The sequence below is a fragment of the Micromonospora sp. WMMD723 genome, assembly GCF_049863385.1.
Classification (GTDB): domain Bacteria; phylum Actinomycetota; class Actinomycetes; order Mycobacteriales; family Micromonosporaceae; genus Micromonospora; species Micromonospora wenchangensis.
In genome coordinates this window covers 1147714-2070459 of sequence record NZ_JBMKNR010000001.1, presented here as the reverse complement: position 1 = coordinate 2070459, position 922746 = coordinate 1147714, and the positions used below count along the sequence as shown (strand labels likewise).

The 922746-nt window shown below is 72.2% G+C and carries 795 protein-coding genes, 13 tRNA genes, 3 rRNA genes, 1 other RNA gene, 18 pseudogenes and 1 riboswitch (2 of these 831 cut by a window edge); of the genes and pseudogenes, 453 read left to right on the top strand and 377 right to left on the bottom strand.

Annotated features, from left to right (window positions below):
• Positions 1-273: the final stretch of an HAD-IC family P-type ATPase gene (locus tag ACN261_RS09335; RefSeq protein ID WP_425849533.1), read on the top strand. 4164 nt of this gene lie to the left of the window's left edge; only the last 273 of its 4437 coding nucleotides appear in the window; its start codon lies beyond the left edge, outside the window; the stop codon is at positions 271-273.
• A gap of 44 nt (positions 274-317) precedes the next feature.
• Positions 318-1115 (top strand): MBL fold metallo-hydrolase, encoded by a 798-nt coding sequence (locus tag ACN261_RS09330; RefSeq protein ID WP_425849530.1) that lies wholly within the window; start codon positions 318-320, stop codon positions 1113-1115.
• Positions 1116-1165: 50 nt separating this feature from the next.
• On the opposite strand, the gene ACN261_RS09325 is transcribed toward ACN261_RS09330, so the two are convergent.
• Complete coding sequence (locus ACN261_RS09325; protein WP_421486961.1) at positions 1166-2131, bottom strand: L-threonylcarbamoyladenylate synthase; 966 nt, start codon at positions 2129-2131, stop codon at positions 1166-1168.
• A gap of 33 nt (positions 2132-2164) precedes the next feature.
• Entirely contained in the window at positions 2165-2485 is a 321-nt protein-coding gene (locus ACN261_RS09320) for a hypothetical protein (RefSeq protein ID WP_425849529.1), read from the bottom strand.
• A 193-nt stretch (positions 2486-2678) separates the two neighbouring features.
• Between ACN261_RS09320 and ACN261_RS09315 the strand changes: the two genes are divergently transcribed.
• Positions 2679-3425, top strand: coding sequence for an HAD family hydrolase (locus ACN261_RS09315; RefSeq protein WP_421484842.1), 747 nt, complete (start codon positions 2679-2681; stop codon positions 3423-3425).
• A gap of 44 nt (positions 3426-3469) precedes the next feature.
• Here the strand turns inward: ACN261_RS09315 and ACN261_RS09310 are convergent, their stop codons facing one another.
• On the bottom strand, positions 3470-3802 hold the full coding sequence (locus tag ACN261_RS09310; RefSeq protein ID WP_421484841.1) for a DUF952 domain-containing protein: 333 nt from the start codon (positions 3800-3802) through the stop codon (positions 3470-3472).
• A gap of 118 nt (positions 3803-3920) precedes the next feature.
• Between ACN261_RS09310 and ACN261_RS09305 the strand changes: the two genes are divergently transcribed.
• Genes ACN261_RS09305 through ACN261_RS09290 form a run of 4 tightly spaced genes read left to right on the top strand, consistent with a single transcriptional unit; the run spans position 3921 to position 5571 of the window.
• Positions 3921-4262 carry an ArsR/SmtB family transcription factor gene (locus ACN261_RS09305; RefSeq protein ID WP_421484840.1) on the top strand — a complete coding sequence of 114 codons (342 nt, stop codon included), beginning with the start codon at positions 3921-3923 and terminating at the stop codon, positions 4260-4262.
• Positions 4263-4487: a hypothetical protein gene (locus ACN261_RS09300; protein ID WP_421484839.1), complete on the top strand. Its 225-nt coding sequence runs from the start codon at positions 4263-4265 to the stop codon at positions 4485-4487. It begins immediately after the preceding gene.
• Positions 4484-5074 (top strand): CDP-alcohol phosphatidyltransferase family protein, encoded by a 591-nt coding sequence (locus ACN261_RS09295; RefSeq protein ID WP_425849526.1) that lies wholly within the window; start codon positions 4484-4486, stop codon positions 5072-5074. Before ACN261_RS09300 ends, ACN261_RS09295 begins: the two co-directional genes overlap by 4 nt.
• Entirely contained in the window at positions 5071-5571 is a 501-nt protein-coding gene (locus tag ACN261_RS09290; protein ID WP_425849523.1) for a hypothetical protein, read from the top strand. The genes ACN261_RS09295 and ACN261_RS09290 overlap by 4 nt, the downstream gene beginning before the upstream one ends.
• A 554-nt stretch (positions 5572-6125) precedes the next feature.
• Here ACN261_RS09290 and ACN261_RS09285 read toward each other — a convergent pair.
• The 6 genes from ACN261_RS09285 to gyrB form a co-directional block, all read right to left on the bottom strand.
• Positions 6126-6201: transfer RNA gene (locus tag ACN261_RS09285), tRNA-Ala, on the bottom strand.
• A 32-nt stretch (positions 6202-6233) separates the two neighbouring features.
• A complete protein-coding gene (locus ACN261_RS09280; protein ID WP_211291697.1) occupies positions 6234-6362 on the bottom strand; it encodes a DLW-39 family protein in 129 nt (42 codons plus the stop codon).
• A 49-nt stretch (positions 6363-6411) separates the two neighbouring features.
• Positions 6412-6485, bottom strand: a tRNA-Ile gene (locus ACN261_RS09275).
• Between the two features lie 303 nt (positions 6486-6788).
• On the bottom strand, positions 6789-7664 hold the full coding sequence (locus tag ACN261_RS09270) for a DUF3566 domain-containing protein (protein WP_421484822.1): 876 nt from the start codon (positions 7662-7664) through the stop codon (positions 6789-6791).
• Positions 7665-7668: 4 nt separating this feature from the next.
• Positions 7669-10191, bottom strand: a complete 2523-nt coding sequence (gene gyrA, locus ACN261_RS09265; RefSeq protein WP_421484821.1) for a DNA gyrase subunit A — start codon at positions 10189-10191, stop codon at positions 7669-7671.
• Between the two features lie 121 nt (positions 10192-10312).
• Positions 10313-12259 carry a DNA topoisomerase (ATP-hydrolyzing) subunit B gene (gene gyrB / locus ACN261_RS09260; RefSeq protein WP_421484820.1) on the bottom strand — a complete coding sequence of 649 codons (1947 nt, stop codon included), beginning with the start codon at positions 12257-12259 and terminating at the stop codon, positions 10313-10315.
• A 529-nt stretch (positions 12260-12788) separates the two neighbouring features.
• Here gyrB and ACN261_RS09255 point away from each other — a divergent pair.
• Positions 12789-13373 carry a hypothetical protein gene (locus tag ACN261_RS09255; protein ID WP_421484819.1) on the top strand — a complete coding sequence of 195 codons (585 nt, stop codon included), beginning with the start codon at positions 12789-12791 and terminating at the stop codon, positions 13371-13373.
• A 13-nt stretch (positions 13374-13386) separates the two neighbouring features.
• Here the strand turns inward: ACN261_RS09255 and ACN261_RS09250 are convergent, their stop codons facing one another.
• Positions 13387-13863, bottom strand: a complete 477-nt coding sequence (locus ACN261_RS09250; RefSeq protein ID WP_421484818.1) for a MarR family winged helix-turn-helix transcriptional regulator — start codon at positions 13861-13863, stop codon at positions 13387-13389.
• A gap of 87 nt (positions 13864-13950) precedes the next feature.
• Between ACN261_RS09250 and ACN261_RS09245 the strand changes: the two genes are divergently transcribed.
• Positions 13951-14178, top strand: a complete 228-nt coding sequence (locus ACN261_RS09245; RefSeq protein WP_145917177.1) for a hypothetical protein — start codon at positions 13951-13953, stop codon at positions 14176-14178.
• A 3-nt stretch (positions 14179-14181) separates the two neighbouring features.
• Here the strand turns inward: ACN261_RS09245 and ACN261_RS09240 are convergent.
• The 5 genes and pseudogenes from ACN261_RS09240 to dnaA all read right to left on the bottom strand — a co-directional run.
• Positions 14182-14700: pseudogene (locus ACN261_RS09240) on the bottom strand (DUF721 domain-containing protein); the annotation flags it as partial.
• 253 nt (positions 14701-14953) lie between these two features.
• Positions 14954-16087, bottom strand: a complete 1134-nt coding sequence (gene recF / locus ACN261_RS09235; RefSeq protein ID WP_425849518.1) for a DNA replication/repair protein RecF — start codon at positions 16085-16087, stop codon at positions 14954-14956.
• Between the two features lie 16 nt (positions 16088-16103).
• A complete protein-coding gene (gene gnd / locus ACN261_RS09230; protein ID WP_204925525.1) occupies positions 16104-16976 on the bottom strand; it encodes a phosphogluconate dehydrogenase (NAD(+)-dependent, decarboxylating) in 873 nt (290 codons plus the stop codon).
• 40 nt (positions 16977-17016) lie between these two features.
• A complete protein-coding gene (gene dnaN / locus ACN261_RS09225; protein WP_421484815.1) occupies positions 17017-18150 on the bottom strand; it encodes a DNA polymerase III subunit beta in 1134 nt (377 codons plus the stop codon).
• 784 nt (positions 18151-18934) lie between these two features.
• Positions 18935-20770: a chromosomal replication initiator protein DnaA gene (dnaA, locus tag ACN261_RS09220; RefSeq protein WP_425849515.1), complete on the bottom strand. Its 1836-nt coding sequence runs from the start codon at positions 20768-20770 to the stop codon at positions 18935-18937.
• Between the two features lie 628 nt (positions 20771-21398).
• On the opposite strand from dnaA, the gene rpmH reads away from it, so the two are divergent.
• The 9 genes from rpmH (at position 21399) to ACN261_RS09175 (ending at position 30599) form a co-directional block, all read left to right on the top strand.
• Positions 21399-21536 carry a 50S ribosomal protein L34 gene (gene rpmH / locus ACN261_RS09215; RefSeq protein ID WP_007073824.1) on the top strand — a complete coding sequence of 46 codons (138 nt, stop codon included), beginning with the start codon at positions 21399-21401 and terminating at the stop codon, positions 21534-21536.
• 29 nt (positions 21537-21565) lie between these two features.
• Complete coding sequence (gene rnpA, locus ACN261_RS09210) at positions 21566-21994, top strand: ribonuclease P protein component (RefSeq protein ID WP_421484814.1); 429 nt, start codon at positions 21566-21568, stop codon at positions 21992-21994.
• Between the two features lie 44 nt (positions 21995-22038).
• The gene (gene yidD / locus ACN261_RS09205) at positions 22039-22278 is read left to right on the top strand and encodes a membrane protein insertion efficiency factor YidD (protein ID WP_204925644.1); all 240 of its coding nucleotides are present in this window, start codon (positions 22039-22041) and stop codon (positions 22276-22278) included.
• A gap of 3 nt (positions 22279-22281) precedes the next feature.
• Positions 22282-23277 carry a membrane protein insertase YidC gene (gene yidC / locus ACN261_RS09200; protein WP_204925522.1) on the top strand — a complete coding sequence of 332 codons (996 nt, stop codon included), beginning with the start codon at positions 22282-22284 and terminating at the stop codon, positions 23275-23277.
• Between the two features lie 212 nt (positions 23278-23489).
• On the top strand, positions 23490-24068 hold the full coding sequence (locus tag ACN261_RS09195; protein WP_425849510.1) for a protein jag: 579 nt from the start codon (positions 23490-23492) through the stop codon (positions 24066-24068).
• A 118-nt stretch (positions 24069-24186) separates the two neighbouring features.
• Positions 24187-24888, top strand: coding sequence for a 16S rRNA (guanine(527)-N(7))-methyltransferase RsmG (rsmG, locus tag ACN261_RS09190; RefSeq protein WP_425853579.1), 702 nt, complete (start codon positions 24187-24189; stop codon positions 24886-24888).
• Positions 24889-25152: 264 nt separating this feature from the next.
• Positions 25153-26499, top strand: a complete 1347-nt coding sequence (locus ACN261_RS09185; RefSeq protein ID WP_421484813.1) for a ParA family protein — start codon at positions 25153-25155, stop codon at positions 26497-26499.
• A 27-nt stretch (positions 26500-26526) separates the two neighbouring features.
• Entirely contained in the window at positions 26527-27579 is a 1053-nt protein-coding gene (locus ACN261_RS09180) for a ParB/RepB/Spo0J family partition protein (RefSeq protein ID WP_421484812.1), read from the top strand.
• Positions 27580-29561: 1982 nt separating this feature from the next.
• Entirely contained in the window at positions 29562-30599 is a 1038-nt protein-coding gene (locus tag ACN261_RS09175; protein WP_421484811.1) for a hypothetical protein, read from the top strand.
• Positions 30600-30628: 29 nt separating this feature from the next.
• Here the strand turns inward: ACN261_RS09175 and ACN261_RS09170 are convergent, their stop codons facing one another.
• The gene (locus tag ACN261_RS09170; RefSeq protein ID WP_425849506.1) at positions 30629-31624 is read right to left on the bottom strand and encodes a D-alanine--D-alanine ligase family protein; all 996 of its coding nucleotides are present in this window, start codon (positions 31622-31624) and stop codon (positions 30629-30631) included.
• 7 nt (positions 31625-31631) lie between these two features.
• Positions 31632-32939 carry a PLP-dependent aminotransferase family protein gene (locus tag ACN261_RS09165; RefSeq protein ID WP_425849503.1) on the bottom strand — a complete coding sequence of 436 codons (1308 nt, stop codon included), beginning with the start codon at positions 32937-32939 and terminating at the stop codon, positions 31632-31634.
• 297 nt (positions 32940-33236) lie between these two features.
• Between ACN261_RS09165 and ACN261_RS09160 the strand changes: the two genes are divergently transcribed.
• A complete protein-coding gene (locus ACN261_RS09160) occupies positions 33237-33902 on the top strand; it encodes a GNAT family N-acetyltransferase (protein ID WP_088643653.1) in 666 nt (221 codons plus the stop codon).
• A 25-nt stretch (positions 33903-33927) separates the two neighbouring features.
• Here the strand turns inward: ACN261_RS09160 and ACN261_RS09155 are convergent, their stop codons facing one another.
• From ACN261_RS09155 to murJ, 7 genes are all read right to left on the bottom strand, one after another.
• Complete coding sequence (locus ACN261_RS09155) at positions 33928-35082, bottom strand: N-acetylmuramoyl-L-alanine amidase (protein ID WP_421484808.1); 1155 nt, start codon at positions 35080-35082, stop codon at positions 33928-33930.
• A 191-nt stretch (positions 35083-35273) separates the two neighbouring features.
• Positions 35274-35597, bottom strand: coding sequence for a thioredoxin (gene trxA, locus ACN261_RS09150; protein ID WP_088643651.1), 324 nt, complete (start codon positions 35595-35597; stop codon positions 35274-35276).
• A 36-nt stretch (positions 35598-35633) separates the two neighbouring features.
• Positions 35634-36584 (bottom strand): thioredoxin-disulfide reductase, encoded by a 951-nt coding sequence (gene trxB / locus ACN261_RS09145; protein WP_421484807.1) that lies wholly within the window; start codon positions 36582-36584, stop codon positions 35634-35636.
• A 177-nt stretch (positions 36585-36761) separates the two neighbouring features.
• Positions 36762-37766 carry a hypothetical protein gene (locus ACN261_RS09140; protein ID WP_421484806.1) on the bottom strand — a complete coding sequence of 335 codons (1005 nt, stop codon included), beginning with the start codon at positions 37764-37766 and terminating at the stop codon, positions 36762-36764.
• Entirely contained in the window at positions 37763-38545 is a 783-nt protein-coding gene (sigM, locus tag ACN261_RS09135; protein ID WP_421484805.1) for an RNA polymerase sigma factor SigM, read from the bottom strand. The genes ACN261_RS09140 and sigM overlap by 4 nt, the downstream gene beginning before the upstream one ends.
• 43 nt (positions 38546-38588) lie before the next feature.
• Positions 38589-40184: a protein kinase family protein gene (locus ACN261_RS09130; protein WP_357924799.1), complete on the bottom strand. Its 1596-nt coding sequence runs from the start codon at positions 40182-40184 to the stop codon at positions 38589-38591.
• A gap of 445 nt (positions 40185-40629) precedes the next feature.
• Complete coding sequence (gene murJ, locus ACN261_RS09125; protein WP_421486958.1) at positions 40630-42207, bottom strand: murein biosynthesis integral membrane protein MurJ; 1578 nt, start codon at positions 42205-42207, stop codon at positions 40630-40632.
• A gap of 303 nt (positions 42208-42510) precedes the next feature.
• Here murJ and ACN261_RS09120 point away from each other — a divergent pair, with 303 nt between their 5' ends.
• Positions 42511-43968 (top strand): CCA tRNA nucleotidyltransferase, encoded by a 1458-nt coding sequence (locus ACN261_RS09120; protein WP_421484804.1) that lies wholly within the window; start codon positions 42511-42513, stop codon positions 43966-43968.
• Between the two features lie 58 nt (positions 43969-44026).
• Here the strand turns inward: ACN261_RS09120 and ACN261_RS09115 are convergent, their stop codons facing one another.
• Both ACN261_RS09115 and ACN261_RS09110 read right to left on the bottom strand, forming a co-directional pair.
• A complete protein-coding gene (locus ACN261_RS09115) occupies positions 44027-45547 on the bottom strand; it encodes a flotillin family protein (protein ID WP_425849497.1) in 1521 nt (506 codons plus the stop codon).
• A 28-nt stretch (positions 45548-45575) separates the two neighbouring features.
• A complete protein-coding gene (locus ACN261_RS09110) occupies positions 45576-46097 on the bottom strand; it encodes a hypothetical protein (RefSeq protein ID WP_421484802.1) in 522 nt (173 codons plus the stop codon).
• A gap of 402 nt (positions 46098-46499) precedes the next feature.
• On the opposite strand from ACN261_RS09110, the gene ACN261_RS09105 reads away from it, so the two are divergent.
• The 5 genes from ACN261_RS09105 to ACN261_RS09085 all read left to right on the top strand — a co-directional run bounded on the left by ACN261_RS09105 (position 46500) and on the right by ACN261_RS09085 (position 51072).
• On the top strand, positions 46500-47267 hold the full coding sequence (locus ACN261_RS09105; protein ID WP_421484801.1) for a hypothetical protein: 768 nt from the start codon (positions 46500-46502) through the stop codon (positions 47265-47267).
• Positions 47268-47334: 67 nt separating this feature from the next.
• Positions 47335-47814: a methylated-DNA--[protein]-cysteine S-methyltransferase gene (locus ACN261_RS09100; protein WP_421484800.1), complete on the top strand. Its 480-nt coding sequence runs from the start codon at positions 47335-47337 to the stop codon at positions 47812-47814.
• Positions 47815-48377: 563 nt separating this feature from the next.
• Complete coding sequence (locus ACN261_RS09095) at positions 48378-48644, top strand: hypothetical protein (protein ID WP_421484799.1); 267 nt, start codon at positions 48378-48380, stop codon at positions 48642-48644.
• A gap of 180 nt (positions 48645-48824) precedes the next feature.
• The gene (locus ACN261_RS09090; RefSeq protein ID WP_425849494.1) at positions 48825-50249 is read left to right on the top strand and encodes a hypothetical protein; all 1425 of its coding nucleotides are present in this window, start codon (positions 48825-48827) and stop codon (positions 50247-50249) included.
• Between the two features lie 436 nt (positions 50250-50685).
• Positions 50686-51072 (top strand): peptidase inhibitor family I36 protein, encoded by a 387-nt coding sequence (locus tag ACN261_RS09085; RefSeq protein WP_421484797.1) that lies wholly within the window; start codon positions 50686-50688, stop codon positions 51070-51072.
• 154 nt (positions 51073-51226) lie between these two features.
• Here ACN261_RS09085 and ACN261_RS09080 read toward each other — a convergent pair whose 3' ends face one another.
• Both ACN261_RS09080 and ACN261_RS09075 read right to left on the bottom strand, forming a co-directional pair.
• Positions 51227-52306 (bottom strand): inositol-3-phosphate synthase, encoded by a 1080-nt coding sequence (locus ACN261_RS09080; RefSeq protein ID WP_204925500.1) that lies wholly within the window; start codon positions 52304-52306, stop codon positions 51227-51229.
• Positions 52307-52329: 23 nt separating this feature from the next.
• A complete protein-coding gene (locus ACN261_RS09075; RefSeq protein WP_421484796.1) occupies positions 52330-52968 on the bottom strand; it encodes a PadR family transcriptional regulator in 639 nt (212 codons plus the stop codon).
• 175 nt (positions 52969-53143) lie between these two features.
• Between ACN261_RS09075 and ACN261_RS09070 the strand changes: the two genes are divergently transcribed.
• The 4 genes and pseudogenes from ACN261_RS09070 to ACN261_RS09055 all read left to right on the top strand — a co-directional run.
• The gene (locus tag ACN261_RS09070; protein ID WP_421484795.1) at positions 53144-53590 is read left to right on the top strand and encodes a DUF5318 domain-containing protein; all 447 of its coding nucleotides are present in this window, start codon (positions 53144-53146) and stop codon (positions 53588-53590) included.
• A 197-nt stretch (positions 53591-53787) separates the two neighbouring features.
• Positions 53788-56745 (top strand): transglycosylase domain-containing protein, encoded by a 2958-nt coding sequence (locus tag ACN261_RS09065; RefSeq protein ID WP_421484794.1) that lies wholly within the window; start codon positions 53788-53790, stop codon positions 56743-56745.
• Between the two features lie 166 nt (positions 56746-56911).
• Entirely contained in the window at positions 56912-58438 is a 1527-nt protein-coding gene (locus tag ACN261_RS09060; RefSeq protein WP_421484793.1) for a glycosyltransferase family 87 protein, read from the top strand.
• 179 nt (positions 58439-58617) lie between these two features.
• Positions 58618-58714: pseudogene (locus ACN261_RS09055) on the top strand (IS5/IS1182 family transposase); the annotation flags it as partial.
• 190 nt (positions 58715-58904) lie between these two features.
• Here ACN261_RS09055 and ACN261_RS09050 read toward each other — a convergent pair.
• Together ACN261_RS09050 and ACN261_RS09045 are read right to left on the bottom strand one after the other, a co-directional pair.
• The gene (locus tag ACN261_RS09050) at positions 58905-59405 is read right to left on the bottom strand and encodes a hypothetical protein (RefSeq protein ID WP_425853674.1); all 501 of its coding nucleotides are present in this window, start codon (positions 59403-59405) and stop codon (positions 58905-58907) included.
• A gap of 144 nt (positions 59406-59549) precedes the next feature.
• Positions 59550-60401 carry an AfsR/SARP family transcriptional regulator gene (locus ACN261_RS09045; RefSeq protein ID WP_425849489.1) on the bottom strand — a complete coding sequence of 284 codons (852 nt, stop codon included), beginning with the start codon at positions 60399-60401 and terminating at the stop codon, positions 59550-59552.
• A 605-nt stretch (positions 60402-61006) separates the two neighbouring features.
• On the opposite strand from ACN261_RS09045, the gene ACN261_RS09040 reads away from it, so the two are divergent.
• Together ACN261_RS09040 and ACN261_RS09035 are read left to right on the top strand one after the other, a co-directional pair.
• A complete protein-coding gene (locus tag ACN261_RS09040; RefSeq protein WP_425849487.1) occupies positions 61007-64915 on the top strand; it encodes a hypothetical protein in 3909 nt (1302 codons plus the stop codon).
• Entirely contained in the window at positions 64912-65394 is a 483-nt protein-coding gene (locus ACN261_RS09035) for a hypothetical protein (RefSeq protein ID WP_421484790.1), read from the top strand. Before ACN261_RS09040 ends, ACN261_RS09035 begins: the two co-directional genes overlap by 4 nt.
• Before the next feature lie 29 nt (positions 65395-65423).
• Here the strand turns inward: ACN261_RS09035 and ACN261_RS09030 are convergent, their stop codons facing one another.
• Both ACN261_RS09030 and ACN261_RS09025 read right to left on the bottom strand, forming a co-directional pair.
• Positions 65424-67622: a hypothetical protein gene (locus tag ACN261_RS09030; RefSeq protein ID WP_425853578.1), complete on the bottom strand. Its 2199-nt coding sequence runs from the start codon at positions 67620-67622 to the stop codon at positions 65424-65426.
• Between the two features lie 153 nt (positions 67623-67775).
• Positions 67776-68558, bottom strand: a complete 783-nt coding sequence (locus ACN261_RS09025; RefSeq protein ID WP_204925495.1) for a deoxyribonuclease IV — start codon at positions 68556-68558, stop codon at positions 67776-67778.
• 518 nt (positions 68559-69076) lie between these two features.
• Between ACN261_RS09025 and rpsF the strand changes: the two genes are divergently transcribed.
• From rpsF to rplI, 4 genes are all read left to right on the top strand, one after another.
• Positions 69077-69367 (top strand): 30S ribosomal protein S6, encoded by a 291-nt coding sequence (gene rpsF, locus ACN261_RS09020; RefSeq protein ID WP_088643630.1) that lies wholly within the window; start codon positions 69077-69079, stop codon positions 69365-69367.
• A 77-nt stretch (positions 69368-69444) separates the two neighbouring features.
• Entirely contained in the window at positions 69445-69981 is a 537-nt protein-coding gene (locus ACN261_RS09015) for a single-stranded DNA-binding protein (protein WP_204958344.1), read from the top strand.
• A 41-nt stretch (positions 69982-70022) separates the two neighbouring features.
• On the top strand, positions 70023-70262 hold the full coding sequence (gene rpsR / locus ACN261_RS09010; RefSeq protein WP_007073789.1) for a 30S ribosomal protein S18: 240 nt from the start codon (positions 70023-70025) through the stop codon (positions 70260-70262).
• A gap of 14 nt (positions 70263-70276) precedes the next feature.
• Positions 70277-70723, top strand: a complete 447-nt coding sequence (gene rplI, locus ACN261_RS09005) for a 50S ribosomal protein L9 (RefSeq protein WP_421484788.1) — start codon at positions 70277-70279, stop codon at positions 70721-70723.
• 110 nt (positions 70724-70833) lie between these two features.
• On the opposite strand, the gene ACN261_RS09000 is transcribed toward rplI, so the two are convergent.
• A complete protein-coding gene (locus tag ACN261_RS09000; RefSeq protein WP_421484787.1) occupies positions 70834-72507 on the bottom strand; it encodes a hypothetical protein in 1674 nt (557 codons plus the stop codon).
• Between the two features lie 406 nt (positions 72508-72913).
• Between ACN261_RS09000 and ACN261_RS08995 the strand changes: the two genes are divergently transcribed.
• Positions 72914-76510 (top strand): replicative DNA helicase, encoded by a 3597-nt coding sequence (locus ACN261_RS08995; RefSeq protein ID WP_425853577.1) that lies wholly within the window; start codon positions 72914-72916, stop codon positions 76508-76510.
• A gap of 20 nt (positions 76511-76530) precedes the next feature.
• Here ACN261_RS08995 and ACN261_RS08990 read toward each other — a convergent pair whose 3' ends face one another.
• The 5 genes and pseudogenes from ACN261_RS08990 to ACN261_RS08970 all read right to left on the bottom strand — a co-directional run bounded on the left by ACN261_RS08990 (position 76531) and on the right by ACN261_RS08970 (position 82309).
• The gene (locus ACN261_RS08990) at positions 76531-77292 is read right to left on the bottom strand and encodes a maleylpyruvate isomerase N-terminal domain-containing protein (protein ID WP_421484786.1); all 762 of its coding nucleotides are present in this window, start codon (positions 77290-77292) and stop codon (positions 76531-76533) included.
• A gap of 90 nt (positions 77293-77382) precedes the next feature.
• Entirely contained in the window at positions 77383-77808 is a 426-nt protein-coding gene (locus ACN261_RS08985; RefSeq protein ID WP_421484785.1) for a zf-TFIIB domain-containing protein, read from the bottom strand.
• Between the two features lie 29 nt (positions 77809-77837).
• Positions 77838-78470, bottom strand: coding sequence for a phosphoribosyltransferase (locus ACN261_RS08980; protein ID WP_421486956.1), 633 nt, complete (start codon positions 78468-78470; stop codon positions 77838-77840).
• 9 nt (positions 78471-78479) lie between these two features.
• Positions 78480-79784, bottom strand: a pseudogene (locus ACN261_RS08975) (glycosyltransferase 87 family protein); the annotation flags it as partial.
• Complete coding sequence (locus tag ACN261_RS08970) at positions 79781-82309, bottom strand: putative bifunctional diguanylate cyclase/phosphodiesterase (protein WP_421484784.1); 2529 nt, start codon at positions 82307-82309, stop codon at positions 79781-79783. The gene ACN261_RS08970 and the pseudogene ACN261_RS08975, both read right to left, overlap by 4 nt.
• Positions 82310-82995: 686 nt before the next feature.
• Between ACN261_RS08970 and moaC the strand changes: the two genes are divergently transcribed.
• The 4 genes from moaC to ACN261_RS08950 all read left to right on the top strand — a co-directional run bounded on the left by moaC (position 82996) and on the right by ACN261_RS08950 (position 85720).
• A complete protein-coding gene (gene moaC, locus ACN261_RS08965; RefSeq protein WP_088643625.1) occupies positions 82996-83487 on the top strand; it encodes a cyclic pyranopterin monophosphate synthase MoaC in 492 nt (163 codons plus the stop codon).
• The gene (locus ACN261_RS08960) at positions 83484-83954 is read left to right on the top strand and encodes a MogA/MoaB family molybdenum cofactor biosynthesis protein (protein ID WP_204925487.1); all 471 of its coding nucleotides are present in this window, start codon (positions 83484-83486) and stop codon (positions 83952-83954) included. Before moaC ends, ACN261_RS08960 begins: the two co-directional genes overlap by 4 nt.
• A gap of 78 nt (positions 83955-84032) precedes the next feature.
• Positions 84033-85292, top strand: coding sequence for a molybdopterin molybdotransferase MoeA (locus tag ACN261_RS08955; RefSeq protein WP_421484782.1), 1260 nt, complete (start codon positions 84033-84035; stop codon positions 85290-85292).
• On the top strand, positions 85289-85720 hold the full coding sequence (locus ACN261_RS08950) for a molybdenum cofactor biosynthesis protein MoaE (RefSeq protein ID WP_421486955.1): 432 nt from the start codon (positions 85289-85291) through the stop codon (positions 85718-85720). The genes ACN261_RS08955 and ACN261_RS08950 overlap by 4 nt, the downstream gene beginning before the upstream one ends.
• Positions 85721-85786: 66 nt before the next feature.
• Here ACN261_RS08950 and ACN261_RS08945 read toward each other — a convergent pair whose 3' ends face one another.
• A complete protein-coding gene (locus ACN261_RS08945) occupies positions 85787-87223 on the bottom strand; it encodes a glycosyltransferase 87 family protein (protein ID WP_421484781.1) in 1437 nt (478 codons plus the stop codon).
• Between the two features lie 204 nt (positions 87224-87427).
• Positions 87428-87973 carry a DoxX family protein gene (locus ACN261_RS08940; RefSeq protein WP_088643621.1) on the bottom strand — a complete coding sequence of 182 codons (546 nt, stop codon included), beginning with the start codon at positions 87971-87973 and terminating at the stop codon, positions 87428-87430.
• A gap of 200 nt (positions 87974-88173) precedes the next feature.
• On the opposite strand from ACN261_RS08940, the gene ACN261_RS08935 reads away from it, so the two are divergent.
• Entirely contained in the window at positions 88174-88719 is a 546-nt protein-coding gene (locus ACN261_RS08935) for a GNAT family N-acetyltransferase (protein ID WP_421484780.1), read from the top strand.
• Positions 88720-88789: 70 nt separating this feature from the next.
• Here the strand turns inward: ACN261_RS08935 and ACN261_RS08930 are convergent, their stop codons facing one another.
• The 3 genes from ACN261_RS08930 to ACN261_RS08920 form a co-directional block, all read right to left on the bottom strand.
• On the bottom strand, positions 88790-90034 hold the full coding sequence (locus tag ACN261_RS08930) for an AAA family ATPase (protein ID WP_421484779.1): 1245 nt from the start codon (positions 90032-90034) through the stop codon (positions 88790-88792).
• A gap of 136 nt (positions 90035-90170) precedes the next feature.
• Positions 90171-90617 (bottom strand): LppU/SCO3897 family protein, encoded by a 447-nt coding sequence (locus tag ACN261_RS08925; RefSeq protein WP_421486954.1) that lies wholly within the window; start codon positions 90615-90617, stop codon positions 90171-90173.
• Positions 90618-92328: 1711 nt separating this feature from the next.
• Positions 92329-92997: an LppU/SCO3897 family protein gene (locus tag ACN261_RS08920; RefSeq protein ID WP_421484778.1), complete on the bottom strand. Its 669-nt coding sequence runs from the start codon at positions 92995-92997 to the stop codon at positions 92329-92331.
• A 76-nt stretch (positions 92998-93073) separates the two neighbouring features.
• On the opposite strand from ACN261_RS08920, the gene ACN261_RS08915 reads away from it, so the two are divergent.
• The gene (locus ACN261_RS08915) at positions 93074-94048 is read left to right on the top strand and encodes an EamA family transporter (protein WP_425849478.1); all 975 of its coding nucleotides are present in this window, start codon (positions 93074-93076) and stop codon (positions 94046-94048) included.
• 124 nt (positions 94049-94172) lie between these two features.
• Entirely contained in the window at positions 94173-94853 is a 681-nt protein-coding gene (locus ACN261_RS08910; protein WP_425849475.1) for a prepilin peptidase, read from the top strand.
• A 140-nt stretch (positions 94854-94993) separates the two neighbouring features.
• On the opposite strand, the gene ACN261_RS08905 is transcribed toward ACN261_RS08910, so the two are convergent.
• From ACN261_RS08905 to ACN261_RS08885, 5 genes are all read right to left on the bottom strand, one after another.
• A complete protein-coding gene (locus ACN261_RS08905) occupies positions 94994-98188 on the bottom strand; it encodes a UvrD-helicase domain-containing protein (protein WP_425849473.1) in 3195 nt (1064 codons plus the stop codon).
• Positions 98189-98314: 126 nt separating this feature from the next.
• Positions 98315-99562, bottom strand: a complete 1248-nt coding sequence (locus ACN261_RS08900) for a metallophosphoesterase (protein ID WP_425849471.1) — start codon at positions 99560-99562, stop codon at positions 98315-98317.
• A gap of 12 nt (positions 99563-99574) precedes the next feature.
• Positions 99575-99883, bottom strand: a complete 309-nt coding sequence (locus tag ACN261_RS08895) for a MoaD/ThiS family protein (RefSeq protein ID WP_425849469.1) — start codon at positions 99881-99883, stop codon at positions 99575-99577.
• Positions 99822-100835: a GTP 3',8-cyclase MoaA gene (gene moaA, locus ACN261_RS08890; protein ID WP_421484772.1), complete on the bottom strand. Its 1014-nt coding sequence runs from the start codon at positions 100833-100835 to the stop codon at positions 99822-99824. Before moaA ends, ACN261_RS08895 begins: the two co-directional genes overlap by 62 nt.
• Positions 100832-101746 (bottom strand): fructosamine kinase family protein, encoded by a 915-nt coding sequence (locus tag ACN261_RS08885; RefSeq protein ID WP_425853576.1) that lies wholly within the window; start codon positions 101744-101746, stop codon positions 100832-100834. The genes moaA and ACN261_RS08885 overlap by 4 nt, the downstream gene beginning before the upstream one ends.
• Before the next feature lie 153 nt (positions 101747-101899).
• On the opposite strand from ACN261_RS08885, the gene ACN261_RS08880 reads away from it, so the two are divergent.
• Positions 101900-102946 carry a DUF4192 domain-containing protein gene (locus tag ACN261_RS08880; RefSeq protein WP_421484771.1) on the top strand — a complete coding sequence of 349 codons (1047 nt, stop codon included), beginning with the start codon at positions 101900-101902 and terminating at the stop codon, positions 102944-102946.
• A 323-nt stretch (positions 102947-103269) separates the two neighbouring features.
• Here the strand turns inward: ACN261_RS08880 and ACN261_RS08875 are convergent, their stop codons facing one another.
• The 3 genes from ACN261_RS08875 to ACN261_RS08865 form a co-directional block, all read right to left on the bottom strand.
• Complete coding sequence (locus tag ACN261_RS08875) at positions 103270-103461, bottom strand: DUF397 domain-containing protein (protein WP_421484770.1); 192 nt, start codon at positions 103459-103461, stop codon at positions 103270-103272.
• Positions 103462-103670: 209 nt separating this feature from the next.
• Positions 103671-103862 carry a DUF397 domain-containing protein gene (locus tag ACN261_RS08870; RefSeq protein WP_421484769.1) on the bottom strand — a complete coding sequence of 64 codons (192 nt, stop codon included), beginning with the start codon at positions 103860-103862 and terminating at the stop codon, positions 103671-103673.
• Positions 103849-104655: a helix-turn-helix domain-containing protein gene (locus ACN261_RS08865; protein ID WP_421484768.1), complete on the bottom strand. Its 807-nt coding sequence runs from the start codon at positions 104653-104655 to the stop codon at positions 103849-103851. Before ACN261_RS08865 ends, ACN261_RS08870 begins: the two co-directional genes overlap by 14 nt.
• Before the next feature lie 474 nt (positions 104656-105129).
• Between ACN261_RS08865 and ACN261_RS08860 the strand changes: the two genes are divergently transcribed.
• Together ACN261_RS08860 and ACN261_RS08855 are read left to right on the top strand one after the other, a co-directional pair.
• Complete coding sequence (locus ACN261_RS08860; protein WP_421484767.1) at positions 105130-105429, top strand: hypothetical protein; 300 nt, start codon at positions 105130-105132, stop codon at positions 105427-105429.
• Positions 105426-105680 (top strand): flavin reductase, encoded by a 255-nt coding sequence (locus ACN261_RS08855; RefSeq protein WP_421484766.1) that lies wholly within the window; start codon positions 105426-105428, stop codon positions 105678-105680. The genes ACN261_RS08860 and ACN261_RS08855 overlap by 4 nt, the downstream gene beginning before the upstream one ends.
• 127 nt (positions 105681-105807) lie before the next feature.
• On the opposite strand, the gene fdhD is transcribed toward ACN261_RS08855, so the two are convergent.
• Positions 105808-106662 (bottom strand): formate dehydrogenase accessory sulfurtransferase FdhD, encoded by an 855-nt coding sequence (gene fdhD, locus ACN261_RS08850; protein ID WP_425849466.1) that lies wholly within the window; start codon positions 106660-106662, stop codon positions 105808-105810.
• A 174-nt stretch (positions 106663-106836) separates the two neighbouring features.
• Here fdhD and mobA point away from each other — a divergent pair, with 174 nt between their 5' ends.
• The 3 genes from mobA (at position 106837) to ACN261_RS08835 (ending at position 109052) form a co-directional block, all read left to right on the top strand.
• On the top strand, positions 106837-107529 hold the full coding sequence (gene mobA / locus ACN261_RS08845) for a molybdenum cofactor guanylyltransferase (protein WP_421484764.1): 693 nt from the start codon (positions 106837-106839) through the stop codon (positions 107527-107529).
• Positions 107526-107783 (top strand): DUF6457 domain-containing protein, encoded by a 258-nt coding sequence (locus ACN261_RS08840; protein ID WP_425849465.1) that lies wholly within the window; start codon positions 107526-107528, stop codon positions 107781-107783. Before mobA ends, ACN261_RS08840 begins: the two co-directional genes overlap by 4 nt.
• 156 nt (positions 107784-107939) lie before the next feature.
• Positions 107940-109052: a T3SS (YopN, CesT) and YbjN peptide-binding chaperone 1 gene (locus ACN261_RS08835; protein WP_425849463.1), complete on the top strand. Its 1113-nt coding sequence runs from the start codon at positions 107940-107942 to the stop codon at positions 109050-109052.
• Positions 109053-109107: 55 nt separating this feature from the next.
• Here ACN261_RS08835 and ACN261_RS08830 read toward each other — a convergent pair whose 3' ends face one another.
• Positions 109108-109566: an Lrp/AsnC family transcriptional regulator gene (locus ACN261_RS08830; protein ID WP_204925468.1), complete on the bottom strand. Its 459-nt coding sequence runs from the start codon at positions 109564-109566 to the stop codon at positions 109108-109110.
• Positions 109567-109625: 59 nt separating this feature from the next.
• Between ACN261_RS08830 and ddaH the strand changes: the two genes are divergently transcribed.
• Entirely contained in the window at positions 109626-110459 is an 834-nt protein-coding gene (ddaH, locus tag ACN261_RS08825) for a dimethylargininase (RefSeq protein ID WP_425849462.1), read from the top strand.
• 46 nt (positions 110460-110505) lie between these two features.
• Here ddaH and ACN261_RS08820 read toward each other — a convergent pair whose 3' ends face one another.
• Positions 110506-111720, bottom strand: coding sequence for an ABC transporter substrate-binding protein (locus tag ACN261_RS08820; protein ID WP_421484760.1), 1215 nt, complete (start codon positions 111718-111720; stop codon positions 110506-110508).
• 29 nt (positions 111721-111749) lie between these two features.
• Positions 111750-112595: an alpha/beta hydrolase family protein gene (locus tag ACN261_RS08815; protein WP_425849459.1), complete on the bottom strand. Its 846-nt coding sequence runs from the start codon at positions 112593-112595 to the stop codon at positions 111750-111752.
• Between the two features lie 71 nt (positions 112596-112666).
• Here ACN261_RS08815 and ACN261_RS08810 point away from each other — a divergent pair, with 71 nt between their 5' ends.
• The gene (locus ACN261_RS08810; protein ID WP_421484758.1) at positions 112667-113257 is read left to right on the top strand and encodes a bacterial proteasome activator family protein; all 591 of its coding nucleotides are present in this window, start codon (positions 112667-112669) and stop codon (positions 113255-113257) included.
• A gap of 2 nt (positions 113258-113259) precedes the next feature.
• Here the strand turns inward: ACN261_RS08810 and ACN261_RS08805 are convergent, their stop codons facing one another.
• The 3 genes from ACN261_RS08805 to ACN261_RS08795 form a co-directional block, all read right to left on the bottom strand.
• A complete protein-coding gene (locus ACN261_RS08805) occupies positions 113260-114072 on the bottom strand; it encodes an HAD family hydrolase (protein ID WP_421484757.1) in 813 nt (270 codons plus the stop codon).
• Positions 114072-114893 (bottom strand): HAD family hydrolase, encoded by an 822-nt coding sequence (locus tag ACN261_RS08800; RefSeq protein WP_421484756.1) that lies wholly within the window; start codon positions 114891-114893, stop codon positions 114072-114074. The genes ACN261_RS08805 and ACN261_RS08800 overlap by 1 nt, the downstream gene beginning before the upstream one ends.
• Before the next feature lie 185 nt (positions 114894-115078).
• Positions 115079-115807: a hypothetical protein gene (locus ACN261_RS08795; RefSeq protein WP_425849456.1), complete on the bottom strand. Its 729-nt coding sequence runs from the start codon at positions 115805-115807 to the stop codon at positions 115079-115081.
• Between the two features lie 152 nt (positions 115808-115959).
• On the opposite strand from ACN261_RS08795, the gene ACN261_RS08790 reads away from it, so the two are divergent.
• The 3 genes from ACN261_RS08790 to ACN261_RS08780 all read left to right on the top strand — a co-directional run bounded on the left by ACN261_RS08790 (position 115960) and on the right by ACN261_RS08780 (position 117717).
• The gene (locus ACN261_RS08790; RefSeq protein ID WP_088643598.1) at positions 115960-116388 is read left to right on the top strand and encodes an OsmC family protein; all 429 of its coding nucleotides are present in this window, start codon (positions 115960-115962) and stop codon (positions 116386-116388) included.
• 113 nt (positions 116389-116501) lie between these two features.
• A complete protein-coding gene (locus tag ACN261_RS08785; RefSeq protein WP_204925639.1) occupies positions 116502-116846 on the top strand; it encodes a metallopeptidase family protein in 345 nt (114 codons plus the stop codon).
• Between the two features lie 151 nt (positions 116847-116997).
• Positions 116998-117717, top strand: a complete 720-nt coding sequence (locus ACN261_RS08780) for an AIM24 family protein (RefSeq protein WP_088643597.1) — start codon at positions 116998-117000, stop codon at positions 117715-117717.
• Positions 117718-117829: 112 nt separating this feature from the next.
• On the opposite strand, the gene pheA is transcribed toward ACN261_RS08780, so the two are convergent.
• The 4 genes from pheA to ACN261_RS08760 form a co-directional block, all read right to left on the bottom strand.
• Positions 117830-118786: a prephenate dehydratase gene (gene pheA / locus ACN261_RS08775; RefSeq protein WP_421484754.1), complete on the bottom strand. Its 957-nt coding sequence runs from the start codon at positions 118784-118786 to the stop codon at positions 117830-117832.
• A gap of 10 nt (positions 118787-118796) precedes the next feature.
• The gene (locus tag ACN261_RS08770) at positions 118797-119288 is read right to left on the bottom strand and encodes a hypothetical protein (protein ID WP_421486952.1); all 492 of its coding nucleotides are present in this window, start codon (positions 119286-119288) and stop codon (positions 118797-118799) included.
• A 250-nt stretch (positions 119289-119538) separates the two neighbouring features.
• The gene (locus ACN261_RS08765) at positions 119539-119997 is read right to left on the bottom strand and encodes a hypothetical protein (RefSeq protein ID WP_204925460.1); all 459 of its coding nucleotides are present in this window, start codon (positions 119995-119997) and stop codon (positions 119539-119541) included.
• Positions 119998-120172: 175 nt separating this feature from the next.
• Positions 120173-120910, bottom strand: coding sequence for a hypothetical protein (locus tag ACN261_RS08760; RefSeq protein ID WP_421484753.1), 738 nt, complete (start codon positions 120908-120910; stop codon positions 120173-120175).
• A 164-nt stretch (positions 120911-121074) separates the two neighbouring features.
• Between ACN261_RS08760 and ACN261_RS08755 the strand changes: the two genes are divergently transcribed.
• Entirely contained in the window at positions 121075-122292 is a 1218-nt protein-coding gene (locus ACN261_RS08755; RefSeq protein ID WP_425849452.1) for an arginine deiminase, read from the top strand.
• A 110-nt stretch (positions 122293-122402) separates the two neighbouring features.
• Here ACN261_RS08755 and ACN261_RS08750 read toward each other — a convergent pair whose 3' ends face one another.
• From ACN261_RS08750 to ACN261_RS08695, 12 genes are all read right to left on the bottom strand, one after another.
• Positions 122403-123284 (bottom strand): DUF5926 family protein, encoded by an 882-nt coding sequence (locus ACN261_RS08750; protein WP_421484751.1) that lies wholly within the window; start codon positions 123282-123284, stop codon positions 122403-122405.
• Between the two features lie 53 nt (positions 123285-123337).
• Positions 123338-123784 carry an ATP-binding protein gene (locus ACN261_RS08745; protein WP_421484750.1) on the bottom strand — a complete coding sequence of 149 codons (447 nt, stop codon included), beginning with the start codon at positions 123782-123784 and terminating at the stop codon, positions 123338-123340.
• A gap of 54 nt (positions 123785-123838) precedes the next feature.
• A complete protein-coding gene (locus ACN261_RS08740; protein ID WP_421484749.1) occupies positions 123839-125296 on the bottom strand; it encodes an ATP-binding protein in 1458 nt (485 codons plus the stop codon).
• Positions 125297-125412: 116 nt separating this feature from the next.
• Entirely contained in the window at positions 125413-126204 is a 792-nt protein-coding gene (locus tag ACN261_RS08735; protein WP_421484748.1) for a glycerophosphodiester phosphodiesterase, read from the bottom strand.
• Between the two features lie 10 nt (positions 126205-126214).
• Complete coding sequence (locus tag ACN261_RS08730) at positions 126215-126550, bottom strand: rhodanese-like domain-containing protein (protein WP_088643589.1); 336 nt, start codon at positions 126548-126550, stop codon at positions 126215-126217.
• Positions 126551-126634: 84 nt separating this feature from the next.
• Positions 126635-127576 (bottom strand): LCP family protein, encoded by a 942-nt coding sequence (locus ACN261_RS08725; protein ID WP_421486951.1) that lies wholly within the window; start codon positions 127574-127576, stop codon positions 126635-126637.
• 197 nt (positions 127577-127773) lie between these two features.
• Positions 127774-128982: an LCP family protein gene (locus ACN261_RS08720; RefSeq protein ID WP_421484747.1), complete on the bottom strand. Its 1209-nt coding sequence runs from the start codon at positions 128980-128982 to the stop codon at positions 127774-127776.
• A gap of 259 nt (positions 128983-129241) precedes the next feature.
• Positions 129242-130471, bottom strand: a complete 1230-nt coding sequence (locus tag ACN261_RS08715) for an LCP family protein (protein WP_425849447.1) — start codon at positions 130469-130471, stop codon at positions 129242-129244.
• 77 nt (positions 130472-130548) lie between these two features.
• Positions 130549-131526 carry a GDP-mannose 4,6-dehydratase gene (locus ACN261_RS08710; RefSeq protein ID WP_422754074.1) on the bottom strand — a complete coding sequence of 326 codons (978 nt, stop codon included), beginning with the start codon at positions 131524-131526 and terminating at the stop codon, positions 130549-130551.
• Between the two features lie 163 nt (positions 131527-131689).
• A complete protein-coding gene (locus tag ACN261_RS08705; protein WP_421484744.1) occupies positions 131690-133363 on the bottom strand; it encodes a cation acetate symporter in 1674 nt (557 codons plus the stop codon).
• Positions 133341-133712, bottom strand: a complete 372-nt coding sequence (locus tag ACN261_RS08700; RefSeq protein ID WP_088643583.1) for a DUF485 domain-containing protein — start codon at positions 133710-133712, stop codon at positions 133341-133343. The genes ACN261_RS08705 and ACN261_RS08700 overlap by 23 nt, the downstream gene beginning before the upstream one ends.
• A gap of 280 nt (positions 133713-133992) precedes the next feature.
• Positions 133993-134754 (bottom strand): flavin reductase family protein, encoded by a 762-nt coding sequence (locus ACN261_RS08695; RefSeq protein ID WP_421484743.1) that lies wholly within the window; start codon positions 134752-134754, stop codon positions 133993-133995.
• A 558-nt stretch (positions 134755-135312) separates the two neighbouring features.
• On the opposite strand from ACN261_RS08695, the gene ACN261_RS08690 reads away from it, so the two are divergent.
• From ACN261_RS08690 to ACN261_RS08680, 3 genes are read left to right on the top strand one after another with little or no spacing between them, the layout of a single operon-like run.
• Complete coding sequence (locus tag ACN261_RS08690; protein ID WP_425849444.1) at positions 135313-136098, top strand: helix-turn-helix domain-containing protein; 786 nt, start codon at positions 135313-135315, stop codon at positions 136096-136098.
• Positions 136095-136310 carry a DUF397 domain-containing protein gene (locus ACN261_RS08685; protein WP_421484741.1) on the top strand — a complete coding sequence of 72 codons (216 nt, stop codon included), beginning with the start codon at positions 136095-136097 and terminating at the stop codon, positions 136308-136310. Before ACN261_RS08690 ends, ACN261_RS08685 begins: the two co-directional genes overlap by 4 nt.
• Entirely contained in the window at positions 136301-136771 is a 471-nt protein-coding gene (locus ACN261_RS08680) for a nuclear transport factor 2 family protein (protein WP_421484740.1), read from the top strand. The genes ACN261_RS08685 and ACN261_RS08680 overlap by 10 nt, the downstream gene beginning before the upstream one ends.
• On the opposite strand, the gene ACN261_RS08675 is transcribed toward ACN261_RS08680, so the two are convergent.
• The 5 genes from ACN261_RS08675 to ACN261_RS08655 form a co-directional block, all read right to left on the bottom strand.
• Positions 136698-137288: an SRPBCC family protein gene (locus tag ACN261_RS08675; RefSeq protein WP_421484739.1), complete on the bottom strand. Its 591-nt coding sequence runs from the start codon at positions 137286-137288 to the stop codon at positions 136698-136700. The genes ACN261_RS08680 and ACN261_RS08675 overlap by 74 nt on opposite strands.
• Positions 137288-138982: an ABC transporter permease gene (locus ACN261_RS08670; RefSeq protein ID WP_421484738.1), complete on the bottom strand. Its 1695-nt coding sequence runs from the start codon at positions 138980-138982 to the stop codon at positions 137288-137290. Before ACN261_RS08670 ends, ACN261_RS08675 begins: the two co-directional genes overlap by 1 nt.
• Positions 138967-139731, bottom strand: a complete 765-nt coding sequence (locus tag ACN261_RS08665) for an ABC transporter ATP-binding protein (protein WP_088643579.1) — start codon at positions 139729-139731, stop codon at positions 138967-138969. The genes ACN261_RS08670 and ACN261_RS08665 overlap by 16 nt, the downstream gene beginning before the upstream one ends.
• 136 nt (positions 139732-139867) lie before the next feature.
• The gene (locus ACN261_RS08660; RefSeq protein WP_421484737.1) at positions 139868-141508 is read right to left on the bottom strand and encodes a cation acetate symporter; all 1641 of its coding nucleotides are present in this window, start codon (positions 141506-141508) and stop codon (positions 139868-139870) included.
• Position 141509: 1 nt separating this feature from the next.
• A complete protein-coding gene (locus ACN261_RS08655) occupies positions 141510-141905 on the bottom strand; it encodes a hypothetical protein (protein WP_363650335.1) in 396 nt (131 codons plus the stop codon).
• A gap of 335 nt (positions 141906-142240) precedes the next feature.
• Between ACN261_RS08655 and ACN261_RS08650 the strand changes: the two genes are divergently transcribed.
• Both ACN261_RS08650 and ACN261_RS08645 read left to right on the top strand, forming a co-directional pair.
• Positions 142241-143563, top strand: a complete 1323-nt coding sequence (locus ACN261_RS08650) for a hypothetical protein (RefSeq protein ID WP_425849440.1) — start codon at positions 142241-142243, stop codon at positions 143561-143563.
• A gap of 275 nt (positions 143564-143838) precedes the next feature.
• Complete coding sequence (locus tag ACN261_RS08645; RefSeq protein WP_425849438.1) at positions 143839-145920, top strand: hypothetical protein; 2082 nt, start codon at positions 143839-143841, stop codon at positions 145918-145920.
• Between the two features lie 159 nt (positions 145921-146079).
• Here the strand turns inward: ACN261_RS08645 and ACN261_RS08640 are convergent, their stop codons facing one another.
• The 4 genes from ACN261_RS08640 to ACN261_RS08625 form a co-directional block, all read right to left on the bottom strand.
• Positions 146080-146841 carry a LytR/AlgR family response regulator transcription factor gene (locus ACN261_RS08640; protein WP_088643667.1) on the bottom strand — a complete coding sequence of 254 codons (762 nt, stop codon included), beginning with the start codon at positions 146839-146841 and terminating at the stop codon, positions 146080-146082.
• 17 nt (positions 146842-146858) lie between these two features.
• Entirely contained in the window at positions 146859-148082 is a 1224-nt protein-coding gene (locus ACN261_RS08635) for a sensor histidine kinase (protein WP_421484734.1), read from the bottom strand.
• A 40-nt stretch (positions 148083-148122) separates the two neighbouring features.
• Positions 148123-149634, bottom strand: coding sequence for a sugar transferase (locus tag ACN261_RS08630; protein WP_204958286.1), 1512 nt, complete (start codon positions 149632-149634; stop codon positions 148123-148125).
• 328 nt (positions 149635-149962) lie between these two features.
• The gene (locus tag ACN261_RS08625) at positions 149963-150823 is read right to left on the bottom strand and encodes an Fpg/Nei family DNA glycosylase (protein WP_425849436.1); all 861 of its coding nucleotides are present in this window, start codon (positions 150821-150823) and stop codon (positions 149963-149965) included.
• Between the two features lie 24 nt (positions 150824-150847).
• Between ACN261_RS08625 and ACN261_RS08620 the strand changes: the two genes are divergently transcribed.
• Together ACN261_RS08620 and ACN261_RS08615 are read left to right on the top strand one after the other, a co-directional pair.
• Positions 150848-152122, top strand: a complete 1275-nt coding sequence (locus ACN261_RS08620; protein ID WP_425849434.1) for a glycosyltransferase — start codon at positions 150848-150850, stop codon at positions 152120-152122.
• Between the two features lie 262 nt (positions 152123-152384).
• Complete coding sequence (locus tag ACN261_RS08615; protein WP_421484732.1) at positions 152385-152594, top strand: hypothetical protein; 210 nt, start codon at positions 152385-152387, stop codon at positions 152592-152594.
• Here the strand turns inward: ACN261_RS08615 and ACN261_RS08610 are convergent.
• From ACN261_RS08610 to ACN261_RS08585, 6 genes are read right to left on the bottom strand one after another with little or no spacing between them, the layout of a single operon-like run.
• Positions 152591-156004 carry a DEAD/DEAH box helicase family protein gene (locus ACN261_RS08610; RefSeq protein ID WP_425849432.1) on the bottom strand — a complete coding sequence of 1138 codons (3414 nt, stop codon included), beginning with the start codon at positions 156002-156004 and terminating at the stop codon, positions 152591-152593. The two genes, ACN261_RS08615 and ACN261_RS08610, sit on opposite strands and share 4 nt — an antisense overlap.
• A gap of 44 nt (positions 156005-156048) precedes the next feature.
• Positions 156049-157248, bottom strand: coding sequence for a restriction endonuclease subunit S (locus ACN261_RS08605; RefSeq protein ID WP_421484730.1), 1200 nt, complete (start codon positions 157246-157248; stop codon positions 156049-156051).
• A complete protein-coding gene (locus ACN261_RS08600) occupies positions 157245-158765 on the bottom strand; it encodes a type I restriction-modification system subunit M (RefSeq protein ID WP_425849429.1) in 1521 nt (506 codons plus the stop codon). The genes ACN261_RS08605 and ACN261_RS08600 overlap by 4 nt, the downstream gene beginning before the upstream one ends.
• Positions 158766-158819: 54 nt before the next feature.
• Positions 158820-159173, bottom strand: coding sequence for a hypothetical protein (locus ACN261_RS08595; RefSeq protein WP_425849426.1), 354 nt, complete (start codon positions 159171-159173; stop codon positions 158820-158822).
• Positions 159174-159175: 2 nt separating this feature from the next.
• The gene (locus ACN261_RS08590; RefSeq protein ID WP_425849423.1) at positions 159176-160375 is read right to left on the bottom strand and encodes a helix-turn-helix domain-containing protein; all 1200 of its coding nucleotides are present in this window, start codon (positions 160373-160375) and stop codon (positions 159176-159178) included.
• A complete protein-coding gene (locus ACN261_RS08585) occupies positions 160362-160532 on the bottom strand; it encodes a hypothetical protein (RefSeq protein WP_425849422.1) in 171 nt (56 codons plus the stop codon). Before ACN261_RS08585 ends, ACN261_RS08590 begins: the two co-directional genes overlap by 14 nt.
• 244 nt (positions 160533-160776) lie before the next feature.
• Between ACN261_RS08585 and ACN261_RS08580 the strand changes: the two genes are divergently transcribed.
• Together ACN261_RS08580 and ACN261_RS08575 are read left to right on the top strand one after the other, a co-directional pair.
• Positions 160777-161604 carry a helix-turn-helix domain-containing protein gene (locus ACN261_RS08580; protein ID WP_425849420.1) on the top strand — a complete coding sequence of 276 codons (828 nt, stop codon included), beginning with the start codon at positions 160777-160779 and terminating at the stop codon, positions 161602-161604.
• Between the two features lie 8 nt (positions 161605-161612).
• Positions 161613-161807: a DUF397 domain-containing protein gene (locus ACN261_RS08575; protein ID WP_425849418.1), complete on the top strand. Its 195-nt coding sequence runs from the start codon at positions 161613-161615 to the stop codon at positions 161805-161807.
• A 34-nt stretch (positions 161808-161841) separates the two neighbouring features.
• Here ACN261_RS08575 and ACN261_RS08570 read toward each other — a convergent pair whose 3' ends face one another.
• Positions 161842-162348, bottom strand: a complete 507-nt coding sequence (locus ACN261_RS08570; protein ID WP_425849416.1) for a hypothetical protein — start codon at positions 162346-162348, stop codon at positions 161842-161844.
• Between the two features lie 399 nt (positions 162349-162747).
• Here ACN261_RS08570 and ACN261_RS08565 point away from each other — a divergent pair, with 399 nt between their 5' ends.
• Positions 162748-163386 (top strand): hypothetical protein, encoded by a 639-nt coding sequence (locus tag ACN261_RS08565; protein ID WP_425849413.1) that lies wholly within the window; start codon positions 162748-162750, stop codon positions 163384-163386.
• A 276-nt stretch (positions 163387-163662) separates the two neighbouring features.
• Here ACN261_RS08565 and ACN261_RS08560 read toward each other — a convergent pair whose 3' ends face one another.
• The 5 genes from ACN261_RS08560 to ACN261_RS08540 form a co-directional block, all read right to left on the bottom strand.
• Entirely contained in the window at positions 163663-163902 is a 240-nt protein-coding gene (locus ACN261_RS08560) for an H-type lectin domain-containing protein (RefSeq protein ID WP_425853575.1), read from the bottom strand.
• Between the two features lie 177 nt (positions 163903-164079).
• Positions 164080-164382 (bottom strand): type II toxin-antitoxin system PemK/MazF family toxin, encoded by a 303-nt coding sequence (locus tag ACN261_RS08555; protein WP_425853574.1) that lies wholly within the window; start codon positions 164380-164382, stop codon positions 164080-164082.
• A 26-nt stretch (positions 164383-164408) separates the two neighbouring features.
• Positions 164409-164807: a hypothetical protein gene (locus tag ACN261_RS08550; protein ID WP_425849411.1), complete on the bottom strand. Its 399-nt coding sequence runs from the start codon at positions 164805-164807 to the stop codon at positions 164409-164411.
• Between the two features lie 172 nt (positions 164808-164979).
• Positions 164980-165789: a pectate lyase gene (locus tag ACN261_RS08545; protein WP_425849409.1), complete on the bottom strand. Its 810-nt coding sequence runs from the start codon at positions 165787-165789 to the stop codon at positions 164980-164982.
• 169 nt (positions 165790-165958) lie between these two features.
• Positions 165959-167023, bottom strand: a complete 1065-nt coding sequence (locus ACN261_RS08540) for a tetratricopeptide repeat protein (protein WP_425849406.1) — start codon at positions 167021-167023, stop codon at positions 165959-165961.
• A 397-nt stretch (positions 167024-167420) separates the two neighbouring features.
• Here ACN261_RS08540 and ACN261_RS08535 point away from each other — a divergent pair, with 397 nt between their 5' ends.
• Complete coding sequence (locus tag ACN261_RS08535) at positions 167421-169679, top strand: CHAT domain-containing protein (RefSeq protein WP_425849403.1); 2259 nt, start codon at positions 167421-167423, stop codon at positions 169677-169679.
• Positions 169669-171006 (top strand): tetratricopeptide repeat protein, encoded by a 1338-nt coding sequence (locus ACN261_RS08530; RefSeq protein WP_425849401.1) that lies wholly within the window; start codon positions 169669-169671, stop codon positions 171004-171006. The genes ACN261_RS08535 and ACN261_RS08530 overlap by 11 nt, the downstream gene beginning before the upstream one ends.
• 14 nt (positions 171007-171020) lie before the next feature.
• On the opposite strand, the gene ACN261_RS08525 is transcribed toward ACN261_RS08530, so the two are convergent.
• The 4 genes from ACN261_RS08525 to ACN261_RS08510 form a co-directional block, all read right to left on the bottom strand.
• Complete coding sequence (locus ACN261_RS08525; protein ID WP_357896341.1) at positions 171021-171740, bottom strand: CDP-alcohol phosphatidyltransferase family protein; 720 nt, start codon at positions 171738-171740, stop codon at positions 171021-171023.
• A complete protein-coding gene (locus tag ACN261_RS08520) occupies positions 171715-172782 on the bottom strand; it encodes an iron-containing alcohol dehydrogenase family protein (RefSeq protein ID WP_421411043.1) in 1068 nt (355 codons plus the stop codon). The genes ACN261_RS08525 and ACN261_RS08520 overlap by 26 nt, the downstream gene beginning before the upstream one ends.
• The gene (locus ACN261_RS08515; RefSeq protein ID WP_425849398.1) at positions 172770-173501 is read right to left on the bottom strand and encodes a sugar phosphate nucleotidyltransferase; all 732 of its coding nucleotides are present in this window, start codon (positions 173499-173501) and stop codon (positions 172770-172772) included. The genes ACN261_RS08520 and ACN261_RS08515 overlap by 13 nt, the downstream gene beginning before the upstream one ends.
• A gap of 100 nt (positions 173502-173601) precedes the next feature.
• Positions 173602-174411 (bottom strand): hypothetical protein, encoded by an 810-nt coding sequence (locus tag ACN261_RS08510; protein WP_425849396.1) that lies wholly within the window; start codon positions 174409-174411, stop codon positions 173602-173604.
• A gap of 189 nt (positions 174412-174600) precedes the next feature.
• On the opposite strand from ACN261_RS08510, the gene ACN261_RS08505 reads away from it, so the two are divergent.
• Complete coding sequence (locus ACN261_RS08505) at positions 174601-175695, top strand: PLP-dependent aminotransferase family protein (protein WP_421484717.1); 1095 nt, start codon at positions 174601-174603, stop codon at positions 175693-175695.
• Between the two features lie 309 nt (positions 175696-176004).
• The gene (gene corA, locus ACN261_RS08500) at positions 176005-177153 is read left to right on the top strand and encodes a magnesium/cobalt transporter CorA (RefSeq protein WP_204925426.1); all 1149 of its coding nucleotides are present in this window, start codon (positions 176005-176007) and stop codon (positions 177151-177153) included.
• An 11-nt stretch (positions 177154-177164) separates the two neighbouring features.
• Here the strand turns inward: corA and ACN261_RS08495 are convergent, their stop codons facing one another.
• Together ACN261_RS08495 and ACN261_RS08490 are read right to left on the bottom strand one after the other, a co-directional pair.
• Entirely contained in the window at positions 177165-178091 is a 927-nt protein-coding gene (locus ACN261_RS08495; RefSeq protein WP_421484715.1) for a polysaccharide deacetylase family protein, read from the bottom strand.
• A gap of 259 nt (positions 178092-178350) precedes the next feature.
• Positions 178351-179250: a hypothetical protein gene (locus ACN261_RS08490; RefSeq protein WP_425849394.1), complete on the bottom strand. Its 900-nt coding sequence runs from the start codon at positions 179248-179250 to the stop codon at positions 178351-178353.
• A gap of 84 nt (positions 179251-179334) precedes the next feature.
• On the opposite strand from ACN261_RS08490, the gene ACN261_RS08485 reads away from it, so the two are divergent.
• Both ACN261_RS08485 and ACN261_RS08480 read left to right on the top strand, forming a co-directional pair.
• The gene (locus ACN261_RS08485) at positions 179335-179865 is read left to right on the top strand and encodes a peptidylprolyl isomerase (protein ID WP_363649536.1); all 531 of its coding nucleotides are present in this window, start codon (positions 179335-179337) and stop codon (positions 179863-179865) included.
• Positions 179866-179892: 27 nt separating this feature from the next.
• The gene (locus ACN261_RS08480) at positions 179893-180840 is read left to right on the top strand and encodes a rhomboid family intramembrane serine protease (protein WP_421484713.1); all 948 of its coding nucleotides are present in this window, start codon (positions 179893-179895) and stop codon (positions 180838-180840) included.
• A gap of 107 nt (positions 180841-180947) precedes the next feature.
• Here ACN261_RS08480 and ACN261_RS08475 read toward each other — a convergent pair whose 3' ends face one another.
• A complete protein-coding gene (locus ACN261_RS08475) occupies positions 180948-181373 on the bottom strand; it encodes a PH domain-containing protein (protein ID WP_421484712.1) in 426 nt (141 codons plus the stop codon).
• Positions 181374-181477: 104 nt separating this feature from the next.
• Here ACN261_RS08475 and ACN261_RS08470 point away from each other — a divergent pair, with 104 nt between their 5' ends.
• From ACN261_RS08470 to ACN261_RS08445, 6 genes are all read left to right on the top strand, one after another.
• The gene (locus ACN261_RS08470) at positions 181478-182650 is read left to right on the top strand and encodes a thiolase family protein (protein WP_425849392.1); all 1173 of its coding nucleotides are present in this window, start codon (positions 181478-181480) and stop codon (positions 182648-182650) included.
• A 160-nt stretch (positions 182651-182810) separates the two neighbouring features.
• Positions 182811-183923, top strand: coding sequence for an aminoglycoside phosphotransferase family protein (locus ACN261_RS08465; RefSeq protein WP_421484710.1), 1113 nt, complete (start codon positions 182811-182813; stop codon positions 183921-183923).
• Between the two features lie 122 nt (positions 183924-184045).
• Entirely contained in the window at positions 184046-184558 is a 513-nt protein-coding gene (locus tag ACN261_RS08460) for a hypothetical protein (protein WP_204925418.1), read from the top strand.
• A gap of 68 nt (positions 184559-184626) precedes the next feature.
• Complete coding sequence (locus ACN261_RS08455) at positions 184627-185322, top strand: response regulator transcription factor (RefSeq protein WP_425849389.1); 696 nt, start codon at positions 184627-184629, stop codon at positions 185320-185322.
• Complete coding sequence (locus tag ACN261_RS08450; protein ID WP_421484708.1) at positions 185315-186754, top strand: sensor histidine kinase; 1440 nt, start codon at positions 185315-185317, stop codon at positions 186752-186754. Before ACN261_RS08455 ends, ACN261_RS08450 begins: the two co-directional genes overlap by 8 nt.
• Positions 186755-186809: 55 nt before the next feature.
• Complete coding sequence (locus ACN261_RS08445; protein ID WP_421484707.1) at positions 186810-187403, top strand: hypothetical protein; 594 nt, start codon at positions 186810-186812, stop codon at positions 187401-187403.
• Between the two features lie 66 nt (positions 187404-187469).
• Here ACN261_RS08445 and ACN261_RS08440 read toward each other — a convergent pair whose 3' ends face one another.
• Positions 187470-189785: a hypothetical protein gene (locus ACN261_RS08440; protein ID WP_425849385.1), complete on the bottom strand. Its 2316-nt coding sequence runs from the start codon at positions 189783-189785 to the stop codon at positions 187470-187472.
• A 145-nt stretch (positions 189786-189930) separates the two neighbouring features.
• Between ACN261_RS08440 and ACN261_RS08435 the strand changes: the two genes are divergently transcribed.
• Positions 189931-190635: a glycosyltransferase family 2 protein gene (locus ACN261_RS08435; RefSeq protein ID WP_204925630.1), complete on the top strand. Its 705-nt coding sequence runs from the start codon at positions 189931-189933 to the stop codon at positions 190633-190635.
• A gap of 25 nt (positions 190636-190660) precedes the next feature.
• Here ACN261_RS08435 and ACN261_RS08430 read toward each other — a convergent pair whose 3' ends face one another.
• Positions 190661-191545, bottom strand: a complete 885-nt coding sequence (locus ACN261_RS08430) for a transketolase family protein (RefSeq protein ID WP_425853573.1) — start codon at positions 191543-191545, stop codon at positions 190661-190663.
• A 2-nt stretch (positions 191546-191547) separates the two neighbouring features.
• Complete coding sequence (locus tag ACN261_RS08425; RefSeq protein WP_425849382.1) at positions 191548-192270, bottom strand: transketolase; 723 nt, start codon at positions 192268-192270, stop codon at positions 191548-191550.
• 45 nt (positions 192271-192315) lie between these two features.
• Here ACN261_RS08425 and soxR point away from each other — a divergent pair, with 45 nt between their 5' ends.
• Positions 192316-192777, top strand: coding sequence for a redox-sensitive transcriptional activator SoxR (gene soxR / locus ACN261_RS08420; RefSeq protein ID WP_145923118.1), 462 nt, complete (start codon positions 192316-192318; stop codon positions 192775-192777).
• A 71-nt stretch (positions 192778-192848) separates the two neighbouring features.
• Here soxR and ACN261_RS08415 read toward each other — a convergent pair whose 3' ends face one another.
• Positions 192849-193826, bottom strand: a complete 978-nt coding sequence (locus ACN261_RS08415; protein ID WP_425849380.1) for an NAD(P)H-quinone oxidoreductase — start codon at positions 193824-193826, stop codon at positions 192849-192851.
• Positions 193827-194121: 295 nt separating this feature from the next.
• On the opposite strand from ACN261_RS08415, the gene ACN261_RS08410 reads away from it, so the two are divergent.
• A tRNA-Ser gene (locus ACN261_RS08410) sits at positions 194122-194208 on the top strand.
• 587 nt (positions 194209-194795) lie between these two features.
• On the opposite strand, the gene ACN261_RS08405 is transcribed toward ACN261_RS08410, so the two are convergent.
• The 5 genes from ACN261_RS08405 to ACN261_RS08385 all read right to left on the bottom strand — a co-directional run bounded on the left by ACN261_RS08405 (position 194796) and on the right by ACN261_RS08385 (position 197348).
• The gene (locus ACN261_RS08405; RefSeq protein WP_421484702.1) at positions 194796-195239 is read right to left on the bottom strand and encodes a hypothetical protein; all 444 of its coding nucleotides are present in this window, start codon (positions 195237-195239) and stop codon (positions 194796-194798) included.
• 225 nt (positions 195240-195464) lie between these two features.
• Positions 195465-195737, bottom strand: a complete 273-nt coding sequence (locus ACN261_RS08400) for a hypothetical protein (protein WP_421484701.1) — start codon at positions 195735-195737, stop codon at positions 195465-195467.
• 484 nt (positions 195738-196221) lie between these two features.
• Positions 196222-196632 (bottom strand): type II toxin-antitoxin system VapC family toxin, encoded by a 411-nt coding sequence (locus ACN261_RS08395; protein WP_421484700.1) that lies wholly within the window; start codon positions 196630-196632, stop codon positions 196222-196224.
• Positions 196629-196907 carry a type II toxin-antitoxin system Phd/YefM family antitoxin gene (locus ACN261_RS08390; RefSeq protein ID WP_421484699.1) on the bottom strand — a complete coding sequence of 93 codons (279 nt, stop codon included), beginning with the start codon at positions 196905-196907 and terminating at the stop codon, positions 196629-196631. Before ACN261_RS08390 ends, ACN261_RS08395 begins: the two co-directional genes overlap by 4 nt.
• A 219-nt stretch (positions 196908-197126) precedes the next feature.
• Positions 197127-197348: a GntR family transcriptional regulator gene (locus ACN261_RS08385; protein ID WP_421484698.1), complete on the bottom strand. Its 222-nt coding sequence runs from the start codon at positions 197346-197348 to the stop codon at positions 197127-197129.
• Positions 197349-198057: 709 nt separating this feature from the next.
• Between ACN261_RS08385 and ACN261_RS08380 the strand changes: the two are divergent.
• Positions 198058-198327: pseudogene (locus ACN261_RS08380) on the top strand (hypothetical protein); the annotation flags it as partial.
• Positions 198328-198380: 53 nt separating this feature from the next.
• Here the strand turns inward: ACN261_RS08380 and ACN261_RS08375 are convergent.
• A complete protein-coding gene (locus ACN261_RS08375; RefSeq protein WP_204925405.1) occupies positions 198381-198761 on the bottom strand; it encodes a nuclear transport factor 2 family protein in 381 nt (126 codons plus the stop codon).
• Between the two features lie 133 nt (positions 198762-198894).
• On the opposite strand from ACN261_RS08375, the gene ACN261_RS08370 reads away from it, so the two are divergent.
• A complete protein-coding gene (locus ACN261_RS08370; protein ID WP_421484697.1) occupies positions 198895-199428 on the top strand; it encodes a YbhB/YbcL family Raf kinase inhibitor-like protein in 534 nt (177 codons plus the stop codon).
• A 52-nt stretch (positions 199429-199480) separates the two neighbouring features.
• On the opposite strand, the gene ACN261_RS08365 is transcribed toward ACN261_RS08370, so the two are convergent.
• Positions 199481-200191, bottom strand: coding sequence for a class I SAM-dependent methyltransferase (locus ACN261_RS08365; protein ID WP_088642340.1), 711 nt, complete (start codon positions 200189-200191; stop codon positions 199481-199483).
• Positions 200192-200600: 409 nt separating this feature from the next.
• Between ACN261_RS08365 and ACN261_RS08360 the strand changes: the two genes are divergently transcribed.
• Positions 200601-202298 (top strand): hypothetical protein, encoded by a 1698-nt coding sequence (locus ACN261_RS08360; protein ID WP_425853572.1) that lies wholly within the window; start codon positions 200601-200603, stop codon positions 202296-202298.
• A gap of 18 nt (positions 202299-202316) precedes the next feature.
• On the opposite strand, the gene ACN261_RS08355 is transcribed toward ACN261_RS08360, so the two are convergent.
• Positions 202317-203096 carry a hypothetical protein gene (locus tag ACN261_RS08355; protein WP_425853571.1) on the bottom strand — a complete coding sequence of 260 codons (780 nt, stop codon included), beginning with the start codon at positions 203094-203096 and terminating at the stop codon, positions 202317-202319.
• A gap of 300 nt (positions 203097-203396) precedes the next feature.
• Between ACN261_RS08355 and ACN261_RS08350 the strand changes: the two genes are divergently transcribed.
• A complete protein-coding gene (locus ACN261_RS08350; RefSeq protein WP_204925402.1) occupies positions 203397-204896 on the top strand; it encodes a peptide deformylase in 1500 nt (499 codons plus the stop codon).
• Between the two features lie 98 nt (positions 204897-204994).
• Here ACN261_RS08350 and ACN261_RS08345 read toward each other — a convergent pair whose 3' ends face one another.
• The gene (locus ACN261_RS08345; RefSeq protein WP_425849373.1) at positions 204995-206113 is read right to left on the bottom strand and encodes a globin domain-containing protein; all 1119 of its coding nucleotides are present in this window, start codon (positions 206111-206113) and stop codon (positions 204995-204997) included.
• A 145-nt stretch (positions 206114-206258) separates the two neighbouring features.
• On the opposite strand from ACN261_RS08345, the gene ACN261_RS08340 reads away from it, so the two are divergent.
• Entirely contained in the window at positions 206259-207032 is a 774-nt protein-coding gene (locus ACN261_RS08340) for a CPBP family intramembrane glutamic endopeptidase (protein WP_363792659.1), read from the top strand.
• Between the two features lie 67 nt (positions 207033-207099).
• On the opposite strand, the gene ACN261_RS08335 is transcribed toward ACN261_RS08340, so the two are convergent.
• Positions 207100-207747: a hypothetical protein gene (locus ACN261_RS08335; protein ID WP_425849370.1), complete on the bottom strand. Its 648-nt coding sequence runs from the start codon at positions 207745-207747 to the stop codon at positions 207100-207102.
• Between the two features lie 653 nt (positions 207748-208400).
• On the opposite strand from ACN261_RS08335, the gene ACN261_RS08330 reads away from it, so the two are divergent.
• The 8 genes and pseudogenes from ACN261_RS08330 (at position 208401) to ACN261_RS08295 (ending at position 212694) form a co-directional block, all read left to right on the top strand.
• Positions 208401-208580 (top strand): hypothetical protein, encoded by a 180-nt coding sequence (locus ACN261_RS08330; RefSeq protein ID WP_425849368.1) that lies wholly within the window; start codon positions 208401-208403, stop codon positions 208578-208580.
• 407 nt (positions 208581-208987) lie between these two features.
• A tRNA-Ser gene (locus ACN261_RS08325) sits at positions 208988-209078 on the top strand.
• Positions 209079-209113: 35 nt separating this feature from the next.
• A tRNA-Arg gene (locus ACN261_RS08320) sits at positions 209114-209186 on the top strand.
• A gap of 297 nt (positions 209187-209483) precedes the next feature.
• Positions 209484-209642 (top strand): annotated as a pseudogene (locus ACN261_RS08315) (helix-turn-helix domain-containing protein); the annotation flags it as partial.
• A gap of 261 nt (positions 209643-209903) precedes the next feature.
• A complete protein-coding gene (locus tag ACN261_RS08310; protein WP_425853673.1) occupies positions 209904-210800 on the top strand; it encodes a hypothetical protein in 897 nt (298 codons plus the stop codon).
• A 2-nt stretch (positions 210801-210802) separates the two neighbouring features.
• A complete protein-coding gene (locus tag ACN261_RS08305; protein ID WP_425849365.1) occupies positions 210803-211519 on the top strand; it encodes a creatininase family protein in 717 nt (238 codons plus the stop codon).
• Between the two features lie 147 nt (positions 211520-211666).
• On the top strand, positions 211667-211978 hold the full coding sequence (locus ACN261_RS08300) for a PadR family transcriptional regulator (RefSeq protein WP_425849363.1): 312 nt from the start codon (positions 211667-211669) through the stop codon (positions 211976-211978).
• Positions 211975-212694: a hypothetical protein gene (locus tag ACN261_RS08295; protein ID WP_425849360.1), complete on the top strand. Its 720-nt coding sequence runs from the start codon at positions 211975-211977 to the stop codon at positions 212692-212694. The genes ACN261_RS08300 and ACN261_RS08295 overlap by 4 nt, the downstream gene beginning before the upstream one ends.
• Positions 212695-212985: 291 nt before the next feature.
• Here the strand turns inward: ACN261_RS08295 and ACN261_RS08290 are convergent, their stop codons facing one another.
• The 3 genes from ACN261_RS08290 to ACN261_RS08280 all read right to left on the bottom strand — a co-directional run bounded on the left by ACN261_RS08290 (position 212986) and on the right by ACN261_RS08280 (position 215473).
• Positions 212986-213519, bottom strand: a complete 534-nt coding sequence (locus ACN261_RS08290; RefSeq protein WP_425849358.1) for a hypothetical protein — start codon at positions 213517-213519, stop codon at positions 212986-212988.
• A gap of 260 nt (positions 213520-213779) precedes the next feature.
• Positions 213780-214496, bottom strand: a complete 717-nt coding sequence (locus ACN261_RS08285) for a DUF6928 family protein (RefSeq protein WP_425849356.1) — start codon at positions 214494-214496, stop codon at positions 213780-213782.
• Between the two features lie 281 nt (positions 214497-214777).
• Positions 214778-215473 (bottom strand): hypothetical protein, encoded by a 696-nt coding sequence (locus ACN261_RS08280; protein WP_425849355.1) that lies wholly within the window; start codon positions 215471-215473, stop codon positions 214778-214780.
• Positions 215474-216163: 690 nt separating this feature from the next.
• Between ACN261_RS08280 and ACN261_RS08275 the strand changes: the two genes are divergently transcribed.
• From ACN261_RS08275 to ACN261_RS08260, 4 genes are all read left to right on the top strand, one after another.
• Positions 216164-216475, top strand: coding sequence for a transposase (locus tag ACN261_RS08275; RefSeq protein WP_204924187.1), 312 nt, complete (start codon positions 216164-216166; stop codon positions 216473-216475).
• On the top strand, positions 216472-217398 hold the full coding sequence (locus ACN261_RS08270; protein ID WP_425849352.1) for an IS3 family transposase: 927 nt from the start codon (positions 216472-216474) through the stop codon (positions 217396-217398). Before ACN261_RS08275 ends, ACN261_RS08270 begins: the two co-directional genes overlap by 4 nt.
• A gap of 69 nt (positions 217399-217467) precedes the next feature.
• On the top strand, positions 217468-217965 hold the full coding sequence (locus ACN261_RS08265; RefSeq protein WP_425849348.1) for a DUF4839 domain-containing protein: 498 nt from the start codon (positions 217468-217470) through the stop codon (positions 217963-217965).
• Between the two features lie 320 nt (positions 217966-218285).
• Entirely contained in the window at positions 218286-218759 is a 474-nt protein-coding gene (locus ACN261_RS08260) for a GNAT family N-acetyltransferase (RefSeq protein WP_425849346.1), read from the top strand.
• Here the strand turns inward: ACN261_RS08260 and ACN261_RS08255 are convergent.
• The 3 genes from ACN261_RS08255 to ACN261_RS08245 form a co-directional block, all read right to left on the bottom strand.
• Positions 218708-218998, bottom strand: coding sequence for a transposase (locus ACN261_RS08255; protein WP_425849345.1), 291 nt, complete (start codon positions 218996-218998; stop codon positions 218708-218710). The genes ACN261_RS08260 and ACN261_RS08255 overlap by 52 nt on opposite strands.
• A gap of 274 nt (positions 218999-219272) precedes the next feature.
• Positions 219273-220523 (bottom strand): ImmA/IrrE family metallo-endopeptidase, encoded by a 1251-nt coding sequence (locus ACN261_RS08250; RefSeq protein WP_425849343.1) that lies wholly within the window; start codon positions 220521-220523, stop codon positions 219273-219275.
• Positions 220510-221298, bottom strand: a complete 789-nt coding sequence (locus ACN261_RS08245) for a hypothetical protein (protein WP_425849342.1) — start codon at positions 221296-221298, stop codon at positions 220510-220512. The genes ACN261_RS08250 and ACN261_RS08245 overlap by 14 nt, the downstream gene beginning before the upstream one ends.
• A 235-nt stretch (positions 221299-221533) precedes the next feature.
• Between ACN261_RS08245 and ACN261_RS08240 the strand changes: the two genes are divergently transcribed.
• From ACN261_RS08240 to ACN261_RS08225, 4 genes are all read left to right on the top strand, one after another.
• Positions 221534-222709 (top strand): hypothetical protein, encoded by a 1176-nt coding sequence (locus ACN261_RS08240; RefSeq protein ID WP_425849339.1) that lies wholly within the window; start codon positions 221534-221536, stop codon positions 222707-222709.
• Positions 222706-226029, top strand: coding sequence for a hypothetical protein (locus ACN261_RS08235; RefSeq protein WP_425849336.1), 3324 nt, complete (start codon positions 222706-222708; stop codon positions 226027-226029). The genes ACN261_RS08240 and ACN261_RS08235 overlap by 4 nt, the downstream gene beginning before the upstream one ends.
• Positions 226029-228437, top strand: coding sequence for an RNaseH domain-containing protein (locus tag ACN261_RS08230; RefSeq protein ID WP_425849333.1), 2409 nt, complete (start codon positions 226029-226031; stop codon positions 228435-228437). The genes ACN261_RS08235 and ACN261_RS08230 overlap by 1 nt, the downstream gene beginning before the upstream one ends.
• Positions 228438-228717: 280 nt before the next feature.
• Entirely contained in the window at positions 228718-229251 is a 534-nt protein-coding gene (locus ACN261_RS08225) for a hypothetical protein (RefSeq protein ID WP_425849331.1), read from the top strand.
• A gap of 239 nt (positions 229252-229490) precedes the next feature.
• On the opposite strand, the gene ACN261_RS08220 is transcribed toward ACN261_RS08225, so the two are convergent.
• Positions 229491-230273 (bottom strand): transposase family protein, encoded by a 783-nt coding sequence (locus ACN261_RS08220; RefSeq protein ID WP_425849329.1) that lies wholly within the window; start codon positions 230271-230273, stop codon positions 229491-229493.
• Positions 230274-230411: 138 nt separating this feature from the next.
• On the opposite strand from ACN261_RS08220, the gene ACN261_RS08215 reads away from it, so the two are divergent.
• On the top strand, positions 230412-230960 hold the full coding sequence (locus ACN261_RS08215; RefSeq protein WP_425849327.1) for a hypothetical protein: 549 nt from the start codon (positions 230412-230414) through the stop codon (positions 230958-230960).
• Between the two features lie 488 nt (positions 230961-231448).
• Here ACN261_RS08215 and ACN261_RS08210 read toward each other — a convergent pair whose 3' ends face one another.
• On the bottom strand, positions 231449-231937 hold the full coding sequence (locus tag ACN261_RS08210) for a hypothetical protein (protein WP_425849325.1): 489 nt from the start codon (positions 231935-231937) through the stop codon (positions 231449-231451).
• A 315-nt stretch (positions 231938-232252) separates the two neighbouring features.
• Between ACN261_RS08210 and ACN261_RS08205 the strand changes: the two genes are divergently transcribed.
• Together ACN261_RS08205 and ACN261_RS08200 are read left to right on the top strand one after the other, a co-directional pair.
• On the top strand, positions 232253-233125 hold the full coding sequence (locus ACN261_RS08205; protein ID WP_425849322.1) for a hypothetical protein: 873 nt from the start codon (positions 232253-232255) through the stop codon (positions 233123-233125).
• A 337-nt stretch (positions 233126-233462) separates the two neighbouring features.
• Positions 233463-233648: pseudogene (locus ACN261_RS08200) on the top strand (transposase); the annotation flags it as partial.
• A 67-nt stretch (positions 233649-233715) separates the two neighbouring features.
• Here ACN261_RS08200 and ACN261_RS08195 read toward each other — a convergent pair.
• Positions 233716-234249 (bottom strand): integrase core domain-containing protein, encoded by a 534-nt coding sequence (locus ACN261_RS08195; RefSeq protein WP_425849319.1) that lies wholly within the window; start codon positions 234247-234249, stop codon positions 233716-233718.
• 148 nt (positions 234250-234397) lie between these two features.
• Between ACN261_RS08195 and ACN261_RS08190 the strand changes: the two genes are divergently transcribed.
• On the top strand, positions 234398-235981 hold the full coding sequence (locus tag ACN261_RS08190; RefSeq protein ID WP_425849316.1) for an IS1182 family transposase: 1584 nt from the start codon (positions 234398-234400) through the stop codon (positions 235979-235981).
• A gap of 242 nt (positions 235982-236223) precedes the next feature.
• Here the strand turns inward: ACN261_RS08190 and ACN261_RS08185 are convergent, their stop codons facing one another.
• Positions 236224-236649 carry a hypothetical protein gene (locus tag ACN261_RS08185; RefSeq protein WP_425849315.1) on the bottom strand — a complete coding sequence of 142 codons (426 nt, stop codon included), beginning with the start codon at positions 236647-236649 and terminating at the stop codon, positions 236224-236226.
• A gap of 647 nt (positions 236650-237296) precedes the next feature.
• Here ACN261_RS08185 and ACN261_RS08180 point away from each other — a divergent pair.
• Positions 237297-238319 carry a hypothetical protein gene (locus ACN261_RS08180; protein WP_425849313.1) on the top strand — a complete coding sequence of 341 codons (1023 nt, stop codon included), beginning with the start codon at positions 237297-237299 and terminating at the stop codon, positions 238317-238319.
• 251 nt (positions 238320-238570) lie between these two features.
• Here the strand turns inward: ACN261_RS08180 and ACN261_RS08175 are convergent, their stop codons facing one another.
• A complete protein-coding gene (locus ACN261_RS08175) occupies positions 238571-238792 on the bottom strand; it encodes a hypothetical protein (protein ID WP_425849311.1) in 222 nt (73 codons plus the stop codon).
• A 172-nt stretch (positions 238793-238964) separates the two neighbouring features.
• Here ACN261_RS08175 and ACN261_RS08170 point away from each other — a divergent pair, with 172 nt between their 5' ends.
• Positions 238965-239975 (top strand): DUF3800 domain-containing protein, encoded by a 1011-nt coding sequence (locus ACN261_RS08170; protein WP_425849309.1) that lies wholly within the window; start codon positions 238965-238967, stop codon positions 239973-239975.
• A gap of 862 nt (positions 239976-240837) precedes the next feature.
• Here the strand turns inward: ACN261_RS08170 and ACN261_RS08165 are convergent.
• Positions 240838-241749, bottom strand: a complete 912-nt coding sequence (locus ACN261_RS08165) for a hypothetical protein (protein WP_425849307.1) — start codon at positions 241747-241749, stop codon at positions 240838-240840.
• 699 nt (positions 241750-242448) lie between these two features.
• Here ACN261_RS08165 and ACN261_RS08160 point away from each other — a divergent pair.
• Complete coding sequence (locus tag ACN261_RS08160) at positions 242449-243792, top strand: tyrosine-type recombinase/integrase (protein ID WP_425849305.1); 1344 nt, start codon at positions 242449-242451, stop codon at positions 243790-243792.
• 92 nt (positions 243793-243884) lie between these two features.
• On the opposite strand, the gene ACN261_RS08155 is transcribed toward ACN261_RS08160, so the two are convergent.
• Both ACN261_RS08155 and ACN261_RS08150 read right to left on the bottom strand, forming a co-directional pair.
• Positions 243885-245330, bottom strand: coding sequence for a tyrosine-type recombinase/integrase (locus ACN261_RS08155; RefSeq protein ID WP_425849303.1), 1446 nt, complete (start codon positions 245328-245330; stop codon positions 243885-243887).
• Positions 245331-245619: 289 nt separating this feature from the next.
• Positions 245620-245748 (bottom strand): hypothetical protein, encoded by a 129-nt coding sequence (locus ACN261_RS08150; protein ID WP_421484688.1) that lies wholly within the window; start codon positions 245746-245748, stop codon positions 245620-245622.
• A 250-nt stretch (positions 245749-245998) separates the two neighbouring features.
• Here ACN261_RS08150 and ACN261_RS08145 point away from each other — a divergent pair, with 250 nt between their 5' ends.
• Positions 245999-246514 (top strand): hypothetical protein, encoded by a 516-nt coding sequence (locus ACN261_RS08145; protein WP_425849300.1) that lies wholly within the window; start codon positions 245999-246001, stop codon positions 246512-246514.
• Positions 246515-246534: 20 nt separating this feature from the next.
• On the opposite strand, the gene ACN261_RS08140 is transcribed toward ACN261_RS08145, so the two are convergent.
• Positions 246535-248976, bottom strand: a complete 2442-nt coding sequence (locus ACN261_RS08140) for a PASTA domain-containing protein (protein WP_425849297.1) — start codon at positions 248974-248976, stop codon at positions 246535-246537.
• A 121-nt stretch (positions 248977-249097) separates the two neighbouring features.
• On the opposite strand from ACN261_RS08140, the gene ACN261_RS08135 reads away from it, so the two are divergent.
• From ACN261_RS08135 to ACN261_RS08115, 5 genes are all read left to right on the top strand, one after another.
• The gene (locus ACN261_RS08135; protein WP_421484685.1) at positions 249098-249754 is read left to right on the top strand and encodes a hypothetical protein; all 657 of its coding nucleotides are present in this window, start codon (positions 249098-249100) and stop codon (positions 249752-249754) included.
• 147 nt (positions 249755-249901) lie between these two features.
• Positions 249902-252178 carry a protein kinase domain-containing protein gene (locus ACN261_RS08130; RefSeq protein ID WP_421486949.1) on the top strand — a complete coding sequence of 759 codons (2277 nt, stop codon included), beginning with the start codon at positions 249902-249904 and terminating at the stop codon, positions 252176-252178.
• Positions 252175-253176 (top strand): AAA family ATPase, encoded by a 1002-nt coding sequence (locus ACN261_RS08125; RefSeq protein ID WP_421484684.1) that lies wholly within the window; start codon positions 252175-252177, stop codon positions 253174-253176. The genes ACN261_RS08130 and ACN261_RS08125 overlap by 4 nt, the downstream gene beginning before the upstream one ends.
• Positions 253173-254390 carry a DUF58 domain-containing protein gene (locus tag ACN261_RS08120; protein WP_421484683.1) on the top strand — a complete coding sequence of 406 codons (1218 nt, stop codon included), beginning with the start codon at positions 253173-253175 and terminating at the stop codon, positions 254388-254390. The genes ACN261_RS08125 and ACN261_RS08120 overlap by 4 nt, the downstream gene beginning before the upstream one ends.
• Positions 254384-256639 (top strand): transglutaminase-like domain-containing protein, encoded by a 2256-nt coding sequence (locus tag ACN261_RS08115; RefSeq protein ID WP_421484682.1) that lies wholly within the window; start codon positions 254384-254386, stop codon positions 256637-256639. The genes ACN261_RS08120 and ACN261_RS08115 overlap by 7 nt, the downstream gene beginning before the upstream one ends.
• Positions 256640-256704: 65 nt before the next feature.
• Here ACN261_RS08115 and ACN261_RS08110 read toward each other — a convergent pair whose 3' ends face one another.
• From ACN261_RS08110 to ACN261_RS08100, 3 genes are read right to left on the bottom strand one after another with little or no spacing between them, the layout of a single operon-like run.
• Complete coding sequence (locus ACN261_RS08110; protein ID WP_421484681.1) at positions 256705-257451, bottom strand: hypothetical protein; 747 nt, start codon at positions 257449-257451, stop codon at positions 256705-256707.
• Positions 257448-258293, bottom strand: a complete 846-nt coding sequence (locus ACN261_RS08105; RefSeq protein ID WP_421484680.1) for a hypothetical protein — start codon at positions 258291-258293, stop codon at positions 257448-257450. The genes ACN261_RS08110 and ACN261_RS08105 overlap by 4 nt, the downstream gene beginning before the upstream one ends.
• Positions 258294-258297: 4 nt before the next feature.
• Entirely contained in the window at positions 258298-258663 is a 366-nt protein-coding gene (locus ACN261_RS08100) for a hypothetical protein (protein ID WP_421484679.1), read from the bottom strand.
• Between the two features lie 162 nt (positions 258664-258825).
• Here ACN261_RS08100 and ACN261_RS08095 point away from each other — a divergent pair, with 162 nt between their 5' ends.
• Together ACN261_RS08095 and ACN261_RS08090 are read left to right on the top strand one after the other, a co-directional pair.
• Complete coding sequence (locus ACN261_RS08095) at positions 258826-259176, top strand: WXG100 family type VII secretion target (RefSeq protein ID WP_091250833.1); 351 nt, start codon at positions 258826-258828, stop codon at positions 259174-259176.
• A 1-nt stretch (position 259177) separates the two neighbouring features.
• Positions 259178-263707, top strand: a complete 4530-nt coding sequence (locus ACN261_RS08090) for an FtsK/SpoIIIE domain-containing protein (RefSeq protein ID WP_421484678.1) — start codon at positions 259178-259180, stop codon at positions 263705-263707.
• A gap of 187 nt (positions 263708-263894) precedes the next feature.
• Here ACN261_RS08090 and ACN261_RS08085 read toward each other — a convergent pair.
• Positions 263895-264593, bottom strand: a pseudogene (locus tag ACN261_RS08085) (relaxase domain-containing protein); the annotation flags it as partial.
• Positions 264594-264663: 70 nt separating this feature from the next.
• Complete coding sequence (locus tag ACN261_RS08080) at positions 264664-265788, bottom strand: IS30 family transposase (protein ID WP_425849292.1); 1125 nt, start codon at positions 265786-265788, stop codon at positions 264664-264666.
• 97 nt (positions 265789-265885) lie between these two features.
• On the opposite strand from ACN261_RS08080, the gene ACN261_RS08075 reads away from it, so the two are divergent.
• On the top strand, positions 265886-266782 hold the full coding sequence (locus ACN261_RS08075; protein ID WP_421484676.1) for an IS3 family transposase: 897 nt from the start codon (positions 265886-265888) through the stop codon (positions 266780-266782).
• Positions 266783-267135: 353 nt separating this feature from the next.
• The gene (locus ACN261_RS08070) at positions 267136-267297 is read left to right on the top strand and encodes a hypothetical protein (RefSeq protein WP_421484675.1); all 162 of its coding nucleotides are present in this window, start codon (positions 267136-267138) and stop codon (positions 267295-267297) included.
• 2015 nt (positions 267298-269312) lie between these two features.
• Here ACN261_RS08070 and ACN261_RS08065 read toward each other — a convergent pair.
• Positions 269313-270524, bottom strand: a complete 1212-nt coding sequence (locus ACN261_RS08065) for an ISAs1 family transposase (protein WP_425849289.1) — start codon at positions 270522-270524, stop codon at positions 269313-269315.
• An 801-nt stretch (positions 270525-271325) separates the two neighbouring features.
• On the opposite strand from ACN261_RS08065, the gene ACN261_RS08060 reads away from it, so the two are divergent.
• Positions 271326-271883, top strand: coding sequence for a restriction endonuclease (locus ACN261_RS08060; RefSeq protein WP_425849286.1), 558 nt, complete (start codon positions 271326-271328; stop codon positions 271881-271883).
• Position 271884: 1 nt separating this feature from the next.
• Here ACN261_RS08060 and ACN261_RS08055 read toward each other — a convergent pair whose 3' ends face one another.
• Positions 271885-277191 (bottom strand): CHAT domain-containing protein, encoded by a 5307-nt coding sequence (locus ACN261_RS08055; RefSeq protein ID WP_425849284.1) that lies wholly within the window; start codon positions 277189-277191, stop codon positions 271885-271887.
• Positions 277192-277272: 81 nt separating this feature from the next.
• Between ACN261_RS08055 and ACN261_RS08050 the strand changes: the two genes are divergently transcribed.
• Positions 277273-277503, top strand: coding sequence for a hypothetical protein (locus ACN261_RS08050; protein ID WP_425849282.1), 231 nt, complete (start codon positions 277273-277275; stop codon positions 277501-277503).
• A gap of 323 nt (positions 277504-277826) precedes the next feature.
• Here the strand turns inward: ACN261_RS08050 and ACN261_RS08045 are convergent, their stop codons facing one another.
• Positions 277827-278615, bottom strand: coding sequence for a site-specific integrase (locus tag ACN261_RS08045; RefSeq protein ID WP_425849280.1), 789 nt, complete (start codon positions 278613-278615; stop codon positions 277827-277829).
• A 100-nt stretch (positions 278616-278715) separates the two neighbouring features.
• On the opposite strand from ACN261_RS08045, the gene ACN261_RS08040 reads away from it, so the two are divergent.
• From ACN261_RS08040 to ACN261_RS08030, 3 genes are read left to right on the top strand one after another with little or no spacing between them, the layout of a single operon-like run.
• On the top strand, positions 278716-279339 hold the full coding sequence (locus tag ACN261_RS08040) for a DUF4304 domain-containing protein (protein ID WP_425849278.1): 624 nt from the start codon (positions 278716-278718) through the stop codon (positions 279337-279339).
• Positions 279336-279536: a hypothetical protein gene (locus ACN261_RS08035; protein WP_421484672.1), complete on the top strand. Its 201-nt coding sequence runs from the start codon at positions 279336-279338 to the stop codon at positions 279534-279536. Before ACN261_RS08040 ends, ACN261_RS08035 begins: the two co-directional genes overlap by 4 nt.
• A complete protein-coding gene (locus ACN261_RS08030; RefSeq protein WP_421484671.1) occupies positions 279499-279798 on the top strand; it encodes a DUF6194 family protein in 300 nt (99 codons plus the stop codon). The genes ACN261_RS08035 and ACN261_RS08030 overlap by 38 nt, the downstream gene beginning before the upstream one ends.
• Positions 279799-279827: 29 nt before the next feature.
• Here the strand turns inward: ACN261_RS08030 and ACN261_RS08025 are convergent, their stop codons facing one another.
• Together ACN261_RS08025 and ACN261_RS08020 are read right to left on the bottom strand one after the other, a co-directional pair.
• Complete coding sequence (locus tag ACN261_RS08025; RefSeq protein ID WP_421484670.1) at positions 279828-280307, bottom strand: GNAT family N-acetyltransferase; 480 nt, start codon at positions 280305-280307, stop codon at positions 279828-279830.
• Between the two features lie 21 nt (positions 280308-280328).
• Positions 280329-281255, bottom strand: coding sequence for a zinc-binding dehydrogenase (locus ACN261_RS08020; protein ID WP_425849275.1), 927 nt, complete (start codon positions 281253-281255; stop codon positions 280329-280331).
• Between the two features lie 95 nt (positions 281256-281350).
• Here ACN261_RS08020 and ACN261_RS08015 point away from each other — a divergent pair, with 95 nt between their 5' ends.
• From ACN261_RS08015 to ACN261_RS08005, 3 genes are all read left to right on the top strand, one after another.
• Complete coding sequence (locus ACN261_RS08015; protein ID WP_425849272.1) at positions 281351-282016, top strand: TetR/AcrR family transcriptional regulator; 666 nt, start codon at positions 281351-281353, stop codon at positions 282014-282016.
• 336 nt (positions 282017-282352) lie between these two features.
• Positions 282353-283465, top strand: a complete 1113-nt coding sequence (locus ACN261_RS08010; RefSeq protein WP_425849269.1) for a serine hydrolase domain-containing protein — start codon at positions 282353-282355, stop codon at positions 283463-283465.
• A 282-nt stretch (positions 283466-283747) separates the two neighbouring features.
• Positions 283748-284989 carry a serine hydrolase domain-containing protein gene (locus ACN261_RS08005; RefSeq protein WP_425849267.1) on the top strand — a complete coding sequence of 414 codons (1242 nt, stop codon included), beginning with the start codon at positions 283748-283750 and terminating at the stop codon, positions 284987-284989.
• Positions 284990-285240: 251 nt separating this feature from the next.
• Here ACN261_RS08005 and ACN261_RS08000 read toward each other — a convergent pair whose 3' ends face one another.
• Both ACN261_RS08000 and ACN261_RS07995 read right to left on the bottom strand, forming a co-directional pair.
• Positions 285241-285453 carry a hypothetical protein gene (locus ACN261_RS08000; RefSeq protein ID WP_425849265.1) on the bottom strand — a complete coding sequence of 71 codons (213 nt, stop codon included), beginning with the start codon at positions 285451-285453 and terminating at the stop codon, positions 285241-285243.
• 155 nt (positions 285454-285608) lie between these two features.
• Positions 285609-285815: a hypothetical protein gene (locus ACN261_RS07995; RefSeq protein ID WP_425849263.1), complete on the bottom strand. Its 207-nt coding sequence runs from the start codon at positions 285813-285815 to the stop codon at positions 285609-285611.
• 134 nt (positions 285816-285949) lie between these two features.
• Between ACN261_RS07995 and ACN261_RS07990 the strand changes: the two genes are divergently transcribed.
• Both ACN261_RS07990 and ACN261_RS07985 read left to right on the top strand, forming a co-directional pair.
• The gene (locus tag ACN261_RS07990) at positions 285950-287185 is read left to right on the top strand and encodes a sensor histidine kinase (protein ID WP_425849260.1); all 1236 of its coding nucleotides are present in this window, start codon (positions 285950-285952) and stop codon (positions 287183-287185) included.
• Entirely contained in the window at positions 287173-287832 is a 660-nt protein-coding gene (locus ACN261_RS07985) for a response regulator (protein ID WP_421484662.1), read from the top strand. Before ACN261_RS07990 ends, ACN261_RS07985 begins: the two co-directional genes overlap by 13 nt.
• 131 nt (positions 287833-287963) lie before the next feature.
• Here the strand turns inward: ACN261_RS07985 and ACN261_RS07980 are convergent, their stop codons facing one another.
• The 3 genes from ACN261_RS07980 to ACN261_RS07970 all read right to left on the bottom strand — a co-directional run bounded on the left by ACN261_RS07980 (position 287964) and on the right by ACN261_RS07970 (position 292380).
• Positions 287964-290474, bottom strand: coding sequence for an ABC transporter permease (locus tag ACN261_RS07980; protein ID WP_425849257.1), 2511 nt, complete (start codon positions 290472-290474; stop codon positions 287964-287966).
• Between the two features lie 3 nt (positions 290475-290477).
• Complete coding sequence (locus tag ACN261_RS07975; protein WP_421486948.1) at positions 290478-291281, bottom strand: ABC transporter ATP-binding protein; 804 nt, start codon at positions 291279-291281, stop codon at positions 290478-290480.
• A gap of 370 nt (positions 291282-291651) precedes the next feature.
• Positions 291652-292380 (bottom strand): TetR/AcrR family transcriptional regulator, encoded by a 729-nt coding sequence (locus tag ACN261_RS07970; protein ID WP_425849255.1) that lies wholly within the window; start codon positions 292378-292380, stop codon positions 291652-291654.
• Positions 292381-292454: 74 nt separating this feature from the next.
• Here ACN261_RS07970 and ACN261_RS07965 point away from each other — a divergent pair, with 74 nt between their 5' ends.
• Entirely contained in the window at positions 292455-293933 is a 1479-nt protein-coding gene (locus ACN261_RS07965; protein ID WP_421484659.1) for an MFS transporter, read from the top strand.
• A 143-nt stretch (positions 293934-294076) separates the two neighbouring features.
• Here the strand turns inward: ACN261_RS07965 and ACN261_RS07960 are convergent, their stop codons facing one another.
• Positions 294077-294670: a TetR/AcrR family transcriptional regulator gene (locus tag ACN261_RS07960; RefSeq protein WP_425849253.1), complete on the bottom strand. Its 594-nt coding sequence runs from the start codon at positions 294668-294670 to the stop codon at positions 294077-294079.
• Positions 294671-294932: 262 nt separating this feature from the next.
• On the opposite strand from ACN261_RS07960, the gene ACN261_RS07955 reads away from it, so the two are divergent.
• Positions 294933-296558: an ABC-F family ATP-binding cassette domain-containing protein gene (locus ACN261_RS07955; protein WP_421484657.1), complete on the top strand. Its 1626-nt coding sequence runs from the start codon at positions 294933-294935 to the stop codon at positions 296556-296558.
• A gap of 1 nt (position 296559) precedes the next feature.
• Here the strand turns inward: ACN261_RS07955 and ACN261_RS07950 are convergent, their stop codons facing one another.
• On the bottom strand, positions 296560-297666 hold the full coding sequence (locus tag ACN261_RS07950) for a VOC family protein (RefSeq protein WP_421484656.1): 1107 nt from the start codon (positions 297664-297666) through the stop codon (positions 296560-296562).
• Positions 297667-297915: 249 nt separating this feature from the next.
• Between ACN261_RS07950 and ACN261_RS07945 the strand changes: the two genes are divergently transcribed.
• From ACN261_RS07945 to ACN261_RS07910, 8 genes are all read left to right on the top strand, one after another.
• On the top strand, positions 297916-299145 hold the full coding sequence (locus tag ACN261_RS07945; protein WP_421484655.1) for a sedoheptulose 7-phosphate cyclase: 1230 nt from the start codon (positions 297916-297918) through the stop codon (positions 299143-299145).
• Positions 299142-300197 carry an ROK family protein gene (locus ACN261_RS07940; RefSeq protein ID WP_421484654.1) on the top strand — a complete coding sequence of 352 codons (1056 nt, stop codon included), beginning with the start codon at positions 299142-299144 and terminating at the stop codon, positions 300195-300197. The genes ACN261_RS07945 and ACN261_RS07940 overlap by 4 nt, the downstream gene beginning before the upstream one ends.
• Positions 300197-301102 carry an SDR family oxidoreductase gene (locus tag ACN261_RS07935; RefSeq protein ID WP_425849249.1) on the top strand — a complete coding sequence of 302 codons (906 nt, stop codon included), beginning with the start codon at positions 300197-300199 and terminating at the stop codon, positions 301100-301102. Before ACN261_RS07940 ends, ACN261_RS07935 begins: the two co-directional genes overlap by 1 nt.
• Positions 301103-301189: 87 nt before the next feature.
• The gene (locus tag ACN261_RS07930) at positions 301190-301741 is read left to right on the top strand and encodes an NUDIX domain-containing protein (protein WP_425849247.1); all 552 of its coding nucleotides are present in this window, start codon (positions 301190-301192) and stop codon (positions 301739-301741) included.
• 558 nt (positions 301742-302299) lie between these two features.
• Complete coding sequence (locus ACN261_RS07925; RefSeq protein WP_421484651.1) at positions 302300-303004, top strand: response regulator transcription factor; 705 nt, start codon at positions 302300-302302, stop codon at positions 303002-303004.
• Positions 303005-303165: 161 nt separating this feature from the next.
• On the top strand, positions 303166-304473 hold the full coding sequence (locus ACN261_RS07920; RefSeq protein ID WP_421484650.1) for a glycosyltransferase: 1308 nt from the start codon (positions 303166-303168) through the stop codon (positions 304471-304473).
• A 52-nt stretch (positions 304474-304525) separates the two neighbouring features.
• A complete protein-coding gene (galT, locus tag ACN261_RS07915; RefSeq protein WP_421484649.1) occupies positions 304526-305584 on the top strand; it encodes a galactose-1-phosphate uridylyltransferase in 1059 nt (352 codons plus the stop codon).
• A 238-nt stretch (positions 305585-305822) separates the two neighbouring features.
• Positions 305823-306644 carry an AfsR/SARP family transcriptional regulator gene (locus ACN261_RS07910; RefSeq protein ID WP_421484648.1) on the top strand — a complete coding sequence of 274 codons (822 nt, stop codon included), beginning with the start codon at positions 305823-305825 and terminating at the stop codon, positions 306642-306644.
• A 49-nt stretch (positions 306645-306693) separates the two neighbouring features.
• Here ACN261_RS07910 and ACN261_RS07905 read toward each other — a convergent pair whose 3' ends face one another.
• From ACN261_RS07905 to ACN261_RS07895, 3 genes are all read right to left on the bottom strand, one after another.
• A complete protein-coding gene (locus ACN261_RS07905; protein WP_421484647.1) occupies positions 306694-308037 on the bottom strand; it encodes an NAD(P)/FAD-dependent oxidoreductase in 1344 nt (447 codons plus the stop codon).
• A 29-nt stretch (positions 308038-308066) separates the two neighbouring features.
• Positions 308067-308339 (bottom strand): acyl carrier protein, encoded by a 273-nt coding sequence (locus ACN261_RS07900; RefSeq protein WP_421484646.1) that lies wholly within the window; start codon positions 308337-308339, stop codon positions 308067-308069.
• Positions 308340-308417: 78 nt separating this feature from the next.
• Entirely contained in the window at positions 308418-309164 is a 747-nt protein-coding gene (locus ACN261_RS07895; protein WP_421484645.1) for a thioesterase II family protein, read from the bottom strand.
• 138 nt (positions 309165-309302) lie between these two features.
• Here ACN261_RS07895 and ACN261_RS07890 point away from each other — a divergent pair, with 138 nt between their 5' ends.
• The 14 genes from ACN261_RS07890 to ACN261_RS07825 all read left to right on the top strand — a co-directional run bounded on the left by ACN261_RS07890 (position 309303) and on the right by ACN261_RS07825 (position 334967).
• Entirely contained in the window at positions 309303-315023 is a 5721-nt protein-coding gene (locus ACN261_RS07890) for a beta-ketoacyl synthase N-terminal-like domain-containing protein (RefSeq protein ID WP_425849242.1), read from the top strand.
• Between the two features lie 88 nt (positions 315024-315111).
• The gene (locus tag ACN261_RS07885) at positions 315112-320316 is read left to right on the top strand and encodes a beta-ketoacyl synthase N-terminal-like domain-containing protein (protein ID WP_425849240.1); all 5205 of its coding nucleotides are present in this window, start codon (positions 315112-315114) and stop codon (positions 320314-320316) included.
• A gap of 58 nt (positions 320317-320374) precedes the next feature.
• Positions 320375-321991: an NAD(P)/FAD-dependent oxidoreductase gene (locus ACN261_RS07880; RefSeq protein ID WP_425849237.1), complete on the top strand. Its 1617-nt coding sequence runs from the start codon at positions 320375-320377 to the stop codon at positions 321989-321991.
• 52 nt (positions 321992-322043) lie between these two features.
• On the top strand, positions 322044-323711 hold the full coding sequence (locus ACN261_RS07875) for an NAD(P)/FAD-dependent oxidoreductase (protein ID WP_421484641.1): 1668 nt from the start codon (positions 322044-322046) through the stop codon (positions 323709-323711).
• Positions 323712-323769: 58 nt separating this feature from the next.
• A complete protein-coding gene (locus tag ACN261_RS07870; protein ID WP_425849233.1) occupies positions 323770-325398 on the top strand; it encodes an NAD(P)/FAD-dependent oxidoreductase in 1629 nt (542 codons plus the stop codon).
• A gap of 223 nt (positions 325399-325621) precedes the next feature.
• Positions 325622-326464, top strand: coding sequence for an SAM-dependent methyltransferase (locus tag ACN261_RS07865; protein ID WP_421484639.1), 843 nt, complete (start codon positions 325622-325624; stop codon positions 326462-326464).
• Positions 326457-327770, top strand: a complete 1314-nt coding sequence (locus tag ACN261_RS07860) for a cation:proton antiporter (protein ID WP_425849231.1) — start codon at positions 326457-326459, stop codon at positions 327768-327770. Before ACN261_RS07865 ends, ACN261_RS07860 begins: the two co-directional genes overlap by 8 nt.
• A 13-nt stretch (positions 327771-327783) precedes the next feature.
• Positions 327784-328923: an acyl-CoA dehydrogenase family protein gene (locus tag ACN261_RS07855; RefSeq protein WP_421484637.1), complete on the top strand. Its 1140-nt coding sequence runs from the start codon at positions 327784-327786 to the stop codon at positions 328921-328923.
• Positions 328920-330389 carry an amino acid adenylation domain-containing protein gene (locus ACN261_RS07850; RefSeq protein ID WP_425849229.1) on the top strand — a complete coding sequence of 490 codons (1470 nt, stop codon included), beginning with the start codon at positions 328920-328922 and terminating at the stop codon, positions 330387-330389. Before ACN261_RS07855 ends, ACN261_RS07850 begins: the two co-directional genes overlap by 4 nt.
• Complete coding sequence (locus ACN261_RS07845) at positions 330386-330919, top strand: flavin reductase family protein (RefSeq protein WP_421484635.1); 534 nt, start codon at positions 330386-330388, stop codon at positions 330917-330919. The genes ACN261_RS07850 and ACN261_RS07845 overlap by 4 nt, the downstream gene beginning before the upstream one ends.
• A 297-nt stretch (positions 330920-331216) precedes the next feature.
• Entirely contained in the window at positions 331217-332425 is a 1209-nt protein-coding gene (locus tag ACN261_RS07840) for a serine hydrolase domain-containing protein (RefSeq protein WP_425849227.1), read from the top strand.
• Positions 332426-333145, top strand: coding sequence for a VanZ family protein (locus ACN261_RS07835; RefSeq protein WP_425849224.1), 720 nt, complete (start codon positions 332426-332428; stop codon positions 333143-333145).
• A gap of 9 nt (positions 333146-333154) precedes the next feature.
• Positions 333155-333838, top strand: coding sequence for a response regulator transcription factor (locus ACN261_RS07830; RefSeq protein WP_204925374.1), 684 nt, complete (start codon positions 333155-333157; stop codon positions 333836-333838).
• On the top strand, positions 333831-334967 hold the full coding sequence (locus tag ACN261_RS07825; protein ID WP_421484632.1) for a sensor histidine kinase: 1137 nt from the start codon (positions 333831-333833) through the stop codon (positions 334965-334967). Before ACN261_RS07830 ends, ACN261_RS07825 begins: the two co-directional genes overlap by 8 nt.
• A gap of 18 nt (positions 334968-334985) precedes the next feature.
• Here the strand turns inward: ACN261_RS07825 and ACN261_RS07820 are convergent, their stop codons facing one another.
• Entirely contained in the window at positions 334986-337856 is a 2871-nt protein-coding gene (locus ACN261_RS07820) for a CHAT domain-containing protein (protein WP_425849221.1), read from the bottom strand.
• Positions 337857-337909: 53 nt separating this feature from the next.
• Here ACN261_RS07820 and ACN261_RS07815 point away from each other — a divergent pair, with 53 nt between their 5' ends.
• Positions 337910-338278, top strand: a complete 369-nt coding sequence (locus ACN261_RS07815; RefSeq protein ID WP_421484630.1) for a hypothetical protein — start codon at positions 337910-337912, stop codon at positions 338276-338278.
• A gap of 832 nt (positions 338279-339110) precedes the next feature.
• Here the strand turns inward: ACN261_RS07815 and ACN261_RS07810 are convergent.
• The 9 genes from ACN261_RS07810 to ACN261_RS07770 all read right to left on the bottom strand — a co-directional run bounded on the left by ACN261_RS07810 (position 339111) and on the right by ACN261_RS07770 (position 348895).
• A complete protein-coding gene (locus ACN261_RS07810; RefSeq protein ID WP_425849218.1) occupies positions 339111-340730 on the bottom strand; it encodes a hypothetical protein in 1620 nt (539 codons plus the stop codon).
• Positions 340727-341581 carry a protein phosphatase 2C domain-containing protein gene (locus tag ACN261_RS07805; RefSeq protein ID WP_421484628.1) on the bottom strand — a complete coding sequence of 285 codons (855 nt, stop codon included), beginning with the start codon at positions 341579-341581 and terminating at the stop codon, positions 340727-340729. Before ACN261_RS07805 ends, ACN261_RS07810 begins: the two co-directional genes overlap by 4 nt.
• Positions 341578-342255: a vWA domain-containing protein gene (locus tag ACN261_RS07800; protein WP_088642295.1), complete on the bottom strand. Its 678-nt coding sequence runs from the start codon at positions 342253-342255 to the stop codon at positions 341578-341580. Before ACN261_RS07800 ends, ACN261_RS07805 begins: the two co-directional genes overlap by 4 nt.
• Before the next feature lie 127 nt (positions 342256-342382).
• A complete protein-coding gene (locus ACN261_RS07795; protein ID WP_425849217.1) occupies positions 342383-343504 on the bottom strand; it encodes a polyprenyl synthetase family protein in 1122 nt (373 codons plus the stop codon).
• The gene (locus ACN261_RS07790) at positions 343501-344643 is read right to left on the bottom strand and encodes a DegT/DnrJ/EryC1/StrS family aminotransferase (RefSeq protein ID WP_425849214.1); all 1143 of its coding nucleotides are present in this window, start codon (positions 344641-344643) and stop codon (positions 343501-343503) included. Before ACN261_RS07790 ends, ACN261_RS07795 begins: the two co-directional genes overlap by 4 nt.
• 13 nt (positions 344644-344656) lie before the next feature.
• A complete protein-coding gene (locus tag ACN261_RS07785; protein WP_425849212.1) occupies positions 344657-345205 on the bottom strand; it encodes a cupin domain-containing protein in 549 nt (182 codons plus the stop codon).
• A 17-nt stretch (positions 345206-345222) separates the two neighbouring features.
• Positions 345223-346335 carry a type III polyketide synthase gene (locus ACN261_RS07780; RefSeq protein WP_421484624.1) on the bottom strand — a complete coding sequence of 371 codons (1113 nt, stop codon included), beginning with the start codon at positions 346333-346335 and terminating at the stop codon, positions 345223-345225.
• A 112-nt stretch (positions 346336-346447) separates the two neighbouring features.
• Positions 346448-347206, bottom strand: a complete 759-nt coding sequence (locus tag ACN261_RS07775; protein ID WP_425849210.1) for a DUF3050 domain-containing protein — start codon at positions 347204-347206, stop codon at positions 346448-346450.
• A 105-nt stretch (positions 347207-347311) separates the two neighbouring features.
• Positions 347312-348895, bottom strand: a complete 1584-nt coding sequence (locus ACN261_RS07770; protein WP_421484622.1) for an AMP-binding protein — start codon at positions 348893-348895, stop codon at positions 347312-347314.
• 1547 nt (positions 348896-350442) lie between these two features.
• Here ACN261_RS07770 and ACN261_RS07765 point away from each other — a divergent pair.
• From ACN261_RS07765 to ACN261_RS07745, 5 genes are all read left to right on the top strand, one after another.
• The gene (locus ACN261_RS07765) at positions 350443-353178 is read left to right on the top strand and encodes a BTAD domain-containing putative transcriptional regulator (protein WP_425849208.1); all 2736 of its coding nucleotides are present in this window, start codon (positions 350443-350445) and stop codon (positions 353176-353178) included.
• Positions 353179-353264: 86 nt separating this feature from the next.
• Entirely contained in the window at positions 353265-354335 is a 1071-nt protein-coding gene (locus ACN261_RS07760; RefSeq protein WP_425849205.1) for a methyltransferase, read from the top strand.
• Positions 354336-354417: 82 nt separating this feature from the next.
• A complete protein-coding gene (locus tag ACN261_RS07755; RefSeq protein WP_421484619.1) occupies positions 354418-355416 on the top strand; it encodes a methyltransferase in 999 nt (332 codons plus the stop codon).
• Between the two features lie 78 nt (positions 355417-355494).
• Positions 355495-356409 (top strand): aromatic prenyltransferase, encoded by a 915-nt coding sequence (locus ACN261_RS07750; RefSeq protein ID WP_421484618.1) that lies wholly within the window; start codon positions 355495-355497, stop codon positions 356407-356409.
• A 57-nt stretch (positions 356410-356466) separates the two neighbouring features.
• The gene (locus ACN261_RS07745) at positions 356467-357657 is read left to right on the top strand and encodes a cytochrome P450 family protein (RefSeq protein WP_425849202.1); all 1191 of its coding nucleotides are present in this window, start codon (positions 356467-356469) and stop codon (positions 357655-357657) included.
• 112 nt (positions 357658-357769) lie between these two features.
• Here ACN261_RS07745 and wrbA read toward each other — a convergent pair whose 3' ends face one another.
• On the bottom strand, positions 357770-358378 hold the full coding sequence (gene wrbA, locus ACN261_RS07740) for an NAD(P)H:quinone oxidoreductase (protein ID WP_425849200.1): 609 nt from the start codon (positions 358376-358378) through the stop codon (positions 357770-357772).
• A 352-nt stretch (positions 358379-358730) separates the two neighbouring features.
• On the opposite strand from wrbA, the gene sigJ reads away from it, so the two are divergent.
• Positions 358731-359597, top strand: a complete 867-nt coding sequence (sigJ, locus tag ACN261_RS07735) for an RNA polymerase sigma factor SigJ (RefSeq protein WP_425849198.1) — start codon at positions 358731-358733, stop codon at positions 359595-359597.
• Between the two features lie 181 nt (positions 359598-359778).
• A complete protein-coding gene (locus ACN261_RS07730) occupies positions 359779-361014 on the top strand; it encodes a cellulose binding domain-containing protein (RefSeq protein WP_425849197.1) in 1236 nt (411 codons plus the stop codon).
• 27 nt (positions 361015-361041) lie between these two features.
• Here the strand turns inward: ACN261_RS07730 and ACN261_RS07725 are convergent, their stop codons facing one another.
• The 3 genes from ACN261_RS07725 to ACN261_RS07715 form a co-directional block, all read right to left on the bottom strand.
• Positions 361042-363429 carry a low temperature requirement protein A gene (locus tag ACN261_RS07725; protein ID WP_425849194.1) on the bottom strand — a complete coding sequence of 796 codons (2388 nt, stop codon included), beginning with the start codon at positions 363427-363429 and terminating at the stop codon, positions 361042-361044.
• Between the two features lie 233 nt (positions 363430-363662).
• On the bottom strand, positions 363663-365147 hold the full coding sequence (locus ACN261_RS07720; RefSeq protein ID WP_421484613.1) for a ricin-type beta-trefoil lectin domain protein: 1485 nt from the start codon (positions 365145-365147) through the stop codon (positions 363663-363665).
• Between the two features lie 190 nt (positions 365148-365337).
• A complete protein-coding gene (locus ACN261_RS07715; protein ID WP_425849191.1) occupies positions 365338-366396 on the bottom strand; it encodes a polysaccharide deacetylase family protein in 1059 nt (352 codons plus the stop codon).
• A 242-nt stretch (positions 366397-366638) separates the two neighbouring features.
• Between ACN261_RS07715 and ACN261_RS07710 the strand changes: the two genes are divergently transcribed.
• Complete coding sequence (locus ACN261_RS07710; protein WP_421484611.1) at positions 366639-367331, top strand: histidine phosphatase family protein; 693 nt, start codon at positions 366639-366641, stop codon at positions 367329-367331.
• A gap of 5 nt (positions 367332-367336) precedes the next feature.
• On the opposite strand, the gene ACN261_RS07705 is transcribed toward ACN261_RS07710, so the two are convergent.
• From ACN261_RS07705 to ACN261_RS07690, 4 genes are all read right to left on the bottom strand, one after another.
• On the bottom strand, positions 367337-369490 hold the full coding sequence (locus ACN261_RS07705) for a peptidase domain-containing ABC transporter (protein WP_425849188.1): 2154 nt from the start codon (positions 369488-369490) through the stop codon (positions 367337-367339).
• Positions 369487-370479 (bottom strand): TIGR04500 family putative peptide maturation system protein, encoded by a 993-nt coding sequence (locus tag ACN261_RS07700; RefSeq protein ID WP_425849185.1) that lies wholly within the window; start codon positions 370477-370479, stop codon positions 369487-369489. The genes ACN261_RS07705 and ACN261_RS07700 overlap by 4 nt, the downstream gene beginning before the upstream one ends.
• The gene (locus ACN261_RS07695; RefSeq protein WP_425849182.1) at positions 370476-371459 is read right to left on the bottom strand and encodes an MvdC/MvdD family ATP grasp protein; all 984 of its coding nucleotides are present in this window, start codon (positions 371457-371459) and stop codon (positions 370476-370478) included. The genes ACN261_RS07700 and ACN261_RS07695 overlap by 4 nt, the downstream gene beginning before the upstream one ends.
• A gap of 68 nt (positions 371460-371527) precedes the next feature.
• Positions 371528-371698, bottom strand: coding sequence for a putative ATP-grasp target RiPP (locus ACN261_RS07690; protein WP_425849179.1), 171 nt, complete (start codon positions 371696-371698; stop codon positions 371528-371530).
• Positions 371699-371831: 133 nt separating this feature from the next.
• Between ACN261_RS07690 and ACN261_RS07685 the strand changes: the two genes are divergently transcribed.
• The 5 genes from ACN261_RS07685 (at position 371832) to ACN261_RS07665 (ending at position 378195) form a co-directional block, all read left to right on the top strand.
• Complete coding sequence (locus ACN261_RS07685; RefSeq protein ID WP_421484607.1) at positions 371832-373226, top strand: helix-turn-helix transcriptional regulator; 1395 nt, start codon at positions 371832-371834, stop codon at positions 373224-373226.
• A 345-nt stretch (positions 373227-373571) separates the two neighbouring features.
• Entirely contained in the window at positions 373572-375053 is a 1482-nt protein-coding gene (locus ACN261_RS07680) for an endo-1,4-beta-xylanase (RefSeq protein WP_421484606.1), read from the top strand.
• A 132-nt stretch (positions 375054-375185) separates the two neighbouring features.
• On the top strand, positions 375186-376727 hold the full coding sequence (locus ACN261_RS07675; protein WP_425849177.1) for a cellulose binding domain-containing protein: 1542 nt from the start codon (positions 375186-375188) through the stop codon (positions 376725-376727).
• A 370-nt stretch (positions 376728-377097) separates the two neighbouring features.
• Entirely contained in the window at positions 377098-377871 is a 774-nt protein-coding gene (locus ACN261_RS07670) for a hypothetical protein (protein WP_421484604.1), read from the top strand.
• A gap of 177 nt (positions 377872-378048) precedes the next feature.
• Entirely contained in the window at positions 378049-378195 is a 147-nt protein-coding gene (locus tag ACN261_RS07665) for a hypothetical protein (RefSeq protein ID WP_204925343.1), read from the top strand.
• On the opposite strand, the gene ACN261_RS07660 is transcribed toward ACN261_RS07665, so the two are convergent.
• A complete protein-coding gene (locus ACN261_RS07660) occupies positions 378185-378763 on the bottom strand; it encodes a helix-turn-helix domain-containing protein (protein ID WP_421484603.1) in 579 nt (192 codons plus the stop codon). The genes ACN261_RS07665 and ACN261_RS07660 overlap by 11 nt on opposite strands.
• A 47-nt stretch (positions 378764-378810) precedes the next feature.
• Between ACN261_RS07660 and ACN261_RS07655 the strand changes: the two genes are divergently transcribed.
• A complete protein-coding gene (locus ACN261_RS07655) occupies positions 378811-379596 on the top strand; it encodes a class I SAM-dependent methyltransferase (RefSeq protein ID WP_421484602.1) in 786 nt (261 codons plus the stop codon).
• A 77-nt stretch (positions 379597-379673) separates the two neighbouring features.
• Here ACN261_RS07655 and ACN261_RS07650 read toward each other — a convergent pair whose 3' ends face one another.
• Positions 379674-379988 carry a hypothetical protein gene (locus ACN261_RS07650; RefSeq protein WP_421484601.1) on the bottom strand — a complete coding sequence of 105 codons (315 nt, stop codon included), beginning with the start codon at positions 379986-379988 and terminating at the stop codon, positions 379674-379676.
• 610 nt (positions 379989-380598) lie between these two features.
• Here ACN261_RS07650 and ACN261_RS07645 point away from each other — a divergent pair.
• The 6 genes from ACN261_RS07645 to trpS all read left to right on the top strand — a co-directional run bounded on the left by ACN261_RS07645 (position 380599) and on the right by trpS (position 387736).
• Positions 380599-382467, top strand: coding sequence for a RiPP maturation radical SAM C-methyltransferase (locus tag ACN261_RS07645; protein WP_421484600.1), 1869 nt, complete (start codon positions 380599-380601; stop codon positions 382465-382467).
• Positions 382464-383834 (top strand): DUF5825 family protein, encoded by a 1371-nt coding sequence (locus tag ACN261_RS07640; RefSeq protein ID WP_425849172.1) that lies wholly within the window; start codon positions 382464-382466, stop codon positions 383832-383834. Before ACN261_RS07645 ends, ACN261_RS07640 begins: the two co-directional genes overlap by 4 nt.
• A 59-nt stretch (positions 383835-383893) precedes the next feature.
• Positions 383894-384241, top strand: coding sequence for a MoaD/ThiS family protein (locus tag ACN261_RS07635; RefSeq protein ID WP_421484598.1), 348 nt, complete (start codon positions 383894-383896; stop codon positions 384239-384241).
• The gene (locus ACN261_RS07630) at positions 384238-385452 is read left to right on the top strand and encodes a cytochrome P450 family protein (RefSeq protein ID WP_421484597.1); all 1215 of its coding nucleotides are present in this window, start codon (positions 384238-384240) and stop codon (positions 385450-385452) included. The genes ACN261_RS07635 and ACN261_RS07630 overlap by 4 nt, the downstream gene beginning before the upstream one ends.
• A complete protein-coding gene (locus tag ACN261_RS07625; RefSeq protein WP_425849168.1) occupies positions 385449-386462 on the top strand; it encodes a 2-dehydropantoate 2-reductase in 1014 nt (337 codons plus the stop codon). Before ACN261_RS07630 ends, ACN261_RS07625 begins: the two co-directional genes overlap by 4 nt.
• Positions 386463-386620: 158 nt before the next feature.
• On the top strand, positions 386621-387736 hold the full coding sequence (gene trpS / locus ACN261_RS07620) for a tryptophan--tRNA ligase (RefSeq protein ID WP_425849166.1): 1116 nt from the start codon (positions 386621-386623) through the stop codon (positions 387734-387736).
• A 97-nt stretch (positions 387737-387833) separates the two neighbouring features.
• On the opposite strand, the gene ACN261_RS07615 is transcribed toward trpS, so the two are convergent.
• Positions 387834-388685, bottom strand: coding sequence for an SAM-dependent methyltransferase (locus ACN261_RS07615; protein ID WP_421484595.1), 852 nt, complete (start codon positions 388683-388685; stop codon positions 387834-387836).
• Between the two features lie 537 nt (positions 388686-389222).
• Between ACN261_RS07615 and ACN261_RS07610 the strand changes: the two genes are divergently transcribed.
• The 6 genes from ACN261_RS07610 to ACN261_RS07585 all read left to right on the top strand — a co-directional run bounded on the left by ACN261_RS07610 (position 389223) and on the right by ACN261_RS07585 (position 399964).
• Positions 389223-390269 carry an SMP-30/gluconolactonase/LRE family protein gene (locus tag ACN261_RS07610; protein ID WP_425849164.1) on the top strand — a complete coding sequence of 349 codons (1047 nt, stop codon included), beginning with the start codon at positions 389223-389225 and terminating at the stop codon, positions 390267-390269.
• 33 nt (positions 390270-390302) lie between these two features.
• Positions 390303-392018: a PQQ-dependent sugar dehydrogenase gene (locus ACN261_RS07605; protein WP_425849161.1), complete on the top strand. Its 1716-nt coding sequence runs from the start codon at positions 390303-390305 to the stop codon at positions 392016-392018.
• A 185-nt stretch (positions 392019-392203) separates the two neighbouring features.
• Positions 392204-396115 (top strand): multifunctional oxoglutarate decarboxylase/oxoglutarate dehydrogenase thiamine pyrophosphate-binding subunit/dihydrolipoyllysine-residue succinyltransferase subunit, encoded by a 3912-nt coding sequence (locus tag ACN261_RS07600; RefSeq protein WP_425849159.1) that lies wholly within the window; start codon positions 392204-392206, stop codon positions 396113-396115.
• Positions 396116-396592: 477 nt separating this feature from the next.
• Positions 396593-397705: a ricin-type beta-trefoil lectin domain protein gene (locus ACN261_RS07595; protein ID WP_425849156.1), complete on the top strand. Its 1113-nt coding sequence runs from the start codon at positions 396593-396595 to the stop codon at positions 397703-397705.
• Between the two features lie 103 nt (positions 397706-397808).
• On the top strand, positions 397809-399098 hold the full coding sequence (locus tag ACN261_RS07590) for a cellulose binding domain-containing protein (protein WP_425849153.1): 1290 nt from the start codon (positions 397809-397811) through the stop codon (positions 399096-399098).
• Positions 399099-399247: 149 nt separating this feature from the next.
• A complete protein-coding gene (locus tag ACN261_RS07585) occupies positions 399248-399964 on the top strand; it encodes a response regulator transcription factor (RefSeq protein WP_421484589.1) in 717 nt (238 codons plus the stop codon).
• Here ACN261_RS07585 and ACN261_RS07580 read toward each other — a convergent pair.
• The 4 genes from ACN261_RS07580 to ACN261_RS07565 form a co-directional block, all read right to left on the bottom strand.
• Complete coding sequence (locus tag ACN261_RS07580) at positions 399892-400749, bottom strand: polyphosphate polymerase domain-containing protein (RefSeq protein ID WP_425849150.1); 858 nt, start codon at positions 400747-400749, stop codon at positions 399892-399894. The genes ACN261_RS07585 and ACN261_RS07580 overlap by 73 nt on opposite strands.
• Entirely contained in the window at positions 400746-401339 is a 594-nt protein-coding gene (locus tag ACN261_RS07575; RefSeq protein ID WP_421484587.1) for a DUF4956 domain-containing protein, read from the bottom strand. The genes ACN261_RS07580 and ACN261_RS07575 overlap by 4 nt, the downstream gene beginning before the upstream one ends.
• Positions 401340-401502: 163 nt before the next feature.
• A complete protein-coding gene (locus ACN261_RS07570) occupies positions 401503-402894 on the bottom strand; it encodes a carbohydrate-binding domain-containing protein (protein ID WP_425849148.1) in 1392 nt (463 codons plus the stop codon).
• A gap of 279 nt (positions 402895-403173) precedes the next feature.
• Complete coding sequence (locus ACN261_RS07565) at positions 403174-404154, bottom strand: NAD(P)-dependent alcohol dehydrogenase (RefSeq protein WP_425849147.1); 981 nt, start codon at positions 404152-404154, stop codon at positions 403174-403176.
• A gap of 113 nt (positions 404155-404267) precedes the next feature.
• On the opposite strand from ACN261_RS07565, the gene ACN261_RS07560 reads away from it, so the two are divergent.
• Positions 404268-404975, top strand: a complete 708-nt coding sequence (locus tag ACN261_RS07560; protein ID WP_425849144.1) for a TetR/AcrR family transcriptional regulator — start codon at positions 404268-404270, stop codon at positions 404973-404975.
• Between the two features lie 359 nt (positions 404976-405334).
• Positions 405335-407977: a rifamycin-inactivating phosphotransferase gene (gene rph, locus ACN261_RS07555; protein ID WP_425849141.1), complete on the top strand. Its 2643-nt coding sequence runs from the start codon at positions 405335-405337 to the stop codon at positions 407975-407977.
• 88 nt (positions 407978-408065) lie between these two features.
• Here rph and ACN261_RS07550 read toward each other — a convergent pair whose 3' ends face one another.
• The 4 genes from ACN261_RS07550 to ACN261_RS07535 all read right to left on the bottom strand — a co-directional run bounded on the left by ACN261_RS07550 (position 408066) and on the right by ACN261_RS07535 (position 413182).
• On the bottom strand, positions 408066-408251 hold the full coding sequence (locus tag ACN261_RS07550; protein ID WP_204925621.1) for a ferredoxin: 186 nt from the start codon (positions 408249-408251) through the stop codon (positions 408066-408068).
• Positions 408252-408292: 41 nt separating this feature from the next.
• The gene (locus ACN261_RS07545; RefSeq protein ID WP_421484583.1) at positions 408293-409516 is read right to left on the bottom strand and encodes a cytochrome P450; all 1224 of its coding nucleotides are present in this window, start codon (positions 409514-409516) and stop codon (positions 408293-408295) included.
• Positions 409517-409706: 190 nt separating this feature from the next.
• Entirely contained in the window at positions 409707-410567 is an 861-nt protein-coding gene (locus tag ACN261_RS07540) for a hypothetical protein (protein WP_421484582.1), read from the bottom strand.
• Positions 410568-410674: 107 nt separating this feature from the next.
• Positions 410675-413182 (bottom strand): S8 family serine peptidase, encoded by a 2508-nt coding sequence (locus tag ACN261_RS07535; RefSeq protein ID WP_425849136.1) that lies wholly within the window; start codon positions 413180-413182, stop codon positions 410675-410677.
• A 140-nt stretch (positions 413183-413322) separates the two neighbouring features.
• Between ACN261_RS07535 and ACN261_RS07530 the strand changes: the two genes are divergently transcribed.
• On the top strand, positions 413323-415095 hold the full coding sequence (locus tag ACN261_RS07530) for a sigma-70 family RNA polymerase sigma factor (RefSeq protein WP_425849135.1): 1773 nt from the start codon (positions 413323-413325) through the stop codon (positions 415093-415095).
• On the opposite strand, the gene ACN261_RS07525 is transcribed toward ACN261_RS07530, so the two are convergent.
• A complete protein-coding gene (locus ACN261_RS07525) occupies positions 415092-415679 on the bottom strand; it encodes a TetR/AcrR family transcriptional regulator (protein WP_425849132.1) in 588 nt (195 codons plus the stop codon). The two genes, ACN261_RS07530 and ACN261_RS07525, sit on opposite strands and share 4 nt — an antisense overlap.
• A gap of 107 nt (positions 415680-415786) precedes the next feature.
• On the opposite strand from ACN261_RS07525, the gene ACN261_RS07520 reads away from it, so the two are divergent.
• The 3 genes from ACN261_RS07520 to ACN261_RS07510 are packed head-to-tail and all read left to right on the top strand — an operon-like array spanning position 415787 to position 417632.
• Positions 415787-416716, top strand: coding sequence for an SDR family NAD(P)-dependent oxidoreductase (locus tag ACN261_RS07520; protein ID WP_421484578.1), 930 nt, complete (start codon positions 415787-415789; stop codon positions 416714-416716).
• A 50-nt stretch (positions 416717-416766) separates the two neighbouring features.
• Positions 416767-417132: a metalloregulator ArsR/SmtB family transcription factor gene (locus ACN261_RS07515; RefSeq protein WP_425849130.1), complete on the top strand. Its 366-nt coding sequence runs from the start codon at positions 416767-416769 to the stop codon at positions 417130-417132.
• Entirely contained in the window at positions 417129-417632 is a 504-nt protein-coding gene (locus ACN261_RS07510) for an SRPBCC family protein (RefSeq protein WP_425849127.1), read from the top strand. The genes ACN261_RS07515 and ACN261_RS07510 overlap by 4 nt, the downstream gene beginning before the upstream one ends.
• 62 nt (positions 417633-417694) lie before the next feature.
• Here ACN261_RS07510 and argS read toward each other — a convergent pair whose 3' ends face one another.
• Together argS and ACN261_RS07500 are read right to left on the bottom strand one after the other, a co-directional pair.
• The gene (argS, locus tag ACN261_RS07505) at positions 417695-419413 is read right to left on the bottom strand and encodes an arginine--tRNA ligase (protein ID WP_425849124.1); all 1719 of its coding nucleotides are present in this window, start codon (positions 419411-419413) and stop codon (positions 417695-417697) included.
• 576 nt (positions 419414-419989) lie between these two features.
• On the bottom strand, positions 419990-420544 hold the full coding sequence (locus ACN261_RS07500) for a PRC-barrel domain-containing protein (RefSeq protein ID WP_421484574.1): 555 nt from the start codon (positions 420542-420544) through the stop codon (positions 419990-419992).
• Positions 420545-420704: 160 nt separating this feature from the next.
• Here ACN261_RS07500 and ACN261_RS07495 point away from each other — a divergent pair, with 160 nt between their 5' ends.
• From ACN261_RS07495 to ACN261_RS07475, 5 genes are all read left to right on the top strand, one after another.
• Positions 420705-420998 carry an SCO4848 family membrane protein gene (locus tag ACN261_RS07495; protein WP_421484573.1) on the top strand — a complete coding sequence of 98 codons (294 nt, stop codon included), beginning with the start codon at positions 420705-420707 and terminating at the stop codon, positions 420996-420998.
• A 606-nt stretch (positions 420999-421604) separates the two neighbouring features.
• Positions 421605-423119: ribosomal RNA gene (locus ACN261_RS07490) — 16S ribosomal RNA — on the top strand.
• Between the two features lie 390 nt (positions 423120-423509).
• A 23S ribosomal RNA gene (locus ACN261_RS07485) occupies positions 423510-426622 on the top strand.
• Between the two features lie 106 nt (positions 426623-426728).
• Positions 426729-426845: ribosomal RNA gene (gene rrf / locus ACN261_RS07480) — 5S ribosomal RNA — on the top strand.
• Together the 16S, 23S and 5S rRNA genes form the textbook arrangement of a ribosomal RNA operon.
• 726 nt (positions 426846-427571) lie before the next feature.
• Positions 427572-428198 carry an NADPH-dependent F420 reductase gene (locus tag ACN261_RS07475; protein ID WP_421484572.1) on the top strand — a complete coding sequence of 209 codons (627 nt, stop codon included), beginning with the start codon at positions 427572-427574 and terminating at the stop codon, positions 428196-428198.
• A gap of 220 nt (positions 428199-428418) precedes the next feature.
• On the opposite strand, the gene ACN261_RS07470 is transcribed toward ACN261_RS07475, so the two are convergent.
• From ACN261_RS07470 to ACN261_RS07460, 3 genes are all read right to left on the bottom strand, one after another.
• On the bottom strand, positions 428419-430239 hold the full coding sequence (locus ACN261_RS07470; RefSeq protein WP_425849122.1) for a VanW family protein: 1821 nt from the start codon (positions 430237-430239) through the stop codon (positions 428419-428421).
• 211 nt (positions 430240-430450) lie between these two features.
• Positions 430451-432967: a DUF5005 domain-containing protein gene (locus tag ACN261_RS07465; RefSeq protein WP_425849120.1), complete on the bottom strand. Its 2517-nt coding sequence runs from the start codon at positions 432965-432967 to the stop codon at positions 430451-430453.
• Between the two features lie 12 nt (positions 432968-432979).
• Positions 432980-434371, bottom strand: a complete 1392-nt coding sequence (locus ACN261_RS07460; protein WP_421484569.1) for a polysaccharide biosynthesis protein — start codon at positions 434369-434371, stop codon at positions 432980-432982.
• Between the two features lie 200 nt (positions 434372-434571).
• On the opposite strand from ACN261_RS07460, the pseudogene ACN261_RS07455 reads away from it, so the two are divergent.
• Together ACN261_RS07455 and ACN261_RS07450 are read left to right on the top strand one after the other, a co-directional pair.
• Positions 434572-436068, top strand: a pseudogene (locus tag ACN261_RS07455) (hypothetical protein); the annotation flags it as partial.
• Positions 436069-436204: 136 nt separating this feature from the next.
• Positions 436205-436399, top strand: a complete 195-nt coding sequence (locus tag ACN261_RS07450; protein WP_145922205.1) for a hypothetical protein — start codon at positions 436205-436207, stop codon at positions 436397-436399.
• Positions 436400-436530: 131 nt separating this feature from the next.
• Here the strand turns inward: ACN261_RS07450 and ACN261_RS07445 are convergent.
• Positions 436531-437676 (bottom strand): annotated as a pseudogene (locus ACN261_RS07445) (glycosyltransferase family 4 protein); the annotation flags it as partial.
• Positions 437677-437842: 166 nt separating this feature from the next.
• On the opposite strand from ACN261_RS07445, the gene ACN261_RS07440 reads away from it, so the two are divergent.
• Positions 437843-442096, top strand: coding sequence for an alpha-(1->3)-arabinofuranosyltransferase domain-containing protein (locus ACN261_RS07440; protein WP_425849116.1), 4254 nt, complete (start codon positions 437843-437845; stop codon positions 442094-442096).
• Here ACN261_RS07440 and ACN261_RS07435 read toward each other — a convergent pair.
• Complete coding sequence (locus ACN261_RS07435) at positions 441991-443208, bottom strand: acyltransferase family protein (RefSeq protein ID WP_425849114.1); 1218 nt, start codon at positions 443206-443208, stop codon at positions 441991-441993. The genes ACN261_RS07440 and ACN261_RS07435 overlap by 106 nt on opposite strands.
• 113 nt (positions 443209-443321) lie before the next feature.
• On the opposite strand from ACN261_RS07435, the gene ACN261_RS07430 reads away from it, so the two are divergent.
• The 3 genes from ACN261_RS07430 to ACN261_RS07420 all read left to right on the top strand — a co-directional run bounded on the left by ACN261_RS07430 (position 443322) and on the right by ACN261_RS07420 (position 447071).
• Entirely contained in the window at positions 443322-444485 is a 1164-nt protein-coding gene (locus ACN261_RS07430; RefSeq protein WP_421484566.1) for a DUF3068 domain-containing protein, read from the top strand.
• Positions 444486-444846: 361 nt separating this feature from the next.
• Positions 444847-445461, top strand: coding sequence for a DUF6230 family protein (locus ACN261_RS07425; RefSeq protein ID WP_204926973.1), 615 nt, complete (start codon positions 444847-444849; stop codon positions 445459-445461).
• 92 nt (positions 445462-445553) lie between these two features.
• On the top strand, positions 445554-447071 hold the full coding sequence (locus ACN261_RS07420; protein WP_425849112.1) for a DUF6114 domain-containing protein: 1518 nt from the start codon (positions 445554-445556) through the stop codon (positions 447069-447071).
• Between the two features lie 85 nt (positions 447072-447156).
• Here ACN261_RS07420 and ACN261_RS07415 read toward each other — a convergent pair whose 3' ends face one another.
• The 4 genes from ACN261_RS07415 to ACN261_RS07400 all read right to left on the bottom strand — a co-directional run bounded on the left by ACN261_RS07415 (position 447157) and on the right by ACN261_RS07400 (position 453988).
• On the bottom strand, positions 447157-448827 hold the full coding sequence (locus ACN261_RS07415; RefSeq protein ID WP_421484564.1) for a DUF885 domain-containing protein: 1671 nt from the start codon (positions 448825-448827) through the stop codon (positions 447157-447159).
• Between the two features lie 132 nt (positions 448828-448959).
• On the bottom strand, positions 448960-450036 hold the full coding sequence (locus ACN261_RS07410) for a PHP domain-containing protein (protein ID WP_425849110.1): 1077 nt from the start codon (positions 450034-450036) through the stop codon (positions 448960-448962).
• Between the two features lie 75 nt (positions 450037-450111).
• Positions 450112-453057, bottom strand: a complete 2946-nt coding sequence (locus ACN261_RS07405) for a glycosyl hydrolase (protein ID WP_425849108.1) — start codon at positions 453055-453057, stop codon at positions 450112-450114.
• Between the two features lie 160 nt (positions 453058-453217).
• The gene (locus tag ACN261_RS07400) at positions 453218-453988 is read right to left on the bottom strand and encodes a M23 family metallopeptidase (RefSeq protein WP_421484561.1); all 771 of its coding nucleotides are present in this window, start codon (positions 453986-453988) and stop codon (positions 453218-453220) included.
• Positions 453989-454131: 143 nt separating this feature from the next.
• Here ACN261_RS07400 and ACN261_RS07395 point away from each other — a divergent pair, with 143 nt between their 5' ends.
• From ACN261_RS07395 to ACN261_RS07380, 4 genes are all read left to right on the top strand, one after another.
• On the top strand, positions 454132-454494 hold the full coding sequence (locus tag ACN261_RS07395; RefSeq protein WP_421484560.1) for a hypothetical protein: 363 nt from the start codon (positions 454132-454134) through the stop codon (positions 454492-454494).
• Positions 454495-454567: 73 nt separating this feature from the next.
• On the top strand, positions 454568-454735 hold the full coding sequence (locus ACN261_RS07390; RefSeq protein ID WP_204926980.1) for a hypothetical protein: 168 nt from the start codon (positions 454568-454570) through the stop codon (positions 454733-454735).
• A gap of 115 nt (positions 454736-454850) precedes the next feature.
• Positions 454851-455384 carry a tRNA adenosine deaminase-associated protein gene (locus ACN261_RS07385; RefSeq protein WP_421484559.1) on the top strand — a complete coding sequence of 178 codons (534 nt, stop codon included), beginning with the start codon at positions 454851-454853 and terminating at the stop codon, positions 455382-455384.
• Positions 455385-455685: 301 nt separating this feature from the next.
• On the top strand, positions 455686-456141 hold the full coding sequence (locus tag ACN261_RS07380; protein WP_421486946.1) for a nucleoside deaminase: 456 nt from the start codon (positions 455686-455688) through the stop codon (positions 456139-456141).
• Between the two features lie 137 nt (positions 456142-456278).
• Here ACN261_RS07380 and deoD read toward each other — a convergent pair whose 3' ends face one another.
• A complete protein-coding gene (gene deoD, locus ACN261_RS07375) occupies positions 456279-456989 on the bottom strand; it encodes a purine-nucleoside phosphorylase (RefSeq protein WP_421484558.1) in 711 nt (236 codons plus the stop codon).
• Positions 456990-457064: 75 nt separating this feature from the next.
• On the opposite strand from deoD, the gene ACN261_RS07370 reads away from it, so the two are divergent.
• Positions 457065-457151 (top strand) — tRNA-Ser (locus tag ACN261_RS07370).
• A 165-nt stretch (positions 457152-457316) separates the two neighbouring features.
• Here the strand turns inward: ACN261_RS07370 and ACN261_RS07365 are convergent.
• The 4 genes from ACN261_RS07365 to ACN261_RS07350 all read right to left on the bottom strand — a co-directional run bounded on the left by ACN261_RS07365 (position 457317) and on the right by ACN261_RS07350 (position 461541).
• Positions 457317-459947: a hypothetical protein gene (locus ACN261_RS07365; protein WP_425849103.1), complete on the bottom strand. Its 2631-nt coding sequence runs from the start codon at positions 459945-459947 to the stop codon at positions 457317-457319.
• A 103-nt stretch (positions 459948-460050) separates the two neighbouring features.
• On the bottom strand, positions 460051-460545 hold the full coding sequence (locus tag ACN261_RS07360) for a hypothetical protein (protein WP_421486945.1): 495 nt from the start codon (positions 460543-460545) through the stop codon (positions 460051-460053).
• A 32-nt stretch (positions 460546-460577) separates the two neighbouring features.
• Positions 460578-461192: a hypothetical protein gene (locus tag ACN261_RS07355; RefSeq protein ID WP_421484556.1), complete on the bottom strand. Its 615-nt coding sequence runs from the start codon at positions 461190-461192 to the stop codon at positions 460578-460580.
• Positions 461193-461334: 142 nt separating this feature from the next.
• Entirely contained in the window at positions 461335-461541 is a 207-nt protein-coding gene (locus ACN261_RS07350) for a helix-turn-helix transcriptional regulator (RefSeq protein WP_088646531.1), read from the bottom strand.
• Between the two features lie 156 nt (positions 461542-461697).
• Between ACN261_RS07350 and ACN261_RS07345 the strand changes: the two genes are divergently transcribed.
• Positions 461698-461946: a flavin reductase gene (locus tag ACN261_RS07345; protein WP_357767541.1), complete on the top strand. Its 249-nt coding sequence runs from the start codon at positions 461698-461700 to the stop codon at positions 461944-461946.
• Between the two features lie 133 nt (positions 461947-462079).
• Here ACN261_RS07345 and ACN261_RS07340 read toward each other — a convergent pair whose 3' ends face one another.
• The gene (locus tag ACN261_RS07340; protein ID WP_425849101.1) at positions 462080-462775 is read right to left on the bottom strand and encodes an alpha/beta hydrolase; all 696 of its coding nucleotides are present in this window, start codon (positions 462773-462775) and stop codon (positions 462080-462082) included.
• Between the two features lie 212 nt (positions 462776-462987).
• A tRNA-Ser gene (locus ACN261_RS07335) sits at positions 462988-463072 on the bottom strand.
• 82 nt (positions 463073-463154) lie between these two features.
• Between ACN261_RS07335 and ffs the strand changes: the two genes are divergently transcribed.
• The 4 genes from ffs (at position 463155) to recR (ending at position 467140) form a co-directional block, all read left to right on the top strand.
• Positions 463155-463244: signal recognition particle sRNA small type (gene ffs, locus ACN261_RS07330), an RNA gene on the top strand.
• Positions 463245-463351: 107 nt separating this feature from the next.
• Complete coding sequence (locus tag ACN261_RS07325) at positions 463352-466120, top strand: DNA polymerase III subunit gamma and tau (RefSeq protein WP_425849099.1); 2769 nt, start codon at positions 463352-463354, stop codon at positions 466118-466120.
• Between the two features lie 110 nt (positions 466121-466230).
• The gene (locus tag ACN261_RS07320) at positions 466231-466539 is read left to right on the top strand and encodes a YbaB/EbfC family nucleoid-associated protein (protein ID WP_067309858.1); all 309 of its coding nucleotides are present in this window, start codon (positions 466231-466233) and stop codon (positions 466537-466539) included.
• A 7-nt stretch (positions 466540-466546) separates the two neighbouring features.
• A complete protein-coding gene (gene recR / locus ACN261_RS07315) occupies positions 466547-467140 on the top strand; it encodes a recombination mediator RecR (RefSeq protein ID WP_088647762.1) in 594 nt (197 codons plus the stop codon).
• Between the two features lie 82 nt (positions 467141-467222).
• On the opposite strand, the gene ACN261_RS07310 is transcribed toward recR, so the two are convergent.
• Positions 467223-467813 carry a hypothetical protein gene (locus ACN261_RS07310; protein WP_425853570.1) on the bottom strand — a complete coding sequence of 197 codons (591 nt, stop codon included), beginning with the start codon at positions 467811-467813 and terminating at the stop codon, positions 467223-467225.
• Between the two features lie 772 nt (positions 467814-468585).
• Here ACN261_RS07310 and ACN261_RS07305 point away from each other — a divergent pair.
• The 5 genes from ACN261_RS07305 to ACN261_RS07285 all read left to right on the top strand — a co-directional run bounded on the left by ACN261_RS07305 (position 468586) and on the right by ACN261_RS07285 (position 474722).
• Positions 468586-470265 carry an ABC transporter substrate-binding protein gene (locus tag ACN261_RS07305; RefSeq protein WP_421484536.1) on the top strand — a complete coding sequence of 560 codons (1680 nt, stop codon included), beginning with the start codon at positions 468586-468588 and terminating at the stop codon, positions 470263-470265.
• A 99-nt stretch (positions 470266-470364) separates the two neighbouring features.
• A complete protein-coding gene (locus ACN261_RS07300; protein ID WP_421484535.1) occupies positions 470365-471372 on the top strand; it encodes an ABC transporter permease in 1008 nt (335 codons plus the stop codon).
• A complete protein-coding gene (locus ACN261_RS07295) occupies positions 471369-472475 on the top strand; it encodes an ABC transporter permease (RefSeq protein ID WP_425849095.1) in 1107 nt (368 codons plus the stop codon). Before ACN261_RS07300 ends, ACN261_RS07295 begins: the two co-directional genes overlap by 4 nt.
• Positions 472476-472581: 106 nt before the next feature.
• Positions 472582-473568 carry an ABC transporter ATP-binding protein gene (locus ACN261_RS07290; protein ID WP_088643795.1) on the top strand — a complete coding sequence of 329 codons (987 nt, stop codon included), beginning with the start codon at positions 472582-472584 and terminating at the stop codon, positions 473566-473568.
• Between the two features lie 77 nt (positions 473569-473645).
• A complete protein-coding gene (locus tag ACN261_RS07285; RefSeq protein WP_421486943.1) occupies positions 473646-474722 on the top strand; it encodes an ABC transporter ATP-binding protein in 1077 nt (358 codons plus the stop codon).
• Between the two features lie 64 nt (positions 474723-474786).
• On the opposite strand, the gene ACN261_RS07280 is transcribed toward ACN261_RS07285, so the two are convergent.
• Positions 474787-475230: a hypothetical protein gene (locus ACN261_RS07280; protein WP_421484533.1), complete on the bottom strand. Its 444-nt coding sequence runs from the start codon at positions 475228-475230 to the stop codon at positions 474787-474789.
• A complete protein-coding gene (locus tag ACN261_RS07275; protein WP_088643797.1) occupies positions 475212-475871 on the bottom strand; it encodes an HNH endonuclease family protein in 660 nt (219 codons plus the stop codon). The genes ACN261_RS07280 and ACN261_RS07275 overlap by 19 nt, the downstream gene beginning before the upstream one ends.
• Before the next feature lie 108 nt (positions 475872-475979).
• Between ACN261_RS07275 and ACN261_RS07270 the strand changes: the two genes are divergently transcribed.
• Positions 475980-477443 carry an MFS transporter gene (locus ACN261_RS07270; protein ID WP_425849093.1) on the top strand — a complete coding sequence of 488 codons (1464 nt, stop codon included), beginning with the start codon at positions 475980-475982 and terminating at the stop codon, positions 477441-477443.
• 16 nt (positions 477444-477459) lie between these two features.
• Here the strand turns inward: ACN261_RS07270 and ACN261_RS07265 are convergent, their stop codons facing one another.
• Positions 477460-478179, bottom strand: coding sequence for a hypothetical protein (locus tag ACN261_RS07265; protein WP_425849091.1), 720 nt, complete (start codon positions 478177-478179; stop codon positions 477460-477462).
• 294 nt (positions 478180-478473) lie between these two features.
• On the opposite strand from ACN261_RS07265, the gene ACN261_RS07260 reads away from it, so the two are divergent.
• Positions 478474-479163, top strand: a complete 690-nt coding sequence (locus tag ACN261_RS07260) for a hypothetical protein (RefSeq protein ID WP_425849088.1) — start codon at positions 478474-478476, stop codon at positions 479161-479163.
• Positions 479164-479299: 136 nt separating this feature from the next.
• Here the strand turns inward: ACN261_RS07260 and leuA are convergent, their stop codons facing one another.
• The 3 genes from leuA to ACN261_RS07245 all read right to left on the bottom strand — a co-directional run bounded on the left by leuA (position 479300) and on the right by ACN261_RS07245 (position 482727).
• Positions 479300-481054 (bottom strand): 2-isopropylmalate synthase, encoded by a 1755-nt coding sequence (gene leuA / locus ACN261_RS07255; RefSeq protein ID WP_421484531.1) that lies wholly within the window; start codon positions 481052-481054, stop codon positions 479300-479302.
• 309 nt (positions 481055-481363) lie between these two features.
• The gene (locus ACN261_RS07250; RefSeq protein WP_421484530.1) at positions 481364-481894 is read right to left on the bottom strand and encodes a nitroreductase family protein; all 531 of its coding nucleotides are present in this window, start codon (positions 481892-481894) and stop codon (positions 481364-481366) included.
• 86 nt (positions 481895-481980) lie between these two features.
• Entirely contained in the window at positions 481981-482727 is a 747-nt protein-coding gene (locus tag ACN261_RS07245) for a hypothetical protein (protein ID WP_425849084.1), read from the bottom strand.
• A 306-nt stretch (positions 482728-483033) separates the two neighbouring features.
• On the opposite strand from ACN261_RS07245, the gene ACN261_RS07240 reads away from it, so the two are divergent.
• Together ACN261_RS07240 and ACN261_RS07235 are read left to right on the top strand one after the other, a co-directional pair.
• On the top strand, positions 483034-484299 hold the full coding sequence (locus ACN261_RS07240; protein ID WP_088643814.1) for an aspartate kinase: 1266 nt from the start codon (positions 483034-483036) through the stop codon (positions 484297-484299).
• Between the two features lie 5 nt (positions 484300-484304).
• Complete coding sequence (locus ACN261_RS07235) at positions 484305-485366, top strand: aspartate-semialdehyde dehydrogenase (RefSeq protein WP_425849081.1); 1062 nt, start codon at positions 484305-484307, stop codon at positions 485364-485366.
• A 177-nt stretch (positions 485367-485543) separates the two neighbouring features.
• On the opposite strand, the gene ACN261_RS07230 is transcribed toward ACN261_RS07235, so the two are convergent.
• Positions 485544-486965, bottom strand: a complete 1422-nt coding sequence (locus tag ACN261_RS07230) for a diguanylate cyclase (protein ID WP_425849079.1) — start codon at positions 486963-486965, stop codon at positions 485544-485546.
• Between the two features lie 175 nt (positions 486966-487140).
• Between ACN261_RS07230 and ACN261_RS07225 the strand changes: the two genes are divergently transcribed.
• The 3 genes from ACN261_RS07225 (at position 487141) to ACN261_RS07215 (ending at position 489101) form a co-directional block, all read left to right on the top strand.
• Positions 487141-487824, top strand: a complete 684-nt coding sequence (locus ACN261_RS07225; protein ID WP_425849076.1) for a histone deacetylase — start codon at positions 487141-487143, stop codon at positions 487822-487824.
• A gap of 142 nt (positions 487825-487966) precedes the next feature.
• Positions 487967-488425, top strand: coding sequence for a lamin tail domain-containing protein (locus tag ACN261_RS07220; RefSeq protein ID WP_425849074.1), 459 nt, complete (start codon positions 487967-487969; stop codon positions 488423-488425).
• Positions 488426-488624: 199 nt separating this feature from the next.
• Entirely contained in the window at positions 488625-489101 is a 477-nt protein-coding gene (locus ACN261_RS07215) for a hypothetical protein (protein ID WP_425849071.1), read from the top strand.
• Positions 489102-489124: 23 nt separating this feature from the next.
• Here ACN261_RS07215 and ACN261_RS07210 read toward each other — a convergent pair whose 3' ends face one another.
• From ACN261_RS07210 to ACN261_RS07200, 3 genes are all read right to left on the bottom strand, one after another.
• Positions 489125-490231 (bottom strand): calcium:proton antiporter, encoded by a 1107-nt coding sequence (locus ACN261_RS07210; protein ID WP_421484524.1) that lies wholly within the window; start codon positions 490229-490231, stop codon positions 489125-489127.
• Positions 490232-490303: 72 nt separating this feature from the next.
• Entirely contained in the window at positions 490304-490984 is a 681-nt protein-coding gene (locus ACN261_RS07205) for a M23 family metallopeptidase (RefSeq protein ID WP_425849069.1), read from the bottom strand.
• A gap of 331 nt (positions 490985-491315) precedes the next feature.
• Positions 491316-491768, bottom strand: a complete 453-nt coding sequence (locus ACN261_RS07200; protein ID WP_421484522.1) for a GNAT family N-acetyltransferase — start codon at positions 491766-491768, stop codon at positions 491316-491318.
• A 242-nt stretch (positions 491769-492010) separates the two neighbouring features.
• Between ACN261_RS07200 and ACN261_RS07195 the strand changes: the two genes are divergently transcribed.
• Positions 492011-492271: a hypothetical protein gene (locus ACN261_RS07195; protein ID WP_421484521.1), complete on the top strand. Its 261-nt coding sequence runs from the start codon at positions 492011-492013 to the stop codon at positions 492269-492271.
• A 269-nt stretch (positions 492272-492540) separates the two neighbouring features.
• Here ACN261_RS07195 and ACN261_RS07190 read toward each other — a convergent pair whose 3' ends face one another.
• Positions 492541-492759 (bottom strand): flavin reductase, encoded by a 219-nt coding sequence (locus ACN261_RS07190; protein WP_219465123.1) that lies wholly within the window; start codon positions 492757-492759, stop codon positions 492541-492543.
• A 369-nt stretch (positions 492760-493128) separates the two neighbouring features.
• Between ACN261_RS07190 and ACN261_RS07185 the strand changes: the two genes are divergently transcribed.
• Positions 493129-493530, top strand: coding sequence for a winged helix-turn-helix domain-containing protein (locus ACN261_RS07185; protein WP_091247778.1), 402 nt, complete (start codon positions 493129-493131; stop codon positions 493528-493530).
• A 1282-nt stretch (positions 493531-494812) separates the two neighbouring features.
• Positions 494813-495526 carry a DUF3800 domain-containing protein gene (locus ACN261_RS07180; protein ID WP_425849064.1) on the top strand — a complete coding sequence of 238 codons (714 nt, stop codon included), beginning with the start codon at positions 494813-494815 and terminating at the stop codon, positions 495524-495526.
• 708 nt (positions 495527-496234) lie between these two features.
• Here the strand turns inward: ACN261_RS07180 and ACN261_RS07175 are convergent.
• Positions 496235-497302: a DUF4365 domain-containing protein gene (locus ACN261_RS07175; protein WP_425849062.1), complete on the bottom strand. Its 1068-nt coding sequence runs from the start codon at positions 497300-497302 to the stop codon at positions 496235-496237.
• 1121 nt (positions 497303-498423) lie between these two features.
• Here ACN261_RS07175 and ACN261_RS07170 point away from each other — a divergent pair.
• Genes ACN261_RS07170 through ACN261_RS07160 form a run of 3 tightly spaced genes read left to right on the top strand, consistent with a single transcriptional unit; the run spans position 498424 to position 501394 of the window.
• Positions 498424-499983 (top strand): replication initiator, encoded by a 1560-nt coding sequence (locus ACN261_RS07170; RefSeq protein WP_425849060.1) that lies wholly within the window; start codon positions 498424-498426, stop codon positions 499981-499983.
• Positions 499980-500177, top strand: a complete 198-nt coding sequence (locus tag ACN261_RS07165) for an excisionase family DNA-binding protein (RefSeq protein WP_204927039.1) — start codon at positions 499980-499982, stop codon at positions 500175-500177. Before ACN261_RS07170 ends, ACN261_RS07165 begins: the two co-directional genes overlap by 4 nt.
• Positions 500177-501394 (top strand): tyrosine-type recombinase/integrase, encoded by a 1218-nt coding sequence (locus ACN261_RS07160; protein WP_425849057.1) that lies wholly within the window; start codon positions 500177-500179, stop codon positions 501392-501394. The genes ACN261_RS07165 and ACN261_RS07160 overlap by 1 nt, the downstream gene beginning before the upstream one ends.
• A gap of 78 nt (positions 501395-501472) precedes the next feature.
• On the opposite strand, the gene ACN261_RS07155 is transcribed toward ACN261_RS07160, so the two are convergent.
• Positions 501473-501546 (bottom strand) — tRNA-Pro (locus tag ACN261_RS07155).
• Positions 501547-501763: 217 nt separating this feature from the next.
• Positions 501764-502657, bottom strand: coding sequence for a metallophosphoesterase (locus tag ACN261_RS07150; protein ID WP_421484509.1), 894 nt, complete (start codon positions 502655-502657; stop codon positions 501764-501766).
• 25 nt (positions 502658-502682) lie between these two features.
• Between ACN261_RS07150 and ACN261_RS07145 the strand changes: the two genes are divergently transcribed.
• A complete protein-coding gene (locus ACN261_RS07145; RefSeq protein ID WP_421484508.1) occupies positions 502683-503138 on the top strand; it encodes a GatB/YqeY domain-containing protein in 456 nt (151 codons plus the stop codon).
• Positions 503139-503234: 96 nt separating this feature from the next.
• Here the strand turns inward: ACN261_RS07145 and ACN261_RS07140 are convergent, their stop codons facing one another.
• The gene (locus ACN261_RS07140) at positions 503235-505667 is read right to left on the bottom strand and encodes a penicillin-binding protein (RefSeq protein WP_425849054.1); all 2433 of its coding nucleotides are present in this window, start codon (positions 505665-505667) and stop codon (positions 503235-503237) included.
• Positions 505668-506069: 402 nt separating this feature from the next.
• Between ACN261_RS07140 and ACN261_RS07135 the strand changes: the two genes are divergently transcribed.
• Positions 506070-506390, top strand: coding sequence for a WhiB family transcriptional regulator (locus ACN261_RS07135; RefSeq protein ID WP_088643826.1), 321 nt, complete (start codon positions 506070-506072; stop codon positions 506388-506390).
• Positions 506391-506449: 59 nt separating this feature from the next.
• Here the strand turns inward: ACN261_RS07135 and ACN261_RS07130 are convergent, their stop codons facing one another.
• Genes ACN261_RS07130 through ACN261_RS07120 form a run of 3 tightly spaced genes read right to left on the bottom strand, consistent with a single transcriptional unit; the run spans position 506450 to position 509262 of the window.
• Positions 506450-507598, bottom strand: coding sequence for an ArsA family ATPase (locus tag ACN261_RS07130; protein WP_425849051.1), 1149 nt, complete (start codon positions 507596-507598; stop codon positions 506450-506452).
• A 54-nt stretch (positions 507599-507652) separates the two neighbouring features.
• Positions 507653-508630, bottom strand: a complete 978-nt coding sequence (locus tag ACN261_RS07125) for an ArsA-related P-loop ATPase (RefSeq protein ID WP_425849048.1) — start codon at positions 508628-508630, stop codon at positions 507653-507655.
• A 26-nt stretch (positions 508631-508656) separates the two neighbouring features.
• Positions 508657-509262: a hypothetical protein gene (locus ACN261_RS07120; protein ID WP_421484504.1), complete on the bottom strand. Its 606-nt coding sequence runs from the start codon at positions 509260-509262 to the stop codon at positions 508657-508659.
• 327 nt (positions 509263-509589) lie between these two features.
• Here ACN261_RS07120 and ACN261_RS07115 point away from each other — a divergent pair, with 327 nt between their 5' ends.
• From ACN261_RS07115 to ACN261_RS07085, 7 genes are all read left to right on the top strand, one after another.
• Positions 509590-510075: a hypothetical protein gene (locus tag ACN261_RS07115; RefSeq protein WP_421484503.1), complete on the top strand. Its 486-nt coding sequence runs from the start codon at positions 509590-509592 to the stop codon at positions 510073-510075.
• 45 nt (positions 510076-510120) lie between these two features.
• Positions 510121-510276 (top strand): DUF4177 domain-containing protein, encoded by a 156-nt coding sequence (locus ACN261_RS07110; protein WP_088643831.1) that lies wholly within the window; start codon positions 510121-510123, stop codon positions 510274-510276.
• A 12-nt stretch (positions 510277-510288) separates the two neighbouring features.
• Positions 510289-510750: a RidA family protein gene (locus ACN261_RS07105; protein ID WP_088643832.1), complete on the top strand. Its 462-nt coding sequence runs from the start codon at positions 510289-510291 to the stop codon at positions 510748-510750.
• Between the two features lie 123 nt (positions 510751-510873).
• The gene (locus ACN261_RS07100) at positions 510874-511674 is read left to right on the top strand and encodes an MBL fold metallo-hydrolase (protein ID WP_421484502.1); all 801 of its coding nucleotides are present in this window, start codon (positions 510874-510876) and stop codon (positions 511672-511674) included.
• Positions 511671-515246 (top strand): adenylate/guanylate cyclase domain-containing protein, encoded by a 3576-nt coding sequence (locus ACN261_RS07095; protein ID WP_421484501.1) that lies wholly within the window; start codon positions 511671-511673, stop codon positions 515244-515246. Before ACN261_RS07100 ends, ACN261_RS07095 begins: the two co-directional genes overlap by 4 nt.
• 163 nt (positions 515247-515409) lie before the next feature.
• Positions 515410-515928: a hypothetical protein gene (locus ACN261_RS07090; protein WP_421484500.1), complete on the top strand. Its 519-nt coding sequence runs from the start codon at positions 515410-515412 to the stop codon at positions 515926-515928.
• Between the two features lie 30 nt (positions 515929-515958).
• Complete coding sequence (locus ACN261_RS07085; protein WP_421484499.1) at positions 515959-517509, top strand: serine/threonine-protein kinase; 1551 nt, start codon at positions 515959-515961, stop codon at positions 517507-517509.
• Here the strand turns inward: ACN261_RS07085 and ACN261_RS07080 are convergent.
• Positions 517496-517822: a hypothetical protein gene (locus ACN261_RS07080; protein ID WP_421484498.1), complete on the bottom strand. Its 327-nt coding sequence runs from the start codon at positions 517820-517822 to the stop codon at positions 517496-517498. The genes ACN261_RS07085 and ACN261_RS07080 overlap by 14 nt on opposite strands.
• 129 nt (positions 517823-517951) lie before the next feature.
• Between ACN261_RS07080 and ACN261_RS07075 the strand changes: the two genes are divergently transcribed.
• The 3 genes from ACN261_RS07075 (at position 517952) to ACN261_RS07065 (ending at position 521900) form a co-directional block, all read left to right on the top strand.
• Complete coding sequence (locus ACN261_RS07075) at positions 517952-519745, top strand: alpha/beta hydrolase (RefSeq protein WP_425849044.1); 1794 nt, start codon at positions 517952-517954, stop codon at positions 519743-519745.
• Between the two features lie 176 nt (positions 519746-519921).
• Positions 519922-520863, top strand: coding sequence for a transporter substrate-binding domain-containing protein (locus tag ACN261_RS07070; protein WP_204927054.1), 942 nt, complete (start codon positions 519922-519924; stop codon positions 520861-520863).
• Entirely contained in the window at positions 520860-521900 is a 1041-nt protein-coding gene (locus ACN261_RS07065; RefSeq protein ID WP_425849042.1) for a hypothetical protein, read from the top strand. Before ACN261_RS07070 ends, ACN261_RS07065 begins: the two co-directional genes overlap by 4 nt.
• A 33-nt stretch (positions 521901-521933) precedes the next feature.
• On the opposite strand, the gene ACN261_RS07060 is transcribed toward ACN261_RS07065, so the two are convergent.
• From ACN261_RS07060 to ACN261_RS07025, 8 genes are all read right to left on the bottom strand, one after another.
• Positions 521934-523097 (bottom strand): acyl-CoA dehydrogenase family protein, encoded by a 1164-nt coding sequence (locus tag ACN261_RS07060; protein ID WP_421484496.1) that lies wholly within the window; start codon positions 523095-523097, stop codon positions 521934-521936.
• A complete protein-coding gene (locus tag ACN261_RS07055) occupies positions 523094-525100 on the bottom strand; it encodes a biotin carboxylase N-terminal domain-containing protein (RefSeq protein WP_425849039.1) in 2007 nt (668 codons plus the stop codon). Before ACN261_RS07055 ends, ACN261_RS07060 begins: the two co-directional genes overlap by 4 nt.
• A gap of 128 nt (positions 525101-525228) precedes the next feature.
• Complete coding sequence (locus ACN261_RS07050; RefSeq protein WP_425849038.1) at positions 525229-526830, bottom strand: acyl-CoA carboxylase subunit beta; 1602 nt, start codon at positions 526828-526830, stop codon at positions 525229-525231.
• Complete coding sequence (locus tag ACN261_RS07045; protein WP_421484493.1) at positions 526827-528023, bottom strand: acyl-CoA dehydrogenase family protein; 1197 nt, start codon at positions 528021-528023, stop codon at positions 526827-526829. The genes ACN261_RS07050 and ACN261_RS07045 overlap by 4 nt, the downstream gene beginning before the upstream one ends.
• Positions 528020-529750 carry an acyclic terpene utilization AtuA family protein gene (locus tag ACN261_RS07040; protein WP_425853569.1) on the bottom strand — a complete coding sequence of 577 codons (1731 nt, stop codon included), beginning with the start codon at positions 529748-529750 and terminating at the stop codon, positions 528020-528022. Before ACN261_RS07040 ends, ACN261_RS07045 begins: the two co-directional genes overlap by 4 nt.
• Before the next feature lie 168 nt (positions 529751-529918).
• On the bottom strand, positions 529919-530563 hold the full coding sequence (locus tag ACN261_RS07035; protein WP_421484490.1) for a TetR/AcrR family transcriptional regulator: 645 nt from the start codon (positions 530561-530563) through the stop codon (positions 529919-529921).
• Between the two features lie 118 nt (positions 530564-530681).
• Complete coding sequence (locus ACN261_RS07030; protein ID WP_425849034.1) at positions 530682-531425, bottom strand: metallophosphoesterase family protein; 744 nt, start codon at positions 531423-531425, stop codon at positions 530682-530684.
• Between the two features lie 161 nt (positions 531426-531586).
• Entirely contained in the window at positions 531587-532264 is a 678-nt protein-coding gene (locus ACN261_RS07025) for a Crp/Fnr family transcriptional regulator (RefSeq protein WP_067306583.1), read from the bottom strand.
• 220 nt (positions 532265-532484) lie between these two features.
• On the opposite strand from ACN261_RS07025, the gene ACN261_RS07020 reads away from it, so the two are divergent.
• From ACN261_RS07020 to ACN261_RS06995, 6 genes are read left to right on the top strand one after another with little or no spacing between them, the layout of a single operon-like run.
• Positions 532485-533150: an adenosylcobinamide amidohydrolase gene (locus ACN261_RS07020; RefSeq protein WP_425849031.1), complete on the top strand. Its 666-nt coding sequence runs from the start codon at positions 532485-532487 to the stop codon at positions 533148-533150.
• Between the two features lie 57 nt (positions 533151-533207).
• Positions 533208-534365 (top strand): CapA family protein, encoded by a 1158-nt coding sequence (locus ACN261_RS07015; protein WP_421484487.1) that lies wholly within the window; start codon positions 533208-533210, stop codon positions 534363-534365.
• Positions 534366-534416: 51 nt separating this feature from the next.
• Positions 534417-535205 (top strand): endonuclease III, encoded by a 789-nt coding sequence (gene nth, locus ACN261_RS07010; RefSeq protein ID WP_204927064.1) that lies wholly within the window; start codon positions 534417-534419, stop codon positions 535203-535205.
• Positions 535202-535816 carry a TlpA family protein disulfide reductase gene (locus ACN261_RS07005; RefSeq protein ID WP_363790833.1) on the top strand — a complete coding sequence of 205 codons (615 nt, stop codon included), beginning with the start codon at positions 535202-535204 and terminating at the stop codon, positions 535814-535816. The genes nth and ACN261_RS07005 overlap by 4 nt, the downstream gene beginning before the upstream one ends.
• A gap of 28 nt (positions 535817-535844) precedes the next feature.
• Positions 535845-536543 (top strand): NUDIX hydrolase, encoded by a 699-nt coding sequence (locus tag ACN261_RS07000; protein ID WP_425849028.1) that lies wholly within the window; start codon positions 535845-535847, stop codon positions 536541-536543.
• Positions 536544-536601: 58 nt separating this feature from the next.
• Entirely contained in the window at positions 536602-537780 is a 1179-nt protein-coding gene (locus ACN261_RS06995) for a MarP family serine protease (RefSeq protein ID WP_088643850.1), read from the top strand.
• A gap of 59 nt (positions 537781-537839) precedes the next feature.
• Here the strand turns inward: ACN261_RS06995 and ACN261_RS06990 are convergent, their stop codons facing one another.
• The 4 genes from ACN261_RS06990 to eccCa form a co-directional block, all read right to left on the bottom strand.
• The gene (locus ACN261_RS06990; protein ID WP_425849025.1) at positions 537840-538565 is read right to left on the bottom strand and encodes a phosphatase PAP2 family protein; all 726 of its coding nucleotides are present in this window, start codon (positions 538563-538565) and stop codon (positions 537840-537842) included.
• Positions 538566-538594: 29 nt separating this feature from the next.
• Complete coding sequence (locus ACN261_RS06985; protein WP_421484483.1) at positions 538595-539383, bottom strand: phosphatase PAP2 family protein; 789 nt, start codon at positions 539381-539383, stop codon at positions 538595-538597.
• A 41-nt stretch (positions 539384-539424) separates the two neighbouring features.
• Positions 539425-540780 carry a type VII secretion-associated serine protease mycosin gene (gene mycP, locus ACN261_RS06980; protein ID WP_421484482.1) on the bottom strand — a complete coding sequence of 452 codons (1356 nt, stop codon included), beginning with the start codon at positions 540778-540780 and terminating at the stop codon, positions 539425-539427.
• Positions 540781-540855: 75 nt separating this feature from the next.
• Complete coding sequence (gene eccCa / locus ACN261_RS06975) at positions 540856-544839, bottom strand: type VII secretion protein EccCa (RefSeq protein WP_425849022.1); 3984 nt, start codon at positions 544837-544839, stop codon at positions 540856-540858.
• Between the two features lie 102 nt (positions 544840-544941).
• On the opposite strand from eccCa, the gene eccD reads away from it, so the two are divergent.
• Positions 544942-546342 (top strand): type VII secretion integral membrane protein EccD, encoded by a 1401-nt coding sequence (gene eccD, locus ACN261_RS06970; RefSeq protein ID WP_421484480.1) that lies wholly within the window; start codon positions 544942-544944, stop codon positions 546340-546342.
• 82 nt (positions 546343-546424) lie between these two features.
• Here the strand turns inward: eccD and ACN261_RS06965 are convergent, their stop codons facing one another.
• Positions 546425-546931 (bottom strand): inorganic diphosphatase, encoded by a 507-nt coding sequence (locus tag ACN261_RS06965; protein ID WP_204927072.1) that lies wholly within the window; start codon positions 546929-546931, stop codon positions 546425-546427.
• Between the two features lie 640 nt (positions 546932-547571).
• On the opposite strand from ACN261_RS06965, the gene dacB reads away from it, so the two are divergent.
• The 4 genes from dacB to ACN261_RS06945 all read left to right on the top strand — a co-directional run bounded on the left by dacB (position 547572) and on the right by ACN261_RS06945 (position 553462).
• Positions 547572-548999 carry a D-alanyl-D-alanine carboxypeptidase/D-alanyl-D-alanine endopeptidase gene (gene dacB / locus ACN261_RS06960; protein WP_421486942.1) on the top strand — a complete coding sequence of 476 codons (1428 nt, stop codon included), beginning with the start codon at positions 547572-547574 and terminating at the stop codon, positions 548997-548999.
• Positions 549000-549126: 127 nt separating this feature from the next.
• On the top strand, positions 549127-550194 hold the full coding sequence (locus tag ACN261_RS06955) for a zinc-dependent metalloprotease (RefSeq protein WP_204927074.1): 1068 nt from the start codon (positions 549127-549129) through the stop codon (positions 550192-550194).
• 262 nt (positions 550195-550456) lie between these two features.
• The gene (gene tilS / locus ACN261_RS06950; protein ID WP_425853568.1) at positions 550457-551563 is read left to right on the top strand and encodes a tRNA lysidine(34) synthetase TilS; all 1107 of its coding nucleotides are present in this window, start codon (positions 550457-550459) and stop codon (positions 551561-551563) included.
• 270 nt (positions 551564-551833) lie between these two features.
• On the top strand, positions 551834-553462 hold the full coding sequence (locus ACN261_RS06945) for a gamma-glutamyltransferase family protein (RefSeq protein WP_425849019.1): 1629 nt from the start codon (positions 551834-551836) through the stop codon (positions 553460-553462).
• A gap of 40 nt (positions 553463-553502) precedes the next feature.
• Here ACN261_RS06945 and ACN261_RS06940 read toward each other — a convergent pair whose 3' ends face one another.
• Positions 553503-554465 carry a GlxA family transcriptional regulator gene (locus ACN261_RS06940; RefSeq protein WP_204927076.1) on the bottom strand — a complete coding sequence of 321 codons (963 nt, stop codon included), beginning with the start codon at positions 554463-554465 and terminating at the stop codon, positions 553503-553505.
• Between the two features lie 150 nt (positions 554466-554615).
• On the opposite strand from ACN261_RS06940, the gene ACN261_RS06935 reads away from it, so the two are divergent.
• The 4 genes from ACN261_RS06935 to folE all read left to right on the top strand — a co-directional run bounded on the left by ACN261_RS06935 (position 554616) and on the right by folE (position 558676).
• A complete protein-coding gene (locus ACN261_RS06935; protein WP_204927077.1) occupies positions 554616-554753 on the top strand; it encodes a hypothetical protein in 138 nt (45 codons plus the stop codon).
• Between the two features lie 99 nt (positions 554754-554852).
• Positions 554853-555428, top strand: coding sequence for a hypoxanthine phosphoribosyltransferase (gene hpt, locus ACN261_RS06930; RefSeq protein WP_067302270.1), 576 nt, complete (start codon positions 554853-554855; stop codon positions 555426-555428).
• Between the two features lie 543 nt (positions 555429-555971).
• A complete protein-coding gene (gene ftsH, locus ACN261_RS06925; protein WP_145922108.1) occupies positions 555972-557978 on the top strand; it encodes an ATP-dependent zinc metalloprotease FtsH in 2007 nt (668 codons plus the stop codon).
• Between the two features lie 35 nt (positions 557979-558013).
• Positions 558014-558676 (top strand): GTP cyclohydrolase I FolE, encoded by a 663-nt coding sequence (gene folE, locus ACN261_RS06920; protein ID WP_204927152.1) that lies wholly within the window; start codon positions 558014-558016, stop codon positions 558674-558676.
• A gap of 65 nt (positions 558677-558741) precedes the next feature.
• On the opposite strand, the gene ACN261_RS06915 is transcribed toward folE, so the two are convergent.
• Together ACN261_RS06915 and ACN261_RS06910 are read right to left on the bottom strand one after the other, a co-directional pair.
• Positions 558742-559446: a hypothetical protein gene (locus tag ACN261_RS06915; protein ID WP_421484478.1), complete on the bottom strand. Its 705-nt coding sequence runs from the start codon at positions 559444-559446 to the stop codon at positions 558742-558744.
• Positions 559447-559705: 259 nt separating this feature from the next.
• Positions 559706-562480: an FtsK/SpoIIIE domain-containing protein gene (locus ACN261_RS06910; RefSeq protein WP_425849014.1), complete on the bottom strand. Its 2775-nt coding sequence runs from the start codon at positions 562478-562480 to the stop codon at positions 559706-559708.
• Between the two features lie 225 nt (positions 562481-562705).
• Here ACN261_RS06910 and ACN261_RS06905 point away from each other — a divergent pair, with 225 nt between their 5' ends.
• The gene (locus ACN261_RS06905) at positions 562706-563266 is read left to right on the top strand and encodes a hypothetical protein (RefSeq protein ID WP_425853567.1); all 561 of its coding nucleotides are present in this window, start codon (positions 562706-562708) and stop codon (positions 563264-563266) included.
• 3 nt (positions 563267-563269) lie between these two features.
• On the opposite strand, the gene ACN261_RS06900 is transcribed toward ACN261_RS06905, so the two are convergent.
• From ACN261_RS06900 to ACN261_RS06870, 7 genes are read right to left on the bottom strand one after another with little or no spacing between them, the layout of a single operon-like run.
• Entirely contained in the window at positions 563270-563872 is a 603-nt protein-coding gene (locus ACN261_RS06900; RefSeq protein ID WP_204927081.1) for a hypothetical protein, read from the bottom strand.
• Positions 563873-563885: 13 nt separating this feature from the next.
• Positions 563886-565061 carry a M23 family metallopeptidase gene (locus ACN261_RS06895; RefSeq protein ID WP_425849011.1) on the bottom strand — a complete coding sequence of 392 codons (1176 nt, stop codon included), beginning with the start codon at positions 565059-565061 and terminating at the stop codon, positions 563886-563888.
• Entirely contained in the window at positions 565058-565606 is a 549-nt protein-coding gene (locus ACN261_RS06890) for a hypothetical protein (RefSeq protein ID WP_425849009.1), read from the bottom strand. Before ACN261_RS06890 ends, ACN261_RS06895 begins: the two co-directional genes overlap by 4 nt.
• Before the next feature lie 4 nt (positions 565607-565610).
• Entirely contained in the window at positions 565611-567581 is a 1971-nt protein-coding gene (locus ACN261_RS06885) for an MFS transporter (RefSeq protein ID WP_425853566.1), read from the bottom strand.
• A gap of 2 nt (positions 567582-567583) precedes the next feature.
• Positions 567584-571438, bottom strand: a complete 3855-nt coding sequence (locus ACN261_RS06880; protein ID WP_425849006.1) for an ATP-binding protein — start codon at positions 571436-571438, stop codon at positions 567584-567586.
• A gap of 49 nt (positions 571439-571487) precedes the next feature.
• Entirely contained in the window at positions 571488-571850 is a 363-nt protein-coding gene (locus ACN261_RS06875; RefSeq protein ID WP_067302246.1) for a hypothetical protein, read from the bottom strand.
• 13 nt (positions 571851-571863) lie between these two features.
• Positions 571864-572178, bottom strand: coding sequence for a hypothetical protein (locus tag ACN261_RS06870; protein WP_425849004.1), 315 nt, complete (start codon positions 572176-572178; stop codon positions 571864-571866).
• 355 nt (positions 572179-572533) lie between these two features.
• Here ACN261_RS06870 and folP point away from each other — a divergent pair, with 355 nt between their 5' ends.
• From folP to ACN261_RS06835, 7 genes are all read left to right on the top strand, one after another.
• Positions 572534-573421: a dihydropteroate synthase gene (folP, locus tag ACN261_RS06865; RefSeq protein WP_425849001.1), complete on the top strand. Its 888-nt coding sequence runs from the start codon at positions 572534-572536 to the stop codon at positions 573419-573421.
• Complete coding sequence (gene folB / locus ACN261_RS06860; RefSeq protein ID WP_421484472.1) at positions 573418-573777, top strand: dihydroneopterin aldolase; 360 nt, start codon at positions 573418-573420, stop codon at positions 573775-573777. The genes folP and folB overlap by 4 nt, the downstream gene beginning before the upstream one ends.
• The gene (folK, locus tag ACN261_RS06855) at positions 573774-574301 is read left to right on the top strand and encodes a 2-amino-4-hydroxy-6-hydroxymethyldihydropteridine diphosphokinase (RefSeq protein WP_425848999.1); all 528 of its coding nucleotides are present in this window, start codon (positions 573774-573776) and stop codon (positions 574299-574301) included. Before folB ends, folK begins: the two co-directional genes overlap by 4 nt.
• Positions 574302-574368: 67 nt before the next feature.
• Positions 574369-574845, top strand: coding sequence for a DUF3180 domain-containing protein (locus ACN261_RS06850; RefSeq protein WP_421484470.1), 477 nt, complete (start codon positions 574369-574371; stop codon positions 574843-574845).
• A 100-nt stretch (positions 574846-574945) separates the two neighbouring features.
• Positions 574946-576157: an ABC transporter permease gene (locus tag ACN261_RS06845; RefSeq protein ID WP_421484469.1), complete on the top strand. Its 1212-nt coding sequence runs from the start codon at positions 574946-574948 to the stop codon at positions 576155-576157.
• An 82-nt stretch (positions 576158-576239) separates the two neighbouring features.
• Positions 576240-576545 (top strand): hypothetical protein, encoded by a 306-nt coding sequence (locus ACN261_RS06840; protein ID WP_421484468.1) that lies wholly within the window; start codon positions 576240-576242, stop codon positions 576543-576545.
• Positions 576546-576610: 65 nt separating this feature from the next.
• Positions 576611-577108 (top strand): hypothetical protein, encoded by a 498-nt coding sequence (locus tag ACN261_RS06835; protein WP_421484467.1) that lies wholly within the window; start codon positions 576611-576613, stop codon positions 577106-577108.
• Between the two features lie 61 nt (positions 577109-577169).
• Here ACN261_RS06835 and ACN261_RS06830 read toward each other — a convergent pair whose 3' ends face one another.
• Positions 577170-578165: an ABC transporter ATP-binding protein gene (locus tag ACN261_RS06830; RefSeq protein ID WP_421484466.1), complete on the bottom strand. Its 996-nt coding sequence runs from the start codon at positions 578163-578165 to the stop codon at positions 577170-577172.
• 2 nt (positions 578166-578167) lie between these two features.
• Here ACN261_RS06830 and ACN261_RS06825 point away from each other — a divergent pair, with 2 nt between their 5' ends.
• The 4 genes from ACN261_RS06825 (at position 578168) to ACN261_RS06810 (ending at position 582695) form a co-directional block, all read left to right on the top strand.
• Positions 578168-578854 (top strand): ABC transporter permease, encoded by a 687-nt coding sequence (locus ACN261_RS06825; protein WP_425848995.1) that lies wholly within the window; start codon positions 578168-578170, stop codon positions 578852-578854.
• 46 nt (positions 578855-578900) lie between these two features.
• On the top strand, positions 578901-579623 hold the full coding sequence (locus ACN261_RS06820) for an ABC transporter permease (RefSeq protein ID WP_088643879.1): 723 nt from the start codon (positions 578901-578903) through the stop codon (positions 579621-579623).
• Positions 579624-579776: 153 nt separating this feature from the next.
• A complete protein-coding gene (locus ACN261_RS06815; protein WP_088643880.1) occupies positions 579777-580781 on the top strand; it encodes a glycine betaine ABC transporter substrate-binding protein in 1005 nt (334 codons plus the stop codon).
• A gap of 195 nt (positions 580782-580976) precedes the next feature.
• A complete protein-coding gene (locus ACN261_RS06810) occupies positions 580977-582695 on the top strand; it encodes a hypothetical protein (protein ID WP_425848991.1) in 1719 nt (572 codons plus the stop codon).
• A 16-nt stretch (positions 582696-582711) separates the two neighbouring features.
• On the opposite strand, the gene ACN261_RS06805 is transcribed toward ACN261_RS06810, so the two are convergent.
• Complete coding sequence (locus ACN261_RS06805) at positions 582712-583881, bottom strand: NADH-quinone oxidoreductase subunit D (protein ID WP_421405733.1); 1170 nt, start codon at positions 583879-583881, stop codon at positions 582712-582714.
• The gene (locus ACN261_RS06800) at positions 583878-585014 is read right to left on the bottom strand and encodes an SAM-dependent methyltransferase (RefSeq protein ID WP_421486939.1); all 1137 of its coding nucleotides are present in this window, start codon (positions 585012-585014) and stop codon (positions 583878-583880) included. The genes ACN261_RS06805 and ACN261_RS06800 overlap by 4 nt, the downstream gene beginning before the upstream one ends.
• 46 nt (positions 585015-585060) lie before the next feature.
• Here ACN261_RS06800 and ACN261_RS06795 point away from each other — a divergent pair, with 46 nt between their 5' ends.
• The 8 genes from ACN261_RS06795 to ACN261_RS06760 all read left to right on the top strand — a co-directional run bounded on the left by ACN261_RS06795 (position 585061) and on the right by ACN261_RS06760 (position 593679).
• Positions 585061-586341 carry a phytase gene (locus ACN261_RS06795; RefSeq protein WP_425848988.1) on the top strand — a complete coding sequence of 427 codons (1281 nt, stop codon included), beginning with the start codon at positions 585061-585063 and terminating at the stop codon, positions 586339-586341.
• A gap of 143 nt (positions 586342-586484) precedes the next feature.
• On the top strand, positions 586485-587462 hold the full coding sequence (locus tag ACN261_RS06790) for a Rossmann-like and DUF2520 domain-containing protein (protein WP_421484463.1): 978 nt from the start codon (positions 586485-586487) through the stop codon (positions 587460-587462).
• A gap of 182 nt (positions 587463-587644) precedes the next feature.
• Complete coding sequence (panC, locus tag ACN261_RS06785; protein ID WP_425848986.1) at positions 587645-588490, top strand: pantoate--beta-alanine ligase; 846 nt, start codon at positions 587645-587647, stop codon at positions 588488-588490.
• A gap of 29 nt (positions 588491-588519) precedes the next feature.
• Positions 588520-588945, top strand: coding sequence for an aspartate 1-decarboxylase (gene panD / locus ACN261_RS06780; RefSeq protein ID WP_088647581.1), 426 nt, complete (start codon positions 588520-588522; stop codon positions 588943-588945).
• Positions 588946-589045: 100 nt separating this feature from the next.
• Entirely contained in the window at positions 589046-589948 is a 903-nt protein-coding gene (locus tag ACN261_RS06775; RefSeq protein ID WP_421484461.1) for a septum formation family protein, read from the top strand.
• Positions 589949-590022: 74 nt separating this feature from the next.
• Positions 590023-591720, top strand: coding sequence for an L-aspartate oxidase (locus tag ACN261_RS06770; protein WP_425848982.1), 1698 nt, complete (start codon positions 590023-590025; stop codon positions 591718-591720).
• Between the two features lie 232 nt (positions 591721-591952).
• The gene (gene nadC / locus ACN261_RS06765; RefSeq protein WP_421484459.1) at positions 591953-592849 is read left to right on the top strand and encodes a carboxylating nicotinate-nucleotide diphosphorylase; all 897 of its coding nucleotides are present in this window, start codon (positions 591953-591955) and stop codon (positions 592847-592849) included.
• Positions 592850-592920: 71 nt separating this feature from the next.
• Positions 592921-593679, top strand: a complete 759-nt coding sequence (locus ACN261_RS06760) for a type III pantothenate kinase (RefSeq protein WP_088647577.1) — start codon at positions 592921-592923, stop codon at positions 593677-593679.
• Positions 593680-593707: 28 nt separating this feature from the next.
• Here the strand turns inward: ACN261_RS06760 and ACN261_RS06755 are convergent, their stop codons facing one another.
• The gene (locus tag ACN261_RS06755) at positions 593708-594448 is read right to left on the bottom strand and encodes a class I SAM-dependent methyltransferase (RefSeq protein ID WP_425848979.1); all 741 of its coding nucleotides are present in this window, start codon (positions 594446-594448) and stop codon (positions 593708-593710) included.
• A 93-nt stretch (positions 594449-594541) separates the two neighbouring features.
• On the opposite strand from ACN261_RS06755, the gene lysS reads away from it, so the two are divergent.
• The 3 genes from lysS to ACN261_RS06740 all read left to right on the top strand — a co-directional run bounded on the left by lysS (position 594542) and on the right by ACN261_RS06740 (position 599503).
• Positions 594542-596050 carry a lysine--tRNA ligase gene (gene lysS / locus ACN261_RS06750; protein ID WP_421484457.1) on the top strand — a complete coding sequence of 503 codons (1509 nt, stop codon included), beginning with the start codon at positions 594542-594544 and terminating at the stop codon, positions 596048-596050.
• A 113-nt stretch (positions 596051-596163) separates the two neighbouring features.
• Positions 596164-596508, top strand: coding sequence for a histone-like nucleoid-structuring protein Lsr2 (locus ACN261_RS06745; protein WP_168222573.1), 345 nt, complete (start codon positions 596164-596166; stop codon positions 596506-596508).
• Positions 596509-596977: 469 nt separating this feature from the next.
• A complete protein-coding gene (locus ACN261_RS06740; RefSeq protein ID WP_088647575.1) occupies positions 596978-599503 on the top strand; it encodes an ATP-dependent Clp protease ATP-binding subunit in 2526 nt (841 codons plus the stop codon).
• A gap of 118 nt (positions 599504-599621) precedes the next feature.
• Here the strand turns inward: ACN261_RS06740 and ACN261_RS06735 are convergent, their stop codons facing one another.
• Positions 599622-600527 (bottom strand): A/G-specific adenine glycosylase, encoded by a 906-nt coding sequence (locus tag ACN261_RS06735; protein WP_421484456.1) that lies wholly within the window; start codon positions 600525-600527, stop codon positions 599622-599624.
• 96 nt (positions 600528-600623) lie between these two features.
• Between ACN261_RS06735 and ACN261_RS06730 the strand changes: the two genes are divergently transcribed.
• The 3 genes from ACN261_RS06730 (at position 600624) to ACN261_RS06720 (ending at position 602635) form a co-directional block, all read left to right on the top strand.
• The gene (locus tag ACN261_RS06730) at positions 600624-601136 is read left to right on the top strand and encodes a glycine cleavage system protein R (RefSeq protein ID WP_421484455.1); all 513 of its coding nucleotides are present in this window, start codon (positions 600624-600626) and stop codon (positions 601134-601136) included.
• Positions 601137-601191: 55 nt separating this feature from the next.
• A complete protein-coding gene (locus ACN261_RS06725) occupies positions 601192-601755 on the top strand; it encodes a peptide deformylase (protein ID WP_357925867.1) in 564 nt (187 codons plus the stop codon).
• Positions 601756-601903: 148 nt separating this feature from the next.
• Positions 601904-602635 carry a hypothetical protein gene (locus tag ACN261_RS06720; protein ID WP_425848973.1) on the top strand — a complete coding sequence of 244 codons (732 nt, stop codon included), beginning with the start codon at positions 601904-601906 and terminating at the stop codon, positions 602633-602635.
• Positions 602636-602644: 9 nt separating this feature from the next.
• Here ACN261_RS06720 and disA read toward each other — a convergent pair whose 3' ends face one another.
• The 4 genes from disA to ACN261_RS06700 form a co-directional block, all read right to left on the bottom strand.
• Positions 602645-603826, bottom strand: coding sequence for a DNA integrity scanning diadenylate cyclase DisA (gene disA, locus ACN261_RS06715; RefSeq protein ID WP_421484452.1), 1182 nt, complete (start codon positions 603824-603826; stop codon positions 602645-602647).
• 142 nt (positions 603827-603968) lie between these two features.
• Entirely contained in the window at positions 603969-605420 is a 1452-nt protein-coding gene (gene radA / locus ACN261_RS06710; RefSeq protein ID WP_421484451.1) for a DNA repair protein RadA, read from the bottom strand.
• Between the two features lie 86 nt (positions 605421-605506).
• Positions 605507-606328: a hypothetical protein gene (locus tag ACN261_RS06705; RefSeq protein WP_421484450.1), complete on the bottom strand. Its 822-nt coding sequence runs from the start codon at positions 606326-606328 to the stop codon at positions 605507-605509.
• Between the two features lie 142 nt (positions 606329-606470).
• Entirely contained in the window at positions 606471-607358 is an 888-nt protein-coding gene (locus ACN261_RS06700; protein ID WP_421484449.1) for a UbiA family prenyltransferase, read from the bottom strand.
• Here ACN261_RS06700 and ACN261_RS06695 point away from each other — a divergent pair.
• The 4 genes from ACN261_RS06695 (at position 607357) to ACN261_RS06680 (ending at position 611159) form a co-directional block, all read left to right on the top strand.
• Positions 607357-608115 carry a class I SAM-dependent methyltransferase gene (locus ACN261_RS06695; protein ID WP_421484448.1) on the top strand — a complete coding sequence of 253 codons (759 nt, stop codon included), beginning with the start codon at positions 607357-607359 and terminating at the stop codon, positions 608113-608115. The genes ACN261_RS06700 and ACN261_RS06695 overlap by 2 nt on opposite strands.
• A gap of 44 nt (positions 608116-608159) precedes the next feature.
• Positions 608160-609326, top strand: coding sequence for an acyl-CoA dehydrogenase family protein (locus ACN261_RS06690; protein WP_425848970.1), 1167 nt, complete (start codon positions 608160-608162; stop codon positions 609324-609326).
• Between the two features lie 58 nt (positions 609327-609384).
• Positions 609385-610446, top strand: coding sequence for a type III polyketide synthase (locus tag ACN261_RS06685; RefSeq protein WP_421484446.1), 1062 nt, complete (start codon positions 609385-609387; stop codon positions 610444-610446).
• A 149-nt stretch (positions 610447-610595) separates the two neighbouring features.
• A complete protein-coding gene (locus tag ACN261_RS06680; RefSeq protein WP_421484445.1) occupies positions 610596-611159 on the top strand; it encodes a hypothetical protein in 564 nt (187 codons plus the stop codon).
• Between the two features lie 11 nt (positions 611160-611170).
• On the opposite strand, the gene ACN261_RS06675 is transcribed toward ACN261_RS06680, so the two are convergent.
• On the bottom strand, positions 611171-611890 hold the full coding sequence (locus tag ACN261_RS06675) for a hypothetical protein (RefSeq protein WP_421484444.1): 720 nt from the start codon (positions 611888-611890) through the stop codon (positions 611171-611173).
• A 329-nt stretch (positions 611891-612219) separates the two neighbouring features.
• Between ACN261_RS06675 and ACN261_RS06670 the strand changes: the two genes are divergently transcribed.
• The 5 genes and pseudogenes from ACN261_RS06670 to ACN261_RS06650 form a co-directional block, all read left to right on the top strand.
• Positions 612220-612705: a CarD family transcriptional regulator gene (locus tag ACN261_RS06670; protein ID WP_007073334.1), complete on the top strand. Its 486-nt coding sequence runs from the start codon at positions 612220-612222 to the stop codon at positions 612703-612705.
• Between the two features lie 54 nt (positions 612706-612759).
• Positions 612760-613455, top strand: coding sequence for a 2-C-methyl-D-erythritol 4-phosphate cytidylyltransferase (gene ispD, locus ACN261_RS06665; protein WP_425848966.1), 696 nt, complete (start codon positions 612760-612762; stop codon positions 613453-613455).
• A gap of 16 nt (positions 613456-613471) precedes the next feature.
• On the top strand, positions 613472-613954 hold the full coding sequence (ispF, locus tag ACN261_RS06660; protein WP_088643252.1) for a 2-C-methyl-D-erythritol 2,4-cyclodiphosphate synthase: 483 nt from the start codon (positions 613472-613474) through the stop codon (positions 613952-613954).
• A gap of 7 nt (positions 613955-613961) precedes the next feature.
• Positions 613962-614159, top strand: a pseudogene (locus tag ACN261_RS06655) (tetratricopeptide repeat protein); the annotation flags it as partial.
• A gap of 294 nt (positions 614160-614453) precedes the next feature.
• Positions 614454-615314 (top strand): annotated as a pseudogene (locus ACN261_RS06650) (tetratricopeptide repeat protein); the annotation flags it as partial.
• Between the two features lie 93 nt (positions 615315-615407).
• Here ACN261_RS06650 and ACN261_RS06645 read toward each other — a convergent pair.
• The gene (locus ACN261_RS06645) at positions 615408-616592 is read right to left on the bottom strand and encodes a homogentisate 1,2-dioxygenase (RefSeq protein ID WP_425848963.1); all 1185 of its coding nucleotides are present in this window, start codon (positions 616590-616592) and stop codon (positions 615408-615410) included.
• Between the two features lie 95 nt (positions 616593-616687).
• On the opposite strand from ACN261_RS06645, the gene ACN261_RS06640 reads away from it, so the two are divergent.
• The 5 genes from ACN261_RS06640 (at position 616688) to ACN261_RS06620 (ending at position 621046) form a co-directional block, all read left to right on the top strand.
• Positions 616688-617539: a hypothetical protein gene (locus ACN261_RS06640; RefSeq protein WP_421484439.1), complete on the top strand. Its 852-nt coding sequence runs from the start codon at positions 616688-616690 to the stop codon at positions 617537-617539.
• Positions 617536-618732, top strand: a complete 1197-nt coding sequence (gene fahA / locus ACN261_RS06635) for a fumarylacetoacetase (RefSeq protein WP_421484438.1) — start codon at positions 617536-617538, stop codon at positions 618730-618732. The genes ACN261_RS06640 and fahA overlap by 4 nt, the downstream gene beginning before the upstream one ends.
• A 154-nt stretch (positions 618733-618886) precedes the next feature.
• Positions 618887-619096 (top strand): DUF397 domain-containing protein, encoded by a 210-nt coding sequence (locus ACN261_RS06630; protein ID WP_088643247.1) that lies wholly within the window; start codon positions 618887-618889, stop codon positions 619094-619096.
• 108 nt (positions 619097-619204) lie between these two features.
• On the top strand, positions 619205-619687 hold the full coding sequence (locus ACN261_RS06625; protein ID WP_425848959.1) for an SRPBCC family protein: 483 nt from the start codon (positions 619205-619207) through the stop codon (positions 619685-619687).
• 111 nt (positions 619688-619798) lie between these two features.
• A complete protein-coding gene (locus ACN261_RS06620; RefSeq protein ID WP_425848956.1) occupies positions 619799-621046 on the top strand; it encodes a PQQ-binding-like beta-propeller repeat protein in 1248 nt (415 codons plus the stop codon).
• Between the two features lie 46 nt (positions 621047-621092).
• Here the strand turns inward: ACN261_RS06620 and hisC are convergent, their stop codons facing one another.
• From hisC to hppD, 4 genes are read right to left on the bottom strand one after another with little or no spacing between them, the layout of a single operon-like run.
• Positions 621093-622196, bottom strand: coding sequence for a histidinol-phosphate transaminase (gene hisC, locus ACN261_RS06615; protein WP_421484435.1), 1104 nt, complete (start codon positions 622194-622196; stop codon positions 621093-621095).
• Positions 622193-623260 (bottom strand): RDD family protein, encoded by a 1068-nt coding sequence (locus tag ACN261_RS06610; RefSeq protein ID WP_421484434.1) that lies wholly within the window; start codon positions 623258-623260, stop codon positions 622193-622195. The genes hisC and ACN261_RS06610 overlap by 4 nt, the downstream gene beginning before the upstream one ends.
• Positions 623261-623300: 40 nt before the next feature.
• On the bottom strand, positions 623301-624029 hold the full coding sequence (locus ACN261_RS06605; RefSeq protein WP_421484433.1) for an RDD family protein: 729 nt from the start codon (positions 624027-624029) through the stop codon (positions 623301-623303).
• Between the two features lie 11 nt (positions 624030-624040).
• The gene (hppD, locus tag ACN261_RS06600) at positions 624041-625246 is read right to left on the bottom strand and encodes a 4-hydroxyphenylpyruvate dioxygenase (protein WP_425848953.1); all 1206 of its coding nucleotides are present in this window, start codon (positions 625244-625246) and stop codon (positions 624041-624043) included.
• Between the two features lie 140 nt (positions 625247-625386).
• Here hppD and ACN261_RS06595 point away from each other — a divergent pair, with 140 nt between their 5' ends.
• From ACN261_RS06595 to ACN261_RS06585, 3 genes are all read left to right on the top strand, one after another.
• Positions 625387-625875 carry an Lrp/AsnC family transcriptional regulator gene (locus ACN261_RS06595; RefSeq protein ID WP_421484431.1) on the top strand — a complete coding sequence of 163 codons (489 nt, stop codon included), beginning with the start codon at positions 625387-625389 and terminating at the stop codon, positions 625873-625875.
• A 163-nt stretch (positions 625876-626038) separates the two neighbouring features.
• Positions 626039-627490: a PQQ-binding-like beta-propeller repeat protein gene (locus ACN261_RS06590; protein WP_425848950.1), complete on the top strand. Its 1452-nt coding sequence runs from the start codon at positions 626039-626041 to the stop codon at positions 627488-627490.
• Positions 627491-627557: 67 nt separating this feature from the next.
• Positions 627558-629225 carry a fumarate hydratase gene (locus tag ACN261_RS06585; protein ID WP_425848948.1) on the top strand — a complete coding sequence of 556 codons (1668 nt, stop codon included), beginning with the start codon at positions 627558-627560 and terminating at the stop codon, positions 629223-629225.
• A 69-nt stretch (positions 629226-629294) separates the two neighbouring features.
• On the opposite strand, the gene ACN261_RS06580 is transcribed toward ACN261_RS06585, so the two are convergent.
• Both ACN261_RS06580 and ACN261_RS06575 read right to left on the bottom strand, forming a co-directional pair.
• Entirely contained in the window at positions 629295-631202 is a 1908-nt protein-coding gene (locus tag ACN261_RS06580; RefSeq protein WP_425848947.1) for a hypothetical protein, read from the bottom strand.
• Positions 631203-631385: 183 nt separating this feature from the next.
• Positions 631386-631715, bottom strand: coding sequence for a hypothetical protein (locus tag ACN261_RS06575; protein ID WP_425848945.1), 330 nt, complete (start codon positions 631713-631715; stop codon positions 631386-631388).
• A gap of 230 nt (positions 631716-631945) precedes the next feature.
• Between ACN261_RS06575 and ACN261_RS06570 the strand changes: the two genes are divergently transcribed.
• Complete coding sequence (locus tag ACN261_RS06570) at positions 631946-633346, top strand: class II fumarate hydratase (protein WP_425848943.1); 1401 nt, start codon at positions 631946-631948, stop codon at positions 633344-633346.
• 108 nt (positions 633347-633454) lie between these two features.
• Here ACN261_RS06570 and ACN261_RS06565 read toward each other — a convergent pair whose 3' ends face one another.
• Positions 633455-633703: a hypothetical protein gene (locus ACN261_RS06565; RefSeq protein ID WP_363651081.1), complete on the bottom strand. Its 249-nt coding sequence runs from the start codon at positions 633701-633703 to the stop codon at positions 633455-633457.
• Positions 633704-634539: 836 nt separating this feature from the next.
• Between ACN261_RS06565 and ACN261_RS06560 the strand changes: the two are divergent.
• The 3 genes and pseudogenes from ACN261_RS06560 to ACN261_RS06550 all read left to right on the top strand — a co-directional run bounded on the left by ACN261_RS06560 (position 634540) and on the right by ACN261_RS06550 (position 636229).
• Positions 634540-635351: pseudogene (locus ACN261_RS06560) on the top strand (helix-turn-helix domain-containing protein).
• Positions 635348-635557, top strand: coding sequence for a DUF397 domain-containing protein (locus ACN261_RS06555; protein WP_421486938.1), 210 nt, complete (start codon positions 635348-635350; stop codon positions 635555-635557). The pseudogene ACN261_RS06560 and the gene ACN261_RS06555 overlap by 4 nt, the downstream one beginning before the upstream one ends.
• A gap of 90 nt (positions 635558-635647) precedes the next feature.
• Positions 635648-636229, top strand: a complete 582-nt coding sequence (locus ACN261_RS06550; protein ID WP_421484424.1) for a GNAT family N-acetyltransferase — start codon at positions 635648-635650, stop codon at positions 636227-636229.
• Here the strand turns inward: ACN261_RS06550 and ACN261_RS06545 are convergent.
• Positions 636186-636734, bottom strand: coding sequence for a CGNR zinc finger domain-containing protein (locus ACN261_RS06545; protein WP_421484423.1), 549 nt, complete (start codon positions 636732-636734; stop codon positions 636186-636188). The genes ACN261_RS06550 and ACN261_RS06545 overlap by 44 nt on opposite strands.
• Before the next feature lie 77 nt (positions 636735-636811).
• Between ACN261_RS06545 and ACN261_RS06540 the strand changes: the two genes are divergently transcribed.
• From ACN261_RS06540 to ACN261_RS06530, 3 genes are all read left to right on the top strand, one after another.
• Complete coding sequence (locus ACN261_RS06540; RefSeq protein ID WP_421484422.1) at positions 636812-637774, top strand: EamA family transporter; 963 nt, start codon at positions 636812-636814, stop codon at positions 637772-637774.
• A 191-nt stretch (positions 637775-637965) separates the two neighbouring features.
• Complete coding sequence (locus tag ACN261_RS06535) at positions 637966-638655, top strand: HAD family hydrolase (RefSeq protein WP_425848939.1); 690 nt, start codon at positions 637966-637968, stop codon at positions 638653-638655.
• A gap of 89 nt (positions 638656-638744) precedes the next feature.
• Positions 638745-640436, top strand: coding sequence for a S8 family serine peptidase (locus ACN261_RS06530; protein WP_363650595.1), 1692 nt, complete (start codon positions 638745-638747; stop codon positions 640434-640436).
• 161 nt (positions 640437-640597) lie between these two features.
• On the opposite strand, the gene ACN261_RS06525 is transcribed toward ACN261_RS06530, so the two are convergent.
• Positions 640598-641896: a hypothetical protein gene (locus ACN261_RS06525; RefSeq protein ID WP_425848936.1), complete on the bottom strand. Its 1299-nt coding sequence runs from the start codon at positions 641894-641896 to the stop codon at positions 640598-640600.
• 367 nt (positions 641897-642263) lie between these two features.
• The gene (locus ACN261_RS06520; protein ID WP_420119378.1) at positions 642264-642932 is read right to left on the bottom strand and encodes an IclR family transcriptional regulator; all 669 of its coding nucleotides are present in this window, start codon (positions 642930-642932) and stop codon (positions 642264-642266) included.
• 252 nt (positions 642933-643184) lie between these two features.
• On the opposite strand from ACN261_RS06520, the gene cysS reads away from it, so the two are divergent.
• Entirely contained in the window at positions 643185-644600 is a 1416-nt protein-coding gene (gene cysS, locus ACN261_RS06515) for a cysteine--tRNA ligase (RefSeq protein ID WP_425848933.1), read from the top strand.
• Positions 644600-645745 carry a 23S rRNA (guanosine(2251)-2'-O)-methyltransferase RlmB gene (rlmB, locus tag ACN261_RS06510; protein WP_421484417.1) on the top strand — a complete coding sequence of 382 codons (1146 nt, stop codon included), beginning with the start codon at positions 644600-644602 and terminating at the stop codon, positions 645743-645745. Before cysS ends, rlmB begins: the two co-directional genes overlap by 1 nt.
• Positions 645746-645832: 87 nt before the next feature.
• Here the strand turns inward: rlmB and ACN261_RS06505 are convergent, their stop codons facing one another.
• Positions 645833-646924: an ABC transporter ATP-binding protein gene (locus ACN261_RS06505; protein ID WP_204924671.1), complete on the bottom strand. Its 1092-nt coding sequence runs from the start codon at positions 646922-646924 to the stop codon at positions 645833-645835.
• Positions 646925-647289: 365 nt separating this feature from the next.
• On the opposite strand from ACN261_RS06505, the gene ACN261_RS06500 reads away from it, so the two are divergent.
• The 5 genes from ACN261_RS06500 (at position 647290) to ACN261_RS06480 (ending at position 650068) form a co-directional block, all read left to right on the top strand.
• Positions 647290-647366 (top strand) — tRNA-Thr (locus ACN261_RS06500).
• A 173-nt stretch (positions 647367-647539) separates the two neighbouring features.
• Complete coding sequence (locus tag ACN261_RS06495) at positions 647540-648604, top strand: hypothetical protein (protein WP_425848928.1); 1065 nt, start codon at positions 647540-647542, stop codon at positions 648602-648604.
• A 111-nt stretch (positions 648605-648715) separates the two neighbouring features.
• Positions 648716-649120, top strand: coding sequence for a helix-turn-helix domain-containing protein (locus ACN261_RS06490; RefSeq protein WP_088643227.1), 405 nt, complete (start codon positions 648716-648718; stop codon positions 649118-649120).
• A gap of 35 nt (positions 649121-649155) precedes the next feature.
• Positions 649156-649575, top strand: a complete 420-nt coding sequence (locus tag ACN261_RS06485) for a VOC family protein (protein ID WP_088643226.1) — start codon at positions 649156-649158, stop codon at positions 649573-649575.
• A gap of 58 nt (positions 649576-649633) precedes the next feature.
• Entirely contained in the window at positions 649634-650068 is a 435-nt protein-coding gene (locus ACN261_RS06480; RefSeq protein ID WP_425848924.1) for an ASCH domain-containing protein, read from the top strand.
• A 30-nt stretch (positions 650069-650098) separates the two neighbouring features.
• Here ACN261_RS06480 and ACN261_RS06475 read toward each other — a convergent pair whose 3' ends face one another.
• Positions 650099-650794: a hypothetical protein gene (locus tag ACN261_RS06475; protein ID WP_421484413.1), complete on the bottom strand. Its 696-nt coding sequence runs from the start codon at positions 650792-650794 to the stop codon at positions 650099-650101.
• 137 nt (positions 650795-650931) lie between these two features.
• On the bottom strand, positions 650932-651480 hold the full coding sequence (locus ACN261_RS06470; RefSeq protein WP_421484412.1) for a hypothetical protein: 549 nt from the start codon (positions 651478-651480) through the stop codon (positions 650932-650934).
• A 168-nt stretch (positions 651481-651648) separates the two neighbouring features.
• On the opposite strand from ACN261_RS06470, the gene ACN261_RS06465 reads away from it, so the two are divergent.
• Both ACN261_RS06465 and ACN261_RS06460 read left to right on the top strand, forming a co-directional pair.
• Positions 651649-654036, top strand: coding sequence for a M4 family metallopeptidase (locus tag ACN261_RS06465; protein ID WP_421484411.1), 2388 nt, complete (start codon positions 651649-651651; stop codon positions 654034-654036).
• A gap of 105 nt (positions 654037-654141) precedes the next feature.
• Positions 654142-654906: an enoyl-CoA hydratase/isomerase family protein gene (locus ACN261_RS06460; protein ID WP_421484410.1), complete on the top strand. Its 765-nt coding sequence runs from the start codon at positions 654142-654144 to the stop codon at positions 654904-654906.
• A gap of 236 nt (positions 654907-655142) precedes the next feature.
• Here the strand turns inward: ACN261_RS06460 and ACN261_RS06455 are convergent, their stop codons facing one another.
• Positions 655143-655586: an HNH endonuclease gene (locus ACN261_RS06455; RefSeq protein ID WP_425848919.1), complete on the bottom strand. Its 444-nt coding sequence runs from the start codon at positions 655584-655586 to the stop codon at positions 655143-655145.
• Between the two features lie 385 nt (positions 655587-655971).
• Positions 655972-656940, bottom strand: coding sequence for a hypothetical protein (locus ACN261_RS06450; RefSeq protein ID WP_425848917.1), 969 nt, complete (start codon positions 656938-656940; stop codon positions 655972-655974).
• A 221-nt stretch (positions 656941-657161) separates the two neighbouring features.
• Between ACN261_RS06450 and adhE the strand changes: the two genes are divergently transcribed.
• Complete coding sequence (gene adhE, locus ACN261_RS06445) at positions 657162-659735, top strand: bifunctional acetaldehyde-CoA/alcohol dehydrogenase (protein ID WP_425848914.1); 2574 nt, start codon at positions 657162-657164, stop codon at positions 659733-659735.
• A 48-nt stretch (positions 659736-659783) separates the two neighbouring features.
• Here the strand turns inward: adhE and ACN261_RS06440 are convergent, their stop codons facing one another.
• The gene (locus ACN261_RS06440) at positions 659784-661310 is read right to left on the bottom strand and encodes a hydroxysqualene dehydroxylase (RefSeq protein ID WP_421484407.1); all 1527 of its coding nucleotides are present in this window, start codon (positions 661308-661310) and stop codon (positions 659784-659786) included.
• Positions 661311-661368: 58 nt separating this feature from the next.
• Positions 661369-661893, bottom strand: coding sequence for an MSMEG_6728 family protein (locus ACN261_RS06435; protein WP_421484406.1), 525 nt, complete (start codon positions 661891-661893; stop codon positions 661369-661371).
• Between the two features lie 128 nt (positions 661894-662021).
• Between ACN261_RS06435 and ACN261_RS06430 the strand changes: the two genes are divergently transcribed.
• A complete protein-coding gene (locus ACN261_RS06430) occupies positions 662022-663815 on the top strand; it encodes an NAD-binding protein (RefSeq protein WP_425848911.1) in 1794 nt (597 codons plus the stop codon).
• Here the strand turns inward: ACN261_RS06430 and ACN261_RS06425 are convergent.
• Positions 663795-665048 (bottom strand): APC family permease, encoded by a 1254-nt coding sequence (locus ACN261_RS06425; protein WP_425848909.1) that lies wholly within the window; start codon positions 665046-665048, stop codon positions 663795-663797. The two genes, ACN261_RS06430 and ACN261_RS06425, sit on opposite strands and share 21 nt — an antisense overlap.
• 9 nt (positions 665049-665057) lie before the next feature.
• The gene (locus tag ACN261_RS06420; RefSeq protein WP_425848906.1) at positions 665058-665870 is read right to left on the bottom strand and encodes a phosphatase PAP2 family protein; all 813 of its coding nucleotides are present in this window, start codon (positions 665868-665870) and stop codon (positions 665058-665060) included.
• 111 nt (positions 665871-665981) lie between these two features.
• Here ACN261_RS06420 and ACN261_RS06415 point away from each other — a divergent pair, with 111 nt between their 5' ends.
• Positions 665982-667190 (top strand): DUF4032 domain-containing protein, encoded by a 1209-nt coding sequence (locus ACN261_RS06415; RefSeq protein ID WP_421484401.1) that lies wholly within the window; start codon positions 665982-665984, stop codon positions 667188-667190.
• A gap of 27 nt (positions 667191-667217) precedes the next feature.
• Here the strand turns inward: ACN261_RS06415 and nagA are convergent, their stop codons facing one another.
• Genes nagA through ACN261_RS06400 form a run of 3 tightly spaced genes read right to left on the bottom strand, consistent with a single transcriptional unit; the run spans position 667218 to position 670188 of the window.
• Positions 667218-668327 (bottom strand): N-acetylglucosamine-6-phosphate deacetylase, encoded by a 1110-nt coding sequence (gene nagA / locus ACN261_RS06410; RefSeq protein ID WP_425848903.1) that lies wholly within the window; start codon positions 668325-668327, stop codon positions 667218-667220.
• Positions 668324-669262, bottom strand: a complete 939-nt coding sequence (locus ACN261_RS06405; RefSeq protein ID WP_421484399.1) for an ROK family protein — start codon at positions 669260-669262, stop codon at positions 668324-668326. Before ACN261_RS06405 ends, nagA begins: the two co-directional genes overlap by 4 nt.
• On the bottom strand, positions 669259-670188 hold the full coding sequence (locus ACN261_RS06400; RefSeq protein WP_425848901.1) for an SIS domain-containing protein: 930 nt from the start codon (positions 670186-670188) through the stop codon (positions 669259-669261). Before ACN261_RS06400 ends, ACN261_RS06405 begins: the two co-directional genes overlap by 4 nt.
• Positions 670189-670384: 196 nt before the next feature.
• Here ACN261_RS06400 and ACN261_RS06395 point away from each other — a divergent pair, with 196 nt between their 5' ends.
• From ACN261_RS06395 to ACN261_RS06375, 5 genes are all read left to right on the top strand, one after another.
• Positions 670385-671170, top strand: a complete 786-nt coding sequence (locus ACN261_RS06395) for a DeoR/GlpR family DNA-binding transcription regulator (protein WP_421484397.1) — start codon at positions 670385-670387, stop codon at positions 671168-671170.
• Between the two features lie 118 nt (positions 671171-671288).
• Complete coding sequence (locus ACN261_RS06390) at positions 671289-672299, top strand: ABC transporter ATP-binding protein (protein WP_421484396.1); 1011 nt, start codon at positions 671289-671291, stop codon at positions 672297-672299.
• Positions 672296-673309, top strand: a complete 1014-nt coding sequence (locus tag ACN261_RS06385) for an ABC transporter permease subunit (protein ID WP_425848898.1) — start codon at positions 672296-672298, stop codon at positions 673307-673309. The genes ACN261_RS06390 and ACN261_RS06385 overlap by 4 nt, the downstream gene beginning before the upstream one ends.
• 189 nt (positions 673310-673498) lie before the next feature.
• Positions 673499-673936 (top strand): DUF3263 domain-containing protein, encoded by a 438-nt coding sequence (locus tag ACN261_RS06380; protein WP_425853565.1) that lies wholly within the window; start codon positions 673499-673501, stop codon positions 673934-673936.
• Positions 673937-674069: 133 nt separating this feature from the next.
• Positions 674070-674582: a GNAT family N-acetyltransferase gene (locus ACN261_RS06375; RefSeq protein ID WP_421484394.1), complete on the top strand. Its 513-nt coding sequence runs from the start codon at positions 674070-674072 to the stop codon at positions 674580-674582.
• A gap of 292 nt (positions 674583-674874) precedes the next feature.
• On the opposite strand, the gene ACN261_RS06370 is transcribed toward ACN261_RS06375, so the two are convergent.
• The 7 genes from ACN261_RS06370 to ACN261_RS06340 form a co-directional block, all read right to left on the bottom strand.
• Complete coding sequence (locus ACN261_RS06370; RefSeq protein ID WP_421484393.1) at positions 674875-677181, bottom strand: AAA family ATPase; 2307 nt, start codon at positions 677179-677181, stop codon at positions 674875-674877.
• A 112-nt stretch (positions 677182-677293) separates the two neighbouring features.
• Positions 677294-677965, bottom strand: a complete 672-nt coding sequence (locus tag ACN261_RS06365; RefSeq protein ID WP_425848895.1) for a hypothetical protein — start codon at positions 677963-677965, stop codon at positions 677294-677296.
• 42 nt (positions 677966-678007) lie between these two features.
• Complete coding sequence (locus ACN261_RS06360) at positions 678008-678763, bottom strand: ATP/GTP-binding protein (RefSeq protein WP_421484391.1); 756 nt, start codon at positions 678761-678763, stop codon at positions 678008-678010.
• Positions 678741-679214, bottom strand: coding sequence for a DUF742 domain-containing protein (locus tag ACN261_RS06355; protein WP_425848892.1), 474 nt, complete (start codon positions 679212-679214; stop codon positions 678741-678743). Before ACN261_RS06355 ends, ACN261_RS06360 begins: the two co-directional genes overlap by 23 nt.
• Positions 679211-679681 (bottom strand): roadblock/LC7 domain-containing protein, encoded by a 471-nt coding sequence (locus ACN261_RS06350; protein ID WP_067305308.1) that lies wholly within the window; start codon positions 679679-679681, stop codon positions 679211-679213. Before ACN261_RS06350 ends, ACN261_RS06355 begins: the two co-directional genes overlap by 4 nt.
• Complete coding sequence (locus tag ACN261_RS06345; RefSeq protein ID WP_425848889.1) at positions 679678-682548, bottom strand: nitrate- and nitrite sensing domain-containing protein; 2871 nt, start codon at positions 682546-682548, stop codon at positions 679678-679680. Before ACN261_RS06345 ends, ACN261_RS06350 begins: the two co-directional genes overlap by 4 nt.
• A complete protein-coding gene (locus ACN261_RS06340) occupies positions 682535-683716 on the bottom strand; it encodes a hypothetical protein (RefSeq protein WP_421484388.1) in 1182 nt (393 codons plus the stop codon). Before ACN261_RS06340 ends, ACN261_RS06345 begins: the two co-directional genes overlap by 14 nt.
• A gap of 370 nt (positions 683717-684086) precedes the next feature.
• Between ACN261_RS06340 and ACN261_RS06335 the strand changes: the two genes are divergently transcribed.
• Positions 684087-686957, top strand: coding sequence for an alpha/beta fold hydrolase (locus ACN261_RS06335; RefSeq protein ID WP_421484387.1), 2871 nt, complete (start codon positions 684087-684089; stop codon positions 686955-686957).
• Entirely contained in the window at positions 686957-687898 is a 942-nt protein-coding gene (locus ACN261_RS06330; RefSeq protein WP_421484386.1) for an ABC transporter permease, read from the top strand. The genes ACN261_RS06335 and ACN261_RS06330 overlap by 1 nt, the downstream gene beginning before the upstream one ends.
• A gap of 154 nt (positions 687899-688052) precedes the next feature.
• Here ACN261_RS06330 and ACN261_RS06325 read toward each other — a convergent pair whose 3' ends face one another.
• Together ACN261_RS06325 and ACN261_RS06320 are read right to left on the bottom strand one after the other, a co-directional pair.
• Complete coding sequence (locus ACN261_RS06325) at positions 688053-689225, bottom strand: sensor histidine kinase (RefSeq protein ID WP_421484385.1); 1173 nt, start codon at positions 689223-689225, stop codon at positions 688053-688055.
• Positions 689222-689878 (bottom strand): response regulator transcription factor, encoded by a 657-nt coding sequence (locus ACN261_RS06320; protein ID WP_421484384.1) that lies wholly within the window; start codon positions 689876-689878, stop codon positions 689222-689224. Before ACN261_RS06320 ends, ACN261_RS06325 begins: the two co-directional genes overlap by 4 nt.
• A 124-nt stretch (positions 689879-690002) precedes the next feature.
• Here ACN261_RS06320 and ACN261_RS06315 point away from each other — a divergent pair, with 124 nt between their 5' ends.
• The 4 genes from ACN261_RS06315 to ACN261_RS06300 all read left to right on the top strand — a co-directional run bounded on the left by ACN261_RS06315 (position 690003) and on the right by ACN261_RS06300 (position 693643).
• The gene (locus ACN261_RS06315) at positions 690003-690545 is read left to right on the top strand and encodes a hypothetical protein (protein ID WP_425848883.1); all 543 of its coding nucleotides are present in this window, start codon (positions 690003-690005) and stop codon (positions 690543-690545) included.
• Complete coding sequence (locus tag ACN261_RS06310; RefSeq protein WP_425848880.1) at positions 690542-691675, top strand: peptidoglycan-binding protein; 1134 nt, start codon at positions 690542-690544, stop codon at positions 691673-691675. The genes ACN261_RS06315 and ACN261_RS06310 overlap by 4 nt, the downstream gene beginning before the upstream one ends.
• Before the next feature lie 28 nt (positions 691676-691703).
• Positions 691704-692390, top strand: a complete 687-nt coding sequence (locus tag ACN261_RS06305) for an ABC transporter ATP-binding protein (protein ID WP_363792820.1) — start codon at positions 691704-691706, stop codon at positions 692388-692390.
• A gap of 77 nt (positions 692391-692467) precedes the next feature.
• Positions 692468-693643: an ABC transporter permease gene (locus ACN261_RS06300; protein ID WP_421486936.1), complete on the top strand. Its 1176-nt coding sequence runs from the start codon at positions 692468-692470 to the stop codon at positions 693641-693643.
• A 206-nt stretch (positions 693644-693849) separates the two neighbouring features.
• Here ACN261_RS06300 and ACN261_RS06295 read toward each other — a convergent pair whose 3' ends face one another.
• Entirely contained in the window at positions 693850-695607 is a 1758-nt protein-coding gene (locus ACN261_RS06295; RefSeq protein ID WP_425848877.1) for a hypothetical protein, read from the bottom strand.
• Positions 695608-696587: 980 nt separating this feature from the next.
• Between ACN261_RS06295 and ACN261_RS06290 the strand changes: the two genes are divergently transcribed.
• Complete coding sequence (locus ACN261_RS06290) at positions 696588-697037, top strand: DoxX family protein (protein WP_204924703.1); 450 nt, start codon at positions 696588-696590, stop codon at positions 697035-697037.
• 58 nt (positions 697038-697095) lie between these two features.
• Here the strand turns inward: ACN261_RS06290 and ACN261_RS06285 are convergent, their stop codons facing one another.
• Positions 697096-697800 (bottom strand): hypothetical protein, encoded by a 705-nt coding sequence (locus ACN261_RS06285; protein ID WP_421484380.1) that lies wholly within the window; start codon positions 697798-697800, stop codon positions 697096-697098.
• A gap of 326 nt (positions 697801-698126) precedes the next feature.
• Positions 698127-698262: riboswitch (SAM riboswitch) on the top strand.
• An 8-nt stretch (positions 698263-698270) separates the two neighbouring features.
• Here ACN261_RS06285 and thrC point away from each other — a divergent pair.
• From thrC to paaN, 3 genes are all read left to right on the top strand, one after another.
• The gene (thrC, locus tag ACN261_RS06280; RefSeq protein ID WP_204924705.1) at positions 698271-699557 is read left to right on the top strand and encodes a threonine synthase; all 1287 of its coding nucleotides are present in this window, start codon (positions 698271-698273) and stop codon (positions 699555-699557) included.
• A gap of 404 nt (positions 699558-699961) precedes the next feature.
• On the top strand, positions 699962-701209 hold the full coding sequence (locus ACN261_RS06275; RefSeq protein WP_425848873.1) for a GNAT family N-acetyltransferase: 1248 nt from the start codon (positions 699962-699964) through the stop codon (positions 701207-701209).
• A 52-nt stretch (positions 701210-701261) separates the two neighbouring features.
• Positions 701262-702935 (top strand): phenylacetic acid degradation protein PaaN, encoded by a 1674-nt coding sequence (gene paaN, locus ACN261_RS06270; RefSeq protein ID WP_421484378.1) that lies wholly within the window; start codon positions 701262-701264, stop codon positions 702933-702935.
• A gap of 129 nt (positions 702936-703064) precedes the next feature.
• Here the strand turns inward: paaN and ACN261_RS06265 are convergent, their stop codons facing one another.
• Positions 703065-703595, bottom strand: coding sequence for a GNAT family N-acetyltransferase (locus ACN261_RS06265; protein WP_363650674.1), 531 nt, complete (start codon positions 703593-703595; stop codon positions 703065-703067).
• Positions 703596-703818: 223 nt separating this feature from the next.
• Here ACN261_RS06265 and ACN261_RS06260 point away from each other — a divergent pair, with 223 nt between their 5' ends.
• From ACN261_RS06260 to groL, 3 genes are all read left to right on the top strand, one after another.
• Positions 703819-704022 (top strand): cold-shock protein, encoded by a 204-nt coding sequence (locus ACN261_RS06260; RefSeq protein ID WP_067305333.1) that lies wholly within the window; start codon positions 703819-703821, stop codon positions 704020-704022.
• Between the two features lie 506 nt (positions 704023-704528).
• Complete coding sequence (locus ACN261_RS06255; RefSeq protein ID WP_425848869.1) at positions 704529-705308, top strand: hypothetical protein; 780 nt, start codon at positions 704529-704531, stop codon at positions 705306-705308.
• 279 nt (positions 705309-705587) lie between these two features.
• Entirely contained in the window at positions 705588-707210 is a 1623-nt protein-coding gene (gene groL / locus ACN261_RS06250) for a chaperonin GroEL (RefSeq protein ID WP_421484376.1), read from the top strand.
• A gap of 106 nt (positions 707211-707316) precedes the next feature.
• Here groL and ACN261_RS06245 read toward each other — a convergent pair whose 3' ends face one another.
• Positions 707317-709971: a S8 family serine peptidase gene (locus ACN261_RS06245; protein ID WP_421484375.1), complete on the bottom strand. Its 2655-nt coding sequence runs from the start codon at positions 709969-709971 to the stop codon at positions 707317-707319.
• A gap of 122 nt (positions 709972-710093) precedes the next feature.
• Here ACN261_RS06245 and ACN261_RS06240 point away from each other — a divergent pair, with 122 nt between their 5' ends.
• Positions 710094-711935 (top strand): glycerol-3-phosphate dehydrogenase/oxidase, encoded by a 1842-nt coding sequence (locus ACN261_RS06240; protein ID WP_425848866.1) that lies wholly within the window; start codon positions 710094-710096, stop codon positions 711933-711935.
• 84 nt (positions 711936-712019) lie between these two features.
• Positions 712020-712514 carry a hypothetical protein gene (locus ACN261_RS06235; RefSeq protein ID WP_425848864.1) on the top strand — a complete coding sequence of 165 codons (495 nt, stop codon included), beginning with the start codon at positions 712020-712022 and terminating at the stop codon, positions 712512-712514.
• A gap of 33 nt (positions 712515-712547) precedes the next feature.
• On the opposite strand, the gene ACN261_RS06230 is transcribed toward ACN261_RS06235, so the two are convergent.
• The gene (locus tag ACN261_RS06230) at positions 712548-713948 is read right to left on the bottom strand and encodes an FAD-binding oxidoreductase (protein ID WP_421484372.1); all 1401 of its coding nucleotides are present in this window, start codon (positions 713946-713948) and stop codon (positions 712548-712550) included.
• 35 nt (positions 713949-713983) lie between these two features.
• Between ACN261_RS06230 and ACN261_RS06225 the strand changes: the two genes are divergently transcribed.
• Complete coding sequence (locus ACN261_RS06225; protein WP_421484371.1) at positions 713984-714268, top strand: DUF4031 domain-containing protein; 285 nt, start codon at positions 713984-713986, stop codon at positions 714266-714268.
• 1 nt (position 714269) lies between these two features.
• Here ACN261_RS06225 and ACN261_RS06220 read toward each other — a convergent pair whose 3' ends face one another.
• Positions 714270-714905: a metal-dependent phosphohydrolase gene (locus tag ACN261_RS06220; protein ID WP_421484370.1), complete on the bottom strand. Its 636-nt coding sequence runs from the start codon at positions 714903-714905 to the stop codon at positions 714270-714272.
• Positions 714906-714957: 52 nt separating this feature from the next.
• Between ACN261_RS06220 and ACN261_RS06215 the strand changes: the two genes are divergently transcribed.
• Positions 714958-716223 carry an FUSC family protein gene (locus ACN261_RS06215; protein ID WP_421484369.1) on the top strand — a complete coding sequence of 422 codons (1266 nt, stop codon included), beginning with the start codon at positions 714958-714960 and terminating at the stop codon, positions 716221-716223.
• A 68-nt stretch (positions 716224-716291) separates the two neighbouring features.
• Positions 716292-717774 (top strand): annotated as a pseudogene (locus tag ACN261_RS06210) (PrsW family intramembrane metalloprotease); the annotation flags it as partial.
• Between the two features lie 40 nt (positions 717775-717814).
• Here the strand turns inward: ACN261_RS06210 and ACN261_RS06205 are convergent.
• The gene (locus ACN261_RS06205; protein WP_204924719.1) at positions 717815-717982 is read right to left on the bottom strand and encodes a hypothetical protein; all 168 of its coding nucleotides are present in this window, start codon (positions 717980-717982) and stop codon (positions 717815-717817) included.
• A gap of 105 nt (positions 717983-718087) precedes the next feature.
• A complete protein-coding gene (locus ACN261_RS06200; RefSeq protein ID WP_088643178.1) occupies positions 718088-718435 on the bottom strand; it encodes a GroES family chaperonin in 348 nt (115 codons plus the stop codon).
• A 156-nt stretch (positions 718436-718591) separates the two neighbouring features.
• Here ACN261_RS06200 and ACN261_RS06195 point away from each other — a divergent pair, with 156 nt between their 5' ends.
• A complete protein-coding gene (locus tag ACN261_RS06195; RefSeq protein ID WP_425848858.1) occupies positions 718592-719896 on the top strand; it encodes an AI-2E family transporter in 1305 nt (434 codons plus the stop codon).
• 72 nt (positions 719897-719968) lie between these two features.
• Here ACN261_RS06195 and ACN261_RS06190 read toward each other — a convergent pair whose 3' ends face one another.
• Positions 719969-722167 carry an ATP-dependent DNA helicase gene (locus tag ACN261_RS06190; protein ID WP_421484368.1) on the bottom strand — a complete coding sequence of 733 codons (2199 nt, stop codon included), beginning with the start codon at positions 722165-722167 and terminating at the stop codon, positions 719969-719971.
• 141 nt (positions 722168-722308) lie between these two features.
• Here ACN261_RS06190 and ACN261_RS06185 point away from each other — a divergent pair, with 141 nt between their 5' ends.
• The 4 genes from ACN261_RS06185 to ACN261_RS06170 all read left to right on the top strand — a co-directional run bounded on the left by ACN261_RS06185 (position 722309) and on the right by ACN261_RS06170 (position 725634).
• On the top strand, positions 722309-722815 hold the full coding sequence (locus tag ACN261_RS06185) for a DUF402 domain-containing protein (RefSeq protein ID WP_421484367.1): 507 nt from the start codon (positions 722309-722311) through the stop codon (positions 722813-722815).
• Positions 722816-722877: 62 nt separating this feature from the next.
• A complete protein-coding gene (locus tag ACN261_RS06180) occupies positions 722878-723879 on the top strand; it encodes a PPK2 family polyphosphate kinase (RefSeq protein WP_421484366.1) in 1002 nt (333 codons plus the stop codon).
• A 119-nt stretch (positions 723880-723998) separates the two neighbouring features.
• Complete coding sequence (locus tag ACN261_RS06175) at positions 723999-724625, top strand: DUF47 domain-containing protein (RefSeq protein ID WP_067311399.1); 627 nt, start codon at positions 723999-724001, stop codon at positions 724623-724625.
• 4 nt (positions 724626-724629) lie between these two features.
• Positions 724630-725634, top strand: a complete 1005-nt coding sequence (locus tag ACN261_RS06170) for an anion permease (RefSeq protein WP_425848854.1) — start codon at positions 724630-724632, stop codon at positions 725632-725634.
• 53 nt (positions 725635-725687) lie between these two features.
• On the opposite strand, the gene ACN261_RS06165 is transcribed toward ACN261_RS06170, so the two are convergent.
• Positions 725688-726656 (bottom strand): Gfo/Idh/MocA family protein, encoded by a 969-nt coding sequence (locus ACN261_RS06165; protein ID WP_421484365.1) that lies wholly within the window; start codon positions 726654-726656, stop codon positions 725688-725690.
• A 207-nt stretch (positions 726657-726863) separates the two neighbouring features.
• Here ACN261_RS06165 and ACN261_RS06160 point away from each other — a divergent pair, with 207 nt between their 5' ends.
• Complete coding sequence (locus tag ACN261_RS06160; protein WP_425848850.1) at positions 726864-727787, top strand: NUDIX hydrolase; 924 nt, start codon at positions 726864-726866, stop codon at positions 727785-727787.
• A gap of 678 nt (positions 727788-728465) precedes the next feature.
• Here the strand turns inward: ACN261_RS06160 and pstB are convergent.
• The 7 genes from pstB to ACN261_RS06125 form a co-directional block, all read right to left on the bottom strand.
• The gene (gene pstB / locus ACN261_RS06155; protein ID WP_145921987.1) at positions 728466-729242 is read right to left on the bottom strand and encodes a phosphate ABC transporter ATP-binding protein PstB; all 777 of its coding nucleotides are present in this window, start codon (positions 729240-729242) and stop codon (positions 728466-728468) included.
• A gap of 17 nt (positions 729243-729259) precedes the next feature.
• A complete protein-coding gene (gene pstA / locus ACN261_RS06150) occupies positions 729260-730348 on the bottom strand; it encodes a phosphate ABC transporter permease PstA (protein WP_421484363.1) in 1089 nt (362 codons plus the stop codon).
• Positions 730345-731436 carry a phosphate ABC transporter permease subunit PstC gene (gene pstC, locus ACN261_RS06145; RefSeq protein WP_425848845.1) on the bottom strand — a complete coding sequence of 364 codons (1092 nt, stop codon included), beginning with the start codon at positions 731434-731436 and terminating at the stop codon, positions 730345-730347. The genes pstA and pstC overlap by 4 nt, the downstream gene beginning before the upstream one ends.
• A 42-nt stretch (positions 731437-731478) precedes the next feature.
• Entirely contained in the window at positions 731479-732582 is a 1104-nt protein-coding gene (gene pstS, locus ACN261_RS06140) for a phosphate ABC transporter substrate-binding protein PstS (protein ID WP_421484362.1), read from the bottom strand.
• 325 nt (positions 732583-732907) lie between these two features.
• On the bottom strand, positions 732908-733831 hold the full coding sequence (mshD, locus tag ACN261_RS06135; RefSeq protein ID WP_425848842.1) for a mycothiol synthase: 924 nt from the start codon (positions 733829-733831) through the stop codon (positions 732908-732910).
• Between the two features lie 45 nt (positions 733832-733876).
• A complete protein-coding gene (locus ACN261_RS06130) occupies positions 733877-734764 on the bottom strand; it encodes a polysaccharide deacetylase family protein (protein WP_425848839.1) in 888 nt (295 codons plus the stop codon).
• A gap of 176 nt (positions 734765-734940) precedes the next feature.
• Positions 734941-735657: a winged helix-turn-helix transcriptional regulator gene (locus tag ACN261_RS06125; RefSeq protein ID WP_088643167.1), complete on the bottom strand. Its 717-nt coding sequence runs from the start codon at positions 735655-735657 to the stop codon at positions 734941-734943.
• 273 nt (positions 735658-735930) lie between these two features.
• On the opposite strand from ACN261_RS06125, the gene ACN261_RS06120 reads away from it, so the two are divergent.
• From ACN261_RS06120 to ACN261_RS06100, 5 genes are all read left to right on the top strand, one after another.
• Positions 735931-736971, top strand: coding sequence for a hypothetical protein (locus tag ACN261_RS06120; RefSeq protein ID WP_425848836.1), 1041 nt, complete (start codon positions 735931-735933; stop codon positions 736969-736971).
• 144 nt (positions 736972-737115) lie between these two features.
• Complete coding sequence (locus tag ACN261_RS06115; RefSeq protein ID WP_421484358.1) at positions 737116-737895, top strand: DUF2993 domain-containing protein; 780 nt, start codon at positions 737116-737118, stop codon at positions 737893-737895.
• A gap of 64 nt (positions 737896-737959) precedes the next feature.
• On the top strand, positions 737960-738088 hold the full coding sequence (locus ACN261_RS06110) for an Ms5788A family Cys-rich leader peptide (RefSeq protein ID WP_342747087.1): 129 nt from the start codon (positions 737960-737962) through the stop codon (positions 738086-738088).
• A 203-nt stretch (positions 738089-738291) separates the two neighbouring features.
• On the top strand, positions 738292-739140 hold the full coding sequence (locus tag ACN261_RS06105; RefSeq protein ID WP_421484357.1) for a sulfurtransferase: 849 nt from the start codon (positions 738292-738294) through the stop codon (positions 739138-739140).
• A 3-nt stretch (positions 739141-739143) separates the two neighbouring features.
• A complete protein-coding gene (locus tag ACN261_RS06100) occupies positions 739144-739464 on the top strand; it encodes a DUF1416 domain-containing protein (protein WP_088643163.1) in 321 nt (106 codons plus the stop codon).
• Between the two features lie 211 nt (positions 739465-739675).
• Here ACN261_RS06100 and ACN261_RS06095 read toward each other — a convergent pair whose 3' ends face one another.
• Both ACN261_RS06095 and ACN261_RS06090 read right to left on the bottom strand, forming a co-directional pair.
• Positions 739676-739930: a hypothetical protein gene (locus tag ACN261_RS06095; RefSeq protein ID WP_421484356.1), complete on the bottom strand. Its 255-nt coding sequence runs from the start codon at positions 739928-739930 to the stop codon at positions 739676-739678.
• Complete coding sequence (locus ACN261_RS06090) at positions 739927-740193, bottom strand: DivIVA domain-containing protein (protein ID WP_425848830.1); 267 nt, start codon at positions 740191-740193, stop codon at positions 739927-739929. Before ACN261_RS06090 ends, ACN261_RS06095 begins: the two co-directional genes overlap by 4 nt.
• Positions 740194-740706: 513 nt before the next feature.
• Between ACN261_RS06090 and ACN261_RS06085 the strand changes: the two genes are divergently transcribed.
• Positions 740707-740946 carry a winged helix-turn-helix domain-containing protein gene (locus ACN261_RS06085; RefSeq protein ID WP_421484354.1) on the top strand — a complete coding sequence of 80 codons (240 nt, stop codon included), beginning with the start codon at positions 740707-740709 and terminating at the stop codon, positions 740944-740946.
• 468 nt (positions 740947-741414) lie between these two features.
• On the opposite strand, the gene ACN261_RS06080 is transcribed toward ACN261_RS06085, so the two are convergent.
• A complete protein-coding gene (locus ACN261_RS06080) occupies positions 741415-745797 on the bottom strand; it encodes a S8 family serine peptidase (protein WP_425848827.1) in 4383 nt (1460 codons plus the stop codon).
• Positions 745798-746098: 301 nt separating this feature from the next.
• Here ACN261_RS06080 and ACN261_RS06075 point away from each other — a divergent pair, with 301 nt between their 5' ends.
• The gene (locus tag ACN261_RS06075) at positions 746099-746584 is read left to right on the top strand and encodes a winged helix-turn-helix domain-containing protein (RefSeq protein ID WP_425848824.1); all 486 of its coding nucleotides are present in this window, start codon (positions 746099-746101) and stop codon (positions 746582-746584) included.
• Positions 746585-746698: 114 nt separating this feature from the next.
• Entirely contained in the window at positions 746699-747475 is a 777-nt protein-coding gene (locus ACN261_RS06070) for a hypothetical protein (protein ID WP_425853564.1), read from the top strand.
• A gap of 9 nt (positions 747476-747484) precedes the next feature.
• Here ACN261_RS06070 and ACN261_RS06065 read toward each other — a convergent pair whose 3' ends face one another.
• The 3 genes from ACN261_RS06065 to ACN261_RS06055 form a co-directional block, all read right to left on the bottom strand.
• Positions 747485-749539: a glycogen debranching N-terminal domain-containing protein gene (locus ACN261_RS06065; protein ID WP_425853563.1), complete on the bottom strand. Its 2055-nt coding sequence runs from the start codon at positions 749537-749539 to the stop codon at positions 747485-747487.
• Positions 749539-749916, bottom strand: a complete 378-nt coding sequence (locus ACN261_RS06060; RefSeq protein ID WP_421484351.1) for an SCP2 sterol-binding domain-containing protein — start codon at positions 749914-749916, stop codon at positions 749539-749541. Before ACN261_RS06060 ends, ACN261_RS06065 begins: the two co-directional genes overlap by 1 nt.
• A 73-nt stretch (positions 749917-749989) precedes the next feature.
• Complete coding sequence (locus tag ACN261_RS06055; RefSeq protein WP_145921867.1) at positions 749990-750364, bottom strand: DsrE family protein; 375 nt, start codon at positions 750362-750364, stop codon at positions 749990-749992.
• 12 nt (positions 750365-750376) lie between these two features.
• On the opposite strand from ACN261_RS06055, the gene mtfM reads away from it, so the two are divergent.
• Positions 750377-750481, top strand: coding sequence for a small membrane protein MtfM (gene mtfM, locus ACN261_RS06050; protein ID WP_067315095.1), 105 nt, complete (start codon positions 750377-750379; stop codon positions 750479-750481).
• A 16-nt stretch (positions 750482-750497) separates the two neighbouring features.
• The gene (locus ACN261_RS06045) at positions 750498-751088 is read left to right on the top strand and encodes an FABP family protein (protein ID WP_421484350.1); all 591 of its coding nucleotides are present in this window, start codon (positions 750498-750500) and stop codon (positions 751086-751088) included.
• 76 nt (positions 751089-751164) lie between these two features.
• Here ACN261_RS06045 and ACN261_RS06040 read toward each other — a convergent pair whose 3' ends face one another.
• A complete protein-coding gene (locus ACN261_RS06040; RefSeq protein WP_425848821.1) occupies positions 751165-752007 on the bottom strand; it encodes an aminotransferase class IV in 843 nt (280 codons plus the stop codon).
• A gap of 91 nt (positions 752008-752098) precedes the next feature.
• Here ACN261_RS06040 and ACN261_RS06035 point away from each other — a divergent pair, with 91 nt between their 5' ends.
• From ACN261_RS06035 to ACN261_RS06020, 4 genes are all read left to right on the top strand, one after another.
• A complete protein-coding gene (locus ACN261_RS06035) occupies positions 752099-752503 on the top strand; it encodes a Fur family transcriptional regulator (RefSeq protein ID WP_204925011.1) in 405 nt (134 codons plus the stop codon).
• Positions 752500-753612, top strand: coding sequence for a YgfZ/GcvT domain-containing protein (locus ACN261_RS06030; RefSeq protein WP_425848818.1), 1113 nt, complete (start codon positions 752500-752502; stop codon positions 753610-753612). The genes ACN261_RS06035 and ACN261_RS06030 overlap by 4 nt, the downstream gene beginning before the upstream one ends.
• Positions 753613-753754: 142 nt before the next feature.
• Positions 753755-754582, top strand: coding sequence for a 3-keto-5-aminohexanoate cleavage protein (locus ACN261_RS06025; protein ID WP_421484347.1), 828 nt, complete (start codon positions 753755-753757; stop codon positions 754580-754582).
• Between the two features lie 128 nt (positions 754583-754710).
• Entirely contained in the window at positions 754711-755670 is a 960-nt protein-coding gene (locus ACN261_RS06020) for an asparaginase (RefSeq protein WP_425848816.1), read from the top strand.
• Positions 755671-755691: 21 nt separating this feature from the next.
• Here ACN261_RS06020 and ACN261_RS06015 read toward each other — a convergent pair whose 3' ends face one another.
• Positions 755692-756492, bottom strand: a complete 801-nt coding sequence (locus tag ACN261_RS06015) for an alpha/beta fold hydrolase (protein ID WP_425848814.1) — start codon at positions 756490-756492, stop codon at positions 755692-755694.
• Between the two features lie 113 nt (positions 756493-756605).
• On the opposite strand from ACN261_RS06015, the pseudogene ACN261_RS06010 reads away from it, so the two are divergent.
• The 4 genes and pseudogenes from ACN261_RS06010 to ACN261_RS05995 form a co-directional block, all read left to right on the top strand.
• Positions 756606-757349: pseudogene (locus ACN261_RS06010) on the top strand (helix-turn-helix domain-containing protein); the annotation flags it as partial.
• Between the two features lie 182 nt (positions 757350-757531).
• A complete protein-coding gene (locus ACN261_RS06005) occupies positions 757532-758362 on the top strand; it encodes a hypothetical protein (RefSeq protein ID WP_425848812.1) in 831 nt (276 codons plus the stop codon).
• A 70-nt stretch (positions 758363-758432) separates the two neighbouring features.
• Complete coding sequence (locus ACN261_RS06000; RefSeq protein WP_088643267.1) at positions 758433-758747, top strand: DUF2516 family protein; 315 nt, start codon at positions 758433-758435, stop codon at positions 758745-758747.
• Positions 758744-759631: an alpha/beta fold hydrolase gene (locus ACN261_RS05995; RefSeq protein WP_421484344.1), complete on the top strand. Its 888-nt coding sequence runs from the start codon at positions 758744-758746 to the stop codon at positions 759629-759631. Before ACN261_RS06000 ends, ACN261_RS05995 begins: the two co-directional genes overlap by 4 nt.
• Here ACN261_RS05995 and ACN261_RS05990 read toward each other — a convergent pair.
• Entirely contained in the window at positions 759621-760313 is a 693-nt protein-coding gene (locus tag ACN261_RS05990) for a DNA polymerase beta superfamily protein (protein WP_421484343.1), read from the bottom strand. The two genes, ACN261_RS05995 and ACN261_RS05990, sit on opposite strands and share 11 nt — an antisense overlap.
• A 76-nt stretch (positions 760314-760389) precedes the next feature.
• On the opposite strand from ACN261_RS05990, the gene ACN261_RS05985 reads away from it, so the two are divergent.
• The gene (locus ACN261_RS05985) at positions 760390-761307 is read left to right on the top strand and encodes an SDR family oxidoreductase (RefSeq protein WP_425848809.1); all 918 of its coding nucleotides are present in this window, start codon (positions 760390-760392) and stop codon (positions 761305-761307) included.
• Here the strand turns inward: ACN261_RS05985 and ACN261_RS05980 are convergent.
• Positions 761298-762293, bottom strand: a complete 996-nt coding sequence (locus tag ACN261_RS05980) for a helix-turn-helix transcriptional regulator (protein ID WP_425848808.1) — start codon at positions 762291-762293, stop codon at positions 761298-761300. The genes ACN261_RS05985 and ACN261_RS05980 overlap by 10 nt on opposite strands.
• An 84-nt stretch (positions 762294-762377) precedes the next feature.
• On the opposite strand from ACN261_RS05980, the gene ACN261_RS05975 reads away from it, so the two are divergent.
• Together ACN261_RS05975 and ACN261_RS05970 are read left to right on the top strand one after the other, a co-directional pair.
• On the top strand, positions 762378-763172 hold the full coding sequence (locus ACN261_RS05975) for an EI24 domain-containing protein (protein WP_421484340.1): 795 nt from the start codon (positions 762378-762380) through the stop codon (positions 763170-763172).
• 1 nt (position 763173) lies between these two features.
• The gene (locus ACN261_RS05970; RefSeq protein WP_421484339.1) at positions 763174-763689 is read left to right on the top strand and encodes an O-acetyl-ADP-ribose deacetylase; all 516 of its coding nucleotides are present in this window, start codon (positions 763174-763176) and stop codon (positions 763687-763689) included.
• 79 nt (positions 763690-763768) lie between these two features.
• On the opposite strand, the gene ACN261_RS05965 is transcribed toward ACN261_RS05970, so the two are convergent.
• The 7 genes from ACN261_RS05965 to ACN261_RS05935 all read right to left on the bottom strand — a co-directional run bounded on the left by ACN261_RS05965 (position 763769) and on the right by ACN261_RS05935 (position 771711).
• On the bottom strand, positions 763769-764836 hold the full coding sequence (locus tag ACN261_RS05965; protein ID WP_425848807.1) for a GNAT family N-acetyltransferase: 1068 nt from the start codon (positions 764834-764836) through the stop codon (positions 763769-763771).
• Between the two features lie 138 nt (positions 764837-764974).
• Positions 764975-765982 (bottom strand): LacI family DNA-binding transcriptional regulator, encoded by a 1008-nt coding sequence (locus tag ACN261_RS05960; RefSeq protein ID WP_421484337.1) that lies wholly within the window; start codon positions 765980-765982, stop codon positions 764975-764977.
• Positions 765983-766001: 19 nt separating this feature from the next.
• Positions 766002-767381 carry a GH1 family beta-glucosidase gene (locus ACN261_RS05955; RefSeq protein ID WP_425848805.1) on the bottom strand — a complete coding sequence of 460 codons (1380 nt, stop codon included), beginning with the start codon at positions 767379-767381 and terminating at the stop codon, positions 766002-766004.
• Between the two features lie 58 nt (positions 767382-767439).
• Positions 767440-768273, bottom strand: coding sequence for a carbohydrate ABC transporter permease (locus tag ACN261_RS05950; protein WP_421484335.1), 834 nt, complete (start codon positions 768271-768273; stop codon positions 767440-767442).
• Entirely contained in the window at positions 768270-769256 is a 987-nt protein-coding gene (locus ACN261_RS05945) for a carbohydrate ABC transporter permease (protein WP_425848803.1), read from the bottom strand. Before ACN261_RS05945 ends, ACN261_RS05950 begins: the two co-directional genes overlap by 4 nt.
• 85 nt (positions 769257-769341) lie before the next feature.
• Positions 769342-770649 (bottom strand): ABC transporter substrate-binding protein, encoded by a 1308-nt coding sequence (locus ACN261_RS05940; protein ID WP_425848802.1) that lies wholly within the window; start codon positions 770647-770649, stop codon positions 769342-769344.
• A 300-nt stretch (positions 770650-770949) separates the two neighbouring features.
• Positions 770950-771711 carry a maleylpyruvate isomerase family mycothiol-dependent enzyme gene (locus ACN261_RS05935; protein WP_421484332.1) on the bottom strand — a complete coding sequence of 254 codons (762 nt, stop codon included), beginning with the start codon at positions 771709-771711 and terminating at the stop codon, positions 770950-770952.
• A 70-nt stretch (positions 771712-771781) separates the two neighbouring features.
• Here ACN261_RS05935 and ACN261_RS05930 point away from each other — a divergent pair, with 70 nt between their 5' ends.
• Positions 771782-772873 carry a UDP-N-acetylmuramate dehydrogenase gene (locus ACN261_RS05930; protein WP_421484331.1) on the top strand — a complete coding sequence of 364 codons (1092 nt, stop codon included), beginning with the start codon at positions 771782-771784 and terminating at the stop codon, positions 772871-772873.
• A gap of 9 nt (positions 772874-772882) precedes the next feature.
• On the opposite strand, the gene ACN261_RS05925 is transcribed toward ACN261_RS05930, so the two are convergent.
• Both ACN261_RS05925 and ACN261_RS05920 read right to left on the bottom strand, forming a co-directional pair.
• Positions 772883-773680 carry a class I SAM-dependent methyltransferase gene (locus tag ACN261_RS05925; protein WP_421484330.1) on the bottom strand — a complete coding sequence of 266 codons (798 nt, stop codon included), beginning with the start codon at positions 773678-773680 and terminating at the stop codon, positions 772883-772885.
• A gap of 6 nt (positions 773681-773686) precedes the next feature.
• On the bottom strand, positions 773687-774454 hold the full coding sequence (locus ACN261_RS05920) for an SDR family oxidoreductase (protein WP_363650757.1): 768 nt from the start codon (positions 774452-774454) through the stop codon (positions 773687-773689).
• Positions 774455-774636: 182 nt separating this feature from the next.
• On the opposite strand from ACN261_RS05920, the gene mshA reads away from it, so the two are divergent.
• From mshA to ACN261_RS05905, 3 genes are all read left to right on the top strand, one after another.
• Complete coding sequence (gene mshA / locus ACN261_RS05915) at positions 774637-776001, top strand: D-inositol-3-phosphate glycosyltransferase (protein WP_421484329.1); 1365 nt, start codon at positions 774637-774639, stop codon at positions 775999-776001.
• A gap of 60 nt (positions 776002-776061) precedes the next feature.
• A complete protein-coding gene (locus tag ACN261_RS05910) occupies positions 776062-776577 on the top strand; it encodes a YbjN domain-containing protein (RefSeq protein ID WP_425848797.1) in 516 nt (171 codons plus the stop codon).
• A gap of 76 nt (positions 776578-776653) precedes the next feature.
• Positions 776654-777388, top strand: coding sequence for a hypothetical protein (locus ACN261_RS05905; RefSeq protein ID WP_421484328.1), 735 nt, complete (start codon positions 776654-776656; stop codon positions 777386-777388).
• 489 nt (positions 777389-777877) lie between these two features.
• On the opposite strand, the gene ACN261_RS05900 is transcribed toward ACN261_RS05905, so the two are convergent.
• A complete protein-coding gene (locus ACN261_RS05900; RefSeq protein WP_425848795.1) occupies positions 777878-779221 on the bottom strand; it encodes an MDR family MFS transporter in 1344 nt (447 codons plus the stop codon).
• Positions 779222-779372: 151 nt separating this feature from the next.
• On the opposite strand from ACN261_RS05900, the gene ACN261_RS05895 reads away from it, so the two are divergent.
• Positions 779373-780140, top strand: coding sequence for a phosphoglyceromutase (locus ACN261_RS05895; RefSeq protein ID WP_421484326.1), 768 nt, complete (start codon positions 779373-779375; stop codon positions 780138-780140).
• 72 nt (positions 780141-780212) lie between these two features.
• Here the strand turns inward: ACN261_RS05895 and phoU are convergent, their stop codons facing one another.
• Positions 780213-780866, bottom strand: a complete 654-nt coding sequence (gene phoU / locus ACN261_RS05890; protein WP_421484325.1) for a phosphate signaling complex protein PhoU — start codon at positions 780864-780866, stop codon at positions 780213-780215.
• Between the two features lie 212 nt (positions 780867-781078).
• Here phoU and ACN261_RS05885 point away from each other — a divergent pair, with 212 nt between their 5' ends.
• Both ACN261_RS05885 and ACN261_RS05880 read left to right on the top strand, forming a co-directional pair.
• Positions 781079-782389, top strand: a complete 1311-nt coding sequence (locus tag ACN261_RS05885; protein WP_421484324.1) for a sensor histidine kinase — start codon at positions 781079-781081, stop codon at positions 782387-782389.
• Positions 782386-783069 (top strand): response regulator transcription factor, encoded by a 684-nt coding sequence (locus ACN261_RS05880; RefSeq protein ID WP_067314784.1) that lies wholly within the window; start codon positions 782386-782388, stop codon positions 783067-783069. The genes ACN261_RS05885 and ACN261_RS05880 overlap by 4 nt, the downstream gene beginning before the upstream one ends.
• A gap of 13 nt (positions 783070-783082) precedes the next feature.
• Here the strand turns inward: ACN261_RS05880 and ACN261_RS05875 are convergent, their stop codons facing one another.
• Complete coding sequence (locus ACN261_RS05875) at positions 783083-783895, bottom strand: hypothetical protein (protein ID WP_421484323.1); 813 nt, start codon at positions 783893-783895, stop codon at positions 783083-783085.
• Positions 783896-783968: 73 nt separating this feature from the next.
• On the opposite strand from ACN261_RS05875, the gene ACN261_RS05870 reads away from it, so the two are divergent.
• Together ACN261_RS05870 and ACN261_RS05865 are read left to right on the top strand one after the other, a co-directional pair.
• Positions 783969-784913: a Ppx/GppA phosphatase family protein gene (locus tag ACN261_RS05870; RefSeq protein ID WP_421484322.1), complete on the top strand. Its 945-nt coding sequence runs from the start codon at positions 783969-783971 to the stop codon at positions 784911-784913.
• A 76-nt stretch (positions 784914-784989) separates the two neighbouring features.
• Positions 784990-785796 carry a sugar phosphate isomerase/epimerase family protein gene (locus ACN261_RS05865; RefSeq protein ID WP_357763754.1) on the top strand — a complete coding sequence of 269 codons (807 nt, stop codon included), beginning with the start codon at positions 784990-784992 and terminating at the stop codon, positions 785794-785796.
• A gap of 179 nt (positions 785797-785975) precedes the next feature.
• Here ACN261_RS05865 and ACN261_RS05860 read toward each other — a convergent pair whose 3' ends face one another.
• The 3 genes from ACN261_RS05860 to ACN261_RS05850 are packed head-to-tail and all read right to left on the bottom strand — an operon-like array spanning position 785976 to position 787994.
• Positions 785976-786524, bottom strand: a complete 549-nt coding sequence (locus ACN261_RS05860; protein ID WP_088646103.1) for a CGNR zinc finger domain-containing protein — start codon at positions 786522-786524, stop codon at positions 785976-785978.
• A gap of 19 nt (positions 786525-786543) precedes the next feature.
• The gene (locus ACN261_RS05855; RefSeq protein WP_421484321.1) at positions 786544-787710 is read right to left on the bottom strand and encodes a glutathionylspermidine synthase family protein; all 1167 of its coding nucleotides are present in this window, start codon (positions 787708-787710) and stop codon (positions 786544-786546) included.
• A 2-nt stretch (positions 787711-787712) separates the two neighbouring features.
• Positions 787713-787994 (bottom strand): hypothetical protein, encoded by a 282-nt coding sequence (locus tag ACN261_RS05850; RefSeq protein WP_232377627.1) that lies wholly within the window; start codon positions 787992-787994, stop codon positions 787713-787715.
• A gap of 114 nt (positions 787995-788108) precedes the next feature.
• Between ACN261_RS05850 and ACN261_RS05845 the strand changes: the two genes are divergently transcribed.
• From ACN261_RS05845 to ACN261_RS05825, 5 genes are all read left to right on the top strand, one after another.
• A complete protein-coding gene (locus ACN261_RS05845) occupies positions 788109-789029 on the top strand; it encodes a proline dehydrogenase family protein (protein ID WP_204924770.1) in 921 nt (306 codons plus the stop codon).
• 179 nt (positions 789030-789208) lie between these two features.
• On the top strand, positions 789209-789421 hold the full coding sequence (locus ACN261_RS05840) for a helix-turn-helix domain-containing protein (protein ID WP_088646105.1): 213 nt from the start codon (positions 789209-789211) through the stop codon (positions 789419-789421).
• A gap of 207 nt (positions 789422-789628) precedes the next feature.
• On the top strand, positions 789629-789730 hold the full coding sequence (locus ACN261_RS05835) for a 30S ribosomal protein bS22 (protein ID WP_007465623.1): 102 nt from the start codon (positions 789629-789631) through the stop codon (positions 789728-789730).
• A 119-nt stretch (positions 789731-789849) separates the two neighbouring features.
• Positions 789850-790923: an NAD-dependent epimerase/dehydratase family protein gene (locus ACN261_RS05830; protein WP_425848788.1), complete on the top strand. Its 1074-nt coding sequence runs from the start codon at positions 789850-789852 to the stop codon at positions 790921-790923.
• 170 nt (positions 790924-791093) lie between these two features.
• Entirely contained in the window at positions 791094-791948 is an 855-nt protein-coding gene (locus ACN261_RS05825) for a lysophospholipid acyltransferase family protein (protein WP_363651102.1), read from the top strand.
• Between the two features lie 43 nt (positions 791949-791991).
• Here the strand turns inward: ACN261_RS05825 and ACN261_RS05820 are convergent, their stop codons facing one another.
• The 3 genes and pseudogenes from ACN261_RS05820 to ACN261_RS05810 all read right to left on the bottom strand — a co-directional run.
• Positions 791992-792861: an HAD family hydrolase gene (locus ACN261_RS05820; RefSeq protein ID WP_421484319.1), complete on the bottom strand. Its 870-nt coding sequence runs from the start codon at positions 792859-792861 to the stop codon at positions 791992-791994.
• Between the two features lie 105 nt (positions 792862-792966).
• Positions 792967-793830 (bottom strand): DUF5667 domain-containing protein, encoded by an 864-nt coding sequence (locus tag ACN261_RS05815; RefSeq protein ID WP_421484318.1) that lies wholly within the window; start codon positions 793828-793830, stop codon positions 792967-792969.
• A 225-nt stretch (positions 793831-794055) separates the two neighbouring features.
• Positions 794056-794895: pseudogene (locus ACN261_RS05810) on the bottom strand (ECF subfamily RNA polymerase sigma factor, BldN family); the annotation flags it as partial.
• A gap of 896 nt (positions 794896-795791) precedes the next feature.
• Here ACN261_RS05810 and ACN261_RS05805 point away from each other — a divergent pair.
• The 7 genes from ACN261_RS05805 (at position 795792) to ACN261_RS05775 (ending at position 803303) form a co-directional block, all read left to right on the top strand.
• On the top strand, positions 795792-796046 hold the full coding sequence (locus ACN261_RS05805; RefSeq protein ID WP_421484317.1) for a glutaredoxin family protein: 255 nt from the start codon (positions 795792-795794) through the stop codon (positions 796044-796046).
• Positions 796047-796339: 293 nt separating this feature from the next.
• Positions 796340-797110, top strand: a complete 771-nt coding sequence (locus tag ACN261_RS05800) for a redox-sensing transcriptional repressor Rex (RefSeq protein WP_145921832.1) — start codon at positions 796340-796342, stop codon at positions 797108-797110.
• Positions 797107-798498, top strand: a complete 1392-nt coding sequence (locus tag ACN261_RS05795) for a glutamyl-tRNA reductase (protein ID WP_421484316.1) — start codon at positions 797107-797109, stop codon at positions 798496-798498. The genes ACN261_RS05800 and ACN261_RS05795 overlap by 4 nt, the downstream gene beginning before the upstream one ends.
• The gene (gene hemC / locus ACN261_RS05790) at positions 798495-799463 is read left to right on the top strand and encodes a hydroxymethylbilane synthase (RefSeq protein WP_204924777.1); all 969 of its coding nucleotides are present in this window, start codon (positions 798495-798497) and stop codon (positions 799461-799463) included. The genes ACN261_RS05795 and hemC overlap by 4 nt, the downstream gene beginning before the upstream one ends.
• Positions 799460-801040 carry a uroporphyrinogen-III synthase gene (locus ACN261_RS05785; RefSeq protein WP_421484315.1) on the top strand — a complete coding sequence of 527 codons (1581 nt, stop codon included), beginning with the start codon at positions 799460-799462 and terminating at the stop codon, positions 801038-801040. The genes hemC and ACN261_RS05785 overlap by 4 nt, the downstream gene beginning before the upstream one ends.
• Positions 801041-801059: 19 nt before the next feature.
• Positions 801060-802043 carry a porphobilinogen synthase gene (hemB, locus tag ACN261_RS05780; RefSeq protein WP_421484314.1) on the top strand — a complete coding sequence of 328 codons (984 nt, stop codon included), beginning with the start codon at positions 801060-801062 and terminating at the stop codon, positions 802041-802043.
• Positions 802044-802637: 594 nt separating this feature from the next.
• Positions 802638-803303: a helix-turn-helix transcriptional regulator gene (locus tag ACN261_RS05775; RefSeq protein WP_421484313.1), complete on the top strand. Its 666-nt coding sequence runs from the start codon at positions 802638-802640 to the stop codon at positions 803301-803303.
• A 55-nt stretch (positions 803304-803358) separates the two neighbouring features.
• Here ACN261_RS05775 and ACN261_RS05770 read toward each other — a convergent pair whose 3' ends face one another.
• From ACN261_RS05770 to ACN261_RS05760, 3 genes are all read right to left on the bottom strand, one after another.
• A complete protein-coding gene (locus tag ACN261_RS05770) occupies positions 803359-806631 on the bottom strand; it encodes a lamin tail domain-containing protein (protein WP_425848782.1) in 3273 nt (1090 codons plus the stop codon).
• 140 nt (positions 806632-806771) lie between these two features.
• Positions 806772-807788: a GNAT family N-acetyltransferase gene (locus tag ACN261_RS05765; protein ID WP_425853562.1), complete on the bottom strand. Its 1017-nt coding sequence runs from the start codon at positions 807786-807788 to the stop codon at positions 806772-806774.
• Positions 807789-807860: 72 nt separating this feature from the next.
• Positions 807861-809279, bottom strand: a complete 1419-nt coding sequence (locus ACN261_RS05760; RefSeq protein WP_425848780.1) for a lytic transglycosylase domain-containing protein — start codon at positions 809277-809279, stop codon at positions 807861-807863.
• Positions 809280-809335: 56 nt separating this feature from the next.
• Here ACN261_RS05760 and ACN261_RS05755 point away from each other — a divergent pair, with 56 nt between their 5' ends.
• Positions 809336-809563, top strand: a complete 228-nt coding sequence (locus ACN261_RS05755) for an FmdB family zinc ribbon protein (protein WP_421484310.1) — start codon at positions 809336-809338, stop codon at positions 809561-809563.
• A gap of 172 nt (positions 809564-809735) precedes the next feature.
• On the top strand, positions 809736-812564 hold the full coding sequence (locus tag ACN261_RS05750; RefSeq protein ID WP_421484309.1) for an ATP-binding protein: 2829 nt from the start codon (positions 809736-809738) through the stop codon (positions 812562-812564).
• Positions 812565-812628: 64 nt separating this feature from the next.
• Here ACN261_RS05750 and ACN261_RS05745 read toward each other — a convergent pair whose 3' ends face one another.
• On the bottom strand, positions 812629-813171 hold the full coding sequence (locus tag ACN261_RS05745) for a phospholipase (RefSeq protein WP_421484308.1): 543 nt from the start codon (positions 813169-813171) through the stop codon (positions 812629-812631).
• A gap of 176 nt (positions 813172-813347) precedes the next feature.
• On the bottom strand, positions 813348-814847 hold the full coding sequence (locus tag ACN261_RS05740) for a glycoside hydrolase family 10 protein (protein ID WP_425853561.1): 1500 nt from the start codon (positions 814845-814847) through the stop codon (positions 813348-813350).
• Positions 814848-815607: 760 nt separating this feature from the next.
• Between ACN261_RS05740 and ACN261_RS05735 the strand changes: the two genes are divergently transcribed.
• On the top strand, positions 815608-817110 hold the full coding sequence (locus ACN261_RS05735; RefSeq protein ID WP_421484307.1) for an amino acid permease: 1503 nt from the start codon (positions 815608-815610) through the stop codon (positions 817108-817110).
• 65 nt (positions 817111-817175) lie between these two features.
• On the opposite strand, the gene ACN261_RS05730 is transcribed toward ACN261_RS05735, so the two are convergent.
• Complete coding sequence (locus ACN261_RS05730) at positions 817176-818687, bottom strand: alpha-N-arabinofuranosidase (protein ID WP_425848777.1); 1512 nt, start codon at positions 818685-818687, stop codon at positions 817176-817178.
• Between the two features lie 127 nt (positions 818688-818814).
• On the opposite strand from ACN261_RS05730, the gene ACN261_RS05725 reads away from it, so the two are divergent.
• Positions 818815-819813: a LacI family DNA-binding transcriptional regulator gene (locus ACN261_RS05725; RefSeq protein WP_421484305.1), complete on the top strand. Its 999-nt coding sequence runs from the start codon at positions 818815-818817 to the stop codon at positions 819811-819813.
• Positions 819814-819842: 29 nt separating this feature from the next.
• Here the strand turns inward: ACN261_RS05725 and ACN261_RS05720 are convergent, their stop codons facing one another.
• From ACN261_RS05720 to ACN261_RS05710, 3 genes are all read right to left on the bottom strand, one after another.
• Positions 819843-820568, bottom strand: coding sequence for a methyltransferase domain-containing protein (locus ACN261_RS05720; RefSeq protein ID WP_421484304.1), 726 nt, complete (start codon positions 820566-820568; stop codon positions 819843-819845).
• Positions 820569-820661: 93 nt separating this feature from the next.
• Positions 820662-820976: a hypothetical protein gene (locus ACN261_RS05715; protein ID WP_088646124.1), complete on the bottom strand. Its 315-nt coding sequence runs from the start codon at positions 820974-820976 to the stop codon at positions 820662-820664.
• Between the two features lie 37 nt (positions 820977-821013).
• Positions 821014-822651 (bottom strand): ABC-F family ATP-binding cassette domain-containing protein, encoded by a 1638-nt coding sequence (locus ACN261_RS05710; protein WP_425848772.1) that lies wholly within the window; start codon positions 822649-822651, stop codon positions 821014-821016.
• Positions 822652-822976: 325 nt separating this feature from the next.
• Here ACN261_RS05710 and ACN261_RS05705 point away from each other — a divergent pair, with 325 nt between their 5' ends.
• Both ACN261_RS05705 and ACN261_RS05700 read left to right on the top strand, forming a co-directional pair.
• Positions 822977-823747, top strand: a complete 771-nt coding sequence (locus ACN261_RS05705; RefSeq protein WP_421484302.1) for an ROK family protein — start codon at positions 822977-822979, stop codon at positions 823745-823747.
• Between the two features lie 92 nt (positions 823748-823839).
• Positions 823840-824208: a tetratricopeptide repeat protein gene (locus tag ACN261_RS05700; protein WP_421484301.1), complete on the top strand. Its 369-nt coding sequence runs from the start codon at positions 823840-823842 to the stop codon at positions 824206-824208.
• A 33-nt stretch (positions 824209-824241) separates the two neighbouring features.
• On the opposite strand, the gene ACN261_RS05695 is transcribed toward ACN261_RS05700, so the two are convergent.
• Positions 824242-824484: a hypothetical protein gene (locus tag ACN261_RS05695; RefSeq protein ID WP_425848769.1), complete on the bottom strand. Its 243-nt coding sequence runs from the start codon at positions 824482-824484 to the stop codon at positions 824242-824244.
• Positions 824485-824650: 166 nt separating this feature from the next.
• Between ACN261_RS05695 and ACN261_RS05690 the strand changes: the two genes are divergently transcribed.
• The 3 genes from ACN261_RS05690 (at position 824651) to ACN261_RS05680 (ending at position 826134) form a co-directional block, all read left to right on the top strand.
• Positions 824651-824845: a helix-turn-helix transcriptional regulator gene (locus ACN261_RS05690; protein WP_067315487.1), complete on the top strand. Its 195-nt coding sequence runs from the start codon at positions 824651-824653 to the stop codon at positions 824843-824845.
• Between the two features lie 68 nt (positions 824846-824913).
• Positions 824914-825168, top strand: a complete 255-nt coding sequence (locus ACN261_RS05685; protein WP_067315484.1) for a Smr/MutS family protein — start codon at positions 824914-824916, stop codon at positions 825166-825168.
• Between the two features lie 195 nt (positions 825169-825363).
• A complete protein-coding gene (locus tag ACN261_RS05680) occupies positions 825364-826134 on the top strand; it encodes a hypothetical protein (protein WP_425848767.1) in 771 nt (256 codons plus the stop codon).
• 25 nt (positions 826135-826159) lie between these two features.
• Here the strand turns inward: ACN261_RS05680 and ACN261_RS05675 are convergent, their stop codons facing one another.
• The 4 genes from ACN261_RS05675 to ACN261_RS05660 form a co-directional block, all read right to left on the bottom strand.
• The gene (locus ACN261_RS05675) at positions 826160-826609 is read right to left on the bottom strand and encodes a GNAT family N-acetyltransferase (protein ID WP_363791570.1); all 450 of its coding nucleotides are present in this window, start codon (positions 826607-826609) and stop codon (positions 826160-826162) included.
• Positions 826610-826673: 64 nt separating this feature from the next.
• Complete coding sequence (locus tag ACN261_RS05670; protein ID WP_329015147.1) at positions 826674-827015, bottom strand: type II toxin-antitoxin system HicB family antitoxin; 342 nt, start codon at positions 827013-827015, stop codon at positions 826674-826676.
• A complete protein-coding gene (locus ACN261_RS05665; RefSeq protein WP_425848763.1) occupies positions 827015-827230 on the bottom strand; it encodes a toxin HicA in 216 nt (71 codons plus the stop codon). Before ACN261_RS05665 ends, ACN261_RS05670 begins: the two co-directional genes overlap by 1 nt.
• A gap of 80 nt (positions 827231-827310) precedes the next feature.
• Positions 827311-829707: a M28 family peptidase gene (locus tag ACN261_RS05660; RefSeq protein ID WP_425848761.1), complete on the bottom strand. Its 2397-nt coding sequence runs from the start codon at positions 829705-829707 to the stop codon at positions 827311-827313.
• A 242-nt stretch (positions 829708-829949) separates the two neighbouring features.
• Here ACN261_RS05660 and ACN261_RS05655 point away from each other — a divergent pair, with 242 nt between their 5' ends.
• The 7 genes from ACN261_RS05655 (at position 829950) to ACN261_RS05625 (ending at position 838826) form a co-directional block, all read left to right on the top strand.
• Positions 829950-831194 (top strand): PP2C family protein-serine/threonine phosphatase, encoded by a 1245-nt coding sequence (locus ACN261_RS05655; protein WP_425848759.1) that lies wholly within the window; start codon positions 829950-829952, stop codon positions 831192-831194.
• Positions 831191-832996: a sensor histidine kinase gene (locus ACN261_RS05650; RefSeq protein ID WP_425848757.1), complete on the top strand. Its 1806-nt coding sequence runs from the start codon at positions 831191-831193 to the stop codon at positions 832994-832996. Before ACN261_RS05655 ends, ACN261_RS05650 begins: the two co-directional genes overlap by 4 nt.
• Positions 832993-833445, top strand: coding sequence for a response regulator (locus ACN261_RS05645; protein ID WP_088644726.1), 453 nt, complete (start codon positions 832993-832995; stop codon positions 833443-833445). Before ACN261_RS05650 ends, ACN261_RS05645 begins: the two co-directional genes overlap by 4 nt.
• On the top strand, positions 833438-834244 hold the full coding sequence (locus tag ACN261_RS05640) for an inositol monophosphatase family protein (protein WP_425848755.1): 807 nt from the start codon (positions 833438-833440) through the stop codon (positions 834242-834244). Before ACN261_RS05645 ends, ACN261_RS05640 begins: the two co-directional genes overlap by 8 nt.
• A gap of 275 nt (positions 834245-834519) precedes the next feature.
• Positions 834520-835518 (top strand): coiled-coil domain-containing protein, encoded by a 999-nt coding sequence (locus ACN261_RS05635; RefSeq protein WP_421484288.1) that lies wholly within the window; start codon positions 834520-834522, stop codon positions 835516-835518.
• 36 nt (positions 835519-835554) lie between these two features.
• Complete coding sequence (locus ACN261_RS05630; RefSeq protein WP_421484286.1) at positions 835555-837108, top strand: fused MFS/spermidine synthase; 1554 nt, start codon at positions 835555-835557, stop codon at positions 837106-837108.
• A 71-nt stretch (positions 837109-837179) separates the two neighbouring features.
• The gene (locus tag ACN261_RS05625) at positions 837180-838826 is read left to right on the top strand and encodes a serine/threonine-protein kinase (RefSeq protein WP_421484284.1); all 1647 of its coding nucleotides are present in this window, start codon (positions 837180-837182) and stop codon (positions 838824-838826) included.
• 114 nt (positions 838827-838940) lie between these two features.
• On the opposite strand, the gene ACN261_RS05620 is transcribed toward ACN261_RS05625, so the two are convergent.
• The gene (locus ACN261_RS05620; RefSeq protein ID WP_421484282.1) at positions 838941-839609 is read right to left on the bottom strand and encodes a potassium channel family protein; all 669 of its coding nucleotides are present in this window, start codon (positions 839607-839609) and stop codon (positions 838941-838943) included.
• Positions 839599-840933: a TrkH family potassium uptake protein gene (locus ACN261_RS05615; protein ID WP_425848752.1), complete on the bottom strand. Its 1335-nt coding sequence runs from the start codon at positions 840931-840933 to the stop codon at positions 839599-839601. The genes ACN261_RS05620 and ACN261_RS05615 overlap by 11 nt, the downstream gene beginning before the upstream one ends.
• A 193-nt stretch (positions 840934-841126) precedes the next feature.
• On the opposite strand from ACN261_RS05615, the gene ACN261_RS05610 reads away from it, so the two are divergent.
• Together ACN261_RS05610 and coaD are read left to right on the top strand one after the other, a co-directional pair.
• Positions 841127-842257: a glycerophosphodiester phosphodiesterase gene (locus tag ACN261_RS05610; protein ID WP_425848749.1), complete on the top strand. Its 1131-nt coding sequence runs from the start codon at positions 841127-841129 to the stop codon at positions 842255-842257.
• 125 nt (positions 842258-842382) lie between these two features.
• The gene (coaD, locus tag ACN261_RS05605; RefSeq protein WP_425848746.1) at positions 842383-842847 is read left to right on the top strand and encodes a pantetheine-phosphate adenylyltransferase; all 465 of its coding nucleotides are present in this window, start codon (positions 842383-842385) and stop codon (positions 842845-842847) included.
• Positions 842848-843023: 176 nt separating this feature from the next.
• Here coaD and ACN261_RS05600 read toward each other — a convergent pair whose 3' ends face one another.
• Entirely contained in the window at positions 843024-843227 is a 204-nt protein-coding gene (locus ACN261_RS05600) for a hypothetical protein (protein ID WP_425848743.1), read from the bottom strand.
• A gap of 36 nt (positions 843228-843263) precedes the next feature.
• Between ACN261_RS05600 and ACN261_RS05595 the strand changes: the two genes are divergently transcribed.
• From ACN261_RS05595 to ACN261_RS05575, 5 genes and pseudogenes are all read left to right on the top strand, one after another.
• Positions 843264-843629: a DivIVA domain-containing protein gene (locus ACN261_RS05595; RefSeq protein WP_425848742.1), complete on the top strand. Its 366-nt coding sequence runs from the start codon at positions 843264-843266 to the stop codon at positions 843627-843629.
• A gap of 40 nt (positions 843630-843669) precedes the next feature.
• On the top strand, positions 843670-844050 hold the full coding sequence (locus tag ACN261_RS05590) for a hypothetical protein (RefSeq protein ID WP_421484270.1): 381 nt from the start codon (positions 843670-843672) through the stop codon (positions 844048-844050).
• A gap of 9 nt (positions 844051-844059) precedes the next feature.
• Positions 844060-844677 (top strand): annotated as a pseudogene (locus tag ACN261_RS05585) (DEAD/DEAH box helicase); the annotation flags it as partial.
• Positions 844678-844809: 132 nt separating this feature from the next.
• A pseudogene (locus tag ACN261_RS05580) lies at positions 844810-846375 on the top strand (helicase-related protein); the annotation flags it as partial.
• A gap of 252 nt (positions 846376-846627) precedes the next feature.
• Entirely contained in the window at positions 846628-847827 is a 1200-nt protein-coding gene (locus ACN261_RS05575; RefSeq protein WP_425848741.1) for a hypothetical protein, read from the top strand.
• 63 nt (positions 847828-847890) lie between these two features.
• Here ACN261_RS05575 and ACN261_RS05570 read toward each other — a convergent pair whose 3' ends face one another.
• Positions 847891-848307, bottom strand: a complete 417-nt coding sequence (locus tag ACN261_RS05570; protein ID WP_088644737.1) for a helix-turn-helix domain-containing protein — start codon at positions 848305-848307, stop codon at positions 847891-847893.
• Between the two features lie 241 nt (positions 848308-848548).
• On the opposite strand from ACN261_RS05570, the gene ACN261_RS05565 reads away from it, so the two are divergent.
• Positions 848549-848974, top strand: coding sequence for a hypothetical protein (locus ACN261_RS05565; RefSeq protein WP_421484265.1), 426 nt, complete (start codon positions 848549-848551; stop codon positions 848972-848974).
• 7 nt (positions 848975-848981) lie between these two features.
• Here the strand turns inward: ACN261_RS05565 and ACN261_RS05560 are convergent, their stop codons facing one another.
• From ACN261_RS05560 to ACN261_RS05545, 4 genes are all read right to left on the bottom strand, one after another.
• The gene (locus ACN261_RS05560) at positions 848982-850172 is read right to left on the bottom strand and encodes a class I SAM-dependent methyltransferase (RefSeq protein ID WP_425848739.1); all 1191 of its coding nucleotides are present in this window, start codon (positions 850170-850172) and stop codon (positions 848982-848984) included.
• Positions 850173-850402: 230 nt separating this feature from the next.
• Entirely contained in the window at positions 850403-852124 is a 1722-nt protein-coding gene (locus ACN261_RS05555) for a DEAD/DEAH box helicase (protein WP_421484261.1), read from the bottom strand.
• A 294-nt stretch (positions 852125-852418) separates the two neighbouring features.
• Positions 852419-852646, bottom strand: a complete 228-nt coding sequence (locus ACN261_RS05550) for a DUF3107 domain-containing protein (protein WP_088644741.1) — start codon at positions 852644-852646, stop codon at positions 852419-852421.
• Between the two features lie 65 nt (positions 852647-852711).
• Entirely contained in the window at positions 852712-853350 is a 639-nt protein-coding gene (locus tag ACN261_RS05545) for a TetR/AcrR family transcriptional regulator (protein WP_091242199.1), read from the bottom strand.
• 1211 nt (positions 853351-854561) lie between these two features.
• Here ACN261_RS05545 and ACN261_RS05540 point away from each other — a divergent pair.
• The 6 genes and pseudogenes from ACN261_RS05540 to ACN261_RS05515 form a co-directional block, all read left to right on the top strand.
• Positions 854562-856709, top strand: coding sequence for a hypothetical protein (locus ACN261_RS05540; RefSeq protein WP_425853560.1), 2148 nt, complete (start codon positions 854562-854564; stop codon positions 856707-856709).
• A 46-nt stretch (positions 856710-856755) separates the two neighbouring features.
• Entirely contained in the window at positions 856756-857793 is a 1038-nt protein-coding gene (locus tag ACN261_RS05535) for an alpha/beta fold hydrolase (RefSeq protein ID WP_421484257.1), read from the top strand.
• Between the two features lie 5 nt (positions 857794-857798).
• The gene (locus ACN261_RS05530; RefSeq protein ID WP_425848736.1) at positions 857799-858860 is read left to right on the top strand and encodes a DUF3152 domain-containing protein; all 1062 of its coding nucleotides are present in this window, start codon (positions 857799-857801) and stop codon (positions 858858-858860) included.
• A gap of 123 nt (positions 858861-858983) precedes the next feature.
• Positions 858984-859985: a DUF3152 domain-containing protein gene (locus ACN261_RS05525; protein WP_425848735.1), complete on the top strand. Its 1002-nt coding sequence runs from the start codon at positions 858984-858986 to the stop codon at positions 859983-859985.
• A 111-nt stretch (positions 859986-860096) separates the two neighbouring features.
• Complete coding sequence (gene moeZ / locus ACN261_RS05520) at positions 860097-861278, top strand: adenylyltransferase/sulfurtransferase MoeZ (RefSeq protein WP_204924813.1); 1182 nt, start codon at positions 860097-860099, stop codon at positions 861276-861278.
• Between the two features lie 90 nt (positions 861279-861368).
• A pseudogene (locus ACN261_RS05515) lies at positions 861369-862190 on the top strand (hypothetical protein); the annotation flags it as partial.
• Positions 862191-862356: 166 nt separating this feature from the next.
• Here ACN261_RS05515 and ACN261_RS05510 read toward each other — a convergent pair.
• Together ACN261_RS05510 and proB are read right to left on the bottom strand one after the other, a co-directional pair.
• Entirely contained in the window at positions 862357-863598 is a 1242-nt protein-coding gene (locus ACN261_RS05510) for a glutamate-5-semialdehyde dehydrogenase (protein ID WP_421484252.1), read from the bottom strand.
• Between the two features lie 49 nt (positions 863599-863647).
• Complete coding sequence (gene proB, locus ACN261_RS05505; RefSeq protein ID WP_421484250.1) at positions 863648-864805, bottom strand: glutamate 5-kinase; 1158 nt, start codon at positions 864803-864805, stop codon at positions 863648-863650.
• 13 nt (positions 864806-864818) lie between these two features.
• Between proB and ACN261_RS05500 the strand changes: the two genes are divergently transcribed.
• The 6 genes from ACN261_RS05500 (at position 864819) to ACN261_RS05475 (ending at position 871344) form a co-directional block, all read left to right on the top strand.
• On the top strand, positions 864819-865133 hold the full coding sequence (locus tag ACN261_RS05500; RefSeq protein WP_421405865.1) for an MGMT family protein: 315 nt from the start codon (positions 864819-864821) through the stop codon (positions 865131-865133).
• A 31-nt stretch (positions 865134-865164) separates the two neighbouring features.
• Positions 865165-866667 (top strand): MFS transporter, encoded by a 1503-nt coding sequence (locus ACN261_RS05495; protein WP_425848731.1) that lies wholly within the window; start codon positions 865165-865167, stop codon positions 866665-866667.
• The gene (locus ACN261_RS05490) at positions 866664-868112 is read left to right on the top strand and encodes a pyridoxal phosphate-dependent decarboxylase family protein (protein WP_421484246.1); all 1449 of its coding nucleotides are present in this window, start codon (positions 866664-866666) and stop codon (positions 868110-868112) included. The genes ACN261_RS05495 and ACN261_RS05490 overlap by 4 nt, the downstream gene beginning before the upstream one ends.
• A 239-nt stretch (positions 868113-868351) precedes the next feature.
• Positions 868352-868933, top strand: a complete 582-nt coding sequence (locus ACN261_RS05485) for an NADH-quinone oxidoreductase subunit B (RefSeq protein WP_421484245.1) — start codon at positions 868352-868354, stop codon at positions 868931-868933.
• A 562-nt stretch (positions 868934-869495) separates the two neighbouring features.
• Positions 869496-869846: a hypothetical protein gene (locus ACN261_RS05480; RefSeq protein WP_425848728.1), complete on the top strand. Its 351-nt coding sequence runs from the start codon at positions 869496-869498 to the stop codon at positions 869844-869846.
• A gap of 181 nt (positions 869847-870027) precedes the next feature.
• Complete coding sequence (locus ACN261_RS05475; protein ID WP_421484241.1) at positions 870028-871344, top strand: DUF2252 domain-containing protein; 1317 nt, start codon at positions 870028-870030, stop codon at positions 871342-871344.
• 16 nt (positions 871345-871360) lie between these two features.
• On the opposite strand, the gene ACN261_RS05470 is transcribed toward ACN261_RS05475, so the two are convergent.
• Positions 871361-872407, bottom strand: a complete 1047-nt coding sequence (locus ACN261_RS05470; protein ID WP_425848726.1) for a glucose 1-dehydrogenase — start codon at positions 872405-872407, stop codon at positions 871361-871363.
• A 277-nt stretch (positions 872408-872684) separates the two neighbouring features.
• Between ACN261_RS05470 and ACN261_RS05465 the strand changes: the two genes are divergently transcribed.
• On the top strand, positions 872685-873446 hold the full coding sequence (locus ACN261_RS05465; RefSeq protein ID WP_425848725.1) for an NADH-quinone oxidoreductase subunit C: 762 nt from the start codon (positions 872685-872687) through the stop codon (positions 873444-873446).
• Positions 873446-874411, top strand: coding sequence for a complex I subunit 1/NuoH family protein (locus ACN261_RS05460; protein ID WP_420118328.1), 966 nt, complete (start codon positions 873446-873448; stop codon positions 874409-874411). The genes ACN261_RS05465 and ACN261_RS05460 overlap by 1 nt, the downstream gene beginning before the upstream one ends.
• 51 nt (positions 874412-874462) lie before the next feature.
• Here the strand turns inward: ACN261_RS05460 and ACN261_RS05455 are convergent, their stop codons facing one another.
• Together ACN261_RS05455 and ACN261_RS05450 are read right to left on the bottom strand one after the other, a co-directional pair.
• Positions 874463-875779, bottom strand: coding sequence for a S8 family peptidase (locus ACN261_RS05455; RefSeq protein WP_425848724.1), 1317 nt, complete (start codon positions 875777-875779; stop codon positions 874463-874465).
• Positions 875780-876072: 293 nt separating this feature from the next.
• Positions 876073-877119: a glutathione S-transferase family protein gene (locus ACN261_RS05450; RefSeq protein ID WP_421484235.1), complete on the bottom strand. Its 1047-nt coding sequence runs from the start codon at positions 877117-877119 to the stop codon at positions 876073-876075.
• 126 nt (positions 877120-877245) lie between these two features.
• On the opposite strand from ACN261_RS05450, the gene ACN261_RS05445 reads away from it, so the two are divergent.
• Positions 877246-877668: an ester cyclase gene (locus tag ACN261_RS05445; protein WP_421484233.1), complete on the top strand. Its 423-nt coding sequence runs from the start codon at positions 877246-877248 to the stop codon at positions 877666-877668.
• Here the strand turns inward: ACN261_RS05445 and ACN261_RS05440 are convergent.
• Positions 877649-878224, bottom strand: coding sequence for a Uma2 family endonuclease (locus ACN261_RS05440; protein ID WP_421484231.1), 576 nt, complete (start codon positions 878222-878224; stop codon positions 877649-877651). The two genes, ACN261_RS05445 and ACN261_RS05440, sit on opposite strands and share 20 nt — an antisense overlap.
• A gap of 130 nt (positions 878225-878354) precedes the next feature.
• Here ACN261_RS05440 and ACN261_RS05435 point away from each other — a divergent pair, with 130 nt between their 5' ends.
• The 7 genes from ACN261_RS05435 (at position 878355) to htpX (ending at position 886090) form a co-directional block, all read left to right on the top strand.
• Positions 878355-878999, top strand: a complete 645-nt coding sequence (locus tag ACN261_RS05435; protein WP_421484230.1) for a NuoI/complex I 23 kDa subunit family protein — start codon at positions 878355-878357, stop codon at positions 878997-878999.
• Positions 878996-879553 carry an NADH-quinone oxidoreductase subunit J gene (locus ACN261_RS05430; RefSeq protein WP_421484229.1) on the top strand — a complete coding sequence of 186 codons (558 nt, stop codon included), beginning with the start codon at positions 878996-878998 and terminating at the stop codon, positions 879551-879553. The genes ACN261_RS05435 and ACN261_RS05430 overlap by 4 nt, the downstream gene beginning before the upstream one ends.
• A complete protein-coding gene (gene nuoK / locus ACN261_RS05425) occupies positions 879550-879930 on the top strand; it encodes an NADH-quinone oxidoreductase subunit NuoK (protein WP_421484228.1) in 381 nt (126 codons plus the stop codon). The genes ACN261_RS05430 and nuoK overlap by 4 nt, the downstream gene beginning before the upstream one ends.
• Positions 879927-881840 carry an NADH-quinone oxidoreductase subunit L gene (locus tag ACN261_RS05420; protein WP_425848719.1) on the top strand — a complete coding sequence of 638 codons (1914 nt, stop codon included), beginning with the start codon at positions 879927-879929 and terminating at the stop codon, positions 881838-881840. Before nuoK ends, ACN261_RS05420 begins: the two co-directional genes overlap by 4 nt.
• Positions 881841-881895: 55 nt before the next feature.
• On the top strand, positions 881896-883425 hold the full coding sequence (locus ACN261_RS05415) for a complex I subunit 4 family protein (RefSeq protein ID WP_425848716.1): 1530 nt from the start codon (positions 881896-881898) through the stop codon (positions 883423-883425).
• Positions 883426-883480: 55 nt separating this feature from the next.
• On the top strand, positions 883481-885022 hold the full coding sequence (locus ACN261_RS05410; RefSeq protein WP_425848714.1) for an NADH-quinone oxidoreductase subunit N: 1542 nt from the start codon (positions 883481-883483) through the stop codon (positions 885020-885022).
• A gap of 189 nt (positions 885023-885211) precedes the next feature.
• The gene (gene htpX / locus ACN261_RS05405; protein WP_145921771.1) at positions 885212-886090 is read left to right on the top strand and encodes a zinc metalloprotease HtpX; all 879 of its coding nucleotides are present in this window, start codon (positions 885212-885214) and stop codon (positions 886088-886090) included.
• Between the two features lie 60 nt (positions 886091-886150).
• On the opposite strand, the gene ACN261_RS05400 is transcribed toward htpX, so the two are convergent.
• Both ACN261_RS05400 and ACN261_RS05395 read right to left on the bottom strand, forming a co-directional pair.
• A complete protein-coding gene (locus ACN261_RS05400) occupies positions 886151-887371 on the bottom strand; it encodes a hypothetical protein (RefSeq protein ID WP_421484222.1) in 1221 nt (406 codons plus the stop codon).
• On the bottom strand, positions 887371-887508 hold the full coding sequence (locus tag ACN261_RS05395; RefSeq protein WP_421484221.1) for a hypothetical protein: 138 nt from the start codon (positions 887506-887508) through the stop codon (positions 887371-887373). Before ACN261_RS05395 ends, ACN261_RS05400 begins: the two co-directional genes overlap by 1 nt.
• Before the next feature lie 188 nt (positions 887509-887696).
• On the opposite strand from ACN261_RS05395, the gene ACN261_RS05390 reads away from it, so the two are divergent.
• Entirely contained in the window at positions 887697-888956 is a 1260-nt protein-coding gene (locus ACN261_RS05390) for an MFS transporter (RefSeq protein ID WP_425848711.1), read from the top strand.
• 107 nt (positions 888957-889063) lie between these two features.
• Here ACN261_RS05390 and ACN261_RS05385 read toward each other — a convergent pair whose 3' ends face one another.
• Complete coding sequence (locus tag ACN261_RS05385; protein WP_204924838.1) at positions 889064-889558, bottom strand: YajQ family cyclic di-GMP-binding protein; 495 nt, start codon at positions 889556-889558, stop codon at positions 889064-889066.
• A 148-nt stretch (positions 889559-889706) separates the two neighbouring features.
• Here ACN261_RS05385 and ACN261_RS05380 point away from each other — a divergent pair.
• Positions 889707-889790: transfer RNA gene (locus ACN261_RS05380), tRNA-Tyr, on the top strand.
• 154 nt (positions 889791-889944) lie between these two features.
• On the opposite strand, the gene ACN261_RS05375 is transcribed toward ACN261_RS05380, so the two are convergent.
• The 12 genes from ACN261_RS05375 to ACN261_RS05320 all read right to left on the bottom strand — a co-directional run bounded on the left by ACN261_RS05375 (position 889945) and on the right by ACN261_RS05320 (position 899419).
• Positions 889945-891378 (bottom strand): tyrosine-type recombinase/integrase, encoded by a 1434-nt coding sequence (locus ACN261_RS05375; protein ID WP_425848709.1) that lies wholly within the window; start codon positions 891376-891378, stop codon positions 889945-889947.
• Complete coding sequence (locus tag ACN261_RS05370; RefSeq protein ID WP_187691360.1) at positions 891375-891578, bottom strand: helix-turn-helix transcriptional regulator; 204 nt, start codon at positions 891576-891578, stop codon at positions 891375-891377. Before ACN261_RS05370 ends, ACN261_RS05375 begins: the two co-directional genes overlap by 4 nt.
• 383 nt (positions 891579-891961) lie before the next feature.
• Positions 891962-893917, bottom strand: a complete 1956-nt coding sequence (locus ACN261_RS05365; RefSeq protein WP_425848707.1) for a DUF3987 domain-containing protein — start codon at positions 893915-893917, stop codon at positions 891962-891964.
• A 32-nt stretch (positions 893918-893949) separates the two neighbouring features.
• Positions 893950-894153, bottom strand: a complete 204-nt coding sequence (locus tag ACN261_RS05360; RefSeq protein WP_425848705.1) for a hypothetical protein — start codon at positions 894151-894153, stop codon at positions 893950-893952.
• Positions 894150-894449: a hypothetical protein gene (locus tag ACN261_RS05355; RefSeq protein WP_425848702.1), complete on the bottom strand. Its 300-nt coding sequence runs from the start codon at positions 894447-894449 to the stop codon at positions 894150-894152. Before ACN261_RS05355 ends, ACN261_RS05360 begins: the two co-directional genes overlap by 4 nt.
• Positions 894446-894694 (bottom strand): hypothetical protein, encoded by a 249-nt coding sequence (locus ACN261_RS05350; RefSeq protein WP_425848701.1) that lies wholly within the window; start codon positions 894692-894694, stop codon positions 894446-894448. The genes ACN261_RS05355 and ACN261_RS05350 overlap by 4 nt, the downstream gene beginning before the upstream one ends.
• Positions 894695-894834: 140 nt before the next feature.
• Positions 894835-897054 (bottom strand): cell division protein FtsK, encoded by a 2220-nt coding sequence (locus ACN261_RS05345; protein WP_425848699.1) that lies wholly within the window; start codon positions 897052-897054, stop codon positions 894835-894837.
• 108 nt (positions 897055-897162) lie between these two features.
• Positions 897163-897396, bottom strand: a complete 234-nt coding sequence (locus tag ACN261_RS05340) for a hypothetical protein (RefSeq protein ID WP_425848698.1) — start codon at positions 897394-897396, stop codon at positions 897163-897165.
• A gap of 94 nt (positions 897397-897490) precedes the next feature.
• Positions 897491-897922, bottom strand: a complete 432-nt coding sequence (locus tag ACN261_RS05335; protein ID WP_425848695.1) for a helix-turn-helix domain-containing protein — start codon at positions 897920-897922, stop codon at positions 897491-897493.
• A gap of 89 nt (positions 897923-898011) precedes the next feature.
• Positions 898012-898800: an ABC transporter permease gene (locus tag ACN261_RS05330; RefSeq protein WP_425848694.1), complete on the bottom strand. Its 789-nt coding sequence runs from the start codon at positions 898798-898800 to the stop codon at positions 898012-898014.
• Positions 898797-899174, bottom strand: coding sequence for an RRQRL motif-containing zinc-binding protein (locus ACN261_RS05325; RefSeq protein ID WP_425848692.1), 378 nt, complete (start codon positions 899172-899174; stop codon positions 898797-898799). The genes ACN261_RS05330 and ACN261_RS05325 overlap by 4 nt, the downstream gene beginning before the upstream one ends.
• Complete coding sequence (locus tag ACN261_RS05320; protein ID WP_425848690.1) at positions 899174-899419, bottom strand: DUF6284 family protein; 246 nt, start codon at positions 899417-899419, stop codon at positions 899174-899176. Before ACN261_RS05320 ends, ACN261_RS05325 begins: the two co-directional genes overlap by 1 nt.
• Before the next feature lie 401 nt (positions 899420-899820).
• On the opposite strand from ACN261_RS05320, the gene ACN261_RS05315 reads away from it, so the two are divergent.
• Together ACN261_RS05315 and ACN261_RS05310 are read left to right on the top strand one after the other, a co-directional pair.
• Complete coding sequence (locus ACN261_RS05315) at positions 899821-900687, top strand: GntR family transcriptional regulator (protein ID WP_425848688.1); 867 nt, start codon at positions 899821-899823, stop codon at positions 900685-900687.
• Positions 900684-901478 (top strand): HAD family hydrolase, encoded by a 795-nt coding sequence (locus ACN261_RS05310; protein WP_425848687.1) that lies wholly within the window; start codon positions 900684-900686, stop codon positions 901476-901478. Before ACN261_RS05315 ends, ACN261_RS05310 begins: the two co-directional genes overlap by 4 nt.
• Here ACN261_RS05310 and ACN261_RS05305 read toward each other — a convergent pair.
• Entirely contained in the window at positions 901438-902865 is a 1428-nt protein-coding gene (locus tag ACN261_RS05305) for an ATP-binding protein (RefSeq protein WP_425848685.1), read from the bottom strand. The genes ACN261_RS05310 and ACN261_RS05305 overlap by 41 nt on opposite strands.
• A 1412-nt stretch (positions 902866-904277) precedes the next feature.
• Between ACN261_RS05305 and ACN261_RS05300 the strand changes: the two genes are divergently transcribed.
• Positions 904278-905024, top strand: a complete 747-nt coding sequence (locus ACN261_RS05300; RefSeq protein WP_425848683.1) for a hypothetical protein — start codon at positions 904278-904280, stop codon at positions 905022-905024.
• Positions 905025-905300: 276 nt separating this feature from the next.
• Here ACN261_RS05300 and ACN261_RS05295 read toward each other — a convergent pair whose 3' ends face one another.
• Together ACN261_RS05295 and ACN261_RS05290 are read right to left on the bottom strand one after the other, a co-directional pair.
• Entirely contained in the window at positions 905301-906182 is an 882-nt protein-coding gene (locus ACN261_RS05295; protein WP_421484197.1) for a hypothetical protein, read from the bottom strand.
• Between the two features lie 129 nt (positions 906183-906311).
• A complete protein-coding gene (locus ACN261_RS05290; RefSeq protein WP_425848681.1) occupies positions 906312-907214 on the bottom strand; it encodes a DMT family transporter in 903 nt (300 codons plus the stop codon).
• Between the two features lie 220 nt (positions 907215-907434).
• On the opposite strand from ACN261_RS05290, the gene ACN261_RS05285 reads away from it, so the two are divergent.
• Entirely contained in the window at positions 907435-907977 is a 543-nt protein-coding gene (locus tag ACN261_RS05285) for a DapH/DapD/GlmU-related protein (RefSeq protein ID WP_421484194.1), read from the top strand.
• Positions 907978-908110: 133 nt separating this feature from the next.
• Here the strand turns inward: ACN261_RS05285 and ACN261_RS05280 are convergent, their stop codons facing one another.
• Together ACN261_RS05280 and ACN261_RS05275 are read right to left on the bottom strand one after the other, a co-directional pair.
• Positions 908111-908548: a hypothetical protein gene (locus ACN261_RS05280; protein ID WP_363791826.1), complete on the bottom strand. Its 438-nt coding sequence runs from the start codon at positions 908546-908548 to the stop codon at positions 908111-908113.
• A gap of 45 nt (positions 908549-908593) precedes the next feature.
• Entirely contained in the window at positions 908594-909106 is a 513-nt protein-coding gene (locus ACN261_RS05275) for a GyrI-like domain-containing protein (protein ID WP_421484192.1), read from the bottom strand.
• Between the two features lie 480 nt (positions 909107-909586).
• Between ACN261_RS05275 and ACN261_RS05270 the strand changes: the two genes are divergently transcribed.
• From ACN261_RS05270 to ACN261_RS05190, 17 genes are all read left to right on the top strand, one after another.
• Positions 909587-909733, top strand: coding sequence for a hypothetical protein (locus tag ACN261_RS05270; protein WP_169733070.1), 147 nt, complete (start codon positions 909587-909589; stop codon positions 909731-909733).
• A 63-nt stretch (positions 909734-909796) separates the two neighbouring features.
• A complete protein-coding gene (locus ACN261_RS05265; RefSeq protein ID WP_425848676.1) occupies positions 909797-912316 on the top strand; it encodes a putative bifunctional diguanylate cyclase/phosphodiesterase in 2520 nt (839 codons plus the stop codon).
• 96 nt (positions 912317-912412) lie between these two features.
• Positions 912413-912485 (top strand) — tRNA-Thr (locus ACN261_RS05260).
• Positions 912486-912511: 26 nt separating this feature from the next.
• Positions 912512-912584: transfer RNA gene (locus tag ACN261_RS05255), tRNA-Met, on the top strand.
• A gap of 132 nt (positions 912585-912716) precedes the next feature.
• A complete protein-coding gene (rpmG, locus tag ACN261_RS05250; protein ID WP_067301359.1) occupies positions 912717-912884 on the top strand; it encodes a 50S ribosomal protein L33 in 168 nt (55 codons plus the stop codon).
• Positions 912885-913016: 132 nt separating this feature from the next.
• Positions 913017-913463, top strand: a complete 447-nt coding sequence (locus ACN261_RS05245; RefSeq protein WP_204924846.1) for a MaoC family dehydratase N-terminal domain-containing protein — start codon at positions 913017-913019, stop codon at positions 913461-913463.
• Between the two features lies 1 nt (position 913464).
• Positions 913465-913857, top strand: a complete 393-nt coding sequence (locus ACN261_RS05240) for a MaoC family dehydratase (protein WP_421484188.1) — start codon at positions 913465-913467, stop codon at positions 913855-913857.
• A 127-nt stretch (positions 913858-913984) separates the two neighbouring features.
• Positions 913985-914057: transfer RNA gene (locus ACN261_RS05235), tRNA-Trp, on the top strand.
• A gap of 213 nt (positions 914058-914270) precedes the next feature.
• Positions 914271-914690, top strand: coding sequence for a preprotein translocase subunit SecE (secE, locus tag ACN261_RS05230; RefSeq protein ID WP_421484187.1), 420 nt, complete (start codon positions 914271-914273; stop codon positions 914688-914690).
• A 38-nt stretch (positions 914691-914728) separates the two neighbouring features.
• The gene (gene nusG / locus ACN261_RS05225; RefSeq protein WP_204924848.1) at positions 914729-915451 is read left to right on the top strand and encodes a transcription termination/antitermination protein NusG; all 723 of its coding nucleotides are present in this window, start codon (positions 914729-914731) and stop codon (positions 915449-915451) included.
• A gap of 186 nt (positions 915452-915637) precedes the next feature.
• Entirely contained in the window at positions 915638-916069 is a 432-nt protein-coding gene (gene rplK, locus ACN261_RS05220) for a 50S ribosomal protein L11 (RefSeq protein WP_088644789.1), read from the top strand.
• A gap of 79 nt (positions 916070-916148) precedes the next feature.
• Complete coding sequence (gene rplA / locus ACN261_RS05215; RefSeq protein ID WP_204957688.1) at positions 916149-916865, top strand: 50S ribosomal protein L1; 717 nt, start codon at positions 916149-916151, stop codon at positions 916863-916865.
• 82 nt (positions 916866-916947) lie between these two features.
• A complete protein-coding gene (locus tag ACN261_RS05210; RefSeq protein WP_425848672.1) occupies positions 916948-917787 on the top strand; it encodes an ATP-binding cassette domain-containing protein in 840 nt (279 codons plus the stop codon).
• Positions 917784-918470, top strand: a complete 687-nt coding sequence (locus ACN261_RS05205; RefSeq protein WP_425848670.1) for a hypothetical protein — start codon at positions 917784-917786, stop codon at positions 918468-918470. The genes ACN261_RS05210 and ACN261_RS05205 overlap by 4 nt, the downstream gene beginning before the upstream one ends.
• Before the next feature lie 302 nt (positions 918471-918772).
• The gene (rplJ, locus tag ACN261_RS05200; RefSeq protein WP_088644793.1) at positions 918773-919321 is read left to right on the top strand and encodes a 50S ribosomal protein L10; all 549 of its coding nucleotides are present in this window, start codon (positions 918773-918775) and stop codon (positions 919319-919321) included.
• Between the two features lie 54 nt (positions 919322-919375).
• Positions 919376-919765, top strand: a complete 390-nt coding sequence (gene rplL / locus ACN261_RS05195; protein WP_088644794.1) for a 50S ribosomal protein L7/L12 — start codon at positions 919376-919378, stop codon at positions 919763-919765.
• A 591-nt stretch (positions 919766-920356) separates the two neighbouring features.
• A protein-coding gene (locus ACN261_RS05190) for a DNA-directed RNA polymerase subunit beta (protein ID WP_421484182.1) crosses the window boundary here: on the top strand, positions 920357-922746 show its 5' portion. The gene runs 1042 nt beyond the window's last position; the window shows 2390 of its 3432 coding nt (coding positions 1-2390); it begins with the start codon at positions 920357-920359; its stop codon lies beyond the right edge, outside the window.

Sequence of the window (922746 nt, the reverse complement as noted above, 5' to 3'; positions counted from 1 at the left end):
CTGGTCGGCACCCAACTGGGGCAGACCGTCCTGGCCGGCGGCACCAGCCCGACGGTGCTCGCGTCGACGGCGGCGTCGGTCGGGGTGCTCGCCGCCGTGGTGCAGACGCCCGGGGTGAGCCAGTTCTTCGGCTGCACCCCGCTCGGCCCGGTGGGGTGGACCATCGCCGCCGGGTCGGCGCTCGGCGCGACCTTCGCCAACGGCGCGCTGACCCGGCTGGTGGAACACCTGCCGGCCCGGGGACGGCCCGACGCGTCGCCGTCACCGGCCTGACCGACGGTCCGGTTGGCGGCCCGCTGGGCGGGTACCGACGGACCATGGGACCGGCTGAGGCGACCTTCGTGGGCACTGCGACGACGATTCTGCGGCTCGGCGGGTTCACCCTGCTCACCGATCCCAACTTCCTGCACCGGGGGCAGCGGGCGTACCTCGGGCACGGGTTGTGGTCCCGGCGGCGCACCGACCCGGCACTGACCATCGACGAACTGCCCGACCTGGACGCCGTGCTCCTGTCCCACCTGCACGGCGACCACTTCGACCGGGTGGCCCGCCGGGGGCTCGACCGGGAACTGCCGATCGTCACCACACCGGCGGCGCAACGCCGGCTGCGCCGGTGGGGGTTCCGGGCCGCACAGGGGCTACCGACCTGGCAGTCGCGGGAACTGCACCGCGACGGCGGTACCCTGCGGCTGACCGCGTTGCCCGGCCAGCACGGCCCGGGTGTGCTGGACCGGCTCCTCCCCGACGTGATGGGCACGATGGTCGACCTGCAACGGCCGGGGCAGCCCGCCTTCCGGCTCTACGTCACCGGGGACACCCTGTTCCGCCCCCAGCTCGCCGAGATCCCCGAACGCTTCCCCGACGTCGACGCCATGCTGATCCACCTCGGCGGCACCCGGATCGCCGGCGTGCTGCTCACCATGGACGCCCGGCAGGGGGCCGACCTGGCCGAGCTGATCCGTCCCGGGCTCACCGTCCCGATCCACTACGACGACTACCCGGTGTTCCGGTCCCCGCTGCGGCACTTCGTCGACGAGGCACGACGTCGGGGGTTCGTCTCGGCCGTACGCACCGTGGCTCGGGGCCAGACCGTTTCGCTGACCCCGCCGGCCTGACCGCTGCGGTGCCCGCCCGTCCGCCGGGGCGTCGAGGAGCACCCGCCGGCTCAGCCGGGCGGGGCCCAGGTGGCGGCGGCACGACCCAGCCGGTCGTTGACCGCCCGGCCGACCCCCTCTTCGGGGGCCGGTTCGGCGAGGATCTCGGTCACCCCGGCCGCGTCCAGCCGGTGCAGCGCGTCGAAGAGGCGGGCGGCGGCCTCGGTCACGTCACCCGCGGGCGACAACACCTCCACCGCCGCGTAGTCCGCCGCCGGGGCCGCGCGGAAGGCCAGGTAGCCCCGTCGGACGCCGTCGTCCGCCGCCGGCACCGCACCCCGCACCACCCGCAACGGGGTACGCGGCGCATAGTGCGCGGCCAACGTGCCGGGGGCGACCGGCTGCCCGGAGCTGCCCGGCCGGATCGTCACCGGGCCGACCGCCGCGACGAGGTCCTCCACGGCGAGCGCCCCGAGGCGCAGCACCACCGGCTGCGGGCCACGCGCGTCCACGATGGTCGACTCGATCCCGCACCGGGTCGGACCGCCGTCGAGCACCACGTCGACCGCCGCGCCGAGCCCGCGAACGACATGCTCGGCCCGGGTGGGGCTGAGCTGCCCGAACCGGTTGGCGCTCGGGGCGGCCACCGGCACCCCGGCGGCCCTGATCAACGCCCGGGCGGACGCCTCGTCGGGCACCCGCACGGCCATGCTGTCCAGGCCGGAGGTGACGATCGGCGGGATCGCGGCCGGCCGGTCCACGATCAGGGTGAGCGGCCCCGGCCAGAACCGCTCGGCCAGCACCGCGACGGTCGGGGGCAATACGCCGACGAGGGCCGGCAGGTCGGCGGTGTCGGCCAGGTGGGTGATCAGCGGATCGAAGCTGGGCCGCGCCTTCGCCTCGAAGATCCGCGCCGCGGCCCGGGCGTCCAACGCGTTCGCGCCGAGCCCGTAGACCGTCTCGGTGGGGAAGGCCACCAGCCCGCCGGCCCGCAGCACGTCGGCGGCCTCGGCGATACCGTCGTGTTCGGCGGGCAGGACGCGGGAAGAGCCAGTGGTCACCCCCCGACGCTAGCCTGCCGTCGACGCCCGGACCGGCGCGGGTGGCGGGCCGGTCTCCGCCCAGCAGACGCCACCCCGGACCTCGATGCCCGGAACTCCGTCGACGATCCGGGTGACGTCCGCGACGGAGGCGAGCGCCCTGGTGAGGTCAGCCCGCAGCTCCGCGCTGGCGGACGGCAGGTCGTCCTCCTCCTCCTGCGCCCAGTCGATGTCGGCGGCGCACAGCTCGGCGACCGCGTGGCCGGTCAGCGCGGCCGGGTCGGTCACGGTGACGTCGATCCGGCAGTAGAGCCTGAGACGGCGGCTGCCCGGGTCACCATCGGTCGGCATGCGGCTCAGCGGCTCCGACCGGAGCGGCGCATCACCCGGACGCCCCCGCCGATGGCCAGCGCCGTGGGCACCAGGCAGCAGAGCATCAGGACGGCCAGGTGCCACGGTCTGAGTGCTCCCATGCCGAGAGGTTAGGGGATGTACGCCGACCGCACCGTCCCGCGGTCGGTCAGCCTGCGGGAGAATCGCCGGCATGCTCCGCTCGCCGCGCGCCCTCCTGCTGGACTTCGGCGGTGTCCTGGCCGATGCGCCACCGCAGCCGCCCGCCCCACCGGAGCTCGTCCGACGGCTCTGCCAGCTCGTCGACGGCGCCGTGTCCGAAGGGCAGATCGCCGCCGACCTGACCGAGGGCGCGCGACGGTACTCGGCCTGGCGCGACGACGCGGGCCGGACCGCCGACCCGGTGGAGCTGCCGCACTCCCGGGTGTGGGCCGAGTTCGTCACCGGATCGTGGCCCCGCCCGGCCCGCGACGCCGTCGACCGCGAGGCGACCCCCCTGTCGTACGCCTGGACGTGGCGGGCGGACTGGGCGGTGCGCCCGGGTATCCCCGAGGCGTTGGGGGCGGCCACGGGGGCGGGCCTTCCGCTGGCCGTGGTGAGCAACACCCTCTGCGGTGCCGCGCACCGGGATTTCCTGGCCGCCGTCGGGCTGGCCGGGTCGTTCGCCGCCCAGTTCTACAGCGACGAGGCCGGCCCCCGGAAGCCCAACCCGCGCCTGGCGCTGCTGGCGGCGGAGGCCGTCGGCGTGCCGATCGGTGACTGCTGGTTCGTCGGGGACACCCTCGGTCGGGACGTCGAGTGCGCCCGCCGGGCCGGGGCGGGGGCGGCGATCCTGATGCGTTCACCCCGCACCGACCGGGAGTCGCCGCACCCCGCCGTCGTACCGGACGCCCGGGTCGAGGACGGCCACGGCCTGCTGGCCCTGCTGCGTCAGGTCTGAGCAGGTTCCGGTTCCTCCTCCCGTCTCTCGGTCGGGTTCGTTGCCTAGCTCCGCCCCAGCGTGTCGTCCACCGACGACGCCCCCGCCACGTGGTGGACCGCGACGACGGCGGCGCGCGGTAGCGCCGAGTAGACGTGCGGGAAGGAACCGCCGTCGGAGGTGTCCTCCCAGCGCACCGCGTCGAGCAGCCCGGCGTCGAGGGCGACGATCACGAGCGCCGGCTCCTGCGCGAAGAACCGCAGGGCGGTCGCACCCACCTGTTCGCGCGAGGAGCAGTGGATGAAGCCGCTGCTGTGGTCGAACGGCGAGCCGTCGAAGCGCCCGGCGGCTTCGAACTCGGCCCACTCGGCGGGCAGGAGGATCTTGTAAATCAGCACGACCCAGGGTGGCAGACGGGCGGCTGATCCGCAGCTTCCGCAGCCCGCCAACCCGACCGGGAGTTGACATCCCATCACGGCACATGCAAATAATAGTTGGCATGAGCCAAGGTGAGCTATGGGTGACCTGAGCGGCGACCGGCTGGTCGAGGTTCTCGCCACGCTGGCCAGCCCACACCGACTCCGCGTGCTCGCCGCGTTGACCGGCGGACGCGCCTACGTCTCACAACTCGCCCGCGATCTGGGCATCAGCCGCGCGCTGCTCCAGGTGCACCTGAAGAAGCTGGAACGCGCCGAACTGGTCACCGCTCACCTGGAGTTGTCCGGGGACGGCAAGGCGCTCAAGTACTACGAGGTCGCACCGTTCTCGCTACAGCTCACGCCCGACGTGGTGGCCGCTGCCGCCGCGACCCTGAGCAACGCCGGAGACGGCGACGCCCCACCGAAGGGAACCAGTTAGATGGACGCCGCATCGGTCTTCCTGATCGTCGTCGCCGCCGTGCTCATCTCGGTCGTCTGGTATGCGGGCGTCCGCAAGCGGACCGAGGTGTCCGGCGAACTGCAACGGCAGTACGCCGAGCAGGCCGCCGAGACACAGCGACTGCTCACCGAGATGAGCGCACAGTTGGCCGACCTGCACCGGCGCACCGCCGACATGCAACGAATCCTCAAAGACGCCGAATGACCACTCTCGGGCTCGCACCGCCGGTCACGCTGCTCAACGTCCCCAACACCATCACCGCCGTACGGACGGTCGGCTCCTTCGGGCTCGCGGTGGCGGCGCTGACCCACCGCGACGCCCACCTGCTCGTCGCCGCCTACCTGATCTACTGGGTCGGCGACGTCCTCGATGGTGTCGCCGCCCGCGCCCTGGGACAGGAGACCCGCACCGGCGCGGTCTTCGACATCGTCGCCGACCGGGCCTGCACGTCGGCCTGCGCTGCGGCACTCGTCGCGCTGCGGCCCGAAACCGCCCTGCCGATCGCGGTCTTCCTCGTCCAGTTCATGGTCATCGACCAGCTGTTGAGCCTGATGTTCCTGCGCTGGCCGCTGCTGAGCCCGAACCACTTCGCCCGCGTCGACCGCCGCATCTACCGGTGGAACTGGTCTCCACCGGCGAAGGCGCTGAACACCGCAGCGGTCGTGCTCCTGGCGATCTTCGCGCCGACCGTCGCCGCCGTCACCTTCGCCCTCGCAGTCGCCGTGGTGAAGCTCGTCTCGCTGGTGTCCACCGCCAGGCTGCCGGTCGACCCGCCGCCCGCCCAGCCATGATCGCTGTGCTGGCGGCTGCTGCCGTCGGGCTCCTGTCGGCGTTCCTGCCGTTCACCCCCGCCGAGCCGTACCTGGTGGCGGCGGTAGCGACCACCGGCACGCCGCCCGTGGCGCTCGGCGTCGCCGCCGCAGCCGGTCAGACGGCCGGCAAGCTCCTGATCTTCCTCAGCACACGCGGCGCGCTCCACTCACCGTGGCTGCGACGCCGGCTCAGCAGACGTACGCCGACCGCGCCCCGACCGGTGAGCCGCTGGGGGACGCTGCTCGCCCGCCCGAAGGCGGCCGGCGCACGACTCGTCGAGGTGACGGAACGCCCCCGCCAGGCCATCGGTGTCCTTCTGGTCAGCGCGATCACCGGATTCCCACCACTGCTGGCCACCAGCGTCTACCTGGGCCGCACGCCCCTGCGTCCGGCCGCATTCGGGGTGACATGCCTGCTGGGCCGCTCGGTCCGCTTCGTCGCGATCGCATTGGCACCCAGGCTGGCCGGCTACTGATCGCAGCCCCGAACGCTGACATCTTCTTGCGTAGATCACGGCTTCTGTCGGGCTACGCCGATGATCACCGCTCACCTGCACGCTCTGTTGTCATCATCAGGCGTCGGCAACGTGAGACACCCACCGCCTGATCCGGGCTGAACGAGGGGCTGTCCCGGCGCTGCGGGTCGCATCCACCAGCTGCCATCCGAAGCTGTCCGTAGAACTCCTCGACGCGGTGCTCGACGCTGCGGCCACAGGCAAGGTGATCCCGGGCAACCCGGGTGGCAGGGTGAAGCTGGTCCAGCCTGAGCCGATGCTCTGATGGCGCATTGCTCTGATGGCCATCAGAGCAATGCGCCATAGCCATGGGAAGGGCTCGCGGAGGCTGGTGAAACCTCCGGCACCGCCGTGGTTCTCCGCCTGGTAGCTGCCCCACCTGCCTGGGCTGGCCCGGCGCTCACGCCGGAGGGCCTCCGCGTGGACACCGCAGCCTCATACGCAGTCGTGCCCGAACAGGAAACGGCCTGAGCAGATTGGCTGTACCCGGGACCGAGATCAACCGGTGTTCGTGCTGGTGGAGCCCAGGGGACTCGAACCCCTAACCCCTGCCTTGCAAAGGCAGTGCTCTGCCAGTTGAGCTAGGGCCCCCGAGGGCGGACGAGCCGCCGGGTGCTGGCTGGTCAGCGCAGGTCGGGCGAGGTGGTGGCCTCGTGCCACAGGGCGCGCTCGTCGTTGGATTCCTTGACCTTCTTGGCCACCACAGCAGCGACGCCGATGATGCCGACCAGGAACAGAAGCTTCTTGAACATGGGGCGACCCCTCGCGCTCGACTCGACTGCCCGTCGGAACGGTGTGCGGTGGGGCTAGCTGGAATCGAACCAGCGACCTCAGAGTTATCAGCTCTGCGCTCTAACCGACTGAGCTATAGCCCCGCGTGGCGACGAGCAAGATTAACCCATCGCGTCGTCCGCTCCCAAATCGGGGTGGCCGACGCTCCCGCGCCTTCCCGACCGTACCGGTCGGCTCACGACCGGGCGAGCCCTTTCCCCCGGTCCAGGGGGTCAGAGATCCACTCCTGCGACGGGAAACAGCGGCATCGGGCGACCCGGACACCGCTGAATCGACCCACGAGCGGCCACGACCCGGCCGAGCGACCCAGGAGGGGGCGCAAACGGGCCGGGGAAAGCACGACGCCGGGGCGGCCGCTGTTCGCGGCGCCCCGGCGTCGGGTCGGATCAGTCGCGCTCGGCGAGCGTCAACTCGATCCCGCCGACCAGGTCGGCGCAGACGTTGTAGATGAACGCCCCCAGCGTGGCGAGCGCGGTGAACAGCACCACGTTCACCAGACCGACGAGGGCGGACGTCAGGATGACGCCCTTCGCGGTGATCTGGAAGCCGCTGTTGGTGCCCTGCCCGCCGCTGGCGCTGACCAGGTCGGTCAGGCTGTCGTTGACGCTCTGGAACACGCCCATCGCGTCCAGCGCGAGATAGAGCACCGAGGTCGCCACGACCACCACGATGAACAGCACCACGGAGACGGCGAAGGCGAACTTCATCACGGACCACGGGTCGATCCGCTTGAGGTTCAGCCGGGCCCGGCGCGGCCCCCGGGAGGCGGCCGAACTGACCGAGGTACGCGCGGCGCGTACCGCGTCACCCACCCGCGCGGCGCCGACGGCGGACGCGCCACCGATGCCCGGGGGCAGACCGCCACCGTTGGCGGGGCGGGCGGCGTTGTCCGGGGTCGGCCGGAAACCGCCGACCTTCGGCTGGGTGCCTGTGGTGGACGGGGAGGTGGCGGCCCCCACCGTGATCGGCTGTGTCGTGTTGCTCGACCGGGCCGCCGCAGCCACCGGCTGGGTGGCTGAGGAGGGCGCGTCGGTGCCCGTCGGCTGGGGCTTCTCGGTCGTTCCCGAGTCCTCACCGGGCTTGTCCGGCGGCGGTGCCATGCCGGGTGCCCGGGTGAACTTCGGGGCAGGCGCGTCGGCGGGGACGGTGGCCCGACCCACGGCGGCGCGGCCGGCGGGGGTTGTACCGCTCTTGGCGGCCTCCTCGTCGACCGGGGTGGCCGAGGTCCCCTTGTTCCCCGACTTCGCCTGTGTCTCCGTCATTCAACTAGTCCTGTTCGTCAGGCTCGTCGGCATTGCGAGCAATCGCCACGATAGTCACGCCGTCCGGGAGGTCCATCAGCTTGACCCCCATTGTGTTCCGGTCACGGGTACGGCGTACAGGCTTCACCGGAGTCCGGATGACGCCGCCGTTGCTGGTGATCGCGAACAGCTCGTCGTCCGGGTCGATCACCACCGCGCCGACCAGACCACCGCGGCGCTCGGTGATCTTCGCAGTCAACACGCCCTTACCTCCCCGGCCCTGAACCGGGTATTCCTCGATGGGGGTACGTTTCGCGTATCCCCCGTTCGTGGCCACCAGGACGTCCAGGCCCTCCCGGACGACCTCCATGGCCAGCAGGACGTCGTCGTCGGTGAAGCGCATGCCGATCACACCCGAGGTGGCCCGGCCCATCGGGCGCAGCGCCTCGTCGGAGGCGTTGAACCGGATCGCCTGGGCCTTCTTGGAGACGAGCAGCAGATCCTCCTCCGGTGCCGCGAGCACGGCACCGACCAGCTCGTCCTCATCGCGCAGGTTGATCGCGATGACGCCGCCGGACCGGTTGGAGTCGAACTCCTCGAGTCGGGTCTTCTTCACCAGGCCGTTTCTCGTGGCGAGTACCAGGTAGGGGGCCACCTGGTAGTTCGGGATTTCGATGATCTGCGCGATCTGCTCGTCCGGCTGGAAGGCGAGCAGGTTGGCCACGTGCTGGCCCTTGGCCACCCTACTGGCCTCGGGCAACTCGTACGCCTTGGCCCGGTACACGCGGCCCTTGTTGGTGAAGAACAGAATCCAGTCGTGCGTGGAGCATACGAAGAAGTGGCTGACGATGTCGTCCTGCCGCAGCGTTGCGCCGCTCACTCCCTTGCCGCCGCGCCGCTGCGAGCGGTAGAGGTCGACCTTGGTGCGCTTGGCGTACCCGGTGCGGGTGATGGTGACCACCACGTCCTCGCGGGCGATGAGGTCCTCCATCGAGACCTCGCCGTCGAACGGGACGATCTTCGTGCGCCGCTCGTCGCCCCACTTCGCGACGATCTCGCTCAGCTCCTCGGAGACGATCTTCCGCTGCCGCTCCGGCTTGGCGAGGATGTCCTTGAGGTCGGCGATCTCCAGTTCGAGCTTGGCCAGGTCGTCCAGGATGCGCTGCCGTTCCAGGGCGGCCAGCCGGCGCAGCTGCATGTCCAGGATCGCGGTCGCCTGGATCTCGTCGATCTCCAGCAGCCGGATCAGGCCCTGCCGGGCGTCGTCGACGGTGGGCGACCGCCGGATCAGGGCGATCACCTCGTCCAGCGCGTCAAGCGCCTTGGACAGACCGCGCAGGATGTGCGCCCGCTCCTCGGCCTTGCGCAGCCGGAACGCGGTCCGCCGCCGGATCACCTCGATCTGGTGCTCGACGTAGTACCTGATGAACTGGGCCAGGTTGAGCGTGCGCGGCACCCCGTCGACCAGGGCCAGCATGTTGGCGCCGAAGGTCTCCTGGAGCTGGGTGTGCTTGTAGAGGTTGTTCAGCACCACCTTGGCGACCGCGTCGCGCTTGAGCACGAGCACGATCCGCATGCCGGTACGCCCGGAGGACTCGTCCCGGATGTCGGCGATGCCGCCGAGCTTGCCCTCCTTGATCAGCTCGGCGATCCGCTCGGCCAGGTTGTCCGGGTTGACCTGGTAGGGCAGCTCGCTCACCACCAGTGCCGGCCGGCCCCGCTTGTCCTCCTCGACCTCCACCACGGCGCGCATCCGGATCGAGCCACGCCCGGTCCGGTACGCGTCCTGGATGGCGGACTGACCGACGATCAACCCGTGGGTCGGGAAGTCCGGACCCTTGACGATCTCCAGCAGCGCTTCGAGGGTGGTCGCCTCGTCTGCCTCCGGGTTCTCCAGGCACCACTGCACCGCCGCGCCGATCTCGCGCAGGTTGTGCGGCGGGATCTTGGTGGCCATCCCGACCGCGATGCCCTCGGACCCGTTGACCAGCAGGTTGGGGATGCGCGACGGCAGGATGGTGGGCTCCTTGGCCCGGCCGTCGTAGTTGTCCTGGAGATCGACGGTGTCCTCGTCGATGTCCCGCAGCATCTCCATCGCCAGCGGGTCCAGCTTGCACTCGGTGTAGCGCATCGCGGCAGCCGGATCGTTACCCGGCGAGCCGAAGTTGCCGTTGCCGTCGACGAGCGGATAGCGCAGCGCCCAGGGCTGGGCCATCCGGACCAGCGCGTCGTAGATGGCCGAGTCGCCGTGCGGGTGGAACTGCCCCATTACGTCGCCGACGACCCGGGAGCACTTCACGTAGCCCCGGTCCGGCCGGTAACCCGAGTCGTACATGGCGTAGAGGATCTTGCGGTGGACCGGCTTGAGCCCGTCCCGTACGTCCGGCAGGGCCCGCCCGACGATCACGCTCATCGCGTAGTCGAGGTACGAACGCTGCATCTCGACCTCGAGCCCGACCGGCTCGATCCGGTCGTGCTGGACGACCGCCGCGAGGGGTGTCTCGGTGGTCTCCGGCTCGTTCGGGGTGGACTCGGGAGTATCGGTCACTGTTAACCCTTATCAGACTCAGAGTCGTGTTCGTGCTGTGGATAACGCTGTGGAAACCGGCCAGGCTGTGGATAACCCGGTGGACGACGGTCGGCCGGTGGAGCACCGGCCGACCGTGCCGTCAGATGTCGAGGAACCGCACATCCTTGGCGTTGCGCTGGATGAACGAGCGGCGTGCCTCGACGTCCTCACCCATCAGCACGCTGAACAGTTCGTCGGCGGTCGCGGCGTCGTCGAGGGTGACCTGACGCAGCGTCCGGGTGGCCGGGTTCATCGTGGTCTCCCACAGCTCGGGATAGTTCATCTCGCCGAGACCCTTGAACCGCTGGATGTCGTCCGGCTTGGCGTTGGGCTTCTTCTGCTGGCGCAGCGCGATCAGCCCGTCCCGCTCCCGGTCGGAGTACGCGTACTGGGCGTCGTCGCCCTTCTTGTTCCACTTGATCTTGTAGAGCGGCGGGGCGGCCAGGTAGACGTGCCCCAGCTCGACCAGCGGCCGCATGAAGCGGAACAGCAGGGTGAGCAGGAGCGTCTGGATGTGCTGGCCGTCGACGTCGGCGTCGGCCATCAGCACCACCTTGTGGTACCGCAGCTTCTCCATGTCGAAATCGTCGTGGATGCCGGTGCCCAGGGCGGTGATCAGCGCCTGGACCTCGTTGTTCTTGAGCACCCGGTCGATCCGGGCCTTCTCCACGTTGAGGATCTTGCCGCGGATCGGCAGGATCGCCTGGGTACGCGGGTCGCGCCCCTGCTTGGCCGAGCCGCCGGCCGAGTCGCCCTCGACGATGAAGACCTCGGACTCGCGCGGGTCGGTGGACTGGCAGTCGGCCAGTTTGCCGGGCATCGAGCCGGACTCCAACAGCGACTTGCGGCGGGCCAGCTTGCGCGCCTGCTGGGCGGCGATCCGGGCCCGCGCCGCCTGGGACGCCTTCTGGATGATCGTCTTGGCCTCGGCCGGGTTGCGGTCGAACCAGTCGACCAGCCGGTCGTTGCAGACCCGCTGCACGAAGCTCTTGACCGGGGTGTTGCCCAGCTTGGTCTTGGTCTGGCCCTCGAACTGTGGGTTGGCCAGCTTGACCGAGATGATCGCGGCCAGCCCCTCGCGGATGTCCTCGCCGGAGAGCTTCTCGTCGCCCTTGAGCAGCTTGCGGTCGGTGCCGTAGCGGTTGACCACGCTGGTCAGCGCCGCCCGGAAACCCTCCTCGTGGGTGCCGCCCTCGTGCGTGTTGATCGTGTTGGCGAAGGTGTAGACCGACTCGCCGTACGACTCGTTCCACTGCATGGCGATCTCGACCGACATGCCCTCTTCCTCGGCGGCGAACTCGACGACCGTCTTGTGCATCGGGTTCTTCGAGGCGTTGAGGTGCCTGACGAAGTCGGCGATGCCGCCCTCGTAGAAGAAGGTGACCTCGCGGGGCTTGCCCTCCTCGCCCTCGGCGACCCGCTCGTCGAGTAGGTGGATGGACAGGGCCCGGTTGAGGAAGGCCATCTCCTGCAGGCGGCGGTAGATGGTCTGGAAGTCGAAGTCGACCGTCTCGAAGACGTCCGGGTCGGGCCAGAAGGAGACCGCCGAGCCGGTGCGGTCGGTGGTCTCACCCTTGTCCAGCGGCTCCGGCTTGGAGTTGTGGTACTGCTGCCGCCACACGTGGCCGGACTTGTGGATCTCGACGGCCATCCGGGTGGACAGGGCGTTCACCACGGAGACGCCGACGCCGTGCAGACCGCCGGAGACCGCGTACGCCTTGCCGTCGAACTTGCCGCCCGCGTGCAGCACGGTCAGCGCGACCTCGACACCCGGCTTCTTGAGCTTCGGGTGCAGGTCGACCGGAAAGCCACGGCCGTTGTCGGTGACCCGGACCCCGCCGTCGGCGAGCAGCACCACGTCGATGGTGTCGCAGTAGCCGGCGAGCGCCTCGTCCACCGCGTTGTCCACGACCTCCCACACCAGGTGGTGCAGGCCACGCTCGCCGGTCGACCCGATGTACATGCCGGGTCGCTTGCGGACCGCCTCCAGACCCTCGAGGACGGTGATCGACTCTGCGCCGTAATCCTGCTTGTCCTGCGCTGCCACCCTCGGCCACTTTCTCGCACCGTCCGCGCCGAGGGCGCGGGGGCGCGGGTTCGGCGGACAGGACGCGACGTCGGCGTGCACGGGTGACGGCCCCACAGGGCCGTCGCAGGTCGTGCGCGCCGGTCGCCGCGGTTGCCCGCGGATCGCGATCGGCCAGACCCGACCCGGGACGTTGATCAAGGGCCGGTGAGGGCCCCCGTCCGTCGCACCGCGTCAGGTCGTCGTCTCAGCGTCAATCTTACTGTGCGCACACGACATAACCGCCACTCGGCACCCCTTGAAGGCGGCTCAGACCCTCGTAGCGGGCCGAATCTCGCTGTCCGCGACTCCCCCTACACGCCCCGGCCCGGTTTCCGTGCCCGCCGCCACCGGATAGTCCGGCTCGCCGGGTGGCGCGGGGTCGCGTCGGGCGGTGGTCGTACCGTAGCTTTGCGGCGCGCGACCAAGTCGCTCGTCTTGATCTTTTCCACCCGTAACCGGGACGATGGACCCGATCGATCCGACACGTGCTCTCGAGAGGTGACACCAGATGGGGCTGGACAATGTCGCGGTGCACTGGCCGCGGACCGGCCGCTTCTACGACCCGGTCGCGCCGGCCGAGTTCGTCGACTTCGGCGAGATCGTCGACATTCCCCGGATCTCCGCGCCGACCGCCGCGCTCGCCGAGCACATCGCCAAGACCGGCACGGTCCGGGCGACCGCGTACACCGAGCTGGTCGACCTGATCCTCGGCCTGGAAAATGTGCTCTACGCCACTGACGCCGCCGCCGAGGACGAGGATCCGGTGATCGACCCGGACGGCTGCGCCTGGATCGCCGACGGGGTGGAGAAGTTCGTCGCCCAGCACCGGCCGCACGGCGAGGCGGTGACCTTCGAGTCGGTCAGCGAGGTGCTCCGCGCGCTGCTCGGTGACGGCCGCCTGGCCGAGCAGCAGTTGCGCTGGCTGGGCAGTCGGCTCGACCGGCTGCGCGACGAGAACGGCGACCCGCCGCAGTGGGACTTCACCTGCGCCGAGCTGGGGGTGCTGGCCGCCTTCTACCGGCGCTGCGCCGACCGGGGCTTCGCGATCTACGCCGACGCCGAGCCCGGTCGTCGTCCGGGTCCGCAGCACTGAGCGGGTCCCGGCTCTAGGGGCTGTCCGGCGTCGGTGCGGAGGTCACCGCGCCGTTGGCGGCGGCGATCACCCGGGTCAGCGCCGCGTGCAGGTCGCGTAGCTCGGCCAGTGGCAGTCCGAGCCGGGCGACGACCGCCGGGGGGATCTGCTCGGCCTGTGCCCGCAGCGCCCGGCCGGTCCCGGTGAGCGACACGGCGAGGCTGCGTTCGTCGGCCGGGTCCCGTTCCCGGCGCAGGTAGCCGGCCGCCTCCAGCCGCTTGAGCAGGGGCGACAGGGTGCCGGGGTCGAGTTGCAGCAGTCGGCTCAGCTCCCGGACCGACAGCGGCGCGTGCTGCCAGAGCGCCAGCATGACCAGGTACTGCGGGTGGGTCAGCCCCATCGGTTCCAGCAGCGGCCGGTAGACCGCGACGACGCCCCGGGCGGCGACGGAGAGCGCGAAGCAGACCTGCTCCTCCAGCGCCAGCGGATCCCCGTCGGGTTGTCCGTCCACGTGTTCCTCCTCGTCGCCGTTGCGATGCTACCAATGCTTGGTGTACCAATTGTTTGCACACCAAGCTTCAAGGAAGGGTCGTTGCCGATGAGCGAGGACAAGCCGGCGGCCAAGGCCCCGGGCGAGGGTGGCCGGCTCCTGGCCTGGGCGTTCAAGAACCTGGCCGGTCCGCCGGAGGTGGCCGGCGCGGTGCAGGGCGGCTCCCGGCAGGCCCGCGACGCCTGGAAAGAGGACCTGGAACGACGCAAGCAGTGGAGCCGCGAGCAGCGGGAACGCAAACGCGCCGAACGGGAGGCCCGCCGCGCCGAACGGTGAACCTCAGCCGTACGTGTCGCGCGGCCCCCGACCGCGCACCCGGCGCGGCCCCCGCGACCAGGACGGCGCCGCCGGCCCGTGGATGTGCAGCTTGCGGACCACGTTGTGGCCGACCTCCCCGGCGATCCGCTTCAACAGCGATCCGGCGAGCAGCCGCAACTGGGTGGCCCACGCGGTCGAGCGGGCCTCCACGGTCAGCTCGCCGTCCTCCAGCTTGACCGGACGGCTGTGCTGGGCGATCTCCGGCCCGACGACCTTCTCCCAGGCGCCGAAGACGGTCGCCTCGGCCGCCGGCTGCTGCCAGCCCCGCGCCTTCATCAGCCGTTCCAGCACCGCGCCCAACGGCTGCGGGTCACGCGGGTCCGGCCCCGGCCCGGAGTAGCCCCGCAGCCGCCGGCCACCGCCGTCGGCCGCGCCGGTCACCCCCGGTCGCCGGGTGCGGGCCGCCGCCTCCCGCCGGGCCCTCGCCGCGTCCAGCACCGCCCGCGCCAGCTCCGGTCCGCTCGCCCCGGCGTCGGCACCCGACGCTCCGCCGGAACCCGAACCACCACCGGCCCGCCCACCGGCGGCCTCGGCGCGGCCCGGGGAGGCGGCCTCGGCGCGGCCCGGGGAGGCGGCCTCCGCACCAACGGCCCCGGCGTCCGCGCCGGTCCCGGCCGGTCGGGACCGCGCACCCTCTGCGCCCCCGCCAGCTCCCCCGGGGGTACGCGCACCGCGTGCCCCGCCCGGGGTGGTGCGCCCCGGGCGGCCCGTCGACCCGGTGGGCTGCTCCGGTTCAGCCGACACGACGGACCGTCCCCTCGCCGACGGCGTACCGGGCGCCACGCAGGGCCACCGGGACGTCGTCGTCCACCGCACAGGTGACCAGGAGCTGACCGGCCCCGCCGACCAGTTCGGCCAGTCGCTCCCGGCGGCCCGCGTCCAGCTCGGCGAAGACGTCGTCGAGCACCAGCACCGGTTCGATCCCGTCGGCGCGCAGCAGGTCGTACCCGGCCAGCCGCAGCGCCAGCGCGTACGACCAGGACTCGCCGTGGCTGGCGTACCCCTTGGCGGGCAGCGGGCCGAGGGTGAGCACGAGGTCGTCACGGTGCGGCCCGACCAGCGTGGTGCCCCGCTCGATCTCGGCCGACCGGGATTCGACCAGCGCGGCGGTCAACGCCCCGGCCAGTACCTCCCGGTCGGTGCCCACCCCGGTCAGCTCCACCGACGGCCGGTACGCGATGCCCGCCGCCCCGGCCCCCGCCGCCACCGCGTCGTACGCCTTCGCCACGTGCGGGGTGAGCGCGGCGACCAGTTCCAGCCGGCCGGCGAGCAGCTCGGCCCCGTGCCGCGCCAGGTGGGCGTCCCAGACCGCCAGGGTCGACAGGTCACCGCCGCGCGACCCGCCCGTCTTGCGGGCCAGGTACGCCGTACGCAGCAGGGCGTTGCGCTGCTTGACCACCCGGTCGTAGTCGGCGCGCACCCCGGCGTACCGGGGCTGCCGGAGCACCAGCAGGTCGTCGAGGTAGCGGCGGCGTTCCGCCGGGTCGCCCCGGACGAGTTCCAGGTCCTCCGGGGCGAACAGCACCAGCCGCAACGCGCCGATCACGTCCCGGGCCCGCCGGGCCGGGGAGCGCCCGAGCCGGGCCCGGTTGGCCTTACCGGGGACGATCTCCAGCTCGATCAGCAGCTCCCGGCCGTCGTGCACCACCGCACAGCGGATCACGGCGGCGGTCGCGCCCAGCCGGACCAGGGGGGCGTCGGTGGCGACCCGGTGCGAGTCCAGGGTCGCCACGTAACCCAACGCCTCGACCAGGTTGGTCTTGCCGACGCCGTTCGCACCGGTCAGGACGTTCGGACCCGGCTCCAGATCGACGCCGACCCGCTCGTACGAGCGGAAGTCGACCAGTTCGAGCCGGCGGACGTACACAGCCTGTGGATGCCGCTCAGCGCTTGTGCACGGCGTGCCCGCCGAACTGCTGGCGCAGCGCGGCGACCGCCTTCATCGCGGGCGAGTCGTCCTGCCGGGAGGAGAACCTGGCGAACAGGGCGGCGGTGATGACGTTGAGCGGGACGGCCAGCCGGATCGCCTCGTCGACCGTCCAGCGCCCCTCACCGGTGTCGTCGGTGTACCCGGTCAGCGTGGCCAGGTCCGGGTCCTCGTCCAACGCGCGGTCGAGCAGGTCGAGCAGCCAGGACTGGACGACCGTGCCCTCCCGCCAGGACTTGATGATCCCCGGCACGTTCGTGACCATCTCGGCGGCGGAGAGCAGCTCGAAGCCCTCGGCGTAGGCGTGCATCAGGCCGTACTCGATGCCGTTGTGCACCATCTTGGCGTAGTGGCCGGCACCGACCGGGCCGGCGTGCACGAAGCCGTGATCGCCGGCCGGCTTCAACGCCTCGAAGATCGGCATCAGGTGGTCGACGTGCTCCTGCGCGCCGCCGACCATCAGGGCGTAGCCGTTCACGTTGCCCCAGACACCGCCGGAGACACCGACGTCGACGTACCCGATGCCCCGCTCGGCCAGCCGGGCGGCCCGGGGCGCGTCGTCGCTGAACCGCGAGTTGCCGCCGTCGATGATGATGTCGCCCTCGCCCAGCACCTCGGCGAGCGCGTCGATCGTCGCGTCGGTCACGGCGGCCGGGACCATCACCCACACCGCCCGGGGCGACTGCAGCTTGTCGGCCAGTTCGGCGAGGCTCGCGACGTCACTGCGGTCGGCGTTGCGGTCGTAGCCGACGACCTCCTGGCCGGCGGCGCGCAACCGCTCGCGCATGTTGCCGCCCATCCGGCCGAGTCCTACCAGGCCGAGCTGCATCTGCTCCTACCTCCGTGCGTCCGGGTGCTGCCGGTGCCGATCAGCGGGACACGCGGATCGGCATGATGAGGTACCGGTACCCAGGGATGACCTCGCCATCCTCACCTGCGGGGGAAATCACCGCCGGCTTGAAGGCGTCCACGAAGCGCAGCAGGGCGTACTGGGCCCCCAGGTTGGCCAGGCCGTCGATCAGGTACTGCGGGTTGAACCCGATGGTCAGCGGCTCGCCGGTGAAGGTGGCCTCCATGGCCTCGCTGGCGCGGGCCTCCTCGGTGCCGCCGGCCTCGACGACCAGGCCGTCGGAGCTGAAACTGAGCAGTACCGGGGTGGTCCGCTCGGCGACCAGGGCGACCCGCTTGACCACCTCGATCAGGGTGCTCACCGGCACCCGGGCCTCGGCGTTGCTGGTGGCCGGGAAGAGCGAGCGGACCGGCGGGTAGTTGGCTCCGTCGAGCAGCCGGCTGGTGGTGCGGCGGGTGCCGCCGGAGAAGCCGATCATGCCTTCGCCGGCACCGCCCTGGGACAGCGCCATGGTCACCTGGCCGCCGAGCGGACCGAGCGCCTTGGCGGTGTCGTTCAGGGTGCGCGCGGGGACGAGGGCGTTGATGCTGATCTCGGGGTCGTCCGGGTTCCACTCCATCTCGCGCAGGGCGAGCCGGTAGCGGTCGGTGGCGAGCATCGCCAGGGTGCCACCGGAGAGTTCCAGCCGGACGCCGGTCATCATCGGCAGCGTCTCGTCGCGCCCGGCGGCGATGGCCACCTGGCCGACGGCGGCGGCGAAGGCGGCAGCCTCGACGGTGCCGGCGCTCTCCGGCATCTCCGGCAGGGCCGGGTAGTCCTCCACCGGCATGGTGGGCAGGGTGAACCGGGCGCTGCCACAGACGAGCTCCAGGTGGGCGCCGACCGCGGCGATGTCCACCGGTTTGGCCGGCAGCGCCTTGGTGATCTCGGCGAGCAGCCGGCCGGAGACCAGGGCGGCCCCGTCGGCGTCGCCCTGCACCTCGACGCTCACCTGGCTGGAGACCTCGTAGTCGAAGCCGGAGACCTGGAGGTTGCCGTCGGTGACCCGCAGCATCACCCCGGCGAGCACCGGTACGGACGGCCGGCTGGGCAGGCTCTTCGCGGTCCACGCCACCGCTTCGGCGAGCGCGTCGCGCTCCACTCGGAACTTCATCAATGCCTCCGCGTCGACGTCAGCGACAACTCTCTCATGCCGACCGCTGCCCACCGTCCCGCCCGACCGTGCGGGTACCCATCGCACCTTAGGGCGCGTGGGCATCGGCTGTGCGCCCGACCCCGTGCTTCCGGTGCCGGGGTGACTGCCGACGGCAGCGCTGCGGCCCGATCCACAGGAAGTCCAACGGTGATGATTGGTTTTTGATTCTTCAGAAGAGATAACTCATCGTCTTCATCGCACCTGTGCAAACTGTGGGTAACTCGCGTCCTCGCAGCTCAGACACGTTATCCACCGGTGGGTTCGCTGTGGAGAACCGGGGGGTAAACCCGGTCGGTGGTCCACAGGCACCCGGTGTCCCCAGAGTTGTCCACCGTTGTCCACCGGTTGTCCACCGGTAATCCACCGGGTTTACCCCCAACGCTGTGGACAACCGGTCGGGCCCGGACCGCCGTCGTCCCCAGAACCTTCAACAGGTTGCCCACAGGCCCACCGTCGTCGGTGGACAACGACGGGGTTGTCCCCAGCCGTCCACAGCACTGTCCCCAGGGTTTGTCCACAGTCTGTGGGTAACCGGCTCCGGACGGAGCGTGGTTATCCACCGGTTGTGGAACAGGGGGTGTGGACAACCGGGTGGTCCTGTGGACAAAGAAGACGACGTCATGCGCTGATCGTGGCCCCTCGACCCGGTCGAGGGTCAACCCTGCCGGGGCGTACCGGCACGCAGACGCCCGGCCGAGGGGCTCGGCCGGGCGTCGGTGGTGCGGCGGGAGTGGCGTACGTCTCAGGTGTTCTGCTTGATCCGGTTGGTCAGCTCGGCGATCTGGTTGTACAGCGAGCGCCGCTCCGCCATCTGCTGGCGGATCTTCCGGTCGGCGTGCATCACCGTGGTGTGGTCTCGTCCGCCGAACGCCTGCCCGATCCGGGGCAGCGACAGGTCGGTCAGCTCCCGGCACAGGTACATGGCCACCTGGCGGGCGTTCACCAGCACCCGGGAGCGCGAGTGCCCGCGCAGGTCCTCCAGGCTCACTCCGAAGTACTCGGAGGTGGAGACCATGATCTGGTCGGCGGTGATCTCCGGGCCGGCGCCGTCGGGGATGAAGTCCCGCAGCACCTCCTCGGCCAGCGACAGCTCGACGTTGGAGCGGGTCAGGCTCGCGAACGCGGTGACCCGGATCAGCGCCCCCTCCAGTTCCCGGATCGAGTTCGACACCCGGGAGGCGATGAACTCCAGCACGTCCGGTGGGGCGTACAGCCGCTCCTGGGCGGCCTTCTTCTGCAGGATCGCGATCCGGGTCTCCAGGTCGGGCGGCTGGATGTCGGCCAGCAGCCCCCACTCGAAGCGGGTCCGCAGCCGGTCCTCCAGCGTCGCCAGCTGCTTCGGCGAGCGGTCGGACGTGATCACGATCTGCTTGTTCGCGTTGTGCAGCGTGTTGAAGGTGTGGAAGAACTCCTCCTGGGTCCGCTCGCGGTTCTCCAGGAACTGGATGTCGTCGATCAGCAGGATGTCGACGTCACGGTAGCGGCGCTGGAACGCGCTGGTCTTGTCGTCCCGCAGCGAGTTGATGAAGTCGTTGGTGAACTCCTCGGTCGAGACGTACCGGACCGACCGGGCGTTGCCGAGCGTCTGGGCGTAGTGCCCGATCGCGTGCAGCAGGTGGGTCTTGCCCAGCCCTGAGCTGCCGTAGATGAACAGCGGGTTGTACGCCTTGGCCGGTGACTCGGCCACCGCGACGCTCGCCGCGTGGGCGAACCGGTTGGACGAGCCGATGACGAACGTCTCGAACATGTACTTCGGGTTGAGCCGGTTGCCACCGGACTCCGTACCGCCGGGGCGTCGGTCGCCGGCACCGGGGCGGTGGTCGACGCCGGCCCGACCGGGCCCGCTGTCGGTGGCGCCGTCGCGGGCCAGGCCGCGCGGACCCTGCGGGTCACGTGGCGTGCGCCCCTGGTCCCGGTACGCGGGCTCGTAGCCGCGCGGGTCGGTGTCCGGCCCGGTGGGTCGGTGGCGTTCCTCGGCACCGTGCCGCTCGGGGGCGGGGTGGTGCGGTGGTGGCGGCTCGGTGAAGGCGACGCCGAAGAGGGTGTCCTGGCCGCCGTCCCGGCTCGCCGGGACCCGGGGCGGGCGGTGCCCGTCGCGCTCCGGCGGCCCGGCCGGCGGCGGCTCCGCCCCGGACTGCTCCGGCGGCCGGGCCTCCCGCTGGTACGGCGGTGCCGCCTCCTGCTGGTACGGCGGGTCGGGTTCGTCGAATGCCTGCGGCCGGTAACCGGGATGGTCGTCGACGGACGGTCCGGTCACCACCGGGGTGGCCTCGGGCCCGCTGCGGTAGACGGTGCCGGCCGGTCGCCCGGCGGCGTCCTCGGCGATCCGGACGGTGACCGCGACCTGGATCGGTCGGCCCAGCCGACGGGTGAGCGCCTCGGTGATGGCCGGGCGTAGCCGGGACTCGATGACGTCCCGGGTGAAGGCGTCCGGCACCGACAGCAACGCGGTGTCCTCGACGATCGCCCGCAGCCGGGTCAGTCGGAGGTAGGCGCGCTGCTGGGCGGAGATGATCTCGTCGGCGAGTTCGTCCGTCGCCGCGGTCCACACCGCGGCAAGGTCGATCGTTCCGGCCACCGTCGTGCCACCCCCTCGCCTCTGCTCCCGGCCGCCGCTGTGGTCCAGCGGATCGTGCCGGGCCCGCCACCGCGTTCGAGCGGGTGGTACCTCTCACCCACCGGACGGCTGACCGGCCGGCATCCACAAGTTATCCACAGCCTGTGTGTACCGACCGATTGTGGCCGCCCGCCGGACGCGGGTCGGACCTGCCCCCCTTGTCGGGGAGGGCGTTGAAGCGGGTTCACCGTGCCGAACGATTCACTGCCGGGTCCGGTCTTGCGCTCCGAACGACAACCCGGACCTGAAGCTGACCGCAAACGCGCACGGTAACAGCGACGGCTGTCCGCCATCAACCGACGCCCCCGTCAGGATCGGGACGCGACGCCGGATCGGCGGTGCCGCGACCCCCCGGAGCCGCAGCCCAGGGTGGTTTGACGGTCATTGCCCCCCTGCGTAGGCTGGAGCGGCTGCTCTGTCGCCCTCTGCTAGGGTGATGGGTGCTTGCTGTCCGTGGTCGCCGCCTCGCCCCGTCGAGGTTCCGTGCCGCCGGGCAGCGCCGATCGGAGGCCACCGCCGAGGTGGTCTGGTCCACCAAACGACCCCGGGCGAACCCGCACCGGGGACGTACGAAAACGGAGAGCCTGACGTGAGCAAGCGCACCTACCAGCCGAACAACCGCCGGCGCGCGAAGACCCACGGCTTCCGGCTGCGCATGCGCACCCGGGCCGGCCGCGCCATCCTGTCGACCCGCCGCGCCAAGGGCCGCGCCCGCCTGTCGGCCTGAGGCCGACCGGTCCGGGGACGTGGACAGTCGTGCTGACGGCCGCACAGCGACTGCGGCGTAGCACCGACTTCGCCGCAGCGGTCCGGGGTGGTCGACGCGTCGGTCGTGGTGCCGTCGTCGTCCACCTGACGGTGCCGGCGACCTCCACACCCGCGGCCACACCCCTCGGGACAACCCCGCCGGAGCCGGCGCGGACCACCGATCCGGAGTTGATCTCCGAGTCGAGCCGCGCCGGCTTCGTCGTGTCCAAGGCCGTCGGTCCCGCCGTGGTCCGCAACAAGGTCCGCCGCCGGCTGCGGCACCTGGTCCGCGAGCGGTTGGCCGAGCTGCCGGCCGGCAGCACCCTGGTGGTACGCGCCCTGCCCACCGCGGCCGGGACGCCGTACCCCCGGCTGGCGGGCGACCTGGACGCGGCCATCGCCGCCGCCCGGCAGCCCCGGGGCCGGAGGTCGCGGTGAGCAGCAGCCCGATCGTGCCGCCGCGCCGGAGCATGGGTGCCCGGATGCTCAGTGGCCCTATCATCGCGTACCGTCGTTGGATAAGTCCGGCGTTGCCGGCCCGCTGCCGGTTCTACCCGTCGTGCAGTGCCTACGCCCTGGAGGCGGTGACCCGTCACGGTGCGTTGCGGGGAGCCGGCCTGACGGTCCGGCGGCTGTCGCGCTGCCACCCTTTCCACCCTGGTGGACACGACCCGGTGCCGGAGCCGGGCCGCCGCCGACGCGCCGACGTGACTGGAGTCTGAGAATTGAGTCTCGACTGGATCTACTACGCGATCTCGTGGATCCTGCTGACCTGGCACTCGGCGTGGGACGCCATCGGGGTGCCGGTCGACGCGGTCCTCGGCACCAACTGGTCGTGGATTCTCGCCATCGTCTTCCTGGTGGTCACCGTCCGGGTGATCCTCTTCCCGGTCTTCGTCAAGCAGATCAAGTCCCAGCGGGCGATGCAGGCGCTCCAGCCGAAGGTCAAGGAGCTCCAGGAGAAGCACAAGGGTGACCGGGAGACGCTCCAGAAGGAGATGATGGAGCTCTATCGGAAGGAAAAGGCCAACCCGCTGATGGGCTGCCTTCCGATGTTCCTCCAGATCCCGGTCTTCCTGGGGCTCTTCCACGTGCTGCGCCGGCTCGACCCGGCCAAGGAGGCCAAGAGCCTCTACGGCTGGACCGCCGAGCAGTTCGACAGCGCCTCCAGCGCCAAGATCTTCACCGCCCCGATCGCCGGCAAGTTCGGCTCCACCGCCGACGAACTGGCCCGGCTGGGCGCGAACGGCACCACCGTGAAGGTGATCGCCGGCATCCTGGTCCTGGTCATGATGGGCACCACCTACCTGACCAGCCGCCAGATGATCCTCAAGACCGGCTGGGCCGAGGACCCGCAGCAGCGGATGATCCAGCGGCTGATGCTCTACGGCATCCCGCTCTCCCTGCTGGTCTCCGGCTCGATCTTCCCGATCGGTGTGATCATCTACTGGGTCACCAACAACCTGTTCACCCTCGGCCAGCAGCAGTGGGTGCTCCGCAAGTTCCCGCCGCTGGTGACCAACAAGGGGGTCGCCGGCGGCAAGGCGACGACCCCGGGTGGCCGCAACCCGGTGCAGCCGGCCAAGTCCGGTGGTTTCCTCAACCGGAACAAGCCCGTCGCGCAGGTGCCGGCGAAGCCGGCCGCGCCGAAGGTCGCCGGGCCGAAGCCCGGTGCCAAGCCGGTCAACCCGAAGAAGGGCCCGGCCAAGCGCCAGGGTTGAGCCGCCGGGCTGCCGTCGGCACGACCGGCGGCAGCCTCCGGTACCGCGCAGCCGCCGTGACGGCCGGCGCCGGACCGGACCCGCCGCGCCCGACGCGGCGGCCGGGACCGCCCCCACCAGACGTGCCCGTGTCGAGCCGGCCCCCATCCGCCGGCCGCCCCGGGAGACCAACGGACCCGACGGTCCGGCCGAGCTAGTACGGAGATGACACCGTGACCGACACCAGCATCCCCAGCGCGGACGCCTCGCTCGACGAGGAGACCGTTCCGACCGCCGCGACCGGTGAGGGTGAGTCCGCCGACGGCGGCAAGGAGAAGAAGTCCGCCGGCGAGGGTGAGTTGTTCGCCCAGAGCGAGATCGCCGCCGACTACATCGAGGGTCTGCTCGACATCCTCGACTACGACGGCGACATCGACGAGCTGGTCTCCGGTGGCCGTCCGGTCGTCGAGGTGGTCGGTGGCCGGTTGCAGAACCTCGTCGGTCAGCGGGGTGCCACCCTGGAGGCGCTCCAGGAGCTGGCCCGGCTGGCCGTGTTCCGGCAGACCGGTTCCCCGAGCCGGCTCCTGCTCGACGTGGGCGGTTACCGCGCCACCCGGCGCAAGGAACTCGCCGCCGTCGCCAAGAACGCGGTGGAGAAGGTCAAGGAGCACGGCGAGCCGGTCCGGCTGGAGCCGATGTCGGCCTTCGAGCGCAAGTGCGTACACGACGTGGTCAACGCGATGAGTGGTGTGGAGAGCGAGTCCGAGGGTGTCGAGCCGACCCGACGCATCGTCGTCCGGCCGGCGGACTGAACTGGTGCCCACCGACGACGTCACGACCGATACCGCTGCCGGCCCGGGTGCACCACCACCCGGGCCGTCGCCCGATCGGCCCGTACCCTCGGCGCAGGACGCCGCGCTCCCGACCGAGCTGGCCGCCGCCGCGCGGACGCTGTTCGGGGACCGGCTCGACCTGGCCGTCCGGTACGCCGAACTGCTCGCCACCGACGGCGTGGTACGCGGCCTGATCGGCCCCCGCGAGGCACCTCGGATCTGGGACCGGCACCTGCTCAACTGCGCGGCTGTCGCCGAGCTGATCCCCGAGAACGCCAGCGTGATCGACGTCGGCTCCGGTGCCGGCCTGCCCGGGGTGGTGCTGGCGATCGCCCGTCCGGACCTGAACGTCGTACTGGTCGAGCCGCTGGCCCGGCGCACCTCGTTCCTCGTCGAGGCGGTGGAGCGGCTCGGACTGGCCAGGACCGTCCGGGTGTTCCGTGGGCGGGCCGACGAGGCGGCCACCGGAGCGAACGGTGTCGGCCCGTTCACCGCCGACGTCGTCACCGCCCGCGCGGTGGCACCGCTGGACCGGCTCGCCACCTGGTGCCTTCCCCTGGTCGTCCGCGGTGGACGACTGATCGCCCTCAAGGGGGCCTCCGCGGCGGACGAGATCGTCGAGCATGCCGGGGCGGTCGCCGCGCTGGGCGGAGGCGAACCGACGGTACGACTCTGCGGCACCGAACTCCTCGACCCGCCCACCACCGTGGTGGAGGTCGTCCGGGAGCGGGTGGTCCGTACCCCAGGCGTGAAGATGGCGCCGAAGCGGTCGCGTGGAGGCCGTAAGCGCGTCCGCTGACCCTGACCTGTCGGTGCGGAGTGCCGCGCGGCGTGGTGGGCTGGCCGACGGGCGGGGACCACCCAACCGTCCGGATAACGAAGATGGACCCGCCGCGCCCGTCCCCCGTAGGCTGACCGCGCGTCGATAGTGTGGGGCGGGCGGATGTTCGGGTGCACCGGATACCGATCGCCCCCGCCGGGCCGTACGCCCTGCGGTGCGAGCGCGTGTACGGCAAGCGAGACGGGGTGCGGACCGACCATCCGGAGCGGGTAGGGATGACAGGTGCATGACGACGGCAGGTACGACGACCCACGGGTGAACCGGCCCGAGGGGCCGGGCTCAGGCGTGGACCCTGTTTCACGTGAAACCGACCATCTGCAGGGCTGGACGACGGGCGGGCAGCCCATGATCCGGCCGCCGGAGCGCGATCCCGGGGTGCGCCGGGAGCCGCCCGCGGTGGGTGCCGCCCGTCCGGTTCCCGAGTCGTACGTGCCACCGCCTCCCGTGCCGCCCGGCCCCGACGGTCGACCGGTCAACGCCCCTGACGACCGGACGACCACCCCGGTACGACGGAACGCGGGGGCATCCTCGCGCTTCGAGGCACCGGTGCAGGGCAACACGCCACCGGTGCCCGTACAACCCCATCCCGGCGCGGTGCCCGATGCCGTGACCATGGTCGGCGCTCCCGCTCCCGGGGCCGTCGATGCGGCGGACGCCGCGTACGTTTCACGTGAAACCCCGACGCGCGAAGAGGATGATCCACCGTTGGCTATGGAGGCGATGCGCGCCGTGCAGATCCTTAATCCGAGTGGCGAGGTGACCATGCCCCGTCCCGAGCGGACCCGGGTGATGTGCGTTGCCAATCAGAAGGGCGGCGTGGGTAAGACCACGACCACGGTGAACCTGGCGGTGGCCCTGGCCCTGCACGGGAACCGTGTGTTGGTGGTCGACCTCGACCCGCAGGGCAACGCTTCCACCGGGTTGAACGTCCCGCACCACACGGGCGTGCCGGACGTCTACGACTGCCTGATCGACAGCGTGCCGCTGGCCGAGGTCGCCCAGGAGGTCGAGGGCATCCCCAACCTGTGGTGCGTGCCGGCGACCATCGACCTGGCCGGTGCCGAAATCGAACTGGTCTCGGTGGTCGCCCGGGAGTCCCGGCTGAACCGGGCGATCGAGGCGTACCCGGGGCACTTCGACTACGTGTTCATAGACTGCCCGCCCTCTCTCGGCCTGCTGACGGTCAACGCTCTGGTGGCCGCCCAGGAGGTGCTGATCCCGATCCAGTGCGAGTACTACGCGCTGGAGGGGCTGAACCAGTTGATAAACAACATCAATCTGGTACGCCAGCACCTGAACCCGAAGCTGGCCGTCTCCACGATCCTGCTCACCATGTACGACCGCCGTACCCGGCTGGCCGACGCCGTGGAACAGGACGTCCGCAACCACTTCGGTGACAAGGTTCTCCAAGCGGTCATCCCCCGTAACGTCCGCGTGTCGGAGGCCCCGAGCTACGGGCAGTCCGTGATGACCTACGATCCCGGATCGCGGGGGGCTACGAGTTACTTCGAGGCCGCCCAGGAGATCGCCGAGCGCGGTGCCAAGGAGCCGGTGAACCGGAATGCGTAGTGCGGACGAGTCGCTGGGAGGCGTCGTATGAAGAACCGTCCCCGGGGCGGTCTGGGTAGAGGGCTCGGTGCGCTGATCCCGACCGGGCCGGTGCAGGAGAGCAGTACGGCCACGGCGACCATGCCCGTGGAGGTCGACCCGGCGCGTCCGGTGATCGAAACGTCCGCCGATCCCGTGAGCCCGGCCCCGTCGATGCCCACCCCGACGGTCAGCGCGCCACCGCAGCCTGAGGAAACCCAACTCAGCCCGGTACCCGGTGCGCGCTTCGCGGAGATCTCCGTCGACGCGATCGTGCCGAACCCCAAGCAACCCCGGCATGTCTTCGACGAGGAGGCGTTGGAGGAGCTGAAAACCTCCATCCAGGAGGTCGGCTTCCTCCAGCCGATCGTCGTCCGTCAGCTCGACGGCGAGAAGTACGAACTCGTCATGGGTGAACGGCGCTGGCGTGCCGCCCAGGCGGTCGGCCGGGAGAGCATCCCGGCGATCGTCCGGGAAACCAAGGACGACGCGATGCTCCGGGACGCGCTCCTGGAGAACATCCACCGGGCCAACCTCAACCCGCTGGAAGAGGCCGCCGCGTACCAGCAACTGCTGGAGGAGTTCGGCGCCACCCACGAGGAACTGGCCCGCCGGATCGGGCGCAGCCGTCCGCAGATCTCGAACACGATCCGACTGCTGAACCTGCCCCCACAGGTCCAGCGGCGGGTGGCTGCCGGTGTGCTGTCGGCCGGTCACGCCCGGGCGCTGCTCAGCCTCGACGAGTCGGAGGCCCAGGAGCAGCTCGCCCTGCGCATCGTCGCCGAAGGACTCTCCGTACGGGCCACCGAGGAGATCGTCGCCCTGGCGCTCAGCGACGGCCCCACGAAGACGCCGGCTGCCAAGCGTCGGGCCAAGCCGCACGCGCCCGCGCTGACCGACCTGGCCGACCGGCTCTCCGACCGGTTCGACACCCGGGTGAAGGTGGACATCGGTCGGAGCAAGGGAAAGATCACCATCGAGTTCGCCACGGTGGACGATCTGGAGCGGATCGTCGGCATCATCGGCGTCGGCGAGGAAGAACAGGCGGAACCCGAGGACTGACGACCGTCCGGGTCACCGGGTCCGGTTTCGCCGGTACGGCCCGGCCGCCCGCCTCTGCCGCGCAGTCGTCGTTCCCGGCCGCGTATCCGCTCGGGTACGCGGCCGGTTGCTGCCCAATGGAGTCGTCCGGCCGGGCGGCTGGACCGTCGGTGGCCGACCTGCCCGGGAGGGCATGGGACCCGGTGTGCGGCAGCTGGCTCCTCCAGGCCCCACGCATTCGTCGGGTGGGCCCCTGACGACCCCGTCACCGGTGTCGGGCTCGCTGCCGTGGGAGGGCGTGGCCGTCTGGCGGCGGCTTTCACGAGCCACTTCCGCAGGCCCGGTTTCACGTGAAACCGGGGCGTGGCGGTGGTGCCCGGAGCGTTGAGACCGCAGGGATTCGTGGCGTGGTGGCCGCAGGGTAATGGTGCCCCGGTGAAGGTCGGAGCGGAGACGGTCAGGCTCGTCGGGCACGAGCGGTGGAGGGCAGCGCCTAGCGGGTCGAGAGACCACCCGCCTCGATGCCTGCGGTATCGGGGCGAGTAGTGCCGGGCGATGAGACACCGCGTGCGACGAAGGCGGGCAGGGGCCGTGGATGACCGGCCAGGCAACCAGATCCCCGCTCGCCCGTCGCATGACCGGACGAGCCTTGCGGAGGCAGTGCCGTCTCCGACCGACGCCGGTCGTGACGACTGCCCGGGTCCGGGGAGCGGCGGGCGGCATGCCCCGTCGCTCCCCGGGCTCCCAGCGACTGACGGCGCGCGCAAGCCGCCCGGTGGGTTCGGCCCGGTGGGACTCGGCCCGGCCGACCGACGCGACACCCGCCACGGACCTGCTCGTGGGCCGGCCCGATCCGGGGTTGCCAGCGGAAAGGCCGCGATGGTCGCCTCACCCCTCGGGGGTAATCTGCTGGCCGCTCAGATCGCCTGGAGCGCGACGACTACCCCGACCCACAAGTGGAGTCCGTCCGATAGGCGCAGAGGCCGACACGATTGATCTGAGGGCCGCCAGCGGTTGGCCGTGTCCGATGGGGCGTCGGGAAAGAAGACAGACGTGTCCGACGGCGCAACGTTTCACGTGGAACAGGGGGCACCGGGGGTGCACGATCGCCCGCCGCCCGCCGCCCGCCGCCCGCCGCCCGCCGCCCGCCGCCCGCCGCCCGCCGCCCGCCGCCCGCCGGGACCCGCCACCGCTCACCACCCGAGAACCGATGTCGACCCGGTGCCCCGATGTCGACCCGGTGCCCCGATGTCGACGTCGACCCTCTGGCCACATTCCCCGCACCTACCCGCCGGTGCTCCGACCGTCTCCCGGCACCCGCACGGTCGCTTCCCACGGACCTGCTGCCAGGGTCGGACGGAATCTCGTGGCGGCGGCACCTCCGCACGGGTGGTGCTCGACCCGCCAGCAGGCGAGTGGTGCCGAGAGGCGGCACGCAGCACCGAGGCACGACGCCAGCCCAGGCGAGCCCCGACACTCCACCCCGGTGTTGTTTCACGTGAAACCCGTCGACCGGCTCACCACGAACAGCGGCACGACATCGAAGCGAGAGGGGGAGGGCGGCCTGTGTGGATGGCGATCGGTCCCCACCACTAGCCATACGGGGCCGCCCGGTCTCCTGGAGGCGGACAAGGAGCCCCCCGTGAGTCGACGATCCCAGGCATCCGTTGGGGAAAACGGCGGCCGTCCAGCAGCCCGGCGAACCCCTCGATCGTTGAAGAAGACGGACCCCTGGTTCCTGTGAACAGTGCTGTGGATGAAGCACCGGAGTTATCCACAGAAGTTTTCCACAGGCTGCGCCCGTTTCACGTGAAACAGCGCGTCAGAACGCTCGCCAGCCTGTGGATGACGGGGTGTGCTGGTGATCTCATCAGCCTGTGGACAACCGCCATGACACCCCTCCGCACGCCCCCGTCGGTCGCCTCCCGTTGGCCGAAATCCCCTCATGATCAGCGGCGTTCGGGGTAGGGACAGCAGTCCTCGTCTCGGTTAGGGTCAGCGTCGTGCACGACACCCCTCCCCCCTCGGTTCCGGACTTCACCCAGTGGCCGTCGTTCCCCTTCGAAGGTGACCTCCGGGTCAAGCAGCTCGACGAGCCGGTAGCGGTCGAGCCTCCCCGCAAGGGCGAAGGGCTCCGGGAATGCATCGCCTGCAACGCGCCGGACGACGCGTACATCTGGGTGGGTGAACGCTGGCGGGTGCGGGCGATGGACCGTCCCACCGGCCTGCCGATGGTGCTCATCCTGGAGTCGCGGTCCCACCTCGACCTGGGCGACCTACCCAACCTGCTCGCCGCCGAACTCGGGGTGATGACGGTTCGGCTGGAGCGCGCCATCCGCTCGCTGGACGGTGTCGCCCGGGTACACGTGAACCGATGGGGCGACGGGTCCGCCCACCTGCACATGTGGTTCCTGGCCCGGCCGTACGGTCGGCTACAACTGCGCGGCACGTTCCTGTCGCTCTGGGACTCGATCCTGCCCCCCATCTCGGAATCCCAGTGGCGGGAAAACCTCGCGCACGTCGCGGCCTGGCTGGCCGAGTTCGGTGGACGCCCGCTCGCCGAGCCGCCGCGCATCCAGTGGCAGACGCCCTCCAGCATCGCCGCGCAGTCGTCGGCCGAGGCTGCGGCCGCAGCCGCCGAGGAAGCCGTCTCGGTGATCGAGTCGGCGGAGGAGACCCCGCTCCCGGTCACGGAGAACGCGCCCACCCCGGACCTGTCCACCGGGTCGGGAGGAGCCTCGGTCGACACCGTGGCGGAACACGCGGCGTCGGGGGGAGGAACGGTGGAAGAGCCGGGCAACGGCACCCCGGGCGACGACCCCGAGCCGGAGACCGGCCGGGACGCCGACGGTCAGCCCGCCGAGGCTGCCCACCCGGACGGCGGGTCCGAGGGCACCGGTACCGGTTCGGCGTCGAGCGGTCCCGACGATCCGGCGACGGAGATCACCGGGACCGACGAGCCGGCCGGAACCGGGAAGGGCAGCGGCGGAACCGGGGAGGACAGCAGCGGAACCGTCACCCGGGACACCGTCCGACACTGACGGACCGCCGGCCGCAAGCCGGCCAAGGGTCAGGAGCGGCGGGCGGCGGCCCGACCGACGAGCGTGCCGAGGACCTGGCCGAGGTCGAGCCCGGCCGCCTGGACCGCCAACGGCAGCAGCGACGTCTCCGTCATACCGGGCGAGACGTTGACCTCCAGCACGTGCGGCTGGCCGTCCCCGTCGACGATCAGGTCGACGCGGGACAGGTCACGCAGCCCGAGCGCGGTGTGCGCGGCCAACGCCACCTCGGCCACCGCACCGGCGACGGCCGGGTCGAGCCGGGCCGGCGCGTGCCAGGTGGTACGGCCGGCGGTGTAGCGGGCCGCGTAGTCGTACACGCCGTTGCGGGGGACGATCTCCACCGGCGGCAGCGCCTGCGGTCCGTCGCCCAGGTCGAGCACGGACACCGCGACGTCCATCCCCGCCACGTACCGTTCGACCAGCGCCGTCGAGTCGTACGCGAAGCAGCCGACCATCGCGGCCGGGAGGGCGGCGGCGTCCTTGACCACGGCGGCACCGAGGCCCGAACCGCCCTGCGTCGGCTTGACCATCAGCGGCAGCCCGAGCCGGTCCACGATCCGGTCGAGCACCGCCACCGCACCCAGCTCCGAGAAACGGTCGTGCGGCAGGGCCACCCAGTCGGGGGTGGGAATGCCGTTCTCCCGCAGCACCGCCTTGGCCGACGGCTTGTCCCAGGCCAGTCGGGCGGCCCGCGCGTCACAGCCGACGTAGGGCGCGTCGCAGAGGTCGAGCACACCCCGCAGCGAACCGTCCTCGCCGGTCGCGCCGTGCAGGGCGATCACCACGGCGTCGGGCGGGTCGGCGGCCAGCGCGGGCAGCAACGCCACGTCGGCGTCCCGCAATTCCGCCTCCACCCCGGCGCTGCGCAACGCGTCGAGGACCCGCCGGCCGGACCGCAGGGAGACGTCCCGCTCGTAGGACAGGCCGCCGGCGAGCACGAGCACGTGCAGGTCGGCGGCGGTGGAACCGGTCACGAGGGAGCGCTCGACGGGGGTGGCAGCCATCCCGGAATCATGCCAAGTCGGGGCCGGGGACGTCCGGACCACCCCGCCGGCTCCCGGTCGGCGTGACCGCGCCGAAGACCTGCCGCAGGGCCAGCTCCTGCTCCATCACCCGGGCCAGCCGGCGCACCCCCTCGCGGATCCGCTCCGGGGTGGGGAAGGAGAAGTTGAGCCGCATGTTGCCGGTGCCGGTGCCGTCGGCGTAGAAACCGGTCCCCGGCACGTAGGCGACCCGGGCGGCGATGGAACGTGGCACCATCGCCTTGGCGTCCAGCCCGTCGGGCAGGGTGGCCCAGACGAACAGCCCGCCGGTGGGCCTGGTCCAGGTGGTGCCCTCGGGCATCTGGTCGTGCAGCGCGCCGAGCAGCGCGTCCCGCCGCTCGCGGTAGACCTCCCGGTAGACCTTAAGCTGTTCGCGCCAGGGCATCGTCGACAGGTACGTCGAGACGGCGGCCTGCGCGAAGGCGCTGGGGCAGAGGATCTGCGCCTCGCTGGCGATGACCAGCTTGTCGCGGACGGCGTGCGGGGCGAGGATCCAACCCACCCGCAGCCCGGGAGCGAAGGTCTTGGAGAAGGTGCTCAGGTAGAAAACCCCGTCGCGGCGACGGGCCCGCAGCGGCGTGGGCGCGTCGCCCTCGAAACCCAGCTGGCCGTACGGGTCGTCCTCGACCACCAGCAGGCCGGCCCGCTCGCAGATGTCGAGCACCCGTTCCCGCCGCTCGTCGCTCAGCGTCACGCCGGCCGGGTTCTGGTAGGTGGGGATGGTGTAGAGGAACTTGACCCGACGACCGGCGCGGGCCTGGTCGGCGATGGCCACCTCCAGGGCCTCCGGGATCAGCCCGTCGTCGTCCATCGGCACGTGCACGACCTGGGCCTGGGCGGCCTGGAACACCCCGAGTGCGCCGACGTACGTCGGACCCTCGGCGAGCACCACGTCACCCGGGTCGAGGAAGAGCCGGGCCACCAGGTCGAGCGCCTGCTGCCCGCCGACGGTGACCACCACGTCGTCGGGGGAGGCGCCGCAGGAGGCGTCGATGCCGGAGAGCGCCATCACCTCGCAGATCCGCTCGCGCAGTTCCGGGCTGCCCTGGCCGATGCCGTACTGGAGGGTGGTGGAGCCGAACTCGGAGCCGAGCCTGCCGAGCATCTCGCCGACCGCGTCGAGCGGCAGCGCGGCGATGTAGGGTGCGCCACCGGCGAGCGAGACGACCTCCGGCCGGCTGGCGACCGCGAAGAGGGCCCGGATCTCCGAGGCGGTCATGCCCCGGACCCGCCGGGCGTACCGGTCGGTGTAGTCGTCGAGCGTCGTGCCGGTCATGACATCACCTCGATCGGGTGTCGGTCGGGCTCCCGCCCGCTGGGGTACCCGCGGTGCCGGCGACCATGGCGGCGCGGGACGCCGGTCGGCCGATCGTAGTCCCCGTTCGGCAGATTGCCGGTCACGATCCGGGTCGGGTCCACATCCCGGACGTCCCCTCCCCGTCCCGGGTGGCCATTCGCGCGTCCCCTCCCGTACGGTCGCCAGTCGGCGTACGATCGCTCGTCGGGGACGCAGCGGGCGATGCTGCCGCCGCGGGCTGGTCTCGCCTCCGAGCCTAAGTGTGGGGATGCTCTGATGTCGCGACGTCTGGTCAGTCTGACCCTGGACACCCTGGAAGACCTGCCCCGGCCGTGCCGGCAGTGCGTCTACTGGGAGCTGGACCCGGTCTCCGCCGAGCGGGCCTGCGCGAACGGTGACCCGGGGCTGGAGAAGGAGGCGTGGGTCTCCCAGACGCTCCTGGAGTGGGGTTCCTGCGGCAAGCTGGCGTACGTCGACGGGATGCCTGCCGGCTTCGTGATGTACGCGCCGCCGGCCTACGTACCCCGGTCGATGGCGTTTCCGACCTCGCCGGTCTCGGCGGACGCCGCGCTGCTGATGACCGCCAACGTGGTGCCGGCCTTCGCCGGCGGCGGGTTGGGCCGGATGCTGGTGCAGGGTGTCGCCCGGGACCTGACCAAGCGGGGCATCAAGGCGATCGAGGCGTTCGGCGACGCGAAGTTCGGTGACGAGCCGGACGACACCCGGGCCTGTGTCGCCCCGACCGACTTCTTCCTCTCGGTGGGCTTCAAGACGGTCCGTCCGCACCCCCGCTACCCGCGCCTGCGGCTGGAGTTGCGCACCGCGCTGAGCTGGAAGTCCGACGTCGAGTACGCGCTGGAGAAGCTGCTCGGTTCGATGAGCCCGGAGAGCCTGCTGCGGCCGGTGCGCCCCGCCCCGGCCACCCGCTCCAGCGCCGGCTGAGCGGGCCGCCGACCGGGGCGCCGGTTCAGTCCCGGCCCGCGCCGGCCGCCACCACCGCGCGGAGCGCGCTCACGTCGATCGAGCCGGTCGGCACGTCCCGTTCGACCGGGAAGAACATCCGCTGTACGGCCGCCACGAGCGCCTCGACGATCCGGTCCCGGAACCGGGGGTCGACCAGCCGGGCCCGGTCCTGCGGCGAGGTCAGGTAGCCCACCTCGACCCGTACGGCGGGCATCCTGGTCAGCCGCAGCAGATCCCACGCCTTGGCGTGGGTACGGCAGTCGCGCAGCCCGGTCCGCGCCACGATCTCCCGCTGCACCAGCCCGGCGAGGCGTTCCCCGGTGGCCGAGGTGACGCCGTTGTCGGTGCCGTAGTGGTAGGTGGCGACCCCGTCGGCGGCCGGATTGACGTGGCCGTCGGTGTGCAGCGAGATGAACACGTCGGCGCCGAGGGAGTTGGCCAGCTCCGCCCGGTCGATGTCCGGCAGGCAGGTACGCGGCGCGGGGCCCCGGGTCAGCTGCACCCGGACGCCGGCCGCGGCGAGCCGCCCCTCCAGCCGGCTGGCCAGGTCGTGCACCAGGTCCGCCTCGGTCCAGCGCAGCGTCCCGTCGGGCACCACCACGCCCGGGTCGGTGCCGCCGTGGCCGGGGTCGATGACCACGGTGCGCCCGACCAGGGTCGGCCCGGACTGTCGGATCGCGTCGGACTCGCGCAGCCACTGGGGGCGTCCGCCGACCACCTTGCGGCCGAGCCGGCGCAGCGCGCCCATCGTGTACGGCCCGCAGGAGCCGTCCGGTTTCAGCCCCACCTCCCGCTGGAACTGCGCCACCGCCCGCGAGGTGCGGACGCCGTAGACGGCGTCCGCGCCGCCGACGTCGTACCCCATCTCCAGCAGGCGTTCCTGCAACGACCGGACGTCCTCGCCGATCAGCGGGTCGGGCACCGCGTGGTAGAGGGTGCGCGCGCCGAGCCGCCAGCGGGCGGCGTCCAGGGCCCGCCAGGTCTCGGCACCGACCCGCCCGTCCGCACTGAGCCCACGGGACTGCTGGAAGGCCCGCACGGCCCGTTCGGTGGCGGCGTCGAACTCGTCGCCGGGCGCGGCGAGGAGGTCCAGGCCGGTCAGGACGGCACGGATCTCGGTCACTGCCGGTCCGCGGTCACCGGGTCGGATCGGACGCACGCAGGACCCCCTCAGAGGTTGGCTGCCGGGCACCTTCGATGACGGCCACGCTTGCGCGTCCGGTAGGACCAGCGCTTACGGAGCGTACCGTGGCCGGTTGCCGTCGGCCGGGGGTTCGTGCAGGTCAGGGACCGGAACAGCCGGAACCCCGCACCCGGTGGGGGTGCGGGGTTCCCGGTGGTGGAGCGCGGTTACAGCGCCGACTCGATCAGCCGGACCAGTTCGCCCTTCGGCTTGGCACCGGCGATCGACTGCACCGGCTCGCCGTTCTTGAAGATGGTGAGGGTCGGTACGGACATCACCCGGTAGGCGCGGGCGGTCTCCGGGTTCTCGTCGATGTTGAGCTTGACGATGGTGACCTGGCCGGCCATCTCGCCGGCGATCTCCTCCAGCAGCGGCGAGACCTTGCGGCACGGCCCGCACCACTCGGCCCAGAAGTCCACCAGGACCGGCTTGTCGGACTTGAGCACGTCAGCGGTGAAACTGGCGTCGGTGACGACCTTGGTCGCTCCCACTATGACCCTCCTTCTCAGTTGTGGTGTTGCAGTCGTTCAGCTCAGGGTGGCGATGAACCGCTCGGCGTCGAGGGCGGCGGCGCAGCCGGTGCCGGCGGCGGTGATCGCCTGCCGGTAGGTGTGGTCGACCACGTCACCGGCGGCGAAGACGCCCGGCACGCTGGTACGGGTGCTCGGCGACTGCACCTTCACGTAACCCTCGTCGTCCAGCTCGACCTGGCCGCGGAAGAGTTCGCTGCGCGGGTCGTGGCCGATCGCCACGAACACGCCCGTCACGTCGAGCACCTTGACGTCGCCGGTGTGCACGTTGCGGACCCGGACGCCGGTCACCTTGCCGTCGGCGCCGAGCACCTCCTCGACGGTGCTGTTCCACTCCACCCGGATCTTGTCGTTGCTCAGCGCGCGGTCGGCCATGATCTTGCTGGCCCGGAACGAGTCGCGCCGGTGGATGATGGTGACCGACTCGGCGAACCGGGTGAGGAAGCTGGCCTCCTCCATCGCGGAGTCGCCGCCGCCGACCACCACGATGTGCTGGTTGCGGAAGAAGAACCCGTCACAGGTGGCGCAGGACGACACGCCGTGGCCCAGGTACTCCTGCTCGCCCGGCACGCCCAGCGGACGCCAGGCCGAGCCGGTGGAGAGGATGACGGCCCTGGCCCGGTAGGCGGTCTGCCCGACCCACACGGTGCTCACCGCGTCGGAACCGGTGTCGCCGGTGTCCTTCAGCTCGACCCGGGTGACGTCGTCGGTCAGGAACTCCGCACCGAACCGCTCGGCCTGCTTGCGCATGTTGTCCATCAGCTCGGGGCCGAGGATGCCGTCGGCGAAACCGGGGAAGTTCTCCACCTCGGTCGTGGTCATCAACGCACCGCCGGACTGCACACCCTCGATCACGAGTGGCTTGAGGTTGGCGCGTGCGGCGTAGACCGCCGCCGTGTACCCGGCCGGCCCGGAGCCGATGATGATCAGGTTGCGGACCTCGTCCACTGCCGTCTCCCGATGTGTGTGTACGACATCGGCGGCGTACCGACGTCGATCCGAGCGCCGACGGTTCAACGACGTCGGCGGCTGACTTGCAGAACGTCATCGTACGAACCGGGGATTCCCGGACCGGTCGTCCGGTGGGTCACGTCACGCGATGCGGGACGAGCGGTGACCGGGCCCTCACCCTACCCGCGACTGGTAGCGGGTGTCCGCGCCGGACCCCGGCACACCGCACTCCGCGCCGCTCGCCCACGCCCAGCGTCCACCGCTGGGATCGGTGAAGCGGACCACCACCGCCGGCAGGCCGTTGAACGTGGCGTAGTCGACCACCTCGATGGCGATCGGCCCCCGGTTGTGCTCGGCTGCGATGTCGGCGAGGCAGGCGTCGAGCGCCGCCCGCCCGGTCAGCCGGTCCAGCCCTGCGGGGGCGGCGAGCCGCTTGCTCTCCGGCGCGCCGGGGCTGATCTGGGTAGTGACCCCCGGGCCGTCACCGGGCGGGAGACCCGGCGGGGTGGCGGTCTGGACCAACGGGGCCTCCGTGGTGCCCCGCAGCGTCGACGGGGACCAGTCGACGCCGCTGCGCCGGGTCTCACCGCTGAACCGGAACCCACGATCCGCGCGCTCCTGCGCCGGGCCGGCCATCGAGGTGGCCCCGTCCCGGTCGGTGGTGCCGTCGACCAGGTGGGCGACGCCGAAACCCACCGCGGCCAGCGACGCCGCAGCGAGGGTGACCGGCCCGGCCAGCCGCGCCCAGCGTCGCCGCCGGCCGGGGCCCGACGGATCGGCACGTCCCTCGTCGGGACGACCGCCGGGAGTACGCCGACCGCCCGGCTGCGTCGGCACCGGGCCGGCTGCCCGGACCGGCCGGACGTCGCCCGGTGCGGCCCGGCGGGTCGTCGCGTCGTCGTCGGCGGGCGGGTCGGCGGCCGGACCGGCACCGGCGAGCACGGCGGTGAGTCGCTCCACCACGGCCAGCGGCATCTCCGGTGCGGCGGCACCCCAGCCGGCCAATGCGTCGTGCACCCGGGCCACGGCAGGCGTCAGGGCGGCGTACGCCTCGGCCCAGGCCGGGTCCTCGGCCATCAGGCGGGCGACGACGGTCTGCTCCGGGGTGCCGTCCAGTGCCCCGCCCACGTAGTCGGCGAGCAGGTCGTGGTCGACCTCCCTGAACTCCCGGCCCGTCACTGCTCCTCCTGGATGGCGTCCCGCCGGGCCTGCCCCGACCCCGATCGGACGTCGCTGGCCGGCTGCCGGTTCCCGGGTGTGACGTCGGGAACGTCCCGACCCGTCCGGCGGGACCCGTCCGGCGTGGCCGACCCGACCGGGGGGTGGTCTCCTCCGGTGCGCAGGTGCCCCAGCACGCCGGCCAGCCGGGCCCGGCCCCGGGCGCACCGGCTCTTCACCGTGCCCTCGGCCACGCCGAGGATCCGGGCGACCTCGGCGACCGGGTAGCCCTGCACGTCCACCAGGATCAGCGCGGCCCGCTGCTCGACCGGCAACCCGGCCAGCGCCTGGCGTACCACCAGGGCGGTGTCGTGGTCGGTGGCCGGGGCGGCCGGTTCGACGCCGCCGGTCCCCCGGGCGTCGTCGGTGTGGTTGCCGTCGGGCAGCGGGACGGTGGGGTGCGCCTGCCGGCGGCGGAGCCGGTCCAGGCAGGCGTTGACCACGATCCGGTGCAGCCAGGTGGTGACGGCGGAGTCGCCCCGGAACCGGCCGGCGGCGCGGTGGGCGGACAGCAGCGCGTCCTGGAGGGCGTCGGCCGCCTCCTCCCGGTCGCCCGTGGTTCGCAGAGCCACCGCCCAGAGCCGGTCGCGGTGCCTGTGGAAGAGTTCGGTGAAGGCGTCCCGGTCACCGGCGACGTGGGCGCGGAGCAGATCCAGGTCGGTGGTCTCGGGGTGCGACACCACGACCGACGCCGGCCCACCGGTCGTCGGGTCGGGTGACTGCCCGCCGCGACCGACCATCACCACGTCCGGCGGAGGCGGTGACGGGGTCGCGGCCGGCGGATCACGATCCCTGGACCGAGATCTCCTGGACGCCCAGCTTGAAGCCCCGCTCGGTGGAGGGCAGCTCGGTGATCCAGAAGAGCAGGTACTGGTACTTCTGCTCGGGGTCGAAACCGTCGAAGGCCATCTTGGTGCCGTCGTGCTGCTCGAACGGCTGGCCGATCCGGGTCTTGAAGCCCTTGACCAGGTCCTTGTCGCCCTGCGAGGTGGACGGGAAGTCGCCGTTGCCGGTGAACAGCGCGGCGGAGACGCCGGAGTCCGACAGGGTGGCGGTGAGCGACTTGACCGTGTGCGGGGCACCGAGGTCGATCCAGACCCCCATGCCCTTCTTGTAGTTGCTGAAGTTGGCCGAGTAGTAGGTGTCGGTCTCCCAACCCTTGTCCTCGTCGCCGTCCATCATCTTCTCGGCGTCGTCCAGCTCGTTGCGCTGCCGGCTGTCCGGGTCGATGATCCGGATGTCCTGGATGGCGAGCTTGCGCACCACGGGGGCCGGGGTGGCGTCGCCGGCCGGCGCGCTGTTGGAGGGGCGGGCCACCGGCTCGGTCTCGGGGCTGTCGTCGCCGCCCAGGGTGGTGATGCCGATGAGCAGACCGACGAGGGCGACCGCCAGCAGCCCGGCGATGCCGATCGCGACCTTCCGGCCGCCCGCGGCGGCCAGCGGTGAACGGTCCTCGACGCCGTCGGCGGTGAACCGGATGGTGCCGGTCTGGTCGAGGAAGTGGTCCTCGGCGGGAATGTCGAGGCGACCCAGCTCGGCGGAGAGCACGTCCGACGACGGCGGGGCGATCTCGGCGTCGAGCAGGTCCATCGTCAGGTCGTCGAGGTACGCCGGGACGCCGGCCCGGACCTGCCGGGGTGCGGCGATGGCGCCGCTGGCGTCGCGGACGGCGTCCGGGATGGCGGCCCGGCCGTGGCCGGCGGTCGCGCCGCGCAGCGGGGCCTCGGCGTGCGGCCAGTGACCGGTGAGGGCGAAGTAGAGGACACCCCCCACCGCGCGGATGTCGGCTTCCTGGCTGTCGTCGCCGTCGGTGCGGGCGTCGGCCAGGACCACCCGGCCGTCGTCGCTGATCATCACGGTGCCGGGGTGCACGTTGCCGTGGACCATCCCGGTGGCGTGCACGGCGGCGAGGGCGCTGGCGACCGCGTTGCCGACGGCGGTGGCCCGGGCCGGGTCCATCGGCCCTTCGGCGACCAGCTCACGCAGGGAACGGCCGTCGACCCACTCCCGGACGACGTACGCCCGGACGTCCTCGTCGATCGCGTCGTAGACGCCGACCAGGTTGGGGTGGATGACCCGGCTGGCCGCCACGGCGGCCTGGAGCATCTCGGTGGCCGAGTCGCCGCCGGGGTAGCGGAGCACCACCGCCACGGGTCGGCGCAGGATGACGTCGACCCCCCGCCAGACCAGGCGCCCGGCACTGTCGTTGTTGATGTGCTCGACCAGCTCGTACCGCTCGGCGAGGATCTCACCGGCCGTGGGAGCACCGAAGGTCATGACCGGAGGAGCAGTTTCCTCCGCCTCCTGACCCTCGCCGACCTGGGTCACCCGTCCTCCCTCGGTGATCGTGTCGATCGATGGACCCGCGCTGCTGGGCATGTGGCTTCCCGCTCCGCCGTCGCTGGAACCGACCGGCGGCGTCGACTCGGGCGTCGGCCACCTGCCGTGTCCGTCGACAGCGACCTTACCCGGACCGCCCGTCATACCGACATGTCATCTTCCCGCCGCGCGCGACGGCCTGTCGCATATGGGGCGGAAAGTCCGTTTAACGCCACTCTCTCCCACGTTGCTGACACATGTACTGGCCAATCTAGACGCCCGTCGCAAACCACCGGCGTCCGGGCCGACCCGCCGGGAACGATCAGGCGTCGGCAGGTCTGGTTCCCGCCGAACGGTCGTACATGCTCAGCCTTACGGTTGGTTATCCACAGCCCTTTACGGTGACTGAGCGGGCAATCACCAAGTTATCCACAGGCGTGTCCCCAGGCTGGTGATCCTCGTTCACCCTGCGTGTCCCCTGCCCGGTCGAGGGCTGGCCGGCGGCTCAGCGGCCGAGCCGCCGGCGCACCATCGCGACCACCTCGGTGATCTCGCCGATCCGCAGCACCATCGCCAGGCCCAGGTACGTCCCGCCGATCACCGCACCGCCGAGCACCAGCCGCACCGCCGCCGCCAGCCGGCTCAGGTTCTCCGGGTCGCCGGGCAGCAGGTTGACCACCAGCAGCCCGACCAGCGCCGCGCCGAGCGCCGCCACCAGCACCTTGCCCATGGTCCGCATGATCCGGCCCAGCCCGATCCGGCCCACCCGGGGCCGCAGCAGCATCGCCGAGAGCACCGCCGCCGCCACGTACGAGATGGCGTTGCCGAGCATCATGCCGGCCGCCGCGAAGGTGGCCGAGAAGGTGACGAAGACCCCGATCTGCACGGCCACCCGCAGGATCACCACCGGGATGTTGACCAGCGCCGGGGTACGGGTGTCCGGCAGCGCGTAGAAGGCGAAGGTGAACAGCTGGCTGATCGCGAACGGCACCAGACCCAGCGCGGCGACCAGCAGCACGAGCGAGGTGGCCAGCGCGTTGTCACCGTTGAACGCGCCGTACTGGAAGACCACCACGGAGACCGGGCCGGCCAGCACCGCGTAGCAGACCGCGATCGGGGCGAGCACCGCCGTCACCATCCGGGTGCCCCGGGACAGGTCGGCGGTGACGTCGGTGAACCGGCCCTCGGCGGCGGCGGCGCTCATCCGGGGCATCAGCGCCGTGATGATCGAGACGGCGATGATGCCGTGCGCCATCATCAGCAGCAGGAAGACGTTGTTGTAGATCAGCAGGCCGGCGTTGCTCTCGTCGCCACCGGCGGCCCGGGTGAGCAGGTTGACCACCACGAACAGGCCGAGCTGGTTGACCGCGACGTAGCAGAACATCCAGCCACCGAGCCGGGCCAGCTCACGCAGGCCCAGCTCGCGGAAGTCGAACCGCGGCCGCCACCGGAAACCCACCTTGCGCAGCGCCGGCAGCAGCCCGGCCGCCTGCACCGCCACGCCGAGCAGGGTGCCCCCGCCGACCAGCAGGACGCGGTCCCAGCCGATGTCCTCCGGGCCCAGCGCCTGCGCGCCGTACACCACGATGTAGAGGCCGAACGTGCCGATGACGACCAGGTTGTTCAGGATCGGCGCCCACATCGGCGCGGCGAAGTGCCCCCGGGTGTTCAGCACCGCCGCGATCAACGCGCTGATGCCGGTGAAGAACAGCATCGGCAGCATCAGGTACGACAGGTTGGTGACCAGGCTCGTGTACGCCGCGTTCTTGCCGCCGGCGTAGAGCGTGGTCAGGGTCGAGGCCAGCAGCAGGGCCAGCACCACGGTGACCGCGAGGGCCAGCACCGCGAGGGTCAGCAGCCGCTGGGCGTACGCCTCGCCCCGGTCCGGGTCGGTCTTGCTGCGGCGTACCAGCACCGGGATCAGCACGCTGGTCAGCACGCCGCCGAGCAGGAACTCGTACACCTGGTTGGGCAGGAACTGGGCGGTGGTGAACGCGTCGCCGACGGCGCTGCCCAGCGCGGCGCCGATCATCAGGTTCCGGATGAAGCCGGTGCCCCGGCTGACCAGGCTGCCGACCGCCATCACCGCACTGTTCGCCGCCGCGCTGGTCTCGGCGACCACCTCCTGCGGCGGCGCGGTCGCCTCCACCCCCGGCTGGTTCAACGGATCGGCGGAGATGAAGGTCGCACCGTCGTCGTACGGCCGGGGACCGTCACCCCCCTGCGCGGCGTTCGCGCTGCGGTAGAGCCCGCCGCTCATCTCCAGCCTCCCCGGGGTACGTCGGAGCCGGCACCGGTCCGCACGTCCATGACCATAGTCAACCCGTACCCGACATCCGCGCCCGGCGGATCGGTTCCCGTCCCCGCCCGATAGGCTGGCGATCCCATGTCCGAAGCCTCCACACCCCACGCCGCCGCACGCCGTGAACTCACCACCGTGCAGCGCAACGCCGTCGCCGAACTGCTCCGCGTCTCCCCGGTCGCCGACGAACTGGGCCGCCGGTTCGCCCGCGCCGGGCACGAACTGCACCTGGTGGGTGGGTCCGTCCGCGACGCCCTGCTCGGTCGGCTCGGCGACGACCTGGACTTCTGCACCGACGCCCACCCCGAGCAGACGCTACGGATCGTCCGGGGCTGGGCCGAGTCGATCTGGGAGACCGGTCGGGAGTTCGGCACCATCGGCTGCCAGCGCGACGGCCTCCGGCTGGAGGTCACCACCTTCCGCGCCGAGGCGTACGACCAGGTCAGCCGCAACCCCGTCGTCGAGTACGGCACGAACCTCACCGACGACCTGAAGCGGCGGGACTTCACCGTCAACGCGATGGCGGTCAGCCTCCCCGACCACCGGTTCACCGACCCGTACGGCGGGCTGGACGACCTGGCCGCGAAGATCATCCGTACCCCCGGCACGCCCGCCGAGTCGTTCGGCGACGACCCGCTGCGGATGCTGCGGGCCGCCCGGTTCGCCGCCCAGCTCTGCTTCGCCGTCCACCCCGACGTGCGGGCGGCGATGGTGGCGATGGCCGCCGACCTGGACCGGATCACCGCCGAGCGGGTCCGCGACGAGTTCACCAAGCTGCTGTGCGGCACCGACCCGATCACCGGGCTGCGGCTGCTCGTCGACACCGGGCTGGCCGACCGGTTCCTGCCCGAGCTGACCGGCCTCAAGCTCACCATCGACGAGCACGCCCAGCACAAGGACGTCTACGAGCACACCCTGACCGTGGTGAGCAACGCGGTGTCGTACGAGACGGACGGCTGCGACTTCGTGCTCCGGATGGCCGCGCTCATGCACGACGTCGGCAAGCCGGCCACCAAGGCGGTCGGTCCCGACGGTCGGGTCAGCTTCCACCACCACGAGGTGGTCGGTGCCCGGCTGACCAAGAACCGGATGAAGGCGCTGCGCTACCCGAAGGACGTCACCTCCCAGGTCACCAAGCTGGTCGGCCTGCACCTGCGGTTCTACGGCTACGGCCGGGGCGAGTGGACCGACTCGGCCGTGCGCCGGTACGTCACCGACGCCGGTGACCTGGTGGACCGGCTGCACAAGCTGACCCGCTCCGACTGCACCACCCGCAACCGGCGCAAGGCGGCCCAGCTCGCCGCCGACTACGACGCCCTGGAGGAGCGGATCACCCGGATCGCCGCCGAGGAGGACCTGGCCCGGGTCCGGCCCGACCTGGACGGCAACGCGATCATGGAACTGCTCGGGGTGCCGCCGGGGCCGGTGGTCGGCCAGGCCTGGCAGCACCTCAAGGAACTGCGGCTGGAACGTGGCCCGCTCGACCGTGACGAGGCCGAGGCGGAACTGCGGCGCTGGGCCGCCGAGCAGGGCCTGAGCTGACCTGAACGACGCGAGGGGCCGCCCGGCGCACGCCGGACGGCCCCTCGTCGCGTACGGGTCAGCGGGTCTCGACCGCGCTGCCCTCGACCGGCGGCTTGCCGTTGGCCGGGGACCCGGCCGACGCCGCGCCGAGCTTGGCGAGCAGACCGGCGAGGTCGATGCCGGTGAGGTCGGAGCCGAGCTGGAGGCCCTGGGCCACGTTGCCGGCCACCGACTTGGTCAGCGACGACGCCCCGTCGGTGGAGATCACCGTCAGCTTGTCGATCGCGCCGATCGGGGCGCTGGCCGCCTCGACCACCTGCGGCAGCACCTTGACCAGCAGGTCGAGCACGGCCGCCTCGCCGTACGCGGCGAACGCCTCGGCCTTGCGGGCCATCGCGTCGGCCTCGGCCTGACCCCGGGCCAGGATGGCCGTGGCCTCGGCCTGGCCCTCCCGCTCGACCGCCTCGGCGATCGCGGACCGCCGCCGCTGCTCGGCCTCACCCTCCTTGGCACCCTCGATCGCGTTCGCCTCGGCCAGCGCCGCCCGGCGGGCCCGCTCACCCTCACCGGTGAGCCGGGCCTGCTCGGCGGCGGCCTGGGCGGCGGCGATGGTGGCCTGCCGCTGCGCGTCGGCGTTCAGCACCGCCGCGTTGCGGGACGCCTCCGCCTCCTGCTCCACCTTGTACCGCGCCGCGTCGGCCGGCTTGCGGACCTCGGTGTCGAGCTGCCGCTGCTTGAGTTCGGCGTTGCGCTCGGCGACCTTCTGCTGCTCGGAGAGGATCGCCTGGTCCCGCTCGGCCTGGGCGAGCGGTCCGGCCGCCGCCGACTTGGCCTTCGCGGCGTCGATCTCGGCCTGGATCGCGGCCTGCTTCAGCGACAGGTTCCGGTTCGCCTCGGCGATCGCCTCCTCGGCCAGCAGCCGCTCCTGCTCGGCCTGCTGCCGGGCGCGCGCCTCGGCGATGGCCGCGTCCTTGAGCACCCGGGCCGCCTCCGGCCGCCCCAGATCCTGCAGGTACGACCCCTCGGCCAGGATGTCCTGGAGCTGGAAGGTGTCCAGCACCAGACCCTGGTTGGTCATCGAGTGCTCGGCCTCCTCGGCGACCGCGTTGGCGAACGCTGCCCGGTCCCGGATGACCTCCTCGACGGTGAGTCGGCCGACGATCGAGCGCAGTGCGCCGGCCAGCACCTCCCGGGTGAAGTTGTCGATCTCGTCCTGCTGGTGCAGGAAGCGCTGGGCGGCGGCGCGGATCGCGTCCTCGGTGCCGCCGACCTTGACGATCGCGACACCGTGCAGGTCGGCCCGGATGCCCTGCTTGCTGACCGCGCCCCGGATGCCGACGTCGATGCGGCGGCTGGACAGGTCGAGCGACTGGAGCTTCTGCACCACGGGCAGGACGAAGACCGACGCGCCGAGGACGACCTTCTGGCCGGAGTTGTCGGTGGACCGGCCGCCGTCGGCGGTCTGCGTGGTCCGACCCTTGCGGCCCGTGACGATGAACGCCTCGTTCGGCCCGGCCACCTTGATCCGGGAGAGCACGAACAACACGAGGACGAGGGCGAGGACGACCGCGCCGCCGATGGCGATGAGGAGAGGCATGGTGGTTCCGTCTCTGCGAGAAGAGGGGTCAGTAGGTCTCGACGTGCACGCTGGTCTCGCTCAGCGTCTGCACCACGAAGATCTGCGCGCCGAGCGGGATGGGCCGGTCGGCGCGGGCGTTGAGTTTCACGGGTTGGCCGGCGACGCGTACCCGGACCTCGCCGTAGCCGCCGGCCGGGATCGGGGTGACCACCAGGCCGAGCGCGCCGACCAGGTCGTCCCGGGTGGGGGTGGCGTCGGTGCGCATGTCGCGCGCCGCCCGGCTCAGCCGCCCCGCCAGCCACGCGGTGGGCACCGCGGCGAGCGCGCCGCCACCGACCGCCGCCGCGATCATCCCCGGGGTACGCCCACCGAGCAGTTCGTTGACGATGGCCGCGCCGAAGCCGAACGCGCCGAGGAAACCGGCGACCGCCTCGACGGAGACCGGACCGTCGACATCGGGATGACCGAAATGCAGGATTTCGCCGCCGAGCAGGGCGAGCGCCAGCACGCCGACGCCCGCCCCACCGATGATCAGAAAGATGAGCGTCCCCGTGGCCACGACCTGCACGGTAGCGACCCGACGCAACGTTCCGCGTGATCATTCGGGGGCGACGGACGCCGTCCGTTCGGCCAACTCCCTCGGCGGCGGCAACCGTTGCGGCTCGTGTCCGGCGGGGTCGGCGAGGACGACGTCCCGGTGACCACCCGGCCGGGTGCGGCGGGACGATTCTGCCCGTCCTTCGGACGGCAGTTGACGCAGCACCCTCGGGTCGCGCAATTTCCGTCGGGTGGGAGTTGGCTTTTCCGCACAAACAGGAAGCCCTTGTGTTTGCGGCACCCCCTACATAACATATCGACAACGCCGAATTGCTGATCCCGAGGTTAAGATCCGAATAACATGAGCCTTGACGCGTACCTCTCCTCTCCAGGGGGCGCCAGCAGGGGCGTTCTTCCCGAACGAGGTGGGTGTATGAAAGAAATCCGAATCAGCCGACGGGACGGTTTCGTCGCGCTGGGCGCGGGCCTGGGTGCCGCGCTGCTCGGCGCGGGTCCCGCAGGCCGTGCGAGCGCCGGAGCAGCCGGGGGCGGCACGTCGACCAGCCCGCCCCCGAAGGATGCCGTCGGCTACAGCGTCACGATTATGAACAATTCTGCGCTCGACGGAATGAACGCCATCCTGTTCCAGGAAACCCCCGTCCTTCCGAGCGACGCCGTCACGCTCGCCTGGATGTCGAAGATGTGCCACCCGTCGACTGTCGTCGAATACCAGTGGAGCATCGACTACAACTTCGTCTGGGGTCAGGTCGGAACGCTCGTTCCCGGCACACAGTTCGTGGCAGGTCAGATCCTGCCGGCCGACCTGACGCAGAACAACCTCGTCACCCTCTCCTACGTTGACGGTGGTTTCGAATTCGGCCCGACCAGCTCCTCCGGAAAGAACGGCAGCCTCATCATCAAGGAGGACGACACCGTTCCGGGGCCGGGGAACCAGGAGCAGGGCAGTGTGGGCATCGGCATGTCGGGGGCCGGCACGTTCGTTGTACCGACCCTGCCGAACGCCGGCGTCGAGTTCGACCCCAAGCCCACCTACTGGGTGGCCTTCGGTAGCTTCTCCAGCAGCGAGGTGATGGACGTCTCCGAACTCACCACGCCGGCGCAGGTGTCGTATCCCAGCGGCATGACCAGCGCGAAGGCCATTTTCGACGGCAAGGGCTGGACCATCTCGTACGGCAACTAGCGCCGGCCCCGCCGCCCGGCCCGGCCTGCCACCCCCGGTGTCGGTCGGGCCGGGAAGAATGGTCGGCATGCGCTGGACCGTGCTCGACTCGCCGATCGGGGAGTTCTCCGTCGCCACCGACGGGACGGCGGTCTGCGGCACGCACTTCGGCCGGGTCGCGTCGGCCGACGACGTGCCCGGCGACGGGCTGGCCGGCCGGGCGGTCGCGGAACTGCGGGCGTACTTCGCCGGTGAGCTGACCGGGTTCACCGTGCCGGTGACGGTGCCGCGCGGGTCCGAGTTCGAGCGCGCCGTGTGGCGGGAGATGACCCGCATCCCGTACGGGGAGACGCTCACCTACGGCGAGGTGGCCCGGCTGGTCGGCGACCCCGGCGCGGCACGGGCGGTCGGGGTGGCGTGCAACCGCAACCCGGTCCCGGTGATCGTGCCCTGCCACCGGATCGTCGGCGCGGGCGGCAAACTGGTCGGCTTCGGCGGCGGCCTGCCCCGCAAGGTAACCCTGCTGGAGTTGGAGGCGGGGGTGGCGCTGCGCCGCGCCTGGTCGTGACGATCAGATCGCCGATCAGCGCGGCAGAACCGGGTGGGCGTGGACGGCGGTGTTTTTCGGTTCTTCTGAGCGGCCGGCGGCAGCGGGACGAGGTGCGGGGCCGGGTGCGCGTGCCGGGCGTGGGGCGCTTGGGCGATCGCCGCCGGACAACCGTGGTCCCTGGCTCGGATGGTGGTCGGCCAGCCGGGCACGAGCCCGTCGTTGGTTGATGAATTCCCAGCTCACAGCTATCTGGCGAGTTTTTCGGCTGGCCTGCCCGAATAGCAGGAACCCGCCTCCGTCGCCTCCCGAACAATCACCATGTTGTTCCCGGAAGCAATTATCTGGGCTGCGTGACGACTCAGTCCGGCATTGAGATTCGGTGAGTGGGGGGAGCAAGATCGGAGGTGCGGGCGGGAGTTCGACGACGGTGTTCCGTCGGATCCGACTCCCTGCGCCGAATCTTCCAACGAACCAACGCGCGACGTGACACCGTCGTGCCGGCAAGGAGTTCCGACATGTCTTCTCGACAGCAGCTGGATGGCGGCCGTCCGCGGCGGCGTGGGACCGACGGGGGTGCCCTGGTGGCCGTTCTGCTGGCCATGCTGATGATCTATTCGGCGCTGGTGATGCGCGACGGCGGGTCCTGGCGGGTGGCGGTCGCCATGCCGGCGATCCTGGGGATCGTCGCGGTCCAGATGGCCCGCTGGACGTCGCAGACCTGGGGCCGCAGCCACCAGCGGACGCTGCGCCGGCTGTTCGACATCCTGGGTGCGGAGACCGGCCCCGGAGGCCGGGATGTCGCAGAACCGGCGGGTCGATCCGACGGACAGACTCCCGAAGGCCGGTGACGGTCGTCCTACGCACGCAGGAAGGTCAGAACGAGAGTGCACAGCCCGGCGTCACCGCCGACCGAACACGGAACAACCAGAAGGACGGGCCGGCCGCTGAATCCGGTGGTGGGCTTCGGCCCGGCCGCCCGACTCGCTCAAGAGCTGCGTGGCGCATACCTGGCCGCTGGTGAGCCGCCCATGAAACGCGTGGCGCGCATGGGCGACGTGAGCACGAGTACGTTGTCGGAGAACCTCAGTGGTCGGAGGATCCCCACGTCGCATGTGTTGGACGCCTTCCTCGTCGGTATCGGCGTCACCGACGAGGTCGCGCGCGACTGGCGACGACTTCGCGAGAAGGCAGTTGAGGCCGCCGAGCGGTTCGAGCCGGACGGCCGCATCGCCTCGTCGTCAGGTCTGCTCGCCGCGCTGCGTCGGCTCAGGGCGGAGCAGCGGCTGACCGACGAGGAACTCGAACGGCGACTCGACGCGGTGAGTGGGCAGCGACTGAAGGGCGCGTTGTCGGGTTCGGTGCCGGGAAGAGCGCAGGTTGACGCCATCCTGGCCGGCGAGGTCGCCCTCGATCCGGATGCACTGGGTTACCTCGTCCTCTGCCTCGGTGCACACGAGAGCCAGGTCCGCGCCTGGTGTGCGCTGGCCGATCGCCTCGGCGAACAGCGGACGGAACAGCGGGACCCGTTGCCTGATCCGCACGTCGCGTCGGCCTCGACGGCAGACGCAGTAATCGCCTCGGGTGCGGCGGCCGAGGGGACTCCTGGACCCTCGATCGTGCGACCACCCCGGCGGCGGTGGCACATGCTGGCGGCGGTGGCACTGACCGCCGTTTCCCTGGTTCTCCTGGGCATGGCGACGGCCGACCGCAGGCGCGACCGGGTCGCGCCGGACAACGAGCGGTCCGGTGGTCCGGTGGTGGAGGAGGCGCCGGACGGTCGGTACGAGGTCTTCGTGTTGGGCCAGCGGATAGTGGTCACACCGCAGCCGGCGTTCGCCCGGGAGGATGCTGTGCTCACCCGGCTGGTCGTCTCCCGGACGACCACCTCGTCCCAGGTGGACGACTACGAGAAACGGGAGTTCCGGAGGACCGTCATTGACGGGCAGGACTGCGAGTCCAGCACGCTGATCGACGCGAACGACCGGCGGAAGCCTGAGCCGACGCAGTGCACTGCCTCCGCGCTGACCCGGTTGCGGGTCCCGAACCCGTCGACGGACCCCCGGGAACTCAGCCGGCAGCTCCTGGTCGATCAGGGAGCCGAGCCGGGATCAACGGCCGAGTCGCTGGCCGTGCTCCGGGGGATAGCCAACCTCAACAAGGAGCACTGTCTCGGTTCCGCACAGCGAGCGGCGGTCCTGCGGGTGCTGGCCGGTCTACCTGGCCTGGTGTTCCGTGACTGGTCGATAGACGCCACAGGTCGGCAGGGACTGGCGTTCAGCATCGACGGCGAAGCCGCGGAGAATCCTGTGGGCACCCGGGACACGCTCGTCATCGACCCTGATCACGGTGCACTCCTGTTCCACGAGCAGACCGTACGTCCCGAGACGCCGGTGCCGGTGGTCGAATCCGGAACCACGTTCGTGGACTGCGAGCTGAGGAAGAGGCACGACTGAGCAACCGCCCGGGGAGGGTGGGTCTTCGGCGAAACCCACCCCGGGCGGCGGTACCGTCGAGCCGAGGTGTCGGAAACGCGGCCCCGAAAAGGCGAATCGGGGATGCGCCATGTGAAGAATGACGCCGCCGGTGACGGTTTCCGGCGCGGATGGTTCCGGTGATCGCTGCCCACGGGTCGATCCCACATGGTCATGCCCTTGATCGCCGGCACCGGGTCTGATCCATCCGCTCCGAGGCGGCAGACAGTTTAGCGGATATCGATGATCGTAGCCGTCCTACGGTCGATCGCGATTCCCTTCCGGCCTGGCGATCATTCGGGGCGCGACTCTACCCTGAGCCAACGGGCGTCACGGAGCGTTGTCACTCGATCTCGGAGCGTTCATTAGGTGCTCCCGACCTGCCCTGCTGTCGCTCGACCGAGGGAGGGAAGCCACCATGGTCCGTGTCGTTCGCCGCCTGCTGGCCGGCGTGATGATCAATTTCCTGATCATATTCGGCAGCTTCTCCGCCGCCACCCCTGCGGCTGCGGCGTCGCCAGGTGTGCTCGCCGCCCCCAGTTGCCCGGACGGGTGGTTCTGCTTCTACGACGACGTGCGATTCGGCACCCCCTACGGCAAGCTGTCCGACTGCGGCTGGCAGAACCTGGCCACCTGGGGCTGGCAGGACCGTACGGAAGCGGTCTACTACAACCTGAAAAGCGGTTCGGTGACGTTCTACGAGAGCAACGGCACTCCGCTCTTCACGGTGAGCGCCTCGAAGAGATCCATCAGCGATGTCTATCCGAAGCAGAACAGGGCGGACAAGGTCTACCGGGTCTGTTGAACGAGGGACAGCCCGTCGGATCGATCCTGGAACCGGCGCGACCCTGCCGGGCGCACCTCTGCCGGCAGCTGTCGCCGCACCTGAAGACGGCGGACCGAACGCGCGAGGGCCGGGTCCGAACGGACCCGGCCCTCGACGGTGCGGTGTCGGTGCGTCAGCGCTCGACGTCGCCGGTGATGAAGCCCTCGACGGCGGCGTGCGCGTCGTGGTCGGCGTACTGCACCGGCGGGGACTTCATGAAGTACGAGGAGGCCGACAGGATCGGGCCACCGATCTTGCGGTCCAGCGCGATCTTCGCGGCCCGGACGGCGTCGATGATGACACCTGCCGAGTTCGGCGAGTCCCACACCTCGAGCTTCAGCTCGGCGTTGAGCGGGGTGTCACCGAAGGAACGACCCTCGAGGCGGATGTACGCCCACTTGCGGTCGTCCAGCCACGGCACGTGGTCCGACGGGCCGATGTGCACGTCGCTCTTGACCATCTCGTGCGGGATCTGGGACGTGACCGACTGGGTCTTCGAGATCTTCTTCGAGACCAGCCGGTTGCGCTCCAGCATGTTCATGAAGTCCATGTTGCCGCCGAAGTTGAGCTGGTAGGTGCGCAGCAGCTCGACCCCACGGTCCTCGAACAGCTTCGCCAGCGCGCGGTGCACGATGGTGGCACCGACCTGGCTCTTGATGTCGTCACCGACGATCGGCAGGCCGGCGTCGGTGAACTTCTGCGCCCACTGCGGGTCGGAGGCGATGAAGACCGGCAGCGCGTTGACGAAGGCGCAGCCGGCGTCGATCGCGGCCTGGGCGTAGAACTTCGCCGCCTGCTCGGACCCGACCGGCAGGTAGCAGACGACCACGTCGACCTGGGCGTCGCGCAGCGCCTTGGTCACGTCGACCGCCTCGGCGTCCGACTCCTCGATGATCTCGCGGTAGTACTGGCCCAGGCCGTCGAAGGTCGGGCCGCGCTGGACGCTGACGCCGGTGGGCGGCACGTCGCAGAGCTTGATGGTGTTGTTCTCGCTGGCGACGATCGCCTCCGCGAGGTCCATGCCGACCTTCTTGGCGTCCACGTCGAACGCCGCGACAAAGTCCACGTCCGATACGTGGTAGTCGCCGAAGGTGACGTGCATGAGACCCGGGACGCGGTCGTTCGGGTCGGCGTTGCGGTAGTACTCCACGCCCTGCACGAGGGACGAGGCGCAGTTACCCACACCGACGATGGCGACGCGGACGGAGCCCATAGCGTCTGCCTCCTTCTTCTTCATCACGGCCGCTCTTTCCTGGACTCTCCAGGCGGAGGCGGGCTGTTGTTGTCTCGTGGACCGTCGGCCACCCCGGGTCGCGGGGCGGTCGGGGCACGGCCGGAGCGCTCGTTGGCGATGAGCTCCTCCAGCCAGCGGACCTCACGCTCGCAGGCGTCGAGGCCGTGGCGTTGCAGTTCCAGGGTGTACGCGTCGAGCCGTTCGGCCGCCCGGCCCAGCACGTCCCGAAGTCCTTCGCGACGTTCCTCGATCGTGCGCCGGCGGCCCTCCAGGATGCGCAGCCGGGTCGCCTGGTCGGTGCGGGCGAAGAACGCGAAGTGCACGCCGAAACCCGTGTCGTCGTACGTCTCCGGTCCGGCCTGCGCGATCAGTTGGGCGAACCGTTCCTTGCCCTCGGCGGTGATCTTGTAGACCACCCGACCGCGCCGGCTGGTCAGCGCGGGCACCTCCTCGGCGGAGGCCGGTGCGTCGGTGGCCTCGGTGATCCAACCCGCCGCCTGCAACCGGCGCAGGGTCGGGTAGAGCGAGCCGTAGCTGATCGCCGCCCGGATGGCGCCGAGCTTGGCGGCGAGCTCCTTGCGGAGTTCGTAGCCGTGCATCGGGGACTCCTGGAGGAGGCCGAGGATGGCGAGTTCCAGCACGGGCCACCCTTCCCCTGCCGTCGGGGCGGAAGGTCAACCGCCTCGATGTATCGGACCGATACATCGCACGTTAGTACCTCGATCGGCGTTCGGGCAAACCCCCGTTACGCGCCGGCCTCTTCACGGATCGTGACGGTGGTCGCCCCACCCGACCGGAGCGCGTACCCTTTGCCGCATGCGTACGTCTCGCCAGGTGGTCGACTACTCGCTCCAGAAGCGGGCAGTGCTGCGTGACCTCCACGCCGGGCGGGTCGGCACGTACGACGTCTGCGACGCGTCGCCGTACCTCAAGAACGCGGCCCGCTTCCACGGCGAACCGACCGACCAACGGTGTCCGATCTGCCGGAGCGAGAACCTGACCCACGTCCACTACATTTACGGGGACGAACTCAGGCAGTCGGCCGGCCAGGCGCGTTCCCTGGCCGAATTGCCCGTGCTGGCGATGACGCTGCGTGAGTTCCAGGTCTTCGTGGTGGAGGTGTGCCTCGGCTGTGACTGGAACCATCTCGTCGAGCAGTTCCTGCTCGGCCGGGACGGGCTGGCCGAGGGCGGCCCGGAGCAGGGGGCGGCGGACGCCGCCACCGCTGCCACGCAGGGGCGAAGGCGAGAGGCGCAACGGTGAACCTGGCTGATCCGGTCGATTCGGGTGGCGTACGACACAGTCACCGTGACCGGCGGCCCTTCGGCCCGAATGGCCCGAATGATGTGGAATTTGCAGCGCGTCCCCGGCTCCGCGCCGGCCTCCCGACGCGTGTGTCAACTCACGGCAACCCGGTGGTGACGCCCCCGCGTCCCACCGCGACCGGCAGGGTGTGAGGAATGAACTCGTACGGCGATCCCAGTTCCCCGCGTGCGCGGGCCCAGGTTCCGGGTTCGAACGGCGGCCCCGGACCGGGGGCGGACGACGGGTACCCCCGGCGGGGCGGTGACGCCCGGGGCGCGGCCCCGGCGGGCCGGGCCTCGGTCGGCGGTGCCGCGCCCACCGGGCGGGCCTCGGCGGCGGTCCCCCCGCCGCGCGCGACAGGTGGTGCCGCCGGATCGGCCTCCGTCGGCCGGGCCGTCCCGGGCCGGGCCTCGGTGCCGGTCTCGCCGGCCGGGCCGGGTCGGGCGTCCGTGCCGGTCTCCCCGGCTTCGCCGGGGTGGGGTGGCCCGGGCCGGGCGTCGGTGCCGGTCTCCCCGGCGGGCGGGCCTTCCGGCCGGGCCTCGGTGGGGACGGCCTCCGCGGGGCGGGCCAGCGTCGGCGCGGCCTCGGTCGGCTCCGCCGGGCGGGCCTCCGTGGCGCGGGCCGGCGTCCCGCAGGCCGGCGGCGGGCCGGGTGGCCCGAACGGGCCGAACGGGCCGGGTCGTGGCTACGGCGGTGCGGGCGGCGGGCGCGGGCGTGGTCCTGGTGACCCGGACGCGATGGCGCGGGCGAAGCGGCGCAAGCGGATCAACCTGCTGATCGCCAGCTTCGCGGTCTTCATCATGCTCGCCGGGCTCGGGGTGGTCGGGTTCACCTACTACTCCACCACCGTGGTGCTGCCGAACCAGATCAAGCTGCCGCTCGCCACCACCATCTACGCGAGCGACAACAAGACGGTCATCGCCAAGGTGGGCGAGCAGAACCGCACCTTCGTCTCGATCAACCAGATCCCGCAGCACATGCGGGACGCGGTGGCGGCGGCGGAGGACAAGAACTTCTACGAGCACGCCGGTGTCGACTACAAGGGCATCGCCCGTGCCGCCTGGAACAACCTCTCCAACGGCGACAAGCAGGGCGCCTCGACGATCACCCAGCAGTACGCCCGTAACGCCTACGAGAACCTCCAGGACGACTCGTACGCGCGGAAGGTGAAGGAGGCGATCGTCGCCTCCAAGCTCAACGATCAGTTCACCAAGGAACAGATCATGGAGCACTACCTCAACACCATCTACTTCGGTCGCAACGCGTACGGCATCGAGGCGGCGGCGTGGGCGTACTTCGGCAAGCCGGTGTCGAAGGTCGACGTGGCCGAGGCCGCCGTGCTGGCCGCGTTGATCAAGCAGCCGGAGCCGAGTAGCACGCACAAGGGCTTCGACCCGTCGATCAACCCGACCGACGCCAAGAGCCGCTGGGACTACGTCATCAAGAACATGATCGAGATGCGCTGGGTCGACGCCCCCGGCCGGCCGGCGCATCCGACGGAGTACCCGACGAAGACGTTGCAGACCCCCAAGGAGTCCCGGTCGGGCGTCAAGTTCGGGGTCAACACCCCGATCGGTAACGTCATCAACTACGTGTCGGCGGAGATGCGGGAGAAGAAGCTCTGCACCGACAACGACGCGGAAGTGACCGAGCGTAAGCCGCGCTGTTCGGCGATGCTCCGCGAGGGTGGTTACCGGATCAGGACCACCATCGACAACAAGGTGCAGAAGGCCGTCACCGGTGCCGCCCAGCGCAGCACCAAGGGCTCGGAGCTGGACGGGGCCCGCAAGAACCTGATGGCCGCCGTGGTCTCCATCGACCCGCGCAACGGTCGGGTGCTCGGCTACTACGGCGGGGACGACGGCACCGGCACCGACTACGCCGGCACCAACACCGACACCAACGGCAACGTCACCGGTGGGCACTCGCCCGGCTCCAGCTTCAAGATCTACACGCTGGCGGCGGCGCTGGAGGCCGGCAAGTCCGTCGAGTCGCGCTGGAAGGGCCGGGCGTTCACCCCGGAGGGCGACAAGTTCCGGGTCAGCAACGCCGGCAACGACAACCCCAAGTGCGGGGACTCCTGCACGTTGCGGGAGTCCACGCTGCAGTCGTTGAACGTGCCGTTCTACCACGTCAGCCTGGACATCGGGCCCGACAAGATCGTCGACATGGCGGCCAAGGCCGGCGTCAGCATGATGTGGCAGACGAACGTGAGCCCGCCCAAGGGGCACGACCTGACCAAGGAGAAGGCTTCCGACCTGGCGCCTGACCCCTTCTACCACGTGGTCGCCTACGGCCAGTACCCGATCACCGTGCTCGACCACGCCAACGGCCTCGCCACCTTCGCCAACAAGGGCATCTACAACAAGGCCCACTTCCTGATCTCCGCCGAGAAGCAGAACAAGGAGACCGGCAAGTGGGAGAAGCTGGGCGGCGAGCAGCTCAAGCCGCAGAAGCGGATCAACCCGGACGTGGTCGCCGACGTGACCGACGTGTTGGAGGCATACCCGGGCCGGATCAACCACACCCTGGCCGACGGCCGGAAGGCGACCGCCAAGACGGGCACCTGGGAGCTCAAGGAGGGCACGAACCAGAACGGTGACGCCTGGACCGTCGGGTACACCCCGCAGCTCGCCACCGCCGTCTGGGTGGGCAACAAGGGCAAGCGGGAAGCGATCAAGCTGAACAACGGCGCCAACATGACCGGTTCCTCCATGCCCGGCGAGATCTGGGAACGGGTCATGAACGGCGCGCTCAAGGGCGAGGAGAAGCTGGACTTCCCGCCGGCGGCGAAGGTCGGCGACCCGGAGTCCGGCAACGGCACCCCGCCGCCGCCCCCGCCGCCGCCGCCGAACCCGAACGGCCAGAACTGCGCCCCGACCGACCTGCAGTGCCTCCTCGGCGGCGGGAACCAGGGCGGCAACAACCAGGGCGGTAACCAGGGTGGCAACAATCAGGGTGGGAACCAAGGTGGAAACCAGGGCGGCAATCAGGGAGGGAATCCGGGAGGGAACCAGGGCGGCGATCCGCTGACCCCGCCCAACCAGAACCTCCCCGGCCAGAACGGCGGGAACGGCGGCGGCCTGCTGCCGACCCCACGCGCCCGGGACTGAGCCGAAACCCGTACCGACGAGCGTCAATGCCGCTGCTGGCGATCCGCAGACCTGCGGTCGCCGGCAGCGGCATGTCGCGGGTGGGGTGCTCCGCGTCGGGCGAACGGAGTCCGCACCGCAACATGCTGCTCGTCCGGGAGCCATTCATAGGGCAGGATGCATTCTCATGAGCACCCAGCCGACGGCCGGCATCGACGACGCCGGGAGCAGCGACCACCCGTCCCGATCGGACGGCTTCGTCCGAGGCGTCTCCGAGGCGATCGGCGGACCGCTCGGCGACCACGCCGTCGCCGTCGACCGGCCCGCCGGCCGGGAGAGCCGGTTCTGGACGGCCGCCCGGATCGTGCTGGCCCTGGCCTGCCTGACCCTGGCGCTGCACTGGGTGCAGAAGGCACCCTGCCAGAACGGCGCCTGGCAGAACAACATCCAGTACACCCGGATGTGCTACACCGACGTGCTGGCCCTCTACTACGCCGAGGGCCTGCACGAGGGCAAGGTTCCCTACCGGGACCACCCGGTGGAGTACCCGGTGCTCACCGGCTACATGATGGGCGCGCTCGGCCTTCCGGTGCATTCGCTCGGCGTCGACGACCCGACGATCAACCAGGGGCGCTGGTTCTACAACGCCAACGCGTTGACCCTCGGCGCGCTCGCCGTCGCCACCGTCGGGGTGATCCTCGCCCTGCGCCGCCGACGACCGTGGGACGGAGCCCTGTTCGCCCTGGCCCCGGCGCTGTTCCTCACCGCCACCGTCAACTGGGACTTCCTCGCTATCGGGCTGGCCGCCTTCGGGCTGGCCGCCTGGGCGAAACGACAACCCGTCCTGGCCGGCATCCTGCTCGGCCTCGGCGGCGCGGCGAAGATGTGGCCGCTGTTCCTGCTCGGCCCGATCCTGATCCTCGGTCTGCGCGCCGGTCGGCTACGGGCCGCGCTCACCGCCGTCGCCACCGGCCTGGTCGCGCTGGTCGCGGTGAACCTGCCGGCGGCGATCCGCTACCCCGACAACTGGGGACGGTTCTTCGAGCTGAACACCACCCGTCCCATCGACTGGGGCACGCTCTGGTACATCGGGCGGTACCTCGACGGCAAGGTGAACACCGGCGCCCCCGGCGACCAGGGCCCGTTCCAGTGGCTGAACGCCAACATCCCGACCCTCAACAACCTGTCGTACGCCCTGTTCGGGCTGGCCTGCATCGGCGTGGCCGTACTGGCGCTGCGGGCACCCCGACGGCCCCGGCTGGCCCAGCTCGCGTTCCTGGTGGTGGCCGCCTTCCTGATCTTCAGCAAGGTCTGGTCGCAGCAGTTCGTGCTGTGGTTGCTGCCGCTGGCGGTGCTCGCCCGTCCCCGCTGGGGGGCCTTCCTCGCCTGGCAGTTCGCCGAGGTCTGCTACTTCGTCGCCTTCTACGGCGAACTGCTCGGCTCGGCCACCAGCCGCCCGGTCTTCCCCGAGGGGGTCTTCGTGCTGGCCTCGTCGCTGCGGCTCGGCACGGTGGTGGTGCTCTGCGTCCTGATCGTCAAGGACATCCTGCACCCGGAGCGCGACGCGGTCCGCCAGACCTACCTCGACGACCCGGACGGCGGCGTCCTCGACGGCGCCCCCGACGCCCCCTGGCTGTCCAAACTCCGCCGCCGCGACGTGCCCATAGTGTCCACCAGCAATCTTCAACAGGTCTCTCCCGCCGAGGGGCCCTGACGGGGTAGGGGCGTGTCTGCCGATCCTGTAGTGGTGGGCGTTGAGGATGTCCTGGTGGTGCGCTCGTGGTGACCTGACCGATCAGGCCTGGGCGGTGATCGCGCCGGATATGGGCCCGGATCCTCGCCGCAGCACAGGTCCACGACGAGATGCAGTGGCGATCAGCATCGACTCGTCGATCGCTCACGCCCGGCCAGGCCGGTGACAACCCCCAACTGCTGGCACTGCTCGACACGATTCGTCAACGGTCACGGACCTGGCCGACCACGCAAACGGCTCCGACCGACCTGCCGGCCATCAACGGCTGCGGCAGAGTACCCGCCTTCGCGGAGCGCCGGGTATAGGCGTGCCTCGCGGGTCTGGGCCCGCGAGGCACGTAGTTCGGCCAGCGTCGGCTTTCCTGTCGCGACGAGGGATTGCTCAGGGAGCGTCTTTCTGCCTCCAGCAACCTTGTCGAGAACCGAGGTCAGTAACAGTTCGAGATGGAGTAAACGGGGTCCCAGTCGGCAGTGTCATAGGAAGGACTTCTCGCAAGGACTGAAGACGGGATGCCCTGACTGTCAAGAAGATACGGGGAAGGAGCCCCGGGGCTCTGGTTGTTGACCCAGTAGCCCGTGCCTGTCCAGTTGTACAAGTCGTAGATGTGGCAGGAGTACAGAAGAAAGATCTTCCAGGCGGTCCCGTTCCAGACTGCGGCACAGAAGGTCCCGGAGGGGCACGAGTAGGTTCCGCCGGCCGGCACGGTCGTCGTCTTCACCGATGGCGAGATCGTCGGGGTCGCCGAAATGTGAGCGCCACGAGGCGCTGGCGGTCCGGTTAGGGTGATGTCCTTCCCGTGGGCCTGAGAAGTGGCCGCCATCCTTGTCTCGACACCGACCGGCACGCCTGTGGTAGCTGTGGCGGGGGTGGCGGTAACGGCGACGAGGAGCGCCGCGATGATGGCGGGCGTAAGGATAGATCTCTTCATCTCAACCCCTTAACTGGTTTGGCTGGAAAATGCCCTGACATTTTTCGGCAATGCGGCATGAGCATGAACGCTGAATTCACCCCCGTGTGTTGGTGGCATGCAAACCAGCATGGACCTTGCCGGCGAAATCCTTGATGGGCGTGGTCAGGATAGGGCCATGGTGAGCAGTTTGAGCGCGTTGGAGGTTTCACTGAGGGCTCGATGCAGCGCCTCGGTTGCGCGCTGATCCAAGTGGATTCCCGCATACTCAGAAGCTGTCTGGCCGTCGACATGGATCCGTCTTTCCACTTCAGTGACGGCGACGCCTGCTGTAATCCCGAGATCTTTGCCCAGGCGCCCTCTCAAGGACCGCAAAACAGCGAGAGATTCGGCGGTGCGGGAGGCTTCGTGCAGGGCCTCCGCAAGTCGGCAGTGCAGGGCTTCATGGTAAGGATGAACTGTCACCCAGTATTGCAGCTCGTGTATGAGATTTACCCGGTTACCACGGGTGAACTCCAACTCGACCAGGTGCTCGATGGCGCGCAGCCGGTGTTCCTGCCAGCGGATCGCGTCGGCCTGTAGTGCTGAAGAACTGACGTCCTGCAGGGCATCACCTCGCCACAGGCTCAGGCCACGCCGAAGCAGGGTGACGGCGAGGTCGTTGCGAGTGTTCTGCCGGGCTGATTCGGCCTCCGCGCAAAGGCGGCGGAAGTGCAGGCCATCGACATGGTCTTCTGGGACCTCCAAGATGTAGTTGCTGCCCTGGCGAACGATCTTGGGAGTCGAGTTGTCAGTGGGCAGAAAGGCTCGGAGGCGCCCCAGGCGGTTCTGGAGTTGTCGACGGGCGGTGATCGGCGGTTGGTCGTCCCAGACGATGTCGATGAGCTTTTCGGTAGAAACTGGGCAATTTGCATTGACGACGAGTGCGGCAAGCAGCCTGCGACCGCGATCACCAGACAAATAAACCCGGGAGCGATTCGACGTCACTGTCAGTGGACCCAGGAAACTGAAATACAAGACTACCCCCGTGGTAGTTGCGAAGCGAATCCCTGCCGAACCATACCCTGGTCGGCATCACTGAGCATCTATTTGATGCCATGTAGTCGAGATGTTCTTCACCTTGTCGATATCTCTGCCGATCAGTCAGCGCTGTCCAACTTGTCATCGACGCAGGTCGGTGCGCCTCCTGAGGGTGGGTGATCTCCAGTGGGGATCGATGCGGGCCAAGTGATGATCAGGCAGTGGTGCGCTGGGATGTGCGCCTACGAATCTGCCGAGGAAAATGCGGCGTCGGTTGGTCGACGGCCGCCCCCGACGTGTGTGGACGCAGGTCCCCCCGACAACAGGTGCTCACGGAGAGCGCCATGGATCGGGGCGAGCTGCGGAGACACGGCTCTCCACACCCGCCGGCACCACAGCGAGGCACGGGCATGTCATCGCCGCCTCACCCGTGCTCAGGCATTTGACATGGGTTCATCCCGGACGGTGACGGCCGGTGATCGCGGCGATGACGTGGCGGTGACGTCGCTTGTCATCATGCGCTCACTCCGCTGTTCAGGACGACAGGCAGGAAGACCATGATCCGAAGACGTGTCCCACTCGCAGTAGTTGCCGCCATCGTCATGTCGGTAACCCCCGGGGCCCCGGCGGTCGCGGCGGCCACCCCCGAACCGTCCCCGTCGCCCCGGGCGGCGCAGACGGTCGAATCCTCCACCGTTCCACCCGCCCGCCGTGACCAGGTTCTCCCCAAGAACTGGTCGAGGTCGTCCGACCTGGCATGGACGACCATCGGCGACGCGGATGGGTTTCACCTGCTCACCGCCACAGCACGTAGCGGCTACACCTGGCGTGGCGTGGCCGATCTCGTGGAGCCCGGCGTCGAGGCCGATCAGTGGATCGGCAATGCCTGTCTGACCGCGTCCGGCCGTCGACTGGTGGTGGTGTACGGGCCACGGACCTTCACCAATCGGGCGGATCTTTTCGACCGGGGCGGCTTCACCGCTGTCGTCGATCTGTCGTCCGGCGTCGTCACCAAGCTGCCGATCCGGTCGTCGTTGGCGTACTTCAATCCGGGATGCGGGGTCGGGGAGTCCGCAGTGCTCACCCAGCTCGGTGGCGAACGCGAAGAGAAGCTGACCGACAAGCCGCGGACCCGGCTGACGACGGTCGACGCCGCCAGTGGCAGGCTCTCCGCGTCGAGGGTTGTCGACACCGAGCTCACCTCTGCGATACCCACTCGCAGGGGGATCGTGGCCGCCGGTGGCTCCCGACTGGTGCGGGTGGAGCAAGGGGGGCGACTGACCTCATTGGCCCGCACGGGCGGCACCCCGTTCCGGCTCACCACCGACCAGGGGGGCGACGTCCTGTTCCAGGACCGCTCCGGTGATCAGACCCGCGTCCGCCGAATCGAACTGACGCCGGGAGCGACAGCACGGACGCTGGCGACGGGCGGCTTCGGCGAGCTTTCGATCGGTGCGGGCGCGGCCGGCCGGAGCTTCATCACCGGCCGGGCCACCGAGGTGCAGGCATTGCCGGTCGGCGTGCGTCGGCTCGAGGTGCCCCCGTCAGCCGAGGTGTCCTCGCAGGGGCAACTCGCGGTGACCCGGGTGCGACGCATGGACCAGACGCCCGCCGAGGCGGTGTCGACCGGGCCGGTCATCATGGGGCGGGTGTCGATCCAGGCGCAGGTTCCCGATACCGGTCAGGTACTTGCGTTCCAGGTCGATGCGAGATCCGTTCCGGCAGGCGTCCCCTCCCGGGCGGGAAGGACCGGGACGGAATCGCGGGCCTCGGGGACGGCTGCAACGCCGACCGGCTCGACCACCAACCCCACGGAGGCGGAGCGGTGGTGTTCGGTACCCCGCAACGATCCGCGTAACCAGGTATTGCAGCCCAAGCCGCGTCAGGTTGAATGGGCGATCGACCAGGCAATCACCAATTCGCTGTACGTGCAGCGGCCGGCCAACTGGAAGAACCTCGGGATGCCCGCATACACCCCGCAGGGCCTCTTCCCCCCGCACGCCCTGCTCGGCGGCGGGCGGGTTCCGGCCCAGGTGATGCTCGGCATCGCCGCTCAGGAGTCGAACATGTGGCAGGCCTCGCGAAACGCCCTGCCCGGGGTCACCGGTAATCCGCTGATCGGCAACTACTACGGGCTGGAAATCTACAATGCCCAGACCGCCGACGACTGGGACGTGCACTGGGACAAGGCGGACTGTGGCTACGGCGTCACCCAGCTTACCGACGGCATGCGCCTGGCCGGCCACGCCAAACCCGGCGAGGTGCTGCTGCCGTACGACTCCCAGCGGGCGGTGGCGCTCGACTTTGCCGCGAATGTAGCGGCGGGCCTGCGGGTGCTTCAGGACAAGTGGAACCAGACCCGGAGCGCCTCGTTGATCATCAACGACGGGAACCCTGCCGGCTTGGAGAACTGGTTCTACGCCCTCTGGGCGTACAACTCGGGGCTGCATCCCAACCTCGGCACCGGCGAACCATGGGGCCTCGGCTGGGGCAACAACCCGGCGAACCCGCGGTACCGGCCGGACCGCCGACCGTTCCTCGAGGACAGCTATGCCGACGCGGCCAAGCCACAGTTCTGGCCCTATCAGGAGAAGGTGCTGGGCTTCGCCGGGCATCCGCCGAACCTGCTGGAGGGGCCGGACACCTTCGTGGCCGGCTTTCGGGCTGCCTGGTGGGGCACCGTCGAGGACCGGGAGAAGGTCAAGCCGCCGGTCAACCTGTTCTGTGACGCGTCCAACGACTGTCATCCTGGGGAGTTGCACACCCCGGACGATCCGGACGTGGTGGGTGAGCCGGCGGGGCCGTGTGCACATCAGAACGCGGCAGGCAAGTACGACCTGGTGTGCTGGTTCCACAAATCAGTCAGCTGGAAGGGGAGCAGCCAGCTCGGTAATGAGGTGCTGCGCTTCGATCCGGGCTACGCGTACCAGGACGACGCGTCGACCTATCTGCCGAAGTGTGATCTGACCGGACTGCCGGCGGGCAGCCTGGTGATCGACGATGTGCCCGGGGGTACCCCACCCGTCCGTACGGGCTGTACGAACAGCTGGACCAATTCCGGCACCTTTGGACTGAGCTTCGCCACCGACTCGGTGGGCAATCTGCCCTCCAAGGTCGACTTCCATCAGATCGGTGGGGGCTTCGGTGGACACTTCTGGTTCGCCCATACCTGGGCTCCAGGTGATCTGGGCGGCAAGATGAAGGTTGCCGGCACCTGGACCCTCAACCAGGCAGTCACCGGTTGGGCGCGGGTGATGGTGCATATTCCGGATCACGGCGCGCACACCCGGCAAGCCGCCTACGAGATCGACCTCGGGCAGGGATTCGGGGCCGGTAAGAAGCGGGTCGTCCTGCAACGGGTGCAGAGCAATCAATGGGTGTCGCTCGGGGTTTTCAAGTTCACCGGAACTCCGAAGGTGCGGCTGACCAACGACGCGTATGACGGCACCGGGGACGAAGACGTGGCGTGGGATGCCATCGCGATCCAGAAGTTGACGGCCAAGCCCCGCCACCAGGTCGTTTCTCTGGGTGATTCGTACTCCTCTGGTGAGGGGGTCTCGAGCTCGAACGGGTCCGACTATTACCGGGAGACCGACTACAAGCAGATCGTCAACGACGAGGTTCGCTATCAGGACGTCTGCCATCGATCCCGGTCTGCCTGGTCCCGCTTGGCGAAATTCTCCGACAGTACGTCGAGCATCGGCAGTCGTTCGGACAGTTGGGATCCGAACCTGGATTATCAGTTCCTCGCCTGTTCCGGTGCTCAGACGGAGCAGTTGCTTCCCGGCTACACCGTCCCAGCCGGGCAGCCGTTGCCGACGAATGCGTGGGGTGAGGCGGCCGAGTACCATTCGGGTGAGATGTCGCAGCTCGACCGAGGCTTCCTGGACGAGAACACCACGTTGGTGACACTGTCGATCGGCGGCAATGACGCCCGCTTCGCCAACGTGCTCCAATTCTGCTTCCTGAACAGCTTCAACTGCGACACCGACACCTATCCCGGTGACACCAAGCCGCTTGCTGCGCAGGTCAAGGAAGACATCGAGGGGCCGGTGAAGCAGTCCATCAAAACAGTACTGCGGGAGATCCACAAGAAGGCACCAGGTGCGCAGATCATGCTGATGGGCTATCCGAAGCTGTTCGAGGACACCGGGCCACTCTGCTTGCCTGAGATCAGCGACGGGGAGCGGAAGTGGTTGAACAACACGGGAATGCTGCTGGCGTCGGTGATGGGTCAGGCCACTACTGAAGCCAGCTCCGAGGGCATCCCCACCTATTTCGGTGATCCCACCTTCGCGTTCTCCGGCCATGGTGTTTGTGCCCCGACGGAGGAAATCCACAGGGTGGTTTACGCCCTGACTCCGGGCGAAGACGGGGAATTGCCGGACGAGTATCCGGAAAGCTGGAACAAGTACGGCATTTCGCAGCAATCATTCCACCCCAACCTGGGTGGCTCCAACCGCTATGCTTCGGTGATGAATCACGTCGTCGTCGATTTCATGGGCCTGTGATCAAAGCTCTCCGGGCGGTGTCGGCGGGGAGGCTGCTCCTCCTCGCCGGCACCGCACTGCTCTGTCTCACCAGCTGTGGTTTCGACTCCGAGGCGCGGGCGATCGACACGGCGACCGACTCGGTGCGGTCCCGCGCCGAACTGGCCCGGCGTACCGCCGTCGCAGTCCTCGCCGACCCGCACACCGCCGAGCGTGACCCGGCAGGCCAGCTGGCCGCTCTGACCGGGTCGGTGGGCAGCGCAGAACGGTTCGGCACGGTCTTTGCCAGCCGGTCCTCCCCGGATGAGCGGCTGGAAGTGGACGTCTTCTACGACGGAACCGCCAACGGCGGTGGATTCGTCGCCGCCGAGGTTCACGTCCGGCTCTGTGTGCGGCTGACCGGCGTCGCCGAGAAGGACCCGCAGGTGACGATGACCGACACCGGCTGCCCCGGGATCCCCGACGGGTCGGACCGCCGGATCGTGAAGCTGGCTGACTAGAAGGCAGGCGGGCCGACGGGAGCAGGTGCTCAGAGACGGAACACCACGGCGTTGCCGACCTGCTGACGGGTGATGCCCAACTGCTCGACCGGCGAGTCCACCGTCACCTCCCACGGCGTGCCGACGATCTGGTCCCGTAGCACCACGACGTTGCGGACGCCGAGGGTGCGCAGGTAGTCGACGCTGGTCTGGTCGGGGAAGGCCGCCGACACCCGGCGCACGTCGTCGAGTTGCTTCGGGGTGAAGCCGCTGCCCCCGTTGACCACCTGTTGGAAGCGGGTGGTCGACCAGAGCATCACCGGCTGGTCCTGGTTCTGGCCGCTGGGCAGCACCAGCAGCGGACCCTCCACCGTGCGCATCGCCACCGGCTGCTCCGGCACGACCGGGTGCGGGGTGTCGTTCAGCCCCTCCACCAGCACCAGCAGCAGTGGTAGCAGGGCGACCGCCCGCAGCCACGGCGACGGCCGGGAGGGCACCCGGTCGGCGCTGATCTCGCGTACCCGCCGGGCGAAGGCGCTCACCGCGCCGGCCGCGAGCAGGCCGAGCAGGAGCGTCGTCCAGAGCATCATCCGTCCCGGCGTACGCAGCCCGTTGAACCCGGGCAGGTGCTCGAACAGCGGGGCGTAGGTGAAGGTGCCGTCGAAGAACCGGGTCCCCATCGCGAGCACCATGGTGACGATCACCCCGGCCAGCATCAGCAGCCGGTGCCGCAGCCGCCACACCGAGAAGAAGAGCCCACCGGCCGCCAGCGCGTACAGCACGAAACCCGGCAGGAGCGTCATCTCCGGGTGCCAGGGCAACGCCGCCCGCGCCCCCTCGTGCAGCCCGCCCCAGATCCACGACTCGGCGGGCGCGGTGAAGAAACCACTGGCCGGTGGCGAGTAGACGCCGATGTCGCCGAGCGTGCGTTCGGCGTTCGGGTGCAGCTCGGCGACCTTGAAGTACGGCACCGCCAGCAGCGCGCCGACGGCGGCGAAGAGCAGCCCGCCGACCAGGTCGGCGACGAACAGCCGGCGACCGAAGGGCCGCCGCACGCGTCGCCGCCGCCAGAACCACACCGCCGCCGAGACCAGCAGGGTCAGTGCGAGGACGTACGCGAAGACCAGGCCGATGCCGAAGCCGAGGCTGAGCTGCCAGGCGGCCACCACCCACCCGGCGTACGCCCAGCCGACCCGGCGGGCTTCGGGGCGGTAGCCGTGCCGCAGTGACCAGCCGTGGCCCCGGGCCAGCATGGCCAACGCCAGCGGGATACCGCCGTTGGAGACGATGTGCAGGTGCCCCGCCTGGGCGAGCAGCCACGGCGCGTACGTGTAGCTGACCCCGGCGACCGCCGAGCCGATCCGGCCCGCGCCCAACTGCCGGGCCAGCACGTACGCCCCGAAGGTGGCCATCGCGTGGGCCAGCACGAACATGATGTTGTAGCGGAGCACGGCGGCGTCCGGGCCGGTGCCGAGCAGGCCGGCCGGGGCGTACCCGAGCAGCATGTCGGAGAAGGCGAAGCTCCACGGTTCCGGGAAGAACGTGTTGGACTGGAACAACTGCCCCGGATTCGTCAGCAGGGCGTGCCCGGACCAGGCCATCTGCCACGCCTGGAGGCTCGGGTCCCAGTAGTCCTGCGGGAGCGTGTAGAGCGGGTAGCGCAGGGTCGGCCAGGTCATCCCCACGGCGAGGGCCAGCGAGGCGAGGACGGCGAGCGTCCACTCGTGCACCAGGAACCGGCCGGTGGCGCGGACGGCCCGTCCGGTGCGGCCGGGCTCCGGCTCCGGCGCGGGCGCGAACGAGGTCCACGGATCGGCCTCGGCGGCCGGCTTCTTCTCTGCGTCCCCGGCGGGCCCGTCGCCCCGGCCCTTGTCGGCCCCGTCCTGCCCGGTCCTGCTTCTGCGGAACGTGTCCTTCCAGGTCCGGCGCGTGCCGGTCCGGCCGGGTGTGCCGGCCTGGCCGTGCGCTGCCGCAGCCGCCCCGGCCTTTTCCGCCGTCGTGCCGGTCGGCTGGACCTCCGTCGCGGCCGGCCCGGGCGCGGCCCCGCCCTTACCGCCCCCGGCCCGGCCCTCGTCGGCCACCGGACCGCCCTCGCCGGTCTTCGGGTCGGCCCCGTCGCTCTTCGGGTCGGCTCCGCCGGGCTCCGCGTCCGATCCGGCGGGCTCCGGGTCGGGACCGTCGGGCGTCGCGCTCGATCCGGCCGGTCCCGCGCCGGCTCCACCGGGCTTCGGGTCGGTTCCGGTGGTCAGGGGCGGGTCGGTCCTGCCCGGCTCTGGGCTGTCGTGCGCGTCGGGTGCCGGCCGGTCCTGCGGCGACCCCGTCCCGCCCCCGGGGGTCGGGTCCGTACTGCCGGTCTGCCGTGGGGGTGGGCTGCCGCCCGTCGCGTTGGTGGTCATCGGCGTTCAGGCCCCCGTGCCGAGCTGTTCGCGGAGGAAGGCGATGTCCGCGCCCTGACCGGTCGCCCCGCCGGGGGTCTCCACGATGACCGGGGCGTCGGCCGCCCGGATCACCGCCACCAGCAGCTCCGGGTCGATGGTGCCGCCGTCGAGGTTGTCGTGCCGGTCCTGCCCGGAGTTGAACCCGCCCTTGGAGTTGTTCGCGTGCACCAGGTCGATCCGGCCGGTGATCGCCTTGACCCGGTCGACCAGGTCGAGCAGTTCCTCGCCACCGGCGTACGCGTGGCAGGTGTCGAGGCAGAAGCCCACCTCGTAGTCGCCGAGGGCGTCCCAGAGCCGGGCCAGCGCGTCGAGCCGCCGGGCACATGCGTTGTCGCCACCGGCGGTGTTCTCGATCAGGACCGGGACGGGGAACCCGCCGGAGTCGGCCGCGTACGCGAAGGTCTTGCGCCAGTTGTCGAAGCCGACCGCGAGGTCGTCACCGGCGTTGACGTGGCCGCCGTGCACGATCAGCCCCCGGGCGTCGAGCTGCGCCGCCGCGGTGGCGTGGCCCAGCAGGAGCTTGCGGCTGGGGATGCGGATCCGGTTGTTGAGGGTGGCCACGTTGATGACGTACGGGGCGTGGACGTAGACGTCGACCTCGGCGGCGCGTAGCCGGTCGGCGTCCTCCCGGGGTTTCGGGGCCTTCCAGCCCTGCGGGTCGGAGAGGAAGAACTGCACCGCCTCGGCGGCGCGGGTGGCCGCCTCCGCCAACGGGTCGGCCTGGTCGACGTGGGCTCCGATACGCATGCAGGCGAGCCTACGTCCCACCCCCGACGTGCGAGAGGTGACGGTCGTGGGCAAGTCGCGCCTGTCAGCCCGCGTGCGGCGTCACCGGTCGGGGTCGGCGATCGTTGAGGGGAGTGGAACAGCCGGACGAATAGTTTCAATTCGGCTATCACGTGACGATTGCCGTTGTATCGTCAGATAACAACAGGATGAAGCTCCGCGGGGTGTCCTCGATCCAACCTCATCGGTGTGGTCGTTCCTCCCCAGGTCCCACCCAAGGAATGCGGACGGGACGCCCCGCGGCCCCGTGGACAGGGGTCCGCCGTCGGCCTTCGGGTGTCGCGGCGGGCCCCTGTCGCCGTCGTCGTCCCCACCGCCGACCTGCCGGGTCGACCTGCCCGGGGGTGATCGTCGGGACCGGGTATCCTGGTCCGGTTGTCCGCGTCCGGCCGGGTTCCCCCGGCGCGGGGCGGGCACGACGCACGACCTCCTGCCACGGAAGGACCGTGGCCGCCTAGCCCACAGGAGGTGAGCACGTCTTGCGTCACTACGAAGTCATGGTGATCCTCGATCCCAGTCTCGAGGAGCGCACCGTCGCCCCGTCGCTCGACACGTACCTGAACGTGATCCGGACCGCGGGTGGCTCGGTGGAGAAGACCGACGTGTGGGGCCGCCGGCGCCTCGCGTACGAGATCAACAAGAAGGCCGAGGGCATCTACGCCGTCGTCGACCTTCAGGCGACGCCGGAGGCGGTGGCCGAACTCGACCGCCAGCTGCGGCTGAACGAGTCCGTGCTGCGCACCAAGGTCATCCGACCGGAAATGCGCTAAGCATCCAACCCGGTTCGCCCGGATCAACCTCATCGTGATGTCGGAGGGCTCTGAGAGCCTGTACGGCAGAACGCTGAGTGCGCGAGGAGTTGGTCATGGCAGGAGACACCACCATCACGGTCATCGGCAATCTGACCGATGACCCCGAGCTGCGGTTCACCCCGTCCGGTGCGGCGGTCGCCAAGTTCCGGGTCGCTTCGACGCCCCGGTTCATGGACAGGACCACCAACGAATGGAAGGACGGCGAGCCGCTCTTCCTGGCCTGCACCGTGTGGCGGCAGGCGGCGGAGCACGTCGCCGAGTCGCTCCAGCGGGGCGCCCGCGTGATCGTCTCGGGTCGGCTGCGTCAGCGGTCGTACGAGACCCGCGAGGGCGAGAAGCGCACCGTCATCGAGCTCGAGGTCGACGAGATCGGCCCGTCGCTGCGCTACGCCACGGCGAAGGTGCAGAAGATGTCGCGCTCCGGTGGCGGCGGTGGTGGCTTCGGCTCCGGTGGCGGTGGCAACCAGGGCGGCGGCGGAGGCAACTTCGACGACCCCTGGGCCTCTGCTGCTCCGGCCCCCTCCTCCCGCGGTGGTTCGGGCGGCAACTTCGACGAGGAGCCTCCGTTCTAATGGCGCCGAGCGCCCGCGATCGCAAACCAGGAGCACGTGCAATGGCCAAGGCTGCGGCACTTCGCAAGCCGAAGAAGAAGGTGAACCCGCTCGACAAGGACGGGATCACCTATATCGATTACAAGGACACCGCGCTGCTGCGCAAGTTCATCTCCGACCGCGGCAAGATCCGCGCTCGGCGGGTGACCGGGGTCACCTCCCAGCAGCAGCGGCAGATCGCCCGTGCGGTAAAGAACGCCCGTGAGATGGCGCTCCTGCCGTACACCGCCACGGCCCGCTGAGAGGAGGCACCGACATGAAGATCATCCTGACTCAGGAAGTTTCCGGTCTCGGTGCCCCCGGCGACATCGTCGAGGTCAAGAACGGCTACGGCCGTAACTACCTGCTGCCGCAGGGCTTCGCGATCAGCTGGACCAAGGGTGCGGAGAAGCAGGTCACGGTCATCAAGCGGGCCCGCTCGGCCCGGGAGATCCGCGACCTCGGCCACGCCAACGAGGTCAAGGGCCAGCTCGAAGGTCTGAAGGTCAGCCTGAAGGTCCGCGCCGGTGACGGCGGTCGGCTCTTCGGCTCGGTCACCCCGGCCGAGGTCGTCGACGCCGTCAAGGCGGCCGGTGGCCCGGTCCTCGACCGTCGTCGGCTGGAGATGCCCGGTCACATCAAGTCGACCGGCTCCTACCCGGTGAAGATCAAGCTGCACCCCGAGGTGTCCGCCACGTTCGACCTCAACGTCGTCCAGGGCTGACCTCACCGCACACGGCATCACCCGTAGTGGCCCGCACCGGCATCCGGTGCGGGCCACTACGCCTTTCCACGACGAGTCGCACACGGCCGGGCCGGCCGTGTCACGCCCGGTCAGCCGATCGGCTGTCCGGTGACCGCGCTGATCATCACGGTGGACAGGCCGCCACCGACCACCGCCGCCGCCAACGCCACCGTCGCCGGCCGCCAGGTCGTCCCGACCCGGCGCAGCAGCACCGCCACCACCAGGCTGCTCAGCAACGACAGACCGAACCGGGGACCACCCGCGACCAGCGAACCCAGCGCGTGGGCCCGGGGCGGCTCACACCCGCCCCCGCTGATGTCCGTGACACAACCGGCCGGCGGCTGACCGTCCAGGGTCAACAACCACAGGAACACCAGCACCGCCGGCACCAGGTAACAGGCGGCCGTGTAGACCAACGGACGCAGCGGACCACCCGGGTCCGGGTCGAGCAGGTCGTCCTCCAGACGACGGTTCCACGAGCCGGCACCCACCGAGCCGATCCGCTCCCGCAGCGAGGACGCCGACGCCGCCCGCCCGGACCCCGCCGCCCGCCCGGACACCGGCTCGGCCCGACGACGCGGAGCCGCCCGGGGACGCGGCGCGGTGTAACCCACCACCGGCGACCGGGGTGCCGACGTCGGCGGGTCCATCCAACGGGGGTCGTCTCCCGCCAGGCGGGTACCCGACCAGAAGCCCTCCGGTTGCTCGCCCCACGGCCAGCCCTCCCCGGTGACCGGCTGTGACGACCGGGGCGGCACCGACCGCTCCCACCCACCCCCGCCGCCAGCATCCCGCCGGTCGGGCCCACCCTGGTCCCACGGGTCGACGCCCGCGCGGTCCGGACGGTCTACCCGGCCCGGGTCCCGGCCGTCCCACCCATCACGGTCCGTGCTCACCGGACCCCAGCGGCCGACGTCCGTCCGGTCCCACTGGGCGGTGTCGGTGAACCGGTCCCACTGGCCGGTGCTGTCGCTCTGCCCCCACCGCGACGACCCGCCGAGACGGTCCCACCGGTCGTCGGTGGCGGGACTCTGCCAATCGTGCACACCGGAGGCGTCCCACGGGTCCACCGCGGGACGGTAGTCCGGTTCCGGCTCGGCCGACCGGCTCCACGGGTCGGCCGCCGGACGGCTCGCCGGGTCGGTCAGGGGCCGGGCCCACGACTCGTCGGTGTTGCGTCGCCGACGCCGGGGCGGCTGCTCGGGAACGGACTCCACGGGCAGGTCGGAATCGTCACCACCGGACCAGATCACCTCCGGACGACGCGACGACGCCCGGCGCGGACGGACCGTCGGCGCCGCCCCGGAGACCGGCTCACCCTCGTCGGCGTCCGCCCGTCGGCTCCCGACGTACCCCTGCTCCTGCTGGGGACGGTCGAAGGTCCACTCCCGGGTGTGGTCGTCGGAGCCGGGGCCCGCGCCTGTCACCCGCGACTCCCGGCGCTCACTCTCCCGCCGCCGCCGGGCCGCCCGCCGGCCCACCCCGGCGGCCCGACGGGTGTCGTCCTCGTCCTCGTCCGGGGCGGCGTGCCGGCCCCGGCCGTCGGCGTGCGCGATGCCCGACTCGACCGCCCAGCGCGGCAGGTAGGCGTCGACAGGCTCCTGCTGGCCACGCTCGACCGCCCGACGCCGACTCGGCGTACGGTAGCGGTCCGTCGAGGAGTATGAATCCGACGGAACCGGGTCGCCGAGGTCGTCCCACGGGGCGATCGGCTGACGCGCGCGCGGGCTGCCCTCCCCGCGCTCCCAGTCCCGGTAACTCACGGCCGGAGCGTGACCCTTCTCAACCGAAAGTGCAATCCGCTGTCCAGGTGTAGCCGTTTCGCAGAGATAGTACGGGAAGACCGACCCAAGAGCCTTACCGGAAAATATTCGTCCACAGGGTGTGGATAGTGAACCAGCAGCTCACAGCGTTGCAGCCCAGAATTCCCCCACAGTTTTCCACAGGCTGTGCACACGCTGCGCACATGGTTGTCCACGCGCGTCCACAGGTTGTCCCGAGGCTCGTCCACCGCGCCGGTTGAGGGTCTGACCTCGCGGTCCGTATCGTGGGGCACCGACCGGTCGCGCGATGGCCCCCCGATCGACCTGACCGGACGGTGTCACCGCCGGCGTACCGCCGGGGCAACCGCGACGCTGTGGAGGGGGAACCGTGTCGATCACCGACGACATGCGGGCGGAGCCCCGGGCCGCGGGGCAGTCGTCCGCCCCGCCGCCCCGCGACGGCCAGTTCGACAAGACCCCACCACAGGACGTCGCCGCCGAGCAGTGCGTCCTCGGCGGCATGCTGCTCTCCAAGGACGCCATCGCCGACGTCGTCGAGATCCTCAAGTCCACCGACTTCTACCGGCCCGTCCACGCCACCATCTTCGACGCGATCCTCGACATCTACGGTCGCGGTGAGCCCGCCGACGGCATCACCGTCGCGGCGGCCCTGGCCGACTCCGGAGACCTCGCCCGGGTCGGCGGCGCCCCCTACCTGCACACCTGCATGGCGGCCGTACCGACCGCAGCGAACGCCTCCTACTACGCCCGGATCGTCGGCGAACGCGCCGTGCTGCGCCGCCTGGTCGAGGCGGGCACCCGGATCGTGCAGCTCGGCTACGGCACCGCCGCCGGTGGCAGCCGGGACGTCGACGACGTCGTCGACCTGGCCCAGCAGGCGGTCTACGAGATCACCGAACGGCGGGTCAGCGAGGACTTCGCGGTGCTCGCCGACATGCTCCAGCCCACCCTCGACGAGATCGAGGCGGTCGGCGCGCAGGGCGGCGTGATGACCGGCGTGCCGACCGGCTTCACCGACCTGGACCGGCTGCTCAACGGCCTGCACCCGGGGCAGCTCATCATCGTGGCCGGCCGCCCCGGTCTGGGAAAGGCGCTGGCGCTCGACACGCTGCTGCCCACCCCGGACGGCTGGACCACCATGGGCGAGGTCGAGGTCGGTGACCGGCTGCTCGCCGCCGACGGCACGCCGACCACCGTCACCGCCGCCTTCGCCGTGATGCACGGGCGGCCCTGCTACGAGGTCGAGTTCTCCGACGGCAGCGTGATCGTCGCCGACGCCGGGCACCTGTGGCGGACCACCACCCGGACGCGGGCCCTCGCCCCGGCGGGCGGCACACCGGCCGACGCGGCCCAGGACCCTGCCGAGGTCGGGGACGGCGTACTCACCACGGCACAGATCGCGGCGACGCTGCGTACCGGACCGGAGGGACGCCCCCGCCACGCCGTCGCCACCTGCGCCCCCCTGCAACTGCCCGAGCGGGCGGTGCCCATCCCCCCGTACGGCCTGGGCGGCTGGCTCGGCGACGGCCGGGCCGACCCGGGGCACCTGGCCGCATCCTTCCTGACGACGCTGCGGGAGATCGGTGTCCTCGCGGACAAGCACATCCCCCGCGACTACCTGCGCGGCTCCGAGGCGCAACGTCGGGCGCTGCTCGCCGGGCTGATGGACACCGCCGGCACCCTCACCCCGACCGGCGAGCACCGGTACACCTCGGTCTCGCGGCGGCTCGCCGGCGACGTACGGGAACTCGTGGTGGGTCTCGGCTACCGCTGCACGCTGACCGAGCAGCCGGCACCCGGCCGGACCGGGACGACGTACACGGTCGCCTTCGCCACCCCGGACGCCGTCTTCCGCCGGGAGCCCAGGGCATCCGCCGAGGCCGTCCGCCTGCGCACCGACCCGGGTGTGCGGTACGTGGTGGACGTCCGGCCGGTGGCCAGTGTGCCGGTGCGGTGCGTGACCGTCGACAACCCGGACCACCTCTACCTGGCCGGCCGGTCGATGATCCCCACCCACAACAGCACGGCCAGCATGGACTTCGCCCGTAACGCGGCGATCCGGGCCAACCAGGCCGCCGCCATCTTCTCGCTGGAAATGAGCAAGGTCGAGATCGTCATGCGGCTCCTCTCGGCCGAGGCGCGGGTCCCGCTGCACGTGCTGCGCAGCGGTCAGCTCTCCGACGACGACTGGACCAAGCTGGCCCGCTGCATGGGTGAGATCAGCGAGGCGCCGCTGTTCGTGGACGACACCCCGAGCATGAACCTGATGGAGATCCGGGCGAAGGCGCGGCGGCTCAAGCAGAAGCACGACCTCAAGATGATCGTCGTCGACTACCTCCAGCTGATGACCTCACCGAAGCGCACCGAGAGCCGTCAGCAGGAGGTCGCGGACCTGTCCCGTGGCCTGAAGCTGCTGGCCAAGGAGGTCGAGTGCCCGGTGATCGCGGTCAGCCAGCTCAACCGTGGCCCGGAGCAACGTACCGACAAGCGGCCTCAGTTGTCCGACCTGCGCGAATCGGGCTGTCTGACTGCGGAGACCCGACTGATCCGGGCCGACACCAATGCGGAAGTCACCATGGGCGAGCTGCTGAAGGCCGGGACGAGGGAAATCCCGGTCTGGGCGCTCGACGAGAATCTGCGGTACTCGCCCCGGACCATGACGCACGTCTTCCCCAGCGGTCGGCGCGAGGTGTTCCGGCTGACCCTCGCGTCGGGAAAGCAGATCGACGCGACGGCGAACCATCCTTTCCTCACCTTCGCCGGGTGGGTGCCGCTCGGTGAGTTGGCTGTCGGAGCGCGGCTGGCTACGCCGAGACACCTGCCCCCGCCGCTGGCGATCCGGCCGTGGGTGGAGGCGGAGGTGGTACTGCTCGCGCACCTGCTTGGTGACGGTTCGTTCGTCAGACGCCAGCCGATCCGGTACGCCAGCAGGGACGAGGAAAACCTGGTGGCAGTGGCCGAGGCCGCGAAGCACTTCGGAATCAGCGCCGTACGGGACGAGTACGAGGCCGCCCGGGTCACGACGCTCCGGCTGCCCGCACCGTACCGACTGGCCCGTGGACGGCGTAATCCGATTGCAGAATGGCTCGACGGGCTGGGGCTCTTCGGCCTGCGTTCGCACGAGAAGTTCATTCCGCAGACGATCTTCAGTATGCCCAAGGAGCAGGTAACGCTTTTCCTGCACCACCTGTGGTCGACCGACGGCTCGGTCCATGTCAACAAGTCGGGTAGGGGCGGACGTGTCTACTTCTCCTCCACCAGTCGCCGAATGCTTGAAGACATCTCCCGGCTCCTCCTGCGGTACGGCATCACCGCACGCCTCAAAGTCGTTCCGGTGGCTGACCACCGTCCCCAGTACACCCTCGACATCTCGGGCCGGGACGACCAACTGCGGTTCCTGCGGGAGATCGGGGTGCACGGGGAGCGCGCGGCTGCATGCGAAGCGCTGCTTACCGTGTTGGAGACGGTCGTGAGCAACACCAACGTCGACACGGTGCCGACCGAGGTGTGGAACCAGGTTCGGGATGTCCTGGTGGAGCGGGGCATCAGCCATCGCGAGTTCGCCCGGGCAATAGGTACACAATTCTGCGGCAGCGCGCTGTGGAAGCGTGCACCGAGCCGATCCCGACTGGCGAAGATCGCCTCGGTGCTCGACGCCGCCGACCTCGAACTGCACGCCACCAACGACATCTTCTGGGACGAGATCACCTCGATCGAGTCGCTCGGCGAGCAGGACGTTTTCGACGCGACGGTACTCGGCACACACAATTTCGTCGCCAACGGGATCGCCACCCACAACTCGATCGAGCAGGACGCGGACGTCGTCATCCTGTTGCACCGCGACGACTACTACGACAAGGAATCGCCGCGCGCCGGGGAGGCGGATTTCATTGTTGCCAAGCACAGAAATGGGCCCACCGACTCGATCACGGTGGCGGCCCAACTGCACCTGTCCCGCTTCGTCGATATGGCGATCGTCTGACCCGACGCCGGGTCGGCGACTCAGCCGAGTAGTGGGAACCAGCCGGCGGCCTCGCCCAACGCCACCCGGTCCCGGTCGGTCAGCGGCTCCCGACCGGTGGCCTTGCCCAGGTACGTCAGGTCGTCCCAGTCGGCGGGCCGCACCGCGTCGTCGCTGAGCAGGCCGTCCATGGTGGCGACCGCGACCTCGACGGCCAGCACTCCGGGCGGCGGTGCGGCCGGCAGGTCGGGCACCAGGTCGAGGTGGTGCACGACGGCCTCGGTGGTCAGCGTGGCCAGGAAGTCGGGCACCCGTAGCACGTGCCCCTGGGTGGTGACGCAGCCCTGCGGGTCGGCGGCACCCGCCGCGTGTACGGCGGCCGGGGCGGTGTCCGCCCAGATCCGGACCACGCCGGTGGGCCGGTCGAAGGCGGCGGCCGAACGGCGGATCCACCACGCGTGCCGGGCCGCCGCGTCGGGATCGGCACCCGCCGGGAACGACCGCCAGTAGCTGACGTCGTCGGTGTCGGCCGGCCCCTCGGCGGGGCTGGCCAGCGTGACCAGCGCCCGTTGGGCGTCGCCGAGCAGGTGGAAGAGCAGGTCGGCGACGACCCAGCCCCGACACCGGGTGGGGCGTTGCAGGGCGTCGTCGTCGAGGTCGGCGACCACCCGGGTGATGCCGTCGTAGGCCTGCGCCAACGCGGTGTGCTGCCGGACGAACGTCATGCCGTGCAGCGTCGCACGGTCGGCATGCTCCGGCATCCGGACCCGGGAGACGCTGTTCCTGGCGCTCAGCCTGGTCACCCGACGGCGGCCGTAACCCTGTGCGGCCGACGGCGGTGACGGGACCGGGCCGGGCGCGGGAGGACCCGGCCCGGCCGTCGACGGAACCGGTCAGCCGAACATCTCGTCGAGGAAACCCTTGTGCTTCTTGCGCTTGTAGTGGCCGTGGTAGCCGTGGTGCTGCGGGTGGCCGTAGCCACCGTGGCCGCCGTACGCGGGCTGCGGCGGGTAACCCGGCGGCGGCGGGGGCGGCGGCACGGCACCGTAGCCCGGCTGGTGGCTCGGGGCGGGCGGCGGTGGAGGTGGCGGCGGATATCCGCCCGGTGCCTGGACGTGCTGCTGACCGGGAGCGGCCCCCGGCTGACCGGGCGTGGCCCCACTGCGCTGCCGGTTCCAGTTCGCCTCGGCCTCGAACAGCTTTTCGAGTTCGCCGCGGTCCAGGAAGATCCCCCGGCACTCGCCGCACTGGTCGATGACGACTCCGCTGCGCTCGTACTGGCGCATATCTCCGTGACACTTGGGACAGGTGAGCTGCATCGTTCGACGGTACCCGGTCGGCGCAGCATTCAGGCGGTGGCGATCAGCGCCGAGATCACCTCGTCGTCGTCGACCTCGTGGAAGTCGTCGTAGTAGGCGCTGACCGCGGTGAAGCCGGCCGGGTGCTGCGGGCAGACCACCTCGTCGGCCTCGGCGGCGAGCATCTCGTACGCCTGCTGCGCGCCGACCGGCACCGCGACCACCACCCGCCGGGCGCCGAGCTGCCGGGCGACCTGCACGGCGGCGCGGGCGGTGGCGCCGGTGGCCAGCCCGTCGTCGACGATCAGGGCGGTACGTCCGGTCAGGTCGAGCGGGGGTCGACCGTGCCGGTAACGGGCCTCCCGGCGGTCGAGTTCGGCCTGTTCACGGTGTTGCACCTCGGCGCGGTCGGCCGGGTCGAGCGGGGCGGCGACCTGGTCGTTGAGGACCCGGACCCCGCCGGGGCCGAGCGCGCCGAAGGCCACCTCGGGTGCCCCGGGGAGGCCGAGCTTGCGGACCACCAGCACGTCGAGCGGTACGCCGAGCCGGTCGGCGACGATCCGGGCCACCGGCACCCCGCCGCGTACCAGACCGAGCACGACGACGTCGGGCCGATTGGTCAGTGCGGTGAGCCGTTCGGCGAGGCGACGGCCGGCGTCGACGCGGTCGCGGTAGCTGCTCATGTCCTCAGGTCTACGCCCTGTGGGCAGGATGCGTCGGGAACTCGGCGGAACCGGTGCCGGGCGGGTGGTGAGGGCGGCGGCCCAGGCCAGCAGGGCGATCGGGTAGAGCAGGTAGCCGAAGCGGGTGGTCGGCATCAGCAGGATCGCGGCGAGCAGGCCGTACCCGCAGAGCAGCGCGGTGGCGGCGGCGGTGCGGGGCGGGCGGCGGACGAGCCGGACGGCGATCGCGGCGCCGACGGCGACGAGCAGTGCGGCGGCGACGACCCGGCCGCCGGGCAGGGCGGTGGCGATCAGGTGGCCGGGGAACGGGGACTGGGCGGGGCTGGTGACCTGGCCGTGGCCGAGCGGGAAGCGCAGCACGTTCTCCACCAGCGCGTCCCGGTCGACCAGCAGGGCGGGGAGCAGGGCGAGGGCGGGCAGCCCGAGCGCGCCGGCCGCCACCCGCAGCCCGGCCCGTCGGGTCACCCCCCAGAAGATCAGGACCAGCGCGACCGGCCAGGCGAACAGTTTCAACGCGCCGGCCAGCCCCACCGCCAGCCCGGCCCCGCCGGGCCGGCCGGTGGCGGCGAACGCCAGCGCCAACAGGCAGAGCGCGAGTACGGGCAGGTCGTCGCCGCCGGTGGCGAGGGTGAGCGCGCAGATCGGCAGGACGGTCGCCGCCTGCACGCCGCGCAGCACCGCCGGTGGCCCGGCCCGCCCGCCGGTGCTCGGGTCGGGACGGCGTAGCGCGACCACGGCCCAGGCCAGGGCTGCGGCGGTGACCAGCGCGAACCAGACGCGGGAGTCGGTCCACCAGGTGTCGGCGGCGGCCCGGGGCAGCCCGAACAGCGCCATCCCCGGCTGGTAGGGGGTGTAGCCGAGCAGCCGTTCGTCGGCGGGCAGCGCGGCGATGGCGTCCGGCCCGAGGTAGGGGGTGCCGTGCTCGGCGAGCCGGATGCCGGCCTGCTCGACCACCACCACCTCCTCCTGGGCCCGGTCGGTGCGCCCGGCGGCCCGCTGCCCGGCCTGTACGACCAGGGGGAGCAGGGCGGTGCCGGCCCAGGCGAGGCCGGTGACCACGGCGCGGGCGGTGGTGCCGGCCAGCCCGGGTCGGTGGCGGCGGAGGAGGAACTGGGTGGCGACCAGGATCGTCGCGGCGAGGTAGCCGACGGCGGCGACGCCACCCCAGGCCCGGTGCGGGGGCAGGGTGGAGGTGGCGGCGGTGACGGCGGCGAAGGTCGCGGAGAGCAGGTAGAGGCCGAGGTCGAGGGCGAGTCCGCCGGCTGCGGTGTCGACGGCCCGCAGGCGGCGGGCGGCACGGTCGGCGGCGGTCACGCCGGCAAGTGTGGCAGACCCGTCGAACGGTTCCGGGCGGGCTGGCGGCGGCCGGGGGTGCTGAGTCGGATGACCGCGCCGGTGTCGTGCAGCGGGGTGGCGAGACTGCCGGGGCGGCCACCGGAGCCTCGTTGCAGTGCGGCGAGGAGCGTGCCGGCCGGCAGCGGGCGGGCGAACAGGTGTCCCTGGCCGGCGGCGCAGCCGAGCGACCACAGGGCCCGGCGTTGCGGTTCGCTCTCCACGCCCTCGGCGACGACGGCCAGGTCGAGGCTGCGGCCGAGGTCGAGGGTGGAGCGGATGACGGCTGCCGCCTCGGCGGAGCTCTCCATCGCGGTGACGAAGCTGCGGTCGATCTTCAGCTCGTGTACGGGGATGCGGGAGAGCAGGGAGAGCGACGAGTAGCCGGTGCCGAAGTCGTCGAGGGCGAGCCGGATGCCGGAGTCGCGCAGCCGGTTGAGTACCCGGTCGACCACGTCGAGCTGGCTGAGGGTGAGTGTCTCGGTCAGCTCCAGGACGAGTCGGTCCGGGGGGAAGTCGTGGGCCTGGAGCCGGGCCAGCACCGCGCCGGGGAATCGGGCGTCGAGCAGGCTGCGGGGTGAGACGTTGACCGAGACGGGCAGGTCGAAGCCGGCGGTCCGCCAGCCGACGGCGGCGACGAGGGCCTGGTCGAGGATGGCCTCGGCGAACGCGGGGAGCATGCCGGAGCGTTCCACCGCCTCGATGAAGCGCAGCGGGTCGATGACCCCGTGCCGGGGGTGGTGCCAGCGGGCCAGTGCCTCGGCTCCGGTCACCTCGCCGGTGCCGAGGTCGACGATGGGCTGGAAGTTGACGGTGAACTCGTGGTCGGCCACCGCGCGGGGCAGTTCACCGCCGAGGGTGAGCCGGCGCAGGTCGGCGGTGTCCCGGGTGGGGGCGTACGTGGCGATCCGTTGGCCGGCCCGCTTGGCCTGGTACATGGCGACGTCGGCGCGGCGCAGCAGTTCGGGCATGCCGCCGGTGGCGGGGGCCGCCGCGATGCCGCCGCTGGCCTCCACGCTGATCCGCATGCCGTCCACGTCGATCGGTTCGTGCAGGGCGCCGAGCAGGGTCTCGGCCCGGTGGGCGGCGATGGCGGGGGCGGGCAGGTTGCGCATCAGTACGGCGAACTCGTCGCCGCCGAGGCGGGCGACCAGGTCCTCGTCGCGGGCGGCAGCGCGCAGCCGGTCGGCGACCCGCATCAGTACCTGGTCACCGGCGGCGTGGCCGAGGGTGTCGTTGACCTCCTTGAAGTGATTGAGGTCGATCAGGACGAGGGCGGTCACCCCCTCGGCGTGCCGGGTGCCGAGCTGTTCGGTGCCCCGGTCGAGCAGTTGCCGGCGGTTGGCCAGGCCGGTGAGCGCGTCGTGGCTGGCGGCGTGGGCGTGTTCGGCGGCGACCCGGGCGAGTTCGGCGTACGCCTGGGCGTTGCGGACGGCCGTGCACAACGCGGAGGCGAAGGTGCGCAGGGTGTACTGCTCGCGTTCGTTGAGCCGGACCGGCCCGCGGAACCGCAGCCGCAGCATCCCGACGTCGACGGTGCGGTCGTGGCCTTCGAGGCGGGCGGGCAGGACGGTGCCCTCGATCTCACTCGGGGTGCCGGAGGGGCCGTCGTAGGTGATGGTGCCGCTCGCGCCCCGGACGGTGCGGCCGGCGTCGCGCAGCTCGATCTCGACCTCGTCGGCGGAGAAGAGTTCGGTGGCCTGGGTGACGGCGGTGGTGAGGACCTTGTCCAGGTCGACCACGTTGAGCGCGTCGGTGGTGCGGGCCAGTCGTTGCCAGGCCTGTTGCTCGGTGCGGGACTTGACCTGGTTGGAGTAGAGCAGGTGCAGGCTGAGCACCAGGGGTGGCACGGCGAGCAGGAGCCGGGGGTCGGCCTGGAGGATGGCCAGGGTGACGGCGATCAGGACGAACCGCGCCAGCGCGCTGGTCAGGCGTAGGCCGAGGTCGTCGGAGAAGAGCCGGGGCAGCGGGGTGCCGGTGGCCATCGCGATGACCGGCAGGGTGAGCAGTTCGTCGAGGACCACGGCGACGACGTAGGCGAGCCCGATCATGCCGATGGCGTTCGGCAGGTCGGTGTCCTGCGGCGACCAGCCGAGGGTGTGCAGCGCGACGCCGCCGGCGGCCGCCAGCAGCATGCTCTTGGCGATGCCGAAGGTGGTCTTCAGCGGTCCGCGCTTCATGGACAGCAGGGCGACCGCGACGCCCGTCCCGGTGGTCAGGACGACCAGGGGCGCCGGTGCGACGGCCAGCCCGAGGACGATCGCCGTCTCGCTCCAGGAGACCGCGTGGACGGTGGCCCGGATGCGGATCTGCCAGTTGATCCGGACGCTGAGCGCGGCCATGAAGGCCAGCGCGACGGACCGGGTGAGGTCGCCGCCGGTGAGGTCGAGGTGGACCAGTTGGTAGAGGGCGACGACCGCCGCTGCGGTGGCCACCACGCAGACGAGGCCGACGTGCAGCGTCAGCTGCCGCTCGGCCTCCGTCTTGCCTTCGTCCGGTCGTGCCACCGTGTCCTCGACAACCACTCCGTGTCGCTGAGCAGAGGCCAAGGCTACGTGGGGTCACACCGCCACCACAATCGTTCAGAGCCACTCGTGTGCGGACATCGCGTTCGCCCTCCCCTGATCGTTGTCGCCGACCCTTGCGGTCGGGATCTGACAGGGGACAGCCTAAGGGCGGTTAGGCCGTTTTTGGAGGTATAAATGTAACTATGAGCGATAGGTGAGAATTGAGTGCACCTTGGTGACTTTCCGTTTCCGCGGGGAAACGGAGTGCTGAGCGCTCCCGACGGTTCTCGTTAACGCTAGATAATGGTGCAGGCGGCGGCTTCGCGACATCGGGTGAGAGGGGCCGTTTGCCGTACGTCGAGGTGACCGGCTGTGTGAGTGCGACAGATCACCCGATTGTGGAACGCAGCGTAGTCGTCTCGGCGCGGTGGTGCCAACGGGGGCGAAGCGGCCCGGTGGCGATTCGCGACCGCGACGCGACGGAGGGTTTCTCGGGTGTGACGATCTCGCGCGTGATGGTGTTTCCCGCTCTACCGCCGACACGAGAACCTATTAGTGGCGGCCGATGAAATCGACGATGAACCACCGATCACGAATCGTCCCCGCGCGCTCGGCACTCCTGTTCCCGGGTCGCCGTCACGCCCGGACGTACCCCCGGATCGGAGCACCCCGCTAGGCTCGCTGACGTGACCGATCCCGCGCAGCTCAGCCACGTCGACGCCGCGGGTGCGGCCCGCATGGTCGACGTCTCCGCCAAGCCGGTGTCCGGCCGGGTCGCCGTGGCCGCCGGGCGGCTGCGCACCACCGTCGAGGTGGTGGAGCTGCTGCGCCGCGACGGGCTGCCCAAGGGCGACGCGCTGGCCGTCGGCCGGCTCGCCGGCATCATGGGCGCCAAGCGCACCCCCGACCTGATCCCGCTGTGCCACCCGATCGCCCTGCACGGCGTCACCGTCGACCTCGAACTCACCGACGACACCGTCGAGATCACCGCCACCGCCCGCACCGCCGACCGGACGGGGGTGGAGATGGAGGCGCTGACCGCCGTCGCCGTCGCCGGGCTGGCCCTGGTCGACATGGTCAAGGCGGTCGATCCGGCCGCCGCCGTGGACGGCGTCCGGGTGTTGAGCAAGTCCGGCGGCAAGACCGGCGAGTGGGTCCGCCCGCAGGACCGGCCGTGATCCGGGCCCGGGTCGTCGTGGCGTCCAACCGGGCCGCCGCCGGGGTGTACGCCGACACCAGCGGGCCGCTGCTCGTCGCCGGTCTGCGCGAGCTGGGCTGCCAGGTCGACGAGCCGGTGGTGGTGCCCGACGGCGAACCGGTAGGCGAGGCGCTGCGTGCCGCCCACGCCGACGGGATCGACGTGGTGCTGACCAGCGGCGGCACCGGCATCAACCCGACCGACCGGACCCCGGAGGTGACCCGGGCGCTGCTCGACCACGAGATCCCCGGCATCGCCGAGGCGATCCGCGCGTACAGCCGGGACCGGGTGCCGACCTCGGCGTTGTCCCGGGGGGTCGCCGGGGTGCTGGGCCGGATGCTCGTGGTCAACCTGCCCGGCTCGCGGGGCGGCGCGAAGGACGGGCTGGCCGTGCTCGGGCCGATCCTCGGCCACGCGGTCGACCAGTTGCGCGGCGGCGACCACTGACCGCACGCCCGGCACGGCGGCGATAGGCTCGCGGGGGTGTACGCGGAGCGCCGCGTCCCGTCCGAACGGAGGCCCCCGGTGAGCACGGAAACCGCCGCCGCCGCGGCCCAGGTCGCCGCGCCGCCGCCGGCCGGCTGGGAGGAGGCCCGCTCCCGGGTGTACGCGGTCGGCCTCGCCGCCGCCCTGCCCCCGGTGCAGCGGGCACTGGCCGACGCCGACGGGTACACCCTGGCCGCGCCGTTGACGACCCGGACCGACCTGCCGGCCTTCCCCACCTCCAGCGTCGACGGCTGGGCGGTACGCGGGGCCGGCCCGTGGGACGTCGTGGGACGGGTGCTCGCCGGGCAGACCCCGGCCGGGCTGACCGCCGACGGCACCACCGTGGAGATCGCCACCGGCGCGATGGTTCCCACCGGGACGACCGCCATCCTGCGGATCGAGGACTCGCGGCGTACCCCGGACGGCCGGGTGACCGGCACGCCACGCCCGAACCCGGAGTGGCGGGAGCCGGGCGAGGAGGCGGTGGCCGGCGAGGAGCTGCTGCCGGCGGGCACCCCGGTCGACCCGGCGCTGATCGGGCTGGCCGCCTCCTGCGGGCACGACCAGCTCACGGTGCGCCGCCAACCGCGCGCCGCGCTGCTGGTCTTCGGCGACGAACTGCTCACCGCCGGTCCGCCCGGGTCGGGCCGGGTCCGCGACGCGCTCGGCCCCGCCGTACCGTCCTGGCTGCGCCGCTACGGCTGCCAGGTGCGGCCGTCCGACGTGGTCGGCCCGGTGGCGGACACCCTCCCCGCCCACGTGGCCGCCCTGCGCGGGGCGCTCGCCGGGGCCGACCTGGTCTGCACCACCGGCGGCACCATGCACGGCCCGGTCGACCACCTGCACCCCGCGTTGGAGGCGCTGGGGGCCGACCACGTGGTGAACACGGTCGCCGTGCGGCCCGGTTTCCCGATGCTGCTGGCCCGGCTGGTCGACGCCGACGGGCGGGTGCGTTTCGTGGCCGGGCTGCCGGGCAACCCGCAGTCCGCGATCGTCGCCCTGGTGTCGCTGGTCGCGCCGCTGCTCGCCGGGCTCCAGGGCCGGGCGCTGCCGGCGTTGCCCCAGGCCACCCTCGCCGGGCCGGTGCCCGGTCGGGGCGACTACACCCACCTGGCGCTGGTCCGGCTGGACCGGGCCGCCGGCACCGCCCACCCGGTCCGCCACGTCGGGTCGGCGATGCTGCGCGGGCTCGCCGGCGCGGACGGGTTCGCGGTGATCCGGCCGGGCACCTCCGGCGAGGTCGGGGCCCGGGTGCCGGTCGTACCGCTGCCGTTGCTGCCCGGGGAGCGTACGTGGTGACGACCGGCCCGGCGACGGCCCTGCTCGCGGTCACCGACCAGCCGCTGGACCTGGCCGCGCACGAGGCGGCGGTGGCCGACCGGCGGGCCGGCGCGGTGGTCTCCTTCCAGGGCGTGGTCCGCGACCACGACCACGGTCGACCGGTGACGCTGCTGGAGTACGAGGGCCACCCGAGCGCCGTCGAGACGCTGCGCGCGGTGGCCGCCGAGATCGCCGCCGATCCCGACGTGTACGCGGTGGCCGTGTCGCACCGGATCGGCCGGCTCGACATCGGAGACGTGGCGCTGGTGGCGGCGGTCAGCACGGCACACCGGGCGGCGGCCTTCGTGGCCTGCGCGCGGCTGGTCGACGAGGTGAAGGCGCGACTGCCGATCTGGAAGCGGCAGGTCTTCGCCGACGGCACCGAGGAGTGGGTCAACTGCCCCTGAGCCCGCCGTCGGGAGTCGCCGGGCCGGCCGGGGTCGGCTGTCCGCGGTGGAGCGGGACGGGCGGGGTCAGCGGCGGCCGGCGGTGGCGCGGGACGGGCGGTCGGCGTAGAAGGCGGGCTCGGCACCGGGCCGCCAGGGCAGCGCGGCGACCAGCACGATCAGCGCCAGCGCGAGCGAGTTCTCCATGAGCGCGCCGAACAGGCCGTTCTGGTAGTGCGACACCTCGGGGAGCTTGTGCTCGTACGGCCAGATCGGTGAGATCAGGAAGAGCAGGTACAACCCGAGCGCCGCCACGCCGTGCCGCAGCCCGGTCAGCGTCGGGTACCAGATCGGCGGGCGCAGCCCGTTCACCCCGGGCGGCCCGCCGAACGCCTGCTGGCCGGTGCGCAGCGACAACCCCCGGCTCGCCTCACGGCGGCGCACGGCGGCGTCGGCGAGTACGACGATCGCCGGGATGACCCAGACCAGGTGGTGCGACCAGGAGATCGGGCTGATCACGTTGGCGGTCAGTCCGACCAGGGTGAACGCGGTCAACTCGTCGCCGTCGGCGCGGGCGTTGGCGGCCCGGGACAGCCCGACGGCCAGGATCAGCACCGAGAACGCCAGCCAGAGCAGGCCGGGCGTCTCGATCGAGTCGTAGAGCCGGGCCAGCAGACCGGCCAGCGACTGGTTGGGCGTCATGTCGGCCGCCCCGACCCGTTCGGTCTGCCACAGCACGCCGCCGAAGTAGGCCCGCGACTCGGTGCCGACCAGGGCGAAGCTGCCCAGGGTGACGCCGATGGTGGTGCCGACGGCGGTGGCGGCGACCCGCCACTGCCTGGTGATCAGCAGGTAGGCGATGAACAGCGCCGGGGTGAGCTTGACGGCGGTGGCCAGGCCGATGCCGACTCCGGCCCAGGACCCGCTGTAGAGCAGCCGCAGGAACGGGCCGTCGGTGTCGCGCCCGTGGCTGCCGCGCCGGGAACGCCAGCGCAGGCCCACCAGGTCCGCCATGATCAACGCGAACAGGAGCAGATTGACCTGGCCGTACCCCAGGGTCTCCCGGACCGGTTCGATGGCGGTGGCCATCGGCGTGGCGATGGCCACGGTGAACCAGAGCGGCCAACCGAGCCGGTCGACGATCGGACGCAGCAGCGCGGCGAGGACCACCGCCAGGGCGGCGATGCTGCCGGCCGCGTTGATCCACCCGGCCACCTCGATCGGCAGCCCCGCCATCGGCAGCATGGCCAGCGCGGCGAAGGGAGGGTAGGTGAAACCCAGCGTGGTGGTGGGCGCGATGAACTCGTACAACTCGTGCCCGCTCGCCCACCACACCACCGCGCCGTGGTAGATCTTCATGTCGAAGAAGTTGTACGGCCGCCCGAAAGCACCGATGGCGAGCCATGCGGCATAGGCGACGGCGGCCACGATGCCGGTCCGTACGACTGTCCTACGATCGATCCCACGCGTTGCGCGACGCACCGGGGCGAGGCGGTCCGCACGTCTACCGACGGTTGTCGGCATGGCGTGGCCACCCCCGTACCAAGGTCGTCCTACCCGTCCAGGTCCGGTAGGGAGCCTAGAACGGCGCCTCACGTTGCTGCCTCCCGCGTTATCCGACCGTGTCCGATCCCACACCAGTTTTTGACATTTCCACCGCGTTAACGGGTGTCGGGCGGTTCAGGTAATTCGTGGCCTTGCGGGGGGTGATGGCCGAATCGATGCAGGTCAGCCGGGAAGCCGACGGGCGGCGGCGGCCGACCGGACGGCGATCCGGGCCTCCCGCCGGGCGGTGCGCACCGCGCGCCCCACCGAGCGTCGGGAGTGGCCGATGCGGTGACCGGCCCGCCAGCGCAGACCCGGCCTGCCCTCGGTGTCGGCGGCGGCGAGCAGCAGACCACCGAAGAGCCCGAGGTTCTTCAGGAAGTGCACCTGGTTGTTGTTCCGGGTCGCCTGATCGTCGTTGCTCCAGAACGGGTGACCGGCGGCGGTGGTGGGCACCAGCGTACCGGCCAGGACCAGCGCGGCCGGCCGGGTGAACTTCCCGGTGGCCAGCATCAGACCGGCGGTGAACTGCACGGCGGCGTTGGCCCGGATCAGGGTCTCGGTGTCGGTGGGGAGCTGCGGCGCGACCTGCTGGATCAGCGGTGTGACCCGGTCGGTGACCGGCTTGGCCGCCGGGACGAGCCGGTGGGGGTGCTGAAAGTTGCGGGCGCCACTGACCACGAAGATGCCGCTCAACATGACACGGGCGAGGGAGCGCACGGGTTTCATGGCTCAGTCATACCCCGTTTGACGCCCTGCTATCCGGGCAATGGCCGATCCGCGGCGGTCCGCGTGTCGACGGTCCGCATCGGCGCGTCGACCCCCGCCCCGGGCCGGCGGCCGTGCGTTCCGGCAGGCGGAGGCGGTGCGCCACGCCGAATGGAGCGACCGTCGCTGATGGACGGGCTCCGACCGGTAACGTCGCGCGGGTGACGACCCTTCGGCTGCGTCCCGAGGGCCCGGCCGACGCCGGCCCGGTCCGTCGGGTGCTGGCCGCCGCCTTCGCCCGCCCCGACCGCACCACCCCCGGTGAGGTCGCGCTCGTCGACGAGCTGCGCGGCAGCGCGGCGTGGCTGCCGGAACTGGCGATGGTCGCCGAGTACGGCGGCGAGGTGGTCGGGTACGCGCTGCTCACCCGGGTGCAGGTCGAGGCCGACCGGGTCCGCGTCCCGGCGCTGGTGCTCGGGCCGGTGGCGGTGGCCCCGCACCGGCAACGGGTCGGGCACGGCACGGCGGTGGTGCAGGCCGCGTTGGAAGCCGCCACCGAGCTGGGCGAACGGCTGGTGGTGGTGCTGGGCGACCCGGCGTACTACAGGCGCTTCGGCTTCACCCGGGCCGACCGGATGGGGCTGGTCAGCCCCTGGTCGGGGCTGGGGGAGCCGTGGCAGGCGCTCGTGCTGCCGCCGGAGGTCAGCGACGCGCCGCCGCCACCGCGCGGCGAGGTGGTCTTCCCGCCCCCCTGGTCCCGGGTCTGACCCCGGGGGCCTCGCGGTCCCCGTGTCCGGTGCCGGCCGGAGGCCCGGGTCGCAGCGCGGCCGGCGGGGATCAGGCCGGCTGGGTACGCAGGTAGCGGCCGAAGTGCGGGACGGTGAAGGCGACCGTGCCGCGTTCCCCGGAGTAGATCAGCCCCTTCTTGATCAGCGCGTCCCGGGCCGGGGAGAGGCTCGCCGGCTTGCGGCCCAGGGCACGGGCGATCTCGGCGGTCGGCACCGCGGCGTCCATGTCGTCCCGACCACCGCCGTCGACCTCGCCGGCGACCTGGGACAGGGTCGCCATCGCCCGCATGTACTCGCGTTCGGCGGGGGTGGCCCGCTCGAACCGGGAACCGAAGAAACCGACCGCCAGCTCCGCCTCCGCCTCCGGCGCGGCGACCCGGACGTCCGCGGCGGTGATCGGGGAGCGGGGCGCGTGGTCCCAGGTCGCCTTCCCGTACGCCTGCACGAAGTACGGGTAGCCGCCTGACGACTCGTAGAGCAGGTCGAGGGCCTTCTGCTCGTACTCCACCTGCTCCCGCCCGGCCGGCGCGCACAGTGCCTGGTCGGCGGCGATCCGGTCCAGCCGGTCGATCCGCAGGTAGCGGAACAGCCGCTCGGAGTACGACTTGGCGGCGCTGAGCACCGCCGGCAGGTGCGGCAGGCCCGCGCCCACCACGATCAGCGGCGCACCGAGCTGCGACAGCTCGTGGCAGGCCGCGCAGAGCGCCGAGATGTCCTCCGCGCCGAGATCCTGCATCTCGTCGATGAAGACGGCGATGCCGGTGCCCACGTCCCCGGCGACCGCCGCCGCGTCGGTGAGCAGTTCCACCAGGTCGATCTCGATGTCGCCGGAGTCGGCCCGGCCGCTGCTTGCCGGCACGTCGATGCCCGGCTGCCACCTGTCGCGCAACCGGGGGGCCGCGCCGGCCCGCCCGGTGGTCGGCACGCTGCGCTGCGCGAACGCCTTGAGTACGCCGAGGAAGGCGTCGATCCGGTCCGGTGCGCGGTGCCGGGGGGCCAGTTCCCGGACCGCCATGTGCAGGGCGGCGGCGATCGGCCGGCGCAGCGACTGGTCCGGCCGAGCCTCGATCTTGCCGGTGCCCCAGAGCTGGTTGATCGCCTGCGAGCGCAGGGTGTTGAGCAGCACCGTCTTGCCGACCCCCCGCAGGCCGGTGAGCATCAGGCTGCGTTCGGGGCGTCCCCTGGCGATCCGTTCCAGCACCACGTCGAAGACGTCCAGCTCCCGCCCCCGCCCGGCGAGTTCGGGCGGGCGCTGACCGGCACCCGGGGCGTACGGGTTGCGGACCGGATCCACGCATCGCACAGTATCGGGCGCTCTAGCCTGCGGACTAGAGATGCGTAGACGGGGCTACCGGCGTGTCGCCGACCCACCCTCGACCGGAATATGGGGCTGTCTAGCATCCACGCTAGACAGCCCCATACTTTCCTGTTCAGCTTCGTTTGCGCAGGCAGAGCACGTAGTCGAAGAGGTCGACCGAGTTGTCGTGCACGTAGTTGGCGTTCGACTCCGGCGCCAACGACCGGCACCGCTCCCCGTTCGTGGACGCGGGAATGCGCAGCAGCACCTCGTAGGTGTTCGGGCCGCACGGCACCTTGCGCAGCTCGGCGTCGCTGGCCGTACCGTCGTTGACCACGCAGTCGCCCCGGACGATCTGCGCCGCCCTGGTCGGCGTGGGGGTCGGCTCGGCCGTCGTCGGTTCCCCGGTCGGCTCCGGCGCGTCCGTCGGGCTGGCCTGCGTCGGCCCGTTCTCGGTGGGAGTGGCGGAGCTGCCCGTCGGGGTCGCCGGCTCGTCGCCGTCCTTTGCGGCCAGGAAGAACCAGCCGCCCACCCCGAGGCACGCGCAGAGCAGCAGAACCACCACCAGCCCGAGGATCAGCGCGATCCGGCCGCCCCGCCCCTTCGCCGGCGGCGGGGGCGGATACCCCGGCCCGGGCTGCCCCGGGAAGCCCGGCGGCTGCTGTCCCGGGAAGCCCGGCGCAGCCTGACCGGGATAGCCGGACGTGGGCGCGGCGGGTCCCGGGAATCCGGAGGACGGTGCCGGGGTCGACTGCCCCGGGTAGCCGGACGTCGGCGCGGTCGCTCCGGGGAACCCGGGCGACGGTGGTGGCGCGGCCTGACCGGAGTGGCCCGTCGGTGGTGGCGAGGCCGGTGCGGAGAACGCGCCCGCTGCCGGCGCGGCCGTCGGCCCGGCGGGCGGGAACGGCCCCGGCGGCGGGTAACCGGCCTCCGAGGACGCCGCCGGCTGACCGGTCGGCGGCAGGTAGGTGTCCGGCGGCGGGTAGCCGGCCCCCGAGGTCGGCGGCGGCGGGTAGCCGGCTCCCGAGGTGGGGGGCGGCGGGTAGCTCGCCCCTGACGTGGGCGGTGGCGGGTAGCTCGCCCCCGAGGTCGGCGGTGGCGGGTAACCCGCTCCCGAGGTGGGTGGGGGCTGGGGAGCCTCCGATGCCGGCATCTGCGTGGTCGGGGAGTACCCGCCGGTCGACGCGGGCATCTGCGTGGTCGGGGAGTAGCCGCCGGCCGGTGCTGGCGGGGCCGGCTGGGCGGCTCCCGACACCGGCGGCAGCCGGGTGGTCGGCGGTTCCGGCGACGTGGCGATCGGGGTGGTTGCCGCATCACCGGTCACGGGGGCCGTCGGCGGCTCGCTGCGCAGCGCCGTGGTCGGTGCGTCGTCCGTACCGGCCCAGATCGGCGCGGTCGGTGGCTCCGGGGGTGACGCGGCCAGGGGGGAGGTCGGGGGTTCCTCTACCGCCGGTACGGGGGCCGTGGCCGGCTCGTCCGCCTCCCGCGACACGGGCACGGTCGGTGGCTCCGGGTCCTGCGCCCGGATCGGCTCGGTTGCCGCCTCGCCCGGGGCGGTGTCGGGTGCGGCCGTCGACCCCGCCGACCCGGCGACCTGCCCGGTCGACACGGCGGTGGGCTCGTCGTCCTGGCCCGTCGGGACCTGTCCGGCGGACAGCATCGCCGTCGGCTGGTCGTCCGGTCCACCCGTGATCAGCGCGGTCGGCTGGTCGTCAGGGCTGCCTGTGATGAGCGCGGTCGGTTGGTCGTCGGGGTCGGCCGCAACGGGAGCGGTCGGCGGTTCGTCGGCCGGGTGCGGGGGCGGCGACGAGATCGGCGCGGTCGGCGTGTCGTCGGCGGTCGGTGGGACCGGGGCGGTCGGCGCGGTGGGTGCCTCGTCCTGGTCACGGGCGAAGGGAGCGGTCGGCGCGTCGTCCGGCTCCGACGGGATCGACGCCGTCGGCGTGTCCGCGTCAGCCGCGCCTCCCCCGGACGCGGCCCCGGCCAGAGGTGCGGTCGGCGGCTCCGGCTCAGACCGGCCGAGGGGCGCGGTCGGCGGCTCCGGCTCGGCCTGTGCGAGGGGCGCGGTCGGCGGTTCGGGGTCGGCCTGTGCGAGGGGCGCGGTCGGCGGTTCGGGGTCGGACCGGTCGATGGGTTCCGTCGCTGGTTCCGGGGAGATCGGCGCGGTGGGCGGCTCGGAGCCGAAGGGCTCGGTGGGTGGCTCGGACTCGGAAGCCGTGGGCCGGTGTTCCTTGTCGGGACGGCCGGAGTCGGGTGGGCCGAAGGTTGACAATCTCTCTCCAGGGGTGGGCTCAGCGCTGCTTCAGGCAGAGGACGAAGTCGAGGGTGTCCAGCTCGCTGTCGAAGAAGTACCAGTTGGTGTAGCCCTCCACCACGCCGCACTTCGCCTCGGCGTCCCTTTCACCACTGGTCGCTCCGTCGAAACGGCGGAGCACCTCGTAGGTCTTCGGAGCGCACGCGGTGATCAGCAGTTTGGGCTTGCCACCGGCCGGGCCCTCGTTGCGGACGCACTGGCCCGCCTTGACGAACCGGGGGTCGGCCGACGAGGCGGGAGCGGGCGTGGTGGCTGTCGGACCGGAGGTCGCCCCGTCCGGCTCGACCGGTGTCGTCGGCAGGACGGCCCCGGTCGTGGACGGTGATCCGTCGTCGTCACCCAGCAGGTACCACAGGACGCCACCGCCGACGACCAGCACCGCGAGTACGACCAGCACCGCGACCAGCGGACCACGACCGCGCCCCGGCGTCGGAGCATCCGGGTACGCCGCCGGCCCGCTGACCGCGTACGGATCTGCCGAACCGTACGCCTCCGACTGCCGGTACGACGGGTCGTACGACGGGTGGCCGGACGGCTGCGACGGCACGGTCGGGGGCTGCTCCGGTGCGGGACGGCTCCAACGGTCGTCCGGGCGTTGCCCACCCCACGGTTCCGGGGAGCCCCCCGGTGGTCCGTAGTTCGCCATGCCCGTCCTCCCGCGTGCCGAGATGCCGGTTATCCGGAAGACGCCACCGACGTGGTCACCGTAGCGTGGTCCTGCGATGACCTCATCTCCCTCGGCCGCGACACCCGCCCGACCAGCCCTGATCTGGACGGCACTGATTCTCGTCTACGTGCTGTGGGGTTCCACGTACCTCGGCATCCGGGTCGTGGTGGAGTCGATGCCGCCGCTCGGGTCGGCCGCCACCCGGTTCGGCGGTGCCGCGCTGGTGCTGGCGGTCGTGCTGCGGCTGCGACGGGGCAGGGGCGCGCTACGGGTCGACCGCCGGCAGCTCGGTTCCGCCGCACTGGTCGGGGTGCTGCTCCTGGCTGGCGGCAACGGCCTGGTGGTGCTCGCCGAATCCGGTCCGTCCGGGGTGGCGGTGCCGTCGGGGATCGCCGCGCTGCTGGTGGCGACCGTTCCGCTGCTGGTGGTGCTGCTCCGTACGGTCACCGGGGACCGACCACCGGGGTGGACGTTCGCCGGGGTGACGCTGGGCTTCCTCGGGCTGGTGCTGCTGGTGCTCCCCCGGGGCGGGTCCGGTGCGGTGCCGCTGGTCGGGGCGTTGACCGTGGTCGCGGGGGCGGTCTGCTGGTCGGTGGGGTCGTTCCTGTCCAACCGGCTGCGGATGCCCGCCGATCCGTTCGTCGCCACCGTCTACGAGATGGTCGCCGGGGCGGTGGCGCTGTTCGTGCTGTCGCTGGCCCGGGGTGAGCTGCGCGGGTTCGCCCCGGGGCAGGTCACCACCCGGTCCTGGCTGGCGCTGACGTACCTGCTGGTGGCCGGGTCGCTGGTGGCCTTCACCGCGTACGTCTGGTTGCTGGCGAACGCCCCCATCTCGCTGGCCGCCACCTACGCGTACGTCAATCCGGTGGTGGCGGTGGCGCTCGGCGCGCTGCTGGTCGCCGAGCCGGTGACCGGCCAGGTGCTGCTCGGCGGCGCGGTGATCGTCGCAGGTGTGGCGCTGGTGGTGACCACCGAGCGGCCCCGCCGGCCGGTGGTCGACGGGGCGGTCCTGGAGTCGTCCCGCCGGTAACGTCGACGGCCGTGCCCCTCGGCCCGTCGACCCCGAGCGCGCGCTCCGGCAGGCTGACCCCGAGCGCGCGCTCCGGCCTGCCGCCGGCCGTACGGAGCCCGGCGGCCTGCTGCCCGGAGCCACGATGACCGGGGCGTCGACCGGCCTGGTGACCATGGCGGCGGCGCTCGGTGCGCTGGCCGGCCTCGCCGCACCCCGCATCGCCTGCGCCTTCCCACCGTCCGCGCCCCCGCGACCGCCGCAGGCCAGGCGGGCCGCTCCCCCGGCGGCCAGGGGACCCGGGCGCGGCACGCCTCCGGTCGTGCTGGGGGCGGTGGTCTGCGGCGGGTTGGCCGCCGCGCGTGGTCCGGAGCCGGCACTGCCGGCGTTCCTGCTGGTGGCGGCGGTGGGGGTGGTGCTGGCGGTGGTGGATCTGACCAGCCTCCGCCTGCCCGACCCGCTGGTCGGGGTGGCCGCGCTCGGCGGCGGCACCGCGCTGACCGTGGCCGCCGTCGCCGCCGGCACTCCCGGCCGTCTGGCGCTCGCGCTGGCCGGTGCCGCGCTCTCCTTCCTCCTGTACGTCGTGCTGGCGCTGCTGCCCCGGTCCCGGCTCGGCTTCGGTGACGTGAAACTGGCGGCGGTGCTCGGCCTGCCGTTGGGCTGGCTGGGCTGGCCCACCCTCTGGCTCGGTCTGCTGCTGCCGCACCTGCTCAACGGGGTGCTGGTGCTGGCGCTGCTGGTCGTCGGCCGGGTACGCCGGGACACCGCCCTGCCGTTCGGCCCGGCCCTGCTCACCGGCGTCTGGCTCGCCGTCCTTCTCGCCTGACCGGCCCGCCGGCCCGGCGGGGTCGGCTAGGCGGGGCGGCCCGGCGGACCGCAACGTCACGCAGCAAGCGGTATCAGCGCGGGCGGATACCGCTACCTCGACCCCGTAGGTCGGTCGACGGGCCGTCGGTCGACGGGCAGTCAGATCAGGCGGAGCTGACGGTCCTTGGGGCGGCGTGGCTCGGCCTCGCCGAACCGTTCGAACAGACCAGGGTCGACCACGTCGAGGAACGGAGACGGCCGGCAGTCGCGTTCCGTTCCGTGCCGGACCCGGCGGGCCGCGTGGCTGACGTAGAGGCGGTCCTGCGCGCGGGTCAGCCCGACGAAGAAGAGCCGCCGCTCCTCGGCGATCGCGTCGTCGTCGGGTGTCGAGCCGGGCCAGCGCAGCGGCAGCAGACCGTCCTCGACGCCGACCAGGAAGACCACCGGGAACTCCAGCCCCTTCGCGGCGTGCAGGGTGAGCAGGGTGACCGCCTCGGCGCGCGGGTCCAACGCGTCCACCTCGGCCCCGGTGGCGAGTTGGGAGAGGAAGAGTTCCAGGTCGTCGCCGCAGCGTCGGGCCAGCGGGGCTAGCAGGTCGACGGCGGTCCGGACGTCCTCGGGGCGTACGGTGCCGGCGGCGTCCAGGGTGGGGGCGGCGAACCGTTCGGCGAGCACCTGGCCGGCGGCCCGGACCCGGGCGGGCAGCCCACCGGTGGAGCCGTCGGCGTGCCGCAGCTCCCGGGCGATCGCCAGGACACCGGGCCGGTCCCGGAGCCGGTCGTGCGACCGCTTCTGCACCGGGATGTTGGCCCTGGCCAGGGCGTCCACGATCGGGGCGGCCTGCGCGTCGGTGCGGTAGAGCACCGCGATGTCGGAGAAGGACAGACTGGTGGACCGGCCGTCGATGCGTCCGGAGTCCAACGACCTGTGGGACAGGCCGCCGACCAGGTCGTCGACGGTGCGTACCACGAAGTCGGCCTCGTCGGCGACGGACGCCGCCGGGTAGCGGCCGACCAGCGGGGCCTCCGGGTCGAGCCGGGCCGGGTCGAGCCGGCGGCCCCGGACCAGCGACGACGGCGCGATGGCCTGGACGGCGGCGGCCAGGATCGGCGCGGACGAGCGGTAGTTGCGGTTGAGCCGGACCAGCCGGGCGTCGGTGAAGTCCTCGGAGAAGCGCAGGAAGTAGCCGACGTCGGCGCCCCGGAACGAGTAGATCGCCTGGTCCGGGTCACCGATCGCGCAGAGGTTGCCGTCGGCGGGGCTGAGCAGCCGCAGCAGGTCGTACTGCACGGCGTCGACGTCCTGGTACTCGTCGACGAAGATCCACCGCCAGCGTTCCCGGTAGTCCCGGACCAGCTTCCTGTCGCCCTTGAGCAGCGCGACCGGCAGGGTCAGCAACTCGTCCAGGTCGACCAGGTCCTGCTTGCGCAGCAGCGCGGTGTAGCGGGCCGGGTCGTCGCCGGCCTCCGTCCGGGCGGCGGCACGCTCGGCGTCGTCGGCGATCCGGAACCCCTCCGGCAGGCCGGCCGCGGCGGCGTTCTCCCGCAGGATGGCAAGCCCGAGCGAGTGGAAGGTGCCGACGGTGACGTCCTCGGCGACCGGGCCGAGCAGGCCGTCGAGCCGGTGCCGCAGCTCCTCGGCGGCCCGCCGGGTGAAGGTGATCGCCAGGCACTGTTCGGGGAAGACGTTCAGCTCGGCGCAGAGGTAGGCGATCCGGTGGGTCAGCGTGCGGGTCTTGCCGGTGCCCGGCCCGGCCACGATCAGCAGCGGGCCGCCGGGCGCGGAGGCGGCCACCCGCTGCATCGCGTCCAGCCGGTCGAGCAGGCCGGTGCCGACCTCCTCCATCCCGGCGAGCATCGGCTCGAACGGCTCGTGCGGCGAGGGGGTCGAGGCGATCGGTGGCGGCGGCGGGGTCGGCGCGGGCTTCGGCTTCGGCTCGGCCTTCACCGCCGCCGGCCGCTTGGCCTTCGGTTTCGCCGCCGGCTCCGTCGGCCTGCGCTGCGCCGGCACCGGTACGTCGAACAGCGTCTCCTGCCCGGAACCGGCGGCCCCGCCCAGCTCGGCGGGGTCGAAGAGGGTGATCACGCCGTACTCGCCGTCGAAGCCGGGGACCCGGCGCACGTCGCCCCGGCGCAACCGGCCGATGCCCTCGCCGAGCAGTTCCCCGCCGACCCGGCTGATCTCGTCGACCGGGGTACGGGTGAGGATCTCCAACTCCGGGCCGAGCGCGGCTACCAGCTCGTTGAGCTTCCCCTCGACCTTCTTGGACCGGGGCCCCACCTTGTTGATCTCACCGAGGATCTCGGCCAGCGGCACCAGGTGGGTCACGTCGCGGGCGTGCTCCGGGCGGTGCCCGTCCGGCCGGTCGGCCAGCTCCTCGACCCGGCTGAGCACTCCCACGGTCAACGGCTTGCCGCACTCCGGGCAGCGCCCGCCGGCCGCCCGGGTCCGCTCCGGCGCCCAGTTGACGCCGCAGAGCCGGTGCCCGTCGGCGTGGTACTTGCCCTCCTCGGGGAAGAACTCGATCGTCCCGGCCAGCCCGTCACCGGTCCGCAGCGCGTCCCGGATGGCGAAGTAGTCACGGGCCGACGAGAAGACGGTGGCCTCCCGGGCCAGGGCCGGCGGGGAGTGCGCGTCGGAGTTGGAGACCAACCGGTAGCGGTCCAGGCTGCCGACCCGCCAGTTCATCGCCGGGTCGGAGGAGAGCCCGGTCTCCACCGCGAAGACGTGCTCGGCCAGGTCGGCGTAGCAGTCGGCGATCGCGTCGAAGCCGGACTTCGAGCCGAGTGCGGAGAACCACGGCGTCCAGATGTGCGCCGGCACCAGGTAACCGTCCGGACTCGCATCAAGGGTGATCTCCAGCAGGTCCCGGGAGTCCAGGCCGAGGATCGGCCGGCCGTCCGAGCCGAGGTTGCCGATCCGGCCCAGCGCGGTGTTGAACCGGGCCACCGCGTCGAGGTCGGGCAGGTAGATCAGGTGGTGCACCTTGCGGGTCCGGTCGTCCCGCTTGTAGATGGTGGAGATCTCCACGCTCAGCATGAACCGGACCGGGTCGGCCTCCGCCGCGTCGGCCAGCCGGGGTGGTAGTCGCCTGGCGATGTCCGCCTCGGCCTCCGGGCCGAGCCGGTACAGGCCGGGCTCGGCCGGTTGCAGGGTCTCCCGCAGGTGGTCGTACCAGGCGGGATGGGTGAAGTCCCCGGTGCCGAGCACCCCGATGCCCTTGCGTCGGGCCCACCAACCGAGGTTGGGCAGGGTGAGGTCGCGGCTGCACGCGCGGGAGTACTTCGAGTGGATGTGCAGGTCCGCGACGAACGGCGGGACGCCACCAGGGGGAGCGGCGCTGAACGGAGGCACGCCGCATCCTGTCACGGCTGGTCCACTACCCGCCTGCCGCCACGCGTACGCGTGAGGAGTGCAATCCGGTGCTGGACTCCGCCGCCCGGACGCGGTATGGGCCGGGCCGTGGAGTCATCCGGCAGGTCACGGGGCGCGTAGCTCGACCAGGGTCACCTGCGGCGGTGCGCCGACGCGGACCGGTGGACCCCAGAAACCGGCCCCGTTGGTGACGTAGACCTTGGTGCCGTCGACCTCACCGAGGCCGGAGACCACCGGCTGCTGGAGCTTGACGGCCAGGTTGAACGGCGCGAGCTGCCCACCGTGGGTGTGCCCGGACAGTTGCAGGTCGACGCCGAACTTCGCCGCCTCGCGGGCGGCGACCGGCTGGTGGGCGAGCAGGACCACCGGGCGGCTGGCGTCCCGGCCGCCGAGCGCGGCGGTGAAGTCGGCGGGGCCGGCGACGCCGGTGCCGTCGGCGGTGACGTCGTTGATCCCGGCCAGGTCGAGCACCCCGCCCCGGGCCCGGATCTCCTGCCGCTCGTTCTGCAGGACCCGCAGGCCGAGCCGGTCGACCTCGGCCACCCACTCCTCGACCCCGGAGTAGTACTCGTGGTTGCCGGTGACGAAGAAGCTGCCGTAGCGGGAACGCAGGTCACGCAGCGGTTCGGCGGCCTCGCCCAACTCGGCGACCGACCCGTCGACGAGGTCACCGACGACCGCGACCAGGTCGGCGTCCAGTCGGTTGATCATCGCGACGATCCGCTCGGTGTGCGCCCGACCGCGCAACGGGCCGAGGTGGATGTCGGACACGGTGGCGATGCGCAGGCCGTCCATGCTGCGGGGGAGCTTCGCCAGCGGGATGCGCACCCGGTCGAGCTGCGGTGGACCCACCGCGGTGCGGACCCCGTACCCGGTGATGCCGGCGGCGGTGAGACCGGCGAAGATCGCGGCCCCCCGGGCGAGCAGCAACCGGCGGGACTCGTCGTGGTCGGGGCGGTCCACCGCCTCGGCGGCCGGCGGGTCGGCGCTGCCGGCCGCACCGACCAGCGCCGGCTCCGGGGCGGCGGTGGTCGCCTCGGCGGCGGCGCTGCGGCGGCGCAGCACCAACCGGGCCACCGCCATCGGCACCTCCAGCACCAGCAGGACGATCAGCAGGTAGAACATCACCGCGAGCCAGAGGTAACCGGGCCAGGCCAGCCAGAACGCCCCGGCGACCTGGGTGCCGGCCATCGTCGCGGGGACGAGCACCGCCAGCACCAGCGCGACGACAGTGCCGACCCGCCGCCACCGGCCCGGCCCGGTGGTGTCCTTGACCAGCCGCTTCCACAGGTAGAAGTGGATCAGGCCGGTGATCAGGCCGATCGTGCCCACGAACCCCAGAATCGCCAACACGGCAGCCCTTCCTCAGCCGCCCGCGAAGGGAGGCAGCACGTCGATCGTGGCCCCGGCCGGCAACGGTGCCTGACGATCATGGCAGGCCACGCCGTCGACCAGAAAACTCGCCACCTGGAGCACCGCGGCCAGCCGGGGGCCGTGCCGGTGCGCGAGTTCACCGAGCAGTTCGTCGAGCGGCCGGCCGGCGGATGCGGTCTCCTCGCTGCGGCCGGCTGCGGCCCGCGCCCCGGCGAAGTACCGGACGGTGAGGTCCACCTCAGCCTCCGATCGCCGACATGGGCCGGACGGGTTGCAGGAACGTCGGGTCGTCGATGCCATGCCCGGCCCGTTTGACCGCCGTGGCGGCCTGCCAGCGGCGGGCGATGTCGGCGTCGTCCGCACCGGCCCGCAGCGCGCCACGCAGGTCGGACTCCTCCGTGGCGAACAGGCAGTTGCGGAGCTGACCGTCGGCGGTGAGCCGGGTCCGGTCGCAGTCGCCGCAGAACGGCCGGGTAACCGTGCCGATCACCCCGACCCGGGCCGGCCCGCCGCTCACCAGCCAGGTTTCGGCCGGGGAGGCACCCCGGTGCGCCGGGTCGGGGGTGAGGTCGAACCCGGCGGCCAGCGACGTCAGGATCTCGTCGGCGGTGACCATCGTGGCCCGGTCCCAGCCGTGCTGGGCGTCCAACGGCATCTGCTCGATGAACCGCAGCTCGTAGCCGTGGTCGAGGGCGAACCGCAGCAACGCCGGTGCCTCGTCGTCGTTGACCCCGCGCATCAGCACCGCGTTGACCTTCACCGGGGTGAGCCCGGCGGCGGCGGCCCCGGCCAGCCCGGCGAGCACGTCGGCCAGCCGGTCCCGCCGGGTCAACGCGGCGAACCGGGCGGCATCCAGGGTGTCCAACGACACGTTCACCCGGTCCAGCCCGGCGTCGCGCAGTGCCGGGGCGAGCCGGTCCAGGCCGAGACCGTTGGTGGTCAACGAGATCCGGGGGCGGGGGGTGAGCGCGGCCACGGCGGCGACGATGCCGACCAGCCCCGGCCGGATCAGCGGCTCTCCCCCGGTGAACCGCACCTCGGTCACCCCGAGCCGCTGCACCGCGACCCGGACCAGCCGCACGATCTCCTCGTCGGTGAGCAGTTGCGGCCCGGCCAGCCAGGGCAGCCCCTCGGCGGGCATGCAGTAGGTGCAGCGCAGGTTGCACTTGTCGGTCAGCGACACGCGCAGGTCCCGGGCGATCCGGCCGTACCGGTCGACGAGGACGCCGGCGGTCGTCGGGGCGGCGGTCACCCGTCGACCGTAGCGCGGCCGACGCCCCGCAGCGCCGCTCGGGCGGCACCGACGACCGCATCGCGGTATGCCCCGCCGAACAGCGCGGTGTGCACCAGCAGCAGGTGCAGTTGGTGCAGTGGCACCCGTTCCCGCCACCCGTCGGCCAGCGGCCACGCCTCCCGGTAGCCGGCCATGATCCGGTCGCGGTGCGGCGGACCACCGAAGAGCGCCAACTGGGCCAGGTCCGTCTCTCGGTGCCCGCCGTGCGCCGCCGGGTCGACCAGCCACACCCGCTCGTCCGTGCCCCAGAGCAGGTTGCCCGGCCACAGGTCGCCGTGCAGCCGGGCCGGCGGCTCGTCGCCGCCGAACTCGCCGATCCGCGTCACCACCTGCTCGACCAGCGCGGCGTCCGGGCCGTCGAGGGCACCGCCGTCGACCGACATCCGCAGGTACGGCAGGAGCCGTCGCCTGGCGAACCACTCCGGCCAGGGCCCGTCGTCGGGGGTGTTGTCCTGCGCGAGAGTGCCGATGAACCCGGGCCAGGCCGCCCCGAACCGGTCCGCGCCGGCCCGGTGCGTGCCGGCCAGCTCCCGGCCGAACCGCTCGGCCGCCTCGGGCGTCGGCTCGCCGGGGTCGACCCAGTCGAGCGCCAACAGCTCCGGCAGCGCCACCACCACCTCCGGTACGGCCACCGCGCCGGCCTCCCGCAGCCAGCGCAGCCCGGCGGCCTCGGTGTCGAAGAAGCCCGCCGGGACGGGGCGCCCGGCCCGCTCCGGCCAGGTCTTGGTGAAGACCGAGTGGCCGTCGTCCAGGGTCAACCGGGAGGCCACGCAGCTGTCCCCGCCCGCCACCGGGGTCTCCCGGATGCGCTGGTGGGTCAGGAAGGTGGGCAGGTGCTCCGGGTGCGCCCGCAGGTACGCCAGGTCCATGAGCGCAAGGTAGCCGCTCGGACCGACCCCGGTGGGCCGCGTCGCCTGCCGGATGGCGGTGACCTGCATCAACACTCTCCGTATCTGTGGATAACTCGCGTGTCGTCCACAGGGCCTGTCGGCGCTGTGGCCGCCCGCCGCACGCTGCCGGACATGAACGCGACCGACCGCCCCCGGCTCACCGTCCGCTCGCCCGCAGACCTGATCACCGCCGTGCCGTACCTGATCGGCTTCCACCCCGTCGACAGCATCGTGGTGGTGGCGATGCGGGGCCGGCGGATCGTCTTCGCCGCCCGCGCCGACCTGCCCGGACCGGGCACCGACCCGGCCCTGCCGGCCCGACATCTCGGCGACGTGATCGGCCGGCAGGACGCCGAATCCACCACCGTCGTCGGGTTCGGCCCGCCCGAACGGGTCACCCCGGCGGTGGACGCCGTCCGATCGGCGCTGGCCGACCTCGACCTGCCCGTGCTCGACGCGCTGCGGGTGACCGGTCGCCGCTACTGGTCCTACCTCTGCGAAGCGCCGGACTGCTGCCCGCCCGACGGCACCCCGTACGACCCGGATGCCAGCCAGGTCGCCGCCGCCGCGGTCTACGCCGGTCAGGTGGCGCTGCCCGACCGGGCGGCACTCGCCGCCCGGATCGCCCCCGCCGGGGGCATCGACCGGGCCGCCCTGCGCCGGGCCGGTGACCGGGCCGAACGCCGCCTGCTGGGACTGCTGGAGGCGGCCCCCGACACCGACGAGTCCGGCGAGCGGACCATCCGCAGGGCCGGCACCACCGCGGTACGCCAGGCGCAACGCCGGCACCGGCGCGGCGACCGGCTCACCGACGACGAGGTGGCCTGGCTGACCCTGCTCCTGACCCACCTGCCGGTACGCGACCACGCGTGGGAACGCACCGACGGCCGGGAGGAAGACATCGCCCTGTGGAGCGAGGTGCTGCGCCGCGCCGAGGAGGAGTTGGTCCCCGCCCCCGCCTGCCTGCTCGCCTTCGCCGCCTGGCGGGCCGGCCAGGGGGCGCTCGCCGCCGTGGCCCTGGAGCGGGCGCTGGCCATTCGCCCCGACTACACCCTCGCCCGGCTCCTCGACGATCTGCTGAGGCGCGGTGTTCCGCCGTCCGACCTGGACGGATGGCCGGCCGTGACCGAGCCGGAAGTGCTACGCCGCCGTCGTCGCCGGCCCCGCCGCCCCCGCTGACCGGGCGGCTGCGCCGCCCCCGCTGATCCGCCGGTCCGGCGGGCCTCGCTGGCCCGGCCGGCAGCAGGGTCACTGTCAGTGGGGATGGTCGGGGCTATGTGGTCCCTGAGAGGGATATGCCTCGCAGTCATATTCATGCCTGACAGGAATACGGCTGTCAGCGGCATGGTGTTGGGACGGACACGGTCGACACCTGGCCGGATTGACAGCCGCCCATGCTATCCACCGACCGGGTCGGGTAGTTCAGACCTGGGATGCCGGGTCGTTTCCTGACGCGAAATGCCTGCCCCGGACCTCGGGGCAGGCATTCGCCGGCAGGTCGGTCAGGCGCGATCGGGCAACCCGGCGACGAATGTGCGCCATGAGGTCGGGGCGAACGTCAGGGCCGGCCCGTGCGGGTCCTTGGAGTCCCGCACGGCGACCGCACCGGGAAGGTTGTCGGCAACCTCGACACAGTTCCCGCCGCTGGTGCCACTTCGGGTGGACTTCCGCCACCGCGCATCAGTCAGTCTCACGGGTTGTCCCCTCTCGCAGGCTTTCGGTCAGATGCCGGTCTCTGGGCTGGTGGCTCAGATTCCCCATCCAGGAGCGTCTTTGGCGACGCGTAGGCAGTGTTCCGGCGCCGCGAGGGAAACGGGAGACCGCCGAACGTCTACGCGTTCCTGGTAGCTGGCGTGCGGTGGCTGCCCCGGGCTCGGAGCAGGCACCTCGCCGAGTAGGTCGGTCAGGCGCGATCGGCCAACCCGGCGACGAACGCGCGCCATGAGGTCGGGGCGAACGTCAGGGCCGGCCCGTCCGGGTCCTTGGAATCCCGTACGGCGACCGCGCCAGGAAGGTTGTCGGCAACCTCGACGCAGTTCCCACCGCTCGCACCGCTGCGGGTGGACTTCCGCCACGTGGCGTTACTGAGGTCCATGTTGGCTCCCAACTTCCTTCAACAGATCGATGGACTGCCGACGCGGAAGGGCCTCGTTCCGAACGTTCTCCCACCGCGCCTGGAGCGTAGCCAACTCATCATCCTTGTCGACCACAACGCCGCCAAGCTGGTTCTCCAGGTGCCCGACCCACACCCCACCGGCGGAGCGCGCCAGAGCGAACGGCCCGGACAGTCCGACATGCAGCCCGGTGACTGCCGGGATGACGTGCACATGAACATGCGGCAGTTCTGCCCTGGCGATGAGTTGCGTGATCTGCTGCCCCATGACGACACCGAAGCCCTCTCCGGCGAGGCGTATCGCCCTCTCGTCGAGCACCGCCACCAATTGCGGAGGATGCCCGCCGGTCAGAATTCTCTGTCGGTCGATTCGTGCCGACACCCGCTGCTCCACCTCGTCGTCGGTGAGGCTGTCGACAGTTCGAAGCACCGCGCGGGCGTAGGCCTCGGTTTGTAGTAGGCCGGGAATCAGGTTCGGCTCGAAGTACCTGAGTTGGGTCGCGTTGCGTTCGGCGTCGAGCCAGGGCAGGAACCACGACGGCGTGCCGAGCTTGCTCACCAGCCGCTCGAAGAGCCCGCCGGTGCTGAGCGCCCGGTCAGCTCCCTTGATGAAATCCAGGGTCAGCGCCCGGGTGCCACCCTCGACGGCACTGACGTGCGACGCGCTGAAGCCGGCACCCCGCCCGAACGCCTCCTGCGTCATACCGGCGGCACCCCGGGCACGGCGGATCTCGGCAACGACGAAATCGGCGAGCGGATCTGGTACGTCAGCCATACACGGCGCCCCAATCTGAAGATCGACTATTCATGCCGCCACCTCGTCGGCGGTTCCTCATCCGGCTCAGCCCGAACGTTCGTCGTACCTTCCGAGCCTAGTGACCTCCACACCAGAGTGTCACCGGGGCGGCGCTGTCGGTAGCGGTCGAGAGCTGGCGGCGGCGTCTGCCGGAGGGACCGGCCGTGGAAGGGCGGCCGGCCCCTCCTCCACACCGCGCGGACGTATCGACGCGGATACGCCGACGCGGCCGCACCGACACAGAGGAGACGCCGTGCCCAGGGAGAAGCCGAACCCCGCCCCGAGCCCGAAGCCCGCACCCCGCCCCGAACCCGTACCCGATCCCGGGCCGCCCGCGCGCCCGATCGTCCCCGGCCCGATCGGGCCGTTCGTGCCGCCGTACCGGGGGCCGGGGCGGATGACAGGCGTCGTGCCGGCACCCCGCTGGGCGTATGGCCGGAACCAGGGGCCCCGGTGACCGGGCCGGAGGTCAGGTCGGGAGACGTGCTGCACCTGTCGCGTACCGCCAGTGTGCAGTTCATCCGGCCGATCATGGTCCGGGTCATCCGGGTGCTGGCCGACTGGCACACGTACCACGGTTGGGTCTGGATCGACGCGTACGAGCTGAATGCCGCAGGCGACGCGGTCCGGCGGCGGACCCTGTTCCTGATGCCGGCGGGCGCGCGCCGGCTCGCGCAGCCGGACCGGCCGGCAGGGGTGCCGCTCCCGCAGGGTGGCCGGGGGCGGCGGCTCAGGCCGGTGGGGACGCGGTGACCGGGGCGTTGCCCGGCCGGCACACGCCGCTGCGGCCGATCTGGCTGTGCCGGGTCGATGCGAACCCGTGGCCGTGCGGGGAGGCGAAACTCGCCCTCCTCGCGCGGTACGGCGACGACCTGCCCGGACTGCTCGCCCTGCTCACCGGGTGGTCGGTGGAGGCGACCGAACACCTGACGCAGCTCGACAACGGTCGCCGGATCGACGTGACCGACCGCTTCCTCACCTGGGTCCGCCCGCCCTCCCGCTGATCCCTCCCCCGCTACCGGGGCCGGGAACGGTTGCCGGTGGATTGTGGAGAGTTGTTGCGGCCCCAGCGACAAGAAGTCTCCACGATCACGCCCCACGCCTGACGACTCCGCGCCGACCGCAGGCGGGTCAGGGGGTGACGCGGTGGGTGCCGGTGTAGACGTTCATGGTCCGTCCCCGCAGGAAGCCGACCAGGGTCAGCCCCGCCTCGTCGGCCAGGTCGGCGGCGAGGGTGCTCGGCGCGGAGACCGCCGCCAGCAGCGGCAGCCCGGCCATCCACGCCTTCTGGGTCAGCTCGAAGCTCGCCCGGCCGGACACCATCAGCAGGTGTCCGGACAGCGGCAGCCGCCGCTGCCGGACCGCCCAGCCGACCACCTTGTCCACCGCGTTGTGCCGGCCGACGTCCTCGCGCAGCACCACCAGTTCGCCATCGGGGGTGAACAGGCCCGCCGCGTGCAGGCCGCCGGTGCGGTCGAAGGCGCGCTGCGCGGCGCGCAGCCGGTCGGGCAGCTCCGCCAGCAGCTTCGCCGGCACGGTGAGCGGGTCGTCGGTGACGGTGAACCGGGACCGGGTCCGAATCGCGTCGATGCTGGCCTTCCCGCACACCCCGCAGGAGCTGGTGGTGTAGAAGTTGCGCGCCGGGTCCGTCGCCGGTGCCGGCACACCGGGGGAGAGCACCACGTCGACCACGTTGTACGTGTTGGGTGTCTCCACCCCGGAGCAGAGCTGGGCGGTGTGCACGTCGGCGTCGCCGCGGATCAGCCCCTCGGTCAGCAGGAAGCCGATGGCCAGGTCGAGGTCGTCACCGGGGGTACGCATGGTCACCGCCAGCGGGCGGCGTCGACCCGGCCCGCCGGGGCCGACCCGGATCTCCAGCGGTTCCTCCACGGCGAGCGTGTCCGGCCGGCGCAGCGCCACCCGGGCGTCGTCCGCCGCGTCGAGGTCGATCCGGAGCACGCTCCGCCGGTCAGTGGCCCGTCCCATCCCGCCATCCTGCCCCGCCCGCCCGGCCCCCCGCACGCTGACCACCCTGGCTGCGGCCCCACCGCGCCCACCCGGCAACCCCGTGCCGCTGGGGACGCCGACGGGGCCGGGGACGCCGCGCCACCCGGATCACGGCGGCCGGCCGGAGGGGAGCAGGGCGGCTACCGTGGCCGGGTGACGGCGTACGCGGCGGTGGTGCTGGCCGGTGGGGCGGCCCGCCGGATGGGTGGGCGGGACAAGCCGGCGGTGCCGGTGCACGGCCGGCCGATGCGGGACCGGGTGCTCGCCGCCGTCGCCGACGCCGTACCCCGGGTGGTGGTCGGGCCGGGTGGGGCGCTGCCGGCCGACGTCCTGGTGACCCGGGAGGAACCGGCCGGTGGGGGGCCGGTGGCCGCCACGTCCGCCGGGCTGGCCCTGCTCGGTCCCGGCCCGGCGATCGTCGCCCTGCTCGCCGCCGACCTGCCGCTGCTCACCCGCCCGGCCGTCGGCGCGCTGCTCGACACGCTCGCCGCCGAATCCGGTCCGGCGGCGGCGGACGGCGTCTGCCTGGTCGACGACCGGGGGCGACGCCAGCCGCTGTGCGGGGTGTGGCGGGTGCCGGCGCTACGCGCCGCGCTGGACCGGGTCGCCGCCCGCCGCTCCGGGCCCGCCGCCGGGGCCGACGGGTCCGCCAGCGCCGGGAACCCCGCGAGCGCCGAGGACGCCGGCAGAGCCGGGCAGGCGGCCGCGCTCGCCGGGGCGTCCATGCGGGAACTGCTGGGGGAGTTGACCGTACGCGAGTTGGCCTGGTCCGCTGCCGGTCCGCCACCGTGGTTCGACTGCGACACTGACTCCGACGTACGCCGGGCGGAGGAGTGGACGCGATGACCGTGCTGGACGACTGGGTGACGGCTGCCTGCGCCGAGCTGGGTCTCGACCCGGCCGAGGTGTCGGTGCCGATGGTGCTGGACCTGGCCAGGGACGTCGCGCACCAGGTGCTGCGGCCGGGTGCGCCGGTCACCGCGTACCTGCTGGGGGTGGCGGTCGGACGCGGTGCGGACCCGGCAGCGGCGGCGGCCCGGCTCACCGGGCTGGCCGCCCAGTGGCCGGTGGAGCTGGGCGGCGGGCGCCCCGACTCCTGACCGACCTGGCACGGACCGGCGCACGATCCGGTACGCCGCGCCCCGGGGCGGGACGGGCGGCGGGAACGGCGACCGGCGGGGTTGTCCGATGCCGGTCGCGGTGGATTCGTTCTCCGGCCCGCCTGGGTAGGGTGACCTTGACGGACGGAGGCGATCATGACGGCGGACCACCCCTCGAAGCCGACCGGTGACCAGCCCGGCACCGCGCCGGCGCACCACGACCACCACGAGTCGGTCCTGCTGGACGAGCCGAGCACGGCGGACCTGCGGGCCAAGGTCACCGAGGCGTGGCGGGAGTTCGCCCGGGCGCTCGCCGAACGGCTGCGCGAGCTGCCCGCCGGGGCGCAGCTCGAAGTGACCCTGGACCCGACCGCCTCCGGCACCGGCGACGCCGTCTACTCGATCAGTGTGGCCGTGGGTGAGCAGGGACGGCTGTCCGCGCGGGCGGTCGGCAACGCCACCCTGCCGCAGGGCTTCCGGCTGGACCGTGCCGCGGTGGCCGACATGATCGCGCTCGGCTGGTCGCCGCCCGGCGTGGTGGCGGGCTCCGGCGAGCACTTCGGCCTGGACGGGTCGACCGGGGACGCCAGCAGGCTGGCCGGGTTGCTCTCCCGCACCCTGCGCGACGTGTACGGCGCACCGCACCCGGCCTTCCTGGTCTATCTCAGCCAGGACGCCGAGGGGGAGCCGTTGCCGATCGAGGCGCTCGGCACCGCGCGCAGCGAGTTCGGCCCCGACCGGGACGTCGAGGCCGACCTGGACGAGGCGCTGGCCGCCGCCGCGAACGCCCAGAGCGAAGATCAGGAGGTGCTGGACCTGCCCGAGCGGGTCCGGACGGTGGTGTCGACGATGCTCAAGTCGACCTCCGAGCACCTTCAGATCGACTCCGACGGGGACATCAACATCCGGGCCGGGTCGGCGATGGTCTTCGTCCGGGTGCGGGACAATCCACCGCTGGTGGACGTCTTCTCGCCGGTGCTGACCGAGGTCGAGCCGACGGAACGGCTGTACGTGAAGCTCTCCGAGCTGACCAACCGGATGCCGATCGGCCGGTTGTACTGCGCCGACGACACGGTGTGGGCGTCCATCCCGGTCTTCGGGCGCAACTTCCAGGCCACCCACCTGATGCTGGCCGTGCAGGTGATGACCGGGCTCGCCGACGAACTCGACGACCGGTTGCACGGCGAGTTCGGCGGCAAGCGGTTCTTCGGTGAGGGCGACAAGGCGAGCCGGGGCGACACCGGGCACCGCACCGGCATGTACCTCTGATCCACCGCCGCGCGCCGGGCCGCAGGCGCGCCGGCCCGCCCGCCCCCGGCCGGTGTCAGGGGGTGGACGGGCCGACGCCTGGCGACTCGACCAGCCGGGACAGCACGATGGTGCTCCGCGTGGAGGTGACGAACGATTCCGCCCGCAGGCGTTCGAGCGCCTCCTCCAGGTGGGAGATGTCGGCGGCCCGCAGGTGTACGAGCGCGTCGGCCTCACCGGAGACGGTGTACGCGCCGACCACCTCGGGGTGCCGGCGGGCGGCCACCCCGAGCTGCGTGGGTGTGGTCCGGCCGGCGCAGAACAGCTCGACGAACGCCTCGGTGGTCCAGCCGACGGCGGCCGGGTCGACCACGGCGGTGAAGCCCCGGATCACCCCGGTGGCCCGCAGCCGGTCCACCCGTCGCTTGACCGCCGGAGCGGAGAGTGACACCCGGGCGCCGATGTCCGCGTACGAGGTTCGGGCGTCCGCCACGAGCAACGCAATGATTCGCTGGTCGACCGCGTCTATCTGCAACGTTCCGCCTCGGGGAAGCAACGGTTCTGGCTGTTACCAAAGTTCTACGCTACCTACCCTTGGTCACCGTGAACCAGCAGCGCGTGCCGCGAAAGCGGACATATCTCATGTGTGCCCCGGAGCACTTCGCGGTCGAGTACGCCATCAACCCGTGGATGGACCTCACCGTCGGCGTCGACGTGGCACTGGCCGTCGAACAGTGGGACCGGCTGCGGGACACGCTGGTGGACCTCGGTCACGACGTGCACGTGCTCACCCCGCAGGCGGGGTTGCCGGACATGGTCTTCGCGGCCAACGGCGCCTTCGTGGTGGACGGGACGGTCTACGGCGCGCAGTTCAAGCACGAGCAGCGGGCCGCCGAGGCCGTCGCGCACCGGGAGTTCTACGAGAAGCACGGCTGGCACTTCATCGCGCCCAGCGAGACCAACGAGGGTGAGGGCGACTTCGCCTACCTGCCCGAGGCGCACGGCGGGCTGATCCTCGCCGGGCACGGGTTCCGCACCGAGCTGCCGGCGCACGCCGAGGCACAGGAGGCGCTGGGGCGTCCGGTGGTGTCGCTGCGCCTGGTCGACCCGCGCTTCTACCACCTGGACGTGGCGCTCGCCTCGATCGACGACGGCAACGTCGCGTACTTCCCGGGGGCGTTCTCGGCGGCCAGCCAGCGGGTGCTCGCCCAGCTCTTCCCCGACGCGGTGCTCGCCGACGACGAGGACGCGCTCGCCTTCGGCCTGAACCTGGTCAGCGACGGGGCGAACGTGGTGCTCAACAGCGACGCGACCCGGCTCGCCGGCAAGCTCAAGGCCGCCGGCTACACCCCGGTCCCGGTGGAGCTGGCCGAGCTGAAGAAGGGCGGCGGCAGCGTCAAGTGCTGCATCGCCGAGCTGCGCCCCTGACCGGCGTCGGCACCACGAGTGGCCCGCCCGACCGGGGCCGGGCGGCTCAGCCCAGGGTGGCGATCTCGTTGATCAGGACGTTGGAGAGCAGCCGCCCGTCGAACTGCACCTTGCGCAGGTACCACTTCTGCTGCGGGGTACGCGGCTGGTTGAACTGCCACGGGCCGCGCGGGCTGTCGATCTGACCGATCTTGCCCAGCGCCAGGTTGACCTGCTGCGCGGTCGGCTCGGCACCGGCCAGCCGGATCGCCTTGTCGAGCACCTGCGCGGCGTCGTACGAGGCCATCGCGTAGGTGGTGGGCGAGACGTTGTAGGTCTTCCGGTAGGCCGAGGCGAAGATCCGGTTGGCGTTGTTGTTCAGGTCGGCCGAGTAGTTCAGTGCGGTCTGGATGGTGCCGGCCTTGAGGCTCTCGTCCGCGTTGACCAGGGTCGAGCGCAGGTCGGTGAGGATGTTGCCCTCGGTCAGGAAGCCGGGCGCGTAGATGTCACCGAACCAGCGGCTGCGCCGCAGTTGCCTGATGAACTGCTCACCTGCGGTGCCGGAGTAGAAGCAGAAGATCCCGTCCGGCTGGCGGCTGAGCGCCTCGTCGATCTGCGCGCGGAACTCGTTGTCGCCGGGGGCGGGGTTGGCGGTGGTGAGGATGGGGTCACCGATGATCCGGGGGTCGTCGGTGCCGAAGCCGTCCCGGAAGCCGTTGATCACGTCCTGGCTGGCGGTGCCCTCGGGGGCGACGATGGCGAGCCGGCTTCCGGTGGGAAGTGTTCGCCGCAGGTACGACCCGAGCGCCCGGCCGGGCTCGTCCAGCACGTACGACGTCCGCCAGATGTAGACGACGCTCTGCAGGCTGGGCGGGGAGGCGTTGGACCCGATCAGCGGCACCCGGGCCTTCTCCACCGCGTCCCTGATGCCGGACATCACTGTCGAGTCGACCACGCCGGTCATGGCGAGCACGTTCTGGGCGAGCAGGTTGTCGACGGCGGCCTGGCCGCTCTTGGCGTTGTCGCCCTCGTCGACGGCCACCACCGTCGTCGGGTGGCCGCCGAGCTGCTGCCCGTTCATCGCCAGGAAGAGCTGGAAGCCGTTCTCGATGTCGATGCCGATCGACTTCCCGTCGCCGTTCTCCGGCCGGATCAGCCCGATCTTGATCGGCTTGCCCGGGGCCGGCGTCTCGGTGTCGTCCGTGCCGCAGGCGGCGACGAGTCCGGTCGTGCCGAGCGCGGCCAGCAGTTGAAGGGCCCGCCTGCGGTTCATCTGCGACACCGAAATCCTTCCGGGAGCATTGCCGGGCGTCACCGCCCCTCCGGCGTTCTACCTGGTGGGCGACCCTGCGTCAATGGATCTTGATCTTCAAGCAGCGACTGCAACGCAGCCCTTACCTGGGGCCAGGCCGCCGAGAGCGGGTCGATCAACCCGAAGTGCTCGCATTCCGGCAGCTCAATGAGGGTGACCGGGGCACCGACGGCCCGTGCGGTGGCAGCATATGACCTGCTCAGGGCGGCCGGCACCTGGCGGTCCCCGCCGCCGTGCAGGATCACCGTCCGTGTCCGTCGCGGCACCGAAAGGCAGGGGTCGGCCACCGCGTACCGCTGCGGGTGTTCGACCGGGCCGCCGCCGAGCAGCGCGGCCACCGCCCCCGAATCCAACCCCAGCCGGTACGCCTCGGCGAGGTCGGCGACCGGGGCCAGCGCCAGCACCCCGGCCACGTCCTGCGGGGCGTGCGCCGCCACGTGCAGCGCGAGCTGTCCACCCGCCGAGTGCCCCAGCAGCAGCGGCGGCCCCGGCGCGACCAGCCCCGGCAGGGCATGCGCCACCAACCCGGGCAGCGCCGCCACCCCGGCCCGGACGTCGGTGAGCGTGTTCGGCCAGCCACCGCCCGGCTGGCCGGTGCGCCGGTACTCCAGCTGGGCCACCGGCCAACCCTCCTCAGCCAGGGCGGCGGCGAGCGGGCCGGTGTGGGTGCGGTCGTACTCGGCCCGCCAGAAGCCCCCGTGCACCACCGCCACCAGCGGCCGGACCGGACCACCACCGGCCGGCCGGCGCAGGTCGACGAGCTGCTCCGGCTGGTCGCCGTAGGCGACGGTCAGGTCCGGCGGCGGGGCGGGGCGGCTGAGCACCGCCCGGGGGTCGTGGGACATGCCGGCGACGGTAGCGCGGCTGGTGGAGGTCCGGGTGGGTGCGACGGGAGCGGGTGGGTAAGGATGGGGCCATGACCGAAGCGCACCCCACTGGACAAGCTGACGAGCCGGGCCGCCCCGACGGGCAGTCGGGCACCGTGGTCGTGGTCGGCCCGGACGGCCGCCCGGTCGGCACGATGCAGACCGACGAGGCCGGCGAGGACCCGACCCGCCTGGTCGAGCAACCGGCCAAGGTGATGCGGATCGGCAGCATGATCAAGCAGTTGCTGGAGGAGGTCAAGGCCGCCCCGCTCGACGACGCCAGCCGGCACCGGTTGCGGGAGATCCACCAGCGGTCGATCGTCGAGCTGAAGGAGGGCCTCGCCCCCGAGCTGCGCGAGGAGCTGGAACGGCTCTCGCTGCCGTTCGCCGAGGACCAGGCGCCCAGCGAGGGTGAGCTGCGGATCGCCCACGCCCAGCTCGTCGGCTGGCTGGAAGGGCTCTTCCACGGCATCCAGGCCACCCTGGTGGCCCAGCAGATGGCCGCCCGGATGCAGCTCGAGCAGATGCGCTCCGGTGGCCGCCCCGCCCTGCCCAGCGGTCCCGGCGGCGGGATGATCCCCGGCATGCCCGGCATGGGCCAGCCCGGTGGCGAGGGCCACAACACCGGCCAGTACCTCTGACCTCAGCCCACCCCGAAGACCTTCTCCAGGTACGCCGCCACACCGTCGGCGGTGTTCGCCCCGGTCACCTCGTCGGCGATCTCCAGCACGGCGGGGTGTGCGTTGGCCACCGCCACCGCGCGCCCCGCCCAGGTGAGCATCGGCACGTCGTTGGGCATGTCACCGAAGGCGAGCACGTCGGCCTGCGCCACCCCGATCCGGGCCGCGTACCAGGCCAGCCCGGCGGCCTTGGTCACCCCGGCGGCGGAGATCTCCACCAGCCCGCTGTACGACGAGTGGGTCGCCTCGGCCAGCCCCTCCAGGGCCCCCGCCACCACCTGCACGAAGGCGTCCGGGTCCTGGGTGCCGGCGCGGGCCAGCAGCTTCACCGCCGGCACCGAGGCCAGCTCCTCCGGCGACTCGACCGCCCGGATGGCCTCGTGGTCGGCGTCCCAGCGCAGCGGGTAGTGCGCCTCGTGCCGCATCTCCCGGCTGTCCACGATCTCCACCGCGAAGCTGACCTCTGGCACCTCCGCCCGCAGCCGGCGGGCCACCTCGGCGAGCAGTTCCGGGGCCAGCGGGTCGGCCCGCAGCACCTGGTCGGTGTCCGGGTCGTAGACCACCGCGCCGTTGGCGCAGATCGCCGGCAGCGGGGCTGCGAGCTGGTCGTACACCAGTTGGAGCCAGCGGATCGGGCGGCCGGTGACCAGCACGACGGGGGTGCCCGCCGCGGAGATCCGCTCCAGCACCGCCGCCGTACGGGCGCTGAGCCGACGCTCGTCGCCGAGCAGGGTGCCGTCGATGTCGCTGGCGACCAGCCGTGGTGTCTCTGCCATCACCGGGAGAGTAGCCGGTCGAGGTAGACCGCCACCCCGTCGTCGTCGTTGCGCAGGGTCACCTCGTCGGCGGCGGCCCGCACCAGCGGATGCGCGTTGGACACGGCCACCCGGGACCAGCCGGCCCAGGCGAACATCGGCAGATCGTTGGGCATGTCCCCGAAGACCAGCACGTCCGCCGGGTCGACGCCGAGCCGCTCGGCGACCACGGTCAGCCCGCTGGCCTTGTCCACCCCGGCCGGGGTGATCTCGACGAAGCCGAGACCGGCCTGGGTGAGGGTGGCGACCTGCGGCGGGACGATCCGGCGGGCGGCGGCCAGCAACTCGTCCACGTCGTGGTCGGCGGTCCGGACGAACGCCTTGATCACGTCGAGGGCGAGACATTCCGCCCGACTGCGCGCCTCGAACCGATCGGGGTAGGGCCAGGACGGGTGGTAGTCGCCCCAGAGCGGCGCGTCGTGCTCGTCGGAGCCCTCGACCATGACGGTCAGCGGGCCGACGGCGGCCTCCAGGTCGGTCAGCACGCCGGCCAGCACCTCGGCGGAGAGGCGTTCGTCGCGCAGCACCACCGGGCCGGCCGGGTCACTCTGGTCGACCACGCAGCCACCACCGGCCATCACCAGGAAGTCGGCGGCCCGGATGTCGTTGCGGGTGAGTTCCTTCAACCGGGGGCCACGGCCGGTGGCGCCGACCACCGGGATACCGGCGGCCCGCACCCGGTCGAGCACCCCGTGGGTGTACGCCGAGACGGTGTCGTCGCTGCGCACGAGCGTGCCGTCGAGGTCGGTGGCGATGAGTTTGGGCAGTCCCGGGCGGGTCATCGTTCCTCCTTGCCCGCCGCCGTCCGTACCGGTCGTCCGACCCGGTGTGACGGCGGGCAGCAACCGTACCTCGCCGTCCGGGTCGCAACCATGGCTTCCGGGCGAATCAGCAGGCAACGCCCGGTGACCGCCGCGCGGCCCTCGGCCGGGACGCGGTCACTGACCGGCTTCGGGCCCGGCGGGGTTCAGGGGTGCGGTTCGCGGCGGGCGAACGGGACCGTCGGGGTGACGGTCAGGCCGGCGGGCGCGGCCGGCCGCTCGTCGTCCCCGTCCGGGCCGACCCCGTCCCGGTCCACCGCGTCCGGGTCGGCCCGCGGCCCGGCGGCGTCGGCCGGCGGACCGTCCGGCTGCGCGACGGCGGTGAGCAGCGCCGCCCCGACCAGCGCGACCGCGACGAAGGCCATCACCAGCCCCCGGCCGTAGTCGACCCGGAACCCGTCCTCCGGGGAGTAGAACAGCGCCCGCTGGCCCGAGTCGTCCAACGAGAAGGCGGTGACGGTGAGCAGGACCGCCAGGGCGCCCGCCACCGCCAGCCCGGCCACCCGGGCGTCGTGCCCGACCGCCGGCCGCCCGCGCAGGGTCAGCGCCACCGCGACACTGAGCAGCAGGATCCCCACCAGGTACGCGATCCCGAAGCCGCCCACCTCGGCCACGCCACCGGGCACCCGGATGGTGCCGCTGCCCTCCGGACCACCGTTCGGCACGGTCATCACCAGCCACTCCCCGGCCATCGACGCCGTGGCGGCGACCGCGCCGAGCAGGGCCAGCACCGGGGGCAGCCGCCGGTCCCGGCGCAGCGCGGCGGGCCAGTGCCCGAACCGTCCGCCGGCTGGTCGTGCGGGGTCACCCCACTCCAGCACGGGGGTGTCGTCCGAACGGTCGTCCTGTCTCGGGATGGGGAGATCCTGGGACATCGGCCACCTTCCGCGTCGCGGGCCTGACCCGCATCATCCCACGCCGGTACGCCCCGGCCCGGCAGCGTCGACGCCCCGAAACGCCGGACGTCGGCCGGTGCGGGCCCGCCGGGTCGGTCGCCGCGGGCGGGGCTTTCGACTAGCGTTCAGGTATGCCTATCCGTACCGCATCCGCACGTTGGCAGGGCAACCTCACCGAGGGCGCCGGGACCGTCCGCACCGGCAAGGGTGGCCTGGAGGGGAACTACTCCTTCAAGTCGCGCTTCGAGGAGGGCGAGGGGACCAATCCGGAGGAGCTGATCGGGGCCGCCCACGCGGGCTGCTTCTCGATGGCGCTCTCCAAGCAGCTCGCCGACGCCGGGGTGTCCGGCACCTCGGTGGAGACCACCGCGAAGGTGCACTTCGACAAGACCGACGCGGGCATGACCGTCACCCGGATCGACCTGGAGACCGTCGGCCAGGCCCCGGGCCTGGACGAGGCCCAGTTCACCAAGCTGGCCGAGGCCGCCAAGGAGGGCTGCCCGATCTCCCGGCTGCTCTCCCCCGGCGCGCAGATCAGCCTCACCGCCCGCCTCGCCTGATCCGTCCCGTCCGTCGTCGGGCCCGCGCGGGCCCGACGACGGACGGGGTACGGGCGGTGCTCCGGCGGGACCGGTGGGCGGCCGTCCGGTCGGGCACAATGGGTGAGGTGCCCGTGGAGATGAGCCGTGAACGCTTCGAGGAGCTGGTCGGCGAGGCCCTCGACGAGGTGCCCGAGGAGTTGCTCCGGCTGATGAGCAACGTGGTCATCCTGGTCGAGGACGACCCGCCACCCGGGGAGGACCTGCTCGGCCTCTACGAGGGGCACGCGCTGACCGAACGCGGCTGGAACTACTCGGGCGTGCTGCCCGACCGGATCTTCATCTACCGCCGGCCGATCCTGCGGATCTGCGCCACCGAGGACGACGTGGTCGACGAGGTGGCGGTGACCGTGGTGCACGAGATCGCCCACCACTTCGGCATCGACGACGAGCGGTTGCACGCGCTGGGCTGGGGCTGAGCCCGCCACCCCACTCGTGCGGCCGGTCGTCTGCGTGCACCTGACCGGTTCCGTGCGCGCAGTCGGCCCGGCCCGCCGCTCGGCCGATGCGGCGGGTTGCGGGGGCTGCCTACCGTGTGGTGAGCACACCCCCAATCAGGAGGAAGACCCAATGCGCAGCGCGCTGTTCTCCGCGGAGAACCTGGAGAAGGAGTCCGCCCAGCCCGGCATGCGGCTGCAGAACTCCAAGATGTTGAAGATCGAACTCAACGGCGAGGCGATGGCCCGGGTCGGGTCGATGGTCGCCTACCAGGGGCAGGTGCAGTTCCAGGCGTTGGGCTCGGGCGGCATCGGCAAGTTCATCAAGCAGCGGCTCACCGGCGAGGGCGTGCCGCTGATGAAGCTCAGCGGCCACGGCGACGTCTTCCTGGCCGAGCTGGCCAAGGACGTGCACATCATCGACCTGGAGCCGGGCGACGCGCTGTCGATCAACGGGTCCAGCGTGCTGGCCTTCGACTCCACCCTGTCGTACGACATCAAGATGGTCGGCGGCGCGGGGATGGCCTCGTCGGGCCTGTTCAACTGCGTGTTCAGCGGCTACGGCCGGATCGCCATCACCACCAAGGGCACCCCGGTCGTGCTCAACGTCGACGCGCCCACCTACGTCGACCCGCAGGCGGCGGTGTGCTGGTCGGCCAACCTCCAGACCGGCTACCACCGGGCCGAGCAGCTCGGCCTGGGCACCCTGCTCGGCCGCAGCACCGGTGAGGCGTTCACCATGAGCTTCGCCGGCCAGGGCTTCGTCGTGGTCCAGCCGTCCGAGGAGCCGCCGGTCCAGGGCAGCGGCGGCCAGCAGCAGCAACAGGGCCTGCTCGGCGGCCTGCTCAGCTGACTGACGACGTGGGGCGGTCCCGGCCGGGACCGCCCCACGGTCGTCTGCGCGGCCGGACCGGTGCGGTCCGCACCCGGTGCCGCGCCGCCGCCGGAACCCCGGTCGCGCGGGCTCAGCTCAGCTCGCCGGCGCGCAGCCGGGCCAGCCAGGCCGCCGCGTCGGTGTAGTCGGTGTCCGAGAGCCCGGCCGGCGCGGGGACCGGCCGGTCACCCGCCGCGTCGGCCCACCGGTGCCGGGGGTACGACCCGAGGAAACGCACCTCGGCACAGACCCGCCGCAGCCCCTGCAACGCCTCGCCGAGCCGGGCGTCGGCCACGTGACCGGTGCAGTCGAGGAAGAAGACGTACCGGCCCAGCGCCTCCCCGGTGGGGCGGGACTCGATCCGGGTCAGGTTGACCCCCCGTACGGCCAGCTCCATCAGCACCGACAGCAGCGCGCCCACCCGGTCGTGGGCGATGGAGACGGCGAGCGACGTGACGTCGTCGCCGGTGGGCGGCGGGGGCGGGCCGGGGCGGGACAGCAGGGCGAACCGGGTCACCGCGTCCGGGTGGTCGGCGATCTTGTCGGCGAGCAGGGTCAGCCGGTGCCGGGCCGCCCCGATCGGGGCGCAGATCGCCGCGTCGTACTCGCCGTTGGCCGCGCCGGCCGCCGCCGCGCCGTTGGACAGCACGTCGATCACCGTGGCGTCGGGCAGGTGCGCGCGCAGCCAGTTGCGGCACTGGGTGGACGCCTGCGGGTGGGCGGCCACGCTGCGCACCCCGGCCAGGTCGGTGCCGGGGCGGGCGCCGAGCACGAACTCCACCGGCAGGATCACCTCGCGGGTGATCACCAGCGGGTCCCCCTCGGCCAGCTCGTCCAGGGTCACCCCGACCGCACCGCCGATCGAGTTCTCCATCGGCACCAGCGCCGCGTCCGCCTCACCGGCCCGTACGCTCTCCAGTGCCTCACCGACGCTGCGGGCGGGCGTACGACTGCCGCGCTCGGCGGCCGGGACGGTGCGCAACGCCTGCTCGGCGAAGGTGCCCTCGGGGCCCAGGTAGACGTAGCGGGTCGGCGGTGTTCCGGGCATGCCGCCCAGCCTACGCACCCGGCGGCAGCCCGGTCCCGGTGTCGCAGGCCAACGTCCGGATGGCGGGCGGCGCGACGGCCTTCACCTCGATCGAGCAGACGTCCGTACCGGCGGTGACCAGCCGCAACGCGCCCGGCTCCCCCCGGCTGACCGCCTGGAGTTCCTCGTGCCCGCTGACCGACAGCACGGTGTACTGCCAGCCGTCGGCGCACAGCGGCCCGTCGACGGCCCGCACCGACACGTCGCGGGGCAGCACGTTCCCGCGGAGCAACCCGATCACCCGGTCGGCCGGGGGACGGCCGCCGCAGGACTCCGCGACCGCAGCGACGGTGGGGGTCGGCGGCGTCGACGTCGGCGGCAGGGTGGGGGTCACCGGCAGGGTTGGGGGCGTCGTCGTCGGTGGCAGGGTCACGGCCGGCGTGGGCGGGGCGACCGGGGCCGGCAGTTCAGGCTCGGGCGGGGCGGCGCAGCCGGTGAACGGCGACACGGCGAGCAGGGCCACGGCGAGCCGGGCGGCGACCGGCCGCCGGTACGGGGGACGGTGGGCGGGGTCAGGCGGCACGGGCCGGTCCTCGGGGGATTCGGGCGCGGGGGCGTCGCGACGGGGGCCGACCGTCAGGACCGTGGGAGGGGGCCGGTCGTGTGGCCGGTGGGGTGAGCCCATCGTAGGAAAAACCGTCCGCCCGGTGAAGGCCGGCGCGACGCCCGACGCCGCCGCCTGATGCGGGGCGGCTCGGCGCGGGCGGTGCCGGTCAGATCGGGGAGAAGAAGGTGAGTGAACCGGTGACCGAGCCGCCGGTGAGCATCGGGGTGGAGACGGCGTCGACGGTGGCGTAGGTGCTGGCGTCGCCGGCGGGCTGCACCCGCAGCAGGCCCCGGGCGAGTCGACCGGAGTGCAGGGCGAGCAGCGGGGGGATCTTGTCGGTCTCCTGCTCGGGCAGCTCGTGCCGGGCGGCGGTGAAGTCGAGCAGCCGCAGCCCCCCTTCGAGCAGCGGCAGGCCGACCACGTCCTCGGGGGCACCGAGGCAGAGCAGTTCGCAGCCGGCGGCGGAGATGGCCACCACGAGGGTGTCGGCGTCGATCAGCAGGCAGGGCTCCTCGGCGTGCGACACGCTCGCCGACCACTTCCCGACGTTGTCGCACCCCGGCCCTGTCGGCGTCCGCGCCGCCGGCACGAACACGTCCGGGAGCGAGAGTTCGACGTGGGCCACCGCGCCTCCTAGGTACACCGACGGTCTGTCCACGCTAGCCGGTCTTCGTGACGGTCGCCGACCGCGCGGGAGCCACCGGCCGCCGGTGGAGGGATCAAGTGCCCTGGTGGGCGGCCGGCGACGGCGCGGACCAGCATGTCGGGGGGACCGGTACCGCGGGGCGTCGCCGGTGACGTTACCGGCGACCCGCCGGCTTGTCAGCGGCCGTTCGGCCCTCGTCGTACCACCGGTAGTCGCCGGTGGGACGGTAAGTGCCGTTGTGCCAGGTCTGCGGGGCCTGGGCGACCCGGGACAGCTTCTCGGCAGTGGCCGGGCTGATCCGGTTGCCTCCGGCGACGAGGAGCCGGTCGAGCTCCCGGTGGGTCGCCATCATGCAGTCCTTCGGCAGGCCGTACACGCTGATGACGCCGGAGCCGACGAAGGTCAGCACCGGCGTCACCGGGATCGGCAGCCCGACCGCCTGGCTGAGTGCCTTGCTGGCCCGCTTGGCGTCCCGCCGGGCCTCGGCCACGTACGGCGGGCGCTTGCCGTTGATCTGCACCACGTCCCCGGCGACCAGCACCCGGGCCCGGCCGTGGTCGGCGATGCTCACCGCGAACAGCCCGCTGGGGCCGATGGCGAGGAACCCGGCGCGTTCGTCCTGGCCGTGGTCGCGCAGGACGTCGGAGACGTCGGTGCGCGGCCATTCGATGACGTGCCAGGCGGGGCCGAGGTGGTCGAGCTGACCGAGCGCCCGCGCACCGGCGGCCTCCAGCCGGCGGGCGCCCCGCTCGGCCCGGCGTCGACGTGCCCACTCCAGTGGGGTCGGACGTACCGGGTCGAGAGCCGCGGACCCGTCGGGACGGGGGTGCGGCACCGCCACGGGCGGCAGTGCCCGGGTGGGTACGGCTCGACGAGCGGGAAAGACAGTCATCGCGACCTCCGGCAAAAGGTCCCTCGAAAGTTATGTTCTCACTACCCTACGTCGCCACTGTGGGGGTACGGCAAGTTGGAACGCCGGAATGAGTGCGGATGAATGCCATATTCATCCGCAGTTCTTCCGCTGAACATCGTTCATCACTGCCCTACGCTGCGGGGGTGACCCACTACGTGGACAGCGAGGTCGGTCGACTCGGCACGGTGCTGTTGCACCGACCGGGCCGGGAACTTGCCCGCCTCACCCCCCGCAACAACGACTCGTTGCTCTTCGACGCTATCCCATGGGTCGGCCGGGCCCAGGAGGAGCACGACGCCTTCGCCGCCGAGCTGCGCGGACGGGGCGTGGAGGTGCTCTACCTCGCCACCCTGCTCGCCGAGACCCTCGCCGTCGCCGAGGCCCGCGCCGAACTCACCGAGCAGGTGCTCGCGTCACCCCGGCTCGGCGACACCCTGCGCCGCCGGGTCGCCGACCACCTCACCTACCTCGATCCCGTCGCGCTCGCCGACGTGCTCATCGCCGGCCTCGCCCACGAGGAGGTGCGGATCAGCGCCGAACGCCCCGGCGGTCTGGTCTGGACGATGATGGACCGCCACGAGTTCGTCATCGACCCGCTGCCCAACCTGCTCTTCACCCGGGACTCGTCACTGTGGATCGGCGACCGGGTCGGGGTCACCAGCCTCGCCATGCCGGCCCGCCGCCGGGAGACCACGCTGACCGACGCGATCTACCGGCACCACCCCCGCTTCGTCGGCACCAGGACCGTCTACCACCCCGGCCTGGAACACCTCGAAGGCGGCGACGTGCTGCTGCTCGCCCCCGGGGTGCTCGCCGTCGGGGTGGGCGAGCGGACCACCCCGGCCGGTGCCGAACGACTGGCCCGGCAGGTCTTCGCCGCCGGCCTGGCGCACACCATGCTGGTGGTGCCGATCGCCCAGGAACGGGCCACCATGCACCTCGACACCGTCTGCACCATGGTCGACGTCGACGCGGTGCTGATGTACCCCAACGTGGCCAGCACGCTGTCCGCGTACACGGTGATCGCCGGGCCGGACGGCGAGCCCCGGGTGGACGGCCCCGCGCCGTTCCTGCGCGCGGCGGCCGACGCGATGGACCTCGACCAGCTCCGGGTGATCGACACCGGCCTGGACCCGGTGACCGCCGAACGCGAACAGTGGGACGACGGCAACAACACCCTCGCCCTGGCCCCCCGGCTCTGCGTCGGCTACGAACGCAACGTGGAGACCAACGCCCAGCTGGAGCGCGCCGGCATCGAGGTCATCCCGATCGCCGGTTCGGAGCTGGGCTCCGGCCGGGGCGGCCCCCGCTGCATGTCCTGCCCGCTGGTCCGCGAGCCGCTGCACCCGACGGCCGGCTGAACCGCCCCACCCGGGGCGGCCCGGCGGCCGGGGCCGCCCCGGGTGGGGCGGCGGCCCGGACCGACGACCCCGGCGCACCGGCCCGGCCGGCGGACGAGACGGCCGGCGGGCTAGCGGAGGGTGAGCTGGCGGCCGAGCAGACCCTGACGGGCCCGGCGGCCGGCGGCGTCCAACGGCTCCTTCTCGGCCAGCGCGTCGGCGTACCGCTTGGCGAACGCGGCCACCGGCTCCTCCCACTCGGCGGCCGGGACGTCCTCCGGCAGGTCCCACACGGGTGCCAGCCGGCCGTGCGCCCGGAACATGCCGGCGAACCTCGTGCCGTCGCCGAGGGTGAGCGCACCGGCGGCGGAGAGCCGGGAGAGCGCGTCCAGCGCGGCGTCCTCGTCGTCGCCGAGCACCCAGCGCACGTGCGCCTTCTCCGGCACCTGGCACCAGTAGGCGGCCCGCGCGGCGGCCAGCTTCACGGTCGGGTAGATCGCCGCGTTCGCCCGCTCCAGGGACGCCTGCACGGTCGGGTCGTCGGCCGCGCCCGGGTCGAGCCAGAACTCGAAGCCGTCGTGCATCGTGATCTCCAGCGGACCGTCCACCAGGATGTCCTGCAGGCGCGGGCCGGGGCCCGGCAGCGGCGGCACCGTCACCGCCCCGCCCGGCTCGGTCCGCAGCGCGCAGAGCAGCGCGTCGGCCAGGTCCCGGGAGACGTCGCCGGACTGCTGGTGCCGTTGCAGGCCGATGAACACCCGACCGTCCGGCTTGGTCATCGCCGGGGCGGCCATCGGCAGCACGGTCGCCAGGGTGACCGGGCGGTCGCCGTGCTCCTCCACCAGGTCCGGGGTGAGCCGCAGCGGTGCCGAGGCGGCCGGTACGAGTTCGCGCAGGGCGATCCACTCCGGCTCGTCCACCAGCCCCTCGAACGGACGGGGGACGAAGACGTCCCGGATCTTCTCCCGGCGGGGAGCGGACTCGGCGCGCTGGTTCTTTCGACGCTTGCTCACGGCGAGACAGCCTAGAGCCCGGCGGGCGGCGGTGGGGGAAGGACCCGCCCCGGTCAGCCGGCGGCGACCAGGTCCGGCCGGCAGTCGGCGGGGTCGAACTCGGCCCAGACGCTCTGCCCCAGACCGTCCCGGTCGACCCCCCAGCGGCTGGCCAGCCCGGCGACGATGTGCAGGCCCCGGCCGTCGACGGCGTCCGTGCCGGCGGCCCGCATCCGGGGGCCGGCCCCGGCGCCGCCGTCGGTCACCCGGACGGACAGGCCCGGCCCGGTCCGGGTCGGACGCAGCCGCCAGGCGACCCGGACCACCCCGCCGGGCAGCGGGTCGGCGTGCCGGACCGCGTTGCCGACCAGCTCGGCCAGGACGGCCACCAGGTCGGCGAGGAGTGCCGGGGGCACCAGGTCGGCGAGTTCGTCGGCGAGCCGGTGCCGGGCCAGCCGCGCGCCGGTGGCGTGGTGGGGGACCACCACACACCACGAACGCTCGGTTCGTCCCGTCGACACTCCGGCTCCTTCTCGGCCCGTGCCCGCGGTGGGTCGTCCGGCCCACCGGGCGGCTCACCCGCGGGGGAGCCGCACCTCTGCGACGGTACCGCCACCGTCGCGTGGACGTAGGGATACCCATCCATTCTGCTGTTCAACGATCCGGCGGACGAGATAGAGGCCGAGTCCGGCACCCGGATAGGCCCGCCGGTCGCCGGACTCGCCCTGCCAGAACCGGTCGAAGGCGCGTTCGACGTGCTCCGGCCGGATGCCCACCCCCCGGTCGGTCACCCGGAACGACACGGTCTGCCCGTCGGCCGAGGCGAACACCTCGATCGGGGAGTCCGCCGGCGCCCACTTGCCCGCGTTGGTGCACAGCTCGGTCAGCACGGTGGTCAGGCTGCGCCGGTCCCCGAGCGCCTTGGGCAGGTCGGCGGGCACGTGCAGGAACAGGCGTCGACGCAGGTCGCCGGGGAGGTCCAGGACCGCCGCGCGCAGCGCCTCACCGAGGTCGAACGGGACGGCCGGCTCGCCGTCGGAGCGTACGTCGGTGGCCGAGGTGAGCAGCCGGTCGACCAGCCGGGCCAGTTCGTTGGCCCGTTGACCGATCACCCGGGCCGCCTGCCGCCGGTCGTGGTCGGTGAGCGACTCCCAGTGGTCGGTGAGGGTGTCGGCGTACCCCTTGATGACGGTGACCGGGGTGCGCAGCTCGTGGCTGGTGACCGCGACGAAGAGGTCCCGGTCGGACTCCCGGCGTCGCTGGTCGGTGATGTCGCGGAAGGTGATCACCCGTAGCGTGCCCGGCCCGACCAGCTCGCCGGTGGTGATCCGCAGCCACCGCCCGTCCGGGAGCTGGTGGTCGAGCAGCTGGCCGGCCGGCGGGAGCGGGAACGGCAGCGGCCGGTTCATCGCGTCACCGGCGCTGCGCCCGGTGACCTGGGTGGCGGCCGGGTTCCACAGCCGGACCCGACCGTCCCGGTCGACCACGGCCAGGCCGTCGGCCAGCGCGGCGACGACCGGGCCGTCGCCGTGCACCGGCAGGCCGCTCTGGTCGCCGTACATGTGGGCGATGCAGGAGGCGAGGTAGCCGAGGGTCGCGTGCTGGACGCGGTCCTCGGTCTCGTCGTCGTCGGCGTAGAGGGCGTGCAGGGTGCCGACGGTGAGCCCGTTGAGTTCGGCGCGGGCGACGATCATGCGGCGCAGGCCGTTGCCGACCAGTTCCGCGGCGAGCGGACCGTCGAGGCGGTCCAGCCGGGCCTGCCGGACCCGGGGCCCGGTGAGCAGGCAGACGGTGGCCGGGTCGGAGGCGGGCAGCGGGCGGCCGATGGTCCACTCGGCGCAGCCGCTGGCGGCGATCACCCGGCCGCCGGTCGGGGCGAACTCGACGAAGGCCACACAGGCCGCGCCGAGCGTGGGGCGGGCCGCCCGGAGCAGCGAGGTGAGCACCGGCAGGCCGGCCTCACCTGAGTTGATCATCTCGATCACCGCGCCGTGGTCGGCGATGAGGGTGGCGAGATCGGGGCGCTCCGGCATGCCCCGAGTCTGCCCCGTACCGGGCGGTTCGGGCACCCCCCGCAGGTCACCCGGCTCCGGCAGCCGGTGCCGGCCCGAACCACCGGCGTCGGCCGGGGACCGGTGTGAGCCGGGCGTCACCGGCCCAGCCGGGCCAGGGTGCGCGCGGGCCGGTCGGTGATCACCCCGTCCACCCCCGCGTCGAGGACCAGCTCCAGGTCGGTGGGTTCGTTGACCGTCCAGACGTACACCGGGTGGCCGGCGGCGCGCAGCGTCGGCACCAGCTCCGGGCGGGCCCGGACCAGGCCGATGCCCGGCCCGGCGATCCGTGCCCCGAACGGCAGCCGACCGAGCCGCAGCCAGCGCGGCAGCACCTCCAGCAGCAGCACGGTCGGCAGCGCCGGGGCCAGTTCACGCACCCGGCGTACCGCCAGTGGGGAGAACGACATCACGGTGACCTGCACCAGGTCGTCCGGGCGCGGCTCGGCCAGTCCGTGCCGGCGCAGCATGGTCACCAGCCGGCGCTCGACGTCGCCCCGGTAGCGGGACGGGTGTTTGGTCTCCACCAGCAGCTTGACCGGGCGTCCGGCGTCGCGGACGGCGGTCAGTAGCCGGTCCAGGGTGAGCAGCCGGGTACGGGTGTCGTCAGGTGCGGTGTCGCCCTCGGCCGGTGCGCAGCCGGGGTGCCAGGAGCCGAAGTCCAGGGTCTCCAGCTCGGCCAGGGTGCGGGCGCTGACCAGGCCGTGACCGTTGCTGGTCCGGTTCAACCGCCGGTCGTGTACGCAGACCAGGTGCCCGTCGCGGGTCAGCCGGACGTCGCACTCCAGCCCGTCGGCGCCTTCGTCGAGGGCCCGCAGGTACGCCGCCAGGGTGTGCTCGGGCAGGTCGGCCGACGCGCCCCGGTGCGCGAAGACCAGTGGATCAGCCATGCTGCGCCGCTCAGATGACCTGGCCGGGCTGCCCGTCCCCGGTGACGACCGGCCTGCCGACGGCCGCCCACTGCCGCATCCCGCCGTCGGCGTTGCGGACCTGCTCCCAGCCGTTGCCGAGCAGGTATCCGACGACCTGGGCGGAGCGCCCGCCGGAGCGGCAGATCACCGCGACGTCGCGGTCGGTGGGCACCTCGGCGAGCCGGGCCGGCAGTTCCATCATCGGTACGTGGTGCGCGCCGGGCGCGTGGCCCGCCGCCCACTCGTCGTCCTCGCGGACGTCGAGCAGGTAGGTGTCGTCGTCGATCGCGGTCACGGGGACACTGGGAACCTGGGATCCGAACACGGTCGAAAGCCTAGATCCTCGGTGCCGGCGAGGGCACGTCGGCGCCCGGCGTGGCGGCCTGTCGGCGGGTGTACGGCCTGACGGTCAGAGCCGGTTGACCCAGCGCGGGTTGGCCCGGGACCAGTCGGGCAGCCGGTCGGTGCGGACGGCCTCGAAGAGCCCGCCGCCGCCGTTGTCGAGTACCACGTACGAGACGCCGTCGATGGTCTGCGGGTAGGACGGGAGCTGCACCCCGCGCAGCGCGTCGGCGGGCAGCGACCGGAGGGCGAACAGCAGCTCGTCCATGGGTACGCCGTTGGTGTCGACGGTGAGCGCGTTGCCGACCGCCCGCAGCACCCGGTCGAGTTGCACCGGGTCGGTGCGCAGGTGGGTCTCGCCGGCGCGGTCCATCATCGCCCGCAGCATCTGCTGCTGGTGGCGCTGCCGGTCGTAGTCGCCGTTGGGCAGGTCGTAGCGTTGCCGGGCGTAGTCCAGCGCCCGTGCGCCGTCCATCTGCTGGCAGCCGACCGGGAAGACGACGCCGGTGTGGATCGAGCGGACCTCGGTGTCGACGCACATCCGGATGCCGCCGAGCAGGTCGATGACGCGTCGGAAACCGGCGAAGTCGACCAGGGCCGCCCCGTCGAAGCGGATGCCGGTGAGCCGGGTCAGGGTGGCCGAGAGCAGGCGGGTCCCGCCCTCGCCGCCGCCGCCGTGTTCGTACGCTGCGTTGATCTTGTCCTGGCCCCCGGCGTAGCCGACGCCGTCGGGGGGGATGCTGACCAGCAGGTCCCGGGGGACGGAAATCAGGTACGCCTGCCGCAGGCCGGGCGGCACGTGCACGATCAGGATGGTGTCCGACCGCTGGTCCGGCCCGGGTGCGCCGGGGCGTCGGTCGGAGCCGACGATCAGGTAGTTGAGCCCGGTGTCCAGTTCGGTGCGGGCCTGCCGGGCGTCGGGGGAGAGCAGTTGCTCCTTGCTGACGGTGCGCTCGTAGCGGTGGGCGAGCAGCCGCACCCCGACCACGGCGAGCCCGGCGAGCAGCACCAGGGCGAGGCCGACGCCGAGCAGGGCCCGTGGCCAGCGTGCCCCGCGCCGGCCGGGAGGCGGTGTGCCCCGCCCCCGGTCGGATCGCGCTGACCTGGCCGTGACGTCCTCCCCGTGGCCGCAACGTGAATATCTCTCACGTCAGGCTACGGCGGGTCGCCCGGCCCCCGGGCCGGTTCGCCGCGACTACCGGCCGGTCACTTGCGGGTGGACAGCACGCTCGGGTTGGCGTACACGAACTCGCCCAGCCGGTCTTCCTTGATCGCCTGGAACATGTCCAGCGTCTGCTGGCTGAGCGCCTCGCGGTTGTTGGCGTTGCCGTTGAACGTGCCGCCGTTGGTCCGCAGCATGGTCAACTCGTTGGCGGTGACCCCGCGCATGGTGAACACCAGGTCGGCCACCGGCACGCCACCGGTGTCCAGGATGAACGCCTTGCCGGCCGCCTTGATCAGCTGGTTGACCTTGACCGGGTTGGTCATCATGCCCTTGTCGGTGGCCTTACGGGCCATCGCCTTGATCAGCTGCTGCTGGTTCTGCTGCCGGTCGTAGTCGCTGTTCGGCAGGCCGTAGCGCTGCCGCGAGTAGTCGAGCGCCTGGAGACCGTTCATCTCCCGGCAGCCCTTCTTGTAGACCACCGGGGTCATCGGACGGCCGGTCTTCTTGGCGTCCGCGTTCCACATCTGCTTGCCGTCGACCATCATCATGTGGTGCGACTTCACCTCGTGGCTGACGCAGATGCGCACCGTGCCGAGGGTGTCGATGACGTTCTTGAAGCCGCCGAAGTTGATGATGGCGGCCCCGTCGAAGCTGACCCCGGTCATGTTCTTGATGGTCTGGGCCATCAGCTGGGCGCCGCCCTCCCAGCCGCCGCCGTTGCGCGCGCCGGCCTGGAACGCCGCGTTGATCTTGTCGGTGCCGCCCTTGAACCCGCTCTTCTTGAACGGCGGGATCTGCGCCTCGGTGTCCCGGGGGATCGAGATCAGGTACGCCTGGTCGTGGCTGGCCGGGATGTGCAGCACGATGATGCTGTCCGAGCGGACGTCGTCGGCGGCCCAGCGCTCCCGGGCGTCCACGCCGAGCAGCAGCATGTCGATCGGGCCGTCGAGGTTGGCGCCGCCCTCGGCCTCGGTCTTGCCCGCCCCGCCGAGCAGGTTGCGCTGGGCGATGTTGCCGGTCGCCTGACTGATCAGCGCCTTGCTGCCGACGATCGCCACGCCGCTGGTCAGCATCAGCACCGCACCGAAGACCACGGTCAGCCGCGCCCAGAGCGGGTCCTTGCGCCGGGCGCGCTTGCGGGCCGTGGCGGAGGGCCGGCCACCGCGACCGCCCGGTGACGGGACGGCGGCCGACGCCCGGTAGGGATCGGCGCTCGGCGGCGATGGGCGGGGGCTGGTCTGAACCGGCATGCGTGCTCCAGCTCGCGTGATCGGGGGGCGGGACCACTTTACGTACCGCTTCCCGGCAAGGCGAGGTCGTCACACGCACAAATCCCAGACAACCTGACCTTTAGCCCCATGATTCATCCGTTCGGGCGAATCGATGCGACCGGACGGCCGTTGGCGTCCGATGATCAAGCGTTCCGGAAATGACCTCTGATGACGTTCGTCGACATCTGCCTGACACACGGGGGCGGACCGTCACGGCCCGCCCCCGCCGGGCGACGCCTCAGTTGCCGTTGCCGGCGGCCGCCTTCTTGTCGGCCGCCACCCAGTCCGCCATCGTGTCGGCGGACATCGCCTTGTACATCGCCAGCGCCCTCTCCCGGTCGGAGACCACCACCGACTCCCCGTTGATGGTGTCGCTGCCGCTGTTCGGGCTGGTGAGGAAGGTCAGGTTCTCCCCGCGCAGGTTGCGGAACTGGATCGCCATGTCGCCGAGGGAGAAGTCGTTGTCGACGGTCACCGCGTCGGTCACCGACTGGAGGAACGCGTTCAGCTTCTTGGGGTTGGTCAGCGTGCCCGTGCTCGCCGCCTTGTCCATCAGCGCCCGCAGGAACTCCTGCTGGTGGCGCATCCGGGCGAAGTCGCCCTGGGGGAACTGCTTGCGCTGGCGGATCCAGTCCAGCGCCGTCGCGCCGTCCATGTGCATGGTGCCCTTGGTGAACTTCCGGTACGGCTTGTGGATCGAGGTGATGCTCCGCTCCACCTTCAGGTCGACCCCGCCGAGCGCGTCGGTGACCTCCTTGAAGCCGCCGAAGTCGATCGCCATCACGTTGTCGATCCGGACGTCGGTGAAGCACTCCACGGTGCGTACCGCCAGCGGCAGGCCACCGAAGGCGAACGCGGCGTTGATCTTGGCACGCTGACCGGAGTCGCAGGCCGCGCCCGCGTTCTCGGGGATCGGCACGTACAGGTCACGCGGGACGGAGACCAGGTAGGCCGACTTGTGGTCGGCCGGGATGTGCATGACGATCAGCGTGTCCGCCCGCCACTCGCCCGGCTTGTCGACCGCCGCGTCCGGGTCCCGCGAGTCCGTGCCGACCAGCAGGATGTTGAGCGCCCCGTCGACCGCCTTCGCCGGCCGGCCACCGGTGATCTCCGAGAACGGGTCGGTGCGGGCCAGGTCCGCGTTGAGGTTGCGGGTGTAGAACCAGGCCCCGATCCCGCCGAGCAGCGCCACCACCAGCACCGTCACGCCGGCCACCAGGGCGATCCGCCCCCAGCGCGGGCGCGGTCCGCGCCGGCCGTAGTTTCCCGGCCCGCCCGGCCCCGAGGGTGTGCCGGGGCCGCCCGGCCCGCCCGACCGGGGCTGACTCTCCTGGTGCGACGGGTACCACTGCGCGTCGGACGCCCGGGCGCGCCCGGTGGCGCCCCGGTCGGTGCCGGGCACCGAGGCCCGGCCCGCGCCGCGGTGCAGGTAAGGGAGCGAGGCGCCGGCTGACGAGGTCGCTGACATGCGTTTCAGCGTACGTAGGCGGGTCGAGCGTTCGCTGAATGTGAAGCCCGCCGACCGTCCCGCGTGGCGCGGGGGAGCTACCCTAGCCGGTCGCGGAAATGGTCGATGGTGCGTCGCAGGCCCTCCTCGGGCGAGACCTCTGGCTGGTATCCCAGCAGGTCCCGGGCGAGGGTCAGGTCGGGACGCCGCATCTCCGGGTCGTCCGCGCTACGGGTGACGTAGGTCACCTGTGACGTGCTGCCGGAGAGTGACACGATCGTCTCGGCGAGTTGCCGCATCGACATCTCGTGTTCGGTGCCGCAGTTGATCGGGCCGGTCTGCGTCGAGTCGAGCAGCAGCAGGATGCCGCGCACCAGATCGTCGACGTAACAGATCGACCGGGTCTGGTCACCGGTGCCGTGCACGGTGATCGGCTCCCCGCGCAGCGCCTGGGAGATGAAGGTGGGGATCGCCCGGCCGTCGTCCGGGCGCATCCGCGGGCCGTACGTGTTGAAGATCCGGACGATCGCCGCGTCCAGCCCCCGGCTGCGGCGGTAACCCATGGTCGCCGCCTCGGAGAAGCGCTTCGCCTCGTCGTAGACGCTGCGCACCCCGATCGGGTTGACGTTGCCCCAGTACGTCTCCCGCTGCGGGTGTTCCTTCGGGTCCCCGTACGCCTCGGAGGTGGAGGCCATCAGGAACCGGGCGTCGTCGGCGACCGCGCGGTCGAGCAGGTGCAGGGTGCCCACCGAACCGACCCGGAGGATCTCCACCGGCAACTTCTCGAAGTCGGTCGGGCTGGCCGGGGACGCCATGTGCATGATCGCGTCGAACCGCTGCGCCAGGGCCGGGTGGTGGGTGGGCAGGCCGTCGGAGATGTCCGCCTCGACCAGGGTGAACCGGGGGTGCTCGGCCAGGTGCGCGACGTTGTCCTTGGAACCGGTGACGAAGTTGTCCAGCGCGACCACCGTGCACCCGCGCTCGACCAGGGCGTCCGCCAGGTGTGACGGCACGAACCCGGCACCGCCGGTGACCAGGACGCGGTGACCGTTTCCGAACCGCTGGGCAACCTTCATGGCGGCCAGCCTACTTCTCCCCGCCGCCCGGGGTCCGGTCGACCCGAGGCCCCGGCGTGGCCCGTACCCTGCCCGTCCCCGCCCGGTGGACGACTCCCCGGGGTGGCCGAGGGGTGGGCCCCCGACGCGAGCGGTCGCGTCGGGGGCCCGTGGTGCCGGTCGTTCAGTGCGCGCCCGCGCCGGTGAGGGCACGTACCTCCAACTCGGCGTACTTGTCCTCGTCGTGCTCCTTGGAGATCACCGTGCCGAGCCAGCCGCAGAGGAACCCGAACGGGATGGACAGCAGGCCCGGGTTGGACAGCGGGAACCACTGCCAGTCGTGGTCCGGGAACATCGAGGTGGGTGCGCCGGAGACGACGGGCGAGAAGAACACCAGGAACACGGCCGAGACCAGGCCGCCGTAGATCGCCCAGACCGCGCCCGAGGTGTTGAACCGCTTCCAGAACAGGCTGTAGAGGATCGCCGGCAGGTTGCCCGACGCGGCCACCGCGAACGCCAACGCCACCAGGAAGGCCACGTTCAGGCTCTGCGCGTAGATCGACAGGGCGATCGAGACCGCGCCGATGACCAGCGCCGAGATCCGGGCCACCCGGACCTCCTGCCGTTCGGAGGTCTGCCCCCTCTTGATCACGTTGGCGTAGAAGTCGTGCGCCAGGCTGGACGACGAGGCCAGGGTCAGGCCGGCGACCACCGCCAGGATGGTGGCGAACGCGACCGCCGCGATGATCGCCAACAGGGTCGCCCCGCCCAGGTCGCCGCCGAGGAAGGTCTTGCCCAGCTCCTCGGCGAGCTGCGGCGCGGCGGTGTTGCCGGCCTTGTCCTGCGCGATGATCTCCTTGCCGCCGACCAGCGCCGCCGCACCGAAGCCCAGGGCCAGCGTCAGCAGGTAGAAGGTGCCGATGATGCCGATCGCCCAGAGCACGCTCTTACGGGCCGCCTTGGCGGTGGGCACCGTGTAGAAGCGGATCAGGATGTGCGGCAGGCCGGCGGTGCCGAGCACCAGGGCGATGCCCAGCGACAGCAGGTCCATCTTGTTGTAGAAGGTCTGGGTCGAGTTGCCGGCCACCTCGACGCCGTACCGGAGCCCGGGTTCGAGGAACGCGCTGCCCTTGCCCGACGTGGCGGCGGCGTCACCGAGCAGCGCCGACAGGTTGAAGTTGTACTTCGCCAGCACCAGCACGGTCATCACCAGCGCGCCGGACATCAGCAGGAACGCCTTGACGATCTGGACGTACGTGGTGCCCTTCATGCCACCCACGGTTACGTAGATGATCATCAGGGCGCCGACCATGATGATGGTGGCCACCTTGGCGGTGTCGGCGTCCATGCCGAGGAACGTTGTGCCCGGCTTGATCCCCAGCAGCAGCGCGACCAGGGCGCCCGCGCCGACCATCTGGGCCAGCAGGTAGAAGATCGACACGGTGATGGTGGAGACCGCCGCCGCGGTACGCACCGGCCGCTGACGCATCCGGAACGCCAGCACGTCGGCCATCGTGTAGCGGCCCGAGTTGCGCAGCAGTTCCGCCACCAGCAGCAGTGCCACCAGCCAGGCGACCAGGAAGCCGATGGAGTAGAGGAAGCCGTCGTAGCCGTACAGGGCGATGATGCCGGCGATGCCGAGGAACGACGCGGCCGACATGTAGTCGCCGCCGATCGCCATGCCGTTCTGGAAACCGGAGAAGGACCGGCCGCCGGCGTAGAAGTCGGTGGCCGTCTTGGTCTGCCGGCTGGCCCAGATCGTGATCGCCAGCGTCACCGCCACGAACACCAGGAACAGGGTGATGGTCAGGTTGCGGGCGGTGCCGCCGCCCGCCTCAACCGCGAGGACCGTGTTCACGGTTCACCTCCCCGATCTCGGCACGGATGCGGTCGGCGGTCGGGTCGAGCTTGCGGTCGGCGTACCGGGAGTAGAGCCAGGCGATGAGGAACGTCGAGACGAACTGGAGCAGCCCGAAGATCAGCGCCACGTTGATGTTGCTGCCGAACAGCTTCGTGCCCATGAAGTCCCGCGCGTAGGCGGAGAGGATCACGTAGAGCGCGTACCACAGGAAGAACGCGACGGTCATCGGGAAGACGAAGCTGCGCAGCGCGCGGCGCAACCCGACGAACTCGTCCGACCGTTGTACGGCCAGATAACGCTCCGCCGCCGAGTCGGCCGGGGCGGGCGTGGGTGTGTCCGTGGACATCTGTGGATCACCACCTTCACAGGCATCGGGAGTTTCGCGCACCGTAGAGAGCGGCCCGCCGGCAAGAAAAGGTGCAGATCGATCCCGGCAGTCCCCTGCGCCGAACGGTCCCCCACCTGCGCCCAGTGACCCACGTCACCCCGCTCACCGGACGGACCGCACGGCACGGACGGACCGGGCTGACCGGGCGATGATCCACCCGCCTGGGCCGAAATAGTGGTATCCGCTGTCCAGGAGACTGCTACATCGGTGACATTGCGACCCGACCACCCCCGACGGGTCAGGGAAGCTGGTGGTAGCGGCCCCGGTGGTGCAGGAGGGGCGGGGTGTCGGTGAGAATCTCGACCGTCTCGATGGTCGCCTCGACGAGGAGGGCCCAGCCGTACTCCCGGGCGGTGTCCAGGCGGCAGCCGGCCCAGCTTCCGGCGTCGGCGGGCACCGGCCCGTAGGGCGTGTCGGTCCACGCGTCGGTGGCGAACAGCCCACCCGGCGAGGGGAAGAGCCCGGCGAACCGGTCGGCGAGCTGCCGGTGGGACGGCCCGAGCGGGGCCACCGCGAACCGACCGGCGTCCCCGATCGCCGGCCACAGGTCGGCCTCGGGGTCGATCAGGCCGAGCAGCCGGTCCGGCTCCCCCTCGGCGACCAGGGTGGACGACACGGTCAGCCCGGCCGGGCCGGGAGCGGTCCAGAGCGTGACCGGCGCGGCGAGCCGCCCCCGCAGCCGACGTGCTGGCGAGCGTTGCCCGGTCGGCACCGCGAACGGGTCGGTGTGGTGGATCTCGGCACCCGGTTCTGGATTCACGTGAAACATTGTGGCCCCCGCCCCGTCCCGCGTTGCCCGGTCGGGGCGAGAGCCGGCCGAGCTTCCATGATCGTCTACGCCGGGGCGACCACGACACGCCGGTTCGGTGCCGCTCCCGCGTAGATGATCTCCGGAACTCCCCGCCGGGCGGGCGCGGGCCCAGCCGAGGAAGCGTTCGTGCAGGTCGGCGGGCCGGACGTGGCCGGTGAGCTGGCCGAGTTGGTCGCCGGCCTCCACCATCAGCGTGCCCAGGTAGACCAGTAGGGCGGTCCGCTGGCCCCGGTACTCGGCCAGCAACGTGAGCCGGGCCGGCTGGCAGGGCCAGGGTGCGCCACAGGTCCGGCAGCGCCACAACGGCCGCATTGCCACGTGCGGCACGAACCGCCTCACCATCTGCCCCGCCCCTCGTCGCGCCGACATCCCGGATGCGCCAGGAAGGATCTTGGAAAGTTCCGGCCTCCCTGGGGGCCGTTTCCCGCCAAGATCCGGGCCGCCTGGCGCAGGGAGTGCGAATGGCCGTGGCCGGTGCGGTGCTGCGAACGGCACACGGTGCCGAACGGGACCGATGGTCTCGACCGGGCGGGCCGGCGATGTGGCTGCGGCACGGAAGCCTCCTTCGCGGGGTGGAGGCCGCCCCGGCCGGAGATGGCCGGGGCGACCCGCGCAGGACCGGTCGCCGGGACGCTGCCTCCATCGACCGGGCCGCGTGCCCTCCACCCTGGACGCGGCAGCCCGCGCAGGGGAGGATGCCAGCGGTTACTACGGAACGCGTTCGCGTACTTACCGGATAGGTGAGTGATGAACTTCGAGATGTGGGTCCGGGCGTTGAAGGCGGCCAGAGCCGGTGCCGGAGTGTCCCAGGAGGGCCTGGCCGGCCTCGTCAAGTGGAGCCCGTCCTTGATCGCCGCGATCGAGACCGGTCGCCGCCGCCCGACCATGGAGTTTGCCGTCGCGGCCGACGAAGCCCTCGGCACCGGCGGTCTCCTCGCCGGCCTCCTCAGCGACCACGAGGGGGAGCGGGCACCGTCATGGTTCCTGCCCTGGCAGAGCTACGAGGCCCAAGCGGTTCGGCTGCGTAACTTCGAGCCGTGTCTGGTACCCGGGCTGCTCCAGACCGAGGACTACGCGCGGGCCATCTTCTCGGCCGGCGGGCTCCAGCGGGACGAGCGGGTCGAGGAACTGCTCGCGCTCCGGATGAGCCGCCAGGCGGTACTGGGCCAGGACGACCCACCCGAGTGTGTCTTCGTCATCGACGAGAGCGCACTGCGGCGGTCGATCGGTGGGCCAGCGGTGATGGATCGGCAGTTGGGACGGCTGCTGGAGGCCGCTGAGCTGCCCCATGTGCGGCTCCACGTGCTGCCGCTCGATGCCGGCGCGCACGTCTCGCTGGGCGGCGGGTTCGTGCTGGCGGAACTGCCTGGGAGCGAGCAGGTCCTGTGTCTGGACAACACCGCCCGGGGGCAGATCGCGGACCATCCGGAATGGATTCGACTGATGCTGCGCAAGTGGGAGAGTCTGTTGGGTGAGGCGCTGGCCGAGCGGGCCTCGCTCGATCTGGTCAACAAGCTGAAGGTGACCCCATGATCTCTGACGAGCCATGCTGGCGGACCTCGTCGCGTTCCGACGACTCCGGTAACTGTGTCGAGGTGGCGGACAATCTGCCCGGGGTGGTGCTGGTCCGGGACAGCAAGGACCGCTGTGGCCCGACGCTCCACTTCACCCCCGACACCTGGCGTTCCTTCGTCACCTCGACGGGAACCGCCGCCCGGCTGGAGGGACGACGGGCGTGCCGCTGAGCGCCGATGACCGGCTGGCGATCCACGAACTCGTCGCGCTGCACGGCCACCTGATGGACGACGGGGCGTTCGACCGGTTGTCCGAGCTGTTCACCGACGACTTCGCCTACGACGTCACCGCCTACGGGTTCGGCGTACTGCGGGGGTACGCGGCGTTCGCCGAGGCGGCGCGGACCCTGGGCGACGGCAACCCGCTCGGCCACCACGTGACCAACGTCGTGGTCAGCGAGGACGCCGACGGCACCGTCCGGGTCCGCTCGAAGGGGCTCGGCGTGCCGGTCGACGGCCCGGTGGGCACCGTCGTCTACGAGGACGTGATCCGTCGGGTCGAGGTACAGCCCCCGGCGGGTACGGCCGGCGCGCGGCGGCCGGCGACGGGCTGGCGGATCAGCTACCGGAGGGTCGTCCCGCGTCGTCGTCCGCTGCATCCCGAGGGGCGGGGTCAGCACCCCGAGGGGTGAGGTCCGCCTCCCGGCGTGTGCCGTCCGGCCCGGCGGACAGGGTGGCGCGGGCGGCGGCCAGCACCTCCGGGTCGGCGCAGCCGGCCGCGTAACCGGCGATCCGACGACGGATGTCCCGGGTGAGCAGCCAGACACCGACCCGGTCGGCGACCGGGCGCAGGAACGCCGGCCGGCAGCGGAAGCTGTACCGCCAGGTGGCGACCGTGTGGCCCGGCTCGGGTGCGGGGGCGAACCGCCAGCCACCGGCGAACATCTCGAAGAACCACGGGCCGCGCACCATCTTCATCCCGACGTTCGTCGGCGGGGCGAAGGAGACGTACTCGCTGATCATCACCAGGCCGTGCCGGGAGCGGGTGAAGGTACGCACCCCCTTGCCGGGCCGGGTGGCCCCGTCGACAAAGTGCTGCTCGCGGACGAACGGGTCCCACCGGTAGCGCACCGGCGCGACGGTCTGCGACACCGCGAACGCCACCTCCGGCGGGACCGCGACGGTGGTCACCGCCTCGACGACGGGCATCAGCGGCGGGGGGTGACGGTCGACAGCAGCTCCGGCATCCGGCGGTCCAGCACGTCCCCGGCCAGGTACGCCCCGAGCAGCGCCGCCCCCACCCCGTACGCCGCCCCGACCGGCAGGGCCAGCCAGAGCCAGACGTCGCCGAGCAGCCCGGCGGCCACCACCATCGGTACGGCGGCAGCGGCCGAGCCGACCATGGACAGCAGGGTGAGCATGCTCTTGGCGATCCCCGAACCGGTGTTCATCGCGAACGGGTTGCTCGTCTCCGGCAGCGAGTACGCCCCGAGCACCGAGATGAACCCGTTGATCGCCAACCCCACCCCGTACGAGGCGAGCAGCGCGCCCGCCGCCACCCCGAACCACTCCGGTCGGCCGAGCACCCCGCTGATGATCAGGGAGACGACGCCGAGCATCGGCACCACGTACACGGAGAAGGCGGTCATCCGGGCGCGCAGCTCCAGCCGACCCGGCACCCCGGCCACGACGTTGGCCGCGTAGGCGCTGCCGTCGAAGCCGAACTGGTTGGCCAGGGTCACCGAGGCGAGCACGCCGACGAAGAGCATCGAGATGCTGAGCAGCACCGGCGACGGGTCCCCGGTGGCCTCGAAGCCCTCCTCGCCGACGGCGAACCCGGCGCCACCGAGGTTGACCATCACCGGGACGAAGATCCCGACCACCGCGATGGTGATCAGGTTGGCCCGTCGTCGGGCGTCCCGCCACCAGTAGCGGCACTCGCGGGCGACCAGCGCGCCGAACCGGTCGCGCCGGGCCCAGCCGACCGCCCGGGGGAAGAGCTGGGCGACCGCGCCGCCGGTCGGTGCCTGGCGGGCCTTGGCCGGGGCGGCGCTGGCCGCGCCGACCATCGCGGACTCCAACGACCGGGACCACCACAGCAGCAGCGCCCCGATGGTCAACGCGGTGATCAGCAGCTTGACCGGCACGGCCCAGGCCCGGCCCTCGGCCACGTCCAGGCCGATCGTCCAGGGTGCGCCGAACGGGGTCCAGCCGACGATCCGGGCCACCCCGACGAGCCGGTCCCAGTCGGCGGTGCGTACGGCGGCCAGCACCACGAGCTGCAACGGGCCGAGCAGCGCGGCGACCACGGCGAGCAGCACGGCGGCCAGGTCGCGCACCCGGCGCGACCGCAGCATGGTGGCGAACGCGCTGGTCACCGCGCGGCTGGCGGCGACGCAGAGCAGCACCCCGGCGACCACGCCGAGGGCGGCGACGACCCCGGCGACCGCGCCGCCGAGCAGCGCGGCGCTGACCACCAGCCCGGTGACCGCGACCAGCACCGCGAACACCGGGACGCTGACCAGGGCCGCCGCGAACAGCCCGGTGACCAGGGTGCGGCGGGAGAGCGGCAGCAGGGCGAACCGGGCCGGGTCGAGGGTCTCGTCGACGCCGAAGAAGACCAGTGGCAGCAGCAGCCAGCCGAGCACCAGCACCCCGCCGCCGAAGGCCGCGGCCATCACCGCGTAGCGGGGTTCGTCGGCGAAGCCGGGGGCGGCGAACATGAGGAAACCGCCGGCCGCGAACCAGAGCCCGACCAGCACCCCGACCACGAACAGGGCGACCCGCCAGCCCTGGCCCCGGAAGTTGTTGCCCATCACCCGCAGCTTGAGCCGGACGAAGTGGCGCGGGGAGACCGCGCGGACCGGCGCGGCGGGCGCGGGCGCGGTCACCGGGACAGCCACGCCAGCTCCTCACCGGTCGCCGTCCGGCCGCCGACGACCTCGACGAAGACGTCCTCCAGGGACCGGTCGCCGCGGACCTCGGCGAGGGTGCCGACCCGCTTGATGGTGCCCTCGGCGAGGATCGCCACGTGCGAGCAGAGCCGCTCGACGACCTCCATCACGTGGCTGGAGAAGACCACCGTCCCGCCGCCGACCACGTACCGGTGCAGGATGTCGCGGATCAGCGCCGCCGACACCGGGTCGACCGCCTCGAACGGCTCGTCGAGCACCAGCAGCCGGGGGCCGTGCAGCAGCGCACAGGCCAGGCCGATCTTCTTCTTCATGCCGGCGGAGTAGTCGACGACCAGGGTCCGGCCGGCGTCGGTGAGGGCCAGCACGTCGAGCAGTTCCGCCGCCCGCTGGTCGACCACCGCCGGGTCCATGCCGCGCAGCAGACCGTGGTACGCCAGCAGCTCCGCGCCGCTGAGCCGGTCGAACAGCCGTACGCCGTCGGGCATGACGCCGAGCAGCCGTTTCGCCTCGACCGGGTCGCCCCAGACGTCGTGCCCGAGCACCCACGCGTTGCCGTGGTCGGGCCGCAGTAGCCCGACGGCCATCGACAGGGTGGTGGTCTTGCCGGCGCCGTTGGGGCCGAGCAGGCCGTAGAACGAGCCGGCGGGGACGGCCAGGTCCACCCCGGCGACCGCCACCTTGCCGTCGAACTGCTTGGCCAGGCCACGGAGTGCCAGCGCAGGGTGTTCACCAGTCATGCCCCGACCGTATCCGGGCCGGGCGAGGGGCTGCTCCCGCCAGGGGACGATCCCGGCTCATCCCGCAGGCGGACGATCGGGCGGGGGTGGTGCCGGGAGGACGTGGGCCGGGACGCCGACTGATCGGGACGAACCGTCAGGAACGGAGCGACTCGGGGGCGTGCAGGCGGAGCATGGTGGCTCCGACGTCGACCGGGGTGCGGCGGCGGGTCGCCATCGACACCGCGATCATCACGGTGAAGGCGAGCGGCACCGTCCAGGCGGCGGGCTGGGTGGTGAGGGTCGCCGGCCAGCCGGTCAGCGGCGGCCCGAGCACGGTGACCAGCACCGCGCCGATCGCCGCGCCGCCACCGACCAGCACCCCGGCCGCCGCGCCGAGATCGGTTAGGCCGCGCCACCAGATGCCGAGCACCAGCAGCGGGCAGAAGCTGGACGCGGCGACCGCGAAGGCCAGCCCGACCACCTGGGAGACGTCCAGCCCGGAGACGTTCAGCGCGAGCACCGCCGGCACCCCGCCGGCGATCACCGTGGCCAGCCGGAAGCCGCGTACCGAGCCGTGCCCCAGCACGTCGGTGGAGATCACCCCGGCGACGCTGGTGAGCAGCCCGGACGAGGTGGACAGGAAGGCGGCGAACGCCCCGGCGGCGACCAGGGCGGAGAGCAGCCGCCCGGTGACGCCGGCACCGAGCGCCGCCTCGGGAAGCAGCACCACCACCGCGTCGGTCTGCCCACTGACCAGCAGTTGCGGGGTGTAGATCCGGCCGAGCACGCCGTAGAGCGTGGGCAGCAGGTAGAAGACGCCGACCATGGCCAGCACCACCAGGGTGGTCCGCCTGGCCGCCGCGCCGTCGGGGTTGGTGTAGAAGCGCACCAGCACGTGCGGCAGTCCCATGGTGCCGAGGAAGGTCGCCAGGATCAGCGAGTAGGTGGCGAACAGACCTCGGTCGTCGTCCCCGGCGGCGCTGGGCAGCAACCAGTCGGTGGCCCCGGTGGCGACCCCGGACACCTCGGGCACCGGATCACCGGCGGCGAAGCTCAACTCGTCGCCGGGGCGTACCTCACGGATGGTGCCGTCGGGGAAGGTGAGGGCCGCGCGGTGCTCGACCACCACGGTGGTGGCGGTGCGGAACGCCGGCCCGTCGGGCGGGGTCACCGCCGGGCGGGCGTCGGCCTGCCACTGCAGGGCCAGGAAGATCGCGGGTACGGCGAGCGCGGTCAACTTCAGCCAGTACTGAAAGGCCTGCACGAAGGTGATCGCCCGCATCCCGCCCAACGCCACGTTCGCGGTGACCACCGCGGCGACCAGCAGCGCCCCTACCGGGTACGGCGAGCCGGCCACCGTGGCCAGGGTCAGCCCGGCGCCCTGCAACTGCGGCACCAGGTAGAGCCAGCCGATGAAGATGACGAAGACGGTGGCCAGGGTGCGCAGCCGGCGGGAACCGAGCCGCAGCTCGCAGAAGTCGGGCAGGGTGAACGCCCCGGAGCGGCGCAGCGGCGCGGCGACGAACAGCAGCAGCGCCAGGTAGCCGGCGGCGAAACCGACCGGGTACCAGAGCACGTCGACGCCGTACTTGAGGACCAGCCCGGCGATGCCGAGGAAGCTCGCCGCCGACAGGTACTCCCCGCCGATGGCGGCGGCGTTCCAGGTCGGACTGACCGTCCGGGAGGCCACCAGGAAGTCGGAGGTGGTCCGGGCCAGGCGCAGTCCGTAGAAGCCGATGCCGACGGTGATCAGGGTGACCGCGACGATCGCCGGTACGACGTACCCGTTGCCCATCTCAGCGTTCCGGTCGCTGGACGAGGTCGACGAAGTCCTGTTCGTTGCGTTCGGCGAGCCGCACGTACGCCCAGCCGACGGCGATGAGGAAGGGGAACGAGACCACCCCGAGCAGCAGCCAGGGCAGGTTGACGCCGAGCACGGTGACCCGGCCGACCGGGGGCGCGATGGCGAACAGCCAGGGCAGCCCGCCCAACCCGATGAGCACCAGCAGGCTCAGCCGTAGGGCGAGGGTGAGCTGTGCCCGGACCAGGCCCCGGACCAGCGCTTCACCGACCCGGGTCTGCTGGGTCAGCTCGGTGCGGGTGTGGGCGGCCCGGGTGTCCCGGCGGGAGACGCCGGCCAGCACGATCCGTACCCGTCCGGTCGACCGGACGGCCGGCGGCCCCGGGTCCACCGGTGGCGGTTCGGGGTCGTGGTCGGCGGTCACCCGGGCAGTCTCGTCCGCCCCACCCGAATGTCAAGTGTCGTCCACCGGGGCTGTGGACAACCTGTGGACAAGGCGACCGGCCTGTGGATGACGGTGGGCGACCCGACGACCACCATGGCGTTACGTCTGATTCGTCCTCACCGGAACGTCACCCGGAGATCATCTGTAACGGCCTTGCCGGCATTGACCCAGGCCCCTACGCTGGGGCAGCCAATCCCTTCCTCTTCGAACACGGGGTCTCTATGCGCAAAATTCGCACTCTCCTCGGCGTCGGTCTCGCCGGAGCATGTGCACTCGCCGTGGTGCCGGGTACGGCCTCCGCGGCTCCCGTCTCCGCGCCGCTGCAGAAGGCGGCGGCCCTCGACGACGTGACCGGCGCCTACTACCCGGTCTCCCCGGCCCGGCTGCTGGACACCCGCAACGGCACCGGCGCACCGGTCGGCAAGATCGGCGCCGGCAAGAAGGTCGACCTCCAGGTCGCCGGCCGTGGTGGCGTACCGGCCAGCGGCGTCGGCGCGGTCGTGCTGAACGTGACCGTCACCGGTCCCAGCGCCGCCAGCTTCCTCACCGCCTACCCGACCGGTGAGTCCCGCCCCACCGCCTCCTCGGTGAACTTCGCCAAGGGCTGGCTGGGCTCCAACAACGTCACCGTGAAGCTCGGCTCCGGTGGCAAGGTCTCGGTCTACAACAACAGCGGCTCGACCGACGTGATCGTCGACGTGGTCGGCTTCTACGCGGGCGACAACAGCCTCACCAACCGGGCCGGCGGCCAGTACGAGTGGTACCTGCCGACGCGGTACTGGGACAGCCGGGAGGACCCGGAGGGTAAGCCCCCGGCCGGTCAGGTGCTGGAATACTCGCTCGACTTCGGTGACTACAACCCGCACGTCAAGTCGTTCGTCCTGAACGTCACCGCGGTGTCGCCGGCCAAGTCCGGCTTCCTCACCGCGTGGTCCGGCAACGGCACCCGGCCGGCCGCCTCGACGGTGAACTACCTCGCCGGCAAGAACGTGCCGAACCTGACCTTCGTGCAGACCACCCCCTGCACCGGCACCGAGCAGAACGAGTGGTGCATCCCGGGTGCGCCGAAGTTCAGCATCTACACCTCGCAGGCCGCGCACGTCCTGGTCGACCTGGTCGGCGTGGTCGACGATGGCGACTCCCCGTACGGCATGCGGTTCGCCCCGCTGAGCCCGACCCGGATCGTGGACAGCCGCTCCAACCTGGGCATCTCCGGTGCCATCCCGGCGGGCGGCACCCGCAAGGTGACCGCCCCGGCCGAGCTGGTCACGCCCGACACCGATGTGCTGGCGATGAACGTCACCGCCGTCACCCCGACCAACAACACGGTCATCACCACCTGGCCGGCCGACTTCGACGGCGTCGGCAAGCCCGACACCAGCAACCTGAACCCGTACGCGGGCCAGGTCGTCTCCAACGGCGTGCTGGGTGTCATCGGCCCGAACTACGCGTTCAACGTCAACAACCTGTCCGGCAGCACGCACCTGGTCGCCGACGTGGTGGGCACGTTCTACTACCCAGAGGCGTCCACGGCCAAGTCGGCCGCGTCGCTGAAGGGCGGCAAGGCCAAGCCGAGCGCGGTTCCGGGCTCGAACCGGAGCTGACCGGCAGCAGCCACGACGGCTGACCGTCAGCCGTCACCGCAGAGCGCCCCGACCGCACGGTCGGGGCGCTCTCGCGTTTCCGCGAATGGGACGGTGGTTCCGTCGGAGGCCCGGCTCACGTGCCGGTCGTCGATCCGGTAAGGGCGCAATGCCCTTTCTTGGCATTCCGTCGATACGGCCTTGCCGCTCGTGATCACCGCCCATAGTGTGTGGTCCACAATCACTCTTCCTTCTTCACGGGGTAATGCATGCGCATTTTTCGCGCTCTACTCGGCATGAGCGTTGCCGGGACCTGTGCGCTGGCCGTACTGCCGGGGGTGGCGCTGGCCGCGCCCACCGCGCCGTACACGGTCCTCACCGTCGACGTCGGCGACCAGACCGGCGGCTATCCGATCTACCGGTCCGACGTCTTCGACCGCGACAACTCCACCATCTCCGTGGTCGCGCAGAGCAACGACCGGCTGGCGGTCGACACCAACCGGGCCGGCTCCTACGTGCGGCTCAGCATCCAGCCGCCGGCCGGCGAGCAGTGGACCGCCGGTCAGACCTACCAGGCGACCTGGCAGGGCGACGGCGGCACCGCCGCCATGGACCTGGCCTCCGACGGGCGCGGCTGCGGCCACGTCAGCGGGTGGATCAAGGTCCGGCAGGTCGACCGGGACAGCGACACCGGCCTGGTGAACGCGTTCGCCGCCGCCTACGAGTACAGCTGCCGGGACAGCACCTACTACACCGGTACGGTCAGCGGTGAGCTGCGCTGGAACTCGTCAGTGGACTACGCGGTCGCGCACGGCGAGCCCAACCCGGTCAGCTTCAACTACCAGGAGATCGCGGTGCCCAGCGCGGCCCGGACGGTGACCTTCCGGTCCGTCGGCAGCGCCCCGGTCACCTTCGGGGCGGCCAGCCTCGGTGGCCCGACGCCCGAGGCGTTCGCGCTGCTCGACTCGAACTGCACCGGCCGGACGCTGACCCCGGGGCAGACCTGCACGGTCTCGGTCGCGGCCAAGCCGACCAGGGAGGGGGTGCAGCAGGCGAGCCTGCTGCTCGCCGACGACAGCGCTTCCGGCACCCGCCGCGTGCAGTTGGCCGTGGAGGGCTTCCGGGGCGTCACCGGCAGCTACTACCCGTTGGCGCCGAAGCGGCTGATGGACACCCGGTCCGGGTTGGGCGCGCCCAAGGCCAAGATCGGCCCGGGTAAGAAGGTCGACCTCCAGGTCACCGGGCGGGGTGGGGTGCCGAGCAGCGGTGTCGGCTCCGTCGTGCTGAACGTGACGGTCGTCGGCCCGACGGCGGGGAGCTTCCTGACCCTCTACCCCGCCGGCCAGAGCCGTCCGACCGCGTCCTCGATCAACTTTGCGAAGTCGTGGCTCGGCTCGAACAGCGTCACCGTCAAGGTGGGCTCGGGCGGGAAGGTGTCGGTCTACAACCACGCCGGGTCGACGGACGTCGTGGTCGACGTGGCGGGCGTCTGGGCGGGGAACAACTCGCTCTCCAGCCGGGGGCCGGGCGGCCAGTACCAGTGGATCAAGCCGTTCCGGCTCTACGACACCCGGGACGACGGCGCTCCCCTGCCCGCCGACTACTACATGGAGAGTTGGCTCAGCTTCGGCAGCGTCAACGCCAACGTCAGGGCGCTGGTCGTCAACATCACCGCCGTCTCGCCCCGCAAGGCCGGCTACCTGACGGCCTGGAACGGGCAGGGGGACGTGCCCACCGCGTCCACGGTCAACTACCCGGCGGGCAAGGTGGTGCCGAACCTCGCCATCGTGGAGACCGTCGAGTGCACCGAGTGCGGCGGTAAGCGGGCACCGCAGTTCGCGATCTACACCTCGCAGACCACCCACCTCGTGGTGGACGTGGTGGGCGTGATCGACGACGGCACGGTTCCGGACGGCCTGCGGTTCACGCCGATGTCGCCGACCCGGATCGCGGACAGCCGGATCGGCCAGGGCCTGCCGAGCGTGCTCGGGCCGACCGCGGTCGGCAAGGTCACCGCACCGGCGAGCATGCTGACCCCCAGCACGCAGGTGCTCGCGATGAACGTCACCGCGGTCACCCCGACCAGCAACACCGTGCTCACGGTGTGGCCGGCCGACTCGGCGATGACCCGGCCCACGGCGAGCAACCTCAACCCGGCCGCCGGGCAGACCGTCTCCAACGCGGTGCTGGGCATCCTCGGTCCCACGCAGGGCTTCAACGTCTACAACCACTCGGGTAACACCCATGTGGTCGCCGACGTCGTCGGCACGCTCTGGGTCTACCCGGGTACGGCTACTCCGCCCACGAGCCGGGCCACGACCCCCGGTAGCAGGCTCACGGTGACCGACTCCGGCGTGGGCACCCCCTCCCCGCGCTGACCGTCACCAACGGCGAAGGGCGTCCCGGCCGAGGCCGGGGCGCCCTTCGCCGTTCCCCGCCAGGGGCCGATGGTGCGGCATCCGAGGCACTCCGTCACCGCAACGTCGCCGATACTGCGCCGATCAGCCGCCGGCGCGACGATCATGGCCGCGCCCGGGTCAGCGGTTCCAGTCCTGTTTGGCGGCGCGGACCAGCTTGTCCTTCAGCTCCCGGGTGTGCCGGCGACTCACCGGCAGCTCGGCGGCGTCGATCAGCACCACGTACCCCGAGTTGACCAGGCGCAGCTCCGCGATCAGCCGCAACTGCACCAGGTAGGACCGGTGGATGCGCACGAAACCCGCGTCCGCCCAACGCTCGGCGAGCGTGGCCAGCGACACCCGGACCAGGTGCGACCCGTCGGCGGTGTGCAGCCGCGCGTAGTCACCCTGCGCCTCCACCCAGCGCACCGCCGAGCGGGGCAGCATCCGGGTCGTCCCGGCCAGCTCCACCGGGATCGTCGGGTCCTCCTCGGCACGGGCCAGCGCCGCCGGGTGCGACGGCACCACCCGGGAGCCCATCACCCGGCGCAGCGACTCGGCCAGCCGTTCGGCGCGTACCGGCTTGCGGACGTAGTCGGTGGCGCCCAGGTCGAACGCGTCGACCGCACCGTCGTCGTACGCGGTGACGAAGACGATCGCGGGCGGCCTGGCGAACCGGCGCAGCACCCGGGCCAGTTCCATCCCGTCCAGGCCGGGCATCCGGATGTCCAGGAAGACCACGTCCACGTCGGTGTCCCGCAGCACCCGCAGCGCCTCGGTGGCGTCGCCGGCCGTGTGCAGCCGGGCCACCCGGGGATCGGCCCGCAGGTGGTACGCCAACTCGTCGAGCGCCGGCGGTTCGTCGTCGACCGCCAGCACCCGCAGGAACCCGGAGGCGTTCACCGCGCCGCCCCGCTCGCTCACGCGCCGGCCCGTACGCCCGGGTGGAACTTCGGAATCCGCAGGCTCACCTTCGTACCCGAGCCGGGGCCCGTCTCGACGACCAGGCCGAACCCGTCGCCGAAGACCGAGCGGAGCCGCTCGTCGACGTTGGAGAGGCCGACGTGCTGGCCCGGGTCGTCGGTCGGGTCGCTGCCGGCCCGGGTCAGCTCGGCGATCCCCGCGGTCAGCGTGGCCGGGTCCATCCCCACTCCGTCGTCCTCCACCGTAATGTGACACTCGGCACCCGCGTCCCGGGCCTCGATGCTCACCATGCCGGTACCGGGCTTGCGCGACAACCCGTGCCGTACCGCGTTCTCGACCAACGGTTGCAGGCACAGGAACGGCAGGGTCACCGGCAGCACCTCCGGGGCGATCTGCAACCGCACCTGCAACCGGTCACCGAACCGGGCCCGTTCGATGGTCAGGTAACGATCGATGGACCGCAACTCCTCGGCGAGGGTGGTGAACTCCCCGTGCGCCCGGAACGAGTACCTGGTGAACTCGGCGAACTCCAGGATCAGCTCCCGGGCCCGTTCCGGGTCGGTGCGCACGAACGACCCGATCGCGGTCAACGCGTTGTAGATGAAGTGCGGGCTGATCTGCGCCCGCAACGCCCGGACCTCGGCGCGGGCCAGCCGCTCCCGGGACGAGTCCAACTCGGCCAGCGAGAGCTGGTTGCCGGCCCAGTGCGCGGTCTCCAGGGTGGCCTGCACCAGGCCCGGCGCGGGCGGCCCGTCGGCCACCGCGACGAGCGCCCCGACCACCCGGCCGTCGGCCGACAGGGGTGCCACCACCGCCCCCCGGACCAGGCAGTCCACCCGGTCGCAGTGCAGCTCCGACTCGCCCAGCACGGTCGACCGGCCGGTCTCGGCCACCCGCCGGGCCGCCGCGAGCAGTTGCCCGCCGTGGTGCCCGCCGCGCCCGTCGAGGGCGAGCAGCGTGTCGGCGTCCGTCAACGCCAGCCCGGCCGCCCCCACCAGGGCCCGCAGATGGCGTACGGCCTTCGCCGCGCCCGCCGGGTGCAGCCCGGTACGCAACGGCTCGGCGGCCAGCCCGGCGGTGTGCAGCACCTCGTAGGTGGCCCGCTGGGTGGCGGTGGCGATGCCCCGTCGACCGCGTAGCCGCAGCGCCGCCGCGAGCGCTGCGGCGAGCGCGGTCACCAGCGAGACGACGCCGACCACGGCGGAGAGGTTGCCACCCACCCCGCGATCCTGGCCTGTCCGGCCCGCCACGCCAAGGGGTTCAGTACGCGCCCTTGCGGGCCAGCACCACACCGACCGTGCGCCACAGGATGCTCAGGTCGTACGCCAACGACCAGTTGTCGACGTAGTAGAGGTCGAGCCGGACCGCCTCGTCCCAGGACAGGTCGGAGCGGCCGGACACCTGCCACAGCCCGGTCATCCCGGGACGGACCAGCAGCCGCCGCCGTACGTCGCCGAGGAAGTCGCCGTCGTCGGCGGGCAGCGGACGCGGCCCCACCAGCGACATCTCCCCCCACAGCACGTTGATCAACTGGGGCAGCTCGTCGAGCGAGGAGGCCCGCAGGAAGCGGCCCACCGGGAAGACCCGGGGGTCCTGCTTCATCTTGAACAGCATGCCGTCGGTCTCGTTCTGGTCGACCAGACCGGCCAGCCGCTCCTCGGCGTTGACGTACATGGTGCGGAACTTCCACACCCGGAAGGTCCGCCCCTCGTGGCCCACCCGAGGCTGGCGGAAGAAGACCGGCCCGGGGTCGGAGAGCCGGATGGCCAGCCCGATGGCGAGGAAGACCGGGACGAGCAGCAGCAGGCCCAGCCCGGCGGCGATCCGGTCCATCAGGTTCTTGGCCAGCAGCGCCGGCCCGGACAGGGTCGGCTCCTCCACGTGCAGCAGCGGCAGGCCCTCGATCGGGCGGATGTGCACCCGGGGGCCGGCGATGTCGGTGAGCTGCGGGGCGACCACCAGGTCGACGCCGGAGCCCTCCAGTTGCCAGGCCAGCCGGCGCAGCTCACCCGGTTCGGCGCTGGCCGAGCCGCAGACCGCGATGGTGTCCCCGCCGACCTCCCGCACCAGGGCCAGCACGTCCCGCCCGGCGTACACCGGGACGGGGGTCTGGATGCCCCGGGCGGCGGCGTACCCGTCGGTGATGTGGATGGCCACCGGCACCAGGCCGGCGCTCGGGTTGCGGGTGACCGCCGTGTAGACCTCCAGGCACTCCGGCAGGGTGCCCACCAGCACCATCCGGTGCCCGGCGTGCCCGGCCCGACCCCGGATGCGGTGCAGCACGAACCGGGCGGTGATCCGGAAGAGGAGCACCAGCACCAACGCCCCGGCCAGGGCGAAACCCACCGTGTAACGCGAGAGGTCGGTCTTGGTGGCGAAGGCGACGAACGACACGGTCGCGGTGACCGCGACCCCACCCCGGATGACCCGCTTGTATTCCTCCGGGCCGAGGCCGAGGTAACGCCTGTCGTAGGCCCGGTTGCCCCACAGGGCCACCAGCCAGCCGAGCGGCACCAGCAGGAAGACCACCGTGTAGAACCAGGTCGGGTCCGCCTGCGCGTTGTAGAAGCCGGCCCGTGCCTGGCCGAACGCCTCCTGGGCGATCCAGTCGGCCAGCACCACGGCGGCGAAGTCGAGCAGCAGGAGCGCCGCCGTGTACGGGCGGTGCCAGCGGGACACCCGGCGTCGGGCGCGAGCCCATGCCGACCGGGGCACCCCGTTGTGTGACGGCGGTGTCGGCGGCTGGATCTCGAAGCTGTCGACGTGCCGCACGAGTTTGCTCCGGCCTGTGTTGGTTACCGGGCGCTGGAGGCTTGTCGTCACCTCAACCCATGTCCTCCCGCATGACGCGCGCCGCTCACTCGCCGTGAGGGGCCCGGGTCGCCCACCGTCCCAGTCTCCCACGCTGGCAGCGGGTCAAACGCCGAGCCGGGGGGCTTTGCGTCTGGCGTTGCCGATGGGGAACCGGCCGACTTCACGTCAGTTTTCGAAGCCGGGGACCGAGCCACTATACCGATGGACGGCCACCGGGGTAGAGCGCGGACGGGGACGTTCCACGCGCCGGGGACGATACCTCTCCGTAACAATGGCGCGATGTGACTCACCGTACGAGGCGGGACAACCGACGGTCAGCGAGCGGTTTGCCCCCGGTCTGGCAGGTGGGGCAGTACTGGAGGCTGGAGTCGGCGAACGAGACTTCCCGCACCGTGTCGCCACAGACCGGGCAGGGCAGTCCGGTGCGGGCGTGCACCTTCAGCCCGGAACGTTTCTCGCCCTTCAGCTCCGCCGCCCGGTGCCCGGCCGAGCGGCGTACCGCGTCGCCCAGCACCGTCCGGGTGGCGGCGTGCAGGGTGGCGAGCTGGTCGTCGGTGAGCCGGTCGGTGATCGCGAACGGGGACAGCTTCGCCGCGTGCAAGATCTCGTCGGAGTACGCGTTGCCGACCCCGGCGAGCACCGCCTGATCGGTCAGCACTCCCTTGACCTGCCCCCGTCGGCTGCGCAACCGCTCGGTGAAGGTGGCCAGGTCGGCGTCGAGCGCGTCCGGCCCGAGCTTGGCGACCCCGGGGACCTGCGCGGGGTCGGTCACCAGGTAGGCGGCGAGCTTCTTCTGGGTGCCCGCCTCGGTGAGGTCGAACCCGGAGCCGTCGTCGAGGCGTACCCGCAGGGCGATCGGCCCCTTGCCGGGGCGCAGTGGGGTGGTCGACGGGAACGCCTCCCGGTAGTGCAGCCAGCCGGCGCGGGCCAGGTGCACCACCAGGTGCAGGTCGCCGTCGAAGATCACGTCGAGGAACTTGCCGTGCCGCCGGGCGTCGGCCACCGCCCGGCCCGACACCGCCGTGGGCGCCGGGTCGTACGTCTTCAGGGCGCTGATCGCGGCGACCTCGACCTGGTCGACGCGACGCCCCACGGCACGCTCACGTAGGTAGCCCGCGAGCGCCTCCACCTCCGGTAGTTCGGGCACCCCCTCACGGTAGCCTTCGTTCCCGTGAGAATCGTGGTGGCGCACAACCGGTACCGGGAAGCCCAGCCGTCGGGTGAGAACACGATGGTCGACTCGGAGATCGGGCAGCTCACCGCGGCCGGGGTCGAGGTGCTGCCGTTCATCCGCAGCTCGGACGAGATCCCGTCGATGCCGAAGTCGGCCAAGGCGCTGCTGCCGATCTCACCGATCTACGCCCCGCGCGCCCAGCAGGACCTGTCCCGGCTGCTCACCGAGCACCGGCCGGACGTGCTGCACCTGCACAACCCGTACCCCCTGCTCTCGCCCTGGGTGGTGCGGACCGCGCACAAGCACGGGGTGCCGGTGGTGCAGACGGTGCACAACTACCGGCAGGTCTGCTCGTCGGGGATCTATTTCCGCGACGGCGTGATCTGCCAGGACTGCAAGGGCCGGGCGCTGGCGGTGCCATCGATCGTGCACCGCTGCTACCGGGATTCGCGGGCGCAGAGCGCGCTGATGGCGGCCACCCTGGCCGTGCACCGGGGCACCTGGCGTTCGGTGGACCGGTTCATCGCGCTCACCTCGGCCATCGCCGACCACCTGACCGACTACGGCATCCCGGCCGAGCGGATCGTGGTCAAGCCCAACGCGGTGCCCGACCCGGGTGCACCCACCCCGCTCGGCGACGGCTTCCTCTACCTGGCCCGGCTCACCCCGGAGAAGGGCCTCGACCTGCTGTTGGACGCCTGGCGGCGGCACCCGGTGGGCAGCCTCGGCACGCTGCGGGTGGCCGGCGACGGCGAGCTGCGCCCGCTGGTCGAGGCCGCCGCCGCCGAGCGCGCCGACGTCGTCTACCTGGGCCAGCTCGACCGGGCCGGGGTACGCGCCGCCGTCGAGGCGAGTGCCGTGGTGATCGCCGCCTCGATGTGGCACGACGTGCTGCCCACGGTGATCATCGAGGCGCTGGCCAGCGGGCGGCCGGTGCTCGGTACCGCGCTCGGCGGCATCCCGTACCTGGTCGGCGCGGACGCCCCGCACGAGCCCGCCGGCACCGGTCCGGCCGCGGTCGCCTCGGCGGTCGCGGGTCACGCCCCGCCGCCGGCCGGTCCGCCGGCGGTCCCGGCCGGCCTGCTCGGCGGCACCGCCGGCTGGGTGGTCCCGCCGGACCCGGCCGCGTTGGCCGCCGCGCTCCCGGTCGCGCGGGCCGGTGCCGCGCTGCTGTCCGTCCCGGCCCGGCTGCGGTACGAGCAGACGTTCCACCCCGAGGTCGTCCTCAAGCGGCACCTCGCCATCTACGCCTCCCTCACCCGCCCCCACTGACTGCGCCGCCGCCAGCGGCAGACCACGCGCGATCTCGATGGCCTCTACCGAACCGTCCCCTGCCAAAATCTCCGCGCCCGAAGGTCGGGGAGGGCGCTCGGGCGTGTCGCGGCTGGTCGGCATATCTACTTGAAGCAGTATGACTGGCTGGCATATTTATGCCTGACAGTCATACCAACTATCGCCAAGTGCAACCGCGGTGCCGGGCAGGCCCGCTCCTCGTTGTTGCGAGAAGAGTGTGATGGGAACAAGGGGGCATGCGGTGAGCATCAGGTCAGGCCGGGAGTTCTCCAGGTATGAATCCCTGGTGGCCGGAGGGTTGATCCGTCTCAAGGCCACCACCACCAACGACCTCGACCGACTGCCCCGTTACGATGTCCCGGCCGGGCTGTCGCCCCTCGATCTGCTGCTCGCCGACAGGCTGGCGTCAGAATCGGGGGGCCTGCCGGTCGCGGCTCCCGGCACCGACTAGGCCACCTCGCTTGCCGGGGTGGCGGTGTCCCGGACCGAGTTGAGGATCGTGACCAGGCGGTCCAGATCGGTGGACGGGAAGATCGATTCCGGGTCGGGCGCCAGATCACTGAACGGACTCTCGTAGAGCCGCTCAGGCTTCATGACGCCGTTCTGCGTCAGGTGCGCGATGATCAGGCCGATGAAGCTGATCTGGTTGGCGGTGAGGGTACGGCCGGTCAGAAACTCGCTGAACGCCTCGTTGGCGGCTTCCCGGTCGAGCCCGACCAGTGAGCGGATGAAGAGCCCGAGTCCTTCGGAGGAACGGCGGACCCGGTCGATGTCCTCGGTGCCGCCACCGCTGGCCACGAGCATCCGCTCCAACTCGTCGAGGTCGGTGGCGGAGAGCTGCTTGTTGCGGCGCAGCTTCTGCAACGCGAGATGGCCCTCGTGGGCGCGCAGGTAGACCTGGGCCTTGGCGCGGAACCGCTCGAAGTTCGTGCCGATCCTGATGTCGTTGAGCGAGATGAGCGAGATCTCCCCCAGCTCGTCGCTGAAGTCGGTGTAGACGATGGCCCGCTTGGCCCGGGTGATCAACCTGACCAGCCCGCGCAGGCGTCGACGCATTAGCTCCAGCATGGGCAGGGTCACGTCCTGCCACCATTCGTCGCTGGCCACCTCGTCGAGGAGGTGCTGCTGCTCGCGGACCGCCGGGATGCTGGTCTGCTCCAGCAGCGTCGAGGCGATCTCCTGCACCTGCCCACGCAGCCGCACGTAGTCCGGCAGTACCTGGAACTGGCCGAGTTGGAGGCGCAGCACCATCAGGTCGAACCGCTTGGCAGCTTCGTCGGTGTCCTGAACGGTGGTGGGCAGACCGGCGAGGTTGTCACCGATCTCGCCCACCGCTTCGGGGGTGAGCCTGTGCCAGTGCGCGAAGTCGACGTAGTGCTCCACTAGGCGGCGCTTGGGGCGTACGACGAAGTTGTCGAGGTGGATGTTCGCCACCCGGGCGTGCAGGTCGCGGGCCAGCTCCCAGCGGAGGCCGGTTTCGCTCTGCGTCCCGTCGGTGTCCGGCTCCGGGTAGACGTCAGTGGGGAGACGCTGGTCGAGGCGGTGGATCAGGTCGAGCTGGGCCTTGAACAGCCGGGTGGTCAGCGGCTCAGCCCGCTTTCCCTGCGCCGGCTCGGGATTCTGGTTGAAGTACTCGAAGTTCCGGCAGAAGTCGAAGACCAGAAAGTCCTTCTTGTCCTGCCCGGGGGCGTAGAGGTCCTTGCAGAGCCGGGTGCCTCGGCCGATCATCTGGAGGAACTTCGACTTCGACCGGACGGGCTTGCAGAAGACCAGGTTGACGACCTCGGGCACGTCGATGCCGGTGTCGAGCATGTCCACCGAGATCGCGATGTGCGGGTCCTTCTCCGGCTGGGAGAAGTCGTCGATGAGGCTCTGCGCGTACTCGGCCTTGTGCGTGATGACCCGGGCGCGGTGGCCGGCGTGCATCGGATACGCGTGGTCGAACCGCTTCTGAATGAAGTCGGCGTGGTCCTGGTTCCTGGCGAAGATGATCGTCTTCCCGATCCGGTCACCGCCGGCCACCTTGTGGCCGTGGGTCATCAGCGTCGCCAGGACGTTGTCCACGGTCTTCTCGTTGAACACCCACTTGTTGACCGCGTCCGTGTCGACGTTGTCCGGCGGCTCGTCGTCACCCCAGTCGAGCGAGTCCCAGCGGTCCTTGTCCTCCTCGCTGAGGTCGTCGTAGCGGATGCCGCGCCACTGGAAATCGGTCTCCACGGAGAACGCGCGCGGCGGGACGAGGTAGCCCTCCTGCACCGCCTCGTCGAGGTCGTAGTGGTCGGTGGGGACGCCGTCCTCAAGGTGGAACAGGCTGTAGGTGTTGCGGTCGATCTCGTTACGCGGGGTTGCGGTGAGCCCGACTAGGAGACTGTCGAACCAGGTGAAGATCGCCCGGTACTTCTGGTAGACCGACCGGTGCGCCTCGTCGATGACGACCAGGTCGAAGTGGCCCGGCCCGAAGCGCCGTCCACCGCTCGCGGTGTCGTTGATCAGGCCCATCATGGTCGGGTACGTCGAGACGTACACCCGGCCATCGGTGTCGCGCTCGGTGACCAGGTTGACCGTGGCCGCGCTGGGCAGGTGCGCCTTGAACGCGTTGACCGCCTGGTTGACCAGGGCGGTGCGGTCGGCCAGGAAGAGCACCCGCTTGACCCAGTTGGCCCGCATCAGCACGTCGACCAGGGCGATCACGGTACGGGTCTTGCCCGCGCCGGTGGCCATCACCACGAGCGCCTGACGCTGCCGATCCCGCTCGAACGCCTCGCCGATCTTCCGGATCGCCCGGTGCTGGTAGTGCCGCTCGACGATCTCGGGCTTGATTGTCACGCCCGCGAGCGGCTCGCGGATGGCGCGGCGCTGGATCAGGAGCGCAAGCTCGTCCCTGGTGTAGAAGCCCTGCACCGGGCGCGGCGGGTAGGCGGTGTCGTCCCACAGCCAGGTGCCGTAACCGTTGGTGTAGAAGATGACCGGCCGCTGGCCGTACTGCTGCTCCAGGCAGTCGGCGTAGAGCTTGGCCTGCTGCTTGCCGTCGGTGGCGTCCCGCCGGGCGCGCTTGGCCTCGACCACCGCGAGCGGCTTGCCGTCGGCACCCCACAGCACGTAGTCGACAAAGCCGGTGCCCGAGCCGTTGGGCATGCCGGTCACCGGAAACTCACGGTCGTCCGGCCCGTCGAGCCGCCAGCCGGCCTCGGCCAGCATGAGATCGATGTAGAGGTCGCGGGTCTGCGCCTCGTCGTAGTCGTGGTCGTCGGGGCGGGCCTCGTTGGCGACCTTCGCGGCGGCGATCTGGGCGCGCAGCTTGGCCAGCTCGGCGTCGAGGGTGGCCGACCGCTTCCGCTCGGCGGCCAGCGCCACGTCCTGGGCGGCGAGCTTCTCGGCGAGCGCCTTCAGCTCGGCCCGGGTCTGCTGCCGCACCTCGGCGGGGACCGGTCGGGGAATCCGATCCGGGTCGAAGGCCAACGCGCTTGCCGGCAACTGCGCCTGGTCGCGGGTGTAGTGCCGGGCGATCCAGTACGTGACGTGGAACAGCTCGCGCAGGACCGGCACCGAGTCTTTGTCGGTCACCGGCGTCTTCTCGTGCACGGCCCGGTTGCCCTGCTTGCGGATGACGTTCATCTTGACCTGGAGGGCGGTGCCCACCATGTTGCGCAACGTCGGCTCGTGGATCTTGCCGGAGAGGTCGTTCCTGTACGGCCGCTTGAGTGTCGCGTCGGCGTCGAAGAGCCAGCCGAGCGCGAGCTCCAGGGTGCGCCGGGCATAGAAACACGAGACCCGCGGGTCGGCGACGGCCAGTCGCTCGGCCCGCAGGGCCTCGTCAAGCAGCTCGGGCCACTCGGCCCGCAGGAACGCGAAGTTGCTCATCGGTTCGTCTACCCCCACAGTGGACAGCCCTAGAGCGTCTCACATCAGAGCAACCTCCGGAAAGCCCGATCCTGCAACGACGCGAACAGCGCATCCAACTCAGCCAGGCTTGCTCGCTGGGCTGCCCGCAACTCCTCGATAGCCTCGATCTGGCGAGCGAACTCCTGCTGCAGTGCAAGAGGGGGAACTTCAACTTCCGCTACCATCAAGCTTGCCTTGGAGATATTGGGCATAGAGCCTGCGGAACCACTGGCCAGTAATTGGATCTGACGCCGCTTGGACGGATATACAAGCAACTGCTGAAGGAACACCTTGTTGATCGCGGCATCGGGATTCAACTCAAGCCTAAATATGAGATCTGGAAGAAGAAGGTTGGATGGCGTCTCTCTGACCAGAGCGCAGGCTCCCACCAGATCCCTTGTATTTTTCCTCGAAAAGAGAAGGTCACCCACCTTGACCGCATGCTCTAATTTCGGTGCAACCCCCACTGGGAGGGCCTTGTTCTCCTTTGCAAGAAATTCGCAGGAGGTTATAGCGCTAAGCTTAAGAACGCCCCATTCACTTTGACTGGCTGGACGACTGAGGCATTGAGGACTATGGCCGCTATGAATCCGGGAAAGAAGCGAACCCATCGGAGCCCTGGGCCAACTGTGCTCGTTTCGCACCGGATCGCCGAAAGTGTCGAGGAAGATGGATCGAGCAAGTTCGTCGAGTTGAGCTAGGGCTTCGCGGCGCTTGGACCGCAGCTCGTCCGCGCGATCCAGGATCTCCGCAATTCTCCGCTGCTCCTCAACCGAGGGCAGCGAAACTCTCATTTCCTTGAGCTTTTCAACTGGAAAGTTGTCGGCCGTGGTGGCTCGGACCCAACTCAGAATGAGGCTAGAGTTCGCCTTGATTAGCCGCGCGAGATAGTCTGGATGGATCTCCCTACCACAGAGCACGGCCTTCATGTCCTGGTTAATAGCGACAGGGACGCGGCTCACGCCGACAGGAAGGGTGTGCTTCAGCACGCCAGAACGGACGACGACGAGCACTGATCCAGCCGGAACGAGGCGAGCAGCGCTTCCAGCCAGGCCGGCATCAGTTATGTTGACCTGCGCCCTTTCGATGCCCCAGGATTTCATATCCTTCGGGGTCACCCAGGGAATGTCACCACCGAAGTAGTCGGGGTTGTTCCGAGTGGGGGTTCCACCACCGACGAACTTGACCAAGTCAGCCAGGCGAGCAGTCCTTCCCTGGTTCATCCGAGCATCGCCTTCAGATCGGACATGCCCTGCTGGATTTCGGATTCCAGCCTCTCTAGGTCAGACAAGATGTCGAGAGGCAACCGGTGCTCAATCTCCTCGTGCACAACCTCCTTGTAACGGTTGAGGCTGAGGTCGTAGCCCTGCTCGACGATGTCGGCCTTGGGCACACAGAAGCTCTGGTCGGTCCGTGCCCGCTGCAACTCGTCGCCGTCCCGGCGGGACCACCGCGCCAGCGCGTCCGGCAGGTTGTTCTTCGTGTGCTCGCCCTCAGCCAGTGCCACGTCCGGCACCGGCCCAAGCTTCTCGATAGGCAGCAGCGAAGTCCGCTTGTCGTCCAGGCTCCACCCGTCGGCGGTCACCTCGTAGAACCAGACGTTGTCAGTCCCGCCGCTGTTGGTCTTGGTGAAGAGCAGGATCGCGGTGGAGACTCCCGAGTAGGGCTTGAAGGTACCGCTCGGCAGCTTGACCACACCGTCGAGCTTCTGGTCCTCGACCAGCATCCGACGCAGTTCCTTGTGCGCCTTGCTCGGCCCGAAGAGCACTCCGTCCGGCACGATCACCGCCGCCCGCCCGCCGGGCTTGAGGAGCCGGAGAAAGAGGGCGAGGAAGAGCAGCTCGGTCTTCTTGGTCTTGACGATCCGCTGGAGGTCTTTGGACGTGCTCTCGTAGTCGAGGCTGCCGGCGAACGGCGGGTTGGCCAGGATCAGCGAGTACTTCTCAAGATCCTCTTCACTGACGTTCTCGGCCAACGAGTCGCGGTAGCGGATGTCGGGGCTCTCCACCCCGTGCAGCAGCATGTTCATGCTGCCGATCCGCAGCATCGTGCCATCGAAGTCAAAGCCGTGGAACATGCTCTCGTGGAAGTGCTCCCGCTGCTTCGTATCGAGCAGCGCGTCCGGATGGGCACGCCGGACGTACTCGCCTGCCTCGACCAAGAAGCCAGCAGTGCCACAGGCCGGATCGCAAATCTTATCCTGCGGGGTCGGGGCCGTCATCTCGACCATGAGCTGGATGATGTGCCGGGACGTACGGAACTGTCCGTTGTGTCCTGCCGTGGCGATCTTGCTGAGCATGTACTCGTAGAGATCGCCTTTGGTGTCCCGGTCCTCCATCGGAATGTTGTCGAGCATGTCGACCACCCGGCCGAGCAGCACCGGATTGGAGATGGTGAACCGGGCGTCCCTCATGTGATCCGAGTACGTGGACCCATCGCTGCCGAGCTCCCGGAGGTACGGGAAGACCTTGTGGGTAACGGTCTTGAGCATCGTCTCCGTGTCCAGGATCTTGAACCGGGACCATCGGAGTTCCTGCTGGTCCGGCCCGAACCGCAGGGTGACCTGGGCGTCCGGGAAGCGCTCTGCCTTCTTCAGCTCTCGCATCTCCATCTCGTCCAGCCGCTTGATGAAGAGCAGGTAGGTGATCTGCTCGATCACCTCCAGCGGGTTGGAGATGCCGCCTGACCAGAAGGCATCCCAGACGCGATCGATCTTGCTCTTCAGTTCACCGGTTATCACGTGCCTCGTCCCCATGGTGTCGCTTCAGGCTTAGTCCCACAGGTTAGCCCTCTCTCACGGCCAGGCAGGGCGGGCTTGCCGACCATGCTGAGAGGTAGGGCTTGGTGCCTGAGCGTTGTCATCAACCGCCTTGAGTTCCGCTTCGGTAGCAGGGGCAACGCCTGCGGGCCGGGGATCCTGCCCGCCGTCGTCGAAGGCCCGGATCTCGTCCGCTGCCTGCTCTTCCGCCGTGCGAAAAGCGGCGGCGGTGTGGATGACGTCGCGGGCGGCGGCCGACACCCGGCAGTCCGCGACCCGGCAGACCTGGCAGCGGCCGTCCGGGTCGGCGCGGTGGGCGCGGAGGACCGCGCGGGCGGTGAGGACCAGCCGGTTACGGATCTGCGCCAACGACAGGTGCGGCGCGGTCATGGTCAGGTCACCCCGAGGGCGGCGGCGAGCGTGACGATCGTGGCCGGGGCGTGCGGGGTGCGGGCCACCTGGGCGAGCACCTCGCGGGCGGCGGGCCGGTGGCGTACCTCGGCGGGTGCCATCCGGTCGGCGTCGGCGAGCACCCGGCTGGCGTTGGTCGGGTCGTCGGCCTGGAGGTAGGCGCGGGCCGCGTCGACCAGGTGCGCCGCCCGGTGCTCCAGCGGCAACCACCGCCAGGCGTCCCGCCGGGTCGTCTGCTCGTGCCAGGCCACCGCATCGCCGGCATGGCCCAGATCAAGGGCGGCGGCGGTACGGGCAAGGCCCACCGCCGTCGGCCCGAACGCCGTCCGGTGGTGGTCGTGGCCCTCGCCGACCTGCGCGGCCATCCCGGCGGCCTCGTCGAGGAGGTCGGCGACGGCGCGGTCGTCGCCCCGGCGGGCCGCCCCCAGCGCGGCCTGCACCAGCAGCGTCCCGCACAACGACAACTCGCCGGGGCCACCGTCGTCGGGGCCGAGCAGGGCGATCCGGTACGCGCCGCCGAGCGCCGCCGACACCGCCGCCCGGGCCCGCCCCGAGGCGCGGAACACCTGGCTGAGCGGCACCGTGGCGGCGGCCACCAGCAGCGGATCGCCGGCACCGGTGGCCATCGCCCGATCGGCGGCCAGCCAGCCCAGGTCGACCTCACCGAGCTTCACCAGCAGCGACGCGGTGAGCCGGTACACCTCCACCAGCAGCGGCCGGTTCGACTCGTGATCGTCGGCGGAGACCCGTTGCACGCCGGTCAGCAGACCCGGCAGCACGTCGACCACCTGCGGGTACCTGGCGTGCTGGAACTGCATCCAGGCGTGCCCGACGTCCCGCACCACCCGGCCGGCCGGCACCGCCGGGCGGGTCGCCGGTCGCCCGAGCGCCATCTCGTACGTCGACAGGGCCGCCCGAATCCGCTCCACCCCTTCGATCCGGGCGGTCGTCGTGGCGGGTCGGGCGTCCCGGCCGAGCAGCACGGCGGTGTCGATCCGCAGCACGGCGGCAATGTCCCGCAACGTCGACACCTTGTCCAGCGACCTGACGCCCCGCTCGATCTTGTCCACCCAGGATTTCGACCGGCCGAGCCGATCGGCGAACACCTGCTGCGACAGTTTCCGCCGCCCCCGCCAGTACGCCACCCGCCGGCCGACCGGCAGCAGCTCACTGCTGTCCACGACGCCACCGCCGGTCCGGGACCGCCCGGGTGGTCTCCTCGGCCGGTATCCGCTCCGCCTCGGCCTGGGCGAGGATCCGCTGCCGCGCCGCCTCGCGCTCCGCCGCCTGGATCTGCTCGCCCCGGTCGTCGTGGTCGGCCCCGCGCCGTGCCGTCATGACCAACACCCCGCCCGGTATTCCCCGGCCAGGGTCAGCAGCGGCCGCCGGAACGGCTGCCAGAGCCTCGCCAGCAGGCCAGAGTGCGTCGGGTTCTTCGCATGCCGAGCCATGAGGACCTCCCGAGAGTCTTTCTGGTTGCCTAATTTAGGAACCTAAAAAAGTATGCTAGGAGGTGACAACTGATTTGGGAACCCACGGCGTGTCGCCAGAGCGTGGGCGGGAAGGGCGGGATACTCGCCGCATGGTCACCCCGACGATCCAGCGACGTCGCCTCGGCAACGCCCTCCGACGAGCCCGCGAGGCGGCAGGCAAGAGTCAGGACGAGGCGGCGGAGGTCATCGACTCCGCATCGAGCAAGGTCAGCCGGATGGAACTGGGCCAGTCCGGCATCCGGCTGACGGACCTGAAGCTGCTGCTCGACTTCTACGGCGTGTCGGCGGAGGAGGCGGAACCGCTACGGGAACTCGCCCGCGCCGGCAGGCAGCGCGGACGGTGGAGCGGGTACCGCAACGTGGTGCCGGACTGGTTCCGGCAGTACCTCGACCTGGAGGCGGACGCGGCGGAGATCCGCTGGTACCAGTCCGAGGTCATCCCCGGCATCCTCCAGACCGAGCCGTACATCCGGGCGATCATCGACCGGGACGACGTGGAGCGGCAGGTCGAGGTACGTCTCGAACGGCAGAAGGTCATCGACCGCCCGGACGGGCCGGAACTGAACTTCATCCTCAGCGAGTCCGCCCTCCGGCGGAACCTCGGCGACCGCGCGACGATGCGGGATCAGCTGTCCCATCTCGCCGCGCTCGCCGACCGCTCGAACGTCACGATCCAGGTGTTTCCGCTGGATGCCGAGACCTATGTCGTTTCCTCGTTCAGCTTCATCCTCCTCCGGTTCGGGGAGGAGGTTGCCTCCGACGTTGTCTACCTGGAGACGTTCACGGACGCGGATTACCTCGACAGCCCCGAAGCGCTCCGGGCCTACAATCGGCACTGGGACCGTCTCCGGGCTGCGGCCTTGGGGCCGGTGGAGTCCCGCAGGCTCATGCTGCGGATTGCAGGCGAGATGAAGTAGAGGCTGACATGTCGAACCCGGACCTCACCGGTGCGGTGTGGCGCAAGTCCACCCGCAGCGACGGCAACGGCGGCGCGTGTGTCGAGGTGGCCGACCTCAGCAACGGGGTGGCCGTCCGGGACAGCAAGGACAAGTGCGGTCCCACCCTGGCCTTCGACGCCCGGGGCTGGCGCACCTTCATCGACTCCCTCAAGAGCAACTAAGGCCGCCAGCCGGGCTTCGAGCAGCGTCGGGGCGTTACTCGTCCCATTTGACACCCCAGTACGCGGTGACCTTCCGGAGGTCGCCGCCGTATCTGCTCGCGCCTTCCCGCTTCCAGCTGCAGTCGATCAGGCGGATCGACACGGCCCGCTGTTGGGGGTAGCCGAAGACGATCGCGTGTTCGACAGTCCCACCGAGCAGACACATCTCGTCCTGAGGCGGATCGGTGGGCAGACCGTTCAGGTACGTGGAGAGGTCATCGACGCGCTCAGTGATCCGCCGGCTGGCATCCAGCCGTAGCGGTATGGCGCTGTCGTGCCGATACGTGCAGAGAAGCACCTCGGTAGCCACTGCCGGGACCAGATCGGCCCTGCCGCCGGATGGCGAAGAGCGCTCGTCCCAGGCGTCCGGGCAGCGAGCAGGGCCTTCCTCGGTGTTGTCCATGGACGCCGGCTGAGCCTCTGCGCGTGCCGGCCCCTCTTGACCGCGCAGCAGAACAAAAGCCCCGCCGAGGCACACCACAGCCAGCATCGACACGGCCATCGCGAGACGCCATCGCCTGAATGGGTGCCCTACGTCGCTCGTCCGCGCCACCGACAAGCACCCTTCACCGACTCTTGACTCACACAGCACCAGCCATGGAACACCGCGTGCGGTCTCCTGGTGGTTTGACAACGTCGCCATCATGGACTGGTGTCCAATCCGGATAGTGACCAGTCGCGCACCGAAGGTCGGACTGGCGGGGCCGATTCACCGCCATCCTCGCCAGGCCAGATGAGGCCGTACCAACCCGGTCACCCCGTGCCGCCAGCCGGCGCAGGGCTACCGCCGAGCCCGACGAGCCCGCGGCCTCCCATCGAACTCGTCGCCCGGCCGATCTCGGCGTATCCCAGCCCTTTCGTGGCGTTCTGGTCACGACCTGCGACGATCATTAGCGTCCTGTTGCTGATTCTGCTGATGGCCATCATGACGACGTGGGCGTTGGCCCGCAGCAGTCCCCCCACTGCCCCCGGGGCGGTGGGACCGACCAGCGCCAGCCCGTCGCCTTCATCGTCGCCGTCAGCGGCCCCGTCAATCTCCGTCGATCAGTCGCTGGAGCCGCCCACGCCTGAGACGCAACCGTCTGGCGCAGCGACAGGACCAGGCCCGTCAGCGGCTCCTACCGCTGGCAGCGTCGATCCGGCAGCCGATCCTTTCGCCCCCTCCAGCGTCGAACCCTTCAGTAGCGGCTCGGTATCGCTGACAGTCGGTAGCGACTATCAGCTTGGACTGGAGGACTGGGACGATGAATTCGGAAACCGCGTTGACATCCAGTTCACCTGGACGGGAATAGTCGGACGCAACACCAACCAGCTTGCGCTGCTCCAAGCAGGCGAGGCCCGGTCGTTCGCCACCTGCCAGACCAAGACCGCATGGGCGTCGGCTCTCAACTGGAGCCAGGTCAGCGCGGGAACGTACACCTGCATAAAGTGGGGGAACCGGCGCGGGCTGATGCGCATCGACTATCTACCGGACTTGGATGCCAAGTATCCGGAGGTGACCGTCACCGGCATCATCTGGAGTCCGACAGTGAAGGGCTGAAGCCCAAGGCGGTATGCCTGTCCGTCATATTCATGCCTGACAGGAATACGACCTTGCTGGCAGACCTCCCCGTCAAGCTGGTCGACCTGTCCCGGCCGCCGCCTCGGACGGCCGGGGCAGGCAGGCTGCCTCCCTGCAGGCCGGGGCCGACTGTCTTCCTGCCTGTCGAGGCCGAGCCTGTTGACCCGGGCAGCGATCTATGGGCTAAACGCGTCCGGCAAGTCGAACGTCGTCGGCGCGAGCGCGGGCTTTCGCCCTTGATATTGATGGATGTTGCTACGAACCCATCGCGGTCCAACAGGCGGTGATCTTGTAGATCTGACTGTCGGCCCACGTCATGAAGTTGAGGTTGAATCCGTGTTCGGAGATTTCCGTGGCGGTGACTGTTACGCGCAGGTCGTGGCCGTTGCTGACGTCCAGCGAGCCGAGCGAGGCGGTGACAGTCGGTGTCGTGGTGAAATGCTCGCTGAACTCGACGTGCCTCGTGGTAGTTCTCGTTCCACTGCCATCGAGCAGCTTCCAGTCCGGCTGGCCGGAACCTCCCTCAACCTGCCCCGCCAGGACCTTCGAAACCTACACGGCTGTAGCCTGCTCTGCGGTTGCTTGGCGTGTCGCCATGAGTCCCCCTGCCCTCGGTCGACTTCCATCCTCAGGAAACCAGCGCTGGGGTCCGTCAGCACACATTTCGCCCGGCTAAAGGCCGAGGATCTGCCGTATGCACTCTTCGATGCGACGAAGCTCGGCGGGTGCCAGCCGGCCGAGTCGTCGGCGTAGCCGAGGTTTGTCGACGGTGTGCAGGTCGGTGCAGTTCACGTATGACTGGTCATATTTGGTCAGGCCGGCTTCGCGTCCGACCGGAACATGGGTCGCCGGCGGCCCGGCGGTGCCGGTCACCAGCGCGACCGTGACGGACGACAAGGGCAAGGCGATGCGGTTGACGGTCAGCACGAGCACAGGGTGTGGCCCGATCGGCTGCGGCATCGCGCACACCCACACCTCACCCCGCAGTGCGGTGTCGACACCTACCACTGGGCGTCGTCCGCCGCCTGGAGTTCGGCCTCGGTGGCGGGAGCCACACCTGCGGGGCGGGGAGCCTGCTCGCCCTTGTAGTACGCGCGGATCTCCTCCGCGGCCTGATCTTCCGCCGCTTCGCGGACCAGCAGGCGGAGCCCTTCCCGCAGGGCTTCGGAGGTGGAGGCGAGGTTCAGTTGCCGTACCACCATTTCCAGGTTGACCACCTCGTCCGGTTGGAGGCGGACCTGAGCAACCTTGGTGCCGGACGTCGCGCCCTGCCCCTTTCCACGTGCCGAACGCTTCTTGGCAGCGCTCGCAGCGGCGCGTCCCAGTTTGATCGGGTCCTTGGCTGGCTTCCGCGCCTTTCCGCTGCTGCCGGCCGGCAGCTCTTGTCGTACAGGTGTCATACAGCGAGTATGGCGCGGTCTGATCGGGCCGTCAAACCCTCCCGCGCGGCGCTGACCTGCTCTGCTGTCGACGGCGACGGGCCGCGCACACCATTCGGGGTGCGTGCGCGGCCCGCCTGGGCGATGGCCGAACTTCGATGCCGGACCCCACTTGCAGGTGCGGGAAGCCGCCCTACTTGTAGACGATGTTCGACGAGGTGTACTTGCAGTACGTCCCGTCGGGTCCGCTGCCGGTCTTGACGGGTTCGGCACCGGAGCTGTTGCCCGTGTAGCGGTCGCAGATGGAGATCTTCCGGCTGCTGTCGCCGTAGATGGTGATGCCCGAGAACGTCGCGGTGTCGCCGTAGTTGGTGTTGATGCCGGCGAGCACCTTGCCGGGGGCGGTCACGGTGACGTTCTGGATGACGACGGTCCGCTTGTACTGGGTCGAGCAGTTGCCGCACGACCGGTACAGCTTGCCGAAGTTGCTGACGTCGAAGTTCTTGATGGTCAGCTTGCCGCCGCCGTTGTGTTGGAACACCTTGTCGGAGGCGGAGCGGGCACCCCCGCCGTCGACCGTGTAGTTCGCCGACGAGCCACCCTTGAAGGTGGCCGCGTCCTCGCCGACGTCCTCCCACCAGACGTTGACCAGTGTGCAGCTGCCCTTGCAGTGGATGCCGTCGGCGGCCGGCGAACCGATGATCACGTTCTTGATCGTCGCGCCGTCGGCCAGCTCGAAGATCGGCTTCTGGCTCTCGCTCTGGCCGCCGTCGCCCATCGCGCCACCGGCCTTGTAACGCACCAGGCCGAAGTCCCGGGTGCCGCTGATCGACTGGGTGCTGGTGACGGTGGTGGTGCTCTTGGCCGTGGGCCAGGTGGCGGCCTGGGCACCGGTCTGGGTCACGACCAGGCCGGCGGCGACCAGCCCGACGGTGGCGAACGGCAGCAGGGCGACCTGCCACCGGCGGCGACGCGGCGACGCGCCGTTGTCACGTGTGCTCACGTGTCCTCCGAATTGCTCAAGGGACGGGTGGTGGCGGACAGGCGTCCGCGCCGCAGGAGCGCCTGCCGGGTGTCGCAGGCATTGGGAAAGCGCTTGCCTACAAGGGCAACAATACGACAGGCGTCGATGCATAGAAAGGGTTCGTCCGGCCGCGGACCGAAGCGCCTCGCTATCGACCTTTCGCGCGTTGCTGGCGGAGTTGTTCGAGCAGGGCGGTGTCGGCTTCGAGGTCGGGGTGGTCGACCTGCCGGCCGAGGTCGACGACGCGTTCGAGCTCCCGGATCGCCTGATCGAGGTCACCACCCGCCTGGTGGATCCCCGCGATGTTGTACCGGGTCGCGGCTTCGCCGGCCCGGTCGCCGACCTCCCGCGTGATGGAGAGGGCCTGGTGGTAGCGGTCGAGAGCCCTCGGCCAATCTTCTGACCTGGTGTGAACACCGCCGATGTTGTTGAGGGTGGCGGCTTCACCAGCCCGGTCGCCGATCTCCCGCAGGATGGGGAGAGCCCGGTGGTAGTGAGCGAGGGCCCGTGATCGGTCCCCCAGCCCGTCGTACACCAGACCGATGTTGTTGAGGGTGGCGGCTTCACCGGTCCGGTCGCCGACCTCCCGCAGGATAGGGAACGCCCGGTCGTAGTGATTGAGGGCCCGTAGCCGGTCCCCCAACCCGTCGTAGACGCTGCCGATGTTGTTGAGGGTGGCGGCTTCGCCGGCCCGGTCGCCGACCTCCCGCGTGATGGGGAGAGCCTGGTGGTAATGGTCGAGGGCCCGTGGCCAATCCCCCAACCCTGCGTACACGAGGCCGATGCCGTTGAGGGTGGCGGCTGCGTTGGCCCGGTCGCCGACCTCCCGCTGAATCGGGAGGGCCCGGCAGTAGTGGTCGGAGGCCCGCTGCCGATCCCCCAACCGGTTATAGACCCTGCCGATGTTGTTGAGGGTGGCGGCTTCGCCGCCCCGGTCGCCGACCTGCTGGTACCTCGTCAGGGCCTGCTGGTGGTCCTCCAGCGCCGACCAGGGTCGACCGGTGGACGTTCGCGCCCAACCTCGATCGTAGAAAGCGTCCGCGTCCGGGCCGAGGGTCAGGGTCGCGGTGGCCATGGCCTCGACGGCGGCGAACCGCGAGGTGAGCAGCCACATCCGACACACCCGGCGACCGACGTCCCGGGCGATCTCCGGTTGCCGGCCGACGACCGAGAGCCGATGCACCTCGACCCAGCGGGCAATGGTGGCCGCCACAGTGGGGACGGGACAAAGTCGTGATGTTTCCCGATCCTCGGTCCCCGCTCCCACCCCGCTCCTCCTGATGCTCCCTTTGCCGTCGGACCGTGGCGCCCCGGCGCTCGGCGGTGCACCGATCATGAATGTTCTGTCCCCGCAGGGAGACGATCGTGAGTCGGAAAGCCGTCACCCGCGGCGGGTTCCGCAGCGGTTCCGGGACGCGATGAAAACGTACAGTAGCCACTCAAGGTCCACCGTCGATCACCCGGCGGTGGGCGATCCCGGACCGGCTCGACCGGGCGTATCAGGACAGAAGCAGAAAACGCCACAGTGGAGGTTTCCAGGGCGTAGACCGCGAGCCGCCCAGCGGAGCTGCGGGCCGCACTGACCTGACCACCACGACGGGGATGGGCAGATGAGCACCTTCGACCTGGAGGTCTTCGCGCAGACCTCGAACCACTACGAGCTGCGGCTGTCCGCCGACGGCCAGCCACCCCGGACCCGCAGCCTGGACCGGGGCGCGGTCGACGAGCTGATCACCCTGGTACGCCGCGACTACAGCACCGACGCCACCGCGCAGGGGCTGCATGGCGCGACCCGGCTGGCCGAGCTGGGAACCCGGCTGGCGGAGTTCCTCGACGGCGACGAGCGGTGGCTGACCCCGATGCTGGCCGGTCCCGCCGGGGCGGTGCTGCGGATCAGCGCCGAACAGCGGCTGCGGCACCTACCGTGGGAGTTGCTGGCCTGGGAGGGCGGGTTCCTGACGGTGGCCGGGCGGGCGCCGCTGTTGCCGGTCCGTGCGGTCGGCACCCACGCGGCGTTGACCGGCCCGGTCGCGCCGGGCAACCGGCCGTTGCGGGTGCTGTTCATGGCGGCCTCGCCCGAGGGTGTCGAGCCGGTGCTCAACTTCGAGGCCGAGGAAGCGGCGATCCTGGCCGCGACCCGACGCACCGGCACCGATCTGGTGGTCGAGGAGAGCGGCACCCTGGAGGGGCTACGGTTTCTCAGCCGCGACTACGGGTCCGGCCACTTCGACGTGCTGCACCTGAGCGGGCACGCCACCACCGCCGGTGGGCAGCCGGTCTTCCTGCTGGAGGACGAGTACGGTGCGCCCACCAGGGCGACGGCCGACCAACTCGCCGAGGCGATGCAGGGCCACTGGCCGAGGCTGGTGTTCGTCTCCGGCTGCCTGACCGCTGACGCCCCGGAAGGCGGGGTGTTCCCGTCGATGAGTGAGAGCCTGGTCGCCGCTGGTGCCCCTGCGGTGCTGGGCTGGGCGCTGCCGGTCGGGGACGTCGCCGCCACCGACTTCGCCGCCGCGCTCTACCAGGCCCTGGCCGACGGCGGGTCGTTGGACCGGGCCATCATCGCGGCCCGCCGCCACCTTTTCCATGACAGGAAGAGCAGCTACTGGCATCTGCTCCGGGTCTACGCCGACCGGTCGCCGCTGGCACCCCTGGTCACCCCGCTGCACACCAGGGGTCGTAAGCGGTTGCAGGTGCGCGCCGCCGACCAGCAGTTCCTGGACCCGCAGACCCAACTGTCCCGGGTCGCTTCCCGTGCCGAGTTCGTCGGCCGGCGGCGGGTCATCCAGCGCTGCCTGCGCGTACTGCGGCAGCCCGCCGACACCCCCGGCGCGGCGCAGGGCCTGCTGCTGGCCGGCATGGGCGGGCTCGGCAAGAGCAGCCTCGCCTCCCGGCTCCTGGAACGCATGCCCACCCACCAGCGCGCCGTCTGGTACGGCCGGGTCGACGCCATCAAGTTCCGCGAACTGATCGACAAGGTCCGCTTCGACGACCCTGACCAGAGGACCGAGGCCGCCAAACTCCTCGACAACGAGCAGCTCCCGCTTCCGATTCGGCTGCGGTACCTGCTCGACGTCGACGGGCCGCTCGGCGGGACGCCCTGCCTGTTCGTCTTCGACGACTTCGAGACCGGCAACCTCGACACCCGCGACGACGGCAGCCGGGTCGTCGCCCCGGCGATGGCCGAGATCCTGCCCGCCCTGCTCGCCGCCATCCGCGACACCGGCAGCCCGAGCCGCGTCGTCATCACCAGTCGCTACCGCTTCCCTACCCCGGCCGGCACCACCCTCGCCGTGGAAGCCCTGGAAACCCTCACCCCCGTCGAGCAGACCAAGAAGATCGCCAACCTGACCAACCTGCGCCCCGAATCCATCATCAACCCCACCATCCGGATCCGGGCGATCGAGGCCGCAGCCGGCAACCCCCGCCTGCTCGACTGGCTCAACCGGATCGTCGGCGACACCGCCCTCGACGTCGACGGCCTGCTCGCCGCCATCGAGGGCGAAACCGACCGGTTCCGCCGGGAGACGGTCCTCGCCGACAACCTGCTCGACTCCCAACCCCTCGAACTGCGCCGGATGCTCGCCCGGATCAACGTCGTCGAACTACCGATCCCCGCCGCCACCGTCCACGCCCTGCACCCGCACCCCGACGCCGCCCGGCACCTCCACCGGGCCGTCGAACTCGGCCTGCTCGAAGAAGGCACCGACCCGGACACCCGTGAACCCCGCTACTTCGTCTCCAACGTCCTACACCCCCTCGTCCGCCCCCTGCTCACCGACGACGAACACACGCAAGCCTGCGCCGACGCCGCCCAGTCCCTCTACCAACTCTGGGTGCTCGACTCCATCGCCGCCGATGGCCACTGACCCGCGAATCCTCGGCCGCTGGGTCGAGGTGCACCGGCTCGCCGTCGCCGGGCGGCAGCCGGAGATCGCCCGGAAGATCGGTAACCGGGTGTGCTGGGTGTGGCTGCGTACCTCGCGGTTCGCCGCCGTCGAGGCCATGTCCACCGCAACCCTGACCCTCGGCCCGCACGCTGGTTCCTTTTACCAGCGTGGCTGGGCTCGGTCGTCGACCGGTCGGCCCCGGCTGGCGCTGGAGGACTATCAGCAGGCCCTGACCATGTACCGGCAGGCCGGCGACCGGGCCGGCGAAGCCGCCACCATCCACAACATCGGCGGCGTGTACGACAGCCTGGGGGATCGGCAGCGGGCCTTGGACCACTACCACCAGGCCCTCCCCATCACGCGGGGAGTCGATGACCGGGCCGGCGAAGCTGCCACTCTCACTAGCATCGGCCACGTGTACAACAGCCTGGGGGATCGGCAGCGGGCCTTGGACCACTACCACCAAGCCCTCCCCATCCAGCGGGAAGTCGGCGACCGAGCCGGCGAAGCCGCCACCCTCAACAACATCGGCCACGTGTACAACAGCCTGGGGGATCGGCAGCGGGCCTTGGATCACTACCACCAGGCCCTCCCCATCCGGCGGGAGGTCGGCGACCGGGCCGGCGAAGCCATCACCCTCAACAACATCGGCCACGTGTACAACAGCCTGGGGGATCGGCAGCGGGCCTTGGATCACTACCACCAGGCCCTCCCCATCCGGCGGGAGGTCGGCGACCGGGCCGGCGAAGCCATCACCCTCAACAACATCGGCGGCGTGTACGACAGCCTGGGGGATCGGCAGCGGGCCTTGGACCACTACCACCAGGCCCTCCCCATCCAGCGGGAGGTCGGCGACCGGGCCGGCGAAGCCATCACCCTCAACAACATCGGCAGCGTGTACGACAGCCTGGGGGATCGGCAGCGGGCTTTGGACCACTACCACCAGGCCCTCCCCATCCAGCGGGAAGTCGGCGACCGGGCCGGCGAAGCCGCCACCATCCACAACATCGGCCACGTGTACAACAACCTGGGGGATCGGCAGCGGGCCCTGGACTACTTCCACCAGGCTCTCCCTATCCGGCGGGAGGTCGGTGACCGGCCCGGCGAAGCGGTCACCCGGTTCAACATCGCGATGGTCCACCGGGCGGTCGGTGACCTCGACCAGGCGATCCGCGAACTCGAACACGTCGTCGACCTCGACCGGCAGGTCGACCACCCCGACCTCGAAGACGACACCGCCGTCCTCGAACAACTCCGCCGAGAACGCGCGCAAGAGCAGGATTCCGCACCGCCTGCGGATGCTTGACGCAGTGCCGGCCCTTACAGCGACGCGCGGGCCGAGAAGGCGATGCTGGCCAGCAGGAACCCGCCGTTGACCACCGTGAACGCCACGACCACCCAGAACACCAGCGCCGGCACCAGCATCAGCACCAGCCCCGCCACGAAGATCACCGCACCGTAGTCGCGGACCAGCTTCACCAGGCGTACCGGCAGGGAGGTGGAGGTGACCATGCTGGCGGCATTGGGGCCGGCCTGCATCACCGAGGTCACCAGGTTGACCATCCAGGTGCCGGCGAAGGTGGCGACCAGCCAGGTCGGCGTGGAGGGGCGCTGCGCCACGGCGGTGGCGGACAGGGCGGCGACCAGGGCGATCTGGGCGGCCACGTCGCAGAGCACGTCGACCCGGGCACCGGCCGCGCTGCCCTGACCGGTCACCCGGGCGAGTTGCCCGTCGGCGCAGTCCAGGGCGTACGCCACCTGCCAGCCGACCAGCGCGACCAGTCCGACCAGCCAGGCCGGGACGGCACCGGCGGCGACCCGGTCGGCGAGCGCCACCACGGTCACCGAGGCGGCCAGGCCGAGCACCAGGTTGGTGATGGTCAGCGCGGTCGGGCGCAGCCCGAGGCGCTGGGCGACCAGGGCGAAGACGGCACCCAGCCACTGGCTGACCGACTCGCTGAACAGGCCGCCGCCCCGGTTGACCCGGTGGAAGTCGGCAACGGTGGGGCGGGGTTCAGCCACTGTGGTCGCGGAGTGCACCGGCGTAGTCTGCCAGCCGCTCCCGGGTCTCGGTAACCGACATGGCCAGGTGCTCCAGGATGGTGTACCGGTCGGGGCGGGTGGCCGGGGCGAACTGCACCGCCTCGACGAACTGGTCGTCGGTCAGCCCCACGTCGGCGGGGTGCCGGGGCAGCCGGTGCCGGCCCAGGCAGGCCGCCATCTCGGCGAAGCGCCGCTCGTCACCGCGCAGGAACGTGCAGAACAGCGCGCCGAGGCCGGCCAGCTCGCCGTGCGACGAGGTGCCGGGGAAGAGGGCGTCGACGGCGTGCATGATCTCGTGGCAGCCGCCGCTTGCCGGTCGGCTGCTGCCGCACACCGCCATCGCCAGGCCGCTGGAGATCAGCGCCTCGGCCAGCACCGTGACGAACGCGTCGTCGGTCATGTCGCCGGTGTGCGCGAGCACCGCCTCCGCGCCCATCCGGGCCAGCGACGCGGCGAGGCCGTCGACCGGTTCGCCGCGTACCTGGCGGGCCAGTTCCCAGTCGGCGAGCGCGCTGATGTTGCTGACCACGTCGCCGATGCCGGCCCGGTTGTGCTGGTCGGGGCCGGCGGCCACGAAGTCCAGGTCGACGATCACCGCGATCGGGATGTGCACCCCGTAGGAGCCCTTGAGGCCGCCGGTGATCAGGCTGGCCACCGGGGAGGCGATGCCGTCGTTGGCGAGGCTCGTCGCCATGGTCACCATCGGCAGGCCGCGCCGGGTGGCCGCGTACTTCGCCACGTCGATGGTCTTGCCGCCGCCGATGCCGACCACCGCGTCGTACGAGCGTTCGCGGAGCTTGCCGCCCAGCTCGTCGGCGGCGTCGAGGGTGCCGCCGGCCACGGTGAACACGTCCGCCGAACGCAGCGACGGCCGGAGCAGGTCGGCGATCTGCCCGCCCTGACCGGGGCCGACCACCACCGCCACGTCGCCCCCGGCGGAGATCCGCCCGTCGGCGAGGATGGTGGCGAGGTCGGCGACCGCGCCGCGCCGCACGTCGATGTGCAGCGGGGTCAGGATGGTACGGGCTAGTAGCGGCACGCGATCTCCCGCGCCCGGGTCAGGTCGTCGTGGTTGTCGACCTCGACCCAGGAGACGTCCCCGATCGGCGCGGCCCGCACCTCGCCGCCCCGATTGGCGAACTCCTGGTAGCCGTCCTCGTAGTAGAGGTTCGGGTCGCGCCGCCAGGTCGCCTCCAGCGCGTCGGCGAGCGCCCCGGCCACCTGCGGTTCGATCAGCGTCGCGCCGATGTACTCGCCGTACGCCTCGCCCGGGTCCATCAGCTTGGTGATCCGGGTGAGCTGGCCGGCGGCGTCGAAGGTGGTCTTCATCTCCTCGTCGGCCAGCGCCTTGAGGGTGTCGACCGCCAGCAGGATGCCCGGCCCGCGCTCGGCCAGCAGGGTCTTCTCCACGCTCACCGGGTGCACGGTGTCGCCGTTGACCAGCAGCACGCCCCGGGTGAAGTGCTCCCGGGCCAGCCACAGCGAGTACGCGTTGTTCCACTCCTCGGCCTTGTCGTTGTGCACCAGGGTGAGGGTGACGCCGTACTTCTCCTGAAGGGCCGCCTGCCGCTGCACGACCGCGTCGGCGGCGTAGCCGACCACGATCACGATCTCGGTGAGCCCCACCTCGGCCAGGTTGCGCAGCGCGATGTCCAGGATGGTGGTCTCACCGTCCACCGGCACCAACGCCTTGGGCAGGGTGTCGGTGTACGGGCGCAGTCGGCGTCCCGCACCGGCCGCGAGCACCATCCCGATCATGCGGGGCCTCCCTCGTACGACTCCAGGTCACCGTGGAGGATAGCCCCGCGCAACCGGCCGGCCGCCGTCAACCGGGAGTTCACCCGGGCCGGGCGGGGGTTCAGCCGGGCAGGGCGGCCAGGTCGGCGAGCACGCCCAGCCGCTCGTCGGCGGTCAGTGTGGCGTACGGGCCGGCCGCCCGACGGTCGGTCTCCAGCTCGATGGCCCGCCGTTCCGGGCCGTCCGGCAGCTTGCCGACGCTGCCGGCGGTGTGCCCGGCGGCGGTCCACGCCTGCGCGTACGCGTCGGCCCGGTGGTACCGCAGCGCGCCGATCCGGTTGAGCAGCAGCACGCCCGGCGGGGTGCCGTCCGGCTCGTACGGCGGAGCCACCGCCGCGAATGCGGGCCCCGGCCCGGCGTCCGGCTCCCCGGCCAGCAGCACCGCGTACGCCACCACCCGCCCGTACGCCTCGACGAGCCGGCGCACCCGGTCGTCGTGTCCGGCCCACAGTTCCTCGGTCACCTCGGCGTGCACCTGGTACAGCTCGGTGAGGAAGTCGACGCCGCGTTCGGTGGCGGTGATCCCGCCGTCGGGCCGGCGGGCGATCGTGCCGTGGGCGACCTGCTTGTCCAGCGCCCGTTGGCAGGTGGCCGGGTCGCGGTAGCGGTTGACGGCGGCGAAGCCGGCCCGGTCGACGGTGCCGCCCGGCGCGGCGAGCCGGGTGCGGAACTCCACCAGGAAGCCGGTGGCGGCGGGCCCGCCGTACCGTTGGCTCAGTTCGGCGCCGCCGCCGTCGCGGCCGGCGAGCATCCCGGCCACGAACGCCCGCTCGACCGCCGGGGCGACCAGCCCGGCGAAGCGGTGCGGTGCCAACTCGACGCCATCGTCCGTGATCAACGCGCCGGCGCTGCGGAGGGGCTCGGTGGGCACGCTTCGACAGTAGCGAGCGTCGACCGGCCGCGCCGATGTCCGGTCCCGTCCCGACCTGCACCGGAGTCGACCGGTTCGCCCCCTCCCGCCCGGCCGCCGGGCCGGGCCGGATGCCGCCGGGCTGCCCGCATGTTGAACTTGGCGTGTATGCCGGCCGGAGCGGCCCGGCCAGGCCCTAGGCTCGTGCGCATGACCGCCGAGCAGCTGATCTCGTTCGCCCGTGGCGCGCCCTCGCTGGACATCGTGGATGTCGAGGGGCTCAAGGCCGCCGCCGTCCGTGCCTTCGACGCCGACCCCGCCGGGGTCACCGCCTACGGCACCTCCGTGGGTTACCCCCCCTTGCGGAAGTGGATCGCCGAGAAGCACGGCGTCGAGGCGGATCAGGTGCTGGTCACCAACGGCTCGCTGCAGGCCGACGCGTTCCTCTTCGACCACCTGGTCCGGCGCGGGGACGCCGTGGTGGTGGAGCGTCCGACGTACGACCGGACCCTGCTCAACCTCCAGCGGATGGGCGGCGAGATCCACGGCGTGGGCATCGAGCCGGACGGCCTGGACACCGCCGAGCTGCGCAAGCTGCTGGAGTCCGGGGTACGCCCCCGGCTGGCCCACGTGATCCCGAACTACCAGAACCCGGCCGGGGTGACCCTCTCCCTGGACAAGCGCCGTGAGCTGCTCGACCTCGCCGCCGAGTACGGCTTCACCATCTTCGAGGACGACCCGTACGCCGACATCCGGTTCCGGGGCGAGCCGCTGCCGTCGATGCTGTCGATGGACACCCGGGGTGTGGTCGTGCACGCGTCGAGCTTCACCAAGACCGTCTGCCCCGGGGTGCGGGTCGGTTACCTGGTCGGGCCGGCGAGCCTGATCGCCGACATCGCCAAGAAGGCGACCAGCCTGTACATCTCGCCGGGCATGGTGGCGCAGTCGATCGTGCACCAGTTCTGCGTCTCGGGCGACATCCAGCGGTCGATCGCCACGGTGTCGTCGGCGCTGGGTGAGCGGGCCGGGGTGCTGGCCGAGTCGCTGCGCCGGCACCTGCCCGAGACGACCTTCGTCGAGCCGGACGGCGGCTACTTCCTCTGGGTGGAGTTCCCTGACGACGTGGACGTGGACCGGTTGGCGCCGGCCGCCGCCGAGCGGGGTGTCGCCGTGGTCAAGGGCAGCGACTTCATGGTCGACGGCGGGCGGCACGCGTTGCGGCTGGCGTTCTCCGCGGTGACCGCGGACCGGATCGACGAGGGTGTGCGCCGGCTCGCGGACGCGGTGGCAGCCATCCGCGGCTGAAATATCTGTCGGGTTTCTGACAAAAGTACGACGTCGGCCGGTCGAGGGCTCCCCTCGACCGGCCGGGCGACCCACAATGCTGCGAGCGTCACTCACGTTCGGCCGGTGACCCGGTCGTACCCGCCGGACGGGTGGGTGACGCGGCAGCATTACCCCGCCCCCAGCGGTGCCGGGTGGGTCGGGTCGCCCCCTCACCCCCCGAACGCGGTCCGACCCGCCCGGCGCCCACACCCCGATCGGCCGAGCGCCACCGCGCCCGGGGCGGCGTAGCCTGCAAGCCGCAGCAGGACACCCGGGAGGGGGAACGCCATGACGGACCGGGCGGCACGGGAGCGGTCGGCGACACTCCACGGCGGTCGGGTGCTGAACCCCCGCGCCTGGGTGTCCCCGGTGCGCGCGATGTCCCGCATCCTCAACGCCGACGGCTCCCCCCGCACCCCCGCGCCCGCCGGCCCGGGACGCAGCGGGGTGGTCGACTGCGGCCTCTACGTCGACGGCGAACGCCGCCCCGGCCAGTGGCAGTACGCCGAGGCGCTGGCCGCCGCCCGCGAGGAACGCGACGGGTTCGTCTGGCTGGGGCTGCACGAACCGGAACTGGCCGAGATGACCGCCATCGCCGAGACGTACGGCCTGCACGAACTGGCCGTCGAGGACGCGGTGAAGGCCCAGCAGCGGCCCAAGCTGGAGCGCTTCGGCGAGGTCAGCTTCCTGGTGCTGCGCACCGCCCGGTACTGCGAGCACACCGAGCTGACCGAGACCTCCGAGGTGGTGGAGACCGGCCAGGTGATGCTGTTCATCGGGCCGAACTTCCTGATCAGCGTCCGGCACGGGGACGCCTGCCGGCTGTCGCCCGTCCGGGCCGACCTGGAGGCCAAGCGGGACCTGCTGCGGCACGGCCCGTGGGCGGTGGCGTACGCGATCACCGACCGGGTGGTGGACCTCTACCTGGAGGTGGCCGACCAGCTGGAGGACGACCTCGACGTGCTGGAGGCCGACGTCTTCGACAGGCAGAGCAGCGGGCGGATCCAGCGGATCTACCAGATGAAGCGGGAACTGGTCGAGTTCAAGCGGGCGGTGATCCCGCTGCAACGGCCGCTGCTGACGCTGACCGCCCAGGTCAACCGCGAGGTGCCGCAGGAGGTACGACGGTACTTCCGCGACGTGCAGGACCACCTCAGCCGCACCGTCGAGCAGGTCAACTCCTACGACGACCTGCTCAACTCGATCCTCCAGGCCCGGCTGGCGCAGGTCACCGTCGACCAGAACAACGACATGCGCAAGATCGCCGCGTGGGCGGCCATCGCGGCGGTCTGGACCGCGTTCGCCGGGGTCTACGGCATGAACTTCGAGAACATGCCCGAGCTGAAATGGACGTACGGCTATCCGGGGGTGCTCGCGTTGATGCTCGCCATCTCGCTGGCGCTCTACCGGTGGTTCCGCCGCAACGGCTGGCTCTGACCGCCCAACGGTCAGTGGGTCGGGGCGGTGGCCGGTGTGGCCGCCGCCATCAGCTCGGAGACGGTGACGAACTCGAAGCCCTGCCGGCGCAGTCCGGTGATCATCGCGGCCAACCCCCGGATCGCGACCAACCGGTCCGCCGGCCCGGTGTCGTGGGCGAGCAGGATGGTGCCCGGCTCGCAGGAGTCGACGATGTAGTCGACCAGGCCGTCCGGATCATGGGTGAACCGGGATTCGAGCATCTGCCGGTTCCACAGGACCACCTGGTAGCCGAGGTCGTTGGCGGCGAGCAGGGTGCTGCCGGCGAGGTGCCCGTACGGCGGGCGGAGCAGGGTGGGCTCCCGGCCCCAGAGCCGGGTCAGCTCGTTGTGCGCCCGGCTGATCGCGGTGCACGCCTGCTCGTAGGTCATCTTCGCGAGGTCCTGGTGGGCCCAGGTGTGGTTGCCGACCTCGTGACCGTCGAGCCGGTGCGCCACCAGCCGGCCGTACTCGCGGGCGCGGCGGCCGACCATGAAGAAGGTGGCCGGGGTGTCGGTCTGCGCGAGGATCGACAGCACCCGGGGGGTCCAGTTCGGCGCGGGCCCGTCGTCGAAGGTGAGCGCGATCAGCCGGCGGGTGGTGTCGACGCTCCACACCACGTCGACCCGGGACGACCGGGGCGGGGTGCGCCGGTCGGCGTGCACGGTGGCGGCGTACCCGCCGTAGACGGGCAGCTTGCTGTCGGCGGTCGCCTCGGCATACCCCAGCTCGCCGGTCAGCGCCACGCCCGCGCCGGCCAGGGCGGCGGCGGTGCCGGAGAGCACCCGTCGTCGGGACAGCGCCCGGTCACGCCCTGCCGGGGGCTCTCCCGGACGCTCGGCGGACTGGTCCCAGCGCCCCGTCGAGGGGACGCCGTTCGGCTCCGGAGCCGGACGCTCCGGGTCGGTGGTCGACGACATACGAGCACTGTAGGAGCCGCAAGCCCGCCGGGTGGACCCGTAACGGTCGGGGGTAACCCTGAAAATTCCTTACGTTCTCGTGGGGGTCGCCGCCCTGGGCAGGCCGGATGACGGTGCCGGGCCGTACCGTGCGGGGGGCTGCCGGTGCCGGCGGCGCGTCGTCGTTGCGGGCGGCCCGGGACCCGGCGGGCCCCGGAAGCCGGCTGCGGCGCGGGACGACCCGTCAGGTCGTGCCGCGCCGCCGACGTGGTGCGGGGGATCAGCGCCGGGTGCTGGACTGCGCCGCGCTCCGACCGGCGTCGAGTGCCTTGCCGAGGTCGTCGGCCGGCCGGCCGGAGACGTCGGTGGCACCCTCGGCGACCGAGGGGACCTTGTCGTTCGGGTGGATCACCGGCTTGCCGGCCGGGGTGCCGGCCGCCACGGCGGAGCTGCCGACGCCGGTGGCCGGGGTGGCCGAACCGGAGGGCGTGGTGCCGCCCGCCGACGGGGTCTCCACCACCAGGATGTCGACGTCGTCGCGGGGGGCGTCGACGCCGGCGGCGGCCGATGCAGTGGAGGCACCGGCGGCGGTCGATGCGGTGGGGGTGGCCGAAGCAGTGGAGGCGCTGGGGGTCGACGACGGGACGGGGGCGGTGCCGATGCTGCGGGTCGGGTCGTACTCGGCCCACTCCTGCTGCTCGCGGCGGCGACGCAGGGCCATCGCGCCGGCCACCCCGGCGACCGTGCCGGCGACCAGCAGGCCCGCCATCATGCCGCGCGAGGTCTGCTTCTTCTTCCGGGCCTTCGGGCTCTTCGCCTTGATCTTCTTGCTCACCTTGGCCTGCTTGGCGGCGGCGGCCTTCTTGCCGGCCAGCGCCTTGCCGGCGGCCTCGGCCTGGGCGTTGCGCACCGCCAGGGCCACCGGGGCGAGCGCGGCGGCCGTCGTCGCCAGGCCGCTGGAAGCCCGGTCCCGCACCGCGACCGCGGTCGGCGCGACGGCGCTGCGGGCCGACTGGACCCGCGGGCCGACCGTGGCGCCGGCGCCCTTCGCCGCGTGCGTGGCCGCCTGCCTCAGGTGACCGATGCCCTGGTGCAGCTCCACCTTTGCCAGCTGCCCCTGGGTCTTGCGCCGCCCGATTCCAAACACGGTCCCACCTCCTGGGAGTTGTTCCTTCGTCATCCTCTACCACCGGATGCCTCCGCACTGCCAGATGGGGCACATGGGAGGATCCGCATGGAACTGACCAACGAGTGAGGAGTACCCGTGGCCGAGGCTGTCTACGCCACCTTGCACACCAACGCTGGCCCGATCCGGCTGGAACTCTTCGGCAATCACGCTCCGAAGACGGTTCGTAACTTCGTCGACCTGGCCGAGGGCAACAAGGAATACACCGATCCCCGCACCGGCCAGCCGGGCAACGGGCCGTACTACGACGGCACCATCTCGCACCGGGTGATCAGCGGCTTCATGATCCAGATGGGCGACCCGACCGGCACCGGCCGGGGTGGCCCGGGTTACACGTTCGCCGACGAGTTCCACCCGGAGCTGCGCTTCGACCGGCCGTACCTGCTGGCGATGGCGAACGCCGGGCCGGGCACCAACGGCTCGCAGTTCTTCATCACCGTCGGGCCGACCCCGCACCTGAACAACCGGCACACCATCTTCGGCCAGGTGGCCGACGAGCAGTCGGCGAAGGTGGTCGACTCGATCGCCAACACCCCCACCGGCCCGAGCGACCGGCCGTTGCAGGACGTGGTGATCGAGCGGGTCGAGATCGAGCGCACCGGGGCCTGACCGCGGCTGCGAGGTACCTTTGCACGCATGACTGAACGCTCCGGGCCGGCCGGCGACGCCACCGGTGGGTCGGTGCCGACCACCCCGGTCTGCTACCGCCACTCCGACCGGGAGACGTACCTCAGGTGCTCCCGCTGCGACCGGCCGATCTGTCCGGACTGCATGCGGGACGCTCCCGTCGGCCACCAGTGCCCGGAGTGCGTGAACGAGGGACGCCGCAGCGTACGGCCGGCGCGTACCGCCTTCGGTGGCGGTGCCGCCGGCCGTCGCGGCCTGGTCACCCGCACCCTGATCGCGCTGAACGTGCTGATGATGATCGTCTCGGTGCTCAGTGACCGGGGCGGCGACTCGCTGATCGGCGGCTCCGGTTTCGGCGGCCTGCTCGGCGGCGGCACCCCGCTGACCCAGTGGGGTTCGGTGCTCAGCTACGCCTCGTACGTGCCGTTCGGCGAGGCGCACGGCGTCGCCTCCGGCGAGTGGTACCGGCTGGTCACCGCGATGTTCCTGCACTACGGCGTGCTGCACCTGCTGCTCAACATGTGGGCGCTCTGGGTGCTGGGGCGGGAGCTGGAGGCCCTGCTCGGGCCGCTGCGGTTCCTCGGCCTCTACCTGATGGCCGGCCTCGGCGGCAACGTCGCGGCATACCTGTTCAGCAGCCCCAACACCGCCTCGGCGGGTGCCTCGACGGCGATCTTCGGGCTGTTCGCGGCGGTCTTCGTGCTGATGCGCCGGCTCGGCCGGGACACCTCGGCGATCCTGCCGATCCTGGTGATCAACCTGATCTTCACGTTCACCGTGCCGGGCATCTCCATCCCGGGCCACGTCGGCGGGCTGATCGTCGGGGCGCTGATGGCACTCGTGCTGGCGTACGCCCCCCGGATGCGGCGCTCGGTGTTCCAGGCCGCCGGTGCGGGGCTCCTCCTGCTCGCGCTGCTCGGCCTGGTGATCGTCCGTACGGTGATGCTGCTCGGCTGACCCGGGCGCTGCCGCTGACGGGGCGGTGTCGGGGTTGGCCGGACACCGCTACGTCGGCCCCGCCGAGTCGATCACGTCGGCACCGTGGGATCAGGGGCGGCCGGTGCTCAGGGGCGGGCGGCCCGGACCTCCTCGGCCACCTCGGCCGGGGGTGCGCCCAGGTCGGCCCGGCCCAGCAGGTGCAGGGTCTCGCCCGCGTCGATCTCCAACGTCTCGCCGGTCAGCCCGAACCGGGTCCGCCGGTCCACGGTGACCGCCTCCACCACCTCCCACGGCAGGTGCCGCCGCCCGGCGTACCCCCGGACGACGGTGATCCCGTCGGCGTCGACCGCGAGCCGGACCGGGGCGAGCAGGTCGCGTACCGCCCAGGCGGCCGTCCCTGCGGCGGCGGCGACGGCCAGCGCCAGCCGGACCGGGTCGCCGTCGGCGAGCAGCAGCCCGAGGGCGACCAGCCCGACCGCGCCGGCCAGCTTCACCGCCGGGACCGCCGGGGGGACCCGCCACTGACGGGCCGGAGACGTTGGTGGATGCACCGTCCCAGCATGCCAGCCGCACCGGGCCGGCCCCGGCGACGCGGGGGGCGGACCGGCCGCCGGGGACGTAGTATCGACACAGCCGAAGTTACCGGGGAGTAGTCATGAGTGACGCAGTCATCGTCGGTGCGGTGCGTACCCCGGTCGGGCGACGCAAGGGTGGCCTGGCCGAGGTGCACCCGGTCGACCTGTCGGCGCACGTGCTGCGCGCCCTCGCCGACCGCACCGGCATCGATCCCGGTCAGGTCGACGACGTGGTCTGGGGCTGTGTGTCCCAGGTCGGCGAGCAGTCGTGGAACGTCGCCCGCAATGCCGTGCTCGCCGCCGGCTGGCCCGAGTCGGTGCCCGGCACCACCCTCGACCGGCAGTGCGGCTCCAGCCAGCAGGCCCTGCACTTCGCCGCCGCGACGGTCGTCTCCGGGCAGGCCGACCTGGTGGTGGCCGGGGGCGTCGAGTCGATGACCCGGGTGCCGATGGGGTCCAGCGTCGGCGACGGCATGCCGTTCAGCGACCGCATCCGGGCCCGCTACCGGGGCGTCGAGGGCTTCGCCGACGACCAGCCGCTCCCGTTCAACCAGGGCGTCGGCGCCGAGCTGATCGCCGCCCGCTGGCGCTTCTCCCGCAGCCAGCTCGACGAGTTCGCGCTGGCCAGCCACGAGAAGGCCGCCGCCGCCCAGGACGCCGGGGCGTTCGACCCGGAGCTTGCCCCGGTGCCGCTCAGCGACGGCCGCTCGTTCAGCGCCGACGAGGGCATCCGCCGGGACACCTCCCTCGCCGCGCTCGGCGAGCTGAAGACCCCGTTCCGCGCCGACGGGGTGGTGACCGCCGGGTCCGCGTCGCAGATCTCCGACGGGGCCGCCGCACTCGCCGTCACCACCAGCGAGTGGGCCAGCCGGCACGGCCTGCGCCCGCTGGCCCGGGTACACACCGCCGTGGTCGCCGCCGACGACCCGGTCGCCATGCTCACCGCCCCCATCCCGGCCACCGCGAAGGCGCTGCGCCGCGCCGGCCTGGGCATCGAGGAGATCGGCGTGTACGAGGTGAACGAGGCGTTCGCCCCGGTGCCGCTGGCCTGGCTCGCCGAGACCGAGGCCGACCCGGAGCGGTTGAACCCGCGCGGCGGGGCGATCGCGCTGGGGCACCCGCTCGGCGCGTCCGGTGCCCGGATCATGACGACGATGCTCCAGCACATGCGGGACAACGACCTCCGGTACGGCCTGCAGACCATGTGCGAGGGTGGCGGCATGGCCAACGCCACCATCCTCGAACTCCTCTGACGCTCCCCCGCCCGTGCGATCCTCGCCCGTGCGGTCCCCGCAACGGGGCCGATGATGCGGTGTCCGGGCGGCCTTGATGCCGCCACATCGGCCCCATTGCGATCCCGCCCGGTCGAAAATGGCGGGTGCCGGGGTGGGCGGGTGGCCTACTCTGCGCGGCGTGACGATCGTCTCCGTGGCCCCCGGCTGGGCCGACCCGCAGTGGCGGGCCACCGCGCTGGACTGGGTGACCGGGCAGCTCGACCGGCACGGCCGGCGGGTCACCGGCCCGGTCGAGGCCCGGCAACGCCCCTGGTCGCTGGTCTGGCAGGTGCCCACCGACGCCGGGCCGTACTGGTTCAAGGCGAACAACCCCGGCACGGCGTACGAGGCGGTGCTGCTGGCCGAGTTGCCCCGGCACGTCCCCGGCCGGGTGCTCGACCCGGTGGCCGTGGACCCCGCGCGGGGCTGGTCGCTGCTGCCCCATGGCGGCCCGTCCCTGCGTGACCTGGCCGAACCGGACCCGACCCGGTGGGCCGACGTGCTGGCCGCCTACGCCGACCTCCAGCGGACGGTGGCTCCCCGGGCCGACGACCTCGTCGCGCTCGGCGTGCCCGACCATCGGCCGGCCGCCCTGCCGGCCCTGCTCGCCGACCTCCTCGACGACCGCGCCGCCCTGCTCCTCGCCCCCGGACACGGCGACCCCGACACCCGCCCGGCCACCGGCGGCACCGATGTCCGCCCAGCGCCCGGAGACAATGGCGACGGCGACGCCCGCCCGGCCGCCGGGGTCGACGGCGACGGTGCCGGGAGCGACGACGGTGGGCTGGACGCGGCGACCTACGAGCGGCTGCGGGCGTACCAGCCGCGCTTCGCCGACGACTGTGAGCGGCTCGCCGACACCGGCATCCCGGCCAGCGTGCAGCACGACGACCTGCACGACGGGAACGTGTTCGCCGCCGACGGCTACCGCTTCTTCGACTGGGGCGACGCGTCCGTGGCGCACCCGTTCGGGACCCTGTTGGTGACCCTGCGCTCGGTCGCGCACACCTACTCGCTGCCCGAGGGGGACCCGGTGCTGTTGCGGCTGCGCGACGCCTACCTGGAGGCGTGGACCGACCGGCACGACCGGGCGGCCCTGCGGGAGGCCGCCGGGCTGGCCGTCCGGGTCACCACGGTGAGCCGGGCGCTGTCCTGGCGACGGGCGCTGGCCACCACCGACCCCACCCGCGCCGGGTACGCCGACGCGGTGCCGGGCTGGCTCGGCGAGCTGTTCGCGCCGATGCCCGTCTGACGTCCCGCCCCCGGGCAGCGGCCGGTACGCAAAGACGCACCGGTGGTGCGACCCGGGCGAGTGGAAGTTCCAAAAGTCGACAGTGACCCACATCACCCCCGGTCACGGCTCGTTGGCCAGGTATGGACGTCTTCTCGCGCACCTTCCTCCCGGCCGCCGCCGAGACCGGGCTGGCGGTCCAGACGGTGAGTCGGCACATGCCGGTCTTCCGCCAGTGCGTCGGGTCGGGGGACGCCACCATCCTGGTCGCCCGGTGCGCCCGCCCCGACCGCCCGGTCGACGGCGACTACCTCCTGCTGCTCACCCACCGCCGGCTGGTGGTGACCCGGCAGACCCGGGTGCTGCACCGGCTGCGCCTGCACCTCAACACCGAGCTGCGGGAGCTGAGCAACGTCACCTGGAGCCCCGACCCGCGCGCACAGGCCGTCGAGCTGGCCGCCACCGCGATCGACGGGGTACGCGAGCGGTTCGTCATCCGTACCCAGCACCCGAAGCAGGTGTGGCAGCTCGACACGCTGCTGCACCACGCGTTCCGGACCCGGCTGCGCCGGCCCGAGGAACGGGTCGTCGCCACCATCGGTGACGCCCCGCCCGTCGCGCCGGCCCCGCTGCTGCGCCCGCTGCCGGCGCGCTGACCGGGTTCTTACCTGACCCGAACACGGCCGTCCGCACCGCCCGACGCCGGGTCGGTCATCATGGGCCGGTGACCGTCGATGCCACCGCACCACGTGGGCTCGTCCTCGTCGTGGAGGACGAACCGGCCATCGCCGACCTGGTCCGGCTCTACCTGGGCCGGGACGGCTTCGGCGTACACCTGGAACGGGACGGCACGGCCGGGCTGGCCGCCGCCCGCCGGCTGCGCCCGGTGGCCTGCGTCCTCGACATCACCCTGCCCGGCCTGGCCGGCACCGAGATCTGCCGGCGGCTGCGCGAGTCCGGCGACTGGACCCCGGTCATCTTCCTCACCGCCCGCGACGACGAGGTCGACCGGATCGTCGGCCTGGAGCTGGGCGCGGACGACTACGTGACCAAACCGTTCAGCCCCCGCGAGCTGGTGGCCCGGGTCCGGGCGGTGCTGCGGCGGACCGTCGGTGCCCCCGACGGCGCGGACCGGCCCCGCACCGTCGGCCCGGTCACCATCGACCCGGCCCGGCGTACGGTGCTCGCGGCCGGTGCCCCCGTCCAGCTCACCTCCACCGAGTTCGACCTGCTCGCCCACCTGATGGCCCGCCCCGGCCGGGTCTTCACCCGGGAGGAACTGCTGGCCGGGGTCTGGGGGTACGCGGCGCACGCCGGCACCCGTACTGTCGACGTGCACGTCGCCCAGGTCCGGGCGAAGCTCGGCGCGGCCAGCGTGATCCGCACCCACCGGGGCGTCGGGTACGCCGCCGATGGCTGAACCCGCCGCGCCGCCGGCCGCCCCCCGGGGTGACACCGCCCCCCGCCGTCGCCGCTCCCTGCACACGCTGACCGCCCGTGCGGTGCTGGTCACCTGCGCCGTGGCGCTGGTGTCGGTGCTGGTCACCGCCCTGGTCGCGGTCCCCCTGGCGGTACGCGGGGTGGAACGCCGCGACCAGGAGGCGCTGGCCGCGCAGGCCCGGCTCGCCGCCGACGTGCTGAAGGTCCGGCCCAGCCGCCAGCGCGACGCGGCCGGCGACCGGCTGATCCGCCAGCTCAAGGACCAGCAGATCGAGGTGTACGTCGTCCAAGGCGGGCTGGCCGACCGCCCCGGCCTGCCCCGGCAGGTGGTGAACCGGATCTCCGCCGGCCGGGACGTCTCCGGCCGCCGGTTCGTCAACGGCCAACGGACCCTCGTCGAGGGGCGGGCGCTGCCCGGCGGGGAGGGGGTGGTGCTGACCCGGGCCACCCCGCAGGGACCGTGGCGGCAGGTGCTGCGCGCCCTGTGGCTGCCGCTGCTGGCGGGGCTCACCGCCGGGGCGGCGGCCGGACTGCTGCTCGCCCGTCGACTGGCCCGGCCGATCCGGCACGCCGCCACCGCCGCCGCCCGGCTGCGCGCCGGTGACCGGGCCGTCCGGGTGCCCGTCGAACCCCCCGACGAGGTCGCCGACCTGGCGTACGCGTTGAACGGGCTGGCCGCCGCGCTGGCCACCAGCGAGGGCCGGCAGCGGGAGTTCCTGCTCTCCGTCTCGCACGAGCTGCGTACCCCGTTGACCGCGATCCGGGGGTGGGCGGAGGCGCTCGCCGACGGGGTGATCGGCGCGGACGAGGCGACCGCGACGGGCCGGACCATGCTCGCCGAGGCGCAGCACCTGGACCGGCTGGTCGCCGACCTGTTGGCGCTGGCCCGGCTGGAGGCGGTGGACTTCCCGCTGGAACCGGTGCCGGTGGACCTCACCCGGCTGGCCGCCGACGCCGAACGCACCTGGTCGGAGCGGTGTGCGGCGGTCGGGGTGCCGTTCCGGTTGGAGACGCCGGGCACGGCGGTGCCCGCGTACACCGATCCGGGGCGGATCCGGCAGGTGGTGGACGGGCTGCTGGAGAACGCGCTGCGGGTCGTACCGCCGGGGGCGCCGGTGGTGCTCGCGGTCCGGACGGCCGGTGCCGGCCCGGCCGCCGGCGGGCTGGTCGAGGTCCGCGACGGCGGACCGGGCTTCACCGACGACGACCTGGCGGTGGCCTTCGAGCGGGGGGCACTGCACCAGCGTTACCGGGGGGTCCGCAAGGTGGGCAGCGGGTTGGGGCTGGCGTTGGCCGCCGGGCTGGTCCGCCGGCTCGGTGGGGAGATCGTCGCCGGGCACGCCGCCGAGGGGGGTGCGGCGTTCACCGTCCGGCTGCCCGCCCGTCCTTACCTGACCCGAACATCGGCCTGATCCCGCGCCCATCCCGTTCGGCGAGGCTGGTGGCATCACGGACGAGAGGACAGTCATGGCACATCGGGGAATCGCCGTCGCCGCCACCTCGCTGCTCGCGGCGCTCACGTTCGGCGTCGCCGGCTGCGGGACGGCTCAGGTCGCGCAGGACGGCACGAAGGCCGCCGCCGTCGACGTGGCCGCCGCACTGGGCGTCGAGGGACAGGCGCTGGCCGCGCTGGGCCTCGATCCGGTCGAGTTGGATCTGCTCGCCGCTCCCGCCGCGTCGACCACCCCGTCCCCGCAGGCCGGGGACAAGGGCAAGCGTGGCGAGCGGGCGAAGGAGCTGCGGCAGCGCCGGCAGGCCCGGGTGAAGCTGGGCCGCAACGGCCTGCACGGCGAGGCGGTGGTGCAGACCAAGGACGGCACGAGGACCGTCGTCGTGCAGCGTGGCGAGGTGACCGCGATCGACGGGGACTCGGTGACGGTGAAGTCCACCGACGGCTTCACCCTGACCTGGAAGCTGGGCGACCAGCTGCGGGTGGTCGAGCGGCGGACCACCGTCAAGGCCAGCGACGTGAAGGTGGGCACCAGGGTCAACGTGGCCGGGGCCAAGGACGGGGACGCCAGCGTCGCCCGGCTGATCGTGGTGCCGATCAAGCAGAAGTGACCCGTGGGGGACCGGTCGGGGCCGGCGTGGACCACCACGCCGGCCCCGACGTGTGTTCCCCGTGGCTCAGCGGGTCGGGGGCAGCGCGTAGCCGACGTGGTCGCGGTACTCGATCGTCCAGCCCGCCGGGACGAGCCGGGCACACCCCGTACGGGGGCCGGTGCAGACGATCGCGTCGACCGAGGTGGGGTCGGCCGGCGGCCGGTCGGGCAGCACCGACTGCAACGCCACCAGCTCGGGTGACCGGCCGTCGTCGTCGCGCAGCAGCAACCACCAGGGGTACTCCCAGTTGTCGTTCTGCTGCACCAGGCCGATCCGTCGGGCGTCGCTGGCCCGTACCGCCGAGGCGGCCCAGCGGAACTCGTCGGCCCACTGCGGCCGGCGCAGGAACCGGGTGTCCCACTCGCCGGTGGTGAAGACCGAACCCGCGCCGACCAGCCGGCGCGGGAAGCCGTAGGACAGGGCCAGCACGCCGGCCAGCGCGGAGGTGGCCAGCACAGTCACCACCAGCCCGGCGGCCACCGACCGGCGGCCCGCCCCGGCCCGCCGCCGCAGCACCGCGTCGACCCAGAGCCCCGCCAGGGGTACGGCCAGCACCAGCGCGTACAGCAGCAGCCGGTTCCCCCACGGCTGCCACTTGATCATCGCGGTGTGCAGGACGACCGCGCCCACCACCACCCCCGCGTACGCCCGCAGCGTCCCCGCCCGGCCGGCGCTGATCCGGCGCGGCCGGGCCAGCGCGACGACCGCCCCGAGCAGCGCGAGCGCCCCGGCCAGCGGGAAGGCCACCCGGTCCTCGTCGGGATACCAGGCGGGCACCGGGAAGACCTCCCGGCCGAACGTGATGGCCCGGTCCTGCGGGTCGACGCCGACCGCCCGGGAGCCGTCCATGATGGCCGAGGCGGTGCCGGCGCGCAGCGGGGCCAGCGGGGTGTCGAACGCGGTGTGCCCGATCCGCAGCGCGTTGACCAGCACGGCGGCCGGATCGTGCCGTTCCATCGGGATGGACTCCCGCAGCCGGGGCGGCCCCAGCGGGTGACCGAACTCGGCCGTCTCCCGGGCCAGGAACGGCCCCACCACCGTCGCCGCGACCAGCAGCACCAGCACCGACCCGCCCACCGTCCGGGCGACCTGCCGGGCCCCGGTCGGCCCCGGCCGGTCCGTCGGCCCGGTCGTCGGGTCCGAGCTGAACCCGCCCGACGCCCGGCCGGCCCGGTCGGGCGCGACCCCGGTGGGGTCTTCCGGAGCGGCCCCGGCGGGGCGGCGGGCCAGCCGGAGCTGGGCCAGGCCCCAGAGCAGCAGCAGCGGCCCGACGGCGATCAGCCCGCTGGTCTTGGTCAGCGCGGTCAGGCCGGTGGCCGCGCCGAGCGCCAGCGCGTCGGCCAGGCCGGCCCGGCGGCGCAGCCCGTCCAGCACCAGGGTGGCGGCGCAGGCGGCCCAGGCGGCGGCCACCAGGTCGGTCTGGGTGCTGGTCGCCTGCAGGGCCACCATCGGCGTGGTGGCGACCAGGAACGCGGTGACGAGCTGGGCCCGCCGGCCCCCGCCGAGCTGGGCGGTGATCCGGGTGGCCGCGAGCAGGCAACCGATCCCGGCGGCCCACTGCACCAGGTTGTGCAGGGCGTCCCCGCCGGTGAACAGGCGCAGGTGCAGCAGCAGGTATTCGGCCCCGGGCGGGATGGTCACCTGCCGGTGGATGGCGGTGGGCCAGAACTCCAGGCTGCCCTGGGCCACCCAGTGCTCCACCTTTGGCAGGTGGTAGGTCTGCGAGTCGAAGTTGTTCGGCTCGGCCAGCAGCGCCACCACCAGCTCGATCAGCACCACCGCGAGCACCGTGCCGGCGAGCAGCCGTTCGCCCCGGGTCGCCGTACGCCGGAGGTGGGTCAGCCGGTCCGCCCAGCCGGCCAGCAGCGCCGCGACGCCGGCCCGGACGGTGGCCGGCAGCTCCGGTCCCTGTGCCGCCCCACTGCCGGCGGCAGGGTCCCCGGTCGGGCTGTCTGCTGTCGGGCCGCCTGTCGTCGGGCCGCTCCCGGTCGGGCTTTGCGCTGTCGGGCCGCCCACGGTCGCGCCGACCAGCACCGCCCGGCGGGTCTCGGCGGCGGTACGCGGCCGGACGGCGTCCCGGCCGCGTCGCCGGCCGGCGGCCACCGCGACCCCGGCGACGAAGAGCAGCCAGGCCAGGGCGAAGGCGGGCAGGGTGAGCGCGTCGAGGGCGCCCAGCACCTCCACGGTCAGCACGGCGAAGACGCCGGTCAGCAGGGCGGCCCGGACCACGCCGAGGCGGTGCGGGGCGACCACCCCGGCGGCCCGGGGGCGCAGGAGGGCGGTGAGTAGCACGAACGCCGCGACGGGGGCCGCCACGAGCATCCAGCCGGCTGCCGACATGGGCGGAAGTAAACACCATTCCGCGTGGTGACCGGGTGCCGGCCGGTCCGGTGGCGGGCATTCGCCGCTGCGGTGGCGACCCTCGCGCGGCTGACCTGCCAGGCTAGGCTATGCCCGACTCACTGTCGCCACCGTGGAGATTCCCGTGAAGCTCTCGATCCTCATGCCGGTCTACAACGAGGAAGAACGCATCGCGGATGCCCTGAAGCAGGCATTGGCGGTCGATTATCCGTGCGAGATCGAGCTGGTCGTGGTGGACGACGGCAGCCGGGACGGCACCGGGGAGATCCTCGGCCGGGCGGACGACTCCCGGCTGCGGGTGATCACCCACCCGCGTAACGCGGGCAAGGGCGCGGCCATCAGGACGGCCGTGGACAGCGCCGAGGGTGAGTACATGGTCATCCTCGACGCCGACCTGGAGTACGACCCGCAGGACATCCCCCGGCTGCTCGCCCCGGTGCTCGACGGGCGGGCCACGGTGGTCTACGGCAACCGCACCTTCGGCAGCCACAGCGCCTACAGCTTCTGGTACGTGATGGGCAACAAGGGCGTCACGATGGCGGCGAACGTGCTGTTCAACTCCTACATCGGTGACCTGGAGACGTGTTTCAAGCTGATGCCGGTCGAGCTGTACCGGTCGTTGGGCATCAGGTCCCGGGGTTTCGGGATGGAGGCGGAGGTGACCGGCAAGTTGCTGCGTCGCCGCATCCGCCCGTACGAGGTGCCGATCAGCTACCGGGCGCGCGGGCGCGAGGAGGGCAAGAAGATCACCTGGAAGGACGGGGTCGAGGCGATCTGGATCCTCGGCCGGGAACGCACCCGCCGCCGTCCCGCCCGCACGCCCCGCTGACCCGTCCCTCCCGGTCAGCCCACGGTCATCCCGCCGGGGTCAGGAAGCCGTCGACCGCCCGGCGCAGCCCGGCCGGGTCGAGGCCGTGCCACCGGTCGTGGTCCTCGGCGGTGCCGTAGCGCCGCAGCTCCGCCCGACCGACCCCGAGGCTGAGCAGCCGGTGCGGCCGGTCGGCCAGCGCCTCGGCCACCACCCGCGTCGAGGTGCCGGCCAGGTAGGGCTCCACCACGATCACCTCGGTTGCGGCCAGCGCCCGCAGCCCGGTCACGTCGAACGGCCGGGGCCGGTGCGTGTAGGCCACCGTCACCGGCAGGCCGGCCACCGCCGCGAGCGCGGCGTCGAGCACCGGACCGACCGCCACCAGCAGCGCCGCGCCCGGCCCGGCGTCGCGGACCACCTGCAACCCACCCGCCTTCGGGTACGCCCGCGCGTTGCTCTGTAGGGACAGCCGCAGGTAGGTCGAGTGCTGCCCGCAGACCGCGTCGCGCAGCAGGTCGGGGACCTCGTCGGGGTGGCCGGGCACGTGCACGGTCCAGCCGTCGAGGGTGTCGATCAGGGCGACGTCGGCCGGGGCGAGGTGCGTGCGTCCGGCCTCCGCCCGGTCGTACGACGCGCCGATGCTGACCAGCACCGCACCGACGCCCTGGTGGTCGAGGTCCAGCTTGATCTGCTCGTACGCCCGCTCGACGAGGAACGGGGCGTAGCTGTGCACGATCGGGCGCTGCCCGGCGAGGGCGAGCCCACCGGCCACCCCGACCATCAACTGTTCCCGGATGCCCACGTTGACCACCCGGTCCGGATACCGTCGGCCCGCCTCGGCGAAGGCGTCGGCGGAGATGTCGGCCAGCACGATCGTGGTCCGGGGGTCGTCCAGGAACCGGGTGGCGCTGGCGACGAAGGTGTCCCGCATGGTCACGACCGGCTCCCCGGGACCGGTCCGTCGACCGCGACGACGACGTGGGGGCGGTGGCCGTCGTGGCCGGTGAGGGCGGCGTGCAGGGCGTCGTGGTCGTGCCCGTCGACGGTGGCGGCGGTCCAGCCGTTGACGGTGAACCGGCTGGCCACCCCGCCCGGCCAGCCGTGACTGGCCGACGCGTTGTCGAGCACGATCGCGGTGAGCCCGGCCAGGCCGGTGGCCCCGGCGTACGCGATCGCCTCGTGGTTGGAGCCCTCGTCGAGTTCGGCGTCGCCGAGCAGGACGTACACCCGGGGGGTGGTGCGGCCCTGGGCGCGCAGGCCGAGCGCGGTGCCCACGCCCAGCCCGAGGCCGTGGCCGAGGGAGCCGGAGCCGATCTCGACGCCGGGGACCAGGGTGCGGTCGGGGTGGCCGCCGAGGCGGCTGTCGGGCCCGCCCGCGTCGTCGAGCCAGTCGACGGGGATGAACCCCTTGGCGGCGAGTACGGCGTAGTAGCCCGCCACGGCGTGCCCCTTGGAGAGCAGGAAGCGGTCCCGGTCCGGGTCGTCGACGGTGGCCGGGGTGATCCGTAGCACCCGGTCGTAGAGCACCCAGTGCACGTCGACGGTGGAGTACACGTTGGCGTCGTAGTGGCGGCCGGCGCGGAGGCGTTCCAGCGGCGCGACGACGGGGGCGGGCAGGGCATGGCCCCGGGGGTGGGTTGCGGTCGCTGTGGTCATGTGGCTAGCGTGCTACTTGAAGTTAACTTCAACTCAAGGGCAGTGATGCACGAGTCACTCACCATCGGTCAGCTCTCCGCGCGCAGCGGGGTGGCCCAGTCGGCGCTGCGCTATTACGAACGCCTCGGGCTGATCCACGCCGAGCGCACCGGTGGCAACCAACGTCGCTACGCCCGCACCGAGCTGCGCCGCGTGGCGTTCATCCGGATCTCCCAGCAGGTCGGCATCTCGCTGGACGAGATCCGTGCCGCGCTGGACTCGCTGCCCTCGTCCCGGGCCCCCAGCCCCGACGACTGGGCCGCCCTCTCCCGCACCTGGCGGGAGCGACTGGACGAACGGATCAAGCTGCTCGGCAAGCTCCGCGACGACCTCGACGGCTGCATCGGCTGCGGCTGCCTGTCGTTGCAGCGCTGCACCCTCTACAACCCGGGCGACACGTTGGCCGGCGAGGGCCCCGGCGCCCGCCTGGTGCTGCCCCGCCGCGACGGCCCGCGCCCGCCGGCCTGAGCGTCCCCCAGGCCTGCGCCCGCCGGCCTGAGCGTCCCCCGGGCCTGCGCCCGGTGTGGCCCGGCCGATCGTTACCCGGTGGTGAGCAGCACCTTGCCCACGTGGTCGCTCGACTCGACCAGCCGGTGCGCCTGCGCGGCGTCGCGCATCGGCAGCCGCCGGTCCACGATCGGCCGGACCGCGCCCGCCTCCACCAGCGGCCACACCTGCTCCCGCACACCCCGGACGATGTCCGCCTTGTCGGCCAGCGGGCGGGACCGCAGCGCGGTCGCCGCCACCGACGCCCGCTTCGCCAGCAGCGCGCCCAGATCCAGCTCCGCCTTCCGGCCGCCCTGCATGCCGATCACCACCAGCCGGCCGCCGTCGGCCAGCGCCGCCACGTTCCGGCCGAGGTAGGACGCGCCCATGATGTCGAGGATCACGTCCGCCCCCCGCCCGTCGGTGACCCGCCGGACCTCCGCCACGAAATCCTGTTCGCGGTAGTCGACGGTGTGCGCGGCACCCAACTCCCGCAGCCTGTCGTGCTTGGCCGACCGGGCGGTCGCCACCACCGTCGCGCCCAGCGCCGCGCCGAACTGCACCGCGAACGTGCCGATCCCGCTCCCGCCGCCGTGCACCAGCAGCGTCTCGCCCCTGCCCAGGTGGGCCACCCGGATCAGATTCGACCAGACCGTACAGGCCACCTCGGGCAGCGCGGCGGCGTCGACCGGGTCGACGCCGGCCGGCACCGGCAGCAACTGCCCGGCCGGCACGGCGACCCGTTCGGCGTACCCGCCGCCGGCCAGCAGCGCGCACACCGGCTGACCCACCGCCCACCCGGTCACCCCCGCGCCGAGCGCGCCGATCACCCCCGAACACTCCAACCCGGGGTACGCGGGCGCGCCCGACGGCGGCGGATACTGCCCCTGCCGCTGGAGCAGGTCGGCCCGGTTCACCGCGCTGGCGGTCACCTCGACGACCACCTCACCCGCACCGGGCTCCGGGTCGGGCACCTCCGCCCAGACGAGCGCGTCGGGTCCACCGGGTTCCGGGATCGTGATCGCGTGCATGGCCCAGTCTTACCCGATCCGGGCCGGGAACCACGCCGGTCTGTCGACAAGCGCCATGTGGGCAGGTCCGGCCGGCAATATCCACCGGCCGTCGTCCCGGGCGGTCCACCGCTCGCCCACGACGGCCGGAATTTCGGCCACAGTGGACCATCCGGGTGAGGTCACGCTGGTCATGCCAGGGATCAAGGACCCCTCTCCGGTACGCCGAACCCCGCCCGACGGCGATGGGCCGGCTCGTCCGGACGCGGTTCGTGGCAGACTAGGCACAGGCCGCGCACCCCCGGGTGGCGGTTCGGGAGGGTTCGCCTAGTGGCCGATGGCGCTGGTCTTGAAAACCGGTAAGGCAGCGATGTCTTCGTGGGTTCGAATCCCACACCCTCCGCCCGAGAGCTGCAGAAGCGAACCCCTGACCAGCACGAACGCCGATCAGGGGAGGTTCGCCGTTCGTGAATCGATCTCACCCCGTTCCGCTGGTTGCCTTCACGTCTCGCTTGTCGTGTCGTATTCGTGTCGGCGTCACTCGGCTTGCTCGGTGCTCAACGGCCCTTGGCCCCGCTTCCGGGCTGCTTCCTGTCCGTCGTTGCCTGAGGCGTAGAACCTTCAGCGGCACGTGCAGGTGATCTAGAAGGCTACCCACCCTCGGCGCAGTATCATGGCGACCGGCAGCCGTCCCTTCGAGCGTTCGGCAGATCGGACGCCTTCTGCATGATCGACAGATTGGCTAATTCCTGTAGATGGCGTGCCCGGCCTGAGTCGTCGAATGGTCGGCGCGAGAGTATAAGGCGGCGCGCCGTTTTTGCGGTCGCGCCGCTGCTTATGCAGATCGGGGTGCAAAGCGCGACGCGTCTCCGCTCGCCCGGTTAAGCCGCAAATGCCCGCGCCTGCTGCGTGAGGGAATCGGCCTGAATTCGAGCGTACTTTGTGACGTGGAGTTCAAAGGATCGCTCGACGCCTTCGATGCGGCACCGACTATGGCCTGGTGAAATAAGCCAATAGATCTGGGAATTGATGCGGCTGCTCGCTCACTATCGCGCGGAAGATTGGCTGCTTGGCCATCTCCTCAGCGACAACTGCCCAATCTGAGTGGGTGTCATCAGGGAATCGTGCGCCAACACGAATGGCATAGTCGACCGCGCCGGCCATGAGATCTGCCACGGTCAACGCTCTCGCAAGATCATCTCCTTGTAGGTCGACCGGCTTGCGTTCGAATATGTACGGCCGGAACTCTGGTCGCTGAAAGATCAAACTCAGAGCCACATCGTAGCGCTCGCTCGCATGATTCAATGCCTCGTATCTGCTAAAGAGGTTCGAAATGGTTATTTGCTCCCGAAGCCTCTTGGTTTGTAGGGAGGCAAAGTATAACGTGACGATTACCGCAGCCAGACTGAAAATTTGGATCACGTCGTCGACCATTGCCGCTCCCCATTGCAGTGCGCCGTATGGCATACATGCTAGTGGGCGGCCGCCAAAATCTGGTTTGACCATGGTGAATTGGCAGGTTGAGTGGGCGGCGTAGTGGCCGTGCTCTGGAGGTGTCGACCGGCTGGCTACCGATGACAAGGACGTCTGGGTCCCCGGCGATCTGGTATGCCGATCGAAGGACGTGGTCCAGTTGCTCACGTCTCACGTGGCGGGTCCCTAGCCGCTCCGGCTGAAGGAATCGAGGACCTTCGCGCGTTGTGGCCGGGATGGCACCCCAGTGAAGGGCGAGTTCTGTCGCAGCTCGACGGCTTCCGGGTCGTCCGACGTCAGGATCGTGAGCACGACCCCGATCCCCTCGTCGATCTTGGCTTGCGAGCGTTTCAGCCAGACCTCGGCCATGGTGCCATCGTGCTGATGGAGGAGTTGGTCGAGGTCCGCCCTCGCCTTGCCCAGCACCTCGTCCGGGTCGGTGGCCAGGCTGCCCGCCACCGCTTGGTGGAGGCCACATTGACTTGAGCTGGTCGCGGGTCAGTTTTGGCCGGGGTGCAGCAGAGCTTCGACATTTCGGCGCTCGACTCGTCGGTGCCTGCCGACCATTACGAATGGCAGGTCACCCCGCTCGCACAGGCTTGACCACGCGCTGACGCGACGATCTCAGCAGCTCAGCTACCTGACCGGTAGTCAAAATATCTCCGCCCGTCATCACCACAGTTGGAGCGTGTGTTAAAGCGCAAAAGAACGCAATCTGTGTGATGCGTTTCCGCTGTTCGCGCCCTATAGAGGAATCCACACCCCAGGAGCCGTAGAGATTTCCCCTGCCCGGCGCAGATGCCAGTGAGGGGCGTTTACTTGGTCGGTGACCGAGAACTTTCTACGCCCCGTACTGGAAGTGAGGGGCGCACCCCGATGCGCGGCCGGGGCTATGACCGTACTTCCGTACGGATGGTCGGCTTCCTACCAGGGGATTCGGAGATCAGTTCTGGCCGGGGCTCGCGGTGGGTAGTCCTGCTTCCTTGGCGCATTCGAGGAGCCGTCGGTCGTAGGTGACGAAGGCGGTGAGTGCCGTGCCGGATTCGTTGGTCAGCACGTGGGCGGTGGCCAGGTGGATGGCGTCGAGGCTGCGGAGCGTCGGCTCGGTAAACGCGGCTGCGGTCGCCCGGATCGTACTGTCGATCTCCAGCCGGAACAGCCGTCCGACGGCGGCCGGCACTCCGATCAACGCCTGCGGAGCTGACCGGCGCAGCGCTCTGGGCACTTCCACCTCGACGAGGGCGGAGGAGACCAGCGGTACGTCGTCGTGCTTGTTGAGCCAGGAGACGAGGTCTGTGCTGCACTCCTCGTGCCGAACCAGCTTGACGACGGCGGCGGAATCCAGATAGATCACCAGCGCTCCTCGTCCCGCATCGCTGCGAGCGAGGCGGCCACGTCCACGTTCTCGTCACCGAGCTTCGGTGGAAGCGGCACCGAGCCACCACCGGTGGGGGCGACGGCTCGCCCTGCGGCTACGAACTTGGCCAACACTGATCTGTCGTCACCTACTGGAACAAGTCGGGCGATCGGGTGGCCGCGATCGGTGATCTCCACGGTCTCGCCGCCACTCACCCGCGCCAACACCTGGCTCGTGTTCTGGTTCAGCTCCCGGACACCGATGCGCTCCATGCATCCGAGTGTAGAACTAAATGTTCTACCGTTCCAGCTGCTGGCGTCATCTGGACTACCCGCGCCGACCAGGCGGGATCAACCCGGGCTACGTCTTCGTGCGGCTCTCGGTGACGTAGGTGCCGCGCTGGGGCATGGTCATGACCAGCCCGCGTTCCCGTAGCAGGGCGACGCCGCGCGGACCGTGCCGCGCGAGAACTGGTCGACCATCGCCTCAACCTAGTCGCCCTCGCTCACGTACACCCCGGCACCGGCCCGGCCGATCGTGAGCCCTCGTTCCCGGGTGAGTTCCAAGGCGCGCTGGATGGTGGACACGCTGACGGAGTACAGGTCGGCCAACTCTCGTAGGGACGGCAGCTTGGAGCCCTGCGGGTACTCCCCGGCGCGGATGCGGGCGGTCAGGTCGTCGGCGATCTGGCGTGAGGACATGGGGATGGGCATGGCGGATCTCCGGATGGTCCGGTACCTGGTTGGCCTGGCCAGTAGATCACGACACGCCGGGCACCTTGGTCTCTCCTTGCCCAGTGGCCACATAGTGACCTAGGTTGCCGGAGCGGGTATTCCTTCCTGGTTGGCGCCTGGCCGTGATGCCCCTGCCGGGTTGGGGTGGATCCCGTGCCGCCACCTCAGCCCGGCATCCCGTCTTCGCAGCACCACCAGGCTGGAGGCAATTCCGTGAACGAACGCCCGCACGACAACCCACGGTCGGCTGCCTGTGCGGTTCCAGGTGGCCCCCTACCTCCGACGGGGACCCCATACCCCGGTCGCTCATGCTGCGTACGTTGATCATGCGCGTCCTGCGCCGGCTGGCTGGTCGTCCGGGTGCCTCCCCGCCGTTGGATCGCACCGGACCGGCGACCGCGTATCCGAATCAGACCGGCGCGTGGGCTCGGGTCCGGAGTGCGCCGCCGCAGCCCTACCCACGCGCCGCCCCTGATGACTGCCCCTGCCGGCAGGCGGCTGTCCGCCGGGGCGCGGTGGATGCGCGCAGCGGAGTGCCGCTCCTGGTCCAGTCCGCGTGGGACTGCCTGGACCACCACCGCCACAGCCGGTGCGGCAGATGCACCGAGGGCGGCTTCTGCCCGCTGGTCGAGGCCGCCCGTGCCCGGATCAGGGCGTGGCGCAGGCTACGTCACGTCCGGGGCCATCGATGAACGCGCCGCTGCCGGAGGCCGGCGACCTGGTGTACGTCACCCGCGCCGCCAGCGTGCAGTTCGTCAAGCCGATCTGGTGCCGGGTCATCCGGGTGCTCGACTGGACCACCTACGACGGGTGGTGCTGGCTCGACGTCTACCAACTGGATGCCAAAGGCGACGCGGTCGCTCGTCGGTCGATCTTCGTACAGCCTGCGAAGCTGGAGAGCAGGCAACCGGTCGGCCGGCCTGAACAGCGGCGACCCCCGGGTGTGCGCCGCCGCCCCGACGCCGGTGGCAGCCGCCCTGCGTCGGCTGGCGAGCAGCCCGGACAGCCGGCTCAGGGGACGGGGCTGAGGTGGGCGGCGAGGATGCGCCAGCCGTACCCGTCGTCGTAGGCCCAGGTGCGGGTGTAGCGCAGCCGCGCCGCGAACGGCTCGCCCGCGAAGGTGCCGCTGACCCGCCCCCGGAAGAACGTCACCCCGGTCGTGCCGGCCACGATCAGCTCCAGTTCCTCCTCCACCAGCTCGTCGAGCACCGAGGTGCCGCTGCGGTGGGCGGCCAGGTCGTCCTCCTTGCTGAACGTGCGACCGTCCGGCCCGACGGCGATCAGGCGGTCGTCGAGCAGGGCGTCGAGCGCGGCCACGTCGCCGGCCCGTTGGGCGGCCTGGAGACGGCGCTCCGCCTCCAACAGTTCCGCCTCACGTTCGGTGTCCTGCATGCGCCCTCCCGGTCGTCCGCCGCGTCCCCTCATTCTGGCGGCCCGACGGTGCGCGGTGCTTCCGGTTCGTCGTGCCGGCCCGGCGGGGTAAGAAGGGGCAGAGGAAAACGCGTACACCGGAAGGACCTTCCCGATGACCCTGGAACGACCGATCGCCCCGGACCCGTACGAGCTGCTGCCGACCGTCTCGTCGTTCGACCTGACCAGTGACGACGTGCACAACGGCGAGCCGATGGACGCCCGGTACGCGCACGGCAGCACCGGTGGCGAGAACGTCTCCCCGCACCTGGCCTGGTCGGGCTTCCCGGCCGGGACGGAGAGTTTCGTGGTGACCTGCTTCGACCCGGACGCCCCGACCGGCAGCGGCTTCTGGCACTGGGTGCTGGTCGACGTGCCCGCCTCCACGACCAGCCTGCCGACCGGCGTACGGGAGGCGGACCTGGGCGGCGCGTTCAGCGTCCGCAACGACTACGGCGACACCGGCTACGGTGGCGCGGCCCCGCCGCCGGGCGACCGCCCGCACCGGTACGTCTTCGCCGTGCACGCGGTCGACGTCGACACGCTCGGCGTCGGGCCGGACGCCAGCCCCGCGTACGTCGGCTTCAACCTGGCGTTCCACACCCTGGCGCGGGCGGTCATCAGGCCGACGTACCAGATCAAGGAGTGACCGGTGGCCCCGCCGGTCCCGCGCGGGCGGGGCCGGCGGGCCTGCGGTGCCCTCAGCCGGGCACCCGGGCGACGGCGAAGACGGACTGGCCGAACGGCGGCCGGACGAGCTGCTCGGCTGCCTTGGTGGCGGGCAGGACGAGAGTGTCGTACACCTTGACCATCGGGCCCTCCTTCGGCATCAGCCGGAAGACCTTGGTGGCCATGAAGTAGCCGATCAGGCCGAGGGCGTTGGCGTAGTGCATCGTCTCGACCCGCAGTCCGGCCGCGGTCATCGCGTCGCCGAGGGTCTTCTTGGTGTAGCGGCGCACGTGGCCGGTGGCGATGTCGGCGGGGCCCATCGCGAACTGGAACGCCGGCACGATGATGATCACCGCGCCACCGGGCCGGACCAGGTCGCGCATGCTGCGCAGCGCGCCCACGTGGTCCTCGATGTGCTCCAGCACGTTGTACGACACGGCCGCGCTGTAGTCGCCGCCCCCCGGGTGCGGCAGCAGCATCTCGCGGACCTCGATGGTCGGCTCGTCGACCAGCCGCTCCTTGAGCAGGATGAGCCGGTCCGGGTCGGCCTCGGTGGCGGTGAACCGGGGCACGTGCCGTGCCCACTCCAGGGCGTAGTCGCCCAGGCCACTGCCGATCTCGATGGGGTCGTCACCGAGGTGGGGCACCGCCAGTTCGACGAACCACCGGCGGTGGTTGACCGCGGTGGCCAGGCCCTCCAGAACCTCTGCCTGGACGCGCTGGTCCCCAAGGATTTCTGCCATGCGTCGATTCCTCACGATATGACTGACCCGCGCCTGGACCGACAGAGTGAATCATCCGCGTCAGGGGCGGAGGAAACGGGGCACTGTGAAGGCCGAAATGTGGTCGGGGGAGGGCACGTGATCGGCGGTCGGCGAACCCGGCACATAGTACGGCAGTACCCGAAACATGTCACGTGACCGCCATACCCCAACTACGCTCTGAATTGCTATGACTACTGGCGAATCGGAGCGCGGGACCGGTCGATCCGACGTCGGGGACGCCGGAGCGACACCGGTCCGGCGGGTCGTCCGACGGCACTGGCGACGGGTGCTCCCGGCGGCCCGTGCGCCCCGTGCCGGGCCGTCGGCCGCGGCCCGTCCGTCGGCCGCCGGGTGGCGGTGGGACGCGTTGGCCGTGGTCAGCTACCTGATGCTCGCGTTCTGGGTGACCGCCCGGTTCTGGCGCGACCCGGCGGCCGGGGTACGCGACAACCGGTCGGACCAGGCGCAGTTCGAGTGGATGATGGCGCACGGCGCGCGGGTGGTCACGGAATGGAGCTATCCGTTCGCCTCGGACCGGATGAACGTGCCCGACGGCGTCAACCTGATGGCGAATACCTCGGTATTATCCGTCTCAATACCGATGACCCCGGTCACTGTCCTCTTCGGGCCGCACTGGTCATTTCTTGTCTTTCTCACCCTGGGAATGGCGGCCACCGGCACCGCCTGGTACTTCTTCCTGTCCCGGGTGGTCACCCGCTCCCGGGGGCCGGCCTGGCTCGGCGCGGCCTTCTGCGCGTACGCCCCGGCGATGGTGTCGCACGCCAACGCCCACCCGAACATCGCCTCCCAGTTCGTCGTCCCACTGATCATCTGGCGCACCGTGCGGCTGGCCGGGCCGGGCCGGTGGCTGCGCAATGGACTCCTGCTCGGCCTGCTGATCGTCTGGCAGGCCTTCCTCAACCTGGAGATCCTGCTGATGACCGCGATCGCCCTGGCTGTGGTGGTCGGTGCCCTCGCCATCGGCCGACCGCCGCTACGCGCGGCGACCCGACCGTTCCTCGCCGGGCTCGGCGTGGCCGCGCTGCTGTCCGCCGTGCTGCTCGCCTACCCGCTGTACGTGCAGCTCTTCGGGCCGGGTTCCTACCACGGGCTGTCCCGGCTGATCCGGGGCTACCGCACCGACCTCGGCGCGTTCGTCGGGTGGTCGCGGGAGTCGCTGGCCGGGGACGCCCGGTCCGCCGACCCGCTGGCCCGCAATCCCACCGAGGAGAACGCCTTCTTCGGCTGGCCGCTGGCCGTGCTCACGGTCGCCCTGGTCTGGTGGCTTCGGCGCAACGCCCTGGTGGTCGGCCTGGCCGCGCTCGGGCTGATCTTCGCCGTCCTGTCGCTGGGCCGGGAGGTGCAGCTCAACGGGCGGGACACCGGCGTCCCTGCCCCCTGGGCACTGCTGGAGGACCTGCCGCTGCTGCACTCCGTGGTGCCCACCCGCTGGTCGCTGGCGATCACCCCGATCGTCGGGGTGCTGCTGGCCCTCGGCACCCAGCGGGCCCGCGACCTCGCCCGCCGGCATCCGGCCGCCCGCCGGCAGGTCCGCTTCGCCACGGTGACCGTCCTGCTGATGGCCCTGGTGCCGTTGCTGCCGACCCCGCTGCCGGCGACCCGGCTCGACCCGGTGCCGCAGTTCGTCACCGGCGGCGGCTGGCGACCGTACGTGGCGGGAGGGCGCAGCGTGGTCACCCTGCCGCTGCCCGACAACACCTACGCCGATCCGCTGCGCTGGTCGGCCCGGACCGGGTTGGAGATGCCGCTGGCCCGGGGCTACTTCCTGGCCCCCGACACCCGGCCGTGGTCGCCCGAACCGGACGCCGCCCTGTTCACCGCCCCCTACCGGCGGACCAGCAACTTCTTCGGCGGGATCGCGCGGACCGGCAACCTCCCGCCGATCACCGACGTCGACCGGCGGGCCGCCGTGACCGACCTGCGCTACTGGCGGGCCGGTGTGGTGATCCTCGGCCCGCACCGGCACGCCGACGCGTTGCGTCGGGCGATGACCGCGCTGACCGGCATCACCCCTGTGCAGACCGGCGGGGTGTGGCGGTGGGACGTCCGGTCGCTCACCGGGTGAGCCCGCCGGGGTGCCGGGTCAGGCCGTGCGGACGCAGCAGCCCTGGCAGACCTTCGGGCTGGGCAGGGTGAACGCCAGGCAGCAGGTGCGCCGCTGCACGGTCGGCTCGCCGCCCCGGCCGGGCACCAGCTCGACCAGGTCGGCCAGGCCGAGGGTGCCGAGCAGGGTGTCGATGGTGGTCACCGACGGGCCGGGCAGGACGTCCGCCGCGCGCAGGATGCCGTGCGCGATCCCCGAGGCCACCGAGCCGAGCAGGGTACGCGCGCCGACCCGCACCTCCGCCTGGATCGCGGTGATCATCGGGGTGAGGTGGGCGTCGAGCAGTGAGGCCCGCAGGAGGCCGAGCAGCTCGGCCTCGTCGGCGGCGACCCGGACGCCGGGCTGGCCGGTGAGGGCGAGCGGGTCACCGGGCAGCACCGCGACGGTCGTCGCGCGGTGCAGGCCCATGGTCAGCAGTTGCCGGTGGTCCTCGAAGTGGATCAGCACGTCGGCCGGGTCGAGCAGCGGCACCCGGCGGGCCGAGGCCCAGCCGAGCACCACCGGCAGCGCCGTCCAGTAGCTGTAGGACTTCCAGGCCAGCGCGGCGCAGGCGTGCGGGGTGCCGCCCCAGCGGCGGGCGGCGGCGCGCAGGAACTCCGGCATCCGGGTGCCGTCGACGAGGGTGGTGGCCGGGCTCCAGCCGATGTCGTCGGCGACCACCAGGCCGGGCGCGAGGCCGGGCAGCACGTCGGTGCCGAACATGGCGCGCAGGGTGGCGGTGACCGGGGCGAGTCGGCCGGCGAGATCCTGGCCGGGCAGCACCGCCGTCATCCGGACCCCCTCCCGTCCCGCTCGGCCCGCCACGGGTGGTGGCGGTTAATAAGGCTAGCCTAACCATGCCTGGGCGCTGAGGGAAGTCTCTGCGGAGGTGGATCGGGAGGCCGGGATCACCATGGCCGTCCCGTCGGTACGGATCGGCCCGGTTCGGCTACTACCCGGCCGAACGCGGGGAAAACGCGGGCGATGTCAAGGCATATGTCGGCAACGTGCCAGTTCGGTACAGGGCGATGGGAAAAACGTGAAGACTTGTCATCCCGGCTGCGCTGCGTGAGGAAGCTGATGACGACCTCTCCCCTGGAGCGGGCCGCCGATTCGTTCGCGGCGGAACTCGCCCGGCACCGGACGGGGCGAGGGCTGACCAAGAAACAGCTCGCCACCATGATGGGCTTCGACCCGTCGTACGTGAGCCACGTCGAGGGGCGACGACACCGGCCCACCGAGGACTTCGCCCGCCGCGCCGAGGCCGTCCTCGACGCCGGAGGCGTCATCTGGCAGCGGTTCCGCGAGTACGACCAGCTCCGCCACACCCGCGCCACCCCCGGCCACCGCGAACCCGCACCCCCCGGCCGCTGGCTCCCCCCGGGCACCGGGCTCGTCGTCGAACGGGAGACCGCCACCCTCACCCTGGTCGACGGCACCTACCGGTGCGTGATCCGCCGCCGGCTGCACAACGCCGGCACCGAACCGGTCACCCGCTATCTCGTCCGGGTCGCCGTCGACAGGTGGCCCGACGACCCCGGCCGCTCCAACCGGCACCACCGCGAACACCCGCTCACCTTCGCCGAGCTGCGCTTCCGCGCCGTCCACCACGACGACGGCGCCCGCGAACCGATGCACTGGCGGGTCCGCCACGACCGGGACGCGTACAAGGAGATCTGGCTGCTGTTCGAGAACGCCGACGGACGGTTCCCGCTGCACCCCGGCGAACGCGCCGAGGTCGAGTACGCCTACCGGGTCGGTCGGGTCAAGTGGGGCCCCTGGTTCCAGCGGGCCGTCCGCCTGCCCACCCGGCACCTCGCCGTACGACTCGACCTCCCGGCGGCCCTCGACCCCCGGGTGTGGGGGGTGGAGACCTCGCTGTCCGCCGACGAGGGACCGCTGCGCACCCCGGTCCGCCGGCACGACCGGGGGGACCGGGTGGTCTTCGACTGGTCCACCGACGACCCGCCGCTCAACACCCGCTTCCGCCTCCAGTGGCGGTTCCGGCGGGAAGCCGTCGAGACGCCCCCCGTGCCGACCCGACCGGCCGACCGGATGCGCGCCCTCGGCGTGCTGCCCCCCGAGGCCACCCCGCCCGGCCGACCCGCCCGCCCCCTGCACCTGCCCCGGGAGGCCGCCGCCGCCCGTGAGGTGGCCGACCGGCTCACCGACCTGCTGGCCCGGGCCGAGGAGGTGCACCCGCTCAGCACCGGCACGGGCCTCGCCGCCCCGCAGATCGGCCTGGACGTCGCGGTCGCCGTGGTCCGCCCCGCCGACCGGGCCGCCCCGCCGGTCGTCCTGGTCAACCCCCGGATGGTCGGGGAGAGCCCGGAAACCGTCGAACAGTACGAAGGCTGCCTCGCCGCCGCCGACCACCGTGGCCTGGTGGCCCGGCCGCTGCGCATCGAGGTCGAACACGCCCGCGCCGACGGCAGCCGGATGATCACCTCGTTCGCGTACGGGATGGCCCGGTTGGTCGCCCACGAGATCGACCACCTCGACGGCCGGGCCTGGACCGACCGGATGGCCCCCGGCGTGCCGCTGGTCCCCGTCGAGGAGTACCGCGAGAGCAACGCCTGAACCCTGCCCCGGACGCCGGTCCGGGTGGGCACGGAGGGGACCGGGGCGCGTGCCCCAGGGGGCGGGGGCACGCGCCCCGGTTCGGGGGGAGTAAAGCTCTACAGGTTGCCGAACGTGTCGTACCGGATGTGCTGCGGCGGTACGTCGTCCTCGGCGAGCGCCCGCAACGTCGCCCGGACCATCGCGGCCGAACCGGAGACGTAACAGTCGTGCGACGTCCACGGGCCGTACCGGGCCACCACGTCGGGGACATCCCCGCGCTCACCGGCGAAATCCGGGTCGTCGCTGCACGACGGGGTCACCGACAGCCACGGGTGGGCGGCGACCAGCTCCTCCAGACCGGCCAGGCCGTACAACTCGTCGGCGTGCCGGGCACCGTAGAAGACGTGCACCCAGCGGGCCCGGTTCCAGCCCGCCAGCTCCTCCACCATCGCCTTCACCGGGGCCAGGCCGACCCCGCCGGCCACACAGAGGATGTCCCGCCCGGAATCCCGGTCCACCGTCATCGAGCCCATCGGGGCGGCCACCCGCAGCAGGTCACCCGGCTTGGTCCGGCGCACCAACGCCCCGGAGACCCAGCCCGCGCCGGCCGGCGTACGGACGTGGAACTCCAGCACGTTGTCGTCGTTCGGGGCGTTCGCCACCGAGTACGTGCGCCACACCCGGGGCAGGTGCCGGGGCACCTCGACGCTGACGTACTGGCCGGCCTTCCAGACCAGCGGATGCTGCAGGGCCCGGACCGTCAGCACGGCGGTGTCGGTGCCGTACCGCTCGTGGGTGAGCACCTCCGCGTGCCAGTACGGCGGATTCTCGTCCGACTCCGCCCCGGCCAGCATCGTCGCCGTGATCGCCGCGTACGCGTCCCGCCACGCCTGGTCGTACTCCAGGTTCCAGCCGTCACCGGCCGTGGTACGCAGCGCGTCGAGCAGCGCCACCCCCATCGTCGCGTAGTGCGCGGCGTCGACGTGGTACTTGCGGTGGTCCCGACCCAGCGAGCGCAGGTACTCGTCGAAGCTCTCCGGGTCGTCCATCACCTGGGTGGCGGTGACGATCGCGTCCAGGATCCGGTCGCCCTGGCCGGTCATCTCCGCCGGGAACAGCCGGCGCAGCTCCGGATCGAGCAGGAACAGCCGGGCGTAGAAGCGACCGCTCAGCCGGTCCCGGTCCTCCTCGACCAGGGTCCAACTCTCCTTCAGCAGCCGAGCGAAGTTGTCCACGGGGGGCGGTCCTCCTCCTGACGGCGGATCGGGCACCGATAGAATGTCCACGGAGCGTGTGCACCGGTCGCACAGAATGTGCGATCGGCTCATCTGGGCCCACCGGCCGGTGCGATCGGGCCACCCCGTCGGGCAGAGTGGTGCGGTGACCGTTGAGCAGCACACCCGCCCGGAGTTCAGGCGGGTCCTCGGCACCGAGACCCTGCTGGTCCTCGGCCTGTCACTCGGGCAGTCGGCCGTCTACGCCGTGGTGTCGCTGACCGCGAAACTGACCGCCGACGGGCCGCTGTCGAAGCAGACCGCCTCGCTCAACACCTCGCAGTCCGCCCGGCCCTGGCTCGACCTGACGTACCAGCTGCTGGGCATCGCCTTCGCCCTGCTGCCGGTGCTGCTCGCCGTACACCTGCTGGCGCGCGACCCCGGCGACCCGGCGCGCACCCTCGGGGTGGACCTGCGACGGCCCGGGTCCGACCTGACCCGGGGTGCCGGCCTGGCCGCACTGATCGGCCTGCCCGGCCTGGCCCTGTTCTGGGCGGCGGCGCAGCTCGGCATCAACGCCACCCTGGTCCCCGCCGGCCTGCCGCCGCTGTGGTGGGCGGTGCCGGTGCTGGTCCTCGCCGCCGTGCAGAACGCCGTGCTGGAGGAGGTGATCGTGGTCGGCTACCTGGTCACCCGGCTGCGCCAGCTCCAGTGGCGGATCGGCGCGGTCATCGCGACCAGCGCGCTGCTGCGCGGCTCATACCACCTCTACCAGGGCTTCGGAGCGTTCGTCGGCAACGCCGTGATGGGCGTCGTGTTCAGCCTGTTCTACCTGCGCACCCGGCGGGTGATGCCGCTGATCGTGGCGCACACCCTGCTCGACGTGGTCGCCTTCGTCGGCTACTCGCTGCTGCCGAAGGACTGGTTCGACTGGCTCTGACCGTCGCTGTCCCCGCTGCGTCGCCGGTGGCCGCTGCGTCGCCGGTCGCCGTCGCTCGGCGGGCGGCCTAGCTGCCGGTACGGGCGGGCCGGTAGCTGGCCACCGCGCGGGCGGCCAACAGGTCGGTCGCCGCCGCGTCACCCGCCGCCGTCGCCAGCACCGCAGCCCCCGGCAGCAGCCGGGCCGCCAACCGGAGCGCGGCCCAGCCACCGGCCTGCGCGGCCAGCGGAGCTGCCAGCCGCCACGCGGCCTCCGCCGCACGCGGCCACGGCCCGTCGCCCGGGCCGTCCGCCGCCCGCGCCGCGTCCAGCGCGGCACGGGCACCGTCCGCGTCCGGGTGCACCCGGGTCAGTACCAGCAACTCCACCGCCCGCTCCGGGTCGGCCGGGTCCCGGCCGTACGCCGCCGCCACGTGCAGCACCAGCGCCGACTGCGTCCAGAGCACCACCGCCAGCTCAGCCAGGGGCGCGAACAGCCCGGCCACCGCCGCCGTCGCCCCACCCACCCCGGCCCACCTCACGAACCGCCGGGTGGCCAGCCGGGCCAACCCGTCCGGACCGGCATCCGGGTACGCCTCGCGCAGCCCGCGCGCCCACTCCCGGGCCTGCGGCCCGATCCCCTCGACCGCCGCCAGGGCCAGCAACTCCGGCGCGAACCCCGGATGGGCCAGCAGCCGGGTCCGGATCGTCGCCAGCTCCAGGCGTCCCGTCGCCACACCACCCGGGTCCGCCGCCGCCGTCACGGCGGGGGCGCTGGTGGCGGCGGGCGAGGTGCCGACGGGATCAGGGCCGGCAGGCGGACGCTGCGTGGTGGTCGGGGTGTGCTCCGTGGCGGGAACCGTGGTCGGTTCGGGAGTGGTTTCCGTGGCCGGGGTGGTGGTCGGCTCGGGGGTGGGTGCCGCTGGCGTCTTGTCCGGGGGCGCCTTCTTCGGTGGGGTCGCCCGCGTGCGGGGGGCAGCCCGGCGGGGGGCCGGGGTGGTCGACGCCGTCGTCGCCTTTCGCGCGGTCCGCTTCCGGGGAGGGGTGCCCGGTTCCGGTGCCGTGCCCTGCGTCGCCGGTTCTGTGCCCGGTGCCGTCGTTGCCGTGCCCTGCGCCGTCGGCGCGGCCGCTGTCGTCGGTGTGTCCGTTTCCATGGGAGCGGCCGTGACTGCCTGCGACGGTCCGGCCGTTTCCGGCGGTGGGTCTGATTCCGGTGGAAGGGTTGTCGTTGCTGCCGGTGGGGGTGTTTCCGGTGGTGCGGTCGCGGTCGGGATGGTGGCCTCGGCGGATGCCGGTCGTCCGGGGGGTGAGTCGGTGGTGCCGGCGACCGCGCCCGTCGCCCGTTTGCGGGGGGTACGCCGCGCCGCCGGCGTCCGCGCGGTGGTGGGCTGTGCTGGTGCTGGTGCTGGTGCTGGTGCTGGTGCTGGTGCGGTGGCGGGCGTCGCCGTGCCGGCGTCGGGTGCGGGTGCGTCGTCCGTGCCGGACGGCGTCGGTGCCGTCGGCGGGTCGTCCGGCGCGCCCGACGGCGCGGCTGCCGGCCGACCCGCGGCCGGACGGCGCGGTCGGGTGACAGCCGCCGGTGGTGGTACGGGTGACTCGGCGGCAGGGGGTTGGAACAGCACGGCCGGTGCCGCCTTCGTCGGGCGGGTCCGCTTCGGTCGGGGCGTCGCGTCATCGTCGGAGGGCTGCGGCTGCCGGGGCGGCACGGGCGGCGGCGTAAAGGTCGCCTCCGGCGAGCGGCGACGCGCCCGGTCGCTGGCGGGGCGGCGGGGCGGGTCGCTCGGCGGCTGCTCCTGCATGGAACAGGAGCGTAGCCGCGAACGTGACCTCGCACACGCGGGAATACGCCGCGTGGGGCGATGCGGCGGCACCCCCGGCGCGGCCCCCACCAGGGATTGCCGCCCGTCGGGATAGTCGCTTTGCCCAGGGTGGGGGCGGACCTGTATCCTCGTCCGCGGTGGTCCGCAGGGTCACCGAGGAGACTTCGCCTAGTCTGGTCTATGGCGCCGCACTGCTAATGCGGTTGGGGTCTTAAAGCCCCTCCCGGGTTCGAATCCCGGAGTCTCCGCGCAAAACCGGTTGTGTAGACTGGTCGAGCACCGGGCGCCCGTAGCTCAATGGATAGAGCATCTGACTACGGATCAGAAGGTTAGGGGTTCGAGTCCCTTCGGGCGCACAAGATCATGAGGGGTCTGACCTGCCAAAATGGCGGTCAGGCCCCTTTGCTTTTCTGTCCCTTGTGGTCGGTTGGGTGCTCGGTGGGTGCTCGTGCGACGAGCATCCCTCACGTCCGGCCCTGTCTGGTGGCGTCCCGTTGGGTGCGCGGGGCGTGTTCGTGTCGGTGAGCCTGTTTGGTGGGGTGAATGGGCAACGGTGAAGGCTCGCCTGGCGGGGTGGAGTTCGGTTACGGTGGCTTCGCTCTGCGTCAATTGTCTTTCGTGCTGACGGCGTACGTCGTGGGGGTCGGGGTGTCGTGATCGATCCGCGGCAGGTCCGAGAGGTGAAGCGGGCTCTCGGTGTGAGGCTTGCGGAGTGTCGTCGTGCGTTGGGTGTGACGCAGGCGGATGTGGCGGCGCGGGTGCACAGCACTCGGAGCACCGTTGCCGGGGTCGAGTGCGGTAGCCAGGTGGCGGATCGGGTTTTCTGGCAGCGTTGTGATGAAGCGCTGCGTGCCGGTGGTGAGTTGCTTGCCGGCTATGACGAGTACCGGCGACTCAAGCAGCGTCATGACGGGGAGAAGGCCGAGGCTGGGCAACGTGCACGGTGGGGTGAGGTCGCCCGTGTGCAGGTGCCAGGGTCCGGTGGGAGTTCGACCGGCGCAGACCACGAGTCACGTGCTGACGCCCGGGTCGCATCGCCCGGCGTGGGACATGCCCCGGCCGGTGTGGATCCGGTGTTGGCCCTGCACTGGATCGAGATGCTCCGGCTCCTGTCGGTCTCCCACAACATGTTCGGGCCTCGGCAGATCTATGACATCGTCTGTCGGGAGTCGTCTGTCATCCGCCGGTACCGGCACGACGCGACCGAAGACGTCAAGCCTCGCCTCTTGGCGGTGGAGGCCAGGTGGGCGGAGTTCGGTTCATGGGCCGCTGACAACCTCGGGAACGCCACGGCCGCGACGCACTGGCTCGATCGAGCTCTCGGATTGGCGCACCGGGCCGCGGACAAGCGGATGGCCGCGTATGTGTTGATGAGGCAGGCGCAGCAGGCTGCGGATCGTCTCGACGGAGATCAAGCCGCAGCGCTGGCGACCGCTGCCGAGTCCCTCGTGCCGCTCACGGATCGCGACCGGGCTCTGTGTCTGATCCGCCAGGCTCAAGGACACGCACTTCAAGGCGATCAGACCCGCTCACTGGCTGCGATCAACGCCGCTCACCGACTGGTCGACCGTGCGGCAGAGGTCGGCGAGGACGACCCGGACACCATCGGCCGCCACTGCACCCTCGCCTACCTTCGAGCCTACGAGGGTTACTGTCTGCTACGCCTCGGTATGGTCGGTCCGGCAGCGCGGACGCTGAAGGAAATTCTGGATGGGTGGCCCGCCGACTACCGTCAGGACGAGGCACTGACACGTGCCTGGCTCGCCCTGGCCTACGCCACCGCTGGCCGACTGACCGAGGCGAGCGCAGAGGGAAGTCAAGCACTCACTCTGACTGCCACCACGAACTCGGCACGCGCGATGCGCCCGCTGCATCAGTTGCATGCCCGGCTTGCCGGACAAACGGCGTCCGACGAGGCGGTCAGGTTCAACAGCGCCTTCTCCCTCGTCGCTTCCACGGTCAGACTGTGATCATGGACTTGATCACCACCGCCACGACCACGGACGAGGCCAACCGCCACGCGGATGTCGCGGTGCTGCCGGTGGGCAGTTTCGAGCAGCACGGCGATCACCTGCCCCTGCTGACGGACACGATTATCGCCTGCGCCATCGCGAAGGCTGCAGCAACCGCCTACGATCTGATGCTCCTGCCGCCCGTGACCATCAGCTGCTCGCAGGAACACACCGGCTGGCCCGGCTCGGTGAGCATCCGCTCATCCACCCTGGCCCACATCATCACCGACGTCGCCGCATCGTTGCGCGGGTCGGGAATCGAGCGACTGGTCGTGGTCAACGGCCATGGCGGGAACTACATCCTGGCCAACGTCGTGCAGGAAGCCAACGTCGAGGGGCGCCGCATGGCGTTGTTCCCGCGACGGGAGGACTGGGAGATCGCCCGCCGGGAGGCCGGACTGGCCAGTAGCGGCCACGACGACATGCACGCCGGGGAGATCGAAACTTCTCTCCTGTTGCACCTGTGCCCGAAAGTCGTACGCGACACCTTTCGGACCGCAGACCACCGTGCGGAGCGTCCGGACCTACTCGTTCTGGGCATGCGCGCCTACACCGACACCGGAGTCATCGGCGAACCATCCCTCGCCACAGCAACCAAAGGCAGAGCGGTCCTCGCCAGCCTCACGGGCTCCTTCTCAGACGCCCTTGCGGTGCTTCAAGGCGGCGCCGGTCAGTGAAGCCGCTTCTGCCCCGCACGAGACAGGGCTACATGTAACAAGCCCGGGGACGTAGGGAACCGATGAACGAGCGAGATACCCGGGAGTGGCTAGGTAGAGCTAGACCTAGCTATGTAGACTACAACTATGCCACCATCGGAAGTGCGGATGACGCTGGCTACCCAGCGAGTCCTACAGGTTCTGTTGGACAAGCCGGCAGAGGAGAAGTACGGCTTGGAGATATGTGAGGGCGCCAACCTCGCCAGCGGCACGATCCATCCGATCCTTGCCCGGCTGGAGAAGGTGGGGTGGCTGGAGTCGCGCTGGGAGAACGTCGACCCGCATCGAGTTGGGCGACCACGCAGACGCTACTACCGGTTGAGTCCAGACGGTGCGCAGCAGGCGCGTGCGGCGCTGGCTGCGGTTGAGGCTAGGAGCTACCGCAGCATTGGCGTGGCTTTCCCGGGCGGTGTCGCATGAGCCACAAGGCGTACGTCACCGCCTTAGGCCTCACCCGTGACCTGGAAATCCTCACGGCTCTGTCGCAAGACTTGGCGAAACGCATCCCACAAGGCCGTCCGATGGTGGACGTCCTCGCCCGAATGAGCAGTGACAGCGGCGCCATCGCACATGACCTACATGGTCGTCGCGGCGAGCAGGACGTAGGCATCAGGATCCGCAGGCGTGTGCACAATCTGGTCGAGACGCTCGCCAACGAGTACGAAAGGACGCTCGTCCTTACGGAGAGCAGTGTCTGGCGGCTCGGCGACAACGGACCCCGAACCCGTTTCTTCCTGGCGAACTTCGGCCTTGCTCACAACCGTGCCGATGAACTGGAAGGCCTCCTCGGATCTATGGCGGGCACCATCTATGGCAGCAAAGCCCGCCTCGATCTCGATCTCGCCGGAGATCTAGTTCACAGTTCAGAGCCTCACGGGGTCGAAGACGCCGCGCCGGCTGGCGTCGGTTCGCACCCGAGAAGGCAGGCGTTGCGCTTGGTGGATGTCATCGTCCGGGTCCTTCCGCCAGACCAGCGTGCCCGATACAGCGAGGAGCTCCGCGCCGAGCTGTACGGCCTCGCCGAGAAAAACTGGCGATACGGGGCGCAGCTGCTCTACGTCGCAAGGCAGTTCAACCGGGTATTCGAACTCAGGCACGAGTTGCGGCGCCCCTCACCTCGAAAGTCGAACCCGTAATCGCAATGTTAGGCCGCACCGTCGATGTGCACATTCACCGTTTTCAGGAGAACACCGATGCTGACCACCAGCACGCCGCTCGTTACGCCCCCGTCCTCGCCTCGAGCGCCTCGGTGGATGTGGCTGCTGCTTATGCTGCTCTTCGCCGGTATCATCGGTGGGGTCGCTGGACTGCTTTCGTACGCATCGGACGATAACATCCCCGCCGCTATTCTCACCGGCGGCGGCGCATTCGCGGGTGCACTAGCTTTGCTTTTGGCTATCGCTCATTATGCCAGCGGGGGGTGAGCATTAAGCAGGCTCAGCGACGTTAGCCTCGGCCCCTTCGTTAAGGGGCGTCGGTTGGTCGCGTCCCACGGTGTTGACCCGTGCGCGGTCGCCGTTGAAGTCCGGGTTGAGGCGGCCGGCCAGGCAGGACCGGTGCGCGGCGAACGACGCACATCCCGGTCCTTCACTGCTGCGCACGTCGACGGTGACGCCGTCGCCGCCAGGGCTGAGGATCGTCAGCTGACCGCAGCATCCGCATGGCCAGCTGAACTCCCGTAGGTCCGCGGCACGCATCGTGAGGCGTATCCAGACGGGCGGGTGGTACCGGCTGATCTCCTGGACGACCGCGTCGACCTGCTCGCCGACTGGTGGGTACTCCTCGGGCAGCGCGCGAGGTCCGCCCGACGGGCTGTCGATGACGCCGGCATCGACCGACGCGCCGATCGTTTCATGCCCGAGGACTTCGGCCATGACCCCCCAACGCTCATGACTGATGATCGTCGCCCGTACGGCGGCACCCACCACCAGGCCACCACCGACGCTGTCGAAACGCTGCACCGGTTGATCGTCGCGCACCACCTCGTCTGCGGCATAGCCCCGGCATGCCCAATGAGTCGAGGGGCGGCCAAAGGCGGACCGGGCACGACTTGCAGCACGTCTGGGCGCTCGGCGGCAGATCGGGATATTCGATCATTCGCCGGCTGGATGGCTCGGCTCGAACGGTCCGGTGTCGGGACGTGCGCGTAGACAGCGTTCGCGGATCGTTCTTCGGGGTCAGATCTCGCCGTCGCCGAGTTGGCGTAGCGTGCTGTCCGGCATCAGGCGGTGGCGGCGTGGCGGCGTGGCGGTTCCATGCTCTGCAGGATTCGTTCCATCATGCCTTCGCGTTCCGCCTGTTCCCGGCCGGTCGGGTCGGCGACGCGGAAGCCGTGCAGGGGAACATCGAACGGATCGATGTCGTCGGGGTCGGGTCGGCCCTCGAGGATGAAGCCGAAGAACGCTCGTAGGGCCTGCTCGCCCAGGTCCAACGGGTGGAAGGCAAGAGGGTACGGATCCTGGGAGAGCATGGGGTCGACGGGATGTTCGCCCGCCCAGTACGGCAGCTCGAAGTCGTAGGGCTCGCCGATGTTTTCTCCGATGCCGGCGGCCGGTGAGATGCTCAGCGAGCGGATGAGCTCGCCGTTCTCCCACACCGCGAAGCGCAGCCAGTCGGAGGCCGAGTGCATGCCGTGCATGATGATCCGCCGGCCCCCTGCGGCGCGGAGCAGCCCGGCAGGTACCTGTGATGGGAGGTCACAGACGAGCCGGAGGTCGCAGAGCAGCTCGGCACTAGCGAGGACGGTCGCGTAACTGGTGTCGTCCGGCGGACAACTGTGGTCGCCGAGCGAGCCGTCGCCGATGGGTGTCACCTCGTAGCCGGGATGCATCTCGCGCACAAGGTCTATGACCTCCGCCGGGCGGGACCGGACCGCTGCCCGCAGAGCAGGGCGCAGATCGCCCTCGGTGAAAGCAAGCAGTGCGGCACTCGCACCCATCGATCATCGGCCCCCAGCGTCAATGATCACCGCAGACTACACTCACCCTCGCCTCGGCGAGGCGGCTACACAGGCCGTCCACGCTCGCCACGCAGCGGTAACCGCCGCCCAGCAACACGCATCTTCTTGATCGGTCGACTGCGACGTTGCGCGACGCCCGGTCCGCGGCAGGCCCGGATGCTGGTGGGTGGCCATTGCCCAGTTAGGGCACCCATGCACCTTGATCTGCTCGTGGCCCGCAAGGATCGCGGCACAAGGACCAGCCATTCCATGCCCACCGATCAGGGACGCGGGCGGTGGCAGGTTCCTCCCGGTTCGACCAGATGAGAACACAGTGTGCACCACAGCGCCGGCACGGTCTCGTGAATTGTCGCCCCGAAGACGACCGGGTTCGCGTCGGCAACCTGCGCCGGCGCTCGGGTGAAGTACCGGATGGTCCACACGTCTCGGTCGTGTGGCCAGGCGCTCAGCTGGGTCTGGACAGCGACACCCGCGTCGTCGTCCAGCCACCAGGACTCGGTCGGGCCGGTCGCTTCGGGTACGCGCCGCGGTAGACCCCGCTCGTCGACTACAGGGACCACCTCCCGCGGCGTGTAGCAGGTGAAGGTCCGATGGAACCAGCCACTGACCGTCAGCTGCATGGCGTGGCTCTCCAGACGCTGATCGACGGAGCGGTCGATCACGCGGTAGGCCCACTGGCCGGGTCCCATAGCGGTGCGGCCGTCAGCAAGAACGTCGACGCCCCAGGTCCAGTCGCCGTCCACGATTCCGGTGAAGGCCAGACCGAACGGACCGCGATGAACCGTCGCGTCACCACCAAGGCCGTACTCCATGCCGTTGGAGCCGATGACCGGGTACCAAAGTCCTCCGAAACGCTCCTCGAACCTGATCATCGCCTCGATCAAGTCGTCGGGTGCCGCCTCGATCCGGTCGTCAACGTGCAGGACGGCCATCGAGCGGATGTCGGTAGAGGCCATGTGCGGCATACGACGGCGGGACCGTCGGGCGAGAACTGCCCGAGCGCGGCCAGACAAGCTCGGATCATCAAGGACGTATATCCGGCAAACCTATCACCGGCGCTCACCCACAAACCCGCTCGCGGAGGCGCCCGCACCCAACAGCAGACTCTTCTTGGCAAATCCGTACGCCGCCGGTCGACCAACATGACTGACTGTCGTCAATCTTCAAGAGCGTGAGCCGCAGCCGCACTCGCAGATGTCGATAGCTGTCGTGTACTCGGTGGCAGCCCCGGCTCTGCGCTCGAAGCCGCACGCCGACAACACGGCCGTACTCGTCGCACCTGACGCGGCGGGGGCCGTGTCGAAGGTTCGTGTCGAGGGTGTTCGACACGCGTCGACCCGCTTCTACTTGTTCCTGGCATTGAGGGTTCGGCGGCTGGCCGGCCACCACCGACGGTAGGCGTCAGTGGCGTCGGGAGGCATTCCGGGTGCGGCGGCACCCGTAGAGGTGAGGCCGCGACGGGCGCGTCCGGACCGCGTCGAGACCGGGGACGGGTGCCGTTGGAGGAAGGGAAGCGGTGGTCATGGGCTTGGATCACGCGTCTGCCAGGGAAGAGATTGTCCGGCATCGTGGGCTGCTCACCTGAGGTTCCCCCGGCAGCTCGGAGGCTTTCGATCATGCTCTGATGGAGCTGAAGGGAGTCATCCGTGGCAGCACCGAAGAAGTACCCCGATGAGCTGCGTGAACGTGCGGTGCGCTTGTATCGGGAGTCGGACCCGAAGCCCGTGATCCGGCAGCTGGCACGCCAGCTTGGTGTGCATCACGAAGCGTTGCGCAACTGGATCCGCCAGGACGAGGCCGACCGCGGTCAGCGTGACGACCGGCCGACGACCTCGGAGGTTGAGGAGCTGCGCCGGCTACGGCGGGAGAATGCCGAGCTGAAGCGGGCCAACGAGATCCTGAAAGCCGCGTCGGCTTTTTTCGCCTCGGAACTCGACCCGACCCGGCGACGGTCGTGACGCTCGTCAACGAGCTACGCGATCGCTTCGGGGTCGAGCCCGTCCTCCGGGTCCTCAACGTCGCCCCGTCGACCTACTACGGCTGGCTCGCCCAGGCCGCCAACCCGTGTGTTCGGCGGCGGGAGGATGCGGAACTGGCGGTGGAGATCGCGGAGATCCACGACGTATCGGGTGGCACCTACGGCAGTCCAAGGGTGCACGCCATGCTGCGCCGGCAGGGCCGCCAGGTGGGTCGCAAGCGGGTGGAGCGGTTGATGCGGACCGCCGGCCTGCAAGGGGCGTTCCTGCGCAGGAAGTGGCGCATCCCGTCGACCCGGTCGAACCCGAAGGCGACACCGGCTCCCGATCTGGTGAACCGGCAGTTCACGGCTGCGGCGCCGAACCGGTTGTGGGTCGCCGACGCCACCCGCATCCCCTGCGGTGAGGGCGTGTTCTGGCTGGCCGCAGTGCGGGACGTGTTCTCCAACCGCATCGTGGGCTGGCGCTGCTCTGACCGCTGCGACACCGACCTGATCCTCGGCGCCCTCGAATACGGCATCTGGTCCCGCGACGTCCGCGACGGCCAACTGATCCACCACTCAGACCGCGGGTCGAACTACACGTCGTTCCGCTTCGCCCAACGCCTGGCCGACAACGGCATCCTGCCCTCCATGGGGTCGGTCGGCGACAGCTACGACAACGCCCTGATGGAGAACTTCTGGTCGACGTTGAAGATCGAACTGGTCTACCGCAACTCGTGGCGCACCCGCGACGAGGCCGAGAACGCGATCTTCACCTACATCGACGGCTGGTACAACACCCGCCGCATCCAGAAAGACCTCGGCTGGCGATCCCCAGACGAGTACGAAACCGCCTGGCACACCCACCAGGCCCGACACGACCAGACGGCTATCGTTCAGCCTGAGCCCACCGGCGCCAGGTAACTAACCCTCCGGCAAACCGGGGGAACCTCAGTTGGCCGGCTGGGGCAACAGCTGGCATGCTTCCGCCGCATGAGGAAGATGGCCGCCCTGGTTGTACCCATGCTTGCACTGCTCGTAGGCTGCAAGGCTGCGCAAGCCGAATCTTCGGACGCGGGAAGTGAGAAGGCGAAGGCACCGAGGACAGTCACGGTCGAGAATAACCCTGACTTTGCAGCGCTTCTGGCGGGCCCGCCGCATGGGAAGACGGTCGAAGCGGCCGCTGAGAAGTTTCAGGCAAAGACAATCCAATTTGACGGCTTTGTCTCTGATATCTACATCAACCCGCGCGAGCACAACGGCGAATCAACCATCGACGTGATGGCGGGCGACGCGTCGGACGAGAAGCACAGCGGCCCCGTCTTCCAGTTGAGTTGGTACGGCCACGAGGACCCGACGGAAAAGTTGGCGAAGGGCACCAACGTGCATGTGAAGGCCCTGGCCGGAGTCATGCACGAGTTTGAGCCGTTCCAGTACTACCTGATTGACGAGGACCCGAACGACTCGGAGTCCCCGCTCACCGCGAGGTGAGATCCGGCCGCCCGTGGACGGCAAGGGGGCCGGCCTCCGAAGGGGCAGGCCTCGATGCTTCTCGCTAGCCGTTGGGCTGATCGAGGGCTGGGGGACGAGTGCGTCGGCGCTGGATCTGGGGGCCCTCATGGTGGGTAACGCCCTCGCCTCCAGCTGGAGCCGGCCCGGCGCGCCCCTTCTTCTCGGTCCGGCCTGATACAGCACGCAGGTCGAGCTTGCGCCCGTCGTCACCGACGACGAGGGTGGGGGGTGTGATCTCGCGGGTGCGAGAGATGATCCGGGCGAGTGACCACCATGCGGAGGTTCGTTACGGTGGCCGGGTGATCGAGGTGCGACAGCCGACCTTCGGCGACCTGGCCGCGCTGGAAGACATCCTGGAAGCTGAACAGCTCGGCTGTGACACTGAGGGCCTGCCGTGTTGGGTCGCCGCGGAATCAAACGTCGACCATGAGGTCCTCGGCGGTGTCATCGCGAATTTTGCGTACGGCGACTACGGGTCGAAGGTGCCGCCCGGCCACGGCCGCGACCACGCCTTTGTCCATGCCATCGCGGTAGCTTCCGAGCACCGGCGCAAGGGCGTGGGCCGAGCCCTTATGCGCCGTGTCGCCGAGGGTGCCCACTCTGCGGGTCTATCCTTTCTGGTACTCATGCCGCAGGAGCGTGAGGCCGATGCCGCTGAGCACATTGCCTTCTTCCGTACCTGCGGCTTGAATTCGCTGGCGCCGGGGAGCTACTTGGCGGCTTACGGCGCTCCCGTCTCGGAGATCCTGCAGCGCTTGCAGATGGGCTCCTGAGCCTGAGAGCCAGCTTCCCTTGCCCATCGGGTGTAAACGGACGAGCTGCTTGACTGCGGGGTTTCGCATAGCCCGGCCCGCCGCAGCTCAGTGATCTCCCTGCGCAACCGGCGGTTCTCCTCGGCCATCTCGCTGGTCGGCCGGTCGTGACGCTCGTCGGCGTCTGCCTCGGCTTGGCGGATCCAGTTCCTGAGCGCCTCGTGATGCACGCCGAGTTGCTCGGCCAGACGCCGGATCACGGCTTCGGCTCCGACTCGCGGTACAGGCGAACAGCGCGCTGACGGAGCTCATCGGGGTACTTCTTCGGTGCTGACACGAACGACTTTCTCCCCCACGGCCATCAGACCATGGTCAAGCTCCATGAAAGAGGGGGGTGGCTCACGATGGGCGCTCCAACGTCAGGGAACGGGCCACAGAACCGCATCAGGCACTTGGAGAATTGCCGGATCACGCCCATAGCCAGCATGTTCCGCAGGTGCTGGCCCTGATAGGGAAGTCGTCCAGTTGAGGTCGTTACATTGTGTCGGCAATGACGGCTTTCAGGTGACGGACTCGATCGGTCATTGGTTTCATGGGTTCCGTCGCCTTGCCGCCGGCTATGAGGTTGAGCGATGGGCGGTCAGTGATGGCACCGAGTAGCTGCCGGACGCGTTCCACCGGCCAGCGTAGTTCCTGTGCCAGCGCGGTGATGGTCAGCCCATGATCGGTGGCTAGTTCGAAGGCTTTTCTGAGGAGGGTCGGCTGTTCGCCGGGGAAGCCGTCGATGGGTTCCAGGGCTGGTTTGGACTGGTTGAGGCGTTGGTAGGCCCGTGTCGCAGTGGTGTCGGTGTAGAGGCCTACTTCTCGGCAGCGGTAGATGAGGCTCTGGATCGAGGTACCCCATGTTCGCTGGAGTTCAGCGAACGCCGCGAAGTTCACTCTCGTGGGTAGGAGGGGGATGATGCTGTCGCGTGGGGTGAGGAACTCTGCAGCGAAGGTGTCGGCGTCTCGTTCGTGGCGGGTGTCACCGGGCAGGGCGTCGGCGTGGAGCACGAGGTGGGCAAGTTCGTGTGCGGCGGTGAAGCGCTGCCGGTATACGTCCTGGGATCGGTCGCGGCTGATGACGATGAACGGCCGCGGTAGCCGGGAGGTCGAGAAGGCGTCCACGGTACGGAAGTCGCCGTCGGCTGGCGCGTGAACGACGACGATGCCGTGGACCTCAAGGGTGCGCACGAGGTGGGGAATGGGCGCGGTGCCGAGATTCCAGTGCTTGCGAAGAGCCCGGGCGGCTTGGACCGGCTCGGTGGGAAGGCTTGCACCGGGGTGGATCTCGCCGCCGGCGAAGCCGGGAAGGTCTACGTGGGGCAGGAAGACGCGCCGTTCGAGGGCGTAGATGAGTTCCCAGACCTGTTCGGTGAAGGAGACGGCCTTGGCGCGTTGGTATGAGCGTGTCTCACGGAGATGGCGGAAGTGCGCTGCGGAGGAGTCGAGGCGGGCGTAGGGACGCCCGACCTGGAAGAAGCCGACGGGGTAGCCGAGGTGTTCGGCGAGGGCGATCAGAATCTCGGGGCGTGGCCGTGCCCCTGATTCGTACTGGCCGATGGCCGCGGCGCTGACCCCGACCCGGTCGGAGAGTTCCTTCTTGGTCAGCCCGGCGAGTTGGCGAGCTTGTGTCAGACGTGCCGAGTCGAACTGCCTGGCGACAGCACTGGCTGACCCCGAGGGCGACTCCACGGGGAGGCCGCCGGCAGAGAACAGGTCATCGGGCTCGTCAGTTCTGGGCATCGCTTCGCTGTTGGTGGTCGCTGTGTTCGGCTACGGGGCTGACGGTGGCCTGCTCGGCGGCGGTACGGGCGCGCAGCGTCGGATTGGCCAGCTCGGCCTGGTCGAATCGCGGCGACGCGGTCGAGGCCGACGGCTGGGTGACCAGGCGAAGTCCGGGGATCGGGTCTGCGGACGGGACGAGCAGGGGTTGTGCGGATACCCAGCTCGCTGTGCCGGTCTGGCTCACGCTGATCTGCCCCCATCCGATGTTGAGCAGCCCGTGCCGCTCGTGAGCGGCGTAGTAGATGATCACGATACCGTCTGGTTCCAGCCCGCGCAGGAGGTCGGTGGCGTGGGCGTCCGACTCGGACTCCATTCCTTCGAAGGCCGGCTGTTCATGATCGGGTTTGGGGCCGAAGAGCCGCGCCAGCTCCAGCGTCGTCTTGTTGATCTTCTTCAGGGCGCGAGGGCTGTCGTAGGCGGTCGCGAGGTCCTTCGCGTACTCCACCGGCAGCACGGCGACGTTGTTGATGGCGACGATGCGGTAGCTCTTGCCCAGCGGGCGCACCGTCTGGGCGCCGGGGATCTCACCGAGGTGGTTGACCAGCTCCTCGTACCGCGCTGGCCAGCCTCCACCGAAGGCGTGGCGCGACGTCAGACGGACCGCGTGGTGGCCGTCCATCTGCCGTCCGACGGCGGCCTGGATGGCCGACGGGATGGCCTGCGTCAGCGTGGCTGCCACGTCGCGGCCGAACAGGGACGCCGCCCACGCTGCCGGCCGGATCTTCTTCGACACGGTTCTCCCCTCATGCTTTACCTGCGTGCAGAAAGCTAGCATCTGTGCTTTAGTTTTGAGCGCAATGACGCCACTTCGGTGACGCTGAGTGTGTTTGTGTAGATCACACCGCCTTCGGTGTGGCGTGATCTGTTGTGCGCCGCGATCGCGGTGGACGTCGATCAGGCCGCACACGGTGTCCGGTTGTGGCGTTGCGGGTCGCCCAGGATGAGCGGCCGGGGGAGGAAGGTGACGCATGACGGCGGATCTGACCAGGTTCGGCCGGGACACAGTCGTGACCACGGTGACGCAGGCCGCCAGTGTCTGGATGTCGCCGGGACTGCCCGGCGAGCGCTGGCGGCAGGTGGCTGACCTGCACGGGCGGGTCGCGCTGGCACACCTGGCGCACGGTGCGCCTCTGCTGCCCCTGGTGGACTTCACCGACCTGTTGACCGGCCCGCTGTCCGGGCTTCTGCCGGATGCACTGAGGGAAGCGTGCGACGAGGTCTTGCTGGTGGAGGACGGACAGCTAAGTGCTGCTGCCACTGACCTGCTGATGGAGAACCTCGCGCCGTCGATGACGGCCTCCGATGTCGTCGGCTGGTCGGTGCCGCGTCTGAGCGCGGAGAAGGTGCAGGGCTGGCTCTACGGACAGATGCTGGCTACGGGCACGGAGGAGGGGTACCGGCGAGCGCGACGGACCGTCATCGAACACGCGGCGGGGGAGATGTCGGAGGTGATCGACGCGATCAAGGCCGCAGGGCTGCCCCGCGAGGGCCTGGTCGAGGAGATCCCCGCATGGGCGTGGGTGGCGCACGAGGGGGAGCACTACTGGTTCGGGTGCCCCGTGTGCCGGTACCCGATGCGGTACCAACTCGGTCGGCTTGCCTGTGCCTACCCGCCGCACACGAAGGCTTTCGGCGGTTCGATCACCGTAAAGGCGGTGAAGGGCCGCGCACCGGTGGCCGGTGCGTGGAACGTCGAGCGTGCCGCGCAGTTGGGCGGACCACAGGTCACCACTGCGGTTCCGGTCAAGGATCAGGTGTGTCTCGTCCGGCCGGCGTGGCGGTACTCGACCATCCCTGGTTGTGAGGAGGTCCGCCTGCACCGCGAACTCGAGATGATGCCGGGCGTCACCGCGAGACTGTGGCCGTACGTCGACCGGTACGACCTGGAAGTGAGGGCACCAGGACGACGGCGGCCCTGGCGGGTCGATGTCAAGGACTACACCGACCCCGCGCGGCTGGCCAACGAGCTGCTGCGTCGGGGCAGCATAGGCGAATCTGACCTGTTGATCGTCGTCCCCGACTACCGGGCGGGCCATGTGGCGGTCCTCAACGAACGGCTGCGCCTTGCCACCGGATCACGGCGCCGGTTCGCCACGACGTCTCACCGATTCCTCACCGAGGTGAAGAGGGCCGCAGCCGGATGAGCAGCCGTTCGCGTTTCCACAGGACCGCCAACCGGTTCCTCGTCGGACCGTCGCTACGTCTGGCGCTCGGCCTGGCCGAACAGCTCTTCCCCACCGAGACCTGGGAAGGCGCGCCCGCAGTGGACCCCCGCGACGCGCGGTTCCTCCTCTCCGGCCAGCTCGGGGTGTGGAGCCTCTGGCGCGACGGCCTCACCGCCACGCAACGACATGCGATCGACCGCCTCATCCATCTGCGCCCTCGCCGCCTGGCCACAGAGGGAGGCCTGCGCGTCAGCCTCGCCGAGCACCTGCGCAACAACCGGTCGCCCCGCTACCTTGAGGCCGGAGACTTCCTGCAGGTGATCGACGGTGTGCCGGTCGGTGATCTGATCACTGCCGCGCTGCAGGAACTGGAGGATGCCTCATCCCCGCTGCGCGTCCCCCCAGAGGCGCTGGCCGACAGGCGCTACAGCTCATCGGTCTTCCTCGCCGGCCCCAGCCGCGACGAGTTCCGGCGCAACACCTACCTCATCCCGCGGGCGCCGATGCCCTACCCGCCTGTCCCGGTTCTGGACGCCGCCGCGCCAGCCGAGGTGGTGGCCGACCTCGCGGACATGCACGCCACCGCCGAACTGATCGACAAGAAGCGGGGTGACGATGCCTTCCGCCTAGCGGAGGTCCTGGACGGATTCTCACGGGAGCTGCGGACGCCACAGGGCCAACCCGTCGACCGGCTGAAGCTCGCGGCAGGGCCACTCCAGCTCATGATCGCTCCCACTGGTTCCGGCAAGAGCGTCTGGATGCGCGTCGCCGCCACCCACCTCGCCAGCCACAGAGGAGGCCGCCGCACCATTGTCCTGCTCACCCCCGATGTCGAGAGCACGCTGGATCTTGTCGCGGCCATCCGCAGTGACCTCGCGGCGCTGAGCCTCGACATCCCCGTCGTCGCACTCATGTCCCACCGGCGGCTCATCGAAGTGGCCATCCAGCGCACCAACGACGCACCGGAGGATCTGGCCGGCGCCAGGTGGACCTGGCAGGAGCTCGGCTACTCCTGCATGCTGAGCGACGAAGAAGGCGCCGCATGGCAGCCAGGCCAGGAACCCTGCACGGACCTGCATGAGCCCGGCGTCGAAGGCCGCCACCGATGCCCTCTGATCGGAGCCTGCGAGAAGTGGGCGCCATGGCGGCAAGCCGCCGGCCCAGCCAAGATCATCGTCACCAACCACGCCTACTTCCAGCAGGGCTCGGTGCCGTTTCCCGTCATCACGAACGGCACACTCCACGGACGGATGAGCGCGCAGGAGCTGCTGCTGCGGCGCGCCGACATCGTCCTTGTCGACGAGGTCGACGCCTTCCAGGGACATGCGGTCGCCCAGTCCGGCCGCACCCTCGTCCTGGCTCGTCGTGACACGCAGAAGCTGCTCCTGGAGAAGCTCGACGACCAGCGCAAGGAACAGGTCGAATCCGACAACGTGCCGGGCGAGCTCGAACTCGCCTTCCAGCGGGCCATCCACCGGGTCGAGTTCCTCTCCGAGCGCTACCTGGCCGCCGTCGTCAACGGGTTCATCGACCCGCAGGACCCACTCGGCCCCAAACAGGCCAGGCTGCACCTGCCACGCCGATGGGACAACCTCCTCGCCTGCCGCCTCTTCGGCCTCAACGAACTCGAAGACCGCCCCAGCGACGACCAACTCGACAGGTTCAAATCCCTGTTCACCCAGAACGAACCCGACCCTGACGCGCTACCCGCCGGCTGGGCGGACCTACGCAAGGAACTGCGCCTCGTCGTCGCCGACGAACCGGAATCCGACCTGATCCACAAAAGAAGCCAAGGCATCGTCAGTGCGATTCAAACGATCACCACGCCCACCACCGACGACGGTGAATTGGACGCCGACGCCGACCTGGAGGAAACGGACTGCGGCCGTCAGACCGGGAAGGACGACGATCCGGAAGACCCCACCGCTTCGGCGTGGCAGCTCCAGACCGCCCACCTTCTCCTACGCAGGGCGTTCCTCGGCGAACTCCAGCAAGGGCTCGCCGAACTGGAAGACCTACTGCCGCTGATGCGCGACAGCGGCATGCGGCTCGCCGACGACGTCGAAGCCGCGTTGGACCGAGCTCCCTCCTGGCAGGCAACACCCGAAGGACCGATCGGCCGAGCGGTCTTCGGATTCGCCGTCACCGGCGACCCGGAGAGCCGCTCCGACCGACAGTTCACCGCAGAGATCCTCTCCGGCGACCCACACACCTACACCGCAGACCTCGGAATCACCACGGCTCCCGCGCTCACGGGCGCGCCCAGAGTCATCGTCGGACTCTCCGCGACCGCCTACCTACCCGGTTCCCCCACCAACCACGTCCATGCCGACGTCGCCTGCTACTACCCCGACATCGCCGGCACTGGCACTGGCAGGCTGACCGTCAGCAACGCGTCCGTCAACGACCACACGACCAACCGCGGGATCGTCATCTCCGGGGCAGCCCGCAACCGCAAGGCCCAACTACTCGAAGGCATCGGATCCGGCCTCTGGGACCAGATCCTCGAACAGAGACTGCGAGACCTGCACGACCACCGGGACACCGAACGCCGCGACCGTGCCCGGGTCCTACTCGTCACGAACTCCTACGACCAGATGCTCGCCCTCTGCCGCGGCCTGATCGCCGGGGGAGCCCACCGCACCCGCATCGCCGTCGCCGTTCCCGCCGGTGACCGCCGCGGCCTGCAAATCCCCGACGACGTACTCGCCATACCCGCCAGCCGGCTGCGGACCTTCCCGGGCACGGGCAGGGACGTGCTGATCTCACCTTTCGCACGGGTTGCCCGCGGGCTCAACATCGTCGTCGGCCACCGGTCCGCGCTCGACTCCATCTGGGTATGCGTCCGACCCATCAAGCTCATCGACGAACCATCCGCACTGGTTGCCCACACCGGTGCCCACGCCCGCCGCAACCGGCACCCCGGCGAGGACCCGCGCGAGGAACTCGACGAACGCCACCGCATCGCCGCCAAACACCTGGAGCTCATCAACAGGTCCAACCCCGCCTTCGGGCGCCTGCCTCCCGACGTGCGAACCGCGATCTTCGCCGACGTCCTAGCCGACCTGATCCAACTCGCCGGGCGCGCAAGGCGTGGCGGCACCAACACCACTCTTCACCTGGTCGACAACGCCTTCCACCGAGGAGGCGCCGCACCGGGCAGCGACTTCGCCTCCCTCATCCGCAACCTCCACCAGCGATGGCGCGACGACAACCACCTGGACCAGGTCCGCTCCATCTACGGCACCACCATCGACGCGTTCTTCACGTTCGCCGGCATCAACGACAGGAACCCCTGATGCGCACCCTGGCCTTTCCCTACACCGAAGCGATGGCGGAGAAGATCCACGGCTACACCCTCGGCAGCGAGGTCAACGACACCTGGCAGGACCTGAACCGCCGATACACCCGGCACCCGAAGAACCTGCCGTACAGGGACCTGAGCCTCGGCCTGCGCTACGTTTCCAGCGACTACGCCACCATCTGCAAGGACCCCGACGGCCCCGGCACCCTGCTCCTGATGCGCAAGAAGATCGACACCGCCATCATCAGCCGGCTCTTCGCCGCCTTCGAACAAGACCTCGCGGCCCGGCACGGCGCGCCATTCGAAGACCTCCTCGGCCCACTGCTACGCCGTACCAAGCCACGCACGATCCACATCGCCAAGTACCTCCAGGCGGGCACGGTGACGCACGCCGATATCCCCAACTGGGTTTTCGACGTCGCCACCTGGCGCACCATTGAACTCCTCCGAGGCGCGCTCAAGCTCCCCGACGGTACGGACCTGCTTCTCCGTCCCGACATCGACGGCAACCTCGTCGCCTTCAACCGCCCGCTTCCCGAGACGCATCCCAGGGCCGAACAAGGCATCCACTACATCAGTCTCGAACCCATCACCGTCCCCGGCTACCCCGGCATCCTGCTCAACCTCGACGCCCACATCAGCGCCACCACCGGCTTCCCCGGCAACGCCAAGAGCCTCTGGATCGCCACCGACGACACCGGCATGTTGCTCACCGCCAAACACCGCTACGATCGCCCCACCAACCGAAACGTGATCACCGGGCTCCTTCCCCAACTTGTCGACTCCTTCAGCATCCGCGGCGTGCCCACCAACTTCACCGCAGATGACCTCCTCGCGGCCCACCCCCGCATCCGCGCCCGACACGCCAATACACCCGACAGGCACCCCATCGGCTCCGGACCGGGCCGCCGATTCCTCGACTGCGTGCTCGAGCACGCCACCGCCAGGCTCAACACCGAGTCGCTCGTCCTGGAAACCACACCCATACTCAACATCGACGCCCCCGGCGACCCCGACCGGCACGCGAAACTCGCCTCAGCCGTCAACGCGGCAGCACGGCCGATCCACATCAGCGTCGTCTACCAGGACGACCTACAGCGCCACCGGTCCGCCCAGGCGCTCACCGAAGTACTCAACCTCCCCGAGAACAGCCTCACCACCGCGGAGAACACCTTCCTCGACGGCGCGCTCACCATCACCTTCGACAGCGCCAAGACCGACATGCTGGTCACTCCCGGACCCATGCGCCCCCGGAACACCCTCGCCGAGCAGATCATCTCCACCAGGACCCCCGACGCCCTGCACCTCGTACTCGCCGAGAGCAACAAGGAACTCGCCGCAGCCAAGCCCACCGAAGACCCCAAGCCACAGCTTCGCCGCGCCCTGGCCGCCCACGGCACCGTCAGCCAGTTCATCGATCCAGCGTCAACGCCCAAGCCCGGCACCGTCGACCACCCCGCCAATGCCGCCGTACGAGACCTCCTCCGGGCAGCGGGACTCACCGCCACCACACCAACCCGGGTGTTCTCGCGCCCCCTGCAGCCGCAGCCATGCGTCATCGTCGGTCTCTACACCCGCGAACAGAACCAACCCGCCACCCGCATGATCAGCCTCTCCGCCCTCATCAGCGACGGAACCGACACACCCTGGTACATGCTCGGCTACCACCCCGACGCCCACGGCTGGAACAACCTTCCCGCCGCCATCGCCGCACATCACGCCACCGACCTGAGCCAGTTCAACGACCCGAACCCCGCCACCCGCACCGCACTGGCGCGGGCCTACACAGAACGGGCCCTGCACCAGCTCCGCACCCGCTACGACGACATCCCAATGATCATCTACATCGACGGCTCCAACCGGTACCCACTGTGGTCCGGCACTACCAACAAGAACCTGGGTCACGGACAGCTCGATGCGCTGCCCCACCTCGGAATGATCAATCCAGCCGACATTTCACTGGTCAGGGTCAACACGGCATCAGACGGCAAGCTGCCACAACCTGTCAGGGCAATCGGAAAGCGGGCGAGCGCTGACGACGGTGTAGTCCCGGCCACCGAACGGCTCTACCACCTTCCCGGCGCACACCAGGACACCTACTACCTGATCAACCGATCGCGCAGCGACAAGGCGTTCCAGTCCAGCGTCAGAGCCGGCCATCGTCAGACGCGATTCGACCTCGCGGAGGCAAGAGAGCTCCGGACGCCCTGGCACGCGATGACCTGCACGGAGTTCCTTCTCCTCGAACACGGCGCCTTCGAGCGCCAACACCTCGCGGCGCTCAGCGCGCGGCTCTGTGGGCATTCGCTGGCCTGGGACGGGCGGACAGCCCGAACCGCGCCCGTACACCTCGCTCGACAGGTTTTGGAGGATCATCCCGGGCGCAAGACGGCTGCACGCTGAGGTGGGCGAACGGCCGAAGAGGCCCGCGCACGGCCGGTCACTACACGCATACTGGACCGAGACTCTGGCACACGCGGCCCAGCGTGACCGCCGATCGGGAAGACGGAGAGGCTCACCACCCAACCCGCGCATCGCAACGCAACGCCCGATTCTCGAACCACAACGCCCAGTCGAGAACCGGTTCCGGTTACCGCGCTGCCAGCCTGGTGGACACGGTGTCCATCCTCGCGCAATAGCCATGTGCAAACTTTTCGATATGGCTGTTTTGTTGAACCAAATCGTGAGCTCGAACATCAGGGCGAACCTTGGCGGCTGCCCGTCGTGGTGCGTCAAGGTCCACGCCGAGGAGGAGTCGGGTAGTCCGGGCGACCGGGCCCGGGGGCACTCCCGGATGGTGATGGAGACCCACAAGGGTGGGGTCGGCGGGATGGCGGTGGAGATCCTCTCACTGGAGCACCTTGACCAGCCTGAGGAGAGCACCCCAGCGGAGTTGGTCGTGTCCGTTCCGGATCCGCTCAGTCTGGCCGACGCCGGCTACCTCGCCACCTCCATCAGGAAGGCGGTCACGGCAGCCCGTCGGACGCACCGGCCGTACTGGTTGAAGCGTGCGTGTCCGTCCTGGTGTGTCGCAACGCACGAGGACGGCGACCATCTCGAGGATCGCATCCACTGGCCAGACGACTCGCCGCCTGTGCTGTTGTCGTTGCACAGCTCGGTCATACTGCCGGCGAGTCGTGCAGCGATGGGACGTACCGGCCGCCGGGGCTGGAGGTCGACCTGGAGCAGCACGCCGACGCGGTCGAGCCGATGGTGAAGTTCGTGATCGAGGGCGCGACGGCGGCGTTGTGTCTCACGCTGGACGAGGCCGAGCATGTGCGGACGGCGGTCGGACGAGTTGTGGCCATGGCGCGAGATACGGGCAACCAGCTGCTCGAGGCCGAATCTGTCGGTCCAGCGCCGAGGCCGGACCGGTCGCGCCTCGACCAGACCGTGGTCGATCTGGTGGTCCACGACGAGGGCCTGACAGCCGAGCAGAAGATCAGTGAGCCATTTTCATCCTGCGTAGCGGTTGGCTTCGACGTGGTGCAGCACGAGGATGGTCTGCACGATCGCGGTCGCGCGGTGTGGGCAGCAGCGCAGCTTGGCCAGGATCTTCCAGGTCTTGAGGGTGGCGATCGCGCGTTCACCGCGAGCACGGATCTTCGCGTGCGCCCGGTTCACGGCCTTCTGTCGGCGTGACAGCTTCGGCCGGAAGCGGCGCCGCTTGAACGGTGTGCGCACGCTACCTCGCGCACCCTGATACCCCTTGTCCGCGAAGGTCATCACATCCGTGTTGGCCAGGGCCTCGATGATGCCGTGATCCCGGGCGGCGGTCAGATCGTGGGTCGAACCCGGCAGGGCTGGTGAGGCCCACACGAGTCGACCGACTGCATCGGCGATGACCTGCACATTCACGCCGTGACGTTTGTGCTTGCCGGAGTAGTACGGCTTCTGGTCGGCGACGCGGTCGATCGGGATCAGGGTGCCGTCCAGGATCGCGTATGCCAGCAGCCGGATGCGCCGCATGGCGGTGTCGAGTTCTTCGGCGGCTGCGCTGAGCAGGGCGATCGCTTCCTGGACGTAGCGCCAGGCAGTCGCCACGCCGATCTCGAAGCCGGCGGCGAGGCGGGTGTAGGTGTCGCCGTTGCGCAGATGGGCCAGGGCGAGTAACGACTGCCGGCCTGGGCTCAGTCGCCGCCAGCGGAACCGGCGCTGCTTACGGTGGGAGCGGATGCGTTCGGCGAGGTGGTTCAGGGTCCGGTTGGACAACGGGATCGTGGCGGGGTAGGACAGCATGGCGAGGCTCCCGGTCGGGGCATCGGGTTTTGGTCGATTTGCTGTCCTACCTGGAGCCTCGCGCCCATCGATCATCGGGTCCGCCACACCCGCCGAGCTGCAAGATCAGCCTGGAAAAGGCTCAGTGTGTTCCGCGGCGTGGTCGCCGAGCGACTTACCCAGCAGGGTCTGAGCATCGCTGAGCAGGCCGCGCGGTTGAACTGCACCGAGGAGCAGGCGCTGGACGCGATGGTGGACTTCGCGATGTGGTCGCACGCCGGCTACCTGCTTCCACCCGCCAAGCCGGCCGAGCCGCAGTGCCCGGCGTGGTGCGGCGGGGAGTGCCTTACCGAAGACGGCGTCCGCCTGCACGACCGACACGTGGCCATCGTGTACGGCCAGCACCACGAATGCGTCAACGACATCAAGGTCGCGACGGTCGACCTTCAGGCGTTCAACTCCCCCGACGGGTACGACGAGCCGCCCTCGGTGACGCTGGCTATCGACAACCCGGAACAGCGCCCCACCGACATGACCAAGCTCGACGGGATGAGCCACGACACGGTTCGGAACCTGGCCGCATCGCTGCTGTCGGGCTTCTGGGACCGCACCACGATCCGGCTCACCCCTCAGAAAGCGGCGAACCTCGGCGCGTCACTGATCGCCGCATCCCGCGCTGCCCACAACAACATCGCAGTCGAAGCCTGAACGCAGCGAGGATGTGAGCGGTCCGTTCGATCGAATATGTGCCTCGGACGTCACTCAGTGACGCAACCATCGCGATGGTACGCGACGTAACGGCGCCTGAGTGAGCTAGTGGCTGCCATAGTTGATAGTCAGGATTTCAACCACCCGGTGCGGCTCATCTTGCGGCCCAGTTACATAGTTGTCGTGATATCGATAGTCTGCGCGCGCCTTGCTTGTTAGTTCGTAGTGATGCACACGTGACCATCCATCACCAGCAGACTTGCCAGCACGGCCTCTGAGGATAGTGATCGAGGCGATAGCCGACTTTTCGTTCGGCATGCTCGCCAAATGGTCCCAGAACTGCTGAGCCTGCTGCAGGCCAACCTTGTCTGCAAGCTGGTCGTAGTGTCGCTTGTAACGCTTGTGGATTAGAACGCGGTAAGTCGGCTTTTCGCGTGGTTTGCCACCAGGTCGCTTGGCGGGTTGAGATGGATCGTATGCGCTTGAGCTCACTCTGTCCCGCCAGCGGCACCGCTCCCCACGGGTCGGGGAGCTTCCTCGAAATCTGCGTCGCTGCGGTCACCCAGCAGGATGCGTCGACGAAGAGGATCTTCGAGCTGACGAGCGGTGGTACGCCACGCGTTGACGCACTCGTCAAGTCCGCTGGGGTCTTGGTCGGCGTTCGCGAGTACTAAGGCCTCATGCAACTCACCTACAAACTCCGCTAGATCGTCAACGTCGAACGCGCGAAGCCATGCAAGATCACCGAGGTCGGTGATAGACGGCATCACGCCACGTCGAAGGAGTTCTTCTAATCTCAGATGAACGGCTGACCATCGAGCCATCGTTTCTAGCCAGACCAGGTGGCTCTCAGGGAGCATCACCAGGCTCGTCCCGTCTTTGTCTCGAAGACGTGCGCGGCCGGAACGTGCGGCGTCGAGGAACTCAACTCGTCTCTGGTTGGTCAGATCGCTGGCTTGGAAGATCGTTGACCCCATGATGCCTCCCTGTACTCAAGATAGTATGCACGATCCTGGGTGTCAACGCAGGTGAACCCCGAAGGCGATGGCTAAGTCACGGAGGGTTGTCCTCGGGCGTCCCGTACGGCAAAATCTGAGCGGGACTGACCGATTGGCAAGGGGCTCACAATCGACGACGAGGTTGATCGGCCGTTCGATGCTCGCCAGACGTGGATGAACGAGGAGCAAGACGGCCCAGTAGCTGGGTGGCGAACGGTTTCGTTGGTCACCTGCCTGAGGCAGGCACTGCTTGAGCGAGCTACCGGCGGCCGCCGGCCATCCGAAGCTCGCCACATGGATCCCGCCAGACTGGCCGAGGTTACCGATCAGTTGACCGCGCGTGGTGTCGATGGGGACGCGCTCGTGCGTTACGGGATAGTGTCCGAAGTGGCGCTTTGCATTCTAATTGATCTCGTGCTAGGCGAGCTCTTCCCCATTGACCGAAATTCACAGGAAATCAACGCGGACTGGCGGACAGTATTCCAGCTCGACCACCCCGCCGTCAAAGAGAAGATCAGAAAGTTCCCGAAGGACCCGGAAGCCGCATACGAATCGATCCGAGGGCTTCTTGCTGGCCATGGAGCGGGACCTGTCACGGTGGCTTTCGCGCGCGTGATCTGTTGGGCTACGAATGTGGCTAATCTCGAGTCTTTGCTCGCGTTGTCAGCTCCTTCGCAAGAAGTGGTAGCAGGTGTGCCCGTAACTGCTCCAGACGAAGAGATGATGAGAGCCTATCGATGGATCGTCGATCGGTTCTCAAGCACCTACTACTCGGAATGGGCTACGGAGTCATTGCATTCGGAGTGGCGTTGGCAGCGGGGGATCGGCGCACCGCCGTGCCCCGTCGATCTGACGGTCGAGCCGCCCATCCGTATGAATGCTCTTGAGCACCAGATAGCCTCGCGGGCCGTCCTAGACTCGCCTTCAGTCGCCTCGATTGCTGCCGCTCCACTCTCGCATCAGGTCGCGCCCCATGCCCGTGCACTGTTGAGTGAAGGGAAGGTCGAACAAGCTGCCGCATTGTTCGAGTTCGCTTGCAAGCAGGACCCGGAAAAATCCGGATCTCCGCAACAATCTCGGATTCTGTCTTATCCCTTCCGCGCCTCGGCTGGCGCTCGGCCATCTGGATGCGGCGCGCAGATTGGGCTACGCCCCAATTGCCATTAACGTGTATAACAAAATGTGTTGCTACGTCTCCATGGACCGCCCTGCGCTCGCCGTCAGGGAGTCGGACAAGCTTTTTGCTGATTTGGTTAGTGATGCGGCTGCGGTGCCAGCCATTGTGTGGTCAATAAGTAGTGATCGCGAACATGTTCTCACTAGGACTGATGACGTCCGAAATAACGCCCGTGCCCTCGCGACCTTCGCTCAAACGCTCCACGAAAAGCGTTTTTCTGATACGTCTAGCAGTGAAGAGGCTGCCGGAGAGTAATTGAATTAGTCTGCTTAATTGGTGACTACGGCACGGGGGTGTTCTAGGAGTCGTTGGCCACGACCGCCCCGAGCGGCGTTCGACGACCTGACCGACAAGTGGGGTGCGCGGTATCCGGCGTTGATCCGCCTGTGGGACAACGCCTGGTCGGAGCTCATCCTGTTCCTCGACTATAACCTAGAGATCCGCACAGTCATCTGCTCCACCAACGCGATCGAATCGCTTAACGCCCGCTACCGGCGAACAGTCAAGGCCCAGTTCCGGCAGAACCCGATGGGCGATGCGCTGGTAACCCTGCGGGTGCCGATAACCTCATCCGCGCTGGTCAAGCAGCATGCTCGTATTCGTGGAGGATGCCGCCCAGTCGATCATGTCGGCGGATGTGGAGACGCGCGAGGTTAGCCTGTTCGGTCATTGGGTCGGGTAGTGCTCGCAGGGGTCGGGCGTTGGCGATGCCTCGGTGCGGGCGGTGCTGATTGTGGTGGTGTTCGTACTCGCGTAGGGCGTGCAGCAGATGCGCCTGATTCCAGATCAACATCCGGTCGAGCAGTTCGTGGCGGCAGGATTGGATCCACCGTTCCATGATTGAGTTCATGCGAGGCATCCGTACCCCGGTGAGCATGGCCTCGATGCCGGCGTCTGCGAGGATCGTGTCGAACGGGGCCGGGTACTTGCCGTCACGGTCGCGGATCAGGTACTTGACGTGGCAGCCGGTGTCCTCTAGGTCCATGAACAGGTTCCGAGCCGTCTGGGTGACCCAGGTGGCGTTCGGATGGGGCGTGGCGCCGAGGATCCGGACCCTTCGGGTGGCGTGTTCGATCACCGCGAGGACGTAGAGGCGGGCGCCGGTCAGCGTCACGGTCTCGAAGAAGTCCGCAGCGATCAGGCTTTGGGCTTGGGAGCGCAGGAACGTTGCCTAGGTGATTGGTGTTAAACGATGGCTGCCACTGGTGTGGCGGCCATCGTTTTCTATCTATTTCGGGTAGTTTGCTGGTGTGGCGTTGGGTGTGGCTTCACAGCAGCTGGACCTGCTGGATCCGGTGAGCCGGTTCTGCGACGAGGCGTTACCAGCCAACTCGATCTTCACATTTCTACACGAGCATCGGGAGACGCTGTTCCCTGACGGGTTGTTCATCGACCTGTTCGCGGCGGTGGGTCGCCGGTCGGTGCCGCCGTCGGTGGTGGCCACGGTGATGGTGCTGCAGCGCCTGGAGGGGCTGTCGGACCGGGAGGCGGTGGACCGGTTCACGTTCGACGCCCGCTGGCGTTACGCCGCCGGGGTCGGCGGCTGGGACGGCGCGGGCCGGGTCGGGTTCGCCCACACTGTGCTGGTCGACATGCGCGAACGGCTGCGTCGCTCGGACCGTCCGGACCGTATCTTCCAGGTCGCGTTGGACGCCGCCCGGGCCGCCGGGCTGCTGGGTCGGCGGCGGGTCCTGGATTCCACGCCCCTGTATGACGCGGTCGCGACGATGGACACGATCACGCTGATCCGCTCAGCGATCCGGGGTCTGCTCGCCGCCACCGACGGTGACCTGGCCGAGCGGCTGCGGGCCGTGCTGTCGGGCGGTGACGACTACAGCAGCACCGGCAAGCCGGTCATCGACTGGGACGACAGAGGCGCCCGCGACGCCCTCGTCGACTCCCGCGCCCGCGACGGTTACGCCCTGCTCGCCGTCCTCGACGGGCTCACCGACCTGCCCGAACCGGTGGGTCAGGCGATGCGGCTGCTGGCCACCGTCCTCGGCCAGGACCTGGAGGCCGGCGAGGGCGGGACGCTGCGGATCGCCCGGAAGGTCGCCCCGGATCGGGTGATCTCCACCGTCGACCCGGAGGCTCGGCACGGGCACAAGACCAACCACCGCGGCTTCGACGGCTACAAGGGCCACATCGCTGTCGACCCGGACGTCGAGGTCATCACCGCGACCGCGGTGACCGCCGGCAACGCAGGCGACGTCGAACCGGTCGCCGGGCTCATCGCCGACCTCACCGACACGACCACCGCCACCGCCGACGACACCGCCGTCTACGGCGACGCGGCCTATGGCGCCGGCGAGGTCCTGCAACAGCTCGACACTGCGGGGATCGACATCAAGACCAAGGTCCAGCCACCCGTCGCCCCGACCGGCAAGTTCACCAAGGACCGCTTCGAGGTCAACCTCCGCGATGCCACGGTGACCTGCCCTAACGGCCTGACCGTTGCGATCCGGCCGGTCAAAGGCCACGCCCGCCACGCCGGCAAAGCCGACTTCGGCACCGCCTGCGCCACCTGCCCCCTGCGCGGGCAGTGCACCGACTCCAAGACCGGCTGCAGCATCACCATCGGCCACCACGAAGCCTGCCTCACCGCCGCCCGCACCCGTCAACAGCATCCCGCCTGGCAGGCCGACTACCGCGCCACCCGACCCAAAGTCGAACGCAAAATCGCTCACCTCATGCGCCGACGACATGGCGGACGACGCGCCCGCATGCGCGGCCGGCACCGCGTCGCCGCCGACTTCACCCTCCTCGCCGCCGCGGTCAACCTCGCCCGACTCGCCACCCTCGGCCTCACCCACACCCTCCACGGCTGGACCCTCAACCCCGCCTGAGGACCACTGGCCCCCGCTGACCCCACCCGGCAAACGCTCTGAAGGGCCTGCACCGCCGCCCCGGCACCGGTCTCAGCGCCCGAAGCCCCCGAACCAGCGCACCGAGCCGGCAGCAACGGCGGTCGCCCGGGACCCGGTCAACCGCCGTTTAACACCAGCTACCTAGGTGCTGTTCGTGCGTTCGGGTGCCGGGTCGACGCCGGCGTCGTGGAGAATCTCCCACACGGTGGACGCGGCGACCTTCACCCCGAGGACGAGCAGTTCGCCGTGGATACGCCGGTAGCCCCAGCCGCTGTTCTCTCAGGCCAGGCGCAGCACCAACGTCCGGATCGACCGAACCGTTCGCGGCCGACCGGCCCGCGGGGCCGGGACTGTCGGGCGTGCCGGCGGGCGATCAGATCGCGGTGCCAGTGGAGCACGGTCTCCGGGCGTACCAGCAGCCGCAGCTGGTGCAGAAGCGTTCGCGGTAGCGGGTGCAGCAGGGCCGTCAGCCAGGCCCGGTCGGCCGGGTTGAACCGGACCCGGTCGCCACCGAGTTGCCGTCCGAGGACCATGATCTGGTGACGCAAGGCGAGGATCTCGGCGTCCTTGTCGCGGTCGCTCATCGGTAACAGCCGCAGCAGCGCGAGGGCGTTGGTCACATCGAGATAGGCCAGTCGCAGCAACACAACCGATCATCCTCGCGGAACACTCTGCATCGAGCCTCACCGAGGTCCGGTCGCCGAAACCAGTCAGATTCCCCGCGCCCACGTCGGCAGTGGGACGGCTGTGAACAGGATGGATGAGGTTCTCGGCACCCGCAGCGTCGAGGTCAGAGTCGATGCGCCACTGCTCCGTTTGCCAGTAGCGCTTGCGGCGGGGCGGCTGGCATGGCCAGAGATAGGCTCCGGCGATTGCGATTCGGACTGGCCGGTTCGTGCTGGTGCTGGCCGCTGCCTGCTTCGGTCTACTCGGGCGCGGTGAGAACGCCGGAAGGCGCACGCGAAGCAGGGTCGACGGCGACCCAGCCCTCGCTCGTCTCCGCTCAGTCACCGGAACCTTCTGGATTGACGAGTGCAGGACAGGCTACAGGCTAGTGACCGCCGCTACGAACACGAGCATCGGCGACGTGGTAACGGTCCTGGGCACCAGCCCCGAGCTGATCCGGCTTCTAGCCAAAGACCCACGGGATTACCATTATGGCGCAACGGGATCCCACATTTCAGGCACGGATTCGTTCGGACCGGGGCTGCGGGCGGGTGTGGCCGTACCCAATCGTTGACGTCATGCTGATGGGGTGACGACCAACAGCGCAGCCGGGGGCCTACGGAGCGGGTTGGACTGGCGCAGCCGGTTGTCCATGCTTTTCCTCGCCCCGGCCGGCGGTATGAGCGTCAACCTCGTGAGCAACGATTTCGGCTACCCTGCCGTGGCCGCCGCGACCGTGGCCGGCGCGGTCCTGTGGGCCGCCGCCTCGCTCCGTCGGCTGCCTCCGCGTGCCCCGCTGGTCCGCTACACCGCTCGTGCCCTACTTGCCCTGGCCCTGCTCGCCGCGATCGTGGCCGCCTTCGGCCCAGCACCTTGGTCTGCCTACGCCACCTTGACCGCAGTTGTCTTGGCGGCCACCGCTGTCCTCACCGTCAACGCTGTCGATGCAGCTCTTGCCCTGCTGCTCAACGTAGCGCTCGTCGGCACGGGGGTGGCGGTCGTTGGCAGTGGCATCGCGAATCTGACCACCAGCATCCTGGGCGTAACCGTCATCCTGATGGGTGTAACTTTCACCCTGGTCGGTGCAGTGGCTCTTCTGGCTGGCATCTCTCTCGTCGGCACCGGGAGCCCGATCTTCACTGATAGAGAACTTGAGATCATCGGAAACGACATCGCGCTTCAGGCCGAGCTAACCAAGACCATCAAGTTTACGACCCTATGTGGGAAGGCGCTCACCCTCGGCGGGATGGTGATCATCGGCACCGGCATCGCCGAGGCCGCCCCCGACAACCGGTTCCTGGACAGCGCCATGACCACCGTCGTCGGGATGATGATCACCGGCACCGGCATCTCGTTGCAAACCAACAGCCGCCTCTTGGATAGCGTCATGATCATTGCTTTCGGAGTGGCGACCGCTGGCGGTGGCATCGCGAACCTGACTAGCAGCCACATCCTGGTCGGCGCGGGGAGAATCGGCGTCGGGGTGGCGGTGGCCGGCGGTGGCATCGCGGTGCTGATTCGCCACACCGATCTCACGACACGGCTGCGGGAGTGGCGCGCGACCCTGACGCAGGATCCGACGAGCAAGGAATCCGCAGCACAAAATCCGGGCCAGGAACAAGGGGCGTCCGACGCCCAGCCTCCATCGTGAAGGTGCCGTAGCCATACCGGCAGGTGGCCATTGCGCGGGTGTGTTCGTGGTTGCCGGTGGTGGCTACCGCTTGGGTCACGGCGGCGAGGGTCTGCGCCTGTTGGTTCGGGTCGGCGATGGGTCCGTCGGTGACCTCGATGGCGCCCAGCCGTGGTCAGCTCTGTATCGCGCCGGGCGGGGGCGTACGCCTCGGCGCCGCCCGGTAGCGGCGGATACCAAGACGTGAGCAGTACGTGCGGCATAGGCGCTCCTCAGCCGCCGCCGGTCGCCTCGATGAAGGCTCGCAACAAATAGGCCGGATTGTTCGCCACCCACATCGAGTGTGGGATTGTTGAAGGGCACGCCCGGTACTGCGGGCGCTCTGGTCCCACAACACCATCATCGGCGGCCTCCCCACCCTGGCCGCCGCCGCGATCAAACTCGCCACACCCCTCGAAACCCGATGCAGCCGCGATCGTAACCAGCAAAGCCACCACGACGGGCCTACAACCCGACGAACCTGCGCCGACGTAGGAGCGCAACTGCGGCCGGGACGGGGCGAGCCAGCCGTAGCAGGTGGAGACGGGGGCTCGCATCGTCGGGTGCCCGCGACAGCGACGCGAGAAGTGCCGCGCGGGATTTGCCTGTGGTCGGCACAGTGGTGTGGTGTCCGACGAAGTTCCCACGGTCTATGCCGACGAGTCCAGCAACTCCGGGGAGAATCTCCTCGATCCCTATCAGCCGGTGTTCGCCGTGGCCGCCGTGCATCTGAGCGTCGTCGATGCACAGGCGATGGTGCAGTCCGTGCTAGACGCGCTCCCCCCGCGACAGGGTGAGCCGAAGTACAGCGCGCTGGCGAAGAGCAGGCGGGGCCAAGCGGCGCTCATGTCGGTCCTCCCGAGGCTCAGAGAAGGCGAGGCGACCGCATTCGTTGCGCACAAGCGTTTCATGATCATCGCGAAGATGATCGACTATCTTGTGGTCGAGCTGCTCCGAGCGGACGGCTATGACATGCATGCGGACGGTTCTGCTGTCGGGATGGCGAACCTCGTGCACCTGACCGGCCCTGTGCTCGGTGACGAGCGTGCCTACGAGACGATGCTGGCGACTTTCGTCAACGCGATCCGGCCCAACCAGCCGGCCACCCCTGACGATCTGTTCGATGTGATCGAGGCATACCATCGGACAGTCCAGGAGGGCTGCGATACGCCTTCCAGTCTCCTGCTCGCTGCGCGTTGGCACGCACAAGATCTCTTCAATCTCATCGATGCTCGCAAGATTCGCGACATCCTCGATCCTGCGGTTCCATGCCTGATCGAGCTGTGTCGTCACGTCGGGGCGGCCATCGGCGAGTTCCACCTGGTGCACGACTCGTCGAAGACGATCAACCGGAACCTCCCGTTGCTGCTGTCGCTCGACCAGGTCCCAGCGGTCACGCCCGGCCTCCCGGCACAGGCGCTGCCGGTCATCGACATCACCTTCGCCGACAGCCGCACGACACCGCAGTTGATCATCGCCGACTGGGTGGCAGGTGCCGTCCGCCAGGTCGGACAAGCGCGGGCGACGGGCACCGACGAAGATTCGTTCGTTGCGCAGCTCGCCCCTCTCGCAGAGCGATGGACGGTCGACAGCGTATGGCCGAACAAGGATCTGATCACGACGCCGCGATGCATCTGATCCCGGTCGTCGCACCCATCCCCGCATCGAGGACTCACCCGCTGCCGGCCTGCACCTTTATCGAGTTGGCGCTGGATCTCCGCAGGTCCCGATCCGGCGAGGTAGCGGATCCCTTCCCGTTCAAGGCGAAGATCCGAGGCCCGGGGACTTGCCCCTCACCGATCTCAGAACCAGATCTGTCGAGGGCTGCGCCGCCGTAAGCCCGCTTCCACCCCCGGCTCGTCGATCAATGAGCGGCCAGCCAGACCGACAACGACCTGCAGGCCGACCGGCGAGTCGCCCAGGTAGACGACCTCGGAGAGGGTAAGGCCCATCGGAGCGTCGGTGTCCTGGTATCTCGCCCAGCCGGCGTCGTCCGTCTGGTGGTACCGCCCGGCGACTAGGTCGTCCTGAGACAGAGCCGAATGTGAGACAGAGCCCCAGATCTCGGTGCACCGGATCGCGTTCGCGGGTGTTAGCGGCCCGGCCGTCACCTGGGAGAATGGCGGTGCGGGTTTACCGGGCAATGTCGACAAAGGCCGTGGGACCGTGATGGAGTGACCGCTAGGTCGGCAGCGCGTTCGGTTGCCCGCCCAGCGCCTACCGACATCGCCCGCAGTGATCTCGTTGGGTCGGGCAGGCCGCCGCTGCGACACTGAGGTCCTCCATGTGACGCCGCTCATCTTGTTCTCCACGCCTGGCATTCGGTCCCAAAGGAGCCCTGCTCCGGATGATCTTGGCGGCAAGGTGAGGTGACCGGTGGGAGCGGGTCACGTCGGCGGGGAGCGAACTGGCTTAGGCTGCGGCACGGCGTCCAACCCCGGCAGTGCGAACCATTCCGACGAGACGGTGCGCCGTGCGAGGCGGAGCTTCCCCCGGCTCCTCAGAAGGATGCGGCGTACGGGCGCTCGGGCGTGTTGTCGAACGGTTCGAACAGGCTGGCGATCGTCTTGGCATGTAGCTTGCCGGGATTGGTCATCAGCATGGCGTAGTCGCTGTCCTGGAAGAGCGTGTCCAGGATGCCCTCCCAGTCGTAGTCGGCGGTGGATTCGGGTAGCTGCTCCAGGTCCTTGTCGAAGGCGCCGAGTTCGAGTTCGACGGTGGCGCGGTCGGTCATGAGGTGCAGGGCCATCTCCTCGGCGTTGGTACGGGGGTGGGGTTCAACGCCGTGGGCGAGGTCGGCGGCCAGGTCGAGGAACGCGATGCGGAACCGCTCCACCACGACGGGGGACAGATGCCGGAAGAACGGCGGGAACGCCTCCCAGCCGTCCGGGTCCTCCAACGCCGCCGTGACCTCGTCGCTGAGGATCTCCGCAGCGATGTGCAGCAGCAGCGCGGTCCGCGGAGTGATCACCGGGGGCATGCAGGTGTCGCACTCGCCGCTGTCGCAGGCCGCGCAGTCGAGGCATCCATCGGCGCAGGTCGTGCAGGTGTCGCATCCACCCGTCGGGCAGCCGGTGACCGAGAAGCTGGCGAATCCTGCGGTCGCTCGGCGTCGCAGGTGCACAGCCAGGGCATGAGGGTTGGTATCGAGGGCATCGACGATCGAGGTGACCGCAGCGCGGACCGGGCCTGGCTCGGCGTTGAGCGCGGCCAGCAACCGGTCCCGGGTCAGCTCGGGCGGGTGCCCGACAGTCAACAGGTTCAACAGATCCGCGACGGTGTCGGCCCGCTCCGGAGTGGGGAACGTGGCCAGGGCCTCCACCGTTTCCCCGCCGCCGTGGTCAACGATGGCGAACACCCGGTGGGTACTGGCGGTGTGCTGCGGCAGGAAGCCGTGATAGATCGTCCTCATCTGGGAGTCCTTCTCATGGGTGGGCCCACTCAACGGGCGGGCTCCGCGAGGGAGAGAGCATGACGGGGCTGCACGTCGCGGTACGTCCACAACGCCGGTGCCCAAGAAGATTCGCGGCTGCCTGCCAGGGTGCGACCCTGACCGCGTGGCCAGATACCTGACTATCAGAGTTAGACCTACCAGGCAAGCTCGATCTTCAACAGAACGCCGCTGCGCCCCTCGCTGGATCCGACTTCCCAGCATGGCGAAGGGGTGGCCGTCGCACCCCGCCCTGGTCGGGGTGATCGGGGGTGCTCCGTGGGTGCTCGGACGTCGGGGAACTGGCCCGGACGGACTGGACTGAGCCGGATTCTCGACTCTACTTCTGAGTGAAATACATGCTGATGAACGCCGCACTAATCTCGCACCTGCAATAACGCATTCGGATCGGGGTGGACGGGGCTGGACTTAACTGGAAGGATCTACGGATCAGAAGGTTAGGGGTTCGAGTCCCTTCGGGCGCACACGTTCTACCAGGCAATATTCATGATTGCCGCTGCTTTCGGGTCGGTGTGGGTCGCATGTGGGTCACGTCTGTGACCCACATGTCGGGCCTGGTGGGGCTGTGTTGACCTGGGCTTACGGGGTTGATGCGCAGCGGATTCGCGGAGGGATGATGCGGATCCGCCTCTTTGTCTGGGCACCATGTCCACTCGGTTGATGATCATGGTGTGCCTGCTGTCTAGCCTGTCCGGGTGTCTTGGGGGATGGGTGGCTAGGGCCAACGAGGCGGGCCTGGTTTATCGGCGGTGCGGCTGTCGGTGCGAGCAGACCGGTCGCCAGTTGGGTGTGCGGTGCGAGCGTCTCGCTGAGTTCGACCACGGCCGTTGGTACTTCGCGGTGCAGTTGACGGGTGTTGACGATCGGCGTGTCCGGGTGCGTCGCGGTGGTTTCGCCAGCAGGGCGGAGGCCGAGCGGGCCTGTTGGGCGTTGCGGCAGGTGCCGGGGCACGAGGCGGCCGGGATGTGGACGCTGAGGCGTTGGCTGGAGTTCTGGTTGTCGGAGAACGAGGGGCGGCTGCGTCTCTCGACCATTGTCAACTACTGCGGCCTGGTGAACGACTACCTCATCCCGCAGCTGGGTCACGTCCGGATGCGGAGGTTGCGTACCCGGGATGCGCAGCGGGCGATGGACCGGATCTCGCACCGCCACGTCCGGGGTGGACGGCTGATTTCTTCGGGCACGCTGAACGGTATTCGTGCGGTGCTGCGCAGCGCGCTGTCGGCGGCGCGGCGGCAGGGGGTGATCGACCGGAATCCCGGTCGGGGGCTGCGGCTGCCGAACGGGGCGCGCCCGCGGGCGGTGGTGTGGGACGCGGAGCGGGAGAAGGCGTGGAACGACACGGGGGTGCGGCCTCGGGTGGCGGTGTGGGGGCTGCATCAGGTCGGTCGGTTCCTGGAGTCGGTGCAGGGCGATCCGTTGTTCGCGTTGTGGTGGCTGGTGGCGTTGCGGGGGCCGCGCCGGGGTGAGATCGCCGGGTTGCGGTGGGAGGACATCAACCTGGCCGATGGTGAGTTGACCATCCGGGAGCAGGTGGTCGTGGTGCGTGGGGTGGAGCGGTTGGGTCCGCCGAAGTCGGCGGCCGGGGTGCGGACCTTGGCGTTGGACGAGTTCAGTGTGCGGTTGCTGACGGATCTGTGGCATCGGCAACGCCGACGGTTCGGTCGGGTGGACCCGAAGCAGCGGGTGTTCCTGCACGAGGATGGGCGGCCGGTGCGTCCGGACTGGCTGACCCGCCGTTTCGCGAAGCTGGTCAAGGATGTGGATCTGCCGCCGGTGCGGCTGCACGACCTGCGGCACGGCGCCGCGGGGATCGCCTCGGCCGCCGGGGTGGACCTGAAGCAGATCCAGGAGGACATGGGCCACCACACCCCGCTGACGACAATCGAGACCTACATCTGCGTGTTCCAGCAGATGGCCAAGAAGGCGGTACGGGCGTCGGCCGAGCTCCTCCTACAGCATGTGCGGGTCAGGGCGTCTCTGGCGGGGGCCTACCAAGCCTGATCTTCGAGGCGGGGCGCTTCGGATAGCGGCCTGCCCGGGAGCAGGGGAAGCGTTCCTGTCCCAGGGCAGGCCGTCCGGTGAGCGAGGGGTGGTCAGCGAGTTCCGTGTGTTCGGGGGCCGTCGGGCTCCGGCTGCATGGTGGCGTTGTCTTCGGCTCTTGGTGGCATCTGCTGGCTTCGCTCGGAGATCGGCTCCGTCGTCGCGGTTGTTGGCGGGCGTCGCTTCCCGTGATCGCGACGCCTGGCGGGCGGACGCATCTCGGCGCCCGGGTTGCCGGCTTTGAGGACGAGGCGGGCGGTGGCTTCGGCGGCTTTGTGTTGGGTGGCGGGCAGGCTGGTGGTGTAGGTGTCGGCGGTGATCCGGATCGTGGCGTGGCCGAGCTGGTGTTGGATGGTCTTGAGGTCGGCTCCGGCGGTATGGGCGAGGGTGGCGGCGCCGTGGCGAAGGTCGTGCAGCCGGATCGGGGGTAGCCCGGCCCGGTCGACCAGGAGGCGCAGACGTTGGGTGAGGTAGCCGGGGTGCACGGGTAGCCCGTCGGGGCTGGTGAACACGTAGCCGCTGTCGTGGCAGACCTTCCCGCCGCCGGTTCGGCGGGTGCGGTGGTGGCGTTGCCGTTCGGCGTGCCGGCGCAGTATCCGTGCGGTGTGCCGGTCGAGGGCGATGGTGCGGCGGCTGGTCGCGGACTTGGGTGGGCCTTCGTAGACGTCGTAGCCGGCGGTGGTGCGTTGCCGCACGATCGATAGTTGGCGGGCGTGGAGGTCGATCTCGGTCCAGCGCAGGCCGGCGGCTTCGCCGCGGCGCAGGCCGCGTAGGGCGATCAGCCACCACAGGGCGAACAGGTTGTCGTCGCGGACGTAGTCGAGGAACGCGGCGAGCTGGACCGGTGTCCAGACCGCGACCGACGGCCGCTCACCGGTGGCTTCCCATTCAGCGACCCTGTTCTCGGTCCACAACCGCGCCAGAGGACGCTCCTGGACGGGTAGCTCCACCCGCCGGGCGGGGTTGTCCACGATGAGGCCCTCCCGGATGGCGGCGTTGAGCGCGGCCCGCAACGTGGTGTGGACGTGCTGCAGCGTGCACGGCGTCTGCGGCTGGCCAGACCGATTGCGGGTGGCGGCGATCTGCGTGAACGCCGCGTTGAGCTGCCGGGAGGTCAGCTCACCGAGGATCAGGTGCCCGACGTGGGGGACGAGGAAACGCTCGACGTCGCGTGTGTAGTGCATCCTGGTCGTGGGCCGGATCCGGGTCCTGGTCGACAGCCAGTACCGCAACCACCGGGTGACCGTCCACGACCGTCCGGTCTGCTGCTCGCGAGACAGGATGAGGAGTTCGTCGCGGGCCTTCCGCGCGGCGGCCTCCGACGCGTACCCGCCCCGGCGTACCCACTCGGCCTGTCCGAGCAGATTCCTGGTGGAGCAGTGGAAGTACCAACTTCCATGATCGAGCTCCGGCAGCCTCGGGCAGCTCTTGCCCAACGTCCGCCTGGTGGCCGGGTCCAGGCAGCCGCACCGCTTCACGACAGCACCGTGGCTCTTCATCGCTTTCTCCCTTTCTCGGTGGTGGTCACACCCTCACCCAGGGAGATTGGGTGCAAATCGGTTTCCGTACTGGTTCACGATTTCCATCGACTACGAGCCGGTCGACGCGCGAAAGAGCCTTCAATTCAGTTCGTGAGTCGGGATTCGACCTTGGGTCCCAAGACCGGCCAGGGGACGCACCGGCAAGCTGCGCACGAGGACCGTTCAGCGAGCCCATGGACGCGATCTGCCACCAGGCACGTGGCTGCGCGGGTCTGGCATTGGCTGCGGGGGTGGACCTGAAAATGATTCAGCTCAGTATGGGCGACGCCAGCCCGGTCACCACCGCCGAGACCTCCATCCACGTGTTCAGGAAGATGGCCAGGGAGGCGGTGCGAGCCAGCGCCGCGTTGTTGCTGTCGCACGCGAAGATCCGCACGTCGTTGGAGGGTGCTCTCAGGCGCGGCTCTGGCGAGCATCGTTGCCACGGTCGATCCCGGCTGCCGGGTAGCACAGTCTCGTCTGAGAAAGCCGTGGCGTCGCGGTGAGCGCCGTCGACGGGCTTTGCTGGAGATCGATATCCTGCGGCACGATCCGCGTCTGGACGGCCCCGGCCGGTCAGACCCGGCGGGCGAGGTGTTGATGCGGGCCGCTTCGCCTACTACCGGGTGCTGGTCGGCGGAGCCCGGGTGCGGCTGGAGTCCGCTGTCGGCCTGCTGCGCAACCTTGCGGTCACCGGTGCTGGTGGGCTGGAGGTGGCTCAAGAGCAGCGGGCCGTGGCGGTCACCGCCGCCGAGCAGTTCGGCGACCTGGAGCTGACCGCGCGGGTGATCGGTGCCTACGACGTACCGGCGCTCTGGCCCCGCGCCGACAACCCCGAGCAGGCCGCCGGCATCGTCGCCGCTGCGGAACGCGCCCTGGCGGTCCTCACTCCGGACGGCCCCGGTCCGGCCCGGGCCCGGCTGCTGGCCACCATCGCGCTCGAGTCGCGCGGCACGCGGGACCCCCGGCCGCGCGAGTGCGCCCGGCAGCATCCGGATCCGCTCCGCTTTGTGACGCTCGCCGACTTCGTCGCCGAGGCCGGGCAGGGCGGCAAACCCGTGCCGACGGCACCAACCCGGGGGCGGTGCCGAATCGCGTCCGCTTGCTCTCTGTCAAGCTGCCACGTTGATGCGTCTGTGGCACCGGCGAGGAGTGCTCGGTAGACGATGTCGAGGGCCCCGAGTTACCCGTTCGGACGGAAGGGCGGCACCTTGAACCAGATGTAGCAGATGTTCGTGGTCTGGTCGGTGTAACCGTTCTGCGTGTGCGAGTCGTGCTCGAAACTGCCTACCGGGGCGAAGCCCCAGGCCCGTCGCGCGTTGCTGTACATGCCGTTCAACAGGGCGGTGCCCGGTACTGGGCTGCCGAAGCACCGGAAGACCCGGCCCATGCTCTCGTACCGCGAGGTGGGCGGGTTCGGGTCCTGGGAGTAGTAGTAGCTGATGTCCCGGGTGCCGCCGCCGCAGTTGTTCCGGCAGACGAAGCCGTAGACGTCAACGAGGCCGGCCACCTGGGCGTTCGGCGGGTAGGCTCCACCGATCGCCGGCTGCTGCTCGAAACCGGCCTGCGGGTTCGGGTCGAGCGACAGCATCCGGGCGTCCTGGCCGCTGACCTTGAACCGCTGCAGGTGCACGGCGGCGGTGTCCTGATAGTTGATCTTCACCTGGGTGCCGGGGACGGCCGCGGCCGTACCGGCGGCCGGGTCCTGGCTCTTCACCACGTCCACGTCCCAGGTCACCTCCTCCGGGTTGGGCGCACAGCCGAAGCCGAGCGACGTCAACCGCTCGCACGCCGCGGCCGACGCCAGCCCGTTCACGTCCGGCACGGTGACCCGGTCCTTGCCGAGATAGGTCACCGTGACCTGCGTCCGGTTGGCGACCTGGCTGGACGCCTCGGGACTCTGCCCGATCACCTTGCCCATCTCCGCCGGCGTCGCGGCGATCCCGCCCTCGACCGGTGCACAGGTCAGCCCGGCGTTCTGGATCGCCTGACACGCCTGGTCGACGAAGCTGCCGAGGACGGGCGGCACCACCGTCGGGCCGCAGACGAAGACGGTCACCTGGGTCCTGGGGTGCACCCGGGAACCGGGCTCCGGCACCGAGGCCAGCGCCCGACCGGTTTCACATCCGGGGTCGTTGCGGGTGGTCGGCACGCACCGCAGGTCCGCCGCGGTCAGATCGGCGCAGGCCGTGGCCTGATCCTTGCCGGCCACCTGCGGCACCTCGACCAACTGTGGCGTCCGCGCCGGCCGGGGACGGGGACTGGCCGACCGGGTCGGTCGAGGGCTCGTGATTGGGCTGGGCAGCGCGGCCGACGTGGTCGGACGGACAGTCGGCGCGGTGGTCCGCGGGGGAGTGGTGCGCGGCGCGGTCGGCGCCGGGTCGTCGGCCACGCCGTCGCCCCGACCCTTGTCCACCTCGTGCAGCTCGTCCCGGTCGAAGACCAGCATCCGCCGGGCGTACGGGTCGTTGACCCAGACCCGCCCGTCGCGGTACGTCACCTCGAACCGACCGGTGCCGGGGACCTGCACAGCACGCCGCTGCCGCAGCGTGCCCAACTCCAGGACGATCACCTGGCGCTGCCGGTGGTCCGGTACGTAGATCCGGTCCCCGGTCACCACGGGCCGGCCGTAGTCCCGGATGCCCCGCCGCCCGGAGAGCCTGGCCTCGTACTGCGTGCCGGTCCTGAAGTCGATCACCGAAATGGTGTCTTCGGGTTGGTGCAGGGTCACCAGCACCGGGAGCGGCGCACCCGGCTCGGCGACCCGGACCGCACCGGCGTCGACGCGCTTGTCCAAGTCTACCGTGCGATCGCCCCGCGAGCCGTCACCGATGATCCGGGCCGAGCCGCCGGTGCCCCGGACAGCCTGGTAGACGACCGGCCGGTCACCGGCGAGCGTGAGCCGGACGGCACCCTCCGGCGCCGATACGACCGACTCGTCCCGCACCCCGTCGCCGTCGATCCGATAGAGCCTGCCGGCGATCTGGGAGAGCGCCCAGGCCGTCCCATGGCTGTCGACGACGGCGTCGTCGACCCTGGCGGGAAGCCTCACCGGTCGGGAGCTGTTGCCGTCGAGCAGGGCCAGCGTGCCGTCGACCGGGTTCAGCAGATAGGCCTGCTCGCCACCGGTGACGAGCTGGCGGGTGCCCTCCCGGCCGTCCGCCGCCGTCCGCGTGCCCGGGGCGGGTGACGGCGGGCTGGACGGCTGGTCGCCGGTGCCCGTGGCGGGCCGGCCGGAGGTGCCGGCCGACGGCGTCGCGCCGGCCGACGGCGGCTGGCCGCCATGGGGCGCCTGGTCGACCCGGGTCGGCCGCATGTCGTCGGTCAGCATCCGCCAGGTCTCACCGGTCTCGTTGTTGACCATGTAGACCCGCTCCGGGCCGACCTGGACCACCTCCAGCCGCTGCCGGCCGGTGGCCAGGGCGCGGGCGGACCGGGCGTCGGCCTCGCCGCTCTCGGCGTTGACCCGCACGACGGTCTGGCCCTTCTGGACGTAGGTGCTGGCGTCGCCGAGCACCGCCTCCGAGGACCGGTAGCCGATCCCGAACGTGGTCACCAGCACCGTCGCCAGCACGCCGACCACGAGTCCGACCTGGGTGAGCCGCTCACGGTGCCGCCTGAGCATGACTACCTCCGTTGCGCACTGTTACGGTAGAGTCACCGTGCCCGGCTCCTCCGCTGGACGAGCGTAGGACATCCGGGGGGCCATTGGCAGCGCCGAGGATTGGGAAGGACTACCCGGCATCTTGACCGATCTGACCGTCACCTTCGACAACACCGTGCACATCGGCCGGCCGACCGAGATCGTCACGTTCGGGCGAGCCGCCGACTGCACGGTCTGTCTCGACCCGGAGGACATCTCGGTGTCCCGGCGGGCTGGCGCGTTCGAGTTCGTCCACGATGGTTGGCGGTTGACCAACCGTTCCACCAGCCGACCGTTGTCGGTGATCGACGAGCGCGGTCTACGGAAGGTTCTCGGGCCAGGGCAGCGGTTGCCGGTCGAAGAGCCGATCTGGGTGCTCGTCGAGGGCACCCGCAGCCACCGGATCCGGGTGGACGTGCCGATCAGTCATCCGCAGCCGGAGCAGACGCTCTCCCCCGGCCTGCCGACCGTCGTCGGGGAGAAGGTACTGGTCACCGCCGCCGAGCGGCGGACCATGGCGGCCCTGTTCGTCGAGTACCTGCGGGATCCGCCGGAGGCCGTGCCCAAACCAAGGAGCTACCAGGCCGCCGCCGCCCGGCTCGGTGAGAAGAGGTCGACCGTCCTGAGGCGGATCGAGTACCTCCGTGCCCGGCTCACCGCCGCCGGCGCACCGAGCCTTACCGGCCACAACGCCCTGGAGAACCTCGCCGAGTATGCGCTGTCCCGTCGGCTGGTGACCAAGGACGACCTGCGGCAGTAGCGCCGTCGAGAGGGACGACAGCCACGATCCCGCAACGGTGAGGGCTTCCGGTTCCGGGGCGTACCGGGCCTGACCTAGGGTCTGATCCGTAAATCCACATCGGACCGTCGGGACCGAACCGGGTTCGACGGACAGGCGGCGGTGCAGATGGCGAACGACGGCGGGACCGGACCCCGGGCGGCCTCCTGGCGGGGTGCGACTCCGCTGCCCCGGGCCGCCGCCCGAGGCTACCTGCGTCACCTCGAACTGCTCCGGTCCCTGCCCAACGAGGGTGGGATCGCCCCGGTGCAGGACGGCGGCGTCGACCCGGACGGTCACCCGTGGCTGCGTTTTCCCGACCACCCGACGACGGTGGCCGACTTGTTGAGCAGTGGAGCACTGCCCGCCCCGACCGCAGGTGTCGCCGTCGGGGCCGCCGCCCGAGCGCTGACCACCCTGCACGGCGTCGGGCTGGTCGCCGGCGTGGTCAGCCCCGCCCGGCTACTCTCCGATCCCGCCGGCGTCGTCCGGCTGGCACCGCCACCACCGGTGCACCTGGTGGAGCCGGATCCCGCCTACAGCGCACCCGAGGTCCTGCTCGGCGAGGACCCGACCGAGGCGAGCGACCGGTACGCCCTAGCGGCTACCGCGTACGCGCTGCTGGCCGGGGAGCCGCCGTTCGGCACCGGCCAGCCGGCGGTGCTGCGGGCGCTCACCACGGCCCCGCCCCGGCTGCACCGGCCAGACGTGCCGCCGGAGGTGACCGACGTGCTGGTGCGAGGGCTCGACCGGGATCCGGCGTGCCGGCCGACGGTCGAGCAGATCGGTGACCTGGTGGCCGGTAACGGCCGGCCGACCCGGCCGGGGGGCGTGGACACGAGGGAGTCGTCAACGGCCGGCGCGCAGCCACCGGTGGGGACGCCGGTGGCCGATCCCCGGGAACTGGCCACCCTGCACCCGGACCCCACCGGCACCCCGCTGGGCAGCAACTACCTCTACGACGAGGAGATCGGCAGCGGCGCCTCCGGTGTGGTCTGGCGCGGCCGACGGATCAGCGACGGGCAGCCGGTCGCGATCAAGATCCTGCGCCGCGAGTTGGTCGGCCACCAGGACGCGTTGGTCCGGTTCCTGCGCCAGCGCACCGTGCTGCCCGCGCTGACGCACCCGCACCTGGTGCGGGTGCACGACCTGGTCGCCGAGGGCGACGTGGTCGCGATCGTGATGGACCTGGTGCTCGGCGAGCACCTCCGGCAAGCGGCGGCGTACGCCGGGCTGACCCGGTCGGAGACCCTGGCCGTGCTGGCCCAGGTCGCCGGGGCGCTCGCCGCGGTGCACGCGGTCGGGGTGGTGCACCGCGACGTGAAGCCGGAGAACGTGGTGCTCCGCCACGACGGCGACCGGTTGCACGCCTACCTCACCGATCTCGGGCTGGCGAAGCTGCTGGACGGCCCGCAGCTCACCAGCGAGAGCGTCGTCGTCGGTACGCCGAGCTACCTCGCGCCGGAGATCCATACCGGGCACCCCGCGCTGCCGGCCAGTGACGTCTACGCCCTCGGGGTGACCCTCTACGAGCTGCTGGCCGGCCAGCGGCCGATCCGGGGCTCGGGTGCCGCGGCGTTGCAGCTCGCCCACCTGGAACAGGAGCCGGCCCGGCCGGCCGGGCTGCCCGACCCGCTCTGGGACCTGCTACGGGCCTGCCTCGCCAAGGATCCGGCGGCCCGACCGGCCGCCGCCACGGTGGCGGATCGGCTCACCTGCCTCGCTGCGGGGGACGCCGCGGCCGGCCGGCCCGGCGGCGGCGCGACGCTTCCGCCTGCGGTCGCCCCCGTCCCGGCCGCAGGCGACCGCTCACCTGCGGACGGCGGCCCGAGCGGTGACGGCCGGTCCGGCGCGGGCGGCGGGGTGGCCGGGTTGTCGGGGTACGGCACTGAAGCACGGGACGCCGCCGGGACCGGTGAGGCGACCCGCAGCACAGTGCGCCCACTGGCGGACTCGCCGCCACCGCCGCCGCCCGCCCGGCGTCGCCGCTGGATACCGCTGACCATCGCGGCGGTCGTCTGCGCACTGGTCGCCGGTGGCGTCGGGCTGGCGCTCGGCGACCGCGGCAGTCCGACATCGACGCCGACTCCGACGGCCACCGAGCAGGCGCAGCCGGTGCTTTACCGGCTGCCGGTGACAGCCACGAGCGCCCGTGTCGGCACGGTGCGGCTGACCTTCCCCGACGGCACCGCGCTGCCGGGCTTCCAGTACTACCTCGTCTACCGCGACGGCACGCCGATCGAGGACTTCACCCCGGACACCTCGCCGCCGTACCTGGTCGCCACCGCCGACCACCGCACCCGGCACTGCTACGAGATCGCCGCCCTGCTGGACACGGCAGAGCCCCCACTTCCCCTGAAGACCACGCCCGCCTGCCAGGCCGCGAACGGAAGGCCCGACCAGTGAACCCGCGCACCGATCCGACGACCAACCCGTCCCGCCCCAGCTCCGACCCGGCTGACTACTTCGCGGCCACCTTCCGGGCGTTGCAGCAGAACATGGAGTACGCCCTGCAGGGCAAGTCGGCCGTGGTCCGGCTCGCACTGACCTGTCTCTTCGCCGGCGGTCACCTGCTCGTCGAGGACGTCCCCGGGGTGGGCAAGACCACCCTGGCCAAGGGCATCGCCAACTCACTGGAGGCGAGCTGGCACCGCATCCAGTTCACCCCGGACCTGCTGCCCAGCGACATCACCGGCACCTCGGTCTACGACCAGAGCGACGGCCGGTTCACCTTCCGGCCCGGCCCGGTCTTCGCCCACCTCGTCCTCGCCGACGAGATCAACCGGGCCTCGCCGAAGACCCAGTCGGCCCTGCTGGAGGTGATGGAGGAACACCAGGTGACCGAGAACGGCACCACCCACCCGGTGCCCCGGCCGTTCCTGGTGATCGCCACCCAGAACCCGATCGACCTGGAAGGCACGTACCGCCTGCCGGAGGCGCAGCTCGACCGGTTCCTGCTGCGCATCGCTGTCGGCTATCCGGACCTGGACGCCGAGACCGCGATCCTCACCGGCCGGGCCACCCGGGCGCTGCCGGAGCTGGCCCGGGTGTCCACCCTGGAGCAGGTGTCCTGGATGATCCAGTACGCCGGCACGATCCACGTCGCACCCACGATTGCCCGGTACATCGCCGAGTTGGTGCACGCCACCCGGTCCCGCGAGGACTTGCGGCTCGGTGCCAGCCCGCGTGGCAGCCTGGCGTTGATGCGGGCCGCCCAGGCGTGGGCGGGCTGCGAGGGGCGCGGGTACGTGACCCCGGACGACGTGAAGGCGCTCGCCGAGCCGGTGTTGGCCCACCGGCTGCTGCTCGACCCCGACGCCGAGCTGCGCGGCGTACGCCCGCAGCAGGTGCTCGCCGAAGTGCTGCGCGCGGTCCCAGTGCCGGCCGCCGCCGGAGTGTCGTGAGGGTGCTCACCGGGTCGGGCTGGGCGGTGCTCCTGGGTGCCGTCGCGCTGACCGTCGCCGGCCTGGCGCTCGGCTACCCCACCCTGACTGGGGTGGGGGTGGCCGGGGCGGTCGCGCTCGCCTGCGCGCTGGCGGCGATCCTGATCCGACCCCGGATCAGCGTCACCCGGACCATCACCCCGCACCGGGTGACCGTCGGCGAGCCGGCGCTGATCCGCCTCGACGTGCACAACCTGAACCGCTTCCTGGCCCCCCGCTTCGACGCCGTCGAGCAGTTCGACGCGGCGCCGCTGCGAGTCCGGGTCGCCCCGCTCGCCGGCCGGCAACGCCGCGCGCTGCACCTGCCGGTCCCCACCGCCCGCCGCGGGCTGGTCCGGCTCGGCCCGGTGGTGGTCGAACGGTACGACCTGCTCGGCCTGGCCCGGCGGGCCCAGCCGATCTCCGGGCAGGCGTGGCTGTGGATCCGCCCCCGGGTGCATCCGGTGCCGGCGGTCCCGCGCGGGGTCGTCCTCGACTTCGAGGGTCGGCTCACCGACCAGTCGGCGCGGGGCTCCACGGCGTTCGCGGCGCTGCGCGAGTACCAGCCTGGCGACGACCCCCGGCACATCCACTGGCGGTCCTCCGCGCGACGCGGCACGCTCCTGGTCCGTGAGCATGTGGACACCACCGAGCCCACCACCACCGTCCTGCTCGACACCCGGGGCAACGTCCTGACGCCGGCGGGTTTCGAGGTCGCCGTGGAGGTCGCCGCCTCGGTCGCCGCCGCCTCGACCCGGGGTGGGCACGAGGTCAGCCTGGTCGCCGTCGGCGAGGATCGCCAGGCGGTGCGGGAGGCGGGCGGGTACGACGTCCTCGACCGGCTCGCCGCCCTCAAACGCAGCCGCCCCGACGGCAACGACGTGCTGGTCCGGCTGGCCGAGCGGGCCCGGCCGGGCGGCACCCTGGTCGTGGTATCCGGCGCGGAGCAGGGCTTGGTGGCCCGCCTGGCGCCACTGCGGCGCCGGTTCAGTCAGGTCGTCGTGGTGCAGCTCGACGCCGACCGGGCGGACCCGGGTGACGCCGGACCGGACCGGGCCGGGACGGCCGGCGGCGACGGGCCCACCCCGGTGCCCACGGTCACCCGCCGGGCGGGTCTGGCCGTCGTGCGCGCCACCCATGTCGATGGCGCCATCAGGGCCTGGTCCCGGGTGGTCGGTGGAGGAACGGCATGCTGAACCGCCCCGATGAAGCACGCCACGCACGCGACGACGCCGGCCCGGCGGCACGCGGCAGCCGGCCGGACCGGTGGCAGCTCGCCCGGGCGCTGGTGGGGGTCGGGTTGGCGGCCACCGCCGTCCCGGCCTTCGCACCGGCCTTCGGCGTCGGCCCCGGCGGCGCGCTCACCGACTGGCGGTACGGGCCCGTCCTGCTCAGCGCGATAGGACTGGTCACCGCCTCCACCCTGCTCCTCGCTGCGGGTACCCGACTCGCGCCGGTGAACCGGTTGGCCGTGACGCTCGGCGTGCTGGTGGGTTTCGTGCTGCTGGTCGTCGCCCCCGGATCGGCGATCGTGCGGGCCACCCGGCAACTGCTCAGCGCGGCGCTGCCGCTGGAGCCGACCGGTCCGGAGTTCGCCGTCGTCACGCTGGTCGTCGGGGCGGCCACCCTGGGCGCCGTGGAACCGGCGCTACGCCGGCGAGCCGCCCTGCTGCCCCTGGTCGCCCCGTTGCTCGCGGTGACCGCCGGCTTGTCCGTCTCCGCGCCGGCCGGCCCGCCACCGGGCTGGCTCGCCCCGGCCGTCGCGGTCGGTGCCGCCGGGCTGCTCGTCCTCGGTCGGCTCGGCGCGGGAGGGCTCGCCGGGTCGCACCCCGGCCCACCGCCGGCGGGGGGTGCCGGCGGGGAGCAGCCGGCCGCCCCGGCGAGCCGTGCGCCGTACCAGCGGCTGGTTGGTGTGCTGACCGCCGTCGGCCTGACCGGGCTGGTCGTCGTCGCCGGTGGCGTCGGTGCGGAACTGCTCGCCCCGGCGGGTCGAACCGCACCGGCCGAGGCCCGGCAGTTCGTCACCGAGCCGGTCGAGCCCCGGACGTCGACCAGCCCGTTGGCCCTGTTTCCCGCCCTGCTCAGCGGCAAGCGTCCGTTCTCGGTCACCGTCACGTCGAGCCAGCCGCCGCAGCGGCTGCGGTACGTGACCCTGGAGAGTTTCGACGGCACCCTCTGGAGCACCGGGGCCCGGTACCGGCACGCCGGGACGCGGTTCCCGCCGGGGCCCGCCGCCGGCCCGGCGGAACACCGCACCGAGCTGATCCGCGTCAACCGGCCCGAGGTGGTCGGCTGGCTGCTGTCCAGCGGTCGCCCCACCGGGGTCTCGGTCGCCGGCCTTGCCGTCGACGAGGCCAGCGGCGACGTGGTGGTGCCCGCCGGCCAGCCGGTGCCGGCGCAGTACCGGATCGACAGCGTCGTCGGCGTCGTCGACGAGGAGCGCAGGCGGGTCTCCGTCCCGGCCGCCGGACCGGCCGCGTCGGCCTTCGCCGCCCCGGAGGATCTGCGCACCTGGGCCCGCCAGGTGGCCGGGGGAGAGCGCAGCTACGCGGCGCTGGTTCGGCTGGCGGGGCACTTCGCGGACTACCGGCTGGAGACCGCCGAGCCCCCCGGTGGGCACGGTCTCTACCAGATCCGCGAGCTGCGTCGCACCAGGGTCGGCACCGCCGAGCAGTACGCCAGCGCCTTCGCCGTGCTGGCCCGGATCCTGGGCTACGACGTACGGGTGGTGGTCGGGTTCCGCCCCCGGCCCACCGGCGAGGCGGGCCGTTACCGGGCGGAGGGCCGCGACGTCCACGCCTGGGCGGAGGTCCGCTTCGACGGGGTGGGCTGGCTGGACTTCGATCCCACCCCGACCCGCACGGTCGAGACCGAGGGCGCCGACGAACCCACCCCAGAGCAGCCCGAGCGTCGCCCGTCCGCCGAGCCCACCCCCGGTGCCGGCGCTGCGCGGACCGCTGATCCCCCCGCCGCCGGGGCCACCGACGCGCGCCCCGGCGGGGGTGACACGCCCTGGCCGGTCGAGGTCTCCGTCCTGGTCGGTGTGGTGCTGCTGGTCGGCGCGGCGGTACCCGTCGCCAAGAGCATCCGTCGGCGCCGTCGACGCGGCGCCGTCGACCCGGGCCGGCGGGCGCTGGGTGCCTGGCGGGAGACGGTGGAACGGCTGCTCGACGGTGGTGTCGCGGTCACCCGGTCGCAGACCGTCGGTGAGGTGGTCGGTACGGTCCAGGGCCGGTTCGACGAGTCGGTGGCCCACGCCGTACGGCGGCTCGGCGGGCTGCACGAGGAGGCGGCCTTCGCGCCCGGCGGGATCAACCCGTCCGCCGCCGACCTGGCCTGGACCCAGGCGGACCTGATCCGGGCCGCGGTGCTGCGGCAGCTACCGCCGCTGGCCCGGCTGCGCGCGCTGCTGAACCCGCGCAGCCTCGGCTCGACCCCGCGCTGAACAGCCCGCCGGCCACCCGTGGGCAACGGGTGGCCGGCGGCGGCGCGAACTGCGAAGCGCGGAACTCAGGGGCCGGGTTCGGCGTGCAGCGCGAGGGCGTGCAGCGCGGCGGTGACCTCGGCGGCGGTGGCCGGCTCGGCGACCACCGCCGGGCCACCCTCGTCCAGCTCCGGGCCGTCGTACTCGCGGACCAGCCACAGCCGGTCCGGACCGGCGTCGAGGACGGCGAGCAGGCCGTCCACCCTGGACCGTCCGTCGGTGCCGTCGGCCCGCAGCAGGACGCTGCACCGCCGCCAGCCGCCCGCCGGCTCGGGCACCAGATCGGCGAGGGCCCCGAACCGCCCCCGGAACCGCCGGGTCCCGGGACGGCCGTCCCCCGGCGCGGGCTCGACCAGCGCGACGAGGGTGTCCGCGAGGCGGTCGGCCGACCCCGCGTCGAGCACGAACGTGTGCACCGGCTCGCCGAGCCGGTGCCGGACCAGGCCGGTGCCGCCGGCCAGCACCGCATGGACCGTGCGCGGCCCGGGGCCGGCGGTCGTCGCGGTCTGCTCGACGAGCACGCACACCCGGTGGGTGGCAACCGCCTCGACCAGCGCGCCGAGGTCGACCGACGGCCACAGGGAACCGGCGTCGTCCGGTTCAAGTAGTCCCCGGGTCACCAGGCCGGCGAGCGGGTCGGTGCCCGGGGTCGGCTCCGGGGCGTCCGGCGGGACAGGGACGCCCCACAGCCCCGGGGCGTCCAGCGCGTCCGCGAGCGCGTGGAGTTCGTGCGTGGTCAGGTGCAGCGTGGTCGTGGTCGACATCCGCGTCATCCGCCGAGGATCTTCTTGAAGAAGCCTCCGACGTCCTCGGCCACGTCGGCCACCTCGCCTGCGGCGTCGCTGGCCCGGTCGCCCACCCACCGGCCAGGGCCGGAGCAGGCGGCGCCGCCGATCACTCCGCCGGCCACGATCGCCCCGCCCTTGACCAGCGGGTGCGGTATCGGCGTGGCGATGCCGATCCGGGCACCCGCGGTCGCGCACGCCTCGATGGTGGCCGTCTCCGCGGCGGCACCGGTGGCCGCCTCCGGCACGCTCGCGCCCTCCTTCAGGCGGCGGCTACCGGACCCCGCCACTCCGGTTACCCGGCCGCCGACCTTGGCGATCTTCGCCGTCCGGTCGATCGCCTGGCGGACCTGCGGGTGGGCGCGCGGGCCGGAGCCGTTGATCGGCCACTTCGGCCCGTCCTTCACCCAGTGGCGGTAGCCGTAATGGCTGCGCAGCATGGTCGCGGCCGTGCTGCCGAAGAAGGCGGCCTGACCGCCCAGCCACGGGTACGGGCCGAGCGGTCCGTACCCGCCCGGCGGCACTACCTTTCCCTTCAGCGAGGCGAGCATCGGGGTGAACGGGTCGAGCAGGTCGACCCGGCTCGCGTCTGCGCCGGTCTGCCCGAAGGCCGTGGCGGCGGTGAGCAGGGTGTCGGCGGCCCGGTCGAGCAGGCCGGCCAGTCCCTTCAGCGCGGCCACCACAGCCTGCGCCTCGGGCGGCAGTGAACCGGTGTCGAGGTGCAGGTCGCCCGCCACCTCGCCGAGCGCTCGGGCCTGTCCGCGCAGGCGCTGGTCGAGGTCGAACAACTCGCCGAAGACGAAGACCCGTACGCCGCTGAAACCTGACATCTCGTCACCCCACTCCGCTGGCCATCGCGGCGGCGAGCTGCTTTCTCGCCGCCCTGAGATCGGCTCGGGCCATGTCGGCCTGCCGCTCGTACCGGCCGGCGATCCGGCCGAGATCACCGGCCGCGTCGGCCAGCCTCGACCGCGCGGTCCCCACCACCTCCCGGGCTGACTCGGCCTGGCTCCGGGCCCGGTCGACCTTCGCCGACCTCGACCGAAGGCCACCGACGTCGACGGAGACGGTGGACAGCGTGCCGAGCGGGCCCCGGAGCCGGGCCAGTGCGGCCCGGCAGGCCCGGGCGTACCCGTCGGCCTCGTCGACCCGCTCTTTGAGGGCGCGTACCCGCGCCGCGAGGGCATCCACATTGCTCACGTCGCCAGTCTCGGGGCGCACCTGGCCCCGGCGGTATCGGAAGGGCTTCCGATACCGCCGGGGTGGGCCCGGCGCCTAGCGTCGAATGCGTCGATCCGGACGGATCGACCGCTCGCCCTGCGACCGCAGGAGGGCACCGACCAGCACCGACAGGAGACTGCGATGTACCAGCTCGATCCCGGGCAGGCCCACGAGTTGGGGCGTAAGTTCGGACAGCAGGCGGACGTGGAGACCACCGCGCTGATCCGCGACATGAACGCCAGCGTGCACCGGATGCAGGCGATGATCAGTACGCTCAGCGCCGGCGTGAAGAGCATGGACTGGAAGGGACGCCGGGCCACCTCGTTCGACAATCTCTGGGAGGGTGAGTTCAAGCCGAGCATGCAGCGGATGCAGCACTCGATGGACGAGTTCACGCCGGTGCTGGAGCGGATGCGGCTCGCGTTGAAGGACGCCGAGCGCGCCATGCACGCGCACGCCCGCGACACTGAAGCGATCGACTTCGCCCACTGAGATGGAGTACGAGGTCACGGTCGTCGACCGGCAGGGTCGTCTGAGCCCGATGCTCATCCAGGCCGGGCCAGCGGCCACCGTTGGCGCGCTGCGTGACGCCCTCGGCGAGGAGCCGGGCGGGGCGGCGCTGTTCCTGGGCACCGAGCGGTTGTCCGACGAACGGCGGCTGGCCGACACCGGGCTGGTCACCGGCGGGCGACTGACCCTCGATCAGCCGGCCGGCGGCCGGCCAGCGGTGGTGCGGGGCAGCGACGGGCCGGCTCTGTCGACGGTCCGCGAGGTCGCGGTGGTGGGTGGGCCAGCCGCCGGGGCGAGCGCCCTGGTGGTTGCCGATGGTTCGCCCCGCACGCTTGTCCTCGGCCGGGCCGTCGGCTGTGATCTGGTTCTGGATGACCCGGAGGTCAGCCGGCGGCACGCCGCGATCCGATGGGACGGGGTAGGTGCGGCCACCGTTGCCGACGATGGCTCCCGAAACGGCACCGGCTCGCGCGGCCGGCGGATCACCGAGGAGACCCGGCTTGACGACGGCGACCTGGCGCAGTTGGGCGAGTCCCTGGTGGTGGTGCGGCGGCATCCGGTGGCCGACACGCAGCTGGAAACCGATCCGGCACTGGGAGTGCGGCGGTTCAACCGACCGCCCCGGATAGTGCAGCCGCAGCGGCAGGTCGAGGTGTCCGTGCCGGCCGCGCCGGAGCAACCGAAGGGAATCCGCTTCCCGCTTGCCACGGTGCTTCTGCCGTTGCTGCTGGCCGGGGTGATCTTTCTGCTGCTGCCCAACTCCGGATACTACCTGATATTTCTCGCCTTCGCGCCGCTCATGGCGGTCGCCCACGTCGTCACCGAGCGGCGGGGCGGACGCCGGGAATACCGGGAGAAGCTCCGGGACTACCGGGCCGGTCTCGCGCAGGCCCGGGAACGGCTGGCCGCCCTGACCGTCAGCGAGGAGCACGCGAGTAGGGAGCTTTTTCCCGACCCGGCGGCGGTGCTCCGGATCGCTACCGGCCCGACCGGCCGTCTCTTCGAACGTCGTCCCGCCGACCCCGACTTCTGTCTGCTCCGGATCGGGTTGACCGAGCGGCCGGCCGCCGTACGACTGATCGGACCGGGCGCCGCCGCCGAGACCGTGCCGACCGCCCACGACGTACCCGTGACGGTGCCGCTTGGTACGGCCGGGGTCCTCGGGCTGGCCGGCCCGCGTCAGTCGACCATGCCGATCCTCCGGGCCCTACTCACCCAGGTGGCGACCCTGCACGCCCCGCACGACCTCGGCCTCGTCCTGCTCACCGGGAACGACGAGGCAACCGAGTGGGAGTGGCTGAGCTGGCTGCCACACACCGTGCCGCACCGGGCCGACCTGGCCTGCCGGCGGATGGTGGCCACCGACCGGCAGCAGGCCGAGCACCGGATCGCCGAGTTGCGGCGGATCATGGACGAACGGCTGGCCGATCGGCAGGCCGGTCTCCGTGACCAGGCACCGCCAGGGCGACGGCTGCTGGTGATCGTCGACGGGGCCCGCCGGCTGCGCACCCTGCCCGGCCTGGCCGATCTGCTCACCAGCGGCCCGGCCGCCGGTCTGTACGCGCTCTGCCTGGACACTGCGGAGTCGAGCCTGCCGGACGAGTGCCGCGCGACGGTGGTGGTGACCGGAGCGGCCGGTACCCGGGTCAGGGTGCTGAACGAAGGTCTGGAACCCCAGCCGGATGTGCTTGCCGACGGGCTCTCCCGCAGCCGGGCAGCCCGGGCCAGCCGGGCGCTCGCTCCGGTCCGGGTGCTCGGTGCCCGGTTCGGCGACGACGGCGACCTCCCCGATCAGATCCGCTTTCTCGATCTGGTCGGCCTCGGCTCCGACCCGACGGTGCAGGACGTCGTCGAGCGCTGGGCGGCGCAGCCCTCCGGTCGTACCACGACGGTGCTGATCGGTGCGGACGCCACCGGACCGGTCACCGTCGACCTGCGGCGGGACGGACCGCACGCGCTGATCGCGGGCACCAGCGGCGCCGGAAAGTCGGAGCTGCTGCAGACCCTGGTCGCCTCGCTCGCCCTCGGGAACGCCCCGGACGCGCTCAACCTGGTGCTGGTGGACTACAAGGGCGGCAGTGCCTTCGCGGACTGTCGGGACCTGCCGCACTGTGTCGGGCTGATCACCGACCTGGACGGGCACCTGGCGGATCGGGCACTGGCCTCGCTCACAGCCGAGCTGCGCCGCCGAGAGAACATCCTGGCCGAGGCCGGTGCCAAGGACATCGAGGACTACTGGGCCGGCACCGGCGGCCGGCTGCCCCGGCTGGTGATCGTGGTCGACGAGTTCGCCACCCTGGTCGAGGAGGTGCCGGAGTTCGTCACCGGCGTGGTCGGCATCGGCATGCGGGGGCGCAGCCTGGGGGTGCACGTGGTGCTGGCCACCCAGCGCCCCGGTGGGGTGGTCAACGCGGAGATGCGGGCCAACGTCAACCTCCGGCTCTGCCTGCGGGTTACCCGCGCGGAGGAGAGCGCGGACGTGGTCGACGTACCCGATGCCGCCCGGATCTCCCGGCTGCATCCCGGTCGGGCCTACCTGCGTACCGGCCACGCCGACCTGACCATGGTGCAGGCTGCCCGGATCGGTTGGCCCCGGGCAGCAGGAGGGTCGGACCCCTGTGCCGACCAGCGGGTCACCGCCACCCCACGCCGGGTGGCAGACCTCGGCCGGCCGAAGGCGGGCGACCGGCCCGAGCCCGACTCGGCAGCCGAGACCGGCGGCCATGCCGGTGAGACCGATCTGACGGTGTTGGTCGCGGCGATCCGGGCGGCGGCGCGACTGATCGAGGTGGCCGCACCGAGCGGCCCGTGGCTCCCACCTCTGCCGGACCGGATCACCCTCGCCGAGTTGGCGCCGACCGTGCCTCACCCGGCCGTCCACCACGCACCGGGCGGCGACCCGGCGTCCCGCGAATCGCCGGTGGCGGTGCCGCTCGGCCTGGGCGACCACCCGAGCGCCCAGACCCAGTCCCCCTTCCTTCTCGACCTGGACCGGACCGGCCCGGTGGTGATCGCCGGCATGGCCCGCAGCGGACGGTCGACCGCGCTGCGCGCCCTGGCCGTCGGGCTGGCCACCCGGAGCGGACCGGCCGACGTCCATCTCTACGTGCTCGACCATGGTGGTCGGGCCCTCGCCCCGCTGGCGGCACTGCCACACTGCGGTGCCCGGGTGGAGGGTGAGGAGCACGAGCGGACCGGTCGCCTGCTCGATCTGCTCGACGCCGAGGTCGCCCGGCGCACCCGGTTACTCGCCGCCGGCGGGTACGCCGCCTTGCGGGAGCAGCGGGCCGCCGCACCGGCGGCGGAACGCCTGCCCTACCTGGTGCTCCTGGTCGACGGGTACGAGGCGTTCCTGGCCCAACACGGCGAGACCGACGGCGGACGGCTGGTCGAATCCCTCGACGGCCTGCTCCGACGCGGCTCGGCGGTCGGCGTCCTACCAGTGCTGACCACCGACCGCTCCGGCTTCGGGCACCGGCTCGGTAGCGCGGTCGCCACACGGCTGGTGCTGCGCCAGGCCGATCCCGAGGATGTCGCCGTCTTCGGCGCCGACCCTCGCAGGATGCCACGGACCATGCCGGATGGCCGGGCAGTGGTCGTACCGTCTGGGACGGAGGTGCAGATCGCGCTCCTGACCCCCGACCCGGATGGTGCGGCCCAGGCAGCGGTGGTCGAGCGGCTCGCCGCAGCGGCGTGGGGCCGCTGCCAGGGTCTGGACCCGGCCACCATGCCGCGCCGGATCGACCCGCTTCCGGCGTCGGTGACCCTGGCGGAGCTGGCCGAGCTGCGTGCCGGTGCGGCACCGGTCGGGGTCGCCACCTGCACCGTCGGTGTCGGCGGGGATCATCTTCGGCCCATCGACCTGGATCTCGCCGAGACCGGGGCGACCTTCCTCGTCGCCGGGCCACCGATGTCCGGGCGCAGCACGGCGCTTCTCGCGCTGGTCACCTCGCTCGGTGGCCGGCGATCCGGTGGCCTGCCGGTGTTGGTCTGCTGTCCCCGCCGGTCACCGTTGCTGACCGGCATCGCCGAACTGCCGGGCGTGGTCCGGGTGCTGCGTGGCGCGGAGATCGACACCGACTTGGCGGACGCGGTCGCGGAACTGGCCGGGCCGGTCGCCGTGGTCGTCGACGACGCGGAGCTGCTCGGCGAGGGGCAGGCCGCCGACGTCCTCGAACAGCTCGCCCGTTCGGCCCGCGACCATGGCAACCTGGTGCTCGCCGCCGGAACCACCGAGGAGCTGGCGGTGCACCGCTACCGCGGCTGGCTCTCGGCGTTGCGGCGTGGTCGGCATGGACTGCTGCTCAACCCGTCGTCGTACGTCGACGGGGAGGTCTTCGACCTGAAGCTGCCCCGCTCGACCCGGGGCGGCTGGCCGGCCGGCCGGGCCCTGCTGGTCTCCCGTGGGACCACCCTCCCGGTGCAGGTCCCGGTGAGCGGGTCGGATGTGCAGGTGGTCGGCGAGTCCTCCAGGACAGGTTCGCGTCCCTGGCCGCCGCACGAGCATTCATGACCGACTTCGTGACCTGGTACAACAACTGCCTGCGGCACTCCGGGATCGGCCTGCACGCTCCCGCCGAGGTCCACCCCGGCCGCCACCAGGCTGGAAACAACATCGGACGGGCCCACGACGGCCGTCTCCCACACCACGGGCGCGGACGAAGCAGCCGCCGCAGTCGCCAGCCAACCCGGATCGGGACCTACCCGTCGCGACTACTCCAGTAAAGCTCAGGGGGGATGACGGCTTGCTGAGCAGCGAAGTCCGTGGCCAGACCGGAGCCGCAGCAGTTCGCGTGATCCAGCAGATCGAACTCGTCGATCAGAGCCTGCGAGATGCCTTCGACCTCGAAGAACCGACCGCCCGGCCCGGTACCGCCGCGGACCCCGAAGCCGATCTCCCGCACCTGCTCCGCCAGCGTCGCCCGCCCTAGCGCGCCGAGCAGGCGGTGCCCATCCGGTACGTCGAGCCAATCGCGCGTCGGCCGGCGAATCGTCCCAGCGGGATCGAGTACCGCAACCAGATAGCAGTGGACATGCAGCATCGGCGGCGGGGTAGCCGCCGCCGGTACGGTCGCGTGCAGCACCATGGCGGCGGCGAAGTCTTGCCGGGCAGCAGGGTCGAGGGGAAGTCGCTGGATCCTCGGGAAGTTGAAGACCATGTCGGCCGCCGCACTCAGCACGCCCTGCTCCAGTTTCGCTTGACCGTCCTGGTCGCTCATGGCCCAGATCCAGGAGACGGACATGGGCACCCAGAAGGTCAGATCGATGCAGCTAACCGGGGGTCCCGGAGCCGGCAACGTCGCCGATCGTACGAGTCGACCGCTTAGCGCCCACGCCAGGTTGTCGAGGCCGAGAGCAGAACCGTTGGCGATACTGAGGGTCTGGAGCACTGTTGGCGTACCGACCCAAAGGGTGTTCCCCCGCCTTGTCGCGGCGGTGCGCGCTTTGGCGAAATTTCTGGGCTTAGATTCAGGGAGTCAAGGCAACACACTGGGCTGGAGTTCGATAGCCGAGACACTTGCGGGGCCGGTCGTTCAGCCGGGCGGCCAGGGCATCGAGATCGGCTTGGCTGTGCAGGCCCAGATCGGTGCCCTTCGGTAGGTATTGCCGGATCAGCTTGTTGGTGTTCTCGTTGGTGCCCCGCTGCCATGGGCTGCGCGGTGCGGCGAAGAAGACGTCGACTCCGGTGGCTTCGGTGAGCAGCCGGTGGCCGGCGAGTTCCATGCCGCGGTCCCAGGTCAGAGTGCTGAGCTGGCGGGGATCCATCAGCGAGAATGCCTGTTGCAGGGCCGGGATGACAGTTGCGGTGTGGCGACTGGGTAGCGCGACCATGGTCAGGTAGCGCGACTTGCGGTCGACCAGTGTCGCGACCTGGCTGTTCTTGGCTCCGACGATGAGATCTCCTTCGAGGTGGCCAAGCTCGGTCCGTGCGTCAGCCGCGGCAGGCCGGGCCTCGATCGGCCGTGCACCAACGATCTGGGAACGCCACTGGCCCTTGACCGTGTTCTTCTTGTTCTTGCGGATGGGACGGCCCGTGCGCAGCTTCGCGCACAGCTCACGCGGGATCACCTTCCACCGTGTCGTGTAGATCGCGCGGTAGATGCTCTCGTGGCTGATGCGCATGAGCGGGTTGTGGGGGTGCACCAGCCGCAGGTGTCCCACGATCTGCTCCGGGGACCACTCGGTCTCCAGCAGCTCGATCACCAGCTGACGCAGCACCAGGTTGTCCTGCAAGGCGGACGGTTTTGGGCGACGCGCCTGCTCGTGAGCGCGTTGCTCAGCGGCGAGCGCACGGTACGTCAGCCGGCCGCCGTTGCGGGCGACCTCACGGCTCACGGTGGAGGGCGCACGGCCGATGGACACGGCGATCGAACGCATGGAGGCGCCAGCCTCGAGACCCCGAGAGATCGACTCTCGGTCTCCAGGGGTCAACCCATCCGCCCGGCGCACCCGCTCGACCGGCGCGATGCCGCCGTGGTGCTTCAGAACCGTGAAGACCGATCCTGGTGGCTTCCCGAGTGCTCGAGAGATCACGCTGATGGACTCACCGGCGCGCCAGCGCCGCCACAAGTCTTCTTTCATCGCGTCCGACATTCCCGGCCGACCCATCCGAGCCACGATCCACCCAACCACCAGCAGCGTTGCGTCGATCGTTTGAATCTAAGACGGCTTTCTTCGCGAAGGAGACCCGGTGAACGTGTACCCGTTCATCGAGGCGGAGAAGGCGCAGCCCGACGGGAACGTGAAGCGTTCCTGTGAGCTGTTGGAGGTCTCCCGGTCCGCCTACTACCAGCACCGCACCGGCCCGTCGCGGCGTGAGCGTGACGACGCCGACCTGACCGCACACATCGCGGATGTTCACGCCGTGTCAGCGGGCACCTACGGTGCTCCTCGAGTGCGCGCCGAACTCGCCGCCCAGGGGCGGCGGCACTCCGGCAAGCGGATCGCTCGGCTGATGCGCACGGCCGGATTGTGCGGTCAGGCGCCGAAGCGGTGGCGCACCACCACCGTGCCCGACCCGGCAGCGGCGTTGCCGGCGGATCTGATCCGCCGGGACTTCGACGTCACCGCGACCGGGATAGACACCCGCTGGTGCGGAGACATCACCTACATTCGCACCTGGGAGGGCTGGCTGTACCTGGCCACCGTCATCGACCTGGCCTCGCGCCGAGTCATCGGCTGGGCCACCGCCGATCATCTCCGCACCGACCTGCCCGAGCAGGCCCTGTCCCACGCGATCGCGAGCCGGCGTCCGGCCGGGCCGGTGATCTTCCACAGCGACAGGGGCTGTCAGTACACCAGCGCCCAATACGCCCGCCTCGCCGACCGACACCGGGTGCGGCTGTCCGTCGGCGGCCGGGGGCAGTGCTGGGACAACGCCGTCGCCGAGTCGTTCTTCGCCACCATCAAAACAGAGCTACTCGACCGGCGGGCCTGGCCCACCCGCGCCGCCGCCCACGCGGCGATCTTCGACTGGATCGAGGGCTGGTACAACACCCGCCGCCGGCACTCCACCCTCGGATACCTCAGCCCCGCCGCCTACGAAGCCACCGGGCGTATCGCACCGCCAGTCCGACAAGTAGCGTGACAACGAGCTAAAGACCATGTCCGTCAAACCGGGTCAACCCCACTTCGTGCAGAACCTCCGACGCGGACACTACGAACTCGCCACGGACGTCCCGCCGGCTCTGCGGGTCGCCGCTGTGTTCACCGAACTGGCCCGAGCGATCTGACCAGCACCGCTGACGCGGCTCGGCGTGCCCACCCATCCGCCAACGCAACAGGGCCAGCGAACGTGACTACAACCCCTGCTCGGCGCCGCTCACCAGCAATTCGGCGGCCCGACCGTGCTGGTGTGGCACAACCTGAACAACCACATCAGCGCCGCCATCCGGCAGATGATCGACGCCGGGACTGGCTGACCGCCACTCGACTACCGACTTGCGCCCGGACCTGAACCCGACCGGGGCGGCGTGGTGCCACCTCGAACGCAGCATCGGCAACCTCGCCGTCACCGGCGTCGACCACCTCCAGATGATTCTCAAGAACCGCCTCAGGAGCATCCCGACCTACTCGACGGCTTCCTTGCTTACACCGGACTGACTCGAACCCGATACAACCTAACCAGTCAAGATCTGTATCGGCGACTACACCGGCGCAACCGATGAGTTCGACCGAAGTCGGGATTCGCGACTAACTCCAAGATACGCCATCCGAATTACCTATTCAAGGCCGCATGACGAGGCACTAGCAGCCGATTTGGGTTGCTCCGCTAGTAGCTTGCCATCGATTTTCGGATGAACTAAATCCAATTTCGAAGCCCGAGTTGCTCACGCTGGCGCTGGTGATAGTCGTTGATTTCCAAGTGTGAGCATACTGAGCAAAGATTTGAAGGCAGCCAGTCGGCTTTTTGAAGGCAAACGTTAAAGTTCCATTGCCCGAGTTGTATCGTGCGCAATTCGGGAAGTCGGCACCGCCGCAATAGTTTGCCTGCGTCTTGTCTTGCCATTCAATAACTGCGCCGTCCACCCCATTATCCCATAGGCCAGGGAATAGCGGAGACCCCCCATTCGGCGGAAGTGGGGTGGAACTACTTAGGCCTCGCCATCCTCCCCAGTAGATCGCCCCACTAGGTGTGCTCGTTTGCACGACGTCTTGGGAAAATCGAATTGACAAGACATCCCTTCCGCCGACGTTGCCCGAACTCCAAGTCCCATCACCCAAGGTCTGGTAGTCGTTCCATTCGAAATCGGCGTAGGCGACATACTTTTGATTAACCGAGTCGAAGTAAAGATAGGGGTTGGGAATGGTGACCGCAGTGTTGACTGACAGGGGCGCTGGCCCGGCGGTTCCGACACGCTTGTAACCAGTTCTCCGTGCAATTTCCTGGTCGGATGCCCCCTCAAGGCGCAGTCGGGAAATTAGCTGCAACTTCTGGGCCTCTGTTGACTCCCTCTTTCCCGCCGCTACCGCACTTCCCCCTAGCGTCAGCACTAAAAGTGGCGCAATGGTCGCAGCTAAACCTAGCCCGACACCCCTGCGCAGCCGTCGATTCGATAGCCTACTGCTCATTTACTCTCCTCGGTTGGGCCAGAGGGAAGGTTGTCAGTTCTCCCCACAAACGTGTGCAGGAAAGCTACACGGAAGGAAGCTCGATCCATAGGGTCGATGGAGGACTCTGAGAGAGTGACCAGTTGCTCTCAGTGCATTTCTGCGAGATTTATCCTATTTATACCCGCATGCCGATCACCCTTAGTTATCAACATGCTACTTAATGTGTTTACTCTCACGTTGCTTGACGATATTGATACGGCTTTCCGGACGTACGCCACGCCGTGGTGACGCTGACCGTGAATCCGCAGGCCAGGCGGGTGATGGTGTCGCCGTTGGGAGGTTGGCCAGGGCGAGCAGGGCATGCAGGCCAGCGCCGAGGCGCCACCACCCGCTCCAGCGGTGGGCGCGGGTGGCGCGTGAGGTTGACGAGGTGGTTCAGGGAGCGGCTGGACAGCGCGGTCGTGGACGGGTAAAACAGCACAGCAAGGCTCCCGCTCGAGGCATCGGATCTTGGTCGACCGATGTCTTACCGGGGCGTCGTCCCATGACGACACTGGCTCCGCGCACCTCCCATGAACAGGCACATCACAATGTAAAGGCTTCGGTGTAGCCTGTAATGGCTTGTAGCTACTGATGTGAGGAGGCCTTTGTGATGGCGAGAGGGTTGTCGGCGATTGCCGTCCTCGCTTCCATGTCGCTACCTTCCTGTGATGCTGTTCGGGTTAATCCCGATGCGCGTGAGATTGAGGTTCGTGTCGCAGTAAGCCTTTGCCCGGATTCTGATAGATCGACCTGCCTGTCGGTGGGGGTGCCCGACGTTAAGGTGTCGTTAAGCGATTCTCGACGGATGGTTGTGTGGGGACGAACCGGGGCAGACGGCATGGCCTATCTCCGGGCGGAAGGGGTGGGGCCAATTAGCGTGAAGGCTCATGCCGGAGATCTAAATAGTGAAATCGAGGAGAGCCTCGATCTCACTGCGGCGAGCAAAGTCGTCACGATCGAGCTAGTTGATCCAGTTCCGAAGATTGTCGCCAATCCGCGGCCAAGATAGCAACAGGGCCTGATCAAGTTCCGTAGGTGTCCGGATCGTTGGTGATGCCCAGGAAAGGCAGTGCTCGTTGGGGTTCGTCGCGGATCGCGCGGGTGGTCTTGGCGATGTTGTCGGCGCCGAGGGTTTTCAGCACGCCGATGGCGAGGTTGCGCAGGGTTGCCATGGCCCGGGGTGCGGTGCCGGTGTGGACGGTGCAGGCGTCCTCGGCGAACGTGACGTCCCTGATGTGGTGTGAGGAGTTCTCCACTGCCCAGTGCCCGCGGATCGCGGCGGCCAGGTCCGCCGGGGTGGCCTGGTGGGCGTCGAGGCTGGTGACGGCGTAGACACTTTCACGGGTCTCGCGCTTACCGGACTGTTTGCGTCGGCGGTGCACGCGGATGGCCATGCGGGCGGGGGGAAAGGCGATCCCGCCGAGTTCGTCGGCGACGGCGCAGGTCTTGATCGAGCGGGACTCGTGCCTGCCGTGCCCGGAGGCGGCGGACGCGGTGTGCTGCACGGCGATGTTCCGCCACGGCAGATCCGCCAGTTGGCTGTGAGCGGTCGGCTGGTTGGTCTTGATCACCGCGATGTAATGGGCGTTCTTGGCTTTGACCAGCCAGGAGATGTTCGCCTTGACCGAATGTAGGGCGTCGAAGGTGACGACGGCGCCGGCCAGGTCCAGCGTAGTCAGCAGCGGCTGGAAGTGGGTGGTCTCGTTCGTCTTCGCGCCGACTTCCACCTGAGCGAGGGTCACGACGGTGCCGTGCGTGACCGCCGAGAGTAGATGCCGGCGGGTCTCGGTGAGACGGGCTGATCCCTTCAGTGCCTTGCCGTCGACGGCGATCACGCGCAGCCGCCGGGACGCCGACGGCGACGGCGCCTGAGCGGGCTCGGTGGCGGCGCGATGCTGGTTGGCCAGGTAGGCGCACACCGCCCGGTCCAGGGCGTCACCGTCAACAGCCCCCAGCACCCGGCCGATCGTGACCGACGACGGAGCACGCCGCCATCCGAGCAGATGAACGCGGATCCCGATGACTGTCAGCAGCGCGTTCGAGGCACGCTGACCCCACTCGGCGAGTTCGTCGATGCTCTTCGCACCCGAGACGACCCCACAGGCGCACACCAGCAGGATCGCGGTCAGGGAGTACCACCGGCCCCGCCGGGAACGCGGGTCGGGCACCGAGTCGAGGTAGGGGCGCAGGTCGGCGATCCGGCCGGTCTCCAACGGCCCCAGGTTCACCAGCACGGCGGGTATGGGAGAAGATGCAGCAGCAGGCACGGACCACCTCGTGATCATCTGGCTTCGACACCACAATGATCACGAACCCCGTGCCTGCCCTGCTATACGGCCCAACCGGTCACAACCCGACCAGCCATACAACCCGGGAACTTGCAACCGCCCTGAGATAGCAAGGCTACGGATCAGGTTAGGAGTCCCTTCGGGCACAAGATCAACAGCGGTCCGGGGCTGCGGGGATGCAGTCTGGGCCTTTCTGTTGTCCGCCCGCTGTGGACCGTGGGTGCCGCCGCTCGGGCGGGCTTTTTCGCTCCGGTTCGGCTGCTGACCTGTGGCTTCGGCACCCTGCCGGCAGTGGCGGTGGGCACCTGTTTTCGGCCGCAGGTTCGGTCGGTTCTTCTGGCCCCTGGCCTCGATTTTCTTGCGGGTACGGCGGGCTGCGCGCAGGACGAGGCGGGTCGTGGCGCCGGCGCGCTACGGATCAGAAGGTTAGGGGTTCGAGTCCCTTCGGGCAACAAGATCATGAGGGGTTTGACCTGCCGATGCGGCGGTCAGGCCCTTCTTGCTGTCCGCCCTGTGTGGGCGGTGGGTGTCACGTGGGTGCGATGTGGGTGCCACACCCGAAGGTGCGTTCTTCTCGCGCTTTGCGGTCGTGGCCTGCGGCTTCGACGCCCGTCCCTGAAGCGCTGGGGATCGGAGCACGTGTTTTCGGTCGGCGGGTGGGTCGGTTCTTCCGAGCCTTGTTCTTGATCTCTTTCCGGGTGTGGTGGGCTGCGGCCAGGTCGTAACCACGCGCGGTAACGTGGCGGGGTGGTACAGGACGAGCGGGTGGTGGGGCGGTATCCGTATCCGGGGATCACGCCGGGTGAGTTCGAGGAGTTCGTTGCCGGGGAACTGTTGGGGGCCGCAATGTCCCAGGTTGACGGGCTGGTGGTGAGTACGCATGAGAAGGTCGCCGGGGTGGACGGGATCTACGAGTTTGACGCGACCGCGCGGTACCGGTTCGCCGGAATGGAGTTCGTGGTGGTGGTCGAGGCGAAGTTGCACCGGAACCCGATCAAGCGGGAGTTGGTGCAGGTGTTGCGGCAGAAGGTGCTGAGCGTGGGTGCGCACAAGGGGGTGTTGGTGGCAACCTCGGCGTTCCAGGCGGGGGCCGTCGAGTTCGCCAAGACTCACGGGATCGCGCTCGTCACCGTTGCCGAGGGGCGGGTCGTCTTCACCACTCGGGACACGGGCAAGGCCGCCCGGCCCGCCCTCGTGGCCTGCTACCACGGTGGAGTGGGTGCTCGGGGGATCGTGTTGGCCGCCAACGACGAGGACTACCCGGAGTGTGTCGCGGAGTTCCTGTTGGGGCACCCCAGGCTCTGACTCACGGGCCGACGTGGACGTGGGACGCCCACACCAGCGGGTCATCGGGGTGGCGGTCGCGTAGGGTGCGGGTAGCGGTGTGCACGGCTGTCGCGATGTCTCCGCCCGCTGCGATCGCCGGGTAGACCAGTTCCGCGAAGTCCACGGCGGGCTGGTCGCCGATCGGCCACAGGGTGCCGATCACGTGCCGGTACCCCGCCAGATGGAACGCCGATGCCAGGTGGAGCACCTCGTCCGCCAGCCGCCCGCCGGGGCGGGCTGTCGAGCACGCGGACAGGAACGCCAGATCGGCGTCCAGGCGCAGGTGTGCAAGGTCCAGCGCGGTGAGTGGGTGGTTGTGGTGGTCGGCCAGCAGAAACAGGCTCTCCGAGGGGTTGGTCAGATCGCTGTTGCCGTGGCAGGCGAAGTGCGCAATCTGCGCCTTTGGCAGGGCCGCGAGGACAGTGTCGCGGGTCGCCGCGGTCCCGCTGACCACGTCAACCGCGCCGGGCAGGTGGGTGCGCACCACCGCCGCCTCCCGCTCTGCGCCGGGCAGCGGCACGTCGTGGCCTGGCGTGCGCGGCATCGCCACGACTAGTGCGCGGTCGGCGCGTGGCCTGGCGGGGTCGACACCACGCCGTGAGTGCACCAGCGCCCGGAGGGTCGGCGTGGTCGAGCACACCACCCGGTCCACCACGGTGAGTGACCCCGTGCCGTGGTAACCCGCTGCGTGCAGCGGCAGCAGCGAGAGCATGCCGGACGGGCACCACCACAACCGTTCGGCGGCATCCAGGTGGTCGAGCACCGGGCCGGCTACCGCGTCCCAGATCCACTCCAGCGTGCGTATCACCCGGTCGCGCCCGGCGGCCCTGGTCCGGGCCGTCCCGGACCGGGTGTCCTCGACCGCTTGGAGAAAGTCCAGCACCTCCTCCATGACGACCCGGGGCGTGAGCGCGGGCAGCGGAACGGGCGTCACCTCGGCTGCAGCGGACAGGATCAGCGCGTACGACCCGAAGTCGGACACCACGACGACCACGGCGTGCCCCTCGGCAGGCGCGAGATCGCGCACGGTCGGCGGGCGCAGAAACGTGTCGAAACCGGGCAGCGTCCGGATATTCGCGAGCAGCCGGTCGTACCGCGCGGCCAGCCCGCGTCGCGTCGCGACGTCCGTGTCGGGGTCCTCGAACACCGCGCACAGCTCGGTGAACATCGTCGCGAACGCGGGTTGGCGCTCGGCGAGCGCGGTGAGGTCCGTCCGGCTGTCCAGCGCGTGCCCGAGCAGCAGTCCGCGCCCTTGCTCGAACAGCTCAACCGCCCGCGTCGGCAACCCCGCGCGCACACAGCACGCGGCGGCGTCCGCACCGAGCCCCGCCATACCATCGATCAACGCCTCGCGGTCGCGCCAGGTAAGGGATCGGGACACGGCCCGCCCCACCAGGTCGACCGCCGTCCCGTACGCCTCGGCGGCCTCCGCCCACCGCCCGTCGGACGCCGCCAACCCGGCCCACTCCGCGGCCGCCGCGGCGCGGACGCGCGGTACACCCACATCGGTCGACGCCGCCTCCCGGACCGCCGCGAGCACGGCCTCCAGGTCCGTACCGGTCACGGCGTTGCGTCGGCGCAACACCCGGCCGAGGGAGAGCAGGTGGAGCGGCCGGTCGGGGTGGTCGACGGGGAGTTCTGCCAAGGACTTGCGGGCGCCGTGGACCGCCTCGTCGAGGGTTTCCTGTCGTCCGGTCCGGTCGTGCAGGTCCAGCAACGCCTGCGTGAGGTTCAGCAACGCGGGCGCGCGTCGCGGATCGCCGGGAGCCAGCGCCTTCACGGCAGCCCGGCACACCTCCAGCGCTTCGTCGAGATCGGCGGGGGCATCGCCGACGCTGAACCGGGTTAGAAGGATCGCCGCGAGGTTCGACAGACGCAGCGCGCGACTGGTGTGGTCCGGCGAGGTCGCCTTGACGGCCTGCCGACCGGTGTCGATCGCCTCGTCCAGGTCGGCGCGGTCCTGCCGGCAGTCGAACCGGGTGTAGAGCGCGGCCGAGAGGTTGGCCAGCACCATCCCGCGTTCGTAGCTCACGGCGGACATGGCCGACACGGACCGGCGCAGCGCGTCGATCGCCTCGTCCAGGTCGACCTGACCGCTCGTGCGGCGGAACCGGGCCAACAGCGCGCCGCCGAGGTTGCCCAGGTAGACGCCAAGGAACGGGGTGCCCTTGAGCGCGGCCCCGACGGCGGCACGCCCGGCCTCGACCGCCTCGTCGACGTGCTCGATGCGGTCAGTACGCTCGAACAGCAGGCGGAGGGACATGCAGAGGTTCGACAGGTCGGTGGGCGAGAGCTCGGTGTCCGACGCCATCGCGTCGCGGGTGTACCGGATGGACTCGTCCAAGTCCTCGGGCGCGCCACCGTTCTGGTACCGCTGGGATAGGGCGATCGCCAGCGTGGACCTGCGCCCGGCGAGTTCCGGGTCGCCGGGTGGCGTCGCCTCGATCGCGGCCCGCCCCGCTGCGATGGACGCGCTCAGGTCCTCAGACCGTCCGGAATGGACGAAACGGTCCCGGAGGAGGTCGCACAGGCCCTCCAGGTGCTCGGCCGGTGACTCACCCGCGTCGAGCGCGTCCTGCCGCACTCGCACGGCCCGGTCGAGGTCCGCCAGGTCACCGGTGCGGATGAAACGGTTCCACAGCAAGTCGGACAGTTCGCCCGGATCGGACGCCGCGTCGATCCGGGCGCTCAACCCGGCCTCGTGATCGAGGAAGTTCGCCAGGGTGCGTCGCGTGGTGTCGAGGTTGGTCTTCAACGCCTCGATGTCGGGATGGTCTGGCCACCCGTCGACCGCCGCCTGGCAGGCCACGACGGCATTCTCCAGGTCCTGCCGACTGCCCAGCCGCTCAGCCCGGGTCAGCAGGGTGATTCCCAGGTTGGACAGGCACGTCGCCTGGATCGGAGCGTCCGGCGGGGCGTCCTCGACGGCGGCCTGGCACTCTTCGACCGCCTCGTCTAGGTCGTCCTGGTCGCCGTCGCGGTCGAACTTCGTCATCAGTGCGGTACCGAGGTTCGTGCGCAGGTGCGGGAGTTCGGCGTGCCCGTTTTCGGCGTGGTCGAGCGCCCGGCGGAGCAGGCGGACAGCCCGATCCAGGGCGCCCGGATCGGTGTCGGCGTCGCGGTACTGAACAAGGCCGAGCTTGCCGAGCGTCGCGGCGCTGTCCGGTGCGGCGGGCGGGTACTTGTCGAACTGCTCGGCGATCAACGTCGGGACGTGCGCCCGACCGTCCATCCGGTACAGCGGCGCGAGCAGGTCGAGCGCGACCATCATCAGCTCCGTGGCGCCCTCGGGCGTGCCATGCGCCTCGACCCTCGACAACAGCAGCAACCCGGCCGTCTGCGTGACCTCCACGTCGTCGAGCGGGTCCGGCACCGCGCACAGCAGGTCGACCAGCTCGTCGAGCGCTTCGGGGACGAGCACCTCGTCGGCATCGCGGGTACCACCGAACGCGGTCAGACGCTCGCGCAGGGCGGTGATCAGGTTTGATCGCTCGGTCGCGGAGAACCCGGACCCCATCAGACTGTCGCGGGCCGTCACGAACTCCCGCGCGAGTTCGAGCGCCACAGCGTGCGCGCCCTCACCGATGCCGCCCGCGAGTCGCACGAGTTCGGCGCGGTGTATGCCGCGCACCCTTGGCGCGGCCCAGATCATGGTCCGCTCCAGGATCCACAGCTCCATCACGCGGTCGTCCTCGACCACCGCGGCGACCGCTTCCTCGCGATCGCCGAGGATCTGCTCGACGATGTCCGGTGTGGTCAGCGCCATCGCCCGGATCAAGGCGGTACGGGCTTCGGCCAGCAGGGCATGCTCGCGGGTCACCTCGAACGCGCGGCGCAGCACGAACCCCAGGTGCGTCATGCGCCGGGCCAGGCCGACGTCGTCCTCGGCGTCGAAACCGACCGCCTCCCGGGCAGTGTCGAGGACCTCACGCAGCACGTGCGGGTCCTTGTTATGCCACGTCAGCTCATGCAGCGCAACAGACAGCGAATACAGGAGGTCGCCGCGCAACGGCTCGTCGTCGGCCAATTCGGCCAGGACCATCCGGCAGGTCGCGATCCCCTCTCGAAGGATGTCCTCGTCCCCGGTCCGGTCGGCCAGGTCCACGAGCGCGTCGGCGAGCAGCGCGACCTCGCCGAGCCCGGCCTCCTTGACGGCCTCGTCCGCCATCACCTCGACGGCGTCCTGCACCAGGGAGGGGTCTTCGGTCCACCGGTAGAGCACGCGCAGGGTGTTCGCGGCGTTCATGAGCCGGGAGCCCAGGGAAGCGTGGGTGTCCGGCGTCGCGCGCAGGACCCGCGCGTGCGCGGCCAGCGACTCGTCCAGCAGCGCGGCCTCCTTGGTGCGCAGGAACAGTTCCCTGAGGAAGACGGCCTGGTTGGCGACAGTCGGGAGCAGATCGGGGTCGGCTGCGATCGCGGCCCGGCCGACGTTGACCGACTCGCGCAACGCCTCGCCGTCGTTCAGGTACTCGTACCGGGCTTCCAGAGACGCGGCCAGGTTCGTCAACGCGAGCACGCGGTCCTCGTCGTTCTCGGCGGCGTTGACGGCGGCTCGCGCGGTCGCGATCGAATCGTTGATCACCGCCTCGTCCCCGGTGCGCGTGAACTCGACCCGGAGCGTGTCGCTGAGGTTCGCGAGGCGGGTCGCCCCGCCCTCGGTAGGAGATGCCACGTCGGTGCCCGACTCGGCGAGGGTCCGCGCCACGTCAGCCGCCTCGCGCGCCGCCTCCAAGTCGCCGGTCGCGCGGGCGAGTTCGACAAGGGCCGTGTGCAGACTCCTCAGGCACCGGGCGTTCCTCGCCCGGTCGGCGACACCGACCGCCGCGCGGTAGACCCGGACGGCCGCCTCCAGCGCCTCCACATCGCCGTGCTCCTCGTACCACTCGTACAGCGCACCGCCCTGCTTGGTGTAGGCGTCCGGGTCGTCGCTGTACCCGAACACAGAGTCGTCCGACTCGGTGATCTCCGGCGTGTGGTCGAACAACTGGCGCACCTGGTCCGGCAACGAGTCGGGTGCGACCCGGTACACCTCGCCCAAGAACAGCAGGGCGTCCTCCAGGTCCTCCGCTCCCTGCCGCGCGCGGAACCGGAGCAAGTGGAGCCGCCCGATCACTGTCAGCGCGACTACGTCGACAGGCAGGTCGGGCGTTGACGCAGGTCCGGACACCCGCAGCTGGAGCAGGTTCGCCTCCTCCAGCGCGTCCTCGGTCAGGACTGCGGCGTAATCACCCGTCCGGCGCGCCTCCTCGAACCGCGCCAGGATCGCCTCGACCAACTGTTCCCGCACCCGGACCTCCGTTCACCACCGCTTCCGCGGCACCTTACCGAGTGTCGGCGCCCCATTGTCGAAACTGTAGATTCCTGCAGGGTGCCAAAGCCAGAGCCGATCGCCAATCATCCATACGTTATCGACCTGAAGCTGGGGTTGCCTTCGCGGGAACCGGAGCTGGGAGCGGACATCTTTGATGCTCTCGTCGCTGACGGTTGCCGGGTGATCCTGATGGCTGATGGCGGTTTGATCCGATCCTCGCACTTTAGCGAGGAAGATCGAGGCGATGGGTCCACCGATGGTGGGCGCGGCGAGCCGCCACCGACCTGATGAATCTGGGTCTGCTGCTGGCTGGCCGTGTCGCGGCACGCATGGTGTCGTGGAGCGCGATGTTAATCAGCCGGGCCGGAATTCCCTGGGTGCTCCACGGGTGCTCGGACGTCGAGGAACTGGCATGGACCCCCTCGGACCGATGCGGAAGTTGAGCCCCTGCCCCGATCGTGGGAAGTAGTGATACGCGGCTTCTGGTCCGGCAGGGGGCGTGGAACTGCGGTTATCCGGCTGGACTTACCAGGAACCAGGGCTAGACACTCGGACCAACTTTGATAGAGTGCTATATGGATGACTCTGCCTACAGGGCTGCCGACTACGGATCAGAAGGTTAGGGGTTCGAGTCCCTTCGGGCGCACAAGATCATGAGGGGTCTGACCTGCCGAAATGGCGGTCAGGCCCTTTCTGCTTTCCGCCCTATGTGGATGGTGGGTGTCACGTGGGTGCGATGTGGGTGCCACCCCCAGTAGCGAGTTCTTCTCGCCTCTGGTGGTCCTGACCTGCGTCTTTGATGCTGGGCCCGGGGTGATCGGGGTTGGAGCACCTGCGTTCGGCCGCGAGATGGGCCGGTTCTTTCGGGCCTTGTTTTTGATCTTCTTCCGGGTGCGGCGGGCCGCGGCCAGGACGAGGTGGGCGGTGGCGTCGGCGCAGTGTCGCTGCACCTCGGGTAGGACGCTGGTGTAGGTGTCGGCGGTGATCACGATGCTGGAGTGGCCGAGCAGATCTTGCAGGGTCTTCAGGTCGGCGCCGGCCTGGTGGGCGAGGGACGCGGCGCCGTGGCGCAGGTCGTGCAGCCGGACCGGGGGCAGTCCGGCGCGTTGGACGAGTTTGCGGAACCGGGTCGTGGCGTAGTTTGGGTTGATCGGCAGGCCATCGGTGCGGGTGAACACATACCCGGTGTCGGTCCACGCTCTGCCGTCCGCTGCGGCTTCGGTCTTCTGGTCGAGTTGGCGGCGGCGGTGAGCGCGCAGGACCTGGACGGTGCGTTTGTCCAGGGCGACGGCGCGGCGGCCGGCGGGGGTCTTCGGGTCGCCTTCGACGATGGTGTAGCCGGCGGTGGTGCGGTTGCGCTCGATGGTGAGCACTCCACGGTCGAGATCGATGTGGGCCATGCCGCTGGCATGCTTCCTGACCCAACGAGACTGAGCCCGTGCCTGCCTCTCCCCAGAGGCGGAGTTTGCTGTTGGACGAGAGAGAGGGGGGTGTTCCCGGGTGTCTGCGCAATCGCTGTTCGGCAGGCTCGTCAAGGAGGTCGCCGATCAACTCGCAGGGTACGGTTTCGAGCGCGACAAGATGATCTTCCGTCGGTCTTCACCCGAGGGTGATGTGTTGATCATCGATTTCCAGACGTCCGACTACTCGAGCAGGGCCGAGAAGGTGTTCTACGTCAACGTGGCGTTGGTGCTGGCACCCAAGTGGGAGCGGGATCGGCTGCTCTACCGACTCCCCGAGTCGGCGAGGCCTCGGGAAATGCATGGTCTTTGGCGGCGCCGGATCGGTTTCTCCGGTTTCTCCGGTGGTGATCAGTGGCGGGTCTCGGATGAGGCGAGCGCGGCTGAGGTGTCGGCTCTGATCCGGAGGCGGCTGGACGAGACCCTGCGGGTGGTGCTGCCGGCGCTCGATCGGGACGTCCTGCTGGGGGAGCCTCCTGATTTCCTCTCGTACGCCGCATGGATGGCACGTGGGTGGGTGCTGGCGGAGCGGGGGCCTTCGGAAGAACTGGAGAGGTTGCTCTTCTCGGAGCCCACGACCGGTGAGTTCAGTTCAGTGGCGAGGAAGGCCATCTGGGAGTGGGCGACAAGTCGCGGCAGCCGGGATCGGGAGGGGGCCCGGTGACCGACCCGTCCGTCCCGGGCGTATGGAGGGTGTCGGCGTTCGGGCGGATCGGCGTACTTCTGCTCGTGCCGATGTTGGGCATGGTCATTCATTCCATTCGCGGCGGCCTCGTCCCGGCGCTGTTGACGATGCTTGCAGGGGTGCTCATCTGGTTCCGACATGCCTTTCTCCTGGTGGCCCAGGTCTTCCCGATATGAGACCGGACGGTACCGGCTCGACATCGAGGTCGGGCGTGCCGGGTTCGGCAGTCTGTTCGACTCCGGGCCGGAGGAGTTCACCGTGCCCAGCGACGAACTCGACTTCACGCAGACCGACCAGCTGATGCCCCATCCCGCCTATGCCGTGCAGGGCCGGGTCAGCGTGGTCAACCCAGGCCCGGCCACCGCGGACGAGGTAGATCGACTGCTGGAACGGGCACGTGCCCGTGCCGCTGATCGCGAGCGTCGCAGGAACCGGTGATCGAAGTAGGTGCTGCGAGGCCCGCAGTTCTACATCTGGTCCCGGCGCAGTTGCAGCGCGGGGTGGCGGGGTGGTGCGAATCCGAGGGTTCGGTAGAGGCGTTCGCCGCCCGGGGTGGCGTTGAGGTCGACCACGCTGACCGTGGTGTCGTCGGCGAACCAGCGGAGGAGCGCGTTCAGGCACTCCCGGGCGTGGCCACGTCCACGCGCGTGGGGGACGGTGCTGATGTTGAAGACGTGGCCGCGCAGCCCTCCCGGATTGCCGGGTCCCGGCGCGTGCCGGTCGCAGAGGCCGGAGGCGTTGCTGACGATGCCGTGTTCGGGGTCTTCGATCACGAAGGCGGCGAACGTCCGCGGGTCGCTCAGCGAGCTGGTGAACCAGTCCAGGGCGGCGGTCCGCCACGGTGCCGTGGCGTCGCCGACGGGTGCCCCCATCGCCTCCAGCATGGTGACGCGGAGTTGTACCAGCGCAGCAGCGTCGTCGGGGACGGCCCTACGTGGTCGTGCCATTGTTCGTCCTGCTCCCTGTGGCTACCGGCCGATGTCGAGGACGACCTTGCCGCGCACCCGTCCCTCGGTCAGCGCCCGGATCGTGGTGCCGGCGTCCTGCCAACTGTCGCGCCTGGCGATGTGCGGTGTCAGCGTATTGTCCGTGACCCGCGCGGCCAACCACGCCAGGTCCTCGGACAGCCCGGCGTGGGCGCCCAGGAAGAAGGAGGTGATGGAGCGGTCGTTGCGCCCGTCGTGGCCGGAGAAGGCGAGGGCGGGGAAACACTCGCCCGTACCGCCGACGGTGCCGACCGACACCAGGGTGCCGTGTTCGGCGAGCTTGTCGTACGCCTGCACCAGGGTCTCGCCACCCACCACGTCGATGACGCCGGTGACGGCCCGGTCGAGCTGCCCGGGGGACCGGATCACCTCGTGGGCACCCAGTTCCCGTAGTTCGCCGCCGTGGGCGTCGGGGTCGCTGGTCGACGCCGTGACGTGCGCACCGCCGAGCCGGGCCAGTTGCACGGCGTACCGGCCCACCGCCCCGGTGGCACCCGTCACGAGCACCCGGCGTCCGATGATCGGGCCGAGTCGGTGCAGGGCGCGCAGTGCGGTCGTGCCGGCGACCGGCACCGTGCTGAGGGCCCCCAGGTCGGCGTTCGCCGGTGCCACGCCGATCCAGTCGGTGCGCACTGCGCGTAGCTCCGCCCAGCCGCCGGCGAAGCCCAGCGTCACCACCGGCGTGCCGACGGCCGGACCGGAACCGTCCGCGGCGGCCTGCACCACCACTCCGGCGGCGTCGTAGCCCGGCACGGCTCCGTCCGGGGCGTCGTCCAGGTACAGGTCGCCCGGATTGATGGAACTGGCGACGACGCGGATCAGGGATTCGTTGGCGGCGGGCTGCGGGTCGGGTGCCGGGCCGAGCCGGAGACTGCCGGGCACGGTGCGGTCAACGAGCAGAGCTTGCATGGCGTCGCCTCCCAGGTTGGACTTGCTCCCGAAGCAGAATGCCACTGAGTGGCATTAGCCTGCAAGTGGCGTACGCCGCTCGGTAGTATCACCGCATGGCCACCGCGTCGTCGCATCCTCACCCGCTGCGGCCCTCGCTGCGGGAACGCAAGAAGCAGCGCACCCGTGAGGCGCTGACGGACACCGCCCTGGAGCTGTTCACCCGGCGCGGCTTCGACGGGGTGACGCTCGACGAGTTGTGCGACCGCGTCGAGGTCTCCAAGCGCACCTTCTTCCGCACCTTCGCCAGCAAGGAGGAGGTGGCGATGGCGCCCTACGAGGACCTCTGGAGAACGTTCCTCGATGACCTGGCGCTGCGGCCGGCCCCTCCCGGCCGGCCGGTCCTGCCGGTGCTGCAGGACAGCGTGTTGGCCGCCATCCAGATCATGGACTCGGGTGACTGGACCCGCCGGCTCCTGCTCTGCACGCAACTGGCCGGCAGGACCCCCGCCATCGAAGCCCACTGCCTGTACTTCTGCGACGTCACCGTCCGCGCCGCGCTCGACATCCTGCACCGCAGGTTCGGTCTCGCGCCTGACGACCTCCGCCCCCGGCTGGCGCTGGACGTCCTCGTCGCCGCCTTCCACCGCGGACTCGGAACCTGGACCACCCGGCCCCACGCGGCCACCGCCGACCACCTGGCCGCCGACACCCGCGCCGCGTTCGCGGCGGTTCCCGGCGTCCTCACCCTCGTCGCTGCCACCCCGACGGAACGGAGCTGACCACGACGTTGCGCTGTCGACCGCTGTGGTCGGAGCGTTCAGGACGCCGGCGCGGGTCCCGTGAGGTTCTTCGCCGTCAACCGCAGCGTCCGGGAGGACGGGTGGCTCCCGGCCGTCCGTTCGGGTCACGCGCCGACCCCCGGTGCCGGGTTGGGGTGCCACCGCTACCGAGGCTGTCCAGCAGGCTGGATTGAGGGCTTTCGTCGGGTTCCGCAGACTCAGGGAGTTCGATGTCGTAGGACCCACGAGGAGCTGTTCAACGTGCCTACCGTCCTCTTTCCGAAGGATCGACCCACCCGGCGGCGTCTCCGTGCACTCGCCATCACAGCGGTCGCCGTGACCACGGTCGGCGGTCTCGCGTTCACCGGCTCCGCCTCGGCCGGGCCGCCCGACACCCGCCGCGACAGCATCCAGCAAGGTCTGGACACGCTCGTCGGCACCGACCGGCACCCGGGCGCGCTGGCCGCGGTCCGCGACCGGCAGGGCCGGACCCGGCACTACACGGCCGGCGCCGGTGACCTGCGGACCGGCGAGAGAGTGCCGGTGAACGGCAGGGTCCGCATCGGCAGCGCCAGCAAGATGTTCGCCTCCGTCGTGATCCTGCAACTGGTGGGCGAGGGCAGGGTGAAGCTCGACGAGCCGGTCGAGACCTACCTGCCCGGCCTGGTGCGGGCCGAGGGCGTGGACGCCACCAAGATCACGGTACGTCAGCTGCTCCGGCACGACAGCGGCCTGCCCGACTACACCGATGCCATGTTCTCGACCATGGGCGACCTGCTCACCTACCAGCACATCTACCTTGAGCCCCGCGAACTGCTCGACCTGGCCAACGCGCGGACGGATGGCAGGCCCGCCGGCGGCGGCTGGTCCTACAGCAACACGAACTACCTCCTGGCCGGCCTGATCGCCCAGCGGGTCACCGGCCGCCCGTTCAACGAACTGGTCACCTCCCGCGTGATCGAGCGGATCGGCCTGCGCGACACCTACGCGCCCGGGGTTGGCGACAAGCAGATCCACGGCCGGCACCCGCACGGCTACCAGCGTGACCCGGCGACCGACAAGCTGGTCGACTTCACGACGATGGACCCGAGTTGGGGCTGGGCCGCCGGTCAGTTGATCTCCACACCGGATGACCTCAACACGTTCGTGCGGGCCCTGCTGGACGGCAAGCTGCTGCGGCCGGCCCAGTTGGCCGAGATGCGTACGACCATCCCGGCGTACCCGGCGGGCCGGAGCTACGGACTCGGCCTGTTCCGCATCCCGCTCAGTTGCGGTGCGGTGGCGTGGGGCCACGGTGGTGACATTCCGGGCTACTCGACCGCCAACGCGGCCACCGACGACGGCCGCGCCGTGACCGTCGTGGTCACCTCCCTCAACGGGTCGGTGAAGGACGGGTCCGTCGGCGCGGACCGGGACGCGCTCGTCGACGCCGCACTGTGCGGGAGGTGACGGCAGCCGCGAGAGCAGTTCACCCGCACAGCGCCTGGGTACGGTGTGTCCACACCGTACCCAGGTTGCGTCGGCGGGTAAGGGCCTGCCCCGATGGGCAGGCAATGCCGGTGGTGGGCCCCGACCTGCCCGCGTCCGAAGGCGATTCGGCGCACATTCCGACGCACGACCCGGCCATCGGCCTGGCCGCCGGCATGCCCCCGATCAAAACGAGTAGTGCTGGCTGTACCAGCGTCGGGTAGTGCGGGGGATCGTGCGACGTGGATAGGCAAACAACACTGAGTGAGTCAGCGCGAGTCAAATAAATGGGGAGTTCCCGTGTTCAGAATGCTGAATCGTCCGACGCGTGAGCCGCGTTCCACCGGCGCCTGGCGCCGGGGTGTGATCGCCGCAGCGATGGTCTCGGTGGCAGCGGCCGGCGTTGCGGTCGCGGGCGTGGCGTCGGCGGACGTGTCGAAGGCAGGCACCGGCAACGGCCGGGACAGGACGCTGCAGGCGGCCCTGGACGCCGCGGTCGAGGACGGAACGCTTCCCGGTGCCCTGATGTCGGTCCGGGACCGGCACGGACGGGTCACCAACTACACCGCCGGGGTGGGTGACATCCGGACCAGGGCGAAGGTTCCGACCGACGGATACGTGCGGATCGCCAGCAACACGAAGATGTTCACCGCTGTGGTCATCCTCCAGTTGGTGGGGGAGGGCGCCATCGCGTTGACCGATCCGGTGGAGAAGTTCCTGCCGGGTGTGCTGCGGGGGACCGGTGACGGCGCGGCGATCGACGGCCGCCGGATCACGATCGGGCAGCTGCTGCAGCACACCAGCGGGCTGGGCACCTACACCTTCCTCGACAAGGGGATCCTGCCGATCCGGAACCGGTTCTTCGAACCCCGGGAGTTGCTCGACTCGGCCCTGACCCAGCCTCCGACGTACACCCCGGGTGAGGACCCGGTGTGGGAGTACAGCAACGCCGGATACGTGGCGCTGGGTCTCGTGGCGCAGCAGGTGACCGGCCGGCCGCTCGCCGAGGTGATCACGGACCGCATCCTGAAGCCGGCCGGACTGCGGGAAACCTACTACCCCGGCCCGGGGCAGCGGGGCATCCGTTCACCCCACCCGCAGGGCTACCTTTTCGCCCAGGACGGCAAGCTGCTGGATATCACCCGCTTCGACCCGTCGATCGCCGGTGCCGCGGGGCAGATGATCGCGACCCCGACCGACATGAACAAGTTCCTGGTCGCCTTGCAGGAGGGCCGGTTGCTCAAGCCGCGCGAGCTGGCGAACATGCGCCGGACGGTGTCGGCCCCCGGCCTTCCCGAGGGGTGGAGCTACGGGCTGGGCACGATCAAGTTCGAGCTGAGCTGCGGGGTGACCGCGTACGGCCACGGCGGCGACGCCGACGGTTTCCAGAGCCGCGTGGGGATCACGACCGACGGCCGGGCGGTCACCCTCGTCGGAACGAACGAGGACGCCAAGGTGGATGAGTTGCTGGCCCTGTTCGACAAGGCGCTGTGCGCCGGCAGGTGAGATCGACCTGCCCATCCCGGGCCGGTGCGGTGGAATCCACCGCACCGGCCCGTTTCCCTGTGCCGGTACGGCCCCACGCGTCGGTGAGCGGGCCGAGCGCGATCGGCTGCCCTGGCTGGTGCGGCCATCGGCCTCCCGGGCAGGGCGGTGGAACGCAGAACGGCGCGGCTACGGACGAGGATCTCGCCGTAGCCGCGCGGGACGACCCGGGTCTGAAGGCCCGGTCAGGGCATACCTGTTTCGAGGGTGGATCAGCTGCGGTACGCGCGATGCAGGAAGTACAGCCCGGCACCCACACCGCCGAGCAGCAGTACGGTGCTGCCGACGTGACCCCACCAGTGGTCCAGCAGACCCTCGGCCAGCGTGCCGGAGCGCAGCAGTTCCTCCATCACGACGGCCACCGCGAGGACGGCTATCGCAGCGGCGATCCACCCCCGGCGGCCCGTGTTCCTGTCGCTCGTCATAGCTGGAATCGCCTCCCTGTCTTCCGCCTCGGCGGTATCGTGCCGCAGTGATCCGCCCGCCGCATCGGCCCGGGGGACACTCCGGCACCTGTGCCGTACGGCATTGTCCGCTGACCGCGTTGCGGCGACCGGTGCGCCGGCCTGGGCGGACGGGTTCACTGCTCGCGGTGGCGGTAGTGGCCGGCCACCAGGTAGCCGGCGCAGACGAGGGCGACGACGCCGAAGAGGACGCCGACGACGGTGCCGGCGGTGGTGGTGTCGACGGACGATGCGATCGCGTTGGCGGTGATGCTCACGAAGAGCAGCAGCCACAGGACCGGCCGCAGGTGGCGACCGTCGCTCGACGAGATGTGTTCAGCCATCATCACACGCTAGGAGGATCGCCGGTCGGAGACGATCCCGCCAGCGCGACGACAGGCAGTACAGCCTGCTGTACTGCCAGGCCGGTGGCCGGTGCCCTAAGGTCACGGGCGACGGGGGCTCGCGGGAGGTGGGCATGCGGCGGTACGCGGGGGAGCGGATACGCGCCGCCGTCGACGCCCTGGAAGACCTGGTCGGTGGCCTCACCACTGCCGTACTGGCGATCGGGGCGCTGCTGTGGCTGCTCATCGTGCTGGTGTCGAGCATCGTCGGCGTCGGCATCCTGCTGATCCCCGGCGCGCTGCGGGTCGTGCGATCGGTCGCCGACCGCGAACGGCTGCGGCTGTCCCGCTGGGGCCCGGAGATCCTCAGCCCGCCCCCGGCATCCGACCGTGCCCTGGCCGGGCTGCGTGACCCGGCCGTACGTCGTGAACTCGTCTGGTTGCCGGTGCACTCCTCCCTCGGCCTGACGATGGGCCTGCTCGGGCTGACCCTGCCGTTGACCGCCCTGCAGAGCCTGACCTTTCCGATCTGGCACCGCCTGGTAGCCCCCGAGGACGGCGGGCCCGGCCTGGTGTCGTGGCGGATCGACGGCCTGGCGGACGCGATCGGCGTGTCACTGCTCGGCGCGGCCCTGATGGCGGTGCTCTTCGGCGCGGGCCGGTGGCTGGCCCGTCTCCAGGCGTGGCCGGGCCTGCTGCGGCTGTCGCCACCTGCCGGCACGGACCTCGGCCTCCGGGTGGCCCAGTTGACGGCCACCCGGGCCGCCGCCCTGGACGCACACGCCGCCGAGCTGCGCCGGATCGAGCGTTCGCTGCACGACGGTACCCAGAACCGCCTGGTTGCGGTCACCGTGCTGCTCGGTGCTGCCGGCCGGGCCCTGGCGCGTGACCCGGCGGCCGGCCGGGAACTGGTCGAGCGTGCGCAACTGGCGGCCGAACAGGCGCTCGGCGAACTGCGTACCGTGGTGCGCAGCATCCTGCCGCCGGTGCTCGACGACCGGGGACTGGCCGGTGCCCTCGACGGTCTGGTCGCCGGGTGTGCCCTGCCCTGCCGTCTGGACGTCCACCTGCCCGGCCGCTGCGCCGTGTCGGTGGAGGCGACCGCCTATTTCGTGGTCGCCGAGGCGCTGACGAACGCGGTCAAGCACAGTGGGGCCACCGGCGTCGCCGTCAGCGTCACCATGGACGTGGTGAACCGCCGGCTCCGGCTCACGGTCAGCGACGACGGCTGCGGCGGCGCCGCCGAGCACGACGGAACCGGCCTGGCCGGCATCCGTCGCCGGGTCGAGGCCCACGACGGAAAGTTCCTGCTGATCAGCCCACCCGGTGGGCCGACGACGATGGACGTGGAGTTGCCGTGCGAATCGTGATCGCCGAGGACGACGCCCTGCTACGCGAGGGCCTGGTCCTGCTGCTGCGCGCGGAAGGGCTCGACGTGGTGGCGACCGCCGACAATCCGTCCGGTTTCCTCGCCGCCGTCGACGAGCACCGACCGGACGTCGCCATCGTCGATGTGCGGATGCCGCCCACCCATACCGATGAGGGCGTCGTCGCCGCCGGTGAGGCCCGCCGCAGACAGCCCGGGTTGGCGGTCCTGGTGCTGTCGGCCTATGTCGAGCAGGCCTTCGCCACCGAGTTGCTCGCCGGCGGCAGCGAACGGCTCGGTTACCTGCTCAAGGAGCGGGTCGGTCGGGTGGAGGAGTTCCTCACCGCCCTGCACCGGGTCGCCGGGGGCGGCACCGCGGTCGACCCGGAGGTGGTGGGGCAACTGCTCGCCCGCAGCCGGCCGGACACCGCCCTGGACCGGCTCACCCCGCGTGAGCGTGAGGTGCTGTCACTGATGGCCGAAGGGCTCGGCAACACGGCCATCTCGGAGCGGTTGTACGTCACCGAGGGCGCGGTGCACAAGAACATCCGCAGCATCTTCGCCAAGCTGGACCTCACCCCGACCGACCGGGTGGACCGGCGGGTCAGTGCGGTGCTGCGCTACCTCGAGGACACCCAGCGCCAGTCGTGAGCGTCCACGGCGTGCGCCGCCGTCCGGCGGTGCGGCCGGGACTCAGCAGGCTGTGCTGTCACACGGACGTCGACGGGCGGGCCCGCGATGCGGGCCCGCCCGTCGAGCGTGTGCGGCCGATCCTTGGCTGGTTACTCCTTGATGCCGATGCCGGCGACCGGCGGGACGCGGAGCAGCCGGGCAACCGGCAGGATCGTGGTGAACAGCGCCAGCAGCGTCGTGCCGCCGATGATGGACACCCATCCCAGCGGTGGTACGTAGGGCACCAGCTGGCCGGTGAGCGTGTGCACGATCGACACCAGGGTGACGGCGGCGATGGCTCCGCCGATGAGCAGCGAGACGCCGAGCAGGCCGGTCTGCTCCGCGTGGACCATTCGCTTGACCTGCTTGCCGGTGACCCCGACCAGGCGCAGCAGGGCCAGCTCACGGCCCCGGGCGAGGGCGGCCATGACCATGGTGTTCGCCGCGGCGAGAGCGGCGTAGCCGACCATGATGCCGATCAGGAGCTTGTTGAGCCAGGCGCTCAGCGCGAGGTCGTCGGCGAGCTGACCGCTGACGTCGGCCGTGGTCGTCACCGAGCTGCCGGGGTACTGGTCGATGACCTCGCCCAGCGCGGCGGAGACATCCCTGCCGGGCTCGGTGCGTACCAGGATCCGCTCGTAGCCGGCGACGGCGGTGTGCCCGGCGACGACGTCCTTGACGACGGTGACGTCGCCGAACGCGAAGCCCCGGTCGTAGATCGCCACGACGCGCAGGTCGGCGGGTGTGCCGTCGCCGAGCCGCACCGTGACCTGGTCGCCCACCCGCCAGCCCCGCGACCCGGCCTGCAGGGTCGACGCTGCCATGGCCGACCCGTGCAGGTCCGTCAGGCTCCCGCTGCGGACCTTGAGGTCCATGGTGAGGTCGACGCCCTCCGGGTCGATCGCCTGCGCGTCCGCGCCCTCGGCGGCTCCGTCCGGGATGATCGAGGTGTTCCGTACGCCGGTGGCCGCGAGCACGCCGGGGATGTCGCGGATCTGCGCCAGCATGGTGTCGGGCAGCCCGGTGGCGGAAACCACGGTCTGCTGGGCCAGCATCCCACCACGGTTCTCGGCGACGATCTGCTTGTCCAGGTTGTCCTGGAGGAACCAGATCGAGCCACCGAAGCCGACGGACAGCACCAGTGCGGTCAGCACCGTGACCATGCCCTGGGCGTTGGCCCGCAGATTCGCCGCGGCGAGGTAGCCGCTGTCGCCCCACACCCGCCGCAGCACCGGGGCGAGCAGACGGGCCGCCGCCCGGTTGACCCACGGCCCGAGCAGAGCGACCGCGAGGACGAGCAGGCACAGCAGGCCCATCGCGGGCCCGAGGGCGGCGGTCCCCTTCGCCGCGCCGGTGAGGGCGATCAGGATGAAGCCGCCGGCCAGGGCGGCGAAGCCGAAGATCAGGCGAAGGACACCGTTACGGCCGGATTCCACGGCGATCTCACCGAGCGCCTCCGTCGGGCGGATCCGCACCGTCCGACGCGCCGCGAGCAACGCGGCACCGGTCGCCACCGTGACCGTCGCCACCGCCACCGCGATCGCCGCCCAGCCGCCGCCGCGAACCGGGAAGGTGTCCGGGATGAACGCCCGGTCCACCAGCTCCTGGTGCAGCCAGCGGCTGGCGAGCCAACCAACTGGCACACCGATGACGACCGACAACAGGCTGAGCAGTCCCACCTCGGCGAGGACCAGGCGGGCGACCTGGCCGGGGGTGGCGGCGACGGCGCGCAGCAGGGCGAGGTCACGGCGGCGGTGCCGGACCGCGAGACCGATGGTGCCCGCCACCACGAACATGACCAGCAGCGCCACGTAGCCGCCGAACACGCTGCCCAGTTGGACCAGCATGAGGGAGGCCGCCTGGTCCGCGGACTGTTCCAGCAGGCCCCGCTCGTCGCCGGCGTAGGCCTTGACGCCGGCCTCGGCGGCCAGCCGGCGCACGTCGGCCACCACGGCCGGGGCGGCACCGGGTTCGGCCAGGACGGCCACCGCGTCGACCTGTCCCAGCCGGGGGTGGATGACCGCCGCGTGCGCGTCGGTGAAGAACACCGCGGGTGGTGCGTGCGGGTCGGGCCGGGGACCCGCGTGGCGGACGAAACCGCTGACCCGGTACGTCCGTGCGCTGCCGTTCACCAGGACCGGCACCTCGTCGCCGGGAGCGACCGAGGCGGCCAGCCGTTCGTCCAGCGCGACCTCGGTGTCGCGGGTGGGTCGGGCTCCCTTGGTCAACTGGTACGGGGTGATGGCGGTGCTGCTCCAGCCGTGGCCGGTGGCGGCGCCGTTCGGCAGGATCGCCGGCACCGTCCGGTCGGCGACGACGGTGGCCACCCCCGGCAGTTGCCGGATCCGGTCGACCATCGAGGCCGGGACGGTTCCGCCCTCGGGCAGCACGACGGTGTTCGTTTCCTTCTCGCCCAGCGTGGTGGAGGTGAGGGTGATGTCGCGGTTGGCGACGACGACGTCGGCGGCCGCGTAACGCTGGGGGGCGGCGGTGAAGCGCAGGCCGGACTCCACGAGGACGCCCAGCGACATCAGAATCAGCACTCCGGCGGTCATCGCCACGAGGGTGGCGACCGCGCTGCCCTTGCGGTGACGCAGCATCTGTCCGGCCAGTTTCAGCACGGGTCAGCCCTCCCGCGTCAGCTGCGGGCGACGACCGAGCGTCGCGAGGTGCTCGGCGATCCGCGCCGCGCCCGGCTGCGGCATGTCCTGCACGATGCGCCCGTCGGCCAGCACCATCACCCGGTCGGCGTAGGACGCCGCCACCGGGTCGTGCGTCACCATGATGACCGTCTGTCCCGCCTCGTCCACCACCGAGCGCAGCAGGGCCAGCACCTCGCCGGCGGTCTGGGTGTCCAGCGCGCCGGTCGGCTCGTCACAGAAGATGACCTCCGGTCGGGTGGCCAGTGCCCGGGCGATCGCGACGCGTTGCTGCTGCCCGCCGGACAGTTCCGAAGGGCGGTGGGACAACCGCTCGGTGAGCCCGACCCGCTCGACGATCTGCTGAATCCAGAGGGGATCCGCCCGCTTTCCGGACAACCGCATCGGCAGCGTGATGTTCTCCTGCACCGTCAATGCCCCGACGAGGTTGAACGCCTGAAACACGAACCCGATCTCCGACCGCCGCAGCTTGGTCAGCTTCGTCTCCGACAGCTTCGACAGTTCCGTGTCGCCGACCCACACCAGGCCGCTGGTCGGACGGTCCAGCCCCGCCGCGGTCTGCAACAACGTGCTCTTGCCCGAGCCGGACGGGCCCATCACCGCGGTGAACGTCCCCCGCTGGAAGGTCGCGTCGACACCGGCGAGCGCGGTTACCGCGTGCCGATCCCCGCCATAGACCTTGCGCAATTGCTGGACCCGCACCGCCGCCACTGGCGTCGCCCTGTCCACCGTCGGCACGAAATCGAGTCGTGCATTATTGACCGCCATCGCCGGACTCCCATTTTTCGTTGATTTCTTCCGCGCCAAGAAACCATATTTTTGCCGGTCGCCGGCAGCAATCCAGGTGGCGGGCCGATCGAGGTAGCGCTGGCTGTACCGTCAGGCCTGCGCCACCGGCTGGTGGGGGCGGCGCGCCCTGCCGCACCCGGCGACGTCGTGACCCCCTGCGGTAGCTTCGTCTCGAAGGGCCGACCGCCGGCCTTCGATCCGTTCCTTCACCAGCAGCGGGATGGCGTGGAGTGCGGCGTGGCCGCCAGGCCCGGACACGGTCGTGCGATCCGTGCCGCCAGCTCGCTGATCATCAGTCGCGCAGGTACGGGCGGAACGGTCCGGTGGACGTCACGGGCCGCGCTGAAGGTCAGACGGGGTCGCTCGCCGGGGCGGCGAGGATGACGTCGATGCCGCGCACGAACAGGTCCTCGTCGACCCACCGGCTCTCGTCGAGATGCCCGGAGGCGGCGAGCGTGGGATATCGGGCCGGGTTGCTCGTGATGTGCCGTCGGGCCCCGGCCCGCGCCCCCGGGTCGTCGATCTGCCGCCAGGTGGCATCGGTCAGCGCCGCACCGATCACGAAGTTGGCGAGCATCCGGGTGACCACTGCCAGCCGGACGCCGGTCAGCCCGCCGCGGACGAGGGTCGACTGCAGAAACTCGGTGCAGGACAGCACGTTGGGGCCCAGCATCGGCCGCCCGATGAGGCTCGCGGCCCAGGGGTGGCGGAGCAGCACCGTACGCCATGTGGAGGTCAGCATCCGGATGTCGTCCCGCCACTCGCCCCGGGCGGTCGGGAGCGGCACCTCGCCGAAGATCTGATCGAGGGCCAGGTCGAGGACGTCGTCCTTCGTCTTGACGTGCCAGTAGAGCGCGGTCGGCGTGACCACGAGGCGCTCGGCGAGGCGTCGCATCGTCAGGCCGCCGATGCCGTGCTCGTCGAGCAGGGCCACCGCCGCCTCGACGATGCGCTCCCGGGTCAGGGGAGCCGCCCGGCGCGTACGGTCCGGGTCCTCCCTGAGCCAGACCGCCCCGGCGCCGCCGTCCCGTCGGTCGGCCGGCCGCGCCGGCGTTTCGTCTGGTCCAGTCGTCGCCACGTCCACCACCCTAGTATGGTTCGCCGGCAAGTTAACGATGGTAAGTTGACTTTCCAATGTTCAGGAGGCGTGTGGTGGCAGCAGGTCGACACTGGTGGGTCCTCGCCACGGCGGGGCTGGCCCAACTGATGGTGGTGCTGGATTCGACGGTGGTGACCATTGCGTTGCCCTCGGTCCAGCAGGAACTCGGCATGAGCGACGCGTCCCGCAGTTGGGTGGTGTCGGCCTACGCCCTGGCGTTCGGGGGCCTGCTGCTGCTCGGCGGTCGGCTCAGTGACACTCTGGGCCCGAAACGCGCGTTCGGGTACGGCCTGCTCGGCTTCGCGCTGGCGTCCGCGCTCGCCGGCCTGACCCCGACCGCGGAGCTGCTGTTCGCCGGTCGGGTCGCGCAGGGCGTGTTCGCCGCCCTGCTCGCGCCCGCCGCCCTGGCGATCATCACGGGAACGTTCACCACGCCTCGGGAACGGGGTATCGCCTTCGGCGTCTACGGCGCGCTCACCGGGGCGGGGGCGGTGCTGGGACTCCTGCTGGGTGGGGCGCTCACCCAGTACCTGACCTGGCGCTGGTGCCTGCTGATCAATGTGCCCATCACCGTTCTCGCCCTGATCGGCGTCCGGACCGTGATCGACGGTCGGCCCGCCCGCCGGGTGCGACTCGATCTCCTGGGGGTGGGCACCAGCGTGGCCGGCATGACCTCCCTGGTGTTCGCGTTCGCCCGGGTCGCCGACAGCGGCTGGGGTGACCCGGTCGTGATCACGCTGCTGGCCGTCGGGGTGCTGATGCTGCTGCTGTTCACGGTCGCCCAACGGACCGTGGCGCAGCCCCTGCTGCCGCTCGGGGTGCTCCTCGACCGCACCCGGGGAGGGGGCCTGCTCGCGATCGGCCTGCCGCAGTTGGCGCTGTTCGGGTTCTTCCTCGTCCTGACGTACTGGTTCCAGCAGATCCTCGGCTACGCGCCGATCCGCGCCGCTCTGGCGTTCCTCCCCCTGGCGCTGGCGATCGCCATCGGTTCGACGCTGATCGCCGGCCTGCTCGCGCCCCGGCTCGCGGCGCGGAGCCTGATCGTTCCCGCGCTCCTCGTGATGGCTGCGGGGATGGCGTTGCTGATCGGGCTCGAGCCGGGCGTCCCGGGGCTCTATCTCACCCGCTTCCTGCCCGCCGAGATCCTCATCGGGTTGGGCCTCGGCTGCGCGATCACCCCTGCGGTCTCCGCCGCGACCAGCGGGGTGAGCGGCGACGACACCGGCGCGGCGTCGGCCGCCGTGAACGCCGTGACGCAGCTCGGAGGGTCGATCGGCACCGCGCTGCTCAACACCGTCGCCGCCACCGCCACCGCCGCCGCGCTCCGGGCGGCCCCGGGCGGGGCGGCCACCGACGCCGTCGTCGCGGGGTTCGACGCCGCCCTGGTGACCGCCGTGGCGCTGCTCGTGCTCGCGGCCATGGCCGTCGCCCTGGTGATGCCCCGCCGCCCCGCGCCACGGGTGGCCCCGGCCGGGCGGGAGACGCCCGTCGTTCCGCTGGTCGGGAACGACGCCACCGACCGGCTGGCCTGACCGGGATGAACGTCTGCGGCGAGCGGGGGAGCGGCGTCTCGGCCCTGCCGTCGGCGCGGCGGCCCGGCCTCGACGGGCACCGGCGGCCGGCGGCGGTCCGGGTGGCCGGGCGGTACCGGGCCCGGCGATCGGCGGGAGGGCCGTCAGGGCTTGGCAGCCGCGATCCCGTCGAGGATGTACGTCACGCCGCGCCGGAAGTTGGCGTCCCAGTCGTCCTGGACCATGTAGCCGCGCGCGTTGAGCACCGGGTACCTGTCGCGTTGCCGGTGCAGGTGCTGGTTGGCGGTCGCGTAGGTGTCGCTGCCGTCGCGGCTCTGCCACGCGGTCTGGGTCAGCGCGGCGCCGATGACGTAGTTGGCGAGGGCGTACGCGGCCGAGGTCATGTGCGGCGGGGTGAAGCCGGCGTCGGCCAGTACGGCGTGCAGGAACTCGGTACGGGCCAGCACGTTGGGGCCGAGCATCGGACGACCCAGCAACGCCGCCGACCAGGGGTGCCGCAACATGGCGGCCCGCCAGCCGTCCAGCAGCGCGGTGATCGTCCCCCGCCAGTCGGACGGGTCCTTCCGGGGCAGCTCGACCTCGGCGAAGAGCTGGTCGAGGACCAGATCGAGGACGTCGTTCTTGGTGTCGACGTGCCAGTACAGCGTGGTGGAGCCGGTGCCCAACCGCTCCGCCAGCCGCCGCATGGTGAGCCGCTCGACGCCCTCCTCGTCGAGCAGTTCCAGCGCCGTCTTCACGATGCGCTCCCGGGACAGCGGCGGGGACTCCCTGGTGATCCGGCGGGTCCTGAACCAGACGTCCCCCGCCTGCCCTTCCGCGGCGCGGGTGCGTGTCCGGGCTGGTGGTGATTCCGCCGGACCGGGGCCCGGGCGGGACCGTCGCTCCGGGGCGGTGTCGTCTGGCATGGCGGCAGTTTAGTATCTACTCCTATGGAACAACGAGCGTTCACCGGACCAATGTTCCATTGACGATCGCCGACGGATGCGAGTGGGGGCGGCAGTGAGCTACATCGACGTGAGCCACTTGACATACGTCCTGCCGGACAGTCGGCTGCTCCTCAACGACGTGTCGTTCCGGGTCGGCGACGGGGCCAGGGCGGCCCTCGTCGGCCCGAACGGGGCGGGTAAGACGACACTGGTACGACTGATCGCCGGTGACCTCGTGCCGGCGGACGGCCGGGTGACCCAGGTCGGCGGGCTCGGCGTCATGCGGCAGTTCATCGGTGACATCCGGGACGACCAGACGGTGCACGACCTGCTGTTGTCGGTTGCACCGGAGCCCGTCCGGGCAGCCACCGCGCAGCTGCGTCAGGCGGAGGCCGCCATGGCGGCACACGATGACGAGGCGTCCCAGATGCGCTACGCCGAGGCGATGGCCGACTTCACCGACGTCGGCGGCTACGACATGGAGGTCGTCTGGGACGCCGTGGCCATGCTCGCCCTCGGCTCGACCTACGACGCGGTACGGGACCGCCCGGTCACCACCCTCTCCGGAGGGGAACAGAAACGTCTCGTCCTGGAGGCGCTGCTGCGCGGCCCCGATCGCGTGCTGCTGCTCGACGAGCCCGACAACTACCTGGACGTGGCGGGTAAGACCTGGCTCGGTGAGCAGTTGCGGGCCACCTCCAAGACGGTGCTGCTGGTCTCGCACGACCGGCAGCTCATCGCCGACGTCGCCGACCGGATCATCACGGTGGAGGCGCGTTCGGTCTGGGTGCACGGCGGTGGGTTCGCCACCTACGCACAGGCACGCCAGGAGCGACGGGACCGGATCGCGGAACGGCGGAAGCGCTGGGAGGAGGAGCACGCGCGGCTGCGGCACCTCGTGCACACGTTGCGGCAGAGCGCGACCAACAGCGACGCCATGGCGTCGCCCTACCGCGCGGCGCAGACCCGACTCCGCCGGTTCGAGGAGGCCGGGCCACCGGAGCGGCCGGTGAAGGAGCAGAAGGTCCGCATCCGGCTGCGGGGTGGTCGCACGGGCAAGCGCGCCGTGGTGTGTGAAGGGTTGGAACTCGTCGGCCTGATGCGCCCCTTCGACACCGAGATCTGGTACGGCGAACGGGTCGCCGTACTCGGGTCGAACGGGTCGGGCAAGTCCACCTTCCTGCGGTTGCTGGCCGAACTGGGCACCGACGAGACGCCGACGGTGCGGCACACCGGTGCGGTGACGTTGGGTTCCCGGGTCATGCCGGGCCACTTCGTACAGACCCACACCCGGCCGGAGCTGCACGGTCGTACCGCCGTGGAGATCGTCATGGCCGCGAGCCCGCAGACGCTCAACGACGCGATGTCGGCGTTGTCCCGCTACGAACTGGCACCCTCGGGCAACCAACTGTTCGAGACCCTGTCCGGCGGGCAGCAGGCCCGGTTGCAGATCCTGCTGCTCGAACTGTCGGGCGCGAACCTCCTGCTGCTCGACGAACCCACCGACAATCTCGACCTCGCCAGCGCCGAGGCACTCCAGGAGGGGTTGGCCGGCTTCTCCGGTACGGTCCTCGCGGTGACCCATGATCGGTGGTTCGCCGCCGACTTCGACCGGTTCCTGGTCTTCGGTGCCGACGGCCGCATCTACGAGAGCACGGAACCCGTCTGGCACGAGGGCAGGGTCGAACGGGTCCGCTAGCTCACCGCGAGAACCACGTGACGTCGTTCGCCGCCCGGCGACGCGCCGAAGTCTCCCGCTCGTACGGCAACGCGCCGTCCGGCATGTTGACGATCTCGACGTGCAGGCCGACCGGGGTACGGAGATAGACCCACCGGTCGCCGGCGATGGGCCCGGAGGTGATGGTCTCCGGCGCGCCGAGCGCCGTGCAGCCACCTGCCCCGACCAGGTACGCCACGGCGGCGTCCACGTCGTCCACGGCGATGGCCAGGTGCCGGCCGCCGACGTCGCTGTTGCGCGGGGGCCCGGTGTGCGCGTCGGCCACCTCGAACTGCCACAGTTCGAGATTGTCGGTGGGGCCGAGGCGGAGGGCGGCACGGTCGACCCGCCCGGCGGCGGGCAGGCCGAGTGACGACGCCGAGCCGTCGCCGTCGAGCTCCCGCCAGCCGGTGCGGTGCAGCAGTTCGGCACCGACCACCCCGACGTAGAACTCCAGCGCCCGGTCCAGGTCGGCGACGGTGTGACCGATGTGGTCCACCCCGCGCAACCCGGGAACGGGCGTGGCGGAGTTCCCCGTCACCCGCCCCGTGGTCCACCGGGGACAGGGGCCGAACCGCCGGGCCGAACCCGTCCGGGTGTAGGGCAGGTCGGCAGGGGTGTGTCGCAGTTCCAGTTGCATGCCGCAGCTCGACCGGACGCGGGCCCAGGTGGTGCCGGCGTCCGGCTCGTCCGCCGGCACGGTCCAGCTCCGACCGACCCGCCGGAAGCCCTGGCCGGTCAGGTGTGCCACGGCCGCCTCGACGTCGTCGACCCACAGCCCGAGGTGCTGGTGTCCGACGTCGACCGGGCGGGGCGGCTCGGTAACCTGCCCGGGGGCCCGGTACTCGAACAGCTCCACGTTCGTCACCGGCCCGAGCCGTACGACGGCGATGGTGGCGACGGCCCGGGGGTGGACGTCGAGCCGGCGCGTCATCCAGTCGTCCGCGTGTGCCAGCGGAGGCAGCCGGTACACCAGGTCGCCGCCGAGCACCTCAACGAGGACGCGTACCGCCTCGTCGAGGTCGGGGACCGTGACCGCGACGTGGTCGAGCCGCCGCGCCGTCGGGATGCCTGCTCCGGTCGCGCGCATGGGTCCTCCTCGGTCGACGTCCGGAGACCCAGCCTGTGCACCGTGGGTATGACGTGGCTCGATCCGGGCTTGAGGCCGACCGCCACCGGCCGGGGGCGAGCCGCACGTGCCAGGACTTCGAGCAGGGTTCGAGGAGGCATCTTCAGGCTGAGGTCCAAAGTGATGCCGCTGGGGCAGGGGCGGTCCAACTGCCGAGGGGATGGAGCAGCAGAAGATGTGCACACAGATCCAGCGTGTGGAGAACGGGCTATGACGATCGGTGTCCCCATCCCGCAGCAGCAGACCTCTGGGCTGAGCCGGACCGGCGATCCGTGGCGGAGCACCTGGCGCCTGACGGCCAGCAAGCCGGTGAGCTACGACGTGATACTCGGTACCGGCGTACTCGACGTGGGCAACCCCACCCTGGCCAGGGCCGGTGCGCCCGGCTCCACGTCCACCGGCTCCCGCCGGCTCGTCGTGATGGAGCGCCGGGTGCAGGAGCTCTACGGCGAGGCGGTGTCCAGGTATTTCGAGGCACACGGGGTCGAGTCCCAGACGTGCCTGCTCGACGGCGGTGAGAAGACGAAGTCCCTCGACGCGGCGCTCATGATCACCGCGGCGATGGACCGTTTCGGCATCAGCCGCCGCTCCGAACCGGTGATCGCCATCGGCGGAGGGGTGCTGACCGACATCGTCGGTTTCGCCGCGAGCCTGTACCGGCGGTCGACCCCGTACGTCCGCGTGCCGACCACGCTGATCGGCATGGTCGACGCGGCGATCGGTGCGAAGACCGGCGTCAACCACGACGGTCACAAGAACCGGCTCGGCACCTACCATCCCGCCGTCGTCACCCTGATCGACTGGATGTTCCTGCGTACGCTCGACCGCCGGCACGTCGTCAACGGGCTCGCCGAGGTGCTCAAGCTGGCGATGGTCAGCGACTCGATGCTCTTCGAACTGCTGGCCCGGCACGGTTGCCGGCTGATCGAGCAGCGGCTCCAACCAGCCTTCGGCGTCGAGTACGGCGATGTCGGGGTGGCGGTGCTGTGCCGCGCGGTCCACGGGATGCTGGCCGAGCTGCAACCGAACCTGTGGGAGAGCCGGCTGCGTCGGCGGGTCGACTACGGCCACTCGTTCTCCCCGAGCCTGGAGATGCGGGCGCTGCCGGAGCTCCTGCACGGCGAGGCGGTCGCGATCGACATGGCGCTGTGCACGGTCCTGGCCCGCCGCCGGGGTCTCATCGGCGAATCGGACGAGCGGCGCATCTTCGCCGTCCTGGCCGATCTCGAACTGCCGGTCTGGCATCGGGTGTGCAGATCCGAGTTGATCCTGGCGGCTCTCGCGGAGATGGTCCGGCATCGCGACGGCCGTCAGCGGCTCCCACTGCTGACCGGTATCGGTCAGGTCTGCTTCGTCAACGACGTCACCGAACGGGAGTTGCTGGCAGCGCTGACAGAGCTGCGGCAGCGGGCCACCGTGTCCTCGGAGTGCACGGCATGACCGACTCGCCGCTCGACCGGTCGTTCCTCGTCGCCGACATCGGCGGCACCACGCTTCGTGTCGGGTGGTACCGGGAGCGCGACCGGACGTTGGCCCACGTGCACCGGATTCCGGTCGAGGGCCTCGCCCGGCATCCGGGCGAGCCGGCCCCCGTGCTCCGGCAACGGGTGCTGACCCAGCTTGCGGAGGTGCTCGGGCAGCGCCTGAGCACCCCGTCGGGGGTGGGTGTCTCCTCGGTCGGGTTGGCGTTCGCCGGTCCGTTGAACGCTGACGGGATGGTGCTGGCGGCACCGACGATCTGGGGCGGGGGTGCGGAACGGGTGCCACTCGGCGCCTGGCTGGCGCACCGGCTCGGCGTGCCGGTGCGCGTCCGCAACGACCTGACGGCAGCTGCCTGGCGGTATGCGGGATCCGACCTGTCCCCCGGGGACTTCTGCCTGCTGACGGTGAGTTCGGGCATCGGCAACAAGGTCTTCCGGGACGGGGCCGTGCTGGTCGATCCCAGCGGCACGGGTGGCGAGCTGGGGCACTGGCCGGTGGACCTGTCGCCCGACGGGGCGCGGTGCGACTGCGGCGGGCGCGGTCATCTCGGTGCGGTGTCGTCGGGGCGCGGCATCCTGTCCGCCGTCCGGTCGGCCGGGCAGCGTGACCCTCGGGCGTTCGCGGCCTCGACACTCGGCGCCTCCTGTCCCGGCGGGCCGGGGACCGTGACCAACGAGGATGTCGTACGGGCCGTCCTCGGCCGGGACGCGTTCGCCGTCGCCGTGCTGCGTCGGTCGCTGCGCCACCTCGCCCAGGCGATCGTGGCCGTCCACACCGCGATCGGCATCCGCCGGTACGTGATCATCGGTGGGTTCGCGCAGGCCGTGGGGGATGCGTTCGCGGACCATCTCGTCGAGGAGCTGGTCGGGATGGGGTGTTTCGGACTGACCGAGGAGGAGGTGCGGGCGATGGTGACGATGGGCGTGCCCGACGACGACCACGCGCTGATCGGGATGGGACGGCTGCTGTCGCGTCGTCCGGCCGGCGTGACCACTGCGGCCGGTACGTGATGCGGGTCCTGATCGTCGGCAGTGGCCTGATCGGCCGGCGGATCGCCGCGACTGTCGCCGCCGGGGGCGATGAGCCGGTGCTCGCCTCGCGCAACGGGAACCCCGGTGCGGGGCTGCCGTCGGGGCGGTGGGTGTCGCTGGACATCACCGACCGGTCGCAGTGCGCCGAGGTCGTGGACCGGGTGCGTCCCGAGGCTGTGGTGCTCGTGCACGGCCCGTCGGACGTGACCTGGTGCGAGGAGAACCCCGCCCGGGCGATGCACGACCACACCACGGCCGCCCTCAACCTGGCCGGGTCGGCCGGCACCGCCAAGGTGCTGCTGATCTCCACCGACAACGTCTTCGACGGCGGTGCGGCGTGGAACGACGAATCCGCGACGACCCGTCCGACGAACGCGTACGGGCGGGCCAAGCTCGCGGCGGAACTGGCCCTGCGGGACAGGCTCCCGGACGCCACCGTGCTGCGGGTGAGTCTCGTCTACGGTTGGGAGCCGCCGGGAGCGTCGACCTGGCTGAACTTCTTCGCCGCCTGTGCCCACCGGCTCCGGCGTGGCCTGCCGGTCGAGGCGCCGGGGGACCTGTGGACGACGCCGGTGCTCGTCGACGACGTGGCGGCGGTGACGACCGGCCTCCTCCGCGACCCGGCCGGACGGCTGCTCCACCTCGGTGGCCCGGACCGTGTCTCGCGGGCCGACTGGGCGAGGGTGATCGCGGAGGAGGCGGGGGTCGATCCCGGGCTGGTCAGGTCGGTAGCGCGTGCGCAGAGCCGGTACGCCTGTCGCCCGACGAACTCCTGCCTGAGAAGCGTGGTCCTCGACAGCCTCGCGTGCACCCGCGACATTCCGGTGCGGGGTGTGCGACAGGCGGCCCGCCTCCTCGTCACCTCGGTGGAGCCTGCCTCCTGATACGGTGAAGGGCCCGTTCCGCCCTGCCCGTCCGGCCGGGTAACCGTGACCGGAGGTGGCTCGTTGCGCCGACTCGACACTCGCAGCGTGTACCGCAACGCCTGGATGGACGTGCGCGAGGACCAGGTCGAGTTCCCGGACGGCTCGGTGGGTGTGTACGGCGTCGTCGACAAGCCGGACTGCGCCCTCATCATCCCCGTCGAGGGGGAGGGGTTCCACCTCGTCGAGCAGTACCGCTACCCGGTGGGGGCCCGGCAGTGGGAGTTCCCGCAGGGTTCCTGGGCCTCGGCGACGATGCCGATCGGCGTGGAACGCGGCCGGGACGGGGTGGAGGACGACCCCCTGGCCCTGGCCCATGCCGAGCTCCGGGAGGAGACCGGTTTCCGTGCGGGCCGCTGGACGCTGCTCGGGCGGGTGAACGTCGCGCACGGGTACTCGTCGCAGGGGTGTCGGGTCTTCGTCGCCGACGCTCTGGCCGCCGGTGCGCCCGCCAGGGAGCAGACCGAGCAGGGAATGAGTCAGCGGTGGGTGAGCCGCGACCAGCTCGACGACATGATCCGAGACGGACAGTTCGTGGATTCGCTATCGTTGTCGGCGCTGGCGCTCTTCGACCGGGCGTACTGCCTGCGCCTGTCGTAGCGGACCACGTCCGTCGTCACTGCCGCGATTCCCGCGCGACGGTGCCCGCCTTCGCGCATGCGACCCGTACCCGGCCCGCACCAGCACGATCATCATAAACCACTGTGACGTGTGTCAATGCCTCTTTGTGGTCCACGAGAGAGTCTGCCGCGTCAAGTATTTGGTGTGGGTCGATTCGTAAAAGTTTCACCATCGCCTTGACGGGAGAGTTTTCACGCGGTGTGATGATTCGTGTCGTTTGGGTCACCGGTCAGTGATCAGAACAATGGTCGAGGACTCGACCCTGGGCCTCGGACCACAGTTGGTGCCTGCTCTGACACCGCCGGTCCGCCCGATCCGCGGGCCGCCCTCCCATGGGCGGCCCTGCGGATGCCTCCTGGAAGGGGATGCCGGTCGTGGGCTTCGTGTCGTCGGCGGGATGCCGGCGCGGACGGTTGACGGTAGGCGGGAAGGCTGCCGGTGAAGCGGTCGTACCGAGGTCTACCTTCGGCGACGTACCGCGCTCTGCATCACTCATTGACGGATGCCGGAGGATTGATGTCTACGGGGGATACGCTCTTGCTCAAGGTCATGATCGCAGAGGGTATGCGGCTCGTTCGCGACGCTCTTGCCACCACCCTGACGCTTGAGGACGACATCGACGTCGTGGCGCAGGTTTCCCGGGGGGACGACGTGTTTCCCGTCGCCGCGCGGCTACGCCCCCACGTGTTGGTGCTGGACGGCGACCTGCCGGGGCGGCCGGTGGTCGACGTAATTGCGGATCTTGAGGCGGGGTTGCCCGACTGTCAGACGCTGCTGCTGGCCTCGCAGGGTCGCCCGGATCTCGTGACCCGGGCCATGGCGATGCGGGTCAGGGGACTGCTGCTCAAACAGGCACCCGCGACGATGCTGAGCGAGTCGATCCGCAAGATCGCCGCAGGTGAGCGGGTGATCGACCCCGAACTCGCCCTCCAGGTCATCGTCAACCGCGACAACCCGCTCACCCGTCGCGAGGTCGACGTGCTCCGGCTCGCGGCCGGGGGCGCCGAACCGACGGAGATCGCCAAGCAGCTCAGGCTGCGGGTGGGTACCGTGCGCAACTACCTGTCCAGCATCGTCGTCAAGCTCGGTGCGCGCAACCGCATCGACGCCTTGCGGATCGCCAGTGAGGAGGGCTGGATGAATCCCCAGTGGACGGAAGCGCGGCCCTCCGGTTGGCGGTCGGCCCCCACCACCGGTAGCCCGGCCGCAACGGACGACCAGAGCCGGCGGCCGGCCCGCTGACGGGCGGCGAGGCACGCGCCGCCTGAGCCCGCCGTCGTCACCTGTCCCGCGGCGGGGCGCAGCCGTACAGCGCGAACCGACGAACCAGTCCACCGGCGATTGAGTGCCGGTCGGTACACCTCGATGAACGCGACAACGCGGACGACGAGGGGATGACCGACATGGCGCGAGTCCTGGTAGCCACCACCCCCGGTGACGGGCACGTCAACGGCATGATCCAGGCCGTCCGGGCGCTGGCCCGGGCGGGACACGACGTCCACTGGTACACCGGGCGGGCGTTCGCGGACAAGGTCGAGCGCGCCGGTGCGACGTTCGAGCCGATGCGCCGGGCGTACGACTGGGGTGGCCAGTCCCGCGAGGAGGCGTTCCCGTCACACGCGGGCCTGACCGGCGTGGTCAGCATGGCCGCGGCCTTCCGGGACATCTTCATCGGCACCGCCCACGAGCAGATGCTGGACATCCTCCAACTGATCGACAGGTTCCCGGCGGAAGTCGTGGTGACCGGCGAGACCATGTACGGTGCCGGCTTCGCCGCCGAGCTCCGGAACCTGCCCACCGCCTGGGTCGCCACGTCGGTCTACGTCTTCGGCAGCCGGGACACCGCGCCGCTCGGGCTGGGCCTGCCCCCATCGGCCACGCCGCTGGGCCGACTGCGCAACCGTGCGCTGCGCGCGGTGTCGGGACACCTGCTGCCACCACTACGGGAGATCCGCCACCGGGCGGACCTCGCCCGTCGGCGGGCCGGCCTCACCCCGCTGGACCGCGGCCCCTTCGAGAACATCGTCCGGCACCCGGACCTCTATCTCATGGGCACCGTGCCCTCCTTCGAGTACCCCCGCTCGGACATGCTGCCGCAGACCCACTTCGTGGGACCCTTCACCAGTTCCGCACCCGCCCGGTTCGACGCCCCCGACTGGTGGCCGGAGATGGTCGAGGGGCGCCCCGTCATCCACGTCACCCAGGGCACGGTGGCGCACGACGCGGAGCGCCTGCTTCGGCCCACGATCGAGGGGCTGGCCGAGGAGGACGCGCTGGTGGTCGTCACCACCGGCACCCAGCAGAACGCCGCAGAGCTGGGCAGCCTGCCGGCGAACGTACGGACGGCGCCGTTCATACCGCACAGCGCGCTGCTGCCGCACGTGACGGTCATGGTGACCAACGGCGGCTACGGCGGGGTCAACACCGCCCTGTCGCACGGGGTCCCCCTGGTGGTCGTTCCTGCCAGCGAGGAGAAGCACGAGGTGGCCGCGCGGGTCGAGTGGTCGGGTGTGGGGCTGGCCGTGCGCCGTCGCCGGGCCGGTGCCGACCAGATCGCCGCCGCCGTGCGACGCGTCCTGCGCGAGCCGTCGTACGGCCTGCGCGCACGGCAGTTGCGTGACGAGTACCGCCGGCACGACGCCCCCAGCCGGGCCGTCGAACTCATCACCGGGTTGATCGAGGACCACGCCGCACGTCGCGTCGGTGGTTGACCCGGCGCAACCGTCCCCGGTACCCACGCTCGTCAGGAGAGGAACCAGCAGCATGAAGAAGTCAGCGAGTCGCCTGTCGGACGGCCGTGAACTGATCTACTACGACGCCGGTGACGACGCGGTGCGCGATGTGATCGACTCCCGGCTGCTCGACCCGGTGCCCCGGGGTTCGCAGGCCCGCCACGACCCGCTGCTCGACGACTGGGTCGTGGTGGCTGCGCACCGCCAGCTGAGGACGTACCACCCGCCCACCGAGGACTGCCCCCTGTGCCCCTCCCGCCCGGGGCACGCCAGCGAGATCCCCGCCGGGAACTACGGCGTGGTCGTGTTCGAGAACCGCTTTCCCGCCCTGGCCGGTGACCCGGTCGACGGGGAGGGCTCGGCCGGCCGGTGCGAGGTCGTCTGCTTCAGCCCCGAGCACGACACGTCCTTCTCGGAACTCTCCCCCGCACAGGCCCGCCTCGTGCTCGACGCGTGGATCGACCGCACCGCGGACCTGTACCAGCAGGACGGCATCGAACAGGTCTTCCTCTTCGAGGACCGGGGCGAGGAGATCGGGATGACGCTCGTGCACCCGCACGGGCAGATCTACGCCTATCCCTTCGTGACGCCGCGGGTGGCACGGATGCTGGAGTCCGCCCGTGCACACCGCAGCCGGACGGGTCTCAACATCTTCGACGACCTCGTGGCGGGGGAACTGGCCGCCGGAGAGCGGATCGTTCTCGAAAACGGTCACTGGGTGGCCTTCGTGCCCCGGACCGCACGGTGGCCGTACGAAGTGCACCTCTACCCCCGTTCGCGGGTGCCGGACCTGCTGGGCCTCGACGACGCTGCGCGGGCCGCGTTCCCGGCCATCTATCAGGAGGTGCTCGCCCGTTTCGACCGTCTGTTCGGCGTCGGTGCGGGGCCCACCCCCTACCTCTCGGCCTGGTTGCAGGCACCGCGACGCGCTCCGGACCGGGACGAGTTCGCTCTGCACCTGGAGCTGTTCACGGTGCGGCGGACGGCGTCCAAGCTGAAGCACCTCGCCGGATCGGAACACGTCATGGGGGTGTTCATCAACGAGGTGTCGCCCGAGGAGGCCGCCGAGACGCTCCGGAAGCTCGGCTGAGGCGTCCCGGCCCCGCGCATGCGTCGGCGCCGGGGCGTTCGCCTCCGGCTTCCAGCTGTGAAAATGTCACGACCTCCATGTGTCCCCTTTCCCCCCGCTCCCGTGAGTATGGCACTGGCGCACGATTTGCATCGATGGAAACATTGCCGGTGCAGCCAATCACGAATCGGCGATCGCCGATTGTTTGATTGGTGTGCCCGCGATAGGTCCCGAGCGTCGGTCGAAGGGGGAGTATGAGGTGGAAGCGAAGCTACTCGGGCCATTTGTGGCACGCCGGAACGGCACGTCGATCCTGCCGAACGCGGACAAGCCGCGTCAGGTGCTCGCCGTACTCGCCCTTAATGCCAACACCGTGGTGCCGGTCCAGCTTCTGATCGAGGAATTGTGGGGAGAGCGACCACCGCGCAGCACCGCGACGACCCTGCAGACGTACGTCATGCAGTTGCGCAGGAGGATCGGGCTCACGGCGAACCAGGAGGGGTCACCCGCGCCCAAGGACGTCCTGGTCACCCGACATGGCGGCTACCTGTTGGCCGTGCCACCGGACCAGGTGGACGTGGCGTTGTTCGAGCGGTTGGTCAGCTCCGCCCGGGCCGCCGCCGCGAGCGCGGACGCCGGCACCGCCTCCCGGCGGTACGCCGAGGCGCTCGCGCTGTGGCGGGGGAACGCCCTGGTCGACGTCTCCGTGGGGCGGGTGCTCGCGCCCGACGTCGTCCGCCTCAACGAGGCGCGGATCGGCGCCATCGAGGGAAAGGTGTCCGCCGACCTACGGCTGGGACGGCACACGGAACTGTTGAGCGATCTCGCCGAACTGACCGCGCGGCACCCGATGCACGAGAACCTCAACGCCCAGTTCATGATCGCGCTGCACCGTTCCGGGCGTACCTACGACGCGTTGCGCACCTACCAGCGCCTGCGCGAGACGATGGTGGAGGAGCTGGGGCTCGAACCGTCCAGCCGGATGCGGTGCCTGCACCAGGCGGTGTTGTCGGCCGCACCGGAGCTGGAGCTGTCCGGCGGGGCCGCCGGGCTGGACTTCGAGTACGCGAACCAACGATGACCGCCGTCGGCCGGCTGCGACCGGAACCCGGTCGCAGCCGGCCGGCCGATCAGAAGGCGGGCATCGCCGAGGGCGCCCGGAGGCTACCCAGAAAGGGATACCAGAGATGGGTGGGGTCGTTCTCCACCGCGTGCAGGATCTCCCGCATGGCGCTGAGCGCCTTCGGCTCCTCGTCGTCGTAGACGTCGCCCTGCAACATCTTCAGTACGTCCAGGCGGTACCTGTCGTCCTGCACGAACGCGGTGAAGAGAATGTTGAGCCGGTAGTACATCGAGATGAACTCGTACCAGTTGCGTACGCCCCGCCGGAGCTTCCGCTCGTAGGACGCGAAGCGTGCCCGCCTGAAGTCCCCGGCCCCGGCCGCCGCGATGATGTCCTGACAGGCGATGCGCGCACTGTTGAGGGCCACGCTGACACCGCTGGAGAAGATGGGGTCCACGAACCGGGCCGCGTCACCCACCATGACGTAGTTGTCGCCGGCGATCTGCTTCATCGCGTAGCTGTAGTCGCCCTCCGTCTTCAGCGGGCGCACCTGGTCGGCCCGCTTCAGCACGTCGAACAGATCCGGACGGCTGGCCAACGTCTCCCAGAAGAACCGTTCCCGGTCACCGTCGAACTCCCGGAACCGACGCTTCTGCGACACCACACCCACCGAGGTGACCGTGGCGGTGATGGGAATCTGCCACACCCAGGTGTCGACGACCGGCAGGAAGTGGATGTAGATGTAGTCGAGGCGGTCGGGCGCGGCGGCGAACGCCGCCCGGTCGAAGTGCTCGAACCAGCCGTGCACCGCGTACTGGTTGAACACCGGGTCCGGCTGCTTGACGCCCAACTGCGTCCCGAGCTGGGTACGCCGGCCGCTGGCGTCGACTACCATCCGAACCGGTACCCCCACCTGCCGGCCACCCACCCTGACCGTGAGGGTGGGCGACGCGCCGGAGAAGTCGACCTCGCCGACCCCCACTCCCTGGAAGACCCGGGCCCCGGCGGCCTCGGCGTTCTTGAGCAGGATCTGGTCGAAGAGCCCCCGGTCGACGTGGAACGTGTACGGGCGGTCGACGCCCGGCTGGTCGCGCTCGTCGAACCTGATCTCGGCGGACCGGAATCCGTTGTTCAGGTTGCGGAAGCCCAGGGTGTTGATGTCCCGGTCCTCGGCCGACGTCCACGCCGCGCCGTACTTGCGGGGGAAGCCCGCCGCCTCGATCTGGTCCATACAGCCGATCTCCCGCAGGACCGGCGTGGTCGCCGGGACCAGGGACTCGCCGACGTGCTCCCGGGGAAAGTTCTCCCGCTCGAAGAGGCCGACGGACAGCCCCGCCTTCGCCAGGTAGGCCGCCGCCGCGGAACCCGCGGGACCACCACCGATGATGCCGACGTCGAACTCTGCGTCCACTGCGTCTCACTCCCTTCGTGGTGCAATGCTCAGGCCGGTTGCAGGGACAGGTCGTAGACCAGGTCGGCAATGGCGCGCAGATTGCGGAAGTGCTGACCGGTGATGAGTGCCGGCGGAACTGCCACACCGAAACCGTCCCGGATGTACGCCAGCAGGCGTACCAGGTTGAGACTGTTCAGCACACCCCATTCCAGCAACGGCGTGTCCGACGACAACTGCGATTCTCTGGCGTCCCCGAGAAGGTTCTCGGTGATGTACTGATGGAGGTCCTGCTCCAACCGCACACGATCGATCGAGCCCACTGACTCTCTCCTGTCTTTCGGGTCACGTCCGTTTCACCGCACGGTACGAACCCGTGGTGGAGCTTGACTCAGACCCGGCTATGGCCTCGCCGACGTCATCAGTCGCTCCAGCCTCGTGCGCAGCACCCCGGCGAATGCGTCGGTGCGGACGAAGAAGTGGTCCCCGGCCAGCATCGTCAGCTCGAACGACGAGGTGGTCTCCCGCTCCCACCCGGCCAGCCCGGCCCGGTGGGTGAGGGTGTCCTCGCTACCCCCGAACACCAGCAGCGGCACGGCCAACGGCGGTGCGTCGCCCCGGCGGTACCCGTCGGCCATGCGCAGGTCCGCCCGCAGCGCCGGCAGGTACGCCCGAAGCAGGGCCGGCTGATCCCGCAACTGGTCCGGGATTCCGCCGAGCCGCTGGACCGCCGCCAGGAACGCCTCGTCGGGCAGGTGGTGCGGCACCACCACCGGGGACGGCGTCGTCGGTGCGTTGCGCCCGCAGAGCAGCAGCGCCTCGGGTGGGGCACCCAGGGCGGCGAGTCGCCGCGCGGTCTCGAACGCCAGCAGGGCGCCGAAGCTGTGCCCGAGCAACGCCACCCCGCGACGGTCGTCGGCGCGTATCCGCGTGAGCAGTTGGTCGACCAGGGGGCCCATCTGGTCGACGGGCCGCTCGACGAGGCGGCTGCCGTGTCCCGGCAACTCCATCGGGACGACCTCGACGCCCGCCGGCACCGAGCGACGCCAGCGTACGTACCCGGCCGCCCCGCCACCGGCGTGCGGCAGGCAGTACAACGTCAGCCACGGGGGCTGTTCGTTTCCGGTCATCTGCGTGCGTGAATGCATGTCGAATCCTTCCGACATCCCAGGACGGTCAGTCCTTGAGCGATTTCCGAGCCGTCCGGGGGACGGTCGGTTCATCCGTATCGCACGCCCGTGCACATGCTACGCGGCATTCAGCTCACGGTCCCCGAAGGAGTTCTGATGCAGGATTCGGTGAGCGGACCCCTCCGGGCTCTGCGCGTTTACCGTCCCGACGACATCGCCGTCGTGGGCGTGGGATGCCGGTTCCCCGGTGGGATACGCAGTGCCGATGGCCTCTGGCAGGCGTTGACCGACGGCGCGGACGTGATCCGGGAAGTGCCGCCCGACCGTTGGGACGACTCGTTCCACGCCGACGACCCGACGGATCCGGGCACGATCTACACCAGATTCGGCGGCTTCCTGGAGGACATCGACCGCTTCGACGCCGACTTCTTCCACGTCTCGCCCCGGGAGGCGGCCGAGATCGACCCGCAGCAGCGCATCCTGCTGGAGGTCGCCTTCGAGGCGATGCAGGACGCCGGCCGGCCGCTGCCCGCGTGGGCGGGAACCCGCACCGGCGTCTTCGTCGGCATGCTGGGCGGCGACTACCTGCTCCTGCACACCAAGACCGCCGGGCACCGGGCCATCAACCCCTACTTCGCCAGTGGCAAGGAGTTCAGCTTCGCCGCCGGGCGGATCGCCTACACCTTCGGGCTCCAGGGCGCGTGCATGACCGTCAACACGGCCTGCTCGTCCTCCCTGGCCGCCGTGCACCTCGCCTGCCAGAGCCTGCGGGACGGATCGATCGACACCGCCCTCGCCGGTGGGGTGAACACCCTCCTCACCCCCGAACTGTCGATCTTCATGAGCCGGGTGCAGGCGATGTCCGCCTCCGGCCGCTGCCGGCCGTTCGACGCGGCGGCGGACGGCATCGTCCGGGGGGAGGGCTGCGCGGTCGTCGTGCTCAAACGGTACGCCGACGCGGTCCGCGACCGGGACCAGATCTACGGGATCCTGCTCGGTAGCGCCCTCAACCACAACGGCCACAGCGCCGGGCTGACCGTACCCAGCGTGCCCGCGCAACAGGAACTCCTGCGGCAGGCACTGACCGCTGCCGGTGTCGACGGCACCCGGGCCGCGTACGTGGAGGCCCACGGCACCGGTACGCCCCTGGGCGACCCACTGGAGGTGTCGGCGCTCGCGGAGGTCATGGGCCGGGGCCGCCCCGACGACCGGCCGCTGGTCATCGGCTCGCTGAAGGCGAACTTCGGTCACATGGACGCCACCGCCGGGGTGGCGGGCCTACTCAAGACCCTGCTGGTGCTGCGGCACGGCGTCGTCCCCCGGCAACTGCACTACCGCACGCCCTCGCCGCACATCGACTGGGAGCACTCCGGCATCACCGTCGCCGCCGAGAACCTGCCCGTCACTGCCGACGGGCAACCGTTGATCGGCGGGACCAGCGCCTTCGGGCTGTCGGGGACCAACGTCCACGTCGTCGTGGGCGCGGCACCACCGGCACCGGCCCTGCCCGACGCCACGTCCGCCCCGTACACCCTGCTGCTCTCCGCCACGACCCGGCGGGGGCTGCGGGAGACCGCCGACGACTTCGCGGACCTCCTCACCGACCGCCCGGTCGAGCCGGTCGTGGCGACCGCCGCCGTCCGGCGCACCCATCACCGGCACCGCCTGGCGGTGGTCGGCACCACCGGCGAAGGACTGGTCGCCGGCCTCAGGGCGGCGGCCCGTCGCCAACGACACCCCGCGGTACGCCTCGGCGACCCCGTCGCCGACGCACCGCCGGTCGTGTTCGCCTACTCCGGACACGGGGCGCAGTGGCCCGGTATGGGAATGGACCTCTACGAGACGGAGCCGGTCTTCCGCACCGCGTTCGACGAGTGCGACACCGCCCTGTCCGGCCATGCGCGTTGGTCGGTCCGGGACGCGGTCCGCGACCCGGACCCGGCCATCCTGCGCTCCACGGAGATCGGGCAACCCGCCCTCTTCGCCTTGCAGGTGTCGCTGAGCCGCCTCTGGATGTCGTGGGGGGTCAGGCCGGACGCGGTCGTCGGTCACAGCATGGGCGAGATCGCCGCGGCCCACGTCGCCGGGGCGCTCACGCTGCCCGACGCGGCGCGTCTCGTCATCGTCCGGAGCCGGACCCTCCAGGAGGCGAGTGGCTCGGGACGGATGGCGTCGGTCGACCTGCCCGCCGACGAACTGCGTCCGCTGCTCGCGGAGCGCTACCCCGACCTGGTGGTCGCCGCAGTCAACGGCCCCGACGCCGTCGTGGTCAGCGGACCGGCGGAACCGCTGCGCGCCATGGTCGCCGAACTCGTCGAGCGGGACGTCTCGGCGGTGGAACTGTCGGTGGAGTACCCGTCGCACGGACCGCTGATGCAGCCCTACAGCGAACGGCTGCGCGCCCTCCTGGACGACCTGACGGTGACCACACCGGCCGTACCTCTGCTGTCCAGCACCGATGCCGAGGACACCGGCGGCCGGCCGGACGCCGACTACTGGGCGCGCAACCTGCGGCAGCCCGTCCTGTTCTGGCCCGCCGTCGACCGGCTCCTCAAGGAGCGGGAACCCGCCTTCGTGGAGATCGGCGCGCACCCCGTGCTCGGTCGTGCGGTGCGGTCGGCGCTGGCCCACCGCGACCGGGTCGGACCGGTCGTACCGTCCCTCGTACGGGGTGAGGACGCCGCCACCGTCCTGGCGACGTCCCGGGCCGAACTGCACGTCGCCGGAGTCCCGGTCGACTGGGCGGCGCGGTGGCCGGCGCCGGTCGCCGCAGTGGCGCTGCCCCCCGAGCGGTGGGCCGGCTCGACCTACTGGTTGCCGGGCGTGGCCCGGGGCGAGCAGGGTGCCCGTACCGCCGAACCGACCGTCGCCGCGGCCCCGGTGCCGCCCGCAGGCCCACCGTCGGCCGTCCGGGTCGGCACCACCGGTCGACCGGAGCTGGTGGCGACCCTCCAGGCGGCGCTCGCCGAGATCCTCGGGCACCCGGCCGGCACCTCCGTCGGCATCCACCGGGGATTCTTCGAGCTCGGCCTCGACTCCGTCTCCGCCCTGGAGTTCGCCAACCGGGTGCAGAGCGCCGTCGGTGCCGTCGTGGACGGTGCCGACGTGCTCCGGTGCGGCACCATCGACGAACTGGCCGGGCACCTGCTGTCGTCGCCGGTACCGGTCACCCCGGTCACTCCGGCACCCCCGTCGACCGTCGTGGACCCGCAGCGGGGCACCGAGCCGATCGCGATCATCGGCCTCGCCTGCCGGGTGCCCGGAGGAGCCGACGCGGACGGCTTCTGGGCGCTTCTCGACCAGCACCTGGACCCCAGCGGCGAGGTCCCCGCCGACCGGTGGGACGCCGGCCGGCTGCTCGCCGACGGTACGACGACGACCGCACGGGGGTCGTTCCTCCCCGCCGTGGACGGGTTCGACCACCGGTTCTTCCGCGTCTCCCCCCGGGAGGCGCGCAGCATGGACCCCCAACAACGACTCTTCCTCGAAGTGGCCTGGGAAGCGCTGGAGGACGCCGGGCTGCCCGCCGACGACCTGCGCGACAGCGCGACCGGGGTCTTCGTCGGGCTCAACACCACCGACTACCAGCAACTCGTGCTCGGCGCGGACACCGAACTCGACCTCTACTACGGCACCGGCACATGCTTCTCCGGTGCGGCGGGCCGGCTGTCGTACCTGCTGGGGCTGCGTGGACCGAGCATCGCCGTGGACACCGCCTGCTCGTCGTCGCTGACGGCCGTACACCTGGCCTGCCAGTCGCTGCGCACCGGGGAGTGCCGGGTCGCCGTCGCCGGCGGCGCGAACGTGATGGCGACGTCCACCGTGTTCCGGGCGATGTCCGCGGCCGGTGCCCTGTCCCGGGACGGGCGGTGCAAGTCGTTCGCCGAGGCCGCCGACGGTTACGGCCGTGGGGAGGGTGCGGGCGCCGTGATCCTCAAGCCCCTGTCGCTGGCGTTGGCGGACGGTGACCGGGTGCACGCCGTCATCCGCGCGAGCGCGGTCAACCAGGACGGGGCCAGCGGCGGGCTGACCGTGCCCAGCGGTGTCGCCCAGCAGGCGGTCATCACCGACGCCCTGCGCCGGGCCGACCTCGGAGCCGCCCAACTGTCCTACCTGGAGGCACACGGCACGGGCACCCCGCTGGGCGACGCCGTGGAGCTGCGCGCGATCGCCGACGTGCGACGGGCCGGCGGCGCGACCGACCAGCCGCTGCTGGTGGGCTCGGTGAAGAGCAACATCGGTCACCTGGAGGCGGCGGCCGGCGTGGTCGGCCTGATCAAGGTCGTGTTGTCGCTGCGGCACCAACGCATCCCGGCGCAGCTGCACCTGGACGAGCTCACCAGGGAGATCGACTGGGACGCCTCCGGTCTGGCCCCCGTCCGCCGTACGACGGCGTGGCGACGCGGCAACCGGCCGAGGATCGCCGGGGTGAGCGCCTTCGGGTTCACCGGCACCAACGCCCACCTGATCGTGCAGGAGGCACCGGAGCGCGCGTCGGCGACGGCGGCGACCTCCGGCCCGTACCTGCTGGCGGTCTCGGCGGCCAGCGCGGCGGCGCTCGACGACGCCAGGGCCCGCCACGCGGAGCACCTCGCCGACAGCGAGGAGATGGACACGGCCGACCTCGCGTGGACGTCACTGGCCCGGCGTAGCCACCACGAACACCGGGTCGCGGTGGTGGCCGGATCGGTGCGGGAGCTGGCCCGGGCGCTGCGGTCACCACGGCACGCCGGGATCGTCCCCGCGGGCGGGTCCCGTCGGGTGCTCTTCGCCTTCGGTGACGACGCGCCGCCGTGGTCGGAGCTGCTGGACGCGGCGGCGCGGCTGCCCGGGTGGGGAGACCGGCAGATCGCCGCGCTACGGGCGCAGGTCACCGACCTCCGTACGGCGATCCGGCCGGTGGCGTCGCCCGGGGGAGCGGTCGACGGCGAACCGGCGGCCGCCGTCGCCGCGTTCGTCGACCAGCTCTCGGCGGCGCTGGTCTGGCAGTCGGTGGGGCTCGTGCCCCAGGCGGTGGCCGGCACCGGTGCCGGCGCGTACGTCGCCGCGTGTGTGGCCGGTGAGCTGTCACCGGAGGAGGCCCTGCACCGCCTCACCACCGACCGCGCACCGGCCGACGCGGCGCAACCGGGACAGCTGCGCCGACTGGCGGCACCGGCGGATGCGGACGACGACGACCTCGTCCTGGACCTCGGGGCCCGGACGCCCCGGGTCCGGCTCGCCGGCACGGTGGTCCATCGTCCACCGACCGACGCCGTCACCGTCGAGTCCCTGCTAGGTGTCGTCGCCGCCCTGCACGTGCAGGGGGCCCCGATCCGCTGGGACCGGCTGCTACCCGGCGGCGGACGGGTGACGTCGCTGCCCGCCTACCCGTGGCAGCGCACCCGGCACTGGGTGCACGGCGTCACGGACGGCAGCGCCCCGGCCGGACGGTCCGGGCCGGCTCACGTGGACGCCCCGACCGACGGGCCGTCGACCGCGATGTCCACCGTCGGTGCGTTGCCCGCGTCGGAGCGGGAGCCCTGGCTGGTCGACCTGCTGCTACCGGTGGTGGCGGAGGTGCTCGGCGAGACCGACGACATCGATCCCGACCGGGGCTTCTTCGACCTGGGATTCGACTCCGTCCTGTCGATGAAACTCAAGCGTCGGGCCGAGGTGGTGCTCGGTGTCGAGCTACCCAACACCGTTCTCTTCGAATGCCCCAACACGCGGGCGCTGGCCCGGTTCGTGGTCCGGGAGGTCATACCCGGTGAGCCTGCGGAACCGGACGACGGTGACCCGCTCGCCGAACTCAGCGACGAGGCGCTCGCCGCGCGGCTCGCGGCGGCGGTCTCGGCCTCAGCGGTCGTCGGCGGCGACCAGGGTCCCGCCCGGTGAGCCGGGGCGACCTTGAGCCGCCTACGAGCGGTGGTAAAGGGCCGGGCGCTGCACTGAGGTCACCGGGGCCGCAGCGGATGGAGATGAGATGACCCAGAGCGAGCTTCGTGCGCAGCTTATCGACGCGTTGCGACTGATCGAACGGCTACAGGACGAGTCGGCGCGACCGCGTACGGAGGACGGACCCGTCGCCGTGGTGGGCGTGGGCTGCCGGCTCCCGGGCGGCGTGCGGGGGCCGGACGACTACTGGCGGCTGCTCACCGGAGGTGTCGACGCCGTCGGTCCGTTCCCCGCCGAACGTGCTGACATCACCCCCTGGTACGACCCCGACCCGGACGTCCCCGGCCGGACCTACGTCGACCGGGGAGCGTTCCTCGACGACGTCACCCGCTTCGACGCGGGGGTCTTCGGCATCTCACCGCGCGAGGCGGTGGGCATGGACCCGCAGCAGCGCATGGTGATGGAGGTGGCCTGGGAGGCGATCGAGCACGCCGGGTACGCCCCCGACTCGCTGGAGGGCTCGGCGACCGGCGTGTACCTCGGCGTGAGCACCACGGACTACGTCCGGCTGCGACAGCAGTCGGGGGACACCGCCGAGGTCGACGCCTACCAGCTGATGGGCGAGCCCAGCTTCACCGCGGGGCGGTTGTCGTTCGCGCTCGGGCTGACGGGGCCCAGCCAGGTCGTCGACACCGCGTGCTCGTCCTCCCTCGTCGCGGTGCACGACGCCTGCCGGGCCCTGCGGCTGGGCGAGTGCGACACGGCACTGGCCGGTGGCGTCAACGCCATGCTCAGCCCCTACTCGTTCGTCCTGCTGAGCAAGTTCCGGGCGCTGGCACCGGACGGTCGGTGCAAGACCTTCGACGCGTCCGCCGACGGCTACGGGCGGGGCGAGGGCGTCGGCATCGTGGTGCTGAAGCGGCTGGCCGACGCGCACCGCGACGGGGACACCGTGCTGGCGGTGATCCGGGGTTCGGCGGTGAAGCACGACGGTCGCAGCAGCGGGTTGACCGTGCCCAACCCCGCCTCGCAACAGGCGACGATCCGGGACGCGCTCGGGATGGCCGGGCTGGCCCCCGCAGAGATCGACTACGTCGAGGCGCACGGGACCGGGACGGCCCTGGGCGATCCCATCGAGCTGCGCGCCCTCGACGCCGTGCTGGGCGGTGCCCACCGGCCCGGACCGCCGCTGCTGGTGGGGTCGGTGAAGACCAACATCGGCCATCTGGAGGCTGCCGCCGGCATCGCGGGCCTACTGAAGCTCGTCCTGTCGGTGCACCACCGCACGATCCCGCCGCAGTTGCACTTCCACGAGCCCAATCCGTACCTGGACTGGACGCGCCTGAGGGTCCGGGTGGTCGACGAGACGCAACCCTGGCCGCGTCGCGGCGAGGTGCGTGCGGGTGGGGTCAGCAGCTTCGGCGCGAGCGGGACGAACGCCCACGTCGTCGTCGCGGAGGCCCCGGCCGCACCCGCCGCCGATCCGCCGACCCGGCGACGCCACACCGACGTGCTCACCATCTCCGCCCGCAGCCAGACCGCGCTGCGTCGGCTCGCCACGGCCTACCGGGACCACCTTCGCACACAGGCGGGCACGCCCGTCCGTGACCTCTGCGCCACCAGCCGGGTCGGGCGCACCCGGATGACCCACGGCCTGGCCGTCGTGGGGGGATCGACCGACGCGCTCGCCGACGCGCTCGACAACCACCTGGCGGGCAGGCGCACCGACGTGGTCACGCCGGTCGCCCTGGCGGGGCACCGGAACCGCCGGGTCGCCTGGCTGTTCACCGGGCAGGGTGCCCAGTACGGCGGGATGGGGCAGGACCTGCGCGGTGAGCCGGCCTACCGGAAGGCGCTGGACGACGTCGCCGCGTTGATGGACCCGCTGCTCGACCGGCCGCTCGGTGAACTGCTGGACCTCGCGGACGCGCCCGACTCCCCGATCGACCAGACCGGCTACACGCAGCCGTGCCTGTTCGCCGTCGAGTACGCGCTGGCCCAGCTTTGGTTGTCATGGGGGCTGCGACCGGTGGCCGTGCTGGGGCACAGCGTCGGCGAGATCACCGCCGCCTGCGTCGCGGGTGTGCTGTCCCTGCCGGACGCGGTGCGTCTGGTCACCGCACGGGGCCGGCTCATGCAGTCGCTGCCGCCCGGTGGGGTCATGGCGACGCTGGTCTGCGACGGGGAACGGGCCCGCCGCGCGATCGCCGGCCACGAGGCGACCGTCGCCGTCGCCGCGCTGAACGGACCCACCGACACCGTGATCGCCGGACCGGCCGTCGCGGTGGAGAAGATCACCTCCGCCCTGCTGGCCGACGGCGTCAAGTCGCGGCTGCTGCGGGTGTCCCACGCCTTCCACTCCCCGCTGATGGCGCCGATCCTGAGCCGGTTGCGGGCGGTGACCGAGGAGTTGGAACACCACGAGCCCCGGTTCCGGATGATCTCCAATGTCAGTGGTCGCGACTGGGCGGGGCAGGGCCCCGAGTACTGGGTGCGACACGCCGAGGCACCGGTCCGCTTCGCCGACGGCATCCGCACGCTGCACGACAGCGGCGTCACCACGTACCTGGAACTGGGTCCGGCCCCCGTCCTGCTCGGCCTGGCGGCCCGCAACATCGACGATCCGGGCAGCGCCTGGATCCCCTCGCTACGCCGGGGCCGGGACGACGTCGCCCAGATGGCGAGTGCGGCGGGCACCCTGCACCTGCGCGGGCTGGACCTGGACTGGGGCGCGTTCGACGGTGGGCACCGGCACCGGCGCGTACCCCTGCCGACCTATGCCTGGGAGGGCGACTCGTACTGGTTCCGTGCGGTCGGGCCGGAGCAGGCCGGCACCCCCGCCGGGCGGGACCGGGCCGCCCCCGGTGCCGTCGAGCGGGTACCCGGCCCGATCCCCACGTACCGGCTGCCGGACGACACCGACCTGGCCGGCACGGTGGCAGCGGCGCTCCTGGCCGCCGAGGACGCGTGGGGTGGCGTCTGGTCGACGGTAGGGTCCGCCGAGACGGTCGCTGCCGCCCCCGACGGGGAAACGCGCACCTGGTACCTGACGCTCGAACCCGCCGGGACGGACGGGGCGGCCTTCACCTGCCACGGCCGTAGCGCCGGGGAGGAAGCCGCCGAGGCACCCTGGCAGGTGTACGCCCGGGGCACCCTGCACCGCCGGTGCCGGCCCGCGCCGGTGTCACCGGCCGACGGGTCGACGATCGCCACGCCGACGGGTGACGCCACCTCGCTGTTGCAGTTGATCAGGCACGCCGCCGCCCTGGGGGCGCCGCCGCAGCAGACCCTCTGCGGCCTCGACGGGCTGACCTGGCAGGCCGGCCAGCCCGTCTCCTCGGTCGTCCGCACCCCGGGCACCGGGCAGGTGATCTTCCGGGCCGGGGACGGGTCGATCGTCGGCGGGATCGATCGTCTCCATTATCGGGAACCGTCGATCGATGTCGACGAAGCGCCCTGGCGCGATCCCGACGAGCTCCTGTTCGACCTGCAATGGCACCCGGTGCGGCTGCCGGACGACCCGCCGGAACCCGACGACCGGTGCTGGCTGCTGCTGCCCGACCGCGCCGGGATCGCGGCGCGGTTGGCCGGTGAACTGCGCGGGCGAGGGGCGCGGTGCGTCGTCCTGGACACCCCGGCCGACGGGACGACGACGGCCGGTGCGGTGGCGGACGCCCTCGACCGTGACCCGGGCATCGGACACGTGGTGGCACTCACCGGAGTGGACGCCCCGGACGTCGACACCGCCGATCCGGTGGACCTGCTGGCGTTCCGGGACCGCGGGGAACTCGACGTGGTCCGTGTCGTGCAGGCGGCCCACCGGCGCGGCGGTGACCGACCGGTCACGGTGCACGTGGTCACCCGTGGTGCGGTGGCCACCGGCCCGGCACAGCGCACCCATGCGCCTGCCGCGACCCCGCTGTGGGGTCTGGGGCGGGTCGTGGCGCTCGAACACCCGGAGCTGTGGGGCGGTGCGGTCGATCTCGACCCCGACGACCCGGCCCCGCCCGCCGACGTCGCCGAACGGCTGGCCGTCGCGCTCCTGGCCGGCACGGTCGAGGACCAGCTCGCGCTGCGCCGCGAGGACGTGCTCGCGGCCCGGCTGGTGCGCCGTCCGCTCGCCTACCGCGCGGACCCGCCCCGGGTGCCGGTGCGCGCCGACGGCTCATACCTGATCACCGGCGGCTTCGGCGGCATCGGCACGGCCGTGGCGGACTGGCTGGCGGAGCAGGGGGCGGGCGCGCTGGTCCTGGCCGGTCGTAGCCCGCTGCCCGACCCCGCGTCGTGGGACGATCCGCACCTGGACGCCGCGGACAGGGCCCGGATCGACACCGTGCGCCGGCTGAGGTCACGCGGGGTGGCGGTCGAGACCGTCACGGTGGACGTCGCCGACACCGGCGACGTCGCCCGCCTGGTCGACCGGCTCGCCACCGGTTCGCCGCCGCTGCGTGGTGTGGTGCACGCCGCCGGGGTGTCCGGGCCGCAGGTGCTACGGGACGTCGACGTGGACCACTACGACCGGGTGTGGCGACCGAAGGTGCTCGGTGGTCTCGCCCTGCACCGGGCTACCGTCGATCGGCCACTCGACTTCCTGCTCGGGTTCTCGTCGATCGCGGCCACCTGGGGATCGCAGTTCCTGGCCAGCTACTCCGCGGCGAACGCGTTCCTCGACGGCCTCGCCCAGCACCGCCGTAGCCGTGGACTGGCGGCGCTGAGCGTCAGCTGGGGGCAGTGGGCCCTGCGGTCGAAGCTGTTCGGCGACGACGTGCGCGACTTCCTCTCGGCGACCGGGCTGCGCCCGCTGGCCGCCCCGCAGTGCCTGCGTCTGCTCGGTGCGCTGCTGGCCGGCGACGACGTCCACCGGGTCGTCTGTGCGGCGGACTGGGCGAGGTACAAGCCCGTGCTGGAGGCGCGTGCGGTGCGGCCGATGCTCGCGCTGATCGACGCCCCGCCGCCACGGGCCGCCGTCGACGGTGACGCCCCCCTGCTGCGACGGGTGCGGTCCACCGATCCGGCACAGCGACGCGAGGTGGTGGCCGCCTACCTCCGCGACGAACTCGCGCAGATCATGCAGCTCGACCGGCAGGTGCTGGACGGTCAGCTCCAGCTCCTGGAACTGGGCATCGACTCGTTGATGGTCATGGAACTGATCACCCGGATCCGGCAGGACTCGGGAGTCGAGATCACCAGCCGCGACTTCTTCGCCACGGACGCGGGCCGCTGGGACGAGTTCGTCCTGCGCGCCGTCACCGATCAGCACGAGCTGGACGCCGCGACCACCGGCACCGGTTGACCCGGACCACCGACCCGGACCCCATCCCCCATCCGACGGAGGTAAGACCTTGCATGACGTGGCGATTCTCGGCAGCGGCATGGCCGGCTCCCTGCTGGCGGCGGTGCTCGCCCGCAACGGGGTGAAGGTGGTGCTGCTGGATGCCGGCACCCACCCGCGCTTCGCGGTGGGTGAATCCACCATCCCGTACACCTCGGCGATGACCAGGGTCATCGCCGACCGGTACGACGTACCGGAGATCAAACCACTGGCGAGCTTCCAGGGTATCCAGCGGGCGATCTCGCACAACTCCGGCAAGAAGCAGAACTTCGGATTCGTGTACCACCGTGAAGGGCAGCTCCAGAACCCGGAGGAGATCAACCAGTTGGTCGTCCCGACGGCGCTGCGGACGGAGTCGCACCTGTTCCGCCAGGACGTCGACGCCTACCTCTACGCGGTCGCGGTCCGGCACGGTGCCCGTCCCCTGTCGGGCACGCGGGTGGCGGAGATCGACATCGACCCCGACCGGGGCGTGCTGCTGCGTACCCACGACGGTGACCGGATCCGCGCCAGCTACGTCGTCGACGCCAGCGGACACCGGTCGCCGTTGGTCGAGCAGTTCGGACTGCGTGAGGAGCCGACGCGGGCCCGGCACCACTCCCGCAGCCTGTTCACCCACATGCTCGGTGTCCGGCCGTTCGACCGGTCCCCGACGGCGACGCTGCACCGGCAGCCGAGCCCCTGGCACGAGGGGACGCTGCACCACGTCTTCGACGGTGGCTGGCTGTGGGTCATCCCGTTCGACAACCACCGGGAGTCCACGAATCCGCTGTGCAGCGTCGGGCTGACCCTCGACCCCCGGCGTTTCCCCGCCGACGACCGGTCGCCACAGCAGGAGTTCGACGACTTCCTGCACCGCTTCCCCGAGATCGCCTGGCAGTTCACCGACGCGGTGGCCGTGCGCCCGTGGGTCTCGACGGGCCGGCTCCAGTACTCCACCAAACAGGTGGTCGGCGAGCGGTTCTGCCTGACCTCCCACGCGGCGGGTTTCATCGACGCGCTCTACTCCCGGGGCCTCACCAACACCCTCGACGTCGTCAACGCGCTGGCCTGGCGGCTGATCCAGTCGTCACGGGACGGGATCTGGTCGACCGAGCGGTTCGATTACGTCGAGTCGCTCCAGCAGGGCCTGTTCGACGTCCACGACGACCTGGTCTACAGCTCGTTCGTCGCCTTCCGCGACTACCACCTGTGGAACGCGATGTACCGCACCTGGCTGATCGGCACGGTGCTGGGCACCATGGTGCTCGAGGACGCGTACTTCTCGTTCCTGCGTACCCGCGACGACGGCCGGCTCCGGGCCCTGGAACAGACCGACCACCCGGGTTCGCCGTTCCCGGTCAGCGAACAGTTCAACCAGCTCGGCCCCTTCACCCGCGATCTCTGCGTGGCCGTCGAGGACGGCACCCTGGCGGCGGAGACGGCGAGTTCCCGCCTGTTCGACAGGATCAGGGACGCGGACTTCATCCCGCCGTCGTTCGGTCTGGCGAACCCGTCGAACCACTGGTTCCACGCCACCCCGCCCAAGATGCTGCAGGCCGTGTGGTGGAGCCGGACCCAGGCGCCCCCGCACATCGGCCGGCCGATCCGGGGTGCCATCGGTGGCTTCGCCCGCTCCCGCGTCCGGCCGCACTGACCGGCCGCCACCAGTCACCCACGACCACTCAGCTCGCCAAGGAAGGACTGTCATGAGGCAGAGCCAGCTGGAGAAGACGACCTACGACGTGGCCATCCTCGGTTCCGGGGTGGCCGGGAGCCTGCTCGGCGCGATCCTCGCCCGACACGGCGCGAAGGTCATACTGCTCGACGCGGCCTCCCACCCACGCTTCGCGGTCGGCGAGTCCACCATCCCGTACACCCTGCTGTATCTGCGGACGCTGGCCGAACGTTACGACGTCCCCGAGATCAAGGCGTTGGCGACGTTCACCGAGACCCGCAAGACGCTGGGTGAGCGGTTCGGGGTCAAACGACACTTCGGTTTCCTGCTGCACCACCCGGGCCAACCGCAGAATCCCCGGGAGAGCAACGAATTCAACACCCCCAAGAACCTCCTCAACGAGGCGGCGCACCTGTTCCGTCAGGACACCGACTCGTACCTCTTCCACGTCGCCATCAAGTACGGGTGCAAGGCACGGCAGAACTTCCTCGTCTCGGAGATCGACTTCGACGACGCCGGGGTCACGGTGACCGGACGGGACGCCCAGTACCGGGCGCGGTACCTCGTCGACGCCAGTGGCTTCCGGTCGCCCGTCGCCGAGAAGTTCGGGCTCCGGGAGAACCCGTGCCGGCTCAAGCACCACTCGCGGTCGGTGTGGAACCACATGCTCGACGTCACCCCAACCGACGCCCTGTTCGACCACTCCCCCGACAACCGGCCGCCCTTCCCCTGGTACGAGGGGACCGTGCACCACATGTTCGAGCGGGGATGGGCCTGGGTCATCGCGTTCGACAACAACAAGTGGTCGACGAACCCGCTGTGCAGTGTGGGTATCACCGTCGACCCGCGGCGTTACCCCAAGCCGGACGACCTGACCCCGGAGGAGGACTTCTACCGCCTCGCCGCGCCGTATCCGGACATCGCCCGGCAGTTCGAGGGGGCCAAGCCGGTACGGGAGTGGGTCTCCACGCCGCGCCTGCAGTACTCGTCCAGCCGCTGCGCCGGTGACCGCTGGTTCCTGCTGTCGCACGCCGCCGGCTTCATCGACCCGCTCTTCTCCCGTGGCCTCTCGAACACGGCCGAGGCGATCAACGCGCTGGCCTGGCGGTTGCTACGGGCGGTGCGCGACAACGACTTCTCGGCGGAGCGGTTCGAGTTCGTGGAGCGGCTCCAGCAGCGGCTGTTCGACTACAACGACTCGCTGGTGAACGCGGCGTTCATCTCGTGGCAGCACTACGACCTCTGGACGGCGGTGTTCCGGTTCTGGGCCTGGGGCGCGAACGCCGGGTGCTACCAGATCCAACGTGCGCTCACCCGGTTCGCCCAGGACGGCGACGACCGGCACTTCAAGGAACTGGAGGACGTGCCGCACCTGGGGCACTACTGGGGTTTCAACGACGGCTTCGCCAAGGCGTACGACAGCATGGTCGAGCAGGTCGACGCCGTGGAGGCCGGCCGGGCCGATGCGGCCGACGTCGCCGACGACCTCTACGCGCAGATCGAGGCGGCCGACTTCTGGCCCAAGGGCTTCGGATTCGCTGAGAGGGACATGCGTTTCATCAGCCCCGGCCCCAAGACGTTCCTGCGGATGGCCCGTTGGGCGCGCACCGAGGCCGACCCGGAGCTGGGCAAGTTGATGATCGAGACGGGTCGGGAGGCCCTGAAGTCCCGCCTCATCAAGGGACGGAAGTTGTTCTGACCGCTCAGCGGCACCGTGCGCGCCGCCCCGGCGTCGCGGGATGAACCGGGAGGACATCGTGACGACACCACATTCCACCGAGAAGTTCGACGTGGCGATCCTCGGCACCCACCTGGCGTGCAGCGTGCTCGCCACCGTACTCGCCCGGCACGGCCTACGGGTCGTGCTGGTGGACGCGCCGGGCCCGGACGAGATCGCCGGCGAGACGACCGTCCCCTACACCGCGGAGGTGTACTTCACCCTGGCCCGCCGGTTCGACGTCCCGGAGATCGCCGGGTTCGGGCTGACCAGCCTGTTGCCGGAACACATCAGGCAGACCAGCGGGATCAAACGCAGCCTGGGCTTCCTGCACCACACCGCCGGGCGGGAGCACGATCCCCGGCAGGCCGTCCAGTTCAACGTCCCCGGGGAACACGCCGAGTGGCATCCGTACCGGCCGCACGTCGACCAGCACGGCCTCGCCCTGGCCCGCCGGTACGGCGCCGTGCTGCTGCCCCACCGTCCGTCGGTCGCCGACGTCACCCTCGGCACCGACGGCGTGACCCTGCTGCTGGCGGACGGGACGCACTGCCGGGCGCGGTGCGTCGTCGACGGCAGCGGGTCGGCGTCGCCACTCGTACGCCGGCTGGAGCTGGACGACCCGGAGCCACGACTCACGATGCGCTCCCGGGTGCTGGCGGCCCACCTCACCGGTGTGACGCCGTTCGAGGACTGCGTCGACCTGACCCGCTACGACACCGCGACCGCCTTCTCGAAGGGCACCGTCAGCCACGTCTTCGCCGGCGGGTGGATCCAGGTCGCCCACTTCGACAACGGGACGCCGCACAACCCGTTGGCCGGTGTGGTGGCCAGCGTGGACCCGGTGCGCTTCGCCGAGCTGCCCGACGACCCGGAACGGGCGTTCCGTACCCTCGTCGCGCGGTTCCCCACCATCGAGCGGTGCTTCACCGGGGCCACCGTCAGCGGGGGCTGGCAGACCGGACGACCCTGGCAGCGGACCGTCTTCCGGACGGTGGGCGACCGCTGGCTGTTGTTCGACCGGACCGCGAGCCGCAACGACCTGTTCCTGTCCCGGGACCTGACCATGGGCGCGGAGATGGTGCACGCGCTGGCACCGGTGCTCATCCGGGCCGCCCGGCACGACGACTGGTCGGCCGACAGCCTTCGTCCCGTCGCGGACTTCCAGGAACGCCTGATCCGGTTCAACGACCGCCTGCTCTCGGCGGCGCGGGTGGCGACCACGGACTTCGGGCTCTGGAACGCCTACTCGCGGGTGTGGCTGTTGTGGTCGATGCTGTCGGCGCTCTCGCTCAAGGGCACCCGCAACGAGTGTCTCACCGGCGGCTCCTGGGAGGCGTTGGAGCGCGCGGACACCGGCCCCCGCTCGTTCGCGGTGCCCCGGGGACTGCCCGAACTGCTGGATTCGGTCTTCGACCTGATGGACGACGTGCGTCGGGGGGACCTCGCGGCGGTGACCGCGACCGAACGGATCTTCGGCCTGCTGCGTCGCGCGCCGATCGTGCCACCGGTGTACCGGTTCGCCGACCCGAAGGCCCGGTACTACCACTTCAGTCTGGACAAGCGCATCAGGATGCTGGTGTGGTCGAAGACGATCGCCCCGGCCGAGTTCCGACGGGTGATCACGAAGGAGAACCTGACCAACGTCCCGCCCGCCGCCGTGCGCTGACCGGCCGCACCGGGTGCGCATCCCCGACCGGCTCCGGCCGGTCGGGGCGGGGCGTCGCGGAGCACCCCTGACCCCCACCGGCGGTCGGCTCGGTGTGCCCGGCGAGGGCACCGCCGGGCCTGCCGGACCTCCACCTTGGATAGACCGACGCTCAAGGGTCCGCTGCCTACGCTGTGGCGCGAATCGTCCGGTCCGTGTGAACAACGTCGCGAGATGAGGTTCGATGTCTACCACCGAGACCATCCAACGTTTCTACGACTCGATCAGTGATCCGTACGCCCGCGCCTGGGACCACAACTTCCACCTCGGCTACTGGGACGACCCGGACGAGCCGGTCACCGTCGAGGCGGCGACCGAGCGGCTCACCGACGAGGTGCTGCGCCGGCTCGTGACGGCACCCGGCGACGCGGTGCTCGACGTGGGTTGCGGCATCGGCAAGCCCGCGATCCGCCTCGCCGCCACGCGGGACCTCACGGTCACCGGAGTGTCGATCAGCGAGGAGCAGATCGACGCCGCCCAGCGGGTGTCCACCGCGTACGGGCTGGCCGACCGGGCCCGCTTCGTCGCGGCGGACGCCGCCGACCTGCCCTTCCCCGCCGCGAGCTACGACGCGGTCTTCGCGTTGGAGTCCCTGCACCACATGGCGGACCGGGGCCGGGTGCTCGCCGAGATCGCCCGCGTGCTGAAGGCGGACGGTTCCTTCGTCATCGCCGACTACGCGCTGCGCCACCCGCCGACGCCCGGACAGGAGCAGATCGTGACGGAGTTCCGCAGCGCCTGCCATCTCGCCACCCTGAGCACCATCGACGAGTACGTGGCGGACGTGACGGCGGCGGGATTCGTGCCGATCGAGGTGGTCGACGTCAGCGAACACGTACAGCCGTCGTTGTTCCAGCACGTCCAGGCCATGCGGGACGCGCGCGCCGAGCTCGTGGGCAACCTGCCGCCCGGGGCCTTCGACCGGATGATCGAGTCGAGCGAGCGTTACGGACAGTTGTCGGCCGCGGGCTACGTGGTCATCGCGTGCCGGCGGGGCCGCCAGGGAAGCAACCGGAACGATGGCTGACGCCAACCCCACGGAATGGCACGTCGTCGTGGCGATCGGTGGCGCAGGGCTGCTCCTGCTCGTCATCACCGTCTTCGTCGGGCTCGCCCGGCGGCTACGCCAGCCGGCGGTCATCGGTGAGATGGCCGCCGGCATCGTTCTCGGGCCGAGTGTCCTGGGGTTGGTCGGCGGGGACCTGCCCGACGTGTTGTTCCCACCGGCCGTCCGGCCCTACCTGACGGTCGTGGCGCAGATCGGTGTGCTGCTGTTCATGTTCGTCATCGGGTGGGAGTTCGACCGTTCGATGGTCGCGGCGCACCGCAACCGGGCCGTCCTGATCTGGGTCGGATCGCTGGCGCTCCCGATGACGCTCGGCATGGGGCTGGCTCTCCTGCTCTACCGGCACACCGACCTCGTCGGCCGGGACGGCGTACCGGCCGTCGGCTTCGCGCTCTATCTGGGCGTCGCCATGTCGGTCACGGCGTTCCCCGTCCTGGCCCGGATCATCGTCGACCACGGGTTGCAGTCCAGGAGCCTGGGCGTGCTCGCGCTCGCGCTCGCGGCGGCCGACGACGTCTTCGCGTGGTGCGTGCTCGCCGTCTCCGTGGCGCTGGTGACGGTGTCGGGCCTCGGCGGATATCTCTCCGTCGTCGCCTGGTCGGCGGTCTATCTCGCCTGCATGGTGTGGGTGGTCCGGCCGGTGGCGGCGATCGCCGCCCGGCGGCTGTCCGCGTCGGCGGCCCCCTACCTGACGGTTGCCCTGGCCGGCGGGGTGTTCGCCTCGGCGTTCGCCACCTCCGCCATCGGTATCCACGCGATCTTCGGCGCGTTCTGCTTCGGCCTCGTCATGCCGCGTGGCTCCGACGGTGCGGTCCTGCGGCAGGCGGTCGAGCCGATCCGTCAGGTCGGGCTCGTGCTCATGCCGGTGTTCTTCGTCGTCACCGGACTCTCCGTCGACCTGACCACGTTCACCGGTTCGACGCTGCTGCTCACCGGCGTCATCATCGCCGTGGCGTGCCTGGGCAAGCTCGGTGGGGTCGCGCTACCCGCCCGGCTGAGCGGAATGAGCGCGCGGGACGCCACGGCGCTCGGCCTGCTCATGAACACCCGCGGTCTCACCGAGTTGGTGATCCTGAGCGTGGGCTTCTCCCTCGGTCTGCTGTCGGTGCAGCTCTACAGCGCAATGGTGGTGATGGCGCTGTTCACCACCGCGATGGCGGCCCCGCTGCTGGCCCTGACCCTGCGGGAAGGCCCGGCTAGGTCGGTGTCGCCCCCGCCGGAACCGGCCGACACCGACCTCGCCGGGCTGTCCGCCCGAACCGAGTAGCCCTGGAGGAATCGTGGATTTTCGATGGTCCCCAGCTCAGTCCGAGCGGTACGACAGGGTGCTGGGGCAGGCCCGGGAGCGTTTCCCGTCGGCGTCCGGGATCGGCACCGACGCGCACCGGGCCGACGGTTGGAAGCACCTCGCCGACATGGGTGTGCACGGCTGGTGCGTACCGACGGAGTACGGCGGTGAGGCACTCGGCGCCCTCGACACGGCGCGGCTGGTGGAGGCACTCGGGCGCGGTTGTGCCGACACCGGCCTGGTCTTCGGCGCCAGCGCCCAGCTGTTCTCCTGCACGGTGCCGATCCTGCACTTCGGCGACGCCGCGCTGCGGGCACGGCTGCTGCCCGCGATCTGCGCCGGTGAACTGGTCGTGGGCAACGCCATGACCGAGAACGAAGCCGGCTCGGACGTCTCCCGGCTGTCCGTGACGGCCCGGCGGGTGCCGGACGGATGGATCCTCGACGGGGAGAAGAGCTTCGTCAGCAACGGGCCGGTGGCCGACGCCTTCGTCACCTATGCGACCACCGATCCGGGCGCGGGTCATCTCGGTCTGAGCGCCTTCGTCATCGAGCGGCAGAGCGCGGGCGTCGGCGTCGGCCCGCGACACGACAAGATGGGACTGGCCGGGTGCCCCGCCGGCCCGCTCCGCCTGACCGGGTGCTTCGTACCCGACGCCCAGGTGCTCGGCACGCCGGGCCAGGGTGCCGCGATCTTCCAGACCGGGATGGCGTGGGAACGCACCTGCCTGTTCGCCGGCTATCTGGGACTCGCCGACCGCATTCTCGACCGGGTCACCGACCACGTGACGCACCGTCGCCAGTTCGGTCGGCCGTTGTCACGCTTCCAGGCCGTCTCCCACCGCCTGGCCGACATGGCGGTTCAGGTGGAGAGCGCCCGACTGCTGCTCTACCGGGCGTGTGACGAGATCGACCGGGGGCAGCCGGCGGCACTGTCGATCGCGATGGCGAAACTCGCGGTCTCCGAACACGTCCTGGCGGCTGCGCTGGACGCCGTCCGGCTCTTCGGCGCACGTGGCTACCTGCGGGACGAGGGGATCGAGGCGACGCTGCGCGACACCGTGCCGTCGGTGATCTTCTCCGGCACCTCCGACATCCAACGCGAGATCATCGCCAGGGAGCTCAAGCTATGAGACTGCACGACCTACTGGGTGTGGCGGCGCAGCGTCGGCCCGACGCGGTGGCGGTCGTCGACGACGGCGGGCCCACCTCGTACGGGGAGCTCGCCGGCCTCGCCGACCGGTACGCCGCCGGCCTGCGGGAGCGTGGCACGGGACCCGGCGACCGGGTCGTCATCTGGGCGGGCAAGACCGTGGAGACGGTCGCGCTCATGCAGGCCGTCCTGCGGGTGGGGGGGATCTACGTACCGGTGAGCCCCACCAACCCGGCATCGCGGGTGTCGCTCATCGCGAAGGACGCGGATGCGGCGCTCGTCGTCACCGGACCGCACCAGGCGGCGGACGCCGGTGAGATCACGCTCGCCGGTCGGGCTGTCGCCGAAGGACCGGAGCTGCTGCGCGATGCTGCCGACGGCACGCCGCCGCACGACTCCGCCGCTGACGACCCGGCGTACATCCTCTACACCTCAGGGTCGACCGGCACCCCGAAGGGCGTGTGCATCAGCCACCGCAACGCTCTGGCGTTCGTGGGGTGGGCCACCCGCACGGTCGGGGTGGGCCCGGGGGACCGGCTGTCCAACCACGCCCCCTTCAACTTCGACCTGTCGGTGTTCGACCTGTACGCGGCGTTCGCCGCCGGTGCTTCGGTGCACCTCGTGCCCGCCGGGTCGGCGTACTCGCCGGAGCAGCTGACGGCGTTCCTGCGCGAGCGGCGGATCACCGTCTGGTACTCGGTGCCGTCCGCCCTGACGCTCATGATGCGCGACGGTGACCTGCTGCGTGGCGGTCCACCCCCGGACCTGCGCGCGTGCATCTTCGCCGGGGAGGTGTTCCCGCTGCCCGATCTGGCCCGGCTGAGGCGGGCCTGGCCGACGGTACGGTTCTGGAACTGGTACGGGCCGACCGAGACCAACGTGTGCACCTCGTACGAGGTCACCGGACTCGACGTCGACGTCGAGCGACCACTGCCGATAGGTACGGCGAGCGCCGGCAACGAGGTGCGCATCGTCGACCCGGCGGGGGACGGCACCGGTGAGATCGTCGTGACCGGTCCGACGGTGATGCTCGGTTACTGGGGGCGGCCTCCCCAACAGGGCGCCTACCACACCGGTGACCTCGGCCGGCAGGACGCCGACGGCCTGCTGCACTACGTCGGCCGGCGGGACCAGCAGGTCAAGGTGCGGGGCCACCGGATCGAACTCGGAGAGATCGAGAACGCGATCGCCACCCTTCCGGGCGTCGAGGAGGTCGCGGTGGTGGCCTGTGGTGACGGACTCGACCGGGCACTGCACGCCTTCGTCGTCCCCGCCTCCGGTGTGCGGCTGTCGTCCCTCGACGTGCGCCGTTGGTGCGCCGAACGGCTTCCGTCATACATGATCATCGATCGGTTGCACGCGGTGGAGGCACTGCCGAGGACCGCGAACGGAAAGGTGGATCGGCGCAGCCTCGGCTCGCGCCCGGACCTGGGAGGAAAATCATGACGAGTTCCGCACCGGACACGCCCCGGCCGTCGGTGTGCCCCGCGACGTTCCGGGTCATCATGGCGTCCTTCGCCAGCGGGGTCTGCGTCGTCACGACCCTCGACGAGTACGCGCGTCCGCGTGGCTTCACCTGTTCCGCGTTCTGCAGCGTCTCGGTCGACCCTCCGCTGCTGCTCTCCAGCGTCAGCAGCCAGAGCTCCACCCTGACCGCCGTGCGGGACTGCGGACGCTTCGCGGTCAACATGCTCGGTCGGCACGCCCGTGACGTGTCGGCGTTGTTCGCCTCGGCCGTGGACGACCGGTTCGACCGTGTCGCCTGGGCCCCGGGCCCGGCCGCCGGGATGCCGCTGCTCGCCGACACGGTCGCCGACGCGGAGTGCGAGTTGACCGACCTCGTGTCGGTCGGCGACCACACGCTGATGATCGGCCGGGTCGTCGGTGGTGGCGTGCGGTCCGAGCGTTCCCCGCTGGCGTACTGGCGCGGTGGCTACGCCGAGGTGCTGCCGGCGGGCCCGGCCGGACGCCGGTGACGATCCCGCCGCCTCCGGGCTGCCGCGACCGCAGGCGGGACGGCGACTCCACCGGATCCGACTGAAGCCGGTCACACATCGTCCTGGGGTGACGGGCCCTGCCGGAACGGCAGGGCCGTTATCGCGGGCGTATCGGAAAACCCATACGCCACCGCAACGTCCGTGCGCCTTGAATCCGGGGATGGACCGGACCGCAGCACTCTCAGCGCACGATTCATCGACGGAACAAGGGGCGTGACCATGCATTCGGATACCGCACGGGGTATCGACCGGCGGCGGTTGGTCACCTGGGGTGCAATGGCCGCCGCAGGCCTGGTGGCGGCGGGCGGGCCGTTGGCGGCTGCCGGCACCGGCCACGCCGGGCCGACCCGCACCGGCCCGTCCGGGCGCGACCGGGCCCTGCCGGACACCCGGCCCGGCGGGGCCTACGACCGGTACGTGGCCCAGCTGGCCGCCGAGGGCAGGTTCTCGGGCGTGGTGCTGCTGTCCCACCGGGGCCGGACGGTGCTGTCCCGCAGCTACGGCATGGCCGACCGGGAGCGGCAGGTCCGCAACCACGAGGGCACCGCCTTCAACCTCTCCTCGGGCAGCCAGCCCTTCCTGTCGGTGGCCATCCTCCAACTGGTGCAGCAGGGCAGGGTGGGGCTGGCCGACCCGGTGGGCAGCTACCTGACCGGGCTCGCCGCTCCGATCGCCGAGCAGGTGACCATCCACCACCTGCTCACCAACACCTCCGGCCTGGACGCCCCGATGCCGGACTGGCAACGCGTCTTCCACAGCCGGGAGGAGGTGCACGGGTACCACGAGCAGTGGGTCCGGCAGGCGACGCTGACGGGGGTGCCCGGCACCGGGTCCAACGGCCACCTTCCCGGTGGGGGCGTCGGCCTGGCCATGGCCGCGCAGGTCGTGGAGGCCGTGTCCGGCACGACGTTCTGGGACTACGTGCACGAGCACGTGTTCGGGCGCTGCCGGATGACCGGCTCGGCGTTCTACACCAGGGACCAGTGGCTCACCGACGAGCACATCGCACACCCCTACCTGCGGCAGGCCGACGGCAGCCTGGTCGACGCCGTCCGCAACCTGGACAGGGGCAGCCTCGACCCGAACATCCTGGGCCGCAACCCGGGCCGGGCCTTCATCGGGTACGCCTCGGGCGACGGCTTCGCCACCGCACCGGACCTGGTCCGGTTCGCCGAGGCGCTGCGCGACGGCACGCTGCTCGACCGGCCGTACGCCGACCTGTTCGCCGGGGCCAAGCTCCCGGGCCCGGTGCCCACGGCGTACGAGGGGTACACGATGCCGGTGAGCATCGTCAACGGCCAGTGGGTGATCGGCCGGGGCGGCGGGGCCGGCGGCATCGGCGCGAACTGGAGCATCTACCCGGACACCGGGTGGGTCGGCGTCATCCTCGGCAACACCGACGGCATACCCATGCTGGACATCTGCCTGCGGGAGGCCGAGGCCGTCACCGGAGCGCCGGTCGGCCCGCCCGGCGGCGGTGGCTGAGTGATCCGGTTGGATTTCCCGACCCGGACCGTCGTGCCCGCCGGCCTGGCTGTCCTCGGGCTGGCGGGCGCGGCGTTCACCGTACGGCGGCCACTGCTGATGTCCGCCCCGACGTGTCTGGCCGGACGGTGGCACGGCTGCTACGACACGTTCAACGGGGTGGTGCTCATGACCCTGGTGGGCCTGCCGGTGGCGGCCCTGGTGGGGTGGGCGCTGGCACGGCTGCGGCGGGCCGCCGGCGTCACCTCGGCGTGGCGCAGGTCGCTGGCCGAGGTGGGCATGGTCTACGGGACGGTGCCGTTCGTGTGGATGACCCTGATGCCGGGAGCCGCGCCGGGCGTCGCCCCCGGCCGGGTGAGTCTGGTCCCGCTGCGGGACCTGGTCACGATGGGGCCGATCGGGATCGGCGGCAACCTGCTGGTCCTCGCGGCGCTGGGATTCTTCGCCCCGGTCCGGTTCCCGGCGCTGGCGTCGGTGCCGCGGGTCCTGGCGCTCGGTGCCGGCTGCTCGGTCCTGATCGAGACCGCACAGTACGTCCTGTGGCTGGACCGGGTGTCGTCGGTGGACGACGTGCTGGTCAACACCGTCGGCGCCGGGCTGGCCGCGCTCGCCTCACGCCGCTGGTGGCGTACCCCGGGCAGGGTGCCGCCCCGTCCCGCGCCGGCACCGGCGACCCGGGGCCGGCACGAGCGCGGCGGTGCCGCCGCCCGCCGGCCATAGGCTGCCGACGTGCGCGTACTGATCGTGGAGGACGAGCCGTTCCTGGCCGAGGCCGTCCGGGACGGCCTGCGGCTGGAGGCGATCGCCGCCGACATCGCCCCCGACGGCGACACGGCCCTGGAACTGCTCGCCCTCAACCACTACGACCTGGCGATCCTCGACCGCGACATCCCCGGCCCCTCCGGCGACGAGGTCGCCCGACAGGTCGTCGCCTCCGGCAGCGGCATGCCGATCCTCATGCTCACCGCCGCCGACCGGATCGACGACAAGGCGTCCGGCTTCCAGCTCGGCGCCGACGACTACCTGACCAAACCGTTCGACCTGCGGGAACTCGTGCTCCGGATCAGGGCGCTCGACCGCAGGCGCGGGCACGCCCGGCCCCCGGTCCGCGAGACCGCCGGCCTGCGGGTCGACCCGTTCCGCCGGGAGGTCTTCCGCGACGGACGCCACGTCGCGCTGACCCGCAAGCAGTTCGCCGTGCTGGAGGTCCTCGTCGCCGCCGAGGGCGGGGTCGTCAGCGCCGAGGAACTGCTGGAACGGGCCTGGGACGTCAACGCCAACCCGTTCACCAACGCCGTCCGGATCACCGTCTCCACCCTGCGCAAACGGCTCGGCGAGCCGTGGATCATCGCCACCGTGCCCGGCGTCGGCTACCGCATCGACACCGGACACCCGGGAGACGGCCGTGGCTAGGGCGCCCGGTCTGAGCGTCCGGCTCAAACTGACCCTCAGCTACGCCGGGTTCGTCATGCTGGCCGGTGGCCTGCTCCTGGTCACCGTGTGGGTGTTCCTGCTGCGGTACGTGCCCGAGGTGATCGACGCCCCGCCCGCGCCGGCACCCGACGGGTCCCTTCCCCCCACCCCCGTCATGTTCGTGCCGGACCGCTTCGACCTGCTGCGCGCGTTCGCCCCGCGAGCGGTCCAGGTGCTGGCGATCCTGCTGGTCTTCGGCCTGCTGGGCGGCTGGGTCCTGGCCGGCCGGATGCTCGCGCCGCTGACCCGCATCACCCACGCCACCCGGGTGGCGGCGGCCGGGTCGCTGTCCCACCGGGTCCGGCTGGAGGGCCGTCGGGACGAGTTCCGGGAACTTTCCGACGCGTTCGACTCGATGCTCGCACGACTCGAATCCCACGTCGCCGAGCAGCAGCGGTTCGCCGCGAACGCCTCGCACGAACTGCGTACCCCGCTGGCGATCTCCCGTACCCTGCTCGACGTCGCCCGCCGGGACCCCGACGCCGGGCCGGCCGAACTCCTCGACCGGCTGCACGCCGTCAACCAGCGGGCGATCGACCTCACCGAGGCGCTGCTGCTGCTCGGCCACGGCGACCGGGGCACCTTCGCCCGTACCGACGTCGACCTGTCCCTGCTCGCCGAGGAGGCCGCCGAGACGCTGCTCCAGCTCGCCGAGCGACGTCGGACCACCCTGGAGGTCACCGGCGGGGCGGCCCGGACCAGCGGCTCCGCCGAACTCCTGCTGCGGATGGTGACTAACCTCGTGCAGAACGCCGTCGTCCACAACCTGCCCACCGGCGGCACCGTGACGGTCCACACCGGGGCGTCCGGCGACAACTGCCTGCTACGGATCGAGAACACCGGTCGCCGGCTCCCGCCCGAGCTGGTACCGACCTTCACCGAGCCGTTCCAACGCGGCACGGAACGGGTCCGCACCGACGAACACGCCGGCTTCGGACTTGGCCTGGCCATCGTGCACAGCATCGTCCGCGCCCACGCCGGAACCCTCGACCTCGTCGCCCGCCCCGACGGAGGTCTCACGGTCACGGTCCGGCTCCCCGGCATCGGCCATCCCGGCCGGACGGGGTGACCGGCCGGCCCGGGACTGCTACGGACCGGTGTGGATCAGCGCCGCCCACACCTCCGGACGGTCCGGGTGCGCACGCCGTACCCGGTCGATGGCCCGGTCCAGCGCAACGGCCGCACCGTCGGCGTCCAGGCGGCCCCCCGCCTTCAGTCCGGCGTAGACGTCGTCGGCGACCTGGGCCGCCACCCGGTCGGAGACCGCCCACTGGCTGCCGATGACGTGCCGGAAGCCGGCCATCTGCAACGCCGCGGTGAGGTGGATGCCCTCGTCGGGCAGGTCCCGACCACCGGCCGCGGTGCGGCACGCGGACAGGTAGGCCAGGTCGCAACCGCCGGCCGACCTGCTGCGCATGGCGAGCCGGCCGGCCAGGTCCAGGACGCTGAGCTTGCCGTCGACCAGGCGGAGGGCGGCGGCGCTGGGCCGCTTGAAGTCCTGGTCGCCGTGGCAGGCGAAATGCGCCCAACTGTGCTGTTCGAGCGCGGTCAGCACGCCCTCGACGGTGGCGCTGCGGCCGGAGAGCACCCGCAGGCCGGGCACGTGCGAGCTGACCGCGCGCAGCTCGTCGCTGACCGCGGGCAGCGGCGCCTGGCCGGGCAGGGTGCCGAGCCCCACCGCGAACGCCTGCGGCGCCCCGTCCGGCGTCGGGGTGGCGCGGGCGCGCAGCAGCGCTGACAGGCTCGGGGTGTACGACGACACGCAGCGGGCGGCGACCGAGATCCGGCGTCTCGCGGCGAGCGGGGCGCTCGCGCCGAACCGGCCGGCGGCGTGCAGCGGCAGCATCGTCAACGGCCCGGTCGGGCACCACCACACCCGGTGCCGCCGGTCCGGACCGCCACCGAGGATGTCGTCGAGGGCCGCGCAGACGGACTCGCCGACGGTGTCCCAGAGCCACCGCTGCAGGTACACCAGCGTCTGGCGCAGCGCGGCCCGCTCGACCGGCCCGCCGCCCTGCTCCACCGCCCGCTGCACATCGAGGAACGCCACGGCCCGACGCTGCGCGGTGTCGTGGGACAGCCACGGCAACGGCACGGCGCGTACCCCGTCGGCGGTGACGATGATCGCGTCGCTGCGCCAACGGGACGTGTTGACCAGCACCGCCGCCCCGCCCGCGCAGGCCGGCTGGAGGGCGGCGAACGACGGCGGGTGCAGGAAGTTCTCGAAGCCCGGCAGGCGGCGGGCCTCGGCCGCGAGCTGCTCCCAGCGTTCCGCCAACCGGCGACGGTGACCGGCGTCCTCGGTCCCGGCGTGGTGCGGTCCACCCAGCGCGCCGGCAAGCAGGTCGCGGCCCAGCTCCCAGCCGGGACGGACCGGCAGCTCGACGACCGGGGACGCCCCGGTTCCGTCCAGCTCCCGACGGGTCCGGTCGAGTTCCCCGGCGAGCGCGGGTGCGACCGCGGCCAGCTCGGACAGGTCGCTGCGGGTCTGCAGGGCCTGCGACCACAGCACCTGACGGCCCTGCTCCAGCAGCTCCACCGCGCGGTGCGGCTGCCCGGCGGCGATGGCCCAGGCAGCCGCGTCACCGGCCAGGCCGGACACCGCGGCCAGCCGTTTCTCCTGCACGGTACGGTCCAGACCCCGCCAGGCGAGCAGCGGCAGCAGACCCACGGCGGTGCCGTACGCCTCCAGGGCCAGCTCGGCGTCACCGGCCTCGGCGGCGGTCTGCGCCCAGGTGCGGGCCGCGGTCATCCGGATTCCGACGGCACCTGCCCGGGAGGCCGCCGCCGACCGCCACATGCCGACCGCGGCGTCGAGATCGGCCGGGTCCCGACCGATCAGGTAGCGCGTCCGCAGTGCCGTGCCGAGCACGTTGAGGGCCCGCGCCCGGTCCGGATGGCCGGGGGAGAATCCGGCCAGCGCGGCCATGCCGGTGTCGACGGCGTCGCTGACCCCGGCCGGGTCGCTGCTCATCCGCGCCCGGACGAGCAGCGAGTGGGCCAGGCTGACCATGTGACCGGCCCGTTGGGTGCCGGCCGTCGGCGCGTCGGCGGCCTCCCGGGAGCTGCGGATCGCCTCGTCCAGGTGCACCGACGAGTTGCTGCTGAGGCCGTGCATGACCAGCAGGACGCCGTGGGTGGCCAGCAGTTGCGCACGGACCGTGCCGATGCTCGGCAGGTCGGCGACGACCTGCCGGCTGACCCGGACCGCCTCGCGCAGGTCGGCGTCGTCGTCGCCGTCCAGGCTCACCCAGCGTTGCATCAGCGCGATGGCCAGCACACCGTTGAGGGCGGCCCGGTCGATGTGCCGTGCGGGAATGGTGGCCAGGCCGCGGCGGCAGTGCGCGATCGCCTCGTCGACGTCCCCCGGGCTACCGGTCCGGGCGAACCGGGTGACCAGGCAGAGCGCCAGCAGCTGGTGGGCGGTGAGCACGTGGTCCGGGTCGGTCGAGCGGTGCACCTCCCGGCCGAGCCGGACGGCCGTGTCGATGTCCGCCAGCTGGCCCAACCTCTCGAAACTGAGCCGGTACACGTTCACGCAGCGGAGCAGCACGTCGATCCGCAGCGGGTCGTCGGCGTCGACGGCGGCCACCGCGACGTCCGCGTGCCGCTTCGCCATGGACAGGTCCGACACCTCGCGCCGCTGTTCGAACCGGAAGCCGACGACCATGGCGAGCTGGGCGTTGACGTACGCCCACCACGGATCGTCGGAGGGGGTCAACGCCGTGGCCCTCCCGGCGGCGGCCACCGCGGCGTCGAGCTGCTTCGGGTCCGAGGCGCGGCCCCGCAGCATCAGGACGGTGGAGAGCGCGGCGAGCGCGTCCACCCGGGACGGGTCCGCCGCGAGCAGGTCCCGCGCCACGCCCTCGGCCCGGACCAGCAGCGACTCGTCACCACTGTCGTTGTAGGCGGCGATGAGCGCGTCCACCGCATCGATGGACCGCTCGGGCGATGGCACCGGCTCAGTAGATTCGACGGCAGCTCGGGCGTCAACCGACGGGAGTGTCGTACATGGAGCAGAGCCGCCTGCTGGCCGAGTTGTGCGCCGCCGTGCCGACCCTGCGTGAACGCGCGGAGGCGGGGGCGTGGAGCGACCTGCTCGACGAACTCCTCGACGAGCTGGCCGCCGGCAGGCCGGTGGTGGAGGTCTGCCGGCAGCTCGGCTGGGCGACCGGGACCGAGACCGAGCGCAGCATCGGCGTCGGCCCGCCGGACCACGCCGAGGGCGCCCGGCTGGAGGGTCTCGCGCCGGTGGTGCTCGACGGCGACTACCGCTGCCCGCTGCGCCGCTGCTCGCGTCGGGCCCACCGCGACGACCGGGGGCGGGTGCCCCACTGCGCGCTCGCCGACACGGCGATGACGTACCGGTCCGAGCCATGATCGAGGTGCTGCTGGGCGAGGTCGGACGGCGGATCAACGACCGCTGGCTGACCCGGGCGCTCGGCCCGGCCCTGCTGTGGCTCGCGGTGGCCGCCTTCGCCGTGCTACCGGGGCGTGATGCCGTCTTCGACGTGCGCGGGGCGGCGCTCGCCGCCGCCGACGCGGTCGACCACCTGCGGGAGCGGGTCGGCCTGGCCCTGGTGGTCGGGGCGCTCGTCGTCGCGGCCGCGGCGGTGGCCGCCGGCTGCGCCCAGGCGGCCGCCGGGGCCGTCCGCCTCGTCTGGCTGGGCACCTGGGCCGGCCCGGCCCGCCGGCTGGCGACCGCGTTGACCGCCCGTCGGCGGGCCGCCGCCGAGCGCCGGTTCACCGCACGGGCACGGGTCGTTCCGGCGGTGTACCTGCCGGCCCGACCCACCTGGATCGGCGACCGGATCCGGCTCGCCGACGACCGGGTGGCCGCGCAGTACGGCCTGCGCCTGGGCCTGATCTGGCCGCGCCTGTGGCTGCTGCTCACCCCCGAGGGACGCACCGACGTGCTGCAGGCGCGGGACCGGCTCGACCGGGCCGTCGCCTGGGCCGGCTGGGCGGTGCTCTGTCTCGCGCTGACCCCGTGGTGGTGGCCGGCGGCGGTGCTCGGCGTGACCGTCGGTGTCGTCTCCTGGCGGCGGGCCCGGTCGGCGGCGGGCCTGTTCGCCGACCTCGTGGAGGCGACCGTCGACCTGCGGCACCGTGGCCTGGTCGCCGAGCTGGGCTTCCCGGTCGAGCAGGGGCGTCCGCTACCGCCGTCCACCGCTGCCGCCGTCAACGACCTGCTGCACAAGGGTGCCAGCGGTCACGGGCAGTACGACCGGGTCGGCGCGGAGAGCGAGCCGACACCGTACCCGTCGTCGTCGGTGACGAGCGACAGCCGGGAGCGCCAGCAGCCGGACGACGAGCCGGCACCGTCCGGGTCGAACACCACGTTGACCTGAGGGTTGCCGTCGGTCGCGGTACGGATGCCGATGATCGTCGCGACGGGGAACGGGCCGTTCTTCGTCAGGGTGGCGGCCCGGGCGAGCTGGGTCCGGCTGCGGTCGTCCAGGCGTAGTGAGTCGGTGTTGATCCCGCACAGGAAGCCACGGACGGCGGTGACCGAGGACTTCGTCCGGGTGGACGTCCGGTTCAGACCACTGCCCACCCTGACGTCGGTGAAGAGACAGGGCCTGGCCAGCGGAAGGAGCTTCTCCAGGTCGAGCCCGGTCCGCAGGGGCAGGCCGGGATACCGGGTCGCCCCGGCCGCACCGCCGGTGGGCCGGGTCAGACCCGGGATCCCCGTCGGCAACGGGGGATAGGACGGCTGCCCGAGCAGTCCCGTCGGGAGAACCGGCCTGGTCGGGTAGGGCCTGCCCGGGGAGTCGTCGTTGCCACTGAGCAGGCCGGCCAGCACCGCGACCGCGGCCAGTGCCGCGACGGCCAGACCCCAACCCCGGCCGGCCGGTCGGGCAACGGCCATCGCGGACGCGGGGACGACGCGGCGGACCGGGTCGGGGCGGACGGTGGCAGGGCGGGTCGGCTCCGGGCCGGTCGGGGCGGTGGCGGCCCGTTGCGGCGGTGGCGTCGGCGGGGTGCGGCGGATGCTCCGCTCCAGGGCGTCCGACCACTGCTGCGGGGCGGGTCGCAGGTGCGGGGCGGGGTCCAGGCTCCGGCCGGCGAGGGTGACCAGGTGCCGGTCGAGCCGGGGCCGGGCCGCCTGCGGGTCACGGGTCTGCTGGTCACCGGCGAACAGGCGTACCGCGAGCAGCCCGAACTTGTACGCGTCGGTGGCGGGCGTGGCCAGTTCCTCGGCGTCCGCGTCCGGCACGTGCCACTCGGGGGTTTCGGCCTGCGCCAGCACCGAGTCCCCGTCGAGCCGCATCGCGTCGCAGTCGATGAAGTAGCACCGGGGCCGGGAGTCGAGGCTGAACAGCAGGTTGTTAGGTGACAGGTCGCCGACGCAGACGCCGAGCCGGTGCAGCAGGGTCAGCGCCTCGCCGGTGTCCCGCAGCAGTTCCAGGCGCATCCGGTCGTCGACGTGCAGCCCCCGGTCGAGCAGGTAGTCGTCACTGTTCAACAGGTACTGCACCTGGGCCAGGACGGTGTCCGGCCCGCGCGGCAGTTGGATGCGGACCCGGAACCGGTCGGGTACCCGTGGCATCAGGAACCCCCGGACCACGCCCTCCTTGCGGACGATCGCGGTGGGCCAGGCGGCGAGACCGAGCAGCGTCTCCGCATCCGGGCCGGCCCCGGCGGCGAGCCGGACGAAGCGGTTCAACGTGGTGACGTCGACGTCGTCGACGAACCGGGTCGCGTACTCCTTGTAGACCCAGCGGGGGTCCTCGGTGAGGGCGTAGACGGTGCCCTGGCCGCCGGTGCCGATGCGGGTACGCGGGCCGAGAGCCGACAGGCTCACCTCGGGCGGCAGCGGGCCGGTCATGACGGCTCGGGCGGCACCGGCCAGACGGCCAGCACGGTGCGGTCGTCGTCCCACGACCCGCCGGTGAAGTCGAGCATCCAGGCGAGTCGGGTCATCGCGGGCGGCGTGGTCAGCGCGTCGCCGAACAGCCGCCCGAGGTCCCCGGTGCCGGGGCCGAGCGGCTCGGCGAAGCCGTCGGTGGCCAGCACCAGCACGTCGTCGGCGTCGAGCGTCACCGCCACCGGGTCGACCTCGGCGGGCACCCGGGGCAGGGCGGCGACGCCGTCCGGGAGCAGTTCGTCCTGCGGGTCGGCCGGGTCGGTGAACAGCGGCTCCCACCCGCCGTCGCGCAGCCGCCAGGCGGCCGAGTCGCCGACCCGGACCAGATGGGCGACCGCCCGTCCGGGGCCGTCCGGGCGGACCAGGGCGACGACCACGGTGCTGGCCAGCAGCGTCTCGGCCCGCTGCGGATCGGTCTCGCCCAGTTGCCGCCCGGCGTACTCGACGAGCGCCCAGCCCGCGCAGCGCAGCAGGTCGTGCCAGTCGACGGGGTCGTCGGCGCGTTGCAGGTAGTCGACGACCGTCCGGCACACCATGGTCGCGCCCAGGTGGGACAGCGGGGCGTTGGAGACCCCGTCGGCGACCACGGCGATCACCGAACCGGCCGCCGTGGCCAGCGCGAAGTCGTCCTGCCGGGGTACGCCGGACGCCCGGTGGCCGGGTCCGCGCACCGAGGCCGCCCGTACCTCGAAACCGGCAGCCGCCCAGCCGTCGGCCACGGTGTCCGGCCGGTACGGCTGCGTCTGCGGGGCGCGGGACGGCACCTGCGGACCCGGCACCCCGATCAGCGGCGGCACCCAGTCGAAGCTCACACCACGTCCACGGCCATCCGGAAGCTGTCCGGCCGCTCCACGACCAGCTCTGCGGTGTCGCCCCCGACCGCCTGCCCCGACCTGATGACGCTGCGGGTCAGCGCGGTGCAGAACTCGGCGATCGCGAAGCCCACCTCCACCCCCGGCGTGGCCACGAACGCGAACTCCGGCCGGGTCGCCACGTGCAGGATCGTCTCGGCCCGCGCCTCACCGATGCCGCACGCGATGATGTTCGGCGCGGTCGGGGTGCGTTCCCGGTCGGTCAACTCGGCGTAGACCGGCTCCCACTGGCCCGGGTCGGTCGGCTGCCCGTCGCTGAGGAAGAACACCGCAGGCCGGTGCACCGCGAAGCCCTCCCGCTTGAGGGCCCGTACGTCGGCCGGGATCCGGTCGACCAGCAGACTGAACGCGACGCCGTAGGCGGTCCCGGCGCGCACCGACAACTGCGGCAGCGCCGTCTCGTTGCGCAGGTCGGACAGGGCCGAGTGGACGATCACGTCGTCGGAGAAGCCGATGATCGAAAATCTGACCTTGGCTGCGGCGAGGGGCTCGCGCAGCAGGGCGTCGTGCAACGACTGGAGCCCGGCGTTCAGCTCACCCACCACCGGTGTCATGGAGACGGACTCATCCGCCACCAGGTAGACCGGTAGCACCCGCCCGGCAGTCTCCGCCATGCGTACCCCCAACCGTCGTCAGTGGACGGCTTCAACGTAACACCGTGCGTCTATGTGACGGTGGCGGTGCGCGACGTGCCGCCCCGCCTGGTCGCCGGGCGGCGGCGTCGAGCGGTGTCGAACCCGCTCACCAGCGTCGTTGCGTCGCGCTGACCGCCATCGCGGCGAGCCCACGACGACCGTGGGACGTGGCGTCGCTGGCCTCCAGCACGGCGAGGGCCCGCCCGGTGCGGCGGGTGATGTCCCGCTCGACGTGGTCGACCGCGCCGATGTCGGTGAAGATGCCCCGTATGCTGCGCAGTTCGTCGGCCGTGAGACTGGTGCCGATCCTGGCCCGGAGGTAGGCCGCAGCGGCCGGATCGCGGTCGTCGGCGTACCGCAGGGCCGTCGCGAGGAGCACCGTCCGCTTGCCCTCGCGCAGATCGTCGCCGGACGGCTTACCGGTCAACTCCGGGTCGCCGAAGACCCCCAGCAGGTCGTCACGCAACTGGAAGGCGATGCCGATGTCGACGCCGAAGGCGCGGTACGCGGCGACGAGACCGGCGCCCGCGCCGGCGACAGCCGCGCCGATGTGCAGCGGGCGCTCCACCGTGTAGGCGGCCGTCTTGTACCTGTCGATCCGTAACGCCGAGTCGACCTCCTCGTCGTTGCCGGCCTCGGCCCACAGGTCGAGCAGTTGGCCGGCCAGGACCTCGGTGCGCATGGCCGACCAGACGGGGCCGACCCGTTCGTACGCGTCGGCCGGGAGGCCGGCGTCGCGGATCATGTCGTCGGCCCAGCCCTGGGCCAGGTCCCCGGCGAGGATGGCGCTGCCGGTGCCGAACGACTCCGCGTCACCCGGCCAGCCGTGGTAGCGGTGGTGTTCGGCGAAGGCCACGTGCGCGGCGGGGTGACCGCGGCGGGTCGGTGAGGCGTCGATGATGTCGTCGTGGATCAGCGCCGACGCGTGGAGCAGTTCGAGCGCGGCACAGGTGTGACGTACCGCCTCCGCGGTGGGGCCGGCCTCGTCGCCGCCGGCACCGATCCACCCCAGCCAGGCGAAGGTCGGCCGTACGCGTTTGCCGCCGCGCAACACGTGACCCTCCAGCTCGGCGACGGCGGTGGCGAAGCCCGGCCCGATCGCGTCGGCCTCCGCCCGGCGGTCGACGAAGAACCGCCGCAGCACGGCGTCGATCGCCTCGGTGCCCACGGTCGTCCCGACCGCCGGACCGGCGGCCCGGTGCTCCACGACGGGTGGACGGGTGTTCACGCCGCTCCCGCCCGGGTCCGGGTGTGCAGCGCGGTGCGCAGGGTCGCCACGACCCGTTCCACCTGGTCGGGGGTGAGTTCGGCGTGCATCGGGATGGCCAGGTTGCGCCGGGCGAGGTCGGCGGAGACGGGGCAGTGCTGGCTGCTGGCGTAGACGGGTTGTCGGTGGCTGGCCCAGGTGCCGTGACCACAGCCGATGCCGTGCGTGCGCAGGGCGGTGGCGACGGTGGCGCGGTCGACGTCCGGATGCAGGGTGACCAGGTAGGACTGCCAGGCATGGCTGCGGTCGTCGGGTACGTGCGGCAGGGTGACGAGGTCCTCGTCGGCGAGCAGGTGGGCGTAGTGCGCGGCGACGGCACGGCGGCGGTCGAGGAGTTCCTCGACGCGGGTGAGCTGCACCTGGAGGATCGCCGCCGCGATGTCGGAGAGTTTGTAGTTGTAGCCGATCTCGGTGAACTCGGGAATGGGGAGGCCGACGACCTGGGCCTGGTCGAAGATGCTGCCGATGCCGAACGAGGAGCGCAGGCGCGCGTCGACGGCGAGGGCGGGATCGGTGGTGAGCAGGGCGCCGCCCTCACCGCTGGTGATGCCCTTGCGTCCGTGGAAGGACAGGCACGCCACGGGGGCCAGGGCACCGGCGGGTCGACCGCGGTAGGTGGCGCCGATGGCGCAGGCGGCGTCCTCGACGAGGAACAGCCCGTGACGTCGGGTGAGGTCGTTCAGCTCGTCGTAGTCCGCCGGCAGGCCGAGGGTGTCCACGGCGATGACGCCTACGGTACGGGGGCCGATCAGAGCGGCGACGGCCTCCGGGTCGACGGTGCCGGTGTCGGGATGTACGTCGGCGAAGACCGGGGTGGCGCCGACGTAGCGGGCGGCGTGGGCGGGCGCGGGGAAGGTGTAGTCGGCGACGATCACCTCGTCCCCCTCGGTGACGCCGAGGGCGAGCAGTGCCAGGTGCAGGGCGGCACCGCAGTTGCTGACCGCGACCGCGTCGGCCACGCCGTACCGGCGGGTGAGGTCGGCTTCCAGTGCCTTGCCGCTCGGCCCCTGGCCGGCCGGCCAGCCCGAGGAGAACACCTGCGCGACCGCGGCCAGTTCCCGCTCGCCCAGACTCGGTCGGACCAGAGGAATCGCGTCCACTCTCATCTCCCCACTACGCCGGATTGCCGTTGGTGCCGGTCAGGGCCGGGAGGCCGTAGCGCAGGGGGGTGATCTGGTCGACGTCGTACCTGTCGCGCAGTCGCTGCACGGCGGCGGGGTCCACCGATCTCCCTGCGGAGAAGATCTCCACGATCTCCTCGAAGTAGTGCTCGTGGTCGGGCGACGGATGACTCTGGAACAGCATCCGCGCCGGCTCGTCGGTGGAGTTGCGGAACGCGTGCGGGCAGCCGGCCGGGACGAACATGCAGCTACCCGGACCCGCCGTCACCACCCGGTCCCCGTCGGCGGACGCCCAGTCCTGCCACCCGTCCGGGGTGCGGGTGGTGGGTTCGAACGCCAGCAGGTCGAGTCGGCCGTCGAGGACGTAGAAGAACTCCTGCGCGTGGTGATGGGTGTGCGCCCCGACGTCGAAGCCGGGTGGCACCACCACCTCGAAGATCGACGTGGCCGAGCCGTGTGCCCCGGTCACCTTGAAGGTGACCTCCTGTGCCTTGGTGATCAGCTTGCGTCCCTCGCCGGGTGGGACGATGAGGCCGGTCATGCGATGGTCCCCTCTCCCTAGACCAGTTCCGGGTCGCGGTGCGGAACCGCGGCGGGGGGCGCCAGGTCCAGGGCCGCGTGGGTGTCGGTGCTCCAGCTGCCCACCGCCATCTCGGCGGTGATGCCGGGGCCGAAGGCCGCGATGATCCCGTGGTCGCCCGGGGACGGCGGGTCCTCGTCGAAGAGCCGGCGGGCGGCGTCGAGGACGACCGCGCTGGCGATGTTGCCGTACTCGGTCAGGGTCGCCCAGCTGTGCCGGAACATCTCCCGGTCGACGTCGAGGAACTTGGCGAGGTCGTCCAGGATACGCGGACCGCCGGCGTGGATGAGGTAGAAGTCGAGGTTGCCGACGTCCCAGCCGTGGCCGTCGGTGAAGCGGCGCAGCACCGGGGCGAGGGGTTCCATCGTGCCGGGCACCCGGCGATCCAGCTGGAAGTGGAATCCGGTGGACCGGACGGCGTAGGAGATCCAGTCCTCGGTGTCCGGGATCAGGTAGGAGGCGTTGCGTTCCAGCGTGATGCCGGTGCCACCGTGGCCCCGCACCACGGCGGCCGCCACGGCGTCGCCGAACAGCCCGTCGGACAGCAGCGAACCGACCCCGTCGTCGGTGGGTTGGTAGCAGAGCGAGCAGAGCTCACAGGAGACGATCAGCACGTTGCCCTCGGGGTACGCGGTGCAGAAGTCGTGCGCCCGGTTGATCGCCGTCCCACCGGCCGCGCAGCCCAGCTGCGCGATCGGGAGCTGCCGGGTGTCCGGTCGGAAGCCCATCGTGTTGATCAACCAGGCGGTCAGCGACGGCATCATGAAGCCGGTGCACGACACGTAGATGATCGCGTCGATGTCCCGCGCGGTCACCCCGGCGTGTGCCAGGGCCTGCTCGATGACGCCCGGACAGCGTTTCTTGGACTCGATCTCGTAGATCCGGTTGCGCTCCTCGAAACCCGGGTGGCGCAGCGCCTGCTCGATCGGCTGCACGATGTGCCGCTTGCGTACCCCGGTGTTCCCGATCAGTCGGAGCGCGAGCGGAAGCTGCGGGTTGCCGGCGTGGACCGTCCTGGCGAATTCCAGGGTCTCTTCCATCGTGACGACGTGTTCCGGTACACCCACCGACGGCTTGCACAACGTAGGCATCTCGGGAATCCACTCTCTCTCGGCATTCGGGGGTCACCGGCCGCTGGTCTGGTCGGGGCGTCCGGGCACCCAGGTCCCGACCCTGACCGGCGGTCCGGCGGGACGTGATCGATCAACGAACTGCGTCGAACTCCGCGAGCACCCCGTCCCAGAGGCCGATGCGTGCCCTGATCGCCGCGATGCTGACGGCGGTGGCCTCGGCCTCACGCTGCGGGTCCCCGTCGCAGAGCGCGGCGAGCAGCCGCAGTGCGAGCGGCCCGTGTTCGTCGTGGTCGAGGGCGATGTGGCGGTCGAGGTAGTGACGGAACACCGGCGCGTTGGCGAGTACGTCGTCGACGTTGGCGCGGACCGCCGAGAAGACGTCGGGCAGCAGGTTCTCCCGGCCGTGGCAGAACGACGACGCCACCTCGTGCGGTGCGCCGTCCAGCGCCACGGTGAGGGTGTGGCCGACGAAGTCGCGGACACTCGGCGGGATCCGCTCGTCCTTGAGCGCCGCCATCGGGCTGACACCGTCGTCGAGTGCGGCGAGGAACCCGTCGATCGGCGCGGTGTCGGCGCCGACCTCGTCCATGGCCCGTCGGTACAGCTCGAAGTGGCTGACGTGACCCCCGCCGATGTCCTCGTCGGTCTCCTCGGCCAGGACGATCTCCAGGATGAACCGGCCGTGCTCGGCGTGCCCCCGGGGTCGCCAGGGCAGGGTCACCGAGGTCACCTCGGTCTGTAGGCGCTTGAGCAGGGTGAAGAAGTCCCAGACGGCGAAGACGTGGTGCTTCATGAAGATCCGCAGCCGCTCCTCGGTGGAGATCTGCGCATAGAGGGGGTGGTCGATCAGCCTGGCCCGTGCCGTGTCGAACTCAGCAAGCGCGGTCAACTTCTTCTCCCGGTCAATCGATGGGATGTCGTGGGGGTTCGCCGACGCGACGGGGACGGCCGGCACCGTGGGTCGGGCCCGCGACCGCCGCCGTGGCGGTGCCCGTCAGCTCCGCTTCTCCAGCTCACCCTGGAGCCGGTGTGACAACGCGATCCGCTGGACCTTCAGGGTGCCGGTACGGGGCAGGTCGGCCTGTGGGATCTGGATCGGGGCGGCCAGTTGGGGGAACCTGGCGGCGGCGGCACGCCATCGGTCGGGGTCGAGCGGCTTGTCGTCCCGGGTGCAGATGACCGGGATCGGCTCGGAGTTCGGGCCGGGCACCACGACCAATTCGGTCAGTTCCTCCAGTTCGCCGAGCATGACGTCCTCGACCTCCAGCGCGCTGCGCAGCCCGGGGATCATGTCGACCTCCCGGTCGAACATGTGCAGGCAGCCGAACCTGGTCCGGTAGCCGACGTCCCCGGTGCGCCACCACTCGTCGTCCCGGTTGGTGTCGTACCGCTCCTGCTCGGCGAAGTAGGTCTTGGCCAGGCCGGGCCAGGCGACCTCGATGAATCCGGGATTCGTCTCCGAGGGCCGCCTGCCGTTGCGGCTGACCACCCGGATCCGCGCGCATCCCGGCATCGCCCAGCCGACACAGCGGCCGTTGGCCCGGTGGGCGGAGTGGCGGAAGTACGGTCGGCCGACGGCCGGACCGACCTCGCTCTGGCCGTAGATCTGGAAGAACAGCGCTCCCCGCCGCTCGGACGACCTGAGCAGCCGGCTCATCGTCCGGGGGTGGATCGCGTCGAACGTCGTGCTGAAGTACTTGATCGACGCGAACGGCTTGCGCCGGTCCTCGGTGAGGCGCTCCCACTCCATCAGCGAGTTGGGGAGCACCTCGATGAATCCCGGCCGGTTGGCGAGGAACAGGTCGGCGACGCGGTCCGGATCGGACTCCCGCATGAGCAGCACGGGCATCGCGAAGAACAACGCCAGTGCCATCGCTGCGAACATCCGTGAGTGCACGAAGGAGATGTGGATCGCGACCGTCTCCCGGCGGCGCATCAGCGACAGCAGCCGCCACTGCGGCGTGAGCCGGGCACCCATGGTCTGCGGCGTGTGCACGACGAGTTTGGGTAGACCGGTGGTGCCCGAGGTGTGGGTGATCATCGCCGGCTCGTCGAACTTCCGGCACACCGGTGTGATCCGCGGGGAGCCGGCGAGGTCGGCGAGCGACGCCGTACCGGGGCGGTGTCCCGTCACGGTGACCACCCGCCTGGTGAGTTCGGCGAGGGGCACGTCGGCCAGGTCGTCGAGCTTACGGTCATCGGTGAGCAGGTTCGGCTGCTCCAGCCGGCCGAGGAGCGCGCCGACGGTGGCGGCGTCCAGGGCGGGCGAGAGCAGCACGGGCACCGCGCCGATGCGCGACGCGGCGCTCGCCAGCACCCAGACGTCGAAGTTGGCGCTCTTGTAGATCGCGATCCGTTCTCCCGGTCGGACCCCGGCCGCCCACAGCCGGGCCGCCAGGTCGTCCACGTGGCCGGCGATCTCGGCCACCGTCAGCCGCCGGCCCGCCTGCGGGAGGACGTCCAGGTCGTGGTCGAGGGTGAGCAGGGTGGACCTGTTCCGGGCCGCGGCCATCTGCGGTACGAGGCCGAGGTGCAGGCCGTCCTTCCGGATGGAGCGGTGGATCGCGGAGCCCTTCATCTGAACCGCCTCCTCGGGATCTCTGACGGCCGTTCGGGCCGTTGTTGCGTACCGGTGCGGGTGAGGGGTCCGCGCCCCTGCGGCGCGGGGTGCACCGGCCCGGCCGGGTCGTGATCCGGCCCGGGACGCGGCGACCTCGATCTGGAGGAGTCGCCGGTGCGTGGACGGTGCCGGTGCGGTGACGCGCCGACCCTGCTCTGCTACGGCTGTGCCCATCTGCGCCGGTCGACATCGGTCCCGGCGTCCTGCTCCCGCTGCCGGGTGCGCTACCTCGCACAGCATCGGGTACGGGGCTTGACCCGGACTGTCCGGCGGCTTGGTGCCGGCTTGGCGCGGTCTTGGACCAGCTCGCCGGTCAGGCGATCCACCGGTGCGCCACACCCGGTCGTCACGACCTCCCGTCCTCGCCGCCGGCCGTCTCCGGGCGGTCCCGCGGGACGAACTGCCAGTGGCCCGGTGCGCCCCCGCTTTTCTGTCCGGGGCCAGGTATCCGACATTCGTGCCCGCGGTACCGCCCTGATGTCGACCGGGACTGCGGTTGGTCGGAAACCGGAATCGGGGCGGTTTCGTCGACGCGCGCTCTCGTCGTTCCCGGTAGGGGAAACCGTACTCCGTCGCCGGTCGGCAGTAGTCCCGCGAGTTCGCGCATATGCGCCGGTGACGCGTATTGGTGAGGTCGACAGGTGAGGAAGCCTGGCGGCGGACCGTCCTCCGGGACCACGTGTCGAAAATTCGTTTGCAATAACAATGGATCACCACCGCCGGTGTCGTCGATTACCGACCACCGCGTCGGGTGGTCCGGTCGGCGGGTCGCTGTCAAGTCGGCTCCAAGTCGGCACCAAGCCGGTGGCAAGAGGGATGCCGGAAAATGGTGCCGCGCCGACTGGCCCGCTGTAGTTGCCGGCGACGTCACGCGTCGACGGGGGCGCCGATCGGCCCCGGTGTCGTACGGCCGGTCGGTTGCTCCCTGGCTGGTGTGCCCGCGCGGACCCGTGGCTCGGGCGCGGTTGGCTGGTCCGGCCCGGCGGTGCACGCGGGATGCCGGGTCGTGCGGGTCCGGGTGGATGGACTGCGGCCGCCGCCCGGCTGGCCCTGGGCGGGCCCGGACCGCGCCCGCCGCAAATGCGCAGGGCAGCATGGACTCACCCCGGCCGGCAGCCGTGATCGCGCATAAGGGTACGCCGAAGTGGCACCGTGATCATCCATGCGGCGGAAACCCGACACCATCCACCCCGGCCAAACATCGTGACGCCTTTTCCGTGATGTCAACGGGTGCCCGAAGCGAGCGCGTCCGGACTCGATACCGTCAATGACCTGCATCGATTAGGCAAGGTTATGGCGCTTATTGCCACCACCTCCGGTCGGCGGTAGCGTTTTGCCCGGCAACTTGAGCGCAGCCTAGGTAGCCGCGGGGGAAGGGGCACCGTCATGCGGCCTGCGGTCCATGCTCACGTAACGGGCAAGCGGGACCACAAACCATTTGGTATCGTCGCACCGGACCTGTGTCGTTGCGCATCTTCCGCTGTTCACGCCGGAAGTGCCGACGCATGATCAATATCGCTGTCACGGGGTCCTCATTCCGTACCGCGTCGGACCCCTCCCGAAGTGACGATCCGCGGGCCGCCTGCCGGGTCCTGGCGGAGTTCCGCGCGCTGGGGCCGCTGGAGGCGGTGGTCGCGGGCCGACTGGTCGATCTGGGCGCACCGAAGCAGCGCGCGCTGCTGGCGTTGCTGGTGAGCCGGGCCGGTCAGCCGGTGGCGGTCGAGGTGATCCTGGAAGCGCTGTGGGCGGAGCACCCGCCGCCGTCGGCGATGACCTCGTTGCAGGCGTACGTGGCCAATCTGCGCCGGGTGCTGGAGCCGGACCGGGCACCACGGACCCCCGCCACGGTGTTGCGCACCTGCCCGCCCGGCTACCTGCTGGACAGGCGGGTGGTGGACGTCGACGTCCACCGGTTCAGCGGACATGCCACGGCCGGCTGGCAGGCGTGGGACCGGGGCGACGCGCAGCGGGCGTTACGCGAGTTCGAGACCGCCCTGTCGCTCTGGCGTGGGCAGGCATACGCGGAGGTGGCGTACGCGAGCTGCATCGTGCCGGAGGTGGCGCGACTGGAGGAGTTGCGGCTGTCGGTTGTCGAGGCGCGCTGTGCGGCGCTCCTGGCGGTCGGCGCGCACGAGGTGGCCGTCGCCGAACTCGACGCGTTCGTCCACGCCTATCCGTTGCGCGAGTACGGCTGCGAGCTGTTGAGCCTGGCGTTGTACCGGGCAGGCCGGCAGGCCGACGCGCTGGGTGTGCTGCGGGCGACCCAGCGGCGGCTGTCCGAGGAACTGGGCATCGACCCCCGACCGTCACTGCAGCACCTGGAACGCGAGATCCTCAACCAGGTGCCGGCGCTGGAGTGGCGGCCCGCCCCGCCGCTCGCGGTGCCGACCGGGCCCGACCGGCCCGTCGCCACGGGGCGGGCCCGGACGACCGGCCCGCTGGCACCGGTGGCACCGTCGCCGCTGGTGGACGGCGAGGTCTTCGTCGGCCGCGAGGACGCCCTGCGGCAACTGCTCGACGCGTTGAACGGGGCGACCGGTCGGGGCCGGGTGGTGACCGTCTCCGGTGAGCCCGGCATCGGCAAGACCAGCCTGCTGCGCCGGTTCGCCATGCTGGCCGGTGCGCCGGTGCTCTGGGGCAGCTGCCCGGAACACGTCGTCGCACCGCCCCTCTGGTTGTGGGAGCAGATCCTGCGGGCGGCCGGCACCTGCTTCCCGCACCATCCCGTACCCGCGCCGGTGGCCGAACTCCTCAACGGCGACCACCAGCAGATGGCGGACGGCACCGAGGTGGCCACGGCCACGCTGCGCCGGTTCGAGGCGATCCTGCACTACCTGACCGACGCTTCCCAGGCCGCACCCCTGGTGATCGTCTTCGATCACCTGCACCGGGCCGACGCGAGTTCCCTGAGGTTGCTGGCCCACCTGGCCGAGTCGGTGCCGGAGAACCGCCTCCTGCTGGCGGTGTCCTACCGGTCGGGGGAGGCGGCGTCCCTGACCGAGACGCTTGCCGCACTCGCCCGCTCGGAGCTGACGCGGATAGAGCTCGCCGGTCTGGACGTCCGGGAAACCAGGTGCCTGGCGAGCGACCTGCTGCACCGTGAGGTCGGTAGGCCGACCGCGGAGGGGCTCTGGGAACGCACCGAGGGCAACCCGTTCTTCCTGCGGGAACTCATCAAGCTGTTGACCACCGACGAGCATCTCGCGCATCCGCACACGGTGCCGGTGCCCGTGCCGGTACGCGAGGTGGTGCTTCGGCGGATGGGCTGTCTCCCGCAGTCCGCCCTCGACGTGGTGTCGGTGGCCGCCGTCGCCGGCCGACACTTCGCCATCGAGATCGTCGCCGAGGCGGCCGGTATCGGGATCGAGTCGGCGTTGGAGATCATGGACGCCGCCGGTGCGGTGGGTCTGATCGTCGAGGACGAGCAGCGACTGGGATGGTTCCGTTTCACCCACGCCCTGGCCGCCGAGGCGCTCTACGAGTCGATCGGACGACTGCGCCGGGTCAGGCTGCACCGACGGATCGGGGTGGCTGCGGCCCGGGCCTGGGCGGGTGTTCCGGAACGGGCCGCCGAGATCGCCCGGCACTGGCTGCTGGCCGCCGAACTCGATCCCGCAGCCGCCGCCCGCGCCTGTACCTACGCGGCTGTCGCGGCACGGGCGGCCGACACCCGACTGGCGTTCGGGGAGGCCGCCACACTCTGGCGGCAGGCCCTGACCGCCGCGGAGCTGGCCCAGCGGGAGGACTTCGACAGGTATCCGCTGCTGCTCGGTCTGGGCACCAGCCTGTACCGCGCCGGCAACCCGCGCGACGGGTTGCCCGTGTTCGTCCAGGCCATCGAGGAGGCACTGGTCATGGGGGAGTCCCGTGGCAAACCGGCCACCTCCCGGCTGGTAGCCGTGGCGGCGGCGGCGGTCGGCGAGCCGCTCTGGCGTCAGTCAGGCGACGGTGAGGTCGGCCGTCGGCTCGTCGACGCACTGGAGCGCGCACTGGCACAGGTGACCGACCCGGTGTCCCATGCCCTGCTGCTGTCCTGCCTGGGCGTGGCCCGCATGCGTGACGACGACCGGGGTCGCCGGGTCGCCCTTCCGGACGAGGCGCTGCCACTGACCCGGCTCGCGAACGGCCGCCTGGCCCTGACCGACCTCCCCCAAGTCGATGCCAACCGGTCGAACAGTCCCGGCCAAGCCCGGTGGTCGATGCTCGACGGCAGATCCGATCAGGGACCGAGCCCTAACTGACCAGCAGCCGGTCCCGGGACGTTCCGTGGTGGGTGCCGGTGTCGACTGCCGTGCCGCGGCAGCAAACAATTCGGAGGGATCAGTACATGACGCCAGAAGCCACGCTCGCCCGGTTCCGTGAGTACATGGTGGGGCCGACGCGATTCATGAATCTGCTGTCCTGTTTCGAGCTCGGGCTGATCGATCGGTTGCGGGAGAACCCGGGGCTGACGGCGGTGAAGCTCGGTGACGCGGTGGGGGTGAAGCCGGATGCGGTGGAGCAGCTCCTGCAATTGATGGTCAAGGAGGGCTTCGTCGCGTACGACGAGGGTTCACGCGCCTACTCGCTGGACGCCCTCGGCGGCGTCGCGGAGACCGACCTCGACCGCGCGCTCGCCTTCATGAAGATGATCAAAGTGGCCATGCTCCGGCAGATGTTCTATCTCACCGAGAGCGTGCAGACCGGAACGCTCGTGGGGCTCAAGGAGTTCTACGGTTTCGACGGCACGCTCTTCGACGCCGCGGCCGAGCACCAGGACATCCTCGAGTCGTGGGGCCGGCTGGCGCAGTTGGAGACCGGCCACGTCTACGGCTGGTTCTTCGAGAACCTCGACATTCCGCCCGGCGCCCGGGTGCTCGACCTGCTCGGCGGCAACGGTCTCGGATCGATCATGACCTACCGGTCGAAGGCGTCACCGGGCCTGCACGTGACGAACTTCGACGCGCCCGGCAAGGAGGAGGAGTCGCTGCGCAACTTCCGGGAGCACGGCGTCGAGGAACACTGCTCGTTCGTCGGCGGCGACATCTTCACGGATGTCCCGACCGGGTTCGACGTGGTGCTGATCAAGCACTACCTCGACATGTACGACAGGGGTGACGTGCTCAGGATCCTCAGGAGCGCCAACGGAGCCCTGGAGGTCGGCGGTCAGCTCGTGATCCTGGCGCCGGTCTATCCCGAGGACATCACCGATCGCGACGACTCCCAGGTCGACTTCTTCCCGACGTTCCTGCTCGGCTGCGCCACCGCTCAGGGCGGGTTGCAGAAGGTGTCGACGTACCGCGACTGGCTTGCCGAGTGCGGCTTCGAGCTGACCCGGGTGGTCGGCAAGGACCCCGCCGACATCCCACCGGACGCCATCCCGAGGCGGTTCATCCTCTTCGCGACGAAGACCGCATGACCAGTCGGGACCGGAGCGTTCCACCGACCCCCGTCGCCGGCACCGGGTGCGCACTGCACCCCCACACCCGAGCAGGAGCAGCATGACCAGCGACCAGCCCACCCCGGACCGCATCATGCACCTCGTCAACGGCTACTGGGCCACCGGCATCCTCGGCGCGGCGGCGAGCCACTCGCTCTTCACCCACCTGGAGGCCGGCGCGGACACCGCCGGCGGGTTGGCCCACCGGTCCGGCATCTCCGAGCGCGGCGCGCAGACCCTCCTGGACGGGCTCGTCGGTATCGGCCTGGTCGAGCTGCACGACGGTCGCTACCGCAACACCGCCGAGGCGAGCACCTTCCTGGTCGAGGGGAAACCCACCAGCCTGAGCGAGTTCGCCACGCTCAAGATGACCCACATGGCTGCGCTGGCGGACCTGCCGGAGGTGGTCCGTGCCGGCGGACCGATCAGGGCCGCGACCGTGGAGGTCGCCGACAACCCCCACTGGAAGAAGGTGGTGACGGCCATCGCCCCGCAGTCCGTCCCGGTCACGGCGATCGTCGCCGAACTGCTGGGACTGGCGCACGCCGGCGAGATCTCGATCCTGGATCTCGGCGGCGGATCGGGGATCTTCTCAGCCGCGTGGCTCGGGCTGAACCCGGCGGCCCGGGCCACCCAGCTCGACTGGGCGCCGATCAACGCGATCGCCCGCCGGCTGGTCGCCGAGCAGGGGGTCGCCGACCGTTTCACCTGCATCGACGGGGACTTCCACAGCACCGGGTTGGCGGCTGGCGCCTACGACGTCGTGGTCTACTCCCACGTGGCCCACCAGGAGGGGCCGGAGGACAACACGGCCCTCTTCGCGAAGGTGCGCGGCGCCCTCCGGCCCGGCGGCACCCTGGTCATCTGTGACTACGTGGTCGACGACGACCGGAGCGGCCCCTCCTTCTCGTTGATCTTCGCGGCGGAGATGCTGCTCAAGAGCAGGCGGGGCGGCACCTGGCGGCGGGCCGACTACCAGGCCTGGCTCGCCAAGGCCGGTTTCGACGACGTCACCTTCCACCCCACTCCGTCGCCGACCACGGTGATCCTCGCCCGCTAGCCGGGCCAACCCATGCTTCTGCCGCTGCCGACGGGTCGGCCCGTGCTCCGCGCGCCGGCCCGGACACCTGGAGGATGAATGTCCGAGCACGCCGAGTCAGCAGACCTGTATTCGGCCATCGAGGAATCGGCCCGGTTGCTGGAGGTGCCCTGCTCGCGTGAGCGGGTCCAGGCCATCCTGGACGCGTACGCGGATTCGCTGCCGAGTGCCGTCATCGCACTCCGGGTGGCGACCGGGGCGCGGTACCAGGGGGATCTCGACTGGCGCTTCACCGTCGGCAGGGAGACCGACCCGTACGCCGTGGCGCTGTCGAACGGGCTCACCGGGCGGACGGACCACCCGATCGGTGCCCTGCTCGCCGAGGTCCGCGAGGACTGCCCGATCGCCGGTTACGGCATCGACTTCGGCGTGGCGGGCGGGTTCAAGAAGATATACGTCTTCTTCCCGCCGGACGGCATGCAGTCGCTGGCCACGCTCGCCGGATGTCCCTCGATGCCCCGCAGTCTGGCCGACAACATGGAGTTCTTCGCCCGTCGCGGCCTCGACGACAGGGTGAACACCTTCGGCATCGACTACCGGCACCGGACGGTGAACGTGTACTTCGGTGCGCTGCCCGACGCATGCCTCACCCCCGAGGGCGTCCTGTCGATGACCCGTGAACTCGGTCTGCCCGATCCGGGCGAGCGGATGCTCCGGCTCGCCCGGCATTCCTTCGGCATCTACGCCAGCCTGGGCTGGGAATCCTCGGCGGTCGAGCGATTCTGCTTCGCCGTGATGACGCCGGATTCGGCATCCCTCCCGGTGCCGTTGGAACCGAAGATCGAGCAGTTTCTCCAGGGGCTGCCCAACAACGCCGCCGACAGCAGGTTCGTCTACTACGCAGGGGTGTCGTCGACCGGTGAGGAGAACTACAAGGTCCAGTCGTACTACAACTGGCAGCCCCGGATGCTGGACCAGATGCTGCTGTCCGACTCCGGCACGGCGAGCGGGTGACGCCGCGCGTGTCGTCCCGGTCCGTAACCGTCGCCGTGTGAGAGAGCAGTGGTGCTGATGAGCGACTCCCCGGACGTCCTCGACCTGACCGGTACGGTGCAGGACTTCCTCACCTCGATGCACGCCGCCGGACCGGTCCGGCAGGTGCGGCTACCCAACGGCGTGCCGGTCTGGATGGTCACCCGGCACGCCGAGGTGCGCGAGGCGCTGAACGATCCCCGCCTGTCCAACCGGGACCAGCACGACTGGTTCGACCAGGGCGCGTTGAGTCCACAGGTGCGGTCCGCGATGAACACGTCGATGCTGCGTATCGACCCGCCCGACCACACGCGGCTGCGCAGGCTGGTCGCCAAGGCCTTCGTGCCCCGACGGATCGAGGCGCTGCGGCCCCGGGTCGAACACCTCTCCGGTGATCTGCTGGATCGGCTCGCGGCCGGGGCCGACGAGGCGGATCTCATCGCCGGGTACGCGTCCCCGTTGCCCGTCCAGGTGATCTCCGAACTGCTCGGGGTGCCGGTCGAGGACCGGGCCAACTTCCGGAGGTGGGCCGACGCGTTCAGCGCCGGGCTGGGAGCGCCGGTCTTTCCGGTCCGCGAGGTCACCGACTTCGTGGCGCACCTGCAGGGGTTGGTCGCCCGGCGTCGGGTGGACCCGGACGACGCGCTGCTGTCGGCGTTGATCGCCGCCCGGGACCAGTCCGACCGGCTCACCGAGGACGAGCTGATCTCGACGGCCTTCCTGTTCGTCGTCGCCGGCCACGAGACCACGACGAACCTGATCGGCAACGGTCTCTACCTGCTGCTGCGGACCCCGGAACTGGCCGACCACATCCGGGCCCACCCCGAGGACCTGCCCCAGGCCATCGAGGAGTTCCTCCGGTACGAGAGCCCGGTGACGGGTGCCGCGTTGCGCACCGTCACCACGGCGATGAACCTCTTCGGTACGGAGGTGGCGGCGGGGGATCTGGTCATGGTGTCCCTGCACGCGGCCAACCGGGACGACGCCGCGTTCGCCGACGCCGACCGGTTCCTGATGAACCGTGAGCGCAACCCGCACCTCTCGTTCGGCTACGGCATCCACTTCTGCATGGGGGCACCGCTGGCCCGGATGGAGGCACAGGTCGCCATCGGGGACTTCCTGGCCCGGTTCCCGCAGGCCCGCCTGGCGGTGGACGCCGACGCGATCGAGTGGCACCCGGGCCTGCTCACCCGGGGGTTGTCCGCACTGCCGGTCCGGCTCGCCGGTTGACGCCGTACGTCACCGACGTCGAGGGGTGACCGCCGCCGGTCGGGCCGGGACCGTCAGGTCCCGGCCCGACCGGCGCGTGACACCCTTCCCCCGGCTGTCGCCGCAGGTCGGATCAGGCGGGGCGGCCGGCCTTCAGCGCGGCCATGGTGTCGACCACGCGGCGGGCCTGGTAGCGGGCCGCCTGGAGGGTGACGTCACCCGGCGCGCCACCGCCGGCCACGTGGGAGGTGCCGTAGGGGTTGCCCGACTGGAACTGGATCGGGTCGGTGTAGCCGGGAGGAACGATGATCCCGCCCCAGTGGTAGAAGACGTTGGACAGCGACAGGAGGGTCGACTCCTGCCCGCCGTGTGCGCTGTTCGAGGCGGTGAAGGCCGAGTAGACCTTGTTCGCGAGCTTGCCGTGGAACCACAGTGGACCGAGGGTGTCGAGGAATGCCTTGAGCTGGCTCGACACGAGGCCGAAGCGGGTGGGGGTGCCGAACAGGGCCGCGTCGGCCCATTCCAGGTCGTCGCCGGTGGCCACCTCGACGTCGGCGGTGTCCTGGACGTGCTGGGCCCACTCCTCCCTCGCGTTGACGGCCTCGGCCGGCGCCGTCTCGGCCACCTTACGCAGGCGTACGTTCGCGCCGGCCTTCTCCGCCCCCTCGGCGGCGGCCTTGGCCAGCGTGTGCACGGTGCCGGTGGCACTGTAGTAGATGATCGCGAGGTTCACTGGTTCCATGATCGTTCTCTCCCGGTCGGCGGGGCCGTGACGATGGCCGTGGATCAACTGCTGACGGAGCGCGGGCCGAAGCCACCCCCGGTGAGACCGGCCGGCACCGATGGCGCGACGGTCCCGGTGTCGCCCGGGGCGGGATTCATGTCAGGTTCTCCCTGCGGTTTGCTGGGATAGTGTTCGGCCTACCGATACGACGAAACAGCCCTGCCGAATGTCAGGCGGCGCTTCGATTCCGCAGCCGCGGGTGCCGTCGGTCGAACCGGTGGGGAAGCGGACGATCAAGGGAGTCGGCGTCAGCATGACCAACCCCAGCGGGCCCGGACTGGACTGGCTCGAGGCGGCTCCGAGCGGGCCCGTGAGCGAGCGGCCCCAGCTCATCGGTCTCGCGTACCGGTTGCTCGGCTCCCTGGCCGACGCCGAGGACGTCGTGCAGGAGGCGTACGCCCGCTGGTATGCCCTCTCCCCCGACCAGCGTGGAGCCATCGAGACCCCGGGTGCCTGGCTGACCAGGGTCGCCGGCCGGATCTGCCTCGACGTGCTCGGCTCGGCCCGCGTCCGGCGGGAACGTTACGTGGGGGAGTGGCTTCCGGAGCCCCTGCCCGACAGTGCCGAGTGGACCGGCGACGGTACGGGTGACCCGGTCGACCGGGTCACCCTGGACGAGTCGATCAGCATGGCCTTCCTGGTGGTGCTCGAATCGACGACACCGGCCGAGCGCGTCGCGTTCATCCTGCACGACGTCTTCCGGTACTCCTTCGCCGAGGTGGCCGAGGTCGTCGGCCGTACGCCCGCCGCGTGCCGCCAGTTGGCCTCGTCCGCCCGTCGCCGGGTGCGCGGGTCGTCGGCGCCCAGGGTGCCGGCAGCCCGGCAGGCCGGTGTCGTGCGGGCCTTCAAGCAGGCGTGGGAGGACACGGACATCGACGCGCTCGTCGGTCTGCTGACGCCCGACGCCACCGCGACCGGCGACGGCGGCGGACTGGTCAGCGCCGTACTCCACCCGATCGAGGGTGCAGAGCAGATCGCGCGTTTCTTCGCCGGTCGGGGCGGTGCGGCCTCCGGCGTCCGGCTCCTGGAGCGCACGGTCAACGGGCAGCCCGGTCTGGTGGCGCAGGTGGCGGGCGTCGTCGGGGCGGTGCTGGCGTTCGACGTCGAGGGTGACCGGATCAGGCGCATCTGGACGGTCCTCAATCCCGACAAGCTCCGCGCCTGGACGGCCGGCTGAGCTGCGGGGCGGTTCCCGGGGAGCAGGCGGGCGGGAGGGTCGCGGGCGGGCCGGGTCCGGGCCCGCCCCGCAGCCGGTGCGCGGGCCGGTGTCGGACCCGGTCGGGGCGAGGTGGCCCGGAAACCGCACCGGTTGGTGCAAGCCGTTGACAGGCTTCGATGTGTTGCCGCACCGTGGACGTATGCCAGGGGTCCGTTCGTCCGCGTCGCGCCGCCGCGTGCGGCCCGGCCTGCTCGCCGCCGTCGTCTCGTCGATCGCCGTGTTCGGCGTGGGAGTGGTCGCCGTACCGGCCGCCGGTGCCGGCACCACGACGCTCCCCGGACCGTCCGCCGGTGGGCTCCCCGGGGTCGCGCCCGCACCCGCCGCGGCGCCCCTGAGGGGAGCGGCCGCGCCGCCGCCCACGGCACCCACCACCCCGCCGGGGACACCGAACACCTCGCCCTTCCCGCCGGGCGTGCCCACGAACGTCACCGCCAGCGAGGTCAGGACGAGGTCGGTCGCCCTCACCTGGACGGCCGCGACCCGCGGCTGCTGCGCCATCGCCGGCTACGACATCACGTACTACAGCCCCTTCGACGACGTCGTCATGTCGGCAAGCGTCGGTGACGTCACCACCACCACGATCAGCAACTACATCACCCCGGGCCGGCAGTACCTGTTCCGGATCGCCGCCCGCGACGTCGTCGGGCACCGCTCCCTGTCGTCGGAGCCGGTCACCGTGGTCACCCCGGTCACCGACACCGGGCCGGACACCACCCCGCCGAGCGCGCCGCAGAACCTGACCCTCGGCGACGTGACCGACTCGACCGCCACGCTGTCCTGGTCACCGTCGACCGACGACGTCGGGGTGAGCGGCTACAACGTCTACCGCTTCGACGGCTGGTACAGCTCGTTCCTGGTCGCCACCGTGCCCACGACGACGTACACGATCGCGCTCCCGCCGCCGCCACCGCCGTCGACGCCGCTGCGGTACCAGTTCTACGTACGGGCCCGGGACGCGGTCGGCAACGTCTCGATCGCCTCCAACGCGGTGTTCGCGCCGACGCCGCCCACCCCGCCGACCACCACGCCACCGCCGACCTCCCCGCCACCGCCGTCCACCTGTCGGGTGACCTACCAGAACCAGTCCGAGTGGCAGGGCGGGTTCGTCACCGTCGTGACGGTCCAGAACACCGCGACCGCGCCGGTGGACGGCTGGACGCTCACCTTCAGCTTCCGGGGGGACCAGCAGATCACCTCCGGCTGGAACGCGACGACCGGCCAGAGCGGGGCCACGGTGACGGCCCGCAACGTCGACTGGAACCGCGTCGTCCCGGCGAACGGCTCGGTGAGCTTCGGCATCCAGGGCAGCTGGAGCACCAGCAACGCGCCACCGACCAGCTTCGGGCTCAACGGCAACCCCTGCACCGCCGGCTGAGCCCCGGGGGCGGGCCGCCGGAACCGGTCACGTCCGGGCGGGCCGCCGGGTCCGTGGGTCACCCTCCTGCACCCCCTCGACCACGGCGAAGACGACGCCGAGCACGGTCAGCAGCAGCAACGAGGCCACGGACGGCAGCGGGACGGTCACCGGTGCCAGGACGGTGACCACGCCCGCGCCGATGAGCCGGTGGCGGCTGACCGTCCGGAAGATCCGCAGCCAGAACATCTGGTTGCCGAACAGGTACAACGCCACCCCGAAGAACAGCATGTAGTGGCCCAGCAGGGCGCTGTGCCGCTCCTGTGACGCGGCCAGCGTCTGGTGCAGGCCGTAGGCGACCAGGACGATCCCGGCCATCATCGGCAGGTGCAGATAGGTGTACGCGTCCCGCGCGGCGCGGACCCGACGGTCCCCCTCGTAGGCCCCGAGGGCGATCCGGGCCGCGTCGATGCCGGTGAAGTAGCTCCACCAGATCGTGCCGAGGGCCACCACCGACGCGACGACGACGACGAGCGTGGGGGCGGAGATCGGCACGTTGTTGATGGAGATGCCGACGGAGAGCACCGCCTCGCCGACGGCGATCAGGATGACCAGGGCGTGCCGGTCGGCCCAGTGCCGGACCAGCCTGATCCGCCACAGCCGCCCACCGGCCCAGTACCCGGCGACGTACTGCACGAGCAGCGCGGCCACCCAGAGCAGCGTGATGGCCGGGTGCCGGGCGACCGCGTCGGGGGCGACCACCTCGATGACGGCGATCACCAGCAGGACGGCGATGGTGGCGGTCGTGGCGACGAACCGGGTACGGGTGCCCCGCAGGTCGGGGTTCTCCCGGACGATCTGCCGGAAGATCAAACCCTGTAGGAGCTGGACGCCGATGTAACACCCGACGACCAGCAGGGGGCCCGGAAGGCTGCCGGGCAGGGGGACGAAGGCCTGCGGGATCGCCAGCCCGATCAGCAGCACCGCCGTCATGATGCCCGCCGTGCACAGCCGCACCAACGTGCTGTCGTGCCGCACGGCGTTGGCGAGCCAGGTGTACGACGTCCAGGCCCACCACAGCAGCGCAAGCAGGATCATGCCCTGGGCCAGGCCGAGCGGGGTCGGAAACCGGTTCATCACTGCGGTGACCTCGATGAAGGCGTACACGAACACGAGGTCGACGAAGAGTTCCCGAGGGTCGATCGTCCCGACGTGGAGGCTCTCCTGCTCGACCGACTCGTGGAGTTGCCGGTGTTTTCGCCGGAAGAGGGTGTTGTCCAGCACCAGCATCGTGCAGACGGCGGCGATGAGCACCACCAGCGCCTGCACCTCGGAGATCCGGCCGACCACCGTCAGCAGCGCCGTCAGCAGCGCCACCCCCACCAGCGGACCCCGGCCCAGCAGCCGGACCGCCCGCCACTCCACCGCGACGAGGGCGCTCAGATAGAGCAGCACACCGCCGTACAGGACGGCGACGCCGGCCGACGGCCACGGCCTGGCGCTCCTCGGGGTGGCGTGCGTGTTGAGGTACTTCAGCCCCAGCGCGAGGAAGATCAACCCGCCGATCATGGGCAGGTGAAACCCGCTGTAGACGTCCCGGCCGACCCGGGCGCGCTCCCGCCCGGAGCTGGCCCGCAGGGCCCGTTCGATGATCACCTTGGCCAGGTCGAAGTAGCTCCACCACAGCGCGAAGACCACGGTGATGCCCAGCACCGCCCCGACGGCCAGCTGGACGGTCACCGGGCGGTCCACGCCGAGCCCCTCGCTGGCGCCGATCGAGATGATCGTCTCGCCGAGCGCGATGAGCACGATCAGGGCGTGCCGTTCGGCGAAGTGCCACGGCGAGACGACCCGCCAGCCGCCCTTGCTGGCCACCACGAGGATGAGCGAGTCGATCACGAGAGCGCTCGCGAACAGCACCGCCTGCACCAGGGCGGCGTCGACGGTCGTCGGCAGCAGTGGCGGCACCAGGTAGGAGGCGAGCAGCACCAGCCCGCCGGCGATGAAGATCAACCAGGCGGCGACCACCGACGGCCGTCCGCCCTCGCCCCGGTGGCTGACGAACGTGAGGACGCCCATGGCGGTCGCCCGGATCAGCAGATATCCGCAGATCAGCACCATCGGGCCGGGCAGCCCGCCGTCCCGGTCGGTGAACCCCTCGGGTATCGCGACCCCGATCGCCAACAGGGCGGCGGCGATGCCGAGCATGATCGGGGGCATGATCCCCCGGTCGAGGTGCACCACGTTGCCGAGCCAGACACACGGGGTCCAGCAGTGCCAGAGAAGGAGCATCACGAGCACGCCCTGGACCAACCCGAGGGGGCTGAAATGCTCGGCCATCAGCGTGGTGACGGCCAGGAACGCGAACACGAACAGCAGATCGACGAAGAGTTCGACCCAGCTCACATCGCCGATGGCCTCAGGGTCACGGGCCACCAGACGCCGACCCCCGGCCGTCGGGTGTGGCGCGGGATCATCCCTCCGCACCCGATAAGCCTCGCAAACCGGGCACGGCTTGTCCCGCCAACGTCGATTAGCGCAGCGAACGGTCGGAGCCGAGCGGACGTCACCTCCGCCGCGTACGCCACCGGGGGCGGGCCGGTGCCTCCCCGGGTGCGGGAGACACCGGCCCGGTCCGCGTGGTGCGGGAGCGGTCGCCGCTCGGGCCGTCAGGTCAGGGGCGTCAGGGTGAACCGCTGGTTGGTCTGCCCGTGACAGTCGTAGAGCTGGACCTGGGCCCCGTTGGCCGTGCTCCAGACGTCCAGGCAGCGCCCGGACTGCACGCTGCTGATGGTGCCGTTGGCGTTGATGTTCCACTGCTGGTTGGTCTGGCCGTGGCAGCCGTAGATCTGGACCGCCGCACCGTTGCCGGAGCCGGCCGCGTCCAGGCACATGTCGCCGTACACCCGGAGCTGTTTGCTCGTGGTGTACGTCCACGACTGGTTGGTCCCGCGGTTGCAGTCCCAGAGCTGCACCCGGGTGCCGTTGGCGCGGGAGGCGTTGGGCACGTCGAGGCACCGGTTGGACTGCGCGCCGACGATCAGGCTGGCGGCGCCGGGCGGGTTGCTCGGCGGCGGCGTGGTCGGCGGCGGGGTGGTCGGGATCGGGGGCGGGGTGTCCGACGGGATCGGCGGCGGGGTGGTCGCCGTCGGCGGCAGCAGCGGGCAGGTGCTGCGGTAGCTGACCACGCCGTTGTTGTCCGCCAGCGGGCAGAGGAACTGGCTGTACCGGGCGTCGTTGTCGACGAACATCTTGAGGAACGGCAACATGGTCCGGATCAGCACCGGGTTCGACCGGCCGACCATGAACCCGTGGTCGGCCCCCGCGACCTCCAGGTAGGCGCTCTCGGTCGTGGCCGGGAGGCTGTTGTAGAGCCCGGTGGCGTAGGACGGGGTGACCACCGTGTCCGCCTGCCCGGCGAAGACCATCGTGGGCACCCGGTCGTTGGCCAGGTTCGACGACGGTGAGTACGGCGCGATGCCGACCGCCGCCTTCAACGCCGGGCGGCGCAGCGCCGCGCTGAGCGCCCCGCCGCCACCCATCGAGTGACCGGAGACGGCCAGCCGGGTGGGGTCGATCCGGTCCCGCACCGGGCTCTGCTGCACCAGGTAGTCCAGCGCGGCGAGCAACTGGGTGCCCCGTGCGGTGTCGAAGTCGTTGCGGCTGTTGGTCTCGATGCCGATCACGACGAAGCCGTGCGAGGCCAGCCACGGCCCCATCCAGGCCAGCTCGACGGAGAACAGCGCGGTGTAGCCGGGTGAGATGGCGACCGCCCCGAAGGTGCCCTGGCTGGTGTCGGTCGGGTAGTAGATCCGGCCGCCGTTGAAGCCGTACCCGGTCGGGACGGCGACCGAGGTGTTGGCGAACGGACCGTTCACGGAGGCGACGCTGCTCCGGGTCGGGTCGGGGCCCCGCTGGTACGGGTTGTCGGCGGCCGAGGCCGTGCCGGTGGTCACCGTCATGGTGAACAACCCGACGACGGCGGCGGCGATCCCGGCTGCGGCGAGCGTGACCAGCCGGCGTCGCCGACGTGGGGAGACCCGGGCCGGGCGGTGCTGCGCCGGGGGCGGGGAGTGCGGTGCGTGTCCTCGCACTGTCGGTACCTCCTGGTGGTGGTGGGTGGCCCGTAGCGTGCTGTTAACGTTCACGTTCATCGATGGATTTCAGGTTGGCAGGTAATCCCGGGGTTTTCAACCGGTAGTTTCGAGCGAGTGACTGAAAAGTTTCGGGCCCACTCCGACGGGTGGTTGTGCGGCGGCCCTCCCCGGACGCCGTGGCGTCCGGGGAGGGCCGGTTGGTCGGGAGGTGCCTGCGGCCCCCCGGATCGGGGTGGCCGCCCACCGGTCAGCCGGTGGTGCAGGACCGGATCTGCGGCCGGGCGCCGCTGTTGCCGTTCATCATCGTGGTGAAGCCGAAGGTGTTGCCACTGCCGTTGGACCGCATCGTCATCACGTAACCGGTGCTGTCCCAGCTGGGGGTGCCGTTCCAGGTGGTGTTGACCTTCTGCGGCGCGGTCAGCGCCACCACCACCGTCCAGTTGCTGCCGCCCTGGACCGTCACCGAGGTGTTGTACCGGTCGCCCCACACGTTCGGGTACGTCGCCGTCGCGGTGCACGTCCCACCGGCCGGCGGGGTGGTCGGGGTGCCGGTGGGCGGGGTGGTCGGGGGGTTGGTCGGCGGGGTGCCGTCCGGGGCCACCGCCCGGCCGGTGCTCGGCGAGATCATGCCCGGGCAGAGGCCACGGCTGTTCAGGTTCGCCATGATCTGCCCGATCGCGTCACGGGTGTTCTGGATGCCGTCGTGCATCAGGATCACCTGGCCGTTCTGGAGCCGGCTGGCGTTGGAGACGATCTGGCTGACGCTCGCGCCGTTCCAGTCCTGGGAGTCGACGTCCCAGATCACCTGGCGCATGCCGAGTGACGAGGCGACCGACTGGAGGGTCGAGTTGGTCTCGCCGTAGGGCGGGCGGAACAGCTGCGGCCGTACGCCGGTGGCCGACTGGATCGCCGAGTTGGTCTGGGAGAGGTCGGACTGCATCTGGCTCTGACCCATCGAGGTCATGTGCGCGTGGTTCCAGCTGTGGTTGCCGATCCACATGCCGGCGTCGACCTGGGCCCGGGCGGCGGACGGGTTGCCCTGCACGTTCTGTCCGACGTTGAACATGGTCGCCCGGACGTTGTTGGCGCGCAGCACGTTCAGCAGCGCGCCGGTGCTGCCGGTCGGTCCGTCGTCGAAGGTGAGACCGACGTAGCCGTTGCAGGCGGCGGCGCTGGACGGGGTGGCGGAGACCGCGACGCCGACGGCGCCCAGCGCCGCGGTGGTGGCGAGCACCGCCAGCCGGACGGTCAGGCGGGAGGCTCGGGAGCGGGACGGGTGACCGGAGCCACCGGTGCTGGAGATCATGCGCAGGTCCTCCTGGGGGCGGTGCTGCCTGGGGATGCGGGGTTCTATCGAGATACGTTGATGTCGCTGTGAATCGGAGTATTGCAGCGGCATTTCGAACGCGTCAACGACTTTCGGAAACTTTCGGAAACGTGTTCGGTCGGGGGTGTCGAGGCCGGCGAGCTGCCGGGTACCGCCGTCGTTGCGGCGGCGTCCCGCCGCCCGGGGTCGCCCCGCACCGGCTGCTGCCGGACAGTGGAACGGTGGACACCGTCGCGGAGTTGACCATCGTCCGGCACGGGCAGAGCGTCGCCAACGTCGCGTTCGCCGAGGCCCACGCGCGGGGTGTCGCCGCGCACGGGCTCACCGGACGCGACGCCGACGTCCCGCTGTCGCCGCTGGGCCGGCAGCAGGCCACCCGGCTCGGCCGCTGGCTCGCGGCGCAAGCCGCCGACCGGCGACCCGACCACGTCGTCTGCTCGCCGTACCGGCGGGCCCGGCAGACCTGGGCCCGAGTCGCGGACACCGCCGCCCTCGGCGTCACCCCGGCGTCGGTCGACCTCGACGGGCGGCTGGTCGACCGGCTCATGGGCGACCTGGAACTGCTGACCCCGCTCATGATCGCCGAACGGTTCCCCGCCGAGGCGGCCCGGCTCGCCGCCGACGGCCTCTACGCCTACCGACCACCCGGCGGCGAGACGTTCGACGACGTCGCCGCCCGCGTCCGCGCCGCCCTGACCGACCTGCACCGCCGGCACGCCGGCCGCCGGGTGTGGGTGGTGGCCCACGACGCCGTGGTCGTCGCCGCCCGGCACGTCCTGGAGGGGCTGTCGTTCGCCGACCTCGACGCGATCCTCGCCACCACCCCGGTCGCCAACACCTCACTCACCCGCTATGCGTCCACCCACGGCCGCCTCGACCTCGTCGAGTTCGCCGCCGTTCCGCACGCGCCGTGACCGGCTCAGCGGACCGGATCGGGCCACGACCGGACGGCACCGGGCACCCCGGCCAGCCGGGCGAACGGTCCCCCGGCGGCCAGCAGCACCCCCGGCGGTCCGCACTCCACCAGCCGCCCCCGGTCGAGCACCAGCACCAAATCGGCGTCCGCGACCGTCGACAGCCGGTGCGCGATCACCAACCGGGTCACCGGCAGCGCCCGCAGGTTCGCCTCGACGGCCGCCTCGGTCACCGTGTCCAGCGCGCTGGTCGCCTCGTCCAGGATGAGCAGGGCCGGGTCGGCCAGCAGCGCGCGGGCCAGCGCGACCCGCTGCCGCTGCCCGCCGGACAATCCGACGCCACCGTCGCCGAGGTGGGTGTGCAGCCCCATCGGCAGGGCCGCCACGTCGTCGTGCAGCACGGCCAGCCGGACCGCCCGGTCGACGGCCGCGTCGCAGGCATCCGGACGGGACAGCGTCAACGCCTCGCGCAGGGTGCCCGCGCCGAGGTACGTCTCCTGCAGGACCACCCCGATCTGCCGGCGCACCGAGGACAGGTCCAGCGTGGCGAGGTCGTGGCCGTCGACGTGGATGCGCCCCTCGGCCGGGGCGTACAGCCCGGTCAGCAGGCCGACCAGGGTGCTCTTGCCGCTGCCGGAGCCGCCCACCACCGCCACCTTGCTGCCGGGCCGGATCACGGCGGTGACGTCGCGCAGCGCCCACGGCGACCGCCTGTCGTACCGGAAACCCACCCCGGTGAGGGTGACCAGCCCGGTCAGCCGGGGCGCCGGCGCGCCCGGGGTGGGCTGCTCGACAGGCGCGTCCACGATGTCGGCCAGCCGGTCCATGGTGGGGGCGAGCAGGGTGAACGACGGCAGCCGCTGGGCCAGCGCGACCGCCGGGGTGACCGCGGCGACCGCGAGCGCGGCCAGGCCGGCGGCCCGGCCCGGCGAGTCGGCCTGCCGGACCGCGACCAGCAGCATCAGCACCGGGCACGCCATCGACCAGGCGGCGAGCAGCGCGTCCGCGACCGCCGTCAGCCGGGCCAGCCGGTGCGCCGCCGACACGCCCCGGTCGAACGACTCCTGCCAGCGCTCCCGCACCCGCTGCTGGGCCCCGGCGACCCGGATCGCCGCCATGCCCTGCACCGCCTCGGAGAGCCGGGCCGCCTCCTCACCGGAGGCGAGCAGTTCCTCCCGTTGCAGCGCGCCCGAGCGGCGGCCGACCCACAGCGCCGTGCCCGCCTGCGCGGCGATCACGGCGGCGGCCACCAGCCCCAGCACCGGCGCCAGCACGGTCACCACGGTCAGGTAGCCGACCACCAGCAGTCCGTCCAGGGCGGTGGCGACCAGCGCCGAGGCCAGCAGGTCCCGGACCCCGGCCACCGCCCGGACCCGGTCGACCAGATCGCCGGCCGACCGGCGGTGGAAGTACCGGTAGACCACCTCGAACAGCCGGTGCACCGTCTCGGTGCCGAGCCGGCTGCCGATGCGCCGTTGCAGGCTGGTCACGGTCAGCCCCCGGGCCAGGGACAACGCCCCGGTGAGCAGGGCCAGCGCGGCGACGGCGGCGAGCCAGGTCGCCGCCGGCGGCGCGGCGGCGTCGATGAGCGCGGCGGTCGCCCACGGCACGGCCAGGCCGGTCGCGGTGAGCAGCACCGAGGTCGCCGCCAGCAGCGCGAGCAGCCCGGTGTGCCGGCGCAGCACCGGCAGCAGCAGGCCGCGTACCGGCGACGGTGCCGGGGGCGTCGGCGGGGCGGGACCGTCGGGCGCGGCCAGCAGCACCACCCCGGTGGTGCCGGCGCAGAACTGGGCGGGGGAGAGCCGTCGGCGGCCCACCGCCGGGTCCACCACGTCGACGCCACGGCGGCCGATCCGCTCCACCACCAGGTAGTGGTCGCCGTTCCAGTGGGCCAGCAGCGGCATCGGCAGCTCCCGCAGCCGGGTGGCGTCCCGGCGCAGCGCCGGCAGGGCGATCGCCCGGCAGCGCAGCCCGTGCTGCTGCGCCTCGTCGCGCAGGTCGCGCAGGCTCAGGCCGTCCCGGCCGGCGTCGAGTCGGGCCCGCAGGTGCGACACCGGGACCGCCCGGCCGTGGGCGGCGAGCAGCATGGCGAGCGCGCTGGGCCCGCAGTCGGTGGCGGCGACCTGCAGCACCACCGGCACCCGTCGCCGGCCGGTCACCGGACCCGGGTCGTCCGGTCCCGGGGCAGCCAGAACCACTCGACGTCGGTGCCGGCCCGCCGCTGCGCCAGCCACTCGTCGAACATGGCCCGCTCGACCAGCGCCCGGGTGTCGTCGTCGAGGACGGCCGGCTCGCGGTCGACCACCACGGCCGTCACCGCCGTACCGGCGATCGTGGTCGGCACCGGTCCGGCGGCGTCGCGCAGCTCCGGCGGGGCCGCGACCGCCACCGTCCGCAGGGTGCCGGCGGCCCGGCCGGCGCGGACGGCGGCGGCCACCGTCGCGAGCGCCGTCGCGCGGTCGGTGGGGGGCGTCCCCTCGGCGGCCCAGACGATCAGGAGCCGGTCGAACGTGGACCGGTGCGCGGCGAACCACTCCGGCAGCCGGTCACCCACCACCCGGGCGCGGAGCCGGGCGACCGCCACGGTGTGCGCGATCAGGTCGGCGAAATCCTCGGCGGAGAGCCCCCGCCCGGCGAGCCACCGCGCGGTCGACTCGGCGTCGAGCAGGCCCTTGGCCCGGCGGTACGCGTCGGCCGCCGCCTGGAGTTCGTCGTCGTCGACCTCGACCGGGTGCCGCTCCAACTCCTCGGCGACCAGGCCGGTGTCGACCAGCCTGGCGAGCACGTCGTGGTCGTACCAGAGGAAGTCGAGGGCGGTGAGCGCCTCGCCTACCCGCAGCGTCCGGGTGCCCACCCGGGCGAGGTGGTGGTCGGAGTGCCGGACCGCCCCGCGCAGCGGCCACGGCAGGGCCGGCGTCGGACTGTACGCCACGGAGACCGTGCCGGCCGGTTCGCGCAGCAGCACGTCGAAGGCGACGGACCCGTCGGCCACCTCCTCGTCCCGCACGACCGCCGGATCGGCCCCGGGCCAGCGTTCCCGCAGCGGGGTGAGGCGTCGACGGGCCTCGGGCAGGCCGGCGCGGTCGGCGGTCAGTTCCCGTACCAGGGTGACGGCGGCGTCGAGCAGCGCCGGGTCCAGAGTGGTCATGTGGTGGCTCCGGGGGTGGGGGCGGGCGTGGTGAGCAGGTCGACCACGGCAGCGGTGATGGGCAGCCCGGTCTCCTCCTCCACCCACAGGTACTGGCCGCTGGGGTTGATCTCGATGTAGACGTACCGGCCGTCGGGCGTGACGATCAGGTCGAGGGCGCTGTAGCGCAGGCCGAGCGCGCGGGTCAGCGCCACGCACCGGGCGGCGACGTCGGCGGGCAGGTCGTAGCGGCTCAGCGGGGTGTTGCGGTCGTCCTGGCGACGCCAGTCGTGCCGGGCGTGGTTGGACCGCTGGGAGTCGATGGCGGCGGTGAACACCCGGTCGCCGACGACGGTGACCCGCAGCTCGACCCGCTTGGGCACCCGTTCCTGCGCGATGAGGGGACAGTGGCGTACCCCGTTGACGTGGCCGACGTCGCGGTGGGTGACCGGTTCGGTGTACCGCATCAGCTCGTCACGCAGGCTGGTCAGCCCGACCTGCTTGGTGATCATCCGGCCGCCGGTGTGGTCGAACAGGTCGAGCACGTCGCGGGGGTCGTTGCCGACGGCGGTGGCCGGCACGTCGAACCCGAGGCGCAGGGCGAGCTGGAGTTGGCGGACCTTCTGCTGGGCCCGCAGCACCACCGGTCGGGGGGCGGGCAGCGCCGGCACGTCGAGGGTCTCCCAGACGTCGCCGACGAACTGCCGGCTCTCCTCGACGACGAAACCGGCGTGGGGTTCGTCCAGGTGGGACGGGGCGACCGGCACACCGGGCCGGCGGAACCAGACGGCGGTCACCGCGTCGAGGTCGACGGTCCCGTCCGGGTCCGCGTGCCGGACCAGGGTACGGGTCAGCCGGCCGTCCCGGACGGTCACCGACAGCGACGCACGGGACGGTACGTCGGCGGGGTCGAAGCGGACCCAGCTGACGCCGCGCCGGCCCAGCTCCACCTCTGCCGCGTCGGCGTGCACGTCGTCGGGGGCGGTCAGGATGAGGATCATGGGTACTCCGGACGGGGACCGCCGACGGCCCGGCCACCGGGGTGGGCCGGATCGCCGACGGTGACGGATCAGAAGTCGGTGTCGGTGTCCGGTCGACCCCCGTTGGGGATGTCGTCGATGGTCTTCGACGAGCCCGCCCCGTTGCGGGGCAGCCCACCGAGCATCCCGGCGAGCTGCTCGTCGGCCAGCTCCACCCCGTCGGCGGGAATGGTGTCGATCTGTACGGTCCTGCGCTTCATGGTGCTACCTCTATCCGTTCGCGAACGCCCCACCGGCCGGCTGGACCGGCAGGTGCATGCAGTGTCGGTGCACCGGGGTGGCCCCGGCACCGGGGAAATCCCCAGGGTTGGCCCCGGGTTCTACGCTCAGCCGGTGTCCACCGAGATCACGGCCGAGCGCCTGCTGTCGGCGGCCGACCGTGCCGACCCGGACGAGGCCGCGCGCCTGCTGTTCCGGGCCTTCCTCACGCTGTCCCGGACCACCGACAGCGATCGGTTGCTCCCCCTGCTGACCCGGGTCCGGCAGGCCCACGAGGCGAGCGGCTCGGCGCGTACCGCACTGATCTACCGCACCCTGGCGGGGACGGCGGCCACCCGGGCCGGCCTCGCCGAGGGCCCGGAGCACCTCGACGCCGCCGTACGGATCTTCGACGAGCACGCCTTCGGCGACGACCCGGTGCTGGTGGAGTGCGCGTTGACCGCCGTGATGACGCTGATGCGTCCGCACGAGGCGCGCCGGTTCGCCCCGCTGCTCGCCGACCTGGACCTGCCGCCGGCCGACCGGGCCCGGCTGCTCGCCCTGGTCGGGGTCGGTGACTGCTGGGCGGGGAACCTGGTCCGGGGGCAGGCCGAGTTGCGGGAGGCGGCCCGGCTGGCCGCGCAGTGCGGCACCCCCGACGTGCAGGCCGAGGCGACCTCCTGGCTGGCCAAGTGCGACGCGCTGCGCGGTGACCTGGACGATGCCGCCGTCCACCTGGACCAGGCCCGCGAGTTGGCGGCCCAGGTCGGTTCGGCCTGGGTGGCCCGCCACCTGCCCGAGTGCACGGCCGCGCTGGCGTTCGCCCGGGGCGACCGGGAGACCTGGGCCGGGCTGCTGGAACTCGTGGTGGCCCGGGACGTCGGGGTGACCGCCGGCCTCCAGTACGAGCACCGCTGGGAGTTGGCCACCCACCACGCCCTCGCCGGCCGGTCCCGGCTGGCCGGCGACCTGCTCGCCGGGATCGACGACCCGCCCGCCTCCTGGCCGGGCGGACCGGTGCTGCCGGCGTGGCGGGACTGGATCCTCCAGCCGGGCCCGGCCACCACGGCGGCCCTCACGGCGGCGGTGGACCTGCTGACCCGCCCGGTCGAGCAGCTGCTCGCCGCCCGGGTGGCCTGGCTGCTGGGCGTGCACCACGGGCGGGCCGGCCGGCGGGGCGAGGCGGCCCGGCTGCTGGAGCAGGCGTGCGCGGGGTACGCCCGGACCGGTGCCGCCGGGATGCTCACGCTGGTGATGCGGGACCTGCGCTCCCTCGGCACGTCCGCGGCGGGTGCCGGTGTCCCGCTGGTCGCCGACCCGCCGTTCCCGGTGCCGGCAGGGGAGGCGACGCTGACCGAGGCCGAGGCCCGGGTCGCCACCGCGATCGCCAACGGGCTCAGCAACCGGGAGGCGGCGCAGCGGCTCTTCGTCTCGGTGAAGACGATCGAGTTCCATCTGGGCAACATCTTCCGCAAGCTCGGCGTCCGTAACCGTACGGAGTTGGCGGCCCGGCGGGCGCGTACCCGCTGAGCGTGCCACCGGTCCGTGGTCGGGCCGTCGCGCAGGGTCGACACCCGCCGGACCGGGCCGGACACCTGTCGCAGATCGAATCCATTCGATATAGCATCACGGCAGGGCAGCGTCACCCCGCACGGGCGTAGGACGCGGAGTGTTCGCCATCCACCGGGCGGACCGGGCAGCCGACCGGTGGTCACCGACGAGGGTGCGGCCGGGTCGACACCGGCTCGACGCCCCACTGTGACGTGCTGGTCCCGCCGCAGGCGCGGTGTCCCGGTCGTCGATCCCACGAGCGGTCGACCGGTCGCGTGCCCGTCCGGCGGTGACCGGACGGAACACCGAGGAGGAAACGCACAGATGAACGACGTACCCGCTCGACCGCAACGCCGTACCAGGAGGGCCAGCCGGCTGCTGCTGGGCGGCGCCTGCGCCCTGGCGATCACCGTGTCGTCGATGGCCGTGGCGACCCTGGCCCACGCCGACCTCAGCGGACCGCCCGGGACCACGCTGAAGGCCGCCGCCGAACGCAGCGGCCGGTACTTCGGGGCCGCGATGGGGGCGGACCGGCTCAGCGACTCCGGCTTCCTGAACATCGCCAGCCGCGAGTTCGACATGATGACGGCCGTCAACGAGATGAAGCCGGACGCGACCGAGCCCAACCCCGGGCAGTTCGACTTCAGCAGGGGTGACGCGATCTACAACTGGGCCACCCAGCGCGGCATGCGGTTCCGGGGCCACACCCTGGCCTGGCACGCCCAGCAGCCGAGGTTCTGGGGCAGCCTGAGCGGCAGCGCGCTGCGGCAGGCGATGATCAGCCACATCAACGGCGTGATGGCCCACTACAAGGGCAAGCTCTACGCCTGGGACGTGGTGAACGAGGCGTACGCCGAGAACGGCACCCGCCGCTCCTCCAACCTCCAGTCCACCGGCAACGACTGGATCGAGGTGGCGTTCCGCACCGCGCGGGCCGCCGACCCGTCGGTCCAGCTCTGCTACAACGACTACAACATCGAGAACTGGACGTACGCCAAGACGCAGGGCGTCTACAACATGATCAAGGACTTCAAGGCGCGCGGCGTGCCGATCGACTGCGTCGGTCTGCAGACCCACTTCACCGGGGGCAGTTCGCTGCCGGGCAACTTCCAGCAGACGCTGTCCAGCTTCGCCGCCCTCGGGGTGGACGTGGCGCTGACCGAGGCCGACGTCACCAACGCCTCGACCAGCCAGTACCAGGGCCTGACCCAGGCGTGCATGAACGTCCCGCGCTGCGTCGGCATCACCACCTGGGGCATCCGGGACAGCGACTCCTGGCGGGGTAACGAGAACCCGCTGCTGTTCGACCGCAACAGCAACCCGAAGCCGGCGTACACCGCCGTCCTCAACGCGCTTAACTCGGCCTCCACCACGGTCCCGGGCACCTCGACCCCGCCGCCCACCACCCCGCCGACGACGCCACCGACCACCCCGCCCACCACGCCGCCGACCACCCCACCGACCAGCGCTCCGCCGACCACGCCGCCGCCGACCGGGCAGCCGGGCGGCTGCACCGCGACGTACCGCACGGTCAGCAGCTGGACCGGCGGCTTCCAGGGTGAGGTGGTCGTGGCCAACACCGGCTCCACCGCCATCACCGGCTGGACGGTGCAGCTGACGCTGGCCAGCGGGCAGACCATCGCCAACGTCTGGAACGGCAGCAACACCGGCACCAGCGGCACGGTCAGCATCCGCAACGCCTCCTACAACGGCACCATCAACCCGAACGCCTCGACCACCATCGGTTTCCTGGTCAACGGCAACAGCAGCACCGCACCTGGCAATCTCTCCTGCACCGGCTCCTGACAGCGGGCCGTCCGGACGCCGGCCGTGGCCCGGGGCATCCGCTCCGGGCCACGGCCGGCGTCACGCCGCCTGTCGATTCTTGCCGATGCTTCTGCCTGTTCCCGGAGCGGCGGAGTCACTTGACTCAGGGTCATGACGCAAACCTGGAACGCGACCCGCCGCTCGGTGGTCGCCGGCGTGCTGCTCGGCGCCACGGTGGTGGTCGGTCCGCTGACGGCACCCTCGAGTGCCGCCCCCAGCCAGCCGTTCGGCGCGCCGGCGACCGCGCCGACGGCCGAGAACGACCGCTCCATCCTCGACCTGATCCCGGCGCAGACCCGGGACCGGATGCTCGCCCAGGCACCGCTGGTCGACGCGGCCAACGTCGTGCGCACCGCCGTCGAGGCCGGCACGCCGCGTGGCTACGCCGGTATCGGCCTGGTGGACGACCACGTCACCCTCTGGTGGAAGGGCACCCTGCCCGGTGACGTCGCGGCGGCGGTGGCGACCGCACGCCGTACCGCCCCGGTGGAGGTCGTCGGGGCCACCTACTCGCGTGCCGAGCTGAAGAGGGCGGCGGCGAAGCTGACCCCCGTCGTCGACGCCGACCCGAAGGACGCCGCGCACGCCGTCCGGCTGCGGACCGACGGCTCCGGGATCGAGGTCGCCGTCGACCCGAAGGCCGGCGCCAAGCAGCCGAAGCTGCCGTCGACCGGGGTCAGCACCCGCACCGTCGTGCGGGAGCGGATGGTCGAGCGGTCCCGGTACAACGACTCCGCGCCGTACGACGGCGGCATCGGCATCGGGCTGACCACGTACGCCTGCACCGCCGGCTTCGGCGTCCGCAACCACACCACCAACGTGGGCTACCTGCTCACCGCGGAACACTGCGGCCCCATCGGTCAGCCCTGGCACGTCGGGTGGAACACGAACACCAACAGCGGCACGCTGATCGGCTACTCGGTGGCCAGCAACGACGACCACGACACCATGCTGGTCTCCACCTCCTCGCCGGGCGGCCACATCTACGTCGGCGGGCAGAACGACGAGGTACGTGCCCAGGTGACCGGCTGGACCGAGGTCTTCCCCGGGCAGCTGCTCTGCCAGTCGGGGTACACCTCGGCCGGTGAGATCGGCGGGCCGGTCTGCAACCTGCGGGTCGACTTCCACTACGACGACATCGAGGACCTGGTCGAGGCCACCCAGCTCGACGGCGACGAGTCGGCCCGGGGCGGCGACAGCGGCGGGCCGGTCTACTCGGTCAACGCCAACGGCACCGTCCTCGCGGCGGGCACCACCACCCGGTCGGCCGGTCCCGGCTTCGGCTTCCAGGACTTCGCCACCGCCCGGGACGACTACGGCGACATCCGGCCGGCCACCACCCTGGCGAGCAGCTGCCGGGTGTCGTACGTGGTGACCAACTCCTGGAACACCGGCTTCAACGTCAGCGTCACCGTCTACAACGACGGCCCGGCCGTCAACGGCTGGTCGCTCGGTTGGACCTTCCCCGGCAGCCAGCTGGTCCAGGGCCACTGGAACGGGGTCTTCCAGCAGACCGGCGCGGCGGTCACGGTGGGCAACGAGAGCCACAACGCCAGCATCCCCACCAACGGGGCGGTCAGCTTCGGCTTCACCGCCAGCGGGTCCCCCACCGTCCCGGCACCGTTCACGCTCAACGGCACCACCTGCAACTGACCGGCCCGGCTGCGGTGCAACGCCGCAGCGGATGAGCACCCGAGGGCCCCGCCGGGCTGACCGGCGGGGCCCTCACCCGGGTCGCCGGTCAGCCCGGCCGGTCGCCTCGCCGGGGTGAGCTGTGCTGATGGTTGTCGATATTGCTAGGGCGGGACGGGCGTGCTGGAATGGCTCACAGCACCGCAGCACGGGGGCAACCGCGCTGGGGAACCGGTGTACGCGGGAGCAGCGCGGTGCCGGCCGCACGTCGTCTCGACCGGCGCGTGCCGTACGCCGGCCACCGCCACGACGACTGGCGGTCGACCCGCCGGCCGGCAGTTCCACCGGCCCGCCCATCCGGCAGCGATCACCCCCTTCCTGGAGGACGACCATGCGCAGTTCCCTCGCGGTACTCACCGCGGCCCTGATCCTCGGCGTCACCGCCGGCAGCGTCCCGGCCGGTGTCTCGGACGCCGCCCCGCGCACGTGCCACCGCGACCTGTTGTTCTGCGAGGACTTCGAGCGCCTGCCTCCCGGGGGGCCGGGCACGTTGAAGTGGGGCGTCGACACCCGCCACGGCACGCTCACGGTGGAGCGCGCCAAGCACGGCAACCAGGTGCTGCACGTCCGGACCGTCGACAACGGCCGGGCCTTCCTGCGCGTCGACGACTTCGCCGCGCCGGGCAACCGCTTCTACGGGCGGATGCGGCTGCGCGTCGACGCGTTCCCCACCGCCCCGGACTGGGCGCACTTCACGCTGGTGGAGGCGACCGGCAGCGGCAGTTCGGAGGTCGTCCGCCCGATCGGCGGCCAGTACGCGCCCACCGTCCCCGGCACCTTCTGGGGGGTGGGCGCGGACGGCGGCCCGACCGGCGACTGGACCAACTGGCGGGAGTCAGCCCCGGTCGTCGAGGACACCTGGCAGTGCTTCGAGTGGAAGCTCGACCCGACGGACAACCGGGTCGCGGTGTGGATCGACGGGGTGGCGAACCCGGAGCTGACCGCCTCCACCACCGACCACGGCGGCAACGACGTCCCGTTCGTCCTGCCGACGGTGGACACCGTGAAGATCGGCTGGCAGCTCTACCAGGGCGGCACGACGCCTGGCGAGTTCAACCTCTGGATCGACGACATCGCGCTGTCCACCAAGCGGCTCGGCTGCTGACACCCGGCTGCGGCGACCGCCGACGGGCGGTGCCGGCCGGGGGCCGAGCGGTCCCCGGCCGGCACCGTCCGGTCCGGAGGGTCGGGCACCCGGTCCTGCGCCGGACACGGGTTTCCCGACCGGGTCGGTGGGAGTAGAGACGGCACCGTCCGTCAGCCCACCGTCGAGGAGAGTGTCATGTCGGTACAGGCGTTCCTCTATGTCGTCGCGGTCATCCTGATCGTGCTCGCCGCGCTGCCCATCCCCAGCCGTGGCGTCTCGCTCGCCCTGCTCGGGGCGGCGTGCGCCCTGCTGGCCTACGCCTGGCCGGTGATCACCGGTTGACCGGCGGCGGGTGGTGGTGCGGGCCCAGGTGACTGCGCTCGCCCTCGTGGTCGAGGATGCAGAGGATCTCGGCCGGGCCGTCGTGCGCGCCGAACGCGTGCGGGACCAGGGTGGAGAACTCGGCGGCCTCGTTGGTGCCGACGAGGATCGTCCGCTCGCCGAGGCGCAGCTCGACGGTGCCGGACAGCACGGTGAACCAGTCCCGCCCCGGGTGCACCCGCAGGTCGGTCGGGACGTCCCGGGTGATCCGCAGCTTGGCGACCGTCTGGTTGCTGTCCCGGGACAGCAACCAGGTGGTGACGCCCCGGTTCTCGTCGCAGTGCGGGCGGATCACGACGTCGTCGTCGGCGTCGGACCCGACCAGCCGGTCGAGCGTGATGCCGAGCACCCGGGCGATGGTGGCGACCTGGTCCAGGGCGATCCGGCGGTGCCCGGTCTCGATCCGGCTGAGCGTGGAGGGGCTGATCAGGCAGCGTCGGGCCAGTTCCTCCAGCGACCAGCCGCGCGCCAGCCGCAGGCTGCGTACGCGCTGGCGGACCAGGTCCTCCAGATCCCTGTCTTGCTTCATGCGCAAGATGCTATGCCGCACGGGCATGGCCCGGCTACCGTCGCCCCATGGCACACGACCACCTGATCGAGCTGCTCGACCTGGACGCCGAGGTCCTGCACGACTACTTCCGCGACGTGATCGGCTGGGTCGGCCGGGAGGCCGTCGGGCAGCCCCACGTGGTCGACCTGGGGGCCGGCAGCGGCACGGCCTCCCTCGCCCTCGCCCGGGAGCTGCCCGGTGCCACCGTGACCGCGGTCGACCTCTCCCCGGAGATGCTGGCCCACCTGCGTTCCCGGGCCGACGCCGCCGGGCTGGGCGACCGGATCCGGACCGTGCAGGCCGACCTCGACCGGCCCTGGCCCGACCTCGGGCCGGCCGGGGTGATCTGGGCCGCCGCGTCCCTGCACCACCTGGCCGATCCGGCGACCGCGCTCGCCTCCGCGTTCGGCGCGCTGCGGCCGGACGGGCTGCTGGTGGTCGCCGAGGTGGACGCGTTCCCCCGCTTCCTCACCGGCACGCCGGGCGAGCAGGTGGAGCGGCGGGTGCACGACGAGGCGGCGAAGCGTCGGCGCGAGGCGGGCCTGCACATGCACGAGAACTGGGGGGAGCGGATGACGCAGGCCGGCTTCCGCTCGGTGACCGAGCGGCGCTTCGACATCGACCTGCGCCCCCCGTTGCCGGCCGCCGCCGTCCGCTACGCACAGGTCTCGCTGGGCCGGATGCGGCACGGGCTGGCGGACCGGCTCTCCCCGGCCGACCTCGCCGCCCTCGACGCGGCCGTGGCGGAGCTGCCGGGCCGCGACGACCTCAGCGTCCGGACCGAGCGGACGGTCTGGCTGGCCCGCCGCTGAGCACCGGGCCCGCGCCGGTCCGACGGTGGACCGGCGCGGGCCCGCAGCCGGATCGGTGCCCGCAGCGGCCGGGCGGGTCAGGCGCAGCCGCGGTACTGCAACGCGGCGTCCTTCATGTACGCCCAGAGCGGCAGGCCGTTCCAGTAGTCGTAGGTCAGCGTCCAGCCGTTGGCGGTGTTGCCGGTCGGGCCGGTGACGACCTGCCCGTAGCGGCGGGTGCCGTACAGCGTCGCCTCGTTGGGCGCGGTGTACATGCCCGCGTAGTCCCAGACGACGGTGAAGCTGCTCGTCGTGCAGGCCGCCTGCGCCGTCCCGGCCGGTGCCAGGGCCGTCAGGGTCGTCGCCGCCACGCCGGCCGCGAGCGTACGCAGCAGATGTCGCCGAATGGTCATCGTGTCCTCCGCCGGATCGTCGGGGGTGTATCTGTCTCTCGGAGGCTAGACCATCAGTCGGCGGTCGGGGGGCCGGTCACGGGTGCCCCCCCGTGCGGGCGGTCCGCCGCGACAGCGCCGCAGTTCCGATCAATTATTCCGATGGCGGTTGACCATTCAACATCTGCCCTGGCAGAAATTGCTGAAGCGTGCCTCATGCTCGCATTCGCCATTATCGAGAATGTCGGAGCCGAGAATCCCACGGGTCCTTGTCTGGCGACAACTTCACTTGACCGTCATCAATTCCAGCGTTAACGTGTGTTAAGGCTGGAGGTCGTACGACAGGGCTGACGTGATGGCGGTCCGGCAGTGCGACAGGCCCGGTGGCGAGCGTCGGCCACCCCGCCCGGGACGGCGCAGCAAGCCGGCCGACAGCCACCGAAAATTGCTCCGAACGCCTCCCCGTGTCCCCCCTCGCGGCACGGGCCGGCGCGCTGCGGCAGCGCACCGGCACATTGTCGGTGAACCACCGCGGAAAAGATCGGGCAGCGGTCTGCGAATTGCGGTGCCGCGTGCCCCGTGAGAGGACCGAACATTATCGACCGCGACGGAAGAAGCTGGGTGGAATACCGTGAAGCTCCTGATGGTCGCCATGCCCTGGCAGGGTCTCGACACCCCGTCCAGCGCGCTGGGAATCCTGGGGCAGTGTGTCCGGAGGCACGCCGCCGACTGGGAGATCGACGAACTGTACGCCAACCTCCGGTGGGCCGAGCACCTGCTCGTCGAGAGCGGCGGCACCCTCACCCCGACCGACTACGGCAACGTGGCGGACCAGGTGTTCCACGGCGTCGGCGACTGGGTCTTCACCCCGGCGCTGTACGACGTCGACAGCTACCGGGTCCCCGAGTTCGCCGAGTTCCTCAGGCAGCGTGGCGTGGACCCGGACGCCCCCGTCGCGATGCAGCGGTACGCCCGCGGGTTCGTCCGACGGCTCGCCGAACAGATCGCCGCCGACCCTCCTGACCTGGTCGGCTTCACCAGCACCTTCATGCAGAACGTGCCCTCCCTGGCGTTGGCGCGGGAGTTGAAGCGACTCGTGCCGGGCATCCGCACCGCGATGGGCGGCAGCAACTGCGACGGGCTCCAGGGCCCGGCGCTGCACCGCAACTTCCCCCAACTCGACTTCGTGCTCAGCGGCGAGGGCGAACGCTCGCTGCCCATGCTGCTCGACCGGATCGCCTCGGGCGCCGACCTCGCGGACGTGCCGGGGCTGAGCTGGCGGCATGAGGGTCGGACGGTGGTGAATCCGCCGGCACGTGGCGCGCTGCCGTTCGCGATGGTGCCCGCGCCCAACTACGACAGCTACTTCCGGGCCCTGGCGGAGACGTCGTTCGCGCCCCAGGTCCGGCCGATGGTGGTCCTGGAGACCTCGCGGGGTTGCTGGTGGGGTGAGGTCCACCAGTGCACGTTCTGCGGGCTGAACGGATCGAACATCGACTTCCGCAGCAAGGCCCCCGACCGCATCGCCGGTGAGGTGGTGGAACTGGCGCAGCGGTACCGCGTCCTGGACCTGATCATGGTGGACAACATTCTCGACATGAAGTACCTGAACACGGCCATTCCGGCGATGGCCGCCCTCGACTGCGACCTGCGGGTGCACTACGAGATCAAGTCCAACATGACCCGGGAGCAGTTGCGCGCCCTGAAACAGGCGAACGTCACCTACGTACAGCCCGGCATCGAGAGCCTGAGCAGCCACGTGCTGCGCCTCATGGACAAGGGCGTCAGCGCCGCGCACAACGTCCGGATGCTGCGCGACGGTCACGACCTCGGCCTCAACGTCACCTGGAACATCCTCTACGGCTTCCCCGGCGAGACCGAGGACGACTACCGGCGGCTGCTGGGCAAGTTCGCCACCCTGGAACACCTCCAACCGCCGACCGGAGCCTGGCGGATAGCGCTGGAACGCTTCAGTCCCTACTTCGAGGACCCGACCCAGGGGTTCATGTACCGCCGGCCGGCCGAGATATACGACTTCATCTACCAGGTCCCACGCGACGAGCTGTACGACCTGGTCTATCTCTTCGACACCCGCGACCAGGGCATCGTCGGCCCGATCGAGGACGAGCTGAAGCAGGGCGTCGAACGCTGGGCGCAGGCGTACCGGGGCGGCGACCTGTCCTACCGGGTCGACGACCGGGGCCGGGTGACCATCGAGGACCGCCGGGCGAGCTGGCCCACCGAGACGATCGAGCTGGACGACGTCCACAGCAACGTCTACCTCGGCATGTTCCAGGTCGCCGGCCGGGCGGGCATCGCCCGACGGCTCGCCGACAGCGGGCACCGGGTCACCGCCGACGGGCTCGACCGGATGCTCCGCTGGTTCGTCGACCGTGGCCTGGCCTTCGAGGACGAGGAACGGTACGTCGCCGTCGCGCTCGACGTCGACCCGTACCGGCGGAAGCTGATCGACGGCAGGGAGGTGGTGGCGTCCCGATGAGCACGTCACTGACGATCGACGACCTACGGGCCCCCGGCACACCTGTCCCGGCGGGCGGGCGGCCGGCCATGCTCACCCTCGACCCGGCGGAGCTGCCCACCAGCGGGGAGTTCGCGGAGCTGCTGACCCGGGTCCCCGTCGGCGGGGTACGGCTGGCGGAACCCGTCGACCTGTCCACACTGCCCGACCGGACCGCCGCGCGGATCGTCGCGTTGCTGCGCGAGTGCTCCTCGATCGGCGTACCGGTCACCTGGTCGCTGGTCCTGGACGCGCAGCGGCGGCACCTCGTGCGGCACCTCGACCACCTGCCCGCCCCCGTGCGGGCCACGGTGCGCGGCAGCGGGACCACGGCGGTCGACGGGTGGCGCTCCACCCGCACGTTCGGCCTGCTCCACTTCCGTCGGGGCCCGGGGTTCCTGGCCGTCGTCGACCAGCGTCACCGGCCCGTGCGCCGGCTCGTCCTGGACGACCCCACCCGGATCGACGTCTTCCTCCGGGCGCTGCCGGGCTGCCCGTGGGCCGAGCTGACCGCCGGGCCGGCCGAGGCCGCCGCCGCCCGCCGGCTGGTGGACGACGGGCTGCTGCTGCGCCTCGGCGACCACTGCGTGACCCTGCCGGTGCACATGCGGTCGTGGCCGCTGGGCGCGGCCCTGCTGGGCGGCACCCTGGCCTCGGCCGGGAAGAAGCGCGACGACGCGTCCGACCCGGCCGACGCGGACCCCGTCCCGGGCGGGCCGGGCGACCTGCCCCGGGTGGTCCGGTTCGCTCCCGCCGCCGCGCGCCGCTTCGTCGCCGACGCCGTACGGGAGTACCGGCGGTGTCTGGACAGCCGGGACGCCGACGGCGTGCCCCACCACCCGCCCCGCGCGTCGGCGCTGCTGTTCGGGCAGGTGGACGACGCCGCGATCACCGTCACCGACATCGAGTTCGTGCCGAACGTCCGGGGGCGGGACGAGAGCGTCATCGCCGAGTTCGAGGAGCGGATCGCCCCCCGCTTCGGCGAGGTCTACCGGGACACCGAACGCGGGTTCTGGTGCGCCGACGAGGGGGTGCTGCGGGCCATCAAACAGCACTCCGTGAACGGTCGGGAACTGCTCGGCTCGGTGCACTCCCACCCGAACTGGCACGAGATCGGCCCGCCGCACGAACGCCGGCAACGACTCAGCGAGCAGCCCACCGGGATGGACGAGTACCTGTTCCGCCAGTCCGGCTGGCCGGTGAACGTGATCTGGTACGTCCGGGCCAGCGGTGACCGGCTGATCCACCGGGTGGCGGGGTGGCGGCCCGGACCGCAGGGGTGCGAGCCGCTCGACGTACGCCTGCCGGCGGAGCTGCGTACCGAGATCGAGATCGAGTTTCCACCCTGACCACCGTGCCGCGACCGCGCCGGTGACGTCAGGAGACCTGTCCAGGAGGGAACCCAGTCATGTCCGAATCTGCCCACGGCACCGGCACACCGTCGCCGGTGCCCGTCGTGACCGTCAAGGTCCCGGCGGCCTTCCACACGCTGACCGGCGGTCGGCGGCTGTTCTCCGTCGAGGGCGACAGCATCCGCGAGGTGCTCGTCCGGCTCGACCGCGCCGCCCCGGGGCTGCTCGACAAGATCGTGGACGGGGACCAGCGGGTCAAGCGCTACGTCAACGTCTACCTCAACGACGACGACATCAGGGGCCTCGACGGCCTGGAGACGAAGGTCGGCCGGGACGACCTGGTCTGGATCATCCCGGCGGTGGCCGGTGGCAGCGGCGAGCCGGGAGGCCGGGGGTCACGATGACGGAGGTGCTGCCCACGACGTACTTCACCGATCCGGGGGACTCGCCCCACGCGGCGACGACGGAGCTGCGCTCCCGGTGCCCGGTGCACCGGATGGACGTCCCGCCCGGCGCCGAGGCGTACGCCGTCCTCGCGAACCGGGTCGTCGAGGAGGCGTTCGGCGACCCACGCCTGTCCAAGCAGATCGAGAACCTGCCCGCCCGGTACCGGGACAAGGCGGCGACCAACAGCCTGCTGGTCGTCGGCAACCTGGGCTTCGCCGACCCGCCGAAGCACACCCGGCTCAAGAAGCCGATCAGCCGCGCGTTCCTGCCCGCCGTGGTCGCCCGGCTCCGGCCGCGCATCCAGGCCGTCGTCGACGACCTCATCGACGCGTTCCCCGACGGCGGCGAGATCGACCTGGTGACCGCGTTCGCACTGCCGTTGCCGCTCATCGTCATCTGTGAGTACCTGGGCATCCCGGTGCAGGACCGGCCGCTGTTCCAGCGGTGGAGCTACGTGCTCAGCCAGGACCCGTTGCAGCACGCGGAGAGCGAGCTGAAGGCGGCGAGCGACGAGTTCTCCGACTACTTCACCGCCCTGGTGGCGCAGCGGCGGGCGAACCTCGGCACCGACCTGCTGAGCGAACTCGTCCGGGCCCGGGACGACGACGCGCTCACCGACCGGGAGTTGCTGTCGACGATCCTGCTGCTGATCATCGCCGGGCACAAGACGGTCGCGAACATGGTCGGCAACGGCACCCTGCTGCTGCTGCGGCATCCCGACCAGCTCGCGATGCTGCGCGCCGACCCCGACCTGATCCCCGGGGCGATCGAGGAGATCCTGCGCTACGAGGGGTCGGCGGGCTGGGCCTCGCTGCGGGTCGCCACGCAGGACATGTGCCTCGGTGGGGTGGACATCGCCCAAGGCAGCTTCGTACACCTGTCGCTCTCCGCCGCCGGCCACGATCCCGAGGTGTACGACGACCCGGAACGGTTCGACGTCACCCGTTCGCCGAACCGGCACCTGTCCTTCGGCCACGGCACGCACTTCTGCATCGGGGCCCCGCTGGCCCGGCTCCAGGGCGAGATCGCCTTCGCCACCCTGCTGCGCCGCCTGCCGGACCTCGCCCTCGCGGTGCCCGCCGACAAGGTGGTCTGGGTGGCGGACAGCTCGCTGAGCCGGGGCCTGGAGGCGCTCCCCCTGCGGGTCGGCAGGCGGTTGCCCCGATGACGGCCCGGTCGCGGGTGGACGCCGGTGCGGGTCGTACCGACGCCGGGCCGGCGGGCGGGGACGGCCCGCCGGTGGGCGCGAGCATCGCCGTGGTCGGGGCCGGCGGCGTGGGCGGGCACCTCGGTGGCCGCCTCGCCGCCGCCGGGCACGACGTCCGGTTCCTCGCCCGGGGTACGACGCTCGCCGCGTTGCGCCGCACGGGGTTGCGGGTCACCGGCGACGCGGGGGACTGGGTGGCCCCGGCGCTGCGCGCGTCGGACGACCCGCACGACCTGGGTCCCGTCGACTACGTGCTGCTCTGCGTCAAGACCCCGCACCTGCCCCCGGTCCTGGACGCGCTGGCCCCCCTGGTCGGCCCGGACACCGGGGTGGTCACCGTGCAGAACGGGGTCGAGGCGCCGGAGCAGGTGGCGGCCCGGCTCGGCCGTGCCCGGGTGCTGCCCGGCCTGGCCCGGGTGGTCGCCACCCCCGCCGCGCCGGGCGAGGTGCGCTACCACGGTCCGCCGGGGGCGCTGGGCTTCGCGGAGTGGGACGGTGGCACGTCCGACCGGGTGCTCCGCCTGCGCGGGCTGCTGCGCGGGGCGGGGGTGGACGTGCTGGAACCGGGCGACATCTGGGCCGCGCTGTGGGCGAAGTTCCTGCTGGTGGTGCCCGTCGGCAGCCTCGGCGCGGCCACCGGCGGGGCGACGGTCGGCGAACTCCGTTCCCGTCCCGGCACCCGCCGGATGCTGGTCACGGGCATGCGCGAGATATACGAGACCGGAATTGCGCTCGGAATCGCGCTGCCGCCGGACGCGGTGGATACGGCGGTGGCGCTTATGGACCGGCAACCGGCGGACAGCACCACCTCGCTGCAAAGGGACATCCTCACCGGGAGACTGTCGGAGTTCGATGCCTGGACGGGTGCCGTCGTCCGACTGGCCGGGCGGGCCGGACGGCCGGCACCGCTGCACGGGATGCTGCACGAACTGCTCGCCACGCGCATATCCCGGACCGTCGGGCAGAAGTGAGGGTGGGCCGTCCGTCGGGTCCGGGCCAACGGCCGAGGTCAGTTCGGTGGTCCGTGCCCGGGAGGCCGTGACGCCGTTTCGGACCGGGGTCCCTTTGCCGTTCCCCGATGCGCGCGCCGTGCAATCATGGCGTCGAGACCGACCCTTCAGGAGATCCTGTGAATACCGCCGTACCCCAGACCGAAGACGCCGGTGCCGCTGCCTGCGCCGGGCCGACCGACACGCTCGGGACGTCCGCCGCGCAGGCCCGCAGCGCCGTGCTGGAGGAGCTGATCCGCAAGGACCCGGGGCGGTTCCGGGTGCTCACCGGGGACCGCCCCACGGGCCGCCTGCACCTCGGTCACTTCTTCGGCACGCTGCACAACCGGGTCCGGCTCCAGGAACTCGGGGTGGAGTTGTTCGTGGTCATCGCGGACTACCAGGTCCTCACCGACCGCGACGTGGCGGACAATCTGCTCCAGCACGTCGAGGAACTGGTCCTGGACTACCTGGCCATCGGGGTGGACCCGGCCCGCAGCACGATCTTCACGCACGGGGCGGTGCCGGCACTCAACCAGTTGATGCTGCCGTTTCTCAGTCTGGTGTCGGTGTCGGAACTCAACCGCAATCCCACCGTCAAGGACGAGATCGCGCACTCGCGGCAGTCCGCCGTCAGCGGGTTGATGTTCACCTATCCCGTCCACCAGGCCGCCGACATCCTGTTCTGCAAGGCGAATCTGGTTCCGGTCGGCCAGGACCAACTTCCGCACCTCGAACTCACCCGGACGATCGCCCGTCGTTTCAACGACCGGTACGGCGCCGGTTCGGTGGTGTTCCCCCAGCCCGACGCGTTGTTGTCGAGCGCCCCGCTGCTGCTCGGCACGGACGGCACCAAGATGAGCAAGAGCCGGAACAACGCCATCACGCTCGCCGCCACCGTCGACGAGACCGCCCGGCTGGTCAAGGGGGCGAAGACGGACTCGGAGCGGCACATCAGCTACGACCCGGCCACCCGCCCGGAGGTGTCGTCGCTGCTGCTGCTGGCGGCCCTGTGTCAGGGGCGCAGCCCGGAGCAGGTGGCCGCCGACATCGGGTCGGCGGGGGCGGCGGCGCTCAAGAAGGTCGTCACCGAGTCGGTCAACGAGTACCTGGCCCCGATCCGGGCCCGCCGGGCCGAGTACGGGCAGGACCGGGCCCACCTGCGGGCCGTTCTGAGCGAGGGCAACGAGCGGGCGCGGGCGGTGGCCGACGCCACCCTCGCCGAGGTGCGGGCGGCGATGAACACCTGCTACTGACGCCGACCGTGGCCGGTGGCGTGCCCGAGGGGGTGCCGCCGGCCGGGCCGGCCCCCGGGGTGGGGGCCGGTCGCGTCGCCGACGACAGCACCCGTGCTCAGACCTTGCGGGCCACCCCACCGACGATCGTGTGGTAGGTGGCGGTCTGCCTGGTGTCCTCCTCGCCGTCCGGATGCCATTCGGCCAGCGGGACCAGCCCGGGCGGGACCAGCTCCAGGCCGCCGAAGAAGCTCAGGATCTCGTCGCGGGTGCGCCACCGGCCGGTGCCCAGCGTCTCGTTGAAGACCTTCTCCACCGCCCGCGCCTTCGCCGAGACCTCCGGCTGGGCCGCGCCCGGGTCGTAGAAGTGCGAGATGGCCAGGTAGCTGCCGGAGGGGAGCGCGTCGATCAGCCGGCGGGCCACCCCGGCGGGGTCGTCGTCGTCGTGCAGGTGGTGCAGGATCGCCAGGAGCAGCAGCCCGACCGGCTGGTCGAAGTCGATCAGCTTGCGGTCGCGCATCTCCGCCAGCAGCTCGTCCGGCTGCCGCACGTCGGCCCCGACCACGGTGGTGGTCCGGGCGTCGGCGAGCAGGGCGCGCCCGTGGGCGAGGGCCATCGGGTCGTTGTCCACGTAGACCACCCGGGCGTCCGGGTCGACCTGGTGGGCGATCTCGTGCACGTTGCCCCGGGTGGGCAGGCCGGAGCCGAGGTCGAGGAACTGGCGGATGCCGGCTTCGGCGGCCAGGTAGCGGACCGACCGGCGCAGGAAGGCCCGGCAGGCCCGCCCGGCCTCCGGACCGTCCGGGGTGACCTGCATCGCCATCTGGGCGGCGTGCCGGTCGACCGCGAAGTTGTCCTTGCCGCCGAGGTAGTAGTCGTACACCCGGGCGATGCTGGGTCGGGTGGTGTCGACGCCCGGCGGCGCCGCCTTGTCGCTCGTCAACGCTTCGATCCCTCCGAACAGGGCCATGGTCGGTGAATACTGGCGGGGAGACCACGACACCCATGGCTGCCGAACCGGTGCCGGCCCACGACGTGGGTCGGATCTGCCCTGAGGGTAGATGAGCGCGCTCCCAACGTCGATTCCGCCTCTGTCGGTAACGCGGCAGGTGGGCACGAATCGGAACCGTCGGTGCGTCCCGTGGCCCCGTTCGGGGTCCACAGTCGATCGGTCCACGATGGTCGGCGGCGGAACGTCGGACCGGCGGCGGCGACAGGGCGTCCCGGAACGGCCGGACGGCCCCCGGGGACTCCATCGACCGGACCCGATCAGCATGTGGACTCCGTCGACGGTCGCTGTCCGGCGACGGCGGGCAATCGGGCCACATTGACCAGCATCTTAGTGAGAAATCCGGATCCCGGCCGGGATCGGCGGATCGTCACCCATGCGGTGGGGTGGTTCCTAATTTATGCTCCCCATGATGCATCGATACCAGTAGATCAGTTCCGGTGCCACCACCCCGCGACCGCCGACGACGGCGGGTCCGTTCGCCGATCGGAGTTCCCGATGGTCCTGCAACCGGCCGCCACCGCGCTGGCCAGCCTGCTGCTCGCCCTGCCCGCCGCCGTCCCGGCGGGCCCCGACACCGCGCCCGCCCTGTCGACCGGGCAGTCCGCCGCCCTGGCCGGTCCGCCCGGCGCACCGCCCGGTGTCTGCCCGGCCGGCACCGGCTACGGCCCGCCGCTGCCGTCGACCTCGGTCACGGCCACGAAGATCCGGGGCGGCTTCGCGTTCCTGGAGGGGCCCGTCTGGATCGCCGACCGGGGCTACCTGCTCTTCTCCGACATGGCCGCGCCGACCGGGTCGGAGTGGGTCCAGCCGTCGACGATCCGGCGGTTCACCCCACCGGCCACCTTCGACACGTTCCTCGGCAACGCCGGCAGCAACGGGCTCGCGCTCACCCCCGACGGGCAGCAGCTCGTCGCCGCCACGCACGACCAGCGCAGCGTCTCGACGTACCGGCTCGACAACCTGGCCCGGGGGGTCGTCGCCGGAAACTACCAGGGCCGGGCGTTCAACTCGCCCAACGACGTGGCGGTCCGCTCGGACGGTGTCGTCTACTTCACCGACCCCAACTTCCAGCGGGGCAACCGCCCCGACCAGATGAGCGGGCGGACCAGCGTCTTCCGCGTCTCCGGCGGCCAGGTGTCGCTGGTCGACGACGCGCTGCGCCAGCCCAACGGCATCGCGCTCTCCCCGGACGGCAGCACCCTCTACGTCGGCGCCTACGGCGAGAACAAGATCTACAAGTACGCCGTCCAGCCCGACGGCAGCACCGGCCCCCGCAGCGTGTTCGTCAACTACGTCGGCGGCCCGGACGGCGGCACGATCGACTGCGCCGGCAACGTCTACTGGACCTCCGGCGGCGACGGGCTGGTGCACGTCTACTCGCCCACGGGCAGCCAGCTCGGCACGATCCGCTCCGGCGTGAGCGGCACCACCAACGTGGCGTTCGGCGGGTCCGACCGGCGCACCCTCTTCGTCACCTCGGGCCGGACGAACGACTCCGGGCTGTACAGCGTGCGGCTCAACGTGCCCGGCTACCCGTACTGACCACGACCGGGCTTCCAGGAAGGGACCTATCGCGTGCGATCCAGTCTTCGCCATCCCCGTCGCCTCGTCGGCCTCGCGCTGCTGACCAGCGCCTGCACCGTCCTGGCCGGCGCACCCGTCACCGCCGGCCCACCGGCCACGCCGGGCGGGACGACCCTCGTCCGGGCCGCCGCCGACACCCGGCCGCCCACCGCGCCGGGCTACCTGCGCAGCACCCGGCTGACCTGTCAGTCGGTCACGCTCGCCTGGTCGGCGTCCCGGGACGACGTCGGGGTCGCCTACTACGACATCTACCACGACGGCCAACTGGTCACCTCGGTCGCCGGCAACACGCTCACCGCCACCCTCTCCGTCGCGCAGGGCGTCACCTGGGGGTGGTACGTCAACGCCCGGGACGCCGCCGGCAACGTGTCGCAGGCCAGTGCCACGCTCTCCGTGACGCCGCCGTTCTGCCAGTCGGACACCCAGCGGCCCACCACCCCGACCAACCTCGCCGCCACCGCCAACGGCACCGACGTGACCCTGACCTGGACGGCGTCCACCGACAACGTGGCGGTCACCCGGTACGACATCCTGCGCGGCGGGGTGACGGTCGGCTCGGTCACCGGCACGGCCGGCAACCCGCCGGCGACCTCGTTCACCGACACCGGGCTGGCCGCCGACACCGAGTACCGCTACACGGTCGTCGCCCGGGACGCGCAGGGCAACACCTCCACGGCGAGCAGCGCGGTGACCGTGCGTACCGGGTCGGCCTGCACCAGTGCGGTCTGCGGCACCACGGTGGTCACCACCGAGCGGGACCTGCCGTGGGGGCTGGTGCAACTGCCCGACGGCACGGTGCTCTACGGCCGGCGTGACCTGTTCGACGTCGTCGCGATGAACCCGGACGGCAGCAACAAGCGCAGCATCGGCACGGTGCCCAACGTGGCCGGCACCAACGGCGAGGGCGGGGTGCTCGGGCTGGCCGTGTCGTCGAGCTTCGCCACCGACCGGTGGTTGTACATCTACCACACCACCACGACCGACAACCGGATCGTCCGCATCCGCTACGACGGGACGTTGCAGACCGGCACGGTGCAGGTGCTGCTGACCGGCATCCCGCGCAACAAGTACCACAACGGCGGGCGGCTGCGGTTCGGCCCGGACGGGATGCTCTACGCCGCCACCGGCGACGGGCAGAGCCCGGACCGTGCCCAGGACGTCAACGACCTGGGCGGCAAGGTGCTCCGGATCCGCCCCGACGGCACCGTGCCGTCGGACAACCCGTTCGGCAACGCGGTCTGGAGCTACGGGCACCGCAACCCGCAGGGGCTGGCGTTCGACTCCCGGGGCCGGCTCTTCGAGCAGGAGTTCGGCAACAACGTCATGGACGAGACCAACATCATCGTCCGGGGCGGCAACTACGGGTGGCCGGCCTGCGAGGGCACCACGGGCAGCTGCGCCAACCCGAACTTCACCGCCCCGATCCGCACCTACCCGGTGGCCGAGGCGTCGTGCAGCGGCCTGGCCATCGTCCGGGACGTGCTCTACCTCGGCTGCCTGCGGGGCAACCGGATGTACCGGGCGGTGATCAGCGGGAACACCCTCACCGACGTGCAGCAGTACTTCGTCGGCACGTACAGCCGGCTGCGGACCGTCGAGCCGACCCTCGACGGGAACCTGTGGCTGACCACGAGCACCGGCGGTGACAAGGACAGCATCCCCAACAACAGCAACGAGCGGATCCTCAAGGTGACCTTGGGCAGGTAGCCGGGGTGACCCTGGGCAGGTGGCCGGGCGCGCTCTGCGTACCGGCCGCGACGGCACACCGGCCGGCCCACCACCTGCGGTGCGGTCGCCGACCACCCCGGTCGGCGACCGCACCGCTCCGGTACGCAACCGGCGGTAAGCCGTGTCCACAATGGCGGCACGGGTCGGCGTAGCCTGAATCGGACGTGGTTTCCGTCCACCGTGACGAGATCGTCGCGTGCCGTCAATCTGTGGTGAAAGAGGCGAACCCGGCTGTGTCGACCCAGCAGACCTCGCAGGACAATCCGCTCGCGGATTTCGGTCCCAACGAGTGGATCGTCGACGAGATGTACCAGCGTTATCTGGCCGATCCGGCGAGCGTCGACCATGCCTGGCACGACTTCTTCGCCGACTACCGACCGGGGGTGGGCGCGACCGTCCCGCCGCCGGGCGTGACCACCCCGGCATCGGGCCCTGCCGTCCCGCCCTCGGGCCCGACCACCCCGCCTCGGGAGGCGGTCGCTGCGGATACGACGCCGGCCGCGGACGCCCGTGCCGGGGCGGCGACCGGAGCGGGCGCACCGACTCCGCCGACCGCCCGGTCCGGGAAGGCTCCCGCGTCGGGTGAGCGGTCCGGGTCGTCCACTGAGCGGTCCGGGTCGGCCACTGAGCGGTCCGGGTCGGCCGGCGAGCGGTCCGGCGGAACCCGGGCGGCCGGTGGGGAGACGTCAGGCGGTGGCGCGGCGGGTGACCCGGCCACCGCCGCGAGCACGGTCCCGCTGCGCGGGGTCGCGGCCCGCATCGTGCAGAACATGAACAGCTCGCTGCACGTGCCGACCGCCACCAGTGTCCGCGCCGTGCCGGCCAAGCTGCTGGTGGACAACCGCATCGTGATCAACAATCATCTCGCCCGGGGCCGGGGCGGCAAGGTCAGCTTCACCCACCTGATCGGCTGGGCGCTGGTGCGCGCGGTCGTCGCGCATCCCGAGATGAACAACTCCTACGCCGAGGTGGACGGCAAGCCGGCGCTGGTGCGGCCGGAGCACGTCAACCTGGGTATCGCCATCGACCTGGCCCGGCCGGACGGCACCCGCACCCTGGTCGTACCGTCGATCAAGAAGTGCGAAAGCATGGACTTCCGGCAGTTCTGGCAGGCGTACGAGGACGTGGTCCGGCGGGCCCGGCGCGGCGAGCTGACCATGGAGGACCACTCGGGCACGACGATCTCGCTGACCAACCCGGGCGGCATCGGCACCGTGCACTCGGTGCCCCGGCTGATGCCCGGCCAGAGCGCGATCATCGGCGTCGGCGCGATGGAGTACCCGGCGCCGTACCAGGGGATGTCCGACGAGACCCTGGCCGACCACGGCATCAGCAAGGTCACCACGTTGACCAGCACGTACGACCACCGGGTGATCCAGGGCGCGCAGTCCGGCGAGTTCCTCAAGACGGTGCACGAACTGCTGCTCGGCGGGCACGGCCTGTACGACGACATCTTCACCTCGCTGCGTATCCCGTACGAGCCGGTGCGCTGGATGCGGGACGTGGCCCGGACCTCCGAGGGGCAGATCGACAAGGCCGCCCGGGTGATCGAGCTGATCCACGCCTACCGGGTGCGCGGGCACCTGATGGCCGACACCGACCCGCTCGAGTTCACCATCCGCCGGCATCCCGACCTGGACGTCCTGCAACACGGCCTGACCCTGTGGGACCTCGACCGGACCTTCCCGGTCGGTGGCTTCGCCGGCCGGCAGAAGATGCGGCTGCGCGACGTGCTCGGCGTCCTGCGGGACACCTACTGCCGCCGGGTCGGCATCGAGTACATGCACATCCAGGAGCCGGAGGAGCGGCGCTGGATCCAGGAACGCATCGAGATCAGGTACACCAAGCCGGACCCGGACGAACAGCAGCACCTGCTCAACCGGCTCAACGCCGCCGAGGCGTTCGAGACCTTCCTGCAGACCAAGTACGTCGGCCAGCGCCGCTTCTCGCTGGAGGGCGGCGAGTCGCTGATCCCGCTGCTCGACGAGGTGCTCCAGGCCTGCGCCGAGGGCGGCTTCCACGAGCTGGTCATCGGCATGGCCCACCGGGGCCGGCTCAACGTGCTCGCCAACATCGTCGGCAAGCCGTACGAGAAGATCTTCAACGAGTTCGAGGGCCAGATGGACCCGGACTCGGCGCACGGCTCCGGCGACGTGAAGTACCACCTCGGGCAGACCGGCAGGTACACCACGCCCGACGGCCAGCACTGCACCACCGTCAGCGTGGTGGCCAACCCGTCGCACCTGGAGGCCGTCGATCCGGTGCTGGAGGGCATCGTCCGGGCCAAGCAGGACCGGCTCGACCTGGGCCTGGAGGGCTACACCGTGCTGCCGGTGCTGGTCCACGGTGACGCCGCGTTCGCCGGCCAGGGGGTCGTCGCCGAGACGCTCAACCTGTCCCAGCTGCGTGGCTACCGCACCGGCGGCACCGTGCACGTGGTGGTCAACAACCAGGTCGGCTTCACCACCGCCCCCGAGTACAGCCGTTCGTCGCTCTACTGCACCGACGTGGCCCGGATGATCCAGGCACCGATCTTCCACGTCAACGGCGACGACCCGGAGGCGGTGGTCCGGGTCGCCCGGTTGGCCTTCGAGTACCGCCAGGCGTTCAACAAGGACGTCGTCATCGACCTGGTCTGCTACCGCCGCCGTGGGCACAACGAGGGCGACGACCCGTCGATGACCAACCCCCGGATGTACGAGATCATCGATGCCAAGCGCAGCGTCCGGAAGATCTACACCGAGGAGTTGATCGGCCGGGGCGACATCACGGTCGAGACCGCGCAGCAGCAGCTCGGCGAGTACCAGGCCGAGCTGGAGCGGGTCTTCAAGGCCAGCCGGGACGCGGCCGGCGCGCCGTCGCGGGCCCGCCCGTCCTGGTCCGCGGAGCCCGAGCCGCAGGTCGACACCGCCGTCGACCCGTCGGTCGTCCGTGCGGTCGGCGAGGCCCACCTGCACCTGCCGGAGGGGTTCACCGCGCACAAGCGGGTCCAGCAGGTGTTGCAGCGGCGGGCACGCATGGCGGTCGAGGGCGGTATCGACTGGGGCTTCGGCGAGCTGGTCGCCTTCGGCTCGCTGCTGGGCCAGGGCGTCACCGTCCGGCTGGCCGGCCAGGATTCGCGACGCGGCACGTTCACCTCGCGGCACGCCGCGGTCGTCGACGCGGCCACCGGTGAGTCGTACCTGCCGCTGTCCCGCCTGGCCAGCGGCGACGCCCGGTTCTTCGTGCACGACTCGCTGCTGAGCGAGTACGCCGCCATGGGCTTCGAGTACGGCTACTCGGTGGAGAACCCCGAGGCGCTGGTGCTCTGGGAGGCGCAGTTCGGTGACTTCGCCAACGGCGCGCAGTCCATCATCGACGAGTTCCTCTCCTCCGGTGAGCTGAAGTGGGGTCAGCGGTCGTCGCTGGTGCTGCTGCTGCCGCACGGGCAGGAGGGGCAGGGGCCGGACCACTCGTCCGGGCGGCCGGAACGCTTCCTGCAACTGTGCGGGCAGGACAACATGCGGGTCGCCATCCCCAGCACCCCGGCCAACTACTTCCACCTGCTGCGCCGGCAGGCCCTGTCGGCCAAGCGCAAGCCGCTGGTGGTCTTCTCGCCGAAGTCGTTGCTGCGGCACCGGCTCTGCGTCTCGGAGGTTGCGGACTTCACCAGCGGCGGCTTCCGACCGGTGCTGGACGACGGCGGGCCGGGTGTCGAGTCGCCGGCCGCCGAGACGGTCAGGCGGGTGCTGCTCTGCTCCGGAAAGGTCTACTACGACCTGGTGCAGGCCCGTGCCGACCGCGGCATTGGCGACACCGCCATCGTCCGGTTGGAGCAGCTCTACCCGCTACCGGTCGAGGAACTCAAGGCGGTGCTCGACCGGTACCCCCGTGCGGAGGACGTCGCCTGGGTGCAGGAGGAGCCGGCGAACCAGGGCGCCTGGTCGTTCGTGGCGCTCAACCTGGTGGAGCACCTGGACGGGGTGCGGCTGCGCCGCATCTCCCGCCCGGCCGCCGCCGCCCCGGCGGTCGGTTCCGCCAAGCAGCACGAGGTCGAGCAGGCCGCGATCATCGACGCGGCGCTGCCGCAGCCCTGAGGCACGGGTGACGAAGGGACGGGGCGGCCCGCCGGTGTGGCGGGCCGCCCCACCCCCGGTGCGGGTCGCCGGTGCGGGTACCGGTGGGACGCGGGCGACCGCCCCGGTCCCCGGGGACGCCGACTGACGGCACGGTCGCGGCACCGCCGACGCGGCGGCACCCGGAGCGGACGGGTATGAACGCGCCGGCCCGTCCGGGTGCCCGGTCGCCTTCCGCCGGGAGGCCGGCGGTGAGGCCGAACTGGACCAGGTCAGCGACAAGTATTTACAATGGTCGTTGTTAACGCTCACACCCGTCCCGGTGCCGAGGCCGCCCCGTCCTGTCGGGGCGGCGATCGGCGTGTGCCCGGCGGGACCCGGCGGTCGCTGGCCGTCCGGTCCGGCCGATCCGCGTCACCGGCGTGCCGCCCCTCACCACGGCGGCCGTCCGACCGGCCCACGCCCTCGGCCAGCTCCACCGATCCAGGGGAGAAGTCCATGCGAACGAGGGCACGATGGCTCGCGGCGCTCGCCGTACTCGGCGTCATGACCGCCGGGGTGGTGACACCGACCGGCCCCGCCCACGCCGAATCCAACGGCGGGGTACGGGTCATGCCGCTCGGCGACTCCATCACCGAGGGCACCCAGGTGCCCGGCGGCTACCGGATCGGGCTCTGGCAGCGCCTGGCCGCCGGCCGTTACACGATCGACTTCGTCGGATCGCAGTTCAACGGGCCGGCCAGCCTGGGTGACCACGACCACCAGGGGCACCCCGGCTGGCGCATCGACCAGATCGACGCGAACATCGTCGGCTGGCTGAACACCCAGCGTCCGCAGACCGTGCTGCTGCACATCGGCACCAACGACATCCTCCAGAACTACAACGTGGGCACCGCGCCGAACCGGCTCTCCACCCTGATCGACAAGATCACCACCACCGCACCCACCGCCGAGGTGTTCGTCGCTCAGATCATCACGCTCTCCAACGGCAACCAGGCGGCGGCCGCGCGCACCTTCAACGCGGCGATCCCGGGCATCGTGCAGAGCAAGGTGAACGCCGGCAAGCGGGTGCACCTGGTCGACATGCAGAGCGCCCTGACCACCGCCGACCTGATCGACGGCATCCACCCCACCTCCGGCGGCTACGACAAGATGGCCGCCCGCTGGTACAGCGCCCTGCAGTCGGTGCCCGGCAGCATCGGCAACCCGGGCAACAGCGGCGGACAGACCACCACGATCGTGGGCACCCCGTCGGGCCGGTGCGTCGACGTGCCCGGCTCCGCCACCACCAACGGGCTCCAGTTGCAGCTCTGGGACTGCCACGGCGGCACCAACCAGCAGTGGACGTACACCTCCGGTCGGGCGTTGACCGTGCTCGGCACCAAGTGTCTGGACGCCGCCGGCTACGGCACCATCCCGGGCACCCTCGTCACCACGTACGACTGCCACGGCGGCACCAACCAGCAGTGGAACGTCAACGCCAACGGCACCATCACCGGCGTGCAGTCCGGCCTCTGCCTCGACGCCAACGGCGGGGCCACCGCCAACGGCACGAAGCTCGTCCTGTGGACCTGCAACGGCCAGGCCAACCAGCAGTGGAGCCGGCGGTAGCCCGCAGCCCCGTCCAACGAAGGAGATGCCTGAAGTGACGCTACCGACAGATCGACCCCCGACCCCGCCTCCGGCCGGCCGCCGGACCTCCGTGGCCCGGTCCGTGAGCTGGCTCTCGGCCGGCCTCGCGGTGCTCCTCGGCCTCGTGGTGACCGCGACCGCGCCGCACGCCGCGGTGGCGGCGGCGGACAACCCCTACCAGCGTGGCCCGGACCCGACCCCGGCCAGTGTGGCCGCCACCCGGGGGCCGTTCGCCACCACGCAGGCGACCGTGCCGGCGGGCAACGGCTTCAACGGCGGGTTCGTCTACTACCCGACCGACACCAGCCTGGGCACCTGGGGCGCGGTGGCGATCGTGCCCGGGTACTCCGCCCTGTTCGCCAACGAGGAGGCCTGGATGGGCCCCTGGCTGGCGTCCTTCGGGTTCGTGGTGCTCGGGATCGAGACCAACAGCCGGACCGACGGCGCCGACGCCCGGGCCACCCAGCTGCTCGCGGGGCTGGACTACCTCACCCGGACCAGCCCGGTGCGCAGCCGGGTGGACCCCAACCGGCTCAGCGTGATGGGCCACTCCGCAGGTGGAGCCGGCACCCTGCTGGCCGCGCTGCGGCGGCCGTCGCTGCGGACCGCGGTCGGCCTCGCCCCCGGTACGCCCGGCAACAACCTGAACATGTCCACCACCCAGGTCCCCACCCTGCTTCTGTCGGGGCAGAACGACGGCACGGTCACCCCGTCCTACGTGCAGGGCATCTACAACACGCTGCCCGCCGGGGTGGAGCACGCCTGGGCGGAGCTGGCCGGCAACGACCACCTGTCGTTCACCAGGTCGAACCCGACCGAGATGCGGCTGCTGATCCCCTGGCTCAAGATCTTCCTGGACTACGACACCCGCTACACGCAGTTCCTCTGCCCGCTGGCGAACAGCACCGGCGTCTCCCGGTACAGCTCCACCTGCCCGCTGGTGCCGCCGGGCGGGCCGACGATCCCGGCCACCCCGCCGCCGACGACGACCCCACCCCCCACCACGCCGCCGCCGACCACGCCACCCCCCACCACGCCACCGCCGACCACGCCGCCGCCCACGACCCCGCCGCCCGGCACCGCCTGCACCGCGACGTACCGCACGATCGGCTCGTGGTCGGGTGGCTTCCAGGGCGAGGTCACGGTGACCGCCGGCAGCGCCGCCGTCGACGGCTGGACCACCCGTTGGCAGTTGGCCGGCGGACAGGGCATCAGCCAGGTCTGGAACGGCACGCTGAGCACCAGCGGCACCACCGTGACCGTGCGCAACGCGACCTACAACGGCACCCTCGCCCCCGGCACCTCGACGACCTTCGGCTTCCTCGGCACCGGCACGCCGACCAGCCCGTCGCCGACCTGCACCAGCCCCTGAGCGCCACGGCCGCCCACCCGACCTCGCGTCGGGTGGGCGGTCCCGCGCGACCGTCCGGTCGTCGGTCGCAGGGCGTTCACAGCTGATCCACAGCCGACTGCGAGGCCGTTCCCCACCATGTCCCGTACGAACAGTGCGTGAATACCCCGATGTCCAGGGTGCTCGTCGTGGACGACGATCCGAACCTGCGGATGCTGCTCTCGGCGACGTTGGGCAGACACGAGTTCGAGGTCCGGGTGGCCGCCGACGGCCGGGAGGCGCTGGTCGTGGCAGCGGACTTCGACCCGCACCTGGTGGTGCTCGACGTGATGCTCCCGGACGTGGACGGTTTCCAGGTCGCCCGCAGCCTGTGGGCCGGGCCGGGCCCCGGGGTGCCGGTGCTGTTCCTCACCGCCCGCGACGAGCTGGCCGACCGCATCGCCGGGCTGGCCGCCGGGGCCGACGACTACGTCACCAAACCGTTCAGCCTGGAGGAGCTGGTGCTCCGGGTGCGGGCGGTCCTACGGCGGTGCGGGGCTGACCGACAGGCGCGGGACGACGGCCTGCTGTGCTTCGCCGACCTCGAACTGGACGAGGAGGCCCACGAGGTGCGCCGGGGCGGGCACCCGGTGCCGTTGTCGCCCACCGAGTTCAACCTGCTGCGGTTCCTGCTCGCCAACTCGGGCCGGGTGGTCAGCAAGGCGCAGATCCTCGACGGGGTGTGGCACTACCGCTTCGGCGGCGACGGCCGGATCGTCGAGTCGTACGTCCACTGCCTGCGCAGGAAGATCGACCGTTGGGACCCGCCCCTGATTCACACCGTCCGGGGTGTCGGATACGCGTTGCGGCTGCCGCCGGGACCCACGGCGACCTCTCCTCCGGGGTGAGGCGTCCCCTGCCAGGTGGGCACGGGATGGAAGTGCCGGCGCAGGGTGCGTCGCCAGCGCCCGGCGGGCAGTTCGGGGTCGAGCGCGGCCAGCCCGGTCGCGTACTTGGAGATGGCCACCGGGCGGTGCCCCTGCCGCCAGAGCAGCCGGTCGACGTGGGAGGCGGTGGAGCCGGTCTTGGTCTCGATGATGGCCAGCTCGGGCAGCGCCAGCCGACGGCCGCGGTGGTCCTCCCAGCGCAGCGCGACGTCGATGGTCGCCCGGCTGGCGGTCGCCGGCAGGTAGAGCGTGCTGCGCAGGTAGCTGGTGGTGAGGGTCGGCGAGAAGGCCAGGTCGGGCCCGGTGCTCAGCGCCGCGAGCACCCCGTCGACGAACGACCGGCCGGGGGCGAGGGTGCCGCTGTCGTCGGGGCGGTAGGGCAGGCGCTCCTTGACCGTGCCGCCCCGGGTGCCCTCCGTCTTCACCTCCAGCCAGCACAGGCCGGAGTCCAGGTAGGTCCGCGTCCTGATCTTGAAGCGGCGTCGGCGTCGGCGGGCGGTGAGCCGGAAGCTGACCAGGTCGGCGGTGTCGAAGTAGATCGACTCGTAGCGGAACGCGCGCCTGCCGTCGATTTCCAGCACCTGGTCGGTGTGGTCGAGCCCGGCGAGCAGGCGCGGCAGTTCGGCCAGCGGCAGGAGGTACTTGCGGTCGAACCGGGTCTGTAGCGCGGCGCGCTCGGTCAGTTCCGCGAGCCCGATCGGCGTGAGCTGGGCCAGCGCCGTGACGGACGGGTCGACGGCGGTCACCGGGCCGCGCCCGCGTCGACCGGTCGCCGCCCGCCGGTGGCGGTGACCCTGGGCCGCGAGTAGCGGACGTCCACGACCGTGGTGTCGTTGACCAGGTCGACCCGCTCGACGTTGACGTTGTGCACCCGGGCACCCAGCAGTTGCTCCAGGTGCGCGGTGAGGGCGACCGAGTCGGTGACCGCGCTGTCCAGCACGATGACGTGCCGCCGGTACCGGCGCAGCAGCCGGGGATGGTCCCCGACGAACATCACGGCGAGGATCAGCGCCGTCAACGCGCCGACCGTCCAGACCGAGGTGCCGGCGAGCGGGCCGAGGATGCCGAGCGCGAGCGCCGAGAAGTAGTACGCCACCTCGTGCTGGTCGAGTTCCGTGGAGCGGAGCCGGATGATCGACAGCACGCCGAAGAGGCCCAGCCCGAGCCCGGCACCGACGGTGCTGCTGCTCAGCGAGCTGGCCACCGCGAAGACGCCGACGTTGACGCCGAGGTAGGCCACCACCAGGTCCCGCCGTCGGTGGCGCGGGAAGTACAGCGCGAAGACGAGCAGGACCACGGCGACCAGGTCCATTCCGGCCAGGACCAAGCGGGACATGTTTGCTCCTTGGGGTGTCCGCCGGCCGTTTCCCACGTACGGCGTCCGGCGGTGGGGCATCGGATCTGGCAGTGGTGCCCCGGCGGGGCCGACGGCGGACACCGTCGGCCCCGCCGGGTTGCGGTTCGGGCCCGGTCGGGCCCGAACCGCGACGCCCGAGGGCTCAGTACCGCCCGTACTTGCCGGCGGTGACACCGGTCAGCACCCGGGTGGCCCCGGTGATGCTGCCGCCGGTGTAGAGACCGCCGACGCTGGTGCCGGTCACGCTGCCGCCGGTGTAGATGTCGTACCGCTGGCCGTTGGTGATCCGGTTGGACGAGAAGACGACCTCCCGCACGGTGGCCGAGGTCCGGTAGGAGCCCAGCACCGTGCTGCCGGACACGACGTGCACGATGGTGTTGGCGGCCAGGTTGGCGTTGAACCGGGGGGCCACCCAGCCCTGGCCGGTGTTCGGCACCGCCCGGAACACGGCCAGCGAGGTCAGCGCCGCGCCCACCACCGTGCCGCCGGTGAAGGAGATCGGGCCGTCGGCGTCGATCGCGCCCTCGCCGCCGCCCCGGGTGCTGGAGCCCCGGGCCACCACGGTGCCGCCGGCGAAGGTGAGCGACCCGTTGGAGTCGAAGCCGTCCGTGCCGCCGGTGGCCACCACCGTGCCGCCGGTGACCTTGATGAACGCGATCGCGGACGGTTCCATGTGGCCGAGGCCCTCCTCGGCGGCGTTGACCGCGTCGTCGCTGGCCACGACCGTGATGTTGCCGCCGCTGATGGTGGTCTGGAGCCCTTCCAGCGCCTCGTACGACCGGGTGACGTTGATGGTGCCGCCGGAGATGTTCAGGACGTTCTCACCCTTGATGGCGTCGTCGGCGACCGAGGCCGTGATGGTGCCGTTGGTGATGGTGAGCACGCCCTTGCCGGCCTCGGTGTCGTTGGACTTGAGCCCGTCGCCGCCGGACGAGGTCACGGCGATCGTGCCGCCGTTGACGGTGAGCGAGTCCTTGCCCCGGATCGCGTCGTCCACCGCGTTGACGGTGATGGTGCCGGACTGGACGACCAGGTCGTCCTTGCTGACGATGCCGTCGGCGTGGTTGGCGCGCACGGTCAGCGCGCCGGTGCCGCCGATGGTCAGGTCGGCGGCGCTGAACAGGGCGGCGTCCGGCTCGCCGGTGTTGGTGTACGTCGCCGCGTCGGTGAGGTTGTTGCTGGTGCCGGCCGCCAGCGTGAGGGTGACCGCGCTGGCGTTCGTCACGTACAGCGGCGAGGAGGTGGAGTTGGTGATCGAGGCCCCGGCGAGGACGATTTCCACGGTGCCGGTGACGGCGGTGTCGACCTTGACGTAGCCGTTGTTCAGCGTGCCCCTGATCTCGTAGGAGCCGGGCGCGGTGATGGTGACGGCGCTGCCGGCGACGGTGACGTTGCTGCCGGTGACGCTCGCGCTGGAGCCGTTGAGGGTGATCGTTGCGGTCGCGGCGGCGACGGCGGCGACGGCGAGCGGGCCGGCCAGCAGGGTGGCGGTGAGGCCGGCCAGGACGGCGGTACGGCGTGCGGTGGCGGTCATGGGGGTCCTGTTCCTCGGTGCGGGCGGAGGGGATGCGCGGGGCCCGGGCGCGGTGCGACGCCTCGACGGCCGGCCGTCGGCAAGGTGAACGGCGGATGAACGAGGCGTGGCATCGACGATGGTAAATGAGATTCACCGCTCGCCGACAGTGCTGGAGCGGGAAATCGAAGCGCTTTCACCATTGCCAGCTGATTGACAGGTGATCCTGACGAAACTCTGAGCCGGGCGCACTTGACCGGCGAATCGGGAACCCGGCCGGATCGGTCGCGGCGTCGACGCTCAGATGGTGACGACCGTCTTCGCCCGGGCGTGCCCGCCTTCGAGACGGGCGATGGCGCGGGGCACCTCGGACAACACGCAGGTCCGGTCGATGACCGGGGTGAGGCGGCCGGCCTCGGCGTACGCGCGGAGCACGTCGAGGTGCTCCCGCCCGGGGGTCGCGGTCAGGACGACGATGCGCTGCCGGACGAAGGGGGCCAGCAGCCGCCCCCGGGCGAGGAGCCGGACCGGTCCGAGCAGGCTGCCGCCCCGGTACACCCCGCCGCCGGAGAGCACCAGCGTCCCGGTCGGGGTCAGGGCCCGTCGCAGCGCGCTGAGCGAACGGTTGCCGACCAGGTCGAACACCACGTCGTGCCGGCCGCCCCGGGTGAAGTCCGCACGGGTGTGGTCGACGACGTGGTCGCAGCCGAGGGAGCGGACCAGCTCGACGTTGCGGGTGCTGCACACCCCGGTCACCGTCGCGCCGAGCGCCCGGGCGAGCTGGACGGCCAGGGTGCCGACGCCGCCGGAGGCGCCGTTGACCAGCACCCGCTGGCCGAGCGCGACCTGGGCCGCGTCGCGCAGCCCCTGCAGCGCGGTGACCCCGGCCAGCGGCAGGGCCGCCGCCTGCGGCGCGGTCAGGTTCGCCGGCCTCGACGCGACCAGGGTGGCGGGCACGCACACGTACTCGGCGAACGCGCCGTCGGTGTCCCCGGCGTCACCGAACACGCTGTCGCCCGGGCCCAGGCCCCGCACGTCGACGCCGACGGCCTCGACCCGGCCGGCGAAGTCACGCCCCCGGATCCGGGCCCGGGGCCGCGTCGGGCCCAGGGCCAGCCGCGCCATCCGGGGATCGCCCCGCATCACGTGCCAGTCGTACGCGTTGAGCGCGGCGGCCTCGACCCGGACGAGCACCTCGTCGGCGGCGGGCACCGGCACGTCGACCTCGGCGAGGGTCAACGTCTCCGGCGGGCCGTACCGGTCCTGCACGATCGCCTTCACGGTTCCTCCTCAGGAGTGTACGGCGTACACCGCCGTGTCCCCACGGTAGGTGTACGCCGTACACCTGTCAATGCGGTTATGGTTTCCCTCGCCGACCGAGGACGGGAACCGAGATGGCCGAGCAGGCTGAGACGCTGCGCCGGACGCCGCTGAGCAGGGACCGCATCCTGCGCGCCGCCGTCACGCTCGCCGACGGGGCCGGCATCGAGTCGCTCAGCATGCGCAACCTCGCCCAGGAGTTGGGCGTCGTGCCGATGGCCCTCTACAAGCACGTGGCCAACAAGGACGAACTGCTCGACGGCATGATCGACGTGGTGGTCGGCGAGATCGAGCCGCTCACACCGGGCGTCGGCTGGCAACCCGCGATCCGTCGCCGGGTCCTCTCGGCCCGGCAGGTGCTGTGCCGGCACCCCTGGGCGTCGCTGGCCATCGAGTCGCGGAGCACCGCGACGCCGGCCGTCCTCGGCTACCTCGACTCGATGATCGGGGCACTGCGGGCCGGCGGGCTCTCCGCCGACCTCACCCACCACGTCATGCACGCCCTGGGCAGCCGCATCCTGGGCTTCAGCCAGGAGTTGTTCGACGCGTCCCGGCAGGCAGGCCGGACCGGACCGGCCGCCCCGACACCCCCGGCGCCCCTGCCGCCGGAGGTCGCGGCCCGGTTCCCGCACGTCGCGGAGATCGCCACCGCCGCCGCGCACGACACCGGCTCCGTCGTCGGGGCGGGCTGCGACGACCAGTTCGAGTTCGAGTTCGCGCTGGACCTGCTGCTGGACGGCATCGAACGGCTGCGCGCGCAGGGTTGGACGTCGACGCACTGATCCGCTGAGGTCGGCGCGCCGGTCACCGGCGTGTCGAGCCGCAGCGCGCCCCGGTCCCGATATCGACAGGCGACCAGGTGAAAACGTTTTCGCCGGGCGCGTTCACCATTCTCTCGCGCCCACCATTTCCTGCTCTCCCAACATATAGCGCACGGGGGGACTTGCCGCAAGACCCGGGTCACCCCGCAGAATCGTCAGCCGTGGTCGCCACCAGCGGAAATGCATCACGACGGTGCGCCGGCGACCTCATCACCAGCGGAAGGCGAAATGATGTCCACGTACCCGACGACATATTCGGGGCCGCTGAACCACCCGGCCGCCGTCCTGCGGCCGGGGCCCACCGTCCCGGGGTCCTTACGATGAGCGGGCGGTACGTGCGGGGGCTGCGTGAGGTCGACCCGACGCAGCGGGAACTGGTCGGCGGCAAGGGTGCCCACCTCGGCGGGCTGACCCGGCTCGACGGGGTCCGGGTGCCGGCGGGCTTCTGCGTGACGACGGACGCCTTCCGGCGGGTCATCGCGCTGGCACCGGGACTCGACGGGCAACTCGACCGGCTGGCCCGGCTGGCACCCACCGACCGGGCGGCGATCGGCGTCCTCAGCGCGCAGCTCCGCCGGACCATCGAGGGCGTCACCGTGCCCGACGACGTCGCGACGGAGGTCACCCGTGCCCTCGCAGCGCTCGGCGGGCACGGCGGGTACGCCGTGCGGTCCAGCGCGACGGCGGAGGACCTGCCGACCGCCTCCTTCGCGGGCCAGCAGGACAGCTACCTCAACGTGGTCGGCCCGGCCGCGGTCCTGCGGCAGATCAGCCGGTGCTGGGGCTCGCTGTTCACCGCACGGGCCGTCACCTACCGCCAGCGCAACGGCATCGACCACCGCCGGGTCGCGATGGCGGTGGTCGTCCAGCGGATGGTCCCCGCCGGGGCGGCGGGCGTCCTGTTCACCGCCGATCCCGTCACCGGCAACCGGCGGGTCTCCTTCGTGGAGGCCGGGTTCGGCCTCGGCGAGGCCCTGATCTCCGGACTGGTCGACGCGGACGTGTTCCGGGTCCGCGACGACCGCGTCGTCGCCCGGACGATCGCCGCCAAACGCCATGCCCTGCGCACCACGACGACCGGCGGGACGCGGGTGGTGGCGATCGACCCGCAGCGGCAGGACCAGCCGGCGCTGACCGACCCGCAGGTCGTCCGGCTGGCGCGGCTGGGCCGGCGGATCGAGGCGCACTTCGGCCAGCCGCAGGACGTGGAGTGGTGCCTGGTCGACGACGACTTCCAGATCGTCCAGACCCGGCCGGTCACCACGCTGTTCCCCGTCCCGGTGGCCGACGACACCGACAACCACGTCTACGTCTCCGTGGGCCACCAGCAGATGATGACCGACCCGATGAAACCCCTCGGGTACTCGATGTACCAGCTGATCGCCGCCCGGCCCATGTACGAGGCCGCCGGCCGGCTGTTCGCCGACGTGACGCCCGAGCTGGCGTCGCCGACCCGCCGGGCCGGCCTGCTGGCGGCCCTGGGCAGATCCGACCCGCTGATCGGGGACGCGTTGCGGACCGTCGTGGAGCGCGGTGACTTCGTCCGGGAGGTGCCGGACGAGAAGCCCGCCGGCCCGCCACCCGGTCCGGCGGCACCGCCCGTCGAGACCGATCCCGCGCTGGTCACCGAGCTGATCACCCGGATCGACGAGGCCAACGCCGCCCTGCGCCGCGAGATCCGGACGAAGTCCGGGCCGGCGCTGCTCGATGTCATCCGGACCGACTTCCCCCGGCTGACCCGCATGATGATCGACCCGAGGAGCATCCCCGTCATCATGGCCGGGATGGAGGCGGTCTGGTGGCTCAACGAGCACCTGCAGGAGTGGCTCGGTGAGCGCAACGCCGCCGACCCGCTCACCCAGTCCGTCCCGCACAACGTCACCTCGGAGATGGGGCTGGCCCTGCTGGACGTCGCGGACGCGATCCGGCCGTACCCGGAGGTCGTGGCCTTCCTGGGCCGGGTGGCGGACGACGGCGGGCCCGACCGGGAGCACGACGGCCCCGGCGGGCCGGACGACCTGCTGGCCGGGCTGGACCAGCTCGCCGGTGGCCGGGAGGCCCGGGTGGCCATCGCGTCCTGGCTCGACCGGTACGGCATGCGGGGGGTCGGCGAGATCGATATCACCCGGCCCCGCTGGCGGGAACGTCCCGCCATGCTGGTGCCGCTGATCCTGGGCAACATCAGGAACTTCGCGCCGGGGGCCGGCGGGCGGCACTTCGAGCAGGGCCTGCGGACGGCGCGGGACAAGGAGCGGGAGGTGCTGGAGCGGCTGCGGGCCCTGCCCGACGGCGGCGCGGACAAGGCCGACCGGACCAAACGGATGATCGACCGGGCCCGGACGTTCGTCGGCTACCGGGAGTACCCGAAGTACGGCATGGTCACCCGCACCTTCGCCTACAAGCAGGCGCTGCTGGCCGAGGCCGACCGCCTGGTGGCCGACGGTGTGCTGCGGGACCGGGAGGACATCTGGTACCTCACGTTCCCCGAACTCGACGAGGTCGTCCGCACCCGCCGGGTCGACGACGGGCTCATCCGCCGACGGATGGCGGAGCACCGGTCGTACCGGGCGCTCACCCCACCCCGGGTGCTCACCTCGGAGGGCGAGATCGTCGCCGGGACGTACCGGCGGGACGACGTGCCGGCCGGAGCGCTGGTCGGCCTGGCGGTCTCCGCCGGGACCGTCGAGGGTCGGGCGCGCGTCGTACGGGACATGGCACAGGCCGATCTCGAACCGGGGGACATCCTCGTCACGCCGTACACCGATCCCAGCTGGACGCCGCTGTTCGTCACCGTGGCCGGGCTGGTGACCGAGGTCGGTGGCCTGATGACCCACGGCGCGGTGGTCGCCCGGGAGTACGGCCTGCCGGCCGTCGTCGGGGTGGTGGAGGCCACCCGGCTGATCCAGGACGGGCAGCGGATCCGCGTGCACGGCACCGACGGGTACGTCGAAATCCTCCCGTGAGCGGCCGCCGGTCGGGTGCCCGGGTCACGGGGCCGGGCACCCGACCAGCGCGGCGCTGATGGAGGTGGCGCACGCCCACCCCGTACCGTCAGCCGATCCGGATCGCCCCTGCCGGGCAGAGGTCGACGGCCCGCTGGACGCGGTCGCGCAACGCGGCCCGCGGTGCGGGGTCGCGTAGCAGCACCAGGCCGTCGGTGTCGTCCTGGTCGAAGACCTCCGGGGCGGTCAGGACGCAGTTGCCCGCCCCGCAGCACCGCTCCCGGTCGACGGCCACCCGCGGCGTCGTCTCCGCCGATGGCTGTCGTGGGGCGGGCGTCACCAGGTCACCGGGAGGGTGTCGAGGCCGAACACGATGGAGTCGTTGCGGGTGGTCAGCTCCTGCGGGTCCGCGGTGACCCGCAGGCCGGGGAAGCGGCGGGCCAGCTCCACCAGCGTGATGCGCAGTTCGGCACGGGCGAGGGGTTGCCCGATGCACTGGTGCACCCCGAACCCGAAGGCGACGTGCTGGTGGGCCTCCCGGTACGGGTCGAACTCGTCGGGGTCGTCGAAGACCTCGGTGTCCCGGTTCGCCAGGGCGATCAGGGCGATCACCCCGTCGCCGGCCCGGATCGTCCGGCCGCCGATCTCGACGTCCTCGGTGGCGACCCGGAACAGTCCGGTCCGCACGATGCTGAGGTAGCGCAGCAGCTCGTCCACCATCCCCGGCGCGAGTTCCGGCCGGTCGCGCAGGAGCGCCCACCGCCCGGGGTCGCGGGTCAGTAGCAGGACGCTCAGGCCGAGCATGTTGGCGGTGGTCTCGTGCCCGGCGACGAGCAGCAGCAGGGCCATCCCGACCAGCTCGTCGACCTCGAGTTCACCCGGCTCGACCCGGTCCCGGACCAACCGGCCCAGCAGGTCCTCCCCGCCGTCGGGACGGGCCCGCTTGGCGTCGACAAGCGAACGGAGGAACGCCCGTAGCTCCTGGGCGGCGTGCTGGAGCTGCTCCGCCGGCACCCGGCGGTCGAGCAGCAGACGGCTGCGCGACTGGAAGAAGTCGTGGTCGGCGTAGGGGACGCCGAGCAGGTGGCAGATCACCTTGGACGGCAGGGGCAGGGCGACGGTCGACACGAGGTCGGCCGGCGGGCCGGCGGCGGCCAGGTCGGTCAGGGCCTCGCCGGCGGTCCGGTGGATCAGCGGTTCGATCCGCCGGACATTCTTGATCATGAACTCGGCGGTGAGCATCCGCCGCAGGCGGGTGTGCGCCGCGCCGTCCATCTGGAGGAACGCGCCCCGGGAGTTCCGCACCGTCTCGGGGGGCAGCGGGCGCAGCAGCGGGAATCCGGGACGGTTCAGGTCGGAACTGAACGCCGGGTGGCGCAGCAGTTGGCGTACCTCGGCGTGCCGGCTGACCAGCCAGGCGGTGGCGCCGGTGGGCAGCAGCACCCGGGTCACCGGGCCGGGGTACCGCTGTCGTTCGGTGTCGTCGAGGAGGGTGAACGGGCTGTGCGGGGAGGTGGTCGGCGGCCAGGGGGGCAGTTCGGTCTCCGTGGACTGGGTCATGTGGAACATCTCCTGCCATGACGCTGAGTAGTCACATCGATTCGTGACGTTACCCACCGGCCGGGGTCGACACAACCCTCGGCCCTCCGACGGCCGGGGTGCCGCCACCGACACCACCGGCCCCGCGGTCCCGCGCCGACGGGCGGCACGGGTCGCGGAGCCGGTGGCCGGGCGGGCGACGGTCGACGGCTCAGGTCGCGCAGACGGCGTACGCGCGCACCTTCCAGTTGCCGCTGAAACCGTTCTCGTCCTCGGCGGCGCGGACGGTCGCCGTGGTCGACGAGGTGGGCCGCATCTCGGTCAGTCGCACCTGACCCTCGCCACCGACGATCTCACCGCCGACCCCGTGCAGGCGCTTGCCGGCCGGGCAGGTGGCGGTGATCGCACGGCTGGCCGTGGAGTTGTCGGCACTGTCCACGATCACCCGCTGCTCGCCGGGGAGCGGGTCGACACAGATCACCGAGGCGTCCACCGACCAGCTGCCCGCGAAGGCGTTGCCGGCCTCGACCCCCGCCACCGTCACGCTGTTCTGACCGATCCGCAGGTCCTCCAGGAGCACGTCACTCGCCCCCGAGCCGACGGCCGCGCCACCGCCGCCGATCGCCCGCTTGCCCACCGGGCAGAACAACTCCAGGAACTTCGGGTTGACCGAGTTGACCGCCGAGTGGCCGGTCACCACCTCCAGGCCCGACGGTGCCGGGGCGCAGATCGCACTCGCGGTGAGCGACCAGTTCCCGGCGACACCGTTCGGGTCCTCCCGGCCGGTCACCGAGTAGAGCCCGGCGTTGGCCAGCGGCTGCACGATGTCCATGCCCACCTGGCCGAGACCCGACCCGCTGACCGCGCCGCCACCGCCGATGACCGTGGTGCCGGTCGGGCAGACCGCGTTCTGCGACTTGGCGACGCTGTTGCTCGGCCCGACCGTCGTGCGGAACAGCAGTCCGGGCACCGCCGCCACCGGCCCGCTGAGCGCGACCTGCCCGAGCACGACCGTGCTCAGCAGGGCACCCCCCAGGGCGACCGCCCGCCGCGTCCACGTTTGTCCACGCATGATGTGCTCTCCTTGAGTGTGTACGGTCCGGGAACCGGCCGGTCCCCGGTCAGGGTCGGATCGGGGCGGGAGCCGGGTGGTGCCCGGCCCCCGCCGGAACGGGTCGGTCAGCCGACGAGGTGCCGGATGCGGACCGGCACGGAATCCGTGCCGACCAGCCCCGTCGCGTCGAAGACCTCCAACCACACCGACCAGGTGGTGGTGTCGGTCCCGCTGGTCAACTGGGCCAGCGCCGCGGTGAACGAGGCACAGTTCTTCGGCGTGCCCTTGTCATCGACCGGCTCGCCGGTGGGCACCCCGCCGCCCTGGCACAGCACCTGCTTGACGCCACCGTCGCCGTACGCGGTCCACCGGAAGCGGGTCCCCGCGACCGTGCCGTCCTCGGCGTCGGTGCCGGTCCCGGCGAGCGCGACCGACTTCGGGCCGGCCTCCACCGTGGTCAGGTCCAACGCCGTGGCCGGCTTGGTGATCGTGGCGGTCGGCCGGGACTGCCCGGCCGGGGCCGAGGTGACCGAGAAGGCGCGCTGCACGCTGGACCCGGCCGTCGCGAAGGTCACCGTGTACGCCCCCGGCGTGACCGCGTTCGCCGGCAGCACCGCCTGGTGGCCGGTCTTCTCCAGGACCACCGTGTCGCCCCGGCGCACCGTCCAGGTCACCTGGGCGTCGGGGACCGGCCCGAACTCGTCCGGGTCGTTCGAGGTGCCGAGCAGCCCGACCGACTGCCCCGCGACGAGGGTCAGCCCCGCCGGCGGCGAGATGATGGCGACCTTCGTCGGGCTGTCCACCACCGTGACGGTCACCGACGCCGAGCCGGTACGCCCCAGGCTGTCGGTGGCGCTGGCGGTGACGACGTGAGTGCCGGCCGACAGCGACGGCACGAACGTCTGCGACCCGGTCGCCAGCTCACCGTCGATGCTGCTGGTCCAGGTGAGCGGGATCTCCTTGCCCAGGAAGTCGGTCGCGGTGCCCCACAGGTCGACCGACTGGCCCACCGCGAACTTCTGCTTGGTCTTCGGGGTGCTGATGCTCACCGCCGGCTTGCCGACGGTCACGCCCAGCGCCTCGGCGACGGCGGCCAGCGCGTCGATCCGCCGCTGGCTGCCGGTCACCTTGCCGCCCAGCCCGCCGACATGTGCGGTGTCGTTGAGGATCTCGCGGACCTGCTCGGAGGTGAGCGTCGGGTCGGCGGCCATCACCAGGGCGGCCACCCCGCCCACGAACGGCGAGGCGACACTGGTGCCGCAGGTGGTCTTCGTGGTGTTGACGGCAGGCGTCCCCGGGTCGGTCAACCCCGGCACACACATCGGACCGTAGATCTCCACCGACGTGGTGAGGTCCTTGGTGCCCCAGTTCGACCCGCCGGACACGGTCGCGTTCGGGTTCATCCCGCCCACGCACATCACGTGGGTGCTCTCGCAGGGCACCCAGAGGGTGTCGCCGTCGACGTTGGTGCCGTTGTTCCCGGCGGCGGCGACGATCAGCGCGCCGGTGTCCCGGACGTGCTTCATCCTCCGGTCGGTCCAGGTGCGGGCATGGCTGACGCCGAGGTTCACGTCCCGGGTGAAGCTGAGGTTGACCACGTCCGGGTGGGTCGACTCGGCGGCCTTCTCCAGCCGCCGCAGGACCGTCCAGTAGTCGATGCCGTTACGGACGCCGACCAGTTCCTGCACCACCGGCCCGGCCGGTCCGGCGGTGCCGTAGTCGTTGTCGACCCGGCCCATCGCGGCGAGCACCACGTCGGTGGCGTGCCACGGGCAGGGCGTACCGCCGGTGCAGTCGTTGGTGTTGGTCTCGCCCCACTGCGCCGTGTGCAGGGAGACCTTGCTCGGGAAGTCGGAGTTGAACTGGAACCCGCCGTCCTGCACCAGGTACTTCACCTGCTTGGTCAGCCTGCCCTTGCTCTCCAGCAGCTGCCAGGCCGGCGCGACCCCGACGTCCAGCGCGCCGCCGGCCCGCATGAACGACCAGTCGAAGACGTTCTTGCCGATGTCCGGGGCCTCGAAGACCTGGCCGTCGGCGATACCGGACGGCTCCACCAGCCAGTCGAGGACCACCTCGGTGCCCGTCCGCCACTCGGCGGCGGCCAGCGCGAGCAGGCGCAACGCCCGCTCGTCGCCGACCCGGAATCCGCCGGACTGGCGCGGTTCGGCGGCGAGCAGGTCGGCGACCAGCCCGGCCGGGTCGGCCTTGGCGACGTCCACCCGGACCAGGTGGTCCTGCCCCTCGGCGTCGGGTGCGAAGGAGTCGAGCACCTGGCCGCCCCAGCGGGTCAGGAAGGCGTCCAACTCGGCCTGGCCGGCGGTCCGCACCATCACCTCGTCGAGGACCAGGCCGGCGGGCTTCCCGTCCGGCCCGGCCACCACGCCGATCTCCCGGTCGGTGCCGGTCCGACCGACCGGGTCGAGCCGCAGCCGGGGCGCGGCCAGGCCCGGGTCGACCCGGAAGGCCAGCGGCTCGGCGCCGGTGGCGTCGGCCCGTCCGGTCGGGCCACCCGGTGTGGGTGCGGCGCCGGCATCCGTGGTCGCGACGAGTCCGGCGGCGAGCGTCGCCACCACTACGGTGGTCAGGTACCGGCGGACGCGGGTCCGGTGGGTCGCGGAACGTGTCGTTGTCATGGGTGTCTCCCGGTGTTCGGCGGTGCGATGACACCGGTAGGAGCGCGCCGGGGTCGGCATGCCAACAGAAACTTCCCGGGGAATTTTTTCTTCGCTGTACTGGAACCGGTCGACGAGCGGTGGGGGCACGGATGAACGTGATGGCGCAGGACGACCGGGCGCTCGTCGAGGCACTGCGGCGGGGTGACCGGATCGGCCTGGAGGGCATCTACCGGCGCTACGCCGACCGGCTCTACACGTACGCCCGGACGATGCTGCACGAGCCGGAGGCCGCCGCGGACGCCGTCCACGACGCGTTCCTCACCGCCGGCCAGCGCATCGACCAGCTCCGCGACCCGGACCGGCTGCGCTCCTGGCTGTACGCGATCGTGCGTAGCGAATGCCTGCGGCAGTTGCGGGAACGGGCCCGGTCCGCGCCGCTCTCGGAGGCGGCCGAGCCGGTGGCCGACACCGGTGACCCGGCTGCCGGGGTCAACGCCGACCAGGTACGCGCCCTCGTTCACCTGGCGGTCGACGCACTCAACCCCGGCGACCGTGAGGTGGTGCACCTGGCGATCCGCCACGACCTCTCCTCCGCCGACATCGGTACGGCGCTGGGGGTGCCCACGAACCACGCGCACGCCCGGCTGTCCCGGGCCCGCTCGCAGCTCGAACGGGCGCTCGGCACGCTGCTCGTCGCCCGCAGCGGGGCGCGGGACTGCCCGGCCCTGGCCGAGCTGCTCGGCGACTGGCAGGGCCGGCTCACCCCGGTCCTGCGCAAGCGGCTCGCCCGGCACATCGACGACTGCGCGCGGTGCGGGCTGCTGCGGCGCGAACAGTGCAACCCGGCGGCCCTGTTGACCGCGTACACCGCGCCGGGGTTCCTGGCGGTGGCCGAGACGGTGTGGTCGCGTCTCGCCGAGGCGGGCTCCACCGCCGTGCAGGCCACCGCCGAGCTGCCGGCCGGCAGCGGTCCCGCCGCCGGTCCGTCCGGGCCCCCTGTCGGGAGCGACGCCACCGCAGCCCACGGCCCCGCCGGGCCGCCCCCTCCGGCCGGTCCCGATCCCGTCGATCCGTCGTCACCGGCCGATCCGTCGTCGTCCGCTGATCCGTCGTCGTCCGCTGATCCGACGCCCCCGGCCGATCCGATGTCGACGTCCGATCCGATGTCGACGGTCGGGTCCTCCGGTGTCGCCGGTCGGTCGGATGCCGCCGGGCGGAGCGGGTCGGACCCGGCCGGCGTCGCGGCGGCCCCGGCCGGCGCGGCGGCCTCCACCGCGACCCGGCCGGCGGGCGTCGCGACCCGGGACCGCGACCGGCGGCGTCGGCGGCGGATGGCCGTGACCGCCGGGTTGTTGCTGCTCCTGGTGGTGGCCGGCACCTGGGCGGTGTCGGTGGCCGGGCGGGACGCCGAGCAGGTGTCGGTGACGTCGGGCGTCCCCACCGGTGCGGCGGCGGTGACGCCGTCCGTCGTCGCCACCGCGGCTCCCTCGGCCCGGACGACCCCGGGGCCCGACGCGAGCGGTGCCGGTGACCCGTCCGCGTCCGCCGGTGCACCGACAGGTGCCGTCCCGGGCCCGACGCCGGCACCCTCCCGGCCGCCGGCCGCTCCCCGTCCGACGACGGGTGCGCAGCTCGCCGCGCCCTTCACGGTGTCGGCCGACGCGCACGTCCGCTGCGGCACGGACGCCTACGCCCTGGTCGTCCGGGCCACCGGCAGCGGTGCGCTGGTCAGCGCGCAGGTGCGGTACACCCCCGCCGGGGGCGTCCCGACGAGCCGGGCGATGACGGTGGACGGCTCCTCCGCCCGGGTGACAGTGGGTCAGCTCCGGGCGTCCGCCGTGACCTGGACCGTGCGGGTGACCGCCGTCGACGGCCGGACCGCGCAGAGCCCGTCGTCCACGGTGGCCGACCCCTGCGTCCGGCCGGGCTAGGCGGGCGGGGGTACCCCCTGGTCGGGTGCGCGGATGCCGGCGAGCAGCACGGCCAGGTACAGCTCGACCCGGTCGTCGGGCGCGTCGGCGATCCGGGCGGCGAACGCGGTGCCGCACACCAGGTGCTGCAGGTCGTCCAGGGTGAGTCCGGGGCGTAGCTGACCGGCCCGCGTCGCCCGCTCCAGCACGGTCGCGGCCAGAGCGGCCAACTCCGCCCGGCGGGTCGTGGTCGGTGCGGTGGCGTCCTCGTCCGGGCTGGTCGCGAGCACTTCGGCGAGGGTCGGCTCGGTGAGCTGGCCGAGCAGGATGCTGCGCAGCAGCCGTTGCAGTCCCGCCCACGGATCGTCGTCGCGGTTCGCCGCCTGCGCCTGGTCGAGCAGGGCGGCGAAGGCGTCGGCGGCGAGCGCCTCCAGCAGTGCGCGCCGGGTCGGGAAGTGCCGGTAGACGGTGCCGACCCCGACCCCGGCCCGCCGGGCGATGTCGTTGAGCTGCAACGACAGGTCACCCTCCGCCACCAGCGCACGGGCGGTGGTCAGCACCCGGTCGCGGTTGCGTGCGGCGTCCGCGCGCAGTGTCGTCGTCACCGCGCCAGCCTAACCCAGCGGATTGCCCATCCGATCGGATTGACAATCCGTTTAATCCGGGCTTGAATCGGATAGGTAATCCACTCTTCCGTCGGAAGGCACCTGCCATGCACCGCGCACCCGGTTGGACCACCGCCGATCTCACCGACCAGTCCGGCCGGACCTTCGTGGTCACCGGTGCCAGCAGCGGCCTCGGCACGGCGATCACCCGCCACCTGGCCGCCCGGGGTGGTCGGGTGGTGATGGCCGTCCGGGACACCGCCAAGGGTGCCCGGGTCCGGGCCGAGCTCCGCCACGCCCACCCCCGGGCCGATCTCGTCGTCCGCCGGTTGAACCTGCTCGACCCGGATTCCGTCCACGCCTTCGTCGACGGTCTCGACCGCGACGTCGACACGGTGGACGCCCTGGTCAACAACGCCGGCATCGGCACCGTCCCCCGACGGTTGAGCCCGCAGGGGGTGGAGAGCCAGTTCGCCACCAACCACCTCGGGCACTTCGCCCTCACCCTCCGGCTGCTGCCCATCCTGACCGTCGGCCGCAACCCGGTCGTGGTCACCGTCTCCTCCGGTCTCTACCGGCTCGGCCGACTCGACCTGACCGACCTGGCCGCCGAACGCCGCTACTCCGCCGCCGGCGCCTACGCCACGTCCAAGCTGGCCAACGTGCTGTTCGGGCTGGAACTCGACCGCCGGCTGCGGGCCGCCGGCTCACCGGTACGCAGCCTGCTCACCCACCCCGGGATGACCAGGACCGAGCTCTCCCGGGACCTGCCGCCACTCGCCCGCCGGATCGAGACCGTGCTCGCGGCTCCGCTGCGCCGCCCACTCGACGAGGCCGCCGCCCCGATGCTCTTCGCCGCGACCGTCCCGACCGCGCCCACCGGCCGGCACATCGGTCCCGGCCGGCGCTTCCGCCGCGCCGAGCCCACCCTCGCGCCGTTGCGCGGCCGCGCCACCGACCGGCAACTCGCCGCCGATCTGTGGGCCCGCTCCGAGGAGATCACCGGGGTGCGCCTGACGCCCACCCCGTTGCGCTGAGCCGTGGGGGCCGACCGGCAAAAGCGTAACCTGTAGGTTACGCTTCACCGGTGGACGAGGTGGCGGCGGCGATATCCGATCCGGTGCGTCGCCACATCCTCGAGCTGCTACGCGACGGCGACCTTCCCGCCGGGCAGATCGCCGACCGGTTCCCGATCAGCAGGCCGGCGGTCAGCCGCCACCTGCGGGTGCTGCGGGACAGCGGCCTGGTCCGCAGCGAGCTGGTGGGCCGGCAACGGCGCTACCGACTCGACGCCGACCGGTTCACCGAGCTCGCCGACTGGCTCGCCCGGTTCCGCCGCCCACGCGGCTGGGCGCAGCACCTCGACGCGCTCGAGACCGAGGTCCACCGCACCCGCCGGGAGCGCCGCGCGCGCGACGACCAGGCGGACCGACCCAGAGGAGAAACCGCGTGACAGGCACCCCCACCGGACGGCTGTTCCGCACCGCCACCGGCACCGACCTGGTGCTGGTACGCACCTTCCGCGCCCCCGTCACGGACGTCTGGGCGAGCGTCACCGAACCCGAGCGCACCGCCCGCTGGTTCGGCCCCTGGGAGGGTGACGCCGGCCCCGGCCGGACGATCCGGTTGCAGATGGTGTTCGAGGACGACGCCCCGTGGACCGAGCTGCGGATCGAGACCTGCGAGCCGCCCCGGCACCTGGCCGTGTCGGCGGCCGACGGGTCGGGCGGCTGGCGGATCGAGCTGCTGCTCACCGAGACGGCCGGCCGCACCGAGCTGCGGTTCACCCACCACCTCGACAGCGAGGAGCACGTCGGCGAGATCGGCCCCGGCTGGGAGTACTACCTCGACCTGCTGGTGGCCGCCGGGACGGACGCCCCGAAGGCCGGTTTCGACGACTACTACCCGGCGATGAAGCCCTACTACGAAGGGCTGCGCGGTCCGGCCGCCTGAGCCGCCGGGGCCGCGTCCGGTCGACCCGGCGCGGACCCGGCGTCGCGCTCACATCCGGACGCTCACATCCGGTCGAGCGTCCGGATGCCGAGCAGGTCCAGCCCCTGCCGCAGGGTCCGTCCCGTCAGGTCGGTCAGCAGCAGCCGGCTCGCCCGCAGCTCCCCGTCCGCCCGCAGCACCGGACACCGCTCGTAGAACGTGCTGAACCTGGTGGCCAGCCGGTGCAGGTAGCCGGCGAGGTGGTGGAACTGCGCCGTCCGGGCCACCTCGTGGACGACACCGGCGAACCCGAGCAGCTCGACGGCCAACGCCCGCTCCGCCGGGGTACCGAGCAGCACCACGGGCGCCGCCCCCGGCACCGCGCCGGCGCGCCGCAGCACCGACCGGGTCCGGGTGTACGCGTACTGGAGGTAGGGGGCGGTGTTGCCGTCGAGGGCGAGCATCCGCTCCCAGTCGAGCACGTAGTCACGGGTCCGGTCGGTGGACAGGTCGGCGTACTTGACCGCGCCGATGCCGACGGCCCGACCGATCTCGGCCGCCGCCGCCTGGTCCAGGTCCGGGTTGCGGGTGCGGGCCAGCGCGGTCGCCCGGGTGACCGCCTCCGTCAGCAGGTCGACCAGCTTCACCGAGCCGCCGGCCCGGCTGCGCAGCATCCGCCCGTCCGGACCCAGGACGGAGCCGAAGCCCAGGTGCTCGGCCCGGACCGGTGGACGCAGCCAACCCGCCTGCCCCGCCACCGCGAACAGCATCGCGAAGTGCTGCCGCTGCGGCAGGCCCACCACGTAGAGCAGCCGGGTCGCGCCCAGCTCGTCGACGCGCTGCCGTAGCGCCGCCAGGTCCGTCGCCGGATACCCGTATCCACCGTCGCCCTTGCGCACGATCAACGGCAGCGCGACGCCGTCGCGCCCGACGAACCCGGGCGGGAAGACGCAGGTCGCCCCGGCGCTGTCGGTCAGCAACCCGAGCCGGTCGAGGTCGGTCACCACCGCGCCGAGCCGGTCGTTGTACGCGCTCTCGCCCCGGAAGTCCTCCCCGGTCAGGGTGACGTCGAGCAGCTCGTACACGGTCAGGAAGTACCGCTGGGACTGCCCGACCAGCAACCGCCACAGCCGGCGGGTCTCCGGGTCGCCGCCCTGCAACGCGACCACCCGCTGCCGGGCGCGTTCCCGGAACGCCGGGTCGGCGTCGAACTTCGACCGGGCCGCCCGGTAGAACCCGTCCAGGTCGCCGATGGACAGCTCCTGCGCCGCCTCCGCCTCACCGAGGTCCACCAGGTGCGCGATCAGCATCCCGAACGGGGTGCCCCAGTCGCCCAGGTGGTTGACCCGCACGACGCGGTGCCCGAGCCAGCCCAGCACCCGGACGGCCGCGTCGCCGATGACGGTCGAGCGCAGGTGCCCGACGTGCATCTCCTTCGCCACGTTCGGCCCCGAGTAGTCGACCACCACGGTCTCGGGCTCGCCGGTCACCGGCACCCCGAGCCGCTCGTCGCCGGCGAGCGCGGCGACCATCCCGGCCAGCGCCCCGTCGGCCAGGGTCAGGTTGACGAAGCCGGGGCCGGAGACCTCCGCCACCGCGCAGACGTCGTCGAGAACGGCGCGGTCCAGCACCGCCTGGGCGATCTCGCGCGGGGGCCGGCCGAGCCGCCGGGCCAGTGCCAGCGCCGCGTCGGACTGGAAGTCCGCCCGCGGCGAGCGCCGCACGGTGGGCGCGACCGGTTCGCCGGCCACGGCGGCGAACGCGGGCGTCAGCCGGTCGGTGAGCAACCTTTCAAGATCCATTGGTACGCCGATCTGCTCGGATCCGTCAGCCAGGCGGATCCCCGGACGGGGGAGCCTGCGGACGGACCGAGGACAGCGGCGGTGACCGGCGGCTCGATCCGCCGGTCGCAGGGAATGGGTCAGCGCGGGCGGGCGACGGATCGCCGGCGTCGCTCCGCACCGACCACGACGTCGTACGACGTCCGGGCGTGCTGAGCGGTCGCGCTGGTCATGCCGGCAGCCTACCGGACCGCCGATGTGACTGGCCGGCCCTGCTGACCGCGTCCGGTCCCGGCGTGGCCGGTCGGTTCTCCTCGCCAGTCCGGTTCCCGCGTCGTCGGTCGGCCCTGCTGGCCACGTTCCGTACCCTCCCGGCCTGGTCGGTGGCCCTGCCGATGCGTCCCGTCCCGGCGTGGCCGGTCGGCTCTGCTGGGCGCGTCCGGTCCCGTCCCGGTCGGTCCACCGCGGGTGCCCGTCGGGCGGACCCGGCCGGCGACGTGACCGGTCTCGTGTTGCCGGGCCCGCCGGCGCCGGAACGACCACGGTGCCCGTCGACGGGTCTCGATCCCACCCGGATGCCGCCGGGGTTCCCGCCGGTCAGCCCCGGCGGTAGCTCTGCGCGTAGTAGTCGCCGACCTGGTCGCGGTAGTCCGGCCGGGCACCGTCCCCGGGACCGAAGGCCGGGGAGTCCTTCACCTGTTCCCGGCTCCGGTCGACGTGCACCACCCGGTCCCCGTGGTCCACCCGGGCCACCGTGCCGACCGGCAGCAGGACCTTCCGCCCGAAGATCCACGGCCCGGTGTCCACCACCAGCCAGCGGGCACCCGCGTCCTCGCTCGCCTCGTCGATCGCGCCGATCCGCCCGTCGGTCGCCTCCACCCGGTATCCGGTCAGGTCGAGCGGCGTGCCCGGGCCGGGCGCGTCCGGTCCGTCGTGCGACTCCCGGTCGGGCCGCTCACCCGGCTCGGTCTGGTCGTATCCACCGGCCAGTGCCGCCGGGTCACGCCACGCCCACGGGTTGAACGGCTGCATCCGGGCCACCTCCACCTCGTCGTCGATCCCTACCAGGTGCCCCGACCCCCACCAGCGGAAACCCGGCCGCCAGATCCGGCCGGCCGGCCCGACCCGGCCCCACCGCCGCCTGACCACCACCCGGCCGCCGCTTGACCGTGTTGATCAAGAGGTTAGCGTCACAGATGTCCCCGAGGGTGACGCGAACTTCTTGATCAACACGGTGTGGTCCGGGAACCGCCGTCGTGGGCGGGAGTGGGGTGGGCCGGCAGGCGGCGGGGCGCTGGGATACTCGTCGACCATGGTGTTGTCGCGGGGTTGGTCGTTGTTCCTGGTCGGCGTCGGGGTGTGGACCTGGGTGATCTGGCCGAGGTTCGGGCTCGCCATCTGGAACGACACGCGGGCCTGGTCGGGGGACGCGGTCGGCGTGGGTGCTCCGACCGGATTCCTCTGGATCCACGCGGTGCTCATCGTCGCCTCGTTGGCCATCGGCTCGACGGCCGGTGTGCTCGGTGTCCGGGGGTGGCGGGCGGCCCGTCGCCTGTCCCGCAGGCGTCAACCGGGCGGTGCGGAAGCCGACGACCAGCGGATTTGACGATCAAACCTGAGGCCGCGTAACTTTCTCTCTGCCAGCGCGGAACGGGCAAACGGGATGAAAAACCCCGGGGCCGGATCCGATGTGTGGCACCGGGTCGTCGGGGGCACTATCTCCAGGACGACGCGGTCCGGGCGGGGCCAGCCGAACGCCGTAGGGCGGATTTGGCCGGGCGGAACCGACCGGGTAAGGTTGTCGACCGGCAGAGCACCGGGCGAGCATGCGGGAGACCGCAGCGGCCGGTTCTGCCAAATCCGATGATCAATCGCAGCGCTGGCCGCTGCGTGCGCTCAGCGGAGCAAGGCCGTACGAAGCGTGACACACCGGGACACACCGGTTGACACGGGGAAGACGGTGAGGTAACGTAGTAAAAGTGCCAGGCGCGAGAGCGCAGGGCGCGATGAACGAAATACCCCGGTCGGGTTGCCGTTGGTGCGGTGGTTTGGCTGGTGTGTGGTTGTTCTTTGAGAACTCAACAGGGTGCTTGTAAAGCCAGTGCCAATTGTTTTATACCCCGGACTGGCCGAATCTGAGTCTTCGGGTTTGGTTGGTTGGGATTCCTTTGGCAACATTTGTTTGTTGTCGGGATTGCTGTTCAACAGGTTTTTGTTGGAGAGTTTGATCCTGGCTCAGGACGAACGCTGGCGGCGTGCTTAACACATGCAAGTCGAGCGGAAAGGCCCTTCGGGGTACTCGAGCGGCGAACGGGTGAGTAACACGTGAGTAACCTGCCCTAGGCTTTGGGATAACCCTCGGAAACGGGGGCTAATACCGGATATGACCTTTCCCCGCATGGGGTTTGGTGGAAAGTTTTTCGGCCTGGGATGGGCTCGCGGCCTATCAGCTTGTTGGTGGGGTGATGGCCTACCAAGGCGACGACGGGTAGCCGGCCTGAGAGGGCGACCGGCCACACTGGGACTGAGACACGGCCCAGACTCCTACGGGAGGCAGCAGTGGGGAATATTGCACAATGGGCGGAAGCCTGATGCAGCGACGCCGCGTGAGGGATGACGGCCTTCGGGTTGTAAACCTCTTTCAGCAGGGACGAAGCGTAAGTGACGGTACCTGCAGAAGAAGCACCGGCCAACTACGTGCCAGCAGCCGCGGTAAGACGTAGGGTGCGAGCGTTGTCCGGATTTATTGGGCGTAAAGAGCTCGTAGGCGGCTTGTCGCGTCGACCGTGAAAACTTGGGGCTCAACCCCAAGCCTGCGGTCGATACGGGCAGGCTAGAGTTCGGTAGGGGAGACTGGAATTCCTGGTGTAGCGGTGAAATGCGCAGATATCAGGAGGAACACCGGTGGCGAAGGCGGGTCTCTGGGCCGATACTGACGCTGAGGAGCGAAAGCGTGGGGAGCGAACAGGATTAGATACCCTGGTAGTCCACGCTGTAAACGTTGGGCGCTAGGTGTGGGGGGCCTCTCCGGTTCCCTGTGCCGCAGCTAACGCATTAAGCGCCCCGCCTGGGGAGTACGGCCGCAAGGCTAAAACTCAAAGGAATTGACGGGGGCCCGCACAAGCGGCGGAGCATGCGGATTAATTCGATGCAACGCGAAGAACCTTACCTGGGTTTGACATGGCCGCAAAACTTCCAGAGATGGGAGGTCCTTCGGGGGCGGTCACAGGTGGTGCATGGCTGTCGTCAGCTCGTGTCGTGAGATGTTGGGTTAAGTCCCGCAACGAGCGCAACCCTCGTTCGATGTTGCCAGCGCGTTATGGCGGGGACTCATCGAAGACTGCCGGGGTCAACTCGGAGGAAGGTGGGGATGACGTCAAGTCATCATGCCCCTTATGTCCAGGGCTTCACGCATGCTACAATGGCCGGTACAATGGGTTGCGATACCGTGAGGTGGAGCGAATCCCAAAAAGCCGGTCTCAGTTCGGATCGGGGTCTGCAACTCGACCCCGTGAAGTCGGAGTCGCTAGTAATCGCAGATCAGCAACGCTGCGGTGAATACGTTCCCGGGCCTTGTACACACCGCCCGTCACGTCACGAAAGTCGGCAACACCCGAAGCCGGTGGCCCAACCCTTGTGGAGGGAGCCGTCGAAGGTGGGGCTGGCGATTGGGACGAAGTCGTAACAAGGTAGCCGTACCGGAAGGTGCGGCTGGATCACCTCCTTTCTAAGGAGCACCATCCACCGAAAGGTGGCATGGAGCCCGCACTGCCCGAATGTGGTGGTGGGGTGCTCAGATGGCGGAGACACTGGCGAGCTTTCCTCTGGCAACGGCCGGGATACCTAGTACAGCCACTTCGGTGGTGGGAACGGTTCCTCCTGGTGCGGCTGGTTGGGGGCGTATAGCACCCTGTTGGGTCCTGAAGGAACAACCTCAGGTTGTTGTTTCAGTGCCTTGTGGTGGGCGGGAGCCTGCTGGAGGTTGCCAGGCATGGCCTGGTCTCGCATACCGGATTCTGTCTCTGCTTGTGGGCGGGGTGGGGTTGCTGGTGTGGGGCTTTGGGGTTGTGGGTTGGTTGTTTGTTGAGAATTGCACAGTGGACGCGAGCATCTTTGTGGTCAAGTTGTCAAGGGCGAACGGTGGATGCCTTGGCACCAGGAGCCGATGAAGGACGTGGGAGGCCGCGATAGGCCTGGGGGAGCTGTCAACCAAGCTGTGATCCCAGGGTGTCCGAATGGGGAAACCTGGCACCAGTCATGTGGTGTCACCCGCACCTGAACACATAGGGTGTGTGGGGGGAACGCGGGGAAGTGAAACATCTCAGTACCCGTAGGAAGAGAAAACAATTTAGTGATTCCGTGAGTAGTGGCGAGCGAAAGCGGATTGAGGCTAAACCGGTTGCGTGTGATACCTGTCAGGGGTTGCGTGGTCGGGGTTGTGGGACCCTGCTGAACAAGCTGACACTTGTTCGAGGAGTTATAAAGTCAGTGGCTAGCCGAATGGTGTGGAAAAGCCAACCGTAGTCGGTGAGAGTCCGGTAGGTGAAAGTTGCTGATCTTCTGTGGGTGTTCCCGAGTAGCGGCGGACTCCTGAAATCTGCCGTGAATCTGCCAGGACCACCTGGTAAGCCTAAATACTTCCTGGTGACCGATAGCGGACGAGTACCGTGAGGGAATGGTGAAAAGTACCCCGGGAGGGGAGTGAAATAGTACCTGAAACCGTTCGCCTACAATCCGTCGGAGCCTTGCGGGGTGACGGCGTGCCTTTTGAAGAATGAGCCTGCGAGTTAGTGGCATGTGGCGAGGTTAACCCGTGTGGGGGAGCCGTAGCGAAAGCGAGTCTGAAGAGGGCGTTTGAGTCGCATGTTCTAGACCCGAAGCGGAGTGATCTAGCCATGGGCAGGCTGAAGCGCGGGTAAGACCGCGTGGAGGGCCGAACCCACCAACGTTGAAAAGTTGGGGGATGACCTGTGGTTAGGGGTGAAAGGCCAATCAAACTCCGTGATAGCTGGTTCTCCCCGAAATGCATTTAGGTGCAGCGTCGTGTGTTTCTTGCCGGAGGTAGAGCACTGGATGGTCTAGGGGGCCTACAAGCTTACCGAAATCAGCCAAACTCCGAATGCCGGTAAGTGAGAGCGCGGCAGTGAGACTGCGGGGGATAAGCTTCGTAGTCGAGAGGGAAACAGCCCAGATCACCAGCTAAGGCCCCTAAGCGTGTGCTAAGTGGAAAAGGATGTGGGGTCGCATAGACAACCAGGAGGTTGGCTTAGAAGCAGCCACCCTTTAAAGAGTGCGTAATAGCTCACTGGTCAAGTGGTTCCGCGCCGACAATGTAGCGGGGCTCAAGCACACCGCCGAAGCTGTGGCATTCACATTTTAACCACGCGTACCCTTGATGGTGCGTGCAGGTGTGTGGATGGGTAGGGGAGCGTCGTGCCGGGGGTGAAGCAGCGGGGTGACCCAGTTGTGGACGCGGCACGAGTGAGAATGCAGGCATGAGTAGCGAAAGAAGGGTGAGAAACCCTTCCGCCGGATGACCAAGGGTTCCAGGGCCAGGCTAATCCGCCCTGGGTGAGTCGGGACCTAAGGCGAGGCCGAGAGGCGTAGTCGATGGACAACGGGTTGATATTCCCGTACCCGCGAAGGAGCGTCCCTGATGAACCTCGTTGTGCTAACCACCCGAACCAGCCAAGACCTTCGGGTTGAGGTTGGGGAGCGTGGGAACCTGGCGGGTAGTAGTCAAGCGATGGGGTGACGCAGGAAGGTAGCTGAGCCCGGCCGGTGGTTGTGCCGGGGTAAGCGTGTAGGCCGTGGTGTAGGTAAATCCGCACCGCATGGAGGCTGAGACGTGATGCCGAGCCGATTCAGGTGAAGTCAGTGATCCTATGCTGCCGAGAAAAGCCTCTAGCGAGTTTCGAGCGGCCCGTACCCCAAACCGACACAGGTGGTCAGGTAGAGAATACCGAGGCGATCGGGCGAACTGTGGTTAAGGAACTCGGCAAATTGCCCCCGTAACTTAGGGAGAAGGGGGGCCGGAGACGTGAAGCCCCGTGCGGGTGGAGCGTTGTATGGCCGCAGAGAGCAGGGGGAAGCGACTGTTTACTAAAAACACAGGTCCATGCGAAGAAGTAATTCGATGTATATGGACTGACGCCTGCCCGGTGCTGGAACGTTAAGGGGACCTGTTAGCTCTTTCGGGGGCGAAGCGGAGAACTTAAGCGCCAGTAAACGGCGGTGGTAACTATAACCATCCTAAGGTAGCGAAATTCCTTGTCGGGTAAGTTCCGACCTGCACGAATGGCGTAACGACTTCCCCACTGTCTCAACCACAGGCCCGGCGAAATTGCAGTACGAGTAAAGATGCTCGTTACGCGCGGCAGGACGGAAAGACCCCGGGACCTTTACTATAGCTTGACATTGGTATCTGAATGGACTTGTGTAGGATAGGTGGGAGCCGGTGAAACCTGTACGCCAGTATGGGTGGAGGCAATCTTGAAATACCACTCTGGTTGATTTGGGTATCTAACTTCGGACCGTTATCCGGTTCAGGGACAGTGTCTGGTGGGTAGTTTAACTGGGGCGGTTGCCTCCTAAAGGGTAACGGAGGCGCCCAAAGGTTCCCTCAGCCTGGTTGGCAATCAGGTGTTGAGTGCAAGTGCACAAGGGAGCTTGACTGTGAGACTGACAGGTCGAGCAGGGACGAAAGTCGGGACTAGTGATCCGGCACTTGCGTGTGGAAGCGGTGTCGCTCAACGGATAAAAGGTACCCCGGGGATAACAGGCTGATCTTCCCCAAGAGTCCATATCGACGGGATGGTTTGGCACCTCGATGTCGGCTCGTCGCATCCTGGGGCTGTAGCAGGTCCCAAGGGTTGGGCTGTTCGCCCATTAAAGCGGTACGCGAGCTGGGTTTAGAACGTCGTGAGACAGTTCGGTCCCTATCCGCCGTGCGCGTAGGATACTTGAGAAGGGCTGTCCCTAGTACGAGAGGACCGGGACGGACGAACCTCTGGTGTGCCAGTTGTCCCGCCAGGGGCACGGCTGGTTAGCTACGTTCGGAAGGGATAACCGCTGAAAGCATCTAAGCGGGAAGCCTGCTTCAAGATGAGGTATCCCACCCCACTTTGTGGGGGTAAGGCCCCCAGCTAGACGACTGGGTTGATAGGCCGGAAATGTAAGCTCGGTAACGGGTTGAGTTGACCGGTACTAATAGGCCGAGGACTTGATAACAAGGCTGCTACGCGTCCACTGTGCAACTCTGAACAAACACCAAACAACCCCCCACGGTGGTAGTGGTTTTTGTGGGTGTGTGTGTTGTTTGATATGTTCATAGTGTTACGGCGGTCATGGCGGAGGGGAAACGCCCGGTCACATTCCGAACCCGGAAGCTAAGCCCTCCAGCGCCGATGGTACTGCACTCGGGAGGGTGTGGGAGAGTAGGACACCGCCGGACAACCTTTCAGTTGAGGCCAACCCCACCCGGGGTTGGCCTCAACTGCATTCCACACCACATCCCCCCCGGAACTGGCCCACGCCACCGGTAGGAAAGGCCCACCACCGAAGGCGGAAAGGTCATACCCTCCGGGACGTCTCGCCCCAGAAATCCTCGTCCCACGCCAAGGGCCCAAGGATTAGGGGCCCGAGGGTCAAGGGCCCGAGGGTCAACGGCTGGTGGGCGGAAGAAGCGGCTATCCCGACACGGGATACCCCTACACCCCCGATGTCGGCGATAGGCAGCCCGACACGAAAAGCCCCGCCCTTGGCCCTCACCCTCCGAGACCCCTCGCGCCAGGCCGAGGCCCGGCGTCAGGGCTGATGGGGCGAAGAAACGGCCATCCCGACACGGAATACCCCTACATCCCCGATGTCGGCGATAGGCAGCCGGACGGAGATCGGCCCCGGTCCCTTCGCGGCGCCGACGCCCCGGCGACGTCAAGGTGCCCCCGGGCCGCCCCGCCCCGCGCCGGAGACAGGCGGGCAACGTTCGGTGAATCCGGCCCGGACGACGTCCGTGACCTCGTACCGTCGATGCGGGACCTGACTCCCGGGGCCCCGCGCCCGGGTCCGTGACGACGTGACGTGCTGCACGCCCCGTCCACGATCGGAGCGGACCTGTCGGGGTACCTGCTGACCGTACGACCGGAACTGACCGTCGGGACCGGCGGAGGCAGGAGTGGCCATGAAGATCGGAATCATTGGTTCGGGGCACATCGGGGGCACCCTCACGCGGCGGCTGAGCGCCCTCGGGCACGACGTGACAGTCGCCAACTCGCGAGGGCCGGAGAGCCTCACCGAGCTGGCGCAGGAGAGCGGCGCGACCGCCGGCACCGTGGAGCAGGCCGTCCAGGACGCCGAGCTGGTCGTGGTGGCGATCCCGCTGTTCGCCGTGCCCGCCCTGCCGGTGCAGCCGTTCGACGGCAAGATCGTGGTCGACGCCAACAACTACTACCCGCAGCGCGACGGCGACATCGCCGAGCTGCTCGACCGTAGCCTCAGCTCCAGCCGGTGGACCGCCGACCACCTCAAGGGCGCCCGGGTGGTGAAGACGTTCAACAACATCCAGGCGGCGCACCTGATGGACCACGGCAAGCCGGCCGGCTCCGGTGACCGGATCGCGCTGCCGGTGGCCGGGGACGACGCCGACGCCAAGCAGCTCGTGATGCAGCTCGTCGACGCGCTCGGCTTCGACCCGGTCGACGCGGGCACCCTCGACGAGAGCTGGCGGCAGCAGCCCGACACCCCCGTGTACGGCACCGACCGGGACGCCGACGGCGTCCGGCAGGGCCTCGCCGAAGCCCGCCCCTGACCTCGTGCCACGTCGGCGGGTCGCGGCCGGGTGGCACCACCGCCACCCGCCACCCACCACCGCAGCGACTCCACGAGCCGGGAGCACCACGTGCCGAGCCGGCCCGGATGTCCGGCAGCACCGGGTACCGGGAGACAGCGAGCCCCGCCGGCTGATCAGCCGGCGGGGCTCGGTCGTGTCCGGGGTCGGTGTCCTCGACCCGCTCGGGTAGGAGCCTGGGTCAGGGCTTGGGACCGCAGACGAAGTTGGGCTCGGGGTCGTACGTCCAGCTGAACTTCTCCCGCTTGACGACCTTGCCGTCCTTCTTGATCACGCGGAAGGCGTCCTGGGTGAAGCCGGTGCTGCCGGCGGCGGCGATGCAACTCGGGCCGGGCTCCAGGTAGACCGTCCTCGGCGAGGTGATGTTGCGGCGCGGGCCGTACTCCGTCTTCACGCTGTCGTAGATCTTGGTGCTCCACATCGACACGGTGATCGTGTTCGAGGTGTACGCGGTGTCGATCAGGACCCCGTACGGCGTGTTGTTGCGGAACTTGAAGTCCAGGTCCGGCCAGAAGATCGTCGACTCGATCACCGCCGGGTAGCGGCTGAAGTAGAACGAGTGCGGCTTGTGCTCGACGTCCTGGAGGCCGGCGTAGTAACTGGCGTTGAAGAGCGTGGTGGTGAACTGGGAGACGCCGCCACCCACCCCGGGCACCAGTTTGCCGCCGAGGATCACCGGAGCGTCCTTGTAGCCCTGGGCGTAGCCGCGCTCGCCGGTGTGCCCGTTGAGCGAGAACGTCTCCCCGGGCTTGACGATGGTGCCGTCCACGTCCTTCGCCGCCTGGATGATGTTCTGGCTACGCGGCGAGGAGAGCCCACCGGGGAACTTCGTGGAGAAGGTGGAGACCCGCTCCTTGATGCCCAACTCGGCGAGCTTCGCCTCGGTCAGCTCCGGCTCGGCCTCCGTGAGCTGCCCGGTGACCGTCCGGCCGTCCGGCTTCGGCAGCACCGCCAGCAGGTCCCGGCTCAGCGCCGCCGAGTCGAGCTGCTGGCCGGCCCGGCCCGGCACCACCTTCGGCTTACCGCCCGAGATGGTCAGCCCGGCGTCCCTGGGCGTCGACTCGATCGCGGCCAGCTTGCTGCCCAGCGCCGACCGGAGCCGCTTCACGTCGACCTTCGGCGTCAGCTTCCCCTCGTCGTCGGCCGAGAAGCGCAACGCGCGGGCGATCGCGGTGGGCGGGACGCTCACCGAGCCCTTGCTGGAGGTGATCGTCACCGGTGCGGCGACGGCCGGCTTCGCCAGTTCGGCGATCATCCGGTCCACCTCCTCCCGGGTGGTCACCGGGTTCTTCTCCACCACCGGCACCGTCACCGGCTGGCCGGCCAGCCAGCCCGCGCGGACCACCCGGGCGGACTGCTCCGGGTCCAGCGTCAGGCTCGGCTTCGGGTAGACCGGCTTCGGCGTGGTGCCGGTGAAGATGATCGCCGGCAGGGTCATGTCCCGGCCTTGTTCGCCGAGGATCTGCCGCAGCGCCGCGTCCAGCTTGGCGGCGTCGACAGTCACCACCGGGTCGACCGACCGGGAACCGAACAGCCGGTCCACCGGGTGCGCCTGCGCGTCGGTGGCGGCGGCGACGGTGGCGTCCACGTCCACCGCCAGGCCGACGTCGGCGGGCTTGATCTCCGCCCGGTTCTCGCCCACCACCACGGTCAGCGGCGCGTCGAGCGTCGCGGCCCGCTTCTCCAACTCGGCCCGCAGTTCCCTGGCCGCGTCGGCCCGGCTGCGGCCACCCAGCTCGGTGCCGAGCACGTTGGTGCCGCGCGGCACGTCCCCGGCGTACGCCCAGGCGCCCGCGCCGACCACCCCGGCCAGCACCGCGGCGGTCACCCCGCCGGTGAGCAGCACCCGGCCGCGCCGCCACCACGGCCCCGGCCCGGCGCCGGGACCTGCGGCCCCACCGGCCGGTGGGGGTTCGTCCTCGGACGGCCAGCTCACCGCGGTTACCTGCACCGTGGGGCGGTCGTCGGAGACCGGTTTGTCGCCGTACAGGGTCACAGCCACCTCGATCGGACGTACCACGTGGGGGGTTGCGGGCCCCCAGGGACACCTACGGTAGCCAACCGGACGGCCAGCCGACAGCGTGCGTCCGGCCATCCTCACCGCCGCGTGTCGCGGCCGGTCACACGGTGTATGGGCGTTCGTGGCACGGTGTCCGGATGGACGTCCGGCGGCTGTGGTCGGCGGCACAGGGACCGTGGTCGACCGGCGGTGGTCAGCGGATGCGGACGCCGACCGCCGGGGTCGGTGGGCCGTCGTCGCGTCCGTCGGTCACGGCGACCCGGAACTGGTAGTCGTGCCCACGGGTCAGCAGCACCGCCGTGTGCCGGGTGTCCCGCACCGGGTACGGGTCGGCGCGCCACCGCTCCCCGGCGGTGGCGTCGCGCCACTGCACCCGGTAGGCGAACCCCGGCCCGGCCGGTCGCCAGGTCAGTCGGGCCTCACCGGTGCCGACGGCGGTCACGACGAGCCCGGTGGGGGTGGGCAACTGCGGGGTGGCCCGTACCGGCGTGCTGCGCGGTCCCGCACCGGCCTGGTTCACCGCGGCCACCGTGAACTCGTACTCGTGTCCGTTGCGTAGTCCCGGCACGACGGCCCGGGTGCCCCGGGTGGGGATCTCCTCGGCGGTGAAGTCGCGTTCCCCGGCGGTGACGTCGCGCCGGTGGACCCGGTGCCAGCCGTCCGGCACCGACGAGACCCAGGTCAGCTCGACGCTGCCGACACCGGCCTCGGCGCGTAGCGCCCGTGGGGCGTCGCCGGGTGCGGTGAACCGGGCGTGGGCCCGCACCGGCGTGGACCGGGCCCCCTCGCCGCCGCCGTTCACCGCGCTGGCCGTGAACTCGTACTCGTGGCCGTGTTCCAGGTGCCGGGCGAGGTGCCCGGCGGTGGCCTCCACGGCGGGTGGGCCGTACTCCCGGGTGCCGGTGGTCAGGTCGCGCCGGTACACCCGGTAGGAGAAGCCCGGACCGAGGGTGTGCCAGGCCAGCCGGACGGTGCCGTCGGGCTGCCCGGCGGCGACCAGACCCGACGGCGGCGCGGGCGGGGTGACCAGCGCGGTGACCCGGACCGGGGCCGACGGCGGGCTGTCCCCGCCGCCGCCTACCGCGACCACGGTGAACTCGTAACGGTGCGCGTGCCGTAGGAACGCGACGGTGGCGGTGGTGCCGGTGAAGGTGCCGACCGTGCCGCGTTCCCCGGTGTCCAGGTCGTGCCGGTACACCCGGTAGAGCTGGACGAAGGGCACCGGTTGCCAGCTCAACGCGACGTCACCGGCCCGGCCCGGCACCGCCCGCAGGCCGCCCGGCGGCGGTGGGGGCGGCACCGTGGCGGTGACCCGGCCGGCCGGTGAGGGCGGACCCTCGCCGCGCCGGCCCACGGCGCTCACCCGGAACTCGTAGTCGTGCCCGTTGACCAGGAAGTCGGCAGTGAAGCGGGGCGCGTCGACCGGTTCGCCGATCCGCACGAAGTGGGTCTGGCCGGCGGTGACGTCCCGCCGGTGTACCTGGTAGCGCAGCTCGTCGTCGGCGCGTACCGGCGGCCAGTCCAGCTCGGCGGTGCCGGCGCCGCCCGGACGGGCGGTCACCGCCGCCGGTGGCGGGGGCAGCTCGGCCGGGTCGGGGCGGCGGCGGGGCCACGGCACCTCGACGAAACGCGGCCGGTAGAGGCCCGCGTCGGCGTAGGTGACCGCGTCGTCGACGTCGTTGACGTTGTAGGAGAACAGCAGCCGGCCGGGACGGGCCAGCTCCGGGTGCAGGTCGACGTCGTAGACCAGGTGGCCGGCGGCCGTCTCCGGGGCCCGGTGCAGGTAGTCGGGGCCGGTGAACGGGCCGGTCGGGGCATCGGCCGAATAGGCCACCAGGTCGCCGCTGAACACCAGGTTGTTCTCCTGGGTGACCAGCACGTACCGGCCGTCGACCCGCTGCACGCCGTAGGCGGTGCCGACGCCGCTCAGCAGCCGGGCCGAGGTGCGGTCGTCGGGGGACCAGCCGTCGCCGGTCCAGAACTCCCACCTGCCGGTCAGATCGTCGCCGGCCACCCGGGCCAGGTGGGCGAACTTCGCCTCACCGGCGGCCTCGGTGCCGTACACGTAGGTGTGGTCGCCGTCGCGGAGCAGCTCGGAGCCCCAGGAGACCCGGGGGTCCAGGGGCAGCGGGCGGACCCCGGTGGGGGTGAGCGCGGGCAGCGCGAAGGTGGCCAGGGCGGTGCCGAGCAGGGCGTGGTCCAGCGGGCTGGCACCGGTACGCCGGTAGCGGTGGACCAGCACCTGGAGGGTGTCGCCGGCGACGGTGGCGTCGCCGATCCAGGAGAACTCGCCGGGCGTCGTCGCGGGGATCAGGTCGCGTGGGTCGTCGGCGGTGCCGCCGTGCAGCGTCGCGGTGAGCTGGTCGCCCTGCTGCACCACTGCCGAGTTGTGCACGAACGGCGCGCTGCGGGGGCGGGAGCCGTCGGGGTGCACCGGGCCGAGGAAGGTGTCGGAGAACAGCCAGAGCAGCCGGCCGTCGGGCAGCCGTACCGAGGCCGTCCGGTCGGCGCCGTTCCACCGGCCGGAGGTGTCGCCGTAGTCGTCGAAGGCGGCGGTCAGCCGGGCGGCGGTCGTCCCGCCGTCGGGTCGGGGCGGCTGCGGCGTCGCGGTGGGTACGGCGGCGAGCAGCCCGACCAGCCAGACGACGAGCAGCCAACGGGCCGGCCGGCGGACGCCGACCGGCTCCCGGCCCGGGTCGACCTCCGCCACCAGAACCCCCGTCTACTGGTCACCGACCCGTAGGGTGTCACGATCAACGGCGGGGGCGGTAGCCGTCGACCGGGTGGGCGTGGCCGGTGCGTCCGGCCCGCGACGGACCGTCAGCGCGCCGGTGACGAGGGCGGTGACCGCCGCCGTGGCCAGGGCGGCACCGGCGATACCGGCGACGGTGTGCGGCACCACCGTGGCGGTCGCGGCCAGGAAACCCGCCGTGGAGATCCACAGTGGTGCCGAGGGCCACCGGGCCGCCGCCGCGACCCGCGCGTTGATCAGCACGAAGACCAGCGCGTACAGCGCCCCGGTGGCGGCGAACAGCGGGGCGAGACCGCCGTGGCGGGTGTACTCCGGGCCGCCGGCCAACCCGAAGGCCAGGCCACCGGCCAGGGTCGCGGCGAGCACCAGCGCCGCGCCGGCCGCCCCGACCAGCAACAGCGCGGCCCGCAGGGTGCCCCGGTCGCCCCGGGCCAGCCGGGGCAGCGCGATGACCGTCACCACCTGGGGGGCCCACAACGCGCCCTTGGTGAGCACCGTGCCGACCGCGTACGTGCCGGAGGCGTCCGGGGGCAGGAACCGGCGGGCCAGCAGCAGGTCGGCGTACGACACGACGAGCATCGCCAGGGTCGCCCCGCTGGCGGTGAGCACCGTCCGGGTGGCCAGGGTCGGGGCGACCGGGTCGAGGCCGGCCCCCCGGTTGAGCCGGACCAGCAGCGCCAGCACCAGCACGGAGGTGACCGCCCCGGCCAGCAGCGCGCCGGTCAACCCGCCACCGAGCGCCAGCCCGGCGATCATGCCGCCGTACCGGCCGGCGGCGAGCAACGCCATCCCGCCGGCCAGCCGCAGGAAACGCTGGTCGCCCTGGAGTTCACCGAGCCACCGGCCGGCGGCCACCACCGCCACGGTCAGCACCCCGAGCAGCAGCACCGCCGGGCCGGTCAACCGCAGCCCGACGGCGGCTACCGGCAACGTCACGGCCAGCAGCGCGGCGGTCACCGCCACGGTCAGCAGGGTGGGGCGGGCGGTGCCGGCCCGACCGTGCCGGGCCCGGTGTACGGCCACCGCGATCTGCAGGCCGGTGCCGGCCACGCCGCCGATCGCGCCGAGCGCCAGCAGGGTGGCCAGCGCGCTCAGCTCGGCCGGCGCGAGGTGCCGGGCACCGAGGACCGGCACCACGTACGCGAGCCCGTTGACGAAGACCCCGGCCAGGGTGACGGCCACCCCGGCGACGCCGATGCCCGTCGCCCGACCCGGCCCGCCGCCCGGACCCCCACTCGGCCCGTTCCCCGAACCCCGGCCCGGGACGTCGCCGGATCGCCGGCGGTGCCCGTCGGGAGCCTCGGGTCCTTCGTCGACGACCCCGGGTCGCCGGCCGTGCGCGCCGTCCGATGCTGTGCCCATCACCGCTCCGTGTCGCCGGCCCCGCCGGTGCTCCGCTGCCCCGCCCGCGATCGTCCCGGGTCGTCGGCTCCGCCCGTCGCCAGCAGCGCAAGTACAGTGTCGCCACGCCGGCGCCGATCGCCGGGTCAGCCTAGTGAGGAGGTCAAGCCCTGCGGGAGAGGCCGATCCTCGTCGCCACCGGGCTGGCCGTCACCGCGCTGGTGCTGGCCCCGCTGGCCGCGCCCGGCTACGTGCTCAGTTACGACATGGTCTTCGTGCCCCGGCAGCCGTGGCGGGCCGAACTGGTCGCCCCGGTCGACTCGCTGCCCCGGGCGGTGCCGCTGGACGCGCTGGTGTCGCTGGCCAGCCAGGCGGTGCCGGGGTGGCTGCTGCAACGGCTGGTGCTGGCCGGGGTGCTGCTGCTCGCCGCGATCGGGGCCGGTCGGCTGGTGCCCGCCGGTCGGCCGGTGGTCCGGGTGGTCGCCGCGGTCGGGTACGCGTGGACGCCGTACCTGGCGGAGCGGCTGCTGATCGGGCACTGGGGGCTGCTGCTGGCGTACGGGGCGCTGCCCTGGCTGGTCGACGCCGCGATCCGGGTGCACCGGCCGGGTGGGCTGCGCCGGTTGGTGCTGGTCGCACTGCCGGCCGTGGTCACCCCGACGGGTGGCCTGGTCGCCCTGGTCACGGTCGCCGTGCTGGTCGCCCGACGGGGTGCCGCCCGGACGACCGCGCTGGCCGTCGGCGCGTTGCTGCTGCTGAACCTGCCGTGGCTGGTGGTCGCCGGGTTCAGCGCGGCCGACGCCCGGACCGACCCGGCCGGGGTGGCAGCGTTCGCGGCGCGGGCGGAGAACTGGAGCGGGGTGGTCGGCGCGTTGGCCGGCACCGGTGGGATCTGGAACGGGCAGACCGTGCCGGCGAGCCGTGCGTCGCCGTTGACGCCGGTGGCGACGGTGGCCCTGCTGGTGCTGGCGGGGTACGGCCTGCGGGAGTTGCGTGGCCGGTGGCCGGCCGGGGCGGCGGACCGGCTCGTCGGGTTGGCCGGGGCCGGTTTCCTGGCCGCCCTGGCCGGGGCGCTGCCGGGCGGGTCGGCCGCGCTGGGCTGGTTGGTGGCGACGGTGCCCGGGGCCGGGGTGCTGCGCGACGGGCAGAAGTTCCTGGTCCCGTACGCGCTGCTGCTGGCGCTGGCCGCCGCGCTGGGGGCGGAGCGGCTGGCCGACCGGGTCGCCGCCCGGGGTGCGCCGGGTGGGGCCGGTGCGGTGCTCGCCGCCGTGCTGCTGCTGCCCGTGGTGGTGTTGCCCGACCTGGCGTTCGGTGCGGCGGGCCGGCTGCGTCCGGTGGCGTACCCGGCGGACTGGGACGCGGTGGCCCGGCGGTTGGACGGCCGGTCGGGGGAGGTGCTGTCGCTGCCGTTCGGGGCCTACCGGGCGTACCCGTGGAACGACGGTCGGACGGTGCTGGACCCGCTGCCCCGCTACGTCGACGCCGACGTGCTGGTGGACGACACGCTGTGGGTGGGGACGACGGAGGTGCGGGGGGAGAACCCGCGGGCCGCCGAGGTGGGCCGGGTGCTCGCCGCGGGTGGCCCGGTCGCCGCGACCGGGGTGCGGTGGGTGGTGGTGCAGCGGACCGTCGGCGGCCGGCGGGTGGACCCGGCGACGCTGGCCGGGTTGCGCGAGGTGTACGCCGGGACCGACCTGATCCTGTACGAGAATCCTGCCGGCCGGTGACCGGGCGGTCGCCGGCTGTTCCTGCTGCCTGCGGGGTCGGTGGTTGATCGTCTGCGCGGCTCTCCCGGCGTTGGCTACTTGGTGGTAACGTGCCGCGCACGCAGCTCACGAGGAGGAATACAGCACCATGCGCAGTGCTCTCTCGTTGGTTCTGGTCGCGGTGGCCGCGATCGCTCTGGGTGCCTTCGGCACGGTGGCGTTGGCCACCAGCCTGACCGGCACGTCGGCGGCCGAGGCGGCGAAGGCCGAGCAGGCCGCCCGCACCGAGTCCGGCGGCGGCAACGGTGGTGCCAACCAGCCGCTGGTCTACGGCACCAGGTAGGACCGTTCCACCTGCCCGGCCGGTGGCCCCGCCGGCACCGTCGACCCTGACCGTCCTGTCTGCTCCGACCGCTGCGCCGGTGTGTCCGCCGGCCCCGACCGCTCGACCGGCGTCCCCGCCGGACCGTTCGCGGCCCTCGTCACGAGGGCCGCGAATTTTTCGCCCGAGACCGGCCAGGTGAACCGGGCGGCGTGGGCGCGGGCCGCCGCGCCCATGGTGGCCCGGTGGTCGTGGTCGGTCAGTAGCCGCCGCACCTTGGCCACGAAGTCGTCGACGTCCTCGGCGAGCAGGCCGGTCTCGCCGTCGACCAGGGATTCCTCGACCCCGCCCGCGCCCCGGAAGGCGACCGTCGGGGTGCCGACCGCGCCGGCCTCGACGATGGTGAGCCCCCAGCCCTCCTTGAGCGACGGGGTGAGCGCCACCCAGGCCGAGGCGAGCAGGTGCCGCTTGTCGGCGTCGGAGACGAAGCCGGTGAACCGGACCCGGTCGGTGAGGCCCAGTTCGGCGGTGGTGTGCCGCAGTTGCTCCTCCCACCAGCCCTGTCCGGCCACGGTCAGGGTGAGGCCGGGCAGTTCGTCGGCGAGCGCGGCGAGGGTGGCCAGCGCCACCTCGACCTGCTTGTGCGGGACCAGCCGGCCGAGCACCACCAGCGACGGTTCCGCCGAGCGGGGCACCGGGCCGACGGTCATGTCCGGGGTGCCGTTGTGCACGATGTCGACCCGGGCCGGGTCGATGCCGAGGGTGGCCAGCTCGTCGCGGGTGGCGGCGGAGACGGTGACGTACCGGCAGCGGCGGTAGACCCGGGGGGCGAGCCAGGACTCCACCCACCAGCCGAACCGGGCCAGGCCCGGGCCGAGCACCACCGGCCACTGCTCCCGGTGCACGTGGTGCACCAGCGCGATGACCGGCCGGCGGGCGTAGAGGGCGGAGAGGAAGGGCAGCCCGTTGCCGACGTCGACGATCAGGTCGGGTCGACCGCCCCGGCGGCGGCTCAGCGGGCCGAAGCCGAGCGCTCCGGCCAGGTACGCAAGCGCCGCCCGGAGGTAGACGGTGTGCCGACCGCCGCGCCGCAGCACGCGTACGCCGTCGGGGGTGGTCTCCTCGGCGGTGCCGGCGGGATGGGTGGCGCAGAACAGGGTGGCCCGGTGGCCGCGGCGGACCAGTTCGCCGGCGATCCGCTCGACGTAGACCTCCGAGCCACCGCCCTCCGGATTGCGGGTGTCCCGCCAGTTGAGGAACAGAACGTGCCTGGTGGTGGCGGCAGCGGGTGCGTCCAACACTCAACTCCTACTGCCGAGTAGTCTTCGCGTTCGCGTCACACTATGGGCTGCGTCACGCACGTCGCAATGCCCGATCGGAGGCGAGATGCAGCAGTCGCCGGGCCGTCCGGGGGCGGCCGAGGGGCCGGACGACACATCGAGCACGGTGTGGCGTGCGCGCTTGGTGGCGGTGTGTCTGGCTTTGTCGGCACTGGCGTTCCTCCAGGACCCCGGGCTGATCGCCATCGACACCAAGGTCGACCTGGCGATCGATCCGGCCGGATGGCTGACCCGGGCCCTGCACGTCTGGGACCCGGACGGCACCTTCGGGCAGTTGCAGAATCAGGCGTACGGCTACCTCTGGCCGATGGGGCCGTTCTTCCTGCTCGGCAAGCTGCTCGCCGTACCGGCGTGGGTGGTGCAGCGGCTGTGGTGGGCGCTGCTGCTGACCGTGGCCTGCGTCGGCGTGGTCCGGCTCGCCGAGCGGCTGCACGTCGGCACCCCGTGGGCCCGGCTGCTCGCCGGGGCCGCCTTCGCGCTCTCCCCCCGGCTGCTCACCGAACTCGGCCCGATCTCGGTGGAGGCGTGGCCCAGCGCGCTCGCCCCGTGGGTGCTCGTCCCGCTGGTCGGGCTGGCCGACGGTGCGCCGGTGCGCCGGGCGGTCACCCGGTCGGCCCTCGTGGTGGCCTGCGCCGGTGGGGTCAACGCGACAGCCGTGCTGGCCGTGGTGCCGCTGGCCGCGCTCTGGCTGCTCGGCCTGCACCCGTTCCGGCTCCGGGTGAAGGCGCTGGTCGCCTGGGGGCTGGCGGTGGGCGCGGCGACCGCCTGGTGGCTGGTGCCGCTGCTGCTGCTCGGCCGGTACAGCCCGCCCTTCCTCGACTACATCGAGACCGCGCCGGTGACCACCACCCCCACCGACACCACCACCGTGCTGCGCGGCGCCTCGCACTGGCACGCCTACCTCACCGGCGCGTACGGGCCGCCGTGGACGGCGGGCTGGCGGCTCGCCACCGAACGTCCCCTGGTGGTCGCCACCCTGGTGGCGGCCGGGCTGGGTATCGCCGGGCTGGCCCGCCGGGGCATGCCGCACCGGCGGTTCCTGGTCACCGGCCTGCTGGTCGGGCTGGCCCTGGTCGGGCTGGGCCACCTCGGTCAGCTCGACGGCTTCGGCGCGCAGACCCAGCGGACCTTCCTCGACGCGGCCGGTGCGCCGCTGCGCAACGTGCACAAGTTCGACGTGGTGCTCCGGCTGCCGCTCATCCTCGGCCTGGCCCACCTGGTCGGGCTGGTGCTGCGGGCCGCCCGCACCGGCGACCGGCCGGAGCTGGCCGCCGTGCTGCCCCGGGCGCTGCAACCGGTCCGGCTGCGCGCCGGCCTGGTCACCGGCACCGCCCTGGTCGCGGTCGCCGCGATGGCCACGCCCGCGCTGGGCGGTGGGCTCGCCGCCCAGGGCAGCTTCACCGGGGTGCCCGGCTACTGGCGGGAGGCGTCGGCCTGGCTGGACCGGGCCGTCGGCGACGACCGGGTGCTGGTGGTGCCCGCCGCCCGGTTCCCCCGCTACCTGTGGGGCAGCCCCAGCGACGAGATCACCCAGCCGTTGTCCGACCGGCCGTGGGCGGTGCGCAGCTCGGTGCCGCTCACCCCGCCCGGCACCATCCGGATGCTGGACACCGTCGAGTCGGCGCTGGCCGACGGGCAGGGTTCCGCCGGCCTCGCCGACCTGCTCGCCCGCTCCGGGGTGAAGTACCTGCTGCTGCGCTCCGACCTCGACTACGGCCACAGCGGGGCCGTCCGGCCGGTGGTGGTCCGGCAGGCGCTGCTGCGTTCCCCAGGCATCGAGCCGGTGCGCGGGTTCGGCCCCGAGGTCGGCGGGGGTCGGCTGCCCGGCAACGTCGTCGACCGGGGACTGGACGTCGGGGTCCGGGCCCTGGAGGTGTACGAGGTCCGCCGCGACGTGGACCGGGTCGTCGCGTACGACGCCGCCGACCTGACCACTGTCGTCGGCGGCCCCGAGTCGCTGCTGCCGCTGGCCGCCGCCGGCCGGCTCTCCGCCGCGCCGACCGTGCTCGCCGGGGACCGCCCGGCCGGACTGGACGCGTCGTCGGTGACGCTCACCGACGGGTTGCGCCGCCGGGAGGTGGCCTTCGGGCAGCAGCACGACAACGCCTCGGCCACCATGACCGCCCGGGACCGCCCCCAGCTCGACGCCCCGGCCCGGGACTACCTGCCGGACTGGGCCGACGGGCAGTCCACGGTGGTGCGTTACCTCGGCATCGGCGGGGTGACCGCGTCCAGTTCCTGGTCGCAGGCGCAGCCGCTGGGCGGTGGACGTCCCGAACACCAGCCGTACGCGGCGGTCGACGGCGACCTGAGCACGTCCTGGCGGTCCGCCCCGGGGACCCGCGCGCCGGGGCAGTGGTTCGAGGTGGAGCTGGACCGGCCGCAGGTCGTCCGGCAACTGCGGATCACCTTCGACACCGGGGCCGACTCGCTGCCGACCAGGATCACCGTGACCGCCGGCCGGCAGCAGACCACCGTGCAGACCGCCGGGCAGACCGTCGAGGTGACCCTGCCCGACGGCTACCCCACCCGGTTCGTCCGGGTCACCGTCGAGGAGGTCTTCGACGTCCGGGCCGGCTTCGGTGGGGTGGGCATCGCCGAACTCGTCATCCCCGGGGTCGAGGCCGCCCGGACCCTGGTGGTGCCGGACCCACCGGCCACCGACCGGCCGGCCGCGATGGTGTTCGCCGCCGCCCCGGCCACCCCGGCGTGCGTCTTCGACGAGGGCCGGCCGATCTGCGCCGGGGCGATGGCCCGCGCCTCCGAGGACAGCGACCGGATCGACCGCACCGTGCGGTTGCCGGCCGGCGCGGACCACCGGGTCGCGCTGTGGGCCCGACCCCGACCCGGTGGGGCGCTCAACGCGCTGCTCGACCCCGGTGGGGCGGCGGCGGTCACCACCGGGGTCACCCCGACCGTGGCCGCCTCGACCGTCGGCGTGTCCCACCCGAGCGCCCGTCCCGGCGCGGTGGTCGACGGGAACCCCGCGACCGTCTGGTACGCCGCCGACGCCGACCGGCAACCGTGGCTGCGGTTGACCTGGCCGAAGGCGCGCACCGTCACCGGGCTGCGGATCACCCTGCCGCCCGGTGCGGCGGCGGCCCGCCCCTGGCGGGTCACCGTGCTCGGCGACGAGGGGATGCGCGGCGGGGTGCTCGACGAGGGCGGCACGCTGCTGTTCGACAGGCCGATGCGCAGCGACGACCTGACCGTGCTGATCGCCGACGTGGTGCCGGTGGCGTCGTACGACCCGTACCGGCGGGTGACGCAGGACCTGCCGGTGGGGGTGGGCGAGCTGACCGTGCTGCCGGACGGCCCGGCCACCCCGGTGGACGCAGCGGAGCGGGTCACCCTGCCCTGCGGCACCGGCCCCACCGTGACCGTGGCCGGTGGTGGGCAGCGCCGGACCGCGCTGGTCGCCAGCCGGCGGGACCTGGTGGAACTGCGCGAGGTGCCGGCGGTGCTCTGCGGTCCGGCCGCGAAGACGCCGCTGCGGCTGGCCGCCGGGGAGAACCGGGTGGTGGCGGCGGGGACCCGGCTGACCGTACCGACCCGGCTCGCGCTCACCCCGACCGGCGGGGCGTCGGCACCGGCGGCCCCGGCCGGCGGCACCGGTACGAGCGGCACGGCCGGCACCGGAGCCGGGGACGTGACCGCCGGACCCCGGCAACCCGGGGCGACCCGGACGGTGCTGCGCGTCGACGAGTGGTCGGCCACCCACCGGGTGCTGCACCTGGAGAGCTATCCCGGCCAGCGGGTGCTGGCGTTGCGGGAGAACGCCAACGCCGGCTGGGTCGCCACCGCCGACGGCCGGACCCTCACCCCGTTCGTGGTGGACGGCTGGCAGCAGGGCTGGCTCGTCCCGGCCGACGTCGCCGGCACGGTGACGCTCCGCTTCGCCCCCGACCGGGGGTACGTGCTGGCGCTCGGGGCCGGGGCGGTGCTGCTGGCCGGGGTGGCCCTGCTGGCGGTGCTGCCGTCGCGGCGTACCCCGGGGGCGGTGGTGCCGCGGCGGCGGCGCGGGCGGGTGCTCGCCGCGCTCGTCGGCGGTGCGGCGTTGCTGCTGTTCGGCGGGCCGGCGGCGGTCGGGGTGGCGCTGGCGGTGGTGGCCGTGGTGCTGGCCGGGCGGGCGTTGGAACCGCACCTGCACCCGCCGGACCGGCGGGGCATGCACCGGCTGCGCCGGGCGACCGTGCGCTGGCTGCCGGTGGCGTGTTTCGCGGTGGCCGGCTGGTGGGCGGCGACCCGGGGCGGGCACACCGCCTGGCCGCCTCAGTTGGCCGCGGTCGCCACCGCCACCCTGCTCTGGCTCTCGCTGGTGCTGCGCCGACGCGGCCACCGCCCACCCCAACGTTGGAAGGGGCGCTCCACCGCGTAGTAGCTGACCGCCGCGAGGACCAGCCCACCGGCGACGGTGAGGAGGAACGTGCCGAGCGGGTCACCGGTGAACTCCGGCCGGCCGTCGAGCAGGTAGATCCCCTCCAGTACGAACGGGTGCCAGAGGAACAGCCCGTACGACACCCGGCCCAGCCACCGGCCGACGATGCTGTCGAAGGCGCCCTTGGTACGGGTCTGCGGCCCGAACGCCACCGGCACGATCAGCAGCACCGCGACGACCAGGTAGAGCACCAGCTTGGTGGCGAACTGGCCGGCGGTCGGCTCGGCCAGGTCCCGGGGGCCGGTGACCGGGGTGGTGGCGACGGCCAGCGCGCCCAGGGCGATCGTCCAGCAGGCCAGCGGGGCCCGGCCCAGGTCGTCCAGGAAGCGCCAGCGCCCGCCCCGGCCGGTGCGCAGCGCGACCTGCGCGCCGGCCAGGGCCATCCCGGCCCCGAACCAGCCGGCGTACGAGGGCAGCCACATGGTGTGCAGGCCGAGGCTGAGCACGCCCGCCCCCATCAACGCCACCCAGCCCCCGGTCACCGCCGTCGCGGCCAGCGCGATCCGCAGCACCCCGTCCGGGTGGACCGACGTCGGTGGGCCCGGTGTCCGTCGCCGGCCGAGCAGGAGGACCGCCAGCACCGGCAGCAGCAGGTAGAACGTGACCTCGGTGGCCAGGCTCCAGGTCTGGCTGAGCCCGTGCCGGAGCTGCCCGTGCTGGTAGATCTGGGTCAGCGTGAGGTGCCGCAGCCAGTCGCCCGTCGAGGCCGGCCGGTTCTGCGGCAGCACCAGCAGGCAGACCACCACCGCCACCCAGTAGGCGGGCAGGATGCGGGTGGCCCGCCGCCACAGGTAGCGGCCGGTGCCCGGGGGCCGCTGGCCCGTCGCCCGCGCGTGCGCGTACGGCCGGAACAGCAGGAACCCGGAGAGGACGAAGAAGACCGCGACGCCCACGTCCAGTCGGGACAGCCAGGCCCCGACGGCGGCGTCGCCGGTGTTACGCCCGGTGGCGAAGCCGACATGGTGTCCCACCACGGCAAGTGCCCCGATCACCCGGACGGCGTCGAGGGCGGGCAGCCGCCGCAGGACCTGATCGGGAATCGGGGCAGACATCAACCGTCCAGAGGGTCGCGGGGCTATGTGACTCGGGAGTAACGTGCGGCCAAGTTTTACATCCTCGATCTTCCGCCGGTAACCGGCTGACCGTCTTTGTTAGGGGAGGACCAGTGAAGACTCGCCTGGGTGCCGCGTTGTTCGGCATCGGCGTGCTGTCGCTCGCGGTCGCCGCGGGAACGGCGTACTACGTGGCGCCGTCGGTGACGAAGCTGCCGTACGACCTGACGTTCTGCAACGCGGACGGCAAGCCGGACGGGTGCCTGCGGGCGAGCGTCGCGATCGCCGACAACGCCACCTTCATGCAGGTGCTCGACGGGAAACCGACGATCCAGACCGGTCAGCTCAAGGCCACCACCGAGGTGGTGCCGCAGGCGTCGACGACCGAGAAGGAGATGACCGGTGACCTCAGGGGCGACGCGGTCGTCTGGGACGTCTACGGCACCGTCGTGCGGACCGACAACGGCTCCGACGTCAGCAAGTACGCGGCCGAGTTCGCCCTGGACCGGGTCACCGCCGCCGCCCGGGACTGGGACAAGCAGTACCTGGACACCGACGGCCCCGGCGGCGCCGACGACTCGGTGACCTTCGCCGGGCAGACCTACAAGTTCCCGTTCCGTGCCGAGCGGCGGGACCACACCTTTTTCGACCGGGACCTGCGCCGGGCGCTGCCGATCGCGTTCGACGGCACCGAGCAGATCAACGGCACCGAGGCGTACCGGTACGTGCAGCAGATCCCGGAGACCGACCTGGTTACCCCGGAAGGTTCGCTGACCGCGTTGGCCGGTGCGCTGGCACCGGGGGCGACCACCGGCAAGGTCACCTACAGCAACACCCGGACGATCTGGATCGAGCCGGTCAGCGGCAACTTCGTCAAGGTGCGTGAGCAGCAGCGGAAGAACTTCGTGCCGAACCAGGGCAGCCCGGTGACCCTGCTGGACGCGGATTTCGTCTACGACGAGGCGACCATCGCCAACAGCGTGAAGTCGGCCGGGGTGACCCGGGACAAGCTCCAGTTGATCGGCCGTACCCTGCCGATCGGGCTGGCCGTCCTCGGTGGCCTGCTGTTGCTGGTGGGCCTCTGGCTGGTCGTCGCCGGGCGGCGGCGCGCGACGCCGGCCGCCGGGCCGGAGGGGGCCGGTGTCGCCCCGGCGGCCGACACCCCGACCCGCGACGGGAAGGCCGAGCCGGCCACCGTGGGGCGGTCGGGCGGCCCGCTCACCGACGAGATCCCACCCGCGTCGACGAACTGGCGGGGTGAGTCCGGCTCGCGCTGACCGCGCACGTCGGCACACCGGGGCGGGTCGGGGTTCCCGGCCCGCCCTCCGCGTCTCCGTGGTGACCGTATGCGTCCGTTACGGAATCGTAACGTGTCAATGGTTTGTCACCTCACGGTGATGGGTGCCGCCGGATTTGGCGGCATCTATCCGGTCGATGCCGGGGATCGGTTGCACTCAGCGTGAGTGCGGCGACCGGCTCGGATGATCGACGGTTACCGGTCGGTAGGTGGGGTCTTGTGAGCCACGCCTCAGCGGGTGCACCATCAGGCACGCATTCGTTACCCGTCGGTAACAGATCTTGCGGCCCGGTCGCGGCCCGACCGGCTCCCACGACCGGCACCAGCCTGAGGAGGAATCCGTGCAGAATCGGACCGACGAGCCGGGGCGTACCCGGTGGCGGCGTTTCGCCGCGATGATGGTGCCCGCGACGGCCGCCGTGGGCGCCATCCTGTTCGGCATGCAGAGCGGGGCCATCGCCTCCGACATCACCGTCTCCGGGCAGACCTTCAAGATCGGGGCCGAACGCCTGGAGGGCGACGGCTTCACCCAGTACGGCGGCATCGTCAAGGAGAAGAACGGCAAGGTCCACCCGGTCGCCCTCTCCGAGATCAGCAGCGCCCAGCTCTACAAGCTCTGCCAGTCCGTCCGCGCCGACCTGCCCGGCCTGCCGGTGGTGCTGACCATCAACGCCGGTGACGACAAGCCGGCCACCGCCAAGAACATGATGATCGCGATGGACAGCCTGGGCGGCAACGCCACCTTCACCAACATCCGCATCGGCCGGGACGCCACCGACCTCAACGCGTCGGCGCAGGCCGGCTCGTTCGGCCAGGACGCCCAGCACGTCACCATCACCGACCTGCGGCAGGTGTCCCGCTACACCACCGCGGCCACCTTCAACCTGACCGGCCTGCGACTCAAGGTGAACGTCGGGGAGGCCGCGAAGGGCAAGGAGTGCTTCGCGGACGACTGAGCCGCACCGGGCCGGACCCCTCCCGTCACCCCCCGCCGGACGGCAGGGGCCCGGCCCGCCCGACCCCGTACCCATCCGCCCAGGAGGAGCAGGTGACAAGCGCGCAACCGCCGTACGCCCCGACCGGTCCCGGTTCCGGTCGCGGGTGGCGGAGCTTCCGCCGGTGGCGACGCAGCCGGCCGTTCTGGGGCGGCCTGCTCACCGTGCTCGCCGGGGTGGAGATGTTCGCCTCCACCAGGATGACCCTCAACGGGCTGAGCTTCTCCTCCGGCGCGACCGGGCTCTACTCGCTGCTCATCCCGATCATCCTGGTCACCTGTGGGCTGCTGCTCTGGTTCAGCCCTGGTCAGCGGCTGTTCTACTCGATCGTCGCGGCGGTCACCACGGTCTACTCGCTGATGGGCCTCAACCTCGGCGGCTTCTTCCTCGGCCTGCTGCTCGGCCTGGTCGGCAGCGCCCTCGGCTTCGCCTGGACCCCGATCCGCCCCGCCCCACCGTCCGCCGCCGACACCGCCACGTCGCCCACCGCCGGCACCTCCGCACCGGCCGCCGCCGGAGCCCACCCGGACGCCGACCCCGACGCCGACGACGGGTTCGACGCCGACGGCCGGCTCGGCTTCTTCGGCGGCCCCGGGGCGGACGCCGCCGCGCGGCGGGACCCGGCGCAGGACCCTGCCGGCGGGCGGGACCCACGCCACCTCGGGGTCGCGCTGCTGGTCCTCGGCCTCGCCGCCGGTGCACTGGTGGCCGCCGCGCCGAAGCCGGTACGGGCCGCCGCGCCGGGACCGGTCCGGGCCGCCGCGCCGAAGCCGGCACCGACCGCGTGCCCGCGACCGGCACCCACCGGGACCGCCGCCCCGCGCCCCACGGCGGGCCGGACCGCGACCCCGTCGGCCACCCCCGGCACGGCCAGCCCGTCGCCATCACCCTCGCCGGACGGCAACCTGCTCAGCGACCTGCTGCACGACCTCGGTGACCTGTTCACCGGCGGTGGGAAGACCGATCCGGCCGCCACCCCGTCGCCGGACCGCACCCCGTCGCCGGGCGGCGGGGCGACCCCGGAGGCCGCCCTCACCCCCCGGCCGAAGCCCACCTTCACCGGAGCCCACTGCACCCCAGGCAGACCCGCCCGCCCCGGCACCGTACGGCCGGGACGGCCGCTGCCGCGGATCGCCCCCGAGCCGGGGCAGCCGAGGGTGGCCCGGCAGCCGTCCAAGCTGACCGGCACCCGGGTCACCATGACCGGGCTGCGGTTCGAGGGCATCGTCGACCTGCCCACCGCCGACGGCACGCTGAAGGTGTTGAAGTTCAGCATGAGCCGGGCGGTCACCGCCGATTTCAGCCTGGTCGCGGACGGTCCGGCGGGCCGCCACCAGCGGTACGTCACCGACGAGCTGACGGTGCGGGGCGACGTCGCGTTCTACGCCACCCGGTTCGTCGGCAAGCTGCTCGGCATCACCATCACGCTGACCCCCGACCTGCCGTTCCCCGACGGTATCCCGGTCACCTCGCCGATCCCGATCACCTTCACCGACCCGGCCATCGACCTGGCGTTCGTCGACTCCGACACGCTGACCGCCCGACCGGCACTGGCGTTGAGCCTCTCCTGACCCTGCTCCCACCCCCACGGTGTGTCGGGGGCGGGCATCCGCCCGCCCCCGACCACCCGTCACGACCGCCGACCGACGGTGCGGATCAGAGCCGGGCCAGGGCCCGGCGCAGCGGGTCGAGCCCGAGCGCACCCAGGTCGAGCGCCTGCCGGTGGAACTCCTTCAGGTCGAAGTCGGCGCCCTTGCGGGCCATCGCCTCCTCCCGGGCCTGCAACCAGATCCGCTCGCCCACCTTGTACGACGGTGCCTGCCCCGGCCAGCCCAGGTAGCGGTTCAGTTCGAAGCGCAGGTTCTCGTCCGGCACCCGGCAGTGCGCCCGCATGAACTCCCAGCCCAGCTCCGGCGTCCACCGCTCACCCGGGTGGAAGCCGAACGGGTTGTCCCGGGGGATCTCCAGCTCCAGGTGCATGCCGATGTCGACGATCACCCGGGCCGCCCGGAACGCCTGCCCGTCGAGCATGCCGAGCTTGTCGCCCGGGTCCTCCAGGTAGCCCAGCTCGTCCATCAGCCGCTCGGAGTAGAGGGCCCAGCCCTCGCCGTGGCCGGAGACCCAGCACAGCAGCCGCTGCCAGCGGTTGAGCAGCTCCGCCCGGACGGCGGTCTGCGCGACCTGGAGGTGGTGGCCGGGGACGCCCTCGTGGTAGACGGTGGTCACCTCGCGCCAGGTGGAGAAGTCGGTGACGCCCTGGGGCACCGCCCACCACATCCGCCCCGGGCGGGAGAAGTCCTCGCTCGGCCCGGTGTAGTAGATCGCCCCGTCGCTGGTCGGGGCGAGGCAGCACTCGATCCGCCGGACCTGCTCGGGGATGTCGAAGTGGGTGCCGTGCAGCTCGCTGATCGCCTTGTCGGCAAGCGCCTGCATCCAGTCCCGGAACGCCTCCTTGCCCTGGATGGTGCGCGCCGGGTCGGCGTCCAGCACGGTCACCGCCTCGTCGATGGTGGCACCCGGGCCGGCGATCCGGCCCGACACCATCCGCATCTCGGCCTCCAGGCGGGCCAGCTCCGCGAACCCCCAGGCGTACGTCTCGTCGAGGTCGACCTTCGCGCCGAGGAAGTACTGCGAGGCCAGCTCGTACCGTTCCCGGCCGGCGGCCTGCTTGTCCCGCCCCAGCGGAACCAGCTCGGTACGCAGGAACTGGCCGAACTCGGCGGTCGCCGCGGTCGCCGCCGCCGCGCCCCGGCGCAGCTCGGCACCGAGCGTGCCGTCGGCGTCCAGCCGCTGCACCAGCCCGTGGAAGAAGTTGTCGCCGTGCGGGTCCGTCCAGGTGTCGCACTGCTTGGCCACCTCGGTCAGCTGCACCTTGGAGCTGACCCGGCCGGCGGCGGCGGCCTCACGCAGTGTGGTCTTGTAGCCCTCCAGGGTGGCGGCGAACCGGTTGAGCCGGGCGGCGACGGCGGCCCGGCCCTGCTCACCCTCGGTGGGCATCAGGTCGAAGACCATCCGGATCTCGTGCAGGCCGCTGGCGATGACGTTCACCTCGCTGGTGATCTCGCCCGCGTCGTGCCGGGCCAGCTCCAGCCCCAGGCGTTCCTGCATCGCCTCCTTGGCGGTCCGCTCCGCCTCGGACTCCGGCTCGGTCACGTCCAGGTCGGTGAGGGTGCGCCGGGTCAGTTCGGCCCGTGCCTCGTAACCGGCGGGCGAGAGGTCGTCGAGCTGGTCGTCGTAGCCGGCGATGCCGACGTAGGTGGCGCCGGTCGGGCTCAGCTGCGCCCAGTCGGCCACGTACCGGTTCGCGAGGTCATCGATTCGTCCCACGCTGCGACCCTACGTGACCGTCGGGGCCGGTTGTCGAGTGTGTTTGCCGAGCCCGGGGTGATCGGCACGCTGGAGCCGTCGTTGCGGTATCCGTGCCCCGGGGATACCGCAACATCGCCCCAGAAAAGTGGATCATCCCGAGGCGCGGGCGCGGGTCCAGTCGAGCAGGCGGTCCGCCGGCCAGGTGTTGACCACCCGGTCGGCGGGGACACCGCACAACGCGGCCCGCACGCAGCCGAACCGCTGCCAGTCGAGCTGCCCGGGGGCGTGCGCGTCGGTGTCGATGGCGAACCGGCAGCCGGCCTCCAGGGCCCGGCGGATCAGCCGCTTCGGCGGGTCCTGCCGCTCCGGCCGGGAGTTGATCTCCACGGCCACGTCGTGTTCGGCGCAGGCGGCGAAGACCGCGTCCGCGTCGAAGTCGCTCTCGGCGCGCGTCCGCGCCCGGTGCCCCTTGTCACCCGGGCCGGTCACCCCGGCGGGTCGGGACGACACCATCCGCCCGGTGCAGTGGCCGAGGATGTCCAGGTGCGGGTTGGCGATCGCGGTGAGCATCCGGCGGGTCATCCGGGCCCGCTCGTCGCGCAGCCCGCTGTGCACCGAACCGACCACCACGTCGAGCCGGGCCAGCAGCTCCTCGTCCTGGTCGAGGGTGCCGTCGGCGAGGATGTCCACCTCGATCCCGGTGAGGATGCGGAACCCCTCGGGCAGCGCCGCGTTCACCGCCGCCACGTGGTCGAGCTGCCGGCGCAGCCGGTCGGCGGTGAGGCCCCGGGCCACGGTCAGCCGGGGCGAGTGGTCGGTCAGCACCACGTACTCGTGGCCGAGTTCGACCGCCGCGAGCGCCATCTCCTCGATCGGTGACCCGCCGTCGGACCAGTCCGAGTGGGTGTGGCAGTCGCCGCGCAGCGCGGCCCGCAGCGCGGCGGCCGCCTCGTCGAGGTCGACGCCCTCGGTGGCGACCAGCCGGCGCAGGTAGACCGGTTCCTCGCCGGCCAGCGACTCGGTGACGCAGCGGGCGGTCACGTCGCCGACCCCGGGCAGGTCGGTGAGCGTGCCGGCCCGGGTCCGCTCGGCCAGCTCCGCCGCCGGCAGCGCGGCCAGGGCGGTCGCCGCCGAGCGGAACGCGCGTACCCGGTAGGTGGCCTCGTTGGCCCGCTCCAGCAGGAAAGCGATCCGGCGCAGGTCGGCGACGGGGTCTCTGGCGCTCATGGATGGCAACCTACGCGCCCGCGCCGCCGGTCGGGGGACGACCGGCGGCGCGGAGGTGTACGCGGGGGAGGCGGATCAGGAGTACGGCAGCTTCACCACCGACTGGTTGCCGGTGCCGAGAGTGGACGGGTTGACGCCGATCGCCGACCAGACCTCCACCCTGACCGTGCCGCCGGAGAGGTTGCCCAGCGTGCCGGTGGCCGAGTGCAGGCCGGCGTTCTGCGTGTAGTGCTCGTAGCCGGGCACCGGGTCGGTGGCGAAGTACCGGTAGGTCTCCACCCGGTCGAAGGTGCCGTCCCCGGTCAGGTCGTAGGAGACCCGGGCCTGCACCCCGTTGCCGACCGACTGGCCGGCGTCGAGGAACAGGTCGAACCCGGTCTGTCCCCCGGTGTAGGCGAGGTTGAGCCGGGTCGCGGTGAACACCACCGGGTTGCTGGGGGTGCCGTCGTGGTTCGCGCCCCCGGAGCCGGGGACGGTGGTCGTCGCCGCGCTGCCGGCGGAACCGAGCCCGCCACCGGGCAGCAGGAACCGGGTCGGCGAACCGGCCGGCGGGGTGGTCGGCGGCGGGGTCGGGCTGGTCGGGGTCGGCGACGGCCCGGTCGGCGTCGGGGTGGGGGTGGGCGACGTCGTCGGGGAGGTGGTCGGCGTCGGGCTCGGGTTGGTGCCGCCGGCCGCGTTGCCGCCGCTCCAGGTGTACGCCCCGGTCGTGGCGGTCTTCCCGGCGGCCACGGTGAGACTGGTCCCGTCGGAGAACCGTACGGTCAGCGGCGCGGCGGTGATGTTGCTGGCCACGTAGGTGCGCGCGCCGTTGCGGCTGAACACGGCGGCCAGCGGGTGGCTGGCGGTGACCGTGGTGTCGACCTGGCCGAGCGCGGCGAGGTTGCGGACCCAGTGGAAGGTGTGCGCCCGGCTCTCGCCCTCCTCCGGGGTGTATCCCGGGTTGGCGCGCAGCTTGGCCAGCGCCGCGTCCGGGTCACCGAGGGCGAGGAACTGCCAGTGGATGTCCTGCCACACGGTGGGTTCGCCGCCGTTGTTGCGGACGAGTTCGGCGTAGTTGGCCCGGTTGTAGGCCGGCCGGTAGCCGAGGTAGAGGTGGCCGCCGGTGACGGGGAGCATGTTGATGCCCTGGATCATCTCCGGCTCGGCGCTGAACCAGGTCGCGTACGCCCCGCCGTCGCCCCAGACCATGCCGACGGTGGAGTGCCCGAACGCCTGCGGGTAGTTCTCGTCGTCGACGTCGAACCAGTACTCACCGATGGCGGCGGCCTGGGTGGTGTAGATGAACACGCCCGCGTCCCGGACGGCGGTGTTGCCGGTGGCCTGACCCCACTGGATCAGGGCGTTGGCGAAGTTCATCCCCTCCGACGACGACTCCTGGTTGTTGCCGGCGTTGAACGAGCCGTGCCCGGAGGCCCAGTCGTGCCCGGCGTAGATGTCGAAGTCGCGCAGGTAGGGGAAGCGGGTGTCGGAGCGCTGGTAGTTGTTGGCGTCCCGGATGAGCAGGTCGACCATGCCGCCGTACTGGCCCTGCGCGGCCCACGCCGGGTCGAACTTGGCGAGCGTCGCCGCCGCCGCGATGAAGTACCCGTAGTGGAAGTGGTGGTCGTTGAGTTCCTGGTCGGAGCCGTACGACGCCGGGTAGCCGATCAGGGTGCCCCAGTTGCGGTCGTAGTAGAAGACCTTCGCGGCCTTGCCGGGGGTGGCGGTGAACCAGTCGGTCAGGGTGCCGCGGATGGCGGCCAGCGCCGCGTTGCGGGTCTCGGTGTCACCGACCTGGTCGGCGATCTCGGCGATCCGGGCGGCCCGGCCGAGGCCCTTGCCGGTCCAGTAGGTGTCGGTGCCGCGCTGGTCCATCGGGTTGCCCCGGACAGCGGCGAGCTGCTCCCTGAGCTGGGCCAGGTCGGCGCCGGAGCCGGTGGCCACGGCGGGCACCTCGGGCAGCACCCCGTGGAACTTCATCGCGGTGCGGAAGGAGGCCACCCCGGTCAGCACCTTCATCCGGCCGCGCGCCGACGGGTAGGTCTGGGTGAGCGGGGTGCTGCCGGCGAGCGACTTCCACTGGTGCGGGTAGAGGCTCACCACGGTCTGCGTGGCGGTGCCCTCCCGGGCGGTGGTGGTGAACGAGTACGTGGTGGTCACCGTGCTGGTCGCCGGGTCGTAGGTGTAGCCGACCCGGGTGCCGGTGACGTGTGCGTGGGCGTACCGGCCGTAGCTCGTGGCGAGCGAGGCGCGGGCGGTGGCGTCGGTGGTGGGCGGCAGCAGGGCGATCGAGAAGTAGCCCTTGCCGGCCAGGCCGGAGGTGATCCGTCCGTTGGCGACGGTCCAGGTCGCGCCGGTCGGGGCGTACCCGACGTAGTCGTGGCCCCGGACGGTGAAGCCGATGGTGCCGCCGCTGTTGGACCAGACGGTGGCCGCGCCGCCGGTCGGGTTGATCTGGGCGTCGCCGCCGCTGGCCTGGAAGTAGGCGAACGGCAGCCCGTGGCCGATGGTGGCGCGCAGGGTCCGCGCCCCGTCACTCCAGTACGGGCTGACCGTCCAGTCCGTCCAGTCGTCGACCTTCACCACCGGTGCGCCGAGCGCGGCCACGCCGACCCGGATGTCCTCGGTGTAGGTGTACTTGAACTCGCCCACCCCGGTCGCGGTGCCGCTGACGGTGGCGGTCGACGGTGCCGAGAAGCCGAGCCCGTCGCCGAACGGCTGGTAGGACAGCGGGTGGGCGTGCAGCGGCTCGCTGTAGGAGCAGTTCGTCTTCTTCCACAGCAGCGACGACCACCAGTCGTTGGTGGGCACCGGCCCGGCGGGGGCGTTCGCGGTGGCGTACTGGCGGGGGTTGGTGGACAGCGCGCCGCAGCCGGCGGGCAGCGGGCCGACCGGGTCGGTGGTGTAGCTGCCGGCGCCGACGGTGGCCGCCTCGGCGGGGGCGTCGGCGGTGGTGAGGGTGAGGCCGCCGACGAGGACGGTCAGGGCGGTGGTGGCGGCGAGCACCCAGGGGGCGCGGCGGCGGGGGACGGGAGGTGTCATCGTGCCTCCTCCGCGCGGGGCGGGTGGGCCAACTGCGCGCGGTTCGTCGGAATTCGAGGGTTTGATGGTATGAGAGAGCGCTCTCTCTGCACCGGACGTTAACCGACGAGTAATACCTACGTCAATGCGTACGGCCGCTGACGACGCCGCCGACCCCCGGTCAGCCTGCGCCGGAGGAGCCGCGCGGCGCGCGCGGGCAGCCGTGCTCCCGCTCCCAGGCGGTCACCGCCGCCACCGGCGACCGGTTGCCCTTCTTGCGCCACGAGTCCAGGTACTTCGCCGGCCACACCACGCCCCGCCGGATCCACCAGTCGTCGTGCCCGGTGCACTTCGGCGACAACCCGAAGTGCAGGTGACAGACGTTGTTCGCGTTCCCCGTGCGGCCCACCTCACCGAGCCGCTGCCCGGAGCGCACCCGGACCCCGGCCTCGATCCCCGGGGCGACCACGCTCAGGTGCGAGCCGTAGTACCGCACCCCGTCGTCGCCCAGCAACGACACCGACAGGCCGCCGTTGTACGGCCCCAACGGCCCCTTCTTGTCGAACCGGTCCACCCGGCTCACCTCCAGGACCGTCCCGTCGGTGACCGCCACCACCGGCTCGCCACAGTCGGCGAAGATGTCGGTGCCCGGGTACCCCGAGTGCGTCGGGTGGTAGTCGACGTTGTCCGCCCGTACCGGGAAGACCCGGCGCAGGGCCGCCGCGTCCGGCGTGGCCGACGGCGTCACGGTCGGAGCCGGACTGCCCGACGGGCTGCCGGCCGGGGCCGTCGGGGTCGCCGGCTGGTCGCCCGTCGCCACCGTCGACGGGCCGTCCCAGACCGGGCCCGCGACCGGCTCGTCCGTGCCGCACCCCGCCAGCACCGCCGCCACGAGCAGCAGCACGGGGTACGCCGCACGGGTGCGCCGTGGGTCGGGACGCAGCAGGGACATTCGGACATTCTGACAGACCGCTACCGTGGAGGTCGCACCGCCAGCGGCATCCGGCCGACGACGGCCCCCGGAACGGCCCGCCGACCGGTCCCGGCCGACGACGGTGCGACGGGTTCCGGCCGGCCGGAGGGGGAGCAGTGACCATGACCGACCACCAGCCCGGACGCGTCCCGTACGCCGCCTCGGGGCTCTTCCCCGCCGGTCCGCCCCGCCGGCCGACGTGGCGGGAACCACACCCCGTCACCGGCGCGGCGGTGGCCGCAGGCGGTGCCCTCGCCGCCGCCTGGCTGGTGCTCTTCGGGTTGCTCGGTCACGACGTCGGCAGCTACGCCTGGTGGACGGTGATCGCCGGCGCGCTCGCCTGGCTCGTCGCGTTCGCCCTGGTTCGCTACGGCGACCGGGGGGCCGGTACGGGTGTGGCCATCGTCACCGCCGGTGGCTGGAGCATCGCGTTCGCGGTGGTCGTGGTGCGGTGGGCGGTCAGCGCGGACTGGCCGATGTGGTGACGCTGCGTCGTCGCGCGGCTTCGTTTGCCGCACCATCTTGACGTACCCGCTGTGACTGAGGACGCTCTTCGGTATGGCCTGGAACACCCCGCGGCTCGACTCCGAGCGGAGCCGTCGCCGCCTCCAGATTCTCGCCGAGTTGGCGGGCGCCCGCTCGGTACGCCAGCGGGAACGGCCGCAGCGGGAACGCACCGAGCGGCTGCGTCAGCTCATCGCGACCCGTCGCCGCGTCGCCGGCTGACGAACTTTCCCCGGATTGCCGGCCCTTCGGGGCGTTGAGCGGTCGGCTGCCGACCCGACCGGTTAACGTGCACGCGTAACGAGTCGGCTGTGCCGAGGTCTTTTTTGGGGGAACCATGTCGTACTTCGCTGCGGCCGTGGTGCGCGACGAGGGCGGCTGGAACGCCGCCGAGGTGAACCTACGCGGGGCCACCGACATCGACGAGGTCGCCGACCGGCTGCGTGACGTCGAACCCGATGCCGACGTGTCGCTGCTCTTCGTCGAGGCCGACGACGCGTACCTGGTGGTGCTGCGCCTCGACGAGGGGGAGGACCTGCGGGTCTTCGGCTCCGACTCGGCGTACGCCGAGGAGTCCCGGCTGGGCGCGCTGCTCGTCGGCGACCTCAAGACGTCGGTCACCGGCCTCGACGACGTCGACGAGCCGCCGTCGGCCACCACCGGTGGGGGCGACGAGGACAGCGAGCAGCCGGCCGTCGACCCGGAGGCCGACCCGGTCGGCGACGCCGACCTCCTCGCCGACCTGGGCATCTCGGCCCAGCGCCTGCTCAAGCTCTGCGCCCACGAGGGCATGCTCCCCGCCGACGTGACCGCCGAGGTGTGCCAGGTGCTCGGCTGCGCCGACGAGGTCGAAGAGTTGCGTGAGGTCTGACCCTCCGCACGTCGGCGACGCCACGGCGGGGTCGCCCGGTGCTGGCGGTGGCCCGGCGTTGCCTGGTGCTGGCGGTGGCCCGGCGTTGCCTGGTGCTGGCGGTGGCCCGGCGTTGCCTGGTGCTGGCGGTGGCCCGGCGTTGCCTGGTGCCGCCGGGCCGGTCGACGCCACCGATCCCGCCCTGGGCACCGTACGGCCGGGGCAGCCGACGCCCGGCGCGGCCGGCCGGGCCGGTCCGGGGGCGACCGAGGGACTGGCCGCGCCGGATCCCGCCGGTCGCCGGCAGCGGCACGAACGGTGGATGCGCCGCGCCCTGGAGATCGCCGTGACCGGCCCGGACCTGCCCGCCGGTCGCGACGATGCCGGGGCGACGGTCGACGACGTGCCGGTGGGGGCGGTGGTCTACGGCCCGGACGGCACCGAACTGGCCGTCGGCCGCAACGAACGGGAACTGACCGGGGACCCGACCGCCCACGCCGAGGTGCTGGCGTTACGCCGGGCCGCCGCACGGTCGGGCCGGTGGCGGCTGGACGACTGCACCCTGGTGGTCACCCTGGAGCCGTGCACGATGTGCGCGGGCGCGCTGGTGCTGGCCCGGATCTCGACTGTCGTCTTCGGCGCGTGGGAGCCCAAGACCGGTGCCGCCGGCTCGCTCTGGGACGTCCTGCGCGACCGCCGGCTCAACCACCGCCCCGAGGTGTACGCCGGGGTCCTGGAGACGGAGAACGCCGCCGTCCTGCGCGCCTTCTTCCGCTGACCCCGGGCCGGGCCGACGGGGCCGGCGGGTCGGGTTGGGGTTGGGGCGACGGAGCCGATGTTGCGGTATCGCCGGGGTGGGACACCGCAACATCGGCCCCGTCGAGCCGTCGAGCCGTCGAGCCGTCGAGCCGGCGGTCAGGAGGCGGCGACGGTGTCCAGGGCGATCTCGACCATCTGGCCGAAGGTCTGCTCACGCTCCTGCGCGGTGGTCTTCGCGCCGGTCTTGATGTGGTCGCTGACCGTCAGCAGGGTCAGGGCGCGGGCCTTGAACCGGGCGGCGATCGTGTAGAGCGCGGCCGACTCCATCTCCACCGCCAGCACCCCGTAGTCGGCGAGGGTGTCGTACAGGTCGGGCCGGTCGGTGTAGAAGGCGTCGGCGGCGAGGATCGGGCCGACGTGCATGGTGATGCCCCGCCGCTCGGCCACCTCGACCGAGGTACGCAGCAACCCGAAGTCGGCCACCGGGGCGTAGTCGATCAGCCCGTCGAAGCGCATCCGGTTCATGTTCGAGTCGGTCGACGACCCGATCGCCGCGATCACGTCCCGCAGTTGCAGGTCCTCGGTGAGCGCGCCGCAGGAGCCGACCCGGACCAGCGTCTTCACGCCGTACTCGTTGATCAGCTCGTGCGCGTAGATGGACGCGGACGGCATGCCCATGCCGGAGCCCTGGACGGAGACGTCCACGCCGTTCCACCGCCCGGTGAAGCCCAGCATGCCCCGCACCGTCGAGTAGCAGGTGGCGTCCTCGAGGTAGGTCTCCGCGATCCACTTGGCCCGCAGCGGGTCGCCCGGCATCAGGACCCGCTCGGCGATCTCGCCCGGCTTCGCGCCGATGTGCGTACTCATGGCAAAGATCCTGCCAGGCCGGCCCGGGGGATACCGGTGCGGCATCCGAACCGGTGTTCCTGTACCCTCGTCGGCGGTGGCGTGTCCGAGTGGCCTAAGGAGCACGCCTCGAAAGCGTGTGAGGGTTTACGCCCTCCGCGGGTTCAAATCCCGCCGCCACCGCTCGTGAACAGCGAGAACGCCCGGTCGATCCGCGAGGATCGCACCGGGCGTTCCGCTTGTGGTCCCAGTTCCGGTCTCGGTTGCCGAGGGCTCCCCGGCCGATGCCTGGGACCGGTGCGCCGGGCGGTGGTGGGCCGGCCGGAGCACGCCGGCCCACCAGGCACGTCATCCCGCAGGGGTGTGGCTGACCCGGTAGGTGGCGGTGAGGGCGTCCGACTCCAGCAGCACGGTGACCGGGCCGTCCGGCAGCGCGCAGGTGATCGTCCGCCCCACCGAGTAGCCGCTCGGGCCGCAGTACCGGATGCCCCGGCTGTCGAAGACCGACAGGCGGGCGTCACCGGCACCGGCGGTCCGGGTCCAGGTGAAACTCTCCCGGGCGGTGTGCCGGCCGGCCGGCACCGAGAGGCAGACCGCGAACCGGTCCGCACCGGTGGTCACCGTGGACCCCGCCGCGTCGTCGGCCAGCACCGGGCAGGCCGGCGGGCCGTCCACCCGGGCGATCCCGAGGGTGTACGAGGTGGTCGGGTAGCCGTCGTCGGCGTTCAGCAGCACCGAGTGCGGTCCCGGACCGGTCAGTTCGCAGGCGTACTGGCGCAGTGAGTAGGAGTCGCACACCTCGTCGCCGGCCGCGTCGACCACCGTCATCTCCGGCGTGGTCGCCTCCGTCGCGTCCCCCGGCAGCAGCCCGACGACCCGGGCCCCGGCGGGGCTGGGCAGACGCAGGCAGTGGTACTCCGCGGGGGCCCGGAAGGTGCCCCGGTGCGGCGCGTCCCGCCAACCCGTGTCGGAAGCGGTCGGGCAGCCGGTGACCTGCCAGGGCAGCAGCGCGAAGGCGTGCTCGACGTCGTTGTCGAGCACCGTGCGGGTCATGCTGCCGTCCAGGACCAGGGTGTACCTCCCCGCCGTGGGCACCTCGCAGGAGATGCCGGTGCAGAGCTTGTGCCCGGTGCTGTCGTAGACGTTGCCGTACCGCCGGTAGTTGTCGGAGGTCATCGCCTTGACCCGGTAGGTGCCGGCGGCGGGCAGGTCGAGGATGCGGCAGCGGATGCCGCCCAGCGCCCCGGCGGGCGCGGCCTGGTAGCTGCCGGGCGTGATCGTCGGGCAGCCGGCCGGATCGGAGAGCCGGCGCACCTGCAACCGGTACGTCAGGTCGGTGCTGTCGGCCTCCCACCAGGTCAGATGCGTGATCACCCGGTACGTGCCGGTGGCCGGCAGCACGCAGCCGTCCTCGTCGGACGGCTCCGTGCAGATCGCCGTGCCGGTGGCGTCGACGAGCCAGGAGCGGGCGTCGTTGTACCGGTCCGGCGCGACGTAGGTGACCACGCGTTGGCCGGCCGTACCGGTGAACGGCTGGCAGTTGGTCTGCACCTGCGAGGTCTGGTGCAGCCGGAGGGCGGACTGGTCCCAGGAGGTGCCGGTGACCGGGTCACAGCCGTCGGTGCTGTCGAGGCGGGTCACCGCCACCTGATAGGTGATCTCGGTGCCGAAGTCGTTCCGGTTGAGCATCAGCAGCGTGTACGACCCGGCGGCCGGGACCACGCAGCCCCGGTCGGGGTCGTACTCGGAGCAGACCTGGTCGCCGGCCGCGTCGTACAACGTCCAGGAGAGGTACTGGTCGTGGTACTGGTTGAGCCGGACCAGCAGCCGGCCGGCGGCAGGGGCGGTCACCGCGTGGCAGGCCACCTCCTCCTGCTCGTTCACCGTTCCGCTGCCCACGGCCGTACCGGGATCACCGAACGGGGCCAGCGGCACGGCCGGGCAGCCGACCGGGTGCGACAGCCGGGGCATCCGCAGGGTGTACGCGCTCGCGGTCCCGTACTGCTCCCGCAGGAAGATCCGGTAGGGGCCGGGCCGGTCCAGGCTGCACCGGTCGACGTACCGCACCTCGCACAACGGCTGGTAGTCGGCGTCGAGGACCTGTCCCAGCACGTCGGCCGCCCCACCCGGGTCGTACGTGCGCAGCACCGAGTGCACCGGCTGGTCGAAGCGGAAGCAGTGGGCCGCCGTGCCGGCGGCCAGCGTGCCGGTGATCCCGGGGGAGGTGAAGGAGAAGAACGACTCGGGCAGTTCCCGGCAGGTCGACGGCGTCCGGGTGGACTCGACGGCGAGGGTGTAGTTGCCGCTGCCAGTGGGGTGCGGCAGCTTCACGGTGATGGTGTAGGTGCCGGCCGGGCCGAGCTGGCACCTGTCCGAGTCGATGCCGAACCAGCAGACGTGCGCGCCGCTGGCATCGGTGACCCAGCCCTGGGTGTGGTCGCCGCTGCCCCGGGTGAGCTGGGTGACCAGGATGTCCTGGTCGGCGGAGGTGGTGACCGTCCAGCGGTGCTGCTGTGCGTCGACGATCGACGCGCACGTCACGACCGTGCCCAGCGGCAGGGCCCCGCCGCAGGTACCACGCCCGGGGCGGGGCACCCTCGGTGGCGCGGTGCGGGAGTAGGTGCGTACCGGCGGCTCGGTCGCCTTCGTCGCCAGCTTTCCGGCCGCTGCCGGGGTCCCCACCGTCGGCGCGGTCGGTGCCGCCCCGGGTCGCTGCGGTGCCGCCTGCGGTCCGGACGACGCGGCCTGCGGCGCGACCCGGACCGACGCGGCGGGCCCGGATGCCGACGCGGCGGGCGCGGGGGCCGGCGTCGGTGCCGCCGACCGTGAACCGGTCGCGACGTCGCCGCCCGCCGGGCCGGCCGCCAGGGACGCCGCCGGTCCGATCAGGACGGTCGCGGCGATGGTGGCGCTGATCGCCACCCACCGCGCGCGGGTGCCCCGTCGGCGGTACGGGCGTGTGGACAGGAACGTTCTCACCATGACTCCCCCGTGAGTGGCCGCGCCGCTGCGCGGGCGAGCCGATGATTCCACGGTGGTCGATCATGGGCCATCGGATGGTCGGTTGGTCCGCCACGCCGGCTCAGCAGGGGCCGTGCCCCTCCTCGAACAGGCGGCGGGCCCAGTCGGCGTACCCGGCGATGATCTGGCGGACGGCGGTGCCGTCGTGCAGGAAGAGGTAACCCCGGTCGCCGTCGCGGGTGAGCAGCCCGTCGAACCGGTACGTCCGCTGTGGAGCGTGCAGCCGGACCGCCGACGGGTAGCGGGTCAGCACCTCCCGGACGGGGGTGCCGACGGTGATCCCCTCCGGGGTGCTCATCGGGTCGTCGAGCCAGAGCAGCACCAGCCGGCCGTCGACGAAGATCGGGCTGGCCGTGCCGTGCCCGACCAGCGTCGTACCGCAGGTGTCGGCGTCGGTGTGCAGCACCCCGCGCCGGGTCAGCTCGGCCTCGGTGTCGCCGAACGCGGCCCCGGCCACGCCGTGCAACCCGACCACCTGGCTGACCCCGATCGGTCGTGCCGGAACCCCTGGCCCGGACGGATGGCTGCCGCTGCCCGCAGCCGTGGCAGCCAGGATCAACGCCGCAAGAACGGCAAATTGTCGTAATTTCATGGAATCCCCCAGTCCCCAACGGGACCGGGGCGCGCAGGTTGCTGGTCGGCCGCGAATTCCTGCTCTTCCCACTCCTCGGCCAGCTCGTCCCAGTAATCGGCGGTCAGGCCGCGCCGGCCGTGGGTCAGCCAGCCGTCCGTGTTCCGTTCCAGGTGCAGGCCCAGCTCGGCGAACGGGTCCAGCCACCGGCCGGGCTCCACGCCGAGCCGGGCCAGCGCCGCGTTGATCGGCCACTCCCCACGCGGCAGCGTGAAGGCCGAGTCGAAGCGGGGGCCCCAGCTCAACCGGCCGCCGAGCCAGACCGCCGACGCCTGGTGGCCGATCCCGCCGGCGAACTCCGCCTCCAGGTACGCCACCGGACCCCGCCGCGACCAGCGGTCCAGCAACCCGCCCAGGGCCGGTGAGAAGACCAGCTCGAACGGCTGCTCGGCGGTCGGCTCCTCGGGATGGTAGTCAGGCAGTGCGCCGGTCAGCTCCTCGACCAGTTGCGGGGTCACCGGCAGCAGCGCGAAATCCTGCCGCAGCGCGGCCAGCACCGCGTGATCAAGGTCGGCGGTCTGCTCACGGAGCAGCTCGACATCCGCGACCACCGCGCTGAGCTGGTAACTCATCCGATCCCCCCGGCCGTCCACACCCTGTGGATAGCACATGTGTACGACGGGCTCGGGGCCGCCGCGAGTGCCCGCACCGTACCGGGGTTCGCGGTGGGAGGCATGCCGGTGTTGGTGCTGCCCTGCCCGACGGGCCGGGCGGCTACTCGTCGTCTTCCGCAGGTGGCCGGGGCGGGCGGTGGTGGCGTGCCCACTCGTCCACCTCGTCCGCGTCCCAGACCGTGGTGCCGATCAGGCGGGCGAGTGGTTCGGGGAAGCCGGGCCGGCGGGTGATCTGTAGGACCCGTTGCCGCGACACGTTGAACAGGGCGGCCAGTTCGCCCGGTCCGTACAAGCGCGGTCGCTTCACCGTTCGACCGTAAGCACGGCATTGGCTTGACTATCGCTCCTTGCTGATTGACAAGGGCATGTCAGGTGCGGTGAGGTAGAGATGGCCTCCGGCCCGGTGGAGGAGCTTCCCGGCGGGTCGGGGTGCCGTGAAGTTCGGACCCACCTCGGAGGCGACATGCAGAGACACGCGCCGCTCAGACCTCTCTGGATCTGCACCGCCGATGCGCTGCCCTGGCCCTGCGGGAGGGCTCGGCTCGACCTGGTCGCCGAGTACGCGGGGGAGCGGGTCAACCTCGCGGTCGACCTTGCCGAGTTGTTCCGCGAGGCAATGGCCGATCTCACCCGGATCTGCCCCGAGCCGCCCGACCCGATCGGCACGTACCAGCGTTTCCTGGGCTGGGTGAAGACGACCCCCAGGGCCTGACCCCTCCTGGCCGCCCTGTCCTGGCACAGCTTCGGGAGGCGACGAAAGGTTGGCTCCGGATCAGGGCCGGCCCTCGCATTGGTGCTGCTCAGACGAGCGGAGGATGAACGGTATGCGTCCCGCGCATACGTAGTCAGTCGTGTTCGGCGGCGATCTCTTGCAGCAGCCCGGCGAGCAGCTCCGGATGGGAGAGCATCGGATGGTGCCCGGTCGGCATCTCTACCGTCCGCCCCGCCCTGGCCGCCTGGGCGCGCTGCACCTCCGGCGGGGTGGCCCGGTCCCCGGTGCAGACCACCGCCGTCGACGGGGTCGACCGCCAGCCCGCGTACCGGGCAGGGGTGGTGAGCACGGCGGCGTCCTGCCGGACCAGCCGGGTTGTGGCGCCCTCCACCGCCGCCGGGTCACAGTCGTGCAGGAACAGCGACGGGACCAGTTCGGGCCGGGCCGCGAACGTGCCGTCGGGAAAGAACTCCAGGTGGGGCGCGGGTCCGGCGGGCCCGAGATCGGCCAGCGATTCACCCACGTCGGGCAGGAACGAGCTGACGTAGACGAGGTGCCGGACGTCCCCGGCGTCTGCCGCCGCAGTGGCTACCATCCCGCCGTAGGAATGGGCGACGAGGATCGTCGGCCCGCCGTCGCGCAGGACCCGACGGGTCTCCTCGACGTCGTCGTCCACCCCCGCCGGCCGGCGCGCGTCCGGCAGTTCGCCGCAGCTCGGTAGCCGTACCGCGACGCTCGCCGTTCCGCCGGCCGCGAGCAGCGCGTCGACCCGGGACCACCACCACGCCCCGTCGCGTACGCACGCCCCGTGCACGAAGACGATCCGCATCGCTGCCTCCCCACCGGGCGGCACCCCACCACCCCACCTGCGCCGACCCTAGAGACCGGGGCGGGGTGCGGTACGCCCCTTCTGCCACGGGCATAGCGCAGCGGGACCGGGCGCTAAGGGCGGACGCGGACGCTCGGCCGTGCATCGCAGGAAACGACGAAGGGTCGGCTCCTGATCGGGGCCGACCCTCGCGTTGGTACTGCTCAGGCGAGCGGAGGATACGAGATTCGAACTCGTGAGGGTTTTATCCCAACACGCTTTCCAAGCGTGCGCCCTAGGCCTCTAGGCGAATCCTCCGCGAGCCAGGATACAGGTCCCCGGCGGCCGGGCCACCCCACCACCCCCCGAAGATCCACCCGGGGTCGGGTAGGGTGGGCGGTACCTCCCGTGCGGCGGTATCTCGTGAACCTCCCCAGGGCCGGAAGGCAGCAAGGATAAGCGAGCTCTGCCGGGTGCACGGGAGGCCTTTTTGTCTCCGCCCACCGGTACCGTACCTGCGGGTCGGGTCCCGGGGTGGTGGGTGGTCACCCGCGCCCGACCGGCGCAGAATGGCTCGGTCGAGAGGAGGCGGGACGAGTGACGCTGGCGCTCTACCGCAAGTACCGGCCGCGTACCTTCGCCGAGGTCATCGGCCAGGAGCACGTCACCGAGCCGTTGTCGCAGGCGCTGCGCAGCGGTCGGCTCAACCACGCCTACCTGTTCTCCGGCCCCCGGGGCTGCGGCAAGACCTCCAGCGCCCGCATCCTGGCCCGCTCGCTCAACTGCGAGCAGGGCCCCACCCCCGAGCCGTGCGGGCAGTGCGACTCCTGCCGGTCGCTGGCCGTCGACGGCTCCGGCTCGATCGACGTCATCGAGATCGACGCGGCCAGCCACGGTGGCGTCGACGACGCCCGTGAGCTGCGGGAGAAGGCGTTCTTCGCGCCGGCCCAGAGCCGCTTCAAGATCTACGTCATCGACGAGGCCCACATGGTCTCGTCGGCCGGCTTCAACGCCCTGCTCAAGCTGGTCGAGGAGCCCCCGGAGTACGTCAAGTTCATCTTCGCCACCACCGAGCCGGAGAAGGTCCTCGGCACGATCAGGTCGCGGACCCACCACTACCCGTTCCGGCTGATTCCGCCGAAGGTGCTCCGGCCGTACCTGGAGCAGCTCACCCAGGCCGAGGGGGTGACCGTCGACCCGGCGGTCTTCCCGCTGGTGGTGCGCGCCGGTGGCGGCAGCGCCCGGGACAGCCTCTCCGTGCTCGACCAGCTCATCGCGGGTGCCGGCCCGGAGGGGGTCAGCTATCCCCGGGCCGCCGCGCTGCTCGGTGTCACCGACTCCGCGCTGATCGACGAGATGTGCGACGCGCTGGCCGCCGGGGACGGCGCGGCGGCGTACGCGACCGTCGACCGGGTGGCCGAGGCCGGTCACGATCCGCGCCGGTTCGCCTCCGACCTGTTGGAACGGCTGCGCGACCTGATCGTGCTCCAGCAGGTGCCGGACGCCGCCGGCAAGGGCCTGATCGACGGCCCGGCCGACCAGATCGAGCGGATGGCCGCCCAGGCGCAGCGGCTCGGCCCGGCGACCCTGTCCCGCTGCGCCGACATCGTGCACAACGGCCTGGTCGACATGCGCGGCACCACCGCTCCCCGGCTGCTGCTGGAGCTGATCTGCGCCCGGATGCTGCTGCCCGGCGTCGACGACTCCACCGGTGGCCTGCTCCAGCGTCTGGAACGGATGGAGCGCCGGCTCACCCTGGGTGCCGTCGACCTGCCGCCGGCCGCCGCCGGCTCCGCGTCTCCGCCCGCCCCCACCGAGGTACGCCCCCAGCCCGCCCAGGCCGTCGCCGACACCCCGCCGGAGTCCGGAGCCCCCACCGGGGTGGCCGCCGCGCGGGCTGCCGCTGCCGGTGCCCGCCCCGGATCGCCTTCAGCGGCCCCTGCCGCGCCGCCGTCGGGTGGCGCACCGGTCGCCGACGCCGCTCCCGTACGCCGTCCGGTGCCGCCGTCGGCGGTGCTGCCCGATCCGGCGACGCCCGAGCCGCCCCGACCGGGCAGCGACCCGGTGGGTGCGCTCGACGCGGTGGCGGTCCGGCGGGCGTGGCCGGAGGTGGTCGGCAAGGTCAACCGGACGAACAAGCGGATCGCCGCCCTGATGCGGGACGCCGTGGTCCGGGACCTCGACGGGGACACGCTGGTGGTGACCGTGAAGTCGGTGGTGCTGGCCAAGATGATGGCCGACCACGCCCGGGTGCTCACCGACGCGCTCTACGAGGAGTTGGGCGGTCGCTGGCAGATCCGCTGCGAGGTGGCCGGTGAGCGGGGCGGGGTGACCCCCGGTGGTCCGTCCCGGCCGGCCCGCCCGTCCGCGCCTCCCGCCGACTCCCCGCCCGGCCCGTCCGACGGTAGTGTCACCCCCCAGCCGGCCCGTCCGTCCGCCGGCCCGGACGCCGGTCCCGGTCCATCCGGCGCGGCCGGCGGCCCGGCGGCCCGGCCCGACGCTTCCCCGCCCACCGGCGGGACCAGCGCACACGGCGGGACCAGCGCACACGGCGGGACCAACGTGGCCGGGGTGCCGGATGCTGCCGGTACCGGCCGCGCGAACGGCGCCGGTGCGGTGGACGGTTCCGGTGCGGGCGGTGCGACCGCCGTGGCGGTGCGGGACGGCGACCTACAGGCGCCGGGCGGCGGGACCAGCCCGGCCGACGACGACTGGCCCGAGCCGGCCCGTCCCGGTGGCGAGGACGGTTGGCCGGAGGCTGCCCGCCCCGGCGGGGCCGGTAGCGCGGGCGATGCCGGCGACTGGCCCGAGGCGGCCCGTCCGGGCGGCGCGGTGGCCACGGCGACGATGGCCGGCGGTTCGGCGCAGGCAACGGGCGCGCAGGCCGGGCCCGGCACGGCGGGGGCATCCGGAGCACGGGCGGTGGCACCGGCGGCTGCGCGTGCCGGCGGGACGGCGACTGCCGTACCCAGGCCGGCGGGGCAGACGACGGCCCCGGCGCAGACCGGTGCGACCGCCCCCGGCGCGGCCCCGGTGAGCAGCGCGATCGCGGCGGCGCGGGCGGCTGCGGCGGCGGCAGCGGCCGGCACCGCCAAGGGGCCACGGTCCGCCCAGCCGGCGCGCCGGACGGCGGACGCCGACTGGGCCGGTGAGCCGCCGTACGACCCGGACTACGACGGGCCGGGGCGTGCCGGTGGACGTTCACAGCCGGCGGCCCCGGCCTACGAGGGCTTCGACCCGGGTGACGAACCGCTGGACGAGGTGATCGACGAGCGGACCGCCCGGCAGTCCAGCGAGGAGCAGGCGGTGCAGTTGCTCCGGGAGGCGTTCGGGGCCGAGAAGATCGACGAGGTGGACGCGCGCTGACCCGCCGTCGCCCGGACCGGAGACCACCGGCCGTGCCCGACTAGGCTGGGCGCGGCCGAGCAGACGAGTGCGAGAAGGAGCCATCCGTGCGCCCAGGTGGACAGCCGAACATGCAGCAGATGCTGAAGCAGGCGCAGAAGATGCAGCAGCAGATCGCCAAGGCGCAGGCCGAGCTGGCCGAGGCCGAGCTGACCGGCACCGCCGGCGGAGGTCTGGTCACCGCGACCGTGTCCGGCTCCGGCGAGATCAAGAGCATCAGGATCGACCCGAAGGCGGTCGACCCGGAGGACGTCGAGACCCTGGAGGACCTGGTCGTCGCGGCCCTGCACAACGCCGCCGAGGCGGCCAAGGAGCTGACCGACCAGAAGATGGGCCCGGTCGCCGGCGGCATGGGCGGCCTCGGCCTGCCCGGATTCTGACCCGCAGATGTACGAGGGTGCCATCCAGGACCTGATCGACGAGTTGGGGCGGCTGCCGGGCGTCGGCCCGAAGAGCGCCCAGCGGATCGCCTTCCACGTCCTGTCGGCGGACCCGGCCGACGTCACCCGGCTGGCCGGTGCGCTGCGCAAGGTCAAGGACCTGGTCCGGTTCTGCACCACCTGCTTCAACGTCGCCGAGTCGGAGCAGTGCCGGATCTGCCGCGACCCGCGCCGCACCGACGAGGTGATCTGCGTGGTCGAGGAACCCAAGGACGTGGTGGCGATCGAGCGGACCGGTGAGTTCCGGGGCCGCTACCACGTGCTCGGCGGGGCGATCAATCCGCTGGAGGGGATCGGCCCGGACAACCTGCGTATCCGCGAGCTGATGAGCCGGCTCAGCGCGGGGACGATCCGCGAGCTGATCCTCGCCACCGACCCGAACACCGAGGGCGAGGCAACGGCGACGTATCTGGCGCTGATGGTCAAGCCGATGGGTATCGCGGTCACCCGCCTGGCCAGCGGCCTGCCGGTCGGCGGCGACCTGGAGTACGCCGACGAGATCACCCTGGGTCGGGCCTTCGAGGGCCGCCGCGCGGTCTGACCCTCGCCGCCCCCTGGCCGGTGCAGACATGCCGATGGCCGGCACCCCGCGTGGGGGTGCCGGCCGTCGTGTCGTAGGGGGGTCAGCTGTTCCAGTGCTGGGCGACGAGGTCGGCGGCCTGCTGTTCCCACTGGGCGTAGTGGTCGGGGTAGGCGGAGACCTGGACGGTCTGGGCGGCCTTGGTCAGGGGCATGTCCTGCCAGCCGTCGACCTGCTTGAGGCCCTTGAGGAACGCCAGGGTGGCGTACTCGGGGTCGGTGATCTGCTCGACGGTGCCCCAGCCGCTGGAGGGGCGCTGCTGGAACAGGCCCTGCGAGTCGTGGTCGTTGCGGTCACCGAGGTGGCCGAGGTTCTCCAGCTTCGACTCCTGCAGGCTGGTCGCGATGGACACGACGGCGGCGCGTTCGTCCATGCCGGCCTTCTTGGTGGCGGCGATGATCGCCTTGGCGTTGCTGGTCTGCTCGTCGTTGAGGTCGATGCGGGACTGCTCGCCCTGCACGCCGTGCGGGATCAGCTTGGTGGTGTCCACGGTGGGCTTGTCGGCCTGGACGGCGGCGACGGGGCGGGTGTCGATGGTGGGGGTGTCGTGGTTGAGCGGGCCGGCGGCGATGCCTCCGGCGACGGCGAGACCGGCGATGCCGAGGACGCTCTTACGCAGGATGGCGGTGTTCATGATGGTGGTGTTCATGGGGTTGCTCCTTCGGGGGTAGACGCCCCGACCCGGCCCGTGGAGGGCTGGGTGTGCCCGTGGGGGACGGGCAGCGGAAGGGGGCGTGGGCACCACGTCGGGGGCGCTCATACGGGGGGAAAGTCTGAGGGGGTTCCCGGCCGGGGTGGTTGCCGCTCGTGCCGGGGTTCAGGTGTAACGACCGGGGGTCCGGGGCCATTCCCGCCGGGGGGGTGCGGGGTCGGCCGGGGTGCTGCCTGCTGCGGTCGTACCGGGGTGTAACGAGCGTCGGTGCCGGGTCATTCCGCCGGCGGCCGGGACGCCGGGTGGTCCGGGTGCTGCTGCGGTCGTACGCAGGGTGTAACGCCGGGGGCGGGGTGGGGATTCCGGCCCGGGGGTGCCGCCGGTCACGGGACGTTGGCCCCGAGACACGCACGGAGCGCCGGACCGGCGCGGAGCGTACCCCCGCAACCGGACGCGGGTGCGGACGGCGACCGTCGGGAGCCGCCTCGCGGGAGCCGGCGGGACGGGGCGTGACGGTGGGTGACCGGTGGTGGTGGCGCATTCGGATACCCGGGCGATTTCCGGACAAACCTGCGACCTGCCGCTGTGACAGTCCCGTTTGTCGGGAGATCCGGCGGTGTCAGACGGAGTGCTTGGTGTCGGCTTGGTAGCGATTGCCTAACGGCCGTTCCGCTTCGGTGTGTCGTGTCATAGCCTCCCGCTCACGGACCGAGCCATGGACCGGCGTTGTTCAGGCGGATGACAGAGGTGAGAGATGCAGGCGAGAAGGCTAAGGACGGCCGTGAGCCTCGTGGCCGTTGCAGCCCTGGCGGTCGGCGCGGCCGGCTGTGCGGAGAGTGACCGCGGCGATGACAACAGTGGCGAGGCCAAGACGGGCGGCACCTTCATCTTCGCCGGTGCCGGTGACCCGAAGAACTTCGACCCGATCTTCAACGACGACGGTGAGTCGTTCCGGCCGGTCCGGCAGATGTACGACACGCTGGTCCAGCACAAGCCGGGCACTGCCGACCTGGTGGGTGGCCTCGCCGAGAGCTGGGAGCACGACCCCGAGGGCAAGGTCTGGACCTTCAAGCTGCGCCAGGGCGTGAAGTTCCACGACGGCACCCCCTTCAACGCCGCCGCGGTCTGCTTCAACTTCGACCGCTGGTACAACATGAAGGGCGCCGCCGCCCAGTCGCAGATGATCTACTACCAGGACGTCTTCGGCGGGTTCGCCAAGAACGAGGCCGAGGGTGCCGGCGAGGCGCTCTACAACAAGTGTGAGGCCAAGGACGACGGCACCGCCGTGGTCACCCTCAACAAGTACAAGGGTGCGTTCCCGGGCGCGTTCGCGCTGACCGCGCTCTCGATCGCCAGCCCGGAGGCCCTCAAGAAGGGTGACGCCGACACGGTCAAGCAGAACGGCGACTCCTTCGAGTACAGCTCGTTCGCGACCACCACCCCGGTCGGCACCGGTCCGTTCACCTTCGGTGGCTGGGACAAGGCCAAGAACGAGATCACCCTGAACCGCAACCCCGACTACTGGGGCGAGAAGGCCAAGGTCGACAAGGTCATCATCAAGGTGATCAAGGACGAGAACACCCGTAAGCAGGAGCTGCGGGCCGGCACTGTCCAGGGCATCGACTTCCCGGCTCCGGCCGACCGCAAGGCGCTGTCCGGCGAGGGCTTCCAGGTCCTCGACCGCCCGGCGTTCAACATCCTCTACCTGGGCATCAACCAGAAGAACCCGAAGCTGAAGGACCTGCGGGTACGCCAGGCGATCGCCTACGCCCTCAACCGTCAGCAGCTCGTCCAGACCAAGGGCCCGGGTGGCACCAAGGTCGCCGACGAGTTCATGCCGGACACCGTGCTCGGTTACGCCCCGGACGTGCAGAAGTACGAGTACAACCCGGACAAGGCCAAGCAGCTGCTCAAGGAGGCCGGCGCCGAGGGGCTGACCCTCAACTTCTACTACCCGCCGGACGTCTCCCGGCCGTACATGCCGAACCCGCAGGAGATCTTCACCGTCCTGGCCAACGACCTGCAGGCCGTCGGCATCAAGGTCAACGGCGTGCCGCGTCCGTGGAACGGTGGCTTCAAGGACGACGTGCAGCAGTTCGGCAAGCAGGACCTGCACATCCTCGGCTGGACCGGTGACTACAACGACCCGGGCAACTTCGTCGGCACCTTCTTCGGCCGGGGCAAGGTCGAGTTCGGTGACCAGGCCATGACCGAGATGTTCGACGCGATCGCCAAGGCCGACGCCACCGTCGACGAGGCGGGCAAGAAGGCGGCCTGGGAGCAGGTCAACCGCGACATCGCCGCCAAGTGGCTGCCGGCCGTGCCGGTCTGGCACGCCCCGCCGGCCATCGTCGTCACCAAGGACGTGCAGGGGCTGGTCGCCAGCCCGCTGACCGACGAGCGCTTCAACACGGTCAGCGTCAGCAGCAAGTGACGTCCGTCGGCTGACGCCGTAGGCGTGCATCGGCCCGGGTCGGGAGCAAGTGCCGGCCCGGGCCGATGCCGCGAACATCGAGAGTCTGGTGTGTGAGAGATGTTGCGAGTCATAGTCCGCCGCCTGCTCCAACTGGTGGTGACGCTGATAGCGCTGTCCGCGCTGATCTTCGTCTGGTTGCGGAACCTGCCCGGCGGCCCGGTCGAGGCGCTGCTCGGCGAGCGGGCCACCCCGGAACGACGGGCGCTGCTGATCAAGGCGCTCGGCTACGACCAGCCGATCCTCGTGCAGTACGGCAAGTTCATGCAGCGGGTCCTCACGGGGGACCTGGGCAACTCGATCCGTTCCGGTGACCCGGTCACCGACGTCATCGCCCGCGCCTTCCCGGCCACGATCGAACTGGCCATCGCCGCCATGATCATCGCGGTGGGGCTGGGGGTGCCGCTGGGCTATCTCGCCGCCCGCTACCGGGGCCGACTCCTCGACAACCTGACGATCGCCGGCACCCTGCTCGGCATCTCGATCCCCATCTTCTTCCTGGGCTACCTGCTCAAGGACGTGCTCACCCAGGACATCCACTGGTTCCCGCCGTCCGGGCGGATCAGCACCGGGATGGACAACACCTCGGTGACCGGGTTCTACGTCCTGGACGGCCTGCTCACCCGGGAGTTCGACGCCAGCGCCGACGCGCTCTGGCACCTGATCCTGCCGGCGGTCACGCTGGCCACGATCCCGCTGGCGGTGATCGTCCGGATCACCCGGGCCAGCGTGCTCGACGTGCTCAACGAGGACTACGTACGGACCGCCGAGGCGAAGGGCCTGCGGCACCGCACCATCCGGGGCCGGCACATCCTGCGCAACGCCCTGCTGCCGGTGGTGACCACCATCGGCCTGCAGACGGGCGCGCTGCTCTCCGGCGCGGTGCTCACCGAGAAGGTCTACAACTGGGGCGGGCTCGGCACCCTGATCACCGACTCGATCAGCGGCGGCCGGGACTACCCGGTGCTCCAGGCGATCATCCTGCTCGCCGCGCTGGTCTTCGTGCTGGTCAACCTGCTGGTCGACCTCTCCTACGCCTTCATCGACCCGAGGGTGCGTGTGCGATGACCGACCCGACCACCCGCCCCGGCGTGGGCAAGCCCCGCACCGGCGACACCCCCACCGGCCAGCCCGGCGAGGGTCCGGCCGCCGCCGGGCAGGCCGGCCAGTCCGGCGACACCCCCACCGGCCAGTCCGGCGACAGCCCGGCGCAGCGGCGGGAGCGCAGCCTCGGCCGGCTCGGCGACCGCAAGCGGGCCCGGCTCGACGAGTTGGCGCGGGCCACCGCCGACCCGGGCGGGGTCAGCCTCTACCGGGACGCGCTGCGCCGGCTGCGTCGTAACCCGGTGGCCATCGTCGGCGCCGTCATCGTCGGGTTGTTCGTACTGGTGGCGCTCTTCGCCCCGTTGATCGCCCCGCACGACCCGGTGCAGCGCTTCGACGAGCTGACCCGGGACCTGACCGTGGACAGCATCCCCGGGGCCACCGCCGGGCACCCGTTCGGCTCGGACCCGCTCGGCCGGGACTTCCTCTCCCGGATGATCCACGGCAGCCGGCAGACCCTCTTCGTCGGCGTGCTCGCCACCCTGATCGGGCTCACCCTGGGCGTGCTGCTCGGCGCGATCGCCGGGGCCTTCGGCGGCTGGGTCGACGTGGTGCTGATGCGCCTCACCGACGTGATGCTGGCGCTGCCCAGCCTGCTGCTGGCGATCACCCTGGTCGCGATGGCCAGCCGGTCGAGCCAGTGGACGGTGATCTTCGCGGTGGCGATCGTCAGCGTGCCGATCTTCGCCCGGCTGCTGCGCGGCTCGATGCTCGCCCAGCGGGAGAGCGACCACGTCCTCGCCGCGCGGGCGCTGGGCGTGAAGGAACGCAACATCGTCCTGCGGCACATGCTGCCCAACTCGCTGACCGCGGTGATCGTGCAGGCCACGCTGACCTTCGCGGTGTCGATCCTCGACGCGGCGGCGCTGTCCTTCCTCGGCCTCGGTGACCCGGACATCAACCGGGCCGAGTGGGGGCTGATGCTCGGCGTCGACGGCCAGCGCTACTTCGAGGTCCGCCCCGAGCTGGCCTACTATCCGGCGCTCGCGATCATCGTGGTCGCGCTCGGCTTCACCCTGCTCGGTGAGGCGATGCGCGAGGCGATCGACCCGAAGAACCGGCGGTGACGGCGGTGCGGCGGGCCGGCGCGACCGGCCCCGGGCCGGGCGGGAGCCGGGTGGACCGGCGACCGCAGCCGGGAGCGAACGACCAGCACAGTGAGGATGTGACCCGATGAGCCTGCTCGACGTACGCGATCTGAGCGTGGTGTTCCAACGCCGGGGCGAGCGGCCGTTCACGGCGGTCGACCAGGTCAGCTTCACGGTGGAGCCGGGGCAGACGGTCGGCCTGGTCGGCGAGTCCGGCTGCGGCAAGAGCGTGACCAGCCTGGCCGTCATGGGTCTGCTGCCGAAGCGGGGCAACCGGGTCACCGGCGAGGTCCTGTTCGAAGGCACCGACCTGCTCAAGCTGCGCCCGGACGACCTGCGGGACCGCCGCGGCCGGGACATCGGCATGATCTTCCAGGACCCGCTGTCGTCGCTGAACCCGGTCATCCCGATCGGGGTGCAGGTCGCCGAGGTGCTGGAGCGGCACCGGGGGATGGACCGCCGCAAGGCCCTGCGGGAGGCACGCGAGCTGCTGGACGCGGTCGGCATCCCCGACCCGGACCGCCGGCTGACGGAGTTCCCGCACCAGATCTCCGGCGGTATGCGCCAGCGTGCCCTGATCGCCATCGCGCTGGCCTGCAAGCCCCGGTTGCTGATCGCGGACGAGCCGACCACCGCGCTGGACGTCACCATCCAGGCGCAGATCCTCACCCTGCTCAAGCAACTGGTCGACGAGACCGGTACCGCGCTCATCATGATCACTCACGATCTCGGGGTGGTGGCGGGGCTCTGCGACACGGTCAACGTGCTCTACGGCGGCAAGGTGGTGGAGCGGGCCGCCCGGCACGAGCTGTTCGCCAGGCCCCGGCACCCGTACACGCACGGGTTGCTCAACTCGGTGCCCCGGCTCGACTCGGTGCGGGGCGAGCGGCTGCACGCGATCCGTGGCTCGGTGGCCGACAACATCCCCTGGGTCGAGGGCTGCGCCTTCGCACCCCGGTGCGACAACGTGGTGGACGCCTGCCTGGACGGCCCGCCACCGTTGGAGCCCACCGCCTCCGGCGGCGACCTGCGGTGCAACAACCCCGTTTCGGAGGAGGTGGCGGTGCCGTGACCGAACGGACCGGAACCACGGATGGTGCCGCGACCGGACAGGCCGGGGCGGGGGCCACGGCGGAGCAGGCGCGGCCCCTGATCGAGCTGCGCGACGTCAAGGTGCACTTCCCGATCAAGAGCGGGCTGCTGTTCGACCGTACCGTCGGCTACGTCTACGCGGTCGACGGCGTCTCCCTGTCGATCAACGCGGGTGAGACGTACGGGCTGGTGGGCGAGTCGGGGTGCGGCAAGTCGACGCTCGGCCGGGGCCTGCTGCGGCTGGTCGAGCCGACCGACGGTGAGATCGTCTTCGACGGCACCGACGTGCGCGCGCTCAAGGGCGAGTCGATGCGCAAGGCCCGCCGTCGGATGCAGATGATCTTCCAGGACCCGCTCTCCAGCCTGGACCCCCGGCAGTCGGTGGAGTCGCTGCTGGTGGAGGGGCTCAAGGCGCACGGCCTGGCCGACGACAAGGAGGCGACGAGCCGGCGGCTGCGGGACACCCTGCAGGCGGTGGGTCTGCCCGCCTCGGCGTTGAGCAGGTATCCGCACGAGTTCTCCGGCGGGCAGCGCCAGCGGATCGGCATCGCCCGCGCGCTGGTGCTCGACCCGGACCTGATCGTCGCCGACGAGCCGGTCTCCGCCCTGGACGTGTCGATCCAGGCCCAGGTGCTCAACCTGCTGGAGGACCTCCAGAACGAGCGCGGGCTGACGTACCTGATCATCGCGCACGACCTGGCGGTGGTCCGGCACATCGCCGACACCGTCGGGGTGATGTACCTGGGCGGGCTGGTGGAGGAGGCGTCCAGCGACGACCTCTACCGGGAGCCGATGCACCCGTACACGAAGGCGTTGATGTCGGCGGTGCCGGTGCCGGACCCGCTGGTCGAGGACCGGCGGGAGCGGATCCTGCTCGCCGGTGACCTGCCGTCGCCCACCAACCCGCCGGCCGGCTGCCGGTTCCACACCCGGTGCCCGTGGGCGCAGCCGACCCGCTGCGCCGACGAGCGGCCGGCGCTGCGCGAGGTCGTCGGCGGCCACCGGGTCGCCTGCCACTTCGCCGAGGAGATCGCCGCCGGGCGGCTGCGCCCGCACGAGGTCGAACCCGAGCTGGTCCGGCCGGACGAGGGCGGGGCGCCGGGCGACCCCGGTGAGCTGATCCCCACCCCGTGAGCAGGTGACAGGGCCCCCTTCCCGTCGACGGGAAGGGGGCCCTGTCCGGGTGTGCGGCGGCGGGTCAGCCCTCGGGGCGGTGCAGCAGGGCGAGCGCGACGGTGTGCACGGCGTCGAGGTCGGCCGGGTCGGCGAGCCGGGCCGTCCCGCCGGTCACCGCGTACCACTCGTCGGCGTCCTTGTACTGCACGGTGAGCGTGGCCTGGCCGTCGGCGTACCGGGACTTCAGGGTCAGCTCGCCGGTCACCACGCCCACCTCGTCGGTCATCACCCCGCCGGGGCCGGCGACCAGGTCGGCGGTCAGCTCGCGGGGCCCGCCGGAGCCGCCCGCGTCGGCGGTCATCCCCGCGCCCGGCACCGCGGCCGGGGCGGCGGGTCGCCCGTCGGCGGTCATCCCGGCGGTGGCCGCCGCCGTACCCGGCTGCGCGCCGTCGGCTGCCGTCGCCGGTGTGGCGGCCGGGTCGGTCCCGGTGTCGGCACCGGCCGGTGTCAGCGCTTGCTCGCCCATGTGCAGCCCCCCAACATGTCGGTGATGGCGGCCTTCTCGGCGCTGGTCACCGTCAACTTCCAGTGGTGCTTGACCTCTACCCAGTGTTCCGCGTACGTGCACCAGTAGGCGCGGTTCGGCGGTTTCCACTGCGACGGGTCCTGGTCACCCTTGGACCGGTTGGAGCTGGCGGAGACCGCGAAGAGCTGCGGTCGGGTCAGGTCGTTGGCGAAGTCGCCGCGCTTGGCGTCGTCCCACTCGTCGGCCCCGGAACGCCACGCGTTGGCCAGCGGCACCATGTGGTCGATGTCCACGTCGGAGGGGTCGGTGAAGGTCCGCCCGTCGTAGACGCTCTCCCACCGCCCGCCGACCACGTTGCAGCCGGAGAGCCGGATGTCCTTGCCGTCGCGCTGGAGCACGCTGTCCCGCACGTCGCAGTTCTTGCCGGTGTCCCGCCAGTGCGGGAACCGGTTGCGGCTGTAACCCTTCATCGAACCGGCCTCGGCGACGGTCAGCTCCGAGAGCTGCTCACCCACGTTGCCGGAGCTGCCGGGTGGCGCCTCCGGCTCCTCCACCGAGACGTCACACCCACCCGCGCCGAGGGCGAGCAGCGCGGCAAGGGCCGCCGCCACCGCCGCGCGGCCTCCTGATCTGGTACGCACAGACGACACCTTTCCAGCTTGCGGGCTTCCGGCGATCCCGCACAGTACCCAAGGCACGGTTTCCGCGTTTCGTGGCGTCTCCGGTCGAGGGCGTGCAGATTGGTACCCATGACCGCACCCGCTCACGCGCTCCGCATCCGTACCACCGCCGGGCGGGGGACGCTGCTCGCCGCGATCCTCGCCTCGGGCATGGTGTTCCTGGACAGCACCGTGGTCAACGTGGCGCTTCCCCGACTGGGTGCCGACCTCGACGCGACCGTCGCCGGTCTGCAGTGGACGGTCAACGGGTACGCGCTGATGCTGGCCGCGTTCGTCCTGCTCGGTGGGTCGCTGGGGGACCGGTTCGGCAGGCGGCGGATCTTCCTGATCGGGGTGGTCTGGTTCGCGGTCGCCTCCGTCCTGTGCGGGCTCGCCCAGGACACCAACCAGCTGATCGCCGCCCGGTTCCTCCAGGGCGCGGGCGGGGCGCTGCTCACCCCCGGGTCGCTGTCGGTGCTCCAGGCGAGCTTCCACCCGGACGACCGGGGCCGGGCGATCGGTACCTGGTCGGGGCTGTCCGGGGTGTCCACCGCGCTCGGCCCGTTCGTCGGGGGATGGCTGATCGACGCGCTCTCCTGGCGGTGGATCTTCTTCATCAACCTGCCGCTCGCGGCCGGGGTGCTCCTGGCGGCGGTGCGCTGGGTGCCCGAGAGCCGGGACGAGAACACCTCCCGCACCGCCGGCCGGCGCTTCGACATCGCCGGGGCGCTGCTCGGCGCGCTGGCCCTGGGTGGGCTCACCTACGCCCTGATCGACGCCCCGGTACGCGGCCCGCGCTCCTGGCCGGTGCTGCTCGCCGCCGTCGTGGGCGTCCTCGCCGCGGTCTGCTTCGTGCTGCTGGAACGGCACCGGGGCGAGGGGGCGATGCTGCCCACCACGCTGTTCGGCAGCCGGCTCTTCTCGGTGCTGAACGTGTTCACCGTGCTGGTCTACGCCGCGTTGAGCGGGTTCACCTTCTTCCTCTCCGTCTACCTCCAGAACGTCGTCGGCTGGTCGGCGCTGCGGACCGGGCTGGCCACCGTGCCGATGACCGTGCTGTTGCTGCTCGGTTCGGCGCGGGCCGGGGCGCTGTCGGCGCGGATCGGCCCCCGGCCGCTGCTGACCGTCGGCCCGGTCGTCGCCGCCGCCGGCCTGCTGCTGTTGCGCCGGGTCGGGCCGGGTGCGTCGTACTGGTGGGACGTGCTGCCCGGGGTGCTGCTGTTCGGGATCGGGCTGACCCTGGTGGTGGCCCCGCTGACCGCGTCGGTGCTGGCCGCCGTGGCGGACCGGTTCGCCGGGGTGGCCAGCGGCTTCAACAACGCCGCGTCGCGCACCGGCGGCCTGCTCGCGGTGGCCGCGCTGCCGCTGCTGGTGGGCCTCTCCGGCACCGGCTACGAGCAGGCCGGCGCGCTCACCGACGCGTTCCGGGGTGCGATGACCTGGTGCGCCGGCCTGCTGCTCGGCGGCGCGCTGCTGGCCGGCCTGCTGGTGCACCGCCCGGCGTCCGCCGACGGTGCGCCGGACCTGGTCGCGCGCCCGGCCACGAGCAGGTAGCGGCTCTGCCGAACTGTCACCTGGGGGTGAGGAGGGTTTCAGTCAACACCACCAAGCCGGTCGGTGACTCACACTGCACCCGTATGACGAGTTCGTCGGTCTTCTCGACATCGACCGAAAGCTGAACCGGGGCACCCTGCCTGGTCGCCTTGCCGCCGCGATCCAGCCGGTTGACCGTGTCGTCCTCCTGTTTGGTGGAGGTGATCACTGATACGTAGGCCTTCGCCTGCGAATCGTCCGGGAAGTAGGGCCGAATGATGGTCGTGAGATCCACATAACGGCCCAGCAGTGGATAGGTGACCTCCCGGTACTTGTCTGCTGAGGTGTTTCGTGGGCAGGTAATGGTGATCGGGCGCTGGTAACCGGGCTGACCACGTAGGGCCCGTGGTAGATCCACCAAATTGTCCTTCCCGCCCTGCACCTCCAAGGTGTCGAGGTGGACGCCGTTCGGAGTTCCCTGCCCGCCGGCAGGCTCCCCCGTATTCTCTTGATCGACCCTTCCTCGATCGCCGGCTGTTTGGGCGGATGCAGTAACCGTTGTCCGGCTAGCTGACGCCGCAGGATCGGAATTGGGTTCACGTTTCTTGAGATCGAGGTAGTCGCGTCCCAGCGACGCGGCGGCTATGAGGATGCCCAGCAAGGTCAGGGCAATCGTCAAGCGACGACCGCGTCTCGACCCTTCGTCGGGCTGGTGGCCACGGCTCTCTGCTGGGCGGAGGTTCTCAACGTCGGCCACGTATCTCCTCGAATGTGATCCACTAATGTTCGGACGGCATCTATCATCCGGATGATCGGACTCCATCCCTAACTGGCCGATGTCGTTTATGCGACAGTGGATCTCGTTGTTTCTCGGATGGAGGGGACTGCAGAATTCCCTGCTACAGATTGCAGGAGGTTCTTAGTGGTTCTACCAAACGATGGGAACGCGCCAAGCAGTCCCGCTGCTCCGCCGACGGCGGGCGACCAGTTGGATGCCGCTTCCCATCCGCAACCCGTGAATTCCGATAGTCGTTCCCCCCGTGGTCGGGGCGTGGCTCTCACTGCCTTGGGAGTTTCGGTCCTGGCGCTGTTGCTGGCGTTCGGGTCCGCTTTGTTCGCCTGGCGCGCGGTCGACCAGGCCAAGGACGCGAAGTCGTTCGCGCTGGGTAACCGCCCGGCGACTATTGCGCCGCCACCGAACCCTTCCGGTGCGGCCCCGGCCACCTCGGCGCCGGCATCGAACCTCCCGTCGGAACTGCCGTCGGGAATCGACGACGTTCCGCGCTCGCCGGGCGAGGCGCCGGTGCTGACCGAGCAGACCGTCTACGAGCCCAAGTACCAGAAGCAGCCGATGGTCCTGCAGGCCGCGTGTGGACGCGCGATGTACGCCGACCTGGACGAGCCGAGGGCCAAGAACGATGACGACCAGGCCGAGATCAGTCTGTCGACCAGCTGCAGCTCCAACCAGCCCATGCTCCGCCTGATGGACGGGGTGGAGGGCAGCGAGGACGCCCGTCCCGGCATGACACCGAAGGAATGCGCCGACAAGATCCGTAGCGCGTTGGTCGGACGGGACGCGCCCATCCCGGTGCGCAAAGGTACCGCCCTGTGCATCACGACCAGTTACCAGGATGCGCGGGAGCGCAGGGATCAATGGCGGATGATCCTGATGCAGGTGGTCGGCGTCTCCAACGACGGCGCGGCCACGGTGGAGTTGTCGGCTTGGAACATCCCGGACTAGTTGCGCCGGGCCGCTCACCTGTGGCTCAGGCGCGAGGCCCGTGAGGGCCGCTGCTGCCGTCACGGGCCTCGACGTGTGGATCACGAATGGCGATGGGGCCCTGACGTGTTCCGTCAGGGCCCCTCCTCGCCGGGGATCAGTGCCGGGTGCGGTTGGTGGCGCTGGTGACGGCCTTGATGGAGGCGGTGACGATGTTGGGGTCGGTGCCGACGCCCCACACGGTCTGGCCGTTGATGTCGCACTCCACGTAGGCGGCGGCCTGGGCGTCGCCACCGGAGGAGAGGGCGTGCTCGTGGTAGTCCAGCACGCGTACGGCCACGCCCACCGACTGGAGCGCGTTGACGTACGCGTCGATGGGGCCGTTGCCGACGGCGGTGAGGGTGCGTGCCGCGCCGTCGACGACCACCTGGGCCTCGATCTCGACCTTGCCGTCGACGGTGCCGATCGTGTAGCCGGTCAGGTTGACGGCCGGGTCGACCTGGTGGTCGAGCAGGTAGTTGCGGGCGAAGATCTGCCACATGGTGCCCGGCTCGACCTCGCCACCGTCGTGGTCGGTGACCTGCTGCACGACGCCCGAGAACTCGATCTGGAGCCGGCGCGGCAGGTCCAGCTGATGCTCGGTCTTCATGATGTACGCGACGCCGCCCTTGCCGGACTGCGAGTTGACCCGGATGACCGCCTCGTAGGTGCGGCCCAGGTCCTTCGGGTCGATTGGCAGGTAGGGCACCGCCCAGGTGAAGTCGTCGATCGGCACCCCGGCCGCCTCGGCGTCGCGGGTCAGCGCGTCGAAGCCCTTCTTGATGGCGTCCTGGTGGGAGCCGGAGAAGGCGGTGTAGACCAGGTCGCCGGCGTACGGGTGGCGCTCGTGCACGGGGAGCTGGTTGCAGTATTCGACGGCCCGCTTGACCTCGTCGATGTTCGAGAAGTCGATCATCGGGTCGATGCCCTGGGAGAACAGGTTCAGCCCCAGCGTCACCAGGTCGACGTTGCCGGTGCGCTCGCCGTTGCCGAACAGGCAGCCCTCGATCCGGTCCGCGCCGGCCAGCAGGCCCAGCTCGGCGGCGGCGACCCCGGTGCCCCGGTCGTTGTGCGGGTGCAGGCTGAGTACCAGGCTGTCCCGGCGGGGCAGGTGCCGGTGCATCCACTCGATCGAGTCGGCGTACACGTTGGGGGTGGCCATCTCGACGGTGGCCGGCAGGTTGATGATCAGCTTGCGGTCCGGGGTGGGGTCGATCACCTCGATGACCTTGCCGCACACCTCCACCGCGTACTCCAGCTCCGTGCCGGTGTACGACTCGGGCGAGTACTCGTAGTAGATGTCGGTGTCCGGGGTGTGGATCTCGGCGTACTTGCGGCAGAGCCGCGCGCCCTGGGTGGCGATGTCGGTGATGCCGTCGCGGTCCAGGCCGAAGACCACCCGACGCTGGAGCGTGGAGGTGGAGTTGTAGAAGTGCACGATGGCCCGGTGCGCGCCGCGCAGCGACTCGAAGGTCCGCTCGATCAGGTGCTCCCGGCACTGGGTGAGCACCTGGATGGTGACGTCTTCGGGGATCAGGTCCTGCTCGATGAGCTGCCTGACGAAGTCGAAGTCGGTCTGGCTGGCCGAGGGGAAGCCGACCTCGATCTCCTTGTAGCCCATCTGCACCAGCAGTTGGAACATCCGTCGCTTGCGTTCCGGCGACATCGGGTCGATCAGGGCCTGGTTGCCGTCGCGCAGGTCGACCGCGCACCAGCGGGGGGCGGCCTCGACGTGCCGGGTCGGCCAGGTGCGGTCCGGCAGGTCGATCCGGAACTGCTGGTGGTACGGCTGGTAGCGCTGGTACGGCATCCGGCTGGGACGTTGCCGGGCGATCTGATCGGCGTCGGCGTCGGTGGTGACAGGTTGAGCCATGACGGAGTGCTCCCGTGGGTCAGGTGGCGTCAGCATTGCGAAGGTGTCGGCGGGTGTCGGGCGGCGATGCCCGGACGGTTGCCGAGATGGAGTTCGGATCTGCTGGACGGCGCGATTCGACTCCGCGACGGGGTGCCGGCCGGTCAGGCCCCGTCGCGGCGACCAAGGAGAAGGTACGCCCGCCACATGACAGAGTGACCCTACGTGATGAGCCGGGGGGTGCAAAGGTGGGTCCGGACTCTGAGATCCGAATCGCACCCGTCCCGGGCCGCCGGCCGAGGTGCCGCCACCACCGTTTCGGGCGGGGCGTCAGCCGAGCAGCAGGGCGTGGACCGGGTGCCGGCGGCGCAGCGCGGTCTCCCGGCGCAGCAGGTCCCCGGGCAGGGCCGACGGGTCGCCGAGCGGGCCCACGGCGGTCACCACCAGCGGGCGTACCCCGGTGGGCAGGTCCAGGTCGGCGGCGAGCGCGGCCCGGTCGAAGTCGCGGATCTGGCGCACGTGCAGACCGAGGGCGGTGGCCTGGACGCTGAGGTGGGCGATCGACTGGCCCAGGTCGTACGCGCACCGCTCCGGGTCGCCCGCGACGTGCGCGCCCAGCAGCAGCGCGGCGGCGTGCCGGGCCCAGCGCTGGTCGGCCCCGGTGAGGCTGACCAGGATGCGTTTCCAGGTCTCGTCGTCGCGGCGGCCGAGGGCGAACCGCCACGGCTGCGTGTTGCCGGCCGACGGGGCCCAGCGGGCCGCCTCCAGCAGGGACGCCGCCTCGTCGCCGGTCAGTTCGGCGGTCGGGTGGAACGCCCGGGGGCTCCAGCGGAAGGCGAGCAGCGGGGTGAGGTGAGCCATGCGAAGAGAATCCCGTATGGGGTATTTGGCGGATTAGCCCACTATGGCAAATGTGGTCAAGGCCACCCGTAACCCCCCGAACAGGGTCAGGACGTTTCCGGGCTCGGCTCCGCCCACGAACCCGACTCCCGGCCGAGCGGCTCACCGGGCACCACCGGCCCGGCCAGCGGCACCGTGTCGGGTGCCGGGCCGGGCGGTCCGGCCAGGGTCAACGTGCCCAGCGCCGCCCGGACGAAGGTGGGAGTCCCGTCCGGCTGGTAGCAGTAGATGCCCACGTCCAGCGGCGGGTGCAGCGAGGCGGCGGTGCTCTCCACCGCGTAGCAGGTCCCCGGCACCCCGGGTGGCGTGGTCGCGGTGGAGACCGACAGCGCGGTACGCCGGTCGGTGAGCACCTCCAGCCAGTCGGTGAACGGGTGCTGCACCCGGGGGTCCAGCCGGTGCGGCACCGCGTCGTCCCGGTCGCCCAGCCGTACGCAGCTCGCCGGCTCGGGGCGGCCGGCCGACGGCAGGCCGCACTGGAACAGCCCGTCCCGGGTGGCGGTGAGCGCGACGTCGGCCGTCCCGCCGAGGGCGCCCCCCGGCACGTCCACCCGCCAGCTGCCGTCGTTCGCGCTGGTCACGGTGATCTCGCGGGTCGGGCCGCCGGTGCCGGCCAGGGTGTACCGGGCGGTCAGGTGGCGGTCCCGGGCGGCGGCGGCCAACGCCGCCAGCTCGTCGCGGGCGCTGTCGACCTCGACGGGCGCCGGAGCGAACGGCGACCCGGTCGGCGGGGTGTCCGGCCCGGCGGAGGCGCAACCGGTCGGCAGCACCAGCACCGGCAACACCGCCAGCACCGACCGGAGCGGCCACCCCCGGCGGCCTGGCGGTTGCGGGGGCGGTGGGATCGGGTGGGGATGGGCGTGCACCGGGTCATTCTGCGCCCGGCGACCGCCCCGGACGACCCCGCCCGGGCCGGGCGGGTCAGGTCGCGTCGCCGGCCCGGACCCCGCTGCGCGGCGGTGGCCTGCGCCGGATGGTGGGATCACCCGACCCGCACTCGCGTACCGCCCGATACCCTGGGGTGGTCTGACACGCGCCGCCGGACTTCAGCCGGCGGCGTCGGCACGCTCAGGGTCGTCGCTGGGAGGGAGTGCGCCGTCGTGGCACTCGTGGTGCAGAAGTACGGCGGGTCCTCCGTCGCCAACGCCGAGCGGATCAAGCGGGTGGCCGAGCGCATCGTCGCCGCCCGCAAGGCCGGCGACGACGTGGTGGTGGTGGTCTCCGCGATGGGGGACACCACCGACGAGCTGCTCGACCTGGCCAACCAGGTCAGCCCCCTGCCGCCGGGCCGTGAGCTGGACATGCTGCTCACCGCCGGGGAGCGGATCTCCATGGCGCTGCTGGCCATGGCCATCCACAACCTGGGGTACGAGGCACGCTCGTTCACCGGCTCGCAGGCCGGCGTGATCACCACCTCGGCACACGGCCGGGCGCGGATCATCGACGTCACCCCCGGGCGGCTCAAGGGCGCGCTCGACGAGGGCGCGGTGGTGATCGTGGCCGGCTTCCAGGGCGTCTCGCAGGACACCAAGGACGTCACCACGCTGGGCCGGGGCGGCTCGGACACCACCGCCGTGGCGCTCGCCGCCGCGTTGCACGCCGACGTCTGCGAGATCTACACCGACGTCGACGGCATCTTCACCGCCGACCCCCGGATCGTGCCCAACGCCCGGCACATCCAGCACATCACCTACGAGGAGATGCTGGAGTTGGCCGCCTGCGGCGCCAAGGTGCTGCACCTGCGCAGCGTGGAGTACGCGCGCCGGGCGGGCTTGCCGATCCACGTCCGTTCGTCATACTCGACCAACACCGGCACCATGGTCACCGGATCGATGGAGGACCTTCCCGTGGAACAGGCACTGATCACCGGGGTTGCCCACGACCGCAGCGAGGCGAAGATCACGATCGTGGGGGTGCCCGACGAGCCGGGCGCCGCCGCCAGCATCTTCGACACCGTGGCCGGTGCCGAGATCAACATCGACATGATCGTGCAGAACGTCTCCACCGAGGGCACCGGGCGCACCGACATCTCGTTCACCCTGCCCAAGGCCGACGGGCCGACCGCGATGGCCGCGCTCAGCAAGATCCAGGAGCCGGTCAAGTTCAAGGGCCTGCTCTACGACGACCATGTGGGCAAGGTGTCGCTGATCGGTGCCGGCATGCGGTCGCACCCCGGCGTCGCGGCCGGTTTCTTCGCCGCCCTCGGCGCGGCCGGCGTCAACATCGAGATGATCTCCACCTCCGAGATCCGGGTCTCCGTGGTCTGCCGGGACACCGACCTCGACCGGGCGGTACGCGCCATCCACGACCAGTTCGAGTTGGGCGGCGACTCCGAAGCCGTGGTGTACGCGGGAACCGGGCGGTAGCCCCGATGGGACCGCAGCCCACCCTGGCCGTGGTCGGGGCGACGGGGGCTGTCGGCACCACGCTGTGCGACCTGCTCTCCTCCCGACGCAACGTCTGGGGTGAGATCAGGCTGATCGCCTCGGCCCGCTCGGTCGGGCGGCAGGTGCGCTGCCGGGGCGAGGAGTTGACCGTCGGCGCGCTCACCCCCGAGGCGTTCGACGGGGTCGACGTGGCGGTCTTCGACGTGCCCGACGAGGTGTCGGCGCACTGGGCGCCCGTCGCCGTCGAGCGGGGCGCGGTGGTCGTCGACAACTCGGCCGCGTTCCGGGCGGACCGCGACGTCCCGCTGGTGGTGCCCGAGATCAACCCCGAGCAGGTGCACCACCGGCCCCGGGGGATCATCGCCAACGCCAGCTGCACCACCCTGACCATGATCGTGGCGATCGCCCCGCTACACCACGAGTACGGCCTGCGGGAGCTGGTGCTCGCGTCGTACCAGGCGGTGTCGGGGGCGGGGCAGGCCGGAGTGGACGCCCTGCACCTGCAACTCGGCAAGATCGCCGGGGACCGGGTGCTCGGCTCCCGACCCGGCGACGTCCGGCAGGCGGTCGGCGACGAGCTGGGTCCGTTCCCCGCGCCGCTGGCGTTGAACGTGGTGCCGTGGGCGGGGTCGCCGGCCGAGCAGGGCTGGTCGTCGGAGGAGATGACGGTCCGCAACGAGTCCCGCAAGATCCTCGGCCTGCCCGACCTGAAGGTCTCCGCCACCTGCGTACGGGTGCCGGTGGTGACCGGCCACTCGGTCGCGGTGCACGCCGTTTTCGCCACCGAGGTCGACGCCGAGGGGGCCCGGGAGGCGCTGCGCAACGCCCCCGGCGTGATCCTGGTCGACGACCCGGAGGCCGGGGAGTTCCCGATGCCCATCGACGCGGTCGGCACCGACCCGGCCTGGGTCGGCCGGATCCGTCGGGCCGTCGACGACCCGCGCGCCCTCGACCTCTTCGTCACCGGCGACAACCTGCGCAAGGGCGCCGCCCTCAACACCGCCCAGATCGCGGAACTCGTAGTCAACCCCCGCCCCCGCCCCTAACCCCCACCCCACCCCACCCCCCACTCACCCGCGCCCACCCCCACCCCGTGTCGATCAAGGAGTTGTGGGGCCCGCCAAAGGCGTGAGTCGGGGCAAAAAGCCCACCACGAGTCCATGATCGACGGGGTGGGGGCGGGCGGGGCGGGGCGGGGCGGGGTGGGGGTGGGGCGGGTGGGGTCAGGGGGTGGAGAGGTGGACGCGGTTTCGGCCTTGGTGTTTGGCCGCGTAGAGGGCCTGGTCGGCGCGGTGCAGGGTGCGGTCGGCCGGTTCGCCGGGGAGCGGTAGCGCCACACCGACGCTGATCGTGCGGCCGGTGCGGCGGGCGGCCTCGGTGAGCCGCTCGGCGATGCGGACCGCCTCGTCGGCGTGGGCCACCTCGATCACCGCGACGAACTCGTCGCCGCCGGTGCGGTACAGCTCGTCACCGTGCCGCAGCGCCGCCTCCAGGGCGCGGGCCAGCCCCACCAGCAGCCGGTCCCCGGCCTGGTGGCCGTACGTGTCGTTGACGCTCTTGAAGCCGTCCACGTCGATGGCGAGCAGCGCGGTACGCCCGGGGGTGGCCGCCGCGATCCGCCGCCCGAACGTGCCGGTGTGCCGCAGCCCGGTGAGCGGGTCGAGGCTGGCCTGCTCCCGCAGTTGCGCCAGGGTACGCAGCCGCTCCAGGGCGGCCCACGCCTGCCCGGCGAGCAGTTCCATCAGGTTGACCGTGGTCGGGTCGGGGTGCAGCAGCCGTTCGTCGGCGACCAGCAGCACCCCGCCGTCGTCGGGTGGGCCGACCGGCACCGACACCAGGGTGCGTACCCCGGCACGGGCCAGCGCCTGGTGTTCCTCGGTGGGCGGGCAGCCCGCCTCCCCCAGGGTGTACGCCGCGCCGTACCGGTGGGCCCGCGCGACGAGCCGGTCGAGCTGCGTGGTCGGGACGTCGGCCAGGGCGGACCGGACCCGCGCCTCCCACTCGGTGGGGACGGTGGTGGGCGCGGCCACGCGGGGGCCGTGCCGGCCGGCGAGCACCAGCACGGCGGTGGAGAGGGTGGAGACCTCCCGGGCGGCGGTGAGCGCGGCGGTCAGCAGGTCCCAGTCGGTGGGGGCGGCGGTCATCGCGGTGGCGTGCCGGAGCAGTTTCTCGCTGCGGCTCTCGGCGGGCGGCCCACCCAGCGCCGCGATCCGGGCACCGAGCCGCTCGGCGAGCCGGTCGGCGGTCTCCCGCCACGGCGCGAGATCCACCGGCCCGCTCCACTGGAGGTCGAGCACGCCGATCGGCCGGCCCTGCGGGTCCGGCACCGGTACGCAGATCTCGGCCGTGACGTCGGGGCGCAGCGGCAGGTAGTCGGGGTCGGCGTTGACGTCACCGACGGCGGCCCCCACGCCGGAGGCGTACACCCGGCCGACGATGCCCGACTTCGGCGGGACGGCGGAGAAGACCTGCCAGGCCCCGGTGGCGGCGATGCAGCGCAGTCGGTCGTGCACCTGCAGCAGGACGGAGATCGTGGCGGGGGCGTGCCGGGCGAGTGCGGTCACCGTCCACCGGCAGGCCTCGGCGGCGGTCGACGCCATCGACAGGCGGACCGTGACGTCCCTGACGACTCGCTCGTGATCCACGTTCTTCCAGGTGGGAGAGGGCCCGGCGGGTGCCGGGGGCTGCGACCAAGCGTACTCAGCGGTGAACGGTCGGTCGCACCAAGATCACTTTGTTCGTACGCATGTTTCATCCACAGGGTGTGGACAGGGCCTGTGGGCGATAGCGTGGGGAGCCCGGCGCGCGGGAGGGGGCGGCGTGGAACTGCTCTGGTACGTCGCCTACGGGTCGAACCTGCACGCCGCCCGGCTCGGCTGGTACCTCTCCGGTGGTCGGCCGCCCGGCGGGCTGCGGACGTACCCCGGCTGCCGGGACTGCCGACCGCCGCGCCGGACGCTGCCGGTGCTGATCCCCGGTGGCATCTACTTCGCCGGCGAGTCCCGGGCCTGGACGGGCGGGATGGCCTTCTACGACCCGACGCTGCCCGGCGTCGCGGCGGCCCGCGGCTACCTGCTCACCCGGGCGCAGTTCGCCGACCTGGCCGCCCAGGAGATGTACCGGCCGCCCGGCGACGACCTGCCCGCGCTCGACGTGGCGGTGGCCGACGGCCGGGCCACCCTCGGCCCGGGGCGCTACGAGACGCTGCTGCGGGTCGGCACCCGCGACGGGCTGCCGATGCTCACCTTCACCGCACCGTGGCGGGCCGCCGACGTGGCGTGGACCCCGCCCGCCCCGGTCTACCTGCGGATGATCGCCGAGGGGCTGCGGGAGGCGCACGGCTGGACGCCGGCCGAGACGGTCGACTACCTGGCCGACCGCCCCGGGGTGGCCGGGCACTGGAGCCGGCACCGACTGGTCGGCCTGATCCGCCCGCCGGACGAGTGCGGATCGGTGGAAGGGACGCCGTCGCCTGACGATCGCGCCATCCATGATCACCATTAGGGTCCCGCTGCTGGGACTGGCGGACCGGATTGGCGACGCGGCGCATTTCCGGTCCACAGTCGCCGGCCCGCGTCGATAACCTCGGCTCACTTTCCGTGACCGGTCCCCGTGGACGCCGGTCCGTGAACCTGTGGGGGTACGCGTGAAGCACACCAGACTCGTCGGATTCGCCGTGGCGCTCGCCGTCGCCGTCGCCGGCCCGCTCGCCGTCGCCGGGCCGGCCCAGGCCGCCACCCCGGCCGTCGAGATCACGAAGGTCTACTACAACTCCCCGGGCAGCGACACCCGCTCCAACACCAGCCTCAACGCCGAGTACGTCAAGCTGACCAACCGGCGCAGCTCGACGATCAACCTGAAGTCCTGGACGCTGCGCGACAAGTCCAAGCACGTCTACACGTTCTCCGGCGACGTCCGCCTCGCCAAGGGCGCCAGCGTCTACATCCACACCGGCAAGGGCAAGAACACCTCCACCCACCGGTACTGGGGTTCCGGGAACTACATCTGGAACAACACCGGGGACACCGCCTACCTGCGCAACTCCGCCGGCACCGGGATCGACTCCTGCTCGTGGGGGAGCAAGGGCAGCTACACGTACTGCTGAGCACCGCTCGGACCCGCGGTGACCGGAGCGTTGAGGGGCGTTCTCCGGCCATCGTTCGACCGTCCCGGGAGGGCGGCCGGCGACTTCTCGCACCGGGAGTCGCGGCCGGTCCCGGGGCGGTCGACCCGTTTCCGCCCGCACCGGTCCGACCCCGGTGTCCGGCCGGGTCGGTGTCGGTCGGCTCTGCCATGCTGGGCCGGTGACGGTGACCTGGCGACACCTGCCCGCCCCGGCCCGCGAGATCGCGGTGGCCGCCACCGCGGCGGTCGAGGCCGCCCAGGCGCACGACGACGTGGCGTACGACGACGCGGTGCCCCGGCTCGCCGGTGCCGACCGCGCCGGGCTGGTCCTCGGCGGGGTGGTCCGGCTCCTGCTGGAGCAGGCGCACCCCGACGGGCTCGACAGCGACGACGTGCGGCAGGTGCTGGAACGCTGCGTCCGCTCCGCCGCCACCTGGCGACCCGACGTCGACCCGCACGTGGTGCTGGTGCTGCTGGCCGGGTCGCTCGGCGTCTACGACCCGGGCGACGACGACACCCCGCCCGACCCGGCCGCCGTCGCCGCTCACGCGCCACTGCTGGTGGCCGACCTGCTCGCGGTGACCGGGGTGCCGTTCGCCGGGTGCCTGGAGGCGGCGTTCGCCGAGGTCGCCCGCACCGAACGCCACGACGACTGACGACGCCCCGCCGGTGCGGCGGGTCAGGGGCTGGCGGCGAGGAAGACGAACGCGGCGAGCAGCACCAGGTGCACCCCGCCCTGCAGGACGGTGGCCCGGCCCGGCACCACGGTCAGCACCCCGGTGACGACGGTCAACGCCAGCAGGGTCAGCTGGGTGCCGCCGAGGCCGAGCAGCAGCGGCCCGTCCAGCCAGATCGAGGCCAGCGCGATCGCCGGGATGGTCAGGCCGATGCTCGCCATCGCCGAGCCGAGCGCCAGGTTGAGGCTGATCTGCACCCGGTCCCGGCGGGCCGCGCGGGCGGCGGCCAGGGTCTCCGGCAGCAGCACGAGCAGCGCGATGACCACCCCGACGAAGGACTGCGGCAGGTTCGCCGCCGCGACCCCGGCCTCGATGGTCGGCGAGACGGTCTTCGCGTCACCGACCACGGCGACCAGGGCGACGAGGAGCAGCACCAGGCTCGTCACCGCGGTACGCGTCGACGGCGGGTCGGCGTGCCCGTCGCCGTCGGCGTCGGCCACGCCGCCGTCGCTGGTCACCGACAGGAAGTAGTCCCGGTGCCGGCCGGTCTGCACCATCACGAACAGCCCGTACAGGGCCAGCGACGCCACGGCCGCGAAGGCGAGCTGGGCGGGGGAGAACTCGGGGCCGGTCTTGCTGGTGGTGAACGTCGGCACCACCAGGCTCAGGGTGGCGAGGGTCGCCACGGTGGCCAGCGCCCCACCGGTGCCCTCCGGATTGAACACGGCCACCCGTCGCCGAAGCGCGCCGAGCAGCAGCGAGAGCCCGAGGATGCCGTTACAGGTGATCATCACGGCGGCGAAGACGGTGTCCCGGGCCAACGCCTGGGTCTTGTCCCCACCACTGATCATCAGGGTGACGATCAGGGCGACCTCGATGACGGTGACCGCCACCGCGAGCACCAGCGAACCGTACGGCTCACCGACCTTGTGGGCGACCACCTCGGCGTGGTGCACTGCCGCCAGCACCGCGCCGGCCAGCAGGAGGGCCACCACCGCCACCAGCAGGCCCGGCAGTTTCCGGTTCCAGGTGACGAGCAGCAGCAGCACCGCGAGGACGGGTACCACGATCGTCCAGTCGGACATCCGGGGGCGGGGCAGCGCGGGCATGCCGTACACCCTGCCAGGAAAACCGGGTCGTCGCGCCGCGCCGGGCGACGGACGCCACCGGGCGGGTGGTGGTCACCGCGCCGACTCGACCACCGCAGCCTCGCCCGGGATGCCCCGGTCGACCTCGACCGGCGGGTCGCCCGCCCGCCGCCACGACCGGTAGTGCCGGAAGGCCATCGGCAAACCCCGGGCGGCGTACGGGTCGGCGGCGTCCATCACCTGCAGGTGCAGGTGCGGCTGGGTGGAGTTCCCCGAGTTGCCGCAGTCGCCCAGCTCCTGCCCGACGTCGACCTCGTCGCCCACCGCCACCCGGACCGACCCGGCGCGCAGGTGGGCGAGCAGGACGTACCCCTGGTGCCCGGCCAGCTCGACGATCACGTGGTTGCCGGCGACGGCGCCCGCGCCCCGGCGGACCCGGGCCGCCTGGGTCAGCGCGTAGGACAGCAGCGTCGTCGGCGACCGGCGGGCCTCGTGGTCGACCTCCCCGTCGTGCACCGCCACCACCCGGCCGGCGGCGGGGGCGAGGACCGGCCGCCCGAAGGCGAGGAACCGTTGCGGCGGCTCGGTCGCCAGCAGCGTCCGCCAGTCCCGGACGGTCGCCGTCCGTCGCCCCCGCACCGCCACGAAATCCATCGCGTACGTGGTGGCGAAGAGGTCGGTGCCGTGGCTGGGCACCCGCCGGGCGGGGCTGTTGCGGACCAGCCAGGTGCCCCGGAACGGCAGGGCGAGCACGACCGGATCGGGGATCGACATCGGGCTCCTCTACGGTCTCCCGGCCACCGACTCTACGACCACCGTGCTCCCCTGCGGCCCCGGCTCCTTCTCCCCGCCCACGCTGGCGCATGGTGGTCGACCGGCAGGGACGGTCTTCGGGCGAAGGCTCCATGCCCCTCAGGCATATTTATGCCTGACAGTCATATTCACTCGTGGATGATCGGTGCTGCCCCTGCTGGTGCGCTTACCTGACCCGGCCTTGCCCGGCCCTCGGACGCTTCCGGCACCTCCCGGCGTCGGCGGTCGGGGCTCGACCTCTCGTAAGACTGGGATACCGGTTGGCCGCAGTCGACGGCCAACCAGCATGCCGTCAGAGGGTCTTGTAGTAATGGACCAGGGGCAGGGCGGTCATGCCGAGACTGTCGTAAAGCGCCCTGGCGGCGCCGTGGAACTGGTCGCCTCCCGTGCCGATCGATACGACCTCGATCCCGGCCTGCTTCATCGCTTCGAAGGCATGTACGCACAGTGCCGTTCCGACGTGGTGCCGTCGTTGATCCGCCGCCACGGCGATGATGTCGATCGCACCACTGCGCTTGTCGGGGTTCGTCTGCCAGGCGGCAAATCCGAGGAGTGTGTTGCCATCCTCGGCGACGACAACGTGCTTGTTGCTCTGCGGGTCGTGCAGCCCGAGCCACATTTCGCGGTAGTCCTCACGCCAGGTGCCATGCTGGTTGACCATGATGGCGTCGCCCACGATCGACCGGAACGAGTCCTCGTAGAACGGGCCGAAGGTGGCGATGGTCAGTTCGAGCAGTGGCTCCATATCGGATGACCGAAACGGACGTAGATCCATGACTTTCAGTGCCTTTCGTCTGAGGGTATGTCGAACAGCCCGACCTGATCGACACGTCGGGCAACTCGTGGCTCAGATCGAGCCGTCCCTCAGAAGCGGGTGCGCCCAGCGGCGAAACACTGCATGATCCGGACAGTATCCGACCCCGCGCAACGCCGCCGCCCTGGTCAATCTTCCACCGGTTCGTCGCCGCCGGGGTCGGGCGTGGACCAGTGACGAGGCGCGTCGGTCGCGAAGTCCGCGCGAACCGACCGCATTCCGTTGCCGCGTACGTACTGATCCTGATGTTCGGGCTGCGCACGGGTGAGGTGCCCGGCCTCACCGGAGACGCCGTGGACCTGGCGGCGGGGGAGTTGTCGATCGGCTGGCAGTTGCAGCGGGTCGGCGGTCAACCGCTGCACCGGGAAATCAAGACGCAGACCCCGGATGCCACCCGCGACGCCCACAAGCGCTTGGGCGAGAGTCTGCGGTGACCGCTGCTGTGTACCTTACTGCTGCACGGAAGCACCAGAGGGCACATCCATGGATCGGATGTGCCCTCTGACCTCTGTCGGGGTGGCCGGATTCGAACCGACGACCTCTTCGTCCCGAACTGGCGGCGAGCCGGTCGGATCGGGTGTCATCCGAGGCCATGCGGCCTGTCGGGGTCGCGCTGGGTCGGGTGTGGTCGGCTCGGTTGCTGTACTTCGCTGCTGTACTGCTGACGTCGGACGCGGAGCTGCCTGCATCGAGTCGGAGGCGCTCATCGCATCCAGCCAAGGAATCGGTAGTGCAGGTTGCCTGCGGGGACATGGGCCAGGTCCTGGGCGGCGTCGACGAACTGGGCGGCCAGGTAGAGGGCCAGCGACACCGGGGCGCGGTCGTACTCCGCTCGCAACTCCTGACGACGGGTGGGACAGGGCCATTCGGCATTGCAGCCGCCGCAGGTCCAGCCCGGCGTGAGCGGAAGGTGTGTGGTCATCGCGGTGCCTCCCGGGTGGCCGGTTGATCGGATGGTGGGGCCTCGGCCTGGCTGTGTTCAGAGGGCCAGTGGTCTCGGCTGATCGGAATCCGGTGTGTGGCGTGGCAGGGCAGCTCGCTACCGCATCGGCAGACCGTCCGCCATCGCTTCCAGGACCAGACCGGTCGGTGTCGTCTCGACAGGGTGAGCGCGACGGCTGTCAGGTACTCCTCGTACGAGACGCGAGGCACTGGTTCTCCCCTCGGTTGTCCTGGTGGTCGGGGTGCCGGGCCGGCCTCTGGGGTCAACGCCACGGCTCATGTCACCGTAACGACGTAGGACTGTAGATACAATAAGATGTAGAACTGTTGGACACGTAGCGTCACTTTCGTGATCGACCCGAGTGCGGATCGCGCCGTGTTCCGGCAGCTCGCAGACCTCCTGCGAGACCGGATCACCTCTGGTGCCCTCGCGCCCGGGGCCTCACTGCCCAGCGAGCTGCGGTTGGCTCAGGAGTACGGGCTGAGTCGCACGAGCGTCCGACAAGCGGTAGCACTGCTCCGGTCGGAAGGGCTCGTCATCGTGGAACCACCGCGCGGCACGTTCGTCCGCGCCATCGAGCCGACCGAAACGGTGACTCTCCTCAAGGGCGACACCGCTACCGCCCGGATGCCTACCCCCGCCGAGCGACGCGAACTGGAGATGGGCGAGGGCATCCCGGTCATCGTGATCTTCCGCGCCGACGGCTCCCGCGAGCTGTACGCCGCCGACCGCATCCGTGTGGGTCGCTGACCCTCCGGAACTTTGGGGAACCCCGCCGGGGAACCGGATACGCGTCATCGGCTCGTATCGGTCAGTGTCAGGCGGCGCTGTTGAACCTGCCTGGATAAGCGTTCTCTGGCCGTGCCTACCGCTTCGTACCGAGGGGATCGCTGCCTCGTCGCTGCCTCCGGCGTCCGCATGGCCGCGGCTGTCCCCACGACCCCTGTGGAGCAGCTGTTCTGGGACTCCTGGCGGATCGCCTAAGGATGCGGGGTGTCGCCACCGACCGGGAGGCTTCGGGGAGCCGTTGGACGAAGTTCCATGCCTGACTACCGGCAGCCTCCTGTCGTCCTCACATGGGTCTATCAGTTGGATCTTGCATTTGAACTTTCAGGGCCTTACATTCACCCGCCCAGCCAGCAGGCTGATCCGGTAAGGCTGTTTGGTAGTCGGTGCCGTCAGGGTGCTTAATGGTTGAGTGCACCACGACGAACCAGACGAGGCGATCGCCAGCGTCGCTAACACCCGAGAAGCTCTGCTGAAGCGAGCCCGCCGCGAGGCGGCACCCGTACGGCGGACCTTCGTGCAGACACCTCGGTCCCTGGCTACCGACCCCACGGACCTCGCCGGCCCACTGGCATGGTTCGTCCGCACCAAGAACCTCCGGGCCCTGCAGGCCTACCTCATGATCGTTGCCGCAACCAGCAGTGGCACGGGCCCCGACGGCTGGAGTACTGCGTATCCGATCAGAGTTTGGGCCCGAGCCTTCGGGACCACCGAGCATGCCTCGCCGGCCTCGGCGTCTAACGCCGTTTCGAAGATCTTGCAAAAGATAGAAGATCGGAATCTAATCGATAGGTCTCGACGAGGTCGAGAGCGGCAAGTCCAAGTGACACTCCTACGCGAGGACGGTACAGGCGCTCCCTACACCCGGCCGAACGGCAAGACTATTGAGGACCGCTTCCTAAAAATCAGTCACGCCTTCTGGCTAGACGGGTGGTGTGATCGACTCAAACTTCCAGGTCTTGCCATGCTTCTAGTGGCCTTAAGTGAAAAGCCAGGCTTTCAACTGCCCGCCGAGAAGGTGCCGATGTGGTACGGATGGTCCGCCGACACCGCCGAGCGGGGACTTTCTGAGCTTCGGGAACACGGCATACTTGGAAGACTCAGAGGGCGACGGGTTGAGCCCCTAAGCCCTTCGGGATTCAGCATAATAAACACGTATTTCCTACGTCCACCTTTCGGACCTCATGCGTATCCGACCGGCCTTCCCATCGCCGATGGCGCTTCGAGACCAACACAGAGGTAAGAAATGACCACCCCCACCCCCACCCCCATTGTCGGGCCTTCCGTGCGAATGTTCTACATAGACGACTCCGGATCGCCAAACGACGGCTGGATTGTTTATTCCTGGATCGAAGTGACCTTGCTCGACTGGCGGATCGGACTACGAGCCTGGCTTGACCTACGTAAAAAAATGTTCGCGCAGCACAACATCCCGGCATCCTATGAACTGCACGCTACGAAGTTCCTAGGCGGCAGAGGTAACCCATCGCTCGACTCTTCTTGGAATGGCTCGAAGCAAACCCGAACTACTGTTGTCAGGGAGGCACTGGCAACCATTGGCACCTGCCCCGTACTTCGTGTAGGAACGGTTTACCGTCAGACGACTGCCCGCGGCAAGGCGTACAGCAGGGAACGGGGGGTTGTCTACAGCAAGCTGGTGGACCACGTCGACAACCGCTTGGGGCTGGCCGGAGAGCATGGGCTTATCTTCATGGATGGTGATGGGAGGGACTCCGGCTACTACAACGCCCACCGTTCCCTGAAGCTGGCACATCGCAACGTCATCGAAGATCCGCTCTTCCAGCACTCCCACCGCTCGCAGTGGGTACAGATGGCAGATCTTACGGCGTACGCCGCTTATCAGAGTCTCATCAAGGTTCCTGCCAAGAGGTTCGCCTGGGACTGGTACCCCAACCTTCTCGGACCGATCGAGGTTAGTGGTGGACCCATTGCTGTGTAGGTGCTTAGCGTCCCAAAAAGCTGGACCTGCTTGTCCACGTATGTGGGGCAGGTCCGCTCGACCAAGTTACCTCGGCAGCCCCTCGTACGTAAGTAGGAGCGACCGCCTCTCTTCCATGTACTAACACCACACCCGCTATACCACCAGCCAGCGTACCCGCTAAGGTGGCATCCTTCTGGACCTGGCTGGCGGCTGCCGTCCCACACGCACGAGTTGGTTCGGCAAATGGACCGGGCTTGTTCATCGCGCCCAGTATGGTGTCCGGGCCGCGACTCCGCGCATCCTCGCACGCTTGGCGGCTCGCGTGGCTGCTCGGTACAGGTGACGGCTCGCTTGCAAGCTCTGTTCGGATCGCCGGCGTCGTCTGTCCGTGTTCGCGACCTCGGGCGACTGTCCGCACGCTTCCGCCGGCGGGCGCCCCTCGTCCAGGCCAGTCGCTGTCGCCGCTCCTGTCGACAGCTGATTCGCACACGCGATCCGAGGTTGTTGTTCCAAGTCCATGGTCGTTGGGGTGGTGCCGGTTCGTGTAGTTCCGCTGGAAGTAAGAGCCCCGGCGTCCCGGCCTCCCGCGCCATCCTCGGCGCGGCTCCTGACCTGCTGAAACGCCTTCCGTTGGTTTCCGTCTTCCGTCGCCACTCGCGCTCCCGCGTCTTGCTGACTCTTCGCTGACGACGGACCCATGACGCGGCGCTCGCCGGCAGTACTTCGTCACCCAGATGGGGGCGCTTGGAGGGCACCAGCACCGTTGGTATCGGTAGCTGGAGGGGAGTATCCGCTACGACTATTTTCTGGCCTTTCTGCCGCCTCGATGGCTTCGATCATGGCAGCCAACGCCGTTGGAAGCCGCCACTCCCGGCAAAGCTCCTCGTACATACGGCCCAGGTTCTCGGCGCGGGAAAAGCATGTCCAGACCTGACTCAGGAAGAAGGCCGCCGAGACGTGATTCGCCGACATTTGCAGCATTGCAAAGCACTGACGCAAGTCTTGGTGCACATCTACCAGCGGTCTCCAGGTTCCGGGTCCGGCCGTCTCCCAGATGTCCAGCGCTAAGTCGGAGGCGAAGAATTTCTGAAGCATGTCTCCGACATCAGAGGCACGTACCGCTTCCATGGTTGCGCCTTGCAGATTGGCGGCCTTATTGATGGCACTGTTGTACTCATGTCGCTGATATCCAAAAGTCAAGAAGGCGGAGAGCAGCTTCGCGCGGCGAGCCAACAGCCTAATGTACGAGAAGCTTGAGTTGAGATAATCCAGTCTATTAAATGCAGGGATACGAATTGTAGACGACGCTTGGCTTCGCCAGCGGGCATTCTCGGGCGTCAACACCTTGGAGATGTAGTCGTTCAGGCAGACGAAGTACACCTCACGCGCCGATTCGTCCACAACCAATAGCAGAACCGGGATAGCAGAGCCCATCGATTCCACTGTCCGCAACTCTGACGTCTCAAGCACCTGCCGGACGACCTCGATCTCCTCCTCTTCTGAGGTTTCGTCGTATTGCAGTCGCCCCTTTTCCACATTGCGCCTGTGCTGAACCTTCAGCCTCTTAGCGCTGACGGATGAAGTAGTCTTCACTTGAGCAAATAGGTGTTCACCGTACGCGTCTGCGTGCTCCGCTCCATCAACGTCCGGCTCAAACACTTCGATATGGAGATCCAAGCCGTAGTCGGGCGTAATCTCACGCACTACCCAGTGCGCGGGGAGCTTAGATCTGACGATCTTTATTCCCTCGTCATCGCGGATGTGCGCGGTTACACGCCGTTTCGTTCTGCTCACGGTCCAATGCAACCAGTCCTTTGACCTCGGGACAACAGCCAACGGGCACGGGGCTCCGCCACTTTTTCCATCCCGTCTGCCGTCGACCCGCCCTCCTGGGGAGCGGGCCTCCGCCCGGCCCGCCATGTCAAGCGAACCTTGACGGCTCGTACGGACGCTGGCGGGTCGGGCGGCGGTCTGCTCGGCTCGCCCGGGTCGACGGCGGGCGGGATGGCTCGCCACCGCCACCACTCACGGACCGCGAGCCGCCGACGGACCCCCGGCCATCCTGGAGCCGGAGCGCCCCCGCCGGAGGCGCAGTAACCGCCACCCCACCACCCACCCAGCAGCCGCCAACGGACCCGGCGTGCGCTCCCCTACGCCGCGCGGACTGCTGGCCGCGCGGCCCGGCCGGCTGCCGGCCCCACCACCCCACCGGACAACGGCCTGTCGTCATACGGCGGCCCACCGGGCTACCCGCCCTCCGCGCCAGCCGCCGGGCGTGTTGCGTGGCCGGAGTCGGAGCGCCAGCGGAGCGACGGACGCGCGCCCTGGCGGCGGCGCGTGCGGCCCGCTCAGGGCCGCCTTGATAGACGTACAGAAAGTCCTCCCACACCGGCCGGCAGTCGGCTGTCGGCCGCCCTGCGCTTTCACGGCATGTTGACGTGTCGGTACCCGGTGCTACTCTGGCCCTCGTCGAGCACGTCAGCGCGGCCTTCCCGCCGGATCGCTGAACTCGACTTCGGCGCTGCCGAGCGGCCTTCCTGCCGCTGACGCGGGTCACGTCCCTCCGGCTCTCGATCGCACCGGCCACTGCGCCGGCCCGGAATCCGCTGAGCGGCCCAGCACGGCCTTCCCTGCCGTCCACGATGGCCCTCGGATTCGCGCACCTCGACGGGTGGGGATCGCCTGCGGCAACCCGCCGGTAGCCGACAACCAGGCACCCCACCCGTCCCGGCATCACCCAAGATCCAGCAACCCAACTCAACGGCGGTCCAAGGCCGATGGCCTGCAACCGCCCTCCGGCGTGAGCTGCCCTCTCGGGCGGTGCCAGGAGACACCACGAACACCACCGACGGACATCAGCCCGGCGTTCGGTGGCAGTTCGTCGCCCGTCCCCTGCCACCTCTTGAGGAGAAACCGTGTCCACCCTCACCGCCGGCCGTGACGCCCAGGCCCTGCGCCGCGCCGCCGCCCCGGACTACTTCGGCTGGCTGGAGCACACCCGCGCCGCCGGAGGCTGCACCCGCCCGATCCGCCTGGCCGGTACCCTCACCGCCGTCGAACCCGCCACCGGCCGGGTCTTGGCCGAGCGGCACACCGACGAGCTGCCCGACCGGACGCTGTACAAGGCGTGCGGGAACCGCCGTGCCGCCCAGTGCCCCGACTGCGCCTGGGTCTACGCCGGTGACGCCTTCCAGGTCGTCCGCTGCGGCCTGACCGGTGGCAAGACCATCCCCACCACCGTCAGCGCGCATCCGGTCGTCTTCGCCACCTTCACCGCGCCGTCCTTCGGCCCGGTGCACCACCGGCACATCCCCCGACACACCTGCACCCACCGGCGGCGCTGCGACTGCCGTCCCGCACCCTGCCGCGCCCGGAGCACCGCCGGCACCTGCCCGCACGGGCAGCCTGCGGCCTGCTTCACCCGCCACGACGCCGACGATCCGCAGCTCGGTCGACCGCTCTGCCTGGACTGCTACGACCACGACCACCAGGCCGTCTGGAACTACTTTTCCGGCGAGTTGTGGCGACGCACGAAACAGGCCGTCGAACGCCACCTCACCGCAGTGTGCCGCCGACGCGGCATCCCCCACGTCCAGGTCGTCACCGACTCCGGCCGGCTGCGCCGGGTGCCTCCGGTGCGGGTGTCCCACGGGAAGGTCGCCGAGATGCAGCGCCGGGGTGCGGTGCACTTCCACGTCCTGCTGCGCCTCGACGGCGTCGACCCCCACGACCGGCACGCCCTGGTGCCGCCGCCGGCCGGCGTCACCGTCGACGACCTCGACGCCGCCGTCCACGCCGCCACCCGACAGATCACCCTCACCACCCCGCCACACCCCGACCGCCCGCACGGCTGGCCGATCGCCTGGGGTGAGCAGGTCGACGTACGCCGCATCGGCAACAGCGACGGCGACGTGACCGACGCCAGGGTGGCCGCCTACCTCGCCAAGTACGCCACGAAGTCCACCGAGGTCACCGGCCACTGCTCCACCCGACTCACCCCGGACACGGTCGACGCCTACGCCGACCCGGAAGGCGACCACCTCGCCCGCCTCATCGACGCCTGCTGGCGACTCGGCCGCCCCACCCGGCACCACATCACCCGGACAGCCGGGAAGACGAAAGACCGTCAAGGCGACCTTGACCCCATACCCAATCCCTACGCCGGGCTGCGCCGCTGGGCGCACATGCTCGGCTACGGCGGCCACTTCCTCACCAAGGCCCGCCGCTACTCGGTCACCTTCGGCCTGCTCCGCGACTCCCGCGCCGCCTACCGCCGCACCGAGCACACCGACACCGCCGACAGCGACAACGCCGCCGGCACGGTCACCGTCGGCACGTTGGCCTTCGTCGGTTCCGGCTGGCTGACCGACGGCGACGCCCTGCTCGCCAACACTGCCGCCGCCCAACGTCGGGAACGCCAACGCGTCGGTCGGGAGGAAATCGCCCACCAGGCGTGGTCGGGGGTGGCGGCGTGACCCGACCCCTCACCCCGCGCTGGTATTCGCCGGCCGAGGTCGCCGTGCTGCTCGGCTTCGGCCTGTCCAAGGTCAAGATGAAGATCGCCACCGGTGAGCTGCGTTCCATCAAGGACGGCAAGTACCGCCGCGTCCTGCCCGAGTGGGTCGACGAGTACGTCCGCGAGCAGGTCCAGCGGCAGGAGGCTGCCTGATGCCCGCCCGCACCCGCGCCAACGGGGAAGGCTCGATCTTCCCGTACCGCAACGGCTTCGCCGCGTACGTCTGGGTCACCAAGCCGGACGGCAAGCGCACCCGCAAGTACGTCTACGGCCCCACCCGCGAGGTCGTCCACGACAAGTGGATCAAGCTGCACCAGCAGGCGAAGGCCGGGCCGGTTGCCACCCGCGTGCCGACCCTCGGCGACTACCTGACCTACTGGCACCGGGAGGTCGTGCGCCCCAACCTCGCGCCGCTGACCTGCGCCACCTACGAGACGATCCTTCGGCTGTACGTCATCCCCGGCCTCGGTGGGAAGCGGCTCGACCGGCTCCAGGTGCGCGACGTGCAGACCTGGATCAACGAGGTGGCCCGTGCCTGCCAGTGCTGCGCCCAGGGCAAGGACGCCCGCCGCCCTGAGCCCAGGCGGCGATGCTGCGCGCTCGGCCGGTGCTGCGGTGATACGCCGTCCGCCCGCACGGTGAAGGACATCCGGGGCGTACTGCGCTCGGCGCTCAACCACGCCGCCACCGAGGAACTGGTCACCCGCAACGCCGCCGCGCTGGTCAAGCTCCCACCCGTCCGCCGCCGCAGGGGCCGGGCCTGGACCAGTGACGAGGCGCGTCGCTTCCTGGAGTCCGCGCGGGCCGACCGCGATCCGTTGTACGCCGCGTACGTGCTGATCCTGGTCCTCGGCCTGCGCAAGGGCGAGGTGCTCGGCCTCACCGAGGACGCCGTCGATCTGGCGGCGGGGGAGCTGTCGGTCGGCTGGCAGTTGCAGCGGGTCGGCGGCCAACTGCTGCACCGCGAGACCAAGACGCACACCTCGGACGCCACGCTCCCACTTCCGGACATCTGCGCGGCGGCGCTTGACCTCCGTCAGCAGGCGAGGAAGAACGACCGCGATCACGCGGGGATCGCCTGGCAGGGCTCCCCGCTGCTGTTCACCACCCGCTACGGGACGCCCATCGAGCCGCGCAACGTCAACCGCTCCTGGGACGCCCGCTGCGCCCGCGCCGGAGTTCGGAAGATCACCGTGCACGACGCCCGGCGTACCTGCGCGACCCTGCTCGTCGACCTGGACGTGCATCCGCGCGTCATCATGCAGGTGCTCCGGCATGCCGAGGTGTCGGTGACGATGGAGATCTATTCGCAGGCGTCCTCGGACGCCACCCGCGACGCCCTCAAGCGGCTGGGGGAGAGCCTGCGGTGATCACCGCTGCTGTACTTCACTGCTGTACAGAAGCACTAGAGGGCACATCCATGGATCGGATGTGCCCTCTGACCTCTGTCGGGGTGGCCGGATTCGAACCGACGACCTCTTCGTCCCGAACGAAGCGCGCTACCAAGCTGCGCCACACCCCGAGGCGTGCGGTGAAATAGTAGCCCACCCGCTCCGCCGATCAAACTCGGTACCCCCCGCTCCGGCGACGGCCAGGCCGGCACCCGGCCCCGGCCTGCCCAACCCCATGATCAGATTGCCGAAATGACGACGACACGCCGTCACGACTGCGCGAAACGGCAATCTGATCATGGGGGCGGAGCGGTGGAGGTAGCAGAGCAGGGGGCAGCAGAGCGGGGGTCAGCGGGGGGTGAGGGTGAGGATGCTGGCCTCGGGTGGGCAGGCGAAGCGGACCGGGGCGGTGGGGTGGGTGCCGAGGCCCGCCGAGACGTGCAGCCAGGAGTCGGAGCCGGGCCAGCGGTGCAGGCCCTTCGCCATCGCCCTGGGCAGTCCGCAGTTGGTCACCAGCGCGCCGTAGCCGGGTACGCAGACCTGACCGCCGTGGGTGTGCCCGGCCAGCAGCAGGCCGAAGCCGTCGGCGGCCATCTGGTCGAGCAGCGCCGGTTCCGGGGCGTGGGCGAGCGCGATGGACAGGTCGGCGGCGGGGGTGACCGGGCCGGCTACGGCCGGGTAGTCGTCCTGCTCGATGTGCGGGTCGTCCACGCCGACCAGCTCGACCAGGCGGCCACCGGCCTTGATCGAGGTGCGCGCGTTGTTGAGGTCCGCCCAGCCGGCCCCGGTGAGCACGTCCCGCAGTTCCTCGTACGGCAGGGCGGCGCCCTCGGTGTACTCCCGGCCGGGCAGGAAGTAGGTGAACGGGTTCTTCCAGACCGGCCCGGTGTAGTCGTTGGAGCCGAAGACGAACGCGCCGGGGTAGTCGAGCAGGGGTTGCAGGGCGCGCAGCACTCCGGGCACCGCGTCGGGGTGGGCCATGTTGTCCCCGGTGACCACCACCAGGTCCGGGTCGAGGGCGGCCAGCGACGCCACCCACTGCTGCTTGCGCCGCTGGTCGGGCATCATGTGCAGGTCCGACAGGTGCAGCACGCGCAGCGGCTCGGCGTCGGCCGGCAGCACCGGCACGTCGTACCGGCGCAGGGTGAACATGTTGCGTTCGACGAGGGACGCGTACGCCAGTGTGGCCGCCCCGGCGGCGACGGTCCCGGCGGCGAGGCCGAATAGTGTGCGCTTTCGCATGCCGACCAGGGTAGTTTGACCGTCCATGAGCACGCTGAAGGACCGCCTGACCGCAGACATGCGCGCCGCCCTCAAGGCGCGCGACGAGCTGACCACCTCCACGTTGCGGATGGCGCTGGCCGCCGTCGGCAACGCCGAGGTCGCCGGCAAGGCCAAGCGCGAGCTCTCCGACGACGAGGTGCTCGCGGTGCTGACCAAGGAGGCGAAGAAGCGCCGGGAGGCGGCTGCCGCGTTCGCCGACGCCGGTCGTGCCGAGCAGGCCGACAAGGAGACCGCCGAGGGTGCGGTGCTGGACCGCTACCTGCCGAAGCAGCTCGCCGAGCAGGAGCTGACGGAGCTGGTCGCGGGGGCGCTGGCCGCAGGCGGCTTCACCGAGAAGTCCCAGATGGGCCCGGCGATGAAGGCGGCCCAGGCCGCGGTGGCCGGCCGGGCCGAGGGTGGTCGCGTCGCCGCCGAGGTACGCCGACAGCTCGGCCTCTGACCCACCGTCACGCCGGTCGGTTCGCTCACCGGTACGTCGGACACGCGACGGGCGGGCACCCCGTGTGGGGTGCCCGCCCGTCGGCGTCGGTACGGGTCAGTTGCCGTTCGGTGGTCGGCCCCCTGGCCCGCCGGGCCCGCCCGGCGTGTTGCCGCCCTGGTTCGGGGTGCTGCCGCCGCCGCTGCTCACCTCGATGGTGACCACGCCGCCCTTGATGGTGCGGCCGTCGGGGCTGGTGCCGGCGACGGTGCCGGCCGGGCACTCCGAGGCGATCTTGTTGTCGGAGACGACGACGGAGAAGCCGGCCTCCTTGAGCTTGCCCCGGGCACCGTCCACCGACTGGCACTTCACGTTCGGGATGGAACGCTGGTCACCATTGATGATCTTGCCGTTGGGTGGGGTGAACTCGATGCCGGGCTTGCCCTTCATGGCGTCCCGCAGCGTCTCGTAGACCGCCGGGTTGATGCCGGTCGCCGTGTCGTGGCCCATCTGCTGGTTGGTCTGCGGCCAGTCCGGGTCGGCCATGATGCCGGCCACCGCGAACTGCTTGGTCATCGCCACCAGCGAGGAGGTCTTCTCGCCGTCGGTGGTGCCGGACTTGCCGGCCACCGGCTTGCCGACGATGCCCCGGACGTTGCGGGCGGTCGCACCGGAGCACTTGGAGACCGACGACCGGTCACCGACCGGGCAGCGGGCGGCGTCCACGGCGGCCCGGGCCACCTCGGTGGCGATCCGCTGCTCGCAGCGCGGGTTGGCGACGTCGAGCTTGTTGCCTTCCGGGTCCTTGATCTGCTGCACCGGGATCGGCTCGCAGTACTTCCCGTCGGCCGCCAGGGTGGCGTAGGCGTTCGCCAGCTCCAGCGGGGTGGTCGCGGAGACGCCCAGGGTGAACGAGCCCCACTGGTTGGCGCCGCCCTCCTTGGTGGCCCGGCGGGCGTCGTCGCTGCTGCGGAAGGTGATGCCGAGCTTCTGCGCCGCCTTGATCACGTTCTCCGCGCCGACCTGCTGCTCCAGCGGGACGAAGTAGGTGTTGACCGAGTTGCCGAAGGCGGTCCACATGTTGTGCACGCCGGCCATGCTCGCCGAGGCGTTCTTGGGGCAGTAGAAGTGCGTCCCCGGGCAGGCGGCCGGCGAGTTCTGCTCGACGATGTACTCCGACTTGAAGACCGGCGGCGAGTTGATCTGGTAGGCGAGCGGGATGCCCTTTTCCAGCGCCGCCACCATGGTGAACATCTTGAACGTCGAGCCGGCCTGGTAGCCGGCGATGCCCTGGCCGCCGCTGAGCAGCGGGTTCACCGTGTTGGGGTAGTTGCCCCGGATCTTCTTCTTGGCCTTCTTGGGGTCGCTGGAGAGCTTGTTCGCCGGCTTCTTCGGGTCATCGATCTTGAAGTTCCGGTTGACCGACAGCGCGCGTACCCGACCGGTGCCCGGCTCGATCGCGGCGACCATCCGGGCGGCCTTGCTGTTCACCCCGAGGTTCTTGCGGACGGCCCGGTCGGCGCCGTTCTGCGCCCGCACGTCGAGCGTGGTGGTGATGGTGTAGCCACCGCTCTTGAGCCGCCGCTCCCGGTCGTACGTGGTGGAGCCGAAGGTCTCCTGCGAGAGCCACCAGCGGTAGAAGTAGTCGCAGAAGAAGCCCCAGTCCTTCTGGTTGGTGGCGACGCAGCCGTTCGGGGTGCGCTTGTCCTTCACCACCAGCTTGGTCGCCTTGGCGGCGTCCCCCTCCTGCTGGGTGATGGCCTTCGTCTTGATCATGTTGTCGATGACGTAGTTACGCCGGTCGAGCGCGAGCGGGTAGCCGCTGCGGGTGGTCGGATCGTTGGTGGTGGGCGCCTTGACCATGCCGGCCAGCAGCGCCGCCTCCTCGATCTTGAGATTCTTGGGTGACTTGCCGAAGTACACCTGGCTGGCGGCGAAGACGCCGTACGCGCCGTTGCCGAAGGAGGCGAGGTTCAGGTAGCGGGTGAGGATCTCGTCCTTCGAGAACTCCTTGTCGACCTGGAGGGCCAGCCGCATCTCGCGGATCTTGCGGGAGCTGGTGTCCTCGGTCGCGGCCACCACGTCGGCCGGGTGGGTGGCCGAGTAGGCGATGGCCAGCCGGACGTACTGCATGGTCAGGGTGGACGCACCCTGCTGCGAGTTGGTGCCGGACTGGTTGTTGACGAAGGCCCGCGCCACGCCGTTGATGTCCACGCCGTTGTGCTTGTAGAAGTCGTGGTCCTCGGCGGCGATGATCGCCTTCTGCATGTTCGGGGAGATGTCCGCGAGCTTCACGTCGCGCCGGTTCTCGTCGTACATGGTCGCCAGCGGGGTCTTGCCGTCGTTGGCGAGCAGGTAGGTGATCTGTGGCGCGCGGGCCACCGTCAGCTCCTTGGGCAGTGCTCCGAAGGTCTCCGCGCCGGCCTTGGCCGCCAGGCCGGACATCGCCACCGCGGGGAAGGCCGCCGCCGCCACCACCACACCGGCCAGCAGGCCGCAGATCAGTAGCGATGCGGCGTTGGTGAAGACATTGTGGTCACGTTTCCGCATCCAGGTCACCTCGACAGGGTACGCGAGTAGGGAACGAGGGGCGCCGGGGCGTTCTTTCCCCATTTCCTGCGCGCGCCGACCTCGTTGTGCTAAACGCACGACCCCCGCCGCGAGGTTGCGGGTGACCGCGTCGAGTCTCCACCGATCGGTGGAGCCCGCGCAGCGTTTTCACGTACTCCGACGGGGTAAGCGGCGGTCGAAGGCCCGGGAAGCCGGGACTGTCCGGAATGTTGGATTTCGCCGACAACGTTGCGTAATCATGCGACTACAGAGCATGATGGTGGCGGCGACACGAGCCACACGTCGTCCGTGCCTCCTTGGGGAAGGAACGGGCCGGACGACCGGGGGGAACGACGGCTGGTCGCACGAGTCGGTTGGTACTGCAAGGGGGGACGTGTACAGATGGGGATGATCACTGACTGGCCGTCGCTGGCGGCGTGTCAGAACGGGGACCCGGACGCGTTGTTCGTACAGGGCGCCGAGCAGAACGTCGCGAAGCGGATCTGCCGAAGCTGCCCGGTGCGGTACGAGTGCCTGGCCGACGCGCTCGACAACCGCATCGAGTTCGGCGTGTGGGGTGGCATGACCGAACGGGAACGCCGTGCCCTGCTGCGCCGGCACCCGCAGGTGGCGAGCTGGCGCAAGATGTTCGAGGCGGCGATGAAGAAGAACGCCAAGGACCGCAGCGGCAAGGACAAGATCCTGGTCACCGCCGCCGGTTGAGGCCCGACCGGACCACGGTCCGCCAGGCGCGGGCCCGGCCAGCTCGACCGGCCCGCAGATCAGGGGTGGCTGATCGCCGCGCCGATCGTCCGCAGCCCGTCGACGTCGTGCACGTCGGCGGGCTGCGCCGTCACCGACACCGTCGGCACCGCCGGAAACGCCTCGGTGAACCGCCGGGCCACCTGCTGCTCGCGGGCCGCCTGCTGCGCCAGCGCGGCGTGCGCCCGCAGCACGTCGACCGTGGCGTCGTGCCCACCCAGCTCGACCAGCCGGTCGGCCGCCGCCCGGCTCGTCGCCGGGTCCAGACCCACCGCCGGCCGGTGCACCCGGTTGAGCACCAACCCGGCCAGCGGCATCCGCTCCGCGCCCAACCGCCCGGCGAAGTAGGCCGCCTCCCGGACCGCGTCCGGCTCCGGCGTCGCCACCAGCAGGAACGCCGTCTCGCTGGCCTGGAGGATCCGGTAGGTCTGCTCGGCCCGCTGCCGGAACCCGCCGAACATCGAGTCGAGGGCCGCGACGAAGCCGGAAAGGTCGGTCAGCAGCTGCGCCCCGAGCACCTTCTGCACCACCTTGGAGAACATCCCGAAGCTGGCGGTGACGAAACTGAACATGCTCCGCCCCCCGCTGCGGGCCGGGGCGAGCAGCAGCCGCAGCATCCGGCCGTCGAGGAAGCGGGAGAGCCGGGCCGGGGCGTCGAGGAAGTCCAGCGCCGAACGGGACGGCGGGGTGTCCACCACGATCAGGTCCCACTCGCCCCGGGCGTGCAACTGGCCGAGCTTCTCCATCGCCATGTATTCCTGGGTGCCGGCGAAGGTGGAACTCATGGCCTGGTAGAACGGGTTGGCGAAGATCTCCGCCGCCTTCGCCGGGTCGGTGTGCTGGAGCACCACGTCGTCGAAGGTGCGCTTCATGTCCAGCATCATGGCGTGCAGCTCACCGCCGCCGGCCTCGACGTCGATCCCCTTGACCCGGCGGGGGGTGTTGTCCAGCTCGGTCAGGCCGAGCGACTGGGCCAGCCGGCGGGCCGGGTCGATGGTGAGCACCACCGTGCGCCGACCGTGCCGCTCGGCCGCCCGCAGCGCCAGCGCCGCCGCGGTGGTCGTCTTGCCCACCCCGCCGGCGCCACAGCAGACCACGATGCGCACGCCGGGGTCGGCGAGGATCTGGTCGACGTCCAGCACGGGCGCCGCGTCTTCGGAAGGCACCAATCGAGCGTATCGGGCCGGTGGGGTCCGTGCGTCCGGGCCGACGTGAGGTGTGCGTCAATCCGCCCGACGGAGGATCTCGGCGAACGCCGCCAGCCCGGCCGAATCCACCCCGTCGGGCAGCAACGGCAGCTCGGTCACCGGCCGCCCCAGCTCCACCAGGTCGGTCCGTAGCGAATCCTCCAGCTCACGGCGTACCTGCTGGTCCCGCGCCTCGCCGGCCAGTCCGGCCACGGTCGCCTGGTCGGTCGGCAGGCCGGCGGCGGCCAGCCCGCGTCGCAGCTCCGCCCGGGTCACCTCCCGGCCGGTGGTCGACGGCGGGCGGGCCGCGTTGACGATCACCCGGCCCACCGGGAAGCCGAGCTGGGTCAGCTCGGCGATCGCGTCCACCGTCTCCTGGACCGGCATCTCCTCCAGCAGCGTCACCACGTGCACCGCGGTCATCGGGGAGCGCAGCAGCGCCGACACCCCGTCGCTCTGGGTCTTGATCGGGCCGACCTTCGCCAGCCGGGCGGTCTCGGCGGTGACGTTGAGGAAACGACCGATCCGGCCGGTCGGCGGGGCGTCCAGCACCACCGCGTCGTACACCCGGCGCTGGCCGGCGGTGCGGGTGGTGGCCTCCTTGACCTTGCCGGTGAGCAGCACGTCCCGCAGGCCAGGGGCGATGGTGGTGGCGAAGTCGATCGCGCCGAGCTTGCGCAGCGCCCGACCGGCCGCGCCGAGCTTGTAGAACATGTCGAGGTACTCCAGCAACGCCTCCTCGGCGTCCACCGCGAGGGCGCGCACCTCGCCGCCGCCGGGGGCGTCGACGAGGTGCCGCTCGGCGTACGGGAAGGGTTCGACCCCGAAGAGCTGGGCGATGCCCTGCCGGCCCTCCACCTCGACCAGCAGGGTGCGGTGGCCGCCGGTGGCCAGGGCGAGTGCCAGCGCCGCCGCCACGCTCGTCTTGCCCGTGCCGCCCTTGCCGGTCACCACGTGCAGGCGGGACGGCCATCCGGTACCGGCCGGGTCGGCCGGCCGCTCAGCTGCTCGCACCGGTCGAGCCTATCCACCCCGCGCGGTCAGCCGACCTCGCAGACCCACCAACCCGTCTTCCGTACGACGGTGAACCGCAGCGGCTGCTCGGCGATCTTCTCGTCGGCGGTGGTCATGGTGAGGGTGGTGGAGACGGTGGCCCGGTCACCGTTCTGGCTGTCGACGGTCGGGCTGGACCAGCGGAACCGCGGGTTGATGTAGGTGGTCGCGTACCGCTGCACCTCGGCCACCTTGGCGTTGATCTTCTGCGGGTCGCGCGATTCCGCGCAGACGAAGTTGGCCGCCCTGCCGGCGTCGCGTTCCTGGTAGACGGCGGTGAGGAAGCCGTCCACCGCCACCGTCGGCTCCTTGGCCCCCTCACCGCCCTCGGTGTCGCGCAGGGTCAGGAAGGCGAGCGTCCCACCGCCGCCGCAGAGCACCACCGCCGCCGCCAGGGCGAGCCAGGCGACCAGCGGGCCGCGCCGCCGGGCCGGGGTCGCCGCCCGGTACCCGGGATGACCCGCCGACGGCGGCGCGCCGACACCGGACGGGGGGAGGCCGGGAGCGGTCGTACCGCCCGGGTCTGGTGGGTCCTGCCGTGGCGGTGGCCCGCCTGGCGATCCGCTCGCGCCACCGAACGGTGGATGGGTCATGTGGTCCCCCGGGGGATGGGGCGCCGTCGCCGCCCCTGGCGACGACGCGGGTACGGGCGCGGCGGGCGACCCCTGATCGCCCGTCCGAGGCGCAAGGGTAACGGTCGATGGGCGGCGCGTGGCGGACCGCTCACGACCTGCGGTGGGTCGCGATCGCTTTCCGGACCAGGCGAGTGTCACATATGTGACTTTGAGTGATCGAACGTGCGCGTCCCGTTGTCCGTTCCCGGGGTGGGGTCCTACGTTCGTCCGGGTGTGGGGGAGCGGATCGGGTCGGCGCCCGGTCCGGACGGCGGTCATTCACGGTACGAGGCCGGAGGAAGGTACATGCGCGACGCGGAGAACATCGCCCGAGCCCACTTCTCAGCACCAGGAGACCGGGGGAGGCGGGGCGGTTCGGCCGGCGACGCGGACGCCCCGGGCGTGGGGCTGCCGATGAACGAGCGCTCCTACCGGCGCTGCGCCGAACCCACCGAGGTGCTGCGGATGCTCGGCCGCCCCGGTGACCGCGGCCGGGACGACGAGGAGCCCGGCTACGTCATCCACCTGCCGATCCGGGTGGCCGACCTGGCGGCGGCGACCGCGCTGGCCGGGACCGTGGCCACCTCCCTGGGCTTCCTCGTCGAACTCGACGCCGGCGAGACCACCGTCTCCACCGCCGACGACCAGAACAACAGGCACCGGGTCTTCTGCGACCTGCTGCTGCCCGACCGGTCCCGCTGCCCCCAGCCGTACGACCACACCGGGCAGTGCGGTGAGCTGCCCACCGCCCCCGAGCAGCGTCCCGCGCCCCGGCCGTCACCCGGACCGTAGGCTGTCGACGACACAGTCCACGCCAGGCAAGGGAGCCTTCCACCGATGCAGAAGTGGGAATACGCCACGGTCCCGCTGCTGGTCCACGCGACCAAGCAGATCCTCGACAACTGGGGCGAGGACGGTTGGGAACTCGTCGCCGTGATCCCCGGCCCGAACCCGGACCAGTTGGTCGCGTACCTCAAGCGTCCCAAGGGCTGAAGGGGTCCGACGATGAGCAACGGACCCCACGCCAAGCTGGCCGAACTCGGCCTGGCCCTGCCCGACGTGGTGCCGCCGGTGGCCAGCTACGTGCCAGCCGTGCAGTCCGGTCAGCACGTCTACGTCTCCGGTCAGCTGCCGGTGGCCGAGGGGAAGCTGCTCGCCACCGGCCAGGTCGGCGCGGGTGTCTCGCCCGAGCAGGCCAAGGACCTCGCCGAGCGGTGCGCGCTGAACGCCCTCGCCGCCGTCGACTCGCTGGTCGGCCTGGAGAACATCGTCAAGATCGTGAAGCTGACCGGCTTCGTGGCCTCGGCGCCGGGCTTCCACGGCCAGCCGGCCGTGATCAACGGGGCCTCGGACCTGCTCGGCGCGGTATTCGGGGAGGCCGGCCGGCACGCCCGTTCCGCCGTCGGGGTGGCCGAGCTGCCGCTGGACGCCCCGGTCGAGATCGAGTTGATCGTCGAGGTGGCCTGACCGCGTCGCCACTCCCCGCGAGCTGACCCGAGCGGTCGGTCGAAAGCCGTGAAGGACCACAAACCAGTGGGCCGGTTCGGCAAGATCGCGGGGAGTGGCGCACAGGGTCGTACGATCGCAGCCATGACCGGGCATGTGACGGCACCGCCGGCCGCGCCGGCCGACCGGCTGCCGCAGTGGGTGACGTTGCTGCGCGCCCCCAACCCGGGGCCGATGACCCTGGAGGGCACCAACACCTGGCTGCTGCGCGCCCCCGACGCGGCCCGGGCGGTCGTCGTCGACCCCGGCCCGGCCGACGAGGGGCACCTCGCCGCCGTGGCCGCGTCCGGGCCGGTCGGACTCGTGCTGATCACCCACGGACACCCCGACCACACCGAGGGCGCCCCCCGGCTGAGCGACCTGCTCGGCGGGGTCCCCGTGCTCGCCGTCGACCCGGCACACACCCTCGGCGGGGACCCGCTGACCGGGACGGCCGGGCAGCTCGACGGGTACGGGCTGGGCATCGACCTGATCGCCACCCCCGGGCACACCGCCGACTCCGTCTGCCTGCAGGTGTCGTACGGCACCGAACGGGTGGTGCTGACCGGGGACACCATCCTCGGCCGGGGCACCACCGTCGTCGCCCACCCCGACGGCCACCTCGGCGACTACCTGGCCAGCCTGGAGCGGCTGTCCGCGTACCAGGGGATCCCGGCGCTGCCCGGCCACGGCCCGGCGCTCGCCGACTGCGGCGCGGCGGCCGACTTCTACCTCGCCCACCGCCGGGCCCGGCTCGACCAGGTCCGGGCCGCCGTCGACGCGGGCGCGCGCACCGCACCCGAGGTGGTGGCGACCGTCTACGCGGACGTGGACCGGTCGCTGTGGTGGGCCGCCGAGTGGTCCGTCCGCGCCCAACTGGAGTACCTGGGAGTGGAGCAGCCGTGACCTGCCCGGTGTGCGGCACGCTCGCCGTCCCGGGCGCGCGGTTCTGCCACAACTGCGGGGCGGCGCTGCCGGCCGCCGCCGGCCTGCCGACCGCCGAACGCCGGGTCGTCACCGTGCTCTTCGGCGACCTGTCCGAGTTCACCTCCTGGTCGGAGGACCTCGACCCGGAACGCGTCGGCGCGGTCACCGACCGGGTGCTCGCCGCGCTCGCCGGTGCGGTGAAGACATTCGGCGGGCACGTCGACAAGCTCACCGGCGACGGCATCATGGCGGTCTTCGGCGCGCCCGTGGCCCACGAGGACGACGCCGAGCGGGCCGTGCGGGCCGCCCTGTCGATGCAGCGGGCCGTGCGCCGGGTGCTCGACGACGAACGCGGCGGCGGCGCACCGCTCGGCCTGCGGGTCGGGCTGAACACCGGCGACGTGATCGCCGGCATCCAGGCCGCCATCGAGTACACGGTCATCGGGGACACGGTGAACACCGCCGCCCGGCTGGCCGACGCCGCCGCCGTCGGCGCGATCTACGCCGGTGCCCGTACCTCGTCGGCCACCCGGCACGTCGCCTCCTGGCGGGTGCTGCGCCCGCTGCGGCTCAAGGGCAAGCGCGAACCGGTCGAGGCGTACGAGCTGCTGGGCCTGCTCGACGCCCCGGGCACCCGGTCGGGGCTCGGCGACGAGGCGCCCTTCGTGGGGCGGGAGACCGAGATCGGCCGGGTCGCCGGCCGGCTCGCCGAGGTGATCGACCGGGGCGAACCCCGGGTGCTGCTGATGACCGCCGAGGCGGGGATCGGCAAGTCCCGGTTCGCCGCCGAGGTGGAACGCCTCGCCGCCGGCTACGACGTCGGCGCGGGCCGGTACGCCGCCCACAGCGGGGCCCGGGTGCTCTCGGTACGCTGCGCCGCCTTCGGCGAGCGGCGTCGGCTGGCCCCACTGGCCGACCTGGTCCGGGCCGCCGTCGGCCTGCCCAGCGACACCTCCACCGCGCTGACCCGGCCGGCCGTGGAGGAACGGCTGCGCCGGCTCGCCCAGCGGCTCGGCCGGCTGCGCGCCGACGCGCCACCGCTCGCCGGTGACCAGCTCCTGGCCCTGCTCGGGTACGCCGAACTGCCCGCCGGCAGCCCCGGTGAACAGGGCGGCTGGGGGGCCACCCCGCCGGCCGCCGACGCCGAGGCGGTGCCGGTCGCGGTGGCCGGGCTGCTCAGCGCCCTGGCCGCCGAGGCACCGCTGGTGATCGTGGTCGACGACCTGCACGACGCCACCGGCGAGACGATCGCCGCTCTCGGCGCGACGCTGTCCCGGCTCACCGGCCCGGTCCTGGTGATGCTGCTGGGCCGCCCGGAGCTGGTCCGTACCGCCGGGGCGTTGACCTGGATCGCCGACGCCGAGGTGCAACCGTTGCCGCCGCTGCGCGGCGCGGACGCCTCCCGCCTGCTCACCAGCTATCTCAACGGCGGCAGGCTGCCCCAGGCCGACGCCGACCGGCTGCTCGCCACCGCCCAGGGCAACGCCTTCTACCTGGCCGAACTGGTCACCCTGCTGCGGGAACGGGGGGCGTTGACCGCCGGTCCCGACGGCGGCTGGCGGCTGGTGCCCGGGTCGCTGGGCAGCCGGCTGCTCTCCCGGGACCTCGCCGCCGTGCTCGCCGCCCGCATCGACGCGCTCCCGCCGGAGGCCCGGTCGGTGCTGCGGGACGCCGCCGTGGTCGGCGACGTGGTGCCCACCGGCGCGTTGGAGGCGCTGCGTGAGCAGCGGTCCGGGCCCGCCGGCCGGCCCGGCGCGGTGGCCGCCGTCGAGCTGGAACGGGCCGTGGAGGAGCTGCTGCAGCGCCGGATGCTGCACCGCACCCGCAGCGGTTTCGCGTTCGCCACCCCGCTGATGCGGGAGGCCGCCTACGCCGGGGTGAGCAAGGCCGAACTCGCCGAACGGCACGCCGCGCTGGCCCGCTGGGCGACCGGGGTCCCCGGCGGGTCGGTCGCCGCGCCGGGCGGGTTCACCGACGCGGCCCGCGACGACTTCGTGGCCGAGCAGGTCGAGCGGGCCGCCGTCCTCGCCGACGCGGTGAAGCTCCGCCCGGACTCGCCGGCCCGGACGGTCGCCGGCCTCGGGGTGGCCGCGCTGGGCCGGGCCGCCCGCCGGGCGTTGCAGGCCGGCGAGCCGGCGCTGGCCGTCGAGTACGCCGAACGCGCCGCCGACCTGGCCCGCGACGGGCTGCCCCCGGCCGACCGGGTGGTGCACGCGCGGGCGTTGCTCCAGGTGGGCCGGGTCGGTGACGCGCTCGCCTTCGCCGAGAAGATCGCCGCCAACGCCGGTGACGACGCCGGCACCCGGGCCAGCGCCCTGCTGCTCGCCGGTCAGGCCCAGCAGACCCAGGGCGACCAGGCCCGCGCGGTGGCCTGCTGGCAGGAGGCGTTGCAAGTGGCCACCGCCGGGGAGGTGACCAACCTGCGGGCCTCGGCGATGCGCCGGCTCGGGATGGCCGACTTCGTCGCCGGCCGGCTCGGGCAGGCGAGCAGCCGCCTCGCCGCCTCCTACCAGATCAGCCTCGCCGCGAAGGACCTGCGCGGGCAGGCGTGGGCGTTGCAGAACCTCGCCTGGGTCACCACCACCCGGGGGGACTTCGCCGGCACCGACGCGGTGCTCGGCCGGGCCGCCCGGCTCTTCGCCGAGCTGAAGGACCCGTACGGACGGGCCTGGCTGCGTGGCACCACCGCCTTCGCCCGGCTGCTGGCCGGCCGGCTGGGGGAGGCCTGCCGGCTGGCCGGGATCTTCCTGCCGTTCGGGGAACGGGTCGGCGAGGCGTGGGCGGTGGGCACGCTGCGCGCGGTCGAGGCGTTCGCCGGGGCGGAAATGGGCGAGGTGGCCGAGGCGGACCGGTCGGCCCGCCGGGCGTACCGGGACTTCGCCGCCGTCTCCGACGACTGGGGGCGCGGGTTCGCCCTGGTCGTCCGGGGCGTGGTGGCGCGGGGGCTGGGCGAGCCGGAGCACGCCGCCGACCTGTTCACCGACGCCCTCGCGTACGCCGGGCGGACCTCGCACCCGCTGCTGACCGGGATGGCCGGCACGCTGCGTGGCTTCGTGGCGCTGGACATGGGCGACTGCGAGACCGCCGAGCGGGACGCCCGTGCCGTGCTGACCGCCGTCGAACCGCACAACCCGCAGGCCCCGGCGCAGGCCGCCCCCCGGGTGCTGCTCGCCACCGCCCGGCTCGCCGCCGGTGACCCGGCCACCGCGGTCGGGTTGCTCGCCCCGGTGGCGACGACCGCCGCGAAGACGCCGACCCTGCTGTTCTCCCGCCGGCAGACCCTCGCCCGGTACGCTTCCGCGCTGCTCGCCCACGGCCAGTCGGAGCAGGCGCTGGACTGGGCCCGGCGGGCGGTCGCCGCCCCGGCGGAGGACGTCCGCAGCCAGGTGATCGGCGCCGGGGTGCTGGCCGAGGCGTTGGCGGCGTGCGGTCGTCCGGCCGAGGCGTCGGCCAGCGCGCAGGAGGCGGTGCGGTTGGCGTACGCCACCGAGCAGCGCAGCGAACGGGCCAGCGCCGACGCCCTGGCGGCCCGGCTGGCCGACGGGGTCTGAGCGGGACGTCGGCGGGTGCCGGCGGTGGTCCGCCGGACTGCGGCCGTCGGCGGACGACAGGTCTGTCGGTTCCGGGGATGTGCGCCTGTCGGCCGGGACGGTTAGCGTGTCACTTCACGCGACCGCCCCTCGGTGCCGGTCGCGCCGTCGGGTGGGGGGCAGGATGAGGTTGCCGCGTTCGGGCGCCGGTTGGACGATCGCGGTCTTCGGGGTGCTGGCGGTGCTGCTCGGCGCGCTCGGACTGGTGTGGCCGGAGGCGCAGCTGCGGATGCTCGGCTTCGAGGTGCCGGCGACCCGGGCACCCGGCGACTACACCGGCACGTTCCTCACCGCGTCCTCGATGGCCTCGTTCAACATGGGCGTCTACTACCTGTTGGCGGTGGCGACCGAGTGGCGGGCGTTCTACCGGTTCACAGTGGTCTTCCGGCTGGTCACCTTCACCGTCTTCACGCTGACCGTGCTGGCCGACGTGGCACCGGACCGGTTCATCGGGGTGGCCCTGTGGGAGGGTGCGGGCGCGGTGGCGACGGCGCTCGGCCTACGCTGGGACGCCCGTCGATCCGCAGGTGGGGGCGGTAGCGCTCCCAATCCGACACCGTCCCAGGTCAGCGGCGTGTCCGGGGGCACGACGAGCCGGTCGGCTGCCGCCGGCCCGGCCGCCGCCGCCGGTACGGACCGCTGAGCGCCCCGGCGGAACGGGTATTTTCGAGCCGTGACCGAGACCCCGCCCGGCGCCCTCCGGCTGCCCAATGTGCCCGGTCTGACCGACTTGCAGGTCTTTGCCCGGGGTGGCTACGCCACCGTCTACCGGGCCACCCAGATCTCCGTCGGTCGGGAGGTCGCCGTCAAGGTGGAGAACCGCACCCTGGACAACGAACGCGACCAGGCCCGGTTCCTGCGGGAGGCGCGGGCGGCCGGACGGATGTCCTCGCACCCGCACGTGGTCGACCTCTTCGACGTCGGGGTGACGGTCGACCAGCACCCCTACCTGATCATGGAGTTGTGCGACGGGTCGTACGCCGAACGGATGCGGACCTCGCCGCTCGACGCGTCCGAGACCCGTGACCTCGGCATCAAGATCGCCGACGCGCTGGCCCACTCGCACGCGGCCGGGGTGCTGCACCGCGACGTCAAGCCGGCCAACATCCTGCACTCGCACTTCAACTCGGCGGTGCTCGCCGACTTCGGGCTGGCCGTGCTGGCCGAGGCGCGGGACGCCTCGGTCACCCTGGAGGTGCTCACCCCGGCCTACGCCCCGCCGGAGATGTTCAACCACAGCCCGCCGTCGCCGGCCGTCGACGTGTACGCCCTCTGCGCCACCCTCTACGCGGTGATGACCGGCCGCCCCCCGCGCTGGCAGTCCGAGCGCAACCCGAGCCTGGTCACCGTGCTGGAGCTGTTCCACCACCCGATCCCCGACCTGCCCGGGGTGCCCACCGAACTGGTCGACGTGCTGCGCGCCGGGATGTCCAACGACCCCGACGCCCGCCCCTCCGCCCTCGAACTGCGCGACCTGCTCACCGCGCTGCCCGTCGACCCGGCCCCCGCCCCGGTCAGCGGTGCCCCGGTCTCCGGCGGGCCGTCCGGGGGCACCGGCGGGCCGTACACCCTCGGGTGGACCACCAGCCAACCCGGACGGACCACCGGGCAGCCCGCCCCCCGCCCCCCGGCCCAGGACGACCACCCGACCGTGCCGCACGGCGCACGGCGGCGGCGGCGCTGGTTCTTCGGCGGCGCCGGGGTGCTCGCCCTGGCCGCCTCGGCGAGCGCCGGGGCGTGGGTCGCCGGTGGCGCGCCGCCGCTGGCCGGGCCGACCGCCGCCCCGTCGACCGTCGGCTCGTCCAGCCCGGCCGCCCGCTGGGGTGCCCTGCCCGGCTGCGCCGCCGACGGCACCGCCGCGGTCCTGCCGCCCGGCGCCCGGTGCGCCCCCGTGCTGGAGTGCTTCGGCCCCGTCCGGCTACGCGGCGACCGGGCCGAGGCCCCCCAGGTCTCCTGCGAGGGGCGGCACACCTGGGAGACGTACGTGGAGGGGCAGTTGCCGGCCGCGCTGGCCGCCGCCGGGCACGCCACGATCAGCGCCGACCCGACCGTCCGGTCGGTGTGCAACGCCCGGACGTTCCGGCTGACCAGCGGGATCGACTACGCCAACGGCTGGCGGCTCGAAGTGCTGCCACCCGGCGAGAAGGACTTCGACCGCACCTACCGCTGCCTCGCCGGGCGGGGCGTGAACGCCCTGGTCGCCCCCACCCTCACTGGTCGCTGACCTCGCGCATCCGCTGCAGCCGGTTCAACACCGCCGCGCTGTCCAGCGCGTCGAGGGTGTCGGCATCGAGGAACGAGCCCGGCTCCAACTGCCGCGGCGGGGGCGTCACGGCCGGTGTCTCCCGGTCGTCGCGTTCGCGCAGCGCGGCCAGCGCGGTGCCGGTCACCGTGGCGAAGAGGACACCGAGCAGCGCCAACCCCACCGTCACGATGCCGGCGGGATGCCGGAAGACCAGCACCACCACCACCGCGGCGGTCGCCAACGCCGCGACCACCGCCACGGTCCGCGCGTCCGGCCTCAGGAATCGGCTCACCCGACAAGCATGGCCTTTTCGGGCGTGCTGTCAAACCATCCGGCCCAGTGTGGTTGACCGTTCTGCCTAGAGTGACGAACGTCGAGGTGTCGTCTCGACTCGTCCCGTATCCCACCGGAAGGCATCTACATGCCACAAACCACCCGGTCACTGGCTGCTGCGGTCGTCGCCGGCCTGCTCCTCACCACGATGGCGGTCGTGCCGGCAGCCGCCGCGCCCGGCAGCCCGCACACCCGCCCCGCCGTGCCCGATCGGACCAGCCGTACCGAGGCCCGGCGCGTCGACAGCGTGCCCACCCCGAAGCTCGACTGGTACGCCTGCTACGGCTACGCCGAGTGCGCCACCGTCGCGCTGCCGCTGGACTACGACAAGCCGAAGGGCGCCACCACCGAGGTCGCCCTGCTCCGGGTGAAGGCCCGCGACCAGCAGGCCCGGATCGGCAGCCTCTTCCTCAACCCGGGCGGCCCGGGTGGCTCGGGCACCGACATCGCGCTGGCCGCGCCGTCCTTCCTCGGCGACGACCTGCTCGACCGGTTCGACATCATCGGTGTCGACCCGCGCGGCGTCGCCGCCAGCACCAACGTCCGGTGCTTCCCGTCGGTGAAGGAGCAGACCCGGGCGTACGCCGGTCTGAACGTCGCCTTCCCGTGGACGAAGGCCGAGGAGAAGGCGTACCTGAAGTCGGCGAAGGCGGTCGGCCAGGCGTGTTCGACCACCGGTCGGCCGTTGACCTCGGCGATGTCCACCGCCGAGGTGGCCCGGGACATGGACGTGCTACGCCGGGCGGTGGGCGACCAGAAGCTCAGTTACCTCGGTTTCAGCTACGGCACCGCGCTGGGCCAGTACTACGCGAACATGTTCCCGGACCGGGTCCGCGCGGTCGCCGTCGACGGGGTGCTCAACCCGGCCGCCTGGGTCGGTCAGGGTAAGGCGCGTGACCAGCTCCAGGAGTCCCGGCTGCGCAGCTCCGATGCCGCCTACCGGGCGTTGCGGGAGATCCTGGCCCGCTGCGCCGGGGCCGGCCCGCAGGCGTGCCCCCTCGCCGCCGCCGGTGACCCGGTCGCCTCCTACGACCTGGTGGCCAAGCGGCTGCGGCAGAAGCCCGTGGTGATCGACGACCCAGAGGCCGGCCCGTTCACCGTCAGCTACGCCGACTTCGTGGCTGCCAGCCTCAGCGCGCTCTACAGCCCCTACGGCTGGGAGCCGATCGTGGACAGCACCGCACTTCTGCTCACCCTCACCGACCCGCAGTCGGCGTCGCCGGCCCGACTCGCCGGGGCGCGCGCGGCGCTCGGCCGGATCGCCGCACAGGCCCGTGAGCAGCGACGGTTCGACTTCCCGTACGACAACGGGCTGGAGACCATGGGCGTCGACTGCACCGACGCCTACCACCCCGGGAAGCTCGCCGACTGGCCCGCGCTCAGTGCCCAGGAGGACAAGCGGGCACCCTACTTCGGGCGGCCCTGGTCCTGGATCACCGCGCTGTGTGCCCGGGACGCCTGGACGGTCCGCGACGCCGACGCCTGGACCGGGCCGTTCGACCGCCGGACCGCCGCACCGGTGCTGGTGGTGGGCAACTACTGGGACCCGGCCACCAGCTACCAGGGGGCGGTGACCTCGGCGCAGCTGCTGCCGAACAGCAGGCTGCTCAGCAGCGACAGTTGGGGCCACACCGCATACGGGACGTCGGCCTGTGTGACCGGGGCGATCGACGCGTACCTGCTGCGCGGGGCGCTGCCGGCCGAGGACACCGTCTGCGTCGGTGACGTGCAGCCGTTCGTCGGGGCGTCGGAGCCGGCCGGGCGGGCCGCCTCCGACAAGAACGCGCTGGCCGCCGCCGGGTTGCCGGCCCGGGGTGCGCCCAAGCGACTGCCGCCGGTGCTCGCGCCGCTGCCCCTGGCGGGTTCGCTGACCGTGCGGTGATCCGACTCCGGGGTACGACGGGCGCTCGGGTCGTCCGTCGTACCCCGGGCTTCTCTCTCCGTCTGGTCGGGTGGACGTCGCGGCGGTCGACCCGGCACCGCGATGCGGCGCGACGGAGATGGACGGGAGCCGCTACCCTCGGTGTCCCCCAGGCTGTCCGTCAGCGAGGTGCGCCGATGAACCACATCTCCGCCCGCCACCGGGTCCGATCGGTCACCACCACCCTGGCGGTGGCCCTGACCCTCACCCTGGCCGCCGCCGCCGGCTGCGAGAACCGCCGGGAACCGTCGCTGCCCTCGGTGCGCGACAAGCTGCGCGAGTCGCACATCGACGGTCAGCCGAAGATCAAGATCGGGGTGGCCACCACCGAGCCGCTGATGGGCGAGCTGCGCAACGGCGTGCACTCCGGCTTCGACGTGGAGATCGCCCGCTACGTCGCCTCCTACCTCGGCTACGAGGGTGACCAGCGCATCGAGTGGGTCTCGGTGACCACCGAGGACCGCATCCCCGCCCTCCAGGGTGGCGTGGTCGACCTGGTGGTCTCCAGCTTCTCCATCACCGAGGAGCGGGAGAAGCTGGTCAGCTTCGCCGGGCCGTACTTCGTCACCACCCAGGAGGTGATGGTGCCGACCCGGCTCAGGGACAAGATCCGCACCATCGAGGACCTCCGCGAACCGACCTACAAGGTGTGCACCAGCGGCGGCTCCACCACCGAGGCCGAGCTGGCCAAGCACGACGTCAAGGCGCTGGTGGTCAAGGAGGTCGGCGACTGCGTCAAGGGCATCCGGGAGGGCCGCTACGACGCGGTCAGCTCCGACGAGACGATCCTCGCCGGGTTCCTCTCCCTCTACCCGACCGAGTTCGAGATCGTCGACATGCCCTTCGGCACCAGCGAACTGCTCGGCATCGGGGTGCCGATCGGCGACCCCGCCCTGCGCGACCTGGTCGCCTTCGCCCTGCAGAAGAGCTACCTGCAGGGCCGCAACGGGATCAGTAGCCCGTGGATCACCGCCTACACCAGGTCCCTCGCACCGTATCTGAAAGCCGAGAAGGCTCAGCCCCAGCCGCTGAACGTGCCGGAACTGGTCGACTTCGACGACAAGGCGCCGACCCGGTGACCGCCCCGGCCGTACCGCAGGATCTGGGCGCCACCACCGTCGCCGTGCGCGACGGCTGGGACCCGGCGGTGGAACGGCGGGCGCGGGCCAGCCAGTCGTTCTGGACGGCCGTGGTCGGCGTGCCCGCCATCTTCTCCGTGCTGCGCCTCGGCGTCGAGGCGGGCGGCGAACTCCAGACCACGCTGCTGCTGGTGGCGAACGTCGGGCCGGTGAACCTGCTCGCCGGCTTCCTCACCACCGCCGCCCGGCTGCTCTCCACCGGCCTGGTCGCGGTCTTCGCCCTCGGCGCGGTGCTGCGGGTCAGCGTCGAACGGATGCCGCCGGCCGTGCGCCGCCCGCTCTTCGTCCGCTGGGCGGACCTCACCCCGGCCTGGTTCGTGCTGGCCAGCTTCCTCACCGCCCTGGTCACCTGGCAACTGCTCTACCTGCCGTTGCTGCTGCCGGCGTTCGTCGCCGCCTTCCAGCTCACCCCGGCCCGCCTGCACGAGCACGTGGTGCCCCGGACGCTGATCGTGGTGGCGCTGCTCGGCGGCTACGGGTGGCTGCTCGCCCCCACCCTGGTCGACGCGTGGCAGCAACGGGAACTGCTCGTCCTGGCGCTGCTCGTCGCCCCGCCGCTGCTCGCCCTCGCGGTGACCGGCCCGCTGCCCGGGGCGGTCATCCGGCCGCTCGCGTCGGTCACCGAGGCGGCCGTGCTGGCCATGCTGGTCTGGGCGGCGCTGCCGGTGATCACCACCCCGGTGCTGCCGCTCACCGTGACCACGGTGGAGTCGAGCCCCGGCGTCACCGAGGACGTCCGGGGGCACGTGGTCACCGTGGACGACGTCAACATGGTGCTGCTCCAGGAACGCGGCGGCGTCCGGTACGTGCCGGTGGACGACGTCCGCGCCCAGGTGCTCTGCCCCAGCGAGGAGGAGCTGCCCCGGCACCGGCTGCGCATCCGCGACTACCACGTCGAGGACTCGCTGCTGGAGGGGCTGGGCCGGCGGGTGCGCCCGGTGCACCGTACCGACGCGGCCTGCCGCGCCGTGCACTGACCGGGCGCTGCGGCGGGTGACCGTCCCGGGGGGTCAGTAGGACTTCTCCTGGCCCAGCACGTGCTGGGCGACGAAGTTGAGGATCATCTCCCGGCTGACCGGGGCGATCCGACCGGCCCGCACCGCGCCGAGCAGCGTCGCCACGCCGTACTCGGTGGTCATGCCGGCCCCGCCGAGGGCCTGCACGGCGGTGTCCACGGCCAGCGCGGCGGCCTCCCCGGCCGCGTACTTGGCCATGTTGCCGCAGACGCCGGCCTCCAGGTCGCGGCCCGCGTCGTACAGGGTGGCCGCCTTGTGGATCATCAGTCGGGCGAGTTCCACCTGCACCGCCGCGTGCGCCAACGGATGCGCCACACCCTGGTGCGCGCCGATGCTCCGCCCACCCCAGACCTTGCGGGTGGCGGTGTAGTCGGTGGCCCGCTCGATGGCGTACCGGCCGGTGCCGACGCCCATCGCGGCGACCGTGATCCGCTCCGGGTTCAGCCCGGCGAACAACGCCGGCAGGCCGGCGTCCAGCGACCCGCCGACCAGCGCGTCGGCGGGCAGCCGGACGTCGTCCAGGTAGAGCAGGAACTGGTTCTCCGGGGAGACGATCTCCATGTCCAGCCTGGACCGGGTCAACCCGGCCGCGTCGGTCGGCACCAGGAACAGCGCAGGCTTGAGCTTCCCGGTCGCCGCGTCCTCGGTACGGGCCACCACCAGCACATACCGCGCCTCGTCCACGCCGGAGATGTAGCACTTGCGGCCGGAGAGCAGCCAGTCGTCGCCGTCGCGGCGGGCCACCGTGCCGAGCCGGTGGAAGTTCGACCCGGCCTCCGGCTCGGTGATCGCGAAGACCACCTTCAGCGAGCCGTCGGCGAACCCGGGCAGGAAACGCTTGCGCTGCTCCTCGGTGCCGTGCCGGTTGATCACCGTGGCGGCGATGGCCGGCGACACCACCAGCAGCAGCAGCGGGCAACCGGCGGCGGCCAGCTCCTCGCAGACGATGGCCAGCTCGGTGAGGCCGCCACCGCCGCCGCCGTACTCGGTGGGGACGTTGACGCCCAGGTAGCCGAGCCGACCGGCCTCGTCCCACAGTTCGGTGGTGTGCCCACCGGATTTCGCCTTCTCGACGAAGTAGGAGTGGCCGTACCGGCGGCCCAACGCGCGGACGGCGTCGCGGAGCTGATCCTGCTCGGGGGTGAGGTCGAAGTTCATCGGGGGGCCTCCTCGGGGTTGACCACGGCCAGCACCGCGCCCGTCTCGACCTGTCCACCGGCGGGCACCGGCAGGTCGGCGACCACGCCGTCGGTCGGGGCGAGCACGGGATGTTCCAGCTTCATCGCCTCCAGGGTCAGCAGCAGGTCACCGGCGGCGACCCGCTGACCGGCCCCGACGTGCACCCGGGTCACCGTGCCGGGCAGCGGCGCGAGCAGCGACCCGACCGCGAGCGCCGCGCGGGGCAGCGGGAACCGGGGCAGCTCGGTCAGCTCCGTCGCCCCGTCCGGGCCGTCCACGAAGACCGCCGACCCCGCCCGGTGTACGCGGAACACCCGCCGCACCCCGGCCACGTCGAGCAGCACCCGGTCGGGTGCCGCCGTCACCAGCTCCACCACCGGCGGGGCGTCCGGTGCGGCGGTAGCCGTCGGGTCGGCGACGGTCGGGTCGGTGGACCAGTCGGCGAGCGCGCCGGACCGGTCCAGCCGGTAGCGCACCTCGATCTCGTCCCCGGTCGTCGTGGCGTACCGGACGACCTGGGGGACGGCCGGCACGTTGCGCCAGCCCGAGGGGAGACCGGCGAGCACCGGGGCGGCGGCCCGACGTGCGGCGGCCCCGGCGAGCGCGGCGGCCAGCGCGGCCACCGGCAGCCGGTCGGCCGGCAGCAGCGGCGCGAAGACCCCGGGGTGTGCGTCCAGGAACCCGGTGTCCACCTGCGCCGCGCCGAACTCCGCGCTGCGCAGCACCCGGACCAGCAGGTCCCGGTTGGTGGCCACCCCGTGCAGCTCGGCGCGGGCCAGCGCCCCGGCGAGCGACCGGGCCGCCTCGGCCCGGGTCGGCGCCCAGGCGACCAGCTTGGCGAGCATCGAGTCGTAGTGCACGCTCACCGTCGACCCGGTGTCCACCCCCGAGTCGAGCCGCAGGCCCCGGGTCGGGGTGAACTCGCCCGCCACCCCGGGCACCGCGAACCGGTGCAGCGTGCCGGTCGCCGGCCGGAACCCCTGCGTCGGGTCCTCCGCGCACAGCCGCACCTCGATCGCGTGGCCGTCGGCCGGTGGGGTCGCCGGCACTGGCAACGCGCCACCCTCGGCGACCAGCAGTTGCAGCCGGACCAGGTCCAGCCCGGTGACCGCCTCGGTGACCGGGTGCTCCACCTGGAGCCGGGTGTTCATCTCCAGGAAGAAGAACTCGCCGGTCGGGGCGAGCAGGAACTCCACGGTCCCCGCCCCGACGTAGTCGACCGCCCGCCCGGCGGCGACCGCCGCCGCGTGCAGCCGCTCCCGCACCCCGTCGGGCAGCACCGCCGGGGCCTCCTCGACGATCTTCTGGTGCCGCCGCTGGATCGAGCAGTCCCGCTCGCCGAGGGCCACGACCGTACCGTGGGTGTCGCCGAAGATCTGCACCTCGACGTGCCGGCCACGTTCGACGTACCGTTCGACGAAGACCGTGCCGTCGCCGAACGCGGCGGCGGCCTCGCGGCGCGCCGAGTCGACGGCCGCCGGCAGGTCGGCCGGGTCGCGGACGATCCGCATTCCCCGGCCGCCGCCCCCGGCGGACGCCTTGACCAGCACCGGGAAGTCGGTGACCGCGTCGCCGTCGGTCCAGGTGGGCAGCATCGGCACGCCTGCGCCGGCCAGCAGCTCCTTCGCGGCGATCTTGTCGCCCATCGCGGCGATCGCCCCGGCCGGCGGACCGACCCAGGTCAGGCCCGCGTCGGTCACCGCCGCCGCGAACCCGGCATGCTCGGCGAGGAAGCCGTAACCCGGGTGGACGGCGTCCGCGCCGGTGCGCCGGGCCGCGTCCAGGATCGACCCGATCCGCAGGTACGTCTCGACAGGCGTGTTCCCCGGCAGCCGGACCGCCTCGTCGGCCTCGGCCACGTACGGCGCGTCGGCGTCCGCGTCGGAGTGCACGGCGACCGTCGCGACGCCCAGCACCCGGCAGGTGGCGAAGACCCGCCGGGCGATCTCCCCCCGGTTGGCCACCAAGAGCTTCTGAATCACGAGCGCCGATCCCACCTTTCGTTCGCGACTGCGGGACTCCGCTGCGCTGCGTTCCTCGCGCTCACGGTGCCTGCCTTTCGTTCGCGACTGCGGGACTCCGCTGCGCTGCGTTCCTCGCGCTCACGGGATCACATCCGGAAGACGCCGAAGCCGTCGGCGCCCTTCACCGGTGCGTTGTGGATCGCCGACAGGCAGAGCCCGAGGACGGTACGGGTGTCCCGGGGGTCGATCACCCCGTCGTCGTAGAGCCGGCCGGACAGGAACAGCGCCCCCGACTGCGACTCGATCTGCTGCTCGACCATCATCCGCATCGCCGCGTCGGAATCCTCGTCGTAGTCCCGGCCCCGGGCGGCGGCGGCCTGCCGGGCGACGATCGACAGCACCCCGGCCAACTGCGCCGGACCCATCACCGCCGACTTCGCGTTCGGCCAGGTGAACAGGAACCTCGGCTCGTACGCCCGGCCGCACATGCCGTAGTTGCCGGCCCCGTACGAGGCCCCCAGGTTGACCGTCAGGTGCGGCACCGTCGAGTTCGCCACCGCGTTGATCATCAGCGCGCCGTGCTTGATGATGCCGCGCTGCTCGTACTCGGTGCCGACCATGTAGCCGGTGGTGTTCTGGAGGAAGACCAGCGGGGTGTCGGCGGCGTTGGCGAGCTGGATGAACTGGGCCGCCTTCTGCGCCTCCGCGCTGAACAGCACCCCCCGCGCGTTCGCCAGCACCCCCACCGGGTAGCCGTGCAGCTCGCCCCAGCCGGTGACCAGCGCGGTGCCGTACGCCGGCTTGAACTCGTCGAACTCGCTGCCGTCGAGCACCCGGGCCAGCACCTCACGCGGGTCGAACGGCACCTTCAGGTCGGCGCTGACGATGCCCAGCAGCTCCTCCGGGTCGTGCAGGGGTGGTCGCGGGGCCGGGTCGCGCGGCGGTGGACCCTGCTTGCGCCAGTTGAACCGGCGTACGCACCGCCGGGCCAGCCGGATGCCGTCCCGCTCGTCCTCGGCGAGCTGGTCGGCGAGGCCGGACGTGCCGGCGTGCATCGCCGCGCCGCCGAGCGACTCGTCGTCGGTGACCTCGCCGGTGGCCATCCTCACCAGCGGCGGCCCGGCCAGGTAGACCTGCGACCGGTCCCGGATCATGATCACGTGGTCGGACATCCCCGGCACGTACGCGCCACCGGCGGTGGCGTTGCCGAAGACGACGCTGACCGTGGGGATGCCGGCGGCGGAGAGCCGGGTCAGGTCACGGAACACCCGGCCGCCCGGAATGAAGATCTCCGCCTGGGTGGGCAGGTCCGCCCCGGCGCTCTCCACCAGGTTGACCATCGGCAGCCGGTTCGCCAGGGCGATCTCGCCGGCCCGCCGGGTCTTCGCCAGTGACCACGGGTTCACCGCGCCGCCGCGTACCGTCGGATCGTTGGCGACCACCAGGCACTCGACGCCCTCGACCACCCCGATGCCGGTGACCACGCTCGCCCCGACCGGGAAGTCGGTGCCGTACGCGGCGATCGGTGACAACTCCAGGAACGGGCTGTCCCGGTCCAGCAGCAGCTCGATCCGCTCCCGGGGCAGCAGCTTGCCGCGCCCGTGGTGTCGGGCCACGTACTTCTCGCCGCCGCCGGCCCGCGCCAGGTCGAGCGCGGCGTCCAGCTCGGCCAGCCGCTCCCGCAGCGCCTCCCGGTTGGCCACGAAGGCCGGCGCGGCCGGGTCGACCGCACTCTCCAGCGTCGTCATAGGCCCAGGCCCTTCGCGATGATCTCGTTCATGATCTCGGTGGTGCCGCCGCCGATGCCGAGGATGCGGGCGTCCCGGTAGTGCCGCTCCACCTCGGCGTCGCGCAGGTAGCCGAAGCCGCCGTGCAGTTGCAGCGCGGCGTCGACCACCTGGTCGCAGGCGGCCACCGCGACGTTCTTCGCCATCGCCACCTCGGTCACCACCGGCTCGCCCGCCGCCACCCGGGCGGCCACCTGGTGCACGTACGCGCGGGCCGCCTCGGCGCGGGTGTGCATCTCGGCCAGCCGGTGCCGGACCAGTTGCCGGCTGGCCAGCGGACGGCCGAACGTGGACCGGTCCCGGCACCAGCGGGTCGACAGCTCCACGCAGCGCTGCGCGATCGCGTACGCCTGGGCGGCCAGGGAGAGCCGTTCGGCGGCGAAGCCCTGCATGATCGCCAGGAAGCCGGTGTCCTCCTCGCCGATCCGGTTGCCCACCGGCACCCGCACGTCCACGAAGGACAGCTCGGCGGTGTCCGAGCAGTGCCAGCCGAGCTTGTCCAGCTTCCGGCCGACGGTGAACCCGGGGGTGCCCTTGTCGATCACCAGCAGGTGCAGCGACCCGCTGCCGGGGAAGTCGCCGCAGACCGCGGTGGTGACGAAGTCGGCGCGTACCCCGCTGGTCACGTACGTCTTCGACCCGTTGACGAGGTAGTGGTCGCCGTCGCGGCGGGCGGTGGTGCGGATCGCGGCGACGTCGGAGCCGGCGTCCGGTTCGGTGATCGCCAGCGCGCCGATCAGCTCGCCTGCCAGCGTCGGCCGGACGTACCTGGTGACCAGCGGGTCGTCGGCGGCGGACGGGCGGGCGGCGAGCCGGCCACCGAGCGTGCCGCCGGTGCGCCCGCCGGCCGCCGCGACGATGTGCGGCAGCGCGATTCCGTGCGTGAACAGCGCCGCGACCAGCCCGGACGAGCCGCCGGAGCGGATGATCTCCTCGGTGACCACGATCGAGTCGAGGAGGTCGCCGCCGCTGCCGCCGACCGACTCGGGGAAGCCGACGCCGAGCAGGCCGAGCTTCGCGGCGGTGACGTGCAGCGCGCGGGGGACCTCGCCGGCCCGTTCCCAGTCGGCCAGGTGCGGCAGCACCTCCCGGGTCACGAAGGCCCGGGTCAACTCCCGCAACTGCCGCCGCTCCGGGGTGTCCACGATGGTCACCGGTCCGCCTCCCCGGCTGCGGGCGGTCCGGCGGGCAGGTCGACGATGCGGGAGCGGAGCAGTTCGCCGAGCGCCTTGGCCTGCGGGTCGAACCGGGTGGAGGCGGCCACCCCCGGCCCGAGCAGGCCCCGGATCACGAAGTTGATCGCCCGCAGGTTCGGCAGCTCGTACCGCTCGACGGTCGACGCGGCCGTCTCCGGCAGCAGCCCGGCCAGCCGGTCGACGGTCAGCCACCCGCGCAGCCACTCCCAGGTCGCGTCCGTGCGCGCCCAGACGCCGAGGTTGGCGTCGCCGCCCTTGTCGCCCGACCGTGCCCCGACCAGCTCACCCAACGGCCCCCGCCGGGTCGGCCCGGCCAGCTCACCCAGCGGCCCCCGCCGGGTCGGCCCGGCCACCGGGGTCGGGCCCGCCGTGCCGGGCGTCGGCCCGGCCACGGCCGGTGCCACGGTCTCTGGCGGGGGGACCGGCAGCCGGGTGCCGTCCGGCAGGACGGCCACGTGCGGCACGTCGGCCTGCGGCACCGCGTCGGCGGTGAAGACCCCGTACGGGGTGGCGTCGCCAGGCAGGGTGGTCAGGGTGCACCCGGGATAGGAGGCGAGGGCCAGTTCCACCGCCGCCGCCGAGAACGCCCGCCCGGCCCGCGCCCGGTCACCGTCACGCAGGTGTACGTGCAGCAGCGCGCTCGCCGTCTCGGTGTCGACCGCGTCGACGTGGTCGGTACGGGCCAGCGTGAACTCCAGCCCTTCCGTGCCGACCGCCGCCTCGATCTGCCCCCGGACCAGGGCGGCCTTGGCCGGGACGTCCAATCCGCAGAGTACGAACGTCATCGCGTTGCGGAAACCGCCCAGGTTGTTGACGCCCACCTTGAGGGTGGCCGGCGGTGGGGTGCCCCGGACCCCGTCCACCCGGACCCGGTCCGGCCCGTCGGCGCGCAGCCGTACCGTGTCCAGCCGGGTCACCACGTCCGGGCCGAGGTAGTCGGGGCCGCCCACCTCGTACACCAGTTGGGCGGTGACCGTCTCGACGGTGACCGCGCCGCCGGTGCCGGGGTGCTTGGTGAGCACCGACGAGCCGTCCGGGTGGATCTCGGCGATCGGGAAGCCGGGCCGGTGCCCGCCGTCGGGCAGCTCGGTGAAAAAGCTGAAGTTGCCCCCGGTGACCTGTGCCCCGCACTCGATCAGGTGCCCGGCGACGGTCGCCCCGGCCAGCGCGTCCAGGTCGTCGCGCCCCCAGCCGAACCGGGCGACAGCCGGCCCGACCGCCAGCGAGGCGTCGGTGACCCGGCCGGTCACCACGATGTCCGCCCCGGCGTCGAGGCAGGCGGCGATGCCGAACGCGCCGAGGTAGGCGTTGGCGGTGAGCGCGTCCGGCCGGGCCAGGGCGTCACCCTCGACGTGGGCGACCCGGACGGCGAGGCCGAGCCGGTCGGCGAGCGCGCCGATCGCGGCGGCCAGCCCGGCCGGGTTCAGCCCGCCCGCGTTGGTGACGATCCGTACCCCCCGGTCGAGGGCGGTGCCGAGACACCCTTCGAGCTGGCGGAGAAAGGTCTTCGCATAGCCGAGGTCGGGGTCGCGCAGCCGGTCCCGGCCGAGGATCAGCATGGTCAGCTCGGCCAGGTAGTCGCCGGTCAGCACGTCCAGCTCACCGCCGTCGAGCATCTCCCGCCAGGCGGTGGACCGGTCGCCGTAGAAGCCGGAGGCGTTGCCGACCCGCAGCACCCCGGTCACCGGGTGGCCGTCCCGGCCGTGTTCGCGCGGATCGTCCGGCCGGGGGCCGGATGCGGCCACGCCCCGGCGGGCGGCGCGTCGGGCTGGTCGGACCCGTCGGTCGGGTGGACGGGCGGTGCGGTCGGGTCGACCATGGTGCCTCCGGGCGGGTGGGCCGGTGAGTACGGGTCAGGTCGGGTCGGCGTCGTGGGGCTGATCCGGTGCCGTCCCGGGGGCGAGCAGGGTGGCGAGCTGGTGTTTCCAGGTGCGCAGCAGCGCGGTGCGCCGGGCCGAGTCGTCGTTGAGCAGGTTGGCCACGCCGAGCCCGCGCAGCAGGTCGAGGGTGGCCTGCACGGCCTCGCGGACGCCGGGGCGGCGCTCGTCCACGTCGAGCAGCGCCACGGTGAGCCGGTGCATCTCCCGACCGACCCGCGCCTCCAGCGGCACCAGCGCGTCGCGCAGCTCCGGGTCGGTGCGGGCGGCCACCCACAGCTCCAGCGCGGCGACGAAGAGCGGCCCGGTGAAGGCGACGCCGAGCAGGTCGACCACCCGATCGAGGCGTTGCGGCCCGACCGGCAGCGCCTCGGCCTCGACGCGTAGCTCCTCGGCGCGTCGCTCGGCGAGGTGGGCGACGGCGGCGGTGACCAGGGCCGCCTTGGTGGGGTAGTGGTGCAGTTGGGCGCCCCGGGAGACACCGGCGTGGGCGGCGACCACGGTCGTGGTGGTGCCCGACCAGCCGTACCGCACCAGGCAGTCGACAGTCGCCTCCAGCAGCCGGGCCTGGGTGGCGCGGCTGCGTTCCTGCTGCGGGACGCGGGTCGACGGGGTGGACACGGGAACAGCGTGCCGTTGCCGAAACAAACAGTCAAGCCTGACTTTTTTCGGCTGTGAGGTGACCCCGGCCGGTGCCGCTGGTCCGGTGCCGGCGGCCCCGGTCCGGTCCGGACACCGGTCAGCGGTCGTCGCGCGGGGCGAAGGCGGTGAGCGCGTCGAGGTCACTGTGCCGGGAGCGCAGGTACTCGTCCGCCCAGGCGGCGGCGTCCGGATAGGCCGATTCGGCGGCGACCCGCGCACAGGCCGCGTCGACGTCGAACCCCGCACGGCGCAGCTGCACCCCCGGACCGAGCAGCGCCCAGTACGCCCCCGGCCCGCCGTACGGCATGCCCACACTGCCCGGATTGACCACCAGCCGGCGGTCGACCAGCCGGGTGAACGGCATGTGGGTGTGCCCGCAGACCACGGTGCGCACCTGCGCGGGCAGCCCGGCGAACACCTCGGCCCAGCGGGCCGGCCGGGAGTCGACGAGCACCACCTCCTCGTCGTCGCGGGGCGTGGCGTGGCAGAAGAGCACCGGGCCGAGGCCGGCGACCGGAAGGGTGAGCGTCAGCGGCAGCGCGGCCAGCAGGGCCACCTGGTCGACCCGGAGCTGGTCGGCCGCCCAGTTCGAGACGTCGTGCTCCGACGGCCGGCCGGCGCGGGCCTGCACCAGCTCCCGGTCGGCGTTGCCGCGCACCCAGCGGACCCGGTCACCCAGCCCGGTCAGCAGGTCCAGCACCTCGACCGGCTGCGGGCCGGCCGCCACGTCACCGGTGACCACGACCAGGTCGGCGGCGACCACCTCCGGCTCGGCCAGCACCGCCTCCAGCGGGGGCAACGCGCCGTGGACGTCGGAGACAACCGCTACCCGTTCCAGCACCGGTCCAGGTCGCGCCCGGCGGAGCGGGTTGTCGAGCGATTCTGCGCCGGGCAGAGCGGACCATCGCCGACCGGGGCAGGTGGAACCGGGCGGCCGGAATGCCGACGAGCCAGGGCCGCCGGTGGAGGCGGCCCTGGCTCGGGGTGTGTACGCGGTGCCGGTCAGACCCGGGCGCGGCGGGCGAGACGCTCCGGGTCGAGGATGATGATGCTCTTGCCGTCCAGCCGCAGCCAGCCCCGCGAGGCGAAGTCGGCGAGCGCCTTGTTGACCGTCTCCCGGGAGGCGCCCACGAGCTGGGCGATCTCCTCCTGGGTCAGGTCGTGGGTCACCCGCAGCACGCCGCCGTCGCGGGTGCCGAACCGGCCGGCCATCTGGAGCAGGTTCTTGGCGACCCGGCCCGGCACGTCGGTGAAGATCAGGTCGGCCAGCGAGTCGTTCGTCCGGCGCAGCCTACGGGCGAGCACCCGCAGCAGCTGCTCGGCGATCTCGGGCCGGTTGTTCAGCCAGGGCCGCAGCGCCTGCTTGCGCAGCCGGACCAGCCGGGTGTCGGTGACCGCGGTGGCGGTGGCCGTACGCGGGCCGGGGTCGAAGAGCGACAGCTCACCGACCATGTCCGACGGGCCCATCACCGCGATCAGGTTCTGCCGGCCGTCGGCTGCCCGCCGCCCGACCTTGATCTTGCCTGACAGGAGGATGTAGAGACTGTCGCCGGGCTCGCCCTCGTTGAACACGATCTCGCCCTTACGGACGTCGATCGTCTCCATCTCCTTGGCGAGCGCCTCGGCAGCCTCCGGGTCGACACCCTGGAAGATCCCGCTGCGGGCCAGTACCTCGTCCATCGCGCACCTCCGGTTGCGCGTTGCCGTCCCTCGGCCGGGTCCGCCGTCCGCTGATCCCTCGCGCGCCGCCAAGTCTAGGCGCATGTGAGGACGAATCAGAGCTGCACCCCTGGAATCTTGATCGTTGGGCGTAACCTCGCCGACGCGGTCGGGCACTATGATCGTCCGCCCGAACCACCTGGTCACCGGGGTCAGCCACCGCCGGTCGTAGGGTGTCCGGGTGCTGAGCGACCCGGTGCTGACCCACCGCCCCGAGGACGGGTGGGACATTCCGGTGCTCGTGTGGCGGGCCGGTGCCCCGCTGCGGGCGGTCAGCTCCGGCCCGCTCGGTGGCGGCGTCGGCCCGCGCAACTGGGTGGTCAACGCGACCGTGCCGATGTCGTACCACCGGGACGACCCGGCGGCCCACCTGGCCGCGCTCGCCCGCCGCTTCGACCTCGACGGGCCCGGGGTCGGCCTGCTCACCGGCGTCGACGTCGCCGAGGTGGTGACCCGGACCGACACCGGGGTCCGGGCCTGGGCCACCGTCGGCCTCGGCACCCCCCTGTGGGCCGCCGCACCCGACCGCGCCCACGCCCCGGCGCAACGGGTGGGCACGGTCAACATCGTGGTGTACGTGCCGACGGCGCTCGGCGACGCGGCACTGGTGAACGCCGTCGCCACCGCCACCGAGGCGAAGTGCCAGGCGATCGGGGAACTCGGCCTGCCGGGCACCGGCACACCCACCGACGCGGTCACCGTGCTCTGCCCGACGGGCGACCCGGCCGAGCCTTACGGCGGACCCCGGTCGACCTGGGGCGCGCCGCTCGCCCGCGCCGTCCACGCGGCCGTGCGGGACGGCGGCGCGGTGCCCTGCGTCCCGTGGTCGCAGCGGCGGACGGGCTGAACTTCCGTCCGATCGGCCCGTCGTCGGTCGATTGGTCACCCGGTAGCGTCGCGGGCGATGTACTCTGCCGCCTTCCTCCAGCCCCGTCCCCGCCGCCGTGTCGCGCTCGCCTGCGGCGCGCTGCTCACCGTGCTCCTCGCCGGCTGCGGCCAGTCGTCCGACAGCCCGGACCCGGTCTGGCGGCCGGGCGGCGGCGGTGGCACCACCGGTTCCCCGGTGCCGACCACCGGGGCCACCGGCAGGACCGAGGCGATCACCCTGTCGGCGACCGGGGACATCGTCATGGGGATGGCCCCGTCCCGGCTGCCCGCCAACGGCGGCAAGGGCTTCTTCGACGAGGTCAAGGGCGCGCTCAAGGCCGACCTGGTGATGGGCAACCTGGAGGAACCGCTCACCACCGACACCGGCACCGGCAAGTGCGGCGCGAACTCCAGCAACTGCTACCAGTTCCGGGTGCCGCCGGAGTACGCCGGCCACCTCGCCGACGCCGGGTTCCAACTGCTCAACCAGGCCAACAACCACGGCTACGACTTCGGCCCGCAGGGCTACGAGAACACCCAGCAGGCGCTGGAGAAGCACGGCCTCAAGCACACCGGCGCGCCCGACCAGATCACCGTGGTGGAGGTCGAGGGGGTGAAGGTCGCGGTGGCCGGCTTCTCGTCGTACCCGTGGTCCAACAGCCTGGTCGACATCGACGCCGCCAAGGGGGTCGTCGAGAAGGCCACCACGATGGCCGACCTGGTCGTGGTGCAGGTGCACATGGGCGGCGAGGGGTCGGACAAGACCCGGGTCCGCCCCGGCACCGAGATGTTCCTCGGCGAGAACCGGGGCGACCCGGTGAAGTTCTCCCACGCCATGATCGACGCAGGGGCCGACCTGATCGTCGGGCACGGCCCGCACGTGCTGCGCGGGATGGAGTTCTACCAGGGCCGGCTGATCGCGTACAGCCTGGGCAACTTCGCCGGGGGTGCCCGGTCGCTCAACCCGACCGGCCGGCTCGGCTGGGGCGGGGTGCTGAAGGTGTCGCTCAAGCCCGACGGCAGTTTCGCCGGTGGCTCGTTCACCTCCACCCGGATGAGTTCGGTGGGCAAGCCGGGGATGGACCCTGCCGGTCAGGGGCTCGGCCTGGTCAAGCAGCTCAGCACCAACGACTTCCCGCGTACCGCCGCCCGGTTCGACGGCAAGGGGAAGATCAGCCCGCCCGACGCCGGCTGACCGGGGGCGTGGTCCGGCGGCCCGTCGGGGCGGCGACGTAGGCTGGCCGGCGTGACCATCAGCTCTCCCGGCCGGGTCGAGACGGAACTCGGCCGTACCCGGCGCGCCCGGCGGATCGGCCGGGCGCTGACCGAGGCGCACCCGGACGCCCACTGCGAACTCGACCACACCACCGCGTTGGAGCTGGCCGTCGCCACGATCCTCTCCGCGCAGTGCACCGACAAGAAGGTCAACGAGGTCACCCCGAAGCTGTTCGCCCGCTACCCGACGGCGGCCGACTACGCCGGGGCCGACCGGGGTGAGCTGGAGGAGTTGATCCGGCCGACCGGGTTCTACCGCAACAAGACCGACTCGCTGATCAAGCTCGGGCAGGCCCTGACCGAGCGGTACGACGGCCGGGTCCCCGGCCGGCTGACCGACCTGGTGACGCTGCCCGGGATCGGCCGCAAGACGGCCAACGTCATCCTGGGCAACGCCTTCGACGTCCCGGGGATCACCGTCGACACCCACTTCCAGCGGCTGGTGCAGCGGTGGGGGCTGACCATCCAGACCGATCCGGTCAAGATCGAACATGAGATCGGGGCGATGTTCCCGAAGCGGGAGTGGACCATGCTCTCCCACCGGATCATCTTCCACGGCCGACGGGTCTGCCACGCCCGCAAGCCCGCCTGCGGGGCGTGCACCCTGACCCGGCTCTGCCCGTCGTACGGGCTCGGGCCGACCGAGCCGGCCGCCGCCGCCAAACTGCTCAAGGGCCCCCGCGCCCGGGACCTCGCGGTCGCCGCCGGGGTCGACCCGGAGCTGGTGCCGGCGCAGGCCGCCGCCGCGGAGGCACCGTGAAACCCCGGCTCGCCGCGCTGCTCGTCCCGGTGCTGCTGGCACTCGCCGGCTGCACCGCCACCACCGGCGGGGAGGGCCCCGCCGCCGGCCCCACCCGCGCTGCCCGCCCGTCGCCGTTCGCCGACTGCGCCACCCTCACCACCGCGCCCGGCTCCACCCCCGCGCCGACCGGCTCCGCCGCCGCCGGCAGCCCGCTGCCCGAACTGGTGCTCTCCTGCTTCACCGGCGGAGCCCCGGTGAAGCTGCGCGACATCCACGGCCCGGCCGTCATCAACGTGTGGGCCTCCTGGTGCCCGCCCTGCCGCAAGGAACTGCCGGCCTTCCAGCGGCTCAGCGTCCGCGCCGCCGGCCAGCTCCAGGTGATCGGGGTGAACAGCCGGGACAGCCGGGACGGCGCACAGGCCATCGGCGAGGACTTCGGCATCCGCTTCCCGGTCCTGTTCGACCAGGGCGAGGCCCTGCAACGGGAACTGCGCCGCACGGCGGTGCCGCTGACCCTGCTGGTGGACGCGCAGGGGCGGATCAGGCACACCGACACCTCCGGCGCGCTCGACGACGCCCGCCTCGCCGACCTCGTCCGCCGGCACCTCGGCCTGGTGGTGCCCGCGTGAGGCCGACCGCCGGTGCCGGGTCGACCCGATGAACCGCCGTCCACCGTCCTGGTTCGATCCGCTGCTGGGCCGGCTCGGCACCGCCCGGGCCGAGGACTTCACCCGGCTGACCACCCCCGAGCAGGGCGGCCGGGAGAGCGCGGTGCTGGTGCTGCTCGGCGAGGAACCCGGCGTCGGCCCCGACGTGCTGGTCCTGCAGCGGGCCGCCACCCTGCGCAACCACGCCGGCCAGCCGGCCTTCCCCGGCGGCGCGGCCGACCCGGGGGACGCCGACGCGCGGGCCACCGCGCTGCGCGAGGCCAACGAGGAGGTCGACCTCGACCCGGCCAGCGTGACCGTCCTCGCCGAACTGCCGAGGCTCTGGATCCCGGTCAGCGAGTTCGTGGTCACCCCGGTGCTCGCCTGGTGGCACAGCCCGCACCCGGTGCACCCCCGGGAACCGGCCGAGGTGGCGCACGTCGCCCGGCTGCCCGTCGCCGAACTGGTCGACCCGGCCAACCGGATGCTGGTCCGCCACCCCAGCGGCTGGACCGGCCCGGCGTTCTCCGTCCGGGGGATGCTGGTCTGGGGCTTCACCGCCGGGGTGCTCGCCGCGCTGCTGGAGATGGCCGGGTGGACCCGCCCGTGGCCCCGGTCACGGGTGGTCGAACTACCGCCGACCGGCGCCACCCCGGCCCCCTCCGCCGGCACCGACCGGGCCGACGAACTGGCCGGCCCGCTGACCTGACCATTACGTTCCGCAGCCGCGACGCCGCACCGGTGTCCGGTGCACGTACCCTTGACCGGTGTCGGCCGTGGATCTCGTCCTGCTCCTGCTCATGCTCGTGTTCGCGATCAGCGGATACCGTCAGGGCTTCGTCATCGGGGCGCTGTCGTTCTCCGGGTTCTTCCTGGGCGCGCTCATCGGCCTCCAGCTCGGGCCGATGCTGGCCCGCCAGTTCATCGACAGCGGGACGCGGGTGCTGGTCAGCCTGGTCGCCGTCTTCGGGCTCGCCGTCCTCGGCCAGGCGCTGGCCGGCTGGCTCGGCTCCCACCTGCGCCGCACGATCACCAACGACGTCGCCAAGCGGGCCGACGACATCGGCGGCGCGTTCGTCTCGATCCTCGCGGTGATGCTGGTGGCCTGGCTGGTCGCCGTGCCGCTGGGTTCCTCGTCGCTGCCCTGGCTGGCCGCCTCGGTCAAGAACAGCGCGTTGCTGACCGTGGTGGACCGGGTCCTGCCCGACCAGGCCCAGGAGCTGTCCACGGCGCTGCGCGACACCGTCGACACCAACGGCTTCCCCGACGTCTTCAACGGGCTGGGGCGTACCTCGGCCCGGCAGGTCGCCCCGCCGGACCCGGCGCTGGCCGGCTCGCAGGTGGTGGCGAACAGCCAGCGGGCGGTGGTGAAGGTGCTCGGGTCCGCGCCGAGCTGCTCGCGCCGGATCGAGGGGTCCGGCTTCGTCTACGCCGACGACCGGGTGATGACCAACGCGCACGTCGTCGCCGGCACCCGCTCCGTCGCCGTCGAGCTGCGCGGCGAACGGTACGACGGCGTGGTCGTCGTCTACGACCCGGACCGCGACCTCGCCGTGCTGCACGTGCCAGGGCTGCCCGGTCCGTCCCTGCGCTTCGCCGCCGGGCAGGCCGGCAGCGGCGCGGACGCGATCGTGCTGGGCTTCCCGCTCGACGGCCCGTACGACGCCCGTCCGGCCCGCATCCGCGACGTCGACCGGATCGAGGGCCCGGACATCTACAACGCCAGCAAGGTCAACCGGGAGATCTACACCATCCGGGCGCTGGTCCGCAGCGGGAACTCCGGCGGGCCGCTGGTCTCCTCCAACGGGCTGGTGCTCGGGGTGATCTTCGCGGCGGCGGCGGACGACCCGAACACCGGCTTCGCGGTGACCGCCGAGGAGGCCCGGCCGGTGGCGCTCGCGGGCGCGGAGCGTACCCGGGGCGTGGGCACCGGCGACTGCACCTGAGCCCCCGGACGTGCCCCGACCGGCCGGGGCCGGGGCGCCGTCTCCCCGGCGCGGCGGGGTCAGCCGCCGGCCGGCGCGGTGGCCGGGGCGTCACCGCCGGCCGGGGTGAGGCCGGGCAGCTTGGCCCGACCCCAGGTCAACGACCTGTCGAGCACCGCCCGCGCCATGATCGCCACGCAGGTGCCGCCGTTGACGAAGGACGCCACCACGTCGCTCGGGTGGTGCATCCCCCGGTACATCCGGGTCAGCGCCACCCCGACCGGGACCAGCACCAGCAGCGTCCACCAGGTGACCTTGCCGGCGGTGCTGCGGGCCCGCAGCGCCAACAGCAGCGCGACACCGACATAGAGGGCGACCGCCGCCGAGGTGTGACCGGACGGGAAACTCGACGTCGGCGGGGACACGTCCATGTGCTCCACCGCCGGCCGACGCCTGTCGATCGCCATCGTGGTGAGCAGGAAGACCAGCGCCTGGGCGGACACCGCCGCACACAGGAACAGCGGCTCCCGCCAGCGGTGCAGCACCAGCCGCAGCACCAGCGCCACCAGCACGGTGACCACCACGATCAACTGGGTGCTGGCCAGCGTGCTGAACACCAGCGAGACGTTGTTCCACCCGGCCGTCCGGTCGGCCGCCAGTTCGCGGTTGACCGCGTCCTCCACGGTGAACGGCCAGACGTCGTCGAGGACCCGGGTCACCAGCAGCCCGAGCAGGACCATGAACGAGAGCAGCAGGGTCACCGGAAGGAGCACCCGCTTGGCGACCTGCGCAGCGATGGCGGACATGGCCGCCCAGTACCCGCAGCGCAGGACCGCTACGCGTGCGGGTCGGTCTGCTCCGGCGCCACCCCGTCGACCATGGCCCGGCCACCCGGCAACCCGACCCGCTCCCGCCAGGTGCGGAACGCCGCCGCGGTGGCCGCCACCACCGCCACCCCCAGCAGGCAGCCGGCGAGCACGTCGCTGGCCCAGTGCACGCCCAGCGCCACCCGGCTCAGGCAGGTCACCCCGACCAGCAGCACGGCCACCGTCCACAGCGCCACCCGCGTCGCCGGACGGCCCCGGGCGAACGGCAGGAACACCAGCAGCAGCACCCCCGCCGCGAGGGTCGCGTTCAGCGCGTGCCCGGACGGGAAGGAGTACCCGGCGGCCCGCGCCACCGGATCGAGCAGCTCCGGGCGGTCCCGGCCGACGAGCAGCTTCAGCACCGCCCCCAGCGCCCCGCCGACGACCATCGTGGTGACCACCCAGAGCGCCAGCCGGCGGGCCCCGCGACGCCACAGCCACACCACCACGACCAGCGCGGCCACCCGCAGCGGCCCCGGCGAGGCCAGGTGCGTCCACACCTTCATCACCCGCACCCACAGCGGATGGTCGGCGGCGAACCGGTGCAGGGCGTCGGTGACCGCGGTGTCCAGGTCGTGCAGCGGCGGCCAGGCACCGACCACCAGCACCGCCAGCAGCGAGAACGGCACCAGCACCAGGAACGCCGCCACCGACGCCAGGGTCAACCGCAACCCGAGCGAACGGTCCCGGTCCAGACGACGGTCCCGCCAGGACCGGCCCGACGGGGATACGGAGGTACGCCGACCGGAGGCACTCATGCGACCTGCTCTACCCACCCGGACCCTCGATCAGGCCCGGTTCAGCGGCCCCGCAGCCGGAACCGGCGGACCATCATCGCGAACCCGGTGACCAGGGCCGCCACGACGGCGACACCCGTCCACAGCCGACGGGGGGCGTCCTCGTCGGCGCCACCGGCCGGCTGTGCCGTCCACCGGGTCTGCTGGCGGGGCGCGGTGAACCCGAGCGGGTCGCTGCCGGTGCCACCATCGCGGGCGTCCTCGGCGGAGCCGGGGGCCGGCCCGAACCCGACCACCCCGGGGGAGTCGTTGTCGTCCAGCGGGTTGTAGCCGATCAGCGGCACGTCGGCGGTGAGCGCGGCCACCGGGTCGACCAGACCGTACCCGAAACGGTCGTCCCGGCCGACGGGCCCGATGTCCTTCGCGGTGCTCAGCAGCCGGTTCACCACGTCCCCGGCGGACATGTCCGGGTAGCGGGCGCGGACCAGGGCGGCGGTCGCCGTCACCAGCGGCGCGGCGAAGCTGGTGCCCTGCACGCCCCAGTAGTTGCTCGGCGGGCGGGCCCCGACCAGGCCGGTCGCCGGTGCGGTCAACGTGGTGGCGTGACCGGTGATCGAACCGGACCAGAGGTTCTCGCTGTCGCGTTCCAGACCGGCCACCGCGATCACGCCCGGCTCCCGGGCCGGGTACCAGACCTTCGAGGTGGTGGACGTGGCGACGTTGCCGGTGCAGGCCACCACCACCACGTCCCGGGCGAACGCGTAGTCCAGCGCGGCGGCCAGGGCCGGGCTGTCGCCGCTGCCGCCCAGGGACAGGTTGATCACCCGGGCGCCGTTGTCGACCGCCCAGCGCACCCCCTTGGCGACGATCATCGCGTCGTCGTACCGGTTCTCGTCGTCGAGCACCCGCACGGGCAGGATGCGCGCGTCCGGTGCGAGCCCGACCACGCCCCGCCGGTCGTCGCCCCGCCCGGCGATCAGGCTGGCCACCGTCGTGCCGTGCCCCACCGGGTCCGGCTCCGCACCGCCGCCGGGGGAGACCAGGTCCATGCCGGGCAGCACCTGGCCGACCAGGTCGGGATGGTTGCCGTCCACCCCGGAGTCGATCACCGCCACCGTGACGCCACGCCCGGTCGAGGTACGCCAGGCGGTGGCCGCGTTCAACTCGTCGAGCTGGAACTGGTCGTCGCGGACCCGGTCGGCACGCGCCTGGGCCGGGGCGAAGTCGGGCTCGGCCAGCGGACTGCCGGCCCGCGTCCCAACCAGGGTGGACGACGACGGGGGCGCGGCGGGGGCGGGAGACGGGGCCGTGCCGAGCACGGTGACGGTGGTCGCCGCGACACCGAGCAGCGCCCGCCCGGCGAACCGGTGCAGCGCCGTCGGAGAGCCCTGCCGAACCCTGGTCACATCGTCAGCCATTCGTCACGTGGGACACATGCTGCTCGGAGATTACCGGTTCCGGCCGCCGACACGGCACGTTCCGGCACACCCGGATCACGGTGGCGGGAGATGAGCCAGTTGAACGAGGCGGACCCCCTCGCGTCGGGTGACCAGTCGACCACGCCCCGCCGGCAGCGGGCCGGGACGGACCGCCCCGACGAGCGGCCCCTCGTCGGGGCTGCCGCTCATCACCAGCCCGGCGGTGGACAACTCCCGCAGCCGCTGCACGACCGGCTCGTACTGGGACCGGCCCGCGCCACCGCAACGGCGGGCCAGCACCAGGTGCAGGCCGACGTCGCGGGCCTGGGGCAGGTGCTCCTCCAGCCCGCGCAACGGGTTCGCCGGACCGCTGGCCACCAGGTCGTAGTCGTCGACCAGAATGAACAACTCGGGGCCGGACCACCAGGAACGGTCCCGCAACTGGGCCGGGGTGACCTCCGGCCCGGGCAGCCGGCCGCGCATGTAGCCGGCGACCGACTCGATCAGCTCGGTGGTGTGCGCCGCCGCCGTGCCGTACCCGATCAGATGGTCGGTCTCGACCGTGCCGAGCAGGCTGCGCCGGTAGTCGACCAGGATCACCCGGGCCTGCTCCGGGGTGAACCGCTCGACGATCGAGGTGGCCAGCGCCCGCAGGAACGACGACTTGCCGCACTCGGCGTCGCCGAAGACCACGAAGTGCGGCTCGGTGGCGAAGTCGAGCAGCACCGGACGCAGGTCCGCCTCGGCGATCCCCACCGGGAACGCCAGCCCGGCACCGGCGGTGGTGTCCAGGTCGGCGTAGGGCAGCACCGGGGGGAGCAGCCGCACCCGGGGGGCGGGCGGCCCCGACCAGGCCCCCGCGACCGCCTTGACCAGATCCGCCGTGTCCCCGCCGGTGAACTGCGGCAGGGCGGTGAGGAGGTGCAGGCTCTGCGCGGTGATCCCCCGCCCCGGCTGCTCCGGCACACCGGCCGCCGCCACCCGCTTCACCACCGAGTCGGACGGGTCACCCAGACGCAGCTCCAACCGGGACCCGAACAGGTCCCGGATGCCGGGCCGGAAATCCAGCCAGCGCACCGCACTCGCCACCACGTGCACCCCGTACGACAGGCCCCGGGTCGCCAGGTCGGTGATCAGGGGTTCCAGGTCGTCGTACTCGCCGCGCAGGGTGGCCCAGCCGTCGACGACGAGGAACACGTCACCGAACGGGTCGACGGGGGGCTGACCGGCGACGGCCAGCTCCCGCCGCCGCCTGCGCCACGCCGCCATCGACTCCACGCCCAGCTCGGTGAAGCGGCGTTCCCGCTCGGCGAGCAGGGTGGCGATCTCCCCGACCGTACGCCGGACCACCGTCGGGTCGGCCCGGCCGGCGACCCCGCCCACGTGCGGCAGTTCGCGCAGCGCGGTCAACCCGCCGCCGCCGAAGTCCAGGCAGTAGACCTGCGCCTCGGCCGGCGTGTGGGTGAGCGCCAGCGCGCAGACCAGCGTCCGCAACGCGTGCGACTTGCCGCTCTGCGGCGCGCCGACCACGGCCACGTGCCCGGCCGCCCCGCCCAGCGCCAACCACAGCACGTCGCGGCGCTGCTCGTACGGCTTGTCGACCACCGCCACCGGCACCTGGAGGCCACCGTGCAGCTCCGGGTTGGCGAAGCCCAGACCCCGGTCGGGGTCGACGCCGGGCGGGCCGAGCAGCTCGTCGAGGGTGGGCGCCCGGTCCAGCGGCGGCAGCCACACCTGGTGCGCCGGCGGCCCCTGCCCGGCCAACCGGCCGACAAGCGTGTCGAGCAGGCTCCCCGCCTCGTCCTCGACGACCGGCGGGGTGACCGGGGCGGCCGGCTCGGGCACCGGCACCAGATGGGTGGAGAAGGTGAGCAGCCGGGCCGCTCCACCGGCCCCGCCCCCGGCCGGGCCGCCGTGGCGCCGCAGTGGACCGGAGACGTACGCGGCCCGGAACCGGACCAGCGGGTCGGTGCCGGCGCGCAGGAAGCCGTGCCCGGGGGAGCGGGGCAGCTCGTGCGCGTCCGGCACGCCGAGCACCGTGCGGGACTCCAGCGCAGAGAAGGTCCGCAACCCGATCCGGTACGACAGGTGGGTGTCGAGCCCGCGCAGCCGCCCCTCCTCCAGCCGCTGGCTGGCCAGCAGCAGGTGCACGCCGAGTGACCGGCCCAGCCGGCCGATCTGCACGAACAGGTCGATGAAGTCGGGCTTGGCGGACAGCAGCTCGGAGAACTCGTCGCAGACCAGCAGCAGCGACGGCAGCGGGGCCAGTGGCGCGCCGGCCGTCCGGGCCCGCTCGTAGTCGCGCAGGCTGGCGAAGTTGCCGGCCCGGCGCAGCAGCTCCTGGCGGCGCATCAGCTCACCGTTGATGGCGTCCACCATCCGGTCGACAAGCGGCAGCGCGTCGACCAGGTTGGTGATCACGGCGGCGGTGTGCGGCAGCCGGTCGAACGAGGCGAAGGTGGCCCCGCCCTTGAAGTCGACCAGGACGAAGTTGAGCTGCTCCGAGCTGTGCGTGGCGGCCAACGCCAGGACCAGGGTGCGCAGCAGCTCCGACTTGCCGGAACCGGTCGCGCCGATCAGCAGCCCGTGCGGGCCCATCCCGTCCTGCGCCGACTCCTTGAGGTCCAGCTCGACCGCGCCGCCGTCCGGGCCGACCCCGATCGGCACCCGCAGCCGGTCCCGGGGCGAGCGGGGCAGCCAGCCCTGGTCGGCGGTGAACCCCTCCGGGTCGCCCAGCCCGAGCAGCTCGGGCAGGCCGGGTTCGGCCCCGGGGACGGCCTCGGTACCCCGGGCGACGGCGGCGAGCCGCAGCGGGGCGAGCCGCCGGGCGACCGCCTCCGCGTCGACCACGTCCAGCCGGTCGGCGGTGCCCACCTCGGCGTGCCCCTCGGCCGACCAGGAGTGCAGCCGTCCGGCGCGGACCTCCAGCAGCAGGGCGAACCGGTCCAGCAGGCGCGGCGCCGGGGTGTCCAGGTCGAGCACGGTCACCGCGTCGATGCCGCCGTCGCCGGTCAGTTCGGTGGCGTCGGTCAGGTCACCGCCGTCGAGGAGCACCACCACGTGCGGGCCGTCGGTGGCCGGTCCGGCCGGGCTGAACCGGGACCGGCTGGCCAGCACGTCGCCGAGGAGCCGTTCCAGGTCGACGGCGGAGCTGGTGACCAGCCGGACGGGGCCCAGCGCGTCGACCCTGCTCGGGTGGTGGGCGTGCGGCAGCCACTTCACCCACTCCCAGTGCCGACGCCGTTCCGGGCCGGCGCAGACGGCGACGAGCAGCTCGTCGGGGGCGTGGAAGACGGCGAGCTGGACGAGCATCGCGCGGGCCAGCGCCTGCGCGTCGGGCGATCCGGTGCCGCTCTCCGCCGTACCCCCGCCCGGCCCGGTCTCGCCACCCGACTGCTGCCCGCCCCGGACGAAGACCCGGGCGAAGCTGCGCAGCGACAGCGCCACCGGCAGGTCCGGCACCACCGAGTACGCGTCGAGGAAGCGCCGCAGCGCCCCCGCCGTCATCGGCTCCAGCTCCTCCAGCGGTCGGGTGACCGGCGGCACCAGCGGGGTGGCCAGCGTCTGCGGACCGACGGCGACCCGCACCACGCCGAAGTCCGGGTCGCCGGGACGGCGTTCCCAGACCCGGTGACTGTCCACCGTCGACCAGAGCCGCTCCGGGTCGGGATGCCGGTAGTACAGCCCGGCCCGCTGCTGCCGGGCGGTCTGCCGGACCCGCCGCCGCAGGGTGGTCAGGTGCCGCAGGTACTCCCGGCGGGCGGCCATCATCTCCGACTTGCGCGGGCTGCCCGAGGCGCTGCCCCAGGAGGTCATCAGCATCGCCACCGAGGAGAGCCCGAACATCCCGCCCACCACGTACGAGTAGGCACCGCCACCGCGACCGAACATCATCGCCATCGCCACCGTGCCGCCCAGCATCGGCAGCACCATCAGCGCCTGCTGCCAGCGCCCGCCGGTGACCACCGGGATCTCCGGCGGACCCGCCACGGGCAGCTCGCCGACCGGGATCTCCGGGGCGGGCCGACGCGGTGGCCGCCTGATGACGACAGTGGACAAATCCACCTCCCTGTGGCGCTCGGTAACCCGAACCTGGCTCATCGTAGGTAAAGTGCGCGTCGTCCGTCAGCCGCCACCGCCTATCGATATGGAGTCCAGTCGATGACCATCGGGCTGGCCAGGGTCACCATCAGCGCGCCGGGGCGACGCGTCGACGTGGCCCTGCCGGAGCAGGTCCCCCTGGCCGAGCTGCTGCCCGAGGTGCTCCGGCACGCCGGGGAGGGGCTGGCCGACGACGGCGAGCGGCACGGCGGCTGGGTGCTGCGGCGTACCGACGGGGCGGTGCTGGTGACCGCGCAGCCGCTGCTGCCGCAGGGGGTACGCGACGGCGAGGTGCTGCACCTGGTGCCCGCCCACGACCAGTGGCCCGAACTGGAGTACGACGACGTGGTCGAGGCCATCGCCGACGGCGCGCGTCGCCGGGGGGCGGCCTGGTCACCGGCGACGACCCGGGCGGCCGTGCTGGCCGGTGCGGGCGTCCCGCTCGCCGTGGGGCTGCTCGCCGTGCTGGCCGCCGGGCCGGGACAGCCCGCCGCCTGGCCCGCCGCGGGCGCGGTGGCGCTGCTGCTCACCCTCGCCGGCACCACCGCCTCCCGGGCGTGGGGTGACGGCCCCACCGGAGCCACCCTCGGTGGCTACGCCCTGCCGTACGCCGCCGCGTCGGGCGCGCTCGCGGTCAGCTCGGGCGACCCGGTGGGAGTGTTGCGGCCACTGCCCTGGCTCGGCGCGCCCGAGCTGCTCGCCGGTGCGGTGGCGCTGCTCCTGGCCGCGGTGCTGGGCCTGCTCGGCGTCGCCACCCGGCTGCGGGTCTTCGTGGCCGGCGCGACGGCCGGCGCGGTGGGCGCGCTCGCCGGTCTGGGCGGGCTGCTGCTCGACCCGGCCGGCACCGCCGCCGTGCTGCTCTGCGTGCTGGTCTTCGTCCTCGGGGCGCTGCCGCTGCTGGCGATCCGGCTGGGCAAGGTGCCGCTGCCACCGATCACCCTGCCCGACGGCCCGACGGGTGGCCCGGACGGCGTACGGGACCTGCCGGACCGGGCCCGGGTGCACGCGGCGGTGGCCCGCAGCGAGGAGATGCTGACCGGGATGCTGCTCGGGCACGCGGTCGCGGTGGTGGCCGCCGCGCTGGTGCTCGCCGCCGACGGTGGGCTCGCCGGGCGGGTGCTGGTGGCCGTCGGCGCGGGTGTGCTGCTGCTGCGGTCCCGGCTGTTCGTGGCCGTCCGGCACCGGGTGCCCCCGGTCACGGCCGGGCTGGCCGGGTTCGCGGTGCTCGGGGCGGTGCTCGCCGGCCGGCCCGGTGTCCCCGGGCTGCTGGCGTTGGCCGGGGGCGGGCTGGTCGTCGCCCTGCTCGCGGTCGCCGCCGGTACGACGTACGCCCGGCGGCCGGTCTCGCCGTACCTCGGTCGGACGGCCGACCTGACCGACACCGCGCTGGTGGTGGCGGTGGTCCCGGTGGCCTGCGCGGTGCTGGACCTCTACGACGCGGCCCGGGGCCTGCTGGGTTGACCGCCGCCGACCGGGACCTGCGGCCGGTCGGGCGACGACGAAGGCCCGGACCGTCAGGTCCGGGCCGCTCGCGGGAAGCCGGTCAGTGCGCGGTGCCGCCCTGCGCCTCGGCGTCCCGGGCCCGCTGGTAGGACGCCAGCACCTCGGCCTCGGCCTCGACCCGGCCGACCCAGGTCGCACCCTCGACCGACTTGCCCGGTTCGAGATCCTTGTAGACCTCGAAGAAGTGCTGGATCTCCAGCCTGTCGAACTCGCCCAGGTGGTGGATGTCGCGCAGGTGCTCCTGACGCGGGTCCTCGTAGGGGACGCAGAGGACCTTGTCGTCGCCGCCCTTCTCGTCGGTCATCCGGAACATGCCGATGGTGCGGCAGCGGATCAGGCAACCAGGGAAGGTCGGCTCGGGGACCAGCACCAACGCGTCCAGCGGGTCGCCGTCCTCGCCGAGGGTGCCCTCGATGAAGCCGTAGTCGGCCGGGTACTGGGTCGACGTGAACAGGGTGCGGTCCAGCCGGATCCGGCCCGTCGCGTGGTCCACCTCGTACTTGTTTCGGTGACCCTTCGGGATCTCAACCGTGACGTCGAAATCCATCTCCCACGCTCCCTCGTCTGCCCACGCTGGCTGAACGGAACCACTGACGTCCCGGTACGGATGAATGGCCACCCGTCGGCTCCGGACGCCGCATAGTCTTCGGACCGAAGTAGTGTCACCCAGGCGAGTTCGGCGGCGGGAGGAGGGGGTCGTGGGGAGGGAAGATTCACACTACCGCCCGGAGGGGGTTGACGGGCGGGGATCGGGCCGGTCCGTGACCGGCGGTGCCACCGGTCGGGTCTCGGTGCCCGACGCGAACGTCCCCCGTCGCCCCGAGTCGACGCCCGAACCGCCGGTCACCGGTGGGTCCGACGGGCACCCGCCACCGCCGACCTGGCGTCCACCGTCGGCGACCGAGGGCCGGCCGGCCGTCGGGTCCGCCCCGGTGTCGCCCCCGTTCCCCCCGTCCGGCGCCGCGCCGGCCGCTCCGGCGTCTGCCGCTCCGGCGCCTGCGGCGTCTACCGCTCCGGCGGCCGGCTCCGCCTCGGTCCCCCCGCACCGGGGCTCGGCCCCGGTCGCCACCCACCCGGTCGTGGCGTCGCCGCCGGCCCGTCCGGAGCCGTCGGCCCGTCCCGGCTCCGCGCCGCCGGACGGTGGCCCGCCGCCGCCCGCCGGTCCACCGCGTCGGCGTCGGCGGTGGGTGCCGGCGCTGCTGGTCGTCGTGCTGCTGGTGGGTCTCGCCGGAGCGGCGGCGGTGCTCCGGCCGGGTCCGGTCGCCGGCTGGCTGGGCGGGGCGGACAGCACCCCGTCGCCCGCCGCGCGGCCGCCCGAGCCCGACCCGTCCCCGGTGCTCGCCGGCCCCGACAGCACCGCACCGGAGCCGACCGCCGCCGGGGTACGCGCCGCGGTGGAGCCGCTGACCACCGCCGCCGCCCTGGGCAGCCGGGTCAACGTGTCGGTGGCCGACGTGGTCACCGGCGAGTCCCTGTACGCCAAGGGCGGCGACGACGCCACCGTGCCGGCCTCGGTCACCAAGCTCGCCACCGGGGTGACCGTGCTGAAGGCGCGGGGCCCCGGGCACCGGATCGCCACCCGGGCGGTGGCCGGGGCGAGCCCGGGCGAGGTGGTGCTGGTCGGCGGCGGCGACCCGACGCTGGCCGTGGACAAGAACGGCTTCTACCCCGGCGCGGCCCGCCTCGACGCGCTCGCCGCCCAGGTCAAGCAGGCCCTCGGCGGCACCGCCCCGACCCGGGTGGTGGTCGACTCCACGCTCTTCCCCGGCCCGGTCCACGGTCCCGGCTGGGACGCGGACATCCCGACCGGCGGATTCGGCGCGTCGATCACCGCACTGATGACCGACGGCGCGCGCCGGGACCCGGTGGGGGCGCGGAAGAACTTCGCCGACAGCCACGGTGCGGCCACCCGGTACGCCGAGCCCGACCTGGCCGCCGGCCGCTCCTTCGCCCGGCTGCTCGGCCTGCCCCAGGGCGGGGTGGTCCGGGGCACCGCCCCGGCGGCCGGTGGCGCGACGGCGGACGGCACGCCCGCGCCCGGCACCGAACTGGGCAAGGTCGAGTCGTTGCCGATGGTCCGGCTGGTCGACATCATGATCACCGACAGCGACAACGTGATCGCCGAGGCCCTGGCCCGCCAGGTCGCCCTGGCCCGCAACCAGCAGGCGTCCTTCGCCGGTGGCGCGGCGGCGATGGACGAGGTGATCGGCGAGCTGGGACTGCCGGCCGACGAGATCAGCCTCGCCGACGGCAGCGGGCTGTCCCGCAGCAACCGGATCAGCCCGTCGCTGCTCACCGACCTGATCGCGGTGGCCGGCAACGGCACCCACCCGGAGTTGACCGCGATCTTCGGCGGTCTCCCGGTGGCCGCCTGGTCGGGCACCCTCGGCACCCGCTACGAGTCGACGGAGACCGCCGCCGGAGCCGGCGTGGTCCGGGCCAAGACCGGCACCCTGACCGGGGTGCACGCCATCGCCGGCCTGGTCACCACCCGCGACGGCCGGCTGCTCACCTTCGCGGTGCTCACCGACCGGGCCCCGGCCGGCGACCCGGAGGTCACCCGGGCGGCACTGGACCGGATCGCCGGCGCGCTGGCCGGCTGCGGCTGCCGCTGAGCGGCGGCACCCGACCTGCCCCGGCGGGCGCGGACCGGCCGGGCCGGTGGGACGCGTCGGCCCGGCCGCCGGTGGCCCGGACGCGGGCAACCGGCCGGGGTGTCGCGGCGCGGGTACGGTGGGTGGCATGGCGCAGTTCGTGGACTGGGATCTGGCCGCCGCCACCGCTGGGGCGCTGAGCAAGTCGGGCCCCCGCGTGTCGTACGCGGAGGCGACCGGGGTGGTCGGCGATCTGCGCCGGCTCACCGACGAGGCGGCCGGGCACGTCGCCGACTACACGGGGCTGCGTCCGCAGGTCAGCCATCCGCCGGTGCGGGTGGTGGACCGGCGCGACTGGGCGGCCACCAACATCGCCGGCCTGCGGGAGGTGATCACGCCCCTGGTCAGCCGGCTCTCCGGCGACAAGCCGCCCGGCGCGCTCACCGAGGCGGTCGGCTCCCGGCTCACCGGGGTGCAGGCCGGCACCGTGCTGGCCTACCTCTCCGGCCGGGTGCTCGGCCAGTACGAGGTCTTCTCGGCCGATCCGGGGCAGCTGCTGCTGGTCGCGCCGAACATCGTCGAGGTGGAACGCAAGCTCGGGGCCGACCCGCGCGACTTCCGGCTCTGGGTGTGCCTGCACGAGGTCACCCACCGCACCCAGTTCACCGCCGTGCCGTGGATGCGGGCGTACTTCCTCGGTGAGGTGCAGGCGTTCGTGGACGCCTCGCAGGGCACCGAGCACCTGGTCGAGCGGCTGCGCCGGGGGGTGTCCACCCTCTCCGACGCGGTCCGCGACCCGGACAGCCGCACCAGCGTGCTGGACATCGTGCAGACCCCGGCGCAGCGGGCCGTGCTGGACCGGCTCACCGCGCTGATGACGCTGCTCGAGGGGCACGCCGAGTTCGTGATGGACGGCGTCGGCCCGCAGGTCATCCCCAGCGTGGAGCGGATCCGGGCGGGCTTCAACCGCCGCCGTGAGACGGGCAACCCGCTGGAGAAGGCGATCCGCCGGCTGCTCGGCGTGGACGTCAAGATGCGCCAGTACGCCGAGGGCCGCAAGTTCGTGCACGGCGTGGTCGAGCAGGTCGGCATGCCCGGCTTCAACAAGATCTTCGGTTCGCCGCTGACCCTGCCTCGGCTCGACGAGCTGGGCGACCCGGCCGCCTGGGTGGCCCGGGTGCACGGACCGGCCGGCGCCACCCCGACCGCCGGCTGACCCGGTGGCCGGCCGGCCCAGCCCCGCCGACCCGGTGACCGGGCCGCCCCCTGCCGCCCCGTCGACCGGTCCCGCCGTGGAGAAACCGGCCGGGCCCGCACCCCGTTCCGCCCACCCGACCGGGGCCGGACCGCAGATCGCCGACCCGGCCGAGGCCGGACCCTGGATCGCCGACCTGCCGGTCGGGCGCCGCACCGCCGAGCCGGCCGCAGTCGGGCGGCGCGGTGCCGGTGTCTCTCCCGGGCCGTCGCCCGCCCCGGCGGTGGCCGCCGTCCGGGTCGCGGTCCGTCGGGCGCTGGCCGGGCTGCCTCCCGCCGGGCCGGTGCTGGTGGCCTGCTCGGGCGGGGCGGACTCGCTGGCTCTCGCCGCCGCCACCGCCTTCGTCGCGTCCCGGCTCGGCCGACTGGCCGGTCTGGTGACGGTCGACCACGGGTTGCAGGACGGGTCGGCCGAGCGGGCCGCCGCCGTCGCCGAGTGGGCCGGGCGGGTCGGTTTCGATCCGGTCGAGGCGGTGCCGGTGACGGTGGCCGGCCGGCCGGGTGGCCCCGAGGCGGCCGCCCGGCAGGCCCGCTACCAGGCGTTGACGGCGGCGGCCCGGCGGCACCGTGCGGTCGCCGTCCTGCTCGGGCACACCCGCGACGACCAGGCCGAGACGGTGCTGCTGGCGCTCGCCCGGGGGGCCGGCCCGCGCGGACTGGCCGGGATGCCCGCCCGACGGGAACTCGCCGGGGTGCCGCTGCTGCGTCCAATGCTCGACGTCACCCGGGCGCAGACCCGCGACGCGTGTGCGGCGCTGGGCCTGACCCCGTGGGAGGACCCGCACAACACCGACCCGTCGTACGCCCGGGCCCGGGTCCGGGCCGACGTGCTGCCGGCACTGGTCGCCGCGCTCGGCGAGGGGGTCCTGGACAACCTGGCCCGGACGGCCCGACTGCTCGCCGCCGACACCGCAGCCCTGGACGACCTGGCCGCCGCCGCCCTCGGCACCCCGCAGCGACCCGACAGTCCCCGGTCCGACGTGCCCCGGTCCGAAGGGCGCCTCCCTGACGGGTCGCGTACCGGCAAGGGCTCGTCCGACGAGTTGTCACCCGACGGGTGCTGGTCGGGCGGACCGCTGTTCGGCGGGCTCCGGGTGCGCGACGGTGGGGGGTTGTCCGTCGTGGCGCTGGCCGGGTTGCCGGGCGCGGTACGCAGCCGGGTGCTGCACGCCTGGGCGCGGGAGTTGGGGGCCCCGCCCGGTGCGCTCTCCCACCGTCACGTCGACGCGTTGGACGCGCTGATCACCGCGTGGCGTGGGCAGGGCGCGACGGCGTTGCCGGGCGGGGTACGCGTTTGTCGCCGGGGTGGTCGGCTGCTGCCCGTCGACTGAGTACGTATCGGCCGGGGCGGTCGGGGGCCGGGGCGGGGTGGGGTAGGTACGGGCAAGCGAAGATCAGATTGCGGTTTCGCGTATCCGGATCGGCGTGTCGTGTTTGTTTCCGCAATCCGATCATGAGGGACCTCGCTCGCTCGTAGAACGACAGCCCGGTGGGGTGGATCGGGCAGAACCGGAGCGACGGTGCCGCGCCGGGCGCGGTGGGGGAGAGGCCCCGCAGGTCCAGGGGTGGGCGGGTTCATGGTGGTGCGGTAGACAGGGCTGATGGCGTACCCCCGCAGTGCCCTGTTCGCCCCGCACGGTGCCGTCTCGACCAGCCATCCGCTCGCGGCGGCGGCGGGCCTGGCCGTGCTGCGGCGCGGCGGCAACGCCGTCGACGCGGCGCTGGCGACCGCGATCACGTTGACCGTGGTGCAGCCGCCGTCCAACGACATCGGTGGTGACCTGTTCGCCATCGTCTGGGACGGGGACCGGCTGCACGGTCTCGCCGCCGCCGGGCGGTCACCGGCCGGGCTGACCCGGGAGGTGGTGCTGGCCGCCACCGGTGGGGCGGCGGCGGAACCGGCGGCGGCGCTGGGTGGCGCGCAGGCGTCCGGCCCGGCGATGCCCGCCCGGGGCTGGCTGCCGGTGACGGTGCCCGGCGCGCCGGCCGGCTGGCGGGACCTGCACGACCGGTTCGGCGTGCTGCCCTTCGCCGACCTCTTCACCGACGCGGTCGGGTACGCCGAACACGGCCACCCGGTCTCCACCGGCACCGCCGCCACCTGGGCCCGGGCGCTGGCGCAGCCGGTGCCGACGGGTGCCGAGTTCACCGAGTTCGACCGGGTCTTCACGGTGGCCGGCCGGGCGCCCCGACCCGGCGAACGCTGGCGCAACCCGGCGGCGGCCCGGACGCTGCGGCTGATCGCCGCCACCGGCGCGGAGGACTTCTACCGGGGCGCGATCGCGGCGGCGCTGGACCGGCACGCCGCCCGTACCGGTGGCTTCCTCACCGCCGCCGACCTGGCCGCCCACACCTCGACCTGGGTCGACCCGGTCAGCGTCCGCTACCGGGGGCACGAGGTGTGGGAGCTGCCGCCGCCGGGGCAGGGGCTGGCGGCGCTGCAGGCGCTGGGCGTCCTGGACGGCCTCGACCCGGCCGCCGACCCGGTGGACCGGGTACACCGGCAGGTGGAGGCGGTCAAGCTCGGCTTCGCCGACGCGCACGCCCACGTGGCCGATCCGGAACGCGTCGACGTGCCGACCGCCGGCCTGCTCGACCCGGGCTACCTGGCGGCGCGGCGGGCGCTGCTCACCGACCGGGCCGCCGACCCGGTGGCCGGCACGCCCGAGCGGGGCGGCACCGTCTATCTCTGCACGGCCGACGCGGGCGGCCTGATGGTCAGCCTGATCCAGTCCACCTACCTGGGGTTCGGTTCCCGGGTGGTGCTGCCCGGACACGGCTTCGCCCTGCAGAACCGGGGCACCGGCTTCCGGCTCGACCCGGGTCACCCCAACCTGGTGGGACCGGCCAAGCGGCCCTTCCACACGATCATCCCGGGTTTCCTGACCCGCGACGGCGCACCGGTCGGCCCGTTCGGGGTGATGGGCGGGCACATGCAGCCGCAGGGGCACCTCCAGCTGGTCGCCGCGACCGTCGACGACGGCCGTGATCCGCAGGCCGCCCTCGACGCCCCCCGCTGGTACTGGCACGCCGGCCGGACCCTGCTGGTCGAGCCGGCGCTGGCGGCGGAGCCCGGCCTGGTCGCGGGGCTGCGCGCCCGGGGCCACGAGGTCACCGTCGCCGACGAGCCGTCCGTCTTCGGGTACGGCCAGGCGCTGTGGCGGGCCCCGGCCGGCGGCTGGGTGGTCGGCGCGGAGCCCCGGGTCGACGGCGCGGCGCTGGGCTACTGATCCTCGGCGCGTCGGCTGGCGACGGGCGGCCGCGGCGGGCTCAGGCGGTGGGGACCCGGTCGCGGAAGGTGGTGCGGTAGCCCTGCGGGGTGGTGCCGACCCGGCGGGCGAAGTGGTGACGCAGGGCGGCGGCGTCGGGGAAACCCGAGCGGCCGGCGACGCTCTCCACGCTCAGCCGGGTCTCCTCCAGCAGCCGGCGCGCCAGCAGCACCCGCTGGTTGGTCAGCCAGTCGTGCGGGGTGGTGCCGGTCTCGGCCCGGAAGCGGCGGGCGAAGGTCCGTGGCGACATGCCGGCGCGGGCCGCCAGCTCGTCCACGGTGGTCGGCCGGTCCAGGTGCCCCACCAGCCAGCTCAGCACCGGTTCGAGGGTGGGCGCGTCGGGGGTGGCCGGGATCGGCGCCTCGACGTACTGGGACTGGCCGCCGTCGCGGTGCGGGGGGACCACCATCCGCCGGGCCAGCCGGGTGGCGGTGACCGAGCCGTGTTCCTGGCGCACCAGGTGCAGGCAGGCGTCGATGCCGGCTGCGGTGCCGGCGCTGGTCAGCACCGGCCCGTCGGCCACGTAGAGGCTGTTGCACCGGACCCGGGCCGAGGGGTGCCGGCGTTGCAGCTCGTCGGCGTACTTCCAGTGGGTGGTGCACTCGCGGCCGTCCAGCAGGCCGGCCGCGCCGAGCACGAACGCCGCCGAGCAGACGCTGAACACGTACGCCCCCCGGTCGGCGGCGCGGCGCAGCGCGGCCAGCACCGCCTCGGGCACCTCACCCCCCTGGGTGTACGCGGGCACGGCGACCAGGTCGGCGTCGTCGACCGGAGCGAGGTCGGCGTGCGGGGTGAGCCCGAACCCGGAGGCGGTACGGACCGGGTCGCCGTCGGCGGTGCAGACGGTGAACCGGTAGCCGGGAAAGTCGTCGTCGGTGCGGTCGGTGCCGAAGACCTCGGTGAGCACGCCCAGCTCGAAGACGGCTACCTGGTCCAACGCGATGACGGCCACCGATCGAATCATGTGACGAGGGTAACCGGGAATGTGGCAGGAAATCGAGGGTACCTGGCATGACTGCCACTGTCCCGGCCCGGACCGGGGGCGGAAACTGGGATGAGTCCGGTGCGCACCGGCGGCGAAAACCACCCAGATCGCGAGAAAGCGAGCGCCGCCATGCAGTTCCTGTTGTTCCTGCTCTTCCTCGCCGCGCTGACCGCCGCCTCGGCGTTCGGCCTCACCGCCGACACCCGCGACTCGGCCGACTGGAAGCCCACCGAGGAGGGCCGCCGCTGGCGGTCCCGTGCCTGCTGAGGTGATTGATTCCGTTGTGCCGGAAAACTCGGGGCGGGACCGCGCCAAAAGGGGCGGCCCCGCCGACGCGGGTCCTCCGGCGTACGGCAGGCTAGGAGCATGGCTGACGGCTCCTGGTACGACGCCGACATCGATCACGTGATCATCTCCGAGGCGCAGATCCGCGAGAAGACGGCGGAGCTGGCCAAGCAGGTCTCGGCGGACTACGCCGGGGTCACCGACGGACTGCTGCTCGTCTGCGTCCTCAAGGGCGCGGTCATGTTCATGGCCGACTTCGCCCGCGCACTGGGCCGGCAGGGCCCGCCCGTCGAGCTGGACTTCATGGCCATCTCCTCCTACGGCCAGGGCACCACCTCCTCCGGCGTGGTGCGCATCCTCAAGGACCTCGACCGGGACATCGCCGGCCGGCACGTCGTGGTGGTCGAGGACATCGTCGACTCCGGTCTGACCCTGTCCTGGCTGCTGCGCTACCTGGAGTCCCGGTCGGCCGCCAGCGTCGAGGTGGTGGCCCTGTTCCGCAAGCCCGACGCGGTGAAGGTCACGGTGCCGGTCAAGTACGTCGGCTTCGACATCCCCACCGAGTTCGTGGTCGGCTACGGCCTCGACTTCGGCGAGCGCTACCGCGAACTGCCCTACGTCGGGGTGCTCAAGCCCGAGGTCTACGCCCGCGCCTGAACTCCGCTCGTATCGGTAGTCATCGAGCAGACGTTCAGCGGGCTCCCAGGCAGTCCGACTACCGTGGGTGCCGGTGGCGTGGGACATCTCCGCGCCCGGCACCCCGACCCGCGTGACCGGGCGGTCGACGGAGCCGGTGCGCACGTTCCCCGTCACGCCGGCTGAAACCCCGGTTCGCCGTACGCGTAACCGCAGGGCCCGCGAGCTGGCTCCCCGCGTGCGACGGGGCGGTGAGTGTGCCCGACTGCGGGGCTCGCGAGCTCGCTCCTCGCGTGCGGGAGGGCTACGAGTGTGCCCGACTGCGGGGCTCGCAAGCTCGCTCCTCGCGTGCAGGAGGGCTACGAATGTGCCCGACTGCGGGGCTCGCAAGCTCGCTCCTCGCGTGCACGGTGTACCGTCGAATGACCGCGGTGCGGCAGTTCGCGCGCCTCGGGGTCGAGGCCGGCCCGCACGGCGGCTCGACGCCGCCCCCGGCGGCGACACCATTCAGACGGTCAGGACGTCGATCAGGAGGATGCGGGCGCCCCGGCGCTCGACAACAGTATGGAACGTACGCGTTTCTTCCGCCGACCGGTGGTCTGGATCATCCTGGTCATCCTCGGCGCCGTTGTGCTCAGTCAGCTGTTCACCGCTGGTCCCAGCTACCACCGGGTGGACACTTCCGTTGCGCTCGACCAACTGCACACCGCCAAGATCAACAAGGTCGTCTTCCAGGACAAGGAGCAGACGCTCCAGCTCAACCTGGCCGAGAAGACCAAGTTCGGTGACACCACGACCGACCGGATCGAGGCCCAGTTCCCCTACCAGGCCGGCGAGCAGGTCTGGAACGAGGTGCTGGAGGCCAAGGCGGCCAACCGGGTCACCGGCCCGGCCGACGCCAAGGTGTCGTCCGACAGCATCTGGGTGAGCCTGCTGGTCAACCTGCTGCCGATCGCGCTGCTCGTGCTCCTGCTGCTGTTCTTCATGTCGCAGATGCAGGGCGGCGGCTCCCGGGTGCTCAACTTCGGCAAGTCCAAGGCGAAGATGATCACCAAGGACACCCCGAAGACGACCTTCGCTGACGTCGCCGGGGCCGAGGAGGCGGTCGAGGAACTCCACGAGATCAAGGACTTCCTCCAGAACCCGGCGAAGTACCAGGCCCTGGGTGCCAAGATCCCGAAGGGCGTGCTGCTCTTCGGTCCACCCGGTACCGGTAAGACGCTGCTGGCCCGCGCCGTAGCCGGCGAGGCCGGGGTGCCGTTCTACTCGATCTCCGGCTCCGACTTCGTCGAGATGTTCGTCGGTGTCGGCGCGAGCCGGGTCCGGGACCTCTTCGAGCAGGCCAAGGCGAACGCCCCGGCGATCGTCTTCGTCGACGAGATCGACGCCGTCGGCCGGCACCGTGGCGCCGGCATGGGCGGCGGCCACGACGAGCGGGAGCAGACCCTCAACCAGCTGCTCGTCGAGATGGACGGCTTCGACACCAAGGGCGGGGTCATCCTGATCGCCGCCACCAACCGGCCGGACATCCTCGACCCGGCGCTGCTGCGGCCGGGCCGGTTCGACAGGCAGATCCCGGTCGACGCCCCCGACATGGAGGGCCGCAAGGCGATCCTGCGGGTGCACGCCAAGGGCAAGCCGTTCACGCCCGACGTCGACCTCGACGCGGTCGCCCGGCGTACCCCCGGTTTCTCCGGTGCCGACCTGGCCAACGTGATCAACGAGTCGGCGCTGCTGACCGCCCGCAAGGAACAGCGGGCGATCACCAACGACTCGCTGGAGGAGTCGATCGACCGGGTGATCGCCGGGCCGCAGCGCCGGACCCGGGTGATGAGCGACCAGGAGAAGAAGATCACCGCGTACCACGAGGGTGGGCACGCGCTGGTCGCCTGGGCGCTGCCGCACGCCGCGCCGGTGCACAAGGTGACCATCCTGTCCCGGGGACGCTCGCTGGGGCACACCCTGGTCCTGCCGACCGAGGACAAGTACACCCAGACGCGGGCCGAGATGATCGACACCCTGGCGTACGCCCTGGGCGGCCGGGCCGCCGAGGAACTCGTCTTCCACGAGCCCACCACCGGGGCCGGCAACGACATCGAGAAGGCCACCCAGTTGGCCCGCGCGATGATCACGCAGTACGGCATGAGCTCGAAGCTCGGCGCGATCAAGTACGGCACCAGCGGGGACGAGCCGTTCCTCGGCCGCAACATGGGCCACGAGCGGGACTACTCCGACTCGGTCGCCGCCGAGATCGACGGCGAGATGCGGGCCCTGATCGAACTGGCCCACGACGAGGCCTGGGAGATCCTGGTGGAATACCGGGACGTCCTGGACAACATGGTCCTGGAGCTGATGGAGAAGGAGACGCTCTCCACCGCCGACATGGCCCGGATCTGCTCCCGGGTGGTCAAGCGCCCGCCGATGGCCCCGTACAACGGCTTCGGCAAGCGCCTGCCCTCCACCGAGCCGCCGGTGCTCACCCCGGCCGAGAAGGAGAAGCTCAAGGCGCAGGCCACGGCCGACGGCATCTCCGTCGGCGGGGCCACGAACAACTCGGACGGTCTGCACTGAACACCGACGCCGCGGCCAGCCCTGACAACCCGGGGCTGGCCGCCTCGTCCACCGAGCCCGGCGACGAGACGTTGGACTACGTCGCCGCCCGGCTGATCAGCGGCAAGCTCAACGGTCGCCCGATCGAGGACACCATGGACCTCGGTCGGATCGAGAAGGCGGTCCGCGAGATCCTCATCGCGGTCGGCGAGGACCCCGACCGGGACGGCCTCCAGCAGACCCCGGCCCGGGTCGCCCGCGCGTACGCCGAACTCTTCGCCGGCCTGCGGGTCGACCCCTCCCAGGTGCTCAGCACCACCTTCGAGGCCAACCACGAGGAGTTGGTGCTCGTCCGGGACATCGACGTGATGAGCCTCTGCGAGCACCACCTGCTGCCGTTCCGGGGCAGCGCGCACATCGGCTACATCCCCGGCCCCGACGGCCGGATCACCGGCCTGTCCAAGCTGGCCCGGCTGGTCGAGGTCTTCGCCCGCCGCCCGCAGGTGCAGGAGCGGCTGACCTCGCAGATCGCCGACCTGCTGATGAGCAAGCTGCAACCGCGTGGCGTCATCGTGATACTGGACTGCGAGCACATGTGCATGGCGATGCGCGGCATCCAGAAGTCCGGTGCCAAGACCATCACCTCGGCCGTGCGGGGCGTGCTCCAGCACGACGCGAAGTCCCGCGCCGAGGCGATGTCGCTGATCATTCCCCGCTGAGCCGCTGAGCCGCTGAGCCGCTGAGCCGCTGAGCCGCTGACCCGCGACGCGTGGGGCGGCACCGGTCAACCGGCCAGCAGCGCCAGCGTGATTCCGGCGGCGGTCACCACCGCCGGGATCAGGCAGGTCAGCAAGCCCAGCCGGGGCGTACGGTCCCACCGGCCGTCCGGCCCCGGCGGGAACAGCCGGCCCACCCCCACCCAGCCCGCCGCGAACGCCGCCGCCGGCATCGGCAGACCCACCAGCAGCGCCGCCACGACCACCGGCCCGGTGCCGAGGGTCACCAGGAGCAGCAGCTGCACCAGGGGCACGACCAGCGCCAGCGGACCGTACACCAGCAGGTTGCGCAATCGGGGCGGCCAGCCCGCAGGGCGCAGCGAACCGCGCGCCGCCAGCGCCGCGTCGGCACCCTCCGCCCAGCCCTGCGCCTTGCGCAAGCCTGCCAGCACCGCCGCCGGGCCACCCACCATCGCCCGGGTCGCCTCGGCCAGTTCCGGTGGCGTCGGGGTCAGCGAGATCGCCGGTACGCCCAGCTCGCGCAGCCGGGCCTGCTGCGGCGTCAGGCGGGCGCGCACCTCGGTCAACTCGGCGCGCGCCGCCTCCACCGCCCGAGCCTGTGCCGCTGCGGCCGTCGCCGCGCCCCGGCGTACCCCGTCGAGCTGACGGGCGGCGGCCAGGTAGTCGGTCCAGGCGGCGGCCACCGACGGGGTCGGCTCGCCCCCGGCCCGCTGCCGGACCGGGGCCACCGTCACGGCGTCGTCGATGCTCACGGCCGAGGCTCCTCGCAGCTCGTCACGCCCGGTCCTCCTCGCGGTCGGTCACCTGCGGTCCTCCCGAGGGTCGGTCCCGCAAGCCGCACGTCGCGGCCGGAGCCGCGTGGCCGTCCTGCCCGGCCGGCTCCGCGCGGGCCGCCCTCGGGGCCGCTCGTGCCGGCCCCGTCGTGGACGGTCTGCGCGCGGACCCCGTCGTGGATGGTCTCCGCGCATGTCCCGTTGTGGGCGGTCTCCGCGCGGGCCCCGCCGTGGCCGATCATGCCGGGTCCGCCTCGTCGGCGAACGGCACCAGGACCGTGCCCCGGTCGTCGGTGCTGTCCCAGAGGACCACCCGGGCCGGCCGGGGACGCCACTGCACCGGATGCCCGAAGAGCGAGGCGAGCTGCGCACCCGGCACGTCGACCGTCGCGACCGCGGCCAGCTTCCCGACCTCGCCGTCGGGCTCCACCAACCCGGCCAGCGGCGGTACCGTCCGCCACCAGCCCAGCAGGTGGCGACCCGCCGGCGGGCCCTCCCGCAGCAGCGCACGCAGCCGGTCCGGCGGCAGCTCCTCCGTCGAGGGTACGTCCACCCCGAACACCACCAGGTAGGTCGGACCGGAACCCGGGACTCCGGCCAGCAACCCCGGCCCGTCCACCGTCGACACCCGGTGGCGCTCACCCAACTCGGCGGCGAGCGCGGCGGCCAGCGGCGCGGACCCCTCGGCCAGCGGCGCGAGCACGAACTCCGCGCCGCCCGGCGGATGGTGCGCGGCGGTGCTGCGCGCGGCCGTCGCCAGCAGCGTCGCCGCCGCCGGACCCGGCCCGAGGACAGCCAGGTTGCGGCCGGCCACCGGGCCCAGCGGCACCGCCACGGTCGTCCGGGCCACGTCGACCGCCCGGCCCAGCAGCGCCGCCGGCGCCCCGCACCGGCCGGCAACGGCGGCGCGCATCCGGGGGTCGTTGCCCAGCAACGGCCGGGCCCAACCCGCGAACACCACAGGCGGTACGGCATCCTCCGGCCGTGCCGCGAACAGCCGGTGCCGCAGCTCCTCGACCACCTCCGGAGCGTCGTGCGGGTCGGGGAACCGGACCAGCCGCTCGTGCCCACGCGTCGCGCCACGTGGGCCGCCCAGACCACCGGCGGTGTTGACCACGGCACTGCCCACCGCCAGACCGGCGGCGGCGTCGTTGGTCGGCATCAGCACCGCACTGCCGCCGGCAAGCGCCACCCGCACCGGGAACTGCCCCAGCACCGAGTCCCGGGGTGCCGCTCCCGCGCCGACGCCGAGGTCACCCGCGCCGGCCAGCACCAGGTGCACGCCGTACCCGCGACCCGACCTGGCCAGCCCGTCCAGGCGGGCCAGCACCTCGGCGGCCGCCGGTTCCCGGTCCGAGAGCAGCAGCGGAAAGTTGTCGATGACACAGACGACGCGCGGCAGCACCTGATGGTCACGCAGCTCGGCGAAACGATGGCCGCCGATCCGCGCCGCCACCTCCTCCCGGCGGTGGATCTCCGCCGCCAACTGGTCGAAGAGGTCCCGAACGTACTCCGGGTCGGCGGCCATCCCCGCCGCGCGGACCTGAGGCACCCACGACCTGTCCCGCCGGGTCTGGAGGAACTCCACGAACGACTCCCCGGCACCCAGGTCCACCAGGTACAGGGCCAGCTCGTCCGGGCCGTAACGGGCGGCCAAGCCGAGCAGCGTGTTGGTCAGGAAGGCCGCCCGGTCCGCATCCGACCGACCGCTGACCAACCAGTGCGGGGTCAACTCGGTGAAACCCACGGTGACCGGCCGGCCGCCGGCGTCGCCCACCGTGGTGGACAGGCCGTCGACCGAGGAGGACGCCCAGAGTGACGCGTCCCCGGGCGGCAGCAGTTCGGCGAGGCCCAACCGGGAGCCCGCCTCGATCTGGTCGGCCAGCCGACGACAGACGGCGTCGATCAGCTCCGCGCCGGGGTCCTCGTCGACGAGGACGGGACAGTTCAGACCACCCGGCGCATCGGTGCCCGGCCCGCTGTACGGGCTGCCCGGCGGATCACCCAGCAGCGCGTACGAGGTGCGCAGCCGTACCGGGGTGGCCTGTGGCAACGGCGGCCGGGCCGCCGGCCAGCCGGCGACCACCAGGTGCAGCCCGGCACCCCGGCCCCGTTCGGCGAGCGCCACGATCCGGTCCAGGTCACTCGACGCCGTCGACCCGGGCAGCCCGGCGATCACCAGCAGCAGCGTCCGGTCGTGTCGGCGGGGTCGGCCGGCCCCCGGGGAGACCCACTGCTCGGCCTCGGCGAGCACCGCCCTCAGCCCGGCCACGTCCGTCGCCGCAGGCGGAAACAGCCCGGCGTCGGCCAGCGCGGTGAACGGGGCGAAGACGGCCCCGTTCCGGGGGTTCGTCGTCCCACTGTGCTGCGGTGCGGTGCTCGCGTCGGCGGCGACGTTCTGGGGGGCGGCCCCTGTGGTGCGGGCTCTGCTGATGTCGGATCGCCCGGCACGGGCTTGTTCCGCGCCAGCCTTGCTGGTGCTGGTGCTGGTGCCGACGGTGGCCGGGCTGGCGGTGGCGTCGGCGGTGCCGGGTCGGGTGCCGGTGCTTGCGGTGCCCGCTGTGGAGCTGCCGTCGACGCCACGGACCAGGAGGCACCCCGCCGGAGTGGCCGCCAGCAGACGCAGCAACACGGCCCGGACGAGACCCGCCACCCGGGTGTCACGCACGTCCACGTCGAGGGTCAGGTGCGCCGAGCCGAGCAGCGGCACCAGCGCCGGGAAGCGCGCATCCTCCAGCGGGGCCCCCGTCCCGATCCGGACGAAGGGCGGATGCCCCTCACCACACGGCGTGTGCACCGACAGGTCCGTCAAGGCGTCCCCGGCCCAGCCCGGGGCGAGGAGGGTGGCGGCGTGCCGCAGCCGGTCCGCCAGCTCGTACTGGCGGCGTTGGTCGGCGGGGGCGGGACGGATCTCGTCGAGGACCGTAGCGGCAGCGGCGACGGTCGCGGCGGCCCGGCGGTGCAGGGCTGCGGCGCGGTTCGTGCGAGCCTTCGGACCGGCCACCGCGTCCACCCCTCTTTCCGAGGTGCTCCACCCCGCTGTTCGCGACGGGAAGCCTCCCCGACTGCAGACCGTATCCCAGCCCCGGCCACTCCTCCGGGAAGCGCGGCGGCGATGCGCCGGGCTTGTCGCACATCGCGGTGAACTCTCACCTCCCGGGGTCGTCCTGTCACGATCCGCAGCCTTCGGGGCATTGGGTACGGAGCGTCCAGCCGATAGCCTCAGGGGGTGGAATCAGTGCAGCCCCCCGCCGGTTCCCAGGTGTCCCGAGTACCGGCGCAGCGGACCCCACCGGAGCACTCGGCTCCCCCTGCGCCGCTGCCGGCACCGCAGCGTCCACCCCGTCGGCTCCGGACCGTCCTCACGGTCGTCGCCGGGGTGCTGGCGTTGCTCTGCGTCGGCGGCGGGATCACCGGCTACGTGCTGTACGAGCGGGCCGCTACCCCGGATCGCAGCGCCCCGGACGTCGTCGTCGACAACTATCTCCGTGAGTTCTTGGTCAACGAGAACGACACGCGCGCCAGTCTCCTCATTTGCGAAGATGCGGATCTTGGAGCGGTTGCGACTCTCCGGGACGAGCTACGGCAACGAGAAAGCAAATTCAATGTTGTGGTAAGAGTTGGCTGGGGGTCGTTGACCAGAGTGGAAACGCCTCAGGGTGAATCCGTGACGACCACTTTGACTATCTCGGGTTCGGCCAACGGTCAGCAGCGAAGCAGCCGTCGGGAGGACTGGACTTTCGACGTCGTCGATATACGCGACGGCTGGCGTGTCTGCGGTGCACGGAAGGCTGTCTGACAGTTATTCGATCCACAGCAGGTGGACGGGGATTTCCATAGTGGTGGGCGGCTGTCCGCGCCAGGCCCAGCGGTACCACTCCAGTTCCGGCGTGACCCGGACACAGATGTCACCATCGGCACCGGAGTAGGACTCGGTCACCGCGCGTAGATCGCGGTGTTCGACGGCGTCCTCGACGTGGACCACCCGTCGTCCGCTGACCGCGTCGGTCTCGAAGACCGGGGTGGGGGCGCGGTGTGTCGGCCCGTCCAGCGAGACGAGCTGGATCCCCTGTTCCCGCACGGGTCCGGTAGGCGCAGGCCGGTCACCCAGGGTCTCCACCCAGACCCGCTCCACGGGGACGAGCGGGGCGAAGACCTCCACCTGGTCGGCCTCCGCCCGGTACCACTCGTGCTCGGGGATGACCGGCACATAGGTACGGCTGCCCTGTACCACCCGCTCGTCGGCGCGCAGGTCCCCGCGCCAACCGAGGCCGGGGAGCCCGACGAGGACCCGCCGGCCGCGCAGCTCCACCCGACCGGTGGCGGGAACGATCTCGACCGGTCGTGGTGGAAGTGGCGCCCAGTCGGGCTGGCCGGCGAACGGGTCCGGCAGTGGTCCGCTCATCGGGGCGACAGCCTCATGCCGAACCATTCAACGGCGCACCACGCTGCCGCATGAACGGCACCGGGTTGATGCCGCCGGAGAAGCTGCGGTTGCTGTCGATGTGCACCTCGAAGTGCAGGTGCGGGCCGGAGGAGTTGCCACTGCTGCCGACCAGACCGATCACCTCCCCGGCTTTGACGAGCTGCCCGGGGACCACCCGGGGCTTTTCGATCATGTGGCAGTACCGGGTGATGAAGCCGCCGGCGTGCAGGATGTCGACGAACCACCCGCACCCTCCCTTGCCCGGGAAACCGTCGACGTCACAGTTGCGATTTCCACGGTGGTCGGGATCGCAGCGGGCCACCAGCACCCGCCCGGTGGCGGCGGCGTGGATCTCGGTTCGCTTGCGTGCACCGATGTCCACGCCGTTGTGTCGCGGTCGGCTCGCCGTCCGAAAGCCGGAGCCGACCCCGCCGTCGATCGGCGCGGTCCAGCCGGAGGCGGCGATGGCGCGGGCGGAGGCGCGGTCGCACACCGCCCGCTCCGCGATCTGGACCGTGCGGGCAGCCCCACCGGCGAGCGCGTTGACGATCTGGCTGGCGACGTCCTCGTGTTTCGCGTACGCGTCGGGGTAGGCGCTGATCTGCACCTTCTGCGCGGCCCGGGTCAGGGGCATCCGCTCCCAACCGTCGATCTTCACCAGCTTCTCGTAGAACTTGCGGGCCGCATAGTCGGGGCTCATCCGTTGGGTGACGCTACCCCAGCCGGCCCGCTGCTGGAACAGACCGAGAGAGTCGTGGTCAGAGCCGACACCCTCGTTCGGAATGCCGCGGGAGCCGGCGACGGTGCTGTTGGACAGGTTGCGCAGCGCTGACTCCTGCATCGCCGTCGCCACCGCTATCACCCAGCCCCGCGGTGGCACCTTCATGTCCTGACCGACCTTGATGATGACTGCGGCATTACGCATCTGACTGGCCCCGTACGCGGACATCCGGGGCATCTTGCCGGTGACGTTGACGCGGTGCTCGTCATCGCACTGCTGCTCGTCCGACACCAGGGTCTCCTGGTCGCCGCCGAGGTTCGTCAGGAAGAACGCGGCACTGCCGCCCCCGCAGCAGAGCAACGCGAGAGCGCCGGTCAGTGCGGCGGCGACGGCACCCACCCGAATCCGGCGGCGTGGGCCACCACTCGGTGACAGTTCGGCAGTCATTCCCGCTCCCAGTCCACGGCATCCACCAACCAGCGGCCGTCGGGGGCAACCAGTTCCAGCCGCAGCTGTCCACCCTCCAACGGAACCAGAACTTCCGTGAAGACCGCCGTCCGAGGTCGCAGTGTCGGAGAACCGGCGATCTTGACAGCAGGCACTCCGGCCGGGTCGGCACCGGTCAACTTCTCGGTGAGTTCCGGCGTCGACAACGGCCGCAGGGCCGCCTGCCACTGCTCCGCAGTGATGGTGGACCCGCCCAACCAGGCGGTGGTGAACCGGGTCGCCGTCTGCTCGGGGGTCAACTCCCCGGGCCGGGTACGCGGTGACTCCGGGACCGGGGTGGCGATGACCCCGTCGTCGCCCTCCTCTGGATCGACGGTCGTGATCGGTTCCCGTGGGCGGCTGCTGAGGCCCGCTGTGAGGTCGTCGGGACCAGACACCAGGCGAGCCGTACCGATCACCCCGAGGACCAGCACGGCGATCACGAGCGCAATGCCGAGCCGCGACCGGATGAGTCGCGTGAAGAGGAGTTCGACCGCTCGCCGCATCGCGTCACCTCGCCTCGGAGCGTATACGAGGGCTGGGCTTCACGGGTGTCGGTGCCGGCGCGGAGTCGGGTCGGTAGACCACGAAGGACGGAGTTTCCTCCGGCACGTCCGGCTCGGTCCAGCTCGCCGGGCGGCGTCGGGGGCGGGGTGCGGTCGTGGGCCGGTTGCCCTCCCGCGTCGGCGGCTTCGCCTCGGTCTCGTCGGCACGTTCGCGCCCATCCGGGCGTTCCCGCTGTGCCGGCGTGCTGACGGTCGAGTGGCTCGGGTCCTCCCGCCTGGCCTCGGGCCGCAGGGTGGCCGGTTCCAACGCGGCACCGCGCCCCCGGGTGAGCTTCGGCTCGGCCGTACCCCCCGGCTCGGCCACGTCGAGTCGGGCGGCAACGCGCATGTCCCGGAAGAACCGGCGGTGCCACGACCCGGCCGAGCCGACCGCCTCACTGCTGTCCTTGCCGCCGAGCTGGGTGATCCTCCGGTAGGGCCGGAGCAGTAACCAACCGACCACACCGCAGAGCCAGACCAGCACCACCTGGAGCCAGCCCGGCAGGGTCGAAGTGCTCATGATCAGGTCCACGGCGAACAGGTAGATCGCCGCTCCGGTACCGAAGATGGCGATGTTGAACACGGCAGCGACCACGGCGTTCGCGAGCCGTCGCAGCCCGGCGCTGGCCGGGCGGAGCAGGCCGATCGTGCCCAGGATCGGTGCGGCGATCACCGCCCACCGGAAGATCATGAAGCCGAGCAGCACCAGCAGCGAGGCGGTCAGGTCGAACATGGCGAAGAGCAACGCGGCGAGGACCGCGATGAACCCGGAACCGATCCGGTCCATGTCCCTGCTGCCCTGGAGGTACTCGTATGCCTCAGGATCCTCGGTCTTGATCTGCTCGGCGACCGTCATCCACTGCTGCTGTTTGGCCTTGATGGTGGCGTCGCGGGTGGCGGGATTCTCCCGGAGCTTCTCGGCCTCCTCCCAGGAGAGCGACTTCGCATCGTAGAGGGCCGCCCCGTACTTCTTGGCCGTCTCGCTGTCCGCCGAGCCCAGGACCCCGCGCAGCCAGTTGCGGTACAGCATTGACTCGGTGGCGGTGTCACTGGCGCGCACGGCCGGGGGGCGGCTGTCCTTGCAAGCATCGGGATTCGGATCGTCGCACTGGTCCGCTGGTGTGTCGCGCGCTGCTGGACCGATTGCATCATGGACGACGCCCAGTGACGTGATGAGAGTGCCGTCGGCGATGTTGGCGGACTTCACCGGCCAGGCGGCCAGTGCGGTCACCGCGACCATCACCAGCAGGGCCCAGCCTGCGGTGGTCATCGCGTTGCTCATGTCCGACTGGCGGGAGCGCCAGAGCAGGTAGAGGCCCACCACACAGAGCGTCACGATGCCGAAGACGCTGAACACCTTCTGGTAGACGGCCTTGGTCGCCTTCTCGACCAGCGGGTCGGCCCAGTTCCACATCGACCGGGGGTCCCAGGCGCGTTCCCGGAGCGCGTTCGAGGCACCCACCACGGCGGTGGCCATCATCAGTTCGCCGTTGGCGACGGTGGTGGTGAACTTGTAGTCCGGATGCAGGACGGTGGAGGCACAGCCTCCCTCCACGTCGTACGTGTTGAAGCTGTAGCCGCCGTAGCCGTAGTCGCTGTAGAAGCCTTTCGGTCCGGGGAGCTTCGACGAGTCGGGGCGGGAGGCGAACCAACCCGCCAGACCGGAGTCCGGGGCCGACGGTACCGGCGGCTTACGGCAGTCCACCTCCGTCTCGCTGACCTGCTTGAGCTTGGCGACGCAGGCGCGGAAGTCGGCCTGCCACTCCTTGGTGGTGCAGAGATCGGCAGCCGCCTGTGCCGTCAGGGTGGCCTGCGCTGTGACGGGGGTACGGGCGTACGCCGGTGTGGCCCCGACCACCGGCCAGGCGATCGTGGCACCGGCGAGTACGCCGAGTGCGAGGAGGAGCGCCGTGATCCGTGCCCGGGCCCTCGCCATTGTCACGCCTCCAGATCAGCCAGGACGGTCGGCAGTATCCCGGCGGCCTGGGCGACCGCGGCGGGGGTGGTGTCGAGGTGATCCAGCAGCCCCTCGACGTACGACACGTCGACCCGGACCTTCTGCACCCGGCCGTCCACGTCCCGCATGACGAACTCGCGGAAGCCGAGCCGGGTGGCGGAGGTCGTGTCGACGGCGGACAGGGAGGCCAGGGTGGCCTCGTAGCCGTCGTCGACCGGCACCCGGAGCAGCCGGAGCGCCTCGGAGGCGATCTCGGTGTCCTCGGCGATGCGGCCGACGAAGACGGTGGAGACGAGGTTCTGGACGTCGAGGCCGAGGATGTCCTTCGGGTTCTGCGAGGCGACCAGTGCGGCGAGGTTCCACTTGCGGGAGTCGCGGGCGAGGCGGACCAGGAAGGACCGGCCGGAGCGCCAGCCCTCCATGAAGTGTGCCTCGTCCAGGCCGACGAGTTTGCGCGAGGACATCGACCCGCCGTAGCAGCGGCGGACGGCGAGGCGGTGCGCGGTGTGCAGCATCGGCAGCGCCAACGCCTCCTCGGCCGACCAGTACTCGCGTTCGATCTTGAGGTCGGGCAGGCGCAGGCCGGCCATGGTGATCACGGTGAGCGCCGCCCCCGCGCCGAGCAGTCCCTCCGGCGGGCGGCCGAAGAAGAGCATGGCCAGGGGCATCTCGGCGGTGTCGAGCAGCAGGTGGGCCAGTTCCCGGCCGGCGTCGTCGTCGAGCCCCTGCAGGCAGGTGACCACGTCGTCCAGGGTGGACGTCTCCTCGGCCGGCACCTGGCGTACCGCGTGCCGGAACAGGGTGGCGGTGGACGCCTCCCGGGCCACCTGCGGCGGCACCAGCATCATGCAGATGTCCTGCACCAGCATGCGTCGTTCGGCCCGGGCGTTGGAGACGGCGATCTCGAACTCCCGGTCGCCCGCCGCCCCCGAGGTGAACTCGCTGCGCAGCGGGGTGGGGATGAGCGCGTACGGGGCCAGCGTCCCCGGCTCCGAACCGGTCAGGTTGAGCACCCGGGCGTACGGCTTGAGCTCCGGCATGGCGCAGAGCCGGGCCAGCGGCCCGGACGGGTCGAGCAGGGTGACCTGCACGCCCCGCCGGGCGGCGAGGTAGCCGAGCGCGCCGAGCAGGGTCGACTTGCCACCACCGGGTTCGGCGACGAAGACGGCGAGCCCGGAGCGCTCGCGTACCTCCATCGGGAAGTGCAGGTCGAGGAAGACCGGCCGGCGGCAGGTCCCGGCGGTACGTCCGATCAGGTCGCCCCGACGGTCGCCGACGGTCGACGCGGCCTGGGGGAGCGCGGCGGCCAGCAGTGGCACCGGCATCCGGCGGACGTACCCGGTGTTGGCGATCGGCTCGCCGGGGATGAACTCCCGGGCCAGCCAGTCCTGGTTCTTCGGGTGTTGCAGGGAGATGCGCAGTTCCCGGGAGTAGAGCTGGATGAGCCGGCGGGCCCGTTCCATGCACTCCTCGCGGGTCCGGCCGCCCACGGCGATCCGGTGCCAGCCGTGTGCCCGGGCGGAGTCGACGGGCAGGCCGGTGGTCATCTCGTCGCCGATCACCAGTGCCCGCTTGGCGAGCCGTTCCAGCTCGGGCGGGGCGTCGATGCCGTGCTCGGCGTAGTCGAGCTGCTGCGACCGGATCATCCGCAGCCGGTGTTCGAGGTTACGGAAGGAGTCGCCGGAGCCGAGGATGTCGACCCGGGTGGAGATCTCCATGGGCCAGGGCAGCCGCTCGTGGAAGTGCAGCCACGGCTCGTGCCGTTCGGGGATCTCCAGCGGCTCCATCCGGCCGACCGCGAGCACGGCCACGTGCCGTTCCTCGCCGGTCATCCGGTTGACCAGCTTGACGGTGGTGCCGTACGGGGTGCGGTAACGCTCGACCTGTTCGGTGAGGGCGAGCAGGTCACCGCGTTCCCACCGGCCGTTGGTCACCGGGGAGAGGGCACCGGGCGGGGCCATGCACAGCGCCACCGAGCGGTAGAGCAGCCATTCCAGCTCCTGCGCGGTGACCCGCCGGCCCCGCATGCCGAAGCTGCCCAGCACCTCGTCGAACTGCTCGACGGTACGCCCCAGCTTGCGGCGTTCACCGTCGGCGGTGCCCTTGCCGAAGGCGCGCAGCAGACGTTCGGTGAGGGAATCGCCGAGGGAACGACGGGCGAAGGTGACCCCCAGGTAGGTCTGCCCCTCGGCGTGGTTGACCGACATCAGGTGCTGCTGCGCGGCGACCAGGTGGTCGGCCCAGCCCGGCGTGCCGGGGACGTCGGGCAGTGGCGACGCGGTGTGCGCGTCGATGGTGCGGGCCCACTCGTCGGCGGGGAACGGCCGGGTGGTGCGGCGCAGGTGCAGCCGGAACCCGGCCAGACCGGCGTACTGCTCGGAGATCGCGGAGAGCAGCGCCTCGCGTTCGGCGTCCGGACGGAACGCCCAGCGCACCTCGGGGAGCCAGTACCAGGCGGTGACCGTGTTGGGGGTGAACGTCAGGTGCCCGGCGATCTCGGTGATGGCCAGCTCGATCGACGGGTCCCGGTCCCCGAATTTGATCTTCGGTGGGCGTACCCGGACCGGCTTGGTCGCGGCGGTGCGGCGGCTCGCCGCACGTTCCCGGGGCGTGGCCAACTCCCGGGAGCCGGGGTCCGCCGGCGCGGGCCGGTCGGAGTCGACGGTCGCGGGCCGGGCCGGTTCGGCGGCCAGCGCGCCGGCCGGGGCCACCACGGCCTCCGCCCGGATCGGCTCGGTCGGCTCCGGCCAGGCCGGCTCGACGTCCTCCGGCCAGGCCGGCTCGACGTCCTCCGGCCAGGCCGGCTCGACGGGTTCGGGCCAGGCCGGGGTCGGGGTCGCCGCCGGGGTGGGTCGGGGCCGGGGGGTCAGCGTCGCATCCCGCCGGGACTGGCCGGCGTTCTCCCGCCGCGCCTGCTCGGCGGCCTCGCGTCGGCCCCGCTCCGCCGTCTCGCGCCGGGCCGCCTCGGCCGCGTCCCGTCGGGCCTGCTCCGCGGCTTCCCGGCGGGTCTGCTCGGCGGCCTCGCGTTCGGCCCGAGCGACCGCCTCGCGGTGTGCCGCCTCCGCCGCCTCGCGTTCGGCCCGTACCACCGCCTCGCGGTGTGCCGCCTCCGCCGCCTCGCGGCGGGCCGCGTCCGCCGCCGCCTGCTCGGCGGCTTCCCGGCGGGCCCGCTCGGCGGCCTCGCGTCGGGCACGGTCGGACGCCTCCCGGGCCCGTTCGGTGGCCTCCCGGCGGGCGCGTTCGGCCGCCTCCCGCGCGGTGAGCGGTTCGCCGGTGTCCCGGGGGAACGGGTCGGTGGGGACCCGGCGCGGTGCCCGCTGCGGCGCCTCGGCCGGACGGTCGCCGGTCGGGGTCGTCGTCGACCGGTCACCCTGCTGGTGCGGGACGCGGGTGCGCGTGGTCGGCGGGGCCGCCTCGAGGGCCGCCGCCGGTGCCTGCGCCTCGATGGCCGGCGGCGGGGTGGGGGCCGGTTGGTGCGGCACGGGCCGGTGCTCCCGGCCGGGCCCCCGGCGTGCGGGGGTGCCGGGTGCCGGGGCGGTGCCGGGGCGGGGACCGCCACCGAAGAGGTCGAGGAAGGGGGAGTCGATGTCGGTGCCGTCACCCACCAGCATCGGCGCGGCGGGTGCCGGATCGGCCGGCGGGGTACCCCGGCCGGGGGTGGGCCGGGGAGCCTGGAACACCCCCACGCCGCCCTGTCCCGGGCCGGTGAGCAGGGACGGGTCGTACGGCTCGTCGTCCCGCAGCTCCTCCTGGGGGTAGTCGAACGACCGCGCACGGTTACCGTGTGGGGCGCTGTGTCGTCCGGCCGGGAAACCCGGCGTGGAAGAGCGACTCATTCGACCGCCTCACCCGTGTGGTCCGACTGCCCGATAGGGGTACGCCTCGTCATGCCAGTTCCTCCCGGATCCTGATCCGGCTGCCGACCAGGCGGGGGTCCCGCAGCTCGGCGGCCGGTTCCCGGGTGCGTCGCCAGTCGGTGAGCGCGGTGCGGATGACCATCCGCGCCGGCCGGTCCGGGTCGACGTACCGGAAGATGAACGAGGTGCTCACGATGGCGAGCGCGATCTCCCAGGCGGGGAAGAGCTCGACCTGCAGCGTGAACAACCAGTGGATGAACATGTAGAGGGGTACGAGCAGCATGAACAGTCCGTACTGGGCGTACGGGAGGTGGACCGGAAGGGTGTAGCCGGGCGGCCCGAGGTAGACCAGGCGGGCCCGGTAGATGTCGTCGTCGGTGCGCAGCCGCATGTCTCGCCCGCGCCTATTCGAAGATCAGATCGATCAGGTAGTCACCGATGAAGAAAAGTGTTGCCGCGCCGGCGATGAAGGCCAGCCCGACGATCGCGATGGCCGAGCTGGTCAGCACCTTGGAGATCTCGCCCCGGCTGGCCCGGCCGATGAAGATGACCCCGAGCACGGCGAGCAGGATGGGTGCGATCTTGCTGGCGAAGAAGGTGACGACACCGTTGGTGTCGATGCCCTTGGGGGCCGGTTCGGCGAGTGGCGTCGTCACCAGGGTGTGCAGCACCTGTGCGACGCCGGAAGACGTCGTCTCCATCAGCTCGAAGGCGATCACTGGAACCTCCCCATAACGCGGCCGGCGGTGCCGCGGTGGTGCAGTAGGCAAGCCTGGCGGGAATGTGCTCACTGTGCACAGCGTCGATGACGCGGCGCGGGTCTCCCACCACGGAGAGTGGCGAGATTTGGGGGGATTTTCCCGCTTCGGCCCTCCCTCCAGGCTTCGCCATCTCTTGATGCTGGGCAATTCCACAGCGTACGGGCCGCCCCCCTTTGCGACAAGCCGCGAAGAGTCGACCCGATTCGACCCGGACGACCGATCGTACACCTGTTCCAACGGGCACGTCAGGGTGCTCGTGGCGGGGCTGGTGGGGGTCCCCGGAGCGCCCCCGCGCGACCGGTACCGTCTAGTCGTGACCGATCTGGTACGGGCGCAGGCCCCGGTGGTGATGGGCGTCCTCAACGTCACCCCCGACTCCTTCTCCGACGGCGGCCGGTACGCCGACCTCGACGCGGCCGTCGCACACGGTGTGCGGCTGCACGACGAGGGGGCGCACCTGGTCGACGTCGGCGGCGAATCGACCCGGCCGGGCGCCGACCGGGTCGACCCCCGCACCGAGGCGTCCCGGGTGCTGCCGGTGATCCGCGAACTCGCCGCCGCCGGGGTGCCGGTCAGCATCGACACCACCCGCGCCCCGGTCGCCGAGGCGGCCGTCGTCGCCGGGGCCGCCGTGGTCAACGACGTCTCGGGCGGGCTGGCCGACCCCGACATGGCCCGGGTGGTCCGCGACGCCGGCTGCCCCTGGGTGCTCATGCACTGGCGGGGGCACTCCCGGGGGATGCGCGAGCTGGCCAGCTACACCGACGTGGTCACCGACGTCCGGGCCGAACTGGCGAAGCGGGTCGACGACGCGCTGGCCGCCGGGGTGGCCGCCGACCGGCTGGTGATCGACCCCGGGCTCGGTTTCGCCAAGACCGCCGCACACAACTGGGAACTCAGTGCCCGCCTGCCCGAACTGCTCGACCTCGGCCTGCCGCTGCTCTTCGGCGCCAGCCGCAAGTCCTACCTGGGCCACCTGCTCGCCACCCCGGACGGCACCCCCCGGGACACCGACGGCCGGGCCGCCGCCACCATCGCCACCAGCGTGCTCGCCGTCGCCGCGGGCGCCTGGGGGGTACGCGTGCACGACGTCCGGGGCACCACCGACGCGCTCGCCGTCTGGGCGGCCACCGGCCGCCCCCGGCTCGCCGCCACCGGCAACGACCCGGCCCCCACCGGCCGGACGGAGGGAGGAACGTGACCGACCGGATCGTCCTGACCGGACTGCGGGCCCGGGGCCGGCACGGCGTCTACGACTTCGAGCGTGCCCAGGGCCAGGAGTTCGTGGTCGACGCCGAACTCGAACTCGACCTCGCCCCGGCGGCCCGCTCCGACGAGGTGACCGACACCGTGCACTACGGCGAGCTGGCGCAGCGGCTGGTCGCGGTGGTCACCGGCGAGCCGGTCAACCTGATCGAGACGCTTGCCGACCGGCTGCTCGCGGTCTGCCTGGCCGACCCGCTGGTCGCCGCCGCCACCGTCACCGTCCACAAGCCCGAGGCCCCGATCCCGCACACCTTCGCCGACGTGGCCGTCACGATGCGGCGTACCCGGTGACCCGGGCGGTGCTGTCGATCGGCAGCAACCTGGGCGACCGGCTCGACCACCTGCGGGCCGCCGTCGCCGGTCTCGGTGACGCGGTGCTGGTGGTCTCCGGCGTCTACGAGACCCCCCCGTGGGGGGACGCCGAGCAGCCGGCGTACCTGAACGCGGCGGTCATGGTCGCCGACCCGGCGGCGACCCCGGACGACTGGCTGGCGCGGGCGCACGCCGCCGAGACCGCCGCCGGCCGGGTCCGCGACCCGGCGCGCCGGTACGGGCCGCGCACCCTCGACGTGGACGTCGTCGCCGTCTGGGACGACGACGGCCGGCCGGTGCTCAGCGACGACCCTGCGCTGACCCTGCCGCACCCCCGCGCCCACCAGCGCGCCTTCGTGCTCCGCCCGTGGATCGACATCGACCCGCACGGGCGGCTGGCCGGGCACGGCTGGCTGACCGACCTGCTCAACGCCGAACCGGTCGCCGGGGACGCCCTCGAACTGACCCCCCGCCCCGATCTTTCGTTAGAGTCGGACACATGAACCAGTGGAGCCGGCCGGTATGACGCCGTCCCGACCGCCCCGTGACCGGGAGCCCGACGGGTCGAGGATGGGTCCCACCCGGTTCTCGACGCTGCTGGTCGCCGCGCTCGCCGCCGCCGCCGTGGCCTGGTTGCTGATCAGCAGCTTCTACTACAGCGGCATTCCCCGGCTGCCCTGGCTGCCGGTGGTCACCCTGGCCGCGCTGGCCGTGCTGGAGGCGTACGCGGCGGTCAACACCCGTGGCCGGATCGAGCGGCGGCCCGGCCGGGAGCCGGTCAACCCGCTGCTGGTCGCCCGGTTCGTGGTGCTGGCCAAGGCGTCCGCGCTGGCCGGGGCGATCTTCCTCGGCTTCTACGCCGGGTTGACCGGCTGGCTCTTCGTCGAGCCGACCAACGCGGCCATCGAGGACCGGCCGGCCGCCGGGGCGGGCACCCTCGCCTCGCTGGCCCTGGTCGCCGCCGCGCTCTGGCTCGAACGCTCCTGCCGGGTCCCCGAGTCCGACGACGACGCCGACGACCGGGCCGACCGACCCGGGCAGCGCTGACAGGGGTTACGCCCGCCCCCGGCGCGCGGGTACGGTGCCTGGCGACCGGAACACAGTCAGCCGTCACCGGTGACGGCCGGTCACCTGGGAGGCGCACCGCATGGTGTACGACGAACCGGGCCGGACCGCGTCGGCAGAGGTGCCCGCGACCGTACCCGAGAACGTCCTCGACGACCCGGAGCAGGGGGAACCCGGCCGGGACCGGCTCGGCGTGCACGTGGTCTGGGAACTGGCGCTGTTGCTCGCCCTCGCCGCGTTGGCCTACCTGCTGTGGCGGGACGACCCGGACGCGCTGCGCGGTGCCGGCCTGCGGCGGCTGCTCGTCGACGCGGTCGCGCTCGGCCTGCTCGTCCTCGCGGCCGGGCTGAGCCTGCGGACCGCCGCGGTGAACCTGGCGATCGGCCCGGTGGCGCTGGCCGCCGCGCTGCACTTCGCCGAGCAGGGCGACCGGGGCGTGTCCCCGGCGGTCGTCCCGGCACTGGTCGCCGCCGCGCTGGGCGGGCTGGCCCTGGCCTGGGCGGTGGTGGTGCTGCACGTGCCCGGCTGGGCGGCCAGTCTCGCCGCCGCTGCCGGGGTGGTCGTCTGGATCGAACGGCGGGACCTGCCGGTGGCGGTGCAGGCCGACTACGACCCCCGGCGCAACGCCTACTACCTGTTCGCCGGGTTCGCCGCGGTGGTCGTCCTGCTCGGCGCGTTCGGTGCGATCCGGACCGTACGCCGGCTGGTCGGCCGGTTCCGGCCGGTGGCCGACCCGGCCCGCCGCCGCGGCATGGCCGCCGCCCTGGTGACGTCGGCCGCGCTGATCGCCTCCACCGTGCTGGCGATGCTCGCCGGGGTGCTCGTCGCCGCCAACGCGCAGGGCCCGGTGACGCCGACGTCGGGGCTGGACTGGACGGTGCTCGCGGTCGGGGTGTCCATGTTCGGCGGCACCAGCGCGTACGGCCGGCGGGGTGGGATCTTCGGCGCCCTCCTCGCGGTCGGCCTGGTGGTGACCTACCTGGCCTGGGCGGAGGATGTCGGCGCGCCGACCGACAGGTGGACCGTCGGTGGGACGGCCCTGGCCGGTGGTCTGCTGGTGACCCGGCTGGTCGAGACGTACGGCCGGCCCCGCACCCTCGCGGGTGAACCGGTGGAGCTGCCGCCGGTGCGGGACGGGGCGATCAGCTCCGGTTGGTCGATGCCCCCGGGCGGGGAGGCGCGCAACTGGACCCCGGCCCTGCCGGAGCGGACGACCGACGACACCCCGCCCGACCCCTGGGAGGCCCCCCGCTGGCCTAGTGCCCCGCCCCGCTGGGACGCCGACGAGCGGTGAGCGGCCCGGCCCGGACCGGTGCGGCCGGCGACCGGGCGTGGACGACGGGCCGGCGACGATCTCTCCGGTTAGGCTCGCGGGCATGACCGAGACTCCTTCCGCCGGCACCGGCCACACCTTCGACCAGCTCGACGCCCTCTCCACCGAGGAGCTGCGGGAGCGGGCCTTCGCGCGGGCCCGGGAGCGGCGGGACGTGAGGTTCTTCTGGTCGGTGCTGCGGCACCTGCCGAACGCCGACGAGGCCGCCGCGCTCGACGGGGCACCCAACTCGGTGGGGCCGACCATCGACGAGGCGGCGGCGCTGTGGCGGGAGCTGACCGGGCACGGCTACGAGGAGTCCGCGCCGCTGCTGCGGGCGGCGTTCATCGACTACCTGATGAAGCACTGAGCGGCCGGCCCGCCGGCTGGCGGGAGAGGTTTGCCGGCCGTGGCGGGTCGGGAACTTCCCGCCGCATGGCCCTCACCCAACGCCCCCGCAGCGTGCAGGGGTACGGCACCGCCGCCGGCACCGGCACCCTCGCCGCGCTGATCCTCGTCGCCGTCTGCGGCAGTCCCTGGTACGTCCGCTGGGCGGAGGCCCACACCGATCCGGACTCCGCCGGGGGCTGGTACCTGCGGCTGCTCGCCTGGCCCGCCTGGCGGGTGGAGGCGACCCCGGAGCACGGGGTGCTCGCCACCGACCTGCGGGCCATCCTGCTGCTGCTGTTCGCCGGGGTGCTGCTCTACCTGCTGCCGGCCGGTCAGGTGGCCCGGGTGCCCGGGTCGGCCAGCCAGTTCTTCTCCGGCTGGGCCGCGTACACCCTGGCCGCGGCGGCGGCGACCCTGTTGGCGGCGCTACTCACCGCGGACGGTCCGCTGCTGGCGGCCTTCGAGACCACCGGCACCGGGGCCGGCTACGGCTTCTTCGCCGGCTGGATCATCGGGCTGGCCAGCCTGGGCGGGCGGGCCTGACCCTCAGCTCAGCCGGCCCGCACCCTCACCGCTGGGCCGGTCCGGGTGGCGCCCGCGCCGGCTAGCCGCCGGGCTGCCCGAGGTCGAGCACCCGGGCGCGGCTGAGCGTGCCGGCCGGCCGGCCGTCGGCGGTGACCACGACCGCGTCGGTGCCGGCGGTCAGCATCGCGGCCAGCGCGTCGTACGCCGAGCGGCCCAGCGGCAGCTCCGGCAGGGTGCCGTCGGTGGCCTCGCCGTCGAGCACCTCCCGGGTGACCGGGGTGACCGCCAGCCGGCGGATGCCCCGGTCCGCGCCGACGAACTCGCGCACGAACGGCGAGGCGGGCGTGCCGAGCAGGGCCGCCGGGGTGTCGTACTGCTCCAGCCGGCCGCCCTCGGAGAGCACCGCGATCCGGTCGCCGAGCCGGACGGCCTCGTCGAGGTCGTGGGTGACCAGCACGATGGTCTTACGGACCTCGGCCTGGAGCCGGAGGAACTCCTCCTGCAACCGGGTCCGCACGATCGGGTCGACGGCGGAGAACGGCTCGTCCATCAGCAGCACCACCGGGTCGGCGGCCAACGCGCGGGCCACCCCGACCCGCTGCCGCTGCCCGCCGGACAGCTCGTGCGGGTAGCGGCGTCCGAACTGGGCCGGGTCCAACCCGACCAGCTCCAGCAGCTCGCCGCTGCGCTGCCGGATCCGCTCCTTCGGCCAGCCGAGCAGCCGGGGTACGGTGCCGACGTTGGTGGCGACCGTCTGGTGCGGGAACAGGCCGACGTTCTGGATCACGTAGCCGATCCGTCGGCGCAGTTTCACCGGGTCGACCCGGGTGATGTCCTCGTCGCCGAGCATGATCCGGCCGCCGGTCGGCTCGATCAGCCGGTTGACCATCCGCAGCACCGTCGACTTGCCGCAGCCGGACGGGCCGATCAGCACCACCAGCTCGCCGGCCGGCACCTCCAGGCTCAGCTCACGGACCGCGTCGGTGCCGTCGGGGTACCGCTTGCGGATGCCGTCGAGCGTGATCGACGCGGCACTGTGTCCTGCGTCGCCGGTGCCCCCGGGGGTAACGTCCACGTGTGTCCTTCCACCTGAGTTACCGGGCCGAGCCGGGTAATCCGTGGTTCTCCTGGCAGTACGTGCGGGACAACTCTGACACCATTCTCGCCGCGCTGCGCGAGCACGCCTCGCTGACCGGCCGGGCCGTGCTGCTCGCCGCGCTGGTGGCCCTGCCGCTGGCGGTGCTCGCCTACTGGTACCGGCGTCTCGCCGGGCCGATTCTCGCATTGACCGGGGTGCTGTACACGATCCCCTCCCTGGCCCTGTTCGCGTTCATCGCCCCCTACCTGGGTATCGGCGCGGTGACCGTGCTCACCGTGGTGGTGCTGTACGCGCTGCTGGTGATCGTCCGCAATGCGGTGGCCGGGCTGAACCAGGTGCCCCCCGAGGTGCGTGACGCCGCCGAGGGCATGGGGTACGGCAGGTGGGCCCGGCTGTTCCGCATCGACCTGCCGCTGGCCCTGCCCGGCATCCTCACCGGGGTACGCCTCGCCACGGTCTCCACCGTCGCGCTGGTCACCGTCGGGGTGGTGATCGGCCGGGGCGGCCTGGGGCAGTTGATCTTCGCGGGGTTTCAGAACAACTTCTACAAGGCCCAGATCATGACCGGCACGCTGTTCTGCGTCCTGCTCGCCCTGGTGCTGGACCTGATCCTGGCCGGCGTGGGCCGCCTGCTCACCCCCTGGCTGCGGAGCCGCCCCCGATGAGCAGGGCGCAGCGGAGGCCCGCAGTCACGAACGAAAGGTCTATCCGGTGAACCCGGTGCAGCAGGCGGTGGTCTGGCTCAACGACCCGCTCAACTGGACCAACCCCGGTGGGGTGCTGGACCGGGTCGGTGAGCACCTGAGCATGTCGGCCGCGGCGGTGCTGCTGGGCTGCCTGGTGGCCTGGCCGATCGGCCTCTGGCTGGGGCACTCGGGGCGCGGCGGCGGTGCCGTGGTGCTGATCTCCAACCTGACCCTGTCCATCCCCACCCTGGCGCTGCTCACCATCCTGCCGCTGACCTTCCTCGGCTTCGGGCGACCGGCGGTGGTGGTGGCGCTGGCCGTGTTCGCGGTGCCGCCGCTGCTGGCCAACGCGTACACCGGGGTGCGGCAGGCCGACCCGGAGGCCCGGGACGCGGCACGCGGGATGGGGTTGTCGGGCTGGCAGGTGCTGCGTCGGGTGGAGTTGCCGCTGGCGGTGCCGTACCTGGCCGCCGGGTTCCGTACGGCCGCCGTCCAGGTGGTGGCGACGGCCGCACTGGCCTCGTTCGTCAACGGCGGAGGGCTGGGCCAGATCATCCGGGCCGGTTTCGGGCTGGACATCGCGGCCGGTGGTGGGCAGATCATCGCCGGTGGAGTGCTGGTGGCGGGGCTGGCGTTGGCGGCGGAGGGGGTGCTGGCACTGGTCGAGCGGGCGGTGACCCCACGACCGTTGCGGCGTACCCGGCGGGCGGCCAACCGGCGGGCGGCGGACGCCACGGCGGGGAACTGATCCCTTACCGTGACGATCACGTTACGAAAGTGGTTCAGAGTTTGTCGGTCGGTCCGGAAGGATATTGGCTGAACCCGCGGGCGGCGGCCGTCGCCCGTCGGACACGCGGCCGACCCTGCCCGGGGTCGCGCCGGGACACGGAAGGCGGGCACGATGCGCGTACGGACACGGCTGGCGGCGGGTGCGGTGGGCGCCCTGACCCTGGCGGGTCTGTTGACCGGGTGTGGGGACGCCGGCTCGTCCGGCACCGACGCTCCGCAGCAGGGCGCCAGCGGTGCGGGCTGCGCCCCGGTCGCCGGTGACCAGCTCGTCGTCCTCGACGACGACAAGAAGCTCCAGAACACCGACAACATCATCCCGGCGGTCAACGCCAAGGTGGCGAACCCGCAGCTGCTCGCCGCGCTGGACAAGGTCTCGGCCGCGCTGGACACGCCGAAGCTGATCGCCCTCAACAAGGCGGTCGACGTGGACCGCAAGACGCCGAAGGCGGCGGCCGAGGAGTTCGCCTCGGCCAACGGGCTGACCACCGGCATCGCCAAGGGCCCGGGTGGGCAGATCGTCGTCGGGGCCGGCAACTTCTCCGAGAGCCAGACCCTGGCCGAGCTGTACAACATCGCCCTCACCGCCGCCGGCTACCAGGTCAAGGTGCAGCAGATCGGCAACCGTGAGCTGTACGAGCCCAGCCTGGAGAAGGGCGAGATCCAGGTCGTCCCCGAGTACGCGGCGACCATGGCCGAGTTCCTCAACACCAAGGCCAACGGCAAGGACGCCACCCCGGTCTCCTCGCCGGAGCTGGACAAGACGGTCAGCGCGTTGAAGTCCGAGGGTGACAAGGCGGGCATCACGTTCGGCACCCCGTCCGCGGCGCAGGACCAGAACGCCTTCGCGGTGACCAAGGCGTTCGCCGACAAGTACTCCCTGAAGACCCTCTCCGACCTGGCGGCCAAGTGCTCCGGCAAGGACACCGTGCTGGCCGGCCCGCCGGAGTGCCCGCAGCGGCCGAAGTGCCAGGCCGGTCTGGTGGAGGTCTACGACTTCAAGGCCGGTTCGTTCAGCTCGCTGGACGCCGGTGGCCCGCAGACCAAGAACGCCCTGAAGACCGGCACCGCCAGCGTCGGCCTGGTCTTCTCGTCCGACGGCGCGCTCGCCACCAGCTGAGCGTGATCCCGGTCGCGGTCGGCTCCCCCCGACCGCGACCGGGCCCGCCCCGTAACGGGCTGATCGTGCCCCGTTGACCAGTGCGGATGTCGGCCGGCGACGATCCGGTGGCGCCGAGGCGTACCGGCCGAGATCGGGGCAATTCTGCCCTGGGACCGTTCCCAGCCCGCGTACATCTCGGTAGGCTGCACAGCCATGCCCTCCCCGGTCGTCTCCGAGAAGCGCAGACCGCAACTGCTGACCGTCCTGTTCTGGATCGGGGTGGCGTTCGCGCCGATCGCCGCGTTGATCCTGCTGTTCGCCGACGGCAACGGTCCGCTGCGGTTCGCCGCGGTGCTGGCCATCACCGCCGTCGTGCTGATCGGTCTGTCCATCGCGCTGCGCGCCGACGGCGGTGTCCGGGCGTCCGACGAGTCGGTGCTCGACGAGTTGGAGCAGCTCCGGCGCGAACTGCGCAGCGAGATCGTGGCCGCCGCCCAGCGTGGCAACCAGGCGTTGGACCAGTCGCAGCGGGTCGAGGAACAGGTCACCGCGTTGCGTCGCCGGTTGGACTCGGCGGCCGAGCTGGCTGCCGCCGTCGCCGCCCCGCCCGCCGAGGATTCCGTCGCCGGTGCCGGCCGGGCCCGGGTCCCGGCCGCCGAGCCGGCACCGGAGGCTCCGGTGGGCCGGCGACGGGCCGCCGTCGAGGAACCCGCGTCGGACTGGACCCATCCGGAGGCTTCCGCGCCGGTCGCGGCGGGCCGGGGCCGGGTGCCGTCCGACCGGGAGTCCGCCGAACCGACCGGCCGCCGTTACGCTCCGGAGCGCCCGACCACCGGGCAGGCCGGGGTGTACGGGGCGGCCAGCCGGGAGCCACGTGGCGGGGGGCCCGCCGAGTCGACGTCCCGCCCGCTCGGCGTGGTGCGGCACACCGAGACCGTGCACGTGACCACCCGGCACACCGTCGTCGACGGTCCCGACCCGTCCGGCGGATACGGCGGCGGGTACGCCGGCCGGTGGGCCTCCGGCGGGGACGAGTCGTCATGGGCCGGCGGGGAGCCGGAGCGTCCCTGGTCGGCGCAGTCCGAGCCGACCGGCCGGGGCTGGTCGGCCCCGCCGGATGACCGGTCCCGGGCGGCCCGGCCGGCGTCGCGTGACGAGCGGGCCTGGCCGGCCGCCACCGGCCCCGCCTGGCCGACGCCGGGCGACGACCGGCCCGAGCCGGGCCGGGCGGAGTGGTCGACGGGTGGTGGAGAGGCCGGTGGCTGGTCGGCGGGCGGTCGGTCCGGTTGGGCGGGAGGTCCTGCCGAGTCGCCCGCGCCGCCTGCCGGTGACCGCTGGGGGCAGGACCGGGCCGACGTGCCCGCCCGCCAGGCGCGCGCCGGTGACCGCTGGGCCGAGGCGCGTGACGAGGGCCGGGCCCGGGAGGTGCGGGTCGGGGAGCGCCACGCGGAGGCACGCGCCGACGGCGGCTACCACTACTCGGACCGCTGGGCCTCGGTGCGACAGGAGGAGCCGTACCGGGACGGGGTGGAGCCCACCGGTGACCGGTGGGGTGACGGTCGACCGGAGCAGTCCGACCGGCCCGCGCTGCCCGCCGGCGGGGTGCCGGTGCCGCAGCAGTGGCGGGAGCCGGCGCGCAGCTACCGGCCGGCCGAGCAGTGGCCGGCCCACGCGACCCCACCGGCCCCGGACCGGCCGGACGGGCAGTGGCCGTCCCGCGCCGAGCCGCAGCCCGCCCGGGACCGGCCGGCGCGCGCCGACGACCTGCGGTGGGAGGGACAGCGGGCCGAGCAGTGGCGGGACCGGGAGCCGGTGGTGTCGTGGCGCGACCCGGAGCCCGAGCCGCGTGACCACCCGCAGTGGGCGGGCGAGCAGCGGTACGGCTACCCGCCGCAGGACGACACCCCGCGCGCGGGCGGGCACTGGCGCTGACCGGGTCGGCGGCGGGTCACTTGTCGATGTCGCCGACCACGAAGAACATCGAGCCGAGGATGGCGATCAGGTCGGGCACCAGGCAGCCGGGGAGCAGGGTCGCCAACGCCTGCACGTTGGCGTACGACGCGGTGCGCAGCTTGAGCCGCCACGGCGTCTTCTCGCCCCGCGACACCAGGTAGTAGCCGTTGATCCCGAGCGGGTTCTCCGTCCACGCGTAGGTGTGTCCCTCGGGGGCCTTGACCACCTTGGGCAGCCGGGTGTTCACCGGCCCGGTGAGCCGGTCGACCCGGTCGAGGCACTGTTCGGCGAGGTCGAGGGAGGCGTACACCTGGTCGAGCAGCACCTCGAAGCGGGCGTGGCAGTCCCCGGCGGTGCGGGTGACCACCGGCACGTCGAGCTGGTCGTACGCCAGGTAGGGCTCGTCGCGGCGCAGGTCGAGGTCGAGCCCGGAGGCGCGGGCGACCGGCCCGGACGCCCCGAACGCGGCGGCGTCGGCGGCCGACAGCACCCCCACCCCGACGGTGCGGGCCAGGAAGATCTCGTTGCGTCGGATCAGGTTGTCCAGGTCGGGCATCCGGCGGCGTACCTCGGCGATGGCGGCGCGGGCCCGGCCGGTCCAGCCGGCGGGGACCTCCTCCTTGAGCCCACCGACCCGGTTGAACATGTAGTGGATCCGGCCGCCGGAGACCTCCTCCATGACCGCCTGGATGGTCTCCCGTTCCCGGAACGCGTAGAAGACCGGGGTGATCGCGCCGATCTCCAGCGGGTAGGAGCCGAGGAACATCAGGTGGTTGAGCACCCGGTTCAGTTCGGCCAGCGCCATCCGCAGCCAGGTGGCCCGTTCGGGCACCTCCATGCCCATCAGCCGTTCCACGGCGAGCACCACGCCCAGCTCGTTGGAGAACGCCGACAGCCAGTCGTGCCGGTTGGCCAGCACGATGATCTGCCGGTAGTCGCGGACCTCGAACAGTTTCTCCGCGCCCCGGTGCATGTACCCGACGATCGGTTCGGCGGCGACCACCCGTTCCCCGTCGAGCACCAGCTTCAGCCGCAGCACGCCGTGCGTCGAGGGGTGCTGGGGGCCGATGTTGAGCACCATGTCGGTGCCGAGCTGTTCCCCGCCGGCCCCGGTGCCGACGGTCAGCTCGCGCAGTTCACCGGTGTCCGTGGTCATGCCGGTCATCGTGCCATGAGCGCATCGACGGCGACGCCGACCGGCTGGAGCAGCCAGTGGTGTCCGCCGAGCCCGGCCGGGTCGGTCAGCTCGGCCACCGCCGAGGCGGCGGCGAGTGCCCGTACGTAGCCGGCCGGGTCGGTGCCGGCCAGGCTCAGCGCCGGTCGGCCGCCGTCGGCCCCGAGCGCCCGCAGCGCCTCCCGCTGGGACAGCAACGTGTACGCGCACCCGGCGACCTGTGCACCGGCGGCCGCGACGGAGTCCATGGCGACGTGTGCGGTGATGTCGCACGAGCCATCCGGCACCGGCGGCACCTGCCGTCCGTTCCGGTACCCGGTCAGCGTCCCGTCCACCGGCCGCCGCTCGCGCAGGTGCCCGTAGTCGACGGCCAACGCCACCCCCCGCCGCACCCGCCCGACGGCCCGCCCCCACGCCTCGTCCCGGCTCCGCCCCACCTCCACCCGTCCCCCGCGCCCCCCGGGCCTGGTGATCAAGAGGTTTGCGTCAGGTTCGGGCCCCTCCGTTGACGCAAACCTCTTGGTCACCGGGGCGGTGGCGGGGGGTGCGGGCCGGGTGGGGGTTGGGGTCGGAGCGGGGTGCCAGGTGGTGAGCCAGGTCAGGTCCTCCGGGGTCAGTGGGGGGCCGGGGGTCTCCTCGCCGGTGGTGGGGTCCACCAGGTGGTAGCGCCAGCCGGTGTCGGTGGGGACGGCCACGTCCAGGGGGACGTTGTCCAGCCACTCGGTGGCGGTCAGCAGGCCGGTGATCCCCGTCGGGGGTTCGGTCGTCCAGGCGATGACGGGCGGCAGGTCAGCCGGGCGGGGGGCCAGTTCCACGGCCGTGAGGCGCAGGCGGCGGGCCAGCGGCGTCGCGGCCGCGTCGGGCGTCGTCGGACCGTGGGCCAGAGCGGCCAGGGCGCGCAGCAGTTCACCCCGGCCGGCACCCACGTCCACCACGTCGAACGGATCGGGGAAGCCGAGGGCGGCGTCGAGGCGGGACACGAGCCGGAACACCGCCGCCGCGAACGCCGGGGAGGCGTGCACGCTGGTCCGGAAGTGGTCGGCGGGGCCGGACCCGGAGACGAAGAAGCCGTGCGGCCCGTAGAGGGCGGTGCCCATGGCGACCCGCCAGCGAATCGCGTTCATCCCGTGTTCAGGGTCCGTCACCGTGCCGACCCTACGGTCTGCGGGCATGAGACGAATCGTGATCCCCGCGCTGGCGGTCGTACCGCTGCTGGTGGCGACCACCGGTGCCGCCGCCGCGCCCGCCCGGGACGACGCGCCGCGTGCGGTCCGGGCGGTGGCCGAGACACCCGCCCTGTTCGACGACGCCGCCGGTGGCGACGCCGACGCCGACGATCCGGCGATCTGGGTGCACCCGACCGACCGGGCCGGCAGCCTGGTGATCGTCACCGCCAAGAACGGCGGCCTGCGGGTGTACGACCTGCGGGCCCGGGAGCGGCAGGCGATCGCCACCCCGCCGGCACCCGGTCCGGACGACGAGGCGGGCCGGTTCAACAACGTCGACCTGGTCGGCGGCTTCCGGTTGGCGGGCCGGCCGGTCGACCTGGCGGTGGTCACCGACCGGGGGCGGGACCAGCTCCGGTTCTACCGGATCGACCCGGCGTCGCGGCGGCTGGTCGACGTGACCGCGCCGCAGCCGCCGTTCGCGTTCAGCCGGGACCAGGCGGAGGTGAACACCCAGCGCACCGCGTACGGGTTGGGCACGTTCACCGACCGGGACGGGGCCGCGTACGCGGTGGTGAGCCGGCGCAGCACCCCGGAGGTGGGGGTGTTCCGGCTGGTGGAACAGGCCGGGAAGGTCAGCTACCGGCCGGTGGGGCGGCTGGTGCTGCCGTCGACGTTCACCCTGCCGGACGGCTCCGTCTGGTCGCCGTGCACCGACCCGGGGGACGGCCCGCAGGTGGAGGGGACGGTGGTGGACCCGGCCACCGGCGTGGTGTACCTGGCGCAGGAGAAGGTCGGCCTGTGGCGGACCCGACTGGTCGGTGGCCGGTTCGTGGGCGTACCCCGGTCGGTGGAGCGGGTCCGCGAGTACGGCGTCCCGGCGGTCTTCGACCCGGCGGCCGACGACTGCGTCACCGACCACACCGCCGACCCGGGCTTCGGCGGGCGGATCGCCCAGGACGTGGAGGGCCTGACGATCATGCGCACCGGCCGGTACGCGGGCACCCTCGTCGTGTCCAGCCAGGGCGACGACACGTTCTTCACCTACGACCGGGTCACCAACCGGCCGACCGGGCGGTTCGCGGTGGTCGACGGCCGGGTCGACGGCGCGCAGGAGTGCGACGGGGCGACGGTGACGGCCACGCCGCTGCCGGGCTTCCCCGGCGGGCTGCTGGTGGTGCAGGACGGCCGGAACACCCCGGCGACGCCGGACGGGGACGGCGGGGAACGCCCGGACAGCAACGTCAAGTTCGTCGACGCCGGGTTCCTGACCGGCCGGCGGTGAACTGCCACCCCGGCCCCCGGCAGCCACCGGGACGTCCGGTGCCGGCGGTCGGTGAACGTTTTCACACATCCTTGTTCGGGTTCCCTGCCCCCGGCGCATACTTGCCATCGACCGGTACCCCCTTCGAGGACTGGATCGTCGCCATGAGCGCACCGCTGCGCCCGCGTCCGGCCGCCGTACCCGGCGTCGCCGCACCGCAGGGCCCCGTCGTACCCGATGCCCCGTTCGTCCTTCCGGCCCGTCTCACCGTGGGCGTGGTCGGTGCCGGCCGGGTGGGTGCCGTACTCGGGGCGGCGCTGGTCTCCGCCGGGCACCGGGTGGTCGCCGCCTCCGGTGTCTCCGGGGCGACCCGGGCCCGGATCGCGCTGCTCCTGCCGGACGCGGTGAACCGGTCGGCCACCTCGGTCGCCCGGGCCGCCGCCGACCTGCTGCTGATCGCCGTGCCCGACGACGCGTTGGCCGGTGTGGTCGCCGGGCTGGCCGACACGGGCGCGCTGCACCCGGGCCAGGTGGTCGCGCACACCTCCGGGGCGCACGGGCTGGGCGTGCTGGCCCCGGCCGCCGCCGTGGGCGCCCGGCCGCTGGCCCTGCACCCCGCGATGACCTTCACCGGTACGCCTGACGACCTGTCCCGGCTGGCCGGTATCTCCTTCGGGGTGACCGCCCCGGCGGAGCTGCGGGCGGCGGCGGCCCGGCTCGTCGCCGACCTGGGCGGGGTGCCGGAGTGGGTGGGGGAGACCGACCGGGTGCTCTACCACGCGGCGCTGGCGCACGGCGCGAACCACCTGGTGACCCTGGTCAACGAGGCGGCCGACCGGCTGCGGGACGCCGGGGTGACCCAGCCGGAGAAGGTGCTGGCCCCGCTGCTGCGGGCGGCGTTGGAGAATGCCCTGCGCCTCGGTGACGACGCGCTCACCGGCCCGGTGTCGCGTGGCGACGCGGGCACCGTACGCCGGCATCTGGCCCGGCTGGCGCAGACCGCGCCGGAATCCGTCGCCCCCTACCTGGCGTTGGCCCGACGCAGCGCCGACCGGGCGATCGCGGCGGGCCGGCTGCGCCCGGTCGACGCCGAGTCCCTGCTCGACGTGCTGGCGGGCGTCCACCGGGAAGTGGCGGCGTGAGCGGGCCCGGATGGGCCAGTGAGCCGGTTTTGCGAGCCCCGCAGCACGTACGAAGGGTGATCCGGTGAGTGCGAGGAGTGAGCCGGGTTTGCGAGCCCCGCAGCGCGAACGAAGGGTGATCCGGTGAGTGCGAGGAGTGAGCCGGGTTTGCGAGCCCCGCAGCGCGAACGAAGGGTAGTTCAGTGACGGAACTGGTGCACACCCGGGCGGAGCTGGCGAAGGCGCGGGCCGGGCTCGCCGGCACGGTCGGCGTCGTGATGACGATGGGTGCGCTGCACCCGGGGCACGAGACGCTGATCCGGGCCGCCCGGGAGCGGGCCGACCACGTGCTGGTGACGATCTTCGTGAACCCGTTGCAGTTCGGCCCGGACGAGGACTTCGACAGGTACCCGCGCACCCTCGACACCGACCTGGAGGTGTGCCGGCGGGCCGGTGCGGACCTGGTGTTCGCCCCGGCCGCGGCGGACATGTACCCCGACGGGCAGCCCACGGTCCGGGTGCACCCGGGCCGACTCGGTGAGGAGTTGGAGGGGCAGAGCCGGCCCGGGTTCTTCCACGGGGTGCTGACCGTGGTGTTGAAGCTGCTCCAGCTCACCCGGCCCGATTTCACGTTCTTCGGGGAGAAGGACTACCAGCAGCTCACCCTGGTCCGCCGGATGGCCCGGGACCTGGACGTGCCGGTCGAGGTGGTCGGCGTGCCGACCGTCCGGGAGCCGGACGGGCTGGCCCTGTCCAGCCGTAACCGTTACCTGTCGGCGGACGAGCGGCAGGTGGCGCTGGGGCTGTCCGCCGCGCTGCGGGCCGGTGCGGCCGCCGCCGAGGGCGGTGCGGACGCCGGCGACGTGCTGACCGCCGCCCACCGGGCGCTGGGCGCGACGCCGGGCGCGCGGCTGGACTACCTGGCGCTCACCGACCCGGAGTTGGAGCCGGGACCGGTCGCCGGGCCGGCCCGGCTGCTGATCGCGGCCTGGGTGGGCGGCACCCGCCTGATCGACAACCTGGCCATCCGGCTCGCTCCCCGTAGCTGACCCCGTACCTGACTCGGAAAGGCACCACGATGCTCCGGACCATGCTCAAATCGAAGATCCACCGGGCGACGGTGACCCAGGCCGACCTGCACTACGTCGGTTCGGTGACGGTGGACCAGGATCTGCTCGACGCCGCCGACCTGCTCCCGGGCGAGCAGGTGGCGATCGTGGACGTGACCAACGGGGCCCGGCTGGAGACGTACGTGATCCCCGGCGAGCGGGGCAGCGGCGTGATCGGCATCAACGGCGCGGCGGCGCACCTGGTGCACCCGCAGGACCTGGTGATCCTGATCTCGTACGGTCAGATGGACGACGCGGAGGCCCGCACGTACCGCCCCCGGGTGGTCCACGTGGACGCCGACAACAGGGTGGTTGAGCTGGGCGGCGACCCGGCAGCGGCGGCCGTCGGCACGGCCGGTGACCCGGTGCCGAGCCCGCTCGCCGTCGTCGGCTGACCAGAATTCCGGTCTGTTACCGGAAGGTCATTTTTGGTTACCCTGGGCTGACCGTCGGATTGACGGTCGTCGGCTGGGGGAGGCCGCGTTGCGCCGTGCGATGAGGGTCCGCCGAGCGGTGACGCTCGTCGTCGCCGCCGTGGCGGCGGGAGCGGTCCTGGCGGCCTGCGGTGCCCCGGGCGGCCTCGACGGCGATCTCACCGACGACTGGGCGGCCCTGCCGCCGGCCGGGCCGTTCACCCCCGCGGCGGGCGTGTGCCAGGTCGCCGACTTCACCGACACGGTCTCCCTGGCGGCGTACGCGCCGGTGGACTGCGCGGTGCCGCACCGGGTGGAGACGGTGCACGTGGGCGTGTTGCCGGGGGAACGGGCCACCGCGCCGGCCACCGGCTCGACCGAGCTGCGGGGCGCGTTCGCCGAGTGCGACACCCGGGCCGCCGGGTACGTGGGCGACGACTGGCGGGCCGGCCGGCTGCGACTGGCGGTGGCGCTGCCGACCGCGCCGGGTTGGGCGGCCGGGGCGCGCTGGTTCCGGTGCGACCTGAGCGAGCTGAACACCGTCGAGGCGGCGGCCACCGTGGTCACCCGCACGGGCAGCCTGCGGGACGCGTTGAAGGGGCCCTCCCCGCTGCGGCTGGGCTGCCAGCGGGCCAAGAGCGGTCGGGGCGCCGGGGTGCAGGTGCTGGTCCCGGTGGAGTGCCCGGCGGTGCACGAGGCGGAGTTCGTGGGCGCCTGGAAGGCCCCTGACCGGCCGTACCCGACCAAGGATGTCGACTGGCTGCCGTTGTACGCCGGCTGCCGCAGCGTGCTGGCCCGGTACGTCGGGGTGCCGGACGACACGAGGCTGCGTTTCCGCAGCGGGGTGGTGGTACGTCCGCCCGGTCCGGGCCGGTGGCGGGTCGGTGACCGGGGGGTCCGCTGCTACCTGTGGCTGAGCGACCGGACGGTGACGGCCTCGTTGAAGGGCGGCGGTCCGGCGGCCCTTCCGGTGCGGACGAAGTAGCGGACGGGGTAGCCGAAACCACTCGTCCCGCCCCCCGCCCCCCGTCGCGAGGATCGTTCGGGTTGACTGTGGTCATGGAACTACGTCCGACCGTCGACCTGCCGGCCCTGCCCAGCCTGCTGGCTGCTCCCGCGCCCGGCTGGGTGGAGACCACCGACGTGATCGTGGTCGGCTCCGGGGTGGCCGGGCTCACCGCCGCGCTGCACCTGCGCGAGGCGGGCCTGCACGTCACCGTGGTCACCAAGGTCAACATCGACGACGGTTCGACCCGCTGGGCGCAGGGCGGGATCGCCGCCGTACTCGACCCGGCGGACTCGCCCGCCGCGCACGCCCGGGACACCGAGATCGCCGGGGTCGGACTCTGCGACCCGGCGGCGGTCCGGCTGCTGGTGGAGGAGGGGCCGCTGCGGCTGCGGGAGCTGATGCGCATCGGCGCGGAGTTCGACCGCAACCCGGACGGTTCGCTGATGCTCACCCGGGAGGGCGGGCACCGGGCCGACCGGATCGTGCACGCCGGCGGTGACGCGACCGGGGCGGAGGTGCAGCGGGCCCTGCACGCGGCGGTCCGCCGCGACCCGTGGATCAGGCTGGTCGAGAACGCGCTGGTGCTGGACCTGCTGCGTGCCCCCGGCGACGGCCCGGACTCTCCCGGCCCGGCCTGCGGGATCACCCTGCACGTGCTCGGCGAGGGCAGCGAGGACGGCGTGGGCGCCCTGCTCGCCCGCGCGGTGGTGCTGGCCACCGGCGGGATGGGGCAGGTCTTCTCGGCCACCACCAACCCGGCGGTCTCCACCGGGGACGGCGTGGCGTTGGCGCTGCGGGCCGGCGCGGCGGTCACCGACGTCGAGTTCGTGCAGTTCCATCCGACCGCGTTGATCGTGCCCGAGCAGGCCCGGGTGCCCGGGGCCGGCCTGGCCCAGCAGCCGCTGGTCTCCGAGGCGCTGCGGGGCGAGGGCGCGTACCTGGTCGACGCCGACGGCAAGCGGTTCATGCTCGGCCAGCACGAGCTGGCCGAACTGGCCCCCCGCGACGTGGTGGCCAAGGGCATCCACCGGGTGTTGCTGGCCACCGGTGCCGACCACGTCCACCTCGACGCCCGGCACCTCGGCGGCGACTTCCTCGCCGGGCGGTTCCCGACCATCGTCGCGTCCTGCCTGGCCATCGGGGTCGACCCGGCGACCGATCTGATCCCGGTCGCCCCGGCCGCCCACTACGCGTCCGGCGGCGTCCGTACCGACCTGCGCGGCCGGACCTCCATCCCCGGCCTGTACGCCTGCGGCGAGGTCGCCTGCACGGGCGTGCACGGCGCGAACCGGCTGGCCAGCAACTCGCTGCTGGAGGGGCTCGTCTTCTCCCGCCGGATCGCCGAGGACATCGCCACCGGGCTGCCCGAGCAGGCGCAGCCGGCGTCGACCGGCGCGTGGGTGGGCGACGGGGGCGGGGTGCTGTCCGCCGAGGGCGTGCCGGCGCTGCAACGGTCGATGACCCGGGGTGCCGGGGTGCTGCGGTCGGCGGCCAGCCTCGCCGGGACCGCCGCCACCCTGACCGGGCTGGCCGCGGACGCCGGCCGGGCGGGCACCGCCGGTTGGGAGGCGACGAACCTGGTCACCGTGGCGACGACCCTGGTGGCCGCCGCGTACGCCCGGCAGGAGACCCGCGGCTGCCACTGGCGGGAGGACTTCCCGACGGCCGACGAGCGGTGGCGCGGCCACCTGGTCGCGGCGATCGACGCCCGGGGCGGGCTGACCGAACGCTGGGAGGCGCTGCCCTGACCACGGGCGGCGAAGGAGCGGTGGCGCGGGCAGCGCCGACGAACGGAGGAGGCGTGTGAGCCCGAGGAGTGAGCCGGGTTTGCGAGCCCCGCAGTGGCGAACGGAGGGGGCAGGGTGAGCCCGAGGAGTGAGCCGGGTTTGCGAGCCCCGCAGTGGCGAACGGAGGGGGCACGGTGAGCCCGAGGAGTGAGCCGGGTTTGCGAGCCCCGCAGTGGCGAACGAGAGGAACACAGTGCGGGAATCGACGCGGCAGGCGCTAACCGTCGGTGGGCTGGACCCGGAGCGGGTGCGGCGGGTGATCGTCGACGCGCTCACCGAGGACCTGGGGGCGGATTTTCGCGACGTCACCAGCGTCGCCACCATCGCGGCCGGGCAGACCGACACCGCCGACCTGGTGGCCCGCGAGGACGGGGTGGTGGCCGGGCTGGCGGTGGCCGCCGCGGTCTTCGAGCTGGTCGGGGAGGTGACCGCTGCGGAGCGTACGGTCGAGGTGGTCGTGGTGGCCCACGACGGCGCGCGGGTGGCCCGGGGTGACGTGCTGGCGACGGTGACCGGCCCGACCCGGCTGCTGCTCACCGCCGAGCGCACCGCGCTGAACCTGCTCTCCCGGATGTCCGGGGTGGCCACCCACACGCGGGCCTGGGCGGACGCCCTGGCCGGCACCAAGGCGACCGTGCTGGACACCCGCAAGACCACTCCCGGCCTGCGGATGCTGGAGAAGTACGCGGTCCGCGCCGGTGGCGGCACCAACAAGCGGATGGGTCTGTACGACGTCGCCATGATCAAGGACAACCACAAGCTTGCCGCCGGTGGGGTCGGGGCGGCCTACCGGCGGGTCCGGCAGACCTTCCCCGAGGTGCCGGTGCAGGTGGAGGTGGACACCCCGGCCGAGGCGGTGGAGGCGGTCGAGGCGGGTGCCGACTTCCTGCTGCTGGACAACATGTCCCCGGCGACGCTGCGCGAGGTGGTCGCGGCGGTCGGCGACCGGGCGGAGCTGGAGGCGACCGGTGGGCTGACCCTGGAGGTGGCCGCCGAGTACGGGGCGACCGGGGTGGACTACCTCTCGGTGGGCGCGCTGACGCACTCGTCGCCGATCCTGGACATCGCCCTGGACCTGCGCGAGCGGTGAGCCGGCACGGGCGGCCGGGGCCCGGCCCACTCCTCGCGTCCGGCGGCCCGGCCGGCGTCTAGGCTGCGTGCGTGCTGCTCTGCATCGACATCGGAAACACCAACACCGTGCTGGCGACCTTCGACGGCGACCGCCTGGTGCACTCGTGGCGGATCAAGACCGACGCCCGCTCGACAGCGGACGAGCTGGGGCTGATGTTCCGGGGGCTGCTGGCCGGTGACGCCGTGGAGATCACCGGGGTGGCCGCCTGCTCGACGGTGCCGGCGGCGCTGCGCTCGCTGCGGACCATGCTGGCCCGCTACTACGCCGACCTGCCGAGCGTCGTCGTCGAGCCGGGGGTGCGCACCGGCGTGCAGCTCGCCATCGACAACCCGAAGGAGGTCGGCGCGGACCGGGTGGTCAACACACTGGCCGCGTACACCCTCTACGGTGGCCCGTCGATCGTGGTGGACTTCGGCACCACCACCAACTTCGACGTGATCAGCGGCCGGGGGGAGTTCCTCGGCGGGGCGTTCGCCCCCGGCATCGAGATCTCCTTCGACGCGCTCGCCGCCCGCGCCGCCCAGCTGCGCAAGGTGGAGGCGAACAAGCCCCGCTCGGTGATCGGCAAGAACACCGTCGAGTGCCTCCAGTCCGGCCTCTACTTCGGCTTCGCCGGGCAGGTCGACCGGATCGTCGAGCGGATGACCGAGGAGTTGGGCGAGGTCCGGGCGGTGATCGCCACCGGGGGGCTGGCCTCGGTGGTGATCGGCGAGTGCCGGACCATCACCCACCACGAGCCGATGATCACCCTGATCGGCCTGCGCATGGTCTACGAGCGCAACACCTGATCACGGCGGCCGGGCCGGTCGCGGCGGTTCAGCGCCGCCGGGCCCGGAAGACCAGCGTCTGGTACGGCAGTTCGACGGTCGCCCGGCCGGCCAGGTCGGGGTGGGTGGCGAACAGTTCGCGCAGGTCCCGTTCCATCCGTTGCCGCTGCTGCGGGGTGGCGACCAACCAGTGTGAGCGGGTACGCATCAGCCCGACCACCTCGTCTGCGGTGACGGTCGTGCGGTGGGTGAACCGGCCCAGCTCGACCGGGCCGAAGGCCGCACCGAAGGTGGTCACCTTCACGGTCAGGTCGCTGCTGCTCTCGCCCATCTGGGCGATCCGCCCCAGCTCGGCCACCCAGTCCACCGTTTCGTCCCGGATGTTCCAGATCGGAGCGAAGATGCCGTCCGGCCGGAGCACCCGGGCGATCTCGACGTGCGCGCGTTCCCGGTCGAACCAGTGGTACGCCTGCCCGACCAGCACCGCGTCGGCGCTCGCGTCGGGCAGCGGGACCGCCTCGGCGGAGCCGGCCAGCGCGGTGGTCCCGGGGACGGCCGCGTCGAGCCGGGCCCGCATCGCCGGGTCGGGTTCCACCGGGGTCACCTGGTGGCCGAGGGCCAGCAGGCCACGGGTGAGCAGGCCGGTGCCGGCGGCCAGGTCGACCACGCCGGCGACCGCACCCGCGCCGGCCAGCGCCCAGCGCAGCGCCTCGGCCGGATAGCCGGGTCGGAACCGGTCGTAGTCGGCGGCGACCGCACCGAAGGACCGTGCCCGGGTGTGCTCGACCATGCCGGGCAGGTTATCCCGTAACGGCCGCCCGGGGGCATGAGTACGCTCATGGGCTGACCCAGTCGAAACTCCCCAAGCCCGAGGAAGCGTGCCGTGACCGAGCAGAACGCCGTGCCAGTGGACCCCGCCGACGACCTTCCCGAGCAGATGAAGGTCCGCCGGGAGAAGCGGGACCGGATGCTCGCCGAGGGCGTCGAGCCGTACCCCGTCGGTTTTCCCCGGACCAGCACCCTGGCCGAGGTGCGCGAGCGGTACGCCGAACTGCCCACCGACACCGCGACCGGGGACCGCGTCTCGGTCACCGGCCGGGTGATCTTCGTACGGAACACCGGCAAGCTCTGTTTCGCGACCCTGCGCGACGGCGACGGCACCGAGTTGCAGGCGATGCTCTCCCTGGACCGGGTCGGCGCGGAGCGGCTGGAGGACTGGAAGCGCCTGGTCGACCTGGGTGACCACGTCGGTGTCACCGGCGAGGTGATCACCAGTCGGCGTGGTGAGTTGTCGGTGCTCGCCGACGAGTGGGCGGTGACCGCCAAGGCGCTGCGTCCGTTGCCGGTGGCGCACAAGCCGCTGAGCGAGGAGGCCCGGGTCCGCCAGCGTTACGTGGACCTGATCGTCCGTCCGCAGGCCCGCCAGATGGTCCGGACCCGGGCCGCGGCGGTGCGCAGCCTGCGCGACTCGTTGCACGGTCAGGGATTCATCGAGGTCGAGACGCCGATGCTCCAGTTGCTGCACGGGGGCGCGGCGGCCCGCCCATTCGTGACCCACAGCAATGCACTCGGTACGGATCTGTATCTGCGAATCGCGCCGGAACTGTTTCTCAAGCGCGCCGTGGTCGGCGGGGTCGACCGGGTGTTCGAGATCAACCGCAACTTCCGCAATGAGGGAGTCGACTCGTCGCACTCCCCGGAGTTCGCGATGCTGGAGACCTACCAGGCGTACGGCGACTACGACACGATGGCCGAGTTGACCCGTAATCTCGTGCAGCAGGCGGCGGTGGCGGTCAGCGGCTCGACGACGGTGACCCACGCCGACGGGCGCGAGTTCGACCTGGGCGGGCAGTGGCGCTCGGTCACCCTCTTCGGGGTGCTTTCCGAGGCCCTCGGCGAGGAGGTCACGGTCCGCACCGACCGGGCCCGCCTGGTGGAGTACGCCGACAAGGTGGGGCTGGCGGTCGACCCGAAGTGGGGTCCGGGCAAGCTGGCCGAGGAGTTGTTCGAGGAACTGGTGGTGCCGAGCCTCCAGGCACCGACCTTCGTGCGCGACTACCCGGAGGAGACCAGCCCGCTGACCCGGGCCCACCGCAGCGAGCCGGGCCTGGCCGAGAAGTGGGACCTCTACGTGCTCGGCTTCGAGTTGGGCACCGCGTACTCGGAGCTGGTCGACCCGGTGGTGCAGCGGGAACGCCTGGTCGCGCAGGCGCAGCTGGCCGCCCGGGGCGACGACGAGGCCATGCGGCTGGACGAGGACTTTCTCCGGGCCATGGAGTACGGAATGCCGCCGGCCGGGGGTATGGGAATGGGAATCGACCGGCTCTTGATGGCGCTGACCGGCCTGGGAATTCGGGAAACCATCCTCTTCCCGTTGGTCCGTGCCGAGTAGCCCCGCAGGGGGACCTTTGCCGGGTCGTTACAGCGACCTATTGACGTGGCAAGCATCGGGCGGGTTATCGTGCTCCTATTGCAGGAGCACCCTGCTCGAAAGGAATGTGGGACGTGGCCAAGCAGATCATTCACAAGCTGGTCGATGACCTGGACGGCGGGGACGCGGACGAGACCGTCAAGTTCGCCCTCGACGGCGTTCAGTACGAGATCGACCTGTCGAACTCCAACGCCGACAAATTGCGGGATGTTTTCGCGCCGTACGTGGCCGCCGGTACCCGGGTCGGTCGGGGCGGCGTGGTCGTGGGTGGCCGGGCCGCCCGGGGCCGGGGCGGGGCGACCGCCGACCGCGAGCAGAACAAGGCGATCCGGTCCTGGGCCAAGAAGAACGGCAAGGACATCTCCGACCGGGGTCGCATCCCGCAGGAGATCGTCGACGAGTACCACGCGACCCGCTGAGCGTCAGTGGCGAACCGACGCCGGGCCGGAGCACCCCTCCGGGCCGGCGTCGCCGTCTGGGGCCGGTCCGGGCGGTCCGCGGTGCCTCCGGGCGTCGCGGGTGCCCCTCCTCGCGGTCGGCGGCGGAACCCGGCCCGGGAGGGAAGTTCTCCGGCTCCGGGGGCGTTGTCCACAGGCGGTGGAGACTTCGTCCACAGCCTGTGGATGACCCACGGGCCCCCGGGAGGGCGTCGTGCACCCCGGGCGAATTTCGCTCTGCGCGTACAGGCTGGGGTGCCGGAACACCTCCTGAGCGCGGATGGTTGGTCAAAACGACGTCGGAACGGCTCGGTACGAGGAGACACGACCTCAGCGGAGTCGGTCAGCGGCGATAGAGTAAGGAGGCACGGACGCCCGTCCCGGACGTCCGAGCACCGGCCCCGCCAAGATGTCGCAGTCGAGGCGCACGGCACGTGAGGAGCACGAGGGCATGTTCGAGCGGTTCACCGACCGAGCGCGACGGGTTGTCGTCCTGGCCCAAGAAGAGGCCCGGATGCTCAACCACAACTACATCGGTACGGAGCACATCCTGCTGGGCCTGATCCACGAGGGTGAGGGTGTGGCGGCCAAGGCCCTGGAGAGCCTCGGCATCTCCCTGGAGGGCGTCCGTCAGCAGGTCGAGGAGATCATCGGCCAGGGCCAGCAGGCGCCGAGCGGGCACATCCCGTTCACGCCCCGGGCCAAGAAGGTGCTGGAGCTGTCCCTGCGCGAGGCGCTGCAGCTCGGCCACAACTACATCGGCACCGAGCACATCCTGCTCGGGCTGATCCGCGAGGGCGAGGGCGTCGCCGCCCAGGTGCTGGTGAAGCTGGGCGCCGACCTCAACCGGGTCCGCCAGCAGGTGATCCAGCTCCTCTCCGGCTACCAGGGCAAGGAGCCGGCCGCCGCCGGCACCGCGCCGGGTGAGGCCGCGCCGTCGACCAGCCTCGTGCTGGACCAGTTCGGTCGCAACCTGACCCAGGCCGCCCGCGAAGGCAAGCTCGACCCGGTGATCGGGCGCGAGAAGGAGATCGAGCGGGTCATGCAGGTGCTGTCCCGCCGCACCAAGAACAACCCGGTCCTGATCGGTGAGCCCGGCGTCGGTAAGACCGCCGTGGTGGAGGGCCTTTCCCAGAAGATCATCAAGGGCGAGGTGCCCGAGACGCTGAAGGACAAGCAGCTCTACACCCTCGACCTCGGTGCCCTGGTCGCCGGCTCCCGCTACCGGGGTGACTTCGAGGAGCGCCTCAAGAAGGTGCTCAAGGAGATCCGCACCCGGGGCGACATCATCCTGTTCATCGACGAGATCCACACCCTGGTCGGTGCGGGTGCCGCCGAGGGCGCGATCGACGCGGCGAGCATCCTCAAGCCGATGCTGGCCCGGGGCGAGCTGCAGACCATCGGTGCGACCACCCTCGACGAATACCGCAAGCACCTGGAGAAGGACGCCGCGTTGGAGCGTCGTTTCCAGCCGATCCAGGTGGGTGAGCCGTCGCTGGCCCACACCATCGAGATCCTCAAGGGCCTGCGGGACCGCTACGAGGCACACCACCGGGTGAGCATCACCGACGCCGCCCTCGTGGCCGCCGCGACGCTTGCCGACCGGTACATCTCCGACCGCTTCCTGCCCGACAAGGCGATCGACCTGATCGACGAGGCCGGAGCCCGGATGCGCATCCGCCGGATGACCGCGCCGCCAGACCTGCGTGACTTCGACGAGCGGATCGCCCAGGTGCGCCGCGACAAGGAGTCCGCGATCGACGCGCAGGACTTCGAGCGGGCCGCCCAGCTGCGCGACAAGGAGAAGCAGCTCCTCGGTCAGAAGGCGCAGCGGGAGAAGGAGTGGAAGGCCGGTGACCTGGACGTCGTCAGCGAGGTCGACGACGAGCAGATCGCCGAGGTGCTCGGCAACTGGACCGGCATCCCCGTCTACAAGCTGACCGAGGAGGAGACCTCCCGGCTGCTGCGGATGGAGGACGAGCTGCACAAGCGCGTCATCGGCCAGGAGGACGCGGTCAAGGCGGTGTCGAAGGCGATCCGGCGTACCCGGGCCGGCCTGAAGGACCCGAAGCGGCCGTCCGGCTCGTTCATCTTCGCCGGCCCGTCCGGTGTCGGTAAGACCGAGCTGTCCAAGGCGCTGGCCGAGTTCCTGTTCGGCAGCGAGGACGCGCTGATCCAGCTGGACATGTCCGAGTTCCACGACCGCTACACGGTGTCCCGCCTCGTCGGTGCCCCTCCCGGCTACGTCGGTTACGACGAGGGCGGCCAGCTGACCGAGAAGGTGCGTCGTCGCCCGTTCTCGGTGGTGCTCTTCGACGAGATCGAGAAGGCCCACCCGGACGTGTTCAACACGCTGCTCCAGATCCTGGAGGACGGCCGGTTGACCGACGGTCAGGGTCGGATCGTGGACTTCAAGAACACGGTCATCATCCTGACCACCAACCTGGGCACCCGGGACGTCGCCAAGGCGGTGTCGCTGGGCTTCCAGCAGTCGGAGGACTCCGAGTCCACCTACGACCGGATGAAGCAGAAGGTCAACGACGAGCTGAAGCAGCACTTCCGGCCCGAGTTCCTCAACCGGATCGACGACACCATCGTCTTCCACCAGCTGCGGCAGAACGAGATCCTCTCGATCGTGGACATCATGATCCAGCGGATCGAGGGCCAGCTCCGCAACAAGGACATGGGCCTGGAGTTGACCGACAACGCCAAGAAGTACCTGTCCAAGAAGGGCTTCGACCCGGTGCTGGGTGCCCGTCCGCTGCGTCGGACGATCCAGCGCGACATCGAGGACAACCTCTCCGAGCGGATCCTGTTCAACGAGCTGACCCCCGGTCAGATCGTGGTGGTGGACTGCGAGGGCGACCCGGAGGACATCGACAAGTCGAAGCTGGTCTTCCACGGCTCCGACCGTCCGGCCGCAGTGCCGGACGCCGTCCCGGCCGACCTGGGTGGCGCCGCCACCACGGGCGAGTAGGCCCCGACGGGGTCGGTAGGACACCGAGCACGAGGGCGGCGGCCCGGTGGCGTGAGCCACCGGGCCGCCGCCCCGTCTGTCAGGTGGGTCGGGCGGGGCCGGCCGGATGCGCTCCCGGTCAGCCGGGAAGCGGTTGGGTGACCGGCCCGTCCCCGATGAGCCGGAAGTGCTGCTCGCCGACCGGCTCCACCATGCCGTCCCTGACCAGCGCGGCGAGCGCGCGGGCCCGCTGCACGTCGTCGTGCCACACCTGGTCGAGCCGCTGGTGCGGCACCGGACCGGTGGCGTCCCGGAGCACCCCGAGCAGCAGTCCGCGTACCTGACGGTCGGTGCCCGCGTACCGCTGGACCTTGCGGGTCGGACCGGTGGGTGCCGCCTGGCCGGACGCCCGCCATGCGCAGATCGACTCGACCGGACAACTCGTGCAGCGCGGCGAGCGGGCGGTGCAGACGATCGCCCCGAGTTCCATGAAGGCGGCGCTGGCCAGTGCGGCGGCGGCCGGCTCCACCGGCAGCAGCTCCGCGCAGGCGACCAGGTCGGCCGGGGTGGTGGCCGGGCCCGCATCCGGTTCACCGGCGACGGCCCGGGAGACGACCCGTCGGACGTTCGTGTCGACCACCGGGTGCCGCTGGCCGTAGGCGAACGCGGCGACCGCCCGCGCCGTGTACGTCCCGATGCCGGGCAACGCCAACAACTGGTCCAACTGGTCGGGCACCAGGCCGCCGTGCCGCTCCACGATCGCCACCGCACATTCGCGCAGCCGTACCGCGCGACGCGGGTAGCCGAGCCGACCCCACATCCGGATCGCCTCGGCCGGGGTGTCGGCGGCGAGGGCGGCGGGATCGGGCCACCGGGCGAGCCAGGCGTGCCAGGCGGGCAGGACACGTACCACCGGGGTCTGCTGGAGCATGACCTCGCTGACCAGGATCGGCCAGGCCCCGATGCCGGGCACCCGCCAGGGCAGGTCGCGGGCGTTCTGCTCGTACCACCGGCTGACCAGGGTGGTGAAGGTGGGTTCAGTCATCGCGCCGACGATGATGTCACGCGATGGCTTCCCGCTGGTTGGGCGGGCCGGGCGGGGCGTCGCCGCGCCGCCGTGCGGATCGGGCAGAATGCCCGGATGAGCGAGCTCGCGATCACCGTCATCGGTCGGGACCGGCCCGGCATCGTGGCCGACGTCGCCGAGGTGCTCGCCGGGCTCGGCGCGAACCTCACCGACTCCACGATGACCCGGCTGCGCGGTCACTTCGCCATGACCCTGATCTGCGTCGGCCCCGCCGTCGCCGAGGTCGAGGCCGCCCTGACCCCACTGGCCGCCGACGGCCAACTCCTGGCCACCGTACGCGCGGTCATCCCGGACGGTACGGCGACGCCGGCGGGTGAGCCGTACGTGCTGTCGGTGCACGGCGCGGACCGGATGGGCATCGTGGCCGCGATGACCCGGGTGATCGCCGAGGCGGGTGGCAACGTGACGGATCTGAGCACCCGCCTGGCCGGCACGCTCTACGTGGTGGTGGCCGAGGTGGACCTGCCGACGGGCCGCGCCGACGAGCTGGCCGGCCGACTCGCCCGAACGGCCGCCGACCTGGGGGTCGGGGTGTCCCTGCGCCCCGCCGACCCGGACCTCCTGTGAGCGCGAGGAGCGAGCGGGGTGTGCGAGCCCCGCAGTCGCGAACCGAGGTGAACCCGTGAGCGCGGAACCCTACCTCGGGCTCGGCGGCTGGACCCCGGCGGACCTGGGCCTGCCGGGGGAGGTGCGTCGGGTGGTCTGCGCCCCCGAGCCGGTGCTGAGCCGGCCGGGCCCGGAGGTGGACCCGACCGCCGAGGAGACCGTCCGGCTCGCCGCCGACCTGGTGGCCACCATGCGGGTGTCGCCCGGCTGCGTGGGGTTGGCGGCGCCGCAGGTTGGGGTGGGGGCGCAGGTGTTCGCCGTGGACGTGACCGGGCATCCCAAGGCGGTGACGGTGCACGGCACCTTCGTGCTCTGCAACGCCCGGGTGGTGGAGGCGAGCCGGTGGAAGCCGGGCCGGGAGGGCTGCATGTCGGTGCCCGACCTGACCGGCGACGTGAAGCGGGCCAGCCGGCTGGTGGTCGAGGGGGCGCTGCCCGGTAGCGGCACGGCGGTGCGGCTGGTCACCGACGGGTTCGAGGCGCGCGCCCTGCAACACGAGATCGACCACTGTGCCGGGCTGCTCTTCCTCGACCGGGTGGCCGGCGCGCACGCGGTCTACCAACGCAAGGTCTACCTGTGACCCGGCCGGTCACCCCGGTGGCGACACCGGTCCCCGGCGCAGCGGGCCGGCCGACTGTCGTCAGTGGAACGTCGTTCGCCGCCCGGTGCCTGATGCCCGGCGAGTCGTGGCCGGTCCAGGTGCGCCGCGCCGCTACGGTGGGGGCATCATGCGTCTGACGGTCGGTCCCCTGCCTTCCGCCGTGTACTGGCGGCGTCGTGCCGTCGTACTCGGAGCGGGGCTTCTGCTCCTGGTTGTTCTGCTCTACTCGTGTGCCCGATCGGGGGACACCGGTGCCACACCCGGTGCCGGGGCCTCGTCGTCGGCCCCCGCCGCGGGCGGGACAACCCCGACGGCCGCCTCGCCGCCTGCCGGTTCCGCCTCCCCGTCGGGCGGCTCCGAGGCGGGGGCTCCGCCGGCCGGGCCGACCACCGATCCGGACACGAGCAGCACTCCGCCCGCCGATCCGCCCACCCCGCCGGCCAATCCGGTCCGGGTCGACGACGGCACCTGCACCGACAGCGAGATCGTGGTGACCCCGGTGGCGCTCCCCGCCGAGGTACGTCGGGGTGCCCCGGTCGACCTCAGCCTCAAGGTCAGGAACAAGTCCCAGCGGACCTGCAACCGGGACGTCGGCGCGGACGCCCAGGAGCTGTTCATCAAGTCCGGGGCGGAGAAGGTCTGGTCGTCGGACACCTGCGGCACCGGCCGGGGCGCCGACGTGCAGTCGTTCACCCCCGGTTTCGAGCGCTCCTACCAACTCACCTGGAACGGCATGGACGCCAGCCGGTGCAACCAGGGGGTGGCTGCGGGCCCCAACCCGCCGGCCGGCAACTACCAGGTCTTCGCCCGGGTGGGCACCAAGCTGAGCGAGCCGGTCAAGCTGGTCGTCACCGGCTGACCGTCCCGGTCAGACGTACCGTTCCAGGATGGACGCCTCGGCCAGCCGGGACAGCCCCTCACGGACGCCCCGGGCCCGCGCGTCACCTACGCCCTCGACGGCCTGGAGGTCCTCCACGGTCGCCCCGAGCAGCCGCTGGAGGCTGCCGAAGTGCAGCACCAGCCGGTCGACGATGGCCACCGGCAGCCGGGGCACCTTGGCCAGCAGCCGGAACCCGCGTGGGCTGACCGCCGCGTCGAGCGCGTCGGAGGCGGCCGGGTAGCCGATCGCCTTGGCGACCGCGACCAGGTCGATCAGCTCGGTCGCGCCGAGCAGGTCCAACTCGACCAAGGCCTCGTCGAGGGTGCGCGACTTGCGGCCGGCGGGCAGGTAGTCCCGGATGACCAGGGTACGGTCGGCGTCGACCCCCGCCATCAGCTCGTCGAGTTGCAGGGCGAGCAGGCGGCCGTCGGTGCCGAGCTCGACCACGTACCCGGCGATCTCGTCGGCGATCCGGCGGACCATCTCCAGCCGCTGTACCACGGCGACCGCGTCGCGGACGGTGACCAGATCCTCGATCTCCAGCGCGGACAGGGTGCCGGAGACCTCGTCGAGGCGGAGCTTGTACCGCTCCAGGGTGGCCAGGGCCTGGTTGGCCCGGGAGAGGATCGCCGCCGAGTCGTCGAGCACGTGCCGCTGCCCGTTGACGTAGAGGCTGATGATCCGCATCGACTGGCTGACCGAGATGACCGGGTAGCCGGTCTGCCGGGCCACCCGCTCGGCGGTGCGGTGCCGGGTGCCGGACTCCTCGGTCGGGATGGACGGGTCGGGCATCAGGTGCACCCCGGCCTGCACGATCCGGGTGCCGTCACTGGAGAGCACCACCGCGCCGTCCATCTTGCACAGCTCACGGACCCGGGTGGCGGAGAACTCGACGTCCATCGGGAAGCCGCCGGTGCAGATCCCGTCGACGACCTTGTCGTAGCCGAGGACGATCAGTGCGCCCGTCCGACCGCGCAGGATGCGTTCGAGCCCGTCGCGCAACGCGGTGCCGGGAGCCATCAGTGCGAGATTGGCCCGTAGCGGATCACCGGCGCTGCCGGCGGCCCCGGCCACGCTCACGCTGATCGGACGGGTGGGCGAACCCACGGCGGCGGCGCGGGTGTGGGGCGTCGCGCCGGCAGGCTTGGCGGCGTCGCGGTCGGTCGGCACGCGCACAGTCTACGGACTGCCCTGCGGTGGGTGCTCTCGTGGTTACTGTGATGTGTCACGGCGTCGGATGACCTCCCCTGGTCGGGCCTGCCGGACGTCGACCGGTATGGCCCGACCGGTCCCCCGTCGTCGCCACCCTCGGTCACTCCGCGGATGCGCGGGCGACCGCCTGGAGCGCCGACCGGACGTCCGTGACCTCGGTCACCCGCATGCTGTCCGGGCCGGCGCCGGTGCTCTCGGGGCCGCACCCGGGCGGCACCAGGGCCATCCGGAAGCCGAGCCGGGCCGCCTCGGCGAGCCGGCGGGGGACGGCACCGACCCGGCGCACCTCGCCGGTCAGCCCGACCTCGCCGATCGCCACCAGGTGCGGCGCGATGGCCAGGTTGAGCCCGCCGGAGGCGACCGCCAGCGCGACCGCGAGATCGGCGGCCGGCTCGACGACCCGGATGCCGCCGACGGTGGCCGCGAAGACCTCCCGGTCGTGCAGGGTCAGCCGTTCGGTACGGCGTTGCAGCACCGCCAGCACCATGGCCAGCCGGGCCCCGTCGAGCCCCGAGACGGTACGCCGGGGCGACCCGGCCACCGTCGCGCCGATCAGCGCCTGCACCTCGGTCAGCAGCGCCCGCCGCCCCTCCATCGCCACCGTGACGCAGGTGCCCGGGACCGGCTCGGAGTAGCGGGTGAGGAAGAGCCCGGACGGGTCGGCCAGGCTGCTGATGCCCCCCTCGTGCATCTCGAAGCAGCCGACCTCGTCGGCCGCGCCGAACCGGTTCTTGATCCCCCGGACCATCCGCAGCGAGGAGTGCTTGTCCCCCTCGAAGTGCAGCACGACGTCGACCAGGTGTTCCAGCACGCGGGGGCCGGCGACCTGACCGTCCTTGGTGACGTGACCGACCAGCACGGTGGCGATGCCGCGTTCCTTGGCGACCGCGACCAGGGCGGCGGTGACGGCCCGGACCTGGGTGACCCCGCCCTGCACCCCCTCGGCCCCGGTGGTGGAGATGGTCTGCACCGAGTCGAGGACGAGCAGACCCGGCTTGACCGCGTCGAGGTGACCCAGGACGGCGCTCAGGTCGCTCTCGGCGGCCAGCCAGAGCTGTTCGTGCAGGGCACCCATCCGCTCGGCGCGCAACCGGACCTGGCTGACCGACTCCTCGCCGCTGACCACCAGCGACGGGCTGCCGGCGGTGGCCGCCCACTGCTGCGCCACGTCGAGCAGCAGGGTGGACTTGCCGACCCCCGGCTCCCCGGCGAGCAGGACCACCGCGCCGGGGACCAGGCCGCCGCCGAGGACCCGGTCGAGTTCGCTGACCCCGGTGGGGCGGGCGCGGGCCGGCGCGGCGCTGATCGTGGCGATCGGCCGGGCCGGCTCGGCCGGCATCCGGGAGCTGACCACCCGGCCGGAGACGACCGGCCCGGTGACGGTGGACTCGACCACCGAACCCCACTCGCCGCACTCCGGGCACCGCCCGACCCACTTGGGCGGCTGGTGGCCGCAGGCGTCGCACGCGTAGGCGGGGCGGGGTTCGCGGGCGGCCCGGCCCCGGGACGCGCCGGACGCGCCACGGGCGGGAGTCGATCGGGGGGTGGTCACCCCAGGACGCTAACCCTCACCGGTGACGAAAACACCGCCGGCGTGGTCGTCGCCACGCCGGCGGTGTCGGTGTCTCGCCCGTGGGGTCAGCCGCCGTGGCCGGAGCTGCCCTCCTGGCCGCTCTCCTCGCCACCCTCGCGGTGCACGATCGGGGAGGACTGGGGCGCCGGGCTCAGCGGCACCCCGACCGGGACCGGGGTGCTGACGGTACGGCCGTCGCCGAAGTCGAAGGTCAGGTTGACCTGCTGCCCGGTGCGCAGTGCCTCGTTCAGCCCGACGAGCTGGAGGTGCTGGCCGTTCTGCACGTTGAGCTGCACGTACCCGAGGGCCGGGATCTCGATCCGGGCCGGCTGGCCGGCCGGCGCCGACGGGGAGGCGCCTTCGGAGGGCGAAGCGCCCTCCGACGGCGAGGCACCCTCGGACGGCGAGGCACCTTCGGATGGCGACGCGCTCCCGGACGGGGAAGCGCCCTCGGCCGGCGAGGCGCTGCCCGACGGGGAGGCCCCCTCGGACGGGGAGGCGCTTCCGGACGGCGAGCCGCTCTCCGAGGGGGAGGCGGAGTCGGAGGGGCTGGCCGAGCCGGCGGCCCCGGTGAGCACGATCTGCCGGGCGCTGTCGGTGGTGACGGTGACGGTGACCGGGTCCCGGGTGTCGTTGTAGATCACGGCGTTGAGCGCGGCGTTCGCACCTGCGGTGAGACCGTCCTCGCCCGGGTAGTCGACGTAGAGGCCACGCACCTTGTACGCGTTGTCCGACGTCTGGACGTTGACCCCCTGGACCGACGGCTGCTTGTTGGCGGTCTCGGACACCTGGCCCGCCCCGCAGCCCGTCGCCAGCAGGGCGGTCGCCCCCGCCAGGCCGGACAGCAGCAGGGTGGCCCGCCGGGAACCCCTGATCGAGCGCGTCACGTCGGTCCTCCTCGTCACGATCCCCACCCGGTGCGTGCCCCGGGCGCGGGGTGGTCATACCCGCGCAGACCGCGCTCCAGGGTAGTTGGGGCTGATCGAGGGCCGCACACGGACCCGGTGCCGCCACCCGGGCGGGTGCCGGTCAGACCACCCGACCGCTCGCCACCAGCAGCAGCACATCGATCAGGGCCACCACCAGTACCGCCCGGAAGGCGGCCACCGAGCGGCCGTCGCGCCGGGTGGCGGCGCGGCCCGCGTACCAGCCGACGGCCGGCACCGCGACGGCCGCCGCGACCGCCGACCAGCCGACCCACGACGGCGACCCGGGTGGCCCGAGGACCAGGGCGACGGTGGCGGCGAGCAGCAGTCCCGCGGCGGCCAGCCGGCTGCCGGTGGCACCGAGGCGGTGCGGCAGCCCGCGTACCCCGGTCCGGGCGTCGTCGGCCAGGTCCGGCAGCACGTTGGCGAAGTGCGCTCCCGCGCCCAGGCAGGCCGCCGCGACGACCAGCCAGAGCGGCGGCGTGGGCGCCCCCGGCAGGGCGAGCACCACGAAGGCGGGCAGCGAGCCGAAGGAGACCGCGTACGGCAGCACCGAGACCGGGGTGGACTTCAGCGGCCAGTCGTAGAGCAGCGCCGAGACCAGGCCCACGGTGTAGCAGAGCGCGGCGACCGGGGTGGTGGTCAGCGCCAGCAGCGGGGTGGCGAGCGCGGCCAGCACGGCGGCCACCACCACGGTCCGGCGGCCCACCGCCCCCGCGGCGACCGGCTTGTCGGTACGCCCCACCGTGGCGTCCCGCCCGGCGTCCACCGCGTCGTTGGTCCAGCCGACGGCGAGCTGACTGGACAGCACGGTGAGCACCACGGCGACCGTCCCGGCCGGACGGTGACCGACCGCGACGGCGAGCAGCCCGGCCACCGTGGTCACGGCCAGGCCCGGTTCCGGATGACTCGCTTTGACCAGCCCTAACACCGTCCGCCACATAAGGGAAGTCTGGTCGTTACCGGCCGGTCGTGCCACGCTCGATGCCATGGGTCACGGTCCGGTGTCCGACGGTGTACGCGTGCTGCCCCCCAACGATCCCCGCCAGTACGACGACCTGGCCGGCGAGTGGTGGCGGCCCGACGGCGCGTTCGCGATGCTGCACTGGCTGGCCCGGGCCCGCGCCGCCCTGGTACCGCCGGCGGCCCGGCCCGACGCGGTCCTGGTCGACCTGGGCTGCGGCGCCGGGCTGATGGCGCCCCACCTGGCCGGCAAGGGCTACCGGCACGTCGGGGTGGACCTCACCCGGTCGGCCCTGGAACAGGCGGCGGCGCACGGCGTCACCACGCTGGCCGGTGACGTCACGGCGGTGCCGCTCGCCGACGGGTGCGCCGACGTGGTGGCGGCCGGCGAGGTGCTGGAGCACGTACCGGACTGGCGGGCGGCGGTCGCCGAAGCGTGCCGGCTGCTGCGCCCCGGCGGGCTGCTCGTGCTGGACACCCTCAACGACACGCTGCTGGCCCGGCTGGTCGCGGTGGAGCTGGGTGAACGCCTGCCCACCGTGCCCCGGGGCATCCACGACCCACGGTTGTTCGTGGACGACCGGGCGCTGGTCGTCGAGTGCGCCAGGCACGGCGTCACCCTGCGGGTGCGGGGGGTCCGGCCGGGGTTGCGGGCGACGCTGGGCTGGCTGGTGCGGCGTTCCCGTGGGGGTGCCGCCCGCGACGTCCCCCACGACGGGCCCGCGATCCGTCCGACCTGGTCGACGGCGGTGCTCTACCAGGGCCGGGGCGTCCGGCACGGCTAGCCGCCCCGGTTCGGGGTACCAGGAACACCCAGGAAGGGGACCGTATGACTGTGGACGCACCGGCGGTGGCCCGTCGGTTGGCACCGAGGTTCGCCGCCCGCGCCCCCGGGCACGACCGGGACGGCACGTTCCCGGTCGACGACTTCGCCGACCTGCGGGAGTCCGGGCTGTTCGGGCTGATGGTCCCGACCGTGCTGGGCGGCGCGGGAGCCTCCTTCGCCAGGTACGCGGCGGTCGCCACCGAACTGGCCCGGGGCAACGGCGCGACCGCGCTGGTGTTCAACATGCACGCCTCGGTCACCGGCGCGCTCGGCGCGGTGACCGAGGAACTGGCCGAGGCGCTGGGCGTACCGGACGAGGCGCTGGCCGCCCGGGACCGGCTGCTGCGCGCGGCGGCCGAGGGCGCCTGGTACGCGGTGGCGATGAGCGAACGCGGCGCGGGGGCCCGGTTGTCCCGGCTCAGCACGGTCTACGAACCGGTCGACGGCGGCTGGCGGATCAAGGGGAGCAAGACCTTCTGCTCCGGGGCCGGGCACGCCGACGGCTACCTGGTGGCCGCCCGTAGCGCCGCCGACCCCTCGCTGGTGTCCCAGTTCCTGGTGCCCGCCGGCACGGGGGTGACCGTGGAGCCGACCTGGGACGCCCTGGGCATGCGGGCCACCTCGTCGCACGACCTGCACCTGGACGTGACGGTGCCGACGGACCGGCTGCTCGGTGGCGTGGAGGGGCTGGCCCTGGTGGTCGCCCAGCTCATGCCGCACTGGCTGGTGGCGAGTTACGCCGCCGTCTACGTGGGGGTCGCCCGGGCGGCGGTGGACGCCGCCGCCGAGCACCTCACCGCGCGGGACCTCGGCGGTCTGCCGGCGGTGCGGGCCCGGCTCGGCCGGGCGGACGCGGCGGTGGCGGCGGCGGAGCTGGTGGTGGCCGAGGCGGCCCGCCGGGTCGACGACGCCCCCGGCGACGCCGAGACGAACCGGTGGGTGTGGCGGGCGAAGCTGCTCGCCGGCACCACGGCGGCGGAGGTGGCGGCGTCCATGCTGGAGGCGGCCGGGACGTCGGCGACCCGCCGGGGGCATCCACTGGAACGGCTCTACCGGGACGCCCGCTGCGGCTCGCTGCATCCGGCGACCTCCGACGTGTGCGCCGACTGGCTCGGGGTGGCGGTGCTCGGGGGTGACCCGGACCGCGACGGAACGGCCCCTCGTTGGTGAGGGTGACGGGGGTCGGGGCGACCACCGGACGGGCAGTGCGGACGAGAGGCGGGGACAGATGGCTGTGCCGTTGATCGCGGGGCTGGGGGCGGCACACCCGCCCGGCGCCGCCCAGGACGAACTCTGGACGGGCTACTTCGCGAAGCACTTCTCGGGTCCCACCCGGGCACTGGCCGAGCGGATCTTCGCCAACTCGGGGGTGTCCCACCGGCAGGCGGCGGTCAACCCGCTGCTGGAGGACGTTTCCGACTGGCCGACCGACAGGCGGATGCGGCGGTACCAGGTGGAGGCGCTGCCACTGGGCAAGGAGGCCATCGGCCGGGCGTTGACCGCCGCCGGCCTCGCCGCCGGTGACCTCGGGCTGTTCGTGGTCTGCTCCTGCACCGGCTACGCCACCCCCGGGCTGGACATCCTGCTCGCCCGGGACCTGGGCATGGCCCCGGACTGCCAGCGGATGTTCGTCGGGCACATGGGCTGTTACGCGGCCCTGCCAGGGCTGGGCGCGGCGGGTGACTTCGTGACCGCGCGGGGCCGGCCGGCGCTGCTGCTCTGCGCCGAGCTGACCAGCCTGCACATCCAGCCGTCCTCGGCCCGGATGGACACCCAGCAGATCATCTCGCACGCCCTCTTCTCCGACGCGGCGGTCGCCACCGTGCTGGTTCCCGGCACCGACACCACCGGCCGGGGGTACGTGCTGCGCGAGGTCGCCTCGGTGACCGACACCTCCACCGCCGACCACATGACCTGGGACGTCACCGACACCGGGTTCCGGATGGGCCTGTCGCCGAAGGTCCCGCAGGTGCTCTCGGCGCACGTCCGGGGGCTGGTGGACGGCCTGCTGGCCCGGCACGGCACGACGGTCGCCGAGGTGGACGGCTGGGCGGTTCACCCGGGCGGCCCGCGCATCCTCAACGTGGTGGAGCGGGAGCTGGCCCTGCCCGACGACGCGTTGGCGGCCTCCCGGGCGGTGCTGGACGCGCACGGCAACTGCTCGTCGCCCACGGTGCTGCTGATCCTGGAGCGGCTGCTGCGGGCGGCGGCACCGCCCCGGTGGATCGTGCTGCTCGCCTTCGGCCCGGGACTGACCCTCTACGCCGCCCTGCTCGAACGCCGCTCCTGAGCCTCCTCCACCCGCCACCGCACCCCGGCCTGAACCACTCCCGGTCGGGCCGGCCGGGAGCGCCCACGGTGAGGTGGACTACCTGGTCAGGGCGGGTGTGGTCGGCGCTGCGCCGAGCGCCGCCGTCGACCGCTGGTTACCCTCGCCGGGTGGGGGTCGAGAGGGTCGGCGGTGATCGGCTGCGCGGTGCGGCGCTGGCCGGCGTGGCCCTGCTCGCCCTGGTCGGGGGCGGCTGGTGGTGGTCGGCCACCGCCCCGGCGGTCGACCCGGTGGGCTCGGCGGCGACGGGGTCACCGCAGCCGTCGGCCGGCGCGGAGGCCACCCGACGGGTGGTGGTGATCGACGTTCGCACCGGGCGGGTCCTGGGCGCGACCGAGCTGCCCGGGACCTCCGGCGACCCGGACGTGGGGCTGCCGACGTTCACCGACACCACCTGGCGGGAGCGGATGACCCTGGTGTCCGGCCGGGCGCCGGTACGCCGGGAGTCGGCCCCGGACGGCGCGAGGCATCTCTTCCAGTACCGCTGCTCGGGCGACGGGACGCTGCTGGTCTCGGTGCTGCACGACGATCCGCCGCAGCACCGGCGGACGGCCTGCGACGGCGAACTGGTGGCCTGGGAGCTGCGCGGCCCGGACGGGGGCACCCGGTTGGAGTTCTCGGTGGTCGGGCCGGGCTCGGTCGAGCTGGAGGCGCAGGTCGTCGCGGTGCCCTGATCCGGCCCCGTTCAGCCGCCGAGCCCGATCAGGTCGCCCCGGTAGTCGGCGGCGGCACCCAGCTCCGGCAGCACCCGGACGACCGTGCCGGCCCGGTCCACCAGCAGCGCCGGGGCGGCACCGGCCTGGGCGGGCAGGTGCAACGCGGCGCGTAGCCCGCCGGCGGGATCGGCGAGGGCGCGGACCGGTCCGCCGACCGGTGGCGCGGGGGTGACCTTCCGTCCGGCGGCGACGCTCACCACCCGTACCCCGTCCGGGGCGGCGCTGGCGGCGGCGGCCACCTGCTCGGCGCAGGCGCAGCCGTCGACCAGGATGATCATCGCGGGTAGCAGGCCGCGCAGCGGGACCGGCCGCTGGTCGACGTCGACCAGGTCCAGCGCGGGCAGCGACCGCCCGACCAGCGGCACCGACGTGCCCGTCTGCGGCAGGACGGTGGGTCGTTCGGTGCCCCGGGACGACCGGGGCCAGGTGACGGTGACCAACCCGACGGTGGTGGCGAGCACCGCCACCAGGAGTATCAGCAGGGGCAGCCCGAGCGGTGGCCGCCCGTCGGGGCGCGCGGTCAACCCCAGCCGGCGTCGCCACCGGCCGGGCCGGGCCTGCCGGCGCAGCTCGCGGCGGAGCTGGGCGGCCTCCTCGGCGAGCGCCGACGCGTCGTCAGGCACCACCACCCGCCCCCACTCCGGCGGCAGGTCGGGCAGTCCGTGTCCCTCGGCGTCGGGCATGCCCATCGGACCCCCCGGGTCAGCGGTGCGGCGAGCGGTGTGCGGTACCTCTCCAGCGTCCCGCACGGACCCTCCTGCCGCCAGACCTGGGCGACCGGAGGGCCGCCGGGCTACCATGGGAAGAGCGCATAGCCCGAGAAATCCGCGCTCCGATCACCCGTACCGGGTTGTCATCCGCTGCTCACGGAGCGTGTTTGAACCACTGGTTTGGCCGCCTGTCAAGCCGAAGCAACGCCTCTCACAGGGCCCCTGAGCTGCGCCAACGGTCAGGACGGCAGCGGGACATTGGTGCCTGAGCGTGTTACCCTAGACACAGCGAAAGGGGTTTCGAACCTATGGTTTTCAGCGTCGGCGAGACCGTTGTTTACCCCCACCACGGGGCCGCACTCATCGAGGCAATCGAGACTCGGGTCATCAAGGGCGAACCCAAGCAGTACCTCGTCCTGAGGGTCGCGCAGGGTGACCTGACGGTCCGGGTGCCGGCCGAGAACGCCGAGATCGTGGGTGTGCGTGAGGTGGTCGGCGAAGAGGGCCTGGGAAAGGTCTTCGACGTGCTCCGTGCACCGCACACCGAAGAGCCGACCAACTGGTCGCGGCGTTACAAGGCGAATCTGGAGAAGCTGGCCTCCGGCAACCCGCTGAAGGTCGCCGAGGTCGTCCGCGACCTGTGGCGTCGGGAGCGGGAGCGGGGCCTGTCGGCGGGTGAGAAGCGCATGCTCGCCAAGGCCCGCGACATTCTCGTCGGCGAGGTCGCGCTGGCTGAGAAGAGCACCAAGGACGAGGCGGAGACGCTGCTCGACAAGGTCCTCACCGAGGCCTGATCCCACCGCATCGTCGTACCCACCCCGCAGCGAAGAATTCCCGAGGACCGCGACGTGACTGCGCAGCTCAATCCGCGCGGTGACGTCGCGGTCCTCGTTCCTGCGGCCGGTGCCGGCGTACGGCTCGGGCCGGGCGGTCCCAAGGCGCTCCGGCTCCTCGGCGGTGAACCCCTGCTGGTGCACGTGGTACGCCGGATCGCCGCCGCCCCGTCGGTGCACACCGTCGTCGTCGCCGCGCCGGCCACCGAGGTCGACGCCGTCCGGCAGCTGCTGACCCCGCTCGCCCCGGTCCTGGTGGTGGCGGGCGGTGTCGAACGCCAGGCGTCGGTGGCGAACGCGCTGGCAGCGGTGCCGTCCGGCCCCGACATCGTGCTGGTGCACGACGCGGCGCGGGCGCTCACCCCGCCCGCGCTCGTCGAGGCGGTGGCGGCAGCCGTCCGGGCCGGGCACGACGCGGTGATCCCGGTGCTCCCGGTCAGCGACACGATCAAGCGGGTGGACGCTGCCGGCGTCGTCCTCGCCACCGTCGACAGGTCGGCCCTGCGGGCCGTGCAGACCCCGCAGGGTTTCCGCCGGGAGGTGCTCGCCGCCGCGCACGCCGCCGCCGGTGACCCGCTCACCGACGACGCCGGCCTGGTCGAGCAGCAGGGGGTGCCGGTGTTCTGCGTCCCCGGCTCGGAGTACGCGCTGAAGGTCACCCGCCCGTTCGACCTGACCCTGGCCGAGCACCTGCTGGCCGCCGGGCACTGACGCGTACCCTCGATCCATGATCGTTCCCAGGGTCGCCGTCGGCACCGACATCCACGCCTTCGCGGCCGGCCGGCCGTGCTGGCTGGCCGGCCTGCACTGGCCGGGCGAGGACGGCCTGGCCGGGCACTCCGACGCCGACGTGGTCGCCCACGCCGCCTGCAACGCGCTGCTCTCCGCCGCCGGGCTCGGTGATCTCGGGGCGAACTTCGGGGTGGACCAGCCGGAGTGGGCCGCCGCCTCCGGGGTCACGCTGCTCACCGAGTCCGCCCGCCGGGTCCGCGCCGCCGGGTACGCGATCGGCAACGTCTCGGTGCAGGTCGTCGGCAACCGGCCCCGGATCGGGCCACGGCGCGACGAGGCGCAGCAGGTGCTCTCCGCGGCGGTCGGCGCACCGGTCACCGTCACCGCCGCCACCAGCGACGGTCTCGGCTTCACCGGGCGGGGCGAGGGGCTCGCCGGCATCGCGGTGGCCCTGGTCTACGACGCGTCGGCCGGGTAGGGCCGCGATGACCGACGACGAGTCGCCGCTGGACGGCTACCGGCAGCGGGCCCAGCTCCTGGCCGAGCTGGGCCGCCACGACGAGGCCACCGAGGAACTGGGCTTCGCGCTCGCCCTGGCCCCCGCCGACCCGGCCGCGCTGACGCTGCTGGCCCGGCTGCACCTCGCGGCCGGCCGCCCCGGCGAGGCGCTCGCCGCCGCCGACGCGGCGATCGCCCCACCCCGCCCCGACATCCCACCGCTCCCCGGACCGCCGCACCCGCCTGTGCCCCCGGGGCCCGCCGTGTCGTCGGGGTCGGTTGTGCCTCCGGGGTCGGCTGTGCCCCCGGGCCCGGTTGACCAGGCAGGTGGGCCGACGCCGGCCGGCCCTACCGGATCATGGGCGACGCCGGGGGAGGCGGGCCCACCGACGTTGCCCGACCCGTCCGGATCGTCGCCGGACCGGCCCGCACCGCCGTTCGGCCCTGACCGGCCGGGGACACCCTCCTTGCCCGGCCCGGCCGGTGCACCTGCCCCCGCCGGCCCGGCCGGCGGATCCGGCCCGTCGGGGGAGGCCGGGGCGAGGGTGCCGACCGCCGCGCTGGTCGTCCGGGCCATCGCCCTCACCGACCTGGGGGAGTACGCCGAGTCGGCGCGTACCGCCGATCGGATCCTGGCGGCCGGGCCGGGTGACGCGTACGCCCAGCGGAGCGCGGCGGCGATCCTGGCCGAGGCGCGCAACGGCCAGCCGGCGCTGAACGCGGCCTGGCGTGGGGTGGAGTTGGCCCCCGACGAGCCGCAGGCGCATCTGGTGCTGGCCCTGGTCGCCGGCCGGCTGGAGCTGTTCGACCTGGCCGAGCGGGCCTACCGGGAGGCGCTGCGGCTCGATCCGGAGCTGGCCGAGGCGCGGCACGACCCGGGGGTGCTGCGGTTGGAGCGGCGGCGCTGGGTGCTGGCGCTGGAACAGGTGGCCGCGTTGGCGCCGGTGCAGCCGGCGCGGGCCGAGAAGCTGCCGCTCTGGGCCGGGCTGCGTCGGCTCGTCCTGATCGGCAGCGGCTGGTCGCTGGTCGCCAGCCTGCTGCTCGCGTTCCTGGCGGCCGGCGGGGCGGGGGCGAGCCGGGTGGTGGCGGTGCTGGCGGCGGCCGGTGGCGCGCTGCTGGCCTGGCGGCTGTCCCGGCGGGTGCCCGAGCTGGGCCGGGTGGTCCTGCCGGCGCTGCGCCGCGAGGACCGCGCGTTGGCGTTCGCCGTGTACGCCGTCCCGGCCGGGCCGGCCCTGCTACTGCTGTTCGCCCTGGTGGGCAGCCCGTGGCCGCTGGTGCTCGCGATCGCCCTCGCCGTGCCGGCCACTCTGGTCGCCGCCACCCGTGCGGGCGTGTCCTAGCCTCGCGCGCCGCCTCCGGTCAACGACGGCTGGGCGACCCGACCCACCCGGGAAGCCCTCGCTGAGTCGTGACTGATCGAGGCACCCGGAGGGTCAGGGCTGGCGGTTCCAGGTCCAGGCGTAGCCCGGGTCCTCGCACTCGACGGCGGCGTCGCAGAGGTCGAGGGGGCGGAAGGTGTCGACCATGACGGCCAGTTCGTCGAAGAAGTCTACGCCGATCGAGCGTTCCGCCGCGCCGGGCTGCGGGCCGTGGGTGAAGCCGGACGGGTGCAGCGAGATCGAGCCCTGCCCGATGCCGGAGCCACGCCGGGCCTCGTAGTTGCCGCCGGTGTAGAAGAGCATCTCGTCGGAGTCGACGTTGTGGTGGTGGTACGGCACCGGGATCGCGTCCGGGTGGTAGTCGACCTTGCGGGGCACGAACGAGCAGATCACGAAGTTGGGGCCCTGGAAGGTCTGGTGCACCGGTGGCGGCTGGTGCAGGCGGCCGGTGATCGGCTCGAAGTCGTGGATGGAGAACGCCCACGGGTACTGGTGGCCGTCCCAGCCGACCACGTCGAACGGGTGGTGGGCGTGGACGTGCCGGGTCCAGGCGGTGCCGGTGGCCGTCCGGGCGCGGTGCCGGACCAGCACCTCCACGTCGGTGCCGTCGACCAGCAGGGGCGCGTCCGGCCCCCGGACGTCCCGCTCGCAGTACGGGGAGTGTTCCAGGAACTGGCCGCGTACGGACAGGTAGCGCTTGGGCGGGCCGATGTGCCCGGTGGCCTCGATGGTGAGCAGCCGGACCGGGGCGTCGCCGGTGGGCACCAGCCGGTGCACCGTCGAGGTGGGGACGACCGCGTAGTCGCCGGCGACCAGGTCGAGCGCGCCGAAGGTGGACTCCAGCCGCAGTGTGCCCGCCTCGACGTAGAGGCACTCGTCGCCGGTGGCGTTGCGGTAGAGCGGGGACGGCCGGTCGGCCAGCACGTACCCGATCCGGACGTCGTCGTTGGCGAGCAGCTGACGCCGGCCGAGCACCGGGTCGGCCCCCGCGCCGTCGAGCTTGTGGGTCTGCAGGTGGCGTGGCTTGAGGGGGTGGTTGGGCAGCCGGGTGTATCCGGGCGGGGTGAACTCCTCGGCGGCGACGATCGCGGTCGGCGGGTGCCGGTGGTAGAGCAGGGACGAGTCGGCGGAGAAGCCCTCCTGACCCATCAGCTCCTCGGTGTAGAGGCTGCCGTCGGGCTGGCGGAACTGGGTGTGCCGCTTGCGGGGAACCTCGCCGACGCTGCGGTAGTACGGCATGTCGCCTCCCGTATTGTCCCGATATCCGGCCGGTGGCGTCCGATAACCGGACGTCACTGTCCGTTCCTTGACAGCGTCCCGTAGATTCTTGTCTCGTGTCAACGCAGGTCCCCCGCCTCCTCGCCGGACTCGTCGACGACGCCGCCGTCTTCCCGCCCGGCAGCGCGGCGCTGCCCGACGCGATCGCGGCGCACCACGGACACCGCACCTCCTGGTACGCCGACCTGGTCGGCCCGCTGCTGGTGCCCGCCTCCGCCGTCGGCGGGCTGGCCGGCCTGCCCGAGGGCACGGTGACCGGGCTGATCGGCGACACCGGCGTCGCCGGGGTGCCCGCCGCGCTCGCCGGGCTGGCCGCCGCCGGCATCGCCGTCCGGCAGGTCGAGGTGGCCGTCGCCCGACGCGGCGAGGACCCCCAGCCGGGCCTGGCCGCGCTGCGCGGCGTGCTCGCCGGGCACCGTGACCTCGACTGGTACGCCGAACTGCCGCTGACCTTCGGGCTGACCGCCGCCCTGGACACCCTCGCCGAGGCCCGCGCGGCCGGCGAACCGGTCGCCGCGAAGTTCCGCACCGGCGGGCTGGCCGCCGAACTCTTCCCCACCCCCGTCGAACTGGCCGCGGTGATCTGCGCCTGCCGGGACCGGGCGCTGCCGTTCAAGCTGACCGCCGGGCTGCACCACGCGCTGCGCCAGATCGACCCGGAGACCGGCTTCACCCACCACGGCTTCGGCAACGTGCTGGCCGCCACCCTCGCCGCCGCAGGCGGCGCCGAGGTGGACGCCGTCGCCGCGCTGCTCGCCGACACCGACCCGCTGCGGGTGGTCGAGCCGGCCCGGGCGGCCCGGGACGACGAGCGTCCGCTGTGGATCGGGTTCGGCTCGTGCAGCGTGCGGGAACCACTGACCGATCTGATCCGGCTGGGGCTGGTGAACGGGGGATTCGACAGATGAGCTGGGTGACGGGCGCGGACGGCTCGGCGTACGGGGTGACCAACCTGCCGTACGGGGTGTTCCGGCACGACGGGCGGCCACCCCGGATCGGCGTACGCGTCGCCGACCTGGTGTTCGACCTGGCGGCAGCCGAGGAGGCCGGGCTGGTCCTCGCCGCCGGGGCGTTGCGCCGGCCCACCCTCAACGACTTCATGGCGCTCGGCCGCCCGCAGTGGACCTCGGTCCGGCAGCGCATCGTCGAACTGCTCACCGAGCCGGCGCACCGGGCGGCCGTCGAGCCGCTGCTGCTGCCGCTGGCCGCGGTCGAGCTGCTGCTGCCGTTCGAGGTGGCCGACTACGTCGACTTCTACTCCTCCGAGCACCACGCCGGCAACGTCGGGCAGATCTTCCGCCCCGGCCAGCCGCCGCTGCTGCCGAACTGGAAGCACCTGCCGATCGGCTACCACGGCCGGGCCGGCACGGTGGTGGTCTCCGGCACCCCGGTCGTCCGCCCGAGCGGGCAGCGCGCCACCGCCGAGGGTCCCACCGTCGGCCCGTCGGTACGCCTCGACATCGAGGCCGAGGTGGGCTTCGTGGTCGGCGTGCCGAGCGCGCTCGGCGACCGGGTGCCCACCGGCGACTTCGCCGACCACGTGTTCGGGGTGGTGCTGGTCAACGACTGGTCGGCCCGGGATATCCAGGCATGGGAATACCAGCCGCTCGGGCCGTTCCTCGGCAAGTCCTTCGCCACCTCCGTCTCCGCCTGGGTGACCCCGCTGGACGCCCTTGCCGACGCGTTCGTGCCCGCCCCGCGGCAGGACCCGCCGGTGCAGGACTACCTGCGCCAGACCCCGCACCTGGGCCTCGACCTGCGACTGGAAGTCGAGTGGAACGGCGAGCGGGTCACCGAGCCGCCGTTCGCCGGCATGTACTGGACCCCCGCCCAGCAGTTGGCCCACCTCACCGTCAACGGCGCGTCCCTGCGGACCGGCGACCTGTACGCCTCGGGCACCGTCTCCGGCCCCGAGCGCGGCCAGGTGGGCTCGTTCCTGGAACTGACCTGGGGCGGGGCCGAACCGGTCACCGTCGGCGGGGACACCCGCACCTTCCTCGCCGACGGCGACACCGTCACGCTGCGGGCCACCGCGCCCGGCCCGGACGGCTCCACCATCGCCCTCGGCGAGGTCACCGGGCGCATCCTGCCCGCCCGCTGAGCCGACGCCTGACGGTCGCACCCGCTGTCCGACCGTCCGACGCCCCTGCCGCGTTTCTCCCACCGGATTCCGCCGTACGCCCCGCGCCGCCGTCTCCCGTCGGCGGCGCGGGGCGCGTCGGCGTGGCACGTCCCAGTGGAGAGGAGGTACGAGCATGAACGATCTCGTCGGCGCGGTGTGGCGCACCAGTAGCCGCTCGAACGACCAGGGGCTCTGTGTGGAGGTGGCGGACAACCTCGTCCGCACCCGGGCCGTGGTCGGGGTACGCGACTCCAAGGACCCGTCGGGCCCGGCCCTGGTCATCGGCCCACCGGGTTGGACGGCGTTCGTCGACGCCGTCCGGCAGGGGACCTTCCGTCCCTGACCGCCCCGTCACCGGCGTCCCCACCCGGGACGCCGGTGACGGAAATTTCACCGTACGGCCCCCCGTCGGACGCTCACCCGCCGTACGGTGGACGACACGGGAGGTGCCATGTCGACGGTTGCGGTCACCGATGTCATCGAGGCGACGGCCGTCGACGTGTGGGAACGCCTGACCGACCTGCCCGTCCGGGTCGACTGGCTCTGCACGGTCAGCTCCGTCGAGCTGCTCACCCCCGGGCCGTTCGGGCCGGGCACCGCCTGGCGGGAGACCCGGACCCGCCCGGACGGCGGCGACCAGCCGGAGGAGTTCCTGGTCCTGACCGCCGAGCCGGCACACCGGCTGGTGCTCGCCTCCCCGGGTATCGGGGTGGACTACCGGATCACCTGGACCCTGCGCGCCGTCCGACGTCGTCGCCGGGTCGGCACCGCCGTCACTGTCGAACACCGGGCGCTGCCGACCGCCCCGTACGGGCGGGTGATGGCGCTGCTCTTCGGCGGCCTGGCCGCCCGGACGGTGGAGGGTGCGATCCGGCACGACCTGACCGCGCTGGCCGCCACCGTGCGCAGCACCGGCCGGGCCACCGCCGCCTGATCCGCGTCCGGGCACCGGCGGTCCGCCGGCCCGACTTCGTTCGCGCGACGCGACGCGACCTGACCGGTCCCCAGGGGGGACGTCTGGGTAGGGTGCCGGGCGGAGGTGGGCATGGGATTCCCGAAGGGACGGCGGCGACTCGTGGTCGCGGTCACCACGCTGCTCATCCTCGTGGCGGTCGCCGGCATCGGCTACCGGGTGCTCGCCCCCGCCGAGGTCGTCACGCCCGCCCGGGGCGCACCGCCGCCCGCCGGCACCCCGGCCGTCGGCGTGGTGGGTCGGCTGCCGGTCGCGCCGCTGGTGGTGGCGGGCCGGCTGCGGGTCTACGCCGCCGAGCGCCAGCTCTATGCCGACCAGCCCGCCGACAGCCGCAACCGGGTCACCCCGTTCTGGTCGTACCGGCGCTGGCCGGCCACCCTCGACGGGGTGCTGGCGGCCGGCACGATGGTGCTCAGCCGCTGGTCGGACGGGAAGCTGGTGGCCCTGGACGGGCTCACCGGCACGGTCGCCTGGCGGGTCGACGGGCCGACGCCGTACGCCGCGACCCCCGCCCGGCGCACCGGGGCGGCCACCGTCTGGGACCCGCACGGCATCTCCGTCGCCCCCGCCCCCGGAAGCCTGACGGTGCTGGTCGTCTCCGGCCGGGACGGCCTGCGCGGCTACGACCTCGCCGACGGGCGGGAGCTGTGGCGGGTCGACGGTGGCCGGGACTGCCGTACCGACCTGGGCACCACCGCCGCCGGGCAGGTCTTCTCCGTCGACTCCTGCGCCGGCCCGACGGCCGTGGAGTTCCGCGCCGTCGCCACCGGCACGGTGGGCACCCGCTGGCGGCCCCCGGACGCACCCGAGCGGTTCACCGTCACCCCGGTCGGCTGCCTCACCCCCCGCTCGCAGTGCCGGGGGCTGCGCACCGACGGCGGCTCCGGCGGCCGGGGCTGGCAGGTCGGCCCGGGTGCGCCGATGGCCGCCCCCGCCCTGGACGCCGCCGGCACCACCCTGGTCGGGGAACTGGCCGTCGGCGACGACGGCGGGGTGCTCAAGGGCTGGGAGGCGCGCAGCGGCAAGGGCCGCTGGCAGCGCGGTGACCTGGGCCCGGTGACGATCCTCGCCACCGAGGCCGGTCGGCTCTACGTGCTGACCGAACGCCGGGAACTGGTCACCCTCGACCCGGTCACCGGTGCGCAGCGGTCCCGGTTCCCGATGACCCCCGGGCGGGACGGCATCGGCTGGAAGCCCGGCCGGGCGTACGCGGCCGGCGGCTACGTCGCGGTGGAACGGTTGCGGGAGCGCGCCGGCCCGGACGACGACGACCAGGCGTACTTCCTGATGGCCGAGCCGGTCGTGCTCGCCGCGACCTGACCCGGCCCGACCCGGCCGGTGGGCCGGGTCGGTGTCCGGGGGTGGTTCAGGACAGGGCGGCCTCCGCCACGGCCAGGAAGGCGTCGTTCTCGGCCGGGGTGCCGATGGTGACCCGGACGCCGTCGCCGGGGAACGGCCGGACGATCACGCCGCGCGCCTCGCAGGCCCGGCCGAACTCCACGGCCCCCTCGCCCAGCGGCAGCCAGACGAAGTTGGCCTGGCTGGACGGCACGTCGGGGACGAACTTGCGCAGCGCCGCGGTGACCCGGTCCCGTTCCGCCACGACCAGCGCGCAGCGGCGTTCGACCTCGTCGGCCTGGGCGAGCGCGGCCAGCGCCCCCGCCTGCGCCGCCGTGCTGGTGGAGAACGGGGTGACCACCTTGCGGACCGCGGCGGCGACCTCCGGGGCACCGACCAGCCAGCCGATCCGCAACCCGGCCAGGCCCCACGCCTTGGACAGGGTGCGCAGCACCACCACGTTGGGCCGGTCGAGATACGTCAGCCCGTCGGGCACCTGCGGGTCGGTGACGAACTCCCGGTACGCCTCGTCGATGACGACGAGCACGTCGTCGCCGACGGCGTCGAGGAAGCGGTCCAGCTCCGGCCCGCGTACGGCCGTGCCGGTGGGGTTGTTGGGGTTGCAGACCAGCACCATCCGGGTCCGGTCGGTCACCGCCGCGGCCATCGCCGCCAGGTCGTGCCCGTGGCCGGCGTCGTTGGGCACCCGCACGCTGCTCGCGCCGCTGGTCGCCGCGATGATCGGGTACGCCTCGAACGAGCGCCACGAGTAGAGCAGTTCGTCGCCGGGCAGGCAGGTGGCCCGGACCAGGTGCTCGGCCAGCGCCACCGACCCGCAGCCGGTGGCGATCCGGTCCGGGTCCACGCCGTACCGCTCGGCGAGCGCGGTGCGCAGCGCCACCACGCCCATGTCGGGGTAGCGGTGCGACCCGGTGACCGCCTCGGTGACCGCCTCGACCACCCCGGGCAGCGGCCCGTACGGCACCTCGTTGCTGGCCAGCTTGATCGCCTCGGCCAGGCCCAGCTCGCGGGCCAGGTCGGCCGGGCTGCGGCCGGGCACGTAGTTCGGCAGGGCGTCCAGGTCGGCGCGGGTCAGTCGCAGCGGGGGCTGGTGGCGTCCGGTGTCGGTCATGGGGTGTCTCCCGGGGGCTCGGGGTCGGTGCGGTCGGTGGCGGTGTCGTCGGTGGGGGCGTCCGGGTGGTCGGCGCGCGGCACCCGCACCACGACCGTCTGGGCCCGCTTGTCGTGCAGCGCCTGCCGCAGCGGGTGGTCGAACAGCGCGGAGACCGCGTCGACGAACTGGAGCAGCAGGCCGAAGCCGCAGCAGAACCAGAGCAGGGTGGGCATGCCCATGGTGCTCCACCGCCGGGTGGCCCGGCCGAAGCCGAGCGGCTGGTCGGCGTCGACGGGGACCGCCCGGATGCGCAGCAGCCGCTTGCCCAGGGTCTGCCCGCCGGAGGCCATCGTCGGCACCTCGTAGGCGAACCAGAGCGCGGTCGCGATGACCAGGATGGCGATCTGGAGGCCGCCGGCCTGCTCACCGATGGCGGGCAGCCCCTCCCGCGAGGAGTCGCCGGCCATCGCCCGCCGGACTGCCTCGCGCAGGTAGGGCGCGGTCTCCTCGAAGTACCGCCAGACGAACCAGCCGTTGACCACCGCGTTGAGCCCGAGGACGACCCCGAAGTCGACCAGCCGGGCGAGCAGCCGGGCACCGTAGCCGGCCAGCGGCACCCCGTGCGGCCGTGGTTCCGGCGGACGCCCCGGCCAGGTCGGGTACGGCCACCCGGGCGGCGGCCCGCCGGGCTGGCCTGCTCCCGGCTGTCCCGCCCACGGCTGTCCGGTCCAGGGCTGCCCCGGCGCCCCGGGCTGGCCTGCGCCCGGCTGTCCCGCCCACGGCTGTCCGGTGCCGGGCTGGCCGGCGCCGGGTTGCCCGGTCCAGGGCTGGCCCGCCCAGGGTGGGCCCGGCGCGGCCGGCGTGCCGGGAGCGGCCGACGGGTGCTGGTCGGAGGACGGGGCGGCTCCGGCGGGGGAGGTCGGGGCGGGCGGCTCGGCGGCGGGCTCCGGCTCGGGCGGGGGCGGGCCGTCGGGTGGGGTGGCGTCGACCGGGATCGGGGCACCGATCCAGCCCTCGCCGTCCCACCACCGTCGGGTGGTCGGCTCGGCCGGGTCGACGTACCAACCTGGTTGCACGCTCACGGTCTCGGCCTGCGCTGTCCGGTGCGGTCGCTCTGCTCGCTCACCCGGCAACCTTAACGACGATGGTGCCGGCGAACTTGTCGTGGAGGCACTGCTGCCACGGCTTGTCCCAGAGCTGCCACAGCCCGTCGAGGTAGCTGAAGACGGGAATGACCGCCCCGCCGATCTGGTAGGCGGCCCACCGCTTGGCCGCGGCCGTACGGGTCAGCGTGGCGGCCGGGTCGAGCGGCACCACCTGGATCTTCATCACCCGCTTGCCGATGGTCTGCCCGGTCTTGAACATCATCTCGACCTGGTAGACGTAGCTCAGGGCGAACGCCACCACGAAGATCACGCCCTGCAACACCAGCATCGGAATCAGGAAGTTGGTGAACGGGTCGGAGGTGGCCCGGCCGTCGGCCGTGGTGGTCAGGTCGGGCAGGACCATCTGGAAGAAGACGATGAAGGCCGGCACGATGAAGACCATGCTGGCCGCGATGAGCACCGCCCCGTCGATGAGCAGGGCGAGCAGCCGGTCACCGAAGCTGGCCAGCGGCAGCCCACGCGGCGACATCCCGGGCGGCGGCATGCCGGGTGCCGGCGGCGGGTACCCGGGCATCCCGGCGTACGGGCCGGGTCGCGGGTAGCCGCCGGGCGGGGCGGCGTAGGGGCCGGGTTGCGGCGGCACGGCGTACCCCTGGGGGTGTGGGCCGGCGGGCGGGGCGAAGCCGCCGGCGGCGGGCCCGGGCCCACCGGCCGGCGGTGTCGGGTAGCTCGGAGGTTGCGTCACGCGAGACAGTGTTACAAATTGCCGCGCGCTTCCTGCTCACGCTCGATGGCTTCGAACAGCGCCTTGAAGTTGCCCTTGCCGAAACCGAGCGAGCCGTGCCGCTCGATCAGCTCGAAGAAGACCGTCGGCCGGTCCTGCACCGGCTTGGTGAAGATCTGGAGCAGGTAGCCGTCCTCGTCCCGGTCGACCAGGATCTTGCGGGACTTCAGCTCCTCGATCGGTACCCGCACGTTGCCGATCCGGGCCCGCAGCTCGGGGTCGTCGTAGTACGAGTCGGGGGTGTCGAGGAACTCGACGCCGGCCGCCCGCATCGCGTCGACGCTGGCCAGGATGTCGTTGGTGGCGACCGCGATGTGTTGCGCGCCGGGGCCCTGGTAGAACTCCAGGTACTCGTCGATCTGCGACTTCTTGCGGGCCACCGCCGGCTCGTTGAGCGGGAACTTCACCTTCCGGGTGCCGCTGGCGACGACCTTGCTCATCAGCGCCGAGTAGTCGGTGGCGATGTCGTCGCCGATGAACTCGGCCATGTTGGAGAAGCCCATCACCCGCTTGTAGAACTCCACCCACTCGTCCATCCGGCCCAGCTCCACGTTGCCGACCACGTGGTCGACGGCCTGGAAGAAGCGCTTCGGCTGGAGGCCGGCGGCGATCATCGGCTGCCGGTCGACGATCGGGCCCCGGGCCACGAAGCCGGGCAGGAACGGGCCGCTGTAGCGGGACCTGTCGACCAGGCTGTGCCGGGTGTCGCCGTACGCGGCGATGGCGGCCATCCGGACGGTGCCGTACGCGTCGGTCACGTCGTGCGGCTCGACCAGGCCGGTAGCGCCCTGGGCCAGCGCGTGCGCGTACGCGGCGTCGACGTCAGGCACCTCCAGCGCGATGTCACTGACCCCGTCGGAGTGCTTCGCGACGTGGTCGGCGCCGGCCGCGTCGGGGCGGACCGCGCCGGTCAGCACGAACCGGGCCGAGCCGCTGGTCAGCACGTACTCGGCGTGGTCGCGGTAGCCCTGCTCCGGCCCCCGGTAGGCCACGCAGGTCATGCCGAACGCGGTGGAGTAGTAGTGCGCGGCCTGCTTGGCGTTGCCCACCAGGAAGTGCACGTGGTCGAGGCCCTTGACCGGGAACGGGTCACGGGTGATGTCGTGGTCGACTGCGCCGACGAGCGTGTCGACGTCGATGTCCTCGGTCGACTGGGGTCGGTCGATCGCCTGGGTCACGGTGGCCTCCCTCGGTTGCGGCCGGCGTCGTGGGCCGGTGGTCCGTCAGCTCTTGCAGGCAGCATCGCGGTGGGCCCGTCCGCTGGGCAACACTCACGTTTTCCCCTGGTCAGGTTGTGCAATCGGTAGGGTGTCCAGCCATGAACGCTGGACAGGGTGTACAGCTCGACGAGCTGGACGGCAGGCTGGTCCAACTCCTCGCCGACGAACCCCGGATCGGGGTGCTGGAATGCTCCCGCCGGCTCGGGGTGGCCCGGGGCACCGTGCAGGCCCGGCTGGACAAGCTGGTCGACCGGGGGGTGATCGGCGGGTTCGGGCCGGAGATCCGCCCGGCGGCGATCGGGTTCACGGTGACCAGCTTCGTCACCCTGGAGATCAGCCAGCGGCACGGCCACGACACGGTCACCGCCCACCTGGCGGCGATCCCGGAGGTGTTGGAGGCGCACACCATCACCGGGGCGAGCGACCTGCTCTGCCGGATCGTGGCGCGTTCCAACACCGACCTGCAACGGGTGATCGACCAGATCGTCTCGTCCGACGCGATCCGCCGGGCCTCCACGATCATCGCGCTCGCCGAGCAGATCCCGTACCGCACGCTGCCGTTGCTGCGGTCGGCCGCCGGGTCGTGATCAACGCAATTGGGCCGATATAGCGGTATCCGAAGGCGCTGTTGGCGCTATTCCGGCGATGTTGTGATGCGTCCGATCTGCCCGACGGGTAGGCCGCCCGCCGGGGAGAAAGCGGGGCGACACTCCGGCGCGGGGGCGGGGCGGGGAGGTGATCGTCGCTACGGTGTCCGGTGTGAAGGGCCTTGGCGGGGTGCGGGGAGGGCTGCTGCTCGGGCTCGTCATCGTGATCGCGCTCGCCGTCACCGGGGTGTGGAACCCGTTCCCCGGGGTGTGGGACTGGGTCGACCGCAGCGAGCCGATCTCCGAACCGGACGTGTCGTGGCAGCAGCGGGTCGGCGGCACCCCGAAGAGCGTCACGATCGTCGGCGACACCGTCGTGGTCGAGCAACGTACCCGCACGGAGGTGCGCAGCCTCGCCACCGGCGCGCCACTGTGGGAACGCAAGGCTGACTGGTCGGCGGTGGCCGGCGGCGACCGCGACGCCGTCGTCGCCGTCGGCAAGCTCCTGGTCAAGGGGTACGAGCTGCTCGACCCCACCACCGGGGCGGTACGGCGACGCGACGGCGACGCGGTGGCCGTCTGGACGTACCGGAACATGCTGCTGGACGCCCGGTGCGTGGCCGCCACCGACTGCACGCTCAGCGCCTGGGACCCGCGCGGCACCAGCCCACTGTGGACGGCCTTCCTGCCCGGCGTCAGCAGCGGGCTCTTCGCCGACAACCCGGGCCTGCTCGGCACCCGGCGGCTCACCGCGCAGCGGATCGACGAGGGGGTGGCCGGGCCGGAGGCGGCCCCGCCGCTGCTCGGCTTCCCGGTCGACGGCCGGGTGCACGTGGTGGACACCGCCACCGGCCGGGTGGTGCAGGACGTCGAGCCGGGCCAGGACGAGCGGCTGTCGGTGGTCGGCGGCCGGATGCTCAAGATCCGCGCGGTGTCGGTCGACGGCAGCTGCCAGTACGCCGTCTCGGCGCGCGACCCGGCCACCGGGCAGGAGGTGTGGCGGCGCAGCGGGTTCAACCTGCGCACCGCCGACAGCGCCGGATGCGCCCAGCGGGAGGACCCGCAGGGGGCGCGCAGCGTGCTGATCGGGGTGGCCCCCGACGGGCGGGAGGCCGTCCTCGACGGGTACGACGGCCGGCTGCTGCTGGTGGACGCCGAGGGCGAGAAACTGCTCGCCGTCGACGACCGGTACGCCCTGGTCCGTAGCGCCGACAAGGACTCGGTGGTCGCCCGGGAGCTGGGCACCGGCAAGGCCCGCTGGACCCGGCCGGCCGGCGCGAAGGCGGGCGCGGCGCTCACCCCGTACGCGGCGGTGCTGACCGGGGACAAGCCGAACCGGCTGGTCGCCGTGGACCCGCGTACCGGTAAGGAACTGGTGGTGTTGCGGACCAGCGCCAACGCGCTCGCCGTCGGGCCCAACGGGATGGTCGTCGGCGAGGGGCGGGAGATCGGGTACGTCCGGTTCGGGGCGGGGGCCGGTGCGCCGCCACCCGCCGCGCCCCCGGCCGGTTCGGACGGCGGTGCCGGTCCCGGCCCGGGGCGGACCGGCGGCGCGCCGGACCCCGAGGACAGTTGCGGTCCCAAACGGGAACTCTGCGCCAACGGCAACGGGTGAGAGCGGCGTCCCACGACCCACCCGGCGGGTGTCACCGATCGCCCGGTCTGCCCTAGGCTTTTCCGTCATGAGCAGTGCCGCCGCGTTCTCGTACGCCCCCTTGCTGCCGACCGGTCCGGATCAGACCGAATACCGCCTGGTCACCGACGAGGGCGTCGACGTCGTCCACGGCCCGGGGGGCCGCCGTTTCCTGACCGTGGAGCCGGCCGCGCTGACCGCGCTGACCGCCGAGGCGATGCACGACATCGCCCACTATCTGCGCCCGGCGCACCTGGCCCAGCTCCGGTCGATCATCGACGATCCGGCGGCCTCGCCGAACGACCGGTTCGTCGCGCTGGACCTGCTGCGCAACGCCAACATCGCCGCCGGTGGCGTGCTGCCGATGTGCCAGGACACCGGCACCGCCATCGTGATGGGCAAGCGCGGCCGGCACGTGCTCACCGACGGCTCCGACGCCGAGGCGATCTCGCGTGGCGTCTACCAGGCGTACACGCGGCTGAACCTGCGGTACTCGCAGCTCGCCCCGCTGACCATGTGGGACGAGCGGAACACCGGCAGCAACCTGCCCGCCCAGGTGGAGCTGTACGCCGAGGACCCGGACGGGCACCCCGACGCGTACAAGTTCCTGTTCATGGCCAAGGGGGGCGGCTCGGCCAACAAGTCGTACCTCTACCAGGAGACCAAGGCGCTGCTCAACCCGACGCGGATGATGCAGTTCCTGGAGGAGAAGCTGCGGCTGATCGGCACCTCGGCGTGCCCGCCGTACCACCTGGCGATCGTCATCGGCGGCACCTCCGCCGAGTACGCCCTCAAGACCGCCAAGTACGCCTCCGCGAAGTACCTCGACGCGCTGCCCACCTCCGGCTCGATGACCGCGCACGGCTTCCGGGACCTGGAGCTGGAGGCCGAGGTGCTGGAGCTGACCCGCAACTTCGGCATCGGCGCACAGTTCGGCGGCCGGTACTTCTGCCACGACGTGCGGGTGGTCCGGCTGCCCCGGCACGGGGCGTCCTGCCCGGTGGCGATCGCCGTGTCCTGCTCGGCCGACCGGCAGGCGGTCGCCAAGATCACCCCGTCCGGGGTGTGGCTGGAGCGCCTGGAGACCGACCCGGCGCGCTACCTGCCGGACGTCACCGACGAGACCCTCGACGCCTCCGAGGTGGTGCGCGTCGACCTCAACCGGCCGATGGACGAGATCCGGGCCGAGCTGTCGAAGTACCCGGTGAAGACCCGGCTGTCGCTGACCGGCCCGCTGGTCGTCGCCCGGGACATCGCCCACGCCAAGATCGCCGAGCGGCTCGACGCCGGTGAGCCCATGCCGCAGTACCTGCGCGACCACGCCGTCTACTACGCCGGCCCGGCCAAGACCCCCGAGGGGTACGCCTCCGGCTCGTTCGGCCCGACCACCGCCGGCCGGATGGACGCGTACGTGGCGAAGTTCCAGGCGGCCGGCGGCTCCCAGGTGATGCTGGCCAAGGGCAACCGGTCCGCCCAGGTGACCCGCTCCTGCCAGCAGCACGGCGGGTTCTACCTCGGCTCGATCGGCGGCCCGGCGGCCCGGCTCGCCCAGGACTGCATCAAGCACGTCGAGGTGCTCGAATACGCCGAGCTGGGCATGGAGGCGGTCTGGAGGATCGAGGTGGAGGACTTCCCCGCCTTCATCGTCGTCGACGACAAGGGCAACGACTTCTTCGCCGAGGTCACCAAGCCGGTGCTGACGGTCGGCCGCCGCTGACCGTTCCGTAAGCCACGAAGGGGGCACCGGGTGCGGCCCGGTGCCCCCTTCGACGTACTACCCGTCGGGTCAGCTCGGATCGATGAAGATGTTGTAGTACGCCGGGCCGGACGCCACCCCCGTCGCCGTGCGGCTGCGCACCGTCAGGCTGTGGCCGTACGGTGAGTCCGCCGCCCAGTTCACCCGGGCCGTGCCGTCCGCGCCCGCCGCCACGGTGACCTCCGCGCCGCCGTCGAACGAGTAGACGAACTCCGTGGTGCCCGGAAGCTGGGCGGTGAACACGAACTCGCCGGTCTGCCCGACCACGGCACCGCCCTGCCAGCCGAACACCTCGGAGGTGACCAGCGGGCTCTGCGGGTCGACCCGGAACGAGTAGTACTGTGCGTCCGTGGTCGTCCCGGCGGCCGTGCGCGCCCACACCCGCAGTTCCACCCAGCCGCCGTACTCGTTGTCGTACGTGGCCGGCGTCCATTCGATGCTGGCGGTGCCGTCCGCGTTCGCCGCCACCGTCCGCTCCGACTCGCCCCGGAACTGGTAGACGTACGAGGTGACCCCGGTCACCGAGGGGTGTGGGGCGAAGGCGAAGGTGCCCGGCACGCCCGGACCGCCCCCGGCCGTGTTGCGCGGGTACACCCCGGACGACACGGTCGGTGCGACCGAGGCCGGGTAGAACGCCAGGCTGACCTGCTCCGACTCCACCCCGGTGCCGGTCCGGCTGAACACCTCGATCGTGTGGTACCCCGCGTCGGCCGGGGTGTAGGTGATCGTCGCGCTGCCGTCCGCTCCCGCGGCGACGGTCTGCGGGTCGCCATAGTCGAACGCGTAGACGTACTCGGTGACGCCGGTCATCGCCGGGGTGAACGTGAAGCTGCCCTCGGTGCCGGCCGCCGTGCCGGGAGACCCGTCGAACGGCCAGTCCGCCGAGGTGACGAACGGGGCGGTACGCACGGAGAACGTGTAACCGGCGTCGCCGGAGAGCACCCCGTCGCGGGTACGGCTACGCACGTGCACCGTGTTGCGTACCACCGTCGGCGTGACCGTCACCGTGGCCACCCCGGCGGCGTCCGCCGTCGCGGTCCGCTCCGCACCGTCGTTGAGCGACCACACGTACTCCACCACGTCCGTCATGTTCGGCGAGAAGGTGAGATCGCGCGGCTGGCCGAGCCAGCCATCACGGTTACCATCGGTTACCGTCGGTGCGGTGTTGCGCACGGTGAACTCGTACCGGGTCTGCGACGAACGATTGCCCGTGCGGTCCACGGCCTGCACGTTGAGCCAGTCCGGGCCGAACCGCTCGGGGGCGTAGCTGACCGTCGCAGTGCCACCGGGGCCGGCGGCGACATACGTGCTGGGACCGGAACGGCCGTACCAGAATCCGGCGACGTCGTCGGCGGCGCTGGTGAAGGTGAACTCGCCGGCGATCCCCGGGCCGCCGTGGCCGGGGTAGCCCGGGCTGGCAGGGTAGTCGATGGAGGCCACGGTGGGCGCAGGCGGACGGACCGTATCCACGGTGAACCGGCACTCCCGTGACCAGCCGGAGGCGGCGTGCTCGTCGGCGGCACGGACCGCGAAGGCGTAGGTTCCGCCGTTGACCAGCAGGCCACTCGGCATCGTGTACTGCACCCTGGCCGGGGCGTACGAGGCGGAGGAGGTCCATTCGGTCCGCTCGGCGGGCCGGTCGACCGGCCACCAGGCGAAGGTGGCCCGCACCTGGTCCCCGGCGTACGGCGGCACGGTGTCCGGGTCGGTCACCTCGGCGGTGAGGACCGGAGTGGTGGTGCCGACCAGCAGTCCGTCGGCACAGGCCAGGCCCGCGACGCTCAGCCCGCCCGGCACGTCGGGCGCGGCGTTGGCCTCCAGCGAAACACCGGGCTTGTTCATCCGTCGCCCGAAGTGCTTGTTGGCCTCGTGGTGACCGACGATCCGGGCCATCAGGGTGAGCGAGTCGCGCCCGTCGGCGACCGCCTGCCGGAACACGTCGGTGACGCCCAGCTCCAGGTAGCTGGCCGGGCAGGGCGCGGTGGGGCCGACGTCGCCGACCTTCTCCCGGACGACTGGCGCGGTGTTCCAGGTGGGCGCGGCCGTCGGGGTGTCGGTGCGCCACAGCTCCAGCTCGCGCGGCTTCGTGCAGTCGACGACCGAGGACTCCCCGGTGACGACCTAGGCGACGATGATCTCCTTGCCCCGGTACGGGGTGAGATCGAAGGTGAAGTAGGCGCGCGAGGTGTGCTTCACCCCGTCGGCCTGCCACGTGCCGACGGGAACGTCGGCGGCGGTGGTGGGGAAAGCGAGGGTGGGCTGCCGAGCGTCGGTGTAGCTGACGCTGGTGGGCAGGACGTAGCGGGTCACGCCGGCGGTTGCCGGCGTGGCGGTGACGGCCGGCAGCCCGGTCCCGGCGAGCAGGCCGACGAGGCCCGTGGTGAGGAATCGGCGCGGTACGCGCCGCAGGTACCCGGAACGGGCACCGGTGGAACCCCCGTTGAACGGCAACGTGAACCCTTCGGTCGACGACTGATTATTCCATGATCTTAATTGCGTCACTGGATTCGTGCCTTCGCCTTTCGGCCCCTTCCCGCGTCCTGAAGTGCCGAACTCCGCCGGTCGTGCTCTCCACGCTCCGGGACCGGCCCGCCGAGGCGGGTTCCCGGCCTGCTCTCGTCCCGTCTGCTTTCTCCGGAGCATCCCTGCGGGTGGCCGCCGGGCGGGGCAGGATGGGACGGGTGACGACTCCAGAGGCAGCGGGCTACCGGATCGAACGTGACTCGATGGGCGAGGTGGAGGTGCCCGCCGAGGCGTTGTGGCGGGCGCAGACCCAGCGCGCGGTGCAGAACTTCCCAATCTCCGGCCGGGGCATCGAGCCGGCCCAGATCAAGGCGCTGGCCCAGATCAAGGGGGCCGCCGCCCTGGTCAACGGCGAGCTGGGGGTGATCGGCGCGGACGTCGCCGGGGCGATCGCCACCGCCGCCGCGCACGTGGCCGACGGCGGGTACGACGACCAGTTCCCCATCGACGTGTTCCAGACCGGCTCGGGCACCTCGTCGAACATGAACACCAACGAGGTGATCGCCACCCTGGCCACCCGGGAGCTGGGCCGCGACGTGCACCCGAACGACGACGTGAACGCCTCGCAGTCCAGCAACGACGTCTTCCCGTCCTCGATCCACCTGGCCGCCACCCAGTTCGTGGTGGAGGACCTGCTGCCGTCGCTGCGCCACCTGGCGGAGGCGTTGGAGGCGAAGGCGGCCGAGTTCGAGACGGTCGTCAAGGCGGGGCGTACCCACCTGATGGACGCCACCCCGGTCACCCTGGGGCAGGAGTTCGGCGGGTACGCCGCGCAGGTCCGCTACGGCGTCGAGCGGTTGGAGTCGGCGCTGCCCCGGCTGGCCGAGCTGCCGTTGGGCGGCACCGCCGTGGGCACCGGCATCAACACCCCGCTGGGCTTCGCCGCCAAGGTGATCGAGAAGCTGCGCGCCTCGACCGGGCTGCCGTTGACCGAGGCCCGTAACCACTTCGAGGCGCAGGGGGCGCGGGACGCGTTGGTCGAGACGTCCGGCCAGTTGCGTACCGTCGCGGTCGGGCTCTACAAGATCGCCAACGACGTACGCTGGATGGGGTCCGGCCCCCGGGCGGGCCTGCGGGAGTTGCGCATCCCCGACCTCCAGCCCGGCTCGTCGATCATGCCGGGCAAGGTGAACCCGGTGGTCGCCGAGGCGATGCGGCAGGTCTGCGCGCAGGTGATCGGCAACGACGCGGCGGTCGCGTTCGCCGGCAGCCAGGGCGACTTCGAGCTGAACGTGATGCTCCCGGTGATGGGCCGCAACCTGCTCGAATCGATCAAGTTGCTCTCCGCGTCCAGCCGGCTCTTCGCCGACCGGTTGGTGGCCGGCCTGGTCGCGGACGCCGAGGTCTGCCTGGCGTACGCGGAGGGGTCGCCGTCGATCGTCACCCCGCTCAACCGCCACCTCGGGTACGACGAGGCCGCCTCGATCGCCAAGGAGGCGCTGGCGAAGCAGGTCTCCATCCGCGAGGTGGTGATCTCCCGGGGGCACGTCGACTCCGGCAAACTCACCGAGACCCAGCTCGACGAGGCCCTCGACCTGCTCCGGATGACCCACCCCTGACCGGGGTCCCGCCCCTGCTTGACCCCGTTCCTGCTTGATCGACTCCTGTGGGCCGATGTAGCGGTGTCAGGCGGATTTGATAGCGCTACATCGGCCCCCGCGAGTGGATCATGGCTCGGTCGGTGGGCGGGTGCGGGGGACCCAGGCGAGAAAACGGGCGAAGAGGGCCGCCGGGTCGGGGCCGGTGTCGGGATAGAGGCGGTACAGGTCGGCGGCGGCGTCGTGCAGCACCGTGCAGAGGTAGATGTTGAGCGCGACCCGGTCGTGGGCGTACTCGGAGACGAGGGTGAGTCGGGCGGTCCCACAGGGCCACGGCGCGGCGCACACCCGGCACAGCCAGAGTGGGCGCAGCGGCAGGTGGGGGCGCGGATGCGCCGGCCCCGGCCCGCCCCGGCCGACCGGGTCGGGTGGTCCAGGTGGTCCACCGGTGCGGCGCGGCCCGTCCGGACCGGCCGCCGCGCTCACCGGCGTCCCCGGTTGGCGCGCCATTCCTGAGCGAGCGTGAGCCAACCGACCCGCCCCACCCGGGGAAACGAGATGGTGATGTCCTCCCACCCGGGCGGGCCCGACCCGGTACCCGGGGGTACCTCCGCTCCCGTGTCCGGGGCCGGATGGGCGTCCGGTCCGCGGGCCGGGTAGGGGGCCGGGTGGGCGTCCGGTCCGCGGGCCGGGTAGGGGGCCGGGTGGGCGTCCGGTCCGCGGGCCGGGTAGGGGGCCGGGTGGGCGTCCGGTCCGCTGGCCGGGTAGGGGACCGGGTGGGCGTCCGGTCCGGTGGTCGGGGACGCGGCCGGACAAGCACCCGGTCCGCTGGTCGGGGTCGGGGTCGGGTGGGTGACTGGGCCGGCGGGCGGGGGAGCGGGCCGGCGGGGTGGAGCCGCTTCGGGGAGCCGGGCGGGTCGGAATCTGCGGGCAAGCCGGTGTCGCCAGGTGAGCCGGGGCATCGCGTCGCCTCCATGGTGGGTCGGCTGGTCGTCTCCCCCGGCGGTGGGACCGCCGGCCGGGGAGCGGGCCGTCCCACCGCGACACCGGTCCGCCCGGAGGGAGAGCGGTCGATGTCGCACTTCACAGTCTGCTGATGAAACCACTACCGTGTGAAGGGTTGTTGTCGGCTTCCGGTCTTGTCCTGTGTCAGCGGCGTCCCTGGTCGGCGTGGTGTCGGAGTCGATCGTCGACGCGGTGGGGGGCGGCTGGAGATGACGGACGGGCGGATGACGGCGGCGGCCTTCCTCGTCGCCGAGCTGCGGCGGGCCCGGACCCGGCGGGGCTGGAGCCAGGACGACCTCGCCAAGGCGGTCAACTACTCGGCGTCGATGGTCAGCGCGATCGAACTGGGCCAGCAGCCGCCCACCGTCAAGTACCTCGAACTGGTCGACAAGGCCCTCGACACCGGCGGCATCTTCAGCCGGATGCTCAGCCAGCTGGTCGCGCTCGACCGGGCCAGGGTGTGGCAACTCGGCTGGCGGGCGCTAATCGAGCAGGCGCGCGCGGTCCGCTGGTACGAGCCGCTGTACGTGCCCGGTCTCTTCCAGACGGAGGCGTATGCCCGTGCCGTCTTCGAGGCCGGCGCGCTGCTCGACGGGCCCGAGGTGGAGCGGCGGCTGACCGACCGGCTGGAGACCCACGCGGTGCTGTACCGCGACCAGCCGCCGCAGGTGGTCGCGATCCTCGACGAGGCCGCCCTGCGCCGGCAGGTCGGCAACCGGAAGGTGATGGGTGAGCAGGTCGCGCACCTCGCGCGGGTGGCGACGGAGCATCCCCGGGTCCGGTTGCACCTGGTGCCGGGCACGGCAGGGGAGTACCCGGGACTCGCCGGGGGTTTCGTGCTGGCGACCCTGCCCGACGGCATGGAGTTGGGGTGTGTCGGCGGGCAGGTCCGCACCCAGGAGTTCACCGAGCCCGACGTACTGGCCCGGATGCGGAGGTCTGGGAGTCGACCCTCGGTGAGGCGTTGCCCCCGGCGGAGTCCATCGAGTTGATGCGGGAGGTGGCGGAGTCGTGGAACTGACCGGCGCGGCGGATCGCGCCGTTCCCGGGTCGACCGGCCGGGTCTGGCGCAAGAGCACCCGCAGCAGCCAGAACCACGACTGTGTCGAGGTGGCGACGAATCTGGTCGGGGTGGTCGGGGTGCGGGACAGCAAGGACCCGGCGGGCCCGGTGCTCACCTTCCCGGCGTACTCGTGGCGGGTCTTCGTGGCCGCGCCGCCGCGCTGACAGGACCGGCTCGCGGCGGACGGTCGCCGCAGGTCCGGTCGCCGGGATAACCGGTCGACCGGGTGGCTCGCGGGCGGCATGATCCGGATCGTGACGGGCGCAGACGGGGTGTTGCTGACGACGGCACGGCTGCGGCTGCGCCGCTTCACCGGCGACGACGTGCCGCGACTGGTCGAGCTGGACAGCGACCCGGAGGTGATGCGGTTCCTCACCGGCGGTCGACCCACCCCGCCCGCCACCGTGCGGGACGAGCATCTGCCCCGGATTCTCGCCGGTTACGACCGCTACCCGGGGCTGGGCCGGTGGGCGGCCGAGGACGCCGTCGACGGTGCCTTCCTGGGCTGGTTCGCGCTCGATCCGTCCGACGACGGCACCGGGCCGGAGCTGGGGTACCGGCTGCGCCGCGCGGCCTGGGGGCGGGGCCTGGCCACCGAGGGCGCCCGCGCGCTGGTCGACCACGCCTTCACCATCCCGGACGTACGCCGGGTGTGGGCGCAGACGATGGCGGTGAACGTACGGTCGCGGGCGGTGTTGGCGAAGGCCGGACTGCGGTACGTCCGCACCTTCCACCTCGACTGGCCCGACCCGATCGCCGGAACGGAGCACGGCGAGGTGGAGTACGAGCTGCTCAGGGTCGACCACCTGCCGCCTTGCGGGCCCGGTAGGCGCTGACCGCGACCCGGTTGCCGCAACCCGCCTCGCAGAACCGGCGGGACCGGTTCTTGGACAGGTCGACCAGCACGTTGGCGCACTCGGGGTGGGCGCAGTGCCGCAGCCGACCCAGCTCGTCACCCCGGACCAGGTCGGCGACGGCCATCGCCGCCTCGACGGCCATCCGGGTGGCCAGCGGGGCGTCCCGGGGCACCGCGTGCACGTGGTACGGCTCGTCGTCGTGCCGGATGAGCTGCGGCAGTGCCCGGGACTCGCGGAGCAGGTCGTTGACCACGGTGACGACGGTGTCCGGGTCGTCGTCCCAGAGCCGGCGCAGCCGGGGGCGCAGCGCGCGGACGGCACGCAGCTCGGCTTCGGTGTGCTCGTGTCGGCCGGTCCACTGGTTGGCGGTGACGAAACGGTCCAGCGCGGCGATGTCGGGCAGCCCTTCGCCGTCCCGGTTGTCGGTGTTGACCAGGGCGGCGGCGGCGATCAACCCGCACTCCGTGTCATGGGCGAAAAGCAACTTGACCCCTGTCGTCGTCGACGGCTAGCGTCATCGGCGTAATCCTACTTTGCTGATGTCACGTCGGAGGAGTCCCGATGCCGCACCGATCTCCCGCCGGCACCGGGCTGGCACTCGCCCTGCTCTCCGCCGTCACGTTCGCCACCTCCGGCACCTTCGCCCGGTCGCTCATCGACGCCGGCTGGTCGGCCGAGGCCGTCGTGGTCGCCCGGGTCGGCCTGGCCGCCCTGGTGCTGGCCGTCCCCGCCGTGCTCGCGCTGCGCGGCCGGGCCGGGGTGCTGCGGCGCAACCTCGGCCCGGTCACCGTCTTCGGCCTGCTCGGCGTCGCCACCGCCCAGGCGTGCTTCTTCAACGCCGTCCGCTACCTGCCGGTCGGGGTCGCCCTGCTGCTGGAATACCTCGGCATCATCCTCGTGGTCGGCTGGCTGTGGCTGGTGCACGGGCAGCGCCCCCGCCGGCTCACCGTCGCCGGTTCCCTGGCAGCCCTGGTCGGGCTCGTCCTGGTGCTCGACCTGACCGGTACCGGCCGGCTCGATCCGCTCGGGGTGCTCTGGGGCCTCGGCGCGGCCGTCGGGCTGGCCGGCTACTTCGTCCTCGCCGCCCGGGTCGACGCCGACCTCCCCTCGGTCACCATGGCCAGTGGTGGGATGGCCGTCGGCGCGGCCGTGCTCGCCCTGCTCGGCCTGGTCGGGGTGCTGCCGCTGCGGGCCACCTTCGGCGTGGTCGACTTCGCCGGGCAGCGCACCAGCTGGCTCGTCCCGATCGTGGGGCTGTCGCTGGTGGCCGCCGTGGTGGCGTACCTGACCGGGATCGCCGCGACGCGCCTGCTCGGCGCCCGGCTGTCGTCGTTCGTCGGGCTGACGGAGGTGATGTTCGCGGTGCTCATCGCCTGGCTGGTGCTCGGCGAGCTACCGGTGCCGGTGCAGCTCGCCGGGGGCGCGCTGATCGTCGCCGGGGTGGCGCTGGTCCGCCTCGACGAGTTGCGCGCGGGCCGCACCGAACAGGCGGCGGCCCGGACGGACGAGCCGGCACTGACCTGAGCCGCCCCACTGATCGCCGCTCGGCGTGACCGGGCGACGCCCTGCCCGGCGCTGCCGTGGCCGGGGGCGCCCTGCCCGGCGCGGGCGGGTGGCGGCCTGCTCGGCGTGGGCGGGTGGCGCCCTGCCCGGCGTGGGCGGGTGGTGGCCTGCTCGGCGTGGCCGGGTGCGACGAACGTGAGAGGGTGTCGGACATGCTCAGCGTGGTGGTGTTCGACGCCGACGAGACCCTGATCGACCTGCGCCCGGCGGTCACCGGGGCCCTGGTGGCCGTACTGGAGGAGATGCGTCGACAGACGCCGGTGGCGGCGGGGGTGACCTTCGCCGAGGTGGAGTCCGACTGGCAGGCGGTGTTCGGGTCGATGACCGCCGCGCCGGTGATGGAGATCCGCCGGGCCGCGCTGGCCCGGTCCCTCGACCGGGCCGGGCTGGTGGGTCAGCTCGACGAGTTCGCCGAACTCTTCTTCGCCCGCCGGTACGAGCTCAGCCACCCGTATCCCGACACCGTGCCGGCGCTGGCCGCGTTGCGCGCCGACTTCACCCTCGGTTACGCCACCAACGGCAACAGCCGCGCCGAACGCTGCGGCCTGCCCGGGCAGTTCGCCTTCGAGTTGTACGCCCACGAGGGCGGCCTGCCCAAGAAGCCCGACCCGGCGTTCTACGCCGCAGTCGTCGCCGCCGCCGGGGTGCCGGCGGAACGGATCGCGTACGTCGGCGACTCGATCGCCCACGACGTGCTGGGCCCCCAGCAGGCCGGGATGCGCGGCATCTGGCTCAACCGGCCCGGACTCCCCCTCCCCGAAGGGGTACGCCCCGACGCCGAGGTGCGCGTGCTCACCGATCTGCCGGCGGCGCTACGCAGCCTGCAACCGACGAATGCCTGATGCGGGACGAATTCGGATTTGTATCTGGCGGAATCGTCGCCGGTGCTATGGGATGGCTGCCACGTCCCTCAACGAGAGGATCTGATGTGGTGAGCAAGCGCTTCACCGCCGGAGCCGTCGCGACCGCGGCGGCCCTGGCACTTACGGTGACCGGCCTGACCGTCCCGGCGAACGCCGGGCCGACCACCAGCCGGACGTTCACCGTGGTGGCCGAGGACGGCGTTTCGGCGGACGCGGCGATCGCCGCGATCCGTGCCGCCGGTGGCACCGTCGTGTCCCGTACGGACGACGTCGGTCTCTACCAGGTCACCAGCGACCGGGCCGACTTCGCCGGCCGGGTCACCGCCGCTTCCGCGCTGGTCGGTGCGGCCGAGCAGCGGGCCATCGGCCGCAAGCCCAAGCTGGACCGGGTCGCGCAGGAGAACCTGCTGACCGAGACCAGGAAGGCGGCCAAGGCGGCGGCCAACGCCAAGGGCAAGAAGCTGGACCCGCTCGACGACAAGCTCTGGGGCCTCACCATGATCGGGGCCGACAAGGCCCGCAAGGTCATGCCGGGCGACAAGCGGGTCACCGTCGGCATCCTGGACACCGGCGTCGACGCCAGCCAGCCCGATCTCGCGCCCAACTTCAACTGGGCGCTGTCGCGCAACTTCGCCCCGGACATCGCCGAGGTCGACGGCCCGTGCGAGGTGCCGAGCTGCCTCGACCCGGTCGGCACCGACGACGGCGGGCACGGCACCCACGTCGCCGGCACCATCGGTGCCGCCGCCAACGGCTTCGGCCTGTCCGGCGTGGCCCCGAACGTCTCGCTGGTGGAGCTCAAGGGCGGCCAGGACTCCGGGTACTTCTTCCTCAACCCGGTCGTCAACGCCCTGGTGCACGCCGGCAAGTCCGGCCTCGACGTGGTGAACATGTCGTTCTACGTCGACCCGTGGCTCTACAACTGCACCGCCAACCCGGCTGACTCGCCCGAGTCGCAGGCCGAGCAGCGGGCCGTCATCAAGGCGATGAAGCGGGCCCTGAACTTCGCCCACAACAAGGGCGTCACCCTGGTCGGCTCGCTCGGCAACAACCACGAGGACCTCGGCGCGCCCCGCACCGACGTGTCCAGCCCGGACTACGGCGCCGACCCGTACCCGCGCCCGATCGACAACGAGAGCTGCTGGGACTTCCCGGTGGAGGGCCCGCACGTGATCGGCGTGTCCGCCATCGGCCCGTCCGGCAAGAAGGCCGACTACTCCAACTACGGCACCGAGCAGATCTCGGTCGCCGCACCGGGTGGCTGGTTCCGCGACGGCTTCGGCACCGACACCTACCGGACCGACGCCAACATGATCCTCTCGACGTACCCGAAGAAGGTGCTCCAGGAGGAGGGGTCGGTCGACGAGAACGGCAACGTCGTGCCGGGCTTCGAGAACTCGGTGTTCAAGCAGTGCACCACCGCCGGGGAGTGTGGCTACTACACCTACCTCCAGGGCACGTCGATGGCGTCGCCGCACGTCAGCGGGGTCGCCGCGCTGATCGTCAGCAAGTGGGGCAAGAAGGAGGGTAAGGACGGCTACGGCCTGGCACCGGCCAAGGTGGAGCAGCACCTCTACCGGACCGCCACCGAGCACGCCTGCCCGGAGCCGCGTCTGCAGAGCTACGCCAACGAGGGCCGGTCGACCGAGTTCGACGCGTACTGCGCCGGGTCGCTGAACTTCAACGGCTTCTACGGGTACGGCATCGTGGACGCCAACGCGGCGGTCCGCAGCCCGCTCAAGCCGAACGTCAACCCCTGACGCCACGGCCCTGGGAGAGGCCCGGACGACCCCGGTCGTCCGGGCCTCTCCGTATCCGGACTCTTCTGCTTCTGCGGCGACGGGGTCGATTCTGCGGCGACGGGGCCGATGTTGCGGTGTCGGGGTGAGGGGATAACGCAACACCGGCCCAAGGGGGCGGATCATCGGCGCCAGCCGCGTTGGGTGAGGACCATGCGTACCTCGCCGGCCACGGCGGGGAAGTCGTCCCTCAGCCGGCGACTGGTCACGTGCAGAACGGTCCAGCCGGCGGCGATCAGGTGGTTGAGCCGGCGACGGTCCCGGTGCAGTTGCTCGGGATCGCTGTGCCAGCGCCCGTCGTACTCCACCGCGACCCGGAACTCCGGCCAGGCGAGATCGGGGTGCAGCACCAGCCCCGACGGCAGCCGTACGGGATGCTGCGCGACCGGCCGGGGCAGGCCGGCCAGCACGAGTCGTACCCGTAGGTGCGACTCGGGCGGTGACTGCGCGGCCGGATCGGACAGCTCGAAGACCCGGCGGGCCCGCACCCCACCCCGTCGGTCGGCGAAGCGCGTGGCGATCTCGGCGAGGGCGGCCGGGCTGGTCAGCCCCCTGCCGAGCAGCGAGTCGACGATGCCGACCGCCCGGACCGGGTCCAGCCAGGCCGCCGTCTCCCAGGCGGCGAGCGCGGGGGACGACCGGGGTAGGACGGGCGGTGCCGGACAAGGGCCGGCCGCCGGGGTGAGAGCGTCCGTCAGTGTCGCCGTGGTGAGCGGGACGGGCCCGGCCGCCCCGAGGCCCGGCCTGTTCCGGGTCGCCGGCCCGTCCCTCCCGCCCGCGAGCACCGCCGGTGCGGTGGGCAGGGGCGGTCGGGGATGAGCGGCCGGCCCGCCGGGGGCGGCAACGCTGTGCACCCGGATACCGCCCGGGGAACCCGGCCACCCGCCAGCCGCGCCCGGCCATCCACCAGCCGCGCCCGGCCATCCGCTAGCCGCGCCCGGCCATCCACCAGCCGCGCCCGGCCACCCGCCAGCCGTGCCCGGCCATCCACCAGCCGCGTCGGGCCATCCACCAGCCGCGTCGCGTCGGGCCCCGCCCGCGTCGGGCCGGATGCCGCTGGTGACGGTGCGACGGGCGGCACTGCGGGAGGCGGACGTGGCCGCCCCCTGGGAGCCGACCCGGGTCGCCCGGGGGACGAGCACGTGCACCTCGTCACCGAAGCCGGCGGCGTGCTCGATCCCGTGCAGGTACGCCGCCGACGGACCGGCGATGAGCGTGCCAGCGGGCATCCGGAGGAGGGCGGCGCGGCAGGTCAGGGCGTGGTCGCGGGCGAGACGGGCATCGGCGTACACGTCGTGGCCGAGCCGGAGCCAGGACGCCCCGCGCAGCTGGTGGCGGGTGAGCAGGCCCTGGCGGATCGCGTCGGAGCCCCGGAAAACCTGCCCGACGAGGGCTGCCGGGCGATGAGGTCGAGGTGGCATGACCTCAGCGTCGGACCTCCCGGCCGCTCGCCGAAACCCCTGTGGACAACCGCCCCTGCCCGTGGACCCACCCCCTGTGGACAAACCCCCACCGCACGACACAGCGTGGTAATGCACGGTTCCCGCACCGTCGATGCGCCCCGATCCTCTCCCGCCTGCTTCCGCCCCTCGGTCTCCACGCCCTCACCCGCGAGGACAGCCGAGGGGGAGAGCGCGTGATCGACTCATGTGGGTCGAAGTTGTGGGGTGGAGGCTGGCGGATACCGCTGTTTCGGCCCGGATGAGTCGATCATCCCCGGGCCAGGGCCCGGGCCGGGCCAGGTCAGGGCGGGCCAGGCCAGGTCAGGGCGGGTCAGGGCGGGGACGGTCAGGATAGGGCGGTGGCGATCGTCCGGGCGGCGGTGGTGACCTGCGGGCCGACCGTGTCGACCGGCAGCGGGGCCAGCGAGATCACCCCGACGCTCGCCTCCAGGCCGGGCACCCCGAGCACCGGCGCGGCCACCCCGTACGCCCCGGCCTGGAGTTCCCCGGCGGTGCTCACCGGGCCCGCGTGGCCGGCCCGCCCGGCGAGGACGGCCCGCCCGGCGGCCCCGCGTTCCAGCGGATGCCGGGCCCCCGGCCGGTACGCCACGTGGAACGACGTCCAGCTCGGCTCGACCACGGCCAGGGCTACCCCCTCGCCGCCCTCCACCACGGTCAGGTGCGCGGTCGCCCCGGTCTGCTCGGCGAGCCGCCGCAGCGCCGGCAGGGCCCCCTCGGCCAGCAGCGGCTGGGCCCGTCGGGCCAGGTGCAGCACGCCGACGCCGAGGCGCAGCCGGCCGTCGCCGCCCCGGCGCAGCATCCCGTGCCCGGTCAGCGCGCCGACCAGCCGGTACACGGCGGCCCGGCCGATGCCGAGCCGGTGGGCGGCCTCGGTGACGGTCAACCCGGCCGACGCGTCGGCCACCAGGTGCAGCAGGCGTAGGCCCCGGTCCAGGGTCTGCGCCGTCTCGCCCCCGGCGGGAACCTGAAGGCCCGGCCCGCCACCCGCAGGCACGCGCGGTCCGGGCCCGCCACCGGCAGCCGGGAGTTGGCCGGCGTCGCCGAAGGCAGGTGACCGGTGGTCCGGCCCGCCACCCGCAGGCACGCGCGGGTCGGTCCCGCCACCGGCAGGCATGCGGCGGCCGGGGTCGTCACCTGCCGGCACCTGGTCGCCCGGTTCGTCGGGGGCCGCCGTCGTCTCCACAGCAGGCAGCGTACGACCCGGCTCGGGCCGACCCGGGGAAGCACGGACAGCTACCCTGGTACGGTGACGCTACGCCTGTATGACACCGCCGCCCGATCGGTGCGGGACTTCGTTCCGCGGCAAGCCGGCAAGGTGGGGGTCTACCTGTGTGGTCTCACCCTCCAGGCGCCGCCGCACATCGGCCATCTTCGCTCGGGCGTCAACTACGACGTGTTGCGGCGTTGGCTGTCGGCCGCCGGCTTCGAGGTCACCTTCATCCGCAACGTGACCGACATCGACGACAAGATCCTCGTCAAGGCGCAGGAGCAGAGCCGCCCGTTCTGGTCCATCGCGTACGCCAACGAGCTGGTCCTGGCCCGCTCGTACCAGGCGTTGAACGTGCTGCCGCCGACGTACGAGCCGCGGGCGACCGGGCACATCCCGGAGATGCACGAGCTGATCGCCCGGCTGATCGAGACCGGTCACGCCTACCCGGCCACCGACGGGTCCGGCGACGTGTACTTCGACGTGTCCTCCTGGCCGGCGTACGGTTCGCTGTCCGGCCAGTCGCCCGACGACATGCAGTCCGCCGGGGACGCCCCGGAGCGCGGCAAACGGGACCCCCGGGACTTCGCGCTGTGGAAGGGCGTCAAGCCGGACGAGCCGGCCGACGCCTACTGGCCCTCCCCGTGGGGCCGGGGTCGTCCCGGCTGGCACATCGAGTGCTCGGCGATGTGCCTGCGGTACCTCGGCGCGGAGTTCGACATCCACGGCGGCGGGCTCGACCTGACCTTCCCGCACCACGAGAACGAGATCGCCCAGTCGCAGGCCGCCGGGCTGCCCTTCGCCCGCTGGTGGGTGCACCACGGGCTGCTCAGCATCGGCGGGGCCAAGATGGGCAAGTCGCTCGGTAACGCCCTCGCCCTCGACTACGTCGACTCGCTCGGGGTGCGCCCGGTGGAGCTGCGCTACTACTACGCGGCGGCGCACTACCGGTCCCGGATCGACTACTCGGAGGACGCGCTGCGCGAGGCCGCGGTGGCGTACCGGCGGATCGAGGGGTTCGTCCAGCGGGCCGTGGAACGGGTCGGCGCGGGGCACCTCGGTGAGCTGCCCGCCGGGTTCGTGGCCGCGATGAACGACGACCTGAACACCTCGGCCGCGCTCGCCGTCCTCCAGGCGACCCTGCGGGACGGCAACACCGCGCTGGCCGAGGGCGACGATGTGACGGTCCGCACCACCCTCGCCGCCACCCGGGCGATGCTGGATATCCTCGGCGTCGACCCCCTCGACCCGGCCTGGACCGGTGGCGGTCGCGCCGACGACCTGCGGGGCGTGGTGGACTCCCTGGTCGCACTGGCCCTGGAGCAGCGCGCGCAGGCCCGCAGCCGCAAGGACTGGGCCGCCGCGGACGCCGTACGCGACCAGCTCAAGCAGTCCGGCGTGGTGGTCGAGGACACCCCGCAGGGCCCCCGTTGGACTATTGGAGAGCAGGACTGATGGCCGGCAACTCGCAGCGCCGTGGCCGGCGACTGACGTCGAAGGCAGGTGCCCCCAAGGGCTCCGGCGGCAAGAACAAGGACTCCCTCGCGGGGCGGGGCAAGACACTGCCCGCCGACGAGCGTCCCTGGCACAAGGCGTACTCGGGGACCGAGAAGCTGCCCCAGCGCACCGCCTGGAAGCAGGACAAGGAGCGCCGGGCGGCGGCCGAGGAGGGTCGCGCTCCCAAGATCGGCCAGCCGGGCACCAAGGACACCACCTGGGGCAGGGGCACCCGGGGCGTGGCCCCCGTCCGGGCCGGCGGTGGTGGTCGGTCCGGCGCGGGCGGCCGGGGTGGCGCGGGCGCGGGCCGCAGCGGTCCCCGGGTCGCGCCGGGGCGCAAGTCCAACCCGTCGCGGGACAGCCCGGAGCTGCTGGTGGGCCGCAACCCGGTGCTGGAGTCGCTGCGCGCCCAGGTGCCGGCGACCGCGCTCTACACCGCGCTGGGCATCGACGCCGACGACCGGGTCAACGAGATCACCCGTACGGCCGCCGATCGGGGCATCGCCATCCTGGAGATCAGCCGGGCCGAACTGGACCGGATGACCGGCGGTGTGCTGCACCAGGGGGTCGGCCTCCAGGTGCCGCCGTTCGCCTACGAACTCTTCGAGGACCTGCTGGCGGCCTCCCTGGAGCAGCCCGCGCCGCTGCTGGTCGCGCTGGACGGGGTCACCGACCCGCGTAACCTGGGCGCGGTGATCCGGTCCGCCGCCGCGTTCGGCGCCCAGGGCGTGTTCGTACCGGAGCGGCGGGCCGCCGGGATCACCGCGACCGCCTGGCGGACCAGTGCCGGCGCGGCGGCGCGGGTGCCGGTCGCGCAGGTGACCAACCTGACCCGGTCGCTGAAGGCGTGTCAGGACGCCGGCTTCATGGTGGTCGGCCTGGACGCCGACGGCGACACCGACCTGTACGACCTGGAGGCCGCCGTCGGCCCGCTGGTCGTGGTGGTCGGCTCCGAGGGGCGCGGGCTGTCCCGGCTGGTCGGGGAGACGTGTGACCTGACCGTCAGCATCCCGATGATCTCCGACGTGGAGTCGTTGAACGCCAGCGTCGCCGCCGCCGTCACCCTCGCCGAGGTGGCCCGCCGCCGCGCTGCGGAAGGCTGATCCGGCGCGGGCACCCGCGACCGGGACGACGACACGACGAAAGGGGCGGCCCGCCGAAGCGGACCGCCCCTTTCGTCGTGCGATGGATCAGATGCGGTGACCGGTGGCCGCGTTGAAGACGTGGCTGCGGCCGGCGCGCGGCTTGACGAACACGGTGTCACCCATGTTCGGCATGTTCCGCCGGTCGGTGCGGACCACGAAACGCTCCTCGTGGCCCTCCAGCGCGGCGTGGCCGTAGACGTTGGCGTCCGAACCGAGGTCCTCGACCAGCTCGACCACGACCGGCATGCCGCCCTCGGTGGGGCTGACCAGGTCGCAGTCCTCCGGGCGGAAACCGACGGTGACCCGGTTGTCGCCGCCCTCGCTGCGGGCCGCCTCGACCTGCTCGCGGGTCAGCGGGATGTGCATCTCGGCGAAGGCCGCACCCCGCTCGTTCAGCGGAACGGTCTTGATGTTCATGGCAGGGGAGCCCATGAAGCCGGCGACGAACACGTTGGCCGGGGTGTCGTAGAGCGCCCGCGGGGTGTCCACCTGCTGCAGGACGCCGTCGAGCATGACCGCCACCCGGTGGCCCATGGTCATGGCCTCGACCTGGTCGTGGGTGACGTAGACCGTGGTGATGCCCAGCTTGGCCTGGAGCGAGGCGATCTGGGTACGGGTCTGCACGCGGAGCTTGGCGTCGAGGTTCGACAGCGGCTCGTCCATGAGGAAGACCTGCGGCTCGCGGACGATCGCCCGGCCCATCGCGACCCGCTGGCGCTGACCACCGGAGAGCGCCTTCGGCTTGCGGCTGAGGTACTCCTCCAGCTGGAGCAGGCCGGCCGCCTCCTTGACCCGCCGGTCGATCTCGGCCTTCGGGGTCTTGCGCAGCTTGAGGGCGAACGCCATGTTCTCGTACACCGACATGTGCGGGTAGAGGGCGTAGTTCTGGAAGACCATCGCGATGTCGCGGGCCTTCGGCGGGAGGTGGGTGACGTCCCGCTCGTCGATGTAGATCGCGCCGTCGTCGACGTCCTCCAGGCCGGCGAGCATCCGCAGGCTGGTGGACTTGCCGCAACCCGACGGGCCGACCAGGACGAGGAACTCCCCGTCGCCGATCTGGAGGTCGAGCTGGTTGACGGCGGGGCGTTCGGTGCCCGGGTAGATCCGGGACGCCTTCGCGTAGGTGACCGTAGCCATGGTGGTGCGCTTCCTTTCACCGGCAGGAACGTGCCGGACGATCCGAGTGAAGGAGCTGTCGGCACCCACGGTGCCGACCCGCGGACCCCGTCCGGGGTCAGCCTTCGCCGGCCCCGGGTGTCATCCGTGTCACTGCACGGTAAACGGGATTTCCAGCTGTGCCAAGACGGGATACACCGAGTGGGACGGACGGCATACGCATTTCGGTCAGGCGGGCACGGCCGGGCATCAATCCCCTCGCCTGACGGGGTCCCGGCGCGTCGATTCGTCGGTGGCGCGGGCACAAGATTGACGTTTTCCATGCTCGGGGACCCTGCCGGCCGGGATTTCCCGACGTCAGTCGCTATGCTGACGTCGCAACACGCGCCCCTGTAGCTCAGCTGGCCAGAGCACTCGCCTTGTAAGCGAGATGTCGCCGGTTCGATCCCGGCCGGGGGCTCCAATTCCACAGCACGGCCGCCACTGGCGTTGCCGCCTGTCGATCCGTCGATAGCGGCCGGGCGCACGCTCCGGTTGCCACCTCCGCGCTGCGTGACCGAATGGTCGCTTCCGGTGGATGCATCGAGCTGGTTGAGTGGGAGTACCCCCACCCCACCGGCTGAGACGGACTGCCTCATGATCCTTATCGCCCCGCGTCGGCTGCGCACCCTCCTCACCGCCGGTCTGCTGGCGGCGATGCTCGTCGCACCCGGCGTCGCGACGGCCGCGCCGAGGACTGACAGCGCCTCGGCCTGCATGATGCATCCGCTGCCCCTGCCGGCCGGCGCGAGCCTGGCCTGGGACGCGATGCTCGTCGACCCGGCCGGCCGGTTCATCGTCGGCACCGGCAGGCGGGCCACCGATCAGGGGCAGGAGTCGCTGCTGCTGCGGTGGGACGGCCCGCGCGTCACCGTGTTGACGAGGTCACCCGGACTGCTGGTGGCCGTCAACCGGCACGGCGTCCTGGTCGGCGACAGCTCCACCAGCACCGGCAACCGACCGTGGCGCTACCGGGACGGCCGGGTGGAATGGCTGCCCCTGCCGCCGAACGGGATCGGCGGCTATGTCACGGCCGTCAACAGCCGGGGGGACATCGTCGGCTACGGCGGTTACCTGGAGGAACCGGTGACCCTGCTCTGGCCGGTCGACCAGCCGGACACCGTCGAGGTTCTCGAGCCCGGCGGCATACCGGTGGCGATTCTCGACGACGGCACCATCGTCGGTGAGGTCCCCGCCGAGGAGGACCGCTCGTCGCACGATGCCGGGGCGCGTGGTGCCGCCGGGCGCGGAGTCACCCCGCCGCCCGTCGCCTGGGTGCGTCGTCCCGACGGGCGGGTCGACCGGCTCACCGCGCCCGGCGCGGTGAAGTCGACGGTACGGGCGGCCCGGGGGAACTGGGCGGTCGGCCAGGTCGCCGACACGGCGGACGGGCAGTACGAGCAGATGGTGCGCTGGGACCTGCGTACCGGGGTGGCGACGCCGGTCAGGCCGGGATTGATCGCCATGACGGGCGTCAACGCCACCGGTAGCCTGCTCTCCTACTCGGAGGTCGATCACCTTGATCGCCGGGTGCCGCTGCGTAGCGTCGTCTCGGACCCGGTGACCCGCGTCGTCGCCGAGGCGATCGCCGACAACGGTCTGGTCGTCGGCCGGGCCGCCGGCCTGCAGGTCTCCTTCCCGGTCCGGTGGAGCGGCTGCTGAGCGTTCCGGATCTCCGCAGGGCCCGCCGTCGCCGGTCGCGGCGGGACCACGCTTGTCGGTCCGGCTGGGTAGCCTGGTCGGCGCGAACGGGGACGACGGGGGCGGGGGCCGATGAGTCGTGCGGTGGAGCAGTCGAACCGGGCCATGTTGCGGGCCCGGGACGCGATGGACCGGGCGTACGCCGAACCGCTGGACATCCCGGCACTGGCCCGGATCGCGCTGGTGTCCGAGGCGCACTTCATCCGCACCTTCCGGGCCACCTTCGGTGAGACCCCGCACCGCTACCTGCAACGACGTCGGGTGGAGCGGGCGATGTCGATGCTGGTGGAGACCGGCCGGGACGTCACCGACATCTGCTTCGCCGTCGGGTTCAGCAGTCTCGGCTCGTTCAGCCGCACCTTCCGGCAGATCGTCGGCGAGTCACCCAGCGAGTACCGCAGCCGCCGGTCGGCCGGCGACGCGACGGTGCCGAGTTGCTTCACCAAAGCCTGGACCAGGCCCAGCAGTTTTGGATAAGCGGCAGGTCAGCGGCCTGGCATAGCGTTCCGGGCATGACGATGAACGCGATCACCCGCTCCCAGCTCTACGTCCTCGACCAGGACGAGGCGCTCGACTTCTACGTCGGCAAGCTGGGCTTCGAGGTCAACACCGACCAGGATCTGGGCTTCATGCGATGGCTGACGGTCAACGTGCCCGGCGACCCGCAGCGGGAGGTTCTGCTGGAGAAGCCGGGCCCGCCCGCGCTGGACCCGGCGACCGCCGAGCAGGTCCGGGAGCTGCTGACCAAGGGCGCGATCGGCGGGTGGCTGAGCATCACCACCGACGACGCCCACAAGACGTACGAGGACCTGGTCGCCAAGGGTGTCGACATCACCGACGAGCCGACCGAGCGCCCGTACGGCATCGACTTCGGCATCCGGGACCCGTTCGGCAACCGGATCCGGATCGGCCAGATGTTCCCCCGGGCCTGACCCGGCGTCGCCGGTATCGCGGGTGCGGGCGGTGTGGTCGCCGGGCTACCGTCGCCCGGTGAACACACCGAGCCCTACCGACCTGCCCAAGTGCGAGTTCGCCTTCCCCGGCCCGCTGCGCGACCAGCTGGTGGCCGCCGTGCTCAGCGGGGCGAAGACCTCCACCACGGGCCTGCTGCAGGACTACGAGCGCGACGGCGAGCCGTTGCCGGCCGTGGGCGACCGGTCGGTGGTGGTCGACTCCGCCGACCGGCCGGTCGCGGTGATCGAGGTGACCGGGGTGCGGGTGGTCCGGCTCGGCGACGTCGACCTCGACCACGCCCGCGACGAGGGGGAGGGGTACGACTCGGTGGCGGCCTGGCGGGCCGGCCACGAGGAGTACTGGCACGGGCCGGACTACCTGGGCTGGCTGGGTGACCCCGGGTTCCGGGTGGACGACGACACCCTCGCCGTCGTCGAACGCTTCCGGGTGGTGCCGGGCGTCACCGGTTGACCCGCCGCGGCCGGGACGGTGGCGGGCCGGTCAGCCGGTGGGCTGTTCCAGTTCGTCGCGGATGGTGAGGAAATCCTCCTTGCGGTCCGGCTGTTTGGTGGCGGTCAGGAAGACCACCACCCCGGCGACCTCCGGGTCGGCCCAGGCGCAGGCGGTGAGGTGGCCCTCGTCGGCGGTCCGTCCGCGCCCGCACCGGGCCTCGCCGCCGTACCTGCCGAACTCCACCGACCGGATCTTCGGGATCCGGTACGGCTTGAGCAGCCTGGCCAGCGTGGCCTGCGGGTCGGTGACGGTGCCCGAGACGGCGCTCACCACGATCGTCTCCGGGGTGGGTCGGCCCCGCCCGTAGACCCCCTCGACGGTGCTGGTGGCCGGGGTGGCCTCGCGGGTCAGCTCGTTGAGCCGGAACCGGGGCAGCCCGGCGGGCAGTGGGGTACCCGAGCGGGGCAGCCCCAGCAGGGTGTCCGGGGTCCGTAACGTCCGCGCCACAGGTGTCGGGGTGGGTGCGGAGGCGCGTTCGACGTCGGCGACCGCGCACCCGGTGGCCAGGAGGGTGGCGACCATCGCCGGCAGCAACCCGATCCGACCGAGCGTCCGGCGCGGGCCGGCCGGACCGGGCGTGCGCGGTAGGCCGGGGCGTAGCCGCGGGCCGGTCGGGTGCGGCGGGCGGTGGGCAACGGTCGGGCCGAGCCGGTGGCACGGACCGGCGGGTCGTCTCTTCGGCACGACGCTCCTCGCGTGAATCGGAGCGGGTAGGTTATCCGACCAGTGTCACCCCGTGGTGGCGTCCGCCGGGGTAGGCCGCCGTGAGCCGCGCCACCGGCGACCCGACCGCTGGCCGGCCGTGGGGGACGCCCTCGTGGTCAGCCGGTGGTGGTGGTTTTCAGCAGCAGCGCGGCCAGTTCCCGGGTGGCGTCCTGTGGTCGCGGGCCGGTCGGGCAGTCGGTCCAGTCGACGCGGGTCGCCCCCACGGTGAGCTGATAGCGGTACGTGTCGGCGCAGCCGTCGTCGGACGGGACGCCGGCATGGTCGCGGGTGGCCGGGCCGACGAGCATCCGGAGCCGGTCGAGGGCCGCCGCGTCGAGCCGGCCGGTGCGCGTCGCGCCGGCCCGGTCGGTCGTGGTCCACCGGCCGTCGGGCTCGACGGTCACCGTGTCCCGGTTGCCGGCGAAGCCGCCGGAGCGGGTCAGGGTGACCCGCTCCGCGCCGGCCCCCCGGGCACCGGGGTCGCCGGGGATACCGGTCGACGGGTTCCCGGCCCCGGTCGGGGTGCCTGGGGTGGTGGTCCCGTCGACGGGCGGAGCGGTCGTGGCCGCTGGTGGCGCAGGGGTTCCCGGTTCGGTCGCTGAGCAGCCGGTCAGTAGGGCGGCGGCGGTCGTGACGGCGGCCAGGACCAGGGCGGATGATCTCATCCCGATGGGACGTGTATCGACGTCAATCGGTTCCCTGGGCAGGGCCCCTCCTCCGTTCGGCCAGTGTCGTGCCATGGAACCGCTCCATCCCTTCTCTTTTCCCGGGTGTATCGCTATATCTACATGCGTGACTACCCCCGTCACATCTTTCCCTTGCCAGGAGGGCACGTGAAAAGACCCCTCGCCGCCGTCAGCGCAGCTCTGCTCACCAGCGGAATGCTGACCTGCGTCGCCACCGCAGCGCACGCGGCTCCCCCCGCCCCCGCCCCCGATGCCGCCCCCGCCGCCCGCGCCGAGAGCCTGCTGCGCAGCAACCCGGGCGCGGTCCAGGGCACCAGCGCGGAGGCGTACCAGGCGGTCCGCACCAAGGTCGATGCCAACGGCGCGGCGCACACCCGCTACACCCGTACCTACCAGGGGCTGCGGGTGTACGGCGGTGACTTCGTCATCCACACCGCGCCCAACGGCACCCTCGCCGGCACCTCCGTCGGCCTGGCCGCCCCGCTGACCCTCGGTACCACCGCCAAGATCAGCCCGGCGGCGGCCGCCGCGACGGCCCGCAAGGCGTTCTCCGGCAAGATCACCGAGGTGGGTGCGCCGGAACTCTTCGTCGACGCCACCTCCGGCAAGGGCCGGCTCGCCTGGGAGACCGTGCTGTCCGGCTGGAAGGCCGACCAGCAGACCCCGTCGAAGCTGCACGTGATCACCGACGCCGTCACCGGCCGGGTCATCGGCGCGCACGACGAGATCGAGTCGGTGGTCGGCAGCGGCCAGGGCATCTACACCGGCTCGGTCAGCATCGACACCACGCTCTCCGGCAGCACCTACCAGATGATCGACCCGTCGCACGGCAACGGCCGCACCTGCGACATGAACAACGGCACCAGCACCTGCACCACGTTCACCGACGCCGACAACGCCTGGGGCGACGGCACCAACGCCAACCGGCAGTCCGCCGCCGTCGACGCCCACTTCGGTGCGGCCAAGACGTTCGACTACTTCAAGAACGTGCACGGCCGCAACGGCATCTTCGGCAACGGCGCGGGCGTGCCGAGCCGGGTGCACTACGGCCGCAACTACATCAACGCCTTCTGGGACGGCTCCCAGATGACCTACGGCGACGGCGCCAGCAACTCCCGGCCGCTGGTCTCCCTCGACGTTGCCGGCCACGAGATGAGCCACGGCGTCACCGAGGCCGTCTCCGGCCTGGTCTACTCCGGCGAGTCGGGCGGCCTCAACGAGTCCACCAGCGACATCTTCGGCAACATGGTCGAGTTCTACGCCGCCGCGCCGAGCGACCCGGGCGACTACCAGGTCGGCGAGAAGATCAACATCAACGGCAACGGCACCCCGCTGCGCTACATGTACAACCCGTCGCTGGACGGCTCGTCCGACTCGTGCTGGAGCACCAGCACCAAGAACAAGGACGTGCACTACTCCTCCGGTGTCGGCAACCACTTCTTCTTCAACCTCGCCGAGGGCACCGGCGCCACGTCGTACGGCACCTCGCCGGTCTGCGGCTCCGCCCCGGCGGTCACCGGCATCGGCCGGGAGAAGGCCGAGAAGATCTGGTTCCGCGCCCTGGACGTGTACTTCACCTCCAACACGTCGTACGTCAACACCAGCACCCCGGCCAACACCGCCCGTGCGTACAGCCTGAAGGCGGCGACCGACCTGTACGGCAGCTGCTCCACGGAGTACAAGGCCGTCCAGGCGGCGTGGACCGCGGTCAACGTGGCCGGCAGCGACGCCCCCTGCTCCTCCACCGGTAACGACTTCTCCGTCTCGCTCTCCCCGACCTCCGGTTCGGTGACCGCGGGCGGTTCGGTCACCACCACCGTCGCCACCGCGACCACCAGCGGCACCGCGCAGACCGTGACGTTCTCCGCGTCCGGCCTGCCGAGCGGCGCGACCGCGTCGTTCAGCCCCGCCTCGGTGACCTCGGGCGCCGCGTCGACCCTGACCATCGCCACCTCGGCCAGCACCCCGGCCGGCAGCTACACGGTGACGGTCACCGGCACCGGTGCGGTCGCCCACTCGGCCAGCTACGCGCTGACCGTGAGCAGCGTCGGTGGCAGCTGCACCGCCGGCCAGCTCCTGGGCAACCCCGGCTTCGAGTCCGGCAACACGGTCTGGGCGGCGAGCACGGGCGTCATCGGGCAGAACGGTGCCAGCCAGCCCACCCACGGCGGCACCTGGAACGCCTGGCTGGGCGGCACCGGTGGCACCCTGACCGAGACGCTCTCCCAGTCGGTGAGCCTGCCGGCCGGCTGCGCGACGTACAACTTCAGCTTCTGGCTGCACATCGACACGCGGGAGGTCACCACCACGACCGCGTACGACAAGCTGACCGTGCAGGTGCTCAACTCCTCCGGCACCGTGCTGGCGACCCTGGCGACCTACTCGAACCTGAACAAGGCCACCGGGTACACCCAGCGCTCGTTCTCGCTGGCCGCGTACGCCGGCCAGAGCGTGACCCTGAAGTTCACCGGCACCGAGGACGCCTCGCTGCGGACGTCGTTCGTGGTGGACGACACGGCGCTCGACGTGTCCTGACCTGACCCCTGCGTCGGTGGGCCCGGCGGCCACCCCTCCCGGGTGGTCGCCGGGCCCGCGCCGTTATGGTCGCCGCACCGGTGACACGACGAGAGGGGCGCGACGGTGTCGGATGCGGAGTTGACCGTCGGGGTGACCGGCGCGGTGGCGACGGTGACCATCCGTAACCCCGGCCGGCGCAACGCGATGACCCCGGACATGTGGCGACGGCTGCCCGTGCTGCTGGACGGGCTGGAGGCCGACCCGGCCGTACGCGCCCTGGTGCTCACCGGCGCCGACGGGGCGTTCTGCGCCGGCGCCGACCTCGGCGACCTCGACGAACTGCTGGACGCCAACGGGGAGGTGGGCGACGCGGTCGCCGCCGAGGAACGGTTGGCCGCGTTCGCCAAGCCCACCGTCGCGGCGGTGCAGGGCCCCTGCGTGGGCGGTGGTTGCCTGCTCGCGGTCGCCTGCGACCTGCGGATCGCCGCCCCGGACGCCCGCTTCGGGGTGCCGCCGGCCCGGCTCGGGCTGGTCTACCCGGCCCCCACCACCCGGCGGCTGACCCGGCTCGTCGGCCCGTCCACGGCCAAGTTCCTGATCTTCACCGCCGAGCTGATCGACGCCGAACGGGCGCTGCGGGTCGGCCTGGCCGACGAGGTGGCCGACGACCTGCCCGGCCGGGTCACCGCGATCACCGCCGCCATCGCGGCCCGCTCCCAGCTCAGCATCGCCGCCGCCAAGGAGATCATCGACGACCGGGCCGGCCCGGCCCGGATCGCCTGGTGGCACCGGAAGGCACGGGACAGCGGCGAGGCCCGCGAGGGCGTCGCCGCGCACCACGAACGCCGTCCGCCCGACTTTCCCTGGTCGCCGTCCGCCGGTCACTGACCCGGCCCGCCCGGCTGCCACCGTCGGGGTGGGCGCACGATCGTGGATGTAGTGGTAACGGAGCTGACGGATGCCACTACATCCGCGAAAGTGAGTCGATCACGCCGGCGAGGGTCTGCGGCGGAGAGCGTGGCGCGGGGCTGCGTTCCCGGGGGCCCGTCGTGGGCGGTGGGGCCGGCGGGCGTCGCACCGGGTCGTTCCCCGACGCGACCCCCTGTGCCCGCCGGCCGGTCCGGTCACCGCCCGGCGAGGCTCGCCCAACTCGGCGTCGCCAGCTCCCGCCGCAGCGGCATGTCCGCCTCGGCCGGGGTCCGGTCACCCTTGTGCTGGTTGCACGGGTAACAGGCGGCGGTGGTGTTCCGCCAGGTGTTGCCACCGCCGCGTGAGCGGGGCAGCACGTGGTCGACGGTGCTGGCCGGCCCGCCGCAGTACGCGCACCGCCCACCGTCGCGGCGCAGCACCCCCGCCCGGGACCAGGCCGGGCCGGCGCTGAACCGCCAGCGGGTGACGACGTACCGGACGAGGCGGACCACCCGGGGGACGGGGAAGACCCCGATCACCCGGTCCGGCTCGGCCTCGTGGATCTCGGCGACCCGACGGCACAGCATCCGGATCGCATGTTGGACGGTGACCCGGTGCAGCGGGCCGAGGTCGGCGTTGATGACGAGGACGGCGTCCACCGGGCTCTCCCTTCGCGGTCGGTGGGTCGATCGGGTCGGCGGGCGGGGTCAGTGGTCCGCAGTGGCGGCGCCCCGGACCGGGCCGTCGCCGACGGTCGGCCCGGACGACGAAGGCCGCCCGGTCCTCGGGTGGGACGGGGCGGCCGGCGCGTACGGACACGCGTCAGTCGGGATTCCCGTCGCGGGGATCTTCGGCTCGGCAACCGCCGACGGGTAGCGTCGACCACGCGCTGGTGAGCTGCGGCGACGTCATGGTGTGCTCCCGGTTCGACTGGTTGACCGTGCGTGGATCACGCTATGCGCGGGGGTGCGAGCGGGCAACGCATTTCGATGCCACCCGCCGCCCGCGCCCTCCCCTTGAGGGCTGCCGGACCGGCAGGCCCGGTTACGAGCGGACCGACCAGACGGTCACGTCGACCGAGGCCGGCGTCGCCTGGTAGCGGTTGTGGTCGATCCGGACGTAGTTGACCACCGTCGGGTCGCCCGGATCGGGCTGGCAGTAGGTGACCGGGGTGGGTTCGAGCTGTTCGAGGTCGATGCTCGGATACCGCTGCGCCTTCGGGTTCCGGCAGCCCTCGTAGCTGAGGTCGGTCGGGTCGTCGGTCCAGTCGTAGAGGGCGAGCTGGTGGTGCTGCGCCTGGAAGATCAGGGTGCCCGCGCCGGTGCCCCTCGCCACCCGGGGCCTCGGCAGGAAGTAGACCGAGTCGTCGGCGTGCAGGGTCCAGTGCGGTGCACCCGCCGGCGGCACCCAGTCCGGCCCCGCCGGCCCCCGGGTCGGCGTCGGTCCGGGCGCGGTGGTCGGCGCGGGGCCGGTCGTCGGCCCGTCCGGACCCGGGGCCGGGGTCGCCGGGGTGGTGGTGGGCGTCGCCCCGGACGGACCGGTGGTGGGTGTCGGCCCGTCCGGGGTCGACGTGACGCCGGGGTCGGCTGACGCGGCGTCGACGGAGGCCGTGGGGGAGGTGCCCCGCGCGTCCGGCGTGCGGTCCGTCGGCCAGGAGAGCACCGTCACCGTACCGACGATCACCAGCAGCAGCGCGGCGATCCCGGCCGGCAGCCGCCAGCGTCGCCAGCGGCGGCGCAGCCCCGGACCCGGACCGGTGCCGGCGACTGGGGCCGGTGCGTCGGGCGCGGCCGGGGTCGCCCCCGCCGGCAGGGCGGCGGCGTCCGCCGCCGCCCTGGACAGCCGTGGGTCGATCGCGCTGAACAGGGACAACAGCCCGAGCGCGCTCGCGGCGAAGACGCCGGCCAGGCCCACCAGGGCGTTGGCCTTGTCGACCCCGATCCGCCAGGCCAGCACCGCCACCCCGATGGCGGCCACGGCGAGCAACGTGTAGGCCTTTCGCGGTCCCGTCATGCGAATCATGGTGGTCGGGTCCGGCGGGGCGCGGTGTCGGGTAGGCGACGCAGCGTGGCCCCGGCGCGACATCGGGACCTTCGGCTGACCGGACACGCCCGGGACGGCGCGACGACGGGACCTTTGGCCACCGTCGGACGGGTCCTTGCGCCCCACCGCCGAGACGGCCGTCGATGAATGCTGAGGGTGTCCGAGAAGCCGCCAACCGCCGAGGTGAAAGCATGTCGACCGAACTCGCCACCACGATCGACGCCCTGGTCGCCGACGGCCTCAAGGCCCTGGCCGACTACGACCGGTACGACCAGGAGCAGATCGACCACATCGTCCGCAAGGCGTCGGTGGCCGCGCTGGACCGGCACGCCGCCCTCGCCCAGCTCGCCGTCGCGGAGACCGGTCGGGGGGTGTTCGAGGACAAGGCGGTGAAGAACATCTTCGCCTGCGAGCACGTCACGCACAGCATGGCGAAGACCCGTACCGTCGGGGTGATCGCCCGGGACGAGATCAGCGGCATCGTCGAGATCGCCGACCCGGTGGGCGTGGTCGCCGGGATCACCCCGGTCACCAACCCCACCTCGACCACCATCTTCAAGGCGCTGCTGGCGCTCAAGACCCGCAACCCGATCATCTTCGCCTTCCACCCGGCGGCGCAGCGGTGCAGCGTCGAGGCCGCCCGCACGGTACGCGACGCGGCCGTCGCCGCCGGGGCCCCGGAGCACTGCATACAGTGGATCGAGGAGCCGTCGGTCGAGGCGACCACCGCGCTGATGCGCCACCCCGGCGTCGCCACCATCCTCGCCACCGGCGGCAACGCCATGGTCCGGGCCGCGTACTCGGCGGGCAAGCCGGCGCTCGGCGTGGGCGCGGGCAACGTGCCGGCCTGGATCGAGGCGACCGCCAAGCTCAAGCGCGCGGTCAACGACGTCGTGCTGTCCAAGTCCTTCGACAACGGCATGATCTGCGCCTCCGAGCAGGCCGTCATCCTCGACGCGGCGATCCACGACGCCGCCATCGCGGAGTTCCGCACCCTGCACGCCCACCTGGCGACCCCGGCGGAGAAGGCCAAGCTGGAGGCGCTGCTCTTCCCCGCCGGCAAGCTCAATCCCGACGTGGTCGGCCGGACCGCCGCCTGGATCGCCGACGCCGCCGGGATCACCGTCGCCCCCGACACCTCGATCATCCTGGTCGCGGTCGACCGGGTCGGCCCCGACGAGCCGCTGACCCGGGAGAAGCTCTGCCCGGTGCTGGCCGTGCTGCGCGCCGACAGCCGCGAGCAGGGCCTGCGGTACGCCGAGCAGATGGTGGAGTTCCACGGGCTCGGGCACAGCGCGGTCATCCACACCGCCGACGAGGACCTGGTGGAGGAGTTCGGCCGCCGGGTCAAGGCGGTCCGGATCATCTGGAACTCGCCTGCCTCGCAGGGCGGCATCGGCGACATGTACAACGCGTTCCTGCCGTCGCTGACGCTGGGCTGCGGCAGCTACGGGCGTACCTCGGTGTCGGACAACGTCTCGGCGGTGAACCTGCTCAACATCAAGCGGATCGGCCGGCGGAACAACAACATGCAGTGGTTCAAGGTCCCGTCGAAGATCTTCTTCGAGGCGAACGCGATCCGCTACCTGGCCGAGATGCCCGACGTGCACCGGGTCACCGTGGTCACCGACGCCACCATGACCCGGCTCGGCTTCGTCGACCGGATCAACCGGGTGCTGCAACGCCGCCCCGAGCGGATCGCCCTGCAGATCATCGACGACGTGGAGCCCGAGCCGAGCGTCGACACCGTCGACCGGGGGGCCGCGCTGATGCGGGCCTTCCGGCCGGACACCATCGTCGCGCTCGGCGGCGGCTCGGCGATGGACGCCGCCAAGGTGATGTGGCTGCGCTACGAGCACCCGGACGTGGTCTTCGACGACATGCGGGAGAAGTTCTTCGACATCCGTAAGCGCGCCTTCACCTTCCCCACCCTCGGCGCGCTGGCCCGGCTGGTCTGCGTGCCGACCACGTCGGGCACGGGCGCCGAGGTCACCCCGTTCGCGGTGATCACCGACCACCGGACCGGCAAGAAGTACCCGCTGGCCGACTACGCGCTCACCCCGACCGTGGCGATCGTCGACCCGGTGCTGACCGCCAGCATGCCGGCGACCATCGCCGCCGACAGCGGCTTCGACGCCCTCACCCACGCCATCGAGGCGTACGTGTCGGTGTACGCGAACGACTTCACCGACGGGCTGGCCCTGCACGCCATCCGGCTGATCTTCGGCAACCTGGAACGGGCGGTGGTCGACGCCGACCCCGAGGCGCGGGAACGGATGCACAACGCGGGCACCATCGCCGGGATGGCGTTCGGCAGCGCCTTCCTCGGCATCGTGCACGCCATGTCGCACACCCTCGGCGCGACGTTCCACATCGCCCACGGCCGCACCAACGCGGTGCTGCTGCCGCACGTGATCCGCTACAACGGCACCGTCCCGGCGAAGCTGTCGGGCTGGCCGCGCTACGAGAGCTACCGGGCCCCGGAACGGTTCGCCGAGATCGCCGCCCAGCTCGGCCTGCCGGCGGGCACCCCGGCGGAAGGGGTGGCGTCGCTGGCCGAGGCGGTGGAACGGCTGCGCGACGCGGTCGGCATCGAACCGTCGTTCGCCGCGATCGGCGTCGACCGGGCGGCGTTCGAGGCGGCACTGCCGCAGCAGGCCCTCAACGCCTACGAGGACCAGTGCGCCCCGGCGAACCCCCGGATGCCGATGCTCGACGACATGCAACAGCTCATGCGGGACGCCTACCACGGCACCGCGCGCTGACCGGCCGGCCCGCCCGGCCCCACCGGTCGGGCGGGCACCCCGGGCGGTTCACTTCCCGGCGAGCAGCCCCCGGGGGCGGATCGAGCGGACCGGCTCGGTGGCCGCCCCCGCGGCACGCAGGATGTGGTTGGCGGCGATGATCCCGGTCGCCGCCGACCGCTCCATCAACGCGCTGGGGAAGTCGGTGCCGATGCCGTCCCCGGCCAGGTAGAGGCCCTCGGCGTCGGTGCGTACCCCGGGCCGGCCGGCGTGGCTGCCCGGGGTGAACGCCGGGGCCTGCGCCTCGACCCGGGCGCGCAGCTCCCGCACCCCCAGCCCGGCGACCTCAGGCCAGAGCGTGACCAGTTCGGTGCGCATCCGTTCGGCCAGCTCCCCGGCCGGCACCCCCTCGTCGCAGGCGTACGCGTGCAGCTCCACCACCGCGCCGCCGGTGCGTTGCGCCCACCGACGGGACTCGTTCTCCAGCCGGTGGTAGAGGGTCACCGAGTCCAGGGTGGGCTGGCGGGACACCCCGCTGAACACCGCCCGGTCGGCCCGGACGTCCCCGTCGAGCCAGTACCGCGCCACCGCGTACGGCGGGCCGGGCCGACCGAACGCGGGCATCCGCGCCACCAGCTCGGGCGCCATCGCGACCAGGCCGGGGGAGGCGTCGACCAGGGCCGCCAACGCGGGCGGGTCGACGGCCAGCACCACCTGCCCGGCGGGGTGGACCGTGCCGTCGGCGGTGGTCACCCGCCAACCGTCCGGCTCCCGGTCCAGCCGGGTGACGGCGGCCCCGGTGCGCACCCGGCCGCCGTGCTTCTCCACGTACCGGGTCAGTGGCTGCCAGATCGCCGTGGCGTAGTCCTCGTCGGGGCAGTCGAACGCCAACCCCTCCGGGTTGCCCAGCAGATAGAAGTGGAACTGGGCGATCATCTCGGCGGCCGACATCTCGGTCTCGTGGTTGAAGAACGAGTGCGAGAAGACCTCGAACAGCATCGCCCGCGCCCGGTCCGGCAGCTTCAGCGAGGCGAGCAGCGCGTCGGCGGTGGTGTCGTCGAACTCGGCGTAGGTGCGCACCGGGTCGTAGCTGAGCAGCGGCAGCGCGGCGTCCCGGTCCATCGTGCGCAGGTCGGCCAGGCGCAGGCTGGGGCTGCGCAGCAGGAGCGCCAGCAGGTTGACCGGCGGGGCCGGGGGCAGCCTGCCGAACTCCTCGGTGGGCCACTGCGCGGACAGGATCGGATAGCCGGGGATCGGCTTGAGGAAACCGAGCGTCGGGTCGACCCGCCGCAGGACCGACCGCCAGTTGTAGTACTGCCTGAAGAACGCGTGGAAGCCGTGCTCGTTGACCTGGCTGCCGTCGGCGAGTGCCTCCGGCCACGCGCCGAGCCGCCCGCCCAGGGTCGGCGCGGCCTCCAGCACGGTGACGTCCACCCCGCGTTCGGCGAGCACCACCGCCGCCGACATGCCGGCGATCCCGCCGCCCACCACCACGGCCGTGGTCGGCCGGGTCACCCGGGGGCCGCCACCCCCGCCCGGGTCCACCACGTGCTCGTGTACGCCGATGAGCCGACCCAGCTTCTGCGACAGCGCCATGTGCACCTTCCGACCCGAGGGACCCCCAGTCTGCCCGACCAGGCGCGATCCGGCCCGGTCAGACCGGTGCGGTGCCGCCACCGGAGTCGTCGGCGGGGTTCGGCCGCCCGGCGGCGAGCGGGGGACGGTCGGACGGCGGCCAGACGTACTCCAGATCGGACGGCACGTCGCCGAACTGCGGGCGGTAGTGCTCCGGGTCCTTGCGCAGCAGCGCCGACCGGTGGCTACGGTGCAGGTCCTCGCGGCCCAGCCAGGGTGGCAGCTCACCGACGGCGGCCAGCTCGGTCTGGCTGCGGACCCGGCCGTGGCCCCGGGCGGCGGTCAGGTCGGTGACCAGGGTCGACGCGCAGGTGTCCGCCCGGCCCGCCGCCGACCAGACCGCGCACACGTCCAGCCCGTACCGGGTCAACGCCTCCTCGTAGCCGGCCCACATCCGCACCGCCGGGTGGTTGCGCCAGCCGTACCCCGGCCGGGTCAGCCCGCGCAGCACCTGGAGCGCCTCCACCCGCTGCTTGCCCAGCCGCCGCTGGTCGAGGGTCCGCGCGCTGGCCAGGAAGTCCGGGTACGGCAGGAACGTCTGCACGCCCGCTGCTCTACCCGCCGCCACGCCCGCCATGCCTGCCCGGCCGCCATGCCTGCCCGACCAACCGGCTCTGTCCGGTGCGCTCACCAGGGCTGCGTCCCCGGCGACCGGCTGGCTACCATCCGGGCATGGCCGAACCCCTGCGGGACCGGGCCCGGCGCGCGACCGGCTGGCGGTTACGGATGAACGGCGACCCCCGCCCGCACTACGTGGTCTGCGGCAACGACCCGCTGGCGTACTGGGTGGTGCGGGCGCTCCTGGGCACCGACCTGCCCCACGGCCGGGTCCGGATCACCCTGGTGGTGCCGGAACGCCGCCGCTCCGAGGGCCCCGACGGGCGGGACGTCGACGGGGTCCAGGTGGTCCGGGCCGACCGGCTCGACGAGGACACCTTCCGTCGGGCCGGTCTGGCCGGGGCGGACGGGCTGGCCCTGCTGCACCAGGACGACGTGGGCAACATGCACGCCGCGCTCTGCGCGCAGGAGGTCGAACCCCGGCTGCGCCTGGTGGTCCGGATGTTCAACACCAGCCTCGCCAACGGCCTGCGGCAGCTCTTCCCCGACTCGGCGGTCCTCTCCGACGCCTCGATGGCCGCCCCGGCGTTCGTCGCCGCCGCCCTCGGCGAGGTGGCACCGACCCACTTCCGGCACGGCGGTCGCACCCTCTACGTGGCCCGCCGCGCCGACGTCCGCCCCGCCGACGTGGTCTGCGGGCTGGCCGTCACCACCGATCCGGACCTGGTCCGGGTGCTGCCCGCCGACGAGCAGGCCGCCGACGTGGTGCTCGCCGAGGCGACCGGCCAGCCCGCCGGCACCGAGCTGGCGGCCCGCCGGCTGGTCCGGGCACGGCGTCGCCGGCGACCCCTGGCGGTGCTGCTGCGGGCGGTCCGCAGCTTCGCCACCCGCAAGATCGGTATCGCGGTGCTGACCCTGCTCGGGGTGATCGCCCTGCTCGGCTGGCTCAACGCCCGTGCGGTCGCGGTGAGCTGGACGGAGGCGCTCTACCTGACCCTGGTCACCACGCTCAGCGGCCAGGACCCGGACGTCAACAAGCCGGCCGCCGCCCAGATCATGCAGGTGGTGCTCAACCTGGCCGGGCTGGCGCTGATCCCGCTGATCACCGCCGTGGTGGTCGACGGCATCGTCAACGCCCGGCTGGCCCTGCACGCCGGGCGCATCCAGCCCGGACGCACCGGGCACGTGGTGGTCGTCGGGCTGGGCAACATCGGCACCCGGGTGATGGCCCAACTGCACGACTTCGGCGTCGAGGTGGTGGCGATCGACCGCAGCGCGGAGGCGCGCGGCGCGGCGCTGGCCCGGCGGCTGGGCGTACCGCTGATCGTCGGGGACGCGGCCCGGGAGGAGACGCTGCGTTCGGCCTCGGTGGAACACTGCCAGGCGCTGGTGGTGGTCTCCACCGACGACGGGGTCAACCTGCGGGCCGCGCTGAACGGCCGGGCGCTCAACCCGGAGCTGCGGGTGGTGCTGCGGCTCTTCGACGGCGACTTCGCCGAACGCATCCAGCGGGCGTTCGGCATCGGCATCTCGCGCAGCGTGTCCTACCTGGCCGCCCCGTCCTTCGCCGCCGCCCTGCTGGACCGGGCGGTCATCGCCACCATCCCGGTCGACCGGCACGCCCTGCTGGTGGTCGAGGTGCCGGTGGCGGCCGGTGCCGCCCTGGACGGTCGCCCGCTCGGCGCGGTGGCCCGCCCCGGCGAGGTGCGCCTGCTGGCCCACTCCCGGCCCGGCCACAAGACCGACTGGCGGGCCGACCCCCGGATGGTGATCTCGGCGGGGGACCGGCTGACCGTGGTGGCCCGGCGGGCCGGGCTGGGCGCCCTGCTCCGCGAGACCACCCCGCCCCCGCCCCCGGCTCCGCCGCCGCCCGCCGGGGTGCCGGCCTCACGTGACCCGCAGGAGTGACCAGCGGGATCGGACGGCGTACCAGAGCGCGCCGAGGGCGAGCACCCCGAAACCGGCGAGGACGCTGGCGGCCGGCAGGTTGACCGCGAGCAGCAGGCAGCCGGCCAGCCCCAGCGCGGCGAGCGCCCGGGTGGGCAGCCGTCGGGTCGGGTCCGGGCCCAGGGTCCACGCGGCGGCGTTGGTGATCGCGTAGTAGACCAGCACCGTGCAGCTGGAGAAGCCGATCGCGCCCCGGACGTCGCCGAGCGCCACCACCGCGACCACCACTGCGGCCACGGTCAGCTCCGCGCGGTGCGGGACCCGGTGCACCGGGTGCACGGCGGCCAGCGCCCCCGGCACGTCCCGGCGGCGGGCCATCGCCAGCAGGGTGCGGCCCACCCCGGCGAGCAGGGAGAGCAGCACCCCGGTCACCGCCACCGTCGCCCCGGCCCGGACCACCCAGGCCAGGCCGGGCAGCCCCGCGACGGTCACCACGTCGGCCAGGGGCGCGACGGAGTCGGCCAGCCGGTCGGGGCCGAGCACGCCGACGGCGACCACCGCGAGGAGCAGGTAGACCGCCAGCACCACCCCGAGGGCCAGCGGCACCGCCCGGGGGATCGTGCGGGCCGGGTCGCGGACCTCCTCGCCGAGGGTGGCGATCCGGGCGTACCCGGCGAAGGCGAAGAAGAGCAGCCCGGCGGCGGTCAGCACGCCCCGGGCCGTACCGCCGCCCCCGGCGAGCCGGTCGAGCCGCACCTCCCCGGCGGTCAGGCCGGTCACCGCGACCAGGGCCAGCACCGCCAGCACCACGACCACCAGCACCTTCGTGGCGGCGACCGTACGGGTGACGCCGCGCAGGTTCACCCCGGTCACCGCGAGCACCGCGCCGACCGCGACCAGCCGGGCCTGCCCCGGCCACAGGTACGCCCCGATGGTCAGTGCCATCGCCGCGCAGCTCGCCGTCTTGCCGACCACGAAACCCCAGCCGGCGAGGAACCCGGTGAACGGGCCGAGGCGTTCCCGGCCGTAGACGTACGTGCCCCCGGATTCCGGGTAGCGGGCGGCCAGCCGGGCCGAACTGGTCGCGTTGCAGTAGGCGACGAACCCGGCCAGCGCCAGCGCCACCAGCAGCCCGGTGCCCCCGGCCGCTGCGGCAGCCGGGGCGAAGACCACGAACACGCCCGCGCCGAGCATCGCCCCCAACCCGACGACCACCGCATCGGGTACGCCCAACCGCCGCCGCAGTCGATCCACCCCGGCAGGTTACGGGGCGGAGGTGAACGGGCGGCCCCCATCGGGCGACCGGCCCGGGTCGGCGGTGAACGGGCGGTCCCGGCCGCGCAGCCGGGTCGGTAGCGGCAGGTCGTCCCAGGGGATCCGGCGCAGCAGCCGGTCCAGCAGCAGCCCCAGCAGCAGCCCGGCCACCGAGTCGGTCAGCCAGTGCCAGCCCAGGTAGGTGGTGGTGCACAGGACCACCAGCGGCGGCACCACCCGCACGGCCGTGGCCAGCCGGGGTGGCATCCGCCGGCCGACGGTACGCAGCAGCGGCACGAGCAGCAGGGCGAGCACGCCGTACCAGACGATCGCGTTGGCCACGTGCCCCGACGGGTACGACTGGGCGTAGCGGACCGGCAGGTCGTGCTGGAACAGCGGCAGGGTCTGCTCCGGGGGCAGGAACGGCTCCTTGACGCTGGCGCTCGGGGCCGGGCGGGCCGTCCACACCTTCAGCGGGCCGATGGTCAGCAGGGTGAGCACGAAGGCGACCACCGGGGGCAGCACCGGGCGCACCGAGCGCAGCCGGACGGCCAGCAGCACCCCCAGGGCGGCGGCCAACAGCGTCAACGGGGTGCCCTGGCCCAGCAGGTTGAGCACCCGGGCGACCCAGTAGGCGGCGGTCGGCCGGTGCGCCCCGGCCCAGTCGGCGACCGCCCGGTCGACGCCGAACAGGTGGCCGGTGGCGAGCGCCCCGGTCAGCGCGACCAGGGCGGTGAGCAGCAGCAGGTCGTACCACCAGCCGGCCGGGCGGACCGGTCTGAGCCGTACCCCGCCGCGTACCGTCGTGGTTCGCTCCCGCACGCGATCACGCTACCGGCCGCCCCGGTGGGCCGTGGTGGCATGGCCCGGGTCGATGTGTGCCGAACCACGAAGGGAAGCGTCGGACGGGGGACACCCGGCACACTTGTCCCCGTGCGGATCACCTCGGCCCTCGTCGACCCGGCGCTGCTCGACCTTCCCTGGTCGACCCCGCTGGAGCAGTGGCCCGCCCGGCACCTGGTGGCGCTGCCGCAGGGCATCTCCCGGCACATCGTCCGGTTCGTCCGCCTCGGCGACTACGTGTACGCGGTCAAGGAGACCGGGGAACGGGTCGCCGAACGCGAGTACGACCTGCTGCGGGCGCTGGAACGGATCGACTTCCCGTCGGTGGAGGCGATCGCGATCGTGGCCGACCGGCAGGCCGACGACGGCACCCCGCTGGACCCGGTGCTGATCACCAGGCACCTCCAGTTCTCGCTGCCCTACCGGGCGCTGTTCTCCCGCACGCTGCGTCCGGAGACGATGGGCCGGCTGCTCGACGCCCTCGCGGTGCTGCTGGTGCGGATGCACCTGACCGGCTTCTTCTGGGGCGACTGCTCGCTGTCGAACACCCTGTTCCGGCGGGACGCCGGGGCGTTCGCCGCCTACCTGGTCGACGCCGAGACCGGCGCGCTGCACCGTTCGCTGTCCAACGGGCAGCGCGGTGAGGACCTGGAGATCGCCCGGGTCAACATCTTCGGTGAGGCGCTGGACCTCCAGGCCGCGGGGCTGCTGCACGAGTCGATCGACCCGGAGGTGGTCTGCGAGGAGGTCGTGCAGCGCTACGAACGGCTCTGGCACGAGATCACCTACGAGCAGCAGGTCGAGCGGGAGGCCCGGCACGACATCGAGCGCCGCATCCGCCGCCTCAACGACCTCGGCTTCGACGTGGCCGAGGTGGCCCTGTCGACGGTCGACGACGGGCGGTACCTGGTCCGCCCGAAGGTCGTCGACGCCGGCTACCACACCCGGCGGCTGATCCGGCTCACCGGCCTGGACGCCGAGGAGAACCAGGCCCGCCGGCTGCTCAACGACCTGGACGCCTACCGGGTGGAGAGCGACCTGACCGACGAGCAGCAGGCGGCCCACCGCTGGCTGACCGAGGTCTTCGAGCCGGTCGTCCGGGCGGTCCCGGCGCACCTGCGGCACAAGCTGGAGCCGCAGGAGGTCTTCGCGCAGATCATCGAGCACAAGTGGCTGCTCTCCGAGCGGGCCGGCCGGGACGTGGGGATGGGTCCGGCGGTGCAGTCCTACCTGGCCGACGTGCTGGTGCACCGCCCCGACGAGCAGGCCGTCCTGGGCGTCGAGGTCCCCACCGCCTGACCCGCCCGTCCCCGCGTGCGAGCGGGGTCAGTCGAGCCAGGTGCCGGCGCGCATCACCCGGACGACGGTCAGCTCGTCGTCGAGCACCACCAGGTCCGCGCGACGGCCCGTCTGGAGCGCGCCGACCCGGTCACCGAGGCCGATGGCGCGGGCCGGGGTGGTGGCGACCATGCGTACCGCGTCGGTGATCGGGATGCCGGCGGTGACGGCGTGCCGCAGCGCCGCGTCCATGGTGAGGGTGCTGCCGGCGATCGCACCGTCGCGGGCCAGCCGGGCCACCCCGTCGGCCACGGTGACCGGCTGGCCGCCCAGCTCGTACTCCCCGTCGGGCATCCCGGCGGCGGCCATCGCGTCGGTGACCAGGGCGATCCGCTCAGGGCCGGCCACGGTGGCGGCGAAGGTGAGCATCCCGTCGTGCAGGTGCACCCCGTCGGCGACCAGCTCGCAGACCACGTTCGGGGCCTCCAGCAGGGCCACCACCGGGCCCGGTTCGCGGTGGTGCAGCGGGCGCATCCCGTTGAACAGGTGGGTGCCGACGCTCGCCCCGGCCGAGACGGCGGCCCGGGTCTGCTCCCAGGTGGCGTCGGTGTGGCCGACGGCGGCGACCACCCCGTGCGAGGTGAGCAGCTTGATGGCGTCCAACGCGCCGGGGCGCTCGGGGGCCAGGGTGACCATGCGGACCGCCCCGCCGCCCTCGGCGACGAGCCGGCCCAGCTCGTCGGTGGACGGGTCGCGGAGGAACTCCGGGTTCTGCGCGCCGCACCGGGCCGCCGACAGGTAGGGCCCCTCGAAGTGGATGCCGGCCAGCACCCCCTCGCCGACCAGCGGCGCGAACGCGGCGGTCGCCGTGCGCATCAGCTCGAACGGGGAGCTGACCAGGCTGGCCAGCAGGGTGGTGGTGCCGTGCCGCAGGTGGAACGCGACGGCGGCGCGGGCGGCGTCGGCGTCACCGGTGGTGAAGGTGTGCCCGCCCCCGCCGTGGGTGTGCATGTCCACGAACCCCGGCACGATCCAGTGCCCGTCGCGCTTGGCCGGGTACTCGGCGACGGCGGTGATCCGCTCGCCGTCCAGCTCCACGCACCCCTGCCGGATCACGCCGGTCGGGGTCACCACCTTGCCGGTCACCCGCTGGGTCATCGTCTCTCCAGACTGTCGAGGGCGAGCAGGGCGGCACCGAGGCAGCCGGCCTCGTCGCCGAGGGCCGCCGCGACCAGGCGCGGCTCCCGATGGAAGGTCATCCGTTCCCGCAGGGCCGCGCGGAGCGGGTCGAGCAGTTGCCCGCCGGCCCGGGCCAGGCCGCCGCCGATGACCATGGTGTCGACGTCGTAGAGGGCCTGCCCGGTGGCGAGCCCGTCGGCGAGCGCCTCGACGGCCTCCCGCCACACCCGCCCGGCCAGTTCCTCACCGGCCGCCGCGCGCCCGGCCACGTCGGCCGCGCTCGCCGTCGACCCGGCCAGTTCGGCGTAGCGGCGGGCCACGGCCGAGGCGGACGAGACGGCCTCCAGGCAGCCGGGCCGGCCGCAGCCGCAGCGCGGGCCGTCGGGGCGTACCAGGATGTGGCCGATCTCGCCGGCCGCACCGTGCGCGCCGACGGCGGCCGACCCGGCGACCACGTGCGCGGCGGCGATGCCGGTGCCGATCGCGACGAAGAGCACGTGCCGGGCGTCCCGGCCGGCACCGAGCCGGGCCTCGGCGATCCCGCCCACCCGCACGTCGTGGCCGAGCGCCGCCGGCAGCCCGAGCCGCGCCCCCACCAGCGTGCGCAGCGGTACGTCCCGGAAGCCGACGTTGGCCGACCAGACCGCCACCCCGGCTGCCTCGTCGACCACCCCGGGCACGGCGACGCCACAGGCCACCGGGGTCGACCCGGCGGCGCGGGCCCGGTCGGCCAGCCCTTCGGCGACGGCGAGGACGGTCGCCACCACGGCGTCCGGGCCGCGTCCGGCGTCGGTCGGATGCCGTTCGGCGTGCAGCACACTGCCGTCCGGGCGGACCAGGGCGCACTTCATGCCGGTGCCGCCGACGTCCAACGCGACGACCACCCGGTCGTCGCCCGGCGGCCCGTCGGTCATGCCAGCACCACGGAACGGGTCAGGTGCCGGGGCGCGTCCGGGTCCAGCCCCCGGCTGGTCGCCAGGGCCACCGCGAAGCGTTGGGCGAGGATCAGGTCGGCCATCGGGTCGACCGGGGTCCGGCCGGCCGCCCAGCTGCCGAGCACGGTGTGGCAGCCGTGGTGCCGGCTGTGCACGAACGCCGCCCCGGTGGCCGCCACGTCCTCCGGCAGACCCTCGGGCAGCTCCCCGAACGCCCAGACCAGCCGGCCGGGGCCGGCGATCGAGATGGGGCCGTGCCGGTAGTCCATCGCCGGGTACGCCTCGGCCCAGAAGGTGGCCGCCTCGCGGCACTTCAGCGCGGCCTCCTGGGCCAGCCCGACCGTCCAGCCGCGACCGAGGAAGGTGGCCTGGTCGATGCGGGCCGGGTCGAGCGGCAGCGGGGCGCGGACGGCGACCTCGGCGTCGGCGGCCAGTGCCTCGACGTTGTCGCCGAGGTGGGCGCGCAGCAGCGCCAGGGCGGTGGTGGCGAACCGGGTCTGCACCACCGAGCGCTCGTCGGCGAAGGGCATCGGCACGGCCGTGTCGGCCAGCGTGACGGCGGGCGAACCGGGGTCGCCGACCAGGACGGTGGTGGGGGTCCGGCCGCGCAGCGCGGCGAGCAGGTCGAGTACCTCGGTGGTGGTGCCGGAGCGGGTGACGGCGATCAGCTGGTCGTAGCGGCGCTCGGGGGGGAACTCGCTGGCCTGGAAGGCGTCGGTCTCGCCGTGGCCGGCCCGTTCGCGTAGCCCGGCGTACGCCATGGCCATGAACCACGACGTGCCGCAGCCGACGACGGCGACCCGCTCGCCGGGGCGGGGAAGGGCGTCGGCGACGGTGCCGACGAGTCGGGCCGCCTCCCGCCAGCAGTCGGGCTGGCTGGCGATCTCCGCGTCGACGTACGCCATGGGAACTCCTCGCACAGGGGAGGGAGGTGCGCAATACGGCTCATTACCACCGTCTTTCGCGCGCTATTCTGCGCGAAACGAGGTGCGCGTGGCAACCTGCCCCCGGATCGCGCAGTCGGGGGTTTTGCGCACCAGGAGTTTCGCGCACTACTGTGCACGCATTCGATCACCCTTCGTGCAGAGTCGGAGGCCCCCCGTGGACCGGTACGCCAGGTGGAACGCTCTGCTCGAAATGCTCACCGACAGTGGTCGGGTCAGCGTCGAGGAGGCCGCCGAGCGGCTGGACGTCTCCCAGGCGACCATCCGGCGCGACTTCGACCAGCTCGCCCAGCAGCAGATGATCACCCGGACCCGGGGCGGCGCGGTCGCCAACGGCGTCTCGTACGACCTGCCGCTGCGCTACAAGACGGCCAAGCACTCGGCCGAGAAGCAGCGGATCGGGGCCGCCGCCGCCGCGCTCGTCGCGCCCGGCACCGTGGTCGGCCTCAACGGCGGCACCACCAGCACCGAGGTGGCCCGCGCCCTGGCCGTCCGGCCGGATCTGAACACCAGCGCCGAGGGTGCCCAGCTCACCGTGGTCACCAACGCCCTGAACATCGCCAACGAGCTGCTGGTGCGCTCCCGGATGAAGGTGGTGGTGGCCGGGGGTGTGGTGCGGCCGAAGTCGTTCGAGCTGGTCGGGCCGTTGGGTGGGGCGCTGCTGCGTGAGGTGACCCTCGACGTCGCCCTGTTGGGCGTGGACGCGCTCGATCCCCAGTTGGGTGCCGCCGCCCACCACGAGGGTGAGGCGGCGATGAACAACCTGATGGTGGCGCGGGCCAAGCGGGTGGTGATCATCGCGGACTCGTCCAAGCTGGGCGGTCACGCGTTCGCCCGGATCTGCCCCGTGGAGCGGGTGGAGACCCTGGTGACCGACTCCGGGGCGGCCCCGGAGCTCGTCGATGCGTTCCGTGCCGCCGGAGTGGCCGTCATCTGCGCCTGAGTGACCCGTTGGTACACCGTCGGTAGTAATCGGGCGCTGATGCATACCGGGTATTGCCCTGGCGGGTATACCGAGTATGGTGACCGCTGTCATCAGCCACCATCGGGGGAGGCGCAGCTTGTCGGCTGTCCTGGAGATCGAAGGTCTACGTAAGACGTACAAGAGTCGCCGGCGCGGGGTCCGCAACGCGCTGGACGGCTTCGACATGCGGGTGGAGGCCGGTCAGGTGCACGGCTTCCTCGGCCCCAACGGGTCGGGCAAGACCACCACCCTGCGTACCCTGCTCGGGCTGATCCAGCCCGACGGCGGGCGGATGGCCATCCTCGGCCACGAGGTGCCAGGCGCCCTGCCCACCGTCGCCGGTCAGGTCGGCGCGATCGTGGAGAGCCCGCAGTTCTTCCCGCACTTCTCCGCCCGGGACACCCTGTCCCTGCTGGCCGGGGCCGGCGACGTCCCCGCCGTCCGGGTCGACGAGGTGCTCGAACTGGTCGGACTGCGCGACCGCGCCGGCGAGCGGGTCAAGACGTACTCGCTCGGCATGAAGCAGCGGCTCGCCGTCGCCTCCGCCCTGCTCAAGAACCCTAAACTGCTGATCCTCGACGAGCCGGCCAACGGTCTCGACCCGGGCGGCATCCGGGAGATGCGCACCCTGATGCGCACCCTCGCCGAATCCGGGATGACCGTGGTGCTCTCCAGCCACATCCTCGGCGAGATCCAGCTCATCTGCGACGAGGTCACCATCATCTCGCTGGGTCGCCGGGTCGCCGCCGGTCCGGTGGAGCAGGTGCTGGCCCAGCACTCGCACGGCGGCGTACGGGTGCGGCTGGACGCCGCCGAGGACCTCGCCGCCGCCGCCGAACTGCTCGGCCGGGCCGGCGTCGCGGTCACCCGCCACCCGGACCACCTGATGCTGGCCGGCGTGGACAAGCCGGCCACGGTCAGCCGGCTGCTCGCCGAACAACACCTGTACGTCAGCGAACTGGCCCCGGTCTCGGTGGACCTGGAGAGCGTCTTCCTGGAGATCACCGCCACCGCTCCGGTCCCCGGTCAGCACCGCCAGGTCGACCAGTCCGCCACGATCGGCGAGCCCGGCCACACCGCCGGCACCACGGGAGGGTGGGGCGCATGAGCCTGTACGTCACCGAACTGCGTCGGCTGGCCAAGCGCCGGCTCACCCGGGTCATGCTGGTCCTGCTCGTCCTCGGCCTGGCCGGCATCGTCACCGCCTTCACCTTCTCCAGCCACAAACTCTCGCCGGCCGTGATCGCCCAGGCGCAGGCGGAGTCGGACGCGAACTTCCGGGACGCCGTCCGGGAGTGGGAGCGGTCGATCGCCGAGTGCGACGCGGCCAAGGCGCGCGGCGAGCAGACCGAGGAGCGGTACGGCCCCAACTGCGGCCGGGACTGGAAGCCCACCGCCGAGATGTTCGACCCGAAGTGGAACCTGCCCTACCAGTTCGACTTCCGGGCGGAGTTCGAGATCTTCATCGCCGTCTTCGCCGGGGCGGTGGCGTTGTTCGGCTTCCTGATCGGCGCCTCCTTCGTGGGCGCCGAGTGGAGCACCGGCGGGATGATGAACCTGCTGCTGTGGCGGCCGAAACGGCTCACCGTGCTCGGCACCAAGCTGGCCGCCGTGCTCACCACGCTGACCGGGGTGACGGTGGTGCTCGGTGCGCTGTGGACCCTGGCCTTCTGGCTGATCGCCAGCTACCGGGGGACCACCGAGAAGGTCACCTCCGGGGTGTGGCAGTCCGCCGGGATCAGCGGCCTGCGGGCGCTGGCGATCATTCTCGCCGCCGGTGCGGTGGCCTTCGGGTTGGCTTCGCTGGGCCGGCACACCGCGATGGCGCTCGGCGTGGCCGTCGGGGTGGGGGTGATCAGCGAGATCGGCATCCGGATCGCCATGACGATCGCCGGGGTCCGGTTCGGTGACCGGTGGGTGCTGTCCACCTATGCGCTGGCCTGGTTCCAGAAGCAGTGGGCGCTCGTCGACTACCGCTCCTGCGAGTTCGTCCAGGGCGAGTGCACGCCCAAGGAGATGGTGGTGACCTGGCAGGACTCGGCGCTGGTGTTCGGCATCGGCACCGCCGTGGTGATGGTCGCCGCGTTCTGGCTGATGCGCCGGCGGGACATCACCTGATCCGGGTGCCGCCCGGTTCGGGCGGCACCCGATCGTGACGGGCCCGGGTCGACCACGTGTCGAGCCGGGCCCGTCCGTCGTCCGGAAGCGTCGCCCACCCTGGTTAAGCTGGGTTTCCCCGGCCGGTACGCCCGGTCGTCCACCCTGCCGAGGAGCGCCGTGCCGCCGCCCACCGACGCCATGCCGCCCGTGCCCCCCGCCGACCCCCCACCGCCCGCCGACGCCCTGCCGCCCGGTCTGCCCGCAGCGCCCGCCGACGCCCGGTCCGCGCCGTCGCCGGTGCCGTCGCCCCGCCCGGCACCGCAGGGCGACGTGCCCGCATCCCGACCGACCCCGGACGCCGACGTGCCGTCGCCCCGATCCGGGTCGGCCGGTGCGCGGGCGACGGCCGGCGGCGACGAGCTGACCGAGCGGGAGCGGTCGATCCTCGCCTTCGAACAGCAGTGGTGGCGACACGCCGGGGCCAAGGAACAGGCCATCCGGGACACTTTCGGGCTGTCCGCGACCCGCTACTACCAGGTGCTCAACGCCCTGCTGGACCGCCCGGCCGCGCTGGTCGCCGAGCCGCTGCTGATCGGCCGGCTACGCCGGCTGCGCGCCTCCCGCGCCCGCAACCGCCGCCGCTGAGCCCTGCCCACACCGACAGCGGAGCGTGAGGTTCCCAGCTCAGGTGGGACGACCGGCCGAGACCTCCGACCGGACCGCCAGTCAGCGGCCAAAGGGGTGGACGACGGCCGGTACGGGCGGCAGACTGCGGCACGTGGCAGGTACGGTACGGCTGGAGCCGGTGGACGAGGCGAACCTGGAATCGTTGCTCTCCGTAGCGGCGGCCGAGGCGGAGCCGGTTGACGTCATGCCCCCGGTCGACGCCCCCGCCGGCTGGTCGCTCGCCCGCCGGGAGGCGTTCCGTGACTTCCACCGGGCAAGCTTCGCCGGGCTGGACGGCCCGACCCGCACCGTGATGTTCGCCGTGTATGCCGGCGGCGAGGTGGTCGGCATGATCCGGATGACCCGCTGCGACGCCCCGGGAGTGGTGGAAACCGGGATGTGGCTCGGCCGGTCGGCCCGGGGCCAGGGCCTCGGCGCGGCGGCCCTGCGGCAACTGCTCAACGCCGCGGCGGCGGCCGGCATGCACTCCGTCGTCGCCGACACCACCCCGGACAACCTGGGGGCCGTCGCGGTGCTGCGCAACTGCGGCGCCAAGCTCCGCGAAGACGACCACAAGGTGTACGCGGAGATCTCGCTCGACGCGACGCCCCCCGCCGACGGCTGACCCTCTCGCCTGCCGCCGCGCGGGCGGCGTGTCGCCGACGGCTGACCCCCTCGCCTGCCGCCGTGCGGATCGGCGTGTCGCCGACGGTCGAGATGCCCGCAGCGAGTGATATGACTACCTGTCATATTTATGCCGCTCAGGTATATCGCTCACCGGCACATCCACCCTCCCCGACGACACGCCCAGCCGGAGCCGCCCGTCAGGCACGGCCGGACCCGCCCGCCCGGCACGGCTGGACCCGCCCGCCCGGCACGGCTGGAGCCGCCCGTCAGGCACGGCCGCACCAGCAGGCTCAGCCCGCGTGCTTGTCGGCGTAGGCGGCCAGCCAGGCGACCTGCCCGGGGTCCAGGGAGGGGCGCACCCGGTCCCGGGCGGTGGCGACGTGTGCGGCGGTGACCGTGGCGGCCGACAGCGACTCCCGCATCGCGGCCAGCGCCGCCTCCCGCACCAGCGCCGCACAGTCCGCCGCCGAGAAGCCGGTCAACTCGGCACCGAGCGCCGCCAGGTCGACGTCCTCGGCGAGCGGCACGGCGCGGGACGCGGCCCGCAGGATCTCCGCGCGGGCCGGGCCGTCCGGCGGCGGCACGTACACCAGCCGCTCCAGCCGGCCGGGACGCAGCAGGGCCGGGTCGACCAGGTCCGGCCGGTTGGTCGCCCCGATCACCACGACGTTGCGCAGCGCCTCCACCCCGTCCAGCTCGGTCAGCAGGGCGGCCACCACCCGGTCGGTCGTACCGCCGTCGGTGGCCTGCCCGCGTACCGGGGCCAGCGCGTCCATCTCGTCGAGGAAGACCAGCGTCGGCGCGGCCTCGCGGGCCCGGCGGAACAGCTCCCGCACGGCCCGCTCGCTCTCACCGACCCACTTGGACAGCAGCTCGGCACCCTTCACCGACAGCACGTTCGCCCGTCCGGTGCCGGCCAGGGCGGTCACCAGGTAGGTCTTGCCGCACCCGGGTGGCCCGTAGAGCAGCACCCCCCGGGGCGGCTGCACCCCCAGCCGGGCGAAGGTGTCCGGGTAGGTCAGCGGCCAGAGCACCGACTCGGTGAGGGTCTGCTTCACCTCGCCGAGACCGCCGACGTCGTCCAGGGTGACCGTCGCCAGCTCCAGCGTGGACGCCGCCATGGTGGTCGGCCGGACCACCTCCAGCGCCGCGGTGAAGTCGGCCATCGCCACCGTCGGCGTCTGCGCCGTCTTCTGCCGCAGCGCCGCCCGCACCCCGGCCTCCCGGACCAGCGCAGCCAGGTCGGCGGCGACGAACCCGGGGGTGCGCCCCGCCACCTCGTCGAGCCGGACGTCCTCGGCCAGCGGCACCTGCCGGGTCAGCACGGTCAACTGTTCCCGACGCAACGCCGGATCGGGCAGCGGCACCGAGATCCGCAGCGACAGCAGATCCGGCGCACGCAACCCCGGATCGACCGACTCCGGCCGCGCGGTGGTGCACACCACCGCCGTACCCGACCGGACGGCCCCGGCGAGCACCTGCCGGAACACGGTGGCCAGCGGCCCGGCGTCCTCGGCCGGGGCCAACGCCTCCACGTCGGTGACCAGCAGCACGGCCGGCCCGCCCGAGGCCAGCTCGGCGACGGTGTCGCGCAGCCGTCGGGCCGCCGCGTCGTTGGTCAACGCGGCGAGTTCCGGCGCCCACAGCGGGCGTACCCGGGCACCGACCGTCTTGGCCACCGCCCGCACCAGCGCCGACTTGCCCGAGCCGGCCGGCCCGCTGAGCAGCACACCGAGCGAGACCGTGGTACCCAGCCGCCCCAGCACCTCGCGGTGGTGGAAGCCGAGGTCCAACAGTTCGGTCAGCTCCTCGGCCTGCGCCCGCAGACCGGGCAGCTCGTCCACGTGCGGCACGTCGTCGTCGTGCCCGACCCCGCCGGCCTCCCCGGTCCCGCCGACCCCGCCGGCCTCCCCGGTCGGACCGGCCCGACCGGTCGGGTCCGTCGCGCTGCCGGCCGGAGCCGTCCCGGTACGGCCGGTCGAGCCCTGCCCGGGGCCGGCCGGGCCGGACGAACCGTGGGTGACCTGACCGTGTTCCCAACCGACCACGGTGTCCATGGTGACCAGGCCACCGGTCTGCGGGTCGGCGGCGACCACGGTCAGCAGGGTGCTCGTCCAGGCGTACCCGACGGTGTTGGCGAGGCTGCGGCGGGCGGCCTCGACCAGACCGCGTACCGAGGCGTCGGGGAGCACGTCCTGGGGGAGCAGCGAGACGTTGTCGCCCTCGCTGACGACCTTGCCGAGCAGGGCGAGCCGGAGCATCTCCGGGGACACCGCGGCGAGCACCGACACCGGGCCGGCCAGGGTCACCCGGCGGGCCGGGGTCACCGGGGCGGGACCGACCGTCACCTGCCCGCCGTCGCGCAGCCCGAGGTTGCCCAGCGTCAGGTCGTCGGCATAGAGCAGGGCGGCGCTGGCGGTCGGCTCGGCGGGCGCGACGATCCCGGCGGTGACCCGCCTGCCGGCCAGCCGTACCGGGTCCCCCGGGCGCAGGGCCAGGGCGGTGAGCACCTCCGGGTGTAGCCGGACGATGCCACGTCGGGCATCCAGCGCGGCCGGGCGCAGGCTGGCGGTCAGGGTCAGATCCGGTGCGGGCATCGCCCGACAGTAGCCGCCCGCCGCCGCCGACGCCCGGCGGTCATCCGGTACGACCGCCCAGGCCAGCCGGCCGGTCGGGCCCGGACGCGGGGTGCCGCGCCCGGTCGTACCGTCAGGTGTCGTTGTCGAGCAGCGTCGGGTCCCGCCGGATCAACTCGGCGAGCCGGGCCGCCGGATCGACACCCGGCATCTCCCGGGCCGGGGTCCACGCCGGTGGCGTCCGGTCGGCCAGCGGCCAGGCCGGCGGCGGGGTGGCCGACGGGTCGCCACCCGCCCGCGCCCCGCCGTCGGACCGCTCGTTGCGTGCCCCGTTCTCCGGTCGCTCGGTGCGTGCCCCGACGCCCGGCCGCTCGTTGCGGGCCGCGGGCTGCGCCTGCTCGATCCGCAGCGGGAACGTACGTCCGGCGTACTCGACGCGCAGCACCACGGTCAGGCCGGGGTGGGCGGCCACCACCCGGCGGACGGCCTCGGCCACCTCCTCCACCGGGTCGCCGCCGGGGGCGGGGACCGGCCCGGCCCACCCGGGCCCGGTCCGGGCCAGTTCGCCGGCCGCCGGCGTGCCGGGTCCCGGCCCGGGGCGTGCCGGCCCGGTGGCGGCCGATCCCGGGCGTGCCGGTTGCGTCGCTGCCGGCCCGGGGTGGGCCGGGGCGGTGGCCGGGTGGCCGGTGGTCCCGAAGGCCAAGGTCGGTCCGCCGTCGTCGCTCTCCGGATCGACCGACCGGCGGCGACGGGCCTCCTCACGGCGGGCCAACCGGGCGAGTGTCTCGTCCAGACCACCCCTCATCACGTCCCCCTCTCCGATGGAAACGACCGGGCGTCGGTTCGGTCAGGCGCCCTTCTCCCGCACCGCCCGGTCCAGCGCCCGGTCCAGGACGACCAGCAGGGCGTCCCGTACCGACAGCCGTTCCCGGGCGTCGAACTGCACCAGCGGCACGTGGTCACCGATCGCCAGCGCCCACCGGATCGCCCCCAGCTCGTGGGTCAGCCGGCCGTCGAAGGTGTTCACCCCGACCACGAAGGGCAGGCCGGCCCGCTCGAAGAAGTCGACCGCCGGGTAGCAGTCGTCCAGCCGGGAGCTGTCCACCACCACCAACGCGCCGAGCGCGCCCCGTGCCAGGTCGTCCCACATGAAACCGAACCGGTCCTGGCCGGGCGTGCCGAACAGGTAGAGCTTCAGGCTCCGGTCGATGGTCACGCAGCCGAAGTCCATCGCCACCGTGGTGGTGGTCTTCCCGCTGCGGGCCCCCGGGTCGTCCACCCCGATCCCGGCGCTGGTCATCTCGGCCTCGGTGGTCAGCGGGGCGATCTCGGAGATGGCACCGACCGTGGTCGTCTTGCCCACCCCGAAACCTCCGGCGATGAGCAGCTTGACCGGGATCGGCGGAGCGGCCGGCGGGCCGCTGCGGGTGTCCGTCGTCGGTGTCGCCGATGCCGCCGGTGGTCGGTACGGCAGTGGCGCGGCCGGGTGCTGCGGTGCCGTCGGCGGGCCGCCCACGGGCTGTCCGTAGCGGGCGGAGGCACTGTTCGCGGCGAGCCCGCCGAGCGGGGCGACCGGCCATTCAGGAGATCGCACGGAGTCCATCAATCACTCGCAGGATGAGGTCGGGGTCAAATGCGTCGTCGACGGCGCCGACGTGCACGTCGAGATGGCCGGCGGCCCGCAGGTCACCGACCAGCACCCGGGTCACGCCGAGCTGCAGCCGCATCCGGGCGGAGATCTCCGCCACCGAGATCGGCTCACCACACAGGGCGACGATCGCCTGCAACTCGGGGGCCAGCAGGGCCGCCACGGCGGCGGCCCGGCCCGGCCCGGTCCGGGCGGTGACCTGGGTCTCCAGGCCGATCGCCGGGTCGGCGCCGGCCACCCGCCCGGCGGTCAGCACGAACGGGCGGGGGCTGGCCGGGCGGTCGGCCTCCGGCTCGGGGACGGGCGTGGGCGTCGGTGTCGTATCGCCCACCGGGGTCCGCAGGTAGGGGCGGACCCGGACCATCGGTTCGGGTTCCGGTTCCTCGCCAGCGGCGTCCCGGGTCATTGCTGAACGGCGTTCTTCAGCTCGGCGATGAGTCTCGGTGTCAGCGCGCCGCCGGCCCGGCCGGCGAAGAGGGTCATCTCGTACGCGACGGTGCCCAGGTTGGCCGACCGGTCGGCGATCACGCCCAGCACGGAACCGCTGCTGATCGCCGTGATCAGCAGGTAGCCGTCGGCCATGTCCACGATCACCCGGTTGAGCCCGCCGAGGGCGTACCAGCTGGCGGCACCCCCGGCCAGGCTGGTCATGCCGGAGACGACGGCGGCGAGGCGTTCCGCGTTGGACCGGTCCTTGATCGACGACATGGCCATCAGCAGCCCGTCGGAGGAGACCGCGATGGCCTCCAGTACGCCGGCGGTGCTGGAGGTGAACGAGTCCAACAGCCAGTTGAACGTGCGCGCCTCCGGGCTGAGGTCCCCGGCCGGGTGGTTCTGGTAGTCGACGTTCTCGTGTACGTGCGGGCTGGTCACCGTGTCGTTCCTTCTTCAGTGCGGTGGTCGGTGCGGACTTCGCGCAGAGCGCGGGCGACGCCCGTCTCGAACGCGTTGATGAGATCGCGGACCTCGCCCGGATCTCCCGGATTCTCACTCGGTGCCTGCCGGGGCGGCGAGACGGCCAGGTTGGCGCCCGGGACCCGCCGGGTCAGCCGGGGCACCGCCGGTGCGGTGGAGGGCTGGGCCGCAGGGGGTCGAGCGGCGGACGACGGGGTGGCGGCGGGCTGGGCGGCAGTGGGTCGGGTGGCAGCGGGTCGGGCGGCGACGGACGCGGCGGCCGGCCCGGCCTGTTCGGCCCGGTGCACCCCGGACTGGAACTGCTCGACCAGGGCCCGCGCTGCCTCCGGGTCGGCCCGGCTGCCGTCCACCGGCCCGACGACCGGTGCGGTGCGGGGCAGGCTCGCACCGGGGACCCGCTGCCGGATGCCCGGCAGCGGGGCCGGTCGGCCCGTCGTGGTCTGCCCCACGGTGGGGAGCAGAACGGCCTGCGGGACCGCCGGGTGCGGCGCGTCGGCCACCGGGGCCACCGTGGCGGTGCCCCGGGCCGGCAGCACCGTCGTGGCACCGGCCGGGTCGCCGCCGGCGGGACGGGCCACGTCGGGGTCGGTGCCGGGGGTACGGGACGGCTCCTGGTCGGCCGGCGCGGTGCCGAACGCGTCCCAGGGGCCGGTGGCCGCCATGCTCCTGGTCGCCTTGCTGAGCAGGGTGGGGTCGAACCCGGGCAGCGCCGTGGCGTCGACCATCGGCCGGGCCGACGCCGCGTCGACCATCGGCCGGGCCGACGCCGCGTCGACCGTCGGCCGGGCCGGACCGGCGTCGAGCACGACCGGCGTGCGGCCGGTCCGCAGGGGGACGTCGGTGCCGGGCCCGGTGGCCGGGCCGGTCGGTCCGGGTCGTTCCCGCGTCGGCAGTCCGGCCGGCGGGGTCGTCACGGGGCGGTCCCGCGACGGCAGCGCGACCCGGCTGACGGGTTCCCCGCCACGCCCGGTCGCGGGGCGGGCCAGGGCGGAGCCGGGAAGCACCAGGCTGGCGGTCACCCCGCCGCCCGGGGTGGCGGCGAGTTCCACCGTCCAGCCGTGCCGGCGGGCGAGCCGACCCACCACGAACAGTCCCAGCACCTCGGACGGGGCCAGGTCCAGCCGCTCCCGGCGGGTGAACCGGGCGTTCTCCTCGGCGAGCCGCTGCTCGCTCATCCCGATGCCCTGGTCGATGACGGCCAGCCGGGCACCGTCGTCGGTCGTCTCGGCGGTGACCACGACCCGGGTGTGCGGCGGGGAGAACACGGTGGCGTTCTCCATCAGCTCGGCCAGCGTCAGCACCAGGTCACCGACGATCGCCGGTGCGGCGACCACCTCCGGCGGGACCTGTACGTCCACCCGGGTGTAGTCCTCGATCTCACCGAGGGCCAACCGGACCACGTCGGCGACCGGGACCGGTGCGACGTGCGCGTCGTCGCCGGTCGCGCCGGAGAGCACCACCAGGCTGCCCGCGTTGCGGCGCAACCGGCTGGAGATGTGGTCGAGCCGGTACAGGTGCTCCAGCCGCCCCGGCTCGGTCTCCTGCTGCTCCAGCCGGTCGATCAGGGCGATCTGCCGGCCGACCAGGTTCTGGGTACGCCGCCCGACGTGGCCGAACATCTGGGCCACGTTGCGTCGGCTCGCCACCTGCCGTTCCACCAGCCGGGCGGCGGTGTTCTGCACCCGTTCGAAGGCGCGCGCCAGGTCGCCGATCTCGTCCCGGGCACCCACGTCGACCGGGTCGAGACGTACCGGTGGGGTGGTTTCGGACTCGTCGTCGGCGACCCGGACCAGTTCGGACTCGGCGACCCGGGCGACCCGGTCGGCGGAGCGGGTGAGCCGGGTGAGCGGTCGGGCCACCGCCCGGCCGACCGCCACGGTGAGCAGGATGACCGCGATCAGGATCAGGACGATCAGCAGGGTCACCCAGTACGCCCCGGCGAGCGCGACCTGCCGGTCGGCGCGTACCTCGGCGGTGACGTCGGCGGCCAGCTTCTTCTCGACGAACTGGCCGAGCGTGATCATCGAGCCGACGGTGGGGAAGAGGGTCGCCACGTCCAGCGCGCCGATGGCGGTGGCCGGGTCGACGGCGCTCTGGTCGATGAAGTTCGGCCCGGTGCGGTTGGCGACCGCGACCTCCTCCAGGGTGAGCAGGTCGAGCTGCTCGGGGGTGACCAGGGCTTGGAGCCGGGCGCTCTCGTCGGCGAGGACGGCGAAGTTCGCCACGTAGGCGGTGACGGTCTGGGCGTTGGGCCGGGCGGCGACCAGCACGATCAGGGTGGCCCCGGCGCTGAGGCTCTCGCCGGTGCGCAGCAGGCCGTCCAGGGCCAGCACCTGTCGTCCGGCCGGGGTACGGGTGTCCGCGTTGAGCCGTAGCCGCAGCGAGTCGATCAGGGCGGTGTTCACCGGCCCGTATCCGGCCATGAGCTGGTCGGGGCCGGTCTGTCCGGCGACCGCCGCCGTCCGCAGGGCGGCGAGCTGGCGTACCCCGTCGAGGGCGGTGTCGACCTCGCCGGGCAGGTCGTCGCCGAGGTCGGAGCGCAGGTCGGCGACCCGGTCGTCGACCTCGGCGATCTTCTGCACGAGGTCGGTGCGTTGCACCTGCCCGAGCAGCAGGCCGACGGCGAGCAGTCGTTCCTGCTGGAGGTGTTGCAGGATCGTGCCGACCCGGCTGGCGATCCGGACCCGGTCGGCGATGTCGCCGGCCCGCTGGGCCGCGGAGGCCCGCTCCCAGACCACCGGCACCGTGAGCCCGGCCATGCAGAGCAACGGGACCACCACCAGCAGGGCCAGCTTGCCCCGGATTCGCAGCCTACCGAGCAGCATCGAAGGGCCTCCACCGGTCGGGTTCGGTGCCCCGGCCGGCCGGCTGGAGCACCGGCCCGGTGGGCAGGCGGCCGGGCGGCGTCGGCGGCTCCCACGGGGCGGGTCCGCTCGCGTCGGCCGGCTCGACCGCCGGGGTGTCCCGGCCTGTCGGGCGCTCACCGCGGCGGGTCAGCCAACCGCTCGCGCCGAGCGCCACCAGCAGCAGCCCGGCCACGCCACCGGCGGCGAGGATCAGCAGCGCGTCGCGGTCGAGCTGGTCGATGCGCTGCCGCAGCAGCCGGTCGAGTTCGTCGAGGAGGACCGGCTGCAGTTCCCGGCTGGCGGTCTGCGCCTGGTTGCGGGCGGCGGCGAGTTTCGCCACGTCCAGCTCCTGGGTCCGGCCCCGGGGCTGGGACAGCGCCCCCAGTGCCTCGATGGCCCGCTGGTAGGTGTCGAACGGGGTGAGCACCCCGGCACCGATGTCGGCGCTCTCCGAGGTGTCGACCACCGTCTGGAGGTCGTTGACCAGGTCACCGGCCGGTTGCAGGGCGGCGAACCGGAGGGTGGCCAGTTCACCCACGGTACGGGCCTGGTCGGCGGCGGGGCGTCGCTGCGCCAGCACGGCCAGGTCGACGAGGCGTCCGGCGGCGACCGTCGCCTCCGGCATCTCCTCGCCGACGCCGTCCTGCAGGAAGTACGAGTCGGAGCCGGGGTCGCGGATCAGGCCGGAGGTTTCGCGGATCTTGCCGTGCAGGGCGAGTAGCAGGTCGGTGACCTCGCCGTACGCGGTGAAGGCGGTTTCCGGGTCGGTGAGCGACCGGCTGGGCAGGCCCTCCAGTTTCGCGCGCAGGCCGGCCCACCGTTCGGTGCTGCGCAGTTCGCCGCCGACCCGGGTGTCGACCGCCGCGGCCTCCTCCACCGCCCGGTCCAGGGCGTCGCGGGGCACCGGCCGGCCGGCGACGGCGGCGGTCTGCGCGTCGACCAGTGCGGTGGTGACCGGGCCGAGGGCGCGCAGGTACTCGACGCCGAGCCGTTCCCGTTCGGCCAGCTCGCGGTCGGCGTCCACGAGCCGGTGGCCCTGTACGACGAGGAACGCCACCGGCAGCAGCAGCGCGGTGGCGAGTAGCAGCGGCAACAGGCGGCCCGGTGTCCTGGGCCGTCGACGGACCCGCGAGGCGGGAACGGTCATGGTTGTCTCCTCCGGCGGCGGCGCAGGGGGTCGGGGATGGCGTGACAATTCGGTCCCGTGCGTCGGACCGAGAACCTAATCGACGGGCGATCCCTGGCCGGAGGTCTACGCGGGTCAGTTTTGCGTCACTTCGAGTGATGTGACGCAAGATTGACCCGCTCGTGACGCTGCGTACTGTTGTCGCGGTGACATGCTCGTTTCCATAGCGATATAGCGTCTTACGCGTGAATTCACGTAATCCGAATTCGTACTGCGTGAACGCCGGGTGACCTTGTGCGGTTTCCGCTGTCCGACCGACGATCGGCTGCCCAGGACGGACGTACGGCGGATCTCAGCCAACGCTCAGCTTCCGGGCCGTACCGTGATCCGAATGAAATCGCCGTTGTCGGCCGCACGGGTCCGTCGTGCCCTGCCCACCGGCCGTCGCGCGGTCGCCGCGTCGGTGGTCGTCGTCCTGCTGGCGGCGGTCGTCGGCTGGGCGGTCTGGCCGGACCGGCCGGATTTCCGCACCGAGTCGGCCATGCTCAGCGTGCGCTCCGGGCCGACCGGCGACGAGCCCGTCGACCTGGACACCACGTTCTACCTGCCGGAGGGCGCGTCGGCCGACCGGAAGGTCCCGGCCGTGCTGCTGGCCCACGGCTTCGGCGGTACGAAGGACTCCGTCCGCGCCGACGCCGAGGACCTGGTGGGCCAGGGCTACGCGGTGCTGACCTGGACCGCGCGGGGCTTCGGCCGCAGCGGCGGGCAGATCCACCTGGACAGCCCCGACTACGAGGTGCGCGACGCCCAGCGGCTGCTGGACTGGCTGGCCGCCCGCCCCGACGTGCGTACCGACGCCGCCGGTGACCCGCGGGTCGGGGTGGTCGGCGGCTCGTACGGCGGCGGCCTGGCCCTGCTGCTGGCCGCCCAGGACCCCCGGGTCGACGCGATCGTCCCCATGATCACCTGGAACGACCTGTCCCGCGCCTTCCTGCCGGAGAGCACCGGTAGGCCGGCCACCGAGGGCGTGTTCAAGAAGGGCTGGGCCGGCATCTTCTTCGGCGGCGGTGGCAGCGCCGGCTCCGGCCCGGCCGGGCTGTCCGGCAACACCGCCGCCGTCCAGCCGGAGGGCGCTCCCGCGTCGGCCGGTGCGCCCAGCCCGCAGCCGGGCAACGGGCCGGGCAGCCGGTCGCCGCGCGTGCCGGGGGCCGCCGCCGACCCGGCCTGCGGCCGGTTCGCCGCCGACGTCTGCGCCGCGTACCTGCGGATCGCCACCACCGGGCGGGCCGACCAGGCAGCGGTGGACCTGCTCCGGCGCTCCTCCCCGGCCGACGTGCTGGGCCGGATCAAGGCCCCCGCCCTGCTGGTGCAGGGCGAGGCGGACACCCTCTTCCCGCTCACCGAGGCGGACGCCAACGCGCGCGGCATCGCCGCCGCCGGCACCCCCGTGCGGGTGGCCTGGTTCACCGGCGGTCACGACGGCGGCGCCGGCCCGACCAGCGACTCCGACCGGGTGAAGTACCTGACCGTGCAGTGGCTCGACCACTACGTCAAGGGCACCGGCGCGGCCCCCGGCGACGACTTCACGTTCTCCCGGATCGCCGGCTTCGACGCCCTCGACCGGGGACTCGTCGCCACCGGGTACCGCACCGCCGACTATCCCGGGGTGACCGGGGACGCCAGGCGCGAGGTGCCGGTGACCGGGCCGGCCCAACCGGTCGCGAACCCGCCCAACGGCAACCCGGCGGCGATCTCGGCGATCCCGTTCGCCGGGTCGCTCGGCTCCCTGCTCGACGGGGTCGCCGGCGACGTGCCCGGCCAGCACGCCCGGTTCGAGTCGACGCCGCTGGCCGAGGCGGTGGACGTGGTGGGCGCGCCCACCGTCACCGTCCGGGCCGCGTCGGCGACCGGCGAGGCGGTGCTGTTCGCCAAGCTCTACGACGTCGACCCGGCCGGTGCGGCGACGCTGCCCGACGGGCTGGTCGCACCGATCCGGTTGACCGGGCTGCCGGCCACGATCGACGCCGCGCAGCCGGTCCAGGTGACCCTGCCGGCGATCGTCCGCCGGGTCGAGGCCGGGCACCGGCTGCGGGTGGTGCTGGCCACCGCCGACCAGGCGTACACGACGCCGGCCGCACCGGCCGTCTACACGGTGGCGGTCGACGGGGCGGTGAGCCTGCCGACGGTCACCGCCACCCCGATCCCGACCACCGCGACGGTGTGGCGCTGGGTGCTGGTCGGCCTGCTGGCCGCGATCCTGGTCGGGCTCGTCGTGGTCGTCGCCGTGGTCCGCCGCCGGCACCGCCGCCAGGACGACTCCGTCCACCCCGAGTACGCGGGCATCCCGCTCGCCGTCCGCGACCTGCGCAAGGAGTACGCGGACGGCTTCGTCGCGGTGTCCCGGGTGGACTTCGAGGTGCACCCCGGCCAGGTGATGGGGCTGCTCGGCCCGAACGGCGCGGGCAAGACCACCACCCTGCGGGTGCTGATGGGGCTGACCCAGCCGACCGCCGGGGAGATCTACGTCTTCGGGCACCGGCTGGTGCCCGGCTCGCCGGTGCTGTCGCGGATCGGCGCGCTGGTGGAGGGGCCCGGTTTCCTGCCGCACCTGTCCGGCCTGGACAACCTGAAGGCGTACTGGCGGGCGACCGGGCGGCCGTGGGCCGACGCGCACTTCGACGAGGCGTTGGAGATCGCCGGTCTGGGCGACTCGGTGCACCGGCGGACCAAGAACTACAGCCACGGCATGCGGCAGCGGCTGGCCATCGCGCAGGCCATGCTGGGCCTACCGGAGCTGCTGGTGCTCGACGAGCCGACCGACGGGCTGGACCCGCCGCAGATCGCCGAGATGCGCCGGGTGCTCCAGCGCTACGCCACCGACGGCCGGGCGGTGCTGGTCTCCAGTCACCTGCTGGCCGAGGTGGAGCAGACCTGCACGCACGCGGTGGTGGTCAACAAGGGCCGGATCGTCGCCGCAGGCCCGGTGGAGGAGATCGTCGGCGAGTCGCCGAGCACCCTGTTCGAGGTGACCGACCAGGCCGCCGCGCGGGAGGTGCTGAGCCGCCTCGACGCGGTGCAGGTGCTGACCGCCGACGACGCCGGTGCTCTGGTGGTGGACACGAACGGGACCGCCCGCAGCGAGGTGGTGGCCGAGCTGGTCCGGGCGGGGATCGGGGTGGACCGGGTGGTGCCACGGCGTCGCCTGGAGGACGCGTTCCTCGCCCTGGTGGGCGAGAACTCTCGGGGAAGCGGTGACCGGTGATGGCAGGTTCTTCGGTGGGCACGCCGTCGGGCGGCGCGGCTGCGCGTGGCGGGGCCCCGGACGGGACCGCCACCGGGGCGTCCGGGCCGGGCGGGGCGGCGGCCGGGTACCGGCCGGGGGCGACCCTGCCGTTCGGGGCGGAGTTCCGCCGGCAGGCGTCGCGGCGGCGGACCCAGTTGGCGCTGGGATTCATGGTGCTGCTGCCGTTGATCATCCTGGTGGCGTTCCAGTTCGAGTCCGGGGACGACGACGGCGGGGGCCGGGGCGAGTTCGCCAGCCTCGCCGACCTGGCCACCTCGGGCGGGCTCAACTTCACCCTCTTCTCGATCCTGGTCTCGGCGTCGTTCCTGCTGGTCGTGGTGGTGGCGCTGTTCTGCGGTGACACGGTCGCCAGCGAGGCGAGCTGGGGCAGCCTGCGGTACCTGTTGGCGGTGCCGGTGCCCCGGGCCCGGCTGCTGACGGTGAAGCTGCTGGTGGCGCTGGCGTACTCGGGGCTGGCCCTGCTGTTGCTGGCCGGTACGGCCCTGCTCGCCGGCACCCTGCGCTACGGCTGGTCGCCGCTGACCAGCCAGGTCGCCGCCGAGCTGACCCCGACCGAGGGGCTGGTGCGGCTGCTGGCGGTGCTCGGCTACCTGGCGGTCGTGCTGCTGGTGGTGGCCGGGCTGGCGTTCCTGCTGTCGGTGGTCACCGACGCCGCGCTGGGCGCGGTCGGTGGCGCGGTGCTGCTGTGGATCCTGTCCAGCATCCTGGACCAGATCACCGCGCTGGGTGTGCTGCGCGACTTCCTGCCGACCCACTACAGCAGCGCCTGGTTGGGCCTGCTGTCCACCCCGATGCAGACCGACGACGTGGTCCGGGGCGCGATCTCGGCGGTCAGCTACGCCACCCTGTTCTGGGGCCTGGCCTTCTGGCGCTTCACCCGCAAGGACGTCACGAGCTGAACCGGCCCGTCGGACGGGCCGCCCTGCCCGCCCCGTCGGACGGGGTCGCCGTCGCAACGGGGCCGATGGTGCGGTGTCACTGCCGTTGGATGCCGCGACATCGGCCCCGTTGGGGTCGATCACGACCTCGATCACGACCGGGTCGCGGGGCAGGTCAGGAGGGGCCGGGGAGGGAGACGGTGACCACCAGGCCGCCGTCGGGGCGGGGCACGGCCCGCACCGTCCCGCCGTGGGCGCGCGCCACCGCCCGGACGATGGACAGTCCCAGGCCGAAGCCCCGCTGACCGGCGACCCGTTCCCGGTTGAGCCGGCGGAACGGCAGGAACATCGTCTCGACCTCGTACCCGGGCACCACCGGCCCGCTGTTGCTGACGGTGAGGGTGGCCCGGCCGTCGACCACCGCCGTGGCGACCGAGAGCCAGCCGTCGACGTCGACGTTGTGCCGGACGGCGTTCTCCACCAGGTTCTGGGTGAGCCGTTCCAGCAGCACCGGGTCGCCGGCCGTACGCGCCGGGGCCAGTTCACGGGTGACGGCGAGCGTGGTCGACCGGGCGGTCTGCTCCGCGACGTGCCCGGCGATCTCGGCGAGATCCACCTCGGCGTGTTCGGCCAGGGCGTTCTCCGAGTCGGCGAGGGTGAGCAGCCCGTCGATCAACCGTTCGTGGCGTTCGTTGACGGCCAGCAGGGTCTCCCCGAGCTGCCGCAGCTCGGGTGGGGAGTCCGGCCGGGTGATCGCCAGCTCCACCAGGGACCGGTTGATCGCCAGCGGGGTACGCAGTTCGTGCGAGGCGTTGGCGACGAAGCGCCGTTGCCCGTCGAAGGACCGGTCGAGGCGTTCGAGCATCAGGTCGAACGTGTCGGCCAGCTCCTTCACCTCGTCGGTCGGCCCGACCAGGGCGATCCGCTCGTGCAGCCCCCGGCCCGCGCCGTCGGCACCGGCGATCCGGCGGGCGGTGCCGGTGATCTGCTGCAACGGCTGCAACGCCCGGCCGGCGACCAGCCAGCCGAAGGCGACCGCGGCGATGGTCACCACCGCCAGCGCCACCCCGCCCTGGGTGAGCAGCGAGTCCAGGGCGTCGCGCCGGGCGTCGTCCTGCACCTGCCGGACGATGGTGCGCAGGTGTTCGGCCTGGTTGGCGCTGATCTGGGTGCCCTGCGGCAGCGAGATCGACTCCTTGCCGCCGCTGCCGCGCAGGTTGAACCCGAGACCATGGGCGAGCCGCTGGTCGACGAGCACGTACGTCACGGCGAGCAGCACGGTGCCGGCGAGCAGGAACAGGCCGCCGTAGATGAGGGTGAGCCTGGCCCGGATCGTCGGTTTCCTCATCGGATCTGGTATCCCACCCCGGGCACCGTCTCGATGACCGCCGGGTCGCCGAGCTTGCGGCGCAGCTTCATCACGGTGACCCGCAGCACGTTGGTCATCGGGTCGATGTGCTCGTCCCAGGCGCGTTCCAGCAGGTCCTCGGCGGAGACCACCGCACCGTCGGCGCGCAGCAGCTCGGCCAGCACGCCGAACTCCTTACGGGACAGCGGCACGAAGTGCCCGTCCCGGGTGACCTCCAGCCGGGACGGGTCCAGGACGATCCCGGCCCGGCTCAGCTTCGGCGGGGCGGCCGGGCGGGTGCGCCGGGTCAGCGCGTGCACCCGGGCGCTCAGCTCGACGAACGCGAACGGCTTGGTGAGGTAGTCGTCGGCGCCGATGGCCAGGCCGGCGACCCGTTCCCGCACGGCGGCGGCAGCGGTCAGCATCAGCACCCGGGTGTCCCGTTCGGCACGGACCAGCGCCCGGCACACGTCGTCGCCGTGCACGACGGGCAGGTCCCGGTCGAGGACGACCACGTCGTACCCGTTGACGCCGATCCGCTCCAGGGCCGCGTCGCCGTCGTACGCGACGTCGACCGCGAACGACTCCCGGCGGAGCCATTCGGCGATCGCGTCCGCGAGCAGCTTCTCGTCCTCGCACACCAGTACGCGCACCGTTCCATCCTCGCCTATGCCGGGATAACCACCGCGTTAACGCCATCGCTTATGCCCTGGATACCGCCTCAGGAGTTGAGTTATCCCTAATGCCGGCTCTCTGCCGGCCGAAGGGAGACCGACGATGCGACGAGATCCACTGCGACTGCTGCTGGCCCTGCCCGTGCTGGCGGCCCTGGCCCTGAGCGGCTGCCAGGGCGGGGGCGACGACGACCCCGGGGTGGCCACCGCCGGTGGCGGCGGCGCGGAACCCTCGGTGTCCGCCGCCGGGCTGAGCGACGAGCAACGCCAGCTCAAGTTCACCACGTGCCTGCGGGAACAGGGACTCGACGTACCGGACCCGCAGCCGGGGGAGAAGGGGCCCCGGTTCGACTCGGGGGCGGACATCGACCTGGGCAAGGTGCAGGCGGCGCTCCAGGAGTGCCGCGAGTACGCCCCCAACGGGGGGCAACCCCGGCAGCTCGACGCCGAACAGACCGAGCAGGTCCGCAAGCTGGCCGGCTGCATGCGGGAGAACGGTGTGCCGGACTTCCCGGACCCGTCCGCCGACGGGCGCATCCAGCCCGGCAAGGCCAACATCGACCTGAAGGACCCGAAGGTGCGGGCCGCGTTCGACAAGTGCCGGGAGATCATGCCCAACCTGGGTGAACGCCGGAGGACGTCATGAGCACCACGGCCCGCCCCGCCGAGTCGACCGTCACCGCACCCGACGAGCCACCGGCCCGGCGGCGACGCCCCCGGGTCGGGGTGCTCCTCGGTGCGGTCGCCCTGCTCGTCGTGGCGGTGGCGGTCGTCGCGGTCACCTCCGCCGCCGACGGCCGGGCCGACCGGTCCGCCGCCGTCGACCGGCCGCCGGCGACCGCCACCGTGACCCGGCAGACCCTGGTCGACCGGGAGACCAAGAACGGCGAGCTGGGGTACGGCACCCCGCGCGCCCGGGAGAGCCGGCTGGCCGGGACGGTCACCTGGCTCGCCCCGGGCGGCGCGACGGTCAAACGCGGCAAGGCCCTCTACCGGATCGACGACGAGCCGGTGGTGCTGCTCTACGGCGGTCTGCCGGCGTACCGGATGCTGCGCTCCGGGGTCAGCGGCACCGACGTCAAGCAGTTCGAGCAGAACCTCGCCGCGCTCGGGCACACCGGCTTCGACGTCGACGAGGACTTCACCTCGGCGACCGCCGACGCGGTCCGCGACTGGCAGGAGGACCTGGGCCTGCCGGAGACCGGTCAGGTCGAACCGGCGCGGATCGTCTACGCCCCCGGCGAGGTGCGGGTGGAGAGCCACGCCGTGGAGGTGGGTGACACCGTCGGCGCGGGCAAGGTGGTGCTGTCGACCACCGGCACGGCCCGGCTGGTCACCTGCACCCTGGACGTCGAGGACCAGCGGTTGGCCCGCAAGGGCGCGGAGGTGACCATCACCCTGCCGGACGGCACCCGCAGCACGGGTCGGGTCGACACGGTCGAGACCGTGGTGCAGACGTCGGCGGCGTCCGGCAAGGACCCGGAGACCGAAACCAAGATCGAGGTCACCGTCACCGGGGACGACCCCAAGGTGCTGGCCGGCTACGACAAGGCGGCGGTGGATCTGGGCCTGATCGCCTCGGAGCGTGCCGACGTGCTCTCCGTACCGGTCGCGGCGCTGCTCACCCTCGCCGAGGGCGGTTACGGGCTGCAGGTCGTGGAGGACACCGGCACCCGGATCGTCGCGGTGCGCACCGGCCTGTTCGCGGCCGGTCGGGTGGAGGTCTCCGGTGAGGGGGTCACCGCGGGGCTGACCGTGGGGATGCCCGGTGACTGACCCGGCCCGGGTCGCCGGCCCCGACCACGTGGTCGAGCTGCGCGACGTCACGAAACGGTACGGCGACACGGTCGCCGCCCTCGGCGGGGTGTCGATGACCGTCGACCGGGGTGCCCTGGTGGCCATCGTCGGCCCGTCCGGGTCGGGGAAGTCCACCATGCTCAACGTGATCGGCACGCTGGACCGGCCCAGCTCCGGCGCGGTCCGCATCGACGGGTACGACGCCGCCCGGCTGTCCGACCGGGAGTTGTCCGCGCTGCGGGCCAGCCGGATCGGGTTCGTGTTCCAGCAGTTCCACCTGGCTGCCGGCGTACCCCTGGTGGAGAACGTGGCGGACGGCCTGCTCTATGCCGGGGTGCCCCGGCGGGAGCGGCGGCGGCGGGCGGAGGCGGCGCTGCGACGGGTCGGTCTGGGGCACCGGCTGGACCACCGGCCGCACCAGCTCTCCGGCGGTGAGCGGCAGCGGGCGGCGATAGCGCGGGCGGTGGTCGGTGAGCCGCCACTGCTGCTGGCCGACGAGCCGACCGGCAACCTCGACTCCAGCTCCGGCGCGGGGGTGATGGAGTTGCTGCACGAACTGCACGCGGCCGGCACCACCGTCGTGGTCATCACCCACGACCGGGAGATCGCGGCGAGCCTGCCCCGGCAGGTGCAGATGCGCGACGGGCTGATCGTGGCGGACTCCGCCGCGCCGACCGAAGGGGTGCTCCGATGACCACGACCCCACTGCGGCCGACCGGCGCGCAGCGCAGGGGTGACGCCGGGCGACCGGAGCGGCTGCGACCGGCCCGGATGAGCCCACGGGACGTGCTGCGGGTCGGCGGCGTGGGGCTGCGTACCCGGCCACTGCGGGCGTTCCTGTCCGCCCTGGGCATCGCCATCGGCATCGCGGCGATGATCAGCGTGGTCGGCATCTCGTCGTCGTCCCGGGCCGACCTGGACCGGACGCTTGCCGCCCTCGGCACCAACCTGCTCACCGTCGCGCCGGGCAGCACGCTCTTCGGCGCGGACGCCCAGCTGCCGGTCGAGGCGGTCGGCATGATCAGCCGGATCGGCCCGGTACGCCAGGTGTCGGCCACCGCGCAACTGCCGGACACCCCGGTCTACCGGTCGGACCGGATTCCGGCGGCGGAGACCGGTGGCCTGGGCACCCAGGCGGTGGAGCTGGACCTCCTCGACACCGTCGGCGGTTCGCTGGCCAGCGGGACCTGGCTCAACGAGGCCACCGCGCGGTATCCGGCCACGGTGCTCGGGTCGGTCGCCGCGCAGCGGCTCGGCCTCGGCGCGGCCGGGCCGGACATCCAGGTGTACGTCGACGGGCGGTGGTTCACCGTGATCGGCATCCTGCGGCCGGTCCCGCTCGCCCCGGAACTCGACTCGTCGGCGCTGGTCGGCTGGTCGGCCGCGACCACCTACCTCGGCCTCGACGGCCACCCGACCCGGATCTACACCCGCTCGGTCGAGCAGCACGTCGAGGCCGTCCGGGCGGTGCTGGCGGCGACGGCCAACCCGGAGCAGTCCAACGAGATCCAGGTTTCCCGGCCGTCGGACGCGCTCGCCGCCCAGCAGGCCACCGACGAGGCGTTCACCGGCCTGCTGCTCGGGCTGGGGGCGGTGGCGTTGCTGGTCGGCGGGGTGGGGGTGGCCAACACGATGGTCATCTCGGTGATCGAGCGGCGGGCCGAGATCGGGCTGCGGCGGTCGCTGGGTGCCACCCGGGGGCAGATCCGGACCCAGTTCCTCGCCGAGTCGCTGCTCCTGTCGGCCCTCGGCGGCGTCGGCGGGGTGCTGCTCGGCGGCCTGGTCACCGCCGGTTACGCCAGCTCGCAGGGGTGGCCGACCGTGGTGCCGCTCTGGGTGGTGGCCGGCGGCATCGGGGCGACCATCGCCATCGGCGCCCTGGCCGGGCTCTACCCGGCGATCCGGGCCAGTCGGCTCTCGCCCACCGAGGCGCTCGCCGCCCCGTGACCGCCCGCCGCCCCGTGACCGACGGCCCGTGACCGCTCGCCGCCCCGTGACCGCCCGCCCGTGACCGACGGCCCGGCGTCGTCCGGTCGGCGACGTGCCCCCGGCCCGCGCGTCACACCCCTCTCCGGGTGTGACGCGCGGGCCGGGGTGGCCCGCCGGACGGTGGGGACCGTTCCGGCCGGCGGGCCACGGTCAACCGGCCTGGGTCACCGGCGGCTGACCTTGATCAGCTCCCAGCCACCCTTGGGGACGCCGGGCGTCGGGTCGGTACGCAGGTTCATCGGGTTCGCCATCCCGACGTAGAGCGTGGAGCCGTCCACGATCATGGTGCGTACCCCCTGGTTGAGCGGGTTGCCGAAGCCTCCGGTGTCGACCGCGCGGGCGGGACGGTCCGGCGCGTCGAACGCCCAGAGGTCGGAGCCGAAGGTGGGCGGGGTGGTGGCACCGCCCGCCGGAGGCGTCGGCAGTTGACCCTCCAGCGAGATGTAGGCGAAGTCCATGGTGCCGATGTAGAGCCGGCCGCCGGCCACCGCCATCTTCCAGGCGTACAGGTTGAACGGGTCGCCGAAGCCGGAACCGCCGTAGACCGGGGTCACGCCGGTGGGTGCCGGCGCCCAGGCGCCCACGCCGTTGTTCGCGGTCGGGTCGAAGGCCGGCAGGGTGGACTCGCCGTAGAGCGTCTCGATCCGTTCGTGCGCACCGCCGAGGTTCTGGCCCCGGAAGACGGCGAACGCCCGCTGGGTGTTCTGCACGGTGGCCTGGAGTTGCGCCTGGCTACGCGGCGGGTAGACCGAGACGTGCAGGGCGGTCGCCTGCAACGGCACGTGCATGGTGCCCCAGTAGAGCCGGCCGCCGAAGGAGGCGAGCCCACCGAGGGCGTACGCCCGGCGGACCACCGGGTCCGGCTCGTACTCGGCGGCCGACCAGACCTGCGTCCAGTTCCCGGCGTCCTGCGGGTTGAGCCCGGGTGCGCCGACGGCGAGCAGCGGGCTCATCCAGATGCTGGCCAGGTCGTTGGGGTCGTCGGCCGGGGGCGGTGCCAGCGGGGTGCCGCTGTCGCCGGGGGCCACCGTGGTGACCGCGGACGGGGCGACGGAGCCCTCGACGATCGCCTTGGGCCAGGTGGAGACGTAGAGCCGGCCCTGGTGTTCGGTGAGGTCGGCGACCTGGGTGGGCAGGTCGGCGACCTCGGTGAAGGTGAACGGGGTGGTGCGGTCGCCGGTCCAGCGCAGCACCTTGCCCGCCTCGCCACCGTTGACGCCCACGCCGACCCCGGCGTAGAGCGCACCGCCGGCCACCACCCAGTGCCTGATGTTCTCGTACGCGGAGAGGTTGGTCGAGCCGAGGTACCGGCCGGTGACGCCGTCGAAGGCGAACACGTTCACCCCGCCGATCACGCTGGGCCCGGCGAGCAGCACGACCCCCTGGTGGGCGGCGGCGCTGCGCAGCCCGGCGGTGGTGTTCAACAGGTTGGCGTCCGCCGGGGAGGCCGACGTGATGTCGGCGGTGCGCTCGACGAGCCGTTCGGTGGCCAGGTCGTAGGTGTAGACCTCGGGGGTGCGGTGGTCGCCGAGGGTGGCCGGCCAGGCCGGGTTGGTCCGGGCCGGCTGGCTCTGGTCGAACTCGCAGACGTAGTCGTCGTTGAGGATCGGCTCGCGGACCTGGTAGCCCTCGGGCTTGAGGCAGAGCACGTTGGCTCCGGTGCCGAACCAGAGCCGCCGGCCGACCTGGGCGAGCCCCCAGACGTACGACTGGTTGACCTTGGGCTGGCCCTCGGCGCAGGGCGGTCCGGGGGGATAGTCGACCCCGACCCCGGCGAAACACTCGTCGGCGGCGGCCTTGGCGAGCAGCCGTATCGATTCGGGCCGGGTGTCGGCGCTGGCCGGGGTGGCGAGAAGAGGTAGCAGAATCAGGGTGCCGAATGTGGCGAGCAGTCGTGACGGCAGGAGCGGTCGACGTCGCACGGTGGTCCTTTCCGTGAATGCCGGTCGAGGTGGCGTTCAGCCGGGACGGGGAGTGTTCATACCGCTCTCGACCAGGGAGAATGGGGGGTCGACGTGACGCACGGAATGGCAGCACCGGTCGCCTGGGTAACCTCGTCCGGTGGATGTGCGAAATTGCCGGCACGAGAATCGCGGGCCGGTCGGGTGTGGTGCGGTTACTGATGAATCCGGGGGTGGGTTCGCAGTTCCGGGCGTAACGTGGTGACGAGGTTAACGTATTACGGTGGCCGTTACCGCCATATGAGTTGTTAAGGATTATTGAACTGCCCGGGAGGCCGGTCGACGCGAGGGGCGGCGGTTCGGAAGCGACGTCGGGTGCCTCGACGCGGGTGCCGGGTGAATTGCTGATGGGTCCGGCTTTCGGGGTCTCCCGGGAATACCGTGCCAACCGGTTGCTGTCGTCCGAAGCCGGCGCGCGGGCCGCGGCGGTCGGTCGTGGGTGCCGCCTGCCGCTGCGGCGGGTGATGGGTCTCCGTGCCTGCCGGCGTGCTCAGTGGACGCGCACGTCGCACGGCGGTGGTGCGGTCGGGGCGACGGTCGGCAGCGGCGCTCGGGAGGTGTGCCGGCCGCGCCGCCCGGGGTGCGGCACCCGGGGTCGGATGGGGGTGCGGGTCGCCCCGCGAAGGGCCCACCGGAGACCACGCGAATTGTGCGCATATTCATTTACCATAAACATCGTGTATGAACTTGATGACAGTTCATTCATAGTTAACAATCATTACGCCCGGCACCCGCGTCGACCGCCGTCGGGGCGGTCGGCGCGGGTGCGGTGGGCGGGTCTGGTGCCGATGGGCCCGGCGTCGGGCCGGCGGGGGCGGCCCGCGGTGCGGGGGGTGGGGTATTGTCTCGCAACGGGATCTTCCCAGAAACAAAGAATTTATCGATTTAACTGCTTCGATGCCTCATCATGAGGGGAAGTAATCCCTTCCATGGAGGTTCCCATGAACGTCTCTCGGCTCGGCGGGCCGACCCTGTCCCTGTACCGCATGGTCATCGGCCTGCTGTTCATGCTGCACGGCCTGTCGTCGGTCTTCGGGTTGTTCGGCGGCAACCCGGTGACCGGCAAGGCCGTCCCGCTCGGCGCTTGGCCGGGCTGGTGGGCCGCGCTGATCCAGCTGGTCTGCGGCGCGCTGGTGCTGGCCGGTCTCTTCACCCGGCCCGCGGCGCTGCTCGCGTCCGGCTCGATGGCGTACGCCTACTTCGTGGTGCACCAGCCGGAGGGCCTGCTGCCACTGCGCAACGGCGGCGAGCTGTCCGCGCTGTTCTGCTGGTCGTTCCTGCTGATCGCGGTCCTCGGCCCGGGTTCCTGGGCGCTCGACACGCTGCTCGGCCGCCGGCGCTCCGACGCCCCGGCGGCCCCGGTCTCCGAGCCCGCCTCGGTGTCGGTCTGACGCGCTGACCCGGGTGGCCGGGACCGCCTCGACCAGGCGGCCCCGGCCATCCGGCCGGTCAGGGGTTGTAGGGAGCGTCGGTGTGGCTCACCTCGGCGAGCGTGCTGCCGGACAGCTTGTAGACCGAGGTGCGCTTGATGTCCAGCTCGGCCATGCCCCGGCTGGGGCTGCGGGTCAACCAGACCACGGTGGCCCGCTGTCCGGCCACGCTCACCGACACGACCGGGGTCCGGTCGCCGAGATCGGTCAGCGCCCGGAACACCGGCAGCCCACCGTTGTTGCGCCACACCGCGACGGTGTAGAAGGTGCCGCTGCCCCCGGAGTTGATCGAGACCACGCCGACCGCGTCGTCCGCGCCGTCGCCGTCGAGGTCGCCGATGCCGCAGGGCTTCTGGAGCGTCACGGTCGCGCCGTCCTCGCCCGACCACTGCCCCTCGCTCAACGGCAGGTAGTCCGGATAGCCGTTGTAGGGCGTCTTGCTGCTACCGAGCCTGGCACCCGCCAGATGAGCGCAGGTCAACGGAGCCTTGACCACCGGTGCCGGGGCAGTGGTGGTGACCGCCGGGGCGGTGGCGGGGGCGCTCTTCTTCTGCGGGGTCGGCTCGACGCCGGTGGGCGTCGGCTCGACCGTGGCCGCGTTCAGCACCGAGGCCGTGGAGGGCTCGGCGGACGGGCCGACCGTCGGTGCCGCCCCGTCCTTCGTGCCCTGCTCACCCCCGCACGCGGTGAGCAGGCAGACCAGGGCGAGACTGGTGAGGCTCAACGGTATCCGTCGCATTGCCGGGGGTCCTCTCTCGACATCAGATCACCCGCACCGTACTGATCGATGGCAATGCCGGTCATCGGCTCCACGGCCCGCCCGGGTCGGCCTGTCGGAGCGCCGTCAGGGGCCGACCGGGGGGCCGGCGTACGGTTTCTCCGCCCGGTGCTTACGGACGTGTTGAGCTGGAAACTTCCCCGAAACACCGGTGTCGGCCGGGGTGCCCGGCCGATGCCAGGTGACAGGGTGGCCAACGCCATGGTTCACACCGTGGGAAGCAGGCTGGGCGATGGCCGCGAAGCTGCCTAGACTCGGTCTCACAACTGCATACCTCATCCAGAGGGGCTGAGGGATACGGCCCGACGACGCCCCGGCAACCACCCCGCGCGCTCATCGCTGAGCGTCCGGCGGGGCAGGTGCCAATTCCGTCCCCGCCGCAGGGTGCGATGCGGGGAAAGATGAGAGGAATCGACATGACGTCGACGCTCGCCGCCCCCGGTATCGACACCGCCGCCAGCCCCGCCCGTGCCCTGGTCTGCCGCGCCTGCTCCGCCCGCTACCCGCTCGCCGCGCAGCACGCCTGCTACGAGTGTTTCGGCCCGCTGGAGGTCGACTACGACGCCGCCGCGCTGGCGCGCGTCACCCGCGAGCAGATCGAGGCCGGCCCGCAGAACATCTGGCGGTACGCCGCCCTCCTGCCCGCCGGCCAGGACCCGGCCACCCGGGTCACCCTGGACCCGGGGCTGACCCCGCTGGTGGCGGCCCCCCACCTCGCCGCCGAGCTGGGCATCAGCGCGCCGCTGTGGGTCAAGGACGACAGCGCCAACCCGACCCACTCGTTCAAGGACCGGGTGGTCTCGGTGGCGCTCACCGCCGCGAAGGCGCTCGGCTTCGAGCGGTTCGCCTGCGCCTCGACCGGCAACCTGGCCAACTCGGTGGCCGCCCACGCGGCCCGCGCCGGCGCACCCTCGGTGGTCTTCATCCCGGGCGACCTGGAGCAGGGCAAGGTGATCACCACCGCCGTCTACGGCGGCGACCTGGTCGCCATCGACGGCTCGTACGACGACGTGAACCGGCTCTGCGGCGAACTGGTGGAGACCGACGAGTTCGAGGACACCGCCTTCGTCAACGTCAACGTCCGGCCCTACTACGCCGAGGGCTCCAAGACCCTCGGGTACGAGGTGGCCGAGCAGCTCGGCTGGCGCATCCCGGCCCAGGTGGTCATCCCGATGGCCTCCGGCGAACTGCTCACCAAGATTGACAAGGCGTTCACCGAGCTGGTCGAGATCGGCCTGGTCGAGGCCCCGGCCGGGGGCTGGCGGGTGTTCGGCGCCCAGTCGGCCGGCTGCAACCCGATCGCCGCCGCCCTGCACGCCGACACCGACACCATCACCCCGGTCCGGCCGACCGGCATCGCCAAGTCCCTCAACATCGGCGACCCCGCCGCCGGCCTGTACGCCCTGGAGGCGGTGCGGCGTACCGGCGGCTGGATGGAGTACGTCGACGACGACGAGATCCGCGCCGGCATCCGGCTGCTGGCCCGCACCACGGGCGTCTTCGCCGAGACGGCCGGCGGGGTGACCGTGGCGGTGCTGCGCAAGCTGGTCGAGTCCGGCCGGCTCGACCCGACCGCCGAGACGGTCGTCTTCAACACCGGCGAGGGCCTGAAGACCATCGACGCGGTCGCCGGTCAGGTCGGCCCCACCCACCGGATCAAGCCGTCCCTGCGGGCCGCCCGCGACGCCGGCCTCCTCTCCTGAACCCGGCGCGGTGTCGGCCCCCGTGCGCGGTGTCGGCCCCCGCGTCGGCCCGCCCCCGGTCCGTGCCAGGGTGGTCGACCCATCGGGGTGCGGGTTGCGGTGTCAGTCGGCCGGGATACCGCCTCTCCGGCCCCACTGTGTCGATCATGGGCACAGGATGGCCCGAGTGGATCTCTGGGTGACCGGGTTTTCGCGGTGCGTGGTGAAAACCCGCCGGGAAGGACTTGACGGCAGGAACCGGGCGGCGGAAGATGCTCCGTGCGGGAGGGCTTTCGCCGGAGACTTTTCAAGTTCTTGCGACCCAACGCCGGAGGCGTTGTGCGAACGTCCCTCCCGACCAACGTGAACCGGGGGCCAGCGGAAAACCGCTGGCCCCCGGTGTCGTCCACGGGAAGACTCGCGGCGTGGCCCTGGACATCGCGACGATCGACCGGACCGATCAACCCACCCTCGACGCCCTCTACCGGATCGCGGCCATGGTCGAGGCGACGGAATCCCCCGACCTCCCGCCGCTCTGCCGGCGACGCTTCGAGGCACCGCTGTGGCACCCGATGCCCGGCATCGACACCCGGTGGTCGGTGGCCCGGCTCGACGGGGTGCCCGTCGGCTGGGTCCGGATCAACCTGCACCTGCTGGACAACACCGAGAACGCCAGCATGGAGCTGGCGGTGGACCCGGCGTACCGGCGGCGCGGGGTGGGGCGGGCGTTGTTCGCCCACGTCCGGCGGCTGCTCCGGGAGGCCGGCTGCAAGCGGGTGGTCGGCTCCGCCGTGACCCCGCTGCCGGACGGGCCGGTCGGGGCGACGCCGGGCGGTCCGGGTGGGACGACGCCGGGCGGGCCGGGCGGTCCGGGTGGGACGACGCCGGGCGGGCCGGGCGGTCCGGGTGGGACGACGCCGGGCGGGCCGGGCGGTCCGGATGGGACGACGCCGGGCGGGCCGGGCGGTCCGGGTGGGACGACACCCGATGAGCCTGGTGCGTCGGCGGCGGGTGGGCGGTCGTCGGGCGGCGCGGTCGGGGCGGGGCGGGAGTTTCCCGGGGCCGCCTTCGCGGCGGCGCTGGGTGCCCGGCCGGCGCTGGTGGACGTCCGTCGCCGGCTCGACGTCACCGCGCTCGACCGGGACCGGCTGGCGGCGCTGCGGGCCGGGGCGCGGTCGGCCGCCGCCGGCTACCGCACGGTCCGCTGGCACGGGCACCCACCGTCGGAGCATCTCGCCGACCTCGCCTACCTGGAGGGCCGGATGATGACCGACGCGCCCCTGGGTGACCTGGAGTGGGAACCCGAGCGGGTGGACGCCGAGCGCATCCAGGGCATGGAGCGGGCGCTGGACGCGCGGGGCGTCCGCCGGTACAGCGTCGCCGCCGTGCACGGGGAGTCCGGCCGGCTGGTCGCGTGGAGCGTGCTCAGCCTGGCCGCGAACACCACCCGGCACGCCTGGCAGCAGATCACCATCGTCGACCCGGCCCACCGGGGGCACCGGCTCGGCCTGCTCTGCAAGGCCGAGAACCTCGAACACACCCTGGCGTACGAGCCGGAGCTGAGCGTGGTCGACACCTACAACGCGGCGGCGAACACCCACATGATCGCGATCAACGAGCAGCTCGGGTTCCGGCCGGTGGCCGGGTCCACGGAGTGGCAGTCGACCATCTGATCTGTGACACGCCCCTACTGATCTGGTCGTCATCTGTTGCATGATGGCGGGCATGACGGAGACCCCGCACCCGCTGTACGACAGGCACGCCGACACCCTCCACCGGGCGCTGACCGCGATCACCGAGCGGGGGTACTGGTCCGCGTATCCCGAATCACCCAGCCCCCGGGTGTACGGCGAGACGGCCGCCGCCGACGGCAAGGCCGCCTTCGAGGCGTACCTCGGTGGTGACTTCCCGCTCGACCAGCCCGGCACGGCCGACCGGGTCGCCACCGAGACGAGCCCGTTCGGGGTGGCCCTGGACGTGCGCTACCCGCACCCGGGCGCGGACGAGGTGGTCGCCGCCGCCTCCGCCGCCCTGCCGGCCTGGCGTGACGCCGGCCCGCAGGCCCGGGCGGGGGTGTGCCTGGAGATCCTCGCCCGGTTGCACAGGCACATCTTCGAGCTGGCCAACGCGGTGCAGTTCACCAGCGGGCAGGCGTTCGTGATGGCGTTCCAGGCCGGTGGCGCGCACGCGCTGGACCGGGCCCTGGAGGCGATCGCCTACGCGTACGCCGAGATGACCCGGCACCCGGGGACGGCCGGCTGGGAGAAGGCCGCCGGCAAGGGCGACCCGCTGCGGATGACCAAGACGTTCCACGTGGTGCCGCGCGGGGTGGCCCTGGTGATCGGCTGTAACACCTTCCCGACCTGGAACTCGTACCCCGGGCTGTTCGCCTCGCTGGTCACCGGCAATCCGGTGGTGGTCAAGCCGCACCCCCGCGCGGTGCTGCCCCTGGCGATCACCGTGCGGTACGCCCGGGAGGTGCTCGCCGAGGCCGGCTTCGACCCCGACCTGGTGCTGCTCGCCCCCGAGGCCCCCGGCGAGCAGCTGGCCTCGACGCTGGCCCTGCACCCCGCCGTGAAGATCGTCGACTTCACCGGTTCCACGGGGTACGGCGACTGGCTGGAGGCCAACGCCCGGCAGGCGACGGTCTACACCGAGAAGGCCGGCCTGAACACCGTCGTGATCGACTCCACCGACGACTTCGCCGGGATGTGCCGCAACCTCGGTTTCACCCTGACCCTCTACAGCGGGCAGATGTGCACCACCTCGCAGAACATCCTGATCCCCGCCGCCGGCATCGAGACCGACCAGGGGCACAAGAGCTTCGACGAGGTGGCCGCCGGCATCGCCGCCGCCGTCGGGAAGCTCACCGCCGACCCGGCCCGGGGGGTGGAGCTGACCGGGGCGATCGTCAACGACGGGGTGCTGGAACGGCTCGCCGAGGTCACCAAGGTCGGTGAGGCGGTGCTGGAGTCGCGGGCCGTCACGCACCCGACGCTGCCCGACGCGGTGGTCCGGACGCCGACCATCGTCAAGCTCGCGGCCGCCGACACCGAGGTCTACGGCCGGGAGTGGTTCGGGCCGATCTCGTTCGTCATCGCCACCGACTCAACCGCGCACGGCCTGGAGATCATGCGGTCCACGGTGGGGGAGTGCGGCGCGCTGACCGCCGCCGTCTACTCCACCGACGAGGCGGTGCTGGACGCCGCCGAGGCCGCCGCGATCGACGCCGGGGTGCACCTGTCGGCCAACCTCACCGGCGGGGTCTTCGTCAACCAGTCCGCCGCCTTCTCGGACTTCCACGGCAGCGGCGCGAACCCGGCCGCCAACGCCGCCCTCACCGACGGCGCCTACGTGGCCAACCGCTTCCGCATCGTGCAGTCCCGCCGCCCCGCCTGACCCGCCCCCGCTCTCGCCCCGGTGATCAAGAGCTTCGCGCCAGATCCGGCCTCCGGTCGACCTGGACCTCTTGAGCACCGGGGCCGGGCCGGCGGGGTCGGGCGATCGGAGCGGACGAGCGGGTGGGGGTCAGGCGGGACGGCGCATCTGGAGCTCGTTGAGGGCGGGGATCTTGGGGTGCGGGACGCGTACCCCGGTGTCGGTGAAGCCCAGGCGGTGGTAGGCCCGGCAGGCCCGGTCGTTGCCGACCACCACCTCCAGCATGAGCTGCGGTCGGCCGCAGGCGCGCGACCAGGCGGCGACCTCGTCGATCAGCGCGCCGAGCAGGCCGCTGCCCCGCCAGGAGGGGGTCACGTAGACCGCGTAGACGACGGTCAGGTCCGGCTCGTCGGGGGAGAGGGTGCCGCCCGCGTGCCCGACCAGCCGGCCGCCGGGGTCGGCCACGAACTGGGCGGTGTGACACCCCTGGGACACGTACGCGATCCGGGCCGCGTAGTCGGCGTGCGGCCGGGCGGCGGCCTCGGCGACGGTCTCCAGGAAGGCCAGCGGTGCGTCCGCGAGCATCTCCAGCCGCAGCGCCCGCATCCGGGCCGCGTCCTGCGGACGCACCCGGTGCACGGGGGCCGTGCGGGTCGCCGGTGGGGCCGGGGCAGAGGTCATGGAGGCATGCATACCGCAGCGACGTTCACCGATGGGTAACCGGGTCGATACCCGTCTGATTTGACCAGATTTGTGGTCGTGCGCTGTCGTCACTCCTCGTGTAGCGTGCGATTTCGGTCACCGATTCAGCGGCCCTCACCGACCGCCGCAACGGTGGCTCTCCGCTGTCGGCCCGCCGGCAGTCCGGAGTTGGGGAACGCCGCGCAGAGTGAGGAAGTGCACCGTGGCACAGGGCACCGTCAAGTGGTTCAACTCCGAAAAGGGCTACGGCTTCATCGCCGTCGACGGCGGGCAGGACGTCTTCGTCCACTTCTCCGCCATCGAGATGGATGGCTACAAGGCGCTCGACGACGGTCAGCGGGTGGAGTTCGAGATCGCGCAGGGCCAGAAGGGCCCGCAGGCCGAACGGGTCCGCGTCATCGCCTGACCTCCCACCGGTCCCGCCCCTTCCCGGTGACGGGGCGCGTCGGGTCCCCACCCCCGGGCCGTTGCCCCGGTGGCCGGGCGGGTTCCCACCCGTCGGGTGCGCCCGGGTGACGGCTGGCGGTACCGACCGGTGCCGGGAAAGATCGTGAACCGTCCAGGCGTCCCCGCTGAGGAGGGTTCATGTCCGACCAGTCGCCTTCGGGTCCGCCCGACCCCGCTGCCGGGTCTCCGGGCGGCCCGTGGGGGCAACCGCCCTGGGGTAATCCCGCCGGTCAACAGCCGTGGGGCACGCCCGCCGGTCAGCCCGGCTGGGGCACGCCGCCCGGTCAGCCCGGCTGGGGGACACCCGGAGCGTGGACGCCGGGCTGGGGCCACCCGCCCGCCGGGAGCCTCCCGCCCGGGGCCGGTCCGTATCCGGGCCAGGGCGGCGGACCTGCGCCGTACGCCGGCCCGTGGGGCCCGGAGGACCCGCTGGTCAACCCCCCGTACGCCGGCCTTGAGGGGTGGTTGAGCCGGTGCACCGGCGCGGTGCGGCGCAGTTGGCGGCCCCTGCTGCCGCTGATGCTGCTCACCCAGGTCGTGCCGGCGGTGGCGGTGTCCCTGCTCTCGCTCGGCATGGGCCCCGACGCCACCATGCTGCCCGCCGACGGCTCGCTGCCCGAGGACTACCTCACCGACCTGGTGATCTACGGCGTCTCGGTGTTCCTGGTCGCGCTGGCGTTCGGGGTGGTGCAGGGCATCGGCTGGGCCGGCGGGACCTGGGTGGTGGCCCGGCAGGCCGCCGGGCAACCCGCCGACCTGCCCGGCGCGCTGCGCTACGGCGCGCGCCGCTGCCTCGGCCTGTGGGGCTGGATGCTGGTGCTGGGTGTGCTCGTCGGCGTCGGGTTCTGCCTCTGCCTGCTGCCCGGCATCTACCTGGCTTTCGCCCTCGCCCTGGCCGGCCCCGTCTACCTGTTCGAGGGGCAGAACCCGGTCGGCCGCTCGTTCCGCATGTTCCACGACCGGCTGGGCATGGTGCTCGGCCGGGTGGCGCTGGTCGCCCTGGCGGTGTTCCTGGGCAGCGTGCTCGGCGGGGTGGTGGAGTCGGTCGGCACCCTGCCGTTCGGCACCGACCCGTTCACCGCGCCGGGCACCGCCGTGGGCGCGGTGGCGGTGATCCTGGTCAGCGCGGTGCTGGTCGTCCCGGTCTACCTGGTGCAGCTGGTCGGGCTCGTCGTGACGTACGCCGAGCAGCGGGCGCAGGAGGGGCCGGTGAACGTCACGCGACTGGTGGCGGAACTCGGCTGACCGGCCCCATCGTGCTTGCACTCGGCAGGGGAGAGTGCTAAACAAGTCATTGGCACTCGCATACGATGAGTGCCAATGGTCGGGGCGGTAGGGCCACGGTCACACAGGCGTCTCGATGGCGTCGGGGTGGCACATGGCCGGTCGTCGCGGGCTGTCCGGCCCGACCGAGGAGGACGTCGTCGTCGCCAGGTGGCGACGTCCCCAAGGTGCGTACACCAGGCGGCCCGTCCGGGGCACAACACCCGGGTGGCCCGTGAGTGTCCAGGAGGACAACGCCGTATGGCCAAGATGATCGCGTTCGACGAAGAGGCTCGCCGCGGCCTCGAGCGGGGCATGAACCAGCTCGCCGACGCCGTGAAGGTGACCCTCGGCCCCAAGGGCCGCAACGTGGTGCTCGAGAAGAAGTGGGGTGCCCCCACCATCACCAACGATGGTGTGAGCATCGCCAAGGAGATCGAGCTCGAGGACCCGTACGAGAAGATCGGCGCCGAGCTGGTCAAGGAGGTCGCCAAGAAGACCGACGACGTCGCCGGTGACGGCACGACGACGGCGACCGTCCTGGCCCAGGCCCTGGTGCGCGAGGGTCTGCGCAACGTGGCCGCCGGTGCCAACCCGATGGCCCTGAAGCGGGGCATCGAGGCCGCCGTGGCCAGCGTCTCGGAGGAGCTGTCCAAGCTCGCCAAGGACGTCGAGACCAAGGAGCAGATCGCCTCCACCGCCTCCATCTCCGCCGGTGACAGCACCGTCGGCGAGATCATCGCCGAGGCGATGGACAAGGTCGGCAAGGAAGGCGTCATCACCGTCGAGGAGAGCAACACCTTCGGGCTGGAGCTGGAGCTCACCGAGGGCATGCGCTTCGACAAGGGCTACATCTCCGCGTACTTCATGACCGACCCGGAGCGTATGGAGGCCGTCTTCGACGACCCGTACCTCCTGATCGTCAACAGCAAGATCTCGTCGGTGAAGGACCTGCTCCCGATCCTGGAGAAGGTCATGCAGTCGGGCAAGCCGCTGCTGATCATCGCCGAGGACCTGGAGGGCGAGGCCCTCGCCACCCTGGTCGTCAACAAGGTCCGGGGCACCTTCAAGTCGGTCGCCGTCAAGGCGCCGGGCTTCGGTGACCGCCGCAAGGCCATGCTGACCGACATCGCCATCCTCACCGGTGGCCAGGTCATCAGCGAGGAGGTCGGCCTCAAGCTCGACGCCGTCGGCCTCGACATGCTGGGCCGCGCCCGCAAGGTCGTGGTGACCAAGGACGAGACCACCATCGTCGACGGTGCCGGCGACGCCGACCAGATCCAGGGCCGGGTCAACCAGATCCGGGCCGAGATCGACAAGAGCGACTCCGACTACGACCGCGAGAAGCTGCAGGAGCGGCTGGCCAAGCTGGCCGGCGGCGTCGCGGTGATCAAGGTCGGCGCGGCCACCGAGGTCGAGCTGAAGGAGCGCAAGCACCGCATCGAGGACGCCGTCCGCAACGCGAAGGCCGCCGTCGAGGAGGGCATCGTCCCGGGTGGTGGCGTCGCGCTGGTGCAGGCCGGCAAGACCGCCTTCGACAAGCTGGACCTGACCGGCGACGAGGCCACCGGCGCGCAGATCGTCAAGATCGCGCTGGACGCCCCGCTGCGGCAGATCGCCGTCAACGCCGGCCTGGAGGGTGGCGTGGTCGTCGAGCGCGTCCGCAACCTGGACGCCGGGCACGGCCTCAACGCCGCCAGCGGTGAGTACGTCGACCTGCTGGCCGCGGGCATCATCGACCCGGCCAAGGTGACCCGGTCGGCGCTGCAGAACGCCTCGTCGATCGCGGCGCTCTTCCTCACCACCGAGGCCGTCGTGGCGGACAAGCCGGAGAAGACCCCGGCCGCCCCGGCTGGCCCGGGTGGCGGGGACATGGACTTCTGAGTCCAGCTCCAACACCGCAACGGGGCGGGCCGCGCGAGCGGTCCGCCCCGTTGCGTGTCCGTGGCCCGTCCCATCCGGGCCGGCTCACCCCGGGGACGGGGAGCGGTCAGCGGCGGGCCGCCCGCACCGCCGCGTAGGCGTCGACCAGCCCGGCCCCGCTCGACGCTGTCACCGGGCCGCAACTGAGATCGGCGGGCCCGGCCGGTTGCGCGGTGTCCCGCAGGATGCTCCGGGTCCGGGTCAGGTCGCCGACCAGCGCCGGATTCGCCGACCACATCAGCGCCACCACCCCCGCCACCTGCGGGGTGGCCATCGAGGTGCCGTCCAGCGTGGCGTAACCGCCGCCGGGCATCGCGGAGGTGATCCCCTCCCCCGGGGCGACCAGATCCGGCTTGACCACCCCACCCGCGACGGGACCCCGGCTGGAGAACTCGGCGACCACCCGGTCCCGGTTCACCGCCCCCACCGTCAGCACGTCCGCGTACGGGGCCGGCGGGTCGACGATCGACCGGCAGTCCGGGCCGGTGTTCCCGGCGGCGGCCACCACCAGGATGCCCGCCGCCTCCAGGGCGGCGGTCGCCGGACGGAGCGCCCCCGGGTCACAGCCCTCCACCGGTGGGCACCCCCACGAGTTGGTCAGCACGTCCGGGGCGCGCGCCGGGCGTCCGTCGGTGAACGGGTCGCCACCGGCCGGGAACGGGGCCAGCATGAACTGGAGACAGTCCAGGTAGTGCGCCGGGCTGCCCAGGTTGCGATCGAGGTTGACACAGCCCACCCACTGCGCGCCGGGAGCCACCCCGATGCCGTCGCGCCCCACGGCGCTGCCCGCGGTGTGGGTGCCGTGACCGCCGGAGTCGGCGGGGGAACGGGTGTGGTTCCACGGGTCGTACCAGGAGTCGTCGCCGCCCCGGAAGCCGGCGGCCAACGCCGGGTGGGTGCCGTCGACCCCGGAGTCGGAGCTGCCGACCACCACGCCGGAGCCGGTGACGGACAGCTCCGACCAGACCCGGTCGGCCCGGATCATCCGCAGGTTCCACTCCGGCCCGGTCGGTGCGGGCTGGTCGCCCCGGCTGACCGGGGCCGGTGCGGGCAACGGGCGCAGCCGCTGGCTGACCAGCACCCGGGCCACCTCGGGCCGACCGGAGAGCCAGGCCCGCACCGCCGGCCCGCCGTCGGTCTCGATCGCGTTGACCAGGTAGTACGGCGTCGGGTCGAGGCCCAGCCGGCTCAGGTCCCGGCGCAGCCCGCCCTGGGTGCGTTCGGCGGTGGCGACGAGCCTGCGGTAGACCTCGGCGGTCCGCGCCTCCCGGCCCGCCCGACCTGGCGTACCGGCGGGGATACCGGAGAGGTCTGCCTGCTCGCGGAGCACCACCAGCAGCCGCTCGCCGTACAGGCCGGGCTGGCCGGCGGCCACGTCGACCACCCCGACGGTGAGCAGCAGGACGGCCGCGCCCGACGCGGCGACCAGCCGGCGCGGCGCGCGCCCGCGTGGCCGGGCGAGCAGCACCCCGTACCCGATGGCCAGCAGGAGCGCGACGGCGAACCCGACGCCCGAGGCGACCGCGACCCAGTACGGGACGTCGCGGGTGGTGGCCAGCAGGACCGAGATCTCCTCCGGGTCGGTGAGCGCCAGCGGGCCGAACACCGCCAGGCCGACCAGCCAGCGCACCGGCGCGGCACCGGCGGGCCGGCCGGCCCGCCGGGCCGCCACCTGGCACGCGCCCAGCGCGAACCCGACGGGCGGGACGAAGAGCAGCGCGGGAAGCTGGACGCCCGAGTGGCCGGTGCCCGCGCCGACCAGCAGCAGGACCACCCCGGCGACCAGGCCGCCGACCAGCACGGTACGGGCGGCCCGGGGTGGCCCGTCGCCGGTGAAGGGGGCCCAGAACCGGTCGTCGAGCAGCGCCCCGGCCAGCAGGCCGACCGCCGTCGCGGCGAGCGCGGCGAGCACCGTCTCCAGCAGGCCGCCCAGCGCGCCGAACCGGACCCACGGCAGCAGTAGCGCCAGCCCGGCGGCGACCGCCAGCAGGGTGACCGCCTGCGGCCGGCCGACCCCGCCACCCGGTCCGCGACCGTGGTCGGCCTGCTGGTCGCTCCGCCGGCCCTGGTCGGCGGGCGTGGCGGGCCCGGACGTGGGGCCGGTGCCCCCGGGCGCGGTGGTCGGGGCGGGCACGGCGGTGGTCGGCCGGGCCGGGGCGGGCACGGCGGCCGGCCGGGCCGGGGCGGGCAGCCGGCTGGTCAGCAGCGCGAGCAGCGTCGCCGTCGCGGCCAGCGCGGCCAGGTACGCCTCGTGGTGGACCTGCGGCAGTGCCCGCAGCGACCCGAGGGCGACCAGGGCGAGCGCGGCGGCGAGCCAGGACCGACCGGTGCCCCGGACCCGGGGGGAGCGGGGGAGCAGGGCCAGCAGCAGCGCGGGCAGGCCGACCAGCAGGGCGGTGGCCAGGCTGAGGGCGGGCCAGAGCCACGCCTGCCGGTCCCATCCCGCGGCCACCTGCAACTGCTCGACCGACCAGCCGACCGCCTGGAGCAGCACGGCGAGGGTGACCGTCCAGCCGCCGGCGAGGGCGGCGGCCACCACCGGCCACGGGCTCGACGGACGGGCGGCGGCGCTCGGCGGGAAGCCGTATCCCGGTGGCGGGGGTGTGTCGGCCAGCATCCGGAAACAGTACGACGCGTCGCTGCCGCTACGACCAGGCCGGGAGCCACAGCCGCGCGGCGCGTCGCCAGCCAGCGCCTCCCGCTGCTCCGAGCGCCCGACCATGTTGACGGAGAGTGGTCATCGTCTCGGCGGTCATGCGTACCCATGGTCACCGGTCGGACGGTGGGGAATCCGGCCGGTTCCGGGCCTGCTGCGGGTGGGACCGGGCGGGTTACGGTGGACGGGTGCGTGACCCCAATGTGACCCGATCCGCCGCCGGTCAACTCTCCCCGCAGCGCCGCGCCGCGGATCTGCGCCGGCTCCGGGCCGAGCGGTTCGACGTGCTGGTCATCGGAGGCGGGGCGACCGGGGCCGGTGCCGCGCTCGACGCCGCCTCGCGGGGGCTCAAGGTCGCCCTGGTCGAGGCCCGCGACTTCGCCGCCGGCACCTCCAGCCGGTCCAGCAAGCTGATCCACGGCGGCCTGCGCTACCTGGAGCAGTTGGAGTTCCACCTGGTCCACGAGGCACTGACCGAGCGCGGGCTGCTCGCCACCCGGCTCGCCCCGCACCTGGTCCGGCCGGTCCCGTTCCTGATCCCGCTGCCCGCCGGGCGGGGGCTGCGCGACCTGCCGGCCCGGCTGTTCCGCCGCTCCTACTACGGGGCCGGCGTGGCCGCCTACGACGCCTTCGCCGGGCTGTTCGGCACCGGCCGGGGAATGCCGCTGCACCGGCACCTGACCCGGGAGGGTGCCCGCCGGGTCTTCCCCAGCCTGCGGGCCGACGCGCTGGCCGGGGCCATCCGCTACTACGACGGGCAGGTCGACGACGCCCGGCTGGTGGTGACCCTGGCCCGCACCGCCGCCAGCCTCGGCGCGACCGTGGTGAGCAGCGCCCGTGCCGTCGGGCTGGTGCGGCAGGCCCGGGAGGTCACCGGGGTCCGGGTCCGCGACCTGGAGGCGACCCCCGGCTCCCCCGACGCCGAGTTCGAGGTACGCGCCCGTACCGTCATCGCCGCGACCGGCGTGTGGAGCGACGACATGTCCCGGATGCTCAACGACGTCGGGCTCCGCCCCGGCGTGCGGGTCCGGGCCTCCAAGGGGGTGCACCTGGTGGTGCCCCGCTCGGCGATCACCGGCGAGACCGGGCTGATCGTGCGCACCGCGACCAGTGTGCTGTTCGTCATCCCCTGGGGCGGGCACTGGATCATCGGCACCACCGACACCGACTGGCGGCTCGACCGTTCCCACCCGGCCGCCTCCGCCCGCGACATCCAGTACCTGCTCGACCAGGTCAATCTCGTCCTGGACCGGCCGCTGTCCAGCGCCGACATCGAGGGCGTCTACGCCGGGCTGCGTCCGCTGCTGGCCGGCGAGGCCGACTCCACCTCGAAGCTCTCCCGGGAACACGCCGTCTTCGAGCCGATGCTCGGGCTGCTGCTGGTGGCCGGCGGCAAGTACACGACCTACCGGGTGATGGCCGCCGACGTCGTCGACCGGGCCGCCCACCGGCTCGGCGGCGTACGTCCCTCGCGCACCGCCGACCTGCCGCTGCTCGGCGCCGACGGGTACGCCGCGATGTGGCGGGACCGGGCCGACCTGGCCCGCCGGCACGGGGTGCCCGTCGGGGTGGTCGAACACCTGCTGGAGCGGTACGGCACGCTCACCCTGGAGGTGCTGGCGCTGATCGCCGCCGACCCGCTGCTCGCCTCACCGCTGGCCGGCGCACCCGAGTACCTGGCCGCCGAGGTGACCTACGCCACCCGCTCCGAGGGGGCGCTGCACCTGGAGGACGTGCTGACCCGGCGTACCCGGATCTCCTTCGAGACGGCCCATCGGGGCCTCGACTCGGCCGGGCACACGGCGGAGCTGATGGGGGCGGTGCTCGGCTGGGACGCGGCCACCCGGGAGCGGGAGATCGCGCACTACCGCGCCCGGGTCGAGGCCGAGCGGGAGTCGCAGCTCATGCCGGACGACGCGACCGCCGACGCGGCCCGCCTCGGTGCCCCCGACGTCCGGGGTTTCGCCGCCGACCGGGGTGTCGACGGTGTCGAGGACGGTCCGCTGCACCTGCCGACGTCTTCCCTCTGACCGGCCCCGGGGCCGGTTCCACCAGGCGGTGCGGGGCCGGTCGGCCGGTTCCGGACGGCGGCGGGGTGGGATAGGTTCCGGCCCGTGGTTCCCCCTCAGTGGTCACGCGCGCTCCTCGTCCCCGCCGTCATGACGGTCACCCTGACCGGCTGCGCGATGGCCGACCGGGAGGGCGGGTCCACACCGGAGGGCCGGGGCGGGACGACAGCGCCGGGGGCGAGCCGGGTCAGCCTGATGCAGAAACTCGGCGAGGACGGTCCACTGCGCTCGCTGACCGTCGAGCCGGACGGCCGGTGGGAGTGCGCCGACTGCGCCGGCGACGGGGTCACCTCGGCCGGTGCCCTGGACCCGGAGCAGGTCCAGCGGTTGCACCGGCTGCTGGCCGACCCGCGGCTGGCCCAGGAGACCGACCAGGCCCGCCGGTACCGGGCGACCTGCATCGACGCGTTGACGTCCAGCCTGCTCACCACGGCCGGCCTGATCACCTCGCAGGACTGCCCGGGTGAGGAACGACCGGCGGTGGCCGGCGAGATCCTGCTCCTGCTCACCCAGGCGACCCCGGCCGAGCCGGCCCGCTGAGCCTTTCCGGCCCGCTGAGCCTTTCCGGCCCGCTCAGAGCACCTTGCCCGGGTTGAACAGCCCGGCGGGGTCGAGCGCCGCCTTGATCGCCTGATGCACCCGGACGCCGACCGGACCGATCTCCCGGGCCAGCCAGTCCCGCTTGAGCAGCCCGACGCCGTGCTCGCCGGTGCAGGTGCCACCGAGTTCCAATCCGAGCCGGATGATCTCGTCGAAGGCCCGTCGGCCCCGTTCCAGGCTCGCCGGGTCGGCCCGGTCCACCACGATGTTCGGGTGCAGGTTGCCGTCACCGGCGTGGCCTACCACCCCGATCGGCACCCCGCACTCGGTGGCGATCCGGGCCACCCCGTCCAGCAGCGTCGCGAGCGCCCCCCGGGGCACCGCCACGTCGTCGATGATCAGGCCGCCGTTGCCGTCCGGGTAGGTGTCGACGGCGAACTTCTCCATCGCCGGGTGGGCCAGCCGGCGGGCCTGGAGCAGCGCCGCCGCCTCCACGGCGTCGGTCGCCGCGTAGACCTCCTGTGCGCCGGCCGCCGTGCAGACCTCGGCGATCCGGGCCAGGTCGTCCGCCGCCCGGGGGCCGGTGTCGGCGGCGGCGAGCAGCAGCGCCTGCGCGTCGGTCCGCAACCCCATCGGCCGGTACGCCTCGATAGCCCGCAGGTGCGTCCGGTCCAGCAGCTCCAGCAGGCTCGGGGTGAGCCCCTGCGCGGCGATCCCGGCCACCGCCGTACCCGCCCCGGCGGTCGAGCCGAAGACCGCCACCATGGTCAGCGACTCCTCCGGCGCGGGCCGTAGCGCCACGGTGACCTCGGTGATCACGCCGAGGGTGCCCTCCGCGCCGACGAAGAGCCGGGTCAGGTCGTACCCGGCCACGCCCTTGGCGGTACGCCGCCCGGTGCGCAGCACCTCACCGGAGGCCAGCACCACCTCCAGCCCGAGGACGTACTCGGTGGTCACCCCGTACTTGACGCAGCACATTCCCCCGGCGTTGGTGGAGACGTTGCCGCCGATGGTGGAGGACTCCCAGGAACCCGGGTCGGGCGGGTAGTACAGGCCCTGTTCCCGGACGGCGCGGGCCAGCGTGGCGTTCACCACGCCCGGCTGCACCACGGCGATCCGGGCCACCGGATCGATCTCCCGGATCGCGGTCATCGCGACGGTGCTCACCACCACCGCGCCGTCCACCGCGTTCGCCGCGCCGGCGAGGCCGGTCCGCGCCCCCTGCGGCACCACCGGTACGCCGTGCCGGGCCGCCGCCCGGACCACCGCCACCACCTGGGCCGTGTCCCGGGGACGGACTACCACCAGCGGCGTGCCGGCGGCGCAGAGATCCGCCTCGTCGCGCCGGTGCAGCCGCAGCAGGTCCGGGTCGGTGAGGACGGCCTCGTCGCCGAGGGCCGCCCGCAGGTCGTCGAGGAGGGGGGAGCCAGCCATGCGGCCGAGGCTAACCGGCGGCTAGATTGGCCGCCATGCTGTACCTGGACCGGCCCGCCTGGCCGTGGCGCGGTCGGCTCTGGTCGCACCTGATCAGTGACGTCTCCCCGGCCGAGCTGCACGTGTTCGCCGAGACGCTGGGGGTGCCCCGGCGCGGGTTCGACCGGGACCACTACGACATCCCCGCCGACCGGTTCGCCGTGGCGGTGTGGCTCGGTGCCCGGGTGGTGCCCAGCCGGGAGATCGTCCGGCTGCTGTACGCCTCCGGCCTGCGCCGCCCCAAACACCTCAACCCGGGCGCCGGTGACGCCGGACGGTGAGTCAGCGCAGAGACGCCAGCTCACGGCGGAGGTTGGCGCGGGCCGGTTCCTCCCAGCGGGCGGCCAGCGGGGGCAGCCGGAACAGGGCGGGCAGGGCGAGCAGCCCGTCGAGGACCCCCGCCCGGCCGGTACGGAAGTCCGCCTCGGGCACGTGTGCGTACTCGGCGCGGACCGCGGCGGCGTACCCGTCGTACACCTCGGGGGGTGTGGCCAGGACGGCCAGGTCGGCGTCGCAGAGCAGCGCGCCGTCGCGGTCGCCCGGGGTGACCAGGTGCCCGGCGGTGAGCAGCACCAGCCGGCGGACCTCGGCCACCGTGGCGGCCGGCACCCCCAGCCCGGCGAGCAGGGTGCCGGCCAGCTCCGCGCTGGCCCGTTCGTTGGCGTCGGCGGCGGCGCGCGGGTCGTAGACGGCGTCGTGCGTCCAGGCGGCGAGCGCGACCCGTTCCGGCCGGTCGGCCAGGTCGGCGTGCCGGTCGACCACGTCCAGCACCGCCCGCAGGTGGCGCTCCGTGTGGTAGCGCCGGTGCGGTTCCCGCCAGCGGGCCAGCAGGTCGGCCCCGGCGGCGGTCAGCGCCGGCCCGTCGACGGCCCCGGCGGCCCGCGCCGCCGCCACCCACCTGTCGATCAGCTCGGTCACCCGGACGATTGTGCCGCAGGGATGAACCGGTGCGACGTGGGTAGTCCCCGCCATGGCCGTGGCCCGGGACCGACAACCGTCGCTGCTGCGTCGGGCCGGGCTGCGTGACGCCGGCAACGACGTCGACACCGCGCGGATCGCCGGTGCCATGGCCTTCCTGCGCCAGCGGGGCCGGGCCACCCTGCGCGACCGGCTGCACCAGGTGCACCTGGCCCTGGGCCTGGCCGTGCAGGCGGGCCTGGCCGCCGCGCTGGCCTGGATCGTGTCGCACCACCTGCTGGGCAACCCGCAACCGGTGTTCGCACCGATCTCGGCGGTCGGCACCCTGGCCGCCTCGGTGGGCCAGCGGCTGCGCCGGACGGTGGAGCTGATCGTCGGGGTGGCGGTCGGGGTGTTCCTCGGCGACGTGCTGATCTACTTCCTCGGCACCGGGGGCTGGCAGCTCGGGTTGGTGGTGACCGCGGCCATCGTGCTCACCACCTTCTTCGGGGCCAGTGTCGCGGTGGTGATCCAGGCCGCCGCGACGGCCGTGCTGATCGTCACGCTGAGCCCGTCCACCGAGGATCTGGAGCTGCCCCGGTTCGTCGACGCGTTCGTCGGCGGTGGCATCGCGTTGCTGGTCACCGCGATCCTGCTGCCGCTCAACCCGCTCCGGGTGATCAACCGGGCGGCCCGGCCGGCGCTGGACCTGCTCGCCGACCAGCTCGACGTCTGCGCCCAGGCGCTGCGCGACCGGGACCGGGGGGCCGCCCAGCGGGCACTGGACCGGCTCCGCGAGAACAAGGAGGAACTGGCCACCTTCACCGAGGCCATCGAGGGGGCCAAGGAGACCAGCACGCTCTCCCCGGCCCGCTGGCACCGGCGCAGCGAACTGACCCACTACGCCGAGGCGGCCGACCCGATCGACCGGGCGATGCGCAACAGCGGCACCCTGATCCGGCGGTCGGTCACCATGATCGAGGACGACGAGCCGGTGCCCGACCCGATGCCGGACGCGGTGGTCCACCTGGCCGAGTCGGTCCGCCTGCTGCGGCACGAGTTCGCCGTCGGGGACGAGCCGGAGCGGGCCCGGGAACGGTCACTGCGCGCGGTCAGCGAGGCCGGCCGGGCGTACGACCAGGGGGTCGGGTTCTCCGGCAGTGTGGTGATCGCCCAGGTGCGTACCACCGCCAGTGACCTGCTGGTCGCCTCGGGGATCGAGCAGGAGGACGCCAACCGGCTGGTCCGGCAGGCGTTCGGCGACAAGGAGAAACCGGGCGGTGGTCCGGCCGAGCAGCACGCCGCCCCGAAACCGCCGACCGCCCCGCCGCTGGGCTGATCCGGCCCCGGACCGGGCCGGCCCGACCGCAGCGCCGGCCGGACCGGCCCACCGCGCACCGGGAGAGCCCGGCCGAACGGGCCGGGGATGACTACGCTGATCCACATGGCCGACACCCCGCCCGGCGGGCCCCCGCCGCCGCCCGCGCCCGCCGTACCGTCGCCGGACGCCGCGGCGCCCCGGATGCCGCTGCGCCGGCTCGGCTGGCGGCGGGTCCTGGTGCTGGCCGGGGTGGTGCTGCTGATCGCCGCCTGCGCGGTCTACATGCTCTACACGCTCGGCTCCAACCTGGGTCTGGACGCGCTGCTGGTCGGGGTGACCGCGGCGATCCTGCCGGTGCCCGTCCTGGTGGCCTGCTTCCTCTGGCTCGACCGGTACGAACCCGAACCGCTGAAGTACCTGATCTTCTGCTTCGCCTGGGGCGCGTTCGTCTCGACCGCCGCGTCGCTGACGGTGAACAACAGCTTCGCCGCCCTGTTCAAGGACTGGGGGCTGTCGTCGTCGCTGACCGGGGTGCTGGTGGCCCCGTTCATCGAGGAGCTGACCAAGGCGCTCGGTCCGATCCTGCTGCTGATCTTCCGCCGGCGGGAGTGGTCCGGGATCACCGACGGCCTGGTCTACTGCGGGCTGTCCGCCGTCGGGTTCGCCATGGTGGAGAACATCCTCTACCTGGGTGGCCTCGGGTACGCCTCGGGCGTCGACCAGTGGGGGCCGGCCACCGGCGTACGCAACGTCATCGTCATCTTCATCTCCCGGATCCTCTTCTTCGGCTTCGCCCACCCGCTGTTCACCTCGATGACCGGGGTGGGGCTGGGCATCGCCGCCCGCACCGCCGACCGGCGGGTACGGGTGCTCGCCCCGATTGCCGGCCTGCTGCTGGCGATGATGCTGCACGGCACCTGGAACCTGATCCCGACGCTGGTCCAGGCCACCGGCCAGGCGGTGATCTTCTTCTACGGGATGGTCGCGGTGATGGTGCCGATCTTCTTCGGCATGGTCGGTTTCGCGGTCTGGCTGCGCGCCTGGGAGGGCCGGCTCACCGAGCGGACCCTGCCCGACTACGTGCGGGCCGGCTGGTTGAGCCCGCCCGAGGTGGCCGCCCTGGGCAGCCTGGGCCGGCGGCACGCCGCCCGCACCTGGGCGCGGCGGGTCGGTGGCGACGCCGGGCTGCGTGCGATGCGCGGCTACCAGTTCGCCGCGACCCGGCTGGCGCTGCTGCGCGACGGGATGCGGCGTGGCCTGGACCGCAAGCCGGCGGAGCGGGAGAACACCCTGCGGGAGGAACGGCAGCTGCTGGAGACGATCGCGGCGTACCGGTCGTTCTTCGTCGGCCGGGACCCGCAGACGCCGGTGGGGGTCTGGGACGGGCAGCGCTACCACCTGCGGTTCCCCGACGGCACGCAGCGGGTCGTCGACGCCCCGGATTCGCCGGTGGTGCCGATCCCGGTGGTGCTCGCCCCGCCGCCGCCCCCGGCCTACCCGGCCGGGTACGGCCCGCCCGGCTGGTACGGCCCCCGCCCGGCCGCCCCCTGGCCGCCCGGCGGGCGCTGACCGGCCCGGCCCCGGGCGGAGTCGGGCCCGACGGGCGGGGTCAGGTCATCAGGGTGGTGAGGAAGTCGCCGAGGCCCTGGGCCATCGCCATCAGGGCCGCCCCGATCCCCTTGAACATCTGGGCCGCCCCGTCCGGGCGGAACGCCATGAAGTAGATCAGGAAGGCGACGCTGCCCCAGAGCAGCACCTTCTTCACGAGAACCGGCATCGTCCCTCCCCAGGGCACCTGGACGTGCCTGGCTTCCCGCCGGGAAGCGGGACAAACCGGTAGGCCGCCCGCGACGACCCCGACGCCCCGGGAAGGTCGGGCCCCCTACAGGTAGAGGCCGGTGCTGCCGGTGGACTCGCTCTCCACCCGTTCGGCGGCGACCGCGTGCACGTCCCGCTCGCGCAGCAGCACGTACCCCCGGCCGTGCAGTTCGACCTCGGAACGGTCGTCCGGGTCGAAGAGCACCCGGTCGCCGGCCACCACGGCGCGCACGTGCGGACCCACCCCCACTGCGGTGGCCCAGGCCAACCGCTTGCCGACGGCGGCGGTGGCCGGGATGACGATGCCTGCGGTGGAGCGGCGTTCGCCCTCGCTGCCGTCCTGCCTGACCAGCACCCGGTCGTGCAGCAGGCGGATCGGCAGGCCGGTGTCGAGGTTCGGGTCGGCGGTCACGCCAAGACGCTACCGTGTGGGCCGGTGACGCCCGTGCGGTGGTTGAGCCGATGCGGTGTGGGGCAATGAGTGGCGAAACTGCCCTACGGTGGCGGGCGTACGGACGTACCCTGTCCGGGCCGTCGCCGTGGGCGTCCCGGTGTCGTTTCTCAGGAGGTGCGCTTGAGCCGCTTCGAGCGGGTACGCGGCCGACTCCGCCGCGCGTACGAGTCCGGACGGGAGTCGGTCCGCGCGGGGCGCGCCGATCCGGTCGACGCGCCCGAGGGGGCCGCAGTGGCCACACCCGCGTCCCCCGGCCCGCCGGCCGCCCCGTCGGCGACGGTGGTCGGGGTCGAACCCCCGGCGGCCATGCACAACTCCACCTCCAGCCGCGACGACGCCGACGTGCCGCACGCGCTGCGGATCGCCGCCGCCTGGTCGTGGCGGTTGATCGTGATCGGCGTGGTCACCTGGGCGCTGCTGAAGATCGTCGGGACGATCAGCATCGTGATCATCCCGTTGGCGGTGGCACTGCTGCTCTCCGCGCTGCTCGCCCCGGCGGTGGGCTGGCTGCTGCGGGCCCGGTTCCCCCGGTCGCTGGCCACCGCGGTGGTGATGGTCGGCGGGCTGGCCGCGGTGGTGGGCACGCTGACCCTGGTGGTCAACGAGTTCATCCAGGGCGTGCCGGAGCTGAGCGAGAAGTCGTCGCAGGGCGTCCGGCAGATCCAGGACTGGCTCAAGACCGGCCCGCTGCACCTGTCGGACAGCCAGCTCAACCGCTACATCGAAGAGGCGCAGGGCTGGATCAACGGCAACACCGAGAGGTTCACCAGCGGGGCCCTGGCCACCGCCGCCACCCTGGCCGAGGTGCTCACCGGCGCGATCCTGGTGCTCTTCGCCACCTTCTTCTTCCTGCGCGACGGCAGCCGGATCTGGCGCTTCCTGGTCCGCCTGCTGCCGGTCGCCGCCCGGTGGAAGGTCGACGACGCCGGCCGGGCGTCCTGGGCCACGCTCGGCGCCTACGTGCGGGCCACCGTGCTGGTGGCGTTCATCGACGCGGTGGGCATCGGCATCTTCCTGGTCGTCTTCGACATCCCGTTCGCCTTCCCGCTGGCCGCGCTGGTCTTCCTCGGCGCGTTCATCCCGATCGTCGGGGCCACCCTCTCCGGCGGGGTGGCGGTGCTGGTGGCGCTGGTCGACAGCGGTCCGGTGACCGCGCTGATCATCCTGGGCGTGGTGATCGGCGTGCAGCAGGTCGAGGGGCACCTCCTGCAACCGTTGATCATGGGTCGGGCGGTCGCCATCCACCCGCTCGCGGTGATCATCGGGATCGCCGCCGGGGTGGTGCTCGCCGGCATCACCGGCGCGCTGGTCGCGGTGCCGCTGATCGCGGTGCTCAACACCGCCGTACGCCGGCTCGCCGCCCGCAGCGTGCCCGACACCCCACCGGACGCCGTGGTGGTCGCCTCCCAGGCGCCCTGACCGGCAACGGTCCGACCGACACCGCGAGCCGCCCGTTCCCCGCCGGGGAGCGGGCGGCCCGCCGTCGCGGGGTCAGAGCTTGGCCAGGCGCTCCAGCGCGCCCCGGGCCACCTCCGGCCGGGTGGTGTACCAGAACGGGGGCAGCGAGCGGCGCAGGAACGGCCCGTAGCCGCGCGCCGTCTCCAACCGCGAGTCGAGGACCGCGACCACCCCCCGGTCGCCGGTGGCCCGGATCAACCGGCCCACCCCCTGCGCCAGCCGGACCGCCGCGATCGGCACGCTGACCGCCGAGAAGCCGGACCCGCCGCCCGCGTCCACCGCCGCCGCGCGGGCCGCCGCCAGCGGCTCGTCGGGGCGCGGGAACGGCAGCCTGTCGATCACCACGAGCTGGCACGAGTCGCCCGGCACGTCCACCCCCTGCCAGAGCGACATCACCCCGAACAGGCAGCTCGACCGTTCCTCCCGGAACCGCCGCACCAGCAGCGGCAGCGCCTCCTCGCCCTGGAGCAGCACCGGCAGGTCGGTGCGTGCCCGCAGCAGCTCCGCCGCCTGCTGCGCGGCCCGCCGGGAGGAGAACAACCCGAGGGTACGGCCACCGAGCGCGCCGACCAGCCGCAGCAACTCCTCACCGGCCGCCTCGGGCAGCCCGGAGACGCTGGGCCGGGGCAGGTGCGCGGCGACGTACAGGATGCCCTGCCGGGCGTAGTCGAACGGTGAGCCGACGTCGAGCGACGACCAGCCCGGCCCCGACGTGGCCGGTACGACGCCGGTGGCGGCCCGGCTGCCCGGGGTGCTCGCCACCCCGCCGGCATCCGCCCCGCCGGCCCCGACCGCCGTACCGCCGCCGACGACGCCTGTCGACCGGCCGGCGGTGGCGGTGGCCAACGCGGCGGCGGCCGGGGACGGCGGGGCGGGCGGCGGCGCCTCCAGGCCGAGCGCCCGGGCCACCGTGTCGAACCGGCCGCCCAGCGCCAGCGTCGCCGAGGTGGCGACCACCGTGCGCTCGTCGTACAGGTGGGTGGCGAGGGTGCCGGCGACGGACAGCGGCGCGACCACCAGCGCCCGGCGGCTGCCGTTGTCCGGTTTCTCCACCCAGGCGACGTCGTGGTCGGCCTCCTCCAGCAGCCGCTGCGCGGTGGTCGACAGCTCGTCGAGCACCGCCTTGGCCTGCTGCTTGCGGACCGGGTCCGGGTCGTCGGCCTTGATGTCGCCGATCGCGTCGAGGGCGGCCCGGGTGGCCGCGTCCAGTAGCGTGCACGCCTCGCGCAGCGGGCCGGGCAGGCCGCCGGTGAGCCGGCCGGCCGGGGCCTCGGCCAGCCCCACGGCGAGCGCGTCGCCGGCCTCGGTGAGCCGGTCGGCGACGTCCGGTCGCAGCAGCGGACGGGCCCGTCGGGCGGAGCGGTCGATCTGCTCCGGCACCAGCTCGGCCTGGGCGGCCGAGGAGACCCGGTCGGCCAGCTCGTGCGCCTCGTCGACGATCAGCAGCTTGTGCGGCGGCACGATGTGCCGGCCGGCCAGCATGTCCACCGCGAGCAGGCTGTGGTTGGTGACCACCACGTCGGCCTCGCGGGCGCGGGCCCGGGACGCCTCGGCGAAACACTCCTGGCCGAACGGGCAGCGCGACGCCCCCACGCACTCGCGGGCCGGCATCGAGACCAGCCGCCACGCCTGGTCGTCGACGCCCGGGTCCAGCTCGTCCCGGTCGCCGGTGTCGGTCTTCTCGGCCCAGTCGCGCAGCCGCTGGATCTGCTTGCCCATCCGGCCGGCCTCGCCGAGCCACTTCGTCCCGCCACCGGGCCGCTCGGCGGGCGCGTCGAAGAGGGTGTCCTCCGGTTCGTCCTCGGTGGAGTTGTCCAGCCGGGCCAGGCAGAGGTAGTGGTGCCGCCCCTTGAGCACGGCGAAGGTCGGGCGGCGGCCGAGCAGCGGCTCGACCGCGTCGGCGAGCCGGGGCAGGTCGTGCTCGACCAGTTGGGACTGCAACGCCAGGGTGGCGGTGGAGACCACCACCGGCCCGTCCACGGTCAGCGCGGGGGCGAGGTAACCCAGCGACTTGCCGGTGCCGGTGCCCGCCTGCACCAGCAGGTGCTCGCGGGCGGCGATGCTGCGTTCGATCGCCTCGGTCATCTGCTGCTGGCCCGGCCGGGTCGCGCCGCCGGGCACCGCGCCGACCGCCGCCGCCAGCAGCTCGGTGCCGCTCGGCCGACCACCGCGCCGACGGCCGGAGCGGGCCGAGGGGGTACTGGGGCCGGCGGCGGTACGGGGCGGAGTCACCGTGCGACGGTACCCGCCGCCGCCGACAGTGGACGTGCCGCCGCCTCCCCGCGTGGCGCGGTCACCGTCCGGATTGTCGTGACCCCGGACGGGTCAACTCGCTGCGGCGGGGAGGGGTCGGAATCGGCTAGGGTGCGATTCATGCCGAGCGACGTGGTCCGTGTGATCTACCGCAAGTACGACGGCAGCGCCCACCGCGACTACCCGGCCCGCCGGCTGGCCGAGGACGACCTCGGGGTGTGGCTGGGGGTGACCGAGGGCACCGCCTCGGTCTACCACGGCCGGCCCTCGGTGGAGCAGATCCCCTTCGTCCTGCTGGTGCCGCACCACGCCTGGTGGACGGGCATGTTCAACCCGCCGCCCCGGACCAGCGAGGTCTACTGCGACATCGCCACCCCGGCCCGCTGGGAGGGCGACGACACCGTCCACCTGGTCGACCTCGACCTGGACGTGGTGCGCCGCCGGACCACCGGCCTGGTGGAGCTGCGCGACGAGGACGAGTTCGCCGAGCACCGGGTCCGGTTCGGCTACCCGGACGACGTGGTGGCGCAGGCGCAGGCGGCGGCGGCGAAGCTGCTCACCGCCCTCGGCGACGGCACCGAGCCGTTCGCCTCGGCGTACCGGAAGTGGCTGGCCCTGGTGGTCTGACCGGGCGTGGCCCGACCGACGCCCGGGAGGCGGCCGGTGCGGTGGTGGGCGAGGATCGGGGGATGCGCGCAGACGAGGAGACGGAGGTCGTCGTACCCGAGGGGGCGACGATGCGGCAGTTGTTGCGGGTGCCCGGTGGTGGCGGCCCGGTCGACCTGGGGGCGGTCGACCCCCGGGCCACCCCGGGGCTGCCCGTCGTGGCGGGCCGGGGCCGGGACCGTAAGCCGTGGGCCCGCCGGCAGGTGGAGCTGGTCGGTGCCGGACTCGCCCGGCAGCAGGAGATGCTGTTCGCCACCGCGCGGGCGGCCGGCGAACCGGGCCCGTCGGTGTCCGCTCCCGCCCGGGACGGGGCGCGGCTGGGCCGGGGCCGACCGGGGCGGCTGCTGCTGGTGCTCCAGGCGATGGACTGCGGGGGCAAGGACGGCACGGTGAAGCGGGTGGCCGGCGCGATGAACCCACTCGGCCTGCACCTCCGCTCGTTCGGCCCGCCGACCCGGCAGGAGCTGCGGCACGACTTCCTGTGGCGGGTCCGCCGGGCGCTGCCCCCGCCCGGGTACGTCGGGGTGTTCAACCGCTCGCACTACGAGGACGTGCTGGTGGCCCGGGTCGACGCCCTGGTGCCCGAGCAGACCTGGCGGGCCCGCTACGACCAGATCAACGCCTTCGAGCGGGAGTTGACCGACGGCGGGGTGACCCTGGTCAAGGTGATGCTGCACATCTCGCCGGACGAGCAGGCGCGGCGGTTGGCGCAGCGGCTGACCGACCCGACGAAGTACTGGAAGTACCAGCCCAGCGACCTCGACTCCCGGGCCCGCTGGGACGACTACCAGGCCGCGTACGCGGAGGCGCTGGGGCGGTGCGACACGGACGCCGCGCCCTGGTTCGTGGTCCCGGCGGACCGTAAGTGGTACCGGGACTGGGCGGTGGCGCACCTGCTGCGGGAGACGTTCGAGGGTCTTGATCTGGGGTATCCGGCTGCCGGTTTCGACGTGGAACGGGAGCGCCAGCGGTTGGCGAGTGGCGGTGGTGACGGCCGAGGTGAACAGCAGATGAACGAGCGGTGAATCGGTTCTGACCAGGGGTAGGCCGGCGGAGACCCGCTCCGGTGGGGTACCTAGCATGCATCAGCGGACGCCCCCTGGGGCGGCGGCCACCCTTCCACCGACACGACGAGGTCCGTGCTGTGAAGTTTTCCTTCCGTCCCACCGAGGGCGCTTTCTACGAGCTCTTCACCAGGGCCGCGCAGAACCTGGTGAAGGGCACGGAGCTGCTCAACGAGCTGGCCCTGCCCGGCGTCGACGTGCAGTCGGTCAGCGAGCGGCTGACCGAGGTCGAGCACGACAGCGACCAGATCACCCACGATCTCTACAAGAAGATCAACTCCACCTTCATCACCCCGTTCGACCGGGAGGACATCTACCGGCTGGGCTCGCTGCTCGACGACGTGATGGACCACCTGGAGGCGGTCGGCAACCTGCTCTACCTCTACGGGCTCACCAAGCTCCCGTCGCTGCCGCGCGAGCTGCACGAGCTGGTCAACGTGCTCGACCTCCAGGCCAAGCTGACCGCCGAGGCGATGCCCCGGCTGAAGTCGATGAAGGATCTCGAGGACTACTGGATCGAGTGCAACCGGCTGGAGAACGACGGCGACCAGGCGTACCGGATGCTGCTGGTCCGGCTCTTCTCCGGCGAGTACGACGCGCTGACCGTGCTGAAGATGAAGGAGGTCGCCGACGAGCTGGAGGCCGCCTGCGACGCCTTCGAGCACGTGGCGAACACCGTCGAGACCATCGCGGTCAAGGAGTCCTGATCCTGTGAGTCCCGAACTCATCGCCGTGCTGGCGGTGATCGCGGTGGCCCTGGCGTTCGACTACACCAACGGCTTCCACGACGCCGCCAACGCGATCGCGACAAGCGTCTCCACCCGGGCGCTGACCCCCCGGATCGCCCTGGGCCTGGCCGCGGTCGGCAACTTCGTCGGCGCGCACTTCGGCGCGGGGGTCGCCAAGACCGTCGGTGACGGCCTGGTCACCCTCCCCACCGGGGTGGGCAGTCTCGGGGTGGTCTTCGCCGGGGTGCTCGGCGCGATCGCCTGGAACCTGATCACCTGGTACTTCGGCCTGCCGTCGTCGTCCTCGCACGCGCTGTTCGGCGGGCTGGTCGGGGCCACCCTGCTCTCCACCGGCGGTGTGGTGCAGTGGATCACCATCGGCGAGAAGGTCATCCTGCCGATGGTGCTGTCCCCGATCATCGGGCTCACCCTCGGTTACCTGCTGATGCTGGCCATCCTGTGGGCGTTCCGCAAGGGGCAGCCGGGCAAGCTCAACCGGGGCTTCCGGTGGGCGCAGACCGCCTCGGCGGCGGCCATGTCGGTCGGCCACGGCATGCAGGACGCGGCCAAGACCATGGGCATCGTGGTGCTGGCCCTCTACACCGGCGGATTCCAGGACGACAAGACGCACATCCCGGGCTGGGTCTTCTGGACCTCGGCGACCATGCTGGCGCTCGGCACGTACGCCGGTGGGTGGCGGATCATCCGGACCCTGGGCCGTAAGATCATCGACCTGGGTCCGCCGGAGGGTTTCGCGGCCGAGACGGTGGCCAGCGCGGTGCTCTACTTCAACGCCCTGGTGCTCAAGGCCCCGATCTCCACCACCCACACGATCACCTCGGCGATCATGGGGGTGGGCGCGACCAAGCGGCTCTCCGCCGTCCGCTGGAACGTGGCCGGCAACATCGTGCTCGCCTGGATCATCACGTTCCCGGCCGCCGCGCTGATTGCCTGCCTCACCTACCTGTTGGTCCGCCCGCTGTTCTGACCGTCGTCGCCGAGGGGCCCCCGGTCCCGGGGTGCCCCTCGGCGACGCCGTGCTCAGGCGTAGTCGACGCCGATCCTGGCCCGGATGTCGTCCAGCAGGGCCATCACCTCCAGCGTGACCGCGTGCGGCACCAGCGGGCTCTCGGTCAGCCCGGCCGCCAGGCAGCGCTGCACCTCGACGGCCTCGTACTGGTAGCCGCCGCCGGCCGGGTCGTCGGTGAGCGTCTCCGGCTCGGCACCGGCCCGGTGCAGCACCGCCGAACCCGGCCGGAAGAACGGTTCGGGCAGCTCGATCCGGCCGGTGGTGCCGGTGATCGCGGCGGTCAGCGGGGTCGCCCCCACCATGCCGCAGCCGAGCGTGGCGACCGCGCCCGAGTCGTACCCGAAGACGATGCCGGTGTTCTCGTCCACCCCCTCCGGGCTGAGCTTCGCCCACGCCTGCACGTGCTGCGGCACGCCGAGCAGCAGGTGGGCCAGGCTCACCGGGTAGACGCCCAGGTCCAGCAGGGCGCCGCCGCCCAGCGCCGGGTTACGCATCCGGTGCTCCGGCGGGAAGGGCCCGGCCACCCCGAAGTCGGCCCGCACACCTGTCACCTCGCCGATCGCCCCGGCCCGGACCAGCTCGACCAGGCGCAGGATCAGCGGGTTGCAGCGCATCCACATGGCCTCCATCAGGAAGACCCCCCGGGCCCGCGCCAGCTCGACCAGCTCGGTGCTGGTGGCCAGGTCCAGGGTGAACGGCTTCTCCAGCAGCACCGCCCGGCCGGCCTCCAGGCAGATCCGGGCCGCCTCGTGGTGGGCGGCGTGCGGGGTGGCCACGTAGATCGCGTCCAACCCGTCGTCGGCCGCCAGCTCGGCCCACGAGCCGTACGCCCGGTCGGCCCCGTGACGTCCGGCGAACTCCTCGGCACTCCCGATGGTCCGTGAGCCGACCGCGACCAGTTCGGCCCCCGGCACCAGCCGGAGGTCCTCGGCGAACCGGCCGGCGATGTGGCCGGTGGACAGAATCCCCCAACGTGTCATGCGCCCACGCTAGCCCGCCGCTCGTCAGGCGTCGGCGGCCCGGCACCGTCGTCCCGCCCGTCGGGGCCCGCGCGTCGGGGCCCGCCCGCCGGGAACGTCGGACCGGGGACGTCGAACCGGGGACGTCGACCGGGAGGCGTCCGCCGGGGTCGTCGGCCCGGGTCGTCGGCCCGGGGGTGGTCCGGGCGGCGGGGCTAGGCTCGGCGCATGACGATCGACGGCACCGGTTTCCCCGCCCCGCCGGCCCTGGTCGAGCACGCCCGTCGGTTCCACGCCGAGGGCGGCACCCCGGCGACGCCCCGGGTCGCGGCCACCGTGCTGCTGCTCCGCCCGACCGGCACCGACTTCGAGGTGTACGTCATCCGCCGGGTCGCCGCGATGGCCTTCGGCGGGGTGTACGCCTTCCCCGGCGGCGGTGTCGACCCGTCGGACTCCGAGGCGCACCTGGACTGGGCCGGGCCCGACCCGGCAACCTGGGCGGGGCGGCTGGGCGTCACGCCCGAGGCCGCCCGGGCCGTGGTGTGCGCCGCCGCGCGGGAGGTCTTCGAGGAGGCCGGGGTGCTGCTGGCCGGCCCCGACCCGGACACCGTGGTGGGCGACGTCAGCGGTGACGACTGGGAGGCCGCACGGCAGGATCTGGAGGCGCGCCGGCGGGGCTTCGCCGGGCTGCTCGCCGAGCGGCAGCTCACCCTGCGGTCCGACCTGCTGCTGCCGTGGAGCCGGTGGATCACCCCGGAGTTCGAGCCGCGCCGCTTCGACACGTACTTCTTCGTCGCTCTGCTGCCCCAGGGGCAGCGGACCCGGGACGTCTCCGGCGAGGCCGACCACACCATGTGGGTCCGCCCGGCGGACGCCCTGGCCGGCGAGCTGACCATGCTCCCGCCCACCCTGGTCACCCTGGCCGAGGTGGCCGCCGCCGCTGCCGGCGGCGCTGCCGTGTCGGCCGGCGGCGTCACTGCCGGCGGTGCCGCCGCTGCTACCGGTGCCGCCGCTGGCGTGGCTGCTGGCGCTGCTGGCACCGGTGGCGTGGCGGCGGTGGCGCGTGCCTCGGCGGCCCGGGACGCGGCCACCCCGGTGACCCCCCGCCTCCACGTCGCCGAGGACGGCACCCCGCACTTCACCCTCGCCTGACTTCCGCCCGCCTCCCGCGTCGGGCGAACGGTCGGGGGCTACCGGCCCCGCTGCACTCGGTTCCGCCGCGCTCCACCGTGCAGGTCCATGTGCAGGTCCACCGAGTGCGGGCCCGGCGGCGAACCGGCGGCCCCGGCCCGGACGGTCGCCACTGGACCCTTTCGAGCTGATGACGCTGGCGACTCACCGGCACCGCCGGTACGGACGGTTCGCGTACCGGGCCTTGCGGCCGCTGGTGGCGCCGTGCCACCGGGCGGGGGTACCCGTGCCACCGGGTGGGGGTACCCGTGCCACCGGGCGGGGGTACCCGTGCGGGCGGTCGGACCGGCGACGTCGCTGGGCGGGTGAGTCGTTGACGTCATCAGGTCGAAAGGGCCCGCAGGGGTGTTCCGGGGCCCCACCGCTGCGGCGGTCGCCCCGCAGGGACGCCTCCGGCCCCCCGCACACCCGGCCCCCCCCGCACACCCGGCCCCCGCACACCCGGTCACGCGCCCGGCCCCGCCCACGCCGGACCCCGCCCACGCCGGACCCCGGCCCCGCCCCGGCCCGCCACGGCTCCGCCCGCCCGGACCACGGCCCCGCCACGGCCCCGCCCGCCCGGGTCCCGTGCCCCGCCCTGCGGACGGACGTCCGGCCCCCGCACGCCCCGCGCAGCGGAGTGGGCGGAGCGGGTGGGGGTCAGCCGAAGCGGCCGGTGATGTAGTCCTCGGTCTTCTTCTGGCCGGGGTTGCTGAAGATCTTCTGGGTGTTGTCGTACTCGATCAGCCGGCCGGGGTCACCGGTCTTCTCGATCGAGAAGAAGGCGGTGCGGTCGGAGACCCGGGCCGCCTGCTGCATGTTGTGGGTGACGATGATGATGGTGAACTTGTCCTTGAGCTGGAACATCAGGTCCTCGATGGCCAGCGTCGAGATCGGGTCCAGCGCCGAGCAGGGCTCGTCCATCAGCACCACCTGCGGCTCGACCGCGATGGTCCGGGCGATGCACAGCCGCTGCTGCTGACCGCCGGACAGGCCCGCGCCGGGCTTGCCGAGGCGGTCCTTGACCTCGTCCCACAGGTTCGCCGCGCGCAGCGCCTTCTCGGCGGCCTCGTCCAGGATGGACTTCCGGCGGACCCCGTTGAGCCGCAGCCCGGCCACCACGTTCTCGAAGATGCTCATGGTGGGGAACGGGTTCGGACGCTGGAACACCATGCCGATCATGCGGCGGACGGCGGTCACGTCGACGTCGCGGTGGTAGACGTCCTGGCCGTCGATGGTCAGGCTGCCCTCGACCCGGGCACCCGGCAGCACCTCGTGCATCCGGTTGATCGATCGCAGGAAGGTCGACTTGCCGCAGCCGGACGGACCGATCAGGGCGGTGACCGTCTTCGGCTCGACCGTCAGGTTGATGTTCTCGATCGCCTTGAAACCGCCGTAGTAGGCGGTCACGTCGGTGGCGTCGATGCGCTTGGCCATGGTGGTACCTCCGGGGTTCATCGGCCGAGCCGGTTGCGGCGGGCCAGCAGCTTCGCGGCGACGGTCAGGACGAGCACGAGGACGACCAGGGTCAACGCCGCGGTCCAGGCCCGTGCCGGGGAGTACCTCGACGCCTCGCCGGCCTGCTGGTAGACGAAGAGGGCCAGCGACGACTGGTTGTTCTCGAACGGGTTGAAGTTGATCGCCGCGCCACCACCGGCGACGAGCAGCACCGGGGCGGTCTCCCCGGCGGCCCGCGCGATGGAGAGCATGATGCCGGTGACGATGCCGGGCAGGGCGGTCGGCAACACCACCCGCAGGATCGTCTTCCACTTCGGCACGCCGAGGGCGTACGCACCCTCCCGCAGCGGCGCGGGGACCAGCCGCAGCATCTCCTCGGTGGAACGGACCACCGTGGGCAGCATCAGCACGCTCAACGCGAGCGCGGCGGCGAAACCGGAGAAGCCGGGCTGGCCGTCGTTGAACCACGGGGACACGATCAGCACCCAGAAGGCCAGCACGAACAGGCCGGTGACGATGGACGGGATGCCCGTCATCACGTCGACGAAGAACCGGATGGTGAAGGCGAACCGGCCCCGGCCGTACTCGACGATGTAGATCGCGCAGAGCACGCCGAGCGGGACGGTGATCGCGGTGGCGATGCCGACCTGCTCCAGGGTGCCGACGATGGCGTGGTACGCGCCGCCGTTGGCGTCCCGGGCCCCGATGTTGTTCATCGAGCTGCCGAAGAAGTCAGCGTCGAGCCGGGCGGTGCCCTTGCTGACCAGCGTCCACACCACGGAGGCCAGCGGCAGCACGGCAAGCACCAGGGCGGAATGGATCAGCGCGCTCCAAAACCGGTTGCGGGCCGAGCGTCGGCCCTCCACCGCGTTGGCCGCGACGAAGAGACCGGTCAGGTAGAGCAGCGCGCCGAGCACCACGACCAGGACCGGTCCGCCGAGGTCGACGCCGTAGACGATGCCGGCGGCGACCAGCAGGGCCAGCACCGCCAGGGCGGGGGCGGCGTACCCGGGCAGGCGGCGGGCCCGCAGGCTGTCCGGCTGGGCCGGCGGGCGGGAACGGCGGGGGGTGAGGGTGGTGGTCATGCGGCCGACTCCGTGAACTCGCGGCGGCGGTAGATGATCCCCCGCGCGGTGATGTTGACGACCAGCGTGATCGCGAAGAGCACCAGGCCGGAGGCGATGAGCGCGCCCCGGCCGGTCTCGTTCGCCTCCGCGAACCGGTTGGCGATGTTCGCGGCGATGCTGTTGCCGCCGTTGGCGAGGATGTTGAACGAGATGGCGTACGTCGAACCGAGGGTGAGCGCGAGCGCGATGGTCTCGCCGAGCGCCCGGCCGAGGCCGAGCATGACGGCGGCGATGATGCCCGGCCGGCCGTACGGCAGCACCGCCGTGCGCAGCATCTCCCAGCGGGTGGCGCCCAGCGCGAGGGCGGCCTCCTCGTTGGCCGTCGGGGTCTGGAGGAACACCTCGCGGGAGAGCGAGGTGATGATCGGCAGCACCATGATCGCCAGGACCAGCGACCCGAGCAGGATCGAGTTGCCGTACGGGCCGTCGCCGAAGATCGGGATCCAGCCGAAGTACCTGTTCAGCCAGGCCGACAGGTCGGCGACCGGCCCGACCAGGTAGTCCCGCCCCCACAGGCCGAACACCACGCTCGGCACGGCGGCCAGCAGGTCGATCACGAAGCCCAGCGCGGTGCCGAGCCGCCGGGGCGCGTAGTGCGACAGGTAGAGGGCGATGCCCAGCGCCACCGGCACCGCGACCAGCAGCGCCAGCAGGGCGGTGAGCACGGTGCCGAAGGCGAGCGCGCCGATGCCGAACGTGGGTGGATCGTCGTTGGGGAACCACCCCTCGAAGGTCCAGAAGTTCGCACTGTTGGCCCGCAGCGCCGGCACGGCCTTGGCGATCAGGAAGACCGCGATGGCCGCGATGATGACCAGCACGGCGACGCCGGCGGCCAGGGTCACGCCACGGAACGCCCGTTCCGCGCCGAACGCGCGGGCCCGGGGCAGCCCGCCGCCTCCGCCGAGGCCACGGTCGTCATCGGGGGTACGGGGGCTGACTGGTGCCTCGGCCACACGCGCCGAGGCACCGGCGGACCGCTCGTGACCCAGGGTCACGGGGTGTCCGCCGGTGCCGGCGTGTGCCGAGCGGTGAGGGGTTTCACCCATCTGCTCGCTCGCTTCGACTTGAGGTGATGTCGCTCGGGATGCTCAGGCCAGGTTCTTGACCGCGGCCTCGACCTTGGTCCGGACCGAGTCGGGCAGCGGGGCGTAGCCCAGCTCGACCAGCTCGGCCTGGCCCTCGGTGCTGGCGGCGTGGCCCAGCAGGCCCTTGACCAGCGGCAGCTTGTCGGCGGCGATGCCCTTGCTGCACACGATCTCGTAGGTCACCAGGACGATCGGGTACGCCCCGGCCTCCTTGGTGGCGTAGTCGATCGACATCTTGAGGTCGTCGCCCTGGCCCTCGATCTTGGCCCCGGCGATGGTCTTGCCGGCCGACTCGGCGGTCAGCTCGGCGTACTCGCCGGCCCCGTTCTGCACCTTGGCCTTCTTCAGGCCGGAGTTCTCGGCGTACGACCACTCGACGTAGCTGATCGTGCCCTCGGTGCTCTTGACCTTGGAGGCGACACCGTCGGACTTGGGGGCGCCGAGGCCGCCGGGGGCCTTCCACGCCTTGTTGTTGCCGAAGGTCCAGTCCGACGGCGCGGTCTTCGACAGGTACTTGGTGAAGTTGTCGGTGGTGCCCGACTCGTCGGAGCGGTGCACCGTCTGGATCGCCGAGGCCGGGAGGGTGGCGTTCGGGTTGTCGGCCTTGATCGCCGGGTCGTCCCACTTGGTGACCTTGCCGGCGAAGATCTGCGCCAGGGTGGTCGGCTTGAGCTGGAGGTTGTCCAGGCCGCCGACGTTGTAGACGACCGCGACGGGGCCGATCACCATCGGCAGGTTGAGCGCCGCGCCGCCGGTGCACTTGGCGTCGGCCTGCGGCTGCTCCTCCGGCTTGAGGGCGGAGTCGGAACCGGCGAAGTCGGCGGTGCCGGCGATGAACGCCTGGATGCCCGCGCCCGAACCGGTCGACTCGTAGTTGATCGTGGTGCCGCTGCACTTCTGCTGGTACGCCTTGATCCACTCAGCCATGGCGTTCTTCTGCGCGGAGGAGCCCTGCGCGTTCAGGGTGCCCTTGCCGCAGTCGGCCGCGCTGGCCGAGCCGGAGGCGGAGGCGCTGGCCGGCTCGTTGTTGTCCGAGCCGCAGGCGCTGAGGCCGAGGACCGCGGTAAGAGCGAGGCAGGCAATGGCGCCGTGCCGCTGGAGCTTCACCTGAGGGGTTTCCCTTCACGTCTTTGGTCAGGTCGCCCGGATTGGGGCCCGAGTGCCGGCGCTGACCGGCTGACACGAAAGCTAGAAGTGCCAGGTAGACGGTTTGCCGGTCGGAAGTGAACGGGGCATGAACAGCCCCGGCCGGGAAGGTGACCGCTGCCTGAGGGAGGGTTGTCCGTTAGGTGAACTGCCGTCCCGGTATCCGCATTGATGCGACATATCCGGGCAGTCGTTATCCGTGCGTGGCCCCACCGTTACCGCGCGGAGACAACGCCGGTCATGACCCCGGCCGGTCGCCGGCCGGGGTCGAGTGGACGGGAGAGCGTCAGCCCAGGTGGTAGTTGACGTGCCCGCACCAGCGGGCGAACCCGAGCCGTTCGTAGAGCGCGACGGCGGCCGTGTTCGACTCGTCGACGTAGAGCATCACCCGGTCCAGCCCGCGCCGGTCCCGCAGGTAGGCCAGGCCGGCCGTGGTGAGCGCCCGGCCCAGGCCGCCGCCGTGGGCGTCCGGGTCCACCCCCACCACGTAGACCTCACCGGTACGGGCCGAGCCCGGCCGTTCGTGCACCTTGGTCCAGTGGAAGCCGAGCAGCCGCCCGGCGGAGTCGACGGCGAGCAGGAAACCGTCCGGGTCGAACCACGGCTCGGCCAGCCGGGCGCGCAGGTCGTCGGTGGTCCACCGGCCCTGCTCGGGGTGCGTGGCGAAGGCGCGGGCGTTGAGCGCGAGCCAGGCGTCGTCGTCCACGCCGGGGCGGAAGGACCGCAGCGTCACCCCGTCGGGCAGGCGGGGCGGTGGCACCGCAGCGGTCAGCGGGCGGCGCAACTGCCAGAGCACCCGGGCCCGGGTGAAGCCGAGATCCACGGCGAGCGCCGCGGCGGACGGGTGGTCGCCGTGCGCCCAGGCCCGCAGCGGGCCGGTGGCCGCCGCGAGGACGCCCCGGACCAGCGCCCGTCCGGTGCCCCGCCGCCGGAAGGCCGGGTGCACCACCAGCTCCACCCCGACCCCGGACTCCGGCTCGGTGGTGTCCAGGTGGGCGTACCCGGTCAGGGTGCCGTCTGCGGCGCGGGCGGTCAGGTGCCCGGCCGGCGCGTGCGGGTCACGCAGCCGCAGCAGGGTGTGCTCGTCGAACGGGTCGGCCCCGTCGGCGTCGCCGCCGAGCCGGGCCAGGGCCAGCACCTCGGTCACCTCGTCCGGGGTGAGGCGGTCGGTGCGGGCCACCCGGTCGACGGTCGGTTCGACGCTGCTCATCCCGCCACCGTAGTCGGCGTCGCCCGCCCGGTCGGCCCCGCCGGCTCAGTTGGCCCCGCCGGGCGGTAGCGCCTCCAGCCGGAACCGGCTGGTCAGGTCGGGCAGCAGCCGATGCAGCGCGTCCACGGTGCCCTGCCGGTCGCCGCCGGCATCGTGCATGAGCACCACCGCGCCCGGCCCGGTGTCCCGGGAGACCGTCGCGGTGATCTTCGCGGCCCCGGGGACCTGCCAGTCGTTGGGGTCGACGGTCCAGTGCAGCGGAGTCATCCCCAGCCCCTCGGCGACCGACACGACGGGGTAGGTCCAGGCCCCGCCGGGCTGCCGGAAGTAGCTGACCGGGGCGTCCGGCACGGCGGCGTGGATGGCGTCGTTGGTGCGGATCAGGTCGGCCCGGATCAGGGCGGGGGAGCGCTTGCCGAGCAGCACGTCGTGGTGCCACGAGTGGTTGCACAGGGTGTGCCCGTCGGCCACGATCGCGCGGATCAGGTCCGGGTGGTCCTGGGCGTTCTCGCCGACCACGCAGAACGTCGCCTTGACCCCGTACGCGCGCAGCACCTCCAGCACCTGCGGGGTGTACGTCGGGTCGGGACCGTCGTCGAAGGTCAGCGCGACCTCACCGGTGCCTGTGCTGGCGTGGCTGCCGAACGGGCCGTCACCGCCGCTGGCCGGCTGCGGCGTGTCCGGGTCGGCCCCGGCGGTGGGGGTGCCGGCCGGGCTGGAGCCGTCGGGGCGGATGGCGGGCGGCGCGGCCGGGTCGGCGGGTTGTTCGCCGTACTGGGCGCCGTCGACCTGCGCCGACGCGCCGAGAGGCTGACGGGGCGGGTCGGGGATCATGCTGCGGCCGAGCGCGTACGCGGACCCGAGCAGGGCGGCCAGCACCAGCGTGACTACGCCGACGGTCCCGACGGTCCCGCCGGTCGACCGGGTACGCATCAGCGCCACCGCCGGTCCGGATCGCGGGACGGCCCTCTCGTCGCCCCCGTGGTCAGTGCACGCACCGTAGCCCCTTTCACCCCTGCTGATTACGGCACCAAGAATAGAACCGACAACAGGGGCGAAAGGGGCGTATGGGAAATAGTCCTATCGGGGTGCGGCAATACCGCCCGGGATCAGACCGGCAGCGGCGCGGGCTCGGACTCGGGCAGCGACCGGGACGACGGCGGGACCACGAACTTGTAGCCCACCTGGCGGACCGTGCCGATCATCGACTCGTACTCCGAGCCGAGCTTGGCCCGCAGCCGCCGGACGTGCACGTCCACCGTCCGGGTGCCGCCGAAGTAGTCGTATCCCCAGACCTCGCGCAGCAACTGGTCCCGGGTGAACACCCGGCCCGGGTGCTGGGCGAGGAACTTGAGCAGCTCGAACTCCTTGTAGGTGAGGTCGAGCGGCCGGCCCTTCAGCTTCGCCGCGTAGGTGTCCGGGTCGATGTTCAGCTCGCCGGCCCGGATCGAGCCGCCGGCCCCGGACGTGGCGTTGCTCAGCCGACCCACGGCGAGCCGCAGCCGGGCCTCCACCTCGGCCGGCCCCGCCCCGGCCAGGATCACGTCGTCGACGCCCCAGTCGGCGTTCAGGGCGATCAGGCCGGCCTCGGTCACCACCGCGACCAGCGGCACGCCCAGGCCGGTGGCGTGCAGCATGCGACAGGTGGCACGGGCCTCGCTCAACTCGGACCGGGCGTCGACCAGCACGGCGTCCGGGCTGGGCCCGGAAACCAGGGTGCGGACGTCACGCGGTGCGGTACGGACCGAATGCGGCAACAGGTCGAGTGCCGGCAGCACCGCCGAGGGCTCACCTGCGCGCGCGGTCACCAGCAGCAGGAGCTCCACACGATCACCTCCGTCCCGGCGGCCCTTCGGCCGCACGCGACCAGCTGCCCCGCGGGTGGGCAGGGCGCTGAGAACTTGCGTGGGTCCCGGCGTCGCTGACGGGCGGGTAACAGCCTGAGCCTAACCGATTGCGCCGCTGTCACCTCGGCGTCCTTTCCTGTTTGTCGGATCTGCCCGTGATCACCGGTCAGGTTTTAACGTCGCCGAAACCGTGATCCCCGTCGGGCACCCCGTGATCCCCGCCGATCCCCGTCGGTCTGGCACGATCGGGGCGTGTTTCCCTCCACCTCGCCCGAGACCGGCCGTGACCCGTGGGCCGACGACGCCCCCGACGGGCCCGCCGGCCCGGCCGGAGGGACCGCGCCCGGTCCCGCCCCCGACGAGGACGCCGGGAGCCGCCGTCAGCGCGGCCCGCGCCGGTTCCGCAAGGGCGGCCAGCCGCGGCGCAGCGAGGAGGACGAGGTCGAGCCGGACGAGGAACCGGTCGAGCCGGTCGAGGTGCGCCGGCCGCTCTCGCTGACCGTCGCCGGTTTCGCCGCGCTGCTCGGCGTCGGCCTGGTGCTCGGCGCGCAGACCGCCGGCCCCGGGCACCGGCTGCCGTTCGCGATCATCGTGTTCGGCGTGCAACTGCTCTTCGTGCTGGCCTGGACGATGGCCATGCGCCCGCCCGCGCTGCTGCTGGTCGCGCTGACCAGCGGCGCGGTCGCCGCCGCGGCCGACGTCGCCGCCGTGCAGACCGACGTGGCCGGGCTGGCCCCGCTCGGGTACGTGGCGCTGGGCGGGTTCCTGGTCGGGGTGCTCGGCCAGCTCGTCCGTCGGGTGGACCGGGTCCGGGTGACCGACTCGCTCGGCACCACCCTGCTGATCGTGGTCGGTGTGGTGGCGTTCGCCACCCTGATCACGCTCAGCCGGATTCCCGCCGGCACCCAGGCGATCACCGTCTGCCTGGTCGCCGCCGGCGTCGCCCTCACCGTGGCCCGGCTCACCGACGCCGTGCTCGCCTGGCCCCGGCTCGCGCCGCAGGTGCCCCGGGGGGCCGCCGGGGTGGTCGTCGGCGCGATGGTCGGCACCCTCACCAGCGCCCTGCTCGGCAGCTACCTGGTCGGTTTCACCCCGACCAGCGCCGCGGTGGTCGGGCTGGTCACCGCGGCCACCGCCGTGCTGGCCGACCTCGCCGTCGGCTACGCCGAGGCGGGCCGGTTGATGGCCGGCGAGCCACCCACCATGTGGATCGCCCGGCACATGCAGGGCCCGCTCGGCGGGTTCGCGCTCGCCGCTCCGGCGGCGTACGCGATGTGTGTGCTCTTTCTCTGATTTCTCTGCCGCCGGCTGACGGCGGTGGGGCGCGCGGCGCGATTGGGCGCGGCGGCGCTCGGGTAGTAGCGGTGCGCCGCAGGCGGCGGCATCGATGACGGGCACGTCGCGCATCCGCGACGGCGACGAGGGACGGAGACGGGCGTGGCGCAGACGTACGAGGAGCGGCCCCGGCGGCGCGGGCGCAGGTGGCTCGTCGTACTCGTCGTCCTGGTGTTGATCCTGGGCGGGTTGCTGGTGGTGGCCGACCGGGTGGCGGCCGGGCTGGCCGAGCGGGCCATCGCCGACCAGGTGCAGCAGGCGATCACCGATCAGGACGCCAGCTCCGCGCCGCCCCAGGTCGACGTGGGCGGCTTCCCGTTCCTCACCCAGGTCGTCGACGGCCGGTACGAGCGGATCTCCATCGTGCTGACCGACGTGCAGGGGTCGGTGGAGGGCAACGCGGTCAGCCTGCCCCGGCTCGACGTGGACGCCCGCAACGTGCGCGCCCCGCTGGACACCATCCGCTCCGGGCAGGGCGAGGTGGTGGCCGAGACGGTGGCGGGCACCGGCACGGTCACCTACGACAGCCTGGCCAAGCTGCTGGACCGGCCGGGGCTCAAGCTCGGTGAGCAGAACGGCAAGCTCGCCGTCACCGCGCCTGTCGACATCCTCGGCCAGAAGCTCACCGTCACCGGCACCGCCGACGTCACCGTGGCCGACGGTGGCAAGGTGTCGCTGAAGTTCAGCGACCTCAACGCCCAGGGGCTGCCGGCGGTGCCGCTGGCCCGGACCCTGCTGAACAACTACGCCCGGGGCATCTCGGTCGACGTGCCACTGCCGTCGCTGCCGTTCCAGCTCAACGTGCGCAAGGTCGAGCCGCGCCCGGAGGGGCTCGCGGTGACCGCCGACGCGAAGGACGTCCCGATCAACTCGCCGAGCTGAGTCACCGCTCAGTTGTGGACGCGGACCCGCCCGGCGCTGCCCGCCAGGTGGGCCCGCGTCCCGCATGTTGGTCGTGAGCTGGCACTCTCCGGGACGGCTGGTAGGCTCCGAGCCCATGGGGACGCACCTCACCAAACGGCGCGCGGTCGACCTGTGCCGCGTGGCCACCTGCCTGTGTCGCTCCGTCATCTGACGGCGGGGCTGTCTCCGGCCGCTTAGCGGCCACCGCACTCAGGGTCCTCCCGACCTTCGGTGCCAACCCTCCGAAACGCCCGGCAGCGGCGCCGTCGCACGAACCCGTGATCCGTTCCTCTTTGGGTCCTGCGCATGGTGCGACATCACCGATCTCCACCACCCGCGCTGGCTCACCACCCATCCTCACCAGGGAGTGATCTGATGAGTCGCGACACCGCACTCGTCTCGGCCGAATGGGCCGAGAAGAACCTCGGCGCCCCGGGCGTCGTCTTCGTCGAGGTCGACGAGGACACCTCGGCCTACGACACCGGCCACATCGCCGGCGCCATCAAGCTCGACTGGAAGACCGACCTCCAGGACCCGATCCGCCGGGACTTCGTCAACAAGGCCCAGTTCGAGGCGCTGCTCTCCGAGCGGGGCATCGGCAACGACGACGTGGTGGTCCTCTACGGCGGCAACAACAACTGGTTCGCCGCGTACGCGTACTGGTACTTCAAGCTCTACGGCCACCGCGACGTCAAGCTGCTCGACGGCGGTCGCAAGAAGTGGGAGCTGGACGCCCGCCCGCTGGTCACCGACGCGGTCACCCGCCCGGCCACCCAGTACGTCGCGAGCGAGCCGGACACCTCGATCCGGGCGTTCCGCGACGAGGTCGTCGCCGCGATCGGCACCAAGAACCTGGTCGACGTGCGCAGCCCCGACGAGTTCGCCGGTCGGCTGCTGGCCCCTGCCCACCTGCCGCAGGAGCAGGCCCAGCGGGCCGGGCACATCCCCACCGCGATCAGCGTGCCGTGGTCCAAGGCGGCCAACGAGGACGGCACCTTCAAGTCCGACGACGAGCTGCGCAAGATCTACGCCGACGCCGGGCTGGACGACGGCAAGGAGACCATCGCGTACTGCCGGATCGGCGAGCGCTCCTCGCACACCTGGTTCGTCCTCCAGGAGCTGCTCGGCCACACCAACGTCAAGAACTACGACGGTTCCTGGACCGAGTACGGCTCGCTGGTCGGCGTACCGGTGGCCCTCGGCGACGAGCCCGGGGAGGCCTGAGCCATGACCGCTCCCACCGCCGCCGGCTGCGCCGCGCCGGACCAGTCCGCGCCCCTGCCGGCCAGCCTGGACCTGGAGAAGGAAACCGTCATCACCGGCCAGGTGCTGGCCGAGTCGGGCGACGTCGTGCCCGGCGCGTACGTCCGGCTGCTCGACTCGACGGGTGAGTTCACCGCCGAGGTCGTCACCTCCCCGGCCGGGCAGTTCCGGTTCTTCGCCGCGCCGGGCAACTGGACCCTGCGGGCGCTGTCCCGGCACGGCAACGGCGACACCGCCGTGACCGCCAACCGGGGCGTCAACGAGGTCACCGTCACGGTGGCCTGACCCACGCTCACGATCGGCCCGGGGCCGGTCACCCCACCCGGGGTGACCGGCCCCGAGCCGTCGCACCCTCGGCGGCCCGCCCGACAACCGGATGTCCGCGCCCGGCAGGCGCGAGGGTGCCCGCTGCCCGGCAGGCGCGAGGTGCCCGTCGCCCGGCAGTCCGCCCGGCCGTCGCCCGGCCGCCCACCGGGCCGTCGCCCGGCCGGCGGCGTTACGAGGTGCATCCGCCCTGGTGGTCGACCCGCCGGACGCAGCGTCGACGCCCACCGAGCCGCCTGTCGCAGAAGACCTGATGCTGTGGCTCCGACCCGCCCTCTTCGGAAACCGTCGTCTCGCCGAGCACCAACTCCGGCAGGAACGCCAGCGACCGGCCGATCGCGCTGGCCAGCAGCGTCGCCGCCGGCAGGTCGTCGGCAGCGACAGTCAGGTGTACGACGAACCGCTCGCGCTCGGTCGCGGCGGTCACACCCGCACCACCCGGGGCGCGAACCGGGACTGCCAGTCGTGCAGCGCACCCTTGATCCGCGCGTTCTCCTCCCGGGTACGGGCCAGCTCGGCGTGCAGCACCGCCAGCTCGTCGGCGATCCGGTGCAGGAACCCGTCCACCTCGGCCGGGTCCAACCCGTGCCGGGACCGCCGGAACCGCTGCTGCCGCACCTGGCTCGTGCAGAGCGGCCGGTGCGCCACCGGGCGGTTCTGGTACCCCACCGGTTGGTGCCGGTGCGCCACGGGTTGATGGTGGTGGGCCGCCGGCCCGTGGTGCCCGGTGTTCTGCCGCCCCGGCGGCCCGGACGGTTGGACAGGACGGTTGCCGGTCCGGTTGCTCGCGGGATGTCTGGCCGGGGCTTGGTTGGCCGGGGGCCGGTTGGTGACCCGGTGCCGGGCGGACGGCCGCTCTGCTGCCCCAGGCTGCTCGGCTGTCTTGGGCCGGTCGTTTGTCACGGGCCGGTCGGTGGCCGTCGACCGGTTCCGGCGGAACAGCCGGAGGAACCTGCACACGATGGGGATCACCTCTCCGCAGGGGCAGCGGGGATCGTGCTGCCGTGAAAGGTGGCCGGGGCAGGTGGCTTCCCTTCCACTGCACCCGCCCCGGCCGGGGAGAGCCCTGCTCGTTGCCACGCGAGGAGCGCTCGCCGACCAACTTATTTGAGGAACTTGAAAGAGTCGACGACCGGTTGCAATGCGTAGTTGCATGCCGTGATGAGAGCGTGATCGAATCGCGGGTGCCACGCGAGGAGTGCCATGCCTGCGACCCCGGACTACATCCGGATCTCCGACGAGATCGTCGCCGACGTCAGGTCGGGTAAGTACAAGCCGGGAGACAAGCTGCCCTCGATCACCGAGCAGTGCAGCCGGTTCAACGTCAGTCCGTCGACGATCAACCTGGTCAACGTGCGGCTGGAGGCGCTCGGAGTGATCAGCCGCCACCAGGGCAAGGGCATCTACATCACCGACCCGGCGACCTGGTTGCGTAAGCCCTGACCTGAATCTGATGGCGCTCTGCCGCTGCCTGTGCGCCGCTGAGTGACCGTTCCTCGGTGACTGCCGGGTGCCGGTACCGGTACCGGTGCTCAGGACAGGGTCACTGCTGCCCTGCTGCCTCACCCTCACTGATCCCGACCGGGAACGCTGTCCCCGGAGACGGGTATGCCTGTGGGTCATAAATATGACCCACAGGCATACCCGGTTCAGAGCATGGTGTGGCTCCCCGAGCCGGTGGAGAGGTCGGTCCCCGGCGGCCGAAGCTCGTCGGGGCAGCACGGTCAACACGTGGTCAGTGATGTAGCGGTATCGGAGCGGGCGGATACCGCTACATCGACCCAAAGGAGTTGATCACGGCAGACGCCGCCCCACGGGGCGGGGCGGCCGGAGGGGTGGGCGGCCCGGGGGAGGTGGCGGTGGCCGCCGACCCGGGAGGGGGCGACGGCCACCGTCAATGCGGTCAGCCGGTCACAGGCCGGATGCCCGGACGCCCGCGCAGGTCGACGTCGGGGTCAGCCCGAAGTTGAGCGTCCCGACGATGCCCGCTTCCACGACGGTGCGCTGGACCTGGGGCACCCAACCGTCCTTGGCCACGATCACCTCGTACCTACCCTTGGGCAGCCACCAGGCGTAGCGACCCTGGGCGTCGGCGGTGAGCGTGGTGCCGGTGGTCGAGCCGACCAGGTTCAGCCGGATCGTCGCCGGGACGCCGACGGTCTGGCCGCCGCAGGTCACCCCGGTCACCGCGCCCTGGATCTTGCCCCAGTTGTTCGGCGGCGAGACGTTCATCTCGACACCGACCGACGACACCGGGTACGGCGTGTTCGAGGTGAGCCCCAGCTCACCCGAGTACGCCCCGGGCTGGAGCACCCCGGCCGCCGCCGTGGCGGTCAGCGTGACGGTGACCGTCTGGGACGCCCCCGGGGCGAGCGTGAAGCTGGTCGGTGCGGTCGACAGCCACGGCAGGTCACTGGCGTCCGAGCAGCCCTCCAGCCCGCCGAGCCGTTCGCTGTCCGCCGAGCCGACGAACGAGCTGGGCGAACCACCGATCTTGTACGCCCCGCAGGCGGCGGCACCCCGGTACCTGCTGAACTGGGCGTTCGGCAGGTTCTTCCAGGCCCCGGCGACCGGGTCGAAGCCGAGCGTCCGGTTGGTGACCGACGTCGAGCCACCGGTCACCCCGCCGGCCAGCACCAGCATGCCGCCGGCCGACGCGTACTGGGAGCCCCACAGGTCGACCGGGAGGTTCGGCAGCGGGCTCCAGGAGTCCGACGCCGGCTCGTACCGCCAGGTGTCGGTGTACTCGTCGGCGGCGACCCCGCCCGCGCAGTACACCTGGCTGCCGATCCCGCCGCAGGACACCCAGGAGACCGGGTGCGGGTACGCCGCGCCGGTGCGGAACGTGCCGGTACGCGGGTCGAAGACCACCAGCTTGTTGCTCTCCGTGCAGGTGCTGTCGACGCAGCCGCCGACCAGGTACACCTTGCCCCCGGCCACGGCGGTGCCGGCCGCTGCGGCAGGTGCCGGGTTGACCGCCCCGGCCAGGGTGCTCCACGAACCGCTGGCCGGGTCGAAGACGTCCACCGACGGTTCCATGCCGTCGCCTGCGCCCCAGCCGCCGATCACGTACAGCTTGCCGCTGATGCCCACGGCGGACGGCTTGGAACGGGCGTGCGGCAGGTCGGGCAGCGCCGTCCAGACGCCGGTGGCCGGATCGAACACCCAGGCCTTGCGCTCGTTGCCGGTGTCGCCACCGCCGCCGACCGAGTAGACCTTGCCGTCCAGGTTGGCCGCCGCGTTGTCGTAGATCGCGGCGGGCAGGTTGGTGATCCGGGCCCACGCGTCGTCGGCCTGCGGCGCGGCGTCGGCGTTCCCGCCGCCGTACCGGGCACCGGTACGCCCGGTGCTGATCCCCTTGACCACCTGCTCCCGCAGCGGCGCGCCGCCGGTGGACAACACCTCGAACCCGCCACCACGTTCCAGCAGTTCCACGGTCGCCGGGGCGGAACCCGTGTTGCGGACCGTCACCTTGGCGGTGCGGGTGCTGCCGTACGGCTGGTGGGCCTCGATCGTGGTGGTGCTGACGGTGAGCCGCCCCGCGGCCAGGGCCAGGTCGGCCCGGCGGGTGCTGTCGGCCACCACCGTCACCTGCTGGGTGACCGGGGTGTACGGCGGCTTGGCGGCGGTGAACGGGTGGGTGCCGGTCAGCCCCGAGAAGAGGTGGTAGAAGCCGTCCGGCAGGTTCGGGTCGTCCGGGGTGGCCGCCGAGACGGCCGTGTCGGTGGGCCGGTCCACGCTGGTCACCGTCACCCCGTTGACCGCCGCGCCGGTGTTGCGGTCGGTGGTGTTGCCGACCACCAGGCCACCGGGCACGGGTGTGCAGTCCCGGTTGACCAGCTGGACGTCGTCCACCTGCCACCACCAGGCGAAGGTGCCCTTGAACCGGAAGCGCACCAGCGCCTGCGCCGCACCGGCCGCCGGGGTCAACGGCACCTCCTCGACCCGGGGGCCGCGCCGGCTGGCGGTCTGGTGCCAGACGTTCGTCCAGCTCGCCCCGGCGTCGGTGGAGACGTCCACGTCGGCGGTGTCGCTGATCCCGACGGCCCGCCAGTCACTGCGGAAACGCAGCAGCGGCGCGGCCGAGGCGGTCAGGTCGACCGGCGGGGCGATCAGGTCGGTGTCCTGGGTGTTGCCGGTGCCGAGCTTGTCGCTGTCGATGATCGCGAACCCGCCGGTGCCGCCGGTCAGGTTGCCCCGCGCGCCCGGGTCGTTGAAGACCCAGCCGCCCTTCTCGGTGCGGTTGCGCACCGACCAGCCCTCCGGTGCGGTGGTGCCGTCGAAGCTCTGCGACAGCAGCGGCGCGCTGAGGCTGCCGGTGTAGCCGGCGGCGACACAGGCCGCCTCGACCGGGACGGGGACGTCGGCCGTGGTGGCCGTCGACCCGACGGTCAGGTCCTTCGTCACCGTCCGGTAGCCCGGGTACTTCGCGGTGACGGTCAGCTTGTAGTCGGTGTTGCCGGCCACGGTGAACGAGTACCGGCCGGTCACCGGGTCGGTGAAGACGGGTCCGCCGGGGCGGCCGGCGACCTCGATCGTGGCGTACAGCGGCCAGCCGTGCCCGGAGCCGTCGGTGACCCGGCCGGAGACGGTGACCGTCGGCGTGGCCGTCAGGGCGAAGTCGCGGGTGACCGAGCCGTCCTCCGGGACGGTCACGGTGCCGGTCGCCGTGCGGAAGCCGTACGCGGAGACGGTCAGCGTGGTCTCGCCGGCCGGCACGGTCAGCGAGTACCTGCCGTCGGTGCCGGTGGTGACGCTGCGCGCGCCCGTGGCGACGGTGGCACCCGCCACCGGGTCGCCGGTCGCCTCGTCGGTGACCCGGCCGCCGACCTGGCCCACCGGACCGCGCGGGGCCTGCCGGACCGCCTCGTACGCGTTGAGCCGACCCTCACCGAAGACGTTGTTGTCGGCGGCGGTGCCCCCGCAGGTGGTCGCGTCGACGTCGGTCGCGGTGCGGTCGAGCAGCTCCTCGGTGCCGGTGATGTCCCCGCGCAGGCTGGGCGCGGCCGACCAGATCAGGGCGATCGTGCCGGCGACGTGCGGGGCGGCCATCGAGGTGCCGTTGAACGACGCGTACCCGTTACCGGGGACGCTGGAGCGCACGTTGCTGCCGGGCGCGGCGATGTTCGGCTTCAGCCCGGCCGGGTCGGTGGCGTCACCCCGGCCGGAGAAGCTGGAGATGGCGTTGTTCACGTCGTACGAGCCGACCGCGTACGCGTTGGGGTTGTCACCGGGGGAGCCGGCGCTGCCACAGGCCGGGCCGTCGTTGCCGGCGGAGAAGACCGGGAACATCCCGGCGGCCCGCCAGGCGGCCACGGTCTGCTGGTACCACGGGTCGCCGCCGTCGCCGCCCCAGGAGTTGTTGACGATGTCGGGGCGCAGGTCGGGGCGGGGGTTCTGGCCGTTGAGGTCGGTCGGGGCGAGCACCCACTGGCCGGCGGCCAGCAGCGAGGCGTCCGAGCAGTTGTTGGACTCGCAGCCCTTGGCGGCGATCCACTTCGCGCCCGGGGCGACCCCCACCTGGTTGGCGGACCCGTCGGTGCCGACCATGGTGCCCATGGTGTGGGTGCCGTGGTCGTTGTTGTCGCAGGGGGCGTCCTGCGGGCAGATGCCGGCCGGGTCGTACCAGTCGTAGTTGTGGTCGAACGTCCCGCCACCGAGGTTGCCCCGGTAGGAGTTGACCAGCGCGGGGTGGTCGAACTGCACGCCGCTGTCGATGTTGGCGACGACCAGGCCCTCACCCCGGTCGCCGAACTCGTCCCAGACGCGGGGTGCGCCGATGTTGGTCAGCCCCCACTCGACGGCGTCGGTGCCGGACCGGGCGGCGGTGCTGCGGACCGGACGGATCAGCGGGTAGCTGCGGGTCGCGGCGATCCGCTCGACCTCGGGCCGGGCGGCGATCGTGTCCAGCAGCGCCCGGTCCCCGGTCACCCGCAGCGCGTTGGCGATCCAGTAGGCGGTGTAGGTGGCCTTCCGGTCGTCCAGCACCGTCCGCAGGTCATGCTGGGTCCGTTCGGCGGTGGTGGTGAGCAGCCGGTGCACCTCGGCGGCCCGGGCGTCCGGGCTGCGCAGCCGGGCCGCCTGCCCGAGCGGGGCCTGTTCGCGCAGGTAGACCAGGAAGGTCTCGGTGCCGTCGGCGAGCCCGTCGAGGACCTGCCGGTCCACGGTGGCCCGGGGTGCGGCCGGTGCGGCCCCGGCGGGTAGTGCGGGCTGGGCGGTGAGGCCCAGGAGTCCGGCCGCGAGCGCGGCCACCAATCGCCACCGGGACGGTCGTCCGGTCGGTCGTCTGAGCACGCTGTTCCTCCCCACGTCGTCGGGCCCGATCGGTTCGGGCCCGGCCGCGTGTGCCGGGGTCGCGGCCACGCGGAGCGGCTGAGGAGGTGGCCGGTGTCGGGTGCTGCGTGGGCCCCCACGGCCGCTGTGCATCATGCTCAGCCGGAGAACCAAGCTGATCAATGGATCGGGTCGGTCAGTATTCGGTCAGTAACCGGGCGCCACGCTGACCGCTAGGCTGACGGCAGGCCGCGCCGGCCCCCGTCGTGGGCAGACGGGCCCGCCGGGCAGCGGGCGGCGGGTGCGGTCCTGGGGAGGACGGGTGACCGGTGTCGACATCCCTTTCGTGGTCTGTGTCAGCGCTGACGTCGCGGTCCGGGAGCGGGTGGTCCGCCGGCTCGACGACCTCGGCCCGGTGGTGATCTGCGCCGACCTGGCCGAGCTGCGCGCGATGCTCTTCCCCGGCGCACCGGTGCCGGCCCCCGCGCCCCCGCCGGAGCAGGTCCCGGTGCGCTGCGGCGATCTCGTCGTCGACCCGCCCCGCCACCTGGTCACCTGGCGGGGGGAGCCGCTGGCGCTGACCCGGCTGGAACGGGAGCTGCTGGCCCGGCTGGCCGGCGACCCGGGGGCGGTCTGGAGCTACGAACGGATCTTCGGCTCGGTCTGGGGCGGCACCTGGCTGGGCGACGCGGCCATCCTGCACTCGGCGGTCAAGCGGTTGCGCCGCAAGCTGCGCGAGGTGGCCGGCGGCCCACAGGTGCAGACCGTACGCGGCGTCGGCTACCGGCTCGCCGTACCGCGCGGCTGACCCCGGGCACCGGCGGGTGGGCCGGCGGCGGGGGCGTGACACGATGGCCCGGTGAACGGTGCCGTCCAGCAGGGGTACGCCCCACCGCCCGGTCCGTCCGCGTCGCGCCGCCGGCTGGCGTGGCTGTTGGCCGTGACGGTGGCCTGGGCGGTGGTGGTGGGCGGTCTCACCTGGTGGTCGGCCCGGCACGACCCGCCGACTGTCAAGGAGCAGCGCACCCTCGCCGACGCCGGCCCGGTGGTCGACCGGGCGCTCGGTGAACTGGTCGCGGCGGTCGGCGACGGCGCCTGGGCGCTGACCGCCCCGCAGGTCGAGCGCGGCTGCCGGATCACCCCGATGGCCGACGGCGCGACCCTGACCCGGGGGCTGGACGTGCTGGTCGCCGAGGGCGGCGAGCGGGCCCTGCTCGACCGGGTCGCCGACCGGCTGCCGGCCGACTGGCGGGCCGGGGTGCGGGCCGGCGCGTCGGGTCCCCGGCTGCGCGCCGACGCCGGGGAGTTCGTCGCCGTGCAGGGCCGGGTCACCAGCGGCGGCCGGGTCCGGTTCACCGCCGACACCGGGTGCCGCCCGGTCGGTGCCGGCTATCCGCAGCCGTCGGCGGCCCCCGCCGACCCCACGCTGGACGCCGCGCTGCGGGCGCTGGGCCGCCCGGCGCGGTCCGCCCCGGAACAGGTCACCGCGCCGTGCCCGGGTGGCGGCACCGCCCGTACCGTCGCCGTCTCGGCCGGCGACGCGCCGGTCGCGCTGACCGGCCTGCGTCCGCTGGCCGCCGGCTCCCCGGTGGCCGACCTGCCCGAGGTGTACGCCTACCGCAGCGGCCCGGCCACCGTCCTCGCCGACGGCACCGGCGCGCAGGTACGGCTCGCCGCCTCCACCGGCTGCCCCGGCTGATCCGCCAGGTCAGTGGCGGGGTATGTGCTCGCGCGGGGTACGACTGCGGCCCAGGGCGTCGACCCGACCCCACCGGCCCGGGATGTCCAACAGTTCGACCCGACCCATCCCCTCCGGCACCATCGGATCGATGATCAGGTGCTCACCCTGCGGTTCCAGACCGAGGAGCACCCGCAACAGCAGCAGCGGGGTGCCGGCCGACCAGGCCTGCGGGCTGCACGCCGTCGGATACTGCACCGGGTAGTCGGTGAGGGTGCGTTCGTAGCCCGCGAACGCCTCCGGTAGCCGTCCGTCGAAGAACCGGGAGGCGTCGAGCATCGCCTCGCAGATCCGCCCCGCCTCGTCCCGGAAGCCGTACCTGCTCAGGCCCCAGGCGATGAACGCGTTGTCGAACGGCCACACCGTGCCGACGTGGTAGCCGATCGGGTTGTAACGGCCCTCGTCGGTGGCCAGGGTGCGCACCCCCCAGCCGGAGTAGAGCCGGGGGCCGAGCAGGTGTTCGGCGATCCGGGCCGCCCGGGGCTCGTCGACGATGCCGCTCCACAGCAGGTGGCCGATGTTGGAGGTGAGCGAGTCGACGTGCCGGCCGTCCGGGTCCAGGGCGACGGCGAAGTACTCCTTCTCCGGAATCCAGAAGTCCCGGTTGAAGCGTTCCTTGAGCGCCGTAGCCTCCCGTTCGAGCCGGTCGGCGTACTCGGGGTCGTTCCAGAACAGCCGGGCCATCCGGGCGCCGCGCCGCTTGGCGTCGTAGGCGTACCCCTGGATCTCGCAGGTGGCCCGGGGGAAGCCGGGCAGCCGGCCGTCGGCGTAGGAGATGGCGTCCCACGAGTCCTTCCAGCACTGGTTCTCCAGGCCGGTCTCCGGGTTGCGGCTGCGGTACCAGACGTACCCGGTGCCGAGCAGGTCGCCGTAGGTGTCGATCCAGTGCAGGGCGGCGCGGGCGGCGAACTCCAGCCGTTTGACCAGCGCCGAGTCCCCGGTCCACCGCTCGTACTCGTCGAGCAGAATGAGGAACAGCGGGGTCGAGTCGGCGGCCCCGTAGTAGGGGGAGTGCGGCTGCTCCTCGAAACCGGCGGTCTCGCCGTACCGCAGCTCGTGCAGGATCTTGCCGGGTTCCTCGTCGCGGAAGTCGTCGAGCCGGTAGCCCTGGAGCCCGGCCAGCATCAGGATCGTCGGCGGCACCAGCTCGGGAAGGAACGGCAGCACCTGCAACGAGGTGAGCATGCTGTCCCGCCCGAACAGGGTCATGAACCAGGGCAGACCGGCCGCGAGCAGCCGTACGCCCAACGTGATCGACTCGTACCGGAGCGCGGCCAGGTCGTGCAGGCTCTGCCGGTACGCCCCGGCGAGCGGCTCGCAGTCGCAGCCGAGTTGGGGCGCGCGGGCGACCAGCTCCTCCTGCTCGTCGCGGATGACCGACGGCCCGCGTACCGCCCCGAGCGCGGTGATCGCCCGGACGTCCTCGTCCCGCGCGCCGTGGATGATCGGCGTCACGGTCAGCCGGGTGCTCCACTCGCAGTGCGCGGCGACGGTGATCGACCAGGTCATCCCGGCCTGGTCGACGCGGGCGTCGGTGCTGCTGGTGATCGTCGCCTCGCGGTGGAACGCCTCCCGCCGGTAGCTCAGCCGCAGCGTGTTGTCCCCGGCGACCGCGCTGGTCCGGCCCTTCTTCGGCTGCTGGTGTTTGATCTCGAAGAGGTCGGCGAAGTCGGAGCCCATCTCCAGCCGCAGGTCGAAGCGCATCTCCCGGCCGGAGTGGTTGAGCACGGTGAGTTCCTCGGTGAAGTTCCCGCCGATCGACCGGGTGCGGATCATCGACACCTTGGCGTCGAGGTAGTGCGTCGGCTCGCCCGGGACGAGGAAGAACCGGGTCTGGTAGGAGTGCGCGTCGTCGACCGAGAGGGCGTGCAGCCGCTCGCCGTCGAGGGTGAGCAGCCAGGTGGACAGGAACCGGGTGTCGAACGAGAACAGCCCGGTCGGGAAGTCGAACGACGGTTCGACGTCGCCGCGCCCGTCGCAGACCAGGAAGGTGTTGCCGTCGAGGATGCTGACCCGCTGCTGCATCACGCCCGCCCGGTCTGCTCACGGGCGGTCTCCCGGGGGTCGCGTACCCCGGGCGGGGTGGGGAAGAACTGCCGGAACACCAGGAACAGCATCACGTTGCCGCTGAACGTGGACTCGTTGCGCAGCACCGCCGCGACGCCCTGGGCGCGTCCGGTGACCAGCCGTTCGAAGAGGTCGGCGCTGCTGCTCCAGACGGCGTCCGCCGGGCCGCTGGCCCGTTCCACCACCGCCCGGCCGGGGCTGATCCGCACCAGCCAGTGGTCGGTGTGGTCGTCGTCGACCAGGTCGATCTGGAGCGTTCCGGTGACCGGGGCACGCAGCACCGCCGGGGCACGCGCCGGCAGTGCCGCGAAGAACTCGTCCGTCGCCCGACTCACCTACGCATGGTAGGCAAAATGCCTACAGACAGGTGCAACATCGGCACCGCCCGGTGGGGCCGGTGCGGCCGGGTCAGTAGACCAGCGCCTGCGCGCCCTCGGCCATCGCCTCCTCGACGAAGACCGCCGCGCCGGCGATCCGGACGCCGGGCAGCACGTCGTCCGGGCCGATGTCCCGGCGGGCGGCGCACTGCGTGCAGGCGGTGACCTGGCCGGTGGCGAGGATGACGTCCAGCAGGTCGGTCAGCGGCGCCGAATGCGGCAGGGTGAACTGCCCGGCCCGACCGGGCACGGCGAACCAGGTGGACTCGCCGGTCAGCCAGAGCGACACGGTCACCCCGGCGGCGGCGGCCGTGGCGGCGACCGTGAACGCCTGCGCGCACCGCTCCGGGGCGTCCGCTCCGGCGGTGGCCTTGACGACGAGAGTGCGGCCCATGGGGCCCAGCATAGGATGACCATGATGGTTACCGAGATCGGGTTCGTCAGCCTGCTGGTCGCCGGCCTGGGCGCGCTCGCCGGTGGCCTGGTCTACCTGGCCGTACGCCTGTCGAGAGGTAAGTGGTGACAACCGAGGAGAACCGGTGAGCGACGAGAACCCCCTTCAGCCGCCGTGGTTGAACGCGCCGCCGGTCGAGGAGTACCCGTACCAGGAGAGCCACGACCTGCGGGTCGGTCCGAAGCTGCACCCGTCGCTGGACGGGCTGCTGCCGTACGTCGGGGTGTGGCGGGGTCGCGGGCGGGGCGGTTTCCCCACCATCGAGGACTTCGACTACGCCCAGGAGATCCGGATCAGCCACGACGGCCGGCCGTTCCTGTTCTACGAGTCGCGGGCCTGGCTGCTCGACGACGAGAGCCGTCCGGTCCGTCCGGCCGGGCGTGAGGTGGGCTGGTGGCGTCCGGTGCTGGACGGCGAGCGGGTCACCGACGAGCTGGAGGCGCTGATGACCTCGCCGACCGGGATCATGGAGCTGCACATCGGCCGGCGCACCGGTACGCAGATCGAGTTCGCCACCGACGCGGTGGTGCGTACGGCCACCGCCAAGGAGGTGACGGCGGGCGCCCGGCTCTTCGGCATCGTGGAGGGGGCGCTGCTCTACGCCCAGGAGATGGCGGGCATGGGCCACAGCCTCTCCCCGCATCTGTCCGCCCGGCTGATCCGGGTGGCCGGCTGACGTTGATCGACTCAGGGGAGCCGATGTTGCGGCGTCCGCGAGCGGAGATACCGCAACGTCGGCCCCGTCGTGTCGATCACACGAAGCCCAGCAGCCCCCGGAGGCGGGGGGTGTGCGGGGAGGCCGGGCGGGGCTCGCCGTCGAAGGCCCTGACCTCGACCAGGCCGCGTACCGACGAGGTCAGCCAGATTCCGGCGGCGGCGTGCAGCCCGGCCGGGGTGACCATCCGCTCGGCGGGGGTCAGGCCCAGCCCGGTCACGTGGTCGAGCAGCCAGCCGCAGGTGGTGCCGGGCAGGATGCCGGTGCGGTCGGCCGGGACGGTGCACAGGGTGTCGCCGTCCAGCCAGACGACGTTCGCGCCCGGAGCCTCCAGCACGTAGCCGTCGGTCGAGACCCAGAGCACGTCGTCCACGCCGGTCCGGGCGGCCCAGCGGCGCGCGGCGCTGTTGGTGGCGTACGAGATGGACTTGATGCCCGTCGGCAGCCAGGACAGTTCGGGGCGGCCCGTGGCCGGCACCCCGAGGGGCAGGGTGGCGACGGTGACCCCGGCGTGGCGCAGCCGCTTCGCGGCGGCCGGCACCTCGGCCAGGGTGGCGTAGACGGTGGGCAGCCCGCCACCCTCCGGCCCCCGGGTGCAGACCAGGCGCAACGCGCCCTCGACCCCGTCGGGCCAGCCGTCGACGAGGGCGTCCAGCAGGTCCACCAGGGCCGCGTCGGGCGGCAGCGGGAGTTCCAGGGCGGCGGCTCCGGCGCGCAGCCGGGCCAGGTGTTCGGTCCGCAGCCAGGGGCGTCCGCCGCGCAGGTGCATGGTCTCGAACAGCCCGTCGCCGCGCAGCGTACCCAGGTCGTCCCCGCGCAGCACCGCCTTCGTCACGGGGACGACGCCCCGGCCGAGCACGGCGATCCTCGATGCCACCACGACCGCCGAGCCTAGCGGCGGCACGACGTGGCCGGGCGCGGGCCGCCGGCCGAACTATGATCGGACGGTGTCCGAATCCTCGCTGGCGGAAATGCTCCGCTCCCGCGGGTTGCGGCTGACGGCGCAGCGGCAACTGGTCCTCCAAGCCGTGCTCGACCTGGGTCACGCCACACCGGAGCAGGTGCACACCGCGGTCCGTGAGGTGGCCGCCGGGGTCAACATCACCACCATCTACCGGACGCTGGAGCTGCTGGAACGGCTCGGCCTGGTGACCCACACCCACCTGTCGCACGGTTCGCCGACCTACCACGCGGCGGGTGAGCACCAGCACATCCACCTGGTCTGCCGCGAGTGCGGCGCGGTCGACGAGATCGATCCGGAGCTGATGCGTCCGCTGGCCGACCAGCTCGCCACCGGGCGGGGCTTCCGGGTGGACATCGGGCACGTGGCGCTCTTCGGCGTCTGCCACAACTGCGAGGACGGGGAACCGACATGATCGACATCGGGGGAGCGGTCGCCGTCGAGGCGATCGACGAGGCCAGCCGGGACCAGCCGGACGCCGAGCACCGGGCGGCCGGGGTGCGGGGTGTCGCCGCGCACTACGGCGACCCGCTGCGCGAGCAGCGCACCCTGGCCACCGGGGTCGGTCTGGTGGACCGCTCGCACCGGGGGGTCGTGGCCGTCTCCGGCCCGGAGCGGATCGGTTGGCTGCACACCCTGACCAGCCAGCACCTCGCCGCGCTCGGCCCGTGGCAGGGCACCGAGCTGCTGGTGCTCAGCCCGCACGGGCACGTCGAGCAGCACGCCATGGTCACCGAGGACGGTACGACCACCTGGCTGGACACCGAACCGGGGATGACCGCCGGCCTGCTGACGTACCTGGAGAAGATGCGGTTCTTCAGCCAGGTCGAGCCGCGCGACGCCACCGCCGACCACGCGCTGTTGTCGCTGGTCGGGCCGCAGGCCACCGATGCCGTCGCCACGCTGGGCGTGACCGGGCTGGCCGCACCCGAGGTGCTCGCGGTGCCGGGCCCGAAGTTCCGCTCCGGCGAGCTGCCCCCCCGCCCCACCGTCCGCTACGACGTGCAGCCGCTGACCGGTGGCGGGTGGGCCCGACGGGTCCCGCTCGGGGTGGACCTGCTGGTGCCCCGGCCGGCCCTGGACGGGGTCGTCGCCGAGCTGCGTGCCGCCGGGGTGCCGGCGGCCGGGCTGTGGGCGTACGAAGCGGTGCGGGTGGCCGCCCGGCAGCCCCGGGTCGGGGTGGACACCGACCACCGGACCATCCCCGCCGAGGTGGGACTGATCGCCCCGGCGGTGCACCTCGACAAGGGCTGCTACCGGGGTCAGGAGACGGTCGCCCGGGTGCACAACCTGGGCCGGCCGCCGCGTCGGCTCGTCCTGCTGCACCTGGACGGGGTGACCACCGACCAGCTTCCGGTGGCGGGCACCCCGGTCACCCTGGACGGCCGGACGGTCGGCTTCGTCGGTACCGCCGTGCACCACTTCGAGCTGGGTCAGGTCGCGCTGGCCGTGGTCAAGCGCAACCTCGCCGACGACGCCCGGCTGTCGGTGGGCGACACCGCCGCCGCCGTCGACCCGGAGTAGCCGACCCGGCGACAAGGATGCCCATCTGCTGCCGCAGGGACGGGAAGTTCTTCGCGTAACTGCCTGCGAGCGTGCGGTTCTTCCTGTCCCGGCCCGGCTGCGGCATCGACCTCAGGCGGCCTGGGCGGTTACCATCGCCGGCATGACGACAGGGACGTTGATCACGGTTGCCCCGACCGGCGCGGAGTCGGCCAAGGCGGAGGTGCCGGCGCTGCCGGTGACCCTCGACGAGTTGCTGCTCACCGCCAAGGAGTGCGAGGCGCTCGGCGCTTCCGTGATCCACGTCCACATCCGGGACGACAAGGCCCGTCCCACCCTCGACCAGGGGCGGCTGCGGGAGACGGTGGCGGCGCTGCGCGAGGGCACCGACCTGATCGTGCAGCTCTCCTCCGGCGGCGCGGTGACCGACCCGGAGGCCGACCGGCTGGCCGTGCTGGACGCCGCCCCGGACATGGCCTCCTGCACCATGGGCACTGTCAACTTCGGCGACGACGTCTTCCTCAACCGGTGGGAGTTCATCGTCGACCTGCACACCCGGATGCAGGAACGCGGCATCCTCCCCGAGTACGAGATCTTCGACCTCGGTCACCTCGCCGCCCTGTCCCGCCTGCTCGACCGGTACGGCCTGCCGCACGGCGGGCACGTGCACGTCGATTTCGTGATGGGGGTGCCGGGCGGGATGCCGGGCACCACGGCCACCCTGGTCGCCGCCCAGCAGATGTTGCGTGACCTGCCGGCGGGCACCACCTTCTCGGCCACCGGCGTCGGTCGCAGCACCATCCCGGTGATGCTGGCCTCGCTGTCCACCGGCGGTCACCTCCGGGTCGGTATGGAGGACACCGTGACGTACGCCAAGGGCCGCCCGGTGGAGTCCAACATGCAGCTCGTCGCCCGCGCGGTCGGCTTCGCGCAGCTCGCCCAGCGTCCGCCGCTGACCACCACCGAGGCCCGTCGGCTGCTCGGCCGGTAGCCGCCGGCCCGGCGGGGGCGGTCAGGCGTCGGTAAGTCATGCCCGGCCCGGCGCTCCGTACCCCCGTGGCAGACGTCGCAGGTCACCCGGGTGCCGGGCGCGTCGGCCCGCGTCGGTACCTTCCCAGGGTGACCAAGACGTACGAGGGTGGCGGGCCGCTCGCCGAGGTGGTCCGGTCGGGGTTCGTGGAGGGCGTGCACCGGGGCTCGGTGGTGGTGCTCGACGCCGCCGGCGCACCGGTGGCCGGCGCCGGGGACGGCACCTCGCCGATCTTCCCCCGGTCGGCCAGCAAGCCGTTGCAGACGCTCGGCATGCTCCGGGCCGGGCTGGCGGCGACCGACCCGGCCGACGTCGCGCTCGTCTCGGCGAGCCACGCCGGTGAGGAGTTCCACCTGGCCCGGGTGGCGGCGCTGCTGCGCTCCGCCGGTCTCGACCCGGACGCCCTGCACTGCCCGCCCGACCTGCCGTTCGGCGAGGCCGCCCGGGAGGCCGTGCTCCGGGCCGGCGGTGGCCCGAGCCGGCTGGCGATGAACTGCTCCGGCAAGCACGCCGGGATGCTGTCGACCTGCCTGGCCGCCGGCTGGCCGCTGGACGGGTACTGGCGGCCGGAGCACCCGTTGCAGCGGCGGCTGACCGCCACCATCGAGGAGTTCACCGGCGAGCGGGCGGCGGCGGTCGGCGTGGACGGCTGCGGTGCGCCGGTGCTGGCGGTCTCGCTGACCGGGCTGGCGCGGGCGTTCCTGCGGTTGGTGACCGCCGGGCCGGGCTCCCCGGAGCGTACCGTCGCGGACGCGATGCGGACGCATCCGGAGCTGGTCGGTGGCACCAGGGCGGACGACACCCGGCTGATGCGGGGCGTGCCGGGGATGCTGGCGAAGATCGGCGCGGAGGGCGTGATCGCCGCCGCGCTGCCGGGCGTCGGCGCGGTCGCCGTCAAGATCGACGACGGGGCCACCCGGGCCCGGATGCCGGTGCTGGTCTCCGGGCTGCGCCGGCTCAACGTGCAGGCCCCCGTGCTGACCGAGTACGCCGAACTGCCCCTGCTGGGTGGTGGTCTGCCCGTCGGCGCGGTCCGTCCCGTCTGGTGACCCGCTGCCACATCCTCACTGTCAGGGGAGGAAGGCGCGCAGGGCGTCGGCCACCGGGGTCGGGCGTTCCAGCGGGACCAGGTGGGCGGCGTCGGGGACGTCGGGGAGGCGGCGGGCGTCCGGTGCCTCGGCGGCGATCCGGTCGGCCAACCGGATGATGTCCGGAATATCGACGGCACCGGCGGTGACCAGCACCGGCATGCTCAGTTCACCGAGCCGGTCGATGGCGGGCGGGTCGAGTTCGACGACGTCCACCGCGCTCAGCGCCTGCTCGGCGGCGAGGGCCCGCCGGTCGGACTCCTCGGCGAAGGCGACGAGCGCCGGGTCCAGATCCTCGGGTCGCCGGTACGGCCCGACCACCCAGAACCGCACCTCACCGGCCGCGCTCGCCGCGAGATCCTCCTCGTCGACCTCGCCGACGAGGGTGTCCCACAACTCCTCGGTCTGCTCCGACCACTCGTGCCCGGAGACGGCGGTGCCGAACAGCGCCAGCGCCGACACCCGTTGCGGGTACGCCAGCGCGGTGTCGATCGCCACCGCCCCGCCGAACGAGCAGCCGACCAGGGCGGCCCGCGTGATGCCGAGCGCGTCCAGCACCGCCCGGACGTCGTCATGGTGGGCGAAGGACTCCGGCGGCAGCGCGGACTCCCCGTAGCCGCGCAGATCCAGGCAGATCACCCGGAACCGGTCGGCGAGGGCGTCCCGGACGGCGTGCCACATCCGCCGGTCGGCGATCCCCGCGTGCAGCAGGAGCACCGGGCTGCCGCTGCCCGCCTCGTCGTACCCCAGGGTGGTGCCGTTGACGGCGATGTTCGTGGTCACGCCGTGCAAGGTACGGACCGGGCATCCGGTGTCGCAACGCGGTTTCTGTTAGCTCGCTAACTCTGGCTAGCGTTTTGCTTGCTGGAGCTAGCAGTGCGGACTACGGTTGGGGCATGGCCGCACCCAAGGATCTACCCGACGTCGGCGGATTCATCCGTGACCTGCGGCGGAACGCCAAGATCTCACTCCGCCAACTCGCCGAGCAGGCGGGGGTGAGCAACCCCTACCTCAGCCAGATCGAGCGGGGCCTGCGCAAGCCCAGCGCCGAGGTGCTCCAGCAGCTCGCCAGCGCGCTGCGGGTCTCCACCCCGGCGATGTACCTGCGGGCCGGGCTGCTCGACGACAAGGAGGGTCAGGGGGTGCTCGCCGCCATCGCGGTCGACCCCGACCTCACGATGGCCCAGAAACAGTCCCTCAGCCAGATCTACGAGACCTTCCGCCGGGAGAACACCCGGCTCGCCGAGGCCGAGGCCGCCGCCAACCCGTCCGTCGAGGACGAGCCGGTGGCCCCGGGCGGGCCCACCGGAGCACCCGACGGACCGGCCACCGCCACCGCACCGGACCCGTCCGCTGCGGGCCGGACCGTCACCGACGAGACCGCCGTCACCGACGAGAGCGTCGCGGCGGCCGTCACCGACAGGGCCGCCGTCACGGACCAGCCGCTCGTCACCGACGGGGCGGCCGTCACGGATCAGCCGGTGGTCACCGACCGGACCGCCGCCATGGCGGACCGGCCGGACACGCCGACCCCGACGGGCCGCCCGTCCGCGCCGGCCGTGCCGACCGGGGCGGCAGCCGGGATCACCCCGGCGGCCACCGGCCCGGTCACCCCGGAGGGCACCCCGACCGAAGCCGTCCTGGAATCGGTCGCCCGCACCGAGGCGGGCACCGCCCCCGCCCCGACCGGAGCGGGCAGCGCCGGGACGGCACCGCACTCCCCGGACACCGCGCCCATTACCGGCACCCGCGCCGACCGGGCGGATGCCGCACCCACGACCAGCACCAGCAGGGCCGCCGGAGCGGCCGAGGAGGAGTTGTCATGACCCAGCCGAAGACCAACCGCATCCCTGCCCCGCTCTACGCCGCCGCCGGCGCCGGAGAGCTGGCCTACCAGCAGCTGCGCAAGCTGCCCACCGTCGCGACCGAGCTGGGCAACCGGGTCGTCGCCGACGGCACCAAGGTCGTCGCCGAGCTGGGCGGCCGGGCCGTCGTCACCGGGGTCGAGCTGCGGCAGAAGGCCACCGAGACCTTCCGTACCGCCAACCTGACCGCCACCGGCCTGCGCGAGCGGGTCGCCCCGACCGAGCTGAACCTGGACAAGCTCCGCGCCGAGCTGAACCTGGACAAGCTCCGCACCGAACTGGACCTGGACAAGCTCCGGGCCGAGCTGGACCTGGACCGGCTGCGCGGTGCCGCCACCCGCAACGCCGCCGTCGTGGTCGCCGGGGCGCAGGCGGCCCAGGAGCGTGCGCTGGCCGCGTACGGCGCGTTGGTCGCCCGGGGTGAGCGGGTGGTCGGTGCCGGGGTGCTGGAGGCCGCCGACACCGTCAACGCCGACATCGAGGCGACCGACGCCACCGTGCGTACCGGGACCACGGCGGACACCACGACCGGCCCGGCGGACACCGTGACCACCGGCCCCTCGGACACCGCGACCACCAGCCCTTCGGGCGGGGCCGCCGCCGACCACGCGCCGACCCCGGCGGACGTGGCCGAGGTCGTCGAGGCGAAGCCGGCCGCCGCCAAGACCACCCGCACCCGGGTCAGCAAGGCCGCTAAGGCCACCAAGCCGGCGGCGACCGGGTCGACCGCGACCGGTACGCCGGCGAAGCCGAAGACCACGAAGCGGACCCGCCCGGCCGCCGAGTGACCGTCGCCGACACCGGCCCCGGGGGCGTCCTGACGGACGTTTCCGGGGCCGTCGGCATATGCTGGCCGACATGGCCATCGCCGCGCCGATCTTCGTGTTCCACCTCGTCTACGTGATCGACCTGGTCCTGCTCGTGTTCGCACTGGCGGTGCAGGGCATCTCGCTGGTGCACGCGTTCACCCAGCGTTCGGACGCCTTCCCGGCGATCGGGACCCTCCCCAAGGGTGGCTGGATCGCCATCCTGGCCGTCTGCATGCTGCTCACCCTGCTCGGTTTCGGCGCGCTGAGCATCTTCGGGCTGATCGGCATCGCGGCCGGTCTGATCTACCTGCTCGACGTCCGGGTGGGGCTGCGTGACCTGCACGACGGCAAAGGGTTCTGGTGAGGGGTTTCCGCTGGCCGCCACCACCGGACGGCGGGCCCCGCACCTGGGGCCCGGGGCCCGGGGCGCCGCGTACCGGGCGACCCGCCCTGCCGGAGCCGGAGACCGAGCTGGTCGCCACCCCGCACGACGTGCACCTGGAACGGCTGGTGACCGGTGTCGGTGACCCGGTCACCGTGTTCGCGCACGGGTTCGGCAACGGCATCGCCACCACCCGTCCGTTCGGCAGCGCGGTAGCCGGCCGCCGGGTCTTCTTCCAGTTCCGGGGGCACGGCCGCTCCGACGCGCCGCCCGGCCCGTGGAGCTACCTCGACCTGGCCCGTGACCTGCGGGCGGTGGCGGATCTCAGCGGTGCCACCCGGGCGTTCGGGGCGAGCCTCGGCGCGGGCGCGCTGTGCCGGCTGCTGGCCGAGAGCCCGGACCGGTTCGAGAAACTGGTCTTCCTGCTCCCCGCCGTCCTCGACCGGCCGCGCGGCCCGATCGCCCAGCAGCGGCTGGCCGACCTGCTGGAGGCGGTGTCCGGCGGCGACGCCTCGGCGGTGGCGGACGTGGTCGCCCTGGAGCTGCCGCCGTCGGTCCGCAACACCCCGGCCGGCTGGGCCTACCTGCGCCAGCGGCTCGACCAGTTGCTCCGCGACGGGCTCGCCACCGGCCTGGCCGACCTGCCGGAGCAGTCCCCGCTGGCCGACCTCGCCGCCCTGGCCGGGGTGACCGCCCCGGCCCTGGTGATCGGCTGCGTCGGCGACGACCTGCACCCGACCCACATCGCCGCCGAGCTGGCCGACGCGTTGCCGCAGGCGACCCTGCACGTCTACGACCGCCCCGGGTTCGCCTGGACCGACCGCGCCGACCTGCGGGACCGGATCTCCACCTTCCTCAACGACTGACGTCGGCGTCCGCCGTCGGCAGGTGGGCGGCGCGGACGGCACGCAACCAGCGTTCCACGGTGGCCTCGTCGGGCCGGTCGGGCAGCGGGGTGCGGAGCCGGTCGAAGTCCCGCTCCGCCTCGGCGACCAGTGCTTCCGCCTCGGTGAGCGCGCCGCCCGCGACCCGCTCACCGAACGCCCGGAACCACTGCGGGTCCGCCAGCCGGATCTCCAGCACGCCGGTGGCGTAGAGGGTCCGCCCCTGGTGCAGCAGCCGGGCCAGGTGTCGGGCGTGCTTGGCGCAGCGGCGTCGACCGCCCACCGTCGCGTCGCGGGTGGTCAGCTTGCGGAACTGCTGGCTCGCGTACCCGAGGTAGGCGTCGCGGACGCGCGGTGCGCTGAGGAACGCCGACCGGACGGCGATCAGGCGGTCGCCGAGTTCGGTGCGGGTCTCGTAGCAGTCGTCGGGCAGCCAGATCAGCTCGGTGGCCGTCGGGTTGCCGCTCAACGCCAGCCGGGCGTACTTGCCGGCCTCGTGCAGGGTGACGTCCGGGTCGGTGGTGACCACCGACTCCCGGGGCGGCCGCAGGCCGTGGAAGGCGACCGTCGGGGCGGCGAAGACGCCGATCCGGTCGACGTCCGAGCCGGGGCCGGCCAGCCCGTAGGCGACCGAACCGACGATCCCGGAGAGCAGCAGGTGCATGCCGGGAGCATGCCGGATCGAACCGGCACGCGAAACCGGACTTCGGTTGTCAGGTATCACTGCCACCCTCGACGGTATGACGACGACACCGTTGGAGGGAAAGGTCGCGCTGGTGGCCGGCGCGACCCGGGGCGCGGGCCGGCAGATCGCCATCCAGCTCGGCGCGGCCGGGGCGACGGTCTACGCCACCGGCCGCAGCAGCCGGGCCGGCCGCTCCGAGCTGGACCGTCCCGAGACCATCGAGGAGACCGCCGAGCTGGTCACCGCCGCCGGGGGCACCGGCATCGCGGTCCGGGTCGACCACCTGGTGCCCGAGCAGGTACGCGACCTGGTGGCCCGGATCGACGCCGAACAGGGCCGGCTCGACGTGCTGGTCAACGACGTGTGGGGGGCCGACCCGCTGATCACCTGGGACAAGCCGGTCTGGGAGCAGCCGCTGGACGCCGGGTTCCACACCCTGCGCCTGGCGGTGGACACCCACATCGTCACCAGCCACTTCGCGCTGCCGCTGCTGATCCGTCGCCCCGGCGGGCTGGTCGTCGAGATCGGCGACGGCACCCGGGCGTACAACGACACGCACTACCGGCTGTCCGTCTTCTACGACCTGGCGAAGGTGTCGGTGACCCGGCTCGCGTACAGCTGGGGGCACGAGCTGGCGCCGCACGGGTGCACCGCCGTGGCGCTCACCCCCGGCTGGATCCGGTCCGAGGCGATGCTGGAGCACTTCGGGGTGACCGAGGAGACCTGGCGCGACGGCGCGGCGAAGGACCCGCACTTCGTGATCTCGGAGACGCCGGCCTTCGTCGGGCGAGCGGTCGTCGCCCTGGCCGCCGACGACGACCGGGCCCGCTGGAACCAGGCGTCCGTCTCGGCCGGCGAACTGGCCCGGGTGTACGGCTTCACCGACCTCGACGGCAGCCGGCCGGACGCCTTCCGCTACCTCAGCGAGGTGGTCGAGGCGGACCGGCCCGCCGACCCCACCGGCTACCGCTGATCCGGGGGAACGGGGGCGACGCCGTAGAGGGCGGCTGAGCGGGCCGCCGCGTCGACCAGACGGGCCCGCAACTCCGGCGGGTCGAGCACCTCCGCCTCCGGGCCGAAGGCGAGCAACTGGGCGTACGCCACCTCGACGGACTCGACGGGCAGCCGGGTCACCACCCACCCCTGCCCGTCGGGTGCCCCGGCGGCGGCCAGCGCCTCCTCGTACGCGAAGGGGGTGTCGGCGAGGAAACGCAGCCGGCGCAGGCCGACCGGGCTGACCCGCACGGTGACCCGCTCGGCGAGCATGCCCCGCAGGAACGCCTCGGCCTGCTCCCGCCAGTAGCCGCCCAGGTCGAAACCGTCGTCGCGGACGAACGTCGCCGGGTCGGGCACGACGTCGACCACCCGGTCCACCCGGTAGGTACGCATCGCGTCACCGACCCGACCGACGAGATACCAGGTGCCGCTCTTGAGCACCAGCCCGTACGGCTCGACCCGGCGGGTCACCTCCCGTTCGCCGCGCCGGTACCGCAGCACCACCACCCCGTCCCGCCACACCGCGCGGGCCAGCTCGGTCAGCCAGCGGGGCGGGGTGGACTCCCGGAACCAGCCGGGTACGTCCAGGTGGAACCGTTGCCCGGTGCGGGCCGGGGCGTCGCGCAGGCTCGGCGGCAACGCGGCGAGCACCTTCAGCTCGGCGGACGCCACCGCGTCGGCCAGCCCCAGGTCACCGGCGGGGCCGGGAAGCCCGGCGAGGAAGAGCGCCTCCGCCTCGTCGCGGGTCAGCCCGGTCAGCCGGGTCCGGTAGCCGCCGAGCAGCCGGTACCCGCCGGCCCGTCCCCGGTCGGCGTAGACCGGCACCCCGGCGGCGGACAACGCCAGCACGTCCCGGTAGACGGTCCGCTCGGACACCTCCAGCTCGCGGGAGAGTTCGGCGGCGGTCATCGTCTCCCGGGCCTGCAACAGCAGCACCAGGGAGATCAACCGGGACGCCCGCACCCCTGCATCCTGCCGGCCCGACCCGGCGCGCGACGCCACCGGGTGTCCGGTGGCGATGGTGTACGGCCGATAGGCTCTGCGGTCGTGAACGGACCCCGTACGATCGCCGCGCCGGTGACCGGCGCCACCCGTCGCTTCTTCGGCGGCGTGGGCCTGCTCCTGCGCGGCCTCGGCCTGTACGTCCGCAGCCCGGGGCTGATGCTGCTGGGCGTGGTGCCGGCGCTGCTGTCCGCCGCGCTCTTCGTCGCCGCGTTCGCCACCCTGATCTACTTCGTGGACGAGCTGGCGGCGTGGGTGACCCCGTTCGCCGACGACTGGTCGGACACCCCGCGCAGCCTGGTCCGGGTGATCGCCGGGTTGGCCTTCCTCGGGCTCGGCGGGCTGCTCACCGTGGTCGGGTTCACCGCGGTCACCCTGGTCATCGGCGACCCGTTCTACGAGAAGATCTCCGAGCGGGTGGAGGACCGCCTCGGCGGCACCCCCGGCGCGGTGGAGGTGCCGTTCGGGGCGTCGTTGCGGCGCAGCATCGTCGACTCGCTCCGGCTGATCGGGCTCTCGGTGCTGTTCGGCATCCCGCTGTTCCTGGCCGGTTTCATCCCGGTGGTCGGGCAGACCGTGGTGCCGGTGGTCGGCGCGGCGGTGGGTGGTTGGCTGCTCGCCGTGGAGCTGGTCGGTGCGCCGTTCTCCCGGCGCGGGCTGCGGCTGCCGGACCGGCGGGCCCGGCTGAAGGCGGACCGGGCCACCTCGCTCGGCTTCGGCGTGGCGGTCTTCCTGTGCTTCCTGATCCCGCTCGGTGCGGTGCTGGTGATGCCGGCCGCCGTCGCCGGGGCGGCGCTGCTCGCCCGCCGCTCACTGGGCCAGCACATCGAGGAGGGCTGACGTGGAGGTGACCCTGGTCCAGGGGGACATCACCGCCCAGCGGGTCGACGTGATCGTCAACGCGGCCAACTCGTCGCTGCTCGGCGGCGGAGGCGTCGACGGGGCGATCCACCGCCGGGGCGGGCCGGCGATCCTGGCGGAGTGCCGGGCGCTGCGCGCCTCGCGGTACGGCCGTGGCCTGCCCACCGGCCAGGCGGTCGCCACCACCGCCGGTGACCTGCCGGCCCGCTGGGTGGTGCACACCGTCGGCCCGGTGTACTCCGCCACCGAGGACCGGGCCGCCCTGCTGCGTGACTGCTTCGCCAACAGCCTCGCCGTCGCCGACGGCCTGGGCGCGACCACCGTCGCGTTCCCGTTGATCTCCGCCGGCGTCTACGGCTGGCCGCCCGACGACGCCGTACGCCAGGCGCTGGCCGTGTTGCGCCCGGCGACCCCGACCCACGTGACCGGGGCCCGCCTGGTGCTTTTCGACGCCGGTACCCACGCGGTCGCCACCCGCGTCCTCGCCGAGGGCTGATCGTCGCCCTCGGTCGGCATCCGGCCGGACCGGGCGGTCCGACGTTCCCGCAGACCGGGTGGTCCGGCCGGGCTCGCTGTCAGGGCAGGTCGCGCAGGCAGGACCAGGCGGAGGCCACCGGCCGGTAGCCGAGGCGGGTGTTGACCGCCAGCATCGGCGCGTTGGCCTCGTCGTTGGAGGTGTAGGCCGTGCGTACCCCGCGACCGGCGGCCCGGTGCAGCGCGGCCTGCTTGGTCAGCCGGGCCAGTCCCCGCCCCCGGTACTCCGGCCTGGTCGCAGTGAAGTCGGACCACATCCGGTCGCCGTCCCGCTTGACCAGGCTCAGCGCGACCAGCGTGCCGTCGACCTCGGCCACCGTCCCGGCCTCCAGGTCCAGTCCCGGGTTGTCCCAGCACTCCGACCGCCACAGGGAGTAGCTGGTCGCGTCCACCGGCACGTCGCCCGGCTCGCCCACCGCGGCGGCGGCGTCGAGGAGGTGGACCTGGTACGGGTCGAGCCCGGTGAGCGGGAGCAGTCGTACCCCGGCGGGCGGCTCGGGCATCGGCGGGGCCGGGTGCAGGTCGAGCGCCGAGTAGCGCAGCTCCCGGCTGGGGGTGAACCCGTGCCGGTGGGCGTACGGCAGCGAGCCGGTCTGCACCCAGGTGCGCACCCGGCGGACCCGCAGTGCGGCCAGATGGTCCAGCGCGGCGGTGAGCAGCGCGGTGCCGACGCCCCGGCCCCGGTGCTCCGGGTGCACGTGCAGCGTGGAGACGTCCCCGAAGTCGGGTACGGAGGTGTGCGCGTTCCGGTAGGCCGAGGCCCAGCCGACGATCAGGCCGTCCGCCTCGACCACCCAGGCCGTCCAGTCCTCCTCGGGCGGCGGCTGGGCGATCATCTGCCGGGTCGACGCGACGCCCCGCACCAGGTACGGATGGACCAGCGACCGCAGCGCCACCACCCCCGGCGCGTCGTCCGGCCGGGCGGTACGGATGCGCCACCCCGCTCCCGGTCGGCTCAGTGGCCTGGCGGAGTGGGCGTGGGCGGGTGGGACAGGGGGCCGGCGCTGTTCGGCGGTGCCGGTTGGCTCGGTGGTGCCGGTTGGCTCGGTGGTGCCGCTCGGTGCGGTGGTGCCGCTCGGTGCGGGCGGCGATGCGGCGGCGTCAGGCATGCCCGCGAGCGTAGGCACGGGCCGGTGTCGCCGGCCACGGCTTTTCCGCACCCGCCCCGTTCGTTGCTCTGAGTGACGGCACCCTCGGCTCGACCCTGCTGATTCGCCAGACTGTCGATGGTCAACCGTCGGGTGCGGTCAGGCGGACTGCCTGATCACCAGCTCGGTCGGCAGCACCACTGCCCGCTCCACCTCGGCACCGTCGGCCAGGGCCAGCAGCAGCCGGGTCATCTTCCGGCCCAGCTCGACGATCGGCTGCCGCACGGTGGTCAGCGGCGGCTCGGTGTAGGCGGCCGTCTCGATGTCGTCGAAGCCGATCACCGCGACGTCGTCCGGCACCCGCCGGCCCGCCTCGTGCAGCGCCCGCAGGGCGGCGTGCGCCATCAGGTCGGAGGCGGCGAACACCGCGTCCAGATCGGGGTACGCGGCGAGCAGTCGCCGCATCGCGATGGTCCCCGACTCGCGGGTGAAGTCGCCGTACTCGATCATCTGCGGCAGGCCGGCGGCGACCACGGTGTCGCGGTAGCCGGCGAGCCGTTCGATGCCGGCGACCATGTCCTGCGGGCCGGCGATGGTGGCGATCCGACGACGGCCGTTGTCGATCAGGTAACGGGTCGCCCTGGCGACCCCACCGATGTGGTCCACGTCGATGTAGGGCACGTCGGCGGCGTCCAGCGGCCGGCCGCTGCACACCACCGGGATGCCCAACCGGGCGAGCCGGCCGGGCAGCGGGTCCTCCCCGTGCAGCGAGGCGAAGAGCACCCCGTCGACGTGCCGGCCGGTGGTGTAGCGGGCCACCCGGTCGTGTCCGGCGGGCGAGCCGGCGAGCATCAGCACGAGCTGCTTGTCGGCGGCCTCCAGCTCCTGGGCCGCGCCCCGGATGAGCCCGGGGAAGACCTGGTCGTCGGAGAAGACCCGGGTGGCCGCCTCCGGCAGCACCAGGGCGACCGAGTCGGTCCGCTGGGTGACCAGGCTGCGGGCGGCCAGGTTCGGCACGTACCCCAGCTCGGCCACCGCCCGGCGGACGGCCTCCTGGATCGGCTCGGCGACCGTGGTGGAGCCGTTCACCACCCGGGAGACCGTCGCCCGGGACACGCCGGCCTGCCGGGCGACCGCCTCCAGGGTGGGCCGTTGTGCCGCCGTCATACCCGCCACCACCACCTCGTCACAGCCCGTTCCGGGAGATCACCTCCTGGTACCACCGGGCGCTCGACTTCGGGGTGCGCCGCTGGTTCAGATAGTCGACGTGGACGATCCCGAACCGCTTCCGATAGCCCTCGGCCCACTCGAAGTTGTCCAGCAACGACCATACGAGATAGCCGCGCAGGTCGACTCCGCGGGAGATGGCCTCGTGCGCGGCCCGTAGGTGCCCGTCCAGGTAGGCGATCCGGTCGGCGTCGTGGATCCGGCCCGCCGCGTCGGCCGCCGGGCTGCTGCCGTCGTCGGGGAACGCGCCACCGTTCTCGGTGATCATCAGCGGGAGCCCCGGGTAGTCGGTGGCGAGCCGCACCAGCAGCCGGGTCAGCCCGGCCGGCTCGATCTGCCAGCCCATGTCGGACACCGGGCCGGTGGCGGGCAGGAACTCCACCGCCCCCTCGGTGCCCGGGTAGGCGCTGCTGCCCGCCCCGTCCGGGCGGCCCGCGACGTAGGTGGGCGAGTAGTAGTTGATGCCGAGCAGGTCCAGCGGCGCGGCGATGATCTTCTCGTCGCCGTCCCGGACGAACGTGGGCTCCACCATCCGGGCGACATGTTCGAGCACGTCGGCCGGGTAGCCGGCGCCGGTCAGCGGGTCCAGGAAGATCCGGTTCTGCAGGCCGTCGACGAGACGTACCGCGGCGGCGTCGGCGGCGCTGCCCGGGTCGGCCGGCGCGACGTCCGCCGGGTTGAGGGTGATCCCGACCGTCCGCGCGCCGGCCGCCCGCAGCGCCCGTGCCGCCAGACCGTGCCCCAGCAGCAGATGGTGTACGGCCCGGAACGCCGCCCCCGCGTCCTGCACGCCGGGGGCGTGCACCCCGTTGCCGTACCCGAGGTAGGCCGAGCACCACGGCTCGTTGAGCGTCGTCCAGGTGCGGATGCGGTCACCGAGCCGGGCGTGCACCGCCAGGGCGTAGTCGGCGAAGTGCTCGGCGGTCTCCCGGCTGGCCCAGCCGCCCCGGTCCTGCAACGTCTGCGGCAGGTCCCAGTGGTAGAGCGTGACGATCGGGTCGATGCCCCGGTCGAGCAGCGCGTCGGTCAACCGGTCGTAGAAGTCCAGGCCGCGCGGGTTGACCGGGCCGGTGCCGTCCGGCCTGATCCGGGGCCAGGCCACCGAGAACCGGTACGCGGCCAGCCCCAGCTCGGCCATCAGCGCCACGTCGTCGGCGTACCGGTGGTAGTGGTCGCAGGCGACGTCGCCGGTGTGCCCGGCGAACACCTTGCCCGGCGTACGGCTGAAGGTGTCCCAGATGGACTCGCCGCGCCCGTCGTCGCGGGCCGCGCCCTCGATCTGGTACGCGGCGGTCGCCGCGCCCCACACGAAGCCCTCCGGAAATCGAACCTCATTCACGCGGCTTTCTCCTTCGTTCGCGACTGCGGGGCTCGCAAACCCGGCTCACTCCTCGCGCTCACGCTTTGACCGCACCTTCCATGATGCCGCCGATGATCTGGCGGCCGAACACGACGAACACCAGCAGCAGCGGCAGCGTCGCGATCGCCGTGCCGGTGAACACCTGCGACATGTCCTGGTAGTAACCGTCGGAGAGGGCCCGCAACGACAACTGCACGGTCGGGTTCTCCGGGTCGTTGAGCACAGCGTACGGCCAGAGGAAGTCGTTCCAGGTCGTCATGAACGTGAGCAGGCCGAGGACGGCGGCGGCCGGGCGCAGCGCGGGAAGCACCACGTTCCAGTAGATCCGCAGCGTGTGGCAGCCGTCGACCCGGGCGGCCTCGATCAGCTCGGTGCTGACCGCCTGGGCCGCGTACTGGCGCATCATGAACACGCCGAAGCCGGTGACCAGGGCCGGGACGATCACCGCCGGCAACCGGTCGTTCCAGTTCAGCTTGGTCATCAGCAGGTACAGCGGGATGACCCCGAGCTGGGTGGGCACCATCATGGTGGCGATGATGATCATGAGCAGCGCGTTGCGGCCCCGGAACCGCAGCTTGGCGAAGGCGAACCCGGCCAGGGTGGAGAAGAGCACCACCGAGCAGGTGACGCTGACCGCGACGATCGTCGAGTTGACCAGGCCGGTGAGGAAGTGCGCGTCGGGGTTGGCGAACAGCCGGGTGATGTTCGCGCCGAGGTTGCCACCGGGGGTGAGCGGTGGCGGCACCTGGCCCATCGCGTCGCTGCTGCGGCTGGCGACCACGAACATCCAGTAGATCGGGAAGATCGACAGCAGGGCGGTGAGCGTCAGCGCCGGGTAGGTGAGCCGGCCGGCTGACCGGATGCGGGTCATCGGTCCCCCTTGCGGGCGCCGCCGCCGAGCCGGCGCAGGATCAGTACGTTGATCGCCGCGACCACCGCGATCAGGGCGAAGAGCAGCCAGGCGACGGCCGAGCCGTAGCCGAAGTTGTAGTGCGGGGCGAAGGCGTTCTCGAACATGTACATGGTCATCGTCTGGGATTCGCGCAGCGGCCCGCCCCGGATCGCGTTGGTGCCGGAGTTGAACAGCCGGGGCTCGGTGAACAGTTGCAGTCCGCCGATGGTGGAGATGATCACGGCGAAGATGATCGTGGGTTTGAGCAGCGGAACGGTGATCGACCAGAACTGCCGGGCCCGGCCGGCCCCGTCGATCGAGGCGGACTCGTACAGGTCGCGGGGGATGGCCTGCATCGCGGCCAGGAAGATCAGCGCGTTGTAGCCGGTCCACCGCCAGTCGACCATGGCGGAGATCGCCGTCCAGGCGGCGAACCGGTTCGCCTTCCAGTCGATCGCGTCGACTCCGACGAGGTCGAGCAGCCAGTTGATCATGCCGAACTCGCGGCCGAAGAGCACCGCGAAGACGATCGCCACCGCCGCCGTCGAGGTGACGTTGGGCACCAGCACGGCCATCCGCCAGGTGGTCCGCGCCCGCAGCCGCCGGTTGAGCAGGTTGGCCAGCCAGAGGGCGGCGAGCAACTGCGGCACCGTGGAGATGACGAAGATGCCGAGGGTGTTCACCACCGAGTTCCAGAAGTCGGCGTCGGCCAGCAGTTGGGTGTAGTTCTGCGCGCCCACGAAGGCCGGGTCCACCCCCAACAGGTCCCAGTCGTGCAGCGACACCCAGAACGTGTACGCCAGCGGATAGAGCCCGAAGATCGCGAAGAGCAGGAAGAACGGCGTCACGTACAGGTAGGGCGAGTACCTGACGTCGAGCCGGGCCAACCGGTGCTCCCGCTCCGGCCGTCTGCTCCGGGTCCGTACCGCTCCCGGCGGCGGACCATCGACCTGAACAACCATCTCCCGTGCTCTTCCTCTCCTGGTCCCGGCCTGCTGCACCTGCCCGCCCGTCCGGGGCGGGGCCGTGACCCCGCCCCGGACGGCATTACTTGGCGGCGGCCTTGCGGGCGTTGGTGGTGGCGTCGGTCCAGCCCTGGGCGGGGTTGCGCTGACCCAGCTCGACGGTGCGCACGGCGTTCTCCACCTCGGTGCGGACGGCCTGGTTCTTGGGGCCCATGTAGACCGGCTTGAGGCTCTTCGCGCCGGCGGCGAAGATCTTGCCGACCGGGGCGTCGGAGAAGTACGCGTTCGTCGAGTTGACGATCGCCGGGTCGTCCAGCGCCTGCGGGGACGACGGCAGCGGCCCCTTCTCCTGGAACGCGCCGATCTGGCCCTTGGCGCTGGTCAGGAACTTGGCCAGTTCGATCGCCTCGGCCTGGTGCCGGCTCTGCTTCGGCACCGCCAGGTAGGAGCCGCCCCAGTTGCCGCCGCTGCCGGGCACCTGGGCGATGTCCCACTTGCCCTTGGCGTCCGGGCCGGCGTTGCCCTCGATCACGCCGGTCATCCAGGCCGGGCAGGCGATGGTGGCGAACTTGGCCTGCTTGAAGGCCGACACCCACTCCTCCGACCAGGCCCCGTACCGGCCGGAGAGGCCGGAGTCGATGATGTCGACGGTGGTGTCGTACGCCTGGCGTACCGCCGGGTTGCTGTCGACCACCAGCTTGTCGGTGGTGTCGTAGTAGCTGTAGCCGGTGGTGTTGCCGGCGGTCTGCAGCAGGATGGTGTTGAAGGTGTTGGTGGCGGCGTCCAGGAAGGCCGCGCCGGTGTTCCTGGCCTTGAACTGCTCGCCGACCCGCACGTAGTCGGCCCAGGTGGGCCAGAGCTTGGACACGGCCTCCCGGTCGGTGGGCAGGCCGGCGGCGGCGAAGAGGTCCTTGCGGTAGCAGATCGCCATCCCGCCGACGTCGGTGCCCAGGCCGATGAGCTGCTTGCCGTCGGCGGTCAGCCCGCCGTTCCACTTCCACTCCAGGAAGTTGCCCCTGAGGTCGGCGGCCCCGTGGTCGAGCAGGTTGACGAAGTTCTGCGGGTTGGCCTTGTACTCGACCAGCAGCCCCTCCTCGATGGCGACCACGTCACCGGCGCCCTTGCCGGCGGCGAGCCACTGGGTGAGCTTGGGGGAGTACTCGTCGAGGTTGCCGCCGGTGCCCCGCTCCACGATCTTGATGCCGGGGTGGTCGGCCTCGTACTGCCGGTAGAGCTTCTCGTAGCCGAACTGGCCGAACACGTCGACGGTCAGCGTGACCGGTCCGCCGTCGGCGGCCTCGTCGTCGCCGCCGCAGGCGGTGGTGCCGAGCAGCGCGGTGGTGGCCACCAGGGCGATCGCCGCGAGGCGGCGGCGGGAAAAGACACCCATGGGTCGGACCCCTCTCAGGTCGGGTGGTGGGGTGTGGACCTGCGTATGAGCGGGCCGTACGGGTCGTCGGCCCGGATTCGATCTCGGTGAGAGAGCGCTCTCACGACAGGGTGGTGGGTCGATGGACTCCTGTCAAGAGAGCGCTCTCTCGCACCGTCGCCGGACCGCAGCGCCGACCGCCCGGGCTACGTGGGGGACGCTGGGAGCAACCGACCCCGAGCTACGCCGGGAACGCCGGGAGCGGCCGTCCCGGCGGGGACGGCCGCTCCTCGGTACGCGGCGTGCGGTGGCGGGCGGGCGTCAGCCGACGCGCAGGCCCTCCAGCAGGGAACGGTCCCCCACCACCGCGAGGGTGTCGAAGCTGACCCGGCCCCACAGCGCCAGCAGCAGATCGCTGGCCGAGCCGGTGACCTGCACCCGGGCGTGGTGGTCGTCGTGTCCGAAGACCGTCGCGGTGTCCAGCAGGGCCACCCCCTCGCCGCGCATCCGCAGGTACCAGTCCTGGGCGGCGTCGGTCGCGGTCAGGTGCACCACCCCCTGCCACTGCCCCGAACCGCTGCGCCGACCCGCCGGCAGCCAGGTGTCCAGCACCTCGCTGACCCCGTCGGTGGCGAGCTTCGCCTCGATCGGGTCACCGGCGGCGATGGCGAGCTGGGCGTCCCACCGGTGCACCGCCGTCTCGTGCGCCATCCGCCGCGGCCAGAACCCGGCCTTCTTCGGCTGCGGCGCCCAGTTCCACGCCGGGGCTTCCGGGTCGAGCGCGTCGAACAGGGTCATCAGCTGGTCGTACTGGTGCTGCCAGAGCTGGAGGGGGGACACCCCGGCGGGCAGCTCGGCGGTGTCGTCGCGGCGGGCCGGCTGTGCGGTGTCACCGGCACCGGCGACGGAGTGCACCCAGTGGTAGAGGCCGGCCAGGTGCACGGTCAGGTCTGCCACCGTCCACCCCGGGCAGGACAGCACGGGTGTCTCCGGCGGGGCCTCGGCGACGGCCGCGGCGAACGCCGGGCCGTCGACCCGGAGCGCTCCCAACCAGAAGTCCTTCGTAGCGTGCAGTCTGCTCATCGCAATCCTCCCCGGGGTGACCCGGCGACCAGTGGGTGCCGCGGCTACCCCTCAGCCTAGGGTGAAAGGCGTGTCAGACGTCTACGCCAAACCGACAACGGACGCGCAACCCGCCGATCCGGCCGCCCTGGCGGAATACACCACCCTGCGGCTCGGTGGTCCCGCGGCCCGCTGCGTGGCCGCCACCAGCGCCGACGAGATCGTCCACCGGGTCCGTGCGGCGCACCGGCGCGACGAGCCGGTGCTGGTCCTCGCCGGCGGCAGCAACGTGGTCGTCGGGGACGCCGGCTTCCCCGGCACCGTCGTGCTGATCCGGTCGCGGGGCTTCGACGTGGTCGCCGAGGACCCCGACACCGTCACCGTACGCGTCGAGGCCGGCGAACCCTGGGACGACCTCGTCGCCGCCACCGTCGGCAACGGCTGGTCCGGCCTGGAGTGCCTCTCCGGCATCCCCGGCTCGGCCGGCGCCACCCCCATCCAGAACGTCGGCGCGTACGGCCAGGAGGTCGCCGAACGGATCACCGGTGTCCAGGTGTACGACCGCGCCGAGGACCGGCTCGCCACCGTCGCCGCCGCGGACTGCGGCTTCGCGTACCGGGGGAGCATCTTCAAGTACAGCGACCGCTGGGTGGTGCTCTCGGTCGACTTCCGGCTGGACCGCTCGCCGCTGTCCGGGCCGGTCCGCTACGCCGAGCTGGCCCGTTCGCTCGGCGTCGAGGTCGGTGACCGGGTGCCGCTGGCCGCCGCCCGGGACACGGTGCTGACCCTGCGCGCCGGTAAGGGCATGGTGCTCGACCCGACCGACCCGGACACCTGGTCGGTCGGCTCGTTCTTCACCAACCCGGTGCTCGACCGGGCGGCGTACGACCTGCTGCGCGAGCGCTCCGCCGACGTCGGCGAACCCCCCTCCTGGCCCTGCCCGGGTGACCTGGTGAAGGTCAGCGCCGCCTGGCTGATCGACAAGGCGGGCTTCGCCAAGGGCCACCCCGGGCCGGGCGGCACCGCCATCTCGGGCAAGCACACCCTGGCCCTGACCAACCACAGCGGCACCGCCCGGACCGCCGACCTGATCGCCCTCGCCCGGGAGATCCGCGACGGCGTGCACACCCGCTTCGCCGTCCCTCTCCATCCCGAACCCGTCCTCATCAACTGCACCCTCTAGGTGGGTGGGTCAGGTGGGGGCGATGGTGGGCCAGGGGAGGGTCAGCTCGCCGTGACGCCAGCGGTGGGGCCGGTCGAGGACGGGCCAGCCGGTGGACCGGAGGGTGCCGACGGCGGTCAGCCACCGTTGGCGGGGGCCGAACGGAGCCAGCCCGGCGGCCGCCTGCCAGGCGTCGTCCAGGGCGCGGAGCAGGGCGTGGATACGTTCGCCCGGCACGTTGCGGTGGATCAGCGCCTTCGGCAGACGCTCGGCCAGCCGGGCCGGGCTCTCCAGCGTGGTCAGCCGGGCGGCCAGGGTCAGCGTCCGGGGGCCGGTGGAGTCGATCAGCAGCCAGCCGGCCAGCCGGCCCAACTCGTCGCAGGTGCCCTCGACCAGCACCCCGCCCGGGGCGAGCCGGTCGGTGACCGTCCGCCAGGCGTCGGCGACCTCACTCTCGTCGTACTGGCGGAGCACGTTGAACGCCCGGACCACGGTGGGCCGCAACCCGGCCAGTTCGAAGCCGCCCCGGGCGAACGTCAACCCCGGCGGGTCGGCGGCCGGCGCGGCGGCGGCCACCCGTACCGGATCGATCTCCAGCCCGACCACCCGGACGTCGGCGCGGACCCGGGCGGCCAGCCGGTCGCGCAGCTCGACGGCGGTGACCGGGGTGGCGCCGTAACCGAGGTCCACCACCAGCGGGTCGGCGGCGGCCCGTAGCCGGTCGCCGCAGGTCTCGACGATCCAGTTGTCGACCCGGCGGAGCCGGTTCGGGTTCGTCGTCCCCCGGGTCACCAACCCCACCGGCCGCTGCCGACCCCGGTCAGCCATCCCGGGTCACGACCCGACCCGGTGCACCTTGTGCTGGGCGGCCTGGGCCAGCGGGCGGACCACCAGACGGTCCACGTTGACGTGGTGCGGGAGGGTGGCGCACCAGGCGACGCACTCGGCGACGTCGTCGGCGACCAGCGGCTGCGCCACCCCGGCGTAGGTGGCGTCGGCCTTCGCCGCGTCCCCGCCGAAGCGGTTCAGGCTGAACTCCTCCGTCCGGACCATCCCGGGGTCGATCTCGACCACCCGCACGGGCCGGCCGCACAGCTCCAGCCGCAGGGTGCCCGCCACGGCGGTCTGCGCGTGCTTGGCCGCGCTGTATCCGCCGCCGCCCTCGTAGACGGTGAAGCCGGCGGTGGACGAGACCACGACGACGGTGCCGGCACCGGAGCGTTCCAGGGCCGGCAGCAGGGCCTGGGTGACCCGCAGCGTGCCGAGCACGTTCACGTCGTACATCCACTGCCAGTCGGCGACCGAGCCGGTCTCCACCGGGTCCAGCCCACGCGCCCCGCCGGCGTTGTTGACCAGGACGGTGACCGGGCCGGGGGCGTCGGCGGCGGCGCGGGCCAGCCCGGCCACCGACTCGTCCGAGGTGACGTCGCAGGCCACTGCGGTGGCGCTGCCGCCGGCCGCCGCGATCTCGGCGACCAGACCGGCGAGCCGGTCGGTGCGGCGGGCGGCGGCGAGCACGTGGAAACCCTCGGCGGCGAGCCGGCGGGCGGTGGCCGCGCCGATCCCGCTGGACGCCCCGGTGACGATCGCGACAGAGGTCATCAGGCCATTCTCACCCCGGCGGCGTGACCGGCCGCTCCGGGCCCCGTGATGAGGTCCGTCACGCCCGCGACCCGGGGCGAGGCATTTCCGAAGCCCGATGGGGAAGATTGCATCCGGCGCGAAGGTTGTCCGAGGAGCGCCGGTCGTGCGGGACGGCATCAACCGTGACAGAAGGAGCGGACGTGGCGGATCAGCACACCGGTGTCGGTCGTCAGCGAGGTTCCCTGCCGTGGCCCCGGCCCCGCCGGATCGCCACCCTGTCGGTGCACACCTCACCGTTGCACCAACCGGGCACCGGCGACGCGGGCGGCATGAACGTCTACATCCTGGAGGTCGCCCGGCGGCTCGCCGAGGCGAACGTCGAGGTGGAGATCTTCACCCGGGCCACCTCCGGTGACCTGCCCCCGGTGGTGGAGATGGCCCCCGGGGTGCACGTCCGGCACGTCACCTCCGGCCCGCTGGAGGGGCTGACCAAGGAGGAGCTGCCCGGTCAGCTCTGTGCCTTCACCGCCGGGGTGCTGCGCGCCGAGGCGGCCCGCCCGCCTGGCCACTACGACCTGATCCACTCGCACTACTGGCTCTCCGGCCAGGTCGGCTGGCTGGCCAAGGAGCGCTGGGGGGTGCCGCTGGTGCACACCGCGCACACCCTGGCGAAGGTGAAGAACGCCCAGCTCGCCGCCGGTGACCGGCCGGAGCCGAAGGCCCGGGTGATCGGCGAGGAACAGGTGGTCGCCGAGGCCGACCGGCTGGTCGCGAACACCCGGGCGGAGGCCACCGACCTGATCGACAGGTACGCCGCCGACCCGGCCCGGGTGGTGGTCGTCGAACCGGGGGTGGACCTGGCACGGTTCCGGCCCGCCGCCGGGGACCGGGAGGTCGCCACCCGCGCCGCCCGTCGCCGGCTGGGCCTGCCCACCGACGGGTACGTCGTCGCGTTCGTCGGCCGGATCCAGCCGTTGAAGGCACCCGACGTGCTGGTCCGCGCGGTCGCCGCGTTGCGGGAACGCGACCCGGCCCTCGCCGACCAGGTGACCGTGGTGATCTGCGGCGGCCCGAGCGGCAGCGGCCTGGACCGGCCCACCTCCCTGATCGAGCTGGCCGGTTCGTTGGGGGTCGCCGACCGGGTGCGTTTCCTGCCACCGCGCACCGGGGACGACCTGCCCGCCCTCTACCGGGCGGCCGACCTGGTGGCGGTGCCCTCGCACAACGAGTCCTTCGGGCTGGTGGCCCTGGAGGCGCAGGCCTGCGGCACGCCGGTGGTCGCCGCCGCCGTGGGTGGCCTGGTCACCGCCGTCCGGGACCAGGTCAGCGGCGTGCTCGTGCACGGCCACGACCCGACCGACTGGGCCCGTACGCTGGCCCGGCTGCTGCCCGACCGGGCCGGCCGGGAGGCGCTGGGTCGGGGGGCGGCCCGGCACGCCCGCAGCTTCTCCTGGGAGCGCACCGTCTCCGGGCTGCTCGCCGTCTACGGCGAGGCGGTCACCGGGCACCGGGAGCGGCTGGCGGCCCGGCTGGCCGACGGTCCGGCGCTCACCGGCTCCTGGTGACCGGGTGCCCCGCCTCTCGTCGCCGGGTGGGGCGGCCACGGCGGCCGTAGAGTGGGGCCGATGAGCGCGAAGAGCGAGCTGGCGGCCCTGATCGAGGCGGTCTGCACCGAACGGGAACTGGACTGGGAAGCCACCGGCGAGGGCTCGTACGCGGTCACCCTGCCCGGCACCCACAAGCTCAAGACGATCTGCAACCTGATCGTCGGCGAGCACGCGTTGCGGGTCGAGGCGTTCGTGATGCGTCAGCCCGACGAGCGGCGCGAGGAGCTGTGGGCGTGGCTGCTGCAACGCAACGCCCGGATGTACGGGGTGGCGTTCTCGATCGACGCGGTCGGCGACGTCTACCTCACCGGGCGGGTCAACCCGTCCGCCGTCGACGCCGACGAGATGGACCGGCTGCTCGGTGCGGTGCTCAGCTACGCCGACGAGTCCTTCGACACGATGCTGGAGATCGGGTTCGGCAGTTCCATCCGCCGGGAGTGGGAGTGGCGGGTCAAGCGCGGCGAGTCGACCGCGAACCTGGCCGCCTTCGCCCACCTGTTCACCCCGTCCGCCGGAGGTTCGGACCGGTCCTGACGGGTATGCCGCAGCGCTGCGGCGCGGCAGTGTGGGACCCGCCGCAGGCCGAGGACGGACTGTCGAGGAGCGTGTCATGGCTCAGCGGAACAGCTCAGGTCGCGGCGCGACGGCGACCGGGACCACGCGTCAGGCCGGCAACCGGACCCCGAACACGCCGGGCATCTCCGAGTCGGAGATCTCCCGGATGAGGGTCGACGAGATCCGGGGTCAGTTGCGTCGGCGGGGGGTCTCCGGGATCTCCGCGTTGCGTAAGCCGGAACTGGTGAAGGCGCTCGCGCGGGCGTTGCGCGCGGAGGGCCGGGCCGGCGGTGCCGCCCGCCGCAGCACCGGCCCGTCCGGCCGGGCGCCCGCCCGCCGGAGCACGGCCGGGGCCGCGAAGGCCAACCCGTCGCGTACGCGGGCGAAGGCGACGCCGGCGAAGGCCGCCCGTGCCACGGGCGTGCGCACCGGCCGGTCCACCTCCCGTTCGGTACGGTCCGCGCAGCTCATCACCTCTCCGGCGGACCGTCCGGAACGTCCCGGGCGCAGCCTGGTGACCACCAACCACCAGGTGATCCGGAACTGGGCCGCAGCCCGGGGCGCCAAGCCGGCGACCATCGCCGGCACCGAGCGCGACGGCCGGCCGGGGGTGCTCACCTTCGACCTGCCGGGCTACCGGGAGAGCCGCCGGTTGCGGGTGGTGACCTGGGACGACTGGTTCCGGACGTTCGACTCGCGCAAGCTGAACCTGATCTTCCAGGAGCAGTTGCGGGACGGCCGGCCGAGCAACTTCTTCCGGACCGAGTCACCCGATCGGGAAGACGGCTGAGACGTTTGGCGGAATGGCTGCCGGGTAGCCGCGTGTTGGCAGTCACGGAGCCCGGAACAGGAGCACCGGAGCGGGGACGGTCGGTGTTGTGACCGGCGAGACAGTGCTCGAAGGTTGAATCCGGAATCCGGGCGAACTAACTTTATTGCACCGCGTCACGCTCGGAAACGTTCGGGGGAGCGGCGGATCGATCAGATCCGTGCACCGAGCGGGACGCAATCGGGTGGGTCACACCGTTGGGGGACGGTGCCACCCGGGAACCGGCGGCGCGAGCGGGCGACGCTTACGGGGGTGAGGGTCGCCCGCCGCCGCCGGGCAGGCGGTACGAGCGCCCACCGCGACCATCGGTCGCCGGTGGGCGCTCTGCCGTTTACCGGCCTCTTGTGCCGTTTCGGCCCTGTGCGGCCGATCCGGAGAGTTCGACCCGAGCGTCGGGGTGTCGCAGCACCTGGTGGAAGCAATCCCGGGTGGTTCGGGCGGTGGGCGTACTCAGGCGGGGGTGCGGGCCGTGACCGGCTCGGCGGGTGCGGTCCGCACCTTAGCCTCGGCCGACTGCGGGGGCGGCGGCCCGACGACGGTGACCGGCACGACGGGAACCTCGGGGCGGCGCAGGCTGGTCGCCCGGCGTTCCCGGGCCGGCCCGGAGAGCAGGTGGGCCAGCGCGGTCGCCACGCCGATCGCGGCGCAGCCCAGCCAGAGCGTGGCGTTGCCGGCGTGTTCACGCACCAGCCCGCCGAGCAGCGGGGCGACCGCCCCGGCCACCTGCCAGGACAGCGAGAAGACGCCCTGGTAGCGACCGCGCAGCTCGGCGGGGGAGAGTTCGGCGATCAGGGTGGCGTTGGACGGGGAGTTGAGCATCTCGCCGAGCGTCCAGATCAGCACGGTGAGCCCGAAGAACCAGGCGGCGTCGGCGAACGCGGTCAGCCCGAAGCCGACCCCCATCACCACCGAGGCGAGGGCGAGCACGTGCGACCGGCTCCGCCCCCGGATCAGCCGGGGGACGAAGAGTTGCCCCACCACGATCAGCACCCCGTTGAGCGCGATCACCGAGCCGTAGGTGGCGGGGGACAGGCCGGCGTCGCCCATCGCGATCGGCAGCATCGAGATGTGCTGGAGGAAGACCAGCGCGCCGAACAGGTTGAGCACGACGAAGCCCAGGAACACCCGGTCGGCGGCGATGGTGCGCAGCGCACCCACCCGGGGCGGGCCGCTCGTCGCACCCTTGACGGCGCTGGTCGCCGGGGCGCGGCGGGTCTCGCCGACCTTGACGAAGATGATCAGCGCGGTGACCAGGGTGGTGGCCGCGTCGACCACGAACAGCAGCAGGTAGCCGGCCTCGGCGGCGAGGCCGGCGAGCACGGCGGCGCAGGCGAAGCCCAGGTTGATCGCCCAGTAGTTGAGCGAGAACGCGCGGAGCCGGTCCCGCTCCGGCACCACGTCGATCATCATGGCCCCGAAGGCCGGCCGGGCGGCCTCGGCGAACGTGCCGAGCAGCAGCGCGCCCACCGCGACCGCCCAGAGCGGCCGGGCGAAGCCGAGCGTGAGCATCATGGTGGCCGCGCCCAGGTGGGCGGTGAGCAGGGTGGGCCGCCGCCCCCACCGGTCGACCAGGGTGCCGCCCACGGTGGTGCCGACCGCGCCGCCGACCCCCCACAGGCCCATCACCAGGCCGGCCTGGGCGGCCGAGAAGTGGCGGGCCTGGGTCAGGTAGATGGCGAGGAAGACCAGCACGAACGAGCCGAGCCGGTTGATCAGGGTGCCCGTCCAGAGGTACCAGAAGGTCCTCGGTAGCCCACCTGTGGTCTCCCGGAACCAACCCCGCACCGTCCGCACGCCCGCGCCCCCGCTCAGGTAATGACCACTGTCCTTGAAGCGCCTTACAACCTAGTTCCGGGGGCGGACACCGGTCATCCGTTTTTCCACGTGGTGGTCGTCACCACCACCGCCCGCGTGTCCCCGGACGCGGTGCGGCAGGATGATCGGCATGACTGCGAGCGAGGGGTCCACCGTCGGGACGCTGGTCCTGCTGCGGCACGGCGAGAGCGACTGGAACGCGAAGAACCTCTTCACCGGCTGGGTCGACGTCGACCTGACCGCCAAGGGTGAGGCGGAGGCGCGCCGCGGCGGCGAGCTGCTGCGCGAGCACGACCTGCTGCCGGACGTGGTGCACACCAGCGTGATGCGCCGGGCGATCCGCACCGCCGAGCTGGCGCTGAACGCCGCCGACCGGCACTGGATCGCGGTGCGCCGGTCGTGGCGGCTCAACGAGCGGCACTACGGCGCCCTGCAGGGCAAGAACAAGAAGCAGACCCTGGAGGAGTACGGCGAGGAGCAGTTCATGCTCTGGCGTCGCTCGTACGACACGCCGCCGCCGCCGATCGCCGACGACGACGATTTCTCCCAGGTCGGCGACCCGCGGTACGCGCTGCTGCCGACCGAGCTGATGCCGCGCACCGAGTGCCTCAAGGACGTCGTGGCGCGGATGCTCCCGTACTGGTACGACTCGATCGTGCCGGACATCCTCGCCGGCCGCACCGTGCTGGTGGCGGCGCACGGCAACTCGCTGCGTGCCCTGGTCAAGCACCTCGACCAGATCTCCGACGAGGCGATCGCCAAGCTGAACATCCCCACCGGCATCCCGCTGCGCTACGACCTCGACCCGCAGCTGCGCCCGCTCGCCCTGGGCGGCACCTACCTCGACCCGGCCGCCGCCAAGGAGGCGGCTGCCGCCGTCGCCAACCAGGGCCGCTGAGTTGACGCAGGGCTCCCGACCCGGCGACCTCCGCCGGGTCGGGAGCCCTGTCCCGTCGTCGGGCGGTGCGGGTCAGCCGGCGGCGGGGGTGGTCTCCCCGGTGATCAGGTAGACCACCCGCTCGCCGGCGTTGACCGCGTGGTCGGCGAACCGCTCGTAGAACCGGCCGAGCAGGGTGGCGTCGATGGCGGTCTCCACCCCGTACGGCCACCCGTCGCCGAGCAGGATGCCGAACAGGCTCTTGTGCAGGTCGTCCATGACGTCGTCGTCGCGGTCCAGTTCGGCGGCGATGTCGGCGTCGGGGGTGGCCAGCACCTTGCCGATCTTCTCGGCCATCCGGTCGGCGACCGAGGCCATGTCGGTGAAGACGGGCCGCAGCTCGGCCGGCACCGCCGGGGAGGGGTGCCGGCGCAGCGCGGTCTTGGCCACGTGGTCGGCCAGGTCGCCCATCCGCTCCAGGTCGGCCGCGACGTGCAGGGCGGTGATCATCGCGCGCAGGTCGGAGGCGACCGGCGCCTGGCGGGCGAGCAGGTCGCAGACCCGCTCCTCGACGTGCTGGTAGAGGTCGTCGATCTCGGCGTCCCGCGCGATCACGGCCTCGGACGCCTCGCGGTCGGCGGTCAGCAGGCCGCGGGTGGCCTGGCGCATCGCGGCGCGTACGCCGTCGGCCATGTCCACCAGCAGTTGGCTGACGATCTGCAGGTCGGCCCGGAACTCGTCGCGCATCGTCACTTCCTGGGGTCGGTGCCGCCGGTGGTCGCGGGGACCGCTGGCGTACGGGTTGAGCAGGTGCGCGACCCACCGTAGGCGGGGGTGACGGGAGCCCAGATGAACCCGGATGAACGACGCGGGGCCCGGGAGTGAATTTCTGCCAAAGCGAGTGTGTTTCGTCCTGTTATGGGCGATAGCCAGGTTAACAATGACCCTACGATCGCCGGGTGGAATGGGCGGTGGCGATCGTGGTGGCCCTGGTGACCGGACTGGTCGCCGGGCTGCTGCTGGCGCGGCCCGTCCAGACCTGGCGACGCCGCGCGGCGTCGTCCGGGGGCGAGGGCCCCCACGGGAACCTGGGGAGGCGTGCGATTCCCGACGACCAGTCCGGCGGGCTGACCGGGCTCGGCCGCAAGACCATCGACTCGCTGCGCGCCGGTGTCGTGGTGCTCGGCCCGGACGACGTTCCGGTGCTGGTGAACCCGGCCGCACGGGCGATGGGACTGCTCCGTACCGGCGCCACCCCCGGCTCCATCGCGGCCCACCCGCTGATCCGTACCCTCGCCGGGCAGGTCCGGCGGACCGGGGTGCGACGCGAAATCGAGCTGGACCTGCCCCGTGGCCGCGACAACGCCGGGGAGAACCCGCTCGGCGTGCACCTGCGGGCGATGGGCATCGGCGGCGGGTACATCGCCGTCGAAGCCGCCGACGTGACCGAGTCGCACCGGCTGGCCCGGGTCCGGCGGGACTTCGTGGCCAACGTCAGCCACGAGCTGAAGACCCCGATCGGGGCGCTGCAACTGCTCGCCGAGGCGCTCGTCGACGCCACCGAGCCGGCCGACGGCGCACCCGACCTCTCCGAGGACATGCTGGCCGCCCGCCGGTTCGCCGAACGCATCCAGCACGAGTCGACCCGGCTCGGCCGGCTGGTGCAGGAACTGCTGGAGCTGACCCGGCTCCAGGGCGCCGAGCCGCAACCCGCGCCGGAACCCGTCGCGGTCGACTGGGTGATCGCCGAGGTGCTCGACCGGACCCGCACCTCGGCCACCGCCCGCCGGGTCCAGGTGGTCACCGAAGGGCAGCGGGGCCTGACCGCGTACGGCAGCGACAGCCAGCTCGCCACCGCCGTGTCCAACCTGGTGGAGAACGCGATCACCTACTCCGGCGAGGACACCACCGTGCGGGTCGTCACCCGGGCCGACGACGACCACGTCACGGTCTCCGTCACCGACCAGGGCATCGGCATCGCCCCCACCGACGTCGACCGGATCTTCGAGCGGTTCTACCGGGCCGACCAGGCCCGCTCCCGCGCCACCGGTGGCACCGGCCTCGGCCTGGCCATCGTCAAACACATCGCCAGCAACCATGGCGGCCGGGTGGAGGTGGCGAGCACCCTGGGTGGGGGGTCGACGTTCACCCTCCGGCTACCCGCCAGCCCTCCGGACGCCCTGGAGTCGCTACTGCCGTCCGCTGGTATCGAGCCCGGCCCGACCGACCCTGCGCCGGGCCTGACCGTAGGAAAGGAAACACCCCGTTGAGCCGCGTACTGGTGGTCGAGGACGAGGAGTCGTTCTCCGACGCCCTGTCGTACATGCTCCGCAAGGAGGGTTTCGAGGTCTCCGTCGCCGCGACGGGCACCTCCGCCCTCACCGAGTTCGACCGGACCGGCGCGGACATCGTGCTGCTCGACCTGATGCTCCCGGAGATGTCCGGGACCGAGGTCTGCCGGCAGCTGCGGCAGCGCTCGCACGTGCCGATCATCATGGTGACCGCCCGGGACAGTGAGATCGACAAGGTGGTCGGGCTGGAGATCGGCGCCGACGACTACGTCACCAAGCCGTACTCGCCCCGGGAGCTGGTGGCCCGGATCCGGGCGGTGCTGCGCCGGCAGAGCCCCGAGGTGACCGAGTCGGGGGCCCCGACGCTGGCCGCCGGCCCGGTCCGGATGGACATCGAGCGGCACGTGGTCACCGTCGACGGGGCCGCCGTGCAGCTTCCGCTCAAGGAGTTCGAGCTGCTGGAACTGCTGCTGCGCAACGCGGGCCGGGTGCTCACCCGGGGGCAGCTCATCGACCGGGTCTGGGGAGCCGACTACGTCGGGGACACCAAGACCCTCGACGTGCACGTCAAGCGGCTGCGTTCCAAGATCGAACCGGAGCCGTCCGCGCCCCGGTTCATCGTCACCGTGCGCGGGCTGGGCTACAAGTTCGAGCCGTAGGCCGGCGCACCGTTCACCCCTGCGGGCTGGCCGGGTGCGGGGCGATCTGACCCTGGCCCAGCCGGGCCGCGCACAGCTCGGCCAGCCTGGCGTACGCGGGCGCGCCGACCAGCGCGGTCAGCTCCGGGCCGTACGACAGGTACATCGGCTCGGTGCCGACGTGCGCGTCGGTCGACGAGGTGCACCACCAGTCCAGGTCGTGCCCGCCGGAGCCCCAGCCCCGCCTGTCGAACTCGGCGAGCGTCGACACCAGCACCTTCGTGTCGTCGGGGCGGGTGGTCCACTCCTGGTCCCGGCGGATCGGCAGCTGCCAGCAGACGTCCGGCTTGTACTCCAGCGGGTGCACGCCGTCGCGCAGCGCCTGGCCGTGCAGCGCGCACCCGCCGCCGCCGGGGAAGTCGGCGTCGTTGAGGAACACGCACGGCGCGTCCTCGCCCCGGGTGGCGGTCCGTCGGGCCGGGTTCTCGCCGTCGATCGTGTCGGTCGCGGTCCAGTTCTTCGTACCCTTGCGGAAGTGCTGCCAGGTCTGCGGGGTGAGCCGCTTGACGGCCGCCCGGACCCGCTTCTCGTCGTCGGTGTCGGTGAAGAACGCGCCGTGCGAGCAGCAGCCGTCGGCGGCCCGGCCGGCGACGATGCCGTGGCAGCCCCGGCCGAACACGCACGTCCAGCGGGACAGCAGCCAGGTGAGGTCGGCGCGCACCAGGTGCCGCTCGTCGGCCGGGTCGACGAACTCGATCCACTCCCGGGGGAAGTCCAGCCCGACCTCCCGGCTGCGGGGGTCGTCGGGGGCGTCCACCAGCACGTGCAGCTCCACCTGGCTCGTCACCCGGCCCAGCGTACGCGTGAGTGAACCCGCCGGCCGGCGTGCCGTCGAAACGTGGTGGCCCTAGGGTCTTCCCATGCGGCTGGGTGTGCTCGACGTCGGTTCCAACACGGTCCATCTGCTGGTGGTCGACGCCCACCACGGCGCTCACCCGTGGGCCGCGCACTCCGAGAAGGTGGTGCTGCGGCTGGCCGAGCAGATCGGCCCCGACGGCGCACTCACCCGGGCCGGTGCCGACGGGCTGGTCGAGGCGGTCGGGGCGGCCCGCGCGTCGGCCACCGCGCTGGCCGCCGACGACCTGCTGGCCTTCGCGACCAGCGCGGTGCGCGACGCCACCAACGCGGCCGAGGTGCTGACCCGGGTCCGCGAGGAGACCGGCGTACGGCTGGAGGTGCTCTCCGGGGCGGACGAGGCGCGGGCGACGTTCCTCGCGGTCCGGCGCTGGTTCGGCTGGTCGGCGGGACGGCTGCTGGCGATGGACATCGGCGGTGGCTCGCTGGAGCTGGCCGCCGGCATCGACGAGGACCCGGAGGTGGCGGTGTCGCTGCCGCTGGGCGCCGGCCGGCTGAGCCGGGAACGGCTGCACGTCGACCCGTCCGGGGCGACCCCACCGACCGCCGAGGCCGTCGAGGAGTTACGGGAGTACGTCGACGCGCAGCTCGACCCGGTGGTGGAGAAGCTGGCCGGGGTGGGCTGGGAGCGGCCGGTCGCCACCTCGAAGACCTTCCGGACGCTGGCCCGGCTGGCCGGGGCGGCCCCCTCCTCGGCGGGCCTGTGGGCGCGGCGCAGCCTCACCCGCACGGGGCTGCGGCAGGTGCTGGGGTTCGTCAGGCACATCCCGCCGGCCCAGCTGCCCGAGCTGGAGGGGGTGAGTGCCGGCCGGGCCCACCAGCTGCTGGCCGGCGCGGTGGTGGCCGAGGCGGTGCTGCGCCGGCTCGACGTGCCGGCGGTGGACATCTGCCCGTGGGCGCTGCGTGAGGGCGTCATCCTCAGACGGTTGGATCAGCTCGAACCGATGTGACGTACGCCGGTCGTTGCGCGGCTTTTGCGGTTGCTCGTCCGGAACTGTGGTGGCGGGCCGGGCTACCCTCGGGGATGTGACTTCCCGCGTCCCGGTGCTCCTGTCCAGTTCCTCGGTCTTTCCTGAGCGGACCGCGGCGGCGTTCCAGCTCGCCGCGGCACTCGGCTACGACGGGGTCGAGGTGATGGTCTGGACCGACGCGGTCAGCCAGGACGCCGGGGCGTTGCGCGGCCTCGCCGAGCACTACGGCGTCCCGGTGCTGTCGGTGCACGCCCCCTGCCTGCTGGTCACCCAGCGGGTGTGGAGCCCCGACCCGTGGGAGCGGCTGCGGCGGGCCGCCGAGCTGGCCGACACGCTGGAGGCACCCACCGTGGTGGTGCACCCGCCGTTCACCTGGCAGCGCGACTACGCCCGCAACTTCGCCGACGGGCTGCGCACCGTCGCCGACCGGTTCACCGGGCTGCACTTCGCGGTGGAGAACATGTACCCGGTGCGGATGGCCGGCCGGCAGTTCGTACCGTACGTGCCCGGCTGGGACCCGACCGAGGTCGGCTACCCCGCGTACACCCTCGACCTGTCGCACTGCGCCGCGTCGCACAGCGACCCGCTGGCGATGGCCGACCGGATGGGCACCGGCCTGGCCCACGTCCACCTCGGCGACGGCACCGGGGAGGGCCGCGACGAGCACCTGGTGCCCGGCCGGGGCACCCAGCCCTGCGCCGAGCTGCTGCGGTCCCTGGCCGGACGCGGTTTCACCGGCTCGGTCGCCGTGGAGGTGACCACCCGGGGTGCCAGGAGCCGCGCCGTCCGCGAGGCCGACCTCCGCGAATCCCTGGCCTTCGCCCGCGCCCACCTCACCGCCCCCACCCCCCTCAACGCCTGACCCCTGACCCCCGCCCCCGCTCCGCTTCTCCCGCTCCGCCCCGCCCGCTCTGCCTCCGGTGATCAAGAGGTTTGCGTCATGTGCGGGCGTGAATCTGACGCGAACCTCTTGATCACCGAGGCGGTACGGCACGGCGGCGGGGCAGGGAGATGGCGGGGTGGGGGAGCGCGGGGGAGGGGTCAGGGGACCGGGGTGAGGGTGGGCTGTTCGGCGGCGCGCTTGCGGGCGCGGTGGGCGGCCACGTGGGAGCGGGTGGCGCAGCGCTCCGAGCAGAACCGGCGGCAGCAGTTCGACGAGGTGTCCAGGTAGACGTTGCCGCAACGTTCGTCGGCGCAGACCCCGAACCGGGCGCTGCCGTACTCGCAGAGCCACACCGACAGGCCCCACGCCGCGCCGGCCAGGTATTCGGCGCTGACCGACGCGCCCCGGCTGGTCACGTGCATGTGCCAGTCGCTGGAATCGTGGCCCGAGATGCGCGGCTGCACCGGGAACGCCTCCAGCAGCGCGTTCAGTTCGGCCACCGCCTGGGCGTCCCGCCCCGAGGTGCCGTACTCGAAGACGTCGCGCAACCGCTTCTGCGCCCGTCGGAAGACCGCCAGGTCCCGGTCGGCCACCTCGTCGCGCATCCACGCGTTCTCGTCCGGAATGAGGGCCCGCAGGTCGTCGAGGTCGTCCAGGTGGGCGTTGACGAGGTCAACCCCGGTCCTGGCGTACGCGTCGAAGTTCACCCGACCAACGGTAGACGACTCACGCGGCACGCGGCGCGTCGATGTAGTGCGGCAGGAAGCGCGCGTAACCGTCGGTGATCAGACTCTCGCTCTCCCGGATGCCGACGCCTGCCGACTCGCCGTCGACGATCCAGCTACCCAGCACCATTCGGCCCCCGTCGAACTGCGGCAACGGCCGGAACTCCTGATAGCAGAAGCCCTCGTCGCCATAGATCCCGGGATTGCTGATCTCCGTGTCGCCGGTCACGATGCGTACCGAGCCACCCTCCCGGCCGAGCAGCGGCTTCGCCACGTACTCAGGCATCCCGCGCGGCGAGTCCAGGTACGCCGGCAGCAGCAGCTCGTGCCCCGGGTACAGCTCCCAGAGCACGGCCAGCAGCGCCTTGTTCGACAGCAGCAGCTTCCAGGCCGGTTCGATCCAGGTGGTCGGGGTGCCCGGCTCCAGCGCCGGTCGGCCGTACGGCTCGGCCAGCATCCACTCCCACGGGTAGAGCTTGAAGCAGGTGGTGACCGGCCGGTCGGCGGCGTCGACGAAGCGCCGGCCGTCCCAGCCGACGTGCTGGATCGGCAGCAGGGTCACGTCCAGCCCGGCCTGCCGGGCCGTCTCGGCCAGGTAGCCGGCGGTGATCTGGTCCTCGCCGGACTCCTCCTCGTTGGACCAGCACACGTGCACCCGCCGGTCGTGCAGCCCCGCCCCGATCTTGGCCCACGCCCCGACCAGCCGTTCGTGCAGGCTGTTCCACTGGTCGGCGTCGGGCCGGGTGTCCTCCAGCCAGTACCACTGCACGATGCTCGCCTCGACCAGTGCGGTCGGGGTGTCGGCGTTGTACTCCAGCAGCTTCGGCGGCCACGAGCCGTCGTAGGCGAGGTCGAACCGGCCGTACAGGGTGGGTGGGCGCTCGTGCAGCGACCGGGCGACCGCCTGCGCCGCCCACGCGGGGATGCCGAACTCGGCGTACCGGTTGCGGGCCACCACGTGCTCGGCGGCGGCCACCGACATCCGGTGCAGCTCCTCGGTCGCCTCCTCCAGCCGCAGCACCTCGTCGAGGTCGAAGGCGTACGCGGCGGACTCGTCCCAGTACGACATGATCTCGCCGTCGGGCAGCTCGGTGTCGACGTACACCAGGCCCTGGGTACGGATCACCGCGTCGGAGTCCGGTCGGGGGGTGACCCGCTCCCGGCGCACCGTCAGCCGCCGCAGGAGGCGAGATGGGTGCCGAAACCGCCGCGCTCCGGCAGCGCGCCGGCCACCGGGTCGGGCGCGGCGGCCCGGGGGTCGATGCCGACGGTCGGCACCTGCATGGCGAGCGCCACGGTGTCCCCGCCACCGACCGGCCCGAGGGCGCAGTCGTCATCGTCGTCGTCGGAGGTGAGGTTGCAGCCGGAGAGGGCGAGTGCCAGCGCGGTGAGCGCGCCGAGCTGCACGGAGGCCGACCGCAGCCGGCGGCGGGGGTGTCGTTCCACGTTCATGGTTGTAACTGATCCACGCCAGCCGCGCGTCCCCTGACCGGCCCGCTGCCGTGGCCGGAACCGGTCCGCCCCGCCGCCGGGCGCGGCCGTACGGTCGGGCGTTACGCTCGGCTCATGCTCCGTTCCGTCATCCTCGCCGCCTCCCGGTCATCCCAGGTCGAGCGGCTCGTCGCGACGGCCCCGTTCACCCGGGACGTCGTCCGCCGGTTCGTCGCCGGCACCGGCACCGACGACGCGTTGCGCGCCACCCGCGAACTCGTCGCCGACGGCCTGACGGTCACCCTCGACAACCTCGGCGAGGACACCGTCACCCCCGACCAGGCCACCGCCACCCGGGACGAGTACCTCGCCCTGCTGCGCGCGCTCGACGCCGCCGGGCTCACCCCGGCCGCCGAGGTGAGCGTGAAGCTCTCCGCCCTCGGTCAGCGCTTCGACGAGCAGTTGGCCTACGACAACGCGCGGGCGATCTGCGTGGCGGCCGACGAGGCGGGCACCACGGTGACCCTGGACATGGAGGACCACACCACCACCGACTCGACCCTGGACACGCTGGTCAAGCTGCGCAAGGACCACCCGTCGACCGGGGCGGTGCTGCAGGCTTACCTGCGGCGCACCGAGTCGGACTGCCGGGAGTTGGCGGGTGCCGGGTCGCGGGTCCGGTTGTGCAAGGGCGCGTACGCCGAGCCGGAGTCGGTGGCGTACCAGTCGGCCCGCGAGGTGGACAAGTCGTACGTGCGCTGCCTCAACGTGCTGATGTCCGGGGCGGGCTACCCGATGCTGGCCACCCATGACCCGCGCCTGATCGCCATCGGCGAGGACCGGGCCCGCTGGTTCGACCGGGGGCCCGGCGAGTTCGAGTTCCAGATGCTGTACGGCATCCGCCCCGAGGAGCAGGCCCGGCTGGCCGGCGAGGGCTACACGGTGCGCACCTACCTGCCGTACGGGGAGGACTGGTACGGCTACCTGATGCGCCGCCTCGCCGAGCGCCCCGCGAACCTGGTCTTCTTCGGCCGGGCCCTGGCCTCGAAGAAGTAGGCCACCGGGGAACAGCAGGTCACGACCGGGTGAACGACGCCTGGAGCGTGATCAGTTGTGGGAAGGGATCGCGCAGGTCACAGCCGCCCCGCTACCGTACTGGTAACACGCGCGTTGCCGGCCCGTTCGGGAGCTCCGTCGGGTGGCGCGCGCCGGGCATGGGATGGGTCGGGTGAGCCATGGCCGGGTCGCAGTCCTCCGACGGTCGGCTGTCGGACGTCAGGTTCCTCACGGTCGCCGAGGTCGCCTCGGTGATGCGGGTCTCCAAGATGACGGTCTACCGCCTGGTGCACAGCGGTGAACTCACCGCCGTGCGGGTGGGCCGGTCGTTCCGGGTGCCCGAGCACGCGGTGCACGACTATCTGCGGGGGGCGTTCCAGGAGACCGCCTGACCGCGCCGATCGCGACGTAACGGGCATCGACGGGGGCGCGTTGGTCCTGCTGACGCTCTCCGGCTACCCTGGAGCCCGATCTGACCGTGCGCCGGTGCGCCCCGACGCCACCAGGCTGGTCCAGGTCCGTTGTCCGTAAAGCGGCCACCGGCGTCACCATCTCGACGCCGAGGGTCCGTCCCGAACGTTGCATTGAAAGGCTGTCGTATGGGCTCGGTGGTCAAGAAGCGTCGCAAGCGCATGGCTAAGAAGAAGCACCGCAAGCTGCTGCGCAAGACCCGCGTCCAGCGTCGCCGTCTCGGCAAGTGACCGACGCCGGGTCACCCCCGGCGTCCGGTACCACTTGCCAACTGTCGACCCCCGGAGGCTCAGGTGATCAGGCCGCGGACATCCCGGCTCGATCTCCCCTGCCGGTCAGGGCGTGCACGATGACCCCCGGTGGCACCCCAGGTGCTCCGGGGGTCGTCGTCGTGACCGGGGTCGGTCGCTACCTCGGCGCGCACGTCGCCGCCCGGCTCGCCGCCGATCCCCGGATCGACCGGGTGATCGGCATCGACCCGGCCACCCCCGCCCCCGAGTTCGCCGGCCTGCTCGACGGGGTGGAACGCGTCCGGCTGGACCTCGACTCGCTCGGCGGCCTGCTGGCCGACCTCGACGTCGCCGCCGTGGTCCACCTCGCCCTGGTCACCGCCCCCGACCCGCAGCACGGCGGTCGGGGGGCGATGAAGGAACAGAACGTCATCGGCACCATGCAGCTGCTCGCCGCCTGCCAGCGGGCGCCCCGGCTGCGCAAGCTGGTGGTCCGGTCGTCGACCGCCGCCTATGGCGCGTCGTTCCGCGACCCGGCGGTCTTCACCGAGGAGACCGAGCCCCGCGAGGTGCCGCGCGGCGGTTTCGGCCGCGACATCCTCGACATCGAGGGGTACGTGCGCGGCTTCCGCCGCCGTCGGCCCGACGTGACCGCGACGGTGCTGCGGTTCGCCCCGTTCATCGGCTCCACCGCCGACACCACGCTCACCCGCTACTTCTCCCGGCCGGTGGTGCCCACCGTCTTCGGCCGTGACCCCCGGCTCCAGTTCGTGCACTTCGACGACGCACTGGAGGTGCTGCACCGGTCCGTCGCCGAGGACCACCCGGGCACGTACAACGTGGCCGGGCCGGGGGTGCTCTCGCTGTCCCAGGCGATCCGCCGGGCCGGCCGGGTGGCCGTACCGGTGTGGGAGCCGGGGCTGTCCGGGGCCGCCGCGATCGCCCGTAACCTCGGCTTCGGCCGCTACGGCCTCGACCAGGTCGACCTGATCGTGCACGGCCGGGTGGTCGACACCCGCCGACTGACCCGGGAGTACGGCTTCACCCCGCGTACCACGGCGGCGGCGTTCGACGACTTCATCCGGGCCCATCACGGCGGGGTGGTGGTCACCCCGGACCGGCTCGCCTCCGCCGAGCAGGCGGTGCTGGAGAGCATCCGGCAGGTCCGCTCTGCCGTCCGGGACCGTACGTGACCGCGCAGAACGGCCATCGTCGGCTCACCACGCCACCCGCCCCCGCCTCGCGCAACGGGTCGGGCCCCGATCCGACCGTCCCCGCGACGACCCGCCCCACCCCGGCCGCCTCCACCCCGACCGCCTCCGGCCCGGCCGCCTCCGGCCCGGCCGGTGGGCGCTCGCCGGGGGTGGAGCGGCCCGGTGACCAGTGGGACCGCCGGGTCGCCTCCGGGCTGGCGTTCCTGCGCCGCCGCCTGTCCGGCCAGTACGAGGTGGACGAGTTCGGCTTCGACCCGGAGCTGACCGGGACGGTCTTCCACCCGCTGCTGCGGCTGCTCTACCGCGACTGGTTCCGTACCGAGGTCACCGGCCTGGAACACGTGCCCGCCGACGGTGCCGGCCTGGTGGTCGGCAACCACTCCGGCACGGTGGCCCTGGACGCGCTGATCCTCTCCGCGGCCCTGCACGACCAGCATCCCGCCCACCGCTACCTGCGGCTGCTCGGCGCGGACCTGGTCTTCCGGATGCCCGTCGTCTCCGAGTTGGCCCGCAAGACCGGCGGTACGGTCGCCTGCAACCCGGACGCCGAGCGGCTGCTCGGCAACGGCGAGCTGGTGGGCGTCTTCCCGGAGGGGTTCAAGGGCATCGGCAAGCTCTACTCCGACCGCTACAAGCTGCAACGCTTCGGGCGGGGCGGGTTCGTCTCGGCGGCGTTGCGCACCGGCACCCCGATCGTCCCGGTCGCCATCGTCGGCGGCGAGGAGATCTATCCGATGCTCGCCGACATCAAGCCGCTGGCCCGGCTGCTCAAGCTGCCCTACTTCCCGGTCACCCCGACGTTCCCGTGGCTGGGGCCGCTGGGCATGGTGCCGCTGCCGAGCAAGTGGCTGATCGAGTTCTGCCCGCCGATCCCGACCGCGCACCTGACCGACTCGGCCGACGACCCGCTGGTCGTGTTCAACCTCGCCGACCAGGTCCGGGAGACCATCCAGCAGACCCTGCACCAGCTGCTGGAACGCCGCCCCGACCCGTTCGGCCCCTGACCGCTCCCCGCCCCCGGTGCCCGGACGACGCGGGTGGCCCGGGTCAGGCCGGGCGGCGGCGTCGGTGCAGTGCCCGACCGGCGGAGACCGCGCCGGCCAGCAGCCCGAGCGCGGCCGTCGACGGTACGGCGATCCGCGCGGCCCGACGACCGGTGCGGAAGTCCCGCACCTCCCAGCCCCGTTCCCGGGCCACCCGCAGCAACGCGCCGTCCGGGTTGACCGCCACCGCGCGTCCCACCGTGGTGAGCATCGGCAGGTCGTTGCTGGAGTCGCTGTAGGCGGTGCAGCGGGGAAGGTCGAGCCCCTCGACCGTGGCGAGCTGGGTGACCGCCTCGGCCTTGGCCGGCCCGTGCATCAGCTCGCCCACCAGCCGACCGGTGTACGCCCCGTCGACCACCTCGGCGACGGTGCCGATCGCGCCGGTCAGGCCGAGTCGGGCGGCGATCACCCGGCCGATCTCCACCGGTGCGGCGCTGACCAGCCAGACCCGCTGCCCGGTGTCGAGGTGCCGCTGCGCGAGCCGACGGGTGCCGGCCCAGATCCGGGGCGCCATCAACTCGTCGAAGATCTCCTCGGCGAGCCGTTCGACGTCACCGACCCGCCAGCCCTCGACGAAGGCGAGGGCGGCCTGCCGGGCCTGTGACATGTCGCCGGCGTGCTCGGTGGCCAGCACCCGGTACCGGGTCTGCTGCCAGGCGAACCGGGCCAGGTCGCCGGTGGTGAAGTAGCGACGGGCGGCGAGCCCCCGGGCGAACCAGTAGATCGACGCGCCGCGCATCATCGTGTTGTCGACGTCGAAGAACGCGGCGGCGCGGGGGTCGGTCGGCGTGGGCCCGACGGCCGTCGCGTCCGCCCATCCGGTGGTGTGTCCGTGGGCGTCGGTGCTGACCGTGACCCTTCGGGTGCCGGCCATGGCACCTCCCCTCCGACGAGCGACCCTGCATGATCGAGCCTAGTCCGGGCGCGGACCGTGGCCGGCCGGTCGGCGCGGGAAGTGTGGCGTGCGGCTCCGTCGCCGTCAGCGGTCGGTCGGGCAGGTGCCGGGCACCGGGCCGAGGGCGTCGCTGCCGACCGGGGCGGGCAGTGCGCAGGCGAGCGCGGTACGCAGCGCGTCGGAGCGCCGGCGGATGGCGTCGAGCAGGGCGAGGGACTGCCTGGTGCGTTCCCGTTCGGCGGAGCCGGCCCCGTCCAGCAGGCCGCCGACCGCCCGGCGTTGCCCGCTGACGAAGGTGTTCACCGCGTCCAGCGCGGCCGGATCGCCGTGCTGCACTGCACCGCCGGTGAGCAGTCGTACGCCCTGGCGGGTGTCGGCGTCCATGTCGTCGAGGACCGCGTCGAACCCGGTGGCGTCGTCGCGGAGCGTGGCCGCCTCGTCGAGCCGGGTCCGGGCGAAGTCGAGGAAGAGCTGCCCCCGGCTGACGTCCGAGCTGGCCAGGGCGAGCTGGGCGCGTTCGGTGGAGCGCTTCATGCCGTACAGGGCGTCGCCAGGCACCGCGTTCTCGCTGGCGGCCGAGATGCCGGAGACGGCGACCGCACCGGCCGCGATGCCGACCAGGATCGCGCCCCGGGCCCGGGCCCGTCGGGCGGTCGCCCCGCCGAGCAGGGAGCCCCGGCCGGTGGCCTGCGACGTGCCGTCGGTGACCGGTTCGGTGGCGTGTTCGCGTTCGGCGGCGGCCACCAGCATGGCCCGCAGGCCGGCGCGGAACTCGACGTCCACCTGGACGTCGGGTCGTTCGGCGACGAGCCGCTGCCCGACCGCCACGAGCCTGGTGAGCTGGGCGTCGGCGCGGGACCGGACGTGGTGGCGTCGGCCGCCGTTGGCCTCGTCGAGAAGCTGGGCGAAGCGTACGGCCCGACGACGGGAGAAAAGGTCGCTGTCCACCGCAGGCACCCCCTCTCGCTGGTCACGGCCGGTCGGCCGCGGTGGTCCACGCGACCGGCGGCGTGCACCGTCGTACCAGGGTCGTGTCGGCGGCGCTGCTCCGGACCGGGACGGGTCCGGGGCGCGCCGGACAACCACCGGCCGCACCCGGAGAAACGCTCCGTGCGGGGCCCCGGTTACGGGACGGTCGGGAGTGAAATCACGAAGAGTGATCGTCGCGGCAGGTCAGGGCTGGAAGCCGTCCGGAAGCAGACGGGCCAGCGCGCGGACCGCCCGGTACTGCAACGCCTTGATCGCTCCCTCGTTCTTGCCCATCGCGCGGGCGGTCTCGGCCACCGAGAGGCCCTGGAGGAAGCGGAGCACGATGCACTCCTGCTGCTCGGGGTTGAGCCGGGTGACGGCGGTGAGCAGGGCGACGTTGGTGATGTGTTCGACCACCGCCGCTTCGGGGCTGCCCTCCGGCCCCCGGTCCTCCCGGTCGGCGTCGAGCACGTCGCCGGTGGTCACCTCCAGCCGGTAGCGGCCTGACTTGAAGTGGTCGGCGACCAGGTTGCGGGCGATGGTGACCAGCCAGGCCCCGAGGTCGCGGCCCTGCCAGGTGAAGCTGCCGATCCGCTTGAGGGCGCGCAGGAAGGTGTCCGAGGTGAGGTCCTCGGCCAGTTGCCGGTTGCCGACCCGGAAGTAGACGAACCGGAAGACGGTGTCGACGTACCGGTCGTAGATCAGGCCGAACGCCTCGGCCTCGCCGGCCTGGGCCCGCTCCACCAGCGTCCAGACCTCGGTGGCCGGGTCGGACGGGTCGGGGCGGCTCGGGAAGCCGGTGGGGGAGGTGCCGGCGGGCGGTGTCGCGGTGGCCGGCGGTCCGGCGGCCGTCGGCTGCCCGCCGGGTACGGCCGGGATCAGGGCGGTGTCGTCGGCGGGTACGGCCGGGATGACGGCGGTGTCGTCGGCCGGCACCACAGGTATCACGGCGGTCTCCCCGCCGGCGGGATCGGTGGTGGCGGGCGGCTCGCCGACCCGTCGGGTCTGCGTCGGCATGGGGGGCCGGGAGTGGGAGGTCACCCGGCCGGCCGGCGTGGCGTTGCCGCCGGGGGCGGCGGGCCGGGGGGCCGCCTCGTTGGGGTGCGGACGCTGGTGCGGCCGGCGGGGCGTCGCCTCCGGCCGGGCCGGGTCGAGCCGTTCGTTGACCGCCGCCCGGGGCGTCGGCCCGGTCAGTCCGGTGGAATGATCCGGGTAGCCGAAGGCGGTCACCGGGCCTCCCCGCAGCGGATCACGACCGTGACCGGACGGCGGCGGGTGGCCGCCGCGCCGGGTCTGCCCCGGACGGGCAGGGCCGTGTGGGGGGGTGCCGACGCGCGGCAGATCCCCTTGAGGTGCTGGTCCAATGCGCGCACAGGCACGGGGGCCTCCTCGGGCTGAGGGGTGTCGACTCACGGCAAATGGGGTGAGCCGACCCGAGTGATGATAGGGCCAACGTCACCCGCGTGTGCCAAGTCCGTTACACAGGGCCAAAGTATTTGCCCGGCCCGCGGACCCCTGGCGGACCGGTTGTCCGTCGTGGTCGGTTGACTTTCACGTCGCGACTTGTTCCTTGATGGAAATTGCAGCCCAGAGGGGTGGTGGAGGGCCACCGGCACCCCGCCCCGCCGGTCCGGTAACGGGGGTCCACGGGTCCGTCCGGCACCGCCCCGGGGGCGGTCGGGGCGGCCCCGTTCGGGTGGTCCCGGTCGACGCTGCGTGACGGTTCGGTGTGTGGGCCTGGTCGGGCGGTCGACGGCGTGCCAGACTCAGCCACCGCGCGACCGGCTCGGGCGTCCCGGGTGTGCCGCACCCGGGGACGGGCGAGACTGGGCGGGCGTGCCCGGCCCGCCGCCGGGCATCCGGCACCGGTGCGCAGCGGTCCGTCCACCGCGCGCATCCCCGTCGCGGCCGAGTCCGGCCGCCCTCACCCGGAGGTCCCGATGTCCACTGCCGCCCGGCTCGCCCTGATCACCCGTCCCGGTTGCCACCTGTGCGACGACGCCAAGGCCGCGCTGGAGCGGGTGGTGGCGGTCACCGGGGACCGGTGGGTGGAGAAGGACGTCACCGGCGACGTGGAGCTGGAGCGCGAGTACGGCGACCGGCTGCCGGTGGTGCTGCTCGACGGCAGGGAGCACGGCTACTGGCGGGTGGAGGAGGAGCGGCTGCTGCGCGACCTGACCACCCCCCAGCTCTAGGGTGGCGCGAATCACGCTGGGTCATCGAGCAAGCGCGATTGGTGAGAGAAGTCGGGATTGCGCAATAATCGCGCGGCGGCACCGCTGGCGTGCCCGATCGATCTTGTGAGATGGAGGAGCAGGTGCAGGGGGGCCGCGATTCAGCAAGATCGCGATTTGTGCACGTCTTCACAAGCGCCTACTCTGTAGTTTCGACGCGCCCTGCTAGCACGGCCGGCTCGCCCGGCCACCGGCGGGGGTCCCCCAACGGGCGGGCACCGGAGCCGGCCGAGGATCGCACCGCACGGAGTCTCATGAGTCAGCACCGTCACCCTGGCGCGCCCGGCCGCGCCGGTGCCGTACCGGCGCTCCCGGACCTCCCGGAGGCGACCGTCGCGCGGCTCCCCGAGTATCTCCGCGCCCTGCACAACCTCGCCGACGCCGGCCACGAGACGGTCTCCAGCGAGGGGCTGGCCGGGGCGGCAGGGGTCAACTCGGCCAAGCTCCGCAAGGACCTCTCCCACCTCGGCTCGTACGGCACCCGGGGGGTCGGCTACGACGTCGCCCTGTTGATCGACCAGATCGAGTTCGTGCTCGGGCTCACCCAGCGCCGGGCGGTCGCCCTGGTCGGGGTGGGTAATCTCGGTCACGCCCTGGCCGGCTACGACGGCTTCGCCAGCCGGGGTTTCCGGATCGCCGCCCTGTTCGACGCCGACGCCTCGCGGGTCGGCGAGATGATCAACGGGCTGGTCGTCCGGCACGTCGACGAGCTGCCCCGGGTCGCCGCCGAGGAGGCGATCTCGATCGGCGTGATCGCCACCCCCGCGCCGGCCGCCCAGGCGGTGGCCGAGCAGCTGGTCGCCGTCGGCGTCACGAGCATCCTCAACTTCGCGCCGTGCGTACTCTCGGTGCCGGACGGGGTCGACGTGCGCAAGGTCGATCTCGCCATCGAGCTTCAGATCCTGTCCTTCCACGAGCACCGCAAGGCGTCGTTGACCGCGCTGCCCGCCGCCGGCGGCTCCGCCCTCACCGCCCTGCCCGGCGGGCTCGCGACCCCCGACACCCAGGAGGCGATCGGCACGTGAAGCTGCTCGTCGTCGGCGCGTCCTACCGCACCGCTCCCGTGGCCACGCTGGAGCAGCTTGCCGTCGCCCCCGCCGACCTCACCCGCACCCTGGACCGCCTGGTCGCCCAGCCGTACGTCGCCGAGGCGGTGCTCGTCTCCACCTGCAACCGGGTGGAGGTGTACGCCGCCGTGTCCGGTTTCCACGGCGGCCTCGGCGACGTCTGCGCCGTCCTCGCCGAGCAGGCCGGCGCGCCGCCCGCCGCCTTCGCCAGCCACCTCTACGTGCACTACGACTCGGCCGCCGTCGACCACGTGTTCCGGGTCGCCGCCGGGCTGGACTCCATGGTGGTCGGCGAGGCGCAGATCCTCGGCCAGCTCCGCGACGCCTACCACTGGGCCTCCGGCGCGGACACCGCCGGACGGCTGCTGCACGAGCTGATGCAGCAGGCGCTGCGGGTCGGCAAGCGGGCCCACGCCGAGACCGGCATCGACCGGGCCGGGCAGAGCGTCGTCACCGCCGCCCTGGACCTCACCGCCGAACTGCTCGACGGCGACCTCGCCGGCCGGCCGGCCCTGGTGGTCGGGGCCGGCGCGATGGGCGCGCTGAGCCTGGCGACGCTGTCCCGCCGGGCCGCCGGGCCGCTCACCGTCACCAACCGGGGGGCCGACCGGGCCGTCCGGCTGGCCGAGTCGTACGGGGCGAACGCCGTCCCGATCGCCGGACTCGTCCCCGCGCTCTCCACAGTGGACATCGTAGTGGCCGCCACCGCGGCCACCGAACCGGTCCTCACCGTCGACGTGGTGACCCGGGCGCTCGACCGCCGTGACCCCGACCGGGGGCCGCTGGTCCTGCTCGACCTCGCCGTGCCCCGCGACGTGGCACCCGAGGTGGCCGGGCTGCCCGGCGTCGAGGTGATCGACATCGACCGGATGGCCGCACTGCTCGCCGACGGCCCGGCCGCCGCCGACGCCGCCGAGGTGGGCCGGATCGTGGCTGCCGAGGTCGAGGCGTTCCTGAGCTGGCTGCGCGGGGCCGATGTGGCACCCACCGTGGCCGCCCTGCGGGGACGCGCCGACGACGTGGTCACCGCCGAACTGCGCCGGCTCGCCCAGCGTCGCCCGGACTTCAGCGACGACCAGCGCGCCGAGGTGGCCCGCACGGTGCACCGGGTGGTGCAACGGCTGCTGCACCAGCCCACCGTCAAGGTCCGCCAGCTCGCCGCCGAACCGGGCGGTGACCAGTACGCCGCGCTGCTGCGCGAACTGTTCGACCTGGAGGTGCCGCAGACCTCCGGGGTCGACGCGGTGCCCGACGTGGTCGACACCGTCGACGGCCGTGGTTCGTTCGGGGTCGCCGACGTGCCGGCGACCGACACCGACCAGCCGCCCACCGGAGGTGAGCGATGAGTACCCCCCTGCGCCTCGGCACCCGGGGCAGCGCCCTGGCGATGGCCCAGTCCGGCCACGTCGCCGAGGCGATCACCGCGGCGACCGGCCGCGCCGTCGAGCTGGTCGAGGTGGTCACCGCCGGGGACCGGTCGTCCGCGCCGGTGCAGCGCCTCGGCGTCGGCGTCTTCGTCTCGGCGTTGCGCGACGCGTTGACCGCCGGCACCATCGACCTGGCCGTGCACTCCTACAAGGACCTGCCCACCGCCGGGGCGAGCGGGCTGCACGTCGCGGCCGTGCCACCCCGGCAGGACCCGCGCGACGCGCTGGTCGCCACCGGTGGGCGTACCCTCGCCGAGTTGCCGCCGGGGGCCGTGGTCGGCACCGGCGCGCTGCGCCGTATCGCCCAGGTGCACGCCCTCGGCCTGCACCTGGAGGTCACCCCGATCCGGGGCAACGTCGACAGCCGGCTCGCCCGGGTGCTCGGCCCGGACGCCGACCTCGACGCCGTCGTCGTGGCGCGGGCCGGGCTGGCCCGGCTCGGCCGCACCGACGTGATCACCGAAACGCTCGATCCGATGCTGATGCTGCCCGCGCCCGCCCAGGGTGCGCTGGCCGTGGAGTGCCGGGCCGACGACTCCGACCTGGTCGAGCTGCTCGCCGTGCTCGACCACGCACCGTCGCGGGCCGCGGTCGTCGCGGAACGCGCGTTGCTGGCCACCCTGGAGGCCGGGTGCTCCGCCCCGGTCGCCGCCTACGCCGAACTCGCCGAAGGCGACGCCGGTGATGAGATCTACCTGCGCGGGGCGGTGATCAGCCCGGACGGTTCGCGAGACATCCGGCTGTCCCGCACCGGAACGCCCGCCGACGCGGCGGAGATCGGCAAGGCACTCGCCGCCGAACTCCTCGAACTCGGCGCCGACTCGATCCTCGGCCACGAAGGAAGCACCGGCCCGGGGACCCAGCAATTTGGGAGCACAGAATGACCCGCACCCGTAAGCCCGTCGGCCGCATCGCGTTCGTCGGCGCCGGACCCGGTGACCCGGGCCTGCTGACCCGCCGGGCCCACGACGCCCTGGTCGACGCCGACCAGGTGGTGTACGACCGGGGAGTCCCCGAGACGCTGCTCGACGTGGTCCGGGCCCAGGCCCGGTCCGACGCCCAGTTCAGCCCCGCCGAGGGCGTGCCGGGCGACGTGGCGAAGATGCTCATCAGCGCGGCCCGTTCCGGGCTCAACGCGGTGCACCTGGTCGCCGGTGACCCGTTCGGCCACGACTCGGTGGTCAAGGAGGTGCAGGCGGTCGCGCGTACCGCCGCGCACTTCGAGGTGGTGCCGGGCGTCGGCCAGGCCGAGGGCGTCGCCACCTACGCCGGGGTGCCGCTGCCCGGGGTACGCACCGCCGCCGACGTCGAGGACGTCGGCACGCTGGACTTCGACGCGCTCGCCGCCGCCGTCGCCCGGGGTTCGCTGGCCCTGGCGGTCGACGCCGGTGACCTGGCCGCCGTGCGGGACGGGCTGCTGGCCGCCGGGGTGGACGGCGGCACCGGGGTCGGGGTGACCGGCGACGGGACCGGCGAGACGCAGTACACCACCACGTCGAGCGTGGACTCCTTCGTCGCGGCGGCGCTCGGCTTCACCGGCCGGGTGGTGCTCACCGTCGGCGAGGGCGTCGGCCAGCGGGACCGGCTGAGCTGGTGGGAGAACCGTCCGCTGTACGGCTGGAAGGTGCTCGTCCCCCGGACCAAGGAGCAGGCCGGGGCGATGAGCGCCCGGCTGCGCGCGTACGGGGCGATCCCGTGCGAGGTGCCGACCATCGCGGTCGAACCGCCGCGTACCCCGGCCCAGATGGAGCGGGCGGTCAAGGGGCTGGTCGACGGCCGGTACGCCTGGGTGATCTTCACCTCGGTCAACGCGGTCCGGGCGGTCTGGGAGAAGTTCGCCGAGCACGGCCTCGACGCCCGGCACTTCGGCGGCGTCAAGATCGCCTGCATCGGTGAGGCGACCGCCGACGCGGTACGCGCCTTCGGCATCCAGCCGGAGCTGGTGCCCGCCGGGGAGCAGTCCTCCGAGGGGCTGCTGGCCGAGTTCTCCCCGCACGACGAGATCCTCGACCCGGTCGGCCGGGTGCTGCTGCCCCGCGCCGACATCGCCACCGAGACGCTCGCCGCCGGGCTCACCGAGCGCGGCTGGGAGGTCGACGACGTGACCGCGTACCGGACGGTCCGGGCCGCCCCGCCGCCCGCCGAGATCCGCGACGCGATCAAGTCGGGCGGGTTCGACGCGGTGCTCTTCACGTCCTCCTCGACGGTGCGTAACCTCGTCGGTATCGCCGGGAAGCCGCACGCGCGTACCGTGGTTGCCGTCATCGGGCCCAAGACGGCGGAGACCGCGACGGAGTTCGGCCTGCGGGTCGACGTGCAGCCGCCGCACGCCTCGGTGCCCGACCTGGTCGAGGCGCTCGCCGCCTACGCCGTCGAACTGCGGGAGAAGCTCGCCGCCATGCCGGCGAAGCAGCGTCGGGGTTCGAAGGTGCAGGGGCCGACCGCGCTCAGGTTCCGCTAGCCGTACTGGGAGGCCCCTCATGCCGTACCCCGAGATCCGGCCCCGCCGGCTGCGTCGCAACGCGGCCGTGCGGCGGCTGGTCTCCGAGACCCGCGTCGACCCGGCCGAGCTGGTCGTGCCGATGTTCGTCAAGGAGGGGCTGACCGAACCACGGGCCATCGCGTCGCTGCCCGGGGTGCTCCAGCACTCCCGGGACTCGCTGCGCAAGGCGGCCGTGGAGGCGGTCCAGGCCGGGGTCGGCGGGATCATGCTGTTCGGGGTGCCCGAGCGGCGGGACCCGACCGGCTCCGGCGGCCTCGACCCGGCCGGCATCCTCAACGTCGCCATCCGCGACGTGGTGGCCGAGGTCGGCGACGCCACCGTGGTGATGAGTGACCTGTGTCTCGACGAGTTCACCTCGCACGGGCACTGCGGGCTGCTCACCCCCGACGGCGGGGTGGACAACGACGCGACCCTGGCCGCGTACGCCGAGATGGCGGTGGCGCAGGCGGACGCCGGGGTCGGCATGGTCGGCCCGTCCGGGATGATGGACGGCCAGGTGGGCGTGGTCCGCCGGGCCCTCGACGCCGCCGGCCACGCCGACGTGGCGGTGCTGGCGTACGCGGCGAAGTACGCCTCCGCCTTCTACGGCCCGTTCCGCGACGCCGTCGAGTCGGCGCTCGACGGCGACCGGCGCACCTACCAGCAGGACCCGGCGAACCTGCGGGAGTCCCTGCGCGAGGTCGAGCTGGACGTGGCCGAGGGTGCCGACCTGGTGATGGTGAAGCCGGCCCTGCCCTACCTCGACGTGGTGGCGGCGGTCCGGGCCGCCGTGGACGTCCCGGTCGCCGCCTACCAGGTCTCCGGCGAGTATGCGACTGTCGAGGCGGCCGCCGCGAACGGCTGGATCGACCGCGAGCGGGTGATGCTGGAGACGCTCACCTCGATCCGGCGGGCCGGCGCGCAGGTCATCCTCACCTACTGGGCGGTCGAGGCCGCCACGCTGCTGCGCCAGCGCTACTGACCCGACGGCCCGGGGCGCTGCCGGCCCCCGATCCGGCAGCGCCGTCGCATCCTGAGCGCGCCGGCCGCCGCCCGACTCCGGCCCGGCTGACCGCGCGCCCCACCGCCCGGTTCCGGCACCGGGTGCCTGACCTTCCTCACCGCGACGTCCGCCTGCCGGTCCGGCGCACAGGGCTGGTCCTCGTCGGCGTCGTCTGCCCCTGGTTTCGGCATCGGGATGGTCGCTCTCCGTATTCCTTCGCCCACCCTCACCTACCCTCCCTCGCAGACTTTGCTCTGCTGCCTTCCGCGCGACGCTTGCTGTAGGTGTCCGTCGCGGATAGGGCAGCAGAGCAAAGCGTCGGTAATGGGGTGGGTAGGGGCGAGGATCGAATGGCGTTTCCGCAGTTCGGGCGGATATTGCGGATCTTGGTGGTGGTGACGCTGCTGACTTCAGCCTTACTCTCTGTAACTGGAGGAGTCCGAGCGGCAGAGTTACTCGCTGTGGTCGGCGAGGTCGGCGGTTGACGCGGGAGTTATCCACAGGCGGCACCGTCGTCCACAGGTGGCGAGAGCGGGGTTGCGACGGTGCTCGGCGGGGCGCGACGGTGGCGGCATGACCGACTCCACTCCGCCGCCCGGACCCGCCGCTCATTCCGCCCCGGGCCCCGGTCCGGTTTCTCCGGCCTGCGCCTCCGGTCCGGTATCGGGTGGCGCTCCGGTCGCCGGGCCGGAGTCCCCCAGGAGCGCGCAGGGCCCGGGCGGGGAGGAGGAACGGCGGGAGGACGAGCCGCCGACCTTCCTCAGCAAGCCGTACGACCTGCCCTGGCCGGCGGCCGGGATCGTGCGGGCGGTCCGGCGGCGCGCCGACGCGAGTCAACGGGAACTGGCGCGCTGGGCGGGGGTGCACCACGGCACGGTGGGTCGGATCGAGGCGGGTGCGCTCACGCCGAGCATCGCCCTGCTGCGCCGGATCATCGCGGCGGCCGGCTTCAGGCTGGCCGTGGTCGACGAGTTCGGCCGGGTGCTCACCCCGATGCGGGACCGCGACGACACCCGGGACGGTGCCGAGCGCCGCTACCCGTCGCACCTCGACACGATTCTCGACCCGGAACCGGGTGAGTGGTGGGCGGACGTCTACGGGCTCGCCCGACCGCCGGAGACGTTCCGCCGTAACCGGGCCGTCCGGGACGCGATGCGCCGCCGGAGCCAGTGGGAGGTGCGGGTGGCGAAGTACCGCAACGTGCCACCGCCGCCCCGCGTGGTGCGCCCGCAATGGTGACGGCCCGCCGATCCGGCGGGAAGCCGGACCGACGGGCCGTCGGGGTACGGGATCGTCAGTCGTCGTCGGTGATGGTGCCGGTCGCCAGCAGGTCGGCGAACCGCAGGTTCAACGGACCGGCCACCGCGAACGCGATCTTCTCGTCCGCCTCCCGCTTGCGGTCACCACGGACGGTCACCGGGAACGCCAGCGAGGTCTGCCCGGCGGGCAGGGTCCGGCAGCCGACGTACGGCTCGAAGTCCAGCACGACCGTCGCGGTCAGCCCCACCGTGGCGGCGCAGAGCGTGGTCGGCTGGGACAGCGGACGGGACACGGTGACCTGGAACGTCATCGTGCTGGTGCCCCGGTCACCCTCCACCACGGTGGCGTCGGCCACCCGCAGCGACGGCTGGCTGCGGAACCGGGCCACCTGCGGGTCGTGGTCGCTGGCCCCCCGGGTGCCGTCCCCGGTGAACTCCGCCGGCCAGTCCGCGTTGACGTGCGCGGCCCGGATCTGCACCAGGTCGGCGTGCAGCGCGTCGTTGACGAACAGGTTGTCCAACGTCTGCGCCGAGCCCTGGAAGCTGTACGAGTACGCCGCCGACGGTACGTCGGCCACCAGGTCGTCCCAGAGGTTGCGCAAGCCGGCGCGGTAGAGCGGCCCGAGCTGGTCCGACGGGGTCGGGTTCGCGCCGGTCGCGATCGGGTCGTCCGGGCGGGGGAAGACGTTCAGGTCCCCGCCGTACACCACCCGGGCGTCCGGGTCGGCCGCCTCGATCGCGGTGACGATCGCGGCGCCGTACGCGGCCTGCTCGGTGCGCTGCCCGACCCGGCTGTCCGGCCCGGACGAGTAGTGGTTGCTCAGCGCGTACAGCAGGTAGGACTCCGACCCGCCGGGCGTCGCCCTCACCACGAACTTGCCGAGCTGCGGGGCCCGGGTGAAGACGTTGTTGCCGTCCTTGCCGGTCGAGGTGTCGGTGTCGGCCGGCAGCACCGCGTTGAGCGCCTTCGGGTTCTGCACGTCCGCGTTGGACGCCAGCCCCGCCGACCGGTACTGCACGGTGGGCGCGGAACCCAGCAGCGGGTCGGTGGCGCTCGCCCCGGCCAGCGACAACCGGTCGGTGCGGTAGAGGAACGCCGAGGTGATGCCCCGGGCGTCCGCGCCGGTGCGGTCGTACGCCGCCGTGTAGGCGGGACCACCGGCGGCCCGGATCGCCAGCGCCAGATCCTGGAGGGTGTCCGGCGCGCCGTCGGCGTTGTCGGTGGTGCCACAGACGAGGCTGCTGCCGGAGACCGAGCAGATGTCCTGGTCCTCGGCCTCCTGCACCAGGATCAGATCCGGGGCGTGCAGGTCGGTGCGGATCTGCGCGGCCAACTCGGACAGGTGCTCCCGGTAGTCGGCCTCACTCGCCGGCACGTAGTCGAACGGCGGGGACACCCCCGGGCAGCCCGTGTTGCCGGTGAAGTCGCAGCCGTCGAACGGGTCGTCGCGGAAGTCGTACAGGTTCTCCACGTTGTAGGTCGCCACCGCGACCTCCCGGGCCCGGTCCGCCGGGCGCGGCGGGTTGTTCGCCGCCGGGTCGACCCCGGCGGTCAGGGCCAGCGACTCCGGCTGCACGCTGAACTTGCTGAAGCCGTACGACACCGCGCCGAACGCGTCGGCGGTGAGGGTGTCGAAGGTACGTGCCGGCGGGAGCAGCGCCGTCGAGTCACCGGCGGTGGCCTTCACGCCGCCGCCGCCGAGCAGGATGCGCTGCCCGTTGCCGTTGTCGAAGAGCTGCCCCGGCACGTCGTCCAGCGGGTGGGCGTCCCGGAAGACCCGGCGGGCGTACGGGTCGGCCCGCGCCAGCAGCGGGTCCGCCCGGTCCACCACCCACACCTCGGAGTCGGCGGTGGAGCCGAACACGTCCCGGGGGCCGGTGACGCCCGAGCCGCTGCGGACCCGCAGCCGGGCCCCCTCGTGCCGCTCCCAGAACCGGTCGGCCGCCGTCGCGTCGGCCGGTGGGACCGCGTCGTCCACGGTCACGGCGGTGTTCACGTCGAGCCCGGTGTCGAGCCGGCGGACCAGCGAGGCACCGGAGAGCTGGGTCTGGTCGAAGTACTCCGACACCCGGCCGCGCAGCACCACCTCGTCGCCGACGGTCGGCGCGTAGCCGCCGATCAGCGTGGTGAACGCGCCCATGAAGACGAAGATCCCGTCCGAGCTGAGCGGGTCGCCGTCCTCGGTGCCGGTGCGGCTCTGCAGGTAGAAGCCGTACTGGTCGGCACCGGCCGAGGTGCGGGTCAGCGACTTCTGGGTGATCACGCCCCGCACGTCGTACAGCAGCGGGCTGGTGCCGGTGCCGCTGGGCGGGGCGAGCGGCGACCGGTCGGTGCGCGGGTTCTCGTCGTCGCGGGTCGGGCCCTGCACCTGACCCACCGACAGCACCCCGTTGGCCTGCACGGTGAGCGGGCAGGTGGCGGTGCCGCCGTCGGCGTCCGTCGCGGTCACGGTGACCGTGTACGTGCCGGCGGGCAGGCCGGTGGCGGTGACCGTGGCGGTGGCCGTGCCACCCGGCGCGGTCGCCGGGGTGAACGCGGTACGGCTGATCGAGCCGCTCGCCGGCGCCGGGGTGACCGCGCCGACCGCCAGGTCGACGACGGTGTCGTCCGGGTCGGTGCCGGTGACCTGCCGGGTGCCCGTCGCGCCGGCCTCGATGGTCAACGTCCCGCCGCAGGTCAGCACGGCCGGCTGGTCGACCGGGCCGCCGCCGTCGAGGGTGTGTGCGCCCAACCCGTCGAAGGTGTCGGTGGCGTGGCCGGCCCACTGGGTGGCCGGGTCGAACGCGTCGGACGGGTCGGTGTCCCCGCTGGACACCGACGGCAGCCGGCGCAGCGTGTTGTCGGCGGTGCTGGTCAGCCCGCTGCCCCACTCGCTGCCCGGGTCGACGCCGACCTGCCCGATCGCGTCGAGCACGACGGCACCCCGACGCAGCACGATCGCGTCGTCGCCGTTGAACAGGCTCGCGCCGGTGGTCTGGTCGGCCTGGGCGAGGATCGCCGGGCCGGCCGAGGCGGCGGCGAAGACGAAGACGTCCCCGGCGGCGACGGTGCCGGTGAGGGCGATCGTGGTGGCCGTGGTGGACCCGTTGAAGTAGAGCTGGAGCTGGTAGCCACCGGCGGTCAGGTCGACCGCCGCGCCGGTGCCGTTGTACAGCTCGATCGCCTTGTTGTTGGACGAGCCTTCGACGTACTCGGAGATGAACAGGTCGGTCGGCGCGGCGGTGGCCGCGGTGGGAGCGACGCCGAGCACCGGTACGGCGACGACGGCGACGGTGGCGAGCGCGGCGAATCTGCGGCGCAGGCGCATGGGGCCTCCACGATGGGTGGACGGGAACCAACGCACGTTAAGGTGCGCCGCTGTCCGCCGTCCATCCCCCCGGGGGCGATGTGGTGAATTCGCGACAGTGGTGTCCGGCGTCCCCGGTCGGACGCCGCCGGCCGCCCTGCTCAGCGGTGGGTGTCGAGCCGGTGCACCAGCTCGGCGACGTCCACGCTGTACTCGCACCAGTCCCGGTCGGGCTGGTAGCCCAGCTCGGCGTTGACCTTGAGCATCGCCTCGTTGGCCTGGGCGTTCCAGGTCTGCACCTCGGTCAGCTCCGGCTCGGCGGACCGCAGCTCCAGCAGCATCCGTGCCTTGATCGCCCGGTCGATGCCGTAGCCCTGGTGCTCACGCACCACGATGGTGTCGTACTGGTCGGCGCGGGTGGGGTGCTGGACCGGCACCACCACCTCGGTCAGGCCGGCCACCGTGCCGGTGCGCTCGTGCAGGGCGAGCACGATGTACGGCTTCATGCCCCGCCGGTGCAGCGTGTCGAGGCTGTCCCGCAGCCGCTGCGGATCGTACGAGCTGGGGCGCAGTTCGCCGTCGTCGACGTCGCGGACCTCGGCCTTCGCCCGCGCGTACGCCTCGATCAGGTCGTCGGACGGCCCGCCCGGGTAGAACTCCAGGTGGTAGCCCGGGTCGACGGCGACGGCCATCTCGGTCAGCGCCGTCCAGTCGACCGTGCCGAGGTCGAGCACGCTGCGGGTCTCGACGTACTCCCGGGTGAAGCCCAGCGACGAGTAGAAACCGATCGCCGGGGTGTCGCCGACCACCTCGACGCCGATGGACCGGAAGCCCTCCTGGTAGACCCGGCGGGCGGCGGTCAGCACCAGTTCCCGGCCCAGCCCGCTGCGGCGTACCGCCGGGTGCACCAGCACCTCCAGCACGCCGATGTCACCGAGCATCAGCACGTGCACGTGCCCGAGGATCGGGGCGGGACCCCCACCGGGCGGCGGATCGGCGTGGGCCACCCAGGAGATACGTCGTTCGCCGGGCATCACCTCGGAGAGGTACTCCCGCAGCGAGTCCTCCCGCCACGGCGGGTCCTGCGGGAGGTCGGCCGCGAGGACCGCGTTCAGCGTGTCCAGCACGGAGCCGATCTCGGCGGACGACGCGGTTCGGGGGTCCCATTCGCGCACCATCACGCGTCTAGCTTGCCGTCAACGGCTCTTCGGGGGAAGTGTCCGGTCCGCCAATGTATGCGGACGATCACCTCACGTACGGCTTGCGCGCCCGTACTCCTGGGCCTTGTCGAAGACGTCCTGCGCGTAGCGGCGCACGTCGTTGTAGGAGAGGATGGCACCCCACCAGTCGCCGGGGATGGTCATGTTCCGGCCGCCCTGGCACAGGTAGTTCCCGGCGGCGAGGGCGGCGTCGTCCAGGTCGTGCGGGTCCTTACGGCCGTCGTTGTCGGCGTCCGCGCCGACCTGCTGCCAGGTGGTCGGGATGAACTGCATCGGCCCGATCGCCCGGTCGTAGACGGTGTCCCGGTCGAACAGCCCCCCGTCGGTGTCCCGGATCAGGGACCGCCCACCCTTGCCGTCGAGCGGATCACCGATGATCTCCGGTACGGCCCGGCCGTCCGGCCCGAGGGTCGCCCCGTTGGCCTGCCCGTGCCGGGACTCGACGTAGCCGATCGCGGCCAGCGTGGTCCAGCTCAGCTGGCAGCTCCGGTTCGTCTGGGCGAGCACCAGCTCGGCGTAGCCGTACGCCTGCATGGCGACCGGGGAGACGCCCACCTTGGTGCCGACGACCCGGGCCCAGTCGCCCAGTGCGTCGGCCGGCCGGCCGGCGGCGGGCGGCACGGCCGGTCCGCTCGGCACGGCCCCGGCCGACGGAAAGCCGCCCAGCGGCAGGGTGGGCGCGGCGGTACCCGGGAACACCGGCACCCCGGTGGTCGCCCCGGCCGACGGGACCCCGGTGCCCGTGGAGGCGCTGTCGTCCACGGCGACCGGCCGGGGAGCCCGGACCGCGCCCGGCACCACCACCGCACCGACCGCGGCGGTCGCCGCGACCAGCGCGAACAGGAACAGGCCGGGGAGGGTCAACCGGCCGCTGGGGCGGCGTGACCAGGCCCGGGCGGCCCGGGTCGCGGCCCGGGCCGCCTGCCGGGGCGGCGGCAGCCGGACGGCGTGCGCGAACGGCACCCGCCGTCGCCGACCGATCTTCGCCCCGGTCGCGGCGCTGTCGCCGGTGCCGCTCTCCCCGGTCCCGTCGGTCTTCGCGGCCGGCTCGGTCTTCTCCGCGGGTTCGGCTTTCGCGGCCGGCTCGGAAGTCTCCCCGTCGTCGTCCTTCCCGGTCCCGTCGGTCTTCGCGGGGGGTCCGGCGGCCGGCTCGGCGGGCTTGGTCCCTTCGCCCGGGGCGGCCCGCTCGGCGGGTCCGGTCCCGCCGCCCGGGGCGGCCGGCGCGTCGGACCCGGGACGGGCGTCCGTCCCGGCGGCCGGCGCAGGAGCAGCGGCCGGCGGAGGACCTGCGGCGGGGCCGTCACCGGCCGGGGCGGCCGGCGGGGTGAGGGCGTCGTGGCGGGGCCGGCGGGGGCGGGGAAGCCAGCCGCGTCGCGGGGCGGGGGGCACATCCTCGGGTGGGGTCGCTGCGCGCAGGGGCCGTTCCGTCGAATCTTCGCCGCTCACCACCGTTTGAGTATCACCCATGTCGGCCGGGGAGTCAGGTCCGGCCGTAGGGTGGGCCCATGCCCCGGTACGAGTTCCGCTGCCGCGCCTGCGGCGACACCTTCGAGGTCAACCGACCGATGGCCGAGGCCGGTGCGCCGGCCGACTGCCCCCGGGGGCACGCCGACACGGTCAAGCTGCTGTCCACCGTGGCGGTCACCGGCCGCGGGGGCGGCTCCGTCACCGGTGGCGCTCCGGCAGGGCCCGCCGCCGGCGGTGGCTGTTGCGGCGGCGGCTGCGGCTGTTGACCTGACCGGATCGGCTGCCGACCGCGCCGGAAGCGGCCGATGTAACGGTCCGGCGCACCGGTGCGCCGAGATCAGTGACCCCTTGGGTCTGATATCGCCCGACCGTTCTCACGATGCGTGACCGGTCGACCATAGGGCAGCATGAACCCGACGTCAGGGGTGGAGGTCACGCATGTCGCCACGGATGCACCTCCCGAGCGGTTGGGTGACCTTCGTCTTCACCGACATCGAAGGTTCCACCCGGTTGGCGCAACTGCTCGGGTCCGACTACCGCCCGGTGCTCTGGGAGCACCGCCGGCTGCTGCGTGACACCCTGGCCGAGACCGACGGCGCGGAGCTGCTGACCGAGGGGGATTCGTTCTTCCTCGCCTTCCCGGACGCGTCGGCGGCCCTGACCGCCTGCCTGACCGCGCAGCGGGCGCTGTCCACCCACGACTGGCCCAACCCGGAGGCCGCGCCGAGGGTACGGATGGGGCTGCACACCGGCTACGCGGAACCCCGCGACGGCGAGTACGCCAGCCCCGAGGTGCACCGGGCCGCCCGGGTGGCCGCCGCCGCGCACGGCGGGCAGGTGCTCTGCTCGGCGTCGACGCAGCGGCTGGCCCACCCGTTGCCCGACGGGGCGACCCTGATCGACCTGGGCCTGCACCGGCTGCGCGGCTTCGACGACCGGGAACGGTTGTTCCAGCTCGTCGCGCCGGGGCTGGAACGGCAGTTCCCCCGCCCGAACACCGCCGAGGCGCTGGCGCACAACCTGCCCACCCAGGTCACCTCGTTCGTCGGCCGGGACACCGAGCGGGTGGAGCTGGATCTGCTGATCCGCCGCCAGCGGCTGGTCACGGTGGTCGGTGCGGGCGGGGCCGGCAAGACCCGGCTCGCCGTCGAGGTGGCCTCCGGTCAGGTGGAGGCGTACCCGGACGGGGTGTGGTTCGTCGACATCGCCACGGTCACCGACCCGGGGCTGGTGGCGTTCGCGATCGCCGCCGTGCTCGGGGCCCGGCCGGAACCGGGCCGCCCGATCCTGGACACCCTGGTCGAGTACGCGGCCGTCCGGCGGATGCTGGTGGTGCTCGACACCTGTGACGCCCAGCCGGCGGCCTGTGCCGAGGTGATCTCCCGGCTGCTCGCCGGGGGCAGCGGGGTGCGGGTGCTGGCCACCAGCCGGGAGGCGTTCGGCCTGCCCGGCGAGGTGGTGTGGCGGATTCCGCCGCTGGCGGTCGACCCGCAGCCGGGGCGTACCGAGAGCGACGCGGTGGCGCTGCTGCTGGACCGTACGGCGGCGGCCCGGGGTGGCCGGCCGCCGGAGTGGACGGAGGCCGGCGACCTGCGCCGGGTGGTGCAGCGGCTGGACGGGTTGCCGTTGGCGATCGAGCTGGCCGCGGCCCGGTTGCGGGTGCTCTCGGCCGGTCAGTTGGCGGCCCGCCTGGACGACATGCTGGGCACCCTCGACGCCGGCCGGGGCGTGCCGGAGCGACCCCCCGAGCGGGGCTGGGCGGGCAACCAGCAGGACACGGTGGACCTGGTCGCCGCCGCCTCGGGCCAGACGCCGCCGAGCGCCGCGCACCGGGCGGTGCAGCGGTCGGCGACCGAGCGGCACCTCACCATGCAGGCCACGGTCACCTGGTCGTACCGGACGTTGGGGCCCCGTGCGGCCCGGCTGCTGCACTGGTTGGCGGTCTTCACCGGGCCGGTGGACCTGGCCACGGTGGAGTGGCTGATCGGTGACGACCCGCTCGACCCGCTGTCGGTGCTGGTGGACAAGTCGATGGTGCTGGCCGAGCCGCACGCCTCGGGCAGCACCTACCGGATGCTCGACCCGATCCGGGCGTACGCGGCGCGCAGGCTGGTCGAGACCGGCGAGGAGCAGGCCGCCCGGGACCGGCACGTGGCCTGGGCGCAGCACGCGCTGCACCGGGCCCACCTGGGGGCGGACGGCCGTCCGGTCACCCTGTCGCTGTACGCGGTCGACCCGCTCGCCGGTGAGCTGCGCTCGGCGCTGCGCTGGTCGGCCACCGGGGGCAGCGCCCGGGCGGGGCTGCTGCTGGCCGGCGGGCTGGACCAGTGGTGGCGGGAGCGCGGGCTGTCCCGGGAGGCCCGGCTGTGGCTGTTCCGGCTGTACGGGCGGATCGCCGAGACCGGCGAGGCGATCCCCGAGGCGGAACTGGCGGCGGCGTACCACCTGCACTCGCTGCACGCTGGCGCGGACGGCGAGTTCGCCGAGGAGCTGCGGTTCTCGCAGCGCGCGGAGGCGGCGGCCCGGCAGGCCGGCGACGCGGGGCTGCTGGCCCGGGTGCTCGCCGGGCGGGCCGTGCCGCTCGTCGACATGGGGCAGTTCACCGAGGCGGAGCGGGTCTGCCGGGAGGTCATCGAGTGGGCCAACGAGCAGGAGGTCGGCGGGGACGCGCTGCTCGCCGTCTACCACCTGGCCGAGCTGCTGTGGCGGCGGGGCGCGCTGGTCGAGGCGGCGGAGCTGCTGGGGCGGGCCCGACCGGTGGAGGCGGCCCGCCCGGTGGAGCGCGGGTGCCGCTCGGTGGACATGCTGCTGGGCATGGTGGCGCTGGCGCGGCGTGACCTGGTGGCCGCGCACGAGCACCTGCTGGTGGCGTTGCGGGCCCGGATGGGGCACGGCTACCACGGGCGGGCCTGCGACACGGTGAACGCGGTGGCGGTGCGCTGCGCGTTGGGCGGGGAGCCTTTGACGGCGGCCCGGCTGTTCGGTGCGGCCCAGGCCACCCGGGCCCGGCTGCGCGGCACCCCGGGCATCTACGGCTCGTACTGGCTCCAGCAGCAGGCCGAGCTGCGACGCATCCTCGGCGACGCGGCCTTCGACGCCGCGTACGGCGAGGGTGGTGAGCTGGGGCTGGAGGAGGCGGCGGCGTTGGCGTTCGCGGTGGAGCACCCGGACATGGCGGCCGACTCGATCCGGTTCCGGGCGACCGGCGTGGTGACGCCCCGGCCGGTCCGCCGCCGCGAGGCGGACCGCCGGGAGGAGTGGGCCTGACCCGCCGTGCCGTCCGGGGTCTTCCGGACGGCACGACGGGCCGGGCGTCGGGTGCGGGCGGTGGTCAGCCGCGTCGGGCGGCGGCCCGCTCGGCGTCGGCCTTCATCCGGGCGGCCCGGTCGAGGTCGGCCTGGGAGACGGCGGCGACCGAACCGAAGATGCTGACCGCCTGGTAGTACGTCCAGGCGAGGCTGGTGCAGGCCGGGCGGACGACGGAGTTGTAGGTGGCGCAGACCCGCTTCAGGTCCTCGTAGAAGGCGCTGTCCAGGCGGGACTTGTTGGCCGAGAAGATCCCCATCGCCTTGTGGTTGCGGTAGCCGAAGTCGTGCCGGTAGCAGGACAGGTTGAAGGTGAAGCCGAGCGGGTTGTCCGGGCTCGACGAGCAGTAGTCGGTGGACCAGTCGAAGCCGTAGTCGGCCCAGGCGGCCTGGTTGAGGCGGCCGGCGTTCCAGGCGTTGTAGCTGCTCGCGCTGGTCTGGGTCCAGCTGCTCAGCACGCTGAGCTTCTGCGAGGTGCTCACCGCAGCGGACGCGGGTGAGCCGACGCCGAGCACGCTGAGCAGGGCGAACGTGCCGGCGGCGAGGGCGGTGGCGAGACGACGGGACAAGTTTTCCTCCGCGGGATGGGCGGTACGGTGCGTCACCGGCTGGTCACCGGAGTTCGATCAGTCTCGATCAATATCCGGTCGCTGTGGCGTGGCGGAGGCGACGTATTGGTGACATACGTCGAAACAGACGAATGCCCCGGGTGCGTGGGCACCCGGGGCGTCCGTGGTCGATCAGGTCAGCGCACCACCCGGGCCGGCGAGGCGGCGCTCTCGTTCCACGACCGGTCCAGCGCGGTCACCTGGTAGGTGTACGCCCGGCCGGGCTCGGCGGTGCCGTCCACCCAGGACTGCTGCCGCCCCGGGGTGGCCCGGACCGTGCCGACCAGGTGCGCGGCGTCGGCCCGGCCGCACCCGTCGACCGGCCCGACCCCGTCGAAGCGGTAGACCGCGTACGAGGTGGCGTCGGCGAGCGGGCCCGTCCCGCCCGCCGGCTGCCGCCAGCGCAGCCGTACCCCGTCGGCGGTGCGCTCGGCGCGGGTGAACACCGGGCGCGGCAGTGGCTTCGCCGGCAGGTGCGCCATGGTCGGCACCAGCGCCGGGCGGGAGTAGTGGGTGGCGGCGTAGCGGCTCGTCGCGCCCAGCCGGTCGGCCCGCACCTGCACGGCCGAGAAGTGCACGTTGCCGAGCACCTCCGGGTACGCCCGGTTCAGCGTCAGGTGGTCCGACAGCTCCTGCGGGTTCATCCAGTACGTACCGTAGGCCGGGTCGCCGCTCTTGTAGTCCGCCTGGCCGATATAGAGCTGCACCCGGGTGCCCCGCACCGTCTGCGCCCACCAGGGCACCAGGCGGGCGTAGTCGGCGGCCGGATACTGGCCGATGTACCAGTAGAGCTGCGGCACGATGTAGTCGATCCACTCCTGCCTGACCCACCTGCGGGTGTCGGCCGAGATGATGTCGTACGACTGGCTGCCGGTGGTGTCCGAGCCGTCCGGGTCGGCGCTGGCGTTGCGCCAGATGCCGAACGGGCTCACCCCGAACTTCACCCACGGCTTGACCGCCTTGATCCGGCCGCCCATCTCCTGGATCAGCAGGTCGATGTTGTCCCGCCGCCAGGCGGCCCGGTCGGTGAACCCCCGGTGGTACGCGGCGAACGTGGCGTCGTCGGGCACCGGGTAGGACCCACTGGGGTACGGGTAGAAGTAGTCGTCGAAGTGCACGCCGTCGAGGTCGTACCGGCGGACCGCGTCCAGCATCGCGGTCTGGACGAACTCGCGGACCTGCGGTACCCCGGGGTCGTAGTAGAGCCGGCTGCCGGCGACGCCGGCCGGCGGGTAGGCGAAGGTCCACTCCGGGTGCCGCCGGGCCGGGTGGTCCGGGGCGAGCTGCCCCAGGTCGGCGCCCGCGCCCCCGGGTGCCGGCATGGAGATCCGGTACGGGTTGAACCAGGCGTGGAACTCCAGGTTCCGCAGGTGTGACTCGGCCACCAGGAAGGCCAGCGGATCCCAGCCCGGGTCCTGCCCCCGTACCCCGGTCAGGTACTCCGACCACGGCTCGTACGGCGACGGCCAGAACGCGTCGGCGGTCGGCCGGACCTGCACCACCACCGCGTTGTGGTGCAGCCGCTGCGCCAGGTCGAGCCAGCCCCGGTACTCGGCCTGCTGGGCGGCGATCCGGTCGGGGGCGGTACGGGAACCCGCGCTCGGCCAGTCGATGTTCACCACCGACGAGATCCACATGGCCCGGAACTGCCGCTTCGGCACCGCCGGATCGACCACACAGGCGTCACCCGCCGTGCCGCCGCCGGCCGCCGGCCCGACCGTCGCGGCACCCCCGGTGGCTGCCGCCGCCGACCCGGTTCCCCCGCCGGTGGCTGCCGCCGTTCCGGTTCCCCCACCGGTGGCCGCGGCCGTTCCGGTTCCCCCGCCGGTGGCCGCGGCCGGCCCGCCCGCCGCGAGCCCACCGACCACCACCAGCGCCAACCCGATCACACCGATCCCGAGCCTGCTCACCACACTCTCCCTCCTCCGGTCCCGCCCCACCGCCCGCCTCCTCCGTCGCTCGCCCTGCCGCCCCTCCGGCACCCCACCCCTCCGGCCGCTCGCCCTTCCCCTCCCCCACCCTCCGGCCGCTCCCCACCCCACCTCGCCCCGGTGATCAAGAGGTTTGCGTCAGTCGATCAAGAGGTTTGCGTCAGCGGACGCGCCGGAATTGACGCAAACCTCTTGATCACCGAGGGCGGGTGGGGTGGGTGGGGTGAGGCGGGGGAAGAGGGGGGTGGCGGGAAGTGGCGGGGTGGGTGGGGGGATGGGAGGAAATTTTCATACTTGGGATGTGGGTGCAAGGGGTGGGTGGGGAGAGCGTGCGGATGGGGGGGGTGACCGAAAGTGGTTATCGGGGGACGGGGGGTTGATATTGGTGGGGTGATTGGGGTGGGGTTGGGGTGGGTAGCAACGCCCGGCACCGGCCGTCAGCAGGGCGGTCGCGGTGGTGGGAGGGGTGAGCGCAGTGTCCGTGCTGCGAACCAAACCGATCAGGGACGTGGTTGCCCAGGGCAACGCCGACGGCAGTGACGGCACCCCCGGTCTGAAACGACGACTCGGGGCCCGCGACCTCACCGGGTTCGGCATCGGCATCGTGATCGGCACCGGCATCTTCACCCTCACCGGCATCGAGGCGCGCGACAGCGCCGGGCCGGGTGTGGTGATCTCGTTCGCCATCGCCGGAGCGGTCGCCCTGCTCGCCGCCCTCTGCTACGCCGAACTGGCGTCCAGCGTGCCGACCGCCGGCAGCGCCTACACCTACGCGTACGCCACGATGGGCGAGATCGTCGCGTGGATCATCGGGTGGGACCTGCTGTTGGAGTTCGCGCTCGGCGCGGCGGTGGTGGCCCGGGGCTGGTCCGGTTACCTCGCCGAACTGTTCGGCCTGCCGAGCACCTGGTTCGCCGAAGAGGGCAGCGTGGTCAACGTCGGGGCGATCGGCATCGTGCTGCTGCTCGGCGTCGTCGCCATCGTCGGCATCCGCGAGTCGGCCCGGATCACCAACCTGCTGGTCCTGGTGAAGGTCGGCATCTGCGTCTTCGTCATCGTCGCCGGGCTGTTCTTCGTCAAGGCGGCCAACCTCACCCCGTTCATCCCGCCGGCCGAGCCGGCCGGCGCCGGCGACGACGGGATCAAGCAGCCCGTCACCCAGGCGCTGTTCGGGCTGGAACCCTCCGTCTTCGGTTTCGTCGGGGTGCTCACCGCCGCCGCCGTGGTCTTCTTCGCGTACACCGGTTTCGAGGCGGTGGCGAACCTGGGTGAGGAGACCCGGCGGCCCAAGCGGGACCTGACCCTGGGTCTGTTCGGCACCCTGCTGATCTCCACCACGCTCTACATCGGCGTCTCGCTGGTCGTGGTCGGCATGGTGCCGTACGCCGAGATCGACCGGGGTGCCCCGATCGCCGCGGCCTTCAACGCGGTCGGCGCGGGCTGGGCCGGGGTGCTCGTCTCCATCGCCGCCGTCGCCGGCCTGACCAGCGTGATCCTGGTCGACCTGGTGGCCATGGGCCGGATCGGCTTCGCCATCTCCCGGGACGGCCTGCTCCCGCCCGCCGTGGCGAAGATCCACCCGCGCTGGGGGACGCCGTACCGGATCTCGGCGGTGATGACGGTCGCGGTGGCGCTGCTCGCCGGGTTCCTGCCGCTGTCGGCCCTGGCCGACCTGGTCAGCATCGGCGCGCTCTGCGCCTTCATGATCGTCTCGATCGCGGTGCCGATCCTGCGTCGCAAGCGCCCCGACCTGGAACGGCCGTTCCGGGTCCCGTTCTCCCCGGTGCTGCCGATCTTCACCGCGTTGGCCTGCCTCTACCTGACGCTCAACCTGTCGGTCGAGACCTGGATCAGGTTCCTGGTCTGGATGGCGCTCGGCGGTGTCGTCTACTTCTGCTACGGCTACCGGCGCAACCGCCTCGCCCTCCAGGAGGCCGAGGAGCGCGCCAAGGAGCCCGCCTCCGCCTGACCGCCCGTCGGGTGCCGGCCGGTGGCCCCTGCCGGCACCCGGCCCGCCGTCGGGGCACGGTCGGGTCAGGGGCGTGGCGCGAAACGCAGCAGGTTCCAGGAGATCCCCGGCAGGCGTACGGCACAGCGGTCGCCGTCGACGGTGCCGGTGGGCAGCTCCCGGGGGGTCACCCGGTCCGGCTCGGCCTCGGTGTTGACCGCGTCCGGGTCGTCCCCGGCGACGAGCGCGAGGTGCTGCACCTGGTGCAGCCCCGACAGACCCCGCAGGTCGAGATCCAGGGGGAGGTCGTCGGTGCCCCGGTTGACCGCGAACACGGTCAGCGCGCCGGACTCCTCGTCGTGCAGCGCGACGGTGTCCAGCACCGGCACGTCGCCGTACCGCTTCGTGACGTAGTGCGGTGAGACCGGCTCGGTGCGCAGCACGGTGCCCGTGGCGTACCGGGCGGTCAGGGCGAACGGGTGGAAGATGCTCTGCCGCCAGGCCGGCCCGCCGGTGCGGGTGCGGATCGGGGCGATCACGTTGACCAGTTGCGCCTGGCAGGCCACGCCGACCCGGTCGGCGTGCCGGAGCAGCGTGATCAGCAGGTCGCCGACGACCACCGCGTCGACTGCCGTGTACTCGTCTTCGAGCAGCTCCGGCGCCTCGACCCAGCCGCGCCGGTCCAGGTCCGCCTGGACGCGGGACTGGTACCAGACGTTCCACTCGTCGAAGGAGATCTTCAGCTTGCGGGTCTGCCGCAGCCGGGCGGCCACGTGGTCGGCGGTGGCGACGACCTCGCTGATGAACTGGTCCATGTCGACGGCCGAGGCGAGCAGGCTGGCCCGGTCGCCGTCGGTCGGGTCGTAGTAGGTGTGCGCCGAGACGTAGTCGACCTGCTCGTAGGTGTGTTCCAGGACGGTCGCCTCCCAGGAGGCGAAGGTGGGCATGCCCCGGCCGGAACTGCCGCAGGCGACCAGGCTGATCGAGGGGTCGATCAGTTTCATCGCCCGCGCGGTCTCGGCGGCGAGCCGGCCGTACTCCTCGGCGGTCTTGTGGCCGACCTGCCAGGGGCCGTCCAGCTCGTTGCCGAGGCACCACAGCCGCACCCCGTACGGCTCCTGCGCGCCGTGTGCGCGGCGCAGGTCGGACAGCCGGGTGCCGCCCGGGTGGTTGGCGTACTCCAGCAGGTCGCACGCCTCCTGCACGCCCCGGGTGCCGAGGTTGACCGCCATCATCGGCTCGACCTGCGCGGCGGTCGCCCAGGTCATGAATTCGTCGAGGCCGAACGCGTTGGTCTCGATGGTCTTCCAGGCCAGGTCCAGCCGGCGGGGGCGGTCGTCGACCGGGCCGACGCCGTCCTCCCAGCGGTAGCCGGAGACGAAGTTGCCGCCGGGGTAGCGGACCACGGAGACGCCCAGTTCCCGGGTCAGCTCCAGCACGTCGCGGCGCAGGCCGTGCGGGTCGGCTCCGGGGTGTCCCGGTTCGTGGATGCCGCCGTACACGCAGCGGCCCAGGTGTTCCACGAAGGAACCGAAGAGCCGGCGGTCCACCTGGCCGATCGTGAAGGCCGGGTCGATCGTCATCCGCGCTGCGCGCACGGGCCCACCTCTTCCCTGAGCTGCTCGGAGCGACTGCGGTCGATGCACCGCCCCGCGTTTGTATACCGTGGTCGCCAACGTTGTAAAGGATCTGTCGCGGGCCACCGACGCGGGAGGGAGCGGGGACGTGCGCCACCGCCTCAAGGACGTCGCCGAGCGGGCCGGGGTGTCGGTCAAGACCGTGTCGAACGTGGTCAACGGCTACCAGCACGTCCGTCCGGAGACCCGGGCCCGGGTCGAGGCGGCCATCGCCGAACTGCGCTACCGACCCAACCTGTCGGCCCGCAACCTGCGCAAGGGGCGTACCGGCGTGATCGCCCTCGCCGTGCCGGAGCTGGACGTGCCGTACTTCGCCGAGCTGGCGCGGCACGTGGTGGCCGCCGCCGCCGACCACGGCTGGACCGTGCTCATCGACCAGACCGGCGGTGGCCGGGAACGGGAGAAGGTGGCCGCCGCCGGCGTCGGCGACCACATGATCGACGGGTTGATCTTCAGTCCGCTGTCGCTGTCCGCCGACGACCTCGTCGGCCTGGAACTGCCGATGGTGCTGCTCGGCGAGCGGACGGACCACGGCCGGGCCGACCACGTGATGATCGACAACGTGACCGCCGCCCGGGAGATGACCGCCCACCTGATCGGTCTCGGCCGCCGCCGGGTCGCCGCCGTCGGCGCGCAACACACCCCCGAGGGCGCCGGCGCCCGCCTGCGGCTGGCCGGCTACACCGCCGCCCTGGCCGATGCCGGCATCGGGTACGACGAGCGCCTCGTCGCCGCCACGCCGGCCTGGCACCGCGCCGACGGGGCCGCCGCCCTGCGTCACCTGCTCGCCTCCGGTGCCCGCCCGGACGCGGTCTTCTGCTTCAGCGACACCCTCGCCCTCGGCGCGCTGCGCGCCCTGCACGAGGCCGGTCTGCGGGTTCCCGCCGACGTCGCCGTCGCCGGCTTCGACGACATCGAGGACGGCCGGTTCAGCGTCCCCACCCTGACCACGGTCAGCCCGGACAAGGAACGGATCGCCCGGCTCGCCGTCGACCTGCTCGCCGGACGGCTGGCCGGTGAGCGGGACGCACCCGCCCGGGAGGTTACCGCCCCGCACCGGCTGGCCTTCCGGGAGAGCACCACCTGACCCGGCCCGGTCGGGTGGCGTCGCCCCGGTCAGTCGAAGAAGCGGGCCAGGTGGGCGGGGGACACCGGTGGCGCGTCGGCGGGCAGCGGGGTCAGGTCGGCGAAGATGGACGCACCGTCGCAGCCGGCGTGCAGCGGATACCAGCGCGGCGTCCCCGGCGGGCGCTGACCGCACACCCCCTTGATCGTCTGTACGTCCAGCAGCCGCACGTGGGTCGGGTCGGCCACCGCGTTGACATGCCCCCACCAGGGGCTCATCACGTGCAGCACGCCACCCGGGCGCAGCACCCGGTGGCACTCGTCCACGAGCGGCAGGAAGTCGATCAGGTGCTCCAGTATGTGCACCGTGAAGATTACGTCGACGGAGTCGTCGGCCAGCGGCAGCGACCCGGACAGGTCCGCCACCGCGTCCACCCCCGGGGCGGGGAAGATGTCCAACCCCAGGTTCGTCGGGTACTGCTTCTGACCGCCGCAGCCCAGGTCCACCACCACCGGGTCCCGGCCGGCGACCCGCACCCGCCCCCACACGCCGTACACCCCGGCCAGCCGGCCGACCAGCTCGCGGACCAGCCGCAACTGCTCCGGTGCGGGCACCTCCCCGCTCAGGTGGGCGACCCCCCGGTCGAACCGCACCTGGACGCCGAGCCCGCGTAACCGCTCGTCGTGGCGGGCCTGCTCGGCCCAGGCCGCTTCGAGGAACCCGTCGAGCGCCCGCAGCCGTTCGGCCGAGGGCGGTGCCTGCGCCAACGCGACCATGGCCACCTCCCGCCGGCCGTTACCCGCTTCCCGGCCCGGCACACCACCCGATCCGGTGCGCCGGCGTCGGCCGGGTCAGCCGCCAGCGCCGGGTCAGCCGCCGGCTCGTCGGGTCGGCCGGCCGACGGCCCGGATGCGCTGCCGGGGCGCACCTGCCGCCTTCGGGCGCTTGAGGTGGTAGCGGTGCAGCTCGTTGTGGCCCTCCAGGGACGGGTCCTCGCTCATCCCGACGAGTTCCCAGCCCTGGTCACCGGCCCGGTTCAGGTGCGCCAGCGCGGTGTCGCCGTAGGCGGTGACGTCGGTCATCGAGCCGTCCGGGCCGTACCAGACGAAGACGACCTCCCAGCTGAGGTCGGAGGCGGTCGGCTGGCGACGGCGCACCAGCAGCGCGTACTCCCATCTGAGCATGACCCATTGTCACCCGGCGGCCGACGGGCGGCACGGATCAGTCTTCGGCGATCCGCCCGTCGGCGACCCGCAGCCGCCTGTCGACGCTGACCGCCTCCAGCATCCGCCGGTCGTGGGTGACCAGCAGCAGCGTCCCCGGGTAGCCGGCCAGTGCCGACTCCAACTGCTCGATGGCCGGCAGGTCGAGGTGGTTGGTCGGCTCGTCCAGCACCAGCAGGTTGACCCCCCGGCCCTGCAGCAGCGCCAGCGCCGCCCGGGTCCGTTCGCCCGGCGACAGCGTCGCCGCCGGCCGCAGCACGTGCGCGGCGCGCAGGCCGAACTTGGCCAGCAGCGTCCGCACGTCCGCCGGCATCATCTCCGGTACGGCGGCCCCGAACGCCTCCAGCAACGGCTCGTCGCCGAGGAACAGCCCCCGGGCCTGGTCGACCTCGCCGACCACCACCCCCGGCCCGAGCGCGGCGTGCCCGGCGTCGAGCGGCAGCCGGCCCAGCAGCGCGCCGAGCAGGGTGGTCTTGCCGGAGCCGTTCGCCCCGGTGATCGCCACCCGGTCGGCCCAGTCGATCTGGAGGTTCACCGGCCCCAGGGTGAAGGCGCCCCGGCGGACCACCGCGTCGCGCAGCGAGGCCACCACCGCACCGGCCCGGGGCGCGGCGGCGATCTCCATCCGCAGTTCCCACTCCTTGCGGGGCTCCTCGACCACGTCGAGGCGTTCGATCAGCCGCTCGGTCTGCTTCGCCTTCGCCGCCTGCTTCTCCGTCGACTCAGCCCGGAACTTCCGGCCGATCTTGTCATTGTCGGTGGCCTTGCGGCGGGCGTTCTTCACGCCCTTCTCCATCCAGGCCCGCTGGGTGCGGGCACGGGCCTCCAACGCGGCCCGGGTGTCGGCGTACTCCTCGAAGTCGGCGCGGGCGTGCCGGCGGGCCACCTCCCGCTCCTCCAGATACGCGCCGTAGCCGCCGCCGTAGTGCCGGACCTGCTGCTGTGCCAGGTCGAGTTCGAGCACCCGGGTCACCGTCCGGGTCAGGAACTCCCGGTCGTGGCTGACCAGCACCGTGCCGGCGCGCAGCCCGGTGACGAACCGTTCCAGCCGGTCCAGGCCGGCCAGGTCCAGGTCGTTGGTGGGCTCGTCGAGCAGGAAGACGTCGTACCGGCTGAGCAGCAGGGAGGCCAGCCCGGCGCGGGCCGCCTGGCCGCCTGACAGACCGGTCATCGGATGGTCCAGGTCGACGGTGAGCCCCAACTCGGCGGCGACCTGCTCGGCGCGTTCCTCCAGGTCCGCCCCGCCGAGGTCGAGCCACCGCTCCAACGCCCCGGCGTACGCGTCGTCCGCCCCGGTCGTGCCCGCGGTGAGCGCCTCGGCGGCGGCGTCCAGGGCGGCCTGCGCCCCGGTGACCCCGGTCCGTCGGGCCAGGAAGTCGCGGACCGTCTCGCCCGCCCGCCGTTCCGTCTCCTGCGGCAGGTAGCCCACCGAGGCCCCCGGCGGGCTCAGCGTGACGCTGCCCTCCTCCACCGGCTGCACCCCGGCCAGCGTGCGCAGCAGCGTCGACTTGCCGGCCCCGTTGACCCCCACCAGCCCCACCACGTCGCCGGGAGCGACGACCAGGTCGAGGTCAGTGAAGAGCATCCGCTCCCCGTGCCCGGCGGCGAGTCCCTTGGCGATCATCGTGGCGCTCATGAGGCCCCGAGCCTAGCGCCCGCCGATCCGGGGCGGGGACATCGCGCGGCCCGCCCTGCTGCCGCCCAGTCGACGGGGGCGGTGGTCCGTGCGCCAGATCGTGGAGAGTTCTTGCGGCCATGGCGACAACAACTCTCCACGAACCTGCGCCCCTGCCGCCTCTGCCGGTCACCGCCGCCCGTCGCCACCGCCGCCCGTCGCCACCGCCGCCCGTCGTCACCGCCGGCACGTCTCCCGGGGCGGCCGGTGGTCGGGCTGCCGGCCTCGTCGGCGGAAGGTGGGGGAGGGGCGGGAGGAACGGGGGCGGGTGGGGCAAGGTGGGGGTGTGGGATTGACGTTGGCGATCGACTGCGGCGGCGGCGGCATCAAGGGCTCGGTGCTGGACGGGGACGGCACCCTGCGGGCACCGGTGATCCGGGTGGACACCCCGTACCCGTTGCCGCCGGAGCTGTTCGTCAAGACGCTGCTGGAGCTGGCCGGCCGGCTGCCCCCGGCGGACCGGGTCACGGTGGGGATGCCGGGCATGATCCGGCACGGGGTCGTGGTGGCCACGCCGCACTACGTGACCCGGTCCGGGCCGCGCAGCCGGGTCGACCCCGACCTGCTCGCCGAGTGGTCCGGGTACGACGCGCGGCGGGCCGTCACCGAGGCGTTCGGGATGCCGGCGCTGGTGCTCAACGACGCCGAGGTGCACGGTGCGGGGGTGGTCGCCGGGACCGGCTGCGAGCTGGTGCTGACCCTCGGCACCGGGCTGGGCAGCGCGCTCTTCGACGGTGGGCGGCTCGCCCCGCACCTGGAGCTGTCGCACGCCCCGGTCCGCTGGGGCACCACCTACGACACGTACGTCGGGGAGCCGGAGCGGCGGCGGCTCGGCGACGCCTTCTGGTCCCGGCGCATCCGGCAGGTGGTGGACGGGCTGCGGCCGGTGTTCCGCTGGGACCGGCTCTATCTCGGCGGCGGCAACTCGCGGCTGATCCGCCCCGAGCAGGTGGCCCGGATGGGCGACGACGTGGTGATCGTGCCCAACACGGCCGGAATCGTCGGCGGGGTCCGGGCCTGGCAGTTGACGGGCGAACGGGACGAGCCGGCCTCCTGAGCCACAAGTCGACCCCCAGGAACACTCGCGGTACGCCCGGTGTTGTGCCAGCGTCGGAGCAATGGCGACGTGACGCGAGGGGGTGGGTCGGGATGGATCTTCTGGCGGAGTACCGACGGGCGACCATGTACTTCGAGATGGGTGACCCGAGCGGAGCGGTCCGGCTGCTGGAGCCGATCGTGGCGGCCGAGCCCGGCAACTCCTCCGTACGTCAGCTGCTGGCCCGGGCGTACTTCCAGACCGCCCAGCTCGGCCGCGCCGAGGAGCAGTTGCGGGAGCTGGTCGACCGGGACCCCAGCGACCACTACGCCCACCACGTGCTGGGCCGGACGCTGGAGCGGCTGAACCGCTTCCCGGACGCGTTGCGCCACCTGCGCATCGCGGCGGCCATGCACTCGACCAACGACGACTACGTGACCGCGCTGCGCCGGGTGGAGAGCCGGGTCGGCAACGGTCGCTGACGTCTGACGACACCGGGCCGGGGGACGGGGTTTCTACCCGTCCCCCGGCCCGGTTCCGCGTCTGGTCCAGGCCAGGAACCTGTCGAACAGTTCCGTCGGGGTGGGTACGGCGTTCGGGTTGAGGGTGACCAGGTCACCGGTGGCGTCGAACAGCCGCCCGGCCATGTGGACGGACAGCCCAACCCGGTCCCGCCGGTATTCGAGGATCAGCAGCAGCCGGGCGGGCTGACACGGCCAGGGCGCGGCGCACACCCGGCACAACCAGAGCGGCCGCATCGGTACGTGTGGCCGGACAGCCCCGCCTGGGCGGGCATGCACCCGGGAAACGTTCAGCGGTTTCACCGTCTCAGGGTGGTCGCTACGTTACCCCCTAGTCAAGGCCCTAGTAGGGTGTCGCCCAACTAGGGTCTTGCCCAGTGGGGAGGTGTCTAGCCTCCGGTTCATGGGCCGGCATCTCATGGGCGCGTACGAGATCCGGATGCGGCTGGGCGTGAGCAGGCAACGCGTCGAGCAGTTGATGAAGCGCCCCGACTGGCCGAAGCCCTACGAGTCGCTCGCCACCGGCCGGATCTGGCGTACCGAGGACATCGAGGCCTGGATCCGCGAGCACCGGCCGAACCTGCCCGACGAAGCCTGAGCCTCGCGCCGACGCGTGCCGGCCTACGATGGGCCTGCCATGGGGGCTGCGCAGGTGGGGGAGGCGGGATGAAGCTCAAGCTGGACCTGCACGACATCTTCAACAAGGGTCACGACATCGACCGTGCCCTGCGCGGGATCATGGACGAGGCGGTGGCGAAGAAGGCCACCCTGGTCGAGATCATCCCCGGTAAGGGGTCCGGTCAGCTCAAGAAGAAGGTGCTGCGGTTCCTCGACCAGAAGGACGTCAAGCAGCTCTACCACCGGGTCGAGAAGGACTCCAAGAACTTCGGCCGCCTCTTCGTCCACTTCCGTTGGAAGTAGCGCTGTTGGGCGGCGGTTCCTGTGCTCATGTGGACAGCGACGACCGGAGCGTGTCTCCAGCGGGTACGTCGCATTGTTTGGGGAGTTAGCGGATCGATGAGAGCGCGGGGTGGCGCTGGCTGGAACATCTGAGGTGCTCGTATGGCTCATCCTGACGTTGTAGCTTTGGTCATAGGTCGATGACATTCTGTGGTGGTGACGACGACCACTAAGCCTAGTGCTGAGGGTGCTGGCGAGCGAAAGAACCTTCCCCCAGCGATGTTGGCCGCTCTCTGGACCGTCAGTAACGGCCAGTGCTATGCCCCCAACTGCCCAATGCCGGTCGTGCTGGAGGTGCGGCCCGGTGTGTACCAGAAGAACTCTCAGGTAGCCCACATTTACGGCGTGAAGCCGAAGTCTGCCCGGTTCCAGGGAGAGATGTCTGCGGAGGAACGTGACTCGTTTGCCAACTTGCTCCTACTCTGCCTGGCCCATCACGAGGAGGTGGACGGCGACGAGAGCCGGTATACGCCCGAGGTGCTGAAGTCTTGGAAGGCTCGGCATGAGGGTGAGGCGGGCGCCGTGCTTGCCAGGTTGCGAGTACCCGACACTGAGACCCTGGGCAGGGTGCTGACGGAACTCGCGGAACCTCCACTAGAGCGGCTTGAGGCTGTGACCAAGCGGTTGGAGGAGACTGGCGTGGCCAACTCTGAGACCGTCGCGGAGCTTAGAGGCATCATTGCGACCATTGCGGCGGTTGGAGGTGGGGTGAGCGGCCAGACGGCACGGTCCCTTGCTTACGCGGCCGAAGTGTTCGGCGAAGGCAGTTTCGACCGTAGTGCCCGCGCTGCTGCATACGCTGCGGAGGTGTTCGAGGGTGACAGTTTCGGCCGCAGCGTCCGCGCGGCTGCCCAGGTCGCCGATACTTTGCCTCACTTGGTCAAGCAGCTAGAGCGGGCAGTTCGGCGGATGAGTCAGTTCCAATAGTCCCAGGTACGATCACGACGGCCGGTCAGAAGTCCAGGACGGCGACCGTCTCCCCCTCGCTCTGCTCGCCGGTCGGCCGGAAGCCCAGCTTCAGATAGAAGCCCTCCGCCCCGCCCTCGCGGGGCACCCAGGTGACGTACGCCCGGTTGCCGCCCCGGGCGCGGATCTCCGCGCACACCGCCTCGACGGCGAACCGACCGTAACCCTTCCCCTGGTCGTCGGCGGCGATGTTGAGTTTCCAGAGGCCGGACCGGACGTCATCGGGGTTGTCGCCCCACGCGTAGTCGAGGAAGGCCATCAGGAAGCCGACCAACCGGTCGCCGTCGAAGATCAGCCTCGGCCAGGCGATGTCCGGGAAGACGTACGCCTCGGCCAGTGACTTGACCACCGGTCCGACCAGATCCTCCTGATCGGGGCGCACCGACAGTTTGAGCGCCGCCTCGTAGTTCTCCGGGGTGACCTTCTCCAGCCGCATCCTGCGGACCGTAGTCCGCCCCGCCCGGTCCGGGCGACCGGTTATCCGGGCCATCGCACCGTGTTCAGGCTGCCGACAGCTTCCGTACGACGTACTGGTTGAGGCTCATCCCGTCTTCTGCGGCATGGATGGCCAACTCGCGGTGCAGGCTTTCACCGACACGCACGTTGAACTTGCCCGAGTAGCTCCGATCGGCAAACGGCTCCGGGACTTCCTCGCCCTGCTGCTCCAGGTCCGCGACCACCTCACACAGCAGGTCGCGGAGTCCTTGCAGGGCTTCGATCTGCGAGGGGGCCAGCCAGGACAGCGAGGGAAACTCGGCGCAGGTGGCGACGAACTCGTTGTCCTGCGCCGACCACGTGACGCGATAGGTGTAGTGGCTCACCTCGGGGCGAACGTCCTGCATCACATGGCCTCCTTCTTCTCGATCGCCTTGAGGACCTGTCGTACCTGGTAGGCATTGGCCTTGCCTCTGTCGTTCTGAATGTTCACCCGTGGGTCTCCGGCCCACGGCATCTTGAACACCGCGTGGGAGGTGCCCTCCTGCCGAGGCGTTCCGAAGTAGCGCTCGCACACCCGCTTGAGGTCGTCGTAGGCGATGCCCTGTGGGTTGGTCCGCATCGCTTCCATGATCCGACTCACCGAGGAGACAGGCGGATGGTACTACCGGCGGTGCTATGGGCCCAGCCTTCGTCAGATCGTCAGAGTGGATAGGTGCGGGCGACCGCCAGCATCTCCGAGGTGTGCGACCCCACCACCCCCACCCCCGCAGGCCGGGGACGGAACCCCGGCAGCCCCTCCAGCCCGTCGCTGGCGTCCATCGCCCGCACCGCCACCTGCCCCGCCCGGGACACCACGGTCAGGGTGATCTCGACCCCTTCGGCAGGTGGGGCGTGGAAGACGATCCCGAAGCCCCACCGGTCGGCCGGAGTCTCCTCGACGCCCGGCTGCCGCTCGACCGGTACCTCCCGACCGGCCACCTCGGCCCGGGTCACCTCGGCGGTGGTCGTGTCGACGTGCAGGGTGGCCAGCCGGACGGTGCGCTGGGGGAGCAGCCGCAGCCGCAGGGTGCGCAGCCCACCGGCGGTGGTGTCCGCCAGCACCTGCACCGTAGGCGCGGGCAGGTTAGCCGCCGGTGCCGGGCCGCCGCGCAGGTCCGGATCGCCCAGGCCGGGGAAGCCGTCGACGGCGGCGGGACCGTCGACGTATCCGGCGGTCCACGGCTGCGGGTCGGCCTCCCGGGTGAGCCACTGCGCCTCGTTGGTGTCGGCGTCGAGGGCGTACATCAGGTGGGTGGGCACGGGGTGGTCGGCGTCGAACCGGTCGACCGCCAGGCCGACCCCGGCGAACAGGGCGGCGGCGAGCGCGGCGGCGACGGTCGGCAGCGCGCCGAGCCGGCGGGCGCGGGCGGCGACCAGGCCGCGCTGGCCGCCGGCCGCCGGGTGCAGCAGGTCGAGCACCGGCAGCGCGGCCAGCCCGAGCAGCACCGCGAACAGCGCCGCCACCCCACCCATCGCCATCCCCAGCGCAGGGAAGAGCAGCACCACCGTGGGCAGCAGGATCACCACGGCGACCGTGCCGGCCAGGGTCACCGCGACCACCGGCCACGGGCCGTCGATCCGGGTACGCAGCGCCACCAGGCCGGCGACCGCGCCGGCCAGCGCCGGCAGGGTGGCCAGGTACGCCCCACCGGGCACCAGCGCCGCCAGCACCACCCCGAGCACGGCCAGCCAGCCCAGGCCACCGACGGCCAGCGCCGCCGGGCCCACCCGGCGGCGGGTCAGCGCGTACCAGGCGAGCAGGATCGCTGCGGCGAGCGCCACCACCGCCAACCGGTACCAGACCGGCCGGTACGGGTCGAGCAGCTCGGCGTAGCCGGGGCGCAGCGCGGTGATCCCCGCCCACAGCAGTTGGGCGGCGACCGGGGCGGCCACGATCGGCACCAGCGCCAGCCCGAACCCGGCGGCCAGCCGACCGGCCCCGGCCCGACCGGTGCGGCGGACCAGCCAACCCAGGACCAGCACCCCGAGCACCGCCAGGGCGGCCAGTGGCCAGGTCAGCCAGCCGGGGTAGCGGACCAGCCCGCCCGGCACCGGGAAGTAGGTGGCGTCGTGGCCGGCGCGCAGCGCCGTCAGGTCGGTGCGGCCGAACTCCCGGGCCAGCCCGAGCGCGTTGTCGCCGTGCATCTGGAGGCTGCCCCGGTCCATCGCCGCCGGGGTGTCCAGCGGGGTGTGGTAGATCGCGCCCCCGTCGATGTACGCCGCGTTCAACCCGACGAAGTCGTTGTCGAGGAAGGCGGTGAAGTCGGTGTCGTTGGGCAGCGCCCGGTAGATCTCCACCGCGAACGAGGTGCCCACCGGGTGCGGGGCGCCCCGGCCGAAGGCGGCCACCAGTTCGGCGTTGTTCCGGGACGTCTCGAACATGATCACCGGACCGGTGGAGCCCCGCGCCTCCAGGTTGAGCACCACCCCGCCGTCGGCGGCCAGCGGGTGGCTCGCCGCGAAGGCCGCCGCCCCGCACAGGCAGGCCTCCTCGGCGTCGGTCAGCACGAACACGACGTCGTTGCGGGGGCGGGGGCCGGCGGCCAGTGCGCGGGCCACCTCCAGCACGGTGGAGGTGCCGGCCGCGTCGTCGTTGCCACCCGGGCCGGTCTGCACCGAGTCGTAGTGCGCCACCAGGAAGACCCGGCCGGTGGAGGCGGTCCCGGGCAGCCGGGCCACCACGTTGCGGACCCGGGCGAAGGTTGCCCCGCCGGCCGCCCCGCTGAGCTGCCCGGCCTCCGGGGCGACGGTGTCCTGCACCTCGGTCTGCAGGCCCAGCCCGCTCAGCACCCCGACCAGGTGCTCACGGACCTGGTCGTTGGCGGCGCTGCCGGCCGGGTGCGGGCGTTGCGCCACTGTCTGCACCGTCCGGTACGCCCGCCCGGCGCTGAACTCGTCGGCCGGGGCGTCGACCGGCCGGGGCGTCGGGGTGGCCAGGGTGACCAGCACGACCGCGCCCACCGCGACCAGCGCCAGCAGGGCGGCCAGGGCGGCGGGTGGACGACGCCGGGGCCGGGCCAGCGCCCGGTCGGCGGCGGAGGCGGGGGGTGCGCCCACGGGAACTCCTCGGAGGTGGTGCGGAGGTGGTGCACCATCCTGCCCCCGCCGGGGCGCGGCCGGGGCGTACCGGAACCGAACCGTGACGCGCGGCGCTGACCGGACGCTCACCTGGTGACGGCCTTGTCAGGGAACGCCCGGACCGGGCGGACCGTGTTGTGTGCGACCGTTGTCTAATACAGGATCAGCAGGGCACTCGGAAGGAGCCCGACATCACCAGCGAACTCCCGCGTCTCGCGGCGGTGACCCGGTCGCACCGGGGGCCTGGCCTGGCCGGGTCCTCCGTCGCGCCGTACCCGCACGGCGGGCTGGGGCCGCACCCCAGCCTGCCGCCGGGTGAACGGCTGCGGGTGCTGCTGGTCGAGGACGACGAGGGCGACGCCTTCCTGGTCGGCGAGCTGCTCGCCGAGACCAACTCGATGATCGACCTGCTGGTCGCCACCAGCCTCAGCGAGGCCCGGCAGCGCATCGCCGGGGTCGACTGCGTGCTGCTCGACCTCGGCCTGCCCGACGCGCAGGGCCTGGACGGGTTGCGCCGGGTGCTGGAGATGTCCAGCGGCGCGGCGGTCTGCGTGCTGACCGGCCGCTCCGACGAGCACCTCGGCATCGTCGCGGTCGCCGAGGGCGCCCAGGACTACCTGGTCAAGGGGCAGGTCGACGGGGTGCTGCTGACCCGCGCCCTGCGCTACGCGGTGGAACGCAAGCGGGCCGACGAGAACGCCCGCCGGCTGCGCGAGGTCGAGCTGCGCCAGGCCGAGTCGGCCCGACTGGAACGGGGCCTGCTGCCCCAGCCGCTGATGACCACCGACGAGGTGGCGGTGCACACCTTCTACCGGCCGGGCCGGCACGCGGCGCTCATCGGCGGGGACTTCTTCGACGTGGTGCAGACCCGGCCGGACCGGGTCGACCTGATCGTCGGTGACGTCTGCGGGCACGGCGTGGACGAGGCCGCCCTCGGTGTCGAGCTGCGGGTGGCCTGGCGGGCGTTGATCCTGGCCGGGGTGCCCGACGACGAGGTGCTGCCCGCCCTGGAGCAGGTGCTGATGAGCGAGCGCCGGCTCCAGGAGATCTTCGCCACCGTCGCCACCGCCCGGCTCGACCTGGCCGCCAACCGGGCCACCGTCCGGCTGGCCGGCCACCCGCCGCCGCTGCTGCTGTCCGGCGGCAAGGTCGGGCCGGTACCGGCCCGGGGCGGCCTGCTGCTCGGCGTACGACCCCGCCGTCCCGTCGCGTTCGACCTGGAGTTCGACACCGATGACTGGTCCCTGCTGATGTACACCGACGGCCTGATCGAGGGGCGGGTGGGTGACGGCGACGACCGGTTGGACGTCGACGGGCTGACCGGCCTGCTCCAGGAGCGCGCCAACCACGCCGTGCCGCTGTCCGAGCTGCCCGCCTGGCTGGTCGGCCGGGCCGAGCAGATCAACGGCGGGCCGCTCGCCGACGACGTCGCCATGCTGTTGGTCACCCGGGGCGGTGGCCGGTGAACACGTACCGCCGGGGGTGGACCCTGCGTCGCCGGGTGCTGGCGCTGCTGGCCGTGGTCGGCGTGCTGCTGATCGGGTTGGCCGTGGCCGAGGCGGTGGTGGCGGCGAAGAACCGCGCCTACACCGACGCGCTGCTCACCCGCACCGGCCCGCTGCGGGTGCAGGGTCAGGAGATGCTCAACGCGCTGCTCGACCAGGAGACCGGCATCCGGGGGTACGCGGTCAGCGGCAACCGCGCCGACCTGGCCCCGTACGAGCAGGGGGTGCAGCAGGAGCGCGACGTGGCCGCCACGATCGCGGACCTGAGCCGGGACTACCCGGAGGTCGCCGCCGCGCTGCGGACCGCGCAGCAGCAGGCGGCGGACTGGCGGCGGACGGTGGCCGAGCCGGTGATCGCCACCACCGGGAGCAGCGGCACCGCCGCCGGCCAGGCGTTGATCACCGCCCAGGCCCGGCAGCAGTTCGACGAGATCCGGGCGTCGGTCGGCGACCTCCAGACGGCGATCCTGACCGAGCGGGAGAAGGGCGCCCGGGACATCGAGCGCACCGGCAACATGCTGGTGATGCTGCTGATCATCGCGGCGGTGGTGGTCGTCCTGGCGGGCACGCTGATGCTGCTCTCCCTGGAGCGGATGGTGATCCGACCGCTGACCGGCCTGGCGCAGCAGGTGCGGGAGGTCGCCGCGGGCGACTACCAGCACCACATCGCCGGGTCGGGGCCGCCGGAGTTCCGTCGGCTCGCCGACGACGTCGACGTGATGCGGCAGAAGATCGCCAAGGACCTGGCCGAGGTGCGGGCCGCCCGGGAGAACATCGAGTGGGTCAACAGCCAGTTGCAGAAGCAGGCCGAGGAGCTGACCCGCTCCAACCGTGACCTGGAGCAGTTCGCCTACGTCGCCTCGCACGACCTGCAGGAGCCGCTGCGCAAGGTGGCCAGCTTCTGCCAGCTGCTGCAACGCCGGTACGCGGGGCAGCTCGACGAGCGGGCCGACCAGTACATCGCGTTCGCGGTCGACGGCGCGCAGCGGATGCAGCGCCTGATCAACGACCTGCTGGCGTTCTCCCGGATCGGCCGGCTCACCACCGGTTTCGTCGACGTCGACCTGAACAAGGTGATGGGCGACGTGGCCAGCCAGACCGAGCCGGGCCGGCAGTACGCCGACGCCGAGCTGACCTGGGGCGAGCTGCCGGTGATCCGGGGCGAGGAGCCGCTGCTCACCAACCTGCTGGTCAACCTGGTCAGCAACTCGGTGAAGTTCCGCCGCCCGGACGTCGCGCCGAAGGTGCGGGTCTCGGCCCGGCTGGTCGGTGACGAGTGGGAGATCACCTGCCAGGACAACGGCATCGGCATCGAGGCCGAGTTCGCCGACAAGATCTTCGTGATCTTTCAGCGGCTGCACGCCAAGGACGCCTACCCTGGCACCGGCATCGGCCTGGCCATCGTCAAGAAGATCGTCGAGTACCACGGCGGTCGGGTCTGGGTCGACACCGACCAGGCCGAGGGGACGGCGATCCGGTTCACCCTGCCGGCCCGGCCGGAGGACGTCGAGGCGGCGAAGGCGGCGGCCGAGGCGGACGCGGCGGCGACCGAAGGGGACACCGACGTGCCGGCCGACGGGGAGAGCCCGGCGACGACCGACGACGCCGCCCCCGGCCCGGTCGGGGAGACGGCCGACGAGGCCGGCCCGGCGGCCCGACCGACGCCGGTCGGCCGGCAACCGGACGGCACGCAGGACGAGGACCCACCCGGCGGGCCGCCGGGGCACGGCACGACGGGTGGCACGAAGGAGAGGGTCGGATGACCGCGCCGGCGGACGGCAAGAGCCCGATCGAGGTCCTGCTCGTCGAGGACGACCCGGGTGACGTGTTGATGACCCAGGAGGCGTTCGAGGAGCACAAGCTCCGCAACCGGTTGACGGTCGTCTCCGACGGCGCCGAGGCGCTGGCCTACCTGCGGCGCGAGGGCCGGTACGCGGACGCGGTGACCCCCGACCTGATCCTGCTCGACCTGAACCTGCCCCGCCGGGACGGCCGGGAGGTGTTGGAGGAGATCAAGAACGACGAGGAGCTGCGCCGCATTCCGGTGGTGGTGCTGACCACCTCCCAGGCCGACGAGGACATCCTGCGCAGTTACCAGCTGCACGCCAACGCCTACGTGACCAAGCCGGTGGACTTCGAGCGTTTCATCTCGGTGGTCCGCCAGATCGACGAGTTCTTCGTCAGCGTGGTCAAGCTGCCGCCGCGTGGCTGACCACCTGCTCGACGACGTCGACGCGCTGCTGCGGGAGACCGCGGCGAGCGTGGTGTTGCCGCTGTTCCGCAAGCTGGACGACGCCGACGTCACCGAGAAGGCACCGGGTGACCTGGTCACCGTCGCCGACCAGCGGGCCGAGGAGCGGATCTCGGCGGAGTTGCGCCGGTTGCTGCCGGGTTCCCGGGTCGTCGGCGAGGAGGCGGTCGCCGCGGACGGCTCGCTGCTGCGTCACCTGCGCGGCGACGGCGACGTGTGGGTGGTCGACCCGGTCGACGGGACGGGGAACTTCGCCGCCGGGCGGCGACCGTTCGCGCTGATGGTGGCCCTGCTCTCCGACGGCGAGCCGGCCGCGTCCTGGGTGTTCGACCCGTTGGCCGGGACGATGGCCGTGGCCCGCGCCGGGGCCGGCACCCGGCTGGACGGCCGGCCGGTACGCGAGACCCCCGTCCTGCCGCCGGACCGGCTGCGCGGCACCGCGATGGTGCAGTACCTGCCCCGGGCCACCCGGGACCGGGTGGCGGCCGGCGAGGGCCGGATCGGGGAGCTGCTGCCCGGCCAGCACTGCGCCGGGCGGGAGTACCTCGACCTGCTCACCGGTGACCAGCAGTTCGTCCTGTTCTGGCGGACCCTGCCCTGGGACCATGCCCCCGGCACGCTGCTGGTGCGCGAGGCCGGCGGGGTGGCCCGCCGCTTCGACGGCACCGACTACCACCCGGCCGACGACGGCACGGGCCTGCTGGTCGCCTCCGACGAGCAGACGTGGCACGAGGTCCACGCCGCCCTGCTCGGCGACTGACCCGCCGGTCCGGCTCCGGGGCTCCGGCGGGCCGCGCCACCGGCCCGGCCGCCGGCTCCACCGCCTGAGGAATCGACGACGGTGGACCCTCGGCTACCGGTTCGACACTCCCGGTCGAGGGTCGCCGTCCGGTGCCGTCACGGGCCTGGTGACCGGGCGTGGTTGCGGTAATGTGACCGGCGGTCTCCGCCCCCAGGCCGCCAACCGGGGCCGGCGGGACCGCCGCCGCACCGGCCCCACGGCCGGGCGTCGGCGGCAGAGGGAAGGACACCTCCGTGCCCAGGACCAACCTGACCCGGCCGTTGACCGTGCTGTTCGCCGCGGTGGCGCTGCTGCTCGGCGTCGGCGCGGTGCCCGCCGCGGCGGAGCCCGGCGAGGGTGGCACCAAGCAGCTCAAGGACGCGCTGACGGCGGCGGCCAAGGGGCACATCGAGGCCAAGGCCAAGCTGGACAGCTCCAAGCGCCGGCAGGCGGCGCTGACCGCCGAGCTGAAGGTGATCGAGGGCCGGCTGGGTGAGCTGACCACCCAGGTGGGCGAGGTGGCCGCGCAGTCGTACCGGGTGGGCCGGCTGACGCCCACGTCGATGCTGCTCAACACGGCCAGCCCGGAGGCGTTCCTCAAGCGGGCCGCCGACCTGGACATGATGGCCCAGCGCGACGGCAAGCAGCTCCGCGCGCTCGCCGAGGCCCGGCAAACCGCCGCCGAGGCCACCCTCGCCATCAACGCCGAGGTCCGCGAGCAGCAGAAGCAGCTCGCCACGCTGGCCAAGAAGAAGCGGGACGCCGAGCGCGCCCTGGCCACCGTCAGTTCGGGCAGCAGCGCCGGTTTCAGCGGCGGGTCGAGTTCGGCGAAGCCGGCCCCGCGCAACTCCGACGGGTCGTGGCCCAGCGAATCGTGTTCGGTGAACGACCCGACCACCTCCGGCTGCATCACCCCGCGCACCCTGCACGCCATGCAGCAGGCCAAGGCGGCCGGCTACAAGCGGTACGTCTCCTGCCACCGCAGCGGCGGGGGCGGCGAGCACCCCAAGGGGCGGGCCTGCGACTTCTCGGCCGCCACCAGCGGCTTCAAGGACGAGACGGCCACCGGCGGGGACAAGGCGTACGGCGACAGCCTGGCCAACTACTTCAAGAACAACGCCAACCGGCTCGGCGTGCTCTACGTGATCTGGTATAGGCAGATCTGGATGCCGAACACCGGCTGGCGGGCGTACAGCGGGTCGGGCAGCCCGGCCGCCGACCACACAAACCATGTTCATCTTTCGATGTACTGATCCTCCGCCCCAGGAACGGGACGTAGCATCGCGACGGTGAGCAGCTCATCGTCCGACGTCGTGACCGTTCCGACGTCTTCCGCGCCGACGCCCTCCCGGGCCCTGCCCAACGGGCTCGCCGCGTTCCTGGTCTTCTTCGCCAGTGGCGCGGTGCTGGTGCTGGAGACGGTCTCGTTGCGCCTGGTCGGCCCGTACGTCGGGGTGACCCTCCAGGTGACCAGCTCGGTGATCGGCATCGCGTTGGCCGCCATCGCGTACGGGGCGTGGACGGGCGGCTGGCTGGCCGACCGCCGGGACCCGCGCGGGCTGCTCGCCCCGGCGCTGATCCTGGCCGGCATCGCCGCCGCGGTCACCCTGCCGGTGGTCAGGTACGCCGGTGAGCTGCTGCGCGGCGGCGCGGTCAGCGGCATCCTGCTGCTCACCGCGTTGGCCGTGTTCGTGCCGGCGGCGCTGCTGTCGGCGGTCACCCCGCTGGTGGTGAAGCTGCAACTGTCCGACCTGCGGCGTACCGGGCAGGTCGTCGGCAGGCTGTCCGGCATCGGCACCCTCGGCGGCATCACCGCCACCCTGGTCACCGGGTTCGTGCTGGTGGCGGCGCTGCCCAGCACGGTCATCCTGATCGGGCTGGCGGTGGCGCTCGGCGTGGCCGGGCTGGCGCTCGGGGTCTACCTGCGCCGGCAGGAGGCCGCCGGGCTGCCCGGCCCGACCCGGGCCAAGGCCGCCCTGGCGGTGCTCGGGCTGGTCGCGGCGGGGCTGAGCGCGGTCGCGCCGAACCCGTGCGACGTGGAGACCGCCTACCACTGCGCCCGGGTGGAACGTGATCCGGCCCGGGACGGCGGTCGCACCCTCTATCTCAACTCGGCCCAGCACTCGTACGTCGACCTGAACGACCCGACGCACCTGGAGTACGAGTACACCCAGTGGATCGGCGCGGTCGCCGACGTGCTCGCCCCGAAGGGGCAGCGGCTGGACGCGCTGCACCTGGGCGGGGGCGGGTTCACCATGCCCCGCTACCTGAGCGCCACCCGGCCGGGCACCGACAACGTGGTCTTCGAGATCGACGGTGAGCTGGTCGACCTGGACCGGCGGGAGTTGGGCGTCCGGACCGGGCCGGGGCTGCGGGCCGAGGTGGGCGACGCCCGGATGCTGGTCGGCGGCGAGCCGGCCGACAGCAGGGACCTGGTGGTCGGGGACGCCTTCGGGCACCTGGTGGTGCCGTGGCACCTGGCCACCCGGGAGATGGCGGCGGAGGTCGACCGGGTGCTCCGCCCCGGCGGCATCTACGTGCAGAACGTCATCGACTACCCGCCGGGCCGGTTCATCCGCTCGGAGCTGGCGACCGTGGCCGCCGAGTTCGGGCACCTGGCGCTGGTCGCGCCGCCGGAGGCGATCGCCGGGCGGCAGGGCAGCAACTTCCTCATCGTCGCCTCGGACGCCCCGCTGCCGCTGGAGGCGCTGCGGACCCGGCTGGGCACGGTGGCGAAGATCCCCGACATGCTCGCCGGCAGCGAGGTGACCCGGTTCGTCGACGGTGCGCTGGTCCTGACCGACGACTACGCCCCGGTGGACCAACTCCTCGCGACCGCCTGATCGGGTGACTTTCCTGACCGATTACGACCATCGAGGTGTAGGCCGGGCCGTCCCGGGCAACTCGGTCGACCATGGGTGCAGGAGTCCGGAACGCCGCCCAGCTCCTCGGTGAGCGGTACCGGCTGATCGAGCAGCTCGGCGCGGGCGGTATGTCCGTGGTGTGGCGCGGCTACGACCAGGTGCTCGGCCGTCAGGTCGCGGTCAAGGTGCTCGCCTCGCGGCTGGCCAGCGACCGGGCCTTCCGGCACCGGATCAGGATCGAGGCGCAGGCCGCCGCCCGGCTCTGCCACCCCAACATCACCAACGTGTACGACTACGGCGAGTCCGAGCAGGTCGGGCTGACCGTGCCGTACGTGGTGATGGAGTTGGTGGACGGCGGCCCGCTCACCGCGCGGCTCGGCCGCGACGGGCAGCTGCCCTGGCGGGAGGCGGTGACGATCGGCGCGGAGGTGACCTCGGCGCTGGCCACCGCGCACGCCCGGGGGGTGGTGCACCGCGACGTGACCCCGGGCAACGTGATGCTGACGGCGACCGGGGTGAAGGTCGTCGACTTCGGTATCTCGGCGCTGGTCGGGGAGAGCGAGAAGGGGCCGGACGGCGCGCTGCTCGGCACCCCCGCCTACCTCGCCCCGGAACGCCTCGACAACGGCCAGGTCTCCCCGGCCACCGACGTGTACGCGGTCGGGCTGCTGCTCTACCGGATGCTCACCGGGCGGTTGCCCTGGCAGGCCAGCACCACCACGCAGATGCTGCGGGCGCACATGTACCACGACCCGGAGCCGATGCCCCCGGTACGCGGGCTCCCCGACGAGGTGGTCGAACTGGTCGGCCGCTGCCTGGCCAAGCGCCCCGAGGACCGGCCGGCGACGGCCGAGGTGGCCCGTACCCTCGCCTCGGCGGCCGGGATGGTCGCGGCGGTGCCCGTCCCACCGGCACCCGGGCGGGGTGACCCGGCCCTGCTCGCCAACGCCGGCACCACGATCCTGCCCTGGTCGGCCGACACCGACGCGTTGCCCTTCTCGGGCCGTACCCGCACCCGCCGGGCCGCTGTCCGCCGCCGGCGGATCGAGGCCGGGGTGGCCGCCGCGAGCCTCGTCGCGGTGACCGCGGCCATCTGGGGGGTGACCTCGCGCAGCCCGGCCAGCGGTGGCGTCGACCGGCCCACCGAGGCCCGGATGGGGCTGCCCGACACCATCGGGTGCGAGGTCGAGTACGCGTTGCGCAGCGACTCCGGCAAGGACTTCGCCGCCCAGCTCACGTTGACCAACACCGGTCCCCGGGAGCTGCGGGACTGGACGATGAGCTTCGCGTTCCCCGGCCAGCAGACCGTCACCACGACCACCCCCGGGATACGCCAGGAGGGACGCCTGGTGCGGGTCACCCCGGCGGCCGGGCGGGCCGTGCTGGCCCCGGGCGCGTCGGAGAAGGTCGCGCTGGCCGGCCGGTACACCGGGGGTAACCCGCTGCCGCTGGAGTTCACCGTCGGCGAGTCGAGCTGCGGGGTGCGCGTCTCCGGGGTGGCCGGCAGCGCGCCCGTGGTGAAGCCCCCGGCGGTGAAGAAGCCGGCGGCCAAGAAACCGGCGAAGACGTCAGGCAAGGGCGGTTCCGGCGCGGCCGGGCCGGCGAAACCCAAGCCGAAGGCCGAGAAGCCGGCCAAGGGGCCGGGCCCGGCGGCGGGTAAGGGGGCGGGGGCGGCCAAGGGAAAAGCGGGAAAGTGACGGGGAAGGGAGGCAAGGGCGCAGGTGGCGGTGGCCCGGGTGGCGGTCCCGGTAAGGGGCCCCGGGGCTGAGGCCGAGGGGCTGCGACCCGGTCGCGGCGGGCGGTCGGTGCGGTCAGCGTAGGGCTGCGAACCGCTGCACCTGGGCGATCCCGCCCTCCACGACGAGGATGCTGCCGGGCCCGAGCATGGTGTCCGGGTCGGCGTACCGGAAGCGTTCCCCGGCCGGTTTCGCGCCGACCACCATCACCCCGAAGCGTTCCTGCACGGCCAGGTCCCGCAGCCGGTGACCGACCAGCGGTGGGGGAACCGGCACCTTGGCGATGGCGAAGTCGTCACCGAACTCCATGAAGTCGAGCATCCGGCTGACGATCAGGTGGGCCACCCGTTCCCCGGTCTCCGCCTCGGGGAAGACCACGTGGTGGGCGCCGACCGAGGCCAGGATCTTGGCGTGTTTGCGGGACGTCGCCCGCGCCCAGACCTGCGGTACGCCCACCTCGGTCAGGGCCAGCACGGTGAGCACGCTGGCCTCCACCGAGGCGCCGATGGCGACCACCACCCGGGTGAAGTCGCCGATGCCGAGCTGCCGCAGCGCCTGTTCCTCGGTGGCGTCGGCCTGCACCACCCGGTCCAGCGACACCGACCAGCGCTGCACCCGGTCGGGGTCGCGGTCCACGGCGAGCACCTGGTGGCCGAGCCGGGTCAACGCCCCGGCCAGGTGGCAGCCGAACCGGCCCAGACCGATCACGGCGATGTCGCCGTCGCCCTCGTCCCTAGCCGACAACGGGTTGCTCCTTCGGATAGCGGTACAGCCGGCGTCGGGTGTTCAACGCGATCGCCGAGCCGAGGGTGAGCGGGCCGATCCGGCCGATGTACATCAGCACGATCAGCACCAGTTGCCCCGAGGCGGGCAGGTGCGGGGTGAGCCCGACGGTGAGGCCGGCGGTGCTGAACGCCGAGGTCACCTCGAACAGCGTCTCGTTGGACCGGACGTCGGTGGTGAGCACGGTCAGGCCGAGCGTGCCGACGGTCACCAGCGCGACGCTGAGCAGCGCCACCGTCAGCGCCTGGCGTTGGCTGGCCATCGCGATCCGGCGGCGGCCCACGGTGACGTCCGGCTCGCCGCGCAGCTCCGCCCAGATGACGAAGCCGAGCAGGAAGAACGTGGAGACCTTGATCCCACCGGCGGTGCTGGCGCTGCCGCCGCCGATGAACATCAGGGCGATGAGCAGCGGATAGCTCTCCTCGCGGAGTGCGGCCACGCCGACCACGTCGAATCCGCCGGTACGGCTGAGCGCGATCTGGGTGAACGTGGCGAGCAGCTTGCCCGGGGTGTCGTAGGTGCCGATGGTGAACGGGTTGTGCCACTCGGTGGCGAGCAGCCCGACGAAGCCCGCCACCACCAGCACCACACTGCCCCAGACGGTCAGCTTGGTGGCCACCGTCCAGCGGCCCGGCCGGCGACGCTGGCGGAACGCCTCGAACAGCGCGGGGAAACCCAGCCCACCGACGATCGCGCCGAACGCCAACGGCAGCGCCACCCACGGGTCACGGGAGAACCCGATCAGCCCGTCGGTGTAGAGGGTGAAGCCACCGTTGTTGAACGCCTGGATGGAGTGGAAGACCCCCGACCACAGCGCCCGACCCGGGGAATAGTCGTAGGCGAGCCGGAGCCGGAGGGTCAACACCGCGGTCATCACCAGCTCACAGCCGAACACCGTGCCGGCGATGCGCAGCAGCAGCCGGCGCAGGTCGGCCGGGCCGTACTCGGCGGTTTCGGCCTGCACCAGCAGCCGGTTGCGCAGCCCGAGCTGCCGGGTGACCGCCAGGCTGACCAGGGCCGCGCCGGTGAGGATGCCCAGCCCGCCGACCTGGGTGAGCACGGTGATCATCACCAGCCCGAACCCGTTCCAGTAGTTCGGGGTGTCGGTGACGGCCATGCCGGTGACCGAGACCGCCGAGGTGGCGGTGAACAGCGCGGTGACCAGCGGGGTGTAGCGGTGCTCGCTGGTGGCCCAGGGCAGCATCAGCAGGCCGGTGCCGATCGCGATCGTCACCAGGAAACCGAACGGCACCAGCCGGACGGGGTGACGAAGGAAGCGGCGCACCAGACAATCCTGTCGATTCCGGCGGGATCGGGTCGGTGAATCGCGTATCCCGGCCCGGTCCCGGTTTCCCCGCAGGGTTCACCTGGCGGCCAGTCGACGGGCAACTGGCGGTCAGCCGCGCCCGGTCTGCTGGGAGCGCCCGTTGGGGCGTACCGGCGCTCGGCCGGATGCCCATACGACCAAGGAGACCGCGTTGCGACGTACCCTTTCCGCTCTCGGTGTGGCCGGCGCGCTGCTCGCCGTGGCCGTCGCCGTCCCGGTGGCCGTTCCCGGCGCCGCCTCGGCCCGCGAGGACGACGCGGACCGCGCCGACCGGGCCACCCACCGGCCCCTGGTGATCGCCCACCGGGGGGCCAGCGGCTACCGCCCGGAACACACCCTGGAGGCGTACCGGCTGGCGATCCGGATGGGCGCCGACTACATCGAGCCCGACCTGGTCTCGACCCGGGACCGGGTGCTGGTCGCCCGGCACGAGAACGAGATCTCCGGTACGACCGACGTGGCGGCCCGCCCGGAGTTCGCCGGCCGCAAGGCCACCAAGACCATCGACGGGGTGCCGGTCACCGGCTGGTTCACCGAGGACTTCACCCTGGCCGAGCTGAAGACGCTGCGGGCCAAGGAGCGGCTGCCCCAGGTGCGGGTGGCGAACACCGCGTTCGACGGCCGGTTCGCGGTGCCCACCTTCCAGGAGGTGCTGGACCTGGCCCGCGCCGAGTCGAAGGCCCGGGGCCGCACCATCGGCGTCTACCCGGAGACCAAGCACCCCACCTACTTCGCCTCGATCGGGCTGCCGCTGGAGGAGCCGCTGGTCACGGTGCTGCGCCGCAACAAGCTGACCCACCGCGACGACCCGGTCTTCATCCAGTCCTTCGAGACCGCCAACCTGCGCACGCTCGACCGGATGATCGACGTGCCGCTGGTCCAGCTCCTCGACGCCACCGGCCGGCCGTACGACTTCACCGCCGCCGGTGACCCGCGTACCTACCAGGACCTGGCCACCGCCGCCGGCCTGCGCGGGATCGCCAGGTACGCCGACGGGGTCGGCCTCAACAAGAACCTGATCGTTCCCCGGGACGCCACCGGCAGGCTGCTCGCCCCGACCACGGTGGTCCGCGACGCGCACCGGCACAAGCTGCTGGTGCACGCCTGGACGTTCCGCGCCGAGAACCAGTTCCTCCCGGTCGACTTCCGGATCGGCGCCGACCCGAACGCCCGGGGCGACATCACCGCCGAGTACGAACTCTTCCTCGGCCTCGGACTGGACGGCGTCTTCGCCGACCAGCCCGACACCGCCGTCGCCGCCCGCGCCGGCCTCGGTGCTTGATCCGCGCGCTTGATCGCGCTTGATGCGCGCTGTGTTGCCGATGTGGCGGTGTCCCCTCGCCCGGACACCGCTACATCGGCCCACAGGAGTCGATCGAGACGGCGGACGGCACCTACAGTCGGGGCATGGGCGTCGACGGGTTGCCACCGGCAGGAAGTTCCGGTCGGGTACGTGCCGTCTACCCCGGCAGCTTCGACCCCTTCACCCCCGGGCACCTGGACGTGGTGGACCGGGCCCGCGTCCTCTTCGACGAGGTGGTCGTGCTCGTCGCGGTCAACGGCAGCAAGCACCCGGGCGTCGACGAGGAACAGCGGGCCGCCGCCGTCCGGGCGAGCCTGCCGGCGGGATGGACCTCCGTCACCGTCGCCGCCTGGCGTGGGCTGACCGCCGAATACTGCCTTCGCCACGGGGTGGGAGTGATCGTCCGGGGCGTGCGGAACACCACCGACCTACAGACCGAATGCCGGCTCGCCGCGATGAACCAGTCGTTGGGCGTCCCCACGGTCTTCCTGCCCGCCCAGCCCGAACTGGCGGCGATGTCGTCGACCGCCGTACGCACGCTCGGGAAGTCGCTGCCGCGACCGGGGTAGCGCGGACACCGGACGGCCGGGGCGTTCCGACTGTGGAGACTTGTTGTCGCCTGGGCCGCAACAACTCTTCACCATCCAACGGCCCGGGTGGGGAGGCCGGCCGGTACGCCGGCCCGACACCGTTCCATCGGTTCAGGAGAGTGGCGTGACCCAGGATCTCGGGCTCGGGAGTCCGATCAGAGACTTCCGCCCCCGGTGCTGCGGAGGTTGCTGCCGTCCGTCGGGTTCCCGTGGTCGTCCAGGCGGCGGCGGGCCTGCGCCGATGCCGTCAGGTCACGTACCTGCTGGTCCCCGTCGGTCACCGGCCGGCGGCCACGCCGCCACCATGCCACGGCTGCGAGGGCCACGAGTACGACGATGAGGATGATGAGCCAACGCATGTCTGCCTCCGGCGAGTGAGGGCTCTGCCACCCAGAGTGGACGCCCGGGTCAAGGACCACCGACCGTGGCCCGCCACGACCCGCGAGCGCCGGTGGCGACGCCCGGGACCTCGTCCGCGTCGTCGCCGGGCGGGACGACGCTGGTCGGAGCGCCCGCCGAACGGTGGTTCGTACCGCTCGCAGGCGTGTCGGCCGCTGACCGCCCGACAGGTCGAGGAACGACAGTTCGGCCTGGTCAAGCGGGGGCTCGACCCGGTGGAGGTGCACGCCTTCCTGCACCGGGTGGCCGCTGACCTGGCGGCGGCCCGGCGTGACCTGGCCCTGACCAGGGAGGAGAACCAGCGGATCAAGCGCGCGTCGCGCTCCTGGCGAACCCACTTCACCTCGGACGTGCGGTGGTGACCCGGACGGGCTTCATGGTCGGTCAGTCGGACGTGCGTTGGTGAGCCGGGAACGGTTCGTCGTCCACCTGCCCGTGACCGCCGACGACCTGGTCTCCGCCCAGGGACTCGCCCGGACGATCACCCGGGCGCTCGGCTTCCTGCCCGACGTAGACCGGGGCGGCACCACCCTGTCCCACGAGGACGCCCAGCCCGTACGCCACTGGGTCTACTGCGACCGACCACTGACACCCGGCCGGCGCTGCACCCGCCTGGCCGACCACCCCGACGACTGCGCGCCCGAAACCCACCGCCCCTCCCACCCCGCCCCCACCCACCCTCGTCCCGGTGATCAAGAGGTTTGCGTCACCCTGGGCGCGGATCATGACGTAAACCTCTTGATCAACTGCGTGGGAGGTCGGGGTGTCCGGCCGGGCTGGTAGACATGTCGGGTGAGTGGGGATCGGACGGCGGTGCGGGAGCGGGCCGAGGAGGTGCTGCGGCGGCTGGCCGGCGCGCACGCCCGGCTGCGGGAGGACCAGTGGCGGGCCATCGAGGCGCTGGTGGTGGACCGGCGGCGGGTGCTCTGCGTGCAGCGCACCGGGTGGGGCAAGTCGGCTGTCTACTTCGTGGCCACCGCCCTGCTGCGCGAACGCGGCGAGCACGGGCCGACGGTCATCGTCTCGCCGCTGCTGGCGTTGATGCGCAACCAGGTGGAGGCGGCGGCCCGCGCCGGCATCCGGGCCCGCACCATCAACTCCGCCAACCTCGACGAGTGGGACGAGATCACCGCCGAGATCCACGCCGGCACGGTGGACGTGCTGCTGATCAGCCCCGAGCGGCTCAACAACCCCGACTTCCGCGACGCCGTCCTGCCGAGGCTGGCCGCCACCACCGGGCTGCTGGTGGTCGACGAGGCGCACTGCGTCTCCGACTGGGGGCACGACTTCCGGCCCGACTACCGCCGGCTGCGTACCTTCCTGGGCAACCTGCCGGAGCGGACCCCGGTGCTCGCCACCACCGCCACCGCCAACGAGCGGGTGACCCGGGACGTCGCCGAACAACTCGGCACCGAACCCACCCCGCCCACCGCCGACGGCCACGCACCCCGAGCCGCACCCCCCGCCGACCGCGCCGGGTCGCCCGCCGACCGCGCCGCACCCCCCGCCGACCGCGCCGGGTCGCCCGCCGGGCCGCGCGCCGACGGCGGTGCGCCGACCGCCGATCCTGCCGCGTCGCCCGCCGACGCCGGTGGCCGCCGGGCCGACGTGCTGGTGCTGCGGGGCACCCTGGACCGGGAGTCGTTGCGCCTCGGCGTGCTCGACCTGCCCAGTCCGGCGCACCGGCTGGCCTGGCTCGCCGACCACCTGGACGCGCTGCCCGGCTCGGGGATCATCTACACGCTCACCGTGGCGGCGGCCACCGAGACCGCCGACTTCCTACGCGGGCGCGGCTGGTCGGTGGCCTCGTATACCGGCCAGGCCGAGGACGCCGACCGCCGTGCCGCCGAGCAGGACCTGCTCGACAACAAGATCAAGGCGCTGGTGGCGACCAGTGCGCTCGGGATGGGGTTCGACAAGCCCGACCTCGGTTTCGTGGTGCACCTGGGTGCGCCGCCCTCGCCGATCGCCTACTACCAGCAGGTCGGCCGTGCCGGTCGGGCCGTCGAACACGCCGAGGTGCTGCTGCTGCCCGGCGTCGAGGACGCCGCGATCTGGCGCTACTTCGCCTCGCTCGCCTTCCCGCCCGAGGAGCAGGTACGCGCCGTGCTGGCCGCCCTGCACACCGACCGGCCGCTCTCCACCCAGGCCCTCGAACCCCTCGTCGACCTGCGCCGGACCCGCCTCGAACTGATGCTCAAGGTGCTCGACGTCGACGGCGCGGTCCGCCGGGTGCGCGGGGGCTGGCTCGCCACCGGCGAACCCTGGACCTACGACGAGGCCCGGTTGCGCCGCGTCGCCGAGGCCCGCACCGCCGAGCAGCAGGCCATGCGCGAGTACGCCGCGACGCCCGGCTGCCGGATGCGGTACCTGCGGGACTGCCTCGACGACAGCGGGGCGGACGACTGCGGCCGGTGCGACCGCTGCGCCGCGCCCCTGTTCACCGCCGACGTGTCCGATCCCGCGCTGACCGCCGCGCAGACCTTCCTCGGTCGCCCCGGCGTGCAGATCGCCCCCAAGAAGCTCTGGCCGACCGGCCTCGACGCGGTCGGCGTACCGCTGAAGGGGCGGATTCCGCCGACGGAGCAGGCGCTGCCCGGTCGGGCCGTGGGGCGGCTTTCCGACCTGGGCTGGGGTGGCCGGCTGCGTGGCCTGGTCGGCCCCGGCACGGCCGACGGCCCGGTGCCCGACGACGTGGCGGCGGCCGTGGTGGAGGTGCTGAAAGCCTGGGCCCACGGCGACGACCCGTGGCCGCGTCGCCCGGCCGGGGTGGTCGCGGTCGGCTCCCGCAGCCATCCGACCCTGGTCGCGTCGCTCGCCGAGCGGATCGCCACGGTCGGTCGGCTGCCACTGCTCGGCCTGGTCACCCCCACCGGCCCGGCCGGGGGCGGCGGGCCGCGCGGCAACAGCGCCCAGCGGGTACGCGCCCTGCACGACGCCTTCACCGTCACCGACGAGCTCGCCGGTGCGCTGGCCGGGCTGGACGGCCCGGTGCTGCTCGTCGACGACCTGGTCGACTCCGGGTGGACGATGACGATGGCGGCCCGCCTGCTGCGCCGGGCCGGCGCTCCCGACGTCCTCCCGCTGGCCCTCGCCGTCGCCGGCTGATCCAGGCCCGGGTCGATGGTGGCGGTGAGCGGCTCCGCCGGGGGGTCGACCACCGGCCGATCCGGCTCGGGTCGACCGAGGCGGCGAGCGGCCATCCCACGCCGCCGGCAGCCGGTGGGTCGATCCGGAGCGCGGACCGACCGACGGTCGACAGGGCGGGCGGAAAAGTTCCCCGGCCGGCCGTGGTGCGACCGCCGCCACGGTGTCCGGCCGTCGCCCCGGTGCCGGCACGGTCGACGGTACGGTGGGCGGATGGCCGACCAGCGATCCGTCACCCGGCCCGCCGGCCCGGCAGGCCACGGCGGCCCGACCCCCGACCAGGACACCCGGGCGGGCCGGCCGGGCCGGGGTGCCGACGCGGGCACCGCGCGACCGACGGACCAGCAGGACCGGGGCGGCGACGCAGGGGTCGCGCAGCCGGCGGATCAGCAGGACCGAGGTAGCGCGCAGCCGGCGGACCAGCAGGAATCGGGCGGCGCGGAACCCGGCGGATGGACCCTGTCAGGCGGCACCACGGCGCGGGACGGGGCGTCGACGATGGGGCCGGACCGGGCCACGCTGCGGCTGGCGCTGGTGGTGGGCGGCCTGGTGCTGGCCGTCCTGCTCGGCTTCGGGCTCGGCCGGGTCAACGGGCGGCCGACCGACCGTACGGCGGCGACCGCCGTGACCGCCGCCGGCGACCACACCCACGCTCCGGGCACCGGCGCGCACCAGCACGACGGCACCGGCGGGGACTCCTCCGGCGACGCCGCCACCGGCCTGTCCGTCAGCTCCGGCGGTTACACGCTCGTCCCGTCGGGCGGGGAGTTCGCCGCCGGACGGGCCGGTGAACTGCGGTTCCAGATCCGCGACGCACAGCGCCGGCCGGTCACCCGGTTCGCGGTCGTGCACGACAAGCCGATGCACCTGGTGGTGGTACGCCGCGACCTCACCGGATTCCAGCACCTGCATCCGACGATGGCCGCCGACGGCACCTGGTCGATCCCGCTGACCCTGCCGCAGCCGGGCGTCTGGCGGGCGTACACGGATTTCACGGCGGTCGCCGACGACGGCCGGCAGACCCCGGCGACGCTGGGCGTGGACCTGGTGGCTCCGGGGGAGTACGCGCCCCGCCCGCTGCCCGCCCCGGCCACCCGGGCGGCAGTCGACGGGTTCACCGTCGACTACGAGGGCACCCCGCAGGTGGGGGCTGCCGTACCGCTGCGGTTCACGGTGCGGGACCCGGCGGGACGCCCCGTCGCCCTGGAGCGCTACCTCGGCGCGTACGGGCATCTGGTCGCCCTCCGCGAGGGGGACCTGGGCTACCTGCACGTGCACCCGGGCCCGGGGGCGGCCACCGACACGGTGACGTTCTGGCTGACCGCGCCCGGACCCGGCAGCTACCGGATGTACCTGGACTTCCAGGTGGCGGGTGTGGTGCGCACCGCCGAGTTCACCCTGACCGTGCCCTGAGACCGGTGGCCCGGGGCGGGTGGGACCCGGCGCGGCCCGGATCTACGGGGGACGGCGCGGCGGTCAGCCGGCGCGCCGGACCGGGCGGCGGGCCAGGTAGCGCAGCAGGTCGCGGATGTGGTGCTTCTCCTCGGCGGGCACGGCCGGATCGGCCAGCCGGTCGAGGATCACCCGGACGTCCGCCTCCACCGGTCCGTCGTCGGCGCGGCGGCGGGGGGTGGGCCCGGAGTCGGGCAGGCCGAGCGCCCGGAAGGCCGCCGCGACCGGCAGGTCGAGGGCGGCGCAGAAACCGCGCACCTTGGCCAGTTCGGGGTAGTCCTGCCAGTCACCGGCGAGCCAGCGGAACACGGTGGACCGACCGACACCGGTGTGGGCAGCGAGGTCGCTCACCGTCCAACCCCGCTCGTCACGGGCGTCGTCGATGGCCCGTCGCACGAAGCGGGCGAACGCCATCTGGGGTGAAACCTCTGTCGAACCCATGCCTGGAGATCGTCCTCTTCGGGTGGGAGCCGGGGTGTCCGGTGCGCCCTCCGAGGGTAGTACGACGACGGTCCGGTGCAATTCCCCGTACCGGTCGTCCGACCGCCCGTACGACGTCCATCCGGGGTGACGGCGCAGGTCGTGGCCGGTTTCGGCACCGGTCGTGACACAGCGTCAGTTGCCGTAGGTCAATCGAACCCGGCGGGTCCGTCCACCCGCCGCGCACCCGGTGAGGAGCAGCATGGCCGAGTCCGACCGTCCGGTGCCGCACCGCCCGGGTGCGGTCAGCCTCTTCTTCGTCGTCAAGGCGGCCGTGTTCGCCCTGGGTTTCTGGAGCTGGCTGCTGGTGCTGGTGGTCACCGGTGCCGCGGTGACCGGGGCGCACGTGCTGGCCGCCGCCGGCGCCGTCACCACCACCCTGGTGGGGGTGCTGCTCGGCGTCCGGCTGGCCCTGCAACGCAGCGCCGCCGTCCGGCACGCCGAACTCAAACGGCTCCTGGTCGACATCTCCTGGAACGCGTTCGCCGCCGCCGGCAACGCCGAGCTGTCCGGCACCGTGGTGCCGTTCCCCACCGCGCCCGGCGACGACGAGCGGGGGCCGCGTCAGCGGATCTCCTCGATCGTCGACCGGGGGCCGGGGGAGCGCCCCGGCGGCCGGCGGCGCTGAACCCGCCTCAGCGCGGCGCGCTGACCGCGCCACCGTCCCGCAGGGCGTCCCCGTCCGGGTCGGCCAGCAGCGTGGCCAGGCGCGGGGTCACCTGCCACTGGTCGACCAGTTGCCGGTACTCGGCCGTCTGCGGGTCGCCGCCGCCCGTGCCGGTCCGGCGGGCCCGGATCAGCAGGTTCCGGGGGGTGTGCCGGGAGTCGACGAACTCGACCACCTCGGCCCGGTAGCCGTGCGACCGCAGCAGGCCGGCCCGCAGGGCGTCGGTGAGCACGTCGGCGAAGCGTTCCCGCAGGATGCCCTGCCGGGTCAGCAGCTCGTACGGTGCCGGGGCCGGCCGGGCGCGCAGCTGCGCCGCGAGGTCGTGGTGGCAGCACGGCGCGGCGAGGACCCACCGCGCGTCCCAGCGCACCGCGCGGGCCAGCGCCTCGTCGGTCGCGGTGTCGCAGGCGTGCAGGGCGAGCACCAGGTCGGGGGCGGGCTCCACCACCGCGTCGGCGATCGTGCCGGCCACGAAGGTGACCCGGTCGGCCCAACCGAGGCGTCCGGCCAGCTCGCTGTTGCGTTGCCGTTGGTCCTCCCGGACGTCCACCCCGACCAGTTCCACGTCGAGCCCGCGGGCGGTCAGGTAGCGGTAGGCGGCGAAGGTCAGGTAGGCGTTGCCGCAGCCCAGGTCGACCACGCGCAGCCGCCCGGTGAGATCGTCGGGCAGGGTGGCGGCCAGCGCCCGCAGGAAGGCGTCCACCTGCCGGCGTTTGGCGGCGTTGCCGCCGATCTCGGCGAAGATCGGGTCACCCGGGTCGAGCAGGTACTCCTTGGCCCGGTCGTGGCCGTCCGCCGGTGCGGCCGGCCGGCTGGCCGTCGCCCGGTGCACCTGCGCCTCGCCGGACTTGGTCACCCGGAGCTGGAGGGTCGCCCCGGCGGTCTCCACGTGCCAGTTGCCGAAGGGCTCGGCGAGCAGCGCGTCGACCGCCGCGCCGGCCTCCGCGCCCGGTGCCACGTTCCGGGTGTACGGCCGTGCGCCGTCGGACGTGGAGATCTGCAACCGGGGGCCGGCCTTGAGGGCGACCGGGCGGAGTTCGGCCCGTACCACCGAGGGGCGCTGCCCCCGGCGTCGGCCGGCGGCGACGGCACGGGTCAGGGCGGGGTCGAGCAGCAACGCCCGGACCTCGGTCAGGGCGGCGTCCAACGGTTCCGGCATGGTTCCATCATCCTTTCCACCCCGGCGGCTGCCGCTCCCGGCCCGCCCCGGCTGGGACGCCGGCCACCGGTGTATGCCGCCTCCGGGCGTGCTCCGGCAGGGGCGTGGGGCCCGGCAGGGGCGCGGGACCCCGGTAGGGCGTGGGGCCGCCGGGGCGACGTGTCCACCGGCGCAGACGGGACATCCCCCGGACCGTCGGACGGCCGGGGGATGTCGTCGGTGCTGTCGGGTCAGTCGGCGGTGGCCTCGGCCGGCGCGTCCGCGCCGGAGCCGCCCCCACCGCGCCGCCGACGGCGGCGACGCGGCCGGCCCGGCTCACCCTCGGTGGCCGACCCGGCGGCGGCGACGGCGGGCTCGCCGGTCGGGCCGGCGGCGGTGTCGGTGGACCCGCCGGTGGTCACCGTGGTCGACTCGCCCCCGACCACCTCGCCGGCCCGGCGACGACGCCGGCTGCGGGGGGTACGGGTGCCCTCCTCGGCGGCCTCCACGGGCGTTCCGGTGGCGTCCGGCGCGTCGGAGTCGGGGCGGGCCCGACGCCGGTCACCGCGTCCGCCGCCCCGCCCGCTGCTCTCGCCGCGTCCCCGGCTCTCGCCGCGCCGGCCACCCCGGCCACCGCTCTCGCCCCGGCGGGGCCGCCCGCCCAGGTCCTCCTCGACCTCGGCGGAGAGCCCGGCGCGGGTCCGCTCGGCGGTCGGCAGGGTGCCGGTCATCTCGGGTGAGATGTCCAGGTCGGTGTAGAGGTGCGGGGAGGTGTGGTAGGTCTCCGGCGGCTCGGGCATGTCGAGGCCGAGCGTCTTGTCGATGATCCGCCACCGGGGCATGTCGTCCCAGTCGACGAAGGTGACCGCGACCCCGGTCGCCCCGGCCCGGCCGGTACGACCGATCCGGTGGGTGTAGGTGTCCTGGTCCTCGGGGCAGTCGTAGTTGATGACGTGGGTGACGCCGCTGACGTCGATGCCCCGGGCGGCCACGTCGGTGGCGACCAGGGTGTCGATCTTGCCGGCCCGGAACGCGCGTAGCGCCCGTTCCCGCGCGCCCTGGCCCAGGTCGCCGTGCACCGCGGCCACCGCGAAGCCCCGGAAGTCGAGGTCCTCGGCGACCCGGTCGGCGGCCCGCTTGGTCCGGGTGAAGATCATGGTCAGCCCGCGCCCCTCGGCCTGGAGGATCCGCGCCACGATCTCGATCTTGTTCATCGAGTGGGTGCGGTACGCCAGCTGCTGGGTCTGCGGGGACGGGCCGGTCTCGGCGGTGTGCCCGGCGTGGATCGTCACCGGCCGGCGCAGGAACCGCCGGGAGAGGGTGACGATCGGGTCCGGCATGGTCGCCGAGAAGAGCATGGTCTGTCGGTCCTCCGGCAGCATCGCCAGGATCTTCTCGACGTCGTCGAGGAAGCCCAGGTCGAGCATCCGGTCGGCCTCGTCGAGCACCAGCGCGCGGACCCGGTCCAGCCGCAGGTGCTTCTGCTTCTGCAGGTCCATCAGCCGGCCCGGGGTGCCGACCAGGATCTCCACGCCCTTGCGCAGCGCGTCGATCTGCGGCTCGTACGCCACCCCGCCGTAGATCGGCAGCACCCGGACGCCCCGGGTACGGCCGGCGGCGGCGAGGTCCTTGGCGACCTGGATGCCCAGCTCGCGGGTGGGTACGACGACCAGGGCCTGCGGCACGCCGTCGCTGCCCTCGGCCGGGGCGAAGACCCGCTCCAGCAGCGGGACGCCGAAACCGAGGGTCTTGCCGGTGCCGGTGGGGGCCTGGCCGATCAGGTCGGTGCCGCGCAGGGCGATCGGCAGCGCGTACTCCTGGATCGCGAAGGCGCGGGTGATGCCCGCCGCGGCCAGGGCCTCGACGGTCTCGGGCCGCGCGCCGAGTGCGGCGAACGTGGGGGCCTCCGGGCGTACCGGGGCGGTGGGGGCCAGTTCCTGGCCCTCCAGTTGGTCGAGAATCTGTTCGCTCATCTGGATCTGGGGGTGCCCTCTCGTGGTGCGCCCCGTGGTGTCCTCAGGGCGCGGTCGGTATGGCGTGGGCCGCGCGATCGACGGCGGAGAATCGCCGTGTCAGACCGGGCCGCACGCGCGCCGTGAGCGGGACTTCGATCAGATCGGCGCCCACGGCAACTACCTCATCCTACCCGAGCGGGTGGGTACACGCCCCTGACCTGGATGGCCGGCTTTTCGGCAGGGGTGAAAAATGTGACCCGCGTCACCGGGTCGCCCTGCGGCGGGCAGCGCCCGCCGCAGGGTCGGACCGGTTCAGCGAACGGTGAAACCGACCGCGCGGGCGGACGCCTCGGCGATCTCGACGTAGGCGACCTTGGTGACCGGCACGATGACCCGTCGACCCTTCTCGTCGGTCAGGGAGAGCGTCCCCTCCGCCTTGGCGAAGGCGTCGGTCACGATCTGCTCGATCTCGGCCGGCGACTGCGCGCTCTCCAGAACCAGCTCGCGCGGCGCGTACTGCACGCCGATCTTGACCTCCACTGTGCCTCCTCAGGTGGGCGAGATAGCCGCCGATCGGAAGGCTATCCGATCTCGGGGCCGGATGTTCAGGCCGACTCACCCTGGAGCGGGAAGCTCGCGATGCCCCGCCACGACAGGGCCGCGACCAGCGCCTCCGCCTCGGCCTTCGGCACCTGCCGGCCACCGGCCAGCCAGAACTGGGCGGCGGTCTCGGCCGCACCGACCAGGCCGGAGGCGAGCAGCTCGGCGTGCGCCCGGCTGACCCCGGTGTCCGAGATGATGGTGTCGGTGATCGCCGCGATGCAGCCCTGCTCCACCCGCTCGACCCGCTGCCGCACGGCCGGGTCGTTGCGCAGGTCGGATTCGAAGACGAGCCGGAACGCCTCGCTCTCGTGGTCGACGAAGTCGAAGTACGCCCGCACCGACGCGCCGACCCGTTCCTTGTTGTCGTTGGTGCCGCGCATCGCGTCGTGCACCTTGGCGACGATGGCGTCACAGTGCGTGTCGAGCAGCGCCAGATACAGATCCATCTTTCCCGGGAAGTGCTGGTACAGCACCGGCTTGGAAACCCCGGCCCGCTCGGCGATGTCGTCCATGGCGGCGGCGTGGTACCCCTGCGCCACGAACACCTCCTGAGCCGCCGCGAGTAGCTGCTTACGGCGTGCCGAACGGGGCAGCCGGGTGGGCCGGCCGGCAGTCTGCGCACCGTTCCCCACAGCGGTCATGGGAACCTCCGAGTTTCGTCATTCCAGCCGGCACTTTTACCCCGTACCGGTCAGGGCACTCACCCCGGCCCCGGAATTGGCCCGCCGCTGTAACTTATCGCCACTGTCACCACACGGTAGCCTCAGCGGGGGCGACCAAGGAGCGCGCGGTGAGTGAAACAGGGCAACCCGGTGCCGCCACCCCGGGAGAGCACGGCGACGGGACGGGTCAGCAGGACGACCTGGCCCGTTCCGCCAGTGGGTGGGCACCTGCGACCGGGTGGTCCGGCGGCGGCGACGCCCCGGGTTACCGGGAGGCCGGGTCGCCGTGGAACCGACCCGACCCCGCCGGGGGTTGGGGCGGCCAGCCGGCGCGGCACGGTGATCTACCTGCGCCGTTCGTCACCCCGCCGGCCGAGGAGGAGGCACCCCGCAACGGTCGGGCCCACCGCAATGGTCACGACTCGGCACCGGATTTCCCGGCCCCGCTGCGTCGCCCGGTGAGCGCCCCGCCCGGCGGGCCGGGTCACCCCGGGGTCGATCCCCGGGTCACCGACGGTGACCGGCTGGTCGTGCCGGCCCCCCGGCCGACGTCCCCGACCGGGCCGCCCGACCCGGAGGCCGCCCGGCACGCCTCCGACGACCCCGCCGCACCCCGGCCGGTCCACCGGCCCGCAGACGACCTGCCCACCTCGGCCCCACCCGCGGTGCAGGTCCCCCCGGTGGGCACCGCAGCCTCCGGCTTCGAGGTGCCCCCCGGCTTCCACGCCCCCGAGCGGGGCGGGGCCGGTTCCGCCCCGGGCGAGGACCCCCGCGACCGCTTCGCCGGGCCGGTCGGGCAACGCGGGACCGACCGCCCCGAACCCACCGCCGGCACCGGGCCGCCCGGGACGGACCCCCGGGGCGTCGGTGCGCGCGGTGCCGAGCGCCGGGGCGGGGAACCGACGCCCGGCGAGCGCCGGGCGACGGCCGGGCCGGACGAGCCGGACTGGTCCGGACCGAGTTGGAACCGGCCGAGCTGGGGCGGGACCTGGGCACCCTCCTGGTCGCGGGACGAGGAACCCCCCGCCGGCCGACGGACCCGTGCCGAACGCGCGGCGGAATGGTCGGCCGAGGCCGCCCGCCCGTACGAGCCGGTGCGTGCCGAGCCGGCCCGGCCGTACGAGCCGGTGCGTGCCGAGCCCGCCCGGCCGTACGAGCCGGTGCGCTCCGAGGTGCCCCGCCCGTACGAGCTGACCCGGACCGAACCGGTCACCCCGCCGGCCCTGCCGGAGCCCGCCGTGGAGCGGCCCGGTCGGGAACGGCCGGCCGCCGAGCGGGTCGCCCCGGGGCGTCCCGGTGTCGACGATCCCGAGCGCGCCTGGTCCGGGCACACCGGGGAACACCCCCTGCCGGACCGGGACGAGCGCGCCGACCGGCCGGAACGGCACGAACCCACCGACCGCTCCGAGCGCGACCGGCCCGGTCCGGACTGGTCCGAGCGGGGCACCCGACCGGAGCGGGACTGGGCCGACCCCGCCGGGCGGGACTGGTCCGAGCGGTCCGGGCGGGACTGGGTCGACCGCTCCGAGCGGGACTGGGCCGAGCCGGCCGGGCGGACCTACGCCGAGCCGGCCGGGCGGACCTGGTCCGCTCCCGGCGAGCGGGACCGGTCGCCGGTCGAGCCGCCCGCGCCGCAACGGTTGCACCCCGCCGACCGGCCCGGCTGGTCGACGGGGGGAGCCGCCGAGGCACCCCCCGCACCCCGGGACGTGCCGGCCGGGCCGCCGTCCCCGCCCCGGGACGAGCCCGCCGGTCGGGACGAGCCGGGTGCCGTGCCACCCCCGACCCGCGACGAGCCCACCGGCCTGCGCGAGGAACGGGCCGCCACGCTGCCCGCCGCCGTCCGCGCCGACCAGCCGTTCCGGCTGCCGCGCGACGAACCGTCGCCCCGGCCGGCGACCCCCCCGGCCGTCCGCGCCGACCAGCCGTTCCGACTCCGGTCGGTGCCGACCGAGCCGGCCGCCCCCACCGACCTGCCCGGCCACCCGCCGGAGCCCGCCCCCACCGCCGGTGCCCCCGCCACGAGCGGGCCACGCCGCCTGGACCAGATCCCCGCAGCGCCCGCCCCGACGAGCGCGCCCCCCTACGCGGCCCGCCGATCCGCGCCCGACCCGCTGACCACGACCGAGCCGGTGGTGGACGGACGGAGACCGGACCGGGGCACGGCGGTGCTGCCGCAGCGCGTCCCCGCCGAACCGGACGTGCCCGTCGTGCCGGAGCCGCCAGCCGTGGAGCCCCCCGCCGAGACCCCGGAACTCGCCCGGATCGCCACCCACCTGCGCCGCGACGACGAGCCCGCGCCGCTGCGGGAACGCCCCGAGGGCTTCGACGTCAACGCGATCCTGGATGCCGTACGTGAGGTGGCCGGGGTCCGTGACGCGGCGCTGCGACGTACCCCGGCCGGGGCGCACAGCCTGCGGCTCGACCTGTCCGACGGGGCCGACCCGGCTGAGGTGAGCCGGATGGTGGCCCGCCTGCTCCAGGAGCGGATGGGTCTCGCCGCCGCACCGCAGAGTCTGTCCGGTGAGCCGAGCGCCGCGGTGCCGCCGCCGATGCGCCGCCGTACCGGTGAACCCCGCGTCGTCGAGCCGACCGCCGGACTGCCGACCCCGGCGGCCGAGCGGCCGGCCGGTGATCCGGCCCGGCCGGCGACGGAACCACCGGCGGCCGGGGCGCGCACCGACGCGGCGACCGGCGGCCCGGCGCGGGACGCCGAGGACCCGCCGGCCGAGCAGTCACCGACGGTGTCCGGGGTGCCGCGGCGACGCCGGCAGTCGACCCCGCACCGGGGACGGGCCAGCGTGGAGGAGACCCTCCCGGGTGGGCTGCCGCCCACCGGCAGCCCGGCGACGCTCAACGCGTCGTACTCGGGCGGGCAGATGACCACGACGGAGACCGCGCCTTCGCGACCGCTGGACACCGGCGGCGTACCGGGGCCCCGGGTGGTCATCGACCACGTCCAGGTGAGCACCTTCGGCCTGGACGCCAACGTCGAGGTACGCCTGCTCACCGCCGGTGAGCCGGCCTCCGGGCACGCCACCGGCCCGGCCGTGGACGGGTACGTCCTGCGGCTGTGCGCGGTGGCCGCCGCGGCGGCGGTCGACGAGTTGCTGCGGCACGCCGAGCGCACCGCCGAACGGGGGCGGTGCTTCGTCGAGCACGCGGCCGTGGTGCCGTTCGGTAACTGCGAGGTGGCGACCGTGGTGGTGCTGCTGGTCTGCGACGGCTGGGTGGAGCAGTTGGCCGGGTCGGCGTTGGTCTCCGGTGACCCGCGCCAGGCGGTGGTGCGGGCGACCCTGGCGGCGGTCAACCGTCGCCTGGAGGCGTTGCTCGCCTGACCCGTCACATTGTCGGTACGGGGCCGGAACGGGAACACTTGCCGGTATGAAACGCGCCGCCCTCTGGCCCGAGGAGCACCTGCCCCCGCACCGGCTGCCCCCGCCCTGGCCCGGCCGGCCGGTACGCCTCGACGGCACGGTCACCTACGTGCGGGACACCCCGGCCACCGGCCCGGACGCGGAACCGGCGCTGTACGTGCACGGGCTGGGTGGTTCGTCGCAGAACTGGACGGACCTCGCCGGCCTGCTCGCCGACCGGCTCGACGGGCAGGCGATCGACCTGCCGGGCTTCGGGCGCAGCGAGCCGGGGCTGCGGTACACGATCCCGGCCTTCGCCGACCGGGTGGTGCGCTGGATCGAGCACTCCGGGCGGGGCCCGGTGCACCTGTTCGGCAACTCGCTGGGCGGCGCGGTCTCGGTGTACGTCGCCGGTCGCCGGCCGGACCTGGTGCGTACCCTGACGCTGATCTCCCCGGCGCTGCCGTTCCTGAACTTCGGCCGCTCGTTGCAGGGGCGGATGCTGCCGCTGCTGGCCATCCCGCGCGGCGAGCGGCTGGCCGCCTGGCGGCTCGCCCAGCTCGCCCCGGAGGTGATGGCCCAGCAGGCGATGGAGGCGTGCGTGGCCGACCTGAGCCGGATCAGCGAGCAGCGCCGGCAGGAGGCGTTGGAGGAGATCCGGGTCCGCTACGAGGCACCCCACTACGCCGCCGCGTACGTCCGCACCTTCCGGGGGCTGGTCGCCAGTTTCCTGCGGTCGTACCTGCCGGGGCCGGAGTCGCTGTGGCGGATCGCCGCCGGCATCGCAGCGCCGACGCTGGTGGTCGGGGGGATGAAGGACCGGCTGGTGGACGTCCGGGTGGCCCCGCAGACCGCCCGCGTCATCCCGGACAGCCGGCTGATGATGCTGGCCGGTGTCGGGCACGTGGCCCAGTTGGAGGTGCCGCGTACGGTGGCCCGCGCCGTGCTGCACCTGCTCGCCGAGTCGACGCCGGGCCCGTCGCCGCAACGTCCCGTGACCCTGTCCGGTGATGACGCGCCGGGGTCCGGCGATGACGGAAGGTGGCGTCCCGGCGTGGCATCCTGAGCCGGATGTCTGCGCTCCCCTCCCGTGGCCCGCGTCCGATCCGGCTCCCGCGGCCGGCGTCCGGCACCGTCCGGTGGCGTCCGACGGTGCTGGTGCTCCTGCTGCTGGTGGTGACCTCCGGCGGGCTGGCCGTCACCACCCCGCCGCCGGCTGCCGGCCGGCCGCTCGCCGGTCCGGCGGTGACGCCGGGCGGCCCGACGAGCGCCACTCGCGCACCGGGTCCGTCCGGTCCGCCCGGCGTACGCGCGTCCGGTGTCGTCGTCGGACCGTCCGGCCCCGCCGGATTCTTCGGTGCCGCCGGTTCGTTCGGTGCCACCGGTTCGTTCGGTGACGGCGAATCGTTCGGTGGTGGCGGGCCGGTCGTGGGGGCCGGGCCGGTGGGTGCGTCGGGCGGGGTCGGGGCGGTCCCGCCGGCGTCGGCGTCGGCCGGTGCCGTGGTCCCGGCGGCGACCGTGCCGCCGTTGGCGCTGTCCGGTCCGGTGCCGGTGACCGGCCGGGGCACCTTCCGCTACGACGACCGGGCCGGGTCGACGCTCGGCCGCTCGGGCGGCCTGCGGCGCTACCGGGTGGCCGTGGAGGACGGCTCCGGCGAGGACGTCCGGGCCTTCTCCGACCAGGTGCAGGCGGCCCTGGCCGGGCCGGGGAGCTGGGTGGACGGCGGCCGGTTGCGGCTGCGCCGGGTGCCGGGGGACGCGCCGGCCGACTTCACGGTGCTGCTGGCGACCCGCAGCACGGCGGGGCGGCTGTGCCGGGCCGGGGGGGTGGACATCCGGGTCGGTGGTGTGCCGTACACGTCGTGCCGCGCGCCGGGGAAGGTCATCATCAACCTGGACCGGTGGCGGACGTCGGTGCCGCACTTCGTCCGGGCAGGGGTGCCCCTGCCGGTCTACCGGACGTACGTGGTGAACCACGAGGTGGGCCACCAGTTGGGGCACCGCCACGAGGGGTGTCCGGGGGCGGGCCGGCCGGCGCCGGTGATGCAGCAGCAGTCGCTGTTCCTGCGGGGGTGCACGGCGAACCCGTGGCCGTACCGTAACGGCCGTCGGTACGCCGGCCCGGCGCTCTGAACTCCCGGCGGGGGTGCCCGGGCCGGATGCCGGCCGTCGGACGGTCGACGGAGAAGTGAAACATGTTCTCGTAGTTTGCGGCAATAGCGGGTTTATGCCCGATTAGTCTGCCATGCTGGCCAGGTGAGCACCGAGTCCGCCGAGCGCCCGGAGCCGCCGGCCGCCGGCCGGCCCGACCCGCGCCACACCGACCCGTACCGGGCCGACCCGCGTCACGCCGGGCCGCCCCCGGCCGAACCGCGCACCATCGAGGCGTACCCGCGTCACGTCGAGCCGTACCGGGCCCGGCCGCGTCACGTCGACCCGCGCTCGGCGTGGCGGCACGGCGAGCCGGGTGTCGGACCGCGCCGCAGCCGCCGGATGCGCCGTCGGCGACGGCGGGCCGTCCTGCTCGGCCTGGCCCTGCTCGGCGCGGGGGTGGGCGGGTTCGTCACCCTGCAACCGGAGCGCGGCCCGGGCAGCCCCGAGCAGGTCGCCGGTCGGGTGGCCGACGGGGCCGGCGGTGGCCGGCTGCCCGACGGGGTACGCGCGGAGCGGACCACCGTCGCCTATCCGCGCAGTGGACCCGGCCGCTTCACCGCCGCCGAGGGCCGCTCCGAGGTGTACGGCTTCGACGGCCCGCTGCACCGCTACCGGATCGAGGTGGAGCAGGACACCGGGCAGGACGTGGCCGCGTTCGCCGCCGCCGTCGACGCCACGCTCGGCGACCCGAACAGCTGGATCCGCTCCGGCGAGCTGCGCCTACAGCGGGTGCCGGAGATCGCCGCCGCCGACTTCACCATCTATCTCGCCACCCCCGCCACCTCCGAGCGGATGTGCGCCGAGGGTGGGCTGGACACCGAGGGCTACACCTCCTGCCGGCTGCCCGGTCGGGTGGTCATCAACCTGGCCCGCTGGATGGAGGCGGTGCCGGACTACGGCGCACCCCTGGCGGTCTACCGGACGTACGTGGTGAACCACGAGGTGGGGCACGAGCTCGGCGAGGAACACCAGGCATGCCCCGGCCACGGTGAGCCGGCTCCGGTGATGCAGCAGCAGACGTACGGGCTGGACGGCTGCGTGGCGAACGCCTGGCCGTACGTCGACGGCTCGCTCTACTCCGGCGATCTCGTACCCGGCAGTTGAGATATTCCCGCTCCCGCATGTCGGACGGGGTGTCACTGCTCATGGCCGAAGGGTGGTCGTCCGAGCAACAATGGCTCGGTTCGCCATCTGCCGATCACCGGGGAGTCCACCGTGTCGTTGCCCCCGCTCGTCGAACCCGCCGCCGAGCTGACCGTTGACGAGATCCGTCGCTACTCCCGTCACCTGATCATCCCCGATGTGGGGGTCGAGGGGCAGAAGCGGTTGAAGAACGCCCGGGTGCTCTGTGTGGGTGCCGGTGGGCTCGGTTCGCCGGCCCTGATGTACCTGGCCGCCGCCGGGGTCGGGACGCTCGGCATCATCGACTTCGACACCGTCGACGAGTCCAACCTGCAGCGCCAGATCATCCACGGCGTCTCCGACATCGGCCGGTCCAAGGCCGAGTCCGCCGCCGCGTCGATCCGTGAGATCAACCCGCTGGTCCAGGTGGAGATCCACAACACCGCCCTGGACCGGGAGAACGTCCGGGAGATCTTCGCCCAGTACGACCTGATCGTCGACGGCACCGACAACTTCGCCACCCGCTACATGGTCAACGACGCGGCGGTGCTGCTCGGCAAGCCGTACGTCTGGGGGTCGATCTACCGGTTCGACGGCCAGGCGTCGGTGTTCTGGGCCGAGCACGGCCCCTGCTACCGCTGCCTCTACCCGGAGCCCCCGCCGCCCGGCATGGTGCCGTCCTGCGCCGAGGGTGGCGTGCTCGGCGTGCTCTGCGCGTCGATCGGGTCGATCCAGGTCAACGAGGCGATCAAGCTGCTCGCCGGGATCGGTGAGCCGCTGGTCGGCCGGCTGATGGTCTACGACGCCCTGGAGATGAGCTACCGCAAGATCAAGGTCCGGAAGGACCCGAACTGCGTGCTCTGCGGGGAGAACCCCACGGTCACCGACCTGCTGGAGGACTACGAGGACTTCTGCGGCGCGGTCTCCGAGGCGGCCCAGGAGGCGATCGTCGACGCGACCATCACCGCCACCGAGCTCAAGGAGTGGCAGGACGCCGGCAAGGACATCTTCCTGGTCGACGTCCGGGAGCCCGCCGAGTACGAGATCGTCCGGATTCCCGGCTCCACCCTGATCCCCAAGGGTGAGATCATCTCGGGCGAGGCGCTGGCCAAGCTCCCCCAGGACAAGCAGGTCGTGCTGCACTGCAAGTCCGGGGTCCGCTCCGCCGAGGCGCTCGCCGCGCTCAAGGCGGCCGGGTTCCGCGACGCGGTGCACGTCCAGGGCGGGGTGCTCTCCTGGATCAAGCAGATCGATCCCTCGCTGCCGGCGTACTGACCTGGGCCCGGAGCCGGGGGCGGTGCCGAACCGTCCCCGGCCCCGACCGATTCCCCGAGGCGGGATCGCGTTCGCGCCGGTAGCGTCAGCATTGTGGTGGACTTGGATGCCGCGGTCGGCTTCGTCGTGGCGCACGGCGACGCGGTGGATCGCGCCCGGCTGTCCCGGTTACGCACCGGTGCGCCCGTACCCTCCGACCTGCTCGACGCGGCCGAGGTCGGGCAGACCCCCGACGGCGGCTGGCCGGCCCTGCTCGGCGGTGACGTGCCGTCCATCGACGCCACCTGTTTCCGCCTCGCCGAGTTGGACGACCTCGGCGCGCTCGGCCGGCCGGCGGCCCGGCACGCCCTGGACTGGCTGGCCGCCCGGCAACTGCCCGACGGCGGCTGGGACGAGGACCCGAGGCTGGCCGGCAGCGCCCCCGAATGGGCCACCCCGGGTGACCCGGAGGCCCGGCTCTACCTCTCGGCCAACGCCGCGTTCTGGCTCAGCGTGGCCGGTCGGGACGCCCGCGCCGCCGGCCCGCTCGACCACCGCGTCGGCGGCGCGTACGCCGGGGTGGTGCAGGCGGCGGCGCAGGCCCTGGCCGGTCAGCTCGCTCCGGACGGCAGTTGGCCGTCGTTCCTGGCCGCCGGCTGGTTGAGCGCGGCCGTGCTGCACCGCCAGCAGCTCTACTACGAGTCGGCCCGGATCCAGGCGGTGCTGGCCGAACGCATTCCGAAGCTCTCCCCGGCCGACGTGGCCGCCCTGGCCGCCACGCTGCGCCGGGTCGAGGTGGGCGAGGAGCAGTGGGTGCTGGTGTCGGCCCGCCGACGGCTCGCCGAGACCCAACGCAGCGACGGCGGTTGGGACAGCGACGACGGCCACCAGTTCGACGTGCACACCACGCTCACCGCGATCCGCGCCTGCCGTCCGATCGGCCCGGTCCCCCCGCCCGGCTCCCCGGGCGCCCCGACGGGCTCGCCGGTGACGCCACCCGGCTCACCTGTCGTGCGCCGGGCCCGGCCGGTCCCGCCGACCGACGACGAGCCCGGCACCTGGTGACCCCGGCCCCGGGCGTGGCCCGGGGCGGGGTGGCTCAGCGCAGGTGGCCGTCGCCGGTCACCACGTACTTGGTGGAGGTCAGCTCGGGTAGCCCCATCGGGCCCCGGGCGTGCAGCTTCTGGGTGGAGATGCCGATCTCCGCACCGAAGCCGAACTCGCCGCCGTCGGTGAACCGGGTGGAGGCGTTGATCATCACCGCCGCCGCATCCACCCGGGCCACGAACTCCCGGGCGGCGGCCTGCGAGTCGGTGACGATCGCCTCGGTGTGCCCGGTGCCGTAGCGGCGGATGTGCGCGACCGCCGCGTCGAGCGAGTCGACCACGGCGACGGAGATGTCGGCCGACAGATACTCGGTGGCGAAGTCCTCGTCGGTGGCGGCCACCACGGCGGGGGAGTACGCGGCGACCTCGGGCGAGCCGTGCACGGTCACCCCGGCCTCGGCGAACGCGGCCAGCACCGCCGGCAGGAACGCGTCGGCGACGTCGGCGTGCACCAGCAACGACTCGGCGGTGTTGCAGGTGGAGAGGCGCTGGGTCTTGGCGTTCAGGGCGATCGCCACCGCCTTGGCCGGGTCGGCGGCGGCGTCCACGTAGACGTGGCAGTTGCCCACCCCGGTCTCGATCACCGGCACCGTCGACTCCTCGACCACGGTGCGGATCAGCGACGCGCCGCCGCGCGGGATCAGCACGTCGACCAGGCCCCGGGCCCGCATCAGCTCCTTGACCGAATCGCGGGAGGCGGCGTCGAGCAACTGCACCGCGTCGGCCGGCAGGCCCGCCCCGGCCACCGCGTCGCGCAGCACCGCCACCAGCGCCGCGTTGGAGTGCGCGGCCGAGGACGACCCGCGCAGCAGCGCCGCGTTGCCGGATTTCAGGCAGATGCCGGCCGCGTCCACCGTCACGTTCGGCCGGGCCTCGTAGATGATCCCGACCACCCCGAACGGCACCCGCACCTGCCGCAGCTCAAGCCCGTTGGGCAGGGTCGAACCCCGGACCACCTCGCCCACCGGGTCGGGCAGCGCGGCCATCTGGCGCAGCGCGTCGGCGATGCCGGCCACCCGTGGCGCGTCGAGGGCTAGCCGGTCCAGCACGGCCGCGCTCAGCCCGGCCTCCCGCCCGGCCGCCAGGTCCGCCGCGTTCGCGGTGAGGATCTCCGGCGTACGCGTCACCAGCGCGTCGGCCATCGCGTGCAGCGCGGCATCCTTGACCGTACGGGTGGCCACGGCGAGGGCCTCCGCCGCGTCCCGGGCCCGCCGGGCCTGCTCGACGACGCTCATTGCGTACTCCTTCGGATCTTCCGGAAGCGCCCGCGTGGGACGCCTGAGGTCACAGCAGCACCAGGTCGTCGCGGTGGACGACCTCACGCTCGTACGCCGGGCCGAGCGCCGCGGCGAGTTCGGAGGTGGAGCGGCCGAGCAGGCCGGGCAGCTCCACCGCGTCGTAGTTGACCAGGCCCCGGGCCACCGACGCCCCGTCGACGTCGACCAGGTCCACCGGGTCCCCGGCGGTGAAGGTGCCGTCCACGGCGGTGATCCCGGCCGGCAGCAGCGACTTGCGCCGGCCCACCACGGCCTGCACCGCGCCCGGGTCCAGGTGCAGCCGGCCCCGGGGGGCGGTGGCGTGCGCCAGCCAGAACAGCCGGGCCGCCGGGCGTCGCCGGGCCGGGTGGAAGAAGGTGCCCACCGGTTCCCCGGCCAGCGCGTCGCCGGCCAGCGGGGCGGCGGTCAGCACCACCGGGATACCGAAGCCGGTGGCGATCCGGGCCGCCTCGACCTTGGTGACCATGCCGCCGGTGCCGACGCCGGCCCGGCCGGCCCCGCCGATGTCGACGCCGGCCAGGTCGGCCTCGCCGCGTACCTCGGTGATCCGGGTGCTGCCGGGCCGGGCCGGGTTGCCGGTCCAGAGCGCGTCGACGTCGGAGAGCAGCACCAGCAGGTCGGCGTCGACCAGGGCGGCGACCAGGGCGGCCAGCCGGTCGTTGTCGCCGAACCGGATCTCCTCGGTGGCGACGGTGTCGTTCTCGTTGACGATCGGCACCGCCCGCAGGTCGAGCAGCTTGCGCAGGGTCCGGTACGCGTTGCGGTAGTGCGCCCGTCGGGTCACGTCGTCGACGGTGAGCAGGACCTGCCCGACGGTGAGCCGGTGCCTGGCGAAGCCGGCCGCGTACCTGCCGATCAGCAGGCCCTGGCCGACGCTGGCGGCGGCCTGCTGGGTGGCCAGGTCGCGCGGGCGGCGGGAGAGCCCGAGCGGGGCGAGCCCGGCGGCGATCGCACCGGAGGAGACCAGCACCACCTCGCGGCCGGCGGCGGCGAGTGCGCCGAGCGCGTCGACCAGGGTGTCGACCCGGGCGTCGTCCAGGCCGCCGGTCGCGGTGGTCAGCGAGGACGAACCGATCTTGACGACGATCCGTCGGGCCTGGGTGACTGCTTCGCGCACCCGCCCATTCTGCGCGGTCGGTGCCGGCGGACCCCGTCGCGTTCCCATATCCTGGCCGGTCGTGACGCCTGAGGAGTACGTGGAGGCGGTGCTCGCGCTGGTCGAGCGGATTCCGCCGGGCCGGGTGATGTCCTACGGGGCGATCGCCGACGCGTTGGCCGAGCGCTCCGGGCGGGCCTCGGCCCGACTGGTCGGCGCGATCATGGCCCGGCACGGTGGCGGTGTGCCCTGGTACCGGGTGGTGAACGCGGCGGGTCGGCTGCCACCCGGGCACGAGGTGCGGGCGCGGGCCCTGCTGCGGGCCGAGGGCTGCCCGCTGCGCGGGGCCGGGGTGGATCTGGATGCCGCCAAATGGTGGCCGGATGAGGGGCGGTGACCCGGCGGTAACGTGAGTAACATTCGGCCGCATGGACGCGCCACCGGCCGGGCCCGGCTCCCCACCCGCCGGCCTGCCTGCGTCGGCTGCCGGGCGGCCCGCGCCGGCTGGTGCCGGCGGGGGCGGACTGCCGCGTCGGGTGCACGCCGGTTACGCGCTCGGTTCGCTGGCCACCGGGGCGTTCGGGACCGTGCCCGGGTTGCTGCTGCTGCCCTACCTGACCGACACCCTCGGGGTGGCCGCCGGGCTGGCCGCCCTGCTGGTGCTGCTACCCAAGGCGTGGGACGTGCTGGTCAACCCGGTCGCCGGGCGGATCTCCGACCGCACCCGCTCCCGCTGGGGGCCGCGTCGGCCGTGGCTGCTCGGCGCCGGGCTCGCCCTGGCGGTGCTCTTCGCCGCCATCTTCGCCGCGCCCTTCGGCGTCGGGCCGGCCGCCGGGGCGTACGTGGCCGTCGCGTTCCTCGCCACCGCCACCGCGTTCGCCTTCTTCCAGGTCCCGTACGTGGCGATGCCCGCCGAGCTGACCGACGACGCGGCGGAGCGTACCCGGCTGATGGGCTGGCGGGTCGCGGTGCTGGCGCTGGCCATCCTGATCTCCGGCGCGGTGGCCCCGGTGGTGGTGACCGCCGGCGGCGAGGGGGTGGCCGGGCACCGCTGGATGGGGGTGTTCGTCGCCGTGCTGATCGCGCTCGGCGCGCTCGGCGCGTTCCTCGGCACCCGGTCGGCGGCGACCGGCACGGTGACCGCCACCGAGCCGACGCTGCGCGCCCAGCTCGCGGTGGTCGCCGCCGACCGGCCGTTCCGGGCGATGCTGCTCTGCTTCGTCGTCCAGTCCGCCGGGGTGGCGACCATCCTGGCCGGAGTCAGCTACTTCGCCGCCCAGATCCTGCGTGACCCGACCACCGGGCCGACCGTGCTGTTCGCCTGCTTCGTCGGGCCGGCGCTGCTGGTGATGCCGCTGTGGACCCGGCTGGGCGCGCGCCTGGGCAAGAAGACCGCGCTGGTCGCCGCCTCGCTGCTGCTGGCCGCCGGTGCGGCGGCGCTGGTGGCCGCGCCGGTGCTGCCCGCCGTCGCCGTCTACGCGGTGGTCGCGCTGCTCGGCGTCGGGTACGCCGGTCAGCAGGTCTTCGCGCTGGCCCTGCTGCCCGACTGTGTGGCCGCCTCCACGGCGCGCACCGGCCGCCGCCAGGCCGGCGTCTTCACCGGCCTGTGGACCGCCGGGGAGACCTTCGGCCTGGCCCTCGGCCCCGGCATCTACGGCCTGGTCTTGGCCCTCTCCGGCTACGTCTCCTCGGCCACCGGCACCGCCGCCCCCCAGACCCCCACCGCCCGCCTGGGCGTCCTCCTCGGCTTCACCCTCGTCCCCGCTCTCCTCATCGCCCCCGCCACCCTCCTCCTCCGCCCCCACCCCTACCTCCCACCCCCCACCCCACCCCCCACCCCCACCCCCGCCCCCACCCCCCTCGTCGATCATGGAGTTGCGGCGGGGACGAAAGCCGCAGAAACCCACGGAAAGGCCACCACAAATCCATGATCGACAAGAACGGGGTGCCTGCCGAGCGGGTGCTGGATGAGATTCGGCAGCTGCGGGTGGGGGACCGTCCGGTGCACGGCGGGCGGCTGTTCGCCTACGTGTACGACCCCGGCGTCGGTGGGCTCGACGCGTTGGGGGCGGCGGCCCACGCGGAGAGCGCCCACGTCAACGGGCTCGACCCGACCGCCTTCCCGTCCCTGCTGGCGATGGAGAACTGGCTCGTCGGGGCGGCCGGCGGGCTGCTCGGCGGTGGGCCGGGCAGCGCCGCGCCGGACGTGGTCGGCAGCGTCACCAGCGGCGGGACCGAGTCGCTGATCCTGGCCGTCAAGGCCGCCCGGGACGCCCGCCCGGAGCTGACCGCACCCCGGATCGTGGTGCCGGCCAGCGGGCACGCCGCCTTCGCCAAGGCCGCCCACCTGCTGCGGGTCGGCCTCGACACGGTGGGAGTCGACCCCGTCACGCTGCGCCCGTCGGTGGCGGACATGGCCGCCGCGATCGGCCCGGAGACGGTGCTGGTCGCCTGCTCCGCCCCGTCGTACGCGCACGGGGTGGTCGACCCGGTGGCCGGGATCGCGCAGGTCGCGGCGGCGGCCGGGGTGCGCTGCCACGTGGACGCCTGCTTCGGCGGCTGGACCCTGCCCTACCTGCGTCGCCTCGGCGTGCCGGTGCCACCGTTCGACTTCACCGTCGACGGGGTCACCTCGATCTCCGTCGACCTGCACAAGTACGCGTACGCCCCGAAGGGGGTGTCGGTGCTGCTGCATCGGGATGCGACGCTGCGCTCCCCGCAGTACTTCGCGTACGCCGACTGGCCCGGTTACACCATGGTCAACCCGGTGCTCGCCTCGACCCGCTCGGGTGGCCCGATCGCCGCCGCGTACGCCACCCTGCGGCACCTCGGCGACGACGGCTACCTGCGGTTGGCCGCCACCACCCGGGACGCGGTCGACGCCCTGGCCGCCGCCGTACGCGGGGTCGACGGGTTGCGGCTGATGGCCGAACCGGAGTCCACAGTGGTCTGCTTCACCGGCACCGACCCGGCGTTCGACCTGTTCGTCCTGGTCGACGAGCTGACCGCCCGGGGCTGGCACACCCAACCCCAGCTCCGGTACGCGGACCTGCCCGCCAGCGTGCACCTCACGGTGACCGCCTCGGTGGCCCCCCGGGTGGCCGAGTTCGGCCCGGACCTGGCCGCCGCGGTGGCCGCCGCCCGCCGGGCCGGGCCGGTCGAGCTGCCGGCCGACCTGCTCGCCCTGGCCGGGTCGTTGACCCCGGAGGCGCTCACCCCCGAGCTGATCGGTGGACTCGCCGCCGGCCTCGGGCTCGGCGCCGGGCCACCGGACCGGATGGCGGTGGTGAACACCCTGCTCGACGCCGCCCCCGCCGCGCTGCGGGAACGGCTGCTGGTGGAGTTCGTCGGCCTGCTGCAACGCCCCACCTGGTGACCCCCGCGTCCCGTCCGTCGCGGCCGGTGGTCGCGGAGGCGTGACGGCGTCGCCGGGAGGTCGCGCTGGGTCGGCCCCGCCGGTCCGGGGTCGCGCCGCCGGTCCGGGGTCGTGCCGTGCCGATGCGGGACGGGCCTGGCGGGACGCGGGACGGGCCCGGCCGGTTCGGGGGCCATGCGGGGCGGTTGTGGTTGACTGTCCCTGGGCGGACAGCGGGTCGGCGGGGACGGGAGGCGGTCGTGCAGTTGCCGGGAGTGCTCGGCGAGCCGATCCGGTTCGTCCTCAACTGGGGTCGCCGCTACTCGCTCTGGGTGTTCAACTTCGGCCTGGCCTGCTGCGCGATCGAGTTCATCGCCACCAGCATGGGCCGGCACGACTTCATCCGGCTCGGCGTCATCCCGTTCGCCCACGGCCCCCGGCAGGCCGACCTGATGGTGGTCTCCGGCACGGTGACCGACAAGATGGCCCCGGCGATCAAGCGGCTGTACGACCAGATGCCCGAGCCGAAGTACGTCATCTCCTTCGGGTCCTGCGCCAACTGCGGTGGCCCGTACTGGGACTCGTACTCGGTGACCAAGGGCGTCGACCAGCTCATCCCGGTCGACGTCTACGTGCCCGGCTGCCCGCCCCGGCCGGAGGCGCTCCTGCACGGCATCCTCCGCCTCCAGGAGAAGATCGCCGCCGAACAGTCAGGCATCGGCGGCGTGGACCGCTCCGACCCCCTGGCCTCCCCGGTCGACGCCGGTGCACCACCGGCCGGCGACACGTCCTCCCGTTCGGTGGAGTCGCTGACCGCCCCACCGGTACACCGCCCCGACTGAGGCACCGCCCGGTCGAGTCCCGCCGCGACGCCCTGATCGAACGCGCGTGACGGCTGCGGGCGTCGGCAGGACACCGTGTCCGGGCCCGGTTTGCGCGTGCCCTGCTCCGGCATAATCAACCATGGTGAAGCTCGATGTTCCGGGCGGCACGCCAGCGGCCCGAGGCGAGGAGGGAACCGCGGTGGTAGTGCCAGAAGACGTGCCGAGGAACCAGAGTCCCGACGAGCGGCCGACCCTGCGGCGACGCCTGAGCCGCCACTACAATGAGAGGCTGGACGGCAGCGGCCGGGGAGCCGTGCTGAGCGCACTCATCGGCCTGGTGACAGCCCTGCTCGGGGCCGCAGTGGCGATCTACGTGGGGACCAGGGGCGACGACAGGAACGCGCCACCGGATGCCAGGCCGAGTGCCGGAGCGAGTAGCCCTGCCGACGCCCCGCCGGTGCCGACTTCACCGGCCTGGCCGAGTCCCACGGCCATCCCGAGCCCTACGGCGGTTCCGTCGACCGAGCCGGGCCCCACCACGGCCGCCCCACCCGACGGCGGGGTCCGGTGGAGCGGCGAGGTGCGGTTCGCCACCCAGGGCGTCGATCTCGACACCGTGCCTGCGACGGTGCAGAGGTACTGGTCGAGCGACGCGGACCTCAGTCGGGATTCGGCGAGCGCGGATGACGGGTTGCACGCCGAATGGGGACAGCTCGCCCTGTGGCCGGGGCCGGGCACGCCCTCGCGGCAGCAGTGCGCCGAGCGCGTCTCCACGCACGGCGCGGAGCGGGTTCACATCCCGGTCGGCAGAATCGGTTGCCTGACCACCAACAAGGACCACGTCGCCATGTTCAAGGTCACCCGCTATCCGGACGACTCCTTCCAGGTGACCGCCCACGTCACGGTCTGGACCCCGCCAGGGGACTCCTGACCCGTCCCCTCCCGATGGGTAGGTCCCTTGCCGGCGTGAAGGTGCCGGAACCTGCGCCGAGCCGACCCACCCGGCGCTGCCGGGCGTGCGGGACCGTCCGGCCGTGCTCGCCTGCCACGCTGCGAACCGGGGGTGGGCGGCCCCGGCGGAGAGGTGGCGGGTGGGGGTTAGCGTGCGGGGCATGACCGACTCCGTGGACCGACGGTCCGCTTTCATCGTCGACGTGTTGACCGAGGAGTTCGGCGCGTCGATGGCGCTCGACCCGGCGGCGTTCCGCCGGAAGTTCCGCAAGATGGCCGCCTCCCCGTTCGCCTTCTACCGGGGCAGCGCCTCGCTGTTCTACGCCGACCAGCGCGGTGAGTTCGCCGACGACGCGTTCCTCGACGAGCAGACCAGCCGGGTGTGGATCCACGGCGACCTGCACGCCGAGAACTTCGGTACCTACATGAACGCCTCCGGGCACCTGGTGTTCAACGTCAACGACTTCGACGAGGCGTACGTCGGGCCGTTCTCCTGGGACCTCAAGCGGCTCGCCGCCAGCGTGGCCCTGATCGGCTACGCCAAGGCTCTGTCCGACCGGGCGATCGGCGAGCTGGTCACCGGCTTCGCCCGGTCGTACCTGACCGAGCTGCGGGCCATCGCCGCCGGTGGGGACGACGCGATCGGCTCGATCACCCTGGACAACGCCGACGGGGTGCTGCGCCGGGTGCTCCAGGAGGCCCGGCTGAACACCCGGGTCGACCTGCTGGCCGCGCAGACCACCGTCGACAACTACGAGCGGCGGTTCTCCCTCGGCGACGGGGTGTTCGAGATCGACGCGGAGACCCGCAAGAAGGTCTGCGCGGCGTTCACCGGGTACCTGGACACCCTGCCCCCCTCGACGGCCCGGCTGCGACCGGTCGCCACCCAGATCAAGGACGTGGTGCTGCGCAAGGGGGTGGGCATCGGCTCGGCCGGGCTGCCGTCGTACAACCTGCTGCTGGAGGGGCACACCGAGGCGTTGGAGAACGACGTCGTCATCTACATGAAGCAGGCGCAGGTGCCGGCGGTGGCCCGGCACATCGACGACGAGCGGGTCCGGGGCTACTTCCGGCACCAGGGGCACCGCACGGCCGAGTCGCAGCGGGCGTTGCAGGCGCACGCCGACCCGTGGCTGGGCTTCACCGAGCTGGACGGGGCGGGTCAGCTCGTCGCCGAGGTCTCCCCGTACGCCGCCGACCTGGACTGGTCGGACGTCAACGAGCCGGAAGAGCTGGCCGGGGTGCTCGCCGACCTGGGTCGGGCGGTGGCCCGGATGCACTCGGTCGCCGACGACGAGTCCAGCCACGACCTGGTCGACTACTCCACCGAGGAGGCGATCGTCGCCGCGATCGGCGACGACACCGACGGCTTCGTCGGGCACCTGGTCGAGTTCGCCCACGCGTACGGCGTCCGGGCCCGCACCGACCACCAGCTCTTCGTGGACCTGTTCCGCAACGGCCGGCTGCCCGGCATCTGAGCCGGCCCGTCGGGCGTCACGCCCCGAACTCCAGCACCACCTTGATGTCGTCGTCGGCGTGGGCGTACGCCTGTGCGTACGCCGACACCGGCACCCGGCGGGTGATCAGCGCGTTCAGCCACGACTGGTCGGCCCGGGCGAGCGCCCGGGCGGCCAGGTCCCAGTGCCGCCGGTTGGCGTTGACCGAGCCGAACACCACGTTGTTCTCCAGCACCAACGCCCGGTTGAGCGCCCCGGCGTCGAAGTCGATGGTCCGCCCGCCGCTGGACACCCCGGTCAGGCAGACGATCCCGGCCGGGCCGACCTTGCACATGGTCTCCAGCACCACGGTCGGCGCGCCGGTGCACTCGACCACCACGTCCGGCTCGAAGTCCAGCTCGTCGACCGGCACCGTGTGGTACGTCGCCCCGAGCGCCCGGACCAGGTCCGGCTTGGGACCTGTGGTGTTGCGGTCCAGCACGTGCACCGACAGGCCACGCTGGACGGCCAGCAGGGCCGCCAGCAGCCCGATCGGCCCGGCCCCGGTGACCAGCACGGTCTGTGGCTTCCACTCCGCCCGGGTGCCGATCTGCGCGATGTGGTCCCACGCCTTCGCCACCACGCTCGCCGGTTCCAGCAGCATGCCGACCGGGGCGAGGACGGGGTCCAACCCGACGGCGAACTTCGGCTGCACCCGCCACCGTTCCCGGGCGAAGCCGGTCAGCCCCTTGATCCCGTGCTCGGTGTACCGCCCGTTGCGGCACATGTCCCACTCGTCGACGGCGCAGTTCGGGCAGGGCACCGGGTCGGGGTGGCGGACGATGCCGGCCACCAGGTCGCCGGGTTGCAGGGTGCCGGACGGGTCCTCCAGCACCCGGCCGAGGGACTCGTGGCCGAGCACCAGTTCCCGCTGGCCGGGTGGGGCCTCCCCGTAGTCCCCGGCGATGATCTCCTGATCGGTGCCGCAGATGCCGACGGCGACCGCCTCGACCAGGATGGCCCCCTCCTCGGCCGGCGGCTCCGGCCAGTCCTGCACCAGCCGCAGCGAGTCGCGGACCCCGGGAGTCACCGTCACAGCGCGCACGGCCCCATCTTTCCCCGCCCGGCCCCGCCCCGCCGGCCAAAGTGCCAGATGCCCACCCCGCCCTGCCGGACAGGGCCCGCCGGATACGCCGCCGGACCCGCCGGACGACGCGGCCGGACCCGCCGGACGACGCCGCCGGGCCCGCCGGACGACGCCGCCGGAACTGTCGTGCGACGCGGCGGGGGGGTCGTCCGTTCACCTCATCCAGGTGTCCGCCGGGCGCGTACGACCGGGCGGGCGGGCCCGGCGTCGGGGCGGCGGCCATAGGATCAACCGCATGACTCCGGAAGAGGTCGGTCGGCGGGTGGTCGCGCTGCTCACGCCGGTCGAGGCGACCGCGTCGGTGTCCGGCGGGCAGGCCCACGCCCGGGCCACCGTCGACGTACCCCCGGTGGCCTGGGCGGACACGCTCCGCGCGGTGCGCGACGACGCCGAGTTGGCCTGCGACTTCTTCGACTGGCTCTCCGCCGTCGACGAGCTGGCCGCCGGCTTCGACGTGGTGGTCCACCTGTGGTCGACCCGGCACCGGCACGGCGTGCTGCTGCGGACCCGGGTGCCGAGACAGTCGCCGACGGTGGCGTCGGTGGTCGACGTGTTCCCGGGCGCGGCCTGGCACGAGCGGGAGACCCACGAGATGTTCGGGGTCGACTTCACCGGCCACCGGGACCTGGCCCCGCTGCTGCTGCCGCCCGAGTTCGAGGGGCATCCGCTGCGCAAGGAGTTCGTGCTCGCCTCCCGGGTGGCCAAACCGTGGCCGGGGGCGAAGGAACCGGGCGAGTCCGAGGCCGGTGGCGGTCGTCGGGCGGTCCGCCCGCCCGGGGTGCCCGCCCCGGGGGAGTGGGGTGTGGTGCCGGCCCCGGCCGGCCCGGTGACGGTGGGTGAGGGCGCTCCGGCCCGCGCGCCCCGGGAGCGGCCGGCCCGGCCCGCCGGGGCCCGTCCGCCGCGTACCGCCCGCTCCGGCGCGGCCGGCGACCCCCCGGCGGCCGGCGACGGCCCGGCGCGCGGTGACCAGGGTGGCGACCAGGGGGGTACGGCCTGATGCCGACCTGGTTGGAGCTGGTGATCCGGATCGGCGGGGTGCTGCTGGCGTTCCTGACCCTGCCGCTGATCGTCGGTCAGGCCGAGCACAAGGTGATGGCGCACATGCAGGGCCGGCTCGGTCCGATGTACGCCGGTGGCTTCCACGGCTGGGCGCAGCTCGTCGCCGACGGGATCAAGTTCGTCCAGAAGGAGGACATCACCCCCCGCGAGGCGGACCGGGCGGTGTTCCGGCTGGCGCCGGTGGTGGCCCTGGTGCCCTACCTGCTGGTGCTGCTGGTGATCCCGCTCGGCCCGGACGACCTGGTCGGGCAGCCGCTGGACATCGGGCTGTTCTTCGTCCTGGCGGTGGTCGGCGTCGGCGTGGTGGCGGTGCTGATGTCGGCGTGGGCCTCGGCCAACAAGTACAGCCTGCTCGGCGGGCTGCGCGGGGCGGCCCAGCTACTCGGCTACGAGCTGCCGTTGGTGCTGGCCGCCGCCTCGGTGGCGGTGGCGGCCGGGACACTGAGTCTCGGCGGGATCGTCGAGGCGTGGCAGCCGTGGTGGCTGCTCTGGCAGGCCCCCGCCATGATCGTGTTCTTCGTGGCGGGGCTGGCCGAGATCCGACGGCCCCCGTTCGACATGCCGGTGGCCGACTCGGAACTGGTGTTCGGCTACATGACCGAGTACACCGGGTTGCGGTTCGCGTTCTTCCTGCTCGCCGAGTACGTCGGGATCGTGGTGATCGCCGCGCTGACCACCGTGCTGTTCCTCGGCGGCTGGCAGGGCCCGTTCGCCGACGCACAGCTCGGCTGGCTGTGGACCCTGCTGAAGGTCTTCGCCGTCTCGTTCGTGATCATCTGGCTGCGGGTGTCGTTCCCCCGGCTGCGGGAGGACCAGCTCCAGCGGCTGTGCTGGCTGGTCCTGGTGCCGGCCGCACTGGCCCAGCTGGTCCTCACCACCGCCGTACGCCTCACCCTGAACTGAGCGCCGGCCCGGAGGGGCCCCGGGACACTGTCCGGGGCCCCTCCGGTGTGCTCACGGCGCGGCGTAGAGCAGGCGGTTCGGGGAGCCGACCCCCGGGTTGACGACCTTGCCGGTGGTGGCGGCGGTGATCAGCGCGCTCTTGGCGGTGGCGAGGGTCGCCGACGGGTTGGTCTGCCGGTAGCGGGCCAGCCAGCCGGTGACGTGCGGGGCCGCCATCGAGGTGCCGGACCAGCCGCTGGCGACGGCGGTGTTCGAGGCGATGCCGGCGGAGGTGATGTCCACCCCCGGGGCGAAGATGTCGACGCAGGTCCCGTAGCTGGAGAACGAGGCCCGGTTGTCGTTGATGTCGGTCGCGGCGACGGTGATGCCCCGGCTGGACCGGGGGCCGTTGGTGCAGGCGTCGGTGTTGAAGTTGTTGGCGATGAACACCGGGTACACGCCGTGGTCGATCAGGTTCTCGATCGAGGTGTTCGCGGAGGTGCCGTAGCCCTGGAGGCTGAAGTTCGCCACCGAGACGGCCGCGTGGTTGGTGGCCAGCCAGTCGACGCCCTCGATCAGGTCGGTGCTCCACCCGGAGTTGTCGCACTGGAGCACCCGGACCGCCCGCAGCGTCACCGACTTGGCGACCCCGTAGGTGGTGCCGCCGATGGTGCCGGCGACGTGCGTGCCGTGGCCGTGGCAGTCGTTGGTGCCGTTGCCGTCACCGACCGCGTCGTAGACCCCGGCGGCCCGGGTGCCGAAGTCGACGTGGGTGGCCCGGATGCCGGAGTCGACGATGTACGCGGTGACCCCGGAACCGGTCGAGGTGTAGCCGAAGCTGTTGCTCAGCGGCAGGTTCCGCTGGTCGATGCGGTCCAGCCCCCACGACGGCGGGTTGCTCTGCACGGCCTGGATGGACACGCCGCCGGCCTGGCCCCGCTCGGCGCGGGCGGTCGTCGGCCCGGTCCGGTCCGGGGTGGTGCTGGTCAACCCGCCCTCGATCCGGGTGTCCCGCTCGACGTACTGCACGGCCGGGTCGTTGCGGACGGCGGCGAGGGCGGCCGGCGGCAGCACGGCGGCGTACCCGTCGAGGACCTGGGTGTAGCGGTTCAGCACGGTACCGCCGGCCCGTTCGGCGACGGCGGCCGACTGGTCGGTGCGGGCGAGGCGGGCGGTGCGCTCGCCGCTGACCGGCTTGTCGGAGAGGACGACGATGTACCGGTCCGGCGCGGCCTGCGCGCTGCCGGCCAGCAGCGGCGCGGGCGCGGCCCGTCCGGGGCCGGGGGTGGCCGGTGCCGCGACGGCGGCGTTGGTGGTGGTGGCGAGCGCGCCGGCGAGAACACCGGCGAGTACGCCCAGACGTGCGGTCCTGCTACCCAGCTTGCGCAAGGCTAGATCCTCCTCAAGAGGGGAGTCCGTAGTGGACTGGTAGCCCGTCGACGGGAATCGCGGCGACGGACATCCCCTAGTCGAACAGGTCATATTGACCATCGTGTTAACTCTTGGGCACCGAAGGTGAATGTGCGACAGCTCTCAGTGTCCGGATTCGACTGTGGTGCGGCGACCGGCAGCAACGGCGGTGGGCCGGTGACCGCCCGGCCGCAGCGGCGTGCGTGCGGGTGGGACGACAGCAGCGCGCCCCCGCCCGGTGGTCCGGGCGGGGGCGCGTGGTCGGTGGTGGTTCAGCCGATCGGGGTGTGCTCCGCCGGCACCTGCTCGGCCGGCGGCGGGGGCGGCGGGGGCGTGCCGTCGCCGAACGGTCGGCCGCCGAGCGCCTCCCGCCCGTGCGGGCTGAGCCAGTTGACCAGGTCCGGGCCGAGCGGCACCACCCCGGTCGGGTTGATGTCCCGGTGCACCTCGTAGTAGTGCCGCTTGATGTGGTCGAAGTCGATGGTGTCGCCGAACCCGGGGGTGGCGAACAGGTCCCGCGCGTACGCCCACAGCACCGGCATCTCGCTCAGCTTCTGCCGGTTGCACTTGAAGTGGCCGTGGTAGACCGGGTCGAAGCGCACCAGCGTGGTGAACAGCCGCACGTCGGCCTCCGTGACGGTGTCACCGACCAGGTAACGCTGGTTGGCGAGCCGGTCGCTGAGCCAGTCCAGCCGGTCGAACAGCCGCCGGTACGCCTTCTCGTACGCCTCCTGCGAACCGGCGAAGCCGCACCGGTACACCCCGTTGTTGACGTCGGCGAACACCACCGCGTTCACCTCGTCGATCTCGGCGCGCAGCGCCTCCGGGTAGAGCTGCGGGGCGCCCTCGCGGTGGTACGCCGTCCACTGGGTGGACAGGTCCAGGGTCATCTGCGCGTAGTCGTTGGTGACCACCTGCCCGGTCGGCACGTCCACGATCGCCGGCACGGTGATCCCCCGGTCGTAGTCGGGGTAGCGGGCGAAGAACGCCTCGGCCAGCCGTTCGATGCCGAGCACCGGGTCGCGCCCGTCCGGGTCCAGGTCGAACGTCCAGCTCCGGGCGTCGTGGGTGGGCCCGGCCACCGCCATCGGCAGTGCCTCCTCCAACCCGAGCAACCGCCGTACGATGATCATGCGGTTGGCCCACGGGCAGGCCCGGCTGACGACCAGGCGGTAGCGGCCGGGCTCGACCGGGTAGCCGTCCCGCCCGTCGACGGTGATCCGGGTGGCGATGTAGCGCTGGTCGCGGGTGAACTCACCGCCCGGCTCGACGTACTTGCCGCCGCTCTGGGTCGCCGTCGTGCCGTTGCTCTCCGCCATCGTGTCGCCTTTCGTCCGCTTCGGCTCCCATCATGGCGGGTCCGGCTGCCGGCGGCACGGTAACGCCCGGGGTCGACACCCCACCTCGACCGGCCGGCCCCGACCCGGCGGGCCTAGGCTGCCCGCATGATCGACGTGGAGGCGGCGGCCCGGCGCTTCGTGGCCGACGTGTGGAACGCCGGCCGCGAGGAGTCGGCCGACGAACTGGTCGCCGAGGAGTGCCCGGGGCTGGGCGGCGCCGGCCCGGCGGCGGTGCTGGCCTGGCACCGGGACCGCCGGGCCGCCTTTCCCGACCTGCGCTACAAGCTGGTGGACGTGGTGGCGACCGGGGACCGGGTGGCGCTGCGCTGGCGGGCCGCCGGCACCCAGGCGGGACAGTTCGGCCCGGTGCCGCCGACCGGGCAGGTGGTCAGCTACTCCGGGGCGACGTTCCTGCGCTTCGACGCCGCCGGGCGGATCGTCGACGTGTGGAGCGTCAACGAGCTGTTCCAACTGTTGCAACAGTTGGGGGTGGAGATGCTGCCGCCGCTCACCGACGCCGGGGCGTGATCCGGGCGATCGACAGGTTCACCGGGAACGGCTCACCGGTGTCGACGAACTTCGTCCACCGCCCGGTCTCCAGGTAGACCTCGTTCACCGCGTCGATCTTGTAGGTGTGCACGACCAGGCCGTCGTCCTCCACCTCGATCCGCCAGTAGAACGGGATGCCGGCCTGCGCGTAGAGGGTCGGTTTGAGCACCCGGTCGATGGAGCGGGTGCTGGGGGAGACGATCTCGACGGCCAGCACCACCTCGTGCGGCTCGTAGCGGGACGGCTCGCGGGCCGCGGCGGTGGACGTGGTCACCAGCACGTCGGGGATGAAGGAGCGGGTCCGGTTGATCCGCACCTCCACGGCCTGGGTCACGTCGTAGTCGTCGGGACACTCCTCTTCGAGCGCGACGCCAAGTCGCATCGCGATGGTCTGGTGGACACGGGTGGGGGAGGCGGGCACGATCAGCACTCCATCGAGAAGTTCGCGGCGGCGGCCGTCCTCGGGCAGCGCGTCCAGATCGTCGGTCGTCCAGCCGCCCTCCGGCGGATGGTCGTTCTGCAACGCGGCGGTCATCGGTCGGTCCTTCCCGGTGCGTCGTTCTCCCCGCCCGTCACGGTAGCGCCGGCAAACGCCGGGTGGTGGTCGCGCACGCCGTGGCCACAGGGCAGGATGACCCCATGAGCGAGCGAATCGGGGCGACACGGTGAGCGAGCACGGCGGGGGCACCGGCGGCGGGCTGGTGAAGGGGCTGGCGGTCACGTTGAAGACGATGACCCGCCGGTCGCACACCCAGCAGTACCCGGACGTCGCCCCCGAGTTACCGCCCCGCTCCCGGGGCGTGATCGCGCTGCTGACCGAGAACTGCACGGTCTGCATGCTCTGCGCCCGCGAGTGCCCCGACTGGTGCATCTACATCGACTCGCACAAGGAGGAGGTGGCGGTGGCCGGCGCGGCCCGTCCCCGCCAGCGCAACGTCCTCGACAAGTTCGACATCGACTTCTCGCTCTGCATGTACTGCGGCATCTGCATCGAGGTCTGCCCGTTCGACGCCCTCTACTGGTCGCCCGAGTTCGAGTACGCCGAGTACGACATCAAGGACCTGCTGCACGACCGGGACCACCTCGGCCAGTGGATGGCCACGGTGCCGCCGCCGCCCGCGCACGACCCGCACGGCGAGCCGGCCAAGGAGGAGACCACCGCCGCGCGCAAGGCCGCCGCCCCGACCAGCTCCGCCGCCCGCCCCACCGTGGTACGCCCCGAGCCCGGTCCCGCCACCCCGCCTGCTCCCGGCGTCGGACCGGCCGTCCCCGAGCCCGGCCCCACCGACGACGGAGGTGCTCCCCGGTGACCGGTGCGGACGTGCTGCTGCTCGCCCTGGGCGCGGTGGCGGTCGGGTCGGGGGTGCTGGTGGTCGCCACGAAACACCTGGTCCGGGCCGGTCTCTACCTGGTGCTCTGCCTGGGCGCGCTGGCCGGCGACTACCTGGTGCTCACCGCGGAACTGGTCGCCTGGGTGCAGGTGCTGATCTACGTGGGCGCGGTGGTGGTGCTGCTGCTGTTCGCGGTGATGCTGACCCGGGCCCCGATCGGGGCGTCCGACGACCTGGACCGGCCGGGCTGGCCGGCCGCGCTGATCGGGGCGGGCACCGGGCTGGGCCTGACGGCGTTGCTGGTCGACGCGTTCCGCTGGTCGACGGTGGAGCTGCCGGCGGCGGGCACCGCCGAGGGCATCGGCGAGCAGGTTTTCCGCTCCTGGGTGCTGCCGTTCGAGGTGCTGTCGGTGCTGCTGCTGGCCGCCCTGGTCGGCGCGGTCATCCTGTCCCGCCCCGACATCGGCCGCCACCCCGACGCCGCCCCCGCGTCGTCCCGCCCCGATCCCACCACCGGGGGCGGTGTCCGGTGAGGCCGGTCATCCCGTACGTCACGGCCGCGCTGCTGTTCGGCCTGGGCGTCTACGGCGTACTGCGGCGACGCAACGCGGTGCTGGTGCTGATGGCGGTGGAGCTGATGCTCAACGCGGTCAACCTGATCCTGGTCACCGCCGACACCACCGTGCGGGCGGTCCTGCCGCACTCCGGGCAGGTCTTCGCACTGTTCGTGATCGTCCTGGCCGCCGCCGAGATCGGCGTCGGGCTGGCCATCGTGCTCCAGCTCTACCGGCTGCGGGCCAGCGTCACCGTCGACGACGTGCCGCTGACCGAGCCGGCCGGCGACCGCGCCGGTTCGACCGGTGACGTCGTGGCCGGGTCGGCCGGCGCACGGGCGGAGGCCGGGCGGTGACCGGGCTGCTCGGGGCGGCGCTGCCGGTCGTACCCCTGGTTGCCGGGTTGCTCGGGTTGCTGCTGCCGCCGGCACCGCAGGGCGCGACCACCGGGGAGGGCACGGCCCGGCGGGCGGCGATCGGCCTCGGGGTGGCCGGCGCGGCCGGCGCGCTGCTGGTCGCGGTGCTGCTGCTGGTACGGGTCGGCGACCCGGTGGAGACCAGCACCACCTGGATCGACCTCGGCGGGCTGCGGGTCACCCTCGGGGTGCGGCTGGACGGCGTCGCCGCGCTGGTCGCCGTCGCCGTGACGGCGGTGGCGCTGGCGGTACAGGTCTACTCGGTGGCCTACCTGCGGCGCGGACCACACGACGACGTCGAGGTGGACCACCGCTATCCCCCCTACGCCGCGCAGATCAGCCTGTTCACCGCCGCGATGCTGCTGGTGGTGGTCAGCGGCGACCTGATCCTGCTGCTGGTCGGCTGGGAGGTGATGGGCCTCTGCTCGTACCTGCTGATCGCCCACGACCGCCGGCTGCCCGAGGCGCCGGCCGCCGCGATGAAGGCGTTCCTGGTCACCCGGGTGGGTGACGTCGGGTTCCTGCTCGGCATCGCGCTGCTCGGCGTCTCCGCCGGTAGTTTCCGGATCGCCGACGTGCTCGCCCACGACCATGCCACCGGCACGCTGGCCGCCGCCTGCCTGCTGCTGCTCGCCGGAGTGGCCGGCAAGAGCGCCCAGTTCCCGCTGCACACCTGGCTGCCGGACGCGATGGCCGGCCCGACGCCGATCTCCGCGCTGATCCACGCCGCGACCATGGTCGCCGCCGGGGTGTACGCGGTGACCCGGCTCTACCCGCTGTTCACCGGGGCCCCGGTAGCGCTGGCGGTGCTCGGCGTACTCGCCTCGATCACCCTGCTGCTCGGCGCGCTCGCCGCCACCGCCCAGGACGACCTGAAGCGGGTACTCGCCTGGTCGACGGTCTCCCAGCTCGGCTACATGACCGGTGCGCTCGCCGTCGGTGCCCCGGCCGCCGCACTGTTCCACCTGCTCACCCACGCCGCATTCAAGGCGCTGCTGTTCCTCGCCGCCGGCGCGGTGATCCACGCCGTCGGCACCACCCTGCTGTCCCGGATGGGCGGGTTGCGGCGCAGCATGCCTGTCACCTTCTGGTGCACCCTGATCGGTTTGGGCGCGCTGGCCGGCGTGCCGCCGCTGTCCGGCTTCTGGAGCAAGGACGGTGTGCTCGCCGCCGCCGAGGCCGCCGCGCTCGACGGCACCGGTCCCGCCCCGACCTGGGTCGGCTGGCTGGTCTGGCTGGCCGGGCTGCTCGGGGTGCTGCTCACCGCCGCGTACGCCACCCGGCTGCTGCTGCGCGCCTTCTTCGGCGAGCCCCGGCTACCGCTGCTGCACCCGCACGACCCGCCGGCGGCGATGCGCTGGCCGGTGCTGCTGCTGGCCGTCCCGGCCGCGCTGCTCGGGCTGGCCGCGTTCTGGCCGCCGTTCACCGACCGGCTGCGGGGCACCGCCACCGACGTCGACCTGGTCCACCTCGCCCCGGCGGTACTGCTACCGCTCGCGCTGCTGCTGGTCGGGGCGGGGCTGGCCTGGGCCGGCTGGCGGCGGGACCCGGCCGCCGATCCGGCCCACGCGCTGGGTCCGCTGCGGCCGGTGTTCGCCCGCGCCTTCCGCCTCGACGACCTGCAACACACCCTCGTGGTACGCCCCACGACCGCGCTCGCCCGGGTGACCCGTACCGGTGACGAGGTCGGGGTGGACGGCCTGGTGGAGGGGATCGGCCGGGGCACCTCCACCCTCGGTGCCGGGCTGGCCGCGCTGCACCGGGCGGCGCTGCCCCGCGCGACGGCGGCGGTGCTGGCCGGTGCCCTGCTGATCGGCCTCGCCGCCGCCCTGATCGGAGTCTCCTCATGAGCGCGAGGAGTGCAGCGCAGCGGAGCCCCGCAGTCGCGAGCGAGAGGTGGGCCCGGTGACGGTTGGGCAGGTGCTGCTGGTCGCGGTGCTGGTGTTGCCGGCGGTGGGGGCGGCGCTGGTGGCCGTGCTCCCCGGGGAGCGGACGGCCCGGCTGCTCGGTACGGCGGTCGCCGGCCTGACCCTGGTCGGGGCGGCGCTGCTGGTGCTCGGCGACCACGGCTGGTTCGGGTACCGCCCGGCACCCGCCGTGCAGCCCTGGCACGAGGTCGACCTGCCCTGGGTGCCCGGCCTCGACCTGCGTTTCCACCTCGGGGTGGACGGCATCTCCTGGCCGCTGGTGGTGCTCACCGCCCTGCTCACCCTGCTCTGCTGCGGCTACACGGTGCGCCGGGTGCCCGAGGGCCGGGGGAGCGGCCGGGCGTTGGTGGCGTTGCTGCTGGTGGTCGAGGTGGGCATCCTGGGCACCTTCCTCGCCCTCGACCTGGTGCTCTTCTTCGTCTTCTTCGAGGTCGTCCTGCTGCCGATGTACGCGATCATCGCCGGCTGGGGCGGCACCGGTGATGATCTGCCGGCGCGCGACGCGGCCCGCGCGGCGGCCCGCAAGTTCGCCCTCTACACGCTCTTCGGCTCGGTGCTGCTGCTGGTCGGCGTGTTCGTGGTGGTGGCCGCCGCCGGCACCGCCGACATCGTCGCGCTGACCGGCGGGGCGGGGCTGTCCCGGGGCACCCAGTTGACCGCGTTCGCCCTGCTCGGGTTGGCGTTCGCGGTGAAGGCCCCGCTCTGGCCGCTGCACACCTGGCTGCCCGACGCACACACCCAGGCACCCACCGTCGGCAGCGTCATCCTCGCCGGGGTCCTGCTCAAGATGGGCACGTACGGCCTGATCCGGGTCGCCGTCGGGGTGGCCCCGGAGGGTGCCCGCTGGGCCGCGCCGATCCTCGGGGTGCTGGCCGTCGCGGCGATCCTCGTCGGCTCCCTGGTCTGTCTGGCCCAGGACGACCTGAAACGGCTGATCGCCTACTCCAGCGTCGGACACATGGGGTTCGTGCTGCTCGGGGTGGCGACGCTGACCGCCACCGGCATCCAGGCGGCGCTGATCGGCAACGTGGCGCACGGGGTGATCACCGGGCTGCTGTTCTTCCTCGCCGGGGCGGTCAAGGACCGGGCCCACACGGGGGCGTTGGCCGAGCTGTCCGGGCTACGGGAGACCGCGCCCCGGCTGGCCGGTCTGCTCGGCTTCGCGGCGGTCGCCTCGCTCGGCCTGCCCGGCCTGGCCGGGTTCTGGGGTGAGGCGTTCGCGGTGGTCGCGGCCGTCGAGCGGGGCGGGCCGCTGTGGACCACGCTGGCGGTGCTGGCGGCGGCCGGCGGGGCGCTCACCGCCGCGTACTTCCTGCGGTTGCTGCGCCGGGTCACCCACGGTCGGCCCAGCCCGGCGGTGGGCCGGTTCACCCCCGCCCTGGCCGGGGTGGAGCTGACCGCCTGGGTCCCGCTGGTCCTGCTCGCCCTCGCCGTCGGCCTGGCACCCACCCTGGTCCTCGGCTACGCCACCGGCCCGGTGGACGCCCTCGTGGCGGTGCTCCAATGAGCGCGAGGAGTGCAGCGCAGCGGAGCCCCGCAGTCGCGAACGAAAGGTCCGCCCCGTGAGTCTCGTGCAGAGCGTCGACAACGTGGCGTTGCTGCCGGCGTACCTGGCGGCCGGCACCGCCGTACTCGTGCTGCTGGCGGATCTGCTGGTCGGCCGGGCCGGCGCGACGGTGGCCGTGGCCTGCGCGGGCGTCGTCGCCACCGGGGTCGGTGCGGTGGTGGTCGGCGCGGCCGGCACCCGGCGGACCTTCTGTGCGGGTGCCGACTGCTCGTGGGTGTTCGACGGCCGGGCGGCCCTGGTGGCGGGGGTTTTCGCCCTGCTCACCCTGGGCGTGCTCGGGCTCTCCGGGCCGCTGCTACGGGACGGTCCGACGCCCGTCGGCGAGTACTGCTTCCTGCTGGCCTGCTCGATGACCGGCGGCGTGGTGCTGGGCGCGGCCGGTGACCTGATCACCCTGATCGTCGCCCTGGAGACCCTGACCCTGCCGCTGTACGTGCTGGTGGGCCTGCGTCGGGGCAGCCTGGCCAGCGCCGAGGCGGCGGTCACCTTCTTCGTGGTGAGCGTGGTGGCCACGTCGGTCACCCTGCTCGGCGCGGCCCTGCTCTACGCGGCGACCGGCGGTCTGCACCTGGACCGGCTCGGCGGGCTGCTGGCCGACGCGCCCGACGTGCCGCTGGTCCCGGCGGCGGTGGCGCTGGTGGTGCTCGGGCTGGCCTTCAAGGTGGCGGCGGTGCCGTTCCACGCCTGGGCGCCGGCGACCTACGACGGGGCACCGCTGCCGATGGCGGCCTACCTGTCCACCGCGTCGAAGCTGGGCGGGGTGGTGGCCCTGCTGGCGGTGGTGCAGCGGGCGCTGCCGGCCGAGGTGACCGGCCCGGTGCTGGCCCTGCTGGCGGTGCTCACCATGACCGTGGGCAACCTGGTGGCGCTGCGCCAGCGGCGTACCGTCCGGTTGCTCGCCTGGTCGTCGGTGGCCCAGGCCGGGTACATCCTGGCGCCGCTGGGGGTGCTGGCGTCGACCGCCGGCCGGGCCGACGACGTCCGGGCCGGCGCGTACGCCGCTGCGGTGGCGTACGCGGTCTTCTTCGTGGTGGTGGAGCTGGCGGCGTTCGCGGCGCTGGTGGCGCTGCGTCCGGCCGGTGCGGACGGCGGCGCGGTGGCGGACCTGCGTGGGGTGGGCCGGCGGCGGCCGTGGGCCGGGGCGGCGTTCGCGTTGGCCCTGGTCGGGCTGGCCGGCCTGCCGCCCGGGCTGGCGGGGTTGTTCGCCAAGGTGACGGTGGTCCGGGCGGTGCTGGACGGCGGGGCCGGCTGGCTGGCCGTGGTGGTGGCGCTGAACGCGGTCATCGGGCTGGGCTACTACCTGCGCCTCGCCGCCACCCTGTACGCCGACCCCACCGCTCCTGCCCCTGCCGGGGAGCCGGTCGCGACGGGCGTCCCCGCCCGAACCGGACAACCGGCCGCGCCCGTCGGGGTCGCGCCCGGGGTGACGCCCGGCCGGGTGGCCTGGCCGGTCTCCGTGGCGCTGGCCGGGGCGACCGCGTTGGCCGTGGTGATCGGCTTCGCCCCCCAGCTGGTGCTGGACCTCGCCTCCCGCTGAGGCGGCCGTCCCAGGTGGCACGGCGGCCCGCCGACCTGGTGTCCCGGGTCGTCCCCGGTGTCCGGTCCGTTCAGCGGGTTCCCAGCTTCTGTCAGTCAACTGCCAGTCATGAGCTGGATGGTTGACGGGTACCGGTGACGTTGTACCGGTCAGCGGGTCCCGCGCGACCCGCGCACCGAAGGAGCGATCGTGCATCACAACCGTCTGAAGACCGCAGCGCTGCTGGGCCTGCTGACCTCGCTGATCCTCGCGGTCGGCTACTGGTTCGGTGGGAGCGGTGGCCTCGTCGTCGCCGTCGTCGTCTCGTTGCTGATGAACGGCGTGACCTACTTCTTCTCCGACAAGCTCGCGTTGCGCTCGATGCGGGCGCAACCGGTCAGCGAGGCGCAGTTCCCCGAGCTGTACCGGATGGTGCGTGAGCTGGCCACCGAGGCCCGTCAGCCGATGCCCCGGCTGTACGTGAGCCCCACCTCGCAGCCCAACGCGTTCGCGACCGGTCGTAACCCGGCCAACGCGGCGGTCTGCGTCACCCAGGGGATCACCGAGATCCTCGACTACCGCGAGCTGCGCGGGGTGATCGGCCACGAGCTGTCCCACGTCTACAACCGGGACATCCTGATCTCCAGCGTGGCGGCCGGGCTGGCCGGCATCATCACCATGCTGGCGAACCTGGCGTTCTTCATCCCGCTGGGCGGCAGCAACGACGAGGACGGCCCGAACCCGGCCGTGCTGCTGCTCACCATCATCCTCGGTCCGATCGCGGCCACCGTGATCCAGTTGGCGATCAGCCGGAGCCGGGAGTTCCAGGCCGACGCGTCGGGCGCACAGCTCACCCGGGACCCGTTGGCCCTGGCCAGCGCCCTCCGCAAGATCCACCTGGGTACCCAGGCCCGGCCGTTGCCCGCCCAGGGCCAGCTCACCAGCACCGCCCACCTGATGATCGACAACCCGTTCAAGCGGGGTGGCGGTATCGCCGCGCTCTTCTCCACCCACCCCCGGATGGAGGAGCGGGTGGCCCGGCTGGAGCAGATGGCCCGCAACACCGGCCCGGTGCAGTTCCAGCGCTGACCCCGACCGACACCGTGCCCGCGTCCACGTTCCGGACGCGGGCACGGTCGTGTCCACGGGTCAGGGGGTCGGGCCGGTCGGGTGCGGGCCGGCGTCGGCCGGCAGCCGGTCGGGGCGGGTCAGCAGCACCACGACCAGGAGCAGCACCCCGGCCAGCAAATAGGCCACGGCCGGCCCGAACAGCGCGGCGGCCGACCCGAGCAGGAAGATCCCACAGCCGGCGACGACGATGTTGGCGGCCACGATGGTCGCCTCCACCTGCCCCATCCGTTCCACCGGGGCCAGCCGGGCGAAGGTGGCCTGCGCGCCGATCAGCCACCCGCCGCCCGCGCCGATCAGCGCGTTGGCACAGGCCAGCGCCCACACCGGGGCGTGCGTGGCGACCAGCAGGGCGGCCAGCAGCAGCGCCCCGGCCAGGGCGGCGGCCACGGTGACCTGCCCGGCCAGCCGGCCCAGCCAGGTGCCCCGCCCCAATGCCAGCACGAAGACCGCGCCGCCCAGCGCGGAGGAGGCCAGCACCACCGGCCGCCACGCCCCCGCGGCGAGATCCGGGGCGAGGGTCTCCGGTAGCGCGCCGGAGAGCACCGTGGCGAGGGTGAGCAGGGCCACACCGCGCAGCACCGGGTGCCCGACGATCGTCCGCAGGCCGGCGGTGGCCGGCGGGCGCGGCCCGCGCCGCCGCTGCTGCCCGGTCGGCAGACCGGCCAGCACCACCGCCGCGACGAGGAACGAGACCAGGTCGATCAGGAGCGCCACCCGGGGGCCGAGGGCCACGGTGATGCTCGCCCCGGCGAGCAGCCCCACCACCTGGCCGACCTGGTTGGCGAACGCCGACAGCCCGAACAGCGGCAACCGCAGCGGGGCGTCCACCGACTCGGCGGCGACCGCCACGTTGACGCTGGAGTAGGCGGCCCGGACCGCGCCGAGCAGACCGGCCGCGACGATCGCCGGCACCGGCCGGGGCGCCGCGAGGGGGACGGCGATCAGCACCGCGCCGGCCACCGAGAGCCAGACCAGCAGGGTACGGCGGGCCGGCACGTCCAGCCAGCCGCTGAACACCGTGGCGACCAGCAGGGCGGGCAGGGCGCGGGCGGCGTACACGGCGGCCGGCCCGAGGACCGACTGGGTCTGGTCGTACGCGAGCAGCAGCAGCGCGGCCAGCCCCACGAAGTCACCCAGCTCGGACACCCCCCGGGCGGTGACCAGGCGGGAGGCGACCGGATGCCGGAACAGGGCCAGGTAACCGGGGGGCGGTGAGAGCCGCTCGTCGGCGTCGGTCATCAGGTCGTCGGGTCCGCTTCCTCGACCCCGTTCTGCTGGTGACTGGTGCTCTCGCGGAGCACCGGGGAAGCTGCCCGGCGGCGGCTGCCCCGGGACGCCGGGCCGGGCCGGCGGCGTTCGGTCGTCGTGCCGACCATTGGACCTCCTACGACATCGGGGGCGATCCAGCGGTGTATGTATCTGGGTCGATCAGCAAGTTACCCTCTCGCCGCCACCCGGTCAGCGGCCCCGGATGTGAGTGAATCGACCATTCCCGGAGCGACCTGCGGCGTTAGGGTCTACAGGGTCCTGAGTCGTTACCTGATCGTCTCCTGGGAGGTGTGCCGTGTCCGCACTGCGCCAGTACCTGGGCATCTGGCGGATTCCCGGCGCCCCCCTGTTGCTGCTCCTCGGCGTCGTCGGCCGGCTCGGCATCGGCATGACCCCGCTGGCGTTGCTGCTGGTCGTGGAGCAGGTCACCGGGCGGTACTCCCTCGCCGCCGTGGCCGGCGGTATCTACGCGCTGTCCGGTGCCGCGCTCAGCCCGATCGCCGGCCGGATCGCCGACCGGGTCGGGCCCACTCCGGTGCTGCTGGTCACCGCCGTGGCGCACCCGCTGGCCCTGTTCGCGCTGCTCGGGGCCAGTCGCGCCGAGAACGCCGACCTACGCCTGATCTACCTGGCGGCCGGGCTGGCCGGGGCCACCTACCCGCCGCTGACCGCCGCCATCCGGGGTGCCTGGAACGACCTGACCGCCCCGGCGACCGGCCGCTACCAGCTCCGCAACACCGCGCTGGCCGCCGAGACGTCGTTGTTCGAGGTCGTCTTCGTGCTCGGCCCGCTGCTGGTGGCCGCGTTCGTCCTGCTGGCCGACGCCGCCGCCGCACTGGTCGGCGCGGCCGTGGTGACCCTGGTCGGCACCGGCGGGGTGGCGCTGGGCCGGGTGATGCGCGCCTGGCGTCCGCACGCCCGCGAGCACCACGCCCGGGGCCTCGGCCCGCTGCGGGTCGGCGGGTTCCCGGCGCTGCTGGTCTGCGTGGCGAGCCTCGGCATCGCGTTCGGCGCGGCCGGCGTGATCGTGCCGGCGTTCGCCGGCAACCAGCCCACCGACGACCCGCAGAGCCTGGCCGGCCTGCTGCTCGCCGTCTGGGGGGTGGGCAGCGCCGTGGGCGGTTTCTGGTTCGGGGTACGCCGCCCGGCGGCCAACATGACCCGCCAGTTCGCCTGGCTGCTCGCGGCGGTGGCCGGCACCCTGGCGATCTTCGCGGTGATGCCCGGCCCGGTGTCCCTCGGCATCGCCCTGGTGATCGGCGGAGCCACCATCGCCCCCGCGCTGACCCTGGAGAACACCCTGGTCGGGCGGATCACCCCGACGGGCATGCTCAACGAGGCGTACACCTGGGTGGTGACCATGTCGGTGGCGGCGAGCGCGGCCGGCGGCGCGGTCGCCGGCCTGATCGTCGACCACGCCGGCGGGGTGCCCTGGGCGTTCCTGTTCGCGGCGGGGGCGGTCGGCGTCGGGGCCGGGGTCGCGGCGCTGCCCGGCGGCCCGATAGCCCGCGCCGAGGCCGCCGCCACCCGCGCCGAACACCCCGTCGCGGTCTGACCATCCTGCGCACCCCTCGGGGGTACGCGGCGTCGCGGCCGCCGCGTTCGAGTCGGGCGGCCGTCCCCCACAGGGACGGCCGCCCGACGCGCGGTGCGCCTACCGGATCAGCGGTAGTTGGTGAACTGGAGGGCCACCCCGAAGTCCTCGCCCTTGAGCAGCGAGATGACGGTCTGGAGGTCGTCCTTCTTCTTGCCGGTGACCCGGAGCTGGTCGCCCTGGATCTGTGCCTGGACACCCTTCGGGCCCTCGTCGCGGATCTTCTTGCTGATCGCCTTGGCCTTCTCCGACTCGATGCCCTGGATCACCTTGGCGTCGATCTTGTAGACCTTGCCCGAGGCGCGGGGGTCACCGGCGTCCAGGGACTTCAACGAGATGTTCCGCTTGACCAGCTTCTCCTTGAACACGTCCAGGGCGGCGCTGACCCGCTCCTCGGTCTCGGCCTGGAGGCTGATCGCCTCCTCACCCGACCAGGAGATCTCGGCGCCGGTGCCACGGAAGTCGAACCGCTGGGCAAGCTCCTTCTCCGTCTGGCGAAGGGCGTTGTCGACCTCCTGCCGGTCGACCTTGCTCACGATGTCGAACGACGGGTTCGCTGCCATGCTGATGCTCCTGCTTGTCCGGCGGTCTGTCAGGGTCGTCGCGGTGCTGACCAGCCCCACGACCCTCTGACGGTACCCGGTTGCCACGCCCCGGGGGGCGACCGCTATCCTTGCTCCGCTGCCGCGTTACGACGCGGCGGTGTGCCCTGGCGGGTTGCCCGAGCGGCCAATGGGAGCGGACTGTAAATCCGTCGCGAAAGCTACAGAGGTTCGAATCCTCTACCCGCCACCAGGTGCACAAAGTGGCCCCTGACCAGTGCGAACGCCGGTCAGGGGCCACTTTTGTGAGTCTCGCTCAGTCCCGCTCTAGCCCGCTCGATCTCGCTGGCTGTGTCGTATACGTGTCGCGGAGATCATCGGTGACGGAAGCCGTCAGGCGGGTTCCGTCAGGCGGGTTCGTTAGCGGCCGGCGGGGTTGCGTCACCGGCTGGCGGCAGGCCGAGCGCCGCCTCTACGCGGCGGCGGGCCGCTTTCTCTTGGCCGTAGACGCACTTCGCGTAGACCCGCATGAGGACGTGCACGCTGTGCCCGGCCCACTCGGCGACCTGGGTAGCCGGCACCCCGGCGTTGAGCCAGAGCGACACGGCGGCGTGTCGCAGGTCGTACGGTCGCCGGGCCAGGGGCGAGCGCTGCTGAGCCGGCGTGAGCACCCTTGCCCGCGCGTCGCGCCACGCCTTCCCGTACGTGTTGTTCGGGATCGGTTGGCCAGCGGTGGGCACGTACCGCCCGCCGGGGCCGCGCCGGGTGACGAACAGCTTGCCGTTCGATCCGGGCGGATACTCCCTGACGTGGTGGTCGAGCAGCCGCACGAGCGGCGGCGGCACCGGCACATCCCGCGTGGCGGCCTTCGCTCGGTGCTTCAACTCCCGGTCCTCGGCCGTGTCGTCCCCGTCGCCCCAGTCCCGACCCACGGCAACCGTCGAGCCGGTCAGGTGCAGCACGCCCCACCCCTCAGGCTGGGCGGGCCGCTCGTACTCGTCTTCGCGCAGGTGAAGCACCTCTTCGGGGCGTAGCGCGGCGTAGTACATGCATCCGAAGAACGCTTCCAACTCGGGCACCGATCGGCCGACCTCGGCGAGCAGTGCTCGCGCCTGATCGGGGTTGACCACCGCTCCCCGGTCGATCTCATCGGCCGTCTTCGGGGCGGTCCAGCTCACCAGGGTCATGGGGTGCGTGTCGAGTAGCCGCAGCTCAACGGCGTACTTGAGAGCGCCGGAGAAGACTGCCCGCTTACGGGCAATCGTGCTCGCCGAGGCGGGGGCACCATCCATCCGCAGAGCGAGCGTATCGAGCACCTTCCGCACCAGCGCAGCATCGGTAAGCGCGGATAGGTCGACGGTGTTGGCCTTGAGCCAGCGCACGGCGGCGGCCAGGTGAGCGGGCGGATCGCCAGCGTCGCGGCGAGCCTTGTTGAACACCCACCCGTAGAGCGCGGCCCGTAACGCCTTGTCGCTGGGCGCGCCTCGGTCGGTCGATAGCAGCGCCGGAGTGACGGTGGCCAGCGTCTCGGCGATGCCCTTGCGGTGCTTCGCCGACGCGCGAGGCCACTTCATGTCGACGTAGGCCACCGCGTGCTCATACCACGACCGGGCGTTGAGTGCGCGGGCCATGGGTTCGGGCAGGCCGCTGGCCTTGTCGAACGCGACGCCTTCTCGCTGAGACACCACCAGCTTTGACCGGAAGCTCTCGGCCAGGGCGCGGGTCGCGAACGTCTTGCGGAACGGCTCGCCCGCCACCTTCCAGCGGACCACGTAGGAGTAGCCCTTGCTGAGTTGGTTCCTGAGGATGCCGTGTACGCGTACGTCGTAGGTGCTGCTCATGCTGCCTCTTCGTGGTCGTTTAGCCAGTTGTCCAGGTCGCGGCGGCGGACGTACAGGCTGCCGTTGGGGTACTTGATGGTTCGGGGGGCGCGGCCGGTGGCCTTCCAGCGGAAGAAGGTCGAGCGGGGTACGCGCAGTTCGTCCAGGACTTCGGCGAGGGTGAGCAGGTTCCCGGTGGGGGTGCGGCGGGCGGTGGTCATGGGCGGGTGTCCTCCCTCGGGGTGGCGTGGAGGTAGATGCGCTGGAACAGCGGGGATCGGCGGTCGGGGTAGCCGTGCAGCCTGATTCGCACGGTGAGCACCTTCCGGTCGATGCGGGTCGTGTGTGGAGGGTCGGTTAGGCGGTGCGGCAGAGGGGCGTAGGGCGGCCCGCTGAGAGCGCCGTAGAGGCAAGATCCGTGGCGTCCCGGTGTAAGGCGTAAGGCGTGGTGCTGTCAGGGGCTCTCAGTGGGCCGCTCATGTGAGGGCCGTCCGGTGGCGGCCACGCAGCAAGGGCAGCGGCGCGCGTGACAGAACCGCCAGAACTGACGAAACCTCGGGCGGTGTGGGGTTCTGTCAGTTCTGGCGGTTCTGTCGGGCGGTGGTTAGGCGGTGCGGCGGGTGTCAGTGAGGGGGTGCACGGTGGCGGTGGGTTGGTGGGTTTCGGGGTGGACGAGGTAGGAGGGGGAGGGTGGTCGTCCTCCGGTGCGGGGTCGTTCGGGTGGGTCGAGTTGCCGGATGTGGCCGTGGGCTTCCAGCAGTGACAGCACCGGTTCGAGGTCGGCGACGGTCGGTATCTGGTTGCTCTTGACCGCGCGGAAGAGTTCTCGTTTGGTGAAGGCGGTTGCTGTGGTGCGTTCGATCCAGGCGAGGACGTGGCGGGCGTTGCGGGTGGCTTTGTCGGCGCCCATGTCGGAGAACGCGGCGAGGGCGTGAGCGGCGAAGTATTCGCCGAGTAGGGCGGCGCGGTCGATGGTGTCGGCGGTGATGGCCTTGCCCCATCCGTCGCGGAGGTTCTCGGCGAGGTGGATCAGCCCGGCGAGGCGGACGACCGCCCCGGTGTATTTGCTGCCCCAGTCCACGACGTGTCCCCACGCCCCACCGGCCGCGAGCCGGGGCTCTACAGCCCGTTCGATGTCGAGCACTCGCTCGTTCGCCTCGGGGGTGAGGGGCAGTACGGCCGGGTCGGTCCATTCGGCGAGGGTCATGACCAGCGCGCCGAGGTTGCCCGCGTACGTGGTGGCGACGGATTCGGGTACGGGGTCGGCTCCGATCTTGCGTCGGCCGACGGTGTTCTCGGGGAGGCTGAACAGGATGCGGGCCAGTAGTCCTTTGCCTCGGAAGCCGGGCATGTCGGCGATATCGCGCAGCACATCGGGTTGCACTGCCAAGCCCAGCGTGAGGGCGGGGTGCTCGACGTGTTCGGGGGCGCGGGAGCGGCGGTTGACCCGCAGCATGTCTCCGGCGTGGCCTTTGAGGAAGACTTCGAGGTTGGGGGTGCCGGAGTAGCGGCCGGCGATGGTGGCGAAGATGCCGCCTTCGGGGGAGAGGACGGCGAGGCGTCCGGCTTGCTCGGCGAGTAGGGAGGCGGCTTCTTCGCTGGTGACGTCGTCGGCGACCAGTTGCGGTAGGACAGGGACGGTGACGGCGTCGGCGTTCATGGCGGCGGCGGTTGCTTCGGCGAGCAGGGTGTCTCGGCCGGAGGTGTCGGCGTTTGCGGCGGCGATGGCGGCTTTCTCGGCCGTTTTGCCGGCGACGCGGGCGGCGAGTTCGGCTTCCACGATCGCCGGTTTGGTCCGCTCGACGAGGGCTTTCTCTGCGGCGAGCAGCGGGCCGGTCATCGCGGCGAACACGGCGGACTTTCGGCTGCCGGGTGGGAGGACGACGACGGTGAACAGGTTCGTCGGTTCGCGCCAGGAACCGCGTACTTCTACTTCGGCGCGGCCTCCGGCGGCGGTGGACAGGGCGGCGAGGGCGATGCAGCCGGCGAGGTCGACGGGGGTTTGGGTGAACTCGGCGACGGCGTAGACGTGCTCGGCGACCCAGTCGGGCAGCACGTAGCCGGGGAAGTCGGGCAGGTGGCGGTGGTCGCCGAGCGGGATCAGCGGCGGCCACTGCGCGGTCCCGGCGGCTTGGTCGAGCATGGCGCGTCCGGTGGCGACGATGTCGGCGACGTCGGTGCCGTCGTCGGCGCGTTGGGCGAGGTATGCGCCGAGGTCGGCGACCTGGCGGCGGCGGGCGTGCTCGGCGACGATCCGGGCGTAGTGCCCGGCGTTCGCGGTCGTGGGCACCGCCGCGATGAGGGTGTGCAGGTACGGGGCACCGCCCACGGTGGCGAGGTCGCCGGTTTCGGCCAGCCGCGCGGCCAGCGCGATGGGGTCGATCGGCTGGCCGGCGCTGTGCATGTGGCACAGCGTTTCCCACAGCCGACCGTGCGCGGGCCGGTAGAAGTCGGCCGGGGCAAGGGCGGCGGCCAGGTCGGCAACCACGCTCGGGGCGAGCAGCGCGGCCCCGATAACGGCCTGTTCAGCCGCGAGGTCATGCGTCGGTGGTCGGGTCACAGCAAAGCCACCTCCAGAAAGACGAAGCGAGGTCAGGAACGGCGACGGCGGCGTTCGGCGGCGAGGTCGATCACCACCGCGCCGAGCGGCGTGGAGTCGGGTTCGGGTAGACCGGCCAGAGCAGCCGGGGTATGCACCGGGCAGCGCGGCCCTTGCAGGTAGGGGCGGACGTGGTCGGTCTGGTGGCAGTAGCGGCCGGCGGTGCCGTTCCAGTGGCTGCACCGCCCCTCGTTCACCGCGTCCGGCCCGGTCGGGGCCGGGCGGCGATGGCGGCGCGGGTCACGGTGTGCCGCAGGTCGTCGAGCAGCCCGACCAACTGACGTCGGGCGGCTACCTCGCCGGGGGCGAGGGCGACCCTGACGCGCACTTCGGCGTGTTCCCGGCCGGTGGTGGTGCGGACCCGGACGAGGACGGCGCGGGCGCGGCCGGCGATGTCGACCACGATTTCTTCGGAGCGGTGCTCGCCGAGGTTGCAGCGGTGGTCGCGTCCGCACCATGCGGTGTGACCGGCGCGGCTGGCCCGGTGGTTCATCGGGTCGCCTCGGAGCGGAGGCGGTGGAAGAGGTTGACGATGCGTCGTCCGGTGCGCAGCCTCATGCCTCGGTCGCAGCGTCGGCAGGCGCGTGGGCGGTGGAGGATGCGGGTGGTGGTGTGGCCGGTCCCGGCGCAGCGCTGGCAGCGCTTGAACGGGCTGATCCAGCACAGCCCGGCGTAACCGAGCGTGACTGTGGCGAGGATGACGGCGGCGGCGCTAGCGAGGGTGAGTAGGGGGTTCACGATGCCTCCCGGGCCGGTTTTCGGGCGTGAAGGGCCGTGAGCTGCTATCCGCTAGAGGGCAGCTCATGATTCGGGTTGGGTGCTAGCGGGGGTGCTAGCGCTAGCAGGTCGGGCCGCTAGCGCTAGCACCCCGTGATGGGTCAGTCGGCGGACCGCTTGCGGTCACGCTCCGCGATGGCCTTGAGGAGGTCGGTGTGTTTGATGCCGCGCCGGGTGGTCGGCTTGCCGTCGATGCGCCGCCCCACATCGCCGACCTTCACCAGGGGGTGGGGCTTGAGGGCGGTGGAGAGCTGCGCGGCCTCCCACCCGCCGTAGACCTCGGGCCGCAACTCGGCCAGCAGACCGCACAGCGTGTCGTTCCATGCGGCCTTCTCGTCGCCCGGCCACACCCGTGCCAGGTCGCCGATGACGTCGGCGACCGGGGCCACGGTGCGGGTCTGCTCGTCGGGCGTGGGCAGCGTCCCGGCGGCCTGCCGTAGGGCGACGGCGCGGGCGACGATGCGGGCGGCGGCGGTGGTGTCGACGTAGAACGACCGCACCGCCGCCGCCTTGGGGCCGAAGCCGCGCAGGATGCCCCACCCGGCTTCGATGACTGGCTGGAACACGGTGGCTCGGTGGCCGTTCTTGTAGGCCGAGGTGCCGAGGATCATGTCGTTGGCGGTCTGGTCGGCCACGGACAGGCAGAACCGGGAGTTGACGTTGCGGGTGATCCCGGTCGGGAGGCTGTCCTTGTCGGGGATCTGGGTGCCGATCATGATGATCACGCCCAACGCCCGGCCGAGTTTGATGACCTTCTCCAGGAGTTCCCCGGCGTCCTTGCCGTACTTGCTGGTCATCAGCTCTTGCAGCTCATCGAACCACGCCACCAGGGGATGCAGCCCCGACTCCTTGAGCGACGCCAGTTCGGGGGTGACCTTGTTCTCTGGTGCCTTGCCCAACCTCGCGTAGTGCTCGATGCGCTTGGAGCGGCGGCGGCATTCCTCGTAGAGCCACTCGATGAACGCGAAGCACCGGGCGAGGGTGTCGTCATCGAAGCCGTTGCCGTACTCGGCCATGACCGGTTCCAACACGGCGAAGTCCCCGACTCCCTTCAACTCGTATCCCCGGATCTCGGCGCGGGGGTCCAGGGCGGCGGCGAGGATCAGATCCCGCAACGCGAACGTCTTCCCTGATCCGGGTTGGCCGCCGAACAGGAAGTTGCGGAACATCAGATCCACCGCCACCGTGTCCAGGCGGGGCGTGGTGGCGAACGCGAACGGCTTGAACACGTCCACCCGCGCCGTCCCGGCCAGCAGGGGCCACGGGGGTTGCTTCATCTGCGACGCCGGTTCGTACCCGACCCACAACGCCAGCCGGCCCGTGTGCCCCGGCGCAGGTTCCGGCCACACCTGATCCAGAGGGAGGCGCATCGCTGAGGCGAGCTTGCCCCGGCGGGCGACGACCTCGGCCGCCTCCACCCCGTAGGGGAGGTCGACCACGGCCAGGTGGCCGGGGCCGTCACGGTGGATGTCCACCGGGAAGCTGATCGCCTTGGGGTCCTTGGCAACCGCGCTGTTGATCGCGGCCAGTTGCAGGGAGGTGAGTGCGCGGCGGACCAGGTCGGCGGTCAGCTTGCGGTAGCGGGTGCCTTCCGACACCCGGTCGGTCAACGGCCGGTCCGCCGGACGGCCCCGGGTCGCCAACCACGGCACCACCACGGCCGCCGCCGCCCACCGCCACCACTCCGGCCCCACCGACAACACGATCAACCCCGCCCCGGTGCCGGCCGTGCCGGCGGCGAGCACCCACCACCGCCACACGGACTGTCGCTGCCGGCGGGCGTCGAGCTTGAGCCAGGTGTCGGCGTCGCCCCGGTTCGCGGCGGCCTGCCGTAGGTGCCAGTTCCCTTCCTCCGCGCTGGCCCACCGCAACGCCTGCCCGATCCCCCGCACGGCCCCGATCGGTGCCCACGCGAGGGCCTTCACCGCGTACTTCGGCAACCTGACACCGTGGTAGGCGGCCACGTAACCGGCGTCCTTGCTCTGATGCTTCACCGCGGCCCGCAGGGCACGGCCGGACCGCGCCCACTCGGCGAGAATCGGCCGCCGCTCACGCTGCCGGGCGAGCACGTCGGCGGGGATGGGCTCGGCCATGTCGACCGGGCCGCCGTCCCGGCCGGGGCCGTCGTCGACGCTCTCGGCGTCGACATCGTCGTCGGGGTTGTCGGCCAGGTCGCTTCCGTCCCCGGGGCCAGCGGTGGACGCCTGCCGGCGGGACCGGGCTGCGTCCAGGTCGACCACCTCGGCGGCACCGCCGTCGGGGTCGGTCAGGTCGGCTTCGGCGGCCTGCCAGTCGAAACGGTCGTCTTGGGGGGACGTCATGATGGGGGTTCCTCCAACGGTCGGGAGATCGGTGAGGGGCCGGCGGCGCGGCACGGTTCCTAGGCCATGGGCCGCGCCGCCGGGTCATCGGAAACGGTGGTCAGTGGGTCAGCGGCGCTTCCGGTGGTCCTTGCCGTCGGTGCTGCCGATGGCGGTAGCGCCGTTGCCGATCGCGGACTGACCGGTGACCTTGATGCGGCCGGTCGTGACCGTGCCGCCGGTGTCGCTGGTCGTGGGGTCGAAGTTGTAGTGGCCCTGGGTGCAGATGGCGAGGGTGCCGCTGTTGTCGACGGACACACTCTTGAAGCCCTTGCCGCACCGGGTACAGGACGAGATCGCCACAGGTGGTGCCTCCCTGGTCGAGTTGCCAGCGAGTCCGGCAACCTCCGCTCCCCACCGGCCACCAGCGGGCCGGGGTCGGTGGGGACGGGGGTGGTCAGACCGCGCAGAACAGGGCGGCGATGAACAGGAACCCGATGTGCCAGGACTGATCCAGGGCGTAGAGGCCACCACCGTGTTCCAGCCATGCCGGGTTCTTCCCGAGCGCGTCGGCGCAACGGCGCAACGGCACCCGCCGGTCGGCGACGTAGTGCGACACGGCCGAGATGCTCAGCCCGACCGCGACGCCCCACGGGTCCAGCCGCAGCCCGGTACCGGCGATGAGGAACACCAGGGCCAGGCCGGCGGTGAGGGTGTAGGTGGTGACGTGCGCGGCGCACGCGATACGACCCGGCCAACCAGGGCGGCCCTTGCAGTCGGCCTGCCGCTGGGTCTGCACCCAGTGATCGGCGACCTGATGGGCGACGTAGAGGGCGACGAACACGGCCGCGAACACAGCAGCGCGGGTACCGGTGGGGTCTGCGAACATGAGGGTTCTCTCCTGAAGTCGTTGGCTGAGGGATGAGGGCCGGCGGCGCGGCGCGGTTTCCAGGCCAGTGGCCGCGCCGCCGGGCGGAATCAGTCGTGCGTGTGAACGAGGTGCGCCAGTGCTGCGCCCATGCCGAGCACCGCCACGGGCAGGCAGGCCACGGCAGTGGTGATCCACCACGGGGCCGACGTCACCCCGGCCGCTTCCAGGAGGTGATAGGCGACCTGGCCCAGCGCACCGACCAGCAGCGAGCCGAGCGCGGACCACTTGGCGAACCGCCGGGCCGAAGCGGGCACCCGACCGGACAGCCACACGTAGAGGGCGTACGCGCCGTAGGTCTCCACCCCGATCGGCAGCGTGATCGCGGAGTTGATGGAAAAGCTGTCGGCGATGCCGGGCAGCGGGTGGACCACCCCGAACCCGGTGAGTCCACCGAGTCCGACCCACCCGGACCAGATCGCCACGAACGCGGGCAGGGCCAGCAGCACCACCGGCCACACCACCACCGCCTTTGCCGACGCGGGCTTGGTCGGCGGGGTAGGCGTGTCCGGGCGACCGGCCGGCGTGACCTCGGCAACCGGGTCGGCCGAAGTGATCTCCGGCGCGGGCGTCGGGTCCGGCAGGGCCGGCGGTGCGGCGGGTGCCGGGTCCGGGTCCGGGGTGGCCGGGTCGGGGATGTCGGCCGGGGGCGCGGTGGGCTCGGCCTTGAGCAGGGCGAGCAGTTCGGCGGCCTTCGGAGAGCCGATGTGGAACTCCCGCATGAGCCGGTTCCGCGACGGGAACGGAACGCCGTCGGGCAGGTCCAGGGCGCGGGCGGCGGGCAACAGGGACTCAATGGGCTGCGGGTACTTCGTGCCGTTGATCGTGGGGGCGGTCATCCAGCTTCCTCCAACTCGGGGTAGGCGCACGCGAGGCATTCACCCAGCGAACGCGGGATGTAGTAGGGGCGCACCTCGCCGCAGACGCAGCAGGTACGACGGGCGGTCAGCGCGGCGCGGACGGCGCGCAGCTGGGCGGGGGTAGCGGTGCGCTTCGGCCGGGCCAGGTCGACCCGGTACAGGTAGGCGGCACGGGTGCCGCCGACACCACGCCAGAGGATCTGAGCGGCGATGTCCTGACCACCGGGGCACAGCCCGGCGGCACGCAGTTGACGGCGGGTGGCGTAACCGGCCGGGGCACCCCGCCACCAGTAGGTAGGGAGGCCGTACCGGTCACCGTCCGGATCGTGGAAAAGGGCCCGGATGCGCGACATCAGGCCGCGCGGTGCGGGTCGGTCCGGATGGTCAGATCGGCGGCGGCGCGGGTGACGCGCGCCTCAGCCCGACGCAACCGCCGCCAGTCCAGGGCGGTCGGGCCGCCGTGGTCGACGGCGTAGAGCATCGTGATCTCGGCGTCAAGAACGTCCAACTCGGCCGCGATCAGCGGCCACTCCGCCTCGATCGCGGCCAGGTCGGCAGCGGTCGGCTCGGTGGTGACGGGGGCAAGGTGTGTGCGCACGGGGAACCTCCGGTGTGTCGATGACGTGGGGGAAAGCCCGGGATGCGACCAGACCGGCCGCACCCCGGGCGAGCAGGTTCAAGAGGCAGAAGCAACCGCGCGCCAGATCCGGCCCGCTCGCCCCGCTCGCCCGGGATCTACCGAGGTCGGCCACCGTGTGGCTCAAGGCGGGGATGCCGCAGACGGATCTACGCGGCGCTTCTGCTGTGAAGTTCTGAATGAACGACCACACGATCGGCCCGTGGGCGCGCAACGCAGGCGCTACCTTCCCCGACTTCCGCTCGGCTTGTCGTACCTGGCTAGCCAGGTTCAACGCGAAGAACGTAAGCCGGCTTGGCTAGCCAGATCAAGAGGACGCGGCAAACTTTCCCAACTTGGCTAGTCAGCGCTACCGTGAGGAGGTGAGTGAGAACCTTGACTTCCTCGGCGAGCTAGACCCCGACGACCCCAAACAGGCTTCGCAGCAGATCGCGAACAAGCTGCGAGCGGCCATCCTCACGCGTCGACTCGTGCCCGGTGACAAGCTGCCGTCACAGCCCGATCTGGCCGCCCGGTACGGAGTTGCGCGGGAGACAGTCAAGCGAGCCTTGGACCTGCTCCGGGCGGAACGGCTGATCGTGTCTCGGCAGGGCAGCGGCGCGTTCGTCCGTGCGCAGACACAGCGAGCTGTAGAGCTGCGGCCCCACATCGAAGCAGCATTCGAGAGGCCACACGTCACCATCGACTTCGCCGGGTTCTCAGGCGAGACGCTGCGAGACGCGCTTGCCGAAGCGCTCGACAAGGTACGGGTGGGGAGGCTCGCGCCGGAGACGATCGCGGTGCGGGTGCTGATCTCTGACATGACGATGCCCATGGCGCTGCCCGCTCGGGCTGAGACTCAGGCGGATGATCCGGCGGTGCGAGAGCGAGCCGAGCGCATCACGCGCCGGGCGGCAGACGGCATCATCGACCAGGTAGCCGAGCTGGGCGACCTCGGCCTGATCCGCTCAACCACGGTAGAGGTGCGGATGCATCGGGCATCGCCCCTGTTCAAGCTCTACATCTTGAACGGGGAAGAGGTCTTCTACGGCTTCTATCCGGTGATCGAGCGCATCGTCTCGATCAAGGGTGAGCCCATGGCGATCTACGACCTGATGGGCAAGGACGTGCCGTTGTTCCACTACGCCGTGACCGACGACGACACGTCTCACGGCACGCAGTTCGTGGAGGCGTCCCGCCAGTGGTTCGACTCGGTATGGTCGACCATCGCCTACCGGTACGACGGATGAGCGCCGACCTCGGCCGACTGCTCAGCGAGGTCGGCGCGGTGCTGCTCGACTTCGACGGGCCGGTGTGCAGCATCTTCGCCGGGTATCCCGCGCCGCAGGTCGCGGCCGAACTGGTGGACGTGCTGCGGCGGCGCGGGGTCGACGTGCCGCCGGACCTCGCCAGCGAGCCGGACCCGCTCGAAGTGCTACGTCGCGTGGGCACGGCCGGCGACCACGGCGTCACGCGGGCCGTAGAGGACGCGCTCTGTGCGGCCGAGCGTCGGGCCGTCGAGACTGCCGAGCCGACGCCGTACGGCCGGGAGGTCATCGTGGCTGCCCGGCAGGCCGGGATCCCGGTGGCGGCGGTCAGCAACAATTCAGCCGGCGCGGTGACGACCTACCTCACGGCGCACCGGCTCGCCGAGCACGTGTCACCGGTCATCGGCCGGGCGTACGCCGATCCGGCCCGCATGAAGCCCAACCCAGAACCGATCCTGCAAGCCGCCCGCACTCTCGAAGTACCGCCGCGCCTCTGCATGCTTGTTGGCGACTCTCTCTCGGACATCGAGGGTGCTCAAGCCGCCGGGATTAGGGTAATCGGATACGCGAATCGCGTGCCGAAGATCGCAGCATTCCAGCTTGCTGGCGCTGACGCAGTCATCACGAGCATGGGCGATTTAGCCCAGGCTTTGCTGGCGCGCCAGAGTTGTAACGCTCGCGGTACCTCGCCAATGGCTGAAGTGCCGCGATGCTCATGCCTGCATGAGGTGCCTATCGGCGGCCTTTGCGTCGCCTGTTACCAATGCCCTTGAACTTGGATGTCTGATTCGGCTTGACCTTGCGGGGTGCCGGAACCTTCTTGATGGGGGCAATTTGAGTGGTTGAGCTGCTGCCAGTCGTCTCCGACTCGGGAAACATGGTTTGAACCGTGCCAGCCCGCTCGGCTAGTTCGGTCGCCGCTCTCCAGCGAAGGAAAAAGGCGAAGTACGGGTCGGAGATATGCAGGGTGGTGAGTTTGGCGTCGTAATCGACCACAGGCTCGCCATCGATTTGATCTCGCGCGATCTTCGACATCTCGTCGAGGATGCGTGCAATCTCCTGTCCGCGAGGGGCTTCCTCTCCTGCGATATCTCGCATGGCAGCACGGAGAGTCTCGTACGTGATGCTTGTCAGCGGGCCAGTGCGGCCGATCGCCATCAGCACAGCGCCGTAGATGTCCACGACCATGCCGTTCTTGAGACGCCTCGGCTTTCGGTCGGTTCGCTGGCGGGGTCCTCTAGCGAGCATGTCGAACGCCGTCTTCGAGGCGGCAGTTGAGCGCTCCTGGAAAAAGGACTCCCACAGTGGCTCTTGTAGGAGCTTCGGACTCTCCTGACGCTCTCTAACATCACTCTGCTTCACAGCTTGCAGGCAAAAGTCTTGCATGAGGTGAGGGCTGGCAAAACATTCTCTAGCGAGGCGCTCGCCAATAACCCCAGATTCATCGATTACATTAAGGGCGGCGAACCCTTTGCTTGCAATGCCGCGCAATTCGTCTTGGGACCAAAAGTCAATCTTCATCTGCTGGACGCGGCCGGTCATCTCTCGCTCGACTCGGATTACGTCGTATGCCCGGTGCGGCACCGCAATGACGATCACGGGCAGCCCATCGAAGACCAAGTCCTTGAGGGAGCGAACGATTTCTGTCTGAACCTCTACCGGTATGTAGTGGAAATCGTCGATCACCAGGGGTATCAGCGATTCTCGGAGGGCTCTCCGTGCCGCTACCTCGATCGGTCTGCTTCTGCCAGTTTTGTCGGCTAGGGCCGTAGCCGTCGACTCTTGGCCCGATCTCGACGCCTTGCCGATGGCGGGTACCTGCAGTTCGCCCGTCAGGGTGCGAGTCTCGGTGTCTGTGTACTGGCGACTGCTCTCATAGACTGTCTGTAGACCAAGGTCGTCACCGACGTTGATCCACAGGTCCGCCGCGCTCTTGACGTCCCCGCCGGACACTCTGATGGCGTCAAGATCTCGCAGCACCCTTCGGACCAAGACCGTCTTGCCGGTCTTCGTGGGTCCGGAGATAGACAGGATTCGGTGTCTTTCGTCGAGATAGTCCTGCACCATCTCTTCTAGCCCAAGCTGAGTCCGGGGGTTGTAGGTGATCTCGGGCAGGCCGCCGGCCTTGAAGACCTGACCAGCTGGTAGGCGCGTCGTCACAGTCCGACCATACGTTATAGGTGTGTAACTTTCTCGGTGCCGCGCGGCAAGCCTGACCTTGCGGCGGGAAGATCATACCGAAGGGATGCCGGCCCGCACGTGTCGCGGACGTGTCACGAACTGGTTCAGCTTGCCTGTTTGCACAGGTCAGGCGCGTGCGATTGGCGCTCTGTAAATCCGTCGCGAAAGCTACAGAGGTTCGAATCCTCTACCCGCCACCAGGCGCAAGAAGGGCCCCTGATCAGCAGAGATGCTGATCAGGGGCCCTTCTTGGTGGTCCTGCTGGTTCCCACTCCGGGCGGCCGCGTCTCACCGGTCGTGTCACATACGTGTCGCCATGATCGCCTGTCCTGCCGCGTCCACTTCTACGTCTGGCTGGGATGCGTGCCATCTTCGGCCTTCCTCAACGCGAGAGGACGCGGGGACGGGATCTCAGCTTGCTCCACCGGCGCTGCCTGCACGTCGTCAGAGGACTCCGGGCTCCCGAGAAGGTGGATAGGGGTGGCTCCAGGACCCTGGGGCGAGTCCTCACGTCCCCGCCTGACTGCCCCTTTAGGCGGCTTGGCTGCCACTTTCGGCCGAGACGCCTTGCCGGGCGGAGGCGGGAAAACGCAGGTCAGCTTTGTGCTGCCTCCGCCTGGCATCACCCAACGCTGACTCACATCGGGTGGATTATCTGATCGGAGAAGGCGACGGTAGATGCCAGAATTCCGTCATTTCGCCGGTGTCAAAGCGGCCTTGATTCTTCTCCGCGCGGCTTCCTCTTGGCCCCAGACGCACGTCGCGTAGACCCGCATGAGGACGTGGACGCTGCGCCCCGCCCACTCGGCCATCTAGGGAGCCGGTGCCCCAGCGTTGAGTCAGAGCGACACGGCGGCATACGGTCGCCGAGCCAGCAGGGAGCGCTGCTGAGTAGCAGTGAGCGCCCTTGCCCGCGCGTCGCGCCATACCTTGCCGTAGGTGTTTGGGACCGGTTGGCCGATGGTGAGGACGTACCGCCCACCGGGGCCGCGTCGGGTGACGAACAGCGTCCCGCCGACTGATGTCGCCCGGCGCCTGGGCCACGGCGTCGCCGTCCTGCTCCGGGTCTACGCCAACTGCATCGACGGGGGAGACGACATCATGAACGACAGGATCAACGATGCGCTCGCAGATGCGCCGGCGGTTCGACCCGGCAGAGGTGGGACTCGGGACCAGTAGAGAGTGCGGTGCACCGTCGATCGAGAGCGGCTTGACCAGGTGGGGACACTCGTAATCATGTGGCGACCATGTGTAGCTGGCTCGGCGTCGGGAGTTTCAGGTCAGGCAGGCGGTACACGGTGAAGGTGCAGTCCGTCTACGGTCGGGGGGTGGCAACGGCGGGTACCCGGAGCCTTGCACCAATACGGCGATATCGAGACCGCGCCATATGGTTGACGCTCATTCCGCTGCTTCTGGCGCTGGTACTCGCTGGCTGCGACCCAGAGGGAGAGGGTAAGGGCAAGGTTAAATACAAGCCTGCGCTGCTGCCGGTGGCCCTGACAGTTGGTCCGGACGGCGTTGCGGTTGAGGGTGAGGCGAGCATCGTCACCCCGATCGGCGAGTTCTCGATCGGAGCGGAGTACTCCCTCCCACCTCGAGATGGAAGCACGATCTACGTCTTGCTTCGGGACCGCAAGAAGGGTGCCACCGGGTTTGACAGGGTGTTCAAGGTCCAGACCGGACGCGACCAGTTCACCGTGGTCGTGAACGGCACCACCACCATCCAGGTCAAGGATGGCCAGGTCTTGATCGACGTCACCGGCGGTGCCGTCAAGAAGATCCAGTTCAAACGAGTGGATCAAGCGAACGTGAAGGAAGGTGGGGACTCGTACTGGTCCAGCGTCGGCGCGAAGTGGAGTCGGGGTTGGGACTCCTCCCTCTACAAACCCTTCGTGTTCACCCGCTGGGCGTACGACGACTCGACAATCGACAAGTGGTGCGGCCTGGGGTTTGTTTGGTTCCTGCTGCGCTTGGCGCTCACCCTCGTGCTCCTGCTCGTAGATCTGGTGCTGAGTTCGGTCTTCTTGCTGGCGCAGATCGCCTATTTGGTCTTCGGCTCGACTGGACGGAACGTTGTCTGGGGGATTGCCATCCTGCTGGCGGTCGTCGCGGTGATCCGCAGGTTCCTCTATTACTGATCTGGACGTTCTGCGCGTGGGTAGATGGTGGGCGGCCAGCACCTCCAACCGTGCGGTGGGATGAGAAGGAGCAGGTCAGCACACCTGACCCGGCCAAGATCACGGACGTCCTTGTAGACCCGTCGCGAAAGCTACAGAGGTTCGAATCCTTTACCCGCCACCAGGTGTACGAAGAAGCCCCTGACCAGCGTCAGCGCCGGTCAGGGGCTTCCTTTGTCAGTCTCGCTTGCGTCCCACTTCGACCGGGTCGACCCGGCCCACCGTGTCGCACACATGTCACCGTTCGACCATGTTCGCCTCAGGAGTGAAGTCCGATCCGTCGGGTGCCTGTCGGCCGGGAGATCGGGTGCACCAGGCCAGTGTGGCGTCGTCGTACGCCTTGGCGCGCGGCCACGTTCTGCCCTGCGGATCGCCGGCCTCCGCCGCCCGGACCCGCCGGATCACCTCGCCCGGCCCTTCCGTAGCGATGAGCGCGAGAACTTCCGGCCAGTCCGCCAGCGCGAACTGGTCCACCATGCGGCTGGCCCCGTCACTGAGCAGGACGGCACCCCTGATGTCCGCGACAGGCCGGCTCCCGGTCAGCGCTTCCGCCGCCACCCCCGGATCGTCGGCGGCGACCCAGAACCCGCCGGGCCGGTTGCGATGGACGCGCATGGTTTCGATGTATTCGCGCAGCGCCCGGTCGTGTTCCGGGCTCCCGTTCGGGGTGGCGTCCATCGCGGCGCGGTAGCGGCTGCCGACGGCGTCCACCCGACCGTCGGTGATGACCTCGGGACCGTTCCCGGCGCGGTCGAGGACCAGCACGGAGTCGGCGAGCACGAGGTGGTCGGCGTGGTCGTCGTCGACCCGGAGGATGGTGACGGTTGCTGACGGGCTGCTCGGGTCACCGATGTCGCAGGTGTCCCGGTGCGCGTCGGCGACCTCCGCGATGGCCTGACCGAGGATGGCGGTGAGTTCCCGACCGTCACCGGCGGCGAGCTGGGCGAGCAGTGCCCCGCCGAGCCGGCGGGTGTACCAGGCGACACCGTGCAGGCAGGTCGAGGTGGTGCCGGCCAGCCCGGCCCCGTCGAGCAGGACGACGGCATTCGGTACGGCACCGACGAAGTCCTCATTCGGCTGGTCGGGCTTGGCCGGGCTGGTTGCCATGACGACCTGCATCAGCGTCCTCCGTGCCGTTCAGGGACCGATGAACCGTGGCGTCGGTGACCGGCTTCGGTCGGTGGCCCATGGGCAGGCCCGTCCGAACCACCCGAGGTACGAGGATCGCCGGTCGATGTGACGTGCGGGTTATCCGATTTCGGTGGACCGTAGCCGGGTCAGGGTGACTCCGGCGAGGACCAGAGCGATTCCGGCCACGATCGCGGTCGTGACGGCCTCGCGGAGGATCACCCAGCCGAGGATCACGGCGACGACGGGCAGCAGGTAGGTGACCACCGAGGCGGCGGTCGGCCCCTCGTCGTCGATGATGCGGTAGTTCAGGACGTAGGCGGCCCCGGTGCCGAGCACCCCGAGGACGAGCAGGCTCGCCACCGCGTCGGGCCGCCACACCGGCGACTCCAGTCCGGCGAACGGCAGCGCCGGGACCAGCAGAACGGTGGCCGCGCCGAGTTGAGCTGCCGACAGCACGAGCGGCGGAAATCCGCGCCCGGGCAGGAACCGGCCCGTGTAGACGTAGCCGAGTCCGTAGCTGGCGGCTGCGGCGAGGCAGGCGAGGCCGCCCCAACTGGCGATCTCGCTCGCGGATTCCCATGGCGAGAAGATGACCAGGACGCCGAGGAACCCGAGGGTGAACCCGGTGGCCTTCTTGACGGTGACGGCCCGGTCGACGCCGACGAGGAAGGCCAGCAGCAACGTCCACAACGGCGTGGTCGCGTTCAGCACCCCCGCCACGTTCGACCCGATCGTCTCCTCGGCGACGCTGAACAACAGGTACGGCACGGCGTTGGCGACCAGGGCGGCCACGAACAGGTGACCCCACAGCCGCCCGTGCCTGGGAAAGCGGAGTCCCCGGGACAGCGCGATCGGGGTCAGGACCAGGAAGCCGAGCAGGAGCCGGGCGAACACGATCTGCACCGGGTTGAAGCCCCGCAACGCGAGCTTGATCCAGAGGAAGCCGGACCCCCACAGCAGCGCGAGACCGGCCACCCGGGCGATACCTGCCCGGGTGACCCGCTGGGGGTCAGTCGTCACCGAAATCCCGTCATTCAGGGTGTTCGCGTCGGTTCGGGTCATGTGGATGACTTACCTGATCCGCTCGCGGAGGAACAGTGCCCGATCTCCCGGAGCAGGCCGACGGGAGTTGACCGGGCGCGGCGGCTGATGCTGGCACCGGTGGGCCGGCCGGGGGAGGACCGGTGAGCGGCGGCGGCCCCCGGGGTCGGGCACGCGGAACGTCGGCGAGGATCGCGGGATGTCCGACGACCGCTTCATGCGTATCCACAGCCCCGAGTTCCAGGCGATGGCGGCGAGGGTGCTGCGGGCCACCGAGTTGACTTCCCGGCTGAACGTGCTGCCCTTCGACGACGAGGCCGGGCGGGGGGAACTGTTGGCGCAGCTTCTCGGCCGCCCGCTGCCGGCGCGGGTCACCATCTATCCGCCGTTCTTCACCGACCACGGTCTCAATCTGGAGATCGCGGAGCGGGTGTTCATCAACCAGAACTGCACGTTCCTCGACTATGCCGGTATCCGGCTCGGCGAGGGCGTCATGATCGGCCCGAAGGCCACCTTCATCACCCTCGGTCACCCGGTCGACCCCGCGCAGCGGCGGGAGTGGCTGACCGGTGCGCCCATCGATGTGGCGGAGAACGTCTGGATCGGGGCCGGCGCGACGATCCTCCCCGGCGTCAGCATCGGCCGCGACGCCGTGGTGGCGGCCGGCGCGGTGATCGCCGACGACGTCCCGCCCGCCACCCTGGTCACCGGCCCCAAAGCAGGTGTACGCCGCCAGTGGTGACCCCCACGCCTCCCGGCCGCGCACCGTTGGGGCGAGGTAGCGGTATCGAGGCAGGGTGGATACCGCTACGCGGGCCCAGCTGCGTTGATCATGCGCGACGCCCGTCCCGTCCAGGTCAGGGAGGCCGCGCGGGCTACGGCGTGGCCTCGTGGCCGGGTAGGCCGTGGGTACGCCGCCGCTGCTTCATCTCCGCCTCGTAGAGGTGCCGCCGGCCGTCGGCCAGCTTCTCCCGGGCGTACCGTTCGATCTCCTGGAACGTGGCGTAGTAGCCGTCGTCGAACTCCTCCACGATCTGGAACGTCCACCGGCCGGGCAGCAGGTTGCGCCCCAACAGCTCGTGTTCGACCCGGTCGGCCACCTCGTCGTGCCCGGCCCCGCGCAGCAGCTCCACCACCCGGTCCAGGGTGAGGTCCGCGCCGCCGACGAGCTGGTGCGCGGAGTAGAGGTGCCCGCGCACCCGGTGGATCGTCTCCAACGCCTCACTCAGCTTGCCCAACGCCTCGACCGTCGCGTCGTCGACTCCCGTCGGCCGCGCGTGCTCCTCGTCCACCGCACCATGCTGACCTGCCATGACCTCCGACATACCCCCCTACCGCCCGAGCTATCCCGGTCCTGCTCAGTCCGCCAGCCGGAACGCCAGCTGCGTCTTCCACGTGCTCCGGTCCGGGTCGTCGTCCGGGCCGAGGTGGTAGATCTCCAGTCGGCAGCCCCAGCGCTCACCCGTCCCGGTGTCGTCGGCGTCCCAGCGCAACCCGTGGTGCCGGGCCCAGTCCAGGAACGCCCCGGTGACCGCCACCAGTTCGTCGGGGTCGCCGACGTGGGTGGTGGTCAGGTAGCGGCCGGCCGGCAGGACGCCGGTGCCCATTGGTGCCTCGGCCGCGAGCCGCGTGCCGGCCGGGACCGGCACGCCCGCCTCGACCACCAGTTCCCGCGCCATGTCGATCACGTGGTACCGCAGGAAGTCCGGGCCGGCCGGGGTGATCCCCCGCGCGGTCAGCCAGTCGGCCAGGTCGGCCAGGGTGGCCGCGGCGTCGCCGATGGTCGCCATCGTCACCGTGCGTCGGATCCCCAGGTACGGCTGGGCCGCCCGCTGCTCGATCACCGGCGTCACCGGTGTCTGCGATGTCATGGATTCACGACATCATCGGGGTACGACATCACGGGGTCCGACCGCCTCTGGCGGGTGTTTCGCCTGCTCGCGCCGGCTCGCCACCGTACGCGCGTTTTGTCGTTGATCTGGTGCGGAGTCCGTCGACTCCCGACAGGCCGCTTCCGTACCTGACGAAATGAGCTATGGTGATCGATGTGACGGTTCCGGGAGCAGTCGTCGCGGCCCTCGACCACGACGGCCGCCCTGCTACCCGGAGAACGGCCCCGCGCCGTTAAGATCGGGTTTGCGTCGATAGTGACATTGGGCGATTCGTGGAGGCTGTTACCCGTCCTGGTGCCGCTGATCTGGCACGGGGAGGTGACGGTGGTGGGCCGAACGGCGGAACCTCTCCGCTGCTCGGACCAGCGCCGCTCTCCCCGCTTTTCTGGGTACCCGAGGTGTGGCACGATCGTGGAACCTCCACCATCCCCCGTGAACACTCTCTCGACAGGAGCAATCATGTCTGGTCGAAGGCTGGGCCGGCTGTTTGGCTCGCTCCTCGTGCTCGCCACCATCCTGGGTGGACTCGCCGTCGCCGGCGTCCAGTCCATCGATGGCAGCGCGCAAATGGCGGACGTCGTCTGGACGATGGGCGGCGCGCGCTAAGCCCCCGCGTCGTCCCCGCTCCCGGTGTCCTGGGGGTGACGTCTCTCAGGGAGAGGGTGGCGCATGGCCAGCCGAGATCAGCGGCGTAAGTCCACCGAACGCGCCTGGTTCATCACCGCCCCCCTGGCCCTGCTGGCCATCGTCTTCAGCACCGCGATCGGTGTCCTGCGGCCCGAGTTCGGGAAGTGGGGCCTGGCGTTCGTTCTCTTCGTGGCGATGACGGGGATCAGCATCCCGGTCCTCAACGTCATAGTCCGGCGGCAGTCCGTCGGGGTGACGTTGACCGAGGTGCCCCTCGTCGTCGCGCTCTTCTTCCTGCCACCGCTGATCGTGGTGCTCATATACACGCTCTCCGTGCTGATCTGGAGCGCGTCACACCGGTTCGCCCCGGCCAAGCTGTGGTTCAACGTCGCGAAGGCGGCGGCGGCCACCTCGTTGGCCGGGCTGCTCCTGCTGGCCCTGCCCCCGCTGGAAGGGGTGGGGCCGGGCACCTGGGGCATCCTGTTCCTGGCGGTCAACACCATCACCCTGGTCAGCCTGCTCTCGGTGGCCGGGGTGCACGTGCTGCTCCAGGGCTGGCAGGCCGGCCGGGAGGCGTTGCGTACCGCGCCGTCGGTCTTCCTCACCACCTCGATCAACGCCTCGGTGGGCCTGCTCGTCCTGATCGCGTTGAAGACCACCTGGTGGTCGGTGCTGCTGCTGGCCGCGTTGTTCGCGGCGTTGTTCCAGGTCTACCGTTCCTACTCGCAGTTCTTCCGGCAGCACCGCACCCTGACCGGCATGTACGACCTCACCCGGCTGCTCACCAACAGCGCCGAGGGGGCGCTCGCCGACATCCTCCTCGACCGGGTGCGGGCCCTGATGCAGGCCGAGTACGCCACCCTGTGGCTGCCCGCCCAGCGCCGGCACCCCGAGGTGCTGCTGACGGCCCGGGTCGACACCCCGGGCCTGCTGGACTTCGCGCCCACCCCGACGGTCTTCCGGGAACAGGCCCGTGAGCTGGGCAAGACGCTGTCCATCGGGCGGTTGCTCGGCGACGACACGGCCCTGCGCCGGGAGGTCGGCGCGCAGCAGGTCAAGGACGCGATCGTGGTGCCGCTGCGGTCCGGTCAGGCGGTGATCGGCACCCTGGAGGTCACCAACCGGCTCAGCGACATCGGCCACTTCACCACCAGCGACATCCCCGTCTTCGAGACCGTGGCCGCGCACGCCGCCGTCGCCCTGGAGAATTCCCGGCTGGTCGACCGGCTGCGCCACGACGCCTACCACGACGCGCTGACCACGCTGCCCAACCGGCGGCGGATCACCGCCGCCCTGGCCGAGGCGGTCAAGATCCGGGCGCCCGGCGAGGTGGTCGCCGTCCTGCTCTTCGACGTGGACGGCCTGCGGCAGGTCAACGAGTCCCTGGGCCACGCGGCGGGGGACAAGGTCCTCGTCGAGGTGGCCGAGCGGCTGCGCGCCTGCGCCCCCTCGTCGGCCCTGGTGGGTCGGGCCGGTGGGGACGAGTTCCTGGTGACGCTGCGGCTGGAGAACGCCGAGGCGGCCCTGGAACTGGCCGCCCAGCTCCGCGAGCAGATCCGCGACGAGATGGTCTTCGACGCGCTCACCCTCGACGTGGACACCGCGGTCGGGGTGGCGGTGCACCCGGATCACGGCAGCGAGGCCGCCGTCCTCCTGCAACGTGTCGACCTGGCGGCCACCGCGGCCAAGGCGGTGCCGGGCAGCGTGCAGTTGTTCAATCCGGCGCTGGAGTCGCGGTCGCTGCGCCGGCTCGGGCTCGCCGGTGACCTGCGCCGCGCCCTCGACGAGGGGGAGCTGGAGGTCTACTTCCAGCCGAAGGTGACCCTGCGGGACCGCCGCCTGCTCGGGGTGGAGTGCCTGGCCCGCTGGGAGCACCCGGCGCACGGCACGGTCTCCCCGGAGGACTTCGTCGCGGTCGCCGAGCACACCGGGCAGTTGGGCCGGCTCACCGAGTTCGTCCTCCGGGAGGGGCTGCGCCGCAGCCGGGACTGGAGCCGCACCGGGCAGCCGTTGGCGGTGGCGGTCAACATCGCCGCCCGCTCGCTGACCGACAGGCGCTTCCCGGACCGGGTCGGTGAGCTGCTGACCGAGTACGGCGTCCCGCCGCAGCTGCTGACCGTCGAGATCCCGGAGGCGGCGGTCCTCGACGGCACCGAGCGGCCCATCCCCACCCTGCGCCGGCTGCGGGACCTCGGCGTCCGGCTGGCGGTGGACGACTTCGGCACGGGCAACTCGTCGCTGGCCCAGCTGCGCCGGCTGCCGGTGCACGAGGTGAAGGTGGACCGGTCGTTCGTGCAGGGGATGGCGACCGACCCGGGGGACCTGGCGATCGTGAACGCGGTGGTGTCGCTGTCCCAGCAGTTCGGCCTGTCGGTGGTGGCCGAGGGGGTGGAGAGCGAGCTGACCCTCGAACTGCTCCAGGACATCGGCTGCGAGATCGGGCAGGGCTTCCTGTTCAGCCGGCCGCTGCCGTACGAGCGGCTGGAGGCCTGGTTCGGTGCCCAGACCGACCAGGAGGCGGTCGATCCGGACGCGCTGCCGAGGCTCCGTGTCGTGCCCTGAGCTGCGGCGATGCGGTACAGGGGGATCCCATTTCACCCCTGGCGCGGTGCCGTGTAATGTATCCCCTGCGCGACGCCCTCCGGGGTGATCGGGTAGGCCCCCTTAGCTCAGTCGGCAGAGCGTCTCCATGGTAAGGAGAAGGTCTACGGTTCGATTCCGTAAGGGGGCTCAGAGGGTCCGGCTGGACCCGCCTGCGGCGGTGTAGCTCAGATGGCAGAGCAAGCGGCTCATAATCGCTGTGTCGCCGGTTCAAGTCCGGCCACCGCTACTCTCGTCCTTCGGGCTCACCCCCGGTGGTCGGTGGGACGGGCGCCACTGGCGCCCGCTTTGCATGTCCAGGCGTTGTCCGCGTAGGCTGATGCGCTGTAGTTGATATCCGTAGCGAGGAAGGCACTCCGCCGTGGCGAAGGCGACCGATGTCCGGCCGAAGATCACTTTGGCGTGTGTGGAGTGCAAGGAGCGCAACTACATCACGCGCAAGAACCGCCGCAACGACCCGGACCGCATCGAGCTGAAGAAGTTCTGCCCCCGGGACGGCAAGCACACGATCCACCGCGAGACCCGCTGACCTGCGGCCGGTACTGGCCGGCCCGCTCCGCAGCGTTTCCCCGGACGCCGATCCGCACGGCTGGCGCGACCCCTTCCAAGGGCGCCCGCCCGTACGGGTCGGCGTTCGTGCGTCCCGTGTAGGTTCGGCGGCATGTCCCTGGACCCGTCCTTCGTCGGCCGGACGTACCCGCCGACCGCCCCCTACCAGGTGGGCCGAGAAAAGATCCGCGAGTTCGCCACCGCCATCGGCGCCACCGACCCGGCCCACCACGACCCGGCGGCGGCCCAGGCGCTCGGCCACCCGGACGTGGTCGCCCCGCCCACCTTCCCGGTCCTGATCACCATGGCCGCCAGCCAGCAGATCGTCGACGATCCGGCGCTCGGGGTCGACTACAGCCGGGTGGTGCACGGCGACCAGCGGTTCGCCTACACCCGGCCGGTGGTGGCCGGGGACGAGCTGGTCTGTGTGAACACCATCGAGGAGATCAGCTCCCGCAGCGGGCACGGCTTCCTCACCACCCGCACCGACGTGACCACCGTGGCCGGTGAGCCGGTGGTCGCCGTCTGGTCCAAGCTCGTCGTCCGTGGGGAGTCCTGACGTGGACCTGTCGACCCGTACGTTCCGGGTGACCCGGGCGGACCTGGTCCGCTACGCGGGCGCCTCGGGGGACTTCAACCCGATCCACTGGAGCGACCGGACGGCCACGAAGGTGGGGCTGCCCGGGGTGATCGCCCACGGCATGTTCACCATGGCGCTGGTCGGCCGGGCGGTCACCGAGTGGGCCGGCGCGCCCGACGCGGTGGTCGAGTTCGGGGTCCGGTTCACCCGGCCGGTGGTCGTCCCCGACGACGACGAGGGCACCGAGATCACCGTCGACGCGGTGGTCAAGGAGGTCACCGAAACCGGCCTGACCAGGCTCGATGTGACCGTCCGGTGCGGTGGCGAGAAGGTCCTGTCGCAGGCGCGGGCGACCGTGCGGACGGCCGGCTGAGGGTTCGTCGGCACGGACCGGGCGGGACCGGTTGGGAAAGTCGGGGTGCTACCCGTACACTGGTCCGCCGTGGGGCAAGTGACCCCTGCTCGGCCGTGCAGGCCGGGTGGGGCGAGCGTTGCCGCACAGGGGTGTAGCTCAATTGGCAGAGCAGCGGTCTCCAAAACCGCAGGCTGCAGGTTCAAGTCCTGTCACCCCTGCGCCTCAGGCCTGACCGTTCCCGTGGGTCGCGCCGCCGCAAGGCGGCGTCCGGCCCGTGGTGGTGGCATCGGCGGGGTGGCTTCGAGGCGACTCGGAGCCCTTCGTCCGGTCCGCCGGCCGCGGCCCGTCGCGGGACGGTTGGTCCGGCCGGCGTGACCAGCGCCGCGTACGCCTCCCGGCGTACGAACCGACATCCCGCGACGGAGGGCGAAGTGGCCGAGAGCAAGCGGCGCGGCGAGGACGCCGGCGACGACGGTCTGCGCGACGAGCGTGACGACGTCGTCGACGAGGTGACCGCCGACAGCGACGCCACCGACGACGACGCCACCGACGCGGACGAGCCGGTATCCCGGGGTGGCACCGCGACCCGGTCGCGGACCCGTGCGGGTGCCGCCGACAGCAAGTCGAAGACCCGCTCCGAGACCGACCGGGTGGGGCCGTTCGGCCGCATCGCGCGTTTCTTCCGCGAGGTCGTCGCCGAACTGCGTAAGGTCATCTGGCCGACCCGCAAGGAGCTGCTGACCTACACCGCCGTGGTGGTCACCTTCGTCGCGGTGATGCTGACCATCGTGGGCCTGCTCGACTTCGCCTTCGCGAAGGGCGTGCTGTGGGTCTTCGGCAGCCCCAGCTGACCGGCCGACTGAGCCGATAGTGACGGAAGTGAGCAAGCGTGCCTGAGTACGACGAGACCGCCGGGACCACGGACGACCAGTCCACGGTCGCGACGGCGGCGAGTGACGAGTCGGTCGAGGCCGCCAGCGAGCCGGAATTCCCGACCACGGAGCCGGAGCCGGACGAGGACTACGACCCGGTCGCCGAGCTGCGCCAGAAGCTGCGCTACGCGCCCGGCGACTGGTACGTGGTGCACTCGTACGCCGGTTACGAGAACAAGGTCAAGACCAACCTCGAGACCCGGATCACCTCCCTCGACATGGAGGAGTTCATCTACCAGGTCGAGGTCCCGACCCGGGAAGAGGTCGAGGTCAAGAACGGCAAGCGTTCCCAGATCCAGGCCAAGGTCTTCCCCGGCTACATCCTGGTCCGGATGGAGCTGACCGCCGAGTCCTACTCCTGCGTGCGCAACACGCCGGGGGTCACCGGGTTCGTGGGGGCCACCGACCGGGCCGACCGGCCGGCGCCGCTGAGCCTCGACGAGGTGCTCAAGTGGCTGGCGCCGGCGGTGGAGACCGAGCAGAAGAAGGCCAAGCCCGAGATCAAGGTCCTCGACTTCGAGGTGGGCGACTCGGTCACCGTCACCGACGGGGCGTTCGCCTCGCTGCCGGCGACGATCAGCGAGATCAACGCCGACCAGCAGAAGCTCAAGGTGCTGGTGTCGATCTTCGGCCGGGAGACCCCGGTCGAGCTGAACTTCAACCAGGTCGCCAAGATCTGACGTCGTTGTCGTAGCCGGCGGTGGGCCACGGCCCGCCGCCGGCGACGTCGTTCCGCCCCGGCGCGGACCTCGGCGCAGAGGGTCGCCGGGCGCTGCGCTACCCTTGAATGTCGTCGCTGTGGCACCGCGCTGACCGTGCGCGCCCGTGGCCGGCACCTTTCCCAGTTCCAAGCCCCAGGAAGTGACATGCCTCCGAAGAAGAAGCTCGTCAAGACGTTCACGCTTCAGCTGAAGGCGGGCCAGGCGACCCCGGCGCCGCCGGTGGGCCCCGCGCTCGGTCAGCACGGCGTGAACATCATGGAGTTCTGCAAGTCCTACAACGCGCAGACCGAGTCCCAGCGGGGCGACATCGTCCCCGCCGAGATCAGCGTCTACGAGGACCGCTCCTTCACCTTCGTCCTGAAGACCCCGCCCGCCGCCCGGCTGCTGCTCAAGGCCGCCGGTGTGGACAAGGGCTCCGGCGTGCCGCAGAGCCAGAAGGTCGGCTCGGTGAGCCAGGCCCAGGTGCGCGAGATCGCCGAGAAGAAGATGGTCGACCTCAACGCCAACGACATCGACCAGGCTGCGAAGATCATCGCCGGTACCGCCCGGTCGATGGGCATCGTCGTCAACGACTGACGCCGTCAGTCCCCCTGACCAGTTCGTGGGAGGGCACGCGTCGACCGCGGCCCGCCAGAGACCACAGGAGTAACCCGAGATGCAGCGCAGCAAGACGTACCGCAAGGCCGCCGAGGCGATCGACAAGTCGAAGCTCTACACCCCGGCCGAGGCGGTCAAGCTCGCCAAGGACACCACCAGCGCCAAGTTCGACGCCACGGTCGAGGTCGCCATGCGCCTCGGCGTCGACCCCCGCAAGGCGGACCAGATGGTCCGCGGCGTGGTCAACCTGCCGCACGGCACCGGTAAGACCGCCCGCGTGATCGTCTTCGCCGCCGGCGCGAAGGCCGAGGAGGCCGTCGCCGCCGGTGCCGACGAGGTGGGCACGGACGAACTGGTCGCCCGGATCCAGGGCGGCTGGCTGGACTTCGACGCGGCGATCGCCACGCCGGACCAGATGGCCAAGATCGGCCGGATCGCGCGGATCCTGGGCCCGCGCGGCCTGATGCCGAACCCGAAGACCGGCACCGTGACCATGGACGTCACCAAGGCCGTCTCGGACATCAAGGGCGGCAAGATCACCTTCCGGGTGGACAAGCACTCCAACCTTCACCTGATCATCGGCAAGGCCTCGTTCTCCGAGACCCAGCTGATCGACAACTACGCCGCGGTGCTGGACGAGGTGCTCCGCGCCAAGCCGTCCGCGGCCAAGGGCAAGTACCTCAAGAAGGTCACCCTGGCCACCACGATGGGTCCGGGCGTCCCGATCGACCCGAACGTGGTGAAGAACCTCCAGGAGACCGCCGTCGAGGGCTGATCCCGACCGCTCCCGCGCAGGGGCCCCGCCACGCACCGTGGCGGGGCCCCTGCCGTGTGTCGGGCTGTGGCAGGCTCACCCCATGCGACTGGAGGACGTCCGGCTCCGGTACCACCGGGGCGGCCCCTGGGTACTGCGCGGCGTCTCGGCCCGCCTCGACCCGGGCGAGGTGGTGGTGGTGCTCGGCCGCAACGGGGCCGGCAAGTCGACCCTGCTGCAACTCTGCGCCGGGGTGCTGCGCCCGGTCCGGGGCCGGGTGGTCGACCGCCCGCACCGGGTCGGCTGGGTGCCCGAGCGGTTCCCCGCCGACCAGCCGTTCACCGTGACCCGCTACCTCACCGCCATGGGCCGGGCCGCCGGCCTGGGTCGGGCCGACGCCGACCGGGCCGTCGACAGGTGGACCGACCGGCTGGGCCTGGCCCCGTTCCGTGCGGTCCGCCTCCCCGACCTGTCCAAGGGCACCGCGCAGAAGGTCGGCCTGGCCCAGGCGATGCTGCGGACCCCCGGTCTGCTGGTCCTCGACGAGCCCTGGGAGGGGCTGGACGCCGCCGCCCGGGGCCTGGTCCCGGAACTGGTCGACGAGGTACTGGCGGCCGGGGGAGCGGTCCTGGTCAGCGACCACCGGGGCGAGACGGTCCGGCTCTCCGGGGCCCGGCACTGGACGGTCGCCGACGGCCTGGTCACCGACGAGCCGGCCGCCGCTGATGCCGCCGTCGCCGTGGTCGAGGTCGCGGTGCCGGCCGCGCGGGTGGCCGGCACCGTCGCCCGGTTGCGCGCCGACGGCCACCAGATCCTGCGGGTACGCGAACCCGCCGGCACGCCCCGGGGGGCGGCTGCGCCGCCGGCACCCGTCCCGCCCGCCGGGGCCGGGTCGGCCGGTGAGCCGGCGCGGGACGGCCGGGCGGGGGAGGTGGCCCGGTGACCGCCCTGGTCCGGATGCGGCTGGCCGGCTTCCTGCGTACCGGACGGGCGCTGGCGCCGCTGCTGGCCGGCCTGCTGGCCCTCGGCATCCTGTACGGCGGCGGCCGCGCCCGCCCGGCGGAGGCGTACGGCGTCAGCGCGGTGGTGCTCTTCCCGGTGCTGGCCTGGCAGACCAAGATCCTGCTGGACGTCGAACCGGACGTGCAGCGCCGGCTGGCGCAGGTGCTCGTCGGTCCGGTCCGGGAGCGGCTCGCCGGGCTGCTCGCGGCCGTGCTCGCCGGGGTGGGCACGGTGCTGGTCGCGCTGGTCTTCCCGTGGCCGGTCGGCGGGGTGGCCGCGCCCGGTCCGGATGATCCGCCGGTGGTGGCGGCGTTGGCCCTTGGCCTGTGGGCGCACCTGCTCGCCCTGCTGCCCGCGGTGGCCCTGGGTGCCCTGGCCAGCCGGGCGCTCACCCGCAGCGCCGGGTACGGCGTCGCCGTGCTCGCCCTGGGCGCGGTCGGCACCCTGGCGCTGGGCCTGCGCGGCTCGGTGGTGCCCTGGCTGGTGCCGCCGGTGCTGGCCACCGCGCGGGCGCTCGCCGGTTCCCTGCCCACCGGCACCGCGCTGCTCCTGTCGGCCTGGGCGCTGGTCTGGGCGGGGGTGGCGCTGGCCGGCTACGTCCGGTGGCGGCGGGTCCGCCCGTGACCGGCGGAGGGCGATTTGGTGATGGCCGGGCCGTCGCGTAACCTGGTCGGGTAGTTCCACCCAGAGACCGCTGGTCACCGTGCCCCGGCACGGTCGAAGGCTCCGCGATGACGGGCGACCCGCGCAGGGCGGTAAGCGTAGTTCGGTTCCTCCCCGTGGTCCGTCGACCATGGTGATCGGCCCCGCCCTCGCCCCGCGCGCCCTGCGCCGGGGCTTTTTCGTTGTCGTGACGCCTCCGGCGCCGTCACCGAGCCCCGTGCTCCCCGACGGCGACCAGCTCCGAGTAACGAGAGAGGAGGGACATGGCGGACAAGCCGATCCGGGCCGACAAGGCCACGGCCGTCGCTGAGCTGACCGAGAGCTTCCGTACCTCGGGCGCTGCGGTGCTCACCGAGTACCGTGGTCTGACGGTTTCCCAGCTCACCCAGCTGCGGCGCTCGCTCGGCAAGGAGACCACCTACACGGTCGCGAAGAACACGCTGGCCAAGCGTGCCGCGACCGAGGCGGGCATCTCCGGCCTCGACGAGCTGTTCACCGGTCCTACCGCGCTGACTTTCGTTTCGGGCGACGTCGTCGAGGCGGCGAAGGGTCTTCGCGACTTCGCGAAGGCCAACCCGAAGCTCGTCATCAAGGGCGGTGTGTTCGAGGGCAAGGCCATTTCCGCGGCCGAGGTCACGAAGCTCGCCGACCTGGAGTCCCGTGAGGTGCTGCTGGCCAAGCTGGCCGGCGCGATGAAGGGCAACCTGAGCAAGGCCGCGGCCCTGTTCCAGGCGCCGCTCTCCAAGGCCGCCCGCGCGGCGGCCGCCCTGGCGGACAAGAAGCGCGAGCAGGAGGGCGCCGAGGCGGCCTGAGGCCTCCCGGCGCACCACGTTCTTTAATTTTCATTGCGAGAAAGGACGCCAGACATGGCGAAGCTCAGCACCGACGAGCTGCTCGACGCGTTCAAGGAGATGACGCTGATCGAGCTCTCCGAGTTCGTGAAGCAGTTCGAGGAGACCTTCGAGGTCACCGCCGCCGCGCCGGTCGCGGTCGCCGCCGCCGGTGGTGCCGGTGGCGCCGCCGCCGCGCCGGTCGAGGAGGAGAAGGACGAGTTCGACGTCGTCCTCGAGGCCGACGGTGGCAAGAAGATCCAGGTCATCAAGGTCGTGCGTGAGCTGACCGGCCTGGGCCTCAAGGAGGCCAAGGACGCGGTCGAGTCCGCGCCGAAGGCGATCCTGGAGAAGGTCAACAAGGAGACCGCCGAGAAGGCGAAGGCCAAGCTCGAGGGTGAGGGCGCCAAGGTCACCCTCAAGTGACCTGTGGTCGACCCCTGCGGTCGACCGTGGCGCGTGTCCGGCTCGGGTGAGCCGCGGCACACCGCAAAATGAACGGGCGGTGATCCGACAGACGGATCACCGCCCGTCATGCTTGGTGACTCCGGGTATCAGTGGTGTGAGCAGGGTGTTCGCACTCGTGGTGCGACATGGCGGTGTCGCGGTGGGTAGCCCATCCGTGGGAAACCCGGCGAGCAGGCGCTTGGAGCCTCTTGACGTGGCCCCGGCCTGCCAGGCACGCTGACACCAGCAAGACCTTCCGCGCTTGCGACGGCCCCCTCTTGGGTAAAGGCTGCGGCAGCACCAGCAGTCGCTCCACCCGAGCGGTCCGACAGGAACGTCGTGTTCCGAGCGGCCCGGTACGACCCCGTTCTCCGGGGTCCCGAGGCGCGTTCCGCGACGACCTGCGGGATGGGCTGGACAGCGGTTAGCCTCTCGGCTACACTGCTAGTTTGCGCTGCCTTCCGACTTGACCCCTGCTCGGAAATGTCCGGTTACGGATATTTCTGGTGGGGTCATTGGAGTGCACGCGTACCAGCCGTTCTGCAGCACCGGTCCTCGGAAGGACGCATCTTGGCAGCTTCCCGCCCTGCGAAGACCAGTCGTACGTCGAGCGCTTTCGCGCCCCGCCGAGTTTCTTTCGGCAGGATCACCGAACACCTCGAGGTCCCCAACCTCCTCGCCATCCAGAACGAGTCCTTCGACTGGCTCGTCGGCAACGAGGCTTGGCAGGGCCGGTCGGCGGACGACCCGCACGCACGCTCGGGTCTCGCGGAAATCCTCGACGAGATCAGTCCCATTGAGGACTTTTCCGGCACCATGTCGCTGTCCTTCTCGGCACCGCGCTTCGACGAGGTCAAGGCCTCGATCGAGGAGTGCAAGGAGAAGGACCTGACCTACTGCGCCCCGCTGTTCGTGACGGCGGAGTTCACCAACAACACCACCGGCGAGATCAAGAGCCAGACGGTGTTCATGGGTGACTTCCCGATGATGACGCCCAAGGGCACCTTCATCATCAACGGCACCGAGCGCGTCGTGGTCAGCCAGCTCGTCCGGTCCCCGGGCGTCTACTTCGACAAGCAGCCGGACAAGACCTCCGACCGCGACCTCTCCAGCGTCAAGGTCATCCCCAGCCGGGGTGCCTGGCTGGAGTTCGACATCGACAAGCGCGACACGGTCGGCGTCCGCATCGACCGCAAGCGCCGGCAGGCCGTCACGGTCCTGCTCAAGGCCATCGGTTGGTCCGCCGAGCAGATCCGCGAGAAGTTCGGCTGGTCCGAGCTGATGATGACCACGCTCGAGAAGGACCACATCGCCGGCCAGGACGAGGCCCTGCTCGACATCTACCGCAAGCTCCGCCCTGGCGAGCCGCCGACCCGCGAGAACGCCCAGACCCTGCTCGACAACCTCTTCTTCAACCCGAAGCGGTACGACGTCGCCAAGGTCGGGCGCTACAAGTTCAACAAGAAGCTCGAACTGGACGTGCCGATCACCACCGGCACGCTCACCGAGGACGACGTCGTCGCCACCGTGGAGTACCTCTGCCGGCTGCACGCCGGTGAGGACGGCTACGAGGCCGACGACATCGACCACTTCGGCAACCGTCGCCTGCGTACCGTGGGCGAGCTGATCCAGAACCAGGTCCGGGTGGGTCTCTCCCGGATGGAGCGGGTCGTCCGCGAGCGGATGACCACCCAGGACGTCGAGGCGATCACGCCGCAGACCCTGATCAACATCCGCCCGGTGGTGGCGGCGATCAAGGAGTTCTTCGGCACGTCGCAGCTGTCCCAGTTCATGGACCAGACCAACCCGCTGGCGGGCCTGACCCACCGGCGGCGGCTGAGCGCGCTCGGCCCGGGTGGTCTGTCCCGGGAGCGGGCCGGCTTCGAGGTCCGCGACGTGCACCCGTCCCACTACGGCCGGATGTGCCCGATCGAGACGCCGGAAGGCCCGAACATCGGCCTGATCGGCGCGCTGTCCACCTTCGCCCGGGTCAACCCGTTCGGCTTCATCGAGACGCCGTACCGGAAGGTCGTCGAGGGTCGGGTCACCGACCAGATCGACTACCTGACCGCGGACGAGGAGGACCGGTTCGTCAAGGCCCAGGCCAACGCGCCGCTCAAGGCCGACGGCACGTTCGCCGAGGACCGGGTCCTGGTCCGCCGTAAGGGCGGCGAGACCGAGGACGTCGCGCCCGGCGCGGTCGACTACATGGACGTGTCGCCGCGGCAGATGACCTCGGTCGCGACCGCGATGATCCCGTTCCTGGAGCACGACGACGCCAACCGCGCGCTGATGGGCGCGAACATGCAGCGTCAGGCGGTGCCGCTGGTCAAGGCGGAGTCGCCGCTGGTCGGCACCGGCATGGAGTACCGCGCCGCAGTCGACGCCGGTGACGTGGTGGTGGCCGAGGTCGGCGGCGTGATCGAGGATCTCTGCGCCGACTACATCACCATCCACCAGGACGACGGCCACCGCCGGACGTACCTGCTGCACAAGTTCCGCCGCTCCAACGCCGGCTCCTGCGTCAACCAGAAGCCTGTCGTCTTCGAGGGCGACCGCGTCGAGGCCGGCCAGGTCATCGCCGACGGGCCGTGCACCGACGAGGGCGAGATGGCGCTCGGACGCAACCTGCTGGTCGCGTTCATGTGCTGGGAGGGTCACAACTACGAGGACGCGATCATCCTGTCGCAGCGCCTCGTGCAGCAGGACGTGCTCACCTCGATCCACATCGAGGAGCACGAGGTCGACGCCCGGGACACCAAGCTCGGCCCGGAGGAGATCACCCGGGACATCCCGAACGTCAGCGAGGAGATGCTCGCCGACCTCGACGAGCGCGGCATCATCCGGATCGGCGCCGAGGTCGTCCCCGGCGACATCCTGGTCGGCAAGGTCACGCCGAAGGGCGAGACCGAGCTGACCCCGGAGGAGCGGCTGCTGCGCGCGATCTTCGGCGAGAAGGC

What these genes read in the sequence shown, in the direction of transcription:
- ACN261_RS07235 (WP_425849081.1), top strand. Translation starts at nt 484,305, where the DNA reads ATGGGACCGCAGCCCACCCTGGCCGTGGTCGGGGCGACGGGGGCTGTC.
- ACN261_RS05310 (WP_425848687.1), top strand. Translation starts at nt 900,684, where the DNA reads ATGAGCGCCGACCTCGGCCGACTGCTCAGCGAGGTCGGCGCGGTGCTG.
- ACN261_RS07610 (WP_425849164.1), top strand. Translation starts at nt 389,223, where the DNA reads ATGGTCCTGCAACCGGCCGCCACCGCGCTGGCCAGCCTGCTGCTCGCC.
- ACN261_RS05385 (WP_204924838.1), bottom strand. Translation starts at nt 889,558, where the DNA reads ATGGCAGCGAACCCGTCGTTCGACATCGTGAGCAAGGTCGACCGGCAG.
- ACN261_RS06645 (WP_425848963.1), bottom strand. Translation starts at nt 616,592, where the DNA reads ATGCCGTACTACCGCAGCGTCGGCGAGGTTCCCCGCAAGCGGCACACC.
- ACN261_RS08295 (WP_425849360.1), top strand. Translation starts at nt 211,975, where the DNA reads ATGAGCCACAAGGCGTACGTCACCGCCTTAGGCCTCACCCGTGACCTG.
- ACN261_RS06400 (WP_425848901.1), bottom strand. Translation starts at nt 670,188, where the DNA reads ATGGCGTACGTCGACGCGGAGATCGCCAGCCAGCCCGACTGCTGGCGG.
- ACN261_RS08835 (WP_425849463.1), top strand. Translation starts at nt 107,940, where the DNA reads ATGACGGCGGACCACCCCTCGAAGCCGACCGGTGACCAGCCCGGCACC.
- ACN261_RS08810 (WP_421484758.1), top strand. Translation starts at nt 112,667, where the DNA reads ATGACCGAAGCGCACCCCACTGGACAAGCTGACGAGCCGGGCCGCCCC.
- ACN261_RS07015 (WP_421484487.1), top strand. Translation starts at nt 533,208, where the DNA reads ATGTACTCTGCCGCCTTCCTCCAGCCCCGTCCCCGCCGCCGTGTCGCG.
- ACN261_RS06800 (WP_421486939.1), bottom strand. Translation starts at nt 585,014, where the DNA reads ATGAACGCGATTCGCTGGCGGGTCGCCATGGGCACCGCCCTCTACGGG.
- phoU (WP_421484325.1), bottom strand. Translation starts at nt 780,866, where the DNA reads ATGCGCGACGAGTTCCGGGCCGACCTGCAGATCGTCAGCCAACTGCTG.
- ACN261_RS07810 (WP_425849218.1), bottom strand. Translation starts at nt 340,730, where the DNA reads ATGACCGGCCCGCTGCCGCCCGAGGTGAGCCTGTCGGCTCTCGGCCCG.
- ACN261_RS06440 (WP_421484407.1), bottom strand. Translation starts at nt 661,310, where the DNA reads ATGGCGCTGTCGCAGAAGCTGGGTCGGCTCATCGGCGTACACGAGCAC.
- ACN261_RS08605 (WP_421484730.1), bottom strand. Translation starts at nt 157,248, where the DNA reads ATGAACCAGGGAAGGACTGCTCGCCTGGCTGACTTGGTCAAGTTCGTC.
- ACN261_RS07890 (WP_425849242.1), top strand. Translation starts at nt 309,303, where the DNA reads ATGCAGGATTCGGTGAGCGGACCCCTCCGGGCTCTGCGCGTTTACCGT.
- sigM (WP_421484805.1), bottom strand. Translation starts at nt 38,545, where the DNA reads ATGGTCGGTCGCGGCGGGCAGTCACCCGACCCGACGACCGGTGGGCCG.
- ACN261_RS06230 (WP_421484372.1), bottom strand. Translation starts at nt 713,948, where the DNA reads ATGGCTGGCTCCCCCCTCCTCGACGACCTGCGGGCGGCCCTCGGCGAC.
- ACN261_RS08285 (WP_425849356.1), bottom strand. Translation starts at nt 214,496, where the DNA reads ATGGGTGCGAGTGCCGCACTGCTTGCTTTCACCGAGGGCGATCTGCGC.
- pstA (WP_421484363.1), bottom strand. Translation starts at nt 730,348, where the DNA reads ATGACCACCACCCTCACCCCCCGCCGTTCCCGCCCGCCGGCCCAGCCG.
- ACN261_RS07995 (WP_425849263.1), bottom strand. Translation starts at nt 285,815, where the DNA reads ATGGCTGAACACATCTCGTCGAGCGACGGTCGCCACCTGCGGCCGGTC.
- ACN261_RS08115 (WP_421484682.1), top strand. Translation starts at nt 254,384, where the DNA reads ATGCTGAACCGCCCCGATGAAGCACGCCACGCACGCGACGACGCCGGC.
- ACN261_RS08045 (WP_425849280.1), bottom strand. Translation starts at nt 278,615, where the DNA reads ATGGCCCACATCGATCTCGACCGTGGAGTGCTCACCATCGAGCGCAAC.
- ACN261_RS07635 (WP_421484598.1), top strand. Translation starts at nt 383,894, where the DNA reads ATGTCCGAATCTGCCCACGGCACCGGCACACCGTCGCCGGTGCCCGTC.
- ACN261_RS08210 (WP_425849325.1), bottom strand. Translation starts at nt 231,937, where the DNA reads ATGGGGTCAACGATCTTCCAAGCCAGCGATCTGACCAACCAGAGACGA.
- ACN261_RS07530 (WP_425849135.1), top strand. Translation starts at nt 413,323, where the DNA reads ATGGCGCAGGACGACCGGGCGCTCGTCGAGGCACTGCGGCGGGGTGAC.
- soxR (WP_145923118.1), top strand. Translation starts at nt 192,316, where the DNA reads ATGCACGAGTCACTCACCATCGGTCAGCTCTCCGCGCGCAGCGGGGTG.
- ACN261_RS08445 (WP_421484707.1), top strand. Translation starts at nt 186,810, where the DNA reads ATGGCACATCGGGGAATCGCCGTCGCCGCCACCTCGCTGCTCGCGGCG.
- ACN261_RS07945 (WP_421484655.1), top strand. Translation starts at nt 297,916, where the DNA reads ATGACGATCGGTGTCCCCATCCCGCAGCAGCAGACCTCTGGGCTGAGC.
- ACN261_RS07845 (WP_421484635.1), top strand. Translation starts at nt 330,386, where the DNA reads ATGACGAGTTCCGCACCGGACACGCCCCGGCCGTCGGTGTGCCCCGCG.
- ACN261_RS06000 (WP_088643267.1), top strand. Translation starts at nt 758,433, where the DNA reads ATGGCCATCGCCGCGCCGATCTTCGTGTTCCACCTCGTCTACGTGATC.
- ACN261_RS06335 (WP_421484387.1), top strand. Translation starts at nt 684,087, where the DNA reads ATGAAATCGCCGTTGTCGGCCGCACGGGTCCGTCGTGCCCTGCCCACC.
- ACN261_RS06160 (WP_425848850.1), top strand. Translation starts at nt 726,864, where the DNA reads ATGACGATCGACGGCACCGGTTTCCCCGCCCCGCCGGCCCTGGTCGAG.
- pstC (WP_425848845.1), bottom strand. Translation starts at nt 731,436, where the DNA reads ATGGGTGAAACCCCTCACCGCTCGGCACACGCCGGCACCGGCGGACAC.
- ACN261_RS05265 (WP_425848676.1), top strand. Translation starts at nt 909,797, where the DNA reads ATGGCCAGCCGAGATCAGCGGCGTAAGTCCACCGAACGCGCCTGGTTC.
- ACN261_RS05490 (WP_421484246.1), top strand. Translation starts at nt 866,664, where the DNA reads ATGATCGACAAGAACGGGGTGCCTGCCGAGCGGGTGCTGGATGAGATT.
- ACN261_RS08140 (WP_425849297.1), bottom strand. Translation starts at nt 248,976, where the DNA reads ATGCTCAGGCGGCACCGTGAGCGGCTCACCCAGGTCGGACTCGTGGTC.
- ACN261_RS08370 (WP_421484697.1), top strand. Translation starts at nt 198,895, where the DNA reads ATGACCCTGGAACGACCGATCGCCCCGGACCCGTACGAGCTGCTGCCG.
- ACN261_RS05835 (WP_007465623.1), top strand. Translation starts at nt 789,629, where the DNA reads ATGGGCTCGGTGGTCAAGAAGCGTCGCAAGCGCATGGCTAAGAAGAAG.
- adhE (WP_425848914.1), top strand. Translation starts at nt 657,162, where the DNA reads ATGTCGACCGAACTCGCCACCACGATCGACGCCCTGGTCGCCGACGGC.
- ACN261_RS05945 (WP_425848803.1), bottom strand. Translation starts at nt 769,256, where the DNA reads ATGGTTGTTCAGGTCGATGGTCCGCCGCCGGGAGCGGTACGGACCCGG.
- ACN261_RS08690 (WP_425849444.1), top strand. Translation starts at nt 135,313, where the DNA reads ATGAACTTCGAGATGTGGGTCCGGGCGTTGAAGGCGGCCAGAGCCGGT.
- ACN261_RS05295 (WP_421484197.1), bottom strand. Translation starts at nt 906,182, where the DNA reads ATGCAGGTCGTCATGGCAACCAGCCCGGCCAAGCCCGACCAGCCGAAT.
- ACN261_RS08425 (WP_425849382.1), bottom strand. Translation starts at nt 192,270, where the DNA reads ATGACCACAGCGACCGCAACCCACCCCCGGGGCCATGCCCTGCCCGCC.
- ACN261_RS07940 (WP_421484654.1), top strand. Translation starts at nt 299,142, where the DNA reads ATGACCGACTCGCCGCTCGACCGGTCGTTCCTCGTCGCCGACATCGGC.
- ftsH (WP_145922108.1), top strand. Translation starts at nt 555,972, where the DNA reads ATGGAACGTACGCGTTTCTTCCGCCGACCGGTGGTCTGGATCATCCTG.
- ACN261_RS06630 (WP_088643247.1), top strand. Translation starts at nt 618,887, where the DNA reads ATGAACGATCTCGTCGGCGCGGTGTGGCGCACCAGTAGCCGCTCGAAC.
- ACN261_RS08020 (WP_425849275.1), bottom strand. Translation starts at nt 281,255, where the DNA reads ATGCAAGCTCTGCTCGTTGACCGCACCGTGCCCGGCAGTCTCCGGCTC.
- ACN261_RS09060 (WP_421484793.1), top strand. Translation starts at nt 56,912, where the DNA reads ATGAGCACCCAGCCGACGGCCGGCATCGACGACGCCGGGAGCAGCGAC.
- ACN261_RS09270 (WP_421484822.1), bottom strand. Translation starts at nt 7,664, where the DNA reads ATGACGGAGACACAGGCGAAGTCGGGGAACAAGGGGACCTCGGCCACC.
- mshD (WP_425848842.1), bottom strand. Translation starts at nt 733,831, where the DNA reads ATGAGCAGCGTCGAACCGACCGTCGACCGGGTGGCCCGCACCGACCGC.
- ACN261_RS09080 (WP_204925500.1), bottom strand. Translation starts at nt 52,306, where the DNA reads ATGGGCTCCGTCCGCGTCGCCATCGTCGGTGTGGGTAACTGCGCCTCG.
- ACN261_RS08665 (WP_088643579.1), bottom strand. Translation starts at nt 139,731, where the DNA reads ATGACTGGTGAACACCCTGCGCTGGCACTCCGTGGCCTGGCCAAGCAG.
- ACN261_RS08090 (WP_421484678.1), top strand. Translation starts at nt 259,178, where the DNA reads ATGGAGTACGAGGTCACGGTCGTCGACCGGCAGGGTCGTCTGAGCCCG.
- ACN261_RS06105 (WP_421484357.1), top strand. Translation starts at nt 738,292, where the DNA reads ATGAGTCGCGACACCGCACTCGTCTCGGCCGAATGGGCCGAGAAGAAC.
- ACN261_RS09120 (WP_421484804.1), top strand. Translation starts at nt 42,511, where the DNA reads ATGTCCGAAGCCTCCACACCCCACGCCGCCGCACGCCGTGAACTCACC.
- ACN261_RS05840 (WP_088646105.1), top strand. Translation starts at nt 789,209, where the DNA reads ATGGCCGGGTCGCAGTCCTCCGACGGTCGGCTGTCGGACGTCAGGTTC.
- ACN261_RS08885 (WP_425853576.1), bottom strand. Translation starts at nt 101,746, where the DNA reads ATGGACCTGGCGTACCTGCGGGCGCACCCGGAGCACCTGCCCACCTTC.
- ACN261_RS05665 (WP_425848763.1), bottom strand. Translation starts at nt 827,230, where the DNA reads ATGCGGACCAACCCACAGGGCATCGCCTACGACGACCTCAAGCGGGTG.
- ACN261_RS06345 (WP_425848889.1), bottom strand. Translation starts at nt 682,548, where the DNA reads ATGCTGCTCGGTAGGCTGCGAATCCGGGGCAAGCTGGCCCTGCTGGTG.
- ACN261_RS05985 (WP_425848809.1), top strand. Translation starts at nt 760,390, where the DNA reads ATGACGACGACACCGTTGGAGGGAAAGGTCGCGCTGGTGGCCGGCGCG.
- ACN261_RS07210 (WP_421484524.1), bottom strand. Translation starts at nt 490,231, where the DNA reads ATGCCCGCGCTGCCCCGCCCCCGGATGTCCGACTGGACGATCGTGGTA.
- ACN261_RS08015 (WP_425849272.1), top strand. Translation starts at nt 281,351, where the DNA reads ATGGCCACCGCGTCGTCGCATCCTCACCCGCTGCGGCCCTCGCTGCGG.
- ACN261_RS07895 (WP_421484645.1), bottom strand. Translation starts at nt 309,164, where the DNA reads ATGCATTCACGCACGCAGATGACCGGAAACGAACAGCCCCCGTGGCTG.
- ACN261_RS05510 (WP_421484252.1), bottom strand. Translation starts at nt 863,598, where the DNA reads ATGAGCGTCGTCGAGCAGGCCCGGCGGGCCCGGGACGCGGCGGAGGCC.
- ACN261_RS09050 (WP_425853674.1), bottom strand. Translation starts at nt 59,405, where the DNA reads ATGAAGAGATCTATCCTTACGCCCGCCATCATCGCGGCGCTCCTCGTC.
- ACN261_RS05905 (WP_421484328.1), top strand. Translation starts at nt 776,654, where the DNA reads ATGGCTCAGCGGAACAGCTCAGGTCGCGGCGCGACGGCGACCGGGACC.
- ACN261_RS07535 (WP_425849136.1), bottom strand. Translation starts at nt 413,182, where the DNA reads ATGACAACGACACGTTCCGCGACCCACCGGACCCGCGTCCGCCGGTAC.
- ACN261_RS06845 (WP_421484469.1), top strand. Translation starts at nt 574,946, where the DNA reads ATGGTGTACGACGAACCGGGCCGGACCGCGTCGGCAGAGGTGCCCGCG.
- ACN261_RS07690 (WP_425849179.1), bottom strand. Translation starts at nt 371,698, where the DNA reads ATGAAGCGCAGGACCGTACAGATCGACACCATTCCCGCCGACGGGGTG.
- ACN261_RS07840 (WP_425849227.1), top strand. Translation starts at nt 331,217, where the DNA reads ATGGCCGCCGCAGGCCTGGTGGCGGCGGGCGGGCCGTTGGCGGCTGCC.
- pheA (WP_421484754.1), bottom strand. Translation starts at nt 118,786, where the DNA reads ATGCCCGGAACACCGCCGACCCGCTACGTCTACCTGGGCCCCGAGGGC.
- ACN261_RS06225 (WP_421484371.1), top strand. Translation starts at nt 713,984, where the DNA reads ATGCTGTACCTGGACCGGCCCGCCTGGCCGTGGCGCGGTCGGCTCTGG.
- ACN261_RS05830 (WP_425848788.1), top strand. Translation starts at nt 789,850, where the DNA reads ATGACCCCCGGTGGCACCCCAGGTGCTCCGGGGGTCGTCGTCGTGACC.
- fdhD (WP_425849466.1), bottom strand. Translation starts at nt 106,662, where the DNA reads ATGGGACGGGCCACTGACCGGCGGAGCGTGCTCCGGATCGACCTCGAC.
- ACN261_RS07615 (WP_421484595.1), bottom strand. Translation starts at nt 388,685, where the DNA reads ATGGCCCTGTTCGGAGGGATCGAAGCGTTGACGAGCGACAAGGCGGCG.
- ACN261_RS05440 (WP_421484231.1), bottom strand. Translation starts at nt 878,224, where the DNA reads ATGACCGCCGCGTTGCAGAACGACCATCCGCCGGAGGGCGGCTGGACG.
- ACN261_RS06300 (WP_421486936.1), top strand. Translation starts at nt 692,468, where the DNA reads ATGAGCCCACGGGACGTGCTGCGGGTCGGCGGCGTGGGGCTGCGTACC.
- ACN261_RS05950 (WP_421484335.1), bottom strand. Translation starts at nt 768,273, where the DNA reads ATGACCCGCATCCGGTCAGCCGGCCGGCTCACCTACCCGGCGCTGACG.
- recR (WP_088647762.1), top strand. Translation starts at nt 466,547, where the DNA reads ATGTACGAGGGTGCCATCCAGGACCTGATCGACGAGTTGGGGCGGCTG.
- ACN261_RS07400 (WP_421484561.1), bottom strand. Translation starts at nt 453,988, where the DNA reads ATGTCCCTGCTGCGTCCCGACCCACGGCGCACCCGTGCGGCGTACCCC.
- ACN261_RS06025 (WP_421484347.1), top strand. Translation starts at nt 753,755, where the DNA reads ATGACGACAGGGACGTTGATCACGGTTGCCCCGACCGGCGCGGAGTCG.
- ACN261_RS08490 (WP_425849394.1), bottom strand. Translation starts at nt 179,250, where the DNA reads ATGACGAAGGAACAACTCCCAGGAGGTGGGACCGTGTTTGGAATCGGG.
- ACN261_RS07190 (WP_219465123.1), bottom strand. Translation starts at nt 492,759, where the DNA reads ATGACCACACACCTTCCGCTCACGCCGGGCTGGACCTGCGGCGGCTGC.
- ACN261_RS07715 (WP_425849191.1), bottom strand. Translation starts at nt 366,396, where the DNA reads ATGATCTCCAGCACCGGTGGCTCCGGTCACCCGTCCCGCTCCCGAGCC.
- ACN261_RS07570 (WP_425849148.1), bottom strand. Translation starts at nt 402,894, where the DNA reads ATGACCGCCACCGCACGCCGTACCGCCGTCCTGGCCGGCCTCACCGCC.
- ACN261_RS08430 (WP_425853573.1), bottom strand. Translation starts at nt 191,545, where the DNA reads ATGCGGGACACCTTCGTCGCCAGCGCCACCCGGTTCCTGGACGACCCC.
- ACN261_RS06180 (WP_421484366.1), top strand. Translation starts at nt 722,878, where the DNA reads ATGCGCGCAGACGAGGAGACGGAGGTCGTCGTACCCGAGGGGGCGACG.
- ACN261_RS07115 (WP_421484503.1), top strand. Translation starts at nt 509,590, where the DNA reads ATGCGCGACGCGGAGAACATCGCCCGAGCCCACTTCTCAGCACCAGGA.
- deoD (WP_421484558.1), bottom strand. Translation starts at nt 456,989, where the DNA reads ATGAGTACGCACATCGGCGCGAAGCCGGGCGAGATCGCCGAGCGGGTC.
- ACN261_RS08530 (WP_425849401.1), top strand. Translation starts at nt 169,669, where the DNA reads ATGGCCACTGACCCGCGAATCCTCGGCCGCTGGGTCGAGGTGCACCGG.
- ACN261_RS08025 (WP_421484670.1), bottom strand. Translation starts at nt 280,307, where the DNA reads ATGGCACGACCACGTAGGGCCGTCCCCGACGACGCTGCTGCGCTGGTA.
- fahA (WP_421484438.1), top strand. Translation starts at nt 617,536, where the DNA reads ATGAGCTGGGTGACGGGCGCGGACGGCTCGGCGTACGGGGTGACCAAC.
- ACN261_RS08480 (WP_421484713.1), top strand. Translation starts at nt 179,893, where the DNA reads ATGACTGAACGCTCCGGGCCGGCCGGCGACGCCACCGGTGGGTCGGTG.
- ACN261_RS09300 (WP_421484839.1), top strand. Translation starts at nt 4,263, where the DNA reads ATGGACGCCGCATCGGTCTTCCTGATCGTCGTCGCCGCCGTGCTCATC.
- ACN261_RS09160 (WP_088643653.1), top strand. Translation starts at nt 33,237, where the DNA reads ATGTCGCGACGTCTGGTCAGTCTGACCCTGGACACCCTGGAAGACCTG.
- ACN261_RS05325 (WP_425848692.1), bottom strand. Translation starts at nt 899,174, where the DNA reads ATGTCGCGCATCCGGGCCCTTTTCCACGATCCGGACGGTGACCGGTAC.
- ACN261_RS07075 (WP_425849044.1), top strand. Translation starts at nt 517,952, where the DNA reads ATGCCACAAACCACCCGGTCACTGGCTGCTGCGGTCGTCGCCGGCCTG.
- ACN261_RS08660 (WP_421484737.1), bottom strand. Translation starts at nt 141,508, where the DNA reads ATGGGCAACGGGTACGTCGTACCGGCGATCGTCGCGGTCACCCTGATC.
- ACN261_RS06505 (WP_204924671.1), bottom strand. Translation starts at nt 646,924, where the DNA reads ATGGCTACGGTCACCTACGCGAAGGCGTCCCGGATCTACCCGGGCACC.
- ACN261_RS07765 (WP_425849208.1), top strand. Translation starts at nt 350,443, where the DNA reads ATGATCAATATCGCTGTCACGGGGTCCTCATTCCGTACCGCGTCGGAC.
- ACN261_RS07355 (WP_421484556.1), bottom strand. Translation starts at nt 461,192, where the DNA reads ATGAGTTACCAGCTCAGCGCGGTGGTCGCGGATGTCGAGCTGCTCCGT.
- ACN261_RS09070 (WP_421484795.1), top strand. Translation starts at nt 53,144, where the DNA reads ATGCGTACGTCTCGCCAGGTGGTCGACTACTCGCTCCAGAAGCGGGCA.
- mycP (WP_421484482.1), bottom strand. Translation starts at nt 540,780, where the DNA reads ATGGCTGACGATGTGACCAGGGTTCGGCAGGGCTCTCCGACGGCGCTG.
- ACN261_RS07680 (WP_421484606.1), top strand. Translation starts at nt 373,572, where the DNA reads ATGAACGACGTACCCGCTCGACCGCAACGCCGTACCAGGAGGGCCAGC.
- ACN261_RS07665 (WP_204925343.1), top strand. Translation starts at nt 378,049, where the DNA reads ATGTCGGTACAGGCGTTCCTCTATGTCGTCGCGGTCATCCTGATCGTG.
- ACN261_RS06670 (WP_007073334.1), top strand. Translation starts at nt 612,220, where the DNA reads ATGGTTTTCAGCGTCGGCGAGACCGTTGTTTACCCCCACCACGGGGCC.
- ACN261_RS06685 (WP_421484446.1), top strand. Translation starts at nt 609,385, where the DNA reads ATGGCTGTGCCGTTGATCGCGGGGCTGGGGGCGGCACACCCGCCCGGC.
- ACN261_RS08795 (WP_425849456.1), bottom strand. Translation starts at nt 115,807, where the DNA reads ATGTCCCAGGATCTCCCCATCCCGAGACAGGACGACCGTTCGGACGAC.
- ACN261_RS08920 (WP_421484778.1), bottom strand. Translation starts at nt 92,997, where the DNA reads ATGGCGAACTACGGACCACCGGGGGGCTCCCCGGAACCGTGGGGTGGG.
- ACN261_RS08840 (WP_425849465.1), top strand. Translation starts at nt 107,526, where the DNA reads ATGACCGTGCTGGACGACTGGGTGACGGCTGCCTGCGCCGAGCTGGGT.
- ACN261_RS05685 (WP_067315484.1), top strand. Translation starts at nt 824,914, where the DNA reads ATGAAGCTCAAGCTGGACCTGCACGACATCTTCAACAAGGGTCACGAC.
- ACN261_RS08675 (WP_421484739.1), bottom strand. Translation starts at nt 137,288, where the DNA reads ATGCCCGTCGTCGAGGCGGTGACCACCGTCGCGGTCCCGCCGGAGGTG.
- ACN261_RS06085 (WP_421484354.1), top strand. Translation starts at nt 740,707, where the DNA reads ATGCCTGCGACCCCGGACTACATCCGGATCTCCGACGAGATCGTCGCC.
- panD (WP_088647581.1), top strand. Translation starts at nt 588,520, where the DNA reads ATGCTCCGGACCATGCTCAAATCGAAGATCCACCGGGCGACGGTGACC.
- ACN261_RS09040 (WP_425849487.1), top strand. Translation starts at nt 61,007, where the DNA reads ATGTCGGTAACCCCCGGGGCCCCGGCGGTCGCGGCGGCCACCCCCGAA.
- ACN261_RS09315 (WP_421484842.1), top strand. Translation starts at nt 2,679, where the DNA reads ATGCTCCGCTCGCCGCGCGCCCTCCTGCTGGACTTCGGCGGTGTCCTG.
- ACN261_RS06875 (WP_067302246.1), bottom strand. Translation starts at nt 571,850, where the DNA reads ATGCGGCTGCGCACCGACGACGACATCTACCGGGCCCGCCTGGTCTAC.
- ACN261_RS05775 (WP_421484313.1), top strand. Translation starts at nt 802,638, where the DNA reads ATGACCGACTCCACTCCGCCGCCCGGACCCGCCGCTCATTCCGCCCCG.
- coaD (WP_425848746.1), top strand. Translation starts at nt 842,383, where the DNA reads ATGGGCGTCGACGGGTTGCCACCGGCAGGAAGTTCCGGTCGGGTACGT.
- rph (WP_425849141.1), top strand. Translation starts at nt 405,335, where the DNA reads ATGAGCGGGCGGTACGTGCGGGGGCTGCGTGAGGTCGACCCGACGCAG.
- ACN261_RS06675 (WP_421484444.1), bottom strand. Translation starts at nt 611,890, where the DNA reads ATGGGCATGCCCGACGCCGAGGGACACGGACTGCCCGACCTGCCGCCG.
- ACN261_RS08360 (WP_425853572.1), top strand. Translation starts at nt 200,601, where the DNA reads ATGCTCGCGTTCTGGGTGACCGCCCGGTTCTGGCGCGACCCGGCGGCC.
- ACN261_RS06325 (WP_421484385.1), bottom strand. Translation starts at nt 689,225, where the DNA reads ATGAGGAAACCGACGATCCGGGCCAGGCTCACCCTCATCTACGGCGGC.
- ACN261_RS07785 (WP_425849212.1), bottom strand. Translation starts at nt 345,205, where the DNA reads ATGACCGGCCTCATCGTCCCACCCGGCGAGGGACGCAAGCTGATCACC.
- ACN261_RS08915 (WP_425849478.1), top strand. Translation starts at nt 93,074, where the DNA reads ATGACCTCATCTCCCTCGGCCGCGACACCCGCCCGACCAGCCCTGATC.
- ACN261_RS06385 (WP_425848898.1), top strand. Translation starts at nt 672,296, where the DNA reads ATGAGCCTGTACGTCACCGAACTGCGTCGGCTGGCCAAGCGCCGGCTC.
- mtfM (WP_067315095.1), top strand. Translation starts at nt 750,377, where the DNA reads ATGGTTACCGAGATCGGGTTCGTCAGCCTGCTGGTCGCCGGCCTGGGC.
- ACN261_RS07000 (WP_425849028.1), top strand. Translation starts at nt 535,845, where the DNA reads ATGAACCGCCGTCCACCGTCCTGGTTCGATCCGCTGCTGGGCCGGCTC.
- ACN261_RS05400 (WP_421484222.1), bottom strand. Translation starts at nt 887,371, where the DNA reads ATGACCGACGCCGACGAGCGGCTCTCACCGCCCCCCGGTTACCTGGCC.
- ACN261_RS07290 (WP_088643795.1), top strand. Translation starts at nt 472,582, where the DNA reads ATGAGCCTGCTCGACGTACGCGATCTGAGCGTGGTGTTCCAACGCCGG.
- ACN261_RS09170 (WP_425849506.1), bottom strand. Translation starts at nt 31,624, where the DNA reads ATGGCTGCCACCCCCGTCGAGCGCTCCCTCGTGACCGGTTCCACCGCC.
- ACN261_RS05670 (WP_329015147.1), bottom strand. Translation starts at nt 827,015, where the DNA reads ATGCAGGACGTTCGCCCCGAGGTGAGCCACTACACCTATCGCGTCACG.
- ACN261_RS05920 (WP_363650757.1), bottom strand. Translation starts at nt 774,454, where the DNA reads ATGACCTCTGTCGCGATCGTCACCGGGGCGTCCAGCGGGATCGGCGCG.
- ACN261_RS08710 (WP_422754074.1), bottom strand. Translation starts at nt 131,526, where the DNA reads ATGAAGGTTGCCCAGCGGTTCGGAAACGGTCACCGCGTCCTGGTCACC.
- ACN261_RS06850 (WP_421484470.1), top strand. Translation starts at nt 574,369, where the DNA reads ATGGGTCCCACCCGGTTCTCGACGCTGCTGGTCGCCGCGCTCGCCGCC.
- ACN261_RS09320 (WP_425849529.1), bottom strand. Translation starts at nt 2,485, where the DNA reads ATGCCGACCGATGGTGACCCGGGCAGCCGCCGTCTCAGGCTCTACTGC.
- ACN261_RS07745 (WP_425849202.1), top strand. Translation starts at nt 356,467, where the DNA reads ATGAGCGACTCCCCGGACGTCCTCGACCTGACCGGTACGGTGCAGGAC.
- ACN261_RS07950 (WP_421484656.1), bottom strand. Translation starts at nt 297,666, where the DNA reads ATGCGCGCGACCGGAGCAGGCATCCCGACGGCGCGGCGGCTCGACCAC.
- ACN261_RS07700 (WP_425849185.1), bottom strand. Translation starts at nt 370,479, where the DNA reads ATGACCACTCTGGACCCGGCGCTGCTCGACGCCGCCGTCACCCTGGTA.
- ACN261_RS08595 (WP_425849426.1), bottom strand. Translation starts at nt 159,173, where the DNA reads ATGACCGCGCCGCACCTGTCGTTGGCGCAGATCCGTAACCGGCTGGTC.
- ACN261_RS07090 (WP_421484500.1), top strand. Translation starts at nt 515,410, where the DNA reads ATGAGGTTGCCGCGTTCGGGCGCCGGTTGGACGATCGCGGTCTTCGGG.
- ACN261_RS09105 (WP_421484801.1), top strand. Translation starts at nt 46,500, where the DNA reads ATGAAAGAAATCCGAATCAGCCGACGGGACGGTTTCGTCGCGCTGGGC.
- ACN261_RS06720 (WP_425848973.1), top strand. Translation starts at nt 601,904, where the DNA reads ATGCGTCTGACGGTCGGTCCCCTGCCTTCCGCCGTGTACTGGCGGCGT.
- ACN261_RS05570 (WP_088644737.1), bottom strand. Translation starts at nt 848,307, where the DNA reads ATGGGTTCGACAGAGGTTTCACCCCAGATGGCGTTCGCCCGCTTCGTG.
- ACN261_RS05785 (WP_421484315.1), top strand. Translation starts at nt 799,460, where the DNA reads ATGACCCGCACCCGTAAGCCCGTCGGCCGCATCGCGTTCGTCGGCGCC.
- ACN261_RS09180 (WP_421484812.1), top strand. Translation starts at nt 26,527, where the DNA reads ATGAAGAACCGTCCCCGGGGCGGTCTGGGTAGAGGGCTCGGTGCGCTG.
- ACN261_RS09305 (WP_421484840.1), top strand. Translation starts at nt 3,921, where the DNA reads ATGGGTGACCTGAGCGGCGACCGGCTGGTCGAGGTTCTCGCCACGCTG.
- ACN261_RS09090 (WP_425849494.1), top strand. Translation starts at nt 48,825, where the DNA reads ATGAAACGCGTGGCGCGCATGGGCGACGTGAGCACGAGTACGTTGTCG.
- ACN261_RS07670 (WP_421484604.1), top strand. Translation starts at nt 377,098, where the DNA reads ATGCGCAGTTCCCTCGCGGTACTCACCGCGGCCCTGATCCTCGGCGTC.
- ispF (WP_088643252.1), top strand. Translation starts at nt 613,472, where the DNA reads ATGATCGTTCCCAGGGTCGCCGTCGGCACCGACATCCACGCCTTCGCG.
- ACN261_RS06485 (WP_088643226.1), top strand. Translation starts at nt 649,156, where the DNA reads ATGACGATGAACGCGATCACCCGCTCCCAGCTCTACGTCCTCGACCAG.
- argS (WP_425849124.1), bottom strand. Translation starts at nt 419,413, where the DNA reads ATGGATCTTGAAAGGTTGCTCACCGACCGGCTGACGCCCGCGTTCGCC.
- ACN261_RS06315 (WP_425848883.1), top strand. Translation starts at nt 690,003, where the DNA reads ATGCGACGAGATCCACTGCGACTGCTGCTGGCCCTGCCCGTGCTGGCG.
- ACN261_RS07390 (WP_204926980.1), top strand. Translation starts at nt 454,568, where the DNA reads ATGGCCTGGAACACCCCGCGGCTCGACTCCGAGCGGAGCCGTCGCCGC.
- ACN261_RS06430 (WP_425848911.1), top strand. Translation starts at nt 662,022, where the DNA reads ATGGCCGAACCCCTGCGGGACCGGGCCCGGCGCGCGACCGGCTGGCGG.
- ACN261_RS09165 (WP_425849503.1), bottom strand. Translation starts at nt 32,939, where the DNA reads ATGACCGGCACGACGCTCGACGACTACACCGACCGGTACGCCCGGCGG.
- ACN261_RS07595 (WP_425849156.1), top strand. Translation starts at nt 396,593, where the DNA reads ATGCGAACGAGGGCACGATGGCTCGCGGCGCTCGCCGTACTCGGCGTC.
- ACN261_RS06700 (WP_421484449.1), bottom strand. Translation starts at nt 607,358, where the DNA reads ATGGCATCGAGCGTGGCACGACCGGCCGGTAACGACCAGACTTCCCTT.
- ACN261_RS05925 (WP_421484330.1), bottom strand. Translation starts at nt 773,680, where the DNA reads ATGGCTGACCGGGGTCGGCAGCGGCCGGTGGGGTTGGTGACCCGGGGG.
- ACN261_RS06690 (WP_425848970.1), top strand. Translation starts at nt 608,160, where the DNA reads ATGACTGTGGACGCACCGGCGGTGGCCCGTCGGTTGGCACCGAGGTTC.
- ACN261_RS06940 (WP_204927076.1), bottom strand. Translation starts at nt 554,465, where the DNA reads ATGATTCGATCGGTGGCCGTCATCGCGTTGGACCAGGTAGCCGTCTTC.
- ACN261_RS06735 (WP_421484456.1), bottom strand. Translation starts at nt 600,527, where the DNA reads ATGACTGAACCCACCTTCACCACCCTGGTCAGCCGGTGGTACGAGCAG.
- ACN261_RS05345 (WP_425848699.1), bottom strand. Translation starts at nt 897,054, where the DNA reads ATGACGTCCCCCCAAGACGACCGTTTCGACTGGCAGGCCGCCGAAGCC.
- ACN261_RS06900 (WP_204927081.1), bottom strand. Translation starts at nt 563,872, where the DNA reads ATGAGCGGACCACTGCCGGACCCGTTCGCCGGCCAGCCCGACTGGGCG.
- ACN261_RS08495 (WP_421484715.1), bottom strand. Translation starts at nt 178,091, where the DNA reads ATGTCGTCGACCACCGACCCGGAGCGTCCGGCTCCGGAGCCGAACGGC.
- ACN261_RS05370 (WP_187691360.1), bottom strand. Translation starts at nt 891,578, where the DNA reads ATGACCACCGCCCGCCGCACCCCCACCGGGAACCTGCTCACCCTCGCC.
- ACN261_RS06945 (WP_425849019.1), top strand. Translation starts at nt 551,834, where the DNA reads ATGGCGTACCCCCGCAGTGCCCTGTTCGCCCCGCACGGTGCCGTCTCG.
- ACN261_RS06730 (WP_421484455.1), top strand. Translation starts at nt 600,624, where the DNA reads ATGAGCGAGCTCGCGATCACCGTCATCGGTCGGGACCGGCCCGGCATC.
- ACN261_RS06795 (WP_425848988.1), top strand. Translation starts at nt 585,061, where the DNA reads ATGAGACGAATCGTGATCCCCGCGCTGGCGGTCGTACCGCTGCTGGTG.
- pstB (WP_145921987.1), bottom strand. Translation starts at nt 729,242, where the DNA reads ATGGCCAAGCGCATCGACGCCACCGACGTGACCGCCTACTACGGCGGT.
- ACN261_RS05845 (WP_204924770.1), top strand. Translation starts at nt 788,109, where the DNA reads ATGCTCCGTTCCGTCATCCTCGCCGCCTCCCGGTCATCCCAGGTCGAG.
- ACN261_RS06840 (WP_421484468.1), top strand. Translation starts at nt 576,240, where the DNA reads ATGACCGAGACTCCTTCCGCCGGCACCGGCCACACCTTCGACCAGCTC.
- ACN261_RS05695 (WP_425848769.1), bottom strand. Translation starts at nt 824,484, where the DNA reads ATGCGGCCGCTCTGGTTGTGCCGGGTGTGCGCCGCGCCCTGGCCGTGT.
- ACN261_RS05565 (WP_421484265.1), top strand. Translation starts at nt 848,549, where the DNA reads ATGGCCGAGTCCGACCGTCCGGTGCCGCACCGCCCGGGTGCGGTCAGC.
- ACN261_RS08720 (WP_421484747.1), bottom strand. Translation starts at nt 128,982, where the DNA reads ATGCCGGTTCAGACCAGCCCCCGCCCATCGCCGCCGAGCGCCGATCCC.
- ACN261_RS05870 (WP_421484322.1), top strand. Translation starts at nt 783,969, where the DNA reads ATGCGGCTGGGTGTGCTCGACGTCGGTTCCAACACGGTCCATCTGCTG.
- ACN261_RS05210 (WP_425848672.1), top strand. Translation starts at nt 916,948, where the DNA reads ATGCGACTGGAGGACGTCCGGCTCCGGTACCACCGGGGCGGCCCCTGG.
- ACN261_RS08980 (WP_421486956.1), bottom strand. Translation starts at nt 78,470, where the DNA reads ATGAGCAGCTACCGCGACCGCGTCGACGCCGGCCGTCGCCTCGCCGAA.
- paaN (WP_421484378.1), top strand. Translation starts at nt 701,262, where the DNA reads ATGACGGAGACCCCGCACCCGCTGTACGACAGGCACGCCGACACCCTC.
- ACN261_RS05990 (WP_421484343.1), bottom strand. Translation starts at nt 760,313, where the DNA reads ATGCACCTGCTGCTCTCCGGGATCGTCGGTTCGGTCGCCTACGGGCTG.
- ACN261_RS05275 (WP_421484192.1), bottom strand. Translation starts at nt 909,106, where the DNA reads ATGACATCGCAGACACCGGTGACGCCGGTGATCGAGCAGCGGGCGGCC.
- ACN261_RS06340 (WP_421484388.1), bottom strand. Translation starts at nt 683,716, where the DNA reads ATGACCGTTCCCGCCTCGCGGGTCCGTCGACGGCCCAGGACACCGGGC.
- ACN261_RS06330 (WP_421484386.1), top strand. Translation starts at nt 686,957, where the DNA reads ATGGCAGGTTCTTCGGTGGGCACGCCGTCGGGCGGCGCGGCTGCGCGT.
- ACN261_RS08250 (WP_425849343.1), bottom strand. Translation starts at nt 220,523, where the DNA reads ATGCCCAGAACTGACGAGCCCGATGACCTGTTCTCTGCCGGCGGCCTC.
- ACN261_RS05460 (WP_420118328.1), top strand. Translation starts at nt 873,446, where the DNA reads ATGCCGACCTGGTTGGAGCTGGTGATCCGGATCGGCGGGGTGCTGCTG.
- ACN261_RS05710 (WP_425848772.1), bottom strand. Translation starts at nt 822,651, where the DNA reads ATGAGCGCCACGATGATCGCCAAGGGACTCGCCGCCGGGCACGGGGAG.
- ACN261_RS05395 (WP_421484221.1), bottom strand. Translation starts at nt 887,508, where the DNA reads ATGGTCGGCACGACGACCGAACGCCGCCGGCCCGGCCCGGCGTCCCGG.
- ACN261_RS05895 (WP_421484326.1), top strand. Translation starts at nt 779,373, where the DNA reads ATGACTGCGAGCGAGGGGTCCACCGTCGGGACGCTGGTCCTGCTGCGG.
- ACN261_RS06885 (WP_425853566.1), bottom strand. Translation starts at nt 567,581, where the DNA reads ATGGCGAGGGCCCGGGCACGGATCACGGCGCTCCTCCTCGCACTCGGC.
- ACN261_RS06540 (WP_421484422.1), top strand. Translation starts at nt 636,812, where the DNA reads ATGCCGCACCGATCTCCCGCCGGCACCGGGCTGGCACTCGCCCTGCTC.
- ACN261_RS09290 (WP_425849523.1), top strand. Translation starts at nt 5,071, where the DNA reads ATGATCGCTGTGCTGGCGGCTGCTGCCGTCGGGCTCCTGTCGGCGTTC.
- ACN261_RS07460 (WP_421484569.1), bottom strand. Translation starts at nt 434,371, where the DNA reads ATGGGCACAGCATCGGACGGCGCGCACGGCCGGCGACCCGGGGTCGTC.
- rpsR (WP_007073789.1), top strand. Translation starts at nt 70,023, where the DNA reads ATGGCCAAGGCTGCGGCACTTCGCAAGCCGAAGAAGAAGGTGAACCCG.
- ACN261_RS06130 (WP_425848839.1), bottom strand. Translation starts at nt 734,764, where the DNA reads ATGCGTACCCGGTCGACCGGCGGGACCGTCGGGACCGTCGGCGTAGTC.
- ACN261_RS06310 (WP_425848880.1), top strand. Translation starts at nt 690,542, where the DNA reads ATGAGCACCACGGCCCGCCCCGCCGAGTCGACCGTCACCGCACCCGAC.
- ACN261_RS07630 (WP_421484597.1), top strand. Translation starts at nt 384,238, where the DNA reads ATGACGGAGGTGCTGCCCACGACGTACTTCACCGATCCGGGGGACTCG.
- ACN261_RS06790 (WP_421484463.1), top strand. Translation starts at nt 586,485, where the DNA reads ATGAGCGCACCGCTGCGCCCGCGTCCGGCCGCCGTACCCGGCGTCGCC.
- ACN261_RS08865 (WP_421484768.1), bottom strand. Translation starts at nt 104,655, where the DNA reads ATGGCTGACGTACCAGATCCGCTCGCCGATTTCGTCGTTGCCGAGATC.
- hisC (WP_421484435.1), bottom strand. Translation starts at nt 622,196, where the DNA reads ATGACCGACACCGGACGCCACCAGCCCCCGCTGCGACTGACCCGCGCC.
- ACN261_RS07205 (WP_425849069.1), bottom strand. Translation starts at nt 490,984, where the DNA reads ATGTCGATCCCCGATCCGGTCGTGCTCGCCCTGCCGTTCCGGGGCACC.
- ACN261_RS07050 (WP_425849038.1), bottom strand. Translation starts at nt 526,830, where the DNA reads ATGACGACGCTGGAGAGTGCGGTCGACCCGGCCGCGCCGGCCTTCGTG.
- ACN261_RS08815 (WP_425849459.1), bottom strand. Translation starts at nt 112,595, where the DNA reads ATGTCCCACGACCCCCGGGCGGTGCTCAGCCGCCCCGCCCCGCCGCCG.
- ACN261_RS08685 (WP_421484741.1), top strand. Translation starts at nt 136,095, where the DNA reads ATGATCTCTGACGAGCCATGCTGGCGGACCTCGTCGCGTTCCGACGAC.
- ACN261_RS06985 (WP_421484483.1), bottom strand. Translation starts at nt 539,383, where the DNA reads ATGAGTGCCTCCGGTCGGCGTACCTCCGTATCCCCGTCGGGCCGGTCC.
- ACN261_RS07250 (WP_421484530.1), bottom strand. Translation starts at nt 481,894, where the DNA reads ATGGCTCACCTCACCCCGCTGCTCGCCTTCCGCTGGAGCCCCCGGGCG.
- ACN261_RS06625 (WP_425848959.1), top strand. Translation starts at nt 619,205, where the DNA reads ATGTCGACGGTTGCGGTCACCGATGTCATCGAGGCGACGGCCGTCGAC.
- ACN261_RS05530 (WP_425848736.1), top strand. Translation starts at nt 857,799, where the DNA reads ATGTCTGCGCTCCCCTCCCGTGGCCCGCGTCCGATCCGGCTCCCGCGG.
- ACN261_RS08300 (WP_425849363.1), top strand. Translation starts at nt 211,667, where the DNA reads ATGACGCTGGCTACCCAGCGAGTCCTACAGGTTCTGTTGGACAAGCCG.
- ACN261_RS07160 (WP_425849057.1), top strand. Translation starts at nt 500,177, where the DNA reads ATGCCCGCCCGCACCCGCGCCAACGGGGAAGGCTCGATCTTCCCGTAC.
- ACN261_RS08375 (WP_204925405.1), bottom strand. Translation starts at nt 198,761, where the DNA reads ATGCAGGACACCGAACGTGAGGCGGAACTGTTGGAGGCGGAGCGCCGT.
- ACN261_RS08695 (WP_421484743.1), bottom strand. Translation starts at nt 134,754, where the DNA reads ATGGTGGAGGCCGGCGACCAACTCGGCCAGCTCACCGGCCACGTCCGG.
- ACN261_RS08570 (WP_425849416.1), bottom strand. Translation starts at nt 162,348, where the DNA reads ATGGCCGTGTCGATGCTGGCTGTGGTGTGCCTCGGCGGGGCTTTTGTT.
- ACN261_RS05645 (WP_088644726.1), top strand. Translation starts at nt 832,993, where the DNA reads ATGACCGCGCCGGCGGACGGCAAGAGCCCGATCGAGGTCCTGCTCGTC.
- ACN261_RS08870 (WP_421484769.1), bottom strand. Translation starts at nt 103,862, where the DNA reads ATGGACCTCAGTAACGCCACGTGGCGGAAGTCCACCCGCAGCGGTGCG.
- ACN261_RS08645 (WP_425849438.1), top strand. Translation starts at nt 143,839, where the DNA reads ATGAGCGTTGCCGGGACCTGTGCGCTGGCCGTACTGCCGGGGGTGGCG.
- ACN261_RS05935 (WP_421484332.1), bottom strand. Translation starts at nt 771,711, where the DNA reads ATGAGCAGACTGCACGCTACGAAGGACTTCTGGTTGGGAGCGCTCCGG.
- ACN261_RS08365 (WP_088642340.1), bottom strand. Translation starts at nt 200,191, where the DNA reads ATGGCAGAAATCCTTGGGGACCAGCGCGTCCAGGCAGAGGTTCTGGAG.
- ACN261_RS07720 (WP_421484613.1), bottom strand. Translation starts at nt 365,147, where the DNA reads ATGAACGTGAACGTTAACAGCACGCTACGGGCCACCCACCACCACCAG.
- ACN261_RS07750 (WP_421484618.1), top strand. Translation starts at nt 355,495, where the DNA reads ATGTCCGAGCACGCCGAGTCAGCAGACCTGTATTCGGCCATCGAGGAA.
- ACN261_RS06360 (WP_421484391.1), bottom strand. Translation starts at nt 678,763, where the DNA reads ATGGACTCCGTGCGATCTCCTGAATGGCCGGTCGCCCCGCTCGGCGGG.
- ACN261_RS06490 (WP_088643227.1), top strand. Translation starts at nt 648,716, where the DNA reads ATGAGTCGTGCGGTGGAGCAGTCGAACCGGGCCATGTTGCGGGCCCGG.
- ACN261_RS05765 (WP_425853562.1), bottom strand. Translation starts at nt 807,788, where the DNA reads ATGGTGCGCGAATGGGACCCCCGAACCGCGTCGTCCGCCGAGATCGGC.
- ACN261_RS07800 (WP_088642295.1), bottom strand. Translation starts at nt 342,255, where the DNA reads ATGGCGGAGACTGCCGGGCGGGTGCTACCGGTCTACCTGGTGGCGGAT.
- ACN261_RS07320 (WP_067309858.1), top strand. Translation starts at nt 466,231, where the DNA reads ATGCAGCAGATGCTGAAGCAGGCGCAGAAGATGCAGCAGCAGATCGCC.
- ACN261_RS07495 (WP_421484573.1), top strand. Translation starts at nt 420,705, where the DNA reads ATGGTGTTGTCGCGGGGTTGGTCGTTGTTCCTGGTCGGCGTCGGGGTG.
- ACN261_RS06355 (WP_425848892.1), bottom strand. Translation starts at nt 679,214, where the DNA reads ATGACCCGGGACGCCGCTGGCGAGGAACCGGAACCCGAACCGATGGTC.
- ACN261_RS05285 (WP_421484194.1), top strand. Translation starts at nt 907,435, where the DNA reads ATGTCCGACGACCGCTTCATGCGTATCCACAGCCCCGAGTTCCAGGCG.
- ACN261_RS06065 (WP_425853563.1), bottom strand. Translation starts at nt 749,539, where the DNA reads ATGCAGCAGCGGGTCAGCATCCTCGACGGCAACACCTTCCTGGTCTGC.
- ACN261_RS06965 (WP_204927072.1), bottom strand. Translation starts at nt 546,931, where the DNA reads ATGGATTTCGACGTCACGGTTGAGATCCCGAAGGGTCACCGAAACAAG.
- ACN261_RS06165 (WP_421484365.1), bottom strand. Translation starts at nt 726,656, where the DNA reads ATGACACGTTGGGGGATTCTGTCCACCGGCCACATCGCCGGCCGGTTC.
- rplI (WP_421484788.1), top strand. Translation starts at nt 70,277, where the DNA reads ATGAAGATCATCCTGACTCAGGAAGTTTCCGGTCTCGGTGCCCCCGGC.
- ACN261_RS07300 (WP_421484535.1), top strand. Translation starts at nt 470,365, where the DNA reads ATGTTGCGAGTCATAGTCCGCCGCCTGCTCCAACTGGTGGTGACGCTG.
- ACN261_RS06110 (WP_342747087.1), top strand. Translation starts at nt 737,960, where the DNA reads ATGTTGGTCGTGAGCTGGCACTCTCCGGGACGGCTGGTAGGCTCCGAG.
- ACN261_RS07385 (WP_421484559.1), top strand. Translation starts at nt 454,851, where the DNA reads ATGTCGTACTTCGCTGCGGCCGTGGTGCGCGACGAGGGCGGCTGGAAC.
- ACN261_RS07675 (WP_425849177.1), top strand. Translation starts at nt 375,186, where the DNA reads ATGACGCAAACCTGGAACGCGACCCGCCGCTCGGTGGTCGCCGGCGTG.
- ACN261_RS08895 (WP_425849469.1), bottom strand. Translation starts at nt 99,883, where the DNA reads ATGGCATCGACGACCCGACGTTCCTGCAACCCGTCCGGCCCATGTCGG.
- ACN261_RS05715 (WP_088646124.1), bottom strand. Translation starts at nt 820,976, where the DNA reads ATGCTCAGATGGGAGTACGCGCTGCTGGTGCGCCGTCGCCAGCCGACC.
- ACN261_RS08735 (WP_421484748.1), bottom strand. Translation starts at nt 126,204, where the DNA reads ATGGCTGATCCACTGGTCTTCGCGCACCGGGGCGCGTCGGCCGACCTG.
- ACN261_RS07990 (WP_425849260.1), top strand. Translation starts at nt 285,950, where the DNA reads ATGCGGCGGTACGCGGGGGAGCGGATACGCGCCGCCGTCGACGCCCTG.
- ACN261_RS06880 (WP_425849006.1), bottom strand. Translation starts at nt 571,438, where the DNA reads ATGAGTCGCTCTTCCACGCCGGGTTTCCCGGCCGGACGACACAGCGCC.
- ACN261_RS08385 (WP_421484698.1), bottom strand. Translation starts at nt 197,348, where the DNA reads ATGCCCATCCCCATGTCCTCACGCCAGATCGCCGACGACCTGACCGCC.
- ACN261_RS06370 (WP_421484393.1), bottom strand. Translation starts at nt 677,181, where the DNA reads ATGCCCGCACCGGATCTGACCCTGACCGCCAGCCTGCGCCCGGCCGCG.
- ACN261_RS06405 (WP_421484399.1), bottom strand. Translation starts at nt 669,262, where the DNA reads ATGACCGACGGGCCGCCGGGCGACGACCGGGTGGTCGTCGCGTTGGAC.
- ACN261_RS06755 (WP_425848979.1), bottom strand. Translation starts at nt 594,448, where the DNA reads ATGGTCGAGCACACCCGGGCACGGTCCTTCGGTGCGGTCGCCGCCGAC.
- ACN261_RS07405 (WP_425849108.1), bottom strand. Translation starts at nt 453,057, where the DNA reads ATGACACCTCCCGTCCCCCGCCGCCGCGCCCCCTGGGTGCTCGCCGCC.
- ACN261_RS06695 (WP_421484448.1), top strand. Translation starts at nt 607,357, where the DNA reads ATGGGTCACGGTCCGGTGTCCGACGGTGTACGCGTGCTGCCCCCCAAC.
- ACN261_RS09085 (WP_421484797.1), top strand. Translation starts at nt 50,686, where the DNA reads ATGGTCCGTGTCGTTCGCCGCCTGCTGGCCGGCGTGATGATCAATTTC.
- ACN261_RS07305 (WP_421484536.1), top strand. Translation starts at nt 468,586, where the DNA reads ATGCAGGCGAGAAGGCTAAGGACGGCCGTGAGCCTCGTGGCCGTTGCA.
- dnaN (WP_421484815.1), bottom strand. Translation starts at nt 18,150, where the DNA reads ATGAAGTTCCGAGTGGAGCGCGACGCGCTCGCCGAAGCGGTGGCGTGG.
- ACN261_RS07105 (WP_088643832.1), top strand. Translation starts at nt 510,289, where the DNA reads ATGAGCAACGGACCCCACGCCAAGCTGGCCGAACTCGGCCTGGCCCTG.
- ACN261_RS07435 (WP_425849114.1), bottom strand. Translation starts at nt 443,208, where the DNA reads ATGTCTGCCCCGATTCCCGATCAGGTCCTGCGGCGGCTGCCCGCCCTC.
- leuA (WP_421484531.1), bottom strand. Translation starts at nt 481,054, where the DNA reads ATGGCTCAACCTGTCACCACCGACGCCGACGCCGATCAGATCGCCCGG.
- ACN261_RS08940 (WP_088643621.1), bottom strand. Translation starts at nt 87,973, where the DNA reads ATGAAACCCGTGCGCTCCCTCGCCCGTGTCATGTTGAGCGGCATCTTC.
- ACN261_RS08790 (WP_088643598.1), top strand. Translation starts at nt 115,960, where the DNA reads ATGCCTATCCGTACCGCATCCGCACGTTGGCAGGGCAACCTCACCGAG.
- ACN261_RS07475 (WP_421484572.1), top strand. Translation starts at nt 427,572, where the DNA reads ATGAAGATCGGAATCATTGGTTCGGGGCACATCGGGGGCACCCTCACG.
- ACN261_RS08780 (WP_088643597.1), top strand. Translation starts at nt 116,998, where the DNA reads ATGCGCAGCGCGCTGTTCTCCGCGGAGAACCTGGAGAAGGAGTCCGCC.
- ACN261_RS07640 (WP_425849172.1), top strand. Translation starts at nt 382,464, where the DNA reads ATGAGCACGTCACTGACGATCGACGACCTACGGGCCCCCGGCACACCT.
- ACN261_RS06895 (WP_425849011.1), bottom strand. Translation starts at nt 565,061, where the DNA reads ATGACTGCCGAACTGTCACCGAGTGGTGGCCCACGCCGCCGGATTCGG.
- gnd (WP_204925525.1), bottom strand. Translation starts at nt 16,976, where the DNA reads ATGCAGCTCGGCCTGGTAGGACTCGGCCGGATGGGCGGCAACATGCGC.
- ACN261_RS05375 (WP_425848709.1), bottom strand. Translation starts at nt 891,378, where the DNA reads ATGAGCAGCACCTACGACGTACGCGTACACGGCATCCTCAGGAACCAA.
- ACN261_RS09295 (WP_425849526.1), top strand. Translation starts at nt 4,484, where the DNA reads ATGACCACTCTCGGGCTCGCACCGCCGGTCACGCTGCTCAACGTCCCC.
- ACN261_RS08405 (WP_421484702.1), bottom strand. Translation starts at nt 195,239, where the DNA reads ATGGTCGACGACGTGATCCAAATTTTCAGTCTGGCTGCGGTAATCGTC.
- ACN261_RS06450 (WP_425848917.1), bottom strand. Translation starts at nt 656,940, where the DNA reads ATGACGGGACCGCGAAAGGCCTACACGTTGCTCGCCGTGGCCGCCATC.
- murJ (WP_421486958.1), bottom strand. Translation starts at nt 42,207, where the DNA reads ATGGCGGTCGGCAGCCTGGTCAGCCGGGGCACCGGCTTCATCCGGAAC.
- ACN261_RS05245 (WP_204924846.1), top strand. Translation starts at nt 913,017, where the DNA reads ATGTCCCTGGACCCGTCCTTCGTCGGCCGGACGTACCCGCCGACCGCC.
- ACN261_RS06365 (WP_425848895.1), bottom strand. Translation starts at nt 677,965, where the DNA reads ATGAGGGGTGGTCTGGACGAGACACTCGCCCGGTTGGCCCGCCGTGAG.
- ACN261_RS07860 (WP_425849231.1), top strand. Translation starts at nt 326,457, where the DNA reads ATGGCTGACGCCAACCCCACGGAATGGCACGTCGTCGTGGCGATCGGT.
- ACN261_RS07110 (WP_088643831.1), top strand. Translation starts at nt 510,121, where the DNA reads ATGCAGAAGTGGGAATACGCCACGGTCCCGCTGCTGGTCCACGCGACC.
- ACN261_RS07655 (WP_421484602.1), top strand. Translation starts at nt 378,811, where the DNA reads ATGGCACACGACCACCTGATCGAGCTGCTCGACCTGGACGCCGAGGTC.
- ACN261_RS08160 (WP_425849305.1), top strand. Translation starts at nt 242,449, where the DNA reads ATGATCATGGTGTGCCTGCTGTCTAGCCTGTCCGGGTGTCTTGGGGGA.
- ACN261_RS07755 (WP_421484619.1), top strand. Translation starts at nt 354,418, where the DNA reads ATGACCAGCGACCAGCCCACCCCGGACCGCATCATGCACCTCGTCAAC.
- ACN261_RS07060 (WP_421484496.1), bottom strand. Translation starts at nt 523,097, where the DNA reads ATGAACTTCGACCTCACCCCCGAGCAGGATCAGCTCCGCGACGCCGTC.
- ACN261_RS08550 (WP_425849411.1), bottom strand. Translation starts at nt 164,807, where the DNA reads ATGACACCTGTACGACAAGAGCTGCCGGCCGGCAGCAGCGGAAAGGCG.
- ACN261_RS06740 (WP_088647575.1), top strand. Translation starts at nt 596,978, where the DNA reads ATGTTCGAGCGGTTCACCGACCGAGCGCGACGGGTTGTCGTCCTGGCC.
- ACN261_RS07100 (WP_421484502.1), top strand. Translation starts at nt 510,874, where the DNA reads ATGACCGGGCATGTGACGGCACCGCCGGCCGCGCCGGCCGACCGGCTG.
- ACN261_RS08230 (WP_425849333.1), top strand. Translation starts at nt 226,029, where the DNA reads ATGCGCACCCTGGCCTTTCCCTACACCGAAGCGATGGCGGAGAAGATC.
- ACN261_RS07545 (WP_421484583.1), bottom strand. Translation starts at nt 409,516, where the DNA reads ATGACCCAGTCCACGGAGACCGAACTGCCCCCCTGGCCGCCGACCACC.
- ACN261_RS06525 (WP_425848936.1), bottom strand. Translation starts at nt 641,896, where the DNA reads ATGCCACCTCGACCTCATCGCCCGGCAGCCCTCGTCGGGCAGGTTTTC.
- ACN261_RS07730 (WP_425849197.1), top strand. Translation starts at nt 359,779, where the DNA reads ATGCCAGGGGTCCGTTCGTCCGCGTCGCGCCGCCGCGTGCGGCCCGGC.
- ACN261_RS06030 (WP_425848818.1), top strand. Translation starts at nt 752,500, where the DNA reads ATGATCGACATCGGGGGAGCGGTCGCCGTCGAGGCGATCGACGAGGCC.
- ACN261_RS06815 (WP_088643880.1), top strand. Translation starts at nt 579,777, where the DNA reads ATGCGCGTACGGACACGGCTGGCGGCGGGTGCGGTGGGCGCCCTGACC.
- ACN261_RS08130 (WP_421486949.1), top strand. Translation starts at nt 249,902, where the DNA reads ATGGCGAACGACGGCGGGACCGGACCCCGGGCGGCCTCCTGGCGGGGT.
- ACN261_RS09025 (WP_204925495.1), bottom strand. Translation starts at nt 68,558, where the DNA reads ATGCGTATCGGAGCCCACGTCGACCAGGCCGACCCGTTGGCGGAGGCG.
- ACN261_RS05720 (WP_421484304.1), bottom strand. Translation starts at nt 820,568, where the DNA reads ATGGTCGCGTTGGCGCAGGCACCGCCCTCGGCCGAACGGCTGCGGGCG.
- ACN261_RS06005 (WP_425848812.1), top strand. Translation starts at nt 757,532, where the DNA reads ATGACCCAGCCGAAGACCAACCGCATCCCTGCCCCGCTCTACGCCGCC.
- ACN261_RS07585 (WP_421484589.1), top strand. Translation starts at nt 399,248, where the DNA reads ATGTCCAGGGTGCTCGTCGTGGACGACGATCCGAACCTGCGGATGCTG.
- groL (WP_421484376.1), top strand. Translation starts at nt 705,588, where the DNA reads ATGGCCAAGATGATCGCGTTCGACGAAGAGGCTCGCCGCGGCCTCGAG.
- ACN261_RS07345 (WP_357767541.1), top strand. Translation starts at nt 461,698, where the DNA reads ATGCAGAGACACGCGCCGCTCAGACCTCTCTGGATCTGCACCGCCGAT.
- ACN261_RS08155 (WP_425849303.1), bottom strand. Translation starts at nt 245,330, where the DNA reads ATGAAGAGCCACGGTGCTGTCGTGAAGCGGTGCGGCTGCCTGGACCCG.
- ACN261_RS08080 (WP_425849292.1), bottom strand. Translation starts at nt 265,788, where the DNA reads ATGTCGGACGCGATGAAAGAAGACTTGTGGCGGCGCTGGCGCGCCGGT.
- galT (WP_421484649.1), top strand. Translation starts at nt 304,526, where the DNA reads ATGAAGAAGTCAGCGAGTCGCCTGTCGGACGGCCGTGAACTGATCTAC.
- ACN261_RS05850 (WP_232377627.1), bottom strand. Translation starts at nt 787,994, where the DNA reads ATGAACGTGGAACGACACCCCCGCCGCCGGCTGCGGTCGGCCTCCGTG.
- ACN261_RS07270 (WP_425849093.1), top strand. Translation starts at nt 475,980, where the DNA reads ATGACCGCACCCGCTCACGCGCTCCGCATCCGTACCACCGCCGGGCGG.
- ACN261_RS05820 (WP_421484319.1), bottom strand. Translation starts at nt 792,861, where the DNA reads ATGGCCGGCACCCGAAGGGTCACGGTCAGCACCGACGCCCACGGACAC.
- proB (WP_421484250.1), bottom strand. Translation starts at nt 864,805, where the DNA reads ATGGGAACGCGACGGGGTCCGCCGGCACCGACCGCGCAGAATGGGCGG.
- ACN261_RS08165 (WP_425849307.1), bottom strand. Translation starts at nt 241,749, where the DNA reads ATGAGGACGATCTATCACGGCTTCCTGCCGCAGCACACCGCCAGTACC.
- ACN261_RS08240 (WP_425849339.1), top strand. Translation starts at nt 221,534, where the DNA reads ATGACGGCGGATCTGACCAGGTTCGGCCGGGACACAGTCGTGACCACG.
- ACN261_RS08350 (WP_204925402.1), top strand. Translation starts at nt 203,397, where the DNA reads ATGACGACCTCTCCCCTGGAGCGGGCCGCCGATTCGTTCGCGGCGGAA.
- ACN261_RS05555 (WP_421484261.1), bottom strand. Translation starts at nt 852,124, where the DNA reads ATGAGCGAACAGATTCTCGACCAACTGGAGGGCCAGGAACTGGCCCCC.
- ACN261_RS08880 (WP_421484771.1), top strand. Translation starts at nt 101,900, where the DNA reads ATGAACGCGACCGACCGCCCCCGGCTCACCGTCCGCTCGCCCGCAGAC.
- ACN261_RS08415 (WP_425849380.1), bottom strand. Translation starts at nt 193,826, where the DNA reads ATGCACGCGATCACGATCCCGGAACCCGGTGGACCCGACGCGCTCGTC.
- ACN261_RS06470 (WP_421484412.1), bottom strand. Translation starts at nt 651,480, where the DNA reads ATGAGATCATCCGCCCTGGTCCTGGCCGCCGTCACGACCGCCGCCGCC.
- ACN261_RS08110 (WP_421484681.1), bottom strand. Translation starts at nt 257,451, where the DNA reads ATGACGCGGATGTCGACCACGACCACGCTGCACCTGACCACGCACGAA.
- ACN261_RS07920 (WP_421484650.1), top strand. Translation starts at nt 303,166, where the DNA reads ATGGCGCGAGTCCTGGTAGCCACCACCCCCGGTGACGGGCACGTCAAC.
- ACN261_RS09100 (WP_421484800.1), top strand. Translation starts at nt 47,335, where the DNA reads ATGCGCTGGACCGTGCTCGACTCGCCGATCGGGGAGTTCTCCGTCGCC.
- ACN261_RS05280 (WP_363791826.1), bottom strand. Translation starts at nt 908,548, where the DNA reads ATGGCAGGTCAGCATGGTGCGGTGGACGAGGAGCACGCGCGGCCGACG.
- ACN261_RS06835 (WP_421484467.1), top strand. Translation starts at nt 576,611, where the DNA reads ATGGCCCTCACCCAACGCCCCCGCAGCGTGCAGGGGTACGGCACCGCC.
- ACN261_RS08805 (WP_421484757.1), bottom strand. Translation starts at nt 114,072, where the DNA reads ATGGCAGAGACACCACGGCTGGTCGCCAGCGACATCGACGGCACCCTG.
- ACN261_RS08760 (WP_421484753.1), bottom strand. Translation starts at nt 120,910, where the DNA reads ATGACTGTCTTTCCCGCTCGTCGAGCCGTACCCACCCGGGCACTGCCG.
- rplK (WP_088644789.1), top strand. Translation starts at nt 915,638, where the DNA reads ATGCCTCCGAAGAAGAAGCTCGTCAAGACGTTCACGCTTCAGCTGAAG.
- ACN261_RS07780 (WP_421484624.1), bottom strand. Translation starts at nt 346,335, where the DNA reads ATGCCTACGTTGTGCAAGCCGTCGGTGGGTGTACCGGAACACGTCGTC.
- ACN261_RS08700 (WP_088643583.1), bottom strand. Translation starts at nt 133,712, where the DNA reads ATGTCCACGGACACACCCACGCCCGCCCCGGCCGACTCGGCGGCGGAG.
- ACN261_RS05625 (WP_421484284.1), top strand. Translation starts at nt 837,180, where the DNA reads ATGGGTGCAGGAGTCCGGAACGCCGCCCAGCTCCTCGGTGAGCGGTAC.
- ACN261_RS08265 (WP_425849348.1), top strand. Translation starts at nt 217,468, where the DNA reads ATGAGGAAGATGGCCGCCCTGGTTGTACCCATGCTTGCACTGCTCGTA.
- ACN261_RS06185 (WP_421484367.1), top strand. Translation starts at nt 722,309, where the DNA reads ATGCCGAGCGACGTGGTCCGTGTGATCTACCGCAAGTACGACGGCAGC.
- ACN261_RS05335 (WP_425848695.1), bottom strand. Translation starts at nt 897,922, where the DNA reads ATGTTCGCAGACCCCACCGGTACCCGCGCTGCTGTGTTCGCGGCCGTG.
- ACN261_RS05750 (WP_421484309.1), top strand. Translation starts at nt 809,736, where the DNA reads ATGTCGCCACGGATGCACCTCCCGAGCGGTTGGGTGACCTTCGTCTTC.
- ACN261_RS07070 (WP_204927054.1), top strand. Translation starts at nt 519,922, where the DNA reads ATGAACCACATCTCCGCCCGCCACCGGGTCCGATCGGTCACCACCACC.
- hpt (WP_067302270.1), top strand. Translation starts at nt 554,853, where the DNA reads ATGGCTGACGGCTCCTGGTACGACGCCGACATCGATCACGTGATCATC.
- ACN261_RS08440 (WP_425849385.1), bottom strand. Translation starts at nt 189,785, where the DNA reads ATGTCGGCAGCCGGCTGGATGCTCGTGGCGGCCCCCGTCGCGGCGTTC.
- ACN261_RS06770 (WP_425848982.1), top strand. Translation starts at nt 590,023, where the DNA reads ATGGAACTACGTCCGACCGTCGACCTGCCGGCCCTGCCCAGCCTGCTG.
- ACN261_RS06585 (WP_425848948.1), top strand. Translation starts at nt 627,558, where the DNA reads ATGAGCAGTGCCGCCGCGTTCTCGTACGCCCCCTTGCTGCCGACCGGT.
- ACN261_RS08280 (WP_425849355.1), bottom strand. Translation starts at nt 215,473, where the DNA reads ATGGCCTCTACCGACATCCGCTCGATGGCCGTCCTGCACGTTGACGAC.
- corA (WP_204925426.1), top strand. Translation starts at nt 176,005, where the DNA reads ATGACGGACCGGGCGGCACGGGAGCGGTCGGCGACACTCCACGGCGGT.
- ACN261_RS07885 (WP_425849240.1), top strand. Translation starts at nt 315,112, where the DNA reads ATGACCCAGAGCGAGCTTCGTGCGCAGCTTATCGACGCGTTGCGACTG.
- ACN261_RS08305 (WP_425849365.1), top strand. Translation starts at nt 210,803, where the DNA reads ATGGACTTGATCACCACCGCCACGACCACGGACGAGGCCAACCGCCAC.
- yidD (WP_204925644.1), top strand. Translation starts at nt 22,039, where the DNA reads ATGCTCAGTGGCCCTATCATCGCGTACCGTCGTTGGATAAGTCCGGCG.
- ACN261_RS05755 (WP_421484310.1), top strand. Translation starts at nt 809,336, where the DNA reads ATGCCCCGGTACGAGTTCCGCTGCCGCGCCTGCGGCGACACCTTCGAG.
- ACN261_RS07395 (WP_421484560.1), top strand. Translation starts at nt 454,132, where the DNA reads ATGACCGACCACCAGCCCGGACGCGTCCCGTACGCCGCCTCGGGGCTC.
- ACN261_RS06775 (WP_421484461.1), top strand. Translation starts at nt 589,046, where the DNA reads ATGAGGGTCCGCCGAGCGGTGACGCTCGTCGTCGCCGCCGTGGCGGCG.
- ACN261_RS05495 (WP_425848731.1), top strand. Translation starts at nt 865,165, where the DNA reads ATGGACGCGCCACCGGCCGGGCCCGGCTCCCCACCCGCCGGCCTGCCT.
- ACN261_RS07815 (WP_421484630.1), top strand. Translation starts at nt 337,910, where the DNA reads ATGGAGCAGAGCCGCCTGCTGGCCGAGTTGTGCGCCGCCGTGCCGACC.
- ACN261_RS06535 (WP_425848939.1), top strand. Translation starts at nt 637,966, where the DNA reads ATGCTCAGCGTGGTGGTGTTCGACGCCGACGAGACCCTGATCGACCTG.
- ACN261_RS08235 (WP_425849336.1), top strand. Translation starts at nt 222,706, where the DNA reads ATGAGCAGCCGTTCGCGTTTCCACAGGACCGCCAACCGGTTCCTCGTC.
- ACN261_RS07625 (WP_425849168.1), top strand. Translation starts at nt 385,449, where the DNA reads ATGACGGCCCGGTCGCGGGTGGACGCCGGTGCGGGTCGTACCGACGCC.
- ACN261_RS08000 (WP_425849265.1), bottom strand. Translation starts at nt 285,453, where the DNA reads ATGACGAGCGACAGGAACACGGGCCGCCGGGGGTGGATCGCCGCTGCG.
- hemC (WP_204924777.1), top strand. Translation starts at nt 798,495, where the DNA reads ATGAGTACCCCCCTGCGCCTCGGCACCCGGGGCAGCGCCCTGGCGATG.
- ACN261_RS08580 (WP_425849420.1), top strand. Translation starts at nt 160,777, where the DNA reads ATGGTCACCCCGACGATCCAGCGACGTCGCCTCGGCAACGCCCTCCGA.
- ACN261_RS08575 (WP_425849418.1), top strand. Translation starts at nt 161,613, where the DNA reads ATGTCGAACCCGGACCTCACCGGTGCGGTGTGGCGCAAGTCCACCCGC.
- ACN261_RS08585 (WP_425849422.1), bottom strand. Translation starts at nt 160,532, where the DNA reads ATGACGGCACGGCGCGGGGCCGACCACGACGACCGGGGCGAGCAGATC.
- ACN261_RS06055 (WP_145921867.1), bottom strand. Translation starts at nt 750,364, where the DNA reads ATGCTGGGCCCCATGGGCCGCACTCTCGTCGTCAAGGCCACCGCCGGA.
- ACN261_RS07450 (WP_145922205.1), top strand. Translation starts at nt 436,205, where the DNA reads ATGCGCAGTGCTCTCTCGTTGGTTCTGGTCGCGGTGGCCGCGATCGCT.
- ACN261_RS09255 (WP_421484819.1), top strand. Translation starts at nt 12,789, where the DNA reads ATGGGGCTGGACAATGTCGCGGTGCACTGGCCGCGGACCGGCCGCTTC.
- ACN261_RS07025 (WP_067306583.1), bottom strand. Translation starts at nt 532,264, where the DNA reads ATGGACGAGGTACTGGCCCGCAGCGGGATCTTCCAGGGTGTCGACCCG.
- ACN261_RS05675 (WP_363791570.1), bottom strand. Translation starts at nt 826,609, where the DNA reads ATGCGGCTGGAGAAGGTCACCCCGGAGAACTACGAGGCGGCGCTCAAA.
- ACN261_RS07380 (WP_421486946.1), top strand. Translation starts at nt 455,686, where the DNA reads ATGCGCCGCGCCCTGGAGATCGCCGTGACCGGCCCGGACCTGCCCGCC.
- ACN261_RS08220 (WP_425849329.1), bottom strand. Translation starts at nt 230,273, where the DNA reads ATGCTGTCCTACCCCGCCACGATCCCGTTGTCCAACCGGACCCTGAAC.
- ACN261_RS08740 (WP_421484749.1), bottom strand. Translation starts at nt 125,296, where the DNA reads ATGCCGGAGCGCCCCGATCTCGCCACCCTCATCGCCGACCACGGCGCG.
- ACN261_RS07935 (WP_425849249.1), top strand. Translation starts at nt 300,197, where the DNA reads ATGCGGGTCCTGATCGTCGGCAGTGGCCTGATCGGCCGGCGGATCGCC.
- ACN261_RS08945 (WP_421484781.1), bottom strand. Translation starts at nt 87,223, where the DNA reads ATGCCGACAACCGTCGGTAGACGTGCGGACCGCCTCGCCCCGGTGCGT.
- ACN261_RS08030 (WP_421484671.1), top strand. Translation starts at nt 279,499, where the DNA reads ATGCCTTTCTCCTGGTGGCCCAGGTCTTCCCGATATGAGACCGGACGG.
- ACN261_RS05965 (WP_425848807.1), bottom strand. Translation starts at nt 764,836, where the DNA reads ATGCCTGACGCCGCCGCATCGCCGCCCGCACCGAGCGGCACCACCGCA.
- ACN261_RS07520 (WP_421484578.1), top strand. Translation starts at nt 415,787, where the DNA reads ATGCACCGCGCACCCGGTTGGACCACCGCCGATCTCACCGACCAGTCC.
- ACN261_RS06810 (WP_425848991.1), top strand. Translation starts at nt 580,977, where the DNA reads ATGCCCTCCCCGGTCGTCTCCGAGAAGCGCAGACCGCAACTGCTGACC.
- ACN261_RS07975 (WP_421486948.1), bottom strand. Translation starts at nt 291,281, where the DNA reads ATGGCGGTCAATAATGCACGACTCGATTTCGTGCCGACGGTGGACAGG.
- ACN261_RS08800 (WP_421484756.1), bottom strand. Translation starts at nt 114,893, where the DNA reads ATGACCCGCCCGGGACTGCCCAAACTCATCGCCACCGACCTCGACGGC.
- ACN261_RS05690 (WP_067315487.1), top strand. Translation starts at nt 824,651, where the DNA reads ATGGGCCGGCATCTCATGGGCGCGTACGAGATCCGGATGCGGCTGGGC.
- ACN261_RS05575 (WP_425848741.1), top strand. Translation starts at nt 846,628, where the DNA reads ATGGCCGACCAGCGATCCGTCACCCGGCCCGCCGGCCCGGCAGGCCAC.
- ACN261_RS05535 (WP_421484257.1), top strand. Translation starts at nt 856,756, where the DNA reads ATGAAACGCGCCGCCCTCTGGCCCGAGGAGCACCTGCCCCCGCACCGG.
- rlmB (WP_421484417.1), top strand. Translation starts at nt 644,600, where the DNA reads ATGGCCGGCAACTCGCAGCGCCGTGGCCGGCGACTGACGTCGAAGGCA.
- ACN261_RS05330 (WP_425848694.1), bottom strand. Translation starts at nt 898,800, where the DNA reads ATGACCGCCCCCACGATCAACGGCACGAAGTACCCGCAGCCCATTGAG.
- ACN261_RS09280 (WP_211291697.1), bottom strand. Translation starts at nt 6,362, where the DNA reads ATGTTCAAGAAGCTTCTGTTCCTGGTCGGCATCATCGGCGTCGCTGCT.
- ACN261_RS07770 (WP_421484622.1), bottom strand. Translation starts at nt 348,895, where the DNA reads ATGAAGGGCTCCGCGATCCACCGCTCCATCCGGAAGGACGGCCTGCAC.
- rplL (WP_088644794.1), top strand. Translation starts at nt 919,376, where the DNA reads ATGGCGAAGCTCAGCACCGACGAGCTGCTCGACGCGTTCAAGGAGATG.
- ACN261_RS07180 (WP_425849064.1), top strand. Translation starts at nt 494,813, where the DNA reads ATGACCACCCCCACCCCCACCCCCATTGTCGGGCCTTCCGTGCGAATG.
- ACN261_RS05475 (WP_421484241.1), top strand. Translation starts at nt 870,028, where the DNA reads ATGACCGACTCCGTGGACCGACGGTCCGCTTTCATCGTCGACGTGTTG.
- ACN261_RS07650 (WP_421484601.1), bottom strand. Translation starts at nt 379,988, where the DNA reads ATGACCATTCGGCGACATCTGCTGCGTACGCTCGCGGCCGGCGTGGCG.
- ACN261_RS07150 (WP_421484509.1), bottom strand. Translation starts at nt 502,657, where the DNA reads ATGCGAAAGCGCACACTATTCGGCCTCGCCGCCGGGACCGTCGCCGCC.
- ACN261_RS05560 (WP_425848739.1), bottom strand. Translation starts at nt 850,172, where the DNA reads ATGCCGGAACCGTTGGACGCCGCCCTGACCGAGGTCCGGGCGTTGCTG.
- ACN261_RS05450 (WP_421484235.1), bottom strand. Translation starts at nt 877,119, where the DNA reads ATGGCGGAGAGCAACGGCACGACGGCGACCCAGAGCGGCGGCAAGTAC.
- ACN261_RS09065 (WP_421484794.1), top strand. Translation starts at nt 53,788, where the DNA reads ATGAACTCGTACGGCGATCCCAGTTCCCCGCGTGCGCGGGCCCAGGTT.
- ACN261_RS06620 (WP_425848956.1), top strand. Translation starts at nt 619,799, where the DNA reads ATGGGATTCCCGAAGGGACGGCGGCGACTCGTGGTCGCGGTCACCACG.
- ACN261_RS07850 (WP_425849229.1), top strand. Translation starts at nt 328,920, where the DNA reads ATGAGACTGCACGACCTACTGGGTGTGGCGGCGCAGCGTCGGCCCGAC.
- ACN261_RS06100 (WP_088643163.1), top strand. Translation starts at nt 739,144, where the DNA reads ATGACCGCTCCCACCGCCGCCGGCTGCGCCGCGCCGGACCAGTCCGCG.
- ACN261_RS08610 (WP_425849432.1), bottom strand. Translation starts at nt 156,004, where the DNA reads ATGAGCAACTTCGCGTTCCTGCGGGCCGAGTGGCCCGAGCTGCTTGAC.
- ACN261_RS08515 (WP_425849398.1), bottom strand. Translation starts at nt 173,501, where the DNA reads ATGATCGGGATGGTGCTCGCGGCCGGTGCGGGACGCCGACTGCGCCCG.
- ACN261_RS08910 (WP_425849475.1), top strand. Translation starts at nt 94,173, where the DNA reads ATGACCGGGGCGTCGACCGGCCTGGTGACCATGGCGGCGGCGCTCGGT.
- ACN261_RS05545 (WP_091242199.1), bottom strand. Translation starts at nt 853,350, where the DNA reads ATGACCGCTGTGGGGAACGGTGCGCAGACTGCCGGCCGGCCCACCCGG.
- ACN261_RS06035 (WP_204925011.1), top strand. Translation starts at nt 752,099, where the DNA reads ATGCTCCGCTCCCGCGGGTTGCGGCTGACGGCGCAGCGGCAACTGGTC.
- wrbA (WP_425849200.1), bottom strand. Translation starts at nt 358,378, where the DNA reads ATGGAACCAGTGAACCTCGCGATCATCTACTACAGTGCCACCGGCACC.
- ACN261_RS05270 (WP_169733070.1), top strand. Translation starts at nt 909,587, where the DNA reads ATGTCTGGTCGAAGGCTGGGCCGGCTGTTTGGCTCGCTCCTCGTGCTC.
- ACN261_RS07280 (WP_421484533.1), bottom strand. Translation starts at nt 475,230, where the DNA reads ATGGGCGAGCAAGCGCTGACACCGGCCGGTGCCGACACCGGGACCGAC.
- ACN261_RS07695 (WP_425849182.1), bottom strand. Translation starts at nt 371,459, where the DNA reads ATGATCCTCATCCTGACCGCCCCCGACGACGTGCACGCCGACGCGGCA.
- ACN261_RS06265 (WP_363650674.1), bottom strand. Translation starts at nt 703,595, where the DNA reads ATGACCTCTGCCCCGGCCCCACCGGCGACCCGCACGGCCCCCGTGCAC.
- ACN261_RS08450 (WP_421484708.1), top strand. Translation starts at nt 185,315, where the DNA reads ATGGCTGAACCCGCCGCGCCGCCGGCCGCCCCCCGGGGTGACACCGCC.
- ACN261_RS06990 (WP_425849025.1), bottom strand. Translation starts at nt 538,565, where the DNA reads ATGTCCGCCATCGCTGCGCAGGTCGCCAAGCGGGTGCTCCTTCCGGTG.
- ACN261_RS07575 (WP_421484587.1), bottom strand. Translation starts at nt 401,339, where the DNA reads ATGTCCCGCTTGGTCCTGGCCGGAATGGACCTGGTCGCCGTGGTCCTG.
- thrC (WP_204924705.1), top strand. Translation starts at nt 698,271, where the DNA reads ATGACGTCGACGCTCGCCGCCCCCGGTATCGACACCGCCGCCAGCCCC.
- ACN261_RS08995 (WP_425853577.1), top strand. Translation starts at nt 72,914, where the DNA reads ATGCGGGCGGAGCCCCGGGCCGCGGGGCAGTCGTCCGCCCCGCCGCCC.
- nagA (WP_425848903.1), bottom strand. Translation starts at nt 668,327, where the DNA reads ATGACCCAGCGGGTGACCGGCAAGGTGGTGACCCCGACCGGCGTGATC.
- ACN261_RS07310 (WP_425853570.1), bottom strand. Translation starts at nt 467,813, where the DNA reads ATGAACACCGCCATCCTGCGTAAGAGCGTCCTCGGCATCGCCGGTCTC.
- ACN261_RS07295 (WP_425849095.1), top strand. Translation starts at nt 471,369, where the DNA reads ATGACCGACCCGACCACCCGCCCCGGCGTGGGCAAGCCCCGCACCGGC.
- hemB (WP_421484314.1), top strand. Translation starts at nt 801,060, where the DNA reads ATGCCGTACCCCGAGATCCGGCCCCGCCGGCTGCGTCGCAACGCGGCC.
- ACN261_RS08535 (WP_425849403.1), top strand. Translation starts at nt 167,421, where the DNA reads ATGAGCACCTTCGACCTGGAGGTCTTCGCGCAGACCTCGAACCACTAC.
- ACN261_RS06290 (WP_204924703.1), top strand. Translation starts at nt 696,588, where the DNA reads ATGAACGTCTCTCGGCTCGGCGGGCCGACCCTGTCCCTGTACCGCATG.
- ACN261_RS05800 (WP_145921832.1), top strand. Translation starts at nt 796,340, where the DNA reads ATGAGTCAGCACCGTCACCCTGGCGCGCCCGGCCGCGCCGGTGCCGTA.
- ACN261_RS06805 (WP_421405733.1), bottom strand. Translation starts at nt 583,881, where the DNA reads ATGACCGGCATGACCACGGACACCGGTGAACTGCGCGAGCTGACCGTC.
- ACN261_RS06205 (WP_204924719.1), bottom strand. Translation starts at nt 717,982, where the DNA reads ATGCCGGTTCTCGTGAAGAAGGTGCTGCTCTGGGGCAGCGTCGCCTTC.
- ACN261_RS08985 (WP_421484785.1), bottom strand. Translation starts at nt 77,808, where the DNA reads ATGCAGCTCACCTGTCCCAAGTGTCACGGAGATATGCGCCAGTACGAG.
- ACN261_RS07540 (WP_421484582.1), bottom strand. Translation starts at nt 410,567, where the DNA reads ATGCGTGGACAAACGTGGACGCGGCGGGCGGTCGCCCTGGGGGGTGCC.
- ACN261_RS08095 (WP_091250833.1), top strand. Translation starts at nt 258,826, where the DNA reads ATGTACCAGCTCGATCCCGGGCAGGCCCACGAGTTGGGGCGTAAGTTC.
- rplA (WP_204957688.1), top strand. Translation starts at nt 916,149, where the DNA reads ATGCAGCGCAGCAAGACGTACCGCAAGGCCGCCGAGGCGATCGACAAG.
- ACN261_RS05910 (WP_425848797.1), top strand. Translation starts at nt 776,062, where the DNA reads ATGAGCGCGAAGAGCGAGCTGGCGGCCCTGATCGAGGCGGTCTGCACC.
- ACN261_RS07120 (WP_421484504.1), bottom strand. Translation starts at nt 509,262, where the DNA reads ATGACCCATCCACCGTTCGGTGGCGCGAGCGGATCGCCAGGCGGGCCA.
- ACN261_RS05355 (WP_425848702.1), bottom strand. Translation starts at nt 894,449, where the DNA reads ATGAACCACCGGGCCAGCCGCGCCGGTCACACCGCATGGTGCGGACGC.
- ACN261_RS07660 (WP_421484603.1), bottom strand. Translation starts at nt 378,763, where the DNA reads ATGAAGCAAGACAGGGATCTGGAGGACCTGGTCCGCCAGCGCGTACGC.
- ACN261_RS05465 (WP_425848725.1), top strand. Translation starts at nt 872,685, where the DNA reads ATGACTCCGGAAGAGGTCGGTCGGCGGGTGGTCGCGCTGCTCACGCCG.
- ACN261_RS06935 (WP_204927077.1), top strand. Translation starts at nt 554,616, where the DNA reads ATGCAGTTCCTGTTGTTCCTGCTCTTCCTCGCCGCGCTGACCGCCGCC.
- eccD (WP_421484480.1), top strand. Translation starts at nt 544,942, where the DNA reads ATGACCATCGGGCTGGCCAGGGTCACCATCAGCGCGCCGGGGCGACGC.
- ACN261_RS06215 (WP_421484369.1), top strand. Translation starts at nt 714,958, where the DNA reads ATGGCCGTGGCCCGGGACCGACAACCGTCGCTGCTGCGTCGGGCCGGG.
- ACN261_RS07140 (WP_425849054.1), bottom strand. Translation starts at nt 505,667, where the DNA reads ATGCGGAAACGTGACCACAATGTCTTCACCAACGCCGCATCGCTACTG.
- ACN261_RS07340 (WP_425849101.1), bottom strand. Translation starts at nt 462,775, where the DNA reads ATGCGGATCGTCTTCGTGCACGGGGCGTGCGTACGCGACGGGGCGTGG.
- ACN261_RS05740 (WP_425853561.1), bottom strand. Translation starts at nt 814,847, where the DNA reads ATGTGGATCTCGTCGGTGGTGAACATCGACTGGCCGAGCGCGGGTTCC.
- ACN261_RS09130 (WP_357924799.1), bottom strand. Translation starts at nt 40,184, where the DNA reads ATGCCCAGCAGCGCGGGTCCATCGATCGACACGATCACCGAGGGAGGA.
- ACN261_RS07560 (WP_425849144.1), top strand. Translation starts at nt 404,268, where the DNA reads ATGGCCGAGCAGGCTGAGACGCTGCGCCGGACGCCGCTGAGCAGGGAC.
- ACN261_RS07865 (WP_421484639.1), top strand. Translation starts at nt 325,622, where the DNA reads ATGTCTACCACCGAGACCATCCAACGTTTCTACGACTCGATCAGTGAT.
- ACN261_RS08105 (WP_421484680.1), bottom strand. Translation starts at nt 258,293, where the DNA reads ATGTCAGGTTTCAGCGGCGTACGGGTCTTCGTCTTCGGCGAGTTGTTC.
- rplJ (WP_088644793.1), top strand. Translation starts at nt 918,773, where the DNA reads ATGGCGGACAAGCCGATCCGGGCCGACAAGGCCACGGCCGTCGCTGAG.
- ACN261_RS05805 (WP_421484317.1), top strand. Translation starts at nt 795,792, where the DNA reads ATGTCCACTGCCGCCCGGCTCGCCCTGATCACCCGTCCCGGTTGCCAC.
- ACN261_RS06955 (WP_204927074.1), top strand. Translation starts at nt 549,127, where the DNA reads ATGGCGCAGTTCGTGGACTGGGATCTGGCCGCCGCCACCGCTGGGGCG.
- ACN261_RS05770 (WP_425848782.1), bottom strand. Translation starts at nt 806,631, where the DNA reads ATGCGCCTGCGCCGCAGATTCGCCGCGCTCGCCACCGTCGCCGTCGTC.
- ACN261_RS07410 (WP_425849110.1), bottom strand. Translation starts at nt 450,036, where the DNA reads ATGAGCGCCAGAGACCCCGTCGCCGACCTGCGCCGGATCGCTTTCCTG.
- ACN261_RS05445 (WP_421484233.1), top strand. Translation starts at nt 877,246, where the DNA reads ATGATCGACGTGGAGGCGGCGGCCCGGCGCTTCGTGGCCGACGTGTGG.
- ACN261_RS08390 (WP_421484699.1), bottom strand. Translation starts at nt 196,907, where the DNA reads ATGGAGCGCATCGGTGTCCGGGAGCTGAACCAGAACACGAGCCAGGTG.
- ACN261_RS05960 (WP_421484337.1), bottom strand. Translation starts at nt 765,982, where the DNA reads ATGACGGCGGCACAACGGCCCACCCTGGAGGCGGTCGCCCGGCAGGCC.
- ACN261_RS07145 (WP_421484508.1), top strand. Translation starts at nt 502,683, where the DNA reads ATGAGCACGCTGAAGGACCGCCTGACCGCAGACATGCGCGCCGCCCTC.
- ACN261_RS06495 (WP_425848928.1), top strand. Translation starts at nt 647,540, where the DNA reads ATGATCCTTATCGCCCCGCGTCGGCTGCGCACCCTCCTCACCGCCGGT.
- ACN261_RS08460 (WP_204925418.1), top strand. Translation starts at nt 184,046, where the DNA reads ATGGACGTCTTCTCGCGCACCTTCCTCCCGGCCGCCGCCGAGACCGGG.
- ACN261_RS08505 (WP_421484717.1), top strand. Translation starts at nt 174,601, where the DNA reads ATGACCGCCGAGCAGCTGATCTCGTTCGCCCGTGGCGCGCCCTCGCTG.
- ACN261_RS05600 (WP_425848743.1), bottom strand. Translation starts at nt 843,227, where the DNA reads ATGCGTTGGCTCATCATCCTCATCGTCGTACTCGTGGCCCTCGCAGCC.
- ACN261_RS09245 (WP_145917177.1), top strand. Translation starts at nt 13,951, where the DNA reads ATGAGCGAGGACAAGCCGGCGGCCAAGGCCCCGGGCGAGGGTGGCCGG.
- ACN261_RS05940 (WP_425848802.1), bottom strand. Translation starts at nt 770,649, where the DNA reads ATGGGTGTCTTTTCCCGCCGCCGCCTCGCGGCGATCGCCCTGGTGGCC.
- ACN261_RS08715 (WP_425849447.1), bottom strand. Translation starts at nt 130,471, where the DNA reads ATGTCAGCGACCTCGTCAGCCGGCGCCTCGCTCCCTTACCTGCACCGC.
- ACN261_RS09115 (WP_425849497.1), bottom strand. Translation starts at nt 45,547, where the DNA reads ATGCCTCTCCTCATCGCCATCGGCGGCGCGGTCGTCCTCGCCCTCGTC.
- ACN261_RS06595 (WP_421484431.1), top strand. Translation starts at nt 625,387, where the DNA reads ATGAACGCTGGACAGGGTGTACAGCTCGACGAGCTGGACGGCAGGCTG.
- ACN261_RS07760 (WP_425849205.1), top strand. Translation starts at nt 353,265, where the DNA reads ATGACGCCAGAAGCCACGCTCGCCCGGTTCCGTGAGTACATGGTGGGG.
- ACN261_RS05700 (WP_421484301.1), top strand. Translation starts at nt 823,840, where the DNA reads ATGGATCTTCTGGCGGAGTACCGACGGGCGACCATGTACTTCGAGATG.
- ACN261_RS06245 (WP_421484375.1), bottom strand. Translation starts at nt 709,971, where the DNA reads ATGGTCGGGCGCTCGGAGCAGCGGGAGGCGCTGGCTGGCGACGCGCCG.
- ACN261_RS07875 (WP_421484641.1), top strand. Translation starts at nt 322,044, where the DNA reads ATGAGGCAGAGCCAGCTGGAGAAGACGACCTACGACGTGGCCATCCTC.
- ACN261_RS08205 (WP_425849322.1), top strand. Translation starts at nt 232,253, where the DNA reads ATGGATCCCGCCAGACTGGCCGAGGTTACCGATCAGTTGACCGCGCGT.
- ACN261_RS08470 (WP_425849392.1), top strand. Translation starts at nt 181,478, where the DNA reads ATGAGTGACGCAGTCATCGTCGGTGCGGTGCGTACCCCGGTCGGGCGA.
- ACN261_RS07200 (WP_421484522.1), bottom strand. Translation starts at nt 491,768, where the DNA reads ATGGAGCCACTGCTCGAACTGACCATCGCCACCTTCGGCCCGTTCTAC.
- ACN261_RS07135 (WP_088643826.1), top strand. Translation starts at nt 506,070, where the DNA reads ATGGGGATGATCACTGACTGGCCGTCGCTGGCGGCGTGTCAGAACGGG.
- ACN261_RS06890 (WP_425849009.1), bottom strand. Translation starts at nt 565,606, where the DNA reads ATGCGGCGAGCGGTCGAACTCCTCTTCACGCGACTCATCCGGTCGCGG.
- ACN261_RS09330 (WP_425849530.1), top strand. Translation starts at nt 318, where the DNA reads ATGGGACCGGCTGAGGCGACCTTCGTGGGCACTGCGACGACGATTCTG.